The organism is Micromonospora sp. WMMD729, assembly GCF_049315225.1.
Classification (GTDB): domain Bacteria; phylum Actinomycetota; class Actinomycetes; order Mycobacteriales; family Micromonosporaceae; genus Micromonospora.
Genome location: NZ_CP186059.1, coordinates 571,616 through 1,494,361 on the forward strand (window position 1 = coordinate 571,616; position 922,746 = coordinate 1,494,361).

Annotated in this window: 824 protein-coding genes, 9 tRNA genes, 1 other RNA gene, 6 pseudogenes and 1 riboswitch (2 of these 841 only partly in view); of the genes and pseudogenes, 513 read left to right on the forward strand and 327 right to left on the reverse strand. The window is 72.0% G+C overall.

Translation table 11 applies throughout. The features are described 5' to 3' along the window. The 6 genes from ACN263_RS02675 to ACN263_RS02700 form a co-directional block, all read left to right on the forward strand. A protein-coding gene (locus ACN263_RS02675; RefSeq protein ID WP_422740574.1) for an ABC transporter ATP-binding protein crosses the window boundary here: on the forward strand, positions 1-250 show its end. Its footprint begins 1,313 nt before the window's first position; only the last 250 of its 1,563 coding nucleotides appear in the window; the start codon falls outside the window, past its left edge; the stop codon is at positions 248-250. Continuing rightward, complete coding sequence (locus ACN263_RS02680) at positions 247-1,599, forward strand: ABC transporter permease (RefSeq protein ID WP_422738243.1); 1,353 nt, start codon at positions 247-249, stop codon at positions 1,597-1,599. Before ACN263_RS02675 ends, ACN263_RS02680 begins: the two co-directional genes overlap by 4 nt. Positions 1,600-1,602: 3 nt before the next feature. Next, complete coding sequence (locus ACN263_RS02685) at positions 1,603-2,880, forward strand: ABC transporter permease (protein ID WP_422738244.1); 1,278 nt, start codon at positions 1,603-1,605, stop codon at positions 2,878-2,880. A 399-nt stretch (positions 2,881-3,279) separates the two neighbouring features. Next, positions 3,280-3,990, forward strand: a complete 711-nt coding sequence (locus tag ACN263_RS02690; protein WP_422738245.1) for a cytidine deaminase — start codon at positions 3,280-3,282, stop codon at positions 3,988-3,990. A gap of 135 nt (positions 3,991-4,125) precedes the next feature. After that, complete coding sequence (locus tag ACN263_RS02695; protein ID WP_422738246.1) at positions 4,126-5,409, forward strand: thymidine phosphorylase; 1,284 nt, start codon at positions 4,126-4,128, stop codon at positions 5,407-5,409. Positions 5,410-5,500: 91 nt separating this feature from the next. Further along, positions 5,501-6,181 (forward strand): DUF4272 domain-containing protein, encoded by a 681-nt coding sequence (locus tag ACN263_RS02700; protein WP_422738247.1) that lies wholly within the window; start codon positions 5,501-5,503, stop codon positions 6,179-6,181. Between the two features lie 2 nt (positions 6,182-6,183). Here ACN263_RS02700 and ACN263_RS02705 read toward each other — a convergent pair whose 3' ends face one another. Further along, complete coding sequence (locus ACN263_RS02705) at positions 6,184-7,242, reverse strand: putative RNA methyltransferase (RefSeq protein ID WP_422738248.1); 1,059 nt, start codon at positions 7,240-7,242, stop codon at positions 6,184-6,186. A 93-nt stretch (positions 7,243-7,335) separates the two neighbouring features. On the opposite strand from ACN263_RS02705, the gene ACN263_RS02710 reads away from it, so the two are divergent. Beyond that, positions 7,336-8,409: an adenosine deaminase gene (locus tag ACN263_RS02710; RefSeq protein ID WP_422738249.1), complete on the forward strand. Its 1,074-nt coding sequence runs from the start codon at positions 7,336-7,338 to the stop codon at positions 8,407-8,409. Between the two features lie 6 nt (positions 8,410-8,415). On the opposite strand, the gene ACN263_RS02715 is transcribed toward ACN263_RS02710, so the two are convergent. Further along, a complete protein-coding gene (locus tag ACN263_RS02715; RefSeq protein ID WP_422738250.1) occupies positions 8,416-8,733 on the reverse strand; it encodes a hypothetical protein in 318 nt (105 codons plus the stop codon). 502 nt (positions 8,734-9,235) lie between these two features. Between ACN263_RS02715 and ACN263_RS02720 the strand changes: the two genes are divergently transcribed. From ACN263_RS02720 to ACN263_RS02735, 4 genes are all read left to right on the forward strand, one after another. Next, entirely contained in the window at positions 9,236-12,844 is a 3,609-nt protein-coding gene (locus ACN263_RS02720; protein WP_422738251.1) for a nitrate- and nitrite sensing domain-containing protein, read from the forward strand. Then, a complete protein-coding gene (locus tag ACN263_RS02725; protein WP_007455462.1) occupies positions 12,841-13,245 on the forward strand; it encodes a roadblock/LC7 domain-containing protein in 405 nt (134 codons plus the stop codon). Before ACN263_RS02720 ends, ACN263_RS02725 begins: the two co-directional genes overlap by 4 nt. A gap of 98 nt (positions 13,246-13,343) precedes the next feature. Next, positions 13,344-13,721, forward strand: coding sequence for a DUF742 domain-containing protein (locus ACN263_RS02730; protein WP_357130437.1), 378 nt, complete (start codon positions 13,344-13,346; stop codon positions 13,719-13,721). A gap of 1 nt (position 13,722) precedes the next feature. Continuing rightward, the gene (locus tag ACN263_RS02735) at positions 13,723-14,316 is read left to right on the forward strand and encodes a GTP-binding protein (RefSeq protein ID WP_422738252.1); all 594 of its coding nucleotides are present in this window, start codon (positions 13,723-13,725) and stop codon (positions 14,314-14,316) included. A 264-nt stretch (positions 14,317-14,580) separates the two neighbouring features. Here ACN263_RS02735 and ACN263_RS02740 read toward each other — a convergent pair whose 3' ends face one another. Both ACN263_RS02740 and ACN263_RS02745 read right to left on the reverse strand, forming a co-directional pair. Continuing rightward, positions 14,581-16,986, reverse strand: a complete 2,406-nt coding sequence (locus ACN263_RS02740) for a transposase (RefSeq protein ID WP_422740575.1) — start codon at positions 16,984-16,986, stop codon at positions 14,581-14,583. Positions 16,987-17,025: 39 nt separating this feature from the next. After that, positions 17,026-17,994, reverse strand: coding sequence for a DNA primase (locus ACN263_RS02745; RefSeq protein ID WP_422738253.1), 969 nt, complete (start codon positions 17,992-17,994; stop codon positions 17,026-17,028). A gap of 160 nt (positions 17,995-18,154) precedes the next feature. Between ACN263_RS02745 and ACN263_RS02750 the strand changes: the two genes are divergently transcribed. Continuing rightward, on the forward strand, positions 18,155-18,487 hold the full coding sequence (locus tag ACN263_RS02750; protein WP_422738254.1) for a PadR family transcriptional regulator: 333 nt from the start codon (positions 18,155-18,157) through the stop codon (positions 18,485-18,487). A 10-nt stretch (positions 18,488-18,497) separates the two neighbouring features. Here ACN263_RS02750 and ACN263_RS02755 read toward each other — a convergent pair whose 3' ends face one another. From ACN263_RS02755 to deoC, 10 genes are all read right to left on the reverse strand, one after another. Then, the gene (locus ACN263_RS02755; protein WP_422738255.1) at positions 18,498-19,175 is read right to left on the reverse strand and encodes a permease prefix domain 1-containing protein; all 678 of its coding nucleotides are present in this window, start codon (positions 19,173-19,175) and stop codon (positions 18,498-18,500) included. Between the two features lie 67 nt (positions 19,176-19,242). Next, a complete protein-coding gene (gene cydC / locus ACN263_RS02760; RefSeq protein WP_422738256.1) occupies positions 19,243-21,042 on the reverse strand; it encodes a thiol reductant ABC exporter subunit CydC in 1,800 nt (599 codons plus the stop codon). After that, positions 21,039-22,715, reverse strand: a complete 1,677-nt coding sequence (gene cydD, locus ACN263_RS02765; RefSeq protein ID WP_422738257.1) for a thiol reductant ABC exporter subunit CydD — start codon at positions 22,713-22,715, stop codon at positions 21,039-21,041. The genes cydC and cydD overlap by 4 nt, the downstream gene beginning before the upstream one ends. Next, positions 22,712-23,719, reverse strand: a complete 1,008-nt coding sequence (locus ACN263_RS02770; RefSeq protein WP_422738258.1) for a cytochrome d ubiquinol oxidase subunit II — start codon at positions 23,717-23,719, stop codon at positions 22,712-22,714. The genes cydD and ACN263_RS02770 overlap by 4 nt, the downstream gene beginning before the upstream one ends. Before the next feature lie 11 nt (positions 23,720-23,730). Beyond that, positions 23,731-24,981: a cytochrome ubiquinol oxidase subunit I gene (locus ACN263_RS02775; RefSeq protein WP_422738259.1), complete on the reverse strand. Its 1,251-nt coding sequence runs from the start codon at positions 24,979-24,981 to the stop codon at positions 23,731-23,733. 181 nt (positions 24,982-25,162) lie between these two features. Further along, positions 25,163-26,068, reverse strand: a complete 906-nt coding sequence (locus ACN263_RS02780) for a M56 family metallopeptidase (RefSeq protein WP_422738260.1) — start codon at positions 26,066-26,068, stop codon at positions 25,163-25,165. Between the two features lie 7 nt (positions 26,069-26,075). Beyond that, the gene (locus ACN263_RS02785; RefSeq protein WP_422738261.1) at positions 26,076-26,537 is read right to left on the reverse strand and encodes a BlaI/MecI/CopY family transcriptional regulator; all 462 of its coding nucleotides are present in this window, start codon (positions 26,535-26,537) and stop codon (positions 26,076-26,078) included. A gap of 231 nt (positions 26,538-26,768) precedes the next feature. Next, positions 26,769-27,593 carry an aldehyde dehydrogenase family protein gene (locus ACN263_RS02790; protein ID WP_422738262.1) on the reverse strand — a complete coding sequence of 275 codons (825 nt, stop codon included), beginning with the start codon at positions 27,591-27,593 and terminating at the stop codon, positions 26,769-26,771. After that, entirely contained in the window at positions 27,586-29,016 is a 1,431-nt protein-coding gene (locus tag ACN263_RS02795) for an aldehyde dehydrogenase family protein (RefSeq protein WP_422738263.1), read from the reverse strand. Before ACN263_RS02795 ends, ACN263_RS02790 begins: the two co-directional genes overlap by 8 nt. 6 nt (positions 29,017-29,022) lie before the next feature. Next, positions 29,023-29,982, reverse strand: coding sequence for a deoxyribose-phosphate aldolase (gene deoC, locus ACN263_RS02800; protein ID WP_422738264.1), 960 nt, complete (start codon positions 29,980-29,982; stop codon positions 29,023-29,025). A gap of 125 nt (positions 29,983-30,107) precedes the next feature. Here deoC and upp point away from each other — a divergent pair, with 125 nt between their 5' ends. Beyond that, positions 30,108-30,740, forward strand: coding sequence for a uracil phosphoribosyltransferase (upp, locus tag ACN263_RS02805; RefSeq protein WP_422738265.1), 633 nt, complete (start codon positions 30,108-30,110; stop codon positions 30,738-30,740). Between the two features lie 74 nt (positions 30,741-30,814). Beyond that, positions 30,815-31,492 carry a GOLPH3/VPS74 family protein gene (locus ACN263_RS02810; RefSeq protein ID WP_422738266.1) on the forward strand — a complete coding sequence of 226 codons (678 nt, stop codon included), beginning with the start codon at positions 30,815-30,817 and terminating at the stop codon, positions 31,490-31,492. 145 nt (positions 31,493-31,637) lie between these two features. Here ACN263_RS02810 and ACN263_RS02815 read toward each other — a convergent pair whose 3' ends face one another. Together ACN263_RS02815 and ACN263_RS02820 are read right to left on the reverse strand one after the other, a co-directional pair. Next, positions 31,638-33,305 carry a phospho-sugar mutase gene (locus ACN263_RS02815; RefSeq protein WP_422738267.1) on the reverse strand — a complete coding sequence of 556 codons (1,668 nt, stop codon included), beginning with the start codon at positions 33,303-33,305 and terminating at the stop codon, positions 31,638-31,640. Positions 33,306-33,353: 48 nt separating this feature from the next. Beyond that, entirely contained in the window at positions 33,354-35,417 is a 2,064-nt protein-coding gene (locus tag ACN263_RS02820; protein WP_422738268.1) for a serine/threonine-protein kinase, read from the reverse strand. Positions 35,418-35,623: 206 nt separating this feature from the next. Between ACN263_RS02820 and ACN263_RS02825 the strand changes: the two genes are divergently transcribed. After that, a complete protein-coding gene (locus ACN263_RS02825) occupies positions 35,624-37,207 on the forward strand; it encodes an acyl-CoA mutase large subunit family protein (protein WP_422738269.1) in 1,584 nt (527 codons plus the stop codon). Between the two features lie 441 nt (positions 37,208-37,648). Beyond that, entirely contained in the window at positions 37,649-38,908 is a 1,260-nt protein-coding gene (locus ACN263_RS02830; protein ID WP_422738270.1) for an amidohydrolase, read from the forward strand. On the opposite strand, the gene ACN263_RS02835 is transcribed toward ACN263_RS02830, so the two are convergent. Further along, entirely contained in the window at positions 38,865-39,830 is a 966-nt protein-coding gene (locus ACN263_RS02835; protein WP_422740576.1) for a DUF4349 domain-containing protein, read from the reverse strand. The genes ACN263_RS02830 and ACN263_RS02835 overlap by 44 nt on opposite strands. 93 nt (positions 39,831-39,923) lie before the next feature. Between ACN263_RS02835 and ACN263_RS02840 the strand changes: the two genes are divergently transcribed. The 4 genes from ACN263_RS02840 to ACN263_RS02855 all read left to right on the forward strand — a co-directional run bounded on the left by ACN263_RS02840 (position 39,924) and on the right by ACN263_RS02855 (position 43,361). Then, positions 39,924-40,556 (forward strand): MBL fold metallo-hydrolase, encoded by a 633-nt coding sequence (locus ACN263_RS02840; protein ID WP_422738271.1) that lies wholly within the window; start codon positions 39,924-39,926, stop codon positions 40,554-40,556. Positions 40,557-40,560: 4 nt separating this feature from the next. After that, complete coding sequence (locus tag ACN263_RS02845) at positions 40,561-41,532, forward strand: hypothetical protein (RefSeq protein WP_422738272.1); 972 nt, start codon at positions 40,561-40,563, stop codon at positions 41,530-41,532. A gap of 76 nt (positions 41,533-41,608) precedes the next feature. Then, positions 41,609-42,343, forward strand: coding sequence for an SCO6745 family protein (locus tag ACN263_RS02850; RefSeq protein ID WP_422738273.1), 735 nt, complete (start codon positions 41,609-41,611; stop codon positions 42,341-42,343). A gap of 61 nt (positions 42,344-42,404) precedes the next feature. After that, on the forward strand, positions 42,405-43,361 hold the full coding sequence (locus tag ACN263_RS02855; protein WP_422738274.1) for a GNAT family N-acetyltransferase: 957 nt from the start codon (positions 42,405-42,407) through the stop codon (positions 43,359-43,361). Between the two features lie 72 nt (positions 43,362-43,433). Here the strand turns inward: ACN263_RS02855 and ACN263_RS02860 are convergent, their stop codons facing one another. Further along, on the reverse strand, positions 43,434-43,889 hold the full coding sequence (locus ACN263_RS02860) for a gamma-glutamylcyclotransferase (protein WP_355048912.1): 456 nt from the start codon (positions 43,887-43,889) through the stop codon (positions 43,434-43,436). 165 nt (positions 43,890-44,054) lie between these two features. Here ACN263_RS02860 and ACN263_RS02865 point away from each other — a divergent pair, with 165 nt between their 5' ends. Continuing rightward, positions 44,055-45,458, forward strand: a complete 1,404-nt coding sequence (locus tag ACN263_RS02865) for an NAD(P)H-quinone dehydrogenase (protein ID WP_422738275.1) — start codon at positions 44,055-44,057, stop codon at positions 45,456-45,458. On the opposite strand, the gene ACN263_RS02870 is transcribed toward ACN263_RS02865, so the two are convergent. The 4 genes from ACN263_RS02870 to ACN263_RS02885 form a co-directional block, all read right to left on the reverse strand. After that, entirely contained in the window at positions 45,392-46,135 is a 744-nt protein-coding gene (locus tag ACN263_RS02870; protein ID WP_422738276.1) for a DUF998 domain-containing protein, read from the reverse strand. The two genes, ACN263_RS02865 and ACN263_RS02870, sit on opposite strands and share 67 nt — an antisense overlap. 115 nt (positions 46,136-46,250) lie before the next feature. Further along, entirely contained in the window at positions 46,251-46,583 is a 333-nt protein-coding gene (locus ACN263_RS02875) for a helix-turn-helix domain-containing protein (protein WP_422738277.1), read from the reverse strand. Further along, complete coding sequence (locus tag ACN263_RS02880) at positions 46,580-46,948, reverse strand: type II toxin-antitoxin system RelE/ParE family toxin (protein ID WP_422738278.1); 369 nt, start codon at positions 46,946-46,948, stop codon at positions 46,580-46,582. The genes ACN263_RS02875 and ACN263_RS02880 overlap by 4 nt, the downstream gene beginning before the upstream one ends. A gap of 45 nt (positions 46,949-46,993) precedes the next feature. Continuing rightward, complete coding sequence (locus tag ACN263_RS02885; protein ID WP_422738279.1) at positions 46,994-47,608, reverse strand: DedA family protein; 615 nt, start codon at positions 47,606-47,608, stop codon at positions 46,994-46,996. Positions 47,609-48,113: 505 nt separating this feature from the next. On the opposite strand from ACN263_RS02885, the gene thrS reads away from it, so the two are divergent. Continuing rightward, on the forward strand, positions 48,114-49,337 hold the full coding sequence (thrS, locus tag ACN263_RS02890; RefSeq protein ID WP_422738280.1) for a threonine--tRNA ligase: 1,224 nt from the start codon (positions 48,114-48,116) through the stop codon (positions 49,335-49,337). Here thrS and ACN263_RS02895 read toward each other — a convergent pair. From ACN263_RS02895 to ACN263_RS02910, 4 genes are all read right to left on the reverse strand, one after another. Continuing rightward, a complete protein-coding gene (locus ACN263_RS02895) occupies positions 49,334-51,265 on the reverse strand; it encodes an ABC transporter ATP-binding protein (RefSeq protein WP_422740577.1) in 1,932 nt (643 codons plus the stop codon). The two genes, thrS and ACN263_RS02895, sit on opposite strands and share 4 nt — an antisense overlap. A 131-nt stretch (positions 51,266-51,396) precedes the next feature. Further along, complete coding sequence (locus ACN263_RS02900; RefSeq protein WP_422738281.1) at positions 51,397-53,130, reverse strand: ABC transporter ATP-binding protein; 1,734 nt, start codon at positions 53,128-53,130, stop codon at positions 51,397-51,399. Further along, complete coding sequence (locus ACN263_RS02905) at positions 53,124-53,606, reverse strand: MarR family winged helix-turn-helix transcriptional regulator (RefSeq protein WP_422738282.1); 483 nt, start codon at positions 53,604-53,606, stop codon at positions 53,124-53,126. Before ACN263_RS02905 ends, ACN263_RS02900 begins: the two co-directional genes overlap by 7 nt. 24 nt (positions 53,607-53,630) lie before the next feature. Then, positions 53,631-54,077: a DoxX family protein gene (locus ACN263_RS02910; RefSeq protein ID WP_422738283.1), complete on the reverse strand. Its 447-nt coding sequence runs from the start codon at positions 54,075-54,077 to the stop codon at positions 53,631-53,633. Between the two features lie 85 nt (positions 54,078-54,162). Here ACN263_RS02910 and ACN263_RS02915 point away from each other — a divergent pair, with 85 nt between their 5' ends. Then, positions 54,163-54,714 (forward strand): TetR/AcrR family transcriptional regulator, encoded by a 552-nt coding sequence (locus tag ACN263_RS02915; RefSeq protein ID WP_422738284.1) that lies wholly within the window; start codon positions 54,163-54,165, stop codon positions 54,712-54,714. Positions 54,715-54,847: 133 nt separating this feature from the next. Here the strand turns inward: ACN263_RS02915 and ACN263_RS02920 are convergent, their stop codons facing one another. Both ACN263_RS02920 and ACN263_RS02925 read right to left on the reverse strand, forming a co-directional pair. After that, positions 54,848-56,287, reverse strand: coding sequence for a GuaB1 family IMP dehydrogenase-related protein (locus ACN263_RS02920; protein ID WP_422738285.1), 1,440 nt, complete (start codon positions 56,285-56,287; stop codon positions 54,848-54,850). A gap of 88 nt (positions 56,288-56,375) precedes the next feature. Beyond that, positions 56,376-58,127, reverse strand: a complete 1,752-nt coding sequence (locus ACN263_RS02925) for an acetyl/propionyl/methylcrotonyl-CoA carboxylase subunit alpha (RefSeq protein WP_422738286.1) — start codon at positions 58,125-58,127, stop codon at positions 56,376-56,378. A gap of 140 nt (positions 58,128-58,267) precedes the next feature. Here ACN263_RS02925 and ACN263_RS02930 point away from each other — a divergent pair, with 140 nt between their 5' ends. The 3 genes from ACN263_RS02930 to ACN263_RS02940 all read left to right on the forward strand — a co-directional run bounded on the left by ACN263_RS02930 (position 58,268) and on the right by ACN263_RS02940 (position 60,779). Next, positions 58,268-58,879 carry a PadR family transcriptional regulator gene (locus ACN263_RS02930; RefSeq protein WP_422740578.1) on the forward strand — a complete coding sequence of 204 codons (612 nt, stop codon included), beginning with the start codon at positions 58,268-58,270 and terminating at the stop codon, positions 58,877-58,879. 166 nt (positions 58,880-59,045) lie between these two features. After that, the gene (locus ACN263_RS02935) at positions 59,046-60,005 is read left to right on the forward strand and encodes an ATP-binding cassette domain-containing protein (RefSeq protein ID WP_422738287.1); all 960 of its coding nucleotides are present in this window, start codon (positions 59,046-59,048) and stop codon (positions 60,003-60,005) included. Between the two features lie 18 nt (positions 60,006-60,023). Further along, positions 60,024-60,779, forward strand: a complete 756-nt coding sequence (locus ACN263_RS02940; RefSeq protein WP_422738288.1) for an ABC transporter permease — start codon at positions 60,024-60,026, stop codon at positions 60,777-60,779. 190 nt (positions 60,780-60,969) lie between these two features. Here the strand turns inward: ACN263_RS02940 and ACN263_RS02945 are convergent, their stop codons facing one another. The 5 genes from ACN263_RS02945 to ACN263_RS02965 form a co-directional block, all read right to left on the reverse strand. Beyond that, positions 60,970-61,623, reverse strand: coding sequence for an O-methyltransferase (locus ACN263_RS02945; RefSeq protein WP_422738289.1), 654 nt, complete (start codon positions 61,621-61,623; stop codon positions 60,970-60,972). Continuing rightward, positions 61,620-62,447 carry a Maf family protein gene (locus tag ACN263_RS02950; RefSeq protein WP_422738290.1) on the reverse strand — a complete coding sequence of 276 codons (828 nt, stop codon included), beginning with the start codon at positions 62,445-62,447 and terminating at the stop codon, positions 61,620-61,622. The genes ACN263_RS02945 and ACN263_RS02950 overlap by 4 nt, the downstream gene beginning before the upstream one ends. Before the next feature lie 324 nt (positions 62,448-62,771). Beyond that, positions 62,772-63,899 (reverse strand): type VII secretion-associated serine protease mycosin, encoded by a 1,128-nt coding sequence (gene mycP, locus ACN263_RS02955; protein ID WP_422740579.1) that lies wholly within the window; start codon positions 63,897-63,899, stop codon positions 62,772-62,774. A gap of 1,393 nt (positions 63,900-65,292) precedes the next feature. After that, on the reverse strand, positions 65,293-65,751 hold the full coding sequence (locus tag ACN263_RS02960; protein ID WP_422738291.1) for a hypothetical protein: 459 nt from the start codon (positions 65,749-65,751) through the stop codon (positions 65,293-65,295). A gap of 92 nt (positions 65,752-65,843) precedes the next feature. Next, positions 65,844-66,038, reverse strand: coding sequence for an acyl-CoA carboxylase epsilon subunit (locus ACN263_RS02965; RefSeq protein WP_422738292.1), 195 nt, complete (start codon positions 66,036-66,038; stop codon positions 65,844-65,846). Positions 66,039-66,128: 90 nt separating this feature from the next. Here ACN263_RS02965 and ACN263_RS02970 point away from each other — a divergent pair, with 90 nt between their 5' ends. Together ACN263_RS02970 and ACN263_RS02975 are read left to right on the forward strand one after the other, a co-directional pair. After that, on the forward strand, positions 66,129-68,114 hold the full coding sequence (locus ACN263_RS02970) for a protein kinase domain-containing protein (protein ID WP_422738293.1): 1,986 nt from the start codon (positions 66,129-66,131) through the stop codon (positions 68,112-68,114). Between the two features lie 65 nt (positions 68,115-68,179). Further along, positions 68,180-68,407: a hypothetical protein gene (locus ACN263_RS02975; protein ID WP_422738294.1), complete on the forward strand. Its 228-nt coding sequence runs from the start codon at positions 68,180-68,182 to the stop codon at positions 68,405-68,407. A gap of 83 nt (positions 68,408-68,490) precedes the next feature. On the opposite strand, the gene ACN263_RS02980 is transcribed toward ACN263_RS02975, so the two are convergent. Both ACN263_RS02980 and ACN263_RS02985 read right to left on the reverse strand, forming a co-directional pair. Further along, positions 68,491-69,243, reverse strand: a complete 753-nt coding sequence (locus ACN263_RS02980; protein ID WP_422738295.1) for a GH25 family lysozyme — start codon at positions 69,241-69,243, stop codon at positions 68,491-68,493. Between the two features lie 126 nt (positions 69,244-69,369). After that, complete coding sequence (locus ACN263_RS02985) at positions 69,370-69,915, reverse strand: Uma2 family endonuclease (RefSeq protein WP_422738296.1); 546 nt, start codon at positions 69,913-69,915, stop codon at positions 69,370-69,372. A gap of 89 nt (positions 69,916-70,004) precedes the next feature. On the opposite strand from ACN263_RS02985, the gene ACN263_RS02990 reads away from it, so the two are divergent. The 4 genes from ACN263_RS02990 (at position 70,005) to ACN263_RS03005 (ending at position 73,174) form a co-directional block, all read left to right on the forward strand. Continuing rightward, positions 70,005-70,748, forward strand: a complete 744-nt coding sequence (locus ACN263_RS02990) for a M50 family metallopeptidase (RefSeq protein WP_422738297.1) — start codon at positions 70,005-70,007, stop codon at positions 70,746-70,748. Between the two features lie 23 nt (positions 70,749-70,771). Next, positions 70,772-71,755: a ketopantoate reductase family protein gene (locus ACN263_RS02995; protein WP_422738298.1), complete on the forward strand. Its 984-nt coding sequence runs from the start codon at positions 70,772-70,774 to the stop codon at positions 71,753-71,755. A 62-nt stretch (positions 71,756-71,817) separates the two neighbouring features. Then, on the forward strand, positions 71,818-72,318 hold the full coding sequence (locus tag ACN263_RS03000) for a SigE family RNA polymerase sigma factor (protein WP_422738299.1): 501 nt from the start codon (positions 71,818-71,820) through the stop codon (positions 72,316-72,318). Beyond that, positions 72,311-73,174: a hypothetical protein gene (locus ACN263_RS03005; protein WP_422738300.1), complete on the forward strand. Its 864-nt coding sequence runs from the start codon at positions 72,311-72,313 to the stop codon at positions 73,172-73,174. The genes ACN263_RS03000 and ACN263_RS03005 overlap by 8 nt, the downstream gene beginning before the upstream one ends. Positions 73,175-73,306: 132 nt before the next feature. Here the strand turns inward: ACN263_RS03005 and ACN263_RS03010 are convergent, their stop codons facing one another. Next, positions 73,307-74,890: an acyl-CoA carboxylase subunit beta gene (locus ACN263_RS03010; protein WP_422738301.1), complete on the reverse strand. Its 1,584-nt coding sequence runs from the start codon at positions 74,888-74,890 to the stop codon at positions 73,307-73,309. 85 nt (positions 74,891-74,975) lie between these two features. On the opposite strand from ACN263_RS03010, the gene ACN263_RS03015 reads away from it, so the two are divergent. The 3 genes from ACN263_RS03015 to ACN263_RS03025 all read left to right on the forward strand — a co-directional run bounded on the left by ACN263_RS03015 (position 74,976) and on the right by ACN263_RS03025 (position 77,008). Continuing rightward, positions 74,976-75,851 carry a biotin--[acetyl-CoA-carboxylase] ligase gene (locus tag ACN263_RS03015; protein WP_422738302.1) on the forward strand — a complete coding sequence of 292 codons (876 nt, stop codon included), beginning with the start codon at positions 74,976-74,978 and terminating at the stop codon, positions 75,849-75,851. Between the two features lie 197 nt (positions 75,852-76,048). After that, positions 76,049-76,621, forward strand: a complete 573-nt coding sequence (locus ACN263_RS03020) for a PH domain-containing protein (RefSeq protein ID WP_422738303.1) — start codon at positions 76,049-76,051, stop codon at positions 76,619-76,621. A gap of 147 nt (positions 76,622-76,768) precedes the next feature. Then, positions 76,769-77,008 (forward strand): pentapeptide repeat-containing protein, encoded by a 240-nt coding sequence (locus ACN263_RS03025; protein WP_422740580.1) that lies wholly within the window; start codon positions 76,769-76,771, stop codon positions 77,006-77,008. A 111-nt stretch (positions 77,009-77,119) separates the two neighbouring features. On the opposite strand, the pseudogene ACN263_RS03030 reads toward ACN263_RS03025, so the two are convergent. From ACN263_RS03030 to ACN263_RS03040, 3 genes and pseudogenes are all read right to left on the reverse strand, one after another. Continuing rightward, positions 77,120-77,518, reverse strand: a pseudogene (locus ACN263_RS03030) (MaoC/PaaZ C-terminal domain-containing protein); the annotation flags it as partial. Further along, entirely contained in the window at positions 77,515-78,225 is a 711-nt protein-coding gene (locus ACN263_RS03035; protein WP_422740581.1) for a GtrA family protein, read from the reverse strand. The gene ACN263_RS03035 and the pseudogene ACN263_RS03030, both read right to left, overlap by 4 nt. Positions 78,226-78,288: 63 nt before the next feature. Beyond that, positions 78,289-78,825 carry a GtrA family protein gene (locus tag ACN263_RS03040; protein ID WP_422740582.1) on the reverse strand — a complete coding sequence of 179 codons (537 nt, stop codon included), beginning with the start codon at positions 78,823-78,825 and terminating at the stop codon, positions 78,289-78,291. A gap of 441 nt (positions 78,826-79,266) precedes the next feature. On the opposite strand from ACN263_RS03040, the gene ACN263_RS03045 reads away from it, so the two are divergent. From ACN263_RS03045 to ACN263_RS03060, 4 genes are all read left to right on the forward strand, one after another. After that, positions 79,267-81,111, forward strand: coding sequence for a phosphoenolpyruvate carboxykinase (GTP) (locus ACN263_RS03045; RefSeq protein ID WP_422738304.1), 1,845 nt, complete (start codon positions 79,267-79,269; stop codon positions 81,109-81,111). 37 nt (positions 81,112-81,148) lie between these two features. Continuing rightward, complete coding sequence (locus ACN263_RS03050) at positions 81,149-82,006, forward strand: hypothetical protein (RefSeq protein ID WP_422738305.1); 858 nt, start codon at positions 81,149-81,151, stop codon at positions 82,004-82,006. A gap of 597 nt (positions 82,007-82,603) precedes the next feature. Beyond that, positions 82,604-83,746: an NAD(P)/FAD-dependent oxidoreductase gene (locus ACN263_RS03055; RefSeq protein WP_422738306.1), complete on the forward strand. Its 1,143-nt coding sequence runs from the start codon at positions 82,604-82,606 to the stop codon at positions 83,744-83,746. A 31-nt stretch (positions 83,747-83,777) separates the two neighbouring features. After that, positions 83,778-84,548 carry an isoprenyl transferase gene (locus ACN263_RS03060; RefSeq protein ID WP_422738307.1) on the forward strand — a complete coding sequence of 257 codons (771 nt, stop codon included), beginning with the start codon at positions 83,778-83,780 and terminating at the stop codon, positions 84,546-84,548. A gap of 5 nt (positions 84,549-84,553) precedes the next feature. On the opposite strand, the gene otsB is transcribed toward ACN263_RS03060, so the two are convergent. The 3 genes from otsB to ACN263_RS03075 all read right to left on the reverse strand — a co-directional run bounded on the left by otsB (position 84,554) and on the right by ACN263_RS03075 (position 86,405). Next, complete coding sequence (gene otsB / locus ACN263_RS03065) at positions 84,554-85,378, reverse strand: trehalose-phosphatase (RefSeq protein ID WP_422738308.1); 825 nt, start codon at positions 85,376-85,378, stop codon at positions 84,554-84,556. A gap of 67 nt (positions 85,379-85,445) precedes the next feature. Next, the gene (locus tag ACN263_RS03070) at positions 85,446-85,799 is read right to left on the reverse strand and encodes a hypothetical protein (protein ID WP_355048878.1); all 354 of its coding nucleotides are present in this window, start codon (positions 85,797-85,799) and stop codon (positions 85,446-85,448) included. Between the two features lie 162 nt (positions 85,800-85,961). Continuing rightward, positions 85,962-86,405 (reverse strand): XRE family transcriptional regulator, encoded by a 444-nt coding sequence (locus ACN263_RS03075; RefSeq protein ID WP_266248891.1) that lies wholly within the window; start codon positions 86,403-86,405, stop codon positions 85,962-85,964. Positions 86,406-86,669: 264 nt separating this feature from the next. Here ACN263_RS03075 and ACN263_RS03080 point away from each other — a divergent pair, with 264 nt between their 5' ends. The 7 genes from ACN263_RS03080 (at position 86,670) to ACN263_RS03110 (ending at position 93,729) form a co-directional block, all read left to right on the forward strand. Beyond that, complete coding sequence (locus tag ACN263_RS03080) at positions 86,670-87,026, forward strand: hypothetical protein (protein ID WP_355048876.1); 357 nt, start codon at positions 86,670-86,672, stop codon at positions 87,024-87,026. 31 nt (positions 87,027-87,057) lie between these two features. Then, positions 87,058-87,411 carry a hypothetical protein gene (locus ACN263_RS03085; RefSeq protein ID WP_422738309.1) on the forward strand — a complete coding sequence of 118 codons (354 nt, stop codon included), beginning with the start codon at positions 87,058-87,060 and terminating at the stop codon, positions 87,409-87,411. Between the two features lie 431 nt (positions 87,412-87,842). After that, positions 87,843-89,258 carry a PhoH family protein gene (locus ACN263_RS03090; protein WP_422738310.1) on the forward strand — a complete coding sequence of 472 codons (1,416 nt, stop codon included), beginning with the start codon at positions 87,843-87,845 and terminating at the stop codon, positions 89,256-89,258. Positions 89,259-89,536: 278 nt separating this feature from the next. Continuing rightward, on the forward strand, positions 89,537-90,214 hold the full coding sequence (locus tag ACN263_RS03095) for a lytic transglycosylase domain-containing protein (RefSeq protein ID WP_422738311.1): 678 nt from the start codon (positions 89,537-89,539) through the stop codon (positions 90,212-90,214). A 108-nt stretch (positions 90,215-90,322) separates the two neighbouring features. Next, positions 90,323-90,976: a rhomboid family intramembrane serine protease gene (locus tag ACN263_RS03100; protein ID WP_421474543.1), complete on the forward strand. Its 654-nt coding sequence runs from the start codon at positions 90,323-90,325 to the stop codon at positions 90,974-90,976. 105 nt (positions 90,977-91,081) lie between these two features. Further along, the gene (locus ACN263_RS03105; RefSeq protein ID WP_422738312.1) at positions 91,082-92,050 is read left to right on the forward strand and encodes an NAD(P)/FAD-dependent oxidoreductase; all 969 of its coding nucleotides are present in this window, start codon (positions 91,082-91,084) and stop codon (positions 92,048-92,050) included. Between the two features lie 65 nt (positions 92,051-92,115). Beyond that, complete coding sequence (locus tag ACN263_RS03110; protein WP_422738313.1) at positions 92,116-93,729, forward strand: hypothetical protein; 1,614 nt, start codon at positions 92,116-92,118, stop codon at positions 93,727-93,729. Between the two features lie 75 nt (positions 93,730-93,804). Here ACN263_RS03110 and ACN263_RS03115 read toward each other — a convergent pair whose 3' ends face one another. Further along, complete coding sequence (locus ACN263_RS03115) at positions 93,805-93,963, reverse strand: hypothetical protein (RefSeq protein ID WP_422738314.1); 159 nt, start codon at positions 93,961-93,963, stop codon at positions 93,805-93,807. A gap of 239 nt (positions 93,964-94,202) precedes the next feature. Here ACN263_RS03115 and ACN263_RS03120 point away from each other — a divergent pair, with 239 nt between their 5' ends. Further along, positions 94,203-94,385, forward strand: a complete 183-nt coding sequence (locus ACN263_RS03120) for a hypothetical protein (protein ID WP_039907349.1) — start codon at positions 94,203-94,205, stop codon at positions 94,383-94,385. Positions 94,386-94,568: 183 nt separating this feature from the next. Here ACN263_RS03120 and ACN263_RS03125 read toward each other — a convergent pair whose 3' ends face one another. Together ACN263_RS03125 and glpX are read right to left on the reverse strand one after the other, a co-directional pair. Further along, a complete protein-coding gene (locus ACN263_RS03125; protein WP_422738315.1) occupies positions 94,569-95,564 on the reverse strand; it encodes a DMT family transporter in 996 nt (331 codons plus the stop codon). Continuing rightward, on the reverse strand, positions 95,561-96,592 hold the full coding sequence (gene glpX, locus ACN263_RS03130; RefSeq protein WP_422738316.1) for a class II fructose-bisphosphatase: 1,032 nt from the start codon (positions 96,590-96,592) through the stop codon (positions 95,561-95,563). The genes ACN263_RS03125 and glpX overlap by 4 nt, the downstream gene beginning before the upstream one ends. A 157-nt stretch (positions 96,593-96,749) precedes the next feature. Here glpX and ACN263_RS03135 point away from each other — a divergent pair, with 157 nt between their 5' ends. From ACN263_RS03135 to ACN263_RS03145, 3 genes are all read left to right on the forward strand, one after another. Further along, positions 96,750-97,496: a DUF4245 family protein gene (locus ACN263_RS03135; RefSeq protein WP_422738317.1), complete on the forward strand. Its 747-nt coding sequence runs from the start codon at positions 96,750-96,752 to the stop codon at positions 97,494-97,496. 115 nt (positions 97,497-97,611) lie between these two features. Then, a complete protein-coding gene (locus ACN263_RS03140; protein WP_422738318.1) occupies positions 97,612-98,427 on the forward strand; it encodes a hypothetical protein in 816 nt (271 codons plus the stop codon). Between the two features lie 236 nt (positions 98,428-98,663). After that, positions 98,664-99,515, forward strand: a complete 852-nt coding sequence (locus ACN263_RS03145; protein ID WP_422738319.1) for a hypothetical protein — start codon at positions 98,664-98,666, stop codon at positions 99,513-99,515. 42 nt (positions 99,516-99,557) lie between these two features. Here the strand turns inward: ACN263_RS03145 and ACN263_RS03150 are convergent, their stop codons facing one another. Together ACN263_RS03150 and xseA are read right to left on the reverse strand one after the other, a co-directional pair. Beyond that, positions 99,558-99,779, reverse strand: a complete 222-nt coding sequence (locus ACN263_RS03150) for an exodeoxyribonuclease VII small subunit (protein WP_422738320.1) — start codon at positions 99,777-99,779, stop codon at positions 99,558-99,560. Positions 99,780-99,809: 30 nt separating this feature from the next. Further along, the gene (gene xseA / locus ACN263_RS03155) at positions 99,810-101,051 is read right to left on the reverse strand and encodes an exodeoxyribonuclease VII large subunit (protein WP_422738321.1); all 1,242 of its coding nucleotides are present in this window, start codon (positions 101,049-101,051) and stop codon (positions 99,810-99,812) included. 162 nt (positions 101,052-101,213) lie between these two features. On the opposite strand from xseA, the gene ACN263_RS03160 reads away from it, so the two are divergent. Together ACN263_RS03160 and ACN263_RS03165 are read left to right on the forward strand one after the other, a co-directional pair. Beyond that, complete coding sequence (locus ACN263_RS03160) at positions 101,214-102,188, forward strand: 4-hydroxy-3-methylbut-2-enyl diphosphate reductase (protein ID WP_422738322.1); 975 nt, start codon at positions 101,214-101,216, stop codon at positions 102,186-102,188. A gap of 44 nt (positions 102,189-102,232) precedes the next feature. Then, entirely contained in the window at positions 102,233-102,646 is a 414-nt protein-coding gene (locus ACN263_RS03165; RefSeq protein WP_422738323.1) for a hypothetical protein, read from the forward strand. Here the strand turns inward: ACN263_RS03165 and ACN263_RS03170 are convergent. Next, positions 102,643-103,803 carry a DNA recombination protein RmuC gene (locus ACN263_RS03170; protein ID WP_422738324.1) on the reverse strand — a complete coding sequence of 387 codons (1,161 nt, stop codon included), beginning with the start codon at positions 103,801-103,803 and terminating at the stop codon, positions 102,643-102,645. The genes ACN263_RS03165 and ACN263_RS03170 overlap by 4 nt on opposite strands. Positions 103,804-103,857: 54 nt before the next feature. On the opposite strand from ACN263_RS03170, the gene ACN263_RS03175 reads away from it, so the two are divergent. After that, positions 103,858-104,697 (forward strand): hypothetical protein, encoded by an 840-nt coding sequence (locus ACN263_RS03175; RefSeq protein ID WP_422738325.1) that lies wholly within the window; start codon positions 103,858-103,860, stop codon positions 104,695-104,697. Positions 104,698-104,821: 124 nt separating this feature from the next. Here ACN263_RS03175 and ppc read toward each other — a convergent pair whose 3' ends face one another. From ppc to ACN263_RS03195, 4 genes are all read right to left on the reverse strand, one after another. After that, entirely contained in the window at positions 104,822-107,608 is a 2,787-nt protein-coding gene (gene ppc / locus ACN263_RS03180; RefSeq protein ID WP_422738326.1) for a phosphoenolpyruvate carboxylase, read from the reverse strand. A 128-nt stretch (positions 107,609-107,736) separates the two neighbouring features. Next, the gene (locus ACN263_RS03185; protein ID WP_422738327.1) at positions 107,737-108,750 is read right to left on the reverse strand and encodes a hypothetical protein; all 1,014 of its coding nucleotides are present in this window, start codon (positions 108,748-108,750) and stop codon (positions 107,737-107,739) included. Between the two features lie 274 nt (positions 108,751-109,024). After that, complete coding sequence (locus ACN263_RS03190; protein ID WP_422738328.1) at positions 109,025-109,945, reverse strand: helix-turn-helix domain-containing protein; 921 nt, start codon at positions 109,943-109,945, stop codon at positions 109,025-109,027. Continuing rightward, complete coding sequence (locus ACN263_RS03195) at positions 109,935-110,864, reverse strand: cyclase family protein (protein ID WP_422738329.1); 930 nt, start codon at positions 110,862-110,864, stop codon at positions 109,935-109,937. Before ACN263_RS03195 ends, ACN263_RS03190 begins: the two co-directional genes overlap by 11 nt. A gap of 593 nt (positions 110,865-111,457) precedes the next feature. On the opposite strand from ACN263_RS03195, the gene mfd reads away from it, so the two are divergent. From mfd to ACN263_RS03215, 4 genes are all read left to right on the forward strand, one after another. After that, a complete protein-coding gene (gene mfd / locus ACN263_RS03200; RefSeq protein ID WP_422738330.1) occupies positions 111,458-115,087 on the forward strand; it encodes a transcription-repair coupling factor in 3,630 nt (1,209 codons plus the stop codon). A gap of 89 nt (positions 115,088-115,176) precedes the next feature. After that, the gene (locus tag ACN263_RS03205; protein WP_422738331.1) at positions 115,177-115,965 is read left to right on the forward strand and encodes a hypothetical protein; all 789 of its coding nucleotides are present in this window, start codon (positions 115,177-115,179) and stop codon (positions 115,963-115,965) included. 2 nt (positions 115,966-115,967) lie between these two features. After that, positions 115,968-116,951, forward strand: coding sequence for a nucleoside triphosphate pyrophosphohydrolase (locus ACN263_RS03210; protein ID WP_422738332.1), 984 nt, complete (start codon positions 115,968-115,970; stop codon positions 116,949-116,951). A gap of 99 nt (positions 116,952-117,050) precedes the next feature. Next, positions 117,051-118,670 (forward strand): DUF885 domain-containing protein, encoded by a 1,620-nt coding sequence (locus tag ACN263_RS03215; protein ID WP_422738333.1) that lies wholly within the window; start codon positions 117,051-117,053, stop codon positions 118,668-118,670. A gap of 46 nt (positions 118,671-118,716) precedes the next feature. Here the strand turns inward: ACN263_RS03215 and ACN263_RS03220 are convergent, their stop codons facing one another. Continuing rightward, on the reverse strand, positions 118,717-119,409 hold the full coding sequence (locus ACN263_RS03220; RefSeq protein WP_422738334.1) for a hypothetical protein: 693 nt from the start codon (positions 119,407-119,409) through the stop codon (positions 118,717-118,719). 214 nt (positions 119,410-119,623) lie between these two features. Between ACN263_RS03220 and eno the strand changes: the two genes are divergently transcribed. The 16 genes from eno to ACN263_RS03300 all read left to right on the forward strand — a co-directional run bounded on the left by eno (position 119,624) and on the right by ACN263_RS03300 (position 133,341). Next, complete coding sequence (eno, locus tag ACN263_RS03225; protein ID WP_355048850.1) at positions 119,624-120,907, forward strand: phosphopyruvate hydratase; 1,284 nt, start codon at positions 119,624-119,626, stop codon at positions 120,905-120,907. An 85-nt stretch (positions 120,908-120,992) separates the two neighbouring features. Further along, complete coding sequence (locus tag ACN263_RS03230; protein ID WP_422738335.1) at positions 120,993-121,634, forward strand: FtsB family cell division protein; 642 nt, start codon at positions 120,993-120,995, stop codon at positions 121,632-121,634. A gap of 34 nt (positions 121,635-121,668) precedes the next feature. Beyond that, complete coding sequence (locus tag ACN263_RS03235; protein WP_422738336.1) at positions 121,669-122,226, forward strand: DUF501 domain-containing protein; 558 nt, start codon at positions 121,669-121,671, stop codon at positions 122,224-122,226. Beyond that, a complete protein-coding gene (locus ACN263_RS03240; RefSeq protein WP_422738337.1) occupies positions 122,223-122,744 on the forward strand; it encodes an amino-acid N-acetyltransferase in 522 nt (173 codons plus the stop codon). Before ACN263_RS03235 ends, ACN263_RS03240 begins: the two co-directional genes overlap by 4 nt. 143 nt (positions 122,745-122,887) lie before the next feature. Further along, entirely contained in the window at positions 122,888-123,820 is a 933-nt protein-coding gene (locus ACN263_RS03245; protein ID WP_422740583.1) for an exopolyphosphatase, read from the forward strand. 68 nt (positions 123,821-123,888) lie between these two features. Continuing rightward, positions 123,889-124,221 (forward strand): PadR family transcriptional regulator, encoded by a 333-nt coding sequence (locus ACN263_RS03250; RefSeq protein ID WP_234584103.1) that lies wholly within the window; start codon positions 123,889-123,891, stop codon positions 124,219-124,221. Further along, positions 124,218-125,234 (forward strand): HAAS signaling domain-containing protein, encoded by a 1,017-nt coding sequence (locus ACN263_RS03255; RefSeq protein WP_422738338.1) that lies wholly within the window; start codon positions 124,218-124,220, stop codon positions 125,232-125,234. The genes ACN263_RS03250 and ACN263_RS03255 overlap by 4 nt, the downstream gene beginning before the upstream one ends. A 130-nt stretch (positions 125,235-125,364) precedes the next feature. After that, positions 125,365-125,892 carry an LppU/SCO3897 family protein gene (locus ACN263_RS03260; protein ID WP_422738339.1) on the forward strand — a complete coding sequence of 176 codons (528 nt, stop codon included), beginning with the start codon at positions 125,365-125,367 and terminating at the stop codon, positions 125,890-125,892. A gap of 201 nt (positions 125,893-126,093) precedes the next feature. Further along, the gene (locus ACN263_RS03265; RefSeq protein ID WP_422738340.1) at positions 126,094-126,777 is read left to right on the forward strand and encodes a dienelactone hydrolase family protein; all 684 of its coding nucleotides are present in this window, start codon (positions 126,094-126,096) and stop codon (positions 126,775-126,777) included. After that, positions 126,770-127,510: a uracil-DNA glycosylase gene (locus tag ACN263_RS03270; RefSeq protein ID WP_422738341.1), complete on the forward strand. Its 741-nt coding sequence runs from the start codon at positions 126,770-126,772 to the stop codon at positions 127,508-127,510. The genes ACN263_RS03265 and ACN263_RS03270 overlap by 8 nt, the downstream gene beginning before the upstream one ends. A 20-nt stretch (positions 127,511-127,530) precedes the next feature. After that, positions 127,531-128,334 (forward strand): DUF4129 domain-containing protein, encoded by an 804-nt coding sequence (locus ACN263_RS03275; protein ID WP_422738342.1) that lies wholly within the window; start codon positions 127,531-127,533, stop codon positions 128,332-128,334. Beyond that, positions 128,331-128,915: a hypothetical protein gene (locus ACN263_RS03280; RefSeq protein WP_422738343.1), complete on the forward strand. Its 585-nt coding sequence runs from the start codon at positions 128,331-128,333 to the stop codon at positions 128,913-128,915. Before ACN263_RS03275 ends, ACN263_RS03280 begins: the two co-directional genes overlap by 4 nt. Next, positions 128,915-129,922 (forward strand): AAA family ATPase, encoded by a 1,008-nt coding sequence (locus ACN263_RS03285; RefSeq protein ID WP_422738344.1) that lies wholly within the window; start codon positions 128,915-128,917, stop codon positions 129,920-129,922. Before ACN263_RS03280 ends, ACN263_RS03285 begins: the two co-directional genes overlap by 1 nt. After that, on the forward strand, positions 129,922-131,349 hold the full coding sequence (locus ACN263_RS03290; protein ID WP_422738345.1) for a DUF58 domain-containing protein: 1,428 nt from the start codon (positions 129,922-129,924) through the stop codon (positions 131,347-131,349). The genes ACN263_RS03285 and ACN263_RS03290 overlap by 1 nt, the downstream gene beginning before the upstream one ends. Further along, complete coding sequence (locus tag ACN263_RS03295) at positions 131,346-131,906, forward strand: hypothetical protein (RefSeq protein ID WP_422738346.1); 561 nt, start codon at positions 131,346-131,348, stop codon at positions 131,904-131,906. Before ACN263_RS03290 ends, ACN263_RS03295 begins: the two co-directional genes overlap by 4 nt. 103 nt (positions 131,907-132,009) lie before the next feature. Then, positions 132,010-133,341 carry an NAD(P)/FAD-dependent oxidoreductase gene (locus ACN263_RS03300; protein WP_422738347.1) on the forward strand — a complete coding sequence of 444 codons (1,332 nt, stop codon included), beginning with the start codon at positions 132,010-132,012 and terminating at the stop codon, positions 133,339-133,341. A 128-nt stretch (positions 133,342-133,469) separates the two neighbouring features. Here the strand turns inward: ACN263_RS03300 and ACN263_RS03305 are convergent, their stop codons facing one another. Continuing rightward, positions 133,470-135,311, reverse strand: a complete 1,842-nt coding sequence (locus ACN263_RS03305) for a hypothetical protein (protein WP_422738348.1) — start codon at positions 135,309-135,311, stop codon at positions 133,470-133,472. A 101-nt stretch (positions 135,312-135,412) separates the two neighbouring features. On the opposite strand from ACN263_RS03305, the gene ACN263_RS03310 reads away from it, so the two are divergent. The 4 genes from ACN263_RS03310 to ACN263_RS03325 all read left to right on the forward strand — a co-directional run bounded on the left by ACN263_RS03310 (position 135,413) and on the right by ACN263_RS03325 (position 137,774). Continuing rightward, positions 135,413-135,496 (forward strand) — tRNA-Leu (locus ACN263_RS03310). A gap of 107 nt (positions 135,497-135,603) precedes the next feature. Then, positions 135,604-136,419 (forward strand): Bax inhibitor-1/YccA family protein, encoded by an 816-nt coding sequence (locus ACN263_RS03315; RefSeq protein ID WP_422738349.1) that lies wholly within the window; start codon positions 135,604-135,606, stop codon positions 136,417-136,419. Positions 136,420-136,554: 135 nt separating this feature from the next. Continuing rightward, positions 136,555-137,316 carry a Bax inhibitor-1/YccA family protein gene (locus ACN263_RS03320; protein ID WP_422738351.1) on the forward strand — a complete coding sequence of 254 codons (762 nt, stop codon included), beginning with the start codon at positions 136,555-136,557 and terminating at the stop codon, positions 137,314-137,316. A 137-nt stretch (positions 137,317-137,453) separates the two neighbouring features. Beyond that, positions 137,454-137,774: a hypothetical protein gene (locus ACN263_RS03325; RefSeq protein ID WP_422738352.1), complete on the forward strand. Its 321-nt coding sequence runs from the start codon at positions 137,454-137,456 to the stop codon at positions 137,772-137,774. Positions 137,775-137,855: 81 nt separating this feature from the next. Here ACN263_RS03325 and ACN263_RS03330 read toward each other — a convergent pair whose 3' ends face one another. The 3 genes from ACN263_RS03330 to ACN263_RS03340 form a co-directional block, all read right to left on the reverse strand. Next, positions 137,856-139,118 carry an acetyl-CoA C-acetyltransferase gene (locus tag ACN263_RS03330; RefSeq protein ID WP_422738353.1) on the reverse strand — a complete coding sequence of 421 codons (1,263 nt, stop codon included), beginning with the start codon at positions 139,116-139,118 and terminating at the stop codon, positions 137,856-137,858. Between the two features lie 78 nt (positions 139,119-139,196). Continuing rightward, complete coding sequence (locus ACN263_RS03335; protein ID WP_422738354.1) at positions 139,197-140,009, reverse strand: SGNH/GDSL hydrolase family protein; 813 nt, start codon at positions 140,007-140,009, stop codon at positions 139,197-139,199. Next, the gene (locus ACN263_RS03340; RefSeq protein ID WP_422738355.1) at positions 140,006-141,055 is read right to left on the reverse strand and encodes an SGNH/GDSL hydrolase family protein; all 1,050 of its coding nucleotides are present in this window, start codon (positions 141,053-141,055) and stop codon (positions 140,006-140,008) included. Before ACN263_RS03340 ends, ACN263_RS03335 begins: the two co-directional genes overlap by 4 nt. 150 nt (positions 141,056-141,205) lie before the next feature. Here ACN263_RS03340 and ACN263_RS03345 point away from each other — a divergent pair, with 150 nt between their 5' ends. Both ACN263_RS03345 and ACN263_RS03350 read left to right on the forward strand, forming a co-directional pair. Continuing rightward, positions 141,206-141,562, forward strand: a complete 357-nt coding sequence (locus ACN263_RS03345; RefSeq protein WP_422738356.1) for a YkvA family protein — start codon at positions 141,206-141,208, stop codon at positions 141,560-141,562. Between the two features lie 72 nt (positions 141,563-141,634). After that, positions 141,635-143,005, forward strand: coding sequence for a cystathionine beta-synthase (locus tag ACN263_RS03350; protein WP_422738357.1), 1,371 nt, complete (start codon positions 141,635-141,637; stop codon positions 143,003-143,005). Positions 143,006-143,291: 286 nt separating this feature from the next. Here the strand turns inward: ACN263_RS03350 and ACN263_RS03355 are convergent, their stop codons facing one another. From ACN263_RS03355 to ACN263_RS03370, 4 genes are all read right to left on the reverse strand, one after another. Beyond that, on the reverse strand, positions 143,292-143,801 hold the full coding sequence (locus ACN263_RS03355; protein WP_422738358.1) for a GNAT family N-acetyltransferase: 510 nt from the start codon (positions 143,799-143,801) through the stop codon (positions 143,292-143,294). Further along, positions 143,798-144,727, reverse strand: coding sequence for a ribonuclease Z (locus tag ACN263_RS03360; protein ID WP_422738359.1), 930 nt, complete (start codon positions 144,725-144,727; stop codon positions 143,798-143,800). Before ACN263_RS03360 ends, ACN263_RS03355 begins: the two co-directional genes overlap by 4 nt. A gap of 358 nt (positions 144,728-145,085) precedes the next feature. Then, on the reverse strand, positions 145,086-145,748 hold the full coding sequence (msrA, locus tag ACN263_RS03365) for a peptide-methionine (S)-S-oxide reductase MsrA (protein WP_422738360.1): 663 nt from the start codon (positions 145,746-145,748) through the stop codon (positions 145,086-145,088). Between the two features lie 74 nt (positions 145,749-145,822). After that, positions 145,823-146,245 carry an HIT family protein gene (locus tag ACN263_RS03370; protein WP_422738361.1) on the reverse strand — a complete coding sequence of 141 codons (423 nt, stop codon included), beginning with the start codon at positions 146,243-146,245 and terminating at the stop codon, positions 145,823-145,825. 102 nt (positions 146,246-146,347) lie between these two features. On the opposite strand from ACN263_RS03370, the gene ACN263_RS03375 reads away from it, so the two are divergent. The 5 genes from ACN263_RS03375 (at position 146,348) to ilvA (ending at position 151,569) form a co-directional block, all read left to right on the forward strand. Further along, positions 146,348-147,397 carry a YncE family protein gene (locus tag ACN263_RS03375; protein ID WP_422738362.1) on the forward strand — a complete coding sequence of 350 codons (1,050 nt, stop codon included), beginning with the start codon at positions 146,348-146,350 and terminating at the stop codon, positions 147,395-147,397. 94 nt (positions 147,398-147,491) lie between these two features. Continuing rightward, on the forward strand, positions 147,492-148,634 hold the full coding sequence (locus ACN263_RS03380) for a cystathionine gamma-synthase (RefSeq protein ID WP_422738363.1): 1,143 nt from the start codon (positions 147,492-147,494) through the stop codon (positions 148,632-148,634). Between the two features lie 30 nt (positions 148,635-148,664). After that, the gene (locus ACN263_RS03385) at positions 148,665-150,056 is read left to right on the forward strand and encodes an amidase (protein WP_422740584.1); all 1,392 of its coding nucleotides are present in this window, start codon (positions 148,665-148,667) and stop codon (positions 150,054-150,056) included. Positions 150,057-150,103: 47 nt separating this feature from the next. Next, positions 150,104-150,352: a hypothetical protein gene (locus ACN263_RS03390; protein WP_422738364.1), complete on the forward strand. Its 249-nt coding sequence runs from the start codon at positions 150,104-150,106 to the stop codon at positions 150,350-150,352. Further along, positions 150,349-151,569 (forward strand): threonine ammonia-lyase, encoded by a 1,221-nt coding sequence (gene ilvA / locus ACN263_RS03395; protein ID WP_422738365.1) that lies wholly within the window; start codon positions 150,349-150,351, stop codon positions 151,567-151,569. Before ACN263_RS03390 ends, ilvA begins: the two co-directional genes overlap by 4 nt. Before the next feature lie 58 nt (positions 151,570-151,627). On the opposite strand, the gene greA is transcribed toward ilvA, so the two are convergent. Both greA and ACN263_RS03405 read right to left on the reverse strand, forming a co-directional pair. Continuing rightward, the gene (greA, locus tag ACN263_RS03400) at positions 151,628-152,125 is read right to left on the reverse strand and encodes a transcription elongation factor GreA (protein ID WP_355048818.1); all 498 of its coding nucleotides are present in this window, start codon (positions 152,123-152,125) and stop codon (positions 151,628-151,630) included. A gap of 157 nt (positions 152,126-152,282) precedes the next feature. After that, positions 152,283-152,723 (reverse strand): DUF4307 domain-containing protein, encoded by a 441-nt coding sequence (locus ACN263_RS03405; RefSeq protein ID WP_422738366.1) that lies wholly within the window; start codon positions 152,721-152,723, stop codon positions 152,283-152,285. Positions 152,724-152,924: 201 nt separating this feature from the next. Here ACN263_RS03405 and mca point away from each other — a divergent pair, with 201 nt between their 5' ends. The 6 genes from mca (at position 152,925) to purE (ending at position 160,636) form a co-directional block, all read left to right on the forward strand. Then, positions 152,925-153,806: a mycothiol conjugate amidase Mca gene (gene mca / locus ACN263_RS03410; RefSeq protein WP_422738367.1), complete on the forward strand. Its 882-nt coding sequence runs from the start codon at positions 152,925-152,927 to the stop codon at positions 153,804-153,806. Between the two features lie 48 nt (positions 153,807-153,854). After that, positions 153,855-154,148: a hypothetical protein gene (locus tag ACN263_RS03415; RefSeq protein ID WP_422738368.1), complete on the forward strand. Its 294-nt coding sequence runs from the start codon at positions 153,855-153,857 to the stop codon at positions 154,146-154,148. A 229-nt stretch (positions 154,149-154,377) separates the two neighbouring features. Next, the gene (locus ACN263_RS03420) at positions 154,378-156,858 is read left to right on the forward strand and encodes a putative bifunctional diguanylate cyclase/phosphodiesterase (RefSeq protein ID WP_422740585.1); all 2,481 of its coding nucleotides are present in this window, start codon (positions 154,378-154,380) and stop codon (positions 156,856-156,858) included. A 40-nt stretch (positions 156,859-156,898) separates the two neighbouring features. Continuing rightward, positions 156,899-158,935 (forward strand): thioredoxin domain-containing protein, encoded by a 2,037-nt coding sequence (locus ACN263_RS03425; RefSeq protein ID WP_422738369.1) that lies wholly within the window; start codon positions 156,899-156,901, stop codon positions 158,933-158,935. A gap of 28 nt (positions 158,936-158,963) precedes the next feature. Beyond that, positions 158,964-160,139 (forward strand): 5-(carboxyamino)imidazole ribonucleotide synthase, encoded by a 1,176-nt coding sequence (locus ACN263_RS03430; RefSeq protein WP_422738370.1) that lies wholly within the window; start codon positions 158,964-158,966, stop codon positions 160,137-160,139. 5 nt (positions 160,140-160,144) lie between these two features. Further along, positions 160,145-160,636: a 5-(carboxyamino)imidazole ribonucleotide mutase gene (gene purE / locus ACN263_RS03435; protein WP_422740586.1), complete on the forward strand. Its 492-nt coding sequence runs from the start codon at positions 160,145-160,147 to the stop codon at positions 160,634-160,636. Positions 160,637-160,690: 54 nt separating this feature from the next. On the opposite strand, the gene ACN263_RS03440 is transcribed toward purE, so the two are convergent. Beyond that, on the reverse strand, positions 160,691-161,014 hold the full coding sequence (locus ACN263_RS03440) for a nuclear transport factor 2 family protein (RefSeq protein WP_422738371.1): 324 nt from the start codon (positions 161,012-161,014) through the stop codon (positions 160,691-160,693). A 43-nt stretch (positions 161,015-161,057) separates the two neighbouring features. Next, entirely contained in the window at positions 161,058-161,888 is an 831-nt protein-coding gene (locus tag ACN263_RS03445) for an SDR family NAD(P)-dependent oxidoreductase (RefSeq protein WP_422738372.1), read from the reverse strand. A gap of 58 nt (positions 161,889-161,946) precedes the next feature. On the opposite strand from ACN263_RS03445, the gene ACN263_RS03450 reads away from it, so the two are divergent. Continuing rightward, on the forward strand, positions 161,947-162,603 hold the full coding sequence (locus ACN263_RS03450) for a TetR/AcrR family transcriptional regulator (RefSeq protein WP_422738373.1): 657 nt from the start codon (positions 161,947-161,949) through the stop codon (positions 162,601-162,603). Between the two features lie 137 nt (positions 162,604-162,740). Here ACN263_RS03450 and ACN263_RS03455 read toward each other — a convergent pair whose 3' ends face one another. Then, positions 162,741-167,639 (reverse strand): SCO7613 C-terminal domain-containing membrane protein, encoded by a 4,899-nt coding sequence (locus ACN263_RS03455; protein WP_422738374.1) that lies wholly within the window; start codon positions 167,637-167,639, stop codon positions 162,741-162,743. 153 nt (positions 167,640-167,792) lie between these two features. After that, positions 167,793-169,220: a UDP-glucose dehydrogenase family protein gene (locus ACN263_RS03460; protein ID WP_422738375.1), complete on the reverse strand. Its 1,428-nt coding sequence runs from the start codon at positions 169,218-169,220 to the stop codon at positions 167,793-167,795. 250 nt (positions 169,221-169,470) lie between these two features. Between ACN263_RS03460 and ACN263_RS03465 the strand changes: the two genes are divergently transcribed. Continuing rightward, entirely contained in the window at positions 169,471-170,634 is a 1,164-nt protein-coding gene (locus ACN263_RS03465) for an acyl-CoA dehydrogenase family protein (protein WP_422738376.1), read from the forward strand. Positions 170,635-170,669: 35 nt separating this feature from the next. Here ACN263_RS03465 and ACN263_RS03470 read toward each other — a convergent pair whose 3' ends face one another. Then, a complete protein-coding gene (locus ACN263_RS03470; protein ID WP_422740909.1) occupies positions 170,670-171,122 on the reverse strand; it encodes a hypothetical protein in 453 nt (150 codons plus the stop codon). Between ACN263_RS03470 and ACN263_RS03475 the strand changes: the two genes are divergently transcribed. Further along, positions 171,091-171,279 (forward strand): DUF397 domain-containing protein, encoded by a 189-nt coding sequence (locus tag ACN263_RS03475; RefSeq protein ID WP_422738377.1) that lies wholly within the window; start codon positions 171,091-171,093, stop codon positions 171,277-171,279. The two genes, ACN263_RS03470 and ACN263_RS03475, sit on opposite strands and share 32 nt — an antisense overlap. A gap of 31 nt (positions 171,280-171,310) precedes the next feature. Here ACN263_RS03475 and ACN263_RS03480 read toward each other — a convergent pair whose 3' ends face one another. From ACN263_RS03480 to ACN263_RS03495, 4 genes are read right to left on the reverse strand one after another with little or no spacing between them, the layout of a single operon-like run. After that, complete coding sequence (locus tag ACN263_RS03480) at positions 171,311-171,739, reverse strand: hypothetical protein (RefSeq protein ID WP_422738378.1); 429 nt, start codon at positions 171,737-171,739, stop codon at positions 171,311-171,313. Continuing rightward, on the reverse strand, positions 171,729-172,394 hold the full coding sequence (locus ACN263_RS03485; RefSeq protein WP_422738379.1) for a hypothetical protein: 666 nt from the start codon (positions 172,392-172,394) through the stop codon (positions 171,729-171,731). The genes ACN263_RS03480 and ACN263_RS03485 overlap by 11 nt, the downstream gene beginning before the upstream one ends. Next, complete coding sequence (locus ACN263_RS03490) at positions 172,391-172,651, reverse strand: hypothetical protein (RefSeq protein ID WP_422738380.1); 261 nt, start codon at positions 172,649-172,651, stop codon at positions 172,391-172,393. The genes ACN263_RS03485 and ACN263_RS03490 overlap by 4 nt, the downstream gene beginning before the upstream one ends. Before the next feature lie 3 nt (positions 172,652-172,654). Beyond that, positions 172,655-172,918, reverse strand: coding sequence for a hypothetical protein (locus tag ACN263_RS03495; RefSeq protein WP_422738381.1), 264 nt, complete (start codon positions 172,916-172,918; stop codon positions 172,655-172,657). Between the two features lie 268 nt (positions 172,919-173,186). On the opposite strand from ACN263_RS03495, the gene ACN263_RS03500 reads away from it, so the two are divergent. After that, entirely contained in the window at positions 173,187-173,636 is a 450-nt protein-coding gene (locus tag ACN263_RS03500; protein WP_422738382.1) for a hypothetical protein, read from the forward strand. Between the two features lie 79 nt (positions 173,637-173,715). Here the strand turns inward: ACN263_RS03500 and ACN263_RS03505 are convergent, their stop codons facing one another. Continuing rightward, positions 173,716-174,903: a helix-turn-helix domain-containing protein gene (locus ACN263_RS03505; protein ID WP_422738383.1), complete on the reverse strand. Its 1,188-nt coding sequence runs from the start codon at positions 174,901-174,903 to the stop codon at positions 173,716-173,718. A 277-nt stretch (positions 174,904-175,180) separates the two neighbouring features. On the opposite strand from ACN263_RS03505, the gene ACN263_RS03510 reads away from it, so the two are divergent. Further along, entirely contained in the window at positions 175,181-176,446 is a 1,266-nt protein-coding gene (locus ACN263_RS03510; protein WP_422738384.1) for a multidrug effflux MFS transporter, read from the forward strand. A 56-nt stretch (positions 176,447-176,502) separates the two neighbouring features. On the opposite strand, the gene ACN263_RS03515 is transcribed toward ACN263_RS03510, so the two are convergent. Next, entirely contained in the window at positions 176,503-177,168 is a 666-nt protein-coding gene (locus ACN263_RS03515; RefSeq protein WP_422738385.1) for a hypothetical protein, read from the reverse strand. Positions 177,169-177,191: 23 nt separating this feature from the next. On the opposite strand from ACN263_RS03515, the gene ACN263_RS03520 reads away from it, so the two are divergent. Both ACN263_RS03520 and ACN263_RS03525 read left to right on the forward strand, forming a co-directional pair. Next, positions 177,192-177,710 carry an acyl-CoA thioesterase gene (locus ACN263_RS03520; protein WP_007455764.1) on the forward strand — a complete coding sequence of 173 codons (519 nt, stop codon included), beginning with the start codon at positions 177,192-177,194 and terminating at the stop codon, positions 177,708-177,710. A gap of 142 nt (positions 177,711-177,852) precedes the next feature. Beyond that, the gene (locus ACN263_RS03525) at positions 177,853-179,859 is read left to right on the forward strand and encodes an acetoacetate--CoA ligase (protein WP_422738386.1); all 2,007 of its coding nucleotides are present in this window, start codon (positions 177,853-177,855) and stop codon (positions 179,857-179,859) included. A 280-nt stretch (positions 179,860-180,139) separates the two neighbouring features. Here ACN263_RS03525 and ACN263_RS03530 read toward each other — a convergent pair whose 3' ends face one another. Next, on the reverse strand, positions 180,140-180,829 hold the full coding sequence (locus ACN263_RS03530) for a TIGR03089 family protein (protein WP_422738387.1): 690 nt from the start codon (positions 180,827-180,829) through the stop codon (positions 180,140-180,142). Between the two features lie 152 nt (positions 180,830-180,981). Between ACN263_RS03530 and ACN263_RS03535 the strand changes: the two genes are divergently transcribed. Both ACN263_RS03535 and ACN263_RS03540 read left to right on the forward strand, forming a co-directional pair. Continuing rightward, complete coding sequence (locus ACN263_RS03535) at positions 180,982-182,127, forward strand: glycosyltransferase family 4 protein (RefSeq protein ID WP_422738388.1); 1,146 nt, start codon at positions 180,982-180,984, stop codon at positions 182,125-182,127. Positions 182,128-182,191: 64 nt separating this feature from the next. Further along, positions 182,192-183,283 (forward strand): mannose-1-phosphate guanylyltransferase, encoded by a 1,092-nt coding sequence (locus ACN263_RS03540; protein ID WP_421474615.1) that lies wholly within the window; start codon positions 182,192-182,194, stop codon positions 183,281-183,283. Positions 183,284-183,388: 105 nt separating this feature from the next. Here ACN263_RS03540 and ACN263_RS03545 read toward each other — a convergent pair whose 3' ends face one another. Beyond that, positions 183,389-183,988: an NUDIX hydrolase gene (locus ACN263_RS03545; protein WP_422738389.1), complete on the reverse strand. Its 600-nt coding sequence runs from the start codon at positions 183,986-183,988 to the stop codon at positions 183,389-183,391. Between the two features lie 321 nt (positions 183,989-184,309). Here ACN263_RS03545 and ACN263_RS03550 point away from each other — a divergent pair, with 321 nt between their 5' ends. After that, on the forward strand, positions 184,310-185,302 hold the full coding sequence (locus ACN263_RS03550; protein WP_422738390.1) for an ArsR/SmtB family transcription factor: 993 nt from the start codon (positions 184,310-184,312) through the stop codon (positions 185,300-185,302). Between the two features lie 142 nt (positions 185,303-185,444). Here the strand turns inward: ACN263_RS03550 and ACN263_RS03555 are convergent, their stop codons facing one another. Together ACN263_RS03555 and cofD are read right to left on the reverse strand one after the other, a co-directional pair. Further along, positions 185,445-186,533, reverse strand: coding sequence for a coenzyme F420-0:L-glutamate ligase (locus ACN263_RS03555; RefSeq protein WP_422738391.1), 1,089 nt, complete (start codon positions 186,531-186,533; stop codon positions 185,445-185,447). Further along, positions 186,530-187,501: a 2-phospho-L-lactate transferase gene (gene cofD, locus ACN263_RS03560; protein WP_422738392.1), complete on the reverse strand. Its 972-nt coding sequence runs from the start codon at positions 187,499-187,501 to the stop codon at positions 186,530-186,532. Before cofD ends, ACN263_RS03555 begins: the two co-directional genes overlap by 4 nt. Before the next feature lie 99 nt (positions 187,502-187,600). Here cofD and ACN263_RS03565 point away from each other — a divergent pair, with 99 nt between their 5' ends. The 6 genes from ACN263_RS03565 to ACN263_RS03590 all read left to right on the forward strand — a co-directional run bounded on the left by ACN263_RS03565 (position 187,601) and on the right by ACN263_RS03590 (position 194,365). Further along, a complete protein-coding gene (locus ACN263_RS03565; protein WP_422738393.1) occupies positions 187,601-188,605 on the forward strand; it encodes a hypothetical protein in 1,005 nt (334 codons plus the stop codon). Positions 188,606-188,849: 244 nt separating this feature from the next. Then, entirely contained in the window at positions 188,850-191,393 is a 2,544-nt protein-coding gene (locus ACN263_RS03570) for a bifunctional FO biosynthesis protein CofGH (protein ID WP_422738394.1), read from the forward strand. A gap of 158 nt (positions 191,394-191,551) precedes the next feature. Next, positions 191,552-191,830, forward strand: coding sequence for a hypothetical protein (locus tag ACN263_RS03575; RefSeq protein ID WP_422738395.1), 279 nt, complete (start codon positions 191,552-191,554; stop codon positions 191,828-191,830). Between the two features lie 74 nt (positions 191,831-191,904). Then, the gene (locus tag ACN263_RS03580) at positions 191,905-193,299 is read left to right on the forward strand and encodes a DUF4331 domain-containing protein (RefSeq protein WP_422738396.1); all 1,395 of its coding nucleotides are present in this window, start codon (positions 191,905-191,907) and stop codon (positions 193,297-193,299) included. A 20-nt stretch (positions 193,300-193,319) separates the two neighbouring features. After that, positions 193,320-193,649, forward strand: a complete 330-nt coding sequence (locus ACN263_RS03585; protein ID WP_422738397.1) for a phospholipase — start codon at positions 193,320-193,322, stop codon at positions 193,647-193,649. Positions 193,650-194,107: 458 nt separating this feature from the next. Then, a complete protein-coding gene (locus tag ACN263_RS03590) occupies positions 194,108-194,365 on the forward strand; it encodes a WhiB family transcriptional regulator (RefSeq protein WP_007455784.1) in 258 nt (85 codons plus the stop codon). Between the two features lie 74 nt (positions 194,366-194,439). Here the strand turns inward: ACN263_RS03590 and ACN263_RS03595 are convergent, their stop codons facing one another. Continuing rightward, positions 194,440-194,889, reverse strand: a complete 450-nt coding sequence (locus ACN263_RS03595; protein WP_007455785.1) for a metallopeptidase family protein — start codon at positions 194,887-194,889, stop codon at positions 194,440-194,442. A gap of 152 nt (positions 194,890-195,041) precedes the next feature. Between ACN263_RS03595 and ACN263_RS03600 the strand changes: the two genes are divergently transcribed. Further along, positions 195,042-195,410, forward strand: coding sequence for a DUF3499 domain-containing protein (locus ACN263_RS03600; protein ID WP_422738398.1), 369 nt, complete (start codon positions 195,042-195,044; stop codon positions 195,408-195,410). A gap of 9 nt (positions 195,411-195,419) precedes the next feature. Here ACN263_RS03600 and ACN263_RS03605 read toward each other — a convergent pair whose 3' ends face one another. Continuing rightward, the gene (locus ACN263_RS03605) at positions 195,420-196,766 is read right to left on the reverse strand and encodes an aspartate aminotransferase family protein (RefSeq protein ID WP_422738399.1); all 1,347 of its coding nucleotides are present in this window, start codon (positions 196,764-196,766) and stop codon (positions 195,420-195,422) included. 584 nt (positions 196,767-197,350) lie between these two features. Here ACN263_RS03605 and ACN263_RS03610 point away from each other — a divergent pair. From ACN263_RS03610 to ACN263_RS03620, 3 genes are read left to right on the forward strand one after another with little or no spacing between them, the layout of a single operon-like run. Then, a complete protein-coding gene (locus ACN263_RS03610; protein WP_422738400.1) occupies positions 197,351-198,121 on the forward strand; it encodes a DUF5753 domain-containing protein in 771 nt (256 codons plus the stop codon). After that, positions 198,112-198,300, forward strand: a complete 189-nt coding sequence (locus ACN263_RS03615) for a DUF397 domain-containing protein (protein ID WP_422738401.1) — start codon at positions 198,112-198,114, stop codon at positions 198,298-198,300. Before ACN263_RS03610 ends, ACN263_RS03615 begins: the two co-directional genes overlap by 10 nt. A 1-nt stretch (position 198,301) precedes the next feature. Continuing rightward, a complete protein-coding gene (locus tag ACN263_RS03620) occupies positions 198,302-198,490 on the forward strand; it encodes a DUF397 domain-containing protein (RefSeq protein ID WP_422738402.1) in 189 nt (62 codons plus the stop codon). A gap of 85 nt (positions 198,491-198,575) precedes the next feature. Here the strand turns inward: ACN263_RS03620 and ACN263_RS03625 are convergent, their stop codons facing one another. After that, on the reverse strand, positions 198,576-199,088 hold the full coding sequence (locus tag ACN263_RS03625; protein WP_355053574.1) for an Lrp/AsnC family transcriptional regulator: 513 nt from the start codon (positions 199,086-199,088) through the stop codon (positions 198,576-198,578). A 214-nt stretch (positions 199,089-199,302) separates the two neighbouring features. Between ACN263_RS03625 and ACN263_RS03630 the strand changes: the two genes are divergently transcribed. From ACN263_RS03630 to ACN263_RS03670, 9 genes are all read left to right on the forward strand, one after another. Then, a complete protein-coding gene (locus ACN263_RS03630; RefSeq protein ID WP_422738403.1) occupies positions 199,303-200,487 on the forward strand; it encodes an extracellular solute-binding protein in 1,185 nt (394 codons plus the stop codon). Positions 200,488-200,492: 5 nt separating this feature from the next. Then, positions 200,493-201,644 carry an ABC transporter ATP-binding protein gene (locus ACN263_RS03635; protein WP_422738404.1) on the forward strand — a complete coding sequence of 384 codons (1,152 nt, stop codon included), beginning with the start codon at positions 200,493-200,495 and terminating at the stop codon, positions 201,642-201,644. Further along, the gene (locus ACN263_RS03640) at positions 201,641-202,549 is read left to right on the forward strand and encodes an ABC transporter permease (RefSeq protein ID WP_422738405.1); all 909 of its coding nucleotides are present in this window, start codon (positions 201,641-201,643) and stop codon (positions 202,547-202,549) included. Before ACN263_RS03635 ends, ACN263_RS03640 begins: the two co-directional genes overlap by 4 nt. Further along, positions 202,550-203,386: an ABC transporter permease gene (locus tag ACN263_RS03645; RefSeq protein WP_422738406.1), complete on the forward strand. Its 837-nt coding sequence runs from the start codon at positions 202,550-202,552 to the stop codon at positions 203,384-203,386. 73 nt (positions 203,387-203,459) lie between these two features. Beyond that, entirely contained in the window at positions 203,460-204,968 is a 1,509-nt protein-coding gene (locus tag ACN263_RS03650) for an NAD(P)/FAD-dependent oxidoreductase (RefSeq protein ID WP_422738407.1), read from the forward strand. Then, positions 204,968-206,158, forward strand: coding sequence for a saccharopine dehydrogenase C-terminal domain-containing protein (locus tag ACN263_RS03655; protein WP_422738408.1), 1,191 nt, complete (start codon positions 204,968-204,970; stop codon positions 206,156-206,158). Before ACN263_RS03650 ends, ACN263_RS03655 begins: the two co-directional genes overlap by 1 nt. Positions 206,159-206,571: 413 nt before the next feature. Continuing rightward, positions 206,572-207,327, forward strand: coding sequence for a G5 domain-containing protein (locus tag ACN263_RS03660; RefSeq protein WP_422740587.1), 756 nt, complete (start codon positions 206,572-206,574; stop codon positions 207,325-207,327). A 304-nt stretch (positions 207,328-207,631) separates the two neighbouring features. Continuing rightward, positions 207,632-208,477: a DUF559 domain-containing protein gene (locus ACN263_RS03665; RefSeq protein WP_422738409.1), complete on the forward strand. Its 846-nt coding sequence runs from the start codon at positions 207,632-207,634 to the stop codon at positions 208,475-208,477. Between the two features lie 203 nt (positions 208,478-208,680). After that, positions 208,681-209,346 (forward strand): hypothetical protein, encoded by a 666-nt coding sequence (locus tag ACN263_RS03670; RefSeq protein WP_422738410.1) that lies wholly within the window; start codon positions 208,681-208,683, stop codon positions 209,344-209,346. A 68-nt stretch (positions 209,347-209,414) separates the two neighbouring features. Here the strand turns inward: ACN263_RS03670 and gabT are convergent, their stop codons facing one another. Together gabT and ACN263_RS03680 are read right to left on the reverse strand one after the other, a co-directional pair. Further along, positions 209,415-210,686, reverse strand: a complete 1,272-nt coding sequence (gene gabT / locus ACN263_RS03675; protein ID WP_422738411.1) for a 4-aminobutyrate--2-oxoglutarate transaminase — start codon at positions 210,684-210,686, stop codon at positions 209,415-209,417. Between the two features lie 3 nt (positions 210,687-210,689). Further along, positions 210,690-212,126, reverse strand: coding sequence for a gamma-aminobutyraldehyde dehydrogenase (locus tag ACN263_RS03680; protein WP_422738412.1), 1,437 nt, complete (start codon positions 212,124-212,126; stop codon positions 210,690-210,692). 93 nt (positions 212,127-212,219) lie between these two features. Here ACN263_RS03680 and ACN263_RS03685 point away from each other — a divergent pair, with 93 nt between their 5' ends. Further along, positions 212,220-213,707, forward strand: coding sequence for an aldehyde dehydrogenase family protein (locus ACN263_RS03685; protein WP_422738413.1), 1,488 nt, complete (start codon positions 212,220-212,222; stop codon positions 213,705-213,707). 12 nt (positions 213,708-213,719) lie between these two features. Here the strand turns inward: ACN263_RS03685 and ACN263_RS03690 are convergent, their stop codons facing one another. Both ACN263_RS03690 and ACN263_RS03695 read right to left on the reverse strand, forming a co-directional pair. Next, entirely contained in the window at positions 213,720-214,502 is a 783-nt protein-coding gene (locus ACN263_RS03690) for a hypothetical protein (protein WP_422738414.1), read from the reverse strand. 158 nt (positions 214,503-214,660) lie between these two features. After that, positions 214,661-215,899 (reverse strand): SUKH-3 domain-containing protein, encoded by a 1,239-nt coding sequence (locus ACN263_RS03695; RefSeq protein ID WP_422738415.1) that lies wholly within the window; start codon positions 215,897-215,899, stop codon positions 214,661-214,663. 78 nt (positions 215,900-215,977) lie between these two features. Between ACN263_RS03695 and ACN263_RS03700 the strand changes: the two genes are divergently transcribed. The 14 genes from ACN263_RS03700 (at position 215,978) to ahcY (ending at position 231,764) form a co-directional block, all read left to right on the forward strand. Next, positions 215,978-216,400 (forward strand): YbaB/EbfC family nucleoid-associated protein, encoded by a 423-nt coding sequence (locus ACN263_RS03700; protein WP_422738416.1) that lies wholly within the window; start codon positions 215,978-215,980, stop codon positions 216,398-216,400. Continuing rightward, positions 216,397-216,729 (forward strand): hypothetical protein, encoded by a 333-nt coding sequence (locus tag ACN263_RS03705; RefSeq protein ID WP_422738417.1) that lies wholly within the window; start codon positions 216,397-216,399, stop codon positions 216,727-216,729. Before ACN263_RS03700 ends, ACN263_RS03705 begins: the two co-directional genes overlap by 4 nt. A 16-nt stretch (positions 216,730-216,745) precedes the next feature. After that, positions 216,746-221,101: a toxin glutamine deamidase domain-containing protein gene (locus ACN263_RS03710; protein WP_422738418.1), complete on the forward strand. Its 4,356-nt coding sequence runs from the start codon at positions 216,746-216,748 to the stop codon at positions 221,099-221,101. 8 nt (positions 221,102-221,109) lie between these two features. Further along, entirely contained in the window at positions 221,110-221,541 is a 432-nt protein-coding gene (locus ACN263_RS03715) for a hypothetical protein (protein ID WP_422740588.1), read from the forward strand. Between the two features lie 128 nt (positions 221,542-221,669). Beyond that, positions 221,670-222,383: a tetratricopeptide repeat protein gene (locus tag ACN263_RS03720; RefSeq protein WP_422738419.1), complete on the forward strand. Its 714-nt coding sequence runs from the start codon at positions 221,670-221,672 to the stop codon at positions 222,381-222,383. A gap of 247 nt (positions 222,384-222,630) precedes the next feature. Next, positions 222,631-222,873, forward strand: a complete 243-nt coding sequence (locus ACN263_RS03725; protein ID WP_422738420.1) for a hypothetical protein — start codon at positions 222,631-222,633, stop codon at positions 222,871-222,873. A 77-nt stretch (positions 222,874-222,950) separates the two neighbouring features. Next, entirely contained in the window at positions 222,951-223,727 is a 777-nt protein-coding gene (nfi, locus tag ACN263_RS03730) for a deoxyribonuclease V (RefSeq protein WP_422738421.1), read from the forward strand. 99 nt (positions 223,728-223,826) lie between these two features. Beyond that, on the forward strand, positions 223,827-224,873 hold the full coding sequence (locus ACN263_RS03735) for a hypothetical protein (RefSeq protein WP_422738422.1): 1,047 nt from the start codon (positions 223,827-223,829) through the stop codon (positions 224,871-224,873). Between the two features lie 69 nt (positions 224,874-224,942). Further along, positions 224,943-226,328: a phosphomannomutase/phosphoglucomutase gene (locus ACN263_RS03740; RefSeq protein WP_422738423.1), complete on the forward strand. Its 1,386-nt coding sequence runs from the start codon at positions 224,943-224,945 to the stop codon at positions 226,326-226,328. A 60-nt stretch (positions 226,329-226,388) separates the two neighbouring features. Next, complete coding sequence (locus tag ACN263_RS03745) at positions 226,389-226,574, forward strand: Trm112 family protein (protein ID WP_007455824.1); 186 nt, start codon at positions 226,389-226,391, stop codon at positions 226,572-226,574. Continuing rightward, on the forward strand, positions 226,571-227,767 hold the full coding sequence (locus tag ACN263_RS03750; RefSeq protein ID WP_422738424.1) for an SIS domain-containing protein: 1,197 nt from the start codon (positions 226,571-226,573) through the stop codon (positions 227,765-227,767). Before ACN263_RS03745 ends, ACN263_RS03750 begins: the two co-directional genes overlap by 4 nt. Before the next feature lie 58 nt (positions 227,768-227,825). After that, positions 227,826-228,833, forward strand: coding sequence for a cation diffusion facilitator family transporter (locus ACN263_RS03755; RefSeq protein WP_422738425.1), 1,008 nt, complete (start codon positions 227,826-227,828; stop codon positions 228,831-228,833). Between the two features lie 4 nt (positions 228,834-228,837). Beyond that, the gene (manA, locus tag ACN263_RS03760; RefSeq protein ID WP_422738426.1) at positions 228,838-230,001 is read left to right on the forward strand and encodes a mannose-6-phosphate isomerase, class I; all 1,164 of its coding nucleotides are present in this window, start codon (positions 228,838-228,840) and stop codon (positions 229,999-230,001) included. Between the two features lie 263 nt (positions 230,002-230,264). Continuing rightward, on the forward strand, positions 230,265-231,764 hold the full coding sequence (ahcY, locus tag ACN263_RS03765) for an adenosylhomocysteinase (RefSeq protein WP_422738427.1): 1,500 nt from the start codon (positions 230,265-230,267) through the stop codon (positions 231,762-231,764). 338 nt (positions 231,765-232,102) lie between these two features. Here the strand turns inward: ahcY and ACN263_RS03770 are convergent, their stop codons facing one another. Then, positions 232,103-232,249, reverse strand: a complete 147-nt coding sequence (locus tag ACN263_RS03770) for a hypothetical protein (RefSeq protein ID WP_422738428.1) — start codon at positions 232,247-232,249, stop codon at positions 232,103-232,105. Positions 232,250-232,418: 169 nt separating this feature from the next. On the opposite strand from ACN263_RS03770, the gene efeU reads away from it, so the two are divergent. The 8 genes from efeU to hpf all read left to right on the forward strand — a co-directional run bounded on the left by efeU (position 232,419) and on the right by hpf (position 241,832). Next, positions 232,419-233,384 (forward strand): iron uptake transporter permease EfeU, encoded by a 966-nt coding sequence (efeU, locus tag ACN263_RS03775; protein WP_422738429.1) that lies wholly within the window; start codon positions 232,419-232,421, stop codon positions 233,382-233,384. 23 nt (positions 233,385-233,407) lie between these two features. Further along, positions 233,408-234,541, forward strand: coding sequence for an iron uptake system protein EfeO (gene efeO / locus ACN263_RS03780; protein ID WP_421474652.1), 1,134 nt, complete (start codon positions 233,408-233,410; stop codon positions 234,539-234,541). A gap of 19 nt (positions 234,542-234,560) precedes the next feature. Then, a complete protein-coding gene (gene efeB / locus ACN263_RS03785) occupies positions 234,561-235,838 on the forward strand; it encodes an iron uptake transporter deferrochelatase/peroxidase subunit (RefSeq protein ID WP_422738430.1) in 1,278 nt (425 codons plus the stop codon). 121 nt (positions 235,839-235,959) lie between these two features. After that, positions 235,960-236,649, forward strand: a complete 690-nt coding sequence (gene mtrA, locus ACN263_RS03790; RefSeq protein ID WP_355052014.1) for an MtrAB system response regulator MtrA — start codon at positions 235,960-235,962, stop codon at positions 236,647-236,649. 12 nt (positions 236,650-236,661) lie between these two features. Next, positions 236,662-238,413 carry an MtrAB system histidine kinase MtrB gene (mtrB, locus tag ACN263_RS03795; RefSeq protein WP_422738431.1) on the forward strand — a complete coding sequence of 584 codons (1,752 nt, stop codon included), beginning with the start codon at positions 236,662-236,664 and terminating at the stop codon, positions 238,411-238,413. Next, positions 238,410-240,227: an LpqB family beta-propeller domain-containing protein gene (locus ACN263_RS03800; RefSeq protein ID WP_422738432.1), complete on the forward strand. Its 1,818-nt coding sequence runs from the start codon at positions 238,410-238,412 to the stop codon at positions 240,225-240,227. Before mtrB ends, ACN263_RS03800 begins: the two co-directional genes overlap by 4 nt. Positions 240,228-240,231: 4 nt before the next feature. Beyond that, entirely contained in the window at positions 240,232-240,960 is a 729-nt protein-coding gene (locus ACN263_RS03805; RefSeq protein ID WP_422738433.1) for a ComF family protein, read from the forward strand. Positions 240,961-241,205: 245 nt separating this feature from the next. After that, positions 241,206-241,832 carry a ribosome hibernation-promoting factor, HPF/YfiA family gene (gene hpf / locus ACN263_RS03810; RefSeq protein WP_422738434.1) on the forward strand — a complete coding sequence of 209 codons (627 nt, stop codon included), beginning with the start codon at positions 241,206-241,208 and terminating at the stop codon, positions 241,830-241,832. Between the two features lie 63 nt (positions 241,833-241,895). Here the strand turns inward: hpf and ACN263_RS03815 are convergent, their stop codons facing one another. Then, positions 241,896-243,011 carry a GNAT family N-acetyltransferase gene (locus ACN263_RS03815; protein ID WP_422738435.1) on the reverse strand — a complete coding sequence of 372 codons (1,116 nt, stop codon included), beginning with the start codon at positions 243,009-243,011 and terminating at the stop codon, positions 241,896-241,898. Continuing rightward, positions 243,008-244,159 carry a GNAT family N-acetyltransferase gene (locus ACN263_RS03820; protein ID WP_422738436.1) on the reverse strand — a complete coding sequence of 384 codons (1,152 nt, stop codon included), beginning with the start codon at positions 244,157-244,159 and terminating at the stop codon, positions 243,008-243,010. Before ACN263_RS03820 ends, ACN263_RS03815 begins: the two co-directional genes overlap by 4 nt. Before the next feature lie 168 nt (positions 244,160-244,327). On the opposite strand from ACN263_RS03820, the gene secA reads away from it, so the two are divergent. Next, positions 244,328-247,255: a preprotein translocase subunit SecA gene (secA, locus tag ACN263_RS03825; RefSeq protein WP_422738437.1), complete on the forward strand. Its 2,928-nt coding sequence runs from the start codon at positions 244,328-244,330 to the stop codon at positions 247,253-247,255. Between the two features lie 178 nt (positions 247,256-247,433). On the opposite strand, the gene ACN263_RS03830 is transcribed toward secA, so the two are convergent. Both ACN263_RS03830 and ACN263_RS03835 read right to left on the reverse strand, forming a co-directional pair. After that, positions 247,434-248,018 (reverse strand): Rv3235 family protein, encoded by a 585-nt coding sequence (locus ACN263_RS03830; protein ID WP_422738438.1) that lies wholly within the window; start codon positions 248,016-248,018, stop codon positions 247,434-247,436. Between the two features lie 221 nt (positions 248,019-248,239). Beyond that, entirely contained in the window at positions 248,240-248,467 is a 228-nt protein-coding gene (locus ACN263_RS03835; protein WP_053657286.1) for a helix-turn-helix transcriptional regulator, read from the reverse strand. Between the two features lie 203 nt (positions 248,468-248,670). On the opposite strand from ACN263_RS03835, the gene ACN263_RS03840 reads away from it, so the two are divergent. Continuing rightward, positions 248,671-249,180 carry a DUF6912 family protein gene (locus ACN263_RS03840; RefSeq protein ID WP_422738439.1) on the forward strand — a complete coding sequence of 170 codons (510 nt, stop codon included), beginning with the start codon at positions 248,671-248,673 and terminating at the stop codon, positions 249,178-249,180. Between the two features lie 97 nt (positions 249,181-249,277). Here the strand turns inward: ACN263_RS03840 and ACN263_RS03845 are convergent, their stop codons facing one another. After that, the gene (locus ACN263_RS03845; RefSeq protein WP_422738440.1) at positions 249,278-250,378 is read right to left on the reverse strand and encodes a hypothetical protein; all 1,101 of its coding nucleotides are present in this window, start codon (positions 250,376-250,378) and stop codon (positions 249,278-249,280) included. A gap of 542 nt (positions 250,379-250,920) precedes the next feature. Here ACN263_RS03845 and pruA point away from each other — a divergent pair. The 11 genes from pruA to ACN263_RS03900 all read left to right on the forward strand — a co-directional run bounded on the left by pruA (position 250,921) and on the right by ACN263_RS03900 (position 261,018). Beyond that, the gene (pruA, locus tag ACN263_RS03850; RefSeq protein WP_422738441.1) at positions 250,921-252,549 is read left to right on the forward strand and encodes an L-glutamate gamma-semialdehyde dehydrogenase; all 1,629 of its coding nucleotides are present in this window, start codon (positions 250,921-250,923) and stop codon (positions 252,547-252,549) included. Between the two features lie 176 nt (positions 252,550-252,725). Then, complete coding sequence (locus tag ACN263_RS03855; RefSeq protein ID WP_007455856.1) at positions 252,726-253,241, forward strand: PadR family transcriptional regulator; 516 nt, start codon at positions 252,726-252,728, stop codon at positions 253,239-253,241. 118 nt (positions 253,242-253,359) lie between these two features. After that, positions 253,360-254,481 (forward strand): peptide chain release factor 2, encoded by a 1,122-nt coding sequence (gene prfB / locus ACN263_RS03860; RefSeq protein WP_422738442.1) that lies wholly within the window; start codon positions 253,360-253,362, stop codon positions 254,479-254,481. Positions 254,482-254,599: 118 nt separating this feature from the next. Continuing rightward, complete coding sequence (gene ftsE, locus ACN263_RS03865) at positions 254,600-255,280, forward strand: cell division ATP-binding protein FtsE (RefSeq protein WP_007455859.1); 681 nt, start codon at positions 254,600-254,602, stop codon at positions 255,278-255,280. 68 nt (positions 255,281-255,348) lie between these two features. Then, the gene (gene ftsX / locus ACN263_RS03870) at positions 255,349-256,224 is read left to right on the forward strand and encodes a permease-like cell division protein FtsX (RefSeq protein WP_422738443.1); all 876 of its coding nucleotides are present in this window, start codon (positions 255,349-255,351) and stop codon (positions 256,222-256,224) included. Positions 256,225-256,364: 140 nt separating this feature from the next. Continuing rightward, complete coding sequence (gene smpB, locus ACN263_RS03875) at positions 256,365-256,844, forward strand: SsrA-binding protein SmpB (protein WP_354817929.1); 480 nt, start codon at positions 256,365-256,367, stop codon at positions 256,842-256,844. 103 nt (positions 256,845-256,947) lie between these two features. Continuing rightward, positions 256,948-257,323, forward strand: a transfer-messenger RNA (tmRNA) gene (ssrA, locus tag ACN263_RS03880). A 492-nt stretch (positions 257,324-257,815) separates the two neighbouring features. After that, entirely contained in the window at positions 257,816-258,382 is a 567-nt protein-coding gene (locus ACN263_RS03885; protein WP_422738444.1) for a hypothetical protein, read from the forward strand. Positions 258,383-258,783: 401 nt separating this feature from the next. After that, a complete protein-coding gene (locus ACN263_RS03890) occupies positions 258,784-259,410 on the forward strand; it encodes a hypothetical protein (protein WP_422738445.1) in 627 nt (208 codons plus the stop codon). A gap of 154 nt (positions 259,411-259,564) precedes the next feature. Further along, entirely contained in the window at positions 259,565-260,026 is a 462-nt protein-coding gene (locus ACN263_RS03895; RefSeq protein WP_422738446.1) for a hypothetical protein, read from the forward strand. Positions 260,027-260,070: 44 nt separating this feature from the next. Further along, positions 260,071-261,018 carry a hypothetical protein gene (locus tag ACN263_RS03900; RefSeq protein WP_422738447.1) on the forward strand — a complete coding sequence of 316 codons (948 nt, stop codon included), beginning with the start codon at positions 260,071-260,073 and terminating at the stop codon, positions 261,016-261,018. Positions 261,019-261,032: 14 nt separating this feature from the next. Here the strand turns inward: ACN263_RS03900 and mdlC are convergent, their stop codons facing one another. Both mdlC and ACN263_RS03910 read right to left on the reverse strand, forming a co-directional pair. Further along, entirely contained in the window at positions 261,033-262,628 is a 1,596-nt protein-coding gene (gene mdlC, locus ACN263_RS03905) for a benzoylformate decarboxylase (protein WP_422738448.1), read from the reverse strand. Between the two features lie 123 nt (positions 262,629-262,751). After that, positions 262,752-263,552: an S-methyl-5'-thioadenosine phosphorylase gene (locus ACN263_RS03910; protein WP_422738449.1), complete on the reverse strand. Its 801-nt coding sequence runs from the start codon at positions 263,550-263,552 to the stop codon at positions 262,752-262,754. 172 nt (positions 263,553-263,724) lie between these two features. On the opposite strand from ACN263_RS03910, the gene ACN263_RS03915 reads away from it, so the two are divergent. Further along, positions 263,725-264,315 carry a YqgE/AlgH family protein gene (locus ACN263_RS03915; protein WP_234583082.1) on the forward strand — a complete coding sequence of 197 codons (591 nt, stop codon included), beginning with the start codon at positions 263,725-263,727 and terminating at the stop codon, positions 264,313-264,315. 88 nt (positions 264,316-264,403) lie between these two features. Then, positions 264,404-264,476: transfer RNA gene (locus ACN263_RS03920), tRNA-Ala, on the forward strand. A gap of 15 nt (positions 264,477-264,491) precedes the next feature. On the opposite strand, the gene ACN263_RS03925 is transcribed toward ACN263_RS03920, so the two are convergent. The 7 genes from ACN263_RS03925 to ACN263_RS03955 form a co-directional block, all read right to left on the reverse strand. Next, positions 264,492-265,772, reverse strand: coding sequence for a sensor histidine kinase (locus tag ACN263_RS03925; RefSeq protein WP_422738450.1), 1,281 nt, complete (start codon positions 265,770-265,772; stop codon positions 264,492-264,494). Then, positions 265,769-266,425, reverse strand: a complete 657-nt coding sequence (locus tag ACN263_RS03930) for a response regulator transcription factor (RefSeq protein ID WP_422738451.1) — start codon at positions 266,423-266,425, stop codon at positions 265,769-265,771. The genes ACN263_RS03925 and ACN263_RS03930 overlap by 4 nt, the downstream gene beginning before the upstream one ends. A 71-nt stretch (positions 266,426-266,496) precedes the next feature. Beyond that, complete coding sequence (locus ACN263_RS03935; RefSeq protein ID WP_422738452.1) at positions 266,497-267,756, reverse strand: cation:proton antiporter; 1,260 nt, start codon at positions 267,754-267,756, stop codon at positions 266,497-266,499. Further along, a complete protein-coding gene (locus tag ACN263_RS03940) occupies positions 267,753-269,006 on the reverse strand; it encodes a cytochrome P450 (RefSeq protein ID WP_422738453.1) in 1,254 nt (417 codons plus the stop codon). Before ACN263_RS03940 ends, ACN263_RS03935 begins: the two co-directional genes overlap by 4 nt. Then, a complete protein-coding gene (locus ACN263_RS03945) occupies positions 269,003-269,992 on the reverse strand; it encodes an alpha-hydroxy acid oxidase (RefSeq protein WP_422738454.1) in 990 nt (329 codons plus the stop codon). Before ACN263_RS03945 ends, ACN263_RS03940 begins: the two co-directional genes overlap by 4 nt. 1 nt (position 269,993) lies before the next feature. Beyond that, the gene (locus tag ACN263_RS03950; RefSeq protein WP_422740589.1) at positions 269,994-271,556 is read right to left on the reverse strand and encodes an FAD-dependent oxidoreductase; all 1,563 of its coding nucleotides are present in this window, start codon (positions 271,554-271,556) and stop codon (positions 269,994-269,996) included. Further along, complete coding sequence (locus ACN263_RS03955) at positions 271,549-273,066, reverse strand: aromatic amino acid ammonia-lyase (protein ID WP_422738455.1); 1,518 nt, start codon at positions 273,064-273,066, stop codon at positions 271,549-271,551. Before ACN263_RS03955 ends, ACN263_RS03950 begins: the two co-directional genes overlap by 8 nt. A gap of 63 nt (positions 273,067-273,129) precedes the next feature. Here ACN263_RS03955 and ACN263_RS03960 point away from each other — a divergent pair, with 63 nt between their 5' ends. Together ACN263_RS03960 and ACN263_RS03965 are read left to right on the forward strand one after the other, a co-directional pair. Next, positions 273,130-274,668, forward strand: a complete 1,539-nt coding sequence (locus tag ACN263_RS03960; protein WP_422738456.1) for an NAD(P)-binding domain-containing protein — start codon at positions 273,130-273,132, stop codon at positions 274,666-274,668. Then, positions 274,658-276,040: a class I adenylate-forming enzyme family protein gene (locus ACN263_RS03965; protein WP_422738457.1), complete on the forward strand. Its 1,383-nt coding sequence runs from the start codon at positions 274,658-274,660 to the stop codon at positions 276,038-276,040. Before ACN263_RS03960 ends, ACN263_RS03965 begins: the two co-directional genes overlap by 11 nt. Before the next feature lie 52 nt (positions 276,041-276,092). On the opposite strand, the gene ACN263_RS03970 is transcribed toward ACN263_RS03965, so the two are convergent. Beyond that, the gene (locus ACN263_RS03970) at positions 276,093-277,391 is read right to left on the reverse strand and encodes a hypothetical protein (protein WP_422738458.1); all 1,299 of its coding nucleotides are present in this window, start codon (positions 277,389-277,391) and stop codon (positions 276,093-276,095) included. 148 nt (positions 277,392-277,539) lie between these two features. After that, positions 277,540-277,662: a 50S ribosomal protein L36 gene (locus ACN263_RS03975; protein ID WP_030490864.1), complete on the reverse strand. Its 123-nt coding sequence runs from the start codon at positions 277,660-277,662 to the stop codon at positions 277,540-277,542. A 138-nt stretch (positions 277,663-277,800) separates the two neighbouring features. Here ACN263_RS03975 and ACN263_RS03980 point away from each other — a divergent pair, with 138 nt between their 5' ends. Then, entirely contained in the window at positions 277,801-278,703 is a 903-nt protein-coding gene (locus ACN263_RS03980) for a lytic polysaccharide monooxygenase auxiliary activity family 9 protein (RefSeq protein ID WP_422738459.1), read from the forward strand. A gap of 24 nt (positions 278,704-278,727) precedes the next feature. Here the strand turns inward: ACN263_RS03980 and mgrA are convergent, their stop codons facing one another. Beyond that, entirely contained in the window at positions 278,728-279,723 is a 996-nt protein-coding gene (gene mgrA, locus ACN263_RS03985; protein WP_422738460.1) for an L-glyceraldehyde 3-phosphate reductase, read from the reverse strand. A gap of 103 nt (positions 279,724-279,826) precedes the next feature. On the opposite strand from mgrA, the gene ACN263_RS03990 reads away from it, so the two are divergent. From ACN263_RS03990 to ACN263_RS04020, 7 genes are all read left to right on the forward strand, one after another. Then, positions 279,827-280,324: a hemerythrin domain-containing protein gene (locus tag ACN263_RS03990; protein WP_422738461.1), complete on the forward strand. Its 498-nt coding sequence runs from the start codon at positions 279,827-279,829 to the stop codon at positions 280,322-280,324. Between the two features lie 55 nt (positions 280,325-280,379). Further along, a complete protein-coding gene (locus tag ACN263_RS03995) occupies positions 280,380-281,681 on the forward strand; it encodes a histidine kinase (RefSeq protein WP_422738462.1) in 1,302 nt (433 codons plus the stop codon). Further along, a complete protein-coding gene (locus tag ACN263_RS04000; RefSeq protein WP_422738463.1) occupies positions 281,681-282,331 on the forward strand; it encodes a response regulator transcription factor in 651 nt (216 codons plus the stop codon). Before ACN263_RS03995 ends, ACN263_RS04000 begins: the two co-directional genes overlap by 1 nt. Positions 282,332-282,447: 116 nt before the next feature. Further along, positions 282,448-283,524: a hypothetical protein gene (locus ACN263_RS04005; RefSeq protein ID WP_422738464.1), complete on the forward strand. Its 1,077-nt coding sequence runs from the start codon at positions 282,448-282,450 to the stop codon at positions 283,522-283,524. Between the two features lie 65 nt (positions 283,525-283,589). Then, the gene (locus ACN263_RS04010; protein ID WP_422738465.1) at positions 283,590-285,041 is read left to right on the forward strand and encodes a magnesium chelatase; all 1,452 of its coding nucleotides are present in this window, start codon (positions 283,590-283,592) and stop codon (positions 285,039-285,041) included. A gap of 2 nt (positions 285,042-285,043) precedes the next feature. After that, positions 285,044-286,996: a vWA domain-containing protein gene (locus tag ACN263_RS04015; RefSeq protein ID WP_422738466.1), complete on the forward strand. Its 1,953-nt coding sequence runs from the start codon at positions 285,044-285,046 to the stop codon at positions 286,994-286,996. A gap of 124 nt (positions 286,997-287,120) precedes the next feature. After that, entirely contained in the window at positions 287,121-287,588 is a 468-nt protein-coding gene (locus ACN263_RS04020; protein WP_422738467.1) for a hypothetical protein, read from the forward strand. 135 nt (positions 287,589-287,723) lie between these two features. On the opposite strand, the gene ACN263_RS04025 is transcribed toward ACN263_RS04020, so the two are convergent. After that, positions 287,724-288,713 carry a GlxA family transcriptional regulator gene (locus tag ACN263_RS04025; protein WP_422738468.1) on the reverse strand — a complete coding sequence of 330 codons (990 nt, stop codon included), beginning with the start codon at positions 288,711-288,713 and terminating at the stop codon, positions 287,724-287,726. Positions 288,714-288,732: 19 nt separating this feature from the next. Here ACN263_RS04025 and ACN263_RS04030 point away from each other — a divergent pair, with 19 nt between their 5' ends. Next, a complete protein-coding gene (locus ACN263_RS04030; RefSeq protein WP_422738469.1) occupies positions 288,733-290,088 on the forward strand; it encodes an MFS transporter in 1,356 nt (451 codons plus the stop codon). Between the two features lies 1 nt (position 290,089). On the opposite strand, the gene ACN263_RS04035 is transcribed toward ACN263_RS04030, so the two are convergent. Together ACN263_RS04035 and ACN263_RS04040 are read right to left on the reverse strand one after the other, a co-directional pair. Continuing rightward, positions 290,090-290,800 (reverse strand): RICIN domain-containing protein, encoded by a 711-nt coding sequence (locus ACN263_RS04035; protein WP_422738470.1) that lies wholly within the window; start codon positions 290,798-290,800, stop codon positions 290,090-290,092. A 58-nt stretch (positions 290,801-290,858) separates the two neighbouring features. Further along, positions 290,859-291,329, reverse strand: a complete 471-nt coding sequence (locus ACN263_RS04040; RefSeq protein ID WP_422738471.1) for an aminoacyl-tRNA deacylase — start codon at positions 291,327-291,329, stop codon at positions 290,859-290,861. A 93-nt stretch (positions 291,330-291,422) separates the two neighbouring features. On the opposite strand from ACN263_RS04040, the gene ACN263_RS04045 reads away from it, so the two are divergent. The 7 genes from ACN263_RS04045 to ACN263_RS04075 all read left to right on the forward strand — a co-directional run bounded on the left by ACN263_RS04045 (position 291,423) and on the right by ACN263_RS04075 (position 299,512). After that, positions 291,423-292,820: an FAD-binding oxidoreductase gene (locus ACN263_RS04045; RefSeq protein WP_422738472.1), complete on the forward strand. Its 1,398-nt coding sequence runs from the start codon at positions 291,423-291,425 to the stop codon at positions 292,818-292,820. Next, positions 292,817-294,160, forward strand: a complete 1,344-nt coding sequence (locus ACN263_RS04050) for a class I SAM-dependent methyltransferase (RefSeq protein ID WP_422738473.1) — start codon at positions 292,817-292,819, stop codon at positions 294,158-294,160. The genes ACN263_RS04045 and ACN263_RS04050 overlap by 4 nt, the downstream gene beginning before the upstream one ends. A 117-nt stretch (positions 294,161-294,277) precedes the next feature. Continuing rightward, positions 294,278-294,835 (forward strand): helix-turn-helix domain-containing protein, encoded by a 558-nt coding sequence (locus ACN263_RS04055; RefSeq protein ID WP_355051970.1) that lies wholly within the window; start codon positions 294,278-294,280, stop codon positions 294,833-294,835. Further along, positions 294,828-295,697, forward strand: a complete 870-nt coding sequence (locus tag ACN263_RS04060; RefSeq protein ID WP_422738474.1) for an SRPBCC domain-containing protein — start codon at positions 294,828-294,830, stop codon at positions 295,695-295,697. Before ACN263_RS04055 ends, ACN263_RS04060 begins: the two co-directional genes overlap by 8 nt. Positions 295,698-295,861: 164 nt before the next feature. Beyond that, complete coding sequence (locus tag ACN263_RS04065; protein ID WP_422738475.1) at positions 295,862-296,095, forward strand: zinc-ribbon domain-containing protein; 234 nt, start codon at positions 295,862-295,864, stop codon at positions 296,093-296,095. A gap of 352 nt (positions 296,096-296,447) precedes the next feature. After that, positions 296,448-298,703 (forward strand): putative bifunctional diguanylate cyclase/phosphodiesterase, encoded by a 2,256-nt coding sequence (locus ACN263_RS04070; RefSeq protein WP_422738476.1) that lies wholly within the window; start codon positions 296,448-296,450, stop codon positions 298,701-298,703. 50 nt (positions 298,704-298,753) lie between these two features. Continuing rightward, the gene (locus tag ACN263_RS04075) at positions 298,754-299,512 is read left to right on the forward strand and encodes a MerR family transcriptional regulator (RefSeq protein ID WP_422738477.1); all 759 of its coding nucleotides are present in this window, start codon (positions 298,754-298,756) and stop codon (positions 299,510-299,512) included. Between the two features lie 6 nt (positions 299,513-299,518). Here ACN263_RS04075 and ACN263_RS04080 read toward each other — a convergent pair whose 3' ends face one another. Further along, a complete protein-coding gene (locus tag ACN263_RS04080; RefSeq protein WP_422738478.1) occupies positions 299,519-300,928 on the reverse strand; it encodes a serine hydrolase in 1,410 nt (469 codons plus the stop codon). 186 nt (positions 300,929-301,114) lie between these two features. Next, entirely contained in the window at positions 301,115-302,665 is a 1,551-nt protein-coding gene (locus ACN263_RS04085; RefSeq protein ID WP_422738479.1) for a gluconokinase, read from the reverse strand. A 138-nt stretch (positions 302,666-302,803) separates the two neighbouring features. Here ACN263_RS04085 and ACN263_RS04090 point away from each other — a divergent pair, with 138 nt between their 5' ends. The 4 genes from ACN263_RS04090 to ACN263_RS04105 all read left to right on the forward strand — a co-directional run bounded on the left by ACN263_RS04090 (position 302,804) and on the right by ACN263_RS04105 (position 307,256). After that, a complete protein-coding gene (locus ACN263_RS04090; protein WP_422738480.1) occupies positions 302,804-303,952 on the forward strand; it encodes a hypothetical protein in 1,149 nt (382 codons plus the stop codon). A 45-nt stretch (positions 303,953-303,997) separates the two neighbouring features. Then, entirely contained in the window at positions 303,998-304,543 is a 546-nt protein-coding gene (locus ACN263_RS04095; RefSeq protein ID WP_422738481.1) for a WapI family immunity protein, read from the forward strand. Between the two features lie 197 nt (positions 304,544-304,740). Beyond that, complete coding sequence (locus tag ACN263_RS04100; protein WP_422738482.1) at positions 304,741-305,877, forward strand: epoxide hydrolase family protein; 1,137 nt, start codon at positions 304,741-304,743, stop codon at positions 305,875-305,877. Positions 305,878-306,020: 143 nt separating this feature from the next. Continuing rightward, complete coding sequence (locus ACN263_RS04105) at positions 306,021-307,256, forward strand: hypothetical protein (RefSeq protein ID WP_422738483.1); 1,236 nt, start codon at positions 306,021-306,023, stop codon at positions 307,254-307,256. A 199-nt stretch (positions 307,257-307,455) separates the two neighbouring features. Here the strand turns inward: ACN263_RS04105 and ACN263_RS04110 are convergent, their stop codons facing one another. Next, the gene (locus ACN263_RS04110) at positions 307,456-307,893 is read right to left on the reverse strand and encodes a VOC family protein (RefSeq protein ID WP_422738484.1); all 438 of its coding nucleotides are present in this window, start codon (positions 307,891-307,893) and stop codon (positions 307,456-307,458) included. Between the two features lie 105 nt (positions 307,894-307,998). Here ACN263_RS04110 and ACN263_RS04115 point away from each other — a divergent pair, with 105 nt between their 5' ends. Beyond that, the gene (locus tag ACN263_RS04115) at positions 307,999-308,289 is read left to right on the forward strand and encodes a helix-turn-helix domain-containing protein (protein ID WP_422738485.1); all 291 of its coding nucleotides are present in this window, start codon (positions 307,999-308,001) and stop codon (positions 308,287-308,289) included. A gap of 10 nt (positions 308,290-308,299) precedes the next feature. On the opposite strand, the gene ACN263_RS04120 is transcribed toward ACN263_RS04115, so the two are convergent. After that, entirely contained in the window at positions 308,300-311,383 is a 3,084-nt protein-coding gene (locus ACN263_RS04120) for a DUF3427 domain-containing protein (RefSeq protein ID WP_422738486.1), read from the reverse strand. A gap of 594 nt (positions 311,384-311,977) precedes the next feature. Here ACN263_RS04120 and ACN263_RS04125 point away from each other — a divergent pair. Continuing rightward, positions 311,978-312,469 (forward strand): cell division protein SepF, encoded by a 492-nt coding sequence (locus tag ACN263_RS04125; RefSeq protein ID WP_422738487.1) that lies wholly within the window; start codon positions 311,978-311,980, stop codon positions 312,467-312,469. 16 nt (positions 312,470-312,485) lie between these two features. Then, complete coding sequence (locus ACN263_RS04130; RefSeq protein WP_422738488.1) at positions 312,486-313,322, forward strand: SLATT domain-containing protein; 837 nt, start codon at positions 312,486-312,488, stop codon at positions 313,320-313,322. A 151-nt stretch (positions 313,323-313,473) separates the two neighbouring features. Here ACN263_RS04130 and ACN263_RS04135 read toward each other — a convergent pair whose 3' ends face one another. The 3 genes from ACN263_RS04135 to ACN263_RS04145 all read right to left on the reverse strand — a co-directional run bounded on the left by ACN263_RS04135 (position 313,474) and on the right by ACN263_RS04145 (position 316,172). Further along, positions 313,474-314,025 (reverse strand): GNAT family N-acetyltransferase, encoded by a 552-nt coding sequence (locus ACN263_RS04135; RefSeq protein ID WP_422738489.1) that lies wholly within the window; start codon positions 314,023-314,025, stop codon positions 313,474-313,476. Then, on the reverse strand, positions 314,022-315,545 hold the full coding sequence (locus tag ACN263_RS04140) for a helix-turn-helix domain-containing protein (RefSeq protein ID WP_422738490.1): 1,524 nt from the start codon (positions 315,543-315,545) through the stop codon (positions 314,022-314,024). Before ACN263_RS04140 ends, ACN263_RS04135 begins: the two co-directional genes overlap by 4 nt. A gap of 108 nt (positions 315,546-315,653) precedes the next feature. Next, on the reverse strand, positions 315,654-316,172 hold the full coding sequence (locus ACN263_RS04145; RefSeq protein WP_422738491.1) for a flavoprotein: 519 nt from the start codon (positions 316,170-316,172) through the stop codon (positions 315,654-315,656). 215 nt (positions 316,173-316,387) lie between these two features. On the opposite strand from ACN263_RS04145, the gene ACN263_RS04150 reads away from it, so the two are divergent. The 3 genes from ACN263_RS04150 to ACN263_RS04160 all read left to right on the forward strand — a co-directional run bounded on the left by ACN263_RS04150 (position 316,388) and on the right by ACN263_RS04160 (position 319,643). Next, positions 316,388-317,494, forward strand: coding sequence for an FAD-binding oxidoreductase (locus ACN263_RS04150; protein ID WP_422738492.1), 1,107 nt, complete (start codon positions 316,388-316,390; stop codon positions 317,492-317,494). Between the two features lie 82 nt (positions 317,495-317,576). Beyond that, complete coding sequence (locus ACN263_RS04155) at positions 317,577-318,212, forward strand: hypothetical protein (protein ID WP_422738493.1); 636 nt, start codon at positions 317,577-317,579, stop codon at positions 318,210-318,212. 48 nt (positions 318,213-318,260) lie between these two features. Continuing rightward, entirely contained in the window at positions 318,261-319,643 is a 1,383-nt protein-coding gene (locus ACN263_RS04160) for an HNH endonuclease (RefSeq protein WP_422738494.1), read from the forward strand. A 134-nt stretch (positions 319,644-319,777) separates the two neighbouring features. Here ACN263_RS04160 and ACN263_RS04165 read toward each other — a convergent pair whose 3' ends face one another. Continuing rightward, positions 319,778-320,626 carry a cellulose binding domain-containing protein gene (locus ACN263_RS04165; protein WP_422738495.1) on the reverse strand — a complete coding sequence of 283 codons (849 nt, stop codon included), beginning with the start codon at positions 320,624-320,626 and terminating at the stop codon, positions 319,778-319,780. A gap of 297 nt (positions 320,627-320,923) precedes the next feature. Here ACN263_RS04165 and ACN263_RS04170 point away from each other — a divergent pair, with 297 nt between their 5' ends. After that, positions 320,924-321,307 carry a peptidase inhibitor family I36 protein gene (locus tag ACN263_RS04170; protein WP_422738496.1) on the forward strand — a complete coding sequence of 128 codons (384 nt, stop codon included), beginning with the start codon at positions 320,924-320,926 and terminating at the stop codon, positions 321,305-321,307. 14 nt (positions 321,308-321,321) lie between these two features. Here the strand turns inward: ACN263_RS04170 and ACN263_RS04175 are convergent, their stop codons facing one another. Next, positions 321,322-323,958, reverse strand: a complete 2,637-nt coding sequence (locus ACN263_RS04175) for a hypothetical protein (protein ID WP_422738497.1) — start codon at positions 323,956-323,958, stop codon at positions 321,322-321,324. 250 nt (positions 323,959-324,208) lie between these two features. On the opposite strand from ACN263_RS04175, the gene ACN263_RS04180 reads away from it, so the two are divergent. Further along, positions 324,209-325,132 (forward strand): S-4TM family putative pore-forming effector, encoded by a 924-nt coding sequence (locus ACN263_RS04180; RefSeq protein ID WP_422738498.1) that lies wholly within the window; start codon positions 324,209-324,211, stop codon positions 325,130-325,132. A gap of 173 nt (positions 325,133-325,305) precedes the next feature. After that, positions 325,306-325,944, forward strand: coding sequence for a hypothetical protein (locus ACN263_RS04185; RefSeq protein WP_422738499.1), 639 nt, complete (start codon positions 325,306-325,308; stop codon positions 325,942-325,944). Here ACN263_RS04185 and ACN263_RS04190 read toward each other — a convergent pair. Together ACN263_RS04190 and ACN263_RS04195 are read right to left on the reverse strand one after the other, a co-directional pair. Beyond that, entirely contained in the window at positions 325,934-326,302 is a 369-nt protein-coding gene (locus ACN263_RS04190) for a DUF4180 domain-containing protein (protein ID WP_422738500.1), read from the reverse strand. The two genes, ACN263_RS04185 and ACN263_RS04190, sit on opposite strands and share 11 nt — an antisense overlap. Further along, on the reverse strand, positions 326,295-326,747 hold the full coding sequence (locus ACN263_RS04195) for a helix-turn-helix domain-containing protein (RefSeq protein WP_422738501.1): 453 nt from the start codon (positions 326,745-326,747) through the stop codon (positions 326,295-326,297). Before ACN263_RS04195 ends, ACN263_RS04190 begins: the two co-directional genes overlap by 8 nt. 206 nt (positions 326,748-326,953) lie before the next feature. Here ACN263_RS04195 and ACN263_RS04200 point away from each other — a divergent pair, with 206 nt between their 5' ends. Then, complete coding sequence (locus tag ACN263_RS04200; RefSeq protein ID WP_422738502.1) at positions 326,954-330,331, forward strand: ATP-binding protein; 3,378 nt, start codon at positions 326,954-326,956, stop codon at positions 330,329-330,331. Positions 330,332-330,598: 267 nt separating this feature from the next. Here ACN263_RS04200 and ACN263_RS04205 read toward each other — a convergent pair whose 3' ends face one another. Continuing rightward, positions 330,599-331,462 carry an ABC transporter permease gene (locus ACN263_RS04205; protein WP_422738503.1) on the reverse strand — a complete coding sequence of 288 codons (864 nt, stop codon included), beginning with the start codon at positions 331,460-331,462 and terminating at the stop codon, positions 330,599-330,601. Further along, the gene (locus ACN263_RS04210; RefSeq protein ID WP_422740590.1) at positions 331,459-332,472 is read right to left on the reverse strand and encodes an ATP-binding cassette domain-containing protein; all 1,014 of its coding nucleotides are present in this window, start codon (positions 332,470-332,472) and stop codon (positions 331,459-331,461) included. Before ACN263_RS04210 ends, ACN263_RS04205 begins: the two co-directional genes overlap by 4 nt. Positions 332,473-332,645: 173 nt before the next feature. Here ACN263_RS04210 and ACN263_RS04215 point away from each other — a divergent pair, with 173 nt between their 5' ends. Further along, the gene (locus tag ACN263_RS04215; protein ID WP_422738504.1) at positions 332,646-333,161 is read left to right on the forward strand and encodes a GNAT family N-acetyltransferase; all 516 of its coding nucleotides are present in this window, start codon (positions 332,646-332,648) and stop codon (positions 333,159-333,161) included. 21 nt (positions 333,162-333,182) lie between these two features. Here the strand turns inward: ACN263_RS04215 and ACN263_RS04220 are convergent, their stop codons facing one another. Continuing rightward, positions 333,183-334,169: an aldo/keto reductase gene (locus ACN263_RS04220; protein WP_422738505.1), complete on the reverse strand. Its 987-nt coding sequence runs from the start codon at positions 334,167-334,169 to the stop codon at positions 333,183-333,185. Between the two features lie 83 nt (positions 334,170-334,252). After that, positions 334,253-335,005, reverse strand: coding sequence for an SDR family oxidoreductase (locus ACN263_RS04225; protein WP_422738506.1), 753 nt, complete (start codon positions 335,003-335,005; stop codon positions 334,253-334,255). Positions 335,006-335,108: 103 nt separating this feature from the next. Between ACN263_RS04225 and ACN263_RS04230 the strand changes: the two genes are divergently transcribed. Next, the gene (locus ACN263_RS04230; protein ID WP_422738507.1) at positions 335,109-335,951 is read left to right on the forward strand and encodes a helix-turn-helix transcriptional regulator; all 843 of its coding nucleotides are present in this window, start codon (positions 335,109-335,111) and stop codon (positions 335,949-335,951) included. A gap of 60 nt (positions 335,952-336,011) precedes the next feature. Here the strand turns inward: ACN263_RS04230 and ACN263_RS04235 are convergent, their stop codons facing one another. Both ACN263_RS04235 and ACN263_RS04240 read right to left on the reverse strand, forming a co-directional pair. Next, positions 336,012-336,863 carry an aldo/keto reductase gene (locus ACN263_RS04235; RefSeq protein ID WP_422738508.1) on the reverse strand — a complete coding sequence of 284 codons (852 nt, stop codon included), beginning with the start codon at positions 336,861-336,863 and terminating at the stop codon, positions 336,012-336,014. Positions 336,864-336,961: 98 nt separating this feature from the next. Continuing rightward, positions 336,962-337,930 (reverse strand): LysR family transcriptional regulator, encoded by a 969-nt coding sequence (locus tag ACN263_RS04240; RefSeq protein WP_422738509.1) that lies wholly within the window; start codon positions 337,928-337,930, stop codon positions 336,962-336,964. A gap of 57 nt (positions 337,931-337,987) precedes the next feature. On the opposite strand from ACN263_RS04240, the gene ACN263_RS04245 reads away from it, so the two are divergent. Then, the gene (locus ACN263_RS04245; protein ID WP_422740591.1) at positions 337,988-338,866 is read left to right on the forward strand and encodes a serine hydrolase; all 879 of its coding nucleotides are present in this window, start codon (positions 337,988-337,990) and stop codon (positions 338,864-338,866) included. Between the two features lie 155 nt (positions 338,867-339,021). Then, positions 339,022-339,999, forward strand: coding sequence for an MBL fold metallo-hydrolase (locus ACN263_RS04250; protein ID WP_422738510.1), 978 nt, complete (start codon positions 339,022-339,024; stop codon positions 339,997-339,999). A gap of 32 nt (positions 340,000-340,031) precedes the next feature. Here ACN263_RS04250 and ACN263_RS04255 read toward each other — a convergent pair whose 3' ends face one another. From ACN263_RS04255 to ACN263_RS04265, 3 genes are read right to left on the reverse strand one after another with little or no spacing between them, the layout of a single operon-like run. Further along, the gene (locus tag ACN263_RS04255; protein WP_422738511.1) at positions 340,032-340,571 is read right to left on the reverse strand and encodes a DUF1697 domain-containing protein; all 540 of its coding nucleotides are present in this window, start codon (positions 340,569-340,571) and stop codon (positions 340,032-340,034) included. 29 nt (positions 340,572-340,600) lie between these two features. Next, positions 340,601-341,269, reverse strand: a complete 669-nt coding sequence (locus tag ACN263_RS04260) for a response regulator (protein WP_422738512.1) — start codon at positions 341,267-341,269, stop codon at positions 340,601-340,603. Continuing rightward, the gene (locus tag ACN263_RS04265) at positions 341,266-342,423 is read right to left on the reverse strand and encodes a sensor histidine kinase (RefSeq protein WP_422738513.1); all 1,158 of its coding nucleotides are present in this window, start codon (positions 342,421-342,423) and stop codon (positions 341,266-341,268) included. The genes ACN263_RS04260 and ACN263_RS04265 overlap by 4 nt, the downstream gene beginning before the upstream one ends. Positions 342,424-342,592: 169 nt before the next feature. Here ACN263_RS04265 and ACN263_RS04270 point away from each other — a divergent pair, with 169 nt between their 5' ends. Continuing rightward, positions 342,593-343,345 (forward strand): ABC transporter ATP-binding protein, encoded by a 753-nt coding sequence (locus ACN263_RS04270; protein WP_422738515.1) that lies wholly within the window; start codon positions 342,593-342,595, stop codon positions 343,343-343,345. Continuing rightward, entirely contained in the window at positions 343,339-345,771 is a 2,433-nt protein-coding gene (locus ACN263_RS04275; protein ID WP_422738516.1) for an FtsX-like permease family protein, read from the forward strand. The genes ACN263_RS04270 and ACN263_RS04275 overlap by 7 nt, the downstream gene beginning before the upstream one ends. A 29-nt stretch (positions 345,772-345,800) precedes the next feature. On the opposite strand, the gene ACN263_RS04280 is transcribed toward ACN263_RS04275, so the two are convergent. The 4 genes from ACN263_RS04280 to ACN263_RS04295 are packed head-to-tail and all read right to left on the reverse strand — an operon-like array spanning position 345,801 to position 348,826. Continuing rightward, on the reverse strand, positions 345,801-346,364 hold the full coding sequence (locus ACN263_RS04280) for an SOUL family heme-binding protein (RefSeq protein WP_422738517.1): 564 nt from the start codon (positions 346,362-346,364) through the stop codon (positions 345,801-345,803). A gap of 31 nt (positions 346,365-346,395) precedes the next feature. Beyond that, complete coding sequence (locus ACN263_RS04285; RefSeq protein ID WP_422738518.1) at positions 346,396-347,133, reverse strand: YqeB family protein; 738 nt, start codon at positions 347,131-347,133, stop codon at positions 346,396-346,398. A gap of 2 nt (positions 347,134-347,135) precedes the next feature. Next, on the reverse strand, positions 347,136-347,933 hold the full coding sequence (locus tag ACN263_RS04290; RefSeq protein WP_422738519.1) for an ABC transporter permease: 798 nt from the start codon (positions 347,931-347,933) through the stop codon (positions 347,136-347,138). Further along, positions 347,930-348,826, reverse strand: a complete 897-nt coding sequence (locus ACN263_RS04295; RefSeq protein ID WP_422738520.1) for an ABC transporter ATP-binding protein — start codon at positions 348,824-348,826, stop codon at positions 347,930-347,932. Before ACN263_RS04295 ends, ACN263_RS04290 begins: the two co-directional genes overlap by 4 nt. Before the next feature lie 132 nt (positions 348,827-348,958). Between ACN263_RS04295 and ACN263_RS04300 the strand changes: the two genes are divergently transcribed. The 4 genes from ACN263_RS04300 (at position 348,959) to ACN263_RS04315 (ending at position 352,979) form a co-directional block, all read left to right on the forward strand. After that, entirely contained in the window at positions 348,959-350,212 is a 1,254-nt protein-coding gene (locus tag ACN263_RS04300) for a sensor histidine kinase (RefSeq protein WP_422738521.1), read from the forward strand. Next, on the forward strand, positions 350,191-350,901 hold the full coding sequence (locus tag ACN263_RS04305; RefSeq protein WP_422740592.1) for a response regulator: 711 nt from the start codon (positions 350,191-350,193) through the stop codon (positions 350,899-350,901). The genes ACN263_RS04300 and ACN263_RS04305 overlap by 22 nt, the downstream gene beginning before the upstream one ends. A gap of 73 nt (positions 350,902-350,974) precedes the next feature. After that, the gene (locus tag ACN263_RS04310) at positions 350,975-352,399 is read left to right on the forward strand and encodes an ATP-binding protein (RefSeq protein ID WP_422738522.1); all 1,425 of its coding nucleotides are present in this window, start codon (positions 350,975-350,977) and stop codon (positions 352,397-352,399) included. An 88-nt stretch (positions 352,400-352,487) separates the two neighbouring features. After that, a complete protein-coding gene (locus tag ACN263_RS04315) occupies positions 352,488-352,979 on the forward strand; it encodes a hypothetical protein (protein WP_422738523.1) in 492 nt (163 codons plus the stop codon). Positions 352,980-353,082: 103 nt separating this feature from the next. Here the strand turns inward: ACN263_RS04315 and ACN263_RS04320 are convergent, their stop codons facing one another. Continuing rightward, the gene (locus tag ACN263_RS04320) at positions 353,083-353,871 is read right to left on the reverse strand and encodes a D-Ala-D-Ala carboxypeptidase family metallohydrolase (RefSeq protein ID WP_422738524.1); all 789 of its coding nucleotides are present in this window, start codon (positions 353,869-353,871) and stop codon (positions 353,083-353,085) included. A gap of 305 nt (positions 353,872-354,176) precedes the next feature. On the opposite strand from ACN263_RS04320, the gene ACN263_RS04325 reads away from it, so the two are divergent. Continuing rightward, positions 354,177-354,815 carry a DUF6642 family protein gene (locus ACN263_RS04325; protein WP_422738525.1) on the forward strand — a complete coding sequence of 213 codons (639 nt, stop codon included), beginning with the start codon at positions 354,177-354,179 and terminating at the stop codon, positions 354,813-354,815. 49 nt (positions 354,816-354,864) lie between these two features. Continuing rightward, positions 354,865-355,329, forward strand: a complete 465-nt coding sequence (locus tag ACN263_RS04330) for a PPOX class F420-dependent oxidoreductase (protein WP_422738526.1) — start codon at positions 354,865-354,867, stop codon at positions 355,327-355,329. A gap of 617 nt (positions 355,330-355,946) precedes the next feature. On the opposite strand, the gene ACN263_RS04335 is transcribed toward ACN263_RS04330, so the two are convergent. Further along, on the reverse strand, positions 355,947-356,588 hold the full coding sequence (locus ACN263_RS04335) for an NAD(P)-dependent oxidoreductase (protein WP_422738527.1): 642 nt from the start codon (positions 356,586-356,588) through the stop codon (positions 355,947-355,949). 53 nt (positions 356,589-356,641) lie between these two features. Further along, a complete protein-coding gene (locus ACN263_RS04340) occupies positions 356,642-357,874 on the reverse strand; it encodes a serine hydrolase domain-containing protein (RefSeq protein WP_422738528.1) in 1,233 nt (410 codons plus the stop codon). A gap of 84 nt (positions 357,875-357,958) precedes the next feature. On the opposite strand from ACN263_RS04340, the gene ACN263_RS04345 reads away from it, so the two are divergent. From ACN263_RS04345 to ACN263_RS04355, 3 genes are all read left to right on the forward strand, one after another. After that, entirely contained in the window at positions 357,959-358,552 is a 594-nt protein-coding gene (locus tag ACN263_RS04345) for a pentapeptide repeat-containing protein (protein WP_422738529.1), read from the forward strand. A gap of 165 nt (positions 358,553-358,717) precedes the next feature. Then, positions 358,718-359,680, forward strand: coding sequence for a hypothetical protein (locus ACN263_RS04350; protein ID WP_422738530.1), 963 nt, complete (start codon positions 358,718-358,720; stop codon positions 359,678-359,680). Between the two features lie 86 nt (positions 359,681-359,766). Further along, entirely contained in the window at positions 359,767-360,072 is a 306-nt protein-coding gene (locus ACN263_RS04355) for a hypothetical protein (RefSeq protein ID WP_422738531.1), read from the forward strand. Positions 360,073-360,085: 13 nt separating this feature from the next. On the opposite strand, the gene dacB is transcribed toward ACN263_RS04355, so the two are convergent. Both dacB and ACN263_RS04365 read right to left on the reverse strand, forming a co-directional pair. Beyond that, positions 360,086-361,669: a D-alanyl-D-alanine carboxypeptidase/D-alanyl-D-alanine endopeptidase gene (dacB, locus tag ACN263_RS04360; RefSeq protein ID WP_422738532.1), complete on the reverse strand. Its 1,584-nt coding sequence runs from the start codon at positions 361,667-361,669 to the stop codon at positions 360,086-360,088. Positions 361,670-361,720: 51 nt separating this feature from the next. Next, positions 361,721-362,455 (reverse strand): MIP/aquaporin family protein, encoded by a 735-nt coding sequence (locus ACN263_RS04365; protein WP_422738534.1) that lies wholly within the window; start codon positions 362,453-362,455, stop codon positions 361,721-361,723. A 275-nt stretch (positions 362,456-362,730) separates the two neighbouring features. Between ACN263_RS04365 and ACN263_RS04370 the strand changes: the two genes are divergently transcribed. After that, positions 362,731-363,012 (forward strand): adhesin, encoded by a 282-nt coding sequence (locus ACN263_RS04370; RefSeq protein ID WP_355051907.1) that lies wholly within the window; start codon positions 362,731-362,733, stop codon positions 363,010-363,012. A gap of 6 nt (positions 363,013-363,018) precedes the next feature. Here the strand turns inward: ACN263_RS04370 and ACN263_RS04375 are convergent, their stop codons facing one another. Further along, the gene (locus ACN263_RS04375; RefSeq protein ID WP_422738536.1) at positions 363,019-364,089 is read right to left on the reverse strand and encodes a beta family protein; all 1,071 of its coding nucleotides are present in this window, start codon (positions 364,087-364,089) and stop codon (positions 363,019-363,021) included. A gap of 92 nt (positions 364,090-364,181) precedes the next feature. On the opposite strand from ACN263_RS04375, the gene ACN263_RS04380 reads away from it, so the two are divergent. The 4 genes from ACN263_RS04380 (at position 364,182) to ACN263_RS04395 (ending at position 369,150) form a co-directional block, all read left to right on the forward strand. Then, complete coding sequence (locus ACN263_RS04380) at positions 364,182-365,075, forward strand: sulfotransferase domain-containing protein (RefSeq protein ID WP_422738537.1); 894 nt, start codon at positions 364,182-364,184, stop codon at positions 365,073-365,075. A gap of 246 nt (positions 365,076-365,321) precedes the next feature. Further along, on the forward strand, positions 365,322-365,714 hold the full coding sequence (locus ACN263_RS04385; protein ID WP_422738538.1) for a cupin domain-containing protein: 393 nt from the start codon (positions 365,322-365,324) through the stop codon (positions 365,712-365,714). A 42-nt stretch (positions 365,715-365,756) separates the two neighbouring features. Then, on the forward strand, positions 365,757-367,553 hold the full coding sequence (locus ACN263_RS04390) for a glycoside hydrolase family 15 protein (protein WP_422738539.1): 1,797 nt from the start codon (positions 365,757-365,759) through the stop codon (positions 367,551-367,553). Between the two features lie 247 nt (positions 367,554-367,800). Next, positions 367,801-369,150 (forward strand): pectate lyase, encoded by a 1,350-nt coding sequence (locus tag ACN263_RS04395; protein ID WP_422738540.1) that lies wholly within the window; start codon positions 367,801-367,803, stop codon positions 369,148-369,150. Between the two features lie 41 nt (positions 369,151-369,191). Here ACN263_RS04395 and ACN263_RS04400 read toward each other — a convergent pair whose 3' ends face one another. Together ACN263_RS04400 and ACN263_RS04405 are read right to left on the reverse strand one after the other, a co-directional pair. Then, complete coding sequence (locus ACN263_RS04400) at positions 369,192-370,382, reverse strand: threonine synthase (RefSeq protein ID WP_422738542.1); 1,191 nt, start codon at positions 370,380-370,382, stop codon at positions 369,192-369,194. A 14-nt stretch (positions 370,383-370,396) separates the two neighbouring features. Next, the gene (locus ACN263_RS04405) at positions 370,397-371,446 is read right to left on the reverse strand and encodes a DNA polymerase ligase N-terminal domain-containing protein (RefSeq protein ID WP_422738543.1); all 1,050 of its coding nucleotides are present in this window, start codon (positions 371,444-371,446) and stop codon (positions 370,397-370,399) included. 94 nt (positions 371,447-371,540) lie between these two features. Between ACN263_RS04405 and ACN263_RS04410 the strand changes: the two genes are divergently transcribed. The 3 genes from ACN263_RS04410 (at position 371,541) to ACN263_RS04420 (ending at position 373,576) form a co-directional block, all read left to right on the forward strand. Further along, on the forward strand, positions 371,541-372,329 hold the full coding sequence (locus ACN263_RS04410; protein ID WP_422738544.1) for an aldo/keto reductase: 789 nt from the start codon (positions 371,541-371,543) through the stop codon (positions 372,327-372,329). 126 nt (positions 372,330-372,455) lie between these two features. Continuing rightward, positions 372,456-372,611 (forward strand): hypothetical protein, encoded by a 156-nt coding sequence (locus ACN263_RS04415; RefSeq protein WP_422738545.1) that lies wholly within the window; start codon positions 372,456-372,458, stop codon positions 372,609-372,611. Continuing rightward, positions 372,581-373,576, forward strand: coding sequence for an N-acetylmuramoyl-L-alanine amidase (locus ACN263_RS04420; protein WP_422738546.1), 996 nt, complete (start codon positions 372,581-372,583; stop codon positions 373,574-373,576). The genes ACN263_RS04415 and ACN263_RS04420 overlap by 31 nt, the downstream gene beginning before the upstream one ends. Here ACN263_RS04420 and ACN263_RS04425 read toward each other — a convergent pair. Continuing rightward, complete coding sequence (locus ACN263_RS04425) at positions 373,563-375,176, reverse strand: SulP family inorganic anion transporter (protein ID WP_422738547.1); 1,614 nt, start codon at positions 375,174-375,176, stop codon at positions 373,563-373,565. The genes ACN263_RS04420 and ACN263_RS04425 overlap by 14 nt on opposite strands. A 113-nt stretch (positions 375,177-375,289) precedes the next feature. Next, positions 375,290-376,414 (reverse strand): GH12 family glycosyl hydrolase domain-containing protein, encoded by a 1,125-nt coding sequence (locus ACN263_RS04430; RefSeq protein ID WP_422738548.1) that lies wholly within the window; start codon positions 376,412-376,414, stop codon positions 375,290-375,292. Positions 376,415-376,713: 299 nt separating this feature from the next. On the opposite strand from ACN263_RS04430, the gene ACN263_RS04435 reads away from it, so the two are divergent. Together ACN263_RS04435 and ctaD are read left to right on the forward strand one after the other, a co-directional pair. Continuing rightward, positions 376,714-377,820, forward strand: a complete 1,107-nt coding sequence (locus ACN263_RS04435; RefSeq protein ID WP_422738549.1) for an FAD-dependent monooxygenase — start codon at positions 376,714-376,716, stop codon at positions 377,818-377,820. Positions 377,821-377,950: 130 nt separating this feature from the next. Further along, positions 377,951-379,708, forward strand: a complete 1,758-nt coding sequence (gene ctaD, locus ACN263_RS04440) for a cytochrome c oxidase subunit I (RefSeq protein WP_422738550.1) — start codon at positions 377,951-377,953, stop codon at positions 379,706-379,708. Between the two features lie 424 nt (positions 379,709-380,132). On the opposite strand, the gene ACN263_RS04445 is transcribed toward ctaD, so the two are convergent. From ACN263_RS04445 to ACN263_RS04460, 4 genes are read right to left on the reverse strand one after another with little or no spacing between them, the layout of a single operon-like run. Beyond that, positions 380,133-381,383, reverse strand: a complete 1,251-nt coding sequence (locus ACN263_RS04445; RefSeq protein ID WP_422738551.1) for an MFS transporter — start codon at positions 381,381-381,383, stop codon at positions 380,133-380,135. 40 nt (positions 381,384-381,423) lie between these two features. Next, a complete protein-coding gene (locus ACN263_RS04450; protein WP_422738552.1) occupies positions 381,424-382,005 on the reverse strand; it encodes a nicotinamidase in 582 nt (193 codons plus the stop codon). Positions 382,006-382,036: 31 nt separating this feature from the next. Next, positions 382,037-383,323 (reverse strand): nicotinate phosphoribosyltransferase, encoded by a 1,287-nt coding sequence (locus tag ACN263_RS04455; protein WP_422738553.1) that lies wholly within the window; start codon positions 383,321-383,323, stop codon positions 382,037-382,039. Positions 383,324-383,339: 16 nt separating this feature from the next. After that, positions 383,340-386,018 (reverse strand): LuxR C-terminal-related transcriptional regulator, encoded by a 2,679-nt coding sequence (locus tag ACN263_RS04460; protein WP_422738554.1) that lies wholly within the window; start codon positions 386,016-386,018, stop codon positions 383,340-383,342. A gap of 197 nt (positions 386,019-386,215) precedes the next feature. Between ACN263_RS04460 and ACN263_RS04465 the strand changes: the two genes are divergently transcribed. The 11 genes from ACN263_RS04465 (at position 386,216) to rdgB (ending at position 395,434) form a co-directional block, all read left to right on the forward strand. Then, complete coding sequence (locus tag ACN263_RS04465; protein WP_422738555.1) at positions 386,216-387,766, forward strand: hypothetical protein; 1,551 nt, start codon at positions 386,216-386,218, stop codon at positions 387,764-387,766. A gap of 148 nt (positions 387,767-387,914) precedes the next feature. Then, entirely contained in the window at positions 387,915-388,205 is a 291-nt protein-coding gene (gene clpS / locus ACN263_RS04470) for an ATP-dependent Clp protease adapter ClpS (RefSeq protein WP_234581506.1), read from the forward strand. Further along, positions 388,202-388,702 (forward strand): DUF2017 domain-containing protein, encoded by a 501-nt coding sequence (locus ACN263_RS04475; protein ID WP_422738557.1) that lies wholly within the window; start codon positions 388,202-388,204, stop codon positions 388,700-388,702. Before clpS ends, ACN263_RS04475 begins: the two co-directional genes overlap by 4 nt. Positions 388,703-388,753: 51 nt before the next feature. Then, positions 388,754-389,242, forward strand: a complete 489-nt coding sequence (locus ACN263_RS04480) for a Mov34/MPN/PAD-1 family protein (RefSeq protein WP_422738558.1) — start codon at positions 388,754-388,756, stop codon at positions 389,240-389,242. A gap of 66 nt (positions 389,243-389,308) precedes the next feature. After that, positions 389,309-389,719 carry a MoaD/ThiS family protein gene (locus ACN263_RS04485; RefSeq protein WP_422738559.1) on the forward strand — a complete coding sequence of 137 codons (411 nt, stop codon included), beginning with the start codon at positions 389,309-389,311 and terminating at the stop codon, positions 389,717-389,719. Between the two features lie 11 nt (positions 389,720-389,730). After that, on the forward strand, positions 389,731-390,696 hold the full coding sequence (locus ACN263_RS04490) for a PLP-dependent cysteine synthase family protein (RefSeq protein ID WP_422738560.1): 966 nt from the start codon (positions 389,731-389,733) through the stop codon (positions 390,694-390,696). Between the two features lie 226 nt (positions 390,697-390,922). Then, on the forward strand, positions 390,923-391,666 hold the full coding sequence (locus ACN263_RS04495; protein WP_422738561.1) for an MBL fold metallo-hydrolase: 744 nt from the start codon (positions 390,923-390,925) through the stop codon (positions 391,664-391,666). 113 nt (positions 391,667-391,779) lie between these two features. Next, positions 391,780-392,925, forward strand: coding sequence for a glycosyltransferase family 4 protein (locus ACN263_RS04500; protein ID WP_422738562.1), 1,146 nt, complete (start codon positions 391,780-391,782; stop codon positions 392,923-392,925). Continuing rightward, on the forward strand, positions 392,922-394,085 hold the full coding sequence (locus ACN263_RS04505; RefSeq protein WP_422738563.1) for a glycosyltransferase: 1,164 nt from the start codon (positions 392,922-392,924) through the stop codon (positions 394,083-394,085). Before ACN263_RS04500 ends, ACN263_RS04505 begins: the two co-directional genes overlap by 4 nt. Positions 394,086-394,094: 9 nt before the next feature. After that, positions 394,095-394,820 carry a ribonuclease PH gene (gene rph / locus ACN263_RS04510; protein ID WP_422738564.1) on the forward strand — a complete coding sequence of 242 codons (726 nt, stop codon included), beginning with the start codon at positions 394,095-394,097 and terminating at the stop codon, positions 394,818-394,820. Further along, the gene (gene rdgB / locus ACN263_RS04515; RefSeq protein WP_422738565.1) at positions 394,817-395,434 is read left to right on the forward strand and encodes an RdgB/HAM1 family non-canonical purine NTP pyrophosphatase; all 618 of its coding nucleotides are present in this window, start codon (positions 394,817-394,819) and stop codon (positions 395,432-395,434) included. Before rph ends, rdgB begins: the two co-directional genes overlap by 4 nt. Positions 395,435-395,495: 61 nt before the next feature. Here rdgB and hutH read toward each other — a convergent pair whose 3' ends face one another. Genes hutH through ACN263_RS04545 form a run of 6 tightly spaced genes read right to left on the reverse strand, consistent with a single transcriptional unit; the run spans position 395,496 to position 403,293 of the window. Continuing rightward, positions 395,496-397,034 carry a histidine ammonia-lyase gene (hutH, locus tag ACN263_RS04520; protein WP_422738567.1) on the reverse strand — a complete coding sequence of 513 codons (1,539 nt, stop codon included), beginning with the start codon at positions 397,032-397,034 and terminating at the stop codon, positions 395,496-395,498. Beyond that, on the reverse strand, positions 397,031-398,215 hold the full coding sequence (hutI, locus tag ACN263_RS04525; RefSeq protein WP_422738568.1) for an imidazolonepropionase: 1,185 nt from the start codon (positions 398,213-398,215) through the stop codon (positions 397,031-397,033). Before hutI ends, hutH begins: the two co-directional genes overlap by 4 nt. After that, on the reverse strand, positions 398,212-399,573 hold the full coding sequence (locus ACN263_RS04530) for a formimidoylglutamate deiminase (RefSeq protein ID WP_422740593.1): 1,362 nt from the start codon (positions 399,571-399,573) through the stop codon (positions 398,212-398,214). Before ACN263_RS04530 ends, hutI begins: the two co-directional genes overlap by 4 nt. Continuing rightward, the gene (locus ACN263_RS04535; RefSeq protein ID WP_422738569.1) at positions 399,570-400,772 is read right to left on the reverse strand and encodes an allantoate amidohydrolase; all 1,203 of its coding nucleotides are present in this window, start codon (positions 400,770-400,772) and stop codon (positions 399,570-399,572) included. The genes ACN263_RS04530 and ACN263_RS04535 overlap by 4 nt, the downstream gene beginning before the upstream one ends. After that, entirely contained in the window at positions 400,769-402,427 is a 1,659-nt protein-coding gene (hutU, locus tag ACN263_RS04540; protein ID WP_422738570.1) for a urocanate hydratase, read from the reverse strand. The genes ACN263_RS04535 and hutU overlap by 4 nt, the downstream gene beginning before the upstream one ends. Positions 402,428-402,441: 14 nt before the next feature. Beyond that, a complete protein-coding gene (locus tag ACN263_RS04545) occupies positions 402,442-403,293 on the reverse strand; it encodes a MurR/RpiR family transcriptional regulator (protein WP_422738571.1) in 852 nt (283 codons plus the stop codon). A gap of 144 nt (positions 403,294-403,437) precedes the next feature. Here ACN263_RS04545 and ACN263_RS04550 point away from each other — a divergent pair, with 144 nt between their 5' ends. Then, on the forward strand, positions 403,438-404,745 hold the full coding sequence (locus ACN263_RS04550) for a hypothetical protein (protein ID WP_422738572.1): 1,308 nt from the start codon (positions 403,438-403,440) through the stop codon (positions 404,743-404,745). Positions 404,746-404,895: 150 nt separating this feature from the next. After that, a pseudogene (locus ACN263_RS04555) lies at positions 404,896-405,892 on the forward strand (IS481 family transposase). On the opposite strand, the gene ACN263_RS04560 reads toward ACN263_RS04555, so the two are convergent. Genes ACN263_RS04560 through ACN263_RS04580 form a run of 5 tightly spaced genes read right to left on the reverse strand, consistent with a single transcriptional unit; the run spans position 405,893 to position 413,288 of the window. Further along, the gene (locus ACN263_RS04560; protein WP_422738574.1) at positions 405,893-408,556 is read right to left on the reverse strand and encodes an O-antigen ligase family protein; all 2,664 of its coding nucleotides are present in this window, start codon (positions 408,554-408,556) and stop codon (positions 405,893-405,895) included. It abuts the pseudogene before it with no gap. Further along, the gene (locus ACN263_RS04565; RefSeq protein WP_422738575.1) at positions 408,556-409,752 is read right to left on the reverse strand and encodes a glycosyltransferase family 4 protein; all 1,197 of its coding nucleotides are present in this window, start codon (positions 409,750-409,752) and stop codon (positions 408,556-408,558) included. The genes ACN263_RS04560 and ACN263_RS04565 overlap by 1 nt, the downstream gene beginning before the upstream one ends. Continuing rightward, a complete protein-coding gene (locus tag ACN263_RS04570) occupies positions 409,743-410,951 on the reverse strand; it encodes a glycosyltransferase (protein WP_422738576.1) in 1,209 nt (402 codons plus the stop codon). Before ACN263_RS04570 ends, ACN263_RS04565 begins: the two co-directional genes overlap by 10 nt. A 2-nt stretch (positions 410,952-410,953) precedes the next feature. Then, positions 410,954-412,141, reverse strand: a complete 1,188-nt coding sequence (locus ACN263_RS04575) for a glycosyltransferase (RefSeq protein WP_422738577.1) — start codon at positions 412,139-412,141, stop codon at positions 410,954-410,956. Continuing rightward, positions 412,128-413,288: a glycosyltransferase gene (locus tag ACN263_RS04580; RefSeq protein ID WP_422738579.1), complete on the reverse strand. Its 1,161-nt coding sequence runs from the start codon at positions 413,286-413,288 to the stop codon at positions 412,128-412,130. Before ACN263_RS04580 ends, ACN263_RS04575 begins: the two co-directional genes overlap by 14 nt. A gap of 145 nt (positions 413,289-413,433) precedes the next feature. Between ACN263_RS04580 and ACN263_RS04585 the strand changes: the two genes are divergently transcribed. Together ACN263_RS04585 and ACN263_RS04590 are read left to right on the forward strand one after the other, a co-directional pair. After that, positions 413,434-414,702, forward strand: coding sequence for a DUF1800 domain-containing protein (locus ACN263_RS04585; RefSeq protein WP_422738580.1), 1,269 nt, complete (start codon positions 413,434-413,436; stop codon positions 414,700-414,702). Between the two features lies 1 nt (position 414,703). Beyond that, positions 414,704-415,951 carry a DUF1501 domain-containing protein gene (locus ACN263_RS04590; protein WP_422738582.1) on the forward strand — a complete coding sequence of 416 codons (1,248 nt, stop codon included), beginning with the start codon at positions 414,704-414,706 and terminating at the stop codon, positions 415,949-415,951. A gap of 25 nt (positions 415,952-415,976) precedes the next feature. On the opposite strand, the gene ACN263_RS04595 is transcribed toward ACN263_RS04590, so the two are convergent. After that, positions 415,977-417,281: a sugar transferase gene (locus tag ACN263_RS04595; protein WP_422738583.1), complete on the reverse strand. Its 1,305-nt coding sequence runs from the start codon at positions 417,279-417,281 to the stop codon at positions 415,977-415,979. Between the two features lie 327 nt (positions 417,282-417,608). Next, positions 417,609-418,685, reverse strand: a complete 1,077-nt coding sequence (locus ACN263_RS04600) for an LCP family protein (RefSeq protein ID WP_422738585.1) — start codon at positions 418,683-418,685, stop codon at positions 417,609-417,611. Positions 418,686-418,906: 221 nt separating this feature from the next. Between ACN263_RS04600 and ACN263_RS04605 the strand changes: the two genes are divergently transcribed. Then, positions 418,907-419,725, forward strand: a complete 819-nt coding sequence (locus ACN263_RS04605; protein WP_422738586.1) for an MOSC domain-containing protein — start codon at positions 418,907-418,909, stop codon at positions 419,723-419,725. 96 nt (positions 419,726-419,821) lie between these two features. Then, positions 419,822-420,856 (forward strand): expansin EXLX1 family cellulose-binding protein, encoded by a 1,035-nt coding sequence (locus tag ACN263_RS04610; protein WP_422738587.1) that lies wholly within the window; start codon positions 419,822-419,824, stop codon positions 420,854-420,856. A 78-nt stretch (positions 420,857-420,934) separates the two neighbouring features. Here the strand turns inward: ACN263_RS04610 and ACN263_RS04615 are convergent, their stop codons facing one another. From ACN263_RS04615 to bcp, 4 genes are all read right to left on the reverse strand, one after another. Then, positions 420,935-421,462, reverse strand: a complete 528-nt coding sequence (locus ACN263_RS04615; protein WP_422738588.1) for a GNAT family N-acetyltransferase — start codon at positions 421,460-421,462, stop codon at positions 420,935-420,937. 68 nt (positions 421,463-421,530) lie between these two features. Continuing rightward, positions 421,531-421,604, reverse strand: a tRNA-Leu gene (locus ACN263_RS04620). Next, on the reverse strand, positions 421,595-422,191 hold the full coding sequence (locus tag ACN263_RS04625) for an HNH endonuclease signature motif containing protein (RefSeq protein ID WP_422738589.1): 597 nt from the start codon (positions 422,189-422,191) through the stop codon (positions 421,595-421,597). Before ACN263_RS04625 ends, ACN263_RS04620 begins: the two co-directional genes overlap by 10 nt. A 32-nt stretch (positions 422,192-422,223) precedes the next feature. Further along, positions 422,224-422,700 (reverse strand): thioredoxin-dependent thiol peroxidase, encoded by a 477-nt coding sequence (gene bcp / locus ACN263_RS04630; RefSeq protein WP_422738590.1) that lies wholly within the window; start codon positions 422,698-422,700, stop codon positions 422,224-422,226. Between the two features lie 244 nt (positions 422,701-422,944). On the opposite strand from bcp, the gene ACN263_RS04635 reads away from it, so the two are divergent. The 4 genes from ACN263_RS04635 to ACN263_RS04650 are packed head-to-tail and all read left to right on the forward strand — an operon-like array spanning position 422,945 to position 425,620. Next, on the forward strand, positions 422,945-423,664 hold the full coding sequence (locus ACN263_RS04635; RefSeq protein ID WP_422738591.1) for an energy-coupling factor ABC transporter permease: 720 nt from the start codon (positions 422,945-422,947) through the stop codon (positions 423,662-423,664). After that, the gene (locus ACN263_RS04640; protein WP_422738592.1) at positions 423,661-424,080 is read left to right on the forward strand and encodes a PDGLE domain-containing protein; all 420 of its coding nucleotides are present in this window, start codon (positions 423,661-423,663) and stop codon (positions 424,078-424,080) included. Before ACN263_RS04635 ends, ACN263_RS04640 begins: the two co-directional genes overlap by 4 nt. Positions 424,081-424,094: 14 nt before the next feature. Beyond that, positions 424,095-424,865 (forward strand): cobalt ECF transporter T component CbiQ, encoded by a 771-nt coding sequence (cbiQ, locus tag ACN263_RS04645; protein ID WP_422738593.1) that lies wholly within the window; start codon positions 424,095-424,097, stop codon positions 424,863-424,865. Then, positions 424,862-425,620, forward strand: coding sequence for an energy-coupling factor ABC transporter ATP-binding protein (locus ACN263_RS04650; RefSeq protein ID WP_422738594.1), 759 nt, complete (start codon positions 424,862-424,864; stop codon positions 425,618-425,620). Before cbiQ ends, ACN263_RS04650 begins: the two co-directional genes overlap by 4 nt. Here the strand turns inward: ACN263_RS04650 and ACN263_RS04655 are convergent. The 5 genes from ACN263_RS04655 to ACN263_RS04675 form a co-directional block, all read right to left on the reverse strand. Next, positions 425,617-426,780: a NucA/NucB deoxyribonuclease domain-containing protein gene (locus ACN263_RS04655; RefSeq protein ID WP_422738595.1), complete on the reverse strand. Its 1,164-nt coding sequence runs from the start codon at positions 426,778-426,780 to the stop codon at positions 425,617-425,619. The genes ACN263_RS04650 and ACN263_RS04655 overlap by 4 nt on opposite strands. Before the next feature lie 106 nt (positions 426,781-426,886). Then, a complete protein-coding gene (locus ACN263_RS04660; protein WP_422738597.1) occupies positions 426,887-427,972 on the reverse strand; it encodes a hypothetical protein in 1,086 nt (361 codons plus the stop codon). After that, positions 427,969-428,685 carry a DsbA family protein gene (locus tag ACN263_RS04665; protein WP_422738598.1) on the reverse strand — a complete coding sequence of 239 codons (717 nt, stop codon included), beginning with the start codon at positions 428,683-428,685 and terminating at the stop codon, positions 427,969-427,971. Before ACN263_RS04665 ends, ACN263_RS04660 begins: the two co-directional genes overlap by 4 nt. After that, complete coding sequence (locus ACN263_RS04670) at positions 428,678-429,202, reverse strand: MauE/DoxX family redox-associated membrane protein (RefSeq protein WP_422738599.1); 525 nt, start codon at positions 429,200-429,202, stop codon at positions 428,678-428,680. The genes ACN263_RS04665 and ACN263_RS04670 overlap by 8 nt, the downstream gene beginning before the upstream one ends. Positions 429,203-429,234: 32 nt before the next feature. Next, positions 429,235-429,834, reverse strand: a complete 600-nt coding sequence (locus ACN263_RS04675; RefSeq protein ID WP_422738600.1) for a sigma-70 family RNA polymerase sigma factor — start codon at positions 429,832-429,834, stop codon at positions 429,235-429,237. A gap of 202 nt (positions 429,835-430,036) precedes the next feature. On the opposite strand from ACN263_RS04675, the gene ACN263_RS04680 reads away from it, so the two are divergent. The 3 genes from ACN263_RS04680 to ACN263_RS04690 all read left to right on the forward strand — a co-directional run bounded on the left by ACN263_RS04680 (position 430,037) and on the right by ACN263_RS04690 (position 433,072). Then, positions 430,037-431,701 (forward strand): copper resistance CopC/CopD family protein, encoded by a 1,665-nt coding sequence (locus tag ACN263_RS04680; RefSeq protein ID WP_422738601.1) that lies wholly within the window; start codon positions 430,037-430,039, stop codon positions 431,699-431,701. A 17-nt stretch (positions 431,702-431,718) separates the two neighbouring features. Beyond that, positions 431,719-432,453 carry a YcnI family protein gene (locus ACN263_RS04685; protein ID WP_422738603.1) on the forward strand — a complete coding sequence of 245 codons (735 nt, stop codon included), beginning with the start codon at positions 431,719-431,721 and terminating at the stop codon, positions 432,451-432,453. A gap of 145 nt (positions 432,454-432,598) precedes the next feature. Beyond that, the gene (locus tag ACN263_RS04690) at positions 432,599-433,072 is read left to right on the forward strand and encodes a hypothetical protein (protein ID WP_422738604.1); all 474 of its coding nucleotides are present in this window, start codon (positions 432,599-432,601) and stop codon (positions 433,070-433,072) included. 111 nt (positions 433,073-433,183) lie between these two features. Here ACN263_RS04690 and ACN263_RS04695 read toward each other — a convergent pair whose 3' ends face one another. Next, positions 433,184-434,461, reverse strand: a complete 1,278-nt coding sequence (locus tag ACN263_RS04695; protein ID WP_422738605.1) for a glycosyltransferase 87 family protein — start codon at positions 434,459-434,461, stop codon at positions 433,184-433,186. Positions 434,462-434,534: 73 nt separating this feature from the next. Between ACN263_RS04695 and orn the strand changes: the two genes are divergently transcribed. Then, on the forward strand, positions 434,535-435,125 hold the full coding sequence (orn, locus tag ACN263_RS04700) for an oligoribonuclease (protein ID WP_422738606.1): 591 nt from the start codon (positions 434,535-434,537) through the stop codon (positions 435,123-435,125). Positions 435,126-435,233: 108 nt separating this feature from the next. Continuing rightward, a tRNA-His gene (locus ACN263_RS04705) sits at positions 435,234-435,309 on the forward strand. Between the two features lie 59 nt (positions 435,310-435,368). On the opposite strand, the gene ACN263_RS04710 is transcribed toward ACN263_RS04705, so the two are convergent. Next, on the reverse strand, positions 435,369-436,142 hold the full coding sequence (locus ACN263_RS04710; RefSeq protein WP_422738608.1) for a GntR family transcriptional regulator: 774 nt from the start codon (positions 436,140-436,142) through the stop codon (positions 435,369-435,371). Positions 436,143-436,363: 221 nt separating this feature from the next. On the opposite strand from ACN263_RS04710, the gene ACN263_RS04715 reads away from it, so the two are divergent. Continuing rightward, a complete protein-coding gene (locus tag ACN263_RS04715; protein ID WP_422738609.1) occupies positions 436,364-436,678 on the forward strand; it encodes a hypothetical protein in 315 nt (104 codons plus the stop codon). 98 nt (positions 436,679-436,776) lie between these two features. On the opposite strand, the gene ACN263_RS04720 is transcribed toward ACN263_RS04715, so the two are convergent. Beyond that, a complete protein-coding gene (locus tag ACN263_RS04720; protein WP_422740594.1) occupies positions 436,777-438,057 on the reverse strand; it encodes an Ig-like domain-containing protein in 1,281 nt (426 codons plus the stop codon). Between the two features lie 249 nt (positions 438,058-438,306). Further along, positions 438,307-439,578, reverse strand: a complete 1,272-nt coding sequence (locus ACN263_RS04725; protein ID WP_422738611.1) for an Ig-like domain-containing protein — start codon at positions 439,576-439,578, stop codon at positions 438,307-438,309. 187 nt (positions 439,579-439,765) lie between these two features. Here ACN263_RS04725 and ACN263_RS04730 point away from each other — a divergent pair. Beyond that, positions 439,766-439,841, forward strand: a tRNA-Lys gene (locus ACN263_RS04730). A 59-nt stretch (positions 439,842-439,900) separates the two neighbouring features. On the opposite strand, the gene ACN263_RS04735 is transcribed toward ACN263_RS04730, so the two are convergent. Beyond that, positions 439,901-441,106: a DUF418 domain-containing protein gene (locus tag ACN263_RS04735; protein ID WP_422738612.1), complete on the reverse strand. Its 1,206-nt coding sequence runs from the start codon at positions 441,104-441,106 to the stop codon at positions 439,901-439,903. A 173-nt stretch (positions 441,107-441,279) separates the two neighbouring features. On the opposite strand from ACN263_RS04735, the gene ACN263_RS04740 reads away from it, so the two are divergent. After that, positions 441,280-444,348: a VWD domain-containing protein gene (locus ACN263_RS04740; protein WP_422738613.1), complete on the forward strand. Its 3,069-nt coding sequence runs from the start codon at positions 441,280-441,282 to the stop codon at positions 444,346-444,348. 85 nt (positions 444,349-444,433) lie between these two features. After that, positions 444,434-444,991 carry a hypothetical protein gene (locus tag ACN263_RS04745; RefSeq protein WP_422738614.1) on the forward strand — a complete coding sequence of 186 codons (558 nt, stop codon included), beginning with the start codon at positions 444,434-444,436 and terminating at the stop codon, positions 444,989-444,991. Positions 444,992-445,041: 50 nt separating this feature from the next. Here the strand turns inward: ACN263_RS04745 and ACN263_RS04750 are convergent, their stop codons facing one another. Further along, the gene (locus ACN263_RS04750) at positions 445,042-446,700 is read right to left on the reverse strand and encodes a Na+/H+ antiporter (protein ID WP_422740595.1); all 1,659 of its coding nucleotides are present in this window, start codon (positions 446,698-446,700) and stop codon (positions 445,042-445,044) included. 287 nt (positions 446,701-446,987) lie between these two features. Here ACN263_RS04750 and ACN263_RS04755 point away from each other — a divergent pair, with 287 nt between their 5' ends. Together ACN263_RS04755 and ACN263_RS04760 are read left to right on the forward strand one after the other, a co-directional pair. Beyond that, positions 446,988-449,972: a glycoside hydrolase family 3 C-terminal domain-containing protein gene (locus ACN263_RS04755; protein ID WP_422738616.1), complete on the forward strand. Its 2,985-nt coding sequence runs from the start codon at positions 446,988-446,990 to the stop codon at positions 449,970-449,972. Positions 449,973-450,295: 323 nt separating this feature from the next. Then, complete coding sequence (locus ACN263_RS04760; RefSeq protein WP_422738617.1) at positions 450,296-452,986, forward strand: RICIN domain-containing protein; 2,691 nt, start codon at positions 450,296-450,298, stop codon at positions 452,984-452,986. A gap of 46 nt (positions 452,987-453,032) precedes the next feature. Here ACN263_RS04760 and ACN263_RS04765 read toward each other — a convergent pair whose 3' ends face one another. After that, the gene (locus ACN263_RS04765; RefSeq protein ID WP_422738618.1) at positions 453,033-454,154 is read right to left on the reverse strand and encodes a DUF1996 domain-containing protein; all 1,122 of its coding nucleotides are present in this window, start codon (positions 454,152-454,154) and stop codon (positions 453,033-453,035) included. A gap of 224 nt (positions 454,155-454,378) precedes the next feature. Here ACN263_RS04765 and ACN263_RS04770 point away from each other — a divergent pair, with 224 nt between their 5' ends. From ACN263_RS04770 to ACN263_RS04780, 3 genes and pseudogenes are all read left to right on the forward strand, one after another. After that, a complete protein-coding gene (locus ACN263_RS04770; protein WP_422738619.1) occupies positions 454,379-454,675 on the forward strand; it encodes a DUF6582 domain-containing protein in 297 nt (98 codons plus the stop codon). Between the two features lie 66 nt (positions 454,676-454,741). Beyond that, positions 454,742-454,817 (forward strand) — tRNA-Lys (locus ACN263_RS04775). 543 nt (positions 454,818-455,360) lie between these two features. Next, positions 455,361-455,420 (forward strand): annotated as a pseudogene (locus tag ACN263_RS04780) (MarR family transcriptional regulator); the annotation flags it as partial. Between the two features lie 828 nt (positions 455,421-456,248). Here ACN263_RS04780 and ACN263_RS04785 read toward each other — a convergent pair. Beyond that, on the reverse strand, positions 456,249-457,283 hold the full coding sequence (locus tag ACN263_RS04785; RefSeq protein WP_422738620.1) for a DUF4238 domain-containing protein: 1,035 nt from the start codon (positions 457,281-457,283) through the stop codon (positions 456,249-456,251). Between the two features lie 216 nt (positions 457,284-457,499). Then, positions 457,500-459,377 carry a helix-turn-helix domain-containing protein gene (locus ACN263_RS04790; protein WP_422738621.1) on the reverse strand — a complete coding sequence of 626 codons (1,878 nt, stop codon included), beginning with the start codon at positions 459,375-459,377 and terminating at the stop codon, positions 457,500-457,502. A gap of 390 nt (positions 459,378-459,767) precedes the next feature. Here ACN263_RS04790 and ACN263_RS04795 point away from each other — a divergent pair, with 390 nt between their 5' ends. Then, positions 459,768-460,646 (forward strand): adenylate/guanylate cyclase domain-containing protein, encoded by an 879-nt coding sequence (locus tag ACN263_RS04795; RefSeq protein WP_422738622.1) that lies wholly within the window; start codon positions 459,768-459,770, stop codon positions 460,644-460,646. Between the two features lie 24 nt (positions 460,647-460,670). Here the strand turns inward: ACN263_RS04795 and ACN263_RS04800 are convergent, their stop codons facing one another. From ACN263_RS04800 to amcA, 10 genes are read right to left on the reverse strand one after another with little or no spacing between them, the layout of a single operon-like run. Continuing rightward, positions 460,671-461,579 carry a phosphotransferase enzyme family protein gene (locus tag ACN263_RS04800; RefSeq protein WP_422738623.1) on the reverse strand — a complete coding sequence of 303 codons (909 nt, stop codon included), beginning with the start codon at positions 461,577-461,579 and terminating at the stop codon, positions 460,671-460,673. Then, complete coding sequence (locus ACN263_RS04805; RefSeq protein WP_422738624.1) at positions 461,572-462,225, reverse strand: histidine phosphatase family protein; 654 nt, start codon at positions 462,223-462,225, stop codon at positions 461,572-461,574. The genes ACN263_RS04800 and ACN263_RS04805 overlap by 8 nt, the downstream gene beginning before the upstream one ends. A 13-nt stretch (positions 462,226-462,238) precedes the next feature. After that, the gene (locus ACN263_RS04810) at positions 462,239-462,982 is read right to left on the reverse strand and encodes a phosphotransferase (RefSeq protein ID WP_422738625.1); all 744 of its coding nucleotides are present in this window, start codon (positions 462,980-462,982) and stop codon (positions 462,239-462,241) included. Next, complete coding sequence (locus ACN263_RS04815) at positions 462,979-463,794, reverse strand: class I SAM-dependent methyltransferase (RefSeq protein WP_422738626.1); 816 nt, start codon at positions 463,792-463,794, stop codon at positions 462,979-462,981. The genes ACN263_RS04810 and ACN263_RS04815 overlap by 4 nt, the downstream gene beginning before the upstream one ends. A 24-nt stretch (positions 463,795-463,818) precedes the next feature. Next, on the reverse strand, positions 463,819-464,340 hold the full coding sequence (locus ACN263_RS04820) for a topology modulation protein (protein WP_422738627.1): 522 nt from the start codon (positions 464,338-464,340) through the stop codon (positions 463,819-463,821). Between the two features lie 51 nt (positions 464,341-464,391). Further along, on the reverse strand, positions 464,392-465,426 hold the full coding sequence (locus tag ACN263_RS04825) for a hypothetical protein (RefSeq protein WP_422738628.1): 1,035 nt from the start codon (positions 465,424-465,426) through the stop codon (positions 464,392-464,394). After that, positions 465,423-467,132, reverse strand: coding sequence for a carbamoyltransferase (locus tag ACN263_RS04830; protein WP_422738629.1), 1,710 nt, complete (start codon positions 467,130-467,132; stop codon positions 465,423-465,425). Before ACN263_RS04830 ends, ACN263_RS04825 begins: the two co-directional genes overlap by 4 nt. Continuing rightward, positions 467,129-468,049 (reverse strand): thymidylate synthase, encoded by a 921-nt coding sequence (locus ACN263_RS04835; RefSeq protein ID WP_422738630.1) that lies wholly within the window; start codon positions 468,047-468,049, stop codon positions 467,129-467,131. The genes ACN263_RS04830 and ACN263_RS04835 overlap by 4 nt, the downstream gene beginning before the upstream one ends. A gap of 50 nt (positions 468,050-468,099) precedes the next feature. Then, positions 468,100-469,053, reverse strand: coding sequence for an NAD-dependent epimerase/dehydratase family protein (locus tag ACN263_RS04840; RefSeq protein ID WP_422738631.1), 954 nt, complete (start codon positions 469,051-469,053; stop codon positions 468,100-468,102). Between the two features lie 14 nt (positions 469,054-469,067). Next, positions 469,068-469,238, reverse strand: coding sequence for a multiple cyclophane-containing RiPP AmcA (amcA, locus tag ACN263_RS04845; protein ID WP_422738632.1), 171 nt, complete (start codon positions 469,236-469,238; stop codon positions 469,068-469,070). A 442-nt stretch (positions 469,239-469,680) separates the two neighbouring features. Between amcA and ACN263_RS04850 the strand changes: the two genes are divergently transcribed. Beyond that, the gene (locus ACN263_RS04850) at positions 469,681-471,012 is read left to right on the forward strand and encodes a helix-turn-helix domain-containing protein (protein ID WP_422738633.1); all 1,332 of its coding nucleotides are present in this window, start codon (positions 469,681-469,683) and stop codon (positions 471,010-471,012) included. Here the strand turns inward: ACN263_RS04850 and ACN263_RS04855 are convergent. After that, positions 471,009-471,665: an HAD family hydrolase gene (locus ACN263_RS04855; protein WP_148427122.1), complete on the reverse strand. Its 657-nt coding sequence runs from the start codon at positions 471,663-471,665 to the stop codon at positions 471,009-471,011. The genes ACN263_RS04850 and ACN263_RS04855 overlap by 4 nt on opposite strands. Positions 471,666-473,024: 1,359 nt before the next feature. Here ACN263_RS04855 and ACN263_RS04860 point away from each other — a divergent pair. The 4 genes from ACN263_RS04860 (at position 473,025) to ACN263_RS04875 (ending at position 477,068) form a co-directional block, all read left to right on the forward strand. Beyond that, a complete protein-coding gene (locus tag ACN263_RS04860) occupies positions 473,025-473,912 on the forward strand; it encodes a replication-relaxation family protein (RefSeq protein WP_422738634.1) in 888 nt (295 codons plus the stop codon). A 381-nt stretch (positions 473,913-474,293) separates the two neighbouring features. Next, entirely contained in the window at positions 474,294-475,220 is a 927-nt protein-coding gene (locus ACN263_RS04865) for a DUF2637 domain-containing protein (protein ID WP_422738635.1), read from the forward strand. Continuing rightward, the gene (locus ACN263_RS04870; protein ID WP_422738636.1) at positions 475,195-475,599 is read left to right on the forward strand and encodes a hypothetical protein; all 405 of its coding nucleotides are present in this window, start codon (positions 475,195-475,197) and stop codon (positions 475,597-475,599) included. Before ACN263_RS04865 ends, ACN263_RS04870 begins: the two co-directional genes overlap by 26 nt. After that, positions 475,596-477,068: a tyrosine-type recombinase/integrase gene (locus ACN263_RS04875; protein WP_422738637.1), complete on the forward strand. Its 1,473-nt coding sequence runs from the start codon at positions 475,596-475,598 to the stop codon at positions 477,066-477,068. The genes ACN263_RS04870 and ACN263_RS04875 overlap by 4 nt, the downstream gene beginning before the upstream one ends. Before the next feature lie 563 nt (positions 477,069-477,631). Here ACN263_RS04875 and ACN263_RS04880 read toward each other — a convergent pair. Continuing rightward, positions 477,632-478,693 carry a hypothetical protein gene (locus ACN263_RS04880; protein WP_422738638.1) on the reverse strand — a complete coding sequence of 354 codons (1,062 nt, stop codon included), beginning with the start codon at positions 478,691-478,693 and terminating at the stop codon, positions 477,632-477,634. Between the two features lie 302 nt (positions 478,694-478,995). Between ACN263_RS04880 and ACN263_RS04885 the strand changes: the two genes are divergently transcribed. The 4 genes from ACN263_RS04885 to ACN263_RS04900 are packed head-to-tail and all read left to right on the forward strand — an operon-like array spanning position 478,996 to position 488,093. Beyond that, complete coding sequence (locus tag ACN263_RS04885; protein ID WP_422738639.1) at positions 478,996-482,172, forward strand: helicase-related protein; 3,177 nt, start codon at positions 478,996-478,998, stop codon at positions 482,170-482,172. Further along, positions 482,169-482,951 (forward strand): DUF4391 domain-containing protein, encoded by a 783-nt coding sequence (locus ACN263_RS04890; protein WP_422738640.1) that lies wholly within the window; start codon positions 482,169-482,171, stop codon positions 482,949-482,951. The genes ACN263_RS04885 and ACN263_RS04890 overlap by 4 nt, the downstream gene beginning before the upstream one ends. Before the next feature lie 48 nt (positions 482,952-482,999). Further along, positions 483,000-484,991: a site-specific DNA-methyltransferase gene (locus tag ACN263_RS04895; protein WP_422738641.1), complete on the forward strand. Its 1,992-nt coding sequence runs from the start codon at positions 483,000-483,002 to the stop codon at positions 484,989-484,991. Continuing rightward, positions 484,992-488,093 (forward strand): DEAD/DEAH box helicase family protein, encoded by a 3,102-nt coding sequence (locus tag ACN263_RS04900; protein WP_422738642.1) that lies wholly within the window; start codon positions 484,992-484,994, stop codon positions 488,091-488,093. Between the two features lie 398 nt (positions 488,094-488,491). Here the strand turns inward: ACN263_RS04900 and ACN263_RS04905 are convergent, their stop codons facing one another. Then, the gene (locus ACN263_RS04905; protein WP_422738643.1) at positions 488,492-489,574 is read right to left on the reverse strand and encodes a phospholipase D-like domain-containing protein; all 1,083 of its coding nucleotides are present in this window, start codon (positions 489,572-489,574) and stop codon (positions 488,492-488,494) included. An 816-nt stretch (positions 489,575-490,390) separates the two neighbouring features. On the opposite strand from ACN263_RS04905, the pseudogene ACN263_RS04910 reads away from it, so the two are divergent. The 6 genes and pseudogenes from ACN263_RS04910 to ACN263_RS04935 all read left to right on the forward strand — a co-directional run. Next, positions 490,391-490,606, forward strand: a pseudogene (locus ACN263_RS04910) (pentapeptide repeat-containing protein); the annotation flags it as partial. 530 nt (positions 490,607-491,136) lie between these two features. Further along, positions 491,137-491,826, forward strand: coding sequence for a recombinase family protein (locus tag ACN263_RS04915; RefSeq protein WP_422738644.1), 690 nt, complete (start codon positions 491,137-491,139; stop codon positions 491,824-491,826). Positions 491,827-492,113: 287 nt separating this feature from the next. After that, positions 492,114-492,482, forward strand: coding sequence for a hypothetical protein (locus ACN263_RS04920; RefSeq protein WP_422738645.1), 369 nt, complete (start codon positions 492,114-492,116; stop codon positions 492,480-492,482). Between the two features lie 69 nt (positions 492,483-492,551). Continuing rightward, complete coding sequence (locus ACN263_RS04925; RefSeq protein ID WP_422738646.1) at positions 492,552-492,905, forward strand: nuclear transport factor 2 family protein; 354 nt, start codon at positions 492,552-492,554, stop codon at positions 492,903-492,905. A gap of 17 nt (positions 492,906-492,922) precedes the next feature. Next, positions 492,923-493,471 (forward strand): kinase, encoded by a 549-nt coding sequence (locus ACN263_RS04930; RefSeq protein WP_422738647.1) that lies wholly within the window; start codon positions 492,923-492,925, stop codon positions 493,469-493,471. A gap of 102 nt (positions 493,472-493,573) precedes the next feature. After that, positions 493,574-493,960 carry a hypothetical protein gene (locus tag ACN263_RS04935; protein ID WP_422738648.1) on the forward strand — a complete coding sequence of 129 codons (387 nt, stop codon included), beginning with the start codon at positions 493,574-493,576 and terminating at the stop codon, positions 493,958-493,960. A 19-nt stretch (positions 493,961-493,979) separates the two neighbouring features. Here the strand turns inward: ACN263_RS04935 and ACN263_RS04940 are convergent, their stop codons facing one another. Continuing rightward, positions 493,980-494,429, reverse strand: a complete 450-nt coding sequence (locus ACN263_RS04940) for a hypothetical protein (protein WP_422738649.1) — start codon at positions 494,427-494,429, stop codon at positions 493,980-493,982. A 129-nt stretch (positions 494,430-494,558) separates the two neighbouring features. Between ACN263_RS04940 and ACN263_RS04945 the strand changes: the two genes are divergently transcribed. Further along, on the forward strand, positions 494,559-495,683 hold the full coding sequence (locus ACN263_RS04945; protein ID WP_422738650.1) for an FUSC family protein: 1,125 nt from the start codon (positions 494,559-494,561) through the stop codon (positions 495,681-495,683). 98 nt (positions 495,684-495,781) lie between these two features. On the opposite strand, the gene ACN263_RS04950 is transcribed toward ACN263_RS04945, so the two are convergent. After that, on the reverse strand, positions 495,782-496,207 hold the full coding sequence (locus ACN263_RS04950; RefSeq protein ID WP_422738651.1) for a VOC family protein: 426 nt from the start codon (positions 496,205-496,207) through the stop codon (positions 495,782-495,784). A 139-nt stretch (positions 496,208-496,346) separates the two neighbouring features. Between ACN263_RS04950 and ACN263_RS04955 the strand changes: the two genes are divergently transcribed. Beyond that, a complete protein-coding gene (locus tag ACN263_RS04955) occupies positions 496,347-498,179 on the forward strand; it encodes a glycoside hydrolase family 15 protein (protein WP_422738652.1) in 1,833 nt (610 codons plus the stop codon). Positions 498,180-498,192: 13 nt separating this feature from the next. Here the strand turns inward: ACN263_RS04955 and ACN263_RS04960 are convergent, their stop codons facing one another. After that, complete coding sequence (locus tag ACN263_RS04960) at positions 498,193-499,005, reverse strand: DUF72 domain-containing protein (protein ID WP_422740596.1); 813 nt, start codon at positions 499,003-499,005, stop codon at positions 498,193-498,195. Between the two features lie 132 nt (positions 499,006-499,137). Here ACN263_RS04960 and ACN263_RS04965 point away from each other — a divergent pair, with 132 nt between their 5' ends. Then, positions 499,138-499,869, forward strand: a complete 732-nt coding sequence (locus ACN263_RS04965) for a Clp protease N-terminal domain-containing protein (RefSeq protein WP_422738653.1) — start codon at positions 499,138-499,140, stop codon at positions 499,867-499,869. 9 nt (positions 499,870-499,878) lie between these two features. Here the strand turns inward: ACN263_RS04965 and ACN263_RS04970 are convergent, their stop codons facing one another. After that, positions 499,879-500,397, reverse strand: coding sequence for a hypothetical protein (locus ACN263_RS04970; RefSeq protein ID WP_422738654.1), 519 nt, complete (start codon positions 500,395-500,397; stop codon positions 499,879-499,881). A gap of 135 nt (positions 500,398-500,532) precedes the next feature. Beyond that, complete coding sequence (locus ACN263_RS04975) at positions 500,533-500,718, reverse strand: DNA repair protein (protein WP_422738655.1); 186 nt, start codon at positions 500,716-500,718, stop codon at positions 500,533-500,535. A 172-nt stretch (positions 500,719-500,890) separates the two neighbouring features. Between ACN263_RS04975 and ACN263_RS04980 the strand changes: the two genes are divergently transcribed. After that, the gene (locus ACN263_RS04980) at positions 500,891-501,553 is read left to right on the forward strand and encodes a GNAT family N-acetyltransferase (RefSeq protein WP_422738656.1); all 663 of its coding nucleotides are present in this window, start codon (positions 500,891-500,893) and stop codon (positions 501,551-501,553) included. A 248-nt stretch (positions 501,554-501,801) separates the two neighbouring features. On the opposite strand, the gene ACN263_RS04985 is transcribed toward ACN263_RS04980, so the two are convergent. Next, entirely contained in the window at positions 501,802-503,256 is a 1,455-nt protein-coding gene (locus tag ACN263_RS04985) for a glycoside hydrolase family 3 protein (RefSeq protein WP_422738657.1), read from the reverse strand. 165 nt (positions 503,257-503,421) lie between these two features. Between ACN263_RS04985 and ACN263_RS04990 the strand changes: the two genes are divergently transcribed. Further along, the gene (locus ACN263_RS04990) at positions 503,422-504,597 is read left to right on the forward strand and encodes an ROK family transcriptional regulator (protein WP_422738658.1); all 1,176 of its coding nucleotides are present in this window, start codon (positions 503,422-503,424) and stop codon (positions 504,595-504,597) included. A 126-nt stretch (positions 504,598-504,723) separates the two neighbouring features. Here ACN263_RS04990 and ACN263_RS04995 read toward each other — a convergent pair whose 3' ends face one another. Then, the gene (locus ACN263_RS04995) at positions 504,724-505,737 is read right to left on the reverse strand and encodes an ABC transporter permease subunit (RefSeq protein WP_422738659.1); all 1,014 of its coding nucleotides are present in this window, start codon (positions 505,735-505,737) and stop codon (positions 504,724-504,726) included. Further along, the gene (locus tag ACN263_RS05000; protein ID WP_422738660.1) at positions 505,734-506,744 is read right to left on the reverse strand and encodes an ABC transporter ATP-binding protein; all 1,011 of its coding nucleotides are present in this window, start codon (positions 506,742-506,744) and stop codon (positions 505,734-505,736) included. Before ACN263_RS05000 ends, ACN263_RS04995 begins: the two co-directional genes overlap by 4 nt. Before the next feature lie 131 nt (positions 506,745-506,875). Here ACN263_RS05000 and ACN263_RS05005 point away from each other — a divergent pair, with 131 nt between their 5' ends. Both ACN263_RS05005 and ACN263_RS05010 read left to right on the forward strand, forming a co-directional pair. Further along, on the forward strand, positions 506,876-507,718 hold the full coding sequence (locus tag ACN263_RS05005; RefSeq protein ID WP_422738661.1) for an ABC transporter ATP-binding protein: 843 nt from the start codon (positions 506,876-506,878) through the stop codon (positions 507,716-507,718). A gap of 10 nt (positions 507,719-507,728) precedes the next feature. Next, positions 507,729-508,625, forward strand: a complete 897-nt coding sequence (locus ACN263_RS05010; protein WP_422740597.1) for a ribokinase — start codon at positions 507,729-507,731, stop codon at positions 508,623-508,625. Between the two features lie 25 nt (positions 508,626-508,650). Here the strand turns inward: ACN263_RS05010 and ftrA are convergent, their stop codons facing one another. Beyond that, the gene (gene ftrA / locus ACN263_RS05015) at positions 508,651-509,679 is read right to left on the reverse strand and encodes a transcriptional regulator FtrA (protein ID WP_422738662.1); all 1,029 of its coding nucleotides are present in this window, start codon (positions 509,677-509,679) and stop codon (positions 508,651-508,653) included. A 71-nt stretch (positions 509,680-509,750) separates the two neighbouring features. On the opposite strand from ftrA, the gene ACN263_RS05020 reads away from it, so the two are divergent. Further along, entirely contained in the window at positions 509,751-510,206 is a 456-nt protein-coding gene (locus tag ACN263_RS05020; RefSeq protein WP_422738663.1) for a rhodanese-like domain-containing protein, read from the forward strand. 20 nt (positions 510,207-510,226) lie between these two features. Here ACN263_RS05020 and ACN263_RS05025 read toward each other — a convergent pair whose 3' ends face one another. Continuing rightward, the gene (locus ACN263_RS05025) at positions 510,227-510,955 is read right to left on the reverse strand and encodes a hypothetical protein (RefSeq protein ID WP_422738664.1); all 729 of its coding nucleotides are present in this window, start codon (positions 510,953-510,955) and stop codon (positions 510,227-510,229) included. 90 nt (positions 510,956-511,045) lie between these two features. Between ACN263_RS05025 and ACN263_RS05030 the strand changes: the two genes are divergently transcribed. After that, complete coding sequence (locus tag ACN263_RS05030; protein WP_422738665.1) at positions 511,046-512,578, forward strand: alpha/beta hydrolase; 1,533 nt, start codon at positions 511,046-511,048, stop codon at positions 512,576-512,578. Positions 512,579-512,592: 14 nt separating this feature from the next. Here the strand turns inward: ACN263_RS05030 and ACN263_RS05035 are convergent, their stop codons facing one another. Further along, positions 512,593-513,075, reverse strand: a complete 483-nt coding sequence (locus tag ACN263_RS05035; protein WP_357127474.1) for a DUF6232 family protein — start codon at positions 513,073-513,075, stop codon at positions 512,593-512,595. 211 nt (positions 513,076-513,286) lie between these two features. Beyond that, positions 513,287-513,766 (reverse strand): DUF6232 family protein, encoded by a 480-nt coding sequence (locus ACN263_RS05040; protein WP_422738666.1) that lies wholly within the window; start codon positions 513,764-513,766, stop codon positions 513,287-513,289. Positions 513,767-513,864: 98 nt separating this feature from the next. On the opposite strand from ACN263_RS05040, the gene ACN263_RS05045 reads away from it, so the two are divergent. Both ACN263_RS05045 and ACN263_RS05050 read left to right on the forward strand, forming a co-directional pair. Beyond that, positions 513,865-514,638: an enoyl-CoA hydratase/isomerase family protein gene (locus tag ACN263_RS05045; protein WP_422738667.1), complete on the forward strand. Its 774-nt coding sequence runs from the start codon at positions 513,865-513,867 to the stop codon at positions 514,636-514,638. A gap of 115 nt (positions 514,639-514,753) precedes the next feature. Beyond that, complete coding sequence (locus tag ACN263_RS05050; RefSeq protein ID WP_422738668.1) at positions 514,754-516,376, forward strand: acetolactate synthase; 1,623 nt, start codon at positions 514,754-514,756, stop codon at positions 516,374-516,376. A gap of 48 nt (positions 516,377-516,424) precedes the next feature. Here ACN263_RS05050 and ACN263_RS05055 read toward each other — a convergent pair whose 3' ends face one another. From ACN263_RS05055 to ACN263_RS05065, 3 genes are read right to left on the reverse strand one after another with little or no spacing between them, the layout of a single operon-like run. Next, positions 516,425-516,832 carry a PLD nuclease N-terminal domain-containing protein gene (locus ACN263_RS05055; protein WP_422738669.1) on the reverse strand — a complete coding sequence of 136 codons (408 nt, stop codon included), beginning with the start codon at positions 516,830-516,832 and terminating at the stop codon, positions 516,425-516,427. Between the two features lie 27 nt (positions 516,833-516,859). Next, a complete protein-coding gene (locus tag ACN263_RS05060) occupies positions 516,860-517,165 on the reverse strand; it encodes a DUF202 domain-containing protein (RefSeq protein WP_422738670.1) in 306 nt (101 codons plus the stop codon). Beyond that, positions 517,162-517,554, reverse strand: a complete 393-nt coding sequence (locus ACN263_RS05065) for a YidH family protein (RefSeq protein WP_422738671.1) — start codon at positions 517,552-517,554, stop codon at positions 517,162-517,164. The genes ACN263_RS05060 and ACN263_RS05065 overlap by 4 nt, the downstream gene beginning before the upstream one ends. A 42-nt stretch (positions 517,555-517,596) precedes the next feature. Here ACN263_RS05065 and ACN263_RS05070 point away from each other — a divergent pair, with 42 nt between their 5' ends. The 4 genes from ACN263_RS05070 (at position 517,597) to ACN263_RS05085 (ending at position 520,746) form a co-directional block, all read left to right on the forward strand. After that, on the forward strand, positions 517,597-518,394 hold the full coding sequence (locus ACN263_RS05070; protein ID WP_422738672.1) for a GNAT family N-acetyltransferase: 798 nt from the start codon (positions 517,597-517,599) through the stop codon (positions 518,392-518,394). After that, positions 518,391-518,804 (forward strand): hypothetical protein, encoded by a 414-nt coding sequence (locus ACN263_RS05075; protein ID WP_422738673.1) that lies wholly within the window; start codon positions 518,391-518,393, stop codon positions 518,802-518,804. Before ACN263_RS05070 ends, ACN263_RS05075 begins: the two co-directional genes overlap by 4 nt. A 187-nt stretch (positions 518,805-518,991) precedes the next feature. After that, a complete protein-coding gene (locus ACN263_RS05080; protein ID WP_422738674.1) occupies positions 518,992-519,771 on the forward strand; it encodes an electron transfer flavoprotein subunit beta/FixA family protein in 780 nt (259 codons plus the stop codon). A 15-nt stretch (positions 519,772-519,786) separates the two neighbouring features. Further along, the gene (locus ACN263_RS05085; RefSeq protein ID WP_422738675.1) at positions 519,787-520,746 is read left to right on the forward strand and encodes an electron transfer flavoprotein subunit alpha/FixB family protein; all 960 of its coding nucleotides are present in this window, start codon (positions 519,787-519,789) and stop codon (positions 520,744-520,746) included. A 96-nt stretch (positions 520,747-520,842) separates the two neighbouring features. Here the strand turns inward: ACN263_RS05085 and ACN263_RS05090 are convergent, their stop codons facing one another. Together ACN263_RS05090 and ACN263_RS05095 are read right to left on the reverse strand one after the other, a co-directional pair. Further along, a complete protein-coding gene (locus ACN263_RS05090) occupies positions 520,843-521,643 on the reverse strand; it encodes an anti-sigma factor domain-containing protein (protein ID WP_422740598.1) in 801 nt (266 codons plus the stop codon). Further along, positions 521,597-522,199: an RNA polymerase sigma factor gene (locus tag ACN263_RS05095; RefSeq protein WP_422738676.1), complete on the reverse strand. Its 603-nt coding sequence runs from the start codon at positions 522,197-522,199 to the stop codon at positions 521,597-521,599. Before ACN263_RS05095 ends, ACN263_RS05090 begins: the two co-directional genes overlap by 47 nt. Positions 522,200-522,429: 230 nt before the next feature. Between ACN263_RS05095 and ACN263_RS05100 the strand changes: the two genes are divergently transcribed. The 7 genes from ACN263_RS05100 to ACN263_RS05130 all read left to right on the forward strand — a co-directional run bounded on the left by ACN263_RS05100 (position 522,430) and on the right by ACN263_RS05130 (position 528,976). After that, complete coding sequence (locus tag ACN263_RS05100) at positions 522,430-523,260, forward strand: DUF4397 domain-containing protein (protein ID WP_422738677.1); 831 nt, start codon at positions 522,430-522,432, stop codon at positions 523,258-523,260. Beyond that, positions 523,257-523,922, forward strand: a complete 666-nt coding sequence (locus ACN263_RS05105) for a class F sortase (RefSeq protein WP_422738678.1) — start codon at positions 523,257-523,259, stop codon at positions 523,920-523,922. Before ACN263_RS05100 ends, ACN263_RS05105 begins: the two co-directional genes overlap by 4 nt. A 107-nt stretch (positions 523,923-524,029) precedes the next feature. Continuing rightward, positions 524,030-525,205 (forward strand): cysteine desulfurase family protein, encoded by a 1,176-nt coding sequence (locus tag ACN263_RS05110; protein WP_422738679.1) that lies wholly within the window; start codon positions 524,030-524,032, stop codon positions 525,203-525,205. Between the two features lie 161 nt (positions 525,206-525,366). Further along, positions 525,367-526,440 (forward strand): tRNA 2-thiouridine(34) synthase MnmA, encoded by a 1,074-nt coding sequence (mnmA, locus tag ACN263_RS05115; protein WP_422740599.1) that lies wholly within the window; start codon positions 525,367-525,369, stop codon positions 526,438-526,440. Positions 526,441-526,517: 77 nt separating this feature from the next. After that, a complete protein-coding gene (locus ACN263_RS05120; RefSeq protein WP_422738680.1) occupies positions 526,518-527,522 on the forward strand; it encodes a methionine synthase in 1,005 nt (334 codons plus the stop codon). Positions 527,523-527,559: 37 nt separating this feature from the next. Beyond that, the gene (locus tag ACN263_RS05125; RefSeq protein WP_422740600.1) at positions 527,560-527,931 is read left to right on the forward strand and encodes a VOC family protein; all 372 of its coding nucleotides are present in this window, start codon (positions 527,560-527,562) and stop codon (positions 527,929-527,931) included. 31 nt (positions 527,932-527,962) lie between these two features. Continuing rightward, a complete protein-coding gene (locus tag ACN263_RS05130) occupies positions 527,963-528,976 on the forward strand; it encodes an ADP-ribosylglycohydrolase family protein (protein WP_422738681.1) in 1,014 nt (337 codons plus the stop codon). 438 nt (positions 528,977-529,414) lie between these two features. Here the strand turns inward: ACN263_RS05130 and ACN263_RS05135 are convergent, their stop codons facing one another. Further along, positions 529,415-529,975, reverse strand: a complete 561-nt coding sequence (locus ACN263_RS05135; RefSeq protein WP_422738682.1) for a type II toxin-antitoxin system PemK/MazF family toxin — start codon at positions 529,973-529,975, stop codon at positions 529,415-529,417. Positions 529,976-530,496: 521 nt separating this feature from the next. Here ACN263_RS05135 and ACN263_RS05140 point away from each other — a divergent pair. The 7 genes from ACN263_RS05140 (at position 530,497) to ACN263_RS05170 (ending at position 542,785) form a co-directional block, all read left to right on the forward strand. Beyond that, positions 530,497-531,579, forward strand: coding sequence for an IS110 family transposase (locus ACN263_RS05140; protein ID WP_422736454.1), 1,083 nt, complete (start codon positions 530,497-530,499; stop codon positions 531,577-531,579). A 280-nt stretch (positions 531,580-531,859) separates the two neighbouring features. Further along, entirely contained in the window at positions 531,860-533,995 is a 2,136-nt protein-coding gene (gene ligA, locus ACN263_RS05145; protein WP_422738683.1) for an NAD-dependent DNA ligase LigA, read from the forward strand. 152 nt (positions 533,996-534,147) lie between these two features. Then, a complete protein-coding gene (locus ACN263_RS05150) occupies positions 534,148-536,889 on the forward strand; it encodes an EAL domain-containing protein (RefSeq protein WP_422738684.1) in 2,742 nt (913 codons plus the stop codon). Positions 536,890-537,012: 123 nt separating this feature from the next. Next, positions 537,013-537,318 (forward strand): Asp-tRNA(Asn)/Glu-tRNA(Gln) amidotransferase subunit GatC, encoded by a 306-nt coding sequence (gene gatC / locus ACN263_RS05155; RefSeq protein ID WP_355052147.1) that lies wholly within the window; start codon positions 537,013-537,015, stop codon positions 537,316-537,318. Then, positions 537,315-538,790, forward strand: a complete 1,476-nt coding sequence (gatA, locus tag ACN263_RS05160) for an Asp-tRNA(Asn)/Glu-tRNA(Gln) amidotransferase subunit GatA (RefSeq protein ID WP_422738685.1) — start codon at positions 537,315-537,317, stop codon at positions 538,788-538,790. Before gatC ends, gatA begins: the two co-directional genes overlap by 4 nt. Positions 538,791-538,803: 13 nt before the next feature. Then, entirely contained in the window at positions 538,804-540,303 is a 1,500-nt protein-coding gene (gene gatB, locus ACN263_RS05165; RefSeq protein ID WP_422738686.1) for an Asp-tRNA(Asn)/Glu-tRNA(Gln) amidotransferase subunit GatB, read from the forward strand. 124 nt (positions 540,304-540,427) lie between these two features. Then, complete coding sequence (locus ACN263_RS05170; RefSeq protein ID WP_422738687.1) at positions 540,428-542,785, forward strand: transketolase-like TK C-terminal-containing protein; 2,358 nt, start codon at positions 540,428-540,430, stop codon at positions 542,783-542,785. A 432-nt stretch (positions 542,786-543,217) separates the two neighbouring features. Here ACN263_RS05170 and ACN263_RS05175 read toward each other — a convergent pair whose 3' ends face one another. The 3 genes from ACN263_RS05175 to ACN263_RS05185 form a co-directional block, all read right to left on the reverse strand. Continuing rightward, complete coding sequence (locus tag ACN263_RS05175) at positions 543,218-544,789, reverse strand: metallophosphoesterase (RefSeq protein ID WP_422738688.1); 1,572 nt, start codon at positions 544,787-544,789, stop codon at positions 543,218-543,220. A gap of 61 nt (positions 544,790-544,850) precedes the next feature. Then, positions 544,851-546,023: a PQQ-dependent sugar dehydrogenase gene (locus ACN263_RS05180; RefSeq protein WP_422738689.1), complete on the reverse strand. Its 1,173-nt coding sequence runs from the start codon at positions 546,021-546,023 to the stop codon at positions 544,851-544,853. A 46-nt stretch (positions 546,024-546,069) separates the two neighbouring features. Beyond that, positions 546,070-547,866: a SpoIIE family protein phosphatase gene (locus ACN263_RS05185; RefSeq protein ID WP_422738690.1), complete on the reverse strand. Its 1,797-nt coding sequence runs from the start codon at positions 547,864-547,866 to the stop codon at positions 546,070-546,072. Between the two features lie 158 nt (positions 547,867-548,024). On the opposite strand from ACN263_RS05185, the gene ACN263_RS05190 reads away from it, so the two are divergent. Continuing rightward, positions 548,025-548,951: a 2-hydroxyacid dehydrogenase gene (locus ACN263_RS05190; protein ID WP_422738691.1), complete on the forward strand. Its 927-nt coding sequence runs from the start codon at positions 548,025-548,027 to the stop codon at positions 548,949-548,951. Between the two features lie 24 nt (positions 548,952-548,975). Here ACN263_RS05190 and ACN263_RS05195 read toward each other — a convergent pair whose 3' ends face one another. Then, positions 548,976-549,368 (reverse strand): PH domain-containing protein, encoded by a 393-nt coding sequence (locus ACN263_RS05195; RefSeq protein WP_422738692.1) that lies wholly within the window; start codon positions 549,366-549,368, stop codon positions 548,976-548,978. Between the two features lie 235 nt (positions 549,369-549,603). On the opposite strand from ACN263_RS05195, the gene ACN263_RS05200 reads away from it, so the two are divergent. Then, entirely contained in the window at positions 549,604-551,949 is a 2,346-nt protein-coding gene (locus ACN263_RS05200; protein ID WP_422738693.1) for an EAL domain-containing protein, read from the forward strand. A gap of 9 nt (positions 551,950-551,958) precedes the next feature. On the opposite strand, the gene ACN263_RS05205 is transcribed toward ACN263_RS05200, so the two are convergent. Then, a complete protein-coding gene (locus ACN263_RS05205) occupies positions 551,959-552,978 on the reverse strand; it encodes a LacI family DNA-binding transcriptional regulator (RefSeq protein ID WP_422738694.1) in 1,020 nt (339 codons plus the stop codon). Between the two features lie 110 nt (positions 552,979-553,088). Between ACN263_RS05205 and ACN263_RS05210 the strand changes: the two genes are divergently transcribed. The 4 genes from ACN263_RS05210 to ACN263_RS05225 all read left to right on the forward strand — a co-directional run bounded on the left by ACN263_RS05210 (position 553,089) and on the right by ACN263_RS05225 (position 560,367). Further along, complete coding sequence (locus ACN263_RS05210; protein ID WP_422738695.1) at positions 553,089-555,533, forward strand: glycoside hydrolase family 2 protein; 2,445 nt, start codon at positions 553,089-553,091, stop codon at positions 555,531-555,533. 254 nt (positions 555,534-555,787) lie between these two features. Next, a complete protein-coding gene (locus tag ACN263_RS05215) occupies positions 555,788-557,119 on the forward strand; it encodes a tetratricopeptide repeat protein (protein WP_422738696.1) in 1,332 nt (443 codons plus the stop codon). A 33-nt stretch (positions 557,120-557,152) separates the two neighbouring features. Then, entirely contained in the window at positions 557,153-559,420 is a 2,268-nt protein-coding gene (locus tag ACN263_RS05220) for a CHAT domain-containing protein (RefSeq protein WP_422738697.1), read from the forward strand. Further along, positions 559,417-560,367: a tetratricopeptide repeat protein gene (locus ACN263_RS05225; protein ID WP_422738698.1), complete on the forward strand. Its 951-nt coding sequence runs from the start codon at positions 559,417-559,419 to the stop codon at positions 560,365-560,367. Before ACN263_RS05220 ends, ACN263_RS05225 begins: the two co-directional genes overlap by 4 nt. 122 nt (positions 560,368-560,489) lie before the next feature. Here the strand turns inward: ACN263_RS05225 and ilvD are convergent, their stop codons facing one another. Beyond that, positions 560,490-562,337, reverse strand: coding sequence for a dihydroxy-acid dehydratase (gene ilvD / locus ACN263_RS05230; protein ID WP_422738699.1), 1,848 nt, complete (start codon positions 562,335-562,337; stop codon positions 560,490-560,492). 129 nt (positions 562,338-562,466) lie between these two features. On the opposite strand from ilvD, the gene ACN263_RS05235 reads away from it, so the two are divergent. From ACN263_RS05235 to serA, 5 genes are all read left to right on the forward strand, one after another. Beyond that, entirely contained in the window at positions 562,467-564,821 is a 2,355-nt protein-coding gene (locus ACN263_RS05235) for a putative bifunctional diguanylate cyclase/phosphodiesterase (RefSeq protein ID WP_422740601.1), read from the forward strand. 188 nt (positions 564,822-565,009) lie between these two features. Beyond that, positions 565,010-566,887 carry an acetolactate synthase large subunit gene (locus ACN263_RS05240; RefSeq protein WP_422738700.1) on the forward strand — a complete coding sequence of 626 codons (1,878 nt, stop codon included), beginning with the start codon at positions 565,010-565,012 and terminating at the stop codon, positions 566,885-566,887. Positions 566,888-566,889: 2 nt separating this feature from the next. Further along, positions 566,890-567,405 carry an acetolactate synthase small subunit gene (gene ilvN / locus ACN263_RS05245; protein ID WP_422738701.1) on the forward strand — a complete coding sequence of 172 codons (516 nt, stop codon included), beginning with the start codon at positions 566,890-566,892 and terminating at the stop codon, positions 567,403-567,405. A 56-nt stretch (positions 567,406-567,461) separates the two neighbouring features. Beyond that, positions 567,462-568,475 carry a ketol-acid reductoisomerase gene (ilvC, locus tag ACN263_RS05250; RefSeq protein WP_422738702.1) on the forward strand — a complete coding sequence of 338 codons (1,014 nt, stop codon included), beginning with the start codon at positions 567,462-567,464 and terminating at the stop codon, positions 568,473-568,475. A gap of 399 nt (positions 568,476-568,874) precedes the next feature. After that, on the forward strand, positions 568,875-570,473 hold the full coding sequence (gene serA, locus ACN263_RS05255) for a phosphoglycerate dehydrogenase (RefSeq protein ID WP_422738703.1): 1,599 nt from the start codon (positions 568,875-568,877) through the stop codon (positions 570,471-570,473). Between the two features lie 115 nt (positions 570,474-570,588). On the opposite strand, the gene ACN263_RS05260 is transcribed toward serA, so the two are convergent. Next, positions 570,589-570,945, reverse strand: coding sequence for a hypothetical protein (locus tag ACN263_RS05260; protein ID WP_355052173.1), 357 nt, complete (start codon positions 570,943-570,945; stop codon positions 570,589-570,591). A gap of 375 nt (positions 570,946-571,320) precedes the next feature. Between ACN263_RS05260 and ACN263_RS05265 the strand changes: the two genes are divergently transcribed. Continuing rightward, on the forward strand, positions 571,321-572,307 hold the full coding sequence (locus ACN263_RS05265; protein WP_422738704.1) for a hypothetical protein: 987 nt from the start codon (positions 571,321-571,323) through the stop codon (positions 572,305-572,307). Positions 572,308-572,328: 21 nt separating this feature from the next. Here the strand turns inward: ACN263_RS05265 and ACN263_RS05270 are convergent, their stop codons facing one another. After that, positions 572,329-573,171: an FAD:protein FMN transferase gene (locus tag ACN263_RS05270; protein ID WP_422738705.1), complete on the reverse strand. Its 843-nt coding sequence runs from the start codon at positions 573,169-573,171 to the stop codon at positions 572,329-572,331. Positions 573,172-573,397: 226 nt separating this feature from the next. Between ACN263_RS05270 and ACN263_RS05275 the strand changes: the two genes are divergently transcribed. Together ACN263_RS05275 and ACN263_RS05280 are read left to right on the forward strand one after the other, a co-directional pair. Next, complete coding sequence (locus ACN263_RS05275) at positions 573,398-574,429, forward strand: 3-isopropylmalate dehydrogenase (protein ID WP_422738706.1); 1,032 nt, start codon at positions 573,398-573,400, stop codon at positions 574,427-574,429. A 162-nt stretch (positions 574,430-574,591) separates the two neighbouring features. Continuing rightward, complete coding sequence (locus tag ACN263_RS05280) at positions 574,592-575,689, forward strand: branched-chain amino acid aminotransferase (RefSeq protein WP_422738707.1); 1,098 nt, start codon at positions 574,592-574,594, stop codon at positions 575,687-575,689. Between the two features lie 36 nt (positions 575,690-575,725). On the opposite strand, the gene ACN263_RS05285 is transcribed toward ACN263_RS05280, so the two are convergent. From ACN263_RS05285 to ACN263_RS05295, 3 genes are all read right to left on the reverse strand, one after another. Further along, positions 575,726-576,481 (reverse strand): tyrosine-protein phosphatase, encoded by a 756-nt coding sequence (locus ACN263_RS05285; protein ID WP_422738708.1) that lies wholly within the window; start codon positions 576,479-576,481, stop codon positions 575,726-575,728. A gap of 56 nt (positions 576,482-576,537) precedes the next feature. After that, complete coding sequence (locus tag ACN263_RS05290) at positions 576,538-576,996, reverse strand: PRC-barrel domain containing protein (RefSeq protein ID WP_422738709.1); 459 nt, start codon at positions 576,994-576,996, stop codon at positions 576,538-576,540. Positions 576,997-577,171: 175 nt separating this feature from the next. Beyond that, complete coding sequence (locus ACN263_RS05295; RefSeq protein ID WP_422738710.1) at positions 577,172-577,702, reverse strand: carboxymuconolactone decarboxylase family protein; 531 nt, start codon at positions 577,700-577,702, stop codon at positions 577,172-577,174. A 211-nt stretch (positions 577,703-577,913) separates the two neighbouring features. Between ACN263_RS05295 and cimA the strand changes: the two genes are divergently transcribed. Further along, entirely contained in the window at positions 577,914-579,497 is a 1,584-nt protein-coding gene (cimA, locus tag ACN263_RS05300; protein WP_422738711.1) for a citramalate synthase, read from the forward strand. A gap of 157 nt (positions 579,498-579,654) precedes the next feature. On the opposite strand, the gene ACN263_RS05305 is transcribed toward cimA, so the two are convergent. Then, positions 579,655-580,656, reverse strand: a complete 1,002-nt coding sequence (locus ACN263_RS05305; RefSeq protein ID WP_422738712.1) for an endonuclease/exonuclease/phosphatase family protein — start codon at positions 580,654-580,656, stop codon at positions 579,655-579,657. Between the two features lie 296 nt (positions 580,657-580,952). On the opposite strand from ACN263_RS05305, the gene ACN263_RS05310 reads away from it, so the two are divergent. The 9 genes from ACN263_RS05310 to ACN263_RS05350 all read left to right on the forward strand — a co-directional run bounded on the left by ACN263_RS05310 (position 580,953) and on the right by ACN263_RS05350 (position 588,246). Next, on the forward strand, positions 580,953-581,462 hold the full coding sequence (locus tag ACN263_RS05310; protein WP_422738713.1) for a hypothetical protein: 510 nt from the start codon (positions 580,953-580,955) through the stop codon (positions 581,460-581,462). Between the two features lie 225 nt (positions 581,463-581,687). Beyond that, positions 581,688-582,737 carry an AAA family ATPase gene (locus ACN263_RS05315; RefSeq protein WP_422738714.1) on the forward strand — a complete coding sequence of 350 codons (1,050 nt, stop codon included), beginning with the start codon at positions 581,688-581,690 and terminating at the stop codon, positions 582,735-582,737. After that, a complete protein-coding gene (locus ACN263_RS05320; protein WP_422738715.1) occupies positions 582,734-583,759 on the forward strand; it encodes a DUF58 domain-containing protein in 1,026 nt (341 codons plus the stop codon). The genes ACN263_RS05315 and ACN263_RS05320 overlap by 4 nt, the downstream gene beginning before the upstream one ends. Next, positions 583,756-584,715: a VWA domain-containing protein gene (locus ACN263_RS05325; protein WP_422738716.1), complete on the forward strand. Its 960-nt coding sequence runs from the start codon at positions 583,756-583,758 to the stop codon at positions 584,713-584,715. Before ACN263_RS05320 ends, ACN263_RS05325 begins: the two co-directional genes overlap by 4 nt. Positions 584,716-584,749: 34 nt before the next feature. After that, positions 584,750-585,610, forward strand: a complete 861-nt coding sequence (locus tag ACN263_RS05330) for a S1C family serine protease (RefSeq protein ID WP_422738717.1) — start codon at positions 584,750-584,752, stop codon at positions 585,608-585,610. Positions 585,611-585,709: 99 nt separating this feature from the next. Next, entirely contained in the window at positions 585,710-586,006 is a 297-nt protein-coding gene (locus tag ACN263_RS05335; RefSeq protein WP_422738718.1) for a hypothetical protein, read from the forward strand. Between the two features lie 34 nt (positions 586,007-586,040). Next, positions 586,041-586,466 (forward strand): alternative ribosome rescue aminoacyl-tRNA hydrolase ArfB, encoded by a 426-nt coding sequence (gene arfB / locus ACN263_RS05340; RefSeq protein WP_357131213.1) that lies wholly within the window; start codon positions 586,041-586,043, stop codon positions 586,464-586,466. A 112-nt stretch (positions 586,467-586,578) separates the two neighbouring features. Continuing rightward, the gene (locus ACN263_RS05345) at positions 586,579-587,577 is read left to right on the forward strand and encodes an aldo/keto reductase (RefSeq protein WP_422738719.1); all 999 of its coding nucleotides are present in this window, start codon (positions 586,579-586,581) and stop codon (positions 587,575-587,577) included. Between the two features lie 75 nt (positions 587,578-587,652). After that, a complete protein-coding gene (locus ACN263_RS05350; protein ID WP_422738720.1) occupies positions 587,653-588,246 on the forward strand; it encodes a TetR family transcriptional regulator in 594 nt (197 codons plus the stop codon). An 11-nt stretch (positions 588,247-588,257) separates the two neighbouring features. Here ACN263_RS05350 and ACN263_RS05355 read toward each other — a convergent pair whose 3' ends face one another. Then, positions 588,258-589,121: a 3-methyladenine DNA glycosylase gene (locus tag ACN263_RS05355; RefSeq protein WP_422738721.1), complete on the reverse strand. Its 864-nt coding sequence runs from the start codon at positions 589,119-589,121 to the stop codon at positions 588,258-588,260. A 34-nt stretch (positions 589,122-589,155) separates the two neighbouring features. After that, complete coding sequence (locus ACN263_RS05360; RefSeq protein WP_422738722.1) at positions 589,156-590,610, reverse strand: hypothetical protein; 1,455 nt, start codon at positions 590,608-590,610, stop codon at positions 589,156-589,158. A gap of 174 nt (positions 590,611-590,784) precedes the next feature. Here ACN263_RS05360 and ACN263_RS05365 point away from each other — a divergent pair, with 174 nt between their 5' ends. The 4 genes from ACN263_RS05365 to ACN263_RS05380 all read left to right on the forward strand — a co-directional run bounded on the left by ACN263_RS05365 (position 590,785) and on the right by ACN263_RS05380 (position 592,324). Then, a complete protein-coding gene (locus tag ACN263_RS05365; RefSeq protein ID WP_422738723.1) occupies positions 590,785-591,588 on the forward strand; it encodes a fumarylacetoacetate hydrolase family protein in 804 nt (267 codons plus the stop codon). A gap of 108 nt (positions 591,589-591,696) precedes the next feature. After that, a tRNA-Gln gene (locus ACN263_RS05370) sits at positions 591,697-591,768 on the forward strand. A gap of 134 nt (positions 591,769-591,902) precedes the next feature. Then, positions 591,903-591,975 (forward strand) — tRNA-Glu (locus ACN263_RS05375). A gap of 276 nt (positions 591,976-592,251) precedes the next feature. After that, positions 592,252-592,324, forward strand: a tRNA-Glu gene (locus ACN263_RS05380). Positions 592,325-592,619: 295 nt separating this feature from the next. On the opposite strand, the gene ACN263_RS05385 is transcribed toward ACN263_RS05380, so the two are convergent. Continuing rightward, positions 592,620-593,306: an IclR family transcriptional regulator gene (locus ACN263_RS05385; RefSeq protein WP_091671614.1), complete on the reverse strand. Its 687-nt coding sequence runs from the start codon at positions 593,304-593,306 to the stop codon at positions 592,620-592,622. A gap of 49 nt (positions 593,307-593,355) precedes the next feature. On the opposite strand from ACN263_RS05385, the gene leuC reads away from it, so the two are divergent. The 4 genes from leuC (at position 593,356) to ACN263_RS05405 (ending at position 598,335) form a co-directional block, all read left to right on the forward strand. Further along, the gene (gene leuC, locus ACN263_RS05390) at positions 593,356-594,801 is read left to right on the forward strand and encodes a 3-isopropylmalate dehydratase large subunit (RefSeq protein WP_422738724.1); all 1,446 of its coding nucleotides are present in this window, start codon (positions 593,356-593,358) and stop codon (positions 594,799-594,801) included. Between the two features lie 14 nt (positions 594,802-594,815). Beyond that, complete coding sequence (gene leuD, locus ACN263_RS05395; RefSeq protein ID WP_422738725.1) at positions 594,816-595,403, forward strand: 3-isopropylmalate dehydratase small subunit; 588 nt, start codon at positions 594,816-594,818, stop codon at positions 595,401-595,403. A gap of 172 nt (positions 595,404-595,575) precedes the next feature. Next, positions 595,576-596,232 (forward strand): HU family DNA-binding protein, encoded by a 657-nt coding sequence (locus ACN263_RS05400; RefSeq protein ID WP_422738726.1) that lies wholly within the window; start codon positions 595,576-595,578, stop codon positions 596,230-596,232. A gap of 147 nt (positions 596,233-596,379) precedes the next feature. Beyond that, positions 596,380-598,335 carry an endonuclease/exonuclease/phosphatase family protein gene (locus tag ACN263_RS05405; RefSeq protein ID WP_422738727.1) on the forward strand — a complete coding sequence of 652 codons (1,956 nt, stop codon included), beginning with the start codon at positions 596,380-596,382 and terminating at the stop codon, positions 598,333-598,335. Between the two features lie 25 nt (positions 598,336-598,360). Here the strand turns inward: ACN263_RS05405 and ACN263_RS05410 are convergent, their stop codons facing one another. The 5 genes from ACN263_RS05410 to cofC are packed head-to-tail and all read right to left on the reverse strand — an operon-like array spanning position 598,361 to position 604,052. After that, positions 598,361-599,239 (reverse strand): NUDIX hydrolase, encoded by an 879-nt coding sequence (locus ACN263_RS05410; RefSeq protein WP_422738728.1) that lies wholly within the window; start codon positions 599,237-599,239, stop codon positions 598,361-598,363. Next, the gene (locus tag ACN263_RS05415) at positions 599,227-600,744 is read right to left on the reverse strand and encodes a CHAD domain-containing protein (protein ID WP_422738729.1); all 1,518 of its coding nucleotides are present in this window, start codon (positions 600,742-600,744) and stop codon (positions 599,227-599,229) included. The genes ACN263_RS05410 and ACN263_RS05415 overlap by 13 nt, the downstream gene beginning before the upstream one ends. Before the next feature lie 24 nt (positions 600,745-600,768). Beyond that, the gene (locus ACN263_RS05420; protein ID WP_422738730.1) at positions 600,769-603,108 is read right to left on the reverse strand and encodes an RNA degradosome polyphosphate kinase; all 2,340 of its coding nucleotides are present in this window, start codon (positions 603,106-603,108) and stop codon (positions 600,769-600,771) included. Positions 603,109-603,162: 54 nt separating this feature from the next. Then, complete coding sequence (locus ACN263_RS05425; RefSeq protein WP_007456426.1) at positions 603,163-603,360, reverse strand: cold-shock protein; 198 nt, start codon at positions 603,358-603,360, stop codon at positions 603,163-603,165. A gap of 44 nt (positions 603,361-603,404) precedes the next feature. Then, positions 603,405-604,052, reverse strand: a complete 648-nt coding sequence (gene cofC / locus ACN263_RS05430) for a 2-phospho-L-lactate guanylyltransferase (protein WP_422738731.1) — start codon at positions 604,050-604,052, stop codon at positions 603,405-603,407. A gap of 128 nt (positions 604,053-604,180) precedes the next feature. Between cofC and ACN263_RS05435 the strand changes: the two genes are divergently transcribed. The 5 genes from ACN263_RS05435 to ACN263_RS05455 all read left to right on the forward strand — a co-directional run bounded on the left by ACN263_RS05435 (position 604,181) and on the right by ACN263_RS05455 (position 609,054). After that, the gene (locus ACN263_RS05435; protein WP_422738732.1) at positions 604,181-604,915 is read left to right on the forward strand and encodes a lysophospholipid acyltransferase family protein; all 735 of its coding nucleotides are present in this window, start codon (positions 604,181-604,183) and stop codon (positions 604,913-604,915) included. Then, the gene (locus tag ACN263_RS05440) at positions 604,912-605,919 is read left to right on the forward strand and encodes an NAD(P)H-dependent glycerol-3-phosphate dehydrogenase (protein ID WP_422738733.1); all 1,008 of its coding nucleotides are present in this window, start codon (positions 604,912-604,914) and stop codon (positions 605,917-605,919) included. The genes ACN263_RS05435 and ACN263_RS05440 overlap by 4 nt, the downstream gene beginning before the upstream one ends. A 7-nt stretch (positions 605,920-605,926) precedes the next feature. Beyond that, positions 605,927-607,045, forward strand: a complete 1,119-nt coding sequence (locus ACN263_RS05445; RefSeq protein ID WP_422738734.1) for a cystathionine gamma-lyase — start codon at positions 605,927-605,929, stop codon at positions 607,043-607,045. Then, the gene (locus ACN263_RS05450) at positions 607,046-607,831 is read left to right on the forward strand and encodes a putative protein N(5)-glutamine methyltransferase (RefSeq protein WP_422738735.1); all 786 of its coding nucleotides are present in this window, start codon (positions 607,046-607,048) and stop codon (positions 607,829-607,831) included. 173 nt (positions 607,832-608,004) lie between these two features. After that, positions 608,005-609,054: an ROK family protein gene (locus ACN263_RS05455; RefSeq protein ID WP_422738736.1), complete on the forward strand. Its 1,050-nt coding sequence runs from the start codon at positions 608,005-608,007 to the stop codon at positions 609,052-609,054. Between the two features lie 78 nt (positions 609,055-609,132). Here the strand turns inward: ACN263_RS05455 and ACN263_RS05460 are convergent, their stop codons facing one another. Continuing rightward, the gene (locus ACN263_RS05460) at positions 609,133-609,333 is read right to left on the reverse strand and encodes a DUF397 domain-containing protein (protein WP_422738737.1); all 201 of its coding nucleotides are present in this window, start codon (positions 609,331-609,333) and stop codon (positions 609,133-609,135) included. Between the two features lie 7 nt (positions 609,334-609,340). Further along, complete coding sequence (locus tag ACN263_RS05465; RefSeq protein WP_422738738.1) at positions 609,341-610,186, reverse strand: helix-turn-helix domain-containing protein; 846 nt, start codon at positions 610,184-610,186, stop codon at positions 609,341-609,343. Positions 610,187-610,460: 274 nt separating this feature from the next. Here ACN263_RS05465 and ACN263_RS05470 point away from each other — a divergent pair, with 274 nt between their 5' ends. After that, a complete protein-coding gene (locus ACN263_RS05470) occupies positions 610,461-610,679 on the forward strand; it encodes a hypothetical protein (protein WP_422738739.1) in 219 nt (72 codons plus the stop codon). A 172-nt stretch (positions 610,680-610,851) separates the two neighbouring features. Beyond that, entirely contained in the window at positions 610,852-611,952 is a 1,101-nt protein-coding gene (locus tag ACN263_RS05475; RefSeq protein ID WP_422738740.1) for a D-alanine--D-alanine ligase family protein, read from the forward strand. A 46-nt stretch (positions 611,953-611,998) separates the two neighbouring features. Here ACN263_RS05475 and ACN263_RS05480 read toward each other — a convergent pair whose 3' ends face one another. Together ACN263_RS05480 and ACN263_RS05485 are read right to left on the reverse strand one after the other, a co-directional pair. Beyond that, positions 611,999-612,682, reverse strand: a complete 684-nt coding sequence (locus ACN263_RS05480; RefSeq protein WP_422738741.1) for a DUF3515 family protein — start codon at positions 612,680-612,682, stop codon at positions 611,999-612,001. Positions 612,683-612,691: 9 nt separating this feature from the next. Further along, a complete protein-coding gene (locus tag ACN263_RS05485) occupies positions 612,692-612,925 on the reverse strand; it encodes an Lrp/AsnC ligand binding domain-containing protein (protein ID WP_007456453.1) in 234 nt (77 codons plus the stop codon). Between the two features lie 153 nt (positions 612,926-613,078). Here ACN263_RS05485 and ACN263_RS05490 point away from each other — a divergent pair, with 153 nt between their 5' ends. Together ACN263_RS05490 and ACN263_RS05495 are read left to right on the forward strand one after the other, a co-directional pair. Then, entirely contained in the window at positions 613,079-614,011 is a 933-nt protein-coding gene (locus tag ACN263_RS05490; protein WP_422740602.1) for a thiamine-phosphate kinase, read from the forward strand. Positions 614,012-614,041: 30 nt separating this feature from the next. Then, entirely contained in the window at positions 614,042-614,503 is a 462-nt protein-coding gene (locus ACN263_RS05495) for a GNAT family N-acetyltransferase (RefSeq protein ID WP_422738742.1), read from the forward strand. A gap of 93 nt (positions 614,504-614,596) precedes the next feature. Here ACN263_RS05495 and rpmB read toward each other — a convergent pair whose 3' ends face one another. Next, positions 614,597-614,788, reverse strand: a complete 192-nt coding sequence (gene rpmB / locus ACN263_RS05500; protein ID WP_091671657.1) for a 50S ribosomal protein L28 — start codon at positions 614,786-614,788, stop codon at positions 614,597-614,599. Between the two features lie 247 nt (positions 614,789-615,035). On the opposite strand from rpmB, the gene ACN263_RS05505 reads away from it, so the two are divergent. Next, on the forward strand, positions 615,036-616,649 hold the full coding sequence (locus tag ACN263_RS05505; RefSeq protein WP_422738743.1) for a DAK2 domain-containing protein: 1,614 nt from the start codon (positions 615,036-615,038) through the stop codon (positions 616,647-616,649). Then, complete coding sequence (recG, locus tag ACN263_RS05510; RefSeq protein WP_422738744.1) at positions 616,646-618,844, forward strand: ATP-dependent DNA helicase RecG; 2,199 nt, start codon at positions 616,646-616,648, stop codon at positions 618,842-618,844. Before ACN263_RS05505 ends, recG begins: the two co-directional genes overlap by 4 nt. 42 nt (positions 618,845-618,886) lie before the next feature. Here the strand turns inward: recG and ACN263_RS05515 are convergent, their stop codons facing one another. Continuing rightward, positions 618,887-619,420: a hypothetical protein gene (locus tag ACN263_RS05515; RefSeq protein WP_422738745.1), complete on the reverse strand. Its 534-nt coding sequence runs from the start codon at positions 619,418-619,420 to the stop codon at positions 618,887-618,889. Between the two features lie 398 nt (positions 619,421-619,818). After that, the gene (locus ACN263_RS05520; RefSeq protein WP_422738746.1) at positions 619,819-621,330 is read right to left on the reverse strand and encodes a cell wall anchor protein; all 1,512 of its coding nucleotides are present in this window, start codon (positions 621,328-621,330) and stop codon (positions 619,819-619,821) included. A 305-nt stretch (positions 621,331-621,635) separates the two neighbouring features. On the opposite strand from ACN263_RS05520, the gene rsmD reads away from it, so the two are divergent. The 9 genes from rsmD to ACN263_RS05565 all read left to right on the forward strand — a co-directional run bounded on the left by rsmD (position 621,636) and on the right by ACN263_RS05565 (position 629,608). Continuing rightward, entirely contained in the window at positions 621,636-622,199 is a 564-nt protein-coding gene (gene rsmD, locus ACN263_RS05525) for a 16S rRNA (guanine(966)-N(2))-methyltransferase RsmD (RefSeq protein ID WP_422738747.1), read from the forward strand. Then, positions 622,196-622,678 (forward strand): pantetheine-phosphate adenylyltransferase, encoded by a 483-nt coding sequence (coaD, locus tag ACN263_RS05530; RefSeq protein WP_422738748.1) that lies wholly within the window; start codon positions 622,196-622,198, stop codon positions 622,676-622,678. Before rsmD ends, coaD begins: the two co-directional genes overlap by 4 nt. Positions 622,679-622,985: 307 nt before the next feature. Beyond that, positions 622,986-623,483: a hypothetical protein gene (locus tag ACN263_RS05535; RefSeq protein WP_234590503.1), complete on the forward strand. Its 498-nt coding sequence runs from the start codon at positions 622,986-622,988 to the stop codon at positions 623,481-623,483. A gap of 111 nt (positions 623,484-623,594) precedes the next feature. Beyond that, positions 623,595-624,158 carry a YceD family protein gene (locus ACN263_RS05540; protein WP_422738749.1) on the forward strand — a complete coding sequence of 188 codons (564 nt, stop codon included), beginning with the start codon at positions 623,595-623,597 and terminating at the stop codon, positions 624,156-624,158. A gap of 5 nt (positions 624,159-624,163) precedes the next feature. After that, positions 624,164-624,337 carry a 50S ribosomal protein L32 gene (gene rpmF, locus ACN263_RS05545; RefSeq protein ID WP_030335284.1) on the forward strand — a complete coding sequence of 58 codons (174 nt, stop codon included), beginning with the start codon at positions 624,164-624,166 and terminating at the stop codon, positions 624,335-624,337. Between the two features lie 114 nt (positions 624,338-624,451). Next, positions 624,452-625,438: a phosphate acyltransferase PlsX gene (locus ACN263_RS05550; RefSeq protein ID WP_422738750.1), complete on the forward strand. Its 987-nt coding sequence runs from the start codon at positions 624,452-624,454 to the stop codon at positions 625,436-625,438. Beyond that, a complete protein-coding gene (gene rnc, locus ACN263_RS05555; protein WP_422738751.1) occupies positions 625,435-626,316 on the forward strand; it encodes a ribonuclease III in 882 nt (293 codons plus the stop codon). Before ACN263_RS05550 ends, rnc begins: the two co-directional genes overlap by 4 nt. After that, a complete protein-coding gene (gene mutM, locus ACN263_RS05560; RefSeq protein WP_422738752.1) occupies positions 626,309-627,166 on the forward strand; it encodes a bifunctional DNA-formamidopyrimidine glycosylase/DNA-(apurinic or apyrimidinic site) lyase in 858 nt (285 codons plus the stop codon). The genes rnc and mutM overlap by 8 nt, the downstream gene beginning before the upstream one ends. Positions 627,167-627,388: 222 nt before the next feature. After that, on the forward strand, positions 627,389-629,608 hold the full coding sequence (locus tag ACN263_RS05565) for an MMPL family transporter (RefSeq protein WP_422738753.1): 2,220 nt from the start codon (positions 627,389-627,391) through the stop codon (positions 629,606-629,608). A 67-nt stretch (positions 629,609-629,675) separates the two neighbouring features. Here the strand turns inward: ACN263_RS05565 and ACN263_RS05570 are convergent, their stop codons facing one another. Beyond that, positions 629,676-630,518 (reverse strand): endo alpha-1,4 polygalactosaminidase, encoded by an 843-nt coding sequence (locus ACN263_RS05570; protein ID WP_422738754.1) that lies wholly within the window; start codon positions 630,516-630,518, stop codon positions 629,676-629,678. Positions 630,519-630,628: 110 nt separating this feature from the next. Continuing rightward, positions 630,629-631,720 carry a CAP domain-containing protein gene (locus ACN263_RS05575; RefSeq protein ID WP_422738755.1) on the reverse strand — a complete coding sequence of 364 codons (1,092 nt, stop codon included), beginning with the start codon at positions 631,718-631,720 and terminating at the stop codon, positions 630,629-630,631. 373 nt (positions 631,721-632,093) lie between these two features. On the opposite strand from ACN263_RS05575, the gene ACN263_RS05580 reads away from it, so the two are divergent. From ACN263_RS05580 to ACN263_RS05590, 3 genes are all read left to right on the forward strand, one after another. Continuing rightward, complete coding sequence (locus ACN263_RS05580) at positions 632,094-632,288, forward strand: hypothetical protein (RefSeq protein ID WP_007456482.1); 195 nt, start codon at positions 632,094-632,096, stop codon at positions 632,286-632,288. A gap of 371 nt (positions 632,289-632,659) precedes the next feature. Further along, complete coding sequence (gene smc / locus ACN263_RS05585; protein WP_422738756.1) at positions 632,660-636,274, forward strand: chromosome segregation protein SMC; 3,615 nt, start codon at positions 632,660-632,662, stop codon at positions 636,272-636,274. Then, a complete protein-coding gene (locus ACN263_RS05590; RefSeq protein WP_422738757.1) occupies positions 636,274-636,894 on the forward strand; it encodes an HAD family hydrolase in 621 nt (206 codons plus the stop codon). The genes smc and ACN263_RS05590 overlap by 1 nt, the downstream gene beginning before the upstream one ends. 7 nt (positions 636,895-636,901) lie before the next feature. Here ACN263_RS05590 and ACN263_RS05595 read toward each other — a convergent pair whose 3' ends face one another. From ACN263_RS05595 to ACN263_RS05615, 5 genes are all read right to left on the reverse strand, one after another. Next, positions 636,902-637,423: a DinB family protein gene (locus ACN263_RS05595; RefSeq protein WP_422738758.1), complete on the reverse strand. Its 522-nt coding sequence runs from the start codon at positions 637,421-637,423 to the stop codon at positions 636,902-636,904. A 45-nt stretch (positions 637,424-637,468) separates the two neighbouring features. Beyond that, positions 637,469-637,963, reverse strand: coding sequence for a universal stress protein (locus ACN263_RS05600; RefSeq protein WP_422738759.1), 495 nt, complete (start codon positions 637,961-637,963; stop codon positions 637,469-637,471). 9 nt (positions 637,964-637,972) lie between these two features. Further along, positions 637,973-639,583 (reverse strand): MDR family MFS transporter, encoded by a 1,611-nt coding sequence (locus ACN263_RS05605; RefSeq protein WP_422738760.1) that lies wholly within the window; start codon positions 639,581-639,583, stop codon positions 637,973-637,975. Between the two features lie 83 nt (positions 639,584-639,666). Further along, positions 639,667-640,107: a MarR family winged helix-turn-helix transcriptional regulator gene (locus ACN263_RS05610; RefSeq protein WP_422738761.1), complete on the reverse strand. Its 441-nt coding sequence runs from the start codon at positions 640,105-640,107 to the stop codon at positions 639,667-639,669. A 26-nt stretch (positions 640,108-640,133) separates the two neighbouring features. Continuing rightward, a complete protein-coding gene (locus tag ACN263_RS05615; RefSeq protein ID WP_422738762.1) occupies positions 640,134-641,846 on the reverse strand; it encodes an alkaline phosphatase D family protein in 1,713 nt (570 codons plus the stop codon). Between the two features lie 83 nt (positions 641,847-641,929). Between ACN263_RS05615 and ftsY the strand changes: the two genes are divergently transcribed. The 9 genes from ftsY to ACN263_RS05660 all read left to right on the forward strand — a co-directional run bounded on the left by ftsY (position 641,930) and on the right by ACN263_RS05660 (position 653,585). Next, a complete protein-coding gene (gene ftsY / locus ACN263_RS05620; protein ID WP_422738763.1) occupies positions 641,930-643,111 on the forward strand; it encodes a signal recognition particle-docking protein FtsY in 1,182 nt (393 codons plus the stop codon). Positions 643,112-643,117: 6 nt separating this feature from the next. Then, on the forward strand, positions 643,118-643,981 hold the full coding sequence (locus ACN263_RS05625) for an aminoglycoside phosphotransferase family protein (RefSeq protein WP_355051563.1): 864 nt from the start codon (positions 643,118-643,120) through the stop codon (positions 643,979-643,981). 275 nt (positions 643,982-644,256) lie between these two features. After that, positions 644,257-645,666: an ammonium transporter gene (locus ACN263_RS05630; RefSeq protein ID WP_422738764.1), complete on the forward strand. Its 1,410-nt coding sequence runs from the start codon at positions 644,257-644,259 to the stop codon at positions 645,664-645,666. Positions 645,667-645,691: 25 nt separating this feature from the next. Further along, positions 645,692-646,030, forward strand: coding sequence for a P-II family nitrogen regulator (locus ACN263_RS05635; protein ID WP_007456507.1), 339 nt, complete (start codon positions 645,692-645,694; stop codon positions 646,028-646,030). Positions 646,031-646,047: 17 nt separating this feature from the next. Beyond that, the gene (locus ACN263_RS05640) at positions 646,048-648,378 is read left to right on the forward strand and encodes a [protein-PII] uridylyltransferase (RefSeq protein WP_422738765.1); all 2,331 of its coding nucleotides are present in this window, start codon (positions 646,048-646,050) and stop codon (positions 648,376-648,378) included. 528 nt (positions 648,379-648,906) lie between these two features. Beyond that, a complete protein-coding gene (locus ACN263_RS05645) occupies positions 648,907-650,103 on the forward strand; it encodes a sensor histidine kinase (RefSeq protein WP_422738766.1) in 1,197 nt (398 codons plus the stop codon). Then, positions 650,100-650,756, forward strand: a complete 657-nt coding sequence (locus ACN263_RS05650; protein ID WP_422738767.1) for a response regulator transcription factor — start codon at positions 650,100-650,102, stop codon at positions 650,754-650,756. Before ACN263_RS05645 ends, ACN263_RS05650 begins: the two co-directional genes overlap by 4 nt. A gap of 109 nt (positions 650,757-650,865) precedes the next feature. After that, positions 650,866-652,419, forward strand: coding sequence for a signal recognition particle protein (gene ffh / locus ACN263_RS05655; protein WP_422738768.1), 1,554 nt, complete (start codon positions 650,866-650,868; stop codon positions 652,417-652,419). Positions 652,420-652,505: 86 nt separating this feature from the next. After that, positions 652,506-653,585: an amidohydrolase family protein gene (locus ACN263_RS05660; protein WP_422738769.1), complete on the forward strand. Its 1,080-nt coding sequence runs from the start codon at positions 652,506-652,508 to the stop codon at positions 653,583-653,585. A gap of 582 nt (positions 653,586-654,167) precedes the next feature. Here ACN263_RS05660 and ACN263_RS05665 read toward each other — a convergent pair. Then, positions 654,168-654,770, reverse strand: a complete 603-nt coding sequence (locus tag ACN263_RS05665; protein ID WP_422738770.1) for a TetR family transcriptional regulator — start codon at positions 654,768-654,770, stop codon at positions 654,168-654,170. Between the two features lie 120 nt (positions 654,771-654,890). Between ACN263_RS05665 and proS the strand changes: the two genes are divergently transcribed. The 12 genes from proS to ACN263_RS05725 all read left to right on the forward strand — a co-directional run bounded on the left by proS (position 654,891) and on the right by ACN263_RS05725 (position 663,127). Further along, complete coding sequence (proS, locus tag ACN263_RS05670) at positions 654,891-656,297, forward strand: proline--tRNA ligase (protein WP_422738771.1); 1,407 nt, start codon at positions 654,891-654,893, stop codon at positions 656,295-656,297. A gap of 37 nt (positions 656,298-656,334) precedes the next feature. Beyond that, positions 656,335-656,955 (forward strand): DUF402 domain-containing protein, encoded by a 621-nt coding sequence (locus tag ACN263_RS05675; protein ID WP_422740603.1) that lies wholly within the window; start codon positions 656,335-656,337, stop codon positions 656,953-656,955. A gap of 230 nt (positions 656,956-657,185) precedes the next feature. Further along, a complete protein-coding gene (gene rpsP, locus ACN263_RS05680) occupies positions 657,186-657,656 on the forward strand; it encodes a 30S ribosomal protein S16 (RefSeq protein ID WP_421474950.1) in 471 nt (156 codons plus the stop codon). A gap of 1 nt (position 657,657) precedes the next feature. Beyond that, positions 657,658-657,891 carry an RNA-binding protein gene (locus ACN263_RS05685; RefSeq protein ID WP_013284588.1) on the forward strand — a complete coding sequence of 78 codons (234 nt, stop codon included), beginning with the start codon at positions 657,658-657,660 and terminating at the stop codon, positions 657,889-657,891. Next, complete coding sequence (gene rimM, locus ACN263_RS05690; protein WP_422738772.1) at positions 657,891-658,448, forward strand: ribosome maturation factor RimM; 558 nt, start codon at positions 657,891-657,893, stop codon at positions 658,446-658,448. The genes ACN263_RS05685 and rimM overlap by 1 nt, the downstream gene beginning before the upstream one ends. An 11-nt stretch (positions 658,449-658,459) precedes the next feature. After that, positions 658,460-659,233 (forward strand): tRNA (guanosine(37)-N1)-methyltransferase TrmD, encoded by a 774-nt coding sequence (gene trmD / locus ACN263_RS05695; RefSeq protein ID WP_422738773.1) that lies wholly within the window; start codon positions 658,460-658,462, stop codon positions 659,231-659,233. A gap of 143 nt (positions 659,234-659,376) precedes the next feature. Continuing rightward, positions 659,377-659,733 (forward strand): 50S ribosomal protein L19, encoded by a 357-nt coding sequence (gene rplS / locus ACN263_RS05700; RefSeq protein WP_421474953.1) that lies wholly within the window; start codon positions 659,377-659,379, stop codon positions 659,731-659,733. Between the two features lie 181 nt (positions 659,734-659,914). Beyond that, on the forward strand, positions 659,915-660,784 hold the full coding sequence (lepB, locus tag ACN263_RS05705) for a signal peptidase I (protein ID WP_422738774.1): 870 nt from the start codon (positions 659,915-659,917) through the stop codon (positions 660,782-660,784). Between the two features lie 10 nt (positions 660,785-660,794). Next, positions 660,795-661,430, forward strand: coding sequence for a signal peptidase I (gene lepB, locus ACN263_RS05710; protein ID WP_422738775.1), 636 nt, complete (start codon positions 660,795-660,797; stop codon positions 661,428-661,430). Positions 661,431-661,485: 55 nt separating this feature from the next. Further along, complete coding sequence (locus ACN263_RS05715) at positions 661,486-662,001, forward strand: NUDIX hydrolase (RefSeq protein WP_422740605.1); 516 nt, start codon at positions 661,486-661,488, stop codon at positions 661,999-662,001. Continuing rightward, a complete protein-coding gene (locus tag ACN263_RS05720; RefSeq protein ID WP_422738776.1) occupies positions 661,995-662,807 on the forward strand; it encodes a ribonuclease HII in 813 nt (270 codons plus the stop codon). Before ACN263_RS05715 ends, ACN263_RS05720 begins: the two co-directional genes overlap by 7 nt. Further along, the gene (locus ACN263_RS05725; RefSeq protein WP_018218957.1) at positions 662,804-663,127 is read left to right on the forward strand and encodes a DUF2469 domain-containing protein; all 324 of its coding nucleotides are present in this window, start codon (positions 662,804-662,806) and stop codon (positions 663,125-663,127) included. Before ACN263_RS05720 ends, ACN263_RS05725 begins: the two co-directional genes overlap by 4 nt. A 46-nt stretch (positions 663,128-663,173) precedes the next feature. Here ACN263_RS05725 and ACN263_RS05730 read toward each other — a convergent pair whose 3' ends face one another. Continuing rightward, positions 663,174-664,334, reverse strand: coding sequence for a sulfite oxidase (locus ACN263_RS05730; RefSeq protein ID WP_422738777.1), 1,161 nt, complete (start codon positions 664,332-664,334; stop codon positions 663,174-663,176). Between the two features lie 304 nt (positions 664,335-664,638). Here ACN263_RS05730 and ACN263_RS05735 point away from each other — a divergent pair, with 304 nt between their 5' ends. Continuing rightward, complete coding sequence (locus tag ACN263_RS05735) at positions 664,639-665,322, forward strand: M23 family metallopeptidase (protein WP_422738778.1); 684 nt, start codon at positions 664,639-664,641, stop codon at positions 665,320-665,322. Here ACN263_RS05735 and ACN263_RS05740 read toward each other — a convergent pair. From ACN263_RS05740 to ACN263_RS05760, 5 genes are all read right to left on the reverse strand, one after another. Continuing rightward, the gene (locus tag ACN263_RS05740) at positions 665,243-666,424 is read right to left on the reverse strand and encodes an aminotransferase class V-fold PLP-dependent enzyme (RefSeq protein ID WP_422738779.1); all 1,182 of its coding nucleotides are present in this window, start codon (positions 666,422-666,424) and stop codon (positions 665,243-665,245) included. The genes ACN263_RS05735 and ACN263_RS05740 overlap by 80 nt on opposite strands. 44 nt (positions 666,425-666,468) lie before the next feature. Next, entirely contained in the window at positions 666,469-667,494 is a 1,026-nt protein-coding gene (locus tag ACN263_RS05745) for a tyrosine recombinase XerC (RefSeq protein WP_422738780.1), read from the reverse strand. A 128-nt stretch (positions 667,495-667,622) separates the two neighbouring features. Next, positions 667,623-668,819 (reverse strand): DNA-processing protein DprA, encoded by a 1,197-nt coding sequence (locus ACN263_RS05750; RefSeq protein ID WP_422738781.1) that lies wholly within the window; start codon positions 668,817-668,819, stop codon positions 667,623-667,625. Beyond that, positions 668,816-670,336, reverse strand: coding sequence for a YifB family Mg chelatase-like AAA ATPase (locus tag ACN263_RS05755; RefSeq protein ID WP_422738782.1), 1,521 nt, complete (start codon positions 670,334-670,336; stop codon positions 668,816-668,818). Before ACN263_RS05755 ends, ACN263_RS05750 begins: the two co-directional genes overlap by 4 nt. Before the next feature lie 27 nt (positions 670,337-670,363). Next, complete coding sequence (locus tag ACN263_RS05760) at positions 670,364-670,723, reverse strand: YraN family protein (protein WP_422738783.1); 360 nt, start codon at positions 670,721-670,723, stop codon at positions 670,364-670,366. Positions 670,724-671,308: 585 nt separating this feature from the next. Here ACN263_RS05760 and ACN263_RS05765 point away from each other — a divergent pair. The 5 genes from ACN263_RS05765 (at position 671,309) to frr (ending at position 675,966) form a co-directional block, all read left to right on the forward strand. After that, positions 671,309-672,235, forward strand: coding sequence for a hypothetical protein (locus tag ACN263_RS05765; RefSeq protein ID WP_422740606.1), 927 nt, complete (start codon positions 671,309-671,311; stop codon positions 672,233-672,235). Between the two features lie 368 nt (positions 672,236-672,603). Next, positions 672,604-673,461 (forward strand): 30S ribosomal protein S2, encoded by an 858-nt coding sequence (gene rpsB / locus ACN263_RS05770; RefSeq protein WP_422738784.1) that lies wholly within the window; start codon positions 672,604-672,606, stop codon positions 673,459-673,461. A 134-nt stretch (positions 673,462-673,595) separates the two neighbouring features. After that, positions 673,596-674,423: a translation elongation factor Ts gene (tsf, locus tag ACN263_RS05775; RefSeq protein WP_422738785.1), complete on the forward strand. Its 828-nt coding sequence runs from the start codon at positions 673,596-673,598 to the stop codon at positions 674,421-674,423. A gap of 162 nt (positions 674,424-674,585) precedes the next feature. Further along, on the forward strand, positions 674,586-675,353 hold the full coding sequence (gene pyrH / locus ACN263_RS05780) for a UMP kinase (RefSeq protein ID WP_421474972.1): 768 nt from the start codon (positions 674,586-674,588) through the stop codon (positions 675,351-675,353). A 55-nt stretch (positions 675,354-675,408) separates the two neighbouring features. Then, entirely contained in the window at positions 675,409-675,966 is a 558-nt protein-coding gene (gene frr / locus ACN263_RS05785) for a ribosome recycling factor (protein ID WP_121655235.1), read from the forward strand. Positions 675,967-676,047: 81 nt separating this feature from the next. Here frr and ACN263_RS05790 read toward each other — a convergent pair whose 3' ends face one another. Further along, positions 676,048-676,701 carry a hypothetical protein gene (locus ACN263_RS05790; RefSeq protein WP_422738786.1) on the reverse strand — a complete coding sequence of 218 codons (654 nt, stop codon included), beginning with the start codon at positions 676,699-676,701 and terminating at the stop codon, positions 676,048-676,050. A gap of 218 nt (positions 676,702-676,919) precedes the next feature. Between ACN263_RS05790 and ACN263_RS05795 the strand changes: the two genes are divergently transcribed. From ACN263_RS05795 to ACN263_RS05805, 3 genes are all read left to right on the forward strand, one after another. Further along, positions 676,920-678,455, forward strand: a complete 1,536-nt coding sequence (locus ACN263_RS05795) for a phosphatidate cytidylyltransferase (RefSeq protein ID WP_422738787.1) — start codon at positions 676,920-676,922, stop codon at positions 678,453-678,455. A gap of 104 nt (positions 678,456-678,559) precedes the next feature. Further along, positions 678,560-679,717: a 23S rRNA (adenine(2503)-C(2))-methyltransferase RlmN gene (gene rlmN, locus ACN263_RS05800; protein ID WP_422738788.1), complete on the forward strand. Its 1,158-nt coding sequence runs from the start codon at positions 678,560-678,562 to the stop codon at positions 679,715-679,717. Between the two features lie 31 nt (positions 679,718-679,748). Further along, positions 679,749-681,041 (forward strand): DivIVA domain-containing protein, encoded by a 1,293-nt coding sequence (locus ACN263_RS05805; protein ID WP_422738789.1) that lies wholly within the window; start codon positions 679,749-679,751, stop codon positions 681,039-681,041. A 112-nt stretch (positions 681,042-681,153) separates the two neighbouring features. Here ACN263_RS05805 and ACN263_RS05810 read toward each other — a convergent pair whose 3' ends face one another. Beyond that, the gene (locus tag ACN263_RS05810; protein ID WP_422738790.1) at positions 681,154-681,378 is read right to left on the reverse strand and encodes a DUF2631 domain-containing protein; all 225 of its coding nucleotides are present in this window, start codon (positions 681,376-681,378) and stop codon (positions 681,154-681,156) included. Positions 681,379-681,575: 197 nt separating this feature from the next. Here ACN263_RS05810 and ACN263_RS05815 point away from each other — a divergent pair, with 197 nt between their 5' ends. Further along, positions 681,576-683,165 (forward strand): Rieske 2Fe-2S domain-containing protein, encoded by a 1,590-nt coding sequence (locus ACN263_RS05815; protein ID WP_422738791.1) that lies wholly within the window; start codon positions 681,576-681,578, stop codon positions 683,163-683,165. Positions 683,166-683,325: 160 nt separating this feature from the next. Then, positions 683,326-683,726, forward strand: a pseudogene (locus tag ACN263_RS05820) (TMEM175 family protein). Here ACN263_RS05820 and ACN263_RS05825 read toward each other — a convergent pair. From ACN263_RS05825 to ACN263_RS05835, 3 genes are all read right to left on the reverse strand, one after another. Further along, positions 683,721-685,319 carry a phytoene desaturase family protein gene (locus ACN263_RS05825; RefSeq protein ID WP_422738792.1) on the reverse strand — a complete coding sequence of 533 codons (1,599 nt, stop codon included), beginning with the start codon at positions 685,317-685,319 and terminating at the stop codon, positions 683,721-683,723. The pseudogene ACN263_RS05820 and the gene ACN263_RS05825 overlap by 6 nt on opposite strands. 94 nt (positions 685,320-685,413) lie before the next feature. Then, positions 685,414-687,246 (reverse strand): HAMP domain-containing sensor histidine kinase, encoded by a 1,833-nt coding sequence (locus ACN263_RS05830; protein ID WP_422738793.1) that lies wholly within the window; start codon positions 687,244-687,246, stop codon positions 685,414-685,416. Then, a complete protein-coding gene (locus ACN263_RS05835) occupies positions 687,236-687,937 on the reverse strand; it encodes a response regulator transcription factor (RefSeq protein WP_422738794.1) in 702 nt (233 codons plus the stop codon). Before ACN263_RS05835 ends, ACN263_RS05830 begins: the two co-directional genes overlap by 11 nt. A 122-nt stretch (positions 687,938-688,059) precedes the next feature. On the opposite strand from ACN263_RS05835, the gene ACN263_RS05840 reads away from it, so the two are divergent. From ACN263_RS05840 to ACN263_RS05855, 4 genes are read left to right on the forward strand one after another with little or no spacing between them, the layout of a single operon-like run. Next, positions 688,060-688,653 (forward strand): hypothetical protein, encoded by a 594-nt coding sequence (locus tag ACN263_RS05840; protein WP_422738795.1) that lies wholly within the window; start codon positions 688,060-688,062, stop codon positions 688,651-688,653. Further along, positions 688,640-689,749, forward strand: coding sequence for an efflux RND transporter periplasmic adaptor subunit (locus ACN263_RS05845; RefSeq protein ID WP_422738796.1), 1,110 nt, complete (start codon positions 688,640-688,642; stop codon positions 689,747-689,749). The genes ACN263_RS05840 and ACN263_RS05845 overlap by 14 nt, the downstream gene beginning before the upstream one ends. Before the next feature lie 44 nt (positions 689,750-689,793). After that, on the forward strand, positions 689,794-690,492 hold the full coding sequence (locus ACN263_RS05850) for an ABC transporter ATP-binding protein (RefSeq protein WP_422740607.1): 699 nt from the start codon (positions 689,794-689,796) through the stop codon (positions 690,490-690,492). Continuing rightward, a complete protein-coding gene (locus ACN263_RS05855) occupies positions 690,489-691,706 on the forward strand; it encodes an ABC transporter permease (protein ID WP_422738797.1) in 1,218 nt (405 codons plus the stop codon). Before ACN263_RS05850 ends, ACN263_RS05855 begins: the two co-directional genes overlap by 4 nt. Here ACN263_RS05855 and ACN263_RS05860 read toward each other — a convergent pair whose 3' ends face one another. Beyond that, on the reverse strand, positions 691,707-692,537 hold the full coding sequence (locus tag ACN263_RS05860) for a YhjD/YihY/BrkB family envelope integrity protein (RefSeq protein WP_422738798.1): 831 nt from the start codon (positions 692,535-692,537) through the stop codon (positions 691,707-691,709). Positions 692,538-692,588: 51 nt separating this feature from the next. Between ACN263_RS05860 and ACN263_RS05865 the strand changes: the two genes are divergently transcribed. Beyond that, positions 692,589-693,140, forward strand: coding sequence for a GNAT family N-acetyltransferase (locus ACN263_RS05865; RefSeq protein WP_422738799.1), 552 nt, complete (start codon positions 692,589-692,591; stop codon positions 693,138-693,140). Between the two features lie 337 nt (positions 693,141-693,477). Then, positions 693,478-697,131 carry a CARDB domain-containing protein gene (locus ACN263_RS05870; RefSeq protein ID WP_422738800.1) on the forward strand — a complete coding sequence of 1,218 codons (3,654 nt, stop codon included), beginning with the start codon at positions 693,478-693,480 and terminating at the stop codon, positions 697,129-697,131. A gap of 111 nt (positions 697,132-697,242) precedes the next feature. On the opposite strand, the gene ACN263_RS05875 is transcribed toward ACN263_RS05870, so the two are convergent. The 3 genes from ACN263_RS05875 to ACN263_RS05885 all read right to left on the reverse strand — a co-directional run bounded on the left by ACN263_RS05875 (position 697,243) and on the right by ACN263_RS05885 (position 698,294). Next, positions 697,243-697,686: a hypothetical protein gene (locus tag ACN263_RS05875; protein WP_422738801.1), complete on the reverse strand. Its 444-nt coding sequence runs from the start codon at positions 697,684-697,686 to the stop codon at positions 697,243-697,245. Between the two features lie 102 nt (positions 697,687-697,788). Further along, positions 697,789-698,055 (reverse strand): hypothetical protein, encoded by a 267-nt coding sequence (locus tag ACN263_RS05880; RefSeq protein WP_422738802.1) that lies wholly within the window; start codon positions 698,053-698,055, stop codon positions 697,789-697,791. Beyond that, positions 698,052-698,294, reverse strand: a complete 243-nt coding sequence (locus tag ACN263_RS05885) for a hypothetical protein (RefSeq protein ID WP_422738803.1) — start codon at positions 698,292-698,294, stop codon at positions 698,052-698,054. Before ACN263_RS05885 ends, ACN263_RS05880 begins: the two co-directional genes overlap by 4 nt. A 136-nt stretch (positions 698,295-698,430) precedes the next feature. Between ACN263_RS05885 and ACN263_RS05890 the strand changes: the two genes are divergently transcribed. The 7 genes from ACN263_RS05890 to ispG all read left to right on the forward strand — a co-directional run bounded on the left by ACN263_RS05890 (position 698,431) and on the right by ispG (position 704,906). Next, entirely contained in the window at positions 698,431-699,312 is an 882-nt protein-coding gene (locus ACN263_RS05890) for a helix-turn-helix domain-containing protein (protein ID WP_422738804.1), read from the forward strand. After that, entirely contained in the window at positions 699,302-699,493 is a 192-nt protein-coding gene (locus ACN263_RS05895) for a DUF397 domain-containing protein (RefSeq protein ID WP_422738805.1), read from the forward strand. Before ACN263_RS05890 ends, ACN263_RS05895 begins: the two co-directional genes overlap by 11 nt. 271 nt (positions 699,494-699,764) lie before the next feature. Then, a complete protein-coding gene (locus ACN263_RS05900; RefSeq protein WP_422738806.1) occupies positions 699,765-700,400 on the forward strand; it encodes a hypothetical protein in 636 nt (211 codons plus the stop codon). 136 nt (positions 700,401-700,536) lie between these two features. After that, the gene (locus tag ACN263_RS05905; RefSeq protein ID WP_422738807.1) at positions 700,537-701,127 is read left to right on the forward strand and encodes a Uma2 family endonuclease; all 591 of its coding nucleotides are present in this window, start codon (positions 700,537-700,539) and stop codon (positions 701,125-701,127) included. Positions 701,128-701,262: 135 nt separating this feature from the next. Further along, positions 701,263-702,474 (forward strand): 1-deoxy-D-xylulose-5-phosphate reductoisomerase, encoded by a 1,212-nt coding sequence (gene dxr, locus ACN263_RS05910; protein WP_422738808.1) that lies wholly within the window; start codon positions 701,263-701,265, stop codon positions 702,472-702,474. Continuing rightward, a complete protein-coding gene (locus tag ACN263_RS05915; RefSeq protein ID WP_422738809.1) occupies positions 702,474-703,724 on the forward strand; it encodes a M50 family metallopeptidase in 1,251 nt (416 codons plus the stop codon). The genes dxr and ACN263_RS05915 overlap by 1 nt, the downstream gene beginning before the upstream one ends. 9 nt (positions 703,725-703,733) lie before the next feature. Continuing rightward, complete coding sequence (gene ispG / locus ACN263_RS05920; RefSeq protein WP_357122317.1) at positions 703,734-704,906, forward strand: flavodoxin-dependent (E)-4-hydroxy-3-methylbut-2-enyl-diphosphate synthase; 1,173 nt, start codon at positions 703,734-703,736, stop codon at positions 704,904-704,906. A gap of 175 nt (positions 704,907-705,081) precedes the next feature. On the opposite strand, the gene ACN263_RS05925 is transcribed toward ispG, so the two are convergent. Continuing rightward, a complete protein-coding gene (locus ACN263_RS05925; protein ID WP_422738810.1) occupies positions 705,082-705,681 on the reverse strand; it encodes a PadR family transcriptional regulator in 600 nt (199 codons plus the stop codon). 151 nt (positions 705,682-705,832) lie between these two features. Between ACN263_RS05925 and ACN263_RS05930 the strand changes: the two genes are divergently transcribed. Continuing rightward, positions 705,833-706,672 carry a GNAT family N-acetyltransferase gene (locus ACN263_RS05930; protein ID WP_422738811.1) on the forward strand — a complete coding sequence of 280 codons (840 nt, stop codon included), beginning with the start codon at positions 705,833-705,835 and terminating at the stop codon, positions 706,670-706,672. 70 nt (positions 706,673-706,742) lie between these two features. Here ACN263_RS05930 and ACN263_RS05935 read toward each other — a convergent pair whose 3' ends face one another. Further along, positions 706,743-707,300 carry a hypothetical protein gene (locus tag ACN263_RS05935; protein WP_422738812.1) on the reverse strand — a complete coding sequence of 186 codons (558 nt, stop codon included), beginning with the start codon at positions 707,298-707,300 and terminating at the stop codon, positions 706,743-706,745. A gap of 1,210 nt (positions 707,301-708,510) precedes the next feature. On the opposite strand from ACN263_RS05935, the gene ACN263_RS05940 reads away from it, so the two are divergent. Continuing rightward, positions 708,511-712,074 carry an ATP-binding cassette domain-containing protein gene (locus tag ACN263_RS05940; RefSeq protein ID WP_422738813.1) on the forward strand — a complete coding sequence of 1,188 codons (3,564 nt, stop codon included), beginning with the start codon at positions 708,511-708,513 and terminating at the stop codon, positions 712,072-712,074. Between the two features lie 107 nt (positions 712,075-712,181). Here the strand turns inward: ACN263_RS05940 and ACN263_RS05945 are convergent, their stop codons facing one another. From ACN263_RS05945 to ACN263_RS05960, 4 genes are all read right to left on the reverse strand, one after another. Continuing rightward, entirely contained in the window at positions 712,182-713,246 is a 1,065-nt protein-coding gene (locus ACN263_RS05945) for an NADH:flavin oxidoreductase/NADH oxidase (RefSeq protein ID WP_422738814.1), read from the reverse strand. 66 nt (positions 713,247-713,312) lie between these two features. After that, positions 713,313-714,608: a dicarboxylate/amino acid:cation symporter gene (locus ACN263_RS05950; RefSeq protein ID WP_422740608.1), complete on the reverse strand. Its 1,296-nt coding sequence runs from the start codon at positions 714,606-714,608 to the stop codon at positions 713,313-713,315. A gap of 197 nt (positions 714,609-714,805) precedes the next feature. Then, the gene (locus ACN263_RS05955; protein WP_422738815.1) at positions 714,806-715,471 is read right to left on the reverse strand and encodes a DUF998 domain-containing protein; all 666 of its coding nucleotides are present in this window, start codon (positions 715,469-715,471) and stop codon (positions 714,806-714,808) included. Further along, a complete protein-coding gene (locus tag ACN263_RS05960; protein ID WP_422738816.1) occupies positions 715,464-716,429 on the reverse strand; it encodes a glutathione S-transferase family protein in 966 nt (321 codons plus the stop codon). Before ACN263_RS05960 ends, ACN263_RS05955 begins: the two co-directional genes overlap by 8 nt. A gap of 107 nt (positions 716,430-716,536) precedes the next feature. On the opposite strand from ACN263_RS05960, the gene pcaF reads away from it, so the two are divergent. From pcaF to ACN263_RS06020, 12 genes are all read left to right on the forward strand, one after another. Further along, positions 716,537-717,742: a 3-oxoadipyl-CoA thiolase gene (gene pcaF / locus ACN263_RS05965; RefSeq protein WP_422738817.1), complete on the forward strand. Its 1,206-nt coding sequence runs from the start codon at positions 716,537-716,539 to the stop codon at positions 717,740-717,742. A 154-nt stretch (positions 717,743-717,896) separates the two neighbouring features. Continuing rightward, the gene (locus ACN263_RS05970) at positions 717,897-718,709 is read left to right on the forward strand and encodes an SAM-dependent methyltransferase (protein ID WP_422738818.1); all 813 of its coding nucleotides are present in this window, start codon (positions 717,897-717,899) and stop codon (positions 718,707-718,709) included. A gap of 4 nt (positions 718,710-718,713) precedes the next feature. Further along, positions 718,714-720,876 carry a putative bifunctional diguanylate cyclase/phosphodiesterase gene (locus ACN263_RS05975; protein ID WP_422738819.1) on the forward strand — a complete coding sequence of 721 codons (2,163 nt, stop codon included), beginning with the start codon at positions 718,714-718,716 and terminating at the stop codon, positions 720,874-720,876. A gap of 85 nt (positions 720,877-720,961) precedes the next feature. Then, positions 720,962-721,462, forward strand: a complete 501-nt coding sequence (locus tag ACN263_RS05980; RefSeq protein ID WP_422738820.1) for a DUF456 domain-containing protein — start codon at positions 720,962-720,964, stop codon at positions 721,460-721,462. A 313-nt stretch (positions 721,463-721,775) separates the two neighbouring features. Further along, the gene (locus ACN263_RS05985) at positions 721,776-722,519 is read left to right on the forward strand and encodes an MBL fold metallo-hydrolase (RefSeq protein WP_422738821.1); all 744 of its coding nucleotides are present in this window, start codon (positions 721,776-721,778) and stop codon (positions 722,517-722,519) included. A gap of 335 nt (positions 722,520-722,854) precedes the next feature. Beyond that, complete coding sequence (locus ACN263_RS05990; RefSeq protein ID WP_422738822.1) at positions 722,855-724,405, forward strand: amino acid permease; 1,551 nt, start codon at positions 722,855-722,857, stop codon at positions 724,403-724,405. A gap of 115 nt (positions 724,406-724,520) precedes the next feature. Then, positions 724,521-725,885: a glutamine synthetase family protein gene (locus ACN263_RS05995; protein ID WP_422738823.1), complete on the forward strand. Its 1,365-nt coding sequence runs from the start codon at positions 724,521-724,523 to the stop codon at positions 725,883-725,885. A gap of 117 nt (positions 725,886-726,002) precedes the next feature. Next, entirely contained in the window at positions 726,003-727,358 is a 1,356-nt protein-coding gene (locus ACN263_RS06000) for an aldehyde dehydrogenase family protein (protein ID WP_422738824.1), read from the forward strand. A 5-nt stretch (positions 727,359-727,363) separates the two neighbouring features. After that, a complete protein-coding gene (locus ACN263_RS06005; RefSeq protein ID WP_422738825.1) occupies positions 727,364-728,131 on the forward strand; it encodes a 3-oxoacyl-ACP reductase in 768 nt (255 codons plus the stop codon). Continuing rightward, a complete protein-coding gene (locus ACN263_RS06010) occupies positions 728,128-728,877 on the forward strand; it encodes a gamma-glutamyl-gamma-aminobutyrate hydrolase family protein (protein ID WP_422738826.1) in 750 nt (249 codons plus the stop codon). Before ACN263_RS06005 ends, ACN263_RS06010 begins: the two co-directional genes overlap by 4 nt. Positions 728,878-728,924: 47 nt before the next feature. Then, entirely contained in the window at positions 728,925-729,476 is a 552-nt protein-coding gene (locus ACN263_RS06015) for a pyridoxamine 5'-phosphate oxidase family protein (protein WP_422738827.1), read from the forward strand. Positions 729,477-729,669: 193 nt separating this feature from the next. Next, a complete protein-coding gene (locus tag ACN263_RS06020) occupies positions 729,670-733,329 on the forward strand; it encodes a SpoIIE family protein phosphatase (protein WP_422738828.1) in 3,660 nt (1,219 codons plus the stop codon). A gap of 12 nt (positions 733,330-733,341) precedes the next feature. On the opposite strand, the gene ACN263_RS06025 is transcribed toward ACN263_RS06020, so the two are convergent. Continuing rightward, on the reverse strand, positions 733,342-733,656 hold the full coding sequence (locus ACN263_RS06025; RefSeq protein ID WP_422738829.1) for an STAS domain-containing protein: 315 nt from the start codon (positions 733,654-733,656) through the stop codon (positions 733,342-733,344). 95 nt (positions 733,657-733,751) lie between these two features. Between ACN263_RS06025 and map the strand changes: the two genes are divergently transcribed. Next, a complete protein-coding gene (map, locus tag ACN263_RS06030) occupies positions 733,752-734,609 on the forward strand; it encodes a type I methionyl aminopeptidase (RefSeq protein WP_422738830.1) in 858 nt (285 codons plus the stop codon). Then, complete coding sequence (locus tag ACN263_RS06035; protein ID WP_422738831.1) at positions 734,606-735,319, forward strand: VIT1/CCC1 transporter family protein; 714 nt, start codon at positions 734,606-734,608, stop codon at positions 735,317-735,319. The genes map and ACN263_RS06035 overlap by 4 nt, the downstream gene beginning before the upstream one ends. 7 nt (positions 735,320-735,326) lie before the next feature. Here ACN263_RS06035 and ACN263_RS06040 read toward each other — a convergent pair whose 3' ends face one another. The 7 genes from ACN263_RS06040 to ACN263_RS06070 form a co-directional block, all read right to left on the reverse strand. After that, the gene (locus ACN263_RS06040; protein WP_422738832.1) at positions 735,327-736,037 is read right to left on the reverse strand and encodes a nucleotidyltransferase domain-containing protein; all 711 of its coding nucleotides are present in this window, start codon (positions 736,035-736,037) and stop codon (positions 735,327-735,329) included. Positions 736,038-736,071: 34 nt separating this feature from the next. After that, positions 736,072-736,572, reverse strand: coding sequence for a nitroreductase/quinone reductase family protein (locus tag ACN263_RS06045; protein WP_422738833.1), 501 nt, complete (start codon positions 736,570-736,572; stop codon positions 736,072-736,074). A gap of 73 nt (positions 736,573-736,645) precedes the next feature. Next, entirely contained in the window at positions 736,646-739,408 is a 2,763-nt protein-coding gene (locus ACN263_RS06050) for an FtsX-like permease family protein (protein WP_422738834.1), read from the reverse strand. Between the two features lie 11 nt (positions 739,409-739,419). After that, a complete protein-coding gene (locus ACN263_RS06055) occupies positions 739,420-740,154 on the reverse strand; it encodes an ABC transporter ATP-binding protein (RefSeq protein WP_422738835.1) in 735 nt (244 codons plus the stop codon). Further along, complete coding sequence (locus ACN263_RS06060; RefSeq protein ID WP_422738836.1) at positions 740,151-740,753, reverse strand: PadR family transcriptional regulator; 603 nt, start codon at positions 740,751-740,753, stop codon at positions 740,151-740,153. Before ACN263_RS06060 ends, ACN263_RS06055 begins: the two co-directional genes overlap by 4 nt. A gap of 52 nt (positions 740,754-740,805) precedes the next feature. After that, entirely contained in the window at positions 740,806-741,243 is a 438-nt protein-coding gene (locus tag ACN263_RS06065; RefSeq protein WP_422738837.1) for a ferritin-like domain-containing protein, read from the reverse strand. Beyond that, positions 741,240-741,767, reverse strand: a complete 528-nt coding sequence (locus ACN263_RS06070; protein ID WP_422738838.1) for a hypothetical protein — start codon at positions 741,765-741,767, stop codon at positions 741,240-741,242. The genes ACN263_RS06065 and ACN263_RS06070 overlap by 4 nt, the downstream gene beginning before the upstream one ends. Positions 741,768-741,920: 153 nt before the next feature. Between ACN263_RS06070 and rimP the strand changes: the two genes are divergently transcribed. From rimP to dapB, 16 genes are all read left to right on the forward strand, one after another. Continuing rightward, positions 741,921-742,619, forward strand: coding sequence for a ribosome maturation factor RimP (gene rimP, locus ACN263_RS06075; RefSeq protein ID WP_422738839.1), 699 nt, complete (start codon positions 741,921-741,923; stop codon positions 742,617-742,619). Next, positions 742,616-743,659, forward strand: a complete 1,044-nt coding sequence (nusA, locus tag ACN263_RS06080; protein WP_422738840.1) for a transcription termination factor NusA — start codon at positions 742,616-742,618, stop codon at positions 743,657-743,659. Before rimP ends, nusA begins: the two co-directional genes overlap by 4 nt. A gap of 16 nt (positions 743,660-743,675) precedes the next feature. Further along, entirely contained in the window at positions 743,676-744,008 is a 333-nt protein-coding gene (locus tag ACN263_RS06085) for a YlxR family protein (RefSeq protein WP_234584282.1), read from the forward strand. 93 nt (positions 744,009-744,101) lie between these two features. Then, positions 744,102-747,110: a translation initiation factor IF-2 gene (infB, locus tag ACN263_RS06090; protein ID WP_422738841.1), complete on the forward strand. Its 3,009-nt coding sequence runs from the start codon at positions 744,102-744,104 to the stop codon at positions 747,108-747,110. Between the two features lie 90 nt (positions 747,111-747,200). Then, positions 747,201-747,497 carry a DUF503 domain-containing protein gene (locus tag ACN263_RS06095; RefSeq protein WP_039905658.1) on the forward strand — a complete coding sequence of 99 codons (297 nt, stop codon included), beginning with the start codon at positions 747,201-747,203 and terminating at the stop codon, positions 747,495-747,497. A gap of 128 nt (positions 747,498-747,625) precedes the next feature. Continuing rightward, positions 747,626-748,117, forward strand: a complete 492-nt coding sequence (gene rbfA, locus ACN263_RS06100) for a 30S ribosome-binding factor RbfA (protein WP_422738842.1) — start codon at positions 747,626-747,628, stop codon at positions 748,115-748,117. Further along, positions 748,114-749,172, forward strand: a complete 1,059-nt coding sequence (locus ACN263_RS06105; protein WP_422738843.1) for a DHH family phosphoesterase — start codon at positions 748,114-748,116, stop codon at positions 749,170-749,172. Before rbfA ends, ACN263_RS06105 begins: the two co-directional genes overlap by 4 nt. A gap of 113 nt (positions 749,173-749,285) precedes the next feature. Continuing rightward, entirely contained in the window at positions 749,286-749,693 is a 408-nt protein-coding gene (locus tag ACN263_RS06110) for a hypothetical protein (protein ID WP_355051646.1), read from the forward strand. Continuing rightward, on the forward strand, positions 749,693-749,902 hold the full coding sequence (locus ACN263_RS06115) for a DUF6186 family protein (RefSeq protein ID WP_422740609.1): 210 nt from the start codon (positions 749,693-749,695) through the stop codon (positions 749,900-749,902). Before ACN263_RS06110 ends, ACN263_RS06115 begins: the two co-directional genes overlap by 1 nt. Positions 749,903-750,442: 540 nt before the next feature. Then, on the forward strand, positions 750,443-751,765 hold the full coding sequence (locus tag ACN263_RS06120) for an MATE family efflux transporter (protein ID WP_422738844.1): 1,323 nt from the start codon (positions 750,443-750,445) through the stop codon (positions 751,763-751,765). 31 nt (positions 751,766-751,796) lie between these two features. Continuing rightward, positions 751,797-752,681 (forward strand): tRNA pseudouridine(55) synthase TruB, encoded by an 885-nt coding sequence (gene truB, locus ACN263_RS06125; RefSeq protein ID WP_422738845.1) that lies wholly within the window; start codon positions 751,797-751,799, stop codon positions 752,679-752,681. 76 nt (positions 752,682-752,757) lie between these two features. Next, positions 752,758-753,687 (forward strand): bifunctional riboflavin kinase/FAD synthetase, encoded by a 930-nt coding sequence (locus ACN263_RS06130; RefSeq protein ID WP_422738847.1) that lies wholly within the window; start codon positions 752,758-752,760, stop codon positions 753,685-753,687. A 191-nt stretch (positions 753,688-753,878) separates the two neighbouring features. Continuing rightward, positions 753,879-754,148 carry a 30S ribosomal protein S15 gene (rpsO, locus tag ACN263_RS06135; RefSeq protein WP_007456699.1) on the forward strand — a complete coding sequence of 90 codons (270 nt, stop codon included), beginning with the start codon at positions 753,879-753,881 and terminating at the stop codon, positions 754,146-754,148. A 228-nt stretch (positions 754,149-754,376) separates the two neighbouring features. Next, on the forward strand, positions 754,377-756,764 hold the full coding sequence (locus ACN263_RS06140; protein ID WP_422738849.1) for a polyribonucleotide nucleotidyltransferase: 2,388 nt from the start codon (positions 754,377-754,379) through the stop codon (positions 756,762-756,764). 47 nt (positions 756,765-756,811) lie between these two features. Next, positions 756,812-758,209 (forward strand): M16 family metallopeptidase, encoded by a 1,398-nt coding sequence (locus ACN263_RS06145; RefSeq protein WP_422738850.1) that lies wholly within the window; start codon positions 756,812-756,814, stop codon positions 758,207-758,209. Between the two features lie 48 nt (positions 758,210-758,257). Beyond that, positions 758,258-759,010 carry a 4-hydroxy-tetrahydrodipicolinate reductase gene (gene dapB, locus ACN263_RS06150; protein WP_422738851.1) on the forward strand — a complete coding sequence of 251 codons (753 nt, stop codon included), beginning with the start codon at positions 758,258-758,260 and terminating at the stop codon, positions 759,008-759,010. A 167-nt stretch (positions 759,011-759,177) separates the two neighbouring features. Here the strand turns inward: dapB and ACN263_RS06155 are convergent, their stop codons facing one another. After that, positions 759,178-761,340 (reverse strand): glycogen debranching N-terminal domain-containing protein, encoded by a 2,163-nt coding sequence (locus ACN263_RS06155; RefSeq protein WP_422738852.1) that lies wholly within the window; start codon positions 761,338-761,340, stop codon positions 759,178-759,180. A 145-nt stretch (positions 761,341-761,485) separates the two neighbouring features. Between ACN263_RS06155 and ACN263_RS06160 the strand changes: the two genes are divergently transcribed. From ACN263_RS06160 to ACN263_RS06175, 4 genes are all read left to right on the forward strand, one after another. Then, positions 761,486-762,472 (forward strand): LacI family DNA-binding transcriptional regulator, encoded by a 987-nt coding sequence (locus tag ACN263_RS06160; protein ID WP_422738853.1) that lies wholly within the window; start codon positions 761,486-761,488, stop codon positions 762,470-762,472. 23 nt (positions 762,473-762,495) lie between these two features. Further along, positions 762,496-763,743 carry a sugar ABC transporter substrate-binding protein gene (locus tag ACN263_RS06165; RefSeq protein WP_422738854.1) on the forward strand — a complete coding sequence of 416 codons (1,248 nt, stop codon included), beginning with the start codon at positions 762,496-762,498 and terminating at the stop codon, positions 763,741-763,743. A 70-nt stretch (positions 763,744-763,813) separates the two neighbouring features. Then, positions 763,814-764,929 carry a carbohydrate ABC transporter permease gene (locus tag ACN263_RS06170; RefSeq protein WP_422738855.1) on the forward strand — a complete coding sequence of 372 codons (1,116 nt, stop codon included), beginning with the start codon at positions 763,814-763,816 and terminating at the stop codon, positions 764,927-764,929. 1 nt (position 764,930) lies between these two features. Then, the gene (locus ACN263_RS06175; RefSeq protein WP_422738856.1) at positions 764,931-765,815 is read left to right on the forward strand and encodes a carbohydrate ABC transporter permease; all 885 of its coding nucleotides are present in this window, start codon (positions 764,931-764,933) and stop codon (positions 765,813-765,815) included. A gap of 37 nt (positions 765,816-765,852) precedes the next feature. Here ACN263_RS06175 and ACN263_RS06180 read toward each other — a convergent pair whose 3' ends face one another. Continuing rightward, positions 765,853-766,428, reverse strand: a complete 576-nt coding sequence (locus ACN263_RS06180; protein ID WP_422738857.1) for a GNAT family N-acetyltransferase — start codon at positions 766,426-766,428, stop codon at positions 765,853-765,855. A 35-nt stretch (positions 766,429-766,463) separates the two neighbouring features. Between ACN263_RS06180 and ACN263_RS06185 the strand changes: the two genes are divergently transcribed. Then, positions 766,464-767,738: a glycosyltransferase 87 family protein gene (locus tag ACN263_RS06185; protein WP_422738858.1), complete on the forward strand. Its 1,275-nt coding sequence runs from the start codon at positions 766,464-766,466 to the stop codon at positions 767,736-767,738. On the opposite strand, the gene ACN263_RS06190 is transcribed toward ACN263_RS06185, so the two are convergent. Beyond that, the gene (locus ACN263_RS06190; protein ID WP_422738859.1) at positions 767,637-768,188 is read right to left on the reverse strand and encodes a GNAT family N-acetyltransferase; all 552 of its coding nucleotides are present in this window, start codon (positions 768,186-768,188) and stop codon (positions 767,637-767,639) included. The two genes, ACN263_RS06185 and ACN263_RS06190, sit on opposite strands and share 102 nt — an antisense overlap. A gap of 80 nt (positions 768,189-768,268) precedes the next feature. Between ACN263_RS06190 and ACN263_RS06195 the strand changes: the two genes are divergently transcribed. From ACN263_RS06195 to ACN263_RS06215, 5 genes are all read left to right on the forward strand, one after another. Further along, on the forward strand, positions 768,269-769,498 hold the full coding sequence (locus ACN263_RS06195) for a winged helix-turn-helix domain-containing protein (RefSeq protein WP_422738860.1): 1,230 nt from the start codon (positions 768,269-768,271) through the stop codon (positions 769,496-769,498). A gap of 4 nt (positions 769,499-769,502) precedes the next feature. Next, positions 769,503-770,042, forward strand: a complete 540-nt coding sequence (locus ACN263_RS06200) for a DUF2752 domain-containing protein (protein ID WP_422738861.1) — start codon at positions 769,503-769,505, stop codon at positions 770,040-770,042. 638 nt (positions 770,043-770,680) lie between these two features. Then, positions 770,681-771,421, forward strand: coding sequence for an FAD-dependent thymidylate synthase (thyX, locus tag ACN263_RS06205; RefSeq protein ID WP_278153990.1), 741 nt, complete (start codon positions 770,681-770,683; stop codon positions 771,419-771,421). 47 nt (positions 771,422-771,468) lie between these two features. Beyond that, the gene (dapA, locus tag ACN263_RS06210; protein WP_422738862.1) at positions 771,469-772,395 is read left to right on the forward strand and encodes a 4-hydroxy-tetrahydrodipicolinate synthase; all 927 of its coding nucleotides are present in this window, start codon (positions 771,469-771,471) and stop codon (positions 772,393-772,395) included. Between the two features lie 52 nt (positions 772,396-772,447). After that, a complete protein-coding gene (locus ACN263_RS06215; RefSeq protein WP_422738863.1) occupies positions 772,448-774,136 on the forward strand; it encodes a ribonuclease J in 1,689 nt (562 codons plus the stop codon). A gap of 71 nt (positions 774,137-774,207) precedes the next feature. Here ACN263_RS06215 and ACN263_RS06220 read toward each other — a convergent pair whose 3' ends face one another. The 4 genes from ACN263_RS06220 to ACN263_RS06235 all read right to left on the reverse strand — a co-directional run bounded on the left by ACN263_RS06220 (position 774,208) and on the right by ACN263_RS06235 (position 778,441). Beyond that, positions 774,208-775,278: an LPXTG cell wall anchor domain-containing protein gene (locus tag ACN263_RS06220; RefSeq protein ID WP_422738864.1), complete on the reverse strand. Its 1,071-nt coding sequence runs from the start codon at positions 775,276-775,278 to the stop codon at positions 774,208-774,210. Positions 775,279-775,426: 148 nt separating this feature from the next. Beyond that, positions 775,427-776,320, reverse strand: a complete 894-nt coding sequence (locus ACN263_RS06225) for an IS982 family transposase (RefSeq protein ID WP_422736145.1) — start codon at positions 776,318-776,320, stop codon at positions 775,427-775,429. Between the two features lie 61 nt (positions 776,321-776,381). Beyond that, positions 776,382-778,022: a YbjN domain-containing protein gene (locus ACN263_RS06230; RefSeq protein WP_422740610.1), complete on the reverse strand. Its 1,641-nt coding sequence runs from the start codon at positions 778,020-778,022 to the stop codon at positions 776,382-776,384. Beyond that, entirely contained in the window at positions 777,971-778,441 is a 471-nt protein-coding gene (locus tag ACN263_RS06235; protein WP_422738865.1) for a YbjN domain-containing protein, read from the reverse strand. The genes ACN263_RS06230 and ACN263_RS06235 overlap by 52 nt, the downstream gene beginning before the upstream one ends. A 113-nt stretch (positions 778,442-778,554) precedes the next feature. On the opposite strand from ACN263_RS06235, the gene ACN263_RS06240 reads away from it, so the two are divergent. Beyond that, positions 778,555-781,011 carry a DNA translocase FtsK 4TM domain-containing protein gene (locus ACN263_RS06240; RefSeq protein WP_422738866.1) on the forward strand — a complete coding sequence of 819 codons (2,457 nt, stop codon included), beginning with the start codon at positions 778,555-778,557 and terminating at the stop codon, positions 781,009-781,011. A 64-nt stretch (positions 781,012-781,075) separates the two neighbouring features. Here the strand turns inward: ACN263_RS06240 and ACN263_RS06245 are convergent, their stop codons facing one another. Further along, positions 781,076-781,321, reverse strand: a complete 246-nt coding sequence (locus ACN263_RS06245; RefSeq protein WP_234588295.1) for a hypothetical protein — start codon at positions 781,319-781,321, stop codon at positions 781,076-781,078. A gap of 76 nt (positions 781,322-781,397) precedes the next feature. Then, entirely contained in the window at positions 781,398-781,712 is a 315-nt protein-coding gene (gene sugE, locus ACN263_RS06250; RefSeq protein WP_422738867.1) for a quaternary ammonium compound efflux SMR transporter SugE, read from the reverse strand. A 36-nt stretch (positions 781,713-781,748) separates the two neighbouring features. Continuing rightward, positions 781,749-781,817: riboswitch (guanidine-III (ykkC-III) riboswitch) on the reverse strand. A gap of 94 nt (positions 781,818-781,911) precedes the next feature. On the opposite strand from sugE, the gene ACN263_RS06255 reads away from it, so the two are divergent. The 7 genes from ACN263_RS06255 (at position 781,912) to pspM (ending at position 788,373) form a co-directional block, all read left to right on the forward strand. Beyond that, positions 781,912-782,835, forward strand: a complete 924-nt coding sequence (locus ACN263_RS06255) for an ornithine cyclodeaminase family protein (protein WP_422738868.1) — start codon at positions 781,912-781,914, stop codon at positions 782,833-782,835. Between the two features lie 91 nt (positions 782,836-782,926). Beyond that, a complete protein-coding gene (rimO, locus tag ACN263_RS06260) occupies positions 782,927-784,435 on the forward strand; it encodes a 30S ribosomal protein S12 methylthiotransferase RimO (RefSeq protein WP_422738869.1) in 1,509 nt (502 codons plus the stop codon). Between the two features lie 77 nt (positions 784,436-784,512). After that, positions 784,513-785,106 carry a CDP-diacylglycerol--glycerol-3-phosphate 3-phosphatidyltransferase gene (gene pgsA / locus ACN263_RS06265; protein WP_422738870.1) on the forward strand — a complete coding sequence of 198 codons (594 nt, stop codon included), beginning with the start codon at positions 784,513-784,515 and terminating at the stop codon, positions 785,104-785,106. 139 nt (positions 785,107-785,245) lie between these two features. Further along, positions 785,246-785,875, forward strand: coding sequence for a CinA family protein (locus ACN263_RS06270; protein WP_422738871.1), 630 nt, complete (start codon positions 785,246-785,248; stop codon positions 785,873-785,875). A 153-nt stretch (positions 785,876-786,028) separates the two neighbouring features. Further along, positions 786,029-786,487, forward strand: a complete 459-nt coding sequence (locus ACN263_RS06275; RefSeq protein WP_357122511.1) for a helix-turn-helix domain-containing protein — start codon at positions 786,029-786,031, stop codon at positions 786,485-786,487. Positions 786,488-786,689: 202 nt separating this feature from the next. Next, positions 786,690-787,562 (forward strand): PspA/IM30 family protein, encoded by an 873-nt coding sequence (locus tag ACN263_RS06280; RefSeq protein WP_422738872.1) that lies wholly within the window; start codon positions 786,690-786,692, stop codon positions 787,560-787,562. A gap of 25 nt (positions 787,563-787,587) precedes the next feature. After that, a complete protein-coding gene (gene pspM / locus ACN263_RS06285; protein ID WP_422738873.1) occupies positions 787,588-788,373 on the forward strand; it encodes a phage shock envelope stress response protein PspM in 786 nt (261 codons plus the stop codon). 18 nt (positions 788,374-788,391) lie between these two features. Here the strand turns inward: pspM and ACN263_RS06290 are convergent, their stop codons facing one another. Together ACN263_RS06290 and ACN263_RS06295 are read right to left on the reverse strand one after the other, a co-directional pair. After that, a complete protein-coding gene (locus ACN263_RS06290; protein ID WP_422738874.1) occupies positions 788,392-792,048 on the reverse strand; it encodes a hypothetical protein in 3,657 nt (1,218 codons plus the stop codon). Positions 792,049-792,213: 165 nt separating this feature from the next. After that, positions 792,214-793,023, reverse strand: coding sequence for a DNA-formamidopyrimidine glycosylase family protein (locus tag ACN263_RS06295; RefSeq protein ID WP_422738875.1), 810 nt, complete (start codon positions 793,021-793,023; stop codon positions 792,214-792,216). Positions 793,024-793,132: 109 nt separating this feature from the next. Between ACN263_RS06295 and ACN263_RS06300 the strand changes: the two genes are divergently transcribed. Beyond that, positions 793,133-794,404 (forward strand): hypothetical protein, encoded by a 1,272-nt coding sequence (locus ACN263_RS06300; protein ID WP_422738876.1) that lies wholly within the window; start codon positions 793,133-793,135, stop codon positions 794,402-794,404. 28 nt (positions 794,405-794,432) lie between these two features. On the opposite strand, the gene ACN263_RS06305 is transcribed toward ACN263_RS06300, so the two are convergent. Both ACN263_RS06305 and ACN263_RS06310 read right to left on the reverse strand, forming a co-directional pair. Then, on the reverse strand, positions 794,433-794,675 hold the full coding sequence (locus tag ACN263_RS06305; protein ID WP_039905669.1) for a CPCC family cysteine-rich protein: 243 nt from the start codon (positions 794,673-794,675) through the stop codon (positions 794,433-794,435). Positions 794,676-794,712: 37 nt separating this feature from the next. After that, on the reverse strand, positions 794,713-795,513 hold the full coding sequence (locus tag ACN263_RS06310; protein WP_422738877.1) for an SAM hydrolase/SAM-dependent halogenase family protein: 801 nt from the start codon (positions 795,511-795,513) through the stop codon (positions 794,713-794,715). 325 nt (positions 795,514-795,838) lie between these two features. Between ACN263_RS06310 and ACN263_RS06315 the strand changes: the two genes are divergently transcribed. Next, the gene (locus tag ACN263_RS06315) at positions 795,839-796,447 is read left to right on the forward strand and encodes a hypothetical protein (RefSeq protein ID WP_422738878.1); all 609 of its coding nucleotides are present in this window, start codon (positions 795,839-795,841) and stop codon (positions 796,445-796,447) included. Positions 796,448-796,839: 392 nt separating this feature from the next. On the opposite strand, the gene ACN263_RS06320 is transcribed toward ACN263_RS06315, so the two are convergent. After that, positions 796,840-801,567 (reverse strand): Lhr family helicase, encoded by a 4,728-nt coding sequence (locus ACN263_RS06320; RefSeq protein WP_422738879.1) that lies wholly within the window; start codon positions 801,565-801,567, stop codon positions 796,840-796,842. Positions 801,568-801,746: 179 nt separating this feature from the next. On the opposite strand from ACN263_RS06320, the gene ACN263_RS06325 reads away from it, so the two are divergent. From ACN263_RS06325 to ACN263_RS06375, 11 genes are all read left to right on the forward strand, one after another. After that, complete coding sequence (locus ACN263_RS06325; RefSeq protein ID WP_422738880.1) at positions 801,747-802,133, forward strand: hypothetical protein; 387 nt, start codon at positions 801,747-801,749, stop codon at positions 802,131-802,133. A 149-nt stretch (positions 802,134-802,282) separates the two neighbouring features. Then, on the forward strand, positions 802,283-805,114 hold the full coding sequence (locus tag ACN263_RS06330; protein ID WP_422738881.1) for a Na+/H+ antiporter subunit A: 2,832 nt from the start codon (positions 802,283-802,285) through the stop codon (positions 805,112-805,114). 115 nt (positions 805,115-805,229) lie between these two features. Next, a complete protein-coding gene (locus tag ACN263_RS06335) occupies positions 805,230-805,718 on the forward strand; it encodes a Na(+)/H(+) antiporter subunit C (protein WP_422738882.1) in 489 nt (162 codons plus the stop codon). Beyond that, complete coding sequence (locus ACN263_RS06340; RefSeq protein WP_422738883.1) at positions 805,715-807,220, forward strand: Na+/H+ antiporter subunit D; 1,506 nt, start codon at positions 805,715-805,717, stop codon at positions 807,218-807,220. Before ACN263_RS06335 ends, ACN263_RS06340 begins: the two co-directional genes overlap by 4 nt. Next, complete coding sequence (locus tag ACN263_RS06345) at positions 807,217-807,813, forward strand: Na+/H+ antiporter subunit E (RefSeq protein ID WP_422738884.1); 597 nt, start codon at positions 807,217-807,219, stop codon at positions 807,811-807,813. The genes ACN263_RS06340 and ACN263_RS06345 overlap by 4 nt, the downstream gene beginning before the upstream one ends. Beyond that, positions 807,813-808,076, forward strand: a complete 264-nt coding sequence (locus ACN263_RS06350; RefSeq protein WP_422738885.1) for a monovalent cation/H+ antiporter complex subunit F — start codon at positions 807,813-807,815, stop codon at positions 808,074-808,076. Before ACN263_RS06345 ends, ACN263_RS06350 begins: the two co-directional genes overlap by 1 nt. Beyond that, a complete protein-coding gene (gene mnhG / locus ACN263_RS06355) occupies positions 808,076-808,417 on the forward strand; it encodes a monovalent cation/H(+) antiporter subunit G (protein ID WP_422738886.1) in 342 nt (113 codons plus the stop codon). The genes ACN263_RS06350 and mnhG overlap by 1 nt, the downstream gene beginning before the upstream one ends. Before the next feature lie 177 nt (positions 808,418-808,594). Continuing rightward, a complete protein-coding gene (locus ACN263_RS06360; RefSeq protein ID WP_422738887.1) occupies positions 808,595-813,610 on the forward strand; it encodes a fibronectin type III domain-containing protein in 5,016 nt (1,671 codons plus the stop codon). A 201-nt stretch (positions 813,611-813,811) separates the two neighbouring features. Next, positions 813,812-815,179 (forward strand): hemolysin family protein, encoded by a 1,368-nt coding sequence (locus ACN263_RS06365; RefSeq protein WP_422738888.1) that lies wholly within the window; start codon positions 813,812-813,814, stop codon positions 815,177-815,179. Beyond that, positions 815,176-816,240, forward strand: coding sequence for a hemolysin family protein (locus tag ACN263_RS06370; RefSeq protein WP_422738889.1), 1,065 nt, complete (start codon positions 815,176-815,178; stop codon positions 816,238-816,240). The genes ACN263_RS06365 and ACN263_RS06370 overlap by 4 nt, the downstream gene beginning before the upstream one ends. A gap of 80 nt (positions 816,241-816,320) precedes the next feature. Beyond that, the gene (locus ACN263_RS06375) at positions 816,321-817,247 is read left to right on the forward strand and encodes a sporulation protein (protein WP_422738890.1); all 927 of its coding nucleotides are present in this window, start codon (positions 816,321-816,323) and stop codon (positions 817,245-817,247) included. 189 nt (positions 817,248-817,436) lie between these two features. Here ACN263_RS06375 and leuE read toward each other — a convergent pair whose 3' ends face one another. Further along, positions 817,437-818,108 carry a leucine efflux protein LeuE gene (gene leuE / locus ACN263_RS06380; protein WP_422738891.1) on the reverse strand — a complete coding sequence of 224 codons (672 nt, stop codon included), beginning with the start codon at positions 818,106-818,108 and terminating at the stop codon, positions 817,437-817,439. After that, positions 818,108-819,349 carry a bifunctional pyridoxamine 5'-phosphate oxidase family protein/GNAT family N-acetyltransferase gene (locus ACN263_RS06385; RefSeq protein ID WP_422738892.1) on the reverse strand — a complete coding sequence of 414 codons (1,242 nt, stop codon included), beginning with the start codon at positions 819,347-819,349 and terminating at the stop codon, positions 818,108-818,110. Before ACN263_RS06385 ends, leuE begins: the two co-directional genes overlap by 1 nt. Before the next feature lie 34 nt (positions 819,350-819,383). Here ACN263_RS06385 and ACN263_RS06390 point away from each other — a divergent pair, with 34 nt between their 5' ends. Both ACN263_RS06390 and ACN263_RS06395 read left to right on the forward strand, forming a co-directional pair. Then, positions 819,384-820,724 carry an aminotransferase class I/II-fold pyridoxal phosphate-dependent enzyme gene (locus ACN263_RS06390; protein WP_422738893.1) on the forward strand — a complete coding sequence of 447 codons (1,341 nt, stop codon included), beginning with the start codon at positions 819,384-819,386 and terminating at the stop codon, positions 820,722-820,724. A 262-nt stretch (positions 820,725-820,986) separates the two neighbouring features. Continuing rightward, positions 820,987-821,691: a UdgX family uracil-DNA binding protein gene (locus ACN263_RS06395; RefSeq protein WP_422738894.1), complete on the forward strand. Its 705-nt coding sequence runs from the start codon at positions 820,987-820,989 to the stop codon at positions 821,689-821,691. 66 nt (positions 821,692-821,757) lie between these two features. Here the strand turns inward: ACN263_RS06395 and ACN263_RS06400 are convergent, their stop codons facing one another. Continuing rightward, positions 821,758-821,988 (reverse strand): hypothetical protein, encoded by a 231-nt coding sequence (locus ACN263_RS06400; RefSeq protein ID WP_422738895.1) that lies wholly within the window; start codon positions 821,986-821,988, stop codon positions 821,758-821,760. A gap of 86 nt (positions 821,989-822,074) precedes the next feature. On the opposite strand from ACN263_RS06400, the gene ACN263_RS06405 reads away from it, so the two are divergent. The 6 genes from ACN263_RS06405 to ACN263_RS06430 all read left to right on the forward strand — a co-directional run bounded on the left by ACN263_RS06405 (position 822,075) and on the right by ACN263_RS06430 (position 828,211). Beyond that, positions 822,075-822,764, forward strand: coding sequence for a TetR/AcrR family transcriptional regulator (locus tag ACN263_RS06405; protein ID WP_422738896.1), 690 nt, complete (start codon positions 822,075-822,077; stop codon positions 822,762-822,764). 109 nt (positions 822,765-822,873) lie between these two features. Next, positions 822,874-824,478, forward strand: coding sequence for an FAD-dependent oxidoreductase (locus ACN263_RS06410; protein WP_422738897.1), 1,605 nt, complete (start codon positions 822,874-822,876; stop codon positions 824,476-824,478). 177 nt (positions 824,479-824,655) lie between these two features. Then, positions 824,656-826,095: an MFS transporter gene (locus ACN263_RS06415; RefSeq protein ID WP_422738898.1), complete on the forward strand. Its 1,440-nt coding sequence runs from the start codon at positions 824,656-824,658 to the stop codon at positions 826,093-826,095. Between the two features lie 4 nt (positions 826,096-826,099). Then, entirely contained in the window at positions 826,100-826,300 is a 201-nt protein-coding gene (locus tag ACN263_RS06420; protein WP_422738899.1) for a DUF3046 domain-containing protein, read from the forward strand. Between the two features lie 184 nt (positions 826,301-826,484). Continuing rightward, positions 826,485-827,531, forward strand: coding sequence for a recombinase RecA (gene recA / locus ACN263_RS06425; protein WP_088990914.1), 1,047 nt, complete (start codon positions 826,485-826,487; stop codon positions 827,529-827,531). A gap of 14 nt (positions 827,532-827,545) precedes the next feature. Next, positions 827,546-828,211 carry a regulatory protein RecX gene (locus ACN263_RS06430; RefSeq protein ID WP_422738900.1) on the forward strand — a complete coding sequence of 222 codons (666 nt, stop codon included), beginning with the start codon at positions 827,546-827,548 and terminating at the stop codon, positions 828,209-828,211. 143 nt (positions 828,212-828,354) lie between these two features. Here ACN263_RS06430 and ACN263_RS06435 read toward each other — a convergent pair whose 3' ends face one another. Then, positions 828,355-828,948 (reverse strand): hypothetical protein, encoded by a 594-nt coding sequence (locus tag ACN263_RS06435; RefSeq protein WP_422738901.1) that lies wholly within the window; start codon positions 828,946-828,948, stop codon positions 828,355-828,357. A gap of 24 nt (positions 828,949-828,972) precedes the next feature. Between ACN263_RS06435 and ACN263_RS06440 the strand changes: the two genes are divergently transcribed. Both ACN263_RS06440 and rny read left to right on the forward strand, forming a co-directional pair. After that, positions 828,973-829,149, forward strand: coding sequence for a hypothetical protein (locus tag ACN263_RS06440; protein ID WP_422738902.1), 177 nt, complete (start codon positions 828,973-828,975; stop codon positions 829,147-829,149). Between the two features lie 403 nt (positions 829,150-829,552). After that, a complete protein-coding gene (gene rny, locus ACN263_RS06445) occupies positions 829,553-831,319 on the forward strand; it encodes a ribonuclease Y (protein ID WP_422738903.1) in 1,767 nt (588 codons plus the stop codon). 63 nt (positions 831,320-831,382) lie between these two features. Here the strand turns inward: rny and ACN263_RS06450 are convergent, their stop codons facing one another. The 4 genes from ACN263_RS06450 to ACN263_RS06465 form a co-directional block, all read right to left on the reverse strand. Next, positions 831,383-832,258 (reverse strand): amino acid ABC transporter permease, encoded by an 876-nt coding sequence (locus tag ACN263_RS06450; protein ID WP_422738904.1) that lies wholly within the window; start codon positions 832,256-832,258, stop codon positions 831,383-831,385. A gap of 31 nt (positions 832,259-832,289) precedes the next feature. Next, positions 832,290-832,946 carry an amino acid ABC transporter permease gene (locus ACN263_RS06455; protein ID WP_355053238.1) on the reverse strand — a complete coding sequence of 219 codons (657 nt, stop codon included), beginning with the start codon at positions 832,944-832,946 and terminating at the stop codon, positions 832,290-832,292. An 82-nt stretch (positions 832,947-833,028) separates the two neighbouring features. After that, positions 833,029-833,964, reverse strand: a complete 936-nt coding sequence (locus ACN263_RS06460) for a glutamate ABC transporter substrate-binding protein (protein ID WP_422738905.1) — start codon at positions 833,962-833,964, stop codon at positions 833,029-833,031. Between the two features lie 57 nt (positions 833,965-834,021). Continuing rightward, positions 834,022-834,777, reverse strand: a complete 756-nt coding sequence (locus tag ACN263_RS06465; protein WP_422738906.1) for an amino acid ABC transporter ATP-binding protein — start codon at positions 834,775-834,777, stop codon at positions 834,022-834,024. A gap of 194 nt (positions 834,778-834,971) precedes the next feature. Between ACN263_RS06465 and selD the strand changes: the two genes are divergently transcribed. Continuing rightward, entirely contained in the window at positions 834,972-835,961 is a 990-nt protein-coding gene (selD, locus tag ACN263_RS06470) for a selenide, water dikinase SelD (protein ID WP_422738907.1), read from the forward strand. A gap of 241 nt (positions 835,962-836,202) precedes the next feature. Next, positions 836,203-836,682 (forward strand): hypothetical protein, encoded by a 480-nt coding sequence (locus ACN263_RS06475; protein ID WP_422738908.1) that lies wholly within the window; start codon positions 836,203-836,205, stop codon positions 836,680-836,682. A 53-nt stretch (positions 836,683-836,735) separates the two neighbouring features. Here ACN263_RS06475 and ACN263_RS06480 read toward each other — a convergent pair whose 3' ends face one another. Next, positions 836,736-836,990 (reverse strand): DUF2277 family protein, encoded by a 255-nt coding sequence (locus ACN263_RS06480; protein ID WP_422738909.1) that lies wholly within the window; start codon positions 836,988-836,990, stop codon positions 836,736-836,738. Between the two features lie 56 nt (positions 836,991-837,046). Between ACN263_RS06480 and miaB the strand changes: the two genes are divergently transcribed. Continuing rightward, positions 837,047-838,546 (forward strand): tRNA (N6-isopentenyl adenosine(37)-C2)-methylthiotransferase MiaB, encoded by a 1,500-nt coding sequence (miaB, locus tag ACN263_RS06485; RefSeq protein ID WP_422738910.1) that lies wholly within the window; start codon positions 837,047-837,049, stop codon positions 838,544-838,546. A 46-nt stretch (positions 838,547-838,592) separates the two neighbouring features. On the opposite strand, the gene ACN263_RS06490 is transcribed toward miaB, so the two are convergent. From ACN263_RS06490 to ACN263_RS06505, 4 genes and pseudogenes are all read right to left on the reverse strand, one after another. Continuing rightward, positions 838,593-839,492 (reverse strand): pectate lyase family protein, encoded by a 900-nt coding sequence (locus ACN263_RS06490; protein ID WP_422740611.1) that lies wholly within the window; start codon positions 839,490-839,492, stop codon positions 838,593-838,595. Positions 839,493-839,561: 69 nt separating this feature from the next. After that, a pseudogene (locus ACN263_RS06495) lies at positions 839,562-840,140 on the reverse strand (cellulose-binding domain-containing protein); the annotation flags it as partial. Positions 840,141-840,253: 113 nt separating this feature from the next. After that, entirely contained in the window at positions 840,254-841,861 is a 1,608-nt protein-coding gene (locus ACN263_RS06500; protein WP_422738911.1) for a cellulase family glycosylhydrolase, read from the reverse strand. A 467-nt stretch (positions 841,862-842,328) separates the two neighbouring features. Further along, positions 842,329-843,537, reverse strand: coding sequence for a DUF349 domain-containing protein (locus ACN263_RS06505; protein ID WP_422738912.1), 1,209 nt, complete (start codon positions 843,535-843,537; stop codon positions 842,329-842,331). A 201-nt stretch (positions 843,538-843,738) separates the two neighbouring features. Here ACN263_RS06505 and ACN263_RS06510 point away from each other — a divergent pair, with 201 nt between their 5' ends. Genes ACN263_RS06510 through dapF form a run of 3 tightly spaced genes read left to right on the forward strand, consistent with a single transcriptional unit; the run spans position 843,739 to position 846,222 of the window. Further along, the gene (locus ACN263_RS06510) at positions 843,739-844,455 is read left to right on the forward strand and encodes a hypothetical protein (protein WP_422738913.1); all 717 of its coding nucleotides are present in this window, start codon (positions 843,739-843,741) and stop codon (positions 844,453-844,455) included. Then, positions 844,380-845,357 carry a tRNA (adenosine(37)-N6)-dimethylallyltransferase MiaA gene (gene miaA, locus ACN263_RS06515; protein WP_422738914.1) on the forward strand — a complete coding sequence of 326 codons (978 nt, stop codon included), beginning with the start codon at positions 844,380-844,382 and terminating at the stop codon, positions 845,355-845,357. Before ACN263_RS06510 ends, miaA begins: the two co-directional genes overlap by 76 nt. 7 nt (positions 845,358-845,364) lie before the next feature. Beyond that, on the forward strand, positions 845,365-846,222 hold the full coding sequence (gene dapF / locus ACN263_RS06520; RefSeq protein ID WP_422738915.1) for a diaminopimelate epimerase: 858 nt from the start codon (positions 845,365-845,367) through the stop codon (positions 846,220-846,222). Positions 846,223-846,530: 308 nt separating this feature from the next. Here the strand turns inward: dapF and ACN263_RS06525 are convergent, their stop codons facing one another. Continuing rightward, the gene (locus ACN263_RS06525; protein ID WP_422738916.1) at positions 846,531-847,997 is read right to left on the reverse strand and encodes an NAD-dependent malic enzyme; all 1,467 of its coding nucleotides are present in this window, start codon (positions 847,995-847,997) and stop codon (positions 846,531-846,533) included. A gap of 185 nt (positions 847,998-848,182) precedes the next feature. On the opposite strand from ACN263_RS06525, the gene hflX reads away from it, so the two are divergent. Together hflX and ACN263_RS06535 are read left to right on the forward strand one after the other, a co-directional pair. Then, positions 848,183-849,637 (forward strand): GTPase HflX, encoded by a 1,455-nt coding sequence (gene hflX / locus ACN263_RS06530; RefSeq protein ID WP_422738917.1) that lies wholly within the window; start codon positions 848,183-848,185, stop codon positions 849,635-849,637. A 50-nt stretch (positions 849,638-849,687) separates the two neighbouring features. Beyond that, positions 849,688-851,397, forward strand: coding sequence for a hypothetical protein (locus ACN263_RS06535; protein WP_422738918.1), 1,710 nt, complete (start codon positions 849,688-849,690; stop codon positions 851,395-851,397). Positions 851,398-851,500: 103 nt separating this feature from the next. On the opposite strand, the gene lexA is transcribed toward ACN263_RS06535, so the two are convergent. Then, positions 851,501-852,286 (reverse strand): transcriptional repressor LexA, encoded by a 786-nt coding sequence (gene lexA / locus ACN263_RS06540; protein WP_422738919.1) that lies wholly within the window; start codon positions 852,284-852,286, stop codon positions 851,501-851,503. A 518-nt stretch (positions 852,287-852,804) separates the two neighbouring features. Here lexA and nrdR point away from each other — a divergent pair. Further along, positions 852,805-853,305: a transcriptional regulator NrdR gene (nrdR, locus tag ACN263_RS06545; protein WP_007456845.1), complete on the forward strand. Its 501-nt coding sequence runs from the start codon at positions 852,805-852,807 to the stop codon at positions 853,303-853,305. Positions 853,306-853,339: 34 nt separating this feature from the next. Then, positions 853,340-856,246 carry a vitamin B12-dependent ribonucleotide reductase gene (locus tag ACN263_RS06550; RefSeq protein ID WP_422738920.1) on the forward strand — a complete coding sequence of 969 codons (2,907 nt, stop codon included), beginning with the start codon at positions 853,340-853,342 and terminating at the stop codon, positions 856,244-856,246. 105 nt (positions 856,247-856,351) lie between these two features. Here ACN263_RS06550 and ACN263_RS06555 read toward each other — a convergent pair whose 3' ends face one another. After that, positions 856,352-856,927, reverse strand: a complete 576-nt coding sequence (locus ACN263_RS06555; protein WP_422738921.1) for a dienelactone hydrolase family protein — start codon at positions 856,925-856,927, stop codon at positions 856,352-856,354. Between the two features lie 81 nt (positions 856,928-857,008). On the opposite strand from ACN263_RS06555, the gene pyrE reads away from it, so the two are divergent. Next, complete coding sequence (pyrE, locus tag ACN263_RS06560) at positions 857,009-857,533, forward strand: orotate phosphoribosyltransferase (protein WP_422738922.1); 525 nt, start codon at positions 857,009-857,011, stop codon at positions 857,531-857,533. A gap of 260 nt (positions 857,534-857,793) precedes the next feature. Here pyrE and ACN263_RS06565 read toward each other — a convergent pair whose 3' ends face one another. Continuing rightward, positions 857,794-858,183 (reverse strand): hypothetical protein, encoded by a 390-nt coding sequence (locus ACN263_RS06565; RefSeq protein ID WP_422738923.1) that lies wholly within the window; start codon positions 858,181-858,183, stop codon positions 857,794-857,796. A gap of 195 nt (positions 858,184-858,378) precedes the next feature. Between ACN263_RS06565 and ACN263_RS06570 the strand changes: the two genes are divergently transcribed. Beyond that, positions 858,379-858,948, forward strand: coding sequence for an RNA polymerase sigma factor (locus tag ACN263_RS06570; RefSeq protein ID WP_422738924.1), 570 nt, complete (start codon positions 858,379-858,381; stop codon positions 858,946-858,948). A gap of 18 nt (positions 858,949-858,966) precedes the next feature. Beyond that, positions 858,967-859,932: a CU044_5270 family protein gene (locus ACN263_RS06575; protein WP_422738925.1), complete on the forward strand. Its 966-nt coding sequence runs from the start codon at positions 858,967-858,969 to the stop codon at positions 859,930-859,932. A gap of 63 nt (positions 859,933-859,995) precedes the next feature. On the opposite strand, the gene ACN263_RS06580 is transcribed toward ACN263_RS06575, so the two are convergent. Then, on the reverse strand, positions 859,996-861,108 hold the full coding sequence (locus ACN263_RS06580; RefSeq protein WP_422738926.1) for an FAD-dependent monooxygenase: 1,113 nt from the start codon (positions 861,106-861,108) through the stop codon (positions 859,996-859,998). Between the two features lie 138 nt (positions 861,109-861,246). Between ACN263_RS06580 and ACN263_RS06585 the strand changes: the two genes are divergently transcribed. Continuing rightward, the gene (locus ACN263_RS06585; protein ID WP_422738927.1) at positions 861,247-862,182 is read left to right on the forward strand and encodes a DUF2332 family protein; all 936 of its coding nucleotides are present in this window, start codon (positions 861,247-861,249) and stop codon (positions 862,180-862,182) included. On the opposite strand, the gene ACN263_RS06590 is transcribed toward ACN263_RS06585, so the two are convergent. Beyond that, positions 862,158-863,117 (reverse strand): MerR family transcriptional regulator, encoded by a 960-nt coding sequence (locus tag ACN263_RS06590; RefSeq protein WP_422738928.1) that lies wholly within the window; start codon positions 863,115-863,117, stop codon positions 862,158-862,160. The genes ACN263_RS06585 and ACN263_RS06590 overlap by 25 nt on opposite strands. 33 nt (positions 863,118-863,150) lie before the next feature. Next, the gene (locus ACN263_RS06595; protein WP_422738929.1) at positions 863,151-864,410 is read right to left on the reverse strand and encodes an MFS transporter; all 1,260 of its coding nucleotides are present in this window, start codon (positions 864,408-864,410) and stop codon (positions 863,151-863,153) included. A 121-nt stretch (positions 864,411-864,531) separates the two neighbouring features. Between ACN263_RS06595 and ACN263_RS06600 the strand changes: the two genes are divergently transcribed. Next, positions 864,532-864,786, forward strand: coding sequence for a DUF5522 domain-containing protein (locus ACN263_RS06600; protein WP_422738930.1), 255 nt, complete (start codon positions 864,532-864,534; stop codon positions 864,784-864,786). A gap of 89 nt (positions 864,787-864,875) precedes the next feature. Further along, a complete protein-coding gene (locus tag ACN263_RS06605; protein WP_422738931.1) occupies positions 864,876-865,424 on the forward strand; it encodes a hypothetical protein in 549 nt (182 codons plus the stop codon). A 13-nt stretch (positions 865,425-865,437) separates the two neighbouring features. On the opposite strand, the gene ACN263_RS06610 is transcribed toward ACN263_RS06605, so the two are convergent. After that, entirely contained in the window at positions 865,438-866,127 is a 690-nt protein-coding gene (locus ACN263_RS06610; protein ID WP_422738932.1) for a metal-dependent transcriptional regulator, read from the reverse strand. 100 nt (positions 866,128-866,227) lie between these two features. Here ACN263_RS06610 and ACN263_RS06615 point away from each other — a divergent pair, with 100 nt between their 5' ends. From ACN263_RS06615 to ACN263_RS06625, 3 genes are read left to right on the forward strand one after another with little or no spacing between them, the layout of a single operon-like run. After that, positions 866,228-867,088 carry a sulfurtransferase gene (locus ACN263_RS06615; RefSeq protein ID WP_422738933.1) on the forward strand — a complete coding sequence of 287 codons (861 nt, stop codon included), beginning with the start codon at positions 866,228-866,230 and terminating at the stop codon, positions 867,086-867,088. A gap of 48 nt (positions 867,089-867,136) precedes the next feature. Then, positions 867,137-868,318 (forward strand): acetoin utilization protein AcuC, encoded by a 1,182-nt coding sequence (locus ACN263_RS06620; protein WP_422738934.1) that lies wholly within the window; start codon positions 867,137-867,139, stop codon positions 868,316-868,318. Between the two features lie 16 nt (positions 868,319-868,334). Next, a complete protein-coding gene (locus ACN263_RS06625) occupies positions 868,335-870,890 on the forward strand; it encodes a GNAT family N-acetyltransferase (protein WP_422738936.1) in 2,556 nt (851 codons plus the stop codon). Positions 870,891-870,929: 39 nt separating this feature from the next. Here the strand turns inward: ACN263_RS06625 and ACN263_RS06630 are convergent, their stop codons facing one another. The 4 genes from ACN263_RS06630 to ACN263_RS06645 all read right to left on the reverse strand — a co-directional run bounded on the left by ACN263_RS06630 (position 870,930) and on the right by ACN263_RS06645 (position 874,746). Next, positions 870,930-871,337, reverse strand: a complete 408-nt coding sequence (locus tag ACN263_RS06630) for a VOC family protein (protein ID WP_422738937.1) — start codon at positions 871,335-871,337, stop codon at positions 870,930-870,932. Positions 871,338-871,428: 91 nt separating this feature from the next. Further along, entirely contained in the window at positions 871,429-872,433 is a 1,005-nt protein-coding gene (gene sigB, locus ACN263_RS06635; protein ID WP_422738938.1) for an RNA polymerase sigma factor SigB, read from the reverse strand. A gap of 296 nt (positions 872,434-872,729) precedes the next feature. Next, positions 872,730-873,152: a D-aminoacyl-tRNA deacylase gene (dtd, locus tag ACN263_RS06640; RefSeq protein WP_422738939.1), complete on the reverse strand. Its 423-nt coding sequence runs from the start codon at positions 873,150-873,152 to the stop codon at positions 872,730-872,732. Positions 873,153-873,261: 109 nt separating this feature from the next. Further along, the gene (locus ACN263_RS06645; RefSeq protein WP_422738940.1) at positions 873,262-874,746 is read right to left on the reverse strand and encodes a DUF7059 domain-containing protein; all 1,485 of its coding nucleotides are present in this window, start codon (positions 874,744-874,746) and stop codon (positions 873,262-873,264) included. A 95-nt stretch (positions 874,747-874,841) separates the two neighbouring features. Between ACN263_RS06645 and ACN263_RS06650 the strand changes: the two genes are divergently transcribed. Continuing rightward, positions 874,842-875,426 (forward strand): HhH-GPD-type base excision DNA repair protein, encoded by a 585-nt coding sequence (locus tag ACN263_RS06650; RefSeq protein ID WP_422740612.1) that lies wholly within the window; start codon positions 874,842-874,844, stop codon positions 875,424-875,426. A gap of 3 nt (positions 875,427-875,429) precedes the next feature. On the opposite strand, the gene ACN263_RS06655 is transcribed toward ACN263_RS06650, so the two are convergent. Continuing rightward, positions 875,430-875,759 carry a hypothetical protein gene (locus ACN263_RS06655; RefSeq protein ID WP_422738941.1) on the reverse strand — a complete coding sequence of 110 codons (330 nt, stop codon included), beginning with the start codon at positions 875,757-875,759 and terminating at the stop codon, positions 875,430-875,432. After that, a complete protein-coding gene (locus ACN263_RS06660) occupies positions 875,756-876,043 on the reverse strand; it encodes a hypothetical protein (RefSeq protein WP_124771959.1) in 288 nt (95 codons plus the stop codon). The genes ACN263_RS06655 and ACN263_RS06660 overlap by 4 nt, the downstream gene beginning before the upstream one ends. Before the next feature lie 104 nt (positions 876,044-876,147). On the opposite strand from ACN263_RS06660, the gene ACN263_RS06665 reads away from it, so the two are divergent. Further along, positions 876,148-876,507, forward strand: coding sequence for a DUF3099 domain-containing protein (locus ACN263_RS06665; RefSeq protein ID WP_422738942.1), 360 nt, complete (start codon positions 876,148-876,150; stop codon positions 876,505-876,507). A gap of 31 nt (positions 876,508-876,538) precedes the next feature. Here the strand turns inward: ACN263_RS06665 and ACN263_RS06670 are convergent, their stop codons facing one another. Further along, complete coding sequence (locus ACN263_RS06670) at positions 876,539-877,441, reverse strand: carbohydrate kinase family protein (protein WP_422738943.1); 903 nt, start codon at positions 877,439-877,441, stop codon at positions 876,539-876,541. Further along, on the reverse strand, positions 877,438-878,373 hold the full coding sequence (locus ACN263_RS06675) for a pseudouridine-5'-phosphate glycosidase (RefSeq protein ID WP_422738945.1): 936 nt from the start codon (positions 878,371-878,373) through the stop codon (positions 877,438-877,440). Before ACN263_RS06675 ends, ACN263_RS06670 begins: the two co-directional genes overlap by 4 nt. A gap of 88 nt (positions 878,374-878,461) precedes the next feature. On the opposite strand from ACN263_RS06675, the gene ACN263_RS06680 reads away from it, so the two are divergent. From ACN263_RS06680 to ACN263_RS06690, 3 genes are all read left to right on the forward strand, one after another. Next, entirely contained in the window at positions 878,462-878,680 is a 219-nt protein-coding gene (locus ACN263_RS06680; protein WP_278151181.1) for a DUF3039 domain-containing protein, read from the forward strand. A gap of 40 nt (positions 878,681-878,720) precedes the next feature. After that, positions 878,721-879,362, forward strand: coding sequence for a trimeric intracellular cation channel family protein (locus tag ACN263_RS06685; RefSeq protein ID WP_422738947.1), 642 nt, complete (start codon positions 878,721-878,723; stop codon positions 879,360-879,362). Positions 879,363-879,527: 165 nt separating this feature from the next. Continuing rightward, positions 879,528-881,261 carry a DEAD/DEAH box helicase gene (locus tag ACN263_RS06690; RefSeq protein WP_422738948.1) on the forward strand — a complete coding sequence of 578 codons (1,734 nt, stop codon included), beginning with the start codon at positions 879,528-879,530 and terminating at the stop codon, positions 881,259-881,261. A 558-nt stretch (positions 881,262-881,819) separates the two neighbouring features. Here the strand turns inward: ACN263_RS06690 and ACN263_RS06695 are convergent. Continuing rightward, complete coding sequence (locus tag ACN263_RS06695; protein ID WP_355234582.1) at positions 881,820-882,053, reverse strand: DUF7455 domain-containing protein; 234 nt, start codon at positions 882,051-882,053, stop codon at positions 881,820-881,822. Positions 882,054-882,298: 245 nt separating this feature from the next. Then, positions 882,299-883,924 carry an RNA polymerase sigma factor gene (locus tag ACN263_RS06700; protein WP_422738949.1) on the reverse strand — a complete coding sequence of 542 codons (1,626 nt, stop codon included), beginning with the start codon at positions 883,922-883,924 and terminating at the stop codon, positions 882,299-882,301. Positions 883,925-884,214: 290 nt separating this feature from the next. On the opposite strand from ACN263_RS06700, the gene ACN263_RS06705 reads away from it, so the two are divergent. After that, positions 884,215-885,036, forward strand: a complete 822-nt coding sequence (locus ACN263_RS06705; protein ID WP_422738950.1) for an inositol monophosphatase family protein — start codon at positions 884,215-884,217, stop codon at positions 885,034-885,036. Between the two features lie 27 nt (positions 885,037-885,063). Here ACN263_RS06705 and ACN263_RS06710 read toward each other — a convergent pair whose 3' ends face one another. Then, the gene (locus ACN263_RS06710) at positions 885,064-885,582 is read right to left on the reverse strand and encodes a LytR C-terminal domain-containing protein (protein ID WP_422740613.1); all 519 of its coding nucleotides are present in this window, start codon (positions 885,580-885,582) and stop codon (positions 885,064-885,066) included. Between the two features lie 435 nt (positions 885,583-886,017). On the opposite strand from ACN263_RS06710, the gene ACN263_RS06715 reads away from it, so the two are divergent. After that, a complete protein-coding gene (locus ACN263_RS06715; protein WP_007075406.1) occupies positions 886,018-886,314 on the forward strand; it encodes a DUF4193 domain-containing protein in 297 nt (98 codons plus the stop codon). Between the two features lie 120 nt (positions 886,315-886,434). After that, positions 886,435-887,232 carry a hypothetical protein gene (locus ACN263_RS06720; protein ID WP_422738951.1) on the forward strand — a complete coding sequence of 266 codons (798 nt, stop codon included), beginning with the start codon at positions 886,435-886,437 and terminating at the stop codon, positions 887,230-887,232. Between the two features lie 18 nt (positions 887,233-887,250). On the opposite strand, the gene ACN263_RS06725 is transcribed toward ACN263_RS06720, so the two are convergent. After that, positions 887,251-887,778, reverse strand: coding sequence for a DUF3093 domain-containing protein (locus tag ACN263_RS06725; RefSeq protein WP_422738952.1), 528 nt, complete (start codon positions 887,776-887,778; stop codon positions 887,251-887,253). Between the two features lie 91 nt (positions 887,779-887,869). Between ACN263_RS06725 and dut the strand changes: the two genes are divergently transcribed. The 4 genes from dut to ACN263_RS06745 all read left to right on the forward strand — a co-directional run bounded on the left by dut (position 887,870) and on the right by ACN263_RS06745 (position 890,249). Beyond that, entirely contained in the window at positions 887,870-888,367 is a 498-nt protein-coding gene (gene dut, locus ACN263_RS06730; protein ID WP_422738953.1) for a dUTP diphosphatase, read from the forward strand. A gap of 25 nt (positions 888,368-888,392) precedes the next feature. Next, on the forward strand, positions 888,393-889,043 hold the full coding sequence (locus tag ACN263_RS06735) for a DUF3710 domain-containing protein (RefSeq protein WP_422738954.1): 651 nt from the start codon (positions 888,393-888,395) through the stop codon (positions 889,041-889,043). Positions 889,044-889,159: 116 nt separating this feature from the next. Next, positions 889,160-889,540: an OB-fold nucleic acid binding domain-containing protein gene (locus tag ACN263_RS06740; protein ID WP_422738955.1), complete on the forward strand. Its 381-nt coding sequence runs from the start codon at positions 889,160-889,162 to the stop codon at positions 889,538-889,540. Between the two features lie 25 nt (positions 889,541-889,565). Next, positions 889,566-890,249 carry a DUF3159 domain-containing protein gene (locus ACN263_RS06745; protein WP_422738956.1) on the forward strand — a complete coding sequence of 228 codons (684 nt, stop codon included), beginning with the start codon at positions 889,566-889,568 and terminating at the stop codon, positions 890,247-890,249. 15 nt (positions 890,250-890,264) lie between these two features. On the opposite strand, the gene ACN263_RS06750 is transcribed toward ACN263_RS06745, so the two are convergent. Beyond that, the gene (locus ACN263_RS06750) at positions 890,265-890,954 is read right to left on the reverse strand and encodes a potassium channel family protein (protein ID WP_355053285.1); all 690 of its coding nucleotides are present in this window, start codon (positions 890,952-890,954) and stop codon (positions 890,265-890,267) included. Positions 890,955-890,957: 3 nt separating this feature from the next. Beyond that, positions 890,958-891,623: a potassium channel family protein gene (locus tag ACN263_RS06755; protein WP_422738957.1), complete on the reverse strand. Its 666-nt coding sequence runs from the start codon at positions 891,621-891,623 to the stop codon at positions 890,958-890,960. Between the two features lie 161 nt (positions 891,624-891,784). On the opposite strand from ACN263_RS06755, the gene ACN263_RS06760 reads away from it, so the two are divergent. From ACN263_RS06760 to dxs, 3 genes are all read left to right on the forward strand, one after another. Further along, entirely contained in the window at positions 891,785-893,854 is a 2,070-nt protein-coding gene (locus tag ACN263_RS06760; protein WP_422738958.1) for an APC family permease, read from the forward strand. A 22-nt stretch (positions 893,855-893,876) separates the two neighbouring features. Continuing rightward, a complete protein-coding gene (locus ACN263_RS06765; RefSeq protein WP_422740614.1) occupies positions 893,877-895,145 on the forward strand; it encodes a class I SAM-dependent RNA methyltransferase in 1,269 nt (422 codons plus the stop codon). Positions 895,146-895,251: 106 nt separating this feature from the next. Beyond that, positions 895,252-897,201 (forward strand): 1-deoxy-D-xylulose-5-phosphate synthase, encoded by a 1,950-nt coding sequence (gene dxs, locus ACN263_RS06770; RefSeq protein ID WP_422738959.1) that lies wholly within the window; start codon positions 895,252-895,254, stop codon positions 897,199-897,201. 224 nt (positions 897,202-897,425) lie between these two features. On the opposite strand, the gene ACN263_RS06775 is transcribed toward dxs, so the two are convergent. Next, positions 897,426-898,622, reverse strand: coding sequence for a hypothetical protein (locus ACN263_RS06775; RefSeq protein WP_422738960.1), 1,197 nt, complete (start codon positions 898,620-898,622; stop codon positions 897,426-897,428). 467 nt (positions 898,623-899,089) lie between these two features. On the opposite strand from ACN263_RS06775, the gene ACN263_RS06780 reads away from it, so the two are divergent. Together ACN263_RS06780 and ACN263_RS06785 are read left to right on the forward strand one after the other, a co-directional pair. Then, positions 899,090-900,895 carry a hypothetical protein gene (locus ACN263_RS06780; RefSeq protein WP_422740615.1) on the forward strand — a complete coding sequence of 602 codons (1,806 nt, stop codon included), beginning with the start codon at positions 899,090-899,092 and terminating at the stop codon, positions 900,893-900,895. Continuing rightward, a complete protein-coding gene (locus tag ACN263_RS06785; RefSeq protein WP_422738961.1) occupies positions 900,895-902,685 on the forward strand; it encodes a hypothetical protein in 1,791 nt (596 codons plus the stop codon). Before ACN263_RS06780 ends, ACN263_RS06785 begins: the two co-directional genes overlap by 1 nt. On the opposite strand, the gene ACN263_RS06790 is transcribed toward ACN263_RS06785, so the two are convergent. Beyond that, entirely contained in the window at positions 902,686-904,542 is a 1,857-nt protein-coding gene (locus tag ACN263_RS06790; protein WP_422740616.1) for a hypothetical protein, read from the reverse strand. A gap of 117 nt (positions 904,543-904,659) precedes the next feature. Here ACN263_RS06790 and ACN263_RS06795 point away from each other — a divergent pair, with 117 nt between their 5' ends. From ACN263_RS06795 to ACN263_RS06820, 6 genes are all read left to right on the forward strand, one after another. Then, entirely contained in the window at positions 904,660-905,958 is a 1,299-nt protein-coding gene (locus ACN263_RS06795) for a PQQ-binding-like beta-propeller repeat protein (RefSeq protein ID WP_422738962.1), read from the forward strand. Then, positions 905,955-907,241 (forward strand): PQQ-binding-like beta-propeller repeat protein, encoded by a 1,287-nt coding sequence (locus ACN263_RS06800; RefSeq protein ID WP_422738963.1) that lies wholly within the window; start codon positions 905,955-905,957, stop codon positions 907,239-907,241. Before ACN263_RS06795 ends, ACN263_RS06800 begins: the two co-directional genes overlap by 4 nt. Before the next feature lie 85 nt (positions 907,242-907,326). Next, complete coding sequence (locus tag ACN263_RS06805; RefSeq protein ID WP_355053305.1) at positions 907,327-907,995, forward strand: response regulator transcription factor; 669 nt, start codon at positions 907,327-907,329, stop codon at positions 907,993-907,995. Next, the gene (locus tag ACN263_RS06810; protein ID WP_422738964.1) at positions 907,992-909,176 is read left to right on the forward strand and encodes a sensor histidine kinase; all 1,185 of its coding nucleotides are present in this window, start codon (positions 907,992-907,994) and stop codon (positions 909,174-909,176) included. The genes ACN263_RS06805 and ACN263_RS06810 overlap by 4 nt, the downstream gene beginning before the upstream one ends. Positions 909,177-909,347: 171 nt before the next feature. After that, positions 909,348-909,554 carry a VOC family protein gene (locus tag ACN263_RS06815; protein ID WP_422738965.1) on the forward strand — a complete coding sequence of 69 codons (207 nt, stop codon included), beginning with the start codon at positions 909,348-909,350 and terminating at the stop codon, positions 909,552-909,554. Next, on the forward strand, positions 909,551-909,952 hold the full coding sequence (locus tag ACN263_RS06820) for a VOC family protein (protein WP_422738966.1): 402 nt from the start codon (positions 909,551-909,553) through the stop codon (positions 909,950-909,952). The genes ACN263_RS06815 and ACN263_RS06820 overlap by 4 nt, the downstream gene beginning before the upstream one ends. Positions 909,953-910,010: 58 nt before the next feature. On the opposite strand, the gene ACN263_RS06825 is transcribed toward ACN263_RS06820, so the two are convergent. The 5 genes from ACN263_RS06825 to ACN263_RS06845 form a co-directional block, all read right to left on the reverse strand. Beyond that, positions 910,011-911,990, reverse strand: a complete 1,980-nt coding sequence (locus tag ACN263_RS06825) for a M36 family metallopeptidase (RefSeq protein WP_422738967.1) — start codon at positions 911,988-911,990, stop codon at positions 910,011-910,013. Between the two features lie 161 nt (positions 911,991-912,151). Further along, complete coding sequence (locus ACN263_RS06830) at positions 912,152-913,006, reverse strand: hypothetical protein (RefSeq protein WP_422738968.1); 855 nt, start codon at positions 913,004-913,006, stop codon at positions 912,152-912,154. A 168-nt stretch (positions 913,007-913,174) separates the two neighbouring features. Further along, positions 913,175-915,235, reverse strand: coding sequence for a 3-hydroxyacyl-CoA dehydrogenase NAD-binding domain-containing protein (locus ACN263_RS06835; protein WP_422738969.1), 2,061 nt, complete (start codon positions 915,233-915,235; stop codon positions 913,175-913,177). Continuing rightward, complete coding sequence (locus ACN263_RS06840; RefSeq protein WP_422738970.1) at positions 915,232-916,428, reverse strand: thiolase family protein; 1,197 nt, start codon at positions 916,426-916,428, stop codon at positions 915,232-915,234. The genes ACN263_RS06835 and ACN263_RS06840 overlap by 4 nt, the downstream gene beginning before the upstream one ends. 287 nt (positions 916,429-916,715) lie before the next feature. Beyond that, positions 916,716-918,041 carry a ribonuclease D gene (locus tag ACN263_RS06845; RefSeq protein ID WP_422738971.1) on the reverse strand — a complete coding sequence of 442 codons (1,326 nt, stop codon included), beginning with the start codon at positions 918,039-918,041 and terminating at the stop codon, positions 916,716-916,718. Positions 918,042-918,253: 212 nt separating this feature from the next. Between ACN263_RS06845 and ACN263_RS06850 the strand changes: the two genes are divergently transcribed. Together ACN263_RS06850 and ACN263_RS06855 are read left to right on the forward strand one after the other, a co-directional pair. Next, positions 918,254-919,459: a trypsin-like peptidase domain-containing protein gene (locus ACN263_RS06850; protein ID WP_422738972.1), complete on the forward strand. Its 1,206-nt coding sequence runs from the start codon at positions 918,254-918,256 to the stop codon at positions 919,457-919,459. Between the two features lie 143 nt (positions 919,460-919,602). After that, a complete protein-coding gene (locus ACN263_RS06855) occupies positions 919,603-920,439 on the forward strand; it encodes a hypothetical protein (protein ID WP_422738973.1) in 837 nt (278 codons plus the stop codon). A 31-nt stretch (positions 920,440-920,470) separates the two neighbouring features. On the opposite strand, the gene ACN263_RS06860 is transcribed toward ACN263_RS06855, so the two are convergent. Beyond that, positions 920,471-921,043 (reverse strand): DUF3000 domain-containing protein, encoded by a 573-nt coding sequence (locus tag ACN263_RS06860; RefSeq protein ID WP_422738974.1) that lies wholly within the window; start codon positions 921,041-921,043, stop codon positions 920,471-920,473. Positions 921,044-921,180: 137 nt separating this feature from the next. On the opposite strand from ACN263_RS06860, the gene hemE reads away from it, so the two are divergent. Together hemE and hemG are read left to right on the forward strand one after the other, a co-directional pair. Further along, a complete protein-coding gene (hemE, locus tag ACN263_RS06865; protein ID WP_422738975.1) occupies positions 921,181-922,278 on the forward strand; it encodes a uroporphyrinogen decarboxylase in 1,098 nt (365 codons plus the stop codon). A gap of 7 nt (positions 922,279-922,285) precedes the next feature. Beyond that, positions 922,286-922,746, forward strand: the 5' portion of a protein-coding gene (hemG, locus tag ACN263_RS06870) for a protoporphyrinogen oxidase (RefSeq protein WP_422740617.1). Its footprint extends 949 nt past the window's final position; only the first 461 of its 1,410 coding nucleotides appear in the window; it begins with the start codon at positions 922,286-922,288; its stop codon lies off the right edge, out of view.

Genomic DNA, 922,746 nt, shown 5'->3' on the forward strand with positions numbered 1-922,746 from the left:
CAGCGAGCTTGACGAGGTGGTCGGGCTGGCCGACCGGATCGCGGTCATGTACCGCGGGCGGATCATCGGCATCGTCGACCCGGACACCCCGCGCGAGGAGATCGGTCTGCTGATGGCCGGCGTCAGCCCGGGCGCCGCCGCCGAGACCGGCCCGGCGACCGCCGCTGGCGAGACCCGCCCGGTCGACGGCACGGTGACCGACGGGGGCCCGGCGAGCGCCGACGGTTCCGCGAGCGAGGACGAGGCATGACCACCAACCCCAACCCGCAGTCGGGCTCCCCGGACAAGGAACCGGCGAGCGAGGCGCAGGCGGCGCAGAACGCCCTCGGCAACACCGAACGGGCCGACACGACCACCACGGAGAAGACGCCGGAGCCGAAGCCGTCCCTGGGCCGGCTCTTCCTGGACAATCTCTGGGCGGCCAACACCTTCACGGTGACCCTGCTGTCGCTGGTGCTGGCGATCGTCGTCGGCGCGGTGCTGATGATCGTCTCCGACCCGGACGTCCTGCACACCTACTCATACATCACCGCCCGCCCGTCGGACGCGTTCAGGTCGAGTTGGACACTCGTGAGCGAGGCGTACGCGAACCTGTTCAAGGGTTCGATCTTCGACCCGGAGGCGTTCTCCGGGTGGCTGGACGGCAGCAACGGCTGGCAGGCCGTGCTCGCGCCGATCTCCGAGACGCTGACGTACGCCGCGCCGCTGGTCTTCACCGGCCTGGCGGTGGCGCTGGCCTTCCGGGGCGGCCTGTTCAACATCGGCGCGCAGGGCCAGGCCACCGTGGGCGTGATCCTCGCCGCGCTGGCCGGCTTCCTGCTGCCGCTGCCGCCCGGTCTGCACCTGCTGGTGGCGGTGCTCGCCGGCGCGCTGGGCGGGGCGATCTGGGGCTTCATCCCGGGCATCCTGAAGGCGCGGACCGGCGCCCACGAGGTGATCATCACGATCATGCTCAACTACGTCGCCACGTACTTCCTGACCTGGCTGATCGTGCAGAACGGCGTGCAGGACCCGACCCGGACCGACGCGATCAGCAAGGCGGTCGACACCTCCGCGCAGCTGCCGCGCCTGCTCGGCGACAACCTGCGGGTGCACGCCGGCATCCTGCTGGCCGTGCTCGCCACCTGGGCGGTGGCGTGGCTGCTCAACCGCTCCACGCTCGGCTTCGAGCTGCGGGCCGTGGGCCACAACCCGGACGCCGCCCGTACCGCCGGCATCAGCGTCACCCGGACGTTCGTCCTGATCATGGTGATCGCCGGGGTGCTGGCCGGCCTGGGCGGCTCGAACATGGTGCTCGGCTCGACCGCCAGCGCGTTGACCCCGCTGGTGGTCGCGCAGATCGGCTTCGACGGAATTCTGGTGGCGCTGCTCGGCCGCCTGAAGCCGTGGGGCGTGCTGCTGGCCGCGCTGCTGTTCGGTGCGCTCCAGGCGGGAGGTAACCGGATGCAGTCGTACTCCGGTATCTCTCTGGAGTTGGTCACGGTGCTCCAGGCGCTGATCGTCATCTTCATCGCCGCGCCGGCTCTGGTGAAGGCGATCTTCCAGCTCCGGGCCGCACGGGCCGCCCGGTTGCAGACGAGCCTGGCGAAGGGCTGGTAACGCATGTCCACCATGGCTGTCCCCGACGTCGCCGTCGGAGTCGATGAGGGATTCTGGACCCGTAGCCGCAAGGTCGGCCTCACGCTGACGGTGCTCGGCCTGCTGGCGGCGGTGCTGTTCGGGGCCCTGGCGACCGACCAACAGGCCCGGTTCACGCTCAGCGACGACGCGGCCGGGGCCGCGTTGGAGATCAACGGCACGATCGGCGCGATCCTGTTCGGGGTCATCACGCTCGCCGCCGGGGTGGCGCTGCTGGCCGGTGTGCCGAAGCGGTGGTTCCTGCCGGTGCTCGGCGTCGGGCTGGTCGGCTTCGTGCTCTCCTTCCTGTGCTGGCAGGTCTCCGCCGCGCCGACCGGGCAGAACTTCATGCCGCTGGTCAACATCATCCGGGGCACGTTCATCCTGGCCCTGCCGCTGATCTTCGGCGCGCTCGCCGGGGTGCTCTGCGAGCGGTCCGGCGTGGTCAACGTGGCCATCGAGGGTCAGCTGCTGATGGGCGCGTTCAGCGGCGCGCTCTTCGGCAGTATCTTCGGCAGCGTCTGGGTGGGCCTGGTCGCCGCCGCCATCGGTGGCGCGTTCATCTCGCTGCTGCTGGCCGTCTTCTCGATCCGCTACCTGGTCGACCAGACGGTCATGGGCATCGTGCTGAACCTGCTCGCGGTCGGTGTCACCGGCTTCCTCTACGAGCGGCTGATGCAGACCGACGCGGAGAAGTACAACAGCGCCCCGCGCTTCAGCAACTGGGAGATCCCGCTGCTCAAGGACATTCCGGTGCTCGGGCCGGCGCTGTTCCGGGGCAACATCTTCCTCTACCTCGGCCTGCTGCTGGTGCTGGTGATCCACATCGGGCTGTTCCGGACCCGGTGGGGCCTGCGGACCCGATCGGTGGGCGAGCACCCGATCGCCGCCGACACGCTCGGCGTCAAGGTGCTGCGGGTGCGGTACCGCAACGTGCTGCTGGCCGGGGTGGTCGCGGGTATCGGTGGCGCCTCCTACACGCTGGCGCTCTACTCGTTCACCAAGAACATGATCGGCGGTAAGGGCTTCATCGCGCTGGCCGCGCTGATCTTCGGCAGGTGGAACCCGACGGGGGCGCTGCTCGCCGCGCTCTTCTTCGGCTTCGCGGACCAGCTCGCCACCTACCTGAGCGCGATCAACAGCTCGATCCCCAGCCAGTTCCTGGCCATGCTGCCGTACCTGGCGACCATTCTGGCGGTGGCCGGTCTGGTCGGCCGGGTCCGGGCGCCGGCGGCGGACGGCAAGCCGTACATCAAGGGCTGACAGCAGCAGGCGTGCCCGGCAGGACTCTCCTGCCGGGCCGGAGGCCGATCGTCGAAGATCGGTAATGCCCCAGATCACGCCGATCTTGCACTTTCTGTTGGTTATATGAGTGGAATGCGCCTTATGGTGGGACAGAAACTGCAAGATCGCGGAGCGGGGGCAGTGTGGGCGCGGCGATCATCGGATTGTGGTGCCCGGATTGGCGACTTGTGGGCGTTTTGCTGCCCACCACGACTCCATGATCGGCGAGGTGGGGCCGGTTGACGAGCAGCCGCTCCGCCCAACGCAGTGGCAACGCGGCAGTGTGATCACCGTGCACCCCTCCTGGCCGTGGCTAGCCGAGGTCGGGGACCCCGCCCTGCCCGCGCCTGACCTGGGCCGCTTGGGCAGAATGGCGGCATGACCGACATTGACTGGGCGCGGCTGCGCGCTGCCGCCACCGAGGCGATGCGGCACGCGTACGCGCCGTACTCGACCTTTCCCGTCGGCGCCGCCGCGCTTGTCGACGACGGTCGCGTGGTCGTCGGCTGCAACGTGGAGAACGCCGCGTACGGGGTGACGCTCTGCGCCGAGTGCGGGGTGGTGTCCAGCCTGCACGCCACCGGTGGCGGTCGACTCGTCGCGCTCTCCTGCGTCGACGCCACCGGTGAGCCGCTGATGCCGTGCGGCCGGTGCCGGCAACTGCTGTGGGAGCACGGCGGTCCGGAGTGCCTGATCGAGTCGAAGACCCGCCCGCTTCGGATGGCCGAGCTGCTGCCGCACGCCTTCGGCGTGGAGGATCTGGAGGCGGTCACCGGTGAGACGCCGGTACCGGTCGTCCCGGAGCGGCTGGCCGCCTGGCGGGGCCGCGGCACCGTCTTCGTGCACCCGGACCTGTCCGCCGGACAGCAGGTCTGGACGGCGTACTGGGAGCGCTCGGCCGGGGACGACGCGGGCGCCGAGACCGGTGTGCTGGAGGAGGCACCCAGCTGGGACGACCCAGCCGAGGCGATCACCTGGGGAATGGCCCGGACGCCCCGGGTCGTCGTGGTGGACGAGACCGGCACGATCTTCTGGGCGGGCGAGGGGGAGCCGCCTCTGGAGATCCCGGTTCGGTGGTCTGCTGCTTGAGGTTGGGGGATTGGGCCGACCGTGCCCGGCTCCGGGCGGTCAGGCTTGATCCCTCCGCCGGGCACGGTCGGCCCAATCCCGACCTGGTCGCCGGCCGTGGGTCGGTACCCCCAGAGAACTAGGAAGATCTTTCTGATGAGTAGTGGTTTTGCGGCTGTTGATGTTATTCGTGTTAAGCGGGACGGGGGGGTGCTGTCGGACGCGCAGATCGACTGGGTGATGGACGCGTACACCCGGGGGGTCGTCGCCGACGAGCAGATGTCTGCGCTGGCCATGGCCATCCTGCTCAATGGCATGACCGGCCCGGAGATTGCCCGGTGGACCGCCGCGATGATCGCCAGCGGTGAGCGACTCGACCTCTCGGCGGTACGGCGTCCCACCGTCGACAAGCACTCGACCGGTGGCGTCGGTGACAAGATCACGCTGCCGCTCACTCCGTTGGTCGCCGCCTGCGGCGCCGCCGTTCCGCAGCTCAGCGGGCGCGGTCTCGGGCACACCGGCGGCACGCTGGACAAGCTGGAGTCCATCCCGGGCTGGCGGGCGGCGCTGACCAACGACGAGTTCATCAGCCAGCTCGGCGAGGTCGGCGCGGTGATCTGCGCGGCCGGTGCGGGACTCGCCCCCGCCGACCGCAAGCTGTACGCGCTGCGCGACGTGACCGGCACCGTCGAGGCGATCCCGTTGATCGCCAGCTCGATCATGAGCAAGAAGATCGCCGAAGGCACCGGGGCGTTGGTCCTCGACGTCAAGGTCGGCTCGGGCGCCTTCATGAAGTCCGTCGACCAGGCCCGCGAGCTGGCCCGCACCATGGTGGAGCTGGGTGGCGCGCACGGCGTACGCACGGTCGCCCTGCTCACCGACATGTCGACCCCGCTCGGCCTGGCCATCGGCAACGCCGTCGAGGTGACCGAGTCGGTCGAGGTGCTGGCCGGGGGTGGGCCCGCCGACGTGGTGGAGCTGACCCTCGCGCTGGCCCGGGAGATGCTCGACGCCGCCGGCCTGCCGGACGCCGACCCGGAGGCCGCCCTGCGCGACGGCCGGGCGATGGATTCGTGGCGGGCGATGATCCGGGCGCAGGGCGGCGACCCGGACGCGCCGATGCCGACCGCCGGCGAGGTCGAGGTGGTCCGGGCCGATCGGGACGGATACGTGGCGGCCGTCGACGCGTACGACATGGGGGTTGCGGCCTGGCGGCTCGGCGCGGGCCGGGCCCGCAAGGAGGACCCGGTCAGCGTGCCGGCCGGGGTGGTGTTGCACAAGCGGCCGGGTGACGCGGTGCGGGCGGGCGACCCGCTTTTCGAGCTCCGCGCCGAGGACCCGGCGCGAATTCCGGCGGCTCTGGCGGAGGCAACTCGCGCGGTGCAGATTGCACCGACCGCGCCGGCCGGCACGCCCCTGGTCATCGAGCGGATCGGCTGACCGAACAGGGGTCGGGGTGGCGTGGTGCCGGTCCCCTGGGAGCGCTATTGTCGCAGGCCAAAGGCGTCGCGTGCAGACAGGAAGTTGCCCCGTGACCGTACCTGCCCCCGACCCCCGCGAGGTGCGTGAGGCGAGCCTGGACGAGTTGTCCCGGCTCGACCTGCCGCTGCCGCCCGCCCAGTTCCCGCTCGTGTGGGAGCCGGGCGACGAGATCGAGCTGCGCCCCCGGGCCGAGATCGAGGCGCGCATCGCCGTGCTGCACCTCATCCTGGCCCGCTGCTTCGGGATGCCTCCGCAGGCGGCGATGAGCTGGCTGCTCGGCTCGCACCTGGTCGAGATGGTCACTCCGCCGGAGTGGCAGTTCGTGATGGGCGGCAAGGGCGACCACCGCTCGTTCGTGCTGCACCACGACGCGCTCTTCGCGCTCACCTGGGTGCTGGGGTTGAGCAAGCAGCTCGACCCGACCCTGTCGGTGGACGAGCGGCTGGTCGAGCGGCTGCCGCACATCGCCGAGGGGGAGACCTTCGGCAACTGGCAGTCCCGCATCCTCGCCGCGCCGCAGCACCCCGCCGACGCGGCCGCCCTGCTCGACCTGCACTACTGCCTGGACTGGGCGTACCTGGAGTCCGAGCGGATGGGCCGCCCGCTGCCGGGCCTGGTCGACGCCAACGCGATCGGGCAGCGGCGCTGGGCCCTGGAGTGGGCGGTGATCCTGCGCGGGCCGTACCACGACGAGCCGCCCGGCTGGGAAGAGGTCGACCTCTCCACCTGAGGTCAGCGGGGTCGGTAGGCGTCCAGCCGGACCGCCACCGACACCCGGACGGGCTCGGGCAGGGCGGCCAGCCGTTCGGCGAGCACGGCCGGTTCGGTGTGCCAGGCGCTCGGACCCATCCCGACCAGCGTGGCGACCTCCGGTCGGGTCAGGGCCAGCTCCGCGCGGTGCACCGTCGAGCCGATCGGCGCGAAGTGACCGCCCAGCGTGGCGGTCACCCGGTCGGCCTTGTCCGGGTCGACCCGCAGCAGGCGCAGGGCGTCCACCAGTTCGGTGAGGTGCTCGGCGGCCGGCGTCACCACCAGCAGCGTGCCGTCGCGGTCGAGCACCCGGTGGAACTCCGGGCCGTTGCGCGGCGCGAAGACGTTCAGCAGCACGGCCGCCGCGCCGTCGGCCAGCGGCAACCGCTGCCAGGTGTCGGCCAGCGCCGCGGCCGCCCGGGGGTGCGCCCGCGCCGCGCGCCGCAGCGCCGGCTTGGAGACGTCCAGGGCCAGACCCACGGCGTCCGGCAGCGCCGCCAGCACCGCGCCGAGGTAGCGGCCCGTGCCCGCGCCGACGTCCACCACCAGGGGGTACGCGTCAGAGTCCGCGATCGGCGCTCCGACCCGTACCCCCGATGTTGCGTCCTTTGCTCTGCTTACCTCCACGCGGCACTGCGGTGCGGAAAGTGTTGCGTCGGTGTAAGCAGAGCAAAGGGCGGCAGCAGGGGGTGCGGGGGGCGTCGCGCCCGGTCGCGGGGCTGTCTCCGGCGGGGCGGCGGGAGGGGGTGCGGCGGGCGTCGCGCGAAGTCGCGCGACCGCTTCCGTGCTGGCGGCGGCGAGCGCGGCCGAGATGATGTCGTAGTGGCCGGCGGCCTGGAATTCCGCGCGTGCGGCGACCATCTCGGCGCTGTCTCCGGCGTGCGGTGACCGACCGGTGAGCAGGTTCACGTAGCCCTGACGCGCGACGTCGAAGGTGTGCCGGCGCGGACAGCGCAGCGCGCGGGCAGTGCCGGCGGTCGTCTCGGCCAGCGGCTCGCCGCAGACCGGGCAGCTCAGCCGGTCGAGGATGCGCTGGTCCACGTCAGGCCGCCAACGTGTCTGATGCGCGCATACCGGGCAGCCTAACGAGCCGCCCCGCTCCGGCCGCCCAGGGCCGCTGACTAGGGTCTGAGCATGGTCGCAACTATCCGGTACGAGGACATCGTCAAGGTCCCGAAGGCGCTGCTGCACGATCATCTCGACGGTGGGCTCCGCCCGGCGACGATCGTCGAGCTCGCGGCGGAGGTGGGACACGAGCTGCCCACCACCGACCCGGAGGCGCTCGGCCGTTGGTTCGTGGAGGCGGCCGACTCGGGGTCGCTGGAGCGCTACCTGGAGACGTTCGCGCACACCGTGGCGGTCATGCAGACCGGGCCGGCGCTGCGTCGGGTGGCCCGCGAGTGCGCGCTGGACCTGGCCGCCGACGGCGTCGTCTACGCCGAGGTCCGCTTCGCTCCCGAGCAGCACCTGGAGCGGGACCTGACCCTGGACGAGGTGGTCGAGGCCGTGCTGGCCGGGTTCGCCGAGGGGACCGCCCAGGCTGTCGAGGCCGGTCTGACCATTCGGGTGGGCACGTTGCTCACCGCCATGCGGCACGCGGCCCGCTCGCAGGAGATCGCCGAGCTGGCCGTGCGGCACCGGGACGCCGGCGTGGTCGGGTTCGACATCGCCGGCGCCGAGGCGGGCTTCCCGCCCACCCGCCACCTGGACGCCTTCGAATACCTCCAGCGGGAGAACTTCCACTTCACCATCCACGCCGGTGAGGCGTTCGGGCTGCCGTCCATCTGGCAGGCGATCCAGTGGTGCGGCGCGGACCGGCTCGGTCACGGCGTACGGATCGTGGACGACATCGGGCCGGAGGGCACGCTCGGCCGGCTGGCCGCGTACGTCCGGGACAAGCGGATCCCGCTGGAGCTGTGCCCGTCGTCGAACGTGCAGACCGGTGCGGTGGCCTCGATCGCCGAGCACCCGATCGGCCTGCTGCGGGACCTGCGGTTCCGGGCCACCGTCAACACCGACAACCGGCTGATGAGCGGCACGTCCATGTCCCGGGAGATGTCGCTGCTGGTGGAGACCTTCGGCTACGGCTGGCGTGAGTTGCAGTGGTTCACCATCAACGCGATGAAGAGCGCCTTCATCCCGTTCGACGAGCGGCTGCGGATCATCGACGAGGTGATCAAGCCGGCGTACGCCAAGCTGCTGGCCTGAACCGCGTCAGCCGTGCGGGTGGTCCGGTCGGTGGTGGGTGTGGTGGCCGGCGAGCAGGCCGGCCACCCGGCGCAGCACCTCCCGGGCCCGGGCCGCCTCGGCGCCCAACCCGGTCTGCCGGCGTAGCACCTCAGGCTCGGCCCGCAGCAGGGCCACGCCGCGCCGGACCAGCACCCGGGGCGCCTTGCGCTGCTCGGACAGGTCCCGGGCCAACCGGCGCAGGAACGTCGCCCCGCGCGGTCGACGCAGCGCGTACGCCCCGGCGAGCAGTCCGCGCCGGCGGCACTCCTCGACGATCTCGGCGGCGAAAATCCCTTCGGCCACGAAAAGTGGCGATCCGTCGACATCAAATGGCCGGGTGGCTACCCGTCGATCCGCGCCGATCGCATAAACCGGCACATCGGCTCGACCCTCGCGGGCCAGTTGCGCAATCGTTTCGACGGCCGTCAAGGCGTCCCAGGACTGCGGTGATTCCCAATCGACCTGGCCGTTTCGTCGCGGCAACGTAGGGTCATCGCCGTCTTTGTAGAAGTCGTCAAGGCACAGCACAGGCAGACCAGTTTGCTGCGCTATGTACGACTTTCCGGAGCCTGAGGGGCCGGCGAGCAGGACAACACGATGGGGATGATCCATTACCTTCAGTTACTCCGGCCAGACGGACTGCTATCAAATCGCATCAACATCTCATCACACCTTCGGCGGGTGACAACCTGGGCTTTCTTCTTGCCGGGCGGCGTGATGGAATCTCGGGGGTCCGACCCGCCGGGTCGGTCGCTGGGCGTTGCCCGGGGCAACGCGTTCAAGCTGTAATCGCGAGGGCGGTGACGTGAGCAAACGGCCAAAGACGGCGGGCTCCTTCCTGTCGCGGCTGCGCCGGCCGGCCAGCCGACTCCGGGACATGCCGATCTGGTCCAAGCTCGGTCTCATCATGATCGTGCCGACCATCGCCACGGTCGTCGTGGGTACCAGTGGTCTCGTCGACCACCTGGAGACGCTCAACAATGCCAACCGGGCCGGCGACCTGGCCAATCTGTCGAGCTACTCGGGTGACCTGGTCGACAAGCTCCAGGACGAGCGGACCTCCGCCGTCCTGCTGCTGCAGGCGACCGGGACCCAGCCGAAGGCGCAGTACCAGGAGGCCTACAACCGGGCGAACACCCGGGTCGACCAGACGATGACGCCGTACCGGCAGCAGCGGGGCGACGTGGAGGACCTGCCGGGCAGCCTCGAGGGCCTGCTGGGCGGCATCGACCAGAGCCTGAAGGACCTGCCGGGCGTCCGCAGCCAGGTGTTCAACGGCAAGCTCAAGCTCGCCGAGGCCGTCCAGGCGTACGAGGGTCTGATCAACGACCTGCTCGCCATCCGCGACTCCGCCACCCAGCTCGCCGGTAACAACGAGCTGAGCGACAAGATGCGGGCCGCGGCGGCGGTCGCCCGGGAGAAGGAATTCCTCTCGCTCCGCCGGGTCGTCGTGCACCGCGCGCTCGGCGTGCAGGGCGGGCAACGGTTGACCCCGGCGCTCCGCACCGACTACATCGCCAGCGGCACCGGCCAGCAGCAGGCGCTGCAGAGCTTCAAGGCGGTGGCCAGCCCCGACGAGGCGAAGTTCCACGACCAGACGGTCGCCGGCGGTGACCGCCGCGAGGCGCAGAACTACATCGGCTGGATCGACGGCAACACCACCGGTGACATGCGCGGCGCCCCGTTCGGCCCGGACCAGTGGGAGTCGGCCATGACGGCCAACGCCAAGCTGATCCGCGCCGTCGAGACGAAGCTCGACGGTGACGTGGTCGCCGAGGCCGACAGCATCCGGTCGGACGTCCAGCGCCAGGTGTTCCTGGAGACCGGCCTGCTGCTGAGCATGCTGCTGCTGGCCATCCTCTTCGCGTACCTGGTGGCCCGCTCGATGGCCCGGTCGCTGCGCGAGCTGCGCCAGGGCGCTCTCTCCGTCGCCCAGTACGGCCTGCCGCAGGCGGTGGCCCGACTGCGTGACCCGCAGGTCGTCGGGCAGCTCTCCCCGGTGCAGTTGGCCAACCAGATCGCCGAGCCGCTGCCGGTCCGCAGCAAGGACGAGTTCGGTCAGGTGACCGAGGCGTTCAACGCCGTCCACCTGGAAGCCGTCCGGACGGCCGCCGAGCAGGCGGCGCTGCGCGCCTCCGTCGCGACCATGTTCGTCAACCTGGCCCGTCGTTCGCAGATCCTGGTCGACCGCCTCATCGGGCACCTCGACCGGCTGGAGCGCGGCGAGGAGGACCCGGACCGGCTGGCCGAGCTGTTCCAGCTCGACCACCTGGCCACCCGGATGCGCCGCAACGACGAGAACCTGCTCGTGCTCGCGGGCGCCGACTCCACCCGTGTGCAGCGTGAGCCGGCGGCGCTCATCGACGTGCTGCGCGCCGCGCAGTCCGAGGTCGAGCACTACACCCGCATCGAGTTCGGTGTCATCGACCGGGACATCGAGGTCGCCGCGCACGCGGTCAACGACCTCGTGCACCTCGTCGCCGAGCTGTTCGACAACGCCACCGCGTTCTCCCCGCCGGACTCGCAGGTCATGGTCGAGGCCCGCCGGGTCGGCGACCGCGCCTCGCTCTACGTCGAGGACCGCGGCATCGGCATCAGCCGCGAGCAGCTGCACGAGCTCAACGACAAGCTCGCGACGCCGCCCCAGGTGGACGTGGCCGTCTCCCGGATGATGGGCCTGGTCGTGGTCGCCCGCCTGGCCTCGCGGCACGGCGTACGCGTCGAGCTGCGACCCGGCTCCGACCGTGGCACGGTCGCCGATGTGACCCTGCCCACCTCGGTGCTGGTACCCCGGGCGCTCTCCGGCCGGGTCCAGCAGCCGCCGGCCCTGCCCGCCGCCGGACCGCAGTCCGCCGCGCCGTCGCCGGTCCTCGGCGCACTGCCGGCGCTGGGCAACGGGGCACGCCCCGGCGAGTCCGGCAACCAGGTCACCCTCGGCGGTCGGCCGTTCGACCCGGCGTCGCGCAACGGTTCCGGCGCGCCCGCCAACACCGGTGGGTACCGCTCGATGCCCGCCTGGTCGGACCTGACGGGCGCGAGCGCGACGAACGGCGTCAACGGCGGCGACGGGTTCACCCCCCGGACGTCCAACGGGCAGTCCATCGACCCGCTGCCGCAGCGTCGGGCCGGCGACGAGCCGAACGGCGGCCAGCAGCCGAGCATCCCCCGGCAGCTGCCCAGCAGCCCGGAGGCGCAGCCGTACTCGGCGCCGCCGGTCTCCGCCCAGCCCTACTCGGGTGCCCCGGTCTCGGCCTCGCCGGCGTCCGGCCAGCCGTACTCCGGCCAGCCCTACTCGGGCGCGCCGTACGGCAGCCCGCCGGTGTCCGCCGCGCCCGCCTCCGGTCAGCCGTACGCCGGTCCGCCGGTGTCCGCGTCGCCCGTCTCGGCCTCCCCGGCCTCCGGTCAGCCGTACTCGGCGCCGCCGGCCACCGGCCAGTCGTTCAGCGGCTTCACCCCCCGGTCCGCCCCGCCCGCCCCGGCGCCCAGCACCCCGGCGCCGCCGGCCTGGCCGCCGGTGCCCGGCGGCGAGCGGGACCCGCAGACCCCGCCGGTGCCCGAGCGGCTCGCTGCCGCCCTGGACATGACGACGGAGCTGCCCCGGGTGCCGCGCCCCGGCGACCAGCCGACCACCGCGGCCCAACCGAGCGTCGCGGCCCAGCCGCCGGCTCCCGCGCCGCAGGCGTCGCCGGCACCGTCGACGCCGGCTCCGGCAGCGTCGTCGCCCCGCCCGGCGCCGCAGCAGCCGCAGGCCCAGAACCGCCAGCGGTACGCGGACGAGACCATGGAGCTGCCGATCTTCCGGGAGCTCGAGTCCGCCTGGTTCCGTACCCGCCGTCCGGGTCCGGAGGAGGCCGGCGCCGCACCGGCGACGAACGGCGCCGACGCGACTCAGCAGTTCGCCACGGTCGATGCCACCGGTCGGGCAGTCAAGACACCACCCGGAACGACAGGTAACACACCGATGGCAGACACTCCGACGGCCGGAGGAGCGCCGCGGGACAACGGGTCGACAGCGAACGGTGGGGCACGCCCCGACCTCGCCGAGGCCCTACCGAACCGCCGGCCCCAACCGCAGAGCAACGGCTGGCAGACCGCCGCCGACGACGGCTGGCGTGCCGCCTCGGCAGCGGCCACCGCGGTGCCGGTGAACGAGACCACCACGACCGGCCTGCCCAAGCGCAAGCCGATGGCGCAGCTGGTGCCGGGCGCGGTGGAGAAGCCCGCCACCTCGGTCCAGCGGCGCTCCCCGGAGGCGGTCCGTGGCCTGCTCTCCGCCTACCACCGGGGCGTGCAGCGAGGGCGTAGCACCTCGGACAACCCGACCAGCCCGGAGGAGACTCCGGGAGGGCAGCAATCCTCGCAGTCTGGCTCAGGCCCAGCGGCCGGGAGCGGGCAGAAGGAGCAAGAAGGATGACAACTACGCAGGATCTTGGTTGGCTGCTGGCCAACTTCGCCGACCGGGTGCCGGGTGTCGCACACGCGGTCGCCGTCTCGGCGGACGGCCTGCTCCTCGCGTCGTCACGGGACCTGCCGCGGGACCGGGCAGACCAGCTCGCCGCGATCGCGTCCGGTCTGGTCAGCCTGACCCAGGGAGCGGCCCGCTGCTTCGAGGGAGGCGCGGTGCTGCAGACCGTCGTGGAGATGGACAATGGCTTCCTGTTCCTGATGTCCATCTCGGATGGTTCGTCCTTCGCCGTGCTGGCGGCCCGCAGTTCCGACGTCGGGCAGGTCGGCTACGAGATGGCGCTACTGGTCGACCGGGTGGGCGACGCCCTGACTCCGCAGCCGCGTGCGGCCGCGGGCATGCTGGGCTGACGACTCGCCGATCGTGCGGTCGGCGCAACTGATACGACAAGAACGACGAGTTCCACCGGTGGGAGCCGGTACGGGGTGCGAAGGAGGTGAGCGGCGACATGGCCGATCGTGACGAACCGACCGGCGCGTTGGTCCGTCCATACGCCGTGACCCGTGGTCGAACCCGTCCCCGGCTCGATATCGCGCTGGAGGCGCTCGTCGAGACGACGGTGCGCGGCCGGGCCACTGCCAATGGCAGCGGTGGCCAGGGCCGCGAACACCAGTACATTGCCGCGCTGTGTGACGGACGCGTGCAATCGCTCGCCGAGATCGCGGCGCGGATGCAGCTGCCGCTCGGTGTGGCCCGGGTGCTCATCGCCGACATGGCGACGGACGGCCTGGTCGCGGTCCACGAGCCGACCATCCTGGACGACTCCGACGACGCGGTGGGCACTGAACTGCTGGAGAGGGTGCTGAGTGGACTTCGCAGGCTCTGACATGTCGCACCGCCCACCGACCCCGAGTGGGCGCGTGACGTCGGCGAAGATCGTTATCGCCGGTGGATTCGGCGTCGGTAAGACGACGCTGGTCGGCTCGGTCTCGGAGATCACGCCGCTGACCACCGAGGCCATCATGACCTCGGCCGGCGTGGGCGTCGACGACACCCGGCAGGTGCCGGGCAAGACGACGACCACGGTGGCCATGGACTTCGGCCGGATCTCGATCGACCGTGACCTGATCCTGTACCTGTTCGGTACGCCGGGTCGGACCCGATTCTGGTTCATGTGGGACGAACTGGTGCGGGGTGCGATCGGTGCGGTCGTGCTGGTGGACACCCGCCGGCTGGCCGACTGCTTCGCGGCGATCGATTTCTTCGAGCACCGGCGGCTGCCGTACCTGGTGGCCATCAACTGCTTCGACGGGATGCAGTACCACGACCCGCAGGACGTCCGGGACGCCTTGGCGATCTCGAGCGACGTGCCGGTGGTGGCCTGCGACGCCCGTAACCGGGAGTCGACGAAGCACGTGCTGATCTCGCTCGTCGAGTACGTGCTCACCATGCGGCGTACCCGCGCCGTCGCCCCGGCCTGACGGGTAGGCTCCCGCACCCGGTGGTGGTTCCGGCCACCACCGGGTGAACGATGCTGCCCCGCCACGCGCACGACCAAAAATCCTGGAACGGCCTCGAAGGCCCTTCCAGGATTTTTTGCGCCGCAGGCCGTGCCGCCGTGCCGCCGCGAGGGCACCGCAGTGCCGCCGTGACGGCGCGGCCCGCTCAGTTGGCCCCTGAACGCACTTCCGCCCCCAGCCGAACACGGCTGGGGGCGGAAGGAGGAACGGACGCTACCGAGGCGCTCAGGACTGGTAGCCGGCCGACCGGTACTCGTACTCGCGGTCGTCGTCGCGGTCTCCGTGGTCGCGGCTGAAGTCCCAACCGCCGGCGGCCTCGCGGCCCGGACGGCCGCCCACCGCGAACCCGCCGATCTCCTGACCGCGACGCCAGCCACGGAAGTAGCCGGTGGTGTTCTCCGCCAGGCTCGCCGCGTCCCGCACGATCCGCAGTGGACGCTCCTCGCGCAGCGGGGAGCCCGGGACCAGATTGGCCTGCGGAACGCGCTTCGGCAGACCGGCGTTGGTCTCGGCGCCGACCGCGGGGCGGGCGGCCTGCTCGGCGGCCTGCCAACCGGTGTCGGCGGTGGTCGACCAGTCCAGGTCGGACTCGTCGTCGCCGTGGCCGACGAACCAGGCGGACTTGGCCTGCGCGAAGATCAGCAGGTCACCGTCCCCCTCGTCGGCGACCGGCGGCGGCCGGTGCTCGACCGGGGGCGGCGGCCGGTGCTCGGCGGCCCGCTCGACGAGCGGAGCGGTACGGCCGTTGCGGGTGGCCTGCTCGCGGTCGACCAGCCGCAGCGGCGGAGTGTCCAGGCGGGACTCGCCGGTGGGCGGGTTGAGCCCCTCCCGCAGCGCCCGGTCGGCCAGCGGCGGCGGTTCGACCAGCCGCAGCATGGGCGGTTCCTGGGGCAGGTCGTCGGCCAGCCAGGGCGGCGTGACCCGCCCGTCGGCCCGACCCGGCTCGGTCGGCGCGTCGACGCCACGGTTGCCGCCGTACGGGTAGGCGACCGGGTTGTTCGGCGAGCTGTCGGCCGGGTCCTCCGGGTTGTTGACCAGCGGCCAGTTGGCCCGGGACCCGGGCGGCGCGGACTCCTGCTCCGGTCGGGGAGCGGGCACCGGGATGCTGAGGTCGGTGACGCTGAAGCCGCCGGTGGGCGGGTCCTGGACCGACGGCCGTTGCGGCTGGCCCTGCCGCTCGCCGTTGGTCTTCGGGCGGGGCGGGATGACCGTACGCTGCCGCTCGGCCCGGGCGCTGTTGATGGCTGCGGTGGTCAGCGTCGGCCGGAACGGCTCACCCGCCTCGGCCGGCGGCACCGCGCCCCGCTGGGTCGGCGCGATCGGGGTGATCCCCGGCGGCGGGGGCGGGGGCGACGAGACCGGCCGGTTGGTCGGGCCGTCGATCCGGCTCGGGGTCGGCTCGCCACGGCCGGGCGGCGCGGACACCGGCGGACCGGCCATGGCGGCCGGTGCGATGGGCGCGGGCGCGACCGGTGGCGGGGTGACCGGAGCGGGCGCGACCGGCGGCGGGCCGAGTGGCCGTGGCGACGCCAGGGGGGCGCTGCCCGGCGCGGGCTCGGGCCTGCTGCGTCGGCCGCCGACGGGCGTGGGCTCGGCGGGGGTCGGGCTGGGTCGGACGGAGCGCAGGCCGGTGCCGGTGCTCGCGCCGCTGAGGCCGGTCAGTTCGCCGACCGCCTCGCCGCGTCGGGCGGCGGCCCGGCGGCCGGGGGCCGGCGCGGGGGTGCTGACGCGGGCGCTGAGCGCGCTGACCAGCGCCTCGCAACCCGCGTCGCAGGCCCGTACGGAGGCGACGGCCTGGCGGACCGTCTCGGCCACGGCAGAGGTGAGCGCCCGGTTCACGGCGGCGCGACGGGGAGTCTCCGAGATGGCGACCCGCAGTGCGGTGACCGCTTCGTTGATCTCCTCGGCGTCGGCGACCCCGTCGGCGGCGAGGTGTGCGGCGATGGCGTCCGCGGCGACGGAGACCTCCCGGCCGCGGGCGATGGTGCCGCCGAGCATGCCCGGCTCGGGCAGCGCGTCCAGCACGGCCAGCGACACCGGTTCGGCCGGGTCCGGGTACGCGCGCAACGCCGCCGGGTACAGCTCCCGCAGCACCTCGCGCAGCGCCACGGCGGCGGAGTGCCGGCCGCTGGCCAGGGCGGCGTGCGCGGCGAGCACCTGCTTGTAGCCGGCGAGGTCCCGGGGTGCCGGCAGGGTGACGGCGGAGAGCGCGCCGGCCTGCAACGCGCGGGCCAGGCCGACGGCCCGGCGCTCGGCCGGGGGTGACTGCATCTCCTCCAGGGAGTCGTCGTCGGCGAAGCGCTCGGCGAAGTCGTCCACCGAGTCGTCGTCGGCGATCGCCAGGGGTCGACCCGCCGCGCTCAACAGCGAGGTGACCGTGTGGTCGTCGCTGTCGGCGGCGATGGCCGCACCGCTCGGCCCGCCCGACCGCTCCACGAGCAGCGCGACGAGCTGGGCGTAGCCAGCAGCGTCGTCGCCGATCTCGCAGACATGCAGCAGACGGCCTGCGTCGTCGACCACAGCGGACGTCAGCGTCGAACCGGCCGAGGCCGGTCGGTCAGCCGGATCCGCCGAGGCCAGACCGCAGTACACGCGCACGAGCGCCACGGCGTCGTCCTCCTCCCGGGACAGGTCTTCCTACTGCCAGCAACTGATGCTCCCCGGTACGGGTCAGTCGCGCCAGTCCACCACCGCAGAGATCTTGCCGACAATGGTGCGCCAACCCAAACTCGCGGTTTGTGCCCCGATCTTCTTCAGCCGCCGCCGGCCCATGAACGCGCCGATGCCACCGTTGACCGTGGCGCGCAGCGCCTCGTCCAGGTTGTCGAGGCTGGAGCCGGCGGAGAGCATGTCCAGTACCGCAGGCAGGCGCAACGCGTACGACAGGTCGCGGGCGACCTCGCCGGCCTCGATCAGCAGGGTGGAATCCCAGGTGTCGTGGCCGCCCCGCAGGTTCTCCACGACGAGGTCGAGTTCGTAGGTGTCCTCGTCGAGCGGCACGATGTCGGCCGGCTCCACCCGTTCGGACAATTCATTCCAGCTGTCCAGTTGGGACAGATCGTTGGGCGCGCCGGAACGGACGAAACTGACCAGCGACTCGGGGGTCTTGAACAGCAGCAGCTTGCCCCGGTGGCTGAGGAAGACGGGCACCTCCTCGTCGTCCGCCTCGTCGGTGGCGTCCTCGTCCTCGTCTTCGTCCTCGGTCGCGTCGGCGTCCGCGTCCGCGTCGCGGCGACGGCGCGAGGACTTCTCCTCCTCGTCGGCGTCGGCGAACTCCTCGGCCAGCTCCTCGTCGAGGATGACGACGGTCTCGTCGTCCTCCTCCTCGATGACCTGGCGGCGGGCGAGGAAGGGGTCGTCCTGGTCGCGCTCGGTCACGTCGGTCGGGGTCAGCGAGCTGGCCGGCCGGTACGCGCGCAGGGTGAAGCCGGTGCCCGCGGGCAGCGCGATCTCCACCGGGTCGATCCGCAGCTCTTCCCAGAGCGACCTGTCGACCGCCGCGCGGGGCGTGTCGTGGGCCTCGTCGGCCTCGTCTGGCTCGGCCGGGCCGGTGGTGTCGTCGAGCTCGGGCTCGTCGGCGTCGGGCCGTTGGGGCGACTGGCGGGCCACGCTGACCTCCGTGTGCTTCGGGTTGCCCACCCACCGGGGTCTCCGACCGGCGAGTGACTCTGGGCACATACCCTAGTCGGCGACTCGGGAAGCCCGGAGCCCGCACCCCGGTGGCGGGCCGGGGAACGCCTCGCACCTGCGGGTGCGCGACGGTGGCGGACCGAGCGTCCGACAAGTAGCGTAGCTACACATGAAGGCCCAGTCGCTGCACGGTCACCTCGACGCCCTTCTGCTCGCCGTCCTCGAACAGGGCGCGCTGCACGGCTACGCCATCATCGAGTCCCTCCGGACCCGCAGCGCCGGCAGCCTCGACCTGCCCACCGGCACCATCTATCCGGCGCTGCGCAGGCTGGAGCGGGCCGGGCACGTGGCGAGCAGTTGGAGCACCGTCAACGGCCGGGAGCGGCGGACGTACCAGCTCACCGACTCGGGCCGTCGCGCGCTGGCCGGGGAGCGGGCCGGCTGGCAGGAGTTCTCGGCGACGGTCGGCCGGTTCCTCGACCCCGGCAGCGCCCCCGCCTGAGCGGCTACACCTAGCCGGCGGTGGCCCGTACCCAACCGCGCGCCGCGCGGGTCAGCGAGAAGTACGCCGCGCCGGCCACCACCATCCCGATGATCATCGGAGGCCAGGTCAGCGCCGCGTCCCACAGGTCGAGCGACCAGGCGAAGAGAGCGCCGCCGGCCACCATGCCGAGCAGGAGGGTGCCGGTCAGGCCGATGCCCACCGCCCGCTGCGCCACCGCCAATTGCGGCCGTGCCGACCGCGCACCCGCCCAGATCACCAGCAGGCCGGTCACCGCCAGCAGCAGCCCGCCGGACCAGATCCAGTCGACCGAGGCGGACAGCAGCCGGTAGGCCGCGGGCGGCTGCGAGCCGCCCGCGCTCCAACTCGACCCCCGCCACGTCAGATCACCGGCCGCCACCGCCAACCCGGCCACGGCCAGCATCCGCAGGGCGAGGCCGCGCAGCGCGGCCACCGCCAACTCCGCCTGCCAGGAGGGCAGCACCTGCGCCGGCGCGCCGAACTCGGCCACCGCCCGGCGCTGCGCCTCGGTGGGCGGCACACCCCGCTCGCGGTACGCGTCGACGGCGTCCAGCAGGTCGTGACGCGCCTCGGTCAACAGCTCGGACTTCAACCGTGCCGGGCCCTGCAACCGGGACTCCAGGTCCCGCAGGTGCTCCTCGACCAGGAAGTCCTCCGCATGCCGCATGGCACCACCCTGCCACGGGCGGAACGCGTCCACGTCGGGGAGAACCCTGGTCCGTCCCCGAGACAGCTCAGGGCGTCAGTGCCAGGTACCCGCGCTCCGCCGCCGCCTGGAGCAGCCACTGGTCCCGGTACCAGCCGGACGTGGCGACCAGCTCGGCGTGCCGGCCACGCTGGATCACCCGACCGCCGTCCAGGACCACGATCTCGTCCAGGCCGGCCAACCCGCTGAGCCGGTGACTGATCAACAGGACCGAGTGCCCGGCCGGGGTGGCGGCGAGAGCGGAGGCGAGCACCGCGTCCGCGGCGGCCGGGTCCAGTCCCTCGGTGGGTTCGTCGAGAACCAGCACCGGCGGCGCGGCGAGCAGGGCGCGGGCGAGTGCGAGGCGCTGCCGCTGACCGCCGGAGAGCTGGCCGCCCTCCTCGCCGACCAGGGTGTCCCAGCCGGTCGGCTGGGCGTTGACCCAGTCCAGCAGTCCGGCGGCCGTCATCGCCCCGGTCAGCTCGGCCTCGCTCGCCCCGGGCCGGCCGAGCAGCAGGTTCTCCCGGACGGTGGCGTGGAAGACGTACGCCTCGGCGAGCAGCCCACCCACCACCCGGGGCAGCTCCTCCTCGCCGTACGTGGACAGGTCGCGGTCGGCCAGGGTGACGCGGCCGGCGGTGGGGTGGACCGCACCGGTCAGCACGGCGGCCAGGGTGCTCTTGCCGGCGCCGCTCGGACCGACCACGGCGATGCGTCGGCCGGCGGGCAGGTCCAGGCTCACCCGGTCCAGCGCCGGCTCTGCGCCGGCCCGGTACCGCACGCTCACCTCGGCGAAGCGCAGGTCGTGCGGGCCGGTCGGCTGGGCCCCGGCGGTCGGCGGTGCGTACGCGGGTGGGGCGGCGTCGAGCAGGGCGGCGACCCGGGCGAGGCCGGGCCGCAGCTGGGTCCACTGCCGGGCGGCCGAGACCAGGGCCAGCGCCACCTCCACGGCAGCGAGGGTGCCGACGGCCAGCACCCCGACCAGGACGCCCCGCACGTCGGCGGCCAACGCCACCAGCACCACGGCGGCGGCGGTCAGCCCGGCGACCAGCACGCCGGCCGCGTCCACCGCGAAGCCGGTGGCCGCCAACCGGCGTTCCAGCCGGGCCAGCCGGTCGGCCCGCTGCTCGGCGGCGCGCAGCGCGGCGTCGGTCGCCCCGAACGCGGCCAGGTCGGCGGCGCCGTGGGTGAGGTCCACGGCGTCGGTGGCCAGCGCGCCGCGCAGCGGCGCCACCTCGGCCGCGCTGCGTCGGGTGACCACGGTGGCCAGCGCGGGCAGCGCCACACCGGCGACGAGCAGGCCGACGGCGAGGACCCCGGCGGCCGGCGGCGAGATCAGCGCCGCCCCGGCCACCGCCAGCACCCCGACCAGGGCCGCCGCCGCGCCGGGCACCAGGACCCGCAGCAGCAGGTCCTGGACCGCCTCGACGTCGGAGACCAGCCGGCTCAGCACGTCCCCCGAGCGGTGCCGGGTGTGGCGGCGGGCCGCGAGGGTGGCGAAGACCCGGGCGCGTACGTCGGTGATCATGCGCAGCACCGCGTCGTGCCCGGCGAGCCGCTCGGCGTACCGGAAGACACCCCGGCTGATGGCGAGGGCCCGGACCGCGACGATCGCCACCGTGAGGCGGTCCAGCGGGGGTCGCCCGGCGGCGCTCATCAGCAGCCAGGTCGCGGTGGCCATCAGGGCGAGACCGGCGAACTCGGTGGCGGCGGCGAGCAGCCCGGCGCCGGCCAGGCGACCCAGGTACGGGCGGGCCAGCCGCAGGACGGCACGCTCGGCGGCGACCCGCCCGGCCGGTGCCGCGGCGGCGTCCGGTGCCGGATCCACCGGTGCGGGCACGGTGTTCATCGGGTCACCTTCGGGGTCGGCTCGGGCGTCAGTTCGGTGATCCGCCCGTCCTCGACGCGCAGGACCCGGTCCGCGTCGGCCAGCAGCGCCGGTCGGTGTGCGACCAGCAGCGCGGTCCGGCCCGCGACCAGCCGGCGGGTGGCGTCGAGCACCACCGCCTCGCTGGCCGTGTCCAGCCGGGCGGTGGGCTCGTCGAGCAGCACCACCGGGGCGTCCCGCAGGAACGCCCGGGCCAGCGCGACCCGCTGCCGCTGCCCGCTGGACAACCCGTGGCCGCGCTCGCCGAGCACCGTGTCCAGCCCGTCGGGCAGGCCGGCGACCACGTCGTCCAGGGCCGCGTCGCGTACCGCGGTGGCGACCGCTCCTGCTGGCGTGTCCGGCGCGCCGAGCCGGATGTTGTCGGTCAGCGAGGCGGCGAAGAGGTGGGCGCGCTGCGGCACCCAGGCGAGCTGTCGACGCCAGGCGTCTAGGTCGGCGGTGGCCAGGTCGACCCCGCCCACGGTGATCCGGCCGGCGGTCGGCGTCACGAACCCGAGCAGCAGACCGAGCAGGGTGCTCTTGCCGGCGCCGCTGGGCCCGATGACGGCGATCCGCTCGCCGGGCCGGATGGTCAGGGTCACGTCGCGCAGCGCGGTGGTCCGCTCGTACGCCACGGTCACGGCCTCGAGGTGGATCTCACCGCGCCCGTCGGGGACGGCCGCGCCCTCGGCGGCGCGGGGGGTGGCCGGCGCGGCCGAGACGGTGAGTGCCTCGTCCAGCGCGGTCAGCCCCTCCATGCTGGCGTGGAAGCGGCTGCCGGCCGCCCGCAGTGGCAGGTACGCCTCCGGGGTGAGCAGCAGAATCAGCAGCGCGGTGTGCAGGGCCAGCCCGCCGCCGAGCAGCCGGATGCCGACCGGCACCGCGACCAGCGCCACCGAGAGGGTGGCGACCAGTTCCAGCACCAGCGCGGAGAGGAACGCGATCCGCAACGTCTTCATGGTGGCGACCCGGTGCCCGTCGGCCATCCGGCGGACCACCTCGGTCTGCGCCCGGGCCCGGCCGAACGCCCGCAGCGTCGGCAGCCCGGCGACCATGTCCAGGAAGTGTCCGCCCAGCAGGGCGAGCCGCCGCCACTGCCGCTCGGTGGCGGCCTGCGCCTGCCAGCCCAGCAGCGCGCCGAAGACCGGGATCAGCGGCAGCGTCAACGCGATGATCAGCGCCGAGCTCCAGTCCGCGAACACGATCCGCGCCAGCACCGCCACCGGCACCGTCACGCTGAGCACCAGCTGCGGCAGGTAACCGGTGAAGTACGCGTCCAGCGCGTCCAGGCCCCGCCCGGTCAGGGTGGCCAGCTCGCCGGCCCGCTGCCCCGCCACCCAACCCGGCCCGTGCCGACCGACCGCGCCGAGCAGGTCGGCCCGCAGGGTGGCCTTGACCGTGGCGGCGACCCGCGCGGACACCGTGCCCTGCGCCCAGACCAGCACCGAGCGGGCGGCGACCGCGAGCCCGAAACCCGCAAGCGCCGGCCGGTTCAGACGCCCGTCGAAGGCGGTGGCCAGCACCGCCGCCAGAGCCGTGGCCTGCGCCACGATCAACACGGCGGCGACCACGCCGAGAAGCGCGAGCACGGCGAGGTCGCGCCGGGCCGCAGGGACCCGACGCAGCAGACGCGGGTCGAACGGACGGCGTCTCACCAGTACACCGGTGCCCTACCGTCGGTCCGTCCCCGGAAAACCCACCAGCACATCGCCTGGAAGCCTAGTAGGGCCGGCAGCAGCGGCAGCGCCACCCAGCCGAGCAGACGCAACGTCGGCGCGCTGGCGGCGGCGTCGGCCACCGTCAGCGAGGCGCCCGGGTCCGCCGTGGAGACCAGCACGTAGGGCCAGAGGGCCGCGCCGACCAGCGCCACCGGTAGCGCCAGGGCCGCGCCGGTGCCGATCAGGGCCCAGCCCGGCCGCCGCCGCGCCAGCGCCGCGCGGGCCGCCAGCAGCGCCGCCACCAGCAACACCGGCAGGAGTACGGCCAACGCCGGTCGCTGGACGGCGTCGCGTACCCGTGCGGAGAGCAGGCCCACGACGGCGGCCAGGGCGACCGCGCAGAGTGCCACCGGGATCAGTCGGGTGGCCGTGCGCCCGGCCACGGCGGCGGCGTCGGCCGGCAGGCGCAGCGTGAGGAAGGTCGCACCGTGCACCGCGACCAGGGCGAGCATGGCCAGCCCGGCGGCGGCGGCGAACGGGGTGGCCAGGTGCGACACGCCCAGGACGTGCCCGTCGGCCGCGCGGGGCACACCCTGGAGCAGCGCGGCCAGCAGCACACCCCAGCCGAGCGCGGCGAGCGCGCTGCCGACCACGATGACCCGGTCCCAGCGGGCCCGGACCCGCTCGTCGCTCGGCCGGCTGCGCAGCTGCACCCCGGCGGTGACCAGGACGACCCCGACCAGCGCACCGGCGACCGCCGGGTAGCAGCCGGCGAGCAGTTCCCCCTCCAGCACCGGGAACGCTCCGAACAGGATGCCCACGGTGGCGACCAGCCAGACCTCGTTGCCGAGGAAGAACGGGCCGAGGGCGGTGAGCGCGGCCCGCCGTCCGGCCGGGGCGCCGCCCCGGGCGAGCAGCAACCCGACGCCGTAGTCGTAGCCGGCGAGCACCAGGTAGCTGGCGAAGAAGAGGCCGAGCAGGGCGTACCAGGCGAGGTCCACGGGTGATCTCCTCAGGCGAGCACGGGTTCCGGCTGGGCCGGTTCGGTGGGTGGTGCCGGCGGGCGGCCGAGCGCCGGGTCGACCGCGCCTCGGGCCGCGTGCCGGGCGAGCAGCACCCAGTTGGTGACGGCGAGGGTGCCCAGCAGCAGGCTGAAGCCGATCAGCGAGGTGAGCATCACCGGCGCGCCGACGCCGGAGACGGCCTGTTCGGTGGGGAGCAGCCCGTACGCCACCCAGGGCTGGCGGCCGACCTCCCGGGCGATCCAGCCGAGAATCACCGCCACGAACGGCAGCGGTGCGCCGAGCAGGATCAGCCAGAGCGGGAAGCGCAGCCGGATGATCCAGTCCCGGAAGAGCAGCGGCAGCAGGAACCAGACGCAGCCGAGCGTGAAGCCGATCAGGATCATGAAGCCGAGCCCGACGTTCGCCAGCACCGGCGGGGTGTAGTCGCCCGGGCCGAACCGGGCGGTCCAGTCGGCGATCAACGCCTGCGCCTCCGGCCCCTGACCGAACTTGGTGGGCTGCACCTCGCCGACCGGCCCGAACTGGGCGAACCCGAAGCCCTGCACCAGCGTGATCGCCAGCGCCGAGGTGACCAGGCCGATCCGCAGCGACGTACGGAAGAGGGCGAAGTCGGGCGTACGCCGGATCAGGTGCCAGGCGCTGACCGCCGCCAGCAGCATCCCGCCGACCAGTAGCGCGGCGGAGACCACGTGCCCGAAGGCCATGCCGAGGCTGGGATTGGTGAGCAGCGCGCCGAAGTCGGTGAGGTGGGCGATGCCGTCGCGGACCTCGTACCCGACCGGGTGTTGCAGCCAGGAGTTCGCCACCATGATCCAGAAGGCCGAGGCGTACGCGGTGAGCGCCACGCCCCAGAGCAGCGCCAGGTGGACGCCCTTGCGGAGCCGGTGCCAGCCGAAGATCCACATGCCGAGGAACGTGGACTCCAGGAAGAACGCGACAAGCGTCTCGATCGCCAGCGGCGCGCCGAAGACGTTGCCGACGTAGCGCGACAGGCCACTCCAGTTCAGCCCGAACTGGAACTCCATCACGATGCCGGTGGCGATGCCGAGCACGTAATTGATCACGTAGAGCTGGCCCCAGAACCGGGTCAGCCGCTCCCACTTCGGATTGCCGGTGAGCACCCCGACGGTCTGCATGCCGACCAGCAGGGTGACCAGCCCGAGCGTGACGACCACGAACAGGAAGTGGATCGACGTGGTGGTGGCGAACTGGAGGCGAGCGAGGAGCAGCGTGTCCATGGCCGACTCTTTCCTAGCTGTTGGCTCCCTTGCCATAGCAACACTACACGTAGTCCGCCTACATATCCCGACGCGCTTGTACGCGGTGATCAAGAGCTTCGCGTCAGGAAGCGCGCGATTTCTGACGCGAACCTCTTGATCACCGCGCCCCGGGTTGGGGTGGGGCGGGGTGGAGAGGGGGTTAGGTGAGGAAGAGGGTTACGGGGAGGGAGACCAGGGTGGCGGCTACTGCCAGGGCGGTGGCGCCGAGGGCGTGGGGAGGGCGGCCGGTGACCAGCAGGCGCTGGACCCGTACGTCGAGGTCGCGGTCGCCCAGGCCCAGCGCACCCGCCGGGGTGACCCGGTGCCCGGCGGCCGCGAAGCGGCGCAGCGCGCCCGCCAACGGGGCCTCGGCGTGCAGCTCGCGTGCCTTGTCGTCGGCGCGCATCTCGACCAGCAGGGCGACCCGTTCGTGCGCGTCGCGGACCCAGCCGAACCACGGCAGCGCCCGGCACAGCGCGGTGAACGGCAGCAGCACCAGGTCGTGCCGCTCGTGGGCGTGGGCACGTTCGTGCGAGAGCACGGCCGCCAGCTCGGCCCGGTCCAGCAGGCTCAGCGTGCCCGCGCTGACCACCACCTGCGGCTTCACGCCGGGGAGGCAGTACGCCGCGGCGCTCGGATGGTCCAGTACGAGTGCCCCCGGGGCGGCCGGGTCGTTCCGGGCCACCAGGGTCAGCAGGTCCCGGTGCCGGCGCTGGGCGCGGATGGTGCCGTGGATGCTGCGCACGGTCGTGGTGACGAGCACCGCCCCGATGCCGAAGCCCACCCCGACTCCGCCCAGGTGCAGCGCCGTCACGCCGACCGGCAGGGTGCCGTGGACGAGATCGTTGGTCAGGGCGAGCAGGGCGCTCCCGGTGGGCCGGTCGTACGCGGCCAGTCCGAGCGCCATCGGCAGCCCCATCGCGGAGAGGCCCAACGCCAACCCGACGGCCTGCCAGCAGACGATCGCCACCCGCGGGCTGCGCCACGTCCAGGTGGAACGGGCCAGCACCTGCGCGGTCAGATAGCAGGCCAGCATGGTGGCGGCGAAGTGCACGGCGTAGGCCATGGCGCGCCTACCGCTCCGCTGCCTCGTCGGCCGGCCGTCGGCCCGCCGGCGGATCCACCCGGTCGGTCAGCCCCGCCTCGCCGCCGGTCGTACCCGGCCCGGTAAGGCCGGCCTCGCTGCCCAGAGCCGCCCGCAGCACCTCGGCCTCGGTGCCGGTCACCGAGCGGGCGAACCGCACCAGCGCGGCGTCCCGGCTGCCGCCCAGGTCGAGGGCGTCCAGCATGAGCTGGGCGATGTGTGCCTCGCGGCTGGCCGCCGGCCGGTACCGCCAGGCACGGCCCTCGCGCTCGCGCTGCACCATGCCCTTGCCGGCGAGCCGGTCGAGGACGGTCATCACCGTCGTGTACGCCAGTTCGCGGCCGTCGAGCGCGTCGGCGACCTCGCGCACGGTCACACCGTCCGACGTGCCCGGGACCACGTCCCACAGCACGTCCATCACCGCACGCTCAAGATCGCCCAGCCGAGTCACACCCCAATCCTACCCCCGGTAGTAGAAGCGGGCCCCGCCCGTCCCGGCGGCCGCGCCGCAGCCCCGCCCGCCGCCCGCCGCCCGCCGCCCGCCGCCCGCCGTGCAAGATCCGCACAAGAACAGGGATGTTGCTGCCTCCAGCCCCTCGGAGGCAGCAACATCCCGGAAGTTGCGCAGATCATGACCGCGCCCGCCGACCGGCAACCCCCAGAGGCCGAGGACAGAACGAGATCACACCCCCTTGGGATGCCACACCGTCTTCGTCTCGAGCAACGTCGTCATCCGGGTCAGGCCCGGGTCGGCGGTCCAGTCGTGGTCGGCCGGGGCCGGCCGGAGCACCCGCTTGAGGTTCTCAGCCGCCTTGACCTCCAGTTCGGTGGCGAGCGACGCGTCGGTCACCCCGGTCAGGTCGATCGCGTTGACGTCCAGGTGTGAGGCCAACGTGGGCGCGGTCTCGGTGATCGCGCCGGTCAGGATGTTGACCACGCCGCCGGGCACGTCGGACGTCGCCAGCACCTCGGCCAGCGTCACCGCCGCCAGTGGCTCGGACGGCGACGCCGCCACCACCACCGTGTTACCCGTGACGATCGCCGGTGCGATCACGCTGACCAGGCCGAGCAGCGCCGGACGTTCCGGGGCGACCACCGCGACCACGCCGGTCGGCTCCGGCGCGGAGAGGTTGAAGTAGGGGCCGGCCACCGGGTTGGCGCCGCCGTACACCTGGGCGAGCTTGTCGGCCCAGCCGGCGTACCAGACCCAGCGGTCCACCGCGGCGTCCACCTCGTCGCCTCCGATGCCCAGGGCGACGAACTGCTCGCGGCGACCCTCCAGCATCTCGGCGGCCCGGTAGAGGATCTGACCCCGGTTGTACGCGGTCGCGCCGGCCCAGCCCTTCACGGCGGCGCGGGCGGCGACCACCGCGTCCCGGGCGTCCTTGCGGGAGGCCAGTGACACATTCGAGGACTGCACGAGATACGACCGTCCCGACTCGCTGCGCGGGAACTTCCCGCCGATGAAGAGCTTGTACGTCTTGCGTACCGCGACCCGCTCAGACATTGAGGTACCCCTCCAGCCCGTGCCGGCCGCCCTCGCGACCGTAGCCCGACTCCTTGTAGCCGCCGAACGGCGAGGTGGGGTCGAACTTGTTGAACGTGTTGGCCCAGACGACGCCGGCGCGCAGCCGGTCGGCCATCCACAGGATCCGGGAGCCCTTGTCGGTCCAGATTCCCGCCGACAGCCCGTACGGCGTGTTGTTGGCCTTCTCCACGGCCTCGGCCGGGGTGCGGAACGTGAGCACCGACAACACCGGGCCGAAAATCTCCTCGCGGGCGATCCGGTGTGCCTGGGTGACGCCGGTGAAGATGGTGGGCGCGAACCAGAAGCCGCGGTCGGGCAGTTCGCACGGCGCGGACCAGCGCTCGGCGCCCTCGGCCGACCCGGCGTCGGACAGCTCGCGGATGCGCTCCAGCTGGGCGGCCGAGTTGATGGCGCCGACGTCGGTGTTCTTGTCCAGCGGGTCGCCGACGCGGAGCTGGGCCATCCGCCGCTTCAGCGACTCCAGCACCCGGTCGGCGACGTTCTCCTGGACCAGGAGGCGGGAGCCGGCGCAGCAGACGTGCCCCTGGTTGAAGAAGATGCCGTTGACGATGCCCTCGACGGCCTGGTCGATGGGCGCGTCGTCGAAGACGATGTTGGCGGCCTTGCCGCCCAACTCCAGGGTGAGCTTCTTGCGGGTGCCGGCGACGGACCGGGCGATGGCCCGGCCCACCTCGGTGGAGCCGGTGAAGGCGACCTTGTCCACGCCGGGGTGCTCGACCAGGGCGCGGCCGGTGTCGCCGGCCCCGGTGACGATGTTGACCACGCCGGCCGGCAGGTCGGCCTGCTGGCAGATCTCGGCGAACAGCAGCGCGGTCAACGGAGTGGTCTCGGCGGGCTTGAGTACCACCGTGTTACCCGCGGCGAGGGCCGGGGCGATCTTCCAGGCCAGCATGAGCAGCGGGAAGTTCCACGGGATGACCTGCGCGGCCACCCCGATCGGCTGCGGGTTCGGCCCGAAGCCGGCGTGACCGAGCTTGTCGGCCCAGCCCGCGTAGTAGAAGAAGTGCGCGGCGACCAGCGGCAGGTCGACGTCGCGGGACTCCTTGATCGGCTTGCCGTTGTCCAGCGACTCCAGCACGGCCAGCTCGCGGGAGCGCTCCTGGATGAGCCGGGCGATCCGGAACAGGTACTTCGCCCGGTCCCGGCCGGGCATCGGACCCCAGACCTTGTCGTACGCCTTGCGGGCGGCCCGGACCGCGCGCTCCACGTCCTCGGCGTCGGCCTCGGCGACCTCGGCCAGCACCTCCTCGGAGGCGGGGTTGATCGACTTGAAGCTGCCGCCGCTGGTCGGGTCGACGAACGCGCCGTCGATGAACAGCCCGTACGAGGGCTTGAGGTCCACCACCGAGCGGGACTCGGGGGCGGGGGCGTATTCGAACATCGGCTATCAGTCCAGGGTGAAGTAGTCGGGACCGGAGTAAACGCCGGTCGTCAGCTTGGTGCGCTGCATCAGCAGGTCGTTGAGCAGGCTGGACGCGCCGAAGCGGAACCAGTCCGGGTCGAGCCAGTCCGCGCCGACGGTCTCGTTGACCATCACCAGGTACTTGATCGCGTCCTTGGTGGTCTTGATGCCGCCGGCCGGCTTCACGCCCACCTGCCGCCCGGTCGCCGCCCGGAAGTCGCGGACGGCCTCCAGCATGACAAGCGTCACCGGCAGCGTCGCCGCGACCGGGACCTTGCCGGTGGAGGTCTTGATGAAGTCGCCGCCGGCCAGCATGGCCAGCCAGGACGCCCGCCGGACGTTGTCGTAGGTGGCCAGCTCGCCGGTCTCCAGGATCACCTTGAGGTGCGCGTCCCCGCACGCCTCCTTGGTGGCCACGATCTCGTCGTAGACCTCCTGGTACCGCCCGGCCAGGAACGCGCCCCGGTTGATCACCATGTCGATCTCGTCGGCGCCGGCCGCGACGGCGGCCCGGGTATCGGCGAGCTTGATCTCCAGCGGCGCCTGGCCGGACGGGAACGCGGTCGCCACGCTCGCCAGGTGCACAGCGGATCCGCGCAGCACCTCGGCGACGTACGGGACCATCGCCGGGTAGACGCAGACCGCGCCGACGTGCGGGCACGACGGGTCGGCCGGGTCCGGGCGCAGCGCCTTGGCGGCCAGCGCGCGCACCTTGCCCGGGGTGTCGGCCCCTTCGAGCGTGGTCAGGTCGACCATCCGGATCGCCAGGTCGATCGCCTGGGCCTTGGCGGTGGTCTTGATGGAGCGGGTGCCGAGCTGTGCCGCCCGCTGCTCCGCGCCGACCTGGTCCACGCCGGGCAGGCCGTGCAGGAAGGTCCGCAGAGCGGTCTCGGATCGTCCCAGCTCGGAGAGGTCCGACCGGGCCGACGTCGTTGTCGCCGTCATGCCGAGAAGTCTACGCACGGAACCGCTGAGTGATCTTGGTCACGGCGGGTGCCCGGCGTGAGCGAGGTCGCCGGTCCGCCCGCACCCCCACCGGGCCGCCGGCCGGACGGGTAGGTTGAGCGATCGTGGACGTACACGTCATTGACCACCCGCTGGCCCAGTCCCGGCTGACCGCCATGCGGGACGCGCGCACCGATTCCTCGACGTTCCGGGCGGCGCTGCACGAACTGACCACCATGCTGGTGTACGAGGCGGCGCGCACCTTCCCCGTCGAGCGGTACCCGGTGCAGACGCCGGTCACCGGCACCGAGGGCACCCGGCTGGCGAACCCGCCGCTGCTGGTGCCCGTGCTGCGGGCCGGCCTCGGCATGGCGGACGCCGCACTCGGCCTGCTGCCCGAGTCCTCGATGGGCTTCGTCGGCCTGGCCCGCGACGAGGAGACCTACGAGCCGCGCGCCTACATGGAGTCGCTGCCCCGGGACCTGACCGGTCTGCCGGTGCTGGTCCTCGACCCGATGCTCGCCACCGGCGGCTCGCTGGAGCACTCCTGTCGGCTGCTGGCCGACCGGGGCTGCACCGACATCACCGTGCTCTGCGTGCTCGCCGCGCCCGTCGGCATCGAGCGGCTGGAGCGCTCCGGCCTGCCGCTGCGCCTGGTCACCGCCTCGATCGACGAGGGTCTCAACGACAAGATGTTCATCGTCCCCGGGCTCGGCGACGCCGGCGACCGCCAGTTCGGTGGCATGCCCCGGTTCTGAGCGTGACACCCGGTCGGTGCCGGGTCCGGCGGGTCCGCGCGCGGTGGTGCGCGGACCCGCTACCGTCTCCGGCCATGACTGGTGTTGCGCTCGCCGAGGAGTTGCTGCTCCTCGCCTACGACGACTCGACCGGCAAGGCGACCATGCCGCGGATCAGCCTGGACCTGGGCATGGCCGCCGCAGTGCTGGTCGAGCTGGCCCTGGCCGGCCGGATCGCGTACGGCGACGGTTCGTTGACCGTGGTCGACCCGACGCCCACCGGCGAGCCGGTCGCCGACGACGTGCTCGCCCGGATCGGCGCCGACACCCCGCACACCCCGGCCTCGTGGGTGCAGCGCCTGCGGCACGGCCTGCGCGACAAGATCCTCGGTGACCTCTGCGCCCAGGGGGTCGTCCGCGACGTCGACGAGACCGAACTCGGCTTCATCCACGTACACCGTTATCCGGTGGTGGACAGCTCGGTCGAGGCGGACACCCGCCGGCGGCTGGCCGAGGCGCTGGCGGGCGCGGCGGCCCCGGACGAGCGGACCGCCGCCCTCGCCACCCTGGTCGTCGTGCTGCGGATGGAGTCCGCGCTGGGGGTGAGCGGCGAGGAGGCCGCCACCGCCCGCCGGCGGTTGGAGGAGATCGCCACCGGCGCCGGCTTCTCCGGTCAGGTGAGCACCGACGACTCGGTGGTCCGCCCCTCGGTCGGCCTGGTCGTCGCCGCCCTGGCCAGCGCGGTCGACGCGGCGCTCGGCAAGCGCGCCTGACCGCCGGGGCCAACCCACCTCCGCCGCCCCCTTTGCTCTGCTTCAACCCGCGCAACACTTTCGGCCGCCGAGCGTTGCCTCCGTTGAAGCAGAGCAAAGGGACCGGGACAGGTGGGTGGGGTCGATCCCGGTAGGTCGGTCGCGGTCAGATGCCGAGGGCGGCGGCGACGTCGGCCCGCAGCCGCGCGACCGCCGCACCGGCCCGGCTCCGGGCGGCGGCGACAGCGCCGTCGGCCACCGGCTCCACCACTTCGAGGTACGCCTTGAGCTTCGGCTCGGTGCCGGAGGGACGGATCACCACCCGGGCCGTGGCGGTACGCAGGATCACCACGTCCGACTCGGGCAGCAGGTCCCGGACACTGTCGACTGGCTGGTTCAGCAGCATGCCCGGGGTGGCCGTCCGGATCCGGGTCATCGCGTCGGCAATTTCCCGCAGGTCGTCCACCCGCACGGAGAGCTGGTCGGTCTGGTGCACGCCGAACTCGGCGGCCAGCTCGTCCAGCCGGTCGGTCAGGGTGCGCCCCTGCGCCTTGAGGCCGGCGGCCAGCTCGGCCACCGTCAGCGCGGCCGTGATGCCGTCCTTGTCCCGGACGTGCTCCGGGGCGACGCAGTAACCGAGCGCCTCCTCGTAGCCGAAGACCAGCGGCGCGCTGCCGCCGCCGGCCCGCACGATCCACTTGAAGCCGGTCAACGTCTCGTCGTAGGGCAGGCCCCGGGCCGCGCACATCGCCCGCAGCAGCGACGACGACACGATGGTGGTGGCGTAGAGGCCCGTCACGCCGCGCCGCATCAGGTGGTCGGCGAGCAGCACGCCCACCTCGTCGCCACGCAGCATCCGCCAACCGCCAGAGCTGTCCCGGACGACCACCGCGCAACGGTCCGCGTCCGGGTCGTTGGCGATGGCGAGGTCCGCGCCGGTGGCGTCGGCCAGTGCGATCAGCCGGTCGACGGCTCCCGGCTCCTCCGGGTTGGGGAACGAGACGGTCGGAAACGCCGGGTCCGGCTCCGCCTGGTCGGGCACCACGCCGGGGACCGGGAAACCGGCCCGGGCGAACGCGGCGGTGAGCACCGCCGCGCCCACCCCGTGCAGCGGGGTGTACGCCACGGACAGGTCCCGCGGCCCGTCCGGGTCGATCACGGCGGTGGCCCGCTCGACGTACGCGGCGACGAGGTCGTCACCGAGCACCTCGCCGGGCCGCCCCAGCGGTACCTGGGTCAGCGGGCCGACGGCCCGGATGGCGGCCTCGATGCCGGCGTCGGCCGGGGGCACGATCTGCGCCCCGGCCCCCAGCTCACCGCCGAGCTCCGCGCCGAGGTAGACCTTGTAGCCGTTGTCCTGAGGCGGGTTGTGGCTGGCGGTGACCATCACGCCGGCCACCGCGCCCAGTTGACGTACCGCGTACGCGAGGACCGGGGTGGGCAGCGGGCGGGGGAGCAGCAACGCCGGCCGGCCGGCCCCGGTCGCCACCTGGGCGGTGCGCTCGGCGAACTGGCGGGAGCCGTGCCGGGCGTCGTACCCGATCACCAGCGGGCCGGTGCCACCCTGGGCCGCGAGCCAGGTGACCAGGCCGGCGGCGGCCTGGGTGACCACGGCGAGGTTCATGCCGTTCGGGCCGGCGCGCAGCGGGCCGCGCAGGCCCGCGGTGCCGAAGGTCAGCGGGCCGGCGAACCGGTCGGCCAGTTCCGGGGCGCTCGCCGGCAACCCGTCGAGCACCGCCGTCAGCTCGTCCCGGCTCGCCGGGTCGGGATCGTCGGCCAGCCAGCGCTGAGCCTGCTCGCGAATGTCGTCGATGTCAGTGGTGTCCGCCGCCATGCCCCTTGATAGCACGACGGCGGATCACCACTGGCGGTTCCCTCCGGCTCAGCCGTTCCCGGTGAGCTGGAACGTGCGTACCATCTCGTCGAAGATCGGCTTGCTCTCGGCGAACTTGGCGTCGTTCGCGGTCAGGTAGAACGAGTACGCCTTGCCGTCCTGCGCCACGCCGCGCCAGATGCCGTGCCGCATGGTGTCGCCCTGGCCGCAGGTGTACTCGAACTCGGCGGCCGGCTTGTCGGCCAGCGTGGTCTCGGTCGAGGTCACCTGCTCGTACGGCTTGACGCAGGAGGTGCTCCTGGTCTTGAGGCCGTTCTCGGCGGTCTCGGCCCACCGGGTGGAGCTGCTGGACCACTTCTCGGTGATGATGCGCACCTTGCGGCCGCTGTCCTCCGGGTCGACGTAGTCGGTGTACGTACCGCCGGTGGACTTCTTCCAGCCCTTGGGCACCATGACCTGGATGCCGCGGGCCGCGTGCTCCTGCATCTCGATGCCGGGGCCCGCCGCGGCGGACGGGCTGGGCTGCGCCTGCGGGGCGGTCGGCGCGGGGTCGTCCCCGCCGGAGAGCGCCACGATGCTGATCAGCAGCACCACGGCCAGGCCACCGGCCGCGGCGAGCTGGACCTTGCGCGGCCAGCCCTTCACCGTGGTCACGAGTTGACCACCGGTCGCGCGGACCTTGTCCAGGGCACTGCCGCCGCCGGCGGCCGGGGGCGGTGTGGTCGTCCAGGGCTGACCGGTGCCCGGGACCGACCACTGGTTGCCGCCGCCGTACGTGCCGCCGATGCGCTGGGTGGCCTCGGGCGCGCCGTAGCCCACCGGCTGCGTCGCGTCGGGCCGGCTGCCGTAGGTGACCCGCTGGGTGGCGTCGGGGTGGGCGCCGGCGTCCACCCGCTGGGTGGCGTCCGCGCCGCCGCCGTAGGTACGCCCCGCGGTGGGGCGACCCGAGGTGGGCATCGCGCCGGTGGGCGTGTGCAGCGGGCCCGCCAGTGCGTCGGCGCTGGTCTCGTCGAGGGCCGCGGCGGCGGCCGCACCGGCCGGCTGCGGGCGTTCACCCCGGCGCAGCGCGGCCAACCGGTCGGTCAGCGACTCGCCGGGGGCGAGCATGGCCCGACCACCGATCTGCGCGTCCGGCTTCGACTCCGGCGGGGCCGGCGCGTGCACGGGGGCCGGACGCTGCTGCACCGGCACCACGGCGTACGGGTCGGTGACCGAGTGCACGGCGGTGGCGGTGCTGCCCAACGGGCCGGCGAGCAGCTCCCGCAGCATGCCCCGGGAGGTGTGCACGTCCAGCCGGCGGGCCGGGTCCTTCTCCAGCAGGCCCATCAGCACCCGGGTCAGCGGACCGCTGCGCTGCGGCGGTGCCGGCGGGTCCTCGACGACCGCGTGCATGGTCTCGATCGGGTCGCCCTTGTCGAAGGGCGGACGCCCCTCCACGGCCGTGTAGAGCGTCACGCCCAGCGAGAAGAGGTCGCTGGGCGGACCGAACTCCTGGCCCATGGCCCGCTCGGGCGAGATGAAGTGTGGGGAGCCGAGCACCATGCCGGGCGTGGTGAGCTGCACGTCGGTGGGCATCCGGGCGACACCGAAGTCGGTCAGCACGCAGCGGCCGTCGGAGCAGATCAGCACGTTGGCCGGCTTGACGTCGCGGTGCAGGACGCCGATGGCGTGCGCCACCTCCAGCGCGCCGAGCAGCGCGATGCCGATCTTGGCCACCGCCCGGGGCGCGACCGGGCCGTCCTCGATGACCATGTCGGCGAGGCTGCGGGCGTCCAGCAGCTCCATGACGATCCATGGCCGACCGGCCTCGGTGACCACGTCGTACACCTGCACGACGGCGGGGTGCTGGATGGCGGCGGCCGCGCGGGCCTCGCGCAGCGTCCGCTCGTACATGGCGTCGCGGTCGCTGGGCGCCAGCCCCGGCGGGAGGACGACCTCCTTCACCGCCACGTCGCGGCGCAGCAGGGTGTCTGTGGCGCGCCACACCGTGCCCATGCCGCCGTTGCCCACCGCGGACCGCAGCGAGTACCGGTCACCGATGGTGGTGCCGGGCGCTGCTCGTCCGCTGGCGGGACTTACCTGTCCGCCGCTCCACGTCGGGATCTGAGTCACAGAAAAGCCACCGGGGGAAATCGAGGGGGGCTGGGACACAACCCCCCTATCTTGCTGGTTCCGACGCCCGATGCGAAAGCCGACGCGGCGGACGTTTGGTGAAGTCGACAGATCGTGCCCGACCGTTCACCTCCCGTCGACCGGTCGAGACGCACTGTGCGGTATCCCTCACCCGGCCCCGGGCCAGGGCGTCCTACCATCCGGGGATGAGCGAACGGCGGTCAAGCGAGTCCGGTTTCCCGATCAAGGGCGTCTACACGGCGGCCGACCTTCCGGAGGACCTGGACTCCCGGCTGGGTGGCCCCGGCGAGTTCCCGTACACCCGGGGGGTCTACCCCACGATGTACACCTCCCGTCCGTGGACCATGCGCCAGTACGCCGGCTTCGGCACCGCCACCGAGTCCAACGCGCGGTACCACCAACTGTTGCGGGCCGGCACGACCGGACTCTCGGTCGCCTTCGACCTGCCGACCCAGATGGGGTACGACTCCGACGACCCGATCGCGCACGGCGAGGTCGGCAAGGTGGGCGTGGCCATCGACTCCATCGAGGACATGCGGCTGCTCTTCGCCGACATCCCGCTGGACAAGGTCTCCACCTCGATGACGATCAACGCTCCCGGCTCGGTGCTGCTGCTGCTCTACCAGCTCGTCGCGGAGGAGAACGGGGTCGCCGGCGCGGCGCTCAACGGCACCATCCAGAACGACATCCTCAAGGAGTACATCGCCCGCGGGACGTACATCTTCCCGCCGAAGCCCTCGCTGCGCCTGGTGGCCGACACGTTCGCGTACTGCCGCAAGGAGGTGCCGAAGTGGAACACCATCTCCATCTCCGGCTACCACATGGCCGAGGCCGGGGCGACGCCCGCGCAGGAGATCGCGTTCACCCTGGCCAACGGTGTGGAGTACGTCCGGGCGGCGTTGGCCGCCGGGCTCGCGGTGGACGACTTCGCGCCCCGGCTGTCGTTCTTCTTCGTGGCCCGCACCACGCTGCTGGAGGAGGTGGCGAAGTTCCGCGCCGCCCGGCGGATCTGGGCCCGGCTCATGCGTGACGACTTCGGCGCCAAGGACCCGAAGTCGATGATGCTGCGGTTCCACACCCAGACCGCCGGTGTGCAGCTCACCGCCCAGCAGCCGGAGGTGAACCTGGTCCGGGTCGCGGTGCAGGGCCTGGCCGCGGTGCTCGGCGGCACGCAGTCGCTGCACACCAACAGCTTCGACGAGGCGATCGCGCTGCCCACCGAGAAGGCCGCCCGGCTCGCGCTGCGCACTCAGCAGGTGCTGGCGTACGAGACGGACCTGACCACCACCGTCGACCCGTTCGCCGGCTCGTACGTGGTGGAGGCGATGACCGCCGAGATCGAGGCCGCCGCCGTGGAGCTGATGGAGCGGGTGGCCGATCACGGTTCGGCGGTGGACGCCATCGAGGCCGGGTTCCAGAAGCGGGAGATCGAGCAGTCCGCGTACCGGATCGCCCAGGAGATCGACTCCAGTGAGCGGGTGGTGGTGGGGCTCAACCGGTTCACGGTCGACGAGGAGGAGCCGTACGAGCCGTTGCGGGTCGACCCGGCCATCGAGGCGGCGCAGGCCGAGCGGTTGGCCCGGCTGCGCGCCGGACGGGACGCCGACGCGGTGACGCGGACGCTGGCCGATCTGCGGGCCGCCGCCGAGGGCTCGGACAACGTGCTCTACCCGATGCGTGAGGCGCTGCGGGCTCGGGCCACGGTCGGTGAGGTCTGCGGGACGCTGCGCGAGGTGTGGGGGCAGTACCGGCCCACCGACCGGTTCTGACGCGACCGGCGTCGGGTGTGTCCGCCCGGCGCCCGGGGTACGCCGACAGGTGGGCCGGAACGCACACGGTGTGCGGTCGGGGTCGGCGAGATTATGTGAGCGTCCTTGTCCGGCCGGTTGCGGAGCGTGGTCGCCTTATTGTCGGAGTGTCAGTTCATCACCCCGACTAATGCGACAATTCGCAGCGTGGGTCCAGGGGCGGCGACGCAACTCGTGGCCCTTCCGGCCGGTTACGCGTTGTAGGAGGTGAGGGGGCAGATGGCGGCGTTCGAGCGCGATCTACCTGCGGTCCCGCACCTCGATGAGCGCGCTCAGCAGGGCATACGTGACGCTACGCGGTCTGATCATCACCGTAACGAGGTTGCGCAGCGTCACCGTCGGAGGTCTAGGCTGTCTGCTGTCCCCGATGATCCATCCATCTCTAGTGATCGAGAATTCGACGTGACGAGTGCGTTGACGCTGCCCACCGGCGGCCAGCTGGCGTCGTCCTGGCTGGAGACTCCGCCCGGGTCCCAGCCCCTTCCCCGCGACCTGGACCACCTGCTCGCGCTCCGGGTACCCGGGCTCATCGCCACGCGCCGTCACCTCCACTCGCACCCCGAGTTGTCCGGTACGGAGTTCGAGACGGCGGCCCTCATCGCCCGGGAGCTCTCCCTGGCCGGCCTGAGCCCGCGACTGCTGCCCAAGGGCAACGGCGTGATCTGTGACGTCAACGGCCGCCCGGACGGGCCGGTCGTCGCGCTGCGCGCCGACATCGACGCCCTGCCGCTCGACGACCCCAAGGACGTGCCGTACCGCTCCACCGTCGACGGCGTCTGCCACGCCTGCGGCCACGACGTGCACACCTCGATCCTGCTCGGCGTCGGCATGCTGCTGGCCCAGCTCGCCGACCTCGGTGAGCTGGACGGCCGGGTCCGGCTCATCTTCCAGCCGGCCGAGGAGATCCTGCCCTGCGGCTCGTTGGAGGTCATCGAGGCCGGCGGCCTGGACGACGTGGTGCAGATCTTCGCGCTGCACTGCGACCCGAACCTGCCGGTGGGCCAGGTGGGCCTGCGGGTCGGCCCGATCACGGCGGCCGCCGACAATGTCACCGTCCGGCTGTCCGGGCCCGGCGGGCACACCGCCCGGCCACACCTGACCGTCGACCTGGTCGACGCCCTCGGCCGGCTGATCACCGAGGTCCCGGCCCTGGTGAGCCGCCGGGTGCCGGCCAACAGCGGGCTGCTGCTGGTGTTCGGCCACGCCTCGGCCGGCACCCGGTACAACGTCATCCCCTCCGAGGCGTCCGCCTCGGGCACCCTGCGGGTGATGGACCGCGACACCTGGGAGCAGGCTCCCAAGATCGTGGCTCAGGTGGTGCGGGACGTGATCGCCCCCACCGGCGCGACCGTCGACCTGGAGTACCTGCGCGGCCGACCGCCGGTGAGCAACGACTCGCGGGCCATCCAGGTGCTGACCGCCGCCACCGGTGCGGCGCTCGGGCCCGAGGGCATCGCCGAGACGCCGCAGAGCATGGGCGGCGAGGACTTCTCCTGGTACCTGGAGTACGTCCCCGGCGCGCTCGCCCGCCTCGGCGTGGGCCGGATCGGGCCGAACGTCGACCTGCACCGCGCGTCCTTCGACGTGGACGAGCGGGCCATCCCGGCCGGCGTCCGCGTCATGGTGCAGACCGCGCTGCGGGCACTTGCGGCGGCGCGCTGACCTGGGCGACCTGCGCCGGCGTCCGCCGACGCCGGCGCCGACGCAGCACCAGCAGCAGGACCGTCAGGGGTACGCCGAAGGCCACCAGCCAGGGCAGCAGCGCGCCGAGGACGGTGAGCAGGACGGTCATCGAGGTGACGAACGCCTCCCAGCCGCCCTTGAGCCCGACCAGGAAGCCGGTCTCGGCCTTCTCCTCATCGGTCTTCGCCGCCGGCCCGGCCAGCGACACCGTGATCGTGGAGAGCGCGGTCAGGTCGGCCAGCCGGCGCTTCTTGGCCTCCAGCGAGGCCAGGTCCGCCTCCCGGCGACCCAACTCGTTCTCCAGCGACACCAGGTCGGCGATCGAGTTGGCGCGGGCGAGCAGTCGTCGCGCGCTGTCCACGCGGGCCCGCTGCGTGACGATCCGGGCCTCCAGGTCGACGGTCTCCTCCGTGACGTCCTGGGTGTTGATCTCGCGGCTCTGCTGGCGGCCGAGCTTCGCGACCTCCTCCACCACCTGAGCGAACTTGGCCGCCGGCACCCGCAACTGCAACTCGGCCACCGCGTCGGCCTCGGCGCTGCGCCGCTGGTCGCCGCCGATGAAGCCACCCGCCCGGGTGACCACCGCGCTGACCTCGCGGGCCGTGGCGTCCACATCAGTCACCTGTACCCGCATCGATCCGGTGTAGATGATCGCCCGCTGGTCGACCCGCAGATCCGGAGCACCGGCCCCGGCCGTTCCGGCCGCGTCCGCGTCGCTGCCCTTGTCGAGCGCGCCCTGCGCGCCCTGCGGGGCCTCGGCCGCCGTACCCGCCGAATCGGATCCGCTGTCACCGGCGCTGCACCCCGCGAGGGCCACCGCCGCCAGCAGTGTTCCCGCCGCCAGGAGTGCGCCGCGGCGTCGTCCTCTCCGTCCGTCCATCCCCGCTCCCATCGTCGTCAGCCTCAGTGGCGATAGTTCGGACGCGCCGCGTCCACCGGCTGGTTCCGGCAGACTGCGCTGAGGACATCACGATTCGATAGTCGAGGAGTCACGATGCGGCTCACCAAGTACGCCCACTCCTGTCTCCGGGTGGAACACGACGGGGGAGTGCTCGTGGTCGATCCCGGAGTGTTCAGCGACCCGGCGACGGCGCTGGACGGCGCGGACGCGGTGCTCGTCACCCACGAGCACCCGGACCACCTGGATCCGGCCGCGGTGCGGCTCCAGCTCGACCGGCAGCCGTTCCCGATCTACGGGCCCGCCTCGCTCGCCGACGCCCTGGGCGACGCGGCCGAGGCACTGTGCCCTGTCGAGCCCGGCGAGTCGTTCACCGCCGCCGGGGTCGCGGTCCGCGCGTACGGGGGACGGCACGCGGTCATCCACCCGGACATCCCGGTGATCGACAACCTCGGCTACCTGATCAACGACGTGGTCTACCACCCCGGCGACTCGCTCGTCGTACCGCTGGAGACGCCTGTCGACACGCTCTTCGCGCCGATCCACGCTCCCTGGTCGAAGTTCTCCGAGGTGCTCGACTTCATCCGGGCGGTCGCCCCGCGCCGCGCGTACGCCCTGCACGACGCCCTGCTCAACGGCAACGGGCTGGGCGTGCTCAACCGGCAGTACGCGGCCCTGTCCGGCACCGAGTACCAGCGTCTGGAGCCCGGTACCCGGGTGGACGTCTGACGCGATGCCCGGCCCCTCCGTGGAGCTGGTCCGGCAGCTCTACCGCACCCCACCGGACCGGTTCGTGGCCGCCCGGGACGCCGCGGTGGCCGAGGCCCGGCGAGCCGGCGACACGATCGGCGCCCGGCAACTGGCCCGGCTGCGCCGCCCCACCGTCGCCGCCTGGCTGGTCAACCTGCTCGCCATCGAGCGTCCCGAGCTGGTCGCCGACCTGGTCAATCTCGCCGACGCGCTCCGGGCGGCCCAGCGGGAGCTGCGCGGCGCCCGACTGCGGGAGTTGTCGGCCCAGCGTCGCGCGGTGGTCGCGGCCCTGGTCGCCGAGGTCCGTACGCTCGCCAGGGCGGAACCCGACGCGCCACCGGCCGGCCGGCTGCCGCTGGCCGAGGTGGAGGCGACCCTGAACGCGGCGCTCTCCGACGCCGACGTCGCCGAGCAGGTGCGGGCGGGACGGCTGCTCCGCGCGGCCACCTACGCCGGCTTCGGCGAGGTGCCCCGACCGCAGTTGCGGCTGGTCACCGGCGACGAGGAGGAGCCACCGGCCCGACGACCGGGCGTCCAGCGGGACAGTCCGGAGCCGACCCGCCGTACCGACCGGGCCGGGGAGCGTGCCGCGCAGGCCGAGCGGGCGGCGCAGCGGGCGGCCCGGGCCGAGCGCGCCCGCCGCCGTCGGGCCCTGGACCGCGAGTTGGACCGTGCGCGCGCCGACCAGCAGCGGGCCGAGGACGAGTTGGCCGAGGCGGCCGGGCAGGAGCGCGACGGCGTCGCCGTACTCGACGAGATCGAGACCGAGCTGGCCGAGTTGGAACGCCGACGCGCGGTGGCGGAACAGGACCTGAGCCGGGCCAAGCTGGCCCGGCGGGCGGCCGAGCGGACGGTCACCGCGGCCCGCCGCCGGGCGGGCGAGGTCGAGGCGGCCGTCGAGGCGTTGGTGGCCGAAGAGGGGGATGCGGACGCGGGCGGTGGCGCGGCAGACTGACATCGATGGACGACGACGAGCGGATGAGCCGTCTGCGGCCGGCCGCCCCCGAGCGGCGCGCGCGGACGGCGTCCGGATGACGCCGGAGCAGCTCGCCGCCGCCAGCAAACCCGCCGTCCTCGACCTCGGCGACGGGTTCAGCAGGTGCCCGAGCACGCTGCGTCGGGCCCGACTGCTCGGCATCTCCGGCTGGGCCTTCTACATCAGCGGTCGGGCCGGCGCGCTCGGCGACGTACGCGCGGAGACGGCCGCCGCGGCGATCGGCTTCGTCGCGCCGGACGCCGTCGCCGACGGCTGGGACGCCGCCGCCCGGGTGCTGCCGCCGGTCGAGGTGGCCGCCGCGAGTCTCGCCGAGTGCTGCCGGTGGGGGACCGAGATGCTGGGCGTGCTTCCCGGGGTCGAGCGCCTGGCCGACCTGGTCGAGCGGGCGGTCGCCGCCGCCGACACCAGCGGCATGCCGCTCTTCGCCGCGTGGCGGGCCATGCCGCTGCCGGATCACTCGCCGGGGGCCCGCAGCGCCGCCGGGCTGCGACTGCTGCGGGAACATTTCACCGGCGCCTACCTGCTGGCGGTACGGGCCGCAGGCATGACCCCGCTGGAGGCGGTGCTGGCCGGGCCGGAGGGCGAGGCCGGTGCGGTGGCGTGCGGGTGGCCGCCGCCGTACCCGGCGGTCGGGCCGTTGGTGCGTCGGCGGCTGTGGGCGGAGGCGGTGACCAACCGGCTGGCGGCGCCCGCGTTCGCGGCGCTCGGTCCCGCCGACGGCGCCGAGCTGGTGGAGTTGCTGCACCACACCCGCGCCGGCTTGGCCTGATGCGCCCACCCGGCGGAAAATGGGCGGCGCTGTCGGCCGTCGGCTGCCAGGATCTCCTGCCGTGACGCTTCCCGCCGGCTGGACCGCGCGCCGGCCCACTCTCGACGACGTACCGGCGATCCTCGCGGTGGTGCACGCCGCCGACACCTTCGCCATCGGCTACCCCGACTTCGACGCCGAGGACGTCGAGGAGGCGTTGACCGCGCCGCACTTCGACCCGAGCCGGGACTCCTGGTTGGCGCTCGACCCGGACGGCACCGTCGTCGGCTGGGCGACGGTGGACAACCCGACCGGGGTCGGCCGGGAGTTCGTGGAGGTCTACGTCGACCCCGAGCGGGGCGCCACCCTCCGTGCGCCGTTGCTCGCCCGCCAGCTCGACCGGGTCGCCGAGCGCGCCGCGGAACGGCGACTGCCGGCGCTCACCGTCCGCTGCGCGGTGTTCGCCCCGGAACGCGACTGGGACCGGGACCTGCGGGCCGCCGGTTTCACCCTGGCCAAACGGTACGTTCGGATGCGTTGCCCGTTGGCCGACCTGCCCGCCGAGCCCGCCCCGGTCGGTGTCACGGTGCGGCCGGTCCGCTTCGACGACGAGGCCGAGCTGCGGGAGTTCCACCGGATCCACGACATCGCCTTCGGCGACACCCCGGATCACGAGCCGTTGTCGTACGACAGGTGGCGGGCCCGCATCGGTGACGTGACCGCCTGGGACGAATGGTTCGTCGCCGAGGTCGACGGGGTGTTAGCCGGCGCGTTGCAGTCCTCGGACCAGGCGCTGGACCGGCAGGAGGGCTGGGTGAAGAGCCTGTCGGTGCTGCCCGCGTACCGCCGCCGGGGTGTCGGTGCGGCGCTGCTGCGCCGCGCGTTCGCCCGCTACGCCGACAAGGGCCGGCAGTTCGCCGGCCTCGGCGTGGACCTCACCAACCCGACCGCCCCGCTGTCGCTCTACCGCTCGGTGGGCCTGCGGGAGACGGAGTGGACCGACATGTACGAGCGGGTCGTCCCGGCCGCCGGTGTGTGATTGACGACCCCGGCCGGGCCCGACGGGCGTCCGGGCCGGTGACGGTTGCAGACTGGGGGCGTGGGATACGCGCTACGGGGACGCGGTGCCGGTGGGGCGGGACCGCAGCTCGGTGACGTAGTCGTCCGGCGCGCCCGCCTTCTCGGCGGCGTTCGCGATCTCGGACAGGTACCACGACGTCGGCAGGCCACCCTCGTACCCGTCGAAAACGTAGATCCACGCCGTGACGTCGCCGTCGAGGGTGGAGATCCGTACGTGCAGCTTGCGGTACGTGCCGGCGGTCACACCCTCGATCTCGTCGAGCTGGGCCGCGTCGTACGGGTGGATGTCGTAGATCGCCACGAACACCCGGTCGCCGGGGGACTCGACGACGGTGCTCACCGCACCCTCCCAGCCGATCACGTCCTCCCCGGCGAAGGTCAGCCGCCACCCTTCCAGCCAGCCGGTGCCCACCATCGGCGAGTGCGGGCAGTAGGCCCGCATTCGGGACGGATCGAGGTTTGAGCCGTAGGCGGCGTGATGACCCACGGCGATGACGATAGCCCGGCGGACGGGTGGGGGAGAATACGACCGTGCGTGTCGGATGCGCTCGGGAGAAGAAAGTCACTGTGAGCATCAACGAGGGGCGAACGTGGTGAGCGCGAGGAGTGCAGCGCAGCGGAGCCCCGCAGTCGCGAGCGAAAGGATGGCTCTGTGAGCCGGATCGTGATCATCGGCGGTGGGCCGGCCGGGTACGAGGCGGCACTGGTCGCCGCCCAACTGGACGCCGATGTCACCGTCGTCGAGGCCGACGGCGCGGGCGGGGCGTGCGTGCTCTCCGACTGCGTCCCGTCGAAGACCTTCATCGCCAGCTCCCAGGTGGTCACCGGCTACCGGGACACCGAGGAGTTCGGGGTGCACTCGGACGGCCTCGAGGCGGTGACCGTCGACGCGCAGGCCGTGCACGCGCGGGTGAAGCGGCTGGCGCTGGCGCAGTCCGCCGACATCCACGCCAAGCTGCTCAAGGCGGGGGTCACCTTCGTGGCCGGCACCGCCCGCCTCGGCGACGACGCGCTCGGGCACACCCACCGGGTCATCGTCACGCCCGCCGACGGCGGCGAGGAGTACCCGATCGACGCGTCCACCGTGCTGGTGGCCACCGGCTCGACGCCCCGGCAGTTGCCCACCGCCGTACCCGACGGCGAGCGCATCCTGACCTGGCGTCAGGTGTACGACCTGGCGGAGCTGCCGGAGCACCTGATCGTGGTCGGCTCGGGCGTGACCGGCGCCGAGTTCGCCAGCTCGTACCTCGCGATGGGGGTGGAGGTCACCCTCGTCTCCAGCCGCGACCGGGTGATGCCGCACGAGGACGCCGACGCGGCGTCGGCCATCGAGCGGGTCTTCCGCAACCGGGGCATGAACATCCTCAACAACTCCCGGGCGGACGCGGTGCGCCGTACCGCCGACGGGGTCGAGGTGGAACTCTCCGATGGGCGCAGGGTCACCGGCTCGCACGCCCTCATCGCGGTCGGCTCGATCCCGAACACCGCCGATCTGGGCCTGGCCGAGTACGGCGTGGAGCTGGGCCGGGGCGGTTACGTCACGGTCGACCGGGTCTCCCGGACGAACGTGCCCGGCATCTACGCCGCCGGTGACTGCACGGGGGTGCTGCTGCTGGCGAGCGTCGCCGCCATGCAGGGGCGGATCGCCATGTGGCACGCCCTCGGTGAGGCCGTCCGCCCACTGCGGCTGCGGACCGTCGCCGCGAACGTCTTCACCGACCCGGAGCTGGCCACCGTCGGCGTCTCGCAGGACGAGGTCGACGCGGGGAAGGTGCCGGCCCGGCAGGTGATGCTGCCGCTCTCCGGCAACGCCCGCGCCAAGATGGACGACCTCTCCGACGGGTTCGTGAAGTTGTTCTGCCGGCCCGCCAGCGGTCAGGTGATCGGCGGCGTGGTGGTCGCGCCGAAGGCCAGCGAGCTGATCCTGCCCATCACCATGGCCGTGGAGAACAATCTGACGGTCAACGAGCTGGCCCAGACGATCACCATCTACCCCAGCCTCTCCGGCTCCATCACCGAGTCGGCCCGCCAGCTCATGCTCCACGAGTTGGAGTAGCCGTTCTCGTCGATCATGGACGTGTGGTGGCCGTTCTGCGCCGCCGCGCCCCCTTTGTGCGGCACCACGATCCCATGATCGACGGGTGGGCGCCGGGTCTGGGTCACCGCCACCGTCGCCAGGAGCGCTACCTCGGTGAGGATCAGGAGGCGTTCGGCCAGGCCGATCAGCATCCGGTCGCCGGGGTAGGCGGACCAGACCATCCCCGCCGCCAGGACCAGGCTCAGCACGACGAGGGTACGGAGCCTGGCGGCGGTGGACGTCAGGTCCGGGCGCCGGGCGAGCAGCCAACCGCCGATCGGCAGGGCCAGGAAGGCGACCACCGACGCGTACCGGTGCACGTACGCGGACATGGTCATGGCGGTGCCCGGCTCGTTCGTCGGCACCACGGCGGCCAGCAGCAGCCCCGCCACCCAGGCGCCGAGCAGCAGCTCCACCGCCCGTCCGGGCGGCGGGCCGGTGCGGCGCAGCCCGTACATCAGTGCCACGGTGGCGAGGGCCAGCACCACCATGGCGACGTCGATGACACCGCCCCGGTCGGAGACGGCGAAGTCGCTGATGGTCAGCGCCCACGGGTTGAGGTCGTCGTTGACTTCCAGATGGCCGATCACGGTGAGCAGCGCCGCCACGGCGATCCCGCCGAGGGCGAACAGGCCGGTGCTCCGGGTTCCAGGCATGCCTCAGCCTGTCGCCGCGCACACCCCAGCCAGATCCGGGACCGCCACCGACTTCGCCCCCAAATCCCACCCCTAGAGGCCGCCTGCGCGGCATGGCGAGGGCCGACCGGGTGCCTTAGGCGACGTTGAGGTGGATGTTCCCGATGCGGGCGACGACGTCGAGGTGGCCGCCCAGGCCGGTGACGTAGGCGCGAAGGGTGTCCAGACTGGTATGTTCGCCGTTCTCGATCTGACTGATCCTGGCCTGGCTCAACCCTGCGGCCTCGGCCAGTTGAGCCTGGGTCATCCCCAGGTGCTTGCGGATCTCCGCCAGTTGCGCGCCGCTGACCAGCGCCAACATCTGCTCGCGGTGCTGCGCTCGTCGGGCGACCCGGTCTGGGTGTTCCCAGGACGGATCGAGTTCTCGGGCCTTGGCCCGAACGTCCCGCCAGTCCACTCCGTCGGTCATCTCTGCGCTTCCTTCAGCCTCGAGAGGTGTTCCTGGAATCGGTCGTCCGCGAGAGAGACCGCCGTCCTGTACCAACTCTGCCACTGACCCGATTTGTCTCCAGCGACCAGGAATACTGCTTCCCGGACGGGATCGAAAGCGAAGATCATGCGGATCTCCGTGGAGCCGGCCGAGCCGGGTCGCAACTCCTTCATGTGGTGGAAGATGCTGCCCTTGAGGCGGTCGACCAGGGGGCGGCCGAGAGCGGGACCGTGTTCGGCGAGGAGGTCGATGGCCTCGCTGACGAGGTCGGCGCTGGCTGGTTCCGTCTCACAGAGGTGGAGGAACCACTTCTCAACCTCGGGGTGAAGTTTGACCTCCCACATGCCGTCAATATAAGTCAACCTTATACCCCCAGGGCTGAGTGACACTCAGTCCACGGGGACCTGGGTGGCGGTACGGGCGTGGCGGGCGCTGACCACCGTCATCGCCCATCCGGCGGCGGCGAAACCGGCCGCCGCCGCGGCGGCGATGATGGCCAGCCGCCAGGCCGACTCGGTGAGCGCGGCACCACCCAGGTGCCCGATCAGCGCGCCGTAGCTGGCCCAGCCCAGCGCGGCGATCGTCTCGTAGAGCGCGAACAGCCGGTACGGGTAGCGGCTGCGGCCGGCCGAGAAGCAGGCGGCCATCCGCCCGCCGGGCACGAACCGGCACAGCAGGATGACCAGCGGACCGGGTTGTCGGAGTCCCTGGGTGACCCGGCTGGCCACGCGGCGGGCGCGGCTCGGCTCGGTGTGCCGGGGCGCTCGACGGTCCGGAGCGAGTCGGCCGAGCAGGTAGCAGGCGAGGTCACCGGCGAACACGCCGAGCGCGCCGACGGCGATGGTGACCGGCAGGCTGAGTCCGCCGTACACGGTCAGCGCGCCACTGGTGATCATGACGAGCTGGGTGGGGATGACGGGTACGAAGGCGTCGGCGATGAGGAGCCCGAGCAGCACCAGATACGCCCACGTCGGAGACGCGACGTCAGTCAGTAGTTCGGGCACGCCTGCCACCTCGCCGGATGCGGCCGATTGGGTGTCTTGAGCCTGACGGCATGGCCGGCGTCACCGTGGACGGCCCCGGGGCGTCGTGACCGCCGACACCACAGAGCCACCCTGCTCCAACGAGGCAGGCACCCGCTGGTGACGGCCCCGACCCGGCCCGGGACGGTCGCCGGATCGGCCCCGGTCGGCGTACCGTGGTCGGCGCGGCCCAGCACGCCGGGTCCCCCGTTCCTGACGATGCGGGCCGCTCAGGGCCGCCGGCGGGTCCCGCGCCGGCGGCCCGCCTCGCTTCCCGCCGCCGCAAATCCGGGTGCGTCCCCGACCGCCCGACGGGTAGCGTCGCGGCATGCGCAGCGCGGTAGTGATGACGACGACGCCGGGTGTCCCCGGCGTGCCGCGCTGACGTAACCACCGTCGACCAGGCCCGGGGCGATCCGCCCCCGGGGGCCGTTCGGCGTTCGGTGTCCAGGTCGCCTCCGGGTCGTACCCGATCCAGGAGCCCGACATGATCGACCACCGTAGGCTCGGCCGCGAGCTGGACCTGTTCGTCTCCGATCCGCTGGCCGGCGCCGGCCTGCCCATCTGGCTGCCGGCGGGCGCCGCCGCCCGGCACGCCGTCGAGGAGTACGTCCGGGAGTTGGAGCGCCGCTCTGGCCACCAGCACGTGTACTCGCCGCCGCTGGGTAAGCGGGAACTCTTCGAACTCTCCGGCCACCTCGGCTACTTCGCCGACGACATGTTCCCGCCGCTGCGGCTGAGCGCCGACGACGAGTTCGTGCTCCGGCCGGCGCTCTGCCCGCACCACGCGCTGGTCTTCCGGGCCCGGGGCCGCTCCTACCGGGAGCTGCCGCTGCGGGTCGCGGAGCTGGGCGGGATGTACCGCGCGGAGCGTTCCGGGGTGCTCGGCGGGCTGTCCCGGGTACGCGCCATCTCCCTGAACGACGCGCACACCTTCTGCGCACCGGAGCAGGTCGGCGCGGAGGTCGCCGAGATCCTCGGACTGATCCGCGCCGCGCACGCCGCGCTCGGCGTACGCCCGGCCGGGTTCCGGCTGTCGCTGCGCGGGCCGGGCGAGAAGTACGTCGGCGACGACGCCCAGTGGGCCCGCGCCGAGGAGCTGCTGCGCGGCGCGCTGGCCGGGGTCGAGTACGTCGAGGCCCCGGGAGAGGCCGCCTTCTACGGCCCGAAGATCGACATCCAGATCGTCGACGCGGCCGGCCGGGAGTCGACCATCTCCACCATCCAGGTGGACTTCGACAAGCCGGAGCGGTTCGACCTGTCGTACACCGATTCCGACGGCAGCCGGCGTCGGCCGGTGCTGCTGCACCGCAGCCTGGTCGGCAGCATGGAACGGCTGTTCGCGTACCTCATCGAGGCGCACGAGGGCGCGTTCCCGGCCTGGTACGCGCCGGTCCAGTTGGTGGTGCTGCCGGTGGACGACGGGCAGGCCGACGCGGCGGCCGACCTGGCCCGGCGAGCCCTCGACGCCGGGCTGCGGGTCGAGGTCGACGCCGCCGGCTCGCTGGGCGCCCGGGTCCGGGACGCGGCCCGCCGCCGCGTCCCGTACCTCGGGGTGCTGGGCGCCCGGGAGGCCGCCGCCGGCGCGCTCGCCCTCCGGCTGCGCGACGGCCGTGCCCTGGCCGCGATGCCGGCGGACGCCGCGCTCGCCCTGATCGGCGGGCAGGTCGCCGCCCGCTCGGCGGATCTGCTCCCGGACCGACATCGCTAGACCGACGCCGGTTGCGCCGCGGTGGCCGGCTCCTCGTCGACCACCGCGCCGGTGAACTGCGAGCGGTACAGCCGGTGGTACGCGCCGTGGGCGGCGAGCAACTGCTCGTGGGTGCCCTGCTCGACGATCCGGCCGTCCTCCATCATCAGGATCAGGTCGGCGTCCCGGATGGTGGAGAGCCGGTGCGCGATGACGAAGCTCGTCCGGTCCGAGCGCAGCGCCGCCATCGCCCGCTGGAGCAGCACCTCGGTACGGGTGTCCACCGAGCTGGTGGCCTCGTCGAGGATGAGCAGGGACGGCTCGGCGAGGAACGCCCGGGCGATGGTGATGAGCTGCTTCTCACCGGCGCTGACGTTGCTGCCCTCCTCGTCGATGACGGTGTCGTAGCCGTCGGGCAGGCTGCGCACGAACCGGTCCACGAAGGTGGCCCGGGCCGCGGCGACGATCTCCTCCTCGGTGGCGTCGGGGCGGCCGTACGCGATGTTGTCCCGGATGGTGCCGCCGAACAGCCAGGTGTCCTGGAGCACCATGCCGACCCGGCCCCGCAGGTCGTCGCGGCGCAGCGTGGTGATGTCCACCCCGTCGAGCGTGATCCGGCCGGCGTCCAGCTCGTAGAAGCGCATGATCAGGTTGACCAGGGTGGTCTTGCCGGCGCCGGTCGGGCCGACGATCGCCACGGTGTGCCCCGGCTCGGCCACCAGCGACAGGTCGTCGATCAGCGGCTTGTCCGGCGCGTACCGGAATGAGACGTGCTCGAACTCGACCCGGCCGTGCGGGTCGACGACCCGGGCCGGCTGGGCCGGGTCGGGGCTCTGCTCGTCGGCGTCGAGCACGGCGAAGACCCGCTCGGCCGACGCCACCCCGGACTGGAGCAGGTTGGCCATCGAGGCGAGTTGGGTGAGCGGCTGGGTGAACTGGCGGGAGTACTGGATGAACGCCTGCACGTCACCGAGGCTCATCGCCCCGGAGGCCACCCGCAGACCGCCGACCACGGCGATCGCCACGTAGCTCAGGTTCCCGATGAACATCATCGACGGCATGATGATCCCGGAGATGAACTGCGCGCCGAAGCTGGCCCGGAACAGCTCCTCGTTCTTGGCGTGGAAGGCGGCCTCCACCTCACGCTGCCGGCCGAAGACCTTCACCAGCTCGTGCCCGGTGTACGCCTCCTCGATCTGGCCGTTCAACGCGCCGGTGTGGGTCCACTGGGCAATGAACTGCTTCTGCGAGCGCTTGGCGATGCGCTGGGTTACCAGCACCGACAGCGGTACCGCGATCAGCGCCACCAGGGCCAGCAGCGGCGAGATCCAGAACATCACGCCGAGTACGCCGACCACGGTCAGCAGCGAGGTGAGCAGCTGACTGAGGGTCTGCTGAAGGCTGGTGGAGATGTTGTCGATGTCGTTGGTGACCCGGCTGAGCAGCTCACCGCGGGGCTGCCGGTCGAAGTAGGGCAGCGGTAGCCGGTTGAGCTTCTCCTCCACCTCGGCGCGCAGCCGCAGCACCGTACGCTGGACCACCCCGTTGAGCAGCCAGCCCTGCCACCACGCCAGCACGCTCGACGCCAGGTAGAGCCCGAGCGCCAGCAGCAGTACCCGGCCCAGCGCGTCGAAGTCGATGCCCGTCCCGGGCACCACGTCCATCCGGGCCAGCATGTCGGCGAAGCTCTCGTTGCCGCCGGCCCGCGCCGCGTCGACGGCCTGGTCGGCGGTGGTGCCCGCCGGCAGTTGCCGACCGATCACCCCGCTGAAGATGAGGTCGGTGGCGTGGCCCAGGATCTTCGGGCCGGCCACGCTGAAGCCGACGCTCACCACGGCGAGCGTGATGATCGCGGCCAGGTGCAGCCGGTGCGGGCGCAGCCGGCCGAGCAGGCGTCGGGCCGACGGCCCGAAGTTCATCGACTTCTCGGCGGGCATCCCCGCGCTCATCCACGGCGGGCCGCCGCCCGGCCGGCCCGCCGGCAGCCGCTTCGGCGTCCGCCCGTCGCCGCCGGCCTGCGGCGTGTCACCGCCGGCCTTCTGATTGGGTACGGCCGCAGCGCGCGGCTCGTTCTGCTCGCTCACGCCGCCACCTCCGCCGTCTGCTGGGAGGCCACGATCTCGGCGTACGTCGGGCAGGTCTCCAACAACTCCTCGTGTCGTCCCACTCCGACGACCCCTCCGTTCTCGAGCACGATGATCTGGTCGGCGTCGACGATGGTGGACACCCGCTGCGCCACGATCACCACCGCCGCGTCGGCGGTGACGGGTCGCAGCGCCGCCCGCAGCCGGGCGTCGGTGCCGAGGTCCAGCGCGGAGAACGAGTCGTCGAACAGGTAGATCTCCGGCTGCCGGACCAGTGCCCGGGCGATGGCCAGGCGTTGGCGCTGACCGCCGGAGACGGTGCTGCCGCCCTGGGCGATCGGCGCGTCCAGCCCGCCGGGCAGTTGGGCCACGAAGTCGCGGGCCTGGGCGATCTCCAACGCCGCCCACAGCTCCTCGTCGGTGGCGTCCGGGTTGCCGTAGCGCAGGTTGCTGGCGACCGTGCCGGTGAACAGGTACGGCCGCTGCGGCACCAGCCCGATGCGTTTCCACAGCTCGTCGGGGGCCAACTCGCGTACGTCGACCCCGTCGACCAGCACCGCGCCGTCGCTGACGTCGACCAGGCGGGGGATGAGCGACAGCAGGGTGGTCTTGCCGGCGCCGGTGCTGCCGATGATCGCCGTGGTGGTGCCGGGGGTGGCCCGGAAGGAGATGTCGCGCAGCACCGGCTCGACCGCGCCCGGGTACTGGAAGCGCACCCCGCGCAGCTCCAACTCGGCCCGGCTGGGCAGTTCGGTGACCGGAGTGGCGGCCGGAACCACCGAGGAGTCGGTGTCCAGCACCTCGACGATGCGTTCGGCGCAGACCGCCGCCCGGGGCACCATCATCAGCATGAAGGTGGCCATCATCACGGCCATCAGGATCTGCATGAGGTAGGCCAGGAACGCGGTGAGCGCGCCGATCTGGATCGCGCCGGAGTCGACCCGCTGCGCGCCGAACCAGAGCACCGCCACGCTCGACACGTTCAGCACCAGCATGACCACCGGGAAGATCAACGCCAACAACCGGCCGGTACGCAGGGCGGTGGCGGTCAGGTCGGCGTTGGCGACGCCGAAGCGCTCCGTCTCGTACGGCTCGCGGACGAACGCGCGGACCACCCGGATGCCGGTGATCTGCTCGCGCAGCACCCGGTTGACCGTGTCGATCCGGGTCTGCATCAGCCGGAAGCCCGGCACCATCCGGCGGATGATCGCGCTCAACGCGACCGCCAGCACCGGCACGCTGACCAGCATCAGCCAGGAGAGCCCGATGTCCTCGCGCAGCGCCATGACCACCCCACCGACGCTCATGATCGGTGCGGCGACCAGCATGGTGCAGCTCATCAGCACGAGCATCTGCACCTGCTGGACGTCGTTGGTGTTGCGGGTGATCAGCGACGGTGCGCCGAACCGGGCCACCTCACGGGCGGAGAAGCTGTTGACGTGCCCGAACAGTCGGGCCCGGACGTCCCGGCCGAAACCCATGGCGACCCGCGCGCCCAGGTAGACGGCCGCGATCGAGCAGACGATCTGGATCAGGCTGACCAGCAGCATCCAGCCGCCGGTGTGCACGATGTAGCCGGTGTCGCCCCGGGCCACCCCCTTGTCGATGATGTCCGCGTTGAGGCTGGGCAGGTAGAGCGAGGCCATGGTGCCCACGAACTGGAGCAGCACCACCGCCAGCAGCGGTCTCTGGTACGGGCGCAGTTGGCCGCGTAACAGTCGGATCAGCACGACGGTTCCTCCGCGTCGGTGGGTCGTCCGGTCAGCCGCGGGTCGTCTCCGCTGCCGATGACTTCGAGTAGGAACTCCCGGATCACCTGGGCCTTCGCCGGGTCGGCGTCGACCGAGGTGAGCGGGCGTTCGGAGTGCATGAGTGCGCCGAGGGCGGCGACCCGCTCCCGGCCGGCGGGGGTGATGGCGAGTTTGATGCTGCGCCGGTCGCTGTCGTCGCGCTGGCGCTCGACCAGGCCGTCGCGTTCGAGGGTGTCGACGATGCCGGTCAGGGTGGCGGGGCGGACGAACCCCTTCTCGGCGACCTGGCGGTGGGGCAACTCGCCGTGCCGGGCGAGCGTCATCAGGGTGATCATGCCGGCCTGGGTGAGGCCGTGCTCCTCGGCGAGGTAGCGGTTCCACCGCTGCCCGACGAGGTGCCCGGCCACCACCAGCAGCCGGCCGAGCGGCACATCCTGGAGGGTGATGAGTTCCACGGAAGCAGGTTAGCCTCCTGATAGTCAGGGGCCAAACGAAATAACCGCAGCGGTGGCGACGAACACGAGTTGCAGGACGGTGCGCCTCCCCAGTGGGGTGACCGGACGTCCGGCGAGGGTCAGTCCGCGGCGCACGGCCGAGACGTTGGCCGGGAACATCACGATCATGAGCAGACCGAGCCCGGCCGCGGCGAGGCGGGCGGTCGCCGGGATCAGCAGCCCTGCCGCGCCGGCCAGTTCCAGCACGCCGGTGAGCGTGACCAGCAGATCCGGTCGGGGCAGCTGCGGCGGGACCATCGCGACCAGGTCGGCGCGGCGTTGGCCGACGAAGTGCGCGATGCCGGTCACCACGAACATCAGGGCCAGTCCCACCCGCAGTGCGGGGTGCCAACCGTCGAGTGCGGTGACACCGGCCAGGCCGGCCAGTCGGGCCAGTGCGGTGCCGACGATCAGGGCGATCAGGGGTGCCATCGGAATCCTCCTCGCACGGAACTTGTCGGTGACAAGATTGCGGCTGCCGATGGTATCTTGTCAATGACAAGATTAGGATTCGGGCATGACCGAGACGCGTGCGTACCATCACGGCGACCTCCGTCGCGCCCTCCTCGACGCGGCGCTGGAGGCCATCGGAGAGGTCGGACCTGCCGCGTTGAGCCTGCGCGACCTGGCCCGCCGGGCCGGCGTCTCGCACGCCGCGCCCGCCCATCACTTCGGCGACAAGGCGGGCCTGCTCACCGCCCTCGCCACCCAGGGCTTCGAACGGCTGACCCAGGCGCTCGTCGCGGCCGGCGACGACCTGTTGGCGGCCGGTGTCGCGTACGTGGACTTCGCCGTGGCGCACCGCGCGTACTTCGAGGTGATGTTCCGGCCCGAACTGCACCGGCCCGACGATCCCGAGCTGACCGCCGCACGTGAGCGCGCCGGATCGGCCCTCCGCTCAGGGGTGGCCGCCCGTGGAGCATCCGGCGACATCGGCCGGGACTCGCTCGCCGCCTGGTCGATCGCCCACGGCTTCGCCACCCTCTGGCTGGCCGGCGCCCTACCGGACCGGATAGGCGACAACCCCCGCACGGCCGCCCGAGAGGTCCTGGCCCGCCTAACCCCCTAACCCACCCCGCCCAGCCCCCGCCCAGCCCCCGCCCTGCTCCCGGTCGATCATGAAGTTATTGCCGTCCGCGTCGGCGTGTCATGGCAATAACTTCATGATCAACCCGGGTGGGGTGGGTGGGTGGGGTGGGGGGTTACCAGCTGGTGGGGAGGGGCATTCCTTCGGTGTAGCCGGCTGCGCTCTGGACGCCGACAATTGCTCGCTCGTGGAACTGCGTGAGGTTGCGGGCGCCGGCGTAGGTGAAGGCACTGCGTACCCCGGCGATGATCTCGTCGATCAGGTCCTCGACGCCGGGCCGGTGCGGGTCCAGGTACATCCGGGCCGAGGAGATGCCCTCCTCGAACACGGCCTTGCGGGCCCGGTCGTACGGGCTGTCGTCGGCCGTACGGGCGCTGACCGCCCGGGCCGAGGCCATCCCGAAGCTCTCCTTGTACCGCCGCCCGTCCGGTTCGGTGTAGAGGTCACCGGGGGACTCGTAGGTGCCGGCGAACCAGGAGCCGATCATCACGTTCGACGCGCCGGCGGCCAGCGCGAGCGCCACGTCCCGCGGGTGACGTACGCCGCCGTCGGCCCAGACGTGCCGGCCCAGCTGCCGGGCGGCCGTCGAGCAGTCGAGGACGGCGGAAAACTGCGGCCGGCCCACGCCGGTCATCATCCGGGTGGTGCACATCGCGCCCGGACCGACACCGACCTTGATGATGTCCGCGCCGGCCTCGACGAGGTCGCGTACCCCCTCGGCGGTGACCACGTTGCCGGCCGCCACCGGCACGCCGGGGTCCAGCTTGCGGACCGCCTGCAACGCCGAGATCATCCGCGCCTGGTGGCCGTGCGCGGTGTCCACGACCAGCGTGTCCACGCCGGCCTCGAGCAGCGCGGCGGCCTTGCCGGTGACGTCCCCGTTGATGCCGACCGCCGCCGCGATCCGCAACCGGCCCTTCTCGTCCACGGCCGGGGTGTAGAGGGTGGCCCGCAACGCGCCCTGCCGGGTGAGCACCCCGACCAGCCGGCCGTCGGCGTCCACCACCGGGGCGAGTCGACGTCGGCCGGCGGAGAGCCGGTCGAAGCCGGTACGCGGATCCGCGTCCGCCGGCACGGTGTGCAGCTCGGTCGACATGACGTGCCGCAGCTGGGCGAACCGGTCCACGCCCAAGGTGTCCGCCTCGGTCACCACCCCCATCGGGCGGCCGGCCTCGTCGACCACGATCACCGCGCCGTGCGACCGCTTCGGCAGCAGGTGGATCGCGTCGCCGACGGTCTCGGTCGGGCCCAGCGTGATGGGCGTGTCGTAGACGAGGTGCCGCTGCTTGACCCAGGCGACGACGTTCGCCACGACCTCGATCGGGATGTCCTGCGGGATCACGGTGATCGCGCCCCGCCGGGCCACCGTCTCGGCCATCCGCCGGCCGGCGACCGCCGTCATGTTCGACACCACCAGCGGGATGGTGGTGCCCGTGCCGTCGCCGGTGGACAGGTCCACGTCGAGGCGGGAGCCGAGGTCGGAGCGGGCCGGCGCCATGAAGACGTCGGTGTAGGTCAGGTCGTGCGCGGGGGCCGCGCCGTTAAGAAACCGCACCCGGCCATCATTGCCGGCCCCGGCCACCCGTGCCCACGTCGGTGCCGCAAACCACCCCCGCGACCGGCCGTGCCCGACCCCTTGCCGATCAGGAGATCGTGCAGATGGGCGCGCCCGCCGTGATCACGGCACCGACCTCGGCGGCGAGCCCGCTGACCGTACCCGCCTTGTGTGCGTGCAGCGGCTGCTCCATCTTCATCGCCTCGAGCACCACCACCAGGTCGCCCTCGGCCACCGTGTCACCGTCGGCGACCGCGATCTTGACGATGGTGCCCTGCATCGGGGAGGTGAGCGCGTCCCCGCCGACCGGTACGCCGGCCTTCGCACCGCCCCCGCGCCGGGTCGGCTTGCGGGAGGCGGGTGCGGCTGTGGTCGTACTCCCGCCGAAGCCGGCGGGGAGGCTGACCTCGATGCGCTTGCCGCCGACCTCGACCACGACGGTGTCGCGTTCGGCCGGCGCGTCGGCGACGCCGGCGGCGGCGGCGAACGGCGGCACGGTGTTGTGGAACTCGGTCTCGATCCACCTGGTGTGCACGGTGAACGGCTCGGCGGTGAACGCCTCGTCCCGCACCACGAGCCGGTGGAACGGCAGCGCGGTGGCCATCCCGTCGACGACCATCTCGTCGAGGGCGCGGCGGGCGCGCTCCAACGCCTCGGTCCGGGTCTCACCCGTGATGATCACCTTCGCGAGCAGCGAGTCGAAGTTGCCGCCGATCACGTCGCCGGCCGAGATGCCGGTGTCCACCCGCACGCCCGGGCCGCTGGGCAGGCGCAGCGCGGTGACGGTGCCCGGTGCGGGGAGGAAGTTGCGACCCGGGTCCTCGCCGTTGATCCGGAACTCGATCGCGTGTCCGCGCGGCGTCGGGTCCTCGGTGATCCGCAGCTTCTCGCCGTCGGCGATCCGGAACTGCTCGCGGACCAGGTCGATGCCGGCGGTCTCCTCGGTGACCGGGTGCTCGACCTGAAGCCGCGTGTTGACCTCCAGGAAGGAGATCGTGCCGTCCTTACCGACCAGGTACTCCACGGTGCCGGCGCCGTGGTAGCCGGCCTCGCGGCAGATCGCCTTGGCGCTCTCGTGGATCTGCGCGCGCTGAGCGTCGGTGAGGAACGGCGCGGGGGCCTCCTCCACGAGCTTCTGGTGCCGGCGCTGCAACGAGCAGTCCCGGGTGCCCACCACGATCACGTCGCCGTGCTGGTCGGCGAGGACCTGCGCCTCGACGTGCCGGGGCTGGTCCAGGTAACGCTCGACGAAGCACTCGCCCCGACCGAACGCGGCGACGGCCTCGCGGGTGGCCGACTCGAAGAGCTGGGGGATCTCCTCCATGGTGCGGGCGACCTTCAGGCCCCGACCGCCGCCGCCGAAGGCCGCCTTGATGGCGACCGGCAGGCCGTGGTCGACGGCGAACGCCATCACCTCGTCCGGGCTGCCCACCGGGTCCGGGGTGCCGGGGACCAGCGGCGCGCCTGCGCGCTGGGCGATGTGCCGCGCGGTCACCTTGTCACCCAGGTCGCGGATCGCCTGCGGGGTCGGGCCGATCCAGGTCAGCCCGGCGTCGATGACGGCCTGGGCGAAGTCGGCGTTCTCACTGAGAAAGCCGTAACCAGGGTGTACGGCGTCGGCGTCGGCCCGGGCGGCGACGTCGAGCAGCTTGTCGATGCGCAGGTACGTGTCGGTCGCGCTGTCCCCGCCGAGCGCGTACGCCTCGTCGGCGAGCGTGGCGTGCAGGGCGTCGCGGTCGGAGTCCGCGTAGACGGCGACGCTGCCGAGGCCGGCGTCACGACAGGCGCGGATGACCCGGACGGCGATCTCGCCGCGGTTGGCGATCAGTACCTTGCGCACCTTCGTGGCTCCTCCCGGCAGGTTACTGACGGGGAGTGTATCGGCCACCCCGGGCGGCCCCTAACGATCGCTCAGTGTGGGATGGGGCACTGAGCTTAGTCAAACTTGGCTATTACGCTTGTCCGGTGTCTGCGACTCGGATGATGATCCTCGGCCTGGTGCGCTGGATGCAGCCCGTGCACGGTTACGACGTGCGCCGTGAGCTGCTGAGCTGGAGCGCCGACAAGTGGGCGAACGTGCAGCCCGGCTCGATCTACCATGCGCTGCGCAAGCTCACCGAGGAGGGATTGCTGCGCGCCGTCGCCACCGAGCAGGTCGGCGCCCGTCCGGCGCGTACCACCTACGAGGTCACGCCGAAGGGGGACGACGAGTTCGAGACCCTGCTGCGCAACTTCTGGTGGAACTTCACCGAGCCGGTCGACCCCTTCACCGCGGCCTTCTCGTTCCTGCCCGCGATGCCCCGCTCCGAGGCGGCGGCGGCCCTGCGCAACCGGGCCAACCTGCTGCGGGCCGGCATGGAGTCGATGCGCGCGTCGCTGCAGTCGGACTGGGTCCGTAACACCAAGCCGGTGCACGTCGGTTGGATGTTCGAGCTGTGGTCGGCGCGGGCGGAGGCGGAGCTGAACTGGTGTGAGCGGATCGCCGACCGGATCGAGTCCGGAGTGTCGTACCTGCCTGCTGAGCTGGCGAACGCCGAAGGTTGGTCGGGCCGGCGGGAGGGCGAGGAGCGGGCCGACCCTGACGCGAAATAATCAACGTTGACTACAAGCGCTATATCGCGTTAGCCTGCTGTCGGCACAGCGGGGGAGTGCGCCGTCCGGCGTCGTCCCACTCGACGGCCGGCCCCACCGGCCCGACCGACATTCGACGGCCGGCCCGGCCGGCCCGGCCGGCCCAACCGACCGACCAGGAGCAGAAATGATCGAGACCAGGGGGCTGCGGAAGTCGTTCCGCTCCCGCGCGGGTCGAGAGACGAAGACGGTGGACGCCGTGCGCGGCGTCAACCTCGAGGTCGCCGAGGGCGAGATCTTCGGCTTCCTCGGCCCCAACGGCGCCGGCAAGACCACCACGCTGCGGATGCTCGCCACGCTGATCGAGCCCGACGGCGGCGAGGCCACCATCGCGGGGGCCGACCTGCGCACGGACCCGGCCGAGGTCCGCCGCCGGATCGGGTACGTGCCGCAGGGCGGCAGCACCTGGGACGAGTCGACCGCCCGCGAGGAGCTGGTCCTGCACGCCCGGATGTACGGCATCGGCAAGGCCGACGCGCAGCAGCGCGCGGTCCGCGCGCTGGAGGCCTTCCAGCTCACCGAGTACGCCGACCGCAAGTGCAAGACCTACTCCGGAGGCCAGCGCCGACGGGTCGAGATCGCGCTCGGCATCATCCACGAGCCGAAGATCGTCTTCCTGGACGAGCCGACCACCGGCCTCGACCCGCAGAGCCGCGCCCACATGTGGGACGAGATCCGGCGACTGCGCAGCGACGGGATGACCGTCTTCATCACCACGCACTACCTGGACGAGGCCGACGCCCTCTGCGACCGCATCGCGATCATGGACAACGGCGAGGTCGTCGCCGAGGGCACGCCGGCCGAGCTCAAGCGGGAGATCTCCGGCGACGTGGTGCTCGTCGGCCTCGACCCGGCCGCCATTCCGCAGGCCACCAAGGCGCTCGACGGCGAGGCGTACGTCAACAAGCTGGAGACCGCCGACGAGGGCGGCCTACGCCTCTACGTCGACGAGGGCGCCACCGCCATTCCCCAGGTGCTGCGCCGACTCGACCACGCCGGGCTCGAGCTGCGCTCGATCGAGCTGCACCGGCCCAGCCTGGACGACGTCTTCCTGACCAAGACCGGCCGCTCGCTGCGCGAGTCCTGACCCCCGGAGAGACGACTCATGAAACTCGCCCGCGACACGTGGCTGATCTTCCAGCGGCAGATCCTGCTCCTGCTGCGCAACCCCGTCTGGGTCTTCGTCGGCGTGTTCCAGCCGGTGATGTACCTGCTGCTCTTCGCCCCCCTGCTCAAGCCGGCCCTGAACGCGCCCACCCAGGCCGCCGCCTACAAGATCTTCGTACCCGGCCTGCTGGTGCTGCTGGCCATCTTCGGCGGTCTGTTCCAGGGCTTCGGTCTCATCGCCGAACTGCGCGCCGGCGTCATCGAGCGCTCCCGGGTCACCCCGATCAGCCGGCTCGCCCTGCTGCTCGGCCGTTCGCTGCGCGATGTGGTGTCGCTCATCGTGCAGGCGGTCATCATCACCCTGCTCGCGCTCCTGTTCGACCTGCGAGTGTTCATCGGTGACCTGCTGCTGGCGTACCTGATGCTGGCCCTCATCGCGCTGATGACCTCGGCCGTCTCCTACGGCGTCGCGCTCAAGGTGAAGAGCGAGGACGCGCTGGCCCCCCTGATGAACACCGTGGCGCAGCCGGTGCTGCTGCTCTCCGGCATCCTGCTGCCGCTGTACTACGCGCCGGGCTGGTTGCAGGGCATCGCCGACTGGAACCCGTTCTCCTGGGCGGTCGACGGCACCCGGGCGCTGTTCGCCGGCGACCTGGGCAGCGACAAGGTCTGGCAGGGCCTCACCATCACGGCGGTCCTCGCCGCGCTGGGCGTCTTCTGGGCCGCCCGCCAGTTCGCCCGCAGCGTCCGCTGACGCCCGCCCCCGGGGCCGGGCTGGCCCCGGGGCCGGGCTGGGCTTGGCACGAGTCGGGCCCGGCACGGGCCCGGGTCCGGCTTGATCGACTCGGGTCCGGCTTGATCGACTCGGGTTCCTGGAAGTTGGGGTGTCCTACCGCCGGGGATGCCGCGGATTCCAGGAACCCGAGTGGATCGAGAGCCGCCGCTCAGCGCACCCGGGCGAGGGTGAGGCCGTCGGCGATGGGCAGCATCACCGGGTCGACCCGCACGTCGGCCAGCACCTCGTCGTTGAACGCCGCGATGGCCCGGTCGTTCACGTCCTGCGGCGCGATCACCCGACCGCCGCGCAGCACGTTGTCGACGGCGATCACCCCGCCCGGGCGCATCCGAGGCACCAACTCGGCCCAGTAGACCGGGTACCCGGTCTTGTCGGCGTCGATGAACGCGAAGTCCAGGTGGCGTTCCTGCGGCAACTCCCGCAGCGTGTCGCCGGCCGGACCGATACGCAGCTCGATGCGGTCCTGCACCCCGGCGCGGGCCCAGTAACGCCGGGCGATCCCGGTGTACTCCTCCGAGATGTCGAAGCAGGTCAGCCGCCCACCCTCGGGCAGGCCCCGGGCGATGGCCAGCGCCGACAGGCCGGTGAACGTGCCGACCTCGACGGCCTGCCGTACGCCGAGCAGCCGGGTCAGGAACGTCAGGAACGCGGCCTGTTCCGGCGCCACCTGCATGCTGGCGTGCTCCGGCAGCACCGACCGGGTCTCCTCGGCCAGATCTCGGATGATCTCGTCGGGCGGCGCTCCGTGCGCGACCAGGTACGCGTGCAACTCGTCGGTGAGCGGGATCGACTTCGTGGTCATGAGCGGACGTTACCGAGCGGCTCGACCGATTGGCCGCCCGGCGCGACCTTTGTCCACAGGTCCGTGATCCGCAGACCCAGTTCGGCGAGGAGCCGACGCAGCAACGGCATCGACAACCCGACGACGGTCCCCGGGTCACCCTCGATCCGCTCCACGAACGGCCCGCCCAACCCGTCGATGGTGAACGCGCCCGCCACCGCCAACGGCTCACCCGTGGCGACGTACGCGGCGATCTCGTCGTCACTGATGTCCGCGAAGTGGACGACCGTCGAGGCGACCGCCTCCGCCCGTCGTCCGGTGACACCGTCGATCAGACAGTGCCCGCTGTGCAGGACTCCGCTTCGCCCCCGCATCCGCAACCATCGACGGGTGGCGTCCGCCGGATCGGCCGGCTTGCCAAGAATCTCCCCGTCGAACTCGAGCACCGAGTCACACCCGATGACCAGGGTCCGCTGGTCTGTGCTGGTGCTGGTGCTGGTGCTGGTGCTGGTGCTGGTGCTGGTGCTGGTGGGGCTCGGGCTGGTGCTGCTGGGGTTCGGGCTGCTGGTGGCGTTCGGGCCGTGCGGTGTGGTGGCGCTTGGAATGTGCGGCGTGGTGGCGCTCGGGCCGTGCGACGTGGTGGCGAGATTCAGTCGGGTGAACACCGCCTCGGCCTTGAGCCGCGCCAACTCCAGGCACAGATCCTCGGCCCGATCGGTCACCACCAGGGATTCGTCCACCCCGCTGACCAGCACGTCCGGCTCGATGCCGGCGGCTCGGAGCGACTTTCGACGAGCAGGACTGGCAGAAGCCAGCACGAGGCGCAGCGGCAGAGTCTCAGACACCAGCCCGACGTTACCGGCCCGCCATACCTGACACCCATCTCCGCCCCTCAGCGCCCCGCGCCGGAGCCCCGCGTCCGCGCGCTTGGCCGCGTCCGTGCGCTTGGTCTGCGTCCGTGCGCTTGATCCGCGTCCGCGCGCTTGATCCACTCCACATCCCCGATATCGCGCTATCAACCCGCACGAAAACCCCCACATCGGCGACGTGGAGTCAATCAAGGGCCGCCCGCCGCCGTGATCCACTCGGCTTCCTGCAAACCGGGGCCTCCCACGCCACCGGACCCCCCGATCTCAAGGAACCCGAGTCGATCGAGGCGCCCGGCCCGCCTAGCGACTGATTCGGGGCGGCGGATCGTCACCGCGCCGCCGTCGCCGCGCCACCAACGCCCATCCGACGCCGACGGCGACGATCACACCGAGGGTGGCAAGGCCGCGAACCGTCGAGCCGGCTTCGTCGTCTGGTCGAGCATCGGCCGTGGTGGCTGGCGCGCTCACCGATTCAAACCCCAGCGGGGGTACGTCTGCCGTCAGTGCAGCCACAAGATCGATCACGCCGTAGCCGTACTCGTCGTCCCGGCCGGGCGGGCCCTTGTCGATAGCCGTGGCTGTGAGTCGGTGAGCCACTTCCTGCGCTGGCAGGTAGGGATACTTGGACCTGATCAACGCCGCCGCTCCGGCCACAATCGCAGTCGCATCAGAGGTGCCGGTGCCTTTGCGATACTTGCCGTCGATACTCGTGCTGTAGATATCCACGGCAGGCGCAACTACATCAATTTCAGGACCAGTTACAGAAACTTCTGCATGATTCCCGTCGCGATCTACCCCTCCGACTGCGATAACTGCCTCCTCTGCGGCAGGATAGCCGACGACGAAGTCTCCAGGCTTGTTGCCGGCGGCGGCGACCAGCACTACATCTGCAGCAAGGGCTGCCCTGATCGATTGCTGCAACGGAATTCCAGCGCCACCAACTGAAGATATGCAGATTACGTCAGCGCCGTTGCGAACGGCGTAATCAATTCCGGCTGCTAGGGCATCGGGTTCCCCTTGGCCGTCGCTGCCCGTATCGCGTATCGGCAAAATCTTTGCGTCTGGGGCCAGACCTAAGGCACCTAGACTGTCTCCTCGCCCGTGGGCGGCGATTAAGCCAGCCATGCCAGTCCCATGGCTGTTCTGGTCATTCTTGCCATTGCCATCTGCGGAGATTAGATCGATTCCGTCTAGCAAATTATTGACTAGATCGGGATGGGGTTGCACTCCGGTGTCCGGAACTGCAACGGTAACTCCGGCTCCTCGTGTAATCCTGTGAGCTTCACGGGTTTTGAGGTACTTCAGATGCCACTGATCTGCTCGGATTATTTCGGCCTTGTTGGGCTCGAAGGATGGCTGGCCAGCCTCCCCTTGCACGGTTAGACCCGCCGGCGCCACTAGGGCAATAGAGGCGGTCAGGGCCGCCAAGCTTCGCCAACTGAAATACATCACCGATCGAGGCCGATGGCGGGCCCTGGGTCAGATGGGCCGGGCTCGTCAGGGGAGCGGACAACTGGGCTTACACCCTTGTCGGTTTCCCAGGGATTGTCAGGGTCCCAAGGTTTCCCCTTCCTGCTGCCTTCCCTTGCGGCTGGGCTACTAGGGGGAGGGTAAGCGCCGGAATTGCCCCCCAAGCCAGGGGCACCGCCGATGGGCGAAGACCCTTGTAGGCCCATAATGCCGCGACCGCTGCCCGGGCGTGTTCCGGCACTACCGGTCGGCGTGGTCCCGGCGCCGCCACCACCGATTACGCCGCCAACCGGGTTTACTTTTCGGACAGGATTGCCGCCCGGTGAAGGCGAGTTAGCCCCAAAACCAGGCGTAGTGCCAATTAGGCCATTAGTCGGCGCAGGTCGCGCCCCTGGGGACGGTGGAGCATGTGGACCCCCGTTGGGGGATCCCCCAGTGGGCCGTTCCACGCTGTTCACATGACCTTGAGGAGGTAGGTGCGGGCGGGCGATCAAGCTCGGCGGCGTCTGGGGGGATGTCCCGTAGCCTGTGGTCGGGATGCTCGATGTGATTCCCTGTACTCCCGAATTTGGCGGAATTGATGCGGTGCCGGGGCCGCTGCTGCCAAGCACTGGTCCGACTCCACCCAAATTCCGCATGGGATTCGAGCTAGTCGTTGTATTTGCCGATGGCCCTTGCGCGGCCACATTCTGTGTAATGGGCACGGGAACAATAGGTGGAATTGTCGGTCCCGTAGCGGAATCGTACGCGTCTGGGGTGGACGGATCTCGACGTGACCTGGAAGGCGGTGGCGGGGGTTTTTGGAGGGTGGCTTGGGCTTGTTGTAGTTCACCGCTGAGGTTGAACATCATCGCCCGCGCCTGCACGTTCAGCCGTTCCAGGTCGCTGTCCGTCACGGGCGCGTCCACGACCCGATTGCCCATGATCGCCTTGGGGTCGGCGGCTGTCGCCTCGTACGCCCGCTTTTGTTGGAGCTTGGTCGCGTACTCCTCGTGGAGCTTGCGAAGCTCGGCGCGGGTGGTGCCGATGGCCTGGGTGGCGGCGGACAGCGCGGTGTAGTTGGCGGCGGCGGCGTCGTGGGTGTGGCGCACCTTGGCGATCAGGTCGTCGAGTTGGGCGAGGTACGTGCCGGAGGCGGCGCTGGTCTCCGGGGGCCAGGCTTCGGCGAGGCCCCGCCGGTACTCCTGAAGTCGGCCGAGGTGGATCTGGGCCAGGTCGCAGACCTTGCGCCAGCCGGCGACCTGCTTCCAGTGGTTGGTGGTGTCGTGGTCCTGGAGGCACGCCCACATGCTGTTGAGGTCCATCAGGTGCCAGTCGGTCTGGCCGGAGGTACGGCCGCCCCCACGCTCGATCACGGTAGGACCACCGGCCTTTCGCTGTCGGGGCCGGTGGGGTCGCTCAGGGTCGGCGTTCGGCCGCCGGACAGGACGGTCCCCGGGTCGGCCAGGGCGCGGTGGACGTCCACGGCCCGGGCGGCCGAGAAGGCGTCGCTGTCGGCGTACTGGGTGGCGACCCGATCGGCGACGGCGGCCAGGTGGCCGGTGGCGCCGCGGACGGCGTACACCATGTCGGTGGTGGCCTGCTGCGTCTCGTGGTGGGCGTGCAGGAAGGTGACCAGCTCGACGAACGCGTCGCAGGGGTTGGGCACCTTCGCGGACATGTCGTCGGCGATGTACGACAGGTGGGGCGCGTAGTTGCTCTCGACCTCGGCGGCGAGTCGGTCGGCAAAGTCGCGGAGTTGACGGATGTCGGCCTCGATGCCGCCGTAGCCGTGCAGCCAGGGCGCCGGCTGGTCCTCTTCGGGGATCATCGGCCCTCCCTTTCCGTCACCACACCGTTTCCCTCAGTGAGGTTAACGGCTGTGCCGCGATCCCGGCAGCCCCGCAAGGCTGCGAGCCGGGATCAGCGGGGGAGACCGGAGGCGCGCCAGCTGTCGGGGCGCGCCGGGCGGCCGCTGCGCGCCCAGGCGGACGCGGTTGCCGGCGCGGGTGCGGTGGTCGGCCGGGACCGGACGATGACCGCCCCGACCAGGGCAGCCAGCTCCTCGGCGGTGGGCACGCCACGCACGACCCGGAACAGCGGCTCTTCGGCAGACATGCCCACAGGGTACGCGGCCCGAAGTCACGTGAAGCGCACAGTGGCGTGCCGGCGGTGTGAGCGTCGGCGGGTCCGGGTACCGTCTCAGCGATGTCGAACGCGCTTCCCCAACTCGTCGCTGACCGATACCGGCTTCTGTCGCCGCTCGGCCAGGGTGGCATGGGTCGGGTGTGGAAGGCGCGCGACGAGGTGTTGCACCGCGACGTTGCCATCAAGGAGTTGGTGCCGCCGCCCGGCCTCACCGACGAGGAACGCCGCGAGATGCGGGAACGGTCGCTGCGCGAGGCGCGGGCCATCGCCCGACTGAACCACGTCAACGTGGTACGCATCTTCGACGTCCTGCGGACCGACGGTGACCCGTGGATCGTCATGGAGTACGTGGCGTCGAGGTCGTTGCAGGACACCCTCGCCGAGGACGGTCCGGTGTCGCCGGCCCGCGCGGTCGAGATCGGCCTGGGCGTGCTCGGCGCGTTGAACGCCGCGCACAAGGCGGGCGTCATGCACCGCGACGTCAAGCCGGGCAACGTGCTGCTGGGCGAGGACGGCCGGGTGGTGTTGACCGATTTCGGCCTCGCCACGATCCCCGGTGACCCGAACGTCACCCGTACCGGCATGGTGCTCGGTTCGCCCGCCTACATCTCGCCGGAGCGGGCCCGGGAGGGCACCGCCGGTCCGGAGGCCGACCTGTGGTCGCTGGGCGCGACGTTGTACGCGGCGGTGGAGGGCAAGTCGCCGTACGCGCGACCGTCCGCCATCGCCACGCTTGCCGCGTTGGCCACCGAGCCGATGCCGCCGCCGAAGAACGCCGGCCCGCTCAGGCCGGTTCTCAACGGGCTGCTCCAGAAGGACCCGAAGGAGCGCATCACCGCCGAGGTGGCGGAACGGATGCTGCGTCGTGCGGGTGGCAAGCGGACGCGGGCCATCTCGCTGCTCGACGGCGTACGCCGGCCGGGGCCGAACGGTCCGCGTGAGCCGCGCCCGCCGCTCGTGCCGGCGCCACGGCCGGCCGAGGAGAGCGCCGCCCGTCCGGTGTCGCCGCCTGCGCCGCGTACCCCTGGGCCGGTAGCCGCAGCGGCGGCCGGGCCGGCGGCGGTCGACGCGACGCCGACGGAGGTCGTGCCGGCCGAGGCCGACCCGACGGCGGCGGTGCCGGCCGAGCCGACGGCGAAGATCGACCGCCCGTCCGAGGCTGAGCCGACCGCGACGGTGCCGGCCGCCGACGACAAACCCGATGACGGTACGACGGCAAGCGCCGACGACGAGCCGACGGCCGTCGACGGGCCGCCGCCGGTGACGCCGGAGCAGCGCAAACCCTCGACGCCCACGTCGGTGATGCCGCCGGTGGGTCCGGCGGGACGCGCGGCGGTTCCGCAGTTCGACGGTACGAAGCCGAACAACACCCGCCGGAACGTGCTGATCGGCGCGCTGGTGGCCCTGCTGCTTGTCGGCCTCGTGGTGATCGTGCCGATGCTGACCAAGGGCGACGACAACGACACCCCGCAGGCCGATCCGACGACCGGGGCGGCCGCGACGTCGGCACCAGCGCAGTCCTCCGCTCCGGCAGCGCCCCCGCCGACGAGCGCCGCTGCCAGCCAGACACCCTCGGCCACGCCGTCGGTGGACCCGAACGCGCTGCCGGCGGGCTGGAAGCTGCACAAGGATCCGGCCGGCTTCACACTGCCGATTCCCGATGGGTGGGTGCGTAGCCAACCCGACAGCTTCACGGTCGTCTTCGACCAGTCGAACGGACCGGGCGAACTGCTGGTGCAGTGGACCAATACTCCGAAGGCCGACGCCGTCAAGGACTGGCAGCGCATCGAACCGGACCGCAAGAAGATCGTCAACAACTACCAGTACCTCAGCATCAAGCCGTGCGACTTCTGGAAGACCTGCGGTGACTGGGAGTGGCTGGAGACCCGCGACGGGCAGCGGATCCACGTCCGTAACCGCGGGTTCGTGACGGCCAGCAACCGGGGGTACGCCCTGCGGTGGGAGGTCGCGGAGAAGGACTGGCAGGCCAACCTGCCGAACTTCGACCGGATCGCCAAGGGATTCGTACCCGACCGCAAGGACTGAAACTCATTCGCATGACTTTCCGTCGTCGTGGGTAATTGACCTTCGACGACGGAAGGAGGTACGACATGGGTTACCGACGGAGGGATGCCCGGCCCCGGCTGGCACTGTGGATGCTCGTCGCCTTCGGCGACGCGGTCCTGCTGCTCATCGCCATGGGCATGCCGGCGTTCATCGCACTGCTCAGCGTCGTGACCGTTGCCGTCGGTGGGGTCGGCGCGTGGCGGCTGACCCGGCGGGGCGCACTGGCCTCCGAGGAGAGCCAGGTGCCGGCCCTGAGCCGACGGCGGGCCTGACCCGTAACCGGTGGTGTGGCGGCAGCCGGACCGATTGTGCACCGTGAAGGTGATAGTCGATCCCGCTGCCGCCAACGGCCCGATCAGGTGTTGTTCGCGAGGGCGATGAGCCGGCTCCGGTCGCCGTTCCAGTAGTTGCGGTCCACGTTGCCGCTGATCCCGGAGACGGCACCCGTGCTGGTGTACTGCCAGAAGCTCCACACCGGCGCGCCCGCCGGCAGCGTGCCCGGCGCGCTCGCCCAGCGGGCCAGCCAGAGCGGGTGGTTGGCCCACGGGCCGGTCCAGCTGCCGGTGCACTGGTTCCACCAGCTCGTGGTGGTGTAGATGACCGCGTACCGGCCGGTGCGCGAGCGGTACGTGTTCAGGAAGTCCTGGATCCAGTTGCGCATCCCGGTGGTGCTGAGGCCGTAGCAGTAGCCGCCGCTGTACGGGTTCCCCTCGATGTCCAGCGCGGCCGGCAGGGTGCGGCTGTCCGCCGACCAGGCGCCGCCGTTGGAGGCCAGGTAGGCGGCCTGGGTCGAGCCGGCGGAGATGTTCGGCCGGGCGAAGTGGTACGCCCCGCGGATCACCCCGGCGTTGTAGGCGTTGACGTAGTTCGTGTTGAAGTTCGGGTCCTTGTAGCTGGTGCCCTCGGTCGCCTTGATGAAGGCGAACTCGATGCCGGCGTTCCGGACGCTGGTCCAGTTGATGCTGCCCTGGTAGCGGGACACGTCGATGCCGGCGGTGGTGGCCGCCGCCGCCGGGCCGGCGGTCGCGACCAGGGTCGCCGCCGCGGTGGCGAGGACGGTGAGGCCGGCCGCGAGCGCGCGGCGCAGCGATGATCGGGTACGGGCCATGAGTGCCTCCAGGGATGCCGGTCTATTGACGCCCATCTTTGGAGCTAAGTGCCCTTGATCGCAAGAGTTGTAGAGAAAACTTTCATAGACGGGCTGCGATCGCCCCGGTGGCGGGAGTCGAACGGATCAGCGCAGCGTGGCCGGGTCGAGCTGCCAGCGGAACGGCTCGACCAGGGTCAACGTCTCGCCGGCCTTGGCGACCTGGTCCTCGACGTAGTGCTCGCCGTCGAGCCGGTACAGGCGCAACGAGTGACCGTCCCCATCCTGCTCGACCAGCAGGTACCAGGGGATCCGTGCGATGGCGTAGAGCTGCATCTTGAGTAGCCGATCGGCCGCTGCATTGCCTGGCGAGACGACCTCGCCCACCAGCACCACCTCGGCGGCCTCCGCCGCCGTGCCCTCGTCGTCGGTGTCTGCGACGACGACGTCCGGGATGACTATCCGGTCCACCGTGAGACGGACGTTCACCGCGGTGAGGATCGCAAGATCGCTGACTGCACTCGCGATGTGGTCGGCCAGCCGCCGTGACACCAACTGGTGCCGCTTGGTCGGGACCGGGCTCAGAAGCAGGCTCCCGTCGAGCAGTTCTATCCGGTCCGGCGTCTCACCTAGAGCGAAGTAGTCGGCCTCGGTCCACGGGCCGATGTGGTGCTCCACGGACACAGGTCTCACCGCGATCCCCTCCTCGTTCAAACGGCCTGACGCGTCATGAGCCGGTGCCTCGGGAGCGACACGGAACGCCGCCGGTAGGCTCGCGCCCCATGATGTCGATCGACGGACTGGGCGACATGTGGGACACGCTGTTCGGCGCGCAGCCGGACCCGCCCCCGCTGCTGGTGTTGATCACCGCTGCCGTCGCGCTGGTGGTGGTCTCCACCCGGCTGCCGTGGCGGATCGCCCGCAACGCCATCACCATCGCCCACGAGGGCGGGCACGCCCTCGTCGCCCTGCTCACCGGTCGCAAGCTGCGCGGCATCCGGCTGCACTCGGACACCTCCGGTCTGACGCTCTCCGCCGGCCGACCGACCGGACCGGGCATGATCCTGACCCTGCTCGCCGGGTACGTCGCCCCGCCGCTGATCGGGTTGGCCGGCGCCTGGCTGCTCGGCGGTAACCGGATCACCCTGCTGCTCTGGGTCGCGGTGGCGCTGCTGCTGGCCATGCTGGTGATGATCCGCAACGCGTTCGGTGTGGTGTCGCTGCTGGTCACCGGGGCGGTGGTATTCGCCGTCTCGTGGTACGCGACGCCGCAGGTGCAGGCTGCGTTCGCGTACACCGGGGTGTGGTTCCTGCTGCTCGGCGGGGTGCGGCCGGTGGTGGAGCTGCAACGCCTGCGCTCGCGTGGCCGGATGCCCGCCTCCGACGCCGACCAGCTCGCCGGGCTGACCCCGTTCCCGGCGTTCTTCTGGGTGGTCGTCTTCGCCCTGGTCAACCTGGTCGCCCTGGTGGCCGGCGCCCTCCTGCTGACCGGCCCCATCCTCACCGACGCCGGCCTGACCCTCTGATCCCACCCGGGCAGAATGGGCACATGCGATACGTGATCATCGGGGCGGGCGCGGTCGGCGGGACCATCGGCGTGCGGCTGGCACAGGCCGACCGGGACGTGACCCTGGTGGCCCGCGGGGCGCACCTGGACGCGATCCGGGAGCGCGGCCTGACGCTGCGGCAGCCCGACGGCGACGTGACCGCCCGGCTCGCCGCCGTCGACGGTCCGGGCGACCGGCCGCTGCCCGCCGACACGGTGCTGGTGCTCACCGTCAAGTCGCAGGACACCGAGGCCGCGCTGGCGGCGTGGGTGGACGCGCCGGTCGTCGGCGGTGGTACGGCCGGCGAGCGGCTGCCGCTGGTCACCGCGCAGAACGGGGTGGCGAACGAACGGGCTGCTCTGCGGCTCTTCGCCGACGTGCACCCGGTCTGCGTCTGGCTGCCGGCCACCCACCTGGAACCGGGCGTGGTGGTGGCGAACGGGTACCCGCACCCGGGGATGCTCCACATCGGCCGCTACCCGGGCGGCGCCGACGACACCGACCGGGCGATCGCCGCCGACCTGACCGCCGCCGGTTTCGTCGCGCCGGTCCGTGCGGACGTGCTGCGCTGGAAGTACGGCAAGCTGCTCAGCAACCTCGGCAACGGCCTTCAGGCGCTGCTCGGGGAGGACATCCCGGACGGCCTCGCCGAGCGGGTACGCGCCGAGGGCGTCGCCGCACTCGCCGCCGCCGGCATCCCGTACACCTCCCCGGAGGAGGAGCGGGCCGAACGCGGTGACCTGGTCCAGCAGCGCCCGGTCGGCGGTGCGGACCGGTCCGGCGGCTCCACCTGGCAGAGCCTCGCCCGGGGCACCGGCGCGACCGAGGTCGACCACCTCAACGGGGAGGTCGCGCTGCTCGGCCGGCTGCACGGCGTACCGACGCCGGCCAACGTGGCCGTGCAGCGGGCCGTCCGGCAGGCCGCCCGCAAGCGGATCGCGGCCGGCACGTTCCCGCTCGCCGAGCTGGAGAAGATGATCGCCTGAACCGGGCAACCGACCGCCCCGCCCGGTGCGTGTTCCCTGCGACCGACACGGGGAGGTAGCGGGTGCCGGACGTCGACGGGTTCGACGAGTTCTACCGGGGGAGCCGACAACGGCTGCTCGGTTTCGTCTACGCCCTCACCGGCGATCGCATCGAGGCCCAGGACGCGGTGCAGGAGGCGTACATCCGGGCCTGGCAGCGATGGTCGACGATCAGCGGGTACGACGATCCGGAAGCGTGGGTACGGGTGGTGGCCAGCCGTATCGCCGTCAGTCGGTGGCGCAGCCTGCGCAGTCGCGCCCGCGCGTACCTGCGGCACGGGGCGACCGAGACGGTCCCCGGGCCGGGCACCGACACCGTGGAGGTGGTCGCCGCGCTGCGTCGGCTGCCCGAGGAGCAGCGTGTCGCCATCGCGCTGTACTACCTGGTGGGCATGCCGGTCGCCGAGGTGGCGCGGGAGACCGCCGCCCCGGTCGGCACGGTCAAGGCCCGCCTCTCCCGGGGGCGCGCCGCGCTCGCCGGCCTGCTCGCCGTCGCTGACCTGGAGGAGGCCACCGATGCGTGACGACCCGACGTTCATCGATCGGATCCAGCGCGACCTGAGTGACGTGCAGTGGCCGGAGCCGCAGGAGATCCGGGCCCGGGCCCGACGGCGCAGTCGTCGGACGATAGCGCTGGCGACCGTCGCCGTGCTCGCGGCGGTCACCGGGCCCGCATATGCGCTGAGGGAGCGCACGTCGGCTCCGCCCGACGCCGCCGCGACTGCGTCGACGCAGAGCCCTGCCCGGGCGGAGATCCCACTCGACTCCCTGCTGCCGGTCTCCGAGGTGCCGGTGAGCAGCGCCGTGCCGCTCGGTGAAGCCGGTCTCGGCGAGGCCGTCCGGTTGGATCCGACATTGCAGAGGTGCGGCGACGACCGGGGCGTGCCGGCGGTTCCCGCGTACTCCCGGTACTCGCGCTCGCAGACCCTGTTGTCACCCACGAAGGACGGCCGCGCTCCGGTGCGGGTCGAACTCAGTCAGGACGTCTATCGACTCGATCCGCTGGTCGGCGCGCGACTCTTCACCCACCTGAGGGCGCTGCTCGACGCCTGCCCCGAGTGGCATCTCGCCGAGTCGGTCGTGGTGGCCGGCGAGACGACGCCGAACGAGAGCAGGCACGCCTGGGAGACGGCGGCGAGCAACTTCGCCGGTGACGAGTCGATTCTGGTGCGGCATGTCCCGTTCGCCCCCGGTGGTCCGCCCTCCGGAAGGACGCTCCAACGTTCCAGCCCGGTCGGGATGACCGTGGTGGTCCGGGTCGGTGACCTGGTGACGGTGCTGGAACCCAGTCCGGACCTGGGACTGCGCGACGCGGATCTGGAGGCGCTGGGCCGGGTGGCCGCCCGACGACTGTGCGCCGCCGCCAACCCGGCCTGCTGACTGCCGGCCGCGCGGCGAAGATCCGCGCAACTTCAGGGTTGTTGCTGCCTCCCGGCGCCCGGAAGCAGCAGTTTCCCCGAAGTTGCGCGGATCAAGCGCGCGGATCAAGCGCGAGGCGCGAGGCGCCGGCGGTCAGAGCGGGATGTTGCCGTGCTTCTTGGGGGGCAGGGTCTCGCGCTTCGTGCGCAGGACGCGCAGCGCCCGGACGATCTGGGTACGCGTCTCGTGCGGCGCGATCACCGAGTCGACGTACCCGCGTTCGGCCGCCACGTACGGGTTGGCCAGCGTGTCCTCGTACTCGGCGATCTTCTCGGCCCGGACCGCCGCCGGGTCCTCGGCGCCGGCCAGCTCGGAGCGGTAGAGGATGTTCACCGCGCCCTGCGCGCCCATCACCGCGATCTGCGCGGTCGGCCAGGCGAAGTTCAGGTCGGCGCCGAGGTGCTTCGAGCCCATCACGTCGTACGCCCCGCCGTACGCCTTGCGGGTGATCACGGTGACCTTGGGGACGGTCGCCTCGGCGTACGCGTAGATGAGCTTGGCGCCCCGGCGGATGATGCCGTCCCACTCCTGGCCGGTGCCGGGCAGGAACCCGGGCACGTCGACGAAGGTCAGCACCGGGATGTTGAACGCGTCGCAGGTGCGCACGAACCGGGCTGCCTTCTCCGAGGCGGCGATGTCCAGGGTGCCGGCGAAATGCATCGGCTGGTTGGCGACCACGCCGACCGGGCGACCCTCCACCCGGCCGTAGCCGATGACGATGTTCTGCGCGTAGAGCGGCTGGACCTCCAGGAACTCCCCGTCGTCGAGGACGTGCTCGATGACGGTGTGGATGTCGTACGGCTGGTTGGCCGAGTCCGGGATGAGCGTGTCCAGCTCGCGGTCCTCGTCGGTGATCTCCAGCTCGGCCGGGGCCTCGAGGACGACCGGCTCGTCGAGGTTGTTCGACGGCAGGTACGACAGCAGCGCCTTGACGTAGTCGACCGCGTCCTCCTCGTCGCTGGCGAGGTAGTGCGCGTTGCCGCTGCGGGTGTTGTGCGTGCGGGCCCCGCCCAGCTCCTCCATGCCGACGTCCTCGCCGGTCACCGTCTTGATCACGTCGGGACCGGTGATGAACATGTGGGAGGTCTGGTCGACCATCACGGTGAAGTCGGTGACCGCGGGGGAGTAGACCGCGCCGCCCGCGCAGGGCCCCATCACCAGCGAGATCTGCGGGATGACCCCGGACGCCCGCACGTTCCGGAAGAAGATCTCCCCGTACAGGCCGAGCGACACGACGCCCTCCTGGATGCGGGCGCCGCCGGAGTCGTTGATGCCGATCACCGGGCAGCCGATCTTCATGGCCAGGTCCATCACCTTGACGATCTTCTCGCCGAAGACCTCGCCGAGCGAGCCGCCGAAGACGGTGAAGTCCTGCGCGAAGACGCACACCTGCCGGCCGTCGACAGTGCCGTAGCCGGTCACCACGCCGTCGCCGTACGGGCGGTTGCGCTCCAGCCCGAAGGCCGTGGACCGGTGCCGGGCCAGTTCGTCCAGCTCGACGAAGGAGCCCTCGTCGAGCAGCATCTCGATCCGCTCGCGGGCGGTCTTCTTACCCCGGGCGTGCTGCTTCTCGACCGCGCGCGCCGACCCGGCGTGCACCGCCTCGTCGACCCGGCGCTCCAGGTCCGCCAGCTTGCCGGCAGTGCTGTGGATGTTGGTCCCGGTCTCGGTAGTCACCCAGGGAATATAACGATGGTTCAGGTCGCGGCGGCTGTGCAGTACGCCTCAACGCCCCGGCCGGTCGCCGCCGTAGGCTGACGGGATGCCGGGCTCCCCGTACACCGATCTGGACCGACCGCCGCTGTCGGCGGCCCGGCTGCGGCGCGCGCTGGTCGCGCCGCACGGACCGTGGACCCGCCTGGAGCTGTACGCCGAGACCGGCTCCACCAACGCGGACGTGTCCGAGGCCGCCGTCGCGGGCGAGCCGGAGGGCCTGGTCGTGGTCGCGGAGCGGCAGACCGCCGGGCGCGGTCGGCGCGGCCGCGTCTGGCAGTCGCCGCCGCGCGCGGGCATCGCGACAAGCGTCCTGCTGCGGCCCGGCGACGCCGTGCCGGACCGTGGTTGGTCGGCCGTTCCACCCACGGGGTACGGCTGGCTGCCGCTGCTCGCCGGCGTCGCGCTGGTCGAGGCGGTGGCCCGGCTGGCCGAGCTGAACGCCGCGCTGAAGTGGCCCAACGACCTGCTCATCGGCGACGCGAAGTGTGCCGGTGTGCTGGCCGAGGCGGTGCCGGGGCGCTCCGGAGGCCAACCGCCCGCCATCGTCCTCGGCATCGGCCTGAACGTGACCCTGCGCGCCGACGAGTTGCCGGTGAACCCGACCGGACTGCCGGCGACCTCGCTGCAGCTGGCCGGCGCCGCGGCCACCGACCGGGACCCGCTGCTGCGGGCGCTGCTGCGCTCGGTGGCGGACTGGTACGACCGGTGGCGCACCGCCGGCGGGGACGCCGAGGCGAGCGGTCTGCGGGACGCCTACCTGGCCTCCTGCGCGACGATCGGCCGCGAGGTACGGGTCCTGCTGCCCAACGGCGAGACCCGCACCGGCACCGCAACCGGCATCGACAACGACGGCCAACTCCAACTGACCACCCCCACCCAAACCCAAGCCATAGCAGCAGGAGACGTCCTCCACCTCCGCTGAGCGCCTTCCCTTGCGCCCCGCCCCCCTTCCATCGGCGATCTTGCACTTTCTGTGGTGGCGTATCGGGCTCAAGGCCGCGTAACGGCAACCGAAAGTGCAAGATCGCGGAAGGTGGGGTCGGGCCGCGTGGCGGATGTTGTGGGAGGGCTTCTGGGGATTACCGTCGGCGCGACAAAATAAAGGCGTTGGAGGTTGTCGTGGCGTTCCCCGAAGACGTGCTCACGAAGGACGAGCACGTCGTGCTGCACCTGCACCCGCACTGGAAGGCTCTGGTCCGGCCGATCCTGGTGCTGGTCCTCGCCATCGCCGCGGTGGTGGTCGGCGTGCTCCTGCTGCCCGAGAGTTCTGGCGGTTCGATCGCGTTGGCCGTGATCGGCGGGATCGGCCTGATCGCGGTCCTCTGGCTCGGTCTGTGGCCGTTCCTGGTCTGGCGTACCACCCATTACCTGTTCACCAACGAGCGCGTGCTGTTGCAGCAGGGGGTGTTCTCCCGGGACCGGCGGGACCTTCCGCTCACCCGGATCAACGACCACTCGATGAACCAGCACTTCTTCGAGCGGCTGCTCGGCTGCGGCACCCTCACCATCGAGTCCGCCGGCGAACGCGGCCAGTCCGTGCTGAAGGACGTGCCGGGGGTCGGTCGGGTGCAGACCACCCTCTACGAGCTGGTCGAGGCGCAGCACGACAAGCACTCGCTGGGCGACGGCGAGATGCGCGAGATCCTCGCCGACATGCGCGAGGGCAAGCCGCTGCGCGACACCACGAGCTGATCCCGGATCGGCGCTGAGCGCCCCGGCCCGAGCACCGGGCCGGGGTGGTCAGGACTGTTGTCCGGCCCCGGCCGCCGCCGGCCCGGCCTGCACCGGAGCGGCCTGAGACGGCCCGGCCTGCACCGGCCCCGGCTGGCTTGGCCCGGCTTGCACCGGCCCCACCTCGGACGGCCCGTTCTGTGCCGGCCCGTTCTGCGCAGGGCCAGCCTGCGTCGGGCCGTTCTGCGCCGGGCCGGCCTGCGTCGGGCCGTTCTGCGCCGGGCCGGCCTGCGTCGGGCCGTTCTGCGCCGGGCCGGCCTGCGTCGGGCCGGGCGAGGCCGGCCCAGCGGAGGGCTGCTCCCCAACCACGGATCCTGCCGAGGCCGGTTCGGTCGGGGACGGTTCTGAGCCGGTGTTCGGGACCGGTCGGAGCGCGAACCAGCCGCGGAAGCGCGTCCGCAGCACCTCCTGCTCGGGCTGGTCGTCCGGGCCGAGGCGGAGCATGGTGCCGGTGAGGATGACGGTGCCGAGCCCCGGGCGAGCGTCCGACGGGCGCGCGCCCATCACGTCGACCCGGACGGCGAGGCGGTCGCCGGCGCGGACCGGGGCGAGCCACCGCAGCTCCTCCAGACCGGGGGAGGCGTCCGCCGCCGCGCGGGACAGCAGGTGGTCGACGTACGCCCGCATGAACAGGCTGACCGTGTAGAAGCCGCTGGCGATGACGCCGCCGTGCCGGCTGGCCTCGGCCAGCTCCTGGTCGACGTGGTACCACTGCGGGTCGAAACGCCGGGCGAAGGCCCGCATCTCGTCGCCGTCCACGGTCACCGTCCCGAGATCGACGGTGAGTCCCGGGACGAGGTCCTCGAAGAACAGCTCGGCGGGCGCTCCGGTGCCGGAGCGGAGGGCGGGAGCGGTCACCGGCGGGGTGCGCGACGAGTGCCGGCGTGCAGTTCCGCGGCGAGTTCCGCCTCCAGGTCGGCGGGGAGACCGGCGGTCAACGGCCGTCCCTGCACGGGAGCGGCGCCGGTCGGGCCGGGTGTCGGCTTGGGCCGGTCGGCGGACTGCGCCTCTTCCAGCTCGGAGACCGATTCGGCCAGCTCGGCGACCGGGTCCATCTCGGCCATGGTGTCCCACTCGTCGCGTGGGATGTCGTGCCAGGTGGGTTCGGTCCTGGTGGCGTCCTCGGCCGGCGTGACGGGCTGGAAGACGAAGGTCCGGTACGACCAGAAGCGGAACAGCGTGGCCAGCAGGACACCGGCGGTCTTCGCCACGTTCAGCGCCAGCAGGCCGTGGACGCCGAGCCCGTACTTGGCCGCGGCCACCGCGCCCAGTTCGATGAGCAGGCCGGCGCCGTTGAACAGGAAGAACAGGACGTACTCCCGGCGAAGCGCCGATTTCGGGCGATCCCGGTACGTCCAGTGGCGATTCATCAGATACGACGTGATCGTGGCGACGATGGTCGCGATCACGGTCGCCTTCAACTGACCGTTGACGAAAACGGTAAGTGCAAGGACATTGAACACCGCGTAATTGATGACGGTGTTGATGCCGCCGACGATGCCGAATTTGAGCGCCTCGTGGATGAACTTCTGCCAGCGCTCAGGCAGCAGACGGACAAGACGCATGCGAAACACCTTAGGGCAGTCGGTGAAGCCGGCGGTCACCGGCCGGACGAGGTGGGCGACGGGTCACGCCCCGTGATCCCGGTCGCGCTCCACCTGCGGAACGATCGGAGTTCCCGCTTCGACGAAGACGAACCGCCGGTAGGACCAGAATCGGAACAGCGTCCCTAGGCCGGTGCCCACGACGAAGCTGGCGATGTTGTCGGCGAGCTGCGTCTGGAACACGCCCGGCCAGATGCTGCCGAGCCCGTACCGGCTGATCGCGAGGCAGGCCACCGCGATCCCGAGGCCGACGGCGTTGAAGAAGAAGAACAGCGCGTACTCCCGAGCCGGGTTGCTGCGCTGGCGGTGCCGCCAGGTCCAGAAGCGGTTACCCAGGAAGGCGAACGTCGCGGCGATCACGGTCGAGATCGTCTTGGCCGTGACCTGCTCCATGCCCCGCGCGGTGGTCAGGTAGTTGAACAGCGCGAAGTCGATGAGGAAGGCGATCCCGCCCACGGTGGCGAACTTGCTCAGCTCGCGCACGAGGTGACCGAAGCGGTCGATCAGTGCGCGGACCAGACCCGGTCGGGTCTGCCGGGGGCCCGGTTGCTCCCCGGTCATCGTGGCGGCCACGGGGCGAGCCTACCGGCTGTGGAGGTGTCGGCGGGGGAGCAACGGCGAGGGGGACATCGTCGCCCATCGCGACCCATTCAGCCAGTGTGCCGCTGTTGAACGCAGCGTAACCAGTCGGGAGGACTGATGCGCCTCGGAACGGGAATCCGCCAACCGGTCGGCGGGGTGGGTTGACGGCCCGACCGCAACGCGCGTCGACCGGGGTGCACAACAAGATTTGCGTGAAACTGCGCAGGAAAGCGGGTATCAGATCGTGATGCCGCAGCGTGGCCGTACCTTGTGCAGTTCTTCACAACCAGTCCCACTGACTCGGAAGGCTGCCCGGTTTACGCTGAGCCCAATCCCAGGTTTCCACGAAGGCGGCGCATCGCGTCGCTGAGACTCGTGCATCCCATAGATCGGTCAGCGTCGACCACAAGGAGATGTGTCATGGTTGCTCCGGCTGTAGTGCGGGGTATCGATCAGGCCCCGACGTCCCATCCGAAACTGCTTGCCTGGGTCCGTGAGGTCGCGGAACTGACCACCCCCGAGCGGGTCGTCTGGGTGGACGGGTCCGACGAGGAGTGGCGTCGCCTCACCGATGAACTGGTCGAGTCCGGCACCCTCATCCGGCTGAACCCGGAGAAGAAGCCGAACTCGTTCTACGCGCGCACCGACCCGTCCGACGTCGCCAGGGTCGAGGAGCGCACCTTCATCTGCTCCGTCGACGAGGCGGACGCCGGCCCCACCAACAACTGGATGGCGCCGGCCGAGATGAAGCGGACGATGACTGAGCTGTACCGGGGCTCGATGCGCGGTCGCACCATGTACGTCATCCCGTTCGTGATGGGCCCGGTCGAGGCCGAGAGCCCGATGTTCGGTGTCGAGATCACCGACAGCCCGTACGTGGTGGCCTCGATGCGCATCATGACCCGGATGGGCGCGGCGATCCTCGAGGCGATGGGCGACGACGCGGACTTCGTGCACGCGCTGCACTCGATCGGCGCCCCGCTCGCCCCGGGTCAGCAGGACGTGCCGTGGCCCTGCAACGAGACCAAGTACATCTCGCACTTCCCGGAGACCCGGGAGATCTGGTCGTACGGCTCCGGGTACGGCGGCAACTCGCTGCTCGGCAAGAAGTGCTACTCGCTGCGGATCGCCAGCGTGATGGGTCGGGACGAGGGTTGGCTCGCCGAGCACATGCTCATCCTCAAGATCACTTCGCCGGAGGGCAAGGTCCACCACATCGCCGGCGCGTTCCCGTCGGCCTGCGGCAAGACCAACCTGGCCATGGTGGAGCCGACCATCCCGGGCTGGAAGGTCGAGACCATCGGCGACGACATCGCCTGGATGCGATTCGGCCCGGACGGTCGCCTCTACGCGGTCAACCCGGAGTACGGCCTCTTCGGCGTCGCGCCCGGCACCGACTGGAAGACCAACGCCAACGCCATGCGCACGCTGGACCGGGGCAACTCGATCTTCACCAACGTGGGCCTCACCGACGACGGTGACATCTGGTGGGAGGGCATGGGCGAGCCGCCGGCACACCTCATCGACTGGAAGGGCAACGACTGGACGCCGGAGAGCGACAGCCTCTCCTCGCACGCGAACAGCCGGTTCTGCACCCCGATCACGCAGTGCCCGATCCTCGCCGACGAGTACTTCGACCCGAACGGCGTACCGATCGATGCGATCCTCTTCGGTGGTCGCCGCAAGGACACCATTCCGCTGGTGACCGAGGCCCGCGACTGGGTGCACGGCGTCTACATGGGCGCGACGCTCTCGTCCGAGACGACCGCCGCCGCGTCCGGCGCGGTCGGCGTGGTCCGCCGCGACCCGATGGCGATGCTGCCGTTCATCGGCTACCACGCGGGCGACTACTTCCGGCACTGGATCGAGATGGGCAAGGGCGCCGACGGCGACGAGGCCAAGCTGCCGAAGATCTACTACGTCAACTGGTTCCGCAAGGACCCGGACGGCTCGTTCCTGTGGCCGGGCTTCGGCGAGAACTCCCGGGTGCTCAAGTGGATCGTCGAGCGGATCGAGGGGACGGCCGACGCGGTCGAGACCCCGGTCGGCATGGTCCCGGCGCAGGACGCGCTCGACGTCGAGGGGCTCGACATGACCCCGGAGGACGTCCGGATCGCGCTGAAGGTCGACCCGGACGAGTGGCGCAACGAGCTGCCGATGATCACCGAGTGGTTCGAGAAGTTCGGTGACAAGCTGCCCGGCGTGCTGTGGGCCGAGCTGGACGCGCTGCGCGCCCGACTGGACGCGGCGCAGCCCCAGCGGTAGGTGTGAACCTCGCCCGCCGCGGGCAACAACGGATCCCATGAGGACGGCCGCCGAGACCGAGGTCCGGCGGCCGTCCGCCGTCCGGGCGCTCACCGTTCTGCTCGCGACCACGGCGGCGGCCACCGTCGTGGTCGAGCTGCTCAATTGGTGGTACGCCCCGGAGCAGGGCTTCGGTCTGGCGGTACGCACCGGCTGGGCCATGCTGCGCTCGTTCGGCTTTCTGCTGCTGATCGGGCACGTGCGCAGGGGCCGGACGGCGGCCCGCCCGTTCGGGCTGATCCTCGCGGTCACCACGATCTTCGCCGTCGGCCGGCTGATCGTGCCCCGGCAGGGGGTGCCCCCGCTGCCGGGACTGCTCGGCTTCGCCGTCCTCACCGCACTGTGTGTGGCGGTGGTCTGGCTGCTCTACCGCTCGTCGGCGCTCGCCGAGCATCTGGTCCGGCATCGGCCCCGCCTGGTCATCGACAGGACCGGGATCTCGTGGAGGGAGACGCCGCCACGTCGTCCACAGGCGAGCGCCTGGTTGTTGACCAGCCGGGTGGCGGCGTTCACCTACAGCCCGCTGATGCTGGTGCCGGCGCTGGTGGCCGGTGGCGCGATCCTGGACGACCGCCTCTCCGCCGTGCCGGCCGTGCTGTTCTGGTTCGGCGCCGGCATCGCGGCCAGCTACGCCGTGCTGTTCTGCACCGCGTTCCTGATGCGCGGCAAGGACTGGGCACGCGGTCTGCTGGTCGTCGTCACGCTCGGCGTACTCGCGGTGGACCTGCCGCTGTGCTGGTGGCTGCTGGGCCTGGACGGCCTGGTCCGCGACGGCGCCCCGCTGCTGGCCGCCGCGTCCCTGGCCCTCTACGGCCTACGCCGAGCCTCCCGCGTCCCCGACCCCGTGCCGGCCTGACAGCGACACGAACCCACACGCGAGGTCGGCCGCCCTCGAGTCCCGGACCCAACACCATGTGGTCCGATCCTTCAGAGCTGCCCCAGATATGGGCCGCCCGCGCCCTGCCGCCCGCACCCGGGTCCGTGCGCCCGGGTCCGTGCGCCCGGGTCCGTGCGCCCGGGTCCGTGCGCCCGGGCCCGTGCGCCCTGCGGACGGCGGCCCGCGCCCCGGTCCGGGCGCCCGGCACCCTGCCGCTCGGCACCCTGGGCCCCGTGCCCCGCGTCATGATCGTGCTCGAACCAGGAAGTAGTGGCCTCACCGATAGGTCGACACCACTACTTCCTGGTTCGAGCACGATCATGCGGGGCGCGGCCCCACGGATCGGTGCCCCACGTACGGGGCAGGTCTACAGGCGCGTGAACAGGTGCACCGACCCCGGCCGGCCGGTGCGCTCGGGCGAGGACCGGGAGCCGTCGGCACCGCGCGGTGCGGTCCGCGCGGGCGGGCAGGGGGCAGGATGGCGGGTGGCGTCGGTCACAACGATCGGCGTGGGCGGCGCAGGTGGATGGTCGGGGCGGTGCGGGAGCTGTCGCCCCGGTCGGAGGGAGGCGCGCGGTGAGCGACGAGTTCGACGTGGTGGTGGTCGGTGCCGGGCCGGCCGGAGCGGCCGCCGCCCTGACGGCCTGCCGGGCGGGTGCCAGCGTGCTGCTGCTGGACCGGGCCGACTTCCCTCGGGACAAGGCGTGTGGAGACGGCATCGCGGCGCACTCGGTGGACGTCCTCACCGAACTGGGCGTGACCGAGGCGGTCGCCGGGTACGCCCCGCTGCCCGCGTTGCGGATGGTCGCGCCGGGTGGCCAGGCGGTGGCGCGGGCGCTGCCCCGGCCGGCGTACACCGTTCCCCGGGAGGTCTTCGACGCGCGGCTCGTGGCCGCGGCGGTGGCCGCCGGCGCGCAGTTGCGTCGGCACAGCGTCCGCCGGGTCCAGCCGCGCGGTGACCGGGTGGTGCTCGACGGGGAGTTGTCCGGCCGGGTGGTGGTGGGCGCGGACGGCGCCGGGTCGGTGGTGCGCCGGGCCCTCGGTCACCCGGTCAACCCGGACCGGCACCTCGCGCTGGCCATCCGCGGGTACGCGCCCGCCCTGCCCGGCCCACCCGAGCAGCTCATCGTCACCTCCAAGGCGCGCTGGCCGGCGTACGCCTGGTCGTTCCCGATCGGCGACGGTCGGGCGAACGTCGGGTACGGGGAGGTGTTGCGCGGCGAGCCGTTGAGCCGGGCGTACCTGCTGGATCGGTTGGCCGCGCTGCTACCCGGCACCGACCTGTCGACGGTGACCGCACTGCGTGCCCACCACCTGCCGCTGTCCACCCACCGGCCGACGCCGGGTCGGGACCGCACCCTGCTGGCCGGGGACGCCCTCTCGTTGATCAATCCGTTCACCGGGGAGGGCATCTTCTACGCGCTGCTCTCCGGGGCGTTGGCCGGGGCCGCGGCGGCTCGCGAGCCCGAGGCGGCGGCCCGCCGCTATGCCGCGGGTCTGCGTCGTCGCCTCGGCACCCATCTGCGCCACAGCTCGGTGGCCGCCTGGTTGGCGCGGCGGCGGCGGGTGGTCGACGCGGCGGTCCGGGCGGCCCGTCGGGACGACCGGGTGTTCGACGACGTGGTCGAGTTGGGGCTCGGCGACGGCCGGCTCACCGCCCGTACGCTGGGCATGATCGGCATCGAACTGTCCGGCGGGGATCGCCCTCCGAAGGGGTGATCCGGCGGGCGGGTCGCTACGCTGCTAGGTGATGACGCTGCGGAACCTTATCTACTCCGTGTACGAGCGCCGGCTCACCGCGAAGCTCGCGGGTAAGCCGGTGCCCCGGCACGTCGGGGTGATGTGCGACGGCAACCGCCGGTGGGCCCGGGAGATGGGCTACGTCGACCCGAACGACGGGCACCGGGTCGGCGCGGCGAAGATCAAGCATGTTCTCGGCTGGTGCGACCAGGCCGGTATCGGGCACGTCACGCTCTACCTGCTCGCCACCGACAACCTGCGCCGCCCGGCCAGCGAGCTGGACCCGCTCCTCGAGATCATCGAGAACCTGGTGGTGGAGCTGGCCGAGGAGGGCAACCCCTGGCGGCTGCGGATCGTCGGCGCGCTGGACCTGCTGCCCGCCCAGACCGCCGCCGCGCTCAAGGGGGCCGAGGAGCGTACCCGGGACCGCAGCGGCGGCGCGGAGGTCAACATCGCGGTCGGCTACGGCGGCCGGCGGGAGATCACCGACGCCGTCCGTTCGCTGCTGCTCGAGCACGCGGCCTCCGGCGGAACCATCGAGGAACTGGCCGAGGTGCTGGACGTCGAGCACATCGCCGAACACCTCTACACCCGTGGTCAGCCCGACCCCGACCTGGTCATCCGCACGAGCGGGGAGCAACGGCTGTCCGGGTTCATGCTGTGGCAGTCCGCGCACTCGGAGTTCTACTTCTGCGAGCTGAACTGGCCGGACTTTCGGCACATCGACTTCCTGCGGGCGCTGCGCTCGTACGCCACCCGCCAGCGCCGCTACGGCGCCTGAGGGGCTCAGGGAAGCCGGCTCAGGGCCCGGGTCAGGAAGTCGCCGAGCGCGGCCGGTGACTCGATGGTCAGGTCGGCGGCGTCGGCCACCTCCTGGCCGGTCTCCGGGTTGGCGACGGCCACGCAGACGCCGAAGAAGTCCGGGTCGGACTCGGCGCGGGCGCGCAGCGCCGCGAACGCCTTGATGTCGGAGACGTCGTCGCCGAAGTACCAGGCGCCGGTGGCGTCCCGGACCACCTCGCCGATCACCATGCCCTTGTCCCGGTCGACGGGCGGCTTGAGCTCCAGCACCATCCGACCGGCCTGTACCCGCAACCCGAGCCGGTCGGCCTGCGCCTGCCCCCACTGCTGCACGGTGGCGCCGAGCTGCGGGGCGGTACGCCAGTGCAGCGCGACGGAGAGCCGCTTGTACTCGACGAGCGTGCCGGGCGGCAGCTCCTCCCGGGCCAGGTCGGCCAACTCAGCCATGGTGGGCACCCACGGCAGGGCGGTCGGCTCGGTGACGGTCTCACCGCCGGAGTGGCTGTGCTCCAGGCCGTAGAGGCCGTAGAGGTCCACACCGCTCAGCTCGCCGAGCCGGTCGCGGAGGAACTCGACGGGTCGCGCGGAGACGATCGCGATCCGCTGCACCACCGGGGCCAGCGCCTCGATCGCGGCGAGCGCGTTGGGCGCGGGGCGGACCGCCGTCGGGTCGTCGTCGACCGGCGCGAGTGTGCCGTCGAAGTCGAAGAAGAGCACGGTCCCGGCGGCCCGGTCGGCAGTTATCTGCCACGCCTGGTCGGCGTTCAACGGGGTCCTCGGCTGGTGGTTGCCCAGATTCAACGGCGGCACGCGCGTCAGCGTACCCCGGCGTCGGGGGCTCATTCCTGGCCGAGCGGACCCACCCGGCGGCGGTCGGTCAGCGTTCGGCGGCCCCTCGTCCACGGCGTCCGAACGGCACCACCGCCGCCTCCTGCCCGTGGGACAGCAGGTAACCCTCCACGAACCCGGTGTTGCGGTCCCCGGTGTGGGTCTCGATCTCGTTGAGGCGGGCCACCAGGAACTCGGTGAGCGCGCTGATCCGGTCGTTGAGCCGCTCGTGCAGTTCCGCGACGACGGCCAGGATGACCGCCGTGCCGGCGCTGGTGAGCGCGAGAAGGTTGACGAGCAGCGGCAGCTGCCCACCGTTGACCGCGAGGGTCACCACGTTGCCGGTCGCCCACAGTGTCATCGACACCGTGGCGACCACGACTCCCCACCACTTCAGGGTCATGGACAGACCCCTCCTTCTGTCCCGCAGGGCTAGGTTCGGCCTTGTCCCGTCCCCCCGCCGATGACGAGCCCAAGCAGTACGAATAGGGACGCTAGCGTGCCCGTTCCTGCCCCGGAGCGAAACGAATGAACCTGACCAGGCGTTCTTTCGCCATCTGAGGAACTACCCGGCCTGATTGCCTCTATTTCGGACATCGACCGGCAACGTTGGGCGGTATGCGAGGTATCTGATGGTTTCGCGGATGTGGAACTTCTCCGCGTCCGACACGTTCGGGTCGACCAGGCGGCGCAGCAGGGCCTCCACGTCCGGGTCCATCGGCGGGGCCGGTTGGCCGGCGCGCGGGCCGCTCGCGGTGCGGTCCCAGCCGAGCGCGGCGAAGGCGGCGGCGGGGTTCAGTCCCAGGCCCTCGCAGAAGGCGACCACGCGTTCCGCCTCGGGGTCGCTGGCCCAGTCGCCCCGGACCCACCGGTTGATGGTCTGCCGGGAGACGCCGGTACGCCGTGACACCTCGGTGCCGCTCCAGGCGCGGGTGGCCCGCGCCTCGTCGAGGGCGCGCCGAACGAAGGTGGCGAAGGCGATTTTTCGCGCGTTGGCCGTCTCGGTCACCCCGTGACGGTACGACCAGCCGTCCGTGGGCGTTTGCGCAGGCACGCTGCTGTCACGCGGACGTGACGGCTCTCTCGGATTCGGGATAAACGATCCAGCGCCGCTTTGGAGGGGTGTCACCCGGGCAGAATAGATGCCCGTCGTGGCGAATGTAAGGGGACGAAAAGCTGATACTGTCACGCTCATGGGACAATCTACGGTGTGTCACGTGCATGAGACGACTGGTGCTCACATGCGTCACGCTCCCGGTGCCGAGGGGGTGTGGTGACCGAGCTCGCCACCCGAGCCCAGGCCTTCGGGCTGATCGCCGAGGGAGTGGCAGCGGGGCTGAGTGCCCCGTGGCGCCTCTATCTCGCCCGAGGCTGCCGATACCTGTCGCTGAGCGTCGGCGACCGCACCGAGTGGAACGCCTGGCGTACCCACCTCGGCTGCCCCGAACTGAGTGTCCGGGTCTACGACGCCGGTGGGGAGATCCGCCGATCCTCGGTCGCCGAGGTCGTGCTGGACGGCTGCCGGATCACCGTCGAGCTGGTCGAGGAGGTCAGCACCGACGACCTGGACCGGTTGCTGGTCGCGGACCCCACCGCCGATCCCACCACGGTCGAGCCGGAGGAACGATGAGCCGGCGTCCGGGCCGGGCGGGGGCCGCCCGATGAGCCCGTTCCTCGTGGTCTTCCTCGTCCTGGTGCTCGGTGCCACCAGCTACGCCGCCGGTCGCCTGCACGGGCAGCTCAGCTACCGGATCGGCTACCGCTTCGGCTACCGCCAGGGCTACTTCGACGGCGACCGGGGCGCCTGGAACCGTCGCCGCCGCGACGCCCAGGCGGCGATCGCCTCCGCGCTGTCGGTCTCCTCGCCCGCGGCCGTCCGCTCCGCCGGCACGGTCGTCCGCCCCGACACGGCGGCCCGCCCCGGCACCACCTACACCGGCTCGTCGTTCACCGCGCCGGCCGCCCCGATCACCGGGCGGCACCCGACCGGCACGCTCGTCCGACGAACCGGCTGAGCCGGCCGGCGGGTCGCCGAGGGCGTCCCGCCGACCGGCGCTGCGGAAACGCGGTGCGTCGTCCGCGGCGGACACGCACCGTCGGGGCCACGTCAGACCGGTGACGGTGGCCCCGCCGGCCGGGATGCGCGCAGGGGGCATGCATCCCGGCCGGCTCGCCGCGTCCGGCCGCCACGCTGACGGACACCGCGCGTCGTCCCCGCCGGCTCGTCCGTTCGGCGCTGTTCACACGGCCGTCCCCAGAGATCCACGATCGCCCCTAGCCGGGACGGTCCGCCGCCGCTAGCGTCTAGGCATGGCGCGGGGTTCTCCCGGGCCAGCCGGTCCACCCGGATCTGCGACCTCGCGCACGGGGTTCCGCATCCGACCCCTCCGGGCACCGGACGAGGCGGAAAACGGGTGGCCGGGTGCCCATCCGTCGGAGCAGGCCTGTGACGACTCGCCGTACCACCGCCGGTGCCGACCAGACCCCGGCCGCGACTGCCACGACCCGCCGGGCCACCCGGAGCCGCCGTGCGGCGGACGCCGCGCCGGCCGAGAACAAGGAGCCCCGACCAGCGGGGCAGGCCTTCGTTCTGGACACCTCGGTGCTGCTGTCCGACCCGGCGGCCTTCCACCGCTTCGCCGAGCACGAGGTGGTGCTGCCACTGGTGGTCATCACCGAGTTGGAAGGCAAGCGGCACCACCCGGAGCTGGGCTGGTTCGCCCGGCAGTCGCTGCGGATGCTCGACGAACTGCGGATCCGGCACGGCCGGCTCGACCGTCCGGTGCCCGCCAACGATGCCGGCGGGACGTTGCGGGTGGAGCTGAACCACACCGACGACGGCGTGCTGCCCCCCGGCTTCCGCACCGAGAGCAACGACGCGCGGATCCTGTCGGTCGCGCTCAACCTCGCCGGCGAGGGTCGGGACGTCACGCTGGTCAGCAAGGACATGCCGCTGCGGGTCAAGGCCGCCTCGGTGGGTCTGCGCGCCGACGAGTACCGCCACGGTCAGGCCGGTGACCCCACCTGGACCGGCATGTCCGAGCTGGAGTTGGGTGAGGAGCAGATCTCCGCGCTGTACGCCGGCGAGACGCTCGACCTCGACGAGGCGGCGGGTCTCTCCTGCCACACCGGCCTGGTGCTGCACTCGACGCGCGGCTCCGCGCTGGGCCGGGTGCTGCCGGACAAGTCGGTGCGGTTGGTCCGGGGCGACCGGGAGGCGTTCGGGCTGCACGGCCGCTCGGCCGAGCAGCGGATCGCCCTCGACCTGCTGCTCGACGAGACGATCGGGATCGTCTCGCTGGGCGGGCGGGCCGGCACCGGCAAGTCGGCGCTGGCGCTCTGCGCCGGCCTCGAGGCGGTGATGGAGCGTCGCCGGCACAAGAAGGTGATCGTCTTCCGTCCGCTCTATGCCGTCGGCGGCCAGGAGTTGGGTTACCTGCCCGGCTCGGAGTCGGAGAAGATGTCGCCCTGGGCGCAGGCGGTCTTCGACACGCTCGGCGCGGTGGTGCACGAGAACGTGCTGGAGGAGGTCACCTCGCGGGGCATCCTGGAGGTGCTGCCGCTGACCCACATCCGGGGGCGCAGCCTGCACGACGCCTTCGTGATCGTCGACGAGGCCCAGTCGTTGGAGCGCGGGGTGCTGCTCACCGTGCTGTCCCGGATCGGGCAGGGGTCGCGGGTGGTGCTCACCCACGACGTGGCGCAGCGGGACAATCTGCGGGTCGGCCGGCACGACGGTGTGACCGCGGTGATCGAGGCTCTGAAGGGCCATCCGCTCTTCGCCCACGTCACGCTCAGCCGTTCGGAGCGGTCGCCGATCGCCGCCATGGTGACGGATCTCCTCGAGGACATTCCGCAGTGATGGGGTTTTCGTAGCGGTTCGTCCCTGTTTTATGTGTGGCGCAGGTCACAAACGGCGCGGTCGGTTTCCCATGTGCCTCACTGTGCGCGATGGTGTCCCACGAGCGCCCACGCACCACAGGTATCGTCGGTGATCGTTCGTCCAAGGTCAGGACGGCATCGGTGACGGTCGGTGCGTCGGCGCGACCGGCTCACCGGTCGGGGCGCTCACGGCACGGCTGAGGGCCGACGAGGCCCGGTGTCGCGCCGTGTCCTTGCCCCCGACGAAGGGACCACTTCGTGAGTCGGCTGTGGAGCCGGTTGGGTGCCCGTACGGCTGCTGTCGCACTGCTCTCCGTGGGCGTCGCCGGTGGCTTCTACCTGGGCGAAGACCGAGAAACCCAGCAGCAGGGCCTGACCGCGCAGGTCGGCGTCGAGGTCGACCGGGCCGACTTCGCCTACCAGCGCGAGCGTCAGGCCAGCCACCAGGTCGCGTTCGCCCGGCAGCGGGCCGCCGAGTACCAGGCGAAGCTGCGGGCGGCCCAGGCCGCCAAGGAGGCCGCCGAGCGGGCCCGCAAGGCCGAGGCCGCCGCCGCGTCGCGCAAGCGCGAGCGGGAGGCCGCCGAGCAGGCCGCCAAGCCGTACGACGGACCGATCCCGGCGTCCTGCGCGGAGTACAGCGGCAACCGCAAGATCGGCTGTGCGCTGATGCTCGAGAAGGGCTTCGGCATCGCCGAGTTCCCCTGCCTGGAGAAGCTCTGGACCAAGGAGAGCGGCTGGAACCACAAGGCCAGCAACGGCTCCTCCGGGGCGTACGGCATCCCGCAGGCGCTTCCCGGCAGCAAGATGGGCACGGTCGCGGGCGACTGGAAGACGAACCCGGCCACCCAGATCACCTGGGGGCTGGGCTACATCAAGGGCAAGTACAAGACGCCCTGTGGCGCCTGGACCTACTTCCAGAACAACGGCCACTACTGACGACGTACGACGGCGGGGCGGGTGGGACGACCATCCGCCCCGCCGTCGCGCGTACCCCGGTCGGGACGTGAGTGGCGGTCGGCCCCTTTTGCTGATAGCAGTTGGGGGGTGAGCCTGCACCCGCCAAGCGGCGACCCGTTCCGGTTCGGCACCGAGGCGTTCTACGCCGCCCTCGGCCGGGCCTTCGTCGCCATGTGTGCGGTGGTCCCGTTCCTCTTTCTCATCGAGGCGATCGACCAGGGGCTCGCGTTCGGCCTGGACGCGACCGCGGGCATCATCCCGCACCGCATCGACGGCCTCGACGGTGTGTTCTTCTCGCCGTTCCTGCACCACGGCTTCGACCACCTCTACAGCAACAGCATCCCGCTGATCCTGCTGGGCACCTTCGTGCTGGCCGCCGGTGCGCGCCGGTTCCTGTGGTCGACCCTGATCATCATCCTGGTCTCCGGGCTCGGCGTGTGGTTCACCGGCTCGCCCAACTCGGTGGTGGTCGGCGCGAGCGGCGTGATCTTCGGCTACCTGGGCATCCTGCTCACCCGCGGCATCGTCGAGCGCAGTTGGTGGAACTTCGCCGTCTTCCTGCTCGTCGGCCTGCTCTACGGCTGGCAACTCGTCGGCATCCTCCCCACCGACGAGCGGATCTCCTGGCAGGGGCACCTGTTCGGGCTGCTCGGCGGGGTGGTGGCGGCGATCCTGTTCCGGCGTCGCCGCCCCACGGTGGACGGTCCGGACTACTCCGGGTCGACCCTCAGCCTGCCCTGACCCGCTCGTCGGCGCGCCCCTGGGACATGCTTGCCGGACCGCTGCGCCCCGCCTACCGTCGAGATCAGCACGCGTTGATCCGCGAGCGGAAAGCGACGGTACGCCATGCGCGAGGTCGATGTCGCCGTGATCGGGGCCGGTCCCGCCGGTCTCTTCGCCGCGTACTACGCGGGGTTCCGGGGCCTGTCCGTGGCGGTGATCGACGCGCTACCGGAGCCGGGCGGCCAGGTCACCGCCATGTATCCGGAGAAACTCATCCTGGACGTGGCCGGCTTCCCCGCCGTCAAGGGTCGTGACCTGGTCGCCAACCTGGTCGCCCAGGCGGCGCCCTTCGGCCCGGAATACGTGCTCGGCACGCGGGCGGAGAAGCTGTCGTACACCGACGACCGGCCGGTGCTCGGCCTGGCCGGTGGCGAGCAGCTCGGCTGCGGCGCGGTCGTGGTCACCGGCGGGCTGGGCAGCTTCAGCCCACGGCCGCTGCCCTGCGCCGACGGCGCGCCCGGCGCCGGCATCGTCTACTTCGTGACCGACCCGGCCGAGCTGACCGATCGGGACGTGCTGATCGTCGGCGGCGGAGACTCCGCCTTCGACTGGGCGCTGGCCCTGCAACCGCTGGCCCGCTCGGTGACCCTCGTACACCGGCGGGAGAAGTTCCGGGCGCACGCCTCGACGGTCGCCCGGGTGCTGTCCCTGCCGGTGCGGGTCATCGTCAACGCCGAGGTCACCCGGCTGCTCGGGGACACCACGGTGACCGGTGCCGAGGTGACCGTACGCGGCGGCGCGGTCGAGACCCTGCCGGTCGACACGGTGGTCGCCGCCCTCGGCTTCACCGCCGACCTCGGCCCGCTCGCCGAATGGGGGCTCCGCCTCGACCGCCGGCACATCGTGGTGGACAGCGCGATGGCGACGAACCTGCCGAGGGTCTTCGCGGCCGGCGACATCACCGAGTACCCGGGCAAGGTACGCCTGATCGCCACCGGCTTCGGCGAGGCCGCCACGGCGGTCAACAACGCGGCGGTCGCCATCGACCCGAGCGCGCACCTGTTCCCCGGGCACTCGTCCGACGCGGGCTGACCGTCGGTATCGGACACTGACCGCTCCGTGTCCGGATCGAGACGGGTCGACCGGACCCTGAGGGGATGACGGGGACCGAGAGAGCACGCGATGGCGCGCCCACGACGCTGGCCTGGCTCTGCCACCCGACGACCCTGCTCGCGCTTGTCGTGCTGGTCGTCAACGACCGTGTGCTGAAGGCGGCCTTTCCCGGCCTGGTGACCGGCAAGTTGAGTGACGTCGCGGGCCTGGTGCTCGCACCGCCGCTGGTGGCGGTGCTGCTCACGCTGCTGGTGCCGCGGCTGCCGGCCCGCCGGGCCGCGCTGGTCGGTCTGGTCGCCGTGGGTGCCGGGTTCGCGGTGGTCAAAACCAGTGGGTACGCCGCTGAGCTGGCCTCGTCGGCATGGACGACACTGGCCGGGCCGTCACTGGTCCGGGCCGACCGGACGGACCTGTTCACGCTGCCGGCACTCGGCCTGGCGTGCTGGAGTTGGACGCGGGCGCGAAGGCGACCGGTGCGGCACCGGACGGCTCGGCTGATCCGGCTGCTGGTGGTGCTGCCGCCGGCCGTTCTGGCGGTGGCCGCGACCAGCGCGGTCAACTACCCGTACGCGCTCGGCACCACGACGCTCGACGGCCGCCCGGCGATCTCGATCGGCGGCGGCTTCGAGGGAAGCTGGCCCGATGGCCCGGCCGACGGCGGTTGGTCGATCAGCGACGACGGGGCGACCACCTGGCGGATCACCACCGACGACGAGTGGCGATTACTGCGGGCTGCCCAGGACTCCCCGCGCCAGCAGGCGTGCGCCCCGGACGACCCCCGACGCTGCTACCGGGTGGTCCCCGGGCACCTGCGGGTGGAACAGAGCGACGACGTCGGGGTCACCTGGCAGATCGCGTGGGAGGTGTCGGATCCGCAGCGCGACGAGTTGGCCCAACGGTACGAGAAACCCGGTGACGTCCGTCGCCATTTCTCATCCCGCGAACTCGTCGTCTACCCGCACGCCGGGGGCGGCCACGAGGTACTGGTCGCCAACGGCCGGGACGGATTCCTGCGTCGTCTGTCGGACGGCGGGTGGCGACGCGAAGGGTTTCTCGGTAGCCAGTCCCACTTGGCCGTCACGCCCGAACTGCCCGCTGTGTACGACGGCGGACGGGTGCAACGCGAGGTCGACGTCTGGCTTGCCATCGCGCTCGTGTTGCTCCTCGGCTGCGCGGTCACCGTGCTCGCCGGACATCTGGCGATCCGACGCGGCGGCGGCAGCCGCTGGTGGGGAACCGCCGGGGCTGCCGCGATTCTGCTCGGCGGACTCCTGCTGCGGGCCAACTGGTTCTGGGTCGACGAGGCGAGCATCGTGTTCACCGCGTTGTTCGTCATCATCCCGCTGGGCGCGCTGGCGGTAGCGGTGCTGCTCCTCGTTCCGTGGCTCGGCACCGCTCCGGGGCGCTGGGTCGGGTGGACCGCGGGAACTCTCCTGCTCACCGTGCTCCTGGCCGGACTGCCACTGGCCGGCTGGGTGAACGGCACTCCCGAGCAGACGCCGGTGGCGGTCGCGCTGGCCCTGCTCGCCACCGTGCCGGGACTGCTGCTGGCCGTCCGGCTGGCCCGCCTCGCCGACCCGGCCCGCGAAGAGAACCGGCGCGACACGCCGCCCTACCCGCCGTACCCACCCCTGCCGCCGCGCGTGCCGCTGCGCTGATACCTGCCCGCGGTGGCGGATGAAGCGGCCCGAGGTCATGCGCGCACTCGAGTCCGGTTGCCTGGAATAGCTCGTTCAGGTGAACGGCGTGCGCCGCGTCCATCCGACGAAGCGGGTGAACAGCGCATCCGGGCCGGGCATTCCGTCGGGGTTGAGTCGCACCAGGTCGCCGGTCGCGTCGAACAGGTATCCCGCCATCTCGACGGCCAGCCCGACGAGGTCGTCGTCGTACACCGGTCGCAAAAGTCAGTCGAGCAGTCGGACACGGCCAGGTGCCACAGCCGCGCCGACAGACCCAGATCGGACGTACGGGCGCGTGCCCAACGGCAATCGCATGGCAATGAGCGGGCCTGAATTCGGGCGATGACATGCCACGATACTGGCGTTCGTTGGTTACCTGCATCAATAGTCAACAGACGCAACGTCTAGCGTTGTTTGCCGATTACCACGCGTTGTTGCTTACCGTCAAGGGCATGGATCTGGTCGGCGTTGCGGAGATCCGAGAGATGCTCGGCGGGATCAGCCGGCAGCGGGTCAGCATCATCGCGAACAGCAAGGGGTTTCCCGACCCGGTTGCCGTGCTCGCGATGGGCAAGGTGTGGCGTCGGCGGGATGTCGCCCGCTGGATCGCTGAACACAGACCCAGTCAGGACTGAGTCGATACGACAGCGAGAGCCCTGATCGCCCGTGTTGATCGACTCGGGTTTCTTGAAACCGGGGCGTCGGAGGCGGTAGGACAGCGCGGTTTCCGTAAACCCGAGTGGATCAGGCGGGCCGGCGGATCGTTGGCTGCTCGGCGGTTCTCCGCGCGGCGTGTCGTACCGCTGAGCAGCCAACGATCATGGCTGGGCGCTGCGTGCGGGCGGCCGGGTGGCGGGTGGGGCGAGGGCGGCGACCAGCACCGCGACCATGGTCAGCGCGGCACCCAGCAGGGTGTTCACGCCGGGGTGGGAGGCCGCTGTGGGCAGCACCAGGTCCAGCAGCACGGCCCCGACGATCTGGCCGGCGATGGTGGCCAGGCCGAGCAGCAGCACACCGGTGAAGCGCACGATGGCGGCGGCGATCGCGATGAACACGATGCCGATCGGACCGCCCAGGTAGAGCCAGGGCTCGCTCGGCGCGTGGCCGGTCGGCCAGCCTCGTACGGCGATGTCGATCGCGAACGCGACAAGCAGAGTGGTCGTGCCGACGGCGAAGTTGACGAGCGTGGCGGTCAACGCGCTGTCGGCCGTCGCCCGGACCTGCCCGTTGACCGCCTGCTGCCAGGCGATGCCCACGCCGGCCAGCAGCGGCAACAGGGCCAGCACCAGTCCGCCCGGGTCGCCGAGCCGGTCACCGACCGCCAGGACGACCGCGAGCACGGTGAGTACCGCGCCGGCCAGGCGCTGCCGGGTGACCGGCTGCCGACCGGTCGGGCCGATGCCGGCGCGGTCGACGGCGAGGCTGCTGCCGGACTGGCCGGCGACCACCGCGACGGTGAAGACCGCCACCCCCAGCGACCCGATGGTGAGCCCCTGCGTGGCCACCAGGAACGCGCCGCACATTCCGCCGAGGCACTGCCACGGGCGTAGCGTGCCGGCCTTGAGGGCACGCCGGACGGCGAGCAGCCCGCGCCGGCCGGCGGGGATGGCCGGCACCAGCACCAGCAGCACCACCAGGCCCAGCCCGAACGAGACCACCGCGGCGGCGAACCCGTCGGCCAGGCGTACGCCCAACTCGCCGTTGATCCGAGACTGCGCCGCCACCGCGACCCCGGAGACCGACGCCAGCGCGACGCCGATGATCCGGCGGGTGGCTGGCAGGACCGGCGGGGCCGCGGTGCCGGTGCCGCTCACTCCTGCTCGGCGAGCGGGCGACCGTCGAAGTCGACCGCGGAGTAGAGCGCCAACTTCTCCAGCCGGTGGTACGAGTCGATGACCCGGATGGTGCCGCTCTTCGAGCGCATGACGATCGACTGGGTGTACGCGCCGCCGGCCCGGTAGCGCACCCCGCGCAGCAGATCACCCGAGGTGACCCCGGTCGCCACGAAGAAGCAGTTGTCCCCGGTGACCAGGTCGTCGGTGCCGAGCACCCGGTCCAGGTCGTGCCCGGCGGCGAGGGCCTTCTCCCGTTCCTCGGCGTCGCGCGGCCAGAGCTTGGCCTGCATCGCGCCGCCCATGCACTTGAGTGCGCAGGCCGAGATGATGCCCTCCGGGGTGCCGCCGATGCCCATGAGCACGTCGACGTCCGATTCGCCCCGGGCCGCCAGGATGGAGCCGGCGATGTCGCCGTCGGAGATGAACCTGATGCCCGCCCCGGCCCGCCGGATCTGGGTCACCAGGTCGTCGTGCCGGCTGCGGTCCAGTACGCAGACCGTCACCTCGGAGACGTCGGTGCCCTTGACCTTGGCGATCCGGCGGAGGTTCTCGGCCACCCCGGCGTTGATGTCGATCACGTCGGCGTACGCGGGGCCGACCGCGAGCTTCTCCATGTAGAAGACCGCACTGGGGTCGAACATCGCGCCCCGCTCCGAGACGGCGAGCACCGCGAGGGCGTTCGGCATGCCCTTGCTCATCAGGGTCGTGCCGTCCACCGGGTCGACCGCGACGTCCACCTCCGGGCCGGTGCCGTCCCCGACGTGTTCGCCGTTGAAGAGCATCGGGGCGTTGTCCTTCTCGCCCTCGCCGATCACCACGATGCCCCGCATCTGGATCGAGTTGATCAGTTTGCGCATGGCGTCGACCGCGGCGCCGTCGCCGCCCTCCTTGTCGCCCCGGCCCACCCAGCGGCCTGCGGCCATCGCCGCGGCCTCGGTGACCCGTACCAGGTCGAGGGCCAGGTTACGGTCGAGATCCTGTGGGATCCGCGTCCTGGTGTTCGTCATGACGGCTGCTCCTCCTCGCGACGGTGCGGGGACGGCCGGCGGCGGGGTGCACCGCTGCCGGCTTTGTCGCTGATCCTCACACGATGGCCGACCGAGCGCCGGTGCGGGGCGGTGATGGGCCGGATACCGCCGGTCGGGCGGCTGCGAAGATGGCAGGGTGGAACCCGCACAGCCTGCTGACCGCGTACCCGCCGATCGCACGCCGCCCGACGGCCAGCCACCGGCCGACCTCCCGGACGCCCCCGGCGCCGGGCCCGCCGCGACGAGCCCGGCGGAGTCGACGGCGTCGACCACCGACGAGCCGGCTCTCGTCGCCGGTGCGGCGACCCCGGAGGTCGAGCCGGCCCGCGTCGAGCCGGCGCGGCCGTCGCCGCCCCCGGCGGCGGCGGCGACGGCCAAGGCCGAGCGATCGCCCAAGGACATGGCGATCTCGCTGCTGGTACTGCTCATCCCGATCGCGCTGCTGCTCGCCTTCTACCGGGGCTTCCTCGGCGGGGACCAGGCCACCACCGTCGATCCGGCCCCGGCGATCGAGCAGGCGCGGTCCGCCAACGCCTTCGCCGTGAGCCAGCCGCAGGACCTGGGCTCCGGCTGGCGTACGGTCAGCGCCCGCTACCAGACCGTCGAGGGCGGCGGGACCCTGCGGATCGGCTACCTCACGCCGGAGGGCAGGGGTGTGCAACTCGTGCAGAGCAACGTGCCGGCCGAGCGGCTGCTCCCGGCCGAGTTGACCGACCAGGGCCAGCCACAGGGTCCGACAGAATTGGATGGCCGCACCTGGCAGCGGTACACGGCCCGGGGGAACCAGCAGGCGCTGGCCCTGTTGGAGCCGACCCGGACGGTGCTCGTGATCGGTGACGCACGGGACAACGAGCTGCGGGAGTTGGCCGGCGCCCTGCGCTGAGACGTCCACAGTCGATAAGACCCCCACGCCAAAGGGCTCATCCGTTAGGCTCCCTCGGCTCGGTCCGGCCGCACGCTGCGGCCGGACCATGTCCATCTCTTGAAGTGAGAACTCAGTGAACATTCGACGGTGGAGCTTCGGCTTCCTCGCCGCCACCCTGCTCGTCCCCGGCCTGGCCGCGTGCAAGTCCGACGCTGCCGAGCCGGCTGCCGCCCCCAGCGCGTCCGCTCCGGCCGTACCGGCCGACCCGAAGGAGGCGCTGCTCGCCTCCACGAAGGAGATGGCCAAGGGCGACTTCACGTTCACCATCGCGGGCGCCGACCTGACCGGCGGTGGCCTGGTGCACAAGCCCAGCAACAGCGCGCAGTTGACCATGAAGATGGGTGACGCCTCCGAGGACGTGTCGATGGAGATGGACCTCATCTACATCGACTCGGAGAGCTGGGTGCGGATGGAGATCGGCGGCGCCATGGCGGCCATGGTCCCCGAGCTGTCCAAGAACAAGGGCAAGTACCAGCACCTCGACAAGACCAAGGCCAAGGACATCAAGGACCTCCAGCTCGACCCGGAGTCGCTCGACCCGGTCGACAGCGAGACCCTGGTCAAGGGTGTGACCGAGGTGCAGAAGACCGGCGAGGGCACGTACGCCGGCAAGATCGACATCAGTGCCGCCTCGACCGAGTCGGTCGCCCTCGACGAGGACGTGGTCAAGGCGCTCGGCGCGCAGGCCAAGGCGCTGCCGTTCACCGCCAAGCTGGACCCGCAGGGCCGCCTCACCGAGCTGGTCATCTCGGTGCCGGCCGCCGGCGAGGCCGCCGCGCACGACATCAAGATCGGGTACGCGGGCTACGGCGCCGGCACCGGCGCGCAGAAGCCGCCGGCGGACAAGGTGGTCGAGGCCTCGGCGGAGACGTACGAGATGTTCAAGTAGGCCGCCCGATCGGGCCGGGGTGACCACGGGTCACCCCGGCCCGCTCTGTTCGGTATCCCGGGGTGGGCGAACAACCGGACAACAAGGGTGATTGTCCGACGCGTCGACAGGGAACAAGAGGGGAGCGATCCGGGCGCGCCGCTCGGCCCGGATCGTGCGACGTGGCCGAAGGGCTGCCGCGTCGCCCGGTTTCCGGCGCCGACCAGGTCGTCGGGTGACCCCCTTGGGAGACACGTATGACTGTTCGACGACTGGGTGCCGGCCTGGTAGCCGCCGCCCTGTTCACGCCCGCCCTGGCCGCCTGCGCCGGTGGCACCACCGGTACCGCCGGCTCGACCGCGTCCCCGACGGTGAGCGCGTCCGGTGCGCCGAGCCAGTCCGGCGGCGCGCCGGTCTCCGGCGACGCCAAGCAGGCCCTGCTCGACTCCACCAAGGCGATCAGCGACGGCAACTTCCGGTTCACCCTCTCCGGCGCCGGCTCCACCGCCGAAGGGCAGGTGCACCAGCCGAGTCAGAGCGCCGCGCTGAAGTTCGCCATCGGCGGTCCCTCCTCCGACCTGGCCATGAAGCTCGACGTGATCCACGCCAAGCCGGACAGCTGGGTGAAGCTGGAACTGAGCGGGCCCACCGCCAACAGCCTGCCCGCCATCAAGCAGCTCAACCTCGGCAAGTACCAGCACCTCGACCAGGCCCGCATCAAGGGCAACAAGAACCTCGGCTTCGACTTCGACAAGGTCGATCCGGCCGGCAGCGCCGTGCTGACCCAGGGCATCACCGAGGTCCGCAGCACCGGCACCGGCACGTACGCCGGCACCATCGACGTGACCAAGGCCGCCGAGGCGGGCTCGCTGAACGCCGCCACCATCGCCGCGCTGGGCACCCAGGCGAAGACCGTTCCGTTCACCGCGAAGGTCGACCCGCAGGGCCGGCTGAGCGAACTGGTGCTGCAACTCCCGGCCTCCGGGCAGACCACGGCCCAGGAGATCAAGATGACGTACTCCGACTACGGCTCCGCCAGCCCGGCCCAGAAGCCGCCGGCGGACCAGGTCGTCGAGGCGCCCGCCGAGCTGTACAGCCTGTTCAACTGACCGTCGTACGGGTGGGGTGGCTCCGGCCATCCCACCCGACGATCAGGCGGACGGCGCCTCGCGGGCGGCGTCGATCCGCGCCCGTGCCCCGTCCAGCCAGCGCTGGCAGATCACCGCCAACGCCTCGCCGCGCTCCCACAGCGCCAGCGACTCCTCCAGGGACGTGCCGCCGGCCTCCAGCCGCTCGACCACCGAAGCCAGTTCGGCGCGGGCCTGCTCGTAGCTGAGCCGCTCGTCCGGCCCGGCCTTCGTGTCGTCAGTCATCGCGTCCATCTCAGCACACCCCGGTCGGCGTCACCGCGTCGCCACGTCCCCGTCGACCGTCGCGGCCAGCTCGCCCTCGGCGAGGCGTACCCGTAAAGGGTCGCCCTTGCCGACCTCGGCCGCCGCCCGGACGACGTGCCCGTCGGCGCGCTGCACGATCGCGTACCCGCGGTCGAGGGTCGCGGCGGGGGAGAGGGCACGCAGCCGGGCGAGGGTGTGCCGCAGGTCGTCGTCGGCGGCCGCGAGTCGGTGGTCCAGGCAGCGCCCGGCGCGCTGCCGCAGCGCGGCCAGCTCGGTGGCGCGGTGCTCCACCATCACCTGCGGTCGGGCCAGCACGGGTCGAGACCGCAGGCTGTCGAGGCGGTGCGACTCCCGGTCGACCAGGTTGCGCACCGCCCGCTGGAGCCGGTGCCGGGCCTGCCCGATGAGGCGTACCTCCTCGGTGAGGTCGGGAACCACCCGCTTGGCGGCGTCCGTCGGGGTGGAGGCCCGCAGGTCGGCGACGTAGTCGATCAGCGGCGCGTCGGTCTCGTGGCCGATCGCGCTGACCACCGGGGTACGGCAACCGAAGACGGCGCGGCACAGCGCCTCGTCGGAGAAGGGCAGCAGGTCCTCGATGCCGCCGCCACCCCGGGCGATGATGATCACGTCGATGCTCGGGTCCGCGTCCAGGACCTTGAGCGCGTCCACGATCTGCGGCACGGCGGACGGGCCCTGCACGGCCACGTTGACCGTCCGGAACTCCACGGCCGGCCAGCGCCGCCGCGCGTTGGTCAGCACGTCCCGCTCGGCGGCGGAAGCACGGCCGGTGATGAGACCGATCCGGCCGGGAAGGAACGGCAACCGGCGCTTGCGGGCCCGGTCGAACAGTCCCTCGGCGGCGAGCAGCTTCTTGAGCTTCTCCAACCGGGCCAGCAGCTCACCGAGGCCCACCTGCCGGATCTCGTCGGCCCGCAGGCTCAAGGTGCCCCGGGCGGCGTAGAACTCCGGCTTGGCGTGCAGCACCACCCGGGCGCCCTCGCGCAACTCCGGCGCACCGGCGTCGAGCACGTCCCGGTTGGTGGTGACGGTCAGGCTCAGGTCGGCGGACGGGTCACGCAGGGTCAGGAAGACCGTGGTGGCCCCGGGACGGCGGCTGATCTGCGCCACCTGCCCGTCCACCCACACCCAGCCCAGCTTGGCGATCCACGCCCCGACCTTCTGCGAGACGACCCGGACCGGCCAAGGCTCCTCAGCGCTGCTCCGCGCAGCATCCCCACCCCCACCACTCACGCACCCACCCTACGACCACCCCACTGACCCCCGTTGATCATGAAGTTATTGCGCTCGGTGGCGGCGTGTCGTGGCAATAACTTCATGATCGACGAGCTGGGCGGGGGCCGGGCGGGGTTCGGGTCGGGAGGTGGGGGAGGAGGGGGCACGTAGGATGGGGGTGTGACTGATCTCCGGAGCGGCAAGCGCGTGCTTTTGGCCAAGCCTCGCGGCTACTGCGCGGGTGTGGACCGTGCGGTGCAGACCGTCGAGGAGGCGCTGAAGCTGTACGGCGCCCCGATCTACGTCCGCAAGCAGATCGTGCACAATAAGCACGTCGTGCAGACCCTGGAGGCCCAGGGCGCGATCTTCGTGGAGGAGAACGAGGAGGTGCCGGAGGGCTCGACCGTCATCTTCTCCGCGCACGGCGTGGCGCCCGAGGTCTACGAGCAGGCGCGCGAGCGTTCGCTGAAGGCCATCGACGCGACCTGCCCGCTGGTCACCAAGGTGCACCAGGAGGCGAAGCGGTTCGCCGCTGAGGACTACGACATCCTGCTGATCGGCCACGAGGGGCACGAGGAGGTCATCGGCACCGCCGGTGAGGCGCCCGCGCACATCCAGCTCGTGGACGGCCCGGACGGCGTCGACAAGGTCACCGTGCGCGACCCGGAGAAGGTGGTCTGGCTCTCCCAGACCACGCTCTCGGTGGACGAGACCCTGGAGACGGTCGCCCGGCTCAAGCAGCGGCTGCCACTGCTCCAGTCCCCGCCCAGCGACGACATCTGCTACGCCACCTCCAACCGGCAGCACGTGGTCAAGGAGATTGCCCCCGAGTGCGACGTGGTGATCGTCGTCGGCTCGACGAACTCCTCGAACTCGGTCCGGCTGGTCGAGGTCGCCCTGGACGCCGGTGCCCGCGCCGGTCACCTGATCGACTTCGCCCACGAGATCGACGACGCCTGGTTGGCCGACGCGCGTACGGTCGGCGTCTCCTCCGGAGCGAGCGTCCCGGAGGACCTGGTCCGCGATGTGCTGGCGCACCTGGCCGAGCGCGGCTTCGCCGACGTCGAGGAGATCACCACCGCCAACGAGCGGCTCACCTTCTCGCTTCCGCAGGAGCTGAAGCGGGACATGAAGGCCGCCGCGGCCCGCGGCTGACACCCGGTGGGAACGCCGCGCCCGTCCCGTGCGTCGAAGGCGACATGAGGACTCTTCGGCTCGTCGTTCCCGCCCTGGTCGTCTGCGCGGCGCTGAGCGCCTGCGGTGGAACCGACGGTCCCGCCACCACCCCCGGCGGCCCGTCGGCGACGACCGGCCAGCCCGCCCCCGCGTCGCCCACCACTCCCGAGTCGCCGACCACTCCCGCTCCGCCGCTCAAGTCGCCGGGCGGGCCCACCGTTCCGCCGCCGGTCGGCGGGGCCGAACTCACCGGCACGATCACCGCCGGGGTGGAGCCGAACTGTGTGCTCCTCGACGGGTACCTGCTGGTGGGCGGCCCCCGGGACGTGCTGACCCCCGGCGCCACCGTGACCGTCACCGGCCGGGTGGAGAAGGGCACGATGACCACCTGCCAGCAGGGCACGCCGTTCGTCGTGGAGAGCGCCAACCGCCGTTAGGCCGGGTGCGGGCGGTCGGCGTCGTCCAGCAGCTCCGGCGCCTGCGGCTGCCGGGGGGTCAGCTCGACCTGGGCGGGGGCCGCCAGCTCCTCGTCCGAGACGCCCAGTTCGGCGAGCTTGCGGGCGCTGACCAGCACCCGCGCTTCCAGCGAGCCGACCGCCCGGTTGTAGGCGGTCACCGCCCCGGTCAGCGACGACCCGAGCTTGCCCACGTGGTCGCCGAGGGTGGCGAGCCGGCCGTACAGCTCCCGGGCCAGGGTGTGCACCGCGAGCGCGTTGCGGGCCAGCGCCTCCTGCCGCCACGAGTAGGCCACCGTGCGCAGCAGCGCGACCAGGGTGGCCGGCGTGGCCAGCACGACATTGCGGGCGAACGCGTGCTCCAGCAGCGTCGGGTCGCGTTGGAGCGCGACGTCGAGGAACGGGTCCGCCGGGACGAACAGCACCACGAACTCGGGCGAGCTGTCGAACGCCGCCCAGTACGACTTGGCGGCCAGCGCGTCGACGTGCCCGCGCAGGTGCCGGGCGTGCGCGTCCAGGTAGGTGTCCCGACCCCGCTCGTCGCGGGCCTCCATGGCCGTCAGGTACGCGTCGAAGGGCGCCTTCGCGTCCACCACCACCGACCGACCGCCGTGCAGGCGTACCACCAGATCCGGGCGGACGACCTGATCGTCGGTGGCGGCGGTCACCTGCTCGGAGAAGTCGCAGTGCTCCAGCATCCCGGCCGCCTCGACGATCCGGCGCAGCTGGTGCTCGCCCCACCGGCCCCGCACCTGCGGCGCGCGCAGCGCGGCCACCAGCTGCTTCGTCTCGGTGCGCAGCTCCCCGGAGACCACGTTCATCGAGCGGACCTGCTCACGCAGCTCGGCGTACGCGTCGACGCGGTCGTGTTCCAGCTCGGCCACCCGCTGCTCGTACCGGCGCAGGCTGTCGTGCAGCGGCGCCACGGCCCGGGCCACCGCTTCCTGAGACTGCGCGGTGGCCTCGTAGCTCAACGCCCGCATGGACTGCTCCAGCCGGCCCTCGCCCTCGCGGGTGGCGGTCAGGGTGGCGTCCAGTCGGGCGATGTCGGCCGCCGACCGGGACCGGGCCGCGAACCAACCGACCGCCCCGCCGGCACCGAGGCACACGACCACCACCAGCAACGTCGAGACGTCCATCACCGGAGCTTGCCAGACGGGTACGACGTGACACCCGGGGGTACGTTCGTTGACATGGAAGCTCTGCTGTGCCTCGCGGTCGTCCTCGCCGGCGTGGTGGGTGCCGGCCTGCTCGCCTACTCCCGGGTCAACGCCCAGCGGCGTGCCGCGCTCGGCGACGCCCGGGCGGACGCGCAACGCTGGTACGAGCGCCTCGGCGGCCAGTTGATGACGCTGCACGGCGACGAGCCCGCCGTCCGGCAGGCGCTGGCCGACGCCGGGGAGCGTTACAACGCGGCCGGTTCCCAGTTGGAGCAGGCGCGGACGCCGCGCCAGTTCGAGCTCGCCCGGGAGACCGCGCTGGAAGGTCTGGCGTACATCCGGGCGGCGCGGACGGCGCTGGGCATCGATCCCGGGCCGGAGGTGCCGGCGCTCGCCGCCGCGCGGGGCGTCGGGCAGCTCACCAAGGAGCGCGAGGTCGACGTGCAGGGCCAGACCTTCCGGGCCGGCCCGCAGCCCGGTCGGGACACGCCCTACTACTACCCCGGCGGGCGGTACCACGGCCGCCCGGTGCCGGCCGGCTGGTACTCGACCCCCTGGTGGAAGACCGCGCTGGGCGCGGGCGCCGGCGTGCTCGGCGGCATGCTGATCGCGGACGCGCTGTTCTCACCGGCCTTCGCCGACCCCGGGTACGGCTACGACCAGGGCTACCAGGAGGGCTTCGGCGACGGCGCGGACTACGCCGACGACCAGGGCGCGGACTACGGCGACCAGGGCGGCGACTTCGGTGGCGGGGACCAGGCGGGCGACTTCGGCGGTGGCGACTACGCCGGTGGTGACTTCGGCGGGGGAGGCTTCGGCGACTTCGGCGGTGGCGACTTCGGTGGCGGTGATTTCGGCGGCGGCGACTTCTGACCCCACCCAGTCCGACGATCATGGAGTTGTGGTGCCCGCTTCGCCGCTGTTGGCGGCTTTCGCGGGGCACCACAACTCCATGATCGACCGGGCCTGACCGGCCCGGCCTCGGGCGTTCCGCTGGTCAGCCGGTGTTGCGCATGCCGGCGGCGATGCCGTTCACGGTGGTGAGCAACGCCCGCTCCAGGGCGGTGCCGTCGCTGGGCGCGCGTCGACCGCCCGGCGCGGTGGCGACCGCCCGGCCCGCCGCGCCGGACTCCCGGTACTGCCGCAGCAGCGCCACCTGAAGGTGGTGCAGCGGCTCCAGGTAGGTGTCGCGGACGGCCAGGGTGCGCTGGAGCACCGGCGAGTTCTCCAGCAGGGCCGGCGAGGCGGTCACCGCCAGCACCTCGCGCTTGGTCAGCTCGTATTCCCGCTCGATCTGCTCGAAGATCGGGTGCAGCTTCTTCGGCACCAGGGTCTCGACGTACCGGCGGGCGATGCTGAGGTCGGTCTTGGTCAGCATCATCTCGACGTTCGACAGGAACGTGCGGAAGAAGTGCCAGTTGCGGTGCATCTCGGCCAGCACGTCCGCCAACCCGGCCTCACGGGCGGCGGCCAGGCCGGAGCCGACACCGAACCAGCCCGGCACGATCTGCCGGGTCTGCGTCCAGCCGAACACCCACGGGATGGCCCGCAGCCCGGACAGCCCGGCACCGGTGTTCGGACGCTTCGCCGGCCGGGAGCCGATGTTCAGCGCGCCGAGCAGCTCGGTGGGCGTGGACGCCCAGAAGTACGCCGGCAGGTCCGGGTCCTCGACCAGCGACCGGTACGACCGGAACGCCGACTCGGACACCACGTCCATCGTCGCGTCCCAGCGTTCCAGCATCTCGGCCGGCTGCCGGGGCGCGGTGTGCAGCAGCGTCGCCTGCAGCACCGCCGCGAGGGTCAGCTCCAGGTTCTCCCGGGCCAGCGAGGGCAGGGTGTACTTGTCGGAGATGACCTCGCCCTGCTCGGTCACCTTGATCGCGCCGTCCAGCGTGCCGTACGGCTGGGCCAGGATCGCCTCGTGCGTCGGGCCACCGCCACGCCCGACCGTACCGCCGCGGCCGTGGAAGAGCCGCAGGTGTACGCCGTGCCGGGCGGCCACGTCACGCAGCGCGCGCTGGGCCCGGTGGATCGACCACTGGCTGGTGGTGATCCCGGCCTCCTTGTTCGAGTCCGAGTAGCCGAGCATCACCTCCTGCACGTCGCCACGGGCCGCGACCAGCGTCCGGTACGCGGGCAGCGAGAGCAGCTCGTCCAGGATCTCGCCGCCGGCGTTCAGCTCGCCCGGGGTCTCCAAGAGCGGCACGATGCCGATCCGGGCCCGTCCGGTGTGCACGTCGATCAGACCGGCCTCGCGGGCCAGCACTGCGGCGGCGAGGATGTCGTCCACGCCGAGGGTCATCGAGATGATGTACGACTCGATCACCTCGGCGCCGAACCGGTCCTGCGCCTCGCGGATCGTGCCGAAGACGTCGAAGGTCTTGCGGGCGCTCTCGGTCAGCGGCGTGTCGACAGTGGAGAGCGGTCGACGGCCGGTCAGCTCCTCGGCGAGCAGCTTGGTGCGCTCCAGCCTGCTCAGCGACGGGTAGTCGGACACCTCGCCGACCGCCGCGTAGAGCTGGGTGAGCACCTCGTGGTGCTTCTCCGCGTGCTCCCGGACGTCCATGGTCGCCAGGTGCAGGCCGAACGCGGACACCGTCCGGATGGTGGAGGCCAGCCGGCCGACGGCCGTGAGCTGCCCCGAGTTGCGGGCCAGCGAGGCGCGCAGCAGGTCCAGGTCGGCGATCAGCTCGGCCGAGCCCCGGTAGTCCCGACCCGGCACGTGGGCGGTGCCCTGGCGCAGCCGCTGCCGGGTGTTGGCCAGCTTGGCCTTCACGCAGCGCGCCTTGAGCCGGTACGGCTCCTCGGCGTTGACGCGACGGAACCGGGGCGCCACCTCGGGCAGCGCGTCGAGGTCGGCGGCGAGGCTGGCGGAGAGGTCCAACGACACCCCGCGCAGCCGGCGCGAGACGGAGACCTCGTTGATCAGGTGGTCCATCGCCTTCTCGGTGGCGGCGATGCCGTGCTCGTGCTGGATCCTCAGCACCTCGCGGGTGACCGCCGGGGTGACGAACGGGTTGCCGTCCCGGTCGCCGCCGATCCAGGTGCCGAAGCTCAGCGGGCGGGCCGTCGGCGACGTCTCCACACCGAGGGTGCGCAGCGTGTCGGCCAGGTCGTCGAGCACCTGCGGGGCGGCCTCGGCGTACAGGTCGCGCAGGTAGTAGATGGCGTTGCGGGCCTCGTCGGTCGGGTCCGGCCGGTCCAACCGCAGCTCGTCGGTCTGCCACATCAGGTCCAGCAGTTCGGACAGCCGCCGGTTGGCCGGACCCTCGTCGCTCGCGCCGTAGAGGATCGCGTTGGCGGTCTCGGTGTCCAACTCGTCGGCGATGGCCCGCAGCTTGGACAGGATCGAGCGGCGGGCCGCCTCGGTCGGGTGGGCGGTGAAGACCGGCCGGACCGCCAGCCGACGGGCGACGGCGGCGATCTCCTCGGCCGGCACCCCGCGCTCGGCGATCATCTTGGCCGCCTGGTCCAGCCAGCCGCCCTGCACGGCGCGGCGGCGGCGCAGGTCGCGGGCGCGGTGCACCTGCTCGGTGATGTTGGCCAGGTGGAAGTAGGTGGAGAAGGCGCGGGCCAGCTTGGTGCCGGTGGTCACATCGAGCCCGCCGAGCCGTTGGGCGGCGGCCGGGACGTCGGTGCGTACCTGGGCGCGGATCTCCTCGACGAGGTCGAGCAGCGGGCGGCCCTCCTGACGGGCCAGGGTCTGACCGAGGAGGGTGCCGAGCCGGCGGATGTCGGCGCGCAGCGCGGCGTCCGGGCCGTCGTGGTCGTGCTGGTCGGTCACGATGCGCTCCTTACGTGAGTACGAAGGACAGCGCTGTCCGACTCCCTGGATGGTATCCGCGCCGGCCCCTCCGGCAGGAGGGGCTCTCCGCATGCCGCGTCGTGAGACGGAACACCCCGGAGATCACCTCAGGGTCTTGCGCGGGTGGGTGCCCGTCCTCCCCGCAGCACGGTCGCGGCGAGCAGGGCCGCCAGGGCGAGCACCGCCCACAGCACCAGCCCGGTCAGCGGCCAGCCGATCGAGCGCCGGTCGAAGTACACCGCCGACTTGAGCAGGTCGGTGGCCAGCCCGGGGATGTTCCACCGGTGCATGCCGCGCAGCCAGGTGGGCAGGAACTCCGGGGCGTAGATGCCGCCGGAGCCCGGGTTGCCGAGCACCACCAGCAGCAGGATGACCAGCCCGGTGCCGAGCACACCCAACCAGCCCTGCACTGCGGCGGCCACCATGGCGGCGGCGAAGGCGGCCAGCATGCCGGTGCCGGCGACGGCCGGCAGGTCGTGGTGCCAGACGTCCAGCACCGGGCCCACGATCACCGCGCCGGCGATGCCGAGCACCACGCTGTAGACGGCGAGCGCCCCGATCCGTACGCCCGCGCGGCGCAGGGTACGCGGCGTGGTGCCGACCGAGATGCCGAGCGCGGTCGAGGCCAGGTACCCGCCGAGGACGCACCCGATCGCCAGGTAGAACGGGACCAGACCGCGCGGGTCGGTGTCGGCGACCGGCACCTCGTCGGCTACCCGCAGGGGCCGGCGGGACTGCTCGGCAGCGGCGGTGAGCACCTGGACGACCACCTCGGTGGCGGCCGGCGCGTTGGCGCTGGCGGTGGTCAGGACCAGCCCGCCGTCGGGGGTCGCGGCGAGCACCCCGTACACCTCTCGGCTGGTCAGGCCGTCGTCGGCGGCGCCCGGGTCGGCGTACTCGACGGTCTTGATCGTGTCGGTCCGGTCGCGGACGGCGGCCAGCAGCGTGTGGGCGGCCTGGTCATTTCTCGCCACGCCGACCGGCACGTCGCGGGGGTGGGGTTGGTGCAGGGCGCCGACGTACGCGGCGATGAACGCGACGGCCAGCACGAGGGTGCCGAGCAGCAGTCCGGCGGTACGGAGGAGCTGGTCGCGTATCCGCACCTCCGGCGACTCGTCCACCAGGTCAGCCTAGGGTGGGTTTCGCCCCGTTTGGAGCACTTTTCCCCGCAGGTGACCGGTCCCGACCAGGGCCCGGCTCAGCCGAGCAATTTTCTTCAAGACCCGGCCGGGCGTGCGCCGCGAGGATGGTTCCTGTCGGTCCGCAGGTCGCCCCGGCGGGGTGGCCGGACCGGAGCACGCGGGCCTGTTCGGGGAGGCCCGACGCCCCGGAGCGGACCGCGCCGATGGAGGTGCCGCACGCCCCCGGGTACGGCACCTCCACCGGCGTCCGGGATCAGGCGGCGACGCCCGGGTCCGCCTCGGCGGCGGTGAGCAGGCGACGCAGGCGTGCCGGCGGATGACCCACCTGCTCGCGGACCACCCGGGTCAGATGAGCCTGGTCGGCGAAGCCGTACTCGCTGGCGAGCGCGCCCAGCGGACGGCCGTCGGGCTCGGCGAGGGTGTCCAGTACGGCGCGCACCCGCAGGCGGTTGCGGTAGGCGGTCAGGCTGCTGCCGGTCACCCGCTGGAACACCCGGCTGAGGTGGTGCGGTGAGCTGCCCACCTCCCGGGCCACGTCGTTCAGGCCGAGGGTGAAATCGGAGTGGGCGAGCACCTCGCGCGCCCGGTCGGCGAGCCGCCGGTGCGCGGCCAGGGTGGCCGGCCGTCGGCGCACGGCCCGCTCGACCTCGGCGTCCCCGTCGTCGCCGGCGATGGCACCGTGGTGCAGCAGGCGGCCCAGGAACCGCTGGAGCCGTTCGGCCATCTCGAACCGGTCGAGCCCGCGCCGGAACTCGGCCACCAGCAGCCGGTGCGCCAGGTCCAGCGTGGCGTCCGAGGTGCCGGCCCAGCCGCCCCGGTCCAGCCAGCGCTGGGCGTCCGGCCGTTCCGCCAGCACCGCCGGGTCGATCTCCAGGCAGGTGTACGAGTCGCCGCAGCCGAACGGGTGCGCCACGGCCATCTCGTCCCCGGGTCGGGTGAGCAGCACGGACGTGGCGTCGGAGAGCTCAACCCGGCCGTTGAGCCGACGTCGGTACGCCCCGGACCGACCCAGCATGATCTTGTGGCGGTCCTGGGCGACGGTCTCCGTCCACCCGTGGTGCTCGACGATGCAGCGCACCTGGTAGATCAGGATCCCGTCCGGGTGCCCGAGCACCCGCCAACGGGCCGGTGTGGTGTGCCGACGCGGATCACTGCCGATCCCCTCAGCGGGCATCGCTGCCCCTGACCCCCTCCACCAGGGCGAAGGCGCGGACCGGGAAGGTGCCCATCCCGGCCACCATCGGTGGGGCGGCGGTGAACCGGAACCCGGTCGGCGGAAGCGCCGCCAGGCCGGTCAGGTGCTCCACGACCGGGATGCCGGCGGCGAGCAGGATGCTGTGCGCGGGGCGTACGCCGTTCGCCGCCGGACTCATGTCGTCGATGTTGATCGAGTCGATGCCGACCAGGGCCGCGCCCGCCTCGGCAAGGGCCCGGGCGCCGTCCTCGCTGAGGTACGGCGCCTTTGGAGCGCCGTACCGCTCGGTGCCGAAGTGCGCGTCCCAGCCGGTGTGCAGCAGCACCGCACGCCCGGCCACCTGGTACGGAGCCAGCATCAACCGGTCCACGGCCCGGGTGTCGGCCGGTACCCGGACCAGCACGGCGGGCAGGTCGGCGAGGCGGTCCAGCGGCATCCCGCTCAGATCCTCGCGGCCGGCCCAGCGGTGGACGGGGGTGTCCACGTACGTGCCGGTGTTGGCGATCATGTCGATCCGGGCCACGTGGAACTCGGTGCCCGGCGCGTACCGCTCCCGGGACGCCGCGTACGTCAGCCAGTCGCTGATCCGTGGGCCCGGCCACCCGGGCAGGGTGGTCATTCCGTCGCTGATGACGTGGCTCAACTCGACCAGCCGGCGACCGCTGCCGGCGGTGTTGACCGCGCGGCCGCCCTTGTGCGGCTCGCGGATCATCGTCTTCGCGCTGATCCGGACCTCGGCGACCATCAGCAGCCCGAGGTGCCGGACGAAGAGCGCGGCCAGGTCGTCGTCGGTGATCTCCCGCCCCGGCACGTCCAGCCGGAATCCCTCGGTGCGCAGGCCGCCCCCGTTGACGAAGCTCACCTCCGCGTCGAACTGCACCCGCCACTGCTCGTCCATCCCCCCACCCGAACATGCCGACTGGCGCCGGTCAAGATCCGTGCGTCGGCGGTGGCTCGGGGCCGTGTCCGGCGGGATTACGTGCGCGGGGATGCGGGGCCGCAGGGACGTCCCGCCCCAAGATCGCGCAAGAGCCAGTCGTTCCGCCCCCAAGATCGCGCAAGAACCAGGAAGTAGTGGTGACGACGCCCTGGTGAAACCACTACATCCAGGATTGAGCACGATCATGGCCTGGGCCACCCGCGCTGGCGCTCGTTCTCAAGATCCGCGCAACATCAGGGATGTTGCTGCTTCCGGAGCGTCTGACGCAGCAACATCGGTGATGTTGTGAGGATCTTGGCGCGGGGCGCGGGGCGCGGGGCGCGGGGCGCGGGGCGCGGGGCGCGGGGCGCGGGGCGCGGGGCGCGGGGCGCGGGGCGCGGGGCGCGGGGCGCGGGGCGCGAGGGCGCGAGGGCGTCGTGTTCGGCGCGTGGCGGACCTGGGCGGAAGGGGGTGGGTGTCGGTGGACGGGGATAGGCTTGAGGGCGTGCACCCCCCGTCCGGCTGGACGCGGGGCTCCCGTCGTGTGCGTCGAATCCCCTGGAAGGACTCCCTTGCTCACCGGTCTGTTCTCCGCCGCCCTGGCCGACCCCGGGCTGGCCCGGGCGCGTGACCTGGCGCGCTCCGGTGCCGCCCAGGTCGACGGGCTCGACATCACCGCCCCCGCCGCGCTGCGCCCGTTCGCCGTCGCCGCCGTCGCCGCGGACACCGACGGTGCCGGGCGACCCGTGCTGGCCGTGACCGCCACCACCCGTGAGGCCGACGACCTGGTCGCCGCGCTGGGTGGACTGCTGCCGCCGGAGCAGGTGGTGGTCTTCCCCTCCTGGGAGACGCTGCCGCACGAGCGACTCTCCCCCCGATCGGACACGGTGGGCCGACGGCTGGCCGTGCTGCGCCGCCTCGCGCACCCCGACTCGGCCGACGCGCACGGTCGGACCGGCCCTCTGCGGGTCGTGGTCGCCCCGGTCCGGTCGCTGCTGCAACCGCAGCTCAAGGGCCTCGGTGACCTGGAACCGGTGCAACTCGCCGCCGGCGAGGAGGCGGACCTGGAGGAGGTCGCCCGCCGGCTCACCGACATGGCGTACGCCCGGGTCGACCTGGTCACCAAGCGCGGCGAGTTCGCGGTGCGCGGCGGCATCCTGGACGTCTTCCCGCCCACCGACGAGCACCCGTCCCGGGTCGAGTTCTGGGGCGACGAGGTGGAGGAGATCCGTACCTTCGCCGTCGCCGACCAGCGCACCATCGAGCAGGTGCCGCTGCTGTGGGCGCCGCCCTGCCGGGAGTTGCTGCTGACCCCGGCGGTGCGCGAGCGGGCCGCCGTACTCGCCGAGCAGCACCCCGAGCTCGCCGAGATCCTGGACAAGCTGGCCGAGGGCATCCCGGTGGAGGGGATGGAGTCCCTCGCTCCGGTGCTGGTCGGCCCGGACTCGCTGGAGTTGCTGCTGGACGCGATGCCGGCCGGCACCCATGTGCTGCTCTGCGACCCGGAGCGGATCCGCACCAGGGCGCACGATCTGGTGCGTACCTCCGAAGAGTTCTTGCAGGCCTCCTGGGCCGCCGCCGCGGTCGGCGGCCAGGCCCCGGTGGACGTCGGCGCCGCCGCCTTCCGCACCCTGGCCGAGGTACGCGCCACCGCCGGCACCCTCGGCCAGCCCTGGTGGACGCTGTCCCCGTTCGGTCTGGTCGAAGCGGAGATGGCCGAGACGCGGCAGCCCTGGGAGGACGCCCCAGAGGAGGCGAGCGTCACCCCGGACGACGCCATCGCGGTGACCCTCGCCGCCCAGCCGGCACCGCTCTACCACGGTGAGACCAGCCGGGTCGTCGACGACCTCAAGCGCTGGGCCGGCGAGGGCTGGTCGATCGCGCTGGTCTTCGAGGGCCACGGGCCCGCCCAGCGGGCGGTGGAGGTGCTGCGCGACGCCGGCCTGGGCGCCCGGCTCACCGAGGACGTGCCCACCGCACCCGCACCCGGTGACCTGCTCGTCACCTGCGGCGCGCTGACCAGCGGATTCGTCGACGAGGCGTCCCGCTTCGTGCTGCTGACCGGTAACGACGTGACCGGCGGCCGGGGCACCTCGACGCGGGACATGCGCAAGATGCCGAGCCGCCGGCGCAACACCATCGACCCGCTGGAGCTCAAGGCCGGCGACTACGTCGTGCACGAGCAGCACGGCATCGGTCGGTACGTCGAGCTGGTGCAGCGCACCGTCAACGGCGCCAGCCGGGAATACCTCGTCATCGAGTACGCGGCCAGCAAGCGCGGCCAGCCCGGCGACCGGCTGTTCGTCCCCACCGACCAGCTCGACCAGCTCTCCCGCTACGTGGGCGGTGAGCAGCCGGCCCTGCACAAGATGGGCGGCTCGGACTGGCAGAAGTCCAAGGCCCGGGCCCGCAAGGCGGTCCGCGAGATCGCCGCGCAGCTCATCCAGCTCTACGCCGCCCGCAAGGCGTCCAAGGGCCACGCGTTCGGCCCGGACACCCCGTGGCAGCGGGAGCTGGAGGACGCCTTCCCCTGGCAGGAGACTCCGGACCAGCTCGCGGCGATCGACGAGGTCAAGCGGGACATGGAGCAGACCGTCCCGATGGACCGGCTGATCTGCGGCGACGTCGGCTACGGCAAGACCGAGATCGCGGTCCGGGCGGCGTTCAAGGCGGTGCAGGACGGCAAGCAGGTGGCGGTGCTGGTGCCGACCACCCTGCTGGTGCAGCAGCACTACAACACGTTCGCCGAGCGGATGAGTCAGTTCCCGGTGCAGATCCGGCAGCTGTCGCGGTTCCAGACTCCGAAGGAGACCGAGCGGACGTTGGAGATGGTCGCCGACGGCACCGTCGACATCGTCATCGGCACGCACCGGCTGTTGCAGACGGCCACCCGGTTCAAGCAGCTCGGACTGGTGATCGTCGACGAGGAGCAGCGCTTCGGCGTCGAGCACAAGGAGCACCTGAAGACGCTGCGCGCCTCGGTGGACGTGCTGAGCATGTCGGCCACCCCGATCCCGCGCACCCTGGAGATGGCCATCACCGGCATCCGGGAGATGTCCACCATCGCCACCCCACCGGAGGAGCGGCACCCGGTGCTCACCTTCGTGGGCGCGCAGGACGACCGGCAGGTCGCCGCCTCCATCCACCGTGAGCTGCTGCGCGACGGGCAGGTCTTCTACCTGCACAACCGGGTCGAGTCGATCGACCGGGCGGCCCGGCGGCTACGCGAGTTGGTGCCCGAGGCACGGGTCGCCGTGGCGCACGGGCAGATGAGCGAGGAAGCGCTCGAGAAGGTGATGGTCGGCTTCTGGGAGAAGGAGTTCGACGTCCTGGTCTGCACCACCATCGTGGAGTCCGGCATCGACATCCCGAACGCCAACACCCTGATCGTGGAGCGGGCCGACCTGCTCGGCCTGGCCCAGTTGCACCAGATCCGGGGCCGGGTCGGCCGGGGCCGGGAGCGGGCGTACGCGTACTTCCTCTACCCGCCGGAGAAGCCGCTCACCGAGCACGCCCACGAGCGGCTGGCCACCATCGCCCAGCACACCGAGTTGGGCGCCGGCATGTACGTGGCCATGAAGGACCTGGAGATCCGTGGCGCGGGCAACCTGCTCGGCGGCGAACAGTCCGGCCACATCGAGGGCGTGGGCTTCGACCTGTACGTGCGGATGGTCGGCGAGGCGGTCTCCGCGTTCAAGGGTGAGCGTCCGGAGGAGGAGACCGACGTCAAGATCGACCTGCCGGTCGACGCGCACCTGCCGCACGACTACGTGGGCGTGGAGCGGCTGCGTCTGGAGATGTACCGCAAGCTCGCCGAGGCGCGCGACGAGGAGCGGCTGCGTGAGGTCGTCGCCGAGATGACCGACCGGTACGGCGAGCCGCCCGCCCCGGTGCAGAACCTGGTGGCGGTGGCGCGGTTCCGGCTGCTGGCCCGCCGGTACGGCCTGACCGACGTGTCCATGCAGGGCAAGCACGTACGGTTCGGACCGCTGCCGCTACCGGATTCGAAGCAGTTGCGGCTCAAGCGCTACCACCCGGACGCGGTCTACAAGCAGGCCACCGACCAGGTGAGCGTGCCCCGGCCGAGCACCCGTCGGATCGGTGGCGAACCGCTGCGCGACCAGGCACTGCTGGAATGGTGCGCGCAACTGCTCTCCGATGTCCTGGGCGCCCCCGCCCCGCTCGCCGCCGCGACCGCGTGATCGGCCGCGGACGGCCGTGACCGCGTACGGCCGGCGTGGTGCGGTGGGGGCCGTCACAGCATGGGAGAGGGCATGAGAGAGTGACGGGCATGCGTGCTCGCCGTGTGATCGCCGCCGCCAGCGTCGCGGCTCTGGGTGTCCTCTCCCTCGCCGCGTGCCAGAGGTCCGCGCCGGACGTCGCCGCGTACGTCGGTGACAGGACGTACTCGCTCGAGCGGGTCGACGGCATCTACGACGAGGTGCAGGCGGAGTACGGCGACGTCGTCCGGCAGGCGGCGAGCCAGACCGGCGCGACGCCCTCACCCGAGCAGTTGAAGTCGCCGGTCACCCGGCAGGACGTGGTGAACCTGCTGGTCAGCCTGGAGCTGGGCAAGCGGGTGGCCAAGGCCAAGAACATCCAGGTGCCCGACGAGGTCAGCCCGCAGCAGTTGGAGCAGAGCCTGCGGGTCCCGGCCTCCACCGAGTACACCAAGCTCTGGGGTGAGTGGGTCGACCTGCTGCAGACCTTCAACCAGCAGCTTCCGCCGGCCGAGGTGAGCGACGAGTCGGTGATGGCCGTCTACCAGGCGCTGGCCAAGGTCGGGGCGATCCCGGGCGGGCTGCCGGTGAGCGAGGTCCGTCAGCGGTTCGGCGAGGGAGCCTTCGTCGGCAGCGCCACCGCCCTCAGCCTCGCGCTGGAGCAGGAGGCGGACCGAGCCGACGTCTCCATCAACCCGCGCTACCGCGAGGTCGGTGTGCCCTCGTTGGTGAGCAGCGGTCAGTCGATCATCTTCTACTCGCTGCCCTTCATCAACGAAGAGGGCCCGGTCACCGACATCTCCACTCCGGAGGCGTCGCCGTCGAGCCCCAACCCCGACGCCGAGGGCACGGCCAGCTGAGCATGACGGCACGGATCGTCCTGCTGGTCACCTCACCCCGGCTGCCGGCCGGTCTGCTGACCTCGGCCGCCTGGGACGTCGTACGGCAGCATCCGGTGCTGGCCGGCGCGGAGAGCGAGTTGACCACGGCCGTGCGGCAGGCGGGCGCCGAGGTGACCGTGGTGGACGGCCCGGCCACGCAGGCGCTGCTGGACACGGTCGCGGCGCACGGTACGGCGGTCTGGCTGGCCGGACCGGCCGGGGACGAGTCGCTGGCCCGGGAGTTGGGTCTGCGGCTGGCCCGGGAGCCGGGGCTGGCCGAGATGGAGCTGATGTACGGCTCGTGGGATCCGCCGGGGGCGCGGCTGCTCGACGCGGTGGCCGTGTTGGACCGGCTGGCCTCGCCGGGCGGCGACCCGTGGAAGCGGGCGCAGACGCATCGCAGCCTCGCGGGTTACCTGCTGGAGGAGAGCTACGAGGCGTACGACGCGATGAGCGCCGACGACACCGACGCGCTCCGCGAGGAGTTGGGCGACGTGCTGCTCCAGGTGGTGTTGCACGCGCGGCTCGCCGAGGAGTTGCCCGAGGGCGAACGGTGGAGCATCGACGACGTCGCCGGTGGCCTGGTCGACAAGATGATCCGGCGTAACCCGCACGTCTTCGCCGACGCGGAGGCGGGCACGCTGGAGGAGATCACCGCCAACTGGGAGCGGATCAAGCGGGCCGAGAAGGCGCGCGATTCGGTCCTGGACGGCGTGGCGCTCAGCCAACCCGCCCTGTCGCTGGCCGCGCAGATCCTCGACCGGTCCGCCCGCGCCAACCTGACCGTCCCCCTTCCACCCCCCGACACCGAGGCGGACGAGGAAGCGCGACTAGGAACCACCCTCCTGACCCTGGTGGCCGAGGCCCGCAAGGCCGGCCTGAACCCCGAGGCGGCCCTGCGCCGCGCAACCCTGGCCCACGCCGACACCATCCGCGCCGCCGAACGCCCGCCCGCACCCTCCTGACCTCGGTGATCATGGAGTTATTGCCGCGACACGCCGCTGCGGCGGGTAATAACTTCATGATCAACCAGCCGGCCGCGGGGTGGTCGGTAGGGTTGGTGGGTGGAGGCGTTTGGGATTCTTGCTGAGCGGGTTGTCGAGGCGCTGCTGGAAGCGCGGCCGGGGGTCGCCACCGCTGCGGGGGATCACCGGTTCGACGATCGGCTTCCCGACCTGTCCGCCGACGCGTTGGCCGCCGACCGGGCGATGCTCACCGATGCGGCGAACGCGCTGTCCGAATTGGACCCCGACGCGCTGGACGCCGACGAGCAGGTCGACCACGCTCTGCTCACCTCCTTCGTCGACCGGGAACTGTTCGAGCTGACCGAGATCCGGTCGCACGAGTGGGATCCGCTGACCCACAACCCGGGTCCGCTGCTGCACCCCCTGCTGGCCCGCCCGTACGCCCCGGCCGAGGTGCGCCTGACGCAGCTCGCCGGCCGGCTCGCCGCCGTACCGGACGCCCTCGCCACCGCCCGCGCGACGCTGCGGGACATGCCGCGGATCCACGCCGAGACGGCGGTCGGGCAGTTCACCGGCACGGCCGCGCTGATCCGGGACGAGCTACCCGGGCTGATCGCGCAGGCGCCGGGCGGCTTCGCGACGGTCGAACCGGCGGCGACCGCGGCGATCGCCGCGCTTGACGAGTTCGTCGCCTGGCTGCGGGTCCGGTTGGCCGCCGACGCCGGTCCCGGCCGTGACCCGCGCCTGGGCCGCCGCCGCTGGGAGGCGCGGCTCTGGCACACCCTCGACACCGAGCTGGGGGCCGCCGAGATCCAGCGCCGGGCCTGGGCCAACCTGGACCGGGTCAGCGAGGAGATCCGCGCGGCGGCCGTCGAGCTGGTCGGTGGTCCGGCCGACGACGAGACGGTACGCCGGGCGCTGGACGTGCTGGCCGCCGAGCATCCGGACGACTCGACGATCGTCGAGCTGGCCGGGGTGACCCTGGACGAGGCGACCGACTTCGTCCGACTGCACGACCTGGTCACCCTGGTCGACGACCGGTGCGTGATCCAGGAGATGCCGGAGTTCGCGCGGGGCGTCGCGGTGGCGTACTGCGACTCACCCGGCCCGCTGGAGACCGCCGAGGTGCCGACGTTCTACTGCATCGCGCCCACCCCGGCGGACTGGTCGGCGCAGCGCGTCGACTCGTTCTACCGCGAGTACAACGACCACATGGTCCGCAACCTGACCGTGCACGAGGCGATGCCCGGCCACTTCCTCCAGCTCGCCCACGCCCGGCGGCACGTCGGCGGCACGCGGGTGCGGGCGCTGGCTCGCTCCGGCCCGTTCGTCGAGGGCTGGGCCGTGTACGCCGAGGAGCTGATGGCCGGTCTCGGCTTCGGTGGTCTGCCGGTGCGGTTGCAGCAGCTCAAGATGCAGCTCCGCATGACCATCAACGCGCTGCTCGACCAGTTGGTGCACGCCGAGGAGTTGCCCGAGGCCGAGGCCATGGCGTTGATGACCGGCCGCGGCTTCCAGGAGGAGGGCGAGGCCGCCGGCAAGTGGCGGCGGTCCCTGCTCACCTCGACGCAGCTCAGCACGTACTTCGTCGGGTACAGCGAGGTGGCCGAGATCGCCGCCGCCCGTCCGGACGGCGTGTCGGTGCGCGACTGGCACGACGCGATGCTCGCCCACGACTGCCCGCCCCCGCGCCACCTGCGCACCCTGCTCGGCATCTGAGGGCCCGGTCGCGCCTGCCATCGCCCGCGAGAGCCGGGGTACGCGGTCAGGAACCGCCGGGGCGGTTGTCCACCACGCCCGCTCCGGCGGGAGGGTCGAACGCGTTCTTCTCGACCGTCTCGGAGTAGTCGCGCAACGCCAGCTCCATCGGTTTGCCGTCGACCGAGCCGAGGAAGCTGCCGAGGACGCCCTCGGTGGTCACGCAGGCGCTGAAGTCACCGTCCGAACGCTGCACCTCGACGCAGGCGGCGTGGTGCCCGGCGACGGTGGTGTCGCTCTGCTTGATCACCGCCTGCGGGTCGAGGGCGGCGGCGGTCAGCAGGCCGACCACCACGGGCGGGGTGACGAGACCCTGCCGCTTCGCCTCGGTGAAGAGGGCCACCGTGGGCTTGCTGCCGGGTGTGGGCGGCGGGACGACGGTGCACGCCATCCGGCTGCCGGCGGCTGTGCACCGGGTGACGGCGTCGGGGGTGACGGTGAGCCGCCCACCGGGGTAGGTGTAGGCGGAGCGGGCCGGGTCCTGCGCCTGCACGATCGCGGCGGTCTGACCGCCGGGCAGTTGGTAGTCGGCCGTGTAGGTCAACTCCAGTGCCCGGTCGAGGCGGGCGGCGAGGTCGTTGACGAGATCAGAGCGACCCATGGCGCTGCCGGCGTCCTCGAATGTCTGACAGCCGGTGACCGTGAGCGACGCGATGACCGACACGGCGAGCATGCGGAGGGTGGTCGTGGCGGCGGGCATGGCGACCAGCCTGGTGGATCTAGTCCGCGCAGCGCAAACCCGTTGCCGGTTGACGCCCGGAAATCCGGGAATGTCCGTCACCGCGGGGCGACTCGGGTGCGCGGGCGACGCCGTGTCCGATCTCGCCGCCCGATACGCTGCGTTCAACACCTGCCTCAGCCGCACCGTCGCGGCCCACCCACGGACCGGATTCACAACAACGAGGAGCGACTCAGTGGCAACCATCGAGGGAATCGTCGCCCGGGAGATTCTCGACTCGCGGGGCAACCCCACGGTCGAGGTCGAGATCGGCCTGGACGACGGCACGGTGGCCCGCGCCGCGGTGCCCTCCGGCGCCTCCACCGGCGCGTTCGAGGCGATCGAGCTGCGCGACGGTGACGCCGACCGCTACCAGGGCAAGGGCGTGGAGAAGGCGGTCTCCAACGTCGAAGACAAGATCGTCGACCAGCTCATCGGCTACGAGGCCAGCGAGCAGCGGCTCATCGACCAGAAGATGCTCGACATCGACGGCACCGACAGCAAGTCGGAGCTGGGCGCGAACGCCATCCTCGGGGTCTCCCTGGCGGTGGCGAAGGCCGCCGCCAGCAGCGCCGAACTGAGTCTCTTCCGCTACCTCGGCGGCCCGAACGCGCACCTGCTGCCGGTGCCGATGATGAACATCCTCAACGGTGGCGCGCACGCCGACTCCAACGTCGACGTCCAGGAGTTCATGATCGCGCCGATCGGCGCGCCCACCTTCCGCGAGGCGCTGCGCTCCGGCGCGGAGGTCTACCACGCGCTGAAGTCGGTGCTGAAGAAGAAGGGCCTGTCGACCGGGCTCGGTGACGAGGGCGGTTTCGCGCCCAACCTGCCCACCAACGCGGCTGCCCTGGACCTGATCGCCGAGGCGGTCGAGAAGGCCGGCTACCGGCTCGGCACCGACATCGTGTTCGCCCTCGACGTGGCGGCCACCGAGTTCTTCGAGAACGGCACCTACACCTTCGAGGGCGCCGCGAAGTCCGCCGAGGACATGAGCACCTACTACACCAAGCTCGCCGACGAGTACCCGATCGTCTCGATCGAGGACCCGCTGGCCGAGGACGACTGGTCCGGCTGGCAGACGCTCACCGCGTCGATCGGCGACCGGGTGCAGATCGTCGGTGACGACCTGTTCGTGACCAACCCGCAGCGCATCGCCCGCGGCATCGCCGAGAAGGCGGCCAACGCCGTCCTCGTGAAGGTCAACCAGATCGGTTCGCTGACCGAGACCCTGGACGCCGTGGACCTGGCCCACCGGGCCGGCTTCAAGTGCATGATGAGCCACCGCTCCGGTGAGACCGAGGACACCACCATCGCCGATCTGGCGGTCGCCACCGGCTGTGGTCAGATCAAGACCGGCGCGCCGGCCCGCTCGGACCGGGTCGCGAAGTACAACCAGCTGCTCCGGATCGAGGAGGAGCTGGCCGACGCGGCGCGCTACGCGGGCGCGGGTGCGTTCCCGCGTTACCGTTCGGCCTGAGTGTGGTTGCCGGGAGGCCCCGCATGCCGTGGGGCCTCCCGACGCTCGTACGCGACAGACGTAGCCTCGGGGGAGGGGTGTGACGATGCAGCGCCGCACACCGGGTGGTCAACGGCCCGCCCGCCGACCGGGTCAGGCCGGCCGGCCGGGCGCTGGGCGGACCACCCGCGGGTCGCTCCGGGACGTCGGCGTACGCGCCGAGACGCGCGGTGCCGCCGGGCGGGCCCCGGGTACCGTCCGGGGCGCCGAGGGCGGGCGCTCCGCGAGTCGTCCGGCCGCCGCCCGGCGTACCGCCGCCGGTGGCGGTGCTGTCAAGCGGCTCGCCGCACCCCATCCCCGCCGCTTTACCGGTCGGGCCACCGTGCTGTTCGCGGTGCTGATCGCGCTCGCCCTCGCGTACACCTATCCGGTGCGGGTCTACCTGGACCAGCAGGCCGACATCGAGCGGATGGAGGCCGCGCAGGCGGCGCAGGAGAAGGAGATCGCCGAGCTCGCCGCCGAGGCCGCCAAGTGGAAGGACCCGGAGTTCATCGAGACCAAGGCCCGGGAGCGGTTCTTCATGGGTCGGCCGGGCGAGAAGTTGATGGTGGTCCTGAACGACGCCGAGGGCGCGGCCCGCGACGCCGGCAAGCCGGCCGGTTCGGGTGCCCCAGCCGGGCCGGTGACCTGGTACGACACGCTCTGGGGCAGCGTGCGCGCGGCGGACAGTCAGCAGCCGGGCAAGTGATCCACCGACCAGTACACCAGGAGAGACGAGCACCGTGACTGTCGTACCCCCGTCGGAGCCGGCGGCGGATTCCGTACCCCTGCCGCAGCGGGAACCGGCGACCGAGGCCGACCTGGCCGCGGTGGCCGCGCAGCTCGGCCGCCCGCCCCGGGGGACCCGGGCGGTGGCCCACCGCTGCCCCTGCGGCCTGCCCGACGTGGTGGAGACGACGCCGCGCCTCGCCGACGGCACCCCGTTCCCGACGCTGTTCTACCTGACCTGCCCCCGGGCCACCGCGGCGTGCAGCCGGCTCGAGTCGGCGGGGCTGATGCGGGAGATGGCCGACCGGTTGGCGGCCGATCCGGAGCTGGCCGCCCACTACCGGGCGGCGCACGAGGACTACCTGGCCCGCCGGGACGCGATCGGCGAGGTGCCGGAGATCGCCGGCATCTCGGCCGGTGGAATGCCCGGCCGGGTGAAGTGCCTGCACGTGCACCTCGGCCACGCCCTGGGTGCCGGGCCCGGCGTGAACCCGTTCGGCGACGAGACGTTGGCGCTGGTCGAGCCCTGGTGGACGGCGGGCCCCTGCGTGGACGTGCCCGACACCGAATGACCGCGCACTCCGAGGGGCAGATCCTGGTGCGGCGCGCCCGGACCCGGGACGTGCGGGGCATCCGCCGGCTGGTCGACATGTACACCGACGACCGGCGGCTGCTCAGCAAGGCCACCGTCACCCTGTACGAGGACGTGCAGGAGTTCCAGGTGGCGGTCCGGGCCGAGGACGACGCGGTGGTCGGCTGCGGCGCGCTGCACGTCATGTGGGAGGACCTGGCCGAGATCCGCACGGTGGCGGTGGACCCGAGCTGCCAGGGCCAGCGGATCGGGCACCGGCTGGTCGGCGAGCTGATCGACGCGGCCCGGAAGTTGGGCGTGGCACGGATCTTCGTGCTGACCTTCGAGACCCGGTTCTTCGGCTCGTTCGGCTTCCGCGAGATCGACGGCGCTCCGGTGCCGCGAGCGGTCTACGAGCAGCTGCTGCGCTCGTACGATGAGGGTGTCGCCCAGTTCCTGGACCTGGATCGGGTCAAACCCAACACGTTGGGCAACACCCGGATGCTGCTGCGGTTGTAGGCGCTGCCGGGCCGGCCGATCGCTTGAGCCTGATGCCGGAGAGTCATCAAGATGACCCAGCGGCATCACGCTCAACGGAGACTGACCGCCGCCAGCCCTGCGCCGGTGGCTGGCTGTCGTAGGGTTGCCGGGTGACGACGCGTGTGGCGGCCATCGACTGCGGAACCAACTCGATCCGACTGCTGGTCGCCGATCTGCCGGCGGAGTCGGCCGGGCCGCAGGCCCCGCTTGTCGACGTGACCCGGCGGATGGAGATCGTCCGGCTGGGGCAGGGCGTGGACCGGACGGGTCGGCTCGCTCCGGAGGCGATCGAGCGGACCCGGGTGGCGCTGGCGTCGTACGCCGCCGACATCGAGAAGCTGGGCGCCGAACGGGTACGGATGTGCGCGACCTCGGCCTCGCGGGACGCCGCCAACGCGGCCGACTTCACGGCGATGGTGCAGCAGACCCTGGGCGTGGCACCGGAGGTGGTGAGCGGCGACGAGGAGGCCCGGCTGTCGTTCACGGGGGCGGTGCGCGGGCTGCCGGCCGACGCCAAGGAGCCGTTCCTCGTCGTGGACATCGGCGGCGGCTCGACCGAGTTCGTGGTCGGCGACCGGACCGGCGTGCGGTCGGCGATCTCGGTCGACATCGGCTGCGTCCGGATGACCGAACGGCACCTGGCGGGTGATCCGCCGACGCCGGAGCAGGTCGCGGCGGCGGAGTCCGACATCGCCGCCGTCGTGGACCGGGCGCTCGCGGCGGTGCCCGGCCGCGAGGCGGCCACCCTGATCGGCCTCGCCGGTTCGGTCACCACCGTGGTCGCCATCGCCGAAGGTCTGCGAGGGTACGAGCCGGAGCGCATCCACCACGCCCGGGTGTCGTACGAGGCGGTCGCGCGGGTGACCGCGGACCTGTTGGAACGGACCAGCGCGCAGCGGCTGGAGATCCCGGTGATGCATCCGGGGCGGGCCGACGTGATCGGCGCGGGCGCGCTGGTGCTGCGCGTGATCATGGAGCGGGCCGGCATGCCGTCGGTGGTGGCGTCGGAGCACGACATCCTGGACGGCATCGCCTGGAGCCTCCAAGCCGCCTGACGCTGATCGACACGCGCATATCGGCGAGTCGTTGACGCTACTTCGCATTGCACACTAGTGTGCGATGCGTGGACACCACACAGTTGTTGAAGGGCGTGCTCGATCTCGCCGTCCTCGCCGTCCTCAAGGAGGAGGACGGTTACGGCTACGACATCCTCCGCCGGCTCCGCGAGGCCGGCCTGGAGGAGATCGGCGACGCCTCGGTCTACGGCACGCTGCGACGGCTCTTCGCAGCCGGCCTGCTCACCACCTACGTCGTGCCGAGCGAGACCGGCCCGCACCGCAAGTACTACTCGCTCAACGCCGCCGGGCGTGACCAGTTGACCCGCTCCGGCAAGCTCTGGCGCTCGTTCGCCACCACCATGGACACGCTGCTCGACGATCGGGGGCTGGCGGCATGACCGTCACGGAGCAGGAGATCACCGACTACGTGGCGCGGGTCCGGGCCGCCCTGGCCGACCTGCCGCCCGACCGGCGCACCGAGTTGACCGAGGACCTCGCCGACCACCTCACCGAGGTCGCCGCCGAGGCCGAGGGCACCCTCGTCGAGCGGCTGGGCGAGCCGGAGACGTACGCCGCCGAGCTGCGCGCCGCCGCCGGCGTCGGCGCGGGCGGCGGACGCAACCTCGACCAGCGGGTCGCCACCGCCGTGGTCCGGGTCCGCGGCCAGCTGCGCGCGATCGACACCCGGCTCGGACCACCCCTGGGGTACGCCACGGCGAGCGAATTCCTCCGTCTGCTGCGCCCCGCCTGGTGGGTGCTGCGCGGCTACCTGGCGGCGATGCTGCTCACCGTGATCAGCACCGGCGGCAGCTTCGGGGTGCTGCCCCGCTTCGGTGGAGAGTTGCTCGCCGGTCTGATCATGCTGGTCGGCTTCGTGCTCGCCTCCATCTGGCTCGGCCGCCGATCCGCTCAGCTCACCCGCTGGCCCCGATCGGCGGTGCAGGTCGGCAGCGCGGTGCTCGTCGTCTTCGCGCTCTCCGCGCTCATGCAGGCCGAGGACCGGATGCGGTACGGCGACTACGGCATCGATCCGACGTCGATCAACGGCCCGTACGACCAGATCCGGGACGTCTTCGTCTACGACAGCGAGGGCCGGCTGGTGGAGAACGCCCGGCTCTTCGACCAGAACGGCAATCCGATCCGGCTGGGCTACCCGGACTGTGAAGGCCGGGTCGACGAGTACGGCAATCCGCTGCTGCGGCCGTACCCGTACTGCCCGGACCGGCCGCCGTTCGGGCCTCGGGGCCCGCGGCTGCCCGAGGCGCCGGCCAGCACGCCGTCGGCCAGCGAGTCGCCGACCGGCACGCCCCCGGCGAGCGAATCGCCGACCGGTACGCCCACGCCGAGCGTGACGCCGGCCAGCCCGAGCGCGACGCCGAGCGACGAGCCGACCCCGACGCCGACGAGCTGATGGGCAATGTGAACCAGATCATGCACACGATGCTGGGAAATAGCTGAACGGACGAGGTGAGCGGGACGACACCGGAAATCAATGATCGTTACGGTGTCGTCTGCTCATCCATCCCTCGGAAGGAACCCCCGTGTCAGAGCAGGTCGCACCGCCCCCCGCGTCCGACGCAGCGCCGGCCCAGCCGGTCGCCGAGACGCCGGCCCAGCCGGGCGTCCAGACGCCGGCCCAGCCGGGCGTCGAGACGCCGCCGCCGGCCGAGCCGGAGGGTAAGTCCGGTGGGAAGAAGGCGCTCGGCATCATCGGCGCGATCGTCGTCTTCCTCGTCATCGCCGGCCTGAAGTTCGGCCTCGGCGCGGCCATCGGCAACTTCCTGAACAAGGACGAGACCGCCGACGCGAAGGCCGGCGACTGCATCGCCGAGCTGCCCGAGATCAAGGGCGACAAGGAGGAGGAGGTCGACGGCGCCAAGGTCGTCGAGTGCACCTCCACCGACGCCGCGTACAACGTGGTCGGTCGGCTCGACGGGCAGACCGAGACGCAGGCCAAGTCCGAGACCACCTGCAACGAGTTCTTCAAGGAAGGCGAGGAGGGGTACGTCTTCTACAGCATCGAGTCGGGCAAGAAGGGCTACGTGCTCTGCCTGACCAAGAAGGCCTGATAACACGCCTGAAGCACCGATGACGGCGGCGGGGAACATTCCCCGCCGCCGTCGGCATACCCGCAGTCACCATTTGGGGAACAGGAGGTGAATGCCACTGTTCCGACGTCTTCCCGGCCGGGGTCACGGCGTGGCAGGCTACCGGCACGTAGGACCACTGGGCGACCAGCCAACGATGACTGACCGCTAGGAGGACGGCCGATGGGCGACATGGTGAGCTACCGCAGCAACGGGGGCACGAGCGAGGGGTATCTCGCGATACCCGCGAGCGGCACGGCCAGCCCCGCCGTCATCGTCCTGCAGGAGGCGTGGGGCCTGGTACCGCACATCCGGTCGGTCGCGGACCGGTTCGCCGAGGCCGGCTTCGTCGCTCTCGTCCCGAACTTCCGGCACGACGCGGCGACCAGTGAGTCGGCCGAGACGCAGCACGGGTTGGCGTCGCGGATGGCCGAGGCGGTGCAGGACGTCGCGGACGCCGCCGACTACCTCGCCGGGCGGGCCGAGGTCACCGGCAAGGTCGGTGCGGTCGGGTTCGGCGCCGGGGGCAGCCTGGCTCTCAAGTCGGCGACCCGCTCCGAGCGGATCGTGGCCACCGCGGGCTTCTATCCCGCCCTGTCGTGGGATTCGATGCGTTCCGATTGGGTCGACTACGCCGGCAAGGCAGCAATCGTCCACTGCTCCGATCAGGACGGCACCTCCACCGACGAGGGTGTTCAGGCCGTACGTCGGGCCGTCGAGGAGGCCGGCGGCACCTGCCAGCTCTACGACTACCCGGGCACCTCGCACGGGTTCTTCGACGACGACCGGCCGGAGGCGTTCGACCAGCGCGCCGCCGCCAGCGCCTGGGCGCGCACCCTCGAACTCTTCCGGGCCAAGCTTGGCTGAGTCCCGTACCCCCGAGCAGGTCGTCGCCCGCGCCGCGCGGGCGGCGGACCTGGTCGATCTCGACGCGGCGGTCAGCGACTGTTTCGCCTGCCCCCGGCTGGTCGGATGGCGGGAGGAGGTGGCCCGCACCCGGCGGGCCGCCTTCCGCGACCAGGAGTACTGGGGTCGGCCGGTGCCCGGATTCGGGCCCGGCGACGCGCGCATCGCCATCCTGGGCCTCGCGCCCGCCGCGCACGGCGGCAACCGGACGGGCCGGATCTTCACCGGCGACCGCTCGGGCGACGTGCTCTTCGCGGCCCTGCACCGGGCCGGACTGGCCAACCAGCCGACAAGCGTCGCCGCCGACGACGGGCTCACCCTGCGGGACACCCGGATCTTCTCGGCCGTCCGCTGCGCGCCGCCGGACAACAAGCCCACCCCGGGCGAACGGGACACCTGCGCGCCGTGGCTGCACCGCGAGGTCACGCTGATCCGCCCCACCCTGCGCGTCGTGGTCGCGCTGGGCGCGTTCGCCTGGGCCGCGTGGTGGCCGGTGCTCCGCCAGGTGTACGGGCAGCGCCCGCCCAGCCCGCGACCCGCGTTCGGCCATGGGGCACACTGGTCCGGCGCAGCCGTGCCGGAGTTGCTCGGTTGCTACCACGTCAGCCAGCAGAACACCTTCACCGGACGGCTGACACCGGGGATGTTGGACGACGTCTTCGGCCGGGCCAAACAGTTGGCCGAAGTGGACTGAGAACGCGTGGGGTGGTGGCGATGACGACCGGAACGCGCTCGCCCGCGCCGCCGCCATCCGCCGCGCCGGGTGTGGTCCGTCCGGTGCTCGGCCTGCTGCGCCGCTGGTGGCCGGTGGGCGTGGTGGCGCTCCTGCTGGCGGCGGCCGCGCTCGCGTCCGCCCACTCGTCGATCGGCGCCAGCCGGATCCCGCCGGCCGCGAAGGACGTGCCCTGGGTGCCGGAATACCCGACGGACGTGCCGTCGCCGTCGATCCCCGTCGAACCGCGGGACGCCGGCGAGGCCACCCAGGCGCACATCCCGCAGTGGATCGCCACCGTGGCGATGGCGCTGCTCGGGTTGGCGATCCTCGCGGTGCTGGGCTACCTCACCTGGATTCTGCTGCGGGGCGCGCTGCGGCGCACCTCGCGGGCCCTGCCGGCGCAGCGGGCCCGGCGTACCGCCGAGGGCACGGCCCGCGAGGTGGTCGCCGCCCTGGACGCCGGCCTGGTGGAGTTGGACGACCAGTCCACCGACCCCCGGGTCGCGGTGATCGCCTGCTGGGTACGCCTGGAGGAGGCCGCGTCCGCCGCCGGCGTGCCCCGGCACCCCGGCGACACACCGACCGACCTGGTCACCCGGCTGCTGCGGGGCGACGAGTCGACAGGTGTCCCGGCGATCGTCAGCGCCGACGTGCTGGCCGAGTTCGCGCACGTCTACCGCGAGGCCCGGTACGCCACGCGTGAGGTCCGCGAGGGCACCCGCGACCAGGCCCGCGCCGCGCTGCGGCGGCTGCGTGGCGAGCTCACCATCGTGACGACGGGCCCACCCGAGGTGCCGGCATGAGCGGCAGCGCCAGCATCGACGACCTGCTCACCTTCGAGGAGGAGCGGCCGAGGCACGACGACCGGGATTCCGGTGGTCGGGCCGGGCGGGTGTTCCGGGCCCTTCTCGGCAACGCGGCCCTGGTCGCCGTGCTGGTCGTCGGTCTCCGGGCGGTCGGCCTGCAGATCTCCCTCGCGATCCTGGTCGCCGGGGTGTTCGCGGTCTCCGCGGTACGCCGGGTCGCCGCCGCGCTCGCACCGCCACCCGCGGCGAGGTCCCGCGCTCGGCTCGCCCAGGACGACGACGGCACCTGGAACTGGGGTGCCCGGGACGCGCTGCGCGCCGCGATCAACGGCTGGGAACTGCCGTTGGACTGGTCGACCACGCGACCCGAACGCTTCACCGGGGTGATCCTGCCCCGGCTCGCGGAACTGGCCGACGAGCGGCTTCGCCTGAAGCACGCCGTGACCCGCGAGTCGGATCCGGCCCGCGCCCGCGCCCTGCTGGGCGACCGGCTGTGGACGTTCCTGGAAACCCCGCCCCGACGCCCCCCGTCGCCGCGCGATCTCGCGGTGATCGTCGCCGAACTGGAGAAGATCTGATGAAGGACGTGGACCGGAGCATGCCCGCCGCCGAGGTCGGTCGCCTGGCGCGGGCCGTCCTGGACGCGGTCGGCACCGTCGTGGTCGGCAAGCGGGACGCGTTGGAACTGGTCCTCGCCGGAATCCTGGCCGGTGGGCACGTGCTCCTGGAGGATCTGCCCGGCCTGGGCAAGACGCTGACCGCGCGCTCCTTCGCGCAGGCGCTCGGGCTGGACTTCCGGCGCCTCCAGTTCACCCCGGACCTGCTCCCCGCCGACGTCACCGGCTCGTTCCTCTACGACCAGCGCAACGGTGACTTCGCCTTCCGGGCGGGGCCGGTCTTCACCAACCTGCTCCTCGCCGACGAAATCAACCGGACGCCGCCCAAGACCCAGTCCGCGCTGCTCGAAGCCATGCAGGAGAAGCAGGTCTCGGTCGAGGGCGTCACGTACAAGCTGGACGAGCCGTTCCACGTGCTGGCAACCGCCAACCCCATCGAGTACGAGGGCACCTACCCGCTGCCCGAGGCGCAACTCGACCGGTTCCTGCTCCGGGTCTCCTTCGGCTACCCCGAGCACGAGGAGGAGTGGGAGGTGCTGCGCCGCCGGATGGGCCGCCGCCGCGAGGAGGCGGACATCAAACCGGTGGTGGACGCCGCCACCCTGCGGGCGATGCAGGCCGCCCTGGAGGACGTGGTGGTGGAGGACTCGATCGGCCGGTACATCGTGGCGCTGACCGCGGCCACCCGGGAACACCCGTCGGTGCTCGTCGGGGCGTCGCCGCGGGGCTCGTTGGCGCTGCTGCTGCTGTCCCGGGTGCGCGCCGTCTTCGACGGTCGGGACTACGTGGTGCCGGAGGACGTCAAGGCGGTCGCCGCGCCCGCGCTGGCCCACCGGATCACGCTGCGCCCCGAGATGTGGCTGCGCCGCGTCGACCCGGCGTTCGTGGTCGGTGAGGTGTTGGAGGCGACGCCGGCGCCGGCCAGCGGTGCCCTGCCCAGCTACGCCGCCGGCGGGCTCCGGCACTGATGACCGGTCCGACCGCGTCCGCGCCGCCATCCACCGAGCCGGAGTCGAGCGCCGGCTGGGCGCCCACTCCCGCGCTCGGTCGCGCCGTGCTGGTCGCCGGCCTGTTGCTGGTGGCCGGGGTGCTGCTGGGACGGGTCGACCTCGTCGTGCTGGCGGCGCCGTTCGCGCTGGGCACCGCGTACGCCCTGCGTCGCCGGCCCACCGCGCTGCCGCAGGTCTGGATCACCAGCGCCGAGGACGGACCGCTGGTCGAGGGCGGCGACGTGTCGGCCGCGGTCGGTGTCGGCAACCCGGACACCGTCGACTACGACCTCGTGGTGGTGCGGTCGCGGGTCTCGCCGTGGCTGCGGATCAGCCGTGCCGGCTTCGCCGGCGCCGAACCCGCCGACCCGCCACCCGCCGAGGCCCCGTCCGCTCCCGGCCGGGGGCGTTCGGTGGCCGACCGACCGTTCGTGACGTCGGTGCCCAGCGGGGCGGCGGTGGACCTGGAACTGTCCGGGCGGGCGCTGCGCTGGGGTCGGCACCCGGTCGGCCCGGCCGGAGCGCGGGTCGCCGCTGCCGGTGGCCTGCTGGTGTCCCGGGCGGTGATCACCGAACCGGTCGGGGTGCGGGTCTATCCCCGCACCAAGCCGTTCGAGGCGGTGGAGGCGATGCCCCGCGCCGCCGGTCTGGTGGGCGCGCACCATTCCCGCCGTCCCGGCGAGGGCGGTGAACTGGCCGGCGTGCGGGTCTTCGCCCCGGGTGACCGGCTCCGCCGCGTCGACTGGCGGGTGTCGTTGCGCGCCCGGCAGTTGCATGTGGCGGCGACGCTGTCCGACCGCGACGCCGAGGTGGTGGTGCTGCTCGACGTGCTCGCCGAGGCGGGCCGCTCCGGCGGCGTGGACGGCGCCGCGTCCGTCCTGGACACCACCGTGCGGGCCACCGCCGCGATCGCCGAGCACTACCTGCACCGGGGTGACCGGGTGTCGCTGCTGGAGTACGGGCCGGGTGCCCGCCGACTGCGCCCCGCCGCCGGCCGCCGGCAGTACCTGACGGTGCTGGAGTGGCTGCTCGACGTACGCGCCGAGGCGGCCCAGCACGAGCCGTACGACCAGGTCTTCGGCCCGCAGCTGCTCTCCTCGGACGCGTTGGTGGTGGTCCTCACCCCGCTGCTGGACGAGCGGTCGGCGCAGATGCTGGCGCGACTGGCCCGTGCCGGCCGTTTCGTGGTGGCGGTCGACACGTTGCCCGCCGACCTGACGCCGCCGAAGGACCGGGGGTGGGCCGAGGTGGCGTACCGCCTGTGGCGACTGGACCGGGAGACCATGATCGGACAGCTTCGGGAACACGGCGTACCCGTGGTGCGCTGGGCCGGCGCCGGCAGCCTGGACCAGGTGCTGCGGGACGTGGCCCGGCTCGCGACCGCCCCCCGGGTCGGTTCCCGATGAACGCCGTCACCGAGCGGGTTCGGGCAGTTCAGGACGCCGTGACCCGGATCAGCGCCGTACCCCTGCTGGTGCGGGCCGCGATCTTCGTCACGACGCTGGTCGGGTTCGCGGTGGCGTTCCCGGCCGAGGTGCTGACCGGTCGGCCGTTGCTGCTGCTGGCGGTGGCCGCGCTGCTGCCGGCGGTGGGTCCGCGCCGGTTGTGGCCGACGTTCGCGGCCCTGGTGATGGCGGGCGGCTGGCTGCTGGCGACCGACGGGTACGGCCGCCCGGTGGCGTTGTGGCGGTTGCTCGCCGTCGCCGCGCTGTTGTACCTGGGGCACTCGTTGTGCGCGCTGGCGGCGCTGCTGCCGTACGACGGCGTGGTGGACCCGGAGCTGGTCACCCGGTGGTTGTTGCGGGTGGCCGCGGTGCTGCTGGGTACGGCCGTGCTGGGGGTGCTGCTGTTGCGCGTGGCGGGCCTGGGTGGCGAGGCCGGTCACCAGTGGGTCACCGTGCTGGGACTGGTGGTGGCGGTGGGTGTCGCCGCGTTGCTGGGTTGGCTGCTGCGCCGCAGGTGAACCCGTGATGCGGCAGGGTTACGCAGGTCACAGGGGTTGTGTTCCGTCACAGATGGGGGGCGCGAGCGGGATTACCTGAGCAGGGCGGGGAAAGATAGACAACGTGAATCCGAAGCGGATCCTTGTGGTGGGTGCCGGGCACGTCGGTCTCTACGCCGCCCTGCGCCTGTCGAAGAAGCTCAGCTCCCGTGAGGCTGAGGTCATCGTCGTGGACCCCCAGCCCCACATGACCTACCAGCCGTTCCTCCCCGAGGCCGCGGCGGGGAACATCTCCCCCCGGCACTCCGTGGTGCCGCTGCGCCGGGAGCTGCGTCGGTGCACGGTGGTGGCCGGCACGGTGACCCGCGTCGAGCACGACCGCAAGGTGGCGACCGTGCAGCCGATCGTCGGCCCGGCCCGGGAGATCGCGTACGACCACGTGATCGTGGCCCCGGGGTCGGTGTCCCGGACGCTGCCGATCCCGGGCCTGCACGAACAGGGCATCGGGTTCAAGACCATCGGCGAGGCGATCTACCTCCGTAACCACGTACTGGACCGGCTGGACATCGCGGCCGCGACGCCGGACGAGGAGGTCCGCCGGTCGGCGTTGACCTTCACCTTCGTCGGTGGTGGGTACGCCGGCATCGAGGCGCTCGCCGAGATGGAGGACATGGCCCGGGACGCCCTGCGCTACTACCCGGAGCTGAAGCCGGAGGACATGCGCTGGGTGCTCGTCGAGGCGACCCAGCGGGTGCTGCCCGAGGTCGACCGGGACATGGGCGCCTACACGGTGCAGCAGCTCACGAAGCGCAACATGGACATCCGGCTGGACACCCGCCTGGAGTCCTGTGTCGACGGGGTGGTGAAGCTCTCCGACGGGGACAGCTTCCGCTCCGACACCATCGTGTGGACGGCGGGCGTGAAGCCGTCGCCGATGCTGGACGCGACCGACTTCCCGCGCGACGACCGCCGGCGGGTCACCTGCATTCCCACCCTCCAGGTGGTCGACGGCGACCGGGTGGTCGAGGGCGCGTGGAGCGCGGGTGACTGCGCCGCCGTACCGGACCTGACGAAGGAGCCGGGCAACTTCTGCTCGCCGAGCGCGCAGCACGCGGTGCGTCAGGCGGCGCGGATGGCCGACAACATCGTCGCGGTGATCCGGGGCCGCGAGCCGGTCGACTACAAGCACAAGCACGCCGGCAGCGTGGCCAGCCTCGGCCTGCACAAGGGCGTCGCCCAGGTGTACGGCATCAAGATGACCGGCTGGCCGGCCTGGTTCATGCACCGGACGTACCACATGAGCCGGATCCCCTCGTTCAACCGCAAGGTCCGGGTCGTGGTGGACTGGTCGCTGGCGTTCTTCCTCAAGCGTGAGGTCGTCGCGCTGGGTCAGCTCCACGACCCCCGCGAGGAGTTCGTCGAGGCGTCCCAGCCCGTCGGCGCCCCGCGCGTCTAACCCCCGCTGCGGGTCCCGCAGCCCCCGCTCCACCCCGCCGATCTTGCACTTTCGGTGGCGACAATGGCCCTCAAAGCGGTCATTACGCCATCCGAAAGTGCAAGATCGGCGTCGTTGTGGGGGTGGGGTCAGACCTTCCAGGTCCACGCGTCGGCGATTCTGGTCGCTGGGCCGTAGAGGCTTTCCAGGGTGGTCTTCAGGCTTGCCGCGTGCGGCGCGTCGTCGGTCAGTGCCACGCACGACGCGCCCCAGAAGTCCGCGTCCTTCGCCGCCTGCCGGCGCTGCTCGTCACCGATGGCCGGCTGGTCGCCACGGCGGGCGACGTCGGCCAGCAGGGCCGAGGTGGGCTGCTTGAAGGTGCCCATGGCGGCGGTGCGACCGCGCCCGTACGGGCCGATGAAGAACCCCTCGGGCAGGCCGAACCCGGCGTCGGCCGCGGCCGCCCAGCGCATCGGCCACGGCTCCTTGGGAGTGGGTGGCGGCACCGGAACCAGCACCCCGCCGGGGTCGACGCACTGCCGCCAGTGCCCGCCGGTGATGAACTCCGGCAGGGCGGGGCGCCCGGCGGTCGGCAGCGGGGTCGGGAAGATCGGCAGGAGAGCCCCGACGACGGCCAGCGGCACCAGCCGGCGCGCCCGCCCGGTGCTGCCCAGTGCCCGGTCGACGGCGAGGGTCAACACCGTCGCGACGATCGGGAGCAGGGCCAGGCCGAACCGCATCGGCAACGCGCCGTCCACCACCGGCAGGCCGGCCAGCAGGGCGTACGGCCCGGGCAGCGCGGTGCGGGTGCCGTCGAGCACCACCTCCGGGCCGAGCGAGAGAGCGAACATCACGAGGGCCGCCGCCACGCAGGCGAGGACCAGCCGGCGTCGCCCGGCCCAGAGCGCGCAGGCGGCGGTGACCAGCAGCAGGGGCCAACCAAGGAAGGTGTTGTACTCGGCCGGGCCGGTGGTGAGCCGGGACGCCTCGTCGCTGCCGGCCACCGACAGCGGTGAGACCGCCCACCAGCTGCTCAGGTCGGCCGAGAAGTAGGCCGGGCTGAACATCCCGTCGGCGACGCCCTGCGGTCCGGCGAACTGGAACCACAGCGGGTAGCCGAGCACCAGCAACGCCAGTCCGGCGGCGATCGCCAGGCCGCCGGCGAACCCGGGCAACGCCCTGCGGGCGAGGTCCCGGTCCGCGAGGGCGTAGGCGATCGCCATCACCAGCAGGGTGAGGGCGCTGAGGAAGAGCACCTCCTCGCCGATGAAGACCTGCGCGGTGACGGCGGCGGCCAGCCCGACGGCGGAGCTGACCATCCGTCGGCGGTCCGGGCCGGCGGGTCGGCCGGGACCGTCGCCCGGGTCGGACGCCCGCAGCAGCCGTACCACCAGCCAGACGATCACCGGCACCAGCCACTGCGCCGTCATGTGCAGGTGGCTGTTGGTCTGCGAGACCATGCCCGGGCCGAAGCCGCACAGGCCGCCCCCGAGCGCGGCGGCGAGCCGGCGGACGCGCATCGTCCGGTGGAACAGCAGGTACCAGGCGAGGGCGGTCCCGGCCAGGTTGGCGGCGGCGAGCAGCGCGAAGGAGGTGGGCGCACCGAACAGCAGGGTGATCGGCGCGCAGAGCACACCGAGCGCGATGACCGTGGTGTTGGCCATCAGGTTGACGCCGTCCGGGGCGTTGAGCCGGTCGGTGAGCAGGTGGAAGTCACCGAGCAGCGCCCGCGCGTCGACCGCCAGGAACCATTCGTAGAGCGTCTGGTCCTCGGGGTTGAGCGCCAACGTGCGTCCATCCGGGTCGGGCCACAGCCCGTGGGTCAGCCAGCCGGCCAGCACCATCCACCCGAGGGCGACCAGAAGGTCCGTCCGGTGGCGGCGGACGGCGGCGCGCAGCCGTACCGCCCGGGTCGCGCGCTCGACCGGATCGGCGAGGCGGACGGCCTGGTCAGGGGCGGCGTCGGGGGCCGTGGGGGCTGCGCTGCTCACGACATCGACCCTAATGTGGCGAACCCGGCGGGGTACGCCGGGTTGCCGCCGACCGGCTACGGTGACACTGCACCGCGCGTGTCGACGCGCGGGTGCCACCCGCCCGGGTGGTGGAACGGCAGACACGGCCGCCTTAAAAGCGGCTGCCGAAAGGCGTGCGGGTTCGACCCCCGCCCCGGGCACCAGTGGCCACGTTCCCGCGTTCCCATTCGTGATCACCAGGAGTGGGTCGGGCAGTTTACTCTTGGAGGGCACGTTCACGTGCAAACGACCCCCTGAGGGAGGCCAGACAGTGAAGACCTCGAACCCGGTGCTCGCCCGGCTCGGCCAGGCGGCCGAGCGGGAGCGCTCCGCCGGGTACGCACCGACCGGGCCGTACGGACAGCCCGGCATTCCGCAGCAGTACCCGTCCCAGGCCGGCTACCCGGCCGCACCGCCCACCGTGGCGCCCATGACCGTCGACGACGTGGTCGTCAAGACGGTCGCCCTGCTCGGCATCCTCGGCATCACCGCCGCGGCCGCCTGGGTGATCGTGCCCGACGCGCTGGTCGGCACCGCCTGGATCGGTGCGGCGGTGGTCGGCCTGGTCCTCGGTCTGATCATCTCGTTCTCCCGGATGGCCAACCCGGCCCTGGTCATCGCGTACGCGGTGGTCGAGGGTGTCTTCGTCGGCATGGTCAGCAAGGCGTTCGAGACGTTCTACGACGGCATCGTGCTCCAGGCCGCCGTGGCCAGCTTCGGCATCTTCTTCATCATGACGATGATCTACAAGGCGAAGATCATCCGGGCCACCCCGATGTTCGTCAAGGTCGTGTCGACGGCCATCATCGGTCTCGCCGCGGTGATGCTGATCAACCTGGTGCTGGCGCTGTTCGGCGTCAACACGGGCCTGCGGGACGGCAGCCCGCTGGCGATCGGCTTCAGCCTCGTCTGCATCGTGGTCGCGTCGCTGAGCTTCGTGCTCAGCTTCAAGGAGATCGAGGACGGCGTCCGGATGGGCCTGCCGCAGCGCTACTCCTGGGTGGCCGCGTTCGGCATCCTGGTCAGCCTGGTCTGGCTCTACATCGAGATCCTGCGCCTGCTGAGCTACTTCCAGGGCGACGACTGACCTCGTCCGCCCCCGCTGACCGGCGCCCGCTCCCGCTTCCCGCGGGGGCGGGCGCCGTCGTCCGCGCCGTTTTCCCGTCGCCGCCGGGCCGCCCTTGGCAGAGTGACTGCCAGGGGTACGCGGGCGAAGGAGGCGATGGTGCGCAGCAACAACCCGGTGCTCAACCGGCTGGACGAGACCGGCCGGTTGGAGTCCCGGGTGGTCAGCTCCCGCGACGTCGAGCCGATGACCGTCGACGACGTGGTGCTGCGTACCGTCGGGCTGCTCCTGCTCACCGGCGCGGTCGCCGCGGTGTCCTGGGCGGTGGTGCCGGACGCGGTGTGGTTGGGCGCGGCGCTGGCCGGCACCGCCCTCGCCTCGATCGTGCTGATCCTGGTCATCTCGCTGCGGGGGATCACCAACCCGGTGCCGATCGTCGGCTACGCGCTGCTCCAGGGGCTGCTGCTCGGGGTGGCCAGCCGGACCTTCGAGCAGGTCTACCCGGGGATCGTGGTGCAGGCGGTGGCCGGCACCTTCGGTGTCTTCCTCGGCATGGCCGCGCTGTACCGGGCCCGGGTGATCCGCGCGACGCCCCGGCTGGCCCGCCTCGTCATCGGCACGCTCCTCGGCATCGCCGTGCTGAGCGTGGTCAACCTCGTGTCGTACCTGATCTCCGGCCGTCCGGGGCTGGCCGTCTACAGCGCCAGCGGGCAGGTCGGCTGGCTGCCGTACGCCTTCTCGGTGGTGGCGATCATCGCGGGCGCGTTCAGCTTCATCCTCGACTTCGACCTGGTCGAGCGGTCGGTACGCGACGGCCGACCCCGCCGGTACGCGTGGCTGAGCGCGTTCGGGCTGCTGACCGGCCTGGTCTTCCTCTACTGGCAGCTGCTGCGGTTGCTCAGCTACCTGCGCCGCTGACCGGCCTGCTTGATCGACTCGGTTTACCGAATCTCGGGGTGTCCGGGGCGCGGTGATGCCCCGGTTTCCAGCAGGTCGAGTTGATCTCGCTCGCGGCGACCGGTTGTGCGGTGCGGGTCGGCCGTAGACTCGGCGCGGTGAGCGTAGCGGAGTTGGAGCAGGCCGTGCGGTTGCTGGTCGGCCAGGTCGGGCACTGGGAGCAGCCGCGCTGGGCCGCGACGGCGACCACCGGCAACGTGCCCCGCGCCGATCTGGTGCACCGTCTGGTGCAGGAGGTCGCCAACCTGGCGGCCGACGCCGAGGGGCAACCGCGTCGCACCGTGCCCCGGCTCGACAACGACCTGGCCCTGCCCGACCAGCTGCGGGTGGTGACCGCCGACCTGCTCGCCGCCGGGGCCGACGACGAGGTGCTGGCGCGGGCCGCCGCCGAGGTGACGGCGACCCGCAACGCGCTCTGAGCCGCCGGCTGCGGCTTACGGCCCGCAGCCGCGCGACGCCCTGCGGCCCTCAGCCGCGCTACGCCGGGCGCGCTCGGACCGTCAGTTGAGCCGCTCGAGCACCATGGCCATGCCCTGGCCGCCACCGACGCACATGGTCTCCAGACCGATCGTCTTGTCGTGCCACTCGAGGGCGTTGAGCAGGGTGCCGGTGATCCGGGCGCCGGTCATGCCGAACGGGTGCCCGACGGCGATCGCGCCGCCCATCACGTTCAGCTTCTCCTCCGGGATGCCCAACTGGCGGTAGGAGGGGATGACCTGGGCGGCGAACGCTTCGTTGATCTCCACGAGGTCGACGTCGTCGATGGTCATGCCGGCCCGCTTCAGCGCCTGCCGGGACGCCTCGACCGGCCCGAGACCCATGATCTCCGGTGAGAGGGCGGTGACGCCGGTGGAGACGATCCGGGCCAGCGGGGTCAGGCCCAGCTCCTCAGCCCGCTGGGCGCTCATCACGACCACGGCGGCGGCCCCGTCGTTCAGCGGGCAGCAGTTGCCGGCGGTGATCCGGCCGTCGGGACGGAACACCGGCTTCAACCCGGCCACGGCGTCCAGCGTGACGCCGGCGCGCGGGCCGTCGTCGGTGCTCACCACGGTGCCGTCCGGGGTGGTGACCGGGGTGATCTCCCGGGCCCAGAAGCCGTCGGCAATGGCCTTCTCGGCGAGGTTCTGGCTGCGTACGCCGAACTCGTCCATGTCGGCGCGGGTGACGTCGTACACCTGGGCCAGGTTCTCGGCGGTCTGGCCCATCGTCAGGTAGATGTCCGGCAGGTCGCCGGACTCGCGCGGGTCGTTCCACACCTCGGCGCCGCCCTGGGCGCGACGCTTGGAGCGCTCGGCCGCCTCGGCGAAACGCGGGTTCTCCCAGCCGCCGCCGACGAGCGCCTGCGCCTCCGGCGGCAGACCGTCGGAGCTGCCCCGGGCGTACCGGGAGACCATCTCGACCCCGGCGGAGACGAACACGTCACCCTCGCCGGCGCGGATCGCGTGCAGAGCCATCCGGGTGGTCTGCAACGAGGACGCGCAATAGCGGGTCAGCGTGGCACCGGGGACGGTGTCCAGGCCGAGCAGGGTGGCCACCACCCGGGCCATGTTGAAGCCCTGCTCACCGCCGGGCAGGCCGCACCCGAGGTAGATGTCGTCGATGGTGGTGGGGTCGAGCTGGGGGATCTTGTCCAGGGCGGCCTGGACGATGGTCGCGGCGAGGTCGTCGGAGCGGACGTCGCGCAGGGACCCCTTGTGCGCCCGGCCGATGGGGGAGCGGGCGGTAGCGACGATGACGGCGTCGCGGGACGACTCAATCGGCATGGGCCAACGTTAACCCGCCGGTAACATCGCGCGGAAGAAGCGGGGGCGGCGGGAAATGTCACCCTCGCCCGGCGTGCGTCACCGCCGCGAAGCGACCGCCGCGGCGGCCACCACGGCCGGTAGCAGGGCGTGCGCCCACACCCGGTACCCGTCGGCCGATGGGTGGAAGCCGTCGTGGCAGAGCGTGCCCGCGTCGGCCCGGAACACCGGCCCGGTCTCGGTGGCCAGGTCGACCACCGTCCCGCCCGCCTCCAGCACCGCCGTGGTCTGCGCGCGGGCCATCCGCCGGCCGGACCAGCCGACGAGTTGCCGCAGCGGCGGCGCGATGGCGCGTACGGCCCCGAGGTCGGGGCAGGTGCCCACCACCACCTCGACGCGTGCCTCCCGCAGCCGGTGCACCGCCGCGCCGAGGTACGCGGACGCGTCGCCGGGCCGGCGCAACCCGGTGGCGTCGTTCGCGCCGATCAGGATCAGCGCCACGTCGGGCCGCTCACCGAGCAGGGCCCGCGCGACCTGGGTGGCCAGGTCGGTGGAGCGGGAACCCGAGACGCCGACGCTGGACAGGTGCACCCGGCGGCCGGACGGACCCTCCGCGAGCAGGTTGGCCAACTGCCCGCCGATGGTGTCGTCGAGGCGGTCGACGCCGACCCCCAGCGCCGACGAGTCACCGAGGAGCACCAGGCGCAGCGGCGCGGCGTCGGCCCGGCCGATCGTGGCGCGCAGCGCCAACCCCAGTTCCGGCTGGGCGTAGCGCCGGTGCCGGGCGACGAACGCCTCGCCGGCCAGGACGGCGGCGCCGCCCACCGTGCCGGCGAGCAGCGAGAGCGCCGCTGCCCGACCCAGCCGGCCGGGGAGGCCGGCGGTCACGTCCCGCTCGCTGCGCTCGTTCATGCCAGTCCCTCCACTGTCGAGGTGTCCGCGCTGCCGGCCTGCGGCACCGCGTGCACACCGAAGAACGCCCGACGGCGCAGTTGCGCCCACCGGCCGGCCGGACCCCGGTCGCGGCCCCGGACCTGGGCGCCGCTGACCTCGGTGCCGGCGTGCCGGGCCGCCTCCTGCGCGGCCTCTGGCAGCGACCGTACGCCTTCGCCCCGCGCCGGTGTGACCCGTCGTTCCTGCCCCGCCCCGAGCGCGGACAGCATCGTCGGCAGCAGGGCCGCGGCGGCCATCGCGTACCCCTCGGCGGAGGGGTGGAACCGGTCCCAGGCGAACATCCGGTGCGGTTCGGCGGCGAACCGCGGGCCGAGCAGGTCGCCGAGGGAGACCGTCCAGCCGCCGGCCTCGACCACGGCCACCGTCTGGGCGGCGGCGAGTTGGCGACTCCACCGGTGCGCCAGCCAGCGCAGCGGTGGCTGGATCGGCCGGATCGCGCCGAGGTCGGGGCAGGTGCCGACGACCACCTCGCAGCCGGCCTCACGCAGCGTGCGGACCGCCTCGACCAGGTAACGCACCGCCAGGCCACGCGGGGTGCGGTTGGTGATGTCGTTGCCGCCGATCAGGATCACCGCGATGTCCGGGGCGCAGTCGAGCGCCGCCTCGACCTGATGACGCAGGGCCGCGGAGATCGCCCCGACCACCGCGAACCGGCGCAGCAGCACCGGTCGGTGCAGCCGCCGGGACAGCCCGGTGGCGAGCAGCGCCCCGGGGGTCTCCCGGCGGCGGTGCACCCCGTAGCCGGCCGCCGACGAATCACCGAGCACGACCATGGTGAGCGGGGGGCCGGGGAACTTCGCGCCGTACATTCCGTCGCAGCGTGGCGGCGGCGCCTCGGCCATCGGGATGGTGCGCCGGGCCTGGCGGGCCTGGCCGAGCAGCACCCCGCCGGTCGCCATCGCGGCCGCCGCGGTGGCGCCCGTGCCGATCGCCGCCAGCCGGGCGATCCGCCAGGCCTGCCGCCGGCGCGGCCCAACGGGTACGACGGAACCAGCCACCCCCATACGGCGACATTATCGCGCCGGCCCGACACACCGCTGTCGTCGTCACGGCTCACGGGTGCCTGGAAACCGACGCGACGGGGTACCTGTTCCGGTACGGCCGGTCGACTTGCGCCGACCCGCCACGCTGATCCGGCGGAGAGGAGCACGACGATGGGGAAGACACTGAAGCGCAGCGCGGCGTTCGCGGCCCTGGCGCGAGCACTGGCGGCAGGGGCGCGCGGCGGGCCCTCGCTGGGCGCCCGGCTGGCGGCGCTGCCCCGGATGATCCGGGCCACCGCCAAGGGGGAGTACGACGGCGGCCTCCGGATCGCCCTGATGACGGCGGCCACGGCGTACATCGTCTCGCCCATCGACCTGCTGCCCGAGATCCCGCTGGCGATCTTCGGACTGGCCGACGACGCTGTCATGGTCACCTGGCTGGCCGGCAGCGTGCTCTCCGAGACCGACCGCTTCCTGGAGTGGGAGGCCCGGCGCAGCTCGGTCATCCCCGGGGGCCTGGTGCCCTGACGGCACGTACGCTGGGCGGCGAGGATACGTCTGCCCGGCCGCCGTCGCCGGCGCCGCAACGAAGGGCACACCGTGCAGTACTACGACAACGTCGTCGACATGATCGGCAACACCCCGCTGGTCCGCCTGCGCAACGTCACCGAGGGCATCCAGGCCACCGTGCTCGCCAAGGTCGAGTACGTCAACCCGGGTGGCTCGGTGAAAGACCGGATCGCGCTGCGGATGGTCGAGGACGCCGAGGCGGCCGGCCTGCTCAAGCCCGGCGGCACCATCGTTGAGCCGACCAGCGGCAACACCGGTGTCGGGCTGGCCCTGGTGGCCCAGCTCAAGGGCTACCGGTGCGTCTTCGTCTGCCCCGACAAGGTCAGCCAGGACAAGCAGGACGTGCTGCGGGCGTACGGCGCCGAGGTGGTGGTCTGCCCGACGGCGGTCGCCCCGGAGGACCCGCGCTCGTACTACAACGTGTCCGACCGGTTGACCCGCGAGATTCCCGGCGCGTGGAAGCCCAACCAGTACAGCAACCCGGCGAACCCGCGCTCGCACTACGAGACCACCGGTCCGGAGCTGTGGAAGCAGACCGAGGGCGGGCTCACCCACTTCGTGGCGGGGGTCGGCACCGGCGGCACGATCTCCGGCATCGGGCGGTACCTCAAGGAGGCGTCCGACGGCCGGGTGAAGATCGTCGGCGCGGACCCGGAGGGTTCGGTCTACTCCGGTGGCACCGGCCGGCCGTACCTGGTGGAGGGTGTCGGCGAGGACTTCTGGCCGGAGACGTACGACCGGGGCGTCGCCGACGAGATCATCGAGGTGTCCGACAAGGCGTCCTTCGAGATGACCCGGCGGCTGGCCCGCGAGGAAGGGCTGCTGGTCGGCGGCTCCTGCGGGATGGCAGTGGTGGCCGCGCTGGAGGTGGCGCGCAAGGCCGGCCCGGACGACGTCGTCGTGGTGCTGCTGCCGGACGGCGGTCGAGGCTACCTCTCCAAGATCTTCAACGACTCGTGGATGGCCCGGTACGGCTTCCTCGACAACTCCGGCGCCGAGCCCACCGTGGCCGACGCGCTGGCCAGCAAGCCGGGCGGTCTGCCCGAGTTGGTGCACGTGCACCCGACCGAGACGGTCCGCGACGCCATCGACTACATGCGCGAGTACGGCGTCTCCCAGTTGCCGGTGCTCAAGGCCGAGCCGCCGGTGGTCACCGGCGAGGTCGCCGGCTCGATCGCCGAGCGGGACCTGCTCGATGCGCTGTTCACCGGCCAGGCGCACCTGCACGACACCATCGAGCGGCACATGGGTGACCCGCTGCCGATGATCGGTGGCGGCCAGCCGGTCAGCGAGGCGGTGGGCATGCTGGAGAAGTCCGACGCCGCCCTGGTTCTGGTCGACGGCAAGCCCAAGGGCGTCCTGACCCGTCAGGACCTCCTCTCCCACCTGGGCGCCCACTAGCCGCTTCCGCGTCACCGGGTGCCTCCCCGAACGGGGGGGCACCGGACCCTCCGCGTCATCGAATGCCTCCCCGGCCCGGGGGCACCGAACCCTCCGTCCCTCCTTTGCTCTGCTTCAACCCACGCAACAGAAACGCCCAGTCACTGTTGCCTCCGTTGAAGCAGAGCAAAGGCTCCGCCTGAGGTGGGGACGGCTGGCTGGGTGGGGCCGCTGCCGGGCGGTGCTCAGGCTGGGCGGGCCGCTGCCGGGCGGTGCTCAGGCTGGGGCGGTCTGCTGCCGGCGGTGGTCAGAGGGGGCGGGTGTAGCGCAGTTGCGGCGTGAGGGCGCTGCCCATGTGCTCCTCGCGCTCGGCTCCGGTCGGGGTCCAGCCGCCGCGCTCGTAGAAGGCGCGGGCGTGCGCGTTGTCCCGGAGCACCCAGAGCACCGCTCGACGCCATCCCCGGGCGCGCATGGCGTCCAGGGCGTCCACCATCAGCGTGCGACCGACGCCCCGGCCCTGCTCGGCCGGGTCGAGGTGGATCGCGTTGAGCAGCCCGGTCGACGGGTCGTCCTCGTCGTCCGGGCCCAGGTGGCTGAACCCCACCAGCGTCCCGGCCCGTTCGGCCACGGTCATCCGGTGGGTGTCCCGCTCCCACCGCCACCGCTCGACCCAGTACCGACCCATGGCCTCGGGCGTCGGGTCGGCCAACGCCGTGGCCGGCAGGAACGAGGAGTACGCCGCGATCCGGGAACGCTGGTGCAGGGCACCCACGCCCATCAGGTCGTCACCGGTCGCGGGGCGGAGCGTGACAGTCACTTGGCCGAGGCTACCCGGCGCGGCGGGACCTGCACGGTGGTCAGGTCCTCGGCGATGACCAGATCGCCGTCGAAGTGCGCGCGGGCCTCGTCGTGGAAGCGGCGCGCATCGGAGTAGCGCTGGGAGAAGTGGGTCAGCACCAGCGTGCGTACCCCCGATTCGGTCGCCACCCGCGCGGCCTGTGCCGCGGTCAGGTGGCCGACCTCGGCGGCCAACGCGGCCTCCGACTCCAGGAACGTCGACTCGATGACCAGCAGGTCGGCGTGCTCGGCCAGGGCGTACACGCCGTCGCAGAGGCCGGTGTCCATCACGAACGCGAACCGCTGCCCCGGTCGGGGCACGCTCACCTCGTCGCGGGTGACGCGACGCCCGTCGACCTCCAGGTGGCCGACGCGGATCAGCTCGCCGACGGCCGGGCCGGCGATGCCGTACGCGGCCAGCTTCTCCGGCAGCATCCGGCAGCCGTCCGGTTCGACGAGCCGATAGCCGTACGTCTCGATGGGGTGCCGCAGCCGGCGGGCCTCCAGCGTTCCGCAGCGTAGGGCGATCCGCTGGCCGTCACTCGCGATCGGCGTGACGGCCAGCTCGGCGCTCTCGTAGAAGGAGGTGGCGTGCCGCAGGCGGGCGAAGTATTCGGCGCCGCCCGCCGGGAAGTGCACGGCGACCGGGTGCGGTACGCGGTCCAGCGAGAGCCGCTGGATGGTGCCGGGCAGCCCGAGGCAGTGATCGCCGTGGAAGTGCGTGACGCAGATCCGGGTCAGGTCGGTGGCGGTGACGGTGGTGTGCAGGAGTTGGCGCTGACTGCCCTCGCCCGGGTCGAAGAGGATCACCTCGTCGTCCCAGCGCAGCACGTACCCGTTGTGGTTGCGCTGCCGGGTGGGGGTCTGGCTGGCCGTCCCGAGAATCACCAGCTCGCGCATCGACACGCTGATCTCCCGCAGATATGAAGCGACCCCCGGGGTGCTCCACGCTGTCGCGCGGGCCGGCTGGACAAAGCCGGCACCCCGGGGGTCGGGTGGCTGTCGTGGTTTCGCCGCACCGCTGCCACACGGTCTCGACGGTAGTACTGGTTGCCCGCCTCGCGGCGGACGATCACTGTCGAGGACAGCGGCTAGCGGACAGCCACCTCACGAGTCCGATTGCTATACAAGTCTGGACCACCTCCTTTCACGTGTACCGCCACGCTATCGAGTCCCCGTGGGGCTCGGCAACGGATTTCGATCACACGCCCGGACGGGAATGCCCGGCCGCCGTGTCGGCGGCCGGGCATCAGGTGGCTGGCGGTCAGCCGGCGGTACGGGCCACGCCGACCGGGCAGCTCAGGCCGTTCGGGCCGTGGTTGCAGTACCCGTTCGGGTTCTTGGTGGGTGCCAAGTACTGCTGGTGGTAGTCCTCGGCCAGGAAATAGCTGCCGAGCGGGCGGATCTCGGTGGTGATCTCACCCTTGCCGGCCCGGGTCACGATCGGCTGGAAGGCATCCCGGGACGACTCCGCGATGGCCAGCTGCTCGTCGGTGGTGGTGTAGATCGCCGACCGGTACTGGGTGCCCACGTCGTTGCCCTGGCGCATGCCCTGGGTCGGGTCGTGGTTCTCCCAGAAGACCTTCAGCAGGTCCTCGTACGTGATCTTGCTGGGGTCGTACACCACCTGGACGACCTCGGCGTGCCCGGTGCGACCGGAACACGTCTCCTCGTACGTCGGGTTGGTGGTGAAGCCGCCCGCGTAGCCGGCGGAGGTGGTGTACACGCCGGGCAGCGTCCAGAACAGCCGCTCGGCGCCCCAGAAGCAGCCCATGCCGAAGACGGCCACCTGGAGGCCCTCCGGGAACGGACCCTTCAGCGGGGTGCCCAGCACCTCGTGGCGGTCGGCGACCGGCATCGCGATCGGCCGGCCCGGCAGGGCCTGCTCGGGCGTGATCATCTCGGCGTTCATACGGCGCAGGAACACGGTGGGACTCCTCTCATGCCTCTCCCAGCGTGTAACACCGGTGGGTTCTGCTTCCTTACCCGCGTCACTGTGACTCAGGCCCCGCCGCCGAGAGCGGCGGCGATCCGGTCGGCGTAGGTCTGTGCCTCGGTGTCGTCGGTGTACCGGGTGCGTGGCCAGAAGAAGCCGCGCAGCCCGTCACCCTTGGTGCGGGGGACCACGTGGGTGTGCAGGTGCGGGACGGACTGGGACACCCGGTTGTTCATCGCCACGAACGTCCCACCGGCTCCCAGAGCGGCCTCCACCGCCACGGCCAGCCGTTGGACCAGCGCGAAGTAGCCCGGCAGCAGTTCGGCCGGCAGTTCGGCCAGGGTCACCAGGTGCGTCCGGGGCACCACCAGCACGTGCCCCGCGAAGACCGGGCGGGTGTCCAGGAACGCCACCCCGTCCGGCTCGTCGGCGACCCGGAACGCCGGAACCTCACCCGACACGATCCCGCAGAACACGCACCCGCTCATCGCGCCAGGCTATAGCCCGGACCGGCGAGCACGTGCCCCCCGCGCACGCATCGACTGTGGTACTCATTTACGCGTCTGGATCAACACACGGGGGAGACGCACGTGCACATCAAGAGAGGCACAACCCTGGCCACGGCCGTACTGGCCGCCGGGTTGCTCACCGCCGGCCTTCCGGGCCCCGCCCAGGCCGCCGCCGCACCGACGGCCACCCCGCTGTCCCTGCCGGCGGTGGCCGACGTGGTCTCGGCCGGTGACCGGGTCTTCGTCAGCGGTGGTCCCTCCTCGACCGACGTCGTGGTGACCAGCGCGACGGGTGCGGTCGTGGGCACCCTGTCCGGCCTGCCCGGCCCGTCCGACCTGCTGCTCAGCGCTGACCGGCAGACCCTCTACGTGGCGCTGCCCACCGCCAACGCCATCGCCGCGTTCGACACCGGCTCGCTCGTCGAGTCGGCCCGGTACGACACCGGCGCGGGCCAGTGCCCGTCGTCGCTGGCGCTGACCGGGCGGTACCTGTGGTTCGGGTACGGCTGCGGCGGTTGGGACGGCAACATCGGCCGGATCGACCTGGGTCGCCAGCCGGCGCGGGTCACCACGGGCCTGGACACCGGTAGCGGCTTCTACGGCGCTCCGCTGCTGACCGCCGCCAGCCAGAACCGTGCCGTGCTGCTGGCCGGGCAACCCGGCCTGAGCCCGGCATCGGTGTACACCTACACGATCGGCGCCGGGGGCGTGCTGAGCGCGCCGGGCACCAACGAGTTCATGGCGATCGGCAGCAACCTGCGTGACATCGCCCTCGACCCGACGGGCACCACCGTGTTCACCGCGTCCGGCGCCCCGTACGAGGTGCAGGCGTTCCCGTTCGCCGACATCACCACCCCGTCCGCGACCTACCGCACCGGCGCGTACCCCAATGCTGTCGAGGTCTCCCGCGACGGCACCCGGATCGCCGGCGGCGCGGACGCCTCCTACGACCCGGACGTGTTCGTCTTCTCGACGGGCGGCACCGAGCTGGCCCACTTCGAGCTGGGCGACGAGCTCAGCCCCGGGGCGTTGGCCTGGGCGCCGAACGGCGCCCGGCTCTACGCGGTCTCCTACGACTGGACCGGCGCCCACCCGGTCACCCTGCACGTCCTGCCCGTTCCGGCCGGCTGAGAGCCCTCGTGGGGGTCGGGCCGGACGGTCCGGCCCCCGCCCGGAGCACGGGTTCCGTGCCGGGCCGCCGCGACGGGGCACTAGCCTCACCAGAATGAGTCACGGCTTCGAGACGCTCGCCATTCACGCCGGTCAGGACCCTGAGGCCCGCACCGGCGCGGTGATCCCGCCGATCTACCAGACCAGCACCTACGCCCAGGACGCCGTCGGCGCGCCCCGGCTCGGCTACGAGTACAGCCGCTCCGGCAACCCGACCCGCGACGCCCTCCAGGAGTGCCTGGCCGCGCTGGAGGGCGGGCCGGTGGGTCTCGCCTTCGCCAGTGGCCTGGCCGCCGAGGACACCTTGCTGCGGGCGGTCTGCCAGCCGGGCGACCACGTGATCATCCCGGACGACGCGTACGGCGGCACCTACCGGCTCTTCGCCCGGGTGGCCCAGCGTTGGGGCCTGGAGTTCACGCCGGCCCGGGTCTCCGACCCGGCCTCGGTGCGGGCCGCCGTCCAGCCCGGCCGGACGAAGATCATCTGGGTGGAGACGCCGACGAACCCGCTGCTCGGCATCGCCGACATCGCCGTCCTGGCCGGTGTGGCGCACGACGCCGGCGCCCTGCTCGTCGTCGACAACACCTTCGCCTCGCCGTACCTCCAGCAGCCGATCGCGTACGGCGCCGACGTGGTGGTGCACTCCACCACCAAGTACATCGGCGGACACTCCGACGTGGTCGGCGGTGCGCTCGTCGTCGCCGACGCCGCGCTCGGCGAGGAACTGCGCTACCACCAGAACGCGATGGGCGCGATCAACGGCCCGTTCGACGCGTGGCTCACCCTGCGCGGCATCAAGACCCTCGGGGTACGGATGGACCGGCACTGCGACAACGCCGAACGCCTCGCCGCGTACCTCGACGGGCACGCCAAGGTATCCGAAGTGATCTATCCCGGGCTGCCCTCGCACCCTGGTCACGAGGTGGCCGCCAAGCAGATGCGCCGGTTCGGCGGCATGATCTCGTTCCGGGCCGCCGGCGGCGAGGACCATGCCGTCGAGATCTGCAACCGGGCCAAGCTCTTCGTGCTCGCCGAGTCGCTGGGTGGCGTGGAATCCCTGATCGAACACCCGGGTCGGATGACACACGCAAGTGCTGCCGGCTCGCCGCTTGAAGTTCCCGGCGATCTCGTGCGACTGTCTGTCGGCATCGAGACGGTCGACGACCTGCTCGCCGATCTGGAGCAGGCGCTGGGCTGACCGCTGGGGAGGACGGCCGTGCAGGACATCATGGCGACCTGGGTCGGGGCGACCGCCAAGCAGATCGCCCGGGGCGTACGCCGGGGTGACGTCTCGGCCACCCAGGTCGTCGCCGACCACCTCGAGTACATCGCTTCCGCCGACCGCGAACTGGCCGCGTTCCGCGCCGTTCGCGGCGGCGAGGCGATCACCGAGGCGGAGAAGGTCGACGAGCAGGAAGACCTGGCCAACCTCCCCCTGGCCGGGGTGCCGGTGGCGGTCAAGGAGAACACCCCGGTCGCCGGCCTGCCCACCTGGAACGGGTCGGCAGCCGTGCGCACCGACGTCGCGGAGGCCGACCACGAGGTGGTCCGCCGGCTGCGCGGCGCCGGGGCGGTGATCGTCGGTGTCACCCGGATGCCCGAACTGGGCCTGTGGGCGCTCACCGACGACGACAGCGCGGTGACCCGCAACCCGTGGGACACCACGCGTACCCCCGGAGGCTCGTCGGGCGGCGCGGCCGCCGCGGTCGCCGCCGGCCTGGTGCCGATCGCGCACGGCAACGACGGCCTCGGCTCGATCCGCATCCCGGCGGCCTGCTGCGGCCTGGTCGGCCTCAAACCGGGCCGCGGTGTGGTGCCCTGCCAGCTCGGCGCGGACGACTGGTTCGGCCTGACCGAGCACGGGATGCTCACCAGCACTGTCGCCGACGCCGCCGTCGGCTTCTCGGTGCTCGCCGGCCGACGCCCGGAGAAGCTGGTCCCGCCGCAGCGGCTGCGCGTCGGCGTCTCGCTGCGCTCACCGGTGCGCGGTGTCTCGCCGGACGAGCCCAACCGGGACGCGGTGGCCGCCGCCGGCCGGCTGCTCGCCGCCGCCGGCCACGACACCGTACCGGCCGATCCGGTCTACCCCACGGCTCTGGGCCTACAGGGCCTCGCCACCTGGTTCGCCGCGGCCGCCGCCGACGTGCGGGCCGCCGGCCTGGACCGGCGCGGTCTGCAACGCCGTACCCGGCGGCACGTCGCGCTGGGTGAGTGGGCGCAGCGCCGGGGCTACGTCCGGGAGGCCGACCGGGCCGCCTGGCGGCAGCGGTCGGTCGACTTCTTCACCGACCACTCCGTCGACCTGCTGCTCACGCCCGCCCTGGCGAGCGCGCCGCCGGAGGCCGACCGCTGGTCGCAGCGGTCCTGGCGGTCGAACCTGTCGGCCAACATCAGGTACGCCCCGTACGCCGCGCCGTGGAACGTCGCCGGCCTGCCGGCGATCGTGGTGCCGGTCGGGCGTCGCCCGGACGGCCTGCCGGTCGCCGTGCAGCTCGTCGGCCCGCCCGGCTCGGAGCTGCTGCTGCTCGGCGTGGCCGGTCAGTTCGAGATGACCGCCCCGTGGTCGCGGCACGCCCCCGGCTATCCCCTCGTCGGAACGGGGTCGCCGGCAAGCGCATGATCGTCTAGCGTGTGCGCGCATCGTCGCGCACACCACGAGGGACACCAATGCGCTGCCAGACCCTCCCGGCGCTGGGCTGCGCGATCGCGGCGGTGACACTGATCCTGTTGATCCACCGGATCTCCGCCGCCCAGGAGGCCCGGATCGCCCGCGCCGTCCCGGTGTGGCCGACCGCCCCGGTCTGGCCAGCGCAAGCATGGCCGCCCGCCCCGCCGGTGGTGCCGGCGCAGTCCCCGTCGGCTACCCCGGTGTCGCCGCCGGGGGCGCCGGGGCCGGGTGGCACGATCGGGGCATGACGGAACTGGTCGGCCTCGACGACGTACGGGCTGCGCGGAAACTGCTGGCCGATGTCGTCCGGACCACCCCGCTGGAGCCCTCGCGGCCACTGAGCGCGGCGCTGGGCGGGCCGACGTGGCTCAAGTGCGAGAACGTGCAGCGCGCCGGCTCGTACAAGGTGCGTGGCGCGTACGTGCGGATCTCCCGGCTGTCGGCGGCGGAGCGCGAGCGTGGCGTGGTCGCGGCGAGCGCCGGCAACCACGCCCAGGGCGTGGCGCTCGCCGCCGGGCTGGTCGGCACGCACGCGACGGTCTTCATGCCGGTCAACGCGCCGCTGCCCAAGGTCGCGGCCACCAAGGGGTACGGCGCGCAGGTCGAGCTGGCCGGTAACACGGTCGACGAGTCGCTGGTGGCCGCGCAGACGTACGCCGAGCGGACCGGTGCGGTGCTCATCCACCCGTTCGACCACCGGGACGTGATCGCCGGGCAGGGCACCGTCGCCCTGGAGATCCTCGACCAGTGCCCCGACGTGCGAACCATCATCACCGGGGTGGGCGGCGGCGGCCTGATCTCCGGCATGGCGGTGGCCGCCAAGGCGCTCCGCCCGGACGTACGCATCATCGGCGTGCAGGCGGCGGGCGCGGCGGCCTTCCCGCCCTCGCTGGTGGCCGGTGAGCCGGTCCGGCTGCCCGCGTTCGCCACCATCGCGGACGGCATCGCGGTCGGTCGGCCGGGGGAGATCACCTTCAACCATGTCCGCAAGCTCGTCGACGAGATCGTCACGGTCTCCGAGGAGGACATCTCGCGGGCCCTGCTGATGCTGCTGGAGCGCGGCAAGCAGGTCGTCGAACCGGCCGGGGCGGTCGGCGTGGCCGCGTTGCTGGCCGGCGTGGTGGAGGTGGAGACGCCCGTGGTCGCGGTGCTCTCCGGCGGCAACATCGATCCGCTGCTGATGATGCGGGTGATCGAGCACGGTCTGGCCGCCGCCGGCCGCTACCTGCGGGTGACCGTCCGCTGCTCGGACCGGCCCGGGCAGCTCGCGTCACTGTTGAGTCAGATCGCCGAGCACCGGGCCAACGTGGTGGACGTGGAGCACCAGCGCGCCAACCCGCACCTCAGCCTCGGCGAGGTGGAGGTGGCGCTGTCGGTGGAGACCCGTGGTGTCGAGCACTCCGACACGTTGATCAGCGCGCTGCGGGCCAGCGGCTACCAGGTGGTGTTCGCCGCCGAGGCGTGACAGGCGCTGTCACGCCTCGGCGGCGCTACGCCGTAGCTGATTGGGCGGCGCGCGGCGCTCAGCCGGAGAACGGCTCGAAGCTGACCACGGTCACCTTGATATCGGCGCCACTCGGTGCCGTGTAGGTGCAGGTCTGGCCGGCACGACCACCCAGGATCGCCTTGCCCAGGGCCGACTCGGGGCTGTAGACCGTCAGGTCGGTGGTGGCGGCGATCTCCCGCGAGCCGAGCAGGAAGGTCTCGGTGTCGTCGGTGTCGTCGTCGAAGTAGATCGTCACCACCATGCCGGGCGACACCGCGTCGGCGGTCGGCGCCGCGCCGACCTTCGCGGTGCGCAGCAGCTCCTGCAGGTAGCGGATGCGACCCTCGGCCTTGCCCTGTTCCTCACGGGCGGCGTGGTAGCCGCCGTTCTCCCGCAGGTCGCCCTCTTCGCGGCGAGCGTTGATCTCGGCCGCGATCGCCGGCCGGTTGGCGATGTGCTCGTCGAGCTCGGCCTGGAGGCGGTCGTACGCGTCCTGGGACAGCCAGGTGGCGGGCGCCTCGTTGCCAGTGGACACAGGCGTTCTCCTCGGTTGTGCGTGGCTGGCTGACAGGTGAACTACCAAGTTACCAGTGCGGTACGACACAGCGTGTCGGCGATCACCGGCGGTGTGCGTATCCGACACCTACGGTCGATGCCGGGCAAAGGCCCCTACCCAGTGATGTCTCAGCAGTTCAGGACGGCTGCCGGCAGCGCAGCACCTCGCCGATGAACGGCCGGGCGCTGGTGGCCAGCCGGTGCCGGGCGCTGACGTGCCGCTCACCCGGTGCGGCGGTCACCGTGACCTCGTCGCGGGCCACCTCGACGCCGGCGCGGTCGCGGGCGCGCAGGACGCAGACGGCCGAGCCGCCCTCCGGCACCCGTACCCGGAAGTCGATTACGACCTGACTGTCCGTGATGTCGGTGTAGGTGATCACCTGGGCGTCGTAGACCGGGTCGCCGTACTGCCGGTAGAGCCGCAGCGAGACCAGGCTCAACCCCACCACCAGCACCAGGAGCACCAGGGCGGCCAGCAGCGTACGACGACGGCCTCCGCCGGGCGCGCGGCGTCGGCCGTAGCGCCCGGCCGGGAAAACCGGCGCGCCCGGTGAAATTGTGGCGTGCGTCTCGGTCACCGGCGGGTATCTCCTGGCGTTGTTGTCGGCGGCATCGGCAAGAATGGCAGGAGTCCATCCTCCCAGCCCGGCCGAACACCAGGAATGGCAGGTCGGGTCCCGCAGGTGCCGACCGGCGGCGGGGCGGGGGAGTTCCCTGGCAGGTCAGCCGGTCGAGCCCGGCCGGGTCAACCGGCCGGCACAGACGAGGAGCGCCGAAAGTTGGCAGAGCAGCTGCGTCTCATGGCCGTCCACGCACACCCGGACGACGAGTCGAGCAAGGGTGCGGCGACCATGGCGAAGTACGTCGCCCAGGGGGTCGACGTGCTGGTGGTGACGTGCACCGGCGGTGAGCGCGGCAGTGTGCTCAACCCGAAGCTCGACCGGCCCGACGTCTGGGCCAACATCGCGGACATCCGCCGCGCCGAGATGGACGCCGCGCGGGCGATCCTCGGCGTCGACCAGGCCTGGCTCGGGTTCGTCGACTCCGGCCTGCCCGAGGGCGACCCGTTGCCGCCGCTGCCCGAGGGCTGCTTCGCTCTCCAGGACGTCGAGGTGGCCGCCGGCCCGCTGGTCCGGCTGATGCGGGAGTTCCGACCGCACGTGGTGACCACGTACGACGAGGAGGGTGGCTACCCGCACCCCGACCACATCATGTGCCACAAGGTGAGCGTGGCCGCCTTCGAGGCCGCCGGTGACCCGGAGCGCTACCCCGAGTTGGGCGCACCCTGGCAGCCGCTGAAGCTCTACTACGACATCGGCTTCTCCAAGGCCAAGATCATGGCTTTGCACGAGGCGGTGCTCGCCACCGGCGCCGAGTCGCCGTACGAGGATTGGCTCAAGCGCTGGGACGAGCGTCCGGACAAGGGCCCCCGGATCACCACCCGGGTGGACTGCGCCGAGTACTTCCCCGTCCGGGACGACGCGCTGCGCGCCCACGCCACCCAGGTCGACCCGGACGGCTTCTGGTTCCACGTGCCCATGGAGATGCAGCAGCGGGCCTGGCCGACGGAGGATTTCGAGCTGGCGCGCAGCATGGTGGAGAGCCCGCTGCCCGAGTCCGACCTCTTCGCCGGAGTGCGGGAGACGGCGCACGCGCGCTGAATCCGGCCGGGGCTACCCTGGTAGGCAATCGCACATCGGAGGACGACCATGCTGACCGCTGCCCAGGTGCTCGCGGAGAACAACTTCGGGGACACCCGCACGGGTGGCCTGGCCGGCCCGATGGGTCTCCTCCTCATCCTGCTGCTGGCCACCGCCACCATCCTGCTGATCCGCAACATGAACGCCCGACTGCGGCGGTTGCCCGACCGGTTCCCGCAGCCGGGGCGGGCGGTCGATCCGACCAGGGCCGACGCTTCAGTCGTCGATCCGACAGACGGGACCGCTGCGCATGATTCATCCGCGCACGCTCCCAATGGGCACCAGCAGCAGCGGAACGGGTAGTCCGCGCGTGAATCACGCCGAACCGGGTGGTGGACCCCTGTTGCGACCACCCGGTTTGGCTTAGCCTTCCGCCGGGGGACCAAAAGTCCCCGAGCCGTGCGCGGGAGGGGGCGCCGATGACCAGCACAGCACCGGCCGCCCGCCGTACCGTCGGTTGGTCGGCTGACGGGGGAGGTCGATGACCTCCGGCCCGGCCGGCGACCCGTTCGACCGGCTCGGGGTGCACGGCATGCCGGTCCGGCTGCGCGTGCTGACGGTCGCGGTGACGCTGACCGCGTTGGTCGCCGCCGTGGTCGGGTTGACGCTTCCGTCCGGGCTGCCGGCTGACGACCCGCTGGGCGGCCCGGCCCGTTTCGGCATCGCGGTCGGTGTGGTGGCCCTGGCCCAACTCGCCCGGCTCCGGTTCCGCAGCGCCGCCGGCATGGTCAGCATCACCTGGGGTGAGGCCGCGCTGATCGTCTGCCTCTATCTCGCCCCGGCCGGCTGGCTGCCGTCGGCCACCCTGATCGGCGCCGGGCTGGCCTGGACGGGGTTGTCCCTGCACAGCGACCGTCGTCCGCCGCTGGAGATCGTCCGGATCGCCGCGTCGCTGGCCGCCGCGTCGGCGCTGGCCGTGTCCGTGACCACGGCACTGGGGCATCCCCTGCTCACCCCGCCGAACCCGATGCTGGCGCTGGCCGTGATCGCCGGGTCGGTGACGTACCTGATGGTGACGGGCTGGCTCGGAGCGGTGAGCCTGAGCCTGCGGCACGGGCTTCCGATCGGGCCGCCGCTGCTGGCCGCGCTGCGCGGCAAGCTGCTGATGTTCGTCGGCAACGTGGCGGTCGGCCTGGTCGTGATCGCGTTGCTGGAGTTGGACCCGCGCTGGTTGCTGCTGCTCCCACCGCTGCTCTGGCTGCTGCAACAGACCTACCGTTACCGGCTGCGAGCGGACCAGGAACGTCGGACGTGGCGGGCCTTCGCCGAGGCCACCGCGGCTCTCAACCAGCTCGACGAGCGAGGCGTGGCCAGCGCGGCGGTGACCGGCGCGCTGACGCTGTTCAACGCGGAACTGGTCGATGTCGAGGTGGCCCGCCCCGACGGCAGGTGGCGTCGCTACCGGGGGGACGCCGCAGGTCAGCTGCTCGACCGGGAGGTCAGCCCGCCCGACCCGGCCGAGCCCGACGAGTACGAGCTGGTCCGTCCCCTGTCGGTGGGTGCCGCGCCGGTCGGTCAGCTGCGGGTCCGGTTCCCCCGTTCCGCCCCGCCCACCAACCGGGAACGGGACGCGGTGGCCGCGTTCGGTGACGCGCTCGCCGCCGCCCTGCACGACGCCGCGACCCACCGCGAGCTGCGCCTGGTCACCGCCCGGTCGTCGTACGAGGCGGTGCACGATCCGCTCACCGGACTGGCGAACCGTACGGCGATGCTCGGCAAGGGCGACCAGGCGCTGCGGCAGCTCGCCCATGACCATCCGGTGGCGCTGCTGCTGCTGGACATCAACCAGTTCAAAGAGGTCAACGACACCCTCGGGCATGCGGCCGGCGACCAGTTGCTGCGACTGACCGCCAATCGGCTCAGTGCGCTGACCCGCCCGGGTGACCTGCTCGGCCGGCTCGGCGGCGACGAGTTCGCGCTGCTGCTCACCTCGGTCCCCGTGCTCGGTGATCGGACCGCGCCCATGGCGCACGCGCTGCGTCAGGCCCGTGAGATCGCCGAGCGGTTGGCCGCGCCGACCGAGGTGGCCGGGGTGCGGATGTCCATCGAGGTCTCCGTGGGCGTGGTCGTCGCCGACGCCGGCACCGCCGACCTGACCGAGCTGCTGCGCCGCGCGGACATCGCGATGTACCAGGCCAAGGAGGGCGGCGGCAGCGTCGCCGCGTACGACAGCACCCGCGACGCGGCCAGCACCGACCAGCTCGCCCTGCTCGCCGAGCTGCGTGAGGCGTTGAAGGTCGACGACCAGTTGGTGCTGGCGTTGCAGCCGGCGGTCGACCTGGCCACCGGCGCGCCCACCGGGGTGGAGGCGCTGATCCGTTGGCAGCACCCCCGGCGGGGCTGGCTGAGCCCGGCCGACTTCATCCGTCCGGTGGAGAACAGCGAGCAGCTCGGCACGTTCACCCGCTATGTGCTCAATAAGGCGCTCGGCGTGGCTGCCGGCTGGGCCCGCGAAGGACTTGACGTTCCGATCTCGGTCAACCTGTCCGCGCGTAGCCTGCTCGACCCCCGCCTGCCGGCGGAGATCGCCGACGCGCTGCGCCGACACCAGGTGCCGCCGCACCGCCTCGTCCTGGAGATCACCGAGACGGTGGTGATGAGCGAGCTGGAGATCATCGACGAGGTGCTCGCCAACCTCCGGTCGATGGGCGTGCAGCTCGCCGTGGACGACTTCGGCACCGGCTTCTCGTCGTTGACCTTCCTGACCCGGATCGCGGTGGACGAGTTGAAGGTGGACCGCTCCTTCGTGATCCGGATGGCCGACTCGCCGGAGGCCGCGGCCATCGTCCGGACCACCGTCGGGCTCGCCCACGAGTTGGGGCTGCGGGTGGTCGCCGAGGGCGTGGAGACGGCCGAACAGCGGCTGGCCCTGGCCGAGCTGGGCTGCACGTCCGCGCAGGGCTACCACTTCTTCAAGCCCATGCCGGCCGACAAGATCGGCGCGGTGCTCGGGACGCTGCGCGACTCGGCCGAGTCGAACGTCTTCCGGCTGCGCGCCGACGGCGCCTCCTGACCGCCCGGCACGCCGCGGCGCGGGTGGTTATGGTCGTCGGGTGAATCGACTCGCCGACGCGACCTCCCCGTACCTGCTCCAGCACGCCGACAACCCGGTCGACTGGTGGCCCTGGTGCGACGAGGCGTTCGCCGAGGCGAAACGGCGCGACGTGCCGGTGCTGATCTCGGTGGGCTACGCGGCCTGCCACTGGTGTCACGTCATGGCGCACGAGTCGTTCGAGAACGAGCAGGTCGGCGCCCTGCTGAACGACAACTTCGTGTCGATCAAGGTGGACCGCGAGGAGCGTCCCGACGTCGACGCCGTCTACATGACCGCCACCCAGGCCATGACCGGTCAGGGTGGGTGGCCGATGACGGTCTTCGCCACCCCGGACGGCACCCCGTTCTTCTGCGGCACCTACTTCCCGCGTGCCAACTTCACCCGGCTGCTCCAGTCGGTCACCACCGCCTGGCGGGACCAGCGGGACGAGGTGCTGCGCCAGGGCGCCGCCGTGGTCGAGGCGATCGGCGGCGCGCAGGCCGTGGGCGGCCCCACCGCGCCGCTGGACGGCCCACTGCTCGACGCCGCGGCCGGCAACCTCGCCGATGGGTACGACGAGACGAACGGCGGGTTCGGGGGTGCCCCGAAGTTCCCGCCGCACATGAACCTGCTCTTCCTGCTGCGCCACCACCAGCGCACCGGTGACCCGCGCAGCCTGGAGATCGTCCGGCACACCGCCGAGGCGATGGCCCGGGGCGGCATCTACGACCAGCTCGCCGGCGGTTTCGCCAGGTACTCGGTGGACGCGCACTGGACGGTGCCGCACTTCGAGAAGATGCTCTACGACAACGCGCTGCTGCTGCGCGTCTACACCCAGCTCTGGCGGCTGACCGGCGATCCGTTGGCCCGTCGGGTCGCCCGGGACACCGCCCGGTTCCTCGCCGACGAGCTGCACCGGCCCGGGGAGGGGTTCGCGTCCGCGCTGGACGCCGACACCGAGGGCGTCGAGGGGCTCACCTACGCCTGGACGCCGGCCCAACTGATCGAGGCGCTCGGCGACGAGGACGGCCGCTGGGCCGCCGACCTGTTCGCCGTCACCGAGGAAGGTTCGTTCGAGCACGGCACGAGCGTGTTGCGGCTCGCCCGGGACGTCGACGACGCCGCGCCCGAGATCCGTGCCCGTTGGCAGGGGGTGGTCGGGCAACTGCTCGCCGCCCGGGACACCCGGCCCCAGCCGGCCCGCGACGACAAGGTGGTGGCCGCCTGGAACGGCCTGGCGATCACCGCGATCTGCGAGTTCCAGCAGGTCGCCGCGGTGTACGCGACGCCGCAGGATGAGGACGCCAACCTGCTGGAGGGCGTCACCATCGTGGCCGACGGCGCGATGCGGGACGCCGCCGAGCACCTGGCCAGGGTGCACGTGGTCGACGGACGGCTGCGCCGGGTCTCCCGCGACGGTCGGGTCGGCGAGCCGGCCGGGGTGCTGGAGGACTACGGCTGCGTGGCCGAGGCGTTCTGCGCGCTGCACCAGCTCACCGGCGAGGGGCGCTGGCTGACCCTGGCCGGTGAGCTGCTGGACACGGCACTGGAGCGCTTCGCCGCGCCCGGGGGCGCCTACTACGACACCGCCGACGACGCGGAGCAGTTGGTCGCCCGGCCCGCCGATCCGACCGACAACGCCACCCCGTCGGGGCGTTCGGCGCTGGTCGCCGGGCTGGTGGCGTACTCCGCGCTGACCGGACAGACCCGCTACCGCGAGGCCGCCGAGGCCGCGCTCGCCACCGTGGCGCCGATCGTCGGACGGCACGCCCGCTTCGCCGGGTACGCGGCCACGGTCGGCGAGGCGCTGCTGTCCGGGCCGTACGAGATCGCGGTGGTGACCGCCGACCCGGCCGGCGATCCGCTGGTGGCCGCGGCCCGGCGGTACGCCCCGCCCGGAGCGGTGGTGGTCGCCGGCCTCCCGGACCAGCCCGGTGTGCCGTTGCTCGCCGACCGGCCGTTGGTCGATGGTCGGTCCGCCGCGTACGTCTGCCGGGGCTTCGTCTGCCAGCGGCCGGTCACCTCGGTCGATGAGTTGGTCGCCGAGCTGGGCTGAGTAGGGCACCCGGTAGGCTGGCCGCGCTATGGATTCCCGTACCGGTCTGCCTGTTGTCGGCATGGTGGGTGGCGGCCAGTTGGCCCGGATGACCCACCAGGCCGCGATCGCCCTCGGCCAGTCACTGCGTGTGCTCGCGAGCGCCCCCGACGACGGCGCGGCCCTGGTGGCCGCCGACGTCCAGTACGGGGACCACACCGACCTGGCCGCCCTGCGCACCTTCGCCAAGGGCTGTGACGTGGTCACCTTCGACCACGAGCACGTGCCCAACGAGCACATCCGCACCCTGACGGCGGAAGGGGTGACCCTGTACCCGCCGGCGGACGCCCTGCTGCACGCCCAGGACAAGCAGGTGATGCGCGAACGCCTCACCGAGCTGGGCGCGCCGAACCCGGCGTGGCGACCGGTCGGCGAGCCCGCCGACCTAATCGAATTCGGCGGGCAGGTCGGCTGGCCGGTGGTGCTCAAGGCGGCCCGGGGCGGCTACGACGGCCGGGGCGTCTGGATGGTGGACGACGCCACCCAGGCCGCCGAGCTGGCGACCACGCTGCTCGCCGGAGGCACCCGGCTGCTCGTCGAGGAGCGGGTGCCGCTGCGCCGCGAACTGGCCGTGCAGGTGGCCCGCTCGCCGTTCGGCCAGGTGGCCGCGTACCCGGTGGTCGAGACGGTCCAGCGCGACGGCATCAATGTCGAGGTGCTGGCCCCGGCGCCCGGCCTCGACGAGGAGCTGGCGGTCTCCGCCCAGCAGCTCGCCATCGACCTGGCCACCGCGCTCGGTGTGGTCGGGCTGCTCGCCGTGGAGCTCTTCGAGGTGCGCGACGAGGCCGGTCGGCCGGCGATCGTGGTCAACGAGCTGGCGATGCGCCCGCACAACTCGGGGCACTGGACCATCGAGGGTGCCCGCACCTCCCAGTTCGAGCAGCACGTGCGGGCGGTCCTGGACTACCCGATGGGCGACACCGCGCTGACCGCGCCGGTCGTCGTGTCGGCGAACGTGCTCGGTGGCGAGCCGGGCGGTGTGTCGATCGACGAGCGGCTGCACCACCTCTTCGCCGCCGAGCCCGGGGCGAAGGTGCACCTCTACGGCAAGCAGGTACGTCCCGGCCGCAAGATCGGGCACGTCACGGTGCTCGGCGACGACCTGGACGACGTACGGGCGCGGGCGGCGCGGGCCGCACGCTGGCTGCGCGAGGGGCACGAATGAACGACATGACCACCGTCGGGCTGATCATGGGCAGCGACTCGGACTGGCCGACCATGCGGGCGGCCGCCGAGGTGCTCGACGACTTCGAGGTGTCCTACGAGGTGCGGGTCATCTCGGCACACCGGACCCCGGTCGCAATGATCGATTACGGTCGTGAGGCCGTCGACCGCGGGCTAAAGGTGATCATCGCTGGTGCCGGTGGCGCCGCCGCCCTGCCGGGCATGGTCGCCTCGGTGACGCCGTTGCCGGTGATCGGTGTGCCGGTGCCGCTGAAGCACCTCGACGGGATGGATTCGCTGCTGTCCATCGTGCAGATGCCGGCGGGGATTCCGGTGGCCACCGTGTCGATCGGGAACGCCCGCAACGCCGGCCTGCTGGCCGTACGGATCCTCGGCGCGTCCGACGAGACGCTGCGGACCCGGATGGCCACCTACCAGCAGGACCTGGAACAGCTGATCAAGACCAAGGACGCGGCCCTCCAGGCCACCCTGCCCTGATGGCTCCGTCCCCGGGCCGGGGAAGCACTCGAGGCTGCCCCGGCCGGTGGTGAATCAGACGGGTTCGATCGCGAGGTTGGTCACCTGATCGTCCTTGATGTCGAACTCGAATGTGAAAGACAAGGGTCCGCCGGGGAAATCGCCGTCCCCGGAGGCCACCAGCCGGTCGTCCGCGAACGAGGTCGGCATGAGCACGACCCTGGGGTCGATGAGGTGCCCCTGGATCCACTCGCGGATCTCGGCCTCGCCGGTCCAGGTCTTTCCGTCATCGCGCACGATGGCCCCATCACTGAACACCGCGGCCAACGCATTCGCGTCGTGCGCGTTGGTGGCCGCGATGAAGGTGTCGACGGCCTTGGGCAGGGTGATGTCGTTCATGTCCGCTCTCCGATTTCTTTGAGTGCCGTGCTGGTGAATCGGCTCAGAAGTCCGCGCTGCGGGAAAGCTTCTCGTTCGCGCGCAGTTCCGCCAGCGCGTTCTCGTGCATGGCGACAACGGCGTCGTACCCGGAGTTCCCGAGCACGATTCGTTTCGGTGGTAGGGGTGCGTTCATCGCGTTGATCACGGCCTGCACTCCACGAACGGGATCGCCCGCCTGCCTGCCGTCATGTTCCACGAACGCCGCCTTGACGCCCTCGACCATCGGCACGTAGGCGTCGACGGTCTCGTTGACGGGCTCGTTCTGGAAGTAGGCGAAGGCCCTGGTGCGGAACGCACCCGGCTCGACGACGAGCACCCGTACGCCGAACGGCTCGACTTCCTGGCGCAGTGTCTCCGACAGTCCTTCGAGCGCGAACTTCGCCGCCGCGTAGTAGCCGAACCCTTCCGCGCCGACGAGGCCGGCCACCGATGACATGTTCACGATCCAGCCGTCGCCGCGTGCCCGCATGCCGGGCAGGACCGCGCGCATCACCTCGACCACAGCGAACAGGTTGAGGTCGAACGTGCGGCGAACGATCTCGTCCGGGGCTCCCTCGACCGAGCCGTACCAGCCCCGACCCGCGTTGTTGACGAGCACGTCGATTCCGCCGAACCGCTCCTCTGCCGTCTTGACCGCCGCACGCACCTGGTCGGCATCGGTGACGTCGAGCTGGAGAACCAGCACCCGGTCGCCGTACGGTTCCGCCCATTCCCGCAGCTCAGCGGGTCGTCGGGCGGTCACCACCACCCGATCGCCCTGGTCCAGTGCGGCCTCCGCGTAGACCAGGCCGAATCCTCCGGGCGTCCCACCCGTGATGAACCAAGTCCTCATGGACTTCTCCTCTCGCTATAGAGAGCAATGTAGCGCTATGTAAGTTACTATAGCAACCATGCAGAACGCACGAGATCGACTGCTGCTCGCCGCGGCGGAGTTGCTGCAGGCCGGCGGCACGATGTCCACGAGGGCGGTGTGCGAGCGCGCGGGCGTGCAGGCCCCCACGCTGTACCACCACTTCGGCAGCAAGCAGGGCCTGATCGACGCCGTGGTGAACCACGGTTTCACCCAGTACACGGCGGTCGAGAGCTCCGGCGACCCGCTGGAGGACCTGCGTGAGGGCTGGGACAGGCACGTACGGTTCGGGCTGGAGCACCCGTCGTTCTACGGGTTGCTCTACGGGCGCGTCGAGCCGGGAAAGCCCTGCGCCGTGACCGCTCCCGCGCACGCCGCGTTGCGCCAGCGGTTCACCGACACCGCAACCCAGGGCCTGCTCAAGGTGCCGGTGGACGACGCCGCCGAGCAGGTGCTCGCCGCCAACGTCGGCATCACGCTGACGTTGATCAGCCAGCCGGAGCCGGATTTCGAGCTGTCCCGACGCGTCCGCGAGGCCGCGCTGGCCGGTGTCCTGCGCGCGCCCTCCACCGAGGCCCCCGCGAACCGTACGAGCGCCGCCCTGACACTGCGTGCGCTGGTCGCCGACGACCCGGGCGACCTCACCCCAGGCGAACGCGCACTACTCGACGAACTACTGGACCGCCTGGCCCGCTAGGGCCCGGTCCCCGCGATCTTGCACTTTCGGTCGTCGTTACGCGGCATTTATCCCGTTATGCCGCGACAGAAAGTGCAAGATCGCGGCAACCCCCGGCGGACCCGGCACGCTCACCCACGCCACAGGGACCCTCCGATTCATCTCATGCCGCGTAGGGCGGTCTGGAGGCGTTCCTGGGCGCGGCGGCGGCGTTCGTTGCTGGCACCGAGGACGAGCAGCAGGATGCCCACCGGGATCAGCGCCAGCCACGGGCCGAGGCTGACCAGCGCGTGGATCGCGGCGATCGCGGTGACCGTCGCGCCGACGATCACCGGCGCCTGCTGCCGGCTGGACGACCCGAAGATCAGCACCGCCACCGCGCCGAGCAGGAGCAGCATCTGCCGCAGCGTGCTGGACTCGGTGGCCAGCACGATCGCCAGCGTCGGCACGAATGCGGCGACCAGCGCCGGCCCGTACGCCACCCAGCTGCTCAGGTCCGGCCGGTGCCGCAGTTCCAGGATGCCGACCAGCAGCGCCAGCGCGGCGAACGGCAACGTGTACGCCTCGGGCAGCGCCACGTCGGCGACCCGCATCAGGATCCACCAGGCGGTGATCTCGCAGAACACCACCGACCAGAAGAGGATCCGGCGCTCCACGGGCCGTCGACCGGGCCGGGTGGCCGCCACGCCGAGGACGGCACCCCAGGCGGCCAGCAGGGCGGCGATGTGCCGCGGTGAGTCGAAGGCGAGCGCCAGCGCGATGAGGGCCGCCGCGTACCCGCTCCACTGCACGGTGGACGCCTCGCGCTGCGCCTCGGGGCGGCGCAACTGCGGCAGGGTCGCCGCGAGCACCTGGAGGACCGCGCCGACGGCGAGCACGCCGAACGCGGACCAGACCGGGGCCAGCCCGGCGATCAGGCCGGCGGTGAGCACGAAGAGCTGGGCCATGATCGAGGCGAACAGCCAGCCGAGGATGCGGGCCCGCTGGGTGGTGCCGAACAGGGCCGCCACCGCCCCGACGCCGACCGCGCCGCCGAGGGTGAACAGGGTCAGTTGCCGCTCTGCCAGGCTGCCGGCGAGGCCGGCGCCACCGGCGGCCAGGCCGATGACGAACACCAGCACCCGGGCCAGCCGCAGCGAACGGGCCGGCTCCACGAGCGGCGGTGGTGGGGTCAGGGCGAGACCGAGCATGGCGATGCTGAACACGGAGAGCGCGGCGAGGGTGCTCGCCGGCCACCTGCTGCCCAGCGCGATGGGCGCGATCAGCAGCGTGACGGCGGCGCCGGGGAGCACCACCGGTACGGCCCGGGAACGCCGTCCGCCGCTGAAACCGGTGGCGGCCAGGGCGGCCGTCGCCGTGAGGAGGAGCGCGGTCAGCACGTGGGTCGGGTTGACCACGTCCGGCGGCGGGGTGAGCAGTTCCGGTGGCGGACCCTGCCAGATCCGGTTCACCGTGCGCTGCGGCTCGACCAGGGCGAAGAGCAGCGTGGGTGCGATCGTGACGACGGCCAGAGCGGTCGGCAGCGCGGCGGCCGCGAGCGCGCCGGCCGAGGGGCTGACCCGCCACCGTCGCCGATCCGGGTCGTCCGGCAGCCGGCGGAGCGCGCCGTCGAGCAGCACCGCCCAGCGACGGACCGGCTGGGCGGCGGCGGTGGGCGGCACGGTCGCCGCGCGGACGAGTTCGGCGAGGACGCCGAGCAGCGCGGCAGCGGCCGCGTAGACCCCGACGGGAAGCCCGGTGGGGATGGCGGCGACCGCGCTGATGCTCGCCCCGCCGACCACGGCCACACTGACCCAGGGAAGGAACTGCGGGACGTGCCGGCGTACGGCGGCCACCCCGGCCAGCCCGAGGCTCGACGCGGCCAGCGCGGCGGTCAGCACCACCTGCGCCGAGTGCTGGAACTCGACGGCCAGCGCCGCCACCGCGCCGGGCAGGGCCAGCAGCGCGGCACCGGCCGCCGCGCCGCCGATCTGCGCCAGGTGCGGCGGCATGCCCTCGGTCTCCAGGTCGGTCACCTGGGGCCGGGCGAGTATCCGGGCCAGCGTGGCCACCACGACACCGATCAGCGCGATGCTGCCCAGCGCCAGCGCGGTGGTCCACGGGCGGACCAGGCCGGCACCGGCCCCGTGCAACGCGACCACCCCGGCCACGGTGGCCCGGGACAGCCCGGCCCGGGGCTCCTCACTGGCCACTGCGGCCATCCCGAAGACGGTGGCGACCATTGCTCCCACCAGCACCGGTGACCACCAGGGCAGGTCGAACGCGGCCGGCGCGCCGATGGTGGCGAGCACCACGGCCACCCCGGACGCGTCCCACCGCCAGGGCGGTGGCAGCAGGACACCGGCGGCGACGGCCAGCAGCAGCAGCGCGATCGGCGCCTGCCAGGTCGAGCCGCCGGTCGGCGCCGCCGGCCAGTTGCTCAGGTCGCCGTTCCAGATCGGCCCGGGCGTGGCCAGCACGCCCACGCCACCGCGCAGCGCCGTCCAACCGGCGACCACCCCGATGAGTACGCCGCCGACGGCGATGCCGAGGATCGGGCCGCGTCGCCACTCCTCGGGCATGGCGCGGGCGGCCACGGCGACGACCAGGACCAGGCCGGCGGCCACCGCCAACTGCCCACCCGGGGCGAGGACCGCGGCGATCCGCACCATCGTGGCGATCAGGGCGGTGGTCACCGCCGCGGCGGCCAGGTCGGAGCCGTCCAGGGTGAGGTCGGAGCGGCGACCGGCGTCGATCGAGGGAGCCAGGAAGAGCAGCACCGCGGCGATCAGCAGCAGCGCCCCGACCCAGGCGTCGGCGACGGTGGCGCCGGGTGCGCCGAAGGCGGCGGCGGTGACGACGAGCGCACCCATCCCGGTGCCGACCGACAGCGGCACCGGGATGCGCCGCTGGGAGACCTGCACCATCGCGGCGTACCCGAGGGTCACGCAGACGGCCAGGAAGCTCGCCGCGAGCACCGGGACGGTCGCCTCGCGCAGGCTGGCCGGGGTGGGGGTCTCGTCGACGGGCACGGTGGCGGCCACGAACGCGGCCACCGCGCCGGGCAGCGCGAAGGCCGCGCCTCCGGCGGCCCATTCGGTGACCGTCTCGGCGGTGGCCGAGGCGATGCGTACCCGGGGAGCCAGTGCGACCAGCGCGCCGGCCGCGAACAGGGTGAGCAGGACGGCGGCCGTGAGCGCGGGCCGGGACAGGCCGGCGCCCGCGCCGAACAGGCCCACCACGGCCGCGCCGACCCCGTGGGCCAGGGCGGCCCGGGGGGTACGCGCGGAGAGGCCGATGACGCCGATGCCGATCGCGGTGATCACCATCGGCCAGGGGGCGGCCGCCCAGCCGAGGCCGAACGATGCCGGTACGGCGAGCGCCGTCAGCGCGGCACCGGCGACCGCGAACTCGCGGCGGATCTCCGGTGGCAGGGCCAGCATCGCGGCGATGGTGAGCAGGAACGCGGCGGCGGCGAGCTGCCAGGTGGTCGGGCCGACGGAAGCGGCCAGCTCGGCGGCGTGCCGGTCGAGGTCGGCGTCCCAGGCGGGCAGCGCCGCCCGGACTGGCGCGACGCCGGCCCGCAGGGCGCCGCCGGCGACCACCAGCCCGCTGACGGTGAGCGCCACCGCCGAGGCGATCTGCGGGCCACGGCGGGCGGCCTCGGGGATCGCGCGTACCGCCAGTCCGGTCGCCGTGATCACCGCCGCGATCAGCAGCAGCGCCTGACCGGGCAGGGCCACCGAGGCGACCCGGCCGAACGCGCCGATCACGGCCAGGGTGACGATGCCGGCCGCCACATCGGGCAGCGGTGGGCGGCGCAGCACCAGCGCGCCGGCCAGCCCGACCACGGCGGCCAGCAGGAGCACCAGCCCGGCACCGATCGCCGTCGGCACGGTCTGCGCCCGCAGCAGGGCGGTGACCGCGTACGCCAGGGCGACCGCGACCGCCACCGCGTGCAGCGACCAGGTCAGCTCGCGCAGCCCGGGCACCGGGCGGGCGGGCCGGGTGTCGGCGGTGCCCGCGCCGGCGTCGACCACCTCGCCGGCCTCCTCCGGATCGCCCTCCGGCCGGGCCTCGGCGTCCCGCTGCCGGGGCGTCGTCGACGGCTCGGCCGGCCGCGGCAGGTCCTGCGGAACGGGGCGCTCCACCACGATCGGGGAGCGGGCCAGCCAGAGGTCGAGCAGGGCCACCAGGGTCAGCACCAGCGCCCAGCCACCCGGCCCGGTGATCCGGTCGTACGCGAGCAGCGGTAGGACCGGCTGCGCGGCGACCACGGTCGCGAAGCGGGGGGCGCGCAGGCCCGTCCAGGCGGCGTACCCGACGGACACGGCGGCGGTGGCCGCGAAGATCAACCCGGCGAAGACGGCGCCCGAGGTGCCGCTGCCGATCCGGTCCACCGCCCAGAGCGCGTAGCCGGCCAGCGGCACGAGCAGCAGACCCACCGCCGAGATCGTTTCCGCGGTGGAGGTGAGCCCGCGCCGGGCCAACGCCGGTGGGGCGAGCAGCATCAGCGCCGTGGCGAGCAGCAGCACGCCGAGGCGGGCCAGCGCGTCCATCGAGCTGGTGGCCACCGCGGCGAAGACCACCGCGGCCACGGCGAGCAGCAGCGCGCCCAGCCCGAGCGGGATGTTCTGCACCTCCCGGCTGGACGCCTCCGGCGGGTGCTCGGGGTCGTCGGCGTCCAGCCAGGACGCCCGGGGCGGGGGCGGCGGCGGATCCTCCGGGGCGGGCGGCATGCCCTGGCGCGGAACGCGGGGCGGCGGCGCGCCGGTGGTGGCCGTCGGCGGGCGGCGACCGGGACGGCGGCGAAGCACCCGGCGCGGCCGGGTGGCCTGCTTGACCCGTTCCTCACCGGCGTGGGCGAGGATGTCCCGCTGGAAGAGCGCGGCCTGCATCTTGGCGGCGATCTGCCGCTGCTCGCGGGCGATGGCGGCGTCGCGCGCCTTCATCTCCGCGATCGAGCGCTCGATGTCCGCCAGATGTTCCACCCACTGGGGCTGGTCGGCCCCGCAGTGCGGGCAGTGCACGGCCGGCTTGATCTCCCGGCCGCACGAGGAGCATTGAAAGGTCGCCACGACACCCCTCCACCCGCCGCACTGTGGACTCCCACTGTCGCAGCATGCCCAAAGCTGGCGCGGATTTCGACACTTGTCGGCGGGTCCGGGGCAAACAACATGATCGGCCGGCCGCGCGGAGTGCTGCGCGACCGGCCGAGGGGTGGTGCGTCGTCAGGGGCGGCCCATACCCCGGTACTCCCAGCCGGCCTGGGTCCACAGTGCCGAGTCGAGACAGTTCCGCCCGTCGACGACCTTGCGACCGCCGACCAGCTCGCCCAGGGCGACCGGGTCGGCGTTGCGGAAGTCCGCCCACTCGGTGAGGACGCAGACCAGGTCGGCACCGGCGACCGCCTCGTTGATGCCGGGCTCGTAGGTCAGCTCGGGCACCGCGCGGCGGGCGTTCTCGGTGCCCTGCGGGTCGTACACGTGCACGTCGGCGCCGGCCTTCTGCAACAGCGCGGCGACGGCGAGCGCCGGGGCGTCGCGGACGTCGTCGGTGTTGGGCTTGAAGGTCGCGCCCAGCACGGCGATCCGGGTGCCGGAGAAGTCCGGGCCGGCCGGCCCGGAGCGGCGGCCGAGCAGGTCCGCCGCGAGCTGGAGCACGCGGGTACGACGGCGCAGGTTGATCAGGTCGACCTCGTGCAGGAAGCGCAGCGCCTCGCCGGCGCCCAGCTCCTGTGCGCGGGCCTGGAAGGCGCGGATGTCCTTGGGCAGGCAGGCGCCACCGAAGCCGAGGCCGGCCTGGAGGAACCGGTTGCCGATGCGGGGGTCGTACCCGATGGCCCGGGCCAACTGGGTGACGTCGCCGCCGCTGGCCTCGCAGACCTCGGCCATCGCGTTGATGAACGAGATCTTGGTGGCCAGGAAGGCGTTCGCCGCGACCTTGACCAGCTCGGCCGTGGCGAAGTCGGTGACCACCAGGGGCACCTCGCGGTCCTCGGTGGCGGCCAGGTCGAAGACGCCCTTGTGCGCGGCGTAGAGCATGCCGTTGGCCCACTCGCTCTTCACGCCGACCACGATCCGGTTGGGTCGCAGCACGTCGTCGACGGCGAAGCCCTCCTGGAGGAACTCCGGGCTCCACGCCACCTCGACGCCCAGGTCGTCCGGGGTGTGCTTGCCGACGAGCTGCTCGACCCACTCGGCGGTGCCCACCGGCACGGTGGACTTGCCGACGATCAGGGCCTTGCGGGTCAGGTGCTGGGCGAGGCCGGTCACCGACGCCTCGACGTACGACAGGTCGGCGCCCATCCCGTCGGCCCGCTGCGGGGTGCCGACGCAGATGAAGTGCACGTCACCGAATTCGGCGGTCTCGGCGATGTCGGTCGAGAACCGCAGCCGGCCGGCGGCCAGGTTGCGCTTGAGCAGCTCGTCGAGGCCGGGCTCGTGGATCGGCACCTCGCCGGCGTTCAGCTTCGCGATCTTGTCCGCGTCGACGTCGAACCCGAGCACCTCGTAGCCCAGCTCGGCGTAGCAGATGGCGTACGTCGCACCGAGGTAACCGGTCCCCAGGAACGTCACCCGCGGCCGAGGCGCCCCCGAAGGCGGCGTCACCGCGGCGATGGCGGGGGTCGGCTGGATGGTGGGGTAGGGGATCGTCACGCCTGTCTTCTCCGCTCGCACTGGCGGCGCGTCGTCGCGTCGCATTCTGCTGCGGCGCCTGGGCGGGCACCGGAGGGGTGGCTCACTGTCTGCCTTCCATCATCACCCAGCAGCGCGGATGCTCCGTCATGCCCATACCTACGCGCCGGTAACATCACCTGAACTGCAGTCGCTATCCTTCAGTCTGCGCGGTCGGCGGTCAGGGGAGGCCACAGACTGCGCATGATAGCGGTGAAGGGGAGGGGCCGACATGGCCGCAGGGGAGTCGTTCGACGTCTACCGGTTGCCGGAGGAGCACGAGGCGATCAGGGAGGCGGTCCGGGAGGTCTGCGCCGCCAAGGTGGCACCGCACGCCGCCGAGGCCGACGAGACCGGGGAGTTCCCCAAGGCGTCCTACGACGCGTTGCGGGCCGCCGACTTTCACGCCCCGCACATCCCCGAGGAGTACGGCGGCGCGGGCGCGGATGCCCTGGCCACCGCCATCGTGATCGAGGAGGTGGCGCGCGCCTGCGCGTCCTCGTCGTTGATCCCGGCGGTGAACAAGCTCGGCACGATGCCGCTGCTGCTGGCCGGCTCCGACGAGATCAAGCGCCGCTACCTGACGCCGGTCGCGGCGGGCGACGCGATGTTCTCGTACTGCCTCTCCGAGCCGGAGGCGGGCAGCGACGCGGCGTCCATGACCACCCGCGCGGTACGTGACGGGGATCACTGGGTTCTCAACGGCGTGAAGCGGTGGATCACCAACGCCGGAGTCTCCGAGTTCTACACCGTCTTCGCCGTCACCGACCCCACCGCCCGCTCCCGGGGCATCTCCGCCTTCGTGGTCGAGAAGTCCGATCCGGGGGTGAGCTTCGGCGCGCCGGAGAAGAAGCTCGGCATCAAGGGCTCGCCCACCCGCGAGGTCTACCTGGACAACGTGCGGATCCCCGCCGACCGCATGATCGGCGCGGAGGGCACCGGCTTCGCCACCGCCATGCAGACCCTGGACCACACCCGGGTCACCATCGCCGCCCAGGCCGTCGGGATCGCGCAGGGCGCGCTCGACTACGCCAAGGGGTACGTCGCCGAGCGCCGACAGTTCGGCAAGGCGGTCGCCGAGTTCCAGGGCATCCAGTTCATGCTCGCCGACATGGGCATGAAGCTGGAGGCGGCCCGGCAACTCACGTACGCCGCCGCCGGCAAGTCCGAGCGGGGCGACGCCGACCTGACCTACTTCGGCGCGGCGGCCAAGTGCTTCGCCTCGGACGCCGCCATGGAGATCACCACCGACGCGGTGCAGTTGCTGGGCGGCTACGGCTACACCCGCGACTACCCGGTCGAGCGGATGATGCGGGACGCCAAGATCACCCAGATCTACGAGGGCACCAACCAGGTCCAGCGGATCGTCATGGCGCGGCAGATCCTGAAGGGCTGAATCAGGCCGTCATCGGGTGAGCCCGACAACCACGGTCAGCCGGGCCAAGTCGGCGGCTGGTGGGCCGTCGTGGGCGAGGTCGGTGATGGGGTACGGGCGGCAGGACGGCAGCGGATCTCGTCAGGCGCGGTGGGGTGGGCGTCGATCAGCGCCTGACCGGCGGCGGTGGGGTCGTCGGCCTGAAGGTGGGCATGAGCGGCATCGACGAGGTGGGCGGCGCGATGTTCGGCGGGCAGCGCGGGCCAGGTGTCGTTGCTGATGGCGGTCTTGTGGTGGTGCAGGGCGTGGGTGGGGTCGCCGAGGTGTAAGGCGGTGTGGAATCGGGCCAGCAGCACGGCACCGTGGCCGAATGCGGTGCGGTGGGGATCGTCGTGGGCGGTGTGCCGCTTGGCCAGGGCGGTGGCGTGGTCGAGCAGGTCGTGGGCGTGTCGAGTGTCCCCGTCTGCGGCGGCGGCCATGGCGGCCTGGAGCAGCAGGGTTTCGCACACGTCGAGCCGGTCCGGCAACAACGGTCAGTGCGTGGAGGTGCGGGACCGGGGGGTCCGTGTCGACGTCCGCGACTCCAAGGTCCCCGGTGCCGGAACGTCTAGCTTCGAGCCGGCCGCCTGGGAGTCGTTCCTCGGCAGCATGAAGGGATCGCGCTGAGAGGACGTCCCCGGCAGACCGATCACACTGCCTAGAGGTATTCGGCGGCGAGTTGCTCTGCCTCGCTCACGAATTCGTCCAACTCGGCCGGTGCCAACTTCGCCTCAAGGAGTAGCTGCCCGAGGATGAAGACCTGAGCGGCGATCAAAGTCTCGACTGGGACGTTGTCAACCAGTTCCTCTTCACCGAGGGCAGCGCGGATGAGACCCTCCATTTCGAGCGCCGGCAGAGTGTCTCCCTCCTGATACTGGGAACGGGCCGCCGCGACCCAGGCCGCTACCTCACTCGGGGTTGCGTCCGGCTCGAAGCGCTGGTGAACGGCAAGGGCGAACGCGGCTCCGATGACCTGAAGACCGCCGACCCAGCCGCTCCGGCCGATCTCCCCGACCAACGCATCGGCGGTATCCCAGTCAGCTCGGGCCAGTGCCCGGATCAGGTCGCTGAGCGCTTTAACCTGCACGTCTCCGAAACCTCGCAATCAATTTGCCAGTCGCCGTTGCGAACCGGCTCGCCGCCACCCCTGCCAGCAAGCCAACAACCACGAGATTTCCCGCGGCCTCGGCGCCATCGATCTTTGTCCGTGGTGGTGCCTGCGGGACGGTGGGGGTGCCAGTGCCCGTCGATTGTGTCCCAGCGGGACCCTTCGGGTCACGAAAAACCTTGATCAACTGCTGTGTCTTGTCGACGGCAGTGGTGGCGTGTTCCTGAAGGTCGTCAGCCCTTCGCACCGAGCGGTTGAGCCAGCCCCGCGCCTTCGCGCGAGCGAACTCACGCCGATCGCTGTCCGCCAGCAGTTCATCCCCGGAAAGCGGCCCTGAACTGGCAGCCGACGGCCGAGGTGCTGAACCGGGAGCGATAGCGTTCAGAAACTCGGCGACGTTCCGGGCTGCGTCGCTGCTCAGCCGCGCAAGCCGGTACGCCTTGTCGACCCCCGTACGGCTCTCAGCTATCGCCGCGCGGAGCTTCGGATGGTCACTGCCTCGGCCCAGCTCGGCATACCGGCCGTTTCCCTCGGCGACATCCGTTGCGGCGCGGCATGCCTGGACCGCGACCTCGTCCAGCCGGTCGATCGTGGACCTGAGCTGCGCCACGACCTGGGCGAGTAGGCTGCTCACCCGAGCGCCCGCCGGAACTCGTCCCCATTCTCCTGAGCGGCGGTGATGACCCGGAGGGTCAGCTTCACCTCACGTACCGCCTCGGCCAGTGCCCGTCGGGCCTGCTCGGCCTCCTCGCGCCGGCTGTCATGCAGGGTGGGGAGCATGATTCCAGCAGCTTCATCCAGGGAATCACCGATGCCCTCGATTGTCGTTCTGCCCTGGTCGAGCAGTTGACGCGCTTCGGTCAGGGCTGCCTTGATCTCGCCGATGCTCATGGTTCAGCCGAGGATGTTGATGTACTGCCGGGCCGCCGCCGTACTGCCTTGGAGGGTGCTGGCTGCCTCGACCAGGCGCTGCTTGCTCTGCTCGGCGCGTGCGATCGCCTCGGAGAGCGCGGGATGCCCGGTGCCGGCGGCCACCGCGCGCAGTCGGGCGAGCACCTGCTCGGTGCTGTCGATGGCGGCCCGGATCTGGCTCGTCGTCGTGTTGCTCTGCTCGGCCGCCTGGGCAAGCGCGGCTTTGACTTGCTCGATGCTGGCCATGCCGTCCCCTCCGTCGGACTGCGCTGCGGGATGCCGGTGTTATGCACACGCAGTAGCGACGCAGACACTACCCAACATGAATCCCTCTTCGTGGCCCCAGCTTCTGCGCGGGCCGGACGTTTTGCCCGGCGACCCGGTACGCGGTCTGTCCGGCGTTGTGCGGGATTGATTGATCGACACCACGACCAGCGGCGATCAACTTCGCTGTTCCGTAGAAGTGGACGGCGGGACGACTCTCAACCAACCTCGTCCCGGAGGAGTGGAAGTCATGATGCTGCGCAAGGCGTTCGGAGCGCTTGTGGCGTTGCTGACCCTCGGCACGGTGCTGGTCGTCACGGAGGCTCCGTCGCAGGCGGCGGTGGCCTGCTCGGGCACGATCACCTACAGCTACGCGTACCCGCCGAGCAAGCCCGTTGCCGAGCTGGTCATCTACTACAACAGCACCAACGGCGGCACGAACAGCGCCTGCATGTACCACCGCGGCGCGGCGTACGGCTCCTCGGCGCGGACCTCCGTGCAGATCGCCCGGTGCGCGGAGACCTCCGGCAGCGGGTCGTGCACCGCCACCGCGGTCTCCACCAAGGACAACGCCGACTACCTGTACTACGCCGGGCCGCGCGGCGTGACCGGCACGGCGAACAACTGCGTCGACGCGTACGGCGAGATGGACTGGGCCGGCACCACCTACTGGATCCACTCCGGTCGGCAGGGCTGCTGAATGCGGTGACGCCGGACCGGTGGTCCGGTGGGATCCGTCCCGCCGGGCCACCGGTGGTGGCCGTCCGCGTACGCCCCCGTCAGGGGTAGAGGCAGGCGGTACGGCGGGCGGCGAGCCGCTGGTCGGCGGGGAGCGGCAGGACCTCGGCGGTGCTGGATCCGTCGGGGCGGGCCATCCGCACGTCGAGTACGTCGGTCGGCGCGCCACCGCCGAGACAGGCGACCGCGACCACCGGGATCTCGGCGGTGGTTCCGGGTCGCACCGACAGGTGGTCGGGCTTCCAGGTCAGGTCGAACGGCGGGGCGGCCAGTCCGGTCATCCCGATCTGGTGCCAGCGGCGCTCCGTCGGCAGCGCGGGATCGTCCGCGTAGTAGGCGGCAAAGCCGACGATCTCCAGGTGCGTGCCGGTCGCGCTCAGCCGCCACCCACCCGGGCCGGTCCCATCGGGGGCGATCGCGAGGGCGATCGTGGCCGGCCCGGGTCGGTCACCCCGGCAGCGGGACGGTTCCAGACCCGTGGGCGGGTTGCCGTGCACCACCCCGGAGGCGATCAGCCCACCGTCGGCCAGGGTGAACCAGCGGATGTCGGGGGTCTGGGAGGTGGAGTCGTTGATCCGCTCACCCAGGCAGTAGCCGGTGAGCCCGAGCACGCAGCCGGGCGGAATGGTGTAGAGGATGCCCTGGTCGCGGCGGGGCTCGCTCCGGACATGCACGCCACTGCCGTACGTGACGGCGGTGAAGGCGGCGTCCGTGGCGGTCGTCGGGCAGGCCGTGCTGGTCGTCGTGCCGGCGGCCGCCGTCGCCCCCTCGGGCCCCCACCTCAGCTGGGTCATCGGCAGCACGGCGGCCGTACTGGCGAGACCGGCGACCGCCACCGCCGCCAGCACCAGTCGCCGTCGGAGTTTCCGGGGCCGCGGAGGGCTCGCGGGCCGGTCGTGGGCCGGTCCGGCCGCTTCGCCGGCGTCGGTCGGCTCACCCGTGGCCGGGGCGGCTGGATCCCCGGCAGCCACAGTGGACGGTGACGCTGCGAGGGGCGCGGTGGAGCGCAGTTCCTCGTCGAGTTCGAGCCAACGTTGTCGCCATTCGGCGGTGTCCCCGCCGCAGGCACCGACGTACGCGAGCAGCACGTCGAGACTGGGTTGCCGGATTCCGCTGGCGGCGGCGGAGAGGGTCGAGGCGCTGTAGCCGGCGACCTCGGCCAGTCGCCGGTAGGTGGGGTTGCCGGCCTCGACACGTAACTTTCGTAGCTCATGGGCGAATGACGACAACGGTCCAGCGGTCGGATCTACGGGCCGCTCGTGCCGAGCCATGCCGCTCCCCTGTCTCGGTAGCGCCCTGGAGCGGGGTGCCGCAGCACAGGGCTCATGTTCCCTGGTAAGTCGTCCAAAGTAGGGAATTATATTGACTTCGTTGAACCGGCCGAGGAGTGCGCCCTGCGCGGGAATCTTGATCCACGTCTGTGGCGTTGAAGCCCGGGAGAGTCACCCCGCCCCGGCCTCGTCAATCTCTCGATGACGGCGCTTCAGCACCCGGAGAGAGATCAGGATGAACAAGACCGCCCACGAGCAGGACGCGCTGCCCGGCGACCTGATGACCAACCGCCAGCGCGCGCAACTCGTGCTCGTGCTCGGCGCGTTGATCGCCATCGGGCCGCTGACCATCGACATGTACCTGCCGGCGCTGCCGGCCATCACCACCGGCCTGCAGACCACCGAGACGGCCGTGCAGTTGACCCTGACCGGCACGCTGGTCGGCCTCGCGTTGGGCCAACTGCTGATCGGGCCGGTCTCCGACGTGGTCGGCCGACGCCTGCCGCTGCTCGCCGGGCTCGCCGCGCACATCGTGGCGTCCGTGCTGTGCGTCTTCGCACCGAACATCGCCGTGCTCGGCGTGCTGCGCGTCCTGCAGGGCCTCGGCGTCGCCGCCGCCACCGTGGTCGCCACGGCCGTCGTCCGCGACCTGTTCAGCGGCGCGTCGTTCGCGCGGATCTTCTCCCGCCTGATGCTGGTGATGGGGCTCGCACCGGTCCTCGCGCCGACGCTGGGCGGCGGGCTGCTGCGCTGGACCGAGTGGCGGGGCGTGTTCGCGGCGTTGGCCGTGCTGGGCGCGCTGCTGATCGTCGTCGCGGCGATCAGGTTGCCGGAGACCCTCGACGTGTCGCGCCGCCGGCACGGTGGGGTGGCGGCGACCCTGCGTGACTACCGGGCGCTGGTGAACGACCGGGCGTTCGTCGGTCTGGTGCTGGTCGCCGGGCTGGCCATGGCGTCGCTGTTCGCGTACGTCTCCGGGTCGTCCTTCGTCCTGCAGCGGGAGTACGGCCTCGACGAGCAGCAGTTCGGCCTGGCCTTCGGCGCCGGCGCGGTGGGCCTGATCGGGGCCACCCAGTTCAACGTCCGGCTGCTGCGCCGCTACACCCCGCAGCAGATCCTGATCAGCGCCCTGATCGCGGGGACGGCGGCCGGGCTGCTGCTGGTGCTGTTCGCCGCCACCGGCATCGGTGGCCTGGGCACCCTGCTCGCGTCGCTGTGGCTGGTGCTGGCCGCGGCCGGTCTGGCCCTGCCGAACGCGCCGGCGCTGGCCATGAGCCGGCACAGCGAGGCCGCCGGTACGGCAGCGGCGCTGCTCGGTGCCGTCCAGTTCGGCGTCGGCGCGCTGTCGGCGCCCCTGGCCGGCCTGTTCGGGACGGGGAGCGTACCGATGGCGGTCGTCATCGCGGGCGGCATGGCCGCGGCGCTGGCGGTCATGGTCCTGGTCGTGCCCCGCGCCACCCTCGGCCCGGTCGACGCCGACCTGGCCGTCGCCGTGCACTAGCCCCGACGCGTCGCCGACCCCACGAGGGCGGGCCGGTTCCCCGGCCCGCCCGACGGTCAGCGGATTTCGGTGGTGTCCTCGGGCCGGGACTGGCCGCGCGGTGGCGCGGACCACGGCGATTCGCCGCCCACCCGGCGGGGCAGCGGCTCGGTCGGTGTCGGATCGGCCGGGTAGCCCAGGGTCAGCGGTGCGGTGTCCCGCTCCGCCGATTCGGACGGCGACCAGTCGGTCAGGGTGAAGTCGTCGCCGCGCGGTGCGTCCGTCGGCGCCGGGGTGGCGGCCGGCACGGTCGCCGGCTGCGGCCACCGCCGCCAGCGCTGACCGCTGAACGTCGCCATCAGCAGCAGCAGGCCGATCAGGAAGAGCGTGCCGTTCTCCACCGGCAGCCGCAGCGGCAGCGGGTCGCCGAACACCTTCCACTCGTGCGGGATCGCGTCGCGCACCTCGAACGGCGCCACGAACATCCCGATGTACGGCGTGACCAGCAGCAGCCCGGCCACCAGTGGGCCCGCCGGCGAGAACCGCAGGGTGCCGAGCAGCCCGAGCAGGACACCGCCGACACCGAGGTACACGGCCGGCTCGATCAGGTTGGCGGTGTTGAAGGTGCCGATCTCCACCCAGCGGTCGACCGTCCGGCTCGACCCGTCCTGTCCGAGTGTGACCAGCACCCACGTGACGGGTGCCACCACCAACCCGGCGAGGAAGCTCCAGAGATGTCGCATCCGCGCACCGTACCGTTTTCGGCATGACCGAGCACCTCTCCGCCGCTCCGACCGGCAAGCCGACGTCGTACTCCCGCGTCACCCTCAGCAAGATCATGACCGCGGTGGACGTCAACCTCTACGGAACCGTTCACGGCGGGGTCCTGATGAAGTTCGTCGACGACGTGGCGGGCGCCGCCGCCGCCCGGCACAGCGGCGGGACGGCGGTCACCGCGGCGATCGACGAGATCGTCTTCTCCGAGGCGGTCCGGGTCGGTGACCTGGTGCACGCGCACGCCCAGGTGAACTGGACCGGGCAGACCTCGATGGAGGTGGGGGTGCGGGTGGTCGCCGAGCGGTGGGACTCGGCCGAGGACGCGCCGGTGCGGGTCGCCACGGCGTACCTGGTCTTCGTCGGGGTGGACGTCGGCGGCGCGCCGCGCACGGTCCGCCCGGTGCTGCCGGAGACGCCGGAGGACGAGCGCCGGTACCGGGAGGCGGAGATCCGCCGCGAGCACCGGCTGGCCCGGCGCCGGGCCATCCAGGCGCACCGGGCGGGCTGACCCACATGGGTCGCCGGGGTGGTGTGTGGGCCGGGCACGCGTCGATCGGCCCACCCGGTGCGCAGAATGGCGCTTCGAGGTAGGGCAAGATGGCGCCACGGCCCATGCACAGTGACGTGCGGGCCTCAGGGAGGGTGGAGCAGTGGGTGACGTGCTGTGGACGCCGCCGGCGGACGTGCTCGAGCGGTCCCGGATCGGCGACTACCTACGCTGGCTGCGGGAGCACCGCGGGCTGGACTTCGCCGACTACGACGCGCTGTGGCAGTGGTCGGTCACCGACCTGGACGCCTTCTGGCGCTCGATCTGGGACCACTTCGAGGTCGTGGCGCACACCCCGCCGACCGCCACGCTGGCCGAGCGGGCGATGCCCGGGGCCCGCTGGTTCCCCGGCGCGACCCTCAACTACGCCGAGAACGTGCTGCGGATGCCGGGCCGTGCCGACGACGACCCCGTCGTCATCGCGCACGGCCAGACCCGGCCGCCGGTCACCCTCACCGCCGCCGAGCTGCGCGAGCAGGTCCGCCGGGTGTCGGCCGGTCTGCGCCGGCTCGGCGTCACCGCCGGGGACTGGGTGGCGGCGTACGCGCCGAACATCTCCGAGACGTACGTCCTGCTGCTCGCCACCGCCAGCCTGGGCGCGATCTTCTCGTCCTGCGCGCCCGAGTTCGGCACCCGCAGCGTCACCGACCGCTGGCAGCAGATCGAGCCGACCGTGCTGGTCGCCGTGGACGGCTACCGGTACGGCGACAAGCCCGTCGACCGGCGGGCCGAGGTAGCCGCCATCCGTGCCGCCCTGCCGTCGCTGCGGCACACCGTCGGCATCGCGTACCTCGGCTCGGGGAGCGCGACCGGTGACGGCCCGGCCGCCGCGTCGGCGGACGGCGCGTCGGACGGCCTCCTCGACTGGGCCGACCTGGCCGCGCCGACCGACGAGCCGTTGACGTTCACGCCGGTGCCGTTCGACCACCCGCTGTACGTGCTCTACTCCTCGGGCACCACCGGCCTGCCCAAGCCGATCGTCCACGGCCACGGTGGCATCCTGCTGGAACACCTGAAGATGCTGGCCCTGCATCACGACCTCGGCCCGTCCGACCGGTTCTTCTGGTTCACCACCACCGGCTGGATGATGTGGAACTTCCTGGTCTCCGGGCCGGCGGTGGGCGCGGCCATCGTGCTCTTCGACGGCAACCCGGGCCACCCCGATCTCGGCGAGATGTGGCGGCTCGCGGCGGAGACCGGTACCACCTACTTCGGCACCTCCGCGCCGTTCCTGCTGGCCTGCCGCAAGGCCGGCCTGGTGCCCCGCGACATCGCCGACCTGTCCGCGCTGCGCGGCGTTGGTTCCACCGGTGCGCCGCTGCCCGCCGAGGGCTTTCACTGGGTGTACGAGACGGTCGGCGACCAGGTGCAGCTCCAGTCGCTCTCCGGCGGCACCGACGTGTGCACCGGCTTCGTCGGCGGGGTGCCGCTGCTGCCCGTGTATGCCGGTGAGATCGCCTGCCGCGCGCTGGGCGCGAAGGTGGAGGCCCGCTCGGCCGACGGCACCCCGGTGATCGGTGAGCTGGGCGAGTTGGTGATCACCGAGCCGATGCCGAGCATGCCGGTGGGCTTCTGGAACGACCCGGACGGCGTGCGGTACGCCGAGGCGTACTTCTCGGTCTACCCGGGCGTGTGGCGGCACGGTGACTGGATCACCATCAACGCCCGCGGCGGCTGCGTGATCACCGGACGGTCCGACGCCACCCTCAACCGTGGCGGGGTACGGCTCGGCACCGCCGAGTTCTACTCAGTCGTCGAAGGGCTGGACGAGGTCGTCGACTCGGTCGTCGTGCACCTGGAGGACGACGAGGGCGGTGCCGGCGAGCTGCTGCTCTTCGTGGTGCTGACGGACGGCCTGTCCCTGGACGACGCCCTGCGCGCGAAGATCAGCCGTGAGCTGCGTACCGCGCTTTCCCCCCGGCACGTCCCCGACGAGATCCACCAGGTGCGCGCCGTGCCCCGGACGCTCTCGGCGAAGAAGCTGGAGGTGCCGGTCAAGAAGATCCTCACCGGCATCCCGGTCGACCGGGCCGCCGCCAAGGGCGCCCTGGCCAACCCCGAGTCCCTGACGGCGTTCGCCACCTTCGCCCAGTCCCGCACCCACCCCTGACCGACCCCACCCCTGAGGCTCCCGCACGCCGTGGCCCCTGCCCCCCTCCGCGCCGCGCCTCCGCAAACGTCGATCATGAAGTTGTGGTGCCCCGCGAAAGGCGCAATACGGAAGTATTCGCCCACCACAACTCCATGATCGACCCGGGTCTGACCCTGTGGTCCCGCGATCTTGCACTTTCTGTCGCGACATAAGGGGCACCCCCACGCGTATCGGCATCCGAAAGTGCAAGATCGGCGGGGCTTGGCGGGGCGGGGTGGGGGAGGGCGGGGCGGGGTTTTTAGGGGAGGGGGTGGGTGACTTTTTCGGCGGTCAGGCGGGTGGCCAGGCGGGTGGGGTCCAGGTTGGCGCAGAGGACCACCGTGGCGGCGCGGGTGAGCGGGGCGAGGAGCCAGTCGACCGGGTCGGGGTAGCGGGCGGCGTCGACCAGGACCCGCGCTCCGGGCTCGATGCCCAACTCGGCCGCGCGGGCCTCGGCGCGGGCCAGCAGGTGCGCGTCGGTGGGACCCGGGCCGGGCTGCGGGGTGAAGTGGTCGCCGTGCCCGCGTACCTCGACCACGTAGTCCGCGAAGCCGGGCGGCACCTGCCGCAGCGGGGCGGCGAGCGGGGCGAGACCCAGGGCGTACCGCTCGTCCGCGGACCAAGATTGCGCCTCGTCGAACCGGTCGGCGGCGGCGAAGAGGACGTCCACGGGCCCCGGCGTGTCGAGCACGCTCAGCTTGGCCGACCAGCAGCCCAGCAGCACCGCCGCGGTCTGCCAGTGCGCAGGGAGCAGGACGCCGGCCGGTGTGCCCGGCGCGAGGCCGACCTCGTCGACGAGGAGATTGGCGGTCTTCGACACCCAGTTCGCCAGGGTGACGCCGGAAAGTTCGGTGCGGTCGCCGGTGGCGTCGTCGTACCAGGTCAGCAGCGGTCGGGTCGGGTCGGTCGCGATCGCGTCGGCGAACACCCGGGCAATGTTGTCGGCCATCGGCGCGAACGATACGCCTTCGTCACCCGTACTCGATGACGATGACAAGTCGGCGTACGGTCGGGTCGCAGTCAGCGTCGGCCCCGTACTCCGGCGTAGGCTTTACCCCCGGAGTGTTGTTCCCCACAGACCCACCTACAAGGAGTCGCCCCGTGACCGCCGGTCGCCCGCCCCGCGTGCTCATCGACGCCACGAGTGTCCCCGCCGACCGTGGTGGTGTCGGTCGATACGTCGACGGTCTGCTCGGTGCCCTCGGCAAGGTGTGCGGGTCGGGGGTGGAGTTGGCCGTGGTGAGCCTCCGCACCGACCAGGAGCGGTACACCCGGATGCTGCCGGGCGCGGAGATCATTCCCGCGCCGGCCGCCGTGGCGCACCGCCCGGCCCGCCTCGCCTGGGAGCAGACCGGCCTGCCGCTGCTCGCCCAGCAGGTCGGCGCGCACGTGCTGCACTCGCCCTTCTACACCTGCCCGCTGCGCGCCGGGTGCCCGGTGACGGTCACCGTGCACGACGCGACGTTCTTCACCGAGCCGGAGCACTACGACAAGTCGCGCCGGACGTTCTTCCGCAGCGCGATCAAGACATCGCTGCGTCGCGCCGACCGGGTGATCGTGCCCAGCAAGGCCACCCGGGACGAGCTGATCCGACTGCTCGACGCCGACCCGACCCGTATCGACGTGGCCTACCACGGCGTCGACCACGCCGCCTTCCACGCGCCGAGCGAGGAGGAGAAGGCCCGGGTCCGCGCCCGGCTGGGGCTGGGCAACAGCAGCTACGTCGCCTTCCTCGGCGCCAAGGAGCCGCGCAAGAACGTACCCAATCTGATTCGGGGTTGGGCTCGTGCGGTGGCGGACCGGGCCGAGCCGCCGGCGCTGGTGATCGCCGGCGGGCAGGGGCACGACGACGACATCGACCGCGCGGTGGCCGAGGTGCCGTCGCACCTGCGCCTGCTGCGCCCCGGCTACCTGCGGTACGGGGACCTGCCCGGCTTCCTCGGCGGTGCGCTGGTCGCGGCCTACCCCTCGTACGGTGAGGGGTTCGGCCTGCCGATCCTGGAGGCGATGGCGTGCGCCGCTCCGGTGCTGACCACGCCCCGCCTGTCGCTGCCCGAGGTGGGTGGCGACGCGGTCGCGTACACCTCGGAGGACCCGGACCAGATCGCCACCGACCTGGCCGCCCTGCTCGACGACGAGCAGCGCCGGTTGTCGTTGGCGAAGGCCGGCTTCGACCGGGCCAAGGAGTTCACCTGGGAGTCCAGCGCCGAGGTGCACATCGCCGCCTGGAGTCGCGCCCGTTCGTGACCGTTCGGGGCCCCTCGTGGTGACCCGTGCCACTGCGGGGGGATGCGTCGGGCATGATGTGCGGATGCTTTATGCGGTCATTCCGGCAGGTGGCAGCGGCACAAGGTTGTGGCCGTTGTCCCGCGCCGGCCACCCCAAGTTCCTCCACCCGCTGACCGGCACCAGCTCCTCGCTGCTGCAGGCGACCGTGGAGCGGCTCGCGCCGCTGACCACACCGGATCGGACCCTTGTGGTCACCGGTGCCGCGCACGTCGCGGCGGTCGCCCGGCAGCTCACCGGCCTGCCGGAGGAGAACATCCTGGTCGAGCCGTCCCCCCGGGACTCCTGCGCGGCGATCGCGCTGGCCGCGGCGGTGATCGCGGTGCGCGACCCGGAGGCGGTGATGGGCAGCTTCGCGGCCGACCACCTGATCCGTGACCCGGACAGCTGGGTGCGCACGGTCCAGGAGGCGGTCCGGGGTGCCGAGCAGGGCATGCTGATGACGGTCGGGATCACCCCGACCCGGCCGGAGACCGGCTACGGCTACCTGGAGACCGGCGACGCCACCGACGGCACCCCGTGGCGTCAGGTGGCCGAGTTCAAGGAGAAGCCGGCGGCCGAGGTCGCCGAGGCGTACGTCCGCTCGGGTCGGCACCTCTGGAACGCCAGCATGTTCGTCTGGCGGGTGGACGTGTTCCTCGCCGAGTTGGCCCGTCAGCAGCCGGCGCTGCACGCCGGGGTCACCGCGATCGCCGCCGCCTGGGGTACGCCGGAGCAGGACGACGTCCTCGGCACGGTGTGGCCGACGCTGCCGAAGATCTCCGTCGACTACGCGGTGATGGAGGGCGCGGCCACCGCGGGTCGGGTGGCCACGGTGCCGGGTGACTTCGGCTGGAACGACGTCGGCGACTTCCACACCCTCGGCGACGTGCTCCCCGCCGACGACGCGGGCAACGTGGTGCTCGGCACGGACGCCAAGCCGGGCGTGCTGCTGCGGGACACCGCCGACCTGGTCGTGGTGCCGCAGTCGGGTCGACTGGTGGCGGTCATCGGTGTGCGTGACCTGATCGTGGTGGACACCCCGGACGCGGTGCTGGTCTGCCCGCGCGAGCGGGCTCAGGACGTGAAGCTGCTGGTCGACGAACTCAAGGAGCGCGGCGAAGAGGGCTACGTCTGACGTTCGGTGCGACCCGCGGCCGAGGCGCCCCGAAGGCGGCGTCATTGCGGCGATGGCGGGGGCCGGCTGGCGCTGGCGGCGGGAACGTCCGTCGCCAGCGCCGTGTCACCACCTGCGCAGGGCCGCGAGAGCCGGCTCGACGAGTTGTGCGGTCCCGCCGGCCAGCGGCTCGGGCAGCCGGTCGGGCGGGAACCAGCCCAGCGCCTCGGACTCGTCGCTGACGTGCTCGACCGCGTCGGCCGGAGCGACCACGGCGAACCGGACGTCGTAGTGGCGTGAGCCGCCCTGGCACTGCACCTCGTGCACGTCGATGTCGATCGGCACCGGATCGATGCGCAGCCCGGTGATGCCGGACTCCTCGGTTGCCTCGCGCAGCGCGGCCCCGACAAGCGTCCGGTCGACCGGCTCGCAGTGCCCGCCGAGCTGCACCCACCGGCTGAACTTGGCGTGCAGACAGAGCAGCACCCGTGCTCCGGTCGGGTCCAGCACCAGCGCGCTCGCGGTGACGTGACCAGGACGGTGCTGCCGGCTCATCGCGATCGGTCCGGCGGCGAGCAGCGCGAGGGTGCGGTCCCGGGCCTCGGCCGCCGCCGGGCTGGTCGGCTGCCAGCCTTCCAGCAGCGCGACGGCATCGGCGTGCAGCGCCGCGAACGTCGTGGAATCGGTGGGGTCGGCGGCGGGTTCGGTCATCGCGGTGTCGGGCATCCCGTCACTCTACGAGCGGGCGGCTCTTGGCCTGGCCGGCGACGCGTACCGCGGCGGCGGGTGACCGGACGACACCTCTGCGGAGCAAGGGCCGCAGACCCTCGTGGTGCCGCCCGATCACCGGTCCTCCCCAGTCCCGGTGCCCCGGCGTCGAGCGCGTCCAGGACGCGTCGGTGCCGTGCCGGGCACTGGAAGCATGCCCAATGCTCCCCGGAGGCGTCGAGGTTTTTCAGTCCAGGCTTAAAGATGGAGATAACTGCCGGCCGGGTAGAGTCGAAACGGCCGCCCGGCATCCCTCTGCCGGCGGCACGGGAGCGCTCCATGCTGAAGATCCACTTTTCCGGCGAGGACATCCTTCGGACCCGGGTGGCGCCGGCGGCTGACCCGGTCTGGGAGCTGGTCCTCAGCCTGCACGCGTTGCAGGGCCGCAACCGCGACCCGTTGACGTCGGCCTGGCGGCGCACGGTGACCCGAGGGCTGCGCCGGGACGTCGCCTCCGACCAGCTCCGACTGCTCTTCGCCCTGAACCCGCCGCGCGGCTACTTCCCCGACTTCCTCACCCCGTACGCCAGCGTGGAGGGTTTCGAGGCGGGCCTGGACGCGGTCCGCAGCACGCCGATCGAGGTGCTCCAACGGGACCTGACCCTGGTGGCCGCCGAGAACCCGCTGCCCACCTCGGCCGCCGCGCTGGCCCGTGGCGACGTGGCGACGTTGCGGCACCTCGCGGATTCGATGGAGCAGTACCGGGCGCTGGCGATCAGCCCGTACTGGGGCCGGATCCAGGCCGCCGTGGCGGCGGACCGCAACCGTCGGGCGCGCGCCCTCCTCGACGGCGGCGTCGAGGGCCTCCTGACCAGCCTGCGTCCGAGTATGCGCTGGGCGAACGGGGTGCTCGAGGTGCGCGACTACCCGCACAGCCGGGAGTTGCACCTGGACGGGCGAGGGCTGCTGCTGGTGCCGTCGTTCTTCTGCGCACCCACCCCGGTCGCCCTGCTCGACCCGGCGCTGCCGCCCGTCCTGGTCTATCCCGTGGACCGGCTGGGCGGCCTGGCCGACAGCGACGCAACAGGCGGGACCGGTGCCGGCCGCGAGTCGCTGGCCGCGCTGCTCGGCCGGACCAGGGCCGCCGTGCTGGAGGCCAGCGACGACGGCTGTACGACGGGCGAGATGGCCCGTCGGCTCGACATCTCCCCGGCGGCGGCGAGCCAGCACGCCACCGTCCTGCGCAACGCCGGCCTGCTCGTCAGCCACCGCGACCGCAACACCGTGCTCCACACGCTGACCCCGTTAGGCCGAGCAGTCCTAGAGGCATAACCACCCGACCCCACCCGCCCCGGTCCGGCTCGTCGATCATGAAGTTATCGCCCGGACACGCCGAGGCGACGGGCAATAACTTCATGATCGACGCGGGAGGACCGCCGGAGCCGGCCCGGGGCGCGGTCAGCGGGGGTGGGACCTACAGGGCCAGGGCGGCGCTGGCTGGGCTGCCGGCGGGTGGGGGCAGCAGCTTCGACGGGACGCCTTCGGCGGCCAGGGCGACGCGCAGCCGGTGCAGGTCGGCGCCGAAGCGGACCAGGTCCATCGGGTCGACCGGTGCCGGGGCGGTGCCGAGCAGCAGCGCGGTGGCGTCGGCGGGCCAGCCCGGCACCTCGGCGACCAGGCCGGCGCGTACCTCCGCCTCGTCGACGAGCGTGAAGACCGTGCCGGGGGTGACCACCTCGGCCACCGCGGCGAGCGCCCGCCGCACCGCGGCGGGGTCGACCGGCTCGGGGCCGACGGCCTCCGCGAGGGCCGCGGCGTCGGCCAGCCCGGCGGTGCGGGCCTCGGCGGTGCCCAGCGAGAAGAGGTCCTGCGCGGCGTCCCGGACCAGCGCCCGCGCGCCGCCGGAGTCGTCCGCGCCGGTGGCGGTGAGGTACCCCCGCACCACGGCCACCGGGACCTGGTCACACTTACCCTTGATCAACTCACCGGCGCCGGCCAGCTCGTCCACCACCGCCATCTGGGTGAGCTGAAGCTCGTTGCCGTACGGGTCGACCTCGCCCCGGTGGTCGCGGATGGCGGGCATGCCGGCGACCCCGAGCGCGACGTCGGTCAGCCCGTTGCGCCAGGGCCGGCCCATGGTGTCGCTGACGATCACCGCGACGTCGAGGTCGTACCGTTCCCGCAGCGCGGCGCGCAGCTCCCGGGCCGACGCGTCCGGGTCCACCGGCAACAGCACCAGTCGGGTCTTGTCCACGTTCGACGCGTCGATCCCGGCGGACGCCATCACGAACCCGTGGTGGGTCTGCACGATCCGGGTCGCACCTCGGCTGGCCACGACGCGGGCGGTCTCGCCGGCCAGCACCTCGTCGCGTGCGGCGAGCCGCTCCGGCCCGTCCGCCGGGACGTCGACCAGGCGTCCCTCCGCCTTGGAGACGATCTTGCTGGTCACCACCAGCACGTCGCCGTCGCGCAGCCACGGCGCGGCGGTGGCGATCAACGCCGCCAGGTCGTCGCCCTCACTCACATGGCCGATGCCCAGCACCGGCAGGATCTCCAGCCTCACGTCAACTCCACCGCGGCGCGGACCATAGCCGCCGTCGCCGCCTCGTCGGTCATCCGCAGCGGCACCGCGCGGACCGTCACCTCCGGCACCAGCGTGTCGGCGTCCTCCTCGGCGACCAGCCAGCCGTCCAGCAGGCCACCGGCCGTCCGCCCGCCGTACAGCCGGCCCACCCCGGCCGCGCTGCACTCGACGCCGAGCACCTCGAGACACCGGTCGGCCATGCCGCGCACCGGGGCGCCGCCGATGATCGGCGAGACACCCACCACCGGTGCCGGGCCGTCCACCACGGCCTCCCGCATCCCGGGTACGGCGAGCACCGGCGCGATGCTCACCACCGGATTGCTCGGGGCGACCAGCACCAGGTCGGCCGCCCCGATGGCGTCCAGCACCCCGGGGGCCGGCTTCGCCGTCTCCGCGCCCACGAACACGAAACGGTGGGTCTCGATGTTCGCCCGGTACCGCACCCACCACTCCTGGAAGTGGATCGCCCGCTGGCCCGGGTCGCCCCCGGCAGCGGGCCCACTGCTGCCGCTCACGATGGCGTGGGTCTCCAGCCGGTCGTCGGTCGCCGGCAGCAGGCGTACGCCGGGCTGCCAGCGGCTCGCCAGCGCCTCGGTGACCGCGCTGAGCGGGTAACCGCCGTTGAGCATGGTGCTGCGGACCAGGTGGGTGGCGATGTCCTTGTCGCCGAGGCCGAACCAGGTGGGCTCGACGCCGTACCCGGCCAGCTCCTCCTTGACCGTCCAGCTCTCCCCGACCCGGCCCCAGCCCCGCTCCGGGTCGGCGCCGCCGCCGAGGGTGTACATGACGCTGTCCAGGTCGGGGCAGATCTTCAACCCGTGCAGCCACAGGTCGTCGCCGACGTTGACCACGGCGGTCACCTCGGCGCCGACCTCGCGGGCGTACGCCCGGACGCCGAGCAGGAACCGGGCACCCCCGATGCCGCCGGCCAGAACCACGATGCGCATGTCGACCATCCTCGCGTACGTGACGCCTCCGGTCCGCCGGTGCCCGGGGAGACTAGGCTCACGTGCGCCCTGTCCGTCCGATGCCCCGAGGGGGAGCTCGTGACCAGCCCCGCCGAGCCCGCGTCCGCCGACGCGACGCAGGCCCGCCAGCTGACCAAGCCACTGCGCGAACTGGGTGCGCTCGCCCTGCTCGGCGCCAACGCCGTTCTCCTCTTCGTGGGGCTGCTCCGGCTGATCAGTCCCGCCGACTACACCGACTTCACCGGTCGGGCGGGCAGCTCCTTCTTCTCGTTCATCGGGGTGGAGGCGGTGGTCCTGCCGCTGCTGGCCGTACTGTTGGCCACCCACGTCGCGCCGGTGCTGCCCAAGGCAAAGCTGATCACGCAGGTGGCGCTCGGCGAGTACGCGTTCAGCGCGCTGTTCGGCACGCTCACCATGCTCATCTGGACGGTGGGCCGGCTCGCCGACGCGGAGATCTTCGACGCGCTGCTCGGCATCCTCACCCGGTTCGCCTGGTTGGTGATCTTCGCGGTGGCCGCCTGGGTGGTCTTCACGATCTGGCGGGCGTTCTACTACGTGCCCAAGCCGAAGCCGCAGCCGGGCGTGTACGGGCAGCCGCCGCAGGGCTGGCCGCAGCAGCCCGCTGGTTGGCCGGCCCCGGGTCAGCCCGGTGGTCAGCCGCAGGGCGGTTGGCCCACTCCCGGCCAGCCGGGCGGTTACCCGCAGGCGGGTCAGCCGGGCGGTTACCCGCCGGCGCAGTTCCCGGGCCAGTACGGCCAGCCGTCCCCGCCGTTCCAGGCCCCGCACTCCGCGCCGCCGCACCAGCAGTCCGCGCCGCCGCACCAGCAGTCCGCGCCACCGTTCCCGGCGGGCCCGCAGTCTGCTCCGCCGTTCCCGCAGTCCGCGCCGCCGGCCAACCCGGGCCCGCAGTCCGCGCCGCCCGCGCCGCCGTTCGGCCAGCCGCCGTCGGCCGATCCGACCCAGGCGATCCCGCGTCAGTCCGCCGAGCCGCCGTCGGCCGACCCGACCCAGGCGATCTCGCGTCCGGCCAGCGAGGACAACGACCGCACCCAGCACATCAACCCCGACAACCCGCCGCGCTGACCCACACCCCCCGCCGCCAACCGCGCGCCGATCTTGCACTTTCGGTTGTCGGTTCGCGTGAATTGCCCGGTGTGCCACGACAGAAAGTGCAAGATCGGCGAGCGCTCGCCGATCTTGCACTTTGGGTGGTCGTTATGAGTGTTATGCCCCTCGTGTCGCCACCGAAACTGCAAGATCGCCGTGGGCTGGGGCGGGCTGGGGCGGGCTGGGGCGGGCGGGGAGGCGCTGCGCATAGGGTGGGCGGATGGTTGATCGGATGCACCCCGGGCCCGGCGAGGCGAGCGTGCGGCGGGCGCTGGGTCGGGCCGCTGCCGGCCGGGCGCTGGACCTTGACGAGGCGTCCGCGCTGCTCACCGCTCGCGGGGAGGCTCTTGACGAGCTGCTGCGGGTGGCCGGTCAAATCCGTGACGCGGGGCTGCGGGAGGCTGGGCGGCCGGGTGTCGTCACGTACTCGAAGAAGGTTTTCATCCCGCTGACCCGGCTCTGCCGGGACCGGTGCCACTACTGCACCTTCGCCACCGTGCCGCACCGCCTGCCGGCGCCGTTCCTGGACCGCGACGAGGTCCTCGCGATCGCCCGGGAGGGTGCGGCGCAGGGCTGCAAGGAGGCCCTGTTCACCCTCGGTGACCGGCCGGAGGAGCGGTGGCCGGCGGCCCGCACCTGGCTGGACGAGCGCGGCTACGACTCCACCCTGGACTACCTGCGCGCCTGCGCGGTTGCCGTGTTGGAGGAGACGGGGCTGCTGCCGCACCTCAACCCGGGGGTGCTGTCCTGGTCGGAGCTGCAACGGCTGAAGCCGGTCGCGCCGAGCATGGGCATGATGCTGGAGACCACCGCCACCCGGCTCTGGTCCGAGCCGGGCGGCCCGCACTACGGGTCACCGGACAAGGAACCGGCGGTCCGGCTGCGGGTGCTCGACGACGCCGGCCGGGTCGGGGTGCCGTTCACCACGGGCATCCTCATCGGCATCGGGGAGACCCCCGCCGAGCGGGTCGACGCGCTGTTCGCGATCCGCCGCGCCCACCGCGAGTACGGCCACCTCCAGGAGGTGATCGTGCAGAACTTCCGCGCCAAGCCGGACACGGCGATGCGCGGCATGCCCGACGCGGAGCTGCACGACCTGGCCGCCACGGTGGCCGTGGCCCGGTTGCTGCTCGGCCCGAAGGCCCGGATCCAGGCCCCGCCGAACCTCATCGCGGGCGAGTACGACCTGCTGCTGCGGGCCGGCATCGACGACTGGGGTGGCGTCTCGCCGCTCACCCCGGACCACGTCAACCCGGAGCGCCCGTGGCCGCAGATCGAGGAGCTGGCGAAGCACACCGAGCTGGCCGGGTTCACGCTGCGGGAGCGGTTGACGATCTACCCCGAGTACGTGCGGGCGGGCGACCCGTGGCTCGACCCGAGGCTGCTGCCGCATGTGAGCGCGTTGGCCGATCCGGCGACCGGCATGGCCGTGGAGTTGGCGGTGCCGCAGGGCCGGCCCTGGCAGGAGCCGGAGGAGGTGTTCGGCGGCCGGATCGACCTGCACGCCACCATCGACACCACCGGCCGGACCGACGATCGGCGCGGCGACTTCGACAGCGTCTACGGCGACTGGGCCGAGGTCGCCGGCAAGGTCACCCCCGAGGCGGCGGCGCGCCGATCGGGCGTACCCCCGATCGCGGCCGGCGGTGGCGCGGACCGTGACCTGACGGCCGGGCTGCGGCTCGCCGCGGACGACCCGGCGGCGCTGCTCGACCCCGCCCACACCGACGCGGCGTTGGCGCTGTTCGCGGCGGACGGGCCGGCGCTGGACGAATTGTGCCGGCTGGCCGACGACGTACGCCGGGACACGGTCGGCGACGACGTGACCTACGTGGTCAACCGCAACATCAACTTCAGCAACGTCTGCTACGTGGGCTGCCGGTTCTGCGCCTTTGCCCAGCGTGAGCGGGATGCCGACGCCTACCGGCTCTCCGTCGACCAGGTGGCGGACCGCGCCGAGGAGGCGTGGGCGGCCGGTGCCAGCGAGGTGTGCCTCCAGGGCGGGATCGACCCGAAGATGCCGGTCACCGGCTACGCGGACATCGTGCGCGCCATCAAGGCTCGGGTGCCGGAGATGCACGTGCACGCGTTCTCCCCGATGGAGATCGTCACCGCCGCCGCGAAGGCCGGCGTACCGGTCCGCGAGTGGCTCACCCAGCTCCGCGAGGCCGGACTGGACACCATCCCGGGCACCGCCGCCGAGATCCTCGACGACGACGTGCGCTGGGTGCTGACCAAGGGCAAACTGCCGGCCGCCGCCTGGGTCGAGGTGGTCAGCACGGCCCACGAGCTGGGCATCCGGTCCAGCTCCACGATGATGTACGGCCATGTCGACCACCCCGGCCAGTGGCTCGCCCACTTCCGGGTGCTGGCCGGTGTGCAGGACCGTACCGGCGGGTTCACCGAGTTCGTGGCGCTGCCGTTCGTGCACACCAACGCCCCGATCTACCTGGCCGGCATCGCCCGCCCCGGGCCGACCTGGCGGGAGAACCGGGTGGTGCACGCCATGTCCCGGCTGCTGCTGCACGGCCGGATCGACAACATCCAGTGCTCCTGGGTGAAGCTCGGTGACGAGGGCACGGTGGCGATGCTCCAGGGTGGCTGCAACGACCTGGGCGGCACGCTGATGGAGGAGACCATCTCCCGGATGGCCGGTTCCGGAAACGGGTCGGCGCGTACCGAGGAGCAGTTGCGGGGCATCGCGACGGCGGCCGGGCGGCCGGCGCGCAAGCGGACGACCGCATACGGTCACGTTCGCCGCTGAGGTCGAACCATTTCCCGCCGCCGGCCGTACCAAGCGGTGCCGGCGGCGGTCGCGGCGAGGGCCGCCGCCGGTGTTCCCCCAGGGGCCCGGCGGCGTCGGTCGGCGGCACCGGACCCGTCACCGCGGGCGCGTGCGCGCCGCCGCCGGAAAGGTTCCCCATGACCACTGATCAGCGGAAGCGGCACTGGCCGCGACTGACCCGCCGGCAGACGTTGACCGCCGCGGCCAGCGCCACCCTCGGCGCCGCCGCGCTCACCGTGCCGGGCCTGTCGGCCGCCCAGAACGCGCCGGGCGCGGCGGGTCGGGCCGACGAGCCGATCATCGTGCACCTGCGCGACGCCGCGTCCGGAACGATGGACGTCTTCGTCGGTGAGTCCCGGATCGAGGTACGCGACCGCGGCCTCGCGGACCGGTTGCGCCGCGCCGCCAAGCGCTGACCAGCGCCCACGCCCGGCGCTGAGCAGCGCCCTCCGCCCCGCCATCAGTCCCTGCCCAGTGAGGTTGGTCCGTCATGTCTTCCCACCGCGAGGCCCCGGAGATAGCCAAGGATCCGGTCGCCGACAGCTCCGACCTTTACGCGTTCGTCAGCCCCGACAAGCCCGACACGGTCACGCTGATCGCCAACTACGTGCCGTTGCAGTTGCCGTCCGGAGGGCCGAACTTCTTCGAGTTCGGCGACGACGTGCGCTACGAGATCCACATCGACAACAACGGTGACGGTCATCCGGACGTCACCTACCGGTTCGAGTTCACCACCGAGATCACCAACCCGAACAGCTTCCTCTACAACACCGGGCCGATCGAGTCGCTCGACAGCAAGAACTGGAACCGCCGGCAGTTCTACAGCCTGACCCGGATCACCGACGGTCGGGAGCACCGGCTCGCGCACAAGCTGCCCTGCCCGCCGTGCAACGTCGGCCCGCTGTCCACGCCGAAGTACGCCGACCTCGTGCGGCAGGCCACGTACACCCTGTCGACGGGGGAGCGGGTCTTCGCGGGCCAGCGGGCGGACGGCTTCTTCGTCGACCTGGGAGCGATCTTCGACCTCGGCACGTTGCGGCCGTTCCAGCAGTTGCACGTGGCCGGAAAGAAGATCTTCAAGGCCGAGGGTGAGCCGGTCAACGCCACCGACCGGATGAACGTGCACAGCATCGCCGTGCAGGTGCCGCTGAAGCAGGTGCGCCGCCGGGCCAACCGGTACGGCCCGGCCGACGCCGCGTCGTTGCTGGGGGTGTGGACGTCGGCGTCGCGCCGGCAGGTCCGGGTGCTCGGCGACCGGGGTGGGGCGGACACCTCCACCGGCCCGTTCACCCAGGTCTCCCGGCTGGGGAACCCGCTGTTCAACGAGGTCATCGTGCCGATGTCCAAGAAGGACCTGTGGAACTCGCTGCCGCCGTCGGAGGACAAGCGGTTCGCGCGGTTCGTCGAGCAGCCGGAGTTGGCCGCGCTGCTGCCGGCCCTCTACCCGGACGTCTTCCCCAACCTGGACAAGCTCAACAAGTCCAAGAAGGCGCGCGCCGACCTGGTGGCCATCCTGCTCACCGGTGTACCGGCCGGCCTGATCGACGGCTTCACGAACGCCACCGGCGACGTGCAGGCCGACATGCTGCGGTTGAACACGGCCATCGCGCCGAACCGGCGGCCGGACCGGTTCGGGGTGCTCGGCGGCGACCTGGCCGGCTTCCCGAACGGGCGGCGGGTCGGCGACGACGTGGTCAGCATCGCGCTGCGGGCGATCGCCGGGGTGACCGTGCCGCTGGTGGACAAGACGTTCCGTCCGGACGCGGCGGCGGGCGCGGTCACCCCGGGGCTCAGCGCCGCCGACGTCACGGCGCCGTTCCTGGCGAACTTCCCCTACCTGGGTACGCCGTACGACGGGTTCAACAACCCGCCGGCGTCGTCCTGATCTCGGGCGGTGGAGCAGCGGTGCACGAACACACGTACGGGCCGTCGGAGACGGGGAGTGTCGTCCTCGATCTCGGCGGCGACACCGGTGCCCTGATCATCTACACCGGTCGGGATCTGCACGGCCGGGAGATCGAGATCAGCCGCGACGGCGAGCGGCGGGTCCACTCGGCGGTGCGGGAGCGTCGGGTCCGGGACGGCTCGTTCCACAGTGCGGTCTACCCCGATCTTGCCGCCGGGATTTATACCGTCTGGTGGGACGCGAACACGTCCGCCGGCACGGTTTCTGTCCATGGTGGAGGTATCGCCGAGTTCGCCTGGCCGAGCAGCGGTTTCGGGGCTGCCGGCTGACCCCTTCGCGCCCTCTTTCCGCTCGCACCCCGTCCACATCGTGGGCGGGGTGCGAGCGCTGTCCACAGCTCGACGGGCGGTCTGCGCCGACCCGCGTTAACCTGTCCCCCACCAAGATCAGCTTTGTGAAGGAGGTGCCGGTGCTCCCCGTCCGGCGGGCCGTCGGGAGGAGCGCCACGGCAGAAAAGTCGGACAACTCGCCGGAGAGGGCGTTACTCGGCCGGGGTCTGAATCGATAGGGCAGGTTGCGAGGCTGGACGGTCCTGGTGGCCGGCCAGGGTTGTCGGGAGGGCGACTCCATTATCAAGTTTGGCTTGACGGCGCACGCATTACACGCGTGTAATTTGAATGGGGTTGTTCGCACGGAACGCAACAAAACGGGACCGGACGGACAAGCACGCCTTTCGCGTGGGGGGTTGCAGCGGCGATGACGCCGGTGCGCGACAAGGAGGCATCTGATGGACGGCCAGCTTGAGGTGGCCGACCTGCTCGGAAACGCGCCGGAGTGGCAGGAGCGGGCCTTGTGCTCGCAGACCGACCCCGAGGCGTTCTTTCCCGAGAAGGGCGGCTCGACCCGCGAGGCGAAGCGAATCTGCTCGCGCTGCGAGGTCAAGACCGAATGCCTCGAATACGCTCTCGGCCACGACGAGCGGTTCGGTATCTGGGGTGGGCTCTCGGAGCGGGAACGGCGCAAGTTGAAGCGGCGCGCCGCCTGAGCGGTGTGCAGCGCACCGCCTGGGCGGTGCGGAGTCGGGGGTGGCGCGGAGTCAGGGCGGTGGGGGCGCCCGGCTCAGGCCAGCTCGTCGGGGTCGACCCCGAGCAGGTTCGCCACCTGCTCGATGATCACGTCATGGACGAGATCGGCGAGATCTTCGCGGTCCATCGCCCGGAACTCCAGGGGTCGGCGGTACAGCACGATCCGGGGCGGCACCTCCTGGCGGCCGGGGCGACCCGGCAGCAGGCGGGCCAGCGGCACCTCGCCGTCCTCCAGCACGTCGGAGTCGTAGACGTTCAGGTCCGGCGGAACGTCCTCGACCGCGAACTCGACGCCGGCCAGCTCCTTGGCGAACCGTCGCTCCAACGTCTCGACGGTGTCCAGTACCAGGTCGTCGAAGACCTCCGCCTTGGTCCGCGCCAGCGGCACGGTCGCCGGCACCAGGCGCCCGCGCAGGCCACGCCCGTGCCGGTCGCGGTGCGCACGCCGGCCGGGGCCGGGGCGGCGGTGTTCCGGACTCGTCATGAGGCAAAGGGTAGCCCCCGGGCCAGGCCGGCCCGCGGCACCGCCGCCAGCGTGGCGCGGCGCGACCCGGACCGCGAATTGTGATCACCACGACGGGCGTGTCGCAACGCGAAGCGGTGCGCCGGACCCGGTAATGGAGATACCCTGCCGCCGTGAGGTCACCACGGCGCTGCTCCCGTAACGGCTGCCCCCGGCAAGCGGTCGCCACATTGACCTATGTCTACAACGAGTCGACGGCCGTGGTCGGCCCGCTGGCGGCGTTCGCCGAGCCGCACACGTACGACCTGTGTGAGCAGCACGCCCGCAGCCTCACCGCCCCGCGCGGCTGGGACGTGGTCCGGCACGAGGGCGAGTTCGAGCCGCCCCCGCCCACCACTGACGACCTGGTCGCGTTGGCCGAAGCGGTCCGCGAGGCCGCCCGCCCGGCGCCCCGCCCCCCGGAGCCCGACCAGCCCCACCAGGAGAACCCCCACCAGACCGGCCGGCGGGGCCACCTCCGGGTGATCCCCCCCAACCACTGACCCGGACGGTCAGAGCCGCGACCAGGCCTCGGTCAGGACGGTACGGAGGATCTGCTCGATCTCGTCGAAGTGTCGCTGCTCGGCGATCAGCGGCGGGGCGAGCTGGATGACCGGGTCACCCCGGTCGTCGGCCCGGCAGTACAGGCCCGCCTGGAACAGCGCGGTGGACAGGAAGCCGCGCAGCAGCCGCTCCGACTCGGCCTCGTCGAAGGTCTGCCGGGTGGTCTTGTCCTTGACCAGCTCGATGCCGTAGAAGTAGCCGTCGCCCCGCACGTCGCCGACGATGGGCAGGTCGTGCAGCTTCTCCAGGGTGGCGCGGAACGCGTCCTCGTTGGCGCGTACGTGCCCGACGAGGTCTTCGCGGGCGAACACCTCGAGGTTGGCCAGCGCCACCGCGCAGGACACCGGGTGCCCACCGAAGGTCACCCCGTGGGCGAACATGCCGGTCTCGGTGAGGAACGGCTCCATCAGCCGGTCGCTGGCGATCATCGCGCCGAGCGGGGCGTACCCGGAGGTGATGCCCTTGGCGGTGGTGATGATGTCCGGCTGGAAGCCGTAGCGGACGGCCCCGAAGTACTCGCCGAGCCGACCCCACGAGCAGATCACCTCGTCGGAGACGAGCAGCACGTCGTACGCGTCGCAGATCTCCCGCACCCGCTCGAAGTAGCCAGGTGGTGGTGGAAAGCAGCCGCCGGAGTTCTGCACCGGCTCCAGGAAGACGGCGGCGACGGTGTCCGGCCCCTCGCGCTCGATGGCCCGACCGATCTCGTCGGCGGCCCAGCGGCCGAACGCCTCGGGGTCGTCGCCGTGCTCGGGTGCGCGGTAGAAGTTGGTGTTCGGCACCTTGATCCCGCCGGGCACCAGCGGCTCGAAGTCGCTCTTGATCCCGGGCAGGCCGGTGATCGACAGCGCGCCCATCGAGGTGCCGTGGTAGGCGATGTAGCGGCTGACCACCTTGTACTTGTTGGGCCGGCCGGTGCGCTTGAAGTAGGCCCGGGCCAGCTTCCACGCCGCCTCGACGGCCTCGGAGCCGCCGGTGGTGAAGAAGACCCGGTTCAGGTCGCCGGGCGTGAGCGAGGCGATCTTCTCGGCCAGCTCGACGGCCTTCGGGTGGGCGTACGACCAGAGCGGGAAGTACGCCAGCTCGCCGGCCTGCTTGGCGGCGGCCTCGGCCAGCTCGGTGCGGCCGTGACCGGCGTTGACGACGAACAGCCCGGCGAGCCCGTCGAGGTAGCGGCGGCCCTGCGCGTCCCAGACGTACGCGCCCTCGCCGCGCACGATTGTCGGCACCTCGCCGGCGGAGTAGCTCGCCATCCGGGTGAAGTGCATCCAGAGGTGGTCGGTGGCGTCGGCCATGTCAGCCCCATCGATCGTCGGGCCGGTCAAGGGGTGAAGCCGGCCGCTCTGCCCACGGTTATCGCACAGCCCGGTCCCGTTCGGCAAGTGGTATCAGTGGCGTGGTGAGCCGAATGCGACGGAATCAGCGAGGTGTTGCGGTGATAGCAACGGATTCCGCATCGTGCGCGGACCCGCCCAATAGGGGTTCGGACGCTGTCGAGCTGCCCCAGATGTGGGGCACGGCGGCCCCGCGGCCTGGTTGATCCACTCCACTTCGCCGATGTCGGGGCATCAGGGCACCGTTGATACCGCGACATCGGCGAAGTCGAGTGGATCACGGCCGGGTCGGCCCGTGTGTACATCGGGGACCCGGGTGGGACACCTCGGGGGCGGTTCGAGGGCATCTCGGGTGCGCGCCAACACGTCCGACCGCAACACGCCGGTAGGCCGCAGACATCGATACTCAGCGTGGCTAACGTGCGGCGCAGCGTGCACCGAGCGGGCCGCGCACGTGCACCGATCGAGACGGCGCGGCGTGCTCCCCGCGGGGCGGCAGGGCGTGTTGCACGCGTGGCGTGTGGCCGGCAGGCAGGAGGAGTCCGATGGCCAACGAGGCGTTGCGGGTGGCGATGGCCGAGGCGGGGGAGACGGTCGAGTCGCTGGCCGAGAAGGTCCGCGTCGACCCGAAGACGGCGGGGCGGTGGCTGGCGTCCGGGCGCATTCCGCATCCGCGTACCCGGATCGCGGTCGCCGAGATCCTGCGCCGGGACGCGGCGGATCTCTGGCCGGAGGCGTTCCGCCGCCGGGACCTGCCGTGGTTCCGGCCGTGGGCCGAGCTGGAACAGGACGCCATCGGCCTGCGGTCGTATGAGCCGCTGCTCGTGCCGGGCCTGCTCCAGACCGAAGGGTACGCCCGGGCGATCCTGAACACCGGCGGGCTGGTCCCGCCCTCCGAAGTGGACCAGATCGTGGCCAGCCGCATCGACCGCCAGGCGGTCCTTCGCCGTGACGCCCCACCCCAGCTCGTCGCGGTGCTCGACGAGGTGGTGCTGCGCCGGCCGGTCGGCGACGGGTCGGTGATGGCCGGGCAACTGCGGCACCTCGCCTCGGCGGCGGAGTGGGAGCACGTGCAGGTCCGGGTCATCCCCGCCGAGAGCCCGTGGCACACCGGGTTGGCCGGGCCTTTCGTGCTGGGTCGCCTGCCCGACGGGACCGAATTGGCGTATCTCGACAACCAGCTCCGCGGTCAGATCGTGACCGATCCTCTCGACGTGGCTAACCTGGGACGCAGGTGGGAGAGCGTCACCGGTGAGGCGTTGCCCCAACGCCAGTCGATCGACCTGATCAGGGAAGTGGCCACGACATGGACATGACCGACGCCCGTTGGCGCACCGCGACCCGCAGCAGCAACAACGGTGGAAACTGCGTCGAGGTCGCCGACAACCTGCCGGGGCGGGTGTTGGTGCGCGACAGCAAGGACCGCGACGGCGGCACCCTGACCTTCGCGCCGGCCAGTTGGCGTTCCTTCGTCGACCAGTTGCGGCAGGCGTGACATGACCGACGCGCGCTGGCGCACCGCGACCCGCAGCAGCAACAACGGTGGTGACTGCGTCGAGGTTGCCGACAATCTGCCCGGCCGGGTGCTGGTGCGCGACAGCAAGGATCGTGACGGTGGCACCCTGACCTTCGCGCCGGCCGCCTGGGCGTCGTTCGTCGGCGCGGTCCGGTCGACGGCACGCTGATCCACTCGGGATCCCGGAAACCGGGGCATCCGAGCGCCCCGGACACCCCGACTCCCTGCAAACCGAGTCGATCAAGAACGAGCCGTCAGGCCGTACCCCAGGTGTAGGTCTGTTTGCGGAGCTTGAGGTAGACGAACGCCTCGGTGGAGAGCACTCCCGGCACCGCGCGTAGCCGTTGCAGGATCTCCAGCAGGTGGTCGTCGTTGCGGCAGACCACCTCGGTGAGCAGGTCGAACGAGCCGGCGGTGATGACGACGTAGTCGACCTCGTCCAGCTCGGCCAGTCGGTCGGCGACTGCCTCCAGGTCGCCGTCGGTGCGCAGCCCGATCATCGCCTGGCGGGGGAAGCCGAGCTGGAGGGGATCGGTCACGGCGACGATCTGCATGACGCCGGAGTCGAGCAGTCGCTGTACCCGCTGGCGGACCGCCGCCTCGGACAGGCCGACCGCTTTGCCGATGGTGGCGTACGGCCGGCGGCCGTCCTCCTGGAGCTGCTCGATGATCTGCTTGGCCACGTCGTCCAGCAGAGCGTGGTTGGCCCCTTCACGCACAGCGACGCGGCGCCCGCCGCCACCGCTCTCGTGCTGCCGGTTCGTCATCGTGCGCTCCCCATGTCCCGAATCGTGATGTCGCGCGTGTATCCCCGCGCAGTCTGGCGTATTTCGTCGTCAACTGCTAATCCCGCAACGGAATCCCTTGTAAGGGAGGTTTCCTCATGTCAGGATCAGTGCTCCCTGGCACCTGACCCTCCCGACATTCCCGCCGGCGTGCCTCCCCCGTCCCGCCGCCGACGATGACCCCCTAGGAGTCGTCATGCGTACTCCCCTCCGGCCCCTCTCCCGGCGTGGACTGCTCACCGGCACCCTCGGTTCGGCCGCCCTTCTCGCCGCGGGCGGCAGCCTCGCCGGCTGTGGCACCAAGGGCGCCCAGCAGACCGAGGCCGGCTGCGTCAGCGAGGACCTGTCCGGCACCGAGAAGAAGCTGGCCTTCTCCAACTGGCCGCAGTACATGGACGTCGACGAGAAGGACGAGTCCAAGCGACCGAGCCTGGACGAGTTCATCACGAAGACCGGCATCCAGGTGACCTACACCGAGGACATCAACGACAACAACGAGTTCTTCGGCAAGGTGCAGAACCAACTGGCCGCCTGCCAGAGCACCGACCGGGACATCATCGTGCTGACCGACTGGATGGCGGCGCGGATGATCCGGCTCGGCTGGATCCAGAAACTCGACCCGGCGAAGATCCCGAACGTGCAGGCGAACCTGCTGCCGTCGCTGCTCAAGCGCCCCTTCGACAGCGAGAACCGGATCTCGATCCCGTGGCAGTCCGGCCTGGCCGGGTTGGCGTACAACGGCAGTGTCACCAAGGAGCTGCGCACCGTCGACGAGCTGCTGACCCGCGCCGACCTCAAGGGCAAGGTGACGGCGCTCAGCGAGATGCGCGACACGATGGGTCTGCTGCTCGGCTCCAACGGACACGACCCGGCCAACTTCACGGCGGCCCAGTTCGACGACGCGCTCAACAAGCTCAAGAAGGCCGTCGACTCCGGGCAGATTCGCAAGTTCACCGGCAACGACTACGCGCCCGACCTGGCCAAGGGCGACATCGCCGCGTGTATCGGCTGGTCCGGGGACGTCATCCAGCTCTCCAGTGAGAACGCCAAGGTGCGGTTCGTCGCACCCGACTCCGGCGTGATGCTCTACAGCGACAACATGATGGTGCCCAACAAGGCCACCCACAAGGGCAACGCCGAGGCGCTGATCAACTACTACTACGAGCCGGCCGTCGCCGCGAAGCTCGCCGCGTACGTGAACTACATCTGCCCGGTCAAGGGCGCCCAGGCCGAGATGGAGAAGATCGACCCGGAGCTGGCCGCCAACCCGCTGATCTTCCCCGACGACGCGCTGCTGGCGAAGTCGAAGGTCTTCATGGCCCTGGACGAGAAGCAGGAGAAGGAGTACGAGGGCAAGTTCCAGCAGGTCATCGGGGCGTGACGAGGATGGCGCGCGAGACACCCGCCGGCGACCTGCGCCTGGCCAACCTCACCAAGCGGTTCGGCATCTTCACCGCCGTCGACGACCTCAGCCTGACGATTCCGCAGGGCTCGTTCTTCGCGCTGCTGGGCGCGTCCGGCTGCGGCAAGACCACCACCCTGCGGATGATCGCCGGGCTGGAGGAGCCGACGAGCGGTCAGGTGCTGCTGGGCGACACCGACATCGCCCGGCTGCGTCCGTACAAGCGGCCGGTCAACACGGTCTTCCAGAGCTACGCGCTCTTTCCGCACCTCACCATCTTCGAGAACGTGGCCTTCGGGCTGCGCCGGCGCGGCATCCGCTCGGTCGACGACGAGGTCCGGCGGATGCTGTCGCTGGTGCAGCTCGACGGCTTCGGCCCGCGCCGCCCGGCCCAGCTCTCCGGCGGCCAGCAGCAGCGGGTCGCGCTGGCCCGCGCACTGATCAACAAGCCGCAGGTGCTGCTGCTGGACGAGCCGCTGGGCGCGCTCGACCTGAAGCTGCGCCGGCAGATGCAGATCGAGCTGAAGCGCATCCAGACCGAGGTCGGCATCACCTTCGTACACGTCACCCACGACCAGGAGGAGGCCATGACCATGGCCGACACCGTCGCGGTGATGAACGCCGGCCGGATCGAGCAGCAGGGTGCCCCGGTCGACATCTACGAGTTCCCGGCCACCGCGTTCGTGGCGAACTTCCTCGGCCAGTCCAACCTCCTCGCCGGGGAGGCCGCCGGCACGAGCGGCGGCGAGGTCGCGGTGACGGCGCACGGTTCGCGCTTCTCGGTGCCCGCCGGCCGGTCGCGCGCCGACCGCGGTCCGGTCCACCTGGGGGTACGCCCGGAGAAGCTGCATCTGGTCGGCTCCGCCGACCAGGTGCCCCACGGACACCAACACGTCACCGGTGTGGTCACCGACGCCTCCTACGTGGGCGTCAGCACCCAGTACCTGCTGCGCACCGGCTGGGGCACCGAGTTGTCGGTCTTCGCCGCCAACAGCGGTACCGCGACGCGGGTGCCGGTCGGCGGCGAGGCCGTGGCGCACTGGGATCCGGAGCACGCGTTCCTGCTGCCCCGGGACGCCGCCGACACCGACCGGACGTCCCCGGTGCTCGACGAGCCGGTGGGTGCGTCGTCGTGACCCTCCTGGCGCCCAGCAAAGCGGGCCAGCCGCCGCCCGCGCCACCGGCGGCCCGGTCCGGGCGGTACCGCCTCCTGCCGTACCTGCTGCTGTTGCCCGGCGCGGCCTGGCTGCTCATCTTCTTCGGTGTGCCGCTGGTGCAGCTCGCCGCGGCGAGCCTGTACGACCCCAGCGGCTCGCTCTCCACCGGGTACGCGATGACCTGGGCGTTCAGCAACTACCCGGACGTCGTGCAGGCGTACTGGCCGCAGCTGCTGCGCTCGTTCGGCTACGCCGGGCTGGCCCTGGTGGTGGCACTGCTGCTGGGCTATCCGTTGGCGTACGCCATCGCGCAGAAGGCGGGCCGGTGGAAGAACCTGCTGCTGGTGTGCGTGGTCGCGCCGATGTTCACCAGCTTCCTGGTTCGTACGCTGGCCTGGAAGACGATCCTGTCGGACAACGGTCCGCTCGTCGGCCTGCTGCGCGACGTGCACCTGCTCGCGTCGGACGGTCGGCTGCTGGCCACGCCGTTCGCGGTGGTGCTCGGTCTGACGTACAACTTCCTGCCGTTCCTGGTGCTGCCGCTGTACGCGAGCCTGGAGCGGCTGGACCCCCGGCTGCTGGAGGCGGCCACCGACCTGTACGCGAGCCCGGTGCAGGCGTTCCGGCGGGTGACCCTGCCGCTGTCCATGCCCGGCCTGGTCGCCGGCACGCTCCTGTTCTTCATTCCGGCCAGCGGCGACTACATCAACGCAGAACTGCTCGGCACCCCCAACGAGTACATGGTCGGCAACGTCATCGACTCGGCGTTCCTGGTCCGGCTGGACTACCCGCAGGGCGCCGCGCTGTCGTTCCTGCTGATGGCGGCGATCCTCGCGGTGGTCTTCGGCTACCTGCGCCGGGTTGGCACGGAGGAGGTGCTCTAGATGCGACTCTCCCGCTGGCTGGCCGATCGCTGGGTGATGATCGTGGCGCTGCTGGTGCTCGGCTACCTGTCGCTGCCGATCCTGGTGGTGGCGGGGCTGTCGTTCAACCGCCCGTCGAGCCGCCTGTCATACGACTTCAACGAGTTCACGCTCGACAACTGGCGGCAGCCCTGCGCCACCTCGGACATGTGCGACGCGGTCGTGCGCAGCGTCCAGATCGGATTCCTCGCCACGGTCGTCTCCACCGTGCTCGGCACGTTGATGGCGTTCGCGCTGGTCCGGCACCGCTTCCGGGGACGGGCCGGGGTCAACGTGCTGATCTTCCTGCCGATGGCGACGCCCGAGCTGGTGATGGGCACGTCGCTGCTGGCCCTGTTCGTCTCGGCCGGGGTGCCGCAGGGCTTCTGGACCATCGTGATCGCGCACGTCATGTTCTGCGTGTCGTTCGTGGTGGTCACCGTGAAGGCGCGGCTCGCCGGGATGGACCGGCGGCTGGAGGAGGCCGCCATGGACCTCTACGCCAGCGAGTGGCAGACCTTCCGGCGGATCACCCTGCCGCTGGTGCTGCCCGGCATCGTGGCCGCCGCGCTGCTGGCCTTCTCGTTGAGCTTCGACGACTTCATCATCACCAACTTCAACGCCGGTACGACAGTGACGTTCCCGATGTACGTGTGGGGCGCCGCCCAGCGGGGCATCCCACCGCAGGTCAACGTCATCGGCACCGCGATGTTCGCGATCGCGCTGCTGCTGGTCGGCCTCAGCTCACTGCGCGGACGCCGGGCCCGCCGCGCCAACCTGCTGGCCGGTACGACACCACAGGCGCGGCGGCCGTCATGACCGGGGGCCGGCGTGCTGGTCGACGCGGCTGTCCCGCCAGGGGCCGCTCGCCCTGGGCGCGGGGTCGACCGTCATGACGCCCACGCGTGCTTCTCGGGCGCTGGCCGACGCGGCGCCCGTGCCGTACTGGCTCGACCGCAGGGAACGGCCCGAACCGCTGCCGCCGCTCGTCGGGGCGCAGACCGCCGACCTGCTCGTCATCGGCGGCGGGTACGGGGGGCTCTGGGCCGCCCTGGAGGCCAAGCGCGCCGACCCGCACCGGGACGTGCTCCTCGTCGACGCCGGGACCTGCGGATGGGCCGCCTCCGGGCGCAACGGCGGGTTCTGCGCCGCCTCGCTCACCCACGGCCTCGCCAACGGTGTGGACCGGTTCCCCGAAGAGATCGGCGAGCTGGAACGCCTCGGCCGGCAGAACCTCGACGACATCGCCGACACCGTCGCGGAGTTCGGCATCGACTGCGACTTCGAACGCACCGGCGAGCTGGCCGTCGCCGTCGAGCCGTACCAGCTCGACGGGCTCGCCGCCGACGCGGAGCTGGCCCGCCGGTACGGCCACCGGGTGCGCCTGCTCGACCGCGACGAGGTACGCGCCGAGGTCAACTCGCCGACCTACCTGGGCGGCATGATCGACGCCGACCGGGTGGCGATGGTGGACCCGGCGAAGCTGGCCTGGGGTCTGCGCCGCGCCTGCGTCGAGGCCGGCGTACGCGTGCACGAGCACACCCGGGTCACCGGGCTGCGCGCCGACGGCGTCGCGCTGCGGGCGGACACCCTCGGCACCGATCCTGACGACCTGGCCCGCTCTGCCGACCTGGCCCGCTCTGCCGACCTGGCCGGCCCTGCCGCACCCGCCGGCCTGGCCGCACCCGCACCGGGCCGCCCCGGCGTTGTCCGCGCCCGCCGGATCGTGCTGGCCACCAACGCGTTTCCGCCGCTGCTGCGCCGGCTGCGCGCGTACGTGGTGCCCGTCTACGACCACGTCTTGATGACCGAGCCGCTCAACCCGGCGCAACGCGACGCGATCGGCTGGCGCAACCGGCAGGGGCTCGCCGACACCGGCAACCAGTTCCACTACTACCGGATCACCCGCGACGGGCGGATCCTCTTCGGCGGCTACGACGCCGTCTACCACTACGGCAACCGGGTCGCCCCGAAACTGGAGCAGCGCCCGGCCACCTTCACCACCCTCGCACAGCATTTCTTCACCACGTTTCCGCAGCTCGTGGACGTGCGCTTCAGCCACCGCTGGGGCGGTGTCATCGACACCTGCACCCGGTTCTGCCCGTTCTACGGGACCGCCTTCGGCGGTCGGCTGGCGTACGCCGCCGGGTACACCGGCCTCGGCGTCGGCGCGACCCGCTTCTCCGCCCGCGTGCTCCTCGACCTGCTGGCCGGCGGGAACACCCCGCTGACCCGGCTCGACCTGGTCCGCCGCAAGCCCCTGCCGTTCCCGCCGGAACCCGTCCGCGCGGTCGGCATCAATCTCACCCGCCGGTCGATGGCCCGCGCCGATGCGCGTGGGGGCAGACGCGACCTGTGGCTCCGTACTCTCGATCGTCTTGGTTTGGGGTTTGATTCCTGATGCGTGTCCTGCTCGTCGGCGCCGGTGGCGTCGGCTCCGCCGCCGTAGCCATCGCCGCCCGACGGTCCTTTTTCGAGACGATGATCGTGGCCGACCACGACCCGCAGCGCGCGGCCCGCGCGGTCGCCGGGCACGGCGGCCGTTTCGTCGCCGCCCAGGTCGACGCCTCCTCGGCCGACGCGATCACCGCGCTCTGCCGTGAACACCGGATCACCCACGTCCTCAACGCCGTCGACCCGCGCTTCGTCATGCCCATCTTCGACGGCGCGTTCGCGGCCGGTGCCGACTACCTGGACATGGCGATGTCGCTCTCGCGCGCCGATACGGGCGTGCGGCTCGGCGACGAACAGTTCGCGCAGGCCGAGGCATGGGTGGCGGCCGGTCGGCTGGCGCTCGCCGGCATCGGCGTCGAGCCGGGACTGTCCGACGTGTTCGCCCGGTACGCCGCCGATGAACTGTTCAGCGAGATCGACGAGATCGGCGTGCGGGACGGCGCGAACCTGACCGTCGACGGCTACGACTTCGCGCCCTCGTTCTCCATCTGGACCACCATCGAGGAGTGCCTCAACCCGCCGGTGATCTGGGAGGCCGACCGCGGCTGGTACACCACCGAGCCGTTCAGCGAGCCGGAGGTCTTCGACTTCCCCGAGGGGATCGGGCCGGTCGAGTGCGTCAACGTGGAGCACGAGGAGGTGCTGCTCATCCCGCGCTGGGTCAAGGCCCGCCGGGTCACCTTCAAGTACGGGCTCGGCGAGGAGTTCATCGACGTCCTGAAGACGCTGCACAAGGTCGGCCTGGACGGTGTCTCCCCGGTGCGGATCCGCGGGGTCGACGTGTCCCCGCGCGACGTGGTGGCGGCCTGCCTGCCCGACCCGGCCACCCTCGGGACGCGGATGCGCGGCAAGACCTGCGCCGGCACCTGGGTACGCGGGCTGGGCCCGGACGGACGGCCCCGGGAGGTCTACCTCTACCACGTGGTCGACAACGAGTGGTCGATGAGCGAGTACGGCCACCAGGCGGTCGTCTGGCAGACCGCGGTCAACCCGGTGGTGGCGCTGGAACTGCTCGCCACCGGCGTCTGGACCGGCGTAGGAGTCCTGGGCCCAGAAGCCCTACCCCCAGTGCCCTTCCTAGACCTGCTCACGAACTACGGATCCCCCTGGGGTCTCCGCGAAACCCCCACCCCCTGACCCCCCGTCCCCTGACCCCCGCCCCTGACCTCGTCGATCTTGCACTTTCTGCGGCGGCATCACTCGCTTATCGGGCATAACCTCGACAGCAAGTGCAAGATCGGCGAGGCTGGGGTGGTGGGTGACGGCTTGCTGACAGGTTCGCGGGGGTTGGGCTGGGGTTCTGGGGGGTGGTTTGCGGGGGTGCGGGATTTGGTCGTTTGGCGGGTATTTTGTGGGCGGGTGGCCGCACTATTGGCCCCGGCTCGACGGACCTAACGGGCCGGTCGACCTGTCGACTTGTCACCCCGCCGACTCGGTCGGCGATGCAGGTCGCGCCCACCGATTGATCGACGCCAGGCGAACGGCGTAGGCAACCAGCGCGACGGTGGATATTGCGGACAGTGGTTGCGACGACACTTCTCCGCGTGACGATGCAACCACCACCCGGGCCGGGGCATCCGCTGCCGTACGGCCCCGGACCGCAGCCATCCGCCGCCCCGAACTGGTTCCGCCGTGCCAGCCCGGGCCGCCGCGCCGCAGTGATTGTCGGTTCGGTGCTGCTCTCCGTCCTGCTGCTCTGCTGCGCCGGTACCGCCATCGTCGGCGCGCTGACCGGCGATCCGGACCCGAAGAGCACGGGCACCGCCGCCGACGAGGCGCAACGACCCGTCGCCGCGGCACCTGCCGAACCGACACCTGACGCGCTCGCCGAAGCCCAGTCCGCGGAGGCGGCACCCTCGGTCACCGCGGCGCCCACCCCCTCCAGTGCCGCGCCCGCGCCCGTGGTGCGGGTGACGACCGTGACCGAGCGTTCCGCCATCCGGCACGGTTCGCGCACCGTCAAGGACGCCTCGCTGGCCGAGGGCAAGCGGGTGGTCCGCACGAAGGGCGTGGACGGCGTACGGACGCTGACCTACGAGGTGACCACCACCGACGGCGTGCAGACCGGCAAGAAGCTGGTCAAGTCCACCGTGACGAAGCAGCCGGTCACCGAGGTCGTCGCCGTCGGCACGAAGAAGAAGTCCAACTGCGACCCGAACTACAGCCCCTGCGTCCCGATAGCCAGCGACGTCGACTGCGCCGGCGGCAGCGGCAACGGCCCGGCCTACGTCAGCGGAGTGGTCAAGGTGATCGGCGAAGACATCTACGACCTGGACCGCGACAACGACGGCTACGGCTGCGACTAACCCCGCCCTGAGTCGCCCCGCCCCCGCCCCCGCGCCCCGCCCCCGCCCCCGCGCCCCGCCCCGCCTCCGCCCTCGCCGATCTTGCACTTTCTGCGGTCACAATCCTCGTCAAGTAGGGCGTATCGACAACAGAAAGTGCAAGATCGGCGCGGGGGGTGGGGCGGGGGGTGGGGGGTGGGGGCGTGAGGGCTGGCGGCTTAGCACGTGCGGGTGTGGGGTGGGGGTTTTCCACAGAGGGCTTTGTTGTCCACAGGTTGTGGGGGCGGGGCGGCGCTTGTGGCCGGTGGGCGGTCAGCCTTTCGGCATGGCTGTTCAGTTGTGGCGTACGGATGCGCTGATGCGGGAACTCACCGTCGCGCGGATCCGCAGTCGGCTCGACCGCGAGAAGCTTCGGCGGGTCCGCAGGGGCGTGTACGCGGCTGAGTCCTGCGACGACGATGACCTGCTACGGGCGCTGATGCTGCGCCTCCCCGACGGGGCCATGTTGACCAGGCAGAGTGCTGCCCGCAGGCACGGCTTCGGCGTCTTGCGGGAGGATTTGGTGCACATCCAGCTTCCCGCGAATGTGCCGAAGCCTCGGCTGCCCGGGGTCGTCGTACACCGGTCGGTTCTGTCTGTTCGGCCGGTGCTCGTCGGCGGCCTTCCCTGCGTGCCGGCGGCCCGGTGTGCGGTGGACCTGGCGCGTGCCGTTCGGCGGCTCGACGCGCTGCCGGTGCTCGACGCGGCGCTCCGGTCCGGCGCGGTGAGCCAGGATGACCTGCTGACCGAGGTTTCCGCTCACGACGCGTTGCGCGGGGTACGGCAGGCCCGCCAGCTCATACTGCTGGCGGATGGCCGGGCCGAATGTCGGCAGGAGAGTCAGTTGCGACTGATCCTGGTTGACGGAGGGCTGCCTGCGCCCGAGCCTCAGCTGTGGGTCACCGATGGACTCGGCATCCCGCTCTACCGGCTCGACCTTGGATACCGGGAGCGGCGAGTCGGCGTGGAGTACGACGGCCTGTCGCACCTGGACCGCGATCGTCTTCGACACGATCGGGAGCGGGTCAACTGGCTGGACGCGTCGGGCTGGCGAATGCGCTACTTCACCGACCGTGACCTCTACCGCCGCCCCGAGTACGTCAAAGCCACGGTCCGCCGAGCCCTCTCGTGACCCCAGCGCGCTCCCACCTCGCCGATCTTGCACTTTCTGTGGTGACCAATACCCACAAGAGCGACATTTCAACAACACAAAGTGCAAGATCGGCGAGAGTGGGGGTGGGGCGCGCGGGAGCGCGGGAGCGCGGGGGGTGAACGGTTGGGGGGTTGTTTCCGTATCAGGGGGTGACGGACTTGGCTAGGGCGGGAGTTACGGCGATGAGGGTTCAGCGGAAGCATGTGCTGGCGGCTACCGTGGCGGTGGTTGCCGCCGCCGGGGTGGCGGTGGGGACCGGGTTCGGGTTCGCCGACACCGCTCCGGCACGGTCGTCCGTCTGCTCCGGCTCGGTGACGTTCTCGGCGGAGGGTGGAGCGCCGGCGGCTACGAGTGACAGGTTCCCGGTGGGTACCCGGCTGCGGGTGACCAACCTGGACAACAACCGCGCGGCCACGGTGACGGTGACCGGCCCGTCGGGCAGTTGTGTGCTGCTCAACGCCGCCGCCATGGAGCTGGTACGCGAACCGGGCAAGAACGTGATCCGCCGCAACGTGGTGGAGCGGTTGGACGGTGCGGCCGCCCAGCCCGCCCCCGGTGGGGTACGCCCCGGCGCCGCCTCGCCCGCCGCACCGCGTCCGGTAGCCGGCTCGGCCTGCTCCGGCGCGATCACCTTCTTCGCGGAGAACGCCGCCCCGGCGGCGACCAGCGGGCAGTTCCCCGTGGGTACGCGGTTGCGGGTGACGAACCTGGACAACAACCGGGCGACCACGGTGACGGTGACCGGCCCGTCGGGCAGCTGTGTGCTGCTCAACGCCGCGGCGATGGACCAGATCCGCGAGCCGGGCAAGAACCTGGTCCGCAACAACACCGTCGAAGTGCTGCGCTGACGTGGGTCGAGGGGCCCGCCGCCGGGCCCCTCCGCCGTGTCGACGCCGCGCTGAGGGGAGCGCCCGGGTCAGCCGAACGCCGCGTCGAGGATGTCCGCGCCCCGGATGAGGTCCGCGTCGGAGATGACCAGCGGCGGAAGGAAGCGCAACACGTTGCCGTACGTGCCGCAGGTCAGGGTGAGCAGGCCGGCGGCGTGGCACGCTGCCGAGATGGCCGCCGTGGCGCTCGGGTCGGGGACGAGGGTGCCCGGCTGGACCAGCTCCATCGCGAGCATCGCGCCGCGCCCACGTACCTCGGCGACCCGGGGGTCCCGCTCGGCGATGGCCCGCAGGCGAGGGGCCAGCACCGATTCGATCCGGCGGGCCGCGCCGGCCAGGTCCAGTTCGTGCATGGTCTCGATGGTCGCCAGCGCGGCGGCGCAGGCGATCGGGTTGCCACCGTACGTGCCGCCGAGCCCGCCCACGTGCACCGCGTCCATCAGCTCCGCCCGACCGGTCACCGCCGCGAGGGGCAGCCCGCCGGCGATGCCCTTGGCGAGGGTCACCAGGTCGGGTTCGACGCCCTCATGTTGGCAGGCGAACCAGTCCCCGGTCCGGCAGAAGCCGGTCTGGATCTCGTCGGCGACGAAGACCACCCCGGCGGCCGTCGCCCAGTCGCGCAGCGCGGGCAGGAAACCCGGCGCGGGTACGACGAAACCGCCCTCGCCCTGGATCGGCTCGATGAGCAGCGCGGCGACGTTCTCCGCGCCGACCTGCTTCTCGACCGTCTCGATGGCGCGTGCGGCCGCCTCGACGCCGGAGAGCCCGCCGTCGCGCAGCGGGTACGACATCGGCACCCGGTAGATCTCTCCGGCGAACGGCCCGAACCGGTGCTTGTACGGCATGTTCTTCGCGGTCAACGCCATGGTCAGGTTGGTCCGGCCGTGGTACGCGTGGTCGAAGACCACCACCGCCGGTCGTCCCGTGGCGTGCCGGGCGATCTTGACAGCGTTCTCCACCGCCTCGGCGCCGGAGTTGAACAGCGCCGACCGCTTCTCGAACCCGCCCGGCGTCAGCGCGTTGAGCTGCTCGCACACCGCCACGTACGACTCGTACGGCGCGACCATGAAGCAGGTGTGGGTGAACCGTTCGACCTGCGCGCGAACGGCCTCGACCACCTTCGGTGCGGAGTTCCCGACGCTTGTCACCGCGATGCCGGCGGCGAAGTCGATCCACTCCCGCCCGTCGACGTCGGTGATCGTCCCGCCCGCGGCGGTGTCCACGTAGGACCCAATGACACTGCCGACGCCACGGGCGACAGCCGCGCCCCGGCGCTTGTGCAGTTCCTCCGAACTCGGCATGGGTCAGCCCTCAATGTTGTGCATGACGTGCTTGATCCGGGTGTAGTCCTCCAGGCTGTAGACCGACAGGTCCTTGCCGTGCCCGGAGTGCTTGAACCCGCCGTGCGGCATCTCGGAGACGAACGGGATGTGCGTGTTGACCCAGACGCAGCCGAAGTCGAGCCGTCGGGTCATCCGCATGGCCCGGCCGTGGTCGCGGGTCCAGACCGACGCGGACAGGCCGTAGTCGACGCCGTTGGCCCAGCGCACCGCCTCGTCCTCGTCGGAGAAGCGCTGCACGGTGATGACCGGCCCGAACACCTCGTCCTGGATGATCTCGTCGGCCTGCCGCAGACCGGACACCACCGTGGGCGTGTAGAAGTAGCCGCGCTCGCCCTGCCGGGCGCCGCCGGTCTGGATCGCCGCGTGGTCGGGCAACCGGTCGACGAAGCCGCTGACCCGGGCGAGCTGGTTGGCGTTGTTCAGCGGACCGTAGAGCACGTCGGCGTCGTCCGGGGCACCGGTCTTCGTGGCGCGGGCCTGCTCGGTGAGCGCCGCCACGAAGTCGTCGTGAACGCCGGGACCGGCCAGCACCCGGGTCGCCGCCGTGCAGTCCTGCCCGGCGTTGAAGTAGCCGCCGACCGCGATGGCCTCGGCCGCCGCCGCCACATCCGCGTCGTCGAAGACCACCACCGGGGCCTTGCCGCCCAGCTCCAGGTGGGTGCGCTTCAGGTCGGGGGCCGCCGCGGCGGCCACCTCCATGCCCGCGCGGGTCGAGCCGGTGATCGACACGAGCTGCGGGGTCGGGTGGGACACGAGGGTACGACCGGTGTCGCGGTCGCCGCAGACCACGTTGAACACCCCCGGCGGGAAGAACTCGGCGGCGATCTCGGCGAGCAGCAGCGTCGACACCGGCGTGGTGTCCGACGGCTTCAGGACGACCGTGTTGCCGGCCGCCAGCGCCGGGGCGATCTTCCAGATCGCCATCATCAGCGGGTAGTTCCACGGGGTCACCTGGGCGCAGACCCCGATCGGCTCGCGCCGCACGTACGAGGTGTGCCCGGCCAGGTACTCCCCGGCGGAGCGCCCCTCCAACAGGCGGGCCGCCCCGGCGAAGAACCGGAACTCGTCGACCGCCGGGGGCAGCTCCTCATCGAGGGTGAGTTGGCGGGGCTTGCCGGTGTTGCGTACCTCGGCGTCCACCAGCTCGGCGGCCCGCGCCTCCACCGCGTCGGCGAGCTTGAGCAGCGCCCGCTGCCGCTCGGCGGGGGTGACCTCCCGCCAGCTCTCGAAGGCGGTGGCGGCGGCGTTCATCGCCGCGTCGACGTCGGCCGGGCCGGAGACCGGCGTCTGCGCGAACACCTCCCCGGTGCAGGGGTCGACCAGGTCGGCGTAGCCGCCGTCGGCCGGGTCGACGTAGGAGCCGTTGACGAAGTTGCGCAGCTGCTGCTGGTCACTCATGACGGGATCACTCCGAGGGGGCCGGGGGTGAGTCTGCGGCGGTTCTCGCAATCTGTCTGCCATCTTCGCTACTGAATCCGCAGCAGACAAGGGATGCGGCGACTGTTTCCGTCGACTGCTGTTCCGTCTACGCTGCACGTCGTGGAGCCCACACCCTTCTTCGTCGCCTCCCGTCCCGCCTCCGGTGCGGGCGAGTTGACCGTGCACCACCCGTACGACGGTCGCGCGGTGGGGCGTACCACCTTTGCCACGCCCGACCAGGTCGAGGCCGCTGTCGCGGCAGCGACCGGCGTGGCCGCGCAGGCCGCGGCCCTGCCCGCGCACGCCCGCGCGGCGGCCCTGGACCACGTCTCCCGGCGGCTCGCCGAGCGGGCCGACGAGGTCACGGCACTGATCACCGCCGAGAACGGCAAGCCGGTGAAGTGGGCGCGCGCCGAGGTGGGGCGGGCGGTCTCCACCTTCCGGTGGGCCGCGGAGGAGGCCCGACGCTTCTCCGGTGACCTGCAACGGCTCGACACCGACCCGGCCGCCACCGGCCGGATCGCCCTGGTCCGACGGGTCCCCCGGGGGCCGGTGCTCGGCATCGCGCCGTTCAACTTCCCGCTCAACCTGGTCGCGCACAAGGTCGCCCCGGCCATCGCGGTCGGCGCGCCGATCATCGTCAAGCCGGCCCCGGCGACGCCGCTGTCCGCGCTGCTGCTCGGCGAACTACTGGCCGAGACGGACCTCCCGGCCGGCATGTTCTCGGTGCTGCCGCTGCCGAACGACCGCGCCGCCGAACTGGTCGCCGACCCCCGGCTGCCGGTCGTGTCGTTCACCGGGTCCGGACCGGTCGGGGCCGCGATCCGGCGGCAGGCACCGGAGAAGCACGTGACGCTCGAACTGGGCGGCAACGCGGCGGCGGTGCTCTGCGCGGACTGGACGTCCGCCGACGACCTGGACTTCGCGGCGCAGCGCATCGCCACCTTCGCCAACTACCAGGCCGGGCAGTCGTGCATCGCCGTGCAGCGGGTGTACGTGCACCACGCGCTGTACGCCGACTTCCTGCCCCGCCTGGTGGCGGCGGTACGCGCGCTGCGCACCGGCGACCCCGCCTCCGAGGTGACCGACGTCGGCCCGATGGTCTCCGAGGACGCGGCCCGCCGGGTCGAGGCGTGGGTGTCCGAGGCGGTCATGGCGGGCGCGACGGTCGAGGTGGGCGGCGTGCGCACCGGCGCGTCGTACCCCCCGACCGTCCTCACCGGCGTGCCCGCGGACGCCAGGGTCGTCGCCGAGGAGGTGTTCGGGCCGGTACTGGTGGTCACCCCGGTCGCCGACGACCAGGCCGCGTTCGCCGCGGTCAACGATTCGGCGTACGGCTTGCAGGCCGGCGTGTTCACCCGGCGGCTGGACGTGGCCTTCGCCGCCGCCCGAGTCCTGGAGGTGGGCGGCATGATCGTCGGTGACGTGCCGTCGTACCGGGCGGACCAGATGCCGTACGGCGGCGTGAAGGGCAGTGGCGTCGGTCGGGAGGGGCTGCGCAGCGCGATGGACGACTACACCGAACCGCGCGTCATGGTGCTGACCGGGCTCGACCTCTAGGCGACGCGAGCTCTATTCGATGAACACCTTCACGGTGTCGGAGAGCCCGTCGTTGCGGTTGATGCCGACGAAGAATTCGCTTCCCACGTGGGTGACATCTTCGATCTCGTCGACCAGGTTGTTGCTCGGGACTCCGATGTCGCTCTCCACATCGCCACCCGACCAGTTGTACTGGTACACCCAGTTCCATCCGGTCGAGGGCGTCGAAGTGTTGATCGACTTGGTGTTCCAGATGTAGTTCTCCGAGCAGTCGATGCCCTGGTCGGAACGATTGTCGTGACTCGTCAGGTTGCTCTTGACCAGCGTCCAGCCACTGGTGAGCGCGCCGGCGCCGGGATGGGTCCACAGGCTGCCCAACCGGCGGGCCGCATACTTGCCGGCACCGCCGGCAGCCGTCGCGCTGTAGCAGAACCCGCTGATGTTGCCGATCGGCAGACGCACCTCACTGGTCGTGCCGATCGCGCCGTCGGCGTTCAGGCGAATGATCGTCACCTTGTCGCTCAGGAACGCCGACTGGCTTCCCTGGGCGGCAATCAGGGCCGGCCCCTGGCCCAGGTAGTTCGCGTTGTAGGCGAGGTCGTTGCCGTGGCCGAGGGTCGGAATGGAGGTCGGGGCCCCGGAGCAGACCCAGCTGGCGCCGTCCCAGGTCGAGCCGTCCCGCAGCCACCGGGACAGGACCGGCTCCGCGCCGGCCGCCTTCGTGAAGACGATGTAGAGCTGGCCGCCCGGCCCCGCCACCATGCCCTGCATGACCGTGCGACCGGCCTTGCACGCACTGCTGTTGGGGATGTCCAACCGGACCGCCCCACTCCGGTCGGTAGCAGCGGAGGCAGCCGCGGCCGGGGCGAGGGCGATGCCGACGGAGAGTGCGAGCACGGTGGCGACGCTCGATAGTTTCGTCAATTCGGTGTCTCTTCTCTAGGGGCGAGGCGAGAAGAGTGTATCGGTCAATATCAACTCGTCCAGGTGCCGTCGTCGCGCAGCCGGGCGGGGGCGCGGCCGAGCAGCAACGTGGTGAGCGCGGCGTCGATGCTGTCGCCGAGGAACCAGTCGCCGGCCTGGTCGAGGGCGAAGACCCGGCCCCGCTCGTCGACGGCGAGGATGCTGTCCTGCTGCTCGGTGCCGATGGGGAAGAGCCGTACGCCGAGCACCGCGCCGAGGTCGGCGAGCGTGTCGGCGGTGTGCGCGATCAGGTGCGGACGGATGTCGAAACGGGATATCCACACCTGCTCGCCCGGACCACGCCGGGCGCCGACCAGGCTGGGGAACGCGGTCAGCGCCTCCACGGCGGCCGGGAAGACCTCGTGCCGGTGCGTCCTCCCGGGCACGGCGGTGACGTCCCGTACCCCGGCCGCCGCCATGATCTGGTCACCGATGTGCGGTCGCCATCCCGCCGCCACCAGCGCGTTCGCCACCGCGGGTGGGAAGCGTCCCGGGTCGGGATCGGGCGCGGTCGGGGCGAGCCACGTCTCGGTGTAGGCCCGTGCCGCCTCCGGTAGGACGTTGGCGCGTACCAGGAACGCGATGCACGAGTCGCAGGGCAGTTCGGCGGCGCCGCCGGCCGGGTCGCCCGGTTCACGGATCCGGAAGATCTCGAAGCGGGCGGCGTCCAGCAGCGCGGCGGCCTCGGCCCGCCCCATCGGTTCGATGCCCTCGGCGGCCCGCCGGTGGTCGTACTCGTGCAGCACGTCGGAGACCACGATCAGCTCGGCGTGACACTCGACGCCGCGCACCAACTCGCCGGGCGGCCTCTCGTCCAGGTACGCGCGCACCAGCGGATGGTGGTTCAGGGTCGCCGGTCCTCTCGTGCCCTGGGCCGTCCAGATGCGACCGTCGAGGGTCAGGTGCGCCACCGTGTTCGGCGTCGGACCCCGATGGATCTCCCGGATCAGCAGGCTCGACGCGTCGACCGTGCGCGGTGCGGTCGGTCCGCTCGGCTGGCTGCGCCGGTACAGGTCCGCCACCACCGCGGCCGGCACCCGGGGCCAGGTGGTGACCGTGCCGGTGCGCTTGTCGATGACGGTCGTCGGCAGGTCGCCGGGGATCGCCCGCGCGCCGCTCGACACGATCGAGGTGACCACGAAGCCGAGGTCGAACTCGTCGACGACCGGGGTGCACTCGTGGCCGAGGCGCTGTGAGTCGCGCCGAGCCCAGGCGGACGCGAGCTGCTCGGCCTGCTGACGGTCGATCACACATCGAAACTACCGGACTACACGGATCGATGGCGGCCGGTATGGTCTTGGATACCGACGGTGACGGGAGGAGCGGCGGTGAGCGAACGCGTGGACCGGGACGCCAATCGCGAGCTACGAGCCCGATTCGACGATGTGTACGGCCAGTACCAGCAGCTCAGGTCCGGTTTGGACACTCTTGCGGCGCGGCTCGCCGAGCTACGGGTGACCCGCCGCTCGCCGGACGGTCACGTCACGGCGACGGTCGGCGCGCAGGGCCAGGTCATCGAGGTCGTCCTCGCCCCGGCCGTCTACCGGGTCCGCGACGCCGAGGCGCTGAGCCGGAAGATCACGGAGACGATCCGGGCCGCCGTGGCGGCTGCCACCCAGGCCACCCAGGACCTTGTCGCCGAGACCATGCCGGCCGGCGCCGGCTCGGCGGACTTCCTGCGTACCGGTGACTTCGGCACGTTGCTCGGTCGCGCCGACGCCGTACTCGGCCGTCGCGGGGGGCCGGCGTGACCGACGGGCAGCTCTGGCTGGACGCGTCCCGGGCCCGGCGCGGCGGCGCGGACCTGGCCCTCTCCGGCGAGGCGGTGACCGCCCGACGGGCGGCGGAGGGCGGCGAGATCGAGGCCGCCAGCGGCACCCGTCCTTGGGGGCGGGACGACATCGGCGCGGCGTTCGAGCGGAGCTACCGGGGCATCGAGCAGACCGTGCTGCGCGCCTGGGCGGGCGTCGGGCAGCGCCTCACCGAGCTGGGCACCGACGTGGCCAGCGCGGTCGACGCGAGCATGCGGACCGACCAGAGCAGCGCCGTCCGGCTCGACGGCACCGCCGACCAGCGCTGACGACGGGCCGACCCGGATGAGCGTGCTGCCCAGCCCGATTCCGCACCCGCTTGACTACGCGCCCTGGGACGTACCCGGGTGGATCTACGAGGCCCTCGACTGGGCGATCGGCGTGCAGTGGCCCGAGGGCGACGAGCGGGCCGTCTGGGACCTCGCGGACCGGTGGTACGCGGTGGCCGGCGTCCTCGCCGGCCCGCACGCCGACGCCGCCACGGCCGCCGCCGAGGTACGCAGTGGGTACGGCGGTGTCGGCGCTGTTGACGCCGCGTTCGAGGCGGCCTGGCGCGGTATCGCCGAGGGCGACGACGCGCCCCTGCCGGTGCTGCTCGCGGTCACCGCCGACCTGGGCCGGCTGGTCGAGGAGTGCGGCTGCGACATCGAAGGCGCCAAGATCGAGGTCTGGATCGAGCTGGGGATCCTGGTCGTCGAACTGCTCTCGGTGGCCGTGGCGGCGCTGCTCACCGCGGGGGCGGCCTCCCCGGCGGCCGGCGCGGCCGTCACCGCGACCCGGCTGCTCATCCAGCAGATCTTCAAGCGCCTGATGGGGCAGCTGGCCAGCAAGGCACTGCGGCGAGGGCTCAAGGAGGCCGGCGAGCGGGCGGCCAAGGAGGTCGCCAAGGGGGGCGTGCGTGGCCTCGCGAAGCGGGCCACCCGGGAAGGGCTGGAGGAGGCGGCCGAGGAGTCCGGGATCAGTCTCGCCACGCAGGCGTACCAGAATTCCACGGGCCGGGCCCACGGCGTCGACCTGACCGACCTGGGCGCATCGGCCGTCGGCGGGCTCGCCGGCGGTGCGGTCGCGCCGCTCGCCGGCCTGGGCCGCCACGCGACCGGCCGCGCCGCACGTGTCGGCGAGCACCTCGGCCGGGAGATGACCGGCGAAATGCTCGCCGAGAGCGCCGCCAGTGTCGCCACCGGGCAGGGCCTGGCCTCGGTCGACGACGTGGTACGCGCCGCCGCGTCCGGGGTCACCGGCTCGACGACGGCGCAGACCGACCACGCATTGCAGGCGCGGCTCCGCGCCCAGGCCGACGCGCTGACCGGGGCGTCCCTGCCCGGCCCGTCGCTGCCGATCCCACCCCCGCCCGCGGAACTCACGGCGTCCGCGCCGGTGTCGTCTGCGTCGGTGGCGTCCGGGCCGCTTTCGCCATCATCGGCGTCGACGGGGGATGGTGCCGGAGCGGTGGGCGCGAACGTCGCCGGTGAGTCGGTGCCGGCAGCGGCGAGCGTCCAGGGCGTTCCCGCCGACGGGCACGGCGCGGGTCCCGCAGTGTCGGAGGTGGGGCCCTCGGCCGTTGCGGAGCCGGGCCATCCCGCCGTCGCGGCCGCACCGACACTCTCGGGGGTCACCGCGCCCGTCGCCGGCGTTGTCGACGCGGTCGGCGGACCAGGTGTCGGCGTCACCCCGGCGCTCACCCCGGCGGCGATCGACCCGGCGGGCGTCAGCGGTTCCGTACCCCCGTCGGCAGGTCTACCCGGGGCCACCTCGGCCGTGTCGCCGCCGGTCTCGGCGGCCCCGCTGCCCCCAGCGGTCGGGCCGTCGTCGGGCCCGCTGCCGTCGGCGGCCGGGTTCCCGTCGGCCTCCGTGGCCTCGTCGGCATCCGTGATGTCCTCGACCGGGCCGGTGTCGGCGTCCCCGCCAACGGCCGTGGGGGCGGTGCCTCCGGTCGGCTCGGCGGCCGCGAGCACCACCGGGCTCCCGACGCCGAGCGCGTCCGCCGGCCCTGCCCCGGCCATCGCGACGCCGGTGGTGTCCCCGGTCACGTCGACCGGGACGACGGCCGGCCTGCCAACTGACGCCCTGACCAGACCGGGCGCAGTCGGGAGCCCACCGGTCGGCAGCGCGGTGGCCGCGCCGGCGGGCCGACACTCCGCGCCCGAGCGGGAGGCGGTCGCACCGGCCCGCGTACCCCGGCAGCGAACGGGCGGCCGCAGGTCCGCGCCCGTCGACGTGGTGGCGTTCGGCGAGCCGGTGGAGTCCACGACCGACCTCGACGACTGGTACGCGGCCCAGTGGCTGGCCGAGGCGGAGGCCGCCGAGCGGCGGCGCTACCAAGGCCACTTCGAGGCGCAGCGGATCGGGTTCGAGAACAACCGCCGGCAGGCCGAGGCCACCCGGCTGCGGGCGCGGGCGGCGGAGCACGACCGCCGGGCCGTCGAGTACGCCAACTATGCCCGACAGCTGCACCGGACCGGTCACCGGCAGTGGGCCGACGGTTGGCAGCGGGCGGCGAACGACGAGACACGCGCGTACGCCCACTGGCGTGACCTGGCCAACGACGTACTGGCGGGGGTCACGGCACCGCCGGTCATCGACCTGGCCGACGGCGCCTTCGCGCACGCCAACAGCGACGTGGGCGCGCTCGCGCTCGGCGCGGTGGAGACCGGCGGCCCGTCCCGGCTCACCGGTGACGACGTTCCCCCGCCGATCGACGACTCCCGTCCGTACGGGCAGCCGGGCGGGCTCCGGCCGCCCCTCGCGCTGCACCAGGTCGACGTCGAGCGACAGATGCCACGTGAGCGCGACGGCACGATCAGACGTACCGCCGATCCGCGCCAGGGCGGCTGGTTCCGCCTGTTGAACGACGGCGGTCCCCAGGCCGACGCCACCCGTGGCATCAACTGCCTGGACTGCACCCTGTCGCTCTTCGAGACGTGGGTGCACGGTCGGCCGCGAGTGTCCGCGCCGCGCACCTTCGACGGCTACCTGAACGGTGACATCCGCCGCCCGATCCGCGGCGAGGCGGGCGGGCCGGGCCGGGTGGAGGACGTCACCGGCGGCCGCTTCCAACGCGTACTCGCACCCGGCCAGCCGCCCGACCCGGCACAGGCCCGACAGGGGTACGCCAATCTGCACGACCAACTGCTGCTGGGCGGCCACGGCAGCTACGCGTTCCTGATCACCGAGTGGGCCGGTGGCGGCTCGCACGCCTGGGTGGCACTGAACCAGAACGGCACGATCCTCTACGTCGACCCGCAGACCGGCCTCGTCCGCGACCGACCGCTGTATCCCGACGTGGTCGGCATCGACGCGCTCGTACTGGGCGGAGACGGCCGTCCGATGCCGCTCGGCGGGCTGCCCCGGGGCCGGTTCAGTGAACGCCCCGACCTGCCGACCCATCCACCCGGATACGACGACGGCGGCCACGGCGACCCGTACATCAACCGGATGTACCTGCTGCTGGACGGGCCCGGCTCGGCGCCGGACGGCTTGCCCTCCGATGCTCGCGCAAGTCAGCCACTCGCGCACGCCGGCAGTCTTGACGAGGTCTTCTCGGCCGGGATGAGTCCCGGAGACTTCGCGAGGGCGGTCGATCCGTCCAGCCTCCGGCGGCTGGTGCCCAGCCTCGACGACGCGGGCGCGCAGGACGTGGCGCGGCTGTTCGCCGACACCCGGGTGCGCGACATGCTGGACAATGCCCTGCGAGAGCCACCACGTAATGAGCCGAAGCTGGCCGAGACGTTGGCCCGGCAACTGGCGCAGGCACCGGATCTGGCACGAATCATCCTCGCCACGCCCGAACTGGCGAACTCACTGACGGCTCGCCCGCTGACGCTGCACCACCTGGCGAGCCATCAACAGGCCATCGACGCCCTCGCCGACGTGCTGAACGACATCACCACGCGGGGAGCCTTCGAGGTTGCAGGGTCGGAAGGGCCCGTAAGAGTTGTGACCGCTCCACGGCAGACACCGCTGACGGATGCTCAGCGGATGATCAGCGCGAGTATCCAGGTACCTGATGACCCGCCTGTCCAACCGGGATTCGACAAGCGTCGCCAAATCGACCCGATCTATCGTCAGCACTACCTCGACAGTCTCTACAGGATGGCGGCGGTTGCTCAGACAGAGCTGAATCAGCTTGCGGTTTCTCTTGCCCACCTCGATGAGCGCCGCGTTGGCGAGCCTGGGTGGCGTACCCAGCCGAAGGATCGGAGGCGTGCCGAGGACAAGATCGCCAAGCGTCAGGGCGACGCCTCCCGTTTGCTCGACCTGGCCGCTGCGAAGGTCGAATTTCGGTCGCTCGACGACCTGTACGGGGCTCTGGAGCGGTTACGCGGTCACCGTGATGTCGAAATCGTCAGCTGTGATGATCGATTCATATCACCGGAGGACAGCGGCTACCGGGACATACAACTCGTCCTCAAGACGCCGAGCGGGCACCTCGCGGAGTTCCGTCTGCACCTGGCGGCGCTGGATGCGGTAGCGGTCTGGGAGCATGCGCTGTATGAGGTACGCCGCGACATCGACGCCTTGGCCCGCATTGAGGATCGAGAGTTGACGGGACGCGAGGCCGCGATTGTGGATGGCATCCTCCAGCGCGAGCAGCAGTTGTTCTGGGAAGCACTCCAATCGACCTACGAGGAGAACACCTAGTGGTGCAGATGCCCGGTCTGGTTCTTCCGTCCTACTACCTCTACCACCAGTCTCCCGTCAAGATCGTGAAGACACCTGACGGTGGTGCCCGGGTGTGGCGGGTTGCAATCGACACGGGAGGCTGGCAGGCGAAGAATGACCTCTTCACGGAGATTGTCTTCGACGTCGGTGGAGATGTTTTCCGGCGCACCCCAGAGGAGTTCGTGCAGGAAGTGGAGCGGTTTCGCGCTCACTACCTCGAAGGCGAAGGCCCGGTCTTCGCTCTGTACGAGACCGTGCAGGCACTCAGGGATGCCGCCAAGGCCGAGGGGCGGCACCTGACGCCGCGCGAGCAGGCTCTCATCCGGGGGATCCGGCAGCGGTCGTTCGTGATGTTCGAGGAGCAGCTTCGGGCGGCGGGCGACCCGGGCGCGGACCCGGACATCGCCCGCGGAACGTAGGGATTGCGCGCCGACCGCATCGACGGAAGGCTGGATTAGTCGGCGCAAAGCGCGATCGACACCGGATCGCCGAAGTGGCGGTTTCCGCCTTGGCGGGATGGCGCGACATCGCCGACGTGGAGTCGATCATGACTGGACGCGCGATGGGCATCAGCGAGCGTATCGACGAAGAGGGTGGGTCAGGGATGGCCGAGGGGTTCGACGTCCGGTTGACACGGGCACAGGAGCGCTACGAGCAGGCGGTCTTCGGTGGTGACGCGACGTCGTTGCCCGCGGCCGAGCGGGATCTCGTGGCGTTGGAGGCGGACACCGCCCTGGCCCGTGGGCGGTTGTTGCACGCCCGGTTCCTCGAGACCGGCGTCGAGGACGCGGCCGAGCTGTCGCTCTTCGAGCGGGCGGCGCAGCTCTACCGCGAGGTGGGCGACGCCCGTGGCGAGGGTGAGGCGCTGTTTTGGGTGGGCACGGTCCACCAGGTGATCCGGCAGGACCAGGCCACCGCCGACCGGGCCTTCGCGCGGGCGCGTGAGTTGGCGACGGAGGCGGGGGACGAGCTGACCCTGTCGTACGTGCTGCGGCACCTCTGCTTCGGCGAGCAGGCCGCCGGTCGGGTCGAGGCGGCGCGGGAGTTGTTGGAGGAGTCGACGCGGCTGCGCCGGAAGCTGTCCTTCACGCCGGGGGTCGCGGCGAACCTGATCGGGCTGGCGGACCTCGCGGCGAGCGACGGTGACCGGGACGCGGCCCGTGGTTTGCTCGACGAGGCCACGTCATTGGCCGCCGACAGTGGCGCGCACGGCATCGCCCGGTGGATCGACGAGGCCCGCGACGAGCTGAAACTCGCCTGACCCCAGCCCGGCAGGCGCGATCCGGTGTGCCCGGTCGGCGGGTGCCGGAGATCCGGCGGCACGACGGCCAGCCACCCGCCGCGCGGCGGCAGGCGGCACGATGGCCACCACGCACCGCGCCTCGGCAGGCAGCACTACGGCCAGCTACACGGCGCGCCCCGGAGATCCGGCGGCACTGCGGCCAGCCACCCGCGCCGCGCCTCGGCGGGCGGCCCGCGTGGTTGGCCGTGCTGATTAACATCGGTCCATGGCGAATTTCACGACCGACAGCGGCAGGGCGCGTCTCTGGGGGTGGCCGGTCGGCCTTCTGTTCGGCTTCGCGATCGGCATCCCCTCGTTTGGCCCTGCGGGCGGCGTGGCCTTCGGTGTCGCCATGGCCGTCGCCTTCGGGGTGGCCTTCGGTGCCTCCGCAAAACGAGCGGACGGCGATGGGGCCGAGGATGGCAGCGCGCCGCGGCCGTCCGGTAAGGACAGGTCGGACAACGTGTGATCGACTCGACGTCGCCGATATCGGGGTGTCCGGGGGCACGGGATACCGCGACATCGCCGAAACCGAGTGGATCAAGGATGGCGCTGACCCGGCCGCCGCGCTCGGTCGCGGAGGCGGTGGCCGTACAGGAGGAGTTGCGGCCCCTCGTCGACCTGGTCGGGCCCGGTCCGGCCGCGCCGGAGACGGTGGCCGGCCTGGATGTGGCGTACGCCGAGAGCGGCGACCTTCTCGCGGCGGCGGTGACCGTGTTGGACGCCCGGACGCTGGCCGTGGTGGACTCGGCGGTCAGCGTGGGCCGGCCCGCGTTCGACTACGTGCCGGGGCTGTTCGCCTTCCGCGAGCTGCCGGCTCTGCTCGCCGCCCTGGACACCTTGACGACCATCCCGAACCTGCTGGTCTGTGACGGACACGGGGTGGCACATCCGCGCCGGTTCGGACTGGCCTGTCACCTCGGGGTGGTCACCGGCCTGCCGGCGATCGGGGTGGGGAAGACGCCGCTGATCGGCGAGTGGGTTGCGCCGGCCGCCGAGCGGGGCGCCTGGTCGCCGCTGCGTGACGGGGGCGAGGTGGTGGGTCGGGTGGTGCGTACCCGGGACGGGGTGAAGCCGGTCTTCGTGAGCGTCGGGCACCGGATGAGTCTGGAGAACGCCACCGCCCAGGTGCTCGCGTTGACTCCGCGCTACCGCCTCCCCGAGACGACGCGCACCGCCGACCGGCTGTGCCGCGACGCTCTCGCCGAGGCCGGACACGACGGAGCGCGGGCCGGACACGACGGAGCGCGGGCCGGACACGACGGAGCGCGGGCCGGACACGGCGGAGCGCGGGCCGGACCCGCTGACGAGCGCCGGTCGTAAACCGTAACGCCGCACACATGCCGGCCGCTCTATGACAGGTGGTGAAAGTGGTCCGGTAGTAGCCTGACCGGCGGACCCCACCCGGGGAGGAACGGTGAGGTGATCATGAAGCTGCGTCGACGCGCCGCACGGCTCGCGACGGTCTGCGGCCTGCTGGTCGGCCTGGTGATGCTCGGCGCGTCACCCGCGCTGGCCGACGAGGACTCGGTCCGGGTGGGTGCGGCCAGCAGCTTCGCCGCGGGTGGTTCTCCCCAGGGTGTGAACGTCGCGGTGCGTAAGCGCTCCGAGGGATGCGTCCTGCTGCGCACCGCACTGGCGCTGCGCCTCGAGGGTCTTCAGCCGGACCAGGTGGCGGTCCAGGTCAACGCGGGCGGGCGCTGGTTTCCGGTAGCCGTCTCCGGCGGTGGTGGCAGCGTGGCGACCGGGCAAACCTCGCCGGCCAAGCCGACGCTGTGCAAGGGCAAGGGGATCACCGTGCGGTACCGGGTGGCGTTCGCCGCCGGTGCGCCGGGTGGTCGGCTCGCGGTGACCGGCGTGGGGGTCACCGCCGCCGGTCAGGAACTCGGTCGCGGCAGCGACACGGCGCGGGTGACAGGTGGCCGCACGTCCGCGTCGCCCACCCCCACGCCGTCGAAGAAGCCCACCCCGACACCGAGCCCGACCGAGGTCGCGGCGGGGGGCGAGGTGGTGGACCCGGCCGCACTGAGCGCGACCACCGGCGCACCCTCGCCAACGGCCGTGGCCGCCGAGTCCGGCGGTGGTTCGCTGATCATGTTCTTCGGCATCGCGATGGTGGCGGTCGGCGCGCTGCTGATCGTGTTCCTGGTCCGCCGTTCCCGGCAGGACCGCACCCCGACCGACGAGCCCGGGCCGCTGCCGGGCAACCCCGGTGGGACCACCTACCGCGCCGGCGGTGGGTCGCCGGCCGCGCCCGGTCACCCCGGCCCGGTGTACGGCCAGCAGCCGCCGGCCGTGCCCGTCCAGCGGCCCACCTCCGGGGGTGTCTACGGGGCGCGACCCGCCGCGCCTGGGCCGGACGCCACTCAGGTCATGCCGGGCCTCCCCGGCGGTCCGGGTGCTCGACCACGACCCGATGACCCGGAGGGCGGCGACCACACCGTGTTCATGCCCCGGCTCCCCGGCTGAGCGGGGCCGGGCCCGGCCGCTCCGATACGCTCAGGTTTGTTGGAAACCTGCGGCCAAGGAGCGGAACTAGTGTCTGATCTGTCCCAGATCGTCAAGGCGTACGACGTCCGAGGGACGGTGCCGGACCAGTGGGACGAGCGGGTCGCCGAGGCACTCGGGGCCGCCTTCACCCAGCTGCTCAACGCCACTGACGAGCCCGGTGACGCCGTTGTCATCGGGTACGACATGCGGGCCAGCTCGCCCGGCCTGGCGTCCGCCTTCGCCGCCGGGGTACGGGCCGAGGGGCGCTCGGTGATCGAGATCAAGCTCGCCTCCACCGACCTGCTCTACTTCGCCTCCGGCTCGCTCGGCCTGCCCGGTGCGATGTTCACCGCCAGTCACAACCCGGCGCAGTACAACGGCATCAAGATGTGCCGCTCCGGCGCCCGGCCGATCGGGCAGGACAGCGGGCTGGCGGAGATCCGCGATCGGGCCCAGGCGATGCTGGACTCGGGGGCGTCCCGCCCGGCGGGCGAGCCGACCCGGCCGGCCGAGCGGCGCGACCTGCTGCCCGACTACGCCGCGTACCTGCGCAAGCTGGTCGACCTCTCCGGCATCCGGCCGCTGAAGGTGGTCGTCGACGCCGGCAACGGGATGGGTGGCTACACCGTCCCCACGGTGCTCGGTGAGGCCGCGCTGTCGGCCCTGCCGCTGGAGATCGTGCCGCTCTACTTCGAGCTGGACGGCAGCTTCCCCAACCACGAGGCGAATCCGCTGGACCCGGCGAACCTGGTCGACCTCCAGCGGGCCGTGGTCGAGCACGGCGCCGACATCGGCCTGGCCTTCGACGGCGACGCCGACCGCTGCTTCGTGGTCGACGAGCGCGGCGAGCCGGTCTCGCCGTCGGCGATCACCGCGCTGGTCGCGGCACGCGAGCTGGCCAAGCACCCGGGCTCCACGGTGATCCACGGCCTGATCACCTCCAGCGCGGTCGCGGAGATCATCCGCGAGCACGGTGGCGAGCCGGTGGTGGCCCGGGTCGGGCACTCCTTCATCAAGGCCGAGATGGCCCGGACCAACGCCGTCTTCGGCGGGGAGCACTCCGCGCACTACTACTTCCGGGACTTCTGGTTCGCCGACACCGGCATGCTCGCCGCGATGCACACGCTGGCCGCGCTGGGCGAGCAGTCGCTGCCGCTCTCCGTGCTGGCCGGCGAGTACGAGCGCTACGTCGCCTCCGGCGAGATCAACTCGACGGTCGCCGACCAGGCCGCGGCGGTTGCCGACGTGCGGGCCGCGTACCCGGAGGCGACGGCCGACGAGATGGACGGGCTGACGCTGCGCTTTCCCGACGGCGCCTGGTTCAACCTGCGCGCCTCCAACACGGAGCCGCTGTTGCGGCTCAACGTCGAGGCGCCCACCCGCGAGCGGATGGTCTCGCTCCGGGACGCGGTGCTCGACCGCGTTCGCCGATAAGATCGCCTGCGCCGGTCGGCACCGCCGTCGGTGACCCGCACTCGTGGAAGGAGCCGTGCCATGGCCCTGGATCCGCAGTTGCTCGAGATCCTCGCCTGCCCGGACACGCACCACGCCCCGCTGACGTACGACGCGGAGGCGCAGACGTTGACCTGCACGGAGTGCGGCCGGATCTTCGAGGTCCGTGACGACGTGCCGGTGCTGCTCCTCGACGAGGCGCGTGGCGGCCCCGGGCAGCAGTCATGATCGACGGTACGGCCGGGGTCAGCGGGCGGCGCGACGCCGACGAGGCCCTGCTCGACAACCCGAGCGCGCTGGCCGAACACGACCCGGGCGACATGCTGCGGCACACCGCCTCGGCCGGTGCCCAGGTGCGCGAGAGCGCGGCACTGGCCGCCGAGGCGAACCTCGCGGTGCTCGCCGACGACGGGCGGCCCCGGGCCGTCGTGATCGCCGGCATCGGCACCGCGGGGCGTACCGGTGACGTGTTGGCCACGGTCGCCGGGCCGCGCTGCCCGGTGCCGATCATCGGGCACCGCAGCGCCGGCGTACCCGGTTGGGTGGGCGCCGCCGACGTGGTGATCGCGGTGAGCGCGTCCGGTCGCAGCCCGGAGGCGCTCGGCGCCGCCGAGGCCGCGCACCGGCGCGGCGCCCGACTGGTCGCGGTGGGCGCACCGGACTCGCAGTTGCAGTCGGTGGCCGAGCGGGCCCGCGCGCCGTTCATCCCGGTGCCCCGACGGGCACCGGCCCGGGCCAGCCTCTGGGCGCTCACCGTGCCGGTCCTGCTGGCGGCGCGGTCGCTCGGCCTGGTGAAGGTCAACGAGGCGGACCTGGCGGAGACGGCGGCCCGGCTCGACGCGGACGCCGACCGCTGCCGCTCGGCCGCCGAGTCGTTCGTCAACCCGGCCAAGTCGTTGGCGTTGGGCCTGGCCGGCTCGATTCCGATCGTGTGGGGCTCGTCGCCGCTGGCGACCGTCGCGGCCCGCCGGTTCGGCGACACCCTGTCCGCGAACGCCCGCTACCCGGTGGTCACCGGTGCGCTGGGCGAGGCCGGGCGGGGGCGGGTCGGTCTGCTGGACGGCGTCTTCGGCGGCCTGGCCGAGGGCGAGCGGGACATCTTCGCCGACCCGTCGGAGGACGACGGTGACGGCACGCGGCTGCGGTTGGTGCTGCTGCGGGACGGCGGGCTGAACGCCGAGGACGACACGGACGAGCCGCTCGCGGTCGAGGAGCGCCGCGCGGACGCGGTGCAGACCCTCGCCGAGCGCCGTGGCGTGCGGTGCGACGTGGTGACCGCCGAGGGCGGATCGGCTCTGGAGCGGTTGGCCTCGCTGATCGCCGTACCGGATTTCGCCTCGATCTATCTTGCTCTGGCACACGGGTTGGACCCGATGGCCGTACCGGCCATCACCGAGATGAAGGAGCTGTCGAACCAGTGAACGTACCCAGGGGGCGGCGCTACACGTACGTCACCACGACGCGAAGCGGAGTGGCGGCGTGAGCGCGAACGGCGGGACGAAGGCGATCGTCGCCGCCCTGCTGGCGAACGTCGGCATCGCCGTCACCAAGTTCATCGCGTTCCTGCTCTCCGGGTCCTCGTCGATGCTGGCCGAGGCGGTCCACTCGGTCGCCGACTCCGGCAACCAGGGTCTGCTGCTGCTCGGTGGCAAGCGGGCGAAGCGCGCGGCCACCCCGGAGCACCCGTTCGGGTACGGCCGGGAGCGGTACATCTACGCGTTCATCGTGTCGATCGTGCTGTTCAGCATCGGTGGCCTGTTCGCCCTCTACGAGGCGTACCACAAGTGGTCGGATCCGCACGGCATCACCGAGTGGCAGTGGCTGCCGGTGGCGGTGCTGGTGGTGGCGATCGGCATGGAAGGGTTCTCCTTCCGGACGGCGATCAAGGAGGCCAACCACATCCGGGGCGAGCAGTCCTGGGTGCGGTTCATCCGCCGGGCCAAGGCGCCGGAGCTGCCAGTGGTCCTCCTGGAGGATTTCGGTGCGCTCATCGGTCTGGTGTTCGCGCTGTTCGGCGTGAGCATGACGCTGGCCACCGGGAACGGTCGGTGGGACGCCGCCGGCACCGCGATGATCGGCATCCTGCTGGTGGTCATCGCCGTCGTGCTGGCCATCGAGACCAAGAGCCTGCTTCTCGGTGAGGGTGCCGACCCGAAGGACCTGGCCGCTATCGCGCGGGCTGTCACCGAGGGCCCCGAGGTGGAGCGGATCATCCACATGAAGACGCTCTACCTCGGTCCGGAAGAGCTGATGGTGGCCGCGAAGATCGGCGTACCGGCCTGTGAGAGCGCGCACGAGCTGGCCAAGGGCATCAACGCCGTGGAGGCGCGGATCCGGACCGCCGTGCCGATCGCCCGGGTCATCTACCTGGAGCCGGACATCTACAGCGTCGCCGCCGCCGAGGCCGGCACCGGCGCCGCCGCCGACACCGCCGTACCGCAGCCCCAGGAGCCGGCGGGCGAGGCGGTCGGGCGACCCGGGGTCTGAGACGGTGGAACCGCTGTACGGACCGATCCGGGACTACGCCTGGGGGTCCCGCTCCGCCATCGCGCTGTTGCAGGGGCGTCCGGTGCCCAGCCCCGGCCCGGAGGCGGAGCTGTGGTTGGGCGCCCACCCGGGCGCCCCGGCCAGCGTGGAGCGTGCCGGGGCCCGGGTGAGCCTCTGTGACCTGGTCCGCGACGAGCCGGGGCAGTGGCTGGGGCAACGGGTGGCCGGGCGGTTCGGCAGCCGGTTGCCGTTCCTGCTCAAGGTCCTCGCCGCCGACTCGCCGCTGAGCCTGCAGGCCCACCCGGACGCGGAGCAGGCCCGGGCGGGGTTCGCGGCGGAGGCGGACCGCCCGACGTCCGAGCGCAACTACTCCGACCCGCACCACAAGCCGGAGTTGCTGGTCGCGCTCACCCCGTTCGAGGCGCTCTGCGGGTTCCGCGATCCGGTGGAGTCGGCCGAGGCGCTCGCCGCGTTCGGCGTACCCGAGTTGACGCCCGTGGTGGACGCGCTGCGGAACGGACCGGCGGGCCTGCGCACGGCGGTGGGGACGCTGCTCGGCTGGCCGGCCGCGGAGCGCGACGGGCTGCTGCGGGCGGTCATCTCGTCGCCGGCCGACGGCCCGGACGCCGAGTTGGCCCGCCGGCTGGCGAAGGCATATCCGGGCGACCCCGGCGTGCTGGTGGCGCTGCTGCTGCACCATGTGCGGCTGGTGCCGGGCGAGGCGATCTGGATGCCCGCGGGCAACCTGCACGCGTACCTCAGCGGCTGTGGCGTCGAGATCATGGCGGCCAGCGACAACGTGCTGCGCGGCGGTCTCACCCCGAAACGGGTGGACGTGGACGAGTTGGTACGGGTGCTGCGCTTCGAGGTGCTTGACGATCCGGTGCGCGCCGCCCGCCCCGTCGCTCCCGGGGTGGACTGCTGGGCGGTGCCGGTGGACGACTTCGCGCTGCACCGCGTGCGGGTGGGCGCGGACGTGCCGGAAGCCACCCTGGCGCTGCCCGGCCCCCGGGTGGTGCTCTGCGGCGCGGGCTCGGTGACGGTCGACGACGGGGCCGGCGCGCTGACGCTGGCGTCGGGCGAGGCGGCGATCGGCACGGCGGCCGGCGAGCCGCTGCGGATCACCGGTGACGGTGAGGCGTACGTGGCGACGTCCGGACTGCGCTGACTCGCCACAAGTCCGACTTTCCCGGAATAGCTTGACTCGGCGCTGGCTGAGTGTGAACCTATGAGTACGCAGCGTTATCGCGACGACGGTCCGGCAACGTGCGGGGAACCAAACCGGGGGGATGCGCGGGGCGGGCGGAGGTGGGCAGCGGGTCTGTCCACCACCGACCGCCCCGTGCGCTGTCCGCTGCCCGTCCCCCGGCGGCCGTCGCCGGCGCGCGTAAGGTGGAGGATCGGCGTAGACATCGTTCGACAGGAGCTTTCATGACCAGCACCCTCCCGGCGGCCGCCAGCGGTACGCCGTCCGAGGCCCGGCCGAGCACGCTCGCCGAGGGCGACTTCAAGGTGGCGGATCTGTCGCTCGCCGAGTTCGGGCGCAAGGAGATCCAGCTCGCCGAGCACGAGATGCCCGGCCTGATGGCGATCCGGCGGGAGTTCGCCGAGGCGCAGCCGCTCGCCGGCGCGCGGATCACCGGCTCGCTGCACATGACCATCCAGACCGCCGTCCTGATCGAGACGCTGGTCGCCCTCGGCGCGCAGGTCCGCTGGGCGTCCTGCAACATCTTCTCCACCCAGGACCATGCCGCCGCCGCGATCGTCGTCGGCCCGAACGGCACCCCCGAGGCTCCCGCCGGCGTCCCCGTGTACGCCTGGAAGGGCGAGACGCTGCCCGAGTACTGGTGGTGCACCGAGCAGGTGCTCCTGTGGCCGGACGGCCAGGGCCCCAACATGATCCTCGACGACGGCGGCGACGCCACCCTGCTGGTGCACAAGGGCGCCGAGTTCGAGAAGGCCGGCGTCGTACCGCCGGTCGAGTCCGCCGACTCCGAGGAGTACGCGGTCATCCTCGAACTGCTGCACCGCTCACTGGGCGAGGACGGCCAGCGCTGGACCCGGGTCGCCGCCGGCATCAAGGGCGTCACCGAGGAGACCACCACCGGCGTGCACCGCCTCTACGAGATGCACCGCGCCGGCACGCTGCTCTTCCCGGCCATCAACGTCAACGACTCGGTGACCAAGAGCAAGTTCGACAACAAGTACGGCTGCCGGCACTCCCTGATCGACGGCATCAACCGGGCCACCGACGTGCTGATCGGCGGCAAGATGGCGGTCGTCATGGGCTACGGCGACGTGGGCAAGGGCTGCGCCGAGTCGCTGCGCGGCCAGGGCGCCCGGGTCGTGGTGACCGAGGTCGACCCGATCTGCGCCCTTCAGGCGGCGATGGACGGCTACCAGGTCGCCACCCTGGACGACGTGGTCGAGCAGGCGGACATCTTCATCACCGCGACCGGCTGCTTCGACGTCATCACCAACGAGCACATGGCCCGGATGAAGCACCAGGCCATCGTCGGCAACATCGGCCACTTCGACAACGAGATCGACATGGCCGGCCTGGCCAAGCGCTCCGACGTCGAGCGGGTCAACATCAAGCCGCAGGTCGACCTGTGGCGCTTCGCCGACGGGCACGCCGTCATCGTGCTGTCCGAGGGACGTCTGCTGAACCTGGGCAACGCCACCGGGCACCCGAGCTTCGTCATGTCGAACTCGTTCGCCAACCAGACGATCGCCCAGATCGAGCTGTTCACCAAGACCGAGGACTACCCGATCGGCGTCTACGTGCTGCCCAAGCACCTGGACGAGAAGGTGGCCCGCCTGCACCTGGGCGCGCTCGGCGCGAAGCTGAGCACGCTCACCAAGGAGCAGGCCGCGTACCTGGGCGTGTCCCCGGAGGGCCCGTTCAAGCCGGACCACTACCGCTACTGATCGCACTCCCCGCACCGGGTCGGCTGTTCCACAGCCGGCCCGGTGCGTCGTTCCCGCCCCACCCTCCGCCCCCGCCCCCGCCCCGCCCCCCGCCCCCGCGATCTTGCAGTTTCGGTTGGTGATTTGCGCCTCTCGACCCCCTATGTCGCCACAGAAAGTGCAAGATCGCGTGGGCTGGGGGCGAGCGGGGCGGGGGATGGCAGCAACTTCACCGATGTTGCTGTCTCCGGCGCGTCTGACGCAGCAACATCGGGGAAGTTGTGAGGATCTTGGGCGCGGGGCGCGGGGCGCGGGGCGCGGGGCGCGGGGCGCGGGGCGCGGGGCGCGGGGCGCGGGGGTTAGCGGCGGGGGGTGGGGCGGAGCCAGGTCCAGGCGCACCAGGCCAGCCAGCCCAGCGACACCACGGTGGCCAGTGCCCGCTGGCGCAACGCGCTGAGCAGCAGCACGACGGCCAACACCGCGAGCCACGGCAGGAAGGCTTTCACGCCGGGGATCCTCGCACAGCCGAACGGTCAACGGTGTGCGCCCGGTCGTCGAAGGCCAGCTCACGGGAAGAGTGAGGTTGCCAAGAACAACTTGACGAGCCCTGTGAACAGGAGGAAGGTATGGCTGCCCTAAGTTAGCGAAGGCGTGCCTAATGAACACGGAGCGGGGATGTTCGCCACCTACCTGATCGGCCTGCGGGAGGGCCTGGAAGCGACCCTGGTGGTCAGCATCCTGGTCGCCTTCCTGGTGAAGTCGCAGCGCCGGGACCGGTTGCCCCAGGTCTGGGCGGGCGTCGGCCTGGCCGTGGCGCTCTCCGTGCTGTTCGGCTGGCTCATCGAGTACACGTCGACCTCGCTGCTGGCCCGGTCCGAGGATCGTGAGCTGTTCGAGGCGATCACCTCCGTCGCCGCCGTGGTCTTCGTCACCTGGATGATTTTCTGGATGCGCAAGGCGGCCCGCACGATCGCGGGTGAACTGCGCGGCAAGCTGACCGAGGCGCTCGCCGTCGGGTCGCTCGCCGTCGCCGGGATGGCCTTCCTCGCGGTGATCCGCGAGGGCCTGGAGACCGCGCTGATCTTCTACTCCGCCGCCCAGGGCGCGGCCGGGGACAGCGGACCGCTGCTCGCGCTCATCGGCGGCATCGTCACCGCCGTGGTCCTCGGCGTGCTGCTCTACGCCAGCGCCCTCAAGATCAACCTCAGCAAGTTCTTCACCTGGACCGGAGCGCTGCTGATCCTGGTCGCCGCCGGCATCCTCAAGTACGGCGTGCACGACTTCCAGGAGGCCGGTGTCCTGCCCGGCCTCGGCGATCTGGCCTTCGACATCACCACCACGCTCGACCCGAGCACCTGGTACGCGGCGTTGCTGGCCGGCATGTTCAACGTGACCCCCGCGCCCACCGTGCTCGAGACCATCGCCTGGATCGGCTACGCGGTACCCGTCCTGGTGCTCTTCCTGCGCCCGTCTCGGCGTACCCCCGCCTCGACAGCGGCCACCGCGGCCCCGGCGGCGTCGTCCGAGCCGGCTGCGGCCGCGACGTCCGAGCCCACGACGCCCGCCAGCACCACCGTCACCGAACGCGGGGCCGACACCGGCGCCGAGGCAGAGGCGGCCTCCGCGCCGCAGCGTGCCTGACCCCACGAGGAGAGACAGCACAGATGCGTACCACTCGATTCTTCGCGCTGGCCGCTGCCGGCGTGCTGGCGACGGCCGGTGTCGCCGCCTGCTCCAAGGCGGACTCCGACAAGTCCGACGCGGCGGGCGGCCCGATCGTGGTCAAGGCCACTGACACGGCCTGCGACGTCGCCACGACCGACCTCGGCGCCGGTACGGCCACCTTCAAGATCACCAACTCGGGCGCGAAGGTCACCGAGTTCTACGTGTACGCCTCCGGTGACCGGGTGATGGGCGAGGTGGAGAACATCGCCCCCGGCTTGAGCCGTGAGCTGCACGTCGAACTACCCGCCGGCACCTACGAGACGGCCTGCAAGCCGGGCATGAGCGGCAAGGGCATCCGGGGCGCGCTCAAGGTCAGCGGGTCCGCGCAGCCGCTCACCGCCGACGCCGCGCTGGCCGGGGCCACCGACAACTACCAGCGGTACGTCAAGAGTCAGACCGCCGCGCTGCTGGAGAAGACCGAGGAGTTCGTCGCCGCCGTGAAGGCCGGCGACGTGGCGAAGGCCAAGACGCTGTACCCGGTCGCGCGCACCTACTGGGAGCGGATCGAGCCGGTGGCCGAGATCTTCGGCGACCTCGACCCCAAGATTGACGGCCGCGAGGAGGTCATCGAGGAGGGGATGGAGTTCACCGGCTTCCACCGGATCGAGAAGGATCTCTGGCAGTCCGGTGACATCAGCAAGGACGGCCCGATCGCCGACCGGCTGCTGGTCGACGTCAAGGAGATCGTGGCGAAGGCGAACGCCGAGAAGCTCTCCCCGTTGCAGCTCGCGAACGGGGCGAAGGAGCTGCTCGACGAGGTCGCCAGCGGCAAGATCACCGGCGAGGAGGACCGTTACTCGCACACCGACCTGTGGGACTTCGCCGCCAACCTGGAGGGTTCCAAGGCGGCCCTGTCCGCCCTGCGGCCCGCGCTGGAGCAGCGGTCGCCGGAGCTGGTCAAGCAGCTCGACACCGAGTTCGCGAACGTCGAGGCGCAGCTCGGCAAGCACCGCGACGGCGACGGGTGGAAGCTGCACACCGCGTTGAGCAAGGCCGAGCTCAAGGAGCTCTCGGACGGCATCAACGCGCTCGCCGAGCCGATCAGCAAGGTCGCCGCAGTCGTCGCCAAGTGACGCAGGGGGAGTCGAGTCGATGAGCGTACGCAGGTTGACCCGCCGACGGGCGATCACGCTCGCCGGCGCCGGGGTGGCCGGAGTCGCGGGGGTGGCCGCCGGCGCGGGCGCGTTGGTCGGCGACTCGCGTGGCCCGGCCTCGGCCAGCGACCACCCGGCCGGCGCGGTGCCGTTCTTCGGCGAGCACCAGGCCGGCATCGTCACCCCGGCCCAGGACCGGCTGCACTTCGTCGCCTTCGACGTCATCACCAAGGACCGGGCCCGCCTGGTCGGGATGCTCGAGGAGTGGACGGCCGCCGCCGCCCGGATGACGGCCGGCCGGGACGCCGGCGTCCTCGGTGCGGTCGGTGGCATGCCCGAGGCCCCGCCGGACGACACCGGCGAGGCGCTCGGCCTCCCTCCCTCGCAGCTCACCCTGACCATCGGCTTCGGGCCGACGCTGTTCCGCGACGCCGACGGGCGGGACCGGTTCGGCATCGCCGACCGCCGCCCGGCCGCCCTGGCGGAGCTGCCGAAGTTCCCCGGCGACGCGTTGCAGGCCCCGATCTCCGGAGGCGACCTGTGCGTGCAGGCCTGCGCCAACGACCCCCAGGTGGCGGTGCACGCGATCCGCAACCTGGCCCGGATCGGCATGGGGGTGGTCAGCGTCCGCTGGTCGCAGCTCGGCTTCGGCCGTACCTCGTCGACCTCCCGCGACCAGGCGACCGCCCGTAACCTGTTCGGCTTCAAGGACGGCACGGCCAACCTCAAGGCCGAGGAGACCGACCTGCTGCGCGACCAGTTGTGGGTGCAGCCCGGCGACGGGCCGGACTGGATGACGGGCGGGTCGTACCTGGTCACCCGCAAGATCCGGATGCTGGTGGAGACCTGGGACCGGACGTCGCTGGCCGAGCAGGAGGAGATCGTCGGCCGGACCAAGGGCAGCGGCGCCCCGCTCGGGCGCAGCAAGGAGTTCGACGAGCCGGACTTCGCGGCCCGCGGTGACGACGGCAAGCCGCTGATCGCCGAGCACGCCCACGTCGCTCTGGCCCACCCGAGTCGGAACAACGGCGCGCACCTGCTGCGCCGGGGCTACAACTTCGTCGACGGCTCGGACGGTCTCGGTCGGCTCGACGCCGGTCTGTTCTTCATCGCGTACCAGCGGGACCCCCGCCGGCAGTTCGTGCCGATCCAGACCCAGCTGGCCCGGCACGACGTGATGAACGAGTATCTGCGGCACGTCTCCAGCGGCCTGTTCGCCTGCCCGCCCGGGGTGCGCGACGGTGGCGACCACTGGGGCCGGGCGCTCTTCGGCTGATCGCCGCCGCGACCCGTCCGAGCTGCGGTGGCGCCGGACCACGTCGAGGGGGGATCATGGCGCTGTCCGTGCCGGGTGACGCCGGTCCCACCGAACTGAACGGGGATGCAATATTAATCCCATGAGAGCCCGGGTACTGGTGGTCGACGACGACCCCGCACTCGCCGAGATGCTCGGCATCGTGCTGCGCAGCGAGGGTTTCCTGCCCTCGTTCGTGGCCGACGGCGAGCGGGCGTTGGCTGCGTTTCGTGACAGTCGGCCGGACATCGTCCTGCTTGACCTGATGTTGCCCGGAATGAGTGGTATCGACGTGGCGCGGTCGATCCGTGCCGAGTCCGGCGTGCCGATCGTCATGCTGACCGCCAAGAGCGACACCGTGGACGTCGTCCTCGGGCTCGAATCCGGCGCCGACGACTACGTGGTCAAGCCGTTCAAGCCCAAGGAGCTGGTAGCCCGGATGCGGGCGCGTCTGCGCCGCGGCGAGGACGTGGCGCCGGAGATGCTGACCATCGGGCCGCCCGGCAACCAGATCAGCATCGACGTGCCCGCCCACACCGTCAGCCGCAACGACGAGGAGGTGAAGCTGACGCCGTTGGAGTTCGACCTGCTGGTCGCGCTCGCCCGCAAGCCGCGTCAGGTCTTCACCCGCGAGGTGCTGCTGGAGCAGGTCTGGGGCTACCGGCACGCGGCCGACACCCGACTGGTCAACGTGCACGTCCAACGGCTGCGTGCCAAGATCGAGCCGGATCCGGAGCGACCGGAAATCATCCTCACCGTGCGGGGCGTGGGCTACAAGGCGGGCACCGGATAGCCTGGTCACACTGTGTCGACCTCGCCGCCCCCACCCCCGCAGACCACCGCAGCCCGCCGGCTCGCCGCCGGTCGGGAGGTCTGGCGTGTGCTGAGCGGCCGGGTCGCGCGTCTGCTGGCCCGGGCGCACCAGACCTGGCGGCGTTCGCTCCAGGTCCGGGTGGTCACCATCACGTTGGTCGCCTCCAGCCTGCTGGTGGGCGGTTTCGCGTACCTGATCGCTGACAAGATCACGACGATCCTGCTCGACAACGCGCGCACCGACGTCCAACTACGGCTCAAGGGCGGCGCCGGGTACGCGGCCAAGCAGGTCTCTCTCTACCGCCAGCCGCAGGAGGCGCAGCTCCAGGAGACCATCGACGGCACGGTCAACTACCTGGCCGGCGGCGACCCCCAGCAGACCGGCGGCGTGGTGGTCGCCATCACTGCCGCCGACTATCCGACGATGATCCAGACCCGGACCGCGCCGGCGGTCAACGTCCAGCCCCTGATCAGCAAGGAGCTGCGGTCCGCGGTCGCCAGCGGCAAGGTGGCCAGCCAGATCCAGACCGGCCGGCTCACCGGCGAGTCGACGAAGTACCTGGTCTACGGCTCGCCGGTGCCGACCAGCTTCGGGCAGATCGAGCTCTACTACCTGGTGCCGTTGACCCGTCAGGACACCACCGCCGCGGACGCCCGGGCCACCGTCGTCGCCACCGGCATCGCCCTGGTGATCCTGTTGGGGCTGCTCGCCGCCCTGGTCACCCGGCTGGTGGTCAATCCGGTCCGGGTCGCCGCGCGGACCGCCCAGCGGCTCTCCGCCGGCCTCCTCGACCAGCGGATGGTGGTCAACGGCGAGGACGACCTCGCGCTGCTGGCCGCCTCGTTCAACCAGATGGCGACGAACCTGCAACGGCAGATCCTGCGCCTGGAGGAGATGTCCCGGTTGCAGCGCCGGTTCACCTCCGACGTCTCGCACGAGCTGCGGACCCCGTTGACCACGGTACGGATGGCCGCCGACCTGATCTTCGCCGAGCGCGACGAGTTCGACCCGGCGGTCGCGCGCAGCGCCGAGCTGCTCCAGGCCGAGCTGGACCGGTTCGAGGAGCTACTCACCGACCTGCTGGAGATCAGCCGCTTCGACGCGGGCTTCGCCATGCTGGACGCCGAGCCGACCGACCTGGTGCCGGTGGTGCACCGGGTCGTCGACCGGTTGGCCGGGCTGGCCGAGCGGGTGGGCGTGGAGATCGAGCTGGACCTGCCCAGCACCCCGGTGATCGCCGAGGTCGACCCCCGTCGCGTCGAACGGGTGCTGCGCAACCTGGTCGGCAACGCCGTCGAGCACGGCGAGGCCCGCCCGGTGCTGATCACCCTCGGCATCGACGAGACCGCAGTGGCGATCACCGTCCGGGACCACGGGGTGGGGCTGAAGGTGGGTGAGGAGAAGCTGGTGTTCAACAGGTTCTGGCGGGCGGACCCGTCGCGGGCCCGCCAGACCGGCGGCACCGGGCTCGGCCTGTCGATCAGCCTGGAGGACGCCCGCCTGCACGGTGGTTGGCTGGAAGCCTGGGGAGCGCCCGGTCAGGGCGCCCAGTTCCGGCTCACCCTGCCGGCCCGCGCCGGTGACCGGCTCACCACGTCGCCGCTGCGGCTGGTGCCCGCCGACGCGGCGCTGCCGTTCGGCGGTCCGCGCGACGGCGGCCCGCTGGCCATCGGGCCGGGCCCGGCGCGGGCGATCGACCCGGCGCCGGCCGACGGCGGCGAGCGGGCGGAGGTGCGCTCGTGAGGGTTCGGCCACTGCTCGGCGCGCTCGGCGCGGCGCTGCTGCTCAGCGCCGGGTGCGGCATCCCGGCCTCGTCCGACGTGCGGGTCGACGGCAAGGCCGGCACCGCGACCGGGGCCGGATCGAGCAACGGCCGCAGCAGCGAGCCGCCGTCGCGGACCGCCAGCGGCAGCGACAACGCGGCCTTCGTACGGAACTTCCTGTCCGCCGCCGCCGGCGAGCCGGACCGGGCGTACGAGCGGGTGAAGGCGTTCATCGCCCCCGAGCACCGGCCCCGCCTGCAGGACAAGCAGGGCAGCGAGGTCGTGCTGAACGTGGTGAGGCTGGGCGAGACGGTCTTCACCTTCAACAGCGACTCCACCACCACCGTCAAGATCACGGTGCAGCAGATCGGCGTGCTGCGGACCAACGGCACCCTGGCGCCCCCGGTGGCGACCGAGAAGCAGTACGAGTTCCGGCTGCGCAGCGCGGCCCTCGGTGGCGTCGGCAGCGACGAGCGCGCCGGGCAGTACCTGCTCGACCCGCCGAACGCGCTACTGCTCAGTGACGTCGCCCTGCAGCAGTACTACCAGGACGAGTCGATCTACTTCTGGAACTCCGACCGCACCCGGCTGGTGCCCGACCAGCGCTACCTGCCGTACGCGGTGCCGGACGAGCGTCGGGTCAACGAGGTCGTGCGGTGGTTGGTGGGCGGCCCGTCCGACTGGCTGCGGCCGGGTGTCGTCGGTCTGCCGGACGGCACCGAGCTGATCAACAACGCCACCGGCGCGAACAACCGGTGGGAGGTCAACCTGGACATGTCCGGCGACGACCAGAGCCGGGTCGACCAGGTGATCACGCAGCTCGCCTGGTCGCTGGGCGACCTGCCGGGCGAGCTGGAGCTGAAGATCCGGAACAATTCGCAGCCCGTGCAGGACCTCGACGAGCGTCGAAAGGCCCAGCCGCTCTACCCCGTCCGGGAGGACCCGCAGCGGTACGGCGTCTACGAGGGCGCGATCCGTCCGCTCGACTTCGCCGGCGAGCCCAGCGGCGTGGTGCCCCTCACGCCCGAGGTCAACCGCGCCATCGTGTCGGCCGGTCTCGCGCGGGGCGTCAACCGGGTGCTCGCCGCGCTGGTGGTGACCAGCGGCAAGGACCGGCAGCGACTCGCGGTGGGCGCGGGCGCGGACACCGTGGCCGCGCTCGGCCGCAGCGCCGGGGAGTACGTCTCGATCAGCCGCCCGGTCTGGTTGCGGACCGCCGACACGCGTCCGGCCCAGGGTCTGGTGGTGGCCGACAGTCGCCTCTACCGCTTCGACGAGGCCGCCCGGATGTCGCAGGTGCCGCTCAACCTGCCCACGCCGGACGTCACCGCGGTGGCCGCCGCGCTGGACGGCCAGCGGATCGCGCTGATCGCCGGCGGGCAGCTCTACGTCGCGGCGCTCACCCTCGATGGCTCCGGCAGCGGACTGTCCATCGGCCCGCCCCGGGCACTCGTCACCTCCCTGACCAACCTGACGGCGGTGGACTGGATCGGGGAGGACCGGCTGGTGGTCGCCGGTTCGGTCGGCCAGCCGGCGATCTACGAGATCAGCGTCGACGGCGCCCTGGAGACGCCGCTGCGCACCGACGTGGGCGCCAAGGTCAACCACCTGACGGCGTACCCCACCAACCGCAGCCTGCGGGCGCCCACCGGGGCGTACATGTACGAGGCGAACAAGGTCGCCTACCGCAGCAGCCCGTCCGAACGGATCGTGCCCGAGCAGGTCCGCGACGTTCCCACGCCGCCGGCCGGAGTTCGCCCGAGCAACCCGTCGGCCCCGTTCTTCCTCTACTGACGTCGTGCGCGGGCTCTGGGCGGACCTCGCCGACCTGGTCCTGCCCGCGGACTGCGCCGGCTGCCGGGAGCGGCACCAACGGCTGCGGCACGCCGTCTGCCCCTCCTGCCAGACGGCGCTGAGCGCGCTGCGCCCCCGGGCCGCTCGCCCCACACCCGCCCCGCCCGGCCTGCCGCGCTGCGTGGCCCTCGGCCCGTACGCCGGTCCGCTGCGGGAGGCGCTGCTGGCGTACAAGGACCACGGCCGGCACGGTCTGGCCCGTCCGCTCGGCGCGCTGCTGGCCGAGGTGGTCGCGGTGGCGGTCGGCGAGGTGCGCCCGGTGGCGCTGGTGCCGGTGCCGGACACGGCGGCCGCGGCGCGGGCCCGGTACGGCGACCACCTGGACCGGCTGGCCCGGCACTGCGCGGCGCGGCTGGGCCGGAGCGGCTGGCCGGTACGGGTGCACCGACCGTTGCGGGCGCTGCCCCGGCCCGACTCGGTGACCCTGGACAGCGCGGGCCGTGCCGCGGCCGCCGAGGCGGCGTTCCGTCCCCGCTCCGGCGGTTCGGATGGGCCCGGTCCGGCGGGCAGTGGGCCCGGCCCGGCGGGCAGCGGGCCCGTCGTGGTGCTGCTCGACGACATCGTCACCACGGGCGTGACGCTGGCCGCGGCGGCCCGGGTGCTGACCGCGACCGGATGGCGACCGGGTGTCGCCGCGGTGCTCGCCGCGACCGAGAAAAGACACCATTCGTAACCCACCGTGTTTCCGTTTCACCCGTTGGTGTATGAGGTGCGAAAAATCCCGGGCGGTCTTGGCGACATGGGGTGACTGCCGGGCGAACAGGAGTTAGCGTTTCGCTGTCAGGGGTAGGAGGTCGTTCCATCCCACCCCCGGCGGTGAGAGGAGGCGTAGCCGTACTGACCGGTCGACGCCAGCGGGCCTTCCTACGGCGCACGACCGGGAAACCGGATCGAAGACGTCCGAACAAGGGAGGTCACGTGGACATCGTGGTCAAGGGCCGCAACGTCGAAGTGCCGGACCATTACCGGGTACACGTAGCCGAGAAACTCGCAAAGGTCGAACGCTACGACCACAAGATTATTCGCATCGATGTCGAGCTGTTTCACGAGCGCAATCCGCGCCAGGCCGATCACTGCCAGCGGGTGGAGATCACCTGCGTCTCCCGTGGCCCGGTGATCCGGGCCGAGGCCTGCACGAACGACTTCTACAGCGCGCTCGACGCCGCCATCGCGAAACTCGACACCCGGCTACGCCGCGCGGCGGACCGCCGGCGCGTACACCGTGGTCGGCACGCGCCGATCTCCGTGGCCGCCGCCACCGCCGACCTGCCGGTCACCGACCTGGTAGCCGCCCCGCTGTCCGCGTCCGGCGTCCGTGCCGGCACCGCCGTCGCGGAGCGCGCCGAGGAGGAGTACGACCAGCCGTGGCACATCGCCCGGGAGAAGGTGCACCCGGCCGAGCCCATGACCATCGACGACGCGTTGTTCCAGATGGAACTGGTCGGCCACGACTTCTACCTCTTCCAGGACAAGGAGACCGGCCGCCCCAGCGTCGTCTACCGACGGCACGCCTACGACTACGGCATCATCTCCCTCGACACCTGAGGCGGGTCCGTCCCGTCGCACACGGGGGTCGTGGCGGTCGCCCGTCACGGCCCCCGTGTTCCGTCAGCGCAGGTCGCCCGGGAGCAGGGCGAAGGTCAGGTCGTCGAGGCGAGCGCCCTCCAGGCCGGGCAGCCGACCCCGTTGCAGGCCCTCGCGCCGGAAGCCGACCCGCTCCAACACGCGGTGCGAGGCGGTGTTCTCCGGCACCGTGCCAGCCGTCAGCCGGGCGAACCCGGCCGGCCCGAACGCCCAGGCCGCGAGGAGCCGGACCGCCCGGGTGGCGTACCCGTGCCCTCGCCACCGTGGGAGCAGCGCGTAGCCGATCGACCCCTCCCCGCTGGTCACCTCGGTGTACGACAGGCCGCAACTGCCCGCCGGCTCGCCGGTCGCCACGTCGACGATCACGAGTCGGGCGATGTCGCCGGTCAGCCACCCGCTCGCGGCCAGCCGGCACCGCCGCTCGATCGACTCCCGCGTCGGCGGCACCGGAGGGGCCTGGTTGGCCACCACCTCCGGCCGGCTGTGCAGCCCGTACATCAGCTCCACGTCGTCCGGAGCGAGCGGGCGCAGCGCCACCACCCGATCGGTGAGCACCCCGTCGGGCAGGTCCGGTAGCAGCCGCGGGGTCGGGCCGGGGGGATCGTCGGCGAGGCGTACCCAGGTCAGCAGGTCGTACCGGCTGCCGTCCCGGCGTTCGCCGGCGGACCGGCGCAGGCCCTCGTAGCGGAAGCCGGCGGCCAGCGCGACGCGCTGGCTGGCCGCGTTCTCCGCCTCGGTGTGCAGCTCCAGCCGTACCGTCCCGGCGGCGAAGGCGTGCTCGCTCAGCGCCCGGGTCGCGGCAGCGGCCAGCCCGCGTCCGCGCGCCGCCGGTCGCAGCCAGTACCCGATGTCTACCTGCCGCCGGGCGGGCACCGGGTTGCTCAACCCGGCGCCGCCGAGCAGCCGGTCGGTGGCCGGGTCCGCGATGGCGTACGCCGCGCCACCGCCGGCCCAGACCGCCGGCGCGCCGGCCTCCACCCACCAGCGGGCGTCCACCTCGGTGTACGGGGACGGCATGGTGGACACGAACCGCTGGCTGAGCGGGTCGGCGCAGCCGTCGACCAGGTCCGCGACGTCGTCGGCGCGGAACGGCCGCAGCCGTACCCCGTACGCCTCGACGACCGGCGGCACGCCCGTCACGTCAGGTCCTCGGCGAGCAGCGCGCCCACCCAGGCGTCGACCCGCTCACCCCGGTGTGACACGCCACCCCGGGCGGTCCCCTCGACCGTGAAGCCCGCCTTCTCGGCGGCCCGGCGGGACGAGGTGTTGCCGACGTTCGCCTTCCACTCGATCCGGGCCAGGCCCAGGGTGGTGAAGCCCCAGGCGCTGAGCGCGAGCAGCGCGGCCGGCAGGTAGCCCCGCCCGCGCACGGCCGGGGCGACCATGAATCCCACGTCCGCCAGCAGCGGATCGGCGGGAGAGAGCCGCAGGTCCACCGTGCCGGCGTAGCTGTCGTCCGGGTCGGCGATCACGAAGCAGGCGGAGTCCCCGCGGGCCCAGGCGGCCTGGGCGTAGTCCCGGTATCCCTTGGCGTCGGAGCGGTCGTACGGGTCGGGAACGGTGGTCCAGCGGATCGTCTCCGGGTCCCGGCAGGTCTGCACGATGGCGTCGAGATCGCGCTCCTCCATGGGCCGGAGCCGCAGCTCGCCGCTCGCCGAGGCGGCGAACAGGACGGGTTGCGGGCGGCCGAAGACGGCGGCCCGGCGCGCCGCCAGGGTGCCCCGGGCGGCCGGACCGGTCGACCCGGCCTCGGGCACCTCGCCCGGCAGCAGCGAGCCGATCCAGCCGTCCACGCCGCCGTCCGGTGCCGGGTTCGCCAGCCGTACCCGGCCGTCGATCCGGAATCCGGCCCGGAGCGCGACCAGCCGGGAGGCATGGTTGCCCACTTCGGCCTGCCAGAGCAGCCGGCGCAGCCCGAGCTTCTCGAACGACCAGCGGGACACCGCCCGGGCGGCCCGGACGGTCACCCCACGGCCGCGCGCCCAGGGGGCCGTCCAGTAGCCGATCTCGCCGGTGCCGGCGCTGTCGATGGAGATCAGCCCGCACGAGCCGAGCAGATCGCCGGTGGCCGCGTCGCAGACCGCGAACGGCGCTCCGGTGCCGTCCGCCCAGGCCCGTGGGCTCATCCGGGTGACGAAGTCGTGGGCGTGTTCGAGACGGTACGGGCGCGGCACGGTGGTCCACCGCTGAATGTCCCCGTCCTGGCAGGCTCGGTGTACGCCCTCGGCGTCCGCCTCCCGCCAGGGCCGCAGCAGCACCCCGTCCTCGATGATCTCCGCAGGTTCCACCCGTGCATCGTGCCGGAACGTTCGCCCTGGGCGTAACCGGATAACGTCCCGGGCCCGGCCCGTGCGCGTGTTATGTCGGGTTCGGCGGAACGGACCGCCGCCACCAGTGACCATCGCGCCGATGTTGCGCCTACGATGGTTCGAGACTGTCTAGGGGAGCGTTGATCCGTGTCGATTCTGGAAAAGGTCCTTAACGCGGGCGAGGGCCGCATGGTGCGCCGGCTCAAGGCCATCGCCGCCGCCGTCAGCTCGATCGAGGACGACTACGTCAACCTCACCGACGAGGAGCTGCGCGGCATGACCGAGCAGTTCCGCGAGCGGCTCGCCGACGGCGAGACCCTCGACGACCTGCTGCCCGAGGCGTTCGCGGTGGCCCGCGAGGCGGCCGCCCGGGTGCTCGGCCAGCGGCCGTACGACGTCCAGGTGATGGGCGGCGCGGCACTGCACTTCGGCAACATCGCCGAGATGAAGACCGGTGAGGGCAAGACGCTGACCTCGGTCATGGCCGTCTACCTCAACGCGCTCTCCGGCGACGGCGTGCACGTGGTCACCGTCAACGACTACCTCGCCCAGCGTGACGCGGCCTGGATGGGTCGGGTGCACGAGTTCCTCGGGCTGACCGTCGGCGTGGTGCTGCCCAACCGGCCGGCCGCCGAGCACAAGGCCGCCTACGAGTGCGACATCACCTACGGCACCAACAACGAGTTCGGCTTCGACTACCTGCGCGACAACATGGCCTGGTCGAAGGACGAGCTGGTGCAGCGGGGCCACAACTTCGCGGTCGTCGACGAGGTCGACTCGATCCTGATCGACGAGGCGCGTACCCCGCTGATCATCTCCGGCCCGGCCGAGCACTCGGCCCGCTGGTACGGCGAGTTCGCGGGCGTGGTGGCCCGGCTCCAGCCCGGCACCGACGGCGAGGGCGACTACGAGGTCGACCACTCCAAGCGGACCGTCGCGGTCACCGAACGCGGTGTCGCCAAGGTCGAGGACCGGCTCGGCATCGACAACCTGTACGAGTCGGTGAACACCCCGCTGGTCGGCTACCTCAACAACGCGATCAAGGCCAAGGAGCTCTACAAGCGCGACAAGGACTACATCGTCAGCGACGGTGAGGTTCTGATCGTCGACGAGTTCACCGGTCGCATCCTGCACGGCCGTCGCTACAACGAGGGCATGCACCAGGCGATCGAGGCCAAGGAGGGGGTGGAGATCAAGCAGGAGAACCAGACTCTTGCCACGATCACCCTCCAGAACTACTTCCGCCTCTACAACAAGTTGTCCGGCATGACCGGTACGGCGCAGACCGAGGCGAGCGAGTTCAACAAGGTCTACAAGGTCGGCGTCGTGACCATCCCGACCCACCGCCCGATGGTCCGCGAGGACCGGCCGGACGTCATCTACAAGACCGAGAAGGCCAAGTTCAACGCGGTCATCGAGGACATCGCGGAGCGGCACCAGATGGGTCAGCCGGTGCTCGTCGGCACCGTCTCGGTGGAGAATTCCGAGATCCTCTCCCAGTTGCTGCGCCGCCGGGGCATCCCGCACAACGTGTTGAACGCCAAGTTCCACGCCCGGGAGGCGGAGATCGTCGCCCAGGCCGGGCGCAAGGGCGCGGTCACCGTCGCCACCAACATGGCCGGCCGTGGCACGGACATCCTGCTCGGCGGCAACCCCGAGTTCCTGGCGGCGAACGAGCTGCGCCAGCGCGGCCTCGACCCGCTGGAGAACGAGGAAGACTACGCCAAGGCGATGGAGGAGGTCCTGCCCACCTGGAAGCAGGCCTGCGACGCCGAGGCGGACGAGGTCGCCGCCGCCGGTGGGCTGTACGTGCTGGGGACCGAGCGGCACGAGTCCCGGCGGATCGACAACCAGCTGCGCGGTCGTGCCGGCCGGCAGGGTGACCCGGGTGAGTCCCGGTTCTACCTGTCCCTCCAGGACGAGCTGATGCGCCGCTTCCGGGCCGGCGCGGTCGAGGCCGTCATGGAGCGCTTCAACATCCCGGAGGACGTGCCCATCGAGTCGAAGATGGTCACCCGCCAGATCAAGAGCGCCCAGGCCCAGATCGAGGGCCAGAACGCCGAGATCCGCAAGAACGTGCTGAAGTACGACGAGGTGCTCAACAAGCAGCGCCAGGTCGTCTACGCCGAGCGGCTGCGGGTGCTCAACGGCGAGGACCTGTCCGACCAGGTCCGCAACATGATCGACGACACCGTCGAGGCGTACGTGCGGGGCGCCACCTCGGAGGGCTACGGCGAGGACTGGGACCTCGAACAGCTGTGGTCCAGCCTCAAGCAGCTCTACCCGGTCGGCGTGACGATCGAGGAGCTGGAGGAGGAGGCCGGCGGTTCCCGGGCCGGCATGGACGCCGACTTCCTGGTCGCCCGTCTCAAGGACGACGCGAACGCCGCGTACGACCGCCGCGAGGAGGAGCTCGGCACCGAAGGGGTGCGCCAGCTCGAGCGGATGGTGCTGCTCCAGGTGATCGACCGCAAGTGGCGCGAGCACCTGTACGAGATGGACTACCTCCAGGAGGGCATCAACCTCCGGGCGTACGCCCAGCGCGACCCCGTGGTGGAGTACCAGCGCGAGGGCTTCGACATGTTCGCCAGCATGATGGACGGCATCAAGGAGGAGACCGTCGGTTTCCTCTACAACATCGACGTCCAGGTCACCGAGCCGGAGCCCGACGCCGACTCGGAAGAGGTCAAGCTGCTCGACAAGCCGGTCGAGATCCGCGCCAAGGGCCTCAACCAGGCACCGCGGCGGCAGGGCCTGCAGTACTCCGCCCCGACCATCGACGGCGAGGCCAGCCCCGGTGCCGTCGCCATCGAGCAGGAGCAGCAGCAGGCACCGGCGCTCGGCCTGGGCCGCCCGGCCCAGGGGGCTCCGGCGGCACCTGGGCAGAGCGCGCCGTCCGCCCCGCAGCGGCCGGCATCGGGGCTGCGTGGCCCGACGCTCCCGACGGCCGGGTCCCGGCGTCCGGCACCCAACCAGGCCGACGCCAGCAACGGCCCGTCCCGCAACGCGCCGTGCCCGTGCGGCTCGGGTCGCAAGTACAAGCGCTGCCACGGCGCGCCCAACGGCGGCAACTGACCGACACCGCGTCCCGATGGGCCCCGGCCGACAAGGCCGGGGCCCATCGGCGTCTGCGGCCGGCCGACGTCTGGCCGGGCAGTGTGATCGACTCCGCTTCCGGGAAGTCGGTGTGTCAGCGGCCGGTTGATGCCCCGCTTTTCCGCATGTCGAGTCGATCAGCGGGCGGCGTGCCGGGTCAGAGGACGTGCAGCGCGGTGCACAGCCAACGGCCGCGACGGTGCTCCAGGCGCAGCGCCATGGCCCAGCTCCGTCCGCCGGGGCCGCTCACCACCGCGGCTGCCTCCACGGCTGCCTCACGGGGCTCGCAGACCCGCAGTCGGAGCAACCGCAGTGCCGGCCGGGTCGCCCGACGGCGTGCCGGCCCGGCCCGCCCGGTGGCCCGGGCGAGCTCGGTGAGCAGTTCGACGGCCCGGGCCGGGTCGAGCAGAGGGCGTACCTGAGCCGGCGAGCGGTAGCCGTTGACCACTTCCAGGCAGGTGCCGACGAAGCGGTGCGCGGCCCGGGTGGCCTCGGACGCGGTCGTCGGCGGCAAGGACACGCCCGGGTGGTTGGCCGCCGGATGCGCGGGCGTACGGCGGGCGACCGAGCGGCGCACCGGGGGCCGGACCGGATCCGGTCGCGTCGAGGCGAAGAGATCGAGAGCGAGTTGGCCGTGGGTCGGCCCCGACCAGTACGTCTCGTCCTGGTACGGCGGATCGATGGGCGGAACGGGACGCAGGCGCACGGGTGGTCGGGAGGCTCCGGGTCGCCGCTCGCTCATCGTCGCCTCCCCATGATCTTGCGTTTGCTTTCGTTTGCCTCCGACCGCCCTAGATTCTCGGCCAAGAAGTGTCCCCGGTCAATGCCTACCACCACACAGAGGGCGCTCGGGCTGGCATGATCCACTCCAGATCCCGGACCTCGGGGTATCCAGTGGTCAGGACGGCCCCACTCCGGGGATCTGGAGTCGATCAACCCGTGGGGCGCACGCCGCGCCGGGCGCTACTCGGGGTCGCGGTCGACGAGCGGGTTGCCGCGTACCCAGTCGGCGGTCTCGGCGTACTTCTGCGCGATGTACTCCTCCAACCGGGCCCGCTCGACCCGCCACTGACCGCGCCCGCCGATCTTGATCGCCGGCAGCTCCCCGCTGCGGACCATGTGGTAGACCTGCGAGTCCGACACGTTCAGCTCGGCGGCCACGTCGGAGAGCAGCAGGAACCTCGGCTCCACAGGAACTCCCGGGGTTGACGTCGTTTGCCTCAGTTTGCCACCGGGAGCGCTCGCCACCCAACCCGCACCGCGACCATCAGGTCGGACACACCGGCGGGAAACTTCCACCGGCCGGAGGCGGGGTGTATGACGGTCACGGCGTGCGGCATGATCTGCGCCCGTGCCGGCTACCGTCGGCACGGACTCGAGCGGGGAGACGACCGGTGACCGACGAGCTTGTCCGGGTGTACGTGCCGGCGACCGTACCCATGCTGGCCCGCCTGCGCGAGCACGGGCTGACCGCCGACAGCGCGCACGCGGTGACGCCGGCGCTGCGCGAGTGGTACGCCGAGGGCGACGAGGAGGAGTTGGAGTACGTCGCGTTCACCCGGGCCGCCCAGGACGCACTGCACCTGCTCCGTGCCGACCCGGCCGCGCCCCGCCGCCGGGTGGTCGTCTCGGTCGACCTGCTGCCCGCCGCGCTCGGCCGTGGCGACGATGAGCTGGGCTCAAGCCTGGTGACGTTGACCGGCACCGTGCCGGTGGGCGCCGTCGCGGCGATCCACGTCGACGGCACGGACGCGGTCGACGAGGTCGCCGCGGCGGCCGACGTGGTGGCCGAGGCCGCCGCCGGCGACCCGGACGCACAGTTCACCGTCGACGGCGCCGAGGATCACGAGCTGGAGTGGTACGACGTGACGGAGCTGGACCTGCTGCTGCGCACCGCGGACTAGGGCGGGTGTCAAAGTCCTCGGTCGAGCCCGGGCGTCGGCTGGGCCCGCCGCAGGCCGGCCAGGGGCTTTGACACACGCCCTGGGCCCGCGCCGACGGTCAGCGGGCCGCGTCGGCCTGGGCCGGGTCGGCGTCGGAGCCGGAGTCGGCGGCCGGTGCCGAGTCGGCGTCGGCCGACGGCGTCGACGTCCTGGAGGGCTCGGAACCGGCCTGGTCGGCGGTGGCCGGCTCGTCGTCGCCGCGCGCCGGGCCGAGCGTCCGGCCGAACGCGACGAGCGCGGTCAGCGCCCCCACGAACAGCACCCAGATGCCGTTGTCCACCCGCGAGGTGCCCAGCGACGTCTGTGCCACCGCGTCGGCCTCGCTGAGCGCGCTGGCCAGGTCCAGCAGCGAGCGGCCACCGATCCGGATGATCACCTCGGCGAGCAGCAGGAGCAGACCCGGTCCGGCGCCCGCGAGCAGGTACGCCGGCCAGCGCAGCGCGGGCGTCAGCGGATCGCGCCGCAGCGCCCGACGCCGCGCCCAGGTGAGGTAGCCGAAGGCGAGCAGTCCGGCCAGCAGGCCGCCGAGCAGAGACTCGGTGCGGGACACCCACTTGGCCGCGTCGACAAGCGACTGCTGGGTGTCGCCCGCGCCGAAGAGGTCGAACAGCGGATCCCGGGCACGGCTGAACGCCACCACGAAGATCAGCGTGCCCAGGGCGGCGGTCACCACCGCGCCGACCGCCGGAGCGGTCCGGGCGCCCGCGATCGCCCCGCCGATGATCGCGGCGGCCGCGGTGGTGCCGGCGATCACGTTCGTGGTCGAGGTGTCGAAGTAGGTGAGGTTGATCGCCACCGCGGCGACCAGCCCGACCAGCATCCCGGCCCCGATCGCGCCGACGAAGCGCAGCGTCGTCCACTCGCCGTAGCGGCGGAACAGCAGGTTGCCGAAGGCCAGCGCGGTGGCCGCGCCGGCCACCAGCGCGGCCGAGATCACGCCGGGCAGGGCGAACGCGGACAGGCTGATCGCGGTGATGCCGGCCGCCGCCGAGGTGATGGCCTCCCGGGTCGACCAGAGCATGGCGGCCAGCCAGCCGAGCGCCAGCAGCGCGAGCACCGCCGCGCCGGGCGCCGGGACCGGCCGTGTGGTCGAGGTGGTCGCGTCGACCGCCGGCTGGTCCGACTCCGCGGCTGAGTCGCGGCCGGGCTGCTTGGTCATCGTCTCCCCTTCGAGGCACCAGGTCACCGACCATTCAGGGTACGCGGACCACCGCGCCCCCCACCGAACGAGCCACACCCCACGGGTACGCACCAACCGGCCCAGCCAAGCCACCAGGCCAAGTCGAGCAAAGTCAACCGGCCCAGGGGCGGGACAACGGTTGCAGCCTCACAGAACGGGCGGCGCGTCGAGGCGTACCTCAGAAGGTGTCGAGGCGTACCCCAGAAGGAAGCGCGACGGACGCGCGGACCGCGACCAACGTCGGGGCTGGGGCGAGCGTCCCCGGCGGAGGGATCAAGCCTGACCGCCCGGAGCCGGGGACGGTCGCCCCAGCCCACCACGGCGAGCGGTAAGGAGAGGGAGGGTGTAGCGGTCCTTCGCCAGGCAGTGACGGCGGCGGTAGGGCCAGGACCGACGCGTGAAACAATCGCGGGAGGTCCCGCCGCTGCTCGGCCACCCCGCGCGGCGTCCGGTGTCCGGCTATCCGGTCGGTGCCCGCGGGTCCGGTTTCGCCACCGCTGTCGAGATCGCCAGGAGCCTTGATGGATGCCGTGTTCTCCGTTCCCGAGCCGCGCAACGAGCCGGTTCGCAACTACGAGCCGGGCAGCGCAGACCGCGAGCGGCTGCAGCGGCGGCTGACCGAGTTGGCCGCCGAGCGCATCGACCTGCCGATGACCATCGGCGGGGAGCAGCGGATGGCGGCCGGTGACCCGATCAACGTGGTGCAGCCGCACCAGCACGCCCACGTGCTCGGCGTGACCGCGCACGCTTCCCACGACGACGCCCGCGCCGCGATCAAGGCGGCCAAGGACGCCGCGCCGATGTGGCGGGCGCTGCCGTTCGAGGAGCGGGCCGCGATCTTCCTGCGCGCCGCCGAACTGCTCGCCGGCCCCTGGCGGGACACCCTCAACGCCGCCACCATGCTCGGCCAGTCGAAGACCGCGATCCAGGCGGAGATCGACTCGGCCTGCGAGTTCATCGACTTCCTGCGCTTCAACGTGCACTTCGCCCGGCGCCTGCTCGAGGAGCAGCCGGCGTCGTCGCCCGGGGTCTGGAACCGCTTCGACCACCGCCCGCTGGAGGGCTTCGTCTACGCGGTCACCCCGTTCAACTTCACCGCCATCGCCGGCAACCTGCCGTCCGCGCCGGCGCTGCTGGGCAACACGGTGATCTGGAAGCCGGGCCCGACCCAGCAGTTCGCGGCGCACTTCACCATGCGGCTCTTCGAGGCGGCCGGCCTGCCGCCCGGTGTGATCAACATGGTGACCGGCCGGGGTGAGGAGGTCTCCGATGTCGTGCTCGCCGACCCGGACCTGGCCGGTATCCACTTCACCGGCTCGACGAAGGTCTTCCAGCACCTGTGGAAGACCGTCGGCGACAACATCGCGCGTTACCGGGGCTACCCGCGGCTGGTCGGCGAGACCGGCGGCAAGGACTTCGTGGTCGCGCACACCAGCGCCGACGTGGACGCGCTGCACACCGCGCTGATCCGCGGCGCGTACGAGTACCAGGGCCAGAAGTGCTCGGCCGCCTCCCGGGCGTACGTGCCGCGCTCGATCTGGGAGGGTGGCCTGCGTGACCGGCTGGCCGCCACCGCCGACTCGCTGACCTACGGCGACGTGGCCGACTTCGGCAACTTCGGTGGCGCGGTGATCGACGACAAGGCGTTCGCCCGGCACACCGCCGCGCTGGAGCTGATCAACGGGGACGCCAGCTGCCGGGTGCTGGCCGGTGGCACGGCCGACGACTCGGTCGGCTACTTCGTCCGGCCGACGCTCTTCGAGTGCTCCGACGTCGCGCACGAGACGTTCACCACCGAGTACTTCGGGCCGATCCTGGGCGTGCACGTGTTCGACGACGCCCGCTTCGACGAGGTGGTCGCGCAGGCCGAGTCGATCGCCCCGTACGCGCTGACCGGGTCGGTGTTCGCCACCGACCGGCAGGTGGTCGACTCGGTCGCCGAGCGGATGCGGTACGCGGCCGGCAACTTCTACATCAACGACAAGCCGACCGGTGCGGTCGTCGGGCAGCAGCCCTTCGGTGGGGCCCGCGCCAGCGGCACCAACGACAAGGCGGGGTCCTGGCTCAACCTGGTCCGCTGGGTGTCGCCGCGGACGATCAAGGAGACCTTCGTGCCGCCGACCGACCACACCTACCCGCACATGGGCTGACCTGCGGTGACCCGCCGGCGGCGCGCGTAGCGCCGTCGGCGGGCGGCCCAGGGCGGCAAGCCATCGATAGTCCTCAACGGACAGTCTGCCGCCGACAGTGCACTTAGGAAGTCCTTCTTGGGTGGCAAACCGCCAAATCCTGGACGCCGGCAGCGCAAAGTGGCAGCGTAACGGGCATGGCGGAATCCGGAGTCAACCCCACGGCGGCGGCCCTTCTCGGGCTGCTCCACGAGGGTCCCATGACAGGCGGTCAGTTGATGGCCGCCGCAGAGCGCCGGCTGGCGCCCTACTGGTCGATGACCCGCAGTCAGGTCTACCGCGAATTGCCGGTCCTGGCCGAGCGGGGCTACGTGCGGCTCGGCAAGCCGGGCCCCCGAATGAGCCAGCCGTACGCGCTCACCGCCAGCGGGAAACGGACGTTTTCCCGCTGGCTGGCGGAGAACCCGGGGCGGGACACCATCCGCAACCCGATCGCGCTCCGGATGGCCTTCGGCAACCTCCACTCGTCCAGTCAGCTCAAGAGCCTGTACGCCTCGGCCAACGAATACCACACCGAGGCCCTCGCCCAGGTGCGGGAACAGGTCAAGAACGCCAAACGGGACGGCGAGACGTACGACGCCAGCGCGCTGGAGTTCGCCGTCGCCTACCACCGGGCGGCCCTGTCGTGGCTGAAGTCCGCCCCCGTCGGGTGACGATCGGCGGATCCGCCGACGGGGAACGCGCTGCTCCGGCCGCGGCACAGTGCCGACATGGCGCGGACCTGCGGGGCTCGCAAGCTCACTCCTCGTTCGCGCAGTACGCTTGTCTGTCGTGACCGCTGCCGATTACGCCGAACAGCTCAAGGAACTCGACGCGACCCTGCGCAACATCGAGGCCGTCCTCAATCTGGACCGGCTGCACGAGGACAAGGCCCGTCTGGAGCAGGAGGCGTCCGCCCCCGACCTGTGGGACGACCAGGCCAAGGCTCAGCAGGTGACCTCGCAGCTGTCGTACGTCAACGGCGAGATCAGCAAGCTGGGCAGCCTGCGCAGCCGGCTCGACGACGCCGGGGTCCTGCTGGAACTGGCCGAGGCCGAATCCGACCCGGGTGTGCTGACCGAGGTCGAGGCGGAGATCACCGGGCTGACCAAGGCCATCCAGGAGATGGAGGTCCGCACCCTGCTCTCCGGCGAGTACGACTCCCGGGAGGCGCTGGTCGCCATCCGGGCCGGCGCGGGTGGTGTGGACGCGGCGGACTTCGCCGAGATGCTGCTGCGGATGTACCTGCGCTGGGCCGAGCGGCACGGCTACCCGACGGAGGTCTACGACACCTCGTACGCCGAGGAGGCGGGCCTGAAGTCGGCCACCTTCGCGGTCAAGGTGCCGTACGCGTACGGCACGCTCAGCGTCGAGTCGGGCACCCACCGGCTGGTCCGGATCAGCCCGTTCGACAACCAGGGCCGGCGGCAGACCAGCTTCGCGGGCGTCGAGGTGCTGCCGGTGACCGAGCAGACCGACCACATCGACATTCCGGAGAACGAGGTCCGGACCGACGTCTACCGTTCGTCGGGTCCCGGCGGGCAGAGCGTCAACACCACCGACTCGGCGGTCCGGCTCACCCACATCCCCACCGGCATCGTGGTGACCTGCCAGAACGAGAAGTCCCAGCTTCAGAACAAGGCCTCCGCGCTGCGCGTCCTCCAGGCCCGGCTGTTGGAGCGCAAGCGCCAGGAGGAGCAGGCCAAGTTGGAGGGCCTGAAGGAGAACGCGGCCGGTTCGTGGGGCGACCAGATGCGCTCGTACGTCCTCCACCCGTATCAGATGGTGAAGGATCTCCGAACCGAGCAGGAGACCGGCAATCCGAGTGCGGTCTTCGATGGCGACCTGGACGGTTTCATCGAGGCCGGTATCCGTTGGCGCAAGCAGCGGCAGCTCGCCAGCGACGGTGCGTAACGACTCGCGGGCGGAGCGCGTCGTCGATCTCCAGGTGAGAGCCTGATTCGACGACGCGCGCGCCATCTGCGGGGCGTGGGGCTTGGCTCAGTTGTTACACCGCGTAGACTCACCACCCGTGATTCAGCTTGAGCAAGTGACGAAGACGTACCCGAAGGCGTCCCGGCCTTCGCTCGACAACGTGTCCGTCTCGATCGAGAAGGGCGAGTTCGTCTTCTTCATCGGTCCATCCGGCTCCGGCAAGTCCACGATCATCAAGATGCTGCTGCACGAGGTGACCCCCAACAAGGGACGCGTCATCGTCAACAGCAAGGACGTCACGTCGATGCGCTCCTGGAAGCGACCCCACTTCCGGCGCTCGATCGGCTGCGTCTTCCAGGACTTCCGGCTGCTGCCGAACCGCACCGCCTACGAGAACGTGGCGTTCGCTCTCGAGGTGATCGGCAAGACCAAGGCGGTTGCCCGCCGGGTCGTGCCGGAGGTGCTGGAGCTGGTGGGGCTCGGTGGCAAGGAGCACCGCTATCCGCACGAGCTCTCCGGTGGTGAGCAGCAGCGGGTCGCCGTCGCCCGGGCGTTCGTGAACCGTCCGCTGATCCTGCTGGCGGACGAGCCGACCGGAAACCTGGACCCGGACACCTCGATCGAGATCATGCGTCTGCTGGACCGGATCAACCGCACCGGCACGACCGTCGTGATGGTCACGCACGACTCCAACATCGTGAACCAGATGCGCCGCCGCGTTATCGAGATCGAGAGCGGTCGCATCGTGCGTGACCAGGCCCGCGGCGTCTACGGGTGAACCGGCGCTTCACCCTTCTCGCAGCCTGACGACGAACACCTCATGCCGGAGACCCGGAGGAAATCCCGATGCGCGTGAAATACGTCCTGTCCGAGGTACTGGTCGGACTGTGGCGCAACGTGACCATGACCATCGCGATGATCATCACGATGGCGGTCTCGCTGACCATGCTCGGCGCCAGCGGTCTGATGTACCGCCAGGTTGACGACATGAAGGACCTCTACTACAAGAACATCGAGGTCTCGATCTTCCTGAGCCAGGAGGTGAGCGAGCAGCAGCGCACCGACCTGAACGACAAGCTGAAGAACGACCCCCTGGTCAAGGACGTCATCTACGTCAACAAGGACGAGGCGTACAAGAAGTTCCAGGAGATGTACCAGGACGCGCCGGACCTGGTCAACGCGGTCAAGCCGGATCAGCTTCCGGAGTCGTTCCGGCTCAAGCTGAAGAACCCGGAGCAGTACAAGAACATCTACGACCAGTACAAGGACACCGAGGGTGTCGACGAGATCGTCGACCAGAGCCGGCTCCTGGACAAGATCTTCGACGTACTCACCGCGATCCAGAACATCGCGCTGGCCGCCGCGGTCGTGATGGCCATCGCCGCACTCCTCCTGGTGGCCAACACCATCCAGGTCGCCGCATACAGCAAGCGGCGCGAGGTGGCGGTCATGAAGCTGGTCGGCGCGTCCAACTGGTTCATCCAGGCGCCGTTCGTGCTGGAGGCCGTGGTGGCCGGCCTGATCGGCGCACTGCTCGGCCTGGTGGCCCTGGTGGCAGCGAAATATCTGCTCTTCGACGGGTCACTCAAGGCGTTGCAGGGCCTGTTGTCGCCGATCAGCTGGGGCGACATCCTGGTCGTCTTCCCGCTGATGGCCGTCGTCGGTGGCCTCGTCAGCGCCGCGACCGCCTGGATCACCCTGCGCTTCTACCTGCGGGTCTAGTCGGGTTCGTCTGCTGACCGGGACCCTCCCGCCGCCGGAAATAAACGGCGCGGGAGGGTCCTTGTTACTCCGGTAGCATGATCGGTTGTCCGGCCGGGGTGACCCACAGTCGGACCAACCAGGGAAAGGGGGTGGCGCCGATGCCACGGGAAAAGGGGCGCAAGGTGGTCGCCTCCAACAAGAAGGCACGCCACGACTACTCGATCCTCGACACGTACGAGGCGGGCATGGCGTTGACCGGCACCGAGGTCAAGTCGCTGCGGGCCGGGCGGGCGTCGCTTGTCGACGCGTTCGCCCAGGAGCGCGACGGCGAGCTGTACCTGCACGCGATGCACATCCCGGAGTACACCCAGGGCACCTGGACCAACCACGAGCCCCGGCGTACCCGCAAGCTGCTGCTCAACCGTGGTGAGATCGACAAGTTGGTCGGCAAGACCCGCGAGGGCGGTCTGACCATCGTGCCGTTGCAGGTCTACTTCTCCGACGGCTGGGCCAAGGTGGAGATCGCCCTGGCCAAGGGCAAGAAGTCGTACGACAAGCGCCAGGACCTCGCCAAGCGCGACGCGGACCGGGAGATCGCCCGGGTGTCCGGTCGGCGCGGCAAGGGAATGGACGACTGATTCGTCCCGTTTATCCAGGTCGGCGCGCCGGGTTGGGCCTCGGGATGAAAGCCGTTGCGGCAGGCGTTAGTCTTGTCAGTGCCGCCACGAGGCAGCCTGTCGAGGGGGTGACTGGTTTCGACTTCGTACGCAGCGACAGGGGAAGCGAGCCGAGGAAGCCGACGTCGTCTCGAGAATCGGTCGTCGGAAACCAATAAGCGCCAAGAACAATCGCGCTGACTTCGCTCTCGCCGCCTGAGGCGAGTAGTGAGTCTGTCGGCCTGGGAACGCCTTCGTCCCAGTTAGCCGGCATCAGCTAGAAGGCTGGCCAATCGGACCCGGTCGCGGGGTCCGTGCGGCGAGATCAATCAGCGACTGGGCCCGTCACACCAACTTGCTCGCGTGAGCGGTGGGGCCGAGTAGAGGCATAGCGAGCTGCGCTCGGAGAAGCCCTGACAAACCGGCGAAGGACCCGGGTTCGATTCCCGGCACCTCCACCACCTCGAAGCGATGCGCCCCGGCCCACCGGCCGGGGCGCATCGTCGTATCCGGCCAAGGCGCCGTGCGATGTCGTGATCGACACGAGTTCGCAGACATGGGGCCATCGACCACTCCTGAATACCCCCAGTTCGGCGAACTCGAGTCGATCACCGCGCGGTTCACGCCTCGGCCGAGCGTGATGTCCGCTTTGGGGCGTTCGTAGTGACCGGCGGCACCCGTGGGCGGGAAGCGTGGCGGGCTGAGGGCCGTTACATACCCCGACGATCGCAGGAGCACGGGTCAGAGGCCCGCGTGGCCGCCCGCCTGCGGGAATGGCTCCGGCCGTCGGGTCGTTGAACCCGGTCCGCGGCGCCCGAGCCCCTCCGGCTCGCCGGCCGCCGCCCCCCTCAAAGACTTTGTGCAAGCGCCCGGACGAGGTGCTGACACCCAAGTCACCGATCCCCCCGAACGGGTGACGTGGGTGTTTCCTACCCCCGAAGGAGCAACCCCTGATGAACACGATCTTCCGTAAGAGCATGCTGTCTGTTGCTGGTCTCGCGTTCGCCGGTGGCGTCTTCGCCGGCCCCATCGCCGCCCACGCCGCCACCCCGGCCGTCGACGCCAAGCCCACCGCTGTTGCCGTGCAGACGACCGCTCCGAAGCCGCAGGGCGACCAGTCGCACATCGACCTGAACGGTGAGCAGAGCGCCAACGTCAAGGCCATCATCGCGGCCACGAAGAAGGCGGGTCTGCCGGAGCGGGCGGCGGTCATCTCGATCGCGACCAGCCTGCAGGAGTCCAAGCTGGAGAACCTCGGCCACCTCGGCGATATGAACGACCACGACTCGCTGGGTCTGTTCCAGCAGCGCCCGTCCAGCGGTTGGGGCACCCCGGAGCAGATCACCAACCCCGAGTACTCCACCACCGCGTTCCTCAAGGGCCTCAAGCAGGTCGACGGCTGGCAGGACATGCCGCTGACCGACGCCGCGCAGACCGTCCAGGTCTCCGCCTACCCCGACGCGTACGCCCAGTGGGAGCAGCAGGCCACCGACCTGGTCGCCCAGTACTGGAACAGCTGACGAACACACCGATGGCCGGCACCCCACCACGGGGTGCCGGCCATCGGCGCATTTCCCGACCCTCGGTCACTTCCTGTTTGGCAGCCGACCCTCGGGCATCACGCTCATCGGAGGGGCGGGGCCACCGCCAAAGACGTGATGCCTGTAGGTCATCAAGATGACGGAGAGGCATCACGCTCATTGGGGCGGTGTCGGCTGATGGCGTGCGGTGGCTTCGAGGGCGGGCGCGCCGTCAGAGGCGGTGATGCCCGTGGGCGGAGCGGTTGATCCGCTGCACTTCGCTGATGTGGGGGCATCCCGACGTCCGGATACGCCTACCTCGGCGAGCTGGCGGGGATCACCGCGCTCCGACGCGACGGCGCCGGGTAGCCGCTGCCTACGTCGCCGCCTACGCTGCGGCTGTGGCGAACCAGGGACTGCGTCTGTCGGTCGGCGCGTCAGCCGGTCAACGCACGCTTGCGATGGTGACGGGCGTGCTCGTCGCGGCGGTCGGTGCGGCATTCGTGCTGGGGCCCGTGCTCGCCGGCGGGCTGATTCGTCGCCTCACCGGCCCCGGGGACGGGTTCGCCAGCTACGAGGAGGCCCGCGATCTGCCGCCCGGCATGCTGCCGCCCGCGCTGCGGGAGTCCGGAGGCGGGTCGGGGCGGGGACTGTTCCTCGGGCTGTGTGGGCTCCCGTTCGTCCTGCTCGGTGTCTACCTGGTGCTGCGGGTGCTGCGTACGGCCGCGTGGTTGGACGGGAGCCGGGTGCACCTGCGGGGCGCGCTGCGCAGCCGCAGCGTCGATCTCGCCACCGCCCGCGTCGACCCCGAGTCGTATCGCGGAACGGAGGGTGGCCCGCCCGCCATCGTCGTCCACGATCGGGTCAGCGGGCAGCGGGCCACGATCCCGCTTCGGGGCATGGGTCTGCCGGTCCTGCCGCCGTCCGAACTGCGCGCGCTGGCCGACGCGTTTGTCGCGGGTGGGCCCGAGGTCGCACCCGACGCTCGCGCCGTCGCCGCCCACCTGCGGCGACTGGCGGGCACCTGAGCGGCCCGTCGGAGCGCACGTCGCCGGGCCCGGTGGGGCCGGAGTAGACGGCTGTGACGCTTGGGGCAGATGAGCACCGACAGGCCCCTGGACAGGGCGAACGGGCATCGTTCACCATCACGGTATGGGGTAGCGGCGCGGTGCGGGAGGTGCCATGGTCACCGGTGGAGTCCAGCAGTCGTCGGGCGCGACCCGTCCCCATCCGTCCGGGCCGCTCTCCGCCGGGCTCGCCGCCGACCTGCACGCCCTGGCCCGGGCCGTCGCTGTCACGGCAGCCGAGCCGCGGTGGCGCGAGACGGTGCTGCTGCGACTGCGCCCGGTCGGGCAGGGCTTCGCCGAGCACGTGCGGGTCACCGAGGGGCCGGCCGGTCTCTACCGGGAACTGCTCACCCACTCGCCCCGCCTCGACCACGGTATCCGGCTGCTGACCCGGGAACACGCCGCGATCGTCGCCGCCATCCTGGCCGTGCAGCGGGCCGCGGAAAGGCCCGAGGTCGGCCCGGACGAGCTTCACCACCGCGCGGGGCACCTGTTGCGCGCGCTCGCCCGGCACCGGCGGCGGGGCGCGAACCTGCTCTGGCAGGCGTACCAGACGGATCTGGGTGGGGAGACCTGAGTCGACGGCGGAACCCCCGGGCCGCCGGCACCGTCGAACCTGGCATGCGTCGACCGGTCCTGTTGCTCGTCCTGCCCCTGCTGTCCATGGTGGCCTGCGCCGCGCCCGTCGCCGACTCCGGCGTCGGACCCACCGCGTCGACCCCCCGTGCGTTCGACGACCGGGCCGCCGCGGTCGCCGCGGCCTGGCGGCCCGGTCCCGGTTGGCACGACGGGTACGTCCCCCTCCAGGGACCGACCGTGCTCACCGGCGACCCGCGGTTCACCCCGGACACGGAGACGGCCTTTCGTGCCGGCTGGTACCGCGCGCAGGTCGCCATCCCGTCGACAGCTGTCAGCGGCGAGGTCCGCTTCCCGGACGGACGGTTGACGCTGCCACTGATCACCGCTGCTGAGGCGTACCGCCAGCTCGACCAGGGTGACCCGCTGCCCTGCCCGGGGCGGCCGAAGCGACCCGGACTGCCGACCCCCGGCGGTCCCACCGTCGAGCCCGGGCCGGACGGCTGGGCCACCAGCACGACGCAGACGGCCTGCCTGCCGCTGACCGTCACCGGGGTGACGCTCGGCGCCGTGCCGGTCCGGACGAGTCGAGGCGAGGCGCAGGTCCCGGCCTGGTTGTTCACGGTCGAGGAACTGGCCACGCCGGTGGCCCAGCTCGCCGTCGCGCCGACCGCTGTCACACCGGTCCCCTCGGTGGCCCCGCCGACGCAGCCGCCACCGGACGGCGTGGTCGCGGCGCAGGACCTCGCGGCGGTGGACGGCGCGCGGTTGACCGTCCGACTGGGCGTCGGCTCCTGCGACACCGGCATCACCCCGCTGGTGTCGGAACGGCCCGACGCGGTGGTGGTCGGTGGCACGGTCGTCCGGTCCACCGGCGTCTGCAACGCCATGCTCAAGCTGGAACCGGTCGTCGTCACCCTGACCGAGCCGCTGGGGGCGCGGCCGGTGCTGGACGTGGTCAGCGGCGCCCCGCTGACGCTCGCCCCACGGTGACCGGCGGGCGTCCGTCAGAGGATGGTCGGCACGTCGGTGCTGATCGGCACCGGCAGCACGGTGGGGCCCGTGGCGCGCAGCCCGGCCGCGAGGGCCGCGCCGAGTTCGTCGGGAGTCCGCACCACCTCGGTCGCGCAGCCGTAGCCGGCGGCGATCGCCGTGATGTCCAGTCCCGGCAGGTCCAGCCCGGGTACGCCAGGGGTGTCCTTCAGTTCGGCGAACGCCTTGAGGATCGCGTACTGCTGATTGATCGGGACGACGACCACGACGGGTAGCGACAGGCGCGCGGCGGTCCAGAGCGCCTGTACGGAGTAGTGGAACGAGCCGTCGCCGATCACCGCGACCACCGGCCGGCCGCGCCCGGTGTCCCGTTCGGCCAGCGCCACGCCGATCGCGGCCGGCAGGCCGTAGCCGAGGCCGCCGCTGGCCATCGTGAAGTACGACGCGGGTCGGGTGATGCGCAGGTTGCGGCGCAGCGCGGCCAGGTTGGACGGTGACTCCTGGACCAGTACGCCGTCGGCCGGCCAGTGCGCGGCCAGCGCGGCGAACATCGCGTCGGCGCTCAGCGGCGCGGTGACCTCCGCCGGCGTCGGGGCGGCCCGGGGCGCGGGCGGCTGCCGGTCGGCGGCCGGGACCAGGTCGAGCAGGGCGGCCAGGGCCAGTCCGGGGTCGGCGAGCAGGCTGTCGCCGACCGGGGCTCGGGCGGCCTCGTCCGGGTCGTCCGTGACGTGCAGCAGTCGGGCGCCCTCGGGCAGGTGGTCGCCCGGTACGTGCGGGTAGTAGCGGAACACCGGCGCGCCGACGACCAGGACGGTGTCGTGCCCGTGCAGCGCCTCGGCGAGCGGGCCGATGGCGAACGGCAGGACCCCCCGGAACTGCGGGTGGTCCTCCGGGAACACGGCCCGCTCCGGTGCCGGGGCCGACCAGACCGGTGCGGCCAGTCGCTCGGCCAGCGCGACGGCCGTCGACCAGCTCTCGGAACGGTCCACGCCGGGTCCGAACACCAGGACCGGGTCGCGGCTGTCGGCCAGCGCCCGGGCGAACATCGCCAACCGCTGCGGGTCCGGCGCGAAGCGGGTCGCCACCGAACGCGGCGCGGGCGGCGACTCGGCGGGCTGGGCCCAGTCGTCCATCGGCAGGGAGAGGAAGACCGGCCCGACCGGGGGTTGCACGGCGGTCGCGTACGCCCGCAGCAGCGCCGCCGGGATGTCCTGCGCGCGGACCGGCTCGTAGCTCCACTTCACGTACGGCTCGGGCAGTTCGACGGCCCGGCGGTTGGTCAGGCGGGGTTCCAGCAGCAGCATCTCCCGGGTCTGTTGACCGGCGGTGACGATCAGTGGCGTCTTGTTGTGCCAGGCGGTCACCAGGTTGCCCATGCCGTTGCCCAGGCCCGGCGCGGTGTGCAGGTTGACGTGCGCGGGACGGCCGGCGGCTTGGGCGTACCCGTCGGCCATCGCCACGGCCGTGGCCTCGTGCAGCGCGTGGACGTAGTGGAAGTCGGCCGGGAAGTCCCGCAGGAACGGCTCCTCGGTGGAGCCGGGGTTGCCGAAGACGGTGGTCATGCCCAGGGTGCGGAGCACGTCGTACGTCGCGTCCCGGACCGTTGCCATCGTCGCCTGCCTCCGCTCGCGCGCAGGGGCGACCGTGGGCCGCCCTCCCGATCAGCCGAATCTATCGGGATGTGACAGACGTTTCGGGCTTTTCCGGCGTCCGGGGAGGTCGTCCGAGAGCGCTCAGGGGAGCGCGAAGGGCAGTTTGATGCCGTCCAACGCCCGACCACACGCGCAGTCCTGCTCGGCGGGGAGCGCGGCCAGCGCGTCCAGCAGCACGTCCCGCAGCCGGTCGGTGTTGGCTGCGAACACCCGGAACACCTCGTCCTGGGTCACCGTCTCGCCCGCCTGCAGCCCGGCGTCCAGGTCGGTGATCAGCGCGATGGAGGAGTAGCAGAGCGCCATCTCCCGGGCGAGCACCGCCTCCGGGTGGCCAGTCATGTTCACGACAGTGCCGCCGATCGAGGCGTACCAGCGCGACTCGGCACGGGTGGAGAACCGGGGACCCTCGACCACCACCACCGTCCCGCCGTCCACTGCCGTGACGTCCCGCCCGGCCGCCGCGGTGAGCAGGGCGTGTCGGCCCTTCGGGCAGTACGGGTCGGCGAACGGCACGTGCACCGCGCCCTCGTCGTAGTAGGTCTGCACTCGACCGCTGGTGCGGTCGACGAGCTGGTCCGGCACCACGAACGTGCCCGGACCCAGCTCCGGCCGCAGCCCACCGACCGCGCAGGGCGCCAACACCTGGCGTACGCCGAGCGAGCGCAGCGCCCACATGTTGGCCCGGTACGGGATCCGGTGCGGCGGATACCGGTGGTCGGATCCGTGCCGGGGCAGGAACGCGACCCGTCGCCCGGCCACCTCCGCGATGGTCACCGCGTCCGACGGTGGACCGTAAGGGGTGCCCAGCTCATGGGGGGTGCCGTCGAGGAGCGCGTACAGACCCGAGCCGCCGATCACCGCGAGGTCCGCCGTCGGTGCCATGGAACCTCCGTCGCAACTGTCCGATCACCCGCCGCTCAGACCTTAGCCAGCGCCCGGGACGCAGGCTATGGTGCCAGGCATGGCGTTGACAGCGCGGCTGATACCGATGCACCGTGCGGAGGCGGCGGATGACGGATCCCGGGTGCGGGCTCACGGCTGACGGGTAGGTGGGATGCAGGGAGAGGGCCAGGCGATCGGCGGACGAGCGATGGAGTCGATGACCGGGCGGCTGCTGGTCGCGACTCCGGCGCTCAAGGACCCGAACTTCGACCGTACGGTGGTGCTGCTGGTCGCCCACGAACCGGGCGGCGCGCTCGGCGTCGTCCTGAACCGGGCGACCGAGGTGCCGGTGGCCGAGGTGCTGGGCGACTGGAGTGACCTGGCGCGCCACCCGGCGGTGCTCTTCGAGGGCGGCCCGGTGCAACCCGACTCGGCGATCTGCCTGGCCCGGATGCGGCAACCACTACGGCGGCTCAAGGGCTTCCACCAGGTGTCCGGGGCGGTCGGCACGATCGATCTCTCCGTCGACCCGGAGAAATTGCGGGAGAGCATCGGCGGCATCCGGGTGTTCGCCGGCTACTCCGGCTGGGGCAGCGGCCAGTTGGAGCAGGAGATCGCCGACGGGTCCTGGTTCCTGCTGGACGCCCTGCCCGGCGACGCCTTCGTCGACCGCCCGGACGACCTGTGGCCGATGGTGCTGCGCCGGCAGGGCGGGATGATGGCCGCCGTCGCCCACTTCCCGCCGGACGTGGCGCTGAACTGACCCGGTCGGGTAGGGACCCCCGCGAGATGACCATGCCGGCGGGTCTGTGTATAGTTTCCGAGTGCCCGGGCGACCGGGACGACAGCAAGGGGCCGTGGCGCAGCTGGTAGCGCACCACACTGGCAGTGTGGGGGTCAGGGGTTCGAGTCCCCTCGGCTCCACCCTTGTTTTTCAGGTCAGCGGCCTGGTCGGGAATACCGATCAGGCCGCTTTCCTGTTTCGGGTCGGACATCTCGCCCGATCGAGGCGGTCAGGGGACCCCGAGGCGGCACCGTCGGTAGCCGGACGGTGAAGGTCGCCCCGGCGCCGGGCCTGCTGTCGGTGGAGATCGTCCCGCCGTGGCTGGTGACCACCTCCCTCACCAGGGCCAGACCCAGACCGAAGCGGCGGTCCGCGGCCCCGGCGCCGCGGTGGAAGCGGTCGAAGAGGTGTGCCGCGTCGGCGGGGTCGAAGCCGGCTCCGCTGTCCGTGATCACCAGGTCCGCACCCCGGCGGGAGGTGTGCAGGGCGACGTCGATGCGACCGCCGCTCGGGGTGTGGGTGAGGGCGTTGGCGAGCAGTTCGCCGACCACGCGGCGCAGGGCCGAGGCGATGCCGCAGACGAGAACGGGGGTGTCCGGGACGCTCATGTGCAGCTGGACACCCTGCTCGGCGGCGCGGTCGGCCTCGCAGCCGACGGCCTGCGCGGTGAGCAGGGCCAGGTTGACGGGCTCGGCGGGGTGCCGGTCGACAGGGGTGGCGGCGAGCCGGGCGGAGAGCAGCAGCTCGTCGACGATTTCACCGAGGCGGCCGGTGGTCTCGATCAGGCGGTCGTAGTCGGCGCGGTCGGCGCCGGCGCGGCGGGCCAGGATCTGGGCGCGGGTATGGACCTGGGCGATGGGGGTGCGCAGCTCGTGGCTGGCGTCGGCGACGAACCGGCGTTGCCGGCCGAGCGCCTCGGCGAGCGGCGCCACGGCTCGGCGGCCCACGGCGATGCCGGTGAGCGCGGCCGCGGCGAGGCCGACGACGGCGGCGAGGAGGAAGGCGGCGAGCAGGTGCCGCCGGTCGGAGAGCTGGAAACGCGCGTCGAACACCGCTTGCACGACCCCCGTGCCGCGGGGCTGGGTGCGGACGTAGTAGGTCGTGCCGTTGCGTTCGACCTTGTCGCTGTGGACCTGTCGGCCGAGGGCCGCCGCGTCGATGGCGGATCGCAGAGGGAAGCCCGGCGGGGGTGGGTTGCGGCCGAGGTCGATGCGGCCGCCGTCGTACAGGATGATCCAGCTACAGGCCGGCGGTCCGTTGATGGTGCCGTGGACCACGCCGTAGCTGAGCTCTCGTTCGATCTGTTCCTGCTGGTTGTGCAGCAGGGCGGTGTACGAGATGGCGGCGCCCAGGGCGAGCAGTGCCGTCATGGTGAGTCCGACGAGCAGGCTGACCCGCGTCCTGGCCCGGCGCAGGATGGCGTCCTCGGAGCTCACAGGGTTCCCAGCCGGTAGCCGAGACCGTGGACGGTCCGGATCACCGAGCGGCCGAGCTTGCGGCGCAGGTAGTAGACGTACGTGTCGACCAGGGACGCTGCGGCAGCCTCGTCGAAGACCCGGCTGCGCAGCTCGGAGCGGGAGTGGACGGTGAGCGGCCGGGCCGCGAGGACGCGGAGCAGCTCGAACTCGCGCGCGGAGAGCGCGATCCGGGTGCCGTCGGGCAGGACGGCGTCGCGCGTGGCGAGGTCGAGCTGGCCCGACCCGAACCGCAGCACCTCGGTGGAGTCGGTGATCCGGCGGCAGAGTGCCCGGATGCGGGCGCTCAGCTCGTCCAGGTCGAAGGGCTTCGTCAGGTAGTCGTCGGCGCCCGCGTCGAGGCCGGCGACCCGGTCCTCGACGGTGCCGAGCGCGGTCAGCAGCAGCGCCCGGGCGGCCACCGCCCGGGATCGCAGCCGGACGACCAGGTCCAGCCCGTCGAGGGCGGGTAGGCGTCGGTCGATCACCATCACGTCGTACGGCCGGGTGAGCCCCAGATGCAGGCCGCGCTGCCCGTCGGGGGCCTGGTCGACGACGTATCCCTCGCCGGTCAGCGTCTCGGCCACCATTCCGCGTAGCTCCGAGTCGTCCTCGACGAGCAGGAGTCGGGTCATGGGTAGATAGTGACACCGACACATCGACATGTCTCTATGTTCCGGAAAACTTGTCGCCTCAAACAAACAATCTACCGGCTCCCGGCGGTCACGAGGGCCGGCGCGGGGACGCGAGTGCGGGCCTCGCGCCGCTCGATCCAGCTCAGCAGCGGCGTCGTCATCAGCGTCGTGACGAGCGCGACCAGCACCAACACCGTGAACAGCGACGAATTCACGATGCCCGCCTCCAGACCCACGTTGAGCGCGATCAGCTGCATCAGACCCCGGGCGTTCATGAGGGCGCCCACGCGTAGTGCGACTCCGTTCGGCTCACCGCGCATCCGGGCCGCGGCCCAGCAGGCGCCGTACTTGCCGACGATCGCCACCGTCACACACGCGGCGGCGAATCCCAGTACGGCCGGATCGCCCAACAGCGCGAACTCGGTCCGCAGCCCGGAGTAGGTGAAGAACAGCGGCAGGAACACCGTCGCGGCGATCGGCGACAAGGTGTCGACCACCTTGTCGGTCTGCTCGGAGCGCGGCATCACCACGCCGACCGCGAAGGCGCCGAAGACCGCGTACAGCCCGATCTCGTCGGTGTACCAGGCGACCAGGAAGAGCAGCGCCACCGTGCCGAGCAGCCGCGCGCGGTCGCCCGGGAACCCCATCAGATAGCCGGTCACCCGCCGCCCACCCAGCCAGAGCACCACCCCGAACAGCACCGCGCCACCCGCGGTGACCAGCGCCGGTCCGGCGGCGCCCGAGGCGAACGCCAGCACCACCGCCAGCATGATCCACGCGACCATGTCGTCGATCGCGCCGCTGGCCAGGGCGAGCATCCCGTGCCGGGTGCCCGTCTGGCCGCGCTCGGTGATGATCCGGGCAAGCATCGGGAAGGCGGTGATCGCCAGCGCCACGCCGACGAACGCCGCGGACACACCGAGCGACACGTCGTCCGCGCGGATCGGTACGAAGCCCGCCACGCCCAGCACCAGCAGGACGCCCAGCGCCAGCGGCGCGGCGACGCCGGCGAGCGACACCGCTCCCGCCGTGCCGGCGAGGTTGGTCAGCCGGTGGGAGGTGAAGGCGTACCCGGCCTGGAACATGAACAGCACCAGGCCGACCTGGCCGACCACGTACAGGATCGGCAGCAGCGGCGCGGGAAAGAGAGCGGCCTGCGCGTCCGGCCAGAGCAGGCCGAGCAACGAGGGGCCGAGCAGCACCCCGGCGAGCATCTCGCTCACGACGGGGGGCTGGCCCACCTTGCCGAGGAGCCAGGCGACGAGCTTGCAGAAGAGCAGAATGACCGCGACCGCGATGAAGAACCGCGGGGCGAGTTCGGTGGGGGTCATGAGCCGGCCTCCTCGAAGAATCGGGTGCACAATTTCTGTCGTCGGGCGTCGACGACCATCCACGTCCCGCACACCAGCTGCTTGACCGAGCGGCCCACGTCGAAGAATCGGTCGCGCTGCCGCATCAGGGCGAGTCGCCCGCGACCGGGGCCGGGGAGACCCCGGGGTGTCAGGTACGCGGGACCGCGACTGGGCAGCGAACGGGTGTGCGCTGCCGAGGAGCTGACCGAGAAGCGCCGCAGCACCTCCCGGGTCGCGGCGCGGAGCTGGACGGGCGCCGAGCCGCGCGCCGGACAGGCCCGGTTGGCGGTCACGCCGTACGGGATGAAGTGGGCGTCCTGTCGACGCAACGACAACCAGCGGTCCGGGTCGAACTCGTCGTCGGCGGCAGGGCCGGTGCGGTGGTAGGCCCGGTAGTTGAAGAGCAGCACCGATCCGGTGCGCAGGACGTGATCCCCCACCGTGATGGGTCCGGAGGTGATCCGGTGCGCGATGCCGAAGAGGGGGTGCACCCGGAGCGCCTCGTCGATGACCCGGTCGAGCGATGAGTCCGACGTGTCCGTGACGGCCCCGGCGCACAGCAGGATGTGCGCCATGGCCTCCGACATCTGCACCACAGCCGTGGTGAAGAACGTGCCGTGCACGTACCAGGCGGTCTCCTGGGCGGTGAACGGTGGCGGCAGCACGACCGGGCACGTCCCCGCCTCGATCCGGTCCAGCAGGTAGCGGGTCAGCCGAAGCCGCCGGGACATGTGCCGCAGACTCATCCCCTTCAGCGCGGTGGCCACGTCGTCCGCGTTCGCCACGATGAGATCGCGGACGTCGCGTGGGCACGGCGCGTCGAACACCACCTCGTACGAGACCTCGGCCCAGATCGGCATCATCAGGTCACGTAGCCGTACGTGGCTGATCCGGTCGGCCGGGAGCGCGTCGAGGATCCGCCGGGTCGCGGCCGTCACCAGCTCCTCGGAACGCGCGTGCGAGCGGGCGAGCACCCGTCGGGTCGTCCGCGCGACCGTCTTGTACCGCTCGCCCGGCTCGAGGTGCTCCTGGTGCATCTGCGGACCGGGCGCGAGCCAGTACCAGAAGAGGTCCGACAGGCCCGCCCCACGACTGCGCCCGTCGGCGGCCGGATCGCTGTAGACCCGCTCGAAGTCCTCCGGCCCCACCAACGGCCCGGGCACCGGGATGCCCTCGGTCCCGTTGACCCGCTTGAAGATCCACTCCCGGAGGTCGACCACGGCCTTCACCGGGTCACCACCAGATCGGGTGTCAGGTCGGCCGGTCGCCGCGCTCCGGTCAGGGCGAGAGCCTCGTCCAGCTCGGTGGTGAGTCGTTCGAGAACCTGCCGTACGCCCACCGACCCGCCCGCCGCGAGACCTCGTACCACCGGACGCCCCACCAGCACCGCTCGCGCCCCGAGCGCCAGCGCGATCACCACGTCGCCGCCGCTGCGCACCCCTCCGTCGAGCAGCACCGGAAGCCGCCCCTGCACGGCTGCCACCACCGAGGGCAGCGCGTCGAGCGTGGGGACCGCCCCGTCGAGTTGTCGTCCGCCGTGGTTGGACACGATCACACCGGCGGCGCCGTGCTCGACCGCGAGGCGGGCATCAGCGGGATGCAGGACGCCCTTGAGCAGGATCGGTAGTCCCGTGACACCGCGCAGCCACGCGATCCGATCCCACCCCGCCGTCGCGTCCATCGCGATCGGGCGCACCCGGCCGGCCGCGTCACGCATGTTCTCGCAGGCGTAGCCGGGTGGCAGGTCGGTGAAGCCGTTGCGCAGGTCCCGCTCGCGCCGCCCGAACACCGGGGAGTCCACCGTCACCACCAGCGCCTGGCAGCCCGCCGACTCGGCACGCTTCACCACGTACTCGGTGAAGTCGAGGTCGGGTTGCGGGTACAGCTGAAACCACAGCGTGCCGCCCGCCGCCGCGATCTCCTCGACCGGCTGGGTGGCGGCCATGCTCACCACCATCGCCGTGCCGGCCGCCGCGGCCCCCCGCGCGGTGGCCGCCTCGCCGTCGGGGTGCGCGAGCCGATGGAAGGCCGTCGGAGCGACCAGCACCGGTGCGGTGAGTCGGGTGCCGGCCACCTCGGTCCGTAGGTCGCGCTCGCCGGTCGCCCGGAGCACCCGTGGCACCAGCCACCGTCGCGCGAAGGCCTCCTCGTTGGCGGCCAGGGTGCGCTCCCGCCCGGCACCGCCCTCGAAGAAGTCCCGGTGGACGGGGTCCATGTCAGCCCTCGGCACCGGACAGGCAACGGCCGATGAACTCCTGCAGCGGCCGTACGTGGACGTCGGGCCGATCCCACCGGTTCTCCAGGTTCTCGGCGAGGTGGTGCGTGCCGATCACCTTTCCGTGGCGGTGGTGACGGACCACCGGGTGCAGGTACGCCGCGTCGTGTGCCTGCCCGACGGCATCCTGGGCGACCCGGGACACGGTGATGTCGAACGGGTCGACCTGGTCGTGGTCGGGCCCGTACTCCAGCGTGACGACGAAGGCGTGGTCGTACTCGTGGTCGGCGGTGCGCAGGCCGGTCGACACGAAATAGTCCACCGGCACCTCCTCGTGGTAGCGGGCCTCTGCTCCGGCGACGGTGAGCACGTCGGCGAGGAACCCGAACTGCTGCCACAGGGCCGAGCTGCGGTTGACCCGCTCGACGACGGCCGCGGTCATGGCCGCCGGCTCGGCCGCGAGCTTGTCCGACGGCCAGTCCGTGGCGTCGTACCGACGGGCGAGGATCCGGTGCAGTGCCCGTACTGCGTAGCGGAACCCGTGCACGAAACCGCTCGTGGACTTCTTGAAGTCGCGTTCCTGCGAAATCGTTCCGGCAAAGAACAGCCCCGGCACGTTCACCGACTCCCACGCTTCGGTCTGTGCCGGGAACCGGTCCCTGATGGCGAGTCGGGGCCGGGCCGAGGAGTCGAAAATCGAGTCGTCGAATCGGAATCCCGTACACGCCAGCACCCGGTCGTAGTGCAGTTCCTTCACGACCTCGTTCGCCCGGGAGAAGCTGAACGCGACCTTGTAGCCCGTACCGTCGCGCTCGATGCTCTTGATCGTGCCGTCGAGGATCGCGTTCGCCGACTTGAGCTGATAGGTGTCGAGGAAGTTGTTGTTCACCGCGCGCAGGTGCCCGACGTAGTGGGTACGCCACGCCATCCGAACCGAGCTGGGCCCGGCGACGTGGATCAGCGTGGTGGTCTCCATGAGGTTGTCGGCGGTCTCGAAGGCGGAATTGCCCTTGCCGATGATCAGCACCTTCTGGTCGAGGTAGTCGCGTGGCTCGACGCTCATCACGTCGTACCCCTCGGCCAGCTCGAACCCGGGGATGTCCGGCTCGTAGGTCTTCGAGACGCCGGTGGCGACGATCACCGCACGGGCCTCCCAGCGCTGGTCGCCGGCCTCGACCGTGAACACGTCGTCGTGCTTGGACACCCGGGTCACCCGGGTGCCGTACCTGACCTTGACGCCCGTCTTGGCGGCGAAGTCCGCGAGGTACCGCACCATCACGTCGGCGTCCGGGAAATACCGCTCGGTGTACTGCGTGAACAGCAGCGCCGGATCGTCGGTGAGCAGCGAGTTCCAGTCGAGCCGCAGATTCAGTTCGGGGTCGTCGGTGCCGGTGTGCGGTTTGTTGATCGAAATGAGTGTGCGGTGCCGCGGATAGGTGGCGAAGAACGCGCCCGGCCCGTCGGCGCCCTCCAGCACCACGTAGTCGCGCATGCCGTCGGCCTCGAACAGGGCGGCGAGCTGAAGACCGGCCGGACCGGCCCCGATGATCAGGTAATCAAGCATCACGGCGCTCACCGTACGAGTGGGAATTCAGAGATTTTTCAAGTTCTTCCACGATCGCGGCCGCCGTTCGCACGTCCCCGTCCAGCGGCCGGTCCGGGTCGATCGGTGGGATCGCCTCCTCCAGCGCCCGCAGGGCCCGGTCGCAGCCCACCGCCGTGGGCCGGCGCGCCCCCACGTGCACCGCCTGGCGCAGCCCCAGCGCGAGCGAACCGGTGATCAGGCGCAGGAGTTCCGCCTGGTCCAGAGCGCGCAGCGCGGCCTGCGTGCCGAGCGGGATGACGTCCTGGTTGTGCAGGTTGGTGGGGAGGCTCTGCGCGCTCGCGGGTACGGTGTCCCGCCTGATCTCGGTGATGAGCGCCGTCGACGCGAGTTGGACGCCCTGCAGCCCGTGCTGCTGGCCCGGCCCCGCCGCGAGCATCGGCGGCAGTCCGCCGTTGCGGCCCGGATCCACCAGCAGGTCGAGCTGTCGCTCGGCGAGGTTGCCGACCTGGGCGATCACCATGGACAGGACGTCGGCGGCGAAGGCGGCGGGCTGACCGAAGAAGTTGCCGCCGTGCACGACCTTGTCGTCGTCCGGAAAGAACAGCGGATTGTCACTCACCGCGCCGAGGTCGGCCGCCACGACGCCGTCGGCGTAGCGCAGGGCGTCCTCGGCCGCCCCGAGTAACTGCGGCGCGCAGCGGATGCTGTACGGCTCCTGCAGGGGTCTGCTGCCGGACGGCCGCAGGCCGGCGCAGGTCGCCCGCATCGCGGTACCGACGTCGACGGCGCCCCGATGACCGTAGGCGGCCAGGAGAGCGGGGTCGAGGAACTGCGGATCGCTGCCGAGCAGGTCGGCGAGGAGGCAGCTCAGCGTCTGCACCACCCGGTGCGAGGTGCGGACCCGGTCCAGGGCGAGGGTCAGCGCGGCGGTGGTCAGCGACGTGCCGTTGACGAGCGCGAGCGCGTCTCGGCCGTCGAGCGGCAGCGGCTCCAACCCGGCCTTCGTCAGGGCCTCCGCAGCCGGCATCCGGACGCCGTCCAGATAGGCGTGTCCACGCCCGCGCAGCGCGTTGGCGGCGGCGCCGAGCGGGATCAGGTCACCGCTGGCGCCCACCGAGCCGAGCCGGGGCATCGCCGGCGTGAACGTCGTGCCGAGCATGGCCGCCAGCGCGTCGATCACATGCGGCGAGACCCCGGACGCGCCCCGGGCCAGGGACCAGGCGCGGACCAGCAGGGTCGCGCGTACGACATCCGGGGCGAGGTCGGGTCCCTGACCCGCGCCGAGGTGGGCGAGGGTGTTGTCGGCCTGGTCGCGTTGGTCGGCTCGGCCCGCGTACCCCACCAGCGCCCCGAAGCCGGTGGTGGCGCCGTAGATGGCCCGATCGTCGCCGAGTGCCTTGCCGAGGAACGTCCGGCCGTTCGTCACCCGGCCGCGCACCTCGTCACTGATCACGAGCGTCACCGGCCCGGCCGCGCGGCGCAGGTCGGCGGGGTGCAGCGGTGCTGCCAGATCCACCTGAATCGTCATGGCAGCGGATGCTAGGAACAGTTTCTCAGAGCGCTCTGAAATCGCCTCAGTACATTGCGCCGCATGACGCACGATTGCCTGATCATCGGAGCCGGTCCGGCGGGATTGCAGCTCGCGGCCCTGCTGGAGCGCGACGGTCATGACTATGTGGTGCTGGAGGGTGGTCCCCGGCCGGGCATGTTCTTCGAGACCTATCCCCGGCACCGCCAGTTGATCTCGATCAACAAGGTATGGACCGGCTCGGAGGACCCGGAATTCAATCTACGGTCGGACTGGAACTCGCTGCTGTCCGACGATCCGGCGCTGCTCTTCAAGAACTACAGCGCGCGCTACTTCCCGGCCGCGGACGATCTCGTCCGCTATCTCGGCGACTTCGCGCAAGGTCTGCACGTTCGTTACGACACCCGGGTGACAGCGGTGTCGAAGGCCGGTGACGTGTTCACGGTGCGGGCCGGCGACCAGGTCTTCGAGGCGCGGAGGGTCGTCGTCGCCACCGGCGTCTCCCAGCTCTACGTGCCGCCGATCGAGGGCGCGGACCTGGTGGAGCGTTACGACACGGTGAGTGTCGACCCCGCCGATTTCGTCAACCAGCGGGTGCTGATCGTCGGCAAGGGAAACTCGGCATTCGAGACCGCGGACGCGCTGATCGAGACCGCCGCGACGATTCATGTCGCCGGGCCGCACTCCATCAAGCTGGCCTGGCAGACCCATTACGTCGGGCACCTGCGGGCGGTGAACAACAACTTCCTGGACACCTATCAGTTGAAGTCGCAGAACGCCGTCCTGGACGGCACGGTGGAGCGGATCAGTCAGCGGGACGGCGGCGGTTTCCGGGTGCTCTTCCGGTACGCCCGGACGGTCGAGAATCTGCGCGAACTCGAGTACGACCGGGTCATCCTCTGCACCGGGTTCCGCTTCGACGCCTCCCTCTTCGCCGAGTCGGCCCGGCCGGAGTTGGTCATCAACGACCGGTTCCCGGCGCAGACGTCGGCGTTCGAGTCGGTGAACGTTCCCGGCCTCTACTTCGCCGGCACCCTCAGCCAGCAGCGGGACTTCAAGAAATCCACGAACGGCTTCATCCACGGCTTCCGCTACGCCACCCGGGCTCTGCACCACATCCTGCGCCAGCGGCACCACGACGAGCCCTGGCCGTCCCGGCAGATCGCCCTGACGCCGGAGGCGATCGCCGCCTCGATCATCGCCCGGATCAACGTGACCTCGGCGTTGTGGCAGCAGTTCGCCGTGCTCGGCGACGTCATCACCGTCCAGGACGAGGTCGCCCGCTACCGCGAGGAGGTGCCGGTCGCCTACCTACGGGACGCGGAGCCGGACGTGTTCGCGTTCGTGGTCACCCTCGAGTACGGCCCCGACCACGACCATGTCGACCCGTTCGACATCACCGTGCCGCGCCCGGCCGAGAATGACGCGACGGCCGCCCACGACGCCACCTATCTCCACCCCGTTGTGCGGGTGTGGCGCGACGGGCAGGTCGTCGCCGAGCACCACCTGGCCGAGAATCTGGAGAACACCTGGAACCTGCCGACCGTGCACCAACAGCCCCTCGAGGTGTTCGTCAAGGGCGTCCTCGCCGATGCCCGCTGACGTCTGGCCGCAACCCGTCCTCGACCTCCTGACGAGCGGCGGGGACCGGCCGGTCTTCGAGGACGGGTCGGTCGTCACGACCGCGTCGGAGATGGCGGGCCTCGTCCGGCGCATCGCGGCCGGGCTGCGCTCGTCCGGCGCGGGGCCCGGAGTGGGTGTCACGCTCGACCTGCCGGTCGACGCCACCGCCTTCGCCGCCACGGTTGCCGCCTTCGCCGTGGGGGCGCGGGTGTCCGGGTGGCGTGCCGACCTGAGCCCGACGCAACTGTCCGGCGCCCTCGTGGTCGACCCGGCCCGGCTGGCCTCGTTCGTCGAGCAGCCGGATGACGGGCTGCCACTCGTCGCGGCGGGACGGGCCGAGGATCCCGCACGGATCATCTGGACCAGTGGGAGCACCGGAACGCCGAAGGGTGTGGTGCAGACGTACGCGGCCATGTCGGCGTCCTGGGTCCCCTACCCGGACCGGTGGCCACCGGCCATCGCCGAACTGGCCACCCGGATGCAGCGTTATCTGGTCTTCGGATCTCTGGCCAGTCAGGTGATGCTGGAGTACGGCATCCTCGCCCTCGTGGCCGGCGGCACCCTCGTCGTGGCGCCCCGGCCGGTCTTCCCGGACGCCCTGGTCGAGCACCGGGCCACGGCGAGCGTGATCACGGTCGGCAAGCTGCACCAACTGATTCGGGACCAGCGCTCCCACCCGGTGGACCTGCGGCACCTGCGGGCGCTGATGGTCTCCGGGTCGCCACTTGCGCCGGGCCGCCTGGCGGAGGCGCTCGACGTGCTGGGTCCGGTGCTCTTCCACGGCTACGGCCAGACCGAGACGTCGATGATCTCGATGGTGACCCCCGCCGAGATGCTGGCCGACCCCGCCACGCTCGCCACCGTCGGTCGTCCGGCCGTCGAGGTCTCCCTTCGCGACGGCGAGATCTACGCCCGCACACCCACGCAGGCATCGTCGTACTGGCAGGACCCGGACGAGTCGGCCGAGGTGTTCGTGGACGGCTGGGTGCGGACCCGTGACCTGGGGGAGTTCGACACCAACGGTTACCTGCGGCTGCTCGGGCGCACCCGGGACGTGATCATCGTCAACGCGCAGTTGGTTCACGCCGGAGTGGTGGAGCGGGCACTCGCCACCGACCCCGCGATCGCCGAGGCGTACGTCGTCGGGGATTCGGACGAGATGACCGGCGAGGCCGTGCACGCGTTCGTGGTGCCGGCGGCCGACCGGACGCCCGATCCGGACCTGTTGCGCAAGCTGGTGGCCGTGCAGGTGGGCGAGCTGGCAGTGCCCCGCACCGTCACGGTCATCGACCGGGTCCCACTCGCCGCCAGCGGCAAACCCGACAAGAGTCGACTTCGACGGCTGCGATAGCGAGACGCCCGGACCGGGGGACCGGTCCGGGCGTCGCACCGTCTCTGCCGGGCTACTGGCCGTAGCGCGCGCGGATGTCGTACTCGTAGGAGGCCTTCTGCCAGATCACCGAGAAGCGGCCCGTCGGGCTGGACGCCGGCTGCGCGTACCGCCCGTCCGGGGCGATGGTCTCGTCTGCCCCGACCGTGCCGTCCTGCCCGATCGTCCGGGCGTGCACCTGAGTGGTCGAGAAGTCCGGGCTGGGTGCCTGCCAGGTGACCAGGCCGTCGCCGTCGTCGTCCAGGGTGATCTTCGGCCAGTCGCCGACGCCGAGCCGGGTGACCGTGCCGAGCACGCCGGTGGAGGAGATCGAGCGGGCGAAGACCTGCGTGCCGTCGGGCGTCCAGCGGCCCCAGGTCAGCACCGCGTCGCCGTCCTGGTCCCCGGCGAGCTCGTCGAAAAGGCTCAGCTCGTGGGCGGCCGGCGAGACGCTGAGGACGCCGCCCAGCGTGTCGGTCCGGCTCAGGTGCCGCACGCGCAGGCGCGGCGGCTCGCCCGCCTTCGACCACCGGTAGCTGATCACCGCGTCGCCGTCGGTGTCCACGGCGAGCGCGACGCTGGCGTACCGCACGTCGGTGGCCCGCCCGGCGATGACGCGCAGCGGCCCGACCCCCTCCGGGCGCACGCGGCGCGCGACCACCCGCTCGTAGCTCTCCGTCCAGGCGACGACGGCGGTCCCGGTGCGGTCGATGCCCACGACCGGCTGGTCCACGCCGACACCGAGGGTCAGCTCCGGGCCGAGGGAACTGTCCGCGCCGAAGTAGCGGGCCTTCGTCGTGTACGTGCCGTCGCGGATCTCGGTCCAGGTGACCAGCGCCAGTCCCGACGGGTCGACGGCGACGGCCGGACTGGCCCCGTACCACGTGGCGATCATCTGTAACGGACCCAGTTCGCCGCTGGCAGACACCCGCCGGCCGGCCACGAGGCCGTCCTGTGTCCACACCACGGCCGAGTCACCGTCGTCGTCGGACGCGACCTTGGGCCAGAAGGCGGACGGGCCGAGCGGCGAGAGCGTCTGGACCGGGCCGGCTGTGCCGTCGACCGAGACGAGCTGTGCCTGCACCTGGTCGTTGCAGCTGCTCGCGTTGTTGTCGCAGCCGGCCCAGGCGAGCAGCGAGTCGCCCTGCCGGTCGACCGCGACGAAGGGCTGGTCCAGCCCGTTCCAGCCCTCCTCCGACACCACCTGGATCGGCGACCAGGTGGCCGCCCACGCGGGTGCCGGAACGGCGGCCAGCACGGCCAACGCTCCGACCACACCGGCGGCGAGCCGACGCGTACGCCGTCGGCTGGCTGTTCTCTCTGTTCCGTGCACCGTCGCCCCCTCGATCGATGAACATGCTTGATCAAGGGGCATGATGCCATCGACCGGACCGCTCCGCGCGGCGAGAACCGAGACGAAACGCCCCGACCGGATGATCCCGGTCGGGGCGTTGTCGACGATATGTCCGGTATGGGGTTGGTCAGCCCTGGCGGCTCTTCCACTGCGGGTTCGCGCGGTTCACCACGACCACCCGGCCGCGACGACGGACCACCACCGAACCGGGCTTCTGCTTGAGCGCACGCAACGAGCTACGTACCTTCATGTCTGCCTCCTCGGCCTGGGGGTCTGGCCTCTATCGGTACCGGTTATCGGAACGCCGGGGACCGCCCCGCGATTCCCGGCCCCCCGGCGTCGAACCTTTGACCTCCCGCGCCCGTACCAGTGTCGGGAGGTTCAAGCCATGAGCGTGCGTCGGATGCTCGTCGTGGTGCTGGTCGCTGTGGCGGCGGCACCGCTGGGCGCGGTGCCCGCCGGGGCGCACGGCGCACCCACCGACCCGGTCAGCCGGGCGGCGGCCTGCGGGCCCGAGGGCCGGTACGCGTCCACCGACGCCTGCCGGGCGGCCGTGGCGGCCGGCGCGGCGGTGCGGGAATGGGACAACGTACGCGTCGCGGCCATCAACGGTCGGGACCGGGAGCGGATCCCGGACGGCGAGCTGTGCAGTGGGGGACTCTCCGCCTACCGGGGGCTGGACCTGCCCCGGACCGACTGGCCGAGCACCCGGTTGACCACCGGCGCGACGTTCACCTTCCGGTACCGAACCACCATCGAGCACCGGGGCACCTTCCGGCTCTACGTCACCACGCCCGACTACGACCCGCGTAAGCGGCTGACCTGGGCGGATCTGGAGCCGCGTCCGTTCCTGACCCGGACCGACCCGCCCGTGCGGGCCGGCGCGTACCAGTTGGCCGGGCGGCTGCCGACGGGCCGCACCGGCCGGCACCTGATCTACACGATCTGGCAGAACTCCAACACCCCGGACACCTACTACTCCTGCTCGGACGTGGTCTTCGCCGCCCCGGGCGGGACCGGGACGCGCGCGTCGGCGAAGGCGTCGGCGCGTACCCCCGCGAGCCGGCCGGTCGCCACCGAGTCGGCGGTGGCGGCGGCGGCCGACCCGGGCGTGCCGGTGGCGTCGGTGCGCGACCTCGACGGCCGGTGGCCGGTCCTGGCCGGCGTCGCCGTGGTGCTGGTCGTGGCGGTGCTGGTCGGCGTGGGTCGGCGGCGGCGCGACACCGCCGCCCCGACGGGACCACGGTGCGAGGTGCGCAACCACCGGGCCGGGCGGCGCCGGATCTGGTGACCCGGCCCGCCCGCGATCCGAGGATCAGCCCAGCAGGTGGTCGATCTCGGCCAGGTCCTCCGCGCCGAGGTCGAGGTTGTGCACGGCGGCGACGTTGGTCTCCAACTGCTCGACGCTGCTCGCCCCGATGATGAGGCTGGTCATCCGCGCGTCGCGCAGCGCCCAGGCCAGCGCGAGCTGGGCCAGGGACTGACCCCGCCGCTCGGCGACCGCGCCGAGCCCCCGGATGGTGGCCATCTTCTCCTCGCCGAGGTCGCTCTCGTTGAGGAAGACGCTGGTCCGCACCCGCGAGTCGGCCGGGATGCCCTTCAGGTACCGGTCGGTCAGCAGGCCCTGCGCGAGCGGGCTGTACGCGATGCACCCCGCGCCGACCTGCTCCAGCGTGTCGAGCAGGCCGTCGTCCTCGGTCCAGCGGTTGAGCATCGAGTACGACGGCTGGTTGATCAGCAGCGGCGTGCCCAGCTCGCGCAGGATCGCCGCGGCCCGCGCGGTCTGCTCCGAGTTGTAGTTGGAGATGCCCACGTAGAGCGCCTTGCCGGAGCGGACGATCGCGTCCAGCGCGCCCATCGTCTCTTCCAGCGGGGTGTCCGGGTCGAACCGGTGCGAGTAGAAGATGTCGACGTAGTCCAGGCCCATCCGACGCAGCGACTGGTCGAGCGACGAGATCAGGTTCTTGCGCGAGCCCCACTCGCCGTACGGGCCGGGCCACATGAGATAGCCGGCCTTGCTGGAGATGATCAGCTCGTCCCGGTACGGCTTCAGGTCGGTGGCGAGCATCCGGCCGAAGTTCTCCTCGGCCGAACCGGGCGGCGGGCCGTAGTTGTTCGCCAGGTCGAAGTGGGTGACGCCGAGGTCGAACGCGCGCCGGACGATGTCGCGCTGGCGCTCGTACGGACGGTCCGGGCCGAAGTTGTGCCAGAGCCCGAGGGAGACGGCGGGCAGCCGCAGGCCACTGCGTCCGCTGCGCCGGTAGGTCATGGTGTCGTAGCGGTCTTCCGCGGCGAGGTAGGTCACGATCATGAGCCTAGCCCCGGTCCGGCCTGCCCGAGATCGGGCGTGGAAAGCCGGACATCGGGGTAGTTTCGACCCGACGACCGGCCCAGTACCGCGGAAAGTGAGCGACGTGGACGACATCACCGCACTGATCCTGGACGACCACGCCGCCTTCCGGCGCGGCTTCGCCCGCCTCGACGACGCCCGCGACGAGCAGGAACTGCTGGCCATCTGGGACGCCCTCGCCCTGCACCTGGACATCCACGCCGAGGCGGAGGAGGCGATCCTCTACCCACACCTGGTCAAGCACGGCGACGACGGCGAGGACGAGACCGAGGACGCGATCGGCGACCACAACAAGATCCGGGACGCCATCGCCGAGTCCAAACTGCACCCGGTCGGCTCGAAGCCCTGGTGGGACGCGGTCGGTACGGCCCGCCGGGAGAACAGCGAGCACCTGGCCGAGGAGGAGGACGAGGCGCTGCCCGACTTCCGCCGGCACGCCAGCTTCGAACTCCGCGCCGAACTGGGACAACGCTGGCTGACCTTCTACGGCGAACACAAGAACGGGCGCGACCTGCCGTTCCGCGACAAGGACCCGCAGGGGTACGTGGCCGACCACCGCTGAGATCTCCCCGCCGCGGGGGAGTCGCGTACCGGCCCCACGGCAGCAGAATGACCGGATGACCCTCCGCGCGGCGCTCGCCCCGCTGGTCGCCGGCAGCACCTGGCGACGCGGCGTGTTCCTGCTGCTCGGTGGCGTGCTCGCGCTGCCGTACGGGGTCCTCGCGGTGACCTTCGCGCAGATGCTCACCGACTCGGAGATCCCCCGTCCCCTGGTCTACGTCCTGCTGGTGGTCGCGGCGCTGATCGCGGTGGTGCCGCTGCTGCTGGACGGCAGCCGGGCCCTGGAGATCGCCGCCGTACGGGCGCTGCTCGGCGTCGACCTGCCCGACCCGACGGCGGGACACCGGGGCGACCGGGAGAGCCGCCTGCGCAGCGCGCTCTGGATCGCCACACACCTCATCGTCGGGGCGGTGGTGATGACCGCGCTGTTCAGCGCCCTGCCGATGGCGCTGGCGTTCATCGCCCAGCAGTTCGGGGTGGGCGACGAGCTGACCAGCCGGGAACAGTTCGGACCGCTGGACGGTCGGGACAGCGGCTGGCTCACCCTCGCCGGGATCGCCCTGCTGGTCGGCCTCGGCTACGCCGTCGCCGGGCTCGGCGCGCTCGCCGTCTCGATGGCCCCGGTGCTGCTCGGCCCCGCCCAGGCCGAGCGGATCGCCGCCCTGGAGGCGCGCGCCACCCGGCTCGCCGAACGCAACCGGCTGGCCCGGGAACTGCACGACTCGGTGGGTCACGCGCTGACCGTGGCGACCCTGCAGGCGGGAGCGGCCCGCGAGGTGCTGGACAGCGACCCGGAGTTCGTCCGGCGCGCGCTGACCGCCATCGAGGACGCCGGCCGGACCGCCATGGAGGAGTTGGACCACGTGCTGGGGCTGCTCCGTGAGACCGGCTCAGGCCGGCCGTCGGTGGCGCCGCAGCGTACGCTGGCCGACCTGGACCGGCTGGTCACCGACGCCCGCGCGGCCGGGCTCACGGTGTACGACCGCCGGGCCGGTGACCCGGCGGCGGTACCCGCCGTGGTCAGCCGGGAGGGTTACCGCATCGTCCAGGAGGGACTGACCAACGCGGCCCGCCACGGCCACGGGCCGGTGACGTTGCGGCTGGACCTGCACCCGGACGCCCTGGAGTTGGAGATGGCGAACGCGTTGCCCCACCCGCGCCGCGCCGATCTGAGCCACCCTTCGTCCTCGACTGCCGGGCTCGCAGAACCGGCTCACTCCTCGCGCGCGCCGGGGCGGGGTGGACGCGGGCTGGACGGCATCCGGGAACGCGTGCTGCTGCTCGGCGGCCGGCTCACCGTCGGCCCGGACGGCGACCGGTGGCTCGTCAAGGCCCGCCTGCCGTACGAGGAGGGGTGATGAGCACCGGCGTGCTGATCGTCGACGACGACGAACTGATCCGGGTCGGACTGCGGGCCATCATCGACGCGCAACCCGACCTGCGGGTGCTCGCCGAGGCCGCCGACGGGGCCGAGGTGCCACCCCTGGTCGCCAAGCACCGCCCGGACGTGGTGCTGATGGACGTCCGGATGCCCGGCATCGACGGCATCCAGGCCACCCGACACCTGCTGGCCACCTCCGCCGACCCGCCCCGGGTGCTGGTGGTCACCACGTTCGCCAACGACGAGTACGTCTACGAGGCGCTGCGCGCCGGCGCGTCCGGCTTCCTGCTGAAGCGGGCTCGCCCGGCGGAGGTCGTCGAGGCGGTACGGGTCGTCGCGGCCGGGGAGTCGCTGCTGTTCCCGGCCGCGATCCGCCAGCTCGTCGGGGCGTACGGGCCCACGGGTGGGGACCGGCTGCGCGCCGCCCGTCTCACCGAACGGGAGGCCGAGGTGCTGCGGCTGATGACGACCGGCCGGTCCAACCCGGAGATCGCCGCGCACCTCGTCGTCGGGGTGGAGACGGTCAAGACGCACGTCGGCAACGTGCTGGCCAAGCTGGGCGTCCGTGACCGTACCCAGGCGGTCATCGCCGCGTACGAGTCCGGCTTCGTCACCCCGTCCGGCTGACCGGCCGCCTCCCCGGCCGTTCCCTCGGCGGTTCCTCCGGCCGTTCCCTCGGCCGGGGGAGCGGGTTCACCGCCGCCCGGGAGGGAACCGGTCGCCGATCGGCCGAGGCTGGGAGCATGACGACGATCGATGACCTCCGAACCCCCACCGACTCCCGCTGGCCCGACCGAATCGCCCCGCTCGCCGCCGGCTGGCTCGGCCTGTGGGGCGTACTCGCCCTGGTCAGCACGCTCACCGGCGCCGGCTACCCGTTCGGCGCGAACGACCCGCACGGCGGCGACGTCAACCTGCTGCGCCTGGTGCCGGTGGACATCGCCACCCCGCTCTTCGCCGGTGTCCTGCTGACCGCCGCCGTGGCGGCCCTGGCCATGAGCCGCCCGGCGGTCCGCCCACCCGGCCCGTTGCGGGTGCTGCTCGCCGGCTACGGCTGGGCGGTCGCGTTCGCGCTCGCCGTGGTCGTCCCCGACGCGCGCGTGCTGGTCGTCCTCGGCTACCTGCCGATCCTCATCGTCGGCGCGCCGTTCGGCTGGCCCCCGGTCGACTACTCCGACGTCTTCAACTGGGCGCTGTTCGGCCGGTTCGCCGCGCTGCTCGGCGGGTTGCTGCTGGCCGGGGCGGTGCTCGCCTGGCAACGCCGTACCGCCGGGGCCTGCGTCTCCTGCGGCCGGGACGGCGCCGACCGTGGCTGGACCACCCCGGCCGCCGCCGCCCGCTGGGGTCGGTGGGCCGCCGGCATCGCGGCGATCATTCCATTGACGTACGCGGCGATCCGGTTCGCCTGGGCGGCCGGCATCCCGCTGGGGATCTCCCGGGAGTTCCTGACCGAGATGCAGGACAGCGGGCTGGTCTGGGCGGGGTTCGGGCTGGCCGCGTTCGCCACCGTCGGTGCGATCCTCACCCTCGGCCTGGTGCAGCGTTGGGGTGAGCGGTTCCCCCGCTGGATGGTCGGGCTCGCCGGTCGGCGGGTGCCGGTGACGCTGGCCGTGGTGCCGGCCACCCTGGTCGCCATCTCCGTCACCGCGGCGAGCCTCGGCCTGCTCAGCAACCCCAAGTTCTGGGAGCTCACCGGCGGGACCAGCCTGACCGGGGCGCCGATGCTGCTCTGGCCGGTGTGGGGCGTGGCGCTCGGCGCGGCCGCGTACGCGTACCACCTGCGTCGCCGGGGTGCCTGCCGGCGCTGCGGCCGGGGCTGAGGGTGGCCGTGGGGGTGCCACCCGAAGGCGGCGGCGCCCCGAAAATGTGAGCTAGCGTTACTCGGGTGACTGCGCCTACCCCGGTAATCCCGGTTCCACCGGCCGACCTGCCCGGCACGCTCGGCGCGCTACGGGCGGCCGGTCACCAGTACCGCACCGTCAAGCAGGAACTCCGTGACAACCTCCTCGCCCGGATGCGCTCCGGCGAGACCCGTTTCCCCGGCATCGTCGGCTACGACGACACCGTCCTGCCCGAGGTCGAGCGGGCTCTGCTCGCCGGGCACGACATGGTGCTGCTCGGCGAACGCGGCCAGGGCAAGACCCGACTGATCCGCGCCCTGGGCTCGCTGCTCGACGAGTGGACCCCCGTCATCGCCGGCTCGGTCCTCAACGAGCACCCGATGCGCCCGCTCACCCCCGCCTCGGTCGCCCAGGCCGCCGAGGCCGGCGACGACCTGCCGATCGGCTGGCTGCACCGCTCGATGCGCTACGGCGAGAAGCTCGCCACCCCGGACACCAGCGTCGGCGACCTGATCGGTGACGTCGACCCGATCCGGATCGCCCAGGGCCGCACCCTCGGTGACCCGGAGACCATCCACTTCGGGCTGGTGCCGCGTACCAACCGGGGCATCTTCGCCGTCAACGAGCTGCCCGACCTGGCCGAACGCATCCAGGTGGCGTTGCTCAACGTGCTGGAGGAGCGGGACATCCAGGTCCGCGGCTACCAGCTCCGGCTTCCGCTGGACCTGCTCCTGGTGGCCAGCGCCAATCCGGAGGACTACACCAACCGGGGCCGGATCATCACCCCGCTCAAGGACCGCTTCGGTGCGGAGATCCGTACCCACTACCCGGTCGACCTGGAGTTGGAGCTGGCGCTGATCCGTCAGGAGGCGGACCTGGTCGCCGCCGTACCGGAGCACGTCCTGGAGGTGCTGGCCCGCTTCGCCCGCGCCGTCCGGGAATCCCCGTCGGTGGACCCGCGCTCCGGCGTCTCCGCCCGGTTCGCGATCGCCGCCGCCGAGACCGTCGCCGGGGCCGCGCTGCGTCGTGCCGGCCTGCTCGCCGCCTCGGACGACTCCGACGGTCGACCCGAGGCCGCCGTCGCCCGGGTCGGTGACGCGGTGTCGGTGACCAGCACGCTGCGCGGCAAGGTGGAGTTTGAGAGCGGCGAGGAGGGGCGGGAGATCGAGATCCTCGCCCACCTGCTGCGGACCGCGACCGCCGAGACTTTCCGGGCGCACCTGGCCGGCCTCGACCTGTCCGGGTTCACCGCTCTCGTCGAGGACGGAACGGCGATCGAGACCGGCGAGCTGGTCGGTTCCGCCGAGCTGCTGCGCCAGGTGGGTACCGTGCCCGGTCTCGCCAAGGTGCTGGACCGGCTCGGCCTGGGCGACGCGCCCACCCCGGAGGAGGCCGCCGCGGCCGTCGAGTTCGTGTTGGAGGGGCTGCACCTGACCCGCCGGCTCGGCAAGGACGTCACCGAGTCCGGGCGCACCGTCTACGGCGGCCGGGGCTGACCGTGGCCGGCAACCGGTTCCGGTACGGGCAGTGGAACGGCGGTCCCGATCCGCTGGCACCCCCGTACGACGTGCGCGAGGCGGTGGACGCGGTCGGCGCCGAGGTGCTGGCCGGCGGCAGCCTGCGGCAGGCGCTGCGCGACCTGCTGCGCCGTGGCCCGCAGGGGCGGGGCGGGTTGGACGACCTGGCCGCGCGAGCGCGACGGTTGCGCCGCGAGGCGCTTCGTCGCGGCGACCTCGACGGCGCGGTGACCCGCGCGCGAGCCCTGCTCGACCAGGCGCTCGCGGCCGAACGTGACGAGCTGCGGGGGCGCGACGACGACAACGCCCGGTTCGCCGAGGCGGTGCTGGACAATCTGCCCCGCTCCACGGCCCGGGCGGTCCAGGAGTTGTCCGGCTACCAGTGGGCCAGCGAGGACGCCCGCCGCTCGTACCAGCAGATCCTGGACCAGCTCCGGGACGACGTGCTCGGTCAGCGGTTCGCGGGACTGCGGGACGCGGTCCGCGCGTCCGCCGATCCGGCGGCGCAGCAGCGGCTCGCCGAGATGATGCGGGACCTGAACGACCTGCTGGCCCGGCACGGCCGCGCGGAGGACACCACCGACGCGTTCGCCGAGTTCATGCGCCGGCACGGCGACTTCTTCCCGGAGCAGCCGGAGACGGTCGACGAGCTGATCGACGTGCTGGCCCGCCGTTCGGCGGCCGGCGAGCGGCTGATGAACTCGCTGTCCGAGCGGCAGCGCGCCGAGCTGGCCGGCCTGATGCAGCAGTCCCTCGGCGACCGCCTCGCCGGTGAGCTGTCGGCGCTCGACGCGAACCTGCGGGCGCTGCGGCCGGACCTGCGCTGGGGGCGCGGCGAGCGGGTCCGGGGCGACCAGCCGCTGGACTACGCCGACGCGGCCGGCGCGCTCGGCGAGATCGGCGAACTGGACGACCTGCTGGACCAGCTCGACCAGGAGCACCCGGGGGCCACGCTCGACGACGTGGACGTCGACGCGGTGGCCCGGACGCTGGGCCGGGACGCGGCCGACGACGTCCGTCGGCTGCGCGAGTTGGAACGCGAGCTGCGCCGGCAGGGCTGGGTGGGCCGCGATGCGGACGGGCTCACGCTCAGCCCGAAGGCGCTCCGTCGGCTCGGCGGCACCGCGCTGCGGCGGGTCTTCGCCGACCTGACGGCCGGACCGCGAGGTCAGCACGACCTGCGCTCGGCGGGTGCCGCCGGCGAGGTCAGCGGCGCGTCCCGCCAGTGGGAGTACGGCGACGAGCAGCCGCTGGACGTGGTCCGTACGCTCACCCGGGCGGTACGCCGGGCCGGGCCGACCGTCCCGGTACAGCTCGCCGTCGAGGACTTCGAGGTGGTGGAGACCGAGAAGCGCGCCTCGGCGGCGGTGGTGCTCTGCGTCGACCTGTCGTACTCGATGATCTCGCAGGGTCGTTGGGGGCCGATGAAGCAGACGGCGCTGGCGTTGGCGCACCTGATGGAGACCCGCTTTCCGCAGGACGCCCTGCAGATCGTGGGCTTCGGTCGGGAGGCGACGACGCTCACCCAGCAGGAGTTGGCGGCCGTGGAGCCGGACCTGCAACAGGGGACGAACCTGCAACACGCGCTGCGGTTGGCCGCTCGGCACCTGCGCCGGCATCCGGACGCCGAGCCGGTGGTGCTGGTGGTCACCGACGGGGAGCCGACCGCCCACCTCGACCCGGACGACGGGGAGGCGCTGTTCCACTGGCCGCCGCTGCCGGAGACGATCGAGGCGACGGTCCGCGAGGTGGACCGGCTCAGCCGTTACGGCGCCACGCTCAACCTGTTCATGCTCGGTGACGATCCGGGCCTGCGCCGCTTCGTCGACGCGGTGGCGAGGCGCAGCCGTGGCCGCATGTTCACCCCCGACACCGACGACCTGGGCGAGTACGTCGTCTCCGACTACCTCCGCTCCCGCCAGTCCCGCCGCTGACCCGCTCGGCCCCCTCGACCTCCTCGTCGATCATGGAGTTGTGGTGGGTGGCAGATGCCGCTCGTCCGGGTGAACCGGGCACCACAAGCCCATGATCGACGGGGTGGGGCGGTGGGGTGGGGGTGTGGCGGGAACTGGTGGGCTGCGGCGGGCCTATGACGGGGTGTTTGGGGAGATCGACGGGGTCTCGTTCGGGCCTGCTCCGCAGGGGCAGTTGAGCGCCGAGCAGATCGTGGCGCATCTGGTGGCCAACGACGAGCTGATGATCCAGGCCAGCGAGGCGTTGCTCGCCGGATCGCCGTTCGCCTACTACGAGCTGGAGGAGGACATCCATCGTCCGCAGCTCGACGCGTTGGCCGCCGAGCACGGCGGTCTGCGCGGCCTGGCGGCGCTGCTGCACGAGACCAGCGACCGACTGTGCGGGTTGGTCGACCAACTCGGTCTGGCGGCGGAGGCGCCGGTGGAGACCCACCTGCGCGAGGGCTTCGACCTGATCGTCGACGAGCCCCTGCCCTGGTCCCGCACGCTCGACCTGCACGCAAGAGTCCACCTCCCCAAACACCAAGCCCAGCTCCACCTGCTCCGCACCTGACCGTCCCGCCCCATCCCAGACCGCGCCGATCTTGCACTTTCTGCGGCGACAAAGGTGCACAAGAAGGGCGTTTCGGCGACACAAAGTGCAAGATCGCGGGGGTCTCGCGGGGGTCTCGCGGGGGTCTCGCGGGGTTCAGGGCTTCAGCAGCTCTTCGCGGGGGTGGAAGGTGCGGCGGTACGTGGTCGGGGCTACGCCGATGCGTTGGTGGAGTTGTTGGCGGAGGGCGGCTGTCGTGCCGAAGCCGCAGCGGCGGGCGATCTGGTCGACGGTGAGGTCGGTCGTCTCCAGCAGCAGTCGGGCATGGTCGGCGCGCTGACGCAGCAGCCACTGCGCCGGGCTCAGCCCGGTCTCCAAGCGAAAGCGTCGGGTGAAAGTGCGCACGCTCATCCGGGCCTGCTCGGCGAGGTCGCGCAGGGCGATCGGCTCGTGCAGCCGCTGCCGGGCCCACTCCCGGGCGGCGGCGGTGCTCGCATCGGTGGCCCGGGGCACCGGCTGCTCGATGTACTGCGCCTGCCCACCGTCGCGCCACGGCGGCATGACGCAGCGCCGGGCCGCCCGGTTGGCGATCTCGCTGCCGTGGTCGAGCCGGATGACGTGCAGGCACAGGTCGATGCCGGCGGCCACTCCGGCCGAGGTGAGCACCCGGTCGTCGACGATGAAGAGCACGTCCGGGTCGAGGTCCACCCGGGGGTGCAGGCGGCGGAAGGGCTCGGCGTACGCCCAGTGGGTGGTCGCCCGGCGTCCGTCCAGCAGGCCGGCGGCGGCCAGCACGAACGCCCCGGTGCAGATCGACATGATCCGCGCGCCCCGCTCGTACGCCGACCGCAGCGCCTCGGCCACCTCCGGCTCGATGATGCCTGAGGTGAGCGCCGCACCGTCGTGGATGCCGGGGACGATCACCGTGTCGGCGGTGTCGAGCAGCTCCAACCCGTGGTCCGGGAGCACCTGGAAGCCGGCGGTGCTGCGGACCGGCCGGCCGCCCGGGGTGCACACCCGTACGTCGTAGCGGTACTGGTCGTCCACACCACGGGCGGTGCTGAAGACCTGGGACGGGGTGCCGAGGTCGAGGCCGACGACCTGGTCGAGGGCGAGGACGGCGATCCGGTGCGGGCCACTGCTCATGGCCCGATTATTGCGCACCATGGCTTTCCGGCCACTCGTCGCCGCCGGGGGCGCAACCCAGACTGGTCGCGTGAGCAAGAATCGTCGCCTGCACCCCGCCTGGCTCGTGGCCGGTGTCGCCTTCGTGGCGCTCGTCGGCGCGGCCGGTTTCCGCGCCACCCCGTCGGTGCTGCTGCACCCGCTGCACGCCGAGTTCGGCTGGCCGCTCGCCACCATCTCCGCGGCCGTCTCGGTGAACCTGCTCCTCTACGGGCTCACCGCGCCGTTCGCCGCCGCGCTGATGGACCGGTTCGGCATCCGTCGGGTCGTCTCGGTGGCGCTGCTGCTGGTCGCCGCCGGCAGTGGCCTGACGGTCCTCATGACCGCGAGCTGGCAGTTGCTGCTGTGCTGGGGCGTCCTCGTCGGCCTGGGCACCGGCTCGATGGCGCTCGCCTTCGTGGCGACCGTCACCGGCCGCTGGTTCGTCAAGCGCCGTGGCCTGGTCACCGGGGTGCTGACCGCGGGCGGGGCCGCCGGGCAACTGATCTTCCTGCCGCTGATCGCCGTACTGGTCCGCGACCACGGCTGGCGTACGGCGGCACTCGTCGTCGCCGGTGCCGCTCTGGCCGTCGTACCCCTGGTGGTGTGGCTGCTGCGCGAACACCCGGCGGATCTCGACCTGCCCGCCTACGGCGCGACCGAGGTCGTCGCCGCGCCGCCGGCGACCGGTGGCGCGGCGACCCGGGCGTTGGGCGCGCTGGCCGCCGCCGCCCGCACCCGGCCGTTCTGGCTGCTGGCCGGCGGGTTCGCGATCTGCGGGGCGACCACCAACGGCCTGGTGGGTACGCACTTCGTGCCGGCCGCGCACGACCACGGCATGGCCGAGACCACGGCGGCGGGGCTGCTCGCGCTGGTGGGGCTCTTCGACATCGTCGGCACGATCGCCTCCGGCTGGCTCACCGACCGGGTGGACAGTCGCCTGCTGCTCGGCGCCTACTACGCGCTGCGCGGGCTGTCGCTGCTGGTGCTGCCCAGCCTGTTCACGGGCACCGCCGAGCCGAGCATGCTGGTGTTCATCGTCTTCTACGGGCTGGACTGGGTGGCCACGGTGCCGCCGACGGTGGCGCTGTGCCGGGAGTACTTCGGCAGCGCCGGTGCGGTCGTCTTCGGTTGGGTGTTCGCCGCCCACCAGTTCGGTGCGGCGCTCGCGGCCACCGGCGCGGGGCTGGTCCGCGACCAGCTCGGCGACTACGCGGTGGCCTGGTACGCGGCCGGCGCGCTGTCGATCGGCGCGGCGGGTCTGTCGCTGCTGCTGCGCCGACGGCCCGGTCGGCCGGTGTCGGAGGCCGTCCTGACCGCCGCGACCGCTCCCCGGGCGTGGAGCTTCCGGGGCTGAGTCAGCTCACCGTCCACTGCTGGGTGGCCCGGCCGTCGCAGGGCCGCTGCCGGATGTCGTCCCCGGCCTCGGCGCCGTCGTCCTCGGCCTGCGCGCACTTGCCGCTGTGCACCGCCACCAGCAGGATCGGCCCGGCGCCGGTGGGGGTCAGCCGCCACTGCTGGTTGGCCTGACCGTGGCAGGGGAACTGCATCATTCGCGCACCGTCGTCGCCGCTGCCGCCCTCGACGTCGAGGCACTGCCCGTGGGCGGCGTTGGTCATCGTCACCGCGCCCGTCCCGACCGGGTTGAGCACCCACTGCTGCTCCGGGCCGCCGGTGCAGGCGGCCAGCTCGGCCTCGGCCTTCTCCTCGTCGCCGTCGAGCCCGAGGCAGAGCCCGGCGGGTGACCGCAGCACCTGCGAACCGCTGGTAGGAACCGCCGGGGTGGCCGACGGGGTCGGGGACGGCTCGACCGAGGGCGTCGGGCTCGGCTCGGCCGCCGGGGTGGTCGGCTCGACCGCGTCGGTCGGGGTCGCGACGGCCGCCGGCACCGCCGGCTCGTCGTCGCCGTCGAGCAGGCCGGTGGCGAAGAGCACACCGAGGAGTACGCCCACCAGCCCGACAGCCAACGCCACCCGCAGCAGCGGATCGGCCAACGGTCCGGGGTCGGCACGGCGTCGGCCACCGTAGACGGTGCCGACGGAGTCGGGGCGTTCCTCGGGCGCTGGCATAGCCGCCATCCTCACCCAGGGCGGCGTGCGGGAGCCAGCCGGACGACGGCGGCAGCGCTCAACGGGCGGGCTGCGGATCGGTGACGTCGGCCACAGTGGCGTCGAGGGCGGCGATCGCGGCGTCGGCGTCCACCGCGACGGCGAGACCCCGCTCGCCCGCGCCCAGGGTGATCTGCCGGCCGCGCAGTCGCTCGTCGGCGATCACCGGCCAGGGCGTGCTCGCGCCGAATGGGGTGATGGTGCCACGCTCGTACCCGGTGGCGGCCAGCGCGCCCGCCGCGTCCGGCATGGAGATGCGCTGCACCCCGAGCAGGGCACGCAGCTTGGGCCAGGAGACGACCCGGTCGCCCGGTGTGAGCACGAACAGGTGGTCGTCCGCGGCGCGGCGGACGACGATCGTCTTGACCACGTCCGGGATGGCCACACCGCGGGCGGCGGCGGCCTCCGCGAGGCTGCCGACCGCGCCGTGACTGACCAACCGGTACGGCAGTCCGGCGGAGTCCAGGGCGGCGATCGCGGGCGACGGCATGACCGCCACGGTAACCGCCGGGCCTGCTGTCGGACGGGAAACGGCAGGCGAGGACATCCCACGATTTCCCGGGTGCAGGCGTAAGGTGATCACATGCGCGCTGAGCGTGTGGATCACCCCATTGACCATGATGAAGCGGTGGACACGCTGCGGCGGTCGTACGCCGCGGTGCCCACGGGCGAGCCTGTCCGGCTGGCCAAACGCACCTCCAACCTGTTCCGCCCCCGATCCGCTCCCCGCACCCCGGGCCTCGACGTGAGTGGCCTCAACGGGGTGCTCTCGGTCGATGAGGCCGGGCGTACGGCCGACGTGCAGGGCATGTGCACGTACGAGGACCTGGTCGACGCCACCCTGCCGCACGGGCTGATGCCGCTGGTGGTGCCGCAACTGCGCACCATCACCCTGGGCGGCGCGGTGACCGGCCTGGGGATCGAGTCGACCTCCTTCCGCAACGGCCTGCCCCACGAGTCGGTCCGCGAGATGGACATCCTCACCGGCTCCGGCGCGATCGTCACCGCGCGCCCGGACGGCGAGCACGCCGAGCTGTTCCGGGCGTTCCCCAACTCGCTGGGCAGCCTCGGCTACGCGACGAGGCTGCGCATCGAGTTGCAGCCGATCGGCCGGTACGTGGCGTTGCGCAACATCCGGTTCACCCAACTGGAGGCGCTCACCGACGCGATCGCCGAGGTGACCGCCAGCCGGTCCTGGGCCGGCGAGCAGGTCGACGTGCTGGACGGGGTGATGTTCAGCCCCGGCGAGGCGTACCTGGTGCTGGGGCGCTTCACCGACACGGCCGACCCGCCCAGCGACTACACCGGCCAGGAGATCTACTACCGGTCGCTGCGTCGGCGCACCCGCGACGTGCTGACCGCGTACGACTACCTCTGGCGCTGGGACACCGACTGGTTCTGGTGTTCGGCGGCGTTCGGCGCGCAGCATCCGGTCGTCCGGCGGCTCTGGCCGGCGCGCTACCGGCGCAGCGACGTCTACCACCGCCTGGTCCGTCTCGAACACCGGCACCAGGTGGCGGCCCGGATCGACCGGCTGCGCGGCCAGCCGGCCCGCGAGCGGGTCGTGCAGGACGTGGAGATTCCGCTGGACCGCACGGCCGACTTCCTGCGTTGGTTCGCGGCCGACGTGGGGATGACCCCGGTGTGGCTCTGCCCGCTGCGGTTGCGCGAGCCGGAGGGTCCCGGTTCCGCGCGGTCGTGGCCGCTGTATCCGCTCCACGAGGGGCAGGACTACGTCAACATTGGGTTCTGGGGGAGCGTGCCGATCGCGCCCGGCGCCGCCGACGGCGACGTCAACCGCACGATCGAACGCAGGGTGTCGGAGCTGGGTGGGCACAAGTCGCTCTACTCCGACGCGTACTACGACCGGGACGCCTTCGATCGCCTCTACGGCGGCGAGACCTGGCGCGCGGTGAAAGACCGCTACGACCCGGACCACCGGCTGACGGGACTGTACGAAAAGGCGGTAGCACGAGCATGAGCCTGACCGACCGAGACCAGGGGGCGGCGAGCGTCCCCGCCACCCCGCCGGCGGGGGGCCGGCGCACCGGTCCGACCGTGGCGGACGTCGTCCGCGCGGTCACCGCCGGACCGTTGCCGATCCGCATCACCGGGTACGACGGCAGCGCCGTCGGCCCGGCCGACGCCGGCATCACCCTGGCGATCCGTTCCGAGCGGGGTCTGTCGTACCTGCTCACCGCCCCCGGTGACCTGGGCATGGCCCGGGCGTACGTCAGTGGCGACCTGGCGTTGCAGGGGGTGCACCCGGGTGACCCGTACGAGGCGCTGCGGGTGCTCAAGGACGAGCTGCGACTGCGTCCGCCGTCGGTGGCCGACGGTGTCGCGCTGGTGCGGGGGCTGGGTTGGGAGCGGCTGTTGCCGCCGCCGGCCCCGCCGCAGGAGGCTCAGCCGCGCTGGAAGCGGGTGATGAACGGGCTGCGGCACTCCCGGGTCCGCGACAGCACGGCGATCTCGCACCACTACGACGTCTCGAACGCCTTCTACGAGAAGGTGCTCGGCCCGTCCATGACGTACACCTGCGCGGTTTTCCGGTCCCCGACCGACACCCTGGAGCAGGCCCAGGCGGCGAAGTACGACCTGGTCGCCGGCAAGCTGGCGCTCAAGAAGGGCATGCGGCTTCTCGACGTGGGCTGCGGCTGGGGCGGCATGGTCCGGCACGCCGCCCGTGAGTACGGGGTCAAGGCGCTCGGCGTGACCCTGTCGAAGGCGCAGGCGCAGTGGGCGCAGGCCGCGATCGAGCGGGAGGGGCTGACCGAGTTGGCCGAGGTGCGACACCTCGACTACCGGGACGCGCCCGCGGAGCAGTTCGACGCCATCTCCTCGATCGGGCTGACCGAGCACATCGGCGTGCGCAACTACCCGTCGTACTTCGGGGCGCTGCGGTCACGGCTGCGTACGGGTGGACGGCTGCTCAACCACACCATCACCCGCGCCGACAACCGGGCGCCGCACCGCTCGGGCGCGTTCATCGACAGGTACGTCTTCCCGGACGGCGAGCTGGCCGGCCCGGGTCGGCTGATCAGCGAGGTGCACGACGCTGGGTTGGAGGTGCACCACGAGGAGAACCTGCGCCAGCACTACGCGCTGACGCTCGCCGCCTGGTGTCGCAACCTGGTGGAGCACTGGGACTTCTGCGTCTCGGAGGTGGGCGCGGGGACGGCCCGGGTGTGGGGCCTCTACATGGCCGGTTCGCGAATGGCGTTCGAGCGCAACGGCATCCAACTGCACCAGGTGCTGGCCACCCACAACGGTCCGGACGGCACGAACGGCTACCCGCTGCGACCGGACTGGTTGCCCTGATCATCCGCTGAGCGTCAGCTGAGGCTGACTGCCGCCTGAAGCCGCGTCGAGAAAGTCGGCGCGGCTTCTCGCGAAGCGATTGACAAACAAGTTTTGTACGTACAAACTGATTTTGCCATGAGAGACGTCCTGTACCTGGAGCAGATCGAGCAGGCCGAGGTCCTGCTCAAGCCGCAGCGCGTGGAGGTGCTGCGGCAACTGGCCGAACCGCGCACCTGCACCGAGGTCGCGGCCCGACTCGACCAGACGCCACAGCGCGTCTACTACCACGTCAAGCAGCTCGTCGCGGCCGGCCTGGTCGAGCTGGTCAACGAGCGCAAGGTCCGGGGCATCACCGAGGGCATCTACCAGGCCGCCGCCCGGTCGTACTGGCTCTCGCCCCGGCTGGTCGGCCGGATCGGGCTGCGGCGGGCCCGCGACGAGCTGAGCCTGGGCTACCTGCTCGACCTGATGGAGGAGGTCCAGGCCGACATCGCCGCCCTGGACCGGGCGGCGCCCGAGCTGCCCTCGATCGGGGTCTCCGGCGAGATCCGGGTGCCCGCCGAGCAACGCCAGGAGTTCCTGCACGACCTGCAAACCGCACTTCAGGACCTGTTCACCCGCTACGGCGGCAGCGAGGGCGACGCCTTCAAGCTGGCCGTCGCCTGCTATCCGAAAGGGAACGACAATGAGTGAACCGTTGAAGGTGCAGGCCCGCCTCGCCGCGCCCGTGGCGCGCGTCCGCCAGGCGCTGACCGACCCGGCCGAGCTGCGCGTCTGGCTGGCCGAGCACGCCGAGGTCGAGCTGCCCGAGCGGTACGAGTTCTGGGGCCGCTACACGCCCGAAGGTGACGCCCCGCACCAGCGCCTCCTGCACGTCGACGACGACTCGCTGAGCTTCGGTTGGCTGCTCGACGGGGTCGAGACCACCACCGGGTTCCAACTCGCCGCCGACGGCCCGGACGCCACCGTGCTCACGCTGACCCAGAGCCACTTCGACTTCGCCGAGGCGATGAGCGGCTCCAGCATCCGGGGCGTGCTCCAGACGTACTGGGCGCTGTCCATCGCCAACCTGGCCGCCCACCTGGAGGGCAAGCCGCTGCTGCCGCGCACCGACTTCACCTCCGCCGACCTGCGTGGCGAGCTCGTCATCGCCGCCCCCGCCGACAAGGTGTGGGAGTCGCTGACCGACTCCGAGCAGGCCAGCGCCTGGTTCGGCTACCCCATCGGGATCGAGCCGTGGGTCGGCGGCCGGTACGCCATGGGCGGCTTCGAGGCCGGGTACGCCGCCAAGATCGTCGACCTGGAGCCCGGCCGGCGGATGTCCGTCGACTGGGGGCCGACCGGCGTCACCAACTGGGAGCTGGCCGAATCCGGTGGTCGCACCACGCTGACCTTCGTGCAGAGCGGCTTCGACGAGACCAACCCGCCGTACGGCGCCTGGAGCGGTACGGTCGCCGGTCTGTTCGAGCTGCGCCGCTTCCACGAGATGACGGCCTGGCAGCCGATCTGGCTCGCCGAGGAGGTCCCCGGCCTGGACCCCCAGCCCACCTTCTGACCGTCCCCGCCCGTCACGTCACTCGGGCCCAAGATCCGGGCAACATCAGGGAAACTGCTGCCTCAAGCCGCGCGGAGGCAGCAGTTTCACTGTACTTGTGCGGATCTCGCAGCCGGTGGGGCGGGGGCGGTGACTTTTCGGGGTGGAGTGGGTACTGCCGGGCGATGTTCTTCATCTTTGGTCTGCGTACCAAGGTCGACCGGTCCGGTGTCGTGCAGGAGGTGTGCCGTCACTGCGGCAACCACGCCGCACAGGTGATCACCCGCCGGTCGACGAAATTCACCCTCTTCTTCATCCCGCTCATCCCGATCCGCACCCGGTACGCGCAGCAGTGCACGTTCTGCGGGGCGCAGTACGAGATCGCCAAGTCCGACGCCCAGCGCCTCCCGGTCGGCTGAGCCGCAGATGGCCCGCTTCCTGTGCTGGTTGATCGGCCGACCGTCGTCGTCGGCCGGACCCGTGGTGCACACCGCAGCCCGCCCGCCGTGCACCCCCGGCCGGCGTCGCCGCCGACCCGTGCGCCGCCCGCTGGCCGGCACCGCGTTGCCCCGCTCACCCTGGAACCGCTCCGCCGGCCGCTGACCCGACCCGTCGGCCGGCGCGGAACGCGGGCCGGCACGAACGCCCGGGGAGACCCCACCGACCTGGATGTTCGGCTCTGGCGGCAGTCCGGGGCGCTGGCTAGGCTTTCGGGGTTTGCCGTGGACCGGTCCGCCGACTGTGCACACACGACGAAGAGCCGGAGCGACCGTGTCGCGACAGGACGTGAAGCAGGCCGGGGGGCAGCTCAAGCCCATCGGCCCGGTTGTCGCGGTTGCGGTCCTGGTCGTGGAGGCCGGCTGGTTGGCCGCCGCGCTGCCCGGTGCCGCGCTGGTCAGCGACGTGGGCGCGCTGCTGGTGGCCGGCTGGGCGACGGTCGCCTGTGCGAACGTGGGCCGCCGACATCCGGCCCCGCTGCGCAGGTTCTGGACGCTGCTCGCCGTCACCATGGCGCTCGCCGCGCTGGGGCGGGGGATCTGGACGGTGCAGCGGCTCGTCGGGGACGACCTGCCGCACAACGCACTGATCGGGGTGGTGTTCAGCGCCGGCATCCTCACCGGCACCGCCGCGCTGCTCAGCTCCCCGTCGGGGCCACGCACGGCGGTCGGGCGGGCCCGGACGCTGCTGGACGGCGTGATCGTCGCGCTGGCGCTGGTACCGGTCGGCTGGGTGCTGGTGTTCCGGGGCGTGGCCTCCGCCGAGCTGGCCGATCCGGCGCGCACGCTGGGGCTGCTCTACCCGATGTTCGACCTGATGCAGCTCACCATCCTGGTGGCGGTGGCCGGTCCGGCGCGTCCGCTGTGGCGGCCGATGAGCGTGCTCGCGGCGAGCCTGACCATCCGGGTGGTCGCGGACGTGGTGTACGTCTCGCTGGTCGCCCGTGGTGCGTACGACGCCGGTCACCCCATCGACCTGTGCTGGCCGCTGAGCTATCTGCTGATCGGCCTGGCCACCGGGAGCGGTCCGCCGCCGGACTGTGACGGCACCGACGAGACCGCCGAGTCCCCGCTGCCGCCGTGGTGGCGGGTGGCGCTGCCGTACCTGCCGGTCGGTGGGGCGATCATCGCGGTGCTGCTGGCCCGCCGGCCGACCGGCCAGACCCCGCCGTTGGTCTTCGTGACCATGATGGCGCTGCTCGCCGCCCTCGCCGTACGCCAGGGGCTGGCCGCCAACGAGAACCTGCGCCTGGTGGCGCGACTGCGCCGCCTCGCGTACGGCGACCAGCTCACCGGCCTGCCGAACCGGCTGCTGTTCAACCGGCTGCTGCGGCTGGCCCTGCGGGACGGCCGGCCGGTGGCGGTCCTGCTGCTCGACCTGGACGGGTTCAAGCAGGTCAACGACCGGTTCGGGCATGCCACCGGTGATGCCCTGCTGACCGGGCTGGCGGCCCGGATGCGGGCTGCCGTGGACGGCGACGGCACGATCGCCCGCCTCGGTGGCGACGAGTTCGCGGTGCTGGTCGAGAGGGACCGGCCGGTGTCGCCGGAGCACCTGGCCGAACGGTTGCTGGACGCCCTGCGCCCGTCCGAGGGGGAGGAGGGTGTGGGTGTGCACCCGTCGGCGAGCATCGGCATCGCCGAGTACGGGCCGCAGCACGCCTCGCACAGCGACCTGCTGCGCGACGCCGACATCGCCATGTACGCGGCGAAGGCCGCCGGCAAGTCCGCGTACCGGACGTGCACGCCGGCGCTGCGCGAGTCGGCGGTGTCCCGGGCGGAGCTGATCGCCGACCTGCGCCGGGCCGTCGACGAGGAGCAACTGCACCTGGAGTTCCAGCCGATCGTCGACCTGTCCACCGGTGCGGTCCGCAGCGCCGAGGCGCTGGTGCGTTGGCGGCATCCCCGCCTGGGGATGTTGGCCCCGGCACGATTCCTGCCGCTGGCCGAGGAGACCGGCCTGATCCTCCCGATCGACCGCTGGGTGATCCACGAGGCGTGCCGGGCCGCGGCGACCTGGCGGGCCCGCGCGCCGGAGGCGACCGTCGCGGTGAACATCGCCGCGGCCCACCTGCGCCGGCCGGACCTCATCGCCACGGTCACGGCGGCCACCGCCAGCGCCGGGCTGTCGCCGCGGGCGTTGACGCTGGAGCTGACCGAGTCGGCGTTGATCGAGGGAACCGACGCGGTGTTGGAGCGGCTGCACCAGCTCCGGGAACTGGGCATCCAGATCGCCATCGACGACTTCGGCACGGGCTACTCGTCGCTGAGCTACCTGCACCGCATCCCGGCCACCGAGTTGAAGATCGACCGTTCGTTCGTGGCCCGCCTCGGCACGGACGAGCGGGCGTACGCCACGGTGGAGATGGTCACCCGGCTCGCCGGCGCGTACGACCTGGCGGTGATCGCCGAGGGGGTGGAGACGGAGCGCCAGCACGACGCGGTCACCGCCATCGGCTGCCCGCGCGGCCAGGGCTATCTGTACGGGCGTCCGGACAGCCCCGCCACGGTGGGTCAGAATCGGGCTTGACCCTGACGTAGCGGCAGGCAGGAGCCTGGTTTCCGGAAGGGAGGGGAACCATGGCGTACACGGTGGGTCAGGTGGCGAAGATCGCCGGCGTGACGGTACGGACGCTGCACCACTACGACGAGATCGGTCTGCTCTCGCCGAGCGGCCGGACGTCGACCGGTTACCGCCGCTACGACGACACGGACCTGCAACGGCTGCAACTCGTCCTGTACTACCGCGAGCTGGGTTTCCCGCTTGAGGAGATCACCGCGATCATCGATGACCCGGCGGCCGACCCGGCCGCGCACCTGCGCCGCCAGCACGAACTGCTGACGGTACGGATCAAGCGGTTGCAGGAGATGGTCACGGCGATCGAATTCGCGATGGAGGCGAGCAAGTTGAACATCCAACTGACACCCGAGGAGCGGTTCGAGGTCTTCGGCGACTTCCGGCCGGAGGAGTACGAGGCCGAGGCGGAGCAGCGCTGGGGCGACACCGACGCGTACCGGGAGTCGAACCGGCGGGTCGCCCGGTACACCAAGGAGGACTGGCTCCGGAACAAGGCGGAGAACGAGGACTGGGGCCGGCGGATCGTCGCGCTGCTCACCTCGGGGGTGCCGGCGGACAGCCCGGAGGCGATGGACCTGGCCGAGGAGCACCGGCAGTTGATCAGCCGCTGGTTCTACGAGTGCTCGTACGAGATGCACACCGGTTTGGCCGACATGTACCTGGCCGACGAGCGGTTCACCGCGTACTACGAGAACATCGCGCCCGGCCTGGCCGCCTACGTGAGCGAGGCGATCCACGCCAACGCGATCAGCCGAGCCTGACGCGGCTCACTCCTCGACCGCTCCGTCGGATGGCGTGACCAGGAAGTCGTAGACGGTCCTGGCCATCCGGCGGACGGTCTCGTCCCCGGTCGCCATCGGCCCGGCGGTGAGGAACGCGACGGCGGTCTCCGTGCCGGGGATCAGGTAGTAGCCGACGTCGTGGGAGGCGTCCGGCAGGTCACCGGTCTTGTGGGCCACCGGGACGCCGGGCGGCAGCGCCGCCGGGATCTTGGTGTTGAGGGTCTGCTCGCGCATGAAGCCGATCATCAGGTCCCGGGAGGCCGGGGTGAGGATCTCGCCGTCCCAGACCGCGCCGAGCAGCGACACGACGTCGTCCGGGCTGGTGTAGTTCTCCTCGCCGCGTTGGGCTGCCGCGCTGTCGAGCATCCGCCGGGCCAGGATGGTGGAGCGCTGGTTCATCGAGTCGATCAGCGCGTTGACCGGGGCGAACCCACCCAGGTAGGTGATCAGCACGTTGGCCGCGACGTTGTCGCTGTACTTGATCAGGTACCGCGCGAGCCGGTACAGCGTGACCACCTGCGGGAACGTCTCGAACTGGAGCTGGCCGGTGCCGCCCACCACGTCGGCCGGGGTGACCAGTACGCCCTCGTCGAGGGACACCTGTCCACAGTCGACCCGGCGCAGGAGTTCGACCAGGATCCAGAGCTTGATGACGCTCGCGGCCTTCGGGCGCAGCGCGCCGTTGACCGAGACCTGCTGATCGCCGTACCGGCCGGACAGGTCCCGGACGGTGGCTCCGGCCGGGTTGAGGCTGGCGTCGGCGACCACCCGGGCAAGCTGGTTGCTGAGCGGGAACAGCCGGGCGCCCGCGACCGGGTCGGTGGGCGGCTGCGGGCTGGTGACCACCACGCCGGTGAGCGTCGTCGGCGGGCGGTGCCGCTGGATCACCTCAAGCGTGCCCTCGCTGCGCCCGACCAGCGGCACCCGGTAGCGGTAGGCGGTCCCCCCGACGACGACCGCCCCACTGGCCACCCCGGCGGCGACGCGCATGCCCGGGTCGGCGACCCGGCCGGTGTCGCCGTCGCAGGCCCGGTACCGCACGGTGTGCCCGAGCGAGTCGACCGCGAACGCCCCGCCGGGGAACGACAGCCAGGACACCTCGCTTGTCGGCGCCCGCTCCGGGGTCGGCTCCACGCCCGGCTCGTCGCTCCGCCCACCCTCGTCGTTCGGCCCGTCCGTGTCGCTGGGCCCGTCCGTGTCGTCAGGCCCGTCCGTGTCGCTCGGCCCGTCGGCGAGCCCGTCGTCGGCGGCGGGCCCGTCGGCCGCGTACCCCAGGGTTGTCTGGTGGTCACGGCCGGGACCGCCGGCGGTGGCCGGGCCGGTCGTCGCCGCGACGACCAGCGCGACCGCCGCCGCGAGCAGGGAAGATGAGCGCTTCTTGTCGCTTTTCCTCACGTTTGTACGATAAGAAGCGCCAGCGGTTGGTGGGGCTGCCGGGGCTTGAGTCACCCGTCCGGGAGGGCAGCGGCCGTAGAGGCATGATGCCTCAGCGGCATCAAGATGACTCAGAGGCATCACGCTCAGCGCCGAACGGCCGGCCCGGTGCCGGCCGACGATCGAGCCGGCTGATGATCGAGCCGGCTATGTCATCGGTCCCGGCGTGGGTGGCTCGGCGGGCAGGCCGGGTGCCAGGCGGCGCATCGACGTGAAGGCCGGCACCAGCGCCTCGTACAGCTCGGCGAAGAGCGGCAGCAGCGAGGCGTAGGTGGCGGCGGCGGCCGGATCGGGGCGGATGACCTCCTCGATGCGGACCAGATCGGCCGCCACGTCGATGCTGGGGATCAGGCCCAGCGCCTGCATGCCGAGCAGTGCCGCGCCGAAGCTCGACCCCTCGCGGCCGGCGGGGAAGCTCACCGGCATGCCGAGCACGTCGGCGAGCATCTGCCGCCACAGGCCGCTGCGGGCGAAGCCGCCACCGGCCCGGATCTCGCGCACCTCGTTGCCGGCCGCGCGCACCGAGGCGAGCACCAGGGCGAGCTGCTGGCAGACCCCCTCCATGGCGGCCCGGACGAGGTGTTCCCGGCGGTGCCCGTGGGTCAGCCCGACGTACGCGCCGCGGGGCAACGCGCTCCAGTGTGGAGCCCGTTCGCTGTGCAGGTACGGCAGCATGAGGAGCCCGCCCGAGCCGACCGGCGCCCGGGCCGCCAGGGTGACCAGGTCCTCCTCGGAGTGCTCGCCCAACTCCGGCGCGAGCGCCGCGCCCGCCCACCTGAGGACGATGCCGCCGTTGTTGATCGCGCCGCCGACCGCCCAACGCTTCTCGGTCAGCGCGTAGCAGAACACTCCACCCAGCGGGTCGACGCCGGGGCGTTCGACCATGACCCGCATCGCGCCGCTGGTGCCGATCGAGCAGGCCACCATGCCGGGGTGCACCGCGCCCAGACCCAGGTTGGCAAGCGGCCCGTCGCCCGCCCCGACCACCACGGGTGTGCGCTGCGGCACGCCGATGGCGGCCGCGGCCCGCGGGGTGAGGCCGGGCAGGACGGCGGTGGTGGCGACCAGTCGGGGCAGCCGCTCCTCGGTGATGCCGGCGATGGTCAGCGCCTCGGCGTCCCACCCGAGGGTGTGGATGTCCATCAGGCCGGTAGCCGAGGCGATCGAGTGGTCGGTGACCAACTCCCCGCAGAGGCGCAGCAGCACCCAGTCCTTGATGCCGACCCAGTGCGCGACGCGTTCGAAGAGCTGAGGTTCCTGCTCGGCGAACCAGAGCAGCTTGGGCAGCGGCGACATCGGGTGCATGGGCGTGCCGGTACGCCGGTGCAGTGCCAGCCCGGACGGCACCGCCCGCAGCCGCTCGGCCTGCCGGGTGGCCCGCGAGTCGGCCCAGGTCACCGACGGGGTGAGCGGGTCGCCGGCCGCGTCGAGGCCGATCAGGCTGTGCATCGCGGAGCAGAACGCGAGGCCGGAGATCGGTGCGGCCACCTCGGACACCACGGTCCGGAGTGACTCGACGACGGCGGCGAGGATCACGTCCGGGTCCTGCTCGGCGTACCCGGGGTGCGGGCCGTCGAGGGGATAACCGACGGAGTGGCTGGCGAGCAGCCGCCCGTCGGTGTCGTACGCCATGGTCTTGGTGCTCGTGGTGCCGATGTCGATCCCGATCACCACACCGGGCGGGGTGTCTGGCGGCATGACCGTCAGTATCGCCCTATCGTCCGGGTTGCTCCACCGTTCGGGTAGTTCGCCCATCCTGGCGTGTCCGGGCGGACCATCACGACTGTTAATCCGAGTGCACCCCAGATTGGTGGCCTACGCGGCGAAGGAGTCGGCGTGGCAAAGACTGATTCGACGGGTTCCACTTGGCGGTACCGCTGGGCGCAGCGGCAGAACGTGCGACGGATCAGCACGTACCGCGGCGCGGAGACGGCCTGGCGGCGACGCGACGACGAGTTACGCCGGCTGCGCGCCCTCGCCGCCGACTTCCACGGTTCCGCCGCCGCCGGCGCGGGCCTTCCACTCGAACTCCTCGACGACGAGGTGGTGCTCTGGGCGCTGCCCGCCGCCCAACTGGTCGAGGTGCGACACACGGCGGTGCTGCCCGCGCCGGACCTGACGGTCGCCGTGCCGGCCGCGCCCCTGCGGCCGCGCCGACCCGACGGCGTACGCGTCACCGACGCCGGCATGGCCGTCATCACCAACCGCCGGTTGGTGCTGCTGGGCGGGCGCGGTCGACGCGACTGGGCGTACGGCCGCATCACCGGCCTGGCCCACGACCCGGCGGCGCCGGTGACCCTGATCCAGGTGCTGGACCGGCGGCGTACCTCCGGACTGTTGCTGCCCACCGACGCGGCGGCGGACTTCCGGTTCAAGCTGACGCTGGCCTTCGCCGACTCGATCGAGCAGCGCGCCGCGGTGCTCGAACAGTTCGACGAGCTGATCGCCGAGCACGACCAGCTCAAACCGTTCCGACCGGCGGTGGCCACGCCGGGCCAGGCCCGACTCTCGTCCCTCGTGCCCGGCGGCCGACGGTCGATCGCGGTGGCGGCGGCCGCCGCGCTGCTCGTGCCGGCGGCGCTCGTCGACTCGGACCCGTCGCACCCGACCGGTGGCGCGGAGGTCGCCGTGGCGGCCACGCCGGCCCCGACCGGCAGCGCGTTCCCCGCGCTGCTGCGGCCGGCGATCCCGTCGCCCGCGCCCACCGGCGGGGCCAAGCGGAAGCCGTCGCCACGTCCGTCGCCCAGCGCGACGTCCGGTCCGCGCTGCGGGGCGCCGGAGAACCCCCTGGGGTACGACTTCTGCGGCGGGACGCGGATCCGCCGGCCGGCCGCCGAGGTGTGCGACTGGTTCGACTGCGTGCCGCAGTTCTGGGCCGGTCGGGGCTACCTGGTGCAGTGCCGGGACGGCTCGGTGAGCCTCGCGGGCGGCCGGGCGGGCGCGTGCGCCGAACACCGGGGTGTCCGGAGGACCGTCACGAAGTAGCGCGTTTGGGCCATAACGATCGTTCAGGTCGGCCAGAATGATTGAGTGGAGATCCGATCCGACGACGGCGCCCGGGTGCGGATTCGCCCGGTCGGCTACCAGCCGGGCATCGACCCGCCCGACGACCCCGACCTGGCCACGCCGGGCTGGCAGGACTGGCTGCTCATCGAGGTGGACGCCCGTACCGCCGACGGTCAGCTCTGGTCGCACCACTACCCGAGCCTGCTCGTCGAGGAGGCCCGCGCGCTGGGCAGTTGGCTGCACGGTCAGGCGACCGCCGCCCTCGGGTCGAACCCGCCGCCGGCGATGGTCCGCTTCACCGAACCGAACCTGGCCCTGCGCACCCGGGTGATCCGTCGTCGTCGGCTGGAACTGATCGTCGAGTTCTCCGCCGAGTCGCTGCCCCCGTGGATGCGCCGACCGGCCACCGCCGTCTATCCGCTGATTCTCACCGTCTCCGCGGACGCGCTCGCCGTCGCCGCCGACCAGTGGGCCGGGCACTGTGCGGCGTACCCGCCGCGTACGTCATCGCGGTTCCCGGTCGACGACCCGCTGCTCGGTCACCTGCCGCGCCGGCGACGCGTGGGCTGACCGCTGAGGGCTGAACCGAGCGCGACAACGAAAGCCGCGTGCAGGTCGCGGCGCAGGGCCTGTGTAGGGTGATCGTCGTCAGCCATGAGAGGAGGTGAGCCCGGTGACCACCCATCGTCATTCCTGGGCGCTCCTCTCGGCCGTCCCCCTCAGCTGACCTCTCGCGTCGGGGAGCGCCCTCCTTCACCGGAGGACAAATGTCTGTCTCCTCGTTCCGCATCGACGTCCCGGCTGCGGTTCTCGACGACCTGCGGGCCCGACTGGCCCGTACCCGCTTCACGGACCGCAGCGGCACCCGACCCTGGCAGGGCGGCGTCGATCCCGACTACCTGCGGGACCTGGTGTCCTACTGGCACGACGGGTTCGACTGGTCAGCTCGCCAGGCCGAGCTCAACGCGTACCCCCAGCACCTGGCCGTCGTCGGCGGCCGGAAGCTGCACTTCCTGCATGTCCGGGCCGCGCGCCCGGCGGGCGCGCCCGCGCCGTTGCCGTTGATCCTCAGCCACGGCTGGCCCAGCAGCTTCGTCGAGATGCTGCCGCTGGTCGACCGACTCACCGACCCCCACCGGCCCGGCGGCGCGTTCGACGTGGTGGTGCCCTCACTGCCCGGCTTCGGCTTCTCGGCGACACCGAACGAGCCGGTGACCCGGGCGCTGCTGGCCCGGACGCTGCACGAGCTGATGACCGACGTGCTCGGCTACGAACGCTACGGCGCCTTCGGCGGTGACGTCGGGGGAGTGGTCACCGGTTGGCTCGGCGCCCTCTACCCGGAGCAGGTGGCTGGCATCCACATGATCCATCCACCGTTCCCGGCCAGCTTCGACGCCCACCCGCTGTCGCCCGCCGAGCAGGCGTTCCTGGACGCCGAGGCCGCGTACGACGAGACCGACGGCGGCTACAGCGCCATCATGGGCACCCGTCCGGACACCCTGGCAGCGGCGCTCGCCGACTCACCCGCCGGGCTTGCCGCGTGGATCGTCGACAAGTATCGGGACTGGAGCGACAACCACGGCGACCTGGCGAACAGCATCGACCGGGACACCCTGCTCACCATCATCACGCTGTACTGGGTGACGGGCACGATCGGTTCGTCGTTCCGGCAGTACGCCGACTTCGACCACAACACGCCACGACCCGACATCACCGTGCCCGCCGCGTTCACGCTGAGCACCGAACCTTCGCAGGCAAATTTTCCCCGCTCGATCGCCGAGCGGGCCTGCACCGACATCCGGCACTGGAGCGAACCGGGTCGGGGCGGGCACTTCATGCCGCTGGAGGAGCCGGACCTGCTGGCCGGTGAACTGACGCAGTTCTTCACCTCGCTGCGCCCGTAGTGCTGTCCCGGCGGCTGCTCCGGTTCTCCGTCGGAGCAGCCGCCGGCGTCCGTCAATTCTCTCCTTTGCGGACCAAAGGGATGCATCGATTCGATCGGCGTTGCCTGTCACGTACGTGAGCGGTTGTACCGCGTGTGACCGCTTTGGCATCCTCTCCCTGGCGGCTGGCCTGGGCCGAACGCGAGAACGAGCGGCGTCAGCGCGCGTACCGCGACGACGCCGCCGCCTGGCGTCGACGCGAGGACCACCTGGTCCGGCTGCGAATCGAAGCCGCCGGCTTCCTCGGATGTACGCAACCCCGCGCCGGCCTGCCCGTCGACCTCGACGAGGACGAGCTCGTCTTCCGGGTCGTACCCGTCGCCACACTTGTCGAGGCCGAGGCTCGGCACGTCCCCGGGCTGCCCACACCGGGTTCGTGTTCCTTCGCTGAGCCGTCTTCCGAGGCCCTGCCACCGGGCCTACGTGCCGTTGACACCGGCATGGCCGTGGTGACCAGCCGACGGGTGGCCTTCGCCGGCGACCACCGGCGCGAATGGCGGTACGCCGACCTGCTCGGCGTCGCCCACCACCCGGACGTGCCGGTCACCCTGCTGCACGACGACGGCCGGCTGTCCGGCCTGCGGGTCCCGGCGAGCGCCGCCGTGAACGTCCGCTTCTACCTCACCCTCGCCGTCACCGCCGATCGTGCCGCTCTCGTCGGACAGCTCGACGACCTGCTGGCCGCGCACCGGGCATCCCCGCCCGCGCCACTGCCGACGGTCGGGCCGGCCGACGCGCCGCTGACCGCGGTACGCCCCGACCGCCGGGCGCTCGCCGTCGCCGCCGTCGCCACGGTGGTGTTCGCGACGCTGGGCCCCGGTGCGGTGGGACCGACGCCGACCGGGCCGATGCGGGATGCCGGATTGAGTGCTCCGCTGCGGACGCCTGCTGCCCTGACAACGCCGCGAGCCCTCGCGGTCGGGCCGGCGCTCGTGGTCGGGCCGGCTCGTGTGATCGGGCCGGCTCCTGTGGGCGGGCCGGCTTCTGTGGTGGGGCCGGTGCGTCCTCCGGCGGCCGGCCCGCCGCGGCTCGCTGCGAACCCCTCCGTGGTCGTGGTGCCCTCGACGTCGCCGGCTGCTGCCCTCCGCTCGACGTCGCCGGCGGTCGCCGCCGCGCCGTCCACGTCGCCGGCCGTCGCCCTCACGTCGCCGGCTGCCGAGGCGATGCCCTCGGTTGTTCCCACCCCGTCGTCGTCGTCCGACCCGGTGCCGACGGCCCTGCCCATCGTGTCGCCGTCGCCCACGCCCACCGCGACGCCCGACCCCGCGCTGCTGACGGTATGTCTGGACCCGTCGTTGCCGCTTGTGGAACGGCTGCTCTGCCCATCGCCCGGCCCTTGATCCCGGTGCCCCTCGACGTGTGACCGCCGTGCCGTTCGGCGCGTGTTGGACGTGCCCCGCGTTGTTCCGTGCCCGTGGTTCGGCGAACGGTGGTCGGATCAGGTCGTGCTGTTCGTATCGCGCAGAGATCTTGGACAGTTTCCGTTGTCAGCTCAGTTGTCAGCTAACGGAAACTGTCCAAGATCTCCCGATCTCAGGGTCAGGTCGCGGTGCCGAAGTCGGGGAGGGTGAGGGTGCCGTCCGGGCCCAACGTGAAGCCGGGATTCCAGGCGATCTCCCAGACGTGGCCGTCCGGGTCGGTGAAGTAGCCGGCGTACCCGCCGTAGAACGTCTCCCGCGCCGGCTGGGTCACCTCGGCACCGGCCTCGGCGGCGGTCGCGATCACCTCGTCGACCTCGGCCCGTGAGCGCACGTTCTGGGCCAGGGTCAGCCCGCCGAAACCGCCGGTGTCCGGGTTGGGCACGCCCGCGTCGGCGGCCAGCTTGTCGCGGCTCCACAGGACGAGGGCCAGGCCGCCGGCCTGGAAGAAGACCGTCCCCTCGACCTCCTGGCCACGCCAGCCGAGGTGCTCGTAGAAGGCCTTGGCGCGCGCCAGGTCGGCGACGCCGAGAGTGACCAGACTGATCCGCTGCTCCATCTCCGTAACCTAACTGGATCATTCGGAGATGTGGCAGGCGACGCACCAGCAGGCCGTATCGGTCATGAACGCCTCGCTGAACTACACCTGTATAGCATCGTTGCTATGGCATGGAACGGCGAGCTGCGTGAGCGCCGGATGGCTGAGCCGGGCGCTGGTGAGGCGTACGAGGCGACTCGGATCGCCTTCGAGCTTGGCCAGGAAGTACGTCACCTGCGGAAGGGACAGGGTTGGAGCCAGAGCCAGTTGGCGCGAGCAGCCGGCATGACTCAGTCGGCGGTAGCCCGCTTCGAAGCCGGCGGGACCGTGCCGACTTTGCCCGTGCTGGAACGCCTCGCTCGCGCTTTGGACAGGCGGCTGGATATCAAGTTCGCGTCGGACGCCGACGCCCATTGAGCGCGTTCGGCTAGGCTGCGATCGCTTTGGCGGTGGCGTACACGTCGGCGGGTAGGGCGTGGTGGAGTCGCCAGAGAATCCGCATCGGCCGGTCGCCGGTGTGCGACTCGTACGTCATCGTGCCCGCGTAGAGGTACGGCGGCGCGCCCAGGTCGCGGTCGGCGACCCGGGTCTCCCGTACGAAGAGGTGCACTGTTGAGCCGCCCGACGTGTAGCGCTGTCCGGTCGCCGACGCCGCCGAGGTGGTGCTCTGCGACTCCCACTGGAACAGCGTCTCGGTGATGGCCCGGTCGGCGTACATGGTGGTGGGGGAGTAGTGCGCCTCGGACTTGACGAGCGTGACGAAGAACAGGTCGGCCTGGGCGTCGGGCAGCCACTTCACACCCTCACGCAGCGATCCCGGATTGGACATCCCGAACGCAGCGCACGCCTCGTTGCGGCTGTACCGGGCGTGGACCCGCAGCGGCACGGCACCCGGGGTGGCAGCCGGGGTGACCCGATGGATGCGGTCCCGCAGCACCTCGGCGACCTGCCGTAGCTCGGCGCAGCGCGCCGGCTCCTTCCACAGTCGCGCCAGCCGCTCTTCGCGCGTGGCGAGGGGTGTGGAAGGCCCCCAGAGACTGAAGTGCAGCATGTCGAGCAGGCGGCCGCTGCCCGCGTACACCTGCTGACCTGGCGCGGGCGGTCCGGCCGCGACCTGGGTCAGCAGCTCGAGCCGGTCGGTGTCGTCGGTGTGCAGCATGCGGCCGATGGCGCGGCCCAGCTCGCGGTCGTCTTCGCCGGGCGCGGACGTCTCGATGCCGGCGAGGCGGCGCAGACCGGTCCAGCCGCCGAGGCTGGCCGACCGGTATACATCCTCGATCTCCAGGCCGGTCTCCCGCAGATACGTGGCCAGGCTGACGTCGCCGAGGTGCCGCAACTCGGACACCAACCCGGCCTTGGAGGTGGGCAACGCCGACTTCAGGTTGGCGAGCACCTTCTCCTTGGCCACCCGGTCCAGCTCGACGTGGCAACCACTCGGCAAGCTCGGGAAATCGTCGCGGACCGCCTCGGTGATGGCCCGTCGGCTCACCCCGGTCAGGGCACGCCACCGCAGGTCGAAGCGGAAGTTCGCGTGCTGGCCGCCGATGAAGTCGAGCACCGTGAGGCAGGGCTTGTCATCGTCGAGGCGCAGGCCGCGGCCGAGCTGTTGCAGGAAGATCGTGGCGCTCTCGGTGGGCCGCAGCATGAGGATCGTGTCGACCATCGGCAGGTCGACGCCCTCGTTGAACAGGTCCACCGTGAAGAGGACCCGCAGCTTGCCGGCCTTGAAGTCCCGCAGCAGTCCCGCCCGGTCGGTGCCGGCCCGGGATGTCACGGCGGCCGACGCCACACCGTGCTGGTTGAACCAGTCGGCCATGAACTCGGCGTGCCTGATGCTCACGCAGAACCCGAGCGCCCGCATCCGCCCGACGTCCACCTTGTCGCGGACCGCGTGCAGCACCAGCCGCGCCCGGGCATGGTCGGCGGTGTAGAGGGTGGTGAGTTCGGCAAGGTCGTAACCCTGGCCGCGTTTCCAGGTGACCTGCGACAGGTCGACGTCGTCGTGCAGCCCGAAATACTGGAAGGGCGCCAACAACTGCCGCTCCAACGCGTCCCACAGATGCAGCTCAACGGCCGTGCGGCCGTCGAACCACCGGCGGACGTCGCCGCCGTCCGCCCGGTCGGGGGTCGCCGTCAGCCCGAGGAGTACGCGCGGACGCAGCCGCTCCAACAGCCGCGTGTACGTGGGCGCTTCGGCGTGGTGGAACTCGTCCACGATCACCATGTCGTACGCCTCGGGGTCGACCTCCCGCCGGTGCAGCGACTGGATCGAGGCGAAGACGTGCTTCCAGCCATTCGGCCGCTCGCCGGCCACCAGAATCTCGCCGAAACTGCCGTCACCCATGACCTGCCGGAACGTCGACAGGCTCTGCCGCAGGATCTGCTCCTGGTGCGCGACGAAGAGCAGCGAGTCCGCCCGGTTGGCGCGGTGCAGCCGGCGGTAGTCGAGGGCGGCGACGATGGTCTTGCCGGTACCCGTCGCCATCACCACGAGGTTGCGCCACCGCCCGTGCACCAACCGCTCGGCGTCCAGGTCGGCCAGGATCTCCGCCTGATACGGGTACGGGCGCACGTCCAGGTTCGAGATCTCGGTGGGTGCCTGGTCACGGCGCTCCCCGGTGAGAGCCTGCCGCAGCCGCTCCGCGTCCCTGGTCGCGTCGTACGCCTCGAACGCCGGATCGTTCCAGTAGTCCTCGAACGTCGCCGTGAACGTGTCGATGACGTGTGGCTGCTCGATGTTCGAGATGCGCACGTTCCACTCGACGCCGTCGACCAGCGCGGTCTTCGACAGGTTCGACGAGCCGACGTACGCGGTGGTGGTGCCGTTGTTTCGGCGGAAGAGCCACGCCTTGGCGTGCAGGCGCGTGGTTCTCGTCTCGTACGACACCTTGATCTCGGCGCCGAGTTCGCTGAGTCGGTCCAGCGCTCGCTGATCCGTTGCGCCCAGGTAGGTCGTGGTGATGACGCGGACCCGGCCGCCCCGCGCGATCAGCTCGCGGATGGGCTGCTCGACGATGCGCAGGCCGTACCACTTGATGAACGCGCAGAGCAGGTCGACGCTCTCGGCCGACGCCATCTCGTGGTTGACCTCGTGGCCGATGCGGGGCTGGTGGCGGCCGTTGACCAGCAGCGCGCCGGTGGAGAGGGGAGTGGTGGGCCGCTGCGGGAAGGCTGGTAGCGCCGGCGGTGTGGGCGGGGCGGCGATGGCGTGGAGCAGGTGCTTGGCGTCGGTCACCTGGTCCTGATCGGTCGTTGCCTTGGGGCTGAGAGCAGCGATGGCGTCGGCGATCTGGTTCGCCATTGCTATCTGGTGACGGAGCTTGTCGTCGCCGTTGGGGACGGACTGAAGGGCTCGGGCGGTTAGGGTGGCGATGTGCCGGGCGAGGGCGGTGTGTGCGTCAGCCGGGTCGAGGTTGTGGCGTTGGACCAGTGCGGGGTCGATGTGCTGGAGGTGGTCAGCCAGCTCACGGGTGATCAGGTGCTCGTACACACCCCGCTCAAGATCCGTCATCCAGGCAATCTAATCGGTCGCAGCGCTATCGCGTTGCCTTGCCCGGCGCAGAATTCAATGTGTCGGCTCGCCGACAGATAAGTAGTACGGCGTACAAGCTTGACGGCACGGGTGCCGTGGACCAGTCGGTGGCGATTTGCGCCGTGTATACCACTGGGCGGTGACGCCGCTACCTGCCTAAACAACTTCCCAGGCCGCCGCCGTTAAATCGTTCACTTTGACCTCCCCTGGTATAGCAAGTCGGAGATGGGTGGGTCTGCTTGGCCGAACGGAGTGATCACCTGGTCTCCCACAGCTGGGCTCTGGCGGGTAATCTCCCCGAGCACGTGTGTGGAGCTGTTGGCTCGATGCTTGGTGGATTGAGGGAGCACTACATGCTGAATTGGCATCCGCGACAACAGCTGGGGCCGTCCTGCACTCGGGCGACGACCACGGCATTGGCGCAGGCTCGACGTCCAACTTCGTATTGCACCCGAGCCTCGTTCCGGTCGCCGTTCCAACGCGGCAGTCTCCACTCTGGAAGGTTTACGGCTCGCCGTCGATTTTCCGCCAAGACGAGCGAGGGCCACTAGTGTGCCTTCGGCGGGTCCCGCAATGGAATATGTGATTTCGGATTATTCCAACAATCGAGAGTTCGGCACTATGGCAGAGTGGTCTCTCGGTCTCATTGCGTTTGTCGCGCTAGCTGCGCTGATCATTGCTGCTTATCGGCTGGGTGCTCGCCCCGCGGCGACGAGGGAGCGAAGTGTAGATCTTGGTGGCGTGTGCCGCCGAGATCATGCTACAGAGTTGGAACGCGCTTTGGAATTGGCCGTGCGGGCGAATTCATACAGGCTTGACCGCGATGCGGCTCCGGGTGTCCGGCTGGAAGCGGCTCTTCGCGTGACGCCGAGCGACTTCGGCGTCGGCGCTGTTGAGATCGCTGAAATTCTCCAGGCGGGCCGGGTTGCTTCGATCGACTTGTCTTGCATGGCACCGTATGAGGCTGCGCGCCTCGTGAATTATTGCCACGGCCTGACAGTCATGGCGAATGGCTGGATCTTTCGACTAGCCCAAAACGTAATTGTTATTACTCCCGGTTCTTGAGGTATAAGGAGCTTCCTTGCCCACGCCTAGCCAGCCAGAGCAAGTGTTGGTACTGAACCACGCAATTCGGCAGACGGAGCACGAGCTGGAGTATGCGCGAGCGCGACACCGGTGGTCGAACCTGTCCATGGCCTTCGGTCCAGTGTTGCTTGTAGTGCTCTATGCCCTGTATTGGCTGCCCTGGCTAAGTGGGGACGCGAAAAAAGTTGTCCTTACGCCCGCGTTTATTGTCGCCATCCTGTTCGGAATTGCGGCTTACTTGCTCAAGCGCTACCCCGGTGGGTATGTGCCGAAGGGTGCCTCGATTCGTGCGGCTCGCCCGTCGGAAAGCGACCTCGAGCTCAAATTGGCCCGCCTGCGTGACGAGCGGAAGCTGGTGGTCGCAAGCCTCGAAGGAGACCTAAAGGTCCGTCGAGTTGCATACAAGGAAGACGCCTATTTTGACATCGACCAGCTGAGGAGCGAGAGTAGGCAATATAGACTTGTCAACAATATCTTCCAAGGCTTTCTGATTATTGGATCCCTGGCGGCAACGGGAATCGCGGGAATTTCCGAAGAGATGACGTGGGATCGCTGGACGGTTCTCGGTATCACGTTTCTTGTCGGTGCCGCAAGCGGCTTTATGGGTTACTTCAAGTACAAGGAACGGAGCTTCTATCTGCAGCAGACCGCCGATGCGATTGAGGCAGAGTGGGAGGCCGTCGAAGTTGGTGTCGGGAGATACAAGCGCATCCCGTCCGAGGAAGAGCAGCTGGCTGAGTTCGTTGAGGAAGTTCATCGCCTGAAATCAGAACAGAAGAAGCGCCAGCAGAACCTTGAACAGCCTCCAGAGTCGCGGAATCAGGGCGAGTGAATTTGGCATTTATCGTCGGCTTCTATGGGCTGGGATCGAGCGTTAACGTTCGGCTCGGGGAATATCGTGGTGGGTGGGCCGTGCTACTTGTTCGTGCGATGTCAGTAGGGGTTTAATGCACATTGTCTTCGGTGCAGGCCACCACGCCTAGCTAGGGGCAGGACGAATTTGCGGTGCGGACCATGACATCGAAGGTTGGTGCGGTCTCCCAGTTAGGTCGTAGCTTGGTGACCTTGTTCCAGCCCCAGGATCGGTATGCCAGTTGGGCGGCAGCATTACTGGGAAGGACCAAGAGCGTCGTTCGCAGCTCAGCACGGCCCGCCATCAGCTCGTCATGCAGCGCCGCCGCGATGCCCTGACGTCGCCAGGCGGGGTGTACCAGCAGCTCGCTGAGCGCGAAGGTGCGCCTACCGTCTTCCTCGGTGAACCCTGGTGGCACAGGCTCGTGGATGCCTTCCCACCACCGTGTTTGCGCGGGTAGCGGAAAGCCGTAGATGTAACCGACGAGGGCCCCGCCGACAGTTGCGGTAACCAGCTCCCACCCAACTCGCTGCATATGTAGGTCGAGCTGCCGCCGGTAGCGCTCCTCGCTGTAGAACTCGCCGCCACCCGCGTAGACCTCCAGGTAGAGGTCCACGAGCTGATCGATGATGTCCTTGGCCTCGTCAGCGCTGTAATGGCGAAGTTGCAGGCCCTCGATCACAAGCTCACCGCCTGGTCGTGGGCGTCGACGAACTGACGGGTTGTCGCGGTTGCCTGCCGTGGCGCCGCCAGATTCCGACGCACGTCCGCAAGATGTTGACTCACCCGCTTCGATTTGATCTGGCGGACAGCGGGCAGGACGTCCAGAGCGACTCGCGCCGCCTCGTTGACGTCGCCCTGCTGGCACACGGCCTCCGAGAGCCTCACCGTGTAGTAGACCCGGTTCCGCCGATGAGCCGGAGAGGGGTTGGCGGCGATCGAGCGCAAGGACTGAGCAGCGCGTTCGGGTCTGCCGAGGGCAAGGTAGGAAAGCCCTTCGATCCCGCTCAGCTCCTGGACGTTGACGAAGTGCACGAAACCCTGGTCATCCTCGTGAGGTCCGCGGTCCAACTCACGCCGGGCCTTGGTCATTTCACGGCTGAACCCACTGGCATCCCTCAGGACGGCGTATGCGTGTGCCCTGCGGAGGTGTAGCAATGTGGTGAGTCGAGGCGTGGCCCACCCTGCGGAGATCCGTAGGGCTGCCTCCGCGCAGTGCAAGGACTCGCCTGGCTGACTCTCGCGGATCAGCAAGGACAGGTGCGTGAGGGCGCGAACTTCCGCCTGTGGGTCGTCGGCGATCCGGGCGCGAGTGATTGCCTCATGCAGGTACGGCCGCGCCTCGGACCGGCGATCCGCGTCGATGGCGAGCCAGGCGGCCTCGATGGACAGATCGGCCAGGGCGCTCTGAAGCGCGTCGCCGACCTCGCGGCTGCAGGTTGCCCGCGCTGCCCAGGCCGACAGCCTGGTGTGTGCCTGCATGGCGACGTCGCAGAGTAGGTCTGCCCCGACGGCCGCATCAACCCGCCGGAGATCGTCAACCAGGGACCCGGCGAGACGTACCTGTTCCATGCCGATGCTTCCTGGCACTTCAGCAGACGGCCCGGGCAGCAGGTATGTGTGACCGCCTGCGGCGAGTCCCGCGAGTGCGGCCAGGACGTTGAAGCGTCGGCGGTCCGTTACGCCACCCCCTTGGCTTGGTGCCTGTTCCACGTTAACCGCCACGGCTGCTTGATCGCCTCGTTCGCTTACCTGATCGTCGCCGCGTGCGCCAACCATCTCGCCATCCGAGAGGCTTGCATCATCGACCCAGCGATGCTGGCCGGGAAGGCGGAACCAAAGGTTGGAGGCCGGTATCCCAAGGAGCTGCGCCCAGTGCGCCAGCCGGTCCAGGTGTACGAGTGGCGGCCCGTTCTCCACGCGACTCAACTGCGCCTGCGTGATCCCCAACCACCCCGCCACCACGCTCTGCGGCAGCGCGACCCGACCGTGGTACGGATGGCAGCGGTACGCCCGGATCACCCGCCCCAGATGCCGCTCGGCGAGCGCGAGTCGCACCGGTTTGTGGTCCCAGAAGTTCGCCGGCACCACCGGCGGCGCGCTCAGCCTGTCCCGTTCGGCGGCCTGGCACGGCGTACACCGTCCGGTGTCGTTGTCCCGGGCCAGCCGTCCGCCGCACCGAGGGCAGTTCGCGTGAGTCACCGGCGGCTCCGTCCGTCTCGCCACATCGAGCGTATCCATTGAACACGCTGCGTGGAGCGCTGGTATACGCGCGACGCATATCGCCAATGGACCGCCGGATACACGAACTCAGGACTGGCGTAACGCCCGCAGCGCCTCGACCACCACGCCCCAACGCCCCGGCCCGTTCACCGAGTCCAGCGGCTTGCCGTTGGCCACGATCACGCCGGCGGCGCGCAGAACCGCCAGGTGACCCGCGTAGGCGGGGTGCGCGGCCAACTCCTCCTTGGTGTGCGGGAACGCGATGATCGGCAGCCCCGCGCCCAGCGACTCGTTGAGGACGCCGAGCGCCAGCGTGTCGTTGATGCCCAACGCCCACTTGGTCACCGTATTGAACGTGACCGGGGCGGCCACCACCACATTGGCGGGCGGGTGCGGCTCGGGGTCGCCGGGCATCCGCCACTCCACGCGTACCAGATAGCCGGTTTTCTCTTGCAACGCCGCCCGGTCGAGCCACTGCGCGGCGGTCGGGCTGACGATCATGCAGACCCGCCACCCGTCGGCGATCAGGAGGTCGACCAGCTCGTCGATATTTTCCGCCGGACCCGCGGCGCAGACGACCAGGTACAGCACCGGGCGTTCCGTCATGCCCGCAGTCTGCCCGATTCGGCAGCCACGGCGTGAAGCGGATACCGATCGCGTATGCCGTTAACGATCACCGTGGCATGCCGATGTGCCTGGTCAGGCGTGACAGTCGCTGCATGGCCCGGGGCGGGTGCTCGGCCTCGGAGCTGTGCCGGCCCTCATCGGCGCAGCTCCTCCCGCCCCGGTGCCAGCCCACGATTCAACGACTTGGAGCCGGTATGCCCACCGCGATCGACGACGACCACTCGGCCCGCGCGAGTCTGGCCGCCGCCTGGGCGTCGGTCGACGTGCGGGCCGCTGCCGACTTCTGGTGCACGGTCGAAGACCGTCGGGCCGATCTGCTCCCGCACCGCGACGCGCCGCTGTTCTTCACCGCGCTGGGCCGCCTCCTGGCCGGCGGTGACAGCCCGGCGAACAGGGCGGCGCTGCTCCAGGTGCTCGGCCGCGCGTACCGTCACTTCGACCTGCTCCCGCACGCCACCACCATTGGTGACGCCTTGCTCGCCACCGTCGCTCGACATGCTCAGCCAGTGTGGACGCCGCAGCTCACCGTCGTCGCCGAGCGCGCCCTGTGCCGCGCCACGCACGCCATTCGCCGCGCCGCCGGGCACGCCGGCGACGGCCGAGCCTGGTGGCACGTCGAGGTGATTGGCCACGATCGGCCGTCGCCCGACATCGCCATGCTGACGGTACGTCCCTTGCGGCGCCTGCCCTTCCAGCCAGGTCAGGCCGTGCCGGTCTGCACGCCGCGTCTGCCCGGGCACTGGCGTTGGCTGTCGCCGGCCAACGCCCCACGCGCGGACGGCACCGTCGAGCTGCACGTCCGCGCCGTACCCGGCGGCACCGTCTCCCACCGCCTGGTTCATCAGGTACGCCCCGGCGAACTGCTCTGGGTCGGCCCACCCGTCGACACCTCGCTGAGCCTGGACCCGGCGGGCACCAACGATCTGCTGCTCGTGGCCGGTGGCACCGGGCTGGCGCCGCTGCGCGCCCTGGTGGAGCAGGTCGCCGCCGCACCGAACGGTCGACGGGTGACGCTTGTGGTCGGCGCGCGCACGTTCACCGACCTGTACGACGCAATCGCCCTCGACAAGCTGCAGTGCGCCCACGACTGGCTGACCATCGTGCCGGCCTTGTCGGCTGACCCCTGCGCCGAGCCGGCCGAGCAGGGCGGTGCCCTGACCGTCGCCCTCGACCATCACCAGCCCGGCCAGGACATCTACGTCTGCGGCCCACCCGCCATGGTGGCCGACGCGCGGTCACGGCTGTGCGCCCTCAACATCCCCTCGACCCCCATCCACCTGCCCGAAGGGTTCACCCACTGACTGCCGTGCCTTCTCATCGATCGATCACCATGAGAGGCTTAAACGCCTGAGAGTGTTCGTCTCGGTGCGGGGGGTAAGCGGCGTGCGGGGTGCTGACGGTCCGTCCGGTTGGTCGGTCGAGAAGTTCGGGCTGCCTCTGGCAACCTCCCTGCGCAATCTGGTCCCGGCGGCGCTGGGCCGCGCGGTCGAGCTCGCGCAGGGTGCGCGCGACGCATCGGAGTTGGACACCGACCACGCTTTCGGCCCCGTCCGGTGGAAGCAGCAGTACGAGGTGTTGCACGAGTACCTGCGCGACCTCCCCGACGTGGTCGGTGTCCATCCGCCCGGTGCCCAGGTGCGGGTCACCATCTGTCGGGGGCATCTTCTGTTGCCCTGGCGGTACGCGACTCGGAGCGATGTCGACATGCGCGACGCTCGTCCGGGGCGTGACCTCAACCGGCTGATCCGAGACCTGCTGATCCTCTTCGGGCCTGAGCCGGGTCATGAGGAGGTCACACTCCCGCTGATGCCGCTCACACCGGAGGAGGCTCGTGACCGCTCAGCTCTGCGGGAGGCCGTGGAGCAGTTGACCGACGAGCCGAGGGTGCTGCTCGTCGGGTTCGCCTGCAACTCCGACGACGGTCTGCTCCGGGTCTCGTGGGGCGAGGCCGCTCTGCTTAGCCCCAACGAACTCAGATGGGGCCACGTCGAGGACCTGCCAGTCGCACGAGCGCGATGACAGCTCCACGGGACCGCGAAAAATGATTCAGGTCAGTAGCGTCTGGGCGTGCCCGACATCCCTTCCGGCGATCCGCTGTCCGGCTTCAGCCCCGCGCGTCCCTACACAAGGGACGCCGCCGATGAGGCTCCACGCATGCCCGGCGTTCACGTTGTCATCGAGGACGGCACGGTCGTCTACGTCGGCTCGACGGGAGATCTACGTCGACGTCTTCGCCAGCATCTGACCGGCAATCGGGGCTCATCGGTCCTGCACGAACAGGTCGGCCGATTGCTCGACCAGCGCGGTGCCCCGGCGGCTGCTGCCGACGTCGCAGACTGGCTGTCGCACTGCGACCTCCGCTGGTTGCGGACAGACGATGCGCAGGAAGCGAAGGATGCGCTGGTCGCGTCCCTCGGGCCTCGTTTCAACAGGCAGGTGCCGAAGGAGTCGGGGTTGCCCGGAGTCTCCGCGAAGCAGCGCCAGTTCGATCGCCTGAAGTCCAGCCGGTACTACGGTGGAGTGCTCGATGCGGTCCGCGCGTATCTGCACGTCGCTGTGCCCGACGCCGCTGACAAGGAGCGGGAATATTGGGCGCTGTCCTGCCTGCCGGCGACCTTTGCCGGCCGACTCGCCGCAGTCAGCATGAAGCGGATGGAGACGTTCGTTCTGGCCGAGCCCGCCGAGCCGGCCGAGCACTCGCTGATCAGTGGCTTCGTCATCGTCAGATGGTCGGCCCTACGCCAGCACTGGCCGACGTTTCAGGCGTTCGTGGACGCCTTCCCCGATCTGGCCATCGGCGACTCCGACTACGCGGACCCTGGGCCGGACCAGGTCCGGGTCGATGGCTGGCATCACGACCTGATGGCCGCTTTCCGCGACGACCGATTCGCCGCGGCCGTGCGTGCTCTCACCGAGCCGCTGCTGAGAGTCCGAACCCTGCACGCCGCAGGACACAACGACCAACTCGCCGAGCGGGTGTTGAACAAGGTACGGCCGGCCGAAGTAGACAACCTGAATAGGTCCCCGGACGACAGCAGCGCTGTCGAGTCGGACGCTGCGTCCGAGGGGCGGCGTAGGAGGCTGGCCGAGGTCACCGCACGGCAGGGGCAGGCAGACTTCCGCCGCCGGCTCATGACGGCGTACGGCAACCGGTGCGCGATCACCGGGTGTGATGCCGAGGCCGCGCTTCAGGCGGCACACATCGACCCGTACGACGGACCGGCCACCAACCAGGTGAACAACGGCCTCCTGCTCCGCGCTGACCTGCACAACCTGCTCGACCGAGGGTTGATCTGGATCGACGAGTCGTACGTCGTGCACGTGGCGGCAGGCATCGCGCACTACTCCGGCTACCACGGTCAGCAGATCCGCCTGCCGGAAAGTGCCGATGACCGGCCAGACCTCGAAGCGCTTCGTCGGCACCGACGGGCCGTGGCCCGCATTCCCTGACCTTGAGACGCCAGATCCAGGGGCGGGACAGTCGGAGGCAGGTCCCCGTGAAGCGTGATACCTGTGAGTCATAGTTATGACTCACAGGTATCACGCTCGTCAGGCCAAGGCCCGCCGGACCGGCCGGTGCGCGGTCAGGACGACGTGTCGCCGAACTCGCGCACCCCGTCGACGTCCAGGGTGATCCGCTCGTTCTCGGTCCACTGGCCACTTCCGAGCCAGCTCGGGTCGTCGCGCTCGTCGATGTCGCTCCAACTGTGCCGGTGGTGGCGGAGCTGGATCGGCCCGGTCGACGCCCCCGGCGCGAGCGTCCCGCCGGTGAAGGCCAGCTCGACCCAGCCGGGAACCGTGGTGTCCGGGGTCGGATAGCCCGGCGGCACGAAGAACTGCACCGTCTGCCGGACCTGGTCGCAGCCCAGCGCGGCCCAGTCGCAGTTGGTCACCAGCGACGTGTTGCCGCCCTCGAAGCGCAGGTGGTAGCGCACCCGCACGGTGCTCAGATCAAGTGGTCGGTCGCCGGTGTTGGTGACCTGGAGGACGTACTGGATCTGGTTGTTCGTCGGTGACCAGTCCAGGTTGCGGTAGCTGACCGTGGCGCGGCCGGCGGCCGTGCGGACGGTCGTCGTGGCGGAGCTGTCGGAATAGCCGCCGGGCGCGCGGGCGGCGACCGCGATCCGGTACGTGGTGCCGGGGGCCAGGTCGGTGAGCGTGAGGGTGGTGGCGGTGGTGGTGCCAAGGAGGCGGTACACGTGGGGGCCGAGCGGCACCTGCACCTCGTAGCTGATCGGGCCGTCGCCGGTCGGTTCACCCGCCCAGGCGGCGGGTGTCCAGGTCAGGGTGAGCTGGTGTGGCTCGTTGGTCAGCACGGTTGGACTGCCGGGGGTGGTCAGCGCCGGGATGTCGTCGGCGCGGGCGGGGGCGGCGAAGGACAGGCTCGCGAGCGCGGCGAGGAGGACGACGGCGGTGGCACGGCGGGAGCGCATGACCCGAATCGTATCCGCAATCAATAATGATCAATGCCTATTCCCACGTGGTGGTGGTGCGGCTGAGTGGGAAACGCATACATGACCCAATGGCGCATTGTCAGAATGTTGCACCGACTCCACCTGGCGATCAATCGTGGTCTCTTCATAGGCTGATTCGACTGCGCCCACATCGCGAGGTGTCGAATGGTCATTCCTCGTCCTGTTCGCACGCTGCTCGCCGCCGTACTCAGTGGTCTTTTGATCGTTTCTTCGGCGCCCGGCCCCGCTCGCGCCGCGGCGGTTGTCGGTCCGGAAATGGCGGCGTATCTGGCCGCGCACCCGGGCGGAAAGGCGATCAGCGACAACGAGATCAGCTACGACGGCGGGATGCTCGTCGTCAGCCTGCGGCGGCCGATCGGCACGTTCGTCGCCGCCGACTGCCCCTCGGGTTGGTACTGCTTCTACGAGTGGCCGAACTACGGCTACCCCCGGGGTCGGCTCTCCGACTGCGGCCGGCAGAGCCTCGCCACCTGGCAGTGGCAGTTCCGGGTCGAGTCGGCGCACTACAACCTCGGCAGCGGCTCGGTGTCGTTCTACTACTACGACACCCGGCTCTTCGACATCGGTGCGGCCAACCGGGTCCGCAGCGACGCGGCGCCCTACCGGAACTGGCCGAACTACGTGCAGCGTCGCTGTTGAGCGCCGCCGAGCGATCAGGCGCAGCCCGGCCCGGCGGTCCGATCGGTCCGCGCCTTGCTGCGGATGAGCACGTACTCGACGATCTGGTTGCCGGCCACCGTCGTCGTCTCGTGGCTCAGTAACTCGCCGGTATGCGGGTCGAACTGCACCGTCTCCCGGCGGCCCAGGCTGTCGTCGGCGCTGAAGGCCAGGCCGGGTCGGTCGTCCCAGTCCGGGTACACGCCCCGATCCTGGATGTCGGGCGTCGCGGCCAGCTCGGACAGCAGCGCCGAGACCTGAGCCGGGCTCAACAGGTGGTAGCGGAAGATGCGGCTGACCACCGTGAGCATCCCGGCGGCGGTGCGTAGCTCCGGCGGCAGTTCGCCCAGCTGGTCGGCGAGTTGCCGACGCAGCTCCACCGGGTCGGCCGAGGGCACCGGCGGAATCTCGGCCAGGTCGCCCCGACCGTAGGGGGCCGACATGGGCTTGCCGGAGGGATGGCCGCCCTTCACCACGGTGACGGTCCGACGGCCGGAGAGGGCGGGTGTCCACCACAGCTGTTCGTCCCGGTAGCTGTCCCGATCGACCCCGGGCGCGAGGTCCGCGGGTGACCAGGTCCGCAGACAGGCGACGGTGTACGACCCGTCCGCGACCGTCGCGGTCAGCCCGGCCACCGCCAGCGCGAGGTCCGCGAGACGCCGTCCACCCCCGGTGTACGCCGGGGTACTGCCCGCCGACGACCGGGCACCGGGTGGGGACTCCGTCGTCGGGGTGACCCCGGTCTCCCCGCGTCCCCGGATCGCGGAGCTGCCGACCGCCACCAGCGGGGTCAGCGACACCCCGCCGAGCAGGATGGCCAGGACGGCTCGCCGCAGTTTGGGCGGCAGTCGGCTGATCCGGCTCGGACCCGGCGGCACCACCGAAGGCCCCTCGCCCACTGGGCAGCGGGGTCGCGGGATCGCGTTGGTCCGCGCGGCGACGACGTGCCGAGGTGCCGGCCGGTTGACGCGCCGTTCTCCGGCACGCAGGACCGGCCGGCCCGACCCACCGGCGCGGGACGCGCTGGGGGCGTTCCCCGTCGGTGCGCCCGACCGGTTGCCGGCCGGGCCGTTGCCGGTCGTTGCGGAGCCGGGTCGGCCGCCGTCCGGCTTCGGGGTCGTCCGGTTGCTCGCCGGCGTGCCTCCCAACGCGGCGGGGAGACCCGGGTGGAGGTGCGACGTGCCCTCGTCGGTGCCGGCGGTCGGCGAGGGCCGGGACTTTCCGTGCCAGCCGCCGGGTGTGGGCCGCTGCTGAATCGGGATCGTCCCCCAGGGCCACGCCGGCGCTTCCGGGTCGGCGGGAGGTCGGGCCTGGTCGGCAGGGATGCGGTCCAGCGTCACGCCGCGGTTCTGCTGGCTCGGCAGCGGCCCCACCGCGTCGAACCGGGCCGACTGGTCGTTGGTGGACGGCGGCCACGCCAGGGCACCGGACAACGGCAGGGTCGGCAGGCCGGCCGACGCCGGCGGTACGAGCCCACGGCGGAACTCCCGGTGGTGGGCGCGTGCCGCTTGCGCGGCCAGTCGGAGGTACCAGGCGCGCCCCTCGGTGCCAGCGTCGTCGTAGGTGCAGCAGATCAGCGCCTGACTCAGCAGGCTGAGCAGGTACTGTGCCCGCCAGATCGACGCCCAGCCGTCCTCCTTGGCGAGGGCCGACCCGACCGCGCAGCTCGCCCTGATCACCTTGGCGGTCAGGGCGGGTAGCCGCTCCGAGGCGCGACCGGCCGGATCGATCAGCAGGGCGCGCAGGGCGTCGGCCTGGACGGTGCGGGGACTCGCGGCCACGTCGGTCAGGACCAGATCGAGGAGCAGGCTGCACAGGTCACGGGTGAGCGGCGCGTCGACCGCGAAGCGGTCCATGTCGACGAGGCAGAACTTCTTGACCTGCACGTGGCCGGCGAGCGAGCAGGGGTAGAGGACGTTGCGCCCGTGCAGGTCGCCGTGCGACGCCCCGCAGAGCTGGTCGAGTTGCCCGTCACCGAAGAGGGATCCGGCCGCGGCGAAACGGAGCGGGTTGGGCACCACCACCCCGCTCGCCGAGTCGTACAGCCACTCGGCGGCGAGATCGCCGAGGCCGAGCGCCATGACGGCTGCGTACACCTCGGCCTCGGCCTCGGCGTCGACCAGCTCGCGGCGGACGAACCGGCTGACGGTGGTCGGGGTGATCCGCCGTGCCGGGCGGTGCCACCGCCACACCCCGTCGAGCAGCGCGCGGTAGGCATCCTTGGAGTACTCGTCGTCCACCTCGGCGAGCGGTACGACCTTCTCGGCGCCGCGCGCGATGGCCTGGAACATCAGGTACCGGCCGTCGCCGACCGGGTGCGGCGGGTACGGCTGGGGGACCAGGTGGCGCTCGGCGAACTCCGCGTCGAGCCGGAACGCCCGCGCGTGCCGGGCGGTCTCCTCGCGCGCCTGCCGGGCCGACAGGAGCTTCACGTACAGCAGTTCGGGGTCCTGGCCGTCGCTCCGCTGCACGATCACCGGGATCAGCTGCGCCCCGCTGCGCCCGCGCAGTCGGATGCCGTTGCTCGGCGCACGGACCGTGGCGTCACGCCCGGTCGCCCAGTCGCGCAGCGCGACCGAGACCATCGCATCCAATATGTACTCTTCGAACTCGTCGCCGAGGCCGTCGCCCATGTCCGCCGTTGGACCTTCCACGAGTGGTGAAAGTGGACGCGGACGAGCAGGGGTGGCACGTCCGAGTGAGGGATGCGCGGGTGGGCGCGAGCCTCAAGCTACCGCAATTTTCGGGCGAACGCGGTATTAATTCGCAGCCGGTCCCGCATCTACTTAAAGGTAATAAAGCATTACTTTGCGCGTGTGTGGCAGCGCATTCCGTGACATCAAGAAAGGTGGATATAGGATCGTCACGGAAAGGGAGGTGCCGGTGACTGAACGCATGGAACCCCTGCTCCAGCGGCAGCGCCGTCCCGACATGATGGCGCTGCTGCACGCCATGTCGGTCTGCCACCGGCGCGCACAACGGCTCGACAACCTGCGAATGGCACTCTCCGTCGCGATCGGAGTCGGCGGTGCCGCCGTCGCGGTCACCGGTGTATCGGCGGTCGGCATCACCGCCGCGGGCGCCCTCTGGGCCGTCGTCAACGCCATCGGGCTCGGTACCTGGTCGACCGGCCAGATCCGCCGGGCCGCCACCCTCCAGGAGATGTTCGACGTACGCCTCTTCGACCTACCCTGGAACACGGTCGCGGCGGGCGACCCACTCGGCCCGGAAGAGGTGAGCCGGCTGGACCGCGCCTACCGGGGCGACGAGCGGTACCTCCGGGACTACTACGAGGTGCCGCACCTGCCCCGCCCGTACGACGTGCTTGCCTGCCAGCACCAGAACCTGGGGTGGGGCGCGCGGGTCCGCCGACGGTACGCGTACACCGTGCTCGCCGGGGTGGCGCTCTGGGCCGCTGTCGGCGTCGTCTTCGCAGTATCCGCCGAGCTGACCGTCGCCGACCTGCTCACCCAGTGGTTCGTACCGTCCCTCGGCGTCCTCCTGCTGGGCGTCGAGATCTACCGGGGTCAACGCGACGTCGCCGCCGAGCGGCACCGCGCCCTTGCGATTTTGCAGAGGCAGATCGTCGCCGCCGTGGAGGGCGACGAGACCGACACCGAGTCGCGCCTGCTCACCCTCGCCCGGCAGACCCAGGATCTGATCTTCCAGAGTCGGCGGGGGCAGGCACGCGTACCCGACTGGTTCTTCCGACGGTTTCACGCCGCCGACCGGGTTGACTTCCAGGCCGCGATGGTGAGCCTCGCCGAACTGCTGGGCGCGCGACCGCCGGCGGCCCGCACCGACTGACTCGGTCGGGGCCACGGTACGGCCGTACTCACCTCCCGTCGGTGCCGACGATGCGCGTGCGCAGATAGGCGTGCGATACCGCGATATGGCGTCAGCGGACGGCGTGCGCGAGTGTCCGACCGTAGCGTCCGAACGGCGCAGGTCTTCAAGCGCCCGACCTGAGGGAGGTAGCCATGCCGAGGCCGTTACCGGGGGAGCAGGCCCCGATCACCGTGCAGCTGGACCGGTGGCGGGCGGGGTTACCGCCGGACGCCTGGCCCGACAGTCTGCCGGCGAGCGGCGAGATCTGGCGACAGGACGTCTTCGCGGTGGCCGATGCGTACCGCACTGGCTCCGCGAGTCCTCGGCAACTGCTGACCGCTGTGCTGGTCTGGGGTTACGGACCCATCGGGTACGGGCCGTGGCGCGCCGCCAGGTCGCTCGAAGCCGACCTTGACGGCAAACGCCTGGCGTACGCGCTTGAGGAGGTGTCCGCATCAGCGCCCGACGAGGCGGCGCTGGGCACCGCGTACCGCCGTTTCCGCGATCCCACCCACGCTCGTCTGCCGTGGCTGGGGCCGGGACTGTTCACGAAGGTCCTCTACTTCGCCGGCTACCGGCGTGGGGTGGGCGGTGTGCAGCCGCTGATCCTCGATCGCGTGGTGGCCGGTCGCCTCCCCGCCGAGGCCGGGGTGACTCGGCGCAACGGTTGGTCGCCCGACGAGTGGCTGGCCTATCTGCGCTGGGCCGCCGAGCAGGCCCAGCGCAGGGGAGTCGAGCCGGACGCGGTGGAGTTGGCTCTCGTGCACCACACCGAGGCGGCTAGGACGTAGCGCCGAGGCGGGCGTCGAGGGCGTCGAGGTCCGGCACGAACCAGATCTGCTCGCCCCGGTTCGACTCGTGCACGAGAGCGCGCAGCGCCGAACTCTCCGCCAGCTGCGTCGAGATGTCGCCCACCACGGCGAGCCGCAGCCGGTAGTTGACGAACTTCTGCATCACCTCGCCGGCGAAGCGGGTGCCGAGCGAGAAGAAGCGGGCGTCGAGTCGGTTGGCGGGTACGGCCACCACCTGGGCGCCGACGAAGGCCGCGCCGATCAGGTCCAGCGCGTCCTGCTCGGTCGCTATCGGCGGGCCGGCCGGGTCGCAGACCAGCACGTGGACCCCGGCGCGTTCCTGCATCTCGTCAGGCATCGTGGACCTCCCGGTCGATCAGGCCGTTGTCGGCTGTGAGGACGGCGTCGAGCAGGTGCAGCAGCTCGGCGGTGCCGGCGGGATCGCCGATGATGATGATCTTCATGCGGTGCCGCTCCTCGTCGTGCACGGTCTGCACCCGAAACGGGTTGGCGGGATCGTGCCGGTTGTTGGCGCTGGCGAGCACGAGCGTGCCGAGCCGGTCGGCGGCCGCCCGGTCGACCCCGTCGACCTGCACGATGCTCGACACCTCGGCCGCTGCGGTGGTGGTCGCGGCGGCTCGGGTCTGCCCGGTCAGGGCGTCGAGGTCCCTGGCGGCGATCCGGTACTGCTTGCCGATCCGCACCGCCTTCAGTCGGCCGGAGCGGATGTAGCCGCGCACGGTGCGCACATGCAGCCCGAGCCGTTCGGCCACCTGCTCGACCGAGTACATGTCATCCTTCATCGCTCCCTATCCTAGCCGAACAGGGAATGTTAGGGAGTGATGGGGAAGGTGGTCACATCTGAATCGTTGACGACATCAGCGCCAGAGGGGCTGCGACACACTCCTCCGGCGGCGCACCCGGTGACGTCAGAAGGCGTGAGCTGCGGCGCGGAGAGCAGCGCGAGGATCCCCCGCCTGTCGGATGGGTCCAGTACCGTCTGGAAACCATGGACGCGCGGGGCGGCGACGCCATCATCGGGCGGGATCACCCCGCGGGCCTGCTGCGCGCCGAGCTGGACCGGGCTGCCACCAGCCACGGTGGTCTCGTCCTGGTCACCGGCGAGCCGGGCATCGGCAAGACCACCCTCGTCACCTCGGTGGCGCGGGAAGCCCGCCGACGCGGGGCGCTCGTGCTCGGCGCGGCCTGCTGGGACTCCGACAGCGCCCCCGGCTACTGGCCGTGGGTGCAGGTGCTGCGGGCCCTGCGCCGCTCCGCCGACGACTGGGCGCTCGCCCGCCCGGACGCCGAACCCGCCCTCGCGGCCCTGCTCGGCGAGACCGGCACCGGTGACGTACCCGGCCTCAGCGCCGCCTGGTCGGCCCGCGACGGCCAGGACGTCGCCGACCAGGAGGCGTTCGCCCTGTACGACGCCGTGACCGCCGCACTGGTCGCCGTCTCCGCGCACCGGCCGGTGGTGATCGTCCTCGACGACCTGCACTGGGCCGACCCGGCCTCGCTGCGACTGCTGGGGTTCGCCGCCCAGCACACCTGGTTCGAGCGCCTGTTGCTGATCGGCACGTACCGCGACGCGGAGGTAGAGGCCGCCGACCACCCGTTACGCTCGCTGCTGCTGCCCCTGGCCGCCAAGGCCACCACGATCACCCTGACCGGTCTGGCCCGCGACGAGGTGGCCGCGTTGATGGCGCGTACCGCCGGTCGGGAACCCGCCCCCGACCTGGCGGACGAGGTGCACCGTCGCACCGGCGGCAACCCGTTCTTCGTCGAGGAGACCGCGCGGCTGTGGCACGCCGACGGCACCACCGGCACCATCCCGCCCGGCGTACGGGAAGCGGTGCGGCGGCGGCTCGCCCAGTTGCCCGCCGCGGTGGTCGAGGCGCTGACCGTCGCCGCCGTGCTGGGTCGCGAGTTCCACCGGCAGGTCCTGGCGGCCAGCGCGGCGGTACCGGCGGTGCGGGTCGACCGGCTGCTCGACGACGCGGTGACCGCCCGGCTCGTGGTCGCCCGCGGTGGCGGACGGTTCACCTTCGCCCATGACCTGGTCCGCGAGACCCTGTACGACGGGCTCACCACCGAGGACCGGCAGGCCCGGCACGCCGCGGTGGTGCGGGCCGTGGACCCGCCGACGGCGCTCACCGACCGGCTGATCCCGGCCGACCTGGCCCGCCACGCCTACCTGGCCGGCGCTGCGCTGGACCGGGCCCGCGCCGTCGAGCTGCTGACCGCCGCCGGGCGGGACGCGTTCGCCCGGCTCGCCGCCGACGAGGCAGGGGTGCACTTCCGCCGCGCGTTGGAGATCGTCGAGGACCCCGCGCAGCGGATTCGCCTGCTGGTGGACTTCGGCGAGGTGCAGTACCACCACGCCGGCCGAGCCGACGCCGTACGTCTGCTGGCCGAAGCCGCGACGCTCGCCCGTACGCTCGACGACCCGGTGCCGCTGGCCCGCGTCGCGCTCACCGCGCACCGCGCCCGTCAGGTGGACACCACCCACGCGGTCGACACGACGGACCTGGTCCGGGAGGCGTACCAGCGGTTGATCGGCGAGCCCGCCCCCGCCGCGTCGGCGGGCACCCTGGTGGCGGATCTGATCACCGCGACGGAGACGATCGCCCGTCGGGGTCGCGACGACGAGGCGCTCACCTTCAGCCTGTGGGCCCGCCACGACACCACCTGGGGGCTGGGCACCGCTGCGGCGCGGGCCGCGCTCACCGCCGAGATCCGGGACGTGGCCCGCCGCTCGGGCGACCGGGAGACCGAGCTGTGGGCCACGTCGCTGCGCTGGGTGGCGTTGCTGGAACTGGGCGATCCGCACTTCATGGCGGAGTTCACCACCTTCGTGACCGTGGGTCAGCAGGGGGAGTTGGCTCGTCCCCGGATGGCGGCGGCCGTCGACGGTGGGATCATCGCGGCGTTCCGGGGCGACTTCGCCGAGGCGGACGAGCGGTTCCGGGTCATCGTCGACCTCTCCGACCCGGGGCACGCCGAGTTCGCCTTCATGGGTCAGCACCTGCGCTGGGCCCGGCTGCTGTTGCAGGGGCGCTTCGACGAGATCGACGCGCTGCTGCGCGAGTGGGCCCCGGCCGACTACCCGTACCGGGAGATGCTGTCGGCCATCACGGCGGCCGAGCGTGGCGACGACGAGCAGGCGGTGCGGTTGACCGCCGGCATCGAGGCCGCCGGCATCGGCTATCCGCGTCCGGTCTCGCCGCTGTGGCTGCGCCTGCGCGCCCAGGCCGCCGCCGCCTCCCGCGATCCGCGGCGCTGCGACGACGCGCGGAGCGCGCTCGTCCCGTACCGGGGACAGTGGGCGGTGGGGTTGTTCGGCTGCGACATCGGCGGACCCATCGACCACTGGCTCGCCGTGGTCGACGCCGCGCAGGAGCGGTGGGACGACGCGATCGCCGGGTTCGCCGCGGCCCGTGCCGCCGCCGACCGGATGGGCTCCCGACCCTGGTCGCTCATCGCCCGGGCAGGGCTGGTGAACGCCCTCGCCGGCCGCGACCAACCGGGCGACGCCGCGACGGTGGCGGAGTTGCGCGCCACCACCGTCCGGGAAGCCACCGCCCTCGGCATGCTCCAGGTGCTCCTGCGGCTCGCCGACCCGAGACCAAACCACGTCGAGCCGGGCCACGCCGCCGAGGCGGATCACGCCGTGGACCGGGGCGCAGGTCGCGGGTCGGGTCGTGCCGCCGCAGAGAGCGCTCCTGGTGGGCCCGGCGATGTCGCCTTCGCGGGCACAGTCGTCGGGGAGGGGCAGGTCGTCGGGGGAGGCCAGGCCGTGGGCCGGCGGCAGGTGACGCTGACCGACCCCACAACCGAGGGGTACGCGTTTCGACGCGACGGGCCGGTCTGGCAACTCGCGTACGCGGGTGTGGTGGCGCACCTGCCGGACGCCAAGGGTCTGCACGATCTGCACCTGCTGTTGAGCCGCCCCGGCAGCGACATCCCGGCGGTGGAACTCCTCGATCCGGCCGCCGGGCCGGTGCTGGTGGCCGCCCGCCGGATGGGCGGCGACCCGGTCCTCGACGACGAGGCGAAGGCCCGCTACAGACGGCACCTGACCCGCCTCGACGACGAGATCGACCGGGCCGCCGCACACGGCGACACGGCGAAGGTGAGCGCGCTGGACGCCGAGCGGGACGCGCTGCTCGGTGAGTTGCGCGCCGCGGCGGGGCTGGCCGGCCGCAGTCGACGGCTGGGCGACGAGGCCGAACGCGCCCGCAAGACGGTCACCGCGCGGATCCGCGACACGTTACGCAAGCTCGACGACCGCCATCCCGCGCTCGCCAACCACCTGCGCGATTCGGTCTCCACCGGCACCACCTGCCGCTACGTCCCCCAATCCCGCCCACCCTGGCACCTCTAACCCCCGCCCCCGCCCCCACCCGCGCCCCCACCCCCACCCGCGCCCCGCTCCCATCCTCGCGATCTTGCACTTTCGGTTGTCGACTCGGGTGCTCTCGTGGCTTATGTCGCCACAGAAAGTGCAAGATCGCCGGGTGGTCGCTGCGGGGTCGTGTCGATCATGGAGTTGTGGTGCCCTGTTTGGTGAATTACGGGGTCCTTTGTCGCCCACCACAACTTCATGATCGACGGGGCGGGGCGGGGCGGGGCGTAGGGCGGGGAGCGGGGGCTAGCGGCGGTTGTAGCGGTGCATGGTCAGGGTGCCGAAGATGACGACGAAGCCGGCGCTCCACACCAGGAGCCACATCGTGGCGGACGGGTTCGAGTCACCGGACATCACGGCGCGTACCGCGGCCACCAGCTGCGTCACCGGGTTGACCTTCACGAACGCCTGGAGCCAGCCGGGCATGGTGCTCGGCTCGACGAAGACGTTGCTGAGGAACGTCAGCGGGAACAGCACCATCATGCTGACCCCCATCACCGACTTCTCGCTGCGCAGGATCAGTCCGAAGAACGTCCATACCCAGGAGAACGCGAACGAGAAGACGACCAGCAGCCCGATCCCGGCGGCCACCCCGGCGACCCCGCCGGCGGGCCGGAAGCCGAGCGCCAGCCCGACCCCGAGGATGACCAGGGCGGCGAGGATGTAGCGCAGCACGTCGCCGAAGATCATGCCGACCAGCGCGGCGGGCCGCCAGACGGGCAGCGTGCGGAAGCGGTCGAAGATGCCCTTCTCGATGTCGGTGTTGAGGCCGACCCCGGTGTACATGGTGATCATGACGACGCTCGTCACCATGATGCCGGGCAGGAAGAACTGCAGGTAGTCACGCGGGCTGTCGGCGAGGGCGCCACCGAACAGGTACGTGAACATCAGCACCATGATGATCGGGAACGCGGTCACGTCGAAGAGCTGCTCCGGCACGTGCTTGATCTTCAGCAGGGCCCGCCAGCCGAAGGTGAGCGACGCGCCCAGCGCGCTCGGCCGGTCCGGTCGGGCACCCGGCGCGAGGACGGTCGCCAGCGCGTCCGCGGACGGCACGTACACCGACGGCGCCCGCTCGGTGGTGCCGGCGGTCGTGGTGGTGTCGCTCATCGGGCTGCCTCCAGCTCGTCGTCGCGCTCGTCGGCCGGTACGGCCGGGTGGTCGGTGAGGGCCAGGAAGACCTCGTCCAGGCTGGGCTGGCCGAGGGAGAAGTCGTCCACGACGATGCCGGCGCGGGCCAGGTCGCCGAGCGCGCGTGCCGCCTGAGCGCTGGCGTCCAGGTCGGTGCCGGCCTCGCCGACCCGGGCGGTCAACGCCACCGGATCGGCGGCGAGCTGCACCGGCACGTTCAGCGCCGCCCGGAGCACCTGTTCGGCCTGGGGCCGCTGGCCGGGGTCGCGCAGTCGCAGGTGGACCGTGCCGGAGCCGACCGACGACTTCAGCTCGCCCGGGGTGCCCTCCGCGATCACCCGGCCGTGGTCGACGACCGCGATCCGCCCGGCGAGCTGGTCGGCCTCGTCGAGGTACTGCGTGGTCAGCAGCACGGTCGTGCCGTGGGACACCACCGCGCGGACGATCTCCCACACCTGGTTGCGGCTGCGCGGGTCGAGGCCCGTCGTCGGCTCGTCGAGGAAGAGCAGGTCGGGAGTGTTCAGGATGCTCGCGGCGATGTCGATGCGTCGCCGCATCCCGCCCGAGTACTTCTTCACCTGGCGGTCGCTCGCCTCGGTCAGCCCGAACGCGGCCAGCAGCGCCGCCGCGCGATCGCGGGCCGCCGGCTTGCGCAGGCCCAGCAGGCGGGCCAGCAGCACCAGGTTCTCCGTGCCGGTCAGGTCCTCGTCGACCGAGGCGTACTGGCCGGTGAGGCTGACCCGGCTGCGGACCTTGTCGGCCTCGGTGACCACGTCGTGCCCGAAGACCCGCGCGGTGCCGCCGTCGGGGCGCAGCAGCGTCGCCAGCACCCGGACCGCCGTGGTCTTGCCCGCCCCGTTCGGCCCGAGCAGGCCGTAGACGGTGCCGGCGGGTACCCGCAGATCCATGCCGGCCAGCGCCCGGGTCTCCCCGAAGGCGCGGGTGAGCCCTTCGGCCTCGATGGCCAGGCCGGTGGCGCGTCTGTTCATCATGCATACCTCTCGTCCGATGGCCGGCGACGCCGTGGTCGGTGTGACCAACGACCCCGCCGTCGTACAGGCGCGAGGTGACGACCGCCGCCCGCTAGATCGGAACTAGCGGGCGTCGTTCCGGCAGAAATGTCGGTGGGTTCGGCTTGACTGGGGTCGACGAAGGGGACGGAATGACGCAGGTACGCATCGAGCCGTGGCACGAGGATGATCTCGATCTGCTGCGGCAGCTCAACTCACCGGACACGCGCCGACACACCGGCGGCCCGGAGACCGACGAGCAGGTGCTCGCCCGGCACGACCGGTACGTGCACTCCGCCGAGAGCGGGCCGGGGTGCATGTTCACCGTGGTGCTGCCGGACGGCACGCGGGTGGGCAGCGTCGGCTACTGGCCTCGCGAGTGGCGCGACGAGCCGGTGTACGAGTTGGGCTGGGCGGTGCTGCCCCCGTACCGGGGGCAGGGGCTGGCCACCGTCGCGGTGCGCGCGGCTCTCGACGCGGCGCGCGCCCGACGGGACCGACGCCACGCCCACGCGTACCCGTCCGTCGGCAACCCCGCCTCGAACGCGGTCTGCCGCAAGGCGGGCTTCACCCTGCTGGAGGAGACGGATTTCGAGTATCCGCCCGGGCACCTGATGCGGGTGAACGACTGGCAGCTCGACCTGACCGCCCCGCCGGCCGACGGCTGACGGCGAGGCGGCCGGCGCGGCTCACCAGGTGGTGTCGAGGCGGTGTCGCTGCTCGGCGGTCAACTCCAGTTCCACGGCGGCCAGGCTCTCCTCGAGCTGGGCCACCGAGGAGGCACCCACCAGCGGAATCGACGGCAGGTCGCCGCCCAGCAACCAGGCGAGCACCACCTGGTTCACCGTCGCGCCGGTCTGCCCGGCCACCTCGCGCAGGGCGGCCAGCCGCCGGGGCGCGCTCGGCAGGTCGTACGCGGCGCTGAGCGGCTTGTCCGCCCGGGTGAACGCCCCCTTCAGCAGCGGCGAGTACGCCACCAGGGTCAGTTCCGGCTCGGCGCGCAGGTAGCTGAGCAGGTCACCGCCGACACCGCCCGGCTCGCCGTCCGGGTCCAGCTCGCTGATCAGGTCGGTGCGGCTGGGCAGGTAGCTGCGGTGGTACTGGAGCACCTCGTACCCCGGCAGACCGGCGGCTGCGGCGAGCGCGCGGGCCCGTTCCACCCGCCACGCGCGGTGGTTGCTCGCGCCCAGCAGGCCCACCGTCCCCTCGGCGACCAGTTCGGCGAAGCCTGTCACGGTCTCCGCGAGCGGCACCGTCCGGTCCTCGATGTGCGCGTAGAGCAGGTCCAGCCGTTCCACGCCGAGCCGGTCACGACTGCGCTCGGCCGACTCGCGGATCACCTTCGCCGACAGGCCCTCGGCGTTGTCCAGGTAGCTGGTGCCAGGGGCCAGTGGGCGGGCGCCCAGCTTGGTGGCGATGACAATCTCGGAGCCGATGCCTCGGCTGCGCCGCCACCGTCCGAGCAACTCCTCACTCTGGCCGCCCTGCGAGCCGTCGACCCAGAACGCGTAGTTGTCCGAGGTGTCGATGAAAGTGCCGCCCGCCTCGACGTACCGGTCGAGGATCGCGTACGAGGTGGCCTCGTCGGTGGCGCTGCCGAACAGCATGGCCCCGAGGCTGAGCACGCTGACCTCGCGCCGGGTCGCCGGGTCGGTGCCGATCGTGCGGTACCGCATGGGATCTCCTTCCGGGTGCCCTGCCGGCGGACACCCGAGGACCACCCTCGTACCTGGAGCGCACTCCAGGTCAAGCGCTCGTCTCACCAGGGGAGCACGCCGTACCCGCCACCGGCGTCCATCTGGAAGCCCCAGAGCAGGCCGCTCGGCCCGTCCGCCGGCAGCGTCGCCAGGTGCACGCTCACCTCGGCGCCCTGCTCGGGCGTACGGAAGCCGCTGTTGCCGTTGAAGTCGGTGGCGCAGTAGCCGGGGTTCGCGGCGTTCACCTTGATCGGGGTGTCCCGCAGCTCCTTGGCGTACATGGCGGTGAGCATGTTCAGCGCCGCCTTCGACGACGGGTACGGCACGGAGGTCAGCGCGAACAGCGCGCCGTCCGGGTCGGTCATCACGGCGATCGAGCCGACCTCGCTGGAGACGTTCACGATCCGCGCGGCCGGCGCCCGCCGTAGCAGCGGCAGCAGCGCGTTGGTGACCGCCACCGGGCCGAAGACGTTCGTCTCGTACAGCCAGCGCATCGTCGCCACGGTCGTCTCGCTGGGCAGCCCTCGGGTGCCGTCGGCGAGCACGATGCCGGCGTTGTTGACCAGCACGTCCAGCCGGCCGTACCCGTCCTCCACGAGTTTCGCGGCGGCGGTCACCGACGCGGCGTCGGTGACGTCCAGCGGCACGAACCGAGCGTCCGCGCCGCCGTCGCGCAGCTCCCGTTCCGCCGCGTGACCCCGCTCGGCGTCCCGTGCGCCGAGCAGCACGGTCATGCCGAGGGCGCCGAGCTGTCGGGCGGTGGCGAGGCCGATTCCCTTGTTGGCCCCGGTGATCAGGGCGGTCATGTTCGTCATGCCGACGAGCCTGTACCCGCCGACGGCCGGCGGGGAGAGCCGCCCCGAGGCTGGGACCGGCGGTACCACCCTGGCCGACCCGGTAGGCGGCATGCTGGGAGGCATGACGAGCAGCGGCCTGCGACGTGACGAACTGGCGGCGTTCCTCCGCGCTCGCCGCGCCCGCCTGCGGCCCGCCGAGGTCGGCCTCCCCGACGGGGTACGGCGGCGGACGCCCGGGCTGCGTCGGCAGGAGGTCGCCCAGCTCGCCGGCATGTCGATCGACTACTACATCCGGTTGGAGCAGGGCCGGGGGCCGCACCCGTCCCGGCAGGTGCTCGCCGCGTTGGCCCGGGCGCTGCTGCTGAACCGGGACGAGCGGGAGTACCTGTTCCGGGTCGCCGGGGAGAACCCGCCGTCGGCGGTCGGGCCGAGCCGCGACGTGCCGCCCGGGCTGCGGCACCTGCTCGACGCCATGACCGAGACCCCGGCGTACCTCGTCGACGCCGCGTACCACGTACTGGCCTGGAACCGGCTGGCCACGCACTTCGTGGGGGATCTCGCGGCCGTGCCGCACGCGGAGCGCAACATGATCCGCTGGACCTTCCGGCAGCCGATGTCCGACGCGCACTGGTCCGACGCCGACGCACGCCGGTTCGTGCACACCACGGTCGCGGATCTGCGCGCCGCCTACGGCCGCTACCCGGCCGATCCGGCGATCCGCGAACTGGTCACCGAACTGCTCGGCGCCTCGCCGCGCTTCGCCCAGCTGTGGGCCGAGCACGAGGTCGGGGAGCGTCGTCCCGTGGTGAAGCGGGTGGCTCATCCCGAGCTGGGGCCGTTGGAGTTCGAATGCCGCGTGCTGCTGGTGCCGGAGACCGAGCAACGGTTGATCGTCTACGTCGCCACGCCCGACTCGCCGACCCAGGCGGTGTTCCGCCGACTCGCCGAGCGGGTCGACAGCTGACCCGACCACGAACAGCGCGCTGCCCCGGAGTCACCACTCCGGGGCAGCAATACCCGCAGGTCAGCGAGGTACGTAGGCGAAGGTGTCCGGGTTCGGGCCCTGCCGCCCGGCCTCGCCCTTGTCCAGTCCGGTGATCCGCTCCATCGCCGCGTCGTCCAGCTCGAAGTCGAAGATCCCGGTGTTCTCCTCGATCCGCTTCGGCGTGGTCGACTTCGGGAAGATGATGTCGCCGCGCTGCACGTGCCACCGGAGCACCACCTGCGCCGGAGTGCGGCCCACCTGCTCGGCGATGTCGACCACCGTCGGGTCGTCCAGCACCTTGCCCTGCGCGATCGGCGACCACGCCTCGGTGAGGATGTTGTGCTGCTGTCCGTAGGCGCGAACCTCGTCGTTGGTGAAGTACGGGTGCGCCTCGATCTGGTTGACCGCCGGCACCACGCTCGCCTCGTCGGCCAGCCGCCGCAGGTGCGGCACCTGGAAGTTCGACACGCCGATGGAGCGGGCGCGGCCGTCGCGCTGGAACTCCTCCAGCACCTTCCACGTCGAGACGTAGTCGCCGTCGTACAGGGTCGGCAGCGGCCAGTGGATCAGGAACAGGTCGATGTAGTCCATCTTCAACGCCGACAGCGTCGAGTCGAACGCCTTGCGGGCGTCGTCCGGGCGGTGGAAGCCGTTGTTCAGCTTGCTGGTGATGTACACCGAGCCGCGATCGAGGCCGGACATGCGGACGGCCTCGCCGACCTCGGCCTCGTTGCCGTACATCTCGGCGGTGTCGATGTGCCGGTAGCCCACCTCGAGCGCCGTGGACACCGCCGCCGCGGTGTCCTTCGGCTCGATCTGGAACACCCCGAAGCCGAGCTGCGGAATGGTGGTGCCGTCGTTCAGGCTGATGTCAGGAATCGTGAGTGCCACTGCGGCTCCTTCGCGTCTTCGTTTCCCCGTTATCCATACCCGGGCGGGTGGACGATTCACCGCCCAAAGCGGCGTGACGAGCGCAACGGCGATTCGGTTCACCCGGTCGTGTCGAACAACACCGGCCAGGGCCGTGCCGCCGGCAGCGAGGACGACATCCGTGGCGCGGGCGGCGCCGGCTCGGCGGCGGCCAGCACCTCGGCGGCGAGCTGCCCGACCATCGCCGCCGCCGGGTGCGCCGACCGTTGCGGCCAGGCCGCCGAGGTGCGCTTGGCCAGCGACGCGTCGGCGATCGGTCGCCAGGCGATCCGGGGCTCCCGGCGGGCCAGGGTCGCGGGTTCCACCGCGACCCCGCCGCCGGCCAACACCAACCCGAACAGGAACTCCGGATTGCGCGCCGGACGCACCCGCGCCGGCCGCCACCCGTGCCGCCGACAGACCGCGAGCAGGTGGTCGTGCCAGCCCGGCGCGGTGGCCCGGGGCGCGGCCACCAGGTCCAGGTCGGCGAGCGCGGCGAGCGGCACCTCCCGGCCGCGCGCCAGTGGCGAGGCGCGCGGCAGCAACACCCCCAGCGGTACGTCGACGGGGGCGCCGAGGCGCAGCCCGTCCGCGTCGATCGGATGGTGCACGAGCCCCACGTCCAGGCTCCGCTCGCCGAGCATCCGCACCTGCTCGGCGGTGGTCAGCTCGTGCAGCTCCACGTCCAGGCCGGGCGCTCGGGAGGTGAGCTGGTCCAGCAGCGCCCGCAGCGTCACCGCCGGGGTCTCCGGCGGCACACCGGCGCGCAGGACGCCCAGCTCGCCCGCGCGGACCTGGACCATGAGGTTGCGCAGCCGGCCCTCCCCGGCGAGCAGTTCCTCGGCCTCGGCGAGCAGCAGACCGCCGGCGGTGGTGAGCCGCACCTGACGGCGGGAACGGTCGAACAGCTCGACGGCCAGCTCCCGTTCCAGCCGTTGGATCGACTGGCTCAACGGCGGCTGGGCCATGCCGAGACGGTCGGCCGCCCGTCCGAAGTGCAGCTCGTGGGCGACCACCACGAAGTGCCGCAGATGTCGGAGCAGGTCCACGGCCGGACCCTACGCCAGCGGCCGCGCACCGCCACTGGATACCGTGCCGGCGTGGACATGGGGGAGCGGATCGAGGCCATCTTCGCGGACGCCGGGGTGACCGGCAGCCTGCACGTCGTCGATCTGGACGCGGCGGGTCCTGAGGTCGGGCTGCGGGCCGACGAGCAGGTGGTGATCGCGTCGATCTTCAAGATCCTGCTGGTGCTGGAGTTCGCCCGGCAGGTCGACGCGGGTCAACTCGACCCGACCGAACGCGTCCTGGTCGCCGCCGACGACCGGCTCGGCGGGTGGGGCCTGGCCGGCTGCGCCGACGACGCCGAGGTGTCGTTACGGGACCTCGCGTACTTCGCCATGTCGGTCAGCGACAACACCGCCGCCGACCTGCTGCTGCGCCGGGTCGGCCCGGATCTGCTGCCGATGCTCGCCGCCGAGCTGGGCCTCACCCGTACCCGCGTGCTCGGCGGCCCACGGGAGCTGGTCGAGATGATGCTCGCCGACGTGGGGGCGCGTACCGAGGCGGAGTTCGCCCGGATCTTCCCGACCCTGCCGGCGGACGAGGTCCGGGCCATGCGGGTCTTCGACCCGCAGCGCACCACGTCCAGTACGGCGCGGGACATCACCCGGCTGCTCACCCTGATCTGGCGGGACGAGGCCGGGTCGGCGTCGGCGTGCGCGATGGTCCGCGCCTGGATGGCCCGGCAGCTCTTCTGGACCCGCCTGGCCGCCGGTTTCCCGCCCGCCGTGCGGGTGTCCGGCAAGACCGGCAGCCTGCCCGGACTGCACCTGGAGGCCGGAGTCGCCGAGTACCCCGACGGCGGCCGGTACGGGATCGCCGTCTTCGCCCGCGCGGACGACCTCGCCCCGCGCCGGATCGACGTGGACCTGGCCGTCGGGCGGGCCGCCCGCACCGCCGTGGAGGCGCTGCGCGGCGACTGACTTTTCCGGGATGTTCAGCGCTGAGTCACCCGTGCTGAGCAGGCCCGATATGCGGTGACGTATCGGTGGTGCGGGCGTTCGATCTTGGACCTGACGGTGGTGGCGCTGGTTGGCTCGTCGCCGACCGATCAATCGAACACGGGGAGCAGATCCACATGCCCAACCTCGACCGCCGTCGCTTCCTGCGCGACGCCGCAGCCACCACCGCACTGGTCTCCGCCGGTGGACTCGCCGCCACCTCGACCACCCCGGCCCAGGCCGCGCCCCCGGCCGCCGCACCCGCACCGTCCACCCGTGGCAAGGGGGCGGTCAGCTTCCGCTGGTGGGGTACGGCCGGCTGGCGCATCGACATCGCCGACCGGACCATCCTGGTCGACCCGTTCCTCAGCCGGATCGACACCGGCCTGTTCACGGGCCCGTTCAACACGGCCACCCGGTTGACCGTGCGGACCGACGTCATCGATCCGCGCGTCGAGAAGGCCACCACGGTGCTGGTCACGCACACGCACTGGGACCACTTCATGGACGTGCCGTACATCGCCGGCCGTACCGGCGCGCGGGTCTTCGGCACGCTCACCGCGTACCACCTGGGGCTCGCGTACGGGGTGCCGTCGACGCAGCTCAGCGCCGTGAAGGGCGGTGAGGTGCTGGACTTCGGCGACCACACGATCGAGGTGGTCGGCTCGCTGCACAGCCGTAACCCGTCGTACTCGGTGGCCTTTCCCGGGGTGCGGGTCAGCCAGCCGGCGCGGCCGGCGACCATCGCGGACCTGCCCGAGGGCGACACGCTCGGCTACCTGCTGCGCGTCGAGCGCGGCCCGTCGGTCTACTTCACCGGTGCCAGCGACGTCGCCGAGCGCAATCTCACCGGCCTCGCGCCCGACGTGGCGATGGTGGCCATGCAGAACGCCACCACCACCGGCGACTACCTGCCTCGACTGCTGGCCGGGCTGGACTATCCGAAGGTCGTCGTGCCGGTGCACTGGGACAACTTCGAGACCGAGTTGCGCAACCCGCCGGTCGTCGCGCCCGCCGACCGTGACCGGCTCGACGACATGATCGCGGCGGTACGTCGGATCTCGCCGCGCAGCCGGGTGCTGGTCCCCGAGTACGAGACCGCGTACCACTTCTGACCGGTCCCGGGCGGGCGTCCGCGTCCGCCCGGTCAGCCGGCGGCCAGCTCCGCCAGGGCGCGCACCGACTTCCAGTTGCGGGTGGTGCCCACCACGCCGAGCTGCTTCTCCAGGTACGCGTTGGTGAACTTCGTCCGCCCGTAGCCGCCGTCGGGGAAGTGCAGGAAGACCTCGCGGCCGGTCACCGTGAACGCCACGTTCTCGCCACCGGGCACGGTGAGCGCGTCGACCGCCGACTTCTTCGGGGCGGTCGCGAGGAAGGCCACCAGCAGCCGTTTCGGGTCGTCGTCGATCTCGGCGTACGGGTTCCCGCCCGCCACCGCCGCCAGCTCCCGGCCGCTGCGCACCAGCACCGGCACGGTGAGCCCCAGCTCGTCGGTGAGCGCCCGCTCGATGCCGGCGGCGAGCTTCTCCGCGTCCCGTACGGAGCTGCCGAAGGCCACGTTGCCGCTCTGCAGGTACGTCGTGACGTCGTCGTGGCCGAGGTCGGTGACGATCCGGCGCAGGTCGGCCATCGCGAGGCGGGTGCTGCCGACGTTGACCCCGCGCAGCAGGGCGACGTACCGGGTCATGGCTCCTCCTGGATGTTCGGCGGACCGGCTCAGCGTATGCCGCCCGGCCCGACCAGGCCCGTCTCGTACGCGACGATGACGAGTTGCGCCCGGTCGCGCACCGCCAGCTTCGTCAACAGCCGCCCGACGTGGGTCTTGACCGTGGCGGGGCTGAGGTTGAGGTGGCCGGCCAGTTCCGCGTTCGACAGGCCCCGGCCGATCAGCGTGAGCACCTCGCGTTCCCGCTCGGTCACCCCGTCGAGTTGTCGGGGCAGCGGCCGGCTCGGCTCCGGTCGTCGGGCGAACTCGTCGATCAGTCGGCGGGTCACCGTCGGCGCGAGCAGCCCGTCACCGGCGGCGACCACCCTGATGCCGGTCAACAGGTCGGCCGGCGGGGTGTCCTTGAGCAGGAAGCCGCTGGCCCCGGCGCGCAGCGCCCCGTAGACGTACTCGTCCAGGTCGAACGTGGTCAGGATGATGACCCGGGTGCCGGCCGTGGCCGGGTCGGCGCAGATCCGTCGGGTCGCTTCGATGCCGTCCATCTCCGGCATCCGGACGTCCATCAGCACGACGTCCGGCCGGTGCTGGCCGGTCAACGTGACGGCCTCGACCCCGTTGCCCGCCTCGGCAACGGTCGTGCAGTCTCCGCTGAGGTCCACCAGCAACCGGAAGCTGCCGCGCAGCAGCGCCTGGTCGTCGGCGATCAGCACCCGGATCACGCCGCCACCCGGTAGGGGAGACGGGCCGTCACCGTGAAGCCACCCGTCGAGCCGGGGCCGGCCCGCAACTCGCCGCCGTGCAGCGCCACCCGCTCCCGCATGCCGATCAGTCCATGTCCGTGGCCGTTTGTCGACACCGGTCGCCGGCCGTCGTCGGTCACCTCCACCCGCACCTCGGTCGGCAGAACCGTCACCGTCGCTCGACAGGCGGCCGGGGCGGCGTGCTTCACCACGTTCGTCACGGCCTCCTGCACGATCCGGTAGACGGCGAGACCCACCGACTCCGGCACCGCGCCGACCGGCTCCTCCCGCCGTACGTCGAGCCGTACGTCGACACCGCCGATCGCCGCCTGCTCGGCGAGCACCGGCAGCTCGTCCAGCCCCGGCGTCGGGCCGTACGGGGCACCCTCGCGCAGGACGCCGAGGACCCGACGTACGTCGGTCAACGCGCCACGGCCGGTCTCCTCGATGACCCGCAGGGCGGCGCCCGCCTCCCGGGGGTCGGCCTCGGCGACGTGGTTGGCGACTGCGGCCTTCACCACGATGAGGCTGAGCGTGTGGGCCACCACGTCGTGCAGCTCCCGGGCCACCCGCAGGCGCTCCTCGGTGGCCGCCTGGCGGACCAGGTGATCGCTCTGCCGAGCGGCCAGGGCACGCCGCTCCCGGACCAGCCAGCCGATCAGCCAGGCCGGCGCGACCATGACGAGGGCGTAGGCGACCGCCCCGGTACGCGACCAGAGGTCGCCGGCGGTCAGCACCAGCGCGACGCTGACCAGGGCGAGGCAACAACCGGCGGCGAGCATCGACCGGCGCGTGGTCGCCGACACGGCCACCGTGTAGAAGGACAGGCCGATGGCGAGGGCCGGCGCGGCAGCGGCGAAGTTGGGAATCACGCCGGTGATCAGGGCGACGGTGGCGACCGCGCTGATCACGGCGGCGACGGTGATCGGCCAGCGTCGACGGACGGCCAGCGGCAGCCCGAGTGCCATCCCCACCAGCACGGACACCCAGAGCGGTTCGCGTACGCCACCGTGCAGCGGCGACTCGAGCGCCGCGTACGGGCAGAGCAGCCCGCCGACCGCCAGGGCCAGGACGGCGTCCAGGGCGTACAGGTCCCTCGGTCGCAGCCGCCGGGACACCAGGTGCGCGATCACCCTCCGAACGCTATCGGCCGGCCGCGGCGGGCGCGTCCACCCGTGGGCCGTCATCCTCGGGTACGACATCCGGCCGCCGGACGGGCCCCGGCTCCGCCCACCGGCGGGCCCGAAAGTGTCGGCGCTGGCACGACGCGCGACGCCCGCCGGAGCCGGCACCGTGACGGTCATGACCACAGACACGGTGACCCTGACCGGGTTACGCGCGGTGTACGGCGCTTCCGGCCGACGGCCGGTGACGGCGCTGGACGGCGTGACGACCAGCTTCGCGAGCGGCACGTTCACAGCGGTGATGGGACCCTCCGGCTCGGGAAAGTCCACCCTGCTGCACTGCGCGGCGGGGCTGGACAGTCCGACCGAGGGTGTCGTCACCATCGCCGGCGTCCGCCTGAACGACCTCGGAGAGGACGAGCTGACCCGACTGCGGCGGGACCGGATCGGCTTCGTGTTCCAGGCGTTCAACCTGGTGTCCACGCTGACCGCCGCGCAGAACGTCGAGTTGCCGGCACGCCTCGCCGGTCGCCGTCCACCGGCCCGGGACGTCGCCGCCGCGCTCGACGCCGTCGGCCTCGCCGACCGGGCCGGGCACCGGCCGAGCGAGCTGTCCGGTGGCGAGCAGCAGCGCGTCGCCGTGGCGCGGGCCCTGCTCACCCGTCCGGCGGTGCTCTTCGCCGACGAACCCACCGGGGCGCTCGACAGCGCGGCGTCCCGGCAGGTGCTGCGGCTGCTGCGCGCGCTTGTCGACGACCACGGGCAGACCGTGGTGCTGGTGACCCACGATCCCACCGCCGCCGCGTACGCCGACCGGGTCCTGCTGCTCGCCGACGGGCGCGTGGTCGACGAGATGACCGATGGGATCACCGCCGCCGCGGTCGCGGCCCGGATCGCCGAGCGGGAGACCGCCGGGGAGCTGTCGTGTTGAGCATCCGGCGCTCGGCCAGCGCGTTCGTGGCCGTCGCCATCGGGGTCGCGTTGGTCGCGGCGGCCACCCTGCTGCTCGCCTCCGGGCGTCCCCAGGTGCCGGACCGCCTGGCGCGGGCGGCCGTGGTGGTACAGAGCCCGGAGGCGGGCGCCGCCGCCGACTCGTTCGTGCCCACCCGCCCCTGGTCCACGGCCGTGGCGGCGACTCTCGTCACCCGGCTGGCCGCCCTGCCGGGCGTGACGGCGGCGGTACCGGACCGGACCTTCTACGCCCAGCCGCTCGTCGACGGCCGTCCCCCGGCGGTCGACAGCCGCCGCGAGGACGCCCACCAGGGGCACGGCTGGTCCAGCGCCCAGCTCGGCGGGCTGCGTCCTGCGACCGGCGAGCCACCCCGGAACGCCGACGAGGTGGTCCTCGACCGGGCGCTCGGGCTGCGGACCGGCGCGCCGGTCACCGTGCTCACCGCCTCGGGACCGCGGCCGTACACCGTGAGCGGTCTGGTCGACGCGCCCGGCGTCCACGTCGCGGACGAGGTCGCGGCCGAGCTGGCCCCCGGCGTCCGGGCGATCGGTCTGCTGCTCTCGTCCGACGCCGATCCGGAGGAGGTCGCCGTGGCGGCCCGGGGCGTCGTCGGCGGCGACGGGCGCGTGTTGACCGGCGACGAGCGCGGCGCGCTGGAGCCTCGCGGTGACGCCCGCAGTCGGTGGATCGGCATGCAGGTGCTCACCGCGACCGCGGTCCTCGCCGGCTTCGTCACCGTGTTCGTGGTCGCCTCCACGTTCGCGTTCAGCGTCGGGCAGCGCCGCCGCGAACTCGGCCTGCTGCGCGCGGTGGGCGCCACCGGACGCCAGGTCCGACGCATGGTCTACGCGGAGGCTCTCGTCGTCGGGTCGGCGGGCGGAGTCGTCGGTCTGCTCGTCGGTGCGGCGCTCGCCCCGGTGGTGGCCGGTCTGCTGGTCGACGCCGGTCTGGAGCCGGCGACCTACGCGGTGCGCTACCACCTCTGGCCGGTCGCGGTCTCGCTCGTCGCCGGGCCGGCGATCGCGCTGCTGGCCGTCTGGTCGGCGTCCCGCCGGGCGGCCCGGGTCCGCCCGTTGGAGGCGTTGCGCGAGGCAGCGGGGGAGCAGCGGCCGATCGGGCGGGCGCGGGCCGTCAGCGGGGCGCTGCTCGTGACGACGGGAGTCGCGCTCAGCATCGGCACCGCGACCGCCGACCAGGCCCGGATCGCCGCGCAGTACGCCCTGTACGCGGTGATGGCCCTGGTGGCCGGCGCCACCGTGCTCGCGCCGGTGGTGGTCGGACCGGTCGTACGGCTCCTGCGCTCCCCGGTGCGGCTGCGCGGGGGCGCCATCGGGATGCTGGTCCGGGGCGCCGCGTTGACCGCCACCCGACGGACCGCCGCCATCGCCGCGCCGGTGCTGCTCACGGTCGCGTTCGCGGTGCTGGTGTCCGGGATGGTGCGGACCACCAGCGCCGCGTACGCGGCAGGTCGGGCGGACAACGTGAACGCCGGCTGGATCGTGCTGCCCGACTCGGGGCCCGGCCTGTCGGACGCGGCGGTCGCCGAGACCGGCGGCACCGCCCTCCTGCCGACCACCGTCTACCGCACCGACCCCGGGGCGGCGTTGCCGGCGAACCGTCCACTCACCGCGCTCGGGGTGGACCCGGCGGGCTTCGCCGCCGCGAACAGAGTGCTCACCGTCGTCGCCGGCTCGCTGGACGACCTGCGGGGCGACGACACGGTGGCGGTCACCGCCGCGACGAACCTGCGCCCGTCCGCGCCGTACGAGGTGGTCTTCGCCGACGGGACGACGGTGTCGTTGCGCGTCGTCGCCGTGGTCACCGACGACTCGCTCCCCGGTGACCTGCTGCTGCCCCGGGCGGTGGTGCGGACGCACGACCCCTCGGCCCTGACGTCCACGGTGTACGTCCGGGACCGGATCGCACCGCCCGTCGGCGCGCGGGTCGTCGACGTGGCCACCTGGGCGGCCGAGGCGGACGCCGCCGAGGACCGCCTGGTCTGGCTGTTCACGGTGCTGCTGATCGGGGTGTCCGCCGGGTACGGGGCGATCGCGGTCGCCAACACGTTGGTGCTGGCCGCCGCCGGTCGGGCCGCGGACCTGCGGCTGATCCGACTGGCCGGGGCCACCCGACGGCAGGTCGTCTGGCTCGTCACGGCGGAATCAGCGTTGGTGGTGTTGATCGGCGCGCTGCTCGGTGGCGCGGTCGCGTTCGTCGGCCTGCTCGGCATCCGGGCCGGCCTCGCCGAGCAGGTCGGGGCCCCGGTCGACCTGGTGGTGCCGTGGACGGTCGTCGGCGCGGTGGTGGGGCTGTGCCTGCTGCTGGCCGTGCTCGCCAGCGTCCTGCCGACGTGGCGGTCACTGCGGCGCGGCCCAGGCCGGTCTCCGCTCGGCGTGGTCGCATGACCGGGCCCTGGATCGGTCTCGCGACCCGGCTACTCCGCGACCGGGAGCACGACCTCGTTGCGGCGCAGGAACCACGGTTTCCACGGTGGGTCGAAGCGCGCGTACCGGATCGCCCCGGCGGGTTGCAGCCCGGCGGCGGTCACCGCGCGGCCGAGCATGGTGGCCCGCTGGCCGAACGCCCGCTCCGTCCACCGGCCGGAGAACCGCATCGCCGCCGCCAGTTCGGCCGCGACCTCGTGGATCCGCACCCGGGCGTCCACCGGCTCGGGCACCGTCGCGGCGGTGAGGGTGGCCGGCAGGACGAACTGGATCAGGTACGCGCCCGGCCGCTCACCCTCGACCTGGACGACCGGCAATGTCATCGGGATCTTCGTCGCGCCGTCAGCCGTCGACGTCTCCCGCACCGCCGAGCCGACCGGCTGCCGGGCCCGGTTGGCGCCCCCGACGTACGCGGCCAGCGGTCGGAACGCCTCCATCGGCGCCCGGGTGAACGACGCCTGGACCCGCATCTCGGCCACCAGGTGGGCCGGATAGCGGCGCAGCTCGAAGCCGGGGTGTCGGGACACCGTCCGGTACGGCTGCTGCTCGGTCATCGCGCGCTCCCAGGATCTCCTGGGACTGACGCTACCGCCCCTCGGGCTCCCGCTCGGCCGAAGTCGGCCGTCCCGCCCGGGGAGCGACGGTCCGCCAGTACTGGCGGCGACCCTCGTCGCGCAGCACCACGCCGAGCCGGCCGAGTTCCCGGCGCAACTCCCGCACGTCGTCGCGGCGGTCCCGTTCGAGTGCCCGCTCACGGGCACGCAGCAGCGCGTCCGCGCCGGCCGGCAGGCCGGGCAGGTCGGGCACCCACAGCCGGTACGCCGAGCGGTGCGGGTCCTCGTCCGTCCAGGCCCAGCCGTGCGCGCGGAACGCCGCCGCCAGTCGGGTCGCCGGCAGGTCGGTCGACTCCCGGACGAGTTCCGCGCCGTCGGCGTCGAGCAGCACCAGGTGCTTGTCGGCCAGGAAGGCGACCCGGGTGTCGGCTCGTGCGACGGTGCGGACCTGGTCGGCGCGGCGCAGCCGGACCTGCGTGGAGTCCACGGTGACGATCAGCCGTTCGGCGGTGCCGACCCCGGCGACGACCAGGCCGCCCAGGACGCCCACGGCCACCGCGCCGAGGGTCGCCTGCGGCTCCGGCAGCCGGTCCAACCACCTGACGAGGTCGCCGAACGGCACCCAGGACAACCGGGTCAGCCACCCCGTCGACGCGGCGACGAGCCAGCCCGCCCCCGCGCCGAGCAGCGGGAAGCCACCCCAGAGGACCACCAGTTCCAGCGGGCCGCCGCTGACGGTGGTGCGGGGACGGTAGCCGGCGGTGTCCATGGTCAGGACACCTCGCGGCGCAGCGTACGGACCAGTCCGGCGGCCAGCGGAAGGACCATCCAGACCAGCAGGGACACCGCCAGCCGTCCCCACTGTTCGCCGGTGAGCGCATCGTTGCCGAACAGCGGCTCCATGGTCCGGCTGGTGTCCAGCCACTCGGCCGGACCGCGCAGGGGCCGGACCATCCCGCCGAGCACCGACCAGAGGGTCGGCAGCAGCAGGTAGCCGACGATCGCCAGTGGTGGGTTGAGCAGCAGCAGGCCGAAGGCGGCACCCATCAGCACTCCGGTCACCTGGACGAGCGCCCCGTTCAGGATCAGCGTCGCGTCGACCTGCCAGGTGCCCGCACCGCCCGTGGCCGGTGCGACGAGCGTCCCGACGGCCGCGACGGCCACGGTGACCAGCAGGGAGGCGAGCGCCGCCAGCACCACCGCGAGCAGCTTCGCGGTCACCACCCGCTCCCGGCGGGGCACCAGCGCGTACGTGGTGAGGGCCGTGCGTTGGGACCACTCGCTGGTGATCGACAGGATGCCCAGCACCGGCAGCAGCACGTTGACGGGCAGCAGCGAGGTGACGAAGAACGTGAAGAAGGTCTGCTCGGCGTCCTCCGCGTAGATCAGCAGAAGGGTGACGACCGCGACGACGATCAGACCGATGCTGATCAGCATCCAGCGGCCGGCCCGGGTGTCGACGAGCTTGCGCAGCTCGACGGCGGTGAGTCGGAGCAGCGACGGTCGGCGTACCCCGGATTGGCGCCGGGGGGCGACGGTGTCGGCGGCGGGTGCGGTGGCGGTGGTCATCGGACGGCCTCCCGGGTGGATTCGCCGGCGGTCAGGGTGAGGAAGAGCTGTTCCAGGCCGCCGCTGCCGGCCGCGCGCAGCTCGGCCAGCGCGACGCCGGCGTCGGCCGCGGCCTGGCCGACGGTCTCGGCGTCGGCCTGCACGAGCAGGCCGTCGGCGCTGTCGGCGGCGGTCAGGCGAGCCGCGTCCAACGCGCGGCGCAACGCCGCGTCGTCCCGGGCCCGCACCACCGTGCCGCCACCGGCCAGCAACTCGTCCTTGCCGCCCTGGGCCACGATCCGGCCACCCCCGATCACCACCAGCCGGTCCGCGACCGCCTCCACCTCGCGCAGCAGGTGAGAGGAGAGCAGCACCGTGCCGCCCCGGTCGGCGAAGTCGCGCAGCAGCCCGCGCATCCAGAAGATCCCCTCCGGGTCCAGGCCGTTCGCCGGCTCGTCGAGGATCAACACCCGGGGATCACCGAGCAGCGCCTGCGCCAGGCCGAGCCGCTGGCGCATGCCCAGCGAGTACGCCCGTACCCGACGCTTCGCGGCCACCGCGTTCAACCCGACCAGGTCGAGCTTCGCGGCGACCTCGCGCTTGTCCAGACCCATGGTGTACGCGGACAGCGTCAACGCCTCGCGGCCCGTGCGACCCGCGTGCTGGGCGGAGGCGTCCAGCAGCACCCCGACCTCCCGCCCCGGGTTGGGCAGCTCCCGGTAGAGGTGCCCGGCGACGGTGGCGCGACCGGCGGTCGGTGTGGTCAGCCCGCAGATCATGCGCATGGTGGTCGACTTGCCGGCGCCGTTGGGCCCGAGGAAGCCGGTGACGGTGCCCGGCTCGCACTGGAACGACACGTCGTCCACCGCCGGGTGCGGCCCGTACCGTTTGGTGAGGTTCTCCACGGTGATCATGCGGTCGAGCCTGCCGCCGCCGCCCGGCCATCCGCTGCGGCCGCCGGTCGGTGTCGCGTCGACCTTGGTCGACGCTCGGGTCGAGACTTTGGTAGCTGGTTGTCGGCGCCTGTTGCTGCCTAGCATGGGCGCGTGACCAGCATCGCCGTCCCCGAGCACCCCTGGCTGCTGCCGGGGGAGCTGGTGGTGCCGGCGGAGCCGGAGCGCCCCCGTCCGCGGCGCACCACCCGCGACTGGGTGGTGGACAGCCTGGCGTTCCTGATCAGCCTGCTCTGGGTCCTGTTCGCCACCGCCGACGGCCTTTCGCCCACTCCGGAGGCGGCCGTCCCGCTTCCGCACGACTGGATGGTGGGTGCCGACGCTCTGATCGGGCTGGTCTGTTGCGGTCTGCTCTGGGTCCGGCGGCGCTGGCCGCTCGGGCTGGCGGTGGCCACCCTGCCGTTGAGCATGTTCTCGATGGCCGCCGCGATCCCGCTGTTGATCGTGTACTTCACCGTGGTGGTGCACCGCCGGACGGCCGTCGCGGTGGCGGTCACCGGTGTCGGCCTGGTCACCAACCTGGTCTTCAGCTGGGCGCGTCCCGATCCGGCCATGCCGTACTGGCTCACCGTGTCCTGGGGCGCGGTGATCACGCTCGCGGTACTCGCCTGGGGGATGTTCGTGCGGGCCCGGCGACAGTTGATCGTCTCGTTGCGCGAACGCGCCGAGCGGGCCGAGGCCGAGCAGCAGTTGCGGGTCGCCCAGGCCCGCCACCTCGAACGCACCCGCATCGCCCGGGAGATGCACGACGTGCTGGCCCACCGGATCTCCCTGCTCAGCCTGCACGCGGGCGCGCTGGAGTTCCGCCCGGACGCGCCCGCCGAGGAGGTGGCCCGCGCCGCCGGGGTGATCCGGGGCAGCGCCCACGCCGCCCTGCAGGACCTGCGGGCGGTCATCGGGGTGCTCCGGGCCGAGGGCGACGACTCCGGCGACGCGCCCGAACCGCCGCAGCCCACCCTCGCCGACCTGCCGGCCCTGATCGACGAGTCGCGGACGGCCGGTGTGCGGGTCAACGTCAGCGACAGTGTGGCCCGGTCGGAGGAGGTGCCGGCGGCGCTGGGCCGGGCCGCCTACCGGATCGTCCAGGAGGGGTTGACCAACGCCCGCAAGCACGCGGCCGGTGCGGCCGTCACCGTGGACGTGACGGGTGGTCCGGGCACCGGGCTGACCGTGGCGATCGCCAACCGGTGGCCGGTCGGCGTCCCGGCCGGCGGCACGCTCCCGGGCGCGGGCACCGGTCTGGTGGGCATCAGCGAACGGGTCACCCTGGCCGGCGGTCGACTCGCCTACGGTCGGGACGACACCGGCGACTTCCGGCTGGCGGCCTGGCTGCCGTGGCCGGCGTGACCAGTCCCGGCGGCGGGTCGGAGCCGGTGCGGGTGCTGATCGTGGACGACGACGCGCTGGTCCGGGCGGGGCTCTCGATGATCCTCGGCGGTTTGCCGGACCTGCTGGTGGTGGGCGAGGCGGCCGACGGCGGCGAGGTGCCCGCGGCGGTCGCCGCGTACGCCCCGGACGTGGTGCTGATGGACATCCGGATGCCCCGGGTGGACGGGCTGGCCGCCACCGAGGCGCTGCGCGGGCAACCGGACCCGCCCGAGGTGCTGGTGCTGACCACCTTCGACGCCGACGAGCAGGTGCTGCGGGCGTTGCGCGCCGGCGCGGCCGGTTTCCTGCTCAAGGACACCCCGCCGGCCGACATCGTGCACGCCGTACGCCGGGTCGCCGCGGGCGAGGCGATGCTCTCCCCGACGGTGACCCGCACGTTAATCAACCACGTGACCGCCGCCACCCCGGGCCCGTCCGGTCCCGACCCGCGACGCGAACGGGCGCTGCGCCTGCTCGCCGCGCTGAGCGAGCGGGAACGGCAGGTCGCCATCGCGCTGGGTCGGGGCCGCACCAATGCGGAGATCGCGGGGGAGCTGTTCATGAGCGTGGCGACGGTGAAGGCGTACGTCTCCCGGCTGCTGAGCCGACTCGACCTCAACAACCGGGTCCAGGTCGCCCTGCTCGTGCACGACGCCGACCTCGTCTGAGCATCGTCCGCCCACTGTCATTGATACACTCGTTTTTGAGGGTTCCAAAAATGGCAGCATCAAGGATGGTTGCATGGACGGCTTCGTGGGACGAGAGCGTGAGCTGGCCCTGCTCGACGGGATACTCGCTCGCGTAACTGGTGGTGGCCGGGCTGGTCGCCCCGGTCGCGCCCTGCTCATGCGTGGCCGCCGGCGGGTGGGCAAGTCCCGGCTCGTGGAGGAGTTCGTTGAGCGGGCGGAGGTCCCGCACCTGTTCTTCACCGCCTCCGCGCAGCCGACCGTCGCCGCCGATCTCGCCCTCTTCGTAGAAGCGGCGGCCGCCTCCACGTTGCCCGGCGCACACCTGTTGAGCGAGCAGCAGCCACGGACCTGGGATGCCGCGCTCACCCTGCTCGCCGCCGCGCTGCCGACCGATCGGCCGAGCGTCGTCGTCCTGGACGAGATGCCGTACCTCATCGCGAGCGATCCGGGCTTCGAGGGCACGCTGCAGAAGATCTTCGATCGCGAGCTGTCCCGACGGCCGGTCCTGCTGATCTGCGTCGGCTCGGACCTGGCCATGATGGAAGCCCTGAACGACTATGGCCGGCCGTTCCACCAACGGGCCACCGAGATGGTCATCCCTCCGCTGAGCCCGGCCGACGTCCGCGACATGCTCGGCCTGTCCGCCGCCGACGCGTTCGACGCCTACCTGGTGTCGGGCGGTCTGCCGCTGATTCTCGACGAGTGGCCGACCGGTGCGTCGGTGCACGAGTATCTGACCGACGCGGTACGCGATCCGACCTCAGCCCTGCTGGTCAGCGGCGAACGCGCGCTCGCGGCGGAGTTCCCGCCCCAGTCCCAGGCGGGTCTGGTGCTGCGGGCCATCGGCTCCGGTGAGCGGACCTTCACGCTGATCTCCCGGGCTGCGGGGGATCTACCGCAGGCGTCCCTGAACCGCGCGCTGGGTCTGCTGACCCAGAAGCGTGCTGTGGAGGTCGCTGTTCCGCTGTCGACCAAGCCGTCACGAGAGACGAGGTACGCGGTAGCTGATCCGTACCTGCGCTTCTGGCTGTCGTTCCTGGGGCCGCACCTTGCCGAGATCGAGCGGGGGCGAGGGGACCTGACCCTGGCACGAATCCTGCGATCGTGGGCGTCCTGGCGGGGTCGGGCGGTCGAACCCGTCATCCGCGAGACGCTGCGCCGGCTGCCCGGAGATGTGCTGCCGGCGGAGGCGGCGGTGATCGGGGGCTACTGGACGCGTACGAACGATCCGGAGATCGACATTGTTGGCGCGGACCGGGGGCCTGTCGCCGGGCGCATCTGCTTCGTCGGCTCCGTGAAGTGGCAGGAGAACCGTCCCTTCGACGCCCACGACCTGGGCCGACTGCTTCTCCACCGGTCCCGGCTGCCCGGAGCGGACGAATCGGTGCCGACCGTCGTCGTGTCGCGTAGCGGCACCGCCGTCGACGGGATCCAGGTGCTGTCGCCGGAGGATCTGCTTACCGCGTACCGGAATTGAACCTTCGTCCGACTCCGGCCGTACCACTGCCCGAGGATGTCGGTGCGGTGGGTCCGCCGTACCGCTGCCGAGCTGCGGGAGGCCTGCCGTGCGTGTTGGTGAGCAGTCGACGGATCCCATCGACCAGGTGCTGGGTGAGGTGCCGGTGCCGGCGCCACTGACCCCCGAGGATGTCCGGCTCGCGGTCCGGGCGGTGGTCGTCCACACCGCCGAGGAATGGCCGACCGGGCCGCTGTGCCGTAACGACGGCGCGTCCTACCCGTGCCGCCTGCACCGCTGGGGGCGTCGGGTGCTGACGGAGCACGGTCTCAACGAGCGGCAGATCGAGGCGCTGATCCGGCACGGCAACCCGTTCGTGCACGTGCCCTTCCCGTTCACCGCGACCGGGCCGTCGTCCGCGCGCCCCGCCGGCGCCCGACCGGCCACCACCCCCGGTTATCCGGCGCCGGCGCCCGGCCGGGCCGGGCTGCCCGGGCGACACCAGGCCGCGCGGGCCACCCCCACCGGGGTACGACCCGCGCCGGCCGGCCGACCGGTGAGCCCCGGTGTCACCGCGCCGCGCTGGCCCCGGGCGAGCTGAGCGGCGTCACCCCACGGCCCGCTCTGCCCGGGGCGACACGACGTCGGCCCGACGCGGAGGTTTCCCCACCCGCGTCGGGCCGACGTCACGCCCACCGGCCGGTTCAGTCGTTGCCGGCGCCGATCCCGCAGTCCGGAGCGGACCAGCTCGTCGTGTTCGAGCTGCGGTCGCTGTTGTTCTCGCGGCGCGAGTCGACGTGCACGTGGTCGTCGTGGTCGGGGTAGCCCGGCCCGTAGATCCCGCTGAAGCCGCGGTTGCGGGCGTCCCGGGCCACCGTGCACAGCGACGACGTCCGTGAGGTGACATCGGCCGCGTTGCCGTACAGGTGCTGGCTGTCCGACGCCCCGCCCACCTGGTTGTTGCAGGCCCGGCTACGGAAACCGCTGGTCACGTTCAGCGGCTTGTCGCCGAGGCTCTTGCGCAACGCCTCCAACTTCCACATGGTGCGCAGCGCGTTCTGCTTGGTCTGCGCCGCCGACAGTGGGCCGCCGCTCCAGCCGCTGCCGCCGCACCCGTTGTCCAGCTCGGTGTAGCTGAAGTGTGCGGGCGTGCAGTCGTTGTCCTGGAGTTGGTACAGCTTGGCGTACGTCTGCGGGCCGGCGACGCCGTCGGCGCGCAGCCCGTACGCCTGCTGGAACCGCTTCACCGCGGCGGCGGTCTTCGGTCCGTAGCGGCCGTCGTTCTCCACGATGTCCCGGTAGCCGGCCCAGCCGGCGACCCGGATCTGCAACTGACGGACGTCGTCGCCCGAGCGCCCCTGGTAGAGGTTGCGGTTCCAGGTGTAGCAGCCGTCCGCGTACGCTGCCGGCGCGGCGACCACCGACGCGATCGCTGCCCCGGGCAAGGCCAGGGCAAAAGCGACAGCAACTCGCTTCAAGGTGTTTACGCGCACAGAAGTCCTCCCGATAGGAGAGCGATTGGGGTGGCTTTGGGACATCGACCGGGACGTCCCGCGATTTCCACCATCGCACTGATCAGTGCGCTTGGCGGCAATAACGAGAATTGTCCTCACGATTCGCCCTGTTCCTGGGCACCGCCTGTGAATTCGGCTGATTTGCGAAACAGCCATTTCCCCCGATCGGCCCGAGAGCGCGGGAACCGCACCGAACGTCGCATTCGGCAGCACCCAGGGTGATGTTGCTCGCCGCAGGAGGGCCGGTAACGTCAGCCCCGGGCGGCGGACTGGCGGAGGTGCGGGTGGCACGCGGTGGCGTCTTCTGTGTCGAGGGTCAGTGGCACCGTGACCTCAACGAACGCGGCTCCGTGCTGCCCACCCTCGAACTGCTGGAGCGGCTCGGCAAGATCCGCTTCATCCACAAGGACGCGGCCACCCGTGACGAGTTGTTCTACTTCCTGGACCGCTGGCTGCTGAAGCAGTACGCCGACCACCGCGTCGGCTTCTTCGCCATGCACGGCGAGCCGAGCCGGCTCTGCCTCACCGACTGGCAGTCGGTGGAGTTGAACGAGGTGGCCGAGTTGATGGCCGGCCGCTGCGAGGGGCGGCGTCTCTATTTCGGCAGCTGCTCGGTGCTGCGCGCGTCGGACGCGGTGCTGCGCGAGTTCCTGGAGGTCACCGGAGCGGCCCTGATCTGCGGTTTCACCCGGGACGTGGACTGGGTCGAATCGGCCGCCTTCGAAACCGTCCTGCTCGACGTGCTGGCCAACGGGCAGCGGCACAACGCCGCCGAACTGCGGATGGGCTCGGCGCACTGGGCGCCACTGGCCGCGTACCTCGGCTTCCGGGTGATCTATGCGAACGGTCGGGCGTGGCGGCCGGCCGGCCGGCCCCGCGTGCCCGCCCAGGCGGTGCACCGCGCCGCCGCCGACCCCCGGTGATCGACCCCCACCGCCCGCGGACCCGCAGCCGGCCTGGTAGGAACGAGTGATGGCGCGCAGCATCGCGAAGAACACCCGGGTCGACCGGGACACCCTGCTCGACTTCCTCCGGCCGCGACACCGTGTCGTGCTGATGACCACCCGGGCCGACGGCCGGCCGCAGTCGTCCCCGGTCTCCGCCGGCATCGACGGCGAGGGCCGGCTGGTGGTGTCCACGTACCCCGAGCGGGCGAAGGTGACGAACATCCGCCGCGATCCCCGGGTCTCGGCGTGCGTGCTCTCCGACGACTGGAACGGCCCCTGGGTGCAGCTCGACGGCACCGCCGAGGTGCTGGACCTGCCCGAGGCGCTGGAGCCGCTGGTCGAGTACTTCCGGAGCATCTCCGGCGAGCACCCGGACTGGGACGACTACCGGGCGGCGATGGTGCGCCAGGGTAAGTCGCTGATCCGGGTCACCATCGACGCCTGGGGTCCGATCGCCACCGGCGGCTTCCCGGCCCGCCTCGCCGACTGACCTCGCACTCCGCTCAGCCCGCCCGCCCGCCCGCCCCCGCCAGGCAGGTGCGCTGTCGAGCTGCCCCAGGGTGTCGGGCGGGCGATGGTGGTGGGTTCGGGGTGTGGGGGTGGCGTCCTGTCGAGCTGCCCCGGATGTGGGGCGGGCGATGGTGGTGGGTTCGGGGTGTGGGGGTGGCGTCCTGTCGAGCTGCCCCGGATGTGGGGCGGGCGACGACCGTGCCGTGCGATCCGCCCGAATGCGGGCGGACGCGAGTGCCGGTGCGCATGCCGGTGCCGGTACGGATGCGGCGAGTGCCGGTGCGGATGCCGGTGCCGGTGCGGATGCGGCGAGTGCCGGTGCGGATGCCGGTGCCGGTGCGGATGCGGCGAGTGCCGGTGCGGATGCCGGTGCCGGTGCGGATGCGGCGAGTGCCGGTGCACGGGTGCTGTGCTGTTGTCCACGAAAGTCCTCTCTGGCCTCGCCGCGTCTGCCCCATATTTGGAGCAGCTCGACAGGGGCTGAGGGGTAGGTCTGTCCGACCGCCGACCGCCGACCGCCGACCGCCGACCGCCGACCGCCGACCGCCGACCGCCGACCGCCGACCGCCGACCGCCGACCGCCGACCGCCCCGCCGGTCAGTAGGCGGCGGTGAAGCGGGTGTTGACGTACCGGGGCTGCTCGATCTCGTCGACGATCGCGACCGCCAGATCCTCGTAGGTGAGCACCGACCGGCCCTGGTCGTCGGTGACCGGCTCGTCGGTGCCCGTGCGGTAGTGCCCCGTGCGGTCGCCGGGGTGGAACTCCAACGGCGGAGGCGAGACGTACGTCCAGCGCACCCCGTCTGCGGAGCTGCGGTAGTAGTCCAGCGCGTCGGCCTGGCCGAGCGCGGAGTCCCGGTACTGCTCGGGGAAGTCCGGCTCGTCGAGGAAGCGGGTGCCGCGTGGGGTGAGCAGGGTGGACCCGCCCCCCAGGTGAATGATCCGGGGCGCGGCCGGCAGGGACCGCAGGGTGGTCACCAGGGTCTCGGCGGCCGAGCGCCAGAGCCCGCGCTCGCCGCCACCGATGGCCACCACCAGCGCGTCCGCGTCCGGTGCCAACTCCCGGACGCTGCGTTCGCTGGTGGCGTCGCCGGTGACCGTGCGCACCCCGTCCGGCAGGTACGAGGTCGCCTCCGGCCGACGGACCGCGGCGATCACCCGGTGCCCCCGGTCGGCGGCCTCGGCGACGACCCGCGACCCGGCGGTGCCGCCCGCGCCAAAAACGACGATGGTGCTCACCAGCCCAGGCTAGGGACCGGGCTCCTCGCCCGTCGGTCAAACGGCGATCCCGGTCAGTCGACCAGGGCGGCGTAGACGAGTTGGCGCAGCTGAGAGCGGAGTGGGTAGGTGCTCGACGGCAGGAGCTGGGTGAACAGCAGCGCGGTGATCTCCTCGGTCGGGTCCACCCAGAAGGCGGTGCTGGCCACCCCGCCCCAGTAGTACTCGCCGACGCTGCTCGGCACCCGGCTCGGGATCGGGTCCTCGACGACCGCGAAGCCGAGGCCGAAGCCGACCCCGTCCAGGGTGCTCTCGGCGAAGCCGCCGGTGGACAGGCTGCCCAGGTCCTGCCCGCCGGGCAGGTGGTTGCGGGCCATGAAACGGACCGTGCGCGTTCCGAGCAGACGTACGCCGTCCAACTCGCCACCGCGCAGCAGCAGCTGGGTGAAGCGGTGGTAGTCGGCGGCGCTGGAGATCAGCCCACCGCCGCCGGAGAGCAGACCGGGCTTGTGGTGCGCGAGGGCGCCGAGGCGGTCGTAGCGCACGGCCTGCCCGCTGCGCGGGTCCGGCGCGTACAGCGCGGCCAGCCGCTCGGCCTCGTCGCCCTCGACCCACCAGCGGGTGTCCGTCATGCCCAGCGGGGTGAAGATCTTCTCGGCGAAGAAGGCGTCGAGGCTCTGCCCGGACACCACCTCGACCAGCCGACCGAGCACGTCCGTGGCGACCGAGTAACCCCAGGCCGAGCCGGGCTGGAACAGCAGCGGCAGTTCGCCGAAGGCCGCGCAGGCGGTGGCCAGGTCGACGTCCGCGGGCGGGTACAGGTCGTAGCCGGCGGCCCGGTAGAGCCCGTCGACCACCGACGTCTGCATGAAGCCGTACGTCAGGCCGGCCGTGTGGGTGAGCAGGTGCCAGACCCGGATCGGCTCGGTCGCCGGCACCGTGTACGGCTTGAGCGTCGAGCCCTTCGAGTAGACCCGCATGTCGGCGAACTCGGGCAGCCAGCGGCTGATCTCGTCGGTCAGCTCGAAGCGGCCCTCCTCCCACAGCATCATCGCCGCGACCGAGGTGACCGGCTTGGTCATCGAGTAGATGCGCCAGAGGGTGTCCGCCTCGACCGGCGCACCCGACTCCCGGTCCCGCAGGCCGTACGTCGAGGAGTGCGCCACCTCGCCGCGGCGGGTGACCACCACCTGCCAGCCGGCGAGTCGGCCGGCGTCGACGTACCTGCCGAAGTGTTCGTCGATCCGGGCCAGCCGCGCCGGGTCGAAGCCGATCTCGTCGGGGTCCTTGCTACGCGCCACACTCACGCCGCCGAAACTACTCGCCGGTACGCCGCCACCGGAAGGGGGCGGCTCCCCGGTGGTGTCGGTCGCCGGCACTAACCTGGCCGAATGCCGGAGTCGACCGAGGACGTGACCTTCCGCGACGAGGACTGGTACGGCGAGGAACTGGCCGACCGTCACTTCGTGGCCTGCGAGTTCTTCGACGTCGACCTGACCGAGGCGGTCACCCGGGGCGCGGTCTTCACCGGCTGCACGTTCGGCAACGTGCGGTTCAACGCGTCCCGGCACCTCGACTCGGCGTTCACCCGCTGTGTCTTCACCCGCTGCAACTTCTTCGAGGCCGAGTTCACCGGCTGCAAGCTGGTGGGCAGCACCTTCGTCCAGTGCGAGCTGCGCCCGTTGCGCGTCGACGGCGGCGACTGGTCGTTCGTCGCGCTGCCCGGCGCGGACCTGCGCGCCGTCCGGCTGACCGACGTGCGGATGCGCGAGGCCGACCTGACCGGCGTCAACCTCACCGGAGCCACCGTGACCGGCGTCGACCTCTCCGGAGCGCAGCTCCAGCGCTGCCGCCTCGGCGGCGCCGACCTGCGGCGCAGTGATCTCACCGCGCTGGACCCGACCTCGGTCGAGCGCGCCGGTGCGCTCGTGGACGCCGAGCAGGCGCTCGTCATCGCACAGGCGCTCGGCTTCCGGATCGGCTGACTCCCGGTCGGCCAACCGCTGTCCCATACCGTCCCGATCCGGACTGGACACGCCATGCTGTCCCGATTTAGCGTGTCGACCACGCCGGTGCAATCGTGAACGACCCACAGTGGACGGTCGATCCGTCACGTGCGGTGGCGGTCGGGCGGCAACGTGGAGGAGTCGGTGGCGGACGAGGACCGTACGCGGGATGGTTCGCTGGCCGGAGACGAGCCGGCAGCTCGACCGGCGTCGCACCGGCCGCGATCCGTGGCCGGCCTGAACCACCGGGCGCTGCGCCGGCTCGCCCGCTCCCGCCGGCGGCGGCTCTGGGCGCTGGAAGGAGTCGGCGCGGTCGTCTGTCTGGTGGTGCTCGTTGCGTACCTCGGCACCCGGTCCGGCCCGGATTCGGGTGACGGGACGATCGGCGGCTCGGGTGGCGTGCCCGCCGGCGCCGCCCGCCCGACCGGCCTGCCGGGCGCGGACGGACGGACCAGCGAGGCCGGCCCGGCGCTGCCGGGTCTACGGCCCCGGCAGCGGCCGCCCTCGCCCGAACCGACCCCGTCGACGAGTCCGCCCGCCGCCGAGACGGCGAAGCCGTCCGCGCCGCTGCTGTCGGTGACCCGCGCCGAGGTACCCGCCGAGGTCGACCTGACCGCCGTGGGCACCCGGGACTGGATGCACTGGGGGCTGCGTGGCGGCAACTCGACGGTCCGCAAGAGCGCCGGCTCCGGGGAGATCGTCGACGGGGGCGGCAAGGGCCGCCGGATCGGCTGGGACGGCAACCAGGAGGTCGTCCGCTGGTCCGACGGCGCGCCCGACCGGTGGGACCGGGGCAGCTCCGACGGGGTCTACACCTGCGGCGTGGGCAACGGGTTCAGCCTGACGGTCGCCGGCAGCGGGGCGCCGCGCACCGTCCAGGTCTACGCCGGTATCTGGATGGCGCGGGGTCGGCTCGACGTGCGGTTGTCCTCCGGCGGGCCGGTCAGCACCCTGCGCCTGGAGGATCCGTACACCAGCCAGAGCGCCCAGTTCGTCATCCGGTTCGCGGCACCGAAGGACGCCCGGCTGGTGGTGACCTGGACCGTCGAGAAGGTCTTCACCGAGCACTGCGGCAACGTCGGCCTCCAGGCTGTCGCGCTGCGCTGAGCGGGACAGTTTGTCCGTCGCCCTGCGCCGCCGGCGACGTAACTTTCTGCTGTCCCCGTCCACCTTCCACTGTGGAGGCAGCGCAGATGAGCAGCGGTACCGCCGTTTCCCCCGGCGTCGACGAGCCGGAGGTGCTCCGCGACATTCCCCTGCCGCCGTACGTGACGGGCGAGGACGCCCAGTTCGCGGTCCGCGCGGTGGTGGTACACGCGCCCCGGCGCTGGTCCGGTGGGGTGGTCTGCCGCAACGACGCCAGCCCGCACCCGTGCCGGCTGCACCGCTGGGGTACCCGGGTGCTGACGCTCCGCGGGCTGCACGCCGCCGAGATCGCCGCGCTCATCGAACGCGGCGACCCGGCGGCGGTGCCACCCACACCGAAGCGTCCGGCCTGACCGGGTCCCGTTGTCAGCAGGTGATCGGCTTGACCCAGGAACACTCGACGCCCTCCGGCGTACGCGGAGCCTGCGGCACCTCGGGCGCGGCGACCCGCGCCGTGCTCGCGCCGTCCCCGTGGTGCCCGGCCAGCGTCACCGCGATCTGGTCCTCCAACGCCTTGACCGACGCCGTCAGGTAGTTGTTGAGCAGGATGGAGAACGCCAGCAGGTGGCCGTCCGCGCTGGTGACGTAGCCGGACAGCCCCGATACGCCGGTCAGGCTGCCGGTCTTGGCGTGGACGTTGCCCGCCGCCGGGGTACCGGCCATCCGGCTGCGTAGCGTGCCACCGACGAACCGCTCCGGTTGCCCCGCGATGGGCAGTGCCGCGTACCAGGTGGCGAACCAGGGTTGGGCGCGTACAGCGGTCAGCAGGTCGACGAACTCCGCCGCCGGCACCAGGTTGCGGCGGGACAGGCCCGACCCGTCGCGTTGGCGCAACGTTCCGGTGTCCATGCCGGTGTCGGCGACGTACTCGCTGATGGCGGTGAGACCGGCGGACCAGGTGCCGGTGCCGGAGAGCACCCGGCCGATCTCCTTGGTCAGGACCTCGGCGTGCCCGTTGTTGGAGAGCTTCAGGAACGGCGTCATCAGCTCGCCCAGGCTCATCGATTCGTGGCTGGCCACCGGGTGGGCCGTCGTCGGGGTGGGCTGACCGAGCACGGTCCGGCCGAGCACCCGTACGCCGTGCCGGTGCAGCGCCGCCCGGAACACCTCGGCGGCGAGGCCGGTGGGCTCCCAGACGGTCACCCAGTCGCTGGCGGGCTCGTCGCCGACGGCGATCTGTCCGGTCACCACGATCGTGTTGCTGCCGTGCTCGCGCTCGATGGAGATCGAGGTCTCGCCCGCGCTGACCGTCTCGGCGCGGTTGTCGACGCGGAGGTAGCCGGTGGGCGGCGTGGTGGTGACCACCGGCGGGACACCGGCCCGGTCGGCCGGCGTGGCGTGCACGATCACGGTGCCCGCGTCGTAGTCGGTGTCCGGGGCGACGGTCAGCGCGGAGACCTGTGCGGCGTAGTAGTAGGGCTCGTCGTCCCACGTCCAGTCGGGGCCCAGCCGGGTGCGGTCGTAGCGGGTGTCGTCAGCGACCAGGTTGCCGGTGACGACCCGGACGCCGGTTGTGGCGACCTGCGCGGCGAGCGCGTCGTAGTCGGCCGCGAGCATGGTCGGATCGCCGCCGCCGCGCAGGTAGAGACTGCCGGCGAGCAGCCCGGCGCGGCGCGAACCGGTGCTCTGCACGTCGGTGCGGAAGTGGTGGCCGGGACCGAGCAGTCCCAGGGCGGCGGTCGAGGTCAGCAACTTGGTGTTGGAAGCCGGGACGAGCCGCCGTTCGCCGTTGCGGTCGTAGAGGGTCGCCCCGGTGCTGGTGTCGACGACGACCACCGACGTCTGTGCGCCGGCGAGCCGACTGTCGGCGAGGATCGCGTCGATGGTGGCGCGCAGCCGGGTGGTCGCGGGGGTGGGCGACTCGGCGGTGGCGCCGGACGCGCCGACGGTGGCCACGGTGGCGACCAACGCGAGCAGCGCGACGGCGCGTGGAAAGAGACGACGATGCATGCGCCGATGCTGCCATGAAGGTAATCGCCAGAAAAGAGGCGCGGACGAAGGTTATTGCCCTTCGCGATGTCCCGGTCGGCCGAGCGCCCGCTCGTGGCCGCCCCAATAGTGCCGTTGCCCGCCCATCACCAGCGGCGCCACCAACGCGGCGAGTGCCCCGCCGAGCAGTGGGAAGACGATGAACACCCAGAGTTGGCGCAGCGCCGTCCCGCCCTCGAAGACGGCCGGACCGAAGGCACGGGCCGGGTTGACCGCCGCGCCGGTCAGCGTCAGGCCGACGAGTTGGGTGGTGGCCAGGGCCAGGCCGATCGCCACGCCGGCGATGCCGGGGTTCTCGCTGCGGCTGGTGACGACGAGGACGACCAGGACGAACAGGAAGGTCAGCACGATCTCCAGCACGGCCGCGCCACCCCGGTTGATGTGCGCGCCGTACCCGTTCGAGCCCAGCGCCCCGGTCTGGTCCACGACGTCACCCCAGCGGGTCAGCGCCCAGAGCAGGAACCCGGCCACCGTCGCCCCGGCGAACTGCGCGATCCAGTAGGCGACAGCGCCGAGCACCGAGATCTTTCCGGAGAGCAGGACGCCGAGCGTCACCGCCGGGTTGACGTGACTGCCGGAGAGCGGGCCGATCGTGTAGACGAGCGCCAGCAGGACGAAACCGAAGGCCAACGCGACGACCACCACGCCGCCCTGGACCCGCGCGGCGACGGCGGCGCCCACGCCGAAGAAGACCAGCAGCAGCGTGCCGAGGAATTCGGCGGCGGCACGACGGGCGTCATCCATCATTTACTCAGCGTAAGGATAGTTCCGCTCGTTGGTGGGCAAATGAGGGCCGTGACCAGGGCTGGAGCGGGTGCTGGACTGATCCCGCTCTATTTGACGGATCGCGCGGCGGCGGGCACCGTGGGCAGGGAAGGGGCCCGTCAGCTGCCCCGATTCGATGCGACGGCGATGACCGTCCGTTCCCTCCCGTCGCCTCCCACGCGTGCTCGTACGCGGGCCGATCTCCCGGTCTGCGCGACAACCGACCGCGAGCCGAGAAACCACGAGGAGTTCCACCGATGCTCACCATGACCGACAACGCCGTGCTCGTCATCCGTGACCTCGCCAACCAGCAGGACGTGGCCCAGGACGGCGGAGTGCGGATCGCCGCCGACACCGACGCCGGATCGCTCACCGTCGAACTGGTGCCCGAGCCGGAGCAGGGCGACCAGGTCGTCGACAACCAGGGGGCGCGGATCTTCCTCGACCCGGACGCCGCCGAGCTGCTCGGTGACGCCTCGGTGGACGCCACCGTCGACGACGAGGGCATCATCCAGTTCGGCTTCACCGAGAAGCAGTAGGGGTCCTCACCGGGGCGATCGACCCCGCTGCGGCGGTCCCGGCCGGGCGTCCCACCCCGACCGGTCGGGGTCGTCGGGTCGCAGCAGTGCGGCGAGCACGTGCGCCAGATGGTGCGACGTGCTCCACGCCGTCCAGTTCGCGGCAGACCCGGCCCCGGCCCCTCGGCGGGCACGGCGCAGCAACTCGTGGTCCCCCCAGGACAACGCCGCCCCGACGCTCGAGAAGTGCGGCGCCGCCACCAGCGTCCGGCACAGGTCGGCGAAGCGGTCGTCGCCCCGGCCGCCCCGGCGCGACCAGCGGTAGACCCACCAGCCGTCGTCGGCGGTGTACCGCACCGTGGGTAGCCGGTCACCGGGGTCGCCGGAGTCGGGCAGCGCCGAGCCGACGCCGTAGTCGCCGTAGTCGACCCCGACGTCGGCCAGTCGCTGCCAGAGCTGCCAGTCCCAGCGTTCCAGCCGTACCGGCTCGTCGGTGGGTAGCCGGGACAGCGTCGGCGGCATACCGCCCGCCGCCACCGTCGCCGACCGCCACGCGTGGCGACGGGCCCAGTCCAGCAGCCGCCGCACCCGGGGTTCCGCCACCCGCACGTCCGCCGGGCAGCAGACGTCACCCGCGTCCACCAGCAGATGGCACTCCTCCGGCGCGAGGCCGGTGTACCGCCAGATCCGCTCGACAGCGGTCGTGTCCGCGTCCGGGCCCGCCCGGTCGTGCGCGGTCCGCACCCGGACCAGCGCCCGCCGGCCGTACGCCCGGGTCGCCGCGCCGTGCGCGACGAGCCGCCGCTCGCTCTCCGCGAGGCCGATGACGGGCATCAGCGGTACGCCCCACCGGACCAGCTCCGTGTCGATCGAGTCGGGCAGGGCGGTCACGTCGATGGCCGGCAGCAGGCCGACCGGTAGTCGGCGCAGACCGTCCCTCGTGGACCGGTCGACGGTGTCGACCTCCAGGATCGGCGCGACGAGCGGGGCGGCCGCGGGATCGAGGTGGGTCAGGGCTTCCAGCTCGCCGCGTCGGCGGCTGGCGAGGATGGGGCGGTAGACCGGCGCCACTGCCCGGCCCCCGTGGGCGGGCACCATACTTCAATCTAGTCAGGCATTCGCATGCCTCCCCACTTTCTGGTACCGAAAATCTGCTGTCCGGCTGTCGGTTCGGCGACTACGCTCGCCCGATGTCCGCGTCCCCGTACCGTTACCGCTCCACCGACGAGGACAGCGCCCGCTGGGTCGGCTTTCCGTTCCGTGCGGGCGACATCGTGATCAGCACCCGTTCCAAGAGCGGCACCACCTGGATGCAGATGATCTGCGCGCTGCTGGTGCTGGGGACTCCCGAGCTGCCGGCGTCGCTGTCCGAGTTGTCGCCCTGGCTGGACTGGCTGGGTGAGCCGCGGGACGTGGTGTACGAGCGGTTGGCCGCGCAGCCGCACCGCCGGTTCATCAAGACGCACACCCCGCTGGACGGGGTACCGCTCGATCCCCGCGCGCACTACGTGGTGGTGGCGCGGCATCCACTGGACATGGCCGTCTCCCTCTACCACCAGGCGGGCAACCTCGACCGGGCCCGGGTCGCGGAGCTGACCGGCCAGCCGGCGCCGGCGGGGCCGCCGCGCGTCCGTCCGGCGCTCGGGCGGTGGCTGCCGAGCTGGGTCGACCACGAGGTGGACCCGCGCGCCGAGTTGGACTCGCTGCCCGGCGTGTTCTGGCACCTGCGGGACGCCTGGGACCGCCGGCACGAACCGAACGTCACGCTGGTGCACTACGACGATCTCCGGGCCGACCTGGGCGCGCAGATGCGACTGCTGGCCGACCGCTGGGGTGTCGAGGTGCCCGCCGGGCGGTGGCCCGCGTTGGTCGAGGCGGCCACGTTCGACCGGATGCGGGAGCGCGCCGACCAGCTCGCCCCGGACACCCTCGGGGTGTTGCGGGACCGCCGGGCGTTCTTCCGGCGCGGCGGCTCGGGGCAGGGCCGTGACCTGCTGGACGCGGCCGCCCTGGAGCGCTACGAGCAGCGGGCGCGGACGCTGGCCCCGCCGGACCTGCTCGCCTGGCTGCACCGCGACGCCTGAGGCGGACGGGAGAACGAGCGCGCGGCGCCGCTCCGACCGGTGGTCGCAACGTCGCCGCGCTCTGGCCGTCTCCCACCATCGCAGCCGTTCGGCGGTACGCCAGTGGGGACCTGGCTCGACCGGCCGTCCGCGCCGGTCAGCGTTGTCGATCCCCGGTCGGAGCGGACTCAAACCTGCCGAGCGTGGGGAATTCCACCATCTGCCAGTCCCGGCGTGACGCGGGACCGAACGGGGTATGAGCGGGCCATGGAGCATTTCACGATCGCGACCGTTGCCGAGAAGAGCCCCGACTTCCGGCGGGTGCTGTGGACCGGCGAGCACACGCAGTTGGTGATCATGACGATTCCGCCGGGCGGTGAGATCGGCGAGGAGGTGCACGAGGGCATCGACCAGATCCTGACCTTCGTCAGCGGAACGGGCGAGGCCCGGGTCGCCGGTGCGAAGCGCGAGGTCGTCGCGGGTGACCTGGTCGTCGTGCCGTCCGGCACGAAGCACAACTTCGTCAACACCGGCCCGAACCCGCTGGTGCTCTACACCGTCTACGGCCCGCCCGAGCACGCCGACCAGGCGGTGCACCACACCAAGGAGGAGGCCGACCGGGCCGAGGAGGCCGGCGAGGACGAGCCGCCGACCGCGTGACGCCGGTGGCCTGATCCGGGCCGATCCGGGTACGCGCGGTGGGTGACACAGCCGCCGATCTCCGACTACGGGTTCCTCTCGGACTCCCGTTCCGGAGCGCTGGTCGGCATCGACGGTTCGATCGACTGGTGGTGTCCGCACCGGTTCGACGGCGCTTCGGTCTTCGGCCGGCTGCTCGACCCGGACGGCGGACACTTCCGGTTGGCGCCGGTCGGTGCCGGCGGCCCGGGGTACCGGGTCGAGCGCGCGTACCGTCCGGACACGCTCATCCTGCGCACCGTGCACCACACGCCGCACGGCAGCGTGGCGGTGACGGACGCGCTCGCCGCCGAGATGGGCGCCCGGGCGCACGAGCTGGGCGTGAACTCGCCCGCCGTGCTCGTCCGAGTGGTCGAGGGCCTGTCCGGGCGGGTACGGATGGCGCTGGACTTCGCCCCGCGCCCCGAGTACGGGCTGGTCACGCCCTACCTGCACGAGCGGCCCGGCGGCGCGGTGCTGGCCAACGCCGGCCCGGTGGTGCTGGTGCTGCGTGCCGCCGGCCTGCCGCTGCGGGCGGGCCGCGACCGGGTGACCCACGAGTTCGAGGTCGCCGCCGGCCAGGTGGTCGGGATCGATGTGGCGTTCGGGCAGGTGTACGGGAAACCGCCGGTCGAACTGGACCCACTGACCGCCCTCGCCAACACGACCCGTACCTGGGAGGCGTTCCGGGAGACGCACCGGTACACGGGCCGGTACCCCGAACTGGTCCGGCACAGCGCGACGGTGCTGGCCGGTCTGACCTATGCCCGCAGCGGGGCGGTGGCGGCGGCGTTGACCAGTTCGTTGCCCGAACAGATCGGCGGCGACCGCAACTACGACTACCGCTACTCCTGGTTGCGGGACTTCTCGTTGACGATGCGTGCCCTCTGGGTGGCCGCCTGCCCGGACGAGACGTCCCGGCTGTTCGCCTGGGCGGCCCGTTCGATCGGCCAGTTCGGCGACGAGCCGGTGCCGGTGCTCTTCGGGTTGGAGGGCGAACGGGACCTCTCCGAGCACCACTGCACCCACCTGCGCGGGTACCGCGACAGTCGACCGGTGCGGGTCGGCAACGACGCCTGGAAGCAGCGCCAGCTCGACGTGCCGGGTGAGGTGCTGTCGGCGGTGTGGCGGTTGCGCGACTACCTCGGCACGGAGTTCGAGTCGGAACTGCGGGAGATGGTGCTCGGGCTGACCGAGCAGGTGGCGGCGACCTGGCATCTGCCGGACCGGGGGATCTGGGAGACCCGGGAGGAGGAGCGACACTACCTCTCCTCGAAGGTCTCCTGCTGGTTGGCCATGGATCGGGCGGTGGGGCTCGCCGACCGGCTCGGTGAGCGGGCAGACCCGCGTCGCTGGGCCGTCGTGCGGGACGAGATCCGCGAGGCGGTGCTGCGCGACGGCTGGAACGATCGGATCGGCGCGTTCACCGGCTCGTTCGGCTCGGCGGAGTTGGACGCCTCGGTGCTCGCCCTGCCGGTGGCGCACTTCCTGCCGGCGACCGACCCGCGGATGCGCTCGACCATCGCGATGGTGGAGCGGGAGCTGGGTACGGAGGACGGGCTGGTCCGGCGTTGGACGAGTGACCCGGCCGGGTTCCTGCTGTGCTCGTTCTGGCTGGTGGAGTGCCTGGTGATGGCGGGTGAGCCGCGGCGCGCCGAGGAGCTGTTCGAGCGCGTGGTGGGCCACGCCAACGACGTGGGCCTGTTCAGCGAGCAGATCGACCTGAGCACCGGGGCGCAGCTCGGCAACATGCCGCAGGCGCTGTCCCACATCGGGCTGATCAATGCCGCCTGGCGGCTCACCGAGCCGAACAGCTTCTGATCCGGGCCGCCGAAATCCTGCAACAGACCTGCAAGCGCCAGGCATTGACGCTGCCGCATGCACGGTCCTAGCCTCGGAGGGACGGGAAAGCCCTTTCCCAGGGCTTTCGTCCCGCTTCACCCCGCTGTCGGATCCGGGCGTCCGACGCGGCACACCGATTCCCGCTCTCCCGCCAGCGCGCCGTGCCGGCACGTCCCCGCGCGGCCGGACACCGGGATCGCCACCACGCGCGTCAAGGAGGACAACCGTGCACAGGAGACGACGACCACTGGTGCTCGCGGTCTGCGCCGGCGTGACCGTGGCGGCCCTCGCCGCCACCATGACCTCGGCCTTCGCGGCCACCATCTTCACCGACACCTTCAGCGACGGCGACACCTCCGGCTGGTCCAAGTCCGGCGGCACCTGGGCGGTCGACGGCGCCGGAGTGTTGCAGCAGTCCAACGCCGGCAGCGAGCTGGCCCGGCAGTTCGCCGGTGACACCGGGTGGACCAACTACTCGGTGCAGGCCCGGGTCCGGCCGGCGAGCTTCGGCTCGTCCAGCGCCCTGGTCGGGCTCGCCGCCCGGTCCACCAGCAGCACCAGGATGTACCGGCTGGCCCTGCTCGGCTCCGGACGGGCCGAACTCCAGGCCGTCAACGGCAGCAGCGTCACCGCGCTCGGCTCGGCCTCGCTCGGCGTCACGACCGGCACCTGGTACACCCTGCGCGTCGAGGTCAGCGGCAGCACCATCCGCGGCTACGTCAACGGCACCCAGATCGCCTCCGGCAGCAGCAGCCTTGCCGCCGCCGGGCGGATCGGCCTGGTCACCGCGTACGCCAGCGGCGGCTTCGACGACGTGGTGGTCGACTCGTCCGGTGGCGGCACCCCGACCACACCGCCGGCCACCACGGCGGCGCCGACCACCCCGCCGCCGACCACCCCGCCGCCCTCCGGGTGGCCGACCCCGACCAGCAGCCAGAAGGTGGACGCGACGATCCCGGTCTCCGGCACCTTCGACGGCGGGCTGAGGCGCTACTACGGCATCGGCGACGGCGGGCAGAGCGAGAGTCAGGACCCGATGTTCGAGCTGGCCGCCGGCGCCACCCTGCGCAACGTGATCATCGGCGCGCCGGCCGGTGACGGCGTGCACTGCGAGGGGAACTGCACCCTGGTCAACGTCTGGTGGGAGGACGTCGGCGAGGACGCGGCCACCTTCCGGGGTGGCACCACGTACACCGTCGACGGCGGCGGCGCGCGGTCGGCCAGCGACAAGGTCTTCCAGCACAACGGCGCGGGCACCGTCTACATCAGGAACTTCCGGGTGGAGAACGCCGGCAAGCTCTACCGGGCCTGCGGCAACTGCTCCACGTCGTACCAGCGGCACGTGGTGATCGACAACGTGGTCGTCCGGGACACCGACACGATCGCCGGCATCAACACCAACTGGGGCGACACCGCCCGCTTCAGCCGCGTCACCATCGTCGGCGACCCGGACCGGGAGACCTCGATCTGCGTCAAGTACAAGGGCGTACCGAAGGGCAGCGAACCGACCAAGATCGGCGAAGGGGCCGACGGCATCAACTGCCTCTACACGCCGTCCGACATCACCTACCAGTAGGGCACGGCACGCCGGCATCCCGCGCCGCGCGGGATGCCGGCTCAACCCAGCACGGGTACGCCGGAGACGTCGATCGTCTCCGGATACTTCAGTCCCGCGCCGGTGTTGAGCACCACCACCCGTTCGCCGGCCCGGATCCAGCCACCGGCGCGCAGGTGGCGTGCCGCGGTCAGGCAGGCCGCGCCCTCCGGGCAGAGCAGCAGCCCTTCCCGGGCCGCGAAGTCCCGCAGGTCGGTCAGGATCTCGGCGTCGTCGACGGCGACGGCGGTGCCGGCGGACGCCCGCAGCGCCGCCAGGATCAGCTCGTCACCCAGCGGCGCCGGCACGGTGATGCCGAACGCCACCGTGTGCGCGTCCTCCCACGGGCGGGCCCGATCCTCACCCGCGGCGAAGGCCCGCACGATGGGCGCGCAGCCGGTCGACTGCACCGCCACCAGCCGGGGCAGTTTGTCGCCGACCCAGCCCAGCTCGCGCATCTCGTGCAGCGCCTTGTGGATGCCGATCAGGCCGACCCCGCCACCCGTCGGATAGACGATCACGTCGGGCACCTGCCAGCCGAGCTGCTCGACGATCTCGTACCCCATCGTCTTCTTGCCCTCGAGCCGGTAGGGCTCGCGCAGCGTGCCGGCGTCGAAGATCGCCCCGTCCGACTCGGCGACCAACTCGGCCACCCGCCGGCCGGCGTCGCTGATCAGTCCGTCGACCAGGCGCAGGTCGGCGCCGGCGGCCACGCACTCCCGCCGGCAGATGGTCGGCGCCGCCAGCGGCATGACGATGGTGGCGCCCATGCCGGCACGCGCCGCGTACGTCGCCCAGGCCGACCCGGCGTTGCCGTTGGTGGGCATCGCGATCCGCTTGACACCCAGCTCGCGGGCTCGGCTCACGCCGACCGCCGCGCCACGGGCCTTGAACGAGCCGGTCGGGATCAGCCCCTCGTCCTTGACCATCAGGTCCGCGATGCCGATCTCGGCGCCGTAGTTCGGAGCGCGCAGCAGCGGCGTCCAGCCCTCGCCGAGGGTGATGACGTGCCGGGGGTCGGTGACGGGCAGCAGCTCCCGGTACCGCCACAGGTCGGCCGGGCGCAGCGGGAAACGCTCCGGGGTGACCGCCTTCGCGACCGCCGGCAGGTCGTAGCGGGCCAGCAGGGGCGAGCCGCAGTCGCAGAGGTTCTGCACCTCGTCGGCGGCGTACTCCAGGCCGCAGCGCGGGCAGTCCAGGTGGGTCAGGTACACGTCGCTCCTCGCCGTCAGGCCGCGTCGATACTCCACCAGCGCCGACTGCGTGTGCCCGGCTCGTAGACCGAGTCGAGTCGCTTTGCGACCACACCGGGCAGCCCCTGCTCCCGCCCGGTGCGCAGGGCCTCGTCGCCGGCACCGGAGAACCACGGCGGAGTCTGCCAGTGCGTACCGGCCAACGCCAGCCCATCGAGCAGTTCCCGGCGTTGCGCGTACGGGACGTCGACGCTGCTCACGCCCTCCAACCAGAGCAGGTCGACGAGGAGGAACTGCGCGCCGGCCGGCACCCGACCGCCGCTGGTCGGGCGGGCCGGGCGCACCCGGCCCGAGCCGTCGACGCGGACCAGCACGCCGTCGAGCACCGCCTCGGTGGGCGCCAGCGCCTCGGCCATCGCCCGCAGCCACGGGTACCCGCCGGTGATCTCCTCGTCGGTCGCGGAGAGCAGCCGCAACCGCCCGCCGGAGACGTACGCCATCGCGCGAACGCCGTCCCAGCGCAGCTCGTACCCCCATTCGGCGGCGTCGCGCGGCAGCCTGGCGGCGGGCGTGGCGTGCATCGGGCGGACCAGCTCGGGCATCGGCGTCCAGCCCGGCGGCGCGGGATCGGTACGGCGGATCATCCAGTCCCGGCCGCCGGTGGCGAACAGCGCGTACCGGCCCTCGGTGCGCTCGCCGAAGAGCGTCACGACGACCTCGTCGTCGCGCCACTTCTCGCGGCGGTACGTGCCCCGGTCGTGGATGACCATCCGGCCGCCGCCGTACTCGCCGGCCGGGATCTCGCCGGCGAAGTCGAGGTACTCCATCGGGTGGTCCTCGGTGTGCACGGCGAGGTGGTTGCGGCCCGGGTCGCGGGGCAGGCCGCGCGGCACCGCCCAGGACGCGAGCACTCCCTCGTGTTCCAACCGCAGGTCCCAGTGCAGGCTGCGGGCGTGGTGCTGCTGGATGACGAAGCGGGCGGTGTCGCCGTCGCCGTCGGCCGGTCGGGGCGTCGCCGGCGGCACGGGCTCCGGCGTGCGGGCCGCGTCGCGCTTTCGCCGGTACTCCCGGAGCCGGTCGGTCACCTCCGCATTCTCCGCCACACCGGTGGGCCGCGCCGGCAGCCGGAGTGTCCGGTTCGCTCGGCGTCGGGGCGCGTGGCGGGGTAGAACGGATCACATGGATCTCAGCGACCAGCCCACCGCACTGCTTCCGGGTGACGTGCGGATGCCCCTGCTCGGCTTCGGCACCTGGCAGGCCACCGGCCAGGCGGGCTACGACGCCGTACTGGCCGCGCTCGACACCGGTTACCGCCACCTCGACACCGCCACCGTCTACGGCAACGAGCGCGAGGTGGGCCGGGCGGTCCGCGAGAGCGGGCTGCGCCGGGAGGACGTCTTCATCACCACCAAGCTTCCGGCGAACCGGGTGGGTCAGGAGCGCGCCACGCTGGAGGCCAGCCTGGAGGCGCTCGGCGTCGACCAGATCGACCTCTGGCTGATCCACTGGCCGCCGTCGTCGCCGACGGACAGCATCCCGCTCTGGCGGGAGCTGATCGCCGCACGGGACGAGAACCTCACCCGGGCGATCGGCGTGAGCAACTACAGCACCGCGCAGATCGACGAGCTGATCCAGTCGACCGAGGAGAACCCGGCGGTCAACCAGATCGAGTGGAGCCCGGCGCTGTACGACCGGCAGCGGCACGCCGAGCACCGGGACCGGGGCGTGGTGCTGGAGGGGTACAGCCCGTTCAAGACCAGCGACCTCAGCGATCCGGTGCTGGTACGGATCGCCGCCGCGCACGGTGTCTCCCCGGCGCAGGTGGTGCTGCGCTGGCACATCGACCACGAGATCGTCGCGATTCCGAAGTCAGTCACGCCGGAGCGGATCAGCGCGAACTTCGACGTCTTCCACTTCTCGCTGACGGCGGAGGAGATGCGCGACATCGACGCTCTCGGCGACGCCTGAGGCGGCATATTTCTTCAAGCTCGGGCTGCGTGGTGAAGGGTATCGACATCGATGTGTGTGACGGTATAGCGTGCCGTCATCACGTCCGTCGATCCGTCTCCCACCCGCCTTCGCTGGAGGATCGCCATGGCCCGACCACCGTCCATCCATCTGCGCCGCCGTGGGGTGCTCGGCATCCCCGCCCTGGTGGCGGCCGCCCTGACCGTCGTTGTCCGGCCCGCCCCGGCGAGCGCTGCGCCGAAGGAGCCCGAGTGCCTCGCCGACCTGCTCGGCGGGTCCTGATGGCCACCATTCCCTGGCTCGTGGACGTGCTGCGCGGCGCCGGGGTGCAGGTCGTCGTCGAGGGCGACTGGCTCAATCGGATGCGACCCGGCTCCTTCGACCCGATCGGGGTGCTCTGGCACCACACCGCCTCGACCTCCAGCGCCAGCAACCCGCACCCCGCGCTGGGCATCTGCATCAACGGGCGCTCCGACCTGGCCGGTCCGCTCTGCCAGGCGCTCGTCGACTACAACGGCGTCTTCCACGTCATCTCCGCCGGCCGCTGCAACCACGCCGGGGTCAGCGGTGGCAGCGGGCCCATCCCCGCGGGGGACGGCAACACCCTGATGATCGGGTGGGAGATCGACTACAACGGCGTCGACCAGCAGATGACGACCGCGCAGTACAACGCGTCGATCGCCGCCACGGCCGCCGTGCTCACCCGGCTGGGCCGGGACAGCAGCTACGCGCGCGGGCACCGGGAGACCAGCACCACCGGCAAGATCGACCCGTCCTTCATCGACCTGAACGTGATGCGGGCCGACGTCGCCGCGAAGATGGCCGGCGGCAGCACCGCCTGGTCGTCCATTGTGGACAACATGACCTCCGGGCGCTTCACCGCCAGCGCCAACTGGGGTGTGTCGACGTTCTCCACCCAGCGGTACGGCGCCGACTACCGCTACGCCGATCCCGTCGCGGCCAGCGACCCGGCCTGGTACCGGTTCAACGTCCCGGCGACCGGCACCTACCGGGTGGAGGCGTGGTGGCCGACGAACAGCGGCTACAACAGCGCCACTCCGTACATCGTCGCCACCACCACCGGCAACCGGACCGTCTACGTCGACCAGCGTGCGACCGGTGGGCAGTGGCGCGTCCTCGGCACGTTCACCGTGCCAGCCGGGGACGCCAACCGGGTGGCGGTGAGCCGCTGGAGCAACGCGACAGGTCTGGTCATCGCCGACGCCGTACGCCTCACCCGCGTCTGACCCGGCGTGACGGGTCCCGCCCCGGCTTGATCGACTCGACCTCCCGGACGTCGGGGTGTCCCTCGTGCGAGGATGCCCCGACGTCAAGGATCCCGAGTGGATCATCACCCCGAGTCACGCACGGGGAGGTGCGTTTGCCGGTGCCGAGCCCGTCGGTGCCCGCACGATCGAGCCACGAGCCGTGCACCTCGCTGACCCGGACGCTGCCACCCGAGCGCGTGTAGGACGCCTGCCAGTCCCGGATGGTCTCGTACGCGCCATGGTCGAGGTAGTCCAGGTGCAGTTCGACTGAGACGTGCTGCCCCGGAGGCAGGGCGGCCAGTCGGCGGGTCAGGCGTCCGCAGGCGACGAAGGCGAGGGTTCCGGTGATCGACACGAGCCAGGCGCCGGGATTCGGGTCGGAGACGTGGATCTCGCAGCGGGCCAGTCGCCACAACATGAACAGCGCCGCCGTCGCCATGCCCAGCCCGACCCCGATCAGCAGGTCCGTCGCGGCCACGCCGACCGCGGTGACCACGTAGACGGGCAGCTCCCGGTGCCGGGCGTATGTGCGGATCTGGGCGAGGCTCACCAGCCGCAGGCCGACCACCACGAGGACGGCGGCGAGCGCGGCCATCGGGATCATCTCCAACAGTACGGCGCCGGCCATCACGAACCCGGCGATCCAGACGCCGTGCAGGATGGTCGACGCGCGGGTGCGTGCTCCGGCGGCGACGTTTGCCGAGCTGCGCACGATGACGCCGGTGACCGGGAGGCCGCCGAGCGTTCCGGAGACGGCGTTCGCGGCGCCCTGGGCGATGAGCTCCCGATCGAGGTTCGCACGTGGGCCGTCGTGCATGCGGTCGACAGCCACCGCCGAGAGAAGAGATTCCACGCTCGCCACCAGAGCGATGGTGACGACTGCCGGGAAAACCTCCCACGCCGGCGAGTCGGGCCAGCGGGGGAAGGTGAGCGCACTCAGGGGGTTGGCGGGCAGGTTCACCCGCTCCACGTCAGCGTCGAGGACCGTCGCGACCACGGTGGCGACCACCACCGCCACCAGGGTCGCCGGCAGCATGGTGGTCTTGACCAGACGTGACCAGACCAGCAGCAGCGCGATGGTCAGCAGGCCGAGCAGCACGGACACGCCGTGGTGGTCGGCGACCTGGCCGGGTAGGTCGCGCAGGTTCGCCCAGGCGGAGCTCTGCGGCGCGCCGCCGAGCGCGACGTGCACCTGGCTCAGCGCGATGACCAGGCCGATGCCGGCGAGCATCCCGTGTACGACCGTCGGCGACAGCGCGAGCGCGGCCCGCCCGAGTCGGGTGATGCCGAGCACGATCTGCAGCAGTCCGGCGACGGTCACGATGGCGGCGGTGCCGGCGAAGCCGAACTCGGCGATGGTGCCCGCGACGATCACGGTGAGCCCAGCCGCCGGTCCGCTGACCTGGAGCGGCGCGCCGCTGAGCGTGCCGGCGACCATCCCGCCCACGACGGCGGCGATCAGTCCGGCCAGCAGCGGTGCTCCGGAGGCGGCGGCGATGCCCAGGGACAGCGGGATGGCGATCAGGAAGACCACGATTGACGAGGGGATATCGTGCCGAAATGATGCTAAAGCCGACATCTTTGGAAAGATACTGAGATAATATTAATGCATAGTTAAGCGTGATTCTTTCACCCTGGATACGGAACGGGGCGCGACCGCTTGGGTCGCGCCCCGCCGTTGTGCCGTCAGCCTCAGTTGCGGGTACAACTCCTGCCGTTCAGCGAGAAGCTGCTCGGGGACGAGTACGACCCGCTCAGCGTCCCCTGGTAGCCGAAGCTGGCCGTGCCGCCGGGGGCGATCGACCCGTTGTGGCTCACGTTCCGGGCGGTCACCGCGGATCCGCTCTGGCTCACCGTGGCGTTCCAGGCGTTGGTGACCGTCTGCCCACCGGGCAGGTTGTAGTTGAGCGTCCAGCCGTTGATCGCGCTGGAACCGGTGTTGGTGATCTGCACGTCGGCGGTGAAGCCGTTGTTCCACGAGTTGGCCGTGTACTTCACCGCGCAGGCGGAGGTGCCGCCCGGCGGCGGGGTGGTCGGCGGCGGGTTGGTGGGGTTGCCGCCGCCGTTGACGTTCGCCGAGAACGAGGTCACCGCGAGGCCGACGCCGCCCTGCCACGGCTCGAAGCCGGCCTGGATGCTGGTCAGGTACCAGGAGTTCGTGATCGCGCCCCGGTTGCGGGTGTCGTTGATGAAGTCCATGACGCTGAAGTTCAGGCTGGAGATCGCGGACGACGCGACGTACGAGATGACGTTGTTGGAGCCGTTGCTGCCCCGCCAGACCTCCCAGGTCCGGCCGGCCAGGTTCGTCGTGCCGACCACCGAGCCGATGGGCTGGATCGGACCCTGGCGGTTGAGCCAGATCATGATCTCCATCTGGTTCACGCCGTCCCGCTTCGGCGACGGGTCCAGCCAGATGTCGTACGACGCGTTGTAGGTCGCGCCGCTCACGTACCGGTAGCTGATGCTGCTGGTGGCGCTGCTGATCTGCGACACCTGGATCGGCAGGTTCGTGCCGGGGGAGCAGTTGGTGTAGTGGCAACCGAAGAAGATCGAGGGGTACGCGGTGGGCGCGCCGTTGGTGGGGCTGCTGCCGTTCAGCGTGGTGATCTCGAAGCCGTTGCTGGTGGCGTTGATGCACTGCTGGGCGGTGGTGCCCCAGCGGTTGTTCTGCACCACGTAGCGGCCCTGGATGACGGTGGAGCCGTACTGCTCGCAGATCAGGGTGTCGGCGGAGGCGCTGCCGCCGAGAGCCACGGCGACGAGGGAACTGGTGAGCAACAGCCCGGCGGCGGCCAGGGCTCGGAGGTGACGTTTCATGACGCTCCTTGACTCGGCGCAAGCTGGGCGCCGGCTGTGGTGGGGTGGTGCGGGAGCGCTCCCACGCTCAACGACACATTTACATGTCTGAAACTACGGCGCAACCGCGCAGGTCAAACTGGCGAATTGTGAGGATTGCCACGCCTGCTCCGGACGGCTGTCGGTCGTCGTCCCGGTCAGCGACGACGGCCGCCGGCGAGCGGTTCGCGCCGGGCCGATCGGCTCTGGTGTGCGTCGATCGCTCCGAGTAGCGTGTTGCCTCCAACGCGTGCCGTTCCCCTCCGGAGGCGTACACCACCATGCGTAGCTCCCCCCTGCGCATCCTCATCGTCGGCGCGGGCCTCGCCGGCCTGGCCGTGGCCCGGGCCCTGCGCCTGGCGGGCTTCCGGCCGGATGTGACCGACAAGCTGCCAGCAGGGGAGTCGACCGATGCCGGTCTCTACCTCCCCGGCAACGCCGCCCGTGCACTGCACCGGCTGGACCTGCACGATCCCGTCCGTCCCCTCGGGCAGGTGATCCACCGGCAGCGCTTCTTCGACGCCGCCGGGGCCCCGCTCTGCGAGGTCGACCTGGACGCGCTCTGGGCCGGCGTCGGGGAGTGCCGGGCGCTGCCCCGCGGCGACCTGCACCGGGTCCTGCTCAGCGGCGCCGGGGGCGCGGTCCGGCACGGCGCCGAGGTCCGCACCCTCGAACTGCTCCCGGGCGCCGTCGGGGTCACCTTCACCGACGGCACCCGCACCGAGTACGACCTGGTCATCGGCGCCGACGGGCCGCGTTCGTCGGTGCGCACCCTGGCCGCGCTCGGCGGCCCGCCCCGCCCGGCCGGGCACGTCGTCTACCGGGCCGTCCTGCGCGACGGACCGACCCTCACCGACTGGACCGGCCTGCTCGGGCAGCGCTGTGGCCTGCTGCTCGTGCCGATCGGGGAGGGCCGCCTGCACTGCTACGCCGACGAGGCGGGCACCGAGCCGCCCGCCGACCCGCTGGCCCGACTGCGGGAACTCTTCGCCGACTATCGGGGCCCGGTGCCCGAGGTGCTCGACACGCTCGACCGGGTGGACGTCGGGATCACCGACGAGGTCGACCTGGGCCGCTGGCACCGGGGCCGGGTGCTGCTGGTCGGCGACGCCGCCCACGCCACCGCGCCGACCCTGTCGCAGGGTGCGGCGATGGCCCTGGAGGACGCCGTGGTGCTGGCCGAGTCGCTGCGCGCGGCCGGCAGCGTCGAGGCGGCGCTGGTGGCGTACGAGAGTCGTCGTCGCCCGCGTACCCGATGGGTGGCCGACCGGACCCGGGACCGCAACCGGACCCGGGACGTGCCGCCGGCGCTGCGCGACCCGTTGCTGCGCGGACGCGGCGGACGGATCTTCGGGGAGCACTACCGGCTACTGGTCGGCCCGCTGTAGGCCCGTTGTAGATCGTGTCACGCCACCCCACGCGGCGCTGCGACCTGCCGGGGACTATCCTCCTTGCGGATGACGGCCCGCCGATAAACAGCGTGAGCCGAGCGGGACAACCGAGAACCGGAGGCCACTCGTGACCACCGTCGCACCCAAGCCGGTCGTGACCCGGCCCTGGCCGGTCCGGGAGCCGGTCAAGGGGTCGGCCATCGCGCGGCTGCTGCGAACCACGGACGCGAAGCAGATCGGGATCATGTACATGATCACCGCATTCGTGTTCTTCCTGATCGGTGGCGTGATGGCCCTGATCATGCGGGCCGAGCTGGCCCGACCTGGGCTGCAGTTCCTGTCGCCCGAGCAGTACAACCAGCTCTTCACGATGCACGGCACGATCATGCTGCTGTTCTTCGCGACGCCGATCGTGTTCGCCTTCGCGAACTACATCGTGCCGATCCAGATCGGCGCGCCCGACGTCTCCTTCCCCCGCCTGAACAGCTTCGCCTACTGGCTGTACCTGTTCGGCGGCACGATGGCGACCGCCGGCTTCATCACCCCGGGCGGCGCCGCCGACTTCGGCTGGTTCGCGTACGCGCCGCTGAGCAGCGTCGAGCACTCGCCCGGCGTCGGCGCCAACATGTGGATCATGGGTCTGGCCATCTCCGGTCTGGGCACCATCCTCGGCGCGGTGAACATGATCACCACGGTGCTCACCCTGCGTGCGCCCGGCATGACCATGTTCCGGATGCCGATCTTCACGTGGAACATCCTGGTCACCAGCCTCCTGGTGATCCTGGTCTTCCCGCTGCTGGCCGCCGCCCTGTTCGCGCTCGCCGCGGACCGCATCCTCGGCGCCCACGTGTACGACGCGGCGACCGGTGGACCGATGCTCTGGCAGCACCTGTTCTGGTTCTTCGGGCACCCCGAGGTGTACATCGTCGCGCTGCCGTTCTTCGGCATCATCAGCGAGATCATCCCGGTCTTCTCCCGCAAGCCGATCTTCGGCTACAAGGGCCTGGTCGCCGCGACCGTCGCGATCGCCGCGCTCTCCATGAGCGTCTGGGCGCACCACATGTTCGCCACCGGCCAGGTGCTGCTGCCGTTCTTCAGCTTCCTGAGCTACCTGATCGCGGTGCCGACCGGTATGAAGTTCTTCAACTGGATCGGCACCATGTGGCGCGGCCAGATCAGCTTCGAGACGCCCATGCTCTGGGCGGTCGGCTTCCTGGTCACCTTCCTCTTCGGTGGTCTCACCGGTGTGCTGCTGGCCAGCCCGCCGCTCGACTTCCACGTGTCGGACTCGTACTTCGTGGTGGCGCACTTCCACTACGTGCTCTTCGGCACCATCGTGTTCGCGGTCTTCGCCGGCATCTACTTCTGGTTCCCGAAGATGTTCGGCCGGATGCTCGACGAGCGCCTGGGCAAGGTGCACTTCTGGCTCACCATGATCGGTTTCCACACCACCTTCCTGGTGCAGCACTGGCTCGGCGCCGAGGGCTTCCCCCGGCGGTACGCCGACTACCTGCCCGGCGACGGCTTCACCACGCTGAACACGATCTCCACGATCGGCGCGTTCATCACCGGTATCTCCACGCTGCCGTTCATCTACAACTGCTGGAAGTCGTACAAGACCGGCCCGGTGGTCGAGGTGAACGACCCCTGGGGTCACGGCAACTCGCTGGAGTGGGCGACCAGCAGCCCGCCGCCGCTGCGCAACTTCGACCGGATGCCGCGGATCCGCTCCGAGCGGCCGGCGTTCGACGCGAAGTTCCCCGAGCTGGCCGCCGGCCAGAGCGTGGCCGGTCCGCCGGAGGGTGGCGCCAAGCCGCTCACCAGCGAGTCGGACGGCGGCGCCACCTACACCGAGGACACCGCCAGCAACGTCGACCGCAACTAGAGCTCAACCCAGCTCGTACGACGGGCGCCGCCCCCGGAACCCCCGGGAGCGGCGCCCGTCGCGTTACCCAACCGCTCTGACCTCGCCGTGTGCCCCGCGTTCTGCCCCGCGTTTCGCGTCCTGCCCCGCACGCTCCGCGCCCCGCGCCACCCGCTCGGCGCGTCGATCTTGCACTTTCTGTCGTCACCAACGGGGATGAAGCTGGCAAAACGGCAACAGTTTCTGCAAGATCGGCGCGGGGAAGGGGTGGGCTCTCGACCGTGGGCACGGTCCAGGGGGAAGATCCGTGCAACTTTCCTGATGTTGCTGCCTCCCACGCTCAGGAAGCAGCAACATCAGGGAAGTTGTGCGGATCTTGGTGTCGGGGTGTCGGGGTGCCGGGGTGCCGGGGTGCTGGGGTGCCGGGGTGCCGGGGTGGGGGCTATTAGCGGGTTGCGGGCGCGGGCTCGTGGTCGATGGGGGTTGGTGCGGGCGGTGCGTCGGCGGTGCGGCGGCGGCGTAGCTCGACGGGGAGCACGGCCAGGGTGACCAGGACGCCGAGCGCCCCGGTCACCACGAAGCCCCACAACGGCGCGCTGGCGTCGATCACCGCGCCGGCGAGTGGTGCGCCGATCGCGATGCCGACGGTGACGGCCGAGCCGTGCAGGCCCATCGCCTCGCCGCGTACCTCGGCCGGGGCGAGCCGGCTGACGGCGTCGGCGGAGGCCGCGATGGTCGGCGCGCAGAGCGCGCCGGCCGGGATCAGCGCCAGGCACAGCAGCCACCAGTGTGCGCCGCCCAGCCCGACCGGGATGGTGCAGAGCGCGAGCGCGGCGGTCAGGGTGAGCGGGGAGAGCGAGCGGTGCACCGCCCCGTAGGCGAAGCCGCCGATCAGGGAGGCGATCGCCCAGCCGGCCAGCACGGCCCCGGTCCAGCCGGCCTCTCCGCTGGCCCGCAGGACGGCCACCACCGCCACGTCGGTGCCCCCGAGGACCAGCGTTGCGGCGGTGCTGAGCGCCAGCACGGCGAGCAGCCGGGGCGTCAGCCACTCCCGGCGGGACACCTGGCGTCGTGGGCCGACCGGCTCGGCGGCGCCACGGATCGGCGGGTTCAGCAGCCACAGGGCGGCCCCGGCGGCGACGATGCCGCCACCGACGAGGTACATGGTGGTCTGCGCCGAGATCGCGGTGACCAGGGCCACCGCCAGCGCCGGGCCGATCATGAAGGACAGTTCGACGGACATGGAGTCGAGGGCGTACGCCGGCCGCCGTTGATCTTCCGGTACCAGCGCGGCGATCGACTGACGGACCACCGAGAAGATGGGCAGGGCCAACGAGCCGGCCACGAACGCGGCCGGCAACAGCACCGGGTACGCCAACGAGGGTGCCGTGGTCCAGAACACCGCCTCGGCGATCCCGGTAAGCACCAGCACCGGCCGCAGGCCGCGCCGGTCGACCAGGCGGCCGAGCAGCGGGCCGCCGATCGCCGCGCCGATCGTGATGGCGGCGCCCACCAGGCCCGCCGCGCCGTAACCCCGGTCGAGGTCGAGCACCACGTGGAAGGTCAGGGTGACCCCGGTGGCCGTGAGTGGAATGCGGGCGAGGACGGCGACCAGCAGCAGCGACCGCAGGCCGGGCAGGGCGAGCGCTGTCCGGTAAGGCTTGATGTTCACGTTGGTCCGTACCTCCGGCGACATCCTCGACGGATCGCGGACCGTTGGCCAACCAATTACCGCGTCATGCGGTCCTGATCACAGGTTCACCGTGCAGGACCACCCCGGCGCCGTCCATCGCGCGCAGCGCCACGTCGGTGGTCTCCGGGGCGACCGCGGCGGTCAGTTCCAGCAGCACCGTGGTGGCGAAGCCCTCCCGGGCGGCGTCCAGCGCGGTGGCGCGGACGCAGTGGTCGGTGGCGATGCCGACCACGTCGACGGTGTCCACGTCGTGCCGGCGCAGCCAGTCCGCCAGGCACTCGCCGTCGTCGGCGTGCCCCTCGAACCCGGAGTACGCGGCGGCGTGCTCGCCCTTGTGGAAGATCGCCTCGACCCGTCCCGTCTCCAGCTCCGGGTGGAACTCCGAGCCGCTGGTGCCGACCACGCAGTGCCGGGGCCAGGACTCCACGAAGTCCGGCGGATCGCCGAAGTGCGCGCCCGGATCGATGTGGTAATCCTTCGTGGCGACCACGTGCCGCCACCGGGCCGGCTCGGTGGCGAGCAGCCGGGAGATACCGGCCGCCACCCCGGCGCCGCCCGGGACGGCCAACGAGCCGCCCTCGCAGAAGTCGTTCTGCACATCAACGATGATCAGTGCGTTGGTCATCGGGGGTCCCTTCGAGTTCGGGTCGGCGGGCTCAGCCGGCGGGTACGACGGTGACCGGCACGGCGGGGTCACCGGCGGAGAGCTTCAGCCCCTCCCACGGGATGGAGATGAGGCATTCGCGCAGGTGCTCCCGGGACTCGTCGAGGGTGGGCAGGGCCACCGGTTCGCCGTCGACCACGTACGAGTGCTGGAGCATCCGGTCGTTGGCCTGCCGGTCCGGCACCCCCTGCGGGACGATGATCTCTTCCGTGGCGGTGCCGGTGGGCTTGTGCCGGCGGACCGCCACCTTGCGCCCCCCGATGGTGGCCTTGTGCTCGGAGCGCTTCACCACCGGCCGGCCGTCGACCTCGACGAGTTTGTAGACGAGCCCCGCGGTGGGCGCACCGGAGCCGGTGACCACGGCCGTGCCCGCGCCGTAGATGTCGACCGGCTCGGCGGCCAGCGCGGCGATGGAGTACTCGTCCAGGTCGCCCGAAACGATGATCTTGGTCTCGGTCGCGCCCAGGGAGTCGAGCAGTTCCCGGGACTGCTGCGCGATCACCGCCAGGTCGCCCGAGTCGATCCGGACCGCCCGCAACTCCGGGCCGGCCACCGCGATCGCGTTCCGGATGCCCTGCGAGATGTCGTACGTGTCGACCAGCAGCGTGGTGTCCTTGCCCAGCGTGGCGACCTGCGAGGCGAACGCCGCCCGCTCGTCGTCGTGCAGCAGCGTGAACGCGTGCGCCGCCGTGCCCGCCGTGGGGATGCCGTAGCGCTCGCCGGCGGCGAGGTTGGAGGTGAACCGGAAACCGGCCAGGTACGCGGCCCGCGCCGCCGCCACGGCCGCCTCCTCGTGCGCCCGCCGGGATCCCATCTCGATCAGGGCGCGGCCCCGGGCGGCGGTGACCATCCGCGCGGCGGCGGCCGCCACCGCGCAGTCGTGGTTGAGCACGGAGAGCGCCACCGTCTCCAGCACCACACACTCGGCGAAGCCGCCGGAGACGGTCAGGATCGGCGAACCGGGGAAGAACAGCTCACCCTCGGCGTACCCGTCGATGTCGCCGGTGAAGCGGTAATCGGTGAGCCAGGCCGCCGCCGCGTCGTCGACCACTCCGGTGCGGCGCAGGAAGTCGACCTCGGCCGGGTCGAACCGGAAGTCGCGGATCAGCTCGATCAGTCGCGCGGTGCCGGCGACGACGCCGTACCGCCGACCGGTGGGCAGCCGCCGACTGAACACCTCGAAGACGCACCGGCGGTCGGCGGTGCCGTCCTTGAGTGCCGCGCTGACCATGGTCAGCTCGTAGTGGTCGGTCAGCAGCGCGGGGCGGTGGGTGCTCACCGTCCCAGCCTAAGGTTCAGCCGGAGTCGTCGCCCTCGTGGCCCGGGATCGACCGTAGCGCGGCCCACAACTCGGCCCGGCCGGTCACCCCGAGCTTGGTGTAGATCCGCTGCAGGTGGTTCTCCACGGTACGGGCGGACAGGTACAGCCGTTCGGCGATGGCCTTGCTGGTCGCGCCGTGCGCGGCGAGGCGCGCCACCTGCCACTCGCGTTCGGTCAGCACCGGTGCCCCGGCCCGCAGCGCCGGCGTCCGGATCAGGTCGCACCGCCCGAGCAACCCGGCGAGCCGTTCGCGGGCCTCGCCGGCCGCCGTCGAGTGCTGCTGACGCAGCCGGTGCAGGGCCTGGGCGGTGGCCTCGGCGGCGTACACGGTCAACTCCAGCGCCGCGTAGTCGTCGGCGACCGAGAGCAGGTCCGGGGCCGAGTCGGTCACCGCCGCCCGGGCGTGCCGGGCCAGCAGCGGCGGCAACACCCCGTCCACCTGCTCGGACAGCTCGGCGAGGCGCTGCGCCACGGTGCGCCGCCCGCCGTCGGAGCAGGTGGGCCCGATCGGCGCGCCGGCCTGCTCCAGCCGGACCAGGTCGTGCAGGACGTGCACCTCGTGCCCGGCGAAGCCGTCCGCGCGCAGCCGGTCGGCCAGATCGCTGAGCTGCTTCACCGCGCCGGGCAGGTCACCCGACGCGGCCAGCACCGCGCCCCGGGCCTGCTCCAACCACGGGTAGAGCACCGCCATGCCCGGCGCGTGGGTACGGTCGGCCTCGGCCATCGCCTCGGTGGCCTGCGCCGCGTCGCCGCGCAGCGCCGCCGCCTGGGCCCGCTCGGCCTGGGCCAGGCCGGCGTAGACCCGGCTGGTCGCCAGTACCGCGCAGGCGCCCAACGAGGTACGCATCGCCGCGTCGCTCTGCCCCCGCAGCCGGGCGGCGTACGCCGCGAGGATCGCCAGGTAGCCGGTGCCGAGCCGGAAGTCACCGGCGCCCGCCAGATCGGCGAACTCGTCGGCCACGATCGCGTCGATCCCGACGAGGTCGCCGGTGAGCATCAGCCGGGTGCCGCGCGCCAGCTCCAGGGCCAATTGCAGGTACGGCATGTCGGTGCGCCAGGACGCCGCGGCGGAGTGCACCTGCGCGATGGCCGCGCCGCTGCGCGTCAGCTGACCCTCGGCGGCCTGGACGTACGCGATGGTGCTGCGGGCCAGCTCGCGGGCGGCGATGCTGGCCGCCGGCCGGTCGAGCACGGTCTGGCTGAGCCGGACGGCGGTCGCCGTGTCGAGTCGGTGCAACCGCATGATCGCCTCGAAGGCATGCACCCGGGCCCGGTCGGCGGAGTCGCCCAGCTGCTCGACGCGACTGGCGATCTCCTCCACCGTGGACTCCCGGCTGAGGCCCCAGTAGCTGACCATGCCGCGGACCGTCAGCCACCGGCAGAGGCGACGTTCGTCGCCGGGCTCCAGGGTCACCGCGTCGAGAACGGTGAGCGCCTCCTCCGGTCGGTCGGCGAACATCAGGATGGTGGCCAGCAGCTCCGCCGCGTCCGAGCCGCCGTCGGCGTGCAGCGCCGCCCGGGCCAGCCGGGTGGCCAACGGCACGTCGTACCGGGTGAACGCCTGCATCGCGGCGTCCACGAGCAGGGCGGCGTCCTGGGCGGTGCCGGAGTCGAGCCGCCAGACCGCCACCCGCAGCAGGTCGTCGCGGCGGCGCTTGCCGACTCGCTCCAGCAGCTCGGCGAGGTGCGCCTGGAGGCGTCGGGTGCGGCTGACCGGGCAGCGGCGACGCATCACCTCGCCGTAGAGCGGGTGCGCCAGGCGTACGTTGGTCCGCCGGTCGTGCTGGACGACCGTGATCAACCCGCGCTCCTCGGCGAACTCCACATCGGACTGCTCGGCGGCCTGGTTGAGCAGGTGCAGCCCGAGTGGCTCGCCGAAGGCGACCAGCTCGACGACCGTACGGACGCCGTCGGTGAGCTGCCCGACGCGGGTGTCGATCAGGTCGGTGAGACTGGGTGCCAGCTCCAGCCGCCCGGTCCACCTCCAGAGGCCGTAGGTGCGCTTGAGTTCCGCGCTGCCGTTGGCGGCGTGCACCAGCTCGCGCAGCAGCAGCGGGTTGCCCGCCGACAGTCGGCCGAGCCGGTCGGCGGAGTTGGCGTCGACGGGCCCGCCCAGTATCTCCGCCAGCAGGCCGGCGGTCTCCGACGGTGGCATCGGCGTCAGCTCGACGTGCTCGACCAGATCGTCGGTCCAGAGCGCGCGGATCGGCAGCGGGATCTGCTCACCGTCGCGCAGGGTGCCCACCACGGTGGCGTTGTCCGCGCGGGCGACCAGGTGCACGAGCGCGGCCGACGGTGGATCGAGCAGGTGCGCGTCGTCGATGGCGAGCACGATCCGCCGGCCGGCGGCCTGCTGTTGCAGCACACCCAGCGCCCAGCGCAGAATGCCGGCGGGGGAGAGGCCCTGCGGCTGCTCCGCCGGGAGGACCTGCACCAGCCCGCCGAACGGCAACGCCGCGGTGGTGGCACTGGCGGCGATGGACCAGATGGCGTACCGGTCGGTGGGCAGGGTGTTGACGCCCTCACGCAACAGCCGGCTCTTGCCGATGCCGGCGCTGCCGCTGAAGAAGAGCCCCCGACCGGCCTCGCCGGTAACCGCCGCCAGCAGGCGGTTGAGTTCATCGGTCCGGCCGACGAACTTCCATCGACTCATTTGGGCAGCATATCCATCGAATTCCGTCCGCGCCCGTACCATCACGCAGCGAAGTTGAGTAGTCGCACAATTACCGGTGAGTATCCATGGTGTTCGGCCTGGTCGGCGGGCCGCACGTACTCTTCGGGCATCCGGGTAGCGTTACCGGAATTTCCGCCCGACCGGCGTGCCGGTCGCCAGCCCCGGGAGGCCACCCGATGCAGCAGGGCCCTCTCCCCTCGCTCGACTCGCCCGGCGACATGGCCAGCTCAGCCGAGCTGCCGAGCTGCGGCCCGCTGCCCACCGAGCTCCACATGGCCGAGCCCCGGGCGGACGAGCCGCTCGGCGTGGTCGCTGTCGGTCCGGCCGGCGCCGACCGGCGTACCGTGCTCGCCACCCTCGTCGGTCTCGACCCGGTGATGCTCACCGTGCCGGCGGGCAGTTGGCTGGTGGTCCGGCACGCCAAGGTGCCGACCCGGGCGGCGTTCGTCCCGGGCTACCGCCAGCCGCACTCGTACGGCGCGGACCGGGACGCGGCCGGCCCGGCGTTGGCCCGCCCGCCCCGGCGGGTCGAGCTGAGCGTGCCCGAGCCGCTGCTGCGGCACTTCACCCTGATCGACACGCCGGACACCGGCGCGCTCGGGGTGGCCGGCGTGCGGGTGCTGCGGGACGCCGTCGGCCGGGCCGGCGCGCTGCTCTTCGTGATCGCGGCCGACCAGGCGTTCACCGCCCAGGAGTTGAACCTGCTCGGCGAGGTGGCCGCGGCCCCGGTGGAGGTCGTCTTCGCGGTGACGCCCGGTACGGCCGGTTGGGCACCGGTGGCCGACGGCACGGCGACGACGGAGGACACGGGGGCGTCCGTTCCGCCGGCGGTCGGTCGGTCGGGGGAGGTGGACCCGGTGGCGGTGACCGTCGCGGCGCACCGGGCGGCGCTGCTGGCCGCCGTACCCGCCCTGGCCGGCGCGCGTTGGTTCCCGCTCGACGGCGTCGACGCCGCCGCGGACCTGCGGCGGGCGCTGGTGGGGTGGTCGGCGACCGAGGGGTTGCAGCGGGCCAGCGCCGAACCGCCCGTGCTGCCCGGGCAGCACGACCGGGTGGCGATCGCCGCCGACCCGGGAGACTGGGCCGAACGGCTCGACCGGCAGACCCGCTCCTGCTCTCAGCGGATCCGCCAGCACCTGGCCCTGGAGCTGGCGAACATTCATCTGCGGGCCGTTCAGGAGATCGTCTTCGGGGTTGGCTGCGCCGGCCTGCCCGACCTGCTCGACCAGGAAATGGCGGCGCTGTCGCTGCTGGCCACCGCGCAGTGCGACCACGCGGTCCGGGGCATCGTGGCCGACACCACCGCCCAGGTGCTCGGCGCGCCACCGACGGAGGGTGTGCGGCGGCGGATCGCCACCGCGGTGCAGTACGGCCTGACCGACCACCGCTCGGGACGCGACCTGGACCGGGTTCTGCTGGTCACCAGCACGGCGGGGGTGGCCGGACTGACCGGCGCCGAGGCGATCGACGCGCTGGCCGGATATCCGACGGCGACCCGTGACGAGGTGCTTCCGCCGATCGCGGTGGCGCTCTCCGGCGGCTGCTGGCAGCAGTGGCGTACCCCGGGAAACGACGACCACAGCGCGGCGCGGGCCTGGTCCCAGCGAGCGCTGCGGGAGGTCGAGCTGGAGCTCTCCCGCGAGATCTCCCGGCGGTTCGAGGTGATCCGTCTCTCCCTGGGAGTGGTGCTGTCCGATGCGGTCGACCACGGCATCCTGCTCGCCTGACAGCGTGCCCGCCGTACGGCTCGACCTCGCTGGGCGCCCCGCCTCCGGGCAGGCGCGAGGCGGCTCGGCGGTGGCCACAACGGGCGATCCGCATTCGTCCGGCGTTCCGGTTCCTCGGTTCCGGGAAACCGGTGGCACGATGGGGGGCATGGCGGCTCCACAGGTTGCACCGGTCGAGACGCCGGCCACTGACGAGGTGCCGGCGCCCGACCGGCAATGGGTGACGATCGTGTGGGACGACCCGGTCAACCTGATGACGTACGTGACCTGGGTCTTCCAGAAGCTGTTCGGCTACAGCCGGGAGAGGGCGGAGCAGCTCATGCTGGACGTGCACCACAAGGGCCGCGCCGTGGTCTCGACCGGCGCCCGCGAGCGCATGGAGCACGACGCGTCGCAGCTGCACGCGTACGGGCTGTGGGCAACGGTGGATCGTTCATGAGCATGTTCCGGCGGCAGGCGGGCCGTTACGTCGCCACCTTCGCCGTCGACGAGGTGCGGGTGCTGCGCAAGGTCGCCTCCGAGGTGGTCGGTCTGCTCACCGACGGCTTCGACCACACCGACCCGGTCGTCGGCCGGCTGTTCCCGGCGGCGTACCCCGAGGACGCGGCCAGCACCTCGGAGTTCCGTCGCTACACCGAGGGCGACCTGAAGACCGCGAAGATCGACCAGGCCGGGGCGATCCTGGCCGCGCTGCCCGACGAAGCCGGCGGCGAGGTGCGGTTGGACGCCGAGGCGGCCGAGGCGTGGCTGCGGGCGCTCAACGACGCGCGACTGGCGATGGGCGTCCGGTTGGATATCAAGGACGGCACCGACCTGGGCGAGGAGTTGGACGACGCGGTGACCGAGGATCCGGGTTCCAGCCGGGTGTTCCAGCTGTCGGTCTACGCGTACCTCGGATATCTCCAGGAGTCCCTGCTCAACGCCTTGATCGACTAGGCGTGACCCGCACCACTTCAGGGCCTGCGCGGTAGGCGTTAGGCTGGTGCGGTGCTGAGCATCGACCGGTCGATCATCGACGCGATCGTCGCCCACGCGCGCCGGGACCACCCCGACGAGGCGTGCGGCGTCGTCGCCGGTGCCGTCGGCAGCGACACCCCGACCCGGCACATCCCGATGGACAATGCCGCGCGCTCGATGACCTTCTACGAGTTCGACTCGATGGAGCATCTGCGCGTCTGGCGGGAGATGGACGACCGCGACGAGGAACCCGTGGTCATCTACCACTCGCACACCGCCACCGAGGCGTACCCGTCGCGTACCGACGTCTCCTTCGCCGGCGAGCCGAACGCGCACTACCTGCTCGTCTCGACCCGTGAGCCCGACTCGGAGGAGATCCGCTCGTTCCGGATCGTCGACGGCGTGGTGACCGAGGAGCCGGTCCGGATCGTGGAGGCCGGGGTCGACCCGCATGCCGTGCAGTCCTACATGTTCGGGCAGAGCCCGGCGACGGTCGACTACGAGTGTTCCGGCCGCTGACCCGTCAGCGTCCGCACCCGTTTCCTCCCGTCACCGTTGGCACACCCGATCAAGGAGCACGACATCATGGCCATCGAAGTTCGTATCCCCACCATCCTGCGTAGCTACACCGGCGGCGCCAAGGTCGTCGAGGGCGCCGGCGACACCCTGGCCGACCTGCTCACCGACCTGGACTCCCGGCACGCCGGGCTGCGCGGTCGGCTGGTCACCGACGCCGGGGCGCTGCACCGCTTCGTCAACGTCTACGTCAACGACGAGGACGTACGCTTCCTCGGCGCGCTCGACGCCAAGCTCTCCGACGGCGACAGCGTCACCATCCTCCCGGCCGTGGCCGGCGGCGCGTTCGGCTTCGCGGCGGCAGCCGCGATCAGCTCGCACAGCGCGGCGGCAGCCGCGATCAGCTCGCACAGCGCCAGCCGGGACAGTGTCAGCCGGGACAGCGCCGCCGCGGTCCGCGACGCCGTCGCCGCTCACTGAGGGCGGCCGTCGTGGCGCGGTACGACAGCCTGCTCGACGCGTGCGGAGGTACGCCCCTGGTGGGGCTACCCCGGCTCTCCCCGACGGTGCCCGACGGCGCGCCGCCGGTGCGGCTCTGGGCCAAGCTGGAGGACCGGAACCCGACGGGCAGCATCAAGGACCGCGCGGCGTTGTTCATGGTTCGCGCGGCGGAGGAGGCCGGCCGGCTCCGGGCGGGTGACACCATCCTGGAGCCGACCAGCGGCAACACCGGTATCTCGTTGGCCATGGTGGCGAAGCTGCGCGGGTATCGGCTGGTCTGCGTGATGCCCGAGAACGTCTCCACCGAGCGGGTCCAGTTGCTCCGCATGTACGGGGCGGAAATCATCTTCTCGGAGGCGGCGGGCGGCTCCAACCAGGCCGTCGCGACGGCCAAGCAGATCGCCGCCGAGCACCCCGACTGGGTGATGCTCTACCAGTACGGCAACGAGGCCAACGCGCGGGCGCACTACGAGACGACCGGCCCGGAGCTGCTGCACGACCTGCCCACCATCACGCACTTCGTGGCCGGGCTGGGCACCACCGGCACCCTGATGGGTACCGGGCGCTACCTGCGCGAGAAGGTCGAGGGCATCCAGGTCGTGGCGGCCGAGCCGCGCTACGGCGAGCTGGTCTACGGGCTGCGCAACATCGACGAGGGGTACGTGCCGGAGCTGTACGACGCCTCGGTGCTGTCCCGCCGTTTCTCGGTCGGTACGCGGGACGCGGTGCTGCGCACCCGTCAGCTGGTGGAGGTGGAGGGCATCTTCGCCGGGTTCTCCACCGGCGCGATCCTGCACGCCGCGCTGGCGGTGGCCCACGAGGCGGTCCGCGCGGGCCGGCGTGCCGACGTGGCGTTCGTGGTCTGTGACGGCGGCTGGAAGTACCTGTCCACGGGTGCGTACGGCGGCACGCTCAGCGATGCCGAGGACGCCCTCGAGGGTCAGCTCTGGGCCTGAGGGCCGGTATCTCGGGCGAACGGGCCGTCGACGTGCGCGTCGACGGCCCGTACCGCGTCCGGGCTCGCTGTGAGCAGGTGTCACGTTAGTGACAACTTCCAACGGATGATTCTTGTCCTCGGGTACCCCAGCGTAGGCTGCGCAGCGTGGCGTACGCGTCGGTAGAGATCATGGCCGGTACGACCGCCGGCAGCGACACTACTGACAGTGACAGTGAGAAAACCCGATGCGACTGACCGTCCTTGGGTGTGCCGGCAGCTTCCCCGGCCCCGAGTCACCGTGCTCCGCCTACCTCGTCGAGGCGGACGGCTTCCGTCTCCTGGTCGACTTCGGTTCGGGCTCGTTGTCGAGCCTCCAGCGCTACGTGGGGCTGCACGCCCCGGACGCGATCCTGCTGACCCACCTGCACTGTGACCACATCCTCGATGCGGTGACGTACGTGGTGGTCCGCCGGTACGCCCCCGAGGGCCCCTATCCGGCGCTGCCGGTGTACGCCCCGGCCGGCGCCCCGGACCGGCTCAGCGCCGCCTACGGCGACGACGGCACGGTGGACGACGTCTACCAGTTCTACGCCCTCCAGCCCGGCACGTTCCCGATCGGGCCGTTCACGGTCACCGTCGACCGGGTCAACCATCCCGTCGAGACGTACGGCGTGCGGCTGGAGCACGACGGCCGGTCGCTGTGCTACTCGTCGGACACCGCTCCCTGCGACGCGCTGCTGCGGCTGGCCCAGAACGCCGACGTGTTCCTGTGCGAGGCCAGCTACCTGGACGGCGTCGACAATCCTCCGGACCTGCACCTGACCGGGCGCGAGGCGGGTGAGATGGCGACCAAGGCGGCGGTGGGTCGGCTGCTCCTCACCCACCTGGTCGCCGCCTGGGGCAGCGAGGCGCACACCCTGGAGTCGGCGGCCGGCGCGTACTCCGGGCCGCTCGAAGTGGTCCGAGCGGGCGCCAGCTACGACATCTGACCGCGTCGCGGCCACCCGGCGCGTCGTCGACGGCCCGGTGTTGTGCCGTACTGTTCGCCGGCCGGTCAGCGGCCGGTCGTCTGGCGCACCCGTGACACCCGCACGGTGTGCACATGCGGATCGCCATCGTGACCGAGTCGTTCCCGCCGGACGTCAACGGCGTCGCGCACTCCGTGGTGCGCACGGCCGAGCACCTGCTGGCCCGGGGCCACGAGCCGGTCGTCATCGCACCCGCGCCGGCCGGGGCCGACCGGCGGCGCGTCGACCGCCTGCCCTACCCGGTGGTGCGGATCCCCAGCGTGCCGTTGCCCCGCTACCAGGGCTTCCGGCTGGGCGTGCCGACGGGCACCCGGCTGGCCGGGGCACTGCTGTCGGCGGCTCCGGACGTGGTGCACCTGGCGAGCCCGTTCGTGCTCGGCGCTCGGGCGGCAACCCTCGCCGACCGGTACCGGCTGCCGATGGTGGCGGTCTACCAGACCGACGTGGCGGCCTACGCCCGGGCGTACCGGGTGAGCTGGGGTGAGGCGGCCGCGTGGCGGCGACTCCGGGAGATCCACAACCTGGCCCAGCGGACGCTCGCGCCGTCGACCCGGGCCGCCGCCGACCTGATCGCCAACGGGGTGCAGCGGATCTGGTTGTGGGGCCGGGGAGTCGACGCCGTCCGGTTCGACCCGGCCAAGCGCTGCGCCGACCTGCGGCGTCGGCTGGCCCCGGGCGGGGAGCTGCTGGTCGGCTACGTGGGCCGGTTGGCCCCGGAGAAGCGGGTGGAGCTGTTGGCGGCGACGTCCCGGCTGCCGGGCGTACGGGTGGTGGTGGTCGGCGACGGCCCGGCCCGCCGTCAGCTCGAGCGGGCGTTGCCGGGGGTCACCTTCCTGGGGGTACGGCACGGCGAGGACCTGGCGCGGCTCTACGCCAGCCTGGACGTGTTCGCGCACACCGGGCCGCACGAGACGTTCGGCCAGACCGTGCAGGAGGCGTTGGCGTCCGGGGTGCCGGTGGTGGCCCCGGCCAGCGGCGGACCGGTCGACCTGGTCGACTCGGGCCGGACCGGGTTGCTGGTCCCGCCCGGCGACGGGGACGCCCTGGCCGCCGCCGTGGCCGAGCTGGCCGGGGACACCGACCGGCGGCGGGCGTACGGGGTGGCGGCCCGGGCCGCGGTGCGTCGGCGTAGCTGGGCGGCCGTCGGCGACGAGCTGGTCGGGCATTATTCCGCGGTACGCGCCGGCGCCGCCACCGTCGGCCTGCCGGCCGCGTCGTGACGGCGTCGGGGCTGCGGATCGTCCGGCTCGCGAACTTTGTCACCGAGCGCTCCGGCGGCCTGCGTACCGCGCTGCGGCACCTGGGCGAGGGGTACCGCGCGGCGGGGCACGATCCGGTGCTGGTGGTGCCCGGTCGACGCGGCGCCCACGAGTGGCATCCGTGGGGTCGGGTCGTCACCCTGCCCGGCCCGGAGCTGCCGGGCACGGGTGGGTACCGGCTGCTGGCCGGCCGGCGGCGGCTGGCGCGGGTGCTCACCGAGCTGGCACCGGACCGGCTGGAGGTGTCCGACCGGTCGTCGCTGCGCTGGACGGGGGCCTGGGCCAGGGCGCACGGGGTGCCGTCGGTGATGGTCTCGCACGAGTCGCTGACCGGGCTGCTCGGCCAGTGGGGGGTGCCGGACGTGCTGCGCCGGCCGACCGCCGACCGGCTCAACCGGGCCACCAGCCGGGCGTACGACCGGATCGTCTGCACGACCCGCTGGGCGGCCGAGGAGTTCGCGCGCATCGGGGCCGACAACGTCCGGCTGGTGCCGCTCGGGGTGGACCTGGACACCTTCCGCCCGGACCGGGCCGACCCGCGACTGCGGGAACGCTACGCCGACCCGACCGAACTGCTGCTCGTACACTGCGCCCGGTTGTCTCCGGAGAAGCGGCCGGAACTGGCGGTCGACGCCCTCGCCGAGCTGCGCCGGGCCGGCGTGCCGGCGGTGCTCGTGCTGGCCGGGGACGGCCCGCTGCGCGCGTCGCTGGCCCGCCGGGCGGCCGGCCTGCCGGTGACCTTCACCGGCTTCCTGCCCGACCGCGCCGCGGTGGCCGCGCTGCTGGCCAGCGCGGACGTGGTGCTGGCACCCGGCCCGGTGGAGACCTTCGGCCTGGCCGGGCTGGAGGCGCTGGCCTGCGGCACGCCGGTGGTGGTGAACGCCGCGAGCGCGTTGCCCGAGGTGGTCGGCGCGGCGGGGCTGGCCGGGTACGGCTCCGGGGCGTCGCTGGCCGAGGCCGTGCGGCGCCTCGTGGCCCGCCCGGAGGCGCAGCGACGGCGGGCCGCCCGGGCGCGGGCCGAGGAGTTCGGCTGGCCCGCGGCGGTCGCCGGGTTCCTGGCGGCACACGACGCGGACGTGCCGCAGGGCACCCGGGGCGAGGTGGATCGCCGCACCGCATAGGGTGCAGGCATGGCGCGACCTGACGGGCGAGGGCCCTCTCAACTCCGACCGGTGACGCTGACCCGAGGCTGGAGCACCCACCCGGAGGGGTCGGTGCTCGTCGAGTTCGGCGGCACCCGGGTGCTCTGCACGGCGAGCGTCACCGAGGGCGTGCCCCGCTGGCGCAAGGGCTCCGGGCTCGGCTGGGTGACGGCCGAGTACGCGATGCTGCCCCGGGCCACCAACACCCGCTCCGACCGGGAGAGCGTCAAGGGCCGCGTCGGTGGCCGTACCCACGAAATCTCCCGCCTGATCGGCCGCAGCCTGCGCGCCTGCATCGACCTCAAGGCGCTCGGCGAGAACTCGATCGTGCTCGACTGTGACGTGTTGCAGGCCGACGGCGGCACCCGGACCGCGGCGATCACCGGCGCGTACGTGGCGCTGCACGACGCGGTGGGCTGGCTGGCCGCCCGCAAGGCCCTCGCCGGCAAGCCGGAGAAGGTCATGCACCGCTCGGTGGCCGCCGTCAGCGTCGGGATCATCGCCGGTGAGGCCCGCCTGGACCTCTGCTACGAAGAGGACGTGGCCGCCGAGGTGGACATGAACGTGGTGTGCACCGGCGCGGGTGACTTCGTCGAGGTGCAGGGCACCGGTGAGGCGGGCGTGTTCGCCCGGGACCAGCTCGACAGCCTGCTCGACCTGGCCGTGGCCGGGTGCGCCGAGTTGGCCGAAGCCCAGCGAAAGGTACTGGCATGAACAAGGTCCTGCTGGCCACCCGGAACCGCAAGAAGCTCATGGAGCTGCAGCGGATCCTGGACGGCGCGCTCGGCGCGCACCGGATCGCACTGCTCGGCCTCGATGACGTCGAGGAGTACCCGGAGCTGCCCGAGACCGGCCTCACCTTCGGCGAGAACGCGCTGATCAAGGCGCGGGAGGGCTGCCGGCGTACCGGCCTGCCGACGATCGCCGACGACTCGGGCATCGCGGTGGACGCGCTGAACGGCATGCCGGGGGTGTTCAGCGCCCGGTGGGCCGGCAAGCACGGCGACGACCAGGCCAACCTCCAACTCGTGCTGGACCAGATCGCCGACGTGCCGGACGAGCACCGGGCGGCGTCCTTCGTCTGCACGGTGGCGCTGGTGCTGCCCGGCGGCAAGGAGCACCTGGTCGACGGCCGGCAGCCCGGTCGGGTGCTGCGCGCGCCGCGCGGCGACGGCGGGTTCGGTTACGACCCCATCTTCCTGGGTGACGGTCAGGACCGGACCAACGCCGAGCTGACCCCGGCCGAGAAGGACGCGGTCAGCCACCGGGGCAAGGCGCTCCGGGAGCTGGCCAAGCTGGTCGCCAAGGTGCTGCCGCCCGCCGCCTGACGGGCGCGCGGTGCTGCCGCCCGCCGCCTGACCCGCGGCGGACGACAGCGACCCGTGGAGGTCAGCCCAGCGGGCCGACCTCCCGCTCGATGGCGGCGCGCAGCTCGGGCCCGGCGACGACGGCCCGGGCCGCCTCCAGCACCGGGGCGAGGAACACGTCCGGACCGGGGTCGCCGGCCGCCGCACCGAGGGCGGCCACGGCGGCCCGGCCGGCCGGCGACGGCACCAGCGGTTCGCGCAGCTGCAGACCTCGTACGCCGGCCAGCAACTCGACCGCGAGCAGGCTGGTCAGGTTGTCCAGCACGGTCCGCAGCTTCTTCGCGCCCGCCCAGCCCATCGAAACGTGGTCCTCCTGCATGCCACTGGTGGGCAGCGAGTCCACCGACGCGGGCGCGGCCAGCCGCCGGTTCTCCGCGACGATCCCGGCCGCCGTGTACTGGGCGATCATCAGGCCCGAGTTGACCCCGGCGTCGGGGGAGAGGAACGCCGGCAGTTCCCGCGAGCGGGTGACGTCCAACAGCCGATCCACCCGCCGCTCGGCGATCGCGCCCACCTCGGCGGCGGCGATGGCGAGGAAGTCGGCGGCGAAGCCCAGCGGCGCGCCGTGGAAGTTACCGGTCGACTCCACCCGCCCGTCCGGCAGCACCACCGGGTTGTCCACGACCGACACCAGCTCCCGGCCCGCGACCGTACGCACGAAGTCCAGCGTGTCGCGGGCCGCGCCGGCCACCTGCGGCGCGCAGCGCATCGAGTACGCGTCCTGCACGGCGTGCGCCAGGTCGTCGCGGTGCGAGTCCATCACCCGCGAGTCCTGCAACAGCCGGTGGATGTTCGCCGCCGACGCCGCCTGGCCGGGGTGCGGTCGGATGGCGTGCAGTTCGGGCAGGAACGGCCGCTCCGAACCGAGCATCGCCTCGATGGCCAGCGCGGCGGTCACGTCCGCCATCGCGAAGAGGTGCGCCGCGTCGTGGATGGCCAGCAGCAGCATGCCGAGCATGCCGTCGGTGCCGTTGATCAGCGCCAGCCCCTCCTTGGCGGCCAGCTCGATCGGCTCGAGACCGTTGGCGGCCAGCACGTCGGCCGCGTCCTGCCGCTCGCCGCCCGGGCCGAGCACCCAGCCCTCACCGAGCAGCACCAGCGCGCAGTGCGCCAGCGGCGCCAGGTCACCGGACGCGCCCAGCGAGCCGTGCTCCGGCACCCACGGGGTGATGTCGTGGTTGAGCAGGTCGACGAGGGCCTCCGCGACCAGCGGCCGGACCCCGGAGCGGCCCAGGGCGAGCGAGCGTACGCGCAGCAGCATCATGGCGCGGACCACCTCGCGCGGCATCGGTGCGCCCACCCCGGCGGCGTGCGAGCGGATCAGCGCGTGTTGCAGCTCGGCCCGCCGCTGCGGGGCGACGAAGGTGTTCGCCAGCGCCCCGAAGCCGGTCGACACCCCGTACACCGGTCGTCCGGCCGCTTCGATGCCGTCCACGATCGCGCGGTTGGTCGCCATCGCGTCCCGGGCGGCCGGGTCGAGGACCACGGTGGCGGTGCCGCGGGCCACCGCGAGCACGTCGTCGGGACAGATGCCGGTGGGCTGGATGGTCACGTGCGTCATTGCGGCACTCCGTTGCGAATTACCTGGCGAATCAGGGGGACACCGGGCCGGTAGGCCAGGTGCAGGTGGGACGGCGCGTCCAGGACGATCAGGTCGGCCCGCGCGCCGGGGGTGAGGACACCGATGTCGTCGCGGCGCAGCGCCCGCGCGCCACCGGCGGTGGCGGCCCAGACCGCCTCCGCCGGGGTCATCCGCATCTCGCGGACCGCGAGGGCGATGCAGAAGGGCATCGACGAGGTGTACGACGAACCGGGGTTGCAGTCCGTCGCGAGCGCCACGGTCACCCCGGCGTCGAGCAGCCGGCGCGCGTCCGGGTACGGCGAGCGGGTGGAGAACTCCGCGCCCGGCAGCAGGGTGGCGACGGTGCGGGTCCCGAACCCGTCGCTGTGGGCCGTACCGGCCAGCGCCTCGACGTCGGCGTCGCTCAGGTGGGTGCAGTGGTCGACGCTGGCCGCGCCCAGCTCCACCCCGAGCTGCACGCCCGGTCCGGGGCCGAGCTGGTTGGCGTGCAGCCGTACGCCCAGCCCGACCGCCTGCCCGCAGGCGAGGATGGCGCGGGCGTGGTCCACGTCGAAGGCGCCCCGCTCGCAGAACACGTCGATCCACTTCGCGTACGGCGCGGCGGCGGCCAGCATCGGTCCGCAGACCAGCCCGACGTAGTCGTCCGGCCGGTCGGCGTACTCGGCGGGGACCACGTGCGCGCCCAGGAAGGTGGTCTCGGGGCTGGTCTCGGCGGCGATCCGCAGTGAGCGGGCCTCGTCGGCGACGCTCAGCCCGTACCCACTCTTGATCTCCATGGTCGTGGTGCCCTGGTGCAGCGCCTCCCCGCGCAGCCGGCGCACGGTGGCCCGCAGTTCGTCGTCGGTGGCGGCCCGGGTCGCGCCCACGGTGGTCCGGATGCCGCCGCCGGTGTACGGCTCGCCGGCCATCCGTGCGGCGAACTCGGCGGCCCGGTCCCCGGCGAAGACCAGGTGCGCGTGGCTGTCCACGAAGCCCGGCAGTACGGCGGCCCCGCCGACGTCGATCCGGTGGTCGGCGGCCGGCGCGTACGCGGCCGGCCCGACCCAGGCCACCCGGTCCTCCTCGACGAGCACGGCCGCCTTGCGGCGGATGCCCAGCGGGTCCGCGCCGATGCCGTTGGTGACCAGCTCCCCGATGTTGTGGACGAGCAGGCTGCTCATGAGGGCGTCACCGCCTCGATCGACGCCGACAGCTCGGCCGGCACGTCGACGCTCAGGTGCCGGCCCTCGGCCACCACCACCCGGCCGTCCACCACGACCTGGTCGACGTCCGCCGCGCCGGCCGCGAAGAACACCCCCACCGGCGGTACGCCGGCGGTGCGGGCGCTGTCCAGCCGTACCGTCACCAGATCGGCGCGGGCGCCGACGGCGATCCGCCCGGCGTCGGCCCAACCCAGCGCGGTGTGCCCGGCGGCGGTGGCGGTGGCGAACAGGTCGACCGGGGCGAAGTGGCCGCGGCGGCGGCTGCGCAGCCGTTCGTCCAGCTCCACGGCGCGGGCCTCCTCGAACATGTCGACCACGGCGTGACTGTCGCTGCCCAGGCTCAGCCGGATACCCGCGTCGGCCATCCGGCGGGCCGGGCCGATGCCGTCGGCGAGGTCCCGTTCGGTGGTGGGGCAGAGGCACACGCCGGTGCGGCTGTCGGCGAGCAGGGTCAGGTCGGCGCTGGTCGGATGGGTGGCGTGGACGGCGGTGGTGTCCGGCCCGAGCACTCCGTGGTCCGCGAGCAGCGCGGTGGGCGTACGCCCGTGCACAGCCCGGCACTCGTCGTTCTCGGCGGGCTGTTCGGAGAGGTGTACGTGCAGCGGGGCCTGCCGGTCGCGGGCCCAGTCGGCGACCGTGCGGAGCTGGTCGGCGGGGACCGCCCGCACCGAGTGCACGGCCGCACCGACCCGCACGTGCGCGTCGGTCGGTGCGAACGCCCCCGCCCGCCGCGCCCAGCCGGCCGCGTCGCCGTCGCCGAAGCGCCGCTGCGGCCCGGCGAGGGGCTGACCGTCCACGGTGGAGGTCAGGTAGCAGGTGTCCAGCAGGGTGAGCCGGACACCGGCGTGTGCGGCGGCCTCGACCAGCGCCGCGCCCATCGCGTTCGGGTCGTCGTACGCGCCGCCGTCGGGCCGGTGGTGCAGGTAGTGGAACTCGCCCACGCAGGTGATCCCGGCGAGCGCCATCTCGGCGTACACCGCCCGGGCCAGCGCCAGGTAGGTGTCCGGGTCGAGCCGGTCGGCGACCGCGTACATCCGGTCCCGCCAGGAGAAGAAGTCACCCCGCCCGTCGTGGGTGCGCCCACGCAGGGCCCGGTGGAAGGCGTGCGAGTGCACGTTGGCCAGGCCGGGCAGGGTCAGACCGGGCAGCGGCACGGCGTCGGCGTACACGTCGAGGCCGGCCGGCGGTCGGCTTCCGGGGGTCAGCGGTGTCACCGCACTGATCCGGCCGTCCTCGACCTCGATCAGCACGTCGGGCGTGGGCTCGGCGTGCGCCGGGAGCCAGGCGTACTCGGCCAGCCAGCGGGTGGGTTTCAGCGGCACGTCAGCTCCTCCAGCACGCGGGCCAGGGCGCGGATCCCCGCCGCGCAGTCGTCGTCGCTCGCGGCCTCGGCGGGGGAGTGCGACACCCCGGTCGGGTTCCGCACGAACAGCATCGCGGTGGGCAGGTGCGCCGCGAGCACCCCGGCGTCGTGTCCCGCGCCGGTGGGCAGCACCGGCGCGTCGAGCAGTCCCGCCAGCCGTCCGGCCAGGTCGTCGTCGAAGGCGACCAGCGGGGTCACCGACTCCTCGGTGAACCCCACCTCCGTGCCGTCGCGGCGGGCCCGTTCGGCGAGCTTGGCCCGGACCGCGTCGACCAGCCCGGTCAGCGTCTCCGGGTCGGCGGCGCGGGCGTCCAGCCAGCCGGTCACCTTCGACGGGATCGCGTTTGTGGCGTTGGGCTCGACGGCGACCCGGCCCACTGTGGCGTGCGCCCCGCGCAGCCGGGCCTCCTTGTTGGCGGCCAGCACCCCGAACGCGTAGGTGAGCATCGGGTCGCGGCGGTCGGCCATCCGCGTCGTACCCGCGTGGTTGCCCTCGCCGACCACGTCGAACCGCCAGCGGCCGTGCGGCCAGATGGCGCTGGCCACCCCGACCGGCGCGTCCGCGTCGACAAGCGCGCGGCCCTGCTCGACGTGCAGCTCCACGAATGCGGCGAACCGACCCAGCAGCTCCGGGCGGGCGCCCGCCGGCTGCCCGCCGAGCGCGTCGGCGAAGCTCACCCCGGCCGCGTCGCGCAGGCCGGCCGCGCGGTCGGCCGGCAGCACGCCGGTGAGCAGCCGCGACCCCAGGCAGGGTACGCCGAAACGCGCGCCCTCCTCCTCCACGAACGCGGCCACCACCAGCGGTCGGACCTCGGTGGCCCCGGCGGCGCGCAGCTCGTCCACGGCGAGGAACGCGCTGACGATGCCGAGCGGCCCGTCGTACGCCCCGCCGTGCGGCACCGAGTCGAAGTGGCTGCCGGTCAGCACGGCGTCCGTGCCCTCGGGGTCACCCCAGTGGGCGAACAGGTTGCCGTTGCCGTCCTCGGTGACCGGCAGGCCGCGCCGCTCGGCCTGGGCCCGGAACCAGGCCCGTAGCTGGAGTTCCGGCTCGGTCAACGCGTACCGCAGGTAGCCGCCGCTGTCGGCGTCCCGCCCGAGGAGCGCGATCTCGTTCCACGACGCCCGGAACCGGCCGGGCAGGTCATCGCTCACGGGTGCGTGCCCTCGGTCATGGGCACCCGGACGCCGGTGCGTTCGGCGACCTCGCGGGCGCTGTCGTAGCCGGCGTCGACGTGCCGGATGACGCCCATCGCCGGGTCGTTGGTGAGCACCCGTTCGATCTTCTGCCCGGCCAGGGCGGTGCCGTCGGCCACGCAGACCTGCCCGGCGTGGATGGACCGGCCGATGCCGACACCGCCGCCGTGGTGGATGGACACCCAGGACGCCCCGCTGGCGGTATTGACCAGCGCGTTCAGCAACGGCCAGTCGGCGATGGCGTCGGAGCCGTCGGCCATTCCCTCGGTCTCCCGGTAGGGACTCGCCACGCTGCCGGTGTCCAGGTGGTCGCGGCCGATCACCACCGGAGCGGAGAGCTCACCGGCGGCGACCATGTCGTTGAAGCGCACGCCCGCCCGGTCGCGCTCGCCCTGGCCGAGCCAGCAGATCCGGGCCGGCAGACCCTGGAACGCGACCCGCTCGCCGGCCAGCTTGATCCAGCGGGCCAGCGACTCGTTCTCCGGGAACAGGTCCAGGATGGCCCGGTCGGTGGCGGCGATGTCGGCCGGGTCGCCGGAGAGCGCCGCCCACCGGAACGGGCCCTTGCCCTCGCAGAACAGCGGCCGGATGTACGCGGGCACGAAGCCCGGGAAGTCGAACGCCCGCTGGTAGCCGCCGAGCTGCGCCTCACCCCGGATCGAGTTGCCGTAGTCGAAGACCTCGGCGCCGGCGTCGAGGAAGCCGACCATCGCCTCGACGTGCCGCGCCATCGACGCGCGGGCCCGGTCGGTGAACTCGGCGGGCTTCGCGGCGGCGTAGTCCCGGGCGTCGGCCAGTTCGACCCCCACCGGCAGGTACGCCAGCGGGTCGTGGGCGCTGGTCTGGTCGGTCACGATGTCGATCTCGACGCCCCGGATCAGCAGCTCCGGGAAGACCTCGGCGGCGTTGCCGACCACCCCGACGCTCAACGCGCGCCGGTCCCGCTTCGCCGCGCGGACCCGCGCGACCGCGTCGTCCAGGCTGTCGGCCACCTCGTCCAGGTACCGGTCGTGCACCCGGCGATCCAGCCGGGTCCGGTCGACGTCCACGATCAGGCAGACGCCGCCGTTCATGGTGACCGCCAAGGGCTGCGCGCCACCCATGCCGCCGCACCCGGCGGTGAGCGTCAATGTGCCCGCGAGGCTTCCCGCGAACCTCTTGGCGGCCACGGCGGCGAACGTCTCGTAGGTGCCCTGGAGGATGCCCTGGGTGCCGATGTAGATCCACGAGCCGGCCGTCATCTGCCCGTACATGGTCAGGCCGAGCTGTTCGAGGCGACGGAACTCGGGCCAGGTCGCCCAGTCGCCGACCAGGTTGGAGTTCGCCAGCAGCACCCGGGGCGCCCATTCGTGCGTCCGCAGCACACCGACCGGCCGCCCGGACTGCACCAGCATCGTCTCGTCCGCGCGCAGGTCGGTCAGCGTACGCACCAAGGCGTGGTACGACGGCCAGTCCCGCGCGGCCTTTCCGGTGCCGCCGTAGACCACCAGGTCGTCGGGGCGTTCGGCCACCTCCGGGTCGAGGTTGTTCATCAGCATCCGCAGGGCGGCCTCCTGCTGCCAGCCACGGGCGGTGAGCTGGCTGCCCCGTGCGGCACGAACGGGCTGGGTCATCTCCGGTCTCCTCCTCATCCGAGGAACAACTGTCGGCGGGCCGCGGAGGCTTCGAACGCCTCCAGGCGGCGCTGGGTGTCGGCCGGCGCGGCGTCGCAGATCGCCTGCAACAGGACCATCGCCAGGGTCATCGGGGCGGTGTGCAGGTCGAAGACGAGTTGGGCGCCGACGGCGGCCGGCAGCACCACGTCGGCGTGTTCGGTGGCCGGGCTGACCGGCGAGTCGGTGATCGCCACGACGCTCAGCCCGGCGGCCCGCGCGTCCCGGAGGGCGTCCAGGGTCTCCCGGGGGTAGCGGGGCAGCACGAAGGCGAGCACGGCCGACGCCCCGGCCTCGGCGGCCTGTTCCAGCCGGTCGGTGAGCAGGCTGCCGCCGTCGTTGAGCACCCGCACGTCGGGGTGGACCTTGGCGGCGAAGTAGGCGAAGTACGCGGCCAGCGGCGCGGCGGCCCGCAGGCCGAGGACCGGCAGCGGCCGGCTGGCCGCCAGCAGCCGGCCGGTCTCGGCGATCCGGTCGGTGTCGGCGAGCTGTCCGGCCAACCGGTCCAGGTTGCCCATCTCGGCGCGTACCGCCTGCTGGAGTTCGTTGGCGGCGTCCGCCGGCCCGCCCGCCGTGCTGGCGGTGAGGTCCCGCAGTCGGCGGCGCAGCGCCGGATAGCCGTCGTGGCCGAGCGCGACGGCGAACCGGGTGACCGAGGGCTGGCTGACCCCGGCCAGTTCGGCGACCTCGGCGGCGGAGAGGTACGCCACGGTCGGCGCGTGCTGCACGAGACAGTGCGCGATCCGGCGCTGGGTCGGGGTGAGCCGCACCCCGTCGAACAGGTCGAGGACCTGCTCGGCCGTCGCCTCGGCAGCGCTGTCATTCACGCTGCGACTCTATGCATGAAAACTTTCAGAGGCAATGGTCGAACTCCTGGGACGTTCCACCAACGTCCGCTCGGCCGACCGGCGGGGGCGCTCAGGTGGCAGTGGCTCTGTAGGATCCGCACGGCGATTTAGTGGAGGAGTGGCATGCAGCCGGAGAGCCCCTACAGGTACACCCACATGTTGGGCGCGTGCCAGATCGGCAAGGCCTGGGCTGCACTGGACGGGGAGGGCCGGTTCGCCACAGTGGCCGTGTTGGACGGGGTCGCCGCGTCCGACAAGCGCTGGCGGGAAGCGTTCGGTAACGCGGCCAACGCGTTGGCGCAGGCCGACGACGGCCATCGGTACGCGGACGCCGACTTCACCGCCGCCCACCCCTGGGCGGCCTACCCGGCGCAGGAGGGCCACGCGCCGCAACGACTCTTCCAGAGCCTCGGCATGGACTACCAACCCGTTGCCGACTCACCGGTCTCGGGGCCGCCGTCGACCTCCTCGCCGGTCTCCGGCGTACCCGAGCAGGTCAGCGGGCCTCCGGTCCCTCGGGCGCCCGAGCTGGTGCACGACATGCCGGCGCTGCCGTGGGCGGTGCACGTCAGCCCGGACTCCGGACAGCCGGTCTCCGCGTCGCCGCACCCGGTCTCCGGCGCGCCGACATCGCCGGCCACGGTCACCTCGTCGCCTCCCGCCCCACGCACGTTCCCGACGAGCGGACCGGGTGGCGACGCGTTCGCCTCGCCCGTCCGTCGCATCACCCCGTCCGCGCCGTCACCCCGGCGTACCGGCCTGTGGATCGGCGTCGCCGCGCTGGTGCTGGTGGTGCTCGCTGGCGCTGGAGGTCTAATCGTCTGGGCCAACGGAGACGACGACCCGAAGGACGTGACCGCCAGCCCGAGCGCCGTCGCCGTGCCGCCGACGATTGCGACCTCCCCGCCACAGTCGCCCGGGGTCGAGCCGCCGCAGGCGGGCACCTGGCCGGCACAGTGGCCGAAGTTCACCGATCGCGACAACGTCAAGACCCTGACCGGGCTGGAAGGCCTCACCTTCCCGGTCAAGGTGCCGATGGACTGGGGCTGCACGCTCGCCGGCCGCGCCGAAGGATTCGTCAAGTACAACTGCGGTACGCCGGCGGGCGGCCCCACGGCGATCGGCGGCGAACTCGTCGTGCGCGACTGCCTGGAGCCCTGCGACACACGGCGGCAGGCGAGCATGCGCCAGGCCGAGGACGCCTGGAGCCTGCAGTGGATGAGTGGCGGAACGAATGTCACGTACGCCGAGTCCAGCCAGTTGAAGATCGACGGTGAGCAGCGCTACGGCCTCGTGATCGTCGCCTACTGGCGGGGCGGCGAGAGCGGCCGGCTCGACCACCAGCTCGTGTTCCGGATGACCGCGCCGGTGGACGGCGCCAACCGGCTCCGTCGCGTCGGCAACTACCTGCGCGACGTCGCCCTGTTCTGATGCCGCCGGCCCGCTACCCGGGCTAGCTGTACTGCCCAGGCGGGTTGGTTGAGGTCGTGTGACGACACGACGTAGATAGACGTGATGACGAAGGCCTCCGGTTGTGGAGTGAAGCTGTCTAGGAACCGCTCAGCGAACCAGGAGGCCTTCGTGTCCCACGCTGACGCCGTTTTGACTCCTCGTGCACGTCTTCGCCTGGCGCGTCTGATCGAGGACCAGGGGTGGCCGGTCGCCCGGGCCGCGGAACGCTACGACGTGTCCTGGCCGACGGCGAAACGGTGGGCGGTGCGCTACGCCGAGCTCGGCGCGGACGGGATGGTCGACCGGTCGTCCCGGCCGCACCACAGCCCCACTCGCACTCCGCAGCCGGTTGTTCGCAAGGTCGTGCACCTGCGATGGAAACACCGCCTGGGGCCGATCCAGATCGCCGGCCGCCTCGGCATGCCCGCCTCGACCGTGCACGCGGTGCTGGCCCGCTGCCGGGTGAACCGGCTGTCACACATCGATCGGCGCACCGGTGAACCGGTGCGCCGTTAGAACACGACCACGCCGGGGCGATGCTGCACATCGACGTCAAGAAACTCGGCCAGATTCCCGACGGCGGGGGGTGGCGTTACGTCGGTCGGGTCCAGGGCGAGCGCAACCGGGAGGCCACCGCCCGCCGCACCGGCACCCGCAACCACCGCTGGGAACCGCGAGTCGGGACCGCGTTCGTGCACACCGTCGTCGAGGACCACTCACGGGTGGCCTACGCCGAGATCTGCGACGACGAGAAAGCTGCCACCGCTATCGCCGTGCTGCGCCGCGCGGTCGCCTGGTTCGCCGCCCGCGGTGTGGTCGTCGAGCGGGTGTTGACCGACAACGGCTCCGCCTACAAGTCCTACGCCTGGCGCGACGCCTGCACCGAACTCGGCGTCACCCCGAAGAAGATCCGCCCCTACCGGCCCAGACCAACGGCAAGGTCGAACGCTTCCACCGCACCCTGACCGACGGCTGGGCCTTCGGCCGGTTCTACTCATCCGAAGCAGCCCGGAGGAAGGCTCTGCCCGCCTGGCTGCATCACTACAATCACCACCGGCCCCACACTGCTACCGGCGGCAAGCCGCCCGTCACCAGGTTGACCAACGCCCCTGGGCAGTACAGCTAGCTAGGGCAGCAGCGCGGGCGGCTCGACCGTCTCCGACTCCGGCCTGTCATCCGGGTCGGTCGACGGCACCGGGGAGGCCGCCGCGGTGACACCCCGCGACACGGGTGTCGCCGCTGGTCCGGCGAGGGCGATGACCAGCAGCGGCAGCCAGGTCACGTATCCGGTCAGCGTGGTCGAGACGTGCGACGCCTCCAGCCACGACACGTGTGCCAAGGCCACCAGGAAGAGCAGCGGTACCGGTTGACCAGCGCCGCAGAGCGCGGCGGCCCGCCGCCACGCCACGAAACACAGCAGCAGGAACGGCACCAGAGCCAGCAGACCGCCGACGACGAGCACTTGGACCATGACGTTGTGTCCATGGTTGAACTGACCTCCGAGCGCGGCGGTGACCGCCGGCTCTTGAAAGGCGTCCTGACCCCACCCGACGACGGGGCTCTCGGCCCAACGGTCGAGCAGCACCGTCCAGATCCGGCCGCGTTCGCTGAAGCTTGCCGGGTCGCTGGTGATCAGGGGCACGACGCCCACCAGCAACGCCCCGGCCACGAACGCCAGCGAGGCCGGCCAACTCCGTCCCCCTAGCAGGCGGATGAGGACGTACGCCCCGATGACCGCCACCGCGGCGACCTGACTGGTCCGCGAACCGGTCCAGACCAGGGCGCCGAGGACAACGCCGAGGCAAGCCCAGCGCAGCGCCGGACGACGGAGGAGGAAGACGAAGGCGACGCTCAGCGCCAGCGCCAGGCCCAGCACGTTCGAGTGCAGGTACGGCCCGGTGAGCAGGCCGCCCAACAACACCTTCTTGTCCCCGGCCGCCTCGCCGGTGAGCAGCGCCACGTCGGGTCGGATGACGGCGAAGAGCATCGAACCGGCGGCGGTCAACCCGCCCAGGACGCCGACGACACCCAGCAGCTCCGGCCTGGGCCGCTGCGCCCAGATCGCCGTCGCCGCGAGCGGGAAGGCAGCCGCGACGGCGCTCGGCGTATGCCCGTGCAGCAGACCACCGATTTCGAGCGCCACGAAGGCGGCGAGGGCGACCGCCAGCCGGCCGTACGAGGTGGGCCGTCGCCGCCAGAATCCGTGCGCGGCCAGGCCGGCGGCCAGGAGCAGGAACAGGAACGTCAGGCCGTCGCCCACCAGGTCGCCGATCGACGAACCGACCACCTCGCGGGAGTTGAACGCCGGCCGGCCCGCGATGAGCAGGTGCATCGTCTGTGCTGACACGATCCGCAGCCACGCCAGGACGATCAGTGCGGCCACCCCGACGGTGCCGACCCCGTGACGGCGTCCCACGCCGATCAGTCGAGCCAGGAGCGACAGCTCCGCCCGCGGGTTCTCCGGGCCACCCTCGGTCCGGTCGGGGGCTGCCGCCGTGAGCTGGCGCAGACGAGTTGTCACCATGGCAATCCTGTTCCGGATGAGTTGGACGTCATCGTCGTACGGCACTGTGAGCATCCGCAGCGACTGCAACTCCGACACGCGCCGGACGCCGACGGCCGCGATGATCATTGTGACGGCGTACCCGACGAGACTCGCCGCCGCCGCCCCGACAGCACCGAACGGTGCGAACGCGAGGAGCGCCGCCACCCCTGCCACCGAGCCCGCGACCAGCGCTGCGGACGACCACCCGGGACGGTTGTACGCGAGGAGCGCCGCCGAGTAGATGGTCATGCAGGTGTAGAGGACGGTGGCGGCGCACAGGATGATGGTCGGCGTGACGGCCGGCTCGAACGCCGCCCCGAAGAACAGCGGCACGGCGACGCTGGCGACGAGCGCCAGCCCCACGCACGCGACCCCGCATGCCAGTACAGCGAGCCGTGCGACCTGCGTGGCCGCGCGGGTGTCCCCGCTGGCCTGGCGTCCCAACAGCATGGACCGGGCCGCGGTGGCGATCACCATGGGGATCTCCGCGACGCTCACGGCGACCGCGTAGTAGCCCAGTTCGCGGGCGCCGATCAGCGGAAGACCGATGATCTGGCCCAGTCGCGCGCTGGACACCGCGGCCAGCACACCGGGCAGGCAGGCCAGGGCGTACCGGATGAGCGAGGCGGTCGGCACGCCCGACGGGCTGTACTCGACAGGCGGCGTCTCACCTGCATCCCGTAGCCGTACCAGCCCGATGACCAGTCCGGCCAGGACCGAGCCGGCGAAGATGAGCCCGGCCTGGTACGCGTTCAGCTCGAACGCCAGGCACGCGACGACCACCAGGCCGGTGCGCACCAGCGCCGGCACCACCTTGACCAGGTTCAACCCTCGGATGTCCGAGTTGCCGGTCAGCGCGCCGATGAACAGGTTGGACAGGACGTGCAGGGGTGCGAACAGCGCCAGGACCAGGAACTCGCGGTACTCGTCGGTGTCCGGGAACAGCACGAGACCGAGCACCGCCAACAGTCCGACGGCGAGCACGCTGAGCGGCGCCATCGCCAGCACGCTGACCCTCGCGGCGGCCCGACTCGACAGGCGCCCCTGCCGGATGTGATAGCTGAGCGAATCCTGCAGTCCGTACGTCCCGATCCAACCCCACACCACGATGGGCAGCGTCAGCGCCGCGTACACGCCCCGGCCCTCCGGGCCGAGCTCACGGGAGAGGAACGGACTGACCAGCAGACCACTGATCGGGATCAACAGGTTCGCGAAGGACGCGGACACCAGTTTGCGCGCGGACATCACGAGCCTTCGCTGGAGATCACGTGGTCGAGCAGGCCGTGCTGGCCGAGCGAGCTGATCAGCTGGTCGGTGAAGCGCTCCTCGGTGAACCGTTCCCGCACCAGGCGTACCGCCTCCGTGGCCATGCCGTCCAACTGCGCCGGGCTGGCCGCGAGAAGCTCGGCGGCGAGCCCTTCGGGCGTGTCGGCGACGCGGACCGCACCGGTCGCTGGTATCCCCTCGCGACCCACCATGGTGCTGAAGACGGGTACCGCATGCGCCAGGAGCGTGAGTGTCTTGAGTTTGACCCCGGCACCGCTCCACAGCGGCACCACCGCCGCCCGGGCCCGAGCCAGCACGGGACGCAGGTCGGGTGCCCAACCCGTGATCTCCAACCCGTCGTGCTCGGGAAGGCTGTGACGCACCGGATCCGTCAGACCCGAACCGACGAGTTCCAGAGTGAACCCGGCCGCCCTCAGCCGAGGCCAACCATCGGCGAGGAACCGCCGCAGACCCAGCAGGTTCGAGTGGTACGAGAAGCTGCTGAGCCAGAGCAGGCGGCCCTCGACCGGACGACGCTGGTACCCGTCGGGCAACGGAACACAGCTAGGCAGCGTGAAGTCGGCGGGGCGGCCGTACGCCCTCTCCAGGCGGGCCGCTTCCTCGTCGCTGGTCACCGAGACCGTCGCCACGTTCCGCAACGCCTGCTCCTCGAAGCGGGTGGAGATCCGCGCGAGGTACCGCGCTCGTAGCTGATGCGCCACGCCGACCACCTCGCCGGCGTCCTGCAAGCTGCTGGCGGCCAGCACGTTGGCCTTGTCCCAGTGCCACCGAAGCGAGGTCCCTCGCAGGTACGCCCCGGCGGCCTCGCCAATGGCCAACCCGGAGCCGACGCGCGCTCGCAGCGCCTCGTGCAGACCTTTGCTGTAGCGGGTGCGGACCCACGGTGGTATGCCGTCGAGCAGCGACTCCTGATAGCGACCCAGTGGCCCGAGTCGGTTCATCCGGTAGGGCGTGGCGTCGAAGGCCCGGACGGTGACGTCGGGCAGGAGGTCGCGCAACTGCGCCACCTGCTCGTCAGTCGTGTCCGGACGGCGGACCACGAACAGGGTGTAGGGCCGGACCGACGCCAGGGCACGCAGCATCATCAGGACGCGGATCGGATCGCCCCGGTCCTGCGGAAGCGGAAAGAAGGTGACGACGACCGTCAGGTCCATGCCACCGACTCCCCGAAGGAGGCCCCGGGCGGGAGGTCGGCGGCATGCCCGGCGAGCGGTCCCCACACGGACAGCAGCCGCTGGGCCTGCAACGCGGGGGAGAACTCCGTCCGCAACCAGGCCCCGAGATTGACGGCCCGCCGCCACCGCTCCTGTGGGTCGCGGATGAGCTGCGCCAACGCCTCGGCCAACGCCCCCGGGTCGTCCGGTGGCACCTGCCAGCCGTCGGCCGGGCCGACCAGCTCCGGGATGCCCGACACGGCGGTGGTCGCGACGGACACTCCCCGACCTGCGGCCTCCATGAGGAAGACAGGAATGCCGTCCAGGTCGCCGTCAGCGGCCTGACGGCAGGGCAGCACCGCGACGTCGGCGTCGGCCAACGCGCTGGTGGCCTCCTGGTGACTCACGGCGCCGTGCAGGGCGACCACGCCGGCGAGGCCCGCCGCGTCCACCCGTTGCCCGAGCGCGGTCCGCAGCGGCCCGTCGCCGTAGACGTCGTACCGTACGTCGAGACCGTCCCGCACCAGGCGGGCCACAGCGTCGATCGCCGTGTCGATCCCCTTCTTCTCCACCAGACGCGCCACGCTGACCAGGCGGGTCACCTTCGCGGCCTCCCGAGGGGAACGCGGTTCGACGATCTCGCCGTCGAACGCGGCCCGTACGACACTGTGGTCGACGGTCGACAGGTTCGCACCGCGCTCGATCAACTGAGCCGCGGTCGCCTGGGAGATCACGAAGAGGTGGCGGAGCAGTTGCAGTCGCCGATTCAGGGTGGCACCGTTCGAGTCGAGGAGGAAGTCGGCGGCGTGCGCCATGGCCGTCGTCGGTACACCGATCCGCCGGCCGACCAGCGCCGCCACAGCCGTCGGCAGGTTGACGAAGTGGGTGTGCACCACATCCGGCCCGAAGTCGCCGACCGGGCCGGCCAGACGGTCCGCGTGGCCTGCCGCGAGGACGGCCCGGGGCAGGTACGACGTACCCAGGACGCGTACGTCCTCCCGGAAGCGGAGCGGCTGCCGCAGAAGCATCCCGGCGGCCTGCCGCACCTCGGTCTTCCGACCGCCCTGACGGGCTACGAACACCTCGACGGTCGCACCGGCAGCCCGGACCGCCTCGATCTCGGAGCCGATGAACGTCTCGCTGTAGCTCGGATCACGAAGGAGCACGTAGGCGATCCGCAGAGTGTGTCCGGGAGCCATGCCTATCGCCCTCTCGCCGATGCCATGCCAGCGAACGCCTCGAAGAAGGTGGCATGAGCCGCCGCGCACTCGGCATCGGAGAGGATACCGGGCGTCGCAGCCGCGCCGGTCGCCAAGTCGAGACGAACCTGGTGGGAACCGGCGAGCGCACGCAACGCCGCGGCGAGCGCCTCCGGCCGGTCGGGTGCGACGAGCAGACCGTTGACTCCGTCGTGGATCCACTCACTCGGGCCGCCGCCCTCGGTCGCCACGGTCGGCCGGGCACGAGCCAGGCCCTGCAGCACGCTCTGGCCGAGGGGTTCCGGCCGGATGGACGCGTGCACGAGCACGTCGACCGAGTCCACGAACGCCGGCACGTCGTCCACGTGCCCGAGGAAGACCACCTGGTCCGCGATGCCCAGTTCGACGGCGAGGGCGCGCAACTGCTGCTCGTACGCGGCCTCGGCGAACAGGGCGGCTCCCGCGAGGTACGCGCGGACGGCCTTGCCCCGGAAGGCGTCGGCGAACGCACGCAGGAAGACGTGCTGACCCTTCCAGTGCTGAAGTCGGCCGACCATCCCGACGGCGCGGACCTCGTCGCGTACCCATGGGCGGGTGACCCGGTCCTTCAGGCCGGTGGGGCTCTGCAGGACGACCCGGCGGGCCGTGGACGGCAGTCGACCGCTGGCGGAGTCGAGCGTCGTCCGGGAGTTGGCGACGATCCCGGCCGCGTGGGGGAGGGCCAGTCGGGTGAAGGCGGCGTGGCCGAGGCGTCCCATGCTCTCGGTGGACACGAGGTCCCGCAGGTGCACCACCAGAGGCACCGGCCGGCCCCGGTTCGCCAGGGCCGCGATGATCGCGGCGGCGGCCGTGTTGGCGTGGATCACATCGGCGGCACGGAACAGCTCGCTGTCGCGCAGAACGCCGCTCGCGGCTCGGATCGATGCGAGGTAGCGGGCTGCCAGCACCGGGCTGCGGCTGCGGGTGCCGCCGACCGGAAGCTGGGGCAGTCGCTTGTCGACTGTCACACCGTGCGCGGCCAGTTCGTCGAAGGCGTCCCCCTCGGGTGGTGTGACGAGGGCAGCGGCCCAGGGCGGATCGGCGGTGAGGAGGCGGGCGAGGGCCAACTCCGCCCCGCCCCGGTGCGCCGTGTGGCTGACGTGGACGATCCGCGCCACCCGCGGTGAGAAGGTCCGCTCAGCGGCACTCATGGTCGATCCAGGTGGTCATCTCGGCGGCGAAACGGGCCGCCGAGAAGGCGACGGCGTGCGCGGCCACCCGGTCGGCTGCGAGTTCCCCGATCCGGCGGACCCCGGCCGCGTGGTCCGCCGGATCGGTCGAGTCCACCAGGAACCCTGTCGAGCCGTCGACCACCGTCTCCAGCAGACCGCCCCGCCGCAGCCCCACGACCGGCGTTCCGCACGCCTGCGCCTCGACCGGGATGATGCCGAAGTCCTCGTGCACCGGGAACAGCAGCGCCCGCGCGCCCCAATAGAGCCGCCGCAGTCGCTCCCGCCCGGGCCGCACCTCGAAGGTGACCGGAACGGTCGCCCGTTCGGCCAGGCGACGAAGCTGCGCCTCCTGCGGACCGGACCCGGCGAGGACGAGCGGCATCCCGGCCGCCGCCGCGACAGCGATGACGAGGTCGAAATTCTTGTACGGGATCCAGCGCCCCACCCCGAGCAGGTAGTCCCTCGCCTGCGCGCGGTCGGCGGTGGGGGCGGCGGCGAACCATTCCACGTCCACCGGCGGATTGATGACCACCGCGTCACGGTGCCAGTACCGCCGGATGCGCGCCTGCACCTCCCGCGAGTTGGCGGCGTAGGCGTGCACGTGGGTGCTGAGGCGGACGTCGATCCCCTGCAGCACCCGCCGGGGCAGCGTCAGCAACGGGTTTGCGCCCCGCCCATCGAAGTCGGGACTCCAGATGTAGCGCGCCGGGGCGTGCACGTAGCTGAGGTGGGTGGTCGACGAGGCGTCGCCCAGCTTGACCGTGTGCGCGAACGCGTGGCTCGACGAGATGACCACGTCGAACCGCCGTCGGCTGAGAGTGCGCCAGACCAGCGGCATCAGGGGCAGCGCGGCTGCCTTGCTGTGCCGCAGCGGCGTCCGGGACAGCCAGGACTCACGAAGCCCCGGCTCGCTGGCGTCCCGGTCCTTCCACAGCACGAACCGTTCGCCCTGCGGCACGAGGTCGGCGATGTGCCGGAACACCTGTTCCGAGCCGCCGGTGGCGCCGAACCACTCGTGCACCAGCGCCACGGAGCGGCCGGTCAGGGTCGCGGGGGTGGCGCGCGCGGTCGGCTGCCGTGGCAGGGATTCGGCGACGTCGAAGTTGGGGCGCGGCTGCTCCGACATGACCATCCACCCATCACCGTGACAACCGGGTCCCCTACGGCCGGTGATGCTACCCGACACCGTGCAGCATGGAGGGTCCCCGAGGCCCTGACCACGCACCGACCACAGGGGACTGGCCTGCCGGTCCGTCGCCTATCGTGGAGCCATGACGGAGGATGTCGGGCTGCTCCTGCGCCGCGCGGGCTTCGGGCCCACGTCGGCCGAGCTGGCAGCCGCGATGCAGGTCGGCTACGAGGCGACGGCACTGCGGATGACTTCCCCGTCGGGTCCGGACATCGGGGCGACGGCGGCCCCGGTGCCGCAACTCGGCCCTGACCCCTACGCCAACCTGTCCAACCCGAGCGACCGGCAGCGGGCGGCAGCGGAGAGGACCCGAGAGGCACAGGCCGAGCAGTTGACGCGGTGGTGGCTAGACCGGATGGTGGTGGCCGACCACCAGGCGGTCGAGAAACTCGTCTTCTTCTGGCACGGGCACTGGGCGACCTCCATCCGCAAGGTCAAGAGCTCGCAACTCATGCTCGCGCAGCACCGCACCCTGCGTCTCGCCCCGAACTTCGCCGACATGGCCCGCCGCATGGTGGTCGATCCGGCGCTCGTGTACTGGCTCGACGGGCAGTACAACACCCGGGACGCCCCGAACGAGAACCTCGCCCGCGAACTCTGCGAGCTATTCATGCTCGGCATCGGGGAGTACACCGAGGACGACGTGAAGGAGGCCGGCCGGGCGTTGACGGGCTGGAGGCTGGACCGGAAGGCCGGACGTCTGGTCCTCGACGAGGATTCTTGTGACGCGGGTAGCAAGACGATCCTTGGCAGCACCGCCAACTTCACCGCCCGCAGCCTCGTCGACCTGCTCTTGCGCCGGCCGGCCTGCGCCGATTTCATCGCGACCCGGCTGTGGTTCCGCTATGCCTCATCCACCGAGCCGATTCCTCCGGCGACGCGCAATCGAATGGTCGCGGCGTTCCCGGTGCCGCACGCGATGCTGCGTGCCCTCTTCACCGACGACGCCTTCCGCGGCACTGCGGGCACGATGGTCAAGCAACCCGTCGAATGGTTGGTCGGCGCGATGCGTCAGGTGGGACTCCGGCCGTCGAGCCTTCCGCGCGACATGCTGATCCAACTCGTCGACGGGCTGGGTGGCCTGGGGCAACGTCCCTTCGCGCCCCCCAGTGTTGGCGGGTGGCCAGCGGGCCCCGCCTGGCTCACCTCCGCGGCCGCCCGGCTGAAACTCAGCCTCGCCGGCAAACTGGCAAGCCAACTGCACCTCGGCCGCCTCAGCCCGGAGGACGTCGCCGGGATGCTCTGCGTCGACCGGTGGACCAACCGGACGTACGCCGTCCTACGGCGGGCGGACAACGCCCGCATCATGGTGACGTTGGGTCTGGTCAGCCCCGAATACGCGGTGACGTGAGATGGATGCCCTGACCCGACGTCGGTTCCTGCTCGCCTCCGGGGTCACCGGAGCGGCTGCGCTGGCGGCCGGCAGCGGCGCGCTCGCGTACTCCCGGCTGCTGAGCGACGCCGACCACGCCGAGGCGCCGGCCGGTGAGACGCTCGTGCTGGTTACGTTGTACGGCGGCAACGACGGCCTCAACACCGTGATCCCGTACGACGACCCGGTGTACCACGACAGTCGGGCCGAGCTCGCGTATCCCGCCGAGCGGACGCTGCATCTGACGGACACGCTCGCCCTGAATCCGGCGCTCACCGGCCTGAAGCGGCTGTGGGACGACAAGCGCCTGGCGATCATCCCCGGTGTCGGCTACCCGCGCCCCGACCGCAGCCACTTCCGGTCCATGGACATCTGGCAGACGGGCTCCCCGGCGAATCCCGTCACCACCGGGTGGATTGGCCGCTGGCTGGACAGCGTCGACGCGCCCGTCGGGACGGCGGTCAGCTTCGAGCCGGTACTGCCGCCGCTGTTGGTGGGGCGACGACGCATCGGCTCCTGCATCAGCTACCAGGGCCTCGACCTGCCACCCTGGATCGACGCCGGCCTGGTTGCCGATCTGGGCAGGCCCGAGCCCGGCGAGCCGGAGATGCAGGCCCGCGGCGCGGCCGCCTACGCCGACCTCCTTGAGCTGCGGCGAGTCGTGCGGGACGCGGACGACGCCACGGGAGCGCCCAAGGCGAACACCGAGCCGCCCGTTCCGGCGACCGGCACGGGCGGCGAGAGCGTCCTCCCCGCCCAGTTGGCGCTCGTCGCGAGGTGCGTGGAGGTGGGCGTTCCCACCCGGGTCTACTCGGTGAGCCTCGGCGGCTTCGACACCCACGCCGACGAGATCTCGACCCAGGAACTGCTGCTGCGGCAGCTCGACGACTCGCTCACGTCGTTCGTCGAGCGGATGGCGGGCTCCGAGGCCGGGCGGCGGGTCACGGTCGTCGTCTACAGCGAGTTCGGCCGCCGGGTCCGTGCCAACGCGTCAGACGGTACGGACCACGGCACGGCGGGCCCGGTGCTCGTCCTCGGCCACCGCGTCACGGGTGGCGTCTACGGGGAGCAGCCGAGCCTCACCGCCCTGGACCAGGGTGACCTGAAGGCCACGACCGACTTCCGCGACGTGTTCGGCAGCGTGCTCGACTCGGTGTTGCAGGCCGACCCGAGCCGGTACTTCGAGGGTTACGAGCCGCGGACGCTGCCGATCCTGGGCACCGGCTGACCCGTCTCGAGACCGTGGATGGACGTCAGCGGCCCCTGGCGCGGAACACCTCGGCGATGGTGCGGAGCACCACCTTGCAGTCCAACCAGAGCGACCAGTTCTCGATGTAGTAATTGTCGAACCGAGCCCGATCGGAGATGGGCGTGTCCCCGCGCAGACCACTGACCTGCGCGAGCCCGGTGAGCCCCACCGGAACCCGGTGCCGCATTGCATAGCGCGGGTACTCCGCGGAGAACTTCTCGACGAAGTGCGGCCGCTCGGGTCGCGGCCCGACCACGCTCATGTCGCCGCGCAGGATGTTCCACAACTGCGGAAGCTCGTCGAGGGAGGTGCGACGCATGAACCGTCCGATCGGGCCGACCCGCTGGTCGTACGCGATCGACCAGTTCGTCTGCGACTCCGTCTCGTCGACCGGACGCATCGAACGGAACTTGACCACCTTGAACGGCCGTCCGTACCGGCCGACGCGCTCCTGGTGAAAGAAGATCCCCGGCCCGCCGTCGAGGAGCGTCGCGAACGCGCACAGCAGCAGCAGCGGGCTCAGCACGATCAGGGCCACGCAGGCGAATAGGATGTCCGATGCTCGCTTGACCGCCCAACGGGGACCGGTCAGGGAAATGTCACCCACTCGCACGATGGGGATGGCCCCGATGTGGTCGGGGTACCCGCCGAGCGAGCGTGAGCCCCACAGGCGCGGCACCTCCCACAGGTCGCACCGCGAGCTGTGCGGCAGCAGGAGGGTCTCCATCAGCACGGACTCCGGGCAGTCCGGGTCGGCGATGACCAGGACCTCGCACTGCAACACCCGGACCAACTTCTCCAGGTCGCTCAGTCCGCCGAGCAGGGGAAGCCCGCTGCCGTCCGGCTGCGCCACGACGTCGACGCAGCCGACGAAACGCAGGCCGTACCGCGGGTAGCGGCGTATCAGCCGGGCCAGTTCGAGGGCGACCGGACCGCTGCCGATGATGATCGCGTTGTGCTCCACCCAACGGTGCTTGCGGACCACGATGGTGAACGCCCTGCTGAACGCCCGACCGACTATCACCAGACCGGCGGAGATGGCGACGCCGCGCATGAAGCCGCCGACGTACTCGACCGAGGAGTGACGCTCCGCCGCGATGATGGCCACCACGGCCGCCGAGGCCAGCAGTCGGCCAGCGATGCTCGGCAGCTCGTCGAGGAAGCTCACATGCCGGCGGGCCTGGTAGAGCCCACCGGTGGCGAAGATCGCCATCGTGAGTCCGGCGTTGACGAGGGTGCCGCGCCAGTAGCTCTGCGAAAGCAGTAGTGGGAAGAGCAGCGCCATGACGTCGATCGGAAACGTGATCATCCAGGCTCGCAGCCGCCGGGTCCAGGACGATGTCCGGGACCCGGCGTACGGCAGCACAGCCGTCGTGTCCAGGCCCGACCCCGGCCTGGGTGTGGGAACGGTCCTGGCCGCGCCGGCCACCGGTGGCTCGACTGCCGTCACCGGCGGCCCCGTCTCCCGCACGTGTGTACCTGATCCGCTGGAACGGCTTGTCATCGCGTGACCTGACATGGTCGACCCTTTCCCCCGATATCCTTCGGCCGGCTGTTGGGCCGGGCCAAAGAACCGAAGGCAGAATACGACCGGGGCAGATCCGTCGGCATTGGACGAAGAGTTTAATCCATGTATCTACTTCGCTGCTGTGGTGATCTCCGCGGCAGAGTCGCGACGAACCGCGTCGAAGACACGGGCGGCCCGGGCCTTGTCGACGACCACGATGCTCTCGCTGCCCACCTGGCCGGTGCCCTTGGTGGGACAGGTGAAGAATCCGAGCTGGCCGCTCCGAAGGTGCCGCAGCTCCATCGCGAGATCCACGAGGGACATCGACTTGTCAACCGCGACTGCGTCGGCAGTTGCCCGGACGAACGAGTTGAGCTTCGTGGGACTGGCGAGCGTGCCGCCGGAGGCGGCCTTGTCCAGGATCGCCTTGATGACCTGTTGCTGGTGCTTGATCCGGCTGAAGTCGCCGTCGGCGAAGGCGTAGCGCTCGCGGGCGTAGTCTAGTGCGGTCGCCCCGTCCATCGTCTGCGGCCCCGCGGCGAACTCGCGCCGCCCGTCTGGATTCAGTGAGTGCTTCGACGTGAACGCCTTGTCGACGGTGACGTCGATGCCGCCGAGGGCGTCCACGATCTCCTTGAAACCCGCGAAGTCGACCATTGCCACGTGGTCGACGCGTACCCCGGTGAACTTCTCGATGGTCTGCACCATGAGGGGAACGCCGCCCCACGCGAACGCCGCGTTGATCTTGGCGTCCCGACCGCCGCGCCCCTGCGGCGATTCCGGCACGCTAACCCAACTGTCGCGGGGAATCGCGATGAGTTGGGCGCTCTGCCGGTCCTTCGGAAGATGGGCCAGGATGATGGTGTCGGTTCGGGAGCCGGAGCTGTTGTCCGGGTCGCGTGAGTCGCTGCCCAGGATCATGATGTTCATGGCGCCCTTCGCGACGACCTGGGGCCGAGATGCCTCCGGCACATCCCCGAAGGCGTCGACCCGTTCGATCCCCGAGCTGATCGAACGGTAGTAGAGCCCACCGGCGACGACGCCGCCACCGGCGATCAACGCCAAGACCACGACGGTGATCAGGACGATCTTCCGCCACCGGCGACGCCGCGGAGGCGCGCCCTCGGTCGGCTCAGTCGACTCGGTCGGCGGCTGCGCCTCGATGGACCGGGTCTCGGGCTCCACGTGCTCCTGGCGATACTGCATGCGGCGATGCTACTGACTGCGGTCCACGCCATGTACCCCCGTCCGTGCCGTCGGATCCGGACTCTCGACCCACAGATCCGACGACGATCGTTGCCACGCAAAACGATCCTCGCCGCACGGTGGTGTTCCAGGGAGGACGGCAGTGCGGCACTCGCTCCGGGACGATGCTGGACAGGATGCCCGTCTCCCATCGCCGACGCTCCTCGTGTCAGCATCGACTGGTGCGGCTGATCTCGATACACACGTACCCCGTCAAGGGTTGTCACCGGCTCGACCACGACGGCGCGTTCGTGCAGCCGTGGGGCCTGGCCGGCGACCGGCGCTGGATGGTGGTGGACGCCGACGGCGTCGGCGTCACCCAGCGGGACACGACCCGACTGGTCGGCCTGCGGGCCAGCGTGCGCCCGGGCGGCCTGGTGCTGCGCGCCGACGGGCGGCCCGACCTCGACGTGCCGGAGCCGACCGGCGGCGACCCGGTGCGGGTGCGGACCTTCCGCAGCCGGACCACCTCCGTCCCCGCGCTGCCCGCCGGCCCGGCGGCCGACGCCTGGCTCGGCGCCCTCCTCGACCGGCCCGTCCGGCTGGTCTGGCTGGCCCACCCGACGCGACACCTGGCCGCCGCCGACCGCGAGTACGACACCGGCGACCAGGTCAGCTTCGCCGACGCCTACCCACTGCTGCTGACCAGCACCAGCTCCCTCGACGCCCTCAACGGCTGGCTCGCCGACGCGGGGGAGGACCCGGTGCCGATGACCCGGTTCCGGCCCAACCTGGTCGTCGACGGCGCGCCGGCCTGGGCCGAGGACGGTTGGGCCGGCCGCTCGCTGCGCGTCGGCGACGTGCGGTTGCGCGCCGCCGGGCCGTGCGACCGCTGCGTGGTCACCACCACCGACCAGGAGACCGGGGTACGCGCCAAGGAGCCCCTGCGCACCCTCGGCCGCCACCGCAACATCCAGCAGAAGCTCCTGTTCGGACTGAACGTGGTGCCCGTCGACAGTGGACCGGTACGGATCGGCGACCCGATCGTCATCGAACCCTGACCGGCGAGCGGTGGACTCGTCACCGTCCGTCGATGCTCTCTTAGCTTTCGCTTAGCCACCTTGTTCCGCCACCCGCCGGTCCGGCAGCATCGCGACGTGACCGACGGAAGCGCTCCCGGCGGCGTCGAGGGTCCCGCCGTCGCCGTCAAGGACGTCGACATCGACCTCGACCTGGACCGTGCTCCGGCCGACCCGCCCGCGTCCTCGTCCGGCCCGGTGCCGTGGCTGGTCGCCACCGGCGTCACCGTGCTCGCGGCGGCGCTCGGACTCACCCTGGCCCTGCGGTCCGGCTCCACCCCGGCCTGCGCCGCCGGGCGGACGCTCGCCGCCGCGCCACCCACCGGCACCGCCACCCACAGCGGCAAGGCCACCTTCTACGACTCCCAGGGCGCCGGCGGCAACTGCTCGAACCCGGCCGCCCCGGCCAACCGGCTCTACGTCGCGCTCGGCCCCACCGAGTACGCCGCAGGCGCCGCCTGCGGCGGCTTCCTCGACGTCACCGGCCCGAAAGGCACCGTCCGCGTCCTGATCATGGACCAGTGCCCGGAGTGCGAGCCGGGACACCTCGACCTGTCCCGGGAGGCGTTCGCCCGGATCGCCGACCCGGTCCAAGGGCTCGTCCAGGTCACCTACCGCGCGGTGGTCAACCCGCCGCTGCCCGGCCCCCTGACCTTCCGCATCAAGGAGGGCGCGTCGCAGTTCTGGTTCGCCGTCCGGATCGGCAACCACGGCAATCCGCTGCGCTCCGTCGAGGTACGCCAGGGCACCAGCGGCCCGTGGCGGGCAACCGCCCGGCAGGACTACAACTACTGGCTGCTCGCCTCCGGGGCGGGCCCCGGCCCGTACAGCGTGCGGGTCAGCGACGTGTACGGACACCGGGTCACCGTGTCCGGCATCCGGATGGCACCGGGCCAGGTGCAGACGAGCGTGGTGCGGATGTACGAGCGGGGCGCCGTCGCCACGACCTCGCGCCCGCCCGCGACGGCCCGCCCGCCGGCCGCCCGACCCAACGGCACTCCGACACCGGCCCGCCGCTCCGACAAGGTGGCCGTGGCGAGCGCGCCGGCCACGCCCGCCGCCGACAAACCCGCCACCCGCCCGGCCGGCGCGACCGCCCGTTGGTGCGGCTGAGTCGCTCGCGGTAGCGGCCTGGCCTCCTGGCGGTCCGGCCGGGGCTCCTGGCGGCCCGGCCTGGTAGCTGGTGGTTCGTCAGGCGCTCGGTGTCAGGTCGAGCCACATGAGGATCTCGTCGCGGTCGTCGCCCGGCGCCACCCGCAGCGCGCCCGGCAGGCGGCCGATCTCCCGGTACCCGAGGCGGCGGTAGAACCCGTCCAGCCCCAACCCGTCGCGCACCGTCACATGCAGCGCCTCGTGGCCCAGCTCGCGGCCCAGCCGGGCGGCCTCGCGCATCAGCGCCGACCCGTACCCCGCGCCCTGGGTGTCCGGGTGGACCATCACCCGCTTCAGTACACACCAGTGCGCCTTGAGTCCGAACCGGTTGTCGCAGAAGATCAGCACCGCGACGGGCCGGTCACCCTCGTATCCGACCAGCAGCCGGTCCGGTCCGTCGGCGATGCCCGCGAACGTCGGGTCGGCGATCGTACGGACGTCAGTGGTGGTGACCGGCGGGACGAAACCGACCGCGCCACCGGCGTTGCTGACATCCAGCCAGAGGGCGACGATCTCGGCGCGCAGCCGCGGGGTCAGCTCGGGATCCAGGACGAAGCGCAGACTCACGCGCCCATCCTGCCTGGTGAGCATGGCAAAGTCGGACGACCGTGACGCGGTCGACAGCCGATCTGTTGTGGGGCCGACGGGATTCGAACCCGCACTGGTGCGGACCTAAACCGCATGCCTCCTGCCGTTGGGCTACGGCCCCCTAAAACTGAACTCCACCAGCTTCCACGGCCATTCTGGCCGACGAGGCAGCCGTCGACCTATCCGGAAACCCGTTGGAGTAACCGCCTCAGGATCGTAGACCACCTCGGGCGTGGCGGGTGCAGTCCGTCGTTGGCCAGCGTACGTGGAGGTCTGGCTGTGGCAGTTCGGGCACAGCAGCCGCAGGTTGCAGGGCCGGTTGTCGAGGAAATCTCCGTTGATGTGATCGACGTGCAACGTCAGTGGTCGTCCCTGCCATGTCGAGCCTGTCCCGCAGACCTCGCAGTCCTCGGGAAGACCGATAGTCACCAGGGCGCGCTTGAGGCGGAATCCAGGGATGCGCCGGGAGCCCTCGGGCAGCACGACCATCAGCTCGATGGGGGACAGCCGGCGCCACCGTACGCCCCGGTTGTGTGCCTGGCCGGTGAAGTGCGACGTGTCGATGCCGAACTTCTTGAGCTGGCGGCTGATGTGCGCGTGCGAGCCACCGCTGACGCGTACGCCGAGCAGCCGCATCACCTCGGTGATGCTGCGGGAGGCGGCGGCCGCCTCGGCGAGCAACTCCGGTGTGTATTTGTATCGGACCATTGACGGACGGTAGCGGCCGGGTGTGACGGTTTTCAGTCGAGCCCGAGGTCGCGGCGGAGCTTGGCGACGTGCCCGGTGGCCTTGACGTTGTAGAGCGCCCGTTCGATCTTGCCGTCGCCGTCGATGACGAACGTGGAGCGGATCACGCCGGTGACGGTCTTGCCGTACAGCTGCTTCTCGCCGTACGCGCCGTACGCGGTGAGCATCGACTTGTCCACGTCCGACACCAGCGGGAACGTGATGGCGTCGCGGTCGCGGAACTTCGCCAGCTTCTCCGGCTTGTCGGGGGAGATGCCGACGACCTCGTAGCCGGCCGCCTGGAGCGAGGCGAGCGAGTCGCGGAAGTCGCAGGCCTGCTTGGTGCAGCCGGGGGTCATCGCGGCCGGGTAGGCGTACAGGACCACCTTGCGGCCCCGCAGGTCGGCGAGGGAGAGCTGGTCGCCGGTGTCGGTGGGCAGGGTCCAGTCGGGGGCGGGGTCACCGGGGGCGAGACGATCGGGCGCGGTCATGGCCCCGACCCTACCGCCGGGCGTACCGGTGTCGGCGTCGGCGGCGCGCGTCGGCTCGTCTTCCTGGAAAGCGCGGTGTCCCCGGCTCCCGGACACCCCGACATCAGGGAAAGCGAGTCGATCAAGCCAACGGTAAAGGTGATCAAGGCCATGCGTTGTTGCCAGACTCTGGCAACAACAAGTCTTAGGAAATAGGCTGACCCCCGCCGGGTCCGGACGGGTCCGCTGACGCGTGGGAGGTCGCGTGGAAACACTGGCGATGCACATCTCGAACGGGATCATCGACGGTCCGGTGGCAGCGGTCTTCGCCGCGCTCGCGCTCGTCGCGCTCACCTACTGCGTCCTGCGCGGCCGGCGGGACCTGGACGACCGGCTCGCCCCGATGGCCGGCCTGGTGGCGGCGTTCATCTTCGCCGTCCAGATGCTCAACTTTCCGATCTTCACGGCGGGGGTGAGCGGTCACCTGCTCGGTGGCGCGCTCGCCGCGATGCTGGTCGGGCCGTGGGTCGGCGCGCTCTGCGTGGCCGTGGTCCTCGTCGTGCAGGCTCTGATCTTCGGTGACGGTGGGGTGGCGATGCTCGGCCTCAACATCACCAACATGGCGCTGCTCGGCACCGCCGCCGCGTACCTGTTGATCTCGCTGCTGCTGCGGGTGCTGCCCCGCACGCGGGCGGGCCTGGCGGTGACCGCGTTCGTCGCTGCCCTGGTCAGCGTGGTGGTCGCGTCCCAGGGCTTCGTCCTGCAGTACTGGCTGGGCGGCACCACCGACCTGGGCGGCAACCTGGCCGGTCTGGCCGGCACGATGGCCGGTGTCCACCTGCTGATCGGCATCGGCGAGGGCCTGATCACCGCGACCACCGTGCTCACCGTCGCGAAGGTCCGCCCCGACCTGGTGTACGCGCTGCGGTCCCTGCGTACCTCGACCACCACCCCCGCCGTCCCGGTCTCCGGAGGTGTCCGATGAAGAACCGTTCCTGGGCCTTCCTGGCCGGTGGCCTGCTGGTCGCCCTGCTGCTCGCCGGCGTGGTCAGCAACTACGCCTCGTCGCACCCGGACGGGTTGGACTCGTCCCTGCTCAAGGGGTGCACCGTCGACGCCGATGACACCATCGTCGGTGGCAGTTGCCCGGCGCAGCAGGCCAAGGACCACGAGTTGGGCGACAGCCCGCTGGCCGACTACGGCGTGCGGGGCGTGGAGAACAGCTTCCTCTCGACCGGCCTCTCCGGGGTGCTCGGCGTGCTGGTGACCTTCGCCATCGGCCTCGGCGGCTTCTGGCTGCTGCGCCGCCGGGACACCGGGTCGGACACGGGCGACGGCGGCACGTCCGCCGAGGGCACGGCGGTCGCCGCCGGGCGCGGCCGCACCGGCACGAGCGGCTGAGCAGGGGGTACGCGATGGGCGCCGGTCACGGGCACGTGCTGTACCGCGAGTCGGCCTCGCCGGTGCACCGGCTCCCGCCCGAGGTCAAGATCGTGGCGATGGTGGTCTTCACGGTTGCCGTGGTGGCCACCCCGCGCGAGGCGTTCTGGGCCTTCGGGGCGTACGCCCTGCTGGTGGCGGTGGTGGCGGCGCTGGCCCGGGTCGGGCCGCGCTGGCTGCTCAGCCGTGCGTTGATCGAGCTGCCGTTCGTGCTGTTCGCGGTCGCGCTGCCGTTCCTCGGCGCGGGCGAGCGGGTCGAGGTGCTGGGTCTGCGGCTGTCCGAGGACGGCCTGCACGGCGCGTGGAACATCCTGGCCAAGGGCACTCTCGGTGTCCTCGCGTCGCTGCTGCTGGCCGCGACGACGACCACCCGGGATCTGATCGTCGGGTTGGACCGGCTGCACTGCCCGCAGATTCTCACCCAGATCGCCACGTTCATGCTGCGCTACCTCGACGTGCTGGTGGGCGAGGCGCGGCGGATGCGGGTGGCGCGCATCTCCCGGGGTGACGACCCGCGCTTCCTGTGGCAGCTCCGTGGCTTCGCCGCCGGCATCGGCGCGCTGTTTCTGCGGGCCTTCGAGCGTGGTGAGCGGGTGTACCTGGCGATGCTGTCGCGGGGCTACACCGGGCGGATGCCCGCGGTGTGGCAGGGCGACGGCGCCGCGACCGCCGGTCAGTGGCTGGTCGCGGCGACCGTGCCGGTGGTGGCGGCCTCCATCGCCGCGACCGCCGTCGTGCTGACATGATCGGAGTCGTGCAGACCGCCCTCTCGCTGGACGTTCGTGGCCTCCGGTACGCGTACCCGGACGGGCATGTGGCCCTGCACGGCGTGGACCTGGCGGTGCCGCGCGGCGAGCGGGTGGCGCTGCTCGGCCCCAACGGGGCCGGCAAGACCACGCTGGTGCTGCACCTCAACGGCATCCTCACCCCGGCCGAGGGCAGCGTGAGCGTGGGTGGTCTGACGGTCACCCCGGACCGGGCGACGCTGGGCGAGGTGCGCCGCCGGGTGGGCATCGTCTTCCAGGACCCGGACGACCAGCTCTTCCTGCCCACGGTGGCGGAGGATGTCGCGTTCGGGCCGGCCAACCTGGGCCTGCGCGGCGCGGAGTTGGCGGACCGGGTCGACGAGGCGCTGGCCGCCGTGGGGATGAGCGAGCACCGGGACCGGGCCCCGCAGCACCTCTCCTTCGGGCAGCGCCGCCGGGTGGCGGTGGCGACGGTGCTGGCCATGCACCCGGAGATCCTGGTGCTGGACGAGCCCTCGTCGAACCTGGACCCGGCGGCCCGCCGTGAGCTGGCCGAGATCCTGCGGGGCCTGCCGGTGACCCTGCTGATGGTCACCCACGACCTGCCGTACGCGGCGGAGCTGTGCGAGCGTTCGGTGATCCTGGACGGCGGCCGGATCGTCGCCGACGCTCCCACCCGTACGCTGCTCGGCGACGCCCCCCTGCTGGCGAAGCATCGCCTGGAGCTTCCGCACGGCTTCACCGCGCATCCCTAGGCGCGTACCTGGAACCTGTCCCGGTCGATGACCCGGTTGTCGAGGAAGAACGACTGCAGGTCGGAGCCGCCGAGGCTGTTCTCGGCTGCGGGGATCATGCACGCGCTGTAGCCGCGGTTGGTGGTGCTGCGGTGTTCCTCCAGCCAGGGCACCTGGCAGTTGAGCCGTCCCAGCCGTTTGGTGTCGAAGCGGAAGGTGAACCCGGCGGGGTTGGCGGCGGCGCCCTGGGTGGTGACGGCGAAGGGGTACTCGTCGCAGGTGTAGCCGGTCGGGCGGGGGTAGCTCGCGCCCTCGGGGCAGGCGACACGGCGGTTGGCGTCCCTCAGTGCGCTGTCGGTCGTGCGGGTGAGCAGCGACGGCAGGTCGGTGGTGTGGATGGCGTTCCGGACATGCGCGGCGTACATCGGGTAGCGACTCTCGGGGACGTCGAGGGTCGGGACGAAGTCCTGGTTGGCGCAGCCCGCAGCGCCACCCGGCAGGGCGTCGTCGCAGCGGTGACCCGGGTAGTTGGTCCAGAGGGTGAGGGTCACCTTGTTGGCCGTCGCCGGGTTGACGATCCAGAACCCCCAGTCCGAGCTGGCGCCCCAGACCTGGCCGGGCAGGCTGGTCGAGGTGAAGGTCGCCGTACCGGACAGACTGCTGAACGGGCTGCCGGTCGGCGGGGTGCCACCCACGAGGGAGCAGTTGAACATGCAGTCGGGGACGGACCAGAGCGTCGGCGTGCCGAGCACTCCCCAGGCGTAGGTCGGGGTGTAGTCGAAGGACTGCGTCCACCGCAGTTCTCTGGCTTGCAGCGTGACCATGCTGGAGTAGTTGAAGTAGATCTCGCCCACCACGGTGCCGCCCTGGGTGAGGATCACCTGGTAGACGCCACTGGACGCCTTGCACATCACGAAGCGGGACAGGTTGGCCCACGCGCCGTTGCCACATCCGGCCGGCGCTGCGGCGGACGCGGCCTTCGTCCGGGCGGAGGCGGGCGGGCTCACCCCGAGCCGGAGGCAGCCCAGGGTCCCGTCCGGTGCTCCCGAGGCGGTGCATCCCGCGGGCGCCTCCACCTTCGCGGGTGCCGCGTCCACCGGGCTGACCGGCAGGGCCGTGCCCGCGGCCAGGAGCAGTCCGACGCCCAGGCGGGCGAGCCATCTCGACGGCGATGTTTTCATCGATACCTCCAGAAGAATCGATTGCCGCGGGCAGTCTGGCCCGGGCGGTCTTCCGGAGGTCCGGTAATCCGTACATCGCCGTACACCGGCGAACGCCTGTGGGACGTCAGGGAGCCGGCACGGTGGAGCGGGCGGCGGCCCGGGAGGCCGCGTGCAGCCGCAGGACGCCGGCGGCCGTCGCGCCGACGCCGGTGATCAGGACCACCGCCACCATGATCCGGGCGAGGTGGGGCGACCAGGGCACCGGGGCGACGGACCGGGCGAACACGGCGGCGTTCGCCACCCCGGCGAAGAGCGCCAGGCACGCCCCGGCGAGGGCCACCGCGAAGTCGGCTGCCGGGCGGCGGGTCAGCGCGTACCAGCCGGCGGCGACCGCGCCGAGACCGGTGAGCAGCGACCAGATCTGCCCGGACAGCAGCCCGGCCAGCACCCCGCCGACGCCCTGGGCGCCCGCGTCGATCTCCCGTCCCACCGGGTAGGCGACCGCGACCGCGCCGCCGACGACGAGCAGTGCGCCGAGCGCGGCCAGTGCCCGGGCGCCGGCGGGCGCGGCGGCGGCGAGCAGGCCGAGCGCGCCCACCGCGAGGAGTCCGACGATGCTCACCGCCCACCAGGTGTACGCGTCCGGCGGCGGCACCCAGTCCAGGGTGCCGCCGATCGTCAGCGGGCCGGTGCCGTCGCGCAGCGGCACCGTCCAGTCCCGGACCCGATGCTCCTGCTCCGGCGCGGCGCGGACCTGGGCCGGTGGCGTCGACTCCGGCCACCGCGCGCGCTGGTCGTGCCAGCGTGCGGTCACGCCGTCGGCGATGCGCCGCCAGGTCGGTGGCGCGGCCGGGTCGGCCTCGGCCGGGAGCGCCGTGTCACCGGCGAGGGTCCGGTTCAGGTACGTGGCGGGGGAGCGGGTGTTCTCGAAGACGCCGTCGGGGCCGATCCGCAGGTACGGCTCGCCGGAGTAGCCGATCACCTCGACCGCCCGGCCGGTGTCGTTCGTCAGTTCCAGGCGGGCGCCCGCCTCGATGACCCGTACCGCGAGGCCGGGCCGGGCGGGCGTGACGCCGGTGACGCGGGCGCGGTAGTCGGTGCCGTCCGGGGCGTCCGCGCCGTGCGCGGCGGCGGGCGCCGCGGTGAGCAGCGTCGCCGCGCACGCGGCGGCGGCGACGAGGCCGGCGCGCGCCAGGGCGGTACGGATCACTTGCCGGCCGCCGCCACGGCTGCGGTGAGGCCCTGCGGGGTGCGGTCGGCGAGCGGCTGACCGTTGACCAGGATGGTGGGTGTGCCGGTGACGTCGCTGCGGCTGGCCTCTTCGGTGACGTGCTCGGTCCACGTCTTGTACGTGCCGTCCTTCACGCAGGTGCCGAACGAGCCCCGGTCCAGTCCCACGCCGACGCCGATGTCGATCAGTTCGTCGTCGCTGAGCCCGGCGCTGCCCTCGGGCGGCTGCTTGGCGAAGAGCGCCTTGGCGTACTCGCGGAACTTGCCGCCGGCCGCCGCGCAGCCGGACGCGGCCGACGAGCGGGTGGAGTACTCGGTGCTGGAGAAGCGGTTGAGGTACGCGACGGGGTGGTACACGACCTTCGCCTTGTTCTCGGACGCCAACTGCTCCAGCGTCGGGCCGCTGCTCTGCTCGAACTGGTTGCAGACCGGGCAGAGGAAGTCCTCGTAGACGTCGACGGTGACCGACCCGCCGCCGGTGACGATGCCGGTGCCCGGCCCGTTGGCGCCGGGCGGGGTGGTGAAGGTGTCCGAGCGCTGGCTGGACCAGACACCCCAGCCGATCAGGCCGGCGATGACCAGGACGGCGACGGCGGCGGCGGACACCCAGATCGTGCGGCGGCGGCGCCGTTCGCGGGCCAGTTGCTCGCGGACCACCCGGGCCGCGTCCCGCTGACCCTTGCGACTACTCATCCTCGTCCTCCACGGCGGGTTCGGCGGACAGCCACCCGTCCACTGATACGGGCGTACGCGGCCAGATCAGCAGGAATCCGGCCAGAATCAAGAATCCCAGGTCCCGCAGGATCTCCGGGAGGTAACTCGGTGCCTGCCCCTCGGCGAGCTGACCGCCGCTGCCGAAGCAGCCGCAGTCGATGGCCAGGCCACGCGTCCAGGCCGAGGAGATGCCGGCGATGAAGACCAGCAGCAGGGCGGTCGAGATGGCTGCGCTGAGCCGGGTGGCCAGCCCGAGCAGCAGGAGCAGGCCCAGGGCCAGCTCGACGAAGGGCAGCGCCGCGCCGAGCACGGTGGCGGCGTCGTACGGCAGCACCTGGTACGCGTTCACGGCCCGACCCGAGGCGGCCAGGTCGCCGACCTTCGACGCCCCGGCGACCAGCCAGACGGCGGCGAGGCCGAGGCGGGCCGCCGTGCCGAGCCAGGGCCGGACGGCCGCCCACCGGCCGACCCGCGTGGGGGGTGCAGTCACGCTCATTTGTCGTCCCGTCTCCGCCAGAAGTTCCGGGCTCAGCCGGTGCGGGCGTCGTCGACGGCCTCGACCAGCTCGTCGCGGGCCCGGGCGACCCGGGACCGGATGGTGCCCACCGGCACTCCCTCGACGGCGGCGGCCTCGGCGTACGAGAGACCGAGCAGTTGGGTGAGCACGAACGCCGCCCGTCGCTCGGGGCTCAGCCGGCGCACGAGGTCGTTGGCGCCGAGCTGCCCGGCCGGGTCGGGGTGCGGACGGTCGGTGTGCGCGTTCGCGGCCAGCCGCTCGTCGAGGCGACGGCGGCGGATCACCGTGCGGAGGTGGTCGGCGCAGGCCCGCCGGGCGATGCCGAGCAGCCAGGTACGGGCGCTGGACCGGCCCTCGAACGCGGGCAGCGCCTTGAACGCCCGCAGGTACGTCTCCTGGGCGAGGTCGTCGGCGCTCCCCGGGCCGACCAGGGCGGCGACGAAGCGCCAGACCTCGGCCTGGGTCAACCGCACGAACACGGCCTGGGCGGTGGGGTCGCCGTCGCGCGCGCTCAGCGCCGACCGGGTCGCCGGGTCCGGGGTGGCGTCACCGGACGGACCAGCGGGACCGCTGGGGCCGGCGGGGCCGGTGTCACGCGGGACGGGGATCACGACACACCAGGTTACGCGGCGCCGGGTGTGACGTCAGGGTCCTTCGGCCCTTGGATGGTCTGCGACACGTCGGGAACTTTTCCCCGTCCTCGGTCGACTACCTGCTCATGACACGCGACCTGGCCCGCGCGGCGCTGGCGGCTGAGCGGAATTGAGCCGCCCGACCGACTCGGCTCGCCGAGATCCAGTGGGGTCGGCGACCATGGCAGGCATGACTGTCGCCCCCCGCCGCTGGGCCGCCCGGTTGGCTGCCGCCGCCGGCCTCCTGGTCACCGTCGTCGCCCTGTTGATCGCGCCGGCCACTCCGGCCAGCGCACACGCGGTGCTGTCCAGCAGCAGCCCGGCCGCCTCCTCGGTGGTGCCGAACAACCCGTCCGAGGTGGTGCTCACCTTCAGCGAGTCGGTGCGCAAGGTCCCCGACAAGGTCCGGGTGATCGCTCCCGACGGTTCCCGGGCCGACCGGGGGGAGCCGTCGTTCGAGGGTGCCGTGGTGACCATTCCGGTGGACCCCGCCGCAGGCCGTGGCACCTACCTGGTGAGCTTCCGGGTGATCTCCGCCGACAGCCACCCGGTCTCCGGCGCGTTCACCTACTCGGTGGGCGCGCCCTCGACGCCGCCGGTTGACTCCGGCAACGACAGCCGGGCCAACCCGGTGGTGGGCACGGCCGTGAAGGTGGCCAAGTTCCTCGGGTACGCCGGTCTGGTGCTGCTGGTCGGGCCGGTCCTGGTGCTCGCCGCGCTGTGGCCGCAGCGGCTCTCCCGGCGGGGGCCGAGCCGCCTGGCCTGGGCCGGTCTCGGCCTGACGGCGCTGGCCACCCTCGCCGACCTGTGGTTGCAGGTGCCCTACACCGCCGGCGGTGGCCTCTTCGACGTGACCGGCGCGGGGTTCGGCAGCGTCTTCGGCAGCACCTTCGGCGCCGCCCACCTGGTCCGGCTCGGTCTGCTGGCCGCAGCGGCGTTCCTGCTGCGGCCGTTGCTGGACCGGCCGGCCGGCCGCACCGACGCGATCATCCTGGCGGTGCTCGGCGGGGCCGCCCTGCTGACCTGGCCGCTGGCCGGGCACCCGGCTGCCTCCCCGGCGCCGGCCGTGTCCGTGGTGGTCGACGCGGTCCACCTGGGCAGCATGGCGGTCTGGCTGGGCGGCCTGCTGATGCTCGCGGTCTTCCTGCTGCGCCAGGCGGACGAGCGGGAGTTGAGCGCGATCCTGCCGATCTGGTCGCGCTGGGCGGCGCTCGCCGTCTCGGCGCTGCTGCTGGCCGGCACCGTGCAGGCGTTGATCGAGGTGGCGACCCCGGATGCCCTGTTCAGCACCACGTACGGGCGGCTGCTGCTCGCCAAGATCGGGCTGTTCGCGATCGTGATCGCCGTGGCCGCGTACTCTCGGCACCTGGTCCGTCGGCGGGTGGCCGCGCAGCGACCGGTGCCGGTGCGCCGGGCGGTCCTGGTGGAGTTGGCCGTCACCGCCGTGGTGCTGGCCGTGTCCGCGACCCTGGTGCAGACCACGCCCGCCCGGACGGCGGCGGCCGAGTCGTCCGGCGTCGAGGCCGGATACTTCTCCACCACCCTGAACAGCTCGCTCTTCACCATGCAGGTCGAGCTGAGCCCGGCCGAGCGGGGCAACAACTCGGTGCACCTGTACGCGTACAGCAAGGACAACCTGCCGCTGCCGGTGAAGGAGTGGCGGGCGACCGCCGCGCTGCCGTCGGCCGGCATCGAGCCCATCGACGTGCCGCTGCTGCCGCTGACCGACAACCACGCGTACGGCGACATCAGCCTGCCGGCCGCCGGCGAGTGGCAGTTGAAGATCACCGCTCGCACGACCGACATCGACCAGGCCACGGTGACCGCCACCGTGCCCATCCGTTAGAGAGGCCCACGACACCCATGACCCGACTCCGGCGTACCGCATCCGCCGCTGCCGCCCTGGCGATCACCGCCGTCGCCACCGCCGTGCTCGGCTTCGCCGGGCCGGCCTCCGCCCACGTCACGGTGAACCCGAAGGAGGCGACCCAGGGCGGCTACGCCCGGGTGGCGTTCCGGGTGCCCAACGAGAGCGACACCGCCTCGACCACCAAGCTCGAGGTGGTGCTGCCGGAGAACGCCCCGGTCGGTTCGGTGTCCACCATCCCGGTGCCGGGCTGGACCGTGGCCACCGAGAAGCGCAAGGTGGACCCGCCGATCGAGGTGCACGGCAGCCAGCTCACCGAGGCGGTCTCGAAGATCACCTGGACGGCCACGGGTGACGCGGCGGTCAAGCCGGGGCAGTTCCAGGAGTTCGGCGTCTCGATGGGGCCGCTGCCGAAGGTCGAGTCGATGGTCTTCAAGACCCTCCAGACGTACTCCGACGGCAACGTCTCGCGCTGGATCGACGAGCCGCAGCCGGGCGGCGAGGAGCCGGAGAAGCCGGCTCCGGTGCTCACCCTGACCGCCGCCGCGCCGTCGGCGTCGTCCGCCCCGTCCGCCGCGGCCGTCGCCGGGAAGGACGACGATGACGACGACGAGGGCAACGGCGCCGCGATCGGCCTCGGCGTCGCGGGTCTCGTCGCCGGCCTGGCCGGCCTGGTGCTGGGCGGGTTGGCGTTCGCCCGGACCCGTCAGACCCCGGTCGCCAAGTCCTGATCCGGTCGTTCCTCCGCTGGCCCGCCGGAACATCCGGCGGGCCAGCGTGCTTCCTGCGGCCGAAGGCGGCCGTGCCGTGGATATCCCCTGATCAGCGCGCCTACGTCGGTAAGGTCGGCCGGGTATCTGGCTACGGAGGGGGACGGTGCGAATGCGGTTCGTGCGGGTGATCACCGGAATGCTGCTGCTGGCCATCGGGATTCCGGCCCTGCTCGCCGGCGGTGGGCTGTGGCTGGTCGCCCGGCACGCCGATCCCGGTGGGACCTTCGCCGCCCGGTTCGAGACCCTGGAGCTGCACGCCGAACTGCGCGCGAGCTGGGTCGGCCCGGCCACCTGGGGCCTGCTGGCGGCGGGGGTCCTGCTGGTGGCGTGCGCGGTGCTGCTCCTGCTGCGTCCACCGCGTCCGCGTGAGGTGGTCTTCGTGGTCGAACCGGATCAGGTGCCGGTCCTGGCCGGCCGGCTCGGGGTCACCTCGCTCAGCGGTCTGGGCGTCCGCGACCCCCGCCCGGGCGGGTCGGTGCCGACCGCGCGGCAACTCGCCCCGGTCGGCTCCGGCGCGTCCGAGTGGTCCCGGTCGGCGATCGGCGCGGCGCCGGCCCGGCCGACGCCGGAGGACTGACGCGGCAAGCGGCCCTCCGCGCTGCCGACGCGAAGGGCCACTCTCACCGGGGGAGCGGTGCTACCCGAGCGACGCTTGAGGTAGGTGGGTCCAGATTAGCGTCGATGGTCGTTACTGGGGAGTTGTGTCCATTTGGTGCGACTTTTCCATGGTGGTGGTCGGCTGGGTGACCCGGATCGGCAGGACCACCAGCAGCAGCAGGCTGAGCAGCACGTAGCCGTTGCGCAGCACGAAATCGACCGGGTCGTCGGTGCGGACCGGCGCCACACCCCAGTCGTGGAACGACACCACGCCGTAGATGATCAACGCAGCCGTGCCGATGGCGAGCCCGGCGAGCCATCTCCGTCGGCGGAACTCGGCCGGCGAGTTCGCGCTCAACGCCGCGTCCGCCAGCAGCACGACCGCCGGGACGAACCAGTAGATGTGGTGGGTCCAGGTGATCGGGCTGACCAGCGCGCCGACCAGGCCGGTCAGGGTGAGGCCGGTCAGCGCGTCACCGGCGCGCGCCGCCCGGACCGCCCGCCACAGGCCGTATCCGGCCACCACCGCGACCACCAGCAGCCACAGCAGCCGGTCCGGCTTCTCCGGTGCGGTGAAGCGACTGAGCAGGCCGAAGAGCGACTGATTGCCGGTGTAGTCGGTGCGCCCCACCCGGTCGTTGTCCCACAGTTCCTGCGTCCAGAACCGCCACGAGTCCCCGGGCGCGACCGCCGCCGCCAACAGGGTCGCCGCGGCCGCCGTCGCGCTCGCCACCACGGCCGCCCGCCAGCGGCGGGTGGCCAGCAGGTACACGATGAAGATGCCGGGGAACAGCTTGAGCGCCGTCGCCAGGCCCACGCCGACCCCGGCCCAGCGCCGCGCCTGCGGGACGGCGAACAACAGGTCGGCCAGGATCAGCACCACCAGCAGCATGTTGATCTGCCCGAACGTGATCGTCTCGCGGGTGCTCTCCACGGCCAGCACCAGCAGCACGGCGACGGTCAGCGTGAACGTGCGGGGCAGGGCGTGGCGGGCGATCACGGGCAGCACCAGCCACCGGGTGGTCAGCACCACGGCCGCCACCGTCAGCACCGTGAAGATCGCCACGGTGGCGCCGAGCCGCAGTAGCCCGAACGGCCACAGCAGCAGCGCGCTGAACGGCGGGTACGTGAAGTACAGCTCCCCCTGCACCCGGTCCGGCTGGACGTAGTCGTAGAGCGGATGACCGGCCGTCCACCAGTCCATCGCCGACATGTAGATCTTCAGGTCGAAGAAGTTGTGCACCAGACCGGGCAGGTAGAGCGCCGGCAGCACGGCGAGCAGCGCCACGATCGTGACCAGCCGACGGACCGTACGGCCGCCCGGATCGTCGTCGGTGACGGCGGGCGGTGCGATGGGTTCGGCTGGCACTTGAGAAACCCTAGCGGTCCACCCGCTCCAGAGCCCGCAGCAGCGGGGCGTGGGCTGCGCGTAGGCTGTCCCGGTGGCTGATCTCCTCGTCTGGATCGACTGTGAGATGACCGGTTTGGACCTCGGCAGCGACAAGCTGATCGAGGTCGCGGCGCTGGTCACCGATCCCGACCTCAACGTGCTCGGTGATGGTGTCGACGTGGTGATACACGCCGACGAGGCGGCGCTGGAGGCGATGCCGGAGATCGTCCAGACGATGCACGCCAAGTCCGGTCTCACCGAGGAGGTCCGTCGGTCGGCGGTCACCCTGGCCGAGGCCGAGGAGCGGGTGCTGGAGTATGTGAGCACCTTCGTCAAGGACCCGCGTACCGCGCCGCTGTGCGGCAACTCGATCGCCACCGACCGCGGCTTCATCGCCCGGGACATGCCCCGCCTCGACGCGCACCTGCACTACCGCATGATCGACGTGTCGTCGATCAAGGAACTCTGCCGGCGCTGGTACCCCCGGGTGTACTTCGGTCAGCCGCAGAAGGGCCTGGCGCACCGGGCGCTCGCCGACATCCGCGAGAGCATCCGCGAGTTGGAGTACTACCGGCGCACCATCTTCGTCCCGCTGCCCGGCCCGGACGTGGAGACCGCCAAGGGCATCGCCGCCGAGCTCTGACCCGGTGCCGTCCGGCCGGCGGGGAACCCGCTGGACGCCGCGCGCGGTGGTGGGGCTATTATTGGTCCGCACGACGCCCGGGGCGACAGACCTGGTGTCGGAGGCATGGTGGCTGTAGCTCAGTTGGCAGAGCACCGGGTTGTGGTCCCGGTTGTCGTGGGTTCAATTCCCATCAGTCACCCCAATGCTCAAGCCCCCTCCTCAGAGGGGGCTTGAGTCGTTGTAGGGGACTGGTAGGGGAACTCAGTCCACCGGCATCCGGTAGACCAGTTCGTATCGCCCGCGTGGCAGCACGATGGTGGCCGTCTCGACCGGCATGCCCGAGGCGAAGTACGTCCGATTGATCTCGTACACGTCCGCCGGTCTGCCCGGCAGGCGCAGCGCGTCCGCCTCCGCGTCCACCGCGGGACGGCTGCTGATCCGCTCTTCGAACTCATCGACTCGGACACCGATCACATCCATCCGGGCGACCACACCGACCGCCGCGCCGTCCTCTGGCCACTCGACCGCCGTTCCGCCGGTGATGCTCAGCGGCTCGTAGGACGTTGACAGTTGGACCGGGTCGCCGTCGGAGAGGAATCGGTAGGCCGTCCGCATGACCGGAGCGCCGGGCTCGACACCGAGGCGTATGGCGATCCACTCGTCCGCCTGCTCGTGGCGGCTTTCGTGCTCCCAGGTGGCCTCCTGGCCGGCGTGGGCGGCGTCCCGGGCGAACGGTGACGTCGATCCGGATTTGCCGCGGACGTCGCGGCCGGGCACACGTCGCACCAGCCGGCGGGCGGACTGGACGTAGACCCCTGAGCCTGCTCGGCCCTCGACGAGCCCTTCACCCTTGAGCACGCTGACAGCCCACTTCGCGACGGTGCGGCTCACACCGAACCGGGCCATGAGCTTGGTCTCGCTGGGCAACTTGGCCCCTGCTGCCAGCGCGCCGGACTGGATCTCCGCGCGTAACTCGGCGGCGATTGCCAGATAGGCAGGCGTCTTGGCCATGGGAATACAACCTCCGGTCAGCACGACAAGTCGATCACAGACAACCTGGTGTGCCAAGTTGCGCGACGAGCCTTGCTATGGCAAACCTAGTGCACTAGCTTTTCCGTGGCTCCCCGCCACCAAGCAGATCCGTTCAGCAACCATGCGGTCGGTGGCGGGAAGGTCGTCGACCGCATGGCCATGCAGCAGGGCCTGTTCGATTCGGCGGCAGGACGCGACGATCATCTCGCAGATGGGCAGACGCCATGATGGAAGAACCGACCGCCGCCCGAGCCGCGATAGCGTCCCGCCATCAGCAGGCGATCCGCGAACTGACCGCGCTTGAGGCGCGGCTTGCCGACGAACACGTACCGCGCCGCCCGGAGTGGGAGTGCCAGAGCTGTGCGCCTGGTACGTCCTGGCCGTGTGCGCCCGCACAGGTCAGCCTGTTCGAGTTGTACGGGCGCGACCGAGTCGGGCTTTCCATGCACGTCGGGGCCCTGTACTACGTCGCCAGCCAGGAGCGGCCCGACGACGAGCCGAGTGAACTGTACGACCGGATCGTGGGCTGGATTCGGTGACGAAGCTGCCAGCCCATGCAACGGCGAAGGTTCCAGGAATCCGGGGTATCCCGTCGGCGGGGACACCCCGGATTCCTGGAACCCGGGTCGATCGTGGGTCAGGCGGTCGGCGTGGGCGTCGGGGTGGCCGCGTCGTCCGCGCCCGCCGCCGGGGCATCCGGGTCGTACGGCAGGGCGCTGCCCTTGACGTACTCGTCCCAGCTCATGTTCCAGTCGGTCCAGCCGTTGCCGTTCTGGAGCTTGCGCTCGGTGCCCTTGACGGTGATCGGGTCACCGACCTCGGTGTTCTTGAACAGCCAGTCGCCGTTCGCCATCGACACGTTCACGCAGCCGTGCGAGACGTTGACGCTGCCCTGCTGGCCCTCGGACCAGGGTGCCGCGTGGATGAACTCGCCACCCCAGGTGAGGCGCTGCGCGAAGTCAATCTTGGTGCGGTAGCCGTCCTCGGGGCCCAGCTCCTCGAACGTGTCGAAGACGGTCTTGCGCAGCTTCTCGATCACGACCATGGTGCCGCTGGACGACGGGGTGCTCTTCTTGCCCAGGCTGACCGGGATGGTCTTGATCACCTTGCCGTCGCGGGTCACCGTCATCCGCTTGGTCTTGTTGTCGACCGTCATGATCAGCTTCGGGCCGATCTTGATGTCCACCGACAGGTCGGCACGGCCGTAGTAGCCGTCGCCCATCGGCAGGCCACCCGCCTGGACGCGGTACGACACCTTGCTGTTCGCCTGCCAGAACTCCTTCGGCCGGTACCGGATCTCGGTCGGGCTGACCCAGTGCCAGATGCCCTCCTGGGCGGGCGTCGAGGTCACCGTCATGCGGCGCTGCACGTCGTCGCGGTAGTCCTCCGGGATGTCCCGGCTGAACTTCACGATCAGCGGCATCCCGACACCGACCTGCTGGTTGTCGCCGAGGAAGCTGCTCACCCGGATCTGCTTGTCGGGCTTGGCCATGGTGGTGAAGGTGCTGGTCGCGGTGGCCGGCCGACCGTCGTCGCCGGTGGCCGTGACCGTGGCGGTGTAGCTGGTGCCGTACTCCAGTGCGCCGCTCGGCAGCCACGACTTGCCGTCCGCCGCGAGCTTGCCCTCGACGGCCTTGCCGGCCGCGTCCTTGAGCTCGACGGTGGTCTCCTGGGCGTCCTTCGCGGCGAAGGTGATCCCGGTGGAGGCGGGGACGTCCTTGGCGTCGGCCGCCGGCTCGCTGATGGTCGCCGACGCCTTGGGGGCCGGAGTCTCGGCGCCGCCCTGCCAGGAGGACGGCTTGCCGCCGTCGCCGTCGGTGCAGGCCGAGGTGAAGGCCAGCGCCACGGCGAGGAGCCCCGCCGCGAGCGCGCGGCGTCGCCCACGGGGCCGGATCAGCTGGTCCTGGCTAGCTCGCATGATGTCCTCACAGTCGTGGTCGCTGACCCATCGTCTCCTAAAGACGTGCCAGAACCGGTCCTGGTTGCCGAGGGTGGGCAGGAACACGCCGACCGCGATGTCGGATTTTTGTTACTATCCGGCGTTTCGTGATTGAGGCTCGTCTTCCGGTCGGAGCCGACGGGTCGTCGCCGCCGTCACGTCGCGGGCAGTGCAAGGGTACGCGCCGGCCCGTGCCATCGGCAGGGCCGGCGCGACGACGCCGGACGCTCAGATCGCCGGGCCGGATCCACCCTGGGGTACCGGCAGCGCGCTGCCCTTGATGAACTCCGACCAGCTCAGGCTCCACGCCGTCCAGCCGTTGCCGGCGGCGATCTTGCGCTCGGTGCCCTTGATCGTGATCGGGTCACCGATCCGGGTCTTGTCGAACAGCCACTTGGCGTTCGCCATCGACACGTTCACGCAGCCGTGCGACACGTTCTGCCGCCCCTGCACGTGCTCCGACCAGGGTGCGGCGTGGATGTACTCGCCGCCCCAGGTGAGCCGCTGGGCGAACTGGATGTCGGTGACGTAGCGGTTGGCCGGGTCCGGATCGTCGCGGGTGTCGAAGACGGTGGCTTCCTTCTTCTCCATCACGACCATCGTGCCGCTGGACGACGGGGTGCTCTTCTTGCCCAGGCTCACCGGGATCGTGCGGGTCAGCGCGCCGTTCTCGTACACCGACATCTTCTTGGTGGCGTTGTCGACCTTCATCACCAACGACCGGCCGATCTTGGCGGTGGCCTTGCGGTCCATGTCGCCGTACCTGCCGTTGCTCAGCGGTACCCCGGCCAACGCGATCCGCACGCTGATGGTGGTGCCCGGCTTCCAGTACTCCGGCGCCCGGTAGTACGCCTGCGTGCCGTTGTCGACCCAGTGCCAGGCGCCCGGCTGCGGCGGATCGGTCTTGACGAACATCCGCTTCTGCACCGCCGCCCGGTCCTTCTTGGGGATGCCCGGGTGGAACTCGGTGACCACCGGCATGGCGACGCCGTAGCTCTTGTCGTCGAACAGGTACAGGCCGGACCCGATGGTCGACTTCGGCTTGGCCATCGTGGTGAAGGTGCTGGTGCCCTGGCTGCTCGTGCCGTCCGGCGTGCTCGCCGTCACCGTGGCCGTGTACTTCGTACCCCATTTCAGGGGCGTGGACGGCACCCAGGCCGAACCGTCGGCACGGAGCTTGCCCTGCACGGTGCCCCCGCCGGCCGCGGTCAGGGTGACCGCGGACACCTTCGCCCCGTCCGGCAGCTTCGCGCTGATCTCCGTACTGACCGGCTTGTTCTTCGTGCCGTCGGCCGGGCTCAGCGTCAGCGCCGGACCACTGGGCGCGCTCGGCGCACCGGACGTCGACGGCTCGGCCGAGTCGGGCGCGGCACTGGCGTCCGCCGACGTCCCGCCGACGAATTCTGGTTTCTTCTGCTCGTCGCCGCACCCGGTCAGTGCCAGCGACATCGCCAAGGTCAGCGCGCCCACCACCGCCCCGGCTCGCGTGAACCGTGCCATCCCCACCTCTGTTCTCGCGTACCTGGCGGACATCGTGCCGTATCAGTGCCCGGACCCACGCCCCCGTCCCAGGCGGGACGATCAATTTGTGGCTGTATGCCCGTTAAGCTCGACCGAAGGGGGGAGTCGGGTAACCGGATTGGAGCCCGGGTTGGCGGGGTGCTAATGTTCTCTCCGTTGCCGACGAGCGCCGCTAGCTCAACTGGCAGAGCAGCGGACTCTTAATCCGCGGGTTCGGGGTTCGAGTCCCTGGCGGCGCACCAACAAGCAGGGCCCCGATCTGGTGATCAATACCAGGCCGGGGCCTTTCCGTGTACGGCACTCAATCCGGGTCGGCGGCTCGGAGTCGGGGCCACCGCTGCTCGGTCCAGGCCCGCAACAGCCACTCCATCGGCCCGTACCGGAACCGGCTCAGCCACGCCGCGCTGGCCGCGACCTGCACCCCGTAGATCGCCACCGCGACGAGGAGCACGACCGGCGGTGCGACGGCACCGGCGAGACCCAGGCCGACGCCGGTGAAGACCAGGACGCAGAGCAGCGACTGGCCCAGGTAGTTCGACAGGGACATCCGTCCGGCCGGTGCGAGTACGGCGACGACCCGCCGTCCCCGATCGGTCTCGAAGAACTCGAGGAGGGTGGCGGCGTACGCGGCGGCGAGCAGCGGGGCGGTGAGCACGCCCACCGTCAGTCCGGTCAGGTTGGCGGTGCCGCCGCCCGAGGCGAAGACGACCGCGCCGGCCAGGCCGACCGGATAACCCACCCGCTGCACCCGGCGCAGCAGCTGCCGGTTCCCCGCGACGTCGGTGAGCAGCCGGCGACGTCCCGCCGCGTACCCGACGAGGAAGGCCGAGAGGGCGAGCGGCCCCTGCACGACGAGCGCGCCGATCATCGCCGGCAGCTGACGGACGTGCTCGGCGATCACCGTTCCGAGCCCGCCCTGTAGCGCCTCGGTGGACCGTTGCCCCGCGGCGAGCGCCGCCGCCGGATCGGTGACGAGTTGGGTACCGCCGACAGCCGCGAGCGCCAGGACGAAACCGATGCCGGCGGTCAGCAGGACGGCAGCGCGCAGCGCGGTCCCTACCGCGACTCGGCGCATGGCGAGCAGGACCAGCCCGAGCACCGCGTACGTGGTCAGGATGTCGCCCTGGAACAGCAGTACCGCGTGCAGGACGCCGAGCACGAAGAGCCCGGCCAGCCGTCGCCGGAACCGGGGGACGATGTCGACGCCGCGCCGGGCGGCGGAGTCGAGCTGGAGCGTGAAGCTGTAGCCGAACAGGAAGGCGAAGAGCAGGTACGCCTTCATCGTGACCAGCGCCTCGACCGCCCACCCGACCGCCTGGTCGCCCCACGAGTCGTGCGCGGGGTCGGGGACCAGGTGGAAGGAGTAGCCGGAGGCGAAGTAGGCGATGTTGACGACCAGGATGAGGAACAGGGCCACGGCGCGCAGGGCATCGACGCCGGCGATCCGGGAGACCGCCCCGGGCGACCGTTCGACGACGACTGGCGGGTCTTTCCTGGAGAACGTCACGCGACCACCCCCGTAATCGACAGGAACCGTATTCGTAGGCTAGGAAGCGGCCTGCCCAGGTGACAGCCGGTGAGCGGGACCGTCGCAGGTGGGGCAGGCCCTACCTCTTCCGGCAGCGACCGGTCCCCGACAGAGCGCGGGAATCCCGTCCGCGCGCCCCTACAGTCCCCACCATGAGGTGGACGCTGCGCTCGGCTGCCGGACTCGTCGTACTCGTGACGGCCCTGGCGGCCGGGGCGGCGAGCGCCGCCGCGGCGCCCGACGACGGCGGCCTGGGCCTGGCGGTTCGCCCCGGGCAGGCCGACTACCGCGCCGGTGACCAGGTCCGCCTGGACCTCACCGTCACGAACACCACCGGGTCGGCCTGCGCGCTGCCCACCACGGCCGTCGGCACCGTCCAGATCGCCGGGGTACGCCGGGACGGGCGCGACCTCACGCCCATGCTCGCCCGCAGCTTCCACGACGACGGGATCGCCGCAGCGGCCACCGCCGGTCTGACCACTGTGGAGCCCGGAGCGACCGCGATCGTGACGCTCACCGGGGTACGGCTGGGTGACGCGCCCGGCGAGGTCGTGCTCCGCTCGGTGGCCGCCACCGGGGACGGCGGCGGTCTCGACTCGCTCTGGCCGGTCGGCGCTCCGGGCCGGTACGAGGTGACGGCCGGCTACGTGCCACTGTCGGTCACCGGCGCGGTCGACCCCTGCGAGGGTGCCACGGCCCTGCGGACCACCACGTTCACGGTCGGCGACGGCGGCGGATCCGGTAGAGGCTGGCTCTGGGCGGCGGCCGGCGCGTTGCTGCTGGTGCTGCTCCTGGCCGCGCTGGTGATCCTGTGGCGCGTACGCCGCCGGCCGACCGCCGCCACCGTGGTCCTGCTGCTGGTGGCCGTCGGTGCGCTGGCCGGTGGCGGGGCCCGTCCGGCCCGGGCGGACTACTCGGTCGACCCGACCTCCGGTGTGCCGATCAAGGGCGTCGACTTCCAGGCCGCTGTGGACGGCTGCCTGAGCGGGTTCGCCGCTCCCGGCGGGGACCCGTCCGGCCTGCTGCCCCGGTTGAAGGACAAGAAGAGCCCGAAGGTGCGGATCATCCCCACCCCCGGTGGCTCCGGCGCCTTCGAGACACCGGACAGCCCGGACGGCAAGGGCTCGTCCACCGTCACCTGGAACCCGACCTCCACCGACCCGTACGACGACGGGGTGGCCCGGGACCCCTGCGCCGCGCTCTACCACGAGTTGAACCACGCCGACGACATCTCCCGCGACGCGGTGCCGGCGGGCGAGTGCGGGAGCACCGGCATTCCCACCGCCGAGGTGCGGGCGACGTTGGCCGAGAACCGTTACCGGGCGGCGAAGGGCCTGCCGCCGCGTACGGAGTACAAGGGCAAGCCGCTGCCGAAGAGCCTCGACGAGTGCAAGAAGAAGCCGCCGAAGAAGACGCCCCCGCCGAAGGGGCCGGTGAAGCTCTGCGAGGACGGCGCCGACTGCGGCGGCAGCAACGGCGACCCGCACCTGGTCACCTTCGACCGGGTCGCCTACGACTTCCAGGCCGTCGGTGAGTTCACCCTGGTCGCCGCCACCGGCGGTGAGCCGCTGGAGGTCCAGGTCCGGCAGTCGCCGATGGCGGGTTCCCGCTCCGCCTCGGTCAACTCGGCGGTCGCGTTCCGGATCGGCGCCCACCGGGTCGCGCTCACCCTCACCGAGGGCACGACCCGGGTGCACGTCGACGGCACGCCGGTCGCCGCGCCGCCGGCGCGGACCGACCTGGCCGGCGGCAACCTCACCCGCCGCCCGTCCGACACGGGCGAGACCGACGGGTACGACGTGACGTGGCCGGACGGCTCGGCGGCGGCGGTGGACCAGATCGGCCGCTACGGCTACCGGGTGCTCGTGCGGCTCGCCGACGGCCGGGCCGGGAAGGTACGTGGCCTGCTCGGCGACTTCGACGGCGACCCGGCCGACGACATCGCGCCCGCCGGCGGCGCGGCCCTCGCCCAGCCCGTGCCGTTCGCCGCGCTCTACCCGGGGTACGCGGACAGTTGGCGGATCACCCCGGATCGCTCGCTGTTCTCCTACGGCGACGGGGAGGACACCGGCACGTTCACCGACCGGGCCTTCCCCGAGCGGGAGGTGACCGTCGCCGACCTCGACCCGGCCCGGCGTGCCGCCGCCGAACGGATCTGCCGGTGGGCCGGCGTCACCGCCGCAGGCCCGCTCGCCGACTGCGTCTTCGACGTCGCCGTCAGCGGACGTGGTGAGTTCGCCGTCGCCGGGGCCACCACCGAACGGATCGCCCCACCGACCGGCGCGTCGATCACCGCCGTACCGCTCGCGACCGCCAGCCTCACGCCGGGCGGCGATCCGCTGACGTTCAGCGGCCGCGCCGGGGACTCCGTCTTCGTCGACGTCACCGCGCCGGGCATGGCCGACCGCTGCTCGCCGTACGTGCTCACCGACCCGTCCGATCGGCTGATCGGAGCTGGCTGTGCCATCGACGGCGTCGCGTACATCGACCGCGTCGAACTCACCACCACCGGCACGTACGTCGTGCGGGTCACCGCCGCCCCCGGCGACACCGGACGAGCGGCCGTCCGGGTGTACGTGACCAGGGACGTCGACGGCACGCTGCAGGCGAACGGCCCGGAGGTCACCGCGACCCTGGAACTGCCCGGCGCGTGGGCCCGGTACCGGTTCACCGGGCAGCAGGGCGAGCGCGTCTACGTCGAGGTGCCCACGAGCACACTTCCCAACCAGTGCTCCCCGCTGGAACTGCGCGACACCCAGGACCGGCTGCTGAGCAGTGGCTGCGTGATCAACGGCGTCGGCGAGATCGACGGCACGGTGTTGCCCGCCGACGGGAGGTACACAGTGGTGGTCGATCCGACCGGACGTACCACCGGCGCGACCACACTGCGGCTGGTGAGCAGCCGCGACCGGGCGGCGACGATCGCCGTGGGCGGTCCGCCGGTCGTCGCCACCGTCGACCAGCCCGGGGCCGTGACGAGTTACCGGTTCACCGTCGGCGCCGGCACGTCGGTGAGTCTGACCGCAACCGCCGCCACCCTGCCCGACCAGTGCGGTGTGCTGGAGCTGCGCGCCCCCGACGGCAGCCTGATCACCAGCGGATGCGTGATCAACGGAGCCGGCGACATCGGGCCGACGACGCTGCCGGCCTCCGGCACGTACACGGTGGTGGTGAACCCGTCCGGGCCCGCGACCGGCCGGGTCACGCTGGCGGTGCGGTGATCGGTGGCTGCCGAGCGGTGCGACACGCTGGGCGGCACGGGTCTAGGTTCGTCGCGGTTGGTGTCGACGACGGCGGGGGTACGGGGTGGGCGACGAGAAGCTGGACGATGCGGGTGTCAGGGACGGGTTCGACCTGCTGGTCACTCCCGACGTCCGGTACACGCGACTGCTGCGACGGGATATGCGGCGGCTGAGTTTCCTGTTCGTCATCTCGGGCCTGCTGTTGTCGATCACGAGTCTCGGTACGTTCACGGCCGATGGTGGCTGGCTCTTCGCCGGGCTGTTCGGCCTCCCGTTCGGGGTGGTCTGGTTCATCGCGGGGCTGATCAACGGCGCGGCGTACCTGCGACGGCACGTCGAGTTGAGCGCGCCGGTGCGGTACGTGTTCACCGCGGAGGCCATCGAGTGGCACACCGCCCATGCGGCGTTGCGGTTGCCGTGGACGGCGATCAGGCACGCCGTTCGGATGCGGGAGGCGTACCGTCTGGACTGCGCGGACCAGCAGCCCCGCTACCTGTGCCGGACGACACTGACGCCGGCTGAGGACGCCCGGGTGACGGCGTACCTCGACGAGCGGTTGGCCGCACGGCTGGCCACCGAGGCGTCCGTGCGGCCGATGCCACCGGTCGGCGCCGGCTCGTAGTCGGACCGGCCGGGCGAGGTCCGGATCGTCGGCCGACCATCGGCGCGCAGCTACTGCCGCTTGGGGAGCAGCAGTTCCTCGTGGTCGAGTTCCCGCTCCAGGACCCGCAGCTCCTCATCCGGCAGCCGCCCGGAGTCGCGCCAGCGCACCAACTCCTCGCGCTGCGCGTCCAGCGCCGTACGACGGACCCGCAGCGCCGTCTCGTACTGCGGTGACGTGGGCAACTCCGTCGACCCGCTCTGTTCGAGCAGGTCGAGACGGCCGCGGTAACGCGCGAGGCGGGCCAGCAACTGGGTACGCGTCGTGTTGACGGCCACCGCGCTGTCCGGCTCGGCGGCGGCGACCTCGTCGAGCCGGGCCAGAGCCGCCTCGACCGCCGCGGAGCGGGCCTCGTTGCGTACCCGGGCCTGGTCGGTCGCGTTGGCGCGCAGGCCGAGCATCCGCACGAGCGGCGCGAAGGTCAGACCCTGCCCGACGAGCGTCACGAGGACGACCACGAAGGTGCAGAACAGCAGGAGGTCCCGGTCGGGAAAGGGTGACCCGTCGTCGGTGGTCAACGGCAGGGTGAAGATCGCGGCGAGGCTGATGACGCCGCGCGTGCCGGACCAGCTCAGCGCCACCACCTCGCGGGAGCTGAGTCGGCGGGCGTTGCGGTCGGCCCGCGCCACCTGCCGGGCGCTGTTCGGCTCGTCGGCGTCGTCCTGCTCGGAGACGCCGCCGAGGCGGGTGTGCAGGGACCGGGGGAGCGACTGGGTCAGCACCAGCCAGGCGGGACGCAGGAGCAGGACCACGCCCACGGACACCGCGACGGCGATGACGATCGTCGACGTGTCGTACTGGCGCAAACCCTTCACGACCTCGGGGAGCTGCTGGCCGATCAGTAGGAAGACGAAGCCTTCGAGGAGGAAGTCGACCAGTCGCCACACCGCGCTGGTCTGGAGGCGGGCGGCCCCGGACCCGACCTGGGGCGTCTGGTGGCCCACGATCAGCCCCGCGATCACCACGGCGAGCACCCCGGAGACGTGCAACGCCTCGCCCAGCAGGTACGCCACGAACGGTGTCGCCAGCGAGATCGCGTTGGACAGCAGCGGGTCCGCGGTGAGCGGGCGGGCCAGGCGTTTCGCCCAGGCCACGGCGACCCCGACGGCCACCCCACCGACCGCCGCCAGCACGAACTGGGCCACGGCGGCGGGGAACGAGAAGGTGCCACCGACGGCGGCGGCCACCGCGACGCTGAGCATCGTCAGCGCGGTCGCGTCGTTGAGCAGCCCTTCGCCCTGGATGATCGTCACGATCTTCGGCGGCAGGCTGACCCGCCGGCCCACCGCCAGCGCGGCCACCGGGTCGGGCGGGGCGATGGCGGCGCCGACGGCGATACCGGCGGCCAGCGTCGCCCCCGCCACGAACAGGTGAAACCCGAGACCGACGAGCAGCCCGGTGAGCAGCACCAGCACCACGGAGAGGCTGACCACGATCCGCAGGTTCCGGCGGATGTCGAGCAGCGAGGAGTCCAACGCGGCGCTGTACAGCAGCGGCGGCAGCACGACCATGAGCACCAGCTCAGGATCGAGGCCGACGTTGGGGCCGGGTAGCAGCGCGTACACGATGCCGATGAGCGGCAGCAGCGCGGCTGCCGGCAGGCCGGTACGGGACGCCACCCACCGGACGGCGACGATGACCGCCACGGCGGCGAGCACGAACAACACCATCGAATGGGCGCTCACCTGGTGTCGTCCCCCTGGATCGGCGCGTGGATCTCGTATCGACCCTACCTGCCGGACGGCCACACGGGTTCGTCGCGCGATCGCCCGGCCTTGCCCATGCATTTGCGTGCTTCTATAGTTGCGCGATCACCACATTCATGGCCGTGGTCATCGCGGTAGGTCGTCGAAGCGCTTCGACGATTCGTCGTTCAGGCCCGTCAGCCGGGTGTCGAGCCTGGCCACGCCGGTCTTGGCGCTGAATCGCGCCTGTCGTACGACATGAGGAGAACCGCATGCGGAAGTGGCGCCTTAGGCGCGGAATCACCGCGCTCGCGCTCGCCCTGCTCGCCCTGCCGACCGTTCCCGGCACGGCACACGCCGACCCCGCCTACCCGTTCCGTGACCCCAGCCTGCCCGTCCAGGTCCGGGTCGACGACCTGCTCGGCCGGCTCACCCTGGACGAGAAGATCTCCTGGCTGCACCAGTACCAGCCGGCCGTGCCCCGGTTGGGCATCGGCCTGTTCAAGACCGGCACCGAGGCGCTGCACGGCGTCGCCTGGTCGACCGACATCGACAACAACGGCGCGGTGGTCAAGGCCCGCGGCACGTCCTTCCCGCAACCGGTGGGCATGGCGAGCACCTGGAACCCGGATCTGATCCAGCGGGTCGGCTCGGCCGTGGGTGACGAGGCGCGCGGCTACCACGCGCAGAACCCGCGGGTCTGGGGTCTCAACCTCTGGGCGCCGGTGGTCAACCTGCTCCGTGACCCGCGCTGGGGTCGGAACGAGGAGGGCTACTCCGAGGATCCGCTGCTCACCGCGAAGATCTCCACCGCGTACGGCTCGGGGATGACCGGCGGTGACCCGGACCACCTGAAGAGCGCGCCGACCCTCAAGCACTACCTGGCCTACAACAACGAGGTCCGGCGCGACGTCACCTCGTCGAACGTCCCGCCGCGGGTGCTCAACGAGTACGACCGGGCCGCGTTCAAGCCGGCCATCGCCGCCGACGCGGCGACCGGCGTGATGGCCTCGTACAACCTGGTCAATGGCCGTCCGGCGACGGTGGACCCGGACCTGGCGACGGTGGTACGGGGCTGGACCGACCAGCCCCTGATGAACGTGACGGACGCCTGGGCGCCGAACAACCTCGTCGCCTCGCAGGGGTACTACCCGACCCAGGCCGAGGGGAACGCCGCGATCGTCAAGGCCGGCGTGAACAGCTTCATCACCGACGACACCAACGCGCAGCCGACCGTCACCGCCATCAAGCAGGCCCTCGCCAGCGGCCTGCTCACCGAGGCGGACATCGACGCCCGGATCGCCGAGATCCTGAACCTGCGCTTCCGCCTCGGCGAGTTCGACCCGGGCGGCGGCCGGTACGGCGGCATCACCCCGGACGTCATCAACAGCCCGGAACACCAGCGGCTGGCCCGTCAGGCCGCCGGCGAGGCGATGGTGCTGCTCAAGAACAGCCGGCAGGCCCTTCCGCTGGACCCGGCCCGGACCCGCAAGGTCGCCGTGCTCGGCCCGCTCGCCGACACCCTCTACACCGACTGGTACGGCGCCGACCTGCCGTACCAGGTGACCGCGCTGGACGGCATCCGCGAGCGGCTGGGCAGCTCGGCCAGCGTCGACGGGCTCGACGGGGCGGACCGCATCGCCCTGAAGGACCCGTCCACCGGCCGGTACCTGACGGCCACCGGTACCACCGACGCGGACCCGGTCTCCGTCACCGGCACCGACGCCTCGCTCGCCGCCCAGTTCGACAGCGTCGACTGGGGACAGAACATCGTGACGCTGCGCAACGCCGCCAACGGCCGCTACCTCGGCTACAACTGGGGGCCGTTCGTCACCCGTGACGAGCAGCCGAACGGTTGGTACGTCCAGCAGCAGTTCTCGCTGGAACCGCAGGCCGACGGGACGGTCGCGGTGCGCTACGCCGGCTACGAGACGACGGAGAGCTGGTTCGGCGTCAACACCTACCTCACCGTCGGCGACGACGGCGCCCTGAAGCTCGGCGCGTCCACCGCCGCGGACGCGACCCACTTCCAGCGCGAGGTGATCAGCAGCGGGGTCGACCGGGCCGTCGCGGCGGCCAAGGCGGCCGACACCGCCGTCCTGGTGGTCGGCAGCAACCCGTTCATCAACGGGCGCGAGGCGCACGACCGTACCTCGATGGCGTTGAGCGCCAGCCAGGAGGCGCTGGTCAAGGCCGTGACCAAGGCTAACCCGCGGACGGTGCTGGTGCTCCAGACCAGCTACCCGGTCACCATCGGGTGGGAGCAGGAGCACGTGCCGGCCATCGTGTGGACCACCCACGCGGGCGCGGAGACCGGCCACGCCGTCGCGGACGTGCTGTTCGGCGACCGCAACCCGTCCGGCAAGCTCACCCAGACCTGGTACCGCTCGGACCGACAACTCCCGCCCGACCTGCTGGAGTACGACATCATCTCGTCCGGGCAGACCTACCTCTACAGCAGCGCGAAGCCGCTCTACCCGTTCGGCCACGGGCTGTCGTACACCGGGTTCCGGTACGGCCAGCTCCGCGCCGACGCCCGGTCGGTCGCGGCGGACGGCACCATCACGGCCCGCGTCGACGTGACCAACACCGGCACCCGCGCCGGCTCCGAGGTCGTCCAGCTCTACACCCACCAACGCACCTCGCGGGTGAAGACGTCGATCCGGGCGCTCAAGTCGTTCGAGCGGGTGCAGCTCGCCCCCGGGCAGACCCGTACCGTGACGCTGCGGGTGCGGGCTGCCGACCTCGCGAACTGGGACGTCACCCGGAGCCGCTGGGTGGTCGAGTCGTCCACGTACGACCTGATGGTCGGCGCGAGCGCCGGGGACGTCCGGGCCCGGACGGCGGTCGCGGTGCGCGGTGAGATGATCCCGGCCCGGGACCTGTCCCGGACGACCCGCGCCGAGAATTTCGACGGGTACGCGGGGGTCCGGCTCGTCGACGAGACGAAGGTACGCGGTACGGCCGTGGGCGTCACCGCCGCCGGTCAGTGGATCTCCTTCGCGAAGTCCGCCCTCCGCCCGGACAGCCGTACCTTCTCGGCGCGGGTCGCCAAGGCCACGGCGGGCACCGGCACGATCCAGGTCCGGCTGGGCTCGCCCACCGGCCGACTGCTCGGTACGGCCACCGTGCCGAGCACCGGTGACGACTACCGGTACGTCAGCGTCCGGGCCGAACTGGCCCGGGCCGCCGGCACCCACGACGTCTACCTCGTGTTCGACTCTCCACTGCGGCTGGCGGACTTCTCGCTGCGCTGATCCGGACGGCTCGGGCCGGGGTGCTGGTGCGCCCCGGCCCGAGCCGTTTCCGGATTCATCAGATGATCGACGATCAAGCTTCGTGCCCTGTGCCTGATTCGCGGCTTTAATAGTGCTTTAGACATAGATGGGACCCAATCTCGTATTGCATTCGTCACACGTCTGACATACGCTCCGCCCAAGACTTCGTAGCGATTGGCAAAAGAGTGCGGTGGGGCGGCATCCCCGTCCCCCGCCGACCCTCGGTGGCGTCGCTGTTCCCTGCTCGTCGCTCGATGCACGTCCCAGGCACCACGTCGACGACAAGTGAGAAAGGACAGCACGTGAGATCAGCCGTATCCACCACCCGAACGGCCCTGCTCGCGGCGGCGCTCGTCGCCGCCACGCTGCCGGCCGTGGTGATCAGTCAAACGCCGGCCTCGGCCGCGGTCCAGGCCACGTACTACGTCGCCCCGGACGGTAACGACTCCAACGCGGGCACCCAGGCGTCACCGTTCAAGACGGTGCAACGCGCCCGGGACGTCGTCCGTACTGTTAACGCGAACATGTCCGGCGACATCAACGTCTACCTGCGCGGCGGCAGATATCCGGTCACCAGCACCGTCGAGTTCGGCGCCAGCGACTCCGGCACCAACGGGTACCGGATCAGCTACGCCGCCTACCCCGGCGAGACGCCGGTCCTCGACGGCGGCGTTCCGGTCACCGGGTGGACCCAGCACAGCGGCAACATCTGGAAGGCGCCGCTGAACCGCAGCACCAAGCTGCGCACGCTCTACGTCAACGACAAGCGCGCGCAGATGGCAACCAAGACGGTCAACTCGGCGGGCTGCTACGGGACGTACAACGTCACCGCCGGTCAGGCGTCCTGGGCGTGGGAGTCGGGCTCCCAGTGCGACGGCGCGAAGTACAGCCAGAACGACTTCCCCGCCATCCCCCGCAACCAGGACGACATCGAGATCGAGACCGGCACGACCTGGACCACCGCCATCGTGGGGGTCCGTCAGGTGACCACCGACGGCTCGAACCGGGTCGCCCTGTTCCAGCAGCCGGGTGCGGCCATCGCGCAGGGCGCGTTCAACGGCAACGCCCAGATCAACGGCAGCCACAAGCTGATGAACGCGTACGAGTTCCTGGACGCGCCCGGTGAGTTCTACTTCGACAAGGGCACCCAGACGGTCTACTACTACAAGGCCAGCTCGGAGGACATGACGACCGCGTCGGTCTACGCGCCGAACAACGTCACCACCGTGCTGCGGGTCGCCGGCACCTCGACCAGCAGCCACGCGCGCAACATCACGTTCTCCGGCCTGACCGTGCAGCACTCCGACTGGAACCTGTTCAACGTCGCCGGCTCGTCCTTCAAGCAGGCGCAGCAGGGCAACCTCGGCGCGCAGGCGTACGCGAAGGGCAACTTCCACGTCTACTACTACCGCAACGTCGACGTCACGCCCGGCATCGTCCAGGTGCAGAACGCCGACGGGATCCTGCTGCAACGCAATCGGGTCCAGCACACCGGCGCGGACGGCATCAGCATGGTCAACGACGTGCAGAACTCGCAGTTGATCGGGAACTACACCAACGACGTCGCCGGTTCCGCCATCGACGTCGGTCATCCCCAGCACGTCTTCATCGGAGACGGCACGTCGAGCAACCGGGAGAAGTACCTCCCGCAGGTCGAGGGGCTGCCGAAGAACATCGAGATCAAGAACAACTACCTGTACGACAGCGCGGTGCTGTTCAACGGGCACAGCCCCATCTCGGCGTACTTCGTCGACACCCTGACGATCCAGCGCAACCGGATCGAGAAGTCCCCCTGGTCAGGCATCACGATGGGCTGGGGCTGGTGGAACTTCGACGGGTCGTCGGGCTCGATCGCGCCCAACCGGCCGACCACGACGGCGCGGAACAACACCATCAGCTACAACCACATCATCGACACGGTCCAGCGCCTCAGCGACACGGCACCCATCTACACACTGGGCAGCCAGCCCGGCACCACGATCACCAACAACTACCTCCAGGGCGTGCCCTCGGGCCACAAGTACGGACTCCACCCCGACGAGGGCTCGGCGTACATCACCTTCCGGGACAACGTCCTGAGCATCGACAAGAACGTCACCTGGATGATCAACTCCGACGACTTCGGCCGGAAGCACGACCTGAGCATCACGCAGATCTACGGCCCGATCAACAAGGTGTCGAACAAGAACCTGCCGAACAGCACGGTCGCCGACATCCTCGTCTCCTCCGACTACGTCTGGCCGGCGGCGGCGTACGGCATCGCGGCGAACTCCGGCCTGGAGGACGCCTACCGGGACATCATCCCGGCCAGCAGGTTCTCCGCGCCGAACTACGTGCTGCCCGCCAGCACGTACGTCACCAGCGCCACGGCGACGATCCCGATCCGGAGCACCGGCGACGCCACCAGGTCCGTCTGGCTGGCACCGTTGGGCACCACCACCTTCACCGCCGGGGCGACGATGACCAGGGCGAACGGTGACGCCACGTCCATCGCCGTGCCGGCGACCCAGGGCGAGTACCGCCTCTACGTCGTCGACGCCCAGGGCAACCGGTCGGCCGAGTCGACCTCCATCGTCCGGCAGCAGAGCGGCGGCGGCACCCAGCAGGGCGGGCAGCTCGTGGGCGGTCAGTCCGGCCGCTGCATCGAGGTGCCCAACTCGTCGACCACGAACGGCACCCAGGTGCAGCTCTGGGACTGCGGCAGCGGCGCCAACCAGCGGTGGACCGCCACCTCCAGCAAGCAACTGATGGTGTACGGCAACAAGTGCCTGGACGCGTCCGGAGCGGGCACGGCCAACGGCACCCAGGTCATCATCTGGGACTGCCACGGCGGCGCGAACCAGCAGTGGAACATCAACAGCAACGGCACCATCACGAACGGTCAGTCCGGGCTCTGCCTCGATGCCAACGGCGCGGCCAGCGCCAACGGCACGAAGATCATCCTCTGGTCGTGCAACGGTGGCGCCAACCAGCGGTGGACGCTGCGTAGCTGATCACCGCCGGTAACCCGGGGCCAGGCCGACACGGGCCTGGCCCCGGTTACTTCTGGTAGCCGTAGTTGTCGCAGGTCCGGCGTCCCAGGACACAGTTCTTGGTGCGCTTGTTCATGGTGTTGACGTCCCACATGACGAACGCGTCGCCGTGCATCGACGAGGCGCTCTTGCCCGCCTTGTCGGACGAGAGGTAATAGCCCGCCGGGGTGCCCTTGGCCGGGTATTGGATGTCGAAGGTGATCGCCGGGATCCGCACCGGGTGGCTGGTCGGGCAGGTGTTGCCGCTGCCGTACGCCACATGGTCCTTGTGGTTGGGGCTGTCCAGGTGCTTGCCGTCCCAGCAATCCGGGAACTGGAGCATGAAGTGCAGCGTGGCGGTCCCACCGCAGATCGGCCAGTTGCCGTTGGTGCTGCGGGCGATGCCGTCGAGGTCGCCGGGACCGTAGAAGGCGCAGTAGAACTGGCCGGTCGCGCCGCGTGGCGTCGGCTTCTTCTTCGTGGCGTCCCCGGAGATCATGCGCAGGCCGTTCGGCATGGGCATCTGGCCGGTCGAGTTCTTCGCGAGTGAGCGGTAGTAGACCCGGAAGCCGGTGGTCTCGACCGGCTTGCCGGTCGCGTTGTCATAGAGCGTGGGCACCCAGTACGCGGAGTGATCCTGGACCGGCTTGCAGGACGTGGCCGTGAACTTCGTCAGGTCCCCGGCGACGGTGTCCGCGTCGACGGCCCTGTTGCCGACGAAGGAGTGCATGTGTGACGCGCCCGGCAGACCGGGAGCGACGATCGGGTCATCCGGCAGCCGGTGGCTGTACTGGCAGTCCGCCCGGAACTCTGGAAGATCACCGACACCGGCCGGGACAGGGTCGATCTTCAGCGCCCGGTACGCGTCGGCCTGCGCCTTCCAGGCCGCACGGTCGACCGGAACCCAGCCGGTCACGGGGGTCTTCGGCGCCGCAGCGGTCGAGGGTGTCGCGCCGGTCGACGGCGTAGAGGAGACCGAAGGCGTGGCGGAGGTCGACACCGCCGGTCCGGACGACTCCGCCTGCCCGGCCGACGGCGACGGGTATCCGAGGGCGTTGGCCGCGTTCGACGGCTCGGGCTGCGCTGTGCCGTTGCCCAGGTACACGGCCCCGGCCGCGACGACGAGCACGACGGCCACCCCTGCGGCCACGCTCAGTCTCTTGTGGGTGGCCCACCCCGGGGGACGATGACGTGACGGCGGTGGGCCTTCGTACGACACGGGTCACTCCCAACGGACTGACGACAGGCTGACCCAAACGGTCACGGGCCGCCGTATGGTAGGCATTCGGCGCGCGTGCCGGACAGGGTCTTTAAACACTCTTAATCAAGCCGGTCCGGGCGTACGTCTGGACGAAAAATGGGTAATGCTGGGTGATGAAGTCGACCTGGAAGCCCCACGAGAAGCACGGCGGCCTGACCGACAAGGACAAGCGCGAGCTGCCGGAGACCGTCTTCGCCTTCCCCGGCAAGCGCAAGGAGCCGATGACCGACGCGGGTCACGTCCGCAACGCCATCGCCCGCTTCGACCAGGTGCAGGGCGTCACCGACAAGGACCGCGACCTGGCCTTCCAGAACATCCTCGCCGCCGCCAAGCACTACGGCGTCGAGGTCGCCGAGACGAACTGGAAGCAACTCGGCAAACTGCCGCACACCCCGAACCCCGCGCACTGAGCGCGGGGGCCGGCCGGTCCGAGAGACCGTTGGCGGGCGTGTTAGCGTGCTCGTCGTTGTCAGCGAGCGCCGCTAGCTCAACTGGCAGAGCAGCGGACTCTTAATCCGCGGGTTCGGGGTTCGAGTCCCTGGCGGCGCACCAACGAGAAAGGCCCTGACCTGGTGGTTCACACCGGGTCGGGGCCTTCTTCGCGTCTATGGGCGGGCATCGGTGTCTCGGTGGGTGCTCGGGAGCCGACGGACCGGGGCGACGTTGGTGGACCCGGGCGCTATAGATGGGACGCGGCGGGGTGCCGGGGAACGCCGGTCGGTGGCTGCCGGCGCGCGGGGTGGTCGGACGGCCGGATCGCGGCTGTCGATGGTTCCCGGGTTGGTTCGTCTCGTGGCTTCGGGTCGGCTCGGGTGGTGCCTCGGATGGGTTTGGCTCCGTGAGGTGGGCTGACCTTGGTGGGTTGCGGTTTGCCGGTTGTGAGTCTTTCGTCGTGGGCTCTTCGGCTGATTTGGTGAACAGTGATCATGGAAAACGTCTCACAAACCTCGTTTTGAGGGTGCGGGACTTCCGGGTGCCGCCGCGCCAGCGGGATGGCGGGGCGTCGGCGGGGTGGGGGATCATCGATGGGTGGCCGGTGGTCGTGAGCTGACACCGCGGCGGTGGCGGATCCTGTCGTTCCTGGCATTGCACGGCATGGCGACCACGAGTGACGTCGCGGTGGTGGCGGGGGTGCCGCGGTTGACGGCGCACCGGGACCTCGCCTGGCTGCACGCCGCTGGGTTGGTGGGCCGTGAGCGGGCGGCGGAGGACCGGGCCCACGCCTGGTGGTACCGGATCACCGGGGAGGGCATCGACCTGCTCAGCCGGGATCTCGTTTCATCGCGGCGGCCGGTGCCATTGCGTTTCGGTCGGCGGCACTGGGGTGCGGCGCACTACCTGCTGTTCCTGCCGCTGCTGGAGGCTTCATGGCGTGATCCGGGCCGGTGTGGGTTGTTCCAGTGGTTGACGACGTTGGACACGTCGGTGTGGCTGCGCGAGCGGGGCCTGGGACATCTGCGCGCTGACGGGTACGGGGTGTGGCTGGAGGACGGCCGGTGCTTGCGGTTCCTGGTGCACGTCGACCCGGGGCCGGTCGGTGGCGCGATCGGCGAACGGGAGCGGTCGACTGCCGGGCTCGGCGCTGTTCTGGCCGGGTACCGGCGTACTGACCCGGTCGTGCCGGTCGGCGCGGTGCTGGTCATTGCCCACGACGCCGCCCGGGAAGCCAACCTATTGGCGGACCTCATGAATCGGCCGCTGCGGGCGCTGGTCGCGGTCACCACCGCCGACCTGCTTCACCAGCGCTGGCCGCACGAGAGTGTGTGGCGGGTTTCGGCGGCCACCGCACGTCACCGGTTGATCGAAATTCCTCCTGCGGGCAAACTATGCCCGATAAGTCGAAAGTAGGCCGACCGCGGCAAGCGAATGCCGCACGGACCACCGTGGTCCGACACCCTGACAAGCAAGTCGACCGTATGGAGTATCCGCTTCTGCCGAAGAGAGTGCGTTGTTCCGGCCAATTCGCGCATAATAGTGGTCAGTTCAGGCGAAAGGGTCGGGATCTCCGCCGAGAATTTTCAGGGCCTCTGCCAAGGCTGCATCGACTATTGGCGGAAAGGACAAGGGAGTGGGCGATCCGGCGTCGTTTGCTCGAACCGCAATCCTAGGTTTCCTGATGCTGGGCCGTTGCCGTGGGAGAACGAGATATGCCGGCCATGGCATCATAGGCGGGCGCAGCAGCATGTCCCAGCAATTGCGCACTATCGCTTGGTTCACAAGGGCAGCCTGCTCAATGGTCAAGTCAGTCGGTGTGGCGGCCAGTGGCTGAATGGGAGTGATTGTGAGCAACCGCGAGGGCGTGATAGGCACGTGCACTTCGTGTAGATCCGGGAGGAGTGCCGGGCTAGAGAAGTCGAGTTCACCGGTTGCGCTGACCGTGACCACGGGAGCGTCACCTGTAACCAGCACCGGATCCGGCGAGGAGGTCAGCAGCCAGTGCATGTTGAGCAGGAGGCGCTTGATCCTGTCCGCCTCCCGAACCATGGTCCGGAGCATCGACGGAGTGTCAGTCCTGCGCATGACCTCCGGGGTGCGCTTCGCAATGTCGTGATGCATGGCAGTGAGATCCCCCCTCGTCTTCACTGCGGGATCCATCTCGATGGCACGTTGAAGCACCATGCTCGCGAAGATCAACGGGCCCATGTGGGAGTTCACGTCTTGCATCGTGCGGCGGACAGCCACCGTTCGGACCATCTGGGTCGCGACGAAAGTGGCAAGCGTGGCCCGGTCTGGGCCCGGAGGCGGAAGGACTCCGTCTCGAAGTGCGTACATGATGTCCCCGACTGGACTCTCGATGGAGCGCGAGAACCATTCCTCCAGGGAATCATCAGGTTGACCGAGTTCGCCGACATCGTAGAAATCTACTTCGACGGTTGCCTTTTTGATAGGCATACGCTCTTCCGTGCCGTTTCGATGCCGCGCTAGCAGAATGTCTTTGTCGAGCTTCTTTCTTCCGCAAAAGCCACGCAGATATAGCTTCGGCACGGTGTGGTGGTCGCGGCTAATCTGCTCAGGCATTCCCCAATTATGACAGACGTCTCGAGTCACGGCGACTTGCCGCCTCTGTGGGCGAACGAGTCCGTGAGCTCTTTCTCATGCCGCTGTCATCGCACGTCGTTCCGGTGCCGAGGCCACGGTCCGTCTACGTCTTAAACGCGGCGCCTGCCGGGCAGGCCGACGCGGTTGTGAGGCTGCCGGGGGTATAGATTGCGGTCTGTCCCGGGTGGGTCCGCATCAGTTGGACAGCAAGCCGTTCAGATCAGCGGTGAGGAAGCCCCAGCTGAGGGCCAGATCATTGAGGCTGTCGACCACCACGCGCTGGCGGGCAGCGCGGTCTGGCTCGAACGGACCGACAACGCGTAGGCCCGTCTGCGTCCGGAAAACATCGTGTGGGCCGTCGCCGAGCGGGGTGAGATCGAGGACGTCCGAAAGATTCAGCTGGCGGGCGACGCCCTCGTCCCCGGCGTCGCGCACGGCCGTTCCGGCGTGGATGTAGAAGACGACGAACGGGGGCGCCGCGTACGGCAGCCTCATGAAGTCGGGCTCCAGCGCCTCGGGCAGCGAGACTATGGTCTCCCACATCGCGACCAGAGAGTCAACGAGGTCGACGATCGACAGGCGAGAACGCATCGCTTGCATACTGCCCGGGTTCAACGGACGGTGCAGCTTCGGGAGCAGTCGAAGATTAGTGCCCAGGTCAACGGTGGCCAGGACCGACGACGGAGAACGCCAATTGCCGGTTTGCAGCACCGAGTTCGCGGTCACCACCGGCGGGCCGTCAGGCGGGGTGATCTGTGCCCGGACGTGGGAACTGATGGCTGAGTGATTGCTGTCGGGGCCGCTGGCCAGGTTCCACGCCGGCGCAACGACTTCCTCTGTGTGGCGGTGCACGACCCTGGACATGTGCGCGGCGAGGCCGGACTTAGTGAGCAGGTCGCGGTGCCTTTGCCGGACCGCGACCGGTAGCGACTGCGGCCTGTACTTCCAGCTTTGCCAGGTGACGTCGAGGACCGCACGCAGGTACAGCTCGGTGAGTTCGCCGGTCGCGAAGTTGTTGTGGTGCATCTCGAAGTCACAGCTGGTGTGCGGCCGCCACAGCAGCCGCCCACCCGGCGACACCTGGGCCAGCCGGCCGGGTCCCCACCGGCCGCCCTCCAGTTCGACCGTCTGCGCGTCGGCGCGGATCAGCAGAGAGGTGGTGGCCGGGGCCGAGGGAAGGCCGACGTTGCTGATGGTCGTCTCCGTGTCGGCGGCGTTGCCCGCCTCGCACAGGTCTTCCCAGATTTCGCCCGGAACAACCGCGCCCCCTCGGTCAGGCAACACGGTCATTACTGGACCGGGCGCGCCGTCGCGGCCGGCGAGCGGTTGGATCAGGCCGGGGCCAACCGCGGCGACCGGCTTCGTCGGGTACCCGAGGGCAGTCTGTCCGCCTCCGGCGGCGTATGCGGTGGTGAAGTTCCGGCGCTGACGTCCGGCACCTTCGCCCACCTCGGGGTGGGCAGGCTTCGGGAACGCGGGGACTGCGGCGGCGACGGCCTTGTTCAACGCGTCGATGATGTCCGCTCGTGGGCCGCCCACGGCATTCCAGCCGGTCGAGAGCAGCCGCTGAAGACCATCATGAGTCAGCCAATGGGTCGCGTCCGCATCCCGGATCGGGACACCGACCGCCGTGGGCGTCTTCCTGCCGTCGGGTCCAGGGACGACGAACGGCTTGGCCGTTTCGGGTTGCGAGGGGATGTCGATGACCAGCACACCGCGCTCGTCATCGACGGGATAGAAGTCGATGCTGAGATCACGAACGAGAGGTCGAACGCGGTCGCGGACGAGTTTGCGATACCTATCGACATCGACCAGGTGCGCCGGGACGGGCTTCAGCTCATCGATGATCTCGCGACCGTTCTCGACTCGTGTGCCGAATCCGACGAGCAGCAGCCCGCCCCGGCTGTTCGCGAACGCGGCCACGTCCTTGATCAGCTCGCCGGCGCCGGCGGGATCGTCGAGCGGGTAGACGCCGGACTTCACGTCCAGGACCGCGGACTCTGGGCTCCCGACAAACCGGTCCCAGCTGCGGGACGCCACCCATTCTCGCGCGGTCACCGCTGGGCTGCTCATGTGACCAGTGTGATCGCACCGCGTGAACTTCGACGTTTCGGGGTCAGTGCGAGAGCAGCGCCCTGCTCGGGTAGCGCATGAGGTCGGCCTGCGGGAAGCTACGTCCCCTCGTGCCGGTCTCCGCTCCAGCCAGGTAGCAGGCGGAGCGGAAAGGTGAGCATGCTTCGTGCTTAAGGGCCGTTGGATCCCCCGGATGTCGAGTCCTCGGCCGCTACCTGGAGATTGTGCGTGAGGTCCGTGATCGCTCTTCTACTATCGGCGGGCACGGCACCGGCGATGGGGGTGGGCATGATTCAAGGCGACGACGCGATGCGACTACTCTCCGTGATGTGGTAGACGTGACTCTTCGAAGGATGTCCACATCGGTTGGTGACTGCTTACGCTTTCGCCGTGACAATCGAGCAGCGCTTCCACTCGCTGGAGGATTTCCTTGCCTCCACGGTGAACCATGTCGACGGTGTCCTGGATGACGGCTGGGGCTTCGAGTTCCCGGTAAAGGGACGTGAGATTGAGGCGACCGTCTTGTTCGCCGACATCACCAGCTTTTCGACCCGCACCGTGGACATGAGCCCGGCGGCGACGTTGGTCTACGTCCAGAACTTCTTCGCGTGGATCACCGCTGAGGCTCTCCACGGGCGTCCAGGCATCGTCGACAAGTACATCGGTGACGAGGTCATGGTGGTGTTCTCGGATGAGTTCGGGTCGAAGGATCCCTTAGAAGACGCGGTCCAGGCAGCGGCGGCGATGAGCCGCCATGACGTGCATGGTTTTGGCCCTCACATCGGCATCGCGTCAGGTCGAGTCATCGTGGGCTACGCAGGCACCTCGCTGCGGTACAACGTGTCGGTCTTCGGCGCGCCGGTCGCACTGGCGGCTCGATGTGCAGGAGTAAAGCCCGCGGACACCGAGAAGGTAATTTCGTCGACGATTGTCATGCCGGCAGCCGACTGGGGCGACCGCGAGCTCGACGAGGTACTGCCCCCAGAGATGGTGGAACAGCCCGATGGTTCCCTGAAACCTGACTGGCAGCGCTTCGAATTAGTGGATCAGCGTGAAGTGCCGATGAAGGGTCTCGGCGAGGTCGCTATTCGCGAAATCCACAACACTGGCATGTGGTTTCCGACCCACTCGATCGAGAACCGCGCCCTCGACTCACTGCACGTGCTCTACGTCAACAACCGGTACTGGCCGCGCTGGGAAGCGCCTAAGACGAGCGGAGGCCCGTTCTCTCACCTGACACCGGTCGAGCCAGAGGAACTACCGGAATAACCCAGCTGCAGCGGTCTGGTGTCTTCACGACCTTTTATCGAGGTCTCCACTGCCGGCACGGAGGGGTTGAGTGCGCCCTTCACGATGATCGGAAGTCGGGGTGTCGTGGGCCGGCTCGGGACGAGCTTGAGGTATCGGCTGAGTGTTGGGATCTGCCTGTCGCGCCAAGCTCGTGAGGAAGTCGAAGTGGGCGCAGTGCTCCAGTGCCGCGTCGTCCACTGCCCTGAGCTGGCCGTACGTATGGAGGAAGCTCGCGCGTAGGTCAGTGCGGTGCGGCCATACGCGAGTCGCGAGTCGTACGAGGTCCCGGGCGGGTAGGTCATAGCGGCTGTGCTCGAAGTCGATCAGCCTAACCCCTCCGTCGTCGCCGTAGATCATGTTGCGGGGCATGAAGTCGAGGTGGCACGGAAGGGCAGGTAGCGGCGCCAAGTCTCGGAGGGCCCGCATGTGCGCGCGGACCTCGGCTCGGCGGGCTGCGGTGATGCGGTCCCCGGCCTTGTGGATCCAGTACTCGGCGCGTTCAGTGAGCCAGGCTGCCCAGTCTGGTTCGAGGCGGGGCGGTCCAGCGGCGTGCAGTGTCTTGAGTAGTTGTCCTGCCTGCTGGTAGGCCCTCTGCTCGGCCTCGGGGTGGAGATGTCGCTCGCTGAGCGGAACTCCCACTACCGCTGTGATGACGATGGCTGGTGGGTCGTCGGATGTCGCGAGCAGTCGGGGCGCCCTGTCTCCGAGAGCCGGAACCCAGGTCCTGTAGGCGTGGACTTCCTGGTGGTGTCGTTCCGGGCTGCGATGGATCTTGACAATGACATCTCCGTGGGCGGCCGTCGAGGCGCGGAGGACGCGAGTGCCAGCGTGCCCGGGGTGCGACGTGACGGGCTTGGCGTCGGCGTCGAGGAGCCGTTGGCAGAGCGCGAGGTGGACGTTGACCTCAGTCATGGTGGGCCCGGAGGTGTCGGGTGTCGTTGTGGCTGACGAGTTGCCAGATGGTGCGGCCGAAACGGTTCGTCGGTCGCTGCCACCGGGCGATGGAGGCGTGGTCGGTGACGAAGCCGAGCCGGAGGCAGGCGTTCCGAGGGAGGCCGAGGAGCAGGCTGTGGGCTGCTTCGACGGTTTCGCCGTGGGCGGCGATGAGGATTCGTTCACCTTCGTGGCGGGCGAGGATCTTCTGAAGTGCGGCGGTCGCCCGGTCGAGGTACTGGTTCCACGTCTCGGAGTCGGAAGCGTACTGGCGGTCCGGACTGTGCTGAGGCGGTCCCTGGAAGGAGGTCTTGACGTCGACCCAGGGTCGGCCGTCGGCGTCGCCGTGGTCAGGGCCGCGGAGGTCCGGGTAGATGGTGGGCGCCAAGTGCAGAGCTTGCGCGATGATCCCGGCGGTCTGGCTGACGCGGAGTCTGGGTGTGGCGTAGAAGGCGGCGTAGGTCCGGTCGGCGTGTTCGGCTGCCAGGCGGGCGGCGAGTTGCTCCGCCTGGTTCCGGCCGAGGCCGGTGAGGCCGGTGCAGCCCTGTTCGCCGCCGACGATCCCGGTGATGTTGCAGGTAGCTTCGCCGTGGCGGGCGATGGCGAGTTCGGTTGTCGGCGTCATACGTGGGTTCCTTTCAGGGTAGTTCGGTGCGGAACGGATCGGGCCAGGGACGGACGGCGGGCCACGGGTGCCGATAGCCGTTGCGGCCGAGATATCGCAGAGTCAGTAACTGGTGCAGCTCGGCGTACCGCTTCAGGTCGGCCAGGCTGCAGATCTGAGGCGCGACGGCGACGCGGTAGGCGCGCAGACAGCGAGCGATCAATCGGTCGGCCAGACGGCCGTAGGTCATGGATGCAGTGACCAGGAGACCGGCCAGGTCGTAGCCGAAGGGAGCGAGCGTCAGGTCGTCGAAGTCGACGACGGCGGCCTCATTGCTATTCGCGAGGTAGTTACGAATGTTCGGGTCCTTGTAGAACGCCGCGGGATCCCCGGTTCTGTCGAGTACGGCGTCGATGATCGATGCGTGGATGCCCGCCGCCGCGGCGGCGAGATGCAGGGCCGCCTGCCTTGGGCTGGCGAAGTCGGGGATCACGAGGCCGGTCGAGGTGATGTGAGGTCGATCGAGGCGCGCGGCCCGAAGCGCTTGCCGGTATGCGGCAGCGTGAAGGCGGCCCAGGGCTGCGGCTGCTCGCGGAAGATCTTCGACGCCGGGTACATGCCCCGACAGCCGTTCGAACACGAGATGTCGGGTACCGCAGGCGACGAGCGTGGGCAGGCGTACGCCGGAGCGCAGGCCGACCAGCCAGGCGTGGTGGGCGGCAGCGGCGGCGCAGCGTTCGGGGTCGTCGTACCGCTTGACGAAGAGATCGGCGCTCATGGCCGCACCGCCACGGCGTAGCTGACCGTCGATCGGGTCGTGTACGGCGGTGGCGCCAGCCGCTGCTGCAGGGCCGCCGCGAGGGCGGGGTTTCCGCCAGTCAGGGCGATCCGGTATTTCGGTGTGGTCGCGAGGTAGCGGGCGAGGTGCGTGGCGTCCGCGAAGTGGAAGATGTGTTCCTCGTGCTGGATGTCGAGGACGGTCAGATGGGTGGCGGTGATGGTGTGCAGGTTGCCGCTGTGGAAGCTCTCGTAGAGGCTCGGTCGGCTGGTGGCGTCCGGGTCGAGGCCGGCAGCCTGGAGCAGGCGGTCGAGTTCGGCGTAGCTGTCCAGGGACTTGGTGACCAGCGCAGCGGTGCCGCCGGGGCGTAGGCAGCGGGCGATCTCCGCTACAGCTAGATCCGGCGTCGGAGAGTGGTACAGGCAGAAGGCGGCAACCGCAGCGTCGGCCAAGCTGTCCGGCAGTGGCAGGTGGTGGAAGTCAGCGCAGACCACTGAGCCCAACGGGCCAGAGTCGCCGAGGCGGTCGCGGGTGGTGCGGAGAAGCGCGGTCGAGGCGTCGACGGCAATGAGCTGGCGGGGGCGGAGCCGGTCGGCCAGGCGCAGGGTTGTGGTGCCGCGACCGCAACCGATGTCGAGCACAGTCGCCCCGGTCGGGACCCGAGCGGCGAGTAGGCCGGCGATTGTGTCGGCGACGTCGCTTCCGCTGATCTTGGCGCGATGTAATGCCTTAGTGCGGTCGGCGAGCCGGCCGTTGCCCCGGTAGAGGTCACCGTGGACCAGCGTGGGGTCAAGAAACGGGTTAGCCGACATCCGCCGCCTCCCGTTTCGCTGCGGTCAGGCCACGGGCTGATGCCCTTCGCGGACGCGTTTGATCAGTTGGGCGGCCTGACGGCGGCTGGTGAGGGTGATCAGGTGGACGTGTGGTCCGTGTTCTCGGATGAGGTTCTGCACTCGCGGGCGCATGGTGCGCCGGTAGCCGAGGATGTAGCGGATGAAGTTCCAGGTGATGCGGTCGTAGACGCCGTCCTGGTGGTGTTGTCCGCCCCGATAGCGCCAGCGGCGCTGGGCGATGCCCCATAGGCAGGCTCTGGCGGGCAGGTCGAGGAAGATCACAGTGTCCGCGGTGGCAAGCCGGATCGGCAGGGTACCGGCGTAGTTGCCCTCGATGATCCATCGTTCGCCAGCGACGAGTTTCTCCTGCTGGGCAGCGAACTCGTCCTGCGGTAAGGGGTTCCAGTGCTTGTCGTAGTAGGTCGCGTCGAGGTGGGTCAACGGCGCGTCGAGGATCCTCGCCAGCTGGCGTGCGACGGTGGACTTGCCGCTGCCGCCGCAGCCGATGATCGCGATCCTGTCCATGGTTCTCCAGGGTAAGGGTGTGGTGCGCACGTCCGGTGGTGACACGGTGGGTCATGACGGCACCGACCAGGGGTCTTGTAGCAGGTAGGTGAGCACCTCGAGCTGGGTCGAGAGTCGGAACGGGTCGAGGTGCCGTAGGCACCCCGCGATCAGGTTGGCATGGTCACCGGTGCCGGCGATCTCGCTGAGCCAGCCGATACGGTGCCGCACGTCCGTGGCGTCGCGGACGATCAGTGACGAGGGAACAAGGGCATCGGCGCCGCGGACGTCACGAGGCAGCAGGGGCACGCAGCCCGCGAGGACGGCCTCGAAGATCCGTTGGGTCATCTGTCCTGCTTCGGCATACCGGGCGGGAAGCAGCAGGACGGTGGCGAGCGCGTCGGCGTAGATCGCGGACACTCTGGGGAACGGAACGCGGCCGATGAAGTTCAGATCCGGCCAGCGCCCGGTGTCGGTCCACTTGCCAGCGACCAGGTGGGGCAGTTGGGCGGCGGCTGGCGCGAAGTAGGTGTCGAACGCGTGGTCGCGCTCGTACTGGTTGCCGACGTAGACGAGCGGGGTCCGGCGGGGGAGGGCTGTCAGCGTAGCCGGATCAGCGGCGTCGATGGCCGTGTCGGCGACCGGAAAGAGGAGTGGTACTGCGCCCGGGGTCGGGTGCAGAGCGGGCTCACACACAGTGACGTTGTGGGTACGGCGAAGAGGGTCCGTGGCGGGCAGCCGGCGGTCCTTGTCCCAGAGGATCGTGGGCATGCCGATCCGGTGGGTGTAGTGGTCAAGCAACTCGGCCTGCCGATGCAGGTCGCAGGTGTGGCCTGGTCGCCCGCATACGGTGGTGTTACGACCGGGAATGGGCCAGCGCCACTCGAGGAACAGCGCGTCGATGTCGGGCAGGCCGACGTCCCAGCGGTAGTGGCCGGTGAGATCGTCGCCGGCCTCGCACAGGTCCCGGTTGGGTTGAAGGAAGACGATGTCATGGCTGGCTGCACGTAGACCGTCGACCAAGGTTCGGCGGTGGCTGCGGCCTCCGTCAGGGGTGTCGCTGATGCCGGGTCCGAGGAAGCCCCAGAAGCTGTAGCCAATTCTCACTTGGTCACCCACCAGCCTTCGATGAGCAGCGCGTCCAGGCCGGATTCTGTGAAGCAGTCCAGCGCCATCTCTGGTGTGCCGCAGATCGGCTTGCCTTTGATGTTCAGCGAGGTGTTGATCAGCACGGGGTGGCCGGTGAGCTCGCCGAAGCGGGTGAGGACGTCGGCGAGGAAGGGGTGTTGCTTGCGGGTGACGGTCTGGACTCGGGCGGTGCCGTTGACGTGGACGATCGCGGGTAGCTTGTCGCAGGTCAGCTCGGTCACGGGAGCCGCGAGCGACATGTACGGCGACGGTTGGCGTAGCTGGAAGTATTCGGTGGCCTTGTCGGCGAGGACGACAGGGGCGAAAGGTCGGAACGGTTCGCGGAACTTGACGGTGGCATTGAGCCGCTCGACCACACCGGCCTCCAACGGCGAGGCGAGGATCGACCGATGCCCCAGTGCCCGTGGGCCAGCCTCCAGCGCCCCGGTGAACAACCCCACGATCGCCCCGTCGGCCAACTGCCGAGCCAGATGGTGGACAGGTTCGGCAGGTCGGCTCGCACGCAGTCCCGCGCGCGGCGCTGCCGGTAGTGCCAGGTCGGGATAGGCGGGGCCGAGGTAGCAGCGGTGGCGGAGGCCGGTGGGTGGGCGGCCGGTCACGTCGAGCCAGGCGTGGGCGGCGGCGCCGATCGCGGTACCCGCATCGCCGGGTGCGGGCGGTACGTGCACCTCGTCGATGATGCCGGCCTGGGCGATGAGGCCGGCGCTGACACAGTTCATCGCTACTCCACCAGCCAGGCAGAGCAGCCCGGAGCCGGTCAACCGGCGGGCCCGCTCGGCGAGATGCAGCATCACCTGCTCGGTGCGTTCCTGCAGCGCAGCGGCCAGGTCGGCGTGCACAGGCTCTACTGGTGCGGCCGGCGTGCGTGGCGGGCACGTCGCGGCGGTGAACGCGGGCGTGACCCGGCCGTAGCGGCTGGCAAGCACCCGCAGGGCGATCAGCTCGGGGTCGAGCGTGAAGCCGTCGGCGGTGAGCCGAATCGCCCGGCACATCAGCTCCCGGAACCGGGTGGGGTCGCCGAGGGCCGCCAGCGCCATCACGGTGCCTTCCTCGTCACCGCGCCGCCAGCCGAGGTGCTCGGTGACGGCACCGTAGGCGTAGCCGAGGGATGCCGGGTCGTCGATCGCGTGTGCCAGGTCGAGGCTGAGTTGCGGGTTGCGCCAGCGGGCGTGCCAGGTGGTGGTGGTCTGCAACTCGCCGAGGCTGTCGACGATCAGGACCGCCGCGTCGTCCACACCGGCGGCGGCAAAGGCGTACAGGGCATGCGCCCGGTGGTGCGGCACCGGTTGCAGTCGAGCGCGCGGGAAGCGTTCGGCCAAGTCCCGCATCCGGGCCCGGTAGCGGCGGTGGACCGTGGTGAAACTGCGAGCCCGAGGTACGGCTCGAGCGCGGCTGGCCGCCTGCCGTAGATGGGTCGGTAGCTGGCCCAGTGCTCCCAGGTAGCGGCGTCCATCGAAGTTGTACGCCACCGTGGTCACGTCCAACGGCGACAGGCCGGCCTCGTGGAGCAGCCAGGCGACACCGTGTGCGGGGTAGGCCTTGCTGTGCTTGACCCCGTCGAGGCGTTCCTCCTCGACGAAGCCGATCAGATGGCCGTCAACCAGCAGGGCCGCCGCCGAGTCATGCGTGTACGCGCACAGCCCGAGCACCACATCCGCGGTCATGCCACCTCCGCCGATGCGAGGGCCGGCTGATTGAGGTGCTGGTACCAGTCGACGAGGGCAGCGCCGAGCGGCCCCGGTGTGTCGTGGGCGATCTTGCGCGCCGGGTCGCGCTGGCCGCGCTTCCAGGTTCGGTAGCTGGTAAGCACGCGTCCGAACGTGTCCCACGAGGTGCCCTCGGGCAGGTCGCCGTCGCCACCGATGATCCGAGCGAGAACGGTGTCCAGGCTGGTCCAGTCCGCGCCGAGCGGATCCATCTCGGTGATGTTCGGCGCGTGGTGGAGGCACTCGGCGGCGGCTGCGGCGTGCTCGGCGTACAGGTGCAGCGAATCGACGTGGTGGTGGTATTCGCCGACCTCGACACCGAGCCAGCCGGCCATCAGTTCCTGCAGGAGCGTGGTCGCAAAGATGTCGTACGGGAAGCCGAGCCAGAGGTCCTGGCTGCGCATGGTGGTGTGCATCTCGAGTCGGTCCTGCCGGATCAGGAACCGATACCCGAGAGTGCAAGGCACGTCGCGGTAGCCGCGGTGGTCGCGTCCCGGGTCGTAGATCTGGACGACGGCTTGCCGGGAGTCCCGGTCGGCCGTTAGCTTCCGCACGACGGCGTCGAGTTGGTCGAGGCTGCCACCCCACCGGCGGATTCGTGGCCCGTACGCGCCCTGCAGGATTCCGTCGTCTGCGTAGCGGCGCAGGTTGTCGTTGAAGTCGAAGATCCAGGCGTCGTCCGAGCCGGAGAGGATCCACAGCGCTTCGGCGACGGCGAACGCCGGGTTGATGACGCGGACGGGCGGCACGGAGACCAGCCGGCGCCGGGGGTTGGTCAGGCACAGGTGCGCGCCGATGACTTCGGTGGTCATCATGTCGCGTGGGCAGGCGATGCGGCCGTTGAGGAGTACTGCCTGGCAGGCGGCGGCGAACAACTCGCTCGCGGAGTCCGCTGTCAAGACGATCATGAGAACTTCCTTCTAGGTCAGGAGGTGAAGGCCGCGAGCCGGTCGCGGGAGAGATTGACCAGCCAGGAGGACTGCCGGGCCATGCCCTCGTGCAGGCCGACGGTGGGCCAGTAGCCGAGCAGCCGGCCGGCAAGGGTCAGGTCCGCCGACGTGGCGGGAACGTCACCGGGCTGCGCATCGGCCACCTGAACCGGAATCTGCCGTCCGGTAACCGTGGACGCCTCCTGGATGGCGCCGCGCATGGACACGCTCGCGCCGCCGCCGACATTCACCACAGCGCAGCGGGTATCGATGTGAGCGGCGGCGATCGTCGCGGAGACCACGTCGGTGATGTAGGTGAACTCCCGCCGTTGGCTGCCGTCGCCGAACAGCGTGACCGGCAGACCGGTATAGGCCGCGAACAGCAGCCGGCCGATAGCCATGTCGGGTCGCTGCCGTGGTCCGTACACGGTGAAATAGCGCAGCGCCACGACGCTGAGCCGACTGTCGGGGCGACGGGCGTAGGCCAGGCACAGCTGCTCGGCGGCGAGCTTGCTCACCCCGTACGGTGAGACCGGGCTGGTCCGGTCGTCCTCGCGGCTGGGCCGCTCCGCCGGGCCGTAGACGCTGGACGAGGAGGCGTACACCAACCTCCGTACGCCCGAGCGGGCGCACGCGTCGAGCAGCCGGTGGGTGCCGAGCACGTTCGACTGGGCGTAGTCGTGAAACTCCACGCCCCAGGAGGGCCGGACCCCTGGCCGGGCAGCCAGGTGAAACACGATGTCGCAGCCATCGAGAGCGTCATCAAGCCGGTCGGTGACAAGATCCCGGCAGAGCGCTGTGAACAGCGGATTGCCAGCTGCGGCTGACAGGTTCTCGTCGGCGAGGGCGTCCTGGCCGAGGCGGCGGCGGTCCAAGCCGACCACCTGGATGCCTCGGGCAAGAAGCGCGTCGACGACGTGCGAGCCGATGAAGCCGGCCGCGCCGGTCACCAACACTCGCGCCGTCACCGGCGGCCACCGGGATCAGCTGGTTGCGACAGCATGCGCTGCCACACGAAGGTGAGCAGGAGGGGCTCGGTCTGGGAGACCTTTGCCCGGCCGGTCGCCGGTATCCGGGGCTGCACCGTCGGACCGGGCCCGTCCGTGGAGGTGTGCCGCGAGACGTACACGGTCATGGCTTCACCGTCCGACGAGTTGCGGTTGATTCCCGCTGGTCGGTCCAGTCGTGGCGGGCCCGCCGAAGCACCGGCGGGCCCGCCGTGGCGAGGCGGCGGCTGAGAGCACCCCGCCGGTCACCCGCCCACGCAGCCCCGATGGCAGTGCGCGGGCGGGGAATCACCCTCACGACTGCACCTCCGGCCGCCGCCAGAACAAGCGGCGCCTGCTTGTTGATCGTCTTGTCCGACTTTTTCACCGTGAATCCCCTGGCGTCGATGACATTGGGTTGGTGAGCTGGAGCCGCCCAGCAGCGTCCGTCGATGCTCGTCAACAGCGAACCGTCCAGCGAGCCCGATCGGTACCGTCCACGACCCGTCCGCTCGCAACCAGGTAGTGACGGCCCGTAGCGGAGATAGCTAACGTGACCGTCGTCAACAGAGGACGTACGGAGGTGCTGGCATGGCCGGACGGCGCTACCCCGCCAATCGGCGGCTAGCGTGGGAGAGGCTCCAGCGGGGCTGGTCCTACGAGGAGGTCGCCGAGCGCATCCGCACGGAGATGAGCCATGCCGGGGAGACCGATACCGGGCTCAACGCCAACACTGTGCGGCGGTGGGAAACCGGTGAGCGGTGGCCTGACCCGCGCTACCGCAAGCACCTTGTAGCGATCTTCGACAAGCCGGCGAGCCAGCTCGGTCTTCTTACCCCCGACGAGCTGGCGATGCGCCCGCAGGCGGAGACACTGCACGAGTTCAGGAGGTTGTGGGAAATGATCACCGGAGGCGACGACACCGGCTGGGACCGGGCAACTGTTCTGCGCGCGTTGTTCGGCGCCAGCATGCTTCCCCTGGTGGCACCCCTGCTGTCACTCGATCCGCAGGCCGCGTACGCCCAGACCAAAGCCATAGATCCAGACGCGTACGCCGAGATCGTGCGGTGCCAGCGCACGCTGTACTGGACCAGCCCCGCCCGGCCGCTCTACGAGGCCGCGTACGCCCACACCCTGCTCGGCAGCGGACTCGTGCGTGCGGCCACCGGGACCAGCCGGGCGACCCTCTCCAGCGCCCTCGCCGAATCGGCGCTGCTCACCGCACGACTGGCGTTCTTCGATCTCAACCAGCCCGCCGTCGCGCAGCGCTGCTACGACGTCGCCCTCGCCGCCACCCGTGAGGCCGGAGACCACGCCTTGGCCGCCGCCGTCCTCGGCCACATGGCCTTCATCCCCGCCTTCGGACACGATCCAGCCGCAGCACGGTCACTGATCGACGCGGCGCTCCAGCACACCTGGCACGGCGTCAGCCCCGCCGTCCGCTCCTGGCTGCACTGCGTGGCCTCGGAAGTCGAAGCCCGCGCGGGTGCGGGAGCGGCAAGCCGCCACCAGATCGACCTCGCTGCCACCGCGCTCGAAGCGCGTCCTGACGCGCCCGCTTGGTTCGACTACTACGACACCGGCCGGCTGCACTCCTTTGCCGGCTACGCGGTCCTCGCCGTCGGCGACCATGCCGAGGCCGCCCGCCACCTGGCCGAATCCCTCGCCGGCTTGACCGCGACAGGCACCAAACAGCGCAGCGTCGTCCTCGCCGACCTGGCCTCGGCGCACAGCAGCGACGGCGACCACGCTGCCACCTACCTCAACCAGGCTTTGGACGCCCTGCATATCGACTGGTACGGCACCGGGCTGGAACGGGTCAGAGCGGTCCGGCAGGTACTCGGCGACAGCCGAGAGGGCGGCCAACTCGACGATCGCATCGCCGCCCTCGCGACCAGCCGGGCCGCTCTTCCGGGGAGCTAAATTGCCGACTCGTTGTGCCTGCGTACCAGTTCGGGCAGCTCGGCGAGCGAGTCAAGCTGAAAGAGGCAGCGGTCGCTGACGGCCTTGTCGTCGAGAATGTGCCCCCATGGGCCGCGTCGTACCAGGGCGGTCGCGAGTCCGGCGGCCTGAGCGGGGCGAATGTCGTTGTCCAGCCGGTCCCCAACGTAGAGCACTCGGCCGGCGGGGCAGCCGGCCTCCGCGACGACGCGGTCGAAGAACGCGGCCGACGGTTTCTCGACGTTCCAGCCGTCCGATGTGCCGATCACGTCGACCGGCAGATCCAGGGCGCGCAAGATGGTCTCGGCTCGGGCAGTCTGGTTGCCGGCCAGGCCGACCTGCACGCCTAACTCCCGTAGGGCCGCCAGACAGGGTCGGGCGTCCGGGTACAGGTTCTCCTCGGAAAAGTGTTCCGGTTGTCCGGCGTCGGCCCGGCGTTGCCGCTCCTTGGCCAGGTCGAAGCCGGGCTGGAACACCTGAAACGTCTCGCGGTAGTCCAGGCCGCGGGCGATGACGGCGCCGAAGACTGCCGAAAAGGTGTGTCGTGGAACGCCGAGCCAGTCGGCCCAGGTGCCGTACTCCCGGGACTCGTCGACGATCGTCTCACCCACGTCGAAGAACACACTCGAGATCATCCTGGGATTGTGCCTCTCGGGCTCAGGCGGATCAAACGTCGTGCGGCGGTGCGGCATGGACGTGCGATTGCCATCCGACGCGAGGTCGTCGGCTGCCTCGTCGCATCGCGGAGCCAGGATGAGCCGGCCGAGATCCATCTGCAGGACGTGATGACAGACCCCCCAACCACCAGCGTCGCAGGATCGCCCTGGCACTGATCGGACGCTCTCTGATCTGTCAGAACCTCAGCCGGCTGAGGCTGACGGCGTCGGCGAGCATGAGGCCTTGTGTCCGTCATCACAAGGCGTTCCGGAGAATGCCCTGCTTTCGGTCGAGGGCACCCATATCGGCCGGCTCTCCGGTAGGTGTGTTCGACCGGGACGGTCGGGTCGTGGGGACGCTGGGAACCGTTATGGCAGGTAGCGGGCCGGCGAGGACGGTCCGGCACTATGCCTTGGCGAGGGCGTGCCGAGGCGGTCGATCGTCGGGGTTGACTTGCTTGACAGCGTCGGTCTGGTCGAGAGGTACTGGAGGAACGTTCCCCTTGCGGCGAGCTTGTTCGCCGGGCTGACTGGTCGATTGATGGGCGCCGTCAGGGCCCTTCCTCGTCGCTGTGGCCTGGTGCGCCAGTCTGGTCGTTCGGGTGCCGACCAAGCGACAGGAGGACCGCCATGAAGGATCTTCTCCCGGCGGGTTGAGCCGACGCCGGTCCGGCCGCAGCATGATGTGCTGCGTGACCGGCGGGAGTGTCCCTGTCCGAAACGGTTGCTCCGCTTGGCGGAAGCGAATGTGAGCCCGCCGGTTCGTGTCGCCGTCGCTGTCCATCTTCGTGTCCACGATCGTGCCGGTCACGGTCGTGGTGATGACTGCTGCCCTGACCCTTCTCGGGCCCATCCGTGCACTGCACGGAGTGTTCGTTAGCACCTCAATAGTGATTAACAGCGCGACTTCCCTCGCGCGCTCCACCTTGCCGGGCCAGCCGCGACCCGGCGGGCGACCATCGCCAGCCGACCTCGCTCCAGTGCGAGCGCGATGCACCTGGCCGCGCACTTTTTGCCACGAGCGCCGTGGTCCACGGCGCCGTTGAGATCTTTCGACAAGGAGTACCCGACGTGTCTTTCCACGACTTCCCGCATCGCCTCGGGATTCGGCCCGGCGGCGGTGACAGTTTCCCGCTTGGCCCCCGTTCGAGGGTCGGGCTTGGCGTCAGCGTTGACGTCAGTCTTCAGCCGAACCCCCGAACCGACCCCCTGTTCCCTCTCACACCGCAGGTCAGCTCGGCTGTCAGGGCCGTCGGCTTGTCCTGCGACAGACCCTTCCTGGTCTCGGGTCTCTCCCCCTGGGGCTGGCATTCCCTACCGGGGAGGAGGTGGTAGCTGGTGGATGATCCGGTCCTTCGGGTTCAGTCCCAGCTGACCGGCCGTGACCGGCTGTTGCTGGGCTGGTTGTACGACCACGGCGTGTTGACGTCGTTCCAGATCTCGAACGCCCTGTTCCCGTCCCTCGATTTCTGTCAGCGGCGGCTGCGGACCCTGTACCGGCTGCGCCTCGTCGCCCGGTTCCGGCCACAGCGGGCCGACGGCGGCTCGTACCCGTACCACTACGTCATCGACCAACTCGGCGCCGAAGTCGTCGCCGCAAGTCGGGACGAGCGCCCGCCGCGGCGGGACCACGCCCGGGTGGAGCGGCGGCGCTGGACCTCGACCCGCAGCCTCACCCACCGCCTCGGAGTGAACGGCTTCTTCACCGACCTCGCTGGGCACGCCCGCACCCATCCGGGCGCCGGCTTGGTGGAGTGGCTGCCGGAGGCGGTGTGCCAGCGCGCTGGGACGTTCACCCGCCTGCAGGATCCGGGGCTGGTGCGGGCGTATCAGCCGCGGGTCCGCCCGGACGGCTACGGCCGGTGGGTCGAGAACGGTATCGAGGTGCCGTTATTCGTCGAGTACGACACCGGCGCCGAGCAGCTGTCCATCCTGGCCGGCAAGGTCGACGGCTACCGGGAACTGTTCGCGAAGATCGGGTGGGCGTGGCCGGTGCTGTTCTGGCTGCACTCGGCCGCCCGGGAGCGCAACCTGCGCCGCGTCCTGGGCGAGGTGCCGCTGTCGGTGCCGGTGGCAACCGGTGCCCGCGACCACGCCGTGACGGCGGGACTGAGCCCGGCGGAGGCGGTGTGGGCGGTGGCCGGCGGGGGAGGGCAGCGGTTGCGGCTGGCCGACCTTGCCGGGTACGTGGTGGGCGCCTCGCGTCGGGCGGGTGAGGCGGCGTGATCGGCGACGGCACGACGGCGGCGGACGGTACCTCTACCGCCGGGCGGACGGCAGAGGTCGGCGTCTGTCACGGATCTGTCGGGACCGGCTCGGCCCGTGCTGACAGATGCGTGAGAGAACCGGACGTCCGCTCCCACAGCAGCGGGACCGCGTCCGAGTCACGCGTCCGCTGCGGGCGGTCCCCGACCAGAGTCCGGTCCCTGTCCCGACGGTTGTCCGACGCTGGGTCGGTCCGCCATCCGGTCCCGCCTTCTGCGACTGACGGACGGACCGGAACACCGGTCTGGGCCGAGGAGGTGACGAGCCACGACAGCACCGGTCCCTGACCCGGACGCCAGTCCGCGCGATAGCCGTGGTGAGGGTGGCGTCCAGGTCGTCATCATGCTGGCGATCGGCGGCGCAGCGGGGGCGGCAAGCTTCACCCACGTGCACAACGTGGCGGCCGCGCACGGCCAACCCGGCTGGCTGGCCTGGGCCGACGCGATCGTCCTGGAACTGATGTCCATCGCCTCCGGCCTGGAACTACGCCGCCGCAAACGCGCCCACACCTCCACCGTCTTCCCGGCCACCGTGCTGGCCTGCGCGGTCACCCTGTCCCTGGCGGCGCAGGTCGTCGAGGCCGAACCCTCGATCATCGGCTGGGTCGCCGCCGCTGTACCCGCGCTCGGGTTCCTCGTCATGGTCAAGATCGCCCTCGGCCGCACCAGCACCGCCACGCCCGCCCACCCTGGGACCGTCGGGGACCGCCGACCGCGACCGGACGAAGCCGGACGGACCGCTGCGGACAGCGGACCGGACGAGGCAACCCGGTCCGCTGTCACGGCGGGGGAGCGGCGGTCCATGACCCGGACCGTCCGCTCACCGGAGGCTCGTCGCCGACATGGCGGACGGGACCGGCAGCGGCGAGCGGACCGGGGACGGTCCGCGCAGCCGTCCGGTGACGTGGCCGAGCTGCTGCCAGCGGCGCGAACTGTTCGGGACCGGCTCGCCGCGGACGGGCAGGCACTGACCCGGGCCGCACTCGCCGAAGCCCTCCGCGCAGCCGGTCACACCGTGTCCAACACCCGCCTATCCGAACTCCTCAAGACCCTCAAGGTCGAGTCGTCGGCACTACCTGAGCCGATCGCGAGCCCGGCCGTGCCGACCAACCCGACGCCACCGCCTCTGTCACCGGAGCGGCGCAACGGTGGGGGAGCAGCCACCCCTGCGCCGGTCGACCCCGACGCGGCTACCCCGCTCCTACCGCACAGCCATCCATCTCAGAACCAGGAGAACCCTGATCATGAACAGCCCCACGAATCACGCTGACCAGACAACCCGCACCACGACCGACAGCACCGACACCGCGCCCGGCGCCGGGGAGGTGTGGACGATCGAGCGCATCCGTGCCCTCGGCGTGACCACCACCCTCGCCACCACCGCCTCGGTGCTCGGGATCAGCCGATCCCAGGCGTACCGGCTCGCCGCTACCGACCAGTTCCCCATACCGCTGATCCGGGCCGGCAGCCGCATCATCGTCCCGGTCGCCGCCCTGCTCCATCTCCTCCAACCCGACCCCACCACGACCGGCGGCGGGCGACTTGATGCCGATGCGAAGGTGAGCGTGGATGCGATGACCCCGCCACCAGCGGATTCCACCCGGCATCGCTGGCGGCACCGTACGGAGCATCCAGGAGACGATGAGTGAAGGGATCCACCTTCAAACGCTGCGGCTGCCGCGACAGCGTCACGGGCCGGCGACTGGGACGCTCCTGTCCCCAGCTTCGCCGGCCCGGCGGCGGCTGGTCCCGCACCCACGGCCACTGGCACTGGCAGATCGAAATCCCCGCCCGCGCCGACGGCACCCGCCGCCCACTGCGCCACGGCCCCTACGCCACCCAGGCCGACGCGGACGCCGTCCTGGACCGCATCCGGGCCGCGCTCGCCGTCCCCGACCCCACGGACCCGCACACCACCGTCAAGACCGGTGACCTGATCGAAACCGCCGTCAAGACCGGCGCGCCCGTCCCCACCCCGGAGCAGGTTCGGCGGGCGCTGCACCTGGACATCACTCCCACCGAGCTGCCCACGATGCAGGCGTACCTGACCGACTGGCTCGCCGGACGCAAGAACATCAAGACCGGCACCCTGCGCTCCTACGAAGGCCACATCCGGCTGTACCTGATCCCGCACCTCGGCCACCTGCGCATCGACCGGCTCCGCCCCGGCCACATCGACGCCATGTACGACGCCATCGCCCAGCGCAACACCACCATCGCCACCCTGCGCGCCAGCCGCGACCCCGCCAAACGCGACCAGGTCAAGAACCAGCGGATCGTCGGCCCCAGAACCCTGCACGTCATCCACGCCACCCTGCGCAAGGCCCTCAACGACGCGATGCGCCGCCACCGCTACATCGACACCAACCCCGCCCTCATGGTCGAACTACCCACCACACGACCACCCAAGGCCACCATCTGGACCGACCAACGCATCAAAACCTGGCGCGACACCGGCAAGACCCCCAGCCCCGTCATGATCTGGACCCCCGAACACACCGGCAAATTCCTCGACCACACCCACGACGCCAACGACCGGCTCTACGCCCTCTACCACCTCATCACCTTCACCGGCCTCCGCCGAGGCGAAGCCTGCGGCCTGCACTGGGACGACCTCGACCTCGACGCCCACACCCTCACCGTCCGCTGGCAACTCGTCCAACACGGCTGGGCCACCGCCATAGACACCCCCAAAACCACCGACAGCGAGGCCGCGGTCGCCCTCGACACCGAGACCGTCGCGGTGCTGCGCGCCCACCGCACCCGGCAACACTGCGAACGCCTCGCCGCCGGTGCCGCCTGGGCCACCACCGGGCTCGTGTTCACCACGCCCGCGGGCGGTCGGCTCCACCCTGCCGATGTCACCGACCACTTCCACCACCTCGCCACCCAAGCCGGACTACCACCCATCCGACTCCACGACCTCCGCCATGGTGCTGCCACCATGGGACTGGCCGCCGGCGTCCAGATGAAAGTCATCTCCAACCGACTCCGCCACTCCAGCCCACACTTCACCGCCAAGTTCTACGGCGACGTCCTACCCGAACTCTCACACGCCGCCGCCGAAGCAACCGCATCCGTCGTCCCGCGTCGACGTGGTACGGCAAGGCTGGCGTAATTCGCAGGTGGTCCACCGGTCGTCAGCGTAGGGCCAGCCAGCGGCGTCGCCGGCGCGGTACTGCAACGAGCCTGTTCGTTGCGATCTGCGAGGTCCTCCGGCAATGACCCCGACCGCTGCCGTGATCCACGACCGGGCGCGCTGGGTGGTCAGCGGAATGGTGGGGCTCTGGCCCGCCCGGCGCTTGCCGGCGAGATCATGGTGTGGTGCTCGTCGGCGGCGCGGGTCGGTGGTTATTCCTTGGTTGGGAGACGGCTTCGCCGCCGGGCCGGGATGCGCGAGCGCCGTCTGGGTGTTATAGCCGGTCGAGGTCAGTGACTGCGGCCGGGCGGGTGACGAGGTGAGCTTTCGCGGTCGGCGGCACGGGCTCCGCGATGCCCGAAAGTTCAGCCCGTACGCTGACGCGTTGATCTCGGGCCGCGGGCGGCCGAGGTCGAGCGGTCCGAGCCGATCGAGGAGTTCTTCATCGGTCATGGCGATACCCTGCAGGGAGGCGACGCTTGCGCCTTCCCCTGGTTACGTCGGCAGGAAGCCGACGCAACCTCGGAGGCCGGGCAGCGCGGTCAGGCGAGCCCCGCAAGGGCCCGGCAGAGGGCTTCGGCGTCGGTGATGGCCTGCCGGCACAGCTCCTCGCTGATCGTGAGGCGCTGGCCGATCCGAGCAGTGCTGGACGGGACCTTCGTCAGGAACTTGGCGTCGACCAGCCCGTCGTTGTGGGTGAACACGTGCCGGGTCGCCCAGAACTCGATCATCCGCTGCCACCGGTCCGCATCAATAACGGTACGCAGGTCCTGGTACCCGGCGTCGATGAACAGGTCGGCAGTGTCGTCCAGCCGCTGGAAGACGTTGCCCTTGCCGCGAAGCCGCTGATCGGCGTCCGCGACCACGTCGCGGAAGACCGCCGAGCCGAGCACCTCCACCACCCCGACCAAGTTCTTGAGGGTGTCGATCCACAGGCGAGTGAACACGCCTTGTTCGCGCAGGCTGGCAGCCGTCTCCGCTGGCAGCTGTGCCAAACCGTCGAGGCGCGCGGTCTCGGCGCCCAGCGCGTCCAGCGCAACCACCATCGCCGGAAGTTGACCGCATACCGGGCAGAACCGGTGCTCACCGAACACTGCGTACCGCAGCGAGCAGCTGGCGCAGGTGCGGACCCGGATCAGCTTTTCCTCGTCGATGCCCGGCAGCGGCTCCGGGTAGAACGGCTCGGACCGGTAGCGAATCTCAACATCGATCCCGAACCCGGACCGGTAAGAACGGCGCCGTGGCGACCTGAAGCTGCTGAACGCCTCGTCGAGCGCCTGCCCGACCATCTGCGTCCCGAGATCCTCGGCGGCGCGCATCGCCCGGTCGAGCTGCTGCTGGGTCATAAACTCGCTGTGATCCGAGTGGTGGCCGCAGTACACGCACCACAGCTCCAGATCGTCCGGCAGCGCCTCGTAGGCATCACCGTCGACGCGGAAGATCTGTCGACAGCTCGGGCACTGCCGGCCGAAGAACCCGTGCTCGTCGCTCGGGATTCTGACCCGCATCTCGAACGAGTCGCCGTCACGACCAACGATGCTGGCACCCGGCGCCATCCGGAACTCGTCGCTGCCATCCCGCGAACCGCCGGTCACGTTCCACATAGCTGCCGATTATGCACCGCAGGTACGACACATCCGCCACCGATTTGCCGAGAAGTAAGGCTCCCATCGACGACGGCGCCCTCTCCCCTTCGTCCGTCGGGCCGCACCGGCGAGCGCATGGGCGCTGGCACCGAATCCTGGCCGACCTCAGCTCGCCCCGCAAGGCCCGCCCTGCCGACCGTCGATTTCACCCGCCTCAGGCGGCTACCGTGTGACCGGCCAGCCACACGGCGTCATAGGGTCGGCGTCACTCGTGGCCCGCACGACAACGAACCCACCCACACCCCGGAGGTTCAGGCTTCATGGTCCCCAGTGACGCAGGCCATGCGATCGTCCGTTTGCGTAAGCACCTGACCGGCGCCACGCGGCTGGACTCGCTGTCGGAGTCGCTCTCCCTCTTCGTCTACGAGGCGCTCCAAGACGAGCTGGCCGACGTCGACCTGCGTCTGCTTTTGCACGGACGTAGTCTCGAGGAGTTCCCGCTGAACGGGCTTGAGGAAGAGAACCTCAAGCGTGCACGGCTGGACCAGCACCGCATCGCCCACGCCTTCGTGGGTTGGGCCGAAGAACATCTTCAGGCAAGAGCGCTCAAGCGCCGTACTCGTGGTACCTGGACGAGCGTCGATGGCGCTTTCCCCTATGTAGTCGACGGCGCAGGTCTCGAGGCCGAGAGCCTCGGCCTGGTGGCATCCCAGGACCTGTATTTCCCCCTCGAGACCACGGACGCAGACAAGGTGGCGCAGGCCGTCGTCAACTTCGAGCGGATGTGGTACGACGACGCGACCACCCGCACCGTCCAGGAGGAGTTCCTCGACGCGGCCCGAGCTCTCTTTGAGGACAGGGCCCCCGAGTCCGTTTACCTGCGTGTCCTGACGTCCTTATTCAAGGACTTCATCGAGGAATCCGGTGAGGAGACTGCCGGACGCGGCAAGACCGGCTTCTACGACTCAGTGGTGTGGAACAAGCTCTACAAGTTCCAGCGCGACGGTGTACTCGGTGCGATCGAGAAGCTTGAGCGCCACAACGGGTGCATAATCGCCGACAGCGTGGGCCTGGGGAAGACCTTCGAGGCCCTGGCGGTCATCAAGTACTACGAGTTGCGTAACGATCGCGTCCTCGTCCTGGCCCCCAAGCGGCTGCGAGAGAACTGGACTATTTATCGCAGCAACGACAACCGCAACCCGCTGGCCAAGGATCGCTTTAACTACGATGTCCTCAACCACACCGACCTCAGCCGCGCCAGCGGGCTGTCCGGGAACATGGACCTGGCGAACATCAACTGGGGAAACTACGACCTAGTCGTAATCGACGAGTCTCATAACTTCCGCAACAACCCGCAGGTCAAGGGCCGGACGACCCGGTATGAGCGCCTTATGAACGAGGTTTTCAAGACCGGGGTCAAGACCAAGGTCCTCATGCTCAGCGCCACGCCCGTGAACACCCGTTTGGCCGATCTCAAGAACCAGGTCCTGTTCGCTACCGAGGGCGACGACCAGGCTCTGGCCGCGGATGGGATTAAGAGCATCGAGGCGACCCTGGCCAAAGCGCAGAAGCACTTCAACGACTGGCAGCGGACGCCCGCGGCCACCCGCAGTACGAAGTCACTGGTCGGCACACTCGGCATGGACTACATCCGCCTGCTAGACCTGGTCACGATCGCCCGTTCGCGCAAGCATATTCAGAAGTATTACGGGACCAAGGACGTGGGGAAGTTCCCCGACCGCCTGGCCCCAATCAGCCTCACTCCGCCCATCGACTCGGCCCGCACGATGATCCCGCTGGAGCAGATCAACCGGTCGATCCTGCGCCTGAACCTGGCAGCCTACAAGCCCACCTCCTACGTGAGCACCAAGTACGAGAGCAAGTACGCCGCCATGTACGACCAGAAGGTGCGCACGGGCGGTCAGCGTGTGTGGAAGCAGACCGACCGCGAGAACAACGTGGTCCACCTGCTGCGAGTAGGGCTACTCAAGCGTTTGGAGTCGTCGGTTAACTCCCTGGGCAAGACCCTCGACAAGATTCTCGCCACGATTGACAGCGCGATCGCCAGCATCGACGCCTACGAAGCGACCGGGAGCGAGGGAACTTCCATCGACAGCCTCGCCGACCTGGAGAACATCGACCTGGACGACCCCCTGTTCGAGGACACCGTCGGCGGCAGCGTCAAGGTCTTCCTCGCCGACATCGATCGGATTAGGTGGAGGCAAGAACTCCAGCAGGACCGGGACACGATGGCAGCACTGCTAGCCGAGGTGAGGGCGGTCGACGCCACGCGCGACGCCAAGCTGGCCCAGCTCAAGCAGTTCCTGCGCAACAAGGCCGAGCACCCCACCAACGACGGAAACCGCAAGGCCCTGGTCTTCACCGCGTTCAGCGACACCGCCGACTACCTCTATAAGCACGTGGCCCGCTGGGCCAACGACGATCTGGGCGTGCACGTCGCCCTGATCACCGGCCAGACCACCCGGACTACGCTCCCGATGAAGCCCAAGCGCATGATCGACGTGCTTACCGCCTTCTCCCCGCGCTCCAAGGGCGGTGATCTGGCTTCTCCGCAGATCGACATCGTGATTGCCACCGACACGATTTCGGAAGGCCAGAATCTTCAGGACTGCGACACGGTGATCAACTACGACATCCACTGGAACCCTGTGCGTATCGTCCAGCGTTTCGGACGCGTGGACCGCCTGGGTACCACCAACACTAGCGTCCAACTTGTGAACTTCTGGCCGAACATGGACCTGGATGCCTACATCAACCTCGAGACGCGCGTGTCCAGCCGCATGAGCCTCTTGGACGTCTCCGCGACCGGCGAGGAGAACATCCTGGACGTCACGTCCGGTGGTATGAACGACCTCGACTACCGGCGCAGGCAGCTGCAGCAGATGCAGAATGCCGCTCCCACGATGGAAGACCTAGCTGGCGGCCTGAGCATCACCGACCTGACCCTCTCCGACTTTCGTATGGACGCCGCTGCACGCCGGCGCGAAGAGATTCGGGAGATCACCGGGTGGCCCCTGGCCCTGTTCGGCGTCACCCGCTTCGACAAGACCCTGGCCGACGATGGGCTCGCGCCCGGAGCGGTCTTCCTCCTGCGAGTGCGAGACGACGCATTCACCTTCGCCAAGGCCTACCCGCTGGCCCCGTACGCGCTCATCTACGTGACCGACGACGGCAGGCTTGCCCACGCGATCGAGGAACCCAAGTTAGCCCTCGACGTCCTGCGCCACCACTGCCTGGGCAGCACCCAACCTGATGCCGCTGTCCTCGACGACTTTGACAAGGCAACTCGGTCGGGTAAATCCATGAAGCATTACCGCGACCTGCTGGACATGGCGGTCCGAGCGGCTTCCGGCAAAGCCGAGGAGAGTATGGTGGCCTCCCTGTTCTCCGCCGGCCCCTCCCAGCTGGGCACGGACGCAACCGCGCCTGGCCTGGAAGCCGTAGACCTGGTCGCCTGGGTGGTGCTCTTTCCATGACCGTGACCGACATACACCACGAGCACAACGGTGTCAGCCTGCTTGGTCTGCCCGACGGGGCACGCCAGCAGCACCGCATCACCAAGAAGATGCTTGCTGCCCAGTTCGAGGAGCAGGCACCCGGGGATGCACGTCTGATCACCAAGGCCCTGGCCTCAGCGCAGCTGGTCGGGATCCTACGCCCCGAGACCATCCAGGTACCCAAGTACGAGGACGCGGAACGTGCCGTCGTCGATGTCCCGGTCCTGGAGGTCGTCTTGGCCGACAAGACATCATCGGCCGACCGCACCCGCGTGACCCAGCTCGTTCACCGCAGCATGGCCAAGCCCGTAGTGCTCCTCGTGCACATTTCTGACCACACCACGATGCTCTCCCTGGCGCTCAGCCATGTGAGCCGCACGGACCCCACCCAGTCGACATCGGTGATCGACGCGCACGTCATGGTGCCAGTCGGGCAGATCGAACCAGGCGCCCTGCACCTGGACCGGCTCGACCGCACAGACATGTGGGCGCTGTACCGCGACCTCGTACGCACCACCGCCGCCGACGGGCGCCTGGCCAGCACAGTTCTGCAAGCAGCCGAGGCCATCGCACTGCGCCGACGGCTGACCGACCTAAAGACCGAACTGACCACCGTCGTACGGGACGCCAAACAGGCGAAGAGCCAGCAACGACGCATCGAGCTCAACACGAAAGCACGGACGTTGCGCGGGCAGATTGAGCGTGTCAGAGACACCCTTTACAGTGCCGACCACGATGACGGTCACGGTGCCACCTGACGAAACGGCTCCTGGCTCCGTTCCCCGCTGCAGAAGAAAGACATCCCTGTGACCCTGGACTTCGAACCAGTCAACGACCTGACCGGACCCGGCGAGGCCAAGTCGAACATCGGCCTTCTGGCCCGTCTCTTCCCCGACGCCGTCGTCGATGGCACCGTCGACATCGATGCGCTCCGTGACCTGCTGGGGGACAATGCCGCCGCCCCCAACACCGCCGAGGCCTTCGGCCTGCGCTGGCCCGGCATGGCCGAGGCCCGCCGCCTCTCCACCCTCCCCGCGACGGGCACCCTCCTGCCCGAGCTCGAGGAGTCCGTTGACTGGGACACCACATCCAATATCGTGATCGAGGGCGACAACCTTGAGGTTCTGCGCCTGCTGCGCCGCGGATACACCAAAAAGGTCGATGTGATCTACATCGACCCGCCCTACAACACCGGCAACGACTTTGTCTACGACGACAAGCGCACCACCTCTCAGGCCGAGCACGAGACGGCAGCCGGCCAGCGAGACGACGAAGGCGCACTCCAAACCGGCGAAGGCTCCGACCGTGCCCAGGACCGCAAGTCGGGCGCCTCCAAGCACACCGCCTGGCTGTCGATGATGTATCCGCGTCTGCTCGTGGCCCACCACCTGCTTAAGGAGACGGGCGTCATCATCGTGGCCATCGATGATGTGGAGCACGCGCGTCTCAAGCTTCTGATGGACCGAGTCTTCGGTGCAGAAAACTTCATTGCCAATGTGACCTGGCAAGGTGCCGTCAAGAGTGATGCAAGGTTCATTGGCGGAGGTCACGACTACATGCTCGTTTATTCCCTGAACGTTCAGTCGCTCATCGCCGCTGACATGAAATGGAGATTTCCGAAGGAAGGCCTTGATGAGGTCCTTGAGCGAGGTGCCTCCTTTTGGGAAGAGTCAGGGCATGATGCCGAGAAGGCGACGCGGATGCTCAGCAAGTGGTGGTCTCAGAATAAGGGTCGGTTCGACCCAGGGCTTGCTGACAACGTCAAAGTGGACACTGATGGGACTTTGATCAAGGTCGACAACATTTCGTGGCCCGGTGGGGGCGGGCCGCGGTATGATGTCCTTCACCCTGTAACAGGCCAGCCCGTAGTGGTACCTGGGCGTGGATGGATCTATTCGGATCCTCGGAAAATGCAGCGCGAGATCGACGAGGGTAGGGTTCTTTTCGGGCCGGACCACACTAGCGGAATCCGCCGAAAGATTCCCCTCGCTCGCATGACGCACCAGGCTATCAAGCCGACCTTTTACAAGGACCGCCGGGCGGCAACCAGGAACCTTGCGAAACTTTTCGACGGTGTGGCGCCTTTTGAATTTCCCAAGGACGCTGAGGTCATCGGACGTTGGATCAACGTTGTCACCGGCGAAAACCGTGATGCGCTTGTCCTCGACTTTTTCGCAGGTTCTGGGTCTACGGGCCACGCCGTCATGGACCTTAACGCAGCCGATGGGGGAAACCGCCGCTACATCTTGGTCCAGCTTGACGAGCCCGTCGACAAGGACGGCTACGACACGATCGCAGACATCACCCGTGAGCGGCTGCGCCGTGCGGGCAAGCAGATCGCCTCGAAGCTGACCCTCGGCGCTGCAAATATCGACACTGGCTTCCGGTCCTACCGCCTGGCCTCCAGCAATGTGAAGGCCTGGGACGGAACGCCTGACCAGCTCAACCTGCTTGAAGCCGTGGATAACCTCGTCGCCGGGCGCACCACGGATGACCTGCTGGTCGAGATGATGCTGCGCATGGGCGTGGACCTGACCACACCGCTGAAGACGCGCGAGATCGCTGGCAGTTGGCTGTACAACCTGGCGGGTACGCTGTTTGCCTACTTCGGCACGGGTATGACGGTGGAGCGCGCGAACGAGGTTGCCAAGGCTCTGGTGGCCTGGCGTGACGAGGACCCGGGCGACGCCGACACCACGGTCGTTGTTCGTGACACGGGCTTCGTCGACTCTGCCGCCAAGCTCAACTTCGCCGCTGCTCTTGAGCAGGCTGGCTTTACCACGCTGCGGAGCATCTAAGTGAAATTCTCGTTCGACGCGGACCTCGAATACCAGCGTCAGGCGATCGACGCGGTCACGGGCCTGTTCAGGGGCCAGGAGGTCATGGCCTCCCAGTTCACCGTGCACGCCCATCCGGCCGCCCACGCCGGCTTCGAAGGGTTCTCCGATCGGGGCTACGGCAACATACTTCGCCTGGACCCGGAGACGATCCTGACCAACCTGCACGAGGTGCAGAACCGCGCCGGTCTTACTCCGGAGCCGTCGTTGGACACGATGAACTTCACCATCGAGATGGAGACTGGCACCGGCAAGACGTACGTCTACCTGCGCACCATCTACGAGCTCAGCCAGCTCTACGGGTTCACCAAGTTCGTGGTGGTGGTGCCATCGGTGGCCATCAAGGAGGGCGTCGAGACGTCCATCCGGATGCTGCGCGAGCACTTCGGAGCCCTGTACGGCAACCCTCCGATGAACTTCTTCCAGTTTGACGGCAGCAACCTCTCTCGCGTGCGCTCGTTCGCCACCTCGCCGAGTATCGAGATCATGATCGCCACCGTCGCGGCGATCAATAAGAAGACCAACAAGATCTACCAGCCGGCCGAGGACCTCGACTTTGAGGTGCCCGCTGACTTGATCCGGGCCACCAACCCGATCATCGTCGTCGACGAGCCGCAGAGCGTGTACGGCGATACCGGTACCGGCAAGAAGAAGGGTGCAGGTCGCAGCGCGCTGGAGGACTTTAACGCCCTGGCCACCCTGCGCTACTCGGCCACCCACGCCAAGGGTGATAGGGCCAACCTCGTCTACCGCCTAGACGCCATCGCCGCCTACGAAAAGCAGCTGGTCAAGCAGATCGAGGTCGACTCCCTGGTCACATCCGCCAGCGGGACAACCCCGTACATCAAGCTACTCGGAGTGACGCGAGGCAGGGGCGGAGCGATCACGGCACGCGTCGAGGCGGACGTCGAGCAGGGCAACGAGATCAAACGCAAGACTGTCACTGTGGACACCACGTCACGCAAAAATCTCGCGGACGTGACCGGCCGTGACCTGTATAAGAATCTCACCGTGGTCGCCATCAACGCGGCCCAGGGTCATGAGAGCATTTCCTTCGACACCGTTGCTCAGCCGTTGAACGTTGGCGACAGCGTTGGCGCCGAGGTTAGTATCGGTGAGCGATCCCGCCAGATGATCGCCCAGACCATCCGGCAGCACCTGCTCAAGGAGCAGGAGTTCGCGAGCCACGGGCGCGACATCAAGGTGCTTAGCCTCTTCTTCGTTGACTCCGTGGCCAAGTACCGCGAGTACGGCCCCGACGGTGAGGCGCATCCCGGTGAGTACGCGCGGATCTTCGAGGAGGAGTACGCGCGCATCGCCTGTGAGCCGGAGTTCAACACCCTGCTGGGCGGCAGCGCTGCCGATAAGGTTGCGAAGGAGGCCCACCAGGGGTACTTCTCCGTGGACCGTCGCGTGGGAGGTGCCGAGGTGCTGGTGGACACCAAAGAGACCACCGACAAGGGACGCCAGCAGGCTGGTCTGGCTTACGAGCAGATCATGCGGGACAAGGTGGGACTGACCACCCCGGGCACCCCTCTCCGGTTTATTTTCAGCCACTCCGCGCTGCAGGAAGGTTGGGACAACCCCAACGTCTTCCAGATCTGCGTCCTGAGAAACATGGGCACCGAGCGGTGGAGGCGCCAGTCCATTGGTCGTGGCCTGCGCCTGTGCGTGGACGGGTCCGGCAACCGTGTGCACGGCTTCGACATCAACCGCCTCACGGTGATCGCGAACGAGTCCTACGAGGAGTTCGCCGAACGTCTCCAGCGCGAGATGGCCGACGACCTGGACATTCAGTTCGGCGTCATCACCGTGGATGGCTTCGCGCGACTGTCCTTCAAGGCAGAGAACGGGAACGTCGTTCCGGTTGGCTCGGCCGCCGCGCAACTGCTGTACCAGGCCCTGTTGTCCGAGGGGTACGTCGACCCCAAGGGCAAGGTGCAGGACAGCCTGCGTCAGGCCGTGCAGACCGGCGACGCGAATCTCGCGAAGATAGTCCGCGAATCCGTGGACTCCGAGGCCGCGACCAAGGCAGTGCTCGGACTCATCAAACGCCTGACCAAGCCGATCGACGTCAAAAGGGCCGGCAAACGCGTTTCGGTGCCCCTCGTTCAGGAACGCCTGGAGAGCCCCGAGTTCCAGGAACTGTGGGACCGTATCCAGCACCGCACGGAGTACCGAGTCGAGGTTGATGAAGCCGATCTGCGTGCCGCAATGGTCAGGGCGCTGCGCGACATGCTTCCAGTGCCCAAGCGTCGGGGAGAGTGGGTCACGCATCGTGTGGAGCGCATCGACCAAGGTGGCATGACCGCGGAAGCCGCCGCAGCGCGCCGTGCGGACGTGATCTACGCCGACAGCGAGGACCTGCCCGACATTCTGTCCGTTCTTGCAGACCGAACCCAGCTGACCCGTGCCACGCTCGCTCACGTCCTTACCGAGTCCGGCACGCTCGGGCAGTTCCGCGACAACCCGCAGGCCTACATCGATCAGGTAGCCCGCCAACTCAACATCACCAAGGCTGACTTCCTGGTCAAGGGACTGCGCTACGAACTGGTGGACTCCTCCCGTCCCCAAACAGACCGCCGGTACGCGCTCAGCCTGCTTCGCGAGGCCGAGGTCGCCGGGTACACCGGCTCCGGAGGTAACATCGTCTCCGACGCGGAGGGCAACGCGATCTCGTTCGAGAGGAATTCCGTCTACCGGTACCTGGTCGTCGACTCGAACAGGGAGAAGGACTTCGCGCTTGCGCTGCTGCGGCGCTCCGAGGTCAAGGCCTTCGTGAAGCTGCCGTCCTCATTCAGGATCCCGACCCCCCTGGGGCGCTACAACCCTGACTGGGCGCTGACCGTTGAACGCACCGATGGCAATCGCTACATCATCTTCGAGACCAAGGGCGTCAACGAGATCGCATTGCTCCGTCCCACAGAGCAGGGAAAGGTCATCTGCGCCCGCATCCACTTCGACGCGGTCAAGCGTGGCATCGGGATCAATGACCTCGAGTACGAGGTCGTCAACGGCATTGACGCAGCGAACGCCGTCATGGAACGAGACGCTCATCCGTAACCCCACCCATTTCATTGGGCCCTGCTAATCATTTGGAACAGCCGCAATTGCGGCGAGGGCGTGTTGGTGACGGGCGAGATGAACGTAAAGCATGGTCCTGCGCGGCAACGACTATGACTACCAACGATGTGTCGGTTGCGACTCGCTATGCCGACTTTGTCGTTGATCGATTTTTCCGAGGAATGTCCCGCTTCGGGTAGAGGGGCGCAAAGGGGCACGTAAGGCGCATTTCGTCGTTGCTTTGGGCGGCCCCTGACGCGGTCAAAATCGTGCCAGGAACGACTGCAAGCAAGTTCGGCTCACGGTGCGACAAGCGGTCCGCCCGCGATGCAAGGATTGCTAGGGCGATCGAAGCGGCTGTCCAGAATCTTATCGGAGAGTTGGCATGAATGGGACCTCTAGATAAGCCCACATAAGCGACTTGAATTCTGACCAAGTCGAAATATTCGCTCAGTCGCCGTCGACTCCCGGTGCCAGGTCCTAGCGGCAGCGCTGTCCGGGTGAGCAGCCGTTACGACGAAGACTCCGCTGGCGGCACGCTGGAACAGCACGACGGTGTTCGCCCACTCGAGGTTCCCGACACCGGCCTCGGCAAGCATCCGCGGCGTGGGTAGATTGATTCGCTCCATGCCGTTATCACCGTGCCAGGCAAGTGATCGCGTCCATGGTGAGGAATTACCTACCACAATGCCAATTTCTCCGATAGTTCGCTGGTTGCGGTTATAGCGGCGAACGTCAAATCCGAAGAATCGACACGCATACCTGGGAAGCTCTAGCTGCGAGTGCGAGCCGCTAGAGCTCATACTGCCGGCGTCCAGCCAAAGCGCACTGAAGTCCGCTGGGCGGACCTCCCTGTCAAGGACGGCATCGCTGAAGAGGCGCAGGTCATAAGGATGAGGGCCTCCGTCAGGGGTGGCTGGTTCAACTGGTTCCGGTACTTGAGGTGCACGCGTTCGCTCGTAAGCCCTAAGCGACGGCTCATCTAGAAGTTCTGACGTCGCATACAACTGTTCCCACGCGGTGTCAAGCTCCCCACTCACTGGCGCCTTGACGACTACACCCATTTCCGTGTTGACCGTGAGTGCGCGGCGACTGAGGTTCGCAGAGCCAACGAACGCCCTCCTCTTTCTAGGTGTGCAGACGATGTACGTTTTCGGATGCCATGACGTGGCGTCTGGCCGTTGTTCCGATCTGTGCAAGCCGAGAACTGCGACTCTTACTTCAAAGCCATGCTTCAACAGCAAGCGGAGGGCGTCGGGCTCGGTTCGCCCGTAGTCAAACGTTGTGATCAGTGTCTTCTCAGCGGCCCTCCAAGTAGGACCACCCGCAGCCGTTGCGATATCACCAATTAGGGCTTTTACCCCTGCTGTTGTTACATAGGCCACGGCGATGCGTAGTGCCGTTACATGGTTGTCGACGAGTTCGGTTATCGCCTGCAGCACCGCGCGTGGCCGGAGCGGGTCCTGGAAGATCACAGTCACTGGTGTGGTGTATCACAGCAAGCGAGGAAGGTGATAGGGGTACCGAGGTGCGCTGGTGTTGGCACGACGAGGTCAAACTCCATCACGGCTGGTCGCCGTACAGGACTAATCTGTCCAAATATGACTGTGTGCCCCATTTCGTGCCGGGTGACTCGTACGCGACCCCGTGTGGGGCCGGATGGGAGCAGAACGTGTGACCCGCCGACGCTCCGTGATCCGAGGCGTCAAACCGCCGGACGGACGGGCGCAATAATTCGGCTAGCGCCGCCCGGCGTGCATGCGGATCAGGCCGCGCCGTTGTCGTGTTCGGCAGTCAAGTCCCTCGTAGAGCCCTCGATCTCTGAGTGGCAGTCGATACCGACGCCTCGCCCACAAACGCTGCAGCCGGGCTCCCTCAGCGTCGTCATGTTCGGGCGCTGCCATCCCGCCGACGGACTTGGCGCAGCAGTGGGTGCTCCTCGGGTGCTCGGGCGCCGTGGACGGGCTCGCAACGGGTGGACCGAATGGGACGCTGTCTCGAGCAGACAGGGCCACAACCGCGACCAGATGGACTCAGGTGACCCGACCGGACGTAACGACTTAGCCAAGATCGATCTCTTAATCCGCGGGTTCGGGGTTCGAGTCCCTGGCGGCGCACCAACGATCAAGGCCCTGACTAGCACTTCTGTGCGGTCGGGGCCTGATTCGTGCACGCCACCGACGTAGCGGTTCGCGTCGAGGTGAACCAGCGGTACGTCGAGGATCCGAGCGAGCTGCCGGGGGAACTTGGACTCGCCGCTGCCGCCGTATCCGATCAGGGCGACCCGATCCACGCCCTACGGCTGTGAGCTCGTCCAGACCGACCTGTGCGGGGCGGGTCTCACCGGACTCAGGATCGAACGGTGCTCGGTCACCGGCTCCCGGTTCACGGGAACCCGGCTTATCGACGTTCGCCTGAAAGACGTCTTGTTCGACAACTGCCGGTTCGACTACGCCACCTGGACCGCGTCAGCGCCGCCCGATCGGTGACCTTCATCGACTGCACCCTCGTCCAGGACCAGCTTTCCGAGCTGACCCGGATGGCTGTCGACGCCCTGAGCATCGACGTCCGCACGGACGCGACGCCCGGTCCCGTCCGCTGACGCCGTTACCGGCTGTGGCTGAGGCAGCAGCCGCGAGATCGAGCGCAGGCATGCCCCACGAGCGGGGTTACGTTCAGGCAAGAGCCGCTTGGCGCTTGGCGTGATCCGGTGGGTCAGTTGCGCCGGTTATGTTGGCTCTTGGGCGATAGGAAGATGCGATCGTTTAGTGGAAATTAGTCGCCGCCGCCGAAGCTGTATTCGGTCGTCCACGTCGGTCTCCCTCTCTTCTCTTACGACGAGAGGGAGGGCAATATGATCTTGGGAGACCTGCCGGGTGGTCCCCCTGCTAGCCATCGCCATGGTTGTCTTCTTGGCGCTGGCTGCCTTGGCAGCTGCAGTGGCCGTGCTGCATCCGCAGCGGCAGCGGCGTAACGATGCCTTTCGAGTGCTTGCGTTACTGATCAGCCTGTTCCGACGTACGGGTGGCGCACCGTGACGTCAATGCGTGGTCCGGTGCGCCAAGCGGTGCCGGTTCTTGCTTACATACGCTCCCTGCCTGAGGAGTCCGCTGCCGTCCTGAGCGCACAGGCCGCAGCGATCCGCCGGGCCGTCGTTGCCCGCCAGCTTCCTGTGCCGTACGAACTCGTGTGGACGATTCGCGATGAGGCGGCCGAACACCCCGCGCGACTATCGGAAGCCGTGCGGCGGTTGGAGATGGGCGCCGCTCAAGCACTGTTCGTCACGCGATGGGACAGGCTCGGCCCCACCGACTTTGTCGCTAGAGGGCTCAGACGTCACGCCATCGAGTTTGGCTGGGCCCTGGAAGTCCTTGACGACATGCTTGACGATCAGGCCGCCAACGTGGGCAGCAGTGGTCTGCGCTCCGCACGAACCATAGAAGGCCTGGCTCAGGCCCGTTCCATCGGCATACGGCTTGGACGCCCCAGGCGTTGTCAGGACGACGTGCTTCGCGCAGTGGTCGAGATGTCCGTGCTGGGCGCCCGCCAAGTCGATATCGCTGATCGATTGAATGAGGAAGGGGTGGCGACCCCGGGTGGCGGTGAACGCTGGTACCCCTCGCACGTCTCACGTCTGCTGCGCACGCAGGATGCTCGACAGTACCGGCGAACTCTCCTGGAGCGATTAAGTCTGAAGGCCGTTCCCGAGTTGCCACCTAGACTCAACCGGTGATGACGGGGCGCTTCGTTGACAACGGACGGCGGTTGGCCGCGTTCTCCGGTGAGTTCATCGTGCGGTGCCCACAGTGCGGCGCGGCAGGGAAGGTCCTGCGGAACTGGGACGGTGTCACGCGGACCTGGCGGCCGGCGACAGTCGCCTGCGTGACCTGCGGTTTCTCCCGCCGGCAACACAGGCCTGCGGGCTGTGAATGCGGCCACTGCCGACGTCAGCTCCCCACCAGTTGGGCTGGGCCGGTGGTCATCACTGTGTCACAACGGTGCAGGCAGTGCGGTCGCCGGATGCGTGCCGAGCGACGGGCGAAGGCGGCGCCGCAGCACCGCTTCGTCGTCCTGCACTGCGATGGCTGCGGGGCGGCGACCAACGCAAGCTATGAGCTGCGCCCGGTCATGGTGCCGGCCGCCCTGGTGGACAACTGCTTCGGTCTACCGCTGTGGCTGCAGACCCCGTGCGCCGGTCACACGTTGTGGGCCTTCAACCCGCGCCACCTCGCTTACCTCAAGGAGTTCCTGCGGGCCGGGTTGCGAGAAAGGCACAGCACGGCGAACGCCTCAGTGGTGTCCCGACTGCCCGGCTGGCTGAAGCAGGCCAAGCACCGAGGCGAGGCCCTGGATGCGGTCGAGCGTCTGGAACGACTGCTTCTGCCCTGAAGGCACGCGCCCTTCTGCCGACAGCGAAGACGGCGTCATGAAGTCTCGCCCACCGGCCATGCTGGCTCGATGGACTCGCCCGAACAGGCCCTGCTCACCGACCTCTACACGGCCTTCAACAAGCGTGACATCCCCACCCTGCTGGCGGCCCTGACGCCGGACGTCACCTGGCCCAACGGTTGGGAAGGAGGCGTCCTCCACGGCCGGGAGATGGTGGGTGCCTACTGGCGTCGACAGTGGGAGCAGCTTGCTCCCACCGTCACGCCGACCGCGTTCAGTACGGAGGCCGACGGTCGTATTGCCGTGACCGTTCATCAGGTGGTACACGACAAGACCGGACTGAAACTCGCCGATCACACCGTCACGCACGTGTACCGCTTCGACAGGGGTCTGGTGACCGAGATGGAGATCCGGGAGACGTAAGGAGCCGAGGAGGCATCGTGGTCGCGGAGCCCACCGGCAGCCCGGACACGATCCTCGTCTGCATCCGGGGCAACTCCGGCTCGGGCAAGAGCAGCATTGCCCGCGAGCTACGACGCCGGCACGGTCGGGGCTGTGCCCTGGTCGAGCAGGACTACCTGCGCCGCATCGTGCTGCGCGAGCGGGACCGGCCCGGCGGGGCGGCGCCGGCGTTGATCGGGCAGACCGTGCGGTTCGCACTGGACCACGGCTATCACGTGGTCGTGGAAGGCATCATGCACAGCAGCCGCTACCGAGGCATGCTGACCGCGCTGCGGGACGGTCACCGTGGTCGGTCGCTGTTCTGCTACCTCGACGTGTCGCTGGCCGAGACCCTGCGCCGTCACCTGACCCGCCCGCAGGTCAGTGAGTTCACCGCCGAGCAGATGAGCGGCTGGTACGCCGGTCACGACGTCCTGGGCTGGCCCGGCGAACTCGTCCTGCCCGAGACGACCGGACTGGACGAGGCCGTCGAGGCCATCGCCGCTGCCGCCGGGCTGCCCCAGACCGGATGCGACGCCGACCGGTAGAGCCGCCCGGCCGACTCCCGGTGTCGACGTGCGCCGCACCCGTGCCACCTGTGGCAGCATCGATCGTGCTGAGCGACGGTGGGCCGCTTCACAGGAGTGCGTATGGCGCTGGGTCCCGTACTGGTGATTGGTCTTGATCCCGAACGGATCCCCGGGTGGGATCCGGCGCCGGTGGTGGCGGCGATAGCACGCGGTCAGGCCCGTTTCGGCGAGCACGGCGTCGAAGCCGATCTGTGTCTGGTGGCACCCGACGACGACGCCGAGTCCGCTGTCGTCGAGGCGTTACAACGTAAGGACTACGCCTGTGTGGTGGTCGGCGGTGGCCTCCGCAAGCACGAGCCGTTGCTCCTGCTCTTCGAGAAGGTGGTGAACCTCGTCCGGCAGTGGGCGCCCGGCGCGGCGATCGCCTTCAACGGCAGCCCGGTGGACACCGCCGACGCCGCGCTGCGGTGGCTGCCCCGCGATACGGGCGAGCGTCGTACCCCTTGATGTGGTGCCCCCAAAGCTCTCAGGCTTTGGCGAATCTCGTGGTGAGTCGCGCGGTCGCCTTGACCTCGTACTTCATGTGGTAGCCGGCGGCGATCACCATCGCCTCGGCGACCTTCGCCGCGTGCTCGTGGCCCTCGACGGCGGCGTTGGCGGCCAGGTCGACGGGTTGCCCGGTGGCGAGGCCGCCGGCCAGGGCGAGCAGCCGTTTGTCGTCGGCGGACAGCTGCTCGACCGCCGGTAGCGCGAGTAGCGCCGGCCAGTCGCCGATGACCGCCACCTGGATGTCGTGGCCGTCGTCGTACTCGGGGATCTGCACGACCTCGACGAGTTCCGCGAAGCCGGGCTGGTCCGGCAGCTTGGTGAAGGTCAGCAGGTGCACTGCCGCCTTCATGGTGTCGGGACGGCTGATCCACACGCCGGCGCGGATCAGGGTACGCAGGCTGTCGGGGCTGAACTCGGAGCTGGACATGGCACGGGGCCTCCTTCGACGAGGGCGGGGGATCCTCGCTGTCGAGTACAGCAGACGTCGACAAGCATGGATTCCGTACGTCTGGGCGCAGCGTCGGATAGGTTTCCGCGCGTCGGGTAAGCGGCGCGGGTGTCTGCCCACCTGGAGTCGGAGGCCGGCGGCGAACCGACGGACCACCGGAAGTCCCGGATCGACCGCCTCCGAGCGCGGGCCCACCACGCGCTGCGCTCGCGCGCCTGGCGGTTACGCCTGTTCGGCCTGCTCGCGGTGCAGGCCGGCATCGCCGCGGCGATCGCCTGGTTCGTGGCGTACCAATTCCTGGGCAATCCTTCTCCGGTCCTGGCGCCGACCACGGCGGTCGGCATCGTGGCCGCCTCGATGGGGTCACGCCTCCGGCGGACCATCGAGCTGCTGGCCGGTGTGACCCTGGGGCTCGCCGTCGGCGACACGTTGATGCCGTTCTTCGGCATCGGGCCCTGGCAGACCGGTGTGGTCGTCGTGCTGGCGATCGGGGTCGCCATCCTGCTCAAGGGGGGTGGCTCGCTGCTCACCCAGGCCGGCGGCACCGCGGTGCTGATCGCCACGCTGGAGCCGCCGCTACGCGAACTGTCCGTCCCGCGCTTCGTCGACGCGGCGGTCGGTGGGCTCGTCGGTCTGGGGGTCGGTCTGCTTGTGGCGCCCATCAATCCGCAGCGGACGCTGCTGCGGCTGGCCGAGCCGGTGGTCGGGCCGGCGGCCGACATCATGCACGACCTGGCGACGGCGCTGCGGACGCGCGATCTCGGGGACGCCGAACAGAGCCTGCGCGGGTTGCGGGGGCTCGACCCCCGCCTGGCCGCTCTCGACGACGGGCTCAGCGCCGCCCAGGAGGTGACGCGGCTGGCGCCCCTGCGGTGGCGTGAGCGCGACTCCCTGAACTTTCACACCACGGCGATCCACCACCTGGAACGGAGCCTGCACGGTTGCCGGTCACTGTGCCGGCGCCTGACCACGGCCCTGAAGGACGACGAGCCGATTCCCGAGGAGTTTCCGCAGGCCATTGACCTGCTGGCCGACGCGCTGCCGACGCTGCGCCGAGCGGTCCAGGTCGGTCGGGAGCCTCGGGAGGCCCGCGACCAGATCCTGGCGGGCGTCGAGCTGGTCGGGCGTGCGCAGGGGTTTGTAGGGGACCCGACCCGCCCGCACATCCACCGTCTCGGCTATTCCGGGCTGGTCGCGGTGGGGAGTACCGGGCGGCTGCCCACGACCTGCTGATCACCAGCGGGTTGGAGACCGAGATGGCGGCGGCGCTGGTGCGGCAGGCAGTGGACCAGCACTGACAGGATCGAGCGGCGGAAACGGGGACGTCGAGCTCAGATCGTGTGGTGTGCGGCGAGCATGTCGAGGTAGTGCGGGTTGGTCATGACGCCCAGCACGTTGCCGAAGGGGTCCACCACGGCCGCCGTCACGAAACCCGTGTCTCCGCGAGGTGTGATCGGCTGGTACTCCGTGGCACCCAGCGCCAGGAGCCGGTCCACGGTGGCGCGGAGGTCGTCGACGTGCCAGTGCATGACCGCGCCCCCGGGCCCGCTCGCCGCGCCCGGGGGCGCGTACCGGCGGTCGATGATGCCCAGTTCCGCCTGGTGGTCGCCGAGGCGAAACTCGGTGTAGGCGGGACGCCCGTCGGGGCCGGGCCGCGAGAAGTACGCCTCCTGGCCCAGGAATCGGGCGTACCAGTTGGTGGCGGCCGCCACGTCGTCGGCCCAGATGTTCAGGGTGGCGAATCCGCGCAGGCTCATCCGTTGTCCCTCCGTCGATGTCGTCCAGCGCGCACGCTATCGGCGGCCACCGACACCCTCGCCCGGGGCGTCGGGGACGGCGTTCGTGTAGCGGGCGGTTTCCCGGGTAGTCGCCGTCAGCCTGACGAGGGGGGTCGGTGTGCAGACACGGTATCCGGGGGTCGAGGAGCACGGCCTGATCGGTGACCTGCAGACCGCCGCGCTGATCAGCAAGGACGGCACGATTGACTGGTTCTGCGCGCCGCGCTTCGACTCGCCGAGCCTCTTCGCCGCCCTGCTCGACCGCGACAGGGGCGGGCACTTCCAGCTCTCGCCCGACGGTATCGAGTATTCGAGCAAACAGCTCTACCTACCCGGCACGCCGATCCTGATCACCCGCTTTCACAGCGCCGAAGGCGTGGGTGAGGTGTTGGACTTCATGCCCGTCACGGGCGAACAGGCCACTGACCGGCACCGAATGGTCCGGATGGTCCGCATGGTCCGGGGGGCCATGCCCTTCCGCTTCGACTGCCGGCCGCGGTTCAACTACGGGCGAGATCCGTACGAGTTGGAGGTCCATCCGGAGGGGGACGTCTTTCGCAGCTCTACCCTTTCGCTCACCCTGACCCCGTTCAAGGACGCCGATCGGCTCGTCGACCGGAGGCTGGTCCAACGCGACGAGGAGGGCGTGTGCTTCCGCAACGTGCTGCACGAGGGCGACATCGGTGGGGTCGTGCTGGAGACGGCCTGCCCCCACGCACCCCGGGCTCTCACCACGAAGGAGGCCTGCGAACTGCTCGCCGAAACCCGGGACCACTGGCGTCGGTGGGCCCTGCGCGCCTCCTACACCGGTCGCTGGCGGGAGATGGTCGAACGGTCGGCCATGACGCTCAAGCTCATGACGTACGCCCCGACGGGCGCCCTGGTCGCCGCGCCGACGATGGGATTGCCGGAGCAGATCGGCGGGCCGCGGAACTGGGACTACCGCTACACCTGGATCCGCGATGCCTCGTTCTCCGTGCACGCGCTGCTCAGCGTCGGTTTCACCGAGGAGGCCGAGAAGTATCTGGCCTGGCTCGAGGCGCGCATCCGGGACGCCCACGACGGTGACGTGCCGCTGCAGATCATGTACCGCATCGACGGCTCGCCGGACCTTTCCGAGGAGGTGTTGCCGCACCTGGAGGGGTACCGCCGCTCCGCGCCGGTGCGGATCGGCAACGGCGCGGCGGGCCAGCTACAACTGGACATCTACGGCGAGGCGCTGAACTCGCTGCATCTCGCCGACCAGAGCGGGCTGATGACGTCGTACGAGGGGTGGCGCAAGACGGCCGGCCTGATGGACTGGCTCTGCGACCACTGGGATCAGCCCGAGGACGGCATCTGGGAGACCCGGTCCGGCCGGCAGGACTTCACCTACGGGCGGATGATGTGCTGGCTCGCGTTCGACCGTGCCATCCGCATCGCGCACGCCCGGGGGCGTCCCGCGAGCATCACCCGGTGGGCGGACCAACGCAACGCCGTCTACGAGCAGGTCATAGCTCGGGGATTCCATCCGGGACGGCAGGCCTTCGTGCAGCACTACCGCACCGACATCACCGACGCCTCGCTGCTCGCGATGCCCGGGGTCGGCTTCATCGCACCGAACGATCCGATGTGGCTGTCGACGTTGCGGGCGATAGACAACGAGTTGGTGTCGGACAGTCTCGTCTACCGCTACGACCCGAAAGCCTCGCCCGACGGACTCGCCGGCTCCGAGGGAACCTTCAGCATGTGCACCTTCTGGTACGTGCAGGCCCTCGCCCAGTCGGGCCGGCTCGACGACGCCCGGCTCACGTTCGAGAAGATGCTGACCTACAGCACGCCGTTGGGGCTCTACTCGGAGGAGATCGCCCCCACCGGCGAGCAGATCGGCAACTTCCCGCAGGCGTTCAGCCACCTCTCGCTGATCAGCACGGCCCACCACCTCAACGCGCTGCTCGACCGACAGCCGTGACTGACCTGGGTGCTCAGAAGAGGGTCAGCGGCTCGACGGGTATCGGGTCCGGCAGCGGATCGAGGCCCGGCACCTGGGCGCGTACCTCGTCGTGGAACCGGCGGGCGAGCCCGGGCGCGTCGGCGTTGTCCGGCGTGTGGACGAACATGGTGGGGGAGCGTCCCTCGCGCAGCCAGCCGGCGGTGACCTCGACCCAACGCTGCCACCCCTCGACAGTCCGGGCGTCGTCGTCACGGCCGAGGTAACGCACGATCGGGCGGTCGGTCAACGCGACGGAGCGCAGCGGCACCCGCGGCTTCTTCATCCAGGCGTCGCGCTCGGCGTCACTCGTCGGCGGGCGGCTGAAGAACGTGGTGGTGTCGAAGGGGATCCACTCGGCCGAGGTGGTCAGGGTCTCCTCGAGCAGTCGGGTCGCGCGGGGCTCGGTGAAGAACGCGGGATGGCGGACCTCCACGGCGTACCGGTGGGAACCCGGGAGTTGGGCGAGGAACCGGCCGAGCGTGGGTACGTCGGCCGGCGCGAACGACCCCGGCAGTTGGATCCAGAGGGCGTGGACGCGCGGGCCGAGCGGTTCGATCGCGTCCAGGAAGGCGCGCAACGGCTCGCCGACGTCGGTGAGCCGCCGTTCGTGTGTGACCACCTTGGGCAGCTTGAGGACGAACCGGAACTCGGGATTCGTCTGCGCCGCCCACGACGCCACCGTGTCGTGGGCGGGCGTCGCGTAGAACGTGGTGTTGCCCTCCACGGCATCGCACCAGCTGGCGTAGTGCCGCAGGCGCTCCCCGGACGGCAGCGAGTGTCCCGGCCACGACCGGTGGCTCCACATCGCGCACCCCACGTGCAGACGCATGCCCGACCCTCCTGACGTGTGCGGCCGCGCCCACGGTATCGGCTCGCGCGACCGGGCTCTCGTCAACCACGGGTTGACGGGATGCATGCGTCAACCTATGGTTGACGCATGACCGAACCTTTCCAGATGAACAACTCCGTGAAGCTCGACGACCTGATCCAGGCGATCAAGAAGGCGCACAGCGACGCGCTCGACCAGCTCACCGACGCGGTGATCGCCGCCGACCATCTCGGTGAGGTCGCCGACCATCTGATCGGGCACTTCGTCGACCAGGCCCGTCGCTCGGGCGCCTCCTGGACCGACATCGGTCGCAGCATGGGGGTCAGCAAGCAGGCCGCCCAGAAGCGCTTCGTGGCGAAGGGCTCCACCGACGCGGCGGCGCTCGACCCCAACGCCGGCTTCGGCCGGTTCACCCCGCGGGCCCGCAACGTGGTGATGGCCTCGCAGGAGGAGGCCCGCGCCGCCGGGAACCCCGAGATCGGTCCCGCGCACCTGGTGCTCGGGCTGCTGGCGGAGCCGGAGGGGTTGGCCGCCCGGGTGCTTGTCGGTCGGGGCGCCACCCCCGAGGCGGTGCGGGCCGCCGTCGGCGCCGTCCTCCCGCCGCGGGCGGACGAGGTCCCGGACCTCATCCCGTACGACGCGCGTGGCAAGAAGGCGTTGGAGCTGACCTTCCGGGAGGCGCTGCGCCTCGGGCACAACTACATCGGCACCGAGCACATCCTGCTCGCCCTGCTGGAGCAGGAGGACGGCGCCGGCGTGCTCACCGACCTCGGCCTGGAGAAGGCGGCGGTCGAGGCCGACCTGTCCGCCGCCCTCGCCGCCGCCGTCGCGCAAAAGTAGGGGCCGGGGTCAGGGCGCCTCGGGGAAGCCGTAGCGCAGGGCGTGCTCCGGATCGGTCGGGTCGATCTGGCGTACGCCCGCGTCCGCGAGCCGCTTGTTGACCTCGTCGAGCTGCTCGCGGACGAGTCGGGCCTCCTCCTCGGTGACCCGGCCCCGGTGCGGCTTGCCGGCGTGCTCCAGCGTGCCGTAGTCGATCTTCTCGGCGCTCTTGCGGGCCTTGGGCGGGCGGACCCGCTCGGCCGTCTTCAACAACTGTGCCATCGGGACGTCGGTGGCCATCGCGTCGAACTCGCTCGCGGTGAGGACGACCCGCCGGGGCTCACCCCCGCCGTGCCGATCGTGGATCTCGACCACCGCCACGTCGAGCGCGGCGTCGTCGATGTCCTCCACCTCGCCCGGGGTGGCGTCGAGCTGCACGGGCCCGGCGACCAGGTCCGGGTGCTCCAGGACGACGACACGAACCACCTCGTCGTCCTGCTGCAGAACGGTACCGGTGAAGTCGGAGACGTGAATCGTCTTCTTGCCCATGCGCGAAGCTTCTCCTGTCGTAGGCCGGGTTGCCGGACCTCGAAGAAATTACCCGACAGGTGTGCGAAAGCCGTCGCTGGTCCGCCCGCGGTGTGTCGTCCCCGACCCTGCCGCGCTCGAGTGCCGGGTCGACGTTCAGTGCCGGTCGAGACCGTGCCGGCTGGAGCCGGCCGGCAGCTCGTTCAGTCTCGCCCAGGACAGCCCACCCGCCGCCCGGACCACCCGGTACCGCGCCTGCGTCGGGGCGTCGGTGGCGGCCTCCGCCGCCCGCCAGAGTCGCCCGGGGTGCTGGTGGAAGCGGTCGTTCGGCTGTATCGGCATGCCCCATACCGTCGCAGAGAAAGGTGTCCAGCTATGGAAATACCTATGACGGTCGATATGGCGAGCCGATTCCCAGATCTCGGGCGGCGTCCCACGCTGCCGCGATGGCCCGCCCGGTCGGGCGGTCCAGGCGTACGGTGATCACGACGGGTGGGGTGACGGGGAGGTGCGCATGCTCGACCGGCGGTTGCACCTGCACCTCGCCTCCTGGCTCGGTCAGTGGCCGGCCGCCCCGGGGCTGCACGTGGTCGCCTCGCATCGGCGGGCCCGGCCGGCCTGGGACGGCCGACTGCGACCGGCCCTCGCCGTGGACACCGGACGGAGCGCGGTGCTCTCCGTCGCACCCGACCGGGTCGCCGCGGTCCGGGCGCTGATCGAGCGCACGCCGCAGCGGATGCTCGCGACGCTGCCGGAGGTCGTCGGCCACCCCGCCTTCTGCGTGCACGACGGCCCGTTTCGCTGGACCAGCGCCCCCGCGCCCCTGCCCGACGTGGGGGAGTGGATCGCGCCGACCACGCCCGGACTGCCGCCCTGGCTGCGGCTCTTCGACCGGCCGGTGCTCGTGGTGCGCGATGCCGACGGCGGCTACCTGGCCGGCGCCGCCATCAAACGCCACGACGCGTACGGGCACGAGTTGGCCGTCGGGACCGTGCCGGCGGCCCGTGGTCGCGGTCTCGCGCGTCGGCTGGTGGCGCAGGCGGCGCGGCGGGTCCTGGACGAGGGCGCGGTGCCGACGTACCTGCACGAGAAGCAGAACCACGCCTCGGCCCGGGTCGCGGAGGCGGCGGGCTTTCCGGACCGGGGCTGGCGGGCGTACGGGGTGTATCCGCGCTGACCGGGGCGCCCGGCCGGGCTCAGTGCGCGGACCGTGGATCCCGGGCCGGATCCACGGTCCGCAACCTGCCCCCAGGTCCCGGTCTCGCGAGATCGGCCGCGTCGCTGGACGGGCCGATCCGATATCGATCACGCTACGTATCGAAACTGCAAGCTGCAAGATGCGAGGTGTCGAGTCGGAGTGTCGAATTGTGGACTTGACCTGGGATAAAGCGCGGTGACGCTGGTGCTCCGATCGGTGACGCTGGGTCAACCCGTCAGGCCAAGTGCCTCCGCAGCCGCCCGACCGTTGGCGTGGCTCGCGCCGTACGTGGTGACGAACGCCCGTACGCCGGACGGTCGCCACGTTCCCGGCCAGCCCATCTCCACGACGGTCACCGGGTGCGCGGCGGCCAACGCGTCGATCAGTTCCGGTCCACCGGGCAGCCGATGCAGGTGCCGCCCGACCAACACGATCGGCCGATCCCCGGCCACCTCGCGCAGGGCCGCCTGATCGGTTTCGGTGGCGACCACGCGGATCTCGCGTCCACCGTCGAGGTGCGGGCCGAGGCCCCACGGCACCCGGCCCTCGGCCATCGTGGACTCGGTGTGCAACTGCACCACCAGGGGTTGGTCCAGGCCGGTGAGCAGCCCTTCGACCCGTACCGCCCGGCGGGCCACCGCGTACCCCAGATCGGGGTCGGGAGTGGCCGACGACCGGTCGGCGGCCCGGGTCCAGGCGGCGAGCGCGGCGGCGCGGCCGGCCGCCTCCTCCACCCGGGCGAGCGGCAGCCGACCGTCGGCGGTCGCTGCGACGATCTCGGCGGCCACCCGCTCGACCAACGCGGCGTCGACCTGGGCGCCGATGCAGAGCAGGTCGGCGCCGGCCGACAGCGCCCGCACGGCGGCCGGCCCCACGCCCCCGGCGGCCACCGCCGCGCCCTTCATCTCCAGGGCGTCGGTGATCACGGTGCCGGTGAAGCCGTACTCGGCGCGCAGCAGGTCGACCAGGACGGCCCGGCTGAAGGTGGCCGGGCCGTCGCCGGTCAGCTCCGGCACCCGGATGTGCGCGGTCATCACGGCCTGCGTGCCGGCCGCGACGACCGCGGCGAACGGCGGCAGGTCGCGCCGGCGGAGCACGTCCAGCGGTACGTCCACGGTGGGCAGTTCGTGGTGGGAGTCGGCGACCGTCGCGCCGTGACCGGGGAAGTGCTTGGCGCAGGCGGCGACCCCGGCGGCCTGGAGGCCGCTGACGGCCGCGGCCGAGTGCGCGGCCACCCGCAGCGGGTCGGCGCCGAAGGAGCGGGTGCCGATCACCGGGTTGTCGTCGGCGGTGTTCACGTCGACCGTGGGGGCCAGGTTGACGGTGACGCCCAGCGCGGCCAGTTCGGCGCCGATCGACTGGTAGACCCGGCGGGTGAGCGCCACGTCGCCGACCGCGCCGAGGGCGGCGTTACCGGGGTACGGGCTGCCGGTGGCGTGCGCCAGCCGGGTCACGTCGCCGCCCTCCTCGTCGATGGCGATCAGCACGTCCGACCGGCCGGCGCGCAGCGCCGCCGTGCTCGCCGCCACCTGCGCGGGGTCGTGCACGTTCGTGCCGAACAGGGTGTGCCCGGCCAGCCCGTCGGCCACCAGGTCGACCGCCCACCCCGGCGGGACCGCTCCCGGGTACGCGGCGAGCAACGTGCCCAGCGCGAGCCGGCGCAGTCCTGGATCGAGCCCCACGAGATCTCCCCCTTCACTCCCCGTGGGTACGAACGTGTACCCGCGGTGGTCGTCGCCCTGCCGGGTCGGCCGAGCACTCTGCCTCCGGGTGGCCGATACGCTACGGCTACCCGTTCGCAGGTCGGTTTACAGTTAGCAAAGTTTACTAAAACTAGAGGACGTGGCATGAGTGCGACCCGGCTGCCCGGCACCCCCCGCCTGTTGCGGGCGCTCAACGACCGTGCGGCGCTGGAACTGCTCCTCGAGCGCGGACCGCTCACCCGGGCCCGGCTCGGCGAGCTGACCGGCCTGTCCAAGGTCACCGCCTCGCAGCTCGTCGAGCGCCTGGAGGAGCGCGGCCTGGTCAGCCGGGTCGGCGAGCAGGCCGGAGGGCGGGGGCCGAACGCCCAGCTCTACGCGGTACGCCCGAGCAGCGCGCACGTCGTCGGGGTGGACGTCGGGCCGGACCGGGTGGTCGCCGCCTGCGCCGACATCACCGGCGCCGTGATCGGCCGGGTGGAGCAGTCGACGCGGGACACCGACGATCCGGTGGGTGTGGTGCACAACGCCGTGGTGCAGGCCGCCAGCAGCGCCCAGGCGCAGCTCAGCAGCGTCCGACGGATCGTGCTGGGTACGCCGGGTCTGGTCGATCCGCAGACCGGGGACATCACCTTCGCGTTCAACCTGCCGCGCTGGCACAGCGGTCTGCTGGCCGCGCTGCGGGACGACCTGCACACGTCGGTGGTCTTCGAGAACGACGTCAACCTGGCCGCGGTGGCCGAGGCGCAGTCCGGTGCCGCGCAGGGTGTGGCGGACTTCGTCCTGGTCTGGGTGGGCGCCGGTGTCGGTCTGGCGATCATGTTGGGTGGCCGGCTGCACCACGGCAGCAGCGGAGCGGCGGGCGAGATCGGCTACCTGCCGGTGCCCGGCGCACCCATCCCGCGGGACGTCTCGCGGCGCGCCAAGCCCGCCTTCCAGCAGGTGGTCGGCGGCGACTCGGTACGCGCGGTGGCCCGCGAGCACGGCTTCTCCGCGCCGGACGCCGCCAGCGCGGTACGGGCGGCGGTCGCGGCCGGCAACGCCGGTGCTCCGATGCTCGACGAGTTGGCCCGCCGACTCGCGCTCGGCGTGGCCAGCACCTGCGTGGTGCTCGACCCGCCGTTGGTCGTGCTGGCCGGCGAGGTCGGCCAGGCCGGTGGCGCGGCGCTCGCCGACCGGGTGCAGCGGGAGGTCGCGGCCATCACCCTGGTCCGCCCGCGGGTGGTGCCCACCGGTCTCACCGAGGAACCGATCCTGCGGGGCGCCCTGCGTACCGCGTTGAACGCCGTCCGCGACGAGGTGTTCGGCTCCACCGTCGGCTGAGCCCGCTGGGGCGGTCATGTGAAGGAATATTTCACCGCCGACCGCCCGGCTGCAAGCTCTTGCCGCCGGGCGGTCGCGGGTTGCCTCAGTTCAGCCTGGCCGCCTCGGTTCAGCTGGCCGGCTCCCTCAGTTCAGGTCGCGGCGGCGGAAGGCGGCGAAGGCCAGCACCGTCAACCCACCGGCTACCGCCAGCAGCACCACCAGCGACGGTCTCCAGGTGAGGGTGTAGAAGCCCTGGCAGGACATGTCGTTGAAGCTGTCCCGACAGAGCTGCGAGTCCCAGATCGGCACCTTGCCGTTGAGCCACGCCCCGAGATATGTGGAGAGCATCAGCTGTTCCGGCCGCCGGGCATCGACGATCGCCAGCACCAGCCGGACGCCCAACTCCCACACCACCGCGTACGCGGCGACCGCGCCGAGCGCCGCCGACGTGTGCCGGCCCAGCGTCGCGATGGCGAAGCCGGTCGCGGTGGCCAGCAGCACCAGCACCAGGCCACGGCCGTGGATGGCGCCCAGCGAACTCCAGAAGTCACCGTCGAGCCGGCCGGCCAACCCGGCGGTCTGCCCGATCACCCAGAAGGTGACCAGGTAGACCACCGAGGCCACCACCGACAGCGCCAGCACCGCGCCGAGCAGTGTGCCCAGCTTCGCGCCCAGCACCGTCAGCCGGCGGGGCCGCCACAGCAGCAGGTTCACCACCCCACCGGAGTTCAGGTCCGCCCCGATGTACGAGGCGCCGACCAGGAACCCGAACATCACCAGGAACGTGATGAGGAAGAAGAGCAGCGGTTTGGCCTGGTCGGCGAAGCTGAACACCCCCTCCAGGTAGTCGGACGCGACCGGCAGGCGGTCCTGCTGGGCCGGGTCCATCTCGGAGCAGACGGGGGGCAGATAGTCCTGGGTGTCGGGCGTCGAGATCCCGTCCCGTTGGGCCAGGCACTGCTGGTAGTTGACCTCCATGCTCCGCCGCGCCTCGACGGCCTTCTGCCGTGCCGAGGAGACTTCGTCGGCGGTCGGCCGGTGCGACCCGGCCAGGGTCGTCGCGGCCGTGACACCGAACGCCAGCACCAGCAGGACGACCATGAGCTGCACGAAGCGGCGTGCGGAGAGCCGCTCCAACTCGGCCCGGACCAGGTTCACGCGTCCACTCCCCGTACGTCGAGATCGATCACCGGCGCGCCGTCGGCGTCCACCGGTCGCGCCGCCTCGTCGACCTGGCGGGGCACCGAGGGGTGCTCGCCGGCCCCGGTCAGCTCCAGGAAGACGCTCTCCAGGTCGGGTCGCAGCGGGGTCAGCTCGGCGACCCACAGATCCTGCTCGCCGAGCAGCCGGCTGATCACCGTCGGGTCGGTCGCCCCGCCGACCACCAGCGTCTCGCCCTCGACGGCGGCCGTCAGCTCCGCCGCCCGCAGCAGGTCGGCGGCGCGCTCCGGTTCGGCGACCCGGACCAGGAACTCGTGCCGGTCGTGACCCGCCAGCACCTCGTCCACCCGGCCGGCCGCCACCCGCCGGCCCCGCGAAATGATCGTGACGTGGTCGCAGATCAGCTGGATCTCGCCCAGGATGTGGCTGGACACCAGCACGGTCACCTCGGCCGCCGCGAGCGAACGCATCAGGTCGCGCATCTCGCGGATGCCCGCCGGATCGAGGCCGTTCGCCGGTTCGTCGAGGATGAGCAGCCGCGGGTCCTTCAGCAGCGCGGACGCCACCGCGAGGCGCTGCTTCATGCCCAGCGAGTAGCCCTTCACCCGTTCGTCGCCCCGGTCGCGCAGGCCCACCAGCTCCAGCGCCTCGTCCACCCGGGCGATCGGCACCCCGCCGGCGCGGGCCAGCAGCCGTAGCGTGCGCCGGCCGGTGAAGTTGCCGAAGAACTGCGGGCTCTCCACGATGGCGCCGACCTGGCCCGCCACCCGGGGCAGCAGTTCCGGCGACGGCTCGCCGAGTACGCGCATCCGCCCGCCGTCGGCGCGGACCAACCCCAGCAGGGCGCGCAGCGTGGTGGTCTTGCCGGACCCGTTGGGCCCGAGGAAGCCGTGGATCTGTCCGGCCTCGACCAGCAGGTCGAACCCGTCGACCGCCACCCGCTTGCCGTTGCGCACGCTGCGGAAGGTCTTGCGCAGACCCTCGATCTCGATGACCGCGCTCATCCGCGCGGTTCCGAACCTGGACCGGGCATGGGCCGTCCCTCGGGTGTGGTGATCAACGACACGGTGCTTCACCCTAGGGCCAGAGCGCCGCCCGTGGGGGGCGCACCACCGCTGCGTGGTTGGATGGGCGGGTGACTGGTGACCTGCTCCCCGGCGCTGCCGGCGCCGCGCCTGCCGCCGCACCCGTGGACCCGGATCTGGTGGTCAGCCTCGACAGCGTGGGCGTACGCCGCTCCGACAACGCCCTGCTGCAGGACCTGACCTGGCGCGTCGAGCTGGACGAGCGCTGGGTGGTGCTCGGCCCCAACGGCGCGGGCAAGACCACCCTGCTCAACCTGGCCGCCGGCCGGCTGCACCCCACCACCGGCGTCGCGCACGTCCTCGGCGAGCGGATCGGCCGCACCGACATCACCGAGCTGCGCACCCGCATCGGGCTCACCACGGCTGAGCTCGCCGCCCGGGTGCCCGCCGACGAGCAGGTCAGCGACGTGGTGGTCACCGCCGCCTGGTCGGTGGTCGGCCGCTGGCGGGAGAGCTACGAGAAGGGCGACGTGGCGCGGGCGCGGGCGCTGCTCAGCCAGCTCGGCGTCGGCAACCTCGCCGAACGCCGCTACGGCACCCTCTCCGACGGCGAACGCAAGCGGGTCCAGATCGCCCGGGCGCTGATGACCGACCCGGAGCTGCTGTTGCTCGACGAGCCCACCGCCGGGCTCGACCTCGGTGGCCGCGAGGACCTGGTCGCCCGGCTGGCCGAGCTGGCGTACGATCCGGACGCCCCCGCCATGGTGCTCGTCACCCACCACGTGGAGGAGATCCCGCCCGGGTTCACCCACGCGCTGCTGCTGCGCGAGGGCGCGGTCGTCGCCCAGGGGTTGCTCGCCGAGACGCTGACCGGCGACAACCTCTCCAAGACCTTCGGTCTGCCGCTGGTGGTCGAGCGCTCCGGCGACCGCTACACCGCACGCGCCGCCTGATCGGGTGACCATGCCGCAGACCCGGGTGGTGGTGGTCGGCAGCGCCAACATGGATCTGGTCGCGATGGCCCCCGCGCTGCCCCGACCGGGCCAGACCATGCTCGGCACCGACTTCGTGATGGTGCCCGGCGGCAAGGGCGCCAACCAGGCCATCGCCGCCGTCCGGGCCGGCGCCTCCTGCGTCTTCCTGGGCGCGATCGGCTCCGACGCGTTCGGCGTGACGCTCCGCGCCCGCATCACGGCCGCCGGCGTGGACACCGGTCACCTGCGGGTCGTGTACGGCGCGTCCGGCGTAGCGCTCGTGATGGTGAACGGCCAGGGGGAGAACGCCATCGTGGTCACCCCCGGCGCGAACGACGCGCTGGTCGGCCTCACCGACGAGGAGTTGGCCACGGTACGCGGGGCGGACGTCCTGGTCGCCCAGTTGGAGATCCCGGTGCGGACGGTGACCGCCGCCGCCCTGGCCGCCCGCGCGGCCGGCACCCGGGTCGTCCTCAACGCCGCACCCGCCCGGGACCTCCCGCCGGAACTGCTCGACGCCGTGGACCTGCTCGTCGTCAACGAGGGCGAGGCGCAGGCGTTCACCGGCCGGGGCCGGGAGGATCCGAAGGCGCTGCTCGGCCTGGTGCCCCGCGCGGTGCTCACTCTCGGCGGCGCCGGGGCCTGGTACGTCGACCGGGAAGGCGCCGAGGTGCACGTGCCCGCCGTCGGAGTGGACGTGGTCGACTCCACCGCGGCCGGCGACGCGTTCACCGCCGCGCTGGCGGTCGGCTGGGGCGAGGGGCGGGACGTCGTCGACGCCGTGCGCTGGGCGGCGGCGGCCGGCGCCGCCTGTGTCCGCAAGCTCGGCGCCTCGGTGGCCCTGCCGCAGCGGGCCGAGATCGACGCGCTCTACGCGCCGGGCTGACCCGTCGTCGAGCGCCCCGGCCACGTCACGTCGGCCGGCCGGCGTCCGTCCGAAAGGCCCGCCGATACGCCGACGGGGACGTCAGCATGATCCGTCCGAAGTGGTGGCGGTAGGTGACCGGGGTGTCGAAGCCCACCGCCCCGGCGATCTGCTCGATCGCGGCGTCGGTCTCCTCCAGCAGCGCCAGACTGGCCCGGACCCGCTGGTCGATGAGCCACCGGATCGGGCTGGTCCCGGTGGCCCGGGTGAAGTGCCGCAGATAGGTGCGCGGTGACATGTGCGCCCGCCCGGCGAGCCGGGCGACGCTCAGTGGCTCGGCGAGGTGGGCGAGCGCCCAGTCGATGCTGGCGGCGATCCGGTCGTCGTCCGGGTCGGCCGTCACCGGAGCCTCGACGAACTGGGCCTGGCCCCCGTCCCGCTGCGGAGGGATGACCAACCGGCGGGCGACCGCGTTGGCGATCGCCGCGCCGTGGTCACGCCGTACCACGTGCACGCTGAGATCGAGGCCGGCGGCACTGCCCGCGCTGGTGAGCAGGTCGCCGTCATCGAGGTAGAGCACGTTCGGGTCCACCTCGACGCGGGGGTACCGCCGTGCCAGCAGCTCCGCGTACCGCCAGTGGGTGGTGGCCCGCCGCCCGTCCAGCAGCCCGGCGCCGGCCAGCGCGAACGCGCCCGAACAGATCGACATGATCCGCGCGCCGCGGGCGTGCGCCGTGCGCAGCGCGGCCACCAGCTCGGGCGACGGGTCGGCGGTCACGTCCGGCACGCCGGGCACGATCACCGTCCGCGCCGCCGCCAGCTCCGCCAGGCCGTACGGGGTGTGCAGGCTGACCCCGCCGACCACCGGCACCGGCCCCGGCTGCTCGGCGCAGATCACCAGGTCGTACCAGTCGACGTCGAACTCGGGGCGGGGCAGCCCGAACACCTCGGTGACGATGCCGGTCTCGAACACCGACATCCCCGGGTACGCGAGCACCGCGACGCGGTGACCGGCGGCCGGCTGGCGCGGCGAAGGCAGCGCCCTCGGACGGCCACCCACCGCACTGCTCGACATGGCGGGATGTTAGCGCAGGACGTCGTTGCCGCCACTCGTCCCGGCCCGCCCCGCCGACCACGATCAGTGGCATGACCTTCACCTTCGCTGTTCCGCCAGCCGCTCCGGACGTCGCGGCCGCCCACTTTCTCGCCCGACTCAGCGTCCAGACCGACGTCAGTGACGTGCACGCCGACCTGACCGCCCGTACCCCCGGGCTTGTGGTGGTCGACTCCCGAGGGCTGGCCGGTTGGGCGCAGGGCCACCTGCCGGGTGCCGTGCACCTGCCCACCGCCGAGATCGCCGCCGGGGCAGCCGAGAAGATCCCCGCCGGTGCCGCGGTGGTCACCTACTGCTGGGGGCCGGGCTGCAACGGCGCAACCCGGGCCGCGCTGGAGTTCGCCCGGCTCGGCATCCCGGTCAAGGAGATGCTCGGCGGATTCGAGTACTGGGTACGGGAGGGACTGCCGGTGGAGACCGAGAGTGGGCTGACCCGACGTCCCGTCGACGACCTGACCGCACCCACGACGGCAACCTGCGACTGCTGAACCGGCCGTCTGCGCGCGGGTCAGTCGGCGGGCTCGTCGGTCAGCTTCTCGCCCCGGCGACGCAGCATGCCGAGGCCGGGGATGCCGGCCACGGCGAGCTTGAGGTCACGGGTGACGTCGAGCAGGTCGTGCAGGTCGGGCCCGACCCGGTCCAGGGTCGCGAGGATCGGCAGGATGTCGGCGGTCAGGTGTTCCTTGAGCTTGGGCAGCTCGTCGATCAGGTGGATCGCCGCGGTGATCTCCTCGTGGCTCAACTCCTGCACGAACCTGTCGGTCATCGGCGCGGCCCGGCGCAGCGCCGGCTCGTACGCCGCCAGCAGTTCCGCCGCGGTGGCCGCGGCCTGCGCGGCCGTCTGTACGGTGACCGCGGCGTTGCCGGCCACCGCGTCGGCCTCGGTGACCACCGTGCCCGCGACGCGCGCGACCTTGTCGGCCTCGTTCACCACCACGGCGGCGGCCGCGGCCACCTCGGTGGCCGTGTCGACGGCGGCCGTCGCGGCGGCGCTGATCACCGCCACCTCGCGGACCGCCGTCTCGGCGTCGGTGAGCACCTCGTCGGTCCGGTCCAGGGTCGTCTCGATCCGGTCGACCACACCGTTGATCCTGGCCAGCAGCGCCTCCACCCCGTCCAACACCGCGAAGGCGCGGGCGGGCACGGCGGCGAACGAGGCGGCCGAGCCGAGCGCCTGGTCGAGGGCGGAGCGGGTCAGGCCGACCACCGCGGTGGGTGTGGGGAGGGGAAGCGCCATGGCACCAAGTGTGCGTCGGTCCCGCCACAACCGCTCGTCCAGCGCTGCCGGAGCGGTCCGTCGCGGCACGCCCGACGGTAGGGTGCCGGCATGTCGGCCGCACCGCCGCGCCACCCACCGAGCCCTCGGATCGCCGTCCTGCTCGCCGTGCTCGCGACGGTCACCGCCGCGCTCGGCGCGACGGTGCTGGTACGCGCCGACGCCGGCCTGACCGTGCGTCAGGTCACCGTCGACGGCGTACCGATGACCGAGGTGCGCGCCGGCCCGCCGAACCCGGACGTCCGGCGACCCGGCGTGGTGATCGCACACGGCTTCGCCGGCTCGGCACGGCTGATGCGCCCGATCGCCGACACCGTCGCCCGTCGGGGAGCGGTCGCGCTGGTGTTCGACTTCGCCGGGCACGGTGCCAACCCGGCCCGGCTCGGTACCGGCACGTCGCCCCCGACGCTCGCCGCCGACCTGGACGTCGCGGTCGCATTCCTGCGGTCCCAGCCGGATGTGGACCCGGCCCAGATCATGCTGGTCGGGCACTCGATGGGCGCGGGCGCGGTCACCCGGTACGCGGTCGAGCACCCCGAGATCGCAAGGACCGTGGCGATCTCGCTGCCCGAGGCCGGCGAGTTGCCGCCCGGGCGTCCGACCGAACTGCTGCTGATCGTGGGAGGCGCGGAGTTCCCGGGGTTCCGGCGGGCCGCCGACGACGCCGCACGGCGGGGCGCGACGGTGGGTCGGCGGCCCGCCGTCGTGGTGCCGGGGGTGGAGCACATCTCGGTGCTCTTCGCCCCGCGCACCCACGAGGAGATCGTCCGCTGGCTGCCCAGCGCGGACGGGAACGCCTCGCCCCGACCGCTCGCCCGCCTCGCCGGCGCGGCGCTGCTGCTGGTGGCGTTCGCCGTCGGCCTGGTGCCGCTGGCGGCGCTGCTCCTGGGCCGCCGGCCCGCCCGGACGTCCGCCGCAGGCCGGCGGGCTGCGGGGGAGCCGGCGCTGCGCGGTCCGGCCCTGCTCGGGTTGGTCATCGTCGCCAGTGGCGTCGCCGCGGCCGTCGCCACCGTCCTGCCGACCAGCCGCCTTCCGCTCGCGGTCGGCGGTTACGTGACCGGCTTCCTGCTGGTCACCGGCCTACTGACGATCGTCGGTCACCGCTGGCTGCCCGCCGTGACGCGTGCCCCGGAGGTGATCGACGAGCAGGTCGGTAGCCGTACGCCGATCCGGACCACCGTCGGGGCGTCGGTGCTGACGGCGTACGCGATTCTCGCCGTGGCGCTGCCGATCCACCTCGGACTGACCTGGGCGCGGCCGGTCGGCGCCCGCTGGTGGCTGCTCCCGTTGGTGGTGGGAGCGTGCCTGGTGTTCCTGCTCGGCGTCGAACTGGTCGCGGCGGGCCGGACGTGGCGTCGCCTGCTGGCCGTCGCGGTCACCGTGGTCGCGCTGTGCGCGGCTGTGGTGGTCGGTCTGGCACCCGGGTTCGTGCTGCTGGTGGTGCCGCTGTTCGCCGTACTGCTCGGCTGGCATGTGCTGTGGGCGGCGGTGCTGCGCCGGTACGGGAGCCCGCGCTGGCTACCGGCCCTGGTGGGCGCGGCCCTGCTGGGCTGGCCGATCGCCACCACCCTGCCGTTGACCTGACGGCGCGGGGGTGTTCACCGATGGTCGCCCTGCTGTTCGACGGCGCGCTGCACGGCCCGGTAGATCTGCCCGAACCGCAGCGCGTCCGGGGTGCGCAGAAGTAGGTGCTCCTGCCCGTGGTGCTGCACCCACAGCTCGTGCACGTGGCTGCCGCGCTCGTAGGAGCGGTCCAGCCAGCCGAGGGGGATCTCCAGGAAGGGGGCCAGTGCCAGTGCCCCCACCGCGCAGGCGGCGAGGATGATCAACGCCAACTGCCAGTTGCCCCGGTCCTGGGCGGACCAGGCCAGCGACACCACGCAGACCAGCGCCACGAGGGGTGGCAGCGACAGCAGCAGGACCAGCACGCCGCGACCCAGCACCCGGCCGCGTACGGCGAGGGTCTTCGGCCCCCGTTGGTGCCAGACGAACGTCACGTCGGGCAGGGCGATCACCTGACCGCCCGCCCGGATCGACTCGGAGGTCACCTGCACCGCGTCGTCCCGGTAATAGAGGGTCATCACTAAGCCTAACCACCGCAAGGCAACCCCGCCCGCCCCGCGCCCCGCCCCGCACCCGCCCCCGCCCCGCCCCGCCCCGCCCCGTCGATCTTGCACTTTCTGCTGCGACATAACGTGGCATAGACGCCCTTATTGGCAACAGAAACTGCAAGATCGACGGGGTGGGGTGGGGTGGGGTGGGGCGGGGCGCGGGTGCGGGAGGGGTGGGGGGCTAGCGGCGGGCGGCGGGGTGGGCGGGTTGCGTCGCGTCCATGGCACGCTGGACCGCCCGGTAGATCTGACCGAAGCGCAGCGCGTCGCCGGTGCGCAGGAGTCGTACCGGTTGACCCCGCCAGCGGGCCCAGATCTCCAGTTGGCGACTGCCCCTGGCGTACGACCGGTCGAGGTGTTCGAAGAGGAAGTCGGCGACCGGGCCGACGGCCAACCCGACCAGCACCGAGGCGCCGACGATCGCGATCGTCACGGTGGGTGAGCGGTGCAGCCAGACGGCCACGCCGATGCCGAGCACCGCCGCCACCAGCGGACCGGCCAGGGCGGCGCCGATCGCGCCCCGTCCGGCGAGCACCCGCCAGGAGCGGCTGCCACGGCGGTGCCAGACCATGGTGATCTCGGCCAAGGGGTAGCTGCGCCCGTCGACCTGGACGGCGGTGGAGGTGACCCGTACCGACCTGTCGTCGTAGAAAGTGATCATGGTTGGACTCCCGCCCGCGGCGCTGACACCACAGTACTTACCCCAACGAGCCGGGTCGTAAGGTTGGCACGCGACTTCGACGAGGAAGTGAGGGCAGCGTGGGCGAGTTCGTTCGGCTGGAGACCACTGACGGCATCGGCACCATCCGGCTGGAGCGGCCGCCGATGAACGCGCTCAACACGCAGGTGCAGGAGGAGTTGCGCGCCGCCGCCACGGCGGCCACCGCCGACCCCGAGGTCCGCGCCGTCATCGTGTACGGCGGGGAGAAGGTCTTCGCCGCCGGGGCGGACATCAAGCAGATGGCCGCCATGTCCTACGTGGACATGGCCGACCGGGCGGCGGCCCTGTCCAGCGCGCTCGGCGCGATCGCCCGCATCCCCAAGCCGGTGGTGGCGGCGATCACCGGGTACGCCCTCGGCGGCGGCTGTGAGCTGGCGCTGGCCTGTGACTGGCGGGTGGTCGCCGAGGACGCCAAGCTCGGCCAGCCGGAGATCAAGCTGGGCGTCATCCCCGGCGCGGGTGGGACGCAGCGGTTGGCCCGTCTGGTGGGTCCGGCACGGGCCAAGGATCTGATCATGTCCGGGCGGATGGTGGACGCCCAGGAGGCGCTGCGGATCGGTCTCGCCGACCGGGTCGTACCGGCCGCGGAGGTGTACGACGCGGCCGTCGCGCTCGTCACGCCGTACCTCAATGGGCCGGTGCAGGCGCTGCGCGCCGCGAAGCTGGCGGTCGACGGCGGCCTGGACATGGATCTGAACTCGGGCCTGGCCTGGGAGAGTCAGCTCTTCGCGGCGCTGTTCGCGACCGACGACCGGCGTGAGGGCATGGCCGCGTTCGTGGAGAAGCGCAAGCCGGACTTCACCGGCCGCTGACGGCCCGGGATGGCCGGTCGGCGGCAGCCGCCAACGACCGAACCGAGAACGGTTCACATTCTGCCTACCGGCCAGTAGCGTGTGACGTCGGCCATCTGCGACCAAAGGAGCGGCGATGACGGAGCGGATCGAAGGTCACGGCGGGGAACTGGCCCTCGCGGCCATACGGGCGCACGGCGTGCGGGAAATGTTCACCCTCTCCGGTGGCCACGTCTTTCCGCTCTACGACGCCGCCCACAAGACCGACTTCCCGATCTACGACGTCCGGCACGAGCAGTCGGCGGTCTTCGCGGCCGAGGCGGTGGCGAAGCTCCAGCGCCGCCCCGGCCTCGCCGTGCTCACCGCCGGCCCGGGTGTCACCAACGGCATCTCCGGCATGACCAGCGCCTTCTTCAACGCATCCCCGGTGCTGGTGCTCGGTGGTCGGGCCCCCGCGTTCCGGTGGGGTTCGGGCAGCCTCCAGGAGATGGACCACCTGCCGCTGGTCGCCCCGGTCACCAAGCACGCCGAGACGGTGTTCAGCACCGACGACATCCCACGCGCGGTCGACGCCGCCCTCACCGCCGCGCTCACCCCGCACCGGGGCCCGGTCTTCCTCGACTTCCCGCTGGAGACGGTCTTCTCGGTCGCCGACGCGGACCTGCCCACGCCGTCCGGCGTCGACGCCGTCGAACCGGACCCGGACGAGGTCAGCCGGGCCGCCACGCTGATCGCCGGCGCGCAGCGGCCGGTCATCATCGCCGGTTCGGACGTGTACGCCGGTGACGCGGTGGCCGCGCTGCGCGAGGCTGCCGAGGCGTTGCAGGTGCCGGTGTTCACCAACGGGATGGGCCGTGGCTCGCTGCCGCCGGAGCACCCGCTCGCCTTCGCCAAGGCCCGCCGCGCCGCGCTCTCCGGCGCCGACGTCGTCGTGGTGGTCGGCACGCCGCTGGACTTCCGGCTCAGCTTCGGCGACTTCGGTGACGCCAAGGTGGTGCACATCGTCGACGCGCCCAGCCAGCGCGCCACGCACGTCCAGCCGGCCGTCGCCCCCGCCGGCGACCTGCGCCTGATCCTCTCCGCGCTGGCCGACCACGCCGGCGACCGGGCCGACCACGCCGACTGGATCGCCGACCTGCGGGTCGCCGAGGACGCGGCGAAGGCCAGGGACGCCGCCGAGATGGCCGCCGAGACCGACCCGATCCGGCCGGCCCGGATCTACGGCGAGCTGCGCCGGGCACTCGCCCCGGACGCCATCACCATCGGCGACGGCGGTGACTTCGTCTCGTACGCCGGGCGCTACCTGGAGCCGGCGCAGCCCGGCACCTGGTTGGACCCGGGTCCGTACGGCTGCCTGGGCACCGGCATGGGCTACGCGATGGGCGCCCGGGTCAGCCACCCGGACCGGCAGATCTGCGTGCTGATGGGCGACGGCGCGGCCGGCTTCTCGCTGATGGACGTCGAGTCGCTGGCCCGCCAGAAGCTGCCCGTGGTGATCGTCGTCGGCAACAACGGCATCTGGGGGTTGGAGAAGCACCCGATGCGCGCCATGTACGGCTACGACGTCGCCGCCGACCTCCAGCCGGAGCTGCGCTACGACACGGTGGTCAGCGCGCTGGGCGGGGCGGGGGAGACGGTCGCCAAGGCCGCCGACCTCGCGCCGGCACTGCAACGGGCCTTCGACTCCGGCGTGCCGTACCTGGTCAACGTGCTCACCGACCCGACCGACGCGTACCCCCGCTCGTCGAACCTGGCCTGAGTCACACCCGCCGCCGTCGCCGCTCCTCGGAGGGCGACGGCGGCGCGCTCACACCTCCGGCCGCTCGCCCTCGCGGGGCGGCTCGCCGTCGCGGCGGCGCAGGTCGTCCTCGCGCCGACGCAGGTCCTCCTCCCAGCGGCGGAAGAGTTCCGCGTCCTGCTGCTTGGCGCGGTCCTGCACCGAGCGGAGGAACTCCGGGTCGTCGTCGGGAGCGAGTGGGCGGCGCTGCTGCCGCTCGACGGCGCCCGGCCACGCCCTGGGTGTGGAGGTGCCGGGCTCGCGTCCGGCCACGAACCAGGCGATCGACCCGACCAGTGGGAAGAACAGGATGATCAGCACCCAGGCGATCCGGGGCAGGGCACGGATCTGACCCTCCTCGACGGACAGGCAACTGATCAGCGCGCAGACGGCGAGGACGATCTGCGCCAGGAAGAGGAGTACGTACAGCCGGGCCATGCACCCATCATGGCGCACGGCGTCGCGTCAGCGTAGTCCGCGAACCGTCAGCAGCACGCCGAGCAGCGCGAGTCCGACCGAGCCCAGCGCGACCAGCGGCAGCGTCCGGTCACCGGTACGGGCCGCGCCGACGCCGGTGGCACGCGGCCAGCAGAGCACGAGCAGGCCACCCCAGACCAGCACGGCCGCGCCGACGACGAGAGCGCCGAACACGCCGCCGTCCGCCGCCAGCCGGACGGCCAGCGCGGTCACCACGGTCAGCGTCAGCAGGGTGCGCCGCCAGGCCAGCCGGGTCCGCTCCGGTTGCAACCCCGGATCGCGTCCCGTGTTCACCGTTCCCCGACCGCCCGGGCCAGGACCGCGATCACCAGCAGGACGGCCCCCGCGCCCACGGCGATTGCGAGGACGGCGGGGAAGCGGGAGGCGGGCAGCTCCTGACCGAGCCGGATGGCCCGTTCGGTACGCGCCCAGTGGTCCACGGCGCGGATCGCGACGGTGCCGCCGAGCAGCAGCAGCGCGACCGCGATGATCTCCCGCAGGTGGCTCATCGGCAGCGGCGGCAGGAACTGCGCGGCGGCCAGTCCGCCGCCGACCAGCGCGAGCCCGGTGCGCAGCCAGGCGAGGAAGGTCCGCTCGTTGGCCAGGGAGAACCGGTAGTCCGGTGTCTCACCGACGGCGCGCGCCTCCGCCGGGTCGAACCAGCGCCTGATCGCTTCCCACACGCTGGGAGATTATCCGCTTCCCCTGAGCCTTAGCCTGGTCCGGTGACCGATCTTGATGTGAACACGCTGCGCGCCGCCTACGACAACCAGCTCCGCCCGGAGATCCCCGACCCGGTTCCGGCCGGCGTGACCGTCGAGCGGGACGGCCCGCTCGTGCGGATCACCGGACTCGACGCGGGTGGCTTCCTCACCTACCGCGACCTGGGCGGGCTGACCGGCGACGCGCTGGACGAGCTGATCGCCCGGCAGGTGGCGCTGTTCCGCGAGCGCGGCCAGTCGGTGGAGTGGAAGCTCAACGAGCACGACGAGCCGGCCGACCTGGCCGACCGGCTGCGCGCCGCCGGCTTCGTGCCGGAGGACCGGGAGACCGTCGTGGTCGGGCCGGTCGCGCCGCTGGCCGCCGCGCTGCCGGTGACCCCCGAGGGAGTACGCCTGCGTGAGGTGACCGCCCGGGAGGACCTGGAGCGCATCGCCGCCATGGAGGAGGAGGTCTGGCAGGCGGACCGCTCGCACCTGGTGTGGGGCCTGGCCAAGGAGATCGACGCCGACCCTAACTCGATCACCGTGGTGGTGGCCGAGGCGGACGGTGCGGTGGTGAGCGCCGGCTGGGTGCGGTTCCCGGCGAACACCGGCTTCGCCACCCTCTGGGGCGGCTCGACCCTGGCGCAGTGGCGGCGCAAGGGCATCTACCGGGCGTTGGTCAACTACCGGGCGCGGCTGGCCGAGCAGCGGGGTCGCACGCTCGTGCAGGTCGACTGTTCCGAGGACAGCCGGCCGATCCTGCAGCGACTCGGTCTCGTCGCCGTCACCACCACCACGCCGTACGTCTACACTCCGTGATCATGGAGCAGCGGTTGACGGACGAGGAGCGCCTGACCCTCAAGACGGGCGCGTTCGGCGCGGTCTTCCTGGTCTCGAACGCCGACCCGGGCATGCTGGGCGTGATCCGCGAGAGCGTGGCCGCCTCGGGCGCGCTCGCCGACGCCAGCGGCGTGGTCAAGGAGGCGCTGACCACCGGCCCGCTGCCCCGCCTGCCCCGGGACTCCCAGTTGGAGATCGAGTCGGTGGTGCTGCCGGCGCTCGGTCGGGCGGTACGCATCCTGCGGGAGAAGTCGCCGGCCGACGTCGAGGCGTACCGGTCGGTGGTGCTGAGCGCGGCGGACCGGGTGGCCCGCGCGCACGACGGGGTGGCCCCGGCCGAGGCCGCCGCGATCGAGCAGATCCGGGACGCGCTGGCCGAACCCGTCTGACCTGCGCCGCGCCGGTGACCTGTGTCACTCTGCGTGCCCGGCGACGGTAACCTACTGGCAGGTAACATGGCCGCGTGGGCAACTGCACAGCAGCCCGCGGTTGACCGGGCGTCGACCGACACGCGAGGCTGCGGCCCAGACCGGGCGAGCCAAGGGCAACACCACACAGGAGGGTCGTCGAAGCGCGATGAACATCGTCGTACTCGTCAAGCAGGTGCCTGATTCGGGCGCGGACCGCAACCTGCGCAATGACGACAACACCGTCGACCGCGGTTCGGCGAACAACGTGATCAACGAGATGGATGAGTACGCCATCGAGGAGGCGCTGAAGATCAAGGAGGCGCACGGCGGCGAGGTCACCATCCTGACCATGGGTCCGGACCGGGCGACCGAGTCGATCCGCAAGGCGCTCTCCATGGGCCCGGACAAGGCCGTGCACGTGGTGGACGACGCCCTGCACGGCTCCTGCGCGGTGGCCACCTCCAAGGTGCTCGCCGCCGCCCTCGGGCAGCTCAATGCCGACCTGGTGATTTGCGGCGCGGAGTCCACCGACGGCCGGGTCCAGGTGATGCCGCACATGATCGCCGAGCGGCTCGGCGTCGCGGCGCTCACCGGCGCCCGCAAGCTCACCGTCGACGGCGCGACGCTGACCGTCGAGCGGCAGACCGAGGAGGGCTACGAGGTCGTCACCGCCGCCACGCCGGCCGTGGTCTCCGTGTGGGACACCATCAACGAGCCGCGCTACCCCTCCTTCAAGGGCATCATGGCCGCGAAGAAGAAGCCGGTGCAGACGTACTCCCTGGCCGACCTGGGCGTCGCGCCGACCGAGGTGGGCTTCGACGGTGCCACCAGCGCCGTCGTCGAGCACACCAAGCGTCCGCCGCGCTCCGGCGGCGCCAAGATCACCGATGAGGGCGAGGGCGGCGTCAAGCTGGTCGAGTTCCTCGCCACCGAGAAGTTCGTGTGAGAGGGGCTTTACGACATGTCTGAGGTTCTCGTCGTCGTCGAAGCCACCAAGGAATTCGGCGTCAAGAAGGTCACCCTGGAGATGCTCACCCTCGCCCGTGAGCTGGGCACCCCGAGCGCCGTGGTGCTCGGCGGCCCCGGCGCGGCCGAGGCGCTGAGCGGCAAGCTGGGCGAGTACGGCGCGGAGAAGATCTACGCCGCCGAGGGTGACGACATCGACGGCTACCTGGTGGCCCCCAAGGCGACCGTGCTGGCCGAGCTGGTCGAGCGGGTGCAGCCGGCCGCCGTGCTGCTGGCGTCGGCCCAGGAGGGCAAGGAGATCGCCGCCCGGCTCGCCGTCAAGCTCGACAACGGCATCCTGACCGACGTGGTCGGCCTGGCCGCCGACGGCACCGCCACCCAGGTGGCCTTCGCCGGTTCCACCATCGTCAAGTCCAAGGTCACCAAGGGTCTGCCGCTGGTCACCGTCCGGCCCAACTCGGTCACCCCGAGCCCGGCCGCCGCCACCCCGGCGATCGAGCAGCTCACCGTGTCGGTCACCGACGCCGACAAGCTGGCCAAGGTGGTCGAGCGGGTCGCCGAGCAGAAGGGCTCCCGCCCCGAGCTGACCGAGGCCGGCGTGGTCGTCTCCGGCGGTCGTGGCGTCGGCAACGCCGACAACTTCAAGCTGGTCGAGGAGCTGGCCGACCTGCTCGGTGGCGCCGTCGGCGCGTCCCGCGCGGCCGTCGACTCCGGCTTCTACCCGCACCAGTTCCAGGTGGGCCAGACCGGCAAGACGGTCTCCCCGCAGCTCTACGTGGCGCTGGGCATCTCCGGGGCCATCCAGCACCGGGCCGGCATGCAGACCTCGAAGACGATCGTCGCCGTCAACAAGGACGGCGAGGCGCCGATCTTCGAGCTGGCCGACTTCGGCGTGGTGGGCGACCTGTTCAAGATCGTCCCGCAGGCCGCCGAGGAGATCCGCAAGCGCAAGTGATCGTGTGACGCAGAAAGTGGCCGCCCGTCGTGACGGGCGGCCACTTCTTTCGTGGGGAGCTGATCGGCGGGCCGGGGAGCTGAGCCGGCCCGCCGATCAGCCCGTCAGGGTGCCCCTCAACAGGCTGTCGCCGGAGTGGCGGGTGTTGTTGTCGTACTGCTCGGCGGACACGTCGACCACCGAATAGCTCTTGAGGTCGACGTTCGGGGGCAGGGGCAGCAGAGCGTCCGCGTCGCCACCGAGGGTGCCGATCGAGAACATCTCCATCGTCGTCGGATTGATGAGCCAGACCTCGTAGTACCCCGGCACGCGCGGGAGATTCGCCACATGCAGATGCAGTTGGCCGCCCTGGAGGACCCGCGCGTCGCCCTGGGCCGATTTCGGCGTCGAGCCGAACGCCGCCAGTGGCGCGCTGGCCAGCACCGTCGGCGTCTTAGCAGGCTCCGGTTCGGTGGGCCGCAGCACCGTGACCGTACCCACCACACCGATCGCCGCCGCCGCGAGCGCGGTGACCGTGGTGGCCGCCCAGCGGGACCAGCCACGGCTCCGGCGGGACCGACGCGTCGGATCGAGCCGGGTGACCGCCTCGGTCTCCGTCCCGCGGGTCTGCCCGGGCACCTGCTGCCGGTCGGCGCCGGTCAGCACCGCCACGGGGGCGGGAGCCGCCGTGCCCTCGGCCGCCCGGATCTGGGCCTCGATGCCCTGCCAGAGGTGCGCCGGCGGCTCGGGCAGGTCGCCGAGGCCCTGCGTCTCGGCGCCGAGCCCGGCCACCTGGCGCAGGGTCGCCAGTTCGGACCGGCAGTGTGCGCAGGTGTCGAGGTGGGTGCGCTCCCCGTCGTCCGCCTCGCTCTCACCGAGCGCCAGAAAGACCAGCCGCTCGTGCTCCAGGTGCTGCACCATCCACCTCCCATCTGCGTTTCAAGCTCGCCATGCCGCGTCGGATGTGACTCTTCACGGTGCCCAACGGCACCCCGGTCACCGCGGCGATCTGCTGGTGTGTCAGGTCGTCGTAGAAGGCCAACTCCAACATGCGCCGCTGGTCGTCCGGGAGGCGCGCCAGTTCGTCCGCGATCACCAGCCGATCCACCACCCGGTCCGGGTCCGGGCCGGTCTGCGCCGGCTCGGGCAGCTGTCGGACCGTCTCCACCACCCGGGTCTCCCGCGCCGACGCACGCATCCGGTCGATCACCTTGCGCCGGCCGATCCCGAGGAGCCAGCCGACCAGCGATCCCTTGGTGGGATCGAAGGTGTCCCGGCCGAGCCACGCGCCGACGAACGTCGCCTGGGTCACGTCCTCGGCGTCGGCCCGGTTGGCGAGCATGGAGGTCGCCAGGTGCAGGACGGCTCGGCCGTAACGGTCGTACGCCTCACGCAGCGCCGCCTCGTCGCCGGCCCGGAACCGGGCCGCCAGGTCGTCCGTCGGTGGGTCCGGTTGCGGTGGCAGCGCCGTCATGGGGCGGCCCACCTTCGCTGGGGCATGCCCGACTGTAACTCCCACAGCCCTCGCCCCACTTCCCCGGTCAGAGTCATCTCACCTGCTCTTCGTCCGCCGAGGGTGATCTGGATGCGGCCGGCGCCGAGAAAAGAAAACGCGTTGAGAGCGCATCCACCCGCATCGGAGCCGGCGTAACCCGTTCTGCAAGCCAGGCCTGACGAATCAGCATTAATCACCAGGAGGTAGACATGCAGCTCTCGTACTTCCGTCGGGTCGCCGCGGGCGGCGCGGTCGCCGCGCTGGCCTTCGCCGGTGTCGGCGCGTTCACCGCCACCCCCGCGTACGCCGCCACGTCGAAGGTCTCCGTCGTGCACGGCATCCCGGACACCCCGGTCGACGTCTACGTCAACGGCAAGAAGACGCTCGACAACTTCAAGCCCGGTGACGTGGCCGGCCCGCTGAACCTGGCCGAGGGTGAGTACGACATCGCCCTCACCAAGCCCGGCGAGCCGGTCGGCAGCGCGATCCTCAAGGTCGACGACGCCAAGGTGCCGGGCGGGGCGAACATCAGCATCGCCGCGCACCTCGACGCCGCCGGCAAGCCGAAGATCACGCCGTTCGTGAACGACGTCTCCAAGGTCGACGCCGGCAAGGCCCGCCTGATCGTCCGGCACACCGCGGCCGCCCCGGCGGTCGACGTACGCGCCGGTGGCACCCCGGTCTTCAAGGGCCTGACCAACCCGAAGGAGGCCAAGGGCGACGTCGACGCCGGTGAGGTGAAGGCGGACGTGGTGCTGGCCGGCACCGACACCGTGGCCATCGGTCCGGCGGACCTGAACCTCAAGGAGGGCACCGCGACGATCGTCTACGCGATCGGCTCCGCCGAGGCCAAGAACCTGGACGTGGTGGCCCAGACCATCACCGGCCTGCACTCCGCCCCGGGCGGTGTGCCGAGCGGTGACGGTGGCCAGGCGGGTACCGGCGTGAACACCTGGTGGTACGTGCTCACCGGCGCCGGCGTCCTGCTGCTCGTCGGTGGCGGGGCGCGGATGGCGACCGCGCGGACCGGCCGCCGGTGACGGTGCGCAACCGCGGCGCGCTGGCGGCCCTGGCCGCCGGCGTTGCCGCGCTCACCGTCGCCACCCTGGTGGCGTGCAACTCCCAGCCGGCCGAGAACGTCGGCACCGAGGAGGCGACCGCGCTGGCCAGCGCCGCACCGACCACCGACCCGTCGGCCCCCGCCGTCCCGTCGGTTCCGGTGACCGCCGGCGACCTGCCGGTCGGGGCGGAGACTGTGCCTCCGGTGCGGCTGGTCATCCCGGAGATCGGCGTCACCGCCACGGTCAACGCCGTCGGCATCAACGAGCGCACGAACGAGTTCGAGGTGCCGCCGAGCGTTGATGAGATCGGCTGGTACCGGTACGGCCCCGGCCTGGAGGCGGACGCCGGATCGGTGGTGATCGCCGGCCACGTGGACAGCGCCAGACAGGGCAAGGGGGCGTTCTTCCGGCTGCGCGAGCTGGACCAGGGCGACACCCTGACCGCGACCGGCAGCGACGGCAAGGCCCGGCGGTACCAGGTCGTCGCCCGGGAGGAGTACGCCAAGACCAAGATCCCGTTGGACCGGTACTTCGCCCGGGACGGCAAGCCGCGGCTGACCCTGATCACCTGCGGTGGGCCGTTCGACGCCAAGGCCCGCAAGTACCGCGACAACATCGTCGTCACGGCGGTGCCCGCCTGACCGGGCCGGGTTCGTCTCCTGCCGGGGTGCTCCCCGCGCCCCGGCACGAGACGCGGCGTCCACTCCGCTCTCCGGTCCCCGGCCGGTCGGCCGTACGCTGAGGGGTGATGGCTTACCTGGATCACGCGGCTACCACCCCCATGCTCGACGAGGCACTGGAGGCGTACGTCGCCACCGCCCGCGAGGTCGGCAACGCGTCCTCCCTGCACGCGGCGGGTCGTCGTGCCCGTCGCCGGGTCGAGGAGTCGCGCGAGCGGGTGGCCGCGGTGCTCGGCGCGCGGCCGTCCGAAGTGATCTTCACGGGTGGTGGCACGGAGAGCGACAACCTGGCGGTGAAGGGCATCTTCTGGGCCCGCCGGGACGCCAACGCCGACCGCCGGCGGGTGATCTCCAGTGCCGTCGAACACCACGCCGTGCTCGACTCGGTCGACTGGCTGGCCGAGCACGAGAACGCCGAGGTCGGCCTGCTGCCGGTCGACGCCACCAGCCGGCTCGACCCGGCGGACCTGCGCGCCGAGCTCAGCGCGCACGCCGAACGGGTGGCGTTGGTCACCGCGATGTGGGCCAACAACGAGGTCGGCACCGTGCAGCCGGTGGCCGAGCTGGCCGCCGTCGCCGCCGAGTACGGGGTGCCGTTCCACACCGACGCCATCCAGGCCGTGGGCCAGGTACCGGTTGACTTCGCCGCCAGCGGGGCCGCCGCGCTCACCGTCACCGGCCACAAGCTGGGCGGCCCGATCGGGGTGGGTGCCCTGCTGCTCGGCCGGGAGGTGGCCGCCGTACCGCTGCTGCACGGTGGCGGCCAGGAGCGCGACGTCCGCTCCGGCACGCTGGACACCGCGGGCATCGTCGCCTTCGCGGTCGCCGTCGAGGCGGCGGTCAAGGGCCAGCAGGAGTACGCGGCCCGGGTGGCCGCCCTGCGCGACGACCTGATCGAGCGGGTCCGCCACGCGGTCCCCGAGGTGATCTACAACGGCGACCCGACCGACCGGCTCCCCGGCAACGCGCACTTCTCCTTCCCGGGCTGTGAGGGCGACGCCCTGCTGCTTTTGCTCGACGCCCAGGGCATCGCCTGCTCGACGGGCTCGGCCTGCTCGGCCGGTGTCGCCCAGCCGTCGCACGTACTGCTGGCGATGGGCGCCGACGACGACCGCGCCCGTTCCTCGCTGCGGTTCACCCTCGGCCACACCAGCACCCAGGCCGAGGTCGACGCCCTGGTGGCGGCCCTCCCCGCAGCGGTGGAACGAGCCCGCCGAGCAGCCTCCCCCCGAACCCCCCGCTAACCCCCCCCGCCCGGCGTGGTCCCGGGCGTCCCTGCGCGTCGATCATGAAGTTGTTGCCCTGCGGATCGGCGTGTCGTGGCAATAACTTCATGATCAACGGGGTGCCGGGGGTGGGGGTCGGTCCGGGACGGTGGATAGGGTTGGCGGGGAGGGGGTTTGTGGTGAGAGTTCTGGCGGCGATGTCGGGCGGGGTTGACTCGGCCGTGGCGGCGGCGCGGGCGGTGGCGGCCGGGCACGACGTGACCGGCGTGCACCTGGCGTTGGCGCGCAACCCGCAGACGTACCGGACCGGCGCGCGCGGATGCTGCACGCTGGAGGACTCCCGGGACGCCCGCCGGGCGGCCGACGTGATCGGTATCCCGTTCTACGTGTGGGACATGGCGGACCGGTTCCACGAGGACGTCGTGGACGACTTCGTGGCCGAGTACGCCGCAGGTCGTACGCCCAACCCGTGTCTGCGCTGCAACGAGAAGATCAAGTTCGCGGCGGTGCTGGACCGGGCGATCGCGCTCGGCTTCGACGCGGTGGTCACCGGTCACCACGCCCGGCTCGGCCCGGACGGGCTGTTGCGCCGCAGCGTCGACATCGCCAAGGACCAGTCGTACGTGCTGGCGGTCCTCACCCGCGAGCAGCTGGACCGGTCGATGTTCCCGCTCGGCGACTCGACGAAGGCCCAGGTCCGCGCGGAGGCCGCCGAGCGCGGCCTGGCGGTGGCCGAGAAGCCGGACTCCCACGACATCTGCTTCATCGCCGACGGCGACACCCGAGGCTTCCTCGCCGGCCGGCTCGGCGAGACGCCCGGCGACGTCGTCGACGCGAGCACCGGCGCGGTGGTCGGCAGCCACACCGGGGCGTACGCGTACACGGTGGGCCAGCGTCGCGGCCTGCACCTGGACCGGCCCGCCCCGGACGGTCGGCCGCGTTACGTGCTCTCCATCACGCCCAAGACCAACACGGTGACGGTCGGCCCGGCCGAGGCGCTGGAGGTCTCCCAGGTGCGGGCCACCCGCCCGGTGTGGACCGGCGGTCCCCGACCGGACGCGCCGGTCGAGTGCGAGGTGCAGCTCCGCGCGCACGGCGACGTGGTGCCGGCGACCGTCGACCTCGACGGCGAGGCGCTGCACGCCGAGCTGCGCCGACCGGTCCGCGGTGTCGCCGCCGGTCAGGCACTGGTGGCGTACCGGCCGGACCCGGCCGGCGACATCGTCCTCGGCTCGGCCACGATCGCCGGCTGACCGGGCGGCTCCTGGCCCGCGGTGGATGTCGGACGGTCGTCGCACGGCCGGCCTGGACGCCGGGATAGCCTTCGGCCGTGACAGATCAGGCGTGGCCCTGGCCGGCCGGCGCGGCCACCGGCATCGGTTCGCTGCCCGGCACCGACATCGCCGAGGCCCAGCGGGTGGTCCTCGGCGAGCTTCCCGACCTGCCGCACCTGCCCGAGCTGCCGGCCCGTGGCCCCGGCGCCGACCTCATCGGCCGCAGCGCCGGGCTGCTGGTCGAGCTGCCCGTCGAGCTGTACGCCGGGCGTTGGCGGGTAGCCCCCCGCCCCGGCCGTGACCTGCGCCGGGCCCGGGACCTGATGGAGCGTGACCTGGACCAGCTCACCGAGCAGGCCGAGGGGTACGCCGGTCCGATCAAGGTGCAGGCCGGCGGCCCGTTCACCCTGGCCGCCTCGCTGGAGCTGCCGATCGGTGGCCGGCTGCTGCGCGACCCCGGCGCCGTGCGCGACCTCACCGGCTCCCTCGCCGAAGGGCTGCGCGAGCATGTCGCGGCGGTCGCGCGCCGGCTGCCCCAGGCGTCGGTGCTGCTGCAACTGGACGAGCCGTCGCTGCCGACCGTGCTGGCCGGACGGGTGCCGACCGAGAGCGGGCTGGGCGCGTACCGGGCGGTGGAGTCGGCCGACGCGGCGGCCCTGCTGCGCACGGTCGTCGACGCGGTGGCCGTACCGACCGTGGTGCACTGCTGCGCCCCGGACGTGCCGTTGGAGCTGATCCGCTCCACCGGTGCCGTCGCGGTCGCCCTCGACCTCGACCTCGTCACCGACCTGGATCCGCTGGGCGAGGCGATCGACGCCGGCCTCGGGCTGTTGGCCGGCGCCGCGCCGACCCGGCCGCCGTCGGCCGGTGGCGCACCGACCTCCGGGCAGATCGCCGAGCGGGTACGCCGGATCTGGGACCGCCTCGGCTTTCCGCGCCGGCAGCTCGCCCGGCAGGTGGTCGTCACCCCGGCGTGCGGCCTGGCCGGCGCCACTCCCCAGTACGCCCGGGCGGTGCTCGCGGCCTGCCGGGACGCCGGCCGCCGGTTCACCGAGGAGTGACGTTTTCCTGTCGTACGCGATGGGCAGGATGACCGTCATGATTGGACAGCTACGTTCAGTGGTGATCGACTGCCCCGACCCGCGGGCGTTGGCGGGGTTCTACTCCGAACTGCTCGGCATCCCGCTGTACGAGAACGAGGGCGAGGCCGATGACGAGTGGGTGGTGCTGGGCGGCCCGCCCGGGCACCAGCCCCGCCTGGCGTTCCAGCGTGCGCTCACCCTGCGTCCGCCGGCCTGGCCGGACCCGGAGCGTCCGCAGCAGTTCCACATCGACGTGACGGTTGACGACATCGAGACCGCCGAGAAGGCGGCGCTCGCGCTCGGTGCGCGGCGGCTGCCCGGCGAGGGCGACGGTTTCCGGGTCTACGCGGACCCGGTCGGCCACCCGTTCTGCCTCTGCTGGGACTGACCGCGCAGCACGGCGGTTGCGGCGGCCGGGCATGATGGCCACCGTGACCTCCACCGCCGTGCTGCGCGCCTCCGGTTCGCTCTTCGGTCTCGCCTACGGCGACGCGCTGGGCAGGCCCACCGAGTTCCTGACCGTCGCCGAGATCGAACGCCGCTACGGTCCGGCCGGCCCGCGTGAGTTGACCGGCGACCCGGCGCTGGTCACGGACGACACGCAGATGGCGCTGGCGGTGGGCGAAGCGCTGCACGAGGCGTCGAGGCTCACACCGGAGGTGGTCGAGCCGCTGCTGCAACGCCGCTTCGTCGCCTGGTCGGTCAGCCCGGACAACAACCGCGCCCCCGGGATGACCTGCCTGCGCGCCTGCGTCGACCTGGGTCGAGGGCTGCGTTGGCAGGAGGCGACGGTCGCCGGCTCGAAGGGCTGCGGCGCGAACATGCGGGTCACGCCGGTGGGGCTGCTGGACGTCGACCTCGACACGATGGCCGGTCTGGCCCAACTGCAGGCCGGGCTCACCCACGGCCACCCGACCGGTCTGGCCGCCAGCGAACTCACCGCCTACGCGGTCGTCGCCCTGCGCGGCGGCGTCGGCCTGCCCGAGTTGCCGGCGGTGCTCAGCGAGCGGGCGCGATCCCAGCGCCGGGTCTACCACCAGGACTGGCTGGGCGATCTCTGGCGTCGTCCGGGGGTCGACACGCCGGAGGAGTTCATCGCTCGCGGTTGGGACGAGTGCCTGGCGGCGCTGCACCGACTGACCACCGCCCTGGCCGCACCGGACGACGGCGGAGACCCGTGCCGGGCCACCGGGGAAGGGTGGGTGGCCGAGGAGGCGCTGGCCACCGCGCTGTTCTGCGCCGTACGCCACGCCGACGACCCGGTCGCGGCACTGGCCCGGGGCGCGACCACCGCCGGCGACTCCGACTCGATCGCCGCCCTGGCCGGCGCCTTCGTGGGCGCGGCAGTCGGCATGGCCGCCTGGCCGTCCGGTTGGGCCGAGCGCATCGAGTACGCCGACCGACTCGCCACCCTCGGCAAGAGCTGGGACTGACCGCCCGTCCCGGCGCGGCCTGCCCCGGCGCGGCCTGCCCCGGCGCGGCCCGTCCCGGTGGCGCGGCCCGGTCTGGCGCGGCGCGGCCTGGTGTGGCGCGGCCTGGTGTGGCCGTCCCGGGGCGGCCCGGCGCCGCCCGGCCGGGCTGGCGCGTGCCAGTCCGCGGTGATCGACTCGGGTTTCTGGAAGTCGGGGTGTTGCTGGCGGGTGGACAGGCCGGGTTCCGGGATGTCGAGTCGATCATGGGCTGGGCTGGGCTGGGCTGGGCTGGGCTGGGCTGGCCGGGGGCGGCGCGGCCCGGCTTGGGGCGTGCCAGTCCGCGGTGATCGACTCGGGTTTCTGGAAGTCGGGGTGTTGCTGGCGGGTGGACAGGCCGGGTTCCGGGAAGTCGGGTGGATCACGGGGTAGACCCGCGCTGGGCTCGCCCCGGTCCGGCGGTCAGCCGGTGGGCAGGTGGCGCAGGCTGCGGACCGTGCGCCACAGGTCGGCGTCGCAGCGGCCGGCGCGGTCGGCGAAGTCCGCCGAGCTGATCCGGACCGGCTCGGTCAGGCTGAGGTAGCTGTCGTGCTCGGCACCCGGATCCCAGTCCCGGGTGGGGATCCGGATGTGGTCGTCCCGGTCGCTCTTGTCCTGACTCGTGATCTTGAGGACGTCGGCGCCCCGCGAGTCGGCGCGTAGCACCAGGCAGGGGCGGACCTTGGAGCCACTGCCGTCGGCATACGGCACGTCGGCCCACCAGATTTCACCCGCCGCCGGAGCATCGGCGGCCCGATCGGTGCCCCGGGAGCGGGGCGTCGCGCCCGTCCGATCGGTGCCACGCGGCCTCGGCGGCGCGGAACGGCGGTCACCCGCGCGGGTCGTGGCACTTCTACCGGGCCGGTCGGTCGAGCGCGGGTCGGTCGAGCGCCGCGCGGCCGCCCGGTGCCGCCAACTGTTCCACGCCCAGCCGGCCGCCACCGCCAGCAGGATCGCCGCCGCCCAGAGCAGCGCCTCGGTCATCGCCACCTCCGTGTCAGGGCGGCACACCGGCCGCTTCGTGCGGCGATCCTCGCACGTCAAAGCCCTCGCCGCCCGCCGACGACCCCCCAGCCCCCCGCGCCGCACCGCCACGCTCTCAGGCAGCCCTCCCGCGTCCCGCACCTGGCCCGGCCGACCCTCACCCGCGCCGATCTTGCACTTTCTGCTGCGGCATTCCGGGCATACCGCCTTCTATCGACGACAGAAACTGCAAGACGCTTCTATGTCGGTGGTGATCGGTTCGGCTGGTTGCCGTTAGGTTCGGCGTCGATGATCGCTTGGGTGACTCATTGCCGATCCGGCCGCTCGGAGTGCGGGCGTGCCTTGTGCAAGACCTGTCCCCAGGTGGTCGTCGGCGCCGGCCCGGCCCACCTTGCTGGCCTGATCAGAAGCCTGCCCGTGCGAGCACACGTGGCCCATCACAGATTTGCCGCCGAGGTGACTGCATCCCGAGCCGACGCCGACTGTCCCAGTCGTGTCTGGCAAAGGGAGCAACAACTGAGATGGCACAGATCGTAGAGCGGGTCACGGATCGCTATGACGTGGTGGTGGGGGTGGATACCCACACCGACACGCACACCGCGGCGGTGCTCGACCGGTTCGGAGCGGTGCTGGCGCAGGTCACCGTGTCCACCGACCCGGACGGGTTGAGCCAGCTGCTGGCCTTCGCCGCCACGCACACCCCATCGCACGGGCGCCGGTTATGGGCGGTGGAGGGCACCCGGGCGCACGGTCAGGGGCTGTGCCGACTGTTGAGCGCTGCCGGTGAACCGGTCTGCGAGGCACCCAAACCCGTCGCGGCGACCCGCCGCCGGGGCGGCAAGTCCGACCAACTGGACGCGGTCGCCGCCGCCCACGCCGTGCTGGCACTGTCCACCGACCGCATCACGGCACCCCGCAGCGACGGACCACGCGAGGCGCTGCGTCTGCTGCTGGTCTGCCGCCGCCACCACAGCGACACGCGCACCGCCACGGTCAACCTGGTCAAAGCGCTGATCCTGACCGCCGACGACGCCCTACGCCACGCCATACAAGGGCTCAGCACCACCCACCAGATCGCCCGTCTGGCCGCCCTCGACCTGCCCGACAACACCCACCCGCCCACCGAGGAACACACCCGCCGCCGCGAACTGGCCACCCTCGCCCGTCACATCCACACCCTCGACGCCGCACTGACCGACAACCACCGACGCCTACGCACCCTCGTCACCGAACTCTGCCCACCCCTGCTCGACCAACCCGGAATCGGACCCGTCACCGCCGCCATCGCCCTCACCACCTGGTCACACCCCGGCCGCGTCCGATCAGAAGCCGCCTACGCCACCCTCGCCGGCGCCGCCCCCATACCCGTGGCCAGCGGCCGCACCGACCGACACCGCCTCAACCGCGGCGGCGACAGAACCCTCAACAGCGCCCTGCACACCATCGCCCTGACCCGCCGCCGCATCCACCCCGAAACCCGCGACTACATCAACCGCCGCCGCGCCCAAGGCCGCACCACCAAAGAAATCAACCGCTGCCTCAAGCGCTACATCGCCCGACAGCTCTACCGCATCATCACCACCCACCACCGCACCGCCACTTGACAACCCCACTCACAGATCGGCGGGAGTTTGGCGACGGGCCCGGGGTGGCCGGGTGTGCCTTTGCCGATCTGGGGGCGTGCTGACGCTGGGACACCACGACATCGGCGATGTGGATTCGATCAAGACGGGCGAGTTCGGTGGCGACACGCAGCGTGGTATCGAGGTCGGGCGCGTGGGGCCGCATCGTCGGCGCGGGTGGGCGGCGGATTGTCGGCCCGGACCGATACCGTGCCTTAGTAGCGTGATCAGGGAGGTCGCAGGCGTGTCCGAAGGTGGCGGGGTGTCCGAGGAGCAGATCGGTCAGCAGGTCAGCCCGGCTCAGGAGGCGGCGGCCGGCGCGGATCCGACGCCGCAGGCGCGGGAGCGGCACGCCACGCTCAGCCGTGAGCTGACCGAACATCAGTACCGCTACTACGTCCTGGACTCGCCGATCATCACCGACGCCGAGTTCGACAAGCAGCTGCGCGAGCTGGAGGCGTTGGAGCAGGAGTTTCCCGCGCTGCGTACGCCGGATTCGCCGACCCAGCGGGTGGGTGGCACGTTCTCCACCGACTTCACCCCGGTCACCCACGCCGAGCGCATGCTCTCGCTCGACAACGCCTTCGCCGACGAGGAGCTGGCGGCCTGGGCCGAGCGGGTCGAGCGGGACGCCGGCGGCCCGGTGCCCTACCTCTGCGAGCTGAAGGTCGACGGCCTGGCGATCAACCTGACCTACGAGGCCGGTCGACTGGTCCGGGCGGCCACCCGGGGCGACGGCCGCACCGGCGAGGACGTCACCGCCAACGTGCGCAGCATCCGGGACGTGCCGAGCCAGCTCACGCCGTCCGCCGAGTTCCCGACGATCCCCGAGCTGCTGGAGGTCCGGGGCGAGATCTACTTCCCGGTCGCCGCGTTCGCCGACCTCAACGCGGGTCTGGTCGAGCAGGGCCGGGCGCCGTTCGCCAACCCGCGTAACGCCGCTGCCGGCAGCCTGCGGCAGAAGGACCCTCGGGTCACCGCCTCCCGGCCGCTGCGTCTCGTGGTGCACGGCATCGGCGCCCGTCGGGGGTTCCAGCCCGTCGCGCAGTCCGAGTCGTACGCGGCCCTGAAGGCGTGGGGGCTGCCGACCAGTGACCGGTGGCGGGTCGTGCCGGACCTGTCCGGCGTCGCGGAGTACATCGCCTACTACGCCGAGCACCGGCACGACGTCGAGCACGAGATCGACGGTGTGGTGGTCAAGGTCGACCCGGTCTCCATCCAGGGCCGGCTGGGCTCGACCAGTCGTGCCCCGCGCTGGGCGATCGCCTTCAAGTATCCGCCGGAGGAGGTCACTACCAAGCTCATCGACATCGACGTCAACGTGGGGCGTACCGGTCGGGTCACCCCGTTCGCCGTGCTCGAGCCGGTGCGGGTGGCCGGCTCGACCGTCGCGCTCGCCACCCTGCACAACGCCCGGGAGGTGGAGCGCAAGGGCGTGCTGATCGGCGACACGGTGGTGCTGCGCAAGGCCGGCGACGTGATCCCCGAGGTGCTCGGTCCGGTGGTCGACCTGCGGCCCGCCGACGCCCGCCCGTTCGTGATGCCGACGACCTGTCCGTCCTGCGGCACCCCGCTCGCGCCGTCCAAGGCGGGCGACGTCGACATCCGCTGCCCGAACACCCGCAGCTGCCCGGCCCAGCTCCGCGAGCGGGTGTTCCACCTCGCCGGCCGTGGCGCGTTCGACATCGAGGTGCTCGGCTACAAGGGCGCGGCGGCGCTGCTGGACGCGGAGATCATCGCCGACGAGGGTGACCTCTTCCAGCTCGACGCCGACCAGCTGTCCCGGTCGCCGTTCTTCGTCAACAAGGACGGCAGCCTCGGCAGCAACGCGGTCAAGCTGCTCGACAACCTGGCCGTCGCCCGGGAACGTGACCTGTGGCGGGTGCTGGTGGCGCTCTCCATCCGGCACGTCGGTCCCACGGCTGCCCAGGCGCTGGCCCGGCACTTCCGCTCGATGGAGGCCATCGAGGCGGCCAGCGAGGAGGAGTTGTCCTCGGTCGACGGGGTCGGGCCGACCATCGCGGCCAGCATCCGGGAGTGGTTCGCCGTGGACTGGCACCGCGAGGTGGTCCGCAAGTGGGCCGACGCGGGCGTACGGATGGCCGAGGAGGCGGTCGACGAGGGCCCGCGTCCGCTGGAGGGGCTGACGGTCGTGGTGACCGGCACCCTCGCCGGCTTCTCCCGTGACCAGGCCGCCGAGGCCGTGCAGAGCCGGGGCGGCAAGGTCAGCGGCTCGGTCTCCAAGCGGACGAGCTTCGTGGTCGTGGGGGACAACCCGGGTTCCAAGGCCGACAAGGCGGCCAGCCTCAAGGTGCCGGTGCTGGACGAGGACGGGTTCCGGCTGCTGCTGGACGCGGGTCCGGACGCAGCGCGGGGGGTCGCCCGCGTCGAGGGCTGACGCCGGTACGTCGCCGAGGTGGCCGCCGCGTATACCAACTTAATTACGACTACTACCGATTCGTGACTGTCATACCGGGAAACCCGGGGCCGAGGGCGTTTCATTGGGTCACGACGTGCTCACCGACACGTCGACCATCCTCGGGAGGTGTGATGGAGGTCGCCGACCCGCGTAACTCCCTCCCGCCTGGGCGGGTGAGGCCGTTCGCCACCTTCGTCGTCGGCATCCTGGTGGTGGCGGCGCTGACCGCCGCCGGTCCACTCACGACGCTTCCCGGGGACCTGTCCCGACTGCCGGCGGCGTTCTGGACGATGGCCGCGCTCGCGGTGATCTGCGACGCGCGCCCGTTCGTCCCGCCCGGGCGGAGGCAGACCTCGGCGGTCTTCCCGTCCACCTGCTTCACCTTCGCAATCCTGCTCGGTTGGGGGCTGGGCCCGGCGGTGGCGGTGCAGGCCGTCGGGGTGATCGTCTCCGGCTGGCGGATGGGCAACGCCGCCTGGCGGACCGCGTTCAACGTCGGCCAGTACGCCTGTGCGCTCGCCGCCGGGTACGCGGTCATCCGGCTCGGGCCGGGCACGATCTTCTCCGGTGGACGCCTGCACTGGACCGACGTGGCCGCCGTCGGCGGCGCGACGCTCGCCTGGTTCGTGGTGAACTACGGGCTGGTGAGCTGGGCGGTACGACTGCGCTTCGGCGGCCGTTGGTGGCCCACCGTCCGCCGGGGCGTCGGGTTCGAACTGCTCTCCACCGGCTCGCTGCTGCTGCTCGCGCCGGTTCTCGTCGCCGCCGCCCGGCTCAGCGCGGCGCTGATTCCGCTGGTGCTGGTGCCGCTGTTCGCCGTGTACCGGATGGCCCGGTTGACCGTCGAACAGCAGCACCTCGCGGCTGCCGACCCGCTGACCGGTCTGCCCAACCGCAAGGCGCTGCTGGCCGAGGTGGCGGAGCAGGTCCACCTGCACGCCGAGCGGACCGCCCGGGGTGAGCCCGACGGCCATCTGGCGCTGCTCCTCATCGACCTGGACCGCTTCAAGAACGTCAACGACGCGCTCGGGCACGCGGTGGGCGACCGGCTGCTGGTCGAGGTCAGCGCCCGGCTGGCGGACGTGGAACCCCGGCCGCAGATGATCGCGCGGCTGGGCGGGGACGAGTTCGCCATCGTGATGACCGGGCTGACCGAGGTCGGTCAGGCGCGTGAGCTGGCCGACCGGGTGGTCGCGGCGCTGGCCGAGCCGGTGGCGTTGGACGGCCTGCCGCTCGACGTCGGCGGCTCCATCGGGATCGCTCTCTTCCCCGAGCACGGCGAGGACTTCGCCACCCTGATGCGGCACGCCGATGTGGCGATGTACGACGCCAAGCACCGCAACGACACGGTCGCCGTGTACGCCCCGGAGTCTGACCACAACTCGGCCGAGCGTCTCGGACTGCTCGCCGACCTCCGGCGGGTGCTCGAAGCCGGCGCGTCCGCCGACGACGCGACCCACGCCGACGACGCGACCCACGCCGACGACGCGACCCACGCCGACGACGCGACCCACGCCGTCGACGCGACCCACGCCGTCGACGCGACCCACGCCGTCGACGCGACCCACGCCGTCGAGGCAGGCCACGCTGCCGAGACGGGCCACGCCGTCGGGGCCGAGCAGGCCGTGCGGGCAGGGGAGACCACGCGGGCCCGGCACACCGAGCGGAGTGGGGCGGAGCGGACGGCAGACGTACCCCTCGCGGTGGAGGCCGAGGTGCGCGGCGGTGACGGCGCCGCGCTGCCGGCCGGGGCCGCGCCGGTGATCGCCGCGCCGACCGCGACCGGCGGGCGGTGGTGGGGTCGCCGTCGCCGGGCCGGCGGCGAGGTGGCGCACGCCGATGAGTTGATCAACCGGATCGCCACCGGGGCCGATCCGATCCGGGGTCGCAACAGCCGCGCGACGATTCCCGGCACCCGGCCCGGCCCGAGCCGGGACCGGCGTGCCGGCGGGCACGGGCGGCGCTCGCCGAACGGGGGCGTGCTGCCGCCGGTGGGCGACCGCCGTCCGGGGCGCGACGCCGGGTCCGCCGCGGGCGGGCGGACGACCGCGCCGACCGGGTGGGTACGCGACGGCGACGAGCCGGTCGACGACGCCGGTGAGATCACCATGTACTACCAGCCGCAGATCGCCATCGCGACCGGCGAGGTGGTCGGTGTCGAGGCGCTGCTGCGGTGGCGGCACCCGCGCCGGGGCATGGTCGACCCGGAGGAGCTGATCCGGGTCGCCGAGCAGAGCGCGGTCATGCGGCTGCTCACCCGCCGGGTCGTGGACGACGTGGTGGAGCAGCTCGCCAAGTGGTCGGCGGCCGGCATCGGGCTGCGCGCGGCGCTCAACGTCAGCGTGCGTGACCTGCACACCGGCGAGATCGCCGACCAGATCGCCGACCGGCTGGCCCGGTACGGGGTGCCGGCCGAGCGGCTGCAACTGGAGATCACCGAGGGCGCGCTGATGGCCGATCCGCGCCGGGTGCTCGCGACGATCACCCGGTTGCACCAGATCGGGGTGGCCATCGCGCTTGACGACTTCGGCACCGGCTACTCGTCGTTGCAGCACCTGCGTCGGCTGCCGTTGTCCGAGGTGAAGGTGGACCGGTCGTTCGTGCTGGGCATGGCCGACGACGCCGACGACGCGGCGATCGTCCGTTCCACGATCGAGCTGGCGGGCGCGTTGGGCCTGCGGGTGGTCGCCGAGGGCGTGGAGGACGAGCGGACCTGGCGGATGCTGTACGCGGCCGGCTGTGACGCGGCCCAGGGCTGGTTCTACGCCCGTCCGATGCCCGCCGAGGAGTTGGTCACCTGGCTGGCCCGGTACCGGCCGGTGCGCCCCAGCGGTGGCCCGGAGCCGGACGCCGGTCGCCGACGTACGCGCTGACCGACCCGAGCAGCCGGCGCGGGGCGCGGAACAATAGACTCGCTCCGGTCACCGCGCGTCACACTGCATCCGCCGCGCGGCCGGCACACCGCCCGACCAGCAGGACATCAGAAGGGGGCACGGATGGCCGCCATCTCCCGCGAGGAGGTCGCGCACCTGGCGCGCCTGTCGCGGCTCGCCGTCACCGAGGAGGAGCTGGACACGTTCGCCGGCCAGCTCGACGTGATCCTCCAGGCGGTCGCCCAGGTCGGCGAGGTCGCCGCCGCGGACATCCCGCCGACCTCGCACTCGGTGCCGCTGACGAACGTCTTCCGCGAGGACGTCGTCACGCCGTGCCTGACCCCCGAGGAGGTGCTGTCCGGTGCGCCCGACGCCGAGGAGCAGCGGTTCCGGGTACCCCGGATTCTGAGCGAGGACGTGGCGTCATGAGCGATTTGACCAGAATGACCGCGACGGAGATCGCCGCTCTGGTCGCCGGCGGGGAGACCTCCGCCGTCGAGGTGACCCAGGCGCACCTGGACCGGATCGCCGCGGTCGACGAGCAGGTGCACGCCTTCCTGCACGTGGACACCGACGGCGCGCTCGCGGCAGCCCGCGCCGTGGACGAGCGCCGGGCCGCCGGCGAGGAGTTGGGCCCGCTCGCGGGCGTACCGGTCGCGGTGAAGGACGTGCTCGCCACCCGTGGCGTGCCGACCACCGTCGGCTCGAAGATCCTCGAAGGCTGGCGCCCGCCGTACGACGCGACGATCGTGCAGCGGCTGCGGGACGCCGGCACGGTGATGCTGGGCAAGACGAACATGGACGAGTTCGCGATGGGCTCCTCCACCGAGTACTCGGCGTACGGCCCGACGCACAACCCGTGGGACCTGAGCCGCATCCCGGGTGGCTCGGGTGGGGGCAGCGCCGCCGCGCTGGCCGCGTACGAGGCGCCGCTGGCGATCGGCTCGGACACCGGCGGCTCGATCCGCCAGCCCGGCGCGGTCACCGGCACCGTCGGGGCGAAGCCCACCTACGGCGGCACCTCCCGGTACGGCCTGGTGGCGTTCTCCTCGTCGCTGGACACGCCCGGCCCGTGCGCCCGTAACGTGCTCGACGCGGCCCTGCTGCACCAGGTGATCGGTGGGCACGACCCGCGTGACTCGACCTCGATCCCGCAGCCCGTGCCGGACGTGGTGGCGGCGGCGAAGCTCGGCGCGACGGGTGACCTGACCGGCGTACGGCTCGGCATCGTCAGCGAGTTCGTCGGCGAGGGCGCCGAGCCGGGCGTGATGACGGCGTTCCGCGAGTCGGTGGACGCGCTGACCAAGATGGGCGCCGAGGTCGTGGAGGTCTCCTGCCCGACGTTCGCGTACGCGTTGCCGGCGTACTACCTGATCGCCCCGAGCGAGTGCTCCTCCAACCTGGCGCGGTTCGACGGTGTCCGGTTCGGCCTGCGGGTCGGCGACGACGGCAACCGGTCGCTGGAGGAGGTCATGTCGCTGACCCGCGAGGCCGGTTTCGGTCCCGAGGTCAAGCGCCGCATCATGATCGGCACGTACGCGCTGTCGTCGGGCTACTACGACGCGTACTACGGGCAGGCGCAGAAGGTCCGTACGCTGATCACCCGGGACTTCACGGCCGCGTTCGAGCGGGTCGACGCGTTGATCTCGCCGACCACCCCGTTCACGGCCTTCCCGATCGGCGCGCGCACCGCCGACCCGTACCAGATGTACCTGGCCGACCTGTTCACCATCCCGACCAACCTGTACGGCGGTCCGGGCATCTCGGTGCCGTGTGGTCTCTCCGAGGGGCTGCCCGTGGGCCTGCAGGTGATGGCCCCGACGATGGCCGACGACCGGATGTACCGGGTCGCGGCGGCGCTGGAGTCCGCGGTCGGCACGTTCACCCCACCGGCACTGTGAGGCAGGAGCCCAGATGACGACGACGCTGCCCGCGTACGACGAGGTCGTCGCGCGCTACGAACCGGTGATCGGCCTGGAGACCCACGTCGAGTTGGGCACGAACACCAAGATGTGGTGCGGCTGCCCGACCGACTTCGGTGGCGAGCCGAACACCCGGGTCTGCCCGGTGTGCCTGGGCCTGCCCGGGTCGCTGCCGGTGGCCAACAAGGCCGCCATCGAGGCGATCATCCGGATCGGTCTGGCGTTGAACTGCTCGATCGCCGAGTGGTGCCGGTTCGCCCGGAAGAACTACTTCTACCCGGACATGCCGAAGAACTTCCAGATCAGCCAGTACGACGAGCCGATCTGCGTCGACGGTTACCTGGACGTCGAGGTGAACGGCGAGACGGTCCGGATCGAGATCGAGCGGGTGCACCTGGAGGAGGACACCGGCAAGACGCTGCACGTCGGCGGCGCGACCGGGCGGATCCACGGCGCGACGGAGTCGCTCGTCGACTACAACCGGGCCGGCATCCCGCTGGTCGAGATCGTCACCAAGCCGGTCGTGGGCACCGGCGCGCTCGCCCCCGAGGTGGCCCGGGCGTACGTCGCCGAGCTGCGTGACGTGATCCGTACCCTCGGCGTCTCGGACGTGCGGATGGAGGAGGGTTCGCTGCGCTGCGACGTGAACACCTCGCTCAACCTGCCCGGCCAGGAGTGGGGCACCCGCACCGAGACCAAGAACGTCAACTCGCTGCGGTCGGTGGAGCGGGCGGTCCGCTCGGAGATGCTGCGGCAGGCGGCGGTGCTCGACGCGGGCGGGCGGATCACCCAGGAGACCCGGCACTTCCACGAGGACACCGGCGACACCACCCCGGGCCGCTCGAAGGAGACCGCGACCGACTACCGGTACTTCCCGGAGCCGGACCTGGTGCCGGTCGCCCCGGACCCGGCCTGGGTCGCCGAGCTGAAGGCCGCCCTGCCGGAGCTGCCCCGGGTGCACCGGCGTCGGCTCCAGCAGCAGTGGGGCCTGTCCGACCTGGACATGCAGTCGGTGCTCAACGCCGGCGCGGTGGAGCTGATCGAGGCGACCGTGGCGGCCGGCACGACCCCGGCGGCGGCCCGCAAGTGGTGGTTGGGTGAGCTGTCCCGCCGGGCCAACGAGACCGGCGTGGAGCTGGCCGACGTCGGGGCCACCCCGGCGCAGGTCGCCGAACTGCAGGGCCTGGTCGACGCCGGCAAGCTCAACGACAAGCTGGCCCGTACGGTGCTGGAGGGCGTGGTCGACGGTCAGGGCTCGCCCACCGAGATCATGACCAGTCGGGGCCTGGAGGTCGTCTCGGACACCGGCGCGTTGACCGCCGCCGTGGACGAGGCCATCGCCGCCAACCCGGGCATCGCCGACAAGATCCGCAGCGGTAAGGTCGCGGCGGCCGGCGCGCTGGTCGGCGCGGTGATGAAGTCGACCCGTGGTCAGGCCGACGCCGCCGCCGTCCGCACGCTGATCCTGGAGCGCCTGGGCGTCCAGGGCTGACACCCCGTTTGGAACAGGCCGCCGCCGCGACCCGGCGGCGGCCTTCTCCTCACCTCTGTCGACCACGCGGCCACCCCGCACCCCTCGTCGAGGGCGTCATCGTCGACGCCCGGATGGAGCCACCGTGACCCAGCACGACCTTGACGTTCTCTACGAGATCCAGCGGCGGGTGCTCTGGCTCGCCACCCGGATCGTGGACGCCGCCAACCACGACCGGGCCACCGGCGACGGCGTCAAGGTCGGCGGGCACCAGGCGTCCAGCGCGTCCCTGGTCACGGCGATGACCGCGCTGTGGTTCGCGCACCTGGACGCCGAGGACCGGGTCGCGGTGAAGCCGCACGCCTCCCCGGTGTTCCACGCCATCCAGTACCTGCTGGGCAACCTGGACCGCTCCTACCTGCCCCGGCTGCGGGCGCGGGGCGGCCTCCAGTCGTACCCGTCGCGCACCAAGGACCCGGACGAGGTGGACTTCTCCACCGGCTCGGTCGGCCTGGGCGCGGCGGCGCCGCTCTTCGCCGCCGCCACCCGCCGTTACGTCGACGCCCACTTCGGGGCCCGCCCGCACTCCCGGTTCGTGGCGCTGATCGGCGACGCCGAGCTGGACGAGGGCAACATCTGGGAGGCGGTGGCCGACCCGGCGACCACCGGCCTGGGCAACGTGATGTGGCTCGTCGACTTCAACCGGCAGTCGTTGGACCGGGTGGTGCCCGGCATCCGGATCAACCAGTGGCGGGGCCAGTTCGAGGCCGCCGGCTGGCACGTCGTGGAGGTCAAGTACGGCCGCAAGCTCGCCGAGGCGTACGCCCGGCCGGGTGGCGAGGCGTTGCGCGACTGGATCGACGCGATGCCCAACGAGCAGTACCAGTCACTGTTCGGGCTGACCGGGCCGGCACTGCGCAAGCAGTTCCTGGACGGCGCGCCGGCCGGCATCGCCGAACTGATCGAGGGCGTGAGCGACGAGGATCTGGGTCCGCTCGTCACCGACCTGGGCGGGCACGACCTGTCCGCGATGCTCGACGCGTACGCCCAGTGCGACGCGGTCACCGACCGGCCCAGCGTCGTCTTCGCGTACACCGTGAAGGGTTGGGGGTTGCCCATCGCCGGCAATCCGCGCAACCATTCCGCGCTGCTCAGCACCGAGCAGATCGACGCGCTGCGCAGCGCGCACGGCCTGACCGCCGAGACCGAGTGGGACCGCCTCGACCCGGCGTCGGAGGCCGGCATCCGGGCCGGCGCCCGCCGGGAGGCACTGTCCCGCGCGCCGCGCGAGCGCGCGCTCGGGGTCACCGTTCCGGAGAGCACCGGAGTACGCGCCAACAAGCCCATCTCCACCCAGGAGGTGTTCGGTCGGGTGCTCGTGGACCTGGCGCGGGACCGGGAGGTCGGCCGTTACCTGGTCACCACCGCCCCGGACGTGGCCACCTCGACCAACCTCGCCGGATTCATCAACAAGACCGGAGTCTTCGCCCCCACCGAGCAGCGGTCCTGGACCGAGGACCGGATGCTGCGCTGGACCGAGAGCCCCACCGGGCAGCACATCGAGCTGGGCATCTCGGAGATGAACCTGTTCCTGCTGCTCGGCCAGCTCGGCCTGTCGTGGGACCTGTCCGGGCAGCCGCTGCTGCCGGTGGGCACGGTCTACGACCCGTTCGTGCTGCGCGGCCTCGACGCGTTCCTCTACGGCACGTACTCCGGCTCGCGGTTCGTGGTGGCCGGCACCCCGTCCGGCATCACCCTGGCCCCCGAGGGCGGCGCCCACCAGTCCACGATCACCGCGTCGGTGGGCCTGGAGCTGCCCGGCGTGACGTTCGTCGAGCCGGCGTACGCGGGCAGCCTCGACTGGCTGCTCTGCGACGCGCTGGGGCAGATCGCCGGCGGGGCCGCTCCGGCCGCGACCGCCGCCCCCGCCGAGGACGGCGCGTACTACTTCCGGCTCAGCACCCGGCCGCTGGACCAGGCGCCGTTCGAGGCGGCCCGGGCCCGGCTCGGTGACGCGGTGCTGCGCCGGCAGGTGGTCGCCGGGGCGTACCGGCTGGTCGACGCGCACCAGGCGTACCCGCACCTGGCCGACGCGCCGGTGGTGCAACTCGCCGCCTCCGGCGCGGTGCTCCCCGAGACGCTGGCCGCCGCCGCCGAATTGGCCGAGGAGGGCATCGCCGCGCACGTGGTGGACGTGACCAGCCTGGACCGGCTCTACCGGGCGTGGCAGCGCACCCTGCGTCAGGGCGTACGCACGGCCACCGTGCCGAGCGTGCCCGGCGCGCTGCGGTCCGCGTTCGCCGACCGTGTGCCGGTGGTGACCGTGCACGACGCGGCGTCGCACGCGATGGCGTGGCTCGGCTCGGCGGTCGGCGCCCCGGCGGTGCCGCTCGGCGTGGACGAGTTCGGCCAGTCCGGCAGCGTGGCCGACCTGTACGAGCTGCACGACCTGCTGCCCGGCAGCATCGTCAACGCCGCCCTGGCCGCGCTCGCCCTGCGCTGACCGCGCCCGCGAGGGCGGGCTCTCCCCGCCTGCCGGCTCGCGTGTGCCGGCTCGCGTCTGTCGGCTCGCGTGTGCCGGCTCGCGTCTGTCGGCTCGCGTGTGCCGGCTCGCGTGTGCCCGACCTTCGCGTCCCACCGCCGCCGCGACTGACAGTGCGGGGCGTCCGCCTACCTACCGGGCTCTCTTCGCCCTTTGCTCTGCTTCAACATACGCAACACCGTGCTGAGCTGCGGAAATTCGGGTGCGCACACCGGAAGCGGAGTAACCCGCCGTAACTGTTGCGTCCGTTGAAGCAGAGCAAAGGCTGCGCACGCACCTCCCGCTCCTGCTCCTGCTCCTGCTCCGGCACCGGCATCGGCTCCGGCTCGGGCGCGGGCTCGGCTGGGTGGGCCGGGACCGCCGAGTCGGTGGTGGGCCGGCGGCAGCCCCCGCTCAGCGGGTCGGGGTGGGGGTGACCGAGGCGGGTGCGCCGGCGTTCGGGTCCTGCACGATGTGGCGTTCCAGGTTGACCTGGGCCTGGCCGGTGCCGCCGACGGTGATGTCGTCGTACGCCTGGAGCATCTTCTGCTGGTCGAAGTAGAGCACGGTCATCGACAGCGGGGTGGGCTTCTCACCCTCCAGGCCGCGCAGCCCGGCCCCGCCCGTCGAGCCCTCCACGAACAGGGCGGTGGGCTGCTGGCCGGGGGCTTGCGGCAACTTGGAGACCTGCCGGGCGTGGGTGTGCCCGGCCAGCACCAGCGGGCAGGTGCCGGCGAGCGGCCCGGCCGACGCCGGGTCGTGCACCAGCGCGATGTTGACCGGCCGTGGTGAGTTGCGGATCGTCGTGGCGAGCTGCTCACCCGCGCCGATCACCTGGTCCGCCACCTCCTGGGTCAACCCGCTGCCGGCCGGTGAGGTGTTCTTGTCCGGGGTGAAGCGCGGGTCGCCGATGCCGGCGATGGTCAGCCCCGCGACCGTGGTCGTCGAGTTGTTCAGCACGATCGCGTTCGGCTGACGCGCCACCGCGGCGCTGGTCTTACCCGAGTCGTGGTTGCCCCGGATGAACACGTACGGCTTCTTGAGCAGACTGATCGAGCCGACGAACGACGCCTCCGGCTCGCTGCCCCAGTCGGTGATGTCGCCGGTGTCGATCACCACGTCGATGCCGAACTGCTCCACCACCGTACGGATCAGCTGCCAGCCGGTCGGGTTGAGGTGCATGTCGGAGACGTGCAGGACCCGGGTGGTGCCCGGCGCGGGATCCAACACCGGCAACGCCGACACCGTCGTGTAGAGCTGACTGACGTTGCCGACGATGCGTTGCAGCTGCTCGGCGTACTTGGTGTAGTCGTTGGCGATGCGGCGTGCGTCACCGACGATCGCCGGGGCGTTGACCAGCAGCCCCTCGTAGCGCGGCTCCTCGATCGCCTGCGGGCGCAGCGTCGCGGCGGCCGTGCCGAGGCTGCCGGCGGTGACCAGCAGCGCCAGCCCGCCCGCCCAGGCCGTCCGCCGCACGTCCCGAAAGACCAACGCGGCCAGGATGAGGGTGACCAGCACCGCCGAGGCGAGGGTACGCAGGCCGAGCCGCATCACCCCGGAACGCACGTCCTCCACGGCACTCTGGCTGGCCCGGCTGATGCTCGCCGGGTCGTCCAGCAGCGCCTCGGTGCGGCCCTGGTCGAGCGCGCCGAGTCGTACCGTGAGGTGCGTCGGCCCGCTGTGGCTGTCGATCAGCAGCGCGCCCAGCGGCGGCACGTCGATGGTGGTCCCGCCGTCGCTGGCCGGGGAGAGGGTGAGGTTCGCCCGGAACGGCCCGATGTCGGTGTTCACCCGGCCGCCGGCCAGCACACCGAGTGCCGCCCCGGCCAGGGCCACCACCAGGACGGCGAGGATCATGCCGGTACGCCGTACCGGCCCGCCGGGGCGGCCGAGCCGTCGGCGGGCCGGGCGCGACGGCGCGCCGCCGGTCACCGGGTCGTCCCGGTCCTCGGCGTCGCCGTGCTGCTCGTCGCGTTGCCCGTCCATGCTGAGATTCTGACCTGCCCGTCGAGGGATCTTGGCAAACCTGGGCGGAAGGTGACGGAGGTCAGCTGCGTCCGCCGTCGCCGCCGGCGAAGACCACCCGCAGGAGGCGGTCGTCGTCGGCCGCCGGATCACCCCGCCCGTCGTGGTTGGAGGTGCTCACCCAGAGCGAGCCGTCGGGCGCGGCGGCCACCGCGCGCAGCCGCCCGTACCGGTTGGTCAGCAGCTCGCTGGGCTGCCCGAGCAGCGTGCCGGTGTCGGTCAACTCCATCACCCAGAGCCGCTTGCCGCGCAGGCAGCCGGTGACCAGGAGCCGGTCCGCGGCGGCCAACCCGGAGCAGGACGCGTCGGAGGTGGCCCACTGCGTGATCGGGTCGGTGTAGCGCTTGTCGCCGGCCCGCCCCTCGACCTCCGGCCAGCCGTAGTTGCCGCCCTTGGTGATCTGGTTGATCTCGTCCCAGGTGTTCTGGCCGAACTCGACGGCGTACATCCGCTTGGCCGCGTCCCAGGCGAAGCCCTGCACGTTGCGGTGGCCGAACGACCACACCGGCGAGCCGGGGAACGGGTTGCCCGGCGCGGGCTTGCCGTCGGTGGTGATCCGCAGGATCTTGCCGCCGAGGCTCTTGGTGTCCTGCGCGTTGGGCCGCTCACCGGCGTCACCGGTGCTGACGTAGAGCTGCCCGTCCGGTCCGAAGCCCAACCCGCCGCCGTTGTGCACGTTCGCCTTCGGGATGCCGGTGAGGATCGGGGTGGGCTGCCCGCCGATCTGCAGGCGGGCGACCCGGTTGTCCTGCTCGGCCGTGTAGTAGACGAAAACCGTCCGGTCCTGGGCGTAGTCGGGGGAGACGGCGATGCCGAGCAGGCCGCCCTCACCCGCCGCGGCCACGTCGTTGAGCGTCTGCACCACCCGGACCCGTAGCCCGTCCGGGCCGGACTCCGGGCCCACCTGGAGGATCCGGCCGCTGTCCCGCTCGGTGACCAGCGCGCCGCCGTCCGGCAGGAACGCGATGGCCCACGGCACCCGCAGCCCCTTGGCCAGCACGGTCGTCACCGCCTGCTGGCCCGCGCCGCCGGCGTTCGGCGACGCCGACGGGGTCGGCAGGTTGGGTGGCTCGCCCGCCGGGTCGGGTTCCGGCTCGCCGAAGCTGCAACCCGAGGCGAACAGCAGCGCCGCGCAGGACGCCGCGAGGACCGTCCGGAGACGGCGGACGCGAGGGTACGGGGGACGGGCTCTCACCCGGCCCAGGGTAGCCCGCCGCGCGGTCCGGCCGGACCCGCTGCGCTCAGCGGGCCCGGACCGCCAGCAGCGCCGTGTCGTCCTCGCGGCGGTCGATCGAGGCGAGCAGCAGGTCGCACAGTTCGTCCAGGGGCAGCCCGTCGGTACCGGTCAGCCGGCCCACCAACTCGGCGAGCCCGTCGTCGATGGACCGGTCCCGACGCTCGATCAACCCGTCGGTGTAGAGCAGCAGCGTGTCACCGGTGGCGAGGCTCGTCGACCGGCTGGTCCGGGGCGTGGGCCGAGCCAGCCCGAGCAGCGGCTCCGGCGTCGCCTCGAGCACGTCCACCGCGCCGCCGGCGCGTACCACCAGGGCCGGCGGATGTCCGGCGTTGCACCACGTCACCTCGCGGACACCGAAGCGCTCCGGGCGGATGCGCACCAGCGTGGCGGTGGCCGCGATGGGCAGCCGCAGACCGCGGATCGCGTCGTCCAGATGGCTCACCAGTTTCCCGACCTCGTCGTCCCGGCCGAACGCGTTGCCGCGTACCAGGTTGCGGAGCTGGCCCATGGTCGCGGCGGCCTCGATGTCGTGCCCGGCCACGTCCCCGATCGCCGCGATCAGGTCACCGTCGGGCTGCACGAAGGCGTCGTACCAGTCGCCACCGACCTCCACCCGGTCGGCGGCCGGCTGGTAGCGGGCCGCCAGATCCAGCCCCGGCACGACAGGCAGCCGCGGCAGCATGCTGTGTTGCAGGACCTCGGCGACGTGCCGCTGCTCCCCGTACATCGAGCTGTTGCCGATGGCCTGCCCCGCGCGGCGGCCGATGTCCACGGCGGTGAGCAGGTCGCGGTCGTCGAACTGCTGGCGGCCGGGCGCGTTGACCAGGGTGATGGCACCCAGCACGGTGCCCCCGGCGGCCCGCACCGGCACGCTGAGGTACGACGCGATGCCCAGCCGCTCGGCGATCGCCGGCAGCTCCGGACCGGTGGTGCCCCGGGCCACGTCGTCCCGCGACGCGACCCCGCCGAGCCGGGGCTGACCGGTCCGGAGCACCGACCGGATCACCGACTCCTGGTTGAGGCCGGTCCGCAGCAGCGCGGCGAACCGGTCGACGTCCGGCGTCCGAGCCTGGTCCTGGTGCGCCGCGACGACTTCCCGAGGCTGTCCCGTCGGCCCGACGAGGATGAGCACGCACCAGTCGGCGAGCAGCGGCACCATGGCGGCGGTGAGCCGGCGCAGCGACGTGCCCACGTCCAACGTGCCAGCCAGTGTCTCGCTCACCCCGGCCAGCAGTTCCAGTCGCTGGTGCGCCTCCTGAGCGCCGTCCAGCGCGATCCGCAGGCGCAACTCCGAGGAGCAGGCGGCGGCGAGGTCGGACAGCGTCCGCAGTTGTCCGGCGGTCCACGCCCGGGGCTTGTTGTCGATGGCGCACAGCGAGCCGAGCACCCGGCCGGAGAGGTCGGTCAACGGCATCCCGGCGTACGCGACGACGCCGAGGTCGTCGATGGCCAGGTTGTCCCGGACCCGGGGGTAGAGCCGGGCGTCCGGCAGCACCATCGGCACCTCGATGTCCACCACGTGCTGGCAGAACGAATGGCTCAACGGGGTCTGCCGCCGCTGCGACCACGGCTCGGGCAGACCGACGGCCCCCGGGAAGAACTGCCGGTCGGCGGAGACCAGCGAGACCAGCGCGACCGGCACCTCCAGCAGGTCGCTGACCAGTCGGGCGAACCGGTCGAACGCCTCGTCCGGCGCCGCGTCCAGCCCGGTGTCGGCGAGCGCGCGCAGCCGCGCCGCGTCGCCGAGCGCCGGAGGTGAGGCGTTCGAACGTCGCGCGCTGGCGGGGGAGCCGTCGGTCATCGAGCACCTGTCTGCCGGGGTGGGGGCCGAGAGGGCCCCCGACCCACGGTTATACCTCGCCGTGGCCGGGTCCAAAACCGGTGTGTCGCGTCTCGCCCGGGCGCGGGTTCCGGGCGTGCCCGCGCCGGCCGTCGTGGCGACGGCTATCGTCGGCGGACGTGAAGGTATGGATTCCGCACCCGGCCGGCCTGGACCTCGTCGGCGAGCTGCCCCCGGGCGTGACGGTGGAGGTCGCCGAGCACGCCGACCGCCTGCCGTCCGCCGTGGCCGACGTCCGTTTCTGGGTGCCGCCGTTCCTGAGTGGCTCGGACGCCACCGCGCTGCTCGGTGAGCTGCCCGACCTGGCGGTGGTGCAGCTGCTCTCCGCCGGGGCGGACGCCTGGGCGGGCCGGATGCCCGACGGGATCACCCTCTGCGATGCCCGTGGGGTGCACGACCCGTCCACCGCCGAGTGGGTGGTCACCGCGATCCTCGCCCAGCTCCGGGCGTTCCCCGCCTTCGCCCGCGCGCAGGCGCAGCGGCGCTGGGCGTACGACGGCAACGCGCCGACCGACGAGTTGACCGGCAAGCGGGTGCTGATCGTCGGGGCCGGCTCGATCGGCACGGCGGTGCGCGACCGGCTCGCGCCGTTCGGGGTGAGCTTCACCCTGGTCGCCCGCAGCGCCCGGCCGGAGCAGTCGGTGCACGCCGTCGCGGAGCTGCCCCGGCTGCTGCCGGACGCCGACGTGGTGGTGGTGCTGGTGCCGCTCACCGACCAGACCCGCGGTCTGATCGACAAGGACTTCCTGGCCGCGATGCCCGACGGAGCGCTGCTGGTCAACGCGGCCCGGGGGCCGGTGGCCCGTACCGACGCGCTCGTCGCCGAACTGGCCACCGGTCGGATCTCGGCCGCCCTGGACGTCACCGATCCGGAGCCGTTGCCCGCCGAATCTCCCCTGTGGACGATGCCGAACGTGCTGCTCACGCCGCATGTGGCGGGGTCGGTGCGGGGGCTGCTGCCGCGTGCGTACCGGCTCGTCGGCGAGCAGGTACGGCGGTTCGCCGCCGGTGAACCGCTCATCAACCGGGTGGTCGACGGCTACTGAGCCGCCGGGCGGTCCCGGCGTGGGTTACGCGCCGGGCGTTCCGGCGGCCTCGTCCGGCAGGGTCTGGCCGGTGGCCGAGACCAGCCGGGGCAGGTCCGTGCCGCGTACCGCCGGCAGGACGACCTGCCGGCCGTCGTCGAGGCGGGCGACGGCCCGGCCGCGTGCGTCGGTGGCGAACTCGACGACGTGCTCCCAGCCGATTCGGCGTTGCCCGAACAGCGCCCGCAGGCGCAGCTCCTGAGGGTCGGCGTCGGTGCCGGCCCGCCAAGCCCACACCCCGACGCCGAGTGGGACGAGCAGCACCGGCAGCAGGTACGCCCGGGCGTTCGCCAGCGGCAGCGCGCCGATGAAGGCGATGACGGCGGCGGCCAGGATGGCTTGGTTGAACCGGAAGCGGATCGTGTCGGGCGTACTCACCCTGCGATGATCCCACCCCTGGTCGGCGGGGGTCGCGGCGGGCGGTGTCACGGCGGCCGGACGCCGTACAGTGACAGGGGTCACTGCTTCGTGCCGATGACCGACGCGTAACCAATTCCGTCACCGGTCGTTTCCCAGTGTTGGGCAGCGGACTCGCAACATCCGCCGTCCCGCACCACCACCGCACCACCCGCACCGCCGCACCGCCCCGTGCCCCCTCACGAAGGCGACCGCCGTGCTCCTCGCGTACCCGTTCCGTTTTCTCGTCCCCCGCCGGGCGGCCCCGGAGGCCGCCGTGTCCACGGCCGTGGCGCTGCTCGTGCTCGCCGGCGCGGCCGGGCTGGTCCCGACCCCGGTGGTGATCGCGCTGGCCGGTGGCGCGGGCGCCACCCTCGCCGGCGTACGACTCTCCCGGCTGGCCGCCGGCCGTCCCACCGCACCACCGACCGGCGCCTCGTGGCGGTTGCCGACGATCGCGCTCGACGCGGCGGTGGTGGCGGCCGGCTGGGTCGCGGCCGTGCAGCCGCTTGTCGACGCCGGGCAACGCGTGGTCGCGCTGCTCGGATCGCTCGCCGTCGCGGTGCTGTCCGTGGCCGGGCTGCGTGGGCTCCCGGCGCGGCCCTCCGCGCCGGCCCGACTGCGGGAGGTGGTCGAGGCGACCGGCCCGACGGTCGGTCTGACCCTCGCCGCCTGGTTGCTCCTGCCCGTCGACGCGCTCCCCGCCCCGGCCCGGCTGGTCGGCGCGGCGGTGCTGGCGGGGTTGGGCATCGCCGCGCTCGGCGCGTTCACCGGCACCGGACGGCACCCGGGCCACCCGACCTGCCGGGGCGGCGTCCTGCTCACCCTGGCCGGGCTGGCGCTGCTGACGATCCTGCCGCCCGCGTCGACCGGGCGCGCGTCGCTCGTCGCCGTGCCGCCGCTGGTGCTCGGCATGCTGCTGACCGCGCTCGGCGCGACATCGGCGGTCACCACGGCCGGCGCGACGCGGCCGGCCGGTCCGCCCACCACGACCTGGCCACGGGCGGTGCTCCCGGCATCGGTGCTGCTGCTCGCGGCGGGCCTGCACCTCGGTTCCGGCCGCACCCCGGACCGGACGAGCCTGCTGCTCGCCCTGGCGGCGGTGCCGCCCCTGGTCCTGCGGGAACTGCTGCGCGGGGGTGCCGAGGGCGGCACCGGGCGGCCCGCCGCGCACCGTCGGGCCGCCGACCACACGATCCACCGCCGGGAGCAGCAACCGCCGTGGCAGGCCGCGACAGCGGAGTCGTGGGCTCCCGCGGCCGACGTCGACCCGACCTGGCCCGACTCGGGTGTCGCCTGGTCCGGCCCGGGCGTCGGCCCGACCGGCGACGGACCGGGGGACCGGTCGGCCCTGCTCGCGGCCCTCGCCGCGATCGGCGACGTGCCCGCGCCGGCCGGCGCGCTGCTGCTGGTGGAGTTGCACGGCATCGAGGGGCTGGGCCCGGTGGCCCGCGAGGACGCGCTCGCCGAGGCGGCCCTGCGCGCCCGGGCGGTCGTCGCACCCGGCGACCTGGTGACCACCTGCGCCGGTGCCGGCTTCGCGGTGGTCACCGGCGCCGGGCCGGTGCTGGCGTACGCGCTGGGCACCCGGCTGTTGGGCACGCTCACCTCGCCGTACCGGCTGGCCGGGTCGGTGCTGCGGGTGCAGGCGAGCATCGGGCTGGCCGAGGTGGGTGGCGCGCAACCGGCCGACGTGCTCCGCCAGGCCGAGCTGGCCCGGCGACGGGCGGTGCAGCTCGGTCGGGACCGGGTCGAGTGGTACGACGCGTTCCTGGAGGAGCAGTTGGTCCGCCGGCTCGACCTGGAACGCGAGCTGCCCGGCGCGGTCGCCCGGGGCGAACTGGACCTGGTCTATCAGCCGGTGCTCGACCTGACCGACCGGCAGCCGGTGGGCGCCGAGGCGCTGCTGCGCTGGCGTAGCCCGGTGCTCGGCACGGTGCTCCCAGCCGAGCTGCTGCCGGTCGCCGAGGATCTGGACCTGGTCGGCGAGCTGGAGTGGTGGGTGCTGGACCGGGCCTGCCGGCAGTTGGCCGCCTGGTCGGCGGGCTCCCGGGAGCTGTGGATGGCCGTCAACGTGACCACCCGGGAACTGACCACGCCCGACTTCGTGCAGCGCGCCGCGGCGGTCCTGGCCGCGTACGGGGTGCCGCCGGAACGCCTGGTGGTGGAGGTGGCCGAGCCGAGGGTCGCCGCCGACCTGTCGACGGTGGTCGCCCGGCTGGCGGGTCTGCGGTCCCTGGGCGTACGCACCGCGCTCGACGACTTCCGGCCCGAACACGCCTCGTTGGCCCACCTGCGCCGGCTGCCGATCGACCTGCTGAAGGTGGGGCCCGACCTGGTCGGGGCGGAGCCGACGGGGCAGCCGCCGCTGATCGACGTGGTGGTCAACGTCGGTGAGCGGTTGGGCGTGGAGATCGTCGCCGAGGGGTTGGAGTCGCCGGTCCAGGTCGAGGGGGCGCACCGGGCCGGCTGCCGGTACGGGCAGGGCTTCGCGCTGTCCCGACCGGCCACCGCCGAGCGCGTCGAGGCGTACTTCGAGGAGTTCCCCTCGGCGTACCGTTGATGAACCGGTTCACCTCTGCCCGGGCGGTGCGGTGCTGCCGCGCGGCGTCAACTGCGGGGTCTCGTCGCGTACCCGCGTCGCCGGCTCGCCCGCGATGACGCCGAGCAGGTGGCGGGCCGCGTGCGCGCCGTACGCGGAGATGTCGCGGCCCAGCGCCGTCAACGGCGGGTGCACCAGCCGGCACAGCGGCGAGTCGTCCCAGGCCACGATGGACAGGTCGGTGGGCACGGTCAGCCCCATCTCCTGGGCCACCGAGAGCCCCGCGATGGCCATCACGTCGTTGTCGTAGATGACCGCGGTCGGTCGGGGGTTGGCGCTGAGCAACCGGCGGGTGGCCCGTCCGCCCTCCTCCCCGGTGTAGTCGGAGAAGACGGTGACCGCCTCGGCCAGACCGAGACGCCGGCACACCGCCGCGAAGGCCTCGGTACGGATCTCGGTGTGCCGCAGGTCGGGCAGGCCGCCCACCCGGGCGATCCGGCGGTGTCCGAGCGCGACCAGGTACTCCACCGCCTCGGTCAGCGCCGCCGCGTCGTCCGAGAAGAGGCTGGCCAGCTCCCCGGTGCCGCCCGGCCCGCCGATGACCACCGCCGGCAGGCGCAGCTGCTCCAGGGCGGGGATGCGCTGATCGTCGGTGCGCAGGTCGCAGACGAGCACCCCGTCCACCCGGCGCTCGCCCCACCACCGCCGGTAGACCGCGATCTCGGCGTCGTGGTCGGCCACCACCTGCAACGTCAGCGCGTACGAGCGGGCCGACAGTTCGGCCTCCACGCCACTGATCAGCGCCATGAAGAACGGCTCGATGCCCAGCGTCCGTGCCGGCCGGCACAGGGCCAGGCCGACGGCCTTGGCGGTGGCTGCGGACAACGCCCGCGCGGCGCTGCTGGGACTGAACCCGATCTCGGTGGCGATGGCGAGGATGCGCTGCCGGGTGGCCTCGGAGACGCCGGGCTGCCCGTTCAGCGCGTACGACACGGCGCCCTTGGACACCCCCGCGCGTCGGGCGACGTCCGCGATGGTCGGCCGCTTCACCGGCGTGCTCCTTAGCCGTTCAGGGGCTTTGACACCCCGGAGGTCGGATCGTACGGTGGCTGAGCTTATCCGGTTCAGCTAACGTCTCGATCACGAAGGTGCGGTGAATCGTGAGCCGACAGGCCCTGCACGACGGCTGGACGCTGCGCGCGACCTCCGGGGCGGAGGTGCCGTCGGAGATCGCCGACCGCACCGTACCCGCGACCGTGCCCGGCTGTGTCCACACCGACCTGCTCGACGCCGGGCTGATCCCCGACCCGTACCTCGACGACAACGAGCTGTCCCTCGCCTGGATCGGCCGCACCGACTGGCGCTACCGGACGACGTTCCGACCGCCGGCCGGCCACCACGACCGGGTCGACCTGGTCTGTGCCGGCCTGGACACCGTCGCCACCGTCAGCGTCAACGGCGTCGAGGTCGGCCGCACCGAGAACATGCACCGGGGCTACCGGTTCGACGTCCGCGCGCTGCTGCGCGCCGGCGACAACGAGCTGAACGTCGCGTTCGACTCCGTCTACCGCTACGCCGAGGCGCATCGGGACCGGCTCGGCGACCGACCCAACGCGTACCCGGAGCCCTTCCAGTTCGTCCGCAAGATGGCCTGCAACTTTGGCTGGGACTGGGGACCGACGCTGGTCACCGCCGGCATCTGGCAGGACATCGGCCTGCACGCCTGGTCCACCGCCCGGCTGGCCACCGTCCGCCCGCTGGTCACCCTCGACGGCCGCGACGGCCGGGTCGAGCTGCACGTCGAGGTCGAGCGGGTCGCCGACGTCCCGCTGACCGTCCGGGCCACCATCGGCGGCGCCCGCGCCGAGACGGTCGTCGAGACCGGCCAGCGCACGGCCGTGCTGACCCTCGCCGTCCGCGAGCCCGCGCTCTGGTGGCCCAGGGGGTACGGCGAGCAGGCCCGACACCTGCTCGAAGTGAGCCTGCACGCGCCGGACGGGGACACCCTGGACACCTGGGACCGGCGGATCGGCTTCCGTTCCGTCCGGCTGGACACCACCCCCGACGCGCACGGCACCCCCTTCGTGCTCTCGGTCAACGACGTGCCGGTCTTCGTCCGGGGCGTCAACTGGATCCCCGACGACACGTTCCCCACCCGGATCACCCGCGCGCGGCTCGCCGAGCGGTTCGACCAGGCCACCGACGCCAACGTCAACCTGCTGCGTGTCTGGGGCGGCGGCCGGTACGAGTCGGCGGACTTCTACGACCTCGCCGACGAACGCGGCCTGCTCGTCCAACAGGACTTCCTCTTCGCCTGCGCCGCGTACCCCGAGGAGGAACCGTTCGCCACCGAGGTGGCCGCCGAGGCCGCCGAGCAGGTGACCCGCCTGACGCCGCACCCGTCGCTGGTGCTCTGGACCGGCAACAACGAGAACATCTGGGGCTGGCACGACTGGGACTGGCAGGAACCCCTCGCGGGGCGCACCTGGGGGCGCGGGTACTACCTCGACGTGCTGCCACGCATCGTCGGCGAGCTGGACCCGACCCGCCCGTACTGGCCGGGCAGCCCCTGGTCGGGCACCGAGACGATCCACCCCAACGACCCGGCGCACGGTACGACCCACATCTGGGACGTGTGGAACACCGACGACTACCCGAAATACCGGGAGTACGTGCCGCGCTTCGTGGCCGAGTTCGGCTACCAGGGCCCACCCGCGTACGCCACCCTGCGGCGGGCACTCAGCGACGAACCGCTCGCGCCCGACTCACCGGGCATGGCCCACCACCAGAAGGCGGTCGGCGGTGCCGCCAAACTCCGGCGCGGTCTCGACGCCCACCTGCCCGTACCGGCCGACTTCGACGACTGGCACTACCTCACGCAACTCAACCAGGCGCGGGCCATCCAGCTCGGCGTGGAGCACTTCCGCTCCCACCGCGACGTCTGCGCCGGCACGATCGTCTGGCAGCTCAACGACTGCTGGCCGGTGACCTCCTGGTCGGCCGTCGACGGCGACGGCCGTCGCAAACCCCTGTGGTACGCGCTGCGCCACGCGTACGCCGACCGGCTGCTCACCGTGCAACCCCGCGACGGCGGGCTGGCCCTGGTGGCGGTGAACGAGACCGGCGAGGGGTGGACCGCGCCGGCCACGGTCACCCGGGTCACGCTCGGCGGGGAGCCGAGGGCGAAGACCTCGGTGGAGGTGGACGTCCCGGCGTACTCCTCGGTGGTGCTGGCGCTGCCGGCGGAGCTGGCGCGGCCGGACGAGAGCCGCCGTGAGTTGCTGGTCGCGGAGGCCGGCGACACGGCGGAGCGTGCTCTGTGGTTCTTCGCCGAGGACCGGGAGGTCGACTGGCCGGCGGCGGCCTGGGACGCGACGGTCGAGCCGATGGACGGTGGCCAGCGGGTCCGGGTGACCGCGCGCACGGTGCTGCGCGACCTGACCCTCTTCCCGGACCGACTGGACGCCTCGGCATCCGTCGACAAGGCCCTGGTCACGCTTTTGCCGGGTGAGTCGGCCACGTTCATGGTGCGGTCCGGGGCTCCGTTGGACCCGGCGTCCCTGACCAGCCGCCCGGTGCTGCGCGCCGTCAACGACCTCAGCTGAGCCCAGCCCCACGTTCCACCGATTCTGCCGAGCGCGCTTTCGCGGACGCCCTCGGCTGTGAGATCCGCGCAACTTCACTGTTGTTGCTGCCTCCCGCGTGCAGCAGGCAGCAGTTTCCGGGAAGGTGCGCGGATCTTGAAGTGTCGCGGACCGTGCGGTGTCGGATCCTGGACTCGTCCGGCGGCAGCGAAGCTGGCGTACGGGGCCAACAATGGTGACCGTCCGGGGGCAGATAGGCCCGGGGAGGTGCTGGGTTGACGGACGGACCAGGCCCGGCGGCGCGCCGAGGGTCGGCGACGGCCGCCAGGTGGGTGGAGGTGCACCGCTTGGCGGTGGCGGGCCGGGAGGCGGCCATCGCCCGGCATGTGGGTGACCTGGTGTCGAGGGCGTGGCTGCCCCGATCGCGGTTTGCCGACGTGGCGGCGATAGCCAGCGCGACGTTGACTCTCGGTCCGCACCCGGGCGCTTTCTTCGACCTGGGGCACGCGCAGACCTCGACGGGACAGCCCCGGCAGGCCCTGGTCAGCTACGAGCAGGCCCTGCGCCTGTTCCGCGAGGCCGGCGATCGTGGCAACGAGGCGGCCACCCTCAACGACATCGGCACCGCCTACGACCGGCTCGGGGATCGGGAGCAGGCGCTGGTGTACTTCCGGCAGGCGCTACCCATCGCCCGCGAGGTGGGCGACGGCGCGGGCCAGGCGTCAATGCTCAACAACATCGGCGCGGCGTACAGCCGGCTGGGGGACTGGGAGCGGGCGCTGGCCTACTACCAGCGGTCGCTTCCTATCCAGCGAGCGGTCGGGAACCGGGAGGGCGAGGCGGCCTGCCTGAGCAACATCGGCCTCGTGCACGCCAACCGGGGGGACCGGAAACAGGCGCTGGCGCACTACGTACAGGTGCTCCCGATCCAGCGGGAGATCGGTGATCGCGCCGGCGAGGCGATCACTCTCAACAACATCGGTCTGATGCACGACCGGTTCGGGGATTACGAAGAGGCGCTGGCTCACTACGCCCAGGCCCTCCCCCTCCGGCGTGAAGTCGGTGACCGGGCCGGTGAGGCCGCGACCCTCAACAACATCGGCATGGCGTACGAGCGGCTCGGGAACGTGAAGCGGGCGCTGACCTTCTACGAGCGGGCGTTACCGATCGCGCGCGAGGTCGGCGACCGCACCGGCGAGGCGGCCACCCTCAGCAACATCGGCATGGTGTACGACCGCTTCGGGGACCGGGAACAGGCGCTGGCGCACTACGCGCAGGCCCTGTCCATCCAACGGGAAATCGGTGACCGCGGCGGCGAAGCGATCACCCTCAGCAATTCCGCGACGGTCCGATTGCGCCAGGGCGACCTCGCCGGGGCGAAAGACGGGTTCGACAAGGCGCTGGCAGCGCTGCGCGCCATCGGTGACCGTAGCTCCGAGGCGACGACCAGCATGAACATGGCCGCCCTGCTCTTCAAGACGGGGAAGGTGGGCCAGGCCGTCGAATACCAGCGCCGCGCGGTCCGCCTGGCCGAGCAGACGAACCATCCGGAGTTACACCGGATGCGAGCGATCCTGGGCCACCTGCTCGATGCCCGGCGAGGGTGAGCGGCGAGCACTGTGGCGGGGGAGGAGACCACTGTGGCGGGTGACCTGACGACCTACGAGTTGGCGATCTTCGAGCGGACCTCGGACCATTCCGAGCTGCGCCTCACCCGAGGCGGGGAGCAGCCGAGGACCCGCGCGCTGGACCACGCCGCCATCGACCAGCTGATCGAACGCGTGGAGCGCCACTACAGTCCGTACTCCGTCGTCCAACAGGTCTTCGGCTCCCCGCACCTCCGCGACCTCGGGGCACGGCTGGCCGCCTTCCTCGACGGCGACGAGCGGTGGCTTACCCCGATTCTGCACCAGCCTCCCGGCGCCACGCTCCGGATCACCGGCGCGGGACGGCTGCGGCACCTGCCCTGGGAACTGCTCGCCGCGGACGGCGCGCACCTCGCCGTCTCCGGCTCGGCGCCGCTGCTGCCGGTGCGGGCCGCGGGCGGGGACAACCCTCGCAGGGGTACGGTCGCGCCGGGCAACCGGCCGCTGCGGGTGCTGTTCATGGCCACCTCTCCGGAGGGCGTCGAGCCCGAACTTCGGTACGAGGCCGAGGAAGCCGCCATCCTCGACGCCACCGCCCGTACCGGTGCCGAACTGGTCGTCGAGGAAAGCGGCACCCTGGACGGGCTGCGTCTGCTCAGCCGGGACTACGGCGCGGGCTACTTCGACGTCCTGCACCTGAGCGGCCACGCCACGATCAACGCCGACGGCCAGCCCGTCTTCCTGATGGAGGACGAGTTCGGCGCGCGCGTCGACGTGACCGCCGACCGGATCGTCCAGGCGTTGGCCGGACACTGGCCCCGCCTGATCTTCGTCTCCGGCTGCCTCACCGGCACCGCCCCCGGTGCGGGCGCGTTCCCCTCGATGAGTGAGAGCCTGGTCAACGCCGGCGCTCCCGCCGTGCTGGGGTGGGCGCTGCCGGTGAGCGACCTCGCCGCCACCGACTTCGCCGCCGAGCTCTACCGGTCGTTGGCCGACGGGGTGTCGCTCGACCGGGCCATCGTCGAGGCCCGGCAGCACCTGTACGCGCGCCAGCACGGCAACTGGCACCTGCTGCGCGTCTACGCCGACCGGTCGCCGCTCGCCCCGATGGTCACGCCCCTGCTCACCCGGGGGCGGGCGCGGACCCGCGTCCGCCCCGCCGACCAGGAATTCCTGGACCCACAGACCCACCTGTCCCGGGTCGCGGCCCGCGCCGCCTTCGTCGGACGACGGCGGGTCATCCAGCGCTGCCTGCGTACCCTCCGCAGGCCCGCCGGCAGCGCCAACGCGGCCCCGGCCCTCGTCCTGCACGGGATGGGTGGCCTCGGTAAGAGCAGCCTCGCCTCCCGGCTGCTGGAACGCATGCCCAACCACCAGCGTGCCGTCTGGTTCGGCCGCGTCGACCTGACCAGCTTCCGGGACCTCACCACCAAGGTCTCGTTCCCCACCCTCGAGCAACAGGTCGAGGCGGACCAACTGCTGGCCAACGACGACGCGCCCCTCGTCGTGCGTCTGCGGCACCTGCTCGACGTCGACGGGCCACTCGGGCAGACCGCCTGCCTGTTCGTCTTCGACGACTTCGAGGACGGCAACCTGGACGAACGCGACGGCGGGCACGTGCTCTCGGCGGAGCTGGCCGAGATCCTCCCGGCCCTGCTCAAGGCCATCCGCGATACCGGCAGTCCCAGTCGCGTGGTGATCACGAGCCGCTACCGCTTCCCCGCCCCGGCCGGAACCGTGGTGGTCGAGTCGCTCGAAACCCTCAACCCGACCGAGCAGGCCAAGAAACTCGCCAACCTGCCGAACCTGCGTCCCCGATCCGCCATCGACCCCGACATCCGGGAACGCGCCGTCCAGGCCGCAGCCGGCAACCCGCGCCTGCTCGACTGGCTCGACCTGATCGTCGGCGACGGCACCCTCGATGTCGACGGTCTCATCACCGCCATCGAACGGGAGGCCGACAAGTTCCGCCGCGAGACCATCCTCGCGAAGAACCTGCTCGGCTCGCAGGACCGGGAGCTGCAACGGATGCTCGCCAAGGTCAACGTCATCGAGCTGCCGGTACCCGCCGAGACCGTCCGAGCCGTCCACGACCACCCCGACGTCGACCGGCACGTCGAGCGCGCGGTCCGACTCGGTCTGCTCGAAGAGGGCACCGACCCGGAGACCGGCCAACCCCGGTACTTCGTCTCCAACGTGCTGCGCCCGCTCATCCGGCCGCTGCTCACCGACGACGAGTACACGCGGGCCTGCGCCGCCGCCGCCCGGAGCCTCTACGACATCTGGGTCGTCGGCGCCGTGCCATCCGGGTCCACATCGTGAACACCCACGCCCGGTGGGTGGAGGTACACCGGTTGGCGGTGGCGGGCCGGGAGTTGACCATCGCCCAGCACGTCAGCGATCTGATGTCGAGGGTGTGGCTACGCCGGTCCCGGTTCGCGGACGTGGCGGCCCTGGCGACCGCTACGTTGACGCTGGGTCCGTACGCAGGCGCGTTCTTTGACCTGGGGCGTGCGCAATCCGCGACGGACCATCCCCAGCTGGCCCTGGCCAACTTCGAACAGGCCCTGCTCCTGTATCGCGAAGCCGCCCATCGCCTCAACGAGGCGGTAACCCTGAACAGCATCGGCCTCGTCTACGACAGGCTCGGCGATGGTGAGCGGGCATTGGCCTACTACGAGCAGGCGCTGCCCATCCAACGAGATGTGGGCAATCGGCCCGGCGAGGCGGCCGCGCTGAACAACATCGGCTACACGCACGCCAAGCGCGGGGATCGGGAAGGGGCGCTGACCTACTACCGGCAGGCCCTACCCATTCAGCAGGAGGTGGGTGACCGTGCTGGCGAGGCGACCACTCTGAACAACATCGGTAGCGTGTACGACAGGCTCGGGGAAGCGGAGCGGGCGTTGGGCTACTACCGGCAGGCCCTGCCCATTCGGCGTGAGGTGGGCGACCGCGTCGGTGAAGCGACAAGTCTGAACAACATCGGCCTCGTGTACGACAAGCGCGGGGATTCGGAGCAGGCGCTGGTCCACTACGTAGAAGCCCTGGCTCTCCAACGAGAGGTGGGCGACCGCGCCTCCGAAGCAGTCACTCGATTCAACATCGGCATGCTCCACCGGACGATGGGGAATCTCGACCAGGCGATTCGCGAGCTTGAACTCGTCGTCGATCTCGACCGCCAGGTAGGCCACCCGGACCTGGCATCCGACACCGCCATGCTCAACCAGCTACGCGAGGAACGCAGCAGGGCACAGGACGAAACCTGACGCGACCGTGCGAGGGGCGTGCGGCGTGTCCGTGGCCTTGATCGACACGAGATCGCCGATGTCGGGGCATCCCGTAGAGGGGATACCGCGACATCGGCGAAGTCGCGTCGATCAAGCCCCGCTTACTCGGGGACGCGGCGGTAGGCGCCGTCGCTGGCCGAGGTGGCCATCGAGGCGTACGCGCGCAGCGCCGCCGACACCGGGCGCTGCCGGTCGGTCGGGGTGTACGGCTTGTCGCGCTTCTCCTCCGCCACCCGCCGCGCCTCCAGCTCGTCGGCCGGCACGTTCAGCTCGATCGACCGGGCCGGGATGTCGATGACGATTTCGTCGCCCTCGCGAACCAGCGCGATCAGCCCGCCGGAGGCGGCCTCGGGGGAGGCGTGTCCGATGGAGAGTCCGGAGGTGCCGCCGGAGAAGCGGCCGTCGGTGAGCAGCGCGCAGGACCGGCCGAGCCCGCGTCCCTTGAGGAACGAGGTGGGGTAGAGCATCTCCTGCATGCCGGGGCCGCCCTTGGGGCCCTCGTACCGGATCACCACGACGTCTCCGGCGACGACCTCCTTGGCCAGGATCGCGGTGACGGCGTCGTCCTGCGACTCGTACACCTTGGCCGGGCCGCGGAAGGTCAGGCAGTCGTCCGGCACTCCGGCGGTCTTCACGACGCAGCCGTCCGGGGCCAGGTTGCCGTGCAGGATGGCCAGGCCGCCGTCGGCCGAGTACGCGTGCTCGCGGTCGCGGATGCAGCCCTCGGCGGCGTCGGTGTCCAGGGACGACCAGCGGTTGGTGGTGGAGAAGGGCTCGACGGTACGCACCCCGCCCGGCGCGGCGTGGAACAGTTCGACCGCCTCCGGCGTCGGCGACCCGCCGCGCACGTCCCAGTCGGTCAGCCACTGGGCCAGCGAGGGGGAGTGCACGGCGTGCACGTTCCGGTTGAGCTGCCCGGCCCGGTCCAGTTCGCCGAGGATGGCGGGGATGCCGCCGGCGCGGTGCACGTCCTCCATGTGGTACTTCGGGGAGTTCGGGGCGACCTTCGCCAGGCAGGGCACCCGCCGGGAGATCGCGTCGATGTCGGCGACGCCGAAGTCCAGTTCCGCCTCGCGGGCGGCGGCGAGCAGGTGCAGCACCGTGTTGGTGGAGCCGCCCATCGCCACGTCGAGGGCCACGGCATTCTCGAACGCGGCCTTGGAGGCGACAGTGCGCGGCAGGACCGAGTCGTCGTCGCCGTCGTACCACCGCTTGGCGATCTCCACGACGGTCCGGCCGGCCTCGACGAAGAGCGACCGGCGCGCGGCGTGGGTGGCCAGCGTCGAACCGTTGCCCGGGAGCGCGAGCCCGATGGCCTCGGTGAGGCAGTTCATCGAGTTGGCGGTGAACATCCCGGAGCAGGAGCCGCAGGTGGGGCAGGCGGAGCGCTCGATCTCGCCGAGCTGGTCGTCGGTGACCGCCTCGTTCGACGAGGCGATCATCGCGTCGATCAGGTCGATCTTGCTGTGCACGATGCCCTCGATGGCCGCCGTCTTGCCGGCCTCCATCGGGCCGCCGGAGACGAAGACGGTCGGGATGTTGAGGCGCAGGGCGGCCAGCAGCATGCCTGGGGTGATCTTGTCGCAGTTCGAGATGCACACCAGGGCGTCCGCGCAGTGCGCGTTGACCATGTACTCCACCGCGTCGGCGATCAACTCGCGGCTGGGCAGCGAGTAGAGCATGCCCCCGTGCCCCATCGCGATGCCGTCGTCGACCGCGATCGTGTTGAACTCGCGCCCGACGCCGCCGGCCTCGGCCACCGCGTCCGCGACCAGGCCGCCCATGTCCTTGAGGTGTACGTGACCCGGCACGAACTGGGTGAAACTGTTGGCGATGGCGACGATCGGCTTGCCGAAATCGTCGTCGGTCATCCCGGTGGCCCGCCAGAGGGCCCGGGCGCCGGCCATCGTCCGACCGTGTGTGGACGTCCTCGATCGCAGCTCAGGCATGCGTACCAGCATGACACCGCCGCCGCGAAGGGCCCTGCGGGAGAGGGACGTGTCCCAACAGATGCACATCCGGTCTCCCGCGACGTGCGCTCATCCGGCACTCTTGTTGTCGTGCATCTCCCCCCGGGCATGGTCGCCGTCGCGGCGCTGAGCGGGCTGGTCGCGGCTGTGGCCACCGCGCTGCTGACCGTGGCCGCCCGGCGGCGGACCGGGCCGCGTCGACCGGCGCACCTGCTGCTCGCCGCGGCCGCCGGGGTGTCCCTCGTCAGCCTGCTGGCCGGGGTGGCGGCGGTGCTGTCGGCGAGCGACCACTGGGCTCACCAGCAGGGGCAGCGGACCGGATGGGCGACCGCCGTGGCGGTCGGTATGGCGGTGGCCGGGCTGGCCTTTGCGGCCGGGCTGCTCCGGCTGCCGGGGGTCGCCGCCACCGCTGCGGGGACCGCCCGGCTCGCGCTGGACGGCGTCACCGTGGCGGCGGCGTTGTGGTTCGTCGGCTGGGTGCTCTTCTCCGAGCCGACCCGGCTGCTCGGCGCCGCCACCCCGATGGCCTGCCCGGCGATCCTGGTCACGACGGTGAGCGCCGCGCTCGGCGCCGGCCTCGCCGTGATCGTCGTGTTCCGGGCCGCCGCGCCGCGTCGGCGGCTGGCCGTGCTCGCGACCGGCAGCACGGCGGTGAGCTGCGGCGGGCTGGGCCTCAGCGCGGGGCTCTGCCAGGCCGGGCCGACCATGGCGCTCACCGGGGCCGCGCTGCTCGCCGCCGGGCTGCTGACCGTCGCGCTCGAGGTGCGCCGGGCCGACCAGCCGGGCGAGATCGCGCTGGACCTCGTCGGTCGGGACGGCGAGTACGCCCTCGCCCCGATGTTGGCGATGGCCGCCTCGGCGATGTACCACCTGCTCCAGGACGGCCGCTTCACCGCCCCGGGCATCCTCGCCGGCAGCGTGGAGGGCTTCGCCCTGGTGGCCCGGCAGTACCTCACCCTCAAGGACGTCCGCGACTACGCCGGCCGGCTGGCCGAGCGCGAGGCGCACTTCCGTGAGCTGGCGCACACCGACCCGTTGACGTCGTTGGCGAACCGGCGCGGGCTGCTGCGGGCGTTGCACGACGGCGCGGCGGCGGGCACGCCGTGTGTCCTGCTCGGGCTGGACCTGGACGGCTTCAAGAACGTCAACGACATGCGTGGGCACGACGTGGGTGACGCCGTGCTGGCCGAGGTGGGCCGGCGGCTGCGCGGCAACCTGCGTCCGGGCGACGTGGCGGCGCGGCTCGGCGGCGACGAGTTCGCCGTGCTCATGCCGGCCCGGCCCGCCGAGGCGGACCGGGTGGCCGAGCGCCTGCTCGGGGTGCTGAACCGCCCGTACGACCAGCCGGAGGGCCCGGTCTTCCTGTCCGTGAGCATCGGCGTGGCCGGCTGGACCACCGAGCCGGACGTGGAGTTGCTGCTGCGCCACGCCGACCTGGCGCTGCGCTACGCCAAGCAACGCGGCAAGAACCGGATCGAGCGCTACGACGCGGCGTACGACCAGCTGCTGCGTCGCCGTACGACGGTGGAGCACGAGCTGCGGGGCGCGATCGACCGCGACGAGCTGCGGTTGGCCTTCCAGCCGGTGGCGTCGCTGCCGTCGGTACGGCCGGTCGGCGCCGAGGCGTTGCTCCGCTGGCACCACCACGAGCTGGGCAACGTCCGTCCGGACGAGTTCATCCCGCTCGCCGAGGAGTGCGGGATGATCTCCACGCTCGGCGCCTGGGTGCTGCACCAGGCCTGCTACCAGCTCTCCCGCTGGCTGGCCGACGGGCACGACGTCTGGGTCTCGGTGAACGTCTCGCCGCGCGAGCTGCACGCCCCGGAGTACGTGGTCCAGGTCGCCGAGGCGCTGCGCGCCCACCACGTACCGCCGCAGCGGCTGGTGCTGGAGGTCACCGAGCACGCGGTCGCCACCGACCTGGACGAGCTGATCCGGCGGCTGACCGCGCTGCGGCTGACCGGCGTCCGGATCGCGCTCGACGACTTCGGCGCCGGGTACTCGTCGCTGGGGCAGCTACGCCGGCTCCCCATCGACATCCTGAAGATCGACCACAGCCTGGTGGCCGAGCACGAGCCGGTCCGTCCGGTGGGCCAGGACGGTCCGGCGTTCGCGCCCATGGTCGACATCGTCATGCGGCTGGGCCACCAGTTGGGTATGGAGGTCATCGCCGAGGGCGTCACCACGCCGACGGAGTTGGCCGCGGTGGTCGCCGCCGGTTGCCGGTTCGGCCAGGGGGCGCTGTTCGGCTGGGGGGTGCCCGCCGAGCACCTGGAGGCGATGCTCGAGGCGGCCACCTCGCCGGGCGCCCGACCCGGTCCGGCGCCCGCGCAGCGTCGGGCGACCGGCGGGTCCGGGCAGGTCATGCCGCCGGTCAGCGGCGCGGCGTCGGCCGACGCGCCGCCATCCGTTAACCAACATGTGGGATCAGTTGACTCATCGCGTGAGATGCGTCAGGCTTAGCCGCATGTCGTCGTACCGGTCGCTGCGAGTACTTATCTGAGCGCACTCTCCTCCGTTGAGAGTGCGCTGGCCCCGTGCATCTGCACGAGGGCCGTTTTTATTGCCGTCGGAACCTGTCGCGACGGGCCCACGCCCACGTCGCATCGCTGAACAAGCCCCAGCCACTCCAGCCGAAGGCCAGAACCACCATGACGAGACCAACGCCCGAGACCCTCGCCCACACCGCCCGCCGGGCCCGCGCGACCGCCGACCCGGCCGGCGCCGCCGACCCCGCCCGCGCCGCCGCCACGCCGGCAGCCCCGGCCGTACGGACACCCGCCCCGGCCCAGGTCTCCGGCGCCGGTTCGCTGGTGCGGTCCCTCGAGGCGCTCGGCGTCGACGTCGTCTTCGGCATCCCGGGCGGCGCGATCCTGCCGGCGTACGACCCGCTCTACGACTCCGCCGTCCGGCACATCCTGGTCCGCCACGAGCAGGGCGCCGGCCACGCGGCGACCGGGTACGCGCAGGCCACCGGCAAGGTCGGCGTCTGCATGGCGACCTCCGGGCCGGGCGCGACCAACCTGGTGACGCCGATCGCCGACGCGTACATGGACTCGGTCCCGATGGTGGCGATCACCGGCCAGGTGGCCCGCCCGTCGATCGGCACCGATGCCTTCCAGGAGGCGGACATCCAGGGCATCACGCTGCCGATCACCAAGCACAACTTCCTCGTGCAGACCGCCGAGGAGATCCCGCAGGTGCTGGCCGAGGCGTTCCACCTGGCCAGCACCGGCCGGCCCGGCCCGGTGCTGGTCGACATCCCCAAGGACGTGCTCCAGGCGTCGACCACCTTCACCTGGCCGCCCACGCTGGACCTGCCCGGCTACCGGCCCACCCTGCACCCGCACGGCAAGCAGATCCGCGAGGCGGCCCGGTTGCTGGCCGGCGCCCGGCGGCCGGTGCTCTACGTGGGTGGCGGGGTGCTCAAGGCCGGCGCCACCGAGGGGCTGCGTCGGCTCGCCGAACTGACCGGCATCCCGGTCATCACCACGCTGATGGCGCTCGGCGCGTTCCCCGACTCGCACCCGCAGCACCTGGGCATGCCCGGCATGCACGGCACCGTCGCCGCCGTGTACGGCCTGCAGAAGGCCGATCTGATCGTCGCGCTGGGCGCGCGGTTCGACGACCGGGTCACCGGCAAGCTCGACTCGTTCGCTCCGGACGCGGCGGTGGTGCACGCCGACATCGATCCCGCCGAGATCGGCAAGAACCGGCACGCGGACGTCCCGATCGTCGGTGACGCCAAGCACGTCATCGACGAGTTGATCGCGGCGGTCACCGTCGAGCGGGCGGCGGGACGGGTCACCGACCTGGGTGACTGGTGGTCCCAGCTCGACGACCTGCGCAACCGTTACCCGTTGGGCTACGACGAGCCGTCCGACGGCACGCTCTCCCCGCAGTACGTGATCAAGCGGCTGGGGGAGATTGTCGGCTCCGACACGATCTTCGTGGCCGGGGTCGGGCAGCACCAGATGTGGGCGTCCCAGTTCATCTCCTACGACAAGCCGTACACCTGGTTGAACTCCGGCGGCCTCGGCACCATGGGTTACGCGGTGCCGGCGGCGATGGGCGCGAAGGTCGGCAAGCCGGACGCGGTGGTCTGGGCGATCGACGGTGACGGTTGCTTCCAGATGACCAACCAGGAGCTGGCGACCTGCGCGCTTGAGGGCATCCCGGTCAAGATCGCCGTGATCAACAACGGCAACCTCGGCATGGTCCGGCAGTGGCAGACGCTCTTCTACAACGAGCGTTACTCCAACACCGAGCTGGGCACCCACAAGCACCGCATCCCCGACTTCGTCAAGCTCGCCGAGGCGCTGGGCTGCGTCGGGCTGCGCTGCGAGACCGCCGAGGACGTGGACAAGACCATCGCCGCCGCCATGGAGATCAACGACGCCCCAGTGGTGATCGACTTCGTGGTCGGCAAGGACGCCATGGTCTGGCCGATGGTCGCCGCCGGCACCAGTAACGACGAGATCATGTTCGCCCGCGGCGTCCGCCCGGTCTTCGACGAGGATGACATCTGATCATGACTATGCACACTCTGTCCGTGCTCGTGGAGAACAAGCCGGGCGTACTGGCCCGGGTCTCCGGCCTCTTCTCCCGACGCGGGTTCAACATCGACAGCCTGGCCGTCGGCGAGACCGAGAACCCGGACGTCTCCCGGATCACCATCGTGGTCAACGCGGACTCGTCCCCGCTGGAGCAGGTCACCAAGCAGCTCAACAAGCTGGTCAACGTACTCAAGATCGTTGAGCTGGATCCGCAGGTCTCGGTCGCCCGGGAGTTGCTGCTGGTGAAGGTCCGCGCCGACCGGGCCGCCCGGTCCCAGGTGCTGGAGACCGTCAACCTGTTCCGCGCCCGGGTGGTGGACGTCGCACCGGACACGCTCACCGTCGAGGCCACCGGCACGCCGGACAAGCTCGACGCGCTGCTGCGCGACCTCGAGCCCTTCGGCATCAAGGAAATGGTCCAGTCCGGGCTGGTGGCCATCGGGCGCGGCTCGCGCTCGATCACCGCCGGTCCCGCGCTGCGGGCCGCCTGACCCATCCGCACAGACCACGACGGGCACTCAGGCCGTCGTACGAAAGGGAAGTTCTCATGAGCGTTGAGGTGTACTACGACGACGATGCCGACCTCGGCCTGATCCAGGCCAAGAAGGTCGCGGTGATCGGCTACGGCAGCCAGGGTCACGCCCACGCGCTGTCGCTGCGTGACTCCGGCGTCGACGTGGTGATCGGTCTGCCGGAGGGCTCGAAGAGCCGTCCCAAGGCCGAGGAGCAGGGCCTTCGGGTGCTCACGCCGGCCGAGGCCTCGGCCGAGGCGGACGTGATCATGGTGCTTGCGCCGGACACCGCCCAGCGCAAGATCTACGCCGAGTCCATCGAGCCGCACCTGGCTCCCGGCAAGGCGATCTTCTTCGGCCACGGCTTCAACATCCGGTACGGCCTGATCAAGCCGCCGGCCGAGGTGGACGTCGCCATGGTCGCCCCCAAGGGCCCCGGCCACCTGGTGCGTCGCCAGTACGTCGACGGCAAGGGCGTGCCCTGTCTGGTGGCCGTCGAGCAGGACGCCACCGGCACCGCGTTCGCCCTCGCCCTCGCGTACGCCAAGGGGATCGGCGGCACCCGGGCCGGCGCGATCAAGACCACCTTCACCGAGGAGACCGAGACCGACCTCTTCGGCGAGCAGGCGGTGCTCTGCGGCGGCGCCTCCGCGCTGGTGCAGACCGGTTTCGAGGTGCTCACCGAGGCCGGCTACGCCCCGGAGGTCGCCTACTTCGAGTGCCTGCACGAGCTGAAGCTGATCGTCGACCTGATGTACGAGGGCGGCATCGCCAAGATGCGGTACAGCATCTCCGACACCGCCGAGTACGGCGACCTCTCCCGGGGCTCGCGCATCATCGACTCCCGGGTCAAGGAGGAGATGCGCAAGATCCTCGGCGAGATCCAGTCCGGCGAGTTCGCCCGCGAGTGGGTCGCCGAGGACGAGGCCGGCCGGCCCAACTTCGCCAAGTGGCAGGCCGAGGGTGCGGCGCACCCGATCGAGGAGACCGGTAAGAAGCTGCGCGGCATGATGAGCTGGGTCGACCGCCCGATCACCGAGACCGCCTGACCCACCCCGAAAACCCGGTCCCGCGGCCCCCGGTCGCGCGCTCTCCCTCCCCAGCGCGCGCCCGGGGCCGTGCTCGTGCCCCGTGCCCCGCCCCACCCCTCGCCGATCTTGCACTTTCGGATGGCGATTTGTGGGGGTTGGCCCCTTAGGTCGCAGCAGAAAGTGCAAGATCGCGGCGGTGGGGGCGGGGTGCCGCGCATTTCGGGGTGGTGAACGGTCGATGACCGGGCTGTGAGGGCACTCACCCCGTAGACCGGAACACGCCGGCCAGCGCGGCCCCTACGATCGCGGGTAGGTGCGCTGCGCCGGCACCTGACGGCCACGGCACGGATCAGCACGGGGTGCAGTGCGGCGCCCCGCCACCCGCGCCGATCGCAAACACGACCTCTACGAGGACCGATGAATCCTGTCGTACTGATCGCCGAAGAACTCGCCCCCGCCGCCATCGAGGTGCTCGCCCACGACTTCGACGTCCGTCACGTCGACGGCACCGACCGTCCGGCCCTGCTCTCGGCGCTCTCCGAGGCCGACGCCGTCATCGTGCGAAGCGCGACCCAGATCGACGCCGAGGCGATCGCCGCCGCTCCGCGACTCAAGGTGGTCGCCCGCGCGGGTGTCGGGCTCGACAACGTCGAGGTGCCGGCAGCCACCGCGCGGGGTGTGATGGTCGTCAACGCGCCCACCTCGAACATCGTCTCCGCCGCCGAGCAGGCCGTCGCACTGCTGCTCGCCGTCGCCCGCAACACCGCCAGCGCCAGCGCGGCGCTCAAGGCGGGCGAGTGGAAGCGGTCCAAGTACACGGGCGTCGAGGTGCAGGGCAAGACCGTCGGCGTGGTCGGGCTCGGCCGCATCGGGGTGCTCTTCGCGCAGCGGATCGCCGCGTTCGGCACCCGGCTGATCGCGTACGACCCGTACATCCAGCCGGCTCGTGCGGCGCAGCTCGGCGTACGCCTGGTCGGGCTGGAGGAGCTGCTGCGCGAGAGCGACTTCATCTCGATCCACCTGCCGAAGACCCCGGAGACGGTCGGTCTGATCGGCGAGAAGGAGCTGGCGCTCGTCAAGCCCGGCGTCCGCATCGTGAACGCGGCCCGCGGCGGCCTGGTCGACGAGCAGGCGCTCGCCGACGCCATCGCCGAGGGGCGGGTGGCCGGCGCCGGCGTCGACGTGTACTCCAAGGAGCCCTGCACCTCCTCGCCGCTGTTCGCCTTCGACAACGTGGTGGCCACCCCGCACCTGGGCGCTTCGACGCACGAGGCGCAGGACAAGGCCGGGCTGGCGGTCGCCAAGAGCGTGAAGCTGGCGTTGCAGGGCGAGTTCGTGCCGGACGCGGTCAACGTCCAGGCCGGCGGCGTGGTCGCCGAGGACGTCCGCCCGCTGCTGCCGCTGGCCGAGAAGCTGGGCCGGGCCTTCACCGCCCTCGCCGGCGGGGTCGCGGCCAGCGTCACCGTCGAGGTGCGCGGCGAGGTCGTCGGCCACGACGTGTCGGTGCTCAAGCTGGCCGCGACGAAGGGCCTGTTCAGCTCGGTGGTCGAGGAGCAGGTCACCTACGTCAACGCCCCGCACCTGGCCGCCGAGCGCGGCGTCGAGGTCACTCTGGACAGTCAGGTCGAGACGGCCGACCAGCCCCTGCTGGTCACGGTGCGCGGCGCTCTGCCGGACGGCCGGGCGGTCAGCGTCTCCGGGACGGTCACCCACTCGGGCGGCCGGGACGTTCCGCGACTGACTGAGGTGGACGGTTTCGACGTGGAGATCGGGGCCGAGGGCATCCTGCTGTTCCTGCGGTACGCCGACCGCCCGGGCGTCGTCGGCACGGTCGGTACGCTGCTCGGCGAGTCGGGTATCAACATCGCCGCGATGCAGGTGGCCCGGCGCGAGGCGGGCGGCGAGACGCTGATGACCCTCACCGTCGACCAGGCGCTCGGCGCCGACCTGCTGACCTCGGCGGCCGACTCGATCGGCGCGACCGCGGCCAGCGCGGCGGATCTGCGCGACGAGTAGTCGGCGGCCGCCGCCCGACCGGCGGTGGCGGCACGGACGGCAGCACCACGGGGGGCCCGGCGACAGCGCCGGGCCCCTTCGTCGTACGCCGGGAGGTGTTCCGCCCCGGGAATGGTCAGTTCGGCAGCCGGGCCGGGGGCGGGTAGACCGAGCCGTCCTGGGGGTCGAAGAGCATCAACCCGTGCTCGCCGGCCAGCCGCTCGATGTCCAGCAGCACCTGGTCCGGGCAGGTCGGGTGCAGGTTCAGCTCGACGTGATCGTGCGCGGCGTGCAGCGGCGCGACCGCCCAGGGGCTGTCCGGGCCGGGGTGACGGTCCGGATAGGACGCGGTGATCGCCCGGTAGAAGCCGACGACGCGCGGGTCCGGGTATCGGTCCACGTGCCGCCCCTGCCGGCAACCCTCGACCGCTGCCCGCACGTCCTCGGGCGTCGCCCCGTCCTCCAGGGCCCACACACTCAGATCGAAACTCACGGCGGACAGCGTGCCATCCGTCGTTCACCATGTCGAAACTGCCTCGCCGCAGGCCAACCGCGGAGCTACTGCGGTGGCGTCCGAAGGAGTCCGCTGTGGAGACTCTTGCGTCGAGTTGCGTCGATTCGCTAGCGTACGACTGCGGTTACTGGCCGCCAGGCCGTGGCGCCGGCCCGTCTTCGGGTGGCGCGGCCGACGTCCGGCCCGACCGGTCCGCACCCCTCGATTGTGCGAGCCACGCGCACTCGTCGCTGATCGGCCCCCACAGCCGTTGCCGAGGCGGTGGGGGCCGATCGCAATCCTGGTGGCGACGGATGCTCGACGCAGCTCTCACCTGTGACTCCACGGCCGGCCGGGCGGCTATGATCGGCCGCCGTGACAGGCACTCGGCGCGGCGACGGCGACACCCGGCAGGGCGGTCGACGGGTGCGGCCGAGCCTGCTCCTCGCGGCCCTGACGGCGGTGCTGGTGACGGCCGGCTGTTCGACCGGTCCGACGACGCGCGAGGGCTCTGCGCTGTCCACCGGTGCCACCGAACCGCGATCGACGAGCGGGTTGGGTCCGGCCGGCGGCCGGCAAGCCGGCACGGTCAGCGCCGACGAGGCGCAACGCCGACGCTTCGCGGCGACCGCCGCCCTGCTCAAGGGCAGACCGGGAGTCCTCGGGATCCTGGTACGGGACCGGCGCACCGGCGAACTCTGGCGGGCGGGGACCACCGACCACCCGATCTGGACGGCCTCGACCATCAAGCTCGCGATGGCCGTCGGGCTGCTGGAGCGGTCCCGTGCCGGCGAGATCACCCTCGACGCCACCGCGCGTCGACAGATCGCCGACATGTTGAACTTCTCCTCCGACGACGCGGCCACCGCCCTGTGGAATCGCTACGGCCGTGACCAGCAGCTCAACCGCTTCCGGCAGCGCTACGGGATGACCGGGCTGACCACCGTGGCCGGATACTCGCGCTTCTGGGGGCACCTCAAGTGCACGGCGGACGACCTGCAACGGTTGATGTCGTACGTGCTGGACGACCTCGACCCGGCCGACCGTGCCTACCTGGTCCGCGCGATGCGGTCGGTCGGCTCGATCCAACGCTGGGGTGTCTGGGCGGCGGGGGCGGACCAGCGACCCGGCACCAAGGACGGCTGGTCGATCGAGCCGGATCCGGGCGGCGAGCACTGGGTCACCAACACGGTGGGCTTCGCCGGTGACGACCAGCGCTACGTCGTCGCCGTGATGTACCAGCTACCACCCGGCAAGGGCATCGACGTCGGGGTGCACACGGTCAGCGATCTGGTCGCCACCGTCTTCGGGGCGCGGACCCCGGCGCGGGTCACGGTGCCGGACCCCAGCACGGGTCGCTAGCGTCCGGAGTTGTCGCGGCGGTCAGCGTCGGTGGGCGAAGAGCGCCCGGTACTCCGAGCCACCCCGGAACCAGGCCAGCCCGGTGGGGCCGGCGGCGTACAGCGCGGTGGCGTACGCGTCGGCGACGGTCAGGTCCGGGCCGACGACGGTCGCGGCGACGAGGTGGTTGGCCGGCTCACCGGTGTGCGGGTCGACCACGTGCCCCTGCCGCCCGGACACGCCGGACGTGCCGACCGCGCCGGAGGTCATCTCCAGCACCAGCGGCGCACGGTCCGGCGCCGTCGGGTGGTGGATCGCCACCCGCCACGGTCCGCCGTGCGGCGCGCGGCCCCGGACCACCAGGTCGGCACCGGTGAGGACGGCGTAGTCGTGCACGCCCGCGGCGCGTAGCCGGCTGGCGGCGCGCTCGACGGCCCAGCCGCCCAGCAGCCCGCCCGGGTCGAAGCCGCCGGGCACCGCCCAGGCGTCGAACCAGCCGTCGGTGGCGGCGCGCATCGCCGCGCAGCGGTCCACCAGGTCGGCCAGCGGGGGGTACGACTCGGGGCTGACCTCGTCCCGACGCAACCGGGAGACCAGGCTCTCCGGGCGGTTCGGTCCGTACGTCAGGTCAACGGCGCGCAGTTCGGCGACGGCGTCCCGCAGTGCCTCGCCGACGCCCCGACGACCGAGTCGCTCGGACGCGTTGAGCAGCAGCGTGTACTCCGCCGTGGCGGTGCGTACGGTGTGCTGCACGGCGATGCGACCCTGGGCGGCGCCGGTGGGGTCGAACCGACGACGGCGGCTGCCGAGGCGGAGGTCGGGCCTGCGGTGCCGGAACGTCGACAGATCTGGCCAGCGGGTCCGTGGCTGCTCGTCGATGCGCATGGCGTCTGCCCCCCTCGCCGTTGACGTCGCGTCGTCACGACCACTGCTCGCGGGCCCCCCTGACCCGCTGCCCCCCACCGTAGGCAGCGCACATGATCGCTACATGAGTCCCAGCTGAGAGGGTGCTGTGCATTCGCCTGTCCCGAATGGTGGAAGCATCGTACCGGGGGGCGGGACGGCGACGTACCGTTGCCGGACAGGGCAGTCGAGCGTGGGGAGAGCGGGCGTGGCGCGGATCGCGGTGGTGGCCGGGGACGGCATCGGGCCCGAGGTGGTCGCGCAGGCCCGCAAGGTCCTCGACGCGGTGCTCCCCGGTGTGCAGGCCACCGAGTACGACCTCGGCGCCGCCCGCTGGCACCGTACCGGAGAGGTCCTGCCCGACTCGGTGCTGACCGAGCTGGCCGGGCACGACGCGATCCTGCTCGGCGCGGTGGGTGACCCCACGGTGCCGCCGGGGGTCCTGGAGCGTGGCCTGCTGCTCAAGCTCCGGTTCGCCTTCGACCAGTACGTCAACCTGCGCCCCTCGCGGCTCTGGCCCGGCGTCGCCGGTCCGCTGGGCAACGTGAAGCCCGGCGAGGTCGACCTGGTGGTGGTCCGCGAGGGCACCGAGGGGCTGTACGCCGGCGCGGGCGGGACGCTGCACCGTGACACGCCCGCCGAGGTCGCCACGGAGGAGAGCCTGAACACCCGGCACGGCGTGGAGCGGGTGATCCGCGACGCGTTCGCGCGGGCCGGTCGTCGGGAGCGGCGCAAGGTCACGCTGGTGCACAAGACCAACGTGCTGACCCACGCCGGGTCGCTGTGGTCACGTGCCTTCGCGGCGGTCGCCGCCGAGCACCCGGACGTCACCACGGAGTACCAGCACGTCGACGCTGCCGCGATGTTCCTGGTGACCCAGCCGCAGCGCTACGACGTGGTGGTCACCGACAACCTGTTCGGCGACATCCTCACCGACATCGCCGCCGCCGTCACCGGCGGCATCGGGCTGGCCGCGAGCGGCTGCATCAACCCCGAGGGCGCGTACCCCTCGATGTTCGAGCCGGTGCACGGCTCGGCGCCGGACATCGCCGGGCAGGGCGTCGCCGACCCGGTGGCCGCGGTCCTCTCGGTGGCGCTGCTGCTGGAGCAGCTCGGGCACGTCGAGGAGGCGGCCCGGGTCAACGCGGCGGTCGCCGCCGAGCTGGCCGGCCGTACCCCGGGTACGACGCTGCGCACGGCCGAGGTCGGCGACCGGCTCGCCGCCCACGCCGTAGCCTGACCGTCCCGGCCGGTTCACGGCCGGGGCGGATTCCGCCTGTCCGGGCAGTCCACCCGGTCCCGAGCGGCGCTACCTTCTGAACGACCGTTCGGGGTAAGTTTCTGGCACAGCCATGTCGGCGTGCGGTCCCGCACGCCGTTGTCCCGCAGGGAGGTCAGCGCGATGAGCGGTGGTGACAAGCTCGACTTCGAGATCCGTCCGAATCCCGCGCCGGTATCCGCCGCCGACCGGGCCGCCCTGCTGGCCAACCCGGGGTTCGGCCGAGTCTTCACCGACCACATGGTCACCATCCGCTACGCGGAAGGCAAGGGCTGGTACGACGCCCGGGTGGAGGCGCGGGGGCCGATCCCGATGGACCCGGCCAGCGCGGTGCTGCACTACGCGCAGGAGATCTTCGAAGGGCTCAAGGCGTACCGGACGGCCGACGGTGGCGTGACGATGTTCCGGCCGGACGCCAACGCCGCCCGCTTCGTCGAGTCGGCGCAGCGGATGGCGATGCCGGCGTTGCCGCCCGAGGTGTTCGTCGACTCGCTGCACAAGCTCATCGAGATCGACCGGGACTGGATCCCGACCGGCGAGGACGGCAGCCTCTACCTGCGGCCGTTCATGTTCGCCAGCGAGGTCTTCCTCGGCGTCCGTCCGGCCAACGAATACCTCTACCTGGTGATCGCCTCGCCGGCCGGCGCGTACTTCACCGGTGGCGTCAAGCCGGTCACGATCTGGGTCTCCCCGGACTACACCCGGGCGGCGCCCGGCGGCACCGGCGCGGCCAAGTGCGGTGGCAACTACGCGGCGTCGCTGGCGGCCCAGGCCGAGGCCATCGACGCCGGCTGTGACCAGGTGGTCTTCCTCGACGCGGTGGAGCGCCGCTACGTCGAAGAACTCGGCGGCATGAACGTCTTCTTCGTCTACGACGACGACACGGTGGTCACCCCGCCGTTGAACGGCACGATCCTGCCCGGCATCACCCGGGACGCGGTCATGACGCTGGCCGACAAGGCCGGGCACCGGGTGCAGGAGCGGCCGGTCTCGTTCGCCGACTGGCAGGCCGACGCGGCCAGCGGCCGGCTCCGCGAGGTCTTCGCCTGCGGCACCGCCGCGGTGATCACCCCGATCGGCGGGGTGCGCTTCCCCGACGGCGAGTTCCTGATCGGTGGCGGCGAGCCCGGCCGGGTCACCATGTCGCTGCGCCAGCAGTTGGTCGACATCCAGCGCGGCAAGGCCGCCGACCCACACGGTTGGGTCCGGCAGGTCCTCTGACGTCGCTCGGCTGACCGGCCCGTCCCGACGGGCCGGTCAGCCGACCTGACCGTCGTCGAGCAGGTGGTCGCGCAGGGCCGCGAGCTGTTCGTCGGTCACCCCGGCATGCCGCAGGTACGCCTCGACCGAGCCGTGCCCCGCGCGCAGCTCGTCCAGGAAGATCTGCATGGCCTCGGCGGGCGACGCCAGGAACGGCGCCGGCACCTCTGCGGCGTCCGGCATGCTGGCGGCCAGCCAGGCGCTGAACCGGGCCGATGCCTCGGTGCTCAAGGCGTAGTCGGCGGTGATGTCGGCGTCGTCGACGCCCAGCACGGCGAGGGTCAGGGCGCACACGATGCCGGTACGGTCCTTGCCGGCCACGCAGTGTACGACGGCCGGGGCGTTCGCCGAGTCGGCGATCAGCCCGATCGCCTCGCCCAGGCCGACGGTGCCGGTCTGGGCCAGGTCGGCGTAGCGGTCGGCGAGGTAGCGGGCCAGGTCGGTGCCCTTCTCGTGCGGTGTCAGCGACCAGTCCGCGTGCTCCGGGTGGATGTGCCGGTAGGTCAGCCCCGGATACGCCGGCACCCGGCCGTCGCGCTCCACCTCGGTGGGCCGGCGCAGGTCGATGACGGTGCGGATGCCGATCGCCGCGAACGCCGCCCGGTCCTGCTCGTCGAGCCGGTGCAGGGAGTCGGAGCGGTAGAGGCGACCACGGCGTACGGTGCGGCCGTCGTGGCCGAGGTAGCCGCCGACGTCCCGGAAGTTGAAGGTCGCGGGCAGCGTGATGTGACGTTCGTCGTCGATGGCGTCCACGTGCCCACGGTAACGGCCGGCGGGCTCGTGTCCCACCGGCCGTCGGGTCGGATCGGTCAGCGCGCGGTGCCCGGGGGGATCGCGCCGTACGTCTCGTCGTAGTAACCGCCGAGCTGGTCCCGGTACGCCGGGTCGCTGTGGCTGGTCTCGTCGTACTCCGGGGCGGCCTTGATCTGGTCGCGGGTGCGGTCGACGGAGACGGTGCGCTGGTCGTGGTCGACCTGGTTGACCGTGCCGGCGGGCAGCATCACCTTCTTGCCGAAGATCCACGGCCCGGTGTCCACGACCAGGTAGCTGCCGCCGACCTCGTGGCTGGCACTGTCGATCTTGCCGACCCCGCCGTCGGTGGCCTCCACCTTGTAACCGACCAGGTCGGCGTCGGCCACGGCCGCGGTGTCGCGGTAGCGCCACGGGTCGAACGTGCCGGCCGGCGCTCCGCCGGGCACCGCGCCCTGGTCGCCGCCGCGCAGCGGGTCCGGCCCGGCGTGGGCGGCGTGCGGGTCGATCCTGTCCATGCCGTTCACTCCTGACTGTCGCCGATCGTCTCGGCTTCGGTGTCGGTGTCTCGTGACGGGCTACCCGGCGGCGAGCCCTCGGAAACGGCGACCGCCCGGGAGGCGGCGGCAGGTCGGGGTGGGGGTCGATCGCGTCGAGCACCGTGCTCACGGCCCCGGGCCGGGGGACGGACCCTCAGGCCAGGGCCGCCTCGGCGTCCAGCGTGACCGCCGCCGCGTGCACGACGGCCGCGATCCGCAACGCCTCGTGCACCTGCTCGCGCTCGAAGCCACGGCGGCGCAGCGCCTTCTCCTGCGTCTGGAGGCAGATCTCGCAGCCGTGGATCGCCGAGACGCCGAGGCACCACAGCTTGAAGTCGCCCTTGTCCACGCCCGGTCGGGCGATGATCTGCATGCGGAGGCGGGCCGGCATCGAGGCGTACTCCTCGTCGCCCACCAGATGGGTGGCCCGGTAGTAGATATTGGTCATCGCCATGACGGCCGCCGCGCCCTTGGCCGCCGCGACGCCGTCCGGCCCGAGATGCTCCAGGGCCTCGGCGGCGATCTCGCGCAGCACCAGCGGGTTGCGGGCGGCGACCGCGCAGGCCAGGGCCGTACCCCAGGTCTGTGCCGGGGTCAGTGTCGACGTGCCGATGGTGGAGTCGAGGTTGTGGGCGATGTCCGTGGCGTAACCGGGCAGGGCCGCCCGGACGGTGTCCAGTCCCACGGGTCAGGCTCCTTACGTTCGCCGGCCAGGGCCGGGATGTCCCACCATATGGATTGTCTCTCCCAAAAGCGGGAGTGGGTGGCAGAGTGGCGATCGTGACCAGCACCGCCCTGATTATTGCGACCTAGCGCGCCGGCTCTCCCCTCCGCCGAGCGCGCAGACCTCCCGCATCCCGCGGGGGGTCTTTTTGTTGCTCCGAGAAAGGATCCTGATGACGTTCCAGGTCTACGACACCACGTTGCGAGACGGCGCCCAGCGCGAGGGGCTCACCTACTCGGTGGTCGACAAGCTGGCGGTGGCCCGGCTGCTCGACGAGTTCGGCGTCGGGTTCATCGAGGGCGGTTGGCCGGGTGCCGTGCCCAAGGACACCGAGTTCTTCCGTCGCGCCCGTACCGAGCTGACCCTGCGCCACGCCGTGCTGGTGGCGTTCGGCGCCACCCGCAAGGCCGGTGTCGCGGTCGCCGACGACCCCCAGGTGCGCGGCCTGCTGGACGCGCAGACCCCGGCGGTGGCCCTGGTCGCCAAGGCCGACATCCGTCATGTGGAGCGCGCGTTGCGCACCACCGGCGCGGAGAACCTGGCGATGATCCACGACACCGTCACCCACCTGGTCGCCGAGGGACGCCGGGTGTTCGTCGACGGTGAGCACTTCTTCGACGGCTACCGCCACGACCCCGCGTACGGCGCCGCCGTGGTGCAGACCGCGCTCGCCGCGGGCGCCGAGCGGATGGTCCTCTGCGACACCAACGGCGGCATGCTGCCGTCCCAGGTGACCGCCGCGATCAACGACCTGACCGACCGGCTCGGCGTCGACGCCGCGCTGTTCGGCATGCACGCCCAGAACGACACCTCCTGCGCGGTCGCCAACACGATCGCCGCCGTCGAGGCGGGTGTCCGCCACGTTCAGGGCACCGCCAACGGGTACGGCGAACGCCCCGGCAACGCCGACATCTTCGCGGTCGTCGCCAACCTTCAGCTCAAGCTCGGCATGCCCGTCCTACCGGAGGGCTGCCTGGCGCAGATGGTGCGGGTCTCGCACGCCATCGCCGAGATCGCCAACATCGCCCCCGACACCCACCAGGCGTACGCCGGGGCCGCCGCCTTCGCCCACAAAGCCGGGCTGCACGCGAGCGCGATCAAGGTCGACCCGTTGCTCTACAACCACGTGGACCCGTCGGTGGTGGGCAACGACATGCGGATCCTGGTGACCGAGATGGCCGGCCGGGCCAGTGTCGAACTCAAGAGCCGGGAACTCGGCCTGGACCTGGCCGGCCGTCCGGAGGCGCTGACCCGGGTCACCAAGCGGGTCAAGGAGCTGGAGGCCGGCGGTTGGTCCTTCGAGGCCGCCGACGCGTCGTTCGAGCTGCTCGTACGCTCCGAACTCCCCGAGGGCGGCCCGGCGCGGCCGTTCACCCTGGAGTCGTACCGGGTGCTGGTGGAGCACCGTGAGGACGGCGCGGTCGTCTCCGAGGCCACCGTGAAGATCCGGGTACGCGGCGAGCGGGTCATCGCCACGGCCGAGGGCAACGGCCCGGTCAACGCGCTGGACGAGGCGCTGCGGGTGGGGCTGGCAAGGCACTATCCGCAGTTGCGCGACTTCGAGCTGGCCGACTACAAGGTGCGCATCCTGGAGGGCAGCCACGGCACCGGCGCGGTGACCCGGGTCCTGCTGGAAACGGCCAACGGCACCGGCCGCGACTGGACCACGGTAGGTGTCCACCCCAACGTGGTCGAAGCCAGCTGGCACGCCCTGGTAGACGCCCTGACCTACGGCCTGGCCCCCACCCCCGTCTAACCCCCACCCCACCCCACCCCACCCCGACCCCCACCCCACCCCGCGCCGATCTTGCACTTTCTGTGGCGGCATAGGCGACGAAAGCCGCAAACCGTCGACACAAAATGCAAGATCGGCGGGGTTAAGGGCGGGGTTGGGGGCGGGGTTGGGGGCGGGGTTAGGGGGTGGGGAGACGGGCGGTGGTCAGGACCGGGCGGTGGTCGCTGCCTGGTAGGGGGAGTATCTGCACCTTGTCGACGGCTATGCGGCGGTCGACGAGGACGTGGTCGATGGTGACCGGGGGGATGAGGTCGCCGTCGTACGGGCCCCAGGTGCCGGTCAGCCCCTTTCCGGTGGCGTCGGCGGCGTCGACGTAGCCGGTGCGCAGCAGCGCCCGCAGTGGACCGTGGTCGAGAGTGGCGTTGAAGTCCCCGGCGAGGATTCGCAGCTCACCGTCGGGCGTGGCGGGTGGTTGGGCGGTCAGGTCGGTACGCCAGGCGTCGACCTGGTCCAGCGCGGACGGTGCCGAGGGGTGGGCCGACTCGACGCGGACCGGTGGCCCGCCGGGAACCGCGACCGTGCCGTACGCCTGGGTGAATCCCCAACCGCCCTGGCCCCGGTTGTGCCGGATGCCGACGTCGATGATCGGCCAGCGCGAGTAGAGCCCGGAGCCGGGCGTGCCGTCCTGCGCGTTGAGCTGCCGGTGGGGGAGCAGCCGGTCGAGGCCGAGTCGGTCCAGCGCGGCCTGCGCGTCGGGCGTGAACTCCTGCACGGTGAGCACGTCGACCCGGTGCCGCCGGACCAGTTCCACGAGCGCCGATGCGTCGGCGGACCCGGCGAGCAGGTTCGCGGTGAGCAGCCGGATCGTCGGGCCGGTCGCCGTCGGCTGCGGCGCGGCCAGCGCCCGGGGCGCGACCACGCCGAGCAGCGCCACCGTGGCCAGGGCCGCGACCGCCGCCGGCCACCAGCGCCGCAGGGCGACGCTGAGCCCGAGGGTGAGCACGCTTGCGGCGGCGACGTACGGGGTGAAGGCGAGGGCCTGCACCAGTGGCCCCCGGTCCAGCCCGGCCAGGCGGACGACCGCCCAGGCCGCCGTGGGCCCGACGACCACCCAGCAGAGGGCGGTCCGGAGCGTCGCCCGGCGGCGGGTCGGCGCGGGCGGGTCGTCGGTGACGATCATGCTGGTCAGCCTAACCGGCGTCCCGCCCGAACAATTTCGTGAATGGCTTTCCGTTCATCTTTCACAATTATCTGACGGCTGGTCGACAGCTCGATAATGCGAGATCAACTATTGACCTGCGGCTTAGCGCGGTGCTACGTTCCATCTGGTTGAAACGACGCAACTCTGAGTAGTAATCCCAGCTCAGAGCCGGTGAAATTCACCGAAAAAATCAACCGCCTCTTCCATTGTCGGCAGTTATCCGTCCCGCCCCGCGGGTCGGCCGAATTCGCACGGTCACACAAGGGGGACCTGTCATGAGTACATCCTTCCGACGCAAGGCGGCAGCGATCGGGTTCGCGGTCGCGGCTCTCACCCTGGCGGGTGGGGGCATCGCCGTCGCCCAGCCGTCGGCGAAGGCGCCGCAGGCGGCCGTCCAGCCGGCGGCGAAGCGGGTGGGCGACCAACCGCCGGTCACGGCCGAGTCGGCACGGTCGGCCAAGGCCGCGCTGAAGGCCAGCGGCGCCAGCACGCTGGCGACGGCCACCTACTACACCGTCGTCAACGCCAACGGCACCAAGGTCCGGGGCACCGGGACCGTCATCAAGTACGGCGCCGGCCAGTACGAGGTGCAGTTCGGCGTGAACGTCTCGACCGGCGCCTACCTGGCGACCATCTCGAGCGCCAACTCCTGCTGCGTGCCGCCCGCCGGCGAGGTATCGGTGGCCCCGCGGCTGAGCACCCCGAACGCGGTCTTCGTGCAGACCTACAACTCGGCTGGAACGCCGGCCGACCTGGGCTTCACGCTGCTCACGCACACCTTCTGAGCGAGGTGACGAGGACCGGCCCCCGCGCACCCGCGCGGGGGTCGGACCGCGCTCGCGCCCGGAAGTTGTCGGGCTCTGGGCGCTCCGGGGTGATTCGGCCCCGGGCGGCCGGCTCGCGTGGCTCGTCACTCTTTCGCGCGGCCCGTGCCCGATGCGGGCGCTCCGGCCCCGTCCGGCCCGCACAATCCGACGTTTGTCGGGGGTCCCGCCCGGGAAGCAAGCACCGTGACGGACATCTCGGACACCCTGGCCAGCATGCCCACCCCGGTCGATCCCGAGCCGACCGGCGCTGAGCTGGAACAGACCCTCTTCGAGGTCAAACGCGTGATCGTCGGGCAGGATCGGCTCGTCGAGCGTCTGCTCACCGCACTGCTCGCCAACGGGCACTGCCTCCTGGAGGGCGTGCCCGGCGTGGCCAAGACCCTCGCCGCGCAGACCCTCGCCACCGTGGTCGGCGGCACCTTCTCCCGGATCCAGTTCACCCCGGACCTGGTCCCCTCCGACATCGTCGGCACCCGGATCTACCGGGCCTCGAAGGAGACCTTCGACATCGAGCTGGGTCCGATCATGGCCAACCTGGTGCTGGCCGACGAGATCAACCGGGCGCCCGCCAAGGTCCAGTCGGCGTTGCTGGAGGCGATGGCCGAACGGCAGGTCTCCATCGGAGGACGCAGCTGGCCGGTTCCGGCGCCGTTCCTGGTGCTGGCCACCCAGAATCCCATCGAGTCCGAGGGGGTCTACCAGCTTCCCGAGGCACAGCGCGACCGGTTCCTCATGAAGGTGGTCGTCGACTACCCCAGCGACGCCGACGAGCTGGCGATCCTCTACCGGATGAGCAGCGACCGGCCCAGCCCGCGCCAGGTGCTCGACCCGCAGCGACTGCAACACCTCCAGGGGCTCGCCGAGCGGATCTTCGTGCACCACGCCCTGGCCGAGTACGTGGTACGGCTGATCCTCGCCACCCGCGACCCGGCCCGGTTCGGCTTGGCCGACATCGCGCCGCTGCTCGCGTACGGCGCCAGCCCCCGGGCCACGCTGGGCCTGGTCGCCGCCGCCCGGGCGCAGGCGCTGTTGCGCGGGCGGGAGTACGTGCTGCCCGAGGACGTCCGGGAGTTGGCGGTGGACGTCCTGTCCCACCGGCTGGTGCTCTCCTTCGACGCCGTGGCCGACGGGGTCTCGGCCGAGAGCATCATCCGGCGGCTGGTGGAGGCGGTGCCACCGCCCCGGGTGGCCACCGGGCACCCCCAGCAGACCGCCGACCTGGCGGCGGCATGAGGCGCGCCGGCCGTCCGTCGGTGGACACCCCGCCCCACCCCGGCCTGGCCGAGCTGACCCCCGATGCGCGGCTGCGCCGACTCGAACTGACCGTCACCCGGCGACTCGACGGTCTGCTGCACGGTCAGTACCGTGGCCTGCTGCCCGGGCCGGGCAGCGAACCCGCCGGCAGCCGGGAGTACCGGCCGGGGGAGGACGAGGTCCGTCGGATGGACTGGGCGGTGACCGCCCGGACCGCCGTGCCGCACGTCCGTCAGGTCGACGCCGACCGGGAACTGACCACCTGGCTGCTCGTCGACTCCAGCGCCAGCATGGAGTTCGGCACCGCCGAGCTGGACAAGCGGGAGTTGGCGGTGTCCGCGGTGGCGGCCGTCGGCTTCCTGACCGCCGGCGTCGGCAACCGGTTGGGCGCGCAGGTGCTGAGCGCCGACGGGATGCGCCGCTTCCCGGCCCGCTGCGGGCGTACCCATCTGCTCGGTCTGCTGCGGGCGTTGCTGGCGGCACCGCGAGCCACCGTGCCCACCCACCGGCCGGGGCCTCGGTCGGCCACGCCGGCCCCGGAGCTGGCCGACGGGCTGGACGCGCTGCACCGGGTGGCCCGCCAGCGTGGACTCGTCGTGGTGGTCTCCGACTTCCTCGACGGCCTGCCGGACGATCCCGACGAGCCGCCGCCCTGGGAGCGGACCCTGCGCCGGCTGTCCGCGCGCCACCAGGTGCTGGCGATCGAGGTGACCGACCCGCGCGAGCTGGAACTGCCCGACGTCGGCCTGATCACGCTCGTCGACCCGGAGACCGGCCGCCGCCGCGAGGTGTGCACATCGGACCGTCGCCTGCGGGAGCGCTACGCCGCGGCTGCCGCCGCCCAGCGGGACCAGGTCCGAGCGGCGTTGCGCCGGAGCGCGGCGACACACCTGGCGCTGCGGACCGACCGGGACGTCAGCGCGGACATCGTCCGGCACGTGCACGCCCAGCGCCGGATGGCCGCCGCGCCGGCCGGGGCCGCCCGGGGAGGTGCCGCGTGAGCTGGGAGTCCCCGCTGCGGCTCTGGCTGCTGGTGGGCGTGCTCGCGCTTGTCGTCGCGTACCTGGTGGTGCAGCGTGGACGCGCCCGCTACGCCGTCCGCTTCACCAACCTGCGGCTGCTCGACCGGGTGGCGCCCGAACGACCGGCCTGGCGGCGGCACGTACCGGCCGGGCTCTTCCTGGCCATGCTGGCACTGCTGGTGGTCGGCTTCGCCCGGCCCACCGCCGAGGTACGGGTACCCCGCGAGCGCGCCACCGTGATGGTGGCCGTCGACGTGTCCACCTCGATGCTCGCCACCGACGTCGAGCCGGACCGGCTGGCGGCGGCGAAGCAGGCCGCCCGGCGGTTCGTCGACGGCCTGCCCGACGAGTTCAACGTGGGGCTCGTCGCGTTCGCCGGCAGCGCCGCCGTGCTGGTGCCGCCGGGCACCGACCGGGACGCCCTGGACGAGGGCATCGGTCGGCTGGCCGAGGGGGTGACCGGGGTCCAGGGCACCGCCATCGGTGAGGCCATCAACACCTCGCTCGGTGCGGTGAAGAGCCTGGACAGCGCGGCCGCGAAGGAACCACCGCCGGCCCGGATCATCCTGCTCTCGGACGGGGCCAACACGTCGGGAATGGACCCGATGGAGGCGGCGGCGGAGGCCGTCGAGGCCAAGGTGCCGGTGCACGCGATCTCCTTCGGCACCCCGTCCGGGTTCGTGGACCGGGGCGGACGGCCGATCCAGGTACCGGTCGACGGGCAGACGCTCCGGGCCGTCGCCGACGAGACCGGCGGGATGTTCCACGAGGCCAGCACCGTCGACGAACTGCGCGCGGTCTACGACGACATCGGCAGTTCGGTCGGCTACCGCACCGAACGCCAGGACGTCTCGGCGCGGTTCATCGGCCTCGGACTGGTGTTCGCGATGGGGGCCGCCGCCGGATCGATGCGCTGGTTCTCCCGGCTGCCCTGACCCGCAGCGTCGACGTCGACCGTGAGGAGTACGCATGGCAGTGCAGACCGGACTGGGCGAACCGCGCGGTCCCTGGTTCATCTCGCCGGATCTCGACCCGGACGGGCGAGGGTGGTGGGACACGCCCGGGTCGGGACGTGACCCGGGCGGGCGGCGGCCCGGTCGGTTGCTCGCCGCGCTGGCGATCGTGGCGGTCTCCGCCGTCTCGGGCGCGCTGGCCGGGGGTGTGGTGGCCAGCCGGGACGGGGCCGGCGGGCCCGCCGCCGCGTCCGCCGCACCGGTGCCGGCGGAACTGGTCACCGCCGCCGAACGGACCGTGCCCGGTGTGGTGTCGGTGCTCGCCGGCGGCGCGAACGGCGGGTCCGCGACGGGCTCGGGTTTCGCCATTGACGACCAGCAGCACCTGGTCACCAACGACCACATCCTGGCCAAGGGCGGTGGCGGGCCGGTGACGGTGGAGCTGCCCGACGGCCGCCGGTACGAGGCCGAGGTGGTCGGCCGGGAGGCGCGCAGTGACCTGGCGGTGCTGAAGGTGCCACCGTCGGCCGGGCTGGCGCCGTTGCCGCTGGCCAAGCCGGGCGCCACCCGGGTCGGTGAGCCGGTGCTCGCGGTGGGTTCACCGTTGGGCCTGTCCGGGACGGTCACCGCGGGCATCGTCAGCGCGCTGGACCGGCAGGTGCGGTTGGGTAACAACCGGCATCGGGCGGTGCAGACCGACGCGTCCATCAACCCCGGCAACTCGGGCGGGCCGTTGGTCAACGCCCGGGGCGAGGTGGTCGGGGTGAACACCGCCATCGCCACCATCGACGGCAACGGTTCGATCGGAATCGGCTTCGCCATCCCCATCGACCAGGTCCAGCAGACCGCCGACACGATCATCGGCAAGGGCGGCTGAGCAGCACGAACGGCCCCACCGGCCGCCCCCAGTGTCGGATATCCGGCCGGACGTCATCGGACCATGGAAATATGACGCTCGGTCTGGATACTGGCTGAGGTGGAGCGTCCTCTTCTTCCGGTCCTCCTGCTGGTGGGCCTGGTCATCGGATGGGCGGTGGGGTCGGCGTACGCCCGCGCACGGCGCGGGTGGACCGATTACCGGACCGCGAAGAACTCGGTGCCCGGCGCTCGCCGTGGCGCGTGGTTGCTGATCCGCGGGGTGGCCGTGAAGGCCGCGGTGGTGGGGTTGCTGCTGTTCGGCGCGGTGGCGTACGCCGCGGTGGGTTCGGACGACGAGACCGCCGGCCCGGCGCCCACCTCGTCCACCACGCGGGGTGAGCCGTCGCACCGGTGACCCGGTGCGACCGCCGGCGGGCTAGCCTCGGGACGTGGACGACGGACTGCGGGTGACCGACCGGTGGGTCGTCCCCGCCGGCGAGCTGCGGGAGCGCTTCTCCCGTTCGTCGGGCCCCGGCGGGCAGGGCGTGAACACCGCCGACTCCCGGGTCGAGCTGAGCTACGACCTGGCGAACTCCCCGGCCGTGCCCGAGTCGCTGCGGGCGCGGGCGTTGGCGCGTCTGGCCAACCGCCTGGTGGACGGCGTGTTGACGATCGCGGCCAGCGAGCACCGGGCGCAGCTCGCCAACCGGGAGGCGGCCCGCGAGCGGATGGCCGCGCTGCTGCGCGAGGCGGCCGCCCCACCGCCGCCTCCCCGTCGCGCGACCAGGCCGTCGCGGGGCGCCAAGGAGCGCCGGCTGGCCGAGAAGAAGCGCCAGTCGCAGCGCAAGCGCGACCGCCGCGTCGACGGCGAGTAGCGGAACGGATCCCATGTCTCGTGTGTCACGCTGCTACTGGGTGACAGAATATGGAATCTGTCAGTCGATCGGTGTACTGTCACTCGGGTAACCCGACGTGAGAGGAAGACCGATGGACACCCGCACCCTCGGCAGCAACGGCCCCACCGTCTCCGCCCTCGGGCTCGGCCTGATGGGCATGTCCGACCTCTACGGTCCCGCCGACGAGGCCGAGAGCATCGCCACCATCCACGCCGCCCTGGACGCCGGCATCACCCTGCTCGACACCGGCGACTTCTACGGCATGGGCCACAACGAGATGCTGCTGCGCGACGCCCTGCGTGGCCGCAACCGGGACAACGCGGTGATCAGCGTCAAGTTCGGCGCCCTGCGCGACGTCGACGGCAACTGGATCGGCCACGACCTGCGACCCGCCGCGATCAAGAACTTCCTGGCCTACACGCTGCGCCGACTCGGCACCGACCACGTCGACATCTACCGCCCGGCCCGGCTCGCGCCGGACGTGCCGGTCGAGGACGTGATGGGCACCCTGGCCGACCTGGTCAAGGCGGGCCACATCCGGCACATCGGCCTGTCCGAGGTGAGCGCCGAGACGCTGCGCCGGGCACACGCCGTGCACCCCGTCGCCGACCTCCAGATCGAGTACTCGTTGATCTCCCGTGACCCCGAGGCCGCGATCCTGCCCACGGCCCGCGAGCTGGGCGTCGGCATCACCGCGTACGGGGTGCTGTCCCGGGGCCTGATCAGCGGCCACTGGACGCCGCAGCGCCAGACCACTGCCGACGACTTCCGCACCGACCTGCCCCGGTTCACGGGCGCGAACCTGGACCGCAACCTCGCCCTGGTGGACGCGCTGCGCGCCGTCGCCGAGGCGCGGGGCGTCACCGTGGCGCAGATCGCCATCGCCTGGGTGCTGTCCCGGGGCGAGACCATCGTGCCGCTGATCGGCGCCCGCCGCCGGGAGCGGCTGACCGAGGCGCTCGGCGCCGCGATGGTCACCCTGACCGAGGCCGACCTGGCCGCGATCGAGGCCGCCGTACCCTCCGACGCGGTCGCCGGCAGCCGCTACGGCGAGGCACAGATGGCGATGCTGGACAGCGAGCGGGCATGACCGTCCCGTCGTGGCGCGACCGCTCGCCCCGGGGGTCGCGCCACGACCGGCGGCGGCGTCAGGGAGGCTGGGACGATGAGCGACGCCACCGCCCTGACGGCTGACCGCATCCTCGACACCGCCGAGGAGGTGCTGCGCCGGTACGGCCCGGCGAAGGCCACCGTGCTCGACGTGGCCCGCGCGCTGAGCGTCAGCCACGGCAGCGTCTACCGGCACTTCGCCAGCAAGGCCGCGCTGCGCGAGGCGGTCGCCGAACGCTGGCTGGCCCGGGTGTCGACCCCGTTGATCGACGTCGCCACCGGCCCCGGGCCGGCCGCCGAGCGGCTGCGCCGGTGGCTGGCCGAACTGAGTGGCACCAAGCGGCGGATGGCCCGCGAGGACCCGGAGCTGTTCGACAACTTCCACCAGCTCGCCACGCTCTCCGAGGGGGCGGTCGCCAACCACCTGGAGGTCCTCGCCGGTCAGCTCAGCCTGATCGTCGCCGACGGGGTGGCCACCGGCGAGTTCACCGTGCCCGACCCGGCGGTGGCCGGCCGCGCGCTGCTCCAGGCCACCGCCCGCTTCCACCACCCGTCGCACCGACCGGAGTGGGACGAGCCGGGCCTCGACGACGATCTCGACGCGGTCGTCGCGCTGCTCCTCGACGGCCTGCGGGCCCGCCCGCGCTGACACCCCGTCCGCTAGGGAATGGCGGCGAGCAGCCGGTCGCGGAGCACAGCCGCGCGGTCGGCGAACCCGCGCTGCGCCGTCGCGTACTCGGCCCGACCCTCCGGCGTCTCCACCCGCACCGGCGGGTGACCCAGCGCCGCCAGGTCGTACGGGCTGGCCCGCATGTCCAGCGTGCGGATCTCGCGGGCCAACTCGAAACAGTCCGCCACCAGCTCGGACGGGACCAGCGGCGACAGTTTGTACGCCCACTTGTAGAGATCCATGTTGGCGTGCAGGCAACCCGGCTGCTCGTTCGCGTGCTGCGTCTCGCGGGTCGGGTTGAGCAGGTTCAACGGCCGGGCCGGCGGGGTGAAGAACCGGTACGCGTCGAAGTGGCTGCACCGCACCCCGCGCTCCTCGACGACCGCGGCGGTCCGCTCCGGGTCCAGCCGCAGCGGCCAGGCGTTGTGGCGCAGCTCCTCGCGGGTCTGCCGGTACACCATCGCCCATTCGTGCATCCCGAAGCAGCCGAAGTGCGGCGTCCGGCCCGCGGTGGCCGCCAGCAGCGAACGGATCCACGCGATCGAATCGCCGCGTCTGACGCGTACCCCCTCGGTGTCGAGGGTGACCCCGGCGGACGTGGCGCGGTAGTCCCGGCCGAACTCGGCCGGGTCGGCGTCGCGCAGCTCGACCCCCGCGCCGGGATGCCAGCGGCGTAGCTGGGCCGGCCGGTGCGAGTAGTAGGTGAAGAGGAAGTCCGCCACCGGATGCCGCTCACCCCGACGCCGCCGCGCCAGGTGCGGCGTCAGCCAGGCGTCCGCCCGCTCCTCGTGGGCCCGGCGGCGGGCCTGCCAGGTCGCCGCGTCGAGCACGGCAGGGGCGAGGGCGGCGGTCACGGAACTCAGGGTACGACCGCCGCCCGCACGCCGGTCAGGGCATCTGCACCCGGACGCCGGCGGAGAACACCCCGCTGCGCAGCTCGAGCTGCCGGGGCGGGTCCCGTCCGTCGACGGTGAAGACCAGCGGGAGCACCACCCGACTGCCCGCCGCCACCGGGTTGGCGAAGACGTCCCGGCCCAGGTTGGCCGCCCGGGTGGCCGACTCGTCCGTGCTCACCCACCGGTTGCCGGGCAGGTAGGCGCGTTGCAGCTGGCCGTGCCAGGGCTGCTGGGCCCCGGTGAGGTTGCGCACACCCACGGTGGCCTGACAGCTCCGCGCGCCCGGCGGGGGCGCGCTGGCTCCCGGGGCGGTGGCCGCGCTGCCCGCCGCGCCGCACGTCATCCGGTAGACGGTGAACTCGAACGCGGACTCCCGCAGCGGCACGCCCATCGGTCCGGAGACCCCGGTGCCCCGCCACGCGCCACTGGTCGGCTGCTTCTGCGTGTCGATCGACGAGACCTGCCGGGTCGCCGTCCAGCCGGCCGTGCCGATCACCCCGGCCAGGACCACCACCGCGCCGCCGACCAGCAGCCAGACCGGTGGGGTACGCCGACGTCGGCGCGGGCTCGGCGTCGCCGGACGCGGGTAGATCGTGCCGCGTCCACCGTCCGCCAGGGCGGCCGCGGTTATCCGTCGTCCGCGGCGGCCTCGCCGTCGACGCCACACCCAGGCCACCATGGCGCTGATCAGCAGCAGGATCCCCAACCCGGCCAGCAGCACCGGATACCGTCGCCAGGGTGGCGCCTCGGTGACCTCCGCCGCCGGTGCGGCGGCTGCCGCCTGCCAGGTGGCGGTGGCGCAGTCGTACGGCCGGCTGCCGTCACTGGTGAACGCGCACGCCGGCGCGGTCAGCGGCTGGCCCGGCGCGGTCGCGGTCAGGGCCGTGCCCAGTGTCGTGCTGCTGTGCGCCGGCAGCCGCAACCGCCACGTCACCTCGGCCGACCCGCCGGAGCGACTGGACCGTCCGCCCGCGCTGATCGCGGTCGCCGACGACCCGGACGGCAGCTCCTGACGGACCGTGGTGTCGACCGGCGAGTTGCCCACGTTGCGGACGTGGATCCGGTACCGCGGCGCCGGGCTGCTCTCCGGCGCGACCGCCACCGTGACCGGCGGCGGGGGCGCCGGCACGACCGCCCGGGTGGGCGTCGCCACCGCCGGTGGCGCCGATGGCGGCGTGGGCTCCGCGCTGGTCGCCCGCGCGGCCACCGGCACCGCCGATCCGACCGCCGTCGGCCCGGTCGTCGGCGGCGCGGCTGTGGGCGGCGGGACTGTTCGTGGCGTGCCGGCCGCCGCCGGTGGCACGGTCGGCGGTGGCGTGACGACCGCCGGTCGTGGCGCGGCCGCCGCCTCCGGGGCCGCCGCGGGCAGGGCCGGCACGGCGGCGAGGATGCCGAGGCAGTGTACGAACACTGCGAGGGCTCTGTGGTGTCGTGTCGATGCAGGCATACGAACGAACCTCCGGAGCCGACGCTAGGGCGGCCCGGCCTCCGTGCGGGTACGAAGTGCGGAATCCCGCCTCCGCCGTCCCGACCTGCGCTAGGGTGCCGCGCCGGTGACGGGTTGCGCACACCCGCCGGGCGTTGTGGCCGGTGGACGCGTTCGCGGGGCTAGATTGGCCGGGTGCGTATCGCTCGTTTCGCTCATGCCAAGGGAATGTCGTTCGGGGCCGTCGAGGGTGAACCGGAGGCCGGGCCGCAGGGCCTGACCATCGCCGAGATCGAGGGTCACCCGTTCGGCCAGCTCACCTTCAGTGGGGCCCGCTGGGCCCTCTCCGACGTCCGGCTGCTCTCGCCGATCCTGCCCAGCAAGGTGGTCTGCGTGGGCCGCAACTACGCCGACCACGCCGCCGAGCTCGGCAACGACGTGCCCAAGGAGCCGCTGCTCTTCCTGAAGCCGTCCACCTCGGTGATCGGTCCCCGGGACGCCATCCGGTTGCCGATCTTCTCCAAGCAGGTGGAGCACGAGGCGGAGTTGGCCGTCGTGATCGGCGCCCCGGGTGCCCGCCGGGCCGACCGCGCCGCCGCCGAACGCGCCATCTTCGGCTACACCTGCGCCAACGACGTGACCGCCCGGGACCTCCAGCGCACGGACGGGCAGTGGACCCGCGCCAAGGGCTTCGACTCGTTCTGCCCGATCGGGCCCTGGATCACCACCGGGCTGGACGTCTCCGACCTGGAGATCCGGTGTGAGGTCGGTCGCAACCCCGACGAGATGGAGGTACGCCAGCTCGGCCGGACGAAGGACATGGTCTTCGACGTGCCTGGCCTGGTGTCGTACATCTCGCACGTGATGACGTTGCTGCCCGGCGACGTCGTGCTCACCGGCACGCCGGCGGGGGTTAGTCCGCTCGTCGAGGGGGATACGGTCACCGTGCGGATCGAGGGCATCGGCGAGCTCAGCAACCCGGTGGTGCCCGTCGCCTGATCGGTCCGATGCCCCTGTTTCCGCAGCTCAAGGGTGGTTCGGGGGGATCGGATTTGGCCTGTCGGCACCGGGAGGGTAATGTTCACTCCCGGCGCCGCAAGGGGCCGATGGGGTATGGGGTAATTGGCAGCCCGACTGATTCTGGTTCAGTTAGTCTAGGTTCGAGTCCTGGTACCCCAGCGCAGCTGGGATTCGCGAGAATCCCGGACGCTGGATTCTGACGGAGTTCTCCTCCGTCCCCACGGGGGCGGAGGGCGGTCTTCGGAAGAGTGCAGCTCCTCCACCCGTTCGGGTGGGGGAGCGAATGTTGTTCTGGCCCCGTCGTCTAGCGGCCCAGGACGCCGCCCTCTCAAGGCGGTAGCGCCGGTTCGAATCCGGTCGGGGCTACATCGTGCACAGCCCGTCTCACTGCGGTGAGGCGGGCTGTTTCGTGTCCGCGGTCGGGTCTGGTCGCGGCTGGGTTTGTTCGCGGCCGGGTTGATCGACTCGGCTTGCAGGAAGGCGTGGTGTCCTGAGCCCGCTGATCGGCCGAGTTCACGGAACCCGAGTCGATCTGGGCGGTGGCACACGCGGCCGTTGCCCGTACCCCGTTCCCGCCCTCGCGGGCGGTGCCGCTAGACTACGAGCCGCACCGCCCGCGAGGGTGGTGAACAGGAAAGTTCTGGCCCCGTCGTCTAGCGGCCCAGGACGCCGCCCTCTCAAGGCGGTAGCGCCGGTTCGAATCCGGTCGGGGCTACAACCGAAGGCTCACCTCGCCCAGCGAGGTGAGCCTTCCTCGTTCCCACCCCTGGCCCGGCCTCCGCCCGCCCCCGGGGCCCGCACCGCCCCGGTGATCAAGAGGTTCGCGTCACCGAGACGGCGTGTCGTGACGCCAACCTCTTGATCACCAAGAACCCAGGCGGGCGGACCCCCGAGAACCGGCCCTGCCCCCGTTGATCATGAAGTTAGCGGCGCGACACGCCGACGCAGGTGGCGATAACTTCATGATCGACCGAAGGGGACGGACGGGGGTGGGGGAGAGGGCCGGGGGGTTAGAGGCCGGAGAGGCGTTGGCCGGCTCGGACCACGGCCATGGCGTGGCGTTCGCCGGGGCGGCGGCCGAGGCGTTCGATCGGACCGGAGATGCTGATCGAGGCGATCACCCGGCCGGTGCGGTCCCGGATCGGCGCGGAGACGCTCGCCACACCGGCCTCCCGCTCGGCGACGCTCTGCGCCCACCCGCGACGGCGTACCTCGGCCAGCGTGCGGCCGGTGAACTTGCTGCGCGGCAGCAGCGGCATCACCGCCTCCGGCGGCTCCCAGGCGAGCAGGATCTGCGCCGCCGAACCGGCCGTCATGGGCAGCACCGAACCCACCGGGACGGTGTCCCGCAGGCCGCTGGCGCGCTCGGCGGCGGCCACGCAGATGCGCTCGTCCGCGCGGCGCAGGTAGAGCTGGGCGCTCTCACCGGTGGCGTCCCGCAGCGCGGCGAGCAGCGGCTCGGCGGCGGTCAGCAGCACGTCCGGGGCGGCGTTGGCCAGCTCGCCGAGCCGGGGCCCGGGGCGCCAACGGCCCTGTGTGTCCCGGACCAGCATCCGGTGGATCTCCAAGGCCTGCGCCAACCGGTGTGCGGTGGCCCGGGGCAGCTTGGTGCGTTCAACGAGTTCGGCAAGGCTGGCGCCGTCGACACAGGCGGCCAGGATGACCACCGCCTTGTCGAGAACGCCGACACCGCTCATACTGTGTCCCACAAGCCGAAACTTACCTCCCAGAATTTAGGATGTCCAGATGGTGGGAGTCACTCCTGAGCCGAGGACCCTGGCCGAGAAGGTCTGGGACGCGCACGTCGTACGGTCCGCCGCCGGTGAGCCGGACCTGCTCTTCATCGACCTGCACCTGCTGCACGAGGTGACCAGCCCGCAGGCGTTCGACGGGCTCCGGCTCGCCGGGCGCCGGGTGCGTCGTACCGACCTGACCCTCGCGACCGAGGACCACAACACCCCGACCGGGTACGCCGATCCGGCGTTCCGGTCCCGCCGTGGTGACCTGCTCACCATCGCGGACCCGACGTCGCGTACGCAGATCGAGACGCTGCGCCGCAACTGCGCCGAGTTCGGGGTGCGACTGCACCCGCTCGGCGACGACAACCAGGGCATCGTGCACGTCATCGGCCCGCAGCTCGGGCTCACCCAGCCGGGCATGACGATCGTCTGCGGCGACTCGCACACCGCCACCCACGGCGCGTTCGGGGCGCTCGCCTTCGGCATCGGCACCAGCGAGGTGGAGCACGTGCTGGCCACCCAGACGCTGCCGCAGAGCCGACCGAAGACGATGGCGGTGAACGTCACCGGCCGGCTCGCGCCGGGCGTCACCGCGAAGGACCTGGTCCTCGCGCTGATCGCCCAGGTCGGCACCGGCGGTGGCCGGGGGCACATCGTGGAGTACCGCGGTGAGGCGATCCGCAACCTCTCCATGGAGGGGCGGATGACGATCGCCAACATGTCCATCGAGTGGGGCGCCAAGGCCGGCATGATCGCGCCGGACGAGACCACCTTCGCGTACCTCAAGGGTCGGCCGAACGCGCCGCAGGGCGCCGACTGGGACGCGGCGCTCAACTGGTGGCGGACGCTGCCCACCGACGAGGGCGCGCACTTCGACGCCGAGGTGACGCTGGACGCCAGCCGGATCACGCCGTTCGTCACCTGGGGTACCAACCCGGGGCAGGGCGCGCCGCTGAGCGCGCCGGTGCCCGACCCGGAGGAGTTCACCACCGACGCGGAGCGCGCCGCCGCCCGCCGGGCCCTGGAGTACATGGATCTGCGCCCGGGCACCCCGCTGCGGGAGCTGCCCATCGACGTGGTCTTCGTGGGCTCCTGCACGAACGGCCGGCTGGAGGATCTGCGGGCCGCCGCCGACGTGCTGCGCGGGCACCGGGTCGCCGACGGGGTCCGGATGCTCGTGGTGCCCGGCTCGGCCGCCGTCCGTGAGGCCGCCGAGGCCGAAGGGCTGGACAAGGTCTTCGCCGACGCGGGCGCCGAGTGGCGGTTCGCCGGTTGCTCGATGTGCCTGGGCATGAACCCGGACACGCTCAAGCCGGGGGAGCGCTCCGCCTCCACCTCCAACCGCAACTTCGAGGGCCGGCAGGGCCGGGGTGGACGTACCCATCTGGTGTCCCCGCCGGTCGCCGCCGCCACCGCCGTGGTCGGCCGGCTGGCCGCCCCCGCCGACCTGTAGAAGGGACCGACGAGATGGACAAGTTCACCACCCACACCGGTACGGCCGTGCCTCTGCGCCGGTCCAACGTGGACACGGATCAGATCATCCCGGCGGTGTACCTCAAGCGGGTGACCCGAACCGGCTTCGCCGACGGGCTGTTCAACGCCTGGCGGGAAGATCCGGCATTCGTGCTCAACGATGAAACCTATTCCGGGGCGTCGATCCTCGTGGCCGGGCCGGAGTTCGGCACCGGATCCTCGCGCGAGCACGCCGTCTGGGCGCTGCGGGACTGGGGCTTCCGCGCTGTGGTGTCCCCGCGCTTCGGTGACATCTTCCGCGGCAACGCACTCAAGGAGGGCCTGCTGCCGGTCGAGCTGGAATTGAAAGCCGTCGAGGAGTTGTGGGATCTCGTCGAGGCCGATCCGACCACGCCGGTGACCGTCGACCTGACCGCCCGACAGCTCCGGGCCGGGGACGCGACCTGGTCGTTCCCGCTGGACGACTTCAGCCGTTGGCGGCTGATGGAGGGCCTGGACGACATTGGACTCACCCTCCGACACGCCGCCGACATCGACTCCTACGAGGCCACCCGACTGCCGTTCCTGCCCTCGGTGGCATAGCCGTACGCCCACCCACACATCGGATTTCGCCCTCACCGGTCCAACCGGTGGGGGCGAATCCGTTACGACACAAGGGCTTTTTTCCGCCGAATGTTTGTGTCCAGGCACTACAGGGCATACGGTGCGCGCAGAATGGCTCGCGTCGAGTCAGTTGCACAATCGGGAGGAAGTCGTGAACAAGGCCGAGCTCATCGAGGCGCTCGCCGTTCGCCTGGGGGACCGGAAAACGGCGACGGCCGCGCTCGACGCGGTCCTCACTGAGGTCCAGGCGGCGGTCACCAAGGGCGAGAAGGTGGCGATCACCGGATTCGGAGCATTCGAAAAGCGTGTCCGTGGCGCACGAACAGCGCGCAACCCGCGTACCGGCGAGGCGGTGAAGGTCAAGAAGACATCTGTCCCGACCTTCCGTCCCGGCGCCGGGTTCAAAGAGATGGTGGCCAGCGGCAAGGTGCCGAAGGCCACGGTGGCGGCGAAGAAGACGGCGACCACCACGGCCAAGGCGACCGGCACCAAGGCCACCGGCACCAAGGCGACGGGCACCAAGGCCACCGCCACCAAGGCGGCGAGCAAGAAGACCGCTCCGGCCAAGGCGAGCAAGACCGCCACGGCGACCAAGGCGGCGAGCAAGAAGACCGCCCCGGCCAAGGCGAGCAAGACCGCCACGGCCACCAAGGCCGCCAGCAAGAAGACCGCCCCGGCGAAGAAGAGCGCCGCGGCCACCAAGTCGACCACGGCGAAGAAGACCACCGCGGCGGCGAGCAAGAGCACGGCGGCCAAGAAGGCTCCGGCGAAGAAGGCTCCGGCCAAGAAGGCGGCCAGCAAGCGCTGACCGACTGACCGAGCGACGAGGGGCGTCCACCGGGTGGTGGGCGCCCCTCGTGCGTGCCGGAACCGTTGACCCGACCGGACCGTACGCGCAGAATCGCCGTGCCGGTTCCCCCTTCGGACCGGTCCGTCGACGGGAAGTGGGGCGCCGGTGCGCTACCGCCAGCTCACCACCTCATCGCTCGCGTTGGGCGTCATCCTGCTCATCGACGTGCTGCGCGTCTGGCTACCCGGGATCATCACCATCTTCGGGCAGGCCGCCTCCACCCCCGCCGAGCTGATGGGCGCGTTCGCGCTCGGCTGGTTCGTCCTGGCGCTGGCCGCTCCGGCGCTGGTCCGCCGGGTCGGTGCCCGTCCGGTGACGGTCGTCGCGGCCGTGGTGCTGGCCGTGGCCCGTCTCGCCCTCACCGCGACCCCCGGCGGCCGTCCGCAACTCTGGTTGGCCAGCACGGGGCTGCTGGCCGGGCTGGTGTGGCTGGTCGGCGTCGCCGCCGGCACCGACCGTCCGGTGCCGGGGCTGGCGCTCGGGCTCGCGGTCAACGCCGTCGGTCACGCGCTGCTGGACACCTACGACCTCGTCTGGCGCGGCGGCTGGGCCGCTTGGCTGATCAGCGGCGTCGCGGTGGCGCTGTTCCTGCTCGACGCGGCCCTGCCGGCGGCGCCGCCCGGCCCCGCCGGTGCCCGCTCGTGGCTGCTGTTCGGGCCGACGCTGCTGCTGTCCGGCATGGTGGCTCTCGCGCCGGCCCTGGCGCAGGCCGGGATGTCGTACCTGGAAGCGGGTGGGTCGGTCGCCCGTTCACCGTTGTTCGGCCTGGCGCCGGTGCCGGTGGCGGTCGCCGGCTTTCTGCTGGCCGCCCTGGTGGGCCCGGCCCGGCGGTGGACCCGACCGCTCGGGCCGGTGGCCCTGCTGGCGGGCGCGGTGCTCTTCGCCCTCGACCGTGGCGACCTGCTGGTCGCGGCCATGCTGCTCAGCGCCGTCGGCCTCGGCGCCTGCCTGGCCCTGACCGACGGCGCGGGCCGTCCCGACAGCGCCGGTGCCACCGGCCGTCCCGGCAGCGCCGGTGCCGCCGGCCGCCCCGACCGGGTCGGGGCGGACGAGGTGGGCGACGGGCGGCGGGCGGCGGCCCGCCGGGGGTACGCGGTGGCCGCCGGCATGCTCGTCTTCGTGGTCGGCTCGATCGCTTACTACTCGGCCTACGACCTCGGCTACCCCAACGCCGCCGTGCCGGTGGTGGTGGCCGGGGTGGTCGCCGTGGTGGCCCTGACGGCCCGTCCCACCGGTCTGCGGCTTCCCGGACCGTTGGCGCCCCTGCCGACCACGGCCGTGGTGACCGTGCTGGCCCTGCTGGCACCGATCCTCGCCGAGGAACTTCCGGCTGCCAGCAACCGGGACGGCCCACCGCAGCGGCTGCGGGTGGTGGCGTACAACATCCGGATGGGCTTCGGGCTGGACGGCCGGTTCGACCTGGCCGGGTTGACCGCCGCCATCGACCGGCAGCGGCCCGACGTGGTGCTGCTCAGCGAGGTGGACCGGGGTTGGCTGCTCAACGGCGGCCACGACACGCTGGACCTGCTGTCCGACCGGCTGGGCATGCCGTACGTCTTCGGGCCGGCCGCCGACCCGGTGTGGGGTGACGCGGTGCTGAGCCGCTGGCCGGTGACCGCGCCACGGTCCCTGCCGTTGCCGGCCGTCGGTGCGCCGACCGGCGCACAGGCCCTCGCGGTGACCCTCGACCTCGGCGACGGCGTGCGTACCGCCGTGGTGAGCACCCACCTGCAGCCGCCGCCCGACCGGGGACCGGTGGTCCAGGCCCGGACGGTCGCCGACTTCGCCATCCGGTACGCGGCGGGCAACCCGCTCGTGGTGGCCGGTGACCTGAACACCGAGCCGGGGGACGAGGCGTTCGGGCAGTTCACCGCAGCGGGTCTCAAGGACGCGTTGGCGGCTGCCCGACCGTTGGCGACCAGCCCCGCCGACGATCCCCGTACGCAGATCGACCACGTCTTCGTCTCACCCGGTCTGACGGCGGCCGACCCGGTCGCGCCGCGCGGCGAGGCCAGCGACCACCTGCCGGTGGCGGTGACCCTCACGCTGCCGCCCGGTTAGCGGCGTTGTCCGGCGGGTCGGGGCGTCACAGGCGGTCGGTGCCGAGCAGTCGGTCGCCGGCGAAGGCGAGCAGCCAGCCGCCGCCCTTGGCGGTGGTGAAGTCCTCGTCGGCGCGGCCGGTCAACCGTTCCAGCGCACCGGGCAGCACCTTGCCCTGGCTGCACACCGCCACCTGTCCGCCGGCGCAGGCCAGTTCCAGCAGTTGGGCGGCGGTCGCCAGCGCCCGTTCGTCGCGCTGCTGGCCCGGCTGCGGCTCGTCCAGGTCGCCGCAGACCTCGATGGGCAGGTCGAGCAGCGCGGCGGCCGGGTCCAGGGTCTGTACGCAGCGGCGCGCCGAGGCCGACAGCAGCCGGGCCGGCCGGACCGTGGCGATCAGCGGTGCCAGCGCGTACGCCTGGGCCCATCCCTCGTCGTCGAGCGGCCGGGCGGTGTCCGGACCGGTCCAGGTGGCCCGCCGACCGGCGTGCCCGTGCCGGACCAGCGCGATCGTCGCGGTCACCGGCGGCAGCGCGGCGAACGCGGTCAGCACCTCGGCGTCGTGCGGGTAGCTGACCAGTCGGATCGCCTCGTCCACGGTCAGCCACCGCAGGTCGTCGACTTCGGTGCCCGGCTGGAAACCACCCTCGGCGACGGCGAGTATCGACCAGTAGTCGACCAGCTTGGCCTGCCCCTCGCTGCGGTAGCGCACCGACGGCAGCCGCACCTGCGGTACGCCCCGCACGTCGGCCTCCTCGGCCACCTCGCGGACCGCCGCGACGAGCGGGTGCTCGCCCTTCTCCAGCTTGCCCTTGGGCAGCGTCCAGTCGCCGTAGCGCGGGCGGTGCACGACGCAGACCCGGACACCGGCGTCGGTCGGTCGCCAGCAGACCCCACCGGCGGCCCGGATGCCCGTCATGGCAGCCATCGGGTCCGCCGTCGCCGGGTCGCCCGATGCCACGCGTCGGGGAACCGGGCCCGCATCCGGTGGACGGTGTCGCGTTCCCGCTCGGCCAGCCGCCCGGCGGTCACCGCCAACTCGTGGTCGTCGGGCCGCTCGGCGGCGAGGGCGAGCCAGGTCTCGGCGGCCACCGTGGCGTCCTGGTGCTCACCGAGCACGTCCTGGACCCGGGCCAGCGCGCGGGCCAGCCGACGCGCATCCCTGCCGACCGCCGGGAGGACGGCGGTGACCGCGTACCGGGCCTGTTTGCCCTGCTTGCGGACGGCGTGCCAGCGGTCGTCGGGCGCGAGCGGGTCGAGCCCGTCGACGCCGTCCGGGCCGGTGAGCTGCCGCCACGGGCGGGCCACCAGCTTGGGCAGCGTACGGGCCGCCGGGGTGGACGCCCGCCGGGTGAGCCGGGGCGCCCGGGCGGCCAGCACCAGGGCGTCCACCAGGGCCAGGTAGCGCGGGGAGCGTAGTGCCTCGTCGATGGCGGCGAGCGCCTGCCGCTGCCGCTGCGCGAGCGCGTCGTCAAGCCGGTCGACCGCGTCCGGGTCGAGCGGGCTGAGCGGGTCGGCGGTGGCGGTGCGCCGCAACCGTGCGCGCAGCACCTCGGCGTCGCGCGCCCCACCGAGCACCCCGGCCAGCCAGCGCAACTCGTCGCGCAGCGGACGGGCCCAGCTCCGGCGCACCAGGGGCCGGAAGGTCCGCAGGTCGCTGCGCAGCCGTCGGCAGGCCACCCGCATCTGGTGTACGGCGCTGTCGCCGCCGGTCGGGCCGCCCAGTCGTACCAGGGGATCGTTTGCCAGCAGCCGGCGGACCTCCTTGCGGACCGCTTCGGTGACCACGTCCCCGGCGCTCGGATCGTCGGCCAGCTCACCCGGCGCGACCAGGTCGGGTTCGCCCCGCGCCCCCGGCCCCAGGGCCCGTACGTGCTTCGGGGTGAACGCCCCGGCCCGCGCCCCGGCGTCGCGCAGCGCCGACCCGATGCGGCCCAACAACTCGCGGTCGCCGGCCCTGCGCTCCACCTCGACCTCGCGGAAGGTGCTCGTGACGGCCCCGGTGTCGTCGAGGACGCTCACCCGGTCGTCCACCACCTCGGCGAGCACCATGCCGTCCCCGGCGCACACCTCGTGGGCGTGCCGGACGGTGCGTACCACCGTCACCGGCGTCAGCGGCATGCCCCGGTGCAGCACGGTGACCAGCTCGACCAGCTCCGGCGGCGGCTGCCCGGCGGGCCCGGGGCGGGAGATCTCGTGCCGGACGCCGGGCGTGCCGGTGGGGAGCTTGACCGTCCACGGCGGCTCGTCCCCCTCGCGGTGGCGCAGGGACGCCCCGGCGCGGGCCAGCCGCAGGTCGACCGTGTCGAGGTAGCGGGCGACCAGCGTCGTTGGCGGCAGCACCCGGACCCGGCCGCCGACCGGTGCGGTGGCGGACAGGTCGGGCAGCACGAAGGTGTCGTCCACCTCGTACTTCTGCTCCTCCTCGACCATCAGCTCAGCCTAGGCGGTGATCGCTCAGCCGGCCGTGCCACCGACGCGGCGCAGCAACAGTTCCTGGAGATGCACGCGGGCCGCCTCGTCGCCGCCGGTACGCCGGGTCCAGGTGCCGTCGCCGGCCAGCTCGAACGCGTCGATGTCCGGGCTCATCGCGGCGGTCATGACATGGTCCAGCTCGGCCCGGGCCACCGGGTCGCTCACCTGCACCAGCGCCTCCACCCGCCGGTCCAGGTTGCGGTGCATGAGGTCGGCCGAACCCATCCAGAACTCGGCCTCGCCGTTGTTGCCGAACCGGAAGATGCGGGAGTGCTCCAGGAACCGGCCCAGGATCGAGCGGACCCGGATGTTCTCCGACAGCCCGGGCACGCCCGGCCGCAGTGTGCACATGCCCCGGATGAGCAGGTCGACGTGGACGCCGGCCTGGGAGGCCCGGTACAGCGCGTCGGTCACCTCCTCGTCGACCAGCGAGTTGACCTTGAACTGGACCAGGCCGGGCATGCCGAGGCGGACGTGCGCGACCTCCCGCTCGATGCGTTCGATCAGCCCGCTGCGGATGCCCTGCGGGGCGACCAGCAGCCGCCGGTACGCGGTCTGCCGGCTGTAGCCGGTCAGCACGTTGAACAGGTCGGTGAGGTCCGCCCCGATCTCCGGGTCGGCGGTGAGCATGCCGAAGTCCTCGTACAGTCGGGCGGTCTTGGGGTGGTAGTTGCCCGTGCCGATGTGGCAGTACCGGCGGATCTGGTTGCCCTCCTGCCGGACCACCAATGCGGTCTTGCAGTGCGTCTTGAGCCCGACGAGGCCGTAGACGACGTGACAGCCGGCGCGTTCCAGGGTGCGGGCCCAGCCGATGTTCGCCACCTCGTCGAAGCGCGCCTTCACCTCGACCAGCACCACCACCTGCTTGCCGGCGGCGGCCGCGTCGACCAGGGCGTCCACGATCGGCGAGTCGCCGCTGGTCCGGTAGAGGGTCTGCTTGATGGCGAGCACGTTCGGGTCGGCGGCGGCCTGCTCGATGAAGCGCTGCACGCTCGTCGCGAACGAGTGGTACGGGTGGTGCACCAGGATGTCCCCGTCCCGCAGCGTGGCGAAGACGCTGCGCGGCACCTCGCCCTCGGTGAGCCGGGGGTGCGTGGCCGGTACGAACGGCGGGTCCTTCAGGTCCGGGCGGTCGGCCTCGCCGTACACCTGCCAGAGCGCGGACAGGTCCAGCAGGCCGGGCACCCGCAGCACGTCCTGGTCGTCCATGTCCAGTTCGCGGACGAGCAGTTCCAGCATGTGATCGGAGATGGACGCGGCGACCTCCAGGCGTACCGGCGGGCCGAACCGGCGCCGGGCCAGCTCCCGTTCGAGGGCCTGGAGCAGGTCCTCGTCGCGGTCCTCGTCGACCTCCACCTCGGCGTTGCGGGTCACCCGGAACAGGTGGCACTCGACCACCTGCATGCCGCTGAACAGCTGACCCAGGTGCACCGAGATCAGGTCCTCGACCGGCAGCATCCGGACGCCCGGCTGGTCCCGGTCGACGCGTACGAACCGCGGGACGTTGTTGGGCACCTTCACCCGGGCGAACAGCTCGGAGCCGCCGTCCGGGTCGCGGACGGCCACCGCCAGGTTCAGCGAACGGCCCGAGATGTACGGGAACGGGTGCGCCGGGTCCACCGCGAGCGGGGTGAGAACCGGGAAGATGTGCTCCCGGAAGTAGGTGCGCAGCCGCTCCCGCTCGGGGTCGCCGAGGTCACCCCAGCGCAGGATGCGGACGTCCTGCTCGGCCAGCCGGGGCAGGACGTCGTCGACGAAGCAGGCGGCGTGCCGGGCGACCAGCTCGGCGGTCCGCTCGGCGATCAGTTCGAGCTGCGTCCGCAGGGGGAGGCGGTCGCCTCCGCGTACCGGCAGGCCGGCGGAGAGCCGCCGCTTCAGGCCGGCGATCCGCACCATGTAGAACTCGTCCAGGTTGCTCGCGAAGATCGCCAGGAACTTGGCCCGCTCCAGCAGGGGAGTGCGCTGGTCCTCGGCGAGGGCGAGCACCCGCGCGTTGAAGTCGAGCCAGGACAGCTCCCGGTTGAGGAAACGGTCCTCCGGCAGCGGGGCCGGCGCCGGTTCGTCGTCCTCGGCAGAGGGCGCGGCCGGCTGGATGCCGCCGGCCGCCGGGCCGTCCGTCTCGGTGGTCGACACGGCGGGGTCGAGGACCTCGTCCAGGCCGGAGGAGGCCCCTCCCGGGTCGTCGGCGAGCGTGTCGGCGCGGGCGGCGCCGGCCCGTTCGGCCCGGGACGGGCGGAAACGGCCGTCGGTGCCGCGGATGCGGGCGCCGTTGCGGGGGTCGGTGGCGGGTGGGGTGACCGGGTGCTCGCGAGGGGTGCTCACCCGCTCATAATCACCCGATTCGAGTTAACGCAAAATGAACTTGGGCCCGCCAGCTCAGTTCATCGTCGGCAATGTCACCCGGACGACCTCGCCGTCGGGATCGGTGTCGATCCGCACCCGCTGGCCGAGCCGGAGCAGCCGCAGGCCGGAGGCGTCGAACGCCCGGGCGGGAAAGCGCAGCTCGGTGCCGTCGTCGAGCAGCAGCACGCCGCTGCGTGTCGCCGCGTCGTAGCTGGCCACCGTGCCCTGCATGCTGGCACCGTACACCGCCGGATCGGCTCGTGGCGGGCGGCGGCTCAGCTCGTGACCCACGCCGGGTTCGCCGTGGCGAGCAGCGCGGCCGTGCGCGGCCCCAGCCCCAGGCGGGCGGCGGCGGCCAGGTCCCCGGCGGTGTCCACGTCGCGTCGCAGGCTGGGCCAGTCGTCGGTCAGCGGCACTGCCCCGCTCGCCTCGTGCGCCACCGCCGAGCCGACCCCGAACCGCGGGTCGAGGTCGACGTCCGGCGGCGCGGCGAGCAGCACGGTTCCGGTGCCGGGCGCGTCCGCGACGAACCGGCGTACCCCCTCGGGGCCGTGCCGCGCCGCGAGCAGCGCGGCGGCCAGGTCGTCCGGGCGCAGCGCCGGCAGGTCGGCGGTGAGCCCGGCCACCCACCGCGCCGAGGTCTGTGCCGCGCCGTGCCGGAACGCGGCGTTCAGGCCGGCGTCCGGCAGGTCGGCGACCGTCCGCGCCCCGGCGGCCCGGGCCGCCGTCGCCACCCGCTGGTCGTCGGTCACCACCAGGACCTCGGCGACCGCCGGGCAGGCCAGCACCGCCCGCAGGGTGTCGGCCGCCAGGGCCAGTGCCAGCTCCTCGTGGGGTACGCCGGGCAGCGCGCCCCGCAGCCGGCTCTTGGCCACGGTCAGACGCTTCACCGGCACCACCGCGGCCCACCTCGGCTGACTCACGTCCGCAATCCTGCCAGCCGGACGGCGGGACCCTCGCTGGCCGTACCGGGGGCGAGCAGGCATGATTTCCGCTGCGGGTGTCGCGGGCGGGGCCCGCGCGGTGGGTCGGGGCGCGACGAGGAGGCACAGTGGCACGGCGGAGGCTGGGGTTCTGGCAACGGTTCGCCGTGGGGCTGGTCAAGCCGGTGATGACCGTCTGGACCCGGCGTACCTGGCGGGGCCAGGAGCACCTCGCCCGGGACGGCGGCGTGATCATCGTGGCGAACCACATCTCGCACGCCGATCCGCTGGTGTCCGCGCACTTCATCTACGACTCCGGCCGGTGGCCGCAGTACCTGGGCAAGGCCAGCGTGTTCCGGGTGCCGGTGGTCGGCTGGATCCTGCACCGGTGCCGGCAGATCCCGGTCGAGCGGGGCAGCGTGGAGGCGGTCCGTTCGCTGGACAAGCTGGTCGCCGCGCTCGACGAGGGCGGCGCGGTCGTGATCTACCCGGAGGGCACCACCACCCGGCAGCCGGAGCTGTGGCCGATGAAGGCCAAGACCGGTGCGGCCCGGCTGGCGCTGGCCACCGGAGCGCCCGTGGTGCCGCTGGTGATGTGGGGACCGGAGCGGATCTTCGACCCGCGGACCAGCCGGCTCAACCCACGCCCCCGGATCCCGGTCACCGTGGTGGCCGGCGACCCGGTCGACCTCAGCCGCTGGGCGGACGCGCCGCCGACCCGGGAAACCCTCGAAGAGATGACGGACGCCATCATGCTGCGGCTGCGGGACATGCTCGCCGAGATCCGTGGCGGCACCCCGCCGCCGCTGTGGGCACGACCGGCCCGGCCGTCCGTCGAGCGGCGTCAGGGCGAAGCGGCATGAGCGGCCACGTCGCGGTGCTGGGCGCCGGCTCCTGGGGCACCGCGTTCGCCAAGATCCTGGCCGACGCGGGCCGGGACGTCACGGTGTGGGCCCGCCGGGCCCCGGTGGCCGAGAGCATCCGCACCGAGCGTCGCAACCCGGAGTACCTGCCGGACCTGCTGCTGCCGGCCGGGGTCACCGCCACCACCGACGCCGCCGAGGCGATCACCGACGCCGAGGTGGTGGTGCTGTCCGTGCCGTCGCAGACGCTGCGCGGCAACCTCGCCGAGTGGGCCGGGCACCTGCACCCGGACTCGACGCTGGTGTCGCTGATGAAGGGCATCGAACTCGGCACCACCAAGCGGATGAGCGAGGTCATCGTGGAGACCGCCGGGGTGGCCGCCGACCGGGTGGTGGTGGTCTCCGGCCCGAACCTGGCCCCGGAGATCGCCGCCGAGCAGCCGGCCGCCACGGTGGTGGCCGGCACGAACGCCGCCCGGGCCACGCTGGTGCAGTCGTCGATCCGTACGCCGTACCTGCGCCCGTACACGAACGACGACGTGATCGGCTGCGAGCTGGGCGGCGCGGTCAAGAACGTGATCGCGCTGTCGTACGGCATCGCCACCGCGATGGGCTTCGGCGACAACACCCGGGCCATGCTGATGACCCGGGGGCTGGCCGAGACGGCCCGGCTGGGCGTGGCGCTCGGCGCGGACCCGATCACCTTCGCCGGCCTGGCCGGCATGGGCGACCTCGTCGCCTCCTGCTCGTCCCCGCTGGCCCGCAACCGCACCTTCGGCGAGCACCTGGGCCGGGGCGAGACGCTGGAACAGGCCCAGGCCGCCACCCGGCAGACCGCCGAGGGCGTCAAGAGCTGCCTCGCGATCCGTGACCTGGCAAGGGCGCACGGCGTCGAGATGCCGATCACCGAGCACGTCGAGCGGATCTGTCACGAGGGGATGGACCCGCGCCTCGCTGTCCAGGCGCTGATGAGCCGCACCGCCAAGCCCGAGTCGTACGAGTGAGGACCTGATGAGCGAGTGGGGAGACAGCACCCGCTGCGTACGCGCCGGCCTGCCGGAGCCGGCACCGGGTGACCCGTTCCTGCCCGGGCCGGTGTTCGCCGCGCCGTACCACCTCGACCCGAGGCAGGGGCCGGACGCGTCGCCGAACGGCTACGGTCGCCCCGACAACCCGACCCGGCGGCTGTTGGAGGCCGCGGTGGGCGAGTTGGAGGGCGGGGACTGCCGGGTCTTCGCCAGCGGTCAGGCCGCCATCACCGGGGCGCTGCTCACCCTGCTGCGCCCGGGGGACACCGTGGTGCTGCCCGCCGACGGGTACTTCCCGGTGCGGGCGTTCGCCACCGACGTGCTGGAGACGATCGGCGTACGGGTGCTCCTCGTGCCGACCGTCGGCCCGTACCCGTCGTTCGAGGGCGTCCGGCTGGTGCTGGTGGAGACCCCGGCCAACCCCGGCCTGGACGTGGTCGACGTGGCCGCCCTGGCGGAGCGGGCGCACGCCGCCGGCGCTCTGCTCGCGGTCGACAACACCACCGCCACCCCGCTCGGGCAGCGTCCGTTGGACCTCGGGGCCGACCTGGTGGTGGCGTCCGGCACGAAGGCGCTCACCGGCCACTCCGACCTGCTGCTCGGCTACCTGGCCAGCCGGTCCGCCGAGGTGCTGGAGGCGGTGACGCGGTGGCGTACCAGCACCGGTTCGGTGCCGGGCGCGTTCGACGCCTGGCTGGCCCACCGGTCGCTGGCGACCCTGGACCTGCGGCTGGCCCGGCAGAGCGCGAACGCCGCCGCCGTCGCCGACCTGCTGGCGGCCCGTCCGGACGTGACCGGGCTGCGCTGGCCGGGGTTGCCGGACGATCCCGCGTACCCGGTGGCCTCGACGCAGATGCGCCGGATCCCCGGGGTGCTGTCGTTCGACCTGGGTGACGCCGAGCGGGTCGCCCGCTTCGTCGAGGCCGCCCGGCTGGTGGCGGCCGCCACCTCGTTCGGCGGTCTGCACACCACGGCGGACCGGCGGGCGCAGTGGGGCGACGACACCGCCCCCGGCTTCGTCCGGCTCTCCTGTGGGGCCGAGGACCCGGCCGACCTGGTGGCTGACATCGCCGCCGCGCTGGACGCCAGCGCGGGGGCCTGAGTGGAGTCACCCCCGATCGACCGGTCCGCCCTGGTGGCCCGGCTGCGCGCCGCCGGCTGCGTGTACGCCGAGGACGAGGCGGAGTTGCTGCTCGCCGCCACCGCCGACCCGGCGGCCCTCGCCGAGCTGACCGACCGTCGGGTGGCCGGCGAGCCGCTGGAGTACCTGCTCGGCTGGGCGGAGTTCTGCGGCCTGCGGATCGCCGTCGACCCGGGGGTCTTCGTGCCGCGCGGCCGGACGGCCCTGCTGGTCGACGTGGCGGTCGAGCTGACCGGTACCGACCCCGCCGTGGTCGACCTCTGCTGCGGCTCCGGGGCTGCCGCCGTCGCGCTGGCGCACCGGCTCGCGCCGCGCTGGTTGGCCGCCGCCGACATCGACCCGGCGGCGGTGGCGTGCGCCCGGCGCAACCTCGCCGGGCTGACCGCCGAGGTGTACGAGGGTGATCTGTTCGCCCCGCTGCCGCAGCGGTGGCGGGGGCGACTCGATCTGGTGGTCGCCAACGCCCCGTACGTGCCGACCGACGCGGTGGCCCTGATGCCGCCGGAGGCACGGCTGCACGAGGCCCCGGTGGCGCTCGACGGCGGGCCGGACGGGCTCGCCGTGCTGCGCCGGGTGGGCGTCGAGGCGGCAACCTGGCTGGCCCCAGGCGGCCACCTGGTGGTGGAGGCCGGAGAAACGCAGCTGGACGCCCTCTGCGCAACCTTCCGCACGGCCGGCCTGATCCCCAACGTCCACCACGACGAGGACCGAGACGCGACAGCAGTAACAGCCCACCGCCCCCGCTGACCCGTCCCGCGATCTTGCACTTTCGGTGGTCGAGGTGTGGCTATACGTGCCTTTTGTCGGCACAGAAAGTGCAAGATCGCGGGGATCCTGGGTCGGGAGGGGGCGGGGCGTGGCGGGGGAGCGGGGTTGGCACTAGCCTCGGCTCACACTCACGAGGGCGGGAGGCGGTTGCGGTGGGCAGCGCAGGAGTGCCGGTGGTCGTCGGTCTGGACAACGGCGGCACCAGCAACAACGCCACCGTCCTGACGGTGGACGGCCGCTTCCTGGTCGACGGCCTGCTGGAGATCCCCAGCGAGGTGCAGGCCGGCCCGGAGGCGGCGATCGAGGCGCTGGCGCGGGCGCTCGACGGGGCGTTGGCGCAGACCGGTGTGCCCCGCGAGCTGGTCCGCGCGGTCGGGCTCGACACACCCGGTCCCGCCAGCGCCACCGGCGTCATCTCCTCGCGCGGCTCGACGAACTTCTCGCAGCCGGCCTGGCGGGGCTTCGACGTGCGGGGCGCGCTGGAGCGGCGGCTCGGCCTGCCGGTGATCTACCACAACGACGGCAACGCCGCCGCGCTCTACGCCCACCACGTGCACTTCGGCGCCGAGGCGATGACCCGGTCGTCGGTCTCGGCGATCGTCGGCACGGGTCTCGGTGGCGGGGTGGTCGAGGGCGGCAAGGTGATCGCCGGCGCCGCCGGCATGGCCGGCGAGCTGGGTCACGTACACATCCCGCTGGGCGGCCTGCTCGGCCCGGAGCAGTCGGAGCCGACCTGCGCCTGTGGTTTCACCGGCGACGTCGAGAGCGTCGCGTCGCTGACCGGCATCGAGCGCAACCTGCTGCCGTACTGGCTGACCCGGTATCCCGACCACCCCCTCGCGGCCGAGCCGGTCGCCCGGGCGGCGAAGCTGGTGCGCGGCTACGGCGAACGGGGGGACGCGCTGGCCCGGGACCTCTTCACCCAGCAGGCGGTGGCGCTGGGCCGGCTGTTCACCCTGGCGGCTAACTTCACCGACCCGCACGCGTACTTCGTCGGAGGCGGCGTGGTGGAGGCCGCGCCGGCGTTCCGGGACTGGTTCCTGGCGACGGTCCGCGAGCACACCGTGCTCCGTGCGGAGCAGGCCGCCGTCGCCACCTTCGCGCTGGTGCCCGACCGGGACATGGCCGGCGCCCGGGGCGTGGCGATCGCCGCCCTGGAGGCGGTACGTGCCGCGCCGGAGCCCCGCCCGCTGGTCGCCTGAGCCCACCCCGGCCCGACCGCGCCCCGCGTTCCGGGCGCTGTCAGCCCGGTCGGCGGGGCGCGGACGCGTGCGTCGCGGTCAGCGGCGCGGTGGAGCCTGGGCGAAGGCGGCCCAGGCCGCCGGCGGGAACAGCAGGGCCGGGCCGGCCGGGTCCTTGGAGTCGCGGACCGCCACCAGTCGGGGGATCGTGGCCACCTCCACGCAGGCTCCCTCGTCGCCGCTGCGGCTGCTCTTGCGCCACGCCGCCGCGGCCAACGCCGCTGTGATCGTCGGTGTCATCGGTCTCCTACCGTCCCTTCAGGACTGACAGGAGCATCGCCCGGCTGTCCGCCGGACTGAGCGCCACGCTGCGCAGATGCTCCATGATCTTGGTGCAGGTACGCGTCTCGCCCGCCCGGTCGAGGATCATCTGACCGGCGACGGTCTCCACCGACGCGATGATCGGGTCCTCCGGGTCGGCGAACTCCAGGATGTGCAGCGAGCCACGGGTGCCCCGGTGGTAGCCCGCCGACAGGGGAATCACCTGGACGGTGATGTTCGGCAGCTCCGCCATCTTGACGAGGTGCCGCAGCTGCCCGTCCATCACCGACTCGTCGCCCACCGGGCGCAGCAGCGCGCCCTCGTCGATGATCGCGTCGAGGATGGGCGGGGTGTCGGCGGTGAGCCGTTGCTGGCGGTCGAGCCGGACCTTGACCCGCTGTTCCACCAGTTCGTCGCCCAGGGTGTGCGGGCCGCCGCGCATCACGCCGCGGATGTAGTCGGCGGTCTGCAACAGGCCGGGCACCACCGACGGCTCGAAGTTGGCGATGGCGGTGGCCTCCGCCTCCAGGGCGATGAAGTCGATGGTGCCCGGGGCGAGCAGGTACGAGTACGACACCCACCAACCCGGCTTGCGCGCGTCCTTGGCGAGCTGGACCGCGGCGGCCACCTCCTCGGCCTCCACCCCGTACGAGGTGAGCAGGGCGCGCACGGTGGCCGGGCTGATCAGTGTCTGGGCGTTCTCGTAGCGCGAGAGGGTGCTGCGGGTGCTGTTGATCTCGTCTGCGGCGGACTCCAGTGTCAGCCCGGCAGCTTCGCGGAACTGGCGCAGGGCGATGCCGAGTCGGCGGGCACGGGCGGTCTTGGGAGCCATGCATCGATGGTCGCACACATTTACGGGAACGGGTACATGAGAGAAGGCCGATGAGAGTTGCATTCATGGCTGTAGACGTGTCAATCTGTTATCGCGTCCTCACCGCCGGTTGTCGTGGCGACGGTGGTGGTGAGCGACCGGAGGGGATAGGGCGCGCGGCGATCGGGTTTCTCCCCCGTACCCGATCGCCGCGTGCCGCCCATGTCCGCCAGCCGGAAGGAGACGACGTGCGTACCGGTCCGAAGTCTCCGCCTCCGCCCCGCGGGGGCCGGCGATGACCCGCTTCCTGGTCGTGCTCACCGACGTGCGTCCCGTCGAGGGCGTCGAGCGCAACGAGCGCGAAGCCCCCGAGCGCCGCCGCCAGGTGGTGGGCGCGAGCAGCCGGGAGGCCGCCGACCGGATCGCCGGGGCCTTCATGGCGCTGGGCATGGTCCGGGCCGGCCGGCAGCGGGTCAAGGTGATCGCCGTCGGGCGGCGGCACGCCCGGGACTGATTCGACCGCAACATTCCGTCACGCACCGTATATCCTCTGCTGACCGTTTGCCGTGTCGCCTCGGGGCTCGCCGGGTATCGCCGCGCCTGATCGCCACGCACAGTAAGGTCAACCGGGTGAGCGCCACCGGCGAGCACGACCAGCCGCAGTCGCGTACGAAGAGGTGACCGGAGTGACCACCCCAGGCAAGACCCGCGTGGCGATCGTCTTCGGCGGCCGCAGCCCGGAGCACGGCATCTCCTGCGTCAGCGCCGGCAGCGTGTTCGGTGCCCTCGACCCGGACGAGTACGAGGTGGTGCCGGTCGGCATCACCCGCGCCGGCCAGTGGGTGCTGACCAGCGGCGATCCCGCCCAGCTCGCCATCAACGCCCGCCAGCTTCCGGAGATCACCGCCGAGTCCGGCGCGGACATCGTGCTGCGCGCCGATCCCACCGGCAACGGACTCATGGTGCTCGACCCGACGGAGGGCCCCCGGGCGCTGGCCGACGTGGACGTGGTCTTCCCCGTGCTGCACGGCACGTACGGCGAGGACGGCACCATCCAGGGCATGCTGGAGATGGCCGGCATCCCCTACGTGGGGGCGAACGTCTTCGCCTCCGCGGCGGCGATGGACAAGGAGTTCACCAAGAAGCTCTGCGCGATCGAGGGCATCCCGGTCGGCCCGTACGCGGTGCTGCGCAACGGGATGACGCTCGGCGAGCAGGACAAGAAGCGGCTCGGCCTGCCGGTCTTCGTGAAGCCGTCCCGCGCCGGTTCCTCGTTCGGCATCACCCGGGTCACCGACTGGGCGCAGCTGGACGAGGCGGTCGCCACCGCCCGGCAGTTCGACCCCAAGGTCATCATCGAGGCCGCGATCGTCGGCCGCGAGGTCGAGTGCGGCGTGCTGGAGGGCGAGGCCGGTGGCACCCCGGAGGCGTCCGTGCTGGCCGAGGTGCGGGTCGTCGCCGACCACGACTTCTACGACTTCGAGGCCAAGTACCTCGACGACTCCTGCGAGTACGACATCCCGGCCGGTCTGCCCGACAAGGTGACCCGCCAGGTGCAGGAGTACGCCGTGCGCGCGTTCACCGCGCTGGACTGTGCGGGCCTGGCCCGGGCCGACTTCTTCGTCACCCCCGAGCTGGACGTCTACCTCAACGAGATCAACACCATGCCCGGGTTCACCCCGACGTCGATGTTCCCCCGGATGTGGGCGGCCTCCGGCCTGGAGTATCCCAAGCTGGTCAACCGCCTGATCCGTACCGCCCAGCGGCGCGGCGTCGGCCTGCACTGAGCCGCCACCGTCGCGTGGCCCGATGCCCGGGCCACGCGACGGAGCGTCAGCCCTGGCAGCCGGCCGGGATGGCGCCGCCCGAGGGCACCGACGCCACGATGGCGCTGGAGATCGGCGCGGCCCACTGCAACGGCTGCGGGTAGGTACGCGGGACGCGCAGCGTCACCGGCGTCTCCCGGTCGACGGTGGTGAGCACCGTCACGTCGGTCTCCTCGACCGGGTGCCAGCAGACCCGGTTGACCACCCAGACCTCGTCGGTGGCCGGGATGGCCGGCTCGGTGCCGCCGCACGCCACGGTGAGCGCGGGGTCGCCGTACGCGGCGTTCTGCTCCGGGCCCGCCGTGACCGGACGCTGGGTCAGGTCACGGATCGTCGGCGGGAGCTGGGAGAGCAACGCCCGGCAGACCGTGGCCGGACGCTCGGCCAGCGCCGGCGCGGCCATCTCGACCGGCGCGCTGGACTGCGCCCGGGCGGTGCTCGCCGACGGGCTCGGTGCGGCGGCCGGCGTGTCCGGGGCGAGCTTGGTGAAGGCCAGCACGGCCACCAGCAGCGTCACCGGCAGGGCGATCACCGTGGCCAACAGGGCCGCTCCCCGGACGGTCCGGTCCCGTCCGGCCGGCGCGTCGACGGCCGGACCGGCGTCCGCGCGGGTACCGTCGGCCGGCTCGGGCGAGGTGTCCGCCGGCTTCCCCTTGCCGTCGTCGTCCAGCGCCGCCGAGGGGGTCGTCATCTCGTCCACTTACAGCCGCACCACCGAACACGTGAGGGTGCGGGTGATGCCGGGCACCATCTGCACCTTGCTGACGATGAGTTTGCCGAGCTCGTCGACGGTGTTCGCCTCGGTGAGGACGACCACGTCGTACGGGCCGGTGACGGCGTCGACGCGTACCACGCCGGCGATGTCCGCGATGAGACCCGCCACGTCGCGTGCGCGGCCGACCTCGGTCTGGATGAGGATGTACGCCTGTACCACGACTCGACCTCCGTCCGTCGCCGCCCGAAGGCGGCCCGAAGGGTGAAACTACCTTACGGACCAGGTCTGATCCCTATCGGTGGTCAAGGAGCAGCGGTGAGCGAGCGCGGCGGTGCCGGGCAGAACGGGTCGAACGCCGGCAGTGCCGCCAGCGTGGCCGGGATCGGCGAGTTCGGGCTGATCGGGCGGGTCACCGCCCGCCTGTCGATGGGTCCGACGACGGTGCTCGGGCCGGGTGACGACGCGGCGGTGGTGGCCGCGCCGGACGGCCGGGTGGTGGCCTGCACGGATGTGCTGGTCGACGGGCGGCATTTCCGGCGGGACTGGGGGTCGGCGCGCGAGGTCGGTCACCGGGCCGCCGCCGCCAACCTGGCCGACGTCGCGGCGATGGGCGCCGTGCCGACCGCCCTGCTGGTCGCCCTCTGCATGCCGGCCGATCTGGAGACGAGCTGGGCCGAGGAGCTGGCCGACGGGTTGGCCGCCGAGGCCGCCACGGTCGGCGCGAGCGTGGTCGGCGGGGACATGTCGTCGAGCCCCACCCTGACCATCGCGGTCACCGCGCTGGGCGACCTCGGCGGCCGGGCGCCCGTGGTGCGCTCCGGCGCCCGGCCGGGCGACGTGCTGGCCCTGGCCGGTCGCATCGGGTACGCGGCGGCCGGGCTGACCGTGCTAAGCCGGGGCTTCCGTACTCCCCGGCTGCTGGTCGAGGCGTACCGCCGGCCGCAGGTTCCCTACCCGGCCGGGCCGCAGGCCGCCCAGCTCGGCGCGACCTCGATGATCGACGTCTCGGACGGGCTCCTCGCCGACCTGGGGCATGTGGCGCGGGCCAGCGGGGTGGCGATCGACGTGCGCCGCGACGCCTTCGAGGTGCCCCGGCAGATGGCCGACGCCGCGCAGGCGCTCGGTGTCGACCCGTACACCTGGATCCTGGCGGGTGGCGAGGACCATGCGCTGGCCGCGACCTTCCCCCCGACGGTGGCCTTGCCGCCGCAGTGGCGTCCCATCGGCATGGTGACTGACGGTGTCGGGGTGACCGTCGACGGCGGCGCCTACGAAGGGCCTCGGGGCTGGGACCACTTCCGATGAGGCCACTGCGGCGGCCGTACCCTGGACACCGTGAGTGAGATTGAGATCCGGCGGGTGCGGTTCGACGCGCCGGTGGCGCAGCAGTTGATCAAGGCCGCCCTGGCCGACCTGGCCGCCCGGTACGGGGGCACCGGCGACGAAACCCCGGTGGCGGCGACCGAGTTCGAGCCGCCGAACGGCGCGTTCCTCGTCGCCTACCTGGCCGGTGAGCCGGTCGGCTGCGGCGGCTGGCGCAGCCACGGCCCGGACACCGCCGAGCTGAAGCGGATGTACACGGCCCCGGCGGCCCGGGGGCGTGGTGTGGCGCACACGGTCCTCGCCGCCGTCGAGCGCTCGGCGCGCGAGCAGGGCCGCAAGCGGATGGTCCTGGAGTGCGGGGACAAGCAGCCCGAGGCGATCGCCATGTACACGTCCGCCGGTTACGAGCGGATTCCGAACTTCGGCTTCTACAAGGACGCCGAGGGTTGCGTCTCCTTCGGCCGCACGCTCTGAGCGACGACCGTCAGGATGGTCGCGGACACGACAGAGCCGGCGGGCCGCAGGGCCCGCCGGCTGAGCCGAACGAGAAGAGTCGCTGCTGCCGCGTCAGGCGCGGGTGACCTTGCCGGCCTTGATGCACGAGGTGCAGACCTGCAGCTTCTTGGTGTTGCCACCACCGGCCGGGGTGCGCACCGACTGGATGTTCGGGTTCCAGCGGCGGTTGGTCTTCTTCTTGGACCAGGGCACGTTGTGGCCGAAGCCCGGTCCCTTGCCACAGACGTCGCACACGCTAGCCACGGGATACTCCTGGGATTGAAACGTTCATGAGGTCGCCGGCAGGTGCTGCCCGGGCAACCGCGTCAGCCTACCCGATGCCCCGCCGGGGTGACCAACCGCCCTGACCGGGGGCTGGCTCCGGCGGCCACTGTACCTGGCAGGCGGAACCCGCCCGGCCGGGTGGGCAGGGTGGGCCGGTCGGACGCCGGTCAACCGGACACGCCGGACGAGTCCGACGCGTGTCGGTGCGCGCCAGTAGGCTTCTGCCGTGCTGGACACCCTCGACGCCGCCACGGTCCGCCGCTGGTGCACGAGCGGCCTGGTCGCGCTCAAGCGCCACCAGGGTGAGATCGACCAGCTCAACGTCTACCCGGTGCCCGACGGCGACACCGGCACCAATCTGGTGCTCACCCTCACCTCGGCGCAGCAGGCGCTCTCGATGGATCTGGACACCCTCCCCGGCAACGGCTCGACCGCCCACGGGCACGCGCTGCGGCTGATGGCGCAGGGCGCGCTGCTGGGCGCGCGGGGCAACTCGGGGGTCATCCTCTCGCAGATCCTGCGCGGTTTCGCCGACGCGGTCGGCGCGGTGCCGGCGGTGCGCGGCCGGGCCCTGGCCGTCGCGCTGCGGTCGGCGACCGCCGCCGCGTACACCGCGGTCGGCCGTCCCGTCGAGGGCACCCTGCTCACCGTCGTCGCCGCGGCGGCCACCGGGGCCGAGCAGGCGGGCAGCGACGACCTCGCCGTGGTGGCCCGGGCCGCCGCCCGGGCGGCCGCCGAGGCCCTGGCCCGTACGCCCGAGCAACTGCCGGCCCTGGCCCGCGCGGGCGTCGTCGACGCCGGCGGGCGCGGGCTCTGTGTCCTGCTCGACGCCCTGGTCCAGGTGCTCACCGGGGAGAGCGCCGGCCCACCCGCGCCGCCGCCGCGCACCGCCCGCCCGGCGGCCACCGTCGCCCGCGAGACCGGCTCCGAGGAGTACGCCTACGAGGTGCAGTACCTGCTCGACGCGCACGCCGACGCGGTGGACGTGCTGCGCCGCACCCTGGCCGCGCTGGGTGACTCGCTGGTCGTCGTCGGCGACGGGCGCGAGCCGGACGGCACCTGGAACGTGCACGTGCACGTCAACGACGTGGGCGCGGCGGTCGAGGCGGGAATCGCCGCCGGCCGCCCGTACCGGATCTCGGTGACCCGCTTCGCCGACCAGCCGGAGCCGTCCGGCCGTCCGACCGAGGACGGCCGGGCCGCCGTGGTGGTGGCCACCGGCGCCGGGATCGCCGACCTGTTCGCCGCCGAGGGCGCGACGGTGGTGCCCGGCAACCCGTCCACCGGCGAGCTGCTGGCCGCCGTCCGCAGCACCGGGGCGGCCCGGGTGGTCGTCCTGCCGAACGATCCGAATACCGAGGCGGTGGCCAGCGCGGCGGCGCGCGAGGCGCACCGGCACGGCGTCAAGGTGAGCGTGGTGCCGACCCGTTCACCGGTGCAGGCCCTCGCGGCCCTCGCGGTCCGCGACGGCACCCGCCGGTTCGAGGACGACGTGATCGCGATGGCCGAGGCGGCCGGAGCGTGCCGCTACGCCGAGGTCTGCCACGCCAGCCGGGAAGCCCTCACGGTCGCCGGCCCCTGCCGACCGGGGGACGTGCTGGCGCTGGTCGAGGGGGAGGTGCACCTGATCGGCACCGACCTCACCGACACCTGCGCCGCCGTCGTCGACCGGATGCTCGGCGGCGGCGGGGAACTGGTCACCCTGCTCGCCGGGGTGGACGCCCCCGCCGGGCTCACCGATGCCGTCCGCGCGCACGTCGCGCGACGCTGGCCGTTCGTCGAGGTACAGGCGTACCCGGGCGGTCAGCCGTTCTATCCGCTCCTGGTGGGGGTCGAATGAGTGAGCCGGCCACGGTGGACACTCCGCTGAAGAAGCTCGTCGGCGACAAGACGGCCAAGGCGTTGGCCGGCCAGCTCGACCTGCACACGGCGGGGGACCTGATCTACCACTTCCCGCGCCGCTACGACGAGCGCGGCGAGCACACCGACATCCGGTCGCTGGACGTCGGCGAGCAGGTCACCGTGCTCGCCCAGGTGCAGCGGACCACGGTCCGGCCGATGCGCCAGCGCCGGGGCAACCTGCTCGAGGTGACCGTCGGCGACGGCTCGGGCGGTGTGCTGACGCTGACGTTCTTCGGTAACCAGGCGTGGCGCGAACGGGAGCTGCGGCCCGGCCGGTGGGGGTTGTTCGCCGGCAAGGTCACCGAGTTCCGGGGCAAACGGCAGCTTAACGGCCCGGAGTACGTGCTGCTCGGCGAGGGGGGCGAGGGCGAGGCCGCGGTCAACGAGGAGATCGAGGAGTTCGCCGGCGCGCTGATCCCCGTCTACCCGGCCGCCGCTGCCGTACCGACCTGGGTCATCGCCCGCTGCGTACGGGTCGTGCTGGACACGTTCACCCCGCCGGACGACCCGCTGCCGGCCGCCGTCCGAGCCAGCCGCAACCTCGTCGACCTGGGCGCGGCGCTGCGGGAGATCCACCGACCGTCCACCAAGGAGGCCCTGCACCGGGCGCGACGGCGGCTCAAGTGGGACGAGGCGTTCGCCGTCCAGTTGACGCTGGTGCAGCGCAAGCACCGGGCCGCCGACTGGCCGGCCCGGCCCCGCCCGCCGCGCACCGGTGGGCTGCTGGACGCGTTCGACGCCCGGCTGCCGTACGAGCTGACCGCCGGCCAGCGCGAGGTGGGCGCGGAGATCGCCGAGGACCTGGCCGCCGCGCACCCGATGCACCGCCTGTTGCAGGGCGAGGTGGGCTCGGGCAAGACCGTGGTGGCACTGCGGGCCATGCTCCAGGTGGTCGACGCGGGCGGGCAGGCTGCGCTGCTGGCCCCCACCGAGGTCCTGGCCGCGCAGCACCACCGGGGCATGCTCGATCTGCTCGGGCCGCTCGGTCGGGCCGGTGAGCTGGACTCCGCCGAGCACGCCACCCGGGTCGAGCTGGTCACCGGTTCGCTGGGCGCGGCGGCCCGCCGCCGGGCGCTCGCCGAGGTGGCCAGCGGTGCCGCCGGCATCGTGCTGGGCACCCACGCGCTGCTGTACGAGGGCGTCGACTTCGCCGACCTGGGTCTCGTGGTGGTCGACGAACAGCACCGCTTCGGCGTGGAGCAGCGCGACGCGCTGCGCGCCAAGGCCGACCAGCCGCCGCACACGCTGGTGATGACGGCGACGCCGATCCCGCGCACGGTGGCGATGACCGTCTACGGCGACCTGGAGGTGTCCACCCTCTCCCAGTTGCCCCGGGGCCGGTCCCCGATCGCCTCGCACGTGGTCCCGGCCGCCGAGAAGCCGGCCTTCCTGGACCGGGCGTGGCGCCGGCTGCGCGAGGAGGTGGCGGCCGGCCACCAGGCGTACGTGGTGTGCCCCCGGATCGGAGACGGCCCGACCTCGGACGAGGAGCCGCCGCCCGAGGACGACAACGGCCGGCGGCCTCCGCTCGCGGTGACCGAGGTGGCCCCGCTGCTGGCCGAGGGGCCACTGCACGGGCTGCGGATCGGGGTGCTGCACGGCCGTCTACCGGCCGACGAGAAGGACGCGGTGATGCGTACCTTCGCCGCCGGTGACCTGGACGTGCTGGTGGCGACCACGGTCATCGAGGTCGGCGTGGACGTGCCCAACGCCACCGTGATGATCGTGCTGGACGCCGACCGCTTCGGCGTCTCGCAACTGCACCAGCTCCGGGGCCGGGTCGGCCGGGGTGCCGCCGCCGGGCTCTGCCTGCTGGTCAGCGAGGCCGCCGAGGGCTCGTCGGCGCGGGAACGCCTGGACGCGGTGGCCTCCACCAGCGACGGCTTTAAGCTCGCCGAACTGGATCTGGAGCAGCGTCGCGAGGGCGACGTGCTCGGTGCCACCCAGTCCGGGCACCGCTCGCACCTGCGGTTGCTGTCGCTGCGCCGCGACGCCGACCTGATCCGCGACGCCCGCGCCGAGGCGATCACCCTGATCGAGGATGACCCGGAGCTGACCCGGAACCCGGCGCTGGCCGCGTCGGTGGCGGCGCTGGTGGACGAGGACCGCGCGGAGTACCTGGAGAAGGGCTGACGGTCGGCCGGCCGGCGTCAGCTACCGCTGAGCGTCAGGTGCTCACTGAGTGCCGCCGACGCCTCCGCAGTCCTCGGGCTGTTCCCACTCCCACGGGCCGAAGACGTCGCTGTCCGGATCCCAGTAGTCGTAACCGACGACGACGAACTGCCCCTCCCGACCGGGGAAGGTGAGCTCGACGGTCTCACCCGGCCGGATGGTCCGCGTGCGGGCCTTCCCGTAGTTGGGGGAGAAGGTGACCGTCCACCGGTCCCCATCGGGCGGGTCGGTGAAGGCCACGGTGAACGTGTCGCAGGTGGAGCGGGTGGTGACCACGCCGAAGGCGCAGTTGCCCGGGTTCTGCCACAGGTACGTGGCCAACGGCTCGCTCGCGCCCGCGACGGTCACACTGACCCCGTCCCAGCCCTCGACCGGGAAGCGCACGGTCCTCCGCTCGCCGGGGCTGAGCGCCGCGGTCTGCGTGAAGCTGCCGGCGGGGATCGAGGACAGGACAATCTCGGTCGCGGGCGCCCTGCGCGGGTTGGTCAGGCGTACGTCGATCGCGCTGGCGCAGACCGGAGTGAAGCTGACCGTCACCTCGGTCGACCTGTGGTGGGCGCTCGCTGGGGCTGCCGCGGCTGCGGCGCCGATGCCGCCAATCACCATGGCAGCAAGGACGGCCAGGAGCCGACGGCCTCGTGTTCGAGGGTCGCGCATGGGCTCTCTCCTGTCGTGGTGTCGTACCTGACGGGAAGAGCCGGCCGTGCCGGTGCCGGTATGGGATGGGCCGCCATGCGTCTGCCAGCGGGCCGGTTCATCTGCTGACGGTAATCACGGAGCTGCGGAGGGGCCGTCCCGAGTGGCGGCATCGCCGAGGGCCGTAACCAAAACGTGACGTTCCGAGTCTGGTCTCGGCGCGGGGTGTGGGGATGGAAACGACCGAGGGCGCGTCGACCGGGTGGTCGACGCGCCCTCGGGCTTCAGCGCAGGTCAGGTCAGGCGGTGAAGGTCACCCGACGCCGACGGGCGATGACGAAGAGCACCGCGCCCGCGATCAGCAGGGCGACCGCGCCGGCGGCGATGCCGCCCGCCGCCGCACCGGTGACCGGGAGGCCCGGCTCGTCCTCGCCGCCGCCACCGCTACCGCCGCAGTTGCCCTCCGGCGTGTAGACGGCTTCCAGCTCCAGGTCCAGGTCGGGCAGGGTGACGAGCGCCGACTCGGCCTTGCCGGCCTTGAAGGTCACCGTCTCCGACGCGCCGGCGGCGACCGTACGGGTCTCGGTCTTGTCGCCGTAGGTGAAGGTGGTCTTCACCGGCAGGCCGCCCTCGGGGTTGGTGACGGTGAGGGCGAACTCCTTGCAGTCAGCCTTGGTGGTGACGGCCGGCAGCGGGCAGTCCTCGGGGCGCGTCCAGGAGTACGTGCCGTTCTCGATGACCTTGCCGTCGACCAGGACCTCGATCTTGCCGGCGTCGGCGGCGGGCACCACGATGCTGGTGTCGGCCTTGCCGGGGGCGACGGAGACCTTCTTGGTGAAGCCGTTCTCGCCCTTGACCTCGAACTCGACGGCGTACTTGCTGATCTTGCCGTCGTTGCTCAGCGACACGGCGACCGAACCGTCGCAGTTGGACGCGAAGGTCGAGGCCGGGGTGGTGCAGCTCTTGCTGCCGCCGTTGTACCAGCCCTGCGGGCCCTTGGACCGGTTGCCCGGGGCGCCCGGCGAGCCGAGCTTCTTGTTGTCGTAGCGCTTGCCACCGTCGACGATCTCGTCGATGACCTGGTCCTTGTCGCCCCAGATGAGGTCGACCTGGGTGTGGCAGTCCGGGATCTCGACGTTCAGCGTGATCTCGGTCTGGGTGGCGCTGACGAAGTCGCTGTCCGGCGTGCCGTAGACGTACTGCGGGGTGGCGAACTGCGGCCGGGGCGCGAAGTACGACACCAGCGTGAAGTACTGCTTGCCCTCGCCGCAGAGCGGCAGGTCACCGTCGAGCTTGACGGTGGCGGTGCCCTTCGGGCCGTCGAAGGTGTGGCTGTACTTGGCCTTGTCGAGCTCGACGCACTTCGGAGCCGGGGCGCAGGACTGGTCGGCGGGGATGGTGATGCTGCCGTCGTTGGTGGCTTCCTGGCCGTTCTTCTTCCACTTGCCGAACACCACGAGCTTGGCGCTGGCGGTGTTGCCCGGCACCCGCTGGACGGCCTGCACGGAGCCGCCCTTCTTGATGACGTAGCCCTGCAGCGGCACCGCCTTGGCGCCCTCGACGGGCACGGTCACCGGCGTCGCCGGCTCCGCGGTCACCCGCTGGAGCGTCACGGCCTTGTCGCGCTCGCTGTTCTCCACGTTCCACGTGATCACGCGCTCGCCGGTCTGCCGGTCGCAGTCGACGGTGGCCTTGATCGTGGTGTGGTGCGCGCTGGCTGGGGCGGCCACCGCGACAACCCCGGTGAGGCCGACGATGGCGGCTCCCAGGATGGCCAGCGGTCGCCGGAGCGACAGCTTGGGACGGATCACGGGTACTCCTGGAGTGCTGAAGCGTCAGGGGTGTGGCAAGGGAGAGACAGTGGACGGTCGCTGCACGTCCGATCGGAGAGGCGCCCTCCCGAGCCGTGGGCCGGCGGTTTGCCGTCGGCACCCGGCAGACCCTAGCGATATCGCCGTTCGTGATACAGCGCTCAGGATTAGCTAAGACTGATGTTATGAACTTGAGATCATTGATATACGAGAAGTGATCACGTGGTCCGCGTGGCGGTACCGACCGTGTCGGTCGTCGAGCCCGACTGATCGCGTAGCGTCGGGGTCATGAGCAGGAGGAGACGGTGACCCGGATCGTGGCCGGGACGCTCGGCGGCCGGCGGATCGCCGCGCCGCCCGGCGCCGGTACCCGACCCACGTCCGACCGGGTCCGGGAGGCGCTGTTCAGCGCCGTCGAATCCGAGGTCGACCTCGACGGCGCGCGCTTCGCCGACCTGTACGCCGGTTCCGGCGCGGTCGGGCTGGAGGCGCTGTCCCGGGGCGCCGGGCACGTCCTGCTGGTGGAGTCCGACCCCCGGGCGGCCCGGGTGATCCGGGAGAACGTGGCGACCCTGCGCGCCGGTTCGGCCGTACGCCTGGTGGCCGGCAAGGTGGCGACGGTGCTGGCCGCCGGTCCGGACGGTGGCGGCTACGACGTGGTCTTCGCCGACCCGCCCTACGCCGTGCCGGACGTGGAGATCACCGCGCTGCTGACGGCCCTCGTCGACGGCGGTTGGCTGGCGCCCGACGCGCTCGTGGTGGTGGAGCGGTCGCGCCGGACCAGGGACTTCGAGTGGGTGCAGGGGATCACCCCGCAGCGCAGTCGCCGGTACGGCGAGACCACCCTTTGGTACGGTCGCCGATCATGAGACGTGCGGTCTGTCCCGGCTCGTTCGACCCGGTCACCAACGGTCACCTCGACATCATCGGCCGGGCGAGTCGGCTGTTCGACGAGGTGATCGTCGGCGTGCTGGTGAACCAGTCGAAGAGTGGCCTGTTCACCGTCGACGAGCGGATCGACATGCTCCGCGAGGTGACCGCCTCGTACGACAACGTGCGGGTCGAGTCGTTCCGGGGGCTGCTCGTCGACTTCTGCCGGGCGCAGCAGGCGAGCGTCCTGATCAAGGGGCTGCGGGCGGTCAGCGACTTCGACTACGAGTTGCAGATGGCGCAGATGAACATCGGGCTGGCCGGCGTCGAGACGCTCTTCATGCCGACCAATCCGCTCTACTCGTTCCTCTCCTCCAGCCTCGTCAAGGACGTGGCCAAGTGGGGCGGCGACATCTCCGCACACGTCCCCGACCCGGTCCGCGAAGCCCTCCAGAACCGCCTAACCCCCCGCCCCTAGCTCCCCACCCCACCCCCGCACGCCCGCGATCTTGCACTTTCGGTTGTCGAATTGCGGCGTTCGGGGTGGTTTGGGACGACAGAAACCGCAAGATCGGCGCGGACAACGGCGCGGACAACGGTGCGGGGATCGGCGCGGGTAACGGCGGGCGGGGACCGCCGTGGGCTCTGTGTGACGGGGGCGCGACGCGCCGGGTTGGGGTGGTGGGGGATCGGGTGGGGCGGGCACGCCATGATGGGCACAGCGGGAAACCGGCCGTAGCCCGCATCATGGAGGTCGGCCGACGAACGACAGGAGTGAGGTACCGGTGGACCCGCTCGATCGCATCGACGAACTGATCGCCATGGTGGAGCAGGCGCGCTCCGTCCCGATGTCGCGGAACAACTGCATGGTCGACCGGGGCGAGATGATCGCCGCGCTGGACGAGATGCGCGCGGACCTCCCCGCCGACCTGCGCCGCGCCGCCGCGCTCCTGGAGGAGCGTGACAAGATCATGGACGCCGGCAAGCGCGAGGCGGACCGGATCATCAGCGAGGGTGAGGCAGAACACGCCCGCCTCGTCTCGGTGAACGAGATCACCGTGTCCGCCGAGCACGAGGGTGCCCGGATCATCGCCGAGGCCCGCGCCGAGGCGCAGCGGCTGCGCGAGGAGGTCGACGACTACGTCGACACGGCACTGGCCAACTTCGAGCAGTTCCTCACCCGGGCCCTCGCCTCGATAGAGCGTGGCCGCGACAAGATGCACGCGCTGCGGGAGATCGGCACCTTCGGTGGGGATGAGGCGGAACGCCCGCTACCCTTCTGAGCGGCACCTCACCAGCCGACATTCGCGCCGCAGGCGTCGCCCCCGGTTCGACGGCCGGGCGGTCGCCCAGGTAACCTTTTTTGTCGGCCTCTCACCGGCCGGAGTCTTACTATGCCCAAGCACTCGCCATCGACACTCGACCCCAGGTCGCCGCTGGTCCTCGACACGAGAGACCTGCCGCGCCGCCCTGGTGCGTTGCGTGAGGTCAAGCGGGTCGTGCCGGCACCGGTGGACCTCGGTGTGGAGTTGATCGGCGTGCCGGAGGGCGCGGACCTCGACCTCGATCTGAGGTTGCAGTCGGTGTCCGAGGGCGTGCTCGTCTCGGGGACCATCACCGGTCCCGTCCGGGGCGAGTGCGGGCGTTGCCTGCGCGAGATCAACGAATCGATGGCCGTGACGATCCAGGAGCTGTACGCGTACGAGAACAGCACCACGGACGCCACGACCGACGAGGACGAGGTGGGCCGGATGCAGGGCGATCTGATCGACCTGGAGCCGGCGCTGCGGGACGCGTTGGTGCTCACGCTGCCGACCAACCCGCTCTGCCGGGAGGACTGCCCAGGACTGTGCCCCGAGTGTGGGGCGCACTGGGACGATCTGCCGGCCGACCACAGTCACCAGCAGATCGACCCGCGTTGGGCGGGCCTGTCGCAACTGACCCGTACAGAGGAGTAAGAACCGTGGCCGTCCCCAAGCGCAAGATGTCGCGCAGCAACACCCGGTCCCGCCGGGCGAACTGGAAGGCGACCGTGGTCGCGACCGTCGCGTGCCCGCAGTGCAAGTCCCCGAAGCTGCCGCACGCCGCCTGCTCCGTCTGCGGCACCTACAACGGCCGCCAGGTTCTCGAGGTCTGACCTGGACGCCGAGTGACGCCCCCGACCCCGGGTCGGGCGGCGCGCGCGCCCTGGCATTCGCCCGGTGCCCCGGCTCCCTCCCACACCGGCCGGCCCAACCCGGCCGGTGTTCCGGTGGAGCCGGGCGCCGCGCGGATCGCCGTTGACCTCCTCGGCGGGGACGACGCTCCCGCCGTCGTGGTTGACGGCGCTCTGCGGGCCATGCGCGCCGACCCCGACCTGCACCTGCTTCTCGTCGGCCCGACCGAGGTCGCCGACGCGCTGATCGCTGCCCTCACCCCGGACGAACGGGCCCGGATCACGGTCCGGCCGGTCCGCGCCGCCGTCGGCATGGCCGACCATCCCAGCGCCGCCCGCTCGGAGAGCACCGTCCGGGCCGCCGTCACCGCCGTCCGCGACGGCACCGCCGACGCCCTCGTCTCGGCCGGCGCCACCGGTGCCACGGTCACCGCCGCCGTGCTCGGGCTCGGGCGCTGGTCGGAGATCCGCCAACCCGCCCTGGTCGCCACCCTGCCCGCGGTCGCCGGACCGGTGGTCCTGCTCGACGTGGGCGGCTCCCTGGAACCCCGCCCCGCCACCCTCGCCCGGCATGCCGTGCTCGGCGCCGCGTACGCCGCGGTGGCCCATTCGATCACCGCGCCGCGGGTCGGCCTGCTCTCGGTGGGCACCGAGGCCGGCAAGGGCGATCGGGTACGCCGCGCCACCGACCCCCTGCTCGCCGTCGAGCCGCTGCCCGTCGGGGCCCGCTACGTGGGCCTGGTCGAGGGGTACGACGTGGCCGTCGGTACGCGCGCCGATGTGGTGGTCACCGACGGCTTCACCGGTAACGTGCTGCTCAAGGCGATCGAGGGCGCGTACGCCATGGCCGGCGGCCCACCCGCCGAGGGTGGCGCGCCCCGCGCGGCGGCCCTGCTGGGCGTCGCCGGGACCGTCGTGGTCTGTCACGGCTCCGCCCGCGCCGCCGACGTCGCCTCCGGCATCGCTCTCGCCGCTCACCTGTGGCGGCGGCGCGCCACCGATCTGGTCTCCGCGTTGCTCGACGGCGACGCCACGACGGACCGCACCGACCGCTCCACCGACACCGAGGTACGCACATCATGAGCAACGACAAGCGGCGGCGGGCGTCCGTCAGTCACCTGGAAGCCGCGTTCGGCGTCAGCCTGGAGCCGGAGCTGCTGCAACGCGCGCTGACCCACCGCTCGTACGCGTACGAGAACGGCGGCCTGCCGACGAACGAGCGGCTGGAGTTCCTCGGCGACTCGGTACTCGGCGTCGTGATCACCACCGCGCTGTTCCACAACCACCCGGACCTGCCCGAGGGGCAGTTGGCGAAGCTCCGGGCGAGCGTGGTCAACATGCGGGCGCTCGCCGACGTGGCCCGTGGCCTCGGCCCGGACGGCCTTGGCGCGTACCTGCTGCTGGGCAAGGGCGAGGAGACCACCGGTGGCCGGGACAAGGCGAGCATCCTCGCCGACACCCTGGAGGCGCTGCTTGGTGCGATCTACCTCCAGTACGGGCTGGACACCGCCGGGATCGTGATCCACCGGCTCTTCGACCCGCTGATGGCCGAGTCGGCCGGTCGGGGCGCCGCCCTGGACTGGAAGACCAGCCTCCAGGAGTTGACCGCCGCGCTCGGCCTCGGTGTGCCCGAGTACCGGATCGAGGGCACCGGGCCGGACCACCTCAAGACGTTCACGGCCTGGGTCGTGGTGGCCGGCAACCGGTACGGCGGAGCGGAGGGGCGCAGCAAGAAGGAGGCCGAGCAGCGCGCCGCCGAGGCGGCCTGGCGGATGCTCTCGGACCAGCACGAGCAGGCCGACCAGGGCGGCACGGCCGACCAGACCGACATCGCCGACCAGGGTGACGCGGCCGGGCCGGTGGAACGCGCCGAGCGGGCGGCCCGGGCCGAGGAGGCCGACCACCTGGCGCAGGTCATGCCGGCCGACGTGGCCGAAGAGCAGAGGTCGGGTCGTGCCTGAGCTGCCCGAGGTGGAGACCGTCCGGCAGGGGTTGGCCCAGTGGGTCACCGGCCGGCGGATCGCCTCGGTCGAGGTCCGGCACCCACGTGCCGTCCGGCGGCACGTACCCGGCGGCGCACACTTCGCCGACGTCCTCGCCGGCCGGACGATCCTGGACGTCCGGCGGCGCGGCAAGTACCTGTGGCTCCCGCTGGACAGCGGCGACGCGGTGGTCGGGCACCTGGGCATGTCGGGTCAGTTGCTGCTGCAGCCGCCCGGCACACCTGACGAGACCCACCTGCGGGTGCGGTTCCGGTTCGCCGACGACGGGCCCGAGCTGCGCTTCGTCGATCAGCGCACGTTCGGCGGGCTGGCGGTGAGCGAGGGCGGCGCGGACCTGCCGGCCGAGATCGCGCACATCGCGCGGGACCCGATGGACCCGGAGTTCTCCGACGCGGCGTTCGTCGCCGCGCTGCGCCGTCGACGGACCGAGGTGAAGCGGGCCCTGCTCGACCAGACGCTGATCTCCGGCGTGGGCAACATCTACGCCGACGAGGCGCTCTGGCGCGCGCGGTTGCACGGCGCCCGCCCCACCGACGCGCTCACCGGCCCGGCCGCCCAGCGCCTGCTCGGCCACGTCCGCGACGTGCTCGCCGAGGCCATCAAGGAGGGCGGCACCAGCTTCGACGCCCTCTACGTGAACGTCAACGGCGAGAGCGGCTACTTCGACCGTGCGCTGAACGCGTACGGCCGCGAGGGGGAGCCGTGCCGGCGGTGCGGTACGCCGATCCGGCGGGAGTCGTTCATGAACCGCTCCTCGTACAGTTGCCCGCGGTGCCAGCCCCGGCCTCGGGGTTCCCTTCGGGGATGACCCGGAGTCGAGTCCGGGTCGGTGTCGGCGGGTCGCGGTCGGACGCTCCGGGCACTTCCCCGGCGTACGCCCGAATCGCGGGTTGATGGCCGCCCGACGGACCCGCCGCCCCCGGTGGAACGGATCCGGGACGGGCCGGGGCCGTTCCCCGATGTGACCGCGCCGTCACGTCCCTAACGTCAGCACGGTCGACAGGGGGTCGACGTGACAGGGGGGACGCTGATGGGCGGCAGACCGGTGACGGTGCGGATGGCGCGGTGGAGCGCCGAGCATCCGTGGCGGGCGATCGCGTTGTGGGTCGTGTTCGTGGCGGTGTGTTTCGTGGGGGGCAACGCCGCCGGCCTCAACGAGGCCACCAGTGGCGACCAGGCGATCGGCGAGGCCGGACGGGCGGGCCTCATCGTCGACGGCGGGGATTTCGACGATCCGGCCGTGGAGAACGTCCTCATCACCTCCCGGGGCGGCGCCCTCGACCCGGCCGCGGCGAAGGCGGCCGCCGACGACGCCGCCGCCCGGCTGCGCTCGGTCACCGGGGTCGCCGAGATCGGCCCGCCGGTCACCGCGCGGGACGGGTCGGCGCTGCTGCTGCCGATCACGATGTCCGGTGACCCGGAGACGGCGTCCGACCGGGTGCAGCCGTTGCGCGACGCCACCGCCGGCGTGCAGAGCGCGCACCCCCAGGTACGCGTCGAGCAGGTCGGCGGGCCCTCGATCGGTCAGGCGCTCGACGACACCCTCGGCAAGGACTTCGAGCGGGCCGAGCTGCTGAGCCTTCCGGTGACCCTGGCCATCCTGATCATCGCGTTCGGCGCGTTGATCGCGGCCAGCGTGCCGGTGCTGCTGGCGCTCTCGTCGGTCGCCGCGGCGATGGGTCTGTCCACGCTCGCCTCGCACCTGGTGCCGGCCACCGACACCACCGCACCCGTGATCCTGCTGATCGGCATGGCGGTGGGGGTCGACTACTCGCTGTTCTACATCCGCCGGGAACGGGAGGAACGCGCCAAGGGCCGCTCCGGCCTGGACGCGGTGGAGATCGCGGCGGAGACCTCCGGGCATGCGGTGGTGGTCTCCGGGGTCGCGGTGATCATCGCGATGGCCGGGCTGTTCCTCGCCGGTGACGTCGTCTTCTCGTCCCTGGCCGTGGGCTCGATCCTGGTGGTCGCCGTCGCGGTGACCGGTTCGCTGACCGTGCTGCCCGCCCTGCTGGCCCGACTGGGCCGCTGGGTCGACCGTCCCCGGGTGCCGCTGCTGTGGCGCCTCACCGCGCCGCGCACGGGACGGCACGGCGAGGCGCGTACGCCCCGGCTCTGGCCGGCGGTGCTGCGTCCCGCGCTGCGGGCGCCGGTGGCGACGCTTGTCATCTCGGTCGGTCTGCTGCTCGCGTTGGCCGCACCGGCGCTCGGCATGAAGCTGAAGTTCCCCGGCATGGAGGACCTGCCGCGCACCACACCGGCCATGCAGGCGTACGACCGGCTGACCGCCGCCTTCCCGAGCACCGGCACCAACCACGTGGTGGCCGTCCGGGCGCCCGCCGACCAGGCCGACCGGGTCGGCGCGGCCCTCACCGACCTGGCCGCCCGTGCCTCCGGCGATCCGCTGTTCGCCCCAACCGAGGCGGACGGCCCGAAGATCAAGGTGTCGGCCGACCGGCGGGTGTCGGTGCTGGACGTCGCCACCCCGTACGCCAGCCGCGACGGCCGGTCGGTGGAGTCGCTGGAGAAGCTCCGCACCGACCTGGTCCCGGCCGAGCTGCGGGGCATCCCCGGCATCGAGTACGCGGTGGGCGGGAGCGTGGCCGACAGCGAGGACTACGCGGCGCACGTCCGCGACAAGTTGCCGCTGGTGATGGGCTTCGTGCTGGTGCTCACGTTCCTCGTCATGACGTTCACCTTCCGCTCGGTGGTGGTGGCGGCCAGCTCGATCGTGCTGAACCTGCTCTCGGCCGGTGCCGCGTACGGGCTGCTGGTGCTGGTCTTCCAGGGCGACTGGGCCGAAGGGCTGCTCGGCTTCACGTCGATGGGCGCGATCGTCTCCTGGCTGCCGCTGTTCCTGTTCGTGGTGCTCTTCGGCCTCTCGATGGACTACCACGTGTTCGTGGTGAGCCGGATCCGTGAGGGGGTCCGGGCCGGCATGTCCAACCGCGACGCCGTGTCGTACGGCATCACCTCGTCGGCCGGGGTCGTGACCAGTGCGGCGATCGTGATGGTCGGGGTGTTCTCGATCTTCGCCACGCTGAGCACGATCGACATGAAGCAGCTCGGCATCGGTCTGGCGGCGGCGATCCTGCTGGATGCCACGATCATCCGGGGCGTGGTGCTGCCGGCCCTGATGACCATGCTCGGTGACGCGAACTGGTGGGCGCCGCGGTTCCTGCGCCGCCGCCCGGCGTCCGCGCCCACCGATCCGCCGACGCCCGCTCCGGAGTTGGTGCCCGTCTCCTGAGCAGTCGACCGTCTCCCGTGCCGGGCCCGCGACCAGCGGCCCGGCACGGGTCGTCCGGGGACGGCGGTCACGGCAGCGGGCAGGGCTCCCGCCAGGCGTCCAGCTCCCGGTCCTTGCGGATCGAGGCGAAGCCGTAGCCGACCGTGGTGACGCAGAACTCGTCGGTCGTGCCCACGTACTCGACGTGGAAGACCGGTTTGCCGGCGTCCGCGAACGGCAGCAGCTTGGCGCACTGGCCCAGCCGGACGCACTCCTCGTTGACCACGAAGTCGAAGTCCGGTGCCAGGGCGGCGAGCTGCGGCACGTCGTTGACCAGCCCGGGGGAGAGGTCCAGCGAGCGGGCCAGGTGGGCCAGCCGACGGTTGAACAGCAGTTGGTCGTCGAAGCCCAGGGGAAAACCGGTGCGGTGCGTGTACCCGTCGGCGTCGGCCAGTGCCACCGCGCCGAAGCCCTTGCCCCGGCACAGCCGGAACCGGTCGGCCAGCACCGGCTCCAGCGCGTCCCAGGCCCGTACGTCCAGCCATCGGCTGCCGGGCTGGCGACCGGGGGCGCCGAGCACGACGGCGGGCAGCCGGCTGGCGTCCGGGTCGGTCGAGCGCACCGAGCCGACCGCCACCTGACAGATCAACCGTCGATCCCGGGCGCGCAGCTCGGCCGTCTGCGCCGCCGTGGTCGCCACCGGGTCGAGCAGGAAGACGTCCGCCTGCACCGTCTCGTCGAGCGGGCCGTCGAGTTGCCACTGCCACTGCCAGTGGCGGGACTGGGCGGCCGGCCACGGGGTGGGCGCGCCGGGCGGGGTCAGCTCGCGCCGGCAGCCGTACGCCGGCACCACCAGGACGAGCGCGACGCCGGCCGACACGATCCGGCGCAGCGCGCGTGCGGCGTGACGTCGCCGCGGCCGGATCCGCATCGGCAGCTCCCGGGTCCCGGGCGGCCGGTCGCCGCCCCCACCGGTACGCCGCCGCTCACCCCGGCGTACCCACCCGGGTCAACGAGCGCGGGGGCGCGGACGACGCGCGGTCAGCGCGGCGCCGCGAAGACCTGCGTCCAGTACGGCCCGTTGCTGCTGGCGATGCCGACCCCGATCTCGGTGAACGCGCAGTTCAGGATGTTGGCGCGGTGCCCGGAGCTGTTCATCCAGGCGTCCATCACGGCGGTCGGCGTCTTCTGGTTCCACGCCACGTTCTCGCCGTAGGTGCGCCACGCGTAGCCGACGCGGTCCAGCCGTACGCCCGTGTCGCTGCCGTCGCTGCCGGTGTGCGACATCTTGCTGTGGTCGGCCTGGTCCTGGCTGTGCCGCTGGGCGGCCGTCATCAGCTTGTCGTCGATGGTCAGCGCCTTGCAGCCGGCCTTGGCGCGCTCGGCGTTGACCAGATCCACCACCTGGCGGGCCTGGTCGTTCACGCTGCCGCCGGTGGTGCTCGGCGCGGTGCTGCGATTGACGCTGCGGCGGGACGTGGCGGTGGTCCGCGACGCGGCCGGAGTGGGCTTGACGACCTTGCTCGGCGACGGACTCGGCCGGGCCGGGCTGGGCGAGCTGGTCGGGGACGGGGCGACCAGGGTGTCGCCGGTCTCCTGGTCGGTGGGGACCGCGGGTGCGGCGGCGACCGTGTCGTCGACGGCGGTCGGCTCGTCGGCCGGGCCGTTGCCGCCGGGCATCGCGAGCGCGCCGACGCCGACGCTCACCACGAGGGTGGCTGCCGCGGCCGCTCCGCCGATCATGAGTGGGCGACGCCAGTTCCGGGGCGAGCGGTGCCGCCCGGTGCCGGTCCGCCCGGCGTCGGTGGCCGCGGTGTTCCCGCCTCCGGCGGCGTACGCGTCGGTCCCGGCGGGCCACCCGTCGACGACCTCGGTGGGCCGGATGTTGCCGGTGGGTTCGTCGCCCCACTCGCGCCCCGGCCGGCCGGTGGTCGACACCTCGGCGGGCGCGGGCCGCCACCGGGCGGTGGGCTCGGCGGCGTGCCACTCGTCGCCGGGCTGGTCGGGGTCGTCGCCGAACAGGTACGCCGAGCGGGGCTCCGGGCGGTCTCTCAGCCAGTCCGGCTCGTCGGTCGGCCGCTCGGCACGCCGGTCGGCGCCGTTCGGGTCCATCGGGTCGGTCCAGCCGTACACGCCTCTGCCTCCACGGGGTCGGTTGTTGGCCCGGGTGACGCTACGACTCGCCCGCGACCTGCGGCAACGTGGCTAAGGAAGAGTTAAGAGGAAGTCCGACACCAAGGCGGTGACTTCCGGGAATACGGGCGTACAGTAAAGGGGTCCGGACAGAGCGTGTCCGTGCCTTGCGGCAGCCCCCCGACAAGTGGACAGGTCGACGTGGAGATGATCTACGGCCTGCGAGAACTTGACGAAGGAGGGGTTTGCGGCTCAATATATAGGTGTCGCCAGTCGCGCCCGGTCATGCCCAGATACAACTGGAATGACAGCCGCGTACTTAATGGGCGCGCGCTTGGCCGGCCTTTCCGGCAGCGCATATCAAGGAGTCAGCATGGCGAAGGCCCTCTACGGCCACGTAGGTGCAGCGCCCGACCGGCGTCTGCTCGACGAGGTCACCCGACTGCGTGCCAGGGTTCAGGCACTGGAGTTCGAGATCACGCGTCTGCGTGCCGACAATGATCGGCTCGCGGCGGCTGCGGCGGAAGCGGACGACCTGCTCCGTCTCGCCGAGCCGGCGCTGACCTGATCTTCGGGGTCGGAAAACTGAATCGCAGCACCACCGCAAAAATGCGCGCCGACACCCCTGTGCCGGCGCGCAACGCTGTCCGGCCCCTTTCGCGGCCGACGATTTATGATCTTGTTGCTGGCCCCGCGACAAGCGCTCCCGCAGTTTCGACAGAACGTCCGCAAGCGCGTTCCGATCGTGAGCGGTTTTGGTCTTTTCTTCGCCGCCGCGCCGAGAGCAGGGCCGCTCCCGCGTGACCGGGAGCGCGGGCCGGCGGTCGGCCCGGGGCGGGTCGCGTGCCGGGCGGGTGCCGTCACCGGGTTAGTCTGCGGGTTCACCCAGGTCCCCGCAGCCGGCGACGGTACGGCGGCCACCGGACGAGGATCGAGAAGGTGTATCTCAAGAGCCTGACGGTGAAGGGCTTCAAGTCCTTCGCCTCCGCCACGACGTTGAAGCTGGAGCCCGGGATCACCTGTGTGGTGGGCCCGAACGGCTCCGGCAAGTCCAACGTCGTCGACGCCATCGCCTGGGTGCTCGGCGAACAGGGTGCCAAGGCGCTGCGCGGCGGCAAGATGGAGGACGTCATCTTCGCCGGCACCGCCGGCCGCGCGCCGCTGGGCCGCGCCGAGGTCACCCTCACCATCGACAACACCGACGGCGCGCTGCCGATCGAGTACACCGAGGTCTCCATCACCCGCCGGATGTTCCGCTCCGGCGAGAGCGAGTACGAGATCAACGGCAACTCCTGCCGACTGCTCGACATCCAGGAGCTGCTCTCCGACTCCGGCATCGGCCGGGAGATGCACATCATCGTCGGGCAGGGCCGCCTGGACGGCATGCTGCACGCCAAGCCGGAGGACCGCCGCTCGTTCATCGAGGAGGCGGCCGGCGTCCTCAAGCACCGCAAGCGCAAGGAAAAGGCGCTGCGCAAGCTCGACGCAATGCAGACCAACCTGAACCGGCTCACCGATCTCACCGCTGAGCTGCGCCGCCAGCTCAAGCCGCTCGGCCGACAGGCCGAGGTGGCCCGCCGGGCGGCCGCCATCCAGGCCAACCTGCGCGACGCCCGGCTGCGCCTGCTCGCCGACGACCTGGCCACCCTGCGCACCACGCTGGACCGGGAGATCGCCGACGAGACCGCGCTGCGGGAGCGGCGCGAGCAGATCGAGGGGGAGCACGCCGAGGTGCAGGGCCGGCTCGGCGAGTTGGAGGCCGCCCTTGCCGAGGACGCGCCGCTGCTCGCCGCCGCGCAGGACACCTGGTACAAGCTCTCCGCGTTGCAGGAGCGCTTCCGCTCGATCGAACAGCTCGCCACCGAACGGCTGCGGCACCTCAGCGCCAGCGGCGACGACGAGCGGCCCGGCCGTGACCCCGACCAGTTGGAAGCCGAGGCCGAGCGCGTCCGCGAGCAGGAGGAGGAGCTGCGCGCGGCGCTCACCGACGACCAGATCCGACTGGCCGAGGCGGTCGAGCACCGCCAGGAGCTGGAACGGCAGCTCGCCGCCGCCGAACGCGAGCTGGTCGCCGCCGCCAAGGCCATCGCCGACCGGCGCGAGGGCCTGGCCCGCCTCACCGGCCAGGTCAACTCGGCCCGTGCCCGGACCACCAGCGCCGGTGAGGAGATCGAACGCCTCGCCGTCGCGCACGCCGACGCGCTGGGTCGCGCCGAGCAGGCGCAGGCCGACCTCGACGCGGTCGCCGCCCAGTCCACCGAGGCGGACCGGGACAACGCCGACCTGGACGCCCGACACGCCGACGCGCTCGCCGTACAGGAGCGGGCGCAGGCGGCCGTCCGGGCGCTTGCCGACGCCGAGCGGGCCGCGGAGAAGGACGCCGCCACCTGGAAGGCCCGCGAGGAGGCCCTGGCGCTGGGGCTGCGGCGCAAGGACGGGGCCGGTGCGCTGCTCGCCCGCGCCGGAGACGTCCCCGGCCTGCTCGGCAGCCTCGCCGGGCTGCTCACCGTCGCGCCCGGCCACGAGGCCGCGCTGGCCGCCGCGCTCGGCGGTCTCGCCGACGCGGTCGCCGTCAGCGGGGTGGACGAGGCCGTCGAGGCGATGCGGCTGCTGAAGATCTCCGACGCCGGTCGGGCCGGTCTGCTGGTCGGCAGCCCCGCCGGGCCGGGCATGACCGGATCGGCCGACGCGCTGCGTCCGAAGCTGCCGGACGGCGCCCGCTGGGCCCCCGACCTGGTGGAGTGCGGCACGGAGCTGCGCCCCGCCGTGCACCGGGCGCTGCGTGACGTGGCGCTCGTCGACGATCTCGCCGCGGCGGCCGAGCTGGTCGCCGGCAACCCCGAGCTGCGGGCCGTCACCCCGGACGGCGACGTGGTGGGGGCGTACGCGGCGGCCGGCGGGTCGGCCAAGGCCCCCAGCTACATCGAGGTGCAGGCGGCCGTCGAGGAGGCCCGCACCAACCGCCTGACCGCCGAGCGGACCGGCGCGGAGCTGCGTGACCAGCTCGTCGAGGCACGCGCCGAGGTGACCGCCGCGAAGGAGGCCGTGCAGCACGCCGCCGCCGAGAAGCGCGAGGCGGAGAGCCACCGCAACGCCGCCGCCCGCCGGCTCGCCGAGCTGGGCGCGGCCGCCCGTTCCGCCAAGGCGGAGACCGACCGGCTCGGCGAGTCCCGGGCCCGTGCCGAGGCCGCCCGGCAACGGGACCTCGCCACGCTCGACGAGCTGGAGGAGCGGCTGCGGCTGGCCGAGGAGACCCCGGTCGACGCCGAGCCCTCCACCGAGGAGCGGGACCAGCTCGCCGCCATGGTGCCGCAGGCCCGGCAGAACGAGATGGAGGTCCGGCTCGCGGTGCGTACCGCCGAGGAGCGCGTCTCCTCGATCGCCGGCCGGGCCGACTCCCTCGCCCGGCAGGCCACCGCCGAGCGGGCCGCCCGGGAACGCGTCGCCGCCCGGCGGGCCGCGCGCGCCCGGGGCGCGGGCATCGCCCGGGCCGTCGCGGGCGGGGCCCGCGCGGCGCTCACCCGGCTCACCACGTCGATCGCGACGGCCGAGCAGCACCGCGACGCCGTGGCGCGCGAACGCGCCGCCCGCGAGGCGGAGCTTCAGGAGGTACGCGGAGCAGCCAAGCGGCTCGGCGCCGAGCTGGAGCGGCTGACCAGCCAGGTGCACCGGGACGAGGTGGCCCGCGCGGAACAGCGGCTGCGTATCGAGCAGTTGGAGGCGAAGGCCGCCGAGGACTTCGGGCTGGACGTGGAGACGCTCGTCGCGGAGTACGGCCCGACCCAGCTCGTCCCGCCGACCCAGGTCGACGTCGCCGCCGCCGAACGCGATGGGCTGCCGGTGCCCGAGCCGGTCCGCTACGAGCGGCCGGTGCAGGAGAAGCGGGCCGCCAAGGCGGAACGCGAACTCGCGCTGCTCGGCAAGGTCAACCCGCTCGCGCTGGAGGAGTTCGCGGCGCTGGAGGAGCGGTTCAAGTTCCTCTCCGAGCAGTTGGAGGACCTCAAGGCCACCCGTCGGGACCTGCTCACCGTCGTCAAGGACGTGGACGAGCGGATCCTGGAGGTCTTCGCCAGCGCCTTCGAGGACACCGCGCGCGAGTTCCAGCAGGTGTTCACGGTGCTCTTCCCCGGCGGTGAGGGCCGGCTCATCCTCACCGACCCCGAGGACCTGCTCACCACCGGCGTCGAGGTGGAGGCCCGCCCCCCGGGCAAGAAGATCAAGCGACTGTCGCTGCTCTCCGGCGGCGAGCGGTCGCTGACCGCCGTGGCCATGCTGGTGGCGATCTTCCGCGCCCGGCCCAGCCCGTTCTACATCATGGACGAGGTGGAGGCGGCTCTGGACGACGTGAACCTGGGCCGGCTCATCACCCTGCTGGCACAGTTGCGGGAGAAGAGTCAGCTGATCGTCATCACGCACCAGAAGCGGACGATGGAGATCGCCGACGCGCTCTACGGGGTGACCATGCGCAGCGGGGTCACCCAGGTGATCAGTCAACGGCTCAACCGGGCCGACGAGGACGACCAGCGGCCCGGCCGCGGCGAGGAGAACGGGTAGTGGCTCGGGAACGCGCGAAGGCGCTCCTGCTGGACTTCGACGGCGTACTGCGCCGGTGGGACCCGGCGGTGGCCGCCGACGTCGAGCGTGAGTACGGCCTCTCCGAGGGGGTGCTCACCGAGATCGCCATGCAGTGGGGGCGGCTCCAGCCGGTGCTCACCGGTCAGGTCAGCCACGCCGACTGGGTGAGCAGCGTGGCCGACGCGCTGGAAGGCCCGGCCGGTGGCCCGGAGCGGGCCCGCGCGGCCGTCGAGCAGTGGCAGCGCTACCGGGGCGAGGTGGACACCGAGGTGCTCGACTTCGTCCGGGAGGTACGCGCCGCCGGCATCCCCGTCGGCCTGGGCACCAACGCCACCGACCTGCTCGACGCCGACCTCACGGCGCTCGGCCTGGTCGGCGAGTTCGACGTGGTGGTCAACTCGTCCACGCTCGGCGTGCACAAGCCGGCACCGGAGTACTTCCAGGCCGCCTGCGAGGCGCTGGCTACCCCACCCGCCCGGGTGCTCTTCGTCGACGACGAGGACTGGGCGGTACGGGGGGCCCGGTCCGCCGGGCTGTCGGCGCACCGCTGGGGCGGCCACGCCGACCTGCGCTACCTGCGCGCGGCCCTGGACTACTGAGCGGCGCTCACTCGCCGGTGACGCCGTCGATGCGTTCCCGGATCAGGTCGGCGTGGCCGTTGTGCCGGGCGTACTCCTCGATCATGTGCACGTACACCCAGCGCAGGTTGAAGGTGCGCTTCTTCGGGCCGACCTCGGTGAACGTCTCGTCGAGCGAGTGCCCGGCGGCGGCCGCGCGGGCCAGCGTCACCTCACGGTGGAAGGTGGCGAAGTCCTTCTCGGCGTCGGCCGCGCTCACGTCGTGGTCGGCGTCCGGGTTGTCGGGCGTGAAGTACGGGTAGTCGACCCGTTCGCCGGCGAAGTTCTCCCGGAACCACCACGCCTCCACCTCGGCGAGGTGCCGGACCAGGCCGAGCAGGGTCAGCCCGGACGGCTCGACGCTCGGGGTGCGCAACTGCTCCTCGGTGAGGCCGGCGCACTTGAGCAGCAGCGTCTGCCGGTGGTAGTCGAGCCAGCCGTCGAGCATCGTGCGCTCGTCGCCGACGTACGGTTCGGGGGTCCGGGTGATCTCCGGTGCGGTCCATGTCATGGCGCGCATCCTGCCCGGGACGGGTGACCGTCCGCGACGGGTTATTCAGGGCACCACCACGACGGGCCAGTGCCCCTTGCGGACCAGCCGGGTGGCGACCGAGCCGACCAGCCGGTGGCCGGCCTGCTCGGACGCGCCCACCACCACCATGTCCGCCCGGAACTCGTCGGCCGCCCCGCACAGTTCGGTGAACGCGTCGCCGCGCCGGCACAGCAGCGTCACCGGGATGCCCAACTGCTCGGCGCCGCGCCGGCACTCCCGGCGCAGCTCGTCGGCCAGCTCGTCGTGGGTGCGCTGGACCGCGCCGGCGTCCATCCCGGGCACCAGCGAGGTGAGGCCGCTCGCCGAGCTGACGAAGACCACCACCAGGGCGGCGCCCTGCCGGCGGGCCAGCCCGGCGGCGTAGGAGCCGGCCCGCCCGGAGGTCCGTGTGCCGTCGACGCCCACCATGATCACCCGTGGGCCGTCGGTGCCGCGCTCGAAGGGCAGCGAGCTGACCCGGGGGCCGTACTCCTCGCGGTCCGGTGCTCCCACGCTCATGGCTCTACCTCACCTCTGCCCGTCGGCGGGGGTCGCACCGACGCTCACCACAGGATTCGATTCCCGCTCGCCCGTGCCGGAAACCGGGCCGGCGTTGTGCTGCCGCAGCGGCACCTCCCGGATGAAGACCACCGCGATCAGCGCGATCAGCGCGAACGGGGCGGCGGCCAGGAAGATGTCACCGGCGCCGTGGCCGTACGCGGCCTCCACCACGGTCCGCAGCGGGCCGGGCAGGGTGTGCACGTCGGGCAGGGTGCCGCCGCTGCCGGAGCGGGACGCGGGGATGCCGAGCTGGGCCAGTCCGTCGGCGGTGTAGTCCTTGACCTTGTGGGCGAGGACCGCACCGAGGGCGGAGACGCCGATCGCGCCGCCCAGGCTGCGGAAGAACGCCACCACCGAGCTGGCCGCGCCGAGCTCGTGCGGGCCGACGGTGTTCTGCACGGCCAGGACGAGGTTCTGCATGGTCAGGCCCAGGCCGACGCCGATCAGCAGCATGTAGCCGCTGAGCAGGGTGTAGCTGGTGTCCGCGCGGAGCGTGCCCAGCAGCGCGAAACCGACGGTGAGCAGCGCCGAGCCGGCCACCAGGAACCGCTTCCAGCGGCCGGTCCTGGTGATGATCCGCCCACCCACGGTCGAGGCGACCAGCAGGCCGAGGATCATCGGCAGGGTCATCAGGCCGGCCATCGTCGGCGACTCACCTCGGCTGATCTGGAAGTACTGGCCCAGGAAGATCGACGCGCCGAACAGGCCCACGCCCACCGCGACGCTGGCGACGACGGCGAGGGTGATCGTGCGGTTGCGGAACAGCCGCGGCGGGATCATCGGCTCGGCGGCCCGGGTCTCCACCCGGACGGCGAGCGCGCCGAGGAGCAGGGCGCCGAAGACCATGGCGACGGTCTGCCAGGACGCCCAGCCGAACTGGTCACCGGCGAGGGAGACCCAGATCAGCAGCACCGAGACCGCCGCCGTGATGAGGGTGGCGCCCCACCAGTCGATCTGCGCCCGGCGCTTGACCACCGGCAGGTGCAGGGTCTTCTGGAGGACGACCAGCGCGGCGATGGCGAACGGCACGCCGACGTAGAAGCACCAGCGCCAGCCGAGCCAGGAGGTGTCCACGATCACGCCGCCGATCAGCGGTCCGCCGATCGTGCCGACGGCCATCACGGCGCCGAGGTAGCCGCTGTAGCGACCCCGCTCGCGCGGCGCGATCATCGTGGCCATGATCACCTGGGCCAGGGCGGTGAGACCGCCGGCGCCGACGCCCTGGAGCACCCGGCACGCGATCAGCTCGCCGGTGCCCTGGGCGAGGCCGGCCAGCACCGAGCCCAGAACGTAGATCCCCAGGGCGAGCTGGACCAGTGTCTTCTTGCTGGTCAAATCGGCTAGTTTGCCCCAAATCGGGGTGGTCGCGGTGGTCGCGAGCAGCGCCGAGGTGACCACCCAGGTGTACGCGGACTGGCCACCGTGCAGTTCGGTGATGATCCGCGGCAGCGCGTTCGAGACGACCGTGGAGGAGAGGATCGCGACGAACATGCCCAGCAGCAGGCCGGAGAGGGCCTCCAGGATCTGCCGGTGGGTCATGTCGACGGCTGGCGCTCGGGACGCTGTCGCCTGGCTCATCGTGTGGTGCCTCCAGCCCGTACGTTTTGGTTGCCTCAAGCAACAACTGGGTGGGCGGTGGCCACATTCCCCACCTCGCGGGGTCATCTCCAGGAATCGTTGAACCGGCCGAGGAGGCGGGCGAACTCCTGCACGTCCCGGGCCGGCCAGTCGTCGAGCGTGCGCAGGAATTCGCCCAACCGGGCGGACCGGGCCACGTCGAACCGATGCTGACCCTCCTCGGTGAGGCTGATCTGCGCCGCCCGCCGGTCGCTCGGGTCGGGCTCCCGGCGTACCAGGCCGAGCGCCTCCAACCCGTTGATCTGCCGGCTGAGCGTCCCCTTGCCCACGCCGAGCCGCGCCGCCAGCTCGGTCAGCCGGATCGACCCGCTGCGCCGCAACCAGAGCAGCAGACCGTACGTGTTCGGTTCGAGGGTCGGGTGCACCTCCCGGGCGATCTCCCAGGAGACCGCGCGCCCCCGGCGCAGCAGCGCGGTCAGCTCGTGCTCGACGGCCCGGATCGGCTCCGGCTGATGCTCGCTCACGGCCTAGAGAGTACGGCGGCGCCCGGTCACCCGTCGCCGGAGAGGCGGCGGCTCATCACGGGACGTAGGTGCCCGTCGCTGGTGGTGCCCTCGATGACCACGTCGGCCCGCCGGCCCTGATGGGTCAGGGTGGCGACGGCGTTGCCGAAGTAGGGGCCGGCCAGCTTGCGCCAGCGCACCCCCGGCCGCCGGACACCCGCCGAGCGGGCCAGGGCCCGCGTCGCGCCCGCCGGCCCCGACGACCAGCCCATCTTCATCAGCGGTCGGATACCGGCCGGCACCTGGTTGTGGATCGGCGAGCAGGTGAGCTGGTGCACGGGCGTGACCACCGCGGGGTCGGCGAACCGCGCCCGGGCCACGTACGAGTGGTGCACGTCCCCGGAGAGCACGCTGATCGACGCCGGTGGGGCGTACGCCGGGCCGGCCCCGATGCGCGCGCCGGACGCCCTCGGGGTGCCGGTGCCGATCCGGGCGAACGTCTCACCGAGGGCTTCGAAGGACCGCCGGAACGCCGCCCAGTGCTCCAGATCGAGCGCCCGGCGCAGCTTCTCGGCCGTCCGGGCCACCCACGGCCGGCGCGAGTCGGCAAGCTTCTCGTTCCACGCCTCGATGTGGTGGATGCCCTGGGGCAGCAGCCAGGGCAGCGAGGCGCCCACCACCAGGTGGTCGTAGACGCCGTGCGCCTGGTCGAGGAACCACGACCACTCACCCGGCGGCAGCATCGCCCGGTGGCCCGGCTCGAGCACCCGGCTGCACCGGTTGTCGAGCATGACCAGCCGGGTACGCCCCAGGTCGAGCGCGTAGCTCCACTGGTACTGCACGGCCCGCCAGCGTTCGGTGTCGTGCGCCAGGTCGGCCTCCTGGTCGACCCGGTGCCCGAACTCGCGCAGCACACCGGTGGCGTCCTCGGCGGCGACGACCTTCGCGAAGACCGGGTCGGCGGCGATCTCGTCCGGCGCGAGGTTGCCCAGGTGCTGGTAGACCCAGTACGAGGCCAGCCCGCTGCCGATCCGTTCGGCCCACCACGGCTGCTCGCGCATCTCGGCCCGCCACGACGCCGAGGTGTTCCAGTCGTCGATGATCTCGTGATCGTCGAAGATCATCACGCTGGGCACGGTGGAGAGCAGCCAGCGGATCTCCGGGTCGCGCCACGACTCCAGGTAGAGCTTGGTGTACTCGTCGAAGCTCACCACCTGGTCGGCCGGAGCGCCCTTGGGCCGCCGCCGGCGACGGCGCAGCAGCCGACGCACGGTCGGTGAGGTGACGTCGGCGTACACCTGGTCACCCAGGAGCACCAACAGGTCGGGCAGCGGGTTCGACTCCGGGTCGGCCATCAACCGCCGGGCGTACGCGTCCAGGGCATCCGGCGGGAGCTTGCGGGTGGTGGCGTGCTGGGTGGTCTCCCGGCACGAACCGAAGATCAGGTTGACCGGTTGGTCCAGGTCGTCGGCCGCCCTGGTCCGGATGACGCTGGGCGGGAAGCCGCTGCTCTCCACCGGCCAGACCAGCTCGTCGTCGACCAGGACCTCGTACGTGGTGGTGCTGTCCGGGGTGAGGCCCTCCACCACGACGAGGGCGTAGTGGTGGTCGTACGCCGAGAAGGTGGGTGCGGTGCCGGTGGCGCCGCCCGCCGTGCGGACGGTGACCACGGCGGGCGCGGCGGTCTCCACCCAGATCGTCGCCCGGGTGTCGACCACTCGCCGCAGCAGTGGGCCGATCAGGAGGTGTGCGGCGGGCATGACGCGAGCCTACCGCCGGTTTCCGGGGACCGGCCGGGTGCGGTGGCTGGGACGCCGTCGCCGGCATCTGACAGGATTCCGGCATGGCCGAATATCTCGTCCTCGCTCTGGTCCTGCTCGGTGTGCTGATCGCCGGCACAGTCGGGCTGGTCGTGCCCCGTCTGCGGCGGCGGCCCGAGCCTCCGCTTCCGCGCACCGAGGTCGACACCCGGGCCGAAGAGGATCTCGCCGGTCCGCCGGTCGAGGCACCGGAGTCCGATCTGTCCACCGGTGTCCTGGTCGAGCCGCCGCCGGTGCTCGCGCCGCAGGTGGAGGTGCCCGAGCCGACCGCCGGGCGGTTGGTCCGGCTTCGGTCCCGGCTGTCACGTTCGCAGAACGTCTTCGGCAAGGGCCTGCTCGGCCTGCTCGCCCGCGACCACCTCGACGAGGACGTCTGGGAGGAGATCGAGGACAGCCTGATCACCGCCGACGTCGGCGTGGACGCGACCCGCGACATCGTCGACCGGCTGCGGGAACGCACCCGGGTGCTGGGCACCCGCTCGGCCGGTGAGCTGCGCGCGCTGCTCGCGGCCGAGCTGGTCAACGCCCTCGACCCCGACATGGACCGCGCGCTGCGCACCGCGCCCAAGGACGGCGTGCCGGCGGTGGTCCTGGTGGTCGGCGTCAACGGCGCCGGCAAGACCACCACCTGCGGCAAGGTCGCCCGGGTGCTGGTCGCCGACGGCCGTAGCGTGCTGCTCGGCGCGGCCGACACCTTCCGGGCCGCCGCCGCCGACCAGTTGCAGACCTGGGGCGAGCGGGTCGGCGCGGAGACCGTGCGCGGCCCCGAGGCGGCCGACCCGGCCAGCGTCGCGTTCGACGCCGTCAAGCGGGGCATCGAGACCGGCGTGGACACGGTGCTCATCGACACCGCCGGTCGCCTGCAGAACAAGGTCGGCCTGATGGACGAGCTGGGCAAGGTCAAACGGGTCGTGGAGAAGCAGGGACCGATCGACGAGACGCTGCTCATCCTCGACGCCACCACCGGCCAGAACGGTCTGGAGCAGGCCCGGGTCTTCACCGAGGCGGTCAACGTGACCGGCGTGGTGCTGACCAAGCTCGACGGCACCGCCAAGGGCGGCATCGTGATCGCCGTGCAGCGCAAGCTCGGGATCCCGGTGAAGCTCGTCGGCCTCGGTGAGGGCAAGGACGATCTGGCGCCGTTCGACCCGGCGCAGTTCGTCGACGCGCTGCTGGGCACCGAGCCCACTGGACGGGACGCGTAGTCTCGGGTGACCAGTGACGATCGCGCGTACGCGGGCTGGCGTGACCCCGGCCATTCCTCGCAGCGCCTCGGGAGACCGTACGTGACTTCGCAGGAGATCCCGCTGCACGGCGGCAACGTGAGCACCGTGGTCCGGGTGGGCGACACGGTCCGTCGCAACGCCGGGCCGTGGACCCCGTCCGTGCACGCCCTGCTCCGGCACCTGGAGTATGTCGGCTTCACCGGCGCCCCCCGGGCGCTCGGGATGGACGAGCGCAACCGTGAGGTCCTGTCGTACCTGGAGGGGGAGTGCGGGGAGTACCCGCTCGCCCCGCACTGGGTGACCGACGAGGCGCTGGTCACCGTCGCCACCATGCTGCGGATGTTCCACGACGCGCAGTACGGCTTCGCCCCGCCGGCCGGGGCGGTCTGGCGCTCGTTCGGGCCCCCGCCACCGGACACCGAGGTGATCTGCCACCACGACGCCGCCCCGCACAACGTGATCTGGCGTCCGGACGGCACCCTCGGGCTGATCGACTTCGACCTCGCCTCGCCGGGCGCGCGGATCTACGACGTGGCGTACGCGGCGTGGACGTGGGTGCCGATCTTCGCCGACCGGGACTCGATCACGCTGGGCTGGAAGCACCCGGACCGGCCGCGCCGGCTGCGACTCTTCGCCGACGCGTACGGGTTGATCCCACGGGACCGGCACCGGCTGATCCGTACCATCCGCAAGCGGATCGTGGACCACGTCGAGGGCATCCGCCGGATGGCCGCCGCCGGCGAGCCGGCGTTCGTCCGGATCGTGCACAAGGGGCACCTGCGGCGGCCGATGCGCGACCTGCGGCTGCTCGACTACGAGCGGCACGCTCTGGAGAACGCCCTCCGCTGAGCGCGGATTCGACGATGCTCGGCCGGGCGTGTCAAGCGGACCGGTCGATGGGCCTGACCGGTCGGCCATCGACGTACGCCGTCCGAACGATCCACCATTGTCCATGCCGCGCGCTGTGCGGACTCCGTGACATGTACGAAACAACCCGTCACGAATTGGAAACCCGCACGGGACCCTGGGTGAAACAGCCGGCAACAAAGCTTCCGCGCAACCGGCCTACGGGCGACGCTGCCCCGGAAAGCCGCGAAGGAGGACTTCACCTTTAGGAGGCCAGCGTGCCTGAAGCACCGACGATCGACGGCGCCAATACCACGTGGCTGCTGGTTTCGACCGCGCTCGTGCTGCTCATGACCCCTGGACTGGCGCTGTTCTACGGCGGCCTCAACCGGGCCAAGGGCGTACTCAACATGATGATGATGAGCTTCACGGCGATCGGGCTCATCTCTGTTCTGTGGTGGTTCTACGGCTTCAGCGTCGCCTTCGGGGCCGACGTGAACGGTTTCTGGGGAGACCCGGGCGCGTACCTCGGCACCAAGACCTTCCTCGCCGAGTCCGACCTCTGGGGTGCCACGGCGGAGAACCCCAGCGGCATCGGCATTCCGCTCTACGTGTTCATGGCGTTCCAGATGGTCTTCGCCGTGATCACCGTCGCGCTGATCAGCGGCGCCATCGCCGACCGGGCCAAGATCGCCGGCTGGCTGCTGTTCGCGTTCGGCTGGGCCACCCTGGTCTACTTCCCGGTCGCCCACTGGGTGTGGGGCGGCGGCATCATCGGCGGTGACATCCACGCGCTGGACTTCGCCGGTGGTACCGCGGTGCACATCAACGCCGGTGCGGCGGCCCTGGCCGTGGCCCTCGTGCTCGGCAAACGGCTCGGCTGGCCCCGCGAGGGCATGAAGCCGCACAACATCCCGCTCGTCGCGCTCGGCGCCGGTCTGCTGTGGTTCGGGTGGTTCGGCTTCAACGCCGGTTCGGAACTGACCGTCGACGGTGTCGCCGGCCTCGCCTTCATCAACACCCAGCTCGCCACCGCGGCCGCCGTGCTCGGCTGGATCGCGGTCGAGTGGATCAAGGACCGCAAGCCGACGATGGTCGGTGCCTCGTCCGGTGCCATCGCCGGCCTGGTCGCCATCACCCCGGCCTGTGGCTTCATCGCCCCGTGGGCGTCCGTCCTGCTCGGCATCGTCGCCGGTGTGGTGTGCGCGCTCGCCGTCAGCCTCAAGTACAAGCTGGGCTACGACGACTCGCTCGACGTGGTCGGCGTGCACTTCGTCGGTGGCTGGATCGGCTCGCTCTGGCTCGGCCTCTTCGCCACCAACTCGGTCAACGCCGCGATCAGCGACGTGGTCGGGGCCTCCGACGGCCTGTTCTACGGCGGCGGCGTGACCCAGCTCGGTCGGCAGGCGCTCGCCGGTCTGATCGTCACCGCGTGGTCGTTCGGCATCGCCTGGGTGCTCGCCTTCGCGATCGAGAAGACGATGGGCTTCCGCATCAAGAACGAGGCCGAGGTCGAGGGCATCGACATCGCCGAGCACGCCGAGAGCAGCTACGACCTGTCCCCGGCCGGTGGCGGCACGGGCGGCGCGTTCGCGATGGCCGGCATCGGCACCTCCGGTGGCGCGTCGAGCACCGCCGCTGAAGAGACCGACTCCACCGAGCCGGTCAGCGCCAAGGTCGCCGGTTAACGTTCCTTAGATGGAGGGGTTGGACATGAAGCTGGTGACCGCGGTCATCAAGCCGTACCAGCTGGACGCCGTGAAGGAAGCTCTGCACGCTCTGGGCGTGGCCGGGCTGACCGTCAGCGAGGTCCAGGGGTACGGACGGCAGAAGGGGCACACCGAGGTCTACCGGGGTGCCGAGTACACGGTCGAGTTCCTGCCCAAGATCCGGGTCGAGGTGCTCACCGACGAGATCGACGTGGAGAAGATCGTGGACGCCATCGTCGGCGCCGCCCGTACGGGCAAGATCGGCGACGGCAAGGTGTGGGTCACCGGTGTCGAGGAGGTCGTCCGGGTACGTACCGGCGAGCGCGGCCTCGACGCCCTCTGATCCGGACCACGACCGACATGACCTCGTTGATCAAGAAGGACGCGTCAGGAAACGCCGACAACGGTGACGCGAACCTCTTGATCAACGAGGTTGTCGGCGTACCCGGGGGGATCGGGGAGGCCGCCCGGGTGGGGCGGGCGGCCGCGTACGACACGTTCCTGCGCGGGTTGCTGCCCGCGCGTGACGGTGTCGCGCTGATCGCCGTCGGGGGGTTGGGACGGCGGCAGTGCGCCCCCTACGGCGACCTCGACCTGGTGCTGCTGCACGCCGGAGTGCCCGGCACGGACGAGTTGGCGGCCAAGGTCTGGTACCCGATCTGGGACGCCGGACTGCGCCTGGACCACTCGGTGCGGACCGTCTCCGAGGCCCTGTCGGTGGCCCAGGACGACGTCAAGGTCGCCCTCGGCCTGCTCGACGCCCGCCTGGTGGCCGGCGACCAGGCGCTCGCCGACGCCCTGATCCGCACGGCCGCCGACCACTGGCGGCGGACCGCCGTGCGTCAGCTCCCGGGTCTGCGGGAGGTCACCGTCGCCCGCTGGCAGGCCCACGGCGAGCTGGCCTTCCTCCTCGAAGGCGACCTCAAGGAGGCCGCCGGCGGACTGCGCGACGTGGGATTGCTGCGCGCGATCTCCGCCGCCGGCATCACCGACGCGCTGCGCCCCGCCGTCCGCGCCGCCCACCTGCGGCTGCTGGACACCCGCGACGCCCTGCACCAGCAGGTCGGCCGCCGGGTCGACCGACTGGTCGCCCAGGAACGGGACGGCGTCGCCGCACTGCTCGGCCTACGACAACTCCAGCCGGGCGCGTCTGACGCCGCGCGGCGGCCTGGAGCCGTCGTCGAGGACGGCGACGCCCTGCTGCGGCGGGTGGCCGGTGACGCGCGCACGGTCAGCCACGCCCTCGACGACGCCTTCCGCGCCGCCGACCGGCTGCGCTCGGGCCGCTCCCGCGGCGGGAACGGCGCTCCGGTGCGCCGGCCCGTCGCCCGGGACGTGGTCGAGCACGACGGGGAGCTGGTGCTGGCCCGGACGGCGATCGGCGCGCGTCCCGACCCGAGCCTGTCCCTGCGGGTGGCCGCCGCGGCGGCCACCACCCGACTGCCCATCGCCCGGGCCACCTGCGAGTGGCTGGCGGCGTACTGCCCCCCGCTGCCCGCGCCCTGGCCGGCCGAGGCCCGGGCCGCGCTCACCACGCTGCTGGGCGCCGGTCCCGGCCTGGTGCCGGCCTGGGAGACCTGCGACAGGTACGGGCTGGTGGACGGCTGGCTGCCCGAATGGACCCGGCTGCGCAGCCTGCCGCAGCACAACCCGGTGCACCGCTACACCCTCGACCGGCACCTCGTACAGGCCGCCCACGAGGCCAGCCGGCACGCCCGCGAGGTGGAGCGCCCCGACCTGCTGCTGCTCGGTGCCCTGCTGCACGACATCGGCAAGGGTCTGCCCGGCGACCACAGCACCGTCGGGGTGCCGCTCGCCGAGACGGTGGCTACGCGGGTCGGGCTGCCCGCCCCGGAGGTGGCGCTGATCGGCACGCTGGTCCGGCTGCACCTGCTCCTGCCCGACGTGGCGACCCGCCGGGACCTCACCGACCCGGTGACCATCGCGTCGGTCGCCGAGGCGGTGGGCGACACCTGCACGCTCGACCTGTTGCACGCCCTGGTACGCGCCGACGCCGCCGCCACCGGCCCGGCCGCCTGGTCGGACTGGAAAGGCCGGCTCGTCGCCGAACTGGTCGCCCGCGTCCGTACCGCCCTGGACACCGGTGTGCTGCCCGAGCCCCCGGCCCCGGACCCGGCGCTGCTGGCCGGGCCACTGCCGGTCGTGCACCTGACCGGTGACCGGGTGGCGGTGGCCGCCGCCGACCGGCGAGGACTACTCGCCACGGTGGCCGGCTGCCTCGCCCTGCACCGACTGGAGGTGCTGTCCGCCGACGCTTCCGTGGTCGACGGCCGAGCGCTCGTCGAGTGCCGGGTGCAACCCCGCTACGGCCTGCCGGCCGACCCGGTCCCGCTCCGCGCCGACCTGCGCCGCGCGGTCGCCGGCGACGTGTCCGTCACCCAACGGCTGCGCGGCCGTGCGCTCGCCGCCCGGGGCAGCGGGGCCGCTCCCCGGGTCGTCTGGCACCGCGAGGCTGCCACCGACGCCGTCCTGCTCGAACTCCGCGCGGCCGACGCCGCCGGACTGCTCTACCGGGTGGCCGGCGCGCTGGACGAGGCGGGCGCCCTGGTCCGGGCCGCGCGGATCTCCACCCTCGGCGCGGACGTGGTCGACGCCTTCTACCTGGTGGGTGGCTGGCCGGACGACGCGACCCGGGCCCGCCTGGAGGCCGCGGTCCTCGCCGCCGTCTGATCAGCGGCCGGCCGATGCGACCCGGGCCCGGCTGGGGCTGCGGTCCTCGCCGCCGCCTCATCAGCTGCCATCGCCGTGCGGCGGCGGGCGTTCGCAGCGGTCGCCCCGCTAGTCGCTGTGGGCGGTCGTGGGCTCGCGCTGGCGGTCGTGGGCCTGCGCTGGCGGTCGTGGGCTCGCGCTGGCGGTCGTGGGCTCGCGCTGGCGGTCGTGGGCTCGCGCTGGCGGTCGTGGGCTCGCGCCGGCCGTCGTGGGCCTGCGCTGGCGGTCGTGGGCCTGACCGGTTGTCGTGGGTTCGTTCGGAGCCTCGGGACTCTCGCAGGTCGCATGGGCTACTTCACGCCTGATGACTCGGTGGCATCAAGATGCCGCAGAGTCATCACGCTCACCGCGGTGCCCGCCCCCAGCCTCCGGCCCTCAGACGCCCGCGATGACGTGGCTGGGTACGGTGGTGGGTACGTCCCGGGACGTAGCGAGGGTGCCGCTCGTGGGCGCACGTCAGGAGGCGTCTGCGCGGGCAGAATGACGGCCATGCGAGAGAACGGGTGGTGGGGGCGCAACGCGCTGGCGGATGCCGTGCTCGCCCTCGTGCTGCTCGGGTTCGGACAACTCGCCACCGGGCTGGCCGGGCAGAATCAGCCGGGGTCCCGACCGGTGGACGGCCTCTGTCGCGTCCTGCTCGTGGTCGCCACACTGGCCCTGGCGGGCCGCCGGTACGCCCCGGTCGCCACGCTCGTCGTCGTCACGGTCGCCACCTCGACGTACCTGGTGCTCGGCTACCCGTACGGTCCGATCCTGCTCGCCTTCCTGGTCGCGGTCTACACCGTGGCGGTGCGACTGCCGGTACGTCCGGCGGCGTTCGCCGCCGGTGGCGCGTTCGTGGTGTTGCTGGCGCACGTTTTCGTCTCGCGCGGCCCCGCGCCGGGCTGGACCGGAGTGCTCCCCGCGTCGGCCTGGGTGGTCGTACCGTTCGCGGTGGGTGTGGTGGTGCGGGTCAGCCGGGAGGCGGCCGCCCGTACCCGCGCCGAGGAGGCCCGTGAGCGTGCCGAACAGGCCCGGCGGCAGGCCGACGAGGAACGGCTGCGCATCGCCCAGGAGGTGCACGACGTGGTGGGGCACGGGTTGGCCGCGATCAGCATGCAGGCGGAGATCGCCCTGCACCTGCTGCCGAAACGGCCGGAGCAGGCGGAGGTCGCGCTGACCGCGATCAGCCGTTCCAGCCGCGAGGCGCTGGACGAGCTGCGGGTCACGTTGGGCGCGGTGCGGCGGGGCGCGGAGCGTGAACCGGTGCCCGGTCTGGCGCGGCTCCCCGCACTCTGCGACCGCCTGGCGGGTGCCGGTCTCGTCGTCGACCTGCGCCTGGTCGGTGACCCGCGGGAGGTGCCGGCGGCGGTGGACCTGGCCGCGTACCGGGTGGTGCAGGAGGCGCTGACGAACGTGCTGCGGCACGCGGGGGTGGCACGGGCCGAGGTGACCGTGGGCTACCGGGCCGACGAGCTGACCGTCGAGGTCACCGACAGGGGCGTCGGCGCCGCCGGCCGGTTCGACACGGCCGACGGTCTCGACGTGACCGCCGGCCGGAGCGGCGGGTACGGCCAGACCGGCGGGCACGGACTGGCCGGGATGCGGGAGCGGGTGACGGCGCTGGGCGGGCAGCTGACCGTCGGACCGGGCCCGGCCGGCGGGTTCCGGGTCCGGGCCCGGCTGCCGGTGGAGCCGTCGCCGTGATCCGGGTGCTGATCGCCGACGACCAGGACCTGGTCCGCCTCGGGCTGCGCGCGCTGGTGGAGAGCGAGGACGACCTGGCGCTCGCCGGAGAGGCCGCCGACGGGCTGCGGGCGGTCGAGCTGGCCCGCCGGGAGCGGCCGGACGTCGTGCTGATGGACATCCGGATGCCGGGCATCGACGGGATCGAGGCGACCCGCCGGATCGTCGCCGATCCCGATTTGACCGGTACGCGGGTGGTGGTGCTCACCACCTTCGAGCTGGACGAGTACGTCTTCGACGCGCTGCGCCACGGCGCGAGCGGCTTCCTCACCAAGGACACCCGGCCGCCGGAGCTGCTGCGCGCGATCCGGCTGGTCGCCGAGGGGGAGGCGCTGTTGTCGCCGTCGGTGACCCGCCGGGTGGTGCGGGAGTTCGCCACCCGGCCGTCGCGGGCACCCCGTCCGCACCCCCGGCTGGACACGCTCACCGAGCGGGAACGCCAGGTGGTCGGCCTGGTCGGTGAGGGACTGAACAACGAGGAGATCGCCGCCCGGTTGGTGGTCAGCCCGGCGACCGCCCGGACCCACGTCAGCCGGGCGATGGGCAAGCTGGCAGCCCGGGACCGGGCCCAGCTCGTCGTCTTCGCGTACCAATCGGGCTTGGTTTCGGGGTGAGGCCGGGCCGCCAGCGGCCTTGCGGCCGGGCGGCTACCCTAGCGGTGGCCGGACTCCGCAGTGCCGGTCGCGTTGTGCCCGCCGGAACACTGACAAACGGGATGTTCGCGTGTTTGACACCTTGAGTGACCGCCTGTCCGGGATCTTCACCAAGCTCCGCGGCAAGGGACGGCTCACCGACGCCGACATCGACGCCACCGCGCGCGAGATCCGCCTCGCGCTGCTGGAGGCGGACGTCGCGCTGCCGGTGGTCAAGGGCTTCATCGCGGCCGTCAAGGAGCGTGCCCGCGGCGCCGAGGTCTCCCAGGCGCTCAACCCGGCCCAGCAGATCATCAAGATCGTCAACGAAGAGCTGATCAAGGTGCTCGGCGGCGAGGGGCGGCGGCTCCAGTTCGCCAAGCAGCCGCCGACCGTGATCATGCTGGCCGGCCTCCAGGGTTCCGGTAAGACCACCCTGGCCGGCAAGCTGGCCCGCTGGCTCAAGGGTCAGGGCCACCAGCCGCTGTTGGTCGCCGCCGACCTCCAGCGTCCCAACGCCGTCGGGCAGCTCCAGGTGCTCGGTGGTCGCGCCGGGGTCGAGGTGTACGCCCCGGAGCCCGGCAACGGCACCGGTGACCCGGTGCAGGTGGCCCGCGCGTCGATCGAGCACGCCAAGCGCGCCGCCCGCGACATCGTCATCGTCGACACCGCCGGCCGCCTCGGCATCGACGCCGAGATGATGCAGCAGGCCGCCGACATCCGTGACGCCGTCTCGCCGGACGAGGTCATCTTCGTCATCGACGCGATGGTCGGTCAGGACGCCGTACGCACCGCCGAGGCGTTCCGCGACGGCGTCGGCATCACCGGTGTGGTGCTCTCCAAGCTCGACGGCGACGCCCGTGGTGGTGCCGCCCTGTCGGTGCGCGAGGTCACCGGGCAGCCGATCCTGTTCGCCTCCACCGGCGAGAAGTTGGAGGACTTCGACGTCTTCCACCCCGATCGGATGGCCAGCCGGATCCTCGGCATGGGCGACGTCCTCACTCTGATCGAGCAGGCCGAGCAGGCCTTCGACTCCGATCAGAAGGAGAAGATGACCGCCAAGCTGATGGGCGGCGAGCAGTTCACCCTGGACGACTTCCTCGACCAGCTCATCGCGGTACGGCGGATGGGCCCGATCGCCAACGTGCTGGCCATGATGCCGGGCATGGGGCAGATGAAGGACCAGCTCGCCGAGCTGGACGACAGCCACTTCGACCGGGTCACCGCGATCATCCGGTCGATGACCCCGGGCGAGCGGACCAACCCGAAGATCATCAACGGTTCCCGCCGGGCGCGTATCGCCAACGGCTCCGGGGTCACCGTGATGGACGTCAACCAACTGCTGAACCGCTTCGCCGACGCGCAGAAGATGATGAAGCAGATGGGCGGCATGATGGGCCTGCCCGGCGGCGGTCGGCGCAAGGCCACCAAGAGCCCGAAGAACAAGCGCAAGGGCACCAAGGGCGGCGGTCGTCCGCGTACCGGCGCCGGGATGCCGGCCGGCTTCCCGGGTGGCATGCCGCAGCTTCCGCCGGGGATGGACCCGAACGACCTGGCCGCCGGTCAGGGCCTCCCGCCCGGCTTCAAGCTGCCGAAGATCGACTTCAACAAGCTCGGCAAGGGCGGCGACAAGGGCCCGCGCTGACGCGGGCGCCTTTCCTGCCTGCGTTGACCGCCGGGAAGAACGACCTGCTCGCCTCCGACGAGGAGTGATCGGGTAGGACTGTGCGCATGGCCCTTCATGTGCGCGGCGTACTGCTCCCCGACGACGAGGTCCGGGACCTCTGGCTGGTCGGCGACCGGGTGACCTTCACCCCGGTACCCGGCGCGGAGACCGTCGTGGACGGCGGTTTCGTGCTGCCGGGCCTGGTCGACGCACACTGCCACATCGGCATCGCCCGAGGTGGCGCCCCGATCGCCTCGCTCGACCAGGCCCGTGACCTGGCTCGGCTCGACCGGGACGCCGGGGTGCTGGCGATCCGGGACGCCGGCTCGCCGTACCCGTACCCCGAGTTGGACGACGAACCCGACCTGCCGCGACTGGCCCGCGCGGGCCGGCACGTCGCCCCGCCGAAGCGGTACCTGCGGGACATCGGCGTGGAGGTCGACGCCACCGACGTGACGGCCACGGTGGCCGCCCAGGCGAAGGCCGGCAACGGCTGGGTCAAGCTGGTCGGCGACTGGATCGACCGGGGAGTCGGCGACCTCGCGCCGGCCTGGGACGCGGACACCCTCACCGCCGCCGTCCGGGCCGCACACGACGCCGGGGTACGCGCCGCGGTGCACACCTTCTCCGAGTCGGCCGTCGAGATCATGGTGCGTGCCGGGGTGGACTCCGTGGAGCACGGCACCGGCCTGAGCCTCGACCTGCTCGACGAAATGGCCCGCCGGGGCACCGCTCTCGTCCCCACGATGATCAACATTGCGACCTTCGGCGGGATCGCCGAGCAGGCGCGGGCCAAGTTCCCCGGGTACGCCGACCACATGCTCGCGCTGCGTGACCGCTTCCCCGAGGTGGTGCGGGCCGCACACGAGGCCGGCGTGCCGATCTACGTGGGCACCGACGCCGGCGGCGGCATTGACCACGGACTGGCCGCCGAGGAGATGCTGCTGCTGCACGAGCGCGCCGGCATGCCCGCCGAGGACGTGCTCGCCGCCGCCTCCTGGGGCGCCCGGGAGTGGCTCGGCTTTCCCGGGCTTGTCGAGGGGGGTCTCGCCGACCTCACCGTCTACCCCGAGGACCCCCGCCGCGACCTGCGGGTCGTCCGCGCCCCGTCCCGCACGATCCTGCGCGGCCAGGTGGTGCGCTGATTTTCCCGCGTCGCGCTGTGCCGCGTTGCGCTGCGGGCTGGGCTGGGCTGGGCCGCGTTGGGCTGGGCTGGGCCACGTTGGGCTGGGCCACGTTGGGCTGGGCTGCGTCGCGCTGGGCTGGGCTGAGCTGCGTCGCGTTGGGCTGGGCTGGGCCGGCGCAAGATCGCGCTCGATCCTGGATGTAGCACGATCTTGCCGCCCAAGATCCTCACAACATCAGGGATGTTGCTGCTTCCAGCGCGTCTGAGGCAGCAATATCGGTGATGTTGTGCGGATCTTGGGCGCGGGGCGCGGGGCGCGGGGCGCGGGGCGCGGGGCGCGGGGCGCGGGGCGCGGGGCGCGGGGCGCGGGGCTTTCCACGACGCCGATCTTGCACTTTCTGCCCGGACTTATTTCGCGAAGATGGACATGTCGACGTCGGAAAGTGCAAGATCGGCGTGAGGGCGTGAGGGCGTGAGGGCGTGAGGGCGTGAGGGCGTGAGGGCGTGAGGGCGTGAGGGCGTGAGGGCGTGAGGGCGTGAGGGCGTGACGGCGTGACGGCGTGAGGGCGTGACGGCGTGACGGCGTGACGGCGCGGGTGGGTCAGTGGCGCCGGGTGGCGGCGGCGGTGAAGAGGTGGACGGCCAGGTCGGCGAGGGCCGTCGCGGTCTGCTCGATCGGCGCGCCGGGGAGCACGATGTGGCTCACCACGAGGCGGACGATCGTGTCGGCGGCGAAGGCCAGCGCGGTCGGGTCCGCGCCCGGGAGGTGGTCGCCGGCCCAGCCGAGCAGCGCGTCCGATGCTTCGGTGAGGACCACCTCGGCCCGGGTGGTGAGGTACGGCAGTAGTTCGTCCGACCCGCCTCGGGCACTGGTCAGGATCGCTTTGACAAGTGGATTGTCCGCCGCGGTGGCGAGGGTGTGCGCGATCGCGGCGTACGCGCCGGCGCGTACGTCCGAGCCGTGCGCGTCCAGCGCCTCGCGGACGTCGCCGACGAACCGGTCCACCTCGCGCCGGGCGAGCGCCTCGGCCAGGCCGGCCTTGCTGCCGAACTCGTTGTAGACGGTCTGCCGGCTCACACCGGCGGCCGTGGCCACCCCGCCCATCCGTACCGCGTCCCAACCGGCGGCGATGGTCCGAGCGCGGGCCGCGTCCACGATCGTGTCCCGAAGCCGCTGGCGCGGTGAGCCCGTCGTCGCAGTCATGATGGTCGAACTCTACCCGCGCTGCCGGCCGACCCACCGCGGCCTCGTGGCGGCCGGGGCGCGCCGCGCGACGCCTCCCGGGCGCGGCGGCGCCTCACCTGGCGCATAGGATGTGCGGTCATGGCTCGCGTGCTCACTCCCCGTGCGGAGGACTTTCCCCGCTGGTACCAGGACCTGATCGCCAAGGCGAAGCTGGCCGACAACGGCCCGGTCCGGGGGACCATGGTCATTCGACCGGCCGGCTACGCCATCTGGGAGCGGATGCAGGCCGAGATGGACGACCGGATCAAGGCGGCCGGCGCGGAGAACGCGTACTTCCCGCTGTTCATCCCGGAGAGCTATCTCAAGCGTGAGGCCGAGCACGTCGAGGGCTTCTCGCCGGAGCTGGCGGTCGTCACTCACGGTGGCGGCAAGCAGCTCGCCGAGCCGGTGGTGGTGCGTCCCACCAGCGAGACGGTGATCGGCGAGTTCATGGCCAAGTGGATCGACTCGTACCGGGACCTGCCGCTGCTGCTCAACCAGTGGGCGAACGTGGTCCGGTGGGAGCTGCGCCCGCGCATCTTCCTGCGCACCAGCGAGTTCCTGTGGCAGGAGGGGCACACCGCGCACGCCACCCGCGAGGACGCCCGGGCCTACGCCCGCCGGATCCTGCACGAGGCGTACGAGGACCTGATGGTCAACGTGCTGGGCATCCCGGTGGTGGTGGGCCTCAAGACCGCCCGGGAGCGGTTCGCCGGGGCGACCGCCACGTACACCTGCGAAGGCATGATGGGCGACGGCAAGGCGCTCCAGCTCGGCACCAGCCACGAGTTGGGCCAGAACTTCGCCAAGGCGTTCGACATCAGCTACTCCTCCAAGGAGGGCGGCCGGGAGCACGCCTGGACGACCTCGTGGGGCACGTCGACGCGGATGCTCGGCGGTCTGATCATGGCGCACGGTGACGACAACGGTCTGCGCGTGCCGCCGCGGCTGGCGCCCATCCAGGCGTACATCATGATCGTCAAGGATGGCGAGGGCGTCGCGGAAGCGGCGGCCAAGCTGCGCGACGGCCTGCGCGACGCCGGCGTCCGGGTCGCGCTCGACGACCGGACCGACACCGCGTTCGGCCGCCGGGCCGTCGACGCCGAGCTGCGCGGTTATCCGGTACGCGTCGAGGTCGGCCCCCGCGACCTGGCCGCCGGTAACGCGACGGTGGTACGTCGTACCGATGGGTCGAAGTCCCCGACGGCGGTGGCCGACGTGGTCGGCGCGGTCCTCGCGGCGCTGGAGGAGGACCAGAAGGCGCTGCACGACCAGGCGCTGGCCCACCGGCAGTCCCGCACGGTCGAGGTGTCGACCCTGGCCGAGGCCATCGAGGCGGCGGCCACCGGCTGGGCCAAGGTGCCGTGGTCGGCGGTCGGCGTGGCCGGTGAGGCCGAGGCGAACGGGCAGGGCGTGACGGTGCGCTGCCTGCTGCGGGCCGACGGCTCGGTGCCGGACTCGGAGGACGAGCCCGACCTGGTGGCCATCCTCGCCCGCGCCTACTGAGGTGCGTGTCGACCGGTTCCAGCCGGGTCGGCTGATCATGCACCGCAACGTGCGGCACGGCCGGATCGGCTGGGTGCGCCCGGGGCGGGTGGTCAGCGACGACGAGCGGGGCCTGCTGGTCTGGATCGCCCGGGACTCGCCGGTGGCGCACGAGGTCACCGAGGCGGGGCTGGGCATGCGGGCCATGTCGTTCGCCCAGTGGGTCTCGTCGTCGTACCGGTTGGCGCACGGGCGGTGGAACGGTCCGCCGTTGCTGAAGTTCCTGCCCACCGGGGCGGCGCACTCGGTCTGGTGGTTCCGGGACGCGCAGGGTCGGTTCGCCCACTGGTACGTCAACCTGGAGGAGCCTGGTGTCCGCTGGGACGACGGCCCGGTGGCCGGCGTCGACGTGGTGGACCAGGATCTCGACGTGGTGGTACGCCCGGACCTGAGCTGGGAGTGGAAGGACGAGGACGAGTTTGTCGAGCGGCTCGCCTTCGGCGACGACTACTGGGTGACCGACGAGAAGGCGGTCCGCGCCGAGGGGGAGCGGGTGATCGCGCTCGCCGAGGCCGGCGCGTTCCCGTTCGACGGCACCTGGGTCGACTTCACCCCGCCCGCGGATTGGGACGTACCGGACGAACTGCCACCCGGGTGGGACCGTCCGCCGGTGCGGTGACGGGTGTTCCGGATCACCGGTGACACGGTGTCCGGGTCCGGTGCGGAAGATCGGCGTCGGATCTGGCAGAATGGGTCGCTGGTATCCGGCGCGCGTCCGGCGCCCTCTAACCCGGGCACGTCGCCAGTCCACCGAGTTGTCTCCGGCCCAACCCCACTGTGCCGGTCGGCGCTCACCCATGCACACCGCCCGTAGCGGGCTGGTGAGATCGCAACAGGAGCGAAACAACTGTGGCCGTAAAGATCCGGCTCCTGCGGATGGGCAAGATCCGCAACCCGCAGTACCGCATCGTCATCGCCGACTCGCGCACCAAGCGTGACGGCCGGGCGATCGAGTTCGTCGGGGTGTACCAGCCGAAGGAGGACCCTTCGGTCATCGAGGTCAAGTCGGAGCGGGTCCAGTACTGGCTGTCCGTCGGCGCCCAGCCGAGCGAGGCGGTGCAGCGGCTGCTGGAGCTGACCGGTGACTGGCAGAAGTTCAAGGGTCTGCCGGCCCCGCCGCCGCTGAAGGTCGCCCCCGAGCGGGCCGACCGCAAGGCGGCGTACGAGGCCGAGGCGAAGGCCGCCGCCGGGCTGGCCCCGGAGACCCCGGCCAAGCCGGCCAAGAAGGCCGCCAAGGCCACCGAGGCTCCGGCTGCCGAGGCCCCGGCGACCGAGGCTCCGGCCGAGACCCCCGCCGCCGACGCCGGTGAGCAGGCCTGACATGCCTCTGCGTCCCGCGTTGGAGCACCTGGTCAAGGGCATCGTCGACCACCCGGACGACGTCCGGGTCCGGATGGTCGATTCCCGTCGGGGCAAGCGGCTGGAAGTCCGCGTGCACCCCGAAGACCTCGGCACGGTGATCGGGCGGTCCGGCCGGACCGCCAAGGCGCTGCGTCAGGTGATCGGCTCCATCGGTGGGCGCGGCGTACGCGTCGACATCGTCGACTCGTACTGATGCAGCTCGTCGTCGGAAGGGTCGGCAAGCCGCACGGTATCCGCGGTGAGGTCACCGTGGAGGTGCGGACCGACGAGCCCGAAGCGCGGTTCGCCCCCGGCACAGTGCTCAGCACTGAGCCGGGGGCGGTTCCGCCGCCCGCGCCCGCTGACGGGCCGGGCGTGCCGTTCCGGGTGCCGGCGAAGCTGACCATCGAGCAGGCCCGGTTCCACCAGGGTCGGCTCCTGGTCGCCTTCGACGGGATCCTGGACCGCAACACCGCCGAGGCGCTGCGCGGCACCCTGCTCGTGGTGGACAGCGCCGACGTCGAGCCTCCGGAGGACCCGGAGGAGTTCCACGACCACCAGTTGGTGGGCCTCGCGGTGGTCACCCCGTCCGGCGAACACCTGGGCGAGGTCGCCCGCATCGACCACGCGCCCTCGTCCGACCTGCTGGTGCTGCGGCGGCCCGAGGGGCGTACCGCGTTGATCCCGTTCGTCCGGGCGATCGTCCCGGAGGTCGACCTGGCCGGTGGACGCGTGATCGTCGACCCGCCGGCCGGACTGCTCGATCTTTAGGACCACCCCGCATGCGCGTCGACGTTGTGTCGATCTTCCCGGAGTACTTCGCCCCGCTGGACCTGTCCCTGATCGGCCGGGCCCGCGCCAACGGCGTACTCCAGCTCGCCGTGCACGACCTGCGGACCTGGACCCACGACGTGCACCGCACGGTCGACGACACCCCCTACGGCGGCGGCCCGGGGATGGTGATGAAGCCCGAGCCGTGGGGTGCGGCGCTGGACGCGCTCGCGCCGGCCGAGGCCGCACCGCCCCGACTGCTGGTGCCGTCGCCGGCCGGCGTCCCGTTCACCCAGGCCATGGCCCACGAGCTGGCCGCCGAGCCGCACCTGCTCTTCGCCTGCGGCCGGTACGAGGGGATCGACCAGCGGGTCCTGACGCACGCCGCCACCCGCATGCCGGTCACCGAGGTGTCGCTCGGCGACTACGTGCTCTTCGGCGGCGAGGTCGCTGTGCTGGTCATCCTGGAGGCGGTCACCCGACTGCTGCCCGGGGTGCTGGGCAACGCCGGCTCGCTGGACGAGGAGTCGCACGCGCACGGGCTGCTGGAAGCGCCGATCTACACGAAGCCGCCGAGCTGGCGCGGCCACGACGTGCCGGACGTGCTCCGCTCCGGCGACCACGGAAAGATCGCCCGCTGGCGGCGCGAGGAAGGGCTGCTGCGCACCGCCGCCCGACGTCCGGACCTGCTGGCCGCGCTGCCCGCCGATCGGCTCGACAAACGGGACATCGCGGCGCTGGAACGGGCCGGATTTCAGCCACCGCCGGGGGATGTGGCAAAGTAGGGAGGTTGCCGTATCCGTCCGCGCCCGCGGGCGGCTGCGAGGATCCCCGACCGGGGTCGGCCCGCCGACCACCACCCGGGAATCAGAATCACCCATCCGCGCACCGAGTGACGGTGCGCCGTGAGCCTTACGAGGACGCAGCGATGAACATCCTGGACGCCCTTGACGCCCAGTCGAAGCGGACCGACATCCCCGACTTCCGTGCCGGTGACACCGTCAAGGTGCACGCGCGGGTCGTCGAGGGCAACCGGTCCCGTGTCCAGATCTTCCAGGGCGTCGTGATCCGCCGCCAGGGTGACGGTCTGCGCGAGACCTTCTCGGTCCGCAAGGTCAGCTTCGGTGTCGGCGTCGAGCGGACCTACCCGCTCAACGGCCCGGGCATCGACCGGATCGAGGTCGTGACCCGCGGTGACGTGCGTCGCGCCAAGCTCTACTACCTGCGCGAGCTGCGCGGCAAGAAGGCCAAGATCAAGGAGAAGCGGGAGAAGCAGCCCAGCTGACTTCCCGTTCGCCACGCCGCCTGAGCTGCGCGTATGCCGTACCGACCGGACCGCACTACCCTGGTCGTACGGGCGCAGTCAGGCGGCGGCCCCGCCGACGAGGCGGGCAGCCGTCCACAACCGCCCGTGGAGCCTCGACGAGGCTCCCGGGCGGTGGTGTTTCTGCGGACCGGGGAGTGGCGTGGTGCAGACGCTTGACGAGGACGGCACCGTCGATCCGTGGCGCCGGCGGGTTCGCCGCACCCGGCGTCAGATGCCCCTCTGGCAGGAGCTTCCGCTGCTGCTGGTGGTGGCCTTCTGCCTCGCGGTGCTGATCCGCACGTTCCTGCTCCAGGCCTTCTTCATCCCGTCCGGTTCGATGGAGGACACCCTCCTGATCGGCGACCGGGTGCTGGTCAACAAGGTCGTCTACGACGTTCGTGACCCGGTGCGCGGCGAGGTGGTGGTGTTCCGGGGCACCGACCGCTGGGCGCCGCAGGTCGACGAGCAGCCGGAGCCCGGGTTCGCCGGCAAGCTCGCCCGGACCGTCGGCGACCTGGTCGGGGTGAGCCGCCCCGGCGAGAAGGACTTCATCAAGCGGGTGATCGGCGTGCCCGGTGACCGGGTGAAGTGCTGCGACTCGCAGGGGCGGGTCACCGTGAACGGGACCCCGCTCGACGAGTCGTACGTGCTGCGTGACTCGCCGCTGGATCTGCCGCCGAACGCCCAGGAGTGCCGCTCCCGGCGTTTCGACGAGGTGGTCGTACCCCCGGGTCAGATCTTCGTGATGGGCGACCACCGCGAGGTCTCCCAGGACGCGCGCTGCCAGGGGCCGGTGCCGATCGACAACGTCGTCGGCCGGGCGTTCATGGTGGTGTGGCCGTCGTCGCGCTGGGCGGCGCTGTCGGTGCCGGCGACGTTCGACGACGTGGCCGCGCCGGCCACGGCCGCCTCCGGCGCACCGCCGGTCCGCCCGTCCCCGGAGGGCGGTGTGCTGCTGATCCTCCCGCTGACGGTCGCGCTGAGGGGTTCCCGCGCGTTCCGGACGGTGACGTCCGGCTCGGCAACGTAGGCTCCTTGGCGTGATTGACGAGCAGACCGACAAGCCGCGTAGCTCCTTCTGGAAGGAGCTGCCGATCCTGCTGGGTGTGGCGATCCTGGTCGCGGTGCTGGTCCGCGCCTTCGTGCTGCAGACCTTCTTCATCCCTTCCCCGTCCATGGAGAACACTCTCAAGATCGATGACCGCGTGCTGGTCAACAAGCTGGTCTACGACTTCCGGTCACCGCACCGCGGCGAGGTGATCGTCTTCAAGGCACCCACCGAGTGGAGCGGCAACCCCGACGGCGAGGACTTCATCAAGCGGGTCATCGGCGTCGGCGGTGACCACGTGGTCTGCTGCGACCCGCAGGAGCGCTTGATGATCAACGGCAAGTCGCTCGACGAGCCGTACATCTTCTCCATCGACGGCGTCCGGGACAAGGCGGCCGACCAGGAGTTCGACATCACCGTGCCGAAGGGGCGGCTCTGGGTGATGGGCGACCACCGGTCCGCCTCGGGCGACTCGCTGGAGCACTGGCAGCAGTCCGGGCAGAACATCACCGAGGCCACCATCCCCGAGGGGGAGGTGGTCGGGCGGGCGTTCACCGTCTTCTGGCCCGTCAACCGGGCCACCTGGCTGACCGTGCCCGACGGGTTCGACGGCATTCCCAAGCCGTAGAACGGGCGGGGGCGTGGGCGATCGGCCGCCCGTCTGGCAGGCTGGTGCGGTGACCGTGAGGAGTGGGCTGACGAGCCCCACAGACGCGAACGGTGCCGACCGCGTCTACATCCCTCGACGCGCGGCGCGGGTGCTGCTGGTCGACGCGGCAGGTCGGATCCTGCTGTTCCACGGCTTCGACCCGGCCCGCCCGGAGCACCGCTACTGGTTCACCCCGGGCGGCGGGCTCGACGGGGGTGAGTCTCCGGCGTCCGGCGCGGTGCGGGAGCTGGCCGAGGAGACCGGGCTGCGGGTCGATCCGGCCGAGCTGGGTGAGCCGGTCTGGTCCGACGCCACCGAGTTCCCGTTCGACGGCGACTGGTACCGCCAGGAGCAGGACTTCTTCCTGCTCCGCGTCCCGTCGTGCGAGGTCGACACCGTCGGCTTCAACGACGTCGAGCAGCGCAGCATCGCCGGTCACCGCTGGTGGCGGCCCGCCGAGTTGGCCGCCAGCGGCGAGCGGTACTACCCACCCGAGCTGCCCGCCCTGCTGGCCCGGCTGCTGCCGCCGGCTGCCGAGGCGTCGTGCTGACCCCGCCGCGTACCGTCGTTCGCCGGGAGGCCGGGCTCTACGCGCTGGAGCGGGCGTTGCAGCGGCGCGGCTTCCGCCATGTGGCCGGCGCCGACGAGGCCGGCCGGGGCGCGTGCGCCGGACCGCTGGTCGCCGCCGCGGCCGTACTCCCGGAGGGGCGGCGCGGCGAGATCGACGGGCTGGCCGACTCCAAGCTGCTCACCCCGGCCAGCCGGGAGCGGGTGTACGCCGAGGTCGTCGACCGTGCCCTGGCGTACGCCGTGGTGGTCATCCCCGCCGACGAGGTCGACGCCCGGGGGCTGCACGTCTGCAACCTGGCCGCGATGCGGCGGGCGCTCGCCTCGCTCACCACCCGACCGGAGTACGTGTTGACCGACGGCTTCGGCGTGGACGGCCTGGGCGTGCCGGGGCTGGCGGTGTGGAAGGGCGACCGGGTGGCCGCCTGCGTGGCGGCGGCGAGCGTGCTCGCCAAGGTCACCCGGGACCGGATCATGGTGGAGCTGGACGGGGTGTACCCGGCGTACGGCTTCGCCGAGCACAAGGGGTACATCACCCCGGAGCACAGCGCGGCGCTGCGCGAGCACGGACCGTGCCGGGAACACCGCTTCTCGTACGTCAACGTCGCCGCGGTCTCCGGCCGTGACGGCCGGCCACCGCGCGCACGGCGGCCCGTCGACCCCGTCTCGGACGAGCCGATGGGGCACTCCCGGGCGTCAGGGGGTACCGTCGGCGTGGCGTTGGGCGAGCAGCCTCGGCCTTCGACGCCGGTGGGGGAAGATGTGGTCATGGAAGGCGGAGTGCGATGAGCGCGGAAGATCTCGAGAAGTACGAGACCGAGATGGAGCTGCAGCTCTACCGGGAGTACCGCGACATTGTCCGCCAGTTCTCCTACGTGGTGGAGACCGAGCGCCGGTTCTACCTGGCCAACCAGGTCGACCTGCACGTGCGCAACTCCGACGGCGAGGTCTACTTCGAGGTCGAGATGCACGACGCCTGGGTGTGGGACATGTACCGTCCTGCCCGCTTCGTGAAGAACGTCCGAGTGATGACTTTCAAGGACGTCAACGTCGAAGAGCTGGAGAAGCCCGACATCTCCCTGCCCGCCGACTCCGGCTTCGGTAACTGACCGGCCCGTTGCGCCCCGGGGCCCCCACCCGTGGCTGACCCACCGGTCACTCGGCCGGTACGACGACCTCGACGCGCTGCACCAGATTGTTGGCGAAACCGCCCCTGTTCCACGGCTGCTCGACCGGCTGGGTCCGCCCGGACGCGTCGGTCGCCCGTGCGCTGAGCACGTACCGGCCCGGCGTCGCCGTCCACTCGTACCGCCACCGCCGCCAGGCGAACTCCCCGCCCGTCACCGGGTCCAGCTCGGCCGGCCCCCAGCTCGCCCCGCCGTCGACGCTCACTTCCACGGCCACCACCGGCGCGTGCCCCGACCAGGCGCGACCGTCCACCGTGCATGGTCCAGGCCGGAGCACCCGGCGGCGCGTCATGAAGTCGGGAAAGCCCGGTGGGCGGACCAGCGCACGCGGCTCGATCCGGGTGACCGGCTCGCCCGGGTCGTCCGCGTCGCGGCGCAGCCGGTACGCCACCGCGTTCTGGTAGCCGTCGAACGCGGTGGTCCGCACGTCGATCGAGCGCAGCCACTTGACGTGTGCCATGCCGTACCAGCCCGGCACGATCAGCCGGAGCGGTGCGCCGTGCTGCGGGAGCAGGGGAGCGCCGTTCATCTCGTACGCCAGCAGTACCTCCTCGCGCAGCGCGTCGGCCACCGGCAACGATCGCTGGTAGTCCTGCTCGACCCCCCGCTCGACGCCGTGATCGGCACCGGTGAAGACCACGTCCACCGCGTCCGACCCCAGGCCCGCCTCGCGCAGCAGCGGCGCGAGGGGGGTACCCGTCCATTCGGCGTTGCCGACCGCCTCGACCAGCCACGGCTGACTCACCGGCCGCGGGTGCAGCAGGGCCCGACCGTTGCCGGCGCACTCCAAGGTGACCCGGTGGGTGACCCGGGGCCGCTCCCGCAGTTCGGCCAGGCCGACGGTCAACGGCCGGTCGACCGCGCCGCCGACGGTGAGCGTGTGCGCCGCCGGGTCCAGCTCCGGGATGTCGTAGTGGATCAGCAGGTAGTGCAGGCCGGCGGGAGTGACGTCGTAGCGCAGCGCCTCCAGCGGCAGGCCGTGGTTGCGGGCGGCCAACTGCAACTCGTCGGCACTGATGGCCTCGTCGGGTTCGGCGAGCCGGGACGGGCCGCTCACGTCGGCCAGGGTCGGGCCGGAACCCTCGGCGTCGTCCGCGCGGGACGTCGTCCGATCGTCAAGAGTGGTCATGCGGGCCTCCCCGGCGCAGACGGCGGCACCCGCCGTACGCGGCCCAGCCTAGGCCCTCCGCCGGCGCCCGAGAACGGACACCGGAATGGGCACCGGTCCGGCCGTACCGATGATGGGTTGGCGATTCGATGCTTGCCGATGAGGAGTTCCGGCGGCTCGTCGCCGTGCTCGGCGGTCAGCACCGCCTCGGCGCGGCATAGCAGATCATCGCCTCCTCCGGGTGGTCGTCCACAGGGCCGTCCGTTGTCCACAGCTTCGGTGGCCGGGCTGGCGGACGACCCGGCTCCGGGCCCAGGCTGCCGGCATGCGATCGTCCTCCACCACCCGTCTCGCCTCGATCCGCCGTACCGTGCTGCTCTGCGCGGCGTTCCCCCTCGCTCTGATCGCGCAGCTCTGCGGTCTGGCGGTGCTTGTGGCGTCGGTACCCGGCCAGCCACCGACGCCGACCGTGCCGATCGCGTTTCAGGCTTCCGCTCCCGCTCCCGCCGGGCGCTTCCGTTGGCCGCTCGACGGCCCGCCGCGACCCGTGCGCCGGTTCGACCCGCCGCCCCAGCCGTGGCTGGCCGGGCACCGGGGCGTCGACCTGGCCGCCCCGGCCGGGGCTGTGGTTCGTAGCGCCGGCTCCGGCACGGTGCTCTTCGCGGGGCTGGTCGCCGGTCGACCGGTGGTCACGGTGGGCCACGCCGACGGCCTGCGGACCACCTACGAACCGGTCCAACCTGCGGTACGCCCCGGTCAGGCGGTCGCCGCCGGCACGCCGCTGGGCGAGCTGCTGCCCGGCCACCCGGGTTGTCCGGCGGACGCGTGCCTGCACTGGGGCCTGCGCCGGGGCGAGGAGTACCTGGACCCGCTCGCCCTGCTCGGCCTCGGTCCGGTGCGGCTCCTCCCGCTCGACCCGGTGCGCGGGGTCAGCGTTGGGCGAGCAGCGCCGGCAGCCGCACGGCCAGCCGCTCGTACTCGTCGGCCGTGTTGTAGACCTGACCGGTGAGCCGCAGCCATCCCCGGCCGTTCCAGCTCATCACCGCGACCTCGGCGGCCAGCCGCTCGCCGATGCGCGTCTGCAACGCCCGCGCCGCGTCGATGGTGGTGGCCGTGCCGGGTGGCAGCGGGATGAGACGCAGCGCCACCCCCGGTCCGCCGGGGTCGGGCAGCCGGGCGGGGGGCACCGCCAGCGCGTCCCCCACCACCCGTTGGCCGTACGCGGCGAGCGCGGCGTTGTGCTCCCGCACCCGGTCCACACCGAGGCTGCGCAGCGTGAACAGGCCGGCGGGGGCGGCCAACCACGAGGTGTAGTCGAGGGTCGCCTGCCACTCGACCCGGGCCGGGAAGCCGGTTTCCTGCTCCCACGACACCACCAGCGGCTCGATCCGCTCCCGCCACTGCGGGGCGACCGCCAGCAGGGCGGTGCCGCGCGGCGCGTACCCCCACTTGTGCAGGTTGCCGGCCCAGAAGTCCGCGCCGATGCTGGCGACCGTGGTGGCGAGCATGCCGGGGGCGTGCGCGGCGTCCACCAGGACCGGCACCCCGCTCTCGTGGGCCACCTGCACGATGGCGGCGGTCGGGAAGAGCTTGGCCGTGGCGGAGGTGAGCTGGTCGACGACGAGCAGCCGGGTCCGCCCCGGACGCAGGCCGGCCCGGATGGTCTGCACGATCTGTTCGTCGCCGGCGTCCAGCGGGATCGGCAGGACCCGGCTGACCGCGCCGGTGCGGCGGCACTCCCGGGCGATGGCCAGACTCACCGCACCGTACCCGTGGTCGGTGCTGAGCACCTCGTCACCGGGGCGCAGGCCCACCGACTGGAGCACCACGGCGACGCCGGTGGTGGTGTTGCCGACCAGCGCGCTGCCGTCGGGATCCGCGCCGAGGAACCCGGCGAGGTGCCGCCGGGTGTGCCCGATCCGATCGACGAGCCCCTGGGTGAAGAAGCGCAGCGGGTTGCTCTCCATCTCGTCGCGCAGCCGCTGCTGGGCACGCTGCACACCGATCGGCACCGCGCCGAACGAGCCGTGGTTGAGGTGGCTGACCGCCGGATCCAGGGAGAAGAGCAGGCGGGCGCCCGGAATCGGCTCGGGAGGCTGCGGGACGCTCACCGGATGATCGTAACCGCCGGCCGATTCGGCCTCCCCGCCCTTGATCAGGCGCGGGGGTGCGCCTGGCGGTAGGCGGCGCGTAACCGTTCCACCGAGACATGCGTGTAGATCTGCGTGCTGGCCAGCGACGAGTGCCCGAGCAACTCCTGCACGGCACGCAGGTCGGCGCCGCCCTCCAGCAGGTGGGTGGCCGCGGAGTGGCGCAGCCCGTGCGGGCTCGTCCGGGGCAGGCCGGCAGCCTCGGCGTACCCGCCGACGATCTGCCGCGCCGTGGTCGGGTTGAGCCGACCGCCGCGCGCGCCGAGCAGCAGCGCGTCGCCCGAGTGGGGGGCGGTCAGCGCGGGTCGGCCCCGGCGCAGCCACTCGTCGAGCGCCCGCTGCGCCGGCACGCCGTACGGCACCGAACGCTCACGGCCGCCCTTGCCGAACACCCGGATCACCCGACGACCGTGGTCGACGTCCTCGACGTCCAACCCACACGCCTCGCTGACCCGTACGCCGGTGGCGTAGAGCAGTTCCAGCAGTGTCCGATCGCGCAGCGCCACCGCCGCGTCGGTCGCCCCGTCCGTAGGCGATCCTGTTGCCGGTGTGCCGTCTGTGGGCGATCCTGTCGCGGGCCTGCCGGGGATGGTCGTCGGGTGCCGGGTCGGTGCCTCCAGCAGCGCGGCGGCCTGGTCGGCGCGCAGCACACCGGGCAACTCGCGGTGTGCGCGCGGGCTGGCCAGCGCCGCCCCCACGTCGGCGGGGAGCAGCCCGGCGCGGTGTGCCCACGCGCTGAACGCCCGCGCCGAGGCGGCCCTGCGCGCCAGCGACGTACGGGCGGCGCCGGTGGTCCGCTGCCGGGCCAACCAGCTCCGCAGCACCGACAGGTCGACCTCGCCCAGGTCCCGGCAACCCATCCGCACCGCGTGGTCGAGCAGGGCGACCACGTCGGTGACGTACGCGCGGACCGTGTGCGCCGACCGGTTGCGGACCTGAGCGAGATGCTCGGCGAAGTCGTCGACCGCGTCGCGCAGCGCCGGTGGCAGCTCCTGGTGGGTGGCCCGGGTGCTCCGGGCGGACCGCCTCACGGCCGCACGACCGATCCTGGCGTCCCGGATGCGGTGGGCCGGGCGGCGTGCGCACCCTCGCTGGCAGCAGGCACGGCACCAGCGTACGGCCGAAGGTGGTGCTCCGCCGGCCACGTCGGCGTCCGCGTCTACCGGCGGTCGGCCGCGCCCGTGGCTTTGTCGGCCGGGGCAAGGGCGTAGCCGTCGTCGCGTCGTACCACCATGGACAGTTCTTCGAGCAGTGCCAGCTTGCGCAGCGCGGTCCGCACGTCCAGGCCGGCGCGGGCGGCGAGCGCGTCCACACCCCGTGCGCCCCGGCGGGGCAACGCCTCCAGCACCGAACGGGCGTCGTCGTCCAGGTCGTCGGTCGGCCGCTGCGGGCCACGGGCAAGCGGGGCCAGGTCCGCGCCGATCCGGCCCACCTCCTCGAGTACGTGCGCGACGCCGGTGACCAGCCGGGCCTTGGGGTGCTCGCGCAGCAACTCGTGCGCGCCGACGGACATCGCCGAGGTCACCGGCCCGGGCACCACCATGGCCACCCGGCCGGTGTGGATGGCACGCCGGGCGGTCTGCGTCGCTCCGCTGCGCGCCGACGCCTCCACCACGACGGTGCCCAGCGTGCCACCGGCGATCACCCGGTTGCGGATCAGGAAGCGTGGACGCAGCGGCTCGGCGCCGGGGGACCACTCGCTGACCAGCAGCCCGGTGTCGGCGATCCGGTCGAAGAGGGCGGTGTTGCCCATCGGGTAGGGCCGGTCCACCCCGCAGGCGAGCACCGCGACGGTGAGTCCTTCGGCGTTGAGGGCGCCCCGGTGGGCGGCGGCGTCGATCCCGAACGCGCCACCGGAGACGACCGTCCAGTCCCGCTCGGCCAGCCCGTACCCGAGGTCGGTGGCCACATGCTGGCCGTAGGCGGTGGCGGCCCGCGCGCCCACCACGGCCACCGAGCGGTCCAGCGCCTCGCCGAGCGGCCACCCGCCGCGTACCCAGAAGCACAGCGGTGGCGCGGTCTCCACGTCCACGCGGCGGGTCAGGTCCGGTAGTCGCAGGGTGCCGAGGTCGGCGACCCGGGCCGGCCACTCGTCGTCGTCCGGGGTGACCAGACGCGCGCCGAGCCGAGCGGCCCGGTCCAGGGCCTCGGCCGCCACCGCGCGGGCGTCGCCGGCCGACATCCGGGCGGCCACGGCGGCGGCCAGTCGCCGGTCGGGGCTGCCGCCGTCCAGCAGCAGATCCAGCGTGGCCACCGGCCCCGACCGCTTGACCAGTTCATGCACCACGCGGGTGCCGGGCTCGGCCAGCCAGGTCAGCGCCACCCGGGCCAGCCTGCTCTCCTCGTCGGCGCTCATGCCGCCTCTCCTGTCCGTAGCTGGGTCGCCTCACGTACGTCCTCACGGTCGGGTCGGTCCCGGCCGTCGAGGTCCGCGATGGTCCAGGCCATCCGGATCACCCGGTCGAAGCCGCGCGCCGACAGTGAGCCGGAGTCGAGCCGGGCGCGCAGCTCGGCGGTGACCGACGCCGGTAGCCGCCACGGCGGACGGCGCAGGAGCGGGCCGTCCACCTCGGCGTTGAGCCGCCGGCCGAGGCTGGCCCAGCGGGTGGCCGCCGCGCCACGGGCCGCTGCGACCCGGGCGGCGACGGTGGCCGAGGACTCGACGTCGGCTCCGGACGCCATCAGCTCCGCCGCCCGTACCGGCATCAGCCGCACCTGCACGTCGATCCGGTCGAGCAGCGGCCCCGAGAGCCGGCCCAGGTAGCGGCGGCGCGCCAACGGCGAGCACTCGCAGTACGCGTCACCGGACGGTTTCGCGCACGGACACGGGTTGGCGGCCAGCACCAGTTGGGTCCGGGCCGGGTACTCGGTTCCGCCACCGCTGCGGCTGAGCTGGATGCGGCCGTGCTCCAGGGGCTGGCGCAGCGCCTCCAACGCGCCCTTGCTGAACTCGGGCGCCTCGTCGAGGAAGAGCACCCCGCGGTGGGCGAGCGACACCGCGCCGGGGCGGGCCAGCCCCGTACCGCCGCCGACGAGGGACGGAACGGTCGCCGTGTGGTGCGGCGCCTGGAACGGCGGACGGCGCAGCAGCCGACCACCCGGCGGAAGCAGCCCGGCGACCGAGTGCAGGGCGGTCACCTCCAGCGCCGCGTCGTCGTCCAGCTCGGGCAGGAGCGACGGCAGCCGCTCGGCCAGCATCGTCTTGCCGGCGCCCGGCGGGCCGAGCAGCGCGAGGTGGTGCCCGCCCGCCGCGGCGATCTCCAGCGCCCGCCGGCCCACCTGCTGCCCCGCCACCTCGGCGAGATCCGGTCCGCCGACGACCGGTGCCGGGGCGTCCGGCGGCGGTTCGAGCAGCGGACTGCCGTCGCGGACGAAGGTGACCAGCCGGTGCAACGTGTCCACCGCCCGCACCCGTACGCCCGGGATGACCGCGGCCTCGGCGGCGTTGCCGGTGGGCACGATGACGCGTTCGATGCCGGCCTGGGCCGCCGCGGCGACCATCGGCAGCACGCCGCGCACCGGCCGGACCGTCCCGTCGAGGCCCAGCTCGCCGAGGACCACCACGCCCTCCAGCGGCAGCAGTGGCAGTTCACCGGAGCCGCCCAGCAGCGCGGCGGCGATGGCCAGGTCGAACGCCGAACCGAACTTCGGCAGCGTCGCGGGGAGCAGGTTCAGCGTGATGCGCCGGTTCGGCCACCTCTGGCCGGAGTTGACCACGGCGGCCCGGACCCGGTCGCGGGCCTCGTGCAGGGCGGTGTCCGGCAGACCGGAGATCACCACCGCGGGTAGGCCGGCGGCCAGGTCCGCCTCGACCTCGACCAGTTGACCGGTGACGCCGACCAACCCCACGCAGAGCACCTTCGCGTAGCTCATGACGCGTCACCCGTGCGGCGGCCCATCTCAGAACGCGCCCTTGACGTGGTCGACCAGCGCGGGTCCGGAGTCGGGCAGGCGTACCGACAGCACATCGAACCGCACCTCGTCGGCGGTCGTACCGGTCTCGGCGAGCCAGCGCGCGGCGAGCCCCCGCAGGCGGCGGGCCTTGGCCGGTACGACCGCCTCGGCCGGCGGGCCGAACGCGTCGCCCCGACGTGTCTTGACCTCGCAGAACGCGAGCACCGGCCCGTCCCAGGCGATGATGTCGATCTCGCCCTCCGGGCAGCGCCAGTTCCGGACGATCGGGCGGAGTCCCGCCTCGCTCAGATGCCGGGCGGCGCACCGCTCGCCGTACGCGCCGACCGCCTGGTTCCGCTTCGTCATGGCTGTGACGGTGCCCGTGGCGGTACGAGCGCCGCGACCCCGCGACGGCCCGCCTGTGGATGACGGTCGCTCTGTGGACGACCGGACGATCAAGCCGGTGCTGTGCTACGGCGAGAACGGCGCTGATCGACTCCAGATCGGCGACGTGGGGGTGTGTCCTCGGGGTCCGGACGCCCCCACGTCGGCGACCCGGAGTCGATCAACCTGGCCGGGCCGAAATGACGCGGGGATGGGCCGTCGCATACGGTGCCTGACGTGGACGGACGACGGAGCTTTCCGGAAGATCAGGAGCCGCGCTGGTACCCCGACGAGCGGGGGCGCGGGTACGGCGAGCCTGAGTGGCGTGGTACGGGTGAACCGCGGTACCGCGACGGCGAGATCCCCGAGCAGCGCGGCGTCGAGGACGCCCGCTCCGTCGAGGACACCGGCATCGGCCGACGCCGGGAGCCGGACCCGGTCCGCTTCGGCGTCGCGCCGGAGTCGGACCCGATCCGCTTCGGCGGCACGCCCGAGCCCGACTCCGCCCGGCTGAGCGCGCAGGACGCGGCCCGCTTCGGCGGCGCGTCGGAGCCGGACTCCGGCCGGCTGGGCGCCCTCGATGCGGCCCGCTTCGGTGGCGCACCCGAGCCGGACTCCGGACGGTTCAGCGCGGTTGAGGCCCAGTCGGGGCGGTTCGGTACCGCCGAGGCCGACTCCGGACGGTTCGGCGCGGTCGACCCGCTGGGTGAGGTCCGTACGGAGACGGATGGATACCGGGCGACCCGCTCCCGCCGGGCGGATCGGGATCCCTCGGAGATCTCCGGGGAACTGCCCGGCCGCCGGGCTGCCCGGGACCCGCTGGCCACGAGCACGCCGGACCCCGCCCGGGATGCCGTGCCGGCCGCGGGCCACACCGCGCCGGTGGATGCCGCCCCGGCGACCGCTCTGCTCACCGGGCAGCCCAGAACCGTCGAGCCCGGCCAGCCCGGCCAACCCAGACCTGCCGAGCCGGGTCTGGCCGCTGCCTTCGCCGACCAGGGTCAGCCCGCTCCGTTCGCCGAGCAGACCCGGCCCGCGCCGCTCGCCGGATACCCGATCGTCGGGCCGACCCGGGGCGGCGGCACCGACCAGCCGCACCCGCTGGAGATGCCGACCGGCCCGATGCCGGGCATCGGCCCCCGCCCCGATCTGCCAGTGGGCGAAGCGCCGGCGTACTCCGCTGCGCCGGACGGCGTCTACCGGACCCGCCGTCCGGCGTTGGCGGCCCTCTTCGCCCTGCTGGCGTTGGTCTTCGAGGTCCCCGCGCTGCGGGTGTTGCTGGCGGGCGTGACCGGCGACCCGGTGAACGCGGGGAACGTCGTCGCGGGTATCTGCCTGGTCGCCGGGCTGCCGATCTTCGCAGTGGGGCTGTACGGGCTCAGAACGGGCGGACTGGCCCTCTCCGACAACGGTCGAGGCTGGTTGCGCCCGCCGACGGCGTACCTGACGGTCGGCCTCGTGCTCTTCGTCGCCGCAGCGCTCGCGGCCGGCTGACCCGCCGCCGGCCCTGGCGCGGCGGATGATCCACGCAGGAATTAGGAAATAGTGGTATCCGGGCGACGCGGAAGCCACTATTTCCCGGAACCAGCGCGATCTCCCAAACCCGGCGGCCCTGCGGCCGCACCGGGCATTGGGGCCGGCGGCGCGGCACCCCGGCACGCCGAAACCGGGAAGGGGCGTACACTGGCCAACTGGCGACCGCCTTGCGCGGTCGACCTCGCGCGCCCTCTCCACGAATCGTCGTGGAGCGACGGCCTCCCTGGTCCCGATCTTGGTCGGGCCCGCATGGCCGCCGACCGGGCGCCAGGATGCCCGGCCGCCGGCCGGGCGGAACAACCAGGGATGCAAGGAGTACCCACACCATGGCCGTCGTGACCATGCGTCAGCTGCTGGAGAGCGGTGTCCACTTCGGGCACCAGACCCGGCGCTGGAACCCGAAGATGAAGCGCTTCATCTTCACCGAGCGCAACGGTATCTACATCATCGACCTGCGCCAGACCCTCGACTACATCGAGAAGGCGTACGAGTTCGTGCGTGGGACCGTCGCGGAGGGTGGCAGCATCCTCTTCGTCGGTACCAAGAAGCAGGCCCAGGAGGCCATCGCCGAGCAGGCGACCCGGGTCGGTCAGCCGTACGTGAACCACCGCTGGCTCGGTGGCATGCTGACCAACTTCCAGACGGTGTACAAGCGGCTCCAGCGGATGAAGGAGCTGGAGGCCCTTGGTGACCTGAGCGGCACCGCCGCCGGTTACACCAAGAAGGAGACCCTGCAGCTCTCCCGCGAGAAGATCAAGCTGACCCGCACCCTTGGTGGTCTGCGGGACATGCAGAAGCTGCCGGCCGCCGTCTGGATCGTCGACACCAAGAAGGAGCACATCGCCGTCGACGAGGCCCGCAAGCTGGGCATCCCGGTGATCGCCGTCCTCGACACCAACTGCGACCCGGACGAGGTCGACTTCCCGATCCCGGGCAACGACGACGCCATCCGCTCGGCCGAGCTGCTGACCAAGGTCGTCGCCGCCGCCGTCGCGGACGGTCTGATCGCCCGTTCGGGCCGTCGTCGGGGCACCGACGAGAAGCCGGAGGCCGGTGTCGCCACCGACGAGCCGCTGGCCGAGTGGGAGCGCGAGCTGCTGGAGGAGCCGAAGAAGGCCGACGAGTCGGCCCCGGCCGAGCAGCCCGCCGCCACCGAGCAGCCGGCGGCCGCCGCCGCGGAGTGACCGCACCGTCGCCGCCCCGCCGTCCGTTTTCACGAACGGCGGGCGGCGACGGTACGCCGGGCACGTTCCGCCCGAATCCGGGTAACCGGCACCTCTGACCATCCACACGCCGACTCAACACCGAAGAGAGAGCCATGTCCCAAATCACCGCCGCGGACGTCAAGAAGCTCCGCGACCTCACCGGCGCCGGCATGATGGACAGCAAGAAGGCGCTGACCGAGGCCGAGGGCGACTTCGACAAGGCCGTCGAGATCCTGCGCGTCAAGGGCGCGAAGGACGTCGGCAAGCGGGCTGGCCGTACGGCCGCCAACGGTCTGGTCGCCCACTCCGGCAAGGCGCTGCTCGAGCTCAACTGCGAGACCGACTTCGTCGCCAAGACCGAGTCGTTCATCGCGCTGGCCCAGCAGCTGGTCGAGCACGGCGAGCGTTCCGGCGTGAGCAACGCCGAGGAGCTGCTCGCCACCGAGCTGGACGGCAAGGTCGTCGCGGACCTGATCCAGGAGCAGTCCGCCAAGATCGGCGAGAAGCTGGTGCTCAACCGGTTCGCCAAGGTCGACGGCACCACCGCGGTCTACCTGCACCGCAAGGCCCAGGACCTGCCGCCGGCCGTCGGCGTGCTGGTGTCGTACACCGGCAAGAGCGACGAGGCGGGCGACGCCGACGCCCGTGGCGTCGCGATGCAGATCGCGGCCATGCGGCCGAAGTACCTGACCCGCGACGAGGTTCCGGCCGACGTCGTGGAGTCCGAGCGGCGCATCGCCGAGCAGACCGCCCGCGAGGAGAACAAGCCCGAGGCGGCGCTGCCGAAGATCGTCGAGGGTCGGGTGAACGCCTTCTTCAAGGACTACGTCCTCGTCGAGCAGGCGTCGGTGGCCGACAACAAGAAGTCCGTGAAGCAGGTGCTGGCCGAGGCCGGCATCGAGGTCACCCGCTTCGTGCGGTTCGAGGTCGGCCAGGCCTGAGCCGCCACCGGGCGCCGCGCGCGCCCGTGAGCGCAAGACGTCGAACGAGGAGGCCGCCGGTGTACGTGACAGGCACCGCGGCCTCCTCGTCACATAGGGTCGGCAGCGGCAGGTTCGCGGTAACGCGTCGCCCGGGGCGTGCGCGTGGGGAAGGCGGGGCGGATGACGCAGGTTGTGAGTGACCGGACGCTGGCGATGGACGATCCGACGGCGCCGCCGCCCGGACGGGCTCGCCGGGTGGTGCTGAAGCTCTCCGGTGAGGTGTTCGGTGGTGGCGCGATCGGCGTCGACCCGGACGTCGTGCAGGCCATCGCCCGCCAGATCGCCACCGTGGTCCGCCGCGGTGTGCAGGTCTCGGTGGTGGTTGGTGGGGGCAACTTCTTCCGGGGCGCGGAGTTGCAGAAGCGTGGAATGGATCGCGCGCGCGCCGACTACATGGGCATGCTCGGCACCGTGATGAACTGCCTCGCGTTGCAGGACTTCCTGGAGAAGGAGGGCATCGAGACCCGGGTGCAGAGCGCCATCACGATGGCACAGGTCGCCGAGCCGTACATCCCGCTGCGGGCGATCCGGCACCTGGAGAAGGGCCGCGTGGTCATCTTCGGCGCCGGCGCCGGTATGCCGTACTTCTCGACCGACACGGTGGCCGCCCAGCGCGCGCTGGAGATCCGTGCCGACGTGGTGCTCATGAGCAAGAACGGTGTGGACGGCGTCTACACCGCCGACCCGCGGGTCGACCCCACCGCCAGCAAGCTCGACTCGATCACCTTCTCCGAGGTGCTGCGCCGCAACCTCCGGGTGGCCGACGCGGCCGCGTTCAGCCTCTGCATGGAGAACGGCCTGCCGATGCTGGTCTTCGGCGCGCAGGGTGACGACACCATCATCCGCGCGGTAGGTGGCGACAAGATCGGCACCCTGATCACCGCTTGAGCCTGACGACTTTCAGCAGAGCCCACGACGAGCACAGAAGGAGGCGAGGAGACCGGTGATCGACGACACCCTCCTCGAGGCCGAGGAGAAGATGGAGCGTGCGGTTGAGCACGCCAAGGAGGAGTTCGGCGCCATCCGCACCGGTCGCGCCAACCCCGCCATGTTCTCCAAGATCATCATTGACTACTACGGCACGCCGACGCCGCTGACCCAGATGGCGTCCGTCGCGATCCCCGAGCCGCGCATGGCCATCATCAAGCCGTACGACAACTCGCAGATCAACGCGATGGAGAAGGCGATCCGCGACTCGGACCTCGGGGTGAACCCGAACAACGAGGGCAACCAGCTGCGCATCCTGCTCCCGCAGATGACCGAGGAGCGCCGCCGCGACATGATCAAGGTGGCCCGGCACAAGGGCGAGGAGGCCAAGGTGGCCATCCGTAACGTCCGCCGCCGCGGCAAGGAGGAGCTGGACCGGATCGTCAAGGACGGCGAGGCCGGCGAGGACGACGGTCGCCGCGCCGAGAAGGAACTCGACGATCTGACGCAGCGCTACGTCGCCAGCATCGACGACCTGGTCAAGCACAAGGAGACCGAGCTGCTGGAGGTCTGAGGCCCCACCCGGCGTCCGCCGGGCGAACAGCCGATGTGAGGCCCGCCCCGATCCGGGGACGGGCCTCGCGCCGTCTGGGCGTCAGCAGGGGATCCGGACGGTACGGGTCGTCTCGGTCAGGGTCGTCCCCACGTACGCGTCGTGCAGCTCGAAGCGCACGGTGGCCCGACCCGGATGCAGTATCGGGTCGGCCCGGTAGAAGCCCATCGAGATGCTGGCGGTGCCGCCGTCGCAGACGATCTCGCCGGCGCCGAGGGCACCGGTGGCCCAGTAGGTCGGCAGGCCGTCCTGGGTCAGCGACGCCGACAGGAAGTACACGCCGGTCGGGCAGTTGCGCACCTCCCCCCGGGCGGTGGCGGCCGGGAACGCCGGCCCGGTGCCGTCGGGACTCCCGTCGTACAGGTAGATCTCGCTGGTGCGGTGGTCGATCCTGATGCTGGCGTTCGGTGTCGCCGCGGCAGCCGGTGCGGCCGCCGTCAGGACGAGGGCGGCCATCGTCAGCACCGCCAGGCTGATTCTGCGCACGAACGTTCCTTCCCCGCTGCTCTGGTAGACACCGCCGGCGGACGCCGGCACACGGACAGCCGACCACCGGCGGGTGGTGCGGGTCATCCCCTGTTCGCCCGGATGCTCGGTCGGATAGGCGTCGATGCGCCTGCGACGGGCGGGGTTGCGCAGGCCGCCGTGCGCCCGCTGCCGTCGTGGCAGCACGGCGGCCCACCGGGCCTCGCGCACCGTGACCCCGGAGGGGCCGGGCGGTCACTGGCGCCATCGTCCGCCTCGCCCGGGCGGCGGGTGCAGTAGGCTCGGCAGGATTCCGGGCCACCGGGCGGTGCGCACCGGGAATCGACCGACCGCCGGGGCGGTCGAGCCGGAGGAACACAGTCGCGCTTGTAGGGGATGCTCGTGGTCTTGCGTCATGTGGTGGCACTCGCGCTCCGACACGGTGCGTGATGTCCCGCCCCGACCCCTACGGCGGCGAGCCGCGCGGCTGGGATCGGCCGGAGCGTCCGGCCGCCCTGCCCTGGCCCGAGCAGGAGCTGGAGGCCGGCCAGTGGAGCCGCCATCCGGCCGCCGGGCCTGAGCGGTACGCCGAGCCGCGCGCCCGGGCGTACGCCGAGCCGCAGGTCCCGTACGACGAGCGTGGCCGGGCCGTCCGCCCGGACGACCGGGACCGTTACGACGACGGTGACCGTTTCGACGACCGGGGTCGCTACGGCGACCGCCCGCCGACCGGTGACGCCCCGCCGCGCTACGACGTCCGCGACGCCGGCCCGCGCTACGACGAGCGCGACGCTCCACCGCGCTTCGACGACCGCGACGGGCCCCGGTACGACGCCCGCGACGCCGGCCCGCGCTTCGACGAGCGAAACGCACCGCCGCGCTTCGACGACCGCGACGGCCCCCGCTACGACGACCGCGACGGCCCCCGCTACGACAGCCGCGACGAGCCCCGCTACGACGGCCGCGACGAGCCCCGGTACGACCACCCGGACGCTCCGCCGCGCTTCGACGACGATGCCGGCTACCCGACCGCGCAGCTCGCGCCGATCGGTGCCGAGATCCTGCCCGACGACGACCCGGTGACCGACCCGGAGCCGCCGGTGGGCCGGCGGCCGAAGGGACGCCGACGGGCCAGCGTCGACCGACCGCCGACCCAGCAGGTGGGTACCGGACGGGCCGGCCGCAACCTGCCGGCGGCGATCGGTGTCGGCCTCGCCCTGGGCGCGCTGATCGTGGTGCCGTTGGCCGTCTACCCGCCGGCGTTCCTGCCGGTGATCGCCGCCGCGGTCGCCATCGGCATCTGGGAGATGGCCCGCGCGGTGCGGCGCAGCGGCGCTCACCCACCGCTGGTGCCGCTGCTCGCCGGTGGTGTCCTGACCGTGGGTCTGGCCTGGTTCGCCGGCCCGGACGCGCTCAGCCTCGGGCTGTTGGTGACGGTGCTCGGCACGATGATCTGGCGGTTGGGTGACGGCCCGGCCGGTTTCCAGCGGGATCTGACCGCCGCCACCCTGATCGCCGTCTACGTGCCGTTCCTCGCCGGTTTCGCGGCGTTGCTGGCGGCGGCTCCGGACGACGGTCGGCTGCGCATCCTGGCCACGTTGATCGCGGTGGTCCTCTCCGACACCGGCGGGTACGCGGCCGGCGTCTCGTTCGGCCGGCATCCGATGGCCCCGTCCATCAGCCCGAAGAAGTCCTGGGAGGGCTTCGCCGGCTCGGTCACCGCGGCGGCGCTGGGCAGTGCCCTGCTGCTGTGGCTGATGTTCGACCTGGCCCCCTGGTGGGGCGCCCTGTTCGGGGTGGCCGTCTCCGGCGCGGCGGTCCTCGGCGACCTGGCCGAGTCGATGATCAAGCGGGACCTCGGGATCAAGGACATGAGCAACCTGCTGCCGGGGCACGGTGGCCTGATGGACCGGCTGGACTCGATCCTGTTCGCGGTGCCGACCGCGTACCTGTTGCTGGTGATCTTCGTGCCGGTGGCGGGGTGAGGCATGCGTCACCATGGCCGGAGCGCTGCGGACCGACGTCGGGGGCCGGTTCGACGCCTCCGGACGGGTGCCCGACGCCTGCGGCGTGACACACTGGACCGGCCATGACGAGTCTGCCGCTGATCCCCGCCATCTCGGACGCCCCCACCGCACGCCGGGCCTCCATGCCACCGCAACACCTGGCTGACCTGGACCTGGCCGGCCGCCAGGCGCTGGTCGCCGGGCTGGGTGAGCCCGCCTTCCGTGCGAAGCAGATCTCCAACCACTACTTCGGGCGGCTGGTGCGCGACCCGCAGGAGATGACCGATCTGCCCGCCGCGACGCGCGAGCGGCTCGCCGACCAGCTGCTTCCGAAGCTGCTCAGCCCGGTACGCGAGTTGGCCTGCGACGACGGCGCGACCCGTAAGGCGCTGTGGAAGCTGCACGACGGCGCGTTGGTGGAGAGCGTGCTGATGGGTTACCCGGACCGGGTCACGGTCTGCATCTCCAGCCAGGCGGGCTGCGGCATGGCCTGTCCGTTCTGCGCCACCGGCCAGGCCGGGCTGACCCGCAACCTGTCCACGGCCGAGATCGTCGACCAGGCGGTCTACCTGGCCGGGGTGGCGGCCTCCGGCGCGGTCGCCGGCTCACCGCCGCGGCTGTCGCACGTCGTCTTCATGGGCATGGGCGAGCCGCTGGCGAACTACAACCGGGTCATCGCGGCGATCCGTCGGCTGGTCAGCCCGGCCCCGGAGGGGCTCGGTCTGTCCCAGCGGCACATCACCGTTTCCACGGTCGGCCTGGTTCCGGCCATCCGCCGACTGGCCAGCGAAGACCTCTCTGTGACCCTTGCGTTGTCGTTGCACGCGCCCGATGATGATCTGCGCGACGAACTCGTGCCGGTAAACCAGCGCTGGAAGGTAGCCGAGGTGCTGGACGCAGCGTGGGACTATGCCGCCCGGACGGGCCGTCGCGTGTCCATCGAGTACGCAATGATCAAAGACGTGAACGACCAGCCGTGGCGAGCTGACCTGCTCGGGCGGCTGTTGGCCGGCAAGTTGGCGCATGTGAACCTCATCCCGCTCAATCCGACCCCGGGCAGCCGCTGGGACGCGAGCCCGAAGCCGGTCGAGCGGGAGTTCGTCCGGCGCTTGCGCGACGCGGGAGTCTCCACCACCGTACGGGACACCCGGGGTCGCGAGATCGACGGCGCGTGTGGCCAGCTCGCCGCCGCCGAAGACACCGACACCTTCACCGACCGCGCCGGAGAGGCACCGGCGTGACCGGGCGTGGCGAACGACACCAGGAGACATAGTGGCGAGTCAGGGTCAGCGTTTCCGGCGCAAGGCGGTTCGCCGGGGATACAAGGTCGACGAGGTGGACGCCTTCCTCGACCGGGTCGAGGCGACGCTCGACGGCCGGCAGGTCGGTGCGCCGGTCGCCTCCCAGGAGGTCCACGACGTCGTCTTCCGGGTCCGGTTCAACGGCTACGACGAGTGGCAGGTCGACCTGCACCTGGACCGGGTCGAGCGTCAGCTGGCCGAGTTGGAGGAGCGCAACAGCGCCGGGCGTGGCGGCGATCCTCGGATGGGTGACCGGATGGGCCCGCCGGACCGGATGGGTCCGCCGATGCGCGACGACCGTGGCGGCATGGTTCCGCAGCCGATGCCTCCCCGGCCGATGCCCGCCCAGGCCGGTCCGCCGGCCGACCGCTACGGCCGGTACGACGAGCCCACCGGTGCCTTCGCGGGCGGGTACGACGCCCCCCGGGGTGGATACGACGCGCAGCGCGGGCCCGGCCCCGGTGGTCCTGGCCCCGGCCCGGGTGGTCCCGGCCCGATGGGCCCCGGCGGCCCGATGGGTGGGCACGGGCTGCCGCCGCGCGGTCTGCCGGCCGGTCCGGGTGGCTACGGCCCGCCGGAGGACCAGCGGATGCCGGGTGGCTACGGTCCGCCGGACGATCAGCGCATGCCTGGTGACCAGCGGATGCCGGGTGGCTACGGTCCGCCGGACGATCAGCGCATGCCTGGTGACCAGCGGATGCCGGGTGGCTACGGTCCGCCGGACGACCAGCGGATGCCCGGCGGGTACGGCCCGCCCGACGGTCCGCGCGCGCCCGGTGGCTACCCGCCGCCGCCGGACGAGCCCCGCTTCGACGGCTTCGAGGCCGGCCGGCGTGCCCGCGCCGACATGACCGCCGAGATCCGGATGCCCGAACGTGACCTGCGTGACCTGCGGCGTGGCCCGGCCGGTCCGCCCCCGATGCCGCAGCAGGGCATCGGTGGTCCGCCGATGGCCGGCCCGCCCGCCGTCGCCGGCCCGCCGATGGGTGGCCCGCCGATGGCCGGTCCGCCCGGCAGCGACCTGTACCGGGTCGACCAGATCCGACGCCGTTTCCAGGTACGTCGGTTCGGCAGCGGGTACGACCCGGACCAGGTGGACCAGTTCTTCGAGTCCCTGCTGGGTGGCATGCAGCGTCGCAACCCGATGCCGGTCGACCCGAAGGACCTGGACACGCTCCGGTTCGGTCTGGTGCCCGGCGGCTACTTCGAGGCCGAGGTCGACGCGGCGCTCAAGGACGTGCAGGACATCCTGTTCGGGCGCTGACCCGGACGCGGACACGAACGAGGGCCCGTCCCCCGAGTGGGGGCGGGCCCTCGGCGTTCGCTGGTCAGTCGCCCGAAGGCCGGTCGAGCCGGTCGCCCGGCGGCCGGTCGGGTCAGGAGCGCAGCCCGTTGCGCCGCAGCACGGCATCGCCGATCACGATGACCAGCAGCAGCGCGGCGAGGCCGATCAGCCAGATCTCCTCGACCCTGCCTTCGTGGTTGCCGCAGAACGCCATGACGACCAGCGCCAGCGCGGACAGCACGGCGCCGATGCGCCCCGACTTGCGGTGCCCGGGCTTGTGCTGGTCCGGCGACGTTACCGGCTCGCTTCCTGCCACTGTCGGTCCTTCCCTCGCGATCGGATCTTTGGTTAGTCTGGCACGCCTCCTGCCCGGGGCGGTGCGGTGGGGGTTTCCCGGCCGTACGGCCCGGCCGCCCAGGCCGGACGGCACTACGGGCGTCGCGGGGTGGCGGTCAGACTCCCTCCGGTAGCGTTTGGCGTACACCTGATTGTCTGTTTGAGGGGGACTGTGCGGTGCGAGTGACCGGAACCGGGCACGCCAGCATGCGGATCGACACGGCCGCGGGCAGCATCCTGTGCGACCCGTGGGTCAATCCGGCCTACTTCGCCTCGTGGTTTCCCTTCCCGGACAATTCCCTGCTCGACTGGGAGACCCTCGGCCAGGTCGACTACCTGTACGTCTCCCACCTGCACCGGGACCACTTCGACGCGAAGCACCTGCGCGACTACATCTCGAAGGACGCCACCGTCCTGCTGCCCGAGTTCCCCACCTCCGAGATGGAGGACGAGTTCCGGGCGCTGGGCTTCACCAAGTTCCTGAAGGCGCCGAACGAGCAGGTCGTGGAGCTGCCCGGCGGCCTGAAGATCATGATCCAGGCGCTCACCAGCCCGACCGACGGCCCGATCGGCGACTCCTCGCTCTGGGTCGAGTACGACGGGGTGCGGCTGCTGAACCAGAACGACGCCCGCCCCACCGACCTGAGCGTCTTCGCCGAGTTGGGGCACGTGCACGCGCACCTGCTCCAGTTCTCCGGGGCCATCTGGTACCCGATGGTCTACGAGCTGCCGCAGGCGGCGAAGACCGCGTTCGGCAAGCAGAAGCGGGACCGGCAGTTCGACCGGACCTGGCGGTACATCGACGACCTGAAGGCCGATCACGTCTTCCCGATCGCCGGGCCGCCGTGCTTCCTCGATGACGAGCTGTGGCAGTTCAACGACATCTTCGGCGACGAGGGCAACATCTTCCCCGACCAGTCGGTCTTCCTGTCCGAGTACGCCAAGGTCGGCGGCACCAACGGGATCGTGCTGCTGCCGGGCAGCGTCGCCGAGGTCACCACCGAGGGCGCGAGCACGACCCACCCGGTGCCGGTCGAGGAGTTCTTCGCCAACAAGGTCGCCCACCTGGAGGAGATGCGGGAGCGCAAGCGCCCGATCATCGAGGCGGAGAAGGCGTCCTGGCGGCACCCCGAGGTCGACGTGCTCGGCGAGATGAAGCGCCGGATCGAGCCGCTGCTCGACGAGTCGATCTACCTGGCCAAGGGGGTCGGTGGTCCGGTCCGCTTCGACCTGGTCGGCACCGACGGCTCAGGCGGGGAGACCGTCGAGTCGATCGTGGTGGACTTCCCGGGCAAGGAGGTCCGGCCGTACGCGGACGAGAAGGTCCGCTACCGGTTCCGGACCGAGCGGTCGCTGATCGAGCACCTGCTCTTCATCGACGAGGTGGACTGGGTCAACTCGCTCTTCCTGTCCTGCCGGTTCTCGGCGGCCCGGATCGGCCAGTACAACGAGTTCGTCTACGCGTTCTTCAAGTGCCTCTCCGAGGAGCGACTCCAGTACGCCGAGGGCTGGTACGACGAGCACGAGCGCACCACCGACGCCGAGGACATCACGCTTGGCGACTGGGTGGTGCAACGCCGCTGCCCGCACCTCAAGGCGGATCTGACCCGGTTCGGCATCGTCGAGGGTGACCAGCTCACCTGCCAGCTGCACGGCTGGCGCTTCGACCTGCCCTCTGGCCGCTGCCTGACGAGCGTCGGCCACAAGGTCCGGGCCCACCGCGTAGACGCGGAAACCCCGGCCCCGGCGGGAGACGCCCTGAGCTGACCCGCCGCGATCTTGCACTTTCTGTGGGTGCAAAGCGCCGCAATCGCCCCGAAACGGCAACCGAAAGTGCAAGATCGCGGAAGGGGTGCGCGACGAGAGCGGGGCGGGCGTGGCGGGGGCGGACGCGCGGAAGGGCTACCGGTACGGGCGCGGTCGGGAGATGGCTCGGGACGCGGCGCGGGTCGAGACGTTCAGCGACGGGGTCTTCGGGGTCGTTCTGACGGTGATGGCCGTCGAACTGCTCCAGACCGGCCCGGCCCGGGAGGGCGGGAGGGAGCTGCCCGCCGCCCTCGCCCACGCCTGGCCGTCCTACCTGGCGTACGTGATCACTTTCGGGATCGCCGGGCCGGGCTGCTGCACGCCGACCTGGATCCCCGGCTGGCTCGGGCGATCGCCCGGCGGATCCTGCTGAAGCCCGTGTTCTACCTGCTCGCCTTCGCCACCGTCTTCATCGACCCGATCCTGAGTCTCTGCGCGTACCTCCTGTTGGTCGCCTTCTACCTCATCGGTGGGCCGGGCGACCTGCGGCCGTACGCACACCGGCCCGAGGGGGCCTCATGAACGCAGGTCTGCGAGGATCCGGCGGGCCGCGTTGTGGCCGGCGGCACCGATGACGCTGCCGGCCGGGTGGCAGCCGGCGCTGCCCGCGTACACGCCGTCGACGCCGGTGGCGTACGGCATCCGGTCGGTGAAGGAGACGGTGTTGTCGACGTGGTGGATGTGCCCGCCGCTGATGCCGAAGTGCGCCTCGATGCCGGGCGGCGGAAGCGGCACCGCGTCGGCGATCAGGTCGGCGGTGCCGGGGGCGTACCGCTCGACGATCTCGACGAGCCGGTCGACGTAGCCGGGCAGTTCCGCGTCCCAGGTGGTGCCGGCAAGGTCGTAGGGGACCGACTGGACGAACAGCGCCGACGAGTGGTGTCCGGCGGGGTCGGAGAGCGACGGGTCGACGGTGGTGTGCAGGTACCACTCGATGGTCGGCTCGGCCGGCAGCCGCCCGGCCCGCACGTCCGCCCACATCGCCCGCAGCGCGGTCATCGGCGAGGTGGTGTCCCCGCCGACCAGCGACGCCGAGCCGGGCAGCAGGTGGATGGTCGACCCGAACGGGCTCGGCGCGTCGGCCGGCAGGCAGGAGAAGCGGGGCAGGCCGCGCAGCGCCAGGTTGAGCTTGAGAGTGGTGCCGGGCCGGCGGACCGCCGCCATCCGTTCGCCGAGTCGCGCCGGGAGCGCGCCGTCGGGCAACAGGTCCATCAGGGTGTACGGGTCGCACGCGCCGAGCACCACCCGTGCCGCGACCTGCCGGCCGTCGGCGAGTACGACGCCACTGGCCGCGCCGCCGTCGAGGGTCACCGCGCGCACCGGCGTACCCGTGACGATGGTGGCCCCGGCGGCGCGTGCGGCGTCGGCGAACGTCCGCGAGACGGTGCCCATCCCGCCCTCGGCGATCATCCAGGTGCCGCCCGAGCCGGGTAGCCGGCACATGTTGTGCACGAGGAAGTTGTGGCCCGTCCCGGGGTCGTCCGGGCCGGCGTTGAGGCCGGAGAGGCCGTCGGTGACCGCGTACATGCTGACCAGCAGTTCGGAGCGGAACTCGAAGCGGGCCAGGTAGTCGGCGACCGACCCGCGGACCAGGTCGACGAAGACCTGCCGCAGCGCCGGGCGGACGTGCCGTTCGGCGGTCTCCTCGACGGTCAGCGGTTCGGCCAGCCAGGCGGGGGCGAGGTCCTCGCGCAGCGCGGCCAGTTCGGCCTGCATGGCGTCGTCGGCGGCCACGTCGGCGGGGGAGAAGAACGCGGTGAGCTGCGCCCGGGTGGCGGCGGTGTCACTGCCGAAGAGCAGGTACGGCGAGCCGAGGCCACCCGGGGTGGGCAGGAAGTAGTGCGGGTCGCGGCGCAGCACGGGGATGCGTACGTCGAGGGTGGCGAGCAGTTCCGGTGGCATCAGCCCGAGCAGGTACGAGCCGGTGGAGTGGCGCAGCCCCGGCACCTTGCGGAACGGGTTCTCGGTGCGGGTCGCGCCCCCGATCACGTCGGCCGCCTCGACCACGAGGACGTCCAAACCGGCGCGCGCCAGCAGAACCGCAGAGACCAGACCGTTGTGCCCGGCGCCGACGATCACGACATCCACCCGGGCCGGAATCCCACCACCACTCATGCCGCCGCAGCCTAGTCCCACCACCGCCCCCTGTGACCCGGTGATCAAGAGGTTGGCGTCAGGAAACGCCGTCCGGATGACGCGAACCCCTTGATCACCGGGGGTGGGTGGGGAGGTGGACGGTGAAGGTGGCGCCTTCGCCCGGCGCGCTGCACGCCTGGACCGTGCCGTGGTGGGCCTCTACCAACTTGCGGACTATGGCCAGGCCCAGGCCGCTGCCGCCGGTTTGCCGGCTGCGGGACTTCTCCGCCCGCCAGAAGCGGTCGAACACCCGGGGCAGGTCCTCGGCGCTGATGCCGCTCCCGGTGTCGGCGACGGCGATGCGCACCTGCCCGTCGGCCGCCCCGGCGCTGATCGTGACACGGCCGCCGGCCGGGGTGTGGCGTACCGCGTTGCCGACCAGGTTGCCGACGACCTGGCGCAGCCGCACCGGGTCGGCGTACACCTGCGGGTCGGCGTCGACGCGCACCGACAGCGTCACGCCGGCCCGGTCGGCCGGCACGCGGTACGCCTCGGCCACCTGGCCCAGCAGATCGGCGAGGTAGACCGTCTCGGGGTGCAGCCGCAGCGCGCCCGCCTCCGCCTCGGCGAGATCCTGGAGGTCGGCGATGACGTGTTGCAGCAGCGTCGCCTCCTCCAGCAGCGACGACACCAACCGCCGGTCCACCGGTGCGACGCCGTCCTCGGCCGCCTCCAACCAGCCCCGGATCGTGGTGACCGGCGTACGCAGCTCGTGGGCGATGTCGCTGACCATGGCGCGACGGAGCTGTTCGAGGCGTTCGCGCCGCTCGGACATGTCGTTGAACGCCTCGGCCAGCCGGGCGATCTCGTCCCGGCCCGTGACGCGGACGCGGGCGGCGCCGTCGCCGTCGCGCATCCGCTGGGCGGCACCGGTCAGCGCGTGCAGCGGCCGGGTCAGCCGGACCCCGGCCAGCACGGTGACGCCGACGGTCACCAGCAGCACGAGACCGGCGACCGCCACGATGCGGGCCTGGTTGGCGCGGGACAGGTCGAAGGTCGTGGTGGGACGGCCGCCCGGGTCGGAGACGAACAGGGTCGCCGCCGGGGCGACGTACGGGAGGAGCTGTTCCCTGCGGCTGGTGCCCACACAGGCGTTGGCCGCCCGGCTGTGGTCCTGGTCGACCTCGGTGAGGTCCGGACGGGTGTTCCGCGCCGGGGCGGACCGCAGCGTCCAGGTCCAGTCCAGCGCCACGGTCACCGGCGCGAGCTTGCGTCGGGCCAGGCAGGTGTTCACCAGCGCGTTGAGCTGCGCCAGCGCCTTGCGTTCGGTGGCCGTCGGGGCCGCCAGTTCCTCGCGTGCCTGAGCGCAGATGGCGTTGTCGTTCAGGTCCGTGCCGGGGGTGGCGATCCGTGGTCGACCGGAGGACCCCTGCTCGGCGACGGCCGCGATCCTCGCTCGCACCCGCAGGCACAGGACGGCCTGGTCGGCCCAGTCGCGCAGGGTCCGTCGATCGTCCGGCGGGAGCAGGTACGGGCCGGCGGCGCGGGGATCGATCCGCGCGCCGTCGACGGCCGCGGGGGAGCCCGGGGCCAGGGCGGTGTCGACGGCGAGCGCGTCGATGGTCGCGGAGGGCTTGCTGGGCAACGGGCCGGCCTGCGGCGCCGAGTCGGCGAGGGGCGTACCCGACTCGGTGGTCAGCGTGATCCGCCGGCCCACCTGCTCGGCGAGGGGGCGCAGGGTGGCATCGACGCCGTCCCAGCTCGGATGGGTCGCCGCGTAGCCGATCAGGGTGTCGTAGATGCGGGCGTCGTCGGCGAGCGCCTGGCCCTGTTCCTGCCGGATGGCTCCGGTCGTGGTGCGTACGGCCAGCCAGGCGGTGGCCGCGATCGAACCCACGGCGATGAGGACGGCCAGCGCGAGCAGCCGGAGCAGCAGGCTGCGGTGCAGCGGCACCTCACGCCGCATGGTGGTTCACCTCTGCCAGCTTGTAGCCGACGCCGTACACGGTCAGCAGTCGGACCGGTTTGCGCGGGTTCGGCTCGATTTTCCGGCGCAGGTTCATGACGTGGACGTCAACGGTCCGGCCGGTGATGTACTTGTCGAAGCCGTGCAGGTGACCGAGGAGCTGGTCCCGGGTGAAGGCCCGCCCCGGCTGGGCGGCCATCGCCTGGAGCAGCTGGAACTCGCCCGGTGTGCAGTCGACGCGTCGTCCGTCGACGCGTACCTCGTGCCGGATCGGGTCGACGTGCAGGTCGCCGACCCGCAGCACCGGGTCGGCCGCGCGAGTCGTCCGCTGGCTGCGGCGCAGCAGCGTCCGCACCCGGGCCACCAGCTCGCGTGGACTGTACGGCTTCGTCATGTAGTCGTCGGCGCCCAGATCGAGGCCGAGCAGCAGGTCGTCCTCGGTGGCGCGGGCGGTCAGCATGAGTACCGGTAGGTCGGATTCCCGGCGCAGGATGCGGCAGACGTCCAGACCATCGACCTTCGGCATCATCACGTCGAGGATCAGCAGCTCCGGTGGGTGCTGGCGGACCTGCTCCAGGGCGGCCCGCCCGTCGCCGACGACGACGACCGTGTGCCCCTCCCGTTCCAGGTAGCGGCGGACCAGCTCGGCCTGCTTCTCGTCGTCCTCGGCTATCAGCACCCGCGCAGTCACGGCAGCGACTGTACGTGCCCCGGTCCGCCCGAAAGGGCCGCCGACGACGCCCGTGAGCTGGTGCTACCGGATGAGGACGGCTTCCTGACAGGTCTCTGACAACTGTCCATGAGGCTGCCGACATGACAACCGCACCACGACGGGTCGGGTTGACCGCGCTCACCCTGTTCGCCACGGTCCTCGCCGGCTGCGGCGGCGGCAAGTCCGACGCCGACGGCACCCCCGACGTCGCCTCCCTCGCCACCGGGTCCGCCGTGCCGAGTGCGTCCGCCACCACTGCGGCGGCCGGACGCCCGCAGTTGCGCCTGGACATGAACGAGGACGAGAAGCAGCGGCTCTGGAACACGTACAACTACTGCCTGCGCGACCACGGGGTCAGGGAGAACAAGGAACGTTCGGCCGGGGCCCCGAAGGGGAGCGGCATCATCTCCCTCGACCAGAGCGGCGAGCCGAAGGCGGCGTACGTGGCCTGCGCCGACAAGCTGCCGCTCCAGCCGCCCGAGCTGGACGAGGAGAAGAACCCGAACTACGTCATCCAGTGGAACGACTACGTGCAGTGCCTGCGTGGGCGTGGCATGAAGATCCACTCGCTGCCGGACGGCTCCGGCTGGACGTACGACGACGGCGTCGCGGACCCGTCCGGCGGTCTCCAGGGCGCCGCGTACGACAAGGCCGAGCGGGAATGCACGTTGGAGGCGTTCCGTGGCGAGAAGTAAGCCGACCCGGCGGACCACGATCGTGGTGGCGCTGGTGACCGTGGTGGTCGCCGTCGGTGCCGGAGTCGCGGTGCTGACGCTGCGTGGCGGTGGCGCGGACGCCGCGACGAGCGCCCCGCCGGCGCTCACGACGACGAAGGTGACCCGCACCGACCTGTCCGACAGTCGTTCGCTCGACGGAACGCTCGGCTTCGGTCCGGAGCGAGTGGTCAAAGGAACGGGCGAGGGGATCGTCACCCGGCTGCCGACGGTCGGTGACACCGTGGCCCGGGGCAAGCCGCTCTACTGGGTCGACGACCGGCCGGTGCCGGTGCTGTTCGGCGACACCCCGCTCTTTCGTAGCCTCGACAAGCCCGGCCTGGTCGGCAGCGACGTGCTGATCGTGCGGGACAACCTGAAGGCGCTCGGCTACGCCACCGGCACGCAGCCGACCCGGGCCAAGGACGGCACGAGGATCGGCCCGGGTCGGGCCCTGCTCACCGACCAGCTGGTGGCCGCGATCAAGAAATGGCAGCAGGCGCTCGACCTGAAACCCACCGGCCGGATCGAGGTCGGGCAGGCCGTCGTGCTGCCCGGGGCGGTCCGGGTCAGCGCGGTGCGGGCCGTGCCCGGCGACCCCGTCGGCGGCGAACTGGTAGCCGTCACCGAGAAGACCAAGCTGGTGACCGTCGCGGTGGAGTCGACCGAGGTCGGCACCGTGCGGGTGGGCGCCGCCGTGACGGTCACCCTGCCGGACAGTTCGGAGATTCCCGGTCGGGTCGCCTCGATCTCCCACACCGTGCAGGGTGGCGGCCCGGACGCGGGGGCCGGACAGAGCGGCCCGCCCAAGGTGGACGTCCTCGTCACGCCGGTCAAGGCGGCGGATGTGGCGAAGCTGGACGCGGCGGCGGTCCAGGTCACGTTCACCACGAGCGCCCGCAGGAACGTGCTGGCGGTACCGGTCGGCGCGCTGGTGGCGCTCCGCGAGGGCGGACACGCCCTCCAACTTCCCGACGGTGGGCTGCTGGCCGTGCAGACCGGGATGTTCTCCCGAGGGCTCGTCGAGGTCAGCGGCGACGGCGTCACCGAGGGACTGACGGTGGTGACGGCCGCGTGAGCACCGTCATCCAGTTTCCGGCCCGGGACGCGCCGACCGAGGTGATCCCGGCGTACCCGAAACCGGTCCTGCAACTCGACGGGGTGAGCCGGACGTACCCGGGCGGCGTCACCGCCCTGGACGACGTCTCGCTGACCGTGCGCGCGGGAGAACTCCTCGCCATCGTCGGACCGTCCGGGTCCGGCAAGTCGACCCTCCTGAACATCATGGGCACGCTCGATGCGCCCAGCAGCGGGCGGGTACGCGTCGCCGGGCAGGAGGTCACCGAGCTGTCCGACCGGCGGCTGTCGGCGCTGCGGGGCCGCTGGCTCGGCTTCGTGTTCCAGCAGTTCCACCTCGTCGGCGGGCTCGACGCCGCCGAGAACGTCGCCACCGGGCTGCTCTACGCGGGCGTGCCCCGTCGTCGCCGTCGCCGTACGGCCGTCGACGCGCTGGCCCGGGTCGGCCTGGCGCACCGGGTCGACCACCTGCCGCACCAGCTCTCCGGCGGGGAACGTCAGCGGGTCGCCATCGCGCGGGCGCTGGTCAACGACCCGGCGCTGGTCCTGGCCGACGAGCCGACCGGGGCGCTGGACACCGCCAATGGCGAGGCGGTCCTGGCGCTGCTGCTGAGCCTGCACGCCGAGGGCACCACCATCGCCATGATCACCCACGATCGGGACCTCGCCGCCCGTACCCCTCGGCAGGTGGACATCCGCGACGGGCGGATCGTCTCCGACACCCTCGACAGGACGCGCCGATGACCACATCGACAGCGGCACCGGGCGGTCGACCGCCCCGGCTCACCCCGAGCGACGTACTCCGACTCGGTCTGCTCGGGCTGACCAGCCGGCGGATGCGGGCGGTGCTGTCCGCCCTGGGCATCTCCATCGGCATCGCCACGATGATCGTCGTGGTGGGCATCCCGGCGTCCAGCCAACGCGACCTCATGGACCAGCTCTCCGCGCTCGGCACCAACGTGCTGCGCGCCGAACCCGTGCCGGACCAGGACCCGCCCGTGCTGTTGCCGCAGGAATCGGTGGCGATGGTGGACCGGATCGGGCCGGTCGAGGCGGTGAGCGCCGTCGCGAACACCCACCTCACGGTCCGCCGCAGCGACGCGATGGACCCGTACGACACGTCGGGACTCACCACCCTCGCCACGCGCCCGGATCTGCTGGGCATCGTCAACGGCCGGGTCCGTGCCGGACGGTTCCTCGACGACGGCACGGCGCGGCTGCCGACCGCCGTCCTCGGCTACGTGGCCGCGAGCCGGCTCGGGTTCGCCACCGTCGATCCGGCCCAGCCGCCCCAGGTGCTCGTCGGCGAGCGGTGGTTCACCGTGATCGGCGTACTCGATCCGCTGCCCATCGCCCCCGACCTGGACCGGTCGGTGCTGGTCGGCTGGGACGCGGCCCGCGACCTGCTCGGCTTCGACGGACATCCCACCGTCGTGTACGTGCGGGCCCGCGAGGCCGCGTTGGAGGACGTGCGGGCGGTGCTGCCGGCCACCCTCGACCCGCAGCTGCCCGGCCTGATCCAGGTCAGCCGCCCCTCGGACGCGCTCGCCGCCAAGCGGGCCACCGAGAACACGTTCTCCGCGCTGTTCCTCGGGCTGGCCGCCGTGGCGCTGCTGGTCGGCGGGATCGGGGTCGCCAACACCATGGTCATCTCGGTGCTGGAACGCCGCCGGGAGATCGGTCTGCGCCGGGCGCTCGGCGCGAACCGTGGTCAGATCCGGGTGCAGTTCCTCACCGAGTCGGTGCTGCTGTCCGTGCTGGGCGGGGCCGCCGGGGCGGTCCTGGGCGTGCTCGGCACGGTCGGGTACGCCGGCTACCAGGGCTGGCCGCCGACGATCCCGATGACCTCGGTGGTCGGTGGCGTCGCCGGCGCGATGCTGGTCGGGATGGCGGCGGGCGTCTACCCGTCGATCCGCGCCGCCCGCCTCACCCCCACCGAGGCGCTCGCCGCCGGCTGATCAGCTCTGCCGCTGGGCCCGCCACCGGGACAGGGCCAGGGTCGCGGAGTAGCCGGCCAGGACGATCACGTGGAACACGTACAGCCACAGGAGCACGGCCACGCCCGCGCCGATCGGGTCGAAACCGCCGAACGGCACGCCCAGGTCCAACGGCAGCGACGCGAACAGCACGAAGCCGTGCAGGAACCCGGAGAGGTTGGCCGCCGTGAACGACCCGATCCCGAGGGTCGAGAGCCAGTCCGGCGACGCCGGCCCGACCACCCGGAACACCCACACCAGCACCGGTGTGAGCACCAGCCAGACCGCCAGGAAGGAGAGCACGACACCCAGCGCGCCCACCCAGCCGCCCTGGCGGACCAGGCGGGTGGTGAGCGGCAACGCCAGCAGGATCGACAGCAGCAGCGCGGGAGCCGGCGCGAGCAGCGGCAGCAACAGCAGCCGGCCGCGCCATCCCACCAGGTGCTCGTCGGTGCGCGGCGCGGCCACCGACACGAACGCGCGGCGCAGCCCTTCGCCGTACAGCGACGCGGGCAGCAGGGAGGCGAGCGCCAGCAGCGGGGTCAACCGCACCCCGGCGTCGACCAGGGCGGCCACCGCCTGGGGCGCGCCGATGGCCGTCGGCAGAGCCTCCACGGCGTACGAGGTGAGCCGGCGCACCCGGTCGTCGCCCGCGATGAGCGAGGTGAGCCAGAGGGCCAGCAGCGCCACCGGGACCACGGCGATCGCACCGTAGAAGGTGATCGCGGCGGCGTGCAGCGACAGGTCCCGCCCGCGCACCGGACGGAACGCGGCACTGGTGATCCGTTTCGCGCGCTGCCATCCGCTGCCCATCGGCTTCTCCTTCCCTGTCCTGGGGGCGCTCACTCCCTAAGATCGCCGTTCATGACCGTTGTCACCACCGAACGCCTCATCCTGCGCGACTGGACCGACGACCCGGCGGACCTGGCCCGAATCTTCGACATCTACTCGCGCCCGGAGATCACGCGTTGGTTGGGGGTGTCACCGGGTCTGCCGATGACCGAGCCGGGTCAGGCCGCCGAACGGCTGCGGATGTGGCGGGACCGGCACGCCGCGGACGCCGGCCGGTACGGCACCTGGGCGATCGAGGTACGCGAGACCGGTCAGGTGGCCGGAACCATTCTGCTCAAGCCGCTGCCGGGACGCGACGAGGGTGAGCTCACCGGGGACATCGAGACCGGCTGGCACCTGCACCCCGACTCGTGGGGTCACGGCTACGCCACCGAGGCGGCCCGTGCGCTGATCGCCCGGGAGTTCGCCACCGGCACCCCGGAGATCTACGCGGTCGTGTCGCCGGGCAACGAGCCGTCGATGGCGGTGTGCCGGCGACTCGGCATGGCGCACGTGGGCCAGCGCACCGACTGGTACGGCGGTGAACTGCTGGAGACGTTCGTGCTGACCGCGCCGGGCGGCTGACCCCCCGGGCACCTCCTTCCGAGCTCCACCCCACCTTGAGCCGGATACCTCTTGGTCATCGTGATGACTCTGCGGTATCCGGCTCATCGTCGTGCCCGGTGCCGGCCCGCGAGCAAGCCCATCGATAGTCACGGTGGTCGAAGTGTTGACGCTCTCGTAGCACGTCAGTAATCTTTGGCCCAATCTCGTGCAAGATTTCGACAAAGAGATGCTCGGTTTGATGCATCTCCTCGGAAATCTCGTGCCACCGCTCACCTCCACCCGCGGTCACCCCCGCCCGCGGCAACCGTCCCCCGACGACAGGACAGTCATGAGACGACGAGCGACACTGTTCAGGATGGTGGCCGCGACAGTCGCGACCACGCTGATCGCGACGGCCCTCGCGAACTCTGCCCTCGCCGCCCGCCCCGCCGACCAACCGGCCGCCGCCGGCAGCGCTCTCGCCGTGGCGGCCACCAATCTCGCGCTGGGTCGTCCCACCCAGGAGAGCGGCCACGCCGACGTGTACGACTCGTCGAAGGTCGTCGACGGCAACGCGGGCAGCTACTGGGAGAGCGTCAACAACTCGTTCCCGCAGTGGGTGCAGGTCGACCTCGGCTCGTCCCAGTCGGTCAACCAGGTCGTGCTGAAGCTGCCGACCTCGGGTTGGGGTGCGCGGACCCAGACGTTGAGTGTGCGGGGCAGCGGCGACGGTTCGTCGTTCACCGACCTGGTCGGTTCGCGGGCATACACCTTCGACCCGGCCAGCGGCAGCACCGTCACGATCAACTTCAGCTCGACCGCCACCCGCTACGTCCGGATCACCATCACCGCCAACAGCGGCTGGCCGGCCGGGCAGCTCTCCGAGCTGGAGGTGTACGGCAGCGGCACCACCGGTGACACCACCGCGCCGAGCGTCCCGGGGACGCTGTCGCAGAGCACGTCGGGCAGCACGATCACGCTGAACTGGGGTGCGTCCACCGACTCCGGCGGCAGCGGCCTCGCCGGCTACAACGTCTACCGGGGCGGCAACCTCATCGCGACGCTGGGCACCGTCCTCACGTACCAGGACAGCCAACCGGCGACCGCGACGGTGTCGTACTACGTCCGCGCCCGCGACGGCGCCGGCAACCTGTCCGGCAACAGCAACACCGTCACCCGTACCGGCAGCAACCCGCCGGCCTGCACCAACGTGGCGCAGGGCAAGACCATGACGGCCAGCGGCTCCACGTTCACGTTCACCCCGGACAAGGCGAACGACGGGCAGCTCGGCACCTACTGGGAGGGCGCGGCCAGCTACCCGCAGAACCTCACCGTGGCGTTGGGCGCGAACCACTCGATCTCCGGCGTCACCGTCAAGCTCAACCCCGACCTGTCCTGGGGCACTCGTACCCAGACGATCCAGGTCCTCGGCCGCGACCAGGCGTCGTCGTCGTACACCAGCCTGGTGTCGGCGGCGGCCTACCAGTTCGTCCAGGGCGTCAACACGGTGACCATTCCGGTCAGCGCGACCACGGCGGACGTGCAGCTGCGGTTCACCGGCAACACCGGTGCCCCCTCCGGCCAGGTCGCCGAACTGGAGGTCTGCGGCACGCCGGCCCCCAACCCGGACCTGGTGGTCAGCTCGCTGTCCTGGTCACCCACGTCGCCGAGCGAGGTCTCCCCGATCACCCTCTCGGCCGTCGTGCAGAACATCGGCTCGGCTTCCTCCGGTGCGACGACGGTGAACTTCAACCTGGCCGGAGCGCTCGTCGGCAGCGCCACGGTGGGCGCGCTCGCCGCCGGGGCCTCGACCACCGTGTCGTTCAACGCCGGTACGCGGCCGATGGGCAGCTACGCCGTCGCGGCGACGGTCGACCCGGCCAACACGATCGTCGAGCAGAACAACGGCAACAACAGCCTCACGGCGGCGTCGCCGCTGGTGGTGGCGCAGGCGCCGGGGCCCGACCTCCAGGTGCTGAGCATCGCCTCGAACCCGCCCAACCCGGCCGTCGGGGCGTCCGTCACCTTCACCGTGGCGGTCCGCAACCGGGGCACCACGGCGACCGGCGCGACCACCGTCACCCGCCTGGTGGTGGGTGGCACCACGCTGAACACCACCACCGCCTCGATCGCGGCCGGTGCGACGGCCACCGTGGCCGTCAGCGGTAGCTGGACCGCCACCAGCGGGGGCGCGACCATCACCGCCACCGCCGACGCCACGAACGTGGTCGCCGAGACCAACGAGAGCAACAACTCCCTCAGCCAGTCCATCGTGGTCGGACGCGGCGCCGCCGTCCCGTACGTCTCGTACGAGGCGGAGGCCGCCCGTTACTCGGGCACGCTGTTGGAGGCCGACCCGCTGCGCACCTTTGGGCACACCAACTTCGCCAGCGAGTCCTCCGGCCGCAAGTCGGTACGCCTCACCAGCACCGGCCAGTTCGTCGAGTTCACCTCGGCGAACCAGGCCAACGCCATCGTGGTGCGCAACTCGATCCCGGACGCGCCGGGTGGTGGTGGCATCGAGGCGACCATCAGCCTCTACGTCAACGACGTCTTCTCGCGGAAGTTGACCCTGTCGTCGAAGCACAGTTGGCTCTACGGCAACACCGACGGGCCGGAGGCGCTGACCAACACCCCGCAGGCCGACGCCCGCCGGCTGTTCGACGAGTCGAACGCCCTGCTGTCCCAGTCGTACCCGGCGGGCACCCGGTTCAAGTTGCAGCGCGACTCGGGTGACACCGCCTCGTTCTACGTCATCGACATGATCGACCTGGAGCAGGTGGCCCCGCCGCTGAGCCAACCGGCGGGCTGCACCTCGATCACGCAGTACGGCGCGGTCCCGAACGATGGGCTCGACGACACCGCCGCCATCCAGCGGGCGGTGACCGACGACCAGAACGGCGTCATCAGTTGCGTCTGGATCCCGGCCGGGCAGTGGCGGCAGGAGCAGAAGATCCTGACCGACGACCCGCTGAACCGGGGCATGTACAACCAGGTCGGCATCAGCAACGTCACCATCCGGGGCGCCGGCATGTGGCACTCGCAGCTCTACACGCTGACCGAGCCGCAGAACGTGGTGGGCGGCATTAACCACCCGCACGAGGGCAACTTCGGCTTCGACATCGACAAGAACACCCAGATCTCCGACATCGCCATCTTCGGCTCCGGCCGGATTCGCGGCGGTGACGGCAACGCCGAGGGCGGCGTCGGTCTGAACGGTCGGTTCGGCACCGGCACGAAGATCAGCAACGTCTGGATCGAGCACGCCAACGTGGGCGTCTGGGTGGGCCGCGACTACGACAACATCCCCGACCTGTGGGGGCCGGCCGACGGGCTGGAGTTCACCGGCATGCGGATCCGCAACACGTACGCCGACGGCATCAACTTCAGCAACGGCACGCGCAACTCACGGGTGTTCAACTCGTCGTTCCGCACCACCGGCGACGACGCGCTCGCGGTCTGGGCCAACCCGTACGTCAAGGACCGCAGCGTCGACATCGCGCACGACAACCACTTCGTCAACAACACCGTCCAGCTCCCGTGGCGGGCGAACGGCATCGCCATCTACGGCGGCTACGACAACTCGATCGAGAACAACCTGGTCTACGACACCGCCAACTACCCGGGCATCATGCTGGCGACCGACCACGACCCGCTGCCGTTCTCCGGCACGACGTTGATCGCCAACAACGGGCTCTACCGCACCGGCGGCGCGTTCTGGAACGAGGACCAGGAGTTCGGCGCCATCACCCTGTTCCCCGCGACCCGGGACATCGTCGGGGTCACCATTCGGGACACCGACATCGTCGACTCGACGTACGACGGGATCCAGTTCAAGAACGGCGGCGGCAACATGCCGAACGTCGCCATCACCAACGTACGGATCGACAAGTCCAACAACGGCGCCGGCATCCTCGCGATGGGCGGCGCACGCGGTAACGCCAACCTGACGAATGTGACGATCACGAACTCGGCCGACGGCACCATCGTCGTCGAGCCGGGCTCCGCGTTCGTCATCAACGGCGGCTGACCGGCCGGTCGCCGCTTGATCGACACGGTTTCCGTGAAATCGGGGTGTCCGCGGCATGCGGACACCCCGATTTCCATGAACGCGGGGTCGATCAGGTCCTCTGCGGACCGGTCAGGCGGTCGGCACCGGCGCCAGGGCCGCCGCGAGGGCCTCGGCGTTCTTCTTGTCCACCCGGGGGAAGGTCAGGGTGATGCCGTCTCCCGCCGCGCCGAAGGCGATGCGCAGCAGGCTCACGATGCCCATCTTCGCCTCGGCGAGTGCGACGTGTTCCCGGGGCACCTCGCCGAGCACACCGGTGCCGGGCCCGCCGAAGAAGGTCTGCGGCAGGAAGATCAGCCGCCGGTCGGTGAGGACGACGAACTGCTTCTTGGTCCGCTCCAGCGCGTGCCCCACCGCCCCGGCGCCGGCGGAGATCAGTCCCTGCGCGACGAACGTCCCGAGTCGCCCGGCCGAGTAAATGCCGACCAACGCCCGGGTCGCGGTGATCGGCTGTTCCCCGGGTTGCAGGATCGACGCCACCCGCTCGAACGCGCGGGTCTGAAGTTTCTGGTTCATGTGGTCCCCTCCGTGTATGACCATGACCGCCGCTGATGCTCGCGGAGCAGGACACCCTGGGCCATCCGTCGATCAGTCGCATGATCATGACGGTCGGCCGGGTCACTCGTGGTGGCGAGGAAGCCCGCAGGGGCCGTCGTGGGCGTCGGAGCGCCGGCACCGGCCGGCATCGCCGAGCTGGGCGTCACAGAACACTCGGGTACGCAGGAACTGCGCGTCCTCCTCGCTGAGTGTCGTCTCGCCGAAGTCGACGACGGTGAGGTGACCGAGCGATTCGCGCAGCGCCACGGCCAGCGCGGTGACCTCGTCGAGGCTGGTCAACGTGGTCGGCAGGTGGATGATCCAGCGCGGCACGGGTGCGGAGCTCATGGCAGGACCACCGCTCCGCCGTCCACCAGCGTCTGGATCTGCCCGTCGGTCAGGCCGCGCTGGTGCAGGACGCGACGGCCCCAGCGGTGCAGCCGGCACGGGTGCCGAGCGCCGTCCTTGCGGCAGTGCTCGCCGTCCGCTCGCTGCTCGGCGGTGTGCACCCTGATCGCCCGCAGCGCGAACACGACGTCCTCTTTGGTCACGTAGGGCGGCAACGGCAGTTCGTCGCTTGGTTCCATGGCCGTCCTTCGGTGGGATTTTCGCGGATGCTGTCATCAACGAGAGTCATTCCGATGATGGCCTAGCACAATCTTTCGGAGCAGAATCCGGACCAAGGGACGAGGTGTCTTACGCGACGACAGCCAGGGAGATGACGTGGACGATTCCGGCAGCACAGTTCCCCGCAGGCAGCTCGGCAGATATCTGAGAGAGCTTCGGGAAAGCGCGTACGTGACGGTCACCGCGGCGGCCAAGGAATTGGAATGGTCGGCACCGCGGATCTGGCGGTACGAGACCGGCCAGGTCTCCATGCACCCGAACGACGTGGCGGCCATGTGCCGTGTCTACGGCGCGTCTCCGGAGACGATCGAGACGATGCGGGCGTTGGCCCGGGAGACCAAGGCGCACGGCTGGTGGCACAGCTACGGCGAGGCGATCAAGGACTGGTTCAAGCTCTACGTCGGCCTGGAGGCCGCCGCCACCCGCATCCGCAAGTACGAGGCGGACCTCATCCCCGGGTTGTTGCAGACGGTCGAGTACATGACCGAGGTAATCGTGACCGACCACCCGCAGATGAACGAGTCCGACCGTCAGGCGAAGGTGGACGTGCGGCTGCGCCGGCAACGGTTGCTGGTTCGGGCGATACCGCGCGCTCCGCGCCTCGACGTCATCCTGGGCGAGGCAGTGCTGCGCCGGCCGCTGCGGGACCGCGCGGCGATGGCCCGGCAACTGGACTCCCTGGTGGTGTCGTCGCGGCAACCCAACATCGCCGTCCGGGTGCTGCCGCTCTCCGCCGGCCTGGTGCGCTGGGCGCAGGCCGGCACCTTCACCATGCTCGACTTCCCGTCCGACGTGCGCGAGCCGGAGCCGACCACGATCTACATGGACGGCCCGTGCGGCGCGGTCTACCTTGACAAGACCCACGAGATCGAGATTTATGAGGACGCCTGGCGCTCCCTCGGCGAGCGGGCGCTGAGCGTCGACGAGTCCCGTGAGCTGATCGCGGCGATAGCGAAGGAGATGACCGATGCAGCGTGACGGAGTCTGGCGCACGTCGACCCGGTCCGGCGGTGAGGGCGACTGCGTCGAGGTGGCCGGCTTCGCCGAGACGGTCGGCGTACGCGACAGCAAGGACCGGCAGGGGCCGACGCTGACCTTCACACCCTCGGCGTGGGCCGCGTTCGTCCATTTCACGGCGGTGCACCAGCCCGTGCGATGATCACGGCCGGTTCGCTCGCGGGAGGCTGAGAATTACGGTGTCCTCGCGGCCGGGCTCTGCCTCGCCGTACCCGCTCTGTTCGTGCTCTGGCTGTGGGGCGGACCTCTGCTCGCCGGCAGGTGGAAGACTCCGGGCTGGTTCGTCACGACGGCCGGGCTGTCGATCGCTGCCGCCGCCCTTGATCGACACGGTTTCGGCGATGTGGGGGTGTTGGGGAGCGGGGATACCGCCAGATCGGCGACGTGGCGTTCATCAAGTGAAGGGGCCCGTCGTGACCGATCACCACACCTACCTGAACGTGCACTCCCGCTCTGCGGCGACCTTCGATCTGTCCGTCAGATTGCCTGCCCAGGTCTTCCGGGAGATCGAGGGTGAGTCACTGTTCGGCGAGTTCGACGCTGTCCTCGACCCGGATTTCTGGCCGGCGCTCTGCGCGATGGCCCGCTGGCACGGCGACGAGCGCGTCGAGCTGCTGGTCCTCGAACCCGACTGCGATGCGTACTACCTGTCGAGGTATCGGTCGTACCCGGCGCTGTCGTTGTCCGTCGAGGCCAGCGAGGACGACTACTGGGCGCTGATCGGTCACGAGGCCGCCAGCGACATCTTCGGTTCGATCGCGATCTCGGCGAACGTCATCGCGGTGACCGGGCCGTCCCGCAGGTGGGGGTGCTGGGGTGAGCGGGGTCCCGAAGTGGCGGTCTTCCGGGGGTTCCCCAACCCGGCCGTACGCGCTGAGTGGCAGGAGCGGTTCGGCCCCATGCTGGACGCGGGCGGCGCATTGGAGGCGTACGTCCCGTTCGCCTTCCGCGGCCGGATCGTCCCGGACGCGTGGGCCGCGGCCCTCGCCACCAACTACGGCGACGGCGTGGTGCCCGCTCGGCCCGTCGATCAGAACCAGTGCGGCTGACCACGAGCCAATTGGGTGGCGGACTCGGTGTGCGATGACGCGCTGCGCAGGCTGCGGTGGCTCCGGTGCCGGAGACCTGAGAAACGCCGGACCTGTGGTGCGGTGCGCCAGAGTCGAGCCGTGCCAGTCTCACGACGTGCCCTCGAAGTCGTTCGACGTGTTGAGCCGCCACAGCTCTGCCTGGACGGCGAGCACTGCGCTCGACCTTCTGCCGGAGAATAACGGCTCACGGGTGGAGGTGCTGCGCGGTTGTGTCGTGATCACGCCGGGTTCCGGCCTTGATGGACGGACGGTGCAGCGCGAACTCGGCTACCTGCTGAAGCAGGCAGCCCGCCGGGCGGGGCTGTGGCTCTACCACGACGTAAACGTCGTCTCGAACGACGACCTGTTCATCCCGGACATCGCCGTGCTGAAGGTTTCAGGCGGCGGGCGAACGGCGATGGGCATCGGGCACGCGGTGTTGTTGGGGGAGATCGTCTCGCCGAGTACCCGGCGAAGGGGTGTGATCGACCGACCGCGTGAGTACGCCGCCGTCGGCGTGCCGTTCTTCCTCCGGGTCGACCTGCGCAATCGGGTACCCACCATCGCGTTGTACGAGTTGACCGAGGGCGAGTACCGGCCGGTGGCCGCCGCTGCGGCCGGGACACGCTTCGTGATGCGGGAGCCGTTCGAGTTCTCCATCGACCCGGCCGACCTGTTGGGCGAGGAGGCGGGCCCCGATTCGTGATCGACACGAGTTCGGCGATGAGGGGGTGTCCGGGAGCTGCGGATACCCCGAGGTCGGCGAACTCGTGTCGATCAAGGGTGCGGGAGGGCTGAGGCTCCCAGCGGGCGTACAGCGGGGGTGGGGGAGAATGGCCTCGTGACTTCCCCCCGCGATCTTGTCCTGCTCGGGTCCACCGGTTCGATCGGCACGCAGGCCATCGACATCGTCCGGCGCAACCCGGACCGGTTCCGGGTGGTGGCGATCGGGGCCGGCGGCGGCAACGTCGAGCTGCTCGCCGCGCAGGCCCTCGAACTGGGCGTCGAGGCGGTCGGGGTGGCCAAGGCGTCCGCCGCCCAGGACCTGCAACTCGCGTTCTACGCCGAGGCGAGCCGGCGCGGCTGGGCCACCGGCGACTTCAAACTTCCCAAGATCGTGGCCGGGCCGGACGCCATGACCGAGTTGGCGCAGTGGCCGTGCGACATCGTTCTGAACGGGGTGGTCGGCTCGCTGGGCCTCGCTCCTACGCTGGCCGCGCTGCGCGGTGGTCGTACCCTCGCCCTGGCCAACAAGGAGTCGCTGGTGGCCGGTGGCCCGCTGGTCAAGGCCGCGGTGACGCGGCCGGGGCAGATCGTGCCGGTCGACTCGGAGCATTCGGCGCTGGCCCAGTGTCTGCGGTCCGGGTCGCGCGGTGAGGTGCGGCGGCTGATCGTCACGGCCAGCGGCGGCCCGTTCCGGGGGCGGCGACGCGACGAGTTGACGCAGGTCACACCGGAACAGGCGCTCGCCCACCCGACGTGGAACATGGGGCCGGTCGTCACGATCAACTCGGCGACCATGGTCAACAAGGCGTTGGAGGTGATCGAGGCGCACGAGCTGTTCGACGTGCCCTACGCCGACATCACCGTCATGGTGCACCCGCAGTCGGTGATCCACTCGATGGTCGAGTTCGTGGACGGGTCGACGATCGCCCAGGCCAGCCCACCGGACATGCGGCTGCCGATCGCGCTCGGCATCGGCTGGCCGGACCGGGTGCCCGACGCCGCCACCGCCGTCGACTGGACGGCCGCGCACAGCTGGGAGTTCGCGCCGCTGGACGACGAGGCGTTCCCGGCCGTCGCCCTCGCGAAGGCCGCCGGACAGGCCGGCCGCTGCCGCCCGGCCATCTACAACGCGGCGAACGAGGAGTGCGTGGCGGCGTTCGTGGCCGGACGGCTGCCGTTCCTCGGCATCGTCGACACCCTTGAGCGGGTGTTGGAGGACGCTCCGGACTTCGCCGAACCAGGTACCGTCGAGGACGTGCTCGCGGCCGAGTCGTGGGCACGCGCGCATGCGCAGGAGATCATCGCGGGTTCGGTGGAAGGAGCTTGATGTCGTACCTGCTCGGGGTGGTCCTCTTCGCCCTGGCCATCCTCGTCTCGGTCAGTCTGCACGAGGCGGGGCACCTGCTCACCGCCAAGATGTTCGGGATGAAGGTGACGAAGTACTTCGTCGGCTTCGGCCCCACCATCTGGTCCTTCAAGCGGGGTGAGACCGAGTACGGCCTCAAGGGCATCCCCCTCGGCGGCTTCTGCAAGATCGTCGGAATGACGCCGCAGGACGACGACGTCGAGCCCGGTGACGAGCCGCGGGTGATGTGGCGTTACCCGGTCTGGAAGCGGACGATCGTGATGGCCGCCGGCTCGATCACGCACTTCGCGCTCGCGCTGGTCACCATCTGGATCCTCGCCGTCTCCGCCGGCCTGCCCAACCCGGCCTTCCCGACCACCGAGGTGCAGGCCCGTCAGGAGCCGGCGGTCATCCGACTCAGCGAGTGCGTCGTGCCGGAGAACTCGCTGCGCGCCTGCACCCCCGCCGACGCCCCCAGCCCGGCCGCCCAGGCTCAGCTCCGCGACGGCGACCGGATCACCTCGATCAACGGCACCCCGATCAGCACCTACGGCGATCTGCTCACCACGCTGCGCGGCCTCAAGCCGGGGGAGACCACCCAGATCGCGTACGTCCGCGACGGCCAGCCCGGCACCACGAGCACCGTGCTCGCGCAGACCCAGCGTCCGCCCCTGGACAACCCCGACGGCACCGCCGGGCCGGTGGCCGCGCTCGGCGTCGGCCTCGTGCCCAGCACCCCCACCCGGGTGACGTACGGGCCGGTGGCCGCCTTCGGCGCCACCGCCGACTTCACCGGCGACCTCGCTGTCGGCACCGCACAGGCGTTGCAGCGCATCCCGCAGAAGGTCCCCGCCCTGTGGACCGCCCTCACCGGCGGCGAGCGGGACGTGGACACCCCGATCAGCGTGGTCGGCGCCAGCCGGCTCGGCGGCGAGGCGGTCGAGAACAACGCCTGGCTGGTGTTCTTCATGCTGTTCGTGTCGCTGAACTTCTTCATCGGCGTGTTCAACCTGCTGCCGCTGCTCCCCGTCGACGGCGGTCACATCGCCATCGCCTGGTTCGAGCGGGTCCGCTCCTGGATCTACGCGCGGATCGGCCGTCGGGACCCCGGCCGGGTCGACTACCTCAAACTGATGCCCTTCACGTACGCGGTGATCCTGATTGGTGGCGCGTTCACACTGCTCACCATCGCCGCGGACGTCGTCAACCCGATCACGCTCTTCTCAAGGTGAGTGCCTGAAGTGACCGCTATCAGTCTCGGTATGCCCGCCGTGCCGCCCCCGCCGCTCGCACCCCGCCGGGCCAGCCGCCAGATCATGGTCGGCTCGGTGCCGGTCGGTGGCGGCGCGCCGGTGTCGGTGCAGTCGATGACCACGACCCTCACCTCCGACGTCAACGCGACGCTCCAGCAGATCGCCGAGCTGACCGCGTCCGGCTGCCAGATCGTCCGGGTGGCGGTGCCGTCCCAGGACGACGTCGAGGCGCTGCCCGCGATCGCCAAGAAGTCGCAGATCCCGGTGATCGCCGACATCCACTTCCAGCCCAAGTACGTCTTCGCCGCCATCGACGCCGGCTGCGCGGCCGTCCGGGTCAACCCGGGCAACATCCGCCAGTTCGACGACAAGGTCAAGGAGATCGCGCGCGCCGCCGGGGACGCGGGGGTGCCGATCCGGATCGGCGTCAACGCGGGCTCGCTGGACAAGCGGCTGCTGACCAAGTACGGCAAGGCCACCGCCGAGGCGCTTGTCGAGTCGGCGCTGTGGGAGTGCTCGCTGTTCGAGGAGCACGGCTTCCGCGACATCAAGATCTCGGTCAAGCACAACGACCCGGTCGTGATGATCCGGGCGTACCGGCAGCTCGCCGAGCAGTGCGACTACCCGCTGCACCTCGGCGTCACCGAGGCCGGGCCGGCCTTCCAGGGCACCATCAAGTCGGCGGTCGCCTTCGGCGCCCTGCTGGCCGAGGGCATCGGCGACACCATCCGGGTGTCGCTCTCCGCCCCGCCGGTCGAGGAGATCAAGGTCGGCAACCAGATCCTGGAGTCCCTCGGCCTGCGCGAGCGTGGCCTGGAGATCGTCTCCTGCCCGTCCTGCGGGCGGGCGCAGGTGGACGTCTACAAGCTCGCCGAGGAGGTCACCGCCGGCCTGGAAGGGCTGCCGGTGCCGCTGCGGGTCGCCGTGATGGGCTGCGTCGTGAACGGTCCGGGCGAGGCCCGCGAGGCCGACCTCGGCGTCGCCTCCGGCAACGGCAAGGGCCAGATCTTCGTCAAGGGTCAGGTCGTCAAGACCGTGCCCGAGGGGCAGATCGTGGAGACGCTGATCGAGGAGGCGCTGCGCATCGCCGACGAGATGGGCGCCGAGCTGCCGGAGGAACTGCGCGGGCTGGTCACCGGCCCGACGGTGACCGTGCACTGAGTCGGTTCGACGAATGCGGGCCGCTCCCCTCGGGGAGCGGCCCGCATTCGGTCGGCGGGGGTCCCCACCGTGTCGATCATGAAGTTATTGCCAAATTCTGTCCTATTTGTCGACAATAACTTCATGATCGCGGCGGCCTGTCCGGTGCGCGGCGTATTTTGGGCCGCAGACTGCGTCACTCGGATTCGGCGAGGATCGCGTACAGCTTGCGGCGGGTCTCGTCGAGGACCTGGGCCGCCCGCTCACGCTGGTCGTCGGTGCCGTTCATCATCACCTGCCGCAGCGCGTTCATCGCCTGCGCGCCGGAGTCGCGGATGTCGTGCCAACTGCTCACCGTGCCCTGCGCGACGTCCGCCCAGGGCGGAGTCTGCGCGGCGGCGGTGGCCTCGGCCTGACCAGCCTCGGTGACGGTGAACCGCTTCCGTCCACCGCCGGACTCCTCGGTGCTGGCGACGATCACACCCTCGTCCTCCAGGAGCTGGAGCGTGGGGTAGATCGACCCTGGGCTGGGCCGCCAGGCCCCGCCGGTGCGGGAGTCGATCTCCTGGATCATCTCGTAGCCGTGCATCGGCCGCTCGGTGAGCAGGGCCAACACCGCGCCACGGACGTTGGGACGTCGCCCCCTGCCCCGGCCGCGACCACGCCCGCCCCAGGGGCCGCCATGTTCGTGACCGTGACCGTGACCGTGGCCGTGCGGGCCGGGCGGGACCGGCGGGAAGCCGAACCCCCGCATCCGGGCCTCGTGCATCGGGTGGTGCTGTCGATGGAACCGCATCGGGTTCTCCTTCTCTTCGTACTGTCGCTGATGCATCAACGATATATCGGCAATGCATCGGCGACAAGGGGAAGCAGGTAATTCGGCCGTTTGTGGTCGGGCTCGCCACTCGGCCGGCGAGGCGGGGGGTCGATCTGGCAGGCTGGTAGTCGTGCTGACGGTGCCGGTACGGCAACTGGGGGAATCGGAGCGCCGCGCGGTAGAGCGCCTGCTCGACCGTGACCCGTTCGCGGGTGCGCAGGTCGCCGAGCGCATCGCCGCGCGCGGACTGTCCTGGTGGCGGGCCGAAGGGCGGATCCTGGGGTACGGCCCCCGGCGCAACCTCGAATCACTGTGCTGGCTCGGCGGCAACCTGACGCCGGTGCTCGCCAGCGACGCCGCCGTGTCCGCCTTCGCCGACCTGCTCGCCGGGGAGGACCGGCTCTGCTCCTCGATCGTCGGCCGTGCGGACGCCGTCCTCGCCCTCTGGGACCGGCTCTCCGGGACGTGGGGCCCGGCCCGCGACGTCCGCCCCAACCAGCCGCTGCTGGCCACCGACACGACGCCGGCCGTTCCGGCCGATCCGGAGGTACGCCGCGTCCGCTCCGGCGAGGTCGACCGGCTCTTTCCGGCGGCCGTCGCCATGTACACCGAAGAGGTCGGCGTCTCCCCGCTCGCCGAGGACGCCGGCCGCAGCTACCGGCGCCGGGTCAACGACCTGGTTCGCGCCGGCCGCGCGTACGCCCGGTTCGTCGACGGCAAGGTCGTGTTCAAGGCCGAGTTGGCCGTGGTGACCAAGCGGACCGCCCAGGTCCAGGGCGTCTGGGTGGCGCCGGAGTGGCGGGGGCGGGGCATCGCCGCCGGCGCGATGGCCGCCGTGGTACGTGACGCGCTGGCCCGGGTCGCTCCCACGGTCAGCCTGTACGTCAACGACTTCAACCTGCCGGCCCGCCGGGTGTACGAACGCTGCGGCTTCCAACTGGTCGGCACGCTGGCGACGGTGCTGTTCTAAGACGATCTGTGTAAACGGCGATGGCCGGCACCCGTTGTGGGGTGCCGGCCATCGGTGTTGGTGTCAGGTCTTAGCTGTTCCAGTGCTGGGCCACGAGGTCGGTGGCCTGCTGCTCCCACTGGGCGTACGCGTCGGGGTAGGCGGAGACCTGGACGGTCTGGGCGGCGTCGGTCAGGGGCATGTCCTGCCAGCCGTCGACCTGCTTGAGGCCCTTGAGGAACGCGGTGGTGGAGTATTCGGGGTTGGTGATCTGCTCCGGGGTGCCCCAACCGCTGGAGGGGCGCTGCTGGAACAGGCCGAGGGAGTCGTGGTCGTTGGCGTCGCCGAGGTGGCCGAGGTTTTCCAGCTTGGACTCTTGCAGGCTGGTGGCGATGGAGATGACCGCCGCCCGCTCCGGGAGGCCGGCCTTCTTGGTGGCGGCGATGATGGCCTTGGCGTTGGCGGTCTGCTCGTCGTTGAGGGTGATGTGGGACTGGTCGCCCTGCGGCTTCGCCGCAGTCTGCACGGCGACAGCGGTGGGCTTGGCGTCGGCCGGGTTGGCGTGGGCGGCGATGGGGCCGGCGAAGACGCCGCCGGCGAACGCGAGACCAGCAACAGACAGGATGCTCTTGCGGAAGATCGTGTTCATGAGGGGGTTGCTCCTTCGGGGGTAGGAAACACCCACGCGTTTCAGGGGGATGCGGGGGTGTTCAGCACCTCGTCCGGGCGCTTGCACAAAGTCTTTGAGGGGGGCGGCGGCCGGCGAGCCGGAGGGGCTCGGGCGCCGCGGACCGGGTTCAACGACCCGATGGCCGGGGTCATTCCCGGGGGCCGGGCGGCCTGCGGCGGGTTGCTCGTGGCGGCCGGTCCGGGTGTAACGACCCGACGGCCGGGGCCATTCCCGCAGGCGGGCGGCCCGGTGGGCTCGTCGTGCCGGGGCCGGGTGCAACGACCGGCGGTGCGGGGTCATTCCCCGGGGTCCTTTGCTCTGCTTCAACCCGCGCAACACCCGGTGTCCGGATATCGGACGCTAGCTGTTGCGTCCGTTGAAGCAGAGCAAAGGGACACGACGCGAACAGGCACGCCCCCGCGGGTGGGCATCGACCCCCGACCCGCGATGATCACGCGCCCACCCGCTCACCCCACATGACCCATCACCGGACACAGCGCCCAACCGGCGCCGTCGGCGGCGGTCTGCGGGATGCGTCCGGGCGGTGATCCACACGAGATCGCCGAAGTCGCGGTATCCGAGGCCGGTTGATACCCCCAGATCGGCGAAGTCGAGTCGATCATGCCGATCCGAGGTGGGGTCGACTGGATGGGCGCCTTCTTGGTGCCGGCGGGGGTGATCGGGCGGGTGTGTTCGGGCGGTGATCCACACGAGGTCGGCGAACTGGGGGTGTCCGGGGTCGGTTGATGCCCCCAGTTCGGCGATGTCGAGTCGATCATGCCGATCCGAGGTGGGGTCGACTGGATGTGGCGCCTATTGGTGCCACCGGGGTGGTGGGGCGGGTGTGTTCGGGCGGTGATCCACACGAGGTCGGCGAACTGGGGGTGTCCGAGGCTGGTTGATGCCCCCGGTTCGGCGAAGGCGAGTCGATCATGGATCCGGGACGGGGCGGGCGGTGCCCTCCGGGTCGGCCATCTCGGTCGATCATGCTGGCGTGGGTCGGTTGGTGCCCCCGGATCGGCGCAGTCGTGTCGATCATGTCGATCCGGGGGCGTGCGGGTCGCGCGCCTCGATGTCGGCGGACCGGGCGATCGGGGATGGCCTGCTCAGGGGCGGGTAAATCGGTTGAGGCTACCCGGTCGCTGCCGGCACGCTGGGTGTTCCGCCACCCACGTCCGGAGGAACTTTCATGCGCCTGCTCCGTGATCTGTGGGGCACCTCGCCACGCCGTCTGACGCTCGTGACCGTCCTGATTGTGCTGGGTGCCGCCGGTCAGGCGGGGGCGTCCGCGCTCGCCGGCGCGGTGCTCGTACACCGGTCGGCCGTTTCCTTCGCGGTCCTGGCCGCCGCGCTGGCCGCCGTGGTGCTCAGTGACCTGGTGGTGAGCCTGGTGATGGCCGGGTTGACCGCCGACTGGTCCGCCGACATCCGTCGCCGGCTCTGCCGGGTCGCGCTCGGGCAGGATCTGCCGAGTCTCGAGACCACTCCGGTGGGCGAGTTGCTGGACCGCATCGACGGGGATGTCTACCAGGTGGCGTCGGCGGTTCGTAACCAGGGTTCGCGGCTCGCCCAGGGCCTCTGCGTCGGTCTGTTGTCGATGGTCGTCGCGCTCGTCGTGTGGTGGCCGGCCGGCATCGCGATGCTGCTGCTGACGGTGGTGCTCGGTGTGGGGCTGCGCCGGCCCACGGCACGGATCGGCCCGGCTCGCATGATCGAGGAAGAGGCGTGGTCCGATCTGGCCGCCGTGATGGAGGAGGCGGTGCACGGTCAGGACGACGTGCGGACCAGCCTGGCCCAGCCGTACGTACTGCGGCTCTACGCCCGGCGGGCCGCTGCCGTGCTGTCCCGCGGCCATCGGGTCTGGGTGCTCTCCGCCAAGGTCGCGACGATCGCCACCGCGACGATCCGGGTCGGCGTCGGCGCGGTGGTGCTCGGCGGGGCCTGGGCGCTGGCCACCGGTCGGGTCGACGCCGCCCGGCTCACCGCCATCTGGCTGCTCGCCCTGGCCTTCGGGGCGACCGCGGAACACGTCGGCCGGATGGTGCCCGAGCTGCAGGAGGCGCTGGGCGCGTGGGCGCGGGTGCAGTTGCTCCAAAAGGTTCGGCAGGAGCCGGTCGGCGGCGCCACACCGGTCGAGGGTGACCTGCGCATCCGGGACCTGACGTTCGGGTACGAGGTGAGCGGCCCGGAGAGCGGCAGAGGTCCGGCCCTGCGCGGGCTCAGTCTCACCTTCGCGCGCGGTCGCTCGTACGCCCTGATCGGGCGTACCGGATCGGGCAAGTCGACCCTGGCGAAGGTGCTCACCCGGGCCGTGGACGTGCCTCCGGGCAGCGTCTTCCTCGGCGGTACCGACCTGTGCGACCTCGACGTCGAGGAGCTGCGACGTTGGGTGGCGCTGGTGCCGCAGCGCACCGAGATCGTGGCCGGCACGCTCGCCGAGAACGTCGCGCTCTACGACCCGGACCTGCTCGACGCCGCTGCCCGGGCACTCGACGAGCTGGGCCTCGCCGGCTGGATCGCCGAGCTGCCCGACGGGTTGGCGACCCGGCTGGGGGAGGGCGGCCATGTGCTCTCCGCCGGCCAGGAGCAGTTGGTGGCGTTCGCCCGGATCCTGGTCCGTGACCCGCACGTGGTGATCCTGGACGAGGCCACCGCGCGGTTGGACCCGGTGACCGAGGCGCGGGTGCAGCGGGCCACCGAACGACTGCTGCGCGACCGGATCGGCATCGTCATCGCGCACCGACTCTCCTCGGTGCGCCGCTGCGACGAGGTGGTGGTTCTGGCCGACGGCGCGATGGTCGAGGCAGGCCCGTTGGAGACGTCGACGCGGTTCGCCGAGTTGCTGGCGACCAGTCACGCCGCCGTCTACGCCGGCGGGGCGTCGGCGTCCGGCACCGGCGGCGGCACCGACCTGCTGACGGGTCCGCACACGACCGGCACCGACCTGCTGATCGGCCCGCACACGACCGGCACCGACCTGCTGATCGGCCCGGCCCCCGCTGAGCCGTCGGAAGCGGCGGTGGAGGCCGGGTCGGCGTCGACGTCGCGTACCGACCCGCCGCCGTTGCCGCCGACGCCTCCGGCGCGGACCTTCCGGGAGATCATCCGGCTCTGCACCAACGATCCCCGGTACGGCGCCGCCGCGATCGTGCTGTTCCTCGGGCTCAGCCTGCTCGGGCTGGATGGTCCGGTGCTGCCGTGGCTCTGGGCCGACCTGGTCGACGGGACCGGCAGTCCGTACCTGCCGGCGTTGGGCATCGTGGCCGGGCTGCTGGTCACCCTGCCGCTGCCGTTCTACACGCACGTCTGGTTCCCGCACTGGTGGGTGCGGCAGATGCTGCGGATCGGCCTGCGGCTGGTACATGGCCAGACCGGACCCCGGCGGGTCAGCTCGCACACCCCGGCCGAGGTGGTGGCCCAGGGTGGCGACACCGAACGGGTGGTGCAGCTCGCCGACAACGTGCTGGACCAGACCGTGGCGGTGGTGCTGGTGGTCGCCATGACGGCCGTCACCGGCAGCGTCGTACCGGGGCTGTTCTTCCTCGGCACGATGGTGGTCTCCGGGCTGGCCGCGACGTTGTTCGGGCCGAAGTTGGAACGTGCGGCGCGGGCGACCGTCGCGGCGCGGGCCGCCTTCGCCACCGCGTTGGTCTCCGCGCTCTCCGCGGCGCGGACGGTCAAGCTCGCCGGCGCCACGTCGGCGGTGTTGCGGCACCTGGCCGACCTGGACGTGCTGCGCAGCGACCGACAGCGCCGGGAGATCGCGGTGCAGGTGTGGTCGCGGTCGACGCCCGCGGTGGTCAGCGGACTGCTGCCGATCGGCGCGTGGGCCCTCTACCTGGGCGGGGAACTGTCGGCCGGCGCGGTGCTGGTGGCCGTCTCCACGCTGGGCGCGGCCCGGTGGTTCGCCTGGACCACCGCCTCGCTGATCTCTCAACTGCCGTCGGCGCGGGTGTGGACCCGGCGGACGGTGGCGATGACCGGCGTGGGGGCGTACTCGGTGGGGGTGCCGGCGGTCGACCTGGCCGGCGGGACCGCGCCCGCGCCGACGCCGCCGCCCCGGCGGCCGCTGCGCCGGTTGGAGCTGCGCCGTTTCTCGGTGGTCCACTCGGACGGCACGGTCGCCGTGCGCGACGTGGACCTGACCGTCCAGCGCGGCCAGCTGGTGCTGGTCGTCGGACCGGTCGGATCCGGCAAGTCCTCGCTGCTGCGGGCCCTCGCCGGCATCGTGCACCACACCGGAGAGCTGCGCTGGAACGGCGACACGGTCACCGAGCCCGAGCTGTTCCTGCGCCCCAACCAGGTCGGTTACGTCGGTCAGCTACCCCGGGTGCTCTCCGGCACGGTGGTCGAGAACATCGCGCTCGGCCATCAGGTGGACGCGGCGGACGCGGTCAGCACCGCCCAGCTCGACCACGACCTGGCTGCCGCCGGGGGCGGACTGGGCCTGCTCATCGGGCACAAGGGCACCCGGCTCTCCGGCGGGCAGCTCCAGCGGCTCGCCCTGGCCCGGGCGCTCGCACCGCGTACCGAACTGCTCGTCGCGGACGACGTGTCGTCGGCGCTGGACGTCACCACGGAGCTGGCGCTGTGGCAGGCGTTGCGGGGGCACGGCGTGACCGTGGTGGGTTCCACCGCGAAGCGTGCCGCGCTGGTCCGGGCCGACCATGTGGTGGTCCTGCAAGCGGGCACGGTGGCGGCCCAGGGCACCTGGCGGGAGCTGGAGGGCGACTGGTCGCACCTCGCCGGCTGAGCACCGACGTCGAGCTGGGAAGCCGACGCCGGGCGGGGACGCTGACGCGGGCTGCGATCCGGGCCCGGGCGGCTGTCGGGAACGACAGCCGCCCGGGCCGGTTCGGATCAGGCGCGGGCGTACTGGGCGGGACCGCTGTACGCGACGCCGAGCTTCGCGGCGGCGCGGCGCGGCCAGTACGGGTCGCGCAGCAGTTCCCGGCCGAGCAGCACCAGGTCGGCCTCGCCGCCGGCGACGATCTGCTCCGCCTGCTCCGGCTCGACGATCAGGCCGACCGCGCCGGTGGGCACACCGGCCTCCCGGCGGATCTGGGCGGCCAGCGGCACCTGGTAGCCGGGGCCGACCGGGATGCGCTGCTCGGTGCTGACGCCACCGGAGGAGGTGTCGACCAGGTCGACGCCCACGGCGGCCAGCTCACCGGCGAGCACCACGCTGTCCTCGGCGGTCCAGCCGCCCTCGACCCAGTCGGTGGCGGAGATCCGGGTGAGCACCGGCACGCTCTCGCCGACCGCGGCGCGTACCGCGCGGGCGACCTCCAGGGTGAGCCGCATCCGGCCGGCCCGGTCACCGCCGTAGCCGTCGGTGCGGTGGTTGGTCAGCGGCGACAGGAACTCGTTGAGCAGGTAACCGTGCGCGGCGTGCACCTCCACGGCGGCGAAACCGGCGGCGAGGGCCCGCTCGGCGGCAACGGCGAACGCCTCGATCACGCCCGCGATGCCCGCCGCGTCGAGCACGGTCGGCGTCCGGTAGGTGGGGCTGAACGGCTCGGCGCTCGGGGCGACCGGCGTCCAACCGCCCTCGGCGTCCGGCACCCCGCCGTCGCCCGCGTCCCACGGCCGGTAGGTGGAGGCCTTGAACCCGGCGTGCGCGAGCTGGACGGCCGGCACCGCGCCGTGCGCGGCGACGAACGCGGTGACCGGCCGCCAGGCGTCCACGTGCGTGTCGGACCAGAGCCCGGTGTCCTGCGGGGAGATCCGACCCTCGGGGAGTACGGCGGTCGCCTCGGTGAGCACCAGTCCGGCCCCGCCGATCGCGCGGGTGCCGAGGTGGACCAGGTGCCAGTCGGTGGGCAGCCCGTCCGGGCCGGCGGAGTACTGGCACATCGGTGCCATGGCGATCCGGTTGGGCAGGGTGACTCCGCGCAGGGCCAGCGGCGTGAACAGGGTACTCATGGGCTCATCCTCTCGGTACGACGACGGACCCCGCTGTCGAGGGGTCCGTCGTCGTGGGAAAACGTGTCAGGCGGGTACGGGGTTCAGCTCCGGCCGGGTGTCGGCGGCCACCTGCTCCGGCTCGGCCAGCCCGCGTCGGCCGGCCGAGTCGTACGCGGTCCGGTCGAGGGTGCCCTCCCGGGCGGCGACGACGGTCGGCACCAGCGCCTGCCCGGCCACGTTGGTGGCGGTGCGCATCATGTCCAGGATCGGGTCGATGGCGAGCAGCAGGCCGGCGCCGGCCAGCGGCAGGCCCAGCGTGCTCAGGGTGAGGGTGAGCATCACGATCGCGCCGGTCAGGCCGGCGGTGGCCGCCGAGCCGACCACCGAGACGAAGGCGATGAGCAGGTAGTCGGTGAGGCCGAGCTGCACGCCGAACACCTGGGCCACGAAGATCGCGGCGAGGGCCGGGTAGATCGCGGCGCAGCCGTCCATCTTCGTGGTGGCGCCGAACGGCACCGCGAACGAGGCGTACTCGCGGGGGACGCCGAGGCGCTCGACGGAGCGCTGGGTCACCGGCATGGTGCCCACCGAGGAGCGGGACACGAAGGCCAGCTCGATCGCCGGCCAGGCCCCGGCGAAGAAGCGCAGCGGGTTGAGCCGGCCGGCGAGGATCAGCACCAGCGGGTAGACCACGAACAGCACGATGGCGCAGCCGACGTAGACGGCGGTGGTGAACTTCGCGAGCGGGGCCAGCAGGTCCCAGCCGTACGAGGCGACGGCGTTGCCGATCAGGCCGAGCGTGCCGATCGGGGCGAGCCGGATGACCCACCAGAGGGCCTTCTGCACGATCTCCAGCAGCGAGCGGTTCAGCGCCACGAACGGCTCGGCGGCGTCACCGACCAGCAGGGCCGCCGCGCCGATGACGACGGCGAGGAAGACGATCTGCAGGACGTTGCCCTCCACGAACGCGCCGACCGGGTTGGTGGGCACGATGCCGGTGAGGAAGTCGGTCCACGAGCCGGTCTTCTTCGGCGCGGTCGCGCCACCGAGGTCGAGGGTCACCCCGCGACCGGGGTCGACGAGCAGACCGAGGCCGATGCCGATGCTCACCGAGATCAGCGCGGTGATGCCGAACCACATGAGGGTCTTGAGGGCGAGCCGGGCGGCGTTCGCCACGCCGCGCAGGCTGACCACGCTGACCACGATGGCGGTGAAGACCAGCGGCGGGACGGCCAGCTTGAGGAGCTGGACGAAGAGGGAGCCGACGGTGTGCAGGGTGCTGGTCAGCCAGCTCAGGTCGTTGGTGCGGGCCAGGAAGCCGAGCGCCACGCCGAGCACGAGGCCGAGCAGGATCTGCACGGAGAAGGGAATTTTGCGCAGGCCGAAGGGCATGAGATGTCCAAGGAGGTGGTCTGGTCGGGGTAGGCGTGCGAGGGACGGCTACGCCGGACAGACGCCGCTGGCCTGCAGTCGGAGATCGACGTACAGGCGGACGGTGAGGCCCCAGACATTGGTCATCGTTGGTCGACGATACGCCGAGAAGTTCGATCTGCAAGGTGTGATGCTCGTGATGCTCCTTACAGACTTCGCTCACGGTAAGTCAGGGCCAACGCCGTGCCGGTGGCCACGCCCCACAGCACGGCCAGCCCGAGCACCAGCCGTTCCGCCACGCCGACCAGCGAACCCCGGCCGACCACGAGCATCGCCAGGCCGATGGTGGCGCACAGCGGCAGGGCGAGCGCCGCCGTCCCCGCCGCCAGGCGACGTACCACCGGTCCGGCCGGCCCGGACACGGCCAACGCGACCATGGCCAGGACCACCGCCGCCGTCGCCGCGATGCTCGCGCCACCGTGCACCAGGTCCGCCACCGTGGTCGCCTCGAACGGCGGCAGCGGACAGCCGGCGGAGCAGGTCACCGCCCCGGACACCGTCGTGAGCACGGCGCCGGTGGCGAGCAGCGCCGGTGCGACCCGCACCCCGGTCGGCAGCGCCGCGGCGATCAGCAGCAACGCGGCGGCCAGGGCGAGAACCCCGATCCGGTACGTCACGGCGTGCGCGCTGCCGGCGATTCCGGCCTCGCTCACGTACCCGGTGAAGCCCGGACCGGGACCGGCGACCACGGCGACCGTCACCGCGACCGCCCCGGCCACCGCGCAGCCGGCGGCGGCGGACGCGGCGACCCGGCGGGCGACGTCCCCGCGGGCGACGACCCCGGTCGCGCCGGCCCGACCCGGCTCAGCCACGTCCGTGCGGCGTCGCCCAGCCGGACTCGTCGGGCCCCAACGGCACGACGCCGGTCGGGTTGATCTCCCGGTGGGTGCCGTAGTAGTGCCGCTTGATGTGGTCGAAGTCCACCGTCTCGCCGAAACCCGGCGTCTGGAACAGGTCCCGGGCGTACGCCCAGAGCACCGGCAGTTCGGTCAGCTTGTTCCGGTTGCACTTGAAGTGCCCGTGGTAGGCCGCGTCGAAGCGGACCAGCGTGGTGAACAGCCGTACGTCGGCCTCGGTGATCGCGTCCCCCATCAGGTAACGCTGGTCGGCCAGCCGCTCGGAGAGCGCGTCCAGCCGGGCGAAGAGCGCCCGGAACGCCTCGTCGTACGCCTCCTGCGAGGTCGCGAAGCCGCACCGGTAGACGCCGTTGTTGACGTCGGTGTGGATCTCGGCCATCAGCGCGTCCATCTCGGGACGCAGCGCGACCGGGTACAGGTCCGGGGCGTCGGGGGCGTGCAGCTGCCGCCACTCGGTGGAGAAGTCCAGGGTGAGCTGCGGGTAGTCGTTGGTGACCACGCGGCCGGTCAGGGTGTCGACGAGCGCCGGCACGGTCACCCGGCCGGTGTAGTCCTCGTCGGTGGCCAGGTACGCCTCGGAGAGGAAGCGGACGCCGAGGACCGGGTCGAAGCCGTCCGGGTCGAGCGCGAACGCCCAGCCCCGCTCGTCCCGGATCGGGTCGACGGTGCCCAGCGAGATCGCGTCGTCCAGCCCGAGCAGGCCCCGCACGATCCTCGCCCGGTGCGCCCACGGGCACGCGCGGCACCAGATCAGCCGGTACCGGCCGGCCTCCAACGGCCAGCGGCCCTGGTCGTCCGGACCGCCACCCGGGGGCGAGGTCGAGTCGGCGGTGACCCGACCGGTGAACCGGTTGGGCTGGCGGACGAACGCGCCGTCGCGGCTGGTCTCTGCGCTGAACTGGGCCCGGGCCATGCCGTCAACCTATCCGCTGCCGGCGTGGATATCCTGGCGGCCGGCAGCCCTTCGCGATCCGGTGGGCGTGCCCCACCCCCGCCGTCTGCACCCCTGAAGGACTCGCGATGACCGTGGCATACCTGGTGGCCGGTGTCCGTACCCCGATCGGCCGGTACGCGGGCGCGCTGGCCGGCGTCCGTCCCGACGACCTGGCCGCGCACGTCATCCGCGAGCTGGTCGCCCGGCACCCGTCGGTGGACTGGGCCCGCGTCGACGACGTGGTGCTCGGTTGCGCCAACCAGGCCGGCGAGGACAACCGCAACGTGGCCCGGATGGCGGCGCTGCTCGGCGGGCTGCCGGAGGAGGTGCCGGGCAGCACGGTCAACCGGCTCTGCGGCTCCGGCCTGGACGCCCTCGCCACCGCCGCCCGGTCCATCGTCGCCGGGGACGCCGATTTGGTGATCGCCGGCGGGGTGGAGAGCATGAGCCGGGCGCCCTTCGTCGTGCCGAAGGCGACCTCGGCGTACTCCCGCTTGGCCGAGATGCACGACACCACCCTGGGCTGGCGGCTGGTCAACCCGCTGATGCGCGACGGCTGGGGGATCGACTCGATGCCCGAGACGGCGGAGAACGTGGCCGCCGAGTACGGCGTGAGCCGGGCCGACCAGGACGCCTTCGCGTACCGCTCACAGCAGCGCGCCGCCAAGGCGCAGGCCGACGGCCGGTTCGCCGAGGAGATCGTGCCGGTGTCCGTGCCCGCCGGCCGCCGGGAGACCCGGCTGGTCGAGGCCGACGAGCACCCCCGCGAGACGTCGCTGGAGAAGCTGGCCGCGCTGCCCACCCCGTTCCGCGACGGCGGCACGGTGACCGCCGGTAACTCGTCGGGCGTCAACGACGGCGCGGTCGCGCTGCTGGTTGCCGGCGAGGCTGCGGTGCGGCGGTACGGGCTCACCCCGCTGGCCCGCGTCGGCGGCGCGGCGACGGCCGGCGTACCGCCCCGGATCATGGGGATCGGCCCGGTGCCGGCCACCCGCAAGCTGCTCGGCCGGACCGGCGTCGACCTGGCGACCGTGGACGTTGTCGAACTGAACGAGGCGTTCGCCGCGCAGTCCGTGGCGGTACTGCGCGAACTGGGACTGCCCGTCGACGCCGAGCACGTCAACCCCAACGGGGGCGCGATCGCGCTCGGGCACCCGCTGGGCGCGAGCGGTGCACGGCTGGCGCTGACCGCCGCCCTGGAACTGCGCCGCCGCGGCGGACGCCGGGCTCTCGCCACCATGTGCATCGGTGTCGGGCAGGGCATCTCGCTGCTGCTGGAGTCTGCCGCCTGAGTGCGGAAAGTTACGTGAGGGGATCTCCCGTACGCGGCGACCGGCGGCCTAGAGTGGTCCACACCACACGACCCGCGGGGTCGGCCGGCGGCCGCGTACGCCCGTCGACGCCGGTGCCGCCTCGCGTTGCGGCGACGAACTGGGGGGCACACCGATGCCGGACGCACTGCCGACCGAGATTGATCTGACCAGGCCGAGCGCGGCCCGGGTGTACGACTACTTCCTGGGCGGGGCACACAACTTCGAGATCGACCGACAGTTGGCCGAGCAGATCGCCAGTATGACGCCGAACCTCGCCGCCACCATGCGCTCCGGCCGTGAGTTCCTGCGTCGGGCCGTCCGGGTGCTGCTCGACGCCGGCATCGACCAGTTCCTCGACATCGGTTCCGGCATCCCGACCGTGGGCAACGTGCACGAGGTGGCCCAGGCGGCGAACCCGAAGGCGCGGGTGGTCTACGTCGACATCGACCCGGTGGCGGTCGCGCACAGCCGCGAACTGCTCGCGGGCAACGACCTGACCGGGGTGATCCACGCCGACCTGCGCGAGCCGGAGCGCATCCTCGCCGAGACCCGGCGGCTCGGGCTGATCGACTTCGCGCGTCCGATGGGCATCCTGCTGGCCGGGGTGGTGCACTTCATCCCGGACGCCGACCGCCCCGAGGAGATCCTGGCGACGCTGCGGGCCGCCGCCGCACCGGGCAGCTTCCTGGTCGTCTCGCACTCCACCTTCGAGGACCAGCCGCAGGAGATGCTGGACGCCCAGCGCCTCTCCTCCCGCACCGACACCGAGATCACCCTGCGGTCCCGCGCCCAGGTGACCGGCTTCTTCGGCGACTGGACGGTCCTCGAACCGGGCGTCGTGCACATGCCACTGTGGCGGCCCGACTCGCCGGAGGACGTCGACGAGCACCCCGAGCGGTTCGGCGCCTTCGGCGGCGTCGCCCGGTACGACCAGCCCGCCGGCTGACCCGGTGGCCGCCGTCCCGGACCCCACCGGGGTCGACGTCGGCCGGACCGGTGTCGAGGCGTACGCCGCTGACTGGGCCCGTGCCGTACGCCGCACCGGCTTCGTGCCGCTCAGCGCGGCCGAGACCGAGCGGCTGTTGCTGCTGCACACCATCCGGCTGGCGGAGGTCGTCCGCGCGGAGCCGTTCAGCGCCCGCCCCGCCGAGGAGGTCGGGCGGGCCCTGGTGGAGGCGCACCTGACCGAGCCCCGGGCGTTGGAGTGGTCACTGCGCGCGCTGGGCGACGACTTCCCCGCCCGGGTGCTGGCGGCCGACGGCCGGCCGACCGACCTGGCCGACCGGATCGCGGCGGCGCAGGGCGCGCTGGCGGCCGGGTTCGCCCGTGCGCTGCGTGACCGCACCTTCGCCCAGCAGGAGCGCATCGCCCGTTCGGCCTGGCAGGCGCGGGACGAGGTGGAGCAGGCGCTGCGCGACAGCGAGGCGCGGTTCCGGGCGGTCTTCACGGGCGCCGCGATCGGTATCGGCATCGCCGGGGTGGACGGGCAGATCATCGACGTCAACACGGCGTTCGCCGGCATGCTCGGCTACTCGATCGAGGAGCTGTGCCAGATGAACGTGGCGTCGCTGTTCCACGCCGACGACGCCGCCGGCATGTGGGAGCTGTACCAGGAGCTGATCGAGGGCAAGCAGGACTCGGCCCGGGTGGAGAAGCGCTACCACCGCAAGGACGGCAGCGTCGTCTGGACGGATCTGGCCGTGTCGCTGATCCGGTACGACGACGGCCGGCCACGGTTCACCGTCGCCATGATCGAGGACATCACCGAGCGGTACGAGCTTCAGCAGCGGCTGCGCTTCCAGGCGCTGCACGATCCGCTCACCGGGCTGCCCAACCGAACCCTGTTCTTCGAGACGTTGGGCCGGGTCTTCGACACCGCCGGCCCCGGTCAACGGGTCGGCGTGTGCTTCCTCGACCTGGACGGCTTCAAGACCATCAACGACAGCCTCGGCCACGACCTCGGCGACCGGCTGTTGGTGACGATCGCCCGGCGGCTCGCGGCGTGCGTGGCCGACCGGGGTCACCTGGTCGCCCGGATGGGCGGCGACGAGTTCGTCATCCTGGTCGACGGCGGTGGTGACGTCGAGGACGCGGTGGCCGTGGCGGAGGCCGCGCTGGCTGCCGTCGCCGCGCCGGTACACGTCGGCGACAAGCAGTTGGCGGTCTCCGCCAGCGTCGGGATAGTGGACTGCCCGGCCGTGGAGACCACCGCCTCGGAGCTGATGAAGGCCGCCGACACCACGCTCTACTGGGCCAAGGCGGCCGGCCGGGGCCGGTGGGCGGTGTACGACCCGGAGCGCAGCGCCCGTGACCTGGCCCGGTCGGCGCTGGTCGCCGGCCTGCCGGCCGCGCTGGACCGGGGTGAGTTCGTGCTGCACTACCAGCCGATCGTGTCGCTGCTGGAGGGCACGATGCTCGCCGTGGAGGCGCTGGTCCGCTGGGAGCACCCGGAGCTGGGCCTGATCGGTCCGGACCGTTTCATCGGCCTCGCCGAGGAGACCGGCCTGATCGTCCGGCTCGGCGAGTGGGTGCTGCGGCGGGCCTGCCACGACGCCGAACGCTGGTGGCGGGAGTTCCCCGAGGCGCGGGTCGTGGTGAGCGTCAACCTGGCCGCCCGGCAGGCCGACGACCCGGCGATCGTCGGGACGGTGGCCGACGCGCTCGCCACCAGCGGTCTGCCGGCGGAGCTGCTGCAACTTGAGTTGACCGAGAGCGCCGTCATGGGCAGCGCGGGCGAGCCGCTGCGCAGCCTGCACCGGCTCGCGGCGCTGGGCGTCCGGCTGGCGGTCGACGACTTCGGTACCGGCTACTCCAACCTCGCGTACCTGCGGCGGCTGCCGATCCACTGCCTGAAGCTGGCCGGCCCGTTCGTCGAGGGCATCCGCGCCGACGGTACGGACGAGGTGGCGGACCACCGCGACGAGCGGATCGTCGACGCGTTGGTCAGGTTGGCGCACGCGTTGGAGCTGTGGGTCACGGCCGAGGCGGTGGAGACCGGGGTGCAGGCCGAGCGGCTGCGGGCCCTGCGTTGCGACACCGGGCAGGGACGGTACTTCGGCGCACCGGCCCCGGCCGAGGCGATCACCGCCCGACTGCGGCAGGCCGCGGCGTGAGGCCCGTGGACCGGCCGGCCATGGACGGCTACGGCGTGAGCGACGGACCGGTCCGGTCCGGGTGGTGCCGACGAGAGGCGACGGCGTGAGTGTGAACGACTCGCAGACCGTGGTGACCGTGGTCGCCGCACTGGCCATCCTGGCCGGACTGGCCGGTGTGGTCGTGCCCGGCCTGCCGGCGCTACCTCTGTGCTGGGGCGGGGTACTGGTCTGGGCGATCTTCGGCGGCGCCGGCGCCGGTGGCTGGGCGGTGTTCGCCGCCGCCACGCTCGTCGCGGTCGGCGGCATGATCGTGAAGTACCTGTGGCCGGGCCGGAATCTCAAGCGCACCGGGGTGCCGACGTCGTCCCTGCTGGCCGGGGGAGCGCTCGGGTTGGTGGGGTTCTTCGTGATCCCCGTTGTCGGCCTGCTGCTGGGCTTCGTCGTGGGGATCTGGGCGGCGGAGCGGTTGCGGCTGGGCAGCAACCGACTCGCCTGGCCGTCCACCGTGCAGGCCCTCAAGGCGGTCGGCCTGTCCATGCTGGTGGAGTTCCTGGCCGGGCTGACCATCGGCGCGCTCTGGGTCGGCGGTCTCCTGCTGACCTGATCCGCAGCCGTACCTTGGACAACGGTGTGCCGGGCGTTGCCGAGCGCCCGGCGGAGCCCGTCGCGATCGGGCCTGGCCATGGGTTACGGCATGCGGTCGTTCTGCTGTGGCGGCAACGGGATTCAGCGGGACGTCGTCGGCGGCGTCGGGGCGGACCCGCCGTGAGAAGCGTGATGCCCATAAGTCATCAAGATGACGCACAGGCATCAGACTCGTTGGGCCGTTGGGCCGTTGGGCCGTTGGGCCGTTGGGCCGTTGGGCCGTTGGGCCGTTGGGCCGGTGTGGTGTCACCGACTGCGGCTAGGGTCGGCCCATGCACGTCGTGGTGCTCGGCGGTCGTGGTGCCTGGCCATCGGCCGGCCAGGGGTGTGCGGGGCTTTTGGTCGAGTACCGGGGTTTCCGGTTGTTGATCGATCCCGGCTACGCGACCCTGCAACCGTTGCTGGCCCGGCTGCCCGCCTCGGCGGTCGACGCGGTATACGTCAGCCACGACCATCCCGACCACTGCGCGGACCTGCAGCCGTTGCTGCGGGCCAGGGTGTTGCGTGACCGGTCCGTGCCGGCCCTGCCGGTGTACGCGCCAACCGGCAGCCTCGGCCCGCTGCTCGCGATCGACGAGCCCGGCCTTCTCGACGCGGCGTACCACCTGCACGGCTTCAACCCCGGCGACGCCTTCGACATCGGTCCGTTCGCCGTGCGGACGTGGTCGCTGCCGCACTGGGTGCCGAACGCCGGTGCCCGATTCTCGGTGGCCGGGACCACATTGGCGTACACCGGGGACACCGGCCCGAGCCCGACGCTGGTCGAGCTGGCCCGCGACGCCGACCCGCTGATCGCCGACGCGACGTACGTCGACGAGGTTCCGGCCCACGTCGGATTCCTGTCGAGCGCCGCCGAGGTGGGCCGTTACGCCCGTACGGCACGCGCCGGAGCGGTCCTGTTGACCCACCTGTGGCCCGGCACGGACCCGGAGGCGGCGATCGCCGCGACGCGGCAGGCGTACGCGGGACCGGTCAGCGTGGCCCGACCGGGCGTGGTGGTCGATCTGCCCGGTTGACGTCAGGGGTTCGTCGTGACCGGCCCGGCCGGGCGCGGCAGCGCGGGGCGCCTGGTCGGATAAGGCGGGAGGCCGTACGCGAGAGAGAGGCGGCGCCCCGCACCACCGGGTGCCGGACGTTGCCGAGCGTCCGACGGAGCCCGTCGCGATCGGGCCTGGTCACGGGTTACAGCATGCGGTTGTCCAGGCTGCGGCGGCAACGGGATTAGCGGACGGCACCCGCGACGTATTGACCGCCCCTGATCATCGGGACGACACTTTGCGCACTCGTTGACGGAACCACCTCAGGGAGGTGCGCAGTGGCCACGACGCCCGTTCCGACCGCAGAGCAACCGATGGACGACGACGCCCGGCGTCTCGCCGAACTCGGCTACAAGCAGGAACTCCGCCGCAAGTGGAGCGGCTTCTCCAACTTCGCCATCTCGTTCTCCATCATCTCGATCCTGGCCGGCTGTTTCACCACGTTCGGCCAGGCGTGGAACAACGGAGGGCCGGTCGCCATCTCCTGGGGCTGGCCGCTGATCTCACTGTTCATCCTGATCATCGGCTTCTGCATGGCCGAGCTGGTGTCGGCGTACCCGACGGCCGGCGGCATCTACTGGTGGGCGGCGACCATGGGCCGTCCGGCGCACGGCTGGTTCACCGGCTGGTTGAACCTGATCGGCCTGGTCGCGGTGACCGCGTCGGTCGACTACGGCTGCGCGACCTTCCTCAACCTCACCCTGTCGGCGCTCTTCGACGGCTGGGCCGGCACGCTGCGGCAGGCGTTCGTCCTGTTCGTGATCATCCTGGCGTTGCACGGCCTCATCAACATCTACGGGCACCGGATCATCGACGTACTCCAGAACGTCTCGGTCTGGTGGCACGTGGCCGGCGCGGCCGTCGTGGTGGCCATCCTGGTGTTCGTCCCGGACAACCACCAGAGCTTCCAGTTCGTGTTCACCGAGCGGTTCAACAACTCGGGCTTCGGTGAAGGTGACACGGGCGGCCTGACGTTCTGGTTCTACGTGCTGCCGCTGGGCTTCCTGCTCACCCAGTACACGATCACCGGCTTCGACGCCTGCGCGCACGTCTCCGAGGAGACCCGGGGCGCGTCGCAGGCCGCCGCGAAGGGGCTCTGGCAGTCGATCTTCTATTCCGCGGTCGGCGGCTGGATCCTGCTGCTGGCGTTCCTCTTCGCGGCCACCGACGTCGAGGCGGTCAACGCGGCCGGCGGCTTCTCCGGTGCCATCTTCGAGTCCGCGCTGACCCCGGTCTTCTTCAAGATCGTCATCATCATCTCCACCATCGGGCAGTTCTTCTGCGGGATGAGCTGCGTGACGTCGATGAGCCGGATGGCGTACGCGTTCAGCCGCGACCGGGCGGTGCCGGGCTGGCGGCTCTGGTCCAAGGTCGACCGCAACGGCACCCCGGTCAACGCGATCATCGGCGCCACGATCGCGGGCCTGGTGCTCACCCTGCCGGCGCTCTACGAGAGCTCGGCCGGCATCCCGGTCGCCTTCTACGCGGTGGTCTCGGTGGCGGTGCTCGGCCTCTACCTGTCCTTCCTCATCCCGATCGCGCTGCGGCTGCGGATGGGCAACCGGTTCGTGCCCGGGCCGTGGACGCTGGGACGCAGGTACAAGCTGCTCGGCTGGATCGCGGTCATCGAGATCGCGGTCATCGCCGTGTACTTCGTGCTGCCGATCGTGCCCGCCGGGGTGCCCGGCGACGACGAGTTCACCTGGTCGGCGGTGAACTACGCGCCGCTCGCAGTCGGCGGGGTGCTGCTGGTGGTCGCCGTCTGGTGGTACGCCTCGGCCCGGAAGTGGTTCACCGGCCCGGTCCGTACCGTCGAGGAGCGCGCGCCGGCGACCGAGCCGGCACCCGCCGACGGCCCGGCCTGACCCGCGCCCGGCGGGACGGTCCGCGCGACCGTCCCGCCGGGTTTGCCGCCCGCGTCGGTGGGGGCATTGACGGTGATCCGGTTTGCCAGTAGACCTTGGTGATGGAGGCCCGCTCATGAGGAATGCGCCGCTCACGCTGGAACAACTGCGGGTCGCCGTCGACGAGGGCGAGATCGACACCGTGGTGCTGGCCCTGGTCGACATGCAGGGCCGGTTGCAGGGCAAGCGGTTCCACGCGCCCTTCTTCCTCGACCAGGTCGTCGAGGGCGGCAGCGAGGGCTGCAACTACCTGCTGGCGGTGGACGTCGACATGAACACCGTCGACGGGTACGCGATGTCGAGCTGGGAACGCGGCTACGGCGACTTCGCCATGGTGCCGGACTTCGCCACCCTGCGCCGGGTGCCCTGGCAGCCCGGCTCGGCGATGCTGCTGGCCGACCTCGCCTGGCTGGACGGTTCCGGTGACGTGGTTGCCTCGCCCCGGCAGATCCTGCGCCGGCAACTGGACCGACTGGCCGAGCACGGGCTGACCGCGTACGCCGGCACCGAGTTGGAGTTCGTGCTGTTCCGCGACTCGTACGAGGACGCCTGGCGGCGCGGCTACCGCGACCTCACCCCGGCGAACCAGTACAACGTGGACTACTCGCTGCTCGGTACGGCCCGGGTGGAGCCGCTGCTGCGCCGCATCCGCACCGAGATGGCCGGCGCCGGGCTCACCCCGGAGAGCGCCAAGGGCGAGTGCAACCTCGGCCAGCACGAGATCGCCTTCCGGTACGACGAGGCGGTGGCCTGCGCCGACCACCACGTCATCTACAAGAACGGCGCGAAGGAGATCGCCGCCCAGGAGGGCATGTCGATCACCTTCATGGCCAAGCCGAACGAGCGGGAGGGCAACTCCTGCCACATCCACTTCTCGCTGCGGGACGCGTCCGGCTCGTCGGCCATGCTCGGGGACGGGCCGGCGCACCTGAGTGAGACCGGGCAGCGGGTGCTCGCCGGACTGCTCGCCACCATGCGGGAGTTCAGCCTGCTCTTTGCCCCGAACATCAACTCCTACAAGCGCTACCAGCCGGGCTCGTTCGCCCCCACCGCGCTGCGCTGGGGTGTCGACAACCGCACCTGCGCACTGCGGGTGGTCGGGCACGGCCAGGGCATGCGGGTGGAGAACCGGGTGCCCGGGGCGGACGTCAACCCGTACCTGGCGATCGCCGGGCTCGTCGCGGGCGCGCTGCACGGCATCGAACAGGGGCTGGAGCTGGGCGCGGAGTGCACCGGCAACGCGTACGACGACCCGGAGGCCGAGCGCGTCCCCACCACCCTGCGCGACGCCCTGGCCCTGTGGGAGGAGTCCGAGGTGGCCCGAGGCGCCTTCGGCGACGAGGTGGTAGCCCACTACGCCAACCAGGCAAGGGTCGAGCTGAAGGCGTTCGACGCGGCGGTAACGGACTGGGAGCTGACCCGTGGCTTCGAACGCCTCTGACCCCGCGCCGCCCACCGCCGCGATCTTGCACTTTCTGTCGTTGGTTTGGGACAACTCACGGCTTATGTCGACACAGAAACTGCAAGATCGCGGGGGCTTGGGCGAGGGGTGGGGCGCGTGACGGTTCTTGTTGACCCGGCTTCCGGGGTGGGGTTTCGGGAGGTTTCCGGGGCCTCGGTGGCGGAGACGGACGTTGCCATCGACCGGGCTGCCAAGGCTTTCCTGGCGTGGCGGGAGGTTACGCCGGGGGATCGGGGGCGGTTGTTGCGGCGGTTCGCCGCGCTCGTCGACGCGCACCTGGACGAGTTGGCCCGGTTGGAGGTGCGCAACTCCGGGCACACCGTCGGCAACGCCCGCTGGGAGGCCGGCAACGTCCGGGACGTGCTGGACTACTACGCCGGTGCGCCGGAGCGGCTGACCGGTCGGCAGATCCCCGTACCCGGCGGGTTGGACGTCACCTTCCACGAACCGCTCGGCGTGGTCGGCGTGATCGTGCCCTGGAACTTCCCGATGCCGATCGCCGCCTGGGGGTTCGCCCCAGCCCTCGCCGCCGGCAACACCGTGGTGCTCAAACCCGCCGAGCTGACCCCGCTCACCGCGCTGCGCCTGGCCGAGCTGGCCCGCGAGGCCGGCCTGCCCGAGGACGTGTTCACCGTGCTGCCGGGCGAGGGCGCGGTGGTGGGGGAGCGGTTCGTCAGCCACCCGGCCGTCCGCAAGATCTGCTTCACCGGCTCCACCCAGGTCGGCACCCGAATCATGGCCGGCTGCGCCGCCCAGGTGAAGCGGCTCACCCTGGAGCTGGGCGGCAAGAGCGCCAACATCGTGTTCGCCGACGCCGACCTGGAGACCGCCGCCGCGACCGCGCCGGGCGCGGTCTTCGACAACGCCGGCCAGGACTGCTGCGCACGGTCGCGGATCCTGGTCCAACGACCGGTGTACGACAGGTTCCTGGAACTGCTCGAACCAGCGGTACGCGCGGTACGGGTCGAGGACCCGTCCCGCGACACCGCCGAGATGGGCCCGCTGATCTCCGCCGCTCAACGGGACCGCGTCGCCGGGTACGTGACCGGCGCAAAGGTCGCCTTCACCGGCTCGTGCCCGGACGGCCCCGGCTTCTGGCACGCGCCCACCGTGCTGCTGGCCGACTCGCCGGCCGACCGGCACTGGCGGGAGGAGATCTTCGGACCGGTGGTGTCGGTGCTCCCGTTCGACGACGAGGCCGACGCGGTCCGGCTCGCCAACGACACCGAGTACGGCCTCTCCGGCTCGATCTGGACGCGGGACGTCGGGCGCGCGCTGCGGATGGCGCGCGCCGTCGACTCGGGCAACCTCAGCGTCAACTCGCACTCCTCGGTGCGGTACTGGACCCCGTTCGGCGGGATGAAGCGCTCCGGGCTCGGCCGTGAGCTGGGCCCGGACGCGCTGCACTCCTTCACCGACGTCAAGAACGTGTTCATCGCGACGAAGGAGTGAGGCCAGTGCAGGGTCGGTTGCAGGACCGGGTGGCCGTGGTCACCGGAGCGGGCAGCGGCATCGGGTTGGCCACCGTCCGGCGGTTCGCCGCCGAGGGGGCCCGGGTGGTCTGCGTGGACATCGACGCGGAGGCCGGCACCCGGGCCGCGCAGGAGTGCGGCGGCGAGTTCGTGGCCACCGACGTGGCCGACGAGTCGGCCGTGCGTGACCTGTTCGACGGGGTGGCCGAGCGGCACGGCCGGGTGGACATCGCGTTCAACAACGCCGGCATCTCCCCGCCGGACGACGACTCCATCCTGGACACCGGCCTGGACGCCTGGGAGCGGGTGCTACGGGTCAACACCACGAGCGTCTACCTGTGCTGCAAGTACGCGATTCCGCACATGCGGCGGCAGGGCAAGGGGTCGATCATCAACACCGCCTCCTTCGTGGCGTTGATGGGGGCGGCGACGTCGCAGATCGCGTACACCGCGAGCAAGGGCGGGGTGCTGGCGATGACCCGGGAGTTGGGTGTGCAGTTCGCCCGCGAGGGCATCCGGGTCAACGCGCTCTGCCCCGGCCCGGTGGCCACCCCGCTGCTGCTGGAGCTGTTCGCCGCCGATCCGGAGCGGGCCGCCCGCCGGCTGGTACACGTGCCGATGGGTCGCTTCGGGCAACCGGAGGAGATCGCCGCCGCGGTGGCGTTCCTGGCCAGCGACGACGCCTCGTTCATGACCGCCGCGCAGTTCGTGGTCGACGGCGGTATCACCGGCGCGTACGTCACTCCGCTATGAGGAGGCCGCTGATCGGGATCAGCGCGTACGTCGAGCCCGCCGACTGGGCCGTCTGGCGAGGGGTGCGGGCGGTCCTGGTGCCCGAGGCGTACGTGCGGGCGGTGACCGTCGCCGGTGGCCGGGCGGTGGTGCTGCCCCCGGACGACGCCGACGCCGACGTGCTGGCGGTCCTCGACGGGCTGCTGCTGGCCGGCGGTGCCGACGTGGGTCCGGGGCGGTACGGCCAGCAGCCGCACCCGCGGACCGAGGACCGGCCGGATCGGGATGCCGGTGAGCTGACCCTGCTGGCGGCGGCTCTCGCCGCCGACCTGCCCGTGCTGGGCGTCTGCCGGGGGATGCAGCTGCTCGCCGTCGCCTACGGCGGCACCCTGCACCAGCACCTGCCGGACGTGCTCGGCTCCGAGGCGCACCGGCCGGCGCCGGGCGCCTACGGCACCCATCCGGTGCGGTTCGCGCCGGGCAGCCTCGCGGCACGGACCCTGGCCGGTGTCCAGCAGGTCAACTCGTACCACCATCAGGCGGTCGCCACCCCGGGCCGGCTCACGGTGACCGGCTGGGCGGCCGACGGCGTGATCGAGGCGGTGGAGGATCCGGACCGCGCGTTCGTGCTCGGCGTGCAGTGGCATCCGGAGAACGAGCCGGATCCGCGCCCGATCACCGCGCTGGTCCGGGCCGCCCGGCGGTCCGAGCCGCCGGTGGGTGAGCACGACGAGGGGGTACCCGTCGAGGGGGCACCGGTGCTGTGACGCAGGTCGCCCCCGTCGCGCCGACCGGGCGGTGGGAGGATCAGCGTATGGGCAAGGTCTATCCGGAGATCGACGGTCGTCTGCGGGAGTTCATCGCGGCCCAGCCGGTCTTCTTCGTGGCCACCGCGCCGTCCGGTCCCGAGGGGCATGTCAATGTCTCACCGAAGGGCATGGCGGGCACCTTCGTGGTGCTCGGCCCGCACCGGGTGGCCTACCTCGACTACCACGGCAGCGGTGCGGAGACCATCGCCCACCTCCGGGACAACGGCCGCATCACGCTGATGTTCTGCGCCTTCGACGGGCCGCCGAAGATCGTGCGCCTGCACGGCACGGGCCGCAGTGTGGCGGTGACCGAGGAGACCTTCGCCGACCGGCTCGCCGAGTTTCCCGCGCCGCCCGACGTGCACGCCGTCCGGGCCGTCATCACCGTCGACGTGCAGCGGGTCAGCGACTCCTGCGGCTACGCGGTGCCCCTGATGGACTTCCGCGCCGAACGCGACCTGTTACTCACCTCACACTCCCGTCGTACGACCGACGATCTCGTGACCTATCGCGCCACCAAGAACGCCGCGAGCGTCGACGGCCTGCCCGTCTTCTGAGTGCTCAGCGACCTCCCAGCCGTCGTCGCCGGGCCGCGTCCGTCCCGCGCTGTCGGGTCGCCGACGACCGGAGCGCCGGTAACCAGCGTCCACGGGACGTCATGCGTTACGTTGCTGGTCCGCCGGGGTACAAGTCGGAGCACGGCGCTTGAAGATCAACGGCTGCGGGGTACGGCCGAGGCGGGGAGGCTGCATGAGCTCGGCCCAGGGGGGCGCGGACGCGGGGCGTCCGTTCGCGGACGGCCAGGCGATCCCTCCACTGTTGGCCGCCGCCTTCGCGAACGGCGGTGAGCTGGGCGAACGCCTCCACGCCTTCGACTGGTCCACCGCCCCCCTGGGCGGGCCGTCGAGCTGGCCTGCCGCGCTGGCCAGCGCCGTCAGCATGATGCTCTCGTCCAGCGCGCAGATCGTCATGTTCTGGGGCGACGACCAGCTCGCCTTCTACAACGACGCGTACCGGCCGACCATCGGCAGCAAGCACCCGCACGTGCTCGGCCAACCGGCCCGGCACCACTGGGCCGAGACGTGGGACGTCCTCGGCCCGCTGCTCGACGGCGTCCGCCGGACCGGGCTGTCCTACCGTGGCGCGGATCACCCGTTCCTGCTGGACCGTTCCGGTTTCGTCGAGCAGACCTACTTCGACGTCTCGTACGACCCCATCCGGGACGTCGACGGTTCGGTCAGCGGCGTCTACTGCATCGTCAACGAGACCACCGGCCGGGTGGTCGGTGAACGTCGCCTGCGGGCGTTGTCCGAGCTGGGCGCCGAGCTGGCCGACGTGAACAGCGCCGCCGAGCTGGGCCGGACCGCCGCCGACGTGCTCGGCCGACACTCCGCCGATGTGCCGTTCGCGCTGGTCTACCTGGCCGACGACACCGGTGAGTTCCGGCTCACCGGTACCAGCGGCGTCGACCCGGCGTCGGTCGGCGTCACGCCTGCGTCGTTCGCCGAGTTGGTCGCCGAGGGCGCCTCCGCGACCGTGCAGGTGCGCGACCTCGTCACGCAGCGTCCGGCCGACGCCGCCGACACGGCGCTGGTGCTGCCCGTGCAGGCGACCAACGAGACGGTCGGCGCGCTGGTCGTCGGGGTGGCCCGGCGGCTGCCGCTCGGCGACGAGTACCGGGACTTCCTCGACCTGGTGGCCGCGCAGATCTCCCGCGCGGTCGGCACCCAGCGGGCGTACGAGCAGGAGCGTGCCCGGGCCGCCGAACTGGCCGCGCTGGACCGCGCGAAGACCAACTTCTTCGCCAACGTCAGCCACGAGTTCCGGACCCCGTTGACGCTGGTGCTCGGCCCGCTGGAGGACATGCTGGCCGATCCGGAGCTGCCCGCCGCCTACACCGACCGACTCGTCGTGATGCACCGCAACGCGCTGCGGCTGCTCAAGCTGGTCAACACCGTGCTCGACTTCTCCCGGCTGGAATCCGGCCGGCTCTCGGCCCGCTACCAGCCCACCGACCTGGCCGGCTACACCGCCCGGTTGGCCAGCACCTTCCGCTCGGCCACCGAGCGCGCCGGCCTGCGACTGGTCGTGGACTGCCCGCCGCTGCCCGCGCCGGTCTTCGTCGACCGGGACATGTGGGAGAAGATCGTCCTCAACCTGGTGTCGAACGCCGTGAAGTTCACCTTCGACGGCGAGATCCGGGTACGGGTCCGCGCCGACGGCGGCGTCGCCCGGCTGGACGTCGTCGACACCGGCGTCGGGATCGTCCCGGACGAGATGCCGCACGTCTTCGAGCGGTTCCACCGGGTGCCCGGGGCGCGTGCCCGTACCCACGAGGGCACCGGCATCGGGCTGGCGCTGGTCCGCGAGCTGGTCGAGATGCACGGCGGTACGGTCGGACTGACCAGCCGGGTCGAGGAGGGCAGCACCTTCACGGTGACCGTCCCGTTCGGGTCGGAACACCTGCCCGCCGACCGGGTGGCCGCCTTCGCGCCGCTGCCGACGGGCGAGCCCGAGCAGGCCCGGCTCTTCGTGGCCGAGACCGCCCTCTGGGCCGTCGAGGACGCCACCGGACCGGCCGACCAGCAGCCGACCCGACCCGCCCCGAGCGGCCGGATCCTGGTCGTCGACGACAACGCCGACCTGCGTGAGCACGTCACCCGGTTGCTGTCGCCCACCTGGGAGGTGGTGACCGCCACCGACGGTCTGGCGGCCCTGACCCTGGCCCGTGCGGGTGGGTTCGACCTGGTGCTCAGTGACGTGATGATGCCGCGGCTGGACGGGTTCGGACTGGTCGGCGCGCTGCGCGCGGACCCCCGTACCCGTGATGTGCCGATCGTGCTGCTCTCCGCCCGCGCCGGCGCCGCGGAGGAGGTCGCCGGCCTCAGCGTCGGCGCCGACGACTACCTGACCAAGCCGTTCTCCGGGCAGGAGCTGATCGCCCGGGTCCGGGCCAACGTCGAGCTGGGCCAGCTCCGCGGCCAGATCATCCGGCGGCTGCGGGCGCTGGCCGACGCGGCGGTGGCGGTCAACACCGCCCGGTCCACCGGCGATGTGCTCCAGGTCGCCGCCCGGCACGCGCTCAGCCTCGCCGAGGCGGCCCGGGTCGTGATCAGCGCCGCCGGCACCCGGTTCGAGGCCGACGGCGGCGGCGACACCGCCGCCGATCCGAGCTTCGTGGCCCCACTGACCGGGACCAGCAGTCAGCAGCTCGGTGAGCTGCGGGTCTGGCGGGCCGCCGACGACGACCCGCAGGCCGACGAGGCCGCGCTCACCCAGCTGGCCCGGCTGGTCGGCGTCCGACTGGAGAACGCCCAGCTCTACGAGGCCGAACACCACATCGCCACCACGTTGCAGCACAGTCTGCTGCCGAGGTCGCTGCCCCAACTGCCCGGCGCGGTCGTCGCGAGCCGCTACCTGCCGGGCAGCGCCGACGTCGAGGTCGGGGGAGACTGGTACGACGCGCTCGCGCTGGACGGCGACAACCTGATGCTGGTCATCGGCGACGTGGTCGGCAAGGGCGTCCAGGCCGCCGCGGCGATGGGCCAGCTCCGCAACGCGCTGCGGGCGTACCTGCTGGAGGGCTTCGACCCGGGCGAGTCGCTGACCCGGCTCAACCGCCTGGTCGGGTCCACCGCGGAGTCGTCCTTCGCGACGGTGGTCTGCCTGCTGTTCAACCCTCGTTCCGGTCGCCTGCGCTATGCCAGCGCCGGCCACCCGTCCCCCCTGCTGATCCGAGGAGACGACGTGGCGTTCCTGCACGACCGTGCGCTCGGTCCGCCGGTCGGCGCCATCCCGGGCGCCACCTACCGGACCGTCGAGGGTGAGCTGTCCGCGGGCAGTCGACTGCTCCTCTACACCGACGGGCTGATCGAGGACCGTCACCTCGGCATCGACGCCGCGCTGGCCCAGCTGCGGGTCGACGCCGCCGCCCCGGGCGAGCACGTGGCGGATCTCGTCGACGCGGTGGTCGAGCGGGTCACCGGGCGGCCGCGCCGCGACGACGTGGCGGTGCTCGCCGTGGAGGCGGCGGAGCTGAACCGGTTCGCGCTGCGGCTGCCGGCCGACCCGACCCGGCTGAGCGTGCTCCGCAAGCGCCTGGAGGACTTCCTCGTCGCGCACAACGTCGGCGAGACGGACCTGTTCGACCTGACCGTGGCGGTCTCGGAGGCCGCCGCGAACGCCATCGAACACCCCGTCCACCCCGCCGAGGCGGTGATCAGCGTGGAGGTGGCCATCGAGGACCGGACCGTGATCGCCACCGTGCGGGACACCGGGCAGTGGCGGGAGTCCACCGACTCCGGCTTCCGGGGACGCGGACTGTCGCTGATCAAGGCGCTGGGTGACCTGATGGTGCGGCGTACCGACGAGGGCACCGAGGTGACGCTGCGCCGGCGGTTGCAGAGCTGACGGCGCGGGGCCTCAGACCGGGTCGAGCCAGTCCTGGTCGCCCAGGCCGGAGATCTCCAGCACCCGGCGTACCTGCCGGGACGGCAGCACGGTCAGCGTGCCGGAGAACTGTTGGGCGAGCCGGACCACCGCGTGGATGGCCGCCGAGTCGAAGAAGGTCACCGACCGCAGGTCGAGGGTGAGCCGGCTGGCGGGCTCACGCAGGGCGGTCTGCACCATCGTGTCGGCCGTGGCCATGTCGACCTCGCCATTCACCACCACGTGGAGGTGCTCTCCGTCGATCTCCGCGCGGGCGGAGAAGACGGGTGACGTGCCCCCTTGATCCACGCAGACACGATGGCACAGCGGACCTGGCAGGGCAACAACCGGACCCGACCGGCCGTGGCACAGGTCACCGGCTCCCGCGGCGATAGGCTTGGCGCATGACCGTCCGTGCGCCGCTGACCCCAGGCACGCTCTCCCCGATGCGACCGGTGCCCGCTCACATTCCCCGCCCGGAGTACGTGGGTAAGAAGGCCCCGCAGCCGTGGCGCGGCTCGCACGTCCAGACGCCGGAGACCATCGAGAAGATGCGGATCGCCAGCCGGCTGGCCGCCCAGGCGACGCAGCTCGCCGGCGAGCACTGCAAGCCCGGCGTCACCACCGACGAGATCGACCGGGTGGTGCACGAGTTCCTCTGCGACCACGACGCGTACCCGTCCACGCTCGGCTACCGGGGCTACCCCAAGTCCTGCTGCACCAGCCTCAACGAGGTCATCTGCCACGGCATCCCGGACTCCACGGTGCTGACCGACGGCGACATCATCAACGTCGACGTGACCGCGTACATCGGTGGTGTGCACGGGGACACGGATGCCACCTTCTGCGTCGGCGAGGTCAGCGAGGAGGTCCGGCTCCTCGTCGAGCGCACCCACGAGGCGATGATGCGCGGCATTCGCGCGGTCGCCCCCGGTCGCCAGATCAACGTGGTGGGGCGGGTCATCGAGTCGTACGCCAAGCGGTTCGGCTACGGCGTGGTCCGCGACTTCACCGGCCACGGGATCGGCGAGACCTTCCACAGCGGTCTCTACGTGCCGCACTACGACAGCCCTCGGCCGACGGACGTCATGGAGCCGGGGATGACCTTCACCATCGAGCCGATGATCACCCTCGGCACCTACCAGTACGACATGTGGGACGACGGGTGGACCGTGGTCACCAAGGACCGCAGGTGGACCGCCCAGTTCGAGCACACCATCGTCGTCACCGACGACGGCCACGAGATCCTGACCCTGCCGTGACCGACACCCCCGCCGCGCTGCGCGAGGCGCACCACGCGGACGTCTCCGGCGGCTGGCTGCGTCCGGCCGTCTTCGGCGCGATGGACGGCCTGGTCACCAACATCGCCCTCATCGCCGGTGTCGGCGGCGGTGGCGTGTCGCCGCACAACATCGTGCTGACCGGCACCGCCGGCCTGGTGGCCGGCGCGATCTCGATGGGCCTGGGCGAGTACACCAGCGTGCGCTCGGCCAACGAGCAGGTCGCCGCCGAGGTCGCCAAGGAGCGGCGCGAGCTGGAACGGCACCCCGAGGCGGAGGCCCGCGAACTGGCCGACGCCTGGGTGGCCCGGGGCCTGCCCCGTGACCTCGCCATGCAGGTCGCCGAGGCGGTACGGCGCAATCCGGAGGAGGCGCTGCGGGTGCACGTCCGCGAGGAGTTGGGCGTCGACCCCGACGACCAGCCGAGCCCGTGGGCGGCGGCGATCTCCTCGTTCGTCTTCTTCTCGGTGGGGGCGCTGATCCCCCTGCTGCCGTACCTGCTGGGGGCCACCGCGCTCTGGCTGGCGCTCGCCGTCGGCGGGCTCGGACTGTTCGTCGCCGGCGCGGTGGTGGCCCGGTTCACCAACCGACCCTGGTGGACCAGCGGTCTGCGTCAACTCGTGCTGGGCGCCGCGGCGGCCGGGGCCACCTACCTGATCGGCTCGCTGATCGGGGTGCAGGGCGGGCTGTGACGCCCGGTCAACCGCCGAGCAGATCGTCGATCGTGCCGTCGACCGGGCGGCCCCGCGCCGCCAACTCCTCGGCCTGTCGGGTCAGCACCGCGCCGACCTCGGTCATGTCCGCCCCGGCCAGACCCGTACGCCGCACCGCGTCACCCGGATCGCGGAAGTAGGTGCGGCCCAGCAGGCCGGTCACCGTCGCCGCGGCCAACCGCGCCTCACCGAGCATCAGCAGCGCCTGGTCGGTCTCGTACCACTCGGCCAACCGGGCCGCCCGCGCGTGCGCGGCGCTGCCCCGGTACCAGGCCTGCCGCGCCGCCGTGCTGAACTCCGCCGGCCGAGCCCGGGCGAGTCGACCGAGGTGCTCGTCCCGTAACGTCCGCAGCCAGCCCGTCGGGTCGAACAACGACCGGGTGGTGACGTACCGGTCGGCCGTCAACGGCCACAACGGGGAGAGCAACCGGGCCTGCCCGAGATAGTCGTCGGCGCCGGCCACGGTCAGGTCGACCAGCACCCCGTCCACCCGCCGGGTCGCCGGCGGCGGGCCGCTCCCCGGCCGGTAGGTGACCACCAGCATCCCCACCTCGCCGTCCCCGCCACCGTCGTCGTCGCCGTGCGCCAGGGGACCGTGGACGGCGATCGCCAGCACGTCGGCCGGGAACCGCCGCTGGATCGCCTCGGCGACCCGCTCCGCCACCGACCACCGCCGGTCGCCACCCACCGCGCTCACGGGTCACACCTCCCCTTCGGGGGTTGGCGTCAGCCTAGCCAGCCGACGGTGGACCGGCCGGCCCGCCGCGCCCGGTCGGTACCAGCCGGAAGATGCGGATCTCGCGGCCGCCGGCCCGCTCCACGTAGGTGCGGTACGCCGGCCACTGGGCGACGAGCAGGTCCCACAGGCGCTCCCGCTCGGTCCCGGACGCCAGGTCGGCGCGCACCGGAAGCCGGCGACCCTTCACGTCCACCTCGGCGGCCGGGTCGGCGAGCAGGTTCATGGCCCAACCGGGCTGGTGGGTCTGCCCCCAGTTGGACCCGATCACCACGTACGCGTCGCCGTCCGGCACGTAGAGCAGCGGGTTGCTGCGCGGTTTGCCGGACCGGCGGCCGGTCGTGGTGATCACCAGGGACGGCAGCAGACCGAGCGCGACCACCCGTCCCCGGGTGAGCCGGCCGACGATCCGGTCGGCGGGTACCAGCAGGCGGGCGGCGGCGCCGAACCAGCGGTGGTGGCCGAGTCGACGGGTGAGGGTGGCGAGCGCTGACACGCGGATCAGTCTGCCGGTCGTCCCGCCCCGGCGGCACCCCCGGACGGTCCGTTTCGGGCGCGCGGTGGCGACCTCAGTCCAGGCGACGTTCGATCGGCAGCCGGGCCCGGGTGAACAGACCCGCGCCGAGCATCGCCACCACCGGCACCAGCACCAGGACGCCCAGCGCCGGCCACGGCACCAGGTACGGATACGGCTCGCGCGCCGGCCAGGCCGTGGCGTACTCCCGGTTGGCGGAGAACAGCACGAGCGCCGCGGTGCCGAGACCGGCCACGATGCCGAGCACCGAACCGAGACCCGCGATCACCCCGGCCTGACAGATCGCCAGCAACCGGCGTACGGCGGGGGCCGCACCGACCGCCGCGAGCGTGGACAGTTCGGCGCGGCCCTCGGCGGCGGCGAGCGCCGTGGCGATCCCGGCCGCGCCCACCGTGATCACTCCGGCCGCCGCCGCGAGGAGCAGCAGCAGCGGCGAGTCGTCGCGGGGGGCGGCGCCCTGTTCCACCTGGAGGGAGAAACCTCCGAAGGCCCGCAGGTCGGCGGTGAACCGGTCCAGACGGCGCTGGCTGGGTGGCGCCGCCGTGTCGATCACCCACCCGGTCGGCACCGGAGTCAGGGCGAGCTGTCGGGCCGCCGTCGCGGACAGCAGAAGACGAGGCTGGCCGATCGCCGACGCCAGCGCGTACCCGGGCAGGTCGCGTCGGGTGGTCCGCGGCTCGTCCTGCCCGACGCGGTACTCGTCCACCTGCACGGTCACCAGGCCGTCGTGCAGGTAGCGCGGATCGGTGACCACCACGCCCCCGGCGCGCAGCACGGCGGTGGCGGCGGCGGTCGTCGCCGGATCGGCGCCGGTGAGGATCGGCAGCGCGGTGCCGTCGTCCACAAGGGTCTGCACGTAGCTGCCGAAGTACTCCGTGGGGCGCTCGCGGCAACGTGGGTCGGCCAGCGCCTGCCGACGCTGCGCCGCCGACAGGTCGTCCCCGGGCAGGAAGGGGCACACGCGGTCCGGCAGCGGTTCGGGTACCACCGAGCAGTAGTCGATCGACGGGCACGCCGCCGTCTGCACCAGGGCGACGGCGTCGGCACCCAACTGCGCTCGTGCGGCGTCGCTGACCTGGGCCAACGTCGGTGCCGGTCGGTGCTCCCGGTCGTCCTGGAAGACCTGGACATGACCGGTGGGCAGGGTCGGCTGGTAGGCGCGGGCGTCGCGGACGGCGTCGCTGGCCAGGTACCCGCCGAGGGCGACGCTGCTGGCCACCGCCGCCATCACGGCACAGATGGCCGGCGTCGCGGCGGCCCGGTTCCGGCTGGCGTCGCGCAACGCGATCCGGGGTGCCAGCGGCAGCACCCGGCCCAGTCGGGCGAGCGCGCCGATCAGGGTGGGCGTGCAGCAGACCAGGCCCAGCTCGCCGAGAATCAGGCCGGCCAGGATCACCGCCGGCGACGCCCGGGTGGCCCCGAAGGCCGCGAGCGCCGCCCCGCCGATGACCAGCGCCAACCCGATGCTGAGGGCGCGGACCCGGGGCGGCGGCGGGGTTCGTCGACCGGCGAGCCCGGCCATGACGTCCTGCCGGGCCGCCGTCCAGGCCGGCGCCAGCGCGGCCAGCACCCCGGCCAGCACCGCCACCCCGCCGAGCACGACCAGGGCCAGCGGCCAGCAGCGGTACCCGCCGAAGCGGGCGCCGAACACGTACTGCTCCATGACGGGACGGCCGGCGAACGCCGCGCCGACCCCGAGCAGCAGGCCGGCCGCCGCGCCCAGCACACCGAGCACGACCCCGTCGGCGAGCACCACCCGACGCAGGTGGGCCGCGTCCCCGCCGGCCACCGCGACCAGCGCCAGGTCCCGGCGTCGACGGCGTACCCCGACCGCGAACGCCGGCCCGACCAGGAGCACCACCTCCAGCAACCCCAGCCCGGCGATCAGCACCCCGGTGCTCAGCTCGGTGGGGTCGGCGGGGCGGACGGAGCCGATGAAGCTCCGGGGCGACAGCGCCGCGGCCGGCAGGTGCCGACGTGTGACCACCACGCCGTGGTCGTTGAGCCGGGCGACCATGGCCGCGTCGACGCCGCCGGGCACGTCGACCAGCCACCGGCTGTCCGGCTGCGGGTCGGCCCGGCCGACCGCCGCCGGGTGCAGCGCCACCACCGGGCCGAGGTCGTCGGGGAACTCGACCACACCGACCACCGTGTACGTCCGGGCCCCGTCGGCGGTGGGCACCGCCTCGCCGAGGCGTAGGTCGAGGCGGCGAAGCGCGGTCGGGCTGACCGCGACCTCCCCGGGCTGCCGCGGTGCCCGGCCGGAGCGGAACCGCACCAGACCACGGGCCAGCGGATCGGTGAGGTCGAGGATCCGGCTCTGCAGGGTCTCGTCGCCGTGCGGGCCCCGCACCGTCACCGGGTTCCCGAGGCGTACCTCGGTGGCACGGCTGCCGGGGCCCAGCAGCGCCACCACCTCGTCGGCGGTGGCCGGACGCCCGCCCGCCGACTGGCCCTCGTCACGGGGGTACCAGCTGTCACCCCAGTCGTCCTGGACGACCGGGGTGTCCGCGAACCATCGCAGCTCCGCGTCGGCGACGCCGAGCCGGCGGTCGAGTTGTTCCTGCGGCGTCAGCTCGGCCATGTCGTAGCTCACGGCCAGGAAGGCCAGCACCAGCACCGGAAGCGCGATCATCGCGAGTACCAGGGCGGTACGTCGCCGCGCCCGCCGGGACTCCCGGCGGGCGATCCGCAGCGCCGCCCGCCACGAGCCGGTCAGCTCGGCGAACCGTCGCCGGTGGACGGCGGCGGGCGGTGTCGGGGGTCCGACGTCGACCCGCGCGGGCGTCCTCGGCAACCGACGCAGGGTCAACGGTCGCTGCCGGAGAGCAGTTGCTCGACGCTGCCCAGCGGCGCGGTCGTGTCGACAAGCACGCCGTCGCGCAGGAACACCACCCGGTCGGCCCAGCCGGCGTGCCGCGCCTCGTGGGTGACCAGGATGCCGGCGGCGCCCGCGTCGACCCGGCGGCGCAGCAGGTGCAGCACCGCCTCGCCGGTCTGCGAGTCGAGCGCCCCGGTGGGTTCGTCGGCGAGCACCAGCCGTCGCTCGCCGACCAACGCACGGGCGATGGCCACCCGCTGCTGCTGGCCACCGGAGAGTTGGTCGGGGAAACGATCACCCAGCGCCGGCAGGCCCACCTCGGTCAGCGCCGCCAGAGCAGCCGCCCGGGCCCGCCGACCGCCGACGCCGTCGAGTTCCAGCGGGAGCGCAACGTTCTCCAGCGCGCTCAGGCTGCCCAGCAGGTTGAGGTGCTGGAAGATGTAGCCGATGCGGCGTCGGCGCAGTTGCGCCAGCCCACGGCGGTCCAGCGCGCCGAGCGGCTGCCCCTGGACCCGGACGTCGCCCCGGGTCGGCCGGTCGAGCCCGCCGGCGAGGGCCAGCAGCGTCGACTTCCCGGAACCGGACGGACCCATCACGGCGACCAACTCGCCCGGCCGGACGACGAGGCTGACCCCGCGCAGCGCGTGCACCGCCGCCGGGCCGGTCCCGTGGGTGCGATGGACGGCGCGTAGTTCGAGCACCGCGTCGTCCGAGTCGCTCACCGTCGCGCCTCCTGGTCGGCCCACCGGGCCGCGTCGGACACCTCAGCGGCGGTCGGCCGGGGCGGCTGTGGCGGCGGACCGCCGGGCTGGTGCCGGACCAGGCTGCTCTCGCAGTGGTCCAGCCAGCGCACCTCGGCCTCGGCCTGGAACACCATCGAGTCCAGGACCAACCGCCACGGCAGGTCCTCCGGTCGGTCGCTGCCGTACTTCAACCGGGTCAACTCCTGCAGCGCGCGCATCGTCGCGCTGCGCTGGGCCTGCACCACCGAGCGGACGTCCACCCCGGGGGTGGTGAGCGCCAGGGCCAGCTTGATCGCCAGCTCGTCGCGGGGCCGGTCGGTACGGCTGATCGGGGTGGCGAACCAGAGCGCGAGGTCCGCCCGGCCGGCGTCGGTGATCTCGTACGGGCGCTGCCCGGCCTCGCTCTCCGGCAGCGGGCGCACCAGACCGTCCCGTTCCAGCCGGGCCAGCGTGGTGTAGACCTGCCCGATGTTCAGCGGCCAGGTCGAGCCGGTCGACTCCTCGAATGCGGCGCGCAGCTGGTAGCCGTACATCTGGCCGCGCTCGAGGAGGGCGAGCAGCCCGTGACGGATGGACATGGCAACGGAGTATGCATACCTGGTATGGGCTCCGCAACCGGGGCGGATCGGTTCAGGTCGGGCGGCCGGGAAATGCGACAGTCGGTGGGGTCACCCCGGCGACCTTGCGCCACCGGGTGGCCCGTACGGCGTACTCGACCAGAGCGGCCAGCGCCTGGTCCCGGTCGGCGCCCGTGGTGGACGCCAGCGCGGCCCGCCAGTGCGCTGCGGTGCGCTCCTCCACCTCGATGGCCAGCCGCAGGGCGCTCGCCCGGTTGGTGACCGGGAACGGCAGCGCGTAACCGGCCAGGCCCGCCGGCACGGTGCCCCCCTGAGTGCTCAACTGCACCACCACCGTGTCGCGTCGGCGTCGGTGCGCGGCCTCCGCCTGGTGGGCGGCATCGCGGGCCGCGCCGGTGAGCCGGACGCCGATTCGCCCGTACGCGTAGATGGCCGCGTACTCGGCGGTGAGCGCGGCGGCGAGGGCCTCCTCGGCGGTGGGCTGCTTCACTTCAGTGCCTCCTGGTGGGTGGCCCGCGCCGCGGCGATCGATCCGAGCAGCGCGGCCCGGGCGGCGGGCGCGGCGGCGCACGCCGCGGTGGCGGACTGCTGGGCGGCCTTCTCCCGTGCGCGCAGGGCGGCGAGCGCGCCCGCCGGCTCGGCGGCGGCGGTGGCGCTCGGATCGACGGCCGGCGCGGACGGCAGGGTGATGCCGACGACCCGGGCGAGTTCGGTGGCGTGCGCGGTGTGCGTCTCGGCGATGGGGTTGAGCCGCTCGGCCAGGTCCGGGTGGGCGGCTGCGCTGGCCCGGTACGCCGCGGCGAGGCTCAGTGACTCGTCCACCATCGACCGCAGCGGGTCCGGCGGCGGCGCCGGCTCGTCGTCACGGTCGAAAAGATCACAGCCGGTCAGCGGCGCGGTCGCGCCGCCGAGCGCCAGGAGGGCTCCGGCCCGCAGGAGCTTTCGCCGAGAATGTCCGAATACTTGGTCGCGCTGAGTCGTTCTGCCGATCCCCACCGGGCAAGTCAACACCATCGGGGCGGGTCCGGGGGTCACCGGCGTCGGTGCGCCGCCCGGTCCACCGCCCGGCAGTCGCGTTACGCTCTGCGCAGCCACCGGCGCGTCCGCTCCGGTGGCGTGCCGGCATGGCGGGACGACGTCCCTCATCGACCAGGGAAAGGTGCGTACATGACGCAGCGTGGCCGTGCCACCAGGTCGACGGGTCGACCCCGCGACGACGCGGGTCCCCGCGGTCCGCGCGGCGGCGGTGATCTCGCGGCCCGGCGTACCCGGTTGCGGACCGTGATCGAGCCGGTGGTCAACGGCGTGGGTTACGACCTGGAGGACCTGTCGGTCTCCCGGGCCGGCCGCCGGCACGTGGTGCGGGTGATCGTGGACGCGGACGGCGGGATCGACCTGGACGCCGTAGCGGACGTCTCCCGGGCGGTCTCGAAGGCGCTGGACGCGGCCGAGGAGGCCGACGGCGACATCGTCGCCGGGGAGTACCAGCTCGAGGTCAGCTCGCCCGGTGTGGACCGGCCGCTCACCCTGCCCCGGCACTGGCGACGCAACGTGGGCCGACTGGTCAAGGTCACCGTCCGGGGCGCCGCGGCGCTGCCCGGTCAGCGGGGCGAGCAGCCCGCCGGGGACCGCCAGGTGACCGGCCGGGTGCTCGGGGCCGACGACGAGGGTGTCCGGCTGGAGACCGACGGCGGCGCGGCGCAGTGGGCGTACGCCCAGCTGGGCCCGGGCCGGGTGCAGGTCGAGTTCACCCGCCTCGCCGAGCTGGGCGAGCCGGACGAGTTCGACGACGCGGACGAGACCGACGAGTACGACGATGCAGACGACATCGACGACGATGATGATGTGGAGGACGAGGAGAGGTGAACATCGACCTCGCGGCGCTGCGCGCACTCGAGCGCGAGCGGGAGATCCCGTTCGACACGATCCTCGCGGCGATCGAGACCGCGTTGCTGACCGCCTACCGGCACACCGACGGCGCCGAGCCGCACGCCCGGGTGGAGATCGACCGCAAGTCCGGCGCGGCCCTGGTGTACGCGCAGGAGATGGACGCCGACGGCTCGCTGGTGCGGGAGTGGGACGACACCCCGCACGACTTCGGCCGGATCGCCGCCATGACCGCCAAGCAGGTGATCCTGCAGCGCCTGCGGGAGGCCACCGACGAGGTGCACTTCGGCGAGTACGTGGGCCGCGAGGGTGACCTGATCACCGGTGTGGTGCAGGCGCACGAGACGCGTATCGAGAAGGGCATCGTCAGCGTCGACCTGGGCAAGCTGGAGGGTGTCCTGCCGCAGTCCGAGCAGGTGCCCGGCGAGCGGTACGCGCACGGCGAGCGCATCCGGTGCGTGGTGGTGCACGTGGCCAAGGGCATGCGCGGGCCGCAGATCACCCTGTCCCGCTCGCACCCGGGGCTGGTCAAGAAGCTGTTCGCGCTGGAGGTGCCGGAGATCGCCGACGGCACCGTCGAGATCGGCGCGATCGCCCGTGAGGCAGGTCACCGTACGAAGATCGCCGTCCGCTCCACCACCCCGGGCGTGAACGCCAAGGGCGCCTGCATCGGCCCGATGGGTCAGCGGGTGCGGGCGGTGATGAGCGAGCTGCACGGCGAGAAGATCGACATCATCGACTGGTCGGACGACCCGGCCACCTTCGTCGGGAACGCGTTGTCGCCGGCCAAGGCGCTGCGGGTCGAGGTGGTGGACCTTGCCGGACGGGCCGCCCGGGTGACCGTCCCGGATTTCCAGCTCTCGCTCGCCATCGGCCGCGAGGGGCAGAATGCCCGCCTTGCCGCCCGGTTGACCGGTTGGCGGATCGACATCCGGTCCGACGCGGAGCAGACCGCCCCGGCGGCGCGGGGGGCAGCGGATCACGTGCCGGAGCCGGGCGGCGCGATCTCGGGCAGCTAGGGGTAGACTTCTTCCAGTGGTACGACGCGCGCAGCCGGAGCGCACCTGTGTGGGCTGCCGGAAACGTGCGCCGGCCAGCGAATTGCTGCGGGTCGTCGCGATTGGGGACGAGGCTGGTCACAGCCTCCGGCCTGATCCGCGCCGCAGGCTGCCGGGTCGGGGAGCGAACATGCACCCGGATCCGGCCTGCTTCGCGCTGGCGGTGCGGCGCCGCGCCTTCGGGCGAGCGCTGCGCATCACCGAGGTCCTCGACCACGGTGTGCTGGCAGAGCACGTCGATGCGCCAACCACTACGTCCGGTCAGCCCGACCGGGCGAGGGTCGCTAGCAGGGTAGGACGACCGACATGAGCACACGATGAAGTCCCTGAAATGACCAGGCTTCAAGTGCACGAGTGAGGTCGCTGCGGGTGCTGCCCGCACGACCTCGGAGTGAGGAGTGCAGTGGCAGGCAAGGCCCGCGTACACGAGCTTGCAAAAGAGCTCGGGGTCGAGAGTAAGACCGTTCTCGCCAAGCTCAAGGAGATGGGCGAGTTCGTCAAGTCCGCGTCCAGCACGGTCGAGGCGCCCGTCGCCCGACGGCTGAGGAACGCATTCGTCGCGTCCGCCGGTGCTCCGGCGCCGGCCGCCCCGTCGGCGCCCGCGCCGACGCCGGCTTCGACGCCGACCCCGACGCCGTCCCCGACCCCGGGCGCGCCCCGGGTCTCGGCCAAGCCGATGCCGCCTCGGCGGCCGGCCGCGCCGGTGCCCGGTCCGAAGCCCAAGGGTCCGGTGCCCGGTGCGCCGCAGTCGGCGGCCCCGGTCGCCAAGCCGGCGAGTGCCCACGACATCGAGGTGGCGGCCGCGGAGGCGCGTGCCGCCGCGCTGAAGGCTGAGCAGGAGGCCGCGGTCAAGGCCGCGCAGGCCGCCCGCCAGCAGCAGCGGGAGAACCCCGTCCGCCGGGAGCCCCCGGCCGACGGCAACCGGCCCGGTCCTCGGCCGGGTCCCGCGGCGATGCCGCCCCGTCCCGGTTCGCCGGCCGCTCGACCGAGCGCGCCGACCCCGGGTCCGGGTGCCCGGCCGGGCGGTCGCCCGCCGGCGCGCGGCGCCGGCAACAACCCGTTCGGCATCCAGGGCGGTCAGCAGCAGCAGCGGCCCCCGGCCGCCGGCGCGGGTGGCCCCCGGCCGAACAGCCCGGCGGGCATGCCGCCGCGGCCGAGCCCGAACTCCATGCCGCCGCGGCCGAGCCCGGCGTCCATGCCGAGTCAGCGTCCGGCCGCCGGTCGTCCCGGCCCCGGTGGCGCGGGTCGCCCCGGTGGCGGCGCGGGTCGTCCCGGTGGCGGTGGCGGCGGCTTCCGTGGCGGTCCCGGTGGTGGCGGCGGCGGTTACCGCGGCGGCCCCGGTGGCGGCGGCGGTGCCGGTGGTGGCGGTGGCTACCGTGGCGGTCCCGGCGGCGGTGGCGGTGCTCCCGGTGGCGGTTTCCGTCCGGGTGGTCCGGCCGGCGGCGGCGGTCGTCCGGGTGCGGGTGGTCGTGGTCGTGGCGGCGGCGCCGCGGGTGCCTTCGGGCGTCCGGGTGGTCGGCCGACGCGTGGCCGCAAGTCCAAGAAGCAGCGCAGACAGGAGTTCGACAACCTGTCGGCTCCGACCATGAGCTCGGGTGCGCCCCGGGGTCAGGGTCAGGTCGTCCGGCTCTCCCGTGGCGCCTCGCTGTCGGACTTCGCCGACAAGATCAACGCCAACCCGGGTTCGCTGGTCCAGGAGATGTTCAACCTGGGCGAGATGGTCACCGCGACCCAGTCCTGCTCCGACGACACCCTGCAGCTGCTGGGTGAGCACCTGGGCTTCGACATCCAGATCGTCAGCCCGGAGGACGAGGACCGCGAGCTGCTCGCGCAGTTCAACATCGACCTCGACGCCGAGGTGGCCGAGGAGCGCCTGGTCAGCCGTGCGCCGGTGGTGACCGTCATGGGTCACGTCGACCACGGTAAGACCAAGCTGCTCGACGCCATCCGTAAGGCGAACGTGGTGGCCGGTGAGGCGGGTGGCATCACCCAGCACATCGGCGCGTACCAGGTGCACGTCCCGCACGAGGGCGAGGACCGCGCGGTCACCTTCATCGACACCCCGGGTCACGAGGCGTTCACCGCCATGCGTGCCCGTGGTGCCCAGGTGACGGACATCGTGATCCTCGTGGTCGCGGCCGACGACGGCGTCATGCCGCAGACCATCGAGGCGTTGAACCACGCCAAGGCGGCCGACGTGCCGATCGTGGTCGCGGTCAACAAGGTCGACAAGCCGGAGGCCAACCCGGACAAGGTCCGCCAGCAGCTGACCGAGTACGGCCTGGTCGCCGAGGAGTACGGCGGCGACACCATGTTCGTCAACGTGGCCGCGAAGCCGGGCATCGGTATCGAGGAACTGCTCGAGGCCGTCCTGCTCACCGCCGACGCGTCGCTGGAGCTGACCGCTCCGATCGACGGGCCGGCGCAGGGTGTGGCCATCGAGGCGCACCTGGACAAGGGTCGCGGTGCGGTGGCCACGGTGCTGGTGCAGAAGGGCACCCTGCGGGCGGGCGACTCGATCGTCGCCGGTGGGGCCCACGGCCGGGTCCGGGCCATGCTCGACGAGAACGGCAACCAGGTCTCCGAGGCCGGGCCCGCGCGTCCGGTCATGGTCCTGGGTCTGACCGCGCCGCCCGGCGCGGGTGACACGTTCCTCGCGGCGGCGGACGACCGCACGGTGCGGCAGATCGCCGAGCAGCGCCAGGCACGGCGGCGGGCGGCGGCATTCGCCAACTCCCGTGGTCGGGCCACCCTCGAGACGCTCATGGAGCAGCTCAAGGAGGGCGAGAAGACGTCGCTCAACCTCATCCTCAAGGGCGATGTCTCCGGTTCGGTGGAGGCCCTGGAGGACGCGCTGTTCAACCTCGATATTCCCGAGGAGGTTCAGCTCAAGGTCCTCGACCGGGGCGTCGGCGCGATCACCGAGAGCAACGTCATGCTCGCGAGCGCGTCGTCCGAGCCGGTCACGATCATCGGCTTCAACGTGCGGGCCTCGAACAAGGTCCGCGAGATGGCCGACCGCGAGGGCGTGGAGATCCGGTACTACACCGTCATCTACCAGGCCATCGAGGAGATCGAGGCAGCGCTCAAGGGCCTGCTCAAGCCGGAGTACGAGGAGGCCGAGCTGGGCACCGCGGAGATCCGCGACGTGTTCCGCTCGTCCAAGATCGGCAACATCTCCGGTTGCATCGTCCGGTCGGGCATCATCCGACGCAACGCGAAGGCTCGGCTGCTTCGGGACGGGACGGTCGTGGCGGACAATCTCACGATCACCTCGCTCAAGCGGTTCAAGGACGACGCCACCGAGGTCCGCGAGGGCTTCGAGTGCGGTCTGACCCTGGGTGGTTACAACAACGTCCAGGTCGGCGACGTCATCGAGACCTTCGAGATGCGGGAGAAGGTTCGCGCCTGATCCGGCAGTGACACGCTGATCAAGGGGTTTACGCCGGCCGGCGTAAACCCCTTGATCATGCGGGGTCAGTTGGCGGTATCGTCCGGGTCGATGTTTACCGGAACCGCGGTCTTCGACCTGCTGCTGCCGGGTGACTCCCGGTCGCTCAAAGCCAAGAGATCATATGTACGGCCGATCGTGGCGGCGCTGCGCCGCTTCGAGGTTTCGGCCGCCGAGGTGGGTGCGCTCGACCTGCACGGTCGGGCGGAGATAGCGGTGGCCGTGGTCGCCGCGGAGGCGGCGCATGTCCGCGAGGTGCTCGACTCCTGTGAGCACCTGGTGGCCGCCCGTCCCGAGGTCGAACTGCTGTCGGTGCGACGCCGGTTGTACGGCGTGGACGACGACTGACCCACGGGGCCGGCGGTGCCCGGCGACCGGCGCCGCCGCGAAGGTAGTGTTCGAGATGTTGGCCGGTCGGCCGGCGGCCTCCGGGCCCGTCGGGCCGGCCGGGAGCGGGACGCCGTGGAGGTGGCGAGATGTCTGATCCGGCCAAGGTACGCCGGCACGCGGAACGAGTGCGTGAGCTGGTTGCTTCGGTGGTGCGGAGCCAGATCAAGGACCCGCGCCTGGGCATGATCACCATCACCGACGCGCGGATCACCGCCGACCTGCGCGACGCGACGGTCTTCTACACGGTGCTGGGTGACGCGGTGGCCCAGGCGGACACCGCGGCGGCTCTGGAGAGCGCCAAGGGGCTGCTGCGCAGCACGGTCGGTAAGGCGCTCGGGCTGCGGCACTCGCCGACGCTGACGTTCGTCCTGGACGACGTGCAGGACCAGGTCAAGCACATCGACGACCTGCTCGCCGCCGCCCGCAACGCCGACGCGGAGGTGCAGCGGCTCGCCGCCCGGGCCGAGTACGCGGGCGACGCGCAGCCGTACCGGGTCGACGACGAGGCCGACGAGGACAGCGAGGACGCCGAGGACGCCGACGTCACGGAGAACCCCCGGGGTGGGGCGGCGCGGTGACGGGCGCTGCCGGTGCCCAACTCGCCGCGACGGTCGACGTCGGCCCGTCCGAGGCGGACTGGGCGGCGGCCGAGGCGCTGATCCGCGCCCTCCCGTCGACCGGCCGGGTGTTGCTGGTCTGCCACGTCAACCCGGACGGTGACGCGCTGGGCAGCATGCTCGGCTTCGGTCTGGGCCTGCGCCAGCTCGGCGTACACCGGTTGCAGGCGACCTTTCCCGGGCCACCGGAGGTGCCCGAGCCGTTCCGGGGCCTGCCCGGGATGGAGCTTCTGGTCCCGGCGAGCGACGCCGACCCGGCGCCGGACCTGGTGATCTGCTTCGACGCGGCCAGCGAGTCGCGACTCGGCGAGCTGGCGGACCGGTTGTCGACGGCCGGCGCCGCGCTGGTGCTCGACCACCACGCCTCGAACCCGGGCTTCGGCAAGGTCAACCTGGTCGACCCGGGGGCCGCCGCGACGTCGGTGGTCGCCGATCGGCTGTTGACCCGGCTGGGCGTGACGGTGGACCGGGCCATCGCCGAATGCCTGTACGTGGCGCTGACCACGGACACCGGCTCGTTCCGCTTCGAGGCGACCACCCCGGCCGTACATCAGTTGGCCGCCCGGCTGCTGGCCACCGGCATCTCGCCCGGTGACATCTCTCGGCGCGTCTTCGACACCCGACCCTTCGGCGCGGTGCGACTCTTCGGAGAGGTGCTCGGCCGGGCCCGGCTGGAGCCGGCCGCCGCCGACGGTCGAGGGCTGGTGTGGACCTTCGCGACCCTCGACGACCTGGCCCGCCACGACCAGCGGCCGTACGTGCTGGAGGCGCTCATCGACTCGGTGCGGTGCACCGCGGAGGCGGACGTGAGCTGCGTGTTGAAGCAGACCGCGCCCGCCGAGTGGGCCGTGTCGATGCGGAGCAAGGGCGCGGTGAACGTCAGCCGGGTGGCGGTCGCGCTGGGTGGGGGTGGCCACACGTTCGCGGCCGGGTTCACCGGACGGGGCAGTGCCGAGCAGGTGGTCGAGGCGATCCGCGGTGAGCTGGCCGGGGCGCTGATTCCCGCCGTCGGCTGACCTGTCGCGGTCCGCCCGTCGCGCCGGCATGGGTGGTCGGGTCGGCAAGATCAGGGTCAGCTCCGGGGAGTGTTGGCCTTCCCGCGCTGCGTGAGACCGGGAAGAATTGCGGGATGGAGCAGCCGCACGACCTCACCGTGGAGGCCCCCCGAGCCTGGGACCGGCCCGCCGTCTCCGTTCCGGTCCTGCTCTGCCTGTCCCTCGTCGGGGGCCGGTTCGCGTCGTTCTCCACCGAGGCGAATCTCTACACGCTGGGCACCGGCGGGGTGTTGATCTGGCTCGGTCTGAGCAACCGGGTGCCCCGACGTCCGGCGCCGCCCCGGCTGGGCGCGGGGGCGGCCTGGTGGGCGCTGCCGGTGGTGATCTTCGGTGTCTTCGAAGGCGCGACCTTCGTGCTCGCGGTGGGCGACGACTTTCCCACCTTCTCCCGGCTCGCCGACCCCCTGCTGGAAGATCATTTGACCCGATCGGTGGCGTGGTTCGCCTGGTTGGCCGCGTTCTGGGGACTGGTGCGGCGATGATGCGGGCGCTCGCGATCGGCGGCTTCGTGACCGCCCTCGTCCTCTTCGCCGGCATCGAGGTGCTGGCCCGCCGGGAGGGCTCCCGGATCCCGACGATGAGCGACATGTGCGCGTACGTGATGCGCTACGAGGTGGGGTCGGTGCCGGTGGGCAGGATCGGTCTGTTCGGCTTCTGGTGGTGGCTGGGGTGGCACTTTCTGGCCCGCTGAAGCGGGTTGCTGACCGTCCAAATGGCGGGAACCGTGGGCAGCATATGGACCTGAACGATAACTTGGGAAGCGGCCGGCACCGGGTTGTGGTGCAGGTCGTGGGTGGCGGTGCCACACCTCGCGCTGCCTCCCTCCAGGGTCGGATCGACCCGGGCTCTCGCTGCCCAGTCGGCTGCTCCGGTAACCCCGGACCGCCGTGGGGCGCGCAGCACGACCGCCCGTGAGGGCCGCCGCGCGCCGGTGGCTCGCACCCTGGAAGGAGCGCCACCATGGCGAACAAGCCCAAGCCCGAGACCACCGACGACGCCCGCGAGCAGGCCCGCCGCGCGCTGCAGACGTCGATGGACACCCGTCAGTAACCCCCTCCACCCCGTTCTGCCGATCTTGCACTTACTGCGGCGACAAGCCCGACCCGAAGCCGCATTTCGCCAGCACAAAGTGCAAGATCGACGAGAGTGGAAGCCGCTGCTCGCTCGGCGCGAGGGGTAAGCCCCTGACACGCTTGCCCTCCTTACCGCGCTCGTGTCACGATCGGCGGCGATGAGCCAGACCGCCACCGTCGACCGATCCGCCTCACCACGCCGGATCGCCAGCCTCGCGCTGCCGGCGCTCGTGGTGCTCGCCGCCGAACCGCTCTACGTGCTCGTCGACACGGCAGTGGTCGGGCACCTCGGTCGGGTGCCCCTCGCCGCGCTCGCCGTCGGCGGCACGGTGATGACGCTCACCGCCTGGCTCGGGACGGTCGTCGCGTACGGCACCACGGGGCGCTCGGCCCGTCGCTTCGGCGCCGGCGACCGGGCGGCGGCGGTGGCCGAGGGAGTGCAGTCGTCCTGGCTGGCGCTCGGCGTCGGACTGCTGGTGGCGATCGGCATGCAGATCGGCGGGGGCGCGTTGGCGCGTACCCTCGCCGGAGGTGGTGGCGACGTGGCCGACGCCGCCGCTGCGTGGCTGCGTGTCGCGGCGCTCGGCGCTCCCGGCCTGCTGCTCGCCGCGGCCGGCAACGGCTGGCTGCGCGGCGTGCAGGACACCCGCCGTCCGCTGTTCTTCGTGCTCGGCCCCAACCTGGTCTCCGCGCTGCTCTGCCCGCTGCTGGTCTATCCCGTCGGCCTGGGCCTGACCGGCTCGGCGGTCGCCAACGCGGTCGCGCAGACCCTCTCCGGCGTGCTCTTCGCCGGGGCACTGGTCGCCGAGCGGGTGTCGCTGCGGCCCCGGCCGCGTCTGATCCGCGACCAGCTGGTGCTCAGCCGGGACCTGTTGATCCGGGGCCTGGCGTTCCAGGCCAGCTTCCTCTCCGCGACGGCCGTCGCCGCCCGGTTCGGCGCCGCCGCCGTCGGCGCCCACCAGATCGCCCTGCAACTGTGGTTCTTCACGGCGCTGGTGCTCGACGCCCTCGCCATCGCCGCGCAGTCCCTGGTCGGTGCGGCCCTCGGGGCCGGCGACGCGGCGGGGGCCCGGGCGCTGGCCCGCCGGATCGGGCTGCTCGGCGGCCTCTGCGGCGTCGCCTTCGCCCTGGTCATCGCCGCCGGCGCGGGCGTCGTACCGTCCTGGTTCAGCTCCGACGGGCAGGTCCGTGAGCAGGCCGCGATCGCCTGGCCGTGGTTCGTCGCCATGCTGCCCCTGGCCGGGGTGGTGTTCGCCCTCGACGGCGTGTTGATCGGCGCCGGTGACGTCCGTTACCTGCGCAACCTCACCATCGTGGCGGCGCTCGGCGGCTTCCTGCCGGCCATCTGGTCGGCGTACGCGCTCAACCTGGGACTCGGTGGCATCTGGGCGGGCCTGACCCTGCTCGTGGTGATCCGGCTGGTCGGCCTGCTGCTGCGGATGCGCTCCGGCGGCTGGGCGGTGGTCGGGGCCGTCCGCTGACCGGTGCCCGCGTCTGGCAGGCTTGGGCGACGTGAGCACCGATGGTCTGATCGTGGTCGACAAGCCCGGCGGCATGACGTCGCACGACGTGGTGGCGCGGATCCGCCGGCTGGCGAAGACCCGCCGCGTCGGGCACGGCGGCACCCTCGACCCGATGGCCACCGGCGTGCTGGTGATCGGCGTCGGCCGGGCCACCCGGCTGCTGACCTACGTGATCGGGGCGGGCAAGAGCTACACCGGCACCATCCGCCTGGGTCAGGCCACCGTCACCGACGACGCCGAGGGTGACGTCATCGCCACCACTCCGGCCGGTCAGGTCACCGACGACGCGGTCCGCGCCGCGCTGACCGCGCTGACCGGCGAGGTCGACCAGGTGCCGAGCGCGGTCAGCGCCATCAAGATCGACGGGCAGCGGGCGTACAAGCGGGTACGCGACGGCGAGAGCGTCGACCTGCCCGCGCGTCGGGTCACCATCTCCCGGCTGGAGGTGCTGGCGATCCGCCGGGACGAGCCGGACGTGGTGGACGTGGACATCGACGTGACCTGCTCCTCGGGCACGTACATCCGGGCCATCGCGCGGGACGCCGGCCTGGCCCTGCGCGTCGGTGGGCACCTCACCGCGCTGCGCCGGACCGCGGTGGGTGGCTTCGCCCTCGCCGAGGCGGCCACCCTCGACCAGCTCGAGGAGCGCGCCCCGGAGGTGGTGAACCTGCCACTGGACGCGGCGGCCGACCGGTTCTTCCCCCGCCGAAACGCGTCCCCCGACGAGGCGAAGGTGCTCGGCCACGGCGGGCCGCTGGACCCGGCCGGCATCGCCGGGCCGTACGCCGTCTTCGGCCCCACCGGGGGGTTGATCGCTATCGTCAGCGAGCGGGACGGCCGGGCCCGCGCGGAGATCGTGCTCGCCCCGGCCTGACGGCGGGACGCAGGTCCGCCGGCACCCGGCCGGCGCAGTCGACCCGCCGACGGCGGGACAGCAGGGGAGGATTGGCATGCAGCGGTGGCGGGGGTACGACGCGGCGCCCGGCGGATGGGGGCGCTCGGTCGTCACCATCGGCGTCTTCGACGGCGTGCACAAGGGGCACCAGGCGACCATCGGGCACGCCGTGGCCCGCGCCCGGGAGTTGGGCGTGCAGTCGGTGGTGGTCACGTTCGACCCGCACCCGGCCGAGGTGGTGCGTCCCGGCTCACACCCCGCGATCCTCACCGAGCCGGGCCGCAAGGCCGAGTTGATCGAGGCCCTCGGCGTGGACGTGCTCTGCGTGGTGCCGTTCACCCCCGAGTTCTCCCGGCTGCCACCCGAGCAGTTCGCACACGACATCCTGGTCGAGCACCTGCACGCGTCGCTGGTGGTGGTCGGCGACAACTTCCGCTTCGGGCACCGCGCCGCCGGCGACGTGGCGCTGCTGGAGCGGCTGGGTCAGACCTTCGGCTTCGGGGTGGAGGGCAGCCCGCTGATCGCGGCGGACGGCACGGTCTTCTCCTCCACGTACATCCGCTCCTGCGTCGACGCGGGCGACGTGGGCACCGCGGCGGCAGCGCTGGGTCGCGCGCACCGGGTGGAGGGTGTGGTGGTCCGTGGTGACCAGCGCGGCCGGGTGCTCGGCTTCCCCACCGCGAACCTGCTCTGCCACCGGTACGCGGCGGTACCCGCCGACGGCGTGTACGCGGCCCGGATGATCCGTCGGGGCCAGCCCGAGCCGCTGATGGCCGCGGTCTCGGTCGGCACCAATCCCACCTTCTCCGGCCGGGAGCGGCGGGTCGAGGCGTACGCGCTGGACTTCTCCGGTGATCTCTACGGCGAGCGGCTGGCCCTGGACTTCGTGACGCACCTGCGCGGGCAGGTCCGGTACGACTCGATCGAGCCGCTGATCGCCCAGATCGAAGAGGACGTGGAGCGCACCCGGCGCGCGCTGAGCTGATCATTCACCGGGCCGCGCGGGCCCTTGGCCGGGTGTTACCGGTGGGTGCTGGTAGTCTTGCGGGAACGTCGGGTGACCGGCGTGGGGCCTCGCGTGCCTGCTCGACGCCGCGGGTGCGAGGAACCGGTCCGTTCCGGTCCCGATCGGGACGACGGACACCCACTTGATCAACCCACTGAAACAGGGAGAACATGGCGCTCGACCAGGAAGCCAAGGCCAGCATCCGCGCGGAGTACGCGACCGCCGAGGGCGACACCGGTTCGCCGGAGGTGCAGGTCGCGGTCCTCACCAAGCGGATCGCCGAGCTGACCGAGCACCTGAAGGTGCACAAGCACGACCACCACAGCCGCCGTGGGCTGCTGCTGCTGGTCGGCCGTCGCCGTCGGCTGCTCAACTACGTCCAGAAGAAGGACATTGCCCGCTACCGGACGCTCATCGAGCGGCTCGGTCTGCGCCGGTGACGTGACGGGGGAGTGGCCGTTCGGTCGCTCCCCCGTACCGCGTCCCACCTGGAAGAAACACGGGCCGCGCGACCAACCCGAGAGGGAGCCGGTCAGCGTACCGGTCTCCGGTAGTGGCCCCCGGGAACCCGGCAGCACGCCGGCCACCCGGGCGCTTCGATCGAAGACCGGCCGGCTGAGCAGCTCCCCGACGTCGCGGGCCCACGACGCGAAGGAGCACGACAGCACATGACCGAGACCAAACTCGGCACCGAATCCCGCACCGCTGTGATCGACAACGGGTCCTTCGGCACCCGCGAGATCACTTTCTCCACCGGCCGGTTGGCCCGCCAGGCCGCCGGTTCCGTCATCGCCCAGCTGGGCGAGACGGTCGTCCTCTCCGCCACCACCGCCGGCAAGCAGCCGAAGGAGCAGTTCGACTTCTTCCCGCTGACCGTCGACGTCGAGGAGCGGATGTACGCCGCGGGCCGCATCCCCGGCTCGTTCTTCCGCCGTGAGGGCCGGCCCAGCGAGGACGCCATCCTCACCTGCCGCCTGATCGACCGGCCGCTGCGCCCGTCGTTCGTCAAGGGCCTGCGCAACGAGGTCCAGGTCGTCGAGACCGTCCTCGCGCTCGACCCGGCGCACCCGTACGACGTCGTGGCGATCAACGCCGCCTCGATGTCGACCAAGCTCTCCGGCCTGCCGTTCTCCGGCCCGATCGGCGCGACCCGCGTCGCGCACATCGACGGCCAGTGGGTCGCCTTCCCGACCCTGGAGGAGCTGGCCCGGGCCACCTTCGACATGGTCGTGGCCGGCCGTACCCTCGCCGACGGCGAGGTCGCGATCATGATGGTCGAGGCCGAGGCCACCCCGAACGCCGTGACCCTGATCGCGGGCGGCGCCGTCGCGCCGACCGAGGAGGTCGTGGCGAGCGGCCTGGAGGCCGCCAAGCCGGCCATCCGCGAGCTGTGCCGGGCGCAGGCCGAGCTGGCCGAGGTCGCCGCCAAGCCGGTCGCCGAGTTCCCGGTCTTCCTGGACTACCAGGACGACGTGTTCGACGCCGTGTCCGACCTGGCCCGTGGCGAGGTCGCCGAGGCGCTCACCATCGCCGGCAAGGCCGACCGCGAGGAGGCCCTGGACCGGGTCAAGGCCCGGGTCGCCGAGGAGCTGGGCGCCCGCTTCGAGGGCCGCGAGAAGGAGCTGTCCGCCGCCTTCCGGTCGCTCACCAAGTCCGAGGTGCGCAGCCGCGTGCTGCGTGAGCAGGTCCGCATCGACGGCCGTGGCCCGCGCGACATCCGGCCGCTGACCGCCGAGGTCGGCGTTCTGCCCCGGGTGCACGGTTCGGCGCTGTTCGAGCGCGGTGAGACCCAGATCCTGGGCGTCACCACGCTGAACATGCTCCGCATGGAGCAGATGGTGGACACGCTCTCCCCGGAGAACCGCAAGCGCTACATGCACAACTACAACTTCCCGCCGTACTCGACCGGTGAGACCGGCCGGGTCGGTTCGCCGAAGCGGCGCGAGATCGGGCACGGCGCGCTCGCCGAGCGGGCGCTGATCCCGGTGCTGCCGTCGCGCGAGGAGTTCCCGTACGCCATCCGGCAGGTCTCCGAGGCGCTCGGCTCCAACGGCTCCACCTCGATGGGTTCGGTCTGCGCCTCGACGCTGGGCCTGCTCTCGGCCGGTGTGCCGCTGAAGGCGCCGGTCGCCGGCATCGCCATGGGCCTCATCTCCGACGAGGTCGACGGCAAGACCGAGTACGTGACGCTGACCGACATCCTCGGTGCCGAGGACGCGTTCGGCGACATGGACTTCAAGGTCGCCGGCACGCCGGAGTTCGTGACCGCGCTCCAGCTCGACACCAAGCTCAACGGCATCCCGTCGGACGTGCTGGCCGCCGCGTTGCAGCAGGCCAACGAGGCCCGACAGGTCATCCTCGGCGTGATGAAGGCGGCCATCGAGTCGCCGGCCGAGATGTCCGACTACGCGCCGCGGGTCACCACCGTCAAGATCCCGGTGGACAAGATCGGCATGGTGATCGGCCCGAAGGGTCAGACCATCAACGCGATCCAGGACGAGACCGGCGCCGAGATCTCCATCGAGGACGACGGCACGATCTACGTCGGCGCGACCAACGGGCCGGCGGCCCAGGCGGCCGTTGACCGGATCAACGGGATCGCCAACCCGACGCTGCCGAAGCAGGGCGAGCGGTTCCTCGGCACGGTGGTCAAGACCGCCGCGTTCGGCGCGTTCATCTCGCTGCTGCCGGGTCGCGACGGCCTGCTGCACATCTCCAAGGTGGGCGACGGCAAGCGCGTCGAGCGTGTCGAGGACTTCCTCAACGTCGGCGACCGGGTCGAGGTCGAGATCGCGGACATCGACGCCCGCGGCAAGATCTACCTGGACAAGGTCCGTCCGGAGGGCGCCGAGGCGCCGGCCGCCGGTGAGGCCGCCGGTGGCGACCGTCCGTCCGGCCGGGACCGGGGCGACCGGGGTCCGCGGGACCGGGGTGACCGCGAGCGTGGCGGTGACCGTGGCGGGCGTGGCCCGGAGCGCGGTGACCGTGGCGAGGGCGGCGGCGAGGGTGGTGGCGAGGGCGGCGAGCGTCCGCGTCGCCGTACCCGGCACAGCTGACCAGCAGCACCTGCAACACCCACCCCTCGTCGAACCGGGAGCAACACGTGAGTCGGGCCTTCAGTGTGCCGTTTCCACCGGATCGACGGGGGGTGGCACCGTCTCGGGACACCGCGGCGGGCCGCTCCGGCGGCACCGCCCGGGCGGTCACCCGGACGCTCAGCGACGACCCGCTGGGCGGCACGATACGACGTACCGTGCTGCCCAGCGGCCTGCGCGTGCTGACCGAGGCGATCCCGACGATGCGCAGCGTCTCCTTCGGCATCTGGGTGGCGGTGGGCTCGCGGGACGAGACCCGTCCGCAGGCCGGTGCCGCGCACTTCCTGGAGCACCTGCTCTTCAAGGGCACCCACAAGCGGACCGCGCTGGAGATCTCCTCGCAGATCGAGGCGGTCGGTGGTGAGACGAACGCCTTCACCACGAAGGAATACACCTGTTACTACGCCCGCGTGCTGGACGAGGACCTGCCGCTGGCGATCGACGTGATGTGCGACCTCGTCGCCGACTCCCTGATCGAGCCGGCCGACGTGGAGACCGAGCGGGGCGTGATCCTGGAGGAGATCGCCATGCACGACGACGAGCCCGGTGACGAGGTGCACGACCTCTTCGCCCGGGCCGTCTACGGCGACCACCCGCTGGGTCGGCTGATCTCCGGTACCGAGGAGACCGTCACGCCGATGACCCGCCGGCAGATCCAGAGTTTCTACCGGAACCGCTACACCGCCCCGCAGATCGTCATCGCCGCCGCCGGCAACCTCGATCACGCCGCCGTGGTCAAGCTGGTCCGCCAGGCCGTGCGCGGCACGCCGCTGGACAGCGACCCGGCCGCGCCGGCCACGCACCGCGCGGCCACCCCGGCGGTACGCACCAAGCCGGCCGCCACCCTGGTCGAGCCGAAGGAGACCGAGCAGGCGCACGTCATCCTCGGCTGCCCCGGCATCGACCGCACCGACGACCGGCGCTTCGCCCTCGGGGTGCTCAACAATGTGCTCGGCGGCGGCATGTCCAGCCGGCTCTTCCAGGAGATCCGGGAGCAGCGCGGCCTCGCGTACTCGGTCTACTCCTACGCCAGCCAGTACGCCGACAGCGGCCTGTTCGCCGTCTACGCCGGCTGCGCGCCGGGCAAGGTGGACGAGGTGCTGGCGTTGACCCGCGCCGAGCTGGCCCGGGTGGCCGCCGACGGGTTGACCGAGGCCGAGGTGGCCCGGGGCAAGGGCATGAGCAAGGGTTCGTTCGTGCTGGGCCTCGAGGACACCGGCTCGCGGATGAGTCGACTGGCCAAGGGGGAGCTGCTCTACGGCGACCTGATGCCGGTGGACGAGCTGCTCCGCCGGGTCGACGGGGTCACCGTCGAGGACGTCAACGTCCTCGCCGCGGAGCTGCTGAGCCGCCCGATGTCGCTGGCCGTCGTCGGCCCGTTCGGCGAGGGCGACTTCTCCGGCTGACCGCCTCCGCCTGACCCGCCGCGTCCCGATTGGGATAGGTTGTGCCCCGTGACTGACGAGCAGGGGAAGACCCGGGTCGGCGTGTTCGGTGCCCGTGGTCGGATGGGCGTCGAGGTCTGCAAGGCCGTCGACTCCGCTGGCGATCTCGAACTGGCCGCAGCGATCGACCAGGGCGACGGCCTCGACGCCGCGTCCGCCGCCCAGGTGGTCGTCGACTTCACGACGCCGGACGTGGTCATGGACAACCTCCGGTGGGCCATCGGTCAGGGCATCCACGCGGTCGTCGGCACCACCGGCTTCACCGAGCAGCGGCTCGATCAGGTACGCGGCTGGCTGGCCGACCGGCCCGAGGTGGGCGTCGTCATCGCCCCGAACTTCGGCATCGGCGCGGTGCTGATGATGCAGTTCGCCGCGCGGGCCGCCCGGCACTTCGAGTCGGTCGAGATCATCGAGCAGCACCACCCGCGCAAGTTGGACGCCCCGAGTGGCACCGCCACCCACACCGCCCGGCAGATCGCCCGGGCCCGCGCCGAGGCGGGCCTCGGCCCGGTTCCGGACGCGACGAAAGACGAGGTGCCGGGCGCGCGCGGCGCCGACATCGACGGGGTACGGGTGCACGCCGTACGCGCCACCGGGCTGGTCGCCCACCAGGAGGTGCTGTTCGGCGGCACCGGCGAGACGTTGACGATCCGGCACGACTCGTACGACCGGGTGTCGTTCATGCCCGGCGTACTGCTGGCCGTAAGAGCGGTACGAACCCGCCCCGGCCTCACCATCGGCCTAGACCCCCTCCTCGACTGACCCCGCCCGCCCCCCCGCCCCGCCCCGCCGCCCTCGCGATCTTGCAGTTTCTGTCGCGACAAAGACGGCAATCCCGCCCATCTCGGCAACACAAACTGCAAGATCGCGGGGACTGCGCGGACCTCGCGTTTCCGCAGAAGGGGCAGGTATGGAGCTTTCGCCCACCACTACTCCATGATCGACGGGCCGGGGGCGGGGCGGGGTGGGGTGGGCGGGGTCAGTGGGAGGGGGGGTGGGGTTGGGGTTTTTGGGGTGCGTTGGGTGGGGATCGTGGGGGTCAGCGGGGTGGGCAGGCCGATCACCTCGGTTTTTCCGGTGTGGTCGACCGTGACGCTCACCGGTTCGCCGGCTACCCGGAGGTTGGTGGCGCTCACCGCGCCGAGTTCGGGGCCGGCCAGCGGGGTCAGTCGGACCGTGCCACCGGGCACGTCCGGGTAGAGGCCCGTCGCGGCCTGGAGCAGCAGGACCGCTCCCGCCGCGGACCACGCCTGGGGACGGCAGGCCGCCGGGTACGGCACCGGGCGGGCCAGCAGCGCCCGGTCGTCGCCGCCGTACAGCTCGGGCATCCGGTAGTCGAACGCCTCGGCCGCCGAGAGCAGGCCCTCGGCCAGACCGAGGGCCGCCGTCCGGTGCCCGGCGCGGGCCAGCCCGGCGAGCACGATTGCGGTGTCGTGGGTCCAGACCGAACCGCAGTGGTACGACAGCGGGCTGAAGCCGGCGTCGTCGGTGGACATCGTCCGTAGCCCGAAGCCACCGGCCATGGCGTCCGTGGTGAGCAGGCGGGCGACCTGCGCCTCCTCGTCGGCGTCGAGCAGGCCGGTGCCCAGCAGGTGACCGATGTTGCTGGTCAGCGAGTCGACGGGCCGCTTGGCGCGGTCGAGGGCCAGGGCGGGCTGCGGACCGTACCGGCCGTCGACCCAGAAGCTCTCCCGGAACCGGCGGGCCAGGGCGGCGGCGTGTTCGCGCCACCGGTCCGCGCCCGGGCGGCCGAAGGCGTCCAACAGGGCGGCGCCGTTCACCGCCGCCTCGTGCGCGTACGCCTGCACCTCGGCCAGCACGATCGGCGCGGTGGCCAGGGTGCCGTCGTGGAAGCGTACGGCGTCCCCGGAGTCCTTCCAGCCCTGGTTGGACAGGCCGTGGCCGGTGGTGTCGACGTACTCGACGAGGCCGTCACCGTCCGGGTCGGCGTGCTCGCCGAGCCAGCGCAGCGCGGCCTCCAGGTGCGGCAGCAACGGCTCGACCTGCTCGGCGTCGAGGCCCCAGCGCCACGCGTCGTACAGCAGGTTGACCCAGAGCATGGTGGCGTCGACGGTGCCGTAGTAGGCCGGCGGGAGGTGCAGGCCGTTGCCGGGCACCGCGAACTCGTGCCGGCGCAGCTCATGCAGGATCTTGCCGGGGTCCTCGCCGGTGGCCGGGTCGTGCCGGAGGCCCTGGCGGCGGGCCAGGACGCGCAGGGTGCCGGCGGCCAGGTCGGTGCCGAGGGGCAGCATCATCCGGGCGGCCCAGAGGCTGTCCCGACCGAACAGGGTGAGGAACCAGGGGACGCCGGCGCCCAGGAAGACGTCCCCGGGAGCACCGGTCTCGGCCAGGCGGAGCCCGCGCAGGTCGTCCAGGCTGCGGTCGAGGAGCCGGACCAGCCGCCGGTCGTCGGCGGTCACCGCCGGCCGGGCCCACTCCGGCTCGCCGATCGGGCCGACCACCACGGCGCGGGGGTCCGTGACGGCCAACTGCCAGCGCAGCACCGTCTCGCCCCCCGGAGGCAGGTCGATCGGCCAGGTCAGCCGGGGCACGGTGGCTCGTTCGTCGGTGGCGAGCACGTCCGCGTCCGGGGCGGTGACGGTGACGGTGATTCCGTCGGCGGCCCAGGTGAGCTCGCCCGGCTGGCCGGTCTTGGCCTCCAGCGCGTCGGCAGCGCCACCGGACTTGACGGTTTCGATGGGTGCCAGATCGCAGGCGAGGTCGACGGTGACCGTGGCCCGTACGCCGACCGTGGCGGTGGAGACGACCCGCAGCTCCTCGGTGAGGCCGTTGCGGGTGGCCCGGCGGGAACGCTCGACGCGGACGGTGGGGTCGGGGGTGGGGTCGCCGAGCCAGCGGGCCAGCCCCACGAACCGGGCGCCGTGCGGGCCGTCCTGGCCGTGGGTCAGCCCTTCCAACTCCCGGTCGTCCACCCGTAGCTCGGCCCGGGAGAGCACCCGGGCGTCGGCGTGGAAGACCCCCTGGACGCCGGTCGGGCGGATCTGCCCGGTCGCGTCCCCCAGCGCGCTGGTCGGGGCGAGCACCACCCCCACCAACTCGTGCAGAAGGGGTTGCAGCTGGCGTTCGGTCACGGTGCGGCTCCAGATCATCGGGGTGCGGGGCGGATGTCTTGACAACGCGCCCCGGGCGGTGCAAAGTGCGAAACATTCCAGAAACTTGAACGTTCTAATCCTGCACTATCCGAATTGGATCGTTCAAGACGGCGAGAGGGATTAAGTGCCCGAAAAGGTAACCATCGCAACGGTGGCCCGGCACGCCCGCGTGAGCCGCCAGACGGTCTCCAACGTGCTCAACGCCCCGCACATCGTGCGGCAGGAGACCCGCCAGCGGGTCGAGGACGCGATCAACACGCTCGGCTACCGGGCCAACCAGGCCGCCCGGCAGATGCGCACCGGCCGGTCCCGACTCATCGCCGCCCGGATCGAACCCACCCGCGACGGCATCAACGGCTCGGTGCTCGACCGCTTCCTGCACGGGCTCACCGAGACCGCCGACGCCGCCGGCTACCGGGTGCTGCTCTACACCGCCACCGACGACGAGCGGGAGATCGCCACCTACGACGACCTGCTCGGCACGTACGAGCTGGACGCGTTCGTGCTGGTCGGCACCAAGTACGGCGACCCGCGTACCGCCTGGCTCGCCGAGCGGGAGGTGCCCTTCGTGACGTTCGGCCGGCCGTGGGACGCGCTCGACGCGCACCCGTGGGTCGACGTGGACGGCGCGGCCGGCACCGCCGCCGCCACCCGGCACCTGCTCGACGCCGGGCACCGACGGATCGCCTTCATCGGCTGGCCGGCCGGCTCCGGCGTCGGCGACGACCGACGTGCCGGCTGGCACGACACCCTGCGCGCGGCCGGTGTCGACCCGGCGGGACTGCACCGGGAGACCGAGGACGGCGTCGCCGAGGGCGAACGCCTCATGCGCGACCTGCTCGCCGCCGAGCCGCCGACCGCAGTGGTCTGCGCCAGCGACTCGCTCGCGCTCGGCGCGCTCCAGGCCGTCCGCGACCTCGACCCACCGGTGTCGGTGCTCGGCTTCGACGACACGCCCGTGGCCGCCGCCATCGGCCTGTCCAGCGTCAGCCAACCCCTCGCCGAGGCCGCCGCCCGCTGCGTGGACCTGCTCACCGGCGTCCTCGACGGCAACCAGACACCCATCCCCGTGCTGCTCGCGCCCTCGCTGGCCCTGCGGCACACCGCGTAACCCACCCCCCACCAGGAGAAACCATGGCACCCAGAACCCTCACCCGGGCAGCGGTCGCCGGCCTCACCGCCGTCGCGCTGTTCGGATCCGCGGCCTGCGGCAGCGGCTTCGACGACTCCGGCGACGCCACCCAGTCCAGCGGCCCGGCCAGCCTGCAGATCCTCATCGGCTCCTCCGGCGAGGCCGAGACCAAGGCCGTCCAGGACGCCGCCGCCAAGTGGGCCAGCAGTTCCGGCAACACCGCGACGGTCACCCCCGCGCAGGACCTCACCCAGCAGCTCGGCCAGGCCCTCGCCGGTGGCACCCCGCCGGACGTCTTCTACGTCGACGCGGCCCGCTTCGCCGACTACGCGAGCGTCGGCGCGCTGGAGCCGTACGGCGACAAGCTCTCGGACAAGGACGACTTCTACGAGAGCCTGCGCACCACGTTCACGTACGACGGCAAGCTCTACTGCGCGCCCAAGGACTTCTCCACCCTGGCCCTGCAGATCAACACCGACCTGTGGGCCAAGGCCGGGCTGACCGACGCCGACGTGCCGACCACCTGGGACCAGCTCACCGCGACCGCCCAGAAGATCAAGGCGAAGGGGCAGGTCGCGCTGGCGCTCGGCGACACCCGGGACCGGATCGGCGCCTTCCTGGTGCAGAACGGTGGCTGGCTGCTGAGCAAGGACGGCAAGCAGCCCACCGCCGACACCCCGGAGAACCTGTCGGCCCTTCAGTACGTCAATACCCTGCTCACCTCCGGCCTGGCCAAGTACCCGAAGCAGCTCGACTCGGGCTGGTCCGGCGAGGCGTTCGGCAAGGGCAAGGCCGTGATGACGATCGAGGGCAACTGGATCAAGGGCGCCATGCAGAACGACTTCCCGAACGTGAAGTACAAGGTGGTGGCGCTGCCGGCCGGCCCGAAGGGTCAGGGCACGCTCTCCTTCACGCAGTGCTGGGGCATCGCGGCGAAGAGCAGGTACAAGGACCAGGCGATCAAGTTCGTCGAGGCGATGACCAGCGGTGAGCAGCAGTTGACGTTCGCCAAGGCGGTCGGTGTCATGCCGTCCCGGCAGTCGGTGCGCGACCAGTACACGGCCGCCTCCCCGGGCGACAAGGTCTTCATCGACGGTGCCGCGTACGCCCAGGGCCCGGTGAACGCGCCGAAGATGGACAGCGTCCTCAAGGACCTCGACACCGGTCTGCAGGGCCTGGCCAACGGCGACCCGAAGACGATCCTGCAGAACTTCGACAAGAACGCCAAGGCGGCGCTCGGCGGCAGCTGACGGCTCGGCGGGGGCCCGCGGACCAGCGGGCCCCCGCCGCACGTCGGTTCGAGAGAGGAAGGGAGGGGAGATGGCAACCGAGACACTGACCGCCCGGGCAACCGCGTCCGGGGGAAGACCCCGCCGAGGTGGCGTCCGCGGCAACGAGAACCTCGCCGGCTGGCTGTTCGTCGCGCCGGTGATCGTCATCCTGGGACTGTTCCTGCTGCTGCCGATCCTGATGGCGCTCTGGGTCAGCCTGACCGACTGGAACGGCCAGGGCAGCCCGTTCACCGGCGACGTCCCGTTCGTCGGCGCGCACAACTACACCCAGCTGTTCACCGAGGACGGCCTGGCCCGGCGCGACTTCATGACCAGCATCCGCAACAACATCTACTACGTGGCCATCGTGGTGCCGACGCAGACCGTGCTCGCGCTGGGACTGGCCCTGGTCGTCAACAACCGGATGCTCAAGGGCAAGAGCTTCTTCCGCAGCGCCTTCTACTTCCCCTCGGTCACCAGCTCGGTCGCGATCAGCGTGGTGTTCCTCTTCCTGTTCGCCAACTCCGGTGCGGTGAACGCGCTGCTCGGCTTCCTCGGCATCGACGGACCGGAGTGGTTCGCCGACTCCCGGGGCGTCCTGCACCTGCTCCTCGGCGCGGTCGGCGTCGACACGCCCCCGGCGGCGCTGACCGACGGCGGCCCGTTCGGGCTGACCTGGTGGGACTGGCTGGCCGGCCCGAGCGTCGCGATGATCTCGATCATCACGCTGGTCGTCTGGACGACCTCCGGCACCTTCATGCTGATGTTCCTGGCGGGGCTCCAGAACGTCCCGGTGACCCTCGACGAGGCGAGCACCCTGGACGGCGCGTCCCGCTGGCAGCGCTTCCGGTACGTCACGCTGCCGATGATCAGGCCGACCACCTTCCTGGTGCTCACCCTCGGCCTGATCGGCTCCTGGCAGGTCTTCGACCAGGTGTACGTGATGAGCCAGGGCGACCCGGCCAAGACCACCCTCACCCCGGCGTACCTGTCGTACCGGACCGCCTTCCGGGACTTCGACTACGGCTCCGGCGCGGCGATCTCGTTCGTGTTGTTCCTGATCATCATCGTGCTCACGCTGATCCAGCGCCGCGCGCTGGCCGAGCGGGACACCGACCGGCCGCGCCGCGGCTGGCGGCGTCGGCGCGTACCGGAGAGGTCCTGAGATGGCCGTGCTCACCGACCGCCCGGCCGGGCCCGCGCGCGGCGACCAGCGCGGGGCCCGCACCCTGGCCACCCGCTTCCTGGGGTACGCGACGCTGGTCTTCTTCGGGTTGGTGTTCCTGTACCCGTTCGTCATCCAGATCGGCAACTCGCTCAAGACCGAGCCGGACGCGGCGGCCAACCCGCTCTCACCGATCCCGGACCCGCTCACCCTGGCCGGCTTCGAGCGGATCTTCGCGGGCACCAACTTCCCGCTCTGGCTGGGCAACTCGTTGCTGGTGACCGTGCTGGTCACCCTCGGGCGGGTGTTCTTCGACTCGCTCGCCGGGTACGCCCTGGCCCGGCTGCGGTTCGCCGGGCGCGGCGGGCTGTTTGCCGCCGTCATCGCGGTGATGGCGGTCCCCGGGGTGGTCCTGTTGATCCCGAAGTTCCTGGTGCTCAACCAGCTCGGCATCTACAACAGCTACGCCGGGCTCGTGGTGCCGTTGCTGGCCGACGCGGCCGGCGTGTTCATCATGAAGCAGTTCTTCGAGTCGATCCCGGTGAGTGTCGAGGAGGCCGCCCGCATCGACGGGGCGAGCATCTTCCGCACCTTCTGGTCGGTGGTGCTGCCGATGGCGAAGCCGGCCCTGATCACCCTGACCATCCTGTCGTTCCAGGGCTCCTGGAACGAGTTCCCGCACAGCCTCGTGTCGGTGCAGGACCCGGACCTGTTCACCCTGCCGCGTGGCCTCGCCGACCTGGTCAGCGGCTCACTGGGCAGCGGCACCCAGTACCCGCTGAAACTGGGCGCGGCACTGCTCGCCACCATCCCGGTGGCGATCATCTTCGTGGTGTTCCAGCGCTACTTCGTCCGCGACGCCAACGACGGTTCGGACAAGGGCTGACCGTGCCGGTGCGGCGGCCCCGAGCCGCCGCACCGGTTCACTCGCTCTTCTCGGCCGGTACGGCCACGTGCAGGCGCACCTGAGGCACCAGCATGTCGTCGACGTCCAGCGCCCGGGCCGCGCCGTCAGGCTCCCAACCGGTGCTGGTGAGGAACGTCCGGGTCGCCTCGTCGCCGTCGAACGCCCAGGCCACCGCCCGACTCATCCCGTCCTCGCGCCACAGGTCGACAGCGGCGGCGAGCAGCCGGCTGCCGTGCCCCCGCCGACCCCAGCGCGGCTCGACCAGCAGGTCGGTCACCGCCGCCACGTCCCGGCCCAGGGCGTCGGCCGGCTCGCCCGGGGCCAGGGCCTCGCCGTCGGCCGGGCCGGAGGCGGCGAACCCCACCAGATACGATTGCTCGGCCTGTTCGACGGCGACCAGCACCCGGTGCGCGCCCGAGGGCGGCTCCAGCACCGCGGCGCTCCACCGCCGGGCGAGGAACGCCTCGTCCAGGTTGTCGAGCACGTGCCGGGGCAGGATCCGGCGGTACGCGACCCGCCAGGTCGCGAGCTGGATGCGTGCGATCTCGCCGGCGTCCTCGGGACGCGCCGGGCGGACGTACCCGAGAGCCATGGGACGGAAGCCTACGCAGGGCGAGGGAGGCGACGGTGGCGCAGGGTGCCAAACGGACGACCGCGCAGGTCGTGGGGGTGGTGGTGCTCGCCGCTGCGGTCGCCGCGTTCCTCGCCGTCGCTGCCGTACGGCACGGCTTCTTCGACCTGAAGGTCTACTACGGCGCGTTGACGTGGTGGGTGCACGACGGCGGGGAGATCTACGACTACCTCAAGCCCAACACCCAGTACGGCTTCACCTACCCGCCGTTCGCCGCGCTGGTCATGCTGCCGATGGCGTACCTGCCGTGGACGGCCGCGATCGTGGTGAGCGTGCTCGCCAGCGTGGTCACCACGACGGTGCTGATCTGGTGGCTGGTCGACCCGATCGCCCGCCGCGCCGGCTGGACCCGGTGGTTCGCGCTCGCCGTCGCGCTCTGCCTGACCGCCGCGTTCGAGCCGATGCGCGAGACGGTCAACTTCGGCCAGGTCAACACACTGCTGCTCTTCCTGGTCGCGGTGGACCTGCTCCGGCTCCTGCCGTCCGGCAACCGGTGGGCGGGCGTGGGCATCGGCCTGGCCACCGCGATCAAGCTGACCCCGGGCATCTTCATCGTCTACCTGCTGGTCACCGGGCGCTGGCGTGCGGCGCTCACCGCCAGCGGTGCCGCCGCCGGGGTGACCGTGCTGGCCGGCGCGCTCTTCCCGGACGCCTCCCGGGAGTTCTGGACCGAGGCGCTGTGGAACACCGGGCGGGTCGGCGAGCTGTCCTTCGTCTCCAACCAGTCGCTGCGCGGCGTGGTCGCCCGCCTCGACCCGCAACACCCGAGCACCCTGCTCTGGCTGCTGCTGGTGCTCGGCACCCTGGCGCTCTGGGCTTGGCGGTCCCGCGCGGCCGTCGCGGCCGGCGACGAGGCGACCGGCCTGGCCCTGACCGGCGCGGTGATGTGCCTGATCAGCCCGGTCACCTGGGTACACCACCTGGTCTGGCTGCTGCCCGCGCTGATCCTGCTGGTGGACAACGCGATGGCCGCGCCGGCCGGCCGCCGCCGGCGCGTCCTGCTGATCGCCGCGATCATCGGGTACGCGCTGCTGATCAGTCGGACCGTCTGGTTCTGGGAGAAGGACTTCACCGGCGTCGACGGCTTCCTCGGCAGCAACGCGTACGTCTGGATCAGCTTGGCCCTGCTGGCCTTCCTGCCGATCCGCCGGTGGCTGACGCCGGGCGGGTCACTCGTCGAGGCGTCCGGCGTACCGCAGCTCGACGAGCCCGACCGGCCCGCGCCCGCCGGCGAGCGGCACCTGGTAGGTCGACCGCTCACCGTCCGGTGACAGCCCGGCCCGCTCCCAGAACCGGCGGGCCCGACCGTTGTCGGCCAGCACCCACAGCCGGTAGCCGGTCCAGCCCCGCTCGCTGAGCCCGGCGCGGGCGGCCGCGAACAGCGCGGTGGCCGTCCCGTCGCCCCAGAACGCCGGCTCGACGTAGAGCGCCAGCACCTCGCCGACGCTCGGGTCCAGGTCGTCCCGGTCCTGGTTGCGGCGGTACGGCCCGAAGGTGGTGAAGCCGACGGCCAGCCCGTCCACCTCGCCGAGCAGGGTGGTGAACGGGTGCTCGGGATCGGCGGTGCCCACCTCGCGGCGGCGCTGCGCCCAGGCCGCCACGTTGAGCCGACCGAGCACCTCGTCCGGCATGACACCGGCGTAGCCCGACTGCCAGCCGTGCACGTGCACCCGGGCGATCGCCTCGGCGTCGTCCGGCTCCTCCCGGCGGATGGTCAGCATTGCACCGTTCTATGCCCCCGTGACGGTCGGAGTCCAGCTTCCCGCACCGGCGTCGTACCGATGATTTATCGTCGCCGACGATGGCCGCACCGGAATCACTCTCGCTCGCCCAGGCCCGGCGGGTGGCGCTCGCCGCCCAGGGCTTCGCCGACCCGCCGCCGACCGGCGTGCCCACCCGTCGGCACCTGCGCCGCGTCCTCGACCGGGTCGCCCTGATCCAGATGGACTCGGTGAACGTGCTGCAACGGGCGCACTACCTGCCGCTCTACAGTCGACTCGGTCCGTACCCGACGACCCTGCTGGACAATGCCGCCTACCGCCGCCCCCGGGAGCTGTTCGAGTACTGGGGCCACGAGGCGTCCCTCGTCCCGGTCGGGCTGCACCCGCTGCTGCGCTGGCGGATGGCCCGGGCCCACAGCGAGGCATGGGGTGGCATGCGGCGCATCGCCCAGGAGCAGCCGGACCTGGTGGCCTGGGTCCGCAGCGAGGTGGCCGCCCGAGGGCCGTTGACCGCCGCCGAGATCGAGCATGACGCGCCCCGGCAGACCGGCAACTGGGGGTGGAACTGGTCGGCGGTCAAGCAGGCGCTGGAGTTCCTGTTCTGGGCCGGCGAGGTGACCGCCGCCGAGCGCAGCACCTCCTTCGCTCGCCGCTACGACCTGCCGGAGCGGGTGCTGCCGGCGGCCGCGCTCGCCGCGCCCACCCCGACCGACGCCGAGGCGTACCGCGCTCTGGTGGCCCTGGCCGCGCGGTCGCTCGGGGTGGCCGCCGAGCCGGAGCTGCGCGACTACTTCCGGCTGCCGGTCGCCGGCGCCCGCCAGGCGGTCGCCGAGCTGGCCGAGGCCGGCGAGCTGCTGCCGGTCACCGTGGCGGGCTGGCGGCAGCCGGCCTGGCTGCACACCTCCGCCCGGCTGCCTCGCTGGGTACGCGGCAACACGCTGGTCAGCCCCTTCGACCCGCTGATCTGGGAACGGGCCCGCACCGAGCGGCTGTTCGACTTCACCTACCGGATCGAAATCTACGTCCCGGCGCCGCAGCGGGTGTACGGCTACTACGTGCTGCCGTTCCTGCAGGGCGACCGGTTCACCGCCCGGGTCGACCTGAAGGCCGACCGCAAGGCCGGGGTGCTGCTGGTGCCGGCCGCCTGGCTCGAGCCGGGGGCCGACGCGGGGGAGACCGCCGTGGCGCTCGCCGCCGAGCTGTACCGGCTGGCCGGCTGGCTCGGGCTGGACGCGGTCGCGCCGCCCGCCGCCGGCGACCTGGCCGGTCCGCTCACGGCCGCCCTGGCGAGCGTGTCGGGTGTACCGTGAACGCGTGACGAGCGCTCCCGGACCGGTCGACCAGTCACCGCCCGCCGCCGGTTGGTCGGCGGGTCCGCCGGATGGCTACCACTACCCGGCGCCCGAGCCGGACCGGCTCACCCGACTCGTGCTTCGCATCCACGCACGCTCGCCGCGCTGGGCCGTGCCGCTGGCCGCGGTCGGCTGCGTCGGGCTCGGCATGGCGTACGCCCTGGTGAGCAACCCGACCCACGCCGACCCGGACGCCGCGCCCACCTGCATCCTCAAGCTGACCACCGGGCTCGACTGCCCGGGCTGCGGCGGCACCCGCGCACTCTGGTACGTGCTGCACGCCGACCTGCCGGCCGCCGCCCGCCACCACTTCATGTTCGTCTTCTCGCTGCCCTTCCTGGCGTACCTCTTCGTGGCCTGGGCGGGCAACCAGGCGTTCGGCTGGCGGCTGCCCGAGCTGCGGATCAGCCCCAAGGTCATCGGCGGCTTCATGGCCGCGTGGCTGGCGTTCACGGTGGTGCGCAACCTGCCCTGGGCGCCGTTCACCTCGCTCTACGTCTGACCGGCTGCTCTACGTCTGGCCGCGCTGCTCTACGTCTGGCGGGTGCTGCTGTACGTCTGGCGGGTGCTGCCGCCTGACGCGACCCGACCCGACCTATGCCTGCTCCCCAGGGGGCAGGACCTGGTGGCGTCCCCCTGTCGAGCTGCCCCAGATGTGGGGCGCCAGAGGACGTCAGGGGCGGCACCACAGGCGTGGACGAGCGCGTCGCGGGCGGGCGCGGCGTCGACGCTGGGGGTGTAGGTCGGCGTTGTCGAGCCGGTGCGTTGCCGCTCCAGCGTGTTGTCGGGCCGGTGTGTTGTCGGGCCGGTGTGTTGTCGAGCCGGTGCGTTGCCGCTCCAGCGTGTTGTCGGGCCGGTGTGTTGTCGGGCCGGTGTGTTGTCGGGCCGGTGCGCTGTCGCTCCAGCGCGTTGTGGGCCCGGTGCGGTGGGCCCGGTGCGCTGGCGGGCACCGGTTCGCTCGGCGGGAGGAAGCCCTTGCCCGCGTGGCTCCTGCCCCACATCTGGGGCAGCTCGACAGGCCACGAGGGAGACCCACGGACCGGCGGAGCCCGAGCACGGCTGTCGAGATCTTGAACACCGACAGGCCCCCGGTGATTCGGGAACGGGCCGCCGGCCACTACAGTCCCAGGCATGCCGGAGATGGTGCAGCCCCAGGTCAAGTTGATCGCGTGGACCCAGTTCGCGGCCCCGGACGACGTGCCGTGGTCGACCGACGCCGAGGGCGGCCAGGCGCTCGCCGAGTTCGCCGGGCGGGCCTGCTACCAGTCGTGGAAGAAGCCGAACCCGGCCACCGCCACCAACGCCGGCTACCTCGCGCACATCCTCGAGGTGGGCCACTTGAGCGTGCTGGAGCACGGCTCGGTCACCTTCTACTTCACCGGGGTGTCCCGCTCCTTCACCCACGAGCTGATCCGGCACCGGCACTTCTCGTACTCCCAGCTCTCCCAGCGCTACGTCCCCGAGCGGGACGCGGCCATGGTCGAGCCGGCGGTCATCGCTGACGACCCGGAGCTGCACAAGAAGTTCGTCGAGGCCGCCGAGGCGAGCGTGCGGGCGTACACGGAGTTGTTGGAGGGCCTGGAGCAGCGCTTCTCCGACGAGCCGAACCCGACGCTGCGCCGCAAGCAGGCGCGGCAGGCGGCCCGGGCGGTGCTGCCGAACGCCACCGAGACCCGGATCGTGGTCACCGGCAACTACCGGGCCTGGCGGCACTTCATCGCGATGCGGGCCACCGAGCACGCCGACGTGGAGATCCGTGAGCTGGCCGTGGAGTGCCTGCGTCAGCTCCAGGGCGTCGCCCCGAACGTCTTCGCCGACTTCGTGATCTCCACCCTGCCGGACGGCACCGAGGTGGCGGCCAGCCCGCACGAGGCCTCCTGAGCCCTTCCCCGGCGGGCTCCGGCCGGTCGTCCGCTAGGTTGGAGGGTATGACGCAGGACCACCCCGACGCCGCAGCCCGACCGGTGTCCCGCCCCTTCGGACGGGTGCTCACGGCCATGGTGAGCCCGTTCACCGCCGACGGCTCACTCGACCTCGACGGCGCCGCCCGACTGGCGAGCTACCTGGTCGACGAACAGGGCAACGACGCGCTGGTGGTCAACGGCACCACCGGCGAGTCGCCGACCACCACCGACGCGGAGAAGGAGAACCTGATCCGCGCCGTGGTCGAGGCCGTCGGTGACCGGGCCCGGGTGGTGGCCGGTGTCGGCACCAACGACACCCGACACACCATCGAGCTGGCTGCCGCCGCCGAGAAGGCCGGCGCGCACGGCCTGCTGGTGGTCACGCCGTACTACAACAAGCCGCCGCAGAGCGGACTGCTGCGGCACTTCACCGCCGTGGCCGACGCCAGCGGACTCCCGGTGATGCTCTACGACATCCCGCACCGCTCCGGCGTGCCGATCGACACCGAGACACTGGTCCGGCTCGCCGACCACGGCCGCATCGTCGCGGTCAAGGACGCCAAGGGCGACCTGACCGCCACCAGCTGGGTGACCAGCCGGACCGGCCTCGCCTACTACAGCGGCGAGGACGCGCTCACCCTGCCGGCCCTGGCCGTCGGATGCGTGGGCGTGGTCGGCACCTCCACGCACTTCACCGGGGCGCTGACCGCACAGATGATCGAGGCGTACGACGCGGGGGACATGCCCACCGCGCTGGCCCTGCACCGGCGGCTGCTGCCGCTGTTCACCGGCATCTTCCGTACGCAGGGCACCATCCTGGTGAAGGCCGGCCTGGCGTCGCTGGGCCTGCCGGCCGGCCCGGTGCGACCCCCGCTCGTGGACGCCACCAACGACGAGATCGCCCAGTTGCGCGCGGACTCCGCGGCAGCGGGCCTGGAGCTACCCGAATGATCGAACGACACGACGGGCGCCGGGTGACGGCGTCGCAGAATGAGGTGGACGCGTGACCGAGGCGCACATCGAGGCGGAACTACCCCCGCCGCTGCCGGAAGGTGGCCTGCGGATCATCCCGCTCGGCGGGCTCGGCGCCATCGGTCGGAACATGACCGTCTTCGAGTACGACGGCAAGTTGCTGATCGTGGACTGCGGGGTGCTCTTCCCCGACGTCGAGCAGCCGGGCGTGGATCTGATCCTGCCCGACTTCGGCCCGATCCTGGACCGGCTGGCCGACGTCCAGGCGATCGTACTCACCCACGGCCACGAGGACCACATCGGCGCGGTGCCGTACCTGCTCGCCCACAAGCCCGACATCCCGCTGGTCGGCTCGCAGTTCACCCTCGCCCTGGTCGAGGCGAAGCTGGCCGAGCGGCGGATCCAGCCGTACACGCTGACCGTGCGTGAGGGCGGCCGGGAGCGGCTCGGACCGTTCGAGTGCGAGTTCTTCGCGGTCAACCACTCCATCCCGGACGCGCTCGCGGTCGCCATCCGGACCCCGGCGGGTCTGGTGCTGCACACCGGCGACTTCAAGATGGACCAGCTCCCGCTGGACGGCCGGATCACCGACCTGGCCGGCTTCGCCCGGCTCGGCGCCGAAGGCGTCGACCTGCTGCTCTCCGACTCCACCAACGCGGAGATCCCCGGCTTCGTCACCCCGGAGCGGGAGATCGGGCCGGTGCTCGACTCGATCTTCGCGAAGGCCAAGGGCCGGATCATCGTGGCCTCGTTCGCCTCGCACGTGCACCGGGTGCAGCAGGTGTTCGACTCCGCCGCCGAACACGGCCGCAAGGTCGCCCTGATCGGCCGGTCCATGGTCCGCAACATGGGCATCGCCCGCGACCTGGGCCTGCTCAACATCCCGGCCGGCCTGGTCATCGGGATCGAGGAGGCGACCACGCTGCCTCCGGACCAGATCGTGCTGATGTCCACCGGCTCGCAGGGTGAGCCGATGAGCGCGCTCGGCCGGATGGCCAGCGGCGATCACCGGCACATCACCATCGCGCCCGGCGACACCGTCGTGCTGGCGTCGTCGCTGGTGCCGGGCAACGAGACCTCGGTCTACCGGGTCATCAACCGGCTCGCCCGCGCCGGGGCGGTGGTCGTGCACAAGGACGTCGCGAAGGTGCACGTCTCTGGGCACGCGCCGGCCGGTGAACTGCTCTACCTGCTCAACGTGGTTCGACCCAGCAACCTGATGCCGGTGCACGGCGAATGGCGGCACCTGCGCGCACACGCCCGGCTCGGCATCGAGTCCGGTGTCGCCCCCGACCGGGTGGTGATCTGCGAGGACGGCGACGTCGTCGACCTGGTCGAGGGCCGCGCCAGCCTGGTCGGGCACGTCAAGAGCCGGTACGTCTACGTCGACGGCCTCGCCGTCGGTGACGTCAGCGAGTCGCTGCTCACCGAACGGCGCATCCTCGGCGACGGCGGGTTCATCGCCACCACCGTTGTCGTCGACTCGGTCACCGGCAAGGTGGTCGCCGGTCCGACGCTGTCGGCGAAGGGCTTCTCCGAGGACCCGGAGGCGTTCAACCCGGTGATCCCGCTGGTGACCGAAGCGCTCAACCGCGCCGCCTCGGACGGCATCACCGACCCGCACCAGCTCCAGCAGATCGTCCGGCGGACCGTGGGGCGGTGGGTCAACGACGCGTACCGGCGGCGGCCGATGATCGTGCCCACCGTCGTCGAGGTCTGACGCACGCGTGACCGGGCCGGTCGCCGACGTCCCCCGTGGATGTCGGTGACCGGCCCGGAGCCTGTTCCGGCTCAGCTCCGCGACAGCCGCCGCCGCAGCACCAGCAGGCCGGCCCCGAGGGCCAGCAACGCCGCGCCGACGAGGGCGTACGCGCCGCCGGACGGCCCGGTGCGGGGGAGTTGCGCCGCGTCGGGGGTGGACGAGGTCGCGGTGGCGGTCGGGCTCGCGGTGGCGGTCGGGCTCGGCGTGACCGCCGGACCGGTGGGCGGCGGCGTGGTGGCGTCACCGGCACCCGATCCGCCCGAGCCGTTCAGGCGGAGCGTCGACGCGGTGTCCTTGTTCGTGTAGCGGTTGGTGGGGGCGAGCGACACCTGCACGTTCTTCGTGCCCCCGGTGACCGTCAGCCGTACGTCGAAGCTGTCGGTGACGCCGTCGCCGAGCACGTTCGGCCGCACGATCTCGCAGGCGACACCGACCATCCGGCCACGGTCCGCGCAGGTCGGTGCGGCCACCCGCACACCGGCCGGGGTGGTGATGAACAACGAGTAACCGCCGATGTCGAAGGTGCCGCTGTTGGTGACCCGCACCCGCACCGTCGTCGTCCCGTTGGCGACCGGGTCGGCGGTGGCCCGCAACCGCAATGAGGTGCGGTCCGGCCAGTTGACCCGGAAGTCGGTGAACCTGTCGGTGACCCCGGCGGCGTCCCGGCCGGCGACGGCGCCCCACGCCTGCACCCCGAAGACCGGCTCCGAAGCCGACGAGCCGATCGTCAACCGGTACACCCGCTCGCCCCCGGCGGGCAGTTCCGCACCGCCGCAGAGCCAGGTACGCGGCGTGCCCCGGACGATCTCACAGTCCTCGCCCCGGAGCAGGTCGACGTCGACCGGGAGGCGCAGCACGAAGAAGCCCTTCGCGGTGGCGCTGCCGGTGTTCCTGACGCTGACCTCCAGCGGGCCGGAGGGCGCCCACGGGTCCCCGCCGAGGAAGACGATGTCGCCCCGAGCGGTGATCGTGGGTGCGGCGCTCGCGGTTGGCGCGGCGAGGGCCGGTGCGGCGGCCGGCGCGGCGACGGCCGGTCCGGCGAGGACGGGTACGAAGAGCAGGGCAGCGGCGAGGAGGCCGGAGCTGAGCAGGCGGTTCATGACGACTCCCGGGGTTCGCGGTCGGTGATGGCCGTAGCACATCTCCGCGGCGCGTCCGGTTGCGTGTTGTCGGATGTCGCACAGTCGCGCCCCGGCCTGCAACCAACTGCCCTGTTCGCGACCTAGACGAGTAAGTCCGAAGTTTGGGTCAGTGGTCGTAGGCGATCAGGGATCTGGTCACGGGCTGCCCGGTGGTCCGGTTGTGCCAGATCGCGGCGGTCATCGCGAGGAGCCGCTGGGCGACTCGGGCGGCTACCCCTTCGATACTCCGGCCGCCGTGTAACTCAAGGTCGAGTTGGCCCTTCAACGTGTCGTTGACCGACTCGATGAGCTGACGAATGGGCTTGAGTAGGTGTTCGTCCGGGCGTGGGGTGCGGTTGCGGTACGACGGTCTGAGCAATCGCACCCCACGCTCTGCCAGCCACCGGTCCAACTCGGCGGAGACGTACCCCTTGTCCGCCACGATCAGCAGGCCCGGACGGTCGGTGACGAGGTCCGGATCATGATCGAGGACCGCGGTCAGCACCTCCCGCTCGTCGACCTTCGGGGTGCCGAGCGCCCACGCGATGGGCAGACCTGACGGGGTGCAGATGAGATGCAGCCGCAGGCCCCAGAAGAACCTCGAGTGCGAGGCGCAGTAGCCGTACCCGGCCCACCCCGCCAGATCGGAGCGTTTCACCGTCGGCCTGGACCGGCCGCATTCCACCGGTGTGGAGTCGATGACCCAGGTCGTGTCGGACCACAGGTCGGTGTCCTCGGCGACCGCCCGAATGGCACGCTTGAGCAGCGGCAACGCCGCCCTCAACCGCTTGTTGTAACCGGACTGTCCAGGCAGGTACGGGAACGCCCCGGGCAGATGCCCGGGGACGAACCGAAGCCAACGGGCCTCGGAACGCACCCCGAGCAGCGCCTGCGCGACGGCCAGGGTCAGCAACTCCGCGTCGGAGAGCTTCGGTGGCCTACCCGTCCGGCGAGGACGCCCGAGCCAGTCGTCGATCTTCACGTACAGTGCGGTCAGAAGGGTGTTGAGGTCTGTCGTCACAAACGGATCTTCAACACCCTTCGTCTATACCCACACCCCGGGGTCGTTAGGACTTACTCGTCTAGGGGAGCGCGGCGACGGCCTCGGCGTAGGCGACGCCGGTGGCGATGGCGGCGTCCACCAGCACGGTGAGTTGCTCCGGGGCCACCCCGTACGCCAGGTCGGTGGCGACGTCGCCGGCCAGCACCAGCTCCCCGCCGAGGTCGTGCGCGTACGCCTTGGGCAGCAGCCGGTCGTGGTTCCAGGCGTTGCAGAAGGCGTACGCCTCGGCGCGGCGGGTCGCCGGCAGCCGGCGGGCGGCCATGGCGCGGGCGTGCAGCACCTCGCCGCGTTCACCGGCCCGCCGGAACTGAATCACCACGTCGCCCCACCGGCCGACCACGGTGGCGCCCTCGTCCACGACGTACCGGTCTCCGCGTCGGTCCAGGGCGGCGGTGATCATGCCGATGGTCAGCGTGGACAGCTCGTGCTCGTCGTCAGCGTCGGGCACGGAGTCGTCCCCGTCGGACGCGGAGTCGTCGTCGGTGGGCTCGTCGTCGCTGGGCAGGGGCACCGGCGTCGCCACCGGACGTTCGGCCAGCCACGCGGCCATCCGGCCCAGCTGGTGACCGGAGCCGTTGCGGGCGTCGAAGCTGCCGGCCAGCTCGTTGGCGGTGGCGAGCAGGAGGGCGCCGAGGGTGGCGACATCCAGGTCGGTGGCCGGTCGTCCGCCGTGCGCCGGCCGGTGCACCGTGCGGACGCCGAGACCGGCCTCGACGGCCAGCGTGCAGACCAGCGCGCCGGCGGCGGCGAACTCCATCGCGGCGAGGTCGTCGGTGGGCCGGTCCAGTCGGGGTAACTGCTCGGCCAGGATGGCCAGGCCACGGTCCAGGTGCCCGCCCAGGGCGCAGAACCGCAGGTGCGCGGCGAGGTACGGGAACGCCGCGGGTTCGCGCCGGTGCCGCCGGTACGCCCGGACGTGCGCCGCGGCGGCCCGCTCCGGCTCACCGAGGCGCAGCTCGGGCAGCAGCCCGGCCACGAGCGAACGCTCGGGCTGGTCCGTGCAGTCCGCCGCCGCGTCGGTGGGCCCGGCCAGTTCGTCGAGCGCGGCCCGCCACGCACCCCAGCCGGCGAGCAGCTCGGCCCGGCGGGCCGGGGCGCAGCCCGGGCACCCACCGGACGGCCCGGCGGTCGTCCCCGCCCACCGCTGGTACCAGTGCCGGGCGGTGGGTTCGTCACCGAGGTGGTCGGCCATCCGGCAGCGCAGCTCGGCGACGGTCGACGCGTCGGGACCGTCCGACCCGATCCGGTGCGCCAGGTCGTCCAGCAGGGACCGGGTCTGGTCCAGTCCCACCCGGGGGGTGCCGAACAGCGCCTCCACGGCGTACCGCTGCAGGCGCAGCAGCAGCCGGTCCTCGTCCTCGGTGAGCAGCTCGGGCCGGTAGTCGGCGGCGGCCCGGCACCGGCGTACCGGCTCGACCAGACGCCACCGTTCCCCGTGCAGCAGGTACGCCTCGACGAGCGCGAACCGGGCGTCCAGGGCCGACCGGAGGTCCCCGGCGGTGTCGGCCCGCTCGGCGAGGCGTTCGAGGACGAGGAGCCGATCCGGCCCGTCGGGCAGGTCGCGTGCGTCGGCGAGCGCGTGCACCAGCGCCGGATCGCGGTGGACGGTCACGCCGGCACCGCGCCGGGCAGGCGACCGACGGCGACGGCGAGTTGGCAGCCGGTCGTGATGCCACAGTCGAGCAGCCGGTCGAGCTGGTGCGGCGTGACACCGCGCTCCAGGTCGGTGATCACCTCACCGTGGATCCGGGCCCGACCGGCGTCGTCGACGTGCACGAACGCCTTGGGCCAGAGCCGGTCGTGGTTCCACGCGTTGCAGAAGGCGTACAGGGCGGGCACCCGCTCGATCCCGAAGGTCGGCGCGACCATCGTGCGGACCTGGAGCAGCTCCCCGGCCGCGCCGAGGCGCAGGAACCAGATCAGGTTGTCGTCGAAGCGACCCACCAGGTCGCCGTCGGGCGCGCGGCCGACCGGCCGACCGCGCGCGGCGAGCACCGCGGCGACCAGCTCGCCGGTCAACGGGCGTACCGCGGCGGGGTGCCCGGCCAGCGGATCGTCCTCGAGTTCCGGCGACGCCATCGGGCATCCCTTCTGAGGCGGATATCACGACCGGCGGCGGGGTCCGTGCTGCGACGCGCGGACACGACCCGGAAAAGCGGCGATCTGCCCGGCCCCACCGTTACCGTGACTCTATGGCGGGCCGTACCTCTCAGGCGAGCCGGCGACGCGGCGCGTCGCCGCGCGGTGGCACCAACAGCCGTGCCCGTCAACCGGCGAAGAAGACCCGGGCTCCGGTACGGCGGCGCACCACACCCGCCCGTCCGGGCCCCGCCGTCTACGTGGGCCGCGCCATTGGTGCACTGTGGATGGGCGTGGCCCACGGCATGGGATGGGCCGTACGCGCCGCCGGCCGGCAGGCCGCCTCCGCCCGCGACCTGGACCCGGAGCACCGCCGCGACGGGGCCGGGCTGCTGCTGTTCGGGCTGGCCCTGCTCAGCGCCGTGGCGCTCTGGTTCTCCGGCGCGGGCCCGGTGGGCGCCCGCCTGGCCGACACGGTTCGGCTGTTCCTCGGCGCGATCTCCGTCGTGGTGCCGGTGCTGCTGATGATCGGCGCGTGGCGGCTCATGCGGCAGCCGGCCGATCCGGAGCACCGGGGCCGGGGGCTGATCGGCTGGGGCTCGCTGCTGGTGTCGACCGCCGCGCTGTTGCAGATCGGTCAGGACCCGGTGGACACCGTGGAGCGTGACTTCGCCGGTGGCCTGGTCGGCGCCGGCGTGGGCGGGTTGCTGGAACGGGCGGTCACCGCCTGGGTGGCCGTACCCCTGCTGGTCCTGCTCCTGCTCTTCGGCCTGCTCGTGGTCACGGCGACGCCGATCAACAAGATTCCCGAGCGGCTGGGCCTGCTCGCCGGTGGGCTGGTCGCGCCTCCGGAGGCCACCGAGGAGGAGGACGACGCGCCGGCCGCCCGGCCCGCGCGCAAGCGGCCGGCGAAGCGGATGCCGCCACCGATCGACCCGGACGACTTCGAGGACATCGAGGGCGCGGACCTCCAGGAGACCATGGTCCTGCCGCGCAAGGCCCCGGCGAAGGTGCCGGCCAGCCGCAAGCCGGCCGAGCCGCCCGAGCACTCGCCCGCGCCCACCCGCGCCGAGCAGCTCGCGTTGACCGGGTTGGCCGGCGACTACACCCTGCCGCCGGCCAACATGCTCAGCAGTGGGGCCGCGCCCAAGACCCGCAGCAAGGCCAACGACGAGGTGATCGCCGCGCTGACCGGCGTCTTCGACCAGTTCGACGTGGACGCCGCCGTCACCGGCTTCACCCGTGGCCCGACGGTGACCCGCTACGAGGTGGAGTTGGGGCACGGCGTCAAGGTCGAGCGGATCACCCAGCTCTCCCGGAACATCGCCTACGCGGTGAAGTCACCGGACGTACGGATCCTCAGCCCGATCCCGGGCAAGAGCGCGGTCGGCGTGGAGATCCCGAACACCGACCCGGAGAACGTGTCGCTCGGCGACGTGCTGCGCTCGCGGGCGGCGACGAGCGACCACCACCCGATGGTGGTGGCGCTCGGCAAGGACATCGAGGGCGGCTACGTGGTGGCCAATCTCGCCAAGATGCCGCACATCCTCATCGCCGGTGCCACCGGTGCGGGCAAGTCGTCCTGCCTGAACTCGCTGCTGGTGTCCATCCTCACCCGGGCCACCCCGGACGAGGTGCGGCTGCTGCTGATCGACCCGAAGCGGGTCGAGATGACCGGCTACGAGGGAATCCCGCACCTGGTCACGCCGATCGTGACGAACGCCAAGAAGGCGGCGGACTCGCTGGACTGGGTCGTGCGCGAGATGGACATGCGCTACGACGACCTCGCGGCCAACGGGGTCCGGCACATCGACGACTTCAACCGCAAGGTCCGCAACGGGGAGATCAAGGCGCCGCCGGGCAGCGAGCGGGAGATGCGCCCGTACCCGTACCTGCTGGTGATCGTGGACGAGCTGGCCGACCTGATGATGGTCGCGCCGCGTGACGTGGAGGATTCGGTCGTCCGGATCACGCAGTTGGCGCGGGCCGCCGGCATCCACCTCGTGCTGGCCACCCAGCGGCCCTCGGTCGACGTGGTGACCGGTCTGATCAAGGCGAACGTGCCGTCCCGGCTGGCGTTCGCCACCTCGTCCCTCGCGGACTCGCGGGTCATCCTCGACCAGCCGGGCGCGGAGAAGCTGCTCGGCCGGGGCGACGGGCTCTTCCTGCCGATGGGTGCCTCCAAGCCGGTCCGCATCCAGGGGGCCTGGGTCACCGAGCGCGAGATCAGCGACGTGGTGAAGTTCTGCAAGGACCAGCGGGAGCCGGAGTTCCGCCCGGACGTGCTGACTCCCGCGCAGGACAACAAGAAGAAGATCGACGAGGACATCGGCGACGACCTCGACCTGCTGGTGCAGGCCGTGGAGCTGGTGGTCACCTCACAGTTCGGCTCCACCTCGATGCTCCAGCGCAAGCTGCGGGTCGGCTTCGCCAAGGCGGGCCGCCTGATGGACCTCATGGAGACCCGCGGCGTGGTCGGGCCGTCCGAGGGGTCGAAGGCGCGCGACGTGCTGGTCAAGCCGGACGAGCTGGAGGAGGTCCTGACCGGCCTGCGCGGCGACGTGGACTGACCACACCCGACCCCGGACACACGACGGGCCCGCCGGTATCCGGCGGGCCCGTGTCGGAGTGCGGTCAGTTGTTGATCAGCGCACCGATGATCACCAGGCTGATGATCGCGGCGACGACGCTGGCCACGGCGGCGTACCAGCCCAGCGGCTTGTCACCGAGCACCGCGCCGACGACGCCGGCGATCACGCCGAGCACGCCGAAGATGATCGGGTTGAGCAACAGGGCGAGCACGGCGAAGACGAAGCCCACGATGGTGAGGATGCGGGCGGCGTTGTTACGTGGGCGGGCGGTGGTGGGGACGTCGGCCATGTCTTCCTCCGGTGTGAGAGCCTGTCGTGCCAGACCGATCAACTACCCACCGTGGACATTGGTCACGCGTACGTCTTCAGTGAAAGATCTTCAGCCCGACCACGCCGGCGACCACCAGCAGCAGGCAGAGGATCCGGGGCAGGCTCACCGACTCGCCGAGCGCCACCATGCCGACCAGCGCGGTGCCGACCGCGCCGATGCCGACCCAGACCGCGTATCCGGTGCCGACCGGGATGTCACGCAGCGCGTACGCCAGCCCGCCCATGCTCAGCACCAGGGCCAGCACGAACACCACCGACGGGAGCAGCCGGCTGAAGCCGGCGCTGCGGTCCAGGGCGATCGCCCAGGCCGTCTCCAGCAGTCCGGAGATCACCAGTACCAGCCAGGCCATCATTCACCTCACGAGGACGAGTCGGGTCTGCACACTGCCGGGGCGTCTTGGCCTGACCGGGTACGCCCACCGCTCGTCCGGAGTGACCGCCACGTCGGGCGTCACCACGGCCGACGCTAGCACCGGCCGGCGGCCCCGGGCGGTGACTCACGCCACCACGCATTGACCTCTACTTCGCTTCAACTTGCACTATGCGGGCATGGCTCTGCTCTACGCCGACCCCGAGGTCGCCGCCGCCCTGGACGCCGCCACCACCGTCGACGCCATGCGGGCCGCCCTGGTGGCCGCGTACGAGGGGCGGCTGGTCGCCCCGCCCCGGGCCGCCGCCCCGCTCGGCGGTGGGCGGATGGTGCTCACCGCCGGGCACCTGGTCGGCCACTGGTACGGCTACCGGTCGTACGACACGTTCGGCCACCCCCAGGGCGAGCAACTGGTCGTGCTGCACGACGCCGACACCGGTGCCGTCCGGGCCGTCGCCGTCGGCGAGGAGCTGGGCTCCCGTCGTACCGGTGGGCTGGGCGGCGTCGCGGTGGACGCGCTGGCCCGGCCGGACGCGGCGACCTTCGGCGTGATCGGCTCGGGGCGGCAGGCGTGGACGCAGGTGTGGGCCGCCGCGGCCGTGCGCCCGCTGCGCGAGGTGGTGGTGCACAGCCGCGCGGCGGCACGCCGGGACGCCTTCGCCGCTCGGGTACGCGCCGAACTCGGCGTGCCGGCCCGCGCGGTCGCCGACCCCGGCGCGGCCGTCACCGGCCGGGACATCGTGGTGCTCGCCACCACCAGTCCCACGCCGGTGCTGCACGCCGACCAGCTGAGCCCCGGCACGCACGTCAACACGGTCGGCTTCAAGCAGCACCACCGCAGCGAGTTCGGCACCGACCTGCTGGACGCCGCCGACCTGCTGGTCACCGACTCGCCGTCCCAGGCGGCGGACTACCAGCCACCGATGCTCGCGGCCGTCCCCCCGTACGCCGGGCGGTTGCTCGACCTGGGCGGCATCCTGGCCGGCGCGGTCCCCGGCCGGACCACGGCGGACCAGGTCTCCGTCTTCTGCTGCACCGGCCTGGCGGGTACCGAGGTCTTCCTGCTCGACGCGTTGACCCGGGTGGCGGCGGTGACGCGTTGACGGCCCGGTGACCGACGCCCCCGTGCGGAGTGACCCCGCCGACCAGCGTGCCCGCGTGCGTGGGCTACCGCGAGCGGCCCGGTACCCTCGGATGGTGTCTGCCACCTCTCCTTCCGCTTCCGACAACGCCGAGGGCCGTCGCGTCGCCCTGCTCACCCTGGGCTGTGCCCGTAACGAGGTCGACTCGGAGGAGCTGGCCGCCCGGCTGCACGCCGACGGCTGGCAGGTGAGCACCGACGGCGAGGGCGCCGACGTGGTGGTCGTCAACACCTGTGGCTTCGTGGAGAAGGCCAAGCAGGATTCGATCCAGACGCTGCTCGCCGCCGCCGGGACGGGCGCCAAGGTGGTGGCCGCCGGCTGCATGGCCGAGCGGTACGGCAAGGAGCTGGCCGACAGCCTGCCCGAGGCGCAGGCGGTGCTGAGCTTCGACGACTACCCGGACATCGCCGCCCGGCTCAACGCCGTGGTCGCCGGTGAGCAGGTCACCGCACACACCCCGCGCGACCGCCGGGAGCTGCTGCCGCTGACGCCGGTGCAGCGCCGGGACACCGCCGTCTCCCTGCCCGGGCACGGCACCGTGACCCGCGCCACCGTCGACGCGGACGAGCACACCCCGGCCCACCTGCGGCAGGTGCTGCGCCGCCGGTTGGACACCGGTCCGGTCGCCTCGTTGAAGCTGGCCAGCGGCTGTGACCGGCGCTGTGCGTTCTGCGCCATCCCGGCGTTCCGCGGGGCGTTCGTCTCGCGTACCCCGGACGAGCTGCTCGCCGAGGCGGAGTGGTTGGCCAAGACCGGCGTACGGGAGCTGGTGCTGGTCAGCGAGAACTCCACCTCGTACGGCAAGGACCTGGGCGACCCGCGCGCGCTGGAGAAGCTGCTGCCGCAGCTCGCCGCGGTGTCCGGCATCGTTCGGGTGCGGGTGAGCTACCTCCAGCCGGCCGAGACGCGGCCCGGGCTGGTCGAGGCGATCGCCACCACCGCGGGGGTGGCCCCGTACTTCGACCTGTCGTTCCAGCACTCCAGTGAGCCCGTACTGCGTCGGATGCGGCGTTTCGGCTCCACCGACCGGTTCCTGGAGCTGCTGGCCGGTGCCCGGGCGCTGGCACCGGAGGCGGGCGCGCGGAGCAACTTCATCGTCGGCTTCCCCGGCGAGACCCGTGCCGACGTGGACGAGCTGGTCCGCTTCCTCACCGAGGCCCGGCTGGACGCGATCGGCATGTTCGACTACAGCGACGAGGACGGCACCGAGGCGGCCGGGCTGCCCGGCAAGGTCTCCGCCGCGACGATCAAGCGGCGGTACGACCGGCTCAGCGCCCTCGCCGACGAGCTCTGCTCGCAGCGGGCCGAGGACCGGCTCGGCTCGACCGTCGAGGTGCTCGTCGACGCGATCGTGGACGGCGTGGTGGAGGGGCGGGCCGCGCACCAGGCGCCGGAGGTGGACGGATCGACCACCCTGGTCGCGCCGGTCGACGGCGGGGTCGACCTGGCCGCGCTGCGCCCGGGTGACCTGGTGCGGGCCACGGTGACCGGCACCGAAGGGGTGGATCTGCTCGCGGTGCCGGATGAGATGATCTCGGCGGCGCCCGGCGCGGCACGGTGACGGCGGGCCCGGACGGAGCGGGGGAGCCAGGTGGTGCGGTGCCGGGAACGCCACGGCGGCCCGAGCGGAGCGAGACGGTGACCGGGGCGACGGAGTCGACGCCGGCCCGGGTGGTCCCGCGGGTGCCCGTGCTCAACGCGGCCAACGCGCTGACCGCGTTGCGGCTGGTGCTGGTGCCGGTCTTCGCCGCCTCGGTGATCGTGTCGGGGATGACCCACGCCGGCTGGCGGATGGCGGCCTGTCTGATCTTCGCGGTGGCGTCGGCGACCGACCTGGTGGACGGCTGGATCGCCCGCCGGTTCGGGCTGGTCACCTCGGTCGGCAAGGTGGCCGACCCGATCGCCGACAAGGCGCTCACCGGCGCGGCCCTGGTGCTGTTGTCCTGGTACGACCGGCTGCCCTGGTGGGTGACGGCGCTGATCCTCGTCCGCGAGCTGGGCATCACCGGGCTGCGGTTCTGGGTGATCCGGCACGGCGTGATCGCGGCCAGCCGTGGCGGCAAGATCAAGACTGCGCTCCAGATCCTGGCCATCGCCTGGTACCTCTGGCCGATGCCGGCCGGCCTCGCCGCCGTCGGCCCCTGGATCATGGGCGCCGCCGTCCTGGTCACGGTGGCCACCGGGTTCGACTACATCCTCCAGGCCCTCCGCCTCCGCCGCCCCCGCCCCTGACCCCCTTCTGAGCCCGGTGATCATGAAGTTGTTGCCGTCCGGATCGGCGTGTCGCGGCGATAACTTCATGATCGACGGGGTTCGGCCGGGAGGGTTGGCCGGGAGGGTTGGGGGTCGGCGGGTGGGGAAGGACGGGATCATGCAGCGGGAAGAGAACGCGACGGGAAGCGCGGCGGCGGGCGTCGTGCACAGCCTGTCGCAGCGGCGCGAGACCCTCGCCACCGTCGAATCGCTCACCGGCGGGCTGCTGTCCGCGTCGATCGTGGAGATCGCCGGGGTCAGCGGCATCTACCGGGGTGGGCTGGTCGTCTACGCCACCGAGTTGAAGGCCACCCTGGCCGGCGTACCGGCCGATCTGCTGGCGGCACGCGGACCGGTCGACCCCGACGTGGCTGCGGCGCTCGCCGAGGGCGGTCGGCAGCGCTGCGGAGCGGACTGGGGGCTCGCCACCACCGGGGTCGCCGGCCCCGAGCCGCAGGACGGCAAGCCCGTCGGCCTCGTCTACGTCGCGGTGGGCGGCCCGACCGGCGTGCAGGTCCGCGAACTCCACCTCGACGGCGGGCGGGACCACGTCCGCGCGGCCGCCGTGATCGAGGCGCTGCGGCTGCTCGCCGAGCGCATCCACGCCGCCGACGAGGCAGCCATCGAGGGCCGGGAGCCGGCGCAGGCAGGCGCCCCCGCCGGCGCGGGATCCGCCGGGAACGGCCCGGAAACAGCCGGCGACGACGCCCGGGACGGTCTGGGGACGGCCGGCGCGGGGCGGCGGTGAGCCGTGCCGCCAGGATCCGACGGGCGGGGTGGGATGTCGCCGGGGCCCGCAGCGGGTACGGTTGCGGGAAGGCTCCGACGCTCGGAGTCGGCGCGGTCCGCCGCGGCCGGCTGCCTGCCGCCGGGCGTGAGGTATCCCTCAGGGGGAGGTGCGATGGTCCTGCTACGCCGGGTGATCGGTGACGCACTGCGGGCGCGCCGGCAGGGACAGCAGCGCACACTGCGTGAGGTGTCCACCGCCGCCAATGTCAGCCTCGGTTACCTCTCCGAGATCGAGCGGGGGCACAAGGAGCCGTCCAGCGAACTGCTGGCCGCGATCTGTGACGCGCTCGGCGCCCGCCTGTCCGAACTTCTCCGCGAGGTGAGCGACACCGTGGCGCTCGCCGAGCAGATGCCCGCCGGGGTGCTCGTCGGCATGCAGGACGAGCCGGCCGAGGCCGCGCCCGTCGCGCCGGCCGCCGTCCGCAAGGCCGCCAACCGGGGCGTCCGCCAGGTCACCTCCGACGGCAAGGTGGCGGTGTCGGTCCGGCAGGACTCCCCGCTGCGGGCGACGCTGCGCAGCACCCGGGTCCGGCCCACCGAGCGCGACCGGGACGTGGTCTGCGCCGCCTGAGCCCGGTGCGTCCGTTGCCCATGGGCGACGTGGCCTTCGCCGCGTAGGGTTGCCCGCAGGAGCCGACGGTGCCCGTCGTGCACCCGGTACGGATGCCGCGCTGGCGTTCGGCTGGGACGATGGAGACCGGCCGGATCGCGGTCGGTCGGCGCAATCCGGCCCGACCGCGGTGGAGCGACGCTACTGAGGGGATACCGCGGAGATGGCGAACCCGTTCGTCAAGGGCTGGAACTACCTGATGGCGCTCTTCGGCGCGAAGATCGACGAGCACGCCGACCCCAAGGTGCAGATCCAGCAGGCCATCGAGGATGCCCAGCGGCAGCACCAGGCGCTGGTCCAGCAGGCGGCGGCCGTCATCGGCAACCAGCGTCAGCTGGAGATGAAGCTGTCCCGGCAGATGTCCGAGGTCGAGCGGCTCCAGGGCAACGCCCGGCAGGCCCTGGTGCTGTCCGACCAGGCCCGCGCCAAGGGCGACGAGGCCGAGGCGGCGCGGTTCGAGCAGTCCGCCCAGGCTCTGGCCACCCAGCTGGTCTCCGCCGAGCAGGCCGCCGAGGACCTGAAGACCCTGCACGACCAGGCGCTCGGCGCGGCCGCACAGGCCCGCCGGGCGGTCGAGAACAACTCGATGATCCTCCAGCAGAAGCTCGCCGAGCGCACCAAGCTGCTCAGCCAGCTTGAACAGGCCAAGATGCAGGAGACCGTGGCCCGCTCGTTGGAGTCGATGTCGTCGCTGACCGCACCCACCAACACCCCCTCGCTGGACGAGGTGCGGGACCGCATCGAGCGGCGGTACGCCAACGCGATGGGCCGCGCCGAGCTGGCCGGCAACTCCGTCGAGGGCCGGATGCTGGAGATCCAGAAGGCGACCATCGACTCGGCCGGTTCGGCGCGGCTGGAGCAGATCCGCTCCAGCATGGCGGGGGAGCAGCTCGGCGGCACGGCGCAGCGCCCGGCGGTCCCGCAGGCCGAGCAGGCGGCCCCGGGCAGCGACCCGACCGCCGCCGCCCGGCTGGACGAGCTGCGCGCCAGCATGGCCCGCGAGCGGGGCACCGGCGACCCGACCGCCGCCGGCTGAACGACCGGTCCGAGGGGGTCTTTCGGTGGCAGACGAGCGGACGCGCTACTTCCGTCAACTGGGTCGGCTGCGCCGGTCCGCCCGACGGTGGAGCGTACTGGCCGGTGGGCTCGGCGGGGCCGCGGCGGTGCTGACGCCGTACGCCGGACTCGGTCTGCCGGACGCGGCCTGGGCCGGCGCCGCGGGCAGCGCGGTGGCGTTGGCCGCCTGGCGCTGGATCGACCTGCGGGCGCTGGCCGCCCGGCCCGCGCCCCCGGCGCTGGACCCGGCCGAGGCCGCCGCCCGGTCCCGGGCCCGGCTGGTGGCCGCCGTCGAGCGGCTCCCGGTGGGCTCCGGCGTGCTGGCCGAGGTACGCCGGGTGCGCAGCCGGGTCGCGCTGCGCGGTACCACCGCCGGGCAGCAGTGGGCGCGACTGGACCGCGCCTCGCTCACCCTGGCCGGGATGGCACCCCGGCTCACCGGGCTCGCCGAGCCGGCCGTGCGGGAGGCCGCCGACGCCGACCGGTCGCTGCGGGAACTCGCCAACCGGGTGGCCAGCGTCGAACGGGCCCTGCGGCTCGCGCCGACCGACGCCCGGGCGCCGCTGGCCGACGCGCACGCCACCCTGACCGCGCAGTTGGAGGGCGGGGTGGCCGCCTACGAGCGGTTGGTGGTCGCCGCCGCCGGCTACCTCGCCGAGGACGCCCGCCCGGAGCCCACCCACCCCGCCGCCGATCGGCTCACCGAGGCCACCGACCTGCTGCACGGCGTGGCGTCGGCCCTGGCCGAGCTGCGCGCGGGCGGCGCCGGCCTGCGCACGCCCACCCGCTGAGCCGCGCCCGACCGCCGGTCACGGTGGCGTCGTCACCGGGATCGGCCCGGTGTACGGCGAGCTGCCCACGACGTTGAACGACCGGATCCGGTAGTGGTAGGTCACGCCCCGGGCCAGGCCCGTGTTGGTGAAGCCGCGACCGGTGACCGTGAAGGTCGCCACCTCGTGGGCGAACGCCGGGTCCAGCGCCCGCTGCACGATGAACCCGGACCCCGGCCCGACCGGTGTGTTCGCCGCCCAACCCAGCACCACGGTGGCGGTGTCCGGGCCCGGCGCGCTCGCGGTCGCGTTCACCTCGCCGGGGGTGCTCGGCGCGGGCGGCGTGCTCGCCGCGGCCACCGTCGACCACGCCGAGGCGGCCCCGAGATAGGTGGTGCGGACCCGGTAGTAGTACGTGGTGTCCGGGGCGGCCGTGGTGTCCAGGTGGTTGTCACCCACCCCGATCGCGGTGGTGCCCGGCCCGCTGGTGAAGGTCGGGTTGGTGGCCCGCTGCACGTCGATGCCGGTGGCGAAGGAGCGGTTCGTCCAGCGCAGCGCCACCCGCAGCGGGGCGGCGGGCGGGATCGCCGCGATCAGCCCGCCCGGCGCGGCGAGGTGCACCGAGGCGGGGACGCTGTTCGACCAGGACGAGTAGCTCACCTCGTTCTCCGCCCGGATCCGGTAGTGGTACGTGACGCCGGGGGTCACCGTCGCGTCGGTGTAGCGGGTCGCGGTCGCCGCGACGGTGATCGTGGTGACGTCGCCGCCGAAGGACCCGTCGGTGGCCCGTTGCAGCAGGTGGCTCGTCGCGGGCGGGCGTCCGCCGTTGCCGGTCCAGGCCAGCGCGATCGCCGGTAGGGCGGTGGCCGAGCCGGGCACCGGCGTGGCGGTCAGCCCGCTGGGCGCGCGTGGCGTCACCCGCAGCACCAACGGCCGGCTCATGCCCAGGTCACGATGGCCGGCGAGCTGGCTGTGCCAGCGGTACTCCCACCCCAGGTTGACCATCTGGTTGACCACCACGGCGGGTCGCCCGTCGGTCGGGCTGACCGGCGTCGATCCGGTCCGCGCGCCGGCCGGACGGCCCGGGTCCAGCAGCCGCACGCTGTCGCCCAGCTTGAACGGCAGGGCCGGGGCGACCGGGCGCAGCGCCACCACCACGTCCTCGCGGGGGTTGACCCGGACGATCTGCTTCCAGCCCAGCTCCGCCGGGTGCGGCGGGCGCTGCGTGCCGTCCCAGCCGACCCGGTTGACGATCTGCACGTCGCAGCCGCCGAAGCGCAGCGGCTCGGTCTGCCGTACGTTGCCGCTGATCCGCCAGAGCTGCGTGCCGTCGGTCGGCGCGCCCACTCCAGTGGCCGGGTCGGCCGCGAACAGCACCTCGGTCACCGGATCGGTCGGCCCGAGCGGCAGGGTCGCCGGGGCGAGCGGTCCGGTGTGCGGGTGGCCCACCCCGAGCCGGCCGGCCAGCCGGCCGTGACCGGGCTCGAAGACCTGCTGCACGGCCTTGACCTCGATCGGCAGGGTCACCGGACCGGTGCCCGCCAGCGGCGTGAACGTCACCGTGTCGGCGTGCGCCGAGACGACCGTCTCGGCCGTGGTCCGGCTGCCGAACGCCGGGTCGTACGCCGGCTGCGGCACGATCGGCGGGCGCTGGCTGGCCGCGTACGCCACCGGCAGCCGCTCCCGCAGCCGGCCCAGGTCGTACCGCCCCTCGGGCGTGCCGGCCACCCGGAACTGCAACAGGGTACGGGTGTTCGGCCCGTACCCCGGCTCGGTGGGTGGTGGACCACCCTCGGCCGTGCGGTCCGGCGCGTCGGTGTGCTGGTCGTAGCGCGGGTCGAAACCGGGCAGCGGCGCCGGGGCGTCGTTGTAGAGGATCAACGTGCTGCCCGGTTCCACGGTGGAGAAGTCGACAAGCACGTCGGCCACCTCACCCGGGGCGAGCAGGAGCGTGTGCCCGTCCACGTTCAACACCGTCGGGTCGAGCCGGTCGTAGCGGTAGCTGATCGGCCGGTTGGGCAGCACCACCGGAGCGGGCAGCAGCCCGGCCTCGTTGCCGATCTGGACGAACTCCGGTCCGGCGGCGCGCGGGTCGGGCACTCCGCCGTCACGCCCGTCGCTGGGCCAACCGGCCGGCCGGTCCGCCGACCGTACGGCGGGCACCATCGGCACCTCGCCGGCGTCCGCGTCGGCCAGCGCCCCGTCGTCTGACCACATCGGGGCGTCCGAGCAGGCCCGGTAGAGCTGGAGGTTGAGGCTGCGGTCCAGGCAGGCGTTGAGGACGCGCAGGCGGTACACGGCGGGGCGCACCCGCAGGTATGGATAGGCGACACCGTTGACCAGCGGGGTGTCCCCGTACGCCGCGGGCACCGCGGACGGGTGCGGCACCCCGGGGCGCAGCGGTGGCTCGGCGCCACCACCGACGGGATCGTGGTGCGGGTTCGGCACCGGTCCGGGGCCGGTCAGCGGTGGTTCCCCGGCGATCCGCTCGGCCATCGGCCAACCGTCCACGGTGGGTCCGCTGTCGCCCCGGCCGCCGTCCGGCGCCGGATGGCGCGACCAGGGGCCGTAGTCCCACCGTCCGGTGGGGTTGCGCCCGCCGGACCGGTACGGGTTCTGTCGGGGCTGGTAGACGTGGGGGTACCACAGGCTGCCGCGAGCACCCCAGCGTTCCCGGTCCCAGGTGGGGTCCTCGGCGGCCAGTTGGGTGTCGTCCGGCACGAAGGTCTTGTCCTCGATCACCAGGGGCACCTGCTCGGCCGGCAGCACCCCGTCGGCGACGAGCTGGTCCTCGACCGGGTCGGTGAGCAGGTACGGCGCGAGCTGGCCGGCGTAGACGGTGAGCCGGGCCAGCCCGAGGGTGTTGTCGTGGAACCAGAGCAGCCGGCCGCTCTGCTCGTTGGGGAAGTAGAGCGTGGTGGCGCCGGCCCCGGGGGCGGGCATGTCCGGCACCGGCGTGAGGCCGGTCCCGACCGGGTACGGGGTGATCTCCCCGGCCGGGGTGATCCAGTGTCCCGGGTTGCCCGCGCTCGTCCAGCCGGTCTGTGCCCCGGCCAGGTGCAGCACCGCCCGGTTCTGCGGGTACGGCGCCGGACCGTCCAGCGGCCCGAGGCCGGCGCCCTCGACCGTCTCGTCGACCGGCAGGAACAACTCGCCCGCCCGGCCGGTGGGCAGTTGGTTGATGAACTTCACCCGGACCGGTCGGCCCCGCCGGGCGCGGATCATCGGGCCGAGGTGCCAGGGCCGCTCCGGCGGTGCCACCGTGTTGTGGCCCGCCGCGTCGGTGCCCAGGTTGAGCTGCCGGTAGCCGCGCAGCCGGGTGACCGGCAGGTCCCGGTGCAGGCGTTGCGCGTACTCCTGGAGCCCGATCTCGTAGTAGTCGCAGCCCGGGTAGCTGATCGTGTCCGGCACCGCCACCGGCAGCGCCTCGTCGCCCGGCACGGGCAGCGCGTCGACGAACTTGCGCAGCCCGGTTCCCGGCACCGGCCGGCCGTCGGGGTCACGCGTCGGGCGGGGACTGTACGCGACGTTCGGCACCGGTCCGAAGCAGCGTGGCTCGGCGGACGGGTCCAGGCTGGCCGTGGGCGCCGCCTCCTCGGGGGCGGTACGCGCGGTCGGGACGGACGCCGTCCGACCGAGGCCGTCCGGGGCGGGCCGGAAGAGGAAGGTGGAGCGGAGTCTGCGGAAGATCGCCATGACTCTCCCCGGGGTCGGGGCACGAGGAACGCCACCCCGACGTGGCGGCCCTCGGCACTCTGCTGACAGGCGGTGAGCACCCAACCGCAGCATGCGACGTCGAGGGGTCGGTTAGGAATTACCCAATCGTCCGTATCTGGGATGACCTCGATCCACAACGCCCGCTCAGCTCGGCGGCGGGGTCCCCGGCCGCTCCGGCTGACAGACCGGGCACCAGTAGGTGACCCGTTCGCCCAGCTCCCGCTTGGCGATGGCGGCGCCGCAGCGGCGGCACGGCTGGGCGCGGCGGCCGTACACGTAGCTGGTCTGCCCCCGATGCAGCGAGCCGGTGCTGCTCTGCGTCCAGCGGCCCCGGTTGGCGGCCAGCAACCGCTGTGCGAGGTCGACCAGGCCCGGCAGGTCGGGCACCGCCCGCACGGGCGTCCACGGGGACACGCCGCGCAGGAACAGCACCTCGCACTTGTAGAGGTTGCCCACCCCGGCCAGGTTACGTTGATCGAGCAGCGCCTCGCCGATGGTCTGCTCGGGATGCCCGGAGAGCCGGTCGACCGCCTCGGCCGGGTCCCAGTCCGGGCCGAGCAGGTCCGGCCCGAGGTGGCCCACCAGGGCGTCCTCCTCGGCGGTGGGCACCAGGGCCAACTCGTGCAGGTGGTAACCCACCGCCACCGCGCCGGGGCTGCGCAGCACCACCCGGATCAGGTGTGTGGGCCGTCCGCTCCATCGTTCCCCCGGCGCGTACGCCCGCCACGCGCCGTCCATCCGCAGGTGGGAGTGGAGCGTCCACGGGGCGTCGTCCGGGGCGGTGAGGCGGAGCAGCAGGTGCTTGCCCCGGCTGGCCGACTCGCGGACGGTCCAGCCGGTGAGGTCGGTGGTGGCCAGCTCAGGCACCCGGAAGTCGGAGCCGGTCAGCCGCGCACCGGCCAGCGCGCGGTGCAGCACGCGGGCGGTGTTCCAGACGGTGTCACCTTCGGGCACCCTGCCATCCTCCCTCTTTCGAGCAAGATTCGCATGTGTCGCTATTTGTAGCCAGGTTCCTCATGATCTCCGGACATGCAATGGTCAGGGAGTTCTGAGGAGAATGCCCATGAGACGACGCCATTGTCGTATCCGACCCGCCACCCTCGCCGCCATCCTCGCCCTCGCGCTCGTCGTGGCCCTGGTGCCCGTCACCCGCGCCGCCCGGACCACCGCAGCCCCCGCGACCGCCGGGTCACTCACCCTGACCGCCGCCGCGCCCGCCGGCGAACGGTGGAGCGCCGACCTGTCCGTCGTCGACCGGGACGACGTCAACGTCCGTCGTACCGCCGCCGGACTGCGACTGCGCGAGGCCCGCCCGGCCGAGCGCAGCCCGCGCAGCCCACACAGCGCGCTCGCCGAGGGCATGCTCCTCACCGCCCCACGCACCCTCGCCCGCCCGGCCACCCGGGTCCGCGCCGAGATCACCGCCGACATCCCCACCGGGGCGAGCGTCGAGGCGCAGGTGCGCGGGTGGCGGCTCAACGGCTGGACCGAGTGGCGGGCCGCGACCGCCGGCGCGGTCTTCGACCAGCCGGTCAGCCGCGTACAGACCCGGGTGGTGCTGACCGCCCGGGCCGGCGCGGCCACCGCGACGGTACGCGGCGTCCAGCTCACCGCCGACGCGACGGCCGCCGTGTCCGCCGCCACGCCCGGCCTCACCTACCGGGTGTACGCCACCCGGATCGGACTGGTCGGCGAACTGACCGCCAACGGCCGCACCGTGCAGCCGCGCGACCACTTCGTGGCGCTACCGTCGCGCCGGGGCCTCTCCCCGCTCAACACCGGCGACTACACCGTGCGGGTCTGCACCACCACGGGCGCGCGCTGCGAGTACGCGCCGGTCTGGGACGTCGGACCGTGGAACACCCGCGACGACTACTGGAACCCGTCCGCCGTCCGCGAGAACTGGAAGAACCTGCCGCAGGGCCGGCCCGAGGCGCAGGCCGCCTACCAGTCCGGCTACAACGGCGGGAAGGACCAGTTCGGGCGTACCGTGCTCAACCCGGCCGGCGTCGACCTGGCCGACGGCACCTTCTGGGACGGCCTGCAACTCACCACCAACGCCTGGGTGGACGTCGCGTACCTGTGGACCGGCGGCGGACCGCGCGCCGTCGTGGGTGACGGCCCGCTCAACATCCGCACCGGGCCCGGCACCTCGTACGCGGTCCGTGGCCTCGCCGCCCGGTTCGCCAACGTGCCGGTCCAGTGCTACGTCACCGGCCAGTCGGTCGCCGGCCCGTACCGCACCACCACCAGGTGGAACCGCCTGGCCACCGGGCAGTACGTCAGCCACGCGTACGTCTCCACCGTCTACGGCGGCACCGTGCCGGCCTGCTGAACCGGCCTGCGCCTCGGCGGGCGTCGCCTCAGGGGCGCTCGTCGGGGCGGGCGGGACGCACCATGTCCTGGTAACGCGGGTGACTCGCCCCGTAGACGGCGTAGTTGAGCCGGGCGTGCGACAGGCTCAGGTCGCCGTTGGCCCCGCCCCGCACCGCGTCCGCGTCGGCGTCGCTCTGGCCGTCGTCGGTCCAGAAGCAGACCGGGCAGGTCCCGCCGCCGGTCCGGGAGGCACAACAGGGACAGCCCACGGGAACTACGTGTTCACCCACCGGTTCACCCACCGGGGCAGCATTCCACAGTCGAATGTCAGCCGGCCACCCGCAGGAGGTCACCCGGGCGTACGCCGAGAACGTCCACGGCCCGACCGCCGTTGACCGCCACCGCCACCAGGTCGGCCGAGTCGACGTACACCACCAGGGCCTCAGGTGGCGCGTCGCCGAACGTCCGTCCGCGTACCGCCCGGTGGGACGGTGTCGGCCCGGGCGGGCCGACCCGGACGGTGGCCGCGAGCGCACCGAGCACCTCGCCCGGCGCGGCCAGTTGCACGTTTCCGAAATGGTCGACGGTCAGCACCTCGGCGGTGAAGCCGTCGGCGTCGCGGGTCACGACCGGCGGTGGCAGCCGGACCAGGTCGTCCGGGTCGATCGCCGGGCCGGCCTCGGTCAGTGGCTCGCCGAGCGCCAGCCGCGCCGCCACCGGAGCGAAGACGTCCCGGCCGTGGAACGTGCCGGACACCCGGGTTGCCAGCCACCGGGGCTCGGTGAGTTCCACGGCGGCGCGCACCCCGCCGAGCGCGGCGGCCGCGTCGGGCAGCAACCCGTTGTCCGGGCCGACCAGCAGCCCACCCGGGGTGGCCAGCGCGATGCCCCGGCGGGCGGTGCCGACACCCGGATCGACCACCGCGACGTGCACGCCCACCGGCAGGTACGGCACGGTCTGCGCCAGCACGGCGGCCCCGCGCCGGACGTCCGCCGGCGGCACCAGGTGCGTCACGTCGATGACCCGGGCGGCGGGCGCGATCCGGGCGATCACCCCGTGACAGGCGGCCACGAAGCCGTCGTCGAGGCCGTAGTCGGTGGTCAACGAGATCCACGGTGTGCCGGACACCCCCGCAGGCTAACGCCCCCTCCCTCCGCGTGCCTCCGTCCGCGCCGTCCGCGCGTCCCGCTTTGCCCCGCGCCCCGCGCCCCGCGCCCCGCGGCAAGATCCGCGCAAGTTCCCTGTTGTTGCTGCCTGCGGCGGGTGGGAGGCAGCAACATCCCCGATGTTGCGCGGATCTTTCGGCGGAGTTCGCCTGCGGGTGGGCGGCACGGGATAAGCCGCATCGACGAGGGCGACCGAGCAGCCCGGCGGGTCCGGGTGGCGGATAGTGGACAGCGCGGTGGCCGACCGGCCCCTCGCGCCGCCCAGCGTGGTTGGGCAGACTGCGCCTGTGACACTTCGGAGCCTGCCCGCCGTCGGGGTCCTACTGGTCGCCGCTGCCGTCATCGCCGGCTGCGGCCGTGGTGACGACGCCGAGCCGTCGAGTGCCGCCCCCGGTGTCTCGTCCACGGCCGTCCAGGTCACCGATCTGCCGAGCCTGCCGGATCCCTCGGCCGTTCCGTCCGGCACCGACTCGGCCGTACCGCCACCAGCACGGTCCGCCACGCCGCCCACCGTGCCGTCGGTGCCGCCGCAGGGACCCGTCGAACGCCGGCCGGCCAGTCCGCCGCCGGTGGTCCTGCCCCCGCGTCCGGCAGGTGCGCCCAGCGCGCGGCAGGTCGTCGACGCGTTCAAGGCCGCCGGTCTGCGGGTCACGCACCCCAAGGACCGCTCGGTCGACTGTGGTCCGGACGGTCTCGGGCTGGGCTGCTCCGAGATCGTGGCCACCGACGGCGTCACCGTCTACGTGTTCCCCGACGAGACCAGCGCCGGCGACATCGCCGAGACCTGGGGTGGGCAGTCGTACCGGCGTGGTGCCGTGGTGCTCAACTACCTCGAGGCGAAGACACCGGCAGCCGACCGTCTCCGCTACGAGAAGACCCTCAACAGCCTCCGCTGAGGCAGCCCCGCTGCCCCGCTGCCCCGCCGTCCCGGTGCCCCGCTGCGCCGCCGTCGGGCGGCTGTGGCCGCGCATGGCTGTTGTGCCTGTGATGCCTGTGCGTCATCAAGATGACGCACAGGCATCAACGCCACAACAGTGGTGCTGGCCCAGCGGCGGGGGAGAGCTGCCGGATCGCGTGAGGGTGCCGCGGGCGAGCGTCTGCCACCCGGATGGCCGTCACGCAGGGAGCCGATGACGCGCATGGCCGTCACGCGGGAAGCCGATGACGCGCATGGCCGTCACGCGGGAAGCCGGTAACGCGCACAGGACGCCGGGCGCGGTCGGCAAACCGCGTGGGTGGAGCACCGACCGGTTGAGCGAGTCGCGCGGTCCCTGCGCCGGGTGACGGGTCAGCCGCGTAGGCGTAGGCCGCGCGGGGTGGCCCGGAAGCCGGCGGCGGTCAGCGCGTCCCGCAGTGGTGAGGAGTGCACCGCCTCGCCGTCGGCGCGCTCGACCGACATCGCGCCCAACGCTCCGGAGTGGACGGCGTCGGCGAGCGCCTTACCGGCCGCCGCGAGGGTCTCGGTGTCGTCGGTGAAGGAGAGCAGGGTCCGGCCGCCGCGTTCCACGTACAGCACCAGGTCGCCGCCAACCTGCACCACCAGCGCCCCGGCCTTACGGCCGGCCCGGTGGCCGGTCGCGGCGGTGGCCCCGTCGCCGGAGTCGACGACCCGGTCCGGCCAGGGGAGCGCCGCGCCGTACGGGTTGGCGGGATCGGTGGCCGCGAGGACGGTGGCCGGCCCGCCACGGCCGCGCGCGCCGTCGGTCGGCTCGGCCAGGGCGCGTAGCCGGTCCACCGCGCCGGGCACCGCGAACTGCGCCGCCCCGAGGCCTTCCACGAAGTAGCCCCGGCGGGCCGCGCCGCGTTCCTCCAGCGCCGACAGCACCGGGTAGACCGCCGAGAACCCGCCGACCACCTGCTCGGCCATGACCGCGCCCCGGGTGACGACCCCGTGCCGTTCCAACAGGACGTCGGCGAGGGCTGCCGCCCGCCGGGTCGGGTCGAGATCCCGCTCCGGGAGCCGCGACCAGCGGCCGGCGACGGTCGGTGGGCCGCTGCGGGTGGGCAGCGCCACCCGGCCGGGCCGCCGGTAGCGGGTGCGCGGCGCGGCCGGGCGGGACCGGTGCGCCCCACCCGCGCCGAGCACCGCACGTAGCGGGGCGAGCGTGTCGTTGGTGAGGTGCCCGGCCCAGACCAGGTCCCAGATGACACCGGTGAGCGCGGCGTCGTCGGTGGCGCCGACCCGGTCGGCCAACGCGCGGAAGAACAGCGCCTGCCCGTCGCCGAGCGCGTCCAGCACCGCGTCGTGCAGCGGGGTACGCGTCAACGCCTCGTCGGGCGGCGGCAGCAGCAGCGGCGCGGCGTCCGCGTACGCCAGGGTGACCCAGCCGTCGCCTCCGGAGATCGCCCCCGAGCCGGCCCAGAGCACCTCCCCGCTGGCACACAGTTCGTCGAGCTGGGCGGGGGAGTAGTCGGCGACCCGGCCGGGCAGCACCAGCCGTTCCAGCGCGGACGCCGGCACCGCCGCGCCCTGCAACTGCTCCACGGTGGCCGCGAGCGCCTCGACGCCCCGTGCGGACGAGCCGACCTGCTGCCAACGGGGCAGGAAGGTGGCGAGGGCCCGGGGCGGCACCGGCTCGATCTCCCGGCGCAGCGCCGCGAGGGAGCGGCGGCGCAGCATCCGCAGCACCTCGGCGTCGCACCACTGCGCACCCGCCGTGTCGGGCGTGAACTCGCCGGAGACGACGCGGCCGGTGGCGGCGAGGCGGCGCAGCGCCTGCTCGACCACGAAGACGCCGAGCCCGAAGCGGGCCGCGCAGGTCGCGGCGGCGAACGGCCCGTGGGTGCGGGCGTACCGGGCCACCAGGTCGCCCAGCGGGTCGGTCACCGGGGCGAGGTACGCCTCGGCGACGCCGACGGGCAGCGCCACGCCGAGCGCGTCGCGCAACCGGGCGGCGTCCTCGATGCCCACCCAGCGCTGCTCGCCGGCGATCCGTACCCGCAGCACCCGGCGGGCGGCCTCCAGCTCGGTCAGCCAGCTCTCCGGCACGCCCCGTTCGGTCAGCTCGACATCGCTCAGGTCGCCCAGCACCCGCAGCAGCTCGACCACGTCCTCCGCGTCGCGCGGACGGCGCTGCTCGGTGAGCCAGCGCAGTTGCCGGTCGGTCTCGGCGAGGACCGCCGGATCCAGCAGTTCGCGCAGGTCGACCCGGCCCAGCAGCTCACCCAGGAGGGTGGAGTCCAGGGCCAGGGCGGCGGCTCGACGCTCGGCGAGCGGGGCGTCGCCCTCGTAGAGGAACGCGCCCACGTAGCCGAAGAGCAGCGACCGGGCGAACGGCGACGGTGCGCTGGTCTCCACCTCGACCAGGCGTACCTTGCGGGCCGCCAGGTCGCGCATCAGCTCGGCCAGGGCGGGCTGGTCGAAGACGTCCTGCAGGCACTCCCGGGCGGCCTCCAGGGTGACCGGGAAGTCGGCGTACTCGCGGGCGACGTCGAGCAGTTGCGCGGCGCGTTGCCGCTGCTGCCAGAGCGGTTGGCGGCGGCGGGGGTCGCGGCGGGGCAGCAGCAGCGACCGGGCGGCGCACTCCCGGAACCGGGCGGCGAAGAGCGCCGAGGTGCCGACCGACTCCTGCACGAGCTGGGCGATCTCGTCGGGCTCGAAGACCACCACGTCGGCCCCGGGTGGCTCGTCGGCGGTGTCCGGAAGGCGCACCACGATCCCGTCGTCCGAGGGCATGACCTGGGCGTCCACCCCGTACCGCTCGGCCAGCCGGCGGCCCACGGCGAGGGCCCAGGGCCCGTTGACCCGGGCGCCGAGGACGCTGTGCACGGCGAGTCGCCAGTCGCCCAACTCGTCGCGGAAGCGCTCGACCACGACCGTGCGATCGTCGGGCAGCGACCGGGTGGCCTCCCGCTGGTCGCGCAGGTAGGCCATCAGGTTGGTGGCGGCCCAGTCGTCCAGGCCGCCCTCGCGCAGCGTGGTCAGCGCCGCCTCGTCGCTCTGTCGCAGCAGGGCGCGGACCCGCGCGCCGATGGCCCGGCCCAGCTCCACCGGGCGGCCGAGCTGGTCGCCCTTCCAGAACGGCATCCGCGCGGCCTGCCCCGGCGCGGGGGAGACCAGCACCCGGTCGGGGGTGATCTCCTCGATGCGCCACGAGGACGAGCCGAGCAGGAAGACGTCGCCGACGCGCGACTCGTAGACCATCTCCTCGTCCAGCTCGCCGACCCGGGCGGCCCGCTCCGCGCCGGCCAGGAAGACCCCGAACAGACCCCGGTCCGGGATGGTGCCGCCGCTGGTCACCGCCAACCGCTGCGCGCCGGGACGGCCGGTGAGCTGGTCGCTGGCCCGGTCCCAGACCAGTCGGGGACGCAGCTCGGCGAAGGCCGTGGACGGGTAGCGACCGGAGAGCATGTCCAGTACGGCGTGCAGCGCGGAGTCGGGCAGCTCGGCGAAGGGCGCGGCCCGCCGGACCAGCGCCGCCAGATCGCCCACCTGCCACGGCTCCAGGGCCACCATCGCGACGATCTGCTGGGCCAGCACGTCCAGCGGGTTGCGCGGGTAGTGCAGCTCCTCGATCGCGCCGTCGGTCATCCGCTCGGCGACCACCGCGCAGGACAGCAGGTCACCCCGGTGCTTGGGGAAGACCACCCCGCGGGAGACCGCGCCCACCTGGTGCCCGGCCCGGCCGACGCGTTGCAGGCCGGCGGCGACGCTCGGCGGGGCCTCGATCTGCACCACCAGGTCGACCGCGCCCATGTCGATGCCCAGCTCCAGGCTGGAGGTCGCCACCACCGCCGGAAGCTGGCCGGACTTGAGCGCCTCCTCGATGTGCTTGCGCTCCTCCCGCGAGACGCTGCCGTGGTGGGCGCGGGCGATCACCGGCGCGGCCCCGGTCGCCGCGCCGGACTGGGCCATCACCTCGGCGGGCGCGCGACTGCCGCCCGGGCCGGGCGCCGAGCCGCCGTTGGCCGGCGGCCGGTTGCGCGCCGGGCCGGCCGGGCCACCCCACCGCTGCGCGCCGGACGCCGGGTCGTCGTCGGCCGCCGGCTGGTCGCCCGACGACGACCCCGGGGGTACGACGATCGCGCCCCCGCCCGACGCGGAGGCGAGCGCGGCGGTGGCCACCTCCTCGGCGGCCAACTCGTTGAGCCGCGCGCAGAGGCGCTCGGCGCTGCGGCGGGAGTTGGTGAACACGATGGTGGAGCGGTGCTGCCCGATCAGCGAGAAGACCCGCTCCTCGACGGCCGGCCAGATCGAGGCACGGCGCGGCCCGGGCCCGCCGAGGTCGTCCTCGGGTGCCTGCTCCTGCTCGTCGAGCCGGGTCATGTCCTCCACCGGCACCTGCACGCTGACCTCGATGGTCTTCGCCGTGCGTGGCTGTACGACGTCGACCGGCCGGGCACCGCCGAGGAACCGGGCGCAGGCGTCGATCGGTCGGACGGTGGCGGAGAGGCCGATCCGTTGTGCCGGCGTGGGCAGCAACTCGTCGAGGCGTTCCAGGGAGAGGGCGAGGTGGGCCCCGCGTTTGCTGCCGGCCACCGCGTGGACCTCGTCGACGATCACCGTCTGGACGCCACGCAGCGAATCCCGAGCGGCCGAGGTGAGCAGCAGGAACAGGGATTCGGGCGTGGTGATGAGGATGTCGGGCGGGGTGCGGGCGAACGCTCGTCGCTCGTCGGCGGGGGTGTCACCGGTGCGCATCCCGACGGTGATGTCGGGGGGCGGAACGCCGAGGCGGGTCGCCGCCTGCCGGATGCCGGCCAGCGGCGCGCGCAGGTTGCGTTCGACGTCGACGGCGAGGGCCTTGAGCGGGCTGACATAGAGGACCCGGCACCGCTGGCGTGCCTCGGTCGGTGCCGGCTCGCGGGCCAGCCGGTCCAGCGACCAGAGGAAGGCCGCGAGGGTCTTGCCGGAGCCGGTGGGTGCCACGACCAGGGCGTTACGGCCGGCCGCCACGGACCGCCAGGCGCCGGTCTGGGCGGCGGTGGGCGCGGCGAAGGCGGCGTCGAACCAGGCGCGGGTGGCCGGACCGAACTCGTCCAGCACCTCGCCCTCACCCGCGTCCGCCCTCGTCACCGATCCATCGTGCCCCGCCGGTACGACAACCACGAACGTCCCACGGGAGATCGTGCCACGCTGCGTGGAAATTGCGCCTCCTGCACCTTTAATACGTTAAGTCTCACTTAACTGCTTGCTTGTGCGGCGCAACATAAAGTAACTTCACCCGCAACGCGAATCGGGTGGGGAGGGATCGGATGACCGGCGAGCCGCGACACGTCGAGCCCGGCACCGATGTGCTGATCCGCAAGGTCGACAGTCACCTCGCCGCGCTCCGGGCCGGCCTGCACGGGCCTGAGCTGGAGCTCGCCGAACGTCTCGCCGGTTGCCTGCGGGAGTTGGTCGTCTCCACCGCCCAGGCCAGCGCCGCCGACCGTGGTCAGGTCCGGGTCGCCGTGCACTACTTCGTGCTGCGCCGTGAGAGCCGGGGCCGGTTGCTCTCGATGCGATCCCTCGCCGTCGCGGAACGGGTCGTCGCCAAGGTCGCCCGCCAGCTCGGCCGCGTCGACCTACTGGCCGACCTGCGTCGAGGTCACCAGGACCTCGACGACGCGCTCCCGGTGGGCGACGCCCTGCTGCGCTGACCGCCACCCGAAGCAACCGCTGCTGATCGCACATTATGCCCGGCGTTGGGGCAATTCCGGCAAAACCGCCCATCGGGCCGTTATCTGGCGTCTGATCGCTGGAGACACCACCGCCGTACGGGTGTCGGCCACCTCGATCGGGAGCGCGAGTGCTGGTACTGCTCATCCTCCACCTGGTGGCGGCCATCGTCGCGCCGCTTCTCGTTCGGCGGTGGGGTCCGCGCGCGTGCTATCCGCTGGCGCTCGCGCCGGCCGCCGCGTTCGGCTGGGCGCTGGCCCGTACCCCGGCTGTCGGGCACGGCGGCGCGGTGGTCGAGACGTACCCGTGGATCGGGCAGTTGGGCCTCGACATCGCGCTGCGCCTCACCACGCTGTCCTGGCTCATGACCCTGCTGATCGGCGGCGTCGGCGCGCTCGTGCTCGTCTACAGCGCCCGGTACTTCGACGCCGGCTCGCCCGGGATGGCCCAGTTCGCCGCCGTCCTGGTCGCCTTCGCCGGCGCGATGCTCGCCCTGGTCTTCGCCGACAACCTGCTGCTGCTCTACGTCGGCTGGGAGTTGACCACGATCTTCTCGTACCTGCTGATCGGGCACAGCACCGAACGCCGGCCCAGCCGCTGGGCGGCGGCGCAGGCGCTGACCGTCACCACGCTGGGCGGGCTCGCCATGCTGGTCGGGTTCATCCTGTTGGGCGAGCACGCCGGTAGTTACCGCTGGTCCGAGATCGCCACCCACCCGCTGCCCGCAGGCGGCTACCTCGTCACCGCGGTGCTGCTGATCCTGGCCGGAGCACTGTCCAAGTCGGCGGTGCTCCCGTTCAGTTCCTGGCTGCCGGTCGCCATGGCGGCGCCCACTCCGGTCAGCGCGTACCTGCACGCGGCCGCCATGGTCAAGGCCGGCGTCTACCTGGTGGGGTTGCTCGCGCCGGTGCTCGCCACGGTCGGCCCGTGGCGACCGGTGGTGCAGGTCGCCGGGGTGGCGACCATGCTTGTCGCCGGGTGGGCGGCGCTGCGACAGCACGATCTCAAGTTGCTGCTCGCGTACGGGACGGTCAGCCAGTTGGGCCTGCTGGTCGCGGTGACCGGCGCGGGCACGCCGGACGCCGCGCTGGCCGGTACGGCGATGCTGCTGGCGCACGCCCTGTTCAAGGCGGCGCTGTTCCTGGTGGTCGGCGTCATCGACCACGGCGCGGGGACCCGGGACCTGCGCGAGTTGTCCGGGCTGCGCCGCTGGTCCCGGCCGTTGTTCGGGGTCGCGGTGCTGGCGGCGGCGTCGATGGCGGGCGTACCGCCGCTTGTCGGGTTCGTCGCCAAGGAGGCGGTGTTCGCGGCGTTCACCGGCGATCCGGTGCTCCTCGCCGGTCTGGTCGCCGGGACGGTGCTCACCGTCGCGTACAGCGCCCGCTTCCTGTGGGGCGCGTTCGCCGACCGGCCGGGCGTCGAACCGGCCCCACCCGCGCCGATCGCCGCGTCGATGTTGCTGCCACCGGCCGTGCTCGCCGTCGTCGGGCTGCTCGCCGGTCCCGCCGCCGGGGTGCTGGACGGCCTGCTGAGTCCGTACGCCGAACTGCTGGGCGGCCTGCACGGGCACCTTACGCTCTGGCCCGGACCGACCGCGGCCCTCGGTCTGTCCGTGCTGGCACTGGTCGGCGGCGGCCTGCTCTTCGCGCTGCGCGGGCCGCTCGCGCCCGCGCTGGCCCGGCTCCGCTCGCCGGTCGGCGGCAACCAGGGGTACGAGTGGGTGGTGGGCCGGTTCGACCGGTTCGCGATCGCGGTCACCGGCGCGACCCAGCGCGGCTCCCTGCCGCAGTACCTCGGCATCATCCTGGTCACCCTCGTGCTGCTGCCCGGTGGGGCGATGCTCGCCGCCGCGCCGTGGCGGGCCCGACTCCCGCTCTGGGACAACCCGCTGCAACCGGTGGTCGTGGTGGTGGTCTCGGTGGCCGCGCTGCTCGCGGTCGGCGCGCGGCGGCGGTTGACCGCGATGCTGCTGGTCGGCGTCACCGGCTACGGCACCGCCATGCTGTTCATCCTGCACGGCGCGCCAGATCTGGCGCTCACCCAGTTCCTGGTGGAGACCGCGACCATCGCGGTGTACGTGCTGGTGCTGCGTCGCCTGCCGGAGCGGTTCTCGGCCCGCCCGCTGCGCCGCAGCCGGTGGACGCGTCGGGCGATCGGCGTGGCGACGGGCGTCGTGGCGGGCGGGCTCGCGCTCGTCGCGTCCGGCGCCCGCCGCGCTCCGGACATCTCCACCGTCTTCCCGGCCCTCGCCGTGGGCGAAGGGTACGGCCGCAACGTGGTCAACGTGACCCTCGTCGACATCCGCGCCTGGGACACCATGGGGGAGGTGTCGGTGCTGGTGGTGGCCGCCACCGGGGTGGCCAGCCTGATCTTCGAGCGGGGCCGCACCGGGCCGAGGCCACGCCGGCCGGAGTCCGCCGCCGTGCTCGGGACCCACCGTCCGGTCTGGTTACGGGGCGGCCCGACCCTCTACGAGGAGCGGCGTTCGATCGTGCTCGAGGTGGTCATCCGACTGATCTTCCACACGGTGGTGCTGTTCTCGCTGTTCCTGCTCTTCTCCGGGCACAACGCGCCGGGTGGCGGCTTCTCGGGCGGCCTGGTGGCCGGGCTCGCGCTGGTGGTCCGCTACCTGGCCGGCGGGAGGTACGAGCTGACCGATGCCGCCCCGGTGGGCGCCGGCCTGATCCTCGGCGCGGGGCTGGCCCTGGCGGTGGGTACCGGCGCGGTGGCGTTGCTGGCCGGTGGGTCGGTGCTGGAGAGCGCGAAACTGGACGTGTCGCTGCCGCTGGTCGGCGACGTCCACCTGGTCACGTCGCTCTTCTTCGACATCGGCGTGTACCTGATCGTGATCGGGTTGCTGCTGGACATCCTGCGCAGCCTCGGCGCCGAGGTGGACCGGCAGATCGAGGCCACCGGTACGGAGACCGGCGGCCTGTCCATCGACAAGGGTGGACGGCCGTGAGCGCGAGGAGTGAGCCGGGTTTGCGAGCCCCGCAGTCGCGAACTTCAGGTAGCGCCGTGAGCGCGAGGAGTGAGCCGGGTTTGCGAGCCCCGCAGTCGCGAACAGAGGTCGAGCCGTGACGGCGGGCAACCCCGGGCCCACGCTGGTGCTGGTGCTCGCCGTCGCGGCGCTGGTCGGCTGCGGGGTGGTGCTGCTGCTGGAGCGCAGCCTCACCCGGATCCTGCTCGGCGTGGTCCTGCTCGGCAACGGCGTCAACCTGCTGATCCTGCTGGGTGGTCGATCCGGGGGCGCGCCGGTCGTGGGCACCGGCCCGGTGGACCGGATGAGTGACCCGTTGGCGCAGGCGCTGGTGCTGACCGCCATCGTGATCACGTTCGGGTTCACCGCGTTCCTGCTCGCCGTGGCGTACCGGAGCTGGTATCTCACCGGCGACGACGAGGTGCCCGACGACCTGGAGGACCGGCAGATCATCCGCCGTGCGGAGCACCACGACGTGGGCGCCGCCGACCGTGGCGGGGAGGGTCCCGGAGACGACCCGGAGCAGGTCGACCCGGAGCCGGCCCGCCGTCGGCTCCGACGCGGTAAACCGGACGGCGCATCGTGAGCCGGCTCCTGCCCCTGCCGGTGGTGGTGCCGCTGCTCGGCGCGGCGCTGACCCTGCTGCTGGCCGACCGGCCCCGGGTGCAGCGTACGGTCAGCGTGCTCTGCCTGACGGTGACGTTCACCGTGGCGGTGGTGCTGCTGGTGCAGGCGTACCGGTACGGCCCGGTGGTGCTCGCGGTCGGTGGCTGGCCGCCACCGGTCGGCATCGTGCTGGTGGCCGACCAGTTGGCCGCGCTGATGCTGGTGGTGTCCTCGGCGGTGACCCTCTGCGTGCTGGTGTACTCGATCGGCCAGGGTCGCAGCGAGACCAGCGAGAGCGCGCCGGTGGTCATCTTCCACCCGACCTACCTGGTGCTCACCGCGGGCGTCACCAACGCGTTCCTGGCGGGCGACCTGTTCAACCTCTTCGTCGGCTTCGAGATCCTGCTGGCGGCCAGCTTCGTGCTGATCACGCTGGGCGGCACCGAGACGCGCATCCGCACCGGGTCGACGTACGTGGTGGTCAGCATCCTCTCCTCGATGGTCTTCCTGACCGGGGTGGGGCTGGTGTACGCGGCCACCGGCACGCTGAACATGGCGCAGCTCGCCCAGCGGCTCGACGACCTGCCGGACGACGTCCGGATGGCCCTGCAACTGGTGCTGCTGCTCGCGTTCGCGATCAAGGCCGCGGTCTTTCCCCTGTCGGCCTGGCTGCCGGACAGTTACCCCACCGCTCCGGCCCCGGTCACCGCCGTGTTCGCGGGGCTGCTCACCAAGGTGGGCGTGTACGCGATCATCCGTACCGAGACGTTGCTCTTCCCGGGCGGTCAGCTCGACGGCCTGCTCATGGTCGTCGCCGGACTGACCATGGTGGTCGGCATCCTCGGCGCGGTGGCGCAGTCGGACATGAAGCGGCTCTTCTCGTTCACCCTGGTCAGCCACATCGGCTACATGATCTTCGGGGTGGCCTTGAGCACCGCGGCCGGACTCGCCGGGGCGATCTTCTACGTGGTGCACCACATCACCATCCAGACCACCCTGTTCCTGGTCGCCGGGCTGGTCGAGGAGCGCGCCGGCAGCACCGACCTGCGCCGTCTCGGCGGGCTGGCCCGGGTGGCGCCCCTGCTGGGCGTCCTCTTCTTCGTCCCGGCGATGAACCTCGCCGGGGTGCCCCCGTTCTCCGGGTTCCTGGGCAAGCTCGGCCTGCTCCAGGCCGGGGTGGCCGCCGGCGGGGCGCTGCCCGCGACGCTGGTGGCGGCCGGAACGCTCACCAGCCTGCTCACCCTCTACGTGGCCTCCCGGGTGTGGAACATCGCGTTCTGGCGCACGCCCCGGCTCGCCACCGACGAACCCGTCGTCCGGTTGCCCGCCCTGACGGTCGGGGCGACCATCGCCCTGGTGGCCCTGGGTGTGTCGCTGACCGTGCTGGCCGGTCCGCTCTTCGACGTCACCGCCGACGCGGCCACCGACCTGCTCTCGCGTACCCCGTACGTGCGGGCCGTCCTGCCCGGCGGTGTGCCGTGACGGGCCCGCGCGGCGCACCGCCGGCGGACGCCGCCCGCCAAGGTCGGCTCGGGCGGTGGCGGGACCAGACGCTGGCGCTGGGTTGGCTGGTGCTCGTCTGGAACCTGCTCTGGGGTGAGATCAACCTGGCGAACATCATCGGCGGCCTGCTGGTGGGCGGCGCGGTCCTGCTGTTCTTCCCCCTGCCGTCGGTCACCTTCGGCGGACGGCTGCGCCCGGTGGCGCTGCTGTCGTTCGCCTGTCGGTTCGTCGTCGAACTGGTCACCGCCAGCCTGCACATCGCCCGGATCGCCGTGCAACCCGGCTACCGGCCGCGCGGCGCGATCATCGCCGTCCAGTTGCGGGTGCGTACCGACCTGAACCTGGCGCTCACCGCCGAGGCGGTCTCGCTGGTGCCCGGCACGTTGATCCTCAAGGTGGACCGCGTGCCTGGGGTGCTCTACGTGCACGTGCTGGACACCCACGGCCCGGCGGACCTGGCGCTCGCCCGGAACCGCACCCTCGAGGTCGAGCGACGCCTCGTCCGGGCGGTGGGCGGCGCGGACGAACTGCGCCTGGTGGAATCCGATGCCGCCGAGAAGGGAACCTCCTGATGATCACGTTGCTGGCCGTCGTCCTCACCGCCCTGCTGTCGGTCACCGCGCTGCTCGCGCTGATTCGGCTCTACCGGGGACCCTCGCTGCTGGACCGGGTGATCGCGGCGGACATGTTGCTCGCCACCATGGTCGGCGCGGTGGGCGCGGAGGCGGCGGTCAACCGGCACGCCACCACACTGCCCGTGCTGGTGGTGCTCTCCCTGCTCGGCTTCGTCGGCTCGGTCTCGCTGGTCCGCTTCGCCGTCCGGGAGCAGTCCTGATGGCGGGCCTGCTGGTACCGGTCGCCGACTGGCTCGGCGCGGCCTGCCTGGTCGCCGGTGCGCTGCTCGCGCTGGCCGCCGGTATCGGTGTGCTGCGGTTTCCGGACGCGCTGTCCCGGATGCACGCCGCCACCAAGCCGCAGGTGCTGGGCGTCCTCCTGCTGCTGCTGGGGATCGCGTTGCGGCTGCGGTCCCGGGCCGACCTCGGCATGATCCTGCTGGTCGGGGTCTTCCAGTTGGCGACCGCGCCGGTCGCCGCGCAGATGATCGGTCGGGCCGCCTACCGGTCTCGCCGGTTCGACCCGGGCCTGCTCGACGCCGACGAGCTGGCCGATCGGTGACCCGACCCGGCCGCCCGGACCCAGCCGGGGATGTGGTCACCGGGCCGGCCGTGCCCTCCGATTAGCACACCCCCCGTTTGATCTCTAGATGTAAACGTGTCCATGCACCGACTGAACGCCTCTTGCTGCTTCGAATCGACCGCTGTGACGATGTGCGCCTCACAACGGGAGACACAAATGAAGAGACATGCGCGGGCCCGAGCCCGTGTCGCCGGGGCACTCGTCGGTGCGATGACCCTCGGCCTGCTGGTCGGTGTGCCCACCGGGCCTGCCGCCGCCGCCCTGCCCGAGGGCGGGATGACGGCCGCCGCACTCAACACCGAATTCAACTCGTACGGCGACACCGGCGGCAGGTGGACGAGCGGAGACAGCACCGTCTCGATCCCGTTGCCGGACGGCCGTAACGCCTGGCTCTTCTCGGACAGCCTGATCGGCACCGTCAACGCGGACCACACTCTGCCGAAGAACACCCCGATGGTGAACAACTCGATCGTGGTGCAGGACGGATCCGACCTGGTCCAGACACTGCACGGCGGCTCGGCCGCCGCACCCGCCTCGCTCGTCCGTCCGACCGACGGCAGCGCCGACAAGTACTGGGTCGGCGACGGCACGGTCGAGAGTGGCGTGCTACGGGTGGTCTACCAGCGAATGAAGACGACGGGCACCGGGCCGCTGGACTTCGCCCAACTGGACAGCGCCGTGGTCACCTTCGACCTGCCGGCGCTCACCGTGCGGAGCGTCGTGGACCGGGGCTACGGCAACAGGATCGCCTGGGGTTCGGCGGTGCTCGAGGACGGCGCGTTCACCTACATCTACGGGGCCGAATCCGTCGGCCAGATGCGCTTCGCCCACGTCGCCCGGGTACCGGCCGGCGGGCTCTCCGGTGCCTGGCAGTTCTGGACCGGCAGCGGCTGGTCCACGGCCCAGGGCGATTCAGCCCGGGTGCTGTCCGGAGTCGGCGCCGGTTTCGGCATGCAGAAGGTGGGCGGCAACTACGTTGTGGTCACCCAGGAGAACAACCTGACCTTCTCGGCCGACTTCGTGGCCTACACCGCCAGTTCGCCCACCGGGCCCTTCGCCGGTCCGGTGCCGTTGTTCACCGCCCCGGAACCGGCCACCATCGGGGGCAGCATCGTGTACGACTCCCGCGTGCACCCGGAGTTGGCACGCGCCGGGAAGCTGTTGGTGTCGTACAACGTCAACAGTCTCGTCGCGGACGCCGTCTACGGCGACGTGAGCACCTACCGGCCCCGGTTCGTCGAGGTCGACTGGCCCCGGCCCACGCCCGATCCGACGGCGGTGCCCGCCGCGCCCACCGCCCTGACGGCGCAGGCCGACAGTAGCGGCACCGTCAGTCTGCGCTGGCAGGCGCCCGCCGGCACCGGCCTGACGTACGAGGTCCACCAGCGGGACGTGACGGCGGGGCAGACCCACTTCGCGCGGGTCTCCACCGGGATCACCGGAACCTCCACCGAGCTGAGTGTGTTCTACGAGACCGGCCACGCCTACGAGTTCCGGGTCGCGGCCCGCAACACCGCCGGGGCCGGACCGCTCTCCGCCACCGCCACGGTGACCGTCACCGTCGGAGTGCCCACGGCGCCGACCGGGCTGGTGGCGACCGCCGCCGACGGCGGTGTCGTCACGCTCAACTGGAACGCCGTTGCGAATGTCTGGCGGTACGAGGTCTACCGGCGTGACGTCACCGCCGGAGAGACCGAGGCCAGCCGGCAGTGGGACTCGTCCCCGCAGGACACCACCCTGTCGATGAACGGCCTGGAGAACGGCCATCAGTACGCGTTCCAGGTGGTGGCCGTGCATGGCGGCGGCGAGTCGCCACGGTCGGTCGAGGTGACCGCGACAGCGTTCTACAGCAGACCGCCGACGCCCACCGGGCTGACCGCCACCGCCCAGACCACCGGCGACTTCAAACTCCAGTGGACACACGCCAACAGCACCGACTGGTTCTACGTCTACCAACGCGACGTGACCGCCGGCGAGACGGACTTCACCAGGCTGGAGTGGCCGGTCGACACCTGCTGCACGATGACCGCGGGCGGCCTGGAAAACGGACACACCTACGAGTACAAGGTCACCGCCCTCGGCAAGGGCGGCGAGTCGGCGCAGTCCGGAGCGGCGACGGCGACCGTGCAGCGACCCCTTCCGGCCACCCCCACCGCCCTGGTCGCGGCCGCGCAGCCGGACGGCAGCATCACGCTCACCTGGCAGCAATCGCAGCCCGAGGTCTGGTTCCAGGTGTACCAGCGCGACGTCACGGCCGGCGAGACGGACTTCACCAGGCTGGAGTGGCCGGTCGACACCTGCTGCACGATGACCGCCGGCGGTCTGGTCGACGGGCACACCTACGAGTACAAGGTCAGCGCGCTCGGTGCCGCCGGTGAGTCACCGACGTCCGCCGTCGCCTCCGCGACCGCGGACGTCGCGGCGCCCGCCGCCCCGACCAACCTGCGGGTCACGGCCGGGAACGGCCAGGCGGTGTTGACCTGGGACGGTGCCGCCGACAACTGGCACCTGGTGTACATGCGGGACGTGACCGCCGGCGAGACGGTGTTCAACCAGCTCGACTTCCCGGTCACCACCTGTTGCACGATGACGGCCGGTTATCTCACCAACGGCCATCGCTACGAGTTCAAGGTGACCGCCAGCGGGTCGGGCGGGGAGAGCACGGCGAGCAACGTCGTCGCGGTGACACCGACGGCCCCGCTGCCAGCGGCCCCCAGCGCACTGACCGCGACGGCGCAGGCCGACGGCACCATCAAGCTGGCCTGGACCGCTCCCGGCCCGGATCTCTGGTACCAGGTCTACCAGCGGGACGTCACCGCCGGGGACGCCGCCTTCACCAAGCTCGCCACCCCGGTCACCAGCTGCTGCACGATGACCGCCGGATACCTCACCAACGGCCACTCGTACGAGTACAAGATCGCCGCGATCAACTCCGGTGGTGAGGGCCCCACCGGAAACGTGGCGTCCGCGACGAGCAGCCAACCCCGTCCGGCCGCACCGACCAACCTGCGCGGTCAACCGGCCGGGTCCGGCACCATCGAACTGAACTGGGACGCACCGGCGCCCGGCCTTCTCTACTGGGTCTACCAGCGCGATGTCACCGCAGGCCAGGTGACGTTCACCAAGTCCTCGCTGCCCAGCAGTACGACCTCGGCGACCCGGGGCTATCTGGCCGACGGCCATGTCTACGAGTTCAAGGTGACCGGTGAGAGCCAGGGCGGGGAGGGTGTCGCCTCGGCGACCGTCCGGGTCACCGCCGTGGGCGGGGTGCCTCAGGCGCCGAGTGGGCTGACGGCCACCGCCGGCGACGGCAAGGTGGTCCTCAACTGGACGGCCAGCCCGACCGGCGGCTCCTGGTACCAGGTCTATCTGCGCAACGCGAGCGCCAACCAGTCGTGGCAGAAGGTGAGCACCCCGGTCACCACCTGCTGCACCATGACCGCCGGTTACCTCACCAACGGCGACGTCTACGAGTTCAAGGTCACCACCATCAACGGCGGCGGGGAGTCCACGCCGACGTCGGTGGCCAGCGCCAAGCCCCTGCCACCGGTACCGGCCGCCCCGTCCGGCCTGACCGCCACCTCGGGGGACGGGAAGGTCGTCCTGAACTGGACGGCGAGCCCGACCGGCGGCGTCTACTACGACGTCTACCTCCGCGACGCGACAGCGGGGCAGTCCTGGCAGAAGGTCGCGCTGCCGGCGACCTGCTGCACGATGACCGCCGGCTACCTCACCAACGGCCACCGCTACGAGTTCCGGGTGGCGGCCAGCAACATGGCCGGTCAGTCGGCGACCAGCAACGTCGCGGCGGCGACCCCCCTTCCGCCGTTTCCCCAGGCGCCGTCCGGCCTGACCGCCAGTGCCGGCGACGGCAAGGTGACGCTGCGATGGACGGCCAGCTCCACGGCGAAGGTGTACTACCTCGTGGAGTACCGGGCCTCCGGCGCGGCGAACTGGACCCGGCTCAAGTTGCCGGTCACCCAGTGCTGCACCTTCGTGGCCGGCTACCTGGCCAACGGCACGACCTACGACTTCCGGGTACGTGCCACGAACCAGGCGGGGGACAGCTCCCCGAGCAATACCGCGTCGGCCCGGCCCATGCCGCCGATCCCGCAGGCGCCGTCCGGGCTGAGTGCCGCGGCCGGGAACGGCAAGGTGACGTTGACGTGGAGCAGGAGTTCGACGCCGAACGTCTACTACCTGGTCGAATACAAGACCAGCACGGCGTCGACCTGGACCAGGGTCAAGGTGCCGATCACGTCGTGCTGCACCTTCGTGGCCGGTTACCTGGGCAACGGCACCACCTACAACTTCCGGGTGCGGGCGACGAACATGTCCGGTGACAGCACACCGAGCAACGTCGCCTCGGCCAAACCCATGCCGCCCGTGCCCACGCGCGTGTCGTCGCTCACCGCCAGCTCCAACGGGGTCAGCCAGGTGAACCTGAGCTGGACCAGGAGCAGCACCGCCGGTGTGTACTACTGGATGGAGTACCGGACCGCCGGGGATTGGCACTGGATCCGTCTGCCACTGCCTGCCACGGGCACCTCCGCCTCCCTGAAGTACGGATTCTCGGACGGCGAATTGCACGAGTTCCGGGTGGTCGCCTTCAACATGTCCGGGGAGAGCGCCGACTCCCCGATCGCCGAGACGGTCGTCCAACGGTCCGAGTACGCGAGGATCCGGGGCGGAAACAACCTCAACGGCAGTAACCTCATCGCCACCCGGGTGTTGGGGGGCGGCAGCTGGTGTGACCCGGGCTTCGGCTCGCGGGTGTGCTACGGCACCTCCCCAGCAGGAGATCAACCGGCAACCGTCGGAGACTACTTCTTCTACGGTGGAAGCGAGAGTTCGTACCGGTCCCGCCTGCGGTGCGAGGCGTACAAGCGGGCGAACATCCGCTTCGGCTACGGACGGACCTCCGCCGACATCAGGGGCCCGGATCTCCCACGGCACGAGGTGATCCATTCCGACGCGTACGCGCGATACCCGTCCGCGGCGAACTTCCTGGCGGACTACGGCATCCAGTCGGCCTACTCGAAACTGACGACCGGGAACCCCTACGAGGCGAACAGGTTCGAGAAGGAGGCCAACCTCTACTGGGGCGGATACTTCGTCTTCGATACGGGGCGCCGCTACGGCGGCACCTCCGAGTGCAACTGGTTGTACTGACCCAGCACCGCCCAGGCAGCCGGCCCCGGACTCCCGTCCGGGGCCGGCTGCCCGCATCGCGACCATCTCTCAGCGGTCCTCCAGCCGGGGCGGATAAAATGACGGCATGATCGACTCCTCTGCCCAGGAGGGCAGCAGTAGCCAGCCGGGTCGTGCCCGGCATATCCCCGTCCCGACGACCCCGGGAGCCCTGAGCGTCCCGTGTTGATCGTCGTCGGTCTTCTCCTCATCATCGTGCTCACCGCCGCCACCGGTTACTTCGTGGCGCAGGAGTTCGGCTACGTCGCCGTGGACCGGGGCAAGCTGCGTCAGCTCGCCGACGACGGCGACCAGGCCGCCGCCCGGGCCCTCACCGTCACCAGCCGGCTCTCCTTCATGCTCTCCGGCGCACAACTCGGCATCACCGTCACCGCGCTGCTGGTCGGTTACGTCGCCGAGCCGTACCTCGGTGGCGGCCTCGCCGACCTGCTCGGCGTCGCGGGCGTCAGCGAGTCCGTGAGCCTGCCGCTGTCGGTGGCGCTGGCCCTGATCATCGCGACCATCGTGCAGATGGTCCTCGGCGAGCTGGCGCCCAAGAACCTCGCCATCGCCCGGGCCGAACCGCTGGCCCGTGCGCTGAGCCGGTCCACGCTCGTCTACCTGGCCATCGCCGGTCCGGTGATCCGGCTCTTCGACCGCGCGTCGATCCGGCTGCTGCGCCGGGTCGGCATCGAGCCGATCGAGGAACTGCCCAGCGGCGCGACCCCCGCCGACCTGGAACAGATCATCGCCGAGTCGCGCGAGGAGGGCAGCCTGGACGCCGAGATGTCCACGCTGCTCGACCGGGGGCTCGACTTCCGGGAACTGACCGCCGGCGAGGCCATGGTGCCCCGCGTCGACGTGCACACCGTCCGGGCCCACGAGCCGGTGAGCCGGGTGGTCGAGCTGCTGGACACCGGCCACTCCCGCTTCCCGGTGCGCGGCGCCGAGGGCGTCGACGACCTGCTCGGCATCGTGGGCATCGCCGACGTGCTGGGCGTACCGCCCGCCGAGCGGGCCACCACCCCGGTCAGCGCGGTGGCGGGGCCGCCGCTGCTCGTACCGGAGACCCTGCCGCTGCCCACGGTGCTGGACCGGCTGCGCTCCGGGCACCGGCAGATGGCCTGCGTGGTCGACGAGTACGGCGGCTTCGCCGGCGTGATCACCCTGGAGGACATCGCCGAGGAGCTGGTCGGTCCGATCCGGGACGAGGACGACCCGCCGGAGCGGGCGCCCGCCCGCCAGGACGACGGCTCCTGGGTGGTGCCGGCCCGCTGGCGGATCGACGAGGTCGCCGACAGCACCGGCATCGCGCTGCCCGAGGCGCCCGAGTACGACACCCTCTCCGGGCTGGTCATGCGGGAGCTGGGCCGGGTGCCGGAGGTCGGCGACCGACTGGAGATCAGCCTGCTGCCCGAGGGCGTCGAGGCCGACGAGGACGAGCCGGAGCCCCGCGCGCTGGTCGAGGTGCTGGCCGTGGACCGGCACGTCGCCGACTCGGTACGGCTGCAACTCACCGACCGTGGCGAGCGGCGCGAGGTGTCCGCATGAGCCCCGGCATCGCGTTGATCAGCTCCGGCGTCCTGCTGGGGCTGAACGGGTTCTTCGTGGCCGCCGAGTTCGCGCTGGTGGCCAGCAAGCGGTACCGGCTGGAGCAGGCCGCGGCCACTGGTGGCCGGGCGGCCCGGGCCGCGCTGGACGGCGTCCGCGAGCTGTCGCTGATGCTGGCCGGTGCACAACTCGGCATCACCCTGTGCACCCTGGGCCTCGGCGCGCTGGCCGAGCCGGCGATCGAGCACCTGGTGAGCCCGCTGCTGCACGCGGTGGGGCTGCCCGACGCGGCCAGTCACGTCATCGCCCTGGTCTTCGCCCTCGGGTTGGTGACGTTCCTGCACCTGGTGGTGGGGGAGATGGCTCCGAAGTCGTGGGCGATCACCGACGCCGAGCGGTCGGCGACGCTGCTCGCGCTGCCGTTCCGGGCCTTCGCCCGGGTGTCCCGGCCGGTGCTGTCCGCGTTGAACGCGCTGGCCAACTCGATCCTGCGCCTGGTCGGCGTCCACCAGCAGGACCAGCTGGCCCAGGTGCACGGCCCGGACGAGCTGCGGATCCTGCTGGAGCAGTCCCGCGAGCACGGGCTGCTCGGCGCGGAGCAGCACCAACTGCTCACCAGCATGCTGGAGTTGCAGGGCACGTCGGTGGCGCAGGTGATGGAGCCGTTCGCCACCATGGTCACCGTCCGGCGCGACGACCCGGCCGAGCGGATCGAGCAGGTCAGCCGGGACAGCGGCCGGTCGCGGCTGGCGGTGCTGGACTCCGGCGGCGACGTCTGCGGCCTGGTGCACGTCCGGGAGGCGGTACGGGTGGTAACCACCGGCCGGGCCGCCACCGCCGGGGAGTTGATGACGCCGGCGTTCACCCTGCCGGCGACGTCCACGGTCACCGAGGCGGTGGCCGAGATGCGCGCCCGGCAGTCGCAGCTCGCGCTGGTGCGCAACGGCGGCGGTCCGGCCCGCCCGATCGGCTTCGTCGCCCTGGAGGACCTGCTGGAGGAGGTCATCGGCGAGTTCGACGACGAGACCGACACGGTGCCGCGCGGCCGGCGACTCCGCTAGGCAGACCGCACTTTCCGGAAGTTCCGGGTGATCCCCCGCCAGGTCGGCGAGAGTTGAGGTGACCTGGCGGGGGGCGCGCGATGCGGTTGACGGGGGTGTCTCGGGAGTCCGGCTGGACCGGACTGTCCGTGCAGACCACACTTCCGAACCCGAGCACCCGTCCGGGCCTGCGCCTGCCCGGGCGGGTGACCCTCGCCGCCGGCCCGGACGACGTGCTCGTCCGACACATCCGGCTCGGCCTGGTCACCACGGTCGAGCCGGACGACCCGGCGGCCCCCCGACGCCTCATGCAGTTTTTCCAACTGCCGATCGCCGGGCGGTTCGTGGTCCCGGCGGGCCGTCGCCGTGCGGTCGACTTCGGGTTGCCGCTGCCCTGGGAGACCCCGGTGACCACCTTCGGCGGGGTGCCGCTGCTGAGCCTGCGGATGGGTCTGCGGACCGAGGTGTCCGTCGACCCGGGCCTGGACCAGGGCGCCATGGTGCCGGTCTTCGTGCACCCGGTCCCCACCCAGCAGCACGTGCTGGCCGCGTTGGACACGCTGGGCTTCTCGATCCGCCAGGCGGGGCTGGTCGAGGGCGGCCTGCCCGGGGTGCAGCACGCTCTACCGCTGCACCAGCGGTGGGGCTACTGGGTCGGACCGCTCTACGCCGGCCCGATCACCGAGCTGGAACTGATCTTCGTGACCAACTCGGTGGGCCTCGAGGTGATCACCTGGATGGACCGGCGGCTGGCCCTGGCCGGCATCACCCACCAGAGCATCAGCCGGTTCCGCATCTGGCACGCCGACGCCGGACAGCGGGACTGGGTCGCCACCGTGGACGGCTGGCTGCGTCACGCCATCAACCGCCACGCCGCAGCCGCCGCCCACGCCGACTGGTCCGCGCAGATCGGCCACTCGGCCCACGTCAGCCGTCACCCCGACACGCCCATCAAACCCGGCTACGGCCTGGGCGGCACAGCAGGAGGCGCCGGGGTCGGCGGCGGCTCCGGCGGCGACGGCACCTAACCCCGCGCGTCCCGCGCCCCCCGCGCCCCGCGCCCCCCGCGCCCCCCGCGCCCCGCGCGTCCCGCGCGCCGATCTTGCACTTTCGGTGGCGACAAAGCAGCGTGAAAAGCCCAAAAGGACAACACAAAGTGCAAGATCGCGGAGAAGAGGGGCGGGGAGCGAGGGGCGGGGAGCGAGGGGCGGGGTGGGTCAGCCTGCGGTGGCGGTGGCTAGTTTGAGGCTGAAGGCCAGGAAGAGGGTTGCCACCGCCGTGGTGCCGCCCACGGCGAGGCGTCGGCGGCGACGGAACTGGGCCGCCAGGAAGGTGCCCGCGAAGATCAGCGCGGTCAGGTAGAGCGCGCTGGTGATCTGGGCGATCAGGCCGAGCAGCAGGAACGACAGCGCCGGCCAGGCGTAGTCCGGGTCGACGAACTGGATGAAGAACGAGATGAAGAACAGGATCGCCTTCGGGTTCAGCAGGCTGATCACCAGCGCCTTGCGGAACGGGCTGCGCAGCTGCGCCGGCTCCGCGGCGTCGATGAGCCGCGGCGTGGCGGGGTCGTTGCGGTCGCGCCAGCGCCGCCAGGCGCCGCGCAGCATGGTCACCCCGACATAGCCGAGGTACGCGGCGCCGGCGTACTTGATCACCAGGAACAACGGTGGGTACGCCTTGAGCAGCGACGCCACCCCGGCGGCGGAGAGGATCATCAGCACCCCGTCGCCGACGAACACCCCGGCCGCGGCCCGGTAGCCGACGCCCACGCCCCGTTTGGCGGCGGTGGAGAGCACGAAGAGTGAGTTCGGCCCGGGCAGCAGGATGATGGCCACGGTGCCCAGCACGTACGTCCAGATGTCGGTGATCCCCAGCACGCCCGCCATCATCACGCCGCCGGTGCCGTGCGGCGAAGTCTTTTCCGCAGCATGGCCTGTGCGTTCGGCCACTCGTCGACGGTCATCGCGTACTGCACCGTGTCGCGCCACGAGCCGTCCGGGCGCAGGCGGTGCATCCGCAGCACCCCCTCCCGGGTGGCGCCGAGCCGTTCGATGGCCGCCTGGGAACGGACGTTGCGGATGTCGGTGTGCCACGCCACCCGTACCGCGCCCAGTTCGTCGAAGGCCCGGCCGAGCAGCAACAGCTTGGCCTCGGTGTTGATCCCGGTACGCCACCACGGGCGGCCGAGGAAGGTGTGCCCGATCGCCACCGACCGCCGGTCCGGGTCGATCTCGTAGTACGAGGTGCTGCCGACCACCGTCCCGGTCGCCGCGCAGCGCTGCACCCAGGGCACCCGCTCACCGCGCTGCTGTGCGGCCAGCGCGGTGGCGATCACCGCGGCGGTCCCGGCCGGCTCGGTGGGCCGCGGGACGGTCAGGTGCCGCCAGACGTCGTCGTCGGCGGTGGCGGCGTGCAGGTCGTCGGCGTGCGCCGGGTCCAGTGGCTCCAGCCGGACGTGCTCGCCGCTCAGCGCCACCGGATCGTGCCAGGGCGTACGGGGCGTCCGCAGGTACGCCGGCAGGGGTGCGGTGACCCCGACGGCGGGCTGCGGCGGCCCGGCGGTCAGCCGCAGTGGTAGGACGCCGGCCCAGTACGGCAGGTCCAGGTCGGCCTCGTCGTCACGGACGTCGCCGGTGCGCGACCGGACGGACACCTCGCGCAGGGGTAGTGCGAGTACGGCGGTCTCGGCCAGTTCGCGCCGGCTCGGCGGGCGGCTGTCCGTGCTGCGCCCCGTGCCCACCTTCTCGACCAGCGCGGTGAGCATGGCGCTCTTCTCACCGGCGTCGGTGACCAGTCGGGCGGTGCCGTGCGCGACCACCGAGCGGTAGTTGGCGCTGTGGTGGAACTGGGACCGGCCGTAGACCAGCCCGTCGAGCAGCGTCACCGCCACGCAGACGGCCAGCCCGTCGCCCCGGGCGGCGAGCAGCGGCCGGCTGCCGGTGGACCCGTGCAGGTAGAGGGTGTCGCCGATGCGGACGTGCAGGGTGGGCAGTACGCGCGGCTCACCGTCCACGGTGAAGCCGAGCGCGCAGTGGTACGCCTCGTCCAGGACGGCGTGCGCCGCCTCGCGGTCGTACCTCATCCGGTCACGGGAGCGGCTGGCGGTGGTCCGGGCGGTGGGTGGATACATGCGCGCCCCTTTGTTCTAGTACAATCCCGTATTTGTGTCAGCACGCTATCAGCTCGCCGGGACGACGGCCGCCACGATTTCGGCCAGCATCGAATCGGGCATCCGTGCCGGCGCCCTGCCACCCGGCGCGGCCCTGCCGTCGGTGCGGGCCCTCGCCGCCCAGCTCGCCGTCAGCCCGGCCACCGTCGCCCGCGCCTATCAGGAGCTGCGCCAGCGGGGCGTGCTCACCACCGCCGGCCGGCACGGCACCCGGGTCCGTCCGCGCCCACCGGTGGCTGCCCGTCGCTCCGCGCTGCGGCCCGCGCCGCTGCCCGGCGCCCGTGACCTGTCCCGGGGCGAGCCCGATCCCCGGCTGCTGCCGCCGATCGGCCCCCACCTGGCGGCGCTCGCCGCCGATGTCGGCCCCTCGGTCGGCTACTCCGAGGCCGGGGTGCTCCCGGAGGTGGCCGAGGCCGCCCGCGCCCGGCTGAGCGCCGACGGGGTGACCGCTGACGACCTCACCCTCACCGGTGGCGCGCTGGACGGCATCGAACGCCTCCTCGGCGCGCACCTGCGCCCCGGCGACGCGGTGGCGGTGGAGGACCCCGGTTGGGCCAATCTGCTCGACCTGGTCGCCGCCCTCGGGCTGCGCCCGATCGGCGTGCCGGTGGACGACGAGGGGCCGATCCCGGCCGGGGTGGCGGCCGCACTGACCGCCGGCGCGCGGGCGTTGGTGGTCACCAGCCGGGCACAGAACCCGACCGGCGCGGCCGTCTCGGCCGCTCGCGCCGACGAGCTGCGCGCGCTGCTCGCCGGGCGGCGGGACCTGCTGCTCATCGAGGACGACCACGCCGCCGAGCTGGCCCGCGTACCCCTGCACCCGCTCGCCGGCGCGACCGCGACCTGGGCCTTCGTGCGCTCGGTGAGTAAGCCCTTCGGGCCGGACCTGCGGCTGGCGGTGCTGGCCGGCGACGAGACCACCGTGGCCCGGGTGACCGGTCGGACGCGGGTCGGCGCCGGATGGGTGTCCACTGTGCTGCAACGGCTGGTGCTCGCCCTCTGGCGGGACCCGACGGTCGACGACCTCGTGCGCCGCGCGGCGCACGACTACGAGCTGCGGCGGGTCGGACTGCTGACCGCGCTCGCCGGGCACGGCCTCACGGCGTACGGGCGCAGCGGCATCAACGTCTGGTTGCCGGTGCCCGACGAGACCAGCGCGGTGACCGCGCTGCGCGATGCCGGCTGGGTGGTGGCGCCCGGCTCGCTCTACCGGATCGCCGCTCCGCCCGCCCTGCGCGTCACCGTCAGTTCCCTGGCCGTCGAGGACCTGGCGCCCCTGGCGGCCGCCCTGGCCCGCGCCGTCCGTCCCGGTCCACCGTCCGGTTTCACCACCTGACCCGCCGACCGGTGACCCGGCCGGGAGGTTTGCCGGGTGCATGACGGGTATGCGCGCCAGCGGAGGTGGCTGATCATGGCTTCAGGCGGTAATCGAGGGCTCTGGATCGGGGTGGCGGTCGCGGTCATCGTGATCATCATCGTGTTGATCGCGCTCGTGTCGTGTGGCGGCGGTGGGGGTGGGGGCGGGTACTGACGGACGGCCGCCCGGGTCTCCGGGGCGTACCCGGCAGCGGCTACCGAACGGGTATATAACAGTCGGCATGGCCGAGCAGACCGACGCCGCCCCCGGTGCCCAGCGGTTCATCCCGCCCGATGCCGACACCATCGACGCGTTGCGCGCGGCCTCGGGCGGCTGTCGCGGCTGCGAGCTGTACCGGGACGCCACCCAGACCGTCTTCGGGCGGGGTGACGAGAGCGCCCGCGTGGTGCTGGTGGGGGAGCAGCCCGGCGACATGGAGGACCAGAAGGGCCTGCCCTTCGTCGGTCCCGCGGGTCGGCTGCTGCGCAGGGCCGTCGACGACGCCGGCCTCGACCCGGCCGGGCTGTACCTCACGAACGCGGTGAAGCACTTCCGCTTCGAGCTGCGGGGCAAGCGGCGCATCCACCAGACGCCGGACCGGATCCACATCGCCGCCTGCCGTCCCTGGCTGGTCGCCGAGTTCGCCCGGCTCGACCCGGCGGTCGTCGTGGTGCTCGGCGCCACCGCCGCCAAGGCGCTGCTCGGCCCGTCCTTCCGGGTGACCAGGCAGCGCGGTGAGCTGCTGCCCTGGCCGGCGTCCGCGCAGCATCCCGAGGACTTCCAGCGGGTCCCGGTGGACAGCGCAGGCGCGCTGGCCGACGCTCCGCCGACCCGGCTGCTGGCGACCATCCACCCGTCCGCGGTGCTGCGCGCCGACGACCAGGACGCCGCGTACGAGGGGCTGGTCGCCGACCTCACCGTGGTCGCCCGCGCCCTCGCCGGATAGCCGCGAGGTGCCGTCGCGCGCACGCGCGCTCGCCGGATAACCGCCCGGCCGGCGTCGAGCGGGGCGTCAGCCGGCGGTGTCGGTGTAGACCTCGACGTCGTAGAGCAACTGGACGTTGCGGCGGCCGTTCGTGACGCCGACGAAGACCGGTTCGCCAGCCGGGGTGCGGCCCTGCCGCCATGCCTGTTCCCGGGCCGCCTCGCGCGACTCGTGATGGCTCCTGCCCTCCTGGTGCAGTTGCAGGACGCGCCGGGCGGTGCTCCGGTCGGTGTCGAGGTGGATTCGCAGCAGAGGCATCAGGGGACCTCCTCGCGGGACGATGGGCAGGCGTTCAGGTAGCTTACCGACGTTAAGTTTCCTGTCCACCGTATTAGGGTGACCGCATGACAGAGCGCCGCCCTCCCTCGTCGGTATGGCTACGTCCGGAGCGCTCCGGGCCACCGCGCCGGCCGCCACTGACGATCGACCGGATCGTGGACGCGGCGGTCGACCTGCTGGACGAGCACGGCATCGACGGCCTCACGATGCGTGGCCTCGCCCAGCGCCTCACCGTGACGGCGACCGCCCTGTACTGGCACGTACGGACGAAGGACGACGTGCTGGACCTGGCAATGGACCGGATCTTCGGCGACGTGCCGATCCCGGACGCGACCGACGACTGGCCCCAGGACGTCCGGGTCCTCGTCCGAGGTTGGCGCTCCGCCATGCTCCGGCATCCCTGGGCGCCGAGCCTGGTGGGCCGGCCGATGCTCGGGCCCAACGTGCTGGCCCGTACCGAGTTCCTCCAGGCGGCGCTGGTGCGCGGCGGCTGCCGTGGCCGGCACCTCGCGGTGGCCACCCGAACGCTGGCCAACTACGTCATCGGCGCCTCGCTCACCGAGGCCACCTGGCGCAGGACCGCCGACCCGGACGCGCGGGCCGCCGCCCGCGACCATGTCACGGCGCACGCCGACGCCTACCCGACCCTGACCGCCTCCGGTCATCTCGACGACTCCCGGTGGGGCGACGACCTGCTGTTCGAGGAGGGTCTGGACGGCGTGCTCCGTGCGGTGGCGCCGCATTCGCCGTCCTGAGTGTCCCAACAGGACGGGACGTCTGATACCTCCTGGAAACGGCGTTGCGCGACCGGTGTAACACGCCCTCCACAGACTCACATGAGTCGATCTTGTAGGGGAGGCGTTCATGAGCGATCAGACGCAGTCGACGGTGAGCCGGCGTGGATTCCTGCGCGCGGTCGGGATCAGCGGTGGAGCCGGCGCGATGCTCGCCACGATGGGCGCCATGGGGCTCGCGCCCAGCGCCGCCGCGTCGACGACCCCGGCCTTCCGGGCGCCGGAGCCGTCCGACTTCACGCTGACCGGGCGGCCACGGGCGAGCGTCGTCGTGCTCGGCGGCGGCATCGCGGGGCTCACCACCGCGTACGAGCTGGGTAAGGCGGGCTACCAGTGCACGGTCCTGGAGGCGCGGCACCGCGTCGGTGGGCGGAACCTGACCATCCGCGGCGGCGACGTCGAGACCGACCTCGACGGCCACACCCAGCGGGCCGGCTTCTCCGACGGCGTCTACTTCAACGCCGGCCCGGGCCGCATCGCACAGTGGATGGTCACCATGGACTACTGCCGTGAGCTGGGCGTACCCGTCGAGGTCTTCACCAACCAGAACGCCGACGCCTGGATCTACAACGAGTCCGCCGGGATGACCGGGCCGGTCCGCTACCGCACCGCCAAGGCCGACGTCTTCGGCTACGTCTCGGAACTGCTCGCGAAGGCCACCGACCAGGGTGCGCTGGACGCGCGGCTCAGCGCCGAGGACCGGGACCGGCTGCTGTCGTTCCTGCAGAGCTTCGGCGCGATCGGCGGACGGGCCAGCGACTGGGCGTACACCGGGACCAGCCGGCGCGGCTTCACCACGTACCCCGGCGCGGGCAACGACGTCGGCACCATGCTCGGCGCGCCGCCGGCGCTCTCCGACGTCTTCGCCAGCAACGTGGGCCGGTACTTCTCCTTCGAGTTCGGCTACGACCAGGCGATGCTGATGTTCCAGCCGGTCGGCGGGATGGACCAGATCCCGCGCGCCCTCGCCAAGGCCGTCGGCGGGCACCGGATCCGCCTCAACGCCGAGGTGACCGGGGTGACCGACCGGGGCGACCGGGTCGAGGTGACCTACCGCCAGGGCGGCCGGCCGGCGCAGCTCACCGCCGACTACTGCGTGGCCGCGCTGCCACCGCACCTGATGGCCCGGGTGCCGCACAACCTCGGCGTCGACGTGACCGCCGCGCTGGCCGACTTCCCGGTCACCGCCGCCGGCAAGATCGGTCTGGAGTACCGCAGCCGCTGGTGGGAGACCGACCAGCGGATCTACGGCGGCATCACCGAGACCGACCTGGACCTGTCGCACATCTGGTACCCGTCCTACGGCTTCCACGGCAAGCGCGGCCTGGTCGTCGGCTACTACAACACCGGGGCGAACGCCCGGGCGTACAGCGGGCTCACCCCCGAGCTGCGCCAGGAGCGGGCGGTCAGCCAGGGTGTGAAGATCCACGGCGACAAGTACCGCAGCGAGCTGGTCACCTCGTACTCGCACGCCTGGGACCGGACCCGCTACATCGAGGGCGCCTGGACCTCGCCCCGGTACGGCACCGCCGGATACGAACTGCTGCTCCGGCCGGCCGGGCGGGTCTACTTCGCCGGGGACTGGCTGAGCCACGAGGTGGCCTGGCAGCACGGCGCGTTCGTGGCGGCCCGCGCCGCGGTGTCGTCCCTGCACCAGCGGGTGATGACCGGCTGACGTCCGTTCCTCCGACGCCGATCAAGATCCGCGCACCTTCGGGGAAACTGCTGCTTCCCGGCGCGCCGAGCCAGCAACGTCCCTGAAGTTGCGCGGATCTTGCGCCCGGCTGGCCGGGGCAGCCCGCACCGGGTGGGTGCGCGAGGATGGCGGAGTCCCCGCACTTGAGGAGCGCCGATGGCCACCGACCTGACCGAGCCGCGTGCCGCCGCCCGGCTCGACGTCGCACCGATCCAGCGGCGCACCATGCGGCTGCTCTTCACCACCCAGATCATCGGCGGCATCGGCGTGACCATCGGCATCTCCGTCGGCGCGCTGCTCGCCGCCCGGGTCGCCGGGACGGCGGTGGCCGGGGTCGCGCAGAGCGCCGGGGTGGTCGGCGCGGCGCTGCTCGCCGTCCCGGTCACCCGGATCATGGCCCGGCACGGCCGCCGGCCCGGCCTGGTGCTGGCGTACGCCGTGGGTGCCGTCGGCGGCGTCCTGGTGGTGCTGGCGGCGGCCACCCGCTCGGTGCCGCTGCTCTTTCTCGGCATGCTGCTGTTCGGTGGCGGTACCGCCGCGAACCTCCAGGCCCGGTACACGGCCGTGGACCTCGCCGAGCCGGCTCGTCGGGGTCGCCAGCTCTCGCTGATCGTCTGGGCCACCACCATCGGCGCGGTGGCTGCGCCGAACTTCGCCGCGCTGGCCGACCGGGTGACCACCGGCTGGGGGCTGCCCCCGCTGGCCGGCCCGTTCGCGTTCAGCGCGACGGCGTTCGTGCTGGCTGCCGTCGTACTCCTCGGCCTGTTGCGGCCCGACCCGCTGCTCACCGCGCGGCGACTCGCGGCGGCCGATGCCGCGTCGCCGCCGACGACCGGGCCCGACGGTGGCGGGCCGGCCGCCGCCGTGCCGTCGGGCGGTGCGGCGGCGGCGACCGCGCCCGGCCCCACCGCCGGGACCGCCGCGTCGCCGGCGGGCGGTGGCGACGGGCCGGCCGCCGCACCGGTCGGCGTGCGTGCGCCGCGCGGCGCCGGGATGCGGGCGGCCTGGTCGGTGGTACGCGGACAGCCCGCGGCCCGGCTCGGCATCGCCGCCGTGGCGGTGGGTCACCTGGTCATGGTGGCGGTGATGGCGATGACCCCGGTCCGGCTCGGTGAGTCGCACGCCGACGCCGACGTGCTGCGGCTGGTCGGGATCGTGCTGAGTCTGCACATCGCCGGCATGTACGCGTTCTCCCCGGTGGTCGGCTGGCTCACCGACCGGCTCGGCCGCCGGGCGGTGATCCTCGGCGGGGTCGGGTTGCTGCTGGCCGCCTGCGCGGTCGCCGGTACCGCCGGGCACCACACCCCTCGGCTCTCGGTCGGTCTGGTCCTGCTCGGGCTGGGCTGGTCCGGGACGATGGTGGCCGGCTCGACACTGCTCTCCGAGTCGGTGTCGGCCGGAGTGCGGCCGAGCGTCCAGGGATTCTCCGACATGATCATGGGGCTGGCCGGCGCGAGTGCCGCGGTGCTCAGCGGGTTTGTCATGCAGGCGGCCGGATATCCCGTGCTCACCCTGCTCGCGGCGGTCGCGACCGTGCCCCTGGTGGCGCTAGCGTTGCGCCCGGTGCCGACCGGGGCACCGGGTGAGGAGGATTGATCACGTGCGGCTGACCGACTTCTGGGCGCGGTTGGAGGAGGCGTTCGGGCCGGGCTACGCGGCCAGCATCGCCCGGGATCAGGTGCTGTCCCAGCTTGGCGGCCGGACCATCGAGCAGGCGTTGGCGGCGGGTGAGCAGACCCACGCGGTGTGGCGGGCGGTGTGCGCCGCGTACCCCGACCGCGTGCCCGCGCGACTACGCTGAGCAGCCTTTTCGCCGGTTCCGCGTGTCGCTTGTCGAGTCGTACACCTGTTCGGCTATTGTCCACAGCGGGGTGCTCGTCCACAGCTCGCGGCCCGTCGGCTGGTTTTCTGTCGGACCTAGCGCCTAGCGTGTCCGCGTGACGCGAAGCTCAGCAAAGACGCCGGCGAAGGCAGGGGTGGCAACCATGGCAGCAGGGCCTGACCGGGAGAAGGCACTCGACCTTGCTCTCGCTCAGATCGACAAGCAGTTCGGCAAGGGCTCGGTGATGCGGCTGGGAGAGCGGCCGGTCGTCCAGACCGCCGTGATCCCGACCGGCTCCATCGCGCTCGACGTGGCGCTCGGCGTGGGCGGTCTCCCGCGCGGCCGGGTGATCGAGGTCTACGGCCCCGAGTCCAGCGGTAAGACCACGGTGGCCCTGCACGCCGTGGCGAACGCCCAGCGCAACGGCGGCATCGCCGCCTTCATCGACGCCGAGCACGCGCTCGACCCGGAGTACGCGAAGGCCCTCGGCGTCGACACCGACGCGATGCTGGTCTCCCAGCCGGACACCGGCGAGCAGGCGCTGGAGATCGCGGACATGTTGATCCGCTCCGGCGCCCTGGACATCATCGTGATCGACTCCGTGGCGGCCCTGGTGCCCCGCGCCGAGATCGAGGGCGAGATGGGCGACAGCCACGTGGGTCTCCAGGCCCGGCTGATGAGCCAGGCGCTGCGCAAGATCACCGGTGTGCTCAGCAACACCGGCACCACGGCGATCTTCATCAACCAGCTCCGGGAGAAGATCGGCGTGATGTTCGGCAGCCCGGAGACCACGACCGGTGGTCGGGCGCTGAAGTTCTACGCCTCGGTCCGGCTCGACGTGCGCCGCATCGAGAGCCTCAAGGACGGCACCGACGTGGTCGGTAACCGCACCCGGGTCAAGGTCGTGAAGAACAAGGTCGCCGCCCCGTTCAAGCAGGCCGAGTTCGACATCATGTACGGCAAGGGCATCTCGCGCGAGGGCTCGCTGATCGACGTCGGCGTGGAGCAGGCGATCATCCGCAAGTCCGGCGCGTGGTACACGTACGACGGCGACCAGCTCGGCCAGGGCAAGGAGAAGGCCCGGGAGTTCCTGAAGGAGAACCCGGACGTGGCCGCCGAGATCGAGAAGAAGATCCTGGAGAAGCTCGGCGTCGGGGTCGGCGCGGGCGACGCCGCCGGTGGCCCGGAGCTGCCGCCGGTCGACTTCTGACCGGTCGCTGACCCATGGCAGGACGACGCGCTCGTACGGGGCGGGGCTGGGATGCCAGTCCGCCTCGTACGGGCGACGCCGCCGATCCGCCGCGTCCCCGCCGGGGTGGCCGTCGGGCCGAGCCGCCGACCGACGAGCAGGCGTCCACGCCGTGCGACGAGTCCGAGGTGGCCCGCGAGATCTGCCTGCGCCAGCTCGCCGTCCGGCCGCGTACCCGCGCCGAGCTGGCCGGGGCGCTGGCCAAGCGGGGCATCTCCGAGGAGGTGTCGGCCGAGGTGCTCGACCGGTACGACGAGGTCGGCATCATCGACGACGCCGCGTTCGCCCGAGCCTGGGTGTCGAGCCGACACTCCGGGCGGGGCCTCGCCCGCCGGGCGCTCGCCAACGAGTTGCGCCGTAAGGGCGTGGACGGCGAGGTGGCCACCGAGGCGCTGGGCGAGCTGGACGAGGAGACCGAGGCGGAGACCGCCCGGGCCCTCGTGGAGCGCAAACTACGGACCGCCCGGGGTGAGCCGGATGCGGTCTTCCGCCGGCTGGTGGGCATGCTGGCCCGCAAGGGTTACCCGCCGGGCGTGGCGATCCGGGCGGTGAAGGACGCGCTCGCCGCGCAGAGCGCCGAGGCGGCCGAGTTCGCCGAGCAGATCGACGCCGACGCCCTCGCCGACGCCGAGGGCGAGTGAGTCGCTGGTCCCCCCGAGGCCACGCCCATCACCCGCGCCGATCTTGCACTTTCTGCTGGGGAAATGTGGGATACAGCCCGTTCTGTCGCCACAGAAAGTGCAAGATCGCGGGGGTGGCGGGGCGGCGGCGCGGGGTTGTGGGGTCAGCGAGGGAAGCGCAGACTCTCCACGATCAGGTCGCAGCCCGCCCGCATCTGCGCCGCCGGCAGCACCCCGTGCCGACACATGATCGCGAACTCGTCGGTGCTGTCGGGGATGACGCCGTAGACCATGACGTCAGCGACGCCGGGGAACCCCTCCATGTTCGCCATCGGCTCGGGAGGAAACTTGTAGGAGTCGATCCGTACGGCCTTCGCGCCGTCGAGCGTGAGCCGTTGGACCGCCGGATCGGTTGGCGCGACGGCGGGGTCGTCGACGAGGAACAGGTCCATCACTGAGCCCTCCACCGGGTTCGGCTCCATGGTCATCAGCATGACGATGTCGCCCTCGCCCCCGGCCTTCGGCGAGACCTGGGTGCAGTCCGGTTCGCCCCGCGGCGGGCAGGGGCGGGCCGTCCACTCCGCCGGTGCGGTGTAGCTCATCCGCCCGTCCGCGGTGGTGGTCCGCTCACCGGCCTTGAGCGCTGCCGTGCCCTGCGTGCCCTCCGAGCCGGTCGTCGCCCGCCAGTTCGCGAAGACCACCACGGCGCCGAACGACAGCGCCAACACGCCCACGAACAGGAGCAACTTCCGCATCATGCGTGGACGGTAGGGGAAGGTCAGATGATCGACAATCCGCCGATGGTGCGAGTGCGTGACGCGCTGCCGGGGTCGTTGTTGTCACACAGTCGGCCCGACGCCCCGGTGTCGGCGGCGCTGAACAGGCACGACATCCGAATCGAGGGCGTCGGCTCGCCGCCTTTGTCCCGCCGTGTCCGACACGACATCAGCTTTGCGTGACGCTGCAACTTCTCTCCGTTCGGGGGGTTTGATCATGAGTCCTTGACCAGACCGCCCTCGGAGACCTAGCCTCGCCATACAGGCTCACATTGCCCGACCATCGCAGGCTAAGCGCACAACATAGATCTCGTAACAGAACAGCATCACTTTGGCCGGCTCCACGGCCTTTGGCGGCAGTTCCGGACTGGCCGGTCCGGGACGCCGCGACAACTGCACCCGGTCGCCGACGATGCCCGAGGGCACCGCCGGCGGAGAGAGCTATCCACGGCCAGCCGCTCCGGTCGGGCGTCCACAGCCGCAGGAGTGTGCCCTGGGCACGGTCGCTGCGGTCATGACGTTCAGGGGAGGCGGCCATGGCGGGGCGGCGGCACAGACGCACGGATGGACCTCGCGGGGTTCCGGCATGAACGCCCTCGACGTGGTGCTCCTCGCGGCCGTCCTGATCCTCGCCGTGGTCGTGGTCGCGGCGGTGCTGGTCGGCATCCGGACGCTGCGCCGGATCGGCTCGGCGCCCGTTCCGGAGGATCCCGCCTTCATCGCCGAGAAGGACCGGCAGGAGCAGTCCCTGGCCGCGCTGCGCGACGCGGCCGACCAGGCGAACAGCACGATCGACGTGGCGAAGTCCGCCGCCTCCGCGGCCCGTGCCGAGGCGGCTGCCGCGAAGGCCGAGGCGAAGGCGGCCCGTGCCGAGGCCCGGCGGGTGCTCGACGACGCCCGCGCCGAGGCGGACACCGTGCTGGAACGGGCACACAAGCAGGCCGAGGCGGACGCCGAGCAGCTCCGTACGGCCGCGCGCCGCAGCGGCGAGCGGGAGGTCGCGGTGCTCGCCGCCACCACCCGTGAACAGGCCGCCGAGGTGGAGCGTCGGGCGGCCCGGATGGACGAGCGGGAGCGGCTGCACACCGAGGAGGTCGAGCGGTTCGCCGAGCGGGAACGGCAGCTCACGGCGGCCAGCGCCGCCCTCGCGGCCCGGGAGTCCGCGCTCGCCCAGCGCGAGGCCGAACTGGCCGAGGCCGAGGAGCTGCGCCGCCGGGAGTTGGAGCGGGTGGCCGGCCTCACCGCCGAGTCCGCCCGGCTCGAGCTGATCGAGGCGATCGAGACGTCCGCCAAGCGGGAGGCGGCGCTGCTGGTGCGCGACATCGAGTCCGACGCGCGCAACACCGCCGAGCAGCGGGCCCGGCACATCGTGGTGGACGCGATCCAGCGGGTGGCCAGCGAGCAGACCGCGGAGAGCGTGGTCAGCGTCCTGCACCTGCCCGGGGACGAGATGAAGGGCCGCATCATCGGCCGCGAGGGCCGCAACATCCGCGCCTTCGAGTCGGTGACCGGCGTCAACCTGATCATCGACGACACCCCCGAGGCGGTGCTGCTCTCCTGCTTCGACCCGGTGCGCCGTGAGGTCGGCCGGCTCACCCTCGAGAAGCTCGTGCTGGACGGGCGGATCCACCCGCACCGGATCGAGGAGGTCTACGACCTGGCCCGCCAGGAGGTGGAGCAGCTCTGCCTGCGCGCCGCCGAGGACGCCCTGGTCGAGGTCGGCATCACCGAGATCCACCCGGAGCTGATCACCCTGCTGGGCCGGCTGCGCTACCGCACCTCGTACGGCCAGAACGTGCTCAAGCATCTGGTCGAGACCGCGCACATCGCCGGCATCATGGCCGCCGAACTGCGGCTGGACGTGCCCACCATCAAGCGGTCGGCGTTCCTGCACGACATCGGCAAGGCGCTCACCCACGAGGTCGAGGGCAGCCACGCCATCATCGGCGCCGACCTGGCCCGCAAGTACGGCGAGCACGAGGACGTGGTGCACGCCATCGAGGCGCACCACAACGAGGTGCCGCCGCAGACCATCGAGGCCGTCCTCACCCAGGCGTCCGACGCCTGCTCGGGCGGTCGGCCGGGGGCGCGGCGGGAGAGCCTGGAGGCGTACGTCAAGCGGCTGGAGCGGATCGAGGAGATCGCGGCCGGCAAGCTCGGTGTGGACAAGGTCTTCGCCATGCAGGCCGGCCGGGAGATCCGGGTGATGGTCAAGCCGGACGACGTGGACGACATCGGCGCGGCCGTGCTGGCCCGGGACGTGGCCAAGCAGATCGAGGAGGAGCTGACCTACCCCGGTCAGATCCGGGTCACCGTGGTCCGCGAGTCCCGGGTCACCGAGATCGCCCGCTGACCGGCAGACACGCGACGGGCGGGTGGCCTCGGCCACCCGCCCGTCGTTCGTGCTGGTTCCCGGTCAGATCATCCGGCCGACGGCATCGTCGCCCACATTCTGCGAGGGCAGCACCTTCGCCGCGGTGCGCGGCGCGCGGCCCATCCGCTTCTGCAACCACCAGGCCAGGATCGACAACGCGCCGCAGATGGCGATGTAGATCGCCGCGACGATCAGGTACGTCGGCACGTACGGCAGCCCGAACGGCAACCGGCCGCCGATCTGCTTACCCACGAACAGCAGCTCGGGGTAGGTGATGATGAAGCCCAGCGCGGTGTCCTTGAGCAGCACGACGAGCTGGCTGACGATCGCCGGGAGCATCGACCGGACGGCCTGCGGCAGCAGGATCAGCCGCAGAACCTGGTTCTTGCGCATGCCGATCGCGTACGCGCCCTCGGTCTGCCCGTACGGCACCGCGTTGATGCCGGCCCGGAAGATCTCCGCGAGCACCGAGCCGTTGTAGAGCATCAGCCCGATGACCAGCGCCCACAGCTTGTCGATCGACCAGCCGTACTGCAACGGCACGTAGTAGCCGAAGAAGATCAGGATCAGCAGCGGGATGGCCCGGAACAGCTCCACCACGAACGTCGACGGGGCCCGCAGGATCCACTTGTCGCTGAGCCGGCCGCTGGCGAAGACCGCGCCGAACAGCAGCGCCAGGACGGCGGCGATGCCGGCCGCCTTCAACGTCGCCCAGAGACCACCGAGCAGTTCGCGTTGCACCGAGGCGTACTGGAACTGCTCCCACTTGCGGGCCTCGAACTGGCCGGTGTCGGCGAACTTGTAGCCGACGTAGGCGAGCAGCGCGATGATGCCGGCGGTGGAGACGACCCCCAGGAGCGCGTTGCGCCGCTTGGCGCGGGGCCCGGGCAGGTCGTAGAGGACCGATGCCTGGCTCACCTCAACCACCCTCCGTTCACGACTGCGGGGCTCATCGGGCCACCCTCCACTTGCGCTCCAGGAACCGCTGCAACGCCACCAGCGGCAGGATCAGGATCAGGAAGCCGATGGTGATCCAGAGCAGGACGGCGAACTGCGGCTCGCCCCGCTCGGCCATGTACGCGGGGATCGCGCCGGCCTCCAGCACCGAGAAACCGGCGGCGATCGTGGTGTTCTTCAGCATGGCGATGAACACGCTCACCATCGGCGGGACCATCGCCCGCAGCGCCTGCGGCAGCACGATGAGCGTCAGCACCTGACCGAAGGTCATGCCCAGGGCGCGGGCCGCCTCGGCCTGCCCGGCGGCCACCGTGTTGACGCCGGAGCGGATCACCTCGCAGACGAACGCCGAGGTGTAGACGGTCAGCGCGATGGCGGCACTGGGGAAGTAGTCGATATTGACGTCGAGCTTCGGCACCGCGAACACGAGGAACGCGAAGACCAGCGTCAACGGGGTGTTGCGCACCAGGTTGACGTACGTGGCGCCGAACGCGCGCAGCGCCGGCACGGGGGAGACCCGCATCGCGCCGAGCAGCGTGCCGAGGACGAGGCTGCCGACCGCGGCGATCAGGAAGAGTTTGACGGTGTTGGTGAACCCGTCGACGAACAGCTGCCCGTTGTCCGTCAGTACGCGGAAGAACTCGCCCATGCCTCGCTCTCAGTCCCTCTCCACGGGCGCCGGACGGGGACGAGCCCCGCCCGGCGCCGCAACTCGTGTCGAGCCGGGTCGATCAGTACCGCTCGACCTTCGGCGGGGTGCCGGCCGAGCCGGACAGGCCGAGGGTGCCGTCGTAGATCTTCTGCCAGGTGCCGTTGCTGAAGGCGGCCTCGATCTGGTCGTTGACGTAGTCGCGCAGCGCCTTGTCGTCCTTCGGCAGGCCGATGCCGTACTTCTCGGTGCTGAACGGCTGGCCGACAACCTTCAGCTCGTCCGGGTTCTGCGCCGCGTAGCCCTTGAGGATCGCGTCGTCGGTGGTGACGGCGTCGACCTTCTTGTCCAGCAGCTGCGACACGCACTCCGAGTAGGTCTTGAACTCGACGATGTTGTTCGCCTCGGTCAGACCCTCGTCGCGGACCTTCTGGATCGGGGTCGAGCCGGTGGCCGAGCAGACCTTCTTGCCCTTGAGGGTGTCCTTGCCGGTGATCGACGACTCGTCCTTGCGGACCAGCAGGTCCTGGCCGGCGACGAAGTACGGGCCGGCGAAGGAGATGTCGTTCTTGCGCTTGTCGGTGATCGAGTAGGTGCCGACGTAGTAGTCGACCTCCCCACCCTTGATCGCGGTCTCCCGGTTGGCCGACGCGATCTCCTTGTACTGGATCTTCGCGGGGTCGATGCCGAGCGTGCTGGCGACGTACTGGGCGATCTCGATGTCGAAGCCGCACCGCTTGCCCTGGGCGTCCTTGTAGCCGAGGTTCGGCTGGTCGAACTTGACGCCGACGGAGACCGTGCCGGCCGCCTTGATCTTGTCGAAGGTCGGGCTGCCGGCGACGGCAGCGTCCGCCTTCGGGGTGAAGGTCGCGCCGGAGCTCTTGCAGGTGTCCCCCTGGGCGGCGCCGGAGGCGTTCCCGCCCGCGCTCGGGGTCGGCTCGCCCTCCTTGCCGCAGGCCGCGGCGGACAGGGCGAGGGAGGCCATCATGGCGACCGCCGCCACGCGCGTCATACGCATACTCTTCTCCTTCTTCGACGGAGCCCGCCCCTGTGCGGCGCGCTCCACTACGGACGCCTAGTGCGTGAGGATCTTGGAGAGGAAGTCCTTGGCCCGGTCGCTGCGCGGGTTCGCGAAGAACTCCGCAGGCGGGGCGTCCTCGACCAGTTGGCCGTCGGCCATGAAGATGACCCGGTTGGCGGCGTGCCGGGCGAAGCCCATCTCGTGGGTGACCACGACCATGGTCATGCCGTCCCGCGCCAGCGACGTCATCACGTCCAGCACCTCGCCGACCATCTCCGGGTCGAGGGCGCTGGTGGGCTCGTCGAACAGCATCGCCTTGGGCTGCATGGCCAGGGCGCGGGCGATCGCCGCCCGCTGCTGCTGACCCCCGGAGAGCTGCGCCGGGAACTTGTCCGCCTGGTTGGCGATACCGACCCGGTCCAGCAGGGCCAGACCGCGTTCGCGGGCCACGGCGGGCTTCTCCCTGCGAACCTTGATCGGCCCGAGGGTGACGTTCTCCAGGATGGTCTTGTGGGCGAAGAGGTTGAAGGACTGGAACACCATGCCCACCTCGCTGCGCAGCTGGGCGAGGGGTTTGCCCTCGGCAGGCAGCGGCTGACCGTCGAAGGTGATGCTGCCGGAGTTGATCGGTTCCAGTCGGTTGATGGCGCGGCACAGCGTCGACTTGCCGGAGCCGGACGGGCCGATGACCACGACCACCTCGCCCCGACCCACCGACAGCGAGACGTCGTCAAGCACGTGCAGCGGTCCGAACCACTTGTTGACCGCGTCCAGCACGATGAGCGGTTCGCCCGTCGTCACGTCGTCCACCGTCCCTGTCGTCTCCCCGGAGCGGGGTCGGTCGACCCCCGGTTGGGCAACTGTAGGCGGCGTGATGTGGCGGAACGCAACCCAGTTGGTCACGGAGCGGTAACACCGGTCACGATCGGCTACCGGCGTCCGGTTTCGGTCACCGCTGGGCCGCGACGGTGGCGGCGGCACGCGGTTGCCGAGATCATGGGGGGATGACCGAACCCGTACGGCTGACCCGTTACGCGCGCGGCGGCGGCTGCGCCTGCAAGATCCCGCCGGGCGAGCTGGAGGCCATGGTGGCGGGTCTCGGCCCGGCCACCGGCAGCGCGGAACTGCTGGTCGGTCTGGACCACGGCGACGACGCCGCGGTGGTCCGCCTGGACGAGCGCACCGGCCTGGTCAGCACCGCGGACTTCTTCACCCCGGTCGTCGACGACGCGTACGACTGGGGGCGCATCGCCGCGGCCAACGCGCTGTCCGACGTGTACGCGATGGGCGGCACGCCGCTGGTGGCGCTGAACCTGCTCTGCTGGCCGCGGGACGTGCTACCGCTGGAGTTGGCGCGCGAGGTGCTGCGCGGCGGCCAGGACGTGGCCCGGGAGGCCGGTTGTCACCTGGCCGGCGGGCACAGCGTGGACGACGACGGTCCGAAGTACGGACTCGCGGTCACCGGCACGGTACGCCCCGAGGAGCTGATCACTCTGGACGCCGGCCGAGCCGGGATACCGCTGTCCCTGACCAAGCCGCTCGGCGTGGGCGTGCTCAACACCCGCCACAAGTCCACCGGCGAGAGCTTCCCGGAGGCCGTGGCCTCGATGAGCGCGCTCAACCGGGACGCGGCCCGCGCCGCCGTCGCCGCCGGCATTCGGTGCGGCACCGACGTGACCGGCTTCGGCCTGCTCGGGCACGCCTCGAAGCTGGCCCGCGCCAGCCGGTTGACGGTGGCCATCGACACGGCCCGGGTGCCGTACCTGGCGGGCGCGCGGGAGGCGCTGCGCGACGGGTACGTCAGCGGCGGCAGCCGGCGCAACCTGGAGTGGGTCACGCCGTGGACGGACTTCGGCGCGGCCGACGAGGGGGAGCGGCTGCTGCTGGCCGACGCGCAGACGTCCGGCGGTCTGCTGGTGGCCGGTGAGCTGCCGGGCGTACCGGTGGTCGGTGAGCTGCTGCCGCGCGGGGAGCACCTGGTTGTCCTGCGCTGACGCTCGGCTCACGGAACCGCTACCGGTGGTGCCGGGACACGCCCTCCGGGTGGTGCCGGTCGGCGCACGATACCCGATAAACTGTCACCTTCCCGCTACTCCGAGCAATGCCGCTCAGGGAAATTTTGCCCGGAATGGTCACAGACCGGTAACTTGCCCCCGGCTGAGGTCATATGCCCCCCACCATCGTCAGTAAGGCCCGATCCGGAGGCCGGTGGGACGAACGCAGCGAGGAGGCGGAATGACCGAGCTGTGGAACTGGAGAATCGACCGGGTACGACCCGTGGAGGTCTACCCGGCGCTGGCCGAGGCGCTCGGTCGGGTGGTGATGCCGCTGGCGGTGGCGGACCCGGCGCGACTGCCGGCGTACGCGGTGGTGTGTGACGTCTGGCAGGCGCCGGGCGAGTTCCCGACGGTGATCGACTGTTACGGGGTGCCCGAGCGGCTCTCCGAGCACGCCAGCATCGCCGCGCTGGCCCGGCTGCTGGGCCGGGACTGCCTGCTGCGGGACGACACCCTCGACGCCACCCGGCACCTGCTCGTCGCACCGGACGGCACGGTCCGCCCGGTGCACTTCGACGTCCGGGACACCGACGACGGCGAGGTGCTCAGCCGGCGACGGCTCTGCTCGCTGGGTGACCCGGGCTGCCGGGGCTGGTCGCAGTGTCACCGCTCCCGCTGGGCGCCCGACACCGTCGCGCCGGTCCTCGCCGCCGCCTGACCGCCACCGAGCCGGCCGGGCCGCTCACGCCGAGCCGGCCGGGCCGGGGGGCGTCAGCCGCGCTCGGTGGTGGCGGCGGCGGGTCGATCGGCGGCGTTCGACCCGCCCCGCACGACCAGGTGGTCGAGCAGGGTGCGGGTGGCTTCGGTCACGGCGGCCACGGCGGCATCGAACGCGGCGGCGTTGTGCGCGGCGGGCGCCCGGAAGCCCGAGATCTTCCGGACGTACTGCAACGCCGCCGCCTCGATGTCCGCGTCGGTCACCTGCGGGGTGAACGGCTCGCGCAGCGTCTTGATGCTTCGGCACATGTCGGGTGCTCCTCGGTTCGGGGTGATCCGGTCGACCCGGATACGCTGTCCTGGTCATGACTACCGCAGCGGCGGGCAGCCCGCGCACCTACCAGGTGCGCACCTACGGCTGCCAGATGAACGTGCACGACTCCGAGCGCATCTCCGGCCTGCTCGAACAGGCCGGCTACGTGCGCGCGCCCCAGGCCGACGACGCCCCCGACATCGTCGTCTTCAACACCTGCGCGGTGCGGGAGAACGCCGACAACCGCCTCTACGGCAACCTCGGTCATCTGCGCCCGGTGAAGGACAAGCACCCGGGGATGCAGATCGCCGTCGGTGGTTGCCTGGCGCAGAAGGACCGTGGCGAGATCGTCCGCAAGGCGCCCTGGGTGGACGTGGTCTTCGGCACGCACAACATCGGCGCGCTGCCGGTGCTGCTGGAACGGGCCCGGCACAACGCCGCCGCCGAGGTGGAGATCCTGGAGTCGCTGGACGTCTTCCCGTCCACGCTGCCGACCCGCCGCGAGTCCACGTACGCCGGCTGGGTCTCGATCTCGGTGGGCTGCAACAACACCTGCACGTTCTGCATCGTGCCCTCCCTGCGCGGCAAGGAGAAGGACCGCCGCCCCGGCGACATCCTCTCCGAGGTGCGCGCGCTCGTCGACGAGGGCGTGCTGGAGGTGACGCTGCTCGGGCAGAACGTCAACTCGTACGGCGTCGAGTTCGGCGACCGGTACGCGTTCGGCAAGCTGCTGCGCGCGACCGGTGAGATCGACGGCCTGGAGCGGGTCCGGTTCACCAGCCCGCACCCGAAGGACTTCACCGACGACGTGATCGCCGCGATGGCCGAGACCCCGAGCGTGTGCCACTCGCTGCACATGCCGTTGCAGTCCGGCTCCGACGACGTGCTGAAGGCGATGCGCCGGTCGTACCGCTCCGAGCGGTACCTGGGGATCATCGAGAAGGTCCGGGCGGCGATGCCGGACGCGGCGATCACCACCGACATCATCGTCGGCTTCCCGGGCGAGACCGAGGCCGACTTCCAGCGCACGCTGGACGTGGTGCGCGAGGCCCGCTTCTCGTCGGCCTTCACCTTCCAGTACTCCAAGCGCCCCGGCACCCCCGCCGCGACCATGGACGGCCAACTGCCCAAGCAGGTCGTGCAGGAACGCTACGAGCGGCTGATCGCCACCGTCGAGGAAATCACCTGGGCGGAGAACAAGCGCCTCGTGGGCGAGACCGTCGAGGTGCTGGTCGCGGTCGGCGAGGGCCGCAAGGACGAGCGGACCGGGCGGCTGTCCGGCCGGGCCCGCGACGGCCGGCTGGTGCACTTCGACGCCGGCAGCTTCGCCGGTGCGATCCGCCCCGGCGACATCGTGCACACCGAGATCACGTACGCCGCGCCGCACCACCTCAACGCCGACGGGGCACCCCTGTCGCACCGCCGGACCCGGGCCGGCGACGCCGCCGAGGCCGGCCGCTCCCCGCGTACCCCCGGGGTGTTGCTTGGCCTGCCCACGGTCGGTGCCCCGGCCGCGGCGCCCGCGCCGACGAGCGGCTGCGCCGCGCACTGACCCCGGTCGGGGCCCGCCGGCCCGGCGGACCCCGACCGACCCACGGTCAGACCGTGATGCGACCGGCGCCGGCACCGCCCGTCACGATGGACTTGACGTTGCTCGCGGTGTCCAGTTGGTACGAGTACGGGATGCTGGCGACGCTGCCACCGGTCTGCCCGGCGGGCGAGTTGACGAAGTGGTTGTTCCGGGCGACCAGCTTGCCCGGCCCGGAGTCGGCCTCGCCGAGGTGGTACGTGTCGGGGACGTTCTCGAAGTAGTTGCCCTCGACGAGCACGCCCGCGTTCTCGGTGGAGGCCACGCCGTAGCCGGTGTTGGCCCGGTAGTAGTTGTTGTAGACGTGCACCGGGTTGCCGAAGCGCACCCGGGGGTTGCGCTGCTTGCTGCCGTCGAACCAGTTGTGGTGGTACGTCACCCGCAGGTGCCCGGTGTCCTGGGCGCCGTTGTCGTCACTGTGGCCGAGCAGCATGGTCTTGTCGTGGTTGAAGACCCGGTTCCACGACACGGTGACGAAGTCCGAGCCACGCTTGATGTCGACCGCGCCGTCGTACCCGTTGCTGAAGGTGTTGTGGTCGATCCAGATGTTGGTGGCCGACTCCTGCACGTTGATCGCGTCGTCGTTCCAGTCCCGGAACGTCAGGTTCCGGATGATGACGTTGCGGTCGCCGCTGATGTTGAGTCCACAGCCGACGATCGTCGCGCCGGAGTTGCCGAGGATGGTCTTGTTGGACCGGACCCGCAGCATGCCCGAGCAGGAGATGGTGCCGGACACCCGGATCACCGCCGACCCGGTCGCGTTCAGCGCGCTGGTGAGCGCCGAGGCGTTCGTGACGGTGGTCGCCGGGGCGCCACCGCCGCCGGTGGTGCCGCCGTTCTGGGTGGCCCAGCCGACCAGGCCGGTCTGCGGCGGAACGCTTGGCGGCGACTGGCTGGGGATCGGTGAGATGGTGGGCGTGCCCGGGGTGGTCGGTGCGGCGGTGGTCGGTGTGGTGGTGCCGCCGGTGCAGGCCACGTTGTTCAGCGTGAAGCTGGTCGGGGCCGGGTTGCTGGAGTTGTTCCAACTCGCGTTGAAGCCGAATGAGGCGCTGCCGTTGGTGGCCAGGTTGCCGTTGTAGTCGACGTTGGCGGCCGACACCTCGGCGCCGCTCTGCGTGACGGTGGCCCCCCACGCCTGGCTGACCTGCTGGCCGGTCCCGTACGACCAGCGCAACGTCCACCCGGAGACCGGGTCGCCGAGGTTGGTGACCGTGACGTTGCCGGTGAACCCGCCCGGCCACTGGCTGGCGACCGAGTAGGCGACCTGACAGCCGGCTGCCGCCTGGGCCGACACGGCCGTCAGGAGGCCGCCGGTGACCAGGGCGACGGTCGCGGCGGCGGTGGTGGCGAGCAGCGTCGTTCGACGCTGTGCTGTGCGCATGCTGCTTCCTTTCGGTGAGGCGGACACGCCCTCGCGACGCCCATGCCCTTGGGCGGCGAGGTGGGCCGGGATCTGAGGTCCCGGGTCCGCCGGTGCGGTTCGGTGCGGAGAGCGGCTCCCGCGCTCGCGCCGGCCGCGACGGAGGCAAGCGCTTTCCCGATGGAAACATAGAAGCATCTGGATGTAAATGCTCCGTGCGGCCGGGGCGCGGTCGTCCTGCGCCTGAGTTGGTGCGCGCCCGGCCCGAGGTGGCCGACGCCCTCGGCGTGGGCGTCGACCACCTCGGTTGCTCAACAGCTCGCGCCGTTGAGCTTCACGGTCGCCGGGGCGCTGGCCGTACCGTTGGCGGTGAAGCCCACGGTGACCGAGGCGCCCGCCGCCAGAGACGGCGCGTGGCTGGGCGCGGCGGCCGTGACCGTCGTGCCGGACTGGGTGACGGTGGCGTTCCACCCGCTGCCCAGCGTCACGCCGGACGGCCAACTCCAGGTGACCGACCACGGGTTCACCGCTGCGGTGCCGGTGTTCTTCACGGTCAGCTCACCCTGGAAGCCGCCCTGCCAGGCGTTGACCTGCCGGTAGGTGGCGGTGCAGGCGCCCGGAGGCGCGCTCGTCGGCCCGCCGGTGGGGCCACCGGTCGGCCCGCCGGTGGGGCCTCCGGTGGGTCCGCCCCCGTTCGGGGCGATCAGGTACGGCTGCAGGATCGCCTGCTTGGTGGTGTTGACGTTGGTCCAGTCGTCAAGCGCGATGCCGCCGGTGTCGCCCGAGTTCGGGTTCCAGGACCAGTAGGTGAATGACATCCCGGTCACGCCGGTGCCGGTGTACGCCATCAACTTCTCCAGCCACACCCGGTCCTTCGGGTCGGCCAGGGTGCTGCCGAACTCACCCATCATGATCGGGGCGATGTTCTGCTTGTAGAGGTATCCCCAGTACTTGTCCCAGATGGCCGGCAGGTTCGCCGGGTAGTCGGGGGCGTCGAACCAGGTCTGCCGGTACACCGACGTCGCGTACTCGTGCGGCGAGTAGACCAACCGGTTCGGCACGTTCAGCCGTACCGGGTACTGGCCCGCCTTCGACAGGTTGCCGCCCCACCAGCCGCAGTCCTCGTCGTTGCTCGGGTCGTTGTCCCAGACGTTGGAGAGGCCACCGCTCGGGCAGCTCACCCCCTCCACGAAGATCAGCCAGTTGGGCTGCACGCCGAGGATGGCGTTACCGGCCCGCTCGGCGGCGAGCCGCCAGTCCCGGTTCGTGTCGCCGCAACCCCAGCACGCGCCGGTGGCCGCCGGGTTGGTCCCCTCGGCGTGCGGCTCGTTGTGCAGGTCCGCGCCGATCACCGTCGGATTGCCCGCGTACCGCTGGGCGAGCATCTTCCAGTCGTTGATCCAGGTCGCCTCGGAGACCGTCGACGTGTACCAGAGCGGCGACTGCCCGGCCGACGTCGGCCGGTGCCGATCCAGGATGATCCGCATTCCCTTGCTGCCGGCGTAGGCGATCACCTTGTCCAGGATCTGCAACGGCGACAGCCCGACCAGATCCGGGTTCACGAAGTCGTTGATCCCGGTGGCGGTCGCGCCGGCCTTGATCGAGTCGTTCGAGTACGGCACCCGCAGCGTGTTGTAGCCCAGCCGGGCCATCGTGTCGAGCTGCCCCCGCCACGGATTGCTCGACCAGAGCCCGTGGAAGGTCTTGTTGTCGGTCTCCATGCCGAACCAGTTGATGCCGGTCAACCGGACCGTGGCCCCGGTGCTGTCCACGATCTGGTTGCCGTTCGTGTGCAGATATCCGGTGCCGGTACCCGCTGCGGAAGCCGGGGTGGTGCTGACAGCGGCGGCCAGGAACACACCGGCCGCGGCGGTGGCGAGCGCGGTCAACGCGCCACCGAGCGCTTTCATACGGATCATTCGAGCTCCACTTCGGAGGCACGACGCCGTCCAACGACGACGCCGGCAGGCGGCCGCGCGCACGTCACGGCCCTTTGGCGGTACGCGGACAGTGCGCGACGGCCCATGTCACGCGGACGGGAAACTCGCGGCAGCTCACCGACCGATCCTCGACGGCGATGCCCGCCGTCGGCGCCCTCGGCCCGGTGGCCCTACCTGACTCCGTCGCCCATTCTCATCAGCCCACCTCAATGCGTCAACTGCCCGCACCCGCTTCGCCCCCGCGCCGCCTCACCCCGCCCCAAGATCGTCACCACGCCGGGGAAGTTGCTGCTTCCCGCGCGTCTGAGGCAGCAACTTCCGGGATGTTGTGAGGATCTTGGAGTCCCCCCTCGTGCGTCGTGCGCCGACGCGCGGGGCTAGTGACGCCGGACACGCGCGAGCCCCCGGTCCCTCTCGGGGACCGGGGGCTCGTGGACTGCGTCAGGTCAGCCGGCCTGCTCGGCGAGCTGCAGGAACTGCCGCTTCGAGGCGAGCGCCTGCTCGGCCTCCTTGATCCGCCGGGCGTCCCCGGCGCTCTGCGCCCGGGCCAGCCGCTCCTCGGCCTCCGCCACCTGGGCCCGCATCTGGGCGAGCAGCGGGTTGTCCTCCTTGGTGGTACGCCGCCACGCGGAGTCCATCACCTCGCGGACCTTGTCGTCGATGACGCGCAACCGGCGCTCCAGCCCGGCGGCGGCCTCGCGGGGTACCCGGCCGGCCTCGTGCCACTGGGCCTGGATCTCCCGCAGCTTGGCCTGGGCGCCCTTGGGGTCGGCGTCGATGTCCAGGGCCTCGGCCTCGGCGAGCAGGGCCTGCTTACGCTCCAGGTTGCCGCGCTGCTCGTTGTCCCGGGCGGAGAAGACCTCGCTGCGCCGGGTGAAGAAGGCGTCCTGCGCGGCCCGAAACCGTTCCCAGAGCTTCTGCTCGGCTTCCTTGGAGGCGCGGGGCGCGGCCTTCCATTGCGTCATCAGCTCCTTGAGCTGGTTGGCCGTGGCCGCCCACTCGGTGGAGTCCGAGATCTTCTCGGCCTCGGCGACCAGCTCCTCCTTGACGGTCTGCGCCTGCTTGCGCTGCGCGTCCAGGGAGGCGAAGTGGGCGCCGCGGCGTCGGGTGAAGCCGTCGCGTGCGGCGGCGAACCGCTTCCACAGCTCGCCGTCGGCCTTCTTGTCGACCCCGCGGATGGTCTTCCACTCGTCGAGGATCTCCTTGAGCCGGTCACCGGCCGTCTTCCAGCCGGTCGACTCCGCGGCGAGCTTCTCGGCCTCTTCGACCAGGGCGGTCTTGCGGGCCAGGGCCTCGCCACGGGCGGCGTCCCGGGCGGCCCGCGCCTCGGTCGCCTTCTCCTCGGCGAGGGTCGCCAACTTGTCCAGCCGGGCGGTCAGGGCGTCGATGTCGCCGACCACGTGGGCCTCCGGCAGCGTGGCGCGGATCCGCCGGATCGTGCTCAACGAGTGCCCGGCGTCCGCCGCGCCCGAGTTGAGCCGCGCTTCGGTCAGATCCACCTCGGTGACCAGGTCGGCGAAGCGGCGGGCGAAGTGCGCGAGCCCCTCCTCCGGCGCTCCTGCCTGCCAGGATCCGACCACCCGCTCGCCCTCGGCGGTCTTGACGTAAACGGTGCCGTCCGCGTCCACCCGTCCGAAGGCAGTCCAGTCGCTCATGTGCCCATCCTCGTTCTCCCGGCGTCGAGGGAACGAACCCCCGTCGCCGCCACGGCGCAGCCAAGTTACTTCCGGCATTGTCACAGGTCTCACCCGGTCCGCGTCGAGCGCCTATCGCCGACCGTGACCATACGGTGTCCTAGGGCCTGATTGACCGGATCGCCGCGGAGACGCACCGGGGATTCCCGCTACGGTGAACGGGTGCCACTGGTCGCCGCCGCCGTCTGTCCGCATCCGCCCCTGCTCGTGCCCGAGGTGGCCGGTGCCGCCGCCGGCGAACTGGACGACCTCCGGTCGGCCTGTGACCTCGCCGTCGGTCGGCTGCTGGCCACCGGAGCGGACGCGGTGGTGCTGCTCGGCGTCGGCCCGGTGACCGGTCCGGTTCCGCCCCCGGCCACCGGCTCGCTCCAGCCGTGGGGAGTCGACCTCGACGTGCCCCTGGTCCCCGGCCAGCCGGACCGCGGTGCCGTGCTGCCACTGAGCCTGACCGTCGGCGCGTGGCTGCTGTCCCGGCACACCCCGCCTCCCCAGGTGACCGCCGTACAGGTCACCGCCGACGCCGGGCCGGCCGAGGTGGCCGCGCTCGCCGCGCAGGTCGCCGCCGCCGGTGACCGGGTGGCGCTGCTCGTACTCGGTGACGGGTCGGCCTGCCGGGGCCAGCAGGCCCCCGGGTACGACGACCAGCGCGCTCTCCCGTACGACAAGGGGGTCGCCACCGCCCTGGCCGAGGCGGACCTGGACGCCCTGCGCGACCTGGACCCGGGTCTGTCGGCGCAGTTGAAGGTCGCCGGCCGGGCGGCCTGGCAGGTGCTCGCCCACGCGGCCCGCGCCGGCGGCGGCGGGTGGCGCGGCGAGTTGCTGCACGAGTCGGCGCCCTACGGGGTGGCCTACTTCGTGGCGTCCTGGGAGCGGATGTGACGGTCGTCGCGGTGGTGGGGCCGACGGCGGCCGGCAAGTCGGCGTTGAGCATCGCGCTCGCGCACGCCCTCGACGGTGAGGTGGTCAACGCCGACTCGATGCAGCTCTACCGGGGCATGGACATCGGCACCGCGAAGCTGACCACCGCCGAGCGGGACGGTGTACCGCACCACCTGCTCGACATCTGGGAGGTCACCGAGCCGGCAAGCGTCGCGGAGTACCAGCGGCTGGCCCGTGCGGCGGTGGACGACATCCTGTCCCGGGGGCGGGTGCCGCTGCTGGTGGGTGGCTCGGGGCTGTACGTGCGGGCGGTGCTGGAACGCTTCGAGTTCCCGGGCACCGACGCGACGCTGCGCGAACGGCTCGAACGTGAGTTGGCCGAGGTCGGGCCGGCGCCGCTGTACGCCCGGCTGCGCGCCGCCGACCCGGTCGCCGCCGAGAGCATCCTGCCGGCCAACGGCCGGCGGATCGTCCGGGCGCTCGAGGTGATCGAGCTGACCGGCGCGCCGTTCACCGCGTCGCTGCCGCAGCCCACCCCGTACTACCCGTCGGTGCAGCTCGGCGTCGACCTCGACACCGGGCTGCTGGACGAGCGGATCGCGCTGCGGGTGGACCGGATGTGGGCCGACGGGCTCGTCGACGAGACCCGTGAGCTGGTGGGTCGTGGTCTGGCCGAGGGGCGGACGGCGAGTCGGGCGCTCGGCTACCAGCAGGTGCTGCGCCTGCTCGACGGTGAGCTGACCGAGGAGCAGGCGCGCGACGAGACGATCCGGGCCACACGGCGGTTCGTCCGCCGGCAGCGGTCCTGGTTCCGGCGCGACCCCCGGATCCAGTGGCTCGACTCGGCGGCGCCGGACCTGATTGAGGCCGCCCTGCGTCTGGTGCCGGCCACTGCGCGATGATGGGGTCGTGGAGTTCACCAAGGGTCACGGCACCGGCAACGACTTCGTCCTCCTGCCCGACCCGGACGGTCAGCTCGAGCTGACCCCGGAGCTGGTCGCGGCGCTCTGCGACCGGCGGCGCGGCATCGGCGCGGACGGCGTGCTGCGGGTGGTCCGCGCGGCCAAGCACCCCGACGGCGCCGGCCAGGCCGGCGAGGCCGAGTGGTTCATGGACTACTGGAACGCGGACGGCTCGTTCGCCGAGATGTGCGGCAACGGCGCCCGGGTCTTCGTGCGCTACCTGCTCGACACCGGGCTCGCCACGCCCGCCGGCGCGGCGTTGCCGGTGGCCACCCGCGCCGGCGTCGTGCGCGCGCTGGTCGAGGGCGGTGCGGTCTCCGTCGAGATGCGCAAACCTCGGATGTACGACGAGTCGAGCGCCACCCTCGGCGGACTGACCCTGTCCGGCACGGTGGTGGACGTCGGTAACCCGCACCTGGTGTGCGCCCTGCCCAGCGGCGTGGAGTTGTCCGCGCTGGACCTGACCGTCGCGCCCGGCTTCGACCCGGCGGTCTTCCCGGCCGGCGTGAACGTCGAGTTCATCGTGCCGGGCGACCCGGTCGACGACACCGACGGCCACACCCGGATGCGGGTGTACGAGCGCGGCAGCGCCGAGACCCTGTCCTGCGGCACCGGCGCGTGCGCGGTGGCCGCCGTGGCCCTGCGCGACGCGGGACGGGACACCGGTGTGATGGCCGTGGACGTCCCCGGCGGCCGCCTGACCGTGACGGTCACCGAGGACTCGTGCTGGCTCTCCGGCCCTGCCGTTCTGGTGGCCACCGGCGAGGTCGACCTCCTCGCCCTGTCCGTTGCGGCTCGGGGCTGAGGCTGCTCACTCCGGCTGCGGTCCGCTGCTGAGGCTGCTCACTCCGGCTACGGGTGTATGCTGAGCGCGCCCGCTCATCGGCTGACGTTGGTTGTTGCCGGCCCTTTGCTCTGCTTCACCCCACGCAACACCCGGTGTCCGGTTATCGGACGCCGGGTGTTGCCTCGGTTGAAGCAGAGCAAAGGGAGCGAACAGACCCCTCGGTCGGGGTCGCCTTCCGAGCTCCCACGCTCTCGCGGCGGCAAACGCCCAGCAACCGGGCAAGGCGCCGGCAAACGCCCAGCAACCGGCAAGGCGCCGGCAACCGGTCAGGGGGTGGCGCTGGCGGTGGCGGCGATCTCCGGGAGGTCGGCCGGGCCGGGGTCGGCGGCCGGGAGCGGGCTGGGGTTGTGCGCGGCGGCGCGCACGGCGGCGGCGACCGCCGGCGCCACCCGGGAGTCGAAGACGCTCGGCACGATCACCGTCGGGTTGATCTTGTCTTCGCCCACCACGTCGGCGATGGCCTGCGCGGCCGCGATCGCCATCTCCTCGGTGAACTCCTCGGCGTGCGCGTCCAGCATGCCGCGGAACACACCCGGGAAGGCGAGCACGTTGTTGATCTGGTTCGGCTGGTCCGAGCGGCCGGTGGCGACCACCGCGGCGTGCTTGCGCGCCTCCCGCGGGTCCACCTCCGGGTCGGGGTTGGCCAGCGCGAACACGATCGCGTCCTTGGCCATGCCGGCGATGTCGTCGCCGGTGAGCAGGTTCGGGGCGCTGACCCCGATGAACACGTCGGCGCCCCGGATCGCCCCGGGCAGGTCGCCGGAGTAGTTCTCCTTGTTGGTGTTCTCCGCCAGCCACTGCCAGGCCGGGTTCAGGTCGGCCAGCCCACGGTGCAGGGCGCCCTGGCGGTCGTACGCGATGATGTCGCCGACGCCCTGGCGCAGCAGCAGCTTCATGATCGCGGTGCCGGCCGCGCCGGCGCCGGAGACGACCACCCGGACGTCCGAGAGCTGCTTGCCCACGACGCGCAGCGCGTTGGTCAGCGCGGCCAGCACGCAGATCGCGGTGCCGTGCTGGTCGTCGTGGAAGACCGGAATGTCCAGCGCCTCGCGCAGCCGGGCCTCGATCTCGAAGCAGCGCGGCGCGGCGATGTCCTCCAGGTTGATCCCGCCGTACGCGGGCGCGATCGCCTTGACGATCTGCACGATCTCGTCGGTGTCCTGGGTGTCCAGCACCACCGGCCAGGCGTCGACCCCGCCGAAGCGCTTGAACAGCGCCGCCTTGCCCTCCATCACCGGCAGCGAGGCGGCCGGACCGAGGTTGCCCAGGCCGAGGACCGCCGAGCCGTCGCTGACCACCGCGACGGTGTTGCGCTTGATGGTGAGCCGCCGGGCGTCCGCCGGATTCTCGGCGATCGCCATGCAGACCCGGGCCACCCCCGGGGTGTACGCGCGGGACAGCTCGTCGCGGTTGCGCAGCGCGACCTTCGAGGTCACCTCGATCTTGCCGCCGAGGTGCAGCAGGAACGTCCGGTCCGACACCTTGCGCACGTCCACGCCGTCCAGCGCCCGGAGCGCGTCGACCACCTGGTCGGCGTGCTTGGCGTCGGCGGTGTCGCAGGTGAGGTCGACGATCACGTGGGTCGGGTCCGAGTCGACCACGTCCAGCGCCGTGACGATCGCTCCGGCCTCGCCGACGGAGGTGGTGAGCCGGCCGATCGAGGACGCGTCCGCGGTCACGGCGATCCGGATGGTGATCGAAAATCCGGCGCTCGGCAGTCGGGTGATGGCCACGGGATCCCTCCGTCACGGCTGTGCGACCGGTCGGCCGCCGCCTGAGCATTTCTACCGGGTTGTGGAGGTCGACCGGTATTCGCCCCCGCTTTTGGCGAGCTTCAGCACGGGCATATAGCAGGTGCGCTGGGCGTTGTGACGTGTCAGGATTACGTTCTACTTATCAAAACGGACAGGAGAACCGCTTGCGAGACCAGGAGAACTTCGTCCCCGTGGAGGACGAGTTCGACGATGTCACCACCGGCGAGCTGGACCTGTCGGAGCGGCAGTCTCTCCGGCGCGTCCCCGGCCTCTCCACCGAGCTCAGCGACGTCACCGAGGTGGAATACCGCCAGTTGCGGCTGGAGCGGGTGGTCCTGGTGGGCGTCTGGACCGAGGGCACGGTGACCGACGCGGAGAACTCCCTGACCGAGCTGGCCGCGCTCGCCGAGACGGCGGGTTCGCAGGTGCTCGAAGGGCTGATCCAGCGTCGTACCCGACCTGACCCGGCCACCTACATCGGTCGCGGCAAGGTCGACGATCTCGGCGCGGTGGTGCTCTCCACCGGTGCCGACACGGTCATCTGCGACGGCGAGTTGTCCCCGTCGCAGCTGCGCAACCTGGAGCAGCGCACCAAGGTCAAGGTCGTCGACCGGACGGCGCTGATCCTGGACATCTTCGCCCAGCACGCCAAGAGCAAGGAAGGTAAGGCGCAGGTCGAGCTGGCCCAGCTCGAATACCTGCTGCCCCGGCTGCGCGGTTGGGGTGAGACGCTGTCCCGCCAGACCGGTGGTTCCGGTCGCGGTGGCGGCGCCGGCGGCGGCGTGGGTGTCCGTGGTCCCGGTGAGACGAAGCTGGAGACCGACCGGCGGCGCATCCGTCACCGCATCTCCCGGCTGCGTCGCGAGATCAAGAGCATGAAGACGGTACGCGTCACCAAGCGCGCCCGGCGTACCCGCAACTCGGTGCCCGCCGTGGCCATCGCCGGCTACACCAACGCCGGCAAGTCCAGCCTGCTCAACCGGCTCACCGGCGCGGGCGTGCTGGTGGAGAACGCGCTCTTCGCCACGCTGGACCCGACGACCCGCAAGGCCACCGCCTCGGACGGGCGGCTCTACACGCTCTCCGACACGGTCGGCTTCGTCCGGCACCTGCCGCACCAGATCGTCGAGGCGTTCCGCTCGACGCTGGAGGAGGTCGCGGAGGCCGATCTGGTGGTGCACGTCGTCGACGGCACCCACCCGGATCCCGAGGAGCAGGTGCGGGCGGTGCACGAGGTGCTCGCCGAGGTGGGCGCGGACCGGCTGCCCGAGCTGCTGGTGGTCAACAAGACCGACGCCGCCGACGAGGACACGCTGCTGCGGCTCAAGCGCCTCTGGCCGGACGCGATCTTCGTCTCGGCGCACTCCGGTCGGGGCATCGACGGGTTGCGGACGGCGATCGAGGAGCGGCTCCCGCAGCCCGCCGTCGAGGTGCGGGCCGTGCTGCCGTACGACCGGGGCGACCTGGTGTCCCGGGTACATCGTTCGGGCGAGGTGCTCAGCACGTCACACCTGGCGGAGGGCACTCTGCTGCACGTCCGGGTCAGCGCGGCGCTCGCCGCCGAGCTGGCGCCGTACGACGTCGCGCGCGAGGGCGAAGCGGTCGGTAGCCGGCCCTGAGCCGCCCCGGCGTCATCCATCGGAAACGCGCGGCATGCGACACTGGCCGAATGCGCCGCGTTGTTTCCTCGGTCACGGTTGCCCTCGGCCTGTTCGGGGCAACCGTGGCGCTGGCCGGAGTCGCCGTAGCCGCTCCCGCGCCCGTGTCGTCCCAGCCGCTCGCCGCCGCCCCGGGCAAGAAGCGCTGCACGGTCACCGACGAGCGCCTGCGGGAGCTGTCCGGCCTGGTGGCGACCAAGAGCGGCTACATCGTCATCAACGACGGCACCGACGTCGACGCGCGTAAGCGGATCTTCTTCCTCGACAGCAAGTGCAAGGTCGGCCCTAAGGAGCCGGTCCGCTACTCGGGCGCCGGGCCGGCCGACACCGAGGATCTCGCCCTGTCCCCCAAGGGGGACACGCTCTGGATCGGCGACATCGGCGACAACGCCACCAACAAGGAACGCCGTACGCGGATCGCCGTCTGGACGATGCCGATCGCCGGTAACAAGCAGCCGGTGCTGCATCGGCTCTCCTACCCGGAGAACAAGCCCCACGACGCGGAGGCGTTGCTGGTGGGCGCCGACGGCCTGCCACTGATCATCACCAAGGTCGCGAACGGCAACTCGGAGATCTTCACCCCGACGGCGAAGCTGAAGAACGGCGACACCCCGCCGGTGCCGATGAAGAAGGTCGGCGAGATCAAGCTGCCGAAGACCACCACCGAGAACCCGCTGAGCGTCTACGGACGGCTCGCGATCACCGGTGCCGCCCGCTCGCCGGACGGCACCCGCGTCGTCATCCGCACCTACGCGGACGCCTTCGAGTACGACGTCACCGGCGACAACATCGTCGGCGCGCTCACCACCGGCAAGCCCCGGGTGACGCCGCTGGCCGACCCGTTCGGCGAGGCCATCTCGTACACCCCGGACGGCAAGTCCTTCGTCACGGTCTCCGACGCCGGTCAGCTCACCGCCGACGAGCCGATCGACATCCTGAGCTACACGCCGTCCACCAGCCCGGCGGAACCGTTGGCGGCGACCACGGGCGACAAGCCGACCGCCAACAAGTCCTGGATGGACGGGCTCAGCTTCACCGACATCACCTACCTCGTGGGCGCGGTCGGCGTCCTCGGTCTGCTGCTCGTCGGCGCTGGCATCGTCGGCATCGTGCGGGCCCGTCGTCGGCCACCCGTCGACGACGACGCTGCGGACGATGCCGACGATCGCGCTGGCACGCCCGGCGCCGACCGTGTTCCGCCGAGCGGTGGCCGGCCGGGCGCCGGGGTGTACGGCGGCGGGCCGGCAGCCGGCGGCGGGGTCTACGGCGGTGGGGGCCGGGGTGGACCCGCTCCCGTTGGCGGCGCCGTCTACGGCGGTGGCGCTCGCCCCGGCGGCGCTGGCGGCGGGGGTGGGCGTCCGGCCGGCCCGGCGGGCGGCGGTTACGGCGCTGCCCGGCCCGGTGGAGGTGGCGGCGCTCCGGCTGGTGGCGGTGTGTACGGCGGCGGCGGTCGTGCCGGCGGTCCCGGAGGGGGCCGGCCCGGCGGTGGCGGCGGTGGCCGACCGGGCGGCGGTGTGTACGGCGCCGGCGGTGGCCAGGGCGGCGGTCAACCCGGCGGTGGTCGGGCCGGTGGTGGTCGGGCCGAGCCGCCGCGGCGCGGTGGGCAGGAGCCGGACTACCGGGGTCAGCGGCCCGGTCGCCGACGCGAGGACGACGCACCCGTCGACCCGTACGGGCAGTATCCCGGCGGCGGTCGTGGCCCTCGAGGCGACCGCTACTGACGCAAGGGCCTGTGACGGGCCGGCCCGGCCGCTCGGTCGGCCGAAGGCCCGGGGCGGGTCGTGCGACGCGGGTGAGCGCCGACGGCACCCACCCGCGTCGCGGTCAGATCCGGCGGAGCACCGCCACGACCCGGCCCATGATGGTCGCGTCGTCACCGGGGATCGGGTCGAAGGCCGGGTTCTGCGGCATCAGCCAGACGTGCCCGTCGCGCCGGCGGTAGGTCTTGACCGTCGCCTCGCCGTCGAGCATGGCGGCCACGATCTCGCCCGAGTCGGCGGTCGGCTGCTGCCGGACGACGACCCAGTCGCCGTCGCAGATCGCCGCGTCGAGCATCGAGTCACCCTTGACCTGGAGCATGAACACCTCGCCCTCGCCCACCAGCTCGCGGGGGAGAGGGAAGATGTCCTCCACCGCCTGCTCGGCGAGGATCGGTCCACCGGCGGCGATCCGGCCGAGCATCGGCACGTACGCCGGTGCGGGCCGCTGGGCGCGCGACACCTCGTCGTCGATGGCCTCGCTGGGCGCACGGACGTCCACGGCGCGCGGCCGGTTGGGGTCGCGCCGCAGGAAGCCCTTCTTCTCCAGCTCCTTGAGCTGGTAGGCGACGCTCGACGGGGACACCAGGCCGACCGCCTCGCCGATCTCGCGGACGCTCGGCGGGTAGCCGTGCCGCTCCACCCAGGTGCGGATGAACTCCAGGATGCGGCGCTGGCGGGCGGTCAGGTCGACCGTCGCCGGGTCGGGGAAGGTGCTGACCACCGGGGTGACCGGGCGCACGGCGGGCTGACCCGTCCGGCTGCGCGCGGCGGTGCGGCGTCGGGTGGCCGGCGGGCCCGCCTCGGTAATCTGCTGCGGGCTCTTCGGCCGGCTGGCCCGGTCCTCGGTCACGTCCGTCCTCCCTGGTCGGCGCTGGGTGCCTCGTCGGCTCGTGGTGCGTGCGGTTGTTCCTGACCGTATAGGTGAGATCGGTCATTTTCAAACATCTGTACGACCTCTCACCGGCGTGTCGGGGTGAAAATCCCCTCGGCTCGTACGAATGTTCTGATAAATAGTACGTCGGATCGTACGAGTGTTCGATTGTCGGCCGTTTTTCGCCCCGCTCGGCTTGGGGGGCCGGTAACCGGGGCGGGGTGTCGGCGTTGGTTCCGCAGGGGGCGGATGGCACCAATGGTCCGTGACGCGCCGGACACGCCGGTCAACTTGACCCGGGTTCGTCGGCGACATACGGTCAACCCCTAGATGTAGTAGTGACATGGGCGTAAGTTGCCCACAGGTTGGGTCCGACTACCGACCGCACTCCCGTAGGGTCGATCACGGCGGGCGCTATGAGCGCATGGCACCGTCGTGGTTCTCCGTGCCCGGGTGCGTCCGGTACGACGCGATTGATCATGATTAGGGGGTCCGCGATGCGGTGTCCGTACTGCCGGCACGCCGACTCCCGGGTGGTCGACTCGCGGGAGGCCGACGACGGCCAGCTCATCCGTCGGCGACGGTCCTGCCCGGAGTGCGGCAAGCGGTTCACCACGGTCGAGGAGGCGGTCCTCGCGGTCGTCAAGCGCAGCGGGGTGACCGAGCCGTTCAGCCGTACGAAGATCATCGGCGGGGTGCGCAAGGCGTGCCAGGGCCGGCCGGTGGACGACGACTCCCTCGCGCTGCTCGCGCAGCGGGTGGAGGAGACCGTCCGGGCCAAGGGGGCCGCCGAGATCCCCAGTCACGAGGTGGGCCTGGCGATCCTGGGTCCGCTGCGCGACCTGGACGAGATCGCCTACCTGCGGTTCGCCAGCGTCTACCGCTCCTTCGACTCGCTCGCCGATTTCGAGCGCGAGATCGAGACGTTGCGGGCCGTGGCGCGAGCCCGGGAGCAGGGCCGGGCCGACGCGGTCGAGGCCGCCGGCCGTACCAACTGAGACTTCACTGTTTTCCGAGAGATCAGGACGCGCGGTGGGTGACCGCGCAGACGAGGGGGGCGACGGCGTGACAACGAGCCGTTCACGGAACAAGGCAGGCGCGGGGCTGAAGATCGAGCGCGTGTGGACGACGGAGGGGGTCCACCCGTACGACGAGGTGACCTGGGAGCGCCGGGACGTCGTGATGACGAACTGGCGGGACGGCTCGATCAACTTCGAGCAGCGGGGCGTGGAGTTCCCGGAGTCCTGGAGCGTCAATGCGGCGAACATCGTCACCACCAAGTACTTCCGGGGCGCGGTGGGGACCCCGGAGCGGGAGTGGTCGCTCAAGCAGCTCATCGACCGGGTGGTCAGCACCTACCGCACCGCCGGTGAGGAGTACGGCTACTTCGCGAGCCCGGCCGACGCCGAGGTCTTCGCACACGAACTGACCTGGATGCTCCTGCACCAGGTGTTCAGCTTCAACTCGCCGGTCTGGTTCAACGTCGGCACGCCGTCGCCGCAGCAGGTCAGCGCCTGCTTCATCCTTGCCGTCGACGACTCGATGGACTCCATCCTGGACTGGTACAAGGAGGAGGGGCTGATCTTCAAGGGCGGCTCCGGCTCCGGCGTCAACCTGTCGCGCATCCGGTCGTCGCGTGAGCTGCTCTCCTCCGGAGGCAACGCCTCCGGCCCGGTCAGCTTCATGCGCGGTGCGGACGCCTCCGCCGGCACCATCAAGTCCGGCGGTGCCACGCGGCGTGCTGCCAAGATGGTCATCCTCGACGTGGACCACCCGGACATCCAGGAGTTCGTGGTCACCAAGGCGCGCGAGGAGGACAAGATCCGCGCGCTGCGTGACGCCGGGTTCGACATGGACCTCGGTGGCTCCGACATCGTCAGCGTGCAGTACCAGAACGCCAACAACTCGGTCCGGGTCTCCGACGAGTTCATGACGGCGGTGGAGAACGGCAAGGGCTTCGACCTGCGCGGCCGCCTCGACGGCGCGACGATCGAGACCGTCGACGCCAAGAACCTGTTCCGTTCCATCTCCCAGGCCGCCTGGGAGTGCGCCGACCCGGGCCTGCAGTACGACGACACCATCAACGACTGGCACACCTGCCCGGAGACCGGGCGGATCACCGCGTCGAACCCGTGCTCGGAGTACCTGCACCTGGACAACTCCTCGTGCAACCTGGCCTCGCTCAACCTCATGAAGTTCCTCCGCGCCGACGGCGGCTTCGAGGTGGAGAAGTTCGTCAAGTCCGTCGAGTTCGTCATCACCGCGATGGACATCTCGATCTGCTTCGCCGACTTCCCGACCGAGAAGATCGGTGAGACGTCGCGGGCGTACCGGCAGCTCGGCATCGGGTACGCCAACCTGGGCGCCCTGCTGATGGCCTCCGGCCTGCCGTACGACTCGGAGCAGGGCCGCTCGGTCGCCGCCGCGATCACGTCCCTGATGACCGGCACCGCGTACCGCCGCTCGGCCGAGCTGGCCGGTGTGGTCGGCCCGTACGACGGCTACGCCCGCAACGCCGAGCCGCACAAGCGGGTCATGCGCAAGCACGCCGCCGCCAACGACGAGATCAAGCCGACCAGCCCGGTGGCCACCGCGATCGTCCGCGAGGCGACCAAGCAGTGGACCCAGGGCAACAAGATCGGTGACAAGAACGGCTGGCGCAACGCCCAGGCCAGCGTCCTCGCCCCGACCGGCACCATCGGCTTCATGATGGACTGCGACACCACCGGTGTGGAGCCGGACCTGGCGCTGGTCAAGTTCAAGAAGCTGGTCGGCGGCGGCTCGATGCAGATCGTCAACCAGACCGTGCCGCGCGCCCTGCGCAGCCTCGGCTACCCCGAGGAGCAGGTCGAGGCGATCGTCGAGCACATCGCCGACCACGGCCACGTGGTGGACGCCCCCGGCCTCAAGCCGGAGCACTACCCGGTCTTCGACTGCGCCATGGGCGAGCGGACCATCGCCCCGATGGGCCACGTGCGGATGATGGCGGCCATCCAGCCGTTCGTCTCCGGCGCCATCTCCAAGACGGTCAACATGCCGGAGGCGGCCACCGTCGAGGACGTCGAGAAGATCTACTTCGAGGGCTGGAAGCTCGGCCTCAAGGCACTGGCGATCTACCGGGACAACTGCAAGGTCGGCCAGCCCCTCTCGGTCGCCAAGAACAACAAGGCCACCGAGCCGGCCGGCGTCGAGACCGCCGCCGCCGCGCCGGCCGCGGTGGAGAAGGTCATCGAGTACCGGCCGGTGCGCAAGCGCCTGCCGAAGAAGCGCCCGTCCGAGACGGTCAGCTTCTCCGTCGGCGGTGCCGAGGGCTACCTGACCGCGTCGTCCTACCCGGACGACGGCCTCGGCGAGGTCTTCCTCAAGATGTCCAAGCAGGGCTCGACCCTGGCCGGCGTGATGGACGCCTTCTCGGTGGCCATCAGCATCGGCCTGCAGTACGGCGTGCCGCTGGAGACGTTCGTCAGCAAGTTCACCAACATGCGCTTCGAGCCGGCCGGCATGACCGACGACCCGGACGTGCGGATGGCGGCCTCGGTGATGGACTACATCTTCCGTCGCCTGGCGCTGGACTTCCTGCCCTACGAGCGCCGCGCCGAGCTGGGCATCTTCACCGCCGGTGAGCGGGCCGCCCAGCTGCGGGCCGAGGCCGACGCGGAGGCTGCCGCCGTGAGCGGTGCGGACCTCACCGCCATGGCGTCCTCCGCGCCGGTCGAGGCTCCCGCCAAGACCGAGGCGGTCGCCCAGCCGGCCCAGGAGATGGCCGACGTGGCCGCCGCCAAGCCGGCCCCGAGCGTGGGTTCCAGCACCGAGCTGCTGGAGGCCGTGATCGGCAAGGCCGCCGACGCGCCGCTCTGCTTCACCTGCGGTACGAAGATGCGCCCCGCCGGTAGCTGCTACGTCTGCGAGGGCTGCGGCTCCACCAGCGGCTGCAGCTGACGTACGCCTCAACGCTGCCCCGGCCTCCTGATGGGAGGTCGGGGCAGCGTTGGTTCCAGGTTGTCGCGCGCGAAGCGCTTGTGGATTCCGTGCGGCTACGGGTGGTCAGCGGCTGGCGAGGAAGTCGAGCACCCTCTTGCTGAGCAGGGCCGTGGCCTGCGGGTCGTAGGAGGGCAGGCTGGAATCGGCGAAGTAGTGCTGGTCTCCCGGGTAAAGGAACAGCTCAGCCTGCGGAGCGGACGCGACAATCCCACGGGCGGCGTCGACGTCGCCCTCGCCCATGAAGATCGGGTCGGCGTCCATGCCGTGGATCTGCACTGGGACGTCGGCCGGCCAGGACGAGCCGAACTCCGAGACCGGTACGCAGGAGTAGAACAGCAATGCCCCTCGTGCTCCGGGACGGGTCTGCGCCAGCTTCTGCGCCGGCAGCACGCCCAGAGAGAAGCCGGCGTAGATCAGATCGCCGGGCAGATCGTCGGCCACCCGCGCGCCGCGTTCGATGATGGTGCCGAAGCCGATCCCCTCGGCGTAGGCGATGCCCTCGTCCAGGGTGTGGAACGTGCGGCCGTCGTACAGGTCCGGGGTGTGCACGGTGTGCCCGGCACGCCGCAGGTCGTCGGCGAAGGCGACGAACCCCGGGGTCTGGCCCAGCGCGTGGTGGAACAGCAACACCTGAGCCATGTGATCTCCCGATGTCGGGCTGCCGCCGTGTACGGGCACTCTACGGCACGGCGGGAGGGCGCCGTTTGCGATGCTCGCGGCATGACTTCTCCCCTTGCGCGCCGCGTCTACGAAACCTGCCATCTGACCGGGTCGTTCCGCCTGCGCTCCGGTCGGACGAGCGCCGAGTACTTCGACAAGTACCTGTTCGAGGCGGAGCCTGGGCTGTTGCGGGAGGTGGCTGAGGCGATGGTCGGCCTGCTGCCCGAGTGCGACGTGCTGGCGGGGATGGAGATGGGCGGGATTCCGATCGCCACCGTGATGTCGCAGCTGACCGGGCTGCCGACCGCCTTCGTGCGGAAGCAGGCGAAGGAGTACGGCACCGGCAAGGCGGCCGAGGGCAGCCCGGCCGACGGCCGGCGGGTCGTGGTGATCGAGGACGTCGTCACCACCGGCGGCGCGTTGCTGGCGTCGTGCCGGCAGCTACGGGCCGCCGGTGCGAAGGTCGAGACGGTGGTCTGCGCCATCGACCGGGAGCAGGGCGGACAGGAAAATCTGGCGGCCGAAGGGCTCCGGTTGTCCGCCGCACTTACCCGCCGTGATCTGGAATCCGCCCTGCCGGGATGACGTAGCGGCGGCACAGGCCGCTGGGCTGCGTTGCGTTGCGGTGCCGAACCCACACGCGGACCACGCCCGCTTCACGGACGCAGACCTCTTGCTGCCCAGCGCCACAGACCTGTCCCTGGACACGATCCTGGCCAGACTGGCCGGTGACGAGCCGTCCCCGATGAGCCCGAGTCGGCGTGAGGTGCTGCCTGCTTCGACGCACCGACGGCTGACACAGCGACTCTGCCCGGGCGGGTGAACCCGCGCGGATCGCCGACAGGTCAGGCCCTGATCTCTCCCTGCCATGTCGTGAGCGTCAGCATCTGGCCATCGAAGTCCAGCCTGAGGCCGGTCACCTCGTTGACGTCGTTGCGGATCTCTTCGAGGTGAGCGAGCGGTCTCGTGATGACCGATGCGAACGGCGGTTCAGCCGAGGCGTCCCGCGACAACCATCGTCCACCGTCGTAGTCGTAGGGATCGGGCAAGCCGTCGTCGCCGGGATACGTCTCCGTGAGCCCGAGGGTCCAGTCGCTCCGGCCGTCGAGTAGCAGCCCTCGGCCGTCATCGAACACAAGCAGTACCGGCCCGACATCAGGTTCGTCGGGTTCTCCCGGCCGGTGCCAGCCCAGCCGTACGACTTTCACGAGCCTGCGTCCGACCAGCGCGTCCATCCGCGACCTTCCTGCGTAGCCGTCTGTGCGCTCGTCACCTGCGGCCGTCGGCCCGGCAGGCGTAGCGGGCCGGGCGGGCACCCGGCGACCATGCCACACACCGCCATGCGTAGCCACCAGCCGTACGAATGGTTCGGTAACACCTGTGCTCCGCCGAACGAAGAAGAGGTGTGAACGCGCGAGGGAGGACGGCCCGTGAATGAGCCGAGCCGAGCCGATGACGACATTTCCGCCATCGGGGTGGATCCAGCGGCCTTCGAGGTCTTCTACCGGCGGCATCTGGAGGCGGTGGGCCGCTTCGTGGCGCGGCGGGTCGACGACCCACATCTCGCCGCCGACCTGACCGCCGACGTGTTCCTGGCGGTGATCGAGTCGGCGGCCGGCTACCGGCCGGACCGCGGTAGCCAGATCGGCTGGCTGTACGGGGTGGCCCGCCACGTCATCGGCGACGAGCGGCGACGGGCTGCCCAACGACTGCGGGTGACCGGCCGACTGGCCGGACGACGGGACCTCGGCCCCGACGACATCGCGCGCATCGAGGAGCGGATCGACGCCGAGTCGGCGGCCCGCCGTACCCATCGGGCGCTCAGCGAACTACCCGAGGGCACCCGGTCGCTCGTCGAACTCGTCGCCGTGGACGGCCTCACCGTCGCGGAGGCGGCGCCAGCGCTCGGGATGTCGCCGGTCGCCGCGCGGGTCCGCCTGCACCGGGCCCGCCGCCTCGTCCGCGCGGTGCTCGCCCGCCCGGTCACCACCCTCGCCTGAGCTGAGACGGAGCTGACGATGAACACGACTGAACGGTCGCCGCAGGGTTTCGAGGAGCAGCTTCTCAGGGACCTGAGCGCACACGTCGCCCAACGGGCCGAGCTGGCGTCGGCGGGCCGTACGGCCGGACGCCGTACCCGGTTCCTGCGTGGTTGGCGTCTGGCCGGGGCGCTCGGGATGGCGGTGACGCTGACCGCCGGTGTGCTGGCGGTCCAGAGCATGAGGTTCGGCGGCCAGTCGCCGCCCCGGGCCAGCGCGTCGGAGATCTTCCACCTGGCGGCCGACGCCGCCCGGCAGCAGCCGGAGCTCACCGCCCGCCCCGACCAGTACGTCTTCACGGAGTCTCTGGCGACGATCCGCGACCTGCCGGGCAGCGGTCCGTACCGGACGATACGGAACCAACTGTGGCAGTCGGCCGGTGGCGTCGCGTACACGCAGGCACGCTATCGGCCGGAGACCGACCCGAACGGGTGGAGCCAACTGAAGGTGCTCCGCATCGATGATCCTCTCGATCCGGAGAAGGAACTCGAGGTGTTCCCGTCGCCGGCGTACCACGGCGACCTGCCCACCGATCCGGACGAGCTGCTTCGCTACCTCCGGGAACACCCGGTCGACCTGCACCTGCCCGAAGGGGCCGACGAGAAGGCCGTCTACGGGGGCGAGAGCATGCCGTACACCACCGCGCGGTCGATGCTCGACGGCTACGTGCCGCCCCGAGCGCTCGCGGCGCTGTTCGAGCTGTTGGCACGGCAACCGGGAGCGGTCGTCATCTCGGGCGACGTGGTGGACGCCGCCGGTCGGCACGGGGTGGCAGTTCGGATGCCCGGCGTGATCGGTGGGAACCTGGACCTCATCTTCGATCGGGACTCCCACGTCTACCTCGGTACCCGCAACTCGTTGGTGCGGGACGGCAAGGAGTCCCTGTACAGCGCTGTCGCGCGACTGCGCATCGCCATCGTCGACCGACCGGGCCAGCTGCCCTGACCGGCTCGGCGGGACGACGAGTGGAACCGTCCGCGGATCGATCAGGGAAACCCGGGGTGCGGGTCAGGGCTGCGCGAACAGCGGCCCGTAGTTCGAGCGGAACATCTGCTCGCCGAGGCGGCGCAGCACCAGGTCACGGAGGGCGGGCGGAAGGCCGGTGGCCTTGTCCCGGCGGTGCGTCTGGCTGAGCACCCAGTCGGTGCGCGGGCGTCGCCGCGCCTCGAAGGCCCGCAGCGCCTCTCCGATGGAGTCGGCGGCGGTCAACGACGAGGCGAGCACCACCGCGTCCTCCAGGGCCATCGCGGCGCCCTGGGCCATGTTCGGCGAGGTGGCGTGGGCGGCGTCGCCGATCAGCAGCACCGGCCCCCGGGCCCAGGAGTCGAGGACGACCTCCTGGTTCGGGCCGGCGTGCAGGGTGCTGTCGTCGTGGTCGAGGGCCTTGAGCATGAGGGCCGCCGGCTCGGTGAACGACGCGGCCACGTCGTCGCGCCATCCCGGCCGGTCGGCCACCGGGCCGTCGTTGTAGTAGCAGTACGTCTGCTCGGCGCTGATCGGGATGGTCAGGAACTGCCTGCCGCGTCCCAACTGCACCGACCAGAACGGCTCATCGTCGATCCGGGGAGCGACCCAGCGGTACGCGTACTGGCCCAGGTTGCGGGCCGCCTGGGCGTCGAAGGCGAGCCGGCGCACCGTCGAGTTCACCCCGTCCGCGCCGACCACCAGGTCGTACCGTTCGGTGCTGCCGTCGTCGAACTCGACGGCGACGCGGTCTCCCTCCGGGTCGAACGCGATCGGGTGGCGACCCCAGCGGATCGGGGCATCTCCGACGCCGGCCACCAGGGCCCGGTGCAGTCGGGCCCGGGGCAGCGACACGCACGGGCCGACGCCCCGCCACAGCGCGGTCACGTCGATGTCGAAGAGGCGACGTCCGCGCTGGTTGGCGCTGCGCTGCCGGGTGATCTCCACGGCGACGTCGGCGACCTGCTCGCGCAGGCCGAGGACGTCGAGCATCCGGGTCGCGTTGCCGGTCAGGTAGATACCGGTGCCGGAGTCGGTCGGCCCGGGAGTCCGCTCGACCACGTCGACCGTCGCGCCCCATTCGCGCAACGCGGCGACCGTCGCCAGCCCGGCGATGCCCCCGCCGACGATGAGTACCCGGACATCGTTACCCCGCACGACATGTTCCCTTCCGTTGCACCGGCCGGCTGAGCTGCTGCTCAACGGTTCGGTCGCCGCAGCACTCTAGAAGGCGGGTGAGCCGGCACACGGGTCCGGGGGCTGAATTTCCGGCCAATGGGCTGCGACGATCAGGGCATGACAACCGCCGAGGCGTACGTCGAGTTCGCCCGCCGCGAGGCACACGGTGTCTCACCCACGTACGAGCGGCTGTCGTACGCCGTCGCCGACGACCACGACCTGCTCGCCCTGCTCGACGCGCTCCCGCCGGCCAAGCGCCAGCCGAACCTGCTGTACGGCGTGGTCCGCTGGCTTGGCGGTCCGGTCGACGACCCGGCCACCTTCCGCGAGTACGTGCTGGCGTACTGGGCGCTCATCGAACGCGAGCTACAGCGCAGGGCCACCCAGACGAACGAGGCCGGCCGGTGTGCGGTGTTACTGCCGGTGCTCGCCGCGCTGCCGCAGCCTCTCGCCCTGATCGAGGTCGGCGCGTCGGCCGGGCTCTGCCTCTACCCCGACCGGTACGCCTACCGCTATGGCGAGCACGAGGTCGGCGACGGAGAGCCGATCCTGGAGTGCGCGGCCGCTGGGTTGGTGCCGCCTCGGCGCGTACCCCGGGTGGTGTGGCGGGCTGGCCTCGACCTGAACCCGCTCGACGTGCGCGACCCCGACGACGTGTCCTGGTTGGACGCCCTGATCTGGCCCGAGCACGCGCACCGGCGGGCCCGGCTGCGCGCGGCGGCCGCCGTGGCCGCCGCCGACCCGCCGCTGCTGGTCCGGGGTGACCTGGTGGACGACCTGCCGGCGCTGGCCGCGTGGGCGCCGGCCGAGGCGACGCTCGTCGTCTTCCACACGTCCGTGCTCTACCAGGTGCCCGCCGCGCGCCGGGACGCGTTCGTGCGGCTGGTCGGTGAGCTGCCGGGGCACTGGATCGCGAACGAGGCCCCGGAGGTGCTGCCCTACGAGGGATTGCCCGACTCGCCGGACGCGGCGCTGCACAACGTCCTCGCACTCGACGCGAAGCCGCTGGCCTGGACCCGGGGCCACGGTCAGGCGATGACCTGGTTCGGCTGAGAGCCCGCCGCGACCGACATCCGGGCCCGCAGTGCCCGGACGAACCAGTCCACCGCCGGCGTGACCGCGCCGCCGCCCGGCCAGCCGTTGATCACCGAGAGCAGGTCGAGGTAGCGGTCCCGGCGTGGGTCGTTGGCCAGGAGCAGCCGGTCCAGCAGCCGCTGGCGCAGGTCGGCGTCGTCGGACAGGCCGTGCCGGCGGGCGTACCGGCCGGTGACCGCCGCGACCACCGGCTCGGCCTCGGGCCCAGCCGGATCGGTACCGGCGGCCAGGGCAGCCGCCGCCCCGTCTCGGACCAGGGCGACGGCGTCCGGGCGGGGGAGACCGGGTACGTCGTTGTCGGTGGCGTGCTGGCGGGCGAGCCGCCGCATGCTCGCCCGGAAGGTGGGATCCCGGCACAGCTCGGCCAACTCCACCCACGCCTGCACCTGCTCGGCGCTCGGGTCGTCGGGCAGTTCCGGCGTCATCGAGACGAGCACCCCGGGGTACGTCGGCGGGTCGCCGGCGAAGACGCTGTCCAGGAAATCATCCACCAGGTGCGCCCGCTCCCGGGCGGTGAGCTGGGCCAACCGGTGCAGGTCGTCCACCTCCGCCGGGCCCGCCCCGCGCTTCGCCGCCACGGTGAGCACCGCCTGACGCAGTCGCAGCGCGCGGATCTGCGCCGCCAGCGCCTCGGCGTGCGTGGCGGCCACCTCGTGCAGCGGTACCTCGCGGTCCACCACCCGGCGGATGGCGGCCAGGTCCACGCCCAGGTCGCGCAACGTCCGGACCAGTTCCAGCCGGGCGACCGCCTCGGCGTCGAACAGGCGGTAGCCGGCCGGGCTCCGGTCCGCCGGCGGCACGATCCCGCTGTCGGCGTAGTACCGGATGGTCTTGACGCTCAGGCCGGTGCGCCGGGCCAGCTCGCCGATGGTGTACCGCTCGTCACCGCTCATGCCACCACCCTCGCGTCTCCCCCCGGTGGAGACTCAAGCGGTGTCCCGCATCCGGCGCAGTGGCGAGCAGACCACGAACAGGCACGCGGCCCAGGTGCCCAGCACGCACACCCAGAGCGCGCCGCGCAGCCCGAGCGCGGTGCCGAGCGCCCCGCCGGTCAGCGCCCCCAGCGGGATCACCCCGAAGCAGATCCAGAGAAACGCCGCGTTGACCCGGCCGAGGATCGCCGGTGGGGTGATCCGCTGCCGGTACGACATCGCGGCCACGTTGAACAGCACGGCGTTGGCCGAGAACGCGGCCAGCCCCACGCCGTAGAGCAGCAGTCCCCAACCGGGTCGGGCCAGCGGCATCAACAGGTAGAACGGGCCTGGCACGGTCATCGCCAGCCAGATCACCCGGGCCGAGCCGAGCCAGGCCGACAGCCGGGCGGCCAGCACCCCCACCACCAGCCCGCCGACAGCGCTCACCGAGAAGACCATCCCGACCTGCACCGGGGCGGCGTGCAGCTCGCGGACCAGGAAGGTCACCTCGATCGAGGCGGACGCCATCACCCAGAAGTTCGACCAGGTCGTGCAGGCCAGGATGCTCAGCAGGATGGGCTGCCGCCGGATGAAGCCGAGTCCGTCGGTCAACTCCACCCGCAGGGGTACGCGGGGAGCCGGCTCACGGCGTTCCGGCGCTTCCCGGATCAGGATCAGCGTCAGGGCGCTGACCAGGAAGGCGAACCCGTTGGCCAGGAACGTGCGGGCTGCGCCCACCAGCCCGATCAGCGCGCCGCTGACCGTTGGGCCGACCAGTTCGGCGGCGTCCTGACTGATGGTCAGCTTCGCATTGCCGTCCACCAGGAGATCCGTCGGAACCAGCCGGGGCAGCACGGTCTTGTACGCCACCGTGAACAGCACGGTGAGCACGCCACCGAGCCCCACCACCGCGTACAGGAAGGGCAGGGTGAGGTGGCCGACCAGCGCGGCCACCGGCAGGGACAGCAGGAGCGCGGCCCGACCCAGGTCGCACGCGATCATCAGCCGTCGCCGGTCGAGCCGGTCGGCGACGATGCCCGCCGGAAGCGAGAACAGCAGGTACGGCAGCCAGGCCAGGACGGTCAACAGGGAGACCTGGAACACACTGGCGTGCAGGGTGTCGGCGGCGAGCAGCGGCACCGCGACATTGGCGATACGGGTGCCCAGCTCGCTGACCGTCTGACCGCCCCAGAGCAGCAGGAAGTTCCGGCTGCGCCACAGCGACGCGACCGCCGTCCCGGCCGTCGCGGACCGCTCCAGCTGCTGACTCACCGTCGTCGCCTGTCTCCGGGGATGGCGCCACCGGCCGGCGGCTCGCGGACTCTACCGAGGCGACGTCTGGTTCGGCACGGCATTTGCGGCGGCCGTACGAGCCCCTCCTAGACTGCTGCGGATGAGCGGAGAGCGACGACCCCTGGCCGGCCGGCCGCTCACCGAGCCGCACCCGTCCCGCCTGCCGCCGGGGCACCCCGACCGGGCCCGGATCCTCGCCGCGCACGACGCCGCACTGGCCGCCGGAGAGGCCGGCTATCCCGACCCGGTGACGGGTCTGTTCGTGCTCAGCGCCGGCTTCCTGGCCCGTCGCGGCACCTGCTGCGGGAGGGGTTGCCGGCACTGCCCGTACGTGGACGATCCACCCTCGGAATGAGGACTTCCGCCCGACCCGGACAACCCGTACGGTGTCCGACGGACATCCGGCGGGACCCCTTCCGCCGTCGACCGGCGAGAGGGTGGAGTGTGCGCGGGCGGATCGTGGTCGCCGGGCTGGCGGGCCTGCTGGTGAGCGGCTGTGCCGCCGAGGCCGAGCCGGTGGCGGTGCCACCGCCGGCGCCGGTGGCCCTGGACGTGGCGGCGGCCTCGTCGGGTGGCGCCTGCCGGCTGCTGGATTTCGCGGTGATCGAGAAGGTCGTCAAGGTGCGCTTCGACGTGGCGGCGGCCAGCGAACGGAACGACACCCACACCTGCGTGGTCCGGGCCGAGCGCGCGGCGCTGCCTGAGCTGATGCTCAGCGTCTCCGAGACCAGCATCGACAAGGCCAGCTTCAGCGCGGACGTGGTTCCCGCCAAGGCGACGAAGGTCACCGGCCTGGGCCAGTTGGCGTACCGGCGTACCGCCGCCGCGGCCGGCGGGTACGGGCCGGTCGCCGAGGTCGGTTGGCTGGCCGGCGACGGACGCCTGGCCACCCTGACCTGGACCGGCGCGAAGGGGGCCGAGCGTGCGGCGGCCGACAAGATTGCCGGCGACCTGGTCGCGTTGGCAAAGAAGGTGGACACCCGGGCGCTGTGACGCCCGTCTCCGGTCAGCTGGCGGCGACGAAGACCCGGGAGGCGACCTCGCGGGGCAGCCGTACCCGGTCGCCGGAGCGGTCGATCGACACCCCGTCGCGCTCCTGCGCCACGGTCACCGTGGCGCCCGGGTCGACACCGGCGGCGTGCAGCTGGCGCAGCACGTCGGAGTCGGTCTGCACGCTCTCGCAGATCCGGCGGACCACGACCGGCCCGGAGAGCCCGGGGAAGGCCAGGTTGCGCTCACCCTCGCCGGCCTCGCTGACCTCGGCTTCGGGCGAGCCAAGCTCCTCCAGACCGGGGATCGGGTTGCCGTACGGCGAGCGGGTCGGCCGGTTGAGCAGGTCGTACACCCGCTTCTCGACGGCGTCGCTCATCACGTGCTCCCAGCGGCAGGCCTCCTCGTGGGCCTCCTCGTAGGGCATCCCGATGACGTTGACGAGCAGCAGCTCGGCGAGGCGGTGCTTGCGCATCACGGAGACGGCGGTGCCACGGCCGAGCGCGGTGAGGGTCAGGTGCCGGTCGCCCTCGACGGTGAGCAGGCCGTCGCGCTCCATCCGGGCGACGGTCTGGCTGACGGTGGGGCCGCTCTGCTTGAGGCGCTCGGCGATCCGGGCGCGCAGCGGCGGCACCCCCTCCTCCTCCAGCTCGAGGATGGTGCGCAGGTACATCTCGGTCGTGTCGACCAGATCGTGAGACTTCATAAGGTAAGCGGCCCTCCGACCAACGATGCTACCCTGCCGCCCGGCGAGCGACCGCTGCCGAATCGCCCCGGTGCTGACCGGATGGTGTTGGATGGTCGCCATGTCCGGTACCGAGGAGTTGCTCGTCGAGGCCGACCGGCTCGCCGCCGAGCTCGACCACGCCGACCCGCCCACCCTGCTCGACATCCGCTGGCGGCTCACCGGCCCGCCCGGCCACGACGACTACCTGGCCGGCCACCTGCCCGGCGCGGTCTTCGTCGACCTGGACACCACGCTGTGCGGGCCGCCCGGCGTCGGCGGCCGGCACCCGCTGCCCGACCCGGGCGCGCTGCGGGGGGCGCTGCGGGCCGCCGGCGTCCGTGCCGGTCACCCCGTGGTGGTGTACGACGGCGGCGACGGCCTGGCCGCGGCACGCGCCTGGTGGACGTTGCGGTGGGCCGGGCACCGGCCGGTACGCCTGCTGCACGGTGGGTTCCCGGCCTGGGTGGCCGCCGGGCAGCCGGTCTCCACCGAGGCGCCCACCCCGAGCCCCGGTGACGTCGAGGTGCGTCCCGGTGACCTTCCGGTGCTCGACGCCGGGCAGGCCGCCGCCCTGGCCGCCGCCGACGACGCCGTGCTGCTCGACGTGCGCGCGACGCCGCGCTTCCTGGGCGAGGTCGAACCGATCGACCCGGTCGCCGGTCACGTGCCCGGCGCGGCGAACCTGCCCGCCGGCGAGTACGTGGGCGCCGACGGGCGCTTCCCGGCCGCCGACGTGCTGCGCGAGCGGTTCGCCGCGGCGGGCGTGCACGGGGCGCGGCAGGTCGGGGCGTACTGCGGTTCCGGTGTCACCGCCGCGCAGGCCGTCCTCGCGCTGCACCTGGCCGGTCGGGAAGACGCGGCGCTGTACGTCGGGTCGTGGAGCAACTGGGTCGCCGACCCGTCCCGGCCGGTCGCCACCGGACCGACACCAGAGCGCTGACCAGCGCGTGCGATGGGTCGGCGACGGTCCTCGTGCGACGATGGGCTCATGTCCGACGACACGGTGGTGGTGTGGGACCCGGCGCTGCTCGCCTACAACATGGGTGACCATCCGCTCGACCCGGTCCGGGTGGAGCTGACCGTGGCGCTCGCCCAGGAGTTGGGCGTCCTGGCCCGTCCCGGTGTGCGCGTGGTCAAGCCGGAGCCCGCCGACGACGCCCTGCTGACCCGCGTGCACCACCCGGCCTACCTGGCCGCCGTACGGGCCGCGCCGCGCGATCCGCTGTTCGCCGGGTACGGGCTGGGCACCTCCGACAACCCGGTCTTCGACGGGATGCACGAGTCCAGCGCGTTGATCGCCGGCGCGACGGTGGCCGCGGCCGAGGCGGTCTGGCGGAGGGATGCCCGCCGGGCCGTCAACGTGGCGGGTGGCCTGCACCACGCGCTGCCCGCCCGGGCGTCCGGCTTCTGTGTCTACAACGACCCGGCGGTGGCCATCGCCCGCCTGCTCGACCTGGGGGCCGAGCGGATCGCGTACGTCGACGTGGACGTGCACCACGGCGACGGGGTGCAGGAGATCTTCTGGGACGACCCACGGGTGCTCACGGTCAGCCTGCACGAGACGCCGCTCGCGCTCTTCCCCGGCACCGGCTTCCCCGACGAGACCGGCGGGCCGGGGGCGCAGGGCAGCGCGGTGAACATGCCGTTGCCGCCGGGCGTCGACGACAGCGGCTGGCAGCGGGCGTTCCACGCGATCGTGCCGTCGGTGCTGCGCGCGTTCCGGCCGCAGGTGCTGGTGAGCCAGTGTGGCGCGGACGGGCACCGGCTCGATCCGCTGGCCGATCTGAACCTGACGGTGGACGGGCAGCGCGCGACCTACCTGGCGCTGCGGGCGCTCGCCGACGAGCTGTGCGAGGGCCGCTGGGTGGCCACCGGCGGCGGCGGGTACGCGCTGGTCGAGGCGGTGCCCCGGGCGTGGGCGCACCTGCTCGCCGTGGCGACCGGCGATCCGATCGACCCGGCGACGCTCACCCCGCTCGCCTGGCGGGAGTTGGCGGCGGCGCGTCGACCGGGCCGGGAGATCCCGCTGCGGATGACCGACGACGCCGACCCGTCGTACGAGCCGTGGCAGCCCACGGGTGAGCCGAACGCGGTGGACCGGGCGATCGCGGCGACCCGCAAGACCGTCTTCCCGCTGCTCGGGCTCGACCCGTACGACCCGCGGGACTGAGCCGGGTCGTTCTGCGGTGACGAGCGTGGACCAGACCGTCGACGTGCTGCTCAGCGATGGCAGCACCGTCCAGTTGCGGCAGATCGAGCCGAGCGACGCGCCGGGGATCGTGGCGATGCACAGCCGGTTCTCCGAGCGCACCCGCTACCTGCGGTACTTCTCGCCGTACCCGCGCATTCCGGAGCGGGATCTGATCCGGTTCGTGACGGTCGACCACCACGACCGGGAGGCGTTCGTGGTGCTGGCCGCCGACCGGATCGTCGCGGTCGGCCGGTACGAGCGGCTCGGCCCGCAGGCACCGGAGGCGGAGGTGGCCTTCGTGGTGGAGGACGCCTTCCAGGGCCGCGGGATCGGTTCGGTGCTGATGGAGCACCTGGCCGACGCCGCCCGGCGCAACGGCATCATGAGCTTCGTTGCCGAGGTGCTGCCGGCCAACGGGACGATGCTGCGGGTCTTCGCCGACTTCGGCTATCAGGTCCAGCGCGCGTACGCCGACGGCGTGGTGCACCTGAGCTTCCCGATCGCCCCGACCGAGGCCACGCTCGAGGTGCAGCGCGGCCGGGAGCACCGCACCGAGGCACGTTCGATCGCCCGGCTGCTCGCTCCGCGCGGCATCGCCGTCTACGGCGCGAGCGCCACCGGCCAGGGCGTCGGCGCGGCGGTGCTCGGGCACCTGCGCGACGGCGGTTTCACCGGCTCGGTGGTGCCGGTGCATCCGAGCGCGGCGACGGTGGCCGGGCTGCCCGCGTACCCCCGTGCTGTCGACGCCGGCGTGGCGGTGGACCTGGCGGTGGTGGCGGTCCCGCCGGAGGCGGCGACCGGGGTGGTCGCCGACGCGGCCGCCGCCGGGGCGCACGGCCTCGTCGTGATCTCGGCCGGCTTCGCCGAAGCCGGCGGTGAGGGCGCGGCCACCCAGCGGACGCTGGTCCGCGCGGCGCACGCCGCGGGCATGCGGGTCGTCGGCCCGAACTGTCTGGGCGTGGCCAACACCGATCCGACGGTACGCCTCAACGCCACGCTCGCGCCGGCGCTGCCGCCGGCCGGTCGGGTCGGCATCTTCAGCCAGTCCGGCGCGTTCGGGGTGGCGCTGCTCGCCGAGGCGGACCGGCGTGGCCTCGGCCTGTCCAGCTTCGTCTCGGCCGGCAACCGGGCCGACGTCTCCGGCAACGACCTGTTGCAGTACTGGCAGGACGACCCCGGCACCGACGTGATCATGCTGTATCTGGAGACGTTCGGTAACCCGCGCAAGTTCGCCCGGCTGGCCCGGCGGATCGGCCGTGCCAAACCGGTGGTGGCGCTCGCCTCACCGGCCCGCCCGCCGGGCGTCGGTGACGCCGCCGGCCCGGACGAGGTGGCGGTGGCCGCGCTCTTCGCCCAGTCCGGGGTGATCCGGGTGGACACCGTGGCGGAGTTGCTCGACGTGGGGGTGCTGCTGGCCAACCAACCACTGCCGACGGGCGGTCGGGTCGGCGTGGTCGGCAACTCCTCGGCGCTGACCGGGTTGGCGGCCACGGCCTGCGTCGGGCAGGGCCTGACCGTGGCCGACGGTTATCCCCGTGACGTCGGGCCGAGTGCCGGCGCCGCCGAGTTCGCCACCGCCCTCGCCGAGACGGCCGGCGACGACCGGGTGGACGCTCTCGTCGTGGTCTTCGCCCCGCCGCTGCCCGGCCAACGCACCGATGTGGACGCCGACGTCACCGCCGCGCTGCCGGCCGCACTCGCCCTGGGCAAACCGACGGTGGCGACGTTCCTGGTCGGCCGACTGCCGGCCGGGGTGCCCGCGTACGGCGGGGTGGAGGAGGCCGTCCGCGCCCTCGCCCGGGTGCACCGGTACGCGCGGTGGCTGGGCCGCCCGCCCGGCGTGGCACCCGAGCTGCCCGGGATCGACCGGGACGCCGCACAGGCCGCGCTGCGCGCCGACCCGGCCGACGCGGGGGCGCTGCTGGCCGCGTACGGCATCGAGACCGTGCCGTCGACGCTGGCGGACACGGTCGACGCGGCAGCCGAGGCGGCGGCGCGGGTGGGTTTCCCGGTGGCGCTCAAGGCCGCCGATCCCGGACTGCGGCACCGGCTCGACCTGGGCGCGGTCCGTCTCGACCTGCGCGACGAGGCGGACGTGCGCCGCGCGTACACCGAGCTGGCCGCCGACTTCGGCGCGGACGTGCTGGTGCAGCCGATGGTCCCGCCCGGGGTGGCCTGCGTGGTGGAGCTGGTGGAGGACCCGGCGTTCGGGCCGGTGGTCGGCTTCGGTCTCGGCGGTGTCGCCACCGACCTGCTCGGGGACCGGGCCTGGCGGGCGGTACCGCTCACCGACACCGACGCCGCCGAACTGGTCGACGAGCCGCGCGCGGCGCCGCTGTTGCGGGGGCACCGGGGCGCCGCGCCGGTGGACCGCGCCGTCCTGGCCGACCTGCTGCTGCGGGTCGGTCAGCTCGCCGACGAGCAGCCCCGGGTGCGTTCGGTGACCCTCAACCCGGTGCTCGCCCGCCCGGACGGCATCTCGGTCCTGCACGCCCAGGTACGCGTCGGCGGCGTGGCCGCCCGCCCCGACACCGGCCCCCGGCGGCTGTGAGGCTGCACCGGCCCCGGCGGCTCTGCGGGCGCGCGCCGGTCAGGCGCGGCTGGAGATCTGTTGTACGCCCCAGGTGTTGCCGTCCGGGTCGGCGAAGAAGACGAAGCCGACATTGTCCAGCGGGTCGGGCACCAGTCCGGGGTTGACGCCCACCACCTGGATATCGCTGACCTCCACCCCCCGCTCGACCAGCTCGGCGTGGGCGCGCTTCAGGTCGGGCACCACCAGCTGCAGGCCCTTGAGCGAGCCCGGCGGCATCTCCGGCACGACGCCCTTGCCGATGACGATCGAGCAGCCGGAACCGGGCGGGGTCAGCTGCACGATGCGCGCGTCGTCGCCGATCACGGTGTCGTGGTCGACGGTGAAGCCGAGCTGGTCGGCGTAGAACCCCTTCGCCCGGTCCACATCCGACACGGGCACGATCACGACTTCCAGCGTCCAGTTCACGGGTGCCCTCTCGTCGGTGTGTGCAGTCAACCATCCGGGCAGCAGGGAAGGCCCCGGCGAACCGCCGGAGCCTTCCAGGAATGTGAACGTGTCAGCAGGCGTACGCCTCCAGGCGCTGGGCCCGCTCGGGCGCGCGCAGCTTGAGCAGCGTCACCTTCTCGATCTGCCGGATGCGCTCGCGGGACAGGCCGAACTCCCGGCCAACCTCGTCCAGGGTGCGCTGCCGGCCGTCGTCCAGCCCGAACCGGAGCCGGATGACCGCCTGCTCCCGCTGCGACAGCGTCGCCAGCACGATGCTCACCTCGTTGCGCAGCTCGCCCTGCGCGGCCCCCTCGCCCGGCTCGGTACGCGGGTCAACGGCGGCCACGAAGTCGCCGAGCGCGCTCTCCCCGTCGTCGCCGACGGCCTGGTCCAGACTGACCGGCTCCCGGTCGTACGAGATGAGTTCGATGACCTGGAACTCGGGGATCTCCAAGGCTCGGGCGACCTCACTGACAGTGGGCTCGCGGCCCAGCGTCACCGCCAGTTCGCGGCGGGCCCGGACCATCCGGTTGACCTGCTCGACCATGTGCACCGGAATGCGGATGGTGCGGGCCTGGTCGGCCATGGCGCGGGTGATGGCCTGCCGGATCCACCAGGTGGCGTACGTGGAGAACTTGTAGCCCTTGGCGTAGTCGAACTTCTCCACCGCCCGGATGAGACCGAGGTTGCCCTCCTGAATCAGGTCGAGGAAGGCCATCCCGCGTCCGGTGTAGCGCTTGGCGATGCTGACCACCAGCCGCAGGTTCGCCTCCAGCAGGTGGTCCTTGGCGGCGCGACCCTCGGCGACGATCAGCTCCAGGTCGGACCGCAGCTCCTCCGAGACCGGAGTGCAGGTCGCGAGCTTCTCCTCGGCGAACAGGCCGGCCTCGACCCGTCGGGCCAGGTCCACCTCCTGCGCGGCGGTCAGCAACTTCGTCCGGCCGATCCCGTTGAGATACGCCCGGACCAGGTCGGTGGAGATGCCACGCTCGTCGGTGGCGTCCAGGTCGGTGAGGACGTCGGTCTCGGTGCTGGTAGCCGGGCGCGTCCGGTGTTCCGTCATCTGCAGGACCATCTCTGTCTCCCCGTATCCACGTCTGTGCCGTGTCTCCGGCCCAGTGGTGCCGGTGTGAAACACAGCTTGGCGGGCAGGACGTGAAACGGGAGTGAGCTGATCGCGGACCCGACAGCAATCCCGCAGGATCGCCCCAAAAAACTGTCACCAGACCGCTTGCCGCCCACCCCGGCTGGCCCCGCCCCGCCCGTCCTCGGCCCCGGTGATCAAGAGGTTCGCGTCAAGAACCGCGCGTAATTTGACGCGAACCTCTTGATCAACGCCGGAAGGGGGTGGGGCAGGTGGAGGGGGTGGGGTTAGAGGTCCAGGAGGATGGTTTTCGGGCCTGTGTTGGTGCTTTCGACGAGCATGTGGGTGCGGAAGCGGCCGGTCTCGACCTTCGCGCCACGGTCGCGCAGCGCTTGCACGACCGCGCTCACCAGGGGTTCGGCCACCACGGCGGGGGCTGCTGCCGTCCAACTCGGACGGCGGCCCTTGCGGGCGTCGCCGTAGAGGGTGAACTGGCTGACCACCAGGATCGGCGCCCCGACGTCGGCGGCCGACCGCTCGTCGTCCAGGATCCGCAGCTCGTGCACCTTGCGGGCCATCGTCGCGGCGGTCTCGGCGGTGTCGGTGTGCGTCACGCCGAGCAGCACCAGCAGGCCGTTCTCGATCGCACCGACCACCTCGTCGTCCACCGTCACCCGGGCCTGTTCGACCGTCTGCACCACCGCCCGCATCAGCGCACCCCCGCCGATCCGAGCACCAACGCCGTCCCGAGCACCAGCGCCGCCGCCGGAACCAACGCGGGAATGCGGGCCGCCGCCGGCACCGCGCGGGTCGGCGGCCTCACGCGGTCACCGGCTCGATGAAGCCGCGCTCGACCAGGTGCGCGACGATCGGGCCGGCGGCCTCGGCCAGCTCGTCGGGTTCCACGTCGTGGGCCGCCGCGAGCAGGGCAAATTGGTCGCGCAGCGGTAGGCGACCGTCCGCCCCGCCGACCAGCGCCAGCACCAACGGGTCGATCTCCTCGGTCCAGCGCAGGCCGTGCGGCATCGCGAGCACCTGCCGGTCGACCGCCCAGCCCTCGTCACCCATGGTGGCCTCCTGGCGGAGCTGGAGACCGTCGGCGGCCCGGTAGCGCTCGGCGAGCAACGCCTCGGTGTCGCGTACCCGCAGAAAGTCCTGGCGGTCGAACCAGGCGCCGATCTGGTCGCCCAGCGGCGGCTGGACCCGCTGGCGCAGGTCCTCCACGCGGACGACCGGATCGGCGTGCCCGCCGCGGCGCAGCGAGACGATCCCGAAGCCGATCGCCTCGATCTTGTGCTGGTCGAACCAGTCCAGCCAGACGGCCGCCCGCTGCGGGTCCGCGCCCTCACCGACGTCGGTGAGCCACAGGTCGACGTACGCCATCGGGTCGGCGACCTCGCGCTGGATCACCCAGGCGTCCAGGCCGGTACCGGCGAACCAGCCGGCCACCCGCTCGTCCCACTCCTCGCCGGCGACGTGCACCCAGTTCGCCAGGTACTGCATGGTGCCGCCCTCGGTGAGCAGGCCGGGGGCGGCGGCGGCCAGCTCGGCGGCGATGGCGTCACCCACCCGCCCCGAGTCGCGGTAGACGTGCGTGGTGGTGCCGGGGCCGACCACGAACGGCGGGTTGCTCACCACCAGGTCGAACCGGCGGCCGGCCACCGGTGCGACCATGTCGCCGCGCAGCAGCTCCCAGTCCTGACCGTTGAGGGCGGCGTTCGTGGCGGCGAAGCGCAGGGCCCGCTCGGAGAGGTCCGTGGCGGTCACCGTGTCGGCGTGGGTGGCCAGGTGCAGGGCCTGGACGCCGGAACCGGTGCCCAGGTCCAGCGCCGCGCCGACCGTCCGGCGTACGGTCGCCCCGATCAGGGTGTGGGTGGCGCCGCCGATACCGAGCACGTGTTCGGCGTGCAGCGGTCGACCCGGCCGGGCGCTGGCCGGCACGTCGGCGAGGACCCACCAGTCGTCGCCGTACGGCTCCAGGTCGACGCCGGCGCGCAGGCCCTCGTCGTACCGCTCGACGAGCCCGCCGGCCAGCGCCTCGTCGAGCCCCAACGGGGTCAGCGCGGCGGCGACGGCGGCCTCCGGCTCGGTCTGGTCGCAGATGAACAGCCGGATCAGCGTGGCGAGCGGATCGCGGTCCTCGGTGGCGCGCAGCGCGGCCCGGTAGTCGTTGCGCGCCACCGAGGCGGTGGCCTGCGGGCCGAGCCGTTCGGCGATGCCGTTGCTGGTGAACCCGGCCCGGGTCAGCGCGGTCCGCAGCGCGTCGACGCCGGCGGGGGAGAGCAGCATGTCGTATTCGTCCACGTCGCCATCCTGCCCCGCGTCGCCTCCCGGGTCGGCGGCACCCGCCGGTAGCCGTCGGAGCGTCGGTGTCCGGCCGGGTCGGTGCGCCGGGCAGGATGGTGGCCATGACGCTCGTGCTCCCCATCGACCCCGAGGCGAACCGGCTGCTGGAGCGCAGCCCGCTGGCCCTGCTGGTCGGCATGGTTCTTGATCAACAAGTCTCGATGGAGAAGGCCTTCTCGTCGCCGTACGTGCTGGCGCAGCGGCTCGGCCACGATCTCGACGCGGCGGAGTTGGCCGGCTACGACACCGAGGCGCTGGTCGCGATCTTCGCCACCCCGCCCGCGCTGCACCGGTTCCCGAAGGCGATGGCGAGCCGGGTGCAGGAGGTCTGCCGGGTGCTCGTGGAGCGTTACGACGGCGACGCGGCGCTGCTGTGGTCGAACGTCGCCGACGGGCCGGAGCTGCTGCGGCGGGTTGCCGACCTGCCCGGCTTCGGAAAGCAGAAGGCGCAGATCTTCGTGGCGCTGCTCGGCAAGCGGTTCGGGGTGACCCCACAGGACTGGCGCACGGCGGCCGGCGGGTACGGCGACCCCGGCGCGTACCGGTCGGTGGCGGACGTCACCGACGCCGACTCGCTGCGCCGGGTGCGGGAGTACAAGCAGCAGATGAAGGCGGCGGCGAAGGCCGAGAAGGGCTGACGTTCAGGCGGCGGTGGGGTGTGCCAGGGAGGCCAGCGCGCGCCGGACGTCGGCCAGCGAGACGGTGGCCGAGTCGTCCAGGTCGGCGAGGCCGGCCTCGATCCACTGCCGCATCAGCGTGGTGACCCCGATGCCCCGGGCGTCGGCGGCGGCGCGGACCCGCTCGTAGGTGTCCAGCGGCAGCCGGACCGACCGGCTCACCATCGGCACGTCGGTGTCGGGTGTCGGCAGGTCCACCGCGGGGCTCTCGTCGATCAGCTCGGCGAGCCGGTCGTCGCCGCTGTGGAACTGCTTCGTCGCGTCGTTGCGGTGCATCGTCACGGCTCCCCTCATCGGCGATCTCTCCGCACGGCCTCGTCGTAGCGCTTGGACTCGACGTCGCTCAGCTCGCGGGCGGAGAGGATGTCCCAGTCGTTGTCGGTGCCATCGGCCTCGGCGAGCAGCACCGCCAGCCGGCGGCCCCGGCGGGCGGCGGCGTAGACCACCATCACGTCGTCGCCCAGGTGGCGGATGACCCGCCGCGCGCTGTGCAACGCCTCCCAGACTTCCCCGGGTGTGACGTCGTAGACCCTCAGGTTGGCCAACGCCTCGTCGGTGAAGCTGAACCTGCTGCCCACGAGGCGCAGCGTACCACGCACGTAACACGTACCGGGATGACTCGATATTCGCTGATCACGGCTTCGTGGTGACAGGATGAGGCGTAATCCCCTCGAGGAGGTCCATGGTGAAGCGTCAGGCGTACCAGCCGATTCTGATCACCGATGCCTCGCGCAGCCAGCACGATCAGCTCACCAGCCGTCAGCGCCGCTATGTGCTCATGATGGGCATCCGGGTGGCCTGCATCGTGGCCGGAGCGATCCTGGTCGGCGCGAAGGCCCCCCTGCTCTGGCTCTGGTTGCCGCTGTGCGCCGTCGGCATGGTGCTCATCCCGTGGCTGGCCGTGCTGCTGGCCAACGACCGGCCGCCCAAGGAGGAGCACCGGCTGGCCAACCGGTTCCACCCCCGGCGGCGGGACGAGGCCCCACCGATGAGCCTCACCACCGAAGAGCACCCACACAAGATCATCGACGTCGAGCCCTGACCCGCCCAACGCGGGCCAGGGCTCCGACGCCTCAGGCCGGCGGTCGGGCGCCGACGCTGGAGACGGCCAACGCCCCCAGCTCGGTCGCGCGGTCCAGGGCCGCGGTCGCGGTGGCCCCGCCGAGCCAGGCGGTCAGCAGGCCGGCCGCGAAGGCGTCGCCGGCCCCGGTGACGTCCACCACCGCCACCCGCCGGACCGCCGCCACGCTGACCGTGGCCGTGCGGCCCTCGACCCACACCGCGCCCGCCGCGCCACGTTTGACCACCACCCGCCGGGCCGTCGCCGACAACGCCCGCCCCTGCGCCGCCGGGTCCAGCCCGCCGGCCAGCACGGTGGCCTCGTCCGCGTTGACCAGGAGCAGGTCGACATCGCGTACCCAACCCAGGAAGGTCCGCGCACCGACGCGCCGCAGCGGCCCCGCGGAGGCCGCGTCGACGCTTGTGGTGAGCCCGCGCTCGCGGGCGGCGGCCAACGCCCGCAGCCCCGCTGCGCGCGACGCGTCGTCCAACAGGGTGTACGCGGACAGGTGCAGATGCCCCGCGTCGGGCGCCGCCGCGACGGCCTTCTCGACGTGCTCGGCGCTCAACCGCAGGTTCGCGCCCCGCGACGTGACCATGGTCCGCTCGCCGTCGGCGGTCAGCACGACCACCGTGCCGGTGGGGACGCCCGGCACCCGCTCGAGGACGCAGTCCACGCCCGCGCGGGCCAACTCGGCCATCCGGTCGTCCCCCGCGGCGTCGTCGCCGACCGCGCCGACGAGCGTGACGGCGACCCCCTGCGCGGCCACCCAGGCAGCGGTGTTGGCCGCCTGCCCGCCGCCGCCGAGGCTGATCTCGGCGGCGGTGTCCGTACCGACCGCGAGCGGCCCGGTGAGCACCGCGACCACGTCGGTGATCACGTCTCCGACGACCACCACGCGGGTCCCAGGGGTCATGCCGGGACGGCGGAGGCGCGGGCGACCGCGGCGACCGCGATGCGCGCGGCCAGGTCGGCGTTGCGCAGGATGATGCGGATGTTCACCGCGAGGCTCGCGCCGTCGGTGGCCGAGTGGAAGTGCGCCAGCAGGTACGGCGTGACGGCCTTGCCGGTCACCCCGTCCCGCTCCAGCAGGGCCAGGCCCTCGGCCAGGGTCCGGTCGTGCAGCTCCGGGTCGAGCTGCTCGTCGACCGGCAGCGGGTTGGCCACGAGCAGGGCGCCGGTGTGCACGGCGTGCTCGTCCCGGGCGGCCAGCACGGCGGCTACCTGCTCCGGCGAGTCCACCGACCAGTCCAGGTCGAAGCCGGCGTCGGTGAGGTAGAAGCCGGGGAACCGTCGGGTGCGGTAGCCGAGCACGGCGACCCCGAGGGTCTCCAGGCGTTCCAGGGTCGCGCCCACGTCGAGGATCGACTTGACCCCGGCGCAGACCACCGTGATCGGCGTCTGGGCCAGGGTGACCAGGTCCGCCGACTCGTCGAAGGTGTGCTCCGCCTCCCGGTGCACCCCGCCCAGCCCGCCGGTCGCGAACACCCCGATCCCGGCCGCTGCGGCCACCGCGCTGGTCGCGGCCACGGTGGTGGCACCGTCCGCGCCGGTCGCCGCCGCCACGGCCAGGTCGCGCACCGAGAGCTTCGTCACACCATCGACGGTGGCCAGTCGGGTGAGCTGCGCGTCGTCCAGACCGACCACCAACTCGCCACGGATCATGCCGATCGTCGCCGGCACCGCCCCGGCGTCCCGGACCGCCTGCTCGATGTCCCGCGCCACCCGCAGGTTCTGCGGGCGGGGCAGGCCGTGCGAGACGATGGTGCTCTCCAGGGCGACGACGGGTCGGCCGTCGCGCAGGGCTGCGGCGACCTCGGTGCCATAGCTGATGCGAAAGTCAGTCACACGGGCACCGTACGGGGTCCGAGGGCGACCGGCCTCAGGTGGACCCGGCCGTGATGACCTGCCAAACTTGTCGGTTGGAGGTGCAGACGTGAGCACAGAGGTTCTCGAGCGTCCGGAGCTGAAGGACGCCGACACCGGTCCGGAAATGTTCCACTACGTCCGCAAGGAGAAGATCGCCGAGAGTGCCGTCATGGGCACCTTCGTGGTCGCGCTCTGCGGCGAGACCTTCCCGGTCACCAAGGCGGCCAAGCCGGGCTCCCCGGTCTGCCCCAAGTGCAAGGAGATCTACGACTCGTACAGCGAGTGAACCCGGGCCGGTGCTCCGGTCGGCGACGTAGCCTGCGGCGGTGACCACCTCCACCGCCCTGCTCCTCGCCGACCTGACCGGCGTCGCGGTGTTCGCCGCCTCCGGCGCCTCGGCCGCGGTGGCCAAACGGCTCGACCTCTTCGGTGTGGCGTTCGTCGGCTTCGTCGCCGCGCTCGGCGGCGGGATCTTCCGCGACCTGGTCATCGACGAGGTGCCGCCGCTGGCCTTCGCCGACTGGCGGTACGCCACCACCGCCGCGGTCGCCGCGGTCGCCGTGTTCTGGCTGCACCCGCAACTCGCCCGGCTGCGCACCACGGTGCTGGTGCTCGACGCGGCCGGCCTCGCGCTGTTCACCGTGACCGGCACGCTCAAGGCGCTCGACGCCCGGGTGCCGGCCGTGGGCGCCTGCCTGATCGGCATGCTGACCGCGATCGGCGGCGGTCTGGGCCGGGACCTGCTCACCGCGGAGATCCCGGTGGTGCTGCGCCGGGAGATCTACGCGGTGGCCGCGCTGGCCGGCTCGGTCGCGGTGGCGCTGCTGTACCGGACCGGCCAGACCGGCCCGGTGCCGCTCATCGCCGCCGCCGTCGGGGTGTTCGGGTTGCGCCTGGTGGCGATGCGTCGCCGCTGGTCCGCGCCGGTGGCGGCGTTGCGGCCACCGCGCACCGGCGAGCCCTGGTGAGGGTCACGGATGTGACCAGCGTGGCGTCGCCTGGGCCCACGGGCGCGCGCTGGTTATGCTGAGTCGGCCTTCGCGGCAGCTTCTGCGCGGAGGCGTTTTCATGGGCGGCGGTACTCGTGGCCCTCGCCCGGTGTCCGCCCTCGTGCGGTCGGAGAGGAGCTTCGCGTGGCAGCCCGGACACCGGTGCTAGAGACGTTCCCGGCACTGCGTGCCTGGCAGCGCAAGGCCCTGGTGGAGTACCTGCGCCGCCGTACCGACGACTTCACCGCGGTCGCCACACCGGGCGCCGGCAAGACCACCTTCGCCCTGCGCATCGCCGCCGAGCTGCTGGCTGACGGCACCGTCGAGGCGGTCACCGTGGTGGCGCCGACCGAGCACCTCAAGACCCAGTGGGCCGAGGCCGCGGCCCGGGTGGGCATCCAGCTCGACGCCGCGTTCCGCAACGCCGACGTGCACTCCGCCGCGGACTTCCACGGTGCGGTGATCACCTACGCGCAGGTCGGCATGGCCCCGCAGGTGCACCGGCGCCGCACGATGACCCGGCGCACCCTGGTCATCCTCGACGAGATCCACCACGCCGGCGACTCCCGTACCTGGGGCGACGGGGTCAAGGCGGCCTTCGAGCCGGCCGTACGCCGGTTGATGCTCACCGGCACGCCGTTCCGCTCCGACGACAACCCGATCCCTTTCGTCGAGTACGAGCGGGGCGGGGACGGGCTGCTGCGGTCCCGCGCCGACTCGGTGTACGGCTACGCCGACGCGCTGCGCGACGGGGTCGTCCGGCCGGTGCTCTTCCTCGCGTACTCGGGGGAGACCCGCTGGCGTACCAACGCCGGGGACGAGCTGGCGGCCCGCCTCGGCGAGCCGATGACCCAGGACCTGGTGGCGCAGGCGTGGCGGACCGCCCTGGATCCGGCGGGGGACTGGATGCCGCAGGTGCTGCGGGCCGCCGACGCCCGGCTCACCGTGCTGCGCAACGCGGGGATGCCCGACGCCGGTGGTCTGATCATCGCCACCGACCAGCAGACCGCGCGCTCGTACGCCAAGTTGATCGAGCAGGTGACCGGCGAGAAGGCCGCCGTGGTCCTCTCCGACGACCAGGGCGCGTCCGCGCGGATCGCGACGTTCGCGGCGTCCGACCAGCGGTGGCTGGTCGCGGTGCGGATGGTGTCCGAGGGCGTCGACATCCCCCGGCTCGCCGTCGGCGTCTACGCCACCAGCGCCAGCACGCCGCTCTACTTCGCCCAGGCGATCGGCCGGTTCGTGCGGGCCCGTCGCCCCGGCGAGACCGCCTCGGTCTTCCTGCCCAGCGTGCCGCACCTGCTCGGACTGGCCAGCGAGATGGAGAACGAGCGGGACCACGTCCTGGGTAAACCCAAGGAGGCCGACGGGTTCGACGACGACCTGCTGGAGCGTGCCCAGCGCGACGACCAGGCCAGTGGGGAGTTGGAGAAGCGGTTCGCCGCGCTCTCGGCGACCGCCGAGCTGGACCAGGTGATCTTCGACGGCGCGTCCTTCGGGACCGCCGCCCAGGCCGGTACGCCCGAGGAGGAGGAGTACCTCGGCCTGCCCGGTTTGCTCACCGCCGACCAGGTCTCCCTGTTGCTCACCAAGCGGCAGGCGGATCAACTCGCCGCCCAGCGTCGTCGTACGGCCGAGCGGGCCGCTCAGCCGGCCGCTGCGCCCTCAGCGGCCCCTCCGGTACCCATGAGTGCCGCCCAGCGCCGTGTGGCGCTCCGCCGCCAACTCAACGCCCTGGTGGCCGCCCGGCACCACCGCACCGGCCAGCCGCACGGCAAGATTCACGCCGAGCTGCGCCGGCTCTGCGGCGGCCCGCCGAGCGCCCAGGCCACCATCGAGCAGCTAGAGGAACGCATCGCCACCGTGCAGACCCTCTGACCCCACGTGCCCCACGCACGCGACGAACGACCTCGGCACCCAGGCCCCGACGTACCCGGGCACTAGCCGCACTCCAGGCACACGGACCCGATGGCCCGGGCGTCCCCCGGCACCACGGCACGCCGGCACCCCGGGCGTCCCCCCACCACCGGGCATCCCCCGGCACGCCGGAGCATCACAGGCACCAAGGGCACCAGAAGCACCCACGTCGCGCCCGAGCGGCTCCGCTCATGTCGCGAGCGCGCCAAGATCACACTCGATCATTGATTTAGTGGTGTCGGCGTGCCTATGAGGCCACTAAATCCTGGTTCGAGCACGATCTTGCGGGGCGGGGCGGGGCGGGGCGGGGCGGGTGCGGCGGACACGGGGCGGGCGCGGAGGGGCGCGGAGCGCTCAAGATCTGCGCAACTTCGGGGATGTTGCTGCCTCGCGCGCGTCGGAACCAGCAACATCCCCGAAGTTGTGCGGATCAGGGCGGCTGCCCCGCTGGCTGGGTAGGAAAAAGCCGGCCGGAGGCACCCTCTGGGTGCCTCCGGCCGGCTATGTCGGGTTGCGGACTCAGTTCGCCATCAGATCGGCGCCACGCCAGCTGAACTCGGGGTCCGTCGCGAACCGAACGGTGATCTTCACGAGATCCTCCGCGTACTTGTTCGCGTGGTGCCCACAGAACACCAGCTCGCTCCCACCCGAGAGAGTGATCCGGAGCTTGCCGGCAGCATTGCAGCGGTCGCACCGTTCATCGGCGGCTGGGGGAGCCACCGTCTCGGGCGGCGGCGTGAGGGTCGGGGTCATCGCCTTCCTCCTCTGGTCGTCACCGATGAACAATCTCTTCGGTCGTTGCTCACCTATCGTGCAACACCCGTGCTGGGCCTTGCCTTCCCTGTGTGCCCGCGGGGGACCGAGGTCACACATGGCAGGGACAGTGTGCCGTGAACCCAGGGTGCCACGTCAACGATCACATTCGTGCATCCGGACGATCACCAACTGGCGTTGCACACCAGGTGGTCAAAACGACACGTTCGGTTGACGAAACAGGCTCAGTCCAGGTAATCCCGGAGAACCTGCGACCGGGACGGGTGCCGCAGCTTGGACATCGTCTTGGACTCGATCTGCCGGATCCGCTCCCGGGTCACCCCGTAGACCTGACCGATCTCGTCAAGCGTCCGCGGCTGACCGTCGGTCAGGCCGAAGCGCAGCCGTACGACGCCCGCCTCCCGCTCGGAGAGCGTCTGCAGCACCTGCTGGAGCTGGTCCTGCAGGAGCGAGAACGAGACGGCGTCGACGGCGACCACGGCCTCGGAATCCTCGATGAAGTCACCGAGCTGGCTGTCGCCCTCGTCGCCGATGGTCTGGTCCAGCGAGATGGGCTCCCGAGCGTACTGCTGGATCTCCAGCACCTTCTCGGGTGTGATGTCCATCTCCTTGGCCAGCTCCTCCGGGGTGGGCTCGCGGCCCAGGTCCTGGAGCAGCTCGCGCTGTATGCGGCCGAGCTTGTTGATGACCTCGACCATGTGCACCGGGATGCGGATGGTGCGGGCCTGGTCGGCCATGGCGCGGGTGATGGCCTGCCGGATCCACCAGGTGGCGTACGTGGAGAACTTGTAGCCCTTGGTGTAGTCGAACTTCTCGACCGCTCGGATGAGACCGAGGTTGCCCTCCTGGATCAGGTCGAGGAAGGCCATCCCGCGCCCCGTGTACCGCTTGGCGAGGGACACGACGAGACGGAGGTTCGCCTCGAGCAGGTGGTTCTTGGCGCGCTCGCCGTCGCGGGAGATCCAGCCCAGGTCGCGGACCATCTCCCGGGCGAGCTTCTCCTCGCCCTCGTCGGCCGCGCGCAGCTGCTCGGCGGCGTAGAGCCCGGCCTCGATCCGCTTGGCCAGCTCCACCTCCTGCTCGGCGTTGAGCAGCGGGACCTTGCCGATCTGCTTCAGGTACGCCCGGACGGAGTCGGCAGAGGCGGTCAGCTCGGCGTCGCGCCGGGCCTGCTTGAGCGCCTCGGACTCCTCGTCGTCCCACTCGAAGTCGTTGTCGGTGGCCGACGCGGCGGCGTCGGTCTCGGCGGCCTGGGCCAGCTCGGCCGGCTCCTCGACCACCACGTCCTCGATGGTGGCGGCCAGCTCCTCCGGGTCGATCTCACCCTCGGCGCCGTCGGCTCCCTCGCCCTTGGCCTTGCCGGCGGCCTTGACCGGCTTGGCGCCGGCCGCCGCGGCCACCGTCGCCTTGGTGGCGCGGGTGGACTTGGTCGCCTTGGCCGGGGCGGCCGCTGCGGCGGCGACTTCGGCGGTGCTGCCGGCGGCCTTGCGGGCGGCCACCTTGCGCGGGGCCGGCGCCGGCTGCGCCTCGTCGGAGGCGGGCGCCTGCTTCGGGGCGGGCGCGGCGGCCTTCTTGGTCGTCTTGGCGGTGGTGGCTCGGGACGCGGGGGTCGTCGAGCGAGCCGCGGCGACCCGGCGGCGGGTGCTCGCCGAGCCGTCCACCACCACGGTCACTCCCGCCTCGGAGAGCGCCCGCAGGATCTTCTTGGCCTGGGCCGGAGTCACCTCGGCGGTCTCGACGGTGCGCGCGAGCTGAGCCGACGTGAGCTGACCGCCAGCGCTCTGCGCGTGGGCGATCAGAGTGTCGGTGAGCGAGCGAACGTCGGCGCCGGGCTGGCGGGGTTCTGTCACGAATGACCTTCCGGAGGCGAAGAGCGGGCACGGCCGGGTCGTCCGGCACGGCGTGGGTCAACCGGGCCGGGCGATGTGGTTGAGGGACCCCCGTGTCCCGGACCGGCCGGGGTCTCGGCGGTCCGTGGCGCGTGGGCAGGGGTGAATTGTAACGCCGTCTGCGGCGATCATCCTGCGCCGCACGGCGTAACGGCGGCGGGACCGCCGATTCGGCGCAGATGTGGACTTTGTAAGGATGATACTCGCGCACGGCCCGCAACGCCCCGGTCGTGCCGGAAGGGGACCCTGGAATGGACCGTTCGGCACCGCCACCGCGGGAATTGTTGACCATCGCGATCGAGGTGGCGCGGCACGCCGCGGCGACCGCGTACCGGATGCGGGTCGAGGGCGTCTCCGTGGCGGCCACCAAGAGCACGGTCACCGACGTGGTCACGGCCGCGGACCGGGCCGTGGAGCGCCAGGTTCTCGACGCGCTGCGCCGGCTGCGACCGGGGGACGCGGTCCTGGGCGAGGAGTACGGCACGACCCAGGCCGGTCCGGTGACGCCGGGCGGGGTGCGGTGGATCGTCGACCCGATCGACGGCACCGTGAACTACCTCTACGGGTTGCCGTACTGCGCGGTGTCGCTGGCCGCCGAGGTCGACGGGGTGGTGGTGGCCGGCGTGGTGCGCAACGTGCACACCGGCGAGGAGTGGACCGCCACGGCCGGCGGCGGGGCGTGGCGCGACGGCGTCCGGCTGCGCTGCTCGGGCGAGACCGACCTGGGGCAGGCACTGGTCGGCACCGGTTTCGGCTACGACGCCGGCCGACGGGCGCACCAGGCGTCGGTGGTGGCCGGGCTGATCGCCTCGGTACGCGACATCCGCCGCCTCGGCGCCGCCGCGCTGGACCTCTGCCTGGTCGCGGAGGGGCGACTGGACGCGTACTTCGAGAAGGGGTTGTCGGCCTGGGACCAGGCCGCCGGCGGCCTGATCGCGGCCGAGGCGGGCGCCCGGGTCGCCGGCCTGGCCGGTCACCCGGCCGGCCCGGACCTGGTCATCGCGGCCCCGCCGGCGCTCTTCGCCGGGCTGCACGACCGGCTGGCCGCCCTGGACGCCTCCGGCGGCCCCTGACTCCCGTCGGGGCCGCCGGTCAGGCCGTCACTTCTTGGGTGCGGGGGATGGGCAGGAGCCGGCCGGCGCGACCGGCGGACCCAGGTCGCCGAGGGACTGGTTGACCTCGGTGGTGGTGGCGAGCTGCTGGAAGCCGTTGCCCAGCACCACGTCCACCGTGTCGTCGGTGCGCTTCTCGTCGTAGACCGGCTCGGCGTTGTTCAGGAAGTACGCCTTCAGCAGGTGGGCGGAGCTGACACCCTTGGGGCCGAACTTCAGCACGGCGACGTCGTCGATGCCCTTGGGCGCGTTGCCGACCTTCTTGACCTGGAATTTCCGGTTGCGGAAGTCGTCGGCGACGGTGCCCGCCCGGCCCGGCTCGTCGGTCCCGTTCAAGACGTTGATCTTGACGTCCTTGGGCTCGTGCAGCGTGACGTCGGCCAGCGGCCAACCGTCCGGGCAGCCGCCCGCCGCGCCGGCCTCGCCCTGGCTGTCCCGGACGATCGCGGTGATCACGAACGCCAGCGCCAGGACCCCCAGCAGGCCGACGACGACGAGTGCTCGCACTCGCGCAAAACTCATCTGGGTGCTCCCCGGACCTGAGGTGGGTGGTGGCGGCCGCCAACGATCGCACTGACCGCCGGCCGTCGAATACGCCGCTGAGGTTAACGGTTGTCCGGCCGTCGCGTGGAAACAGTCCGACATGCCGGCGCGCCGACCGTGAACCGGGTACTACTACCCCTATCTTCGTGTCGCCTGAATCACATTGGGAACAACTTCGCGTGCGGGGGCGTACAACTCAGCCGCAAGGGCGGTATACATGCCTCGCCCAAGGGGGGGTAAGGTTCCGCGCTCGCAGGGGAGTGGCCCCAGCGGTCCCGACCCGTACGGTCCCGTGGGTCGGGTGCCCGACACAAGTGGTTGCCGGCCAGCGGAACCGAAACAGCGTCGTCCGGCGTTACAACCGGAAGCGACAACATCGATATGGGAGAGTGACATCCGATGGCCACCGACTACGACGCCCCGCGTCGCGACGAGGTCGACCTCGGCGAGGACAGCCTGGAAGAGCTCAAGGCCCGACGCGTCGACTCACAGTCGGGCGCGGTGGACGTCGACGAGGCCGAGGTCGCCGAGAGCTTCGAGCTGCCCGGTGCCGACCTGGCCGACGAGGAGCTCACTGTCAAGGTGCTACCGATGCAGCAGGACGAGTTCCGGTGTGCCCGCTGCTTCCTGGTCCACCATCGCAGCCAGCTGGCGGTCGAGCGCAACGGCGAGCTGATCTGCCGAGAGTGCGTCTGACACGCACGACACCGGCGGCGGCCTCCTGATCGGGGCCGCCGCTACCGGTGTAGGCGTGCGACGCCGGTGGGTACCTGCTTGACTCGTAGCGGGTAGCCACAGCACCGGGAGGTTCCACCCATGAGCGATCGAGGCGACACCACCGACGGCGGCGCGGACGACCTCGGTGCCACCGTCGCGGCGTTGACCGAGGACGACATCGCGCCGGCCCGGCGACGCCAACTACTCACCCGGATGGCGTCCCAGGCCCGCAGCCGGGGCGTCGCCGACCTGTTGAAGCCCCGTGCCGCCGTGCGCTGGATGGTCGACACGGTGGCCGAGATCGCCCCGCACGTGCCGGTGCGCGACCTGGCCACCCTGCGTCGGCACTTTCCCGGCCTGGACGACGCCGCACTGGCCGAGCGTCTGATCCGCAACGCCTCCCGCACCACGGCCGGGATCGGCGCGGCCGGTGGTGGAGTCGCCGCCGTCGAGTGGACGGTCGCGCCCACGCTGCTCTCCGCGCCGGTGCTGCTCGCCGCCGAGACCGTCGCCGTCGTGGCGGTGGAGCTGAAACTGATCGGTGAGCTGCACGAGATCCACGGCGTGTCGCTGCCCGGCGCCGGCGGCCAGCGGGCGGTGGCCCTGGTGCACTCCTGGGCCACCCAGCGCGGGGTCAACCCGATGGTGCCCGGCGTGGGCGTCGGCGCGGTGCTCGGCACCGCCGCCCGTAAGGAAATGCGGGACATGCTGCTGCGCCGCTTCGGGCGCAACCTCACCACCCTCGGGCCGTTCCTCACCGGCGCGGCGGTGGCCAGTTTCCTGAACCGCCGGGCCACCCGCCAGATGGCCGACCAGCTCCAGGCGGACCTGCGCCGGCGCGGCGTCGCCCGGCCCGCGCCACCGCCGGCCCTGCCCGGCCCGCCCACGGGCACCTGAGCGGACGCCGAGCGCCGGTCAGCCCGGTTCGCCGGCCGTGGAGTCGGCGGGCCGGGCGGCGTCCCGCGCGGCCAGCAGCGCCTCGGCCAGCTCGACCGGACGCCTGCTGCTCACCACCCAGAACGGGGTCGGGTCGGCCGGGTCGTCGAGCACCACCTGCACGGCACCGCCGATCCAGGGCCGCTGCACCACGAAGGCGAGCGGGTCCGCGCCGACACCCAGCACCTCACGACGACCGGCGGCGTCCAGCGGGACCACGTCGGCCACGAAGCGCGCCGGCAGCCGGGCGTCGTCCACCCGCAGCTCACCGTCGACGACCGCCACCCGGATCCGGCCCAGCCACCACAGCCCGGCGGCGGTGACCGGCAGCAGCACCGCGAAGGGCACCCAGGCCCGGGCGCCGGAGCCACCCATCCAGATCTCGACGGCCAGCAGCCCGGCGGCCACCAGGCTGGTCAGCCACAGCCACCAGGGCAGGTCCAGCCGTTCGGCGTACGCCGGGCGGGCCGGAACCGCCGACCGATCGGCGGACGGGGAGGGCGACATGCTCACTCCTGCGAGGGTACGGCGCACGACAGGCCGGTCAACCGGCAGGATGGCAGGGTCACCGGAGACAACCGGACCGAAGAGGGGACCCGTGACCGACGTCGTACCCGTGCCCGTGCGGCTGCTCGATGCCGAGCTGCCGCTGCCCACGTACGCCCATCCCGGCGATGCCGGGGCCGACCTGGTGGCCGCCGCGGACGTGGAGCTGCCGCCCGGCGGCCGGGCCCTGGTGCCCACCGGCGTGGCCATCGCCCTGCCGGACGGTTACGTGGGTCTGGTCCATCCCCGCTCCGGCCTGGCGGCCAGGCTCGGCGTGACGGTGCTCAACGCGCCCGGTACGGTCGACGCCGGCTACCGGGGTGAGATCATGGTCAACCTGATCAACCATGATCGGGACACGCCCGCGAAGATCTCTCGCGGCGACCGGATCGCCCAGCTCATGGTCCAACGGGTGGCGCGGGCGCGGTTCGAGCCGGTGGCCGAGCTGCCCGGGTCCGCGCGGGGCGCCGGCGGGCACGGCTCGACCGGCGGGCACGCTCAGCTGGTGCCGTCACCGGTCGGCGGGCAGACGGAAGAAGTGGCAGGGTGATCGTGAACAGCGGAGGGTGGGCGCAGTGATCTTCTCCCGAAAGCGGGCCGATGCCGGGCGGCACACCCGCGACGAGCGGGCCACCGAGGTCCTCGACGAGGGCGCCGCGGCGCCGGCGCTGGTGCGCGGGCCGTACGACATCTCCGAGGTCGACGACGAGGTGCAGCGGCTCGACCTGGGCAGCCTGCACATCCCGGCGATCGCCGAGGTGGAGGTGCGGGTGCAGGCCGACCCGCAGGGTGTGATCCAGCAGGTCGTGCTGGTGCACGGGGACAACGCGTTGCAGCTCGGCGTCTTCGCGGCCCCCCGGTCCGAGGGGATCTGGGACGAGGTGCGCGAGGAGATCCGGCAGTCGCTGCTGCGCGACGGCGCCTCCGCGCAGGAGGTCGCCGGCGAGTACGGCCCGGAGCTGCACGCCCAGGTGCGGACCCCGGACGGCCCGACCAACCTGCGGTTCGTCGGCGTCGACGGGCCGCGCTGGATGGTCCGCGGCGTCTTCCAGGGCCCGGCGGCCCTCGACCCGGCCAGCTCGGGCCCGCTCGCCGAGTGCCTGGAGGGCCTGGTGGTCGACCGTGGTCAGGAGGCGAAGCCGGTCCGGGAACCGCTGCCGCTGCGCCTGCCCCGCGAGATCGCCGACCAGGCCGGGGACTCCTCCGAGGCCCCCCGCCAGGTCTGACCGACCGCGTCCCGGCCCGCCGGAACCGGCTCCGTCGGCGTACGCTGGCGGGACGGTTCCGGCGTCGCCGGAGCCGGGCCGGTCCCGGCGAACGTGGAGAGGGTGACGCGGAGGTCATGACGACCGACGAGAGCAAGGTGTCGCTGCGGCGCATCCTGCACCGGTTCACCGCCAGCGAGGCTGAGATCGACGCGCAGGAGTTGCGGCAGGAGAGCGCCGAGTGCGGTGGCGTGCTGGCCCAGCAGTGCTCCCGGGGCCAACTGGTCTCGGTCGCCGGTCGGCTGCGCACCGTCGTCTACACGCCGCGCACCAACCTGCCCACCCTCGAAGCCGACCTGTACGACGGCAGCGACGTGGTCACCCTGGTCTGGCTGGGCCGGCGGCACATTTCCGGGATCGAGCCGGGGCGGCACCTGACCGCGCGTGGCCGGGTGGCGATGCGCGACGACCGCAAGGTCATCTACAACCCCTACTACGAGCTGGACTCGCCGAAGTGACGGCGCCGGAAACGGAAGGCCGGTCATGACGACGGGACAGGACCGGGCGGCACAGCCGGAGACTCCGCCGGGCGACGACGAGGCGCTGCCGACGATCGCCGAGCAGATGGCCGACCAGCTCGGCGGCTGGCGCGGGCTGGTCGAGTCCAGCATTCCGGTGGTCGTCTTCGTGGTCGCCAACATCATCGGTGACCTGCGGCCCGCCGTGATCGCGTCGGTGGCCGTCGCGCTGCTGATCGCCGGGTTGCGGCTGGCCCAGCGTCGGCCGGTGCGGCACGCGGTCAACGGGCTGTTCGGCGTCGGCATCGGCGCCGCCATCGCGTGGCGTACCGGCGACGAGCGGGATTTCTACCTGCCCGGCATCCTCTACGGCATCGGCTACGGCGTCGCTCTGCTGATCTCGGCGGCCGTCCGGCAGCCCCTCGTCGGGTGGATCTGGTCGGTGCTGGTCGCCAAGGGCCGCTCCGAGTGGCGGGCCGACCCGAAGCTGGTGCGTACGTTCACCCAGCTGACCGTGCTCTGGGGCGTCGTGTGGCTGGCCAAGGTGGGCGTGCAGGCCGGGCTCTACCTGGCCCACCAGGACACCGCGCTGGGCGTGGCCCGGCTGGCCCTGGGCTACCCGCCGTACGCGCTGCTGCTGTTGATCACCGTCTGGACGGTGCGCCGGGTCACCCGGGAGACGCAGCCCACCCCGCTGCCCGGCGCCTGACCGCCCCGAAGGGGTTCAGCGGGAGCCGCGGGTCCGCTCGACGCTGTCCGGGCCGAGGATGACCGCGCGCACGTCGTCCTCCACCTCGGCCGTGCAGACGAAGATCAGCTCGTCGCCGGCCTCGATGGGGTCGTCCGGGCTGGGCACCAGGACCCGCTTGCCGCGCAGGATCGCCACCAGCGCGGAGTCGCGGGGCAGCGGCACCGCGTGCAGCGGCTGACCGACGTACGGGGCGGTCGGCGGCAGGGTGATCTCGACCAGGTTGGCCTCGCCCTGCCGGAAGGTCATCAACCGGACCAGGTCGCCGACGGTGACCGCCTCCTCGACCAGGGCGGCCATCACCCGGGGCTTGCTCACCGCGACGTCGACGCCCCACTGCTCGGTGAAGAGCCACTCGTTCTCCGCCCGGTTCACCCGGGCGACCACGCGGGGCACCGCGAACTCGGTCTTGGCCAGCAACGACAGCACCAGGTTGGTCTTGTCGTCGCCGGTGGCGGCGACCACCACGTCGCAACCGGCGACGTTGGCCTCCTCCAGGCTGGCCACCTCACACGCGTCCGCGAGCACCCACTCGGCGGCGGGCACCCGGTCCGGTCGGAGCATCTTCGGTTGACGCTCGATCAGCATCACCTGGTGGCCGTTCTCGATCAGCTCCTGGGCGATCGAACGGCCCACGTTGCCGGCGCCGGCGATGGCGATCCGCATGGCTCAGTGCCCTCCTTCCGGTGGCGTCGCCGCCACCGCCGTGACCGTCGCCACGATGTCGTCGCTGACCAGCATGAACACCTGGTCACCCTCCTGTACGAGGGTGGACGCGGTGGGCAGCGTGCCGATGCCGAAGCGGATCAGGTAGGCCACCCGCGCGCCCGATGCCTCCTCCAGCGCGTGCACCGGGCGACCGATCCACTCCCGGTGCACCGGGACCTCGACGATCGACACGGTGCTGGTCGGGTCACGGAAGATCTCCACGTTGCCCTCGGGTACGAGGTGCCGGAGCATCCGGTCGGCCGTCCAGCGCACCGTCGCCACGGTGGGGATGCCGAGACGTTCGTACACCTGCGCCCGGCGCTGGTCGTAGATCCGGGCCGCGACCCGGGACACGCCGAACGTCTCGCGGGCCAACCGCGCCGAGATGATGTTGGAGTTGTCGCCGCTGGAGACGGCCGCGAAGGCGTCCGCCCGCTCGATACCGGCCTGGCGCAGCACCTCGCCGTCGAAGCCCGCCCCGGTCACGGTGATGCCGGCGAAGTCGGGGCCGAGCCGGCGGAAGGCGTCGGCGTCCTGGTCGATCACCGCCACCGAGTGCCCCCGGGACTCCAGGCTGTGGGCGAGGGTCGATCCGACCCGACCACAGCCCATGATCACGACGTGCACGCTGTCCCTCCCAAGGTGCGTACCGCTGCCGCTGCCGGTTGCTCCGGGTCCGAGCCTGCCACGTCCGGCTCCACAGCGGGACCGACCGTACCGCGTCGGTTCGACCGGTGGTGATCGCCCACCCCGGCGTCCGCGCCGTGGTGGTCGTACTCTTGGCGTTCGTGGCCAGTCCCACCTCGCTGCTGAAGCGGCTGCTCCTCGGTCGACCGTTCCGGTCCGACCGCCTGCAGCACACCCTCCTGCCGAAGCGCATCGCGCTGCCCGTGTTCGCCTCCGACGCGCTGTCCAGCGTCGCGTACGCGCCCGACGAGATCCTGCTGACCCTGTCCATCGCCGGGGCGTCGGCGTTCGTGTTCTCCCCGTGGATCGCCTTCGCGGTCGTCGTGGTGATGCTCACGGTGGTGGCCAGCTACCGGCAGAACGTGCACGCCTACCCCTCGGGCGGCGGCGACTACGAGGTGGCCACGGTCAACCTCGGCCCCAAGTTCGGCATCGGCGTGGCCAGCGCCCTGCTGGTCGACTACGTGCTCACCGTGGCCGTGTCCGTCTCCTCCGGGGTGGCCAACCTCGGCTCGGTGGTCCCGTTCGTGGCCACCCACAAGGTCATGATCGCGGTCCTCGCGGTGATCCTGCTGACCGCGGTCAACCTGCGCGGGCTGCGCGAGTCCGGTACCGCGTTCGCGATCCCCACCTACGGCTTCGTGATCGTGATGGGCGGAATGCTGCTCACCGGGCTGTTCCGCGTCTTCGTGCTGGGCGACGACCTCCGCGCGCCCAGCGCCGACCTGGTCATCCAGGCCGAGCACAGCGTGACCGGCTTCGCGCTGATCTTCCTGCTGCTGCGGACGTTCAGCTCGGGTGCCGCCGCGCTCACCGGCGTCGAGGCGATCTCCAACGGCGTGCCCGCGTTCAAGGCGCCGAAGAGCCGTAACGCCGCCACCACGCTGCTGCTGCTGGGCGCGATCGCGGTCAGCCTGCTCGTCGGGATCATCTGGCTGGCCCGGCTGACCCACCTGCAGTTCGTCGAGGACCCGGCCCTGCAGATCGTCTCGGGCCCCGAGGGGTACGTGCAGAAGACGGTCACCACCCAGCTCGGCGAGACGGTCTTCGGCTCCGGCTCGATCCTGCTCTACGTGGTGGCCGGGATGACCGCGCTCATCCTCTTCCTGGCCGCGAACACCGCGTTCAACGGCTTCCCGGTGCTCGGCTCGATCCTCGCCCAGGACCGCTACCTGCCCCGCCAGTTCCACACCCGGGGTGACCGGCTGGCCTTCTCCAACGGCATCACGTTCCTGGCCCTCTTCGCGATCGTGTTGATCGTCGGGTTCCAGGCCGAGGTGACCCGGCTCATCCAGCTCTACATCGTCGGGGTGTTCGTCTCGTTCACCGTCTCCCAGGCCGGCATGATCCGGCACTGGAACCGGCGGCTGCGTACCGAGCGGGACCCGGAGGCCCGCAAGCGGATGCACCGCTCCCGGGCCATCAACACGTTCGGCATGGGCCTGACCGGCACGGTGCTGGTGATCGTCCTGATCACCAAGTTCCTGCTCGGGGCCTGGATCGCGATCGCGGCGATGGCGGTGATCTACGCGCTGATGCTGGCCATCCACCGGCACTACGACCGGGTCGCCGCCGAGCTGACCCCGCCGGACGAGGGCCGGGCCGTGCTGCCCGCCCGCAACCACGCGATCGTGCTGGTCAGCAAGCTGCACCAGCCGACGCTGCGGGCCGTCGCGTACGCCCGGGCCACCCGACCGGACACGCTGACCGCGGTGACCGTCAACGTGGACGAGAAGGACACCCGGGACCTGCAGGCCGAGTGGGAACGGCGGGAGATGGCGATCCCGCTCACCGTTGTCGACTCGCCGTACCGGGAGATCACCCGGCCCATCCTGGACTTCGTCGCCTCCACCCGCCGTACGTCGCCGCGCGACGTGGTCACCGTCTTCATCCCCGAGTACGTGGTGGGGCGCTGGTGGGAGAACCTGCTGCACAACCAGAGCGCGCTGCGCCTCAAGGGCCGGCTGCTCTTCGAGCCGGGGGTGATGGTGGTCAGCGTGCCGTGGCAGCTCGCCTCGACCGCCAGCAAGAACCTGGACCGGCTGGACGCCACGCTGTCCAACACGCCGGCGCGCGGGCCCCGGGGCACCGTGCCGGCGGAGGTGACCGCGCCGGCGCCCGGCGAGGCCGTACCGACGGGCGGCGAGACGGTGGGAGACGGCCGTGACTGAGCGTACGACCGCGGGTGCGACGGTGGCCTCGGCATCGGACACGGCCTCGGCTTCGACGGCCGAGCGGGGCCTCGGCGAGGCGGAGCGGGTGGAGTTGACCGTCGACGCGGTGGCCCCCGGCGGGCACTGTGTCGCGCGGGTGGACGGGCAGGTGGTGTTCGTCCGTCACGCGCTGCCCGGCGAGCGGGTGATCGCCGAGGTCACCGAGGTGCACCGGGGGTTCGTCCGGGCCGACGCGGTGACCGTGCTGGACCCGTCGCCGGACCGGGTGGAGCCGCCCTGCCCGTATGCGAGGCCGGGCGCCTGCGGCGGGTGCGACCTGCAACACGTCGCCCCGGACGCGCAGCTGGCCTGGAAGACCGCCGTGGTGCGCGAGCAGTTGGCCCGCCTCGGCGGGCTCGCCGACGCCGAGCTGGACCGGCTCGGCGTCCGGGTGGAGGCGCTACCGGGTGGGCTGCTCGGCTGGCGTACCCGGGTCCGCTACGCGGTCGACGCCGCCGACCGGGCCGGCCTGCTCAAGCACCGCTCGCACGAGGTCGTGCCGATCGACCGGTGCCGGATCGCCCACCCGGCCGTCCAGCAGCTCGCGGTGCTCACCCCGACCGGCGCGCGCTGGCCGGCGGCGGATGCGGTGGAGACCGTCGCCAGCAGCGGCGGGGACGTGCGCGTCGCCGAGGTCCGCGACGGGGCCGTCACGCCGGTGAGCGGGCCCACCGAGGTCCGTGAGGTGGCCGCCGGACGGGACTGGACGCTGCCCGCGTCCGCCTTCTGGCAAGTCCATCCGGCTGCCGCCGACACGCTGAACACGGCCGTGCTGGAGCTGCTCGACCCGCGGCCGGGCGAGGTCGCCTGGGACCTCTACGGCGGCGCCGGGCTGTTCGCCGCCGGGCTGGCCGCCCGCGTCGGCGCGTCCGGTCGGGTGACGCTGGTGGAGGCCTCCGCGCAGGGTGTCGCCGCCGCCCGGGAGAACCTGGCCGACCTGCCCCGCGTCGAGGTGGTGTCGGCGCGGGTGGAAACCGCGCTGGCCCGCCGACGGATCACCGGCCCGGTCGACGTGGTGGTGCTCGACCCGCCGCGCTCCGGCGCCGGCGCCCCGGTGGTGCGCGCGCTGGCCGCCGCCGGCCCGCGGGCGGTCGCGTACGTGGCGTGCGACCCGGCGGCCTTCGCCCGGGACGTGCGCACCTTCGCCGAGCTGGGCTGGCGGCTGGCGGCGCTGCGCGGCTTCGACCTGTTCCCGATGACCCAGCACGTCGAGTGCGTCGGACTGCTGCTGCCGCCGGCCGCCGGGTAGCGACCGGCGGCGGATCCGCCCCTGACCAGGCGCTCAGCCGGCCGGTCCGGGGCGGGCGGCTCGGGCCGGGCTGCGGAGTACCGGGCGGCCGATAGACTCTCCGGTCATGAGCGTTGAAGAGGACACGGCCAACCACGGCCGGTTGCTGGAGACGGTACGCGGTCCGCAGGACGTCAAGCGGATGTCGGCCGAGGAGCTGGACGTGCTCGCCGCCGAGATCCGGGACTTCCTGATCGCGAAGGTCTCCCGCACCGGCGGGCACGTCGGGCCCAACCTCGGTGTGGTCGAGCTGACGCTGGCCATGCACCGCGTCTTCGACTCCCCCCGGGACCGGCTCCTGTTCGACACGGGCCACCAGGCGTACGTGCACAAGATCCTCACCGGGCGGCAGGCCGGCTTCGACAAGCTCCGCCAGCGCGGCGGCCTGTCCGGCTATCCCAGCCAGGCGGAGAGCGAGCACGACCTCATCGAGAACTCGCACGCCTCCACCGCGCTCTCCTACGCCGACGGCCTCGCCAAGGCGTACGCCCTGCGCGGTGAGCAGCGCAGCGTCGTGGCCGTGGTCGGCGACGGCGCGCTCACCGGCGGCATGTGCTGGGAGGCGCTGAACAACATCGCCACCGCCGGCAACTCGCTGGTCATCGTGGTCAACGACAACGGCCGGTCGTACTCGCCCACCATCGGCGGGCTGGCCGACCACCTCTCCTCGCTGCGGCTCAACCCGGGCTACGAGAAGGTCCTCGACACGGTCAAGGACGCCCTCGGCTCCACCCCGCTGGTCGGCAAGCCGATGTACGAGGTGCTGCACGCGGTCAAGAAGGGCATCAAGGACGCGGTCGCCCCGCAGGCCATGTTCGAGGACCTGGGCATCAAGTACGTCGGCCCGGTGGACGGGCACGACGTGGCGGCCGTCGAGTCGGCGCTGCGCGCCGCGAAGAACTTCGGTGGTCCGGTGATCGTGCACGCCGTCACCCGCAAGGGGTACGGCTACCGCCCGGCCGAGGAGGACGAGGCGGACTGCCTGCACGGCCCGAGCAGCGCCTTCGACGTGGAGACCGGCACCCTGCTGGCCGCCCCCTCGGTGAAGTGGACGCACGTCTTCGCCGACGAGCTGCTGGCCGTCGCCGACGAGCGGCCCGACGTGGTGGGCATCACCGCCGCGATGGCCGAGCCGACCGGCATCGCCAAGCTGGCCCGCAAGTACCCCGAGCGGGTGTACGACGTGGGCATCGCCGAGCAGCACGCCGCCACCTCGGCAGCCGGCCTGGCGCTCGGTGGGCTGCACCCCGTGGTCGCCGTGTACGCCACCTTCCTCAACCGCGCCTTCGACCAGGTTCTGCTGGACGTGGCGATGCACAAGCTGCCGGTGACCTTCGTGCTGGACCGGGCGGGCATCACCGGCCCGGACGGCCCCAGCCACTACGGCATCTGGGACATGTCGGTCTTCGGCGTGGTGCCCGGTCTGCGGATCGCCGCTCCCCGTGACGCCGTCACGCTCCGCGAGGAGCTGCGCGAGGCGGTGGCCACCGACGACGGCCCGACCGTCCTGCGTTTCCCGACCGGCGCCGTCGCCGCCGACCTTCCGGCGCTGCGCCGGGTCGGCACCGTCGACGTGCTGGCCGAGTCGACGCGTACCGACATTCTGCTCGTCGCCGTCGGTTCCTTCGGCCAGCTGGGCATGGAGGTCGCCGCCCGGGTCGCCGAGCACGGCTACGGCGTGACCGTCGTCGACCCGCGCTGGGTCCGCCCGGTCCCGGCCGAGCTGGTCGACATGGCCGCCCGCCACCGGCTCGTGGTCACCGTCGAGGACGGCGTCCGCGTCGGCGGTGTCGGTGACGCTCTCGGCCAGGCGATGCGCGACGCCGACGTCCGGGTGCCGCTCAAGGACCTGGGCGTACCGGCCGACTGGCACCCGCACGGCACCCGCGCGCAGATCCTCGCCGACCTCGGCCTGACCGCGCAGGACGTGGCCCGTGACGTCACCGGCTGGATCTCCCGCCTGGACGCCACCCCGGACCACCTGACCCCCAACAGCAAAACCGCAGCCCAGAACTAACCCCCCCCGGCAACGCCAGAACGGCGGGCGCGCCCCCTGCAGGACCGCGCCCGCCGTCCCCGCCCCCGCGCCCCGCCCTCTCCCCGCCGATCTTGCACTTTCGGTTGTCGTAATGCGCCTCTTTGCGCCTTATGTCGCAGCAGAAAGTGCAAGATCGGCGGGGCCGGGCGGCTGGGCTGGGGCGGGGCAGGGCGAGAGCGGGGTGGGGTGGGGTGGGGGCGCTGTTAGCGGTGAGGGCTTACTGAGCGGTAGTGGGTTTTGTCGGTGTTGGCGAGGCTGAAGGTCTGGGTGCGGGTGGGCTCGGGCACGACCACCAGGCCGGGGCGTTCCACCAGCAGCGGGGTGCCGGGCGGCACGGAGAGCGAGCTGTCCCGGGTGGCCCGCCAGCTGAGCACCAGCAGGGGCTGGTCGGCGACCGGAAGCTGGTACGTCTGCAGCGGGGTGGCCCGGTCGGCCGGCGAGACCACCGGCGCGCTCCCGTCCGCCGGCCGGTAGACGACGGCGGTCATCGTGCCGGCGTCGGTGTCCCAACTGAGCTGCTGCAACTCGGCCGGCTCGCCACCGCCGAGCGCCACCTCGCCGAGCGACCGGACCGAGAGCTTCGCCATCGGCCAGGACGTCGGCACCGACTTCGGCGCGTCCCGGTCACCGATCCGGCGCGGGATGCTGCCGAAGGGGCCCCGCTCGCCGGCCAGCACGCAGGTGTCCAGGCCGGCGAGCGCCCGCTTGCCGGCGCCGGACTCGTCGCGGACCAGCGGATAGCGCGGGTCGGTCGTGCCGGTGCCCAGATCGAGCAGGCGGTCGGCGGCCCGTCCACGGGGCAGTGACTCGGTGGCACGCAGGGTCGCCGTCACGCCGACCGCCGTGCAGGCCGGCACGTCGACCGGCGCGCTGAGGCCGTCGGCGACGGCCACCGCCCGCCCCTGCGGCCCGAGCAGCTGCTGCACCCGGGCCGAGACCAGGTAGCGCCGGCCGCCGGCCGTCTGCACCGGCAGCACGTCGGAGTAGACCAGGTAGCCGGGGTCGGTGTACTCGGTGGCGCGGCTGATCGTGTAGCGGTCGCCGGCACGGGTGAGTTGCAGCAGCCAGGACGCACTCTCACCGGGCACGTCGGCGGCCACCAGGGCCACCGGGGCCCCGTCGACACGTCCGGAGAAGAGGATGCCGGACGACGGCAGGTGCGCCCGGTCGTCGTCCGGTGACCGCCAGTCGCGCACCGCCTCGGTGACCGCCGTCGTCGCCGCGGCGTCGCCGGACAGATCGCCCCGGGGCGGCCACACGGCCAGCGTGCCGTCGAGGCTGTCGTACCCCACCCGCAGGTCGCGGGGCGCGCGGTCCGCGACGGGACCGCACGCGGTACCGACCAACAACGCCGCCAGCAGGACGGCGACCGTCCTGCCGTGCCGGCGGCCCGGAGTCACCTGATCCGCCCCCGATCGCCTCGCCGTCGCTGTCGGAAAGCGCCATAGTACGAGATGTCCGACGCGACGCCGCCGCTGGCCGGTTCCTCGTCCGCCACAATGGACATCACCGGGGCTTTAGTGCCTTTTCGCCGCTCGGGTAGACTCCGCCGACTGTGACGCCTGCCGAGTCCCGCGCCCTCGCTTCCCGGGCCAGGTCCGTCGGGGCGCCCGGCGACTCCGCCGCTCCGGCCGACCTGGTCGACACCGCCCCGGCCATCCCGACCTCGACCGCACCCGAAACGACCGCGCCGGTACCGACCGCGCCGAATGAGGCCGACCCGACCCGGGGCACCCCGCACGAGGCCGTGCCGGACCAGGACGTGCCGGACCGGGCAGCGCCGGACCAGGCAGCGCCGGACCAGGCAGTTCCGGACCAGGCAGCGCCGGACCAGGACGTGCCGCAGGAGGTTGCTCCGGACGGGACTGTGTCGAAGAGCACCGTGCCGGACGGGACGGTCCCGGCCTCCGGGTCGAGGCGGAGCCGGTGGGGCCGCTGGACCCGACGGCGGCAGCACCTGGCGGTCGGCGCGCTGTTCCTGCTCGCCGCGGTCTGGGTGACCAGTCGAATCTGGCTGGACCCGGCCGGTCGGGTGGCGTCGCTCTACACCGGTGACCCGGCCCAGGTGCAGTTCTTCCTCGCCCACTCGGTACGGGTGGTGCTGCACGGCGAGTACCCGTTCTACACCGAGCAGTTCAACTACCCCGACGGCGTCAACCTGATGGCCAACACGGCGGTGCTGGCGCTGGGCATCCCGATGGTGCCGGTGACCCTGCTGTTCGGCCCGGCGGTTTCCTTCGTGGTGCTGGTGACGCTCGGCCTCGCGGGCACCGCCATGGCCTGGTACCTCGTGCTGCGCCGGCACATCGTGCGTACGCCGCTCGCGGCGGCCGTCGGTGGCTGGTTCTGCGGCTTCTCCCCGGCGATGCTCTCGCATGCGAGTTGGCACCCGAACATCATCAGCCAGTTCCTGCTGCCGTTCATCGTCTGGCGGGTCCTGGTGCTGACCCGCTCCCGCCGGCCGGTCCGCGACGGCGTGCTGCTGGCCCTGCTGGTCACCGCGCAGGCGTTCATCAACGAGGAGATCCTGCTCTTCACGGCGCTGGCCTGCGGGATCTTCCTGCTCGCAGTGGTGGCCCAGGAGCCGGTCCGCTGGCGGGCGGCGTGGCGACCGCTGGCCGCCGGTCTCGCCGCCTGCGCGCTGCTGGCCGGGGCGCTGCTGGCGTACCCGCTGTACGTGCAGTTCGCCGGGCCGATGGCGTACCACGGGCTCAGCGACGCGGTGCAGGACTACGGCAACGACATCGCCGCCTTCTTCGCGCCCGGCTCGGCCACCCTCGGCGGCAACCAGCGGGCCAACGTCAACCTGGCACCGAACTATTCGGAGGAGAACGCCTTCTTCGGCTGGAGCCTGTCGATGCTCGCCGTCGGCGTCGTGGTCTGGCTGCGTCGGGAGATGCTCGTCCGGGCGCTCGCCGCGACCGGCGCGTTCTTCGCCCTGCTCTCGCTCGGGGAGCAGATCTCCTGGTGGGACCGGGACCTGATCACCGGGCCGTGGGAGCTGCTGGTGCACCTGCCCCTGCTGGACGCGGTGGTGCCGACCCGGTTCGGTCTGATCACCACGGTGGTCATCGGTCTGCTGCTCGCGATCGCCGTCGAGCGGGCCTGGGTGCTGCGGCCGGCGGACCGGCGTACCGTGCGGACGCTCACCGCCGCCGGCCTCGCGTTCGCGCTGCTGCCGATCGCCCCGATGCCGCTGCGGATGGTCTCCCGGCCGCCGGTGCCGGAGTTCATCACCGCCGACCGGTGGCGGGCGTACGTCGGCCCGGACCAGACGCTCGTGCCGATCCCGGTGCCCAGCATGGGCAACACGCACGGCATGCGCTGGGCGGCGGCCACCAACCTCGACTTCAAGATCCCGGGCGGCTACTTCCTCGCCCCGCGCAACGGCAACACCGGTGACCCGGGTCGGTTCGGCGGCCGACCCAGCGGGGTGGGCCAGCTGCTGGAGGAGGTGGCGACCACCGGTCGTACCTCCAAACTGGACGACCGGCAGCGGCGGCGCTTCACGGACGAGCTGCGGCACTGGCGGGCGGCGATCCTGGTGCTCCCGGTCCGCCAGCAGAACGCCGAGCCGCTGCGGCGTACCGTCGAGGAGCTGGTCGGTCCCGGTCGCCAGGAGCTGGACGTCTGGGTGTGGGACGTCCGGACGCTGACCGACCGCTCGGTCTGATGACCACGGGAACGGCGCCGTCGACGACGCCGACCGATTCCCCGACCGGGCGCCCGCCACGGGCGGCGTGGCTGCCGGACGCGCTGGTGGTCGCCGGCTACCTGGCGCTGGCCGTGGTGCTGACCAGCCGGCAGTGGGGTCGTCCTGAGCGGCTCTTCCACCAGGCCGGTGACCAGGTGCTCTTCGAGTGGATGCTGGCCCACGCGGCGCATGCCGTGGTCGCCGGGGAGAACCCGCTGTTCAGCGCCGCCCTGAACGCGCCGTACGGCGTCAATTTGATGGCGAACACCTCGGTGCTCGGCCTGGGCGTCCCGCTGACCCCGGTCACGCTGCTGTTCGGCGCGCAGGTGGCGTTCTGCGTGGCGGTGGTCGGCTGTCTCGCCGGCACCGCCACCGCCTGGTACGCGCTGCTGCGCCGTCGACTCGTCTCCGCCCGCGTCGCGGCGGCGCTCGGCGGGCTGGTCTGTGGGTTCGCCCCCGGGATGGTCGCCCAGGCCTCCGCGCACCTGCACATCGCCGCCCAGTTCCTGCTGCCGGCGATCCTCGCCCTGGTGTTCCGGCCGCCGGCGCGGTCCGCAGCGGTGTGGCGGTCCGGTGTCGGCCTCGGGCTGTTGCTCGTCTGGCAGGTCTTCATCGGCGAGGAGGTGCTGGTCTTCCTGGCGCTCGCCGCCGGGGTGTTCGCGCTCGGCTACGCCCTCGCCGACCGGGCCGCGGCCCGTCGTCTCGCGCCGGCCCTGTTCGGTCGGCTCGCGGTGGCGGCCGGGGTGGGCGCGGTGCTGCTGGCGTACCCGCTGTGGTTCCAGTTCCGCGGACCGCAGCACTACACCGGGATGGCGTTCGCCGCGCACGGCTTCCAGCTCGACGCGGCGTCGTTCACCGCGTCAGCCCGGCAGACCGTGCTCGGGGACGACTGGCTGCCGGGTCTGCTCTCGCCGAACCCGACCGAGGAGAACTCGTTCTTCGGCCCCGGACTCCTGGTCCTCGCCGTCGTGGTCGTCCTCTGGCTGTGGCGGCGACCGCTGGTCCGCGCGTTGGCCGGCTGCGGTGTGGTCTTCGCCCTGCTGTCGCTCGGCACCGACCTGCGGGTGGACGGCACCGCCACCGGCATTCCGGGCCCGTACCGGCTCGTCGCCGGGCTGCCGCTGCTCGACCTCGCGGTGCCGGCCCGGTTCGCGCTGGTCTGCGTGCCGGTGCTCGGCATCCTGGTGGCGCTGTTCGTGGACCGTGTCGCCGGGTCCCGCCGGACGGCCGTGCCGGGACTGCCGGTCCGGTTGGTGTGGGTGCCGGTGGTGGCCGCCGCGTTGCTGCCGCTGACGCCGACACCGATCCGGGTGGTTCCGGTCGCGCCGGTGCCGGTCTTCGTCGCCGAGGGCGGCTGGCGACCGCTGGTGCCACCCGGACGGACCGTGGTGGCGGTGCCCCCGGTCACCGGGGCCGCGCTGAGCCCGGTGATGCTCTGGTCGGCGCGCACCGGGCTGTCGTTCGACGCACCGGGCGGGTACTTCATCGGGCCGAGCGGGCCGGCCGACCCGGCGGCCCGCTGGGGCGCCCCGGACCGGCCCACCGCCGTGCTGCTGCGCCGGGTCGCCGAGACCGGCGTGACACCGGTGCTCGGCGAGGCCGACCGTCGCCAGGCCGTCGAGGATCTGCGGTTCTGGCGAGCGGCGGTCGTGGTGCTCGGCCGGCTGCCGAACGGCGACGCCGTCCGGCGGACCGTCGACGACCTGCTCGGCGCGGGTCGTCCGGTCGACGGCGGGTGGCTGTGGGACGTGCGGCCCGTCGTCGGTTGATCAGCCGACCAGGGCGCGGACGTCCCAGATCCAGACGTCGTCGACCCGCTGCGGCGGCCCGAGCAGCGCGGTGACCAGCTCGCGCAGCACCGCCTCACGCGGGTGGGCGCCGAGCACCACCACCGACGCCCGCCAGAACCGCAGATCCTCGACGGCCTGCCGCCGGTTCTCGTCGGTGAGCGCGGGCAGGACCCCGGCGTCCATGGTGGAGTAGATGAGGCTGCTGGTCGGCCGGTTCGGCGCGCCGAAGACACCCTCACCCAGCTCGTTCGGGCCGATGAAGTAGCCGCCCGGAATGGGGAACTCCTGCCCGGTCAGGGCACTCCAGCGCAGCGTCGGCAGACCGTGCACGTTGCTCGGGATGGGCACCGGCACCAGGGTCCGGCCGGCCGGCACGTACGGCCGCCAGCCACCCGCCGTGATGAAGTGCGGCGGCGGGTCGATCTGCTGTGCGGGCAGCGGCCGGGGGAACAGCGGCAGCAGGGCGAGCGCGACCGCCGCGTACCCCAGCGGGCGCAGCCACCGTCGGCGCGGCGCGACCGGCGCGGTGGCCGGCTCCCCGGCGCGCGGGGCCGGCGCGACGCCCGCGCGGGCCTGGCGGGCCGCCGCATCCCAGAACAGCGCCAGCAGTACGCCCACCGCGGCGGCGACCACCAGGGCCAGCCGGGTCGGCATCATCATCTCGACCAGCGGCAGGTCGTCCGAGACGTACGACCACGGGCCGGGGATGTCGGTCTCCACCCCGTCGAAGCGCACCCACGGCCCGATCGACGCCACGGTGAACACCACGACGAGCACCGCGACGATCCGGGCGGCCAGCGAGCGGCGTACGAGCAGCACCAGAGCCACCAGCGAGAGCAGCACCAGCGGCCAGCCGAACCAGGTGTTCTGCTCGGTCAGCCCGATGGTCTTCTCCACCTCCGGAGTGCCCGCCCAGGTGTCCCGGGCGAAGGTCACGAACGCGACCAGGTCCTCGCCCCAGTTGTGGAAGACGCCACCCTGCAGGCCCCGGTAGGACTGGGGGCCGTCGAACTGGAACCAGATCGGGTACGCGGTGAGCGCCAGGGCCAGCCCGCCGGCCACGCCCAGCCCGGCCAGGAACGTACCGGCCATCGCGCGGGTCGCCCGGGGCCTCTGCACCGCGTACGCCAGCACGACGACGAGGCAGCCCAGCGCGGTGAGCAGCAGCATCTCCTCGTTGATGAAGATCTGGTACGCCACCAGCGCGCCGAGCACCAGCCCGTTGCGCCGCCACCGGCCCGGCTCGCCGAGGCGCAGCACCCGCACCACGATCAGCGGGAGCAGGAAGTTGGAGACGAAGTTGGGCTGGCCGTTGGCGTGGTGGATGACGCCCGGCGCGAAGCCGAGGAAGGCCCCACCCACGAAGGCCGCCGCCCGGGAGCGCACCAGGTGCCGCGACAGCATCCAGTACGCGGTTCCGGCGGTGGCGGCCAGCGCCCCACCCAGGTAGAGGGCGTACATCACCTGCGGACCGAGCAGCATGGTCAGCGGGGCCAGCGGCAGGGTCACCCCGAGCAGCGAGGTGTTGGCCATCATGTTCACCCCGTCCGGGGCGTTCTGCCGGGCCGTGAACAGCGGGTTCTCCAGGTGCCGCACCGAGTACGCGCCGTGCGCGAAGAGCCACTCGAACCAGCTGTGGTCGGTGGGCAGGTGCGACGAGACCCGGCCGGTCACGTCTCCCCAGTAGTTGAGGCAGACGAAGGCGCCCAGCAGCACATAGGCTCCGAGGGCCAACAGGTCGGCTCGGGCCGGGCGGCGTCGAGGCCGCCGTGTCGGCTCGACCTCGGCCGGCTCGGCGTCGGTCACGGGATTCAGCGAGGGGTCTACCACCGGCACAGCCACGACGCGCCATCGTACAGGCGAGGATGCGTCGCTTTTGCCGGGCCGGTACGCCCACGGCCGGTTTGCCGGGCCACGGCCGGTCGGCTGCACCGGCGATGGAGGGGACGGTCGTTGTCGATCATCGAGCTGGGCGAGATCCGGGACGAGCCCTCGTCGGCGCCGCCACCGGCCCGCCCGCCACGCGCCGTCGGCCGCCCCCTGCGTACCGTGGTCGTGCTGGTGCTGGCCCTGATCACCCTCGCCGGCGCGACACCGGTCCGGCACCGCGTCGTCACGTCGGTGCCGACCGCGTCGGGCGCCTCGGCGTACCTCACCGAGGACGGCATCGCGGTGGTCGACGCGTCCACGCCCAGCGGCGACCGGTACCTGAGCGTCTACGAGCAGCCCGGGCGCACGGGCGGGGATGTCGTGCGGCGTCGGTGGCGCGCACCCCTGGATCGCAGCGGTGACTTCGTGACCGTGTGGCTCCAACGCGGACTGCTGCTGGCGGTGGGTGTCAACGTCGCGAGCGGTGTGTTGGAGACCACCGCCTTCGATGCCGCGACCGGCCAGCGGCGCTGGCGGCACCCGGGGATCGCCCAGCGGGCCACCGACGGTGGCATGCTCCTCGCCAACGACACGGGCGACCGGCTGGGCACGGTGAGTCGGGTGGCGCCCGACACCGGCCGGCTCCTGTGGTCGGTGGCCGTGCCGTTCGGCGGCACCGAATTCCACCGCCGGGACGGCCAGGTCGACCAGGTGGTGTTCGTCCAGCCGACGGGCGAGGTGCAGGTGTACGACGCCGGCACCGGAGACCTGCGGCACAGCGTCGACACGTTGCCCGGTGACCGCTCGGCGTTCCAGCGGGTGCAGGTGGTGGACGACCTGGTGCTGCTCGTACCACCCGGCAGCACCGAGCTGGTCGCGTTCCGGTTGCCCACGATGGAACGCGCCTGGACGTCGCCGGTGCCCCTGGTGGCCTGGGCTGTCCCGTGCGCGGACCTGCTCTGCGTGGTCCAGCAGAGCGGCGGCATCCAGACCATCGACCCGACCACCGGAGCCATCCGCTGGTCGGACCCGGGGCCGGACATGCTCGTCGACGTCCGGGGGGACCGGCTGCTGGTGGCCGCGGCCGAGCAGCGGTACGCGGTGCGCGACGCGCGGACTGGACGGGACCGCGCCGAGCTGGGTCGGTGGCAGCTCGTGGACCAGGTACGCCGCGAGGACCCGCTGCTCGGCGTACGCCCGACGCCCGACGGCCGGCTCGTCGTGGCCGAACTGGACCTCGCCGCCGGCCGGACGCGGATCCTGGACGTCCTGCCGGGGACGGTCGGCGGATGCCAGGCCGCGCTGCCCGTCCTGCTCTGTCGCCGGCTCGACGGCTCGACCGCCCCGTGGAGCGCGGCCGCCCTCTGGAGGTTGTCCCGGTGACCGATGCGGTGATCGACCTGGGGGAGTTGCGGCACGGACCGGAGCGCGATCCGCTGCCCCGCCCACCTGCGGGGAGGGGACGCCGGACCCGCGCTGCGCTTGTCGCGCTGCTGGTGCTCGTCGGCCTGGCCGCGTCGACGCCGTATCCGCGGCGCGCGGCGGTGACCCTGTCGGCCTCCGCCGGTGCCGACGCGGTCGTCTTCGACGACGTCGTCTTCCTCGTCGAGCCGCTCGGGGCGACGCGGCAGTGGAGACTGACCGCGACCCGGCTGCCCGACGGCGAGCCTCTCTGGCGGACGTCGCTGCCGGCCGAGGGCCGGTACTGGGGGGTCGCCCGGTCCGGCGAGACGCTGCTGGCCATCGGGTACGAGACCGGCCCGGACGGCGCCGGGACGCTCACCGTCGCCCTGGACCCGCAGACCGGCGCGTACCGCTGGCAGCAGCCGGGCCGGCCGGCTGTTCTGCCCGACGGCGGGATCCTGCTGTGGTCCGCCGAGGACCAGGCCGTGGGTGCTCTGCGCGCCGTGGACGCGTGCTGCGGCACCGTGCGCTGGCAGGCGTCCGTCGCGGCCGGCGCCGACCTGACCCTGCGCGACGGCGATCACGGGGTGGACCGGGTGGTGCTCGTCCGTGCGAACGGGCAGGTCGAGGTGCGTGACGCGGCCACCGGAGCGGTGCTGACCCGCGCCAACCTGCCCGCGCCGCACGGCGGGACGCCTCGCGTCCTGCAGGTGGTGGCCGACCTGCTGGTGACCGTCGACGGCGCTCCCTCCGTCATCACGGCGTACGGGCTGGACCGCCTGGACCAGCGGTGGCGTACCCCCGCCACCGGAGCGACGTACGTGTCCGAGTGCGGCGTCGTCTTCTGCCTGGAGAGCGCCTCCGGCGGGCGGCGGACGATCGATGCCGCGACCGGTGAGCCACGGTGGGAGGACGACCACTGGGGATGGGTCTGGCCGCACACCGACCGGTTGCTGGCCACCGCGCAGAGCAGCGCCGGTCCGGGGACGCAGGAGCTCGTCGTGCTCGATCCGCCGACCGGCAAGGTGCTGGCGAAGCTGGGTCGCTGGGAGATCGTCCGGTACGACGCCGACGGCCCGCTGATCGGCGTACGCCCACATCCCGACGGCGGTCTGCTCGTGGCCGAGTTGGACGTCCGGGACGGCACGGTACGCGTGCTGGACGTGCTGCGGGACGCCGTCGGGGACTGCCGGGCCGCCACCGGCGTGCTGCTCTGTCGCCGTCGGGACGCCGACTTCGGGCTGTGGAGACTGCCGACCTGACCAGCGGCGGGTCCGGCGCGCCGGCGAGGGAGGATGGTTGCCCACCGGCACTAGGTTGTCGGTGGTCAGCAGCGAGGAGGCCGGCATGCGGGTACTGGTGGTCGAGGACGAACGCAACCTCGCCGACGCGATCGCGCGCGGCTTGCGTAAGCGGGGCATGGCGGTCGACGTGGCGTACGACGGCGACGCCGGCCACGAGGCGGCGTTCGTCACCCGGTACGACGTGGTGGTGCTCGACCGCGACCTGCCCGGCGTGCACGGCGACCAGATCTGCGCCGACCTCGCCGCCTCCGGGGCGTTGACCCGGGTGCTCATGTTGACCGCGAGCGGCACCGTGGCGGACCGGGTGGAGGGACTGCAACTCGGCGCGGACGACTACCTGCCCAAGCCGTTCGCGTTCGACGAGCTGGTCGCCCGCGTGCAGGCGCTGGGCCGGCGGGCCACCCCGGCCGCGCCACCGGTGCTCGAACTGGCCGACCTGGTGCTGGACCCGGCCCGCCGGGTCGCCACCCGTGCCGGTGTCCCGGTGGACCTGACCAACAAGGAGTTCGGCGTGCTCAGCGAGCTGCTCAAGGCCCGCGGCGCGGTGGTGTCCAGCGAGGAGCTGTTGGAGCGGGTCTGGGACGCCAACACCGACCCGTTCACCACCATCGTCCGGGTGACCGTCATGACCCTGCGCAAGAAGCTCGGTGATCCGCCGTTGATCGAGACGGTGGTGGGGGCGGGTTACCGCACCGCAGAGGTGCTGCCGTGACCCGGCCGGGACGGCTGCGGCCCACCCTGCGGCTGCGGTTGACCCTGCTCAACGGTGTGCTGCTGGTCGGTGCGGGCGCGATCCTGGTGGTGCTGGCCTGGCTGCTGGTCCGCGACGCGCTGCGGCCCACCGACGAGTTGCTGCCCGGCACGACCGTGGTGCTCTCCGACGGCGGCAGGATGGACGCGGCCCAGTGGCAACGCGAACTGGTCGACGCCGCCTCCGGGGAGCTGCTGGCCAAGGGCCTGGTCGCGCTCGTGGCGATCAGCGTGGTGGGGGTGGCCGGCGCGTACGCGGTGGCCGGCCGGGCGCTGCGACCCCTGCACCAGGTCACCGCGACCGCTCAGCGGCTCGGCGAGGCCACCCTGGACCAGCGCATCGGCTACTCGGGCGCGGACGACGAGGTGGCCGAGCTGGCGAAGACGTTCGACGCGATGCTGGACCGGATCGCGTCCGCGTTCGAGGCGCAGAAGCGGTTCGTGGCGAACGCCTCGCACGAGCTGCGTACCCCGCTCGCCGTCATGCGGACCGAGATCGACGTGACGCTCAGCGACGACGACGCGGACGCCGCCGAGTACCGCCGGATGGCGACCGTGGTCCGGGACGCCTCCGAGCGGGCGAACAGCCTGGTGGACGCGCTGCTGGTGCTGGCCCGCAGCGAGGCCCAGGCCGGCGGGCGGCTGGGCCGGCGCAGCGAGTGCGACCTGGCGACGGGCACCGCCAACGCGCTGTCCGCGATGCGCCGCGAGGTCGAGCGGATCGGCCTGCGGGTGCAGACGTCACTGCAGACCGCGCCGGTGGTCGGCGACCCGGGGTTGCTCGACCGGCTGGCCGGCAACCTCATCGAGAACGCCGTCCGCTACAACCACCTGCACGGGCGGCTCTGGGTACGTACGGGCACCGACGGCGACCGCTCCTGGCTGGTGGTGGGCAACACCGGTTTCGAGGTGGACCAGGCCGACGTACCGGGGCTGTTCGAGCCGTTCCGGCGCGGCGGTCGGGAGCGCACCGGGGCACGCGGCTCCGGCCTGGGGCTGTCCATCGTCCGCGCGGTCTGTCAGGCGCACGGCGGAACGGTCCGGGTCCTCGCCCAGCCCGGCGGTGGCCTGGAGGTGACCGTCACGCTGCCCTCGGCCGACGCGGTGCCGGCGGTGACCGACGCCCGGGACCCGGTGCGCTGACCGCCACCCGGCCCGGGGTTGCCACACCGGCGGCCCGGTGCGAAGATCACGACGTCAGCTCGAAGGCGAGGAAGGGGGTGCGACCGATGTCCATCGTCATGACAACCGCGCCCCGCACCGCCGGCTGACCCAGATCGACGCGGGGCGCCTCCACCGGTAACGGAGGGACCCGTGTATCCACGGATCCACAACGTCAGTTTCGACTGCCACGACACGTACGCCCTGTCCGGCTTCTGGTCCGCCGTGCTGGGCGCCGACCGTCGGCACGCCGACGGCACCGGCTGGGTCGTGCTTGCCGACCCGGAGGGCAACGAGTTCTGCGTGCTGCGCAGCGCCGCCGAGCGGACGCGCGCAGCCAGTGAGGAGACCCCACAGTGAGTGCTCGGATCCACAACATCAGTGTCGACTGTTCCGACACGTATGCCCTGGCCAGCTTCTGGTCGCAGGTCTTCGACTGCCCGATGCAGCCGGACGACTTCCCCGGCGACCCGGAGGCGATGCTGCTGCCGCCGGGCGGCCCCGAGGTGCTGTTCATCGCCGTGCCCGAGGGCAAGGCGGTGAAGAACCGGCTGCACCTGGACCTGGAGCCCGCCGACCGGACCCGGGCCGAGGAGGTCGAGCGGCTGCTCGGCATCGGCGCGGTGCACGTCGCCGACCAGATCCGGCCGGACGGTTCCGGCTGGGTGGTGCTTGCCGACCCGGAGGGCAACGAGTTCTGCGTGCTGCGCAGCGCCGCCGAGCGGGCCGCCACACCGATGGAGCCGGCGGGCGAGTAGTGCCGGCGTACGGCGGGACGCCGCGACCGCGACGTCCCGCCGTACCCAGCCTGGCGCGTCAGCGCTGGGGCACCGAGAAGTCCTCGGCCGGAGTGGTGTCGCCGGCGCCGTCCGTGCTCGCGTGCACGCCCATGCCACGGGCGGCGAAGACCCGCCAGATCTCCCGCTGTCCGCGGCCGTGGTTGACCACCCGGTCGGCCAGCAGGATCGCGTCGCGCATGTCCAGGTAGGACGGGTCCGTCGGGGAGAGTTCCATCGCCCGGGTGATCAGCGAGCGGGCCAGCCGGCTGCCGATCGCGGCCCGCAGGTCCCAGAGGGTCTGCGCCCAGATCTCACCGTCGGCGTGGATCTCCGGCTCGGTGGTGCCCGGTACGGTCGTCGAGTTGCGGATCTTGCCGTAGTCGCCGTAGGTGTAGCCGCCCGAGCCTGCGGCGGGGTTGCCGGCACAGACCGGCTCGGTGCTGCCCACCGGGCAGTCCATCGCCTCGCTGCGCACCGAACGGCCGTTCAGGATGTAGTCGCCCTCGCGGACGTCACCGTCGACGGCGTCGTCCCGCTCGAGACCGCTGTCGACCAGGTAGTCCAGGCCGTACCAGTCGCTCCACGCCTCGTACATCGCCTGGGCCTGGGCGCTGATCAGGGTCGAGTTGCCGTTGGCGTCGACCACCAGGCGATCGGACAGTCCGTGGGTGTACTCGTGGTAGAGGATGTCCGCAGTGTCGCCGGAGTTACCGGCGAGAACGCTTGCCGACTTGTTGAACAGGTACATCTGCATGCGCGGCGCCATGCCGTCCGGTGGGGTGGTCATGTTGGCGTTGTTGGCGTGCTTGCTGTCCGGCAGACCGTTGGCGGTGTCCGCGCCGTCCATCGCCTCGGCGACCACCGCGTCGCCGTCGACCGCCTCGAAGTTGCCCGCCGCCCGGGTGAAGCCGATCGGTGCGGCCGCGAGGTGGTCGTGCCAGGTGCCCAGGAAGGCGAAGAGCTGCGCCGCGTTCTGCGCACGGTTGGTCTGCCAGGAGTACGGCACCGTCGGGTCCCACGAGCACTGCCGTTGCGCCGAACACGGGGCGCCCACCTGGTCGGAGAAGTTCGTGAACGGGAAGTCGAAGCTGCTGGCGGCGTTCGGCGTCACCTCCTCCGACGCCTGCGCGACGTTGTCGGCGTTCACGTCGGAGTAGACGTGCCCGACGTTCCCCTCCAGCCTGGTCGCGTTCGGCGGCAACCACCTGTTCAGGTCGACCGGGCGCTGGGTTCCGCCGACCGGGGCGCCCGGGTAGTTCTGCCACGTCGTCGCGTGGTGGTTGGCGACCATGCTCCGCTGGAAGAGGACGGCGCTGTCGGCCGCGTCCACCACGCTGAGGTAGCCGCCGTCCATGTCGACCACCTCCCACGCCAGTCTCGGGCCGGCCTTCGTGTGGAAGACGACCGGGCGGGCGCGACCGCCGTCGGAGAAGGTGGTGGACGACGCGGTCCGGGAGCGTACGGTCGCACTAGCGCCGGACCCGGTGGGTGTCGCGGCCCGGCGGGCGGCGACCGCGTCCACGGTCGGCGTGCCGAGCGTGGCGGGCAGCCCGGCCAGCGGCGCGCCGTCGACCGCGACCAGTCGGCCGTCCCTGGTGACGTGGGCCTTGAGGCCGTTGCCGACGACGTCCACCCCGTTCACGCGCTGCACGAAGCTCAGGTGGTGGGTGCCTTCGATGTCGACGTAGTCCTTGCGGAGCCGCAGGGCGGCGATCTCGCCGAGGGTCAGGCCGACGACCGAGCGGTGGGCCGCCAGATAGTCGCGGGCGATCCGTTCGGGGGCGGCGCCGCTCGGCCCGGTCAGGTAACCGTCGAGCCGGGCCAGCCGCCGCAGCGTCGCGGTGTCGCGGTCGATCTCGACGACGCCCGCCGCGCCGAGACTCGCCCGCAGCGAGTTCGCCGCCGCGGCGACCCTGGCGTCCGGGGACGCGGCCTGCGCGTTGATCGGCAGCAGCGCGGACGCGAGCAGGACGCCCGTCGCCGCCGCGACACCGCGCCGGATGATGGTTGAGCCCACTGTCGTACTCCAATGCTCATGCAGGCATCAATGACGCGACAGACGCTAAACGTCCGTAATGGACATCCACTTGATCGGCGACCGTGGCAGAGTCGGGGTGCGCGGCAGGTACGGCGAGGCCCCGGTCACCCGAGGGTGACCGGGGCCCGTTCGCGTACGGGTCAGGAGCGCTGCTCGATCTGGCCCCGGATGCCGACGAACTCCGCCTTGGCCTCTTCGGCCGTCTTGAAGTACATGACCACCAGGCCCACGCTGCCCCGGTCGGCCCAGACGCAGACACCGAGCGGCACGCTCTCGGCCTTGCCGTCGCCGCAGCGCGCGTCACCGCCCAGCGGTCCCGCCTCGACCGCCGTCATGTTGGTCACCGTCAGCTCGCTGCTGAGCCCGGTGACCGCCTCGTCCAGCTCCTTCTTCGGGTCGGCCATCACGCCGGACACCGCCGCGATGAGCAGCAGGTCCTGCTTGGTCGGGTCGCCGTAGAACCCGCCGACCGCGCTGGTCTCGTTCTGCACCTCGGACTTCATGTCGGTGACCATCTGGTCGGCGACCGTCTGCAACTGTGGGTCGGTGTTCTTCGCCCGGCCGGCGAGCGTGGCCGGCGCGACGACCCGGGTCTTGGTGGCGTCGACGACGTCGCCGACCTCGTCCTTGACGGTGAACCAGATGGCCGCCGCCCCGCCGAGGCAGAGCACGAGCAGCACGGCGAGCGCGATCAGAATGATCTTGCCGACGTTCGACTTCTTCGGCGGCGGACCGGCCAGGTGCGGGCCGCCGTACGGCTGGCCCGGCTGGGGCGCGAAGCCCGGCTGCTGCGGCCAACCACCGGGCTGCTGCTGCGGGGGCGGGAAGCCCGGCTGCTGCGGCCAACCGGGCTGGGGCGGGCCGGGTTGCTGACCCGGCTGCTGCGGCGCTGCCGGCTGGCCCGGCTGGTACGGCGCTGCCGGCTGGCCCGGCTGCTGCGGCGGGGTGGGGGAGTCGTGCGGCGGGCCGAAGGGATTGGCCGGCGGCTGGGACATCAGTCAGCTCCAGGATGGGGTGCGAAGCGCGTGATCGTAACCCGGCACGCATCCCGACCGGGTACCCGCCCAGATGCCGCCGGCCGCCACTTCCGCCCGAAAAGCGTCGCGGTGGCCGGCCCGGTCCACGAGGGACGGTCCGACCACCGCGACGGTAAAGCTGATCGGTCAGGCGGGCAGGCTCGCCGCCCCGCGCGGCAGGAACCGCCGGCCGGTGACCCGCTCGGAGGTGCCGGTGCGGTCCAGGTACGGCGTGACGCCGCCCAGGTGGAACGGCCAGCCGGCGCCCAGGATCATGCACAGGTCGATGTCCTGCGCCTCGGCGACCACACCCTCGTCCAGCATCAGCCGGATCTCCTGCGCGAGCGCGTCGAGGGCGTTCTGCCGTACCTGCTCGGCGGTCAGCGGTTGGTCGCCGACCACCAGCAGCTTGGCGACCTCGGCGTTGACCTGGTCGTCGACGACGAGCGGCTGACCCGAGTCGGCGATCCGCTTGAGGTTCTCGCTGACGCCGTACCGGTCCGGGTAGGCGGCGTGCAGGGTGCCTCCGACGTGGTACGCCACGGCCGGCCCGACGAGCTGGAGCAGGGCGAGCGGCCGCATCGGCAGGCCCAGCGGGTCCAGGGCGCTGTCCGCGACGTCCAGCGGGGTGCCGGCGTCCACGGCCGCGAAGACGGTACCCAGGAAGCGGGTGAGCAGCCGGTTCACCACGAACGCCGGGGCGTCCTTGACCAGCACGCTCGACTTCTTGAGCTGCTTGCCGACCGCGAACGCGGTGGCCAGGGTGGCGTCGTCGGTGCGTTCGCCCCGGACGATCTCCAGCAGCGGCAGCACGGCCACCGGGTTGAAGAAGTGGAAGCCGACCACCCGCTCCGGGTGCTCCAACTCCGCCGCCATCTCGGTGATCGACAGCGAGCTGGTGTTGGTGGCGAGCACCGCCTCCGGCGAGACGATCTTCTCCAGCTCGGCCCACACCTGCTTCTTGACGCCCAGGTCCTCGAAGACCGCCTCGATGACGAAGTCCGCGTCGGCGAAAGTGCTCTTGTCGACCGTGCCGCTGACCAGGCCGTACAGCTTGGCGGCCGTGCCCTTGTCCATCCGGCCCTTGGTGACGGCCTTCTCGATCTGGGTGTGCACGTAGCCGACGCCCTTGTCCACCCGTGCCTGGTCGAGGTCGGTCATGACGACCGGCACCTGGAGGCGGCGGGCGAACAGCAGCGCCAACTGGCTGGCCATCAGGCCGGCCCCGACGATGCCGACCTTGGTGACCGGGCGGGCCAGGCCCTTGTCCGGCGCGCCGGCCGGCCGCTTGGCCCGCCGCTGCACCAGGTCGAACGCGTACAGGCCGCTGCGCAGCTCCTCGGAGAAGACCAGGTCCGCCAGGGCCTCGTCCTCGGCGGCGGTGCCGGTGGCGAAGTCGGCGTCCTTGGCCGTCTCCAACAGGTCCAACGCCTTGTACGCGGCCGGGACCGCGCCGTGCAGCCGCTGGTTCAGCGTCTCGCGGGCGAAGTAGAGCACGCCCGCCCACATGTCCTTGTCGACCTCGGGTCGGGTGACCGTGACCTGGCCGCGCACCACACCGGCGGCCCATTCGAGCGACCGCTCCAGGAAGTCGGCCGGTTCCAGCAGCACGTCCGCGATGCCCAGCTCGGCGGCCTGCTTCGGCTTGAGCATCTTGTTCTGCATCAGCGGGTTCTGAATGATCACCTGCGTGGCGGCGGGGATGCCGATCAGGTTCGGCAGCAGCTGCGTGCCGCCCCAGCCGGGCACCAGCCCGAGGGAGACCTCCGGCAGCGCCAGCGCCGCCGCACCGCCGGAGAGCGTCCGGTAGTGGCAGTGCAGGGCCAGCTCCAGACCGCCACCCATGGCCGCGCCGTTGACGAACGCGAACGTGGGCACGGTGCTGTCCTTGAGCCGGGCGAAGACCCGGTGTCCGAGCCGGCCGATCTCCAGCGCCTGCGCGCGGTCGGCGAGCTGCGGCAGCCCGACGATGTCCGCACCGACACAGAAGATGTACGGCTTGCCGGTGACCGCGATGAACGCCGGGTCGGCGGCGAGCGCGGCGCTGATCGCCTCGTCGAGGCTCGCCAGGCCGGCTGGGCCGAAGGTGTTCGGCTTGGTGTGGTCGAAGCCGTTGTCCAGGGTGATCAGCGCGGCGGGCCGGTCCAGACCCGGCACGTTCACCTGACGCAGCAGCGCCTTCGTGACAACCTCGTTCGCTGCCTTCACTTGTCGCCACCCTCCCAGTGCGGGTTCTCCCAGATGACCGTGCCGCCCATGCCGATGCCGATGCACATGGCGGTCAGGCCGTAGCGGACCTCGGGGTGCTCGGCAAACTGGCGGGCCAGCTGGGTCATCAGCCGTACGCCGGACGAGGCGAGCGGGTGGCCGATGGCGATCGCGCCGCCCCACGGGTTGACCCGCGGGTCGTCGTCGGCGATGCCGAAGTGGTCGAGGAAGGCGAGCACCTGCACGGCGAACGCCTCGTTCAGCTCGAACAGGCCGATGTCGTCGATGCCGAGCCCGGCCAGGCGCAGGGCCTTCTCCGTCGACGGGATCGGCCCGACGCCCATCACCTCCGGCTCCACGCCGACGAAGCCGAACGACACCAGCCGCATGGCGACCGGCAGGCCCAGCTCGCGGGCGGTGGCCTCGTCGGCGAGCAGGCTCGCGGTGGCGCCGTCGTTCAGGCCGGCCGCGTTGCCCGCGGTGACCTTGCCGTGCGGACGGAACGGGGTCTTGAGGGTGGCGAGCTTCTCCAGGGAGGTGTCCCGGGGCGCCTCGTCCACCGTGGCCAGACCCCAGGCGCCCTCGGCGTCGCGGACGGACATCGGCACCAGGTCGTCCTGGAGCTTGCCGTTGGCGTACGCCTTGGCGGTCTTCTGCTGCGAGGCGAGCGCGAACGCGTCGGTGCGCTCCTTGGTGATGTGCGGGACCAGGTCGTGCAGGTTCTCCGCGGTCGCGCCCATCACCAGTGCGGAAGGGTCCACCAGCTTCTCGGCCACGATGCGCGGGTTGGGGTCGACGCCCTCGCCCATCGGGTGGCGGCCCATGTGCTCGACGCCACCGGCGATGGCGACGTCGTACGCACCCATGGCGATGCCGCTGGCCACGGTCGTCACGGCGGTCATCGCGCCGGCGCACATCCGGTCGATGGCGAAACCGGGCACGGTCTTCGGCAGCCCGGCCAGCAGAGCGGCGGTCCGGCCGATGGTGAGGCCCTGGTCGCCGATCTGGGTGGTGGCCGCGATCGCGACCTCCTCGACCCGCTCCGGCGGCAGCTGCGGGTTGCGGCGCAGCAGTTCCCGGATGCAGCGGATCACCAGGTCGTCGGCGCGGGTGTTGGCGTACATGCCACCCGCCTTGCCGAATGGGGTACGGACGCCGTCGACGAAGACGACATCCCGAACTTCACGGGGCACTTGAGCCTCCTTCTCGACCACAATTCGGCCTCCGCGCCGCTGGGCGGCGCTCCGGACCGAATGAGGGTCGGCCGGGCGGGGCACGTCACCCGGAATGCTACTCGCCAGTAACCAACCCCGTCCCGACGCCCCACTGTGGCCCACCCCACAACCCGCCCCACCCTGCCCCCGGCTGGTCCGCCCATCGGTTCGCCGATCATGAAGTTGTTGTCACGACACGCCGATGCCGGTGGCAATAACTTCATGATCAACGGCGTCAACGGCGGCCGGGGGTGGCCGGGCGGGGGTCAGGGGATCGGGTTGGGGGCCAGGGCCTCGGTGAGGGCTGCGTTGAGCAGGCCGATCTGCCACTCCCGGGCGTTGAACCCGCGCAGCGCCTCGGCCACGGTGGCCTCGGTGATCTCCTCCGGCGGGCTCCAGGCCAGCCGACGGACCGAATCCGGGGTGATCAGGTTTTCCGGGGGCAGGTTGTGCTCGCCCGCGATCCGGACCACCACCTCCCGGCAGCGGGCCAACCGACCGGCCGCCACCGGGTCCCGCTCGGCCCACCGGTGCGGCGGGGGCGGACCCTCCACCGTCGGGGTGACCGGCAGGGCGTCGTCCGGCAGCTCCCGGGCGTCGTCGAGCGCCGCCAGCCAGGTGCGGGCCAGCCGGCGGACCGATCGGCCACCGAAACCGGGCAGCGTCAGCAGCGTCTTCTCGTCCTTCGGGTCCAGCTCGGCCGCCGCGACGATGGCCGAGTCGGGCAGCACCCGACCGGGCGCGGCGTCGCGGCGAGCGGCGATCTGGTCCCGGGCGTACCACAGCGAGCGGACCCGGGCCTGGGCCCGCGCACCGCGTACCCGGTGGATGCCGGACGTCCGCCGCCACGGTTCGGCGCGTACCCGGGGCGGCCGGGCGCCGGTCCGGACCAGGGCGGCGAACTCCTCCGCAGCCCACGCCGACTTGCCCTGCCGGGCCAGCTCGGCGTCGAGCGCGTCCCGCAGATCGGTGAGCATCTCCACGTCGAGCGCGGCGTAGGTCAGCCACGACTCGGGCAGCGGACGACTCGACCAGTCGGCCGCCGAGTGGTGCTTCTCCAGGGTGAAACCGAGTAGCTGCTCGGTCAGCGCGGCCAGGCCGACCCGCTCGAACCCGGCCAGCCGAGCGGCCAGTTCCGTGTCGAACAGCCGGCGGGGGCGCAGCCCCACCTCGGCCAGACACGGCAGGTCCTGGCTGGCCGCGTGGAGCACCCACTCGGCCTCGCCGATCACCGCGTCGAGCGTGCTGAGGTCGGGCAGCGGCAGCGGGTCGATCAGGGCCGTGCCGGCACCCGCGCGGCGTAGCTGCACGAGGTACGCGCGCTGGCTGTAGCGGTAGCCCGAGGCGCGTTCGGCGTCCAGGGCAACCGGACCGGTGCCCGCCGCGAAGCGGGCCACGACCTCGGCGAGTTCGGCCGGGGTGGCCACTGGTTCGGGGGTGCCGTCACGCGGGGCGGTCAGCGGAACGGGCCCACCGTCGGTCGGGTCGGGCCCCTCGCCCGCCGGCTGCGGCTGGGCCGACGGCGGGTGCTGGGGTGCGGTGCCCGGAGGTTCTGCGGTGGGCCGACGGCGCAGGGGTGGTTCGTCGGTCACCTGCCAACCCTAGTGCGCGCACCGATCCCGCGTGCGCAGCCGGTCCGGCGTGTGTCGGCCAGGTGTCCGCAAGGTGTCCGTTCGGATGCCGGACATCGGGGGAGACAAAGCCCGTTCGCGCAGGTACGGTCCATCGAGCCGTCGGCCCCCTGTCGGGTGACGCCCGGGGACGACGGCCGCACGGGGAGACCACGGGGAAGGGCACGACGATCATGACGGCTGGTTTCGGTGCGGGGGACGGACGACCGATGGGCGCCGACCCGGACGCCATGAGCGGTCCTGCCGCCGAACGGCCCGGCCCGCTGCCCCCACGCATCGAACCGCAGCCACCGGTCGGCGCCACCTGGTCCGGCACGCCCGGCGGCACCGAGCAACCCACGGCCGTCCCGGCACCGCGTACCGGATGGGCGGCGCCACCCAACAGCGGGCAGTGGGGCCAGGGCGCCGCGCCGGCCGGACCGCCCTCGCCGCCGTCGGGGCCGGCGCCCTACCCGGCGTACGGTGCCGCGCCCTACGCGCCGGGCACACCCGCGTCGCACGGCGGCGGCTACCCGCCGGCCGGGGACCTGGCCGCCCCGCCGTCGTACCCCGCCGGTCAGGCCGGCTGGCCGGGGGCCACCCCGCCGCCCGTCCGACCGACCCGACGCCGCTGGCCGGTCGTGCTGGCCACGGTGCTCATCGTCGCGCTGGCCGCGGTGGCCGGCGTGCAGGCGTACCAACTCGACCGGCTCGGTGACCGGCTCGCCGAGACCGACGGTCGGCTGGCACAGGCCCAGGACGGCGACGGCGCCCGCCTCGACGGCCTGGAGAAGCGCGCGGACGCCCTGGAGAAGCAGGCCGGCGCCGCGTTCAACCCGGAGGCGGTGGCGACCGCCGTGCTGCCCAGCGTGTTCCGGGTGCGGGCCGGTCAGTTCACCGGCAGCGCGTTCGCGGTGGGCAAGCCGGCGGCCGGCGGTGGCACCAACCTGTTCACCAACTTCCACGTGGTCGAGGCGGTGTGGGAGGGCGGCGGACGCGAGGTCTTCCTGGAACGCACGGACCAGCGTTTCCCGGCCACCATCGTCAAGGTCGACAAGACCAACGACGTGGCGCACCTGCGGACCACCGGCAAGTTCACCGGCCTGGTCACCGCGCCCACCGCCGTGAAGTCCGGCCAGCAGATCGTCGTCGTCGGCGCTCCGCTCGGCCTGGAGGACAGCGTCACCACCGGTGTGGTGAGCGCGTTGCGCGCCGCCCAGGGTGGCTCCGGTCCGGCCATCCAGTTCGACGCGCCGATCAACCCCGGCAACTCCGGCGGCCCGGTGATCAACGGCAGCAAGCAGGTGGTCGGCATCGCCACCGCCAAGGCGCGCGACGCCGAGGGCATCGGGCTGGCCGTACCGATCAAGGTCGCCTGCGACGGTTTCAAGATCTGCTGACCCGCGGCCCCGGCCGCTCGCGCCACCCACGGCCCTCCCGGCCGTCCCCGACCCCGTCCGGGCCCTCGGCCCCGACGATCCTGACGCTGCATCCGGTCCGTCGCGCGCCCCCGGCGGAGGACCTGCTTATTTGGAGGAAGAACATGTCCCAGCCACCGACCGGCCCGGAGGGCCTTCCGCCCACCGGCCCGACGCCGCCCGCCGCCCCACCGGCCGGCTCACCCGACGCCGACGCGACGGTGCCGCACGCGGCGGTGCCGCAGCCGACCGGCACCGAACCGACCGCGCAGTACCCGGTGGGCCAGCCCGCCCCGCAGCAGTACGCCCCGGGCCAGCCCGTGCCGCCGCAGCAGTACGCCCCGGGCCAGGCCGCCCCGCAGTACGCCGGCCAGCCGGCCTACCCGGCCAGCGCCCCGCCGTACGCCGGAGCGCCCATGTCGGCGCCGCCGGTCTCCGGCCCGGCGTACGGACAGCCGATGTCGGCGCCGCCGGTCTCCGGTCCCGCGTACGGGCAGCCCATGTCGGGCCCGCCCGGTATGGCGCCCTACGGCGCTGCGCCGGCCCCTCGACGGAGCAGCGCGGTGCTGGTGCTGGCCCTGGTGGCCACCCTGCTCTTCCTCGTCAGCGGGGTGATGACCGGGCTGTTCGTGACCAAGAACAACGAGCTGAACCGGACCGAGAAGCGCCTCACCTCGCAGGTCAGTCAGCGGGACGGCACCATCGCGGCGAACACCACCGAGATCGGCCGGCTCAAGACCGAACTGCAGGTCATGCAGGACAAGCTCGACAACACCGAGCAGGACCTGACCGGCACCCGGAACGACCGCGACGAGCAGGCCCGGCAGAAGAAGGTCATCGCCAGTTGTCTGGACAAGCTGACCACGGCGCTGGGCGCTGCGGCGGCCGGCAACAAGAGCAAGTACGACGCGGCGATGAAGGGCCTCGACAAGGTCTGCGACGAGGCCGAGAACTACCTCTGATCCGCCGCGCCGCCCGCCGCCACCGCAGCTCTCACGCGGTGGCGGCGGGGCGGCGGTCGGCGAGCGCGGTGACCCCGGGTGGGGGCAGGCCGGCCGTCGAGGCGAGCAGGGCACACCACCCGAGCAGGTGCGGGGCGAGGTTGTCGTCGAGGGGCGTCCAGGAGGCGCGGATCTCGATGTCGCCGGCCGTGGGTGGGCCGGCCAGGTCACCGAACCGGGTCGACATGGTCTGGGTGACCGTCCCGCCGATCGCCCGGTGCGGGGCGTCCTGGGTGTCCAGGGCGTCGGTCAGCCAGGTCCAGCCGACCCCGGGTAGCAACGGGTCGGCGGCGAGGTCGACCTCCAACTCGGCCGTCACGTAGGTGACCAACCGCAGGGTGCCCTGCCACGCCTCGTGCCCGGCCGGGTCGTGCAGCAGGATCAGCCGGCCGGTGGCCACCTCGTCGCCGTCGCGCAGCACGGTCGCGGAGAGCGCGAACGTGTACGGCGCGAGCCGTTGCGGCGCGCCGACCTCCTCAAGGGTGATCTCCGGCCGGGGCGCCGGCGACCGCAGCCCGGCGACCGCGCGGGCGAAGGTCTCCGGGAGCGCGATCGGGGGGGCCATGTCGGCAGCCTATGCCGCCGTGGGGTCGCCCGCTTCGACGGCGCGCCGACACTCGCCAAGGGGCACCGGTGTGGCGAACGTGCCCTTCCTCTCACCCCCACCCGGTCGCAGCCGGGCGGCGTGGCACGATTGCGGCGATGACCACGGATACCACGGGCACTGCCGCCCGAGACGGACACCCGCGCCCCGGCGGCCCGGCCGACTCGCCCTTCGTCCGGGCGTGCCGGCGTCGACCCGCCCCGCACACCCCGGTCTGGTTCATGCGCCAGGCCGGTCGCTCGCTTCCGGAGTACCGGGAGATCCGGGCCAACGTGCCGATGCTGGAGTCCTGCCGCCGTCCGGAGTTGGTCACCGAGATCACCCTCCAGCCGGTACGCCGGCACGGGGTGGACGCGGCCATCCTGTTCAGCGACATCGTGGTACCGGTCGCCGCGGCCGGGATCGACCTGGACATCGTGCCGGGCACCGGCCCGGTGGTCGCCGAGCCGATCCGGACCGCCGCCGACGTCGAGCGGATCCGCCCGCTCACCCGCGACGACGTCCCGTACGTGGACGAGGCCGTCCGGCAGCTCGTGGTCGAGCTGGGCGACACCCCGCTGATCGGCTTCGCGGGCGCGCCGTTCACCCTCGCGAGCTACCTCGTCGAGGGCGGCCCGTCGCGGACGCACGCCAAGACCAAGGCCCTGATGTACGGCGACCCGGAGCTGTGGCACGCGCTCTGCGCCCGGCTGGCCGAGGTGACCCTGGCCTTCCTGCGGGTACAGATCGAGGCCGGGGTGTCCGCCGTGCAGCTCTTCGACTCGTGGGCCGGCGCGCTCTCCGAGGCCGACTACCGCCGCTACGTGCTGCCGCACTCGACGACCGTGCTGAGCGGGCTGGCGGACGCCGGTGTGCCGCGCATCCACTTCGGGGTGGGCACCGCCGAGCTGCTGGGCGCGATGGGCGAGGCCGGCGCGGACGTGGTCGGCGTCGACTGGCGTACGCCGCTGGACGTGGCCACCGGCCGGATCGGGCCGGACAAGGCGGTGCAGGGCAACCTGGACCCGTGCGTGCTGCTCGCGCCGTGGCCGGTCGTCGAGGCCGAGGTGCGTCGCATCGTCGAGCAGGGCCGGGCCGCCCCCGGGCACGTGTTCAACCTCGGCCACGGTGTGCTGCCGGAGACCGACCCGGACGTGCTGACCCGGGTGGTCGCGCTGGTGCACGAGGTGTCCAGCCGCCGGGCCGACCAGGGCTGACATGCCGATGCGGCAGCCCTGGCGGGTGGCGGTGGTCGGCGGCGGGATCGCCGGGTTGGCCGCCGCGGTCCGCTTGCGCGACCGCGCGCCGGAGGGCACCGAGATCACGGTGTACGAGCAGTCCGGCGCGCTCGGCGGGAAGCTGCGCACCGGTTCGCTGGCCGGTGGACCGGTGGAGTTCGGCGCCGAGTCGTTCCTGATGCGTGACCCGACCGGCGCCGAGAGCGCGGCCGTGACGCTGGCCCGCCGGCTCGGGTTGGCCGAGCGGATCGTCCACCCCACCGTCGGGCAGGCCGCGTTGGTCGTCGACGGCGGGCTGCGCCCCATCCCGGGCGGGACGCTTGTCGGCGTACCCGGGGATCTGGATCGGGTGGCGACGGTCGCGCGGCCGGCGGCGGACGCCGACACCGACGGCGGCCGGCCGCTGGTCGGGCCCGACGCGGACGTCTCGGTGGGCGCCCTGGTTCG

Excerpts from the sequence above, each read along its gene's own strand:
- rny (WP_422738903.1), top strand. The coding sequence starts at position 829,553 with ATGAACGCCCTCGACGTGGTGCTCCTCGCGGCCGTCCTGATCCTCGCC.
- ACN263_RS02880 (WP_422738278.1), bottom strand. The coding sequence starts at position 46,948 with ATGTGGGAGGTCAAACTTCACCCCGAGGTTGAGAAGTGGTTCCTCCAC.
- ACN263_RS06855 (WP_422738973.1), top strand. The coding sequence starts at position 919,603 with ATGTCCCAGCCACCGACCGGCCCGGAGGGCCTTCCGCCCACCGGCCCG.
- ACN263_RS06715 (WP_007075406.1), top strand. The coding sequence starts at position 886,018 with ATGGCCACCGACTACGACGCCCCGCGTCGCGACGAGGTCGACCTCGGC.
- ACN263_RS03280 (WP_422738343.1), top strand. The coding sequence starts at position 128,331 with ATGAGCGGCAGCGCCAGCATCGACGACCTGCTCACCTTCGAGGAGGAG.
- ACN263_RS03255 (WP_422738338.1), top strand. The coding sequence starts at position 124,218 with ATGACCGTCACGGAGCAGGAGATCACCGACTACGTGGCGCGGGTCCGG.
- rbfA (WP_422738842.1), top strand. The coding sequence starts at position 747,626 with ATGTCTGATCCGGCCAAGGTACGCCGGCACGCGGAACGAGTGCGTGAG.
- hemE (WP_422738975.1), top strand. The coding sequence starts at position 921,181 with ATGACCACGGATACCACGGGCACTGCCGCCCGAGACGGACACCCGCGC.
- ACN263_RS04640 (WP_422738592.1), top strand. The coding sequence starts at position 423,661 with ATGAAGAACCGTTCCTGGGCCTTCCTGGCCGGTGGCCTGCTGGTCGCC.
- ACN263_RS03440 (WP_422738371.1), bottom strand. The coding sequence starts at position 161,014 with ATGAACGACATCACCCTGCCCAAGGCCGTCGACACCTTCATCGCGGCC.
- ACN263_RS04345 (WP_422738529.1), top strand. The coding sequence starts at position 357,959 with ATGCCGGAGTCGACCGAGGACGTGACCTTCCGCGACGAGGACTGGTAC.
- ACN263_RS05040 (WP_422738666.1), bottom strand. The coding sequence starts at position 513,766 with ATGATCACTTTCTACGACGACAGGTCGGTACGGGTCACCTCCACCGCC.
- ACN263_RS03995 (WP_422738462.1), top strand. The coding sequence starts at position 280,380 with ATGACCCTCCGCGCGGCGCTCGCCCCGCTGGTCGCCGGCAGCACCTGG.
- ACN263_RS04915 (WP_422738644.1), top strand. The coding sequence starts at position 491,137 with ATGCGTGGTCCGGTGCGCCAAGCGGTGCCGGTTCTTGCTTACATACGC.
- ACN263_RS05350 (WP_422738720.1), top strand. The coding sequence starts at position 587,653 with ATGAGCGACGCCACCGCCCTGACGGCTGACCGCATCCTCGACACCGCC.
- ACN263_RS05885 (WP_422738803.1), bottom strand. The coding sequence starts at position 698,294 with ATGGAACCAAGCGACGAACTGCCGTTGCCGCCCTACGTGACCAAAGAG.
- ACN263_RS06830 (WP_422738968.1), bottom strand. The coding sequence starts at position 913,006 with ATGTCCCAGCCGCCGGCCAATCCCTTCGGCCCGCCGCACGACTCCCCC.
- hutI (WP_422738568.1), bottom strand. The coding sequence starts at position 398,215 with ATGAGCAGCCTGCTCGTCCACAACATCGGGGAGCTGGTCACCAACGGC.
- ACN263_RS03620 (WP_422738402.1), top strand. The coding sequence starts at position 198,302 with ATGACCGACGCGCGCTGGCGCACCGCGACCCGCAGCAGCAACAACGGT.
- hutU (WP_422738570.1), bottom strand. The coding sequence starts at position 402,427 with ATGACCCAGCCCGTTCGTGCCGCACGGGGCAGCCAGCTCACCGCCCGT.
- proS (WP_422738771.1), top strand. The coding sequence starts at position 654,891 with ATGGCTCGCGTGCTCACTCCCCGTGCGGAGGACTTTCCCCGCTGGTAC.
- ACN263_RS03605 (WP_422738399.1), bottom strand. The coding sequence starts at position 196,766 with ATGGCCGACGCCACCGACCACCTCTGGATGCACTTCACCCGGATGGCG.
- ACN263_RS03285 (WP_422738344.1), top strand. The coding sequence starts at position 128,915 with ATGAAGGACGTGGACCGGAGCATGCCCGCCGCCGAGGTCGGTCGCCTG.
- ACN263_RS04570 (WP_422738576.1), bottom strand. The coding sequence starts at position 410,951 with ATGGCTCCCGGACACACTCTGCGGATCGCCTACGTGCTCCTTCGTGAT.
- ACN263_RS03580 (WP_422738396.1), top strand. The coding sequence starts at position 191,905 with ATGTCTTCCCACCGCGAGGCCCCGGAGATAGCCAAGGATCCGGTCGCC.
- ACN263_RS02945 (WP_422738289.1), bottom strand. The coding sequence starts at position 61,623 with ATGACCACGAAGTCGATCCCGCTCACCGACGAGTTGCACGCGTACCTG.
- ACN263_RS04000 (WP_422738463.1), top strand. The coding sequence starts at position 281,681 with ATGAGCACCGGCGTGCTGATCGTCGACGACGACGAACTGATCCGGGTC.
- ACN263_RS03415 (WP_422738368.1), top strand. The coding sequence starts at position 153,855 with ATGCTGACCGCTGCCCAGGTGCTCGCGGAGAACAACTTCGGGGACACC.
- ACN263_RS03465 (WP_422738376.1), top strand. The coding sequence starts at position 169,471 with ATGGCCGCAGGGGAGTCGTTCGACGTCTACCGGTTGCCGGAGGAGCAC.
- ACN263_RS05010 (WP_422740597.1), top strand. The coding sequence starts at position 507,729 with ATGCCGCAGACCCGGGTGGTGGTGGTCGGCAGCGCCAACATGGATCTG.
- ACN263_RS05595 (WP_422738758.1), bottom strand. The coding sequence starts at position 637,423 with ATGACATGGACCGCACCGGAGATCACCCGGACCCCCGAACCGTACGTC.
- ACN263_RS05100 (WP_422738677.1), top strand. The coding sequence starts at position 522,430 with ATGCAGCTCTCGTACTTCCGTCGGGTCGCCGCGGGCGGCGCGGTCGCC.
- ACN263_RS05240 (WP_422738700.1), top strand. The coding sequence starts at position 565,010 with ATGACGAGACCAACGCCCGAGACCCTCGCCCACACCGCCCGCCGGGCC.
- ACN263_RS03680 (WP_422738412.1), bottom strand. The coding sequence starts at position 212,126 with ATGAGTGACCAGCAGCAGCTGCGCAACTTCGTCAACGGCTCCTACGTC.
- ACN263_RS03085 (WP_422738309.1), top strand. The coding sequence starts at position 87,058 with ATGAGCCCGTTCCTCGTGGTCTTCCTCGTCCTGGTGCTCGGTGCCACC.
- gatB (WP_422738686.1), top strand. The coding sequence starts at position 538,804 with ATGACGACGACGCTGCCCGCGTACGACGAGGTCGTCGCGCGCTACGAA.
- ACN263_RS03320 (WP_422738351.1), top strand. The coding sequence starts at position 136,555 with ATGGTGCGCAGCAACAACCCGGTGCTCAACCGGCTGGACGAGACCGGC.
- ACN263_RS05030 (WP_422738665.1), top strand. The coding sequence starts at position 511,046 with ATGTCGGCCGCACCGCCGCGCCACCCACCGAGCCCTCGGATCGCCGTC.
- ACN263_RS04565 (WP_422738575.1), bottom strand. The coding sequence starts at position 409,752 with ATGGACCTGACGGTCGTCGTCACCTTCTTTCCGCTTCCGCAGGACCGG.
- ACN263_RS03230 (WP_422738335.1), top strand. The coding sequence starts at position 120,993 with ATGCAGCGCCGCACACCGGGTGGTCAACGGCCCGCCCGCCGACCGGGT.
- ACN263_RS02990 (WP_422738297.1), top strand. The coding sequence starts at position 70,005 with ATGATGTCGATCGACGGACTGGGCGACATGTGGGACACGCTGTTCGGC.
- ACN263_RS05035 (WP_357127474.1), bottom strand. The coding sequence starts at position 513,075 with ATGACCCTCTATTACCGGGACGACGCGGTGCAGGTGACCTCCGAGTCG.
- ACN263_RS04880 (WP_422738638.1), bottom strand. The coding sequence starts at position 478,693 with ATGTGGAACGTGACCGGCGGTTCGCGGGATGGCAGCGACGAGTTCCGG.
- ACN263_RS04655 (WP_422738595.1), bottom strand. The coding sequence starts at position 426,780 with ATGAAAACATCGCCGTCGAGATGGCTCGCCCGCCTGGGCGTCGGACTG.
- ACN263_RS04205 (WP_422738503.1), bottom strand. The coding sequence starts at position 331,462 with ATGAGCGACACCACCACGACCGCCGGCACCACCGAGCGGGCGCCGTCG.
- ACN263_RS06850 (WP_422738972.1), top strand. The coding sequence starts at position 918,254 with ATGACGGCTGGTTTCGGTGCGGGGGACGGACGACCGATGGGCGCCGAC.
- ACN263_RS04380 (WP_422738537.1), top strand. The coding sequence starts at position 364,182 with ATGTCCGCGTCCCCGTACCGTTACCGCTCCACCGACGAGGACAGCGCC.
- ACN263_RS04290 (WP_422738519.1), bottom strand. The coding sequence starts at position 347,933 with ATGACCACCGCCACCGCACCCGCCGCCGACACCGTCGCCCCCCGGCGC.
- ACN263_RS05645 (WP_422738766.1), top strand. The coding sequence starts at position 648,907 with ATGCGAGAGAACGGGTGGTGGGGGCGCAACGCGCTGGCGGATGCCGTG.
- ACN263_RS04850 (WP_422738633.1), top strand. The coding sequence starts at position 469,681 with ATGGCCGGACGGCGCTACCCCGCCAATCGGCGGCTAGCGTGGGAGAGG.
- ACN263_RS02795 (WP_422738263.1), bottom strand. The coding sequence starts at position 29,016 with ATGTTCGAATACGCCCCCGCCCCCGAGTCCCGCTCGGTGGTGGACCTC.
- ACN263_RS03445 (WP_422738372.1), bottom strand. The coding sequence starts at position 161,888 with ATGAGGACTTGGTTCATCACGGGTGGGACGCCCGGAGGATTCGGCCTG.
- ACN263_RS03335 (WP_422738354.1), bottom strand. The coding sequence starts at position 140,009 with ATGAACGAGCGCAGCGAGCGGGACGTGACCGCCGGCCTCCCCGGCCGG.
- ACN263_RS02790 (WP_422738262.1), bottom strand. The coding sequence starts at position 27,593 with ATGTCTGAGCGGGTCGCGGTACGCAAGACGTACAAGCTCTTCATCGGC.
- purE (WP_422740586.1), top strand. The coding sequence starts at position 160,145 with ATGACCACCGTCGGGCTGATCATGGGCAGCGACTCGGACTGGCCGACC.
- ACN263_RS03910 (WP_422738449.1), bottom strand. The coding sequence starts at position 263,552 with ATGGCACCGACGGCGGACCTCGCGGTGATCGGCGGCTCGGGTCTGTAC.
- ACN263_RS04040 (WP_422738471.1), bottom strand. The coding sequence starts at position 291,329 with ATGCCGTCGCCCGCGATCGCCGCCCTGGACTCCGCCGGACTGCCGTAC.
- ACN263_RS03450 (WP_422738373.1), top strand. The coding sequence starts at position 161,947 with ATGCAGAACGCACGAGATCGACTGCTGCTCGCCGCGGCGGAGTTGCTG.
- ACN263_RS03665 (WP_422738409.1), top strand. The coding sequence starts at position 207,632 with ATGGCTGTTCAGTTGTGGCGTACGGATGCGCTGATGCGGGAACTCACC.
- ACN263_RS04200 (WP_422738502.1), top strand. The coding sequence starts at position 326,954 with ATGGACGCGCGGGGCGGCGACGCCATCATCGGGCGGGATCACCCCGCG.
- ACN263_RS04790 (WP_422738621.1), bottom strand. The coding sequence starts at position 459,377 with ATGAGCAGCCCAGCGGTGACCGCGCGAGAATGGGTGGCGTCCCGCAGC.
- ACN263_RS04045 (WP_422738472.1), top strand. The coding sequence starts at position 291,423 with ATGCGCGCTGAGCGTGTGGATCACCCCATTGACCATGATGAAGCGGTG.
- ACN263_RS04810 (WP_422738625.1), bottom strand. The coding sequence starts at position 462,982 with ATGAGCGCCGATCTCTTCGTCAAGCGGTACGACGACCCCGAACGCTGC.
- ACN263_RS04060 (WP_422738474.1), top strand. The coding sequence starts at position 294,828 with ATGAGTGAACCGTTGAAGGTGCAGGCCCGCCTCGCCGCGCCCGTGGCG.
- ACN263_RS03295 (WP_422738346.1), top strand. The coding sequence starts at position 131,346 with ATGAACGCCGTCACCGAGCGGGTTCGGGCAGTTCAGGACGCCGTGACC.
- rnc (WP_422738751.1), top strand. The coding sequence starts at position 625,435 with ATGAGCAACGACAAGCGGCGGCGGGCGTCCGTCAGTCACCTGGAAGCC.
- ACN263_RS06725 (WP_422738952.1), bottom strand. The coding sequence starts at position 887,778 with ATGTCGCCCTCCCCGTCCGCCGATCGGTCGGCGGTTCCGGCCCGCCCG.
- selD (WP_422738907.1), top strand. The coding sequence starts at position 834,972 with ATGACCGAACCCGTACGGCTGACCCGTTACGCGCGCGGCGGCGGCTGC.
- ACN263_RS05000 (WP_422738660.1), bottom strand. The coding sequence starts at position 506,744 with ATGAGCGCGGTCATCGAGATCGAGGGTCTGCGCAAGACCTTCCGCAGC.
- ACN263_RS05440 (WP_422738733.1), top strand. The coding sequence starts at position 604,912 with ATGAGCGGCCACGTCGCGGTGCTGGGCGCCGGCTCCTGGGGCACCGCG.
- ACN263_RS02995 (WP_422738298.1), top strand. The coding sequence starts at position 70,772 with ATGCGATACGTGATCATCGGGGCGGGCGCGGTCGGCGGGACCATCGGC.
- ACN263_RS03915 (WP_234583082.1), top strand. The coding sequence starts at position 263,725 with ATGCAGGGAGAGGGCCAGGCGATCGGCGGACGAGCGATGGAGTCGATG.
- ACN263_RS03420 (WP_422740585.1), top strand. The coding sequence starts at position 154,378 with ATGCCGGTCCGGCTGCGCGTGCTGACGGTCGCGGTGACGCTGACCGCG.
- ACN263_RS03935 (WP_422738452.1), bottom strand. The coding sequence starts at position 267,756 with ATGACCCCCACCGAACTCGCCCCGCGGTTCTTCATCGCGGTCGCGGTC.
- ACN263_RS04740 (WP_422738613.1), top strand. The coding sequence starts at position 441,280 with ATGAGGTGGACGCTGCGCTCGGCTGCCGGACTCGTCGTACTCGTGACG.
- ACN263_RS05050 (WP_422738668.1), top strand. The coding sequence starts at position 514,754 with ATGACGGAGCGGATCGAAGGTCACGGCGGGGAACTGGCCCTCGCGGCC.
- ACN263_RS04940 (WP_422738649.1), bottom strand. The coding sequence starts at position 494,429 with ATGTCCAGCTCCGAGTTCAGCCCCGACAGCCTGCGTACCCTGATCCGC.
- ACN263_RS05870 (WP_422738800.1), top strand. The coding sequence starts at position 693,478 with ATGGTGGCCGCGACAGTCGCGACCACGCTGATCGCGACGGCCCTCGCG.
- deoC (WP_422738264.1), bottom strand. The coding sequence starts at position 29,982 with ATGACGGCGACAACGACGTCGGCCCGGTCGGACCTCTCCGAGCTGGGA.
- ACN263_RS04600 (WP_422738585.1), bottom strand. The coding sequence starts at position 418,685 with ATGCAGTATCGCCAGGAGCACGTGGAGCCCGAGACCCGGTCCATCGAG.
- ACN263_RS04430 (WP_422738548.1), bottom strand. The coding sequence starts at position 376,414 with ATGAAACGTCACCTCCGAGCCCTGGCCGCCGCCGGGCTGTTGCTCACC.
- ACN263_RS03345 (WP_422738356.1), top strand. The coding sequence starts at position 141,206 with ATGGGGAAGACACTGAAGCGCAGCGCGGCGTTCGCGGCCCTGGCGCGA.
- ACN263_RS05330 (WP_422738717.1), top strand. The coding sequence starts at position 584,750 with ATGGCAGTGCAGACCGGACTGGGCGAACCGCGCGGTCCCTGGTTCATC.
- ACN263_RS06500 (WP_422738911.1), bottom strand. The coding sequence starts at position 841,861 with ATGATCCGTATGAAAGCGCTCGGTGGCGCGTTGACCGCGCTCGCCACC.
- dtd (WP_422738939.1), bottom strand. The coding sequence starts at position 873,152 with ATGCGGGCGGTGGTGCAGACGGTCGAACAGGCCCGGGTGACGGTGGAC.
- ACN263_RS04500 (WP_422738562.1), top strand. The coding sequence starts at position 391,780 with ATGCGGATCGCCATCGTGACCGAGTCGTTCCCGCCGGACGTCAACGGC.
- ACN263_RS02775 (WP_422738259.1), bottom strand. The coding sequence starts at position 24,981 with ATGGACACGCTGCTCCTCGCTCGCCTCCAGTTCGCCACCACCACGTCG.
- ACN263_RS04935 (WP_422738648.1), top strand. The coding sequence starts at position 493,574 with ATGGCGCTGGGTCCCGTACTGGTGATTGGTCTTGATCCCGAACGGATC.
- ACN263_RS04800 (WP_422738623.1), bottom strand. The coding sequence starts at position 461,579 with ATGACTGAGGTCAACGTCCACCTCGCGCTCTGCCAACGGCTCCTCGAC.
- ACN263_RS03975 (WP_030490864.1), bottom strand. The coding sequence starts at position 277,662 with ATGAAGGTACGTAGCTCGTTGCGTGCGCTCAAGCAGAAGCCCGGTTCG.
- ACN263_RS02980 (WP_422738295.1), bottom strand. The coding sequence starts at position 69,243 with ATGGCCCGTACCCGATCATCGCTGCGCCGCGCGCTCGCGGCCGGCCTC.
- ACN263_RS05130 (WP_422738681.1), top strand. The coding sequence starts at position 527,963 with ATGATGGCCACCGTGACCTCCACCGCCGTGCTGCGCGCCTCCGGTTCG.
- leuE (WP_422738891.1), bottom strand. The coding sequence starts at position 818,108 with ATGATGGCGGGCGTGCTGGGGATCACCGACATCTGGACGTACGTGCTG.
- ACN263_RS05110 (WP_422738679.1), top strand. The coding sequence starts at position 524,030 with ATGGCTTACCTGGATCACGCGGCTACCACCCCCATGCTCGACGAGGCA.
- ACN263_RS03855 (WP_007455856.1), top strand. The coding sequence starts at position 252,726 with ATGGCGGAATCCGGAGTCAACCCCACGGCGGCGGCCCTTCTCGGGCTG.
- map (WP_422738830.1), top strand. The coding sequence starts at position 733,752 with ATGACCGTCCGTGCGCCGCTGACCCCAGGCACGCTCTCCCCGATGCGA.
- ACN263_RS04250 (WP_422738510.1), top strand. The coding sequence starts at position 339,022 with ATGCCCAACCTCGACCGCCGTCGCTTCCTGCGCGACGCCGCAGCCACC.
- ACN263_RS04475 (WP_422738557.1), top strand. The coding sequence starts at position 388,202 with ATGAGCATGTTCCGGCGGCAGGCGGGCCGTTACGTCGCCACCTTCGCC.
- ACN263_RS04465 (WP_422738555.1), top strand. The coding sequence starts at position 386,216 with ATGCAGCAGGGCCCTCTCCCCTCGCTCGACTCGCCCGGCGACATGGCC.
- cbiQ (WP_422738593.1), top strand. The coding sequence starts at position 424,095 with ATGGGCGCCGGTCACGGGCACGTGCTGTACCGCGAGTCGGCCTCGCCG.
- ACN263_RS06585 (WP_422738927.1), top strand. The coding sequence starts at position 861,247 with ATGACAACCGCCGAGGCGTACGTCGAGTTCGCCCGCCGCGAGGCACAC.
- leuD (WP_422738725.1), top strand. The coding sequence starts at position 594,816 with ATGGACAAGTTCACCACCCACACCGGTACGGCCGTGCCTCTGCGCCGG.
- trmD (WP_422738773.1), top strand. The coding sequence starts at position 658,460 with ATGCGCGTCGACGTTGTGTCGATCTTCCCGGAGTACTTCGCCCCGCTG.
- ACN263_RS06385 (WP_422738892.1), bottom strand. The coding sequence starts at position 819,349 with ATGTATCCACCCACCGCCCGGACCACCGCCAGCCGCTCCCGTGACCGG.
- ACN263_RS03625 (WP_355053574.1), bottom strand. The coding sequence starts at position 199,088 with ATGACGAACCGGCAGCACGAGAGCGGTGGCGGCGGGCGCCGCGTCGCT.
- ACN263_RS02810 (WP_422738266.1), top strand. The coding sequence starts at position 30,815 with ATGACTGGTGTTGCGCTCGCCGAGGAGTTGCTGCTCCTCGCCTACGAC.
- ACN263_RS06455 (WP_355053238.1), bottom strand. The coding sequence starts at position 832,946 with ATGGGCGAGTTCTTCCGCGTACTGACGGACAACGGGCAGCTGTTCGTC.
- ACN263_RS03430 (WP_422738370.1), top strand. The coding sequence starts at position 158,964 with ATGGATTCCCGTACCGGTCTGCCTGTTGTCGGCATGGTGGGTGGCGGC.
- ACN263_RS03955 (WP_422738455.1), bottom strand. The coding sequence starts at position 273,066 with ATGACGATTCAGGTGGATCTGGCAGCACCGCTGCACCCCGCCGACCTG.
- ACN263_RS06275 (WP_357122511.1), top strand. The coding sequence starts at position 786,029 with ATGGTCCTGCTACGCCGGGTGATCGGTGACGCACTGCGGGCGCGCCGG.
- tsf (WP_422738785.1), top strand. The coding sequence starts at position 673,596 with ATGTCCCAAATCACCGCCGCGGACGTCAAGAAGCTCCGCGACCTCACC.
- ACN263_RS06395 (WP_422738894.1), top strand. The coding sequence starts at position 820,987 with ATGGCCGAGCAGACCGACGCCGCCCCCGGTGCCCAGCGGTTCATCCCG.
- ACN263_RS03290 (WP_422738345.1), top strand. The coding sequence starts at position 129,922 with ATGACCGGTCCGACCGCGTCCGCGCCGCCATCCACCGAGCCGGAGTCG.
- efeU (WP_422738429.1), top strand. The coding sequence starts at position 232,419 with ATGTTCGCCACCTACCTGATCGGCCTGCGGGAGGGCCTGGAAGCGACC.
- ACN263_RS05635 (WP_007456507.1), top strand. The coding sequence starts at position 645,692 with ATGAAGCTGGTGACCGCGGTCATCAAGCCGTACCAGCTGGACGCCGTG.
- rpsB (WP_422738784.1), top strand. The coding sequence starts at position 672,604 with ATGGCCGTCGTGACCATGCGTCAGCTGCTGGAGAGCGGTGTCCACTTC.
- ilvD (WP_422738699.1), bottom strand. The coding sequence starts at position 562,337 with ATGCCTGAGCTGCGATCGAGGACGTCCACACACGGTCGGACGATGGCC.
- ACN263_RS06440 (WP_422738902.1), top strand. The coding sequence starts at position 828,973 with ATGATCGACAATCCGCCGATGGTGCGAGTGCGTGACGCGCTGCCGGGG.
- ACN263_RS05760 (WP_422738783.1), bottom strand. The coding sequence starts at position 670,723 with ATGACGAAGCGGAACCAGGCGGTCGGCGCGTACGGCGAGCGGTGCGCC.
- ACN263_RS05995 (WP_422738823.1), top strand. The coding sequence starts at position 724,521 with ATGAGGAATGCGCCGCTCACGCTGGAACAACTGCGGGTCGCCGTCGAC.
- ACN263_RS06575 (WP_422738925.1), top strand. The coding sequence starts at position 858,967 with ATGAACACGACTGAACGGTCGCCGCAGGGTTTCGAGGAGCAGCTTCTC.
- ACN263_RS04385 (WP_422738538.1), top strand. The coding sequence starts at position 365,322 with ATGGAGCATTTCACGATCGCGACCGTTGCCGAGAAGAGCCCCGACTTC.
- ACN263_RS06705 (WP_422738950.1), top strand. The coding sequence starts at position 884,215 with ATGGACCGTTCGGCACCGCCACCGCGGGAATTGTTGACCATCGCGATC.
- ACN263_RS03385 (WP_422740584.1), top strand. The coding sequence starts at position 148,665 with ATGGCGACCTGGGTCGGGGCGACCGCCAAGCAGATCGCCCGGGGCGTA.
- ACN263_RS04770 (WP_422738619.1), top strand. The coding sequence starts at position 454,379 with ATGAAGTCGACCTGGAAGCCCCACGAGAAGCACGGCGGCCTGACCGAC.
- ACN263_RS03545 (WP_422738389.1), bottom strand. The coding sequence starts at position 183,988 with ATGCCCGACACCGCGATGACCGAACCCGCCGCCGACCCCACCGATTCC.
- ACN263_RS04715 (WP_422738609.1), top strand. The coding sequence starts at position 436,364 with ATGATGGAAGAACCGACCGCCGCCCGAGCCGCGATAGCGTCCCGCCAT.
- rplS (WP_421474953.1), top strand. The coding sequence starts at position 659,377 with ATGAACATCCTGGACGCCCTTGACGCCCAGTCGAAGCGGACCGACATC.
- ACN263_RS06415 (WP_422738898.1), top strand. The coding sequence starts at position 824,656 with ATGGCCACCGACCTGACCGAGCCGCGTGCCGCCGCCCGGCTCGACGTC.
- dxs (WP_422738959.1), top strand. The coding sequence starts at position 895,252 with ATGAGCGTTGAAGAGGACACGGCCAACCACGGCCGGTTGCTGGAGACG.
- ACN263_RS04245 (WP_422740591.1), top strand. The coding sequence starts at position 337,988 with ATGGGGGAGCGGATCGAGGCCATCTTCGCGGACGCCGGGGTGACCGGC.
- ACN263_RS04115 (WP_422738485.1), top strand. The coding sequence starts at position 307,999 with ATGGCATGGAACGGCGAGCTGCGTGAGCGCCGGATGGCTGAGCCGGGC.
- ACN263_RS05580 (WP_007456482.1), top strand. The coding sequence starts at position 632,094 with ATGGCGAAGGCCCTCTACGGCCACGTAGGTGCAGCGCCCGACCGGCGT.
- ACN263_RS06750 (WP_355053285.1), bottom strand. The coding sequence starts at position 890,954 with ATGCGGATCGCCATCGCCGGCGCCGGCAACGTGGGCCGTTCGATCGCC.
- ACN263_RS05860 (WP_422738798.1), bottom strand. The coding sequence starts at position 692,537 with ATGGGCAGCGGATGGCAGCGCGCGAAACGGATCACCAGTGCCGCGTTC.
- ACN263_RS04050 (WP_422738473.1), top strand. The coding sequence starts at position 292,817 with ATGAGCCTGACCGACCGAGACCAGGGGGCGGCGAGCGTCCCCGCCACC.
- ACN263_RS03340 (WP_422738355.1), bottom strand. The coding sequence starts at position 141,055 with ATGGGGGTGGCTGGTTCCGTCGTACCCGTTGGGCCGCGCCGGCGGCAG.
- ACN263_RS04125 (WP_422738487.1), top strand. The coding sequence starts at position 311,978 with ATGGAATATGTGATTTCGGATTATTCCAACAATCGAGAGTTCGGCACT.
- ACN263_RS04410 (WP_422738544.1), top strand. The coding sequence starts at position 371,541 with ATGGATCTCAGCGACCAGCCCACCGCACTGCTTCCGGGTGACGTGCGG.
- ACN263_RS05795 (WP_422738787.1), top strand. The coding sequence starts at position 676,920 with ATGTCCCGCCCCGACCCCTACGGCGGCGAGCCGCGCGGCTGGGATCGG.
- ACN263_RS04225 (WP_422738506.1), bottom strand. The coding sequence starts at position 335,005 with ATGACGAACATGACCGCCCTGATCACCGGGGCCAACAAGGGAATCGGC.
- ACN263_RS03390 (WP_422738364.1), top strand. The coding sequence starts at position 150,104 with ATGCGCTGCCAGACCCTCCCGGCGCTGGGCTGCGCGATCGCGGCGGTG.
- ACN263_RS03895 (WP_422738446.1), top strand. The coding sequence starts at position 259,565 with ATGGTCACCGGTGGAGTCCAGCAGTCGTCGGGCGCGACCCGTCCCCAT.
- ACN263_RS06695 (WP_355234582.1), bottom strand. The coding sequence starts at position 882,053 with ATGACCCCGACCCTCACGCCGCCGCCCGAGACGGTGGCTCCCCCAGCC.
- ACN263_RS05025 (WP_422738664.1), bottom strand. The coding sequence starts at position 510,955 with ATGGCGCTTCCCCTCCCCACACCCACCGCGGTGGTCGGCCTGACCCGC.
- ACN263_RS05750 (WP_422738781.1), bottom strand. The coding sequence starts at position 668,819 with ATGAGCGCCGACGAGGAGAGCAGGCTGGCCCGGGTGGCGCTGACCTGG.
- ACN263_RS04820 (WP_422738627.1), bottom strand. The coding sequence starts at position 464,340 with ATGGACAGGATCGCGATCATCGGCTGCGGCGGCAGCGGCAAGTCCACC.
- ACN263_RS05305 (WP_422738712.1), bottom strand. The coding sequence starts at position 580,656 with ATGATCGTCACCGACGACCCGCCCGCGCCGACCCGCCGCCGGGCGACG.
- rimO (WP_422738869.1), top strand. The coding sequence starts at position 782,927 with ATGGTGTCTGCCACCTCTCCTTCCGCTTCCGACAACGCCGAGGGCCGT.
- ACN263_RS05725 (WP_018218957.1), top strand. The coding sequence starts at position 662,804 with ATGAGCGCGGAAGATCTCGAGAAGTACGAGACCGAGATGGAGCTGCAG.
- ACN263_RS03060 (WP_422738307.1), top strand. The coding sequence starts at position 83,778 with ATGACGCTGCGGAACCTTATCTACTCCGTGTACGAGCGCCGGCTCACC.
- nfi (WP_422738421.1), top strand. The coding sequence starts at position 222,951 with ATGGCGCTGACCCGGCCGCCGCGCTCGGTCGCGGAGGCGGTGGCCGTA.
- ACN263_RS05605 (WP_422738760.1), bottom strand. The coding sequence starts at position 639,583 with ATGAGCCAGGCGACAGCGTCCCGAGCGCCAGCCGTCGACATGACCCAC.
- ACN263_RS02870 (WP_422738276.1), bottom strand. The coding sequence starts at position 46,135 with ATGCCTGGAACCCGGAGCACCGGCCTGTTCGCCCTCGGCGGGATCGCC.
- amcA (WP_422738632.1), bottom strand. The coding sequence starts at position 469,238 with ATGACCGTGTACGTCTCGCGGCACACCTCCACGGACGGGCCCGGTCCG.
- ACN263_RS03330 (WP_422738353.1), bottom strand. The coding sequence starts at position 139,118 with ATGCCGATTGAGTCGTCCCGCGACGCCGTCATCGTCGCTACCGCCCGC.
- ACN263_RS02975 (WP_422738294.1), top strand. The coding sequence starts at position 68,180 with ATGGGTTACCGACGGAGGGATGCCCGGCCCCGGCTGGCACTGTGGATG.
- ACN263_RS04590 (WP_422738582.1), top strand. The coding sequence starts at position 414,704 with ATGGATGCCCTGACCCGACGTCGGTTCCTGCTCGCCTCCGGGGTCACC.
- gatA (WP_422738685.1), top strand. The coding sequence starts at position 537,315 with ATGAGCGATTTGACCAGAATGACCGCGACGGAGATCGCCGCTCTGGTC.
- gatC (WP_355052147.1), top strand. The coding sequence starts at position 537,013 with ATGGCCGCCATCTCCCGCGAGGAGGTCGCGCACCTGGCGCGCCTGTCG.
- ACN263_RS04295 (WP_422738520.1), bottom strand. The coding sequence starts at position 348,826 with ATGATCACCGTGGAGAACCTCACCAAACGGTACGGGCCGCACCCGGCG.
- ACN263_RS04100 (WP_422738482.1), top strand. The coding sequence starts at position 304,741 with ATGTCTGTCTCCTCGTTCCGCATCGACGTCCCGGCTGCGGTTCTCGAC.
- ACN263_RS04650 (WP_422738594.1), top strand. The coding sequence starts at position 424,862 with ATGATCGGAGTCGTGCAGACCGCCCTCTCGCTGGACGTTCGTGGCCTC.
- ACN263_RS03645 (WP_422738406.1), top strand. The coding sequence starts at position 202,550 with ATGCGACTCTCCCGCTGGCTGGCCGATCGCTGGGTGATGATCGTGGCG.
- ACN263_RS04870 (WP_422738636.1), top strand. The coding sequence starts at position 475,195 with ATGAACAGCCCCACGAATCACGCTGACCAGACAACCCGCACCACGACC.
- ACN263_RS02910 (WP_422738283.1), bottom strand. The coding sequence starts at position 54,077 with ATGGCACCCCTGATCGCCCTGATCGTCGGCACCGCACTGGCCCGACTG.
- ACN263_RS05830 (WP_422738793.1), bottom strand. The coding sequence starts at position 687,246 with ATGCGGCGTGAGGTGCCGCTGCACCGCAGCCTGCTGCTCCGGCTGCTC.
- ACN263_RS06600 (WP_422738930.1), top strand. The coding sequence starts at position 864,532 with ATGAGCGGAGAGCGACGACCCCTGGCCGGCCGGCCGCTCACCGAGCCG.
- ACN263_RS02850 (WP_422738273.1), top strand. The coding sequence starts at position 41,609 with ATGACGCCGGAGCAGCTCGCCGCCGCCAGCAAACCCGCCGTCCTCGAC.
- rlmN (WP_422738788.1), top strand. The coding sequence starts at position 678,560 with ATGACGAGTCTGCCGCTGATCCCCGCCATCTCGGACGCCCCCACCGCA.
- ACN263_RS06475 (WP_422738908.1), top strand. The coding sequence starts at position 836,203 with ATGACCGAGCTGTGGAACTGGAGAATCGACCGGGTACGACCCGTGGAG.
- ACN263_RS06015 (WP_422738827.1), top strand. The coding sequence starts at position 728,925 with ATGGGCAAGGTCTATCCGGAGATCGACGGTCGTCTGCGGGAGTTCATC.
- ACN263_RS03045 (WP_422738304.1), top strand. The coding sequence starts at position 79,267 with ATGGTTGCTCCGGCTGTAGTGCGGGGTATCGATCAGGCCCCGACGTCC.
- ACN263_RS03510 (WP_422738384.1), top strand. The coding sequence starts at position 175,181 with ATGAACAAGACCGCCCACGAGCAGGACGCGCTGCCCGGCGACCTGATG.
- ACN263_RS04175 (WP_422738497.1), bottom strand. The coding sequence starts at position 323,958 with ATGGGCGACGGCCTCGGCGACGAGTTCGAAGAGTACATATTGGATGCG.
- ACN263_RS05730 (WP_422738777.1), bottom strand. The coding sequence starts at position 664,334 with ATGACCACTCTTGACGATCGGACGACGTCCCGCGCGGACGACGCCGAG.
- ACN263_RS03370 (WP_422738361.1), bottom strand. The coding sequence starts at position 146,245 with ATGAGCGGGTGCGTGTTCTGCGGGATCGTGTCGGGTGAGGTTCCGGCG.
- ACN263_RS05985 (WP_422738821.1), top strand. The coding sequence starts at position 721,776 with ATGCACGTCGTGGTGCTCGGCGGTCGTGGTGCCTGGCCATCGGCCGGC.
- ACN263_RS06290 (WP_422738874.1), bottom strand. The coding sequence starts at position 792,048 with ATGGCGATCTTCCGCAGACTCCGCTCCACCTTCCTCTTCCGGCCCGCC.
- ACN263_RS03660 (WP_422740587.1), top strand. The coding sequence starts at position 206,572 with ATGCAACCACCACCCGGGCCGGGGCATCCGCTGCCGTACGGCCCCGGA.
- smpB (WP_354817929.1), top strand. The coding sequence starts at position 256,365 with ATGCCACGGGAAAAGGGGCGCAAGGTGGTCGCCTCCAACAAGAAGGCA.
- dacB (WP_422738532.1), bottom strand. The coding sequence starts at position 361,669 with ATGCATCGTCGTCTCTTTCCACGCGCCGTCGCGCTGCTCGCGTTGGTC.
- clpS (WP_234581506.1), top strand. The coding sequence starts at position 387,915 with ATGGCGGCTCCACAGGTTGCACCGGTCGAGACGCCGGCCACTGACGAG.
- ACN263_RS06255 (WP_422738868.1), top strand. The coding sequence starts at position 781,912 with ATGGCTCTGCTCTACGCCGACCCCGAGGTCGCCGCCGCCCTGGACGCC.
- ACN263_RS03495 (WP_422738381.1), bottom strand. The coding sequence starts at position 172,918 with ATGGCCAGCATCGAGCAAGTCAAAGCCGCGCTTGCCCAGGCGGCCGAG.
- ACN263_RS05125 (WP_422740600.1), top strand. The coding sequence starts at position 527,560 with ATGATTGGACAGCTACGTTCAGTGGTGATCGACTGCCCCGACCCGCGG.
- ACN263_RS05280 (WP_422738707.1), top strand. The coding sequence starts at position 574,592 with ATGAGCGGTGGTGACAAGCTCGACTTCGAGATCCGTCCGAATCCCGCG.
- ACN263_RS06165 (WP_422738854.1), top strand. The coding sequence starts at position 762,496 with ATGGCACCCAGAACCCTCACCCGGGCAGCGGTCGCCGGCCTCACCGCC.
- ACN263_RS04585 (WP_422738580.1), top strand. The coding sequence starts at position 413,434 with ATGACGGAGGATGTCGGGCTGCTCCTGCGCCGCGCGGGCTTCGGGCCC.
- mgrA (WP_422738460.1), bottom strand. The coding sequence starts at position 279,723 with ATGATCGTGACCTACCTCGCCGCGGAAGACCGCTACGACACCATGACC.
- ACN263_RS04785 (WP_422738620.1), bottom strand. The coding sequence starts at position 457,283 with ATGCCTGAGCAGATTAGCCGCGACCACCACACCGTGCCGAAGCTATAT.
- ACN263_RS05470 (WP_422738739.1), top strand. The coding sequence starts at position 610,461 with ATGACCCGCTTCCTGGTCGTGCTCACCGACGTGCGTCCCGTCGAGGGC.
- ACN263_RS04005 (WP_422738464.1), top strand. The coding sequence starts at position 282,448 with ATGACGACGATCGATGACCTCCGAACCCCCACCGACTCCCGCTGGCCC.
- ACN263_RS03005 (WP_422738300.1), top strand. The coding sequence starts at position 72,311 with ATGCGTGACGACCCGACGTTCATCGATCGGATCCAGCGCGACCTGAGT.
- ACN263_RS05055 (WP_422738669.1), bottom strand. The coding sequence starts at position 516,832 with ATGGCCCGGCTGTACGTACTCCTCTTCCTGGCGCAGATCGTCCTCGCC.
- ACN263_RS03040 (WP_422740582.1), bottom strand. The coding sequence starts at position 78,825 with ATGACCGGGGAGCAACCGGGCCCCCGGCAGACCCGACCGGGTCTGGTC.
- leuC (WP_422738724.1), top strand. The coding sequence starts at position 593,356 with ATGGTGGGAGTCACTCCTGAGCCGAGGACCCTGGCCGAGAAGGTCTGG.
- ACN263_RS04435 (WP_422738549.1), top strand. The coding sequence starts at position 376,714 with ATGCGTAGCTCCCCCCTGCGCATCCTCATCGTCGGCGCGGGCCTCGCC.
- ACN263_RS04230 (WP_422738507.1), top strand. The coding sequence starts at position 335,109 with ATGACGAGCAGCGGCCTGCGACGTGACGAACTGGCGGCGTTCCTCCGC.
- ACN263_RS06360 (WP_422738887.1), top strand. The coding sequence starts at position 808,595 with ATGAAGAGACATGCGCGGGCCCGAGCCCGTGTCGCCGGGGCACTCGTC.
- ftrA (WP_422738662.1), bottom strand. The coding sequence starts at position 509,679 with ATGTCGAGCAGTGCGGTGGGTGGCCGTCCGAGGGCGCTGCCTTCGCCG.
- ACN263_RS03490 (WP_422738380.1), bottom strand. The coding sequence starts at position 172,651 with ATGAGCATCGGCGAGATCAAGGCAGCCCTGACCGAAGCGCGTCAACTG.
- ACN263_RS04270 (WP_422738515.1), top strand. The coding sequence starts at position 342,593 with ATGACCACAGACACGGTGACCCTGACCGGGTTACGCGCGGTGTACGGC.
- ACN263_RS04215 (WP_422738504.1), top strand. The coding sequence starts at position 332,646 with ATGACGCAGGTACGCATCGAGCCGTGGCACGAGGATGATCTCGATCTG.
- ACN263_RS03590 (WP_007455784.1), top strand. The coding sequence starts at position 194,108 with ATGGACGGCCAGCTTGAGGTGGCCGACCTGCTCGGAAACGCGCCGGAG.
- ACN263_RS05565 (WP_422738753.1), top strand. The coding sequence starts at position 627,389 with ATGGGCGGCAGACCGGTGACGGTGCGGATGGCGCGGTGGAGCGCCGAG.
- ACN263_RS06140 (WP_422738849.1), top strand. The coding sequence starts at position 754,377 with ATGACCGAGACCAAACTCGGCACCGAATCCCGCACCGCTGTGATCGAC.
- ACN263_RS06110 (WP_355051646.1), top strand. The coding sequence starts at position 749,286 with ATGGAGCAGCCGCACGACCTCACCGTGGAGGCCCCCCGAGCCTGGGAC.
- ACN263_RS05875 (WP_422738801.1), bottom strand. The coding sequence starts at position 697,686 with ATGAACCAGAAACTTCAGACCCGCGCGTTCGAGCGGGTGGCGTCGATC.
- ACN263_RS02735 (WP_422738252.1), top strand. The coding sequence starts at position 13,723 with ATGTCGCACCGCCCACCGACCCCGAGTGGGCGCGTGACGTCGGCGAAG.
- ACN263_RS03175 (WP_422738325.1), top strand. The coding sequence starts at position 103,858 with ATGGAAGCTCTGCTGTGCCTCGCGGTCGTCCTCGCCGGCGTGGTGGGT.
- ACN263_RS04120 (WP_422738486.1), bottom strand. The coding sequence starts at position 311,383 with ATGACGGATCTTGAGCGGGGTGTGTACGAGCACCTGATCACCCGTGAG.
- ACN263_RS05290 (WP_422738709.1), bottom strand. The coding sequence starts at position 576,996 with ATGGACAGGATCGACCCGCACGCCGCCCACGCCGGGCCGGACCCGCTG.
- ACN263_RS04370 (WP_355051907.1), top strand. The coding sequence starts at position 362,731 with ATGCTCACCATGACCGACAACGCCGTGCTCGTCATCCGTGACCTCGCC.
- ACN263_RS05685 (WP_013284588.1), top strand. The coding sequence starts at position 657,658 with ATGCCTCTGCGTCCCGCGTTGGAGCACCTGGTCAAGGGCATCGTCGAC.
- ACN263_RS02685 (WP_422738244.1), top strand. The coding sequence starts at position 1,603 with ATGTCCACCATGGCTGTCCCCGACGTCGCCGTCGGAGTCGATGAGGGA.
- ACN263_RS05080 (WP_422738674.1), top strand. The coding sequence starts at position 518,992 with ATGAACATCGTCGTACTCGTCAAGCAGGTGCCTGATTCGGGCGCGGAC.
- ACN263_RS04805 (WP_422738624.1), bottom strand. The coding sequence starts at position 462,225 with ATGACGCCGACAACCGAACTCGCCATCGCCCGCCACGGCGAAGCTACC.
- ACN263_RS04970 (WP_422738654.1), bottom strand. The coding sequence starts at position 500,397 with ATGGGCAAGAAGACGATTCACGTCTCCGACTTCACCGGTACCGTTCTG.
- ACN263_RS06670 (WP_422738943.1), bottom strand. The coding sequence starts at position 877,441 with ATGACCCCTGGGACCCGCGTGGTGGTCGTCGGAGACGTGATCACCGAC.
- ACN263_RS02930 (WP_422740578.1), top strand. The coding sequence starts at position 58,268 with ATGATGATCCTCGGCCTGGTGCGCTGGATGCAGCCCGTGCACGGTTAC.
- ACN263_RS05865 (WP_422738799.1), top strand. The coding sequence starts at position 692,589 with ATGACCGTTGTCACCACCGAACGCCTCATCCTGCGCGACTGGACCGAC.
- ACN263_RS04885 (WP_422738639.1), top strand. The coding sequence starts at position 478,996 with ATGGTCCCCAGTGACGCAGGCCATGCGATCGTCCGTTTGCGTAAGCAC.
- ACN263_RS05755 (WP_422738782.1), bottom strand. The coding sequence starts at position 670,336 with ATGAGCTACGCGAAGGTGCTCTGCGTGGGGTTGGTCGGCGTCACCGGT.
- ACN263_RS03540 (WP_421474615.1), top strand. The coding sequence starts at position 182,192 with ATGCTTTATGCGGTCATTCCGGCAGGTGGCAGCGGCACAAGGTTGTGG.
- ACN263_RS02780 (WP_422738260.1), bottom strand. The coding sequence starts at position 26,068 with ATGGCCTACGCCGTGCACTTCGCCGCCACCATGCTGGCCTGCTATCTG.
- ACN263_RS06460 (WP_422738905.1), bottom strand. The coding sequence starts at position 833,964 with ATGCGTATGACGCGCGTGGCGGCGGTCGCCATGATGGCCTCCCTCGCC.
- ACN263_RS03715 (WP_422740588.1), top strand. The coding sequence starts at position 221,110 with ATGCCCGGTCTGGTTCTTCCGTCCTACTACCTCTACCACCAGTCTCCC.
- ACN263_RS04065 (WP_422738475.1), top strand. The coding sequence starts at position 295,862 with ATGTTCTTCATCTTTGGTCTGCGTACCAAGGTCGACCGGTCCGGTGTC.
- ACN263_RS03190 (WP_422738328.1), bottom strand. The coding sequence starts at position 109,945 with ATGCCCGCTGAGGGGATCGGCAGTGATCCGCGTCGGCACACCACACCG.
- ACN263_RS06130 (WP_422738847.1), top strand. The coding sequence starts at position 752,758 with ATGCAGCGGTGGCGGGGGTACGACGCGGCGCCCGGCGGATGGGGGCGC.
- ACN263_RS04975 (WP_422738655.1), bottom strand. The coding sequence starts at position 500,718 with ATGCCGATACAGCCGAACGACCGCTTCCACCAGCACCCCGGGCGACTC.
- ACN263_RS02915 (WP_422738284.1), top strand. The coding sequence starts at position 54,163 with ATGACCGAGACGCGTGCGTACCATCACGGCGACCTCCGTCGCGCCCTC.
- ACN263_RS04680 (WP_422738601.1), top strand. The coding sequence starts at position 430,037 with ATGGCAGGCATGACTGTCGCCCCCCGCCGCTGGGCCGCCCGGTTGGCT.
- ACN263_RS04595 (WP_422738583.1), bottom strand. The coding sequence starts at position 417,281 with ATGATCACGTTTCCGATCGACGTCATGGCGCTGCTCTTCCCACTACTG.
- ACN263_RS03650 (WP_422738407.1), top strand. The coding sequence starts at position 203,460 with ATGACGCCCACGCGTGCTTCTCGGGCGCTGGCCGACGCGGCGCCCGTG.
- ACN263_RS03240 (WP_422738337.1), top strand. The coding sequence starts at position 122,223 with ATGACCGCGCACTCCGAGGGGCAGATCCTGGTGCGGCGCGCCCGGACC.
- hutH (WP_422738567.1), bottom strand. The coding sequence starts at position 397,034 with ATGACGCACGTGACCATCCAGCCCACCGGCATCTGTCCCGACGACGTG.
- mtrA (WP_355052014.1), top strand. The coding sequence starts at position 235,960 with ATGAGAGCCCGGGTACTGGTGGTCGACGACGACCCCGCACTCGCCGAG.
- ACN263_RS05020 (WP_422738663.1), top strand. The coding sequence starts at position 509,751 with ATGACCTTCACCTTCGCTGTTCCGCCAGCCGCTCCGGACGTCGCGGCC.
- ACN263_RS03570 (WP_422738394.1), top strand. The coding sequence starts at position 188,850 with ATGGTTGATCGGATGCACCCCGGGCCCGGCGAGGCGAGCGTGCGGCGG.
- cimA (WP_422738711.1), top strand. The coding sequence starts at position 577,914 with ATGACGTTCCAGGTCTACGACACCACGTTGCGAGACGGCGCCCAGCGC.
- ACN263_RS06280 (WP_422738872.1), top strand. The coding sequence starts at position 786,690 with ATGGCGAACCCGTTCGTCAAGGGCTGGAACTACCTGATGGCGCTCTTC.
- ACN263_RS04055 (WP_355051970.1), top strand. The coding sequence starts at position 294,278 with ATGAGAGACGTCCTGTACCTGGAGCAGATCGAGCAGGCCGAGGTCCTG.
- ACN263_RS04925 (WP_422738646.1), top strand. The coding sequence starts at position 492,552 with ATGGACTCGCCCGAACAGGCCCTGCTCACCGACCTCTACACGGCCTTC.
- ACN263_RS04960 (WP_422740596.1), bottom strand. The coding sequence starts at position 499,005 with ATGTGGAGCCACCGGTCGTGGCCGGGACACTCGCTGCCGTCCGGGGAG.
- ACN263_RS04220 (WP_422738505.1), bottom strand. The coding sequence starts at position 334,169 with ATGCGGTACCGCACGATCGGCACCGACCCGGCGACCCGGCGCGAGGTC.
- ACN263_RS03500 (WP_422738382.1), top strand. The coding sequence starts at position 173,187 with ATGATGCTGCGCAAGGCGTTCGGAGCGCTTGTGGCGTTGCTGACCCTC.
- ACN263_RS05185 (WP_422738690.1), bottom strand. The coding sequence starts at position 547,866 with ATGACCGACGGCTCCCCCGCCAGCGCGCGACGTTCGAACGCCTCACCT.
- ACN263_RS04755 (WP_422738616.1), top strand. The coding sequence starts at position 446,988 with ATGCGGAAGTGGCGCCTTAGGCGCGGAATCACCGCGCTCGCGCTCGCC.
- ACN263_RS05600 (WP_422738759.1), bottom strand. The coding sequence starts at position 637,963 with ATGAGCGTGGGAGCACCGGACCGCGAGGAGTACGGCCCCCGGGTCAGC.
- ACN263_RS04075 (WP_422738477.1), top strand. The coding sequence starts at position 298,754 with ATGGCGTACACGGTGGGTCAGGTGGCGAAGATCGCCGGCGTGACGGTA.
- ACN263_RS06565 (WP_422738923.1), bottom strand. The coding sequence starts at position 858,183 with ATGGACGCGCTGGTCGGACGCAGGCTCGTGAAAGTCGTACGGCTGGGC.
- thrS (WP_422738280.1), top strand. The coding sequence starts at position 48,114 with ATGATCGACCACCGTAGGCTCGGCCGCGAGCTGGACCTGTTCGTCTCC.
- ACN263_RS05660 (WP_422738769.1), top strand. The coding sequence starts at position 652,506 with ATGGCCCTTCATGTGCGCGGCGTACTGCTCCCCGACGACGAGGTCCGG.
- ACN263_RS04865 (WP_422738635.1), top strand. The coding sequence starts at position 474,294 with ATGCTGGCGATCGGCGGCGCAGCGGGGGCGGCAAGCTTCACCCACGTG.
- sugE (WP_422738867.1), bottom strand. The coding sequence starts at position 781,712 with ATGGCCTGGCTGGTACTGGTGATCTCCGGACTGCTGGAGACGGCCTGG.
- ACN263_RS03930 (WP_422738451.1), bottom strand. The coding sequence starts at position 266,425 with ATGACCCGACTCCTGCTCGTCGAGGACGACTCGGAGCTACGCGGAATG.
- ACN263_RS04285 (WP_422738518.1), bottom strand. The coding sequence starts at position 347,133 with ATGGACACCGCCGGCTACCGTCCCCGCACCACCGTCAGCGGCGGCCCG.
- ACN263_RS02710 (WP_422738249.1), top strand. The coding sequence starts at position 7,336 with ATGGTCGCAACTATCCGGTACGAGGACATCGTCAAGGTCCCGAAGGCG.
- ACN263_RS05460 (WP_422738737.1), bottom strand. The coding sequence starts at position 609,333 with ATGACACCGACGATCACAGCGGCGTTGGCCGCGGCGGCGTGGCGCAAG.
- ACN263_RS04830 (WP_422738629.1), bottom strand. The coding sequence starts at position 467,132 with ATGACCGCGGATGTGGTGCTCGGGCTGTGCGCGTACACGCATGACTCG.
- ACN263_RS03070 (WP_355048878.1), bottom strand. The coding sequence starts at position 85,799 with ATGACCCTGAAGTGGTGGGGAGTCGTGGTCGCCACGGTGTCGATGACA.
- ACN263_RS05960 (WP_422738816.1), bottom strand. The coding sequence starts at position 716,429 with ATGGCCCGGGCCCAGTTCAGCGCAGAGACCAGCCGCGACGGCGCGTTC.
- ilvA (WP_422738365.1), top strand. The coding sequence starts at position 150,349 with ATGACGGAACTGGTCGGCCTCGACGACGTACGGGCTGCGCGGAAACTG.
- ACN263_RS02840 (WP_422738271.1), top strand. The coding sequence starts at position 39,924 with ATGCGGCTCACCAAGTACGCCCACTCCTGTCTCCGGGTGGAACACGAC.
- ACN263_RS03050 (WP_422738305.1), top strand. The coding sequence starts at position 81,149 with ATGAGGACGGCCGCCGAGACCGAGGTCCGGCGGCCGTCCGCCGTCCGG.
- ACN263_RS05970 (WP_422738818.1), top strand. The coding sequence starts at position 717,897 with ATGCCGGACGCACTGCCGACCGAGATTGATCTGACCAGGCCGAGCGCG.
- ACN263_RS04665 (WP_422738598.1), bottom strand. The coding sequence starts at position 428,685 with ATGAGTAGTCGCAAGGGTCAGCGGGACGCGGCCCGGGTGGTCCGCGAG.
- ACN263_RS02680 (WP_422738243.1), top strand. The coding sequence starts at position 247 with ATGACCACCAACCCCAACCCGCAGTCGGGCTCCCCGGACAAGGAACCG.
- ACN263_RS05085 (WP_422738675.1), top strand. The coding sequence starts at position 519,787 with ATGTCTGAGGTTCTCGTCGTCGTCGAAGCCACCAAGGAATTCGGCGTC.
- ACN263_RS04580 (WP_422738579.1), bottom strand. The coding sequence starts at position 413,288 with ATGTCGGAGCAGCCGCGCCCCAACTTCGACGTCGCCGAATCCCTGCCA.
- ACN263_RS06435 (WP_422738901.1), bottom strand. The coding sequence starts at position 828,948 with ATGATGCGGAAGTTGCTCCTGTTCGTGGGCGTGTTGGCGCTGTCGTTC.
- ACN263_RS06535 (WP_422738918.1), top strand. The coding sequence starts at position 849,688 with ATGCGCCGCGTTGTTTCCTCGGTCACGGTTGCCCTCGGCCTGTTCGGG.
- ACN263_RS04495 (WP_422738561.1), top strand. The coding sequence starts at position 390,923 with ATGCGACTGACCGTCCTTGGGTGTGCCGGCAGCTTCCCCGGCCCCGAG.
- pruA (WP_422738441.1), top strand. The coding sequence starts at position 250,921 with ATGGATGCCGTGTTCTCCGTTCCCGAGCCGCGCAACGAGCCGGTTCGC.
- cydC (WP_422738256.1), bottom strand. The coding sequence starts at position 21,042 with ATGAACACCGTGCCCGCACCGGTGGATCCGGCACCGGACGCCGCCGCG.
- ACN263_RS03720 (WP_422738419.1), top strand. The coding sequence starts at position 221,670 with ATGACTGGACGCGCGATGGGCATCAGCGAGCGTATCGACGAAGAGGGT.
- cofD (WP_422738392.1), bottom strand. The coding sequence starts at position 187,501 with ATGCGCATCGTGGTTCTGGCCGGCGGCATCGGGGGTGCCCGGTTCCTG.
- ACN263_RS03275 (WP_422738342.1), top strand. The coding sequence starts at position 127,531 with ATGACGACCGGAACGCGCTCGCCCGCGCCGCCGCCATCCGCCGCGCCG.
- ACN263_RS04145 (WP_422738491.1), bottom strand. The coding sequence starts at position 316,172 with ATGACGGAACGCCCGGTGCTGTACCTGGTCGTCTGCGCCGCGGGTCCG.
- ACN263_RS04445 (WP_422738551.1), bottom strand. The coding sequence starts at position 381,383 with ATGTCGCCGGAGGTACGGACCAACGTGAACATCAAGCCTTACCGGACA.
- ACN263_RS05540 (WP_422738749.1), top strand. The coding sequence starts at position 623,595 with ATGCCCAAGCACTCGCCATCGACACTCGACCCCAGGTCGCCGCTGGTC.
- ACN263_RS04185 (WP_422738499.1), top strand. The coding sequence starts at position 325,306 with ATGCCGAGGCCGTTACCGGGGGAGCAGGCCCCGATCACCGTGCAGCTG.
- ACN263_RS06805 (WP_355053305.1), top strand. The coding sequence starts at position 907,327 with ATGCGGGTACTGGTGGTCGAGGACGAACGCAACCTCGCCGACGCGATC.
- ACN263_RS05360 (WP_422738722.1), bottom strand. The coding sequence starts at position 590,610 with ATGCCTGCATCGACACGACACCACAGAGCCCTCGCAGTGTTCGTACAC.
- ACN263_RS04575 (WP_422738577.1), bottom strand. The coding sequence starts at position 412,141 with ATGAGTGCCGCTGAGCGGACCTTCTCACCGCGGGTGGCGCGGATCGTC.
- ACN263_RS04990 (WP_422738658.1), top strand. The coding sequence starts at position 503,422 with ATGAGTGCGACCCGGCTGCCCGGCACCCCCCGCCTGTTGCGGGCGCTC.
- ACN263_RS05135 (WP_422738682.1), bottom strand. The coding sequence starts at position 529,975 with ATGACCGAGGCGCTGCTCTGGGCGGCGGCGATCCTGCTGGCGGTGGCG.
- ACN263_RS04890 (WP_422738640.1), top strand. The coding sequence starts at position 482,169 with ATGACCGTGACCGACATACACCACGAGCACAACGGTGTCAGCCTGCTT.
- ACN263_RS02970 (WP_422738293.1), top strand. The coding sequence starts at position 66,129 with ATGTCGAACGCGCTTCCCCAACTCGTCGCTGACCGATACCGGCTTCTG.
- ACN263_RS06610 (WP_422738932.1), bottom strand. The coding sequence starts at position 866,127 with ATGAAGTCTCACGATCTGGTCGACACGACCGAGATGTACCTGCGCACC.
- ACN263_RS04085 (WP_422738479.1), bottom strand. The coding sequence starts at position 302,665 with ATGCCGCCAGACACCCCGCCCGGTGTGGTGATCGGGATCGACATCGGC.
- ACN263_RS03550 (WP_422738390.1), top strand. The coding sequence starts at position 184,310 with ATGCTGAAGATCCACTTTTCCGGCGAGGACATCCTTCGGACCCGGGTG.
- ACN263_RS04170 (WP_422738496.1), top strand. The coding sequence starts at position 320,924 with ATGGCGGCGTATCTGGCCGCGCACCCGGGCGGAAAGGCGATCAGCGAC.
- ACN263_RS06505 (WP_422738912.1), bottom strand. The coding sequence starts at position 843,537 with ATGAGCGACTGGACTGCCTTCGGACGGGTGGACGCGGACGGCACCGTT.
- ACN263_RS04550 (WP_422738572.1), top strand. The coding sequence starts at position 403,438 with ATGCAGCCGGAGAGCCCCTACAGGTACACCCACATGTTGGGCGCGTGC.
- ACN263_RS03595 (WP_007455785.1), bottom strand. The coding sequence starts at position 194,889 with ATGACGAGTCCGGAACACCGCCGCCCCGGCCCCGGCCGGCGTGCGCAC.
- ACN263_RS04815 (WP_422738626.1), bottom strand. The coding sequence starts at position 463,794 with ATGTCGGCTAACCCGTTTCTTGACCCCACGCTGGTCCACGGTGACCTC.
- ACN263_RS02825 (WP_422738269.1), top strand. The coding sequence starts at position 35,624 with ATGAGCGAACGGCGGTCAAGCGAGTCCGGTTTCCCGATCAAGGGCGTC.
- ahcY (WP_422738427.1), top strand. The coding sequence starts at position 230,265 with ATGACCAGCACCCTCCCGGCGGCCGCCAGCGGTACGCCGTCCGAGGCC.
- ACN263_RS05175 (WP_422738688.1), bottom strand. The coding sequence starts at position 544,789 with ATGGACGGGCAACGCGACGAGCAGCACGGCGACGCCGAGGACCGGGAC.
- ACN263_RS04280 (WP_422738517.1), bottom strand. The coding sequence starts at position 346,364 with ATGACCGAGCAGCAGCCGTACCGGACGGTGTCCCGACACCCCGGCTTC.
- ACN263_RS04685 (WP_422738603.1), top strand. The coding sequence starts at position 431,719 with ATGACCCGACTCCGGCGTACCGCATCCGCCGCTGCCGCCCTGGCGATC.
- efeB (WP_422738430.1), top strand. The coding sequence starts at position 234,561 with ATGAGCGTACGCAGGTTGACCCGCCGACGGGCGATCACGCTCGCCGGC.
- ACN263_RS05345 (WP_422738719.1), top strand. The coding sequence starts at position 586,579 with ATGGACACCCGCACCCTCGGCAGCAACGGCCCCACCGTCTCCGCCCTC.
- mdlC (WP_422738448.1), bottom strand. The coding sequence starts at position 262,628 with ATGGCAACGGTCCGGGACGCGACGTACGACGTGCTCCGCACCCTGGGC.
- ACN263_RS05465 (WP_422738738.1), bottom strand. The coding sequence starts at position 610,186 with ATGGCTCCCAAGACCGCCCGTGCCCGCCGACTCGGCATCGCCCTGCGC.
- ACN263_RS03220 (WP_422738334.1), bottom strand. The coding sequence starts at position 119,409 with ATGCCCGCCGCCACGACCACCCTCCGCATGCTCGCCGTGTCGGTCATC.
- ACN263_RS04375 (WP_422738536.1), bottom strand. The coding sequence starts at position 364,089 with ATGGTGCCCGCCCACGGGGGCCGGGCAGTGGCGCCGGTCTACCGCCCC.
- ACN263_RS03750 (WP_422738424.1), top strand. The coding sequence starts at position 226,571 with ATGATCGACGGTACGGCCGGGGTCAGCGGGCGGCGCGACGCCGACGAG.
- ACN263_RS04625 (WP_422738589.1), bottom strand. The coding sequence starts at position 422,191 with ATGGTCCGATACAAATACACACCGGAGTTGCTCGCCGAGGCGGCCGCC.
- ACN263_RS06245 (WP_234588295.1), bottom strand. The coding sequence starts at position 781,321 with ATGGCCGACGTCCCCACCACCGCCCGCCCACGTAACAACGCCGCCCGC.
- ACN263_RS05445 (WP_422738734.1), top strand. The coding sequence starts at position 605,927 with ATGAGCGAGTGGGGAGACAGCACCCGCTGCGTACGCGCCGGCCTGCCG.
- ACN263_RS06405 (WP_422738896.1), top strand. The coding sequence starts at position 822,075 with ATGACAGAGCGCCGCCCTCCCTCGTCGGTATGGCTACGTCCGGAGCGC.
- dapA (WP_422738862.1), top strand. The coding sequence starts at position 771,469 with ATGACGCAGGACCACCCCGACGCCGCAGCCCGACCGGTGTCCCGCCCC.
- ACN263_RS04415 (WP_422738545.1), top strand. The coding sequence starts at position 372,456 with ATGGCCCGACCACCGTCCATCCATCTGCGCCGCCGTGGGGTGCTCGGC.
- ACN263_RS03165 (WP_422738323.1), top strand. The coding sequence starts at position 102,233 with ATGAGGACTCTTCGGCTCGTCGTTCCCGCCCTGGTCGTCTGCGCGGCG.
- ACN263_RS04725 (WP_422738611.1), bottom strand. The coding sequence starts at position 439,578 with ATGGCACGGTTCACGCGAGCCGGGGCGGTGGTGGGCGCGCTGACCTTG.
- pyrH (WP_421474972.1), top strand. The coding sequence starts at position 674,586 with ATGACGCAGGTTGTGAGTGACCGGACGCTGGCGATGGACGATCCGACG.
- ACN263_RS03575 (WP_422738395.1), top strand. The coding sequence starts at position 191,552 with ATGACCACTGATCAGCGGAAGCGGCACTGGCCGCGACTGACCCGCCGG.
- ACN263_RS03265 (WP_422738340.1), top strand. The coding sequence starts at position 126,094 with ATGGGCGACATGGTGAGCTACCGCAGCAACGGGGGCACGAGCGAGGGG.
- ACN263_RS04035 (WP_422738470.1), bottom strand. The coding sequence starts at position 290,800 with ATGCCAGCGCCCGAGGAACGCCCCGACTCCGTCGGCACCGTCTACGGT.
- ACN263_RS04750 (WP_422740595.1), bottom strand. The coding sequence starts at position 446,700 with ATGGTGTTGTTCGTGCTCGCCGCCGTGGCGGTCATCGTCGCCGTCCGG.
- ACN263_RS03885 (WP_422738444.1), top strand. The coding sequence starts at position 257,816 with ATGAACACGATCTTCCGTAAGAGCATGCTGTCTGTTGCTGGTCTCGCG.
- ACN263_RS06120 (WP_422738844.1), top strand. The coding sequence starts at position 750,443 with ATGAGCCAGACCGCCACCGTCGACCGATCCGCCTCACCACGCCGGATC.
- ACN263_RS06785 (WP_422738961.1), top strand. The coding sequence starts at position 900,895 with ATGACCACGGGAACGGCGCCGTCGACGACGCCGACCGATTCCCCGACC.
- pcaF (WP_422738817.1), top strand. The coding sequence starts at position 716,537 with ATGACCGTGGCATACCTGGTGGCCGGTGTCCGTACCCCGATCGGCCGG.
- ACN263_RS06555 (WP_422738921.1), bottom strand. The coding sequence starts at position 856,927 with ATGGCTCAGGTGTTGCTGTTCCACCACGCGCTGGGCCAGACCCCGGGG.
- ACN263_RS04485 (WP_422738559.1), top strand. The coding sequence starts at position 389,309 with ATGGCCATCGAAGTTCGTATCCCCACCATCCTGCGTAGCTACACCGGC.
- ACN263_RS05735 (WP_422738778.1), top strand. The coding sequence starts at position 664,639 with ATGCGATCGTCCTCCACCACCCGTCTCGCCTCGATCCGCCGTACCGTG.
- ACN263_RS04950 (WP_422738651.1), bottom strand. The coding sequence starts at position 496,207 with ATGAGCCTGCGCGGATTCGCCACCCTGAACATCTGGGCCGACGACGTG.
- ACN263_RS05895 (WP_422738805.1), top strand. The coding sequence starts at position 699,302 with ATGCAGCGTGACGGAGTCTGGCGCACGTCGACCCGGTCCGGCGGTGAG.
- gabT (WP_422738411.1), bottom strand. The coding sequence starts at position 210,686 with ATGCCGAGTTCGGAGGAACTGCACAAGCGCCGGGGCGCGGCTGTCGCC.
- ACN263_RS02875 (WP_422738277.1), bottom strand. The coding sequence starts at position 46,583 with ATGACCGACGGAGTGGACTGGCGGGACGTTCGGGCCAAGGCCCGAGAA.
- ACN263_RS04720 (WP_422740594.1), bottom strand. The coding sequence starts at position 438,057 with ATGCGAGCTAGCCAGGACCAGCTGATCCGGCCCCGTGGGCGACGCCGC.
- ACN263_RS05140 (WP_422736454.1), top strand. The coding sequence starts at position 530,497 with ATGGCACAGATCGTAGAGCGGGTCACGGATCGCTATGACGTGGTGGTG.
- ACN263_RS04855 (WP_148427122.1), bottom strand. The coding sequence starts at position 471,665 with ATGATCTCGAGTGTGTTCTTCGACGTGGGTGAGACGATCGTCGACGAG.
- ACN263_RS06665 (WP_422738942.1), top strand. The coding sequence starts at position 876,148 with ATGGTGAAGCGTCAGGCGTACCAGCCGATTCTGATCACCGATGCCTCG.
- ACN263_RS03205 (WP_422738331.1), top strand. The coding sequence starts at position 115,177 with ATGCGTGCTCGCCGTGTGATCGCCGCCGCCAGCGTCGCGGCTCTGGGT.
- rph (WP_422738564.1), top strand. The coding sequence starts at position 394,095 with ATGGCGCGACCTGACGGGCGAGGGCCCTCTCAACTCCGACCGGTGACG.
- ACN263_RS06070 (WP_422738838.1), bottom strand. The coding sequence starts at position 741,767 with ATGGTGTTGACTTGCCCGGTGGGGATCGGCAGAACGACTCAGCGCGAC.
- bcp (WP_422738590.1), bottom strand. The coding sequence starts at position 422,700 with ATGACCGCGCCCGATCGTCTCGCCCCCGGTGACCCCGCCCCCGACTGG.
- ACN263_RS06220 (WP_422738864.1), bottom strand. The coding sequence starts at position 775,278 with ATGAACCGCCTGCTCAGCTCCGGCCTCCTCGCCGCTGCCCTGCTCTTC.
- recA (WP_088990914.1), top strand. The coding sequence starts at position 826,485 with ATGGCAGCAGGGCCTGACCGGGAGAAGGCACTCGACCTTGCTCTCGCT.
- ACN263_RS04365 (WP_422738534.1), bottom strand. The coding sequence starts at position 362,455 with ATGATGGATGACGCCCGTCGTGCCGCCGCCGAATTCCTCGGCACGCTG.
- ACN263_RS06615 (WP_422738933.1), top strand. The coding sequence starts at position 866,228 with ATGTCCGGTACCGAGGAGTTGCTCGTCGAGGCCGACCGGCTCGCCGCC.
- ACN263_RS03615 (WP_422738401.1), top strand. The coding sequence starts at position 198,112 with ATGGACATGACCGACGCCCGTTGGCGCACCGCGACCCGCAGCAGCAAC.
- ACN263_RS05665 (WP_422738770.1), bottom strand. The coding sequence starts at position 654,770 with ATGACTGCGACGACGGGCTCACCGCGCCAGCGGCTTCGGGACACGATC.
- ACN263_RS03655 (WP_422738408.1), top strand. The coding sequence starts at position 204,968 with ATGCGTGTCCTGCTCGTCGGCGCCGGTGGCGTCGGCTCCGCCGCCGTA.
- ACN263_RS05855 (WP_422738797.1), top strand. The coding sequence starts at position 690,489 with ATGACCACATCGACAGCGGCACCGGGCGGTCGACCGCCCCGGCTCACC.
- ACN263_RS02845 (WP_422738272.1), top strand. The coding sequence starts at position 40,561 with ATGCCCGGCCCCTCCGTGGAGCTGGTCCGGCAGCTCTACCGCACCCCA.
- ACN263_RS06410 (WP_422738897.1), top strand. The coding sequence starts at position 822,874 with ATGAGCGATCAGACGCAGTCGACGGTGAGCCGGCGTGGATTCCTGCGC.
- ACN263_RS06860 (WP_422738974.1), bottom strand. The coding sequence starts at position 921,043 with ATGGCCCCCCCGATCGCGCTCCCGGAGACCTTCGCCCGCGCGGTCGCC.
- ACN263_RS04030 (WP_422738469.1), top strand. The coding sequence starts at position 288,733 with ATGGCTTTCCGGCCACTCGTCGCCGCCGGGGGCGCAACCCAGACTGGT.
- ACN263_RS05880 (WP_422738802.1), bottom strand. The coding sequence starts at position 698,055 with ATGAGCTCCGCACCCGTGCCGCGCTGGATCATCCACCTGCCGACCACG.
- ACN263_RS03610 (WP_422738400.1), top strand. The coding sequence starts at position 197,351 with ATGGCCAACGAGGCGTTGCGGGTGGCGATGGCCGAGGCGGGGGAGACG.
- ftsX (WP_422738443.1), top strand. The coding sequence starts at position 255,349 with ATGCGCGTGAAATACGTCCTGTCCGAGGTACTGGTCGGACTGTGGCGC.
- ACN263_RS05310 (WP_422738713.1), top strand. The coding sequence starts at position 580,953 with ATGAGTACATCCTTCCGACGCAAGGCGGCAGCGATCGGGTTCGCGGTC.
- ACN263_RS03520 (WP_007455764.1), top strand. The coding sequence starts at position 177,192 with ATGACCGAGCACCTCTCCGCCGCTCCGACCGGCAAGCCGACGTCGTAC.
- ACN263_RS02750 (WP_422738254.1), top strand. The coding sequence starts at position 18,155 with ATGAAGGCCCAGTCGCTGCACGGTCACCTCGACGCCCTTCTGCTCGCC.
- ACN263_RS05235 (WP_422740601.1), top strand. The coding sequence starts at position 562,467 with ATGGTCGCCGTCGCGGCGCTGAGCGGGCTGGTCGCGGCTGTGGCCACC.
- pyrE (WP_422738922.1), top strand. The coding sequence starts at position 857,009 with ATGACTTCTCCCCTTGCGCGCCGCGTCTACGAAACCTGCCATCTGACC.
- ACN263_RS05675 (WP_422740603.1), top strand. The coding sequence starts at position 656,335 with ATGCACCGCAACGTGCGGCACGGCCGGATCGGCTGGGTGCGCCCGGGG.
- ACN263_RS05915 (WP_422738809.1), top strand. The coding sequence starts at position 702,474 with ATGTCGTACCTGCTCGGGGTGGTCCTCTTCGCCCTGGCCATCCTCGTC.
- ACN263_RS06745 (WP_422738956.1), top strand. The coding sequence starts at position 889,566 with ATGACGACGGGACAGGACCGGGCGGCACAGCCGGAGACTCCGCCGGGC.
- ACN263_RS05410 (WP_422738728.1), bottom strand. The coding sequence starts at position 599,239 with ATGGCTGCCATGACGGGCATCCGGGCCGCCGGTGGGGTCTGCTGGCGA.
- ACN263_RS05150 (WP_422738684.1), top strand. The coding sequence starts at position 534,148 with ATGGAGGTCGCCGACCCGCGTAACTCCCTCCCGCCTGGGCGGGTGAGG.
- ACN263_RS03965 (WP_422738457.1), top strand. The coding sequence starts at position 274,658 with ATGCCCGCTGACGTCTGGCCGCAACCCGTCCTCGACCTCCTGACGAGC.
- rpsO (WP_007456699.1), top strand. The coding sequence starts at position 753,879 with ATGGCGCTCGACCAGGAAGCCAAGGCCAGCATCCGCGCGGAGTACGCG.
- ACN263_RS06430 (WP_422738900.1), top strand. The coding sequence starts at position 827,546 with ATGGCAGGACGACGCGCTCGTACGGGGCGGGGCTGGGATGCCAGTCCG.
- ACN263_RS04560 (WP_422738574.1), bottom strand. The coding sequence starts at position 408,556 with ATGTCCGCGCGCAAACTGGTGTCCGCGTCCTTCGCGAACCTGTTGATC.
- ACN263_RS03960 (WP_422738456.1), top strand. The coding sequence starts at position 273,130 with ATGACGCACGATTGCCTGATCATCGGAGCCGGTCCGGCGGGATTGCAG.
- ACN263_RS03015 (WP_422738302.1), top strand. The coding sequence starts at position 74,976 with ATGCCGGGCTCCCCGTACACCGATCTGGACCGACCGCCGCTGTCGGCG.
- ACN263_RS06190 (WP_422738859.1), bottom strand. The coding sequence starts at position 768,188 with ATGCTGACCATCCGCCGGGAGGAGCCGGACGACGCCGAGGCGATCGCC.
- ACN263_RS03515 (WP_422738385.1), bottom strand. The coding sequence starts at position 177,168 with ATGCGACATCTCTGGAGCTTCCTCGCCGGGTTGGTGGTGGCACCCGTC.
- ACN263_RS03195 (WP_422738329.1), bottom strand. The coding sequence starts at position 110,864 with ATGGACGAGCAGTGGCGGGTGCAGTTCGACGCGGAGGTGAGCTTCGTC.
- ACN263_RS03950 (WP_422740589.1), bottom strand. The coding sequence starts at position 271,556 with ATGCTTGATTACCTGATCATCGGGGCCGGTCCGGCCGGTCTTCAGCTC.
- ACN263_RS06240 (WP_422738866.1), top strand. The coding sequence starts at position 778,555 with ATGGCGGGCCGTACCTCTCAGGCGAGCCGGCGACGCGGCGCGTCGCCG.
- ACN263_RS04150 (WP_422738492.1), top strand. The coding sequence starts at position 316,388 with ATGCCCACCGCGATCGACGACGACCACTCGGCCCGCGCGAGTCTGGCC.
- ACN263_RS04025 (WP_422738468.1), bottom strand. The coding sequence starts at position 288,713 with ATGAGCAGTGGCCCGCACCGGATCGCCGTCCTCGCCCTCGACCAGGTC.
- ACN263_RS05640 (WP_422738765.1), top strand. The coding sequence starts at position 646,048 with ATGACCTCGTTGATCAAGAAGGACGCGTCAGGAAACGCCGACAACGGT.
- glpX (WP_422738316.1), bottom strand. The coding sequence starts at position 96,592 with ATGACGAACACCAGGACGCGGATCCCACAGGATCTCGACCGTAACCTG.
- ACN263_RS05940 (WP_422738813.1), top strand. The coding sequence starts at position 708,511 with ATGCGCCTGCTCCGTGATCTGTGGGGCACCTCGCCACGCCGTCTGACG.
- nrdR (WP_007456845.1), top strand. The coding sequence starts at position 852,805 with ATGCGGTGTCCGTACTGCCGGCACGCCGACTCCCGGGTGGTCGACTCG.
- ACN263_RS06170 (WP_422738855.1), top strand. The coding sequence starts at position 763,814 with ATGGCAACCGAGACACTGACCGCCCGGGCAACCGCGTCCGGGGGAAGA.
- ftsY (WP_422738763.1), top strand. The coding sequence starts at position 641,930 with ATGGCCGAATATCTCGTCCTCGCTCTGGTCCTGCTCGGTGTGCTGATC.
- ACN263_RS03745 (WP_007455824.1), top strand. The coding sequence starts at position 226,389 with ATGGCCCTGGATCCGCAGTTGCTCGAGATCCTCGCCTGCCCGGACACG.
- rdgB (WP_422738565.1), top strand. The coding sequence starts at position 394,817 with ATGAACAAGGTCCTGCTGGCCACCCGGAACCGCAAGAAGCTCATGGAG.
- ACN263_RS03845 (WP_422738440.1), bottom strand. The coding sequence starts at position 250,378 with ATGACCAAGCAGCCCGGCCGCGACTCAGCCGCGGAGTCGGACCAGCCG.
- ACN263_RS03635 (WP_422738404.1), top strand. The coding sequence starts at position 200,493 with ATGGCGCGCGAGACACCCGCCGGCGACCTGCGCCTGGCCAACCTCACC.
- ACN263_RS02815 (WP_422738267.1), bottom strand. The coding sequence starts at position 33,305 with ATGGCGGCGGACACCACTGACATCGACGACATTCGCGAGCAGGCTCAG.
- ACN263_RS02690 (WP_422738245.1), top strand. The coding sequence starts at position 3,280 with ATGACCGACATTGACTGGGCGCGGCTGCGCGCTGCCGCCACCGAGGCG.
- serA (WP_422738703.1), top strand. The coding sequence starts at position 568,875 with ATGAATCCTGTCGTACTGATCGCCGAAGAACTCGCCCCCGCCGCCATC.
- ACN263_RS06195 (WP_422738860.1), top strand. The coding sequence starts at position 768,269 with ATGGCCGCACCGGAATCACTCTCGCTCGCCCAGGCCCGGCGGGTGGCG.
- rimM (WP_422738772.1), top strand. The coding sequence starts at position 657,891 with ATGCAGCTCGTCGTCGGAAGGGTCGGCAAGCCGCACGGTATCCGCGGT.
- ACN263_RS05270 (WP_422738705.1), bottom strand. The coding sequence starts at position 573,171 with ATGCGCATCGACGAGCAGCCACGGACCCGCTGGCCAGATCTGTCGACG.
- ACN263_RS03110 (WP_422738313.1), top strand. The coding sequence starts at position 92,116 with ATGACGGGGACCGAGAGAGCACGCGATGGCGCGCCCACGACGCTGGCC.
- ACN263_RS02755 (WP_422738255.1), bottom strand. The coding sequence starts at position 19,175 with ATGCGGCATGCGGAGGACTTCCTGGTCGAGGAGCACCTGCGGGACCTG.
- ACN263_RS05925 (WP_422738810.1), bottom strand. The coding sequence starts at position 705,681 with ATGCGGTTCCATCGACAGCACCACCCGATGCACGAGGCCCGGATGCGG.
- ACN263_RS03830 (WP_422738438.1), bottom strand. The coding sequence starts at position 248,018 with ATGAGCGAGCGGCGACCCGGAGCCTCCCGACCACCCGTGCGCCTGCGT.
- ACN263_RS04310 (WP_422738522.1), top strand. The coding sequence starts at position 350,975 with ATGGACGGCTTCGTGGGACGAGAGCGTGAGCTGGCCCTGCTCGACGGG.
- ACN263_RS05095 (WP_422738676.1), bottom strand. The coding sequence starts at position 522,199 with ATGACGGCGCTGCCACCGCAACCGGACCCACCGACGGACGACCTGGCG.
- ACN263_RS04165 (WP_422738495.1), bottom strand. The coding sequence starts at position 320,626 with ATGCGCTCCCGCCGTGCCACCGCCGTCGTCCTCCTCGCCGCGCTCGCG.
- ilvN (WP_422738701.1), top strand. The coding sequence starts at position 566,890 with ATGACTATGCACACTCTGTCCGTGCTCGTGGAGAACAAGCCGGGCGTA.
- ACN263_RS02725 (WP_007455462.1), top strand. The coding sequence starts at position 12,841 with ATGACAACTACGCAGGATCTTGGTTGGCTGCTGGCCAACTTCGCCGAC.
- ACN263_RS05480 (WP_422738741.1), bottom strand. The coding sequence starts at position 612,682 with ATGACGACCCCCTCGGCGGCGCTGGACGACGACGGCAAGGGGAAGCCG.
- ACN263_RS04920 (WP_422738645.1), top strand. The coding sequence starts at position 492,114 with ATGCGTGCCGAGCGACGGGCGAAGGCGGCGCCGCAGCACCGCTTCGTC.
- ACN263_RS06010 (WP_422738826.1), top strand. The coding sequence starts at position 728,128 with ATGAGGAGGCCGCTGATCGGGATCAGCGCGTACGTCGAGCCCGCCGAC.
- ACN263_RS06720 (WP_422738951.1), top strand. The coding sequence starts at position 886,435 with ATGAGCGATCGAGGCGACACCACCGACGGCGGCGCGGACGACCTCGGT.
- ACN263_RS03170 (WP_422738324.1), bottom strand. The coding sequence starts at position 103,803 with ATGGACGTCTCGACGTTGCTGGTGGTGGTCGTGTGCCTCGGTGCCGGC.
- ACN263_RS05615 (WP_422738762.1), bottom strand. The coding sequence starts at position 641,846 with ATGCCCGCCGCACACCTCCTGATCGGCCCACTGCTGCGGCGAGTGGTC.
- ACN263_RS03475 (WP_422738377.1), top strand. The coding sequence starts at position 171,091 with ATGGCGGCCTGGAGCAGCAGGGTTTCGCACACGTCGAGCCGGTCCGGC.
- ACN263_RS05415 (WP_422738729.1), bottom strand. The coding sequence starts at position 600,744 with ATGGTCGAGGAGGAGCAGAAGTACGAGGTGGACGACACCTTCGTGCTG.
- ACN263_RS03105 (WP_422738312.1), top strand. The coding sequence starts at position 91,082 with ATGCGCGAGGTCGATGTCGCCGTGATCGGGGCCGGTCCCGCCGGTCTC.
- ACN263_RS06175 (WP_422738856.1), top strand. The coding sequence starts at position 764,931 with ATGGCCGTGCTCACCGACCGCCCGGCCGGGCCCGCGCGCGGCGACCAG.
- ACN263_RS03670 (WP_422738410.1), top strand. The coding sequence starts at position 208,681 with ATGAGGGTTCAGCGGAAGCATGTGCTGGCGGCTACCGTGGCGGTGGTT.
- ACN263_RS06180 (WP_422738857.1), bottom strand. The coding sequence starts at position 766,428 with ATGGCTCTCGGGTACGTCCGCCCGGCGCGTCCCGAGGACGCCGGCGAG.
- ACN263_RS03210 (WP_422738332.1), top strand. The coding sequence starts at position 115,968 with ATGACGGCACGGATCGTCCTGCTGGTCACCTCACCCCGGCTGCCGGCC.
- ACN263_RS04460 (WP_422738554.1), bottom strand. The coding sequence starts at position 386,018 with ATGAGTCGATGGAAGTTCGTCGGCCGGACCGATGAACTCAACCGCCTG.
- ACN263_RS06740 (WP_422738955.1), top strand. The coding sequence starts at position 889,160 with ATGACGACCGACGAGAGCAAGGTGTCGCTGCGGCGCATCCTGCACCGG.
- ACN263_RS06620 (WP_422738934.1), top strand. The coding sequence starts at position 867,137 with ATGTCCGACGACACGGTGGTGGTGTGGGACCCGGCGCTGCTCGCCTAC.
- ACN263_RS04110 (WP_422738484.1), bottom strand. The coding sequence starts at position 307,893 with ATGGAGCAGCGGATCAGTCTGGTCACTCTCGGCGTCGCCGACCTGGCG.
- rimP (WP_422738839.1), top strand. The coding sequence starts at position 741,921 with ATGACGCAGCGTGGCCGTGCCACCAGGTCGACGGGTCGACCCCGCGAC.
- ACN263_RS02935 (WP_422738287.1), top strand. The coding sequence starts at position 59,046 with ATGATCGAGACCAGGGGGCTGCGGAAGTCGTTCCGCTCCCGCGCGGGT.
- ACN263_RS06590 (WP_422738928.1), bottom strand. The coding sequence starts at position 863,117 with ATGAGCGGTGACGAGCGGTACACCATCGGCGAGCTGGCCCGGCGCACC.
- ACN263_RS05990 (WP_422738822.1), top strand. The coding sequence starts at position 722,855 with ATGGACGACGACGCCCGGCGTCTCGCCGAACTCGGCTACAAGCAGGAA.
- ACN263_RS06400 (WP_422738895.1), bottom strand. The coding sequence starts at position 821,988 with ATGCCTCTGCTGCGAATCCACCTCGACACCGACCGGAGCACCGCCCGG.
- ACN263_RS05570 (WP_422738754.1), bottom strand. The coding sequence starts at position 630,518 with ATGCGGATCCGGCCGCGGCGACGTCACGCCGCACGCGCGCTGCGCCGG.
- ACN263_RS03630 (WP_422738403.1), top strand. The coding sequence starts at position 199,303 with ATGCGTACTCCCCTCCGGCCCCTCTCCCGGCGTGGACTGCTCACCGGC.
- ACN263_RS02965 (WP_422738292.1), bottom strand. The coding sequence starts at position 66,038 with ATGTCTGCCGAAGAGCCGCTGTTCCGGGTCGTGCGTGGCGTGCCCACC.
- ACN263_RS06020 (WP_422738828.1), top strand. The coding sequence starts at position 729,670 with ATGAGCTCGGCCCAGGGGGGCGCGGACGCGGGGCGTCCGTTCGCGGAC.
- ACN263_RS06095 (WP_039905658.1), top strand. The coding sequence starts at position 747,201 with ATGTTTACCGGAACCGCGGTCTTCGACCTGCTGCTGCCGGGTGACTCC.
- ACN263_RS04355 (WP_422738531.1), top strand. The coding sequence starts at position 359,767 with ATGAGCAGCGGTACCGCCGTTTCCCCCGGCGTCGACGAGCCGGAGGTG.
- ACN263_RS04255 (WP_422738511.1), bottom strand. The coding sequence starts at position 340,571 with ATGACCCGGTACGTCGCCCTGCTGCGCGGGGTCAACGTCGGCAGCACC.
- mnhG (WP_422738886.1), top strand. The coding sequence starts at position 808,076 with ATGGCGGGCCTGCTGGTACCGGTCGCCGACTGGCTCGGCGCGGCCTGC.
- ACN263_RS06325 (WP_422738880.1), top strand. The coding sequence starts at position 801,747 with ATGACCGGCGAGCCGCGACACGTCGAGCCCGGCACCGATGTGCTGATC.
- ACN263_RS06655 (WP_422738941.1), bottom strand. The coding sequence starts at position 875,759 with ATGAGGGGAGCCGTGACGATGCACCGCAACGACGCGACGAAGCAGTTC.
- ACN263_RS06300 (WP_422738876.1), top strand. The coding sequence starts at position 793,133 with ATGAGACGACGCCATTGTCGTATCCGACCCGCCACCCTCGCCGCCATC.
- sigB (WP_422738938.1), bottom strand. The coding sequence starts at position 872,433 with ATGGTCCTGCAGATGACGGAACACCGGACGCGCCCGGCTACCAGCACC.
- ACN263_RS02730 (WP_357130437.1), top strand. The coding sequence starts at position 13,344 with ATGGCCGATCGTGACGAACCGACCGGCGCGTTGGTCCGTCCATACGCC.
- ACN263_RS02940 (WP_422738288.1), top strand. The coding sequence starts at position 60,024 with ATGAAACTCGCCCGCGACACGTGGCTGATCTTCCAGCGGCAGATCCTG.
- ACN263_RS06270 (WP_422738871.1), top strand. The coding sequence starts at position 785,246 with ATGCAGCGGGAAGAGAACGCGACGGGAAGCGCGGCGGCGGGCGTCGTG.
- efeO (WP_421474652.1), top strand. The coding sequence starts at position 233,408 with ATGCGTACCACTCGATTCTTCGCGCTGGCCGCTGCCGGCGTGCTGGCG.
- ACN263_RS06350 (WP_422738885.1), top strand. The coding sequence starts at position 807,813 with ATGATCACGTTGCTGGCCGTCGTCCTCACCGCCCTGCTGTCGGTCACC.
- miaB (WP_422738910.1), top strand. The coding sequence starts at position 837,047 with ATGACTACCGCAGCGGCGGGCAGCCCGCGCACCTACCAGGTGCGCACC.
- ACN263_RS03380 (WP_422738363.1), top strand. The coding sequence starts at position 147,492 with ATGAGTCACGGCTTCGAGACGCTCGCCATTCACGCCGGTCAGGACCCT.
- ACN263_RS03980 (WP_422738459.1), top strand. The coding sequence starts at position 277,801 with ATGAGCGTGCGTCGGATGCTCGTCGTGGTGCTGGTCGCTGTGGCGGCG.
- ACN263_RS06650 (WP_422740612.1), top strand. The coding sequence starts at position 874,842 with ATGGTGGCCATGACGCTCGTGCTCCCCATCGACCCCGAGGCGAACCGG.
- thyX (WP_278153990.1), top strand. The coding sequence starts at position 770,681 with ATGGTGCAGCCCCAGGTCAAGTTGATCGCGTGGACCCAGTTCGCGGCC.
- ACN263_RS03685 (WP_422738413.1), top strand. The coding sequence starts at position 212,220 with ATGCGGCGACTGTTTCCGTCGACTGCTGTTCCGTCTACGCTGCACGTC.
- ACN263_RS04965 (WP_422738653.1), top strand. The coding sequence starts at position 499,138 with ATGACCGAACCTTTCCAGATGAACAACTCCGTGAAGCTCGACGACCTG.
- ACN263_RS04980 (WP_422738656.1), top strand. The coding sequence starts at position 500,891 with ATGCTCGACCGGCGGTTGCACCTGCACCTCGCCTCCTGGCTCGGTCAG.
- ACN263_RS05840 (WP_422738795.1), top strand. The coding sequence starts at position 688,060 with ATGACAACCGCACCACGACGGGTCGGGTTGACCGCGCTCACCCTGTTC.
- ACN263_RS05320 (WP_422738715.1), top strand. The coding sequence starts at position 582,734 with ATGAGGCGCGCCGGCCGTCCGTCGGTGGACACCCCGCCCCACCCCGGC.
- ACN263_RS03145 (WP_422738319.1), top strand. The coding sequence starts at position 98,664 with ATGACTGTTCGACGACTGGGTGCCGGCCTGGTAGCCGCCGCCCTGTTC.
- ACN263_RS03150 (WP_422738320.1), bottom strand. The coding sequence starts at position 99,779 with ATGACTGACGACACGAAGGCCGGGCCGGACGAGCGGCTCAGCTACGAG.
- ACN263_RS03035 (WP_422740581.1), bottom strand. The coding sequence starts at position 78,225 with ATGCGTCTTGTCCGTCTGCTGCCTGAGCGCTGGCAGAAGTTCATCCAC.
- ACN263_RS03710 (WP_422738418.1), top strand. The coding sequence starts at position 216,746 with ATGAGCGTGCTGCCCAGCCCGATTCCGCACCCGCTTGACTACGCGCCC.
- coaD (WP_422738748.1), top strand. The coding sequence starts at position 622,196 with ATGAGACGTGCGGTCTGTCCCGGCTCGTTCGACCCGGTCACCAACGGT.
- ACN263_RS05935 (WP_422738812.1), bottom strand. The coding sequence starts at position 707,300 with ATGAACACGATCTTCCGCAAGAGCATCCTGTCTGTTGCTGGTCTCGCG.
- ACN263_RS05385 (WP_091671614.1), bottom strand. The coding sequence starts at position 593,306 with ATGAGCGGTGTCGGCGTTCTCGACAAGGCGGTGGTCATCCTGGCCGCC.
- ACN263_RS02895 (WP_422740577.1), bottom strand. The coding sequence starts at position 51,265 with ATGAGCGCGGGGATGCCCGCCGAGAAGTCGATGAACTTCGGGCCGTCG.
- ACN263_RS04330 (WP_422738526.1), top strand. The coding sequence starts at position 354,865 with ATGGCGCGCAGCATCGCGAAGAACACCCGGGTCGACCGGGACACCCTG.
- recG (WP_422738744.1), top strand. The coding sequence starts at position 616,646 with ATGAGTGAGCCGGCCACGGTGGACACTCCGCTGAAGAAGCTCGTCGGC.
- ACN263_RS05425 (WP_007456426.1), bottom strand. The coding sequence starts at position 603,360 with ATGCAGGGCACGGTGGCCAGCTACGACGCGGCGACACGCAGCGGCGTG.
- ACN263_RS06060 (WP_422738836.1), bottom strand. The coding sequence starts at position 740,753 with ATGTCCATCCGTCACGGGCTGCTCGCCCTCCTCGAGCGCGGCCAGATG.
- ACN263_RS03120 (WP_039907349.1), top strand. The coding sequence starts at position 94,203 with ATGGATCTGGTCGGCGTTGCGGAGATCCGAGAGATGCTCGGCGGGATC.
- ACN263_RS05825 (WP_422738792.1), bottom strand. The coding sequence starts at position 685,319 with ATGAGTGGTGGTGGGATTCCGGCCCGGGTGGATGTCGTGATCGTCGGC.
- ACN263_RS04190 (WP_422738500.1), bottom strand. The coding sequence starts at position 326,302 with ATGCCTGACGAGATGCAGGAACGCGCCGGGGTCCACGTGCTGGTCTGC.
- ACN263_RS06480 (WP_422738909.1), bottom strand. The coding sequence starts at position 836,990 with ATGTGCCGAAGCATCAAGACGCTGCGCGAGCCGTTCACCCCGCAGGTG.
- ACN263_RS05945 (WP_422738814.1), bottom strand. The coding sequence starts at position 713,246 with ATGAGTACCCTGTTCACGCCGCTGGCCCTGCGCGGAGTCACCCTGCCC.
- ACN263_RS03945 (WP_422738454.1), bottom strand. The coding sequence starts at position 269,992 with ATGGACCCCGTCCACCGGGACTTCTTCGAGGGCGGTGCCGGGCGGGAG.
- ilvC (WP_422738702.1), top strand. The coding sequence starts at position 567,462 with ATGAGCGTTGAGGTGTACTACGACGACGATGCCGACCTCGGCCTGATC.
- ACN263_RS04195 (WP_422738501.1), bottom strand. The coding sequence starts at position 326,747 with ATGAAGGATGACATGTACTCGGTCGAGCAGGTGGCCGAACGGCTCGGG.
- ACN263_RS04670 (WP_422738599.1), bottom strand. The coding sequence starts at position 429,202 with ATGAGCGTGACTGCACCCCCCACGCGGGTCGGCCGGTGGGCGGCCGTC.
- ACN263_RS02695 (WP_422738246.1), top strand. The coding sequence starts at position 4,126 with ATGAGTAGTGGTTTTGCGGCTGTTGATGTTATTCGTGTTAAGCGGGAC.
- ACN263_RS06375 (WP_422738890.1), top strand. The coding sequence starts at position 816,321 with ATGCGGTTGACGGGGGTGTCTCGGGAGTCCGGCTGGACCGGACTGTCC.
- ACN263_RS03900 (WP_422738447.1), top strand. The coding sequence starts at position 260,071 with ATGCGTCGACCGGTCCTGTTGCTCGTCCTGCCCCTGCTGTCCATGGTG.
- ACN263_RS06115 (WP_422740609.1), top strand. The coding sequence starts at position 749,693 with ATGCGGGCGCTCGCGATCGGCGGCTTCGTGACCGCCCTCGTCCTCTTC.
- ACN263_RS04210 (WP_422740590.1), bottom strand. The coding sequence starts at position 332,472 with ATGAACAGACGCGCCACCGGCCTGGCCATCGAGGCCGAAGGGCTCACC.
- ACN263_RS03725 (WP_422738420.1), top strand. The coding sequence starts at position 222,631 with ATGGCGAATTTCACGACCGACAGCGGCAGGGCGCGTCTCTGGGGGTGG.
- ACN263_RS02960 (WP_422738291.1), bottom strand. The coding sequence starts at position 65,751 with ATGATCCCCGAAGAGGACCAGCCGGCGCCCTGGCTGCACGGCTACGGC.
- ACN263_RS03530 (WP_422738387.1), bottom strand. The coding sequence starts at position 180,829 with ATGGCCGACAACATTGCCCGGGTGTTCGCCGACGCGATCGCGACCGAC.
- ACN263_RS04450 (WP_422738552.1), bottom strand. The coding sequence starts at position 382,005 with ATGACCAACGCACTGATCATCGTTGATGTGCAGAACGACTTCTGCGAG.
- ACN263_RS04425 (WP_422738547.1), bottom strand. The coding sequence starts at position 375,176 with ATGTCGGCTTTAGCATCATTTCGGCACGATATCCCCTCGTCAATCGTG.
- ACN263_RS06370 (WP_422738889.1), top strand. The coding sequence starts at position 815,176 with ATGAGCCCCGGCATCGCGTTGATCAGCTCCGGCGTCCTGCTGGGGCTG.
- ACN263_RS06235 (WP_422738865.1), bottom strand. The coding sequence starts at position 778,441 with ATGGCGTCGCCGGAACTCGAGGACGATCCGCTGGCCGGGCACCCCGCC.